Origin of the sequence: Aurantiacibacter suaedae, assembly GCF_005434915.1 — a bacterium.
GTDB classification, from domain to species: Bacteria; Pseudomonadota; Alphaproteobacteria; order Sphingomonadales; family Sphingomonadaceae; genus Alteraurantiacibacter; species Alteraurantiacibacter suaedae.
In genome coordinates this window covers 681,295-1,365,867 of sequence record NZ_SKCG01000001.1, presented here as the reverse complement: position 1 = coordinate 1,365,867, position 684,573 = coordinate 681,295, and the positions used below count along the sequence as shown (strand labels likewise).

Genomic DNA, 684,573 nt, shown 5'->3' with positions numbered 1-684,573 from the left:
GGGCCGTATGGACCCGCAGGCGCCTGAGGCAAAACACGGTAACGCGGGGTGGAGCAGTCCGGTAGCTCGTCAGGCTCATAACCTGAAGGTCGTTGGTTCAAATCCAACCCCCGCAACCAGCCTTCCCACGATAATACATACAGCCGTCGACAACCGCGGCGGGCTTTCTGCGTTCCGCGCCAGTTCGCGCCAGGCGGAAACGATCTGCCCTAGGCTCATACGAACGGACAAGCAGGAGAAACCGCATTGGACCAACGCGCATGGTTCCAAGCTAGGCTAGAAGCTGCAAGCGGTATGCACGCTTGCCGTCGCTCTGCGGAGAACTGAACCGCAAGCAGTCATCGCACAGATATCGTGGAGAGCGGAGGCGGTTTCGTGATCAGGCAATCTATGGCTTGGCCGCATTTAAAGCAGGCGAGCAAGACCGCTCCAGCCCACACTCCGCGCGCGCGGTCCTGATACACAAGGTACGGCATCGGATCGCTCACGGTTGGGAGGGGAAAGTCTGCTAAATTTGCTCCAACGCGATCCTTTAGATAAACGAAAACCGAATTGAGCGCTTTGGCGCAGCGCGCCGCTCGCGCCAGCACAGCGGTGCGCTTTGGGCATGCCGTGTCGGCGGATCACACTCGTTTTAAAAATGCGCAGCGCGTCGCCCAAGTTTGGCGAGCAAACTGAGGTTCGCCTGACAGCCTTCAGCGCAGAAGGGCTGGTGCTGAAACGGCAGAAAAGTTTTCTCTAGATTGCGCCCCAGCGGCGCATTTGCGACCGGAAAAGGGTGGCGGGCCGGCAGCGATGCCGACCCGCCTGGGAGAGACCGTTAATTGAAATTGTAGCGCACACCTATCGCGAAGGTTCGGGCCAAAAGTGTGTTGCCAAGGTTGAACTGATCGGGTCCGCCAAAATCGCCGAAGCGGTAATAGCTCTGCTGAAGTTCTTTCGTCAGATTTACCGCGTCGAAGCTCACGCCAATGCGCTCGTTGATATTGTAGTTGAGCTGGAAATCCAGGCTGCGTTCGGGCCGCCGCCAGATTCCGATCGGATTGGCGAAGAGACGGCTCTCGTTGTTGTTGAGGAAGTTTTCCCGCCAAACGTAAGACAGGCGCAGGCCAAGCGCTCCGCGATCATAGGCAGCGGTAATGTTATAAGACAGGTCTGATACGCCGAAGAAATCGCTTTCGGTTTCATCGACGATCTGGCCGGCTTCGTTAGAGATCGGGATGTTCTGGCTGCTATCGAGCACGGTAAGGCTGCCGGTCGCGCCCAGGCCATTGAGGATGCCGGGAAGATCGGGGAAGTATACAAAGCCCAGTTCTAGGCCCTTGAGTTCACCCTGCGAGGCATTTTCGGGGCGGGTTACGGCAAATCGGTCGGTATTGAGGCCGGTTCCAGGGATCGTCAGCAAGGTCGTGAGCGGAACGACCAAGCCCTTCACATCGCGTTTGAAAGCGGTCAGGAAGATCGCACTACCCGGCTGGAAGTACCACTCGAGCGACAGGTCGTAGTTGGTTGACCGGGTCGGTTCGAGTTCGGGGTTGCCGCCGGTCCCGCTCCCGCGGCCGACGTCGGTAAGGTCGCCGGTAAGCGCGAAATAGGGATTGAGATCGGCAAACGCAGGGCGGCGTAGGGTGCGGCCGTAGTTGAACTTCACCCGGAAATTGTCGGTGAGATCGGCCACGGCGGTCAACGATGGTAGGAATTCGCTAGCCTTCGCCCCGTCATCGAGGGTTGTCCCCGTCAGACGGTCGGTAAAGGTCAGATCGGTGTTGACGTTTACATAGCGCAAGCCCGCTTGCAGGAAGAGGCGGACGTCACCGACATATTGCTCGAGATCCACTTCGCCATAGGCAGAAAGCGTTCGTTCGGAGATGTCGAAGGTCTTTATCTGGCTCAATTCGTCCGAAAGCAGAATGCCAGGATCGACGCTGTCACGATAAAGTCGGCGGATTTCGTCGGCATTGGCCTGCAGGTATTCGCCACTGATGTTGATCCACGACATCGGCACGTCGGCGCGGCCATTGAAGAAATCGTCGCTGATGAAATAGGATTCGCTGGGAAGGTTGGTGAGCGGCTGACCAAGTGCCGGTGCGTCCTGTTCGCGGATCGTATCCGCTGCCCCGCGCTCGTCGTAGCGGAACCCGGCCCGGAACGCCTTCAGAAAGCTTCCGTCAAACTCGTACACACCATCGGTCTGCCAGGTGATCGCGTCACCTTGCGAGGTGCTGGCGTTGTCGTAAAGTTCGCCCACCGTCCATACAGACGGATCGTAAAGCAGAGCGTTGTCGCTGAAGTTCCAGCTCGGAACGCCATCATCTGCATTGAAATCCACCGCGATCTGCGACGCGACCCTGGTCAGGCGGCTAGCCAGGAACTGCGTTTCGAACTTGCTCCACTGATAGGACAAGTCGGTAGTGATGTTGAGGTTATCGCCGATCGCCCAGTCCGCGTTGAATGCGCCGACATAGCTGTCGGTCTTATTGTCCGTGAAATCGCCACTCTGGAATCCGAACACGTCACCGGCCACGCGGTCGGAGATGATATTGGTTCCATCATAGACATTAAAGGTCGATCCCGGATCCGATCCGAGTGCCCCCCAGAAATCGACAAAAGTGAAATGCAGGTTGTTGAATGTGGTCGAGCGAAAGCCGTTATAAAGAAACTCGACCGTATAGGTGCTCGACGAATTCGGCGCCCACTGAAGAGCCGCGTTGATTGCCGGACGCTCCCTTTCGCCATAGACGTCAGGCGCAAAGTTCGCATCGCGGGAAAGATAGTATGGCGTTTCCACTCCGTTCAGCGTGAAGGTCGCCCCAGCATCGGTGGGCAGGCCGGTTTCCAGGCCCGGCGTCCACGCCCCGGTCTCGGGGAAAATGCGTTCCAGAGGGGCGAACCCGGGCGGAGGGTTCTCGGTCGCAAAGGGCACTAGCGCGCCTGAAAACAGGCTCATGTCGCGATATTCGGTCTTCGCATAGCTTGCTGCTACGAGCACGCCGATATCGCCCGCTCCCGTTTCCCAACGGTTGCTCACCAGCAAGCTGCCGTTCGGATTGAAGGAATCAGCCGCTTCGTTGTAAACGCCGCGGGCATTGACGGAAATTGCAAAGCCATCGAAATCGAGCGGGCGGCGCGTGACGACATTGACCTGACCGGCAAGGCCGGTTTCGATCTGAGTGGCCGAACGCGTCTTGTACACGTCGATCCTGCTGACAAGGTTGGCAGGAATATCGGCCAGCGCGAAAGCGGTTCCTGAAGCGGTGAAGATCTTGCGACCGTTAAAGGTGGTCAGCGCATCGGGCAGGCCCCGAATTGACAGCGTGTTGGTTTCCCCGCCCTCGCGGTTGGTGACCTGAACGCCGGTTAGCCGCTGGAGTGCTTCGACCACGTTGTTGTCGGGCAGCTTGCCAATATCTTCTGCGACGATCGAATCGACAACCTGTGGCGATTCCCGGCGCGTTTCGATCGCTTCCGAAAGGGCGGCGCGAATCCCCGTAACGATGATCGTGCCGGAGGTATCGGACTCGGATGCCTCACTTGTTTCAGGCAGTGAATCTGGCTGCGAGCGATTTATCTGCGCTGTTGCAGGGCTCGCAAGACCGCCCAGCGCGAGCGCAAAGACAGACACGCCGGCAAGTTTACGCGCGTTACATTTCATCCCAAGTATCCTCCCACAGATTAAGCTCTATGATATTTATCAGACAAGTTATAACCGCCTGTCGGAAAAGAGGCAATAGGGCTAAAATCGGCGGCAAACAGTCATCAAAAGGCGTAAAACGGTAATTTTTGGGCCGCTGCAAATTGCGGCATGGGAAGCGAATCGTATTTGCGGATTGCTTGCAGTGATGCATTAAGTCTGATTAATGTGAGCGGTCGCGGCAGAGATCGCACCCGATGTATGAACATCGGTCAAGCTGGAAAGCGCCTTGGCCAGTTTCAGGTCTTGGCAGGAGGAGATCGTAATGGGTGGTAAACTGAAAGGCATGGCAGTCATGATCGCGGGGGCGATCAGCCTCGGCGCGTCAGGCGCGATGGCGCAACAGGCGGCGCAACAAGTGAGGGTAGAGGTGGATTTCAATTCTTCCGGCCCAGCGATTGCGCCAGAGCTGCAGGGCCATTTCGCCGAGCACCTGGGGCGGGGCATCTATGAGGGGATCTGGGTGGGCGAGGATTCGGACATTCCGAATACCGATGGCTTCCGCACCGACGTGCTGACCGCGCTGCAACGACTGGAAATTCCCGTCGTGCGATGGCCAGGTGGTTGTTTTGCTGACGAATACGATTGGCGTGACGGCATTGGCCCGCGTTCAGAGCGCCCGGCCCGCATCAATACGCATTGGGGCTGGGTGATCGAGGACAATGCATTCGGCACGCACGAATTCCTCGATTATTCGGAAGCGCTTGGTGCCAAGCCCTATGTGGCGGGGAACATGGGATCGCTACCTGCGCTCGAAATGGGGCGCTGGATGGAATACATGACCGGGGACATGCCTACCGAGATGGCTGAAATGCGGCGCGCCAATGGCCGTGATGAGCCTTGGGACGTGCCCTATTTCGGCGTCGGCAACGAAAGCTGGGGCTGTGGCGGCAACATGCGCCCGCAATATTCGGCCGACCTCCATCGCCGCTACTCCACATTTCTGAAAGCGCCGCCGGGCAAGTCCATCGTGAAGGTGGCGACCGGCGCGAATATCGATGATTACGATTTCACCGAAACGCTGATGCGTGATGCACGCCAGACCATGGACGCGATCAGCATCCATTATTACATTTTTCCGGGCAGCTGGGAAAACAAGGGGCCGGCCACCGGGTTCGGGCGTGATCAGTGGGCCAGTACTCTGACCCATGCGATGCGGATGGACGAACTGGTCACAAACCATGTCGCGATCATGGACCGGTATGATCCGGAAGGCCGGGTCGCGCTCTATGTGGATGAATGGGGCACCTGGTACGATTCCGAAGCAGGGTCGACGCCCGGCTTCCTCTACCAGCAGAACTCGCTGCGTGATGCAGAGGTTGCCGCGCTTACGCTGAACATTTTTCATCGTCACACGCGGCGGGTGAAAATGGCCAACATCGCGCAGTTGGTGAACGTGCTGCAAGCCTCGATCCTCACCGATGGGGAGCAGATGCTGCTGACGCCAACCTACCACGTGCTGGACATGTATCGGCCTTTCCGCAACGCCGAGCCGCTCGACGCAAGTGTGACCACCCCGCGCTATGTCGAGGGCGACTATGATCTTCCGCTTGTCGATGTTTCGGTTGCCCGTGCTGCGGATGGCAAGATAATCGTCTCGCTGGTCAATCTGAGCCCGGACACAGCGGCGCGCGTTGCCACCAATCTGGAGGGAAGCGCGACAGGGCACATCATAACCGGCCCTGAAATCGACACGCACAACACGTTCGATAACCCGGAAGCGATCGTGCCGGCAGCCTATTCAGCGGAGGCGGAAGCGGGACGCCTGACTTTTGACCTGCCTGCCAAATCCGTGGTGGTCGTCACCGTCGATCAATAGGCGGGATCAGGAAAAGCAAAGGCCCGGTCGCTGATGAGCGGCCGGGCCTTTTTGCATGATCGATCGATTGGCTGCGCGCGGCGAGGCGGCAGGCTTACTCGTGATACTCTTCCACGAAGCCAAAGCTTGCGCACAGAAAGGCGTCAGCCACCAGCCGAAGGGGCGCCACGTCAACTTCCGAGACCTCCGCCCTGATCAAAGCGCCGAACTTGCGATACATCGATGGATACTCACCGCGCAGTTCGCTGGCGTCTTCTGCGATTTCCGAGGTGTCGATGGAGAGAACCGCACCCCCGCCGCTCAGTTTGAGGACGCCTGCATCGGTTTCGACCTCGATATCCCAGTATTGCGGGCCTTCCTGGCGGAAATCCAGATCCATCTCCACAGTTACATCCAGCCTGTTGCGCATGGATACCGTGGCGGCAATCGGCGCGCTGAGGTTGGCGGGAATGGACAGGCTCGATTTCACCACGAACAACGGATGCGGCAGAATATGGGTGATGATCGAAAGGGCATTGATGCCCGGATCGAAAACACCGAAACCGCCGGGCTGCCAGATCCAATCCTGACCCGGGTGCCACACGCGCACGTCTTCGCGCCAGGTAATCTTTGCGCGCAATATCTTGCGATCGGCCAGCCAGCGGCGCGCCGGTTCGACCCCGGCGGCATACCGCGAATGCCAGGCCGTGAAGAGCGTTCGTTCGCGCTCCTTGGCCGTCTCGCGCAAGGCCACCACTTCTGCCAGTGTCGCCCCGGGCGGCTTTTCGAGCAGCACGTGCCAGCCTTGTTCCAGCGCGAACTGGGCGATGTCATGGCGAACCTGGGGCGGCGTGCAAACCGCCACCGCGTCGACCTTCAGATCGCTTGCGGCCAATTCTTCCGCCGATCCAAAGAAGGGTATCGATTGTTCCGCCTCGCCATGGCGGTCTACCATGGCCACCAGTTCGAAATATTTCGAGCCTTCGATGGCGGGCAGATGCTGATCGTGCGCGATCTTGCCCATTCCGATGATGGCAAGTCTTATTGGAGCAGTCACAGAACGCGCAGCTCCTGCCAGCTTGCCCGATCCTGCTTCAGTTCGTTGCGCAGAGGCAGGGCGAACGGAGACGCGCCGATTTCGAACACATCGCCTTCCTGGGTTCGGATATCGTCCGAGAAGGAAAGCGTGGCAGTACCGAAGAAGTGGACATGGATATCCCCCGGTCGCCGGAAGGCGGCATATTTGAAATGATGCGCCTCCAGATTGGCTATGGTGTGCGACATGTTGTCCTCGCCGGTAAGGAAAGGTTTTTCCCAAATGCACTTGCCCGCGCGCAAAATCCGGCTGGTTCCGCGAATATCGGTTGGCGCATCGCCGAGCAGCAGTTCGGCACCGATCGCGGCGGGGCGCAATTTGGAATGAGCTAGCCAGAGATAGTTGTGCCGCTCGGTCACATGGTCGCTAAATTCGTTAGCCAGCGCAATGCCGAGCCGGAAGGGCTGGCCGTTGTCACCGATCAGGTAAATACCGGCAAGTTCCGGTTCTTCGCTACCATCCTGCGCAAAATGAGGAGAGATCAAAGGATCGCGCGGGCCGACCAGCGACTGGCCATCGCCTTTGTAGAACCATTCTGGCTGTTGGCCGAACTGTCCCGCGGGGGGCTTGCCGCCTTCAAGACCTTCCTGAAACATCCGCATCGAATCGGTCAGTTGTTCGGCCTCGGAAAGCTGGCGGTGCATCTTGTCGCGCCCTTCTGCCGAGCCGAGATGCGTCAGCCCTGTACCGGTGAGAAGAATGCGGGCGTCATCAGGATGATCGATCGCGGCGAGCAGCTGGCCATCGGCAAAAAGCTGCTCGATGTCGGCCACTTCGTCCGAAAGGCTTGACCGGGCGAGCTCGAGCAGGGTCTGGCCCTGTGTCGCTGCCATACCCGCCAGCTCACGAGTGGTCTTGGCTCCCTCCACGAACCGGGGGGCATCGTCCTGCGCCAGGATTACCCGGCGTTCTCCAGCCTTCCCGCGATATTGCAGCAATCTTGCCTGCGTCACCATTCACCCTCATCCTTGCTCTATATCCGCCGCCCGAAACGCTCAGGCCGGTTCGCCATCCAGAAGCTTCGGCACCTTGGCATTATCCCGCAGTTCGGCTGGGAGCAGCTCGGCAGGAATATCCTGATAACAGACCGGCCGCAGGAAACGTTCGATCGCCATCGTGCCGACCGAGGTGGTCCGTCCGTCCGACGTAGCGGGATAGGGGCCACCATGAACCATCGCGTGCGAAACTTCGACGCCGGTCGGCCAGCCATTGGCGAGGATCCGCCCGCAGACCTGTTCGAGGATGGCCAGCAAGTCGCCAGCGGTTTCACGGTCGCCGTCGTCCATCTGCAAGGTGGCGGTCAACTGACCTTCAAGCCCGCGCAAGATTGCCTTGAGTTCTTCGATATCGGCGCACCGCACGATCAGCGAAGCGGCGCCGAACACTTCATGGAGCAGGCTGCTGTCCGCCAGCACCGCGCTTCCCGAAACCGCGAACAGTTCGGGCGCTTCGCAAGTTGAACCGTCACCGGCCTTGCCGGTCGCCAGCTTCTCCACTGAGGGCTTCGCCGCAAGCGCTTCCTTGCCGTGGGCATAGGCCTCGCGAATGCCGGAGGTGAGCATCGTCTGCGCGGGCTGATCGGCCATCGCCGCACAGGCGGCACTCTCGAAAGCAGACAGCCCTTCGCCCTCAACCGCCAGCACGAGGCCGGGGTTGGTGCAGAATTGCCCGGCCCCCATGGTCAGCGAGCCGACAAAGGCCTCGCCCAGTTCTTTGCCGCGCGAGGCAAGGGCCTGCTCCATGAGGATGACCGGGTTGACGCTCGACATCTCGGCAAACACGGGGATCGGCACCGTGCGCTCCTGTGCAATCTTAAGCATGGCCAGCCCACCGCTGCGCGAGCCGGTGAAACCGACCGCAGCGATGTTCGGGTTGCGCACCAGGGCCGAGCCAAGCTCGTTGCCCGGACCCTGAAGGTGGCCGAATACGCCACTGGGCATGCCGCAGGCTTGGGCGGCCTTGCGGATGGCATCGGCCACCATGGCATCGGTGCCCGGATGCGCCGGATGGCCTTTGACCACCACCGGGCAACCCGCCGCCAAGGCCGAGGCCGTGTCCCCGCCGGCGGTAGAGAAGGCGAGCGGAAAATTCGATGCTCCGAAAACAGCGACCGGCCCCAGCGGCACCATGCGCAAGCGAAGATCAGCGCGGGGGAGGGGAGTGCGATCGGGCATGGCCGGGTCGATCCGCACACCGCGCCAGCGGTCCGACCGCACGACCTGCGCGAACAGCCGAAGCTGGTTCACTGTCCGCCCGCGTTCGCCAGTAATGCGCGCCAACGGAAGGCCGCTTTCCTTGCTCGCGCGGTCCAGCAGATCGTCGCCCAGAGCCATGATCTCGTCGCCAATGGCTTCGAGAAATGCGGCCCGCTCTTCGGATGAGGTTGCACGATAGTCTGCAAAGGCTTGCTTCGCTGCCGTGCATGCCTGTTCGACATCCGCCGCCGTGCTAACGGGGAAATCGGGAGCAATTTCCTCGCCGGTCGAAGCGTCGTGCCCACGGAAGGCGTGAGAATTGACCTGCATGTGTGTCACTCCTTGGTAAATATGTCAGACAAATATAGCTAGAGAGGTCTGCGATGGAGTTCAAGGCCGCTATCTGCACGGCCTTGAACCTTCTCTACCCGCTGTATTCCCTAGGCAGGGCTGGTCAGATTCGTTTCTGCAACGTTTCCAGTGGGCTTGGAGCCATAGAACGCATACCACAGCACGTAGATCTCGCAGGCGACGATCAGCCAGAAACTGTTCTGCAGCCCGTACATATCGGCCAGGAGACCCTGAATAGCGACCAGGGCGCCCCCGGCGATTGCTGTAATAAGCAGGCCAGAACCTTCTTCCGTGAGCGGGCCGAGTCCCTTGATGCCTAGTGCGAAGATGGCGGGAAACATTATGGAATGTCCCAGGCCAACGAGGATCAGGCACCACATGGCCAGCGGCCCTTCAAGTGTGGCGGCGCCAACCATCACAACAAGCGCAAAGCCGGCAAAGCCTGCGAGCACGCGATTGGCGCGATACCGCTTCATCAGGAAACTGCCCGCGAACCGGCCCACCATCATTCCGCCCCACAGCAGCACCAGATAATTGGCTGCGGTGGCGGGTGTGATCCCAGCGATATCGGGAAGGATCGCGAAGTTGATAAAGAGGTTCGCCACCCCGATTTCGGCGATGAGATAGATGAAGATGGCCGGAATGCCAAAGATCAGGTTCTTGTGATTCCACAAGGATAGTTGCTTGCGCTGTTCGCGGTTGGCCTTCCGGGTGCTTTCCCCCAATTGCGGCAGGTTCGAACGCCAGATCACCACTGCGATCACGATCAGTACAATGGCCACGATTAGATAAGGCAGTTCGGTCGCCTGCGCATCCGCCACGCGTTGCTCAAGCGAAAGTTGGGCGCCTTCCAGCGAATTTCCCCCGACCGTCCGGCTTAAAATCAGATAACCGCCGAAATATGGGGCGAAAAACGTCCCCATCGAATTGAAGGCCTGTACCAGCGTCAGCCGCGATTCCGAACTTTCCGCAGGGCCAATCACCGCGACATAGGGGTTGGCGGCAACCTGCAGCAACGTGATGCCGCTGGCGATGACGAAAAGAGAGATCAGAGTGATGGGATAGGATATCGCCGCCGCCGCGCCGATCATGCCGAACGCGCCGAGTGACATTGCCGCAAGCCCCAGAATCAGAGCGTTCTTGTAACCGATCCGTTCGATCAGGAAGGCGGAGGGCATACCCATCACGCCATAGGCGATGAACCATACCGACTCGATCAGGGTGGTCTGGAAATAACTTAGCTCGAACACGCTGCGAAGGTGCGGCAGCAGCGTGTTGTTGATGACGGTGATGAAACCCCACATGAAAAACAGGGTTGCCAGCAGAGCAAGCGTCTTGCCGTATTTTTGCGGATGCTGCTCCCCGCCCGGATGTATCGTATCGGTGACGATTGACGGCCCTGCCATGTAACTCTCCCATATGGCCGCTTCCACCCAGCGGCTAAATTGGTCGTTGCCAATTTTCCTTATGTCTGACTATATGCCTCGCGATCGGTGGTCAACAAGCATCGAAGCACGGATTCCCGGGGGAGGCAGATATGACAAAAGGGCAGTGGATCGGTTTGATGGCGGGCGCTTCTGCACTTGTCCCGGCGGGCGGAGCTGCCGCTGCAACTGCCGAAAGATCGGTGTTTGGCGAAATGCCGGACGGCGAAGTCGTCGAAGCTGTCACTCTTTCTGGCGAAAATGGCGTTAGCGTGAGGGTAATTACGCTTGGCGCAACGATCCAATCTTTCAATGCGCCGGGCCGCGACGGGGCAATCGCTGACATCACCATCGGTTACGATACGGTCGAGGACTATCTCGAGCGGCCAAACTATTGGGGGCAGACGATTGGCCGTTATGCCAATCGCGTTGCCGGGGCACGCTTTTCGCTGGATGGAAAGACCTACCAGGTTTCGCAAAACGATGGCGAGAATTCGTTGCACGGCGGGGCGGAAGGCTTCGACAAGCGCAACTGGACGCTCGAATCGGTTGCCGATGGGGAGCGGGCGAGCGCCGTTTTCACTTTGCGCAGCCCGGACGGGGATCAAGGCTATCCCGGCAACCTTGATGTGCGAGTCGTCTATTCGCTTGATGAACACGGGGCGCTGACCATCGACTTTTCCGCCACGACCGATGCGCCCACGGTCGTCAATCTCACTAATCATGCGCTGTTCAATCTCGGTGGCAACGGCTGGCCCTATGGCACCTATGACCAGCGCCTTACCATTCCCGCCAGCCGCTATACGCCGGTCGATGGCGGGCTGATCCCGACAGGTGAGTTGCGCACTGTGGAGGGAACGGTCTTCGATTTTCGCGCGGGCCGAATGCTTCACGATGGCATACGGCAGGCACAGGACGAGCAGATAATGCTGGGGCGTGGCTGGGACCACAATTGGGTTCTCGACAAGGGGCGCACCGCGCAGCCGGAGCTTGCGGCCCGGGTCGAGCACGATGGATCGGGCCGGGTTCTCGAAGTCCTGACGACCGAGCCAGGCGTCCAGTTTTATTCCGGCAATTTCATCGATGGCACGCTAACGGGCAAGGATGGCGTTCTCTATCGGATGGGCGACGGCATCGCGTTGGAGCCGCAAATGTTTCCCGACACGCCGAACCAGCCCACGTTCGGTTCAGCACGATTGGATCCGGGCGAAACCTATCTCCACACGATGATCTATCGCGTTTCAAGCAAGAACTAAAAATCATGACCAAGCAAAAGAGTGACGGCAAACTGCGCAGCAGAGCCTGGTTCGATAATCCGCACAATCCGGACATGACTGCGCTTTATCTGGAGCGGTACATGAATTTCGGTCTGTCGCTGGAAGAGTTGCAAAGCGGCAAGCCGATCATCGGCATCGCCCAGTCGGGCAGCGATCTCAGCCCCTGCAACCGGCATCATCTGGTGCTGGCTGATCGCCTGCGTGAAGGGATTCGTGAGGCGGGCGGGATCGCGATCGAATTCCCGGTCCATCCGATTCAGGAAACCGGCAAGCGGCCAACAGCGGGGCTTGATCGCAACCTTGCTTATCTTGGGCTTGTCGAAACGATTTATGGGTATCCGATAGATGGCGTGATCCTGACGATCGGTTGCGACAAAACTACCCCGTCTCAGCTGATGGCGGCAGCGACGGTCGACATTCCCGCCATCGCCCTGTCGGTTGGGCCGATGTTGAACGGTTATTTCAAGGGTGAGCGCACGGGATCGGGAACGATCGTCTGGAAGGCTCGGGAATTGCTGGCTTCGGGCGAAATCGGCTATCAGGATTTCATCAAGTTGGTGGCGAGTTCAGCGCCTTCCACTGGCTATTGCAACACCATGGGCACTGCCACCACGATGAATTCGCTGACCGAGGCTCTGGGCATGTCGTTGCCCGGTTCGGCTGCCATTCCAGCGCCTTATCGCGATCGGCAGGAAAACGCTTATCTCACTGGCAAGCGGATCGTGGAAATGGTGGCCGAGGATCTGAAGCCTTCCGATGTGCTGACCCGCGCGGCGTTTGAAAACGCGATCCGTGTCAACACCGCCATCGGGGGGTCGACGAATGCGCCCATCCATCTCGCTGCGATAGCCCGCCATATCGGCGTGCCGCTTGAAATCGGCGAATGGGAAACGCTCGGGCACGATATCCCGCTGCTGGTGAACCTCCAGCCCGCAGGCGAATATCTTGGCGAGGACTACTATCGCGCTGGCGGAGTGCCTGCGGTGGTGGCGCAATTGCTGGAGCATGGGCGGATCGCGGGTGAAGCGCTGACGGTGAATGGCAAGACCATCGCGGAAAATTGCGCGGACGTGGCCATCGAAGATGAAAAGGTCATCCGGCCATTTACCCGGCCGCTGATGGAGCGGGCAGGGTTTGTGGTGCTTTCGGGCAACCTGTTTGATTCTGCCATCATGAAGACCAGTGTGATTTCCGCCGAATTTCGGCAGCGATACCTGTCGGACGCTGACGATCCAGAAGCCTTTGAAGGGCGCGCCGTCGTCTTTGATGGTCCGGAAGAATATCATGAGAGGATCGATGATCCTGCCTTGCAGATCACCAATGAGACGATCCTATTCATTCGGGGGGCGGGGCCAATCGGTTATCCCGGATCGGCTGAAGTCGTGAACATGCGCCCGCCAGCCTATCTGCTTGAAGAAGGCGTGCATTCGCTCCCGTGCGTGGGCGATGGGCGCCAATCGGGCACCAGCGCCAGCCCCTCGATCCTTAACGCCAGCCCCGAAGCTGCGGCCAACGGCGGGCTCGCTCTCCTGCGGACAGGTGATCGCGTTCGCATCGATTTGCGCAAGCGCCGCGCGGATATGCTGGTGCCGGAGGATGAACTGGCCGAGCGCCGCCGGCAGCTGGAATCAGAAGGAGGCTATGCCTATCCGGCAAGCCAGACACCATGGCAGGAAATTCAGCGCGCACTGGTGGGTGACATGGCATCGGGCGCGATCCTGGAGGGCTCCGAGAAATACCAGCGGATTGCCGCAAGCAAAGGCATCCCGCGCGACAGCCATTGACACGAGGCACCGACGGCCAAGCTTTTATTGGGCATCCTGCAGGGCAGCTTCGGTCTCGCGCTCGGCAATTCCGATGAGTGACATGGCTGCCTCTCGCGCAGCATCGCCGTCGCCTTCGGCTATCGCATCGAACAGCGCGCGATGCTCTTCGATCGGGTCGCGAGGCTTCTTGTCGCTGCGGAACTTGAAATAGGTCGTCCAGCGGACGGCGGCGCCGATGCTGGCTGACAAATTGACGAGCAGTTCGTTGTCCGAAGCTTCAAGAATTGCAGCGTGAAAGGCCTGGTCGGCCATCTGGCCATCGGGCGTGTGCAACGTGTGCCGCGCCATTTCTTCCAGCGCATGGCCCATGGTGGCCAAATGGCGTCCCGTCTTCTTGCGTGCAGCCAGCTCCGCGGCAGCCGGCTCGACGATCATTCGCAGTTCAAACAGGCTTTTCACAAACTTTGGCGAAGGGGCAGCATCGAACATCCATTGCAACACCACCGGATCCAGCAGGTGCCAGTGCTCGCGTTCCCTCACGCGGGTGCCGATCTTGGGTTTGCTCTCGATAAGACCGCGGGTGGCCAGAGCGCGCATCGCTTCACGCACCACGCTGCGCGATACGCCGAACTGCGCCGCCAGATCCACTTCCCCAGGAAGGATAGTGCCCGATTCGCTCCGCCCGGTAACAATCGCGGTGCCGAGATCGCGCGCGATCTTGGAGTGAGAAAACTCACTGCGCGTTTTTCGTCTGGTATCTGCCTTGGTGGCCATCAATTTCTCCGTCTGGCCTTTATCCTAGCAGTCTGGCCATGAGGGGCAATGGATTGGCACACTTGCGCTTTACGAATTACTTGATATTGTCCGACAAATAAAGACGTATGGGATGGGCTGATGCCTGTGTCCGCAACGGGAGATGGGCTTATGGGCAAGCCAGTGCATTTGCTCGCAATCGGTCTGCTTGCCTCCTCGTGCAGTGCTGATGGGGGCTCGTTCGGTGTGCAGCCTCCGCCGGCGGCAGGGGAGCAAAAAGCGCCCGCACTGGCGACGATTCACGATCCGGTCCTGATTTCAGAAAACGGGATCTTCTATCTTTATTCCACGGGAAGCCCTGACCACAGCCCTTTGCGTGCGCATCGGTCAACCGACCTTGCCAGCTGGACCGATCTTGCGGCCCCCTTCGCGCTTCCCGAATGGACGAAGCAAGCCGTGCCGGGGTCGCGAGGAGCCTGGGCACCGGACATTTCGCGTTACGACGACGGTTTCCGGCTTTATTATTCGGTGTCGACCTTCGGCTCGCAGGTCTCAGCTATCGGCCTTGCCACTTCACCCACGCTCGATCCATCGGCGAGTAATTATGGCTGGACGGACAGGGGCCCCGTCATAACCTCAGCCGTCGGTGATGATTATAACGCCATCGACCCCAACTTTGTGAACGATCGCGAAGGAGGCGCCTGGCTTGCCTTCGGCAGTTTCTGGGGCGGGCTGATGCTGGTCGAGCTTGAACCGGCCACCGGCTTGCCTCGGGATGGGGCAAAAGTCATCAATATCGCCCGTCGGCCAGATGAAGCCGAAAATGCGATCGAAGCCCCTTTCATCTTCGAGCGCGACGGCTGGTACTACCTGCTTGCGTCGTTCGACCGCTGCTGCAGGGGCGCCGATAGCACTTACAACACCGTGATAGGGCGATCGCGTGACATTCGCGGGCCTTATGTCGACCGTGGCGGACGTTCCATGCTCGATGGCGGTGGAACAGTGATCGCATCGGCCAGCGCCGGCGATCGGTTCCGGGGTCCCGGTCATGCCGGCCATTTCCGCGATGATCAGGGCCGCGATCTGCTGGTATTCCATGCTTACGACAGCGCCGCAGGAGGGCGGCCGACCTTGCGTATCGGGCAGCTGGACTGGGACGCAGGCTGGCCCGAACTCAACATGCTGGAGCTCACCCGATGACCTACCCTCATACCGACCGCCGATGGATCCTGCGTGCATCGATTCTGGCGGCGGCAACGTCTGTAACCCCCGGCGCGCTTCGTGCGGCCTCACCATGCGAAAGAGAACCCTTGATTAATCCTATCATCTTCCAGCGCGCTGATCCGCATATCCTGCGGCATGGGTCCAGTCCCTATTACTTTACAGCGTCGGTTCCCGAGTATGACCGGATCATTCTGCGGCACGCTCCCACTATTGGCGCGCTGGGCAGGGCGGAGGAAAAGACCCTCTGGCAGCGACCGGTGCAAGGGGAGATGGCAGGCCATATCTGGGCGCCCGAAATCCACCGGATCGATGGGCGTTGGCTTATCTATTTTGCGGCTGGCAACAGTGACGACGTGTTCCACATACGCACCTATGTGCTCGCCTGTGCGGGGGACGACCCGATGGCAGATGAGTGGTCCGTGCTCGGCCAGCTCGAAACCCCGTGGGACACCTTCAACCTCGATGCCACAAGCTTTCATCATCGCGGGGTCGATTACCTGTGCTGGGCACAGCGCGAACCGGGTATCGAAACCAATTCCAATCTCTACCTTGCCCCGCTTGCATCGCCGACCACCTTCGCTGCGCCGCCTGCAAGACTGACCGTTCCGACGCTCGACTGGGAAATACAGGGTTTCAAGGTCAACGAAGGCGCGGCCTTTCTGGCGCACGGCGACAAGGTATTCCTCACCTATTCAGCCAGCGCGACCGACGATCGTTATGCAATGGGTTTGTTGTCGGCCGATGCCGATGCCGATTTGATGGCGCCGGAAAGCTGGACCAAATCTGCGACGCCGGTGTTTGAAAGCGCTCCCGAACATTGCATCTTTGGCCCCGGCCATAACAGTTTTACGACCGACGAATGCGGCCGCGACGTGCTGGTCTACCACGCCAGAGACTACCAGGACATCGAGGGCGATCCGCTCTACGATCCCAACCGTCACGCGCGGGTGCAACGCTTCGGCTATGACCACGAGGGCTTCCCGGTCTTCGGCAAGCCGGTGAGAAGCGGCCCGCTCAGGCAGGATGATCTGGCCTAAGCGCACCTGCGCCGGCGCGCTTCACTCCTCGAACGGGGTGCCAGGTGCGCCGGGCGGAAGCGAAACGCCTTCGATGGTCTGAACTACAGGCTTCAAGCTGCCATCCTCGTTATAAAGCAGATGTTCGACCGCAACCGAACGCCGGTATTCGGAACCTTCGACGTCATCGATCGAGAGCGCTCCGTTGTGATAGAACAGATACCATTGGCCGTTGAACTTCTCGATCCCGGCGTGGATCGTGAAACTGTTTTTCGCCGCGCCGGTCAATTCGCCTCGATAGGTCCACGGCCCTGTCATCGCGGGGGCGGTGGCATAGGATAGATGCTCTGCGTCCTGTTCCCCCTCCGCAAACGAGGCATAGGTCAGATAGTAGAGATTCCCGCGCCGATGCAGCCACGGCCCTTCGAGGAAGTTCGTCAGGTGCAATTCCTGCACCTCGCCTTCCAGTTCGACCATGTTTGGTGCCAGCCGCGCGAGATAAAGGTTCGAATTGCCCCAGGCCATCCACGCCGTGCCATCGTCGTCTACCAGCACGGTGGGATCGATGTCGCTCCAGCCGCGCCAGGTTTCAGGATTGTCGCGAACCAGGGCCGAACCACGTGCATCGCGGCAAGGGCCAACAGGTGTATCGCAGGCCGCGACCCCGATTGCCTTGCCCGGATGGCTGTCGTCATGTTCGACCGTGGTGTAGAAATAGAAGCGACCCTCATGTTCCACCATCTGGGATGCCCATGCCTCACCCTCCGCCCAGGCGAAGTCGGTCGGCTGCATTAGCACGCCATGATTGGTCCAGGTTTTCATGTCCCTGGTCGAATAGACAACCCATTCGTCGATGCGAAAGCCCTCGTCGCCTTCGTCATGGCCAGCATAAAGATAGAGGGTGCCGTCTACAGTGAGCGGGGCAGGGTCAGCGGTAAAACGGTCGCGAATGATCGGATTGCCGTCAACTCGCTGCGGATCATCAACATGGGCCGCTTGCGAAAGCGGCTGGGCATATGCCGGCAATGCGCCTGCAAGACTTGCCGCAAGAGTGACAATAGCTGGCAATTTGATCATGGGCACCATCCTTTTGCGCGGATGGTGATAATGTCTGACAATACTGTCAAGCGGTCAGTTGCTGCATCGCGTTTTTTGCGTGGGTCAGGGCGTTCAAGGCGCGCCTTCCGGTCTATTCCCGTGCGAAAATGCACAGGTGTGAAGCACAATCTATATCAGGCATTAGTCATATAATATGCTAGATCCGATCGTGGCTTTCACATTGCGGCCGCGGATTTCCCGGCGCAAAGGAAGAGGACCAAATGGCGATACTGGGCAAATATTATCGTGTGGCTGGTGCCAGATGCTCTTCCAGAACGGCGGCATCGGGAGGTCACAACCTATGGTAAGCCAGCTCATCGCGGGGCTCTGGGGCACCACGCAATTGCAGCTGTTCAGAATTGTCGATGGGCGTCTGGCTGATACCCGCAAAGGGCCGGGTGTCGCTCAGGTCATCGGGCAGGATTTCGAAGCCTTGCTGCTCAGGCTGGTGGAAGACTGGTTGGAGCGTGACTGCGATACCGAAGTTCTGCTGGCGGGTATGGTCGGGTCCACGATCGGATGGCGCGAAACGGAATATGTCCGGTGCCCCGCACCGGCGCTGAAAGTGATGGATCGCACAGCATCTGTTTCTCTTGGCCACCGTCGCGCGCAAATTCTGAGTGGGATGGCGTGCATCAACTCTCTGGGTGAACCAGACGTTTTGCGAGGGGAAGAGGTTGAACTGATCGGGCTTGAGGCGATGCTGTCGCAAAGCGGGGCGGATCGGTCTCTCGTCTGCATTCCGGGCACGCATACCAAGTGGGTGATGTTGAAAGATAGCCTTGTCGAAAGCTTTCAGTCCAGCGTGGCAGGCGAAATTTTTGCCGCTCTGACCAAGTCAGGTGTGCTGGCCGCCGATCACGGCGATACCTTTTTTCGTGATGTGTTTGTTGCAGCGGTTGGCGATGCTGCGCGCGATGCAGCCGCGCTTGTGCATCTGCTCTTCTCGGCGAGGTCGCGAGTAACGTCTGGCAAGATGGACGCCTCTCATGCGGCAGATCGCTTGTCGGGCTTACTTATCGGAGCCGATGTCGCCGGCGTGTTGCGCAGTTTCGCGCTTTCGCCGGGAAATCTCCCCGAAGTGGCGGTGGTGGCTATGCCCGCAATCGGCAAACGCTATGTCGTTGCACTTGAAGAATTCGGTTTCAACGCTCGGCTCGTCCCCAGTCAGGATGCTGCCGTGGCCGGTTTCCTGAAGGTATCGGAATCTATTGGTAAAGGAGTGGCCGACGCATGAGTCTGACTTTGGATGAAGCGCTGGCTAAGGTACCTGTTATCGCAATTCTGCGCGGCATAGAGCCTCATGAGGCACCATCCATCGGCTCGGCGCTGGTCGATGCAGGCATTTTGGCGATGGAGGTCACGCTCAATTCGCCCGAGCCGCTCGGCTCGGTCAAGGCGCTTTGCCAAACTCTTGGCGGACGAGCCGCGATTGGCGTCGGCACAGTCCTTTCAGAGCAAGAGGTTCGCGCGTCGCGCGAGGCCGGCGCGCAATTTGTGGTCAGCCCGAACGTCAACCCTAAAGTTATTGCCGCAAGTCGTGATCTGGGAATGGTGCCTTTGCCCGGAGTTGCCACCGCGACTGAAGCTTTTGCCGCGATCGATGCTGGCGCGATCAGTTTGAAACTTTTCCCGGCTGCAACCTATGGTCCGGGCCATCTTAAGGCACTGCGTGACGTATTGCCAAAAAGCGTAAAGGTCTTTGCGGTGGGCGGTGTGGGCGAGCAGACCATTTCGCACTGGACCGAGGCTGGAGCAGCCGGGTTCGGGATCGGCGGCAGTCTGTACAGAGCAGGACTATCTGCGAACGAAGTGGGCGAACAAGCGCGCAGGCTTGTCGCGTTTTTCGATGGCGGCATGGGGGCACCACGATAACAAGCCCGATGTTAACTTACACTCTCTCGCAAAAATTGAGCGGCTGCGCTTAACGCTTTGGTTGCCTAAATGCGTTCGCATCTGCGTCATGTTGCGCGGTCTTCTCAGCGCAATTACATTAGGTATCAAATCACCGAATTCGTTGTGATTACCCGGCATTCTCTATGCTGGCAGCGCGGTGTCCCACAATCTTCGCATCTCCCCGTCCGGGTCACTTTGAAGCCGGGTTTCGGCATCGAATATCATTACCTGGCGATCTGCCTTATCGTAAGGTTCCCACGCCGGGAGTTCGGTATGGTTTGGATCGCCCGTCTTGGCAAAGGACGCGAAGGCCAGCCCAAGTTCGCGTGCGAGCTTCTGCCCTTCGCGCGTATTACCGGTAAGCGAAGTGGTCGGGTTCGCAAAGGCGGGGCTCAGATCCGCACCATGGGTCGCACCCAAGTGGGCTCCGGCTCCATAAGCTGGCCAATCCCACCGATACATGTAGACGGGCGCATCGTTAACCGCCTGCCGTTCTGCCTGTAGCAAGGCATTTCGGCGTACCCAGCTATCGGTGGCAATAATCGCCCGGAGCAGAAAGCCGTTCTTATCGGGATACTGCTCGCGATAAACCCGGACCATTGTATCGGCCAGCGCAGGGTCGGCATCTTCCGGCAGCTGTTTATGCAGCCATGATATTATCGAAGTCTCGCTTTCGCCGTCCTCGTTAATAGCGAAGCCCCAGTCCTCAAGGCAGGTTCCAATTATCATGGGAATGCCTGCGGATATTGCGGGCGCGTCGGGTGCGAAGGGATCGCGCGGCACAATATTACCATCGAGCACAGGGCCGTGACGTGCCGGAACGTTAACAAGGTCGACGAAGGGCACTGTCTGCAAGGCAGGCAGATCCCCCTTGGCTATTCCAAGCGTCGACAAGAGCTGTTCGGCATTTTCGCGCGCTGTTTCGTGGCGGCCGGTCATCAGGGTGGAGCCGGACTGGATTGCGACCTTGTGAAAAAGACCTTTTGCCGCAGGCATCGCCATCAGGTGCGAGCACTTGCCGCCGCCGCCCGATTGCCCGGTGATGGTGACGTTCGCGGGATCCCCACCAAATGCCGCGATGTTGTCGCGCACCCACTCAAGCGATTTGACGAGATCAAGCAAACCTACGTTGGGCGAGCTGGCCAACTGTTCGCCGCCGAAGGCGGACAGGTCCAGAAATCCGAGCGGGCCCAATCGATGGTTAACCGAAACCACCACCATATCGGCAAGCTTGGCAAGATGCTGCCCTTCCAGCGCTTCAAGATTGCCAGATCCGCTGGTGTATCCGCCCCCGTGAATGATGAACAGGACTGCGCGCTTGCTGCCATCGCCGTTTGCCGGGGTCCAGACGTTTACGCGAAGGCAATCCTCGCTCATGCCGCCGCGATAGTTATTCCAGCCTACATATCTGGTATAGTCGCTGGGATTGGCACTAACCTGCTGGGGTGCCACCGGCCCCCAGTCAGTGCAGTGTTTCAACCCCGCCCATGATGCCACATCGCGAGGCGGCATAAAACGGTTCCGTCCGCCGGTGTCCGCGCCATAGGGTATGCCAAGAAACCATTTGATACCGTCCACGCTCATGCCCCGGATGCGCCCATGGGTCGTTTCGACGATTTCGTTTCCGCTCTGCGCGAGAACGATCTGCGGCTTTGCCGCAAGGCCAGCGGTGAACAAGGTCGCGGTACGAAGGAAGTGCCGGCGATTGCCTCTGCTCATGGAGCTATGCATAGGTTTTCCTCTCGTTTTGGCGGCCTCATTCTTCGCGAGGTTCGCTGGTGGTGTCAGTCGGTAGTTCGCAAGACGAACACGTTCCATGACAGTGGCTTGAGCGTGGCCGTCAGATCTTCTGCCAGGTCGCAGCGTTCATGCGGAGTGGGGGCGACCTCTTCGGGTCGATCTTTCGTGTTGCTTGCCTTGAGATCGGAATGATGCAGCTCGGTCGCCTCATAGATTACCATCTGCGGGAAACCGCGCATCTGCATCGCGAACTTCATCTCCTCGGTCGGGCTGCGGTTGAGCGCGAGAATAGTCAGCTGGCCAGTTTCCGGATCGTGCACCGCCGCGCTCAGCAGCAAGGGAGCCTTCTCGAATTCGCCGGCGGAGAACGTCGGTGTATCTGTTATCAGGCGCAACACCTGCCCTCTGGCGAGGTTGGCTGCCTGCGCGAACGGATGGAAGATCGTCTGCCGCCAGGCAGGGCCACCGGTTTCGGTCATGATAGGGCCGATGACATTGGCCAACTGGGCCAGGCAGCCGGTCTTCAACCGGTCCGCGTGGTTTATCATCGTGATAAGCGCGCCGCCCACCACGAGGGCGTCTTCGAAATTGTAAACCTCTTCGAGCAGGCTGGGCGCTTGCGGCCAGTTCTCCTGCTTCATGTCTGTCCCCGATCTGGCCTTGTACCAGACGTTCCATTCGTCGAGCGAAAGCATGATCTTCTTGTTGCTACGTCGCTTGGCGGCCACGGCATCGGCGATTGCCACAACCTCGGTAATGAAACAGTCGAGGTTATCGATATGGGTGAGGAAGCGGTCGGTCTCATTTTCGTTGTTGAGAAAATATTGGTGTAGCGAAATGAAATCGACGTGATCGAACACCTCGTCGAGGACGCGGTATTCCCAATCGCCATAGGTAGCCATTTCGCGGCTCGATGACCCACAGGCGGTGAGCGTGAGACCTTCGGACGTCCAGCGCATGACCTTGGCGGCTTCCTTCGCGACACGGCCATATTCGACAGCGGTCTTTTCGCAGATTTGCCATGGACCATCCATTTCGTTGCCCAGGCACCAGAAATTGATCGCGTGGGGCTCTTCGTAGCCATGGCTGCGGCGAAGATCGGACCAGTATGTGCCGCCGGGGTGGTTGCAATATTCGACCAGGTTGCGAGCTTCATCCGGTCCTGCCGTACCCAGATTCACTGCCATCATCGGTTCGATTTCGGCCTTCCGGCACCAATCGATGAATTCATTGGTCCCGAACTGGTTGGTTTCGGTCGTGAACCAGGCAAGGTCGAGCTTTACCGGGCGATCTTCCTTCGGGCCGACCCCATCCTGCCAATTGTAGCCGGATACGAAGTTGCCGCCGGGGTAGCGCATGATCGACACACCCAGCTCGCGCGTGAGATCAAGCACGTCCTGGCGAAATCCCTGCTCGTCCGCAGTCGGATGTCCGGGTTCGTAAATTCCGCCATAAACGCATCGTCCCAGATGCTCGACAAAACTTCCAAACAGCCGGCGATCCAGATCGCCGATAACGAAATCGCGGTCGGCGACGACGCTGCCCTTCAGCATATGGTTCACTCCTTGAAAATCAGAAACTTCGCAGAATTTCGTTAGTGCGGCGCTGCATATCGCTGATCGCTTTTCCGACCGGTTTGGCACCGGACATTGCCGCAGCCGCTTCTTCGCCCACCACGTTCTCAATCGGCGCTTGCCGACGCACGAAACTGGGTAAGGGCTTGCCTATGCGGGTGATGCTGGAAATCGCCGCACGGTGAGGCAGGCTTTGCCACTCACGGCTTTCGATGATCTTCGTAAAGGCCGGAAAGTGACCTGTGCGAGACCATTGGAAATCGTTCTGAGCGAAAAAGCGAAGAAACCGCAGTGCCGCTTCCTGCTCCGCTTCGCTCCTGCTGTCGTCGCGGGGCATTACCCAGTTGTGCCCATCGACAAACGAAATTTCGGGCCCATCGAACAGCTGGGGCACGGGCCGCACGGCATAACCGTGGTAAAAGGGGGAGTCTGGTTCCTTAGAGCGGGCGTCGAGTTCGCCAACCATCCAAGTTCCCACCACCACGATTCCGGCATCGCCTTGCAGGAACGTGGCCAGCGAGCCGGTGTAATCCTGATCGGGCGTCGTATAGCCTCTGGCGTAGACGTCACGCATGAACTGGAGTGCCCGGCGACCCTCGGGGCTGTCGAAATTGGCGTTGCGCTCGTCGTTAAAAACGTTGGCGCCCTGCTGCATCATGTAGATGTAGAAACTGCGCATAGGGCCAGAAAAATCGCGCGCCGTGATCTGGGCAAGGTAGGGCTTGCCCGTGCGTTCCTCGAACTGGGCGGCCTGTGCCATGAACTCGTCTACGTTGCGCGGCAGGATCGGCTCCCCGTCACGAACCAGGCCGGCTCGGTCGAAAAGGTTCTGATTGATATGCCAGAGCGTCGCCCAGACATCCATCGGCAGGCCCATGACTTCACCTTCGACCGTTACGCCGGCGCGAGCCGCGGCGGTAAAGTCGGCTGGTACTATTCCCTCCGTCGCCAGCATTGGGCCGAGCGGCTGGAGCAGATCGCGTGACTTGTAATCGGGAATGACCGAACTGTGCATCGTCACCAGATCGGGCGCGCCGTTGGCTGCCAGCTGCGCATTGAGCTGATCATAGCCGGGCCAGAAAACCGTGTTCTCGACCACCTTGATATCCGGATTTTCCGAACGGAACTGATTTATCATCGCCGTGATAATTCCGCATTCGCCATTCGCTTGGGCAGGATCGGTAAGATTGCCGAATTCTGCCTGGCAGGCGCCGAAGAAGCGTTGAATCACCAGCTCGGTTCGATCGTCCCGATCCGCGCAGGATCCTGTCAGCAATGCCAGAGCAAACGCGAAGAGGGGTTTGGCGATCCGGATCACTTTCCAGCGGCTCCGGCAACGGCCCGCACGATATATTTCTGAAAGATCACGTAGATCAGCAGCATCGGAGCACCTGCAAAAACGGCCTGCGCCATCAGGAAGCCAAGCCCTTCGGCTTGGGCAAAGTTGACCTGGGTGGAGGCGATGCCGACAGTGAGCGTCAGCATATCGTGATTGGTCGCCGAGACGAGCGGCCACCAGTAATCGTTCCAGGCCTGGAAGAATGTGAAGATGCCTAGCGTTGCCTGAGCGGGGATCGTGAGCGGCAGGAGGATGCGCCAGAAGATGCGGAAACGCGAAGCGCCATCGAGCCGTGCCGCTTCATCGATTTCGAGAGGTATCGCGCGGAAGTATTGCGTCATGAGAAAGACCCCGAAGGGCATCGACAGTCCGGGCACGACCAACGCGGTGTAGCTGTTGTGCATGGAAATTGCGCTGAACAACTGGTGCCTGCCGATGATCACCGCCTGCTCGGGAATTGCCAGCCCGAGCAATACGATAACGAACAGTGCATCGCGGCCGGGAAATTCCAACCGTGAAAAGCCGTAGCCAGCCAGCGAGCTAAGCAGCAAAACGCCCGCGGTCATGGCCAACGACACGATCGTGGAATTGAGCAGCCAGGTAGAAACCTGCTGGCCGCCAATGATATTGGCGTAGTTTTCCAAGGTGTAGGGCGGTGAGAAAGCGGATGCCGTGTCACTCATCAATGCCGCGCTGTCTTTAAGGGAAAGAATCAGCACCCAGAGCAAGGGTACCAACATCAACCCTGCCGCCAGTGTGACCACGACAACCTGCACGTAAAAGAAGCGGCGTGAAGAAATGGCTGGCATCACCTGCTCTCCTTCCTGGAGGAAATGCGATATTGAACCATGGCAACCATCGCGATCAGGGCGAACAGGATCTGCGCCGCGGCCGAGGCGTAACCCAATTGCCATTGGCTCCAGCCGGATTCGTAGATGAACAGGACGATGGGACGGGTGGAGTTGTTGGGGCCACCACTGGTCATCAATTGAGGTTGGCCGAAAAGCTGAAACTGCAGAATGATCTCGATCACCAGCACCAGTGCAATCGTGCGGCTGATGGCGGGCAGGGTTATCGCAAACAACATTCGGCTGCGTGAGGCATTATCGAGGGCGGCGGCCTCGTACAGATCGCGCGGCACTTGTTGCAGCGCGGCAAGGAACAGCACCATTGGCAGGCCGATTCCCCACCAGATCGTCGTCATGGCGATAGAGAGCATCGCCCAATTTTGATCGCCGAGGAAGGAAATGGGTTCAGCCCCGAAAGCCTTGGCGATCACCCCTGCAAGCCCGCCGTTGGGGATCAGAACAAGTCGCCAGATCAATGTGACGACTGTCACTGAGAGTACGAACGAAGCAAAGAAGATCCCGCGCATGATGGCTGCCCAGCGCGTCTCTCGGTTAAGCGCAAGGGCGAGGAGGAGCCCTGCAATCGTGAGCGACGGAACGGTGAGAATGACAAAATAAACGGTGTTCCAAACAGTTCTGAGAAACACCGGATCGGCCAGAAGGCGGGCATAGTTTTCCAGCCCGACAAATTCCTTAATCCCGAACAGATCCCCCCGCGTAAAGGACAGGCGTATGCCCATCGCGAGCGGCACGATCAGCATAAGTATGAAAAGGCACAGATAGGGCATGACAAAAAGCATGCCCGACCACCTGGCCCACGCATCTCGCCCGTTGGTGCTGGTAATATTACACGCCATCAGTTGGAAACTTGGGTGCCGTGATGCGCGCGCCCCTCGTTTGTGAAGATGACTGCATTCGAACTGTCGATCGACAGGCCGATCATATCGTCAGGCCGCACCTGAGAATCTCCCCGGTCTTCAGTGGTGAGCATCGTGCCGTCGGAAAGTTCGGCATAGATGAGCGTGCGTTCTCCCAGTCGTTCGACCACTTTGGCTCGGCCCGCCGCGGTGCCTTCGCCTTGCGCAACAACCCTGATCGCCTCGGGCCGCAAACCCAGTGTCGTTCCGGTTTCGGCGAAACTTGCGTTCCAGGGGATGCATGTTTCCAGCGCCGTGCCGTCTGGCAGCGCAGCTGTCGTCATTGCGCCGTTCTTGGCCGCCGTGAGTTCGACTATATTGATTTTCGGCGTACCTACGAAACTGGCCACGAATTTTGTTGCTGGTCGCCGGTAGATTTCCATCGGCGTGCCGATCTGTTCAATGCGATGATCGTGAAGAACCACGATGCGATCGGCGAGCGTCATTGCCTCCACCTGATCATGGGTCACGAAAATCATTGTTGTGCCCAACTGTTGGTGAAGCTGAGCAAGTTCTATGCGCGTTCGCGCGCGCAAGGCGGCATCGAGGTTCGAAAGAGGCTCATCGAACAGGAACAGGCTCGGCTGTTTCACGATTGCACGGGCAATGGCGGCGCGCTGCCGTTGCCCGCCCGATAGCTGGCCGGGACGTCGTTCGAGAAAATCGCCGATCTCGAGGCTGGATGCCGCTGCTTCCACCCGCGCTGAAATTTCGCTGGCAGGCACCCGGCGGTTCTTCAAACCGAACGCCAGGTTCTCCTTTATCGTCATATGCGGGTATAGCGCATAGTGTTGAAAAACCATCGCAACATCGCGCTTGCCCGGCGGCAATGTGTCGACGCGTTGTTCGCCTATATGAATAGTGCCATCGTCTACCGTTTCGAGGCCTGCGATCATGCGCAGCAGGGTCGATTTGCCGCAACCGGATGGTCCGAGAAAGACGATGAACTCTCCGGCCTGAACCTCAAGAGAAACTTTATCGATGACCAGCACGTCACCGAAGCGCTTGGAAACGCAAGCCATCTCTACCCCAGCCACCAACCTCTCCTTATTTGTATGACAAATACGTCGCCCGGATCGATTCAATTGTCAATGGTTGGATCTGTCCATTTGTTTGCGCGATGAAACGGGTGCCCGAAGCGCCAAAAGCACGCATTTCGTGCGGCTCATCGTATTACGAACCGTCGGCTCGATGGACCGAAGAAAGCATCCAACGATTATCGCCACTTGGCTCTTTCCGGCGATTTTTAGTGTCGTAGCGGTAAGCGTTAAATCGAATGGCCTACTTGCCGCAAGTTCGCAAAATCGGTTGGTGCATGAAAGGGATTCGGCTGGCTTGTTCCGCAAAGGCAGTTGCTTTTGATCCAAATTGTAGGACTATATATTTAACCGCACGCGGCGTGAATGAGGTTTGGAGTCATAGGTGATGGGTGATTGGCAACTGATCGAAAGGCGCGACCGTGATCTGCTTGGCGAAGGGTTGTGCTGGAGCGGGAGGGAAAATGCTCTCTACTGGACAGATATTCTCGCCCCGGCGATCAATCGCCTAGATCTTCAAAGCCTGGGCGTAGAGCGGTGCGCCATGCCTGAGCCGGTGGGCTGGCTGGTTGAACGCAAGAATGGCGGCCTGATAGCAGGGCTGCAAAGCGGCATCGCACGCATCGCCCTCGATCCACTTGTCATCGACCCAGTTGCAGACCTTGAGCCGCACCTGCCCAACAATCGCATGAATGACGGCAAGGCAGATAGTAGCGGGTTCATTTGGTGCGGCACGATGGATTTCGATTGTGAAGGGGAAGCCGGATCGCTTTACAGGGTCGCCCCTGATTACAGCTGGAGTCGGATAGACAGCGGCTATGGAGTAACCAACGGGCCGGCTTTTTCGCCCTGCGGTAACTGGCTTTATCATACAGACACCGTGCGCAAGATTATCTATCGGTTCGCCAGAACACCCGAAGGCGCACGTGACCGGGAGATCTTTATCAGCTTTGGCCCGGATGACGGCGCTCCAGACGGAATGACCGTAGATAGCCAAGGGGGGCTGTGGGTGGCGCATTGGGGTGCCTCCCGCATAAGCCGCTTCAATCCGGACGGGCGGCTGGAAAAATCCATTTCCCTGCCAGCAAAACAGATCACCAATATCACCTTTGGCGGTGCAGACCTTGACCGTATGTTCGTTACATCGGCGGCGCAGGATTTGCCCGACAGCCGATATGATGGCGCATTGTTTGAGGTCGATTGCGGCGGCGCGAAAGGGCTGCCCACGGGTTTGTTCGCCGGCTGACTAAATGATCGGTCCGCCTTGAGCCTAGCATATCGTCCTGCCTAACGGCAGGGACCGGCGGAGCGCTACGCCCGGCGGGTTTCTCTTTTGCGGGCAGCGCGAAATCAGAAGGCGCGCGCATTCATCCAATTCGTTGCTATGCCCAACCGAATGAGAGCTTGGGCAATCTGCCTGCCTTCAACTTCCGGTTAACTAAGAGAATAGAGTCGATAGCGAGCGGCGCATCCGTGCGGATGTCCCCACACGTCCGCTATCGAAAAGGCGCCAGCTACCATTTGTCATACATATTGACGCCTGATCGAACGCAAATTATGGTTGAGTAAATCAACGATTATAGCGTGCAAGTTTTGCGCGACCGGGGGAAGAGGGGGAGTAAGATGAAGGTAACTTGGAAGGTCGGTTTTCGTACTGGTTTAATGATTTGTACGGCTATTGTGGGCGCCGCAGCGAGCGGTGCCCAAGCGCAAAGCAGCCCGGATGCTACGGTTGGTGCTGCGGCCGATCGTGAAGTGATCGTCGTAACCGGATCTCGTATTCGCGGGGTCCAGCCGGTCGGCTCCAACGTAAGCACGCTTGGGCGCCAGCAGATCGAAGACAGCGCATCGGTAACCGTTGATCGCATCCTTCAGGAATTGCCTCAGGTTTTCGATCTTGGCGTAAGCGAGAACTCCCGCGCGCAATCGGGCGGGGCAGGTAACATCGTTTACAACAATTCGGTCAATTTGCGCGGGCTGGGGCCGTCATCTACTCTGGTTCTGCTCGATGGTCACCGGGTGGCCAACAACGGCCGTGCAACCAACCCTTCGGTCATCCCTTCGCTGGGTGTAGAGCGGCTGGAGGTGATCGCTGATGGCGCATCGGCAATTTACGGATCTGACGCGGTCGCCGGCGTCATCAATATCATCCCGCGCCGATCCTTGGACGGGGTGGAGCTTTCCGCCCGCTATGGCACGTCAGATGATGGCGCTTTCGAAGAATGGCGGGCCGGCCTTGCCGTGGGGCAAACTTGGGGCACCGGGCAGGTCATGGTCGCGTATGATCATGTGTTTCGTTCCAATCTCAGCGGAGATGATCGGGATTTCTTCGCTGCGGACCAGCGCCCGTTCGGCGGGCCCGATTTCCGCTCGACACAGTGTAACCCTGGCACAATCATCGCGAACGGCACAACCTACGCGATACCAGAAGGCGGCCTGAGCTCCCCCGATCAGCTGACGGCGGGGACGGCCAATCTTTGCAACGAGCAACTCGGGCAGGATCTGTTCCCGGAACAGGAATATGACTCGGCGAATGCCACCTTCACGCAAGAGATCACCGATTGGCTGACCTTTTCCGCCGATGGTTTCTATTCAATGCGCAAATTCGTTCGGCAGCCGTCGTTCGAATCAACGAACATCACCGTGCCCAGCACGAATGCATTCTTTATCGCTCCGCCCGGTTTTACGGGGGACAGCTACGAGATCGCAACGAACTTCAGAGGTGTATTTCCCCGCAATACGCAAACCGGATCAGCAGAGACCTGGGGGATCACACCCAAGATCGAGATTCAGCTTTTCTCGGACTGGGAAGTGGCCGCGCTTTACAATTACGGCCGAACAAATGACGATTCGTATCAATATGCTGGTCTGAGCAACACCGCCTTAAACGAGGCGCTGGCCAGCAGCGATCCAGATACTGCCCTTGATCCCTACAATCTCGGCCGCACGACTGCGGCGACGATTGCCGGCATTCAAAACCAGCAATTTATCGCGCCTACCTACACGCGCTTTACCGGCTACGAAGCGCATCTCAGCGGTACGCTTATCGAGCTTCCGGGCGGCGCCGCGCAACTTGCCACCGGCTATGAAGGGCAGGAATTTTCTGTTCTGGGCGGGGGCGGCTTCGGAGAAGTCGGAACCCCTTTCACGCTGAGCGGATACGACCGGCGCGTGGATTCGCTTTACGGCGAAGTTATCATACCGATATTCGGACTAGGAAATGCAATGCCGGGGTTCGAACGGCTGACGCTAAGCGCAGCGTTGCGATACGACGAATACAGCGATGTTGGCGGGACCACCAACCCCAAGTTCGGCCTGACATGGGAACCGGTGGACGGTGTTACGCTTCGCGGAAGCTATGGCACGTCGTTTCGTGCGCCCGAACTCAGTCAGGTCAACGGCAGCAACAACTTCTACGTGCAGAATTACGTTGCGCCCGACGGCGGAGCCCCGGTAACCGGCTTCACACTGGCCGGCCCCAATACCGGACTTAATCCAGAAGAGGCGACCAGCTGGTCAGCAGGCGTTGACTGGGAGGCAGCAACCGGGCTTCGGTTCAGCGCCACATACTTTTCGGTCGACTATACGAACAAGATTGCAGGCTACCTCTCGAACCTGCAATTGCTAACCCGTGAAGATGAGTTCGCAGGAACGGGCATCATCATCCGCGGCACCGAGGCGCGTGATCTGGTGCAGGAGTTTCTCGATGCAGGCGCTGGCCTGTTCGGGGTAATCCCGGGCGGCGATCCTGATAATATCAATCTGTTTGTCGACGGCAGACCGAGCAATCTGGGAACTTCGAAAACCGAGGGCATCGATTTCCAGGCAACTTACGAGACTCGCCTGGCGAACGAGGACCAACTCTCGTTCAATCTGAGTGGTACCTATCTGACCAACTACCAAACTGCAGTGACGCCCTCGGCGCCATTGCTGGATCGCCTGAACTTCATCTTCGAACCGCTGCGCTTCAAGGCGCGGGCAACGGTCGCCTGGGCGCATGATGATTTTCGTGTTCGCGCCGTGGCTCATCATGTTGGGAGCTACGTAAACGATATCGCCACCCCGGAGCAGAAGGTGGACAGCTATACCCCCATAGACCTTGCTCTGACCTATTTTGTGAATGGAGAAGATGGTGTGCTGGGCGGCCCACTCGCGATCGGTCTGGAAGTGTTCAACGTCTTCGACATCGATCCGCCCTACGCTCAGCTTGCTCCGAACGGGAACGGAAGTGGCGGCTATGACGCGACCGCTTCCGATCCGATTGGCCGGAGATTTGCTGTCAGCCTAAGAAAGTCATTTTGAGGCTGCGGCATCGCAATCCTCCCTGGAGGCGGCGGAAACCCTTCCGCCGCCTCGTTTTTCTCAATCGATATTCTTGCGAAGAAGTTTGAAACGATCGTCTTCGCAAAAGCCGCAGTCGTCGCCACGATAGTAGGCTGCGGCTTCAGCATCGTTCTTCAAAACCCAGTCGAGCCATTTGACCACCACCTCGGAGCCGACGCCGCCGTCCACCTCGTGAAACGTGCCGCCGTGGCCCACCGGAATGTCCACCAGCGCTGCTGGCAGGCCTTCGATACGGCCAAAGTCGTCAAGCCCGTTCGGTTGCGCCCCGTCTTCCGGCCCACCCAGAACGTAAAGGGTTGGCCCGTGCAGTTCGTCCAGCAAGGACTTGTTCGCCTCCATGCCGGCAATCGGACTGACCTCGTTATTGAAAATGCCGCTGAACATAATGATCGTTGTGGTAACGCGCGCATCGCCGGCATTGATCAGCGCCTGAAGGCCTCCACAGCTCCAGCCTGACACCGCGATCTTGTCGGTCGCCACAAGGCCTGCGAGCGGGCTGTCCTCACGCGAGTTCTGTTCAAGAATCCAATCGATTGCTTCGCCAAGGGCTGAGCTTGGTGTGTCTGCGCTAAGCAATCCCGATTCCAGTTGGCGTGGAACGGGAATCTCCCTGTTGGGCCCGGGAATCACTCCGGGCGCGATTGCGATATATCCATGCGAAGCGATCTCGAGCAAATGATTGCGAGAACTCAATCCGTCTGCGCTGCATCCTCCGTTGCCGTAAACATAAACCGGGAGTGCATTTTTCTTCACCACCGAAAGGTCACGCGGCATATAGACTACGTGATTGGGCAAGCTGGGCAGCCCGACGAAGGTTGCAGGGTAAGCGCCTGAACCATCGGCCTCAGCGATCTGCGGAGGTTGCGGTTCCTGCGCCGATGCCGGTGCTGCACCGGTAACTGACAAGATTGGATAGAAGGCCAGTGTCAAGGCGCTGACTGCTTTACGGATTTTCATGTTAGGCTTCCTCTACGTGCTGGTTCCACAGCATTAATAGCACGGGAAATGATTGGTAGAGTGAACGGCAAATTGTCAGACTTTTTTGCTGGTGCCACCAGGCAAGAAGGGCGGGCCAACGCCTGAAAGACCCAACCGATACGATGGATTGCGATTGATTATGGCGAGTGACGAAGATCGGGGCTCAGAAGAGGGTAAGGCCTCGGGCGAAATAAAATTAGGTCGGTTAAACAGGAACTTGGGCTTCCGGTTACGGCGTGTGCATCAGAGACTTTCTCGCCGCTTTTCGGAGCAGACAAGGCAATTCAGCTTTCGAAGTGGCGGGATCAGCGCCCTTGCCATCATCGAGGCAAACCCCGGAATATCGCAAAGCGAAGTCGCCCGCGAAATTGACGTCGATGCCTCTATTGCCGTTGGAATCCTCAACGATATGCGGCGCAGGTCTTTAGTCACAAGGTCGCGGCTGTCGGATGATCGCCGGCGCTACGCTATCGAACTGACTGAATCCGGACGCGAATTGCTCGATGAAATTTTCATTTCCGTTACGGCAATGGAAGACGACATCCTCGGCATCCTGACGCCCTCCGATTTGCTGTTTCTCGGATACATTCTCGACAAGCTGTATGTCAGCTTGGATCCGGAGGCTGAGGTCTGACTGCCCTGGTTGGTTGGCGCAGCGATGATATTGGCTCGGCGCGCCTGGCACCTGTGGCACCATTGCTTGACAGCTGCCCCGGTTGTCGAAACAGGTTGAGCGATCAACTTACAGCCTGAGCCAGAAATCAAAACAGGCAAGGCAAGAGAGGACTTTTCAAACGGCATGACCCGCATCGATATCGAGGCCTTCATCGACAAGCAGAAAGTCGGCTCCCATCATCTCGTGGTGCTGCTGGTCTGCGGACTCGTCTGTTTTATCGATGGGTTCGACATGTTCATGATCGGCAAGATTGCGCCGGCCATTGCCGATGGCTTCGGCCAGCCGCCCGAAGCGATGGCCAATCTCTTCGTTTGGCAGCAGATTGGCCTTGCGGTTGGCGCTTTTGGCGTATCGCCGCTGGCAGACAGGTTCGGGCGGCGAAACATGCTGATGGTGTCGTGCGCGCTGTTTGGCCTCATCACCTTGGCAAGTGTCTGGGCTGAAACGCTGACACAGCTAACGATACTCCGTACGCTTGCCGGTGTGTTCATGGCCGCCGGCTTGCCCATGGCCCTGGCGATGATTTCAGAAGTGACACCCGCCTATCGCCGGGCAAGCTTTATCGCCTTGTCGCTGGTGGGCTATTCGAGCGGAAACGCCTCGAGCGGCGCGGTGGCTGCATGGCTGCTTGATATCTATGGTTGGCAGAGCGCATTCTGGATCGGCGGCATCGCTCCGATCCTGGTCATTCCGTTGCTTTATTTCTTCGTTCCGGAATCGCTCAAGTTCCGCGCGGAGCGTAATCCGCACGACAGCACTCTTGCCAAAACCATGCGCAGGATGGACCCTACGCTCGATATCCCTGAAGATGCCGTGTTCGTGCTAGGCGAGGAGAAGGACGCCAAAGCCCGCAAGGCCAAGTTGACCGATATTTTCACCGAAGGCCGCACCTTGATGACCTGCGTTATCTGGGCCGCCTGCCTGCTTTCGATGACCAGCATCGCCATGACCAGCCAATGGCTCCCCACCTTCTTCCAGGAAATGGCCGGTATCCCTATTCAGGAATTCGCCGTCTCGGCTCTGATCGGATATATCGGCAGCATCGCGGGCACATTGTTGATTGGCTATCTGATGGACAGATTCCGGGCCACGCGAATGATCCCGCTATTCTATTTCGGGCTGTTCCTGGCGTACCTTGGGATCAGCTGGGTTTCGTTCGAGGCAGGCATCTTCGTTGTTCTTCTGGTGGCGTTCAACTTTCTCCAAACGGGTGGGCAAGCCGGACTCAACACGCTTATTACCAAGGTCTATCCTCCGCGTATGCGCAGCACGGCGCTCGGCTGGGCAGGGGGCGCGGGCCGGGTCGGCGGTGTGTTGGCTCCGTTCTATGGCGGTTACGCTGTGGCGCAGGAATTTTCGCTTCAACTCACACTGGGTCTTGCGGCAGGCGTGCCACTTGCGGTCGCTTGTCTGGTGTTCGTGCTGGGCCGGGTAATAAGAAACGGAAAGGCCGTGCTTGCTCCTGATGCGAGCCGGGTCTGACAGCGTGGACGCGATCGGCAGCCGCCCTTGGTTCGGGCGCTATGTCGACGCGTTCAATGCTCGCGATTACGATGCGTTCGGTGCCTACTATCATCCCGAGGTCGACTTTCGCGGCCAAGCAGCCACGTTAGCCGGACGGGCCATGGTCATGGAATTCTACCGCCGAATTCATGAACAGGTCGTCGAGACGGTGGAAGTGCGCAGTGTGGTTGGCAGCACCGAACTGCTAGCCGCAGAATTGGTGACGACACTCGTTTCCAAAGGAGACTGGCCCGATTTCCCCCGCGGCGGCATGCGGAAGGGAGAAAGGCGGCAAAGCGTAAACTTCGCGTTTTACGACATAAAAGATGGGCTGTTCGTCCGCATTCGCACCGCGAACTTCAGCCGCTCCGTGGGATAGTTCTGGGAAGGGGGAAAGGCTGGCAAGCGGCACCGGGCCGCCTGCCAGCAATATCACCCCTTAGTAGCGGAAGCGCACGCCCACCCTGTAATACCGTCCGACAACGTCATAGAGCACATTGTTGGTCGGCCCGAAGCTAGAAGGCGCATCGACCGGCGGATCCTTGTCGAACAGGTTGTTGATCACGCCGAATAGCTGAACGTTCCGGTCGCCATCGCGCCACACGTCGTAGCTCGCATTGAGGTTAACGTAGGTCCAGGCATCGATGTGATTGTCGTTGATGGAGTTGGGAAGCAACGGATCGTATCCTTCGTCTCCAGGACCGACCAGGCTGGTGTTGTAAGCACCCGGCGCAATGTGACGGACCTGAAGCTGCGCGGTGAACGGTTCTGCGGCATAGGTCAAATAGCCGTTCAGGATATAGCGCGGCACACCCGACGGTTGCGAGACGGGCGAGCCGTTCATACCGGCGCGATCCTGCGAAATGCCTGTAGAGTCCACCGTGGTGAGATCATCGACAATCGTCGCAAGACCGCGCAGCGTAAGGTCGCCGTTGCCCAAAGGCAGCCGGTAAGATGCTTCGACATCCCAACCGCGCGTGATCAGCGTGTTGAGGTTCAGGTTGAAGTTGCGAATAGCCGTAATCATGCCCGCGCCATCGCGATCGATGAATTGGCACAGCTCGGCAGAACCGGCCGAGCAGCGGTCAACCAGCACTTGCGCACCCAAGGTCGACACTGCGCCCTCCAGTTGAATGTCGTAGTAGTCGACCGAGAGGCGCAGGTTGCCGGGGCCAAGCCGCGGTTGCAGGACTACGCCAGCGGTCCAGGTGTCTGCCTTCTCCGGCTCGAGATCGGGGTTGCCGCCGAGAAGCACCGAGGTCAGCACCTGCGCGCTCCCGTTCTCGGGGTCGTTCACCGACTGGAACGAGCTTTGCAGCGGCCCGAACAGTTCGAAGATGTTAGGCGCGCGGATGTCGCGCGAGCGCGTGGCGCGGAAGCGCAGCCAGTCGGTGGGGGCGAAGTCCGCGCCGACCTTCCAGGTGGTGACGGAACCGCTGGTGCTGTAGTCGGTGAGGCGCACGGCGCCGTTGAGTTCGATCATATCGGTGACTGGCGCGACCACTTCGACAAAGCCTTCCCAGACGTTGACGTCGCCAGAGATCGGCGCCCCGGGACCGGTGTAGAAGCCCAGCGAAGTAGAGATCGGGTCGGCGGTTCCCTGCGCTTCGTCGGCTCGATACTCGATGCCCGTCGCCACGGCGAGGGACCCGCCCGGCAATTCGAACAGGCTGCCTTGGACCGCAACCGACGCGACATGCTGCCGGAGCGTCGTATCCTGCTCCACAGTGCCGCTGACATAGTCAGCCGCCGCCGCGGACGGGCTGCCGTTGCCGAAGATGTTGAGCGGCTCGCATCCGGCTGCGGCAGGATTGCCCGCGAGCACGGCGCGGCAGATCGGATTGCCGGTTGCGGGGTCCGTCACCACATCCAGAGCGAAGATCATGTTCTGGTTGATGTTGGTATTGTAGCCGCGCTGGCTGTAGTTGGTCTGCCCGTACTGGTAATAGGCATCGAGCGTGAAACTGCCGCCAAAATCGGCTTTGACACCAGTCACGCCGCGATAGATTTCCCGGTCAACCGTGCCTTGCTGTGGCCCGAGATCGTTCCAGATGCGCGCCACCCGAACCGAGTCCAGGCTGGCCGCGTCCATCTGGGCGGCAAGGCTGTCAGGAATGAAGGGGTTGTCGCGGGTGATCACGCGGGGGCCAAGATCGCGGCGCTGGGCACCGATGGTGTTGGCGCTGACCTTGCTGAACGAGCCTTCGAGGAACCAAGTGATCGCGTCGCTCACGTCATATTCGAGATGAGCAAAGCTGTTCAGCCGCTCGCTGGGCGAGGAGATCGGGAAGTTCTGGTAGAACGCCAGCTGAGGGTCGCCCCCGCCGCTCTGGAAAATGCCCGCGCCATAGAAGATGCCGGGATCGTGCTGGAACAGCGTGCCGTCGGACCGGACTTCGGTGCCGGCGAGCGGACCGCCGATGATCTGGCCGTTGATCGTCGCCGTTGCGGTGCGGGCGTTGGGAAGGATCAGGGTGGCGGGCGCATTGGCCAGCACGCGGCCCTGCGAGGGATCGGTCGGATCGACGAGCGGATTGGAGACCGTGTTGTAGCTCAGCGAGCACCAGTCGCGCGAATAGCAATCGCCGGTGCCCTTGTTATCGACATAGTCGACCCCGGCCACCACGCGGCCCCGCCCATTGGCAAAGCTGGTGCCACCGGCCAGCGATACGGAAAGCTCGGTGTTGTCGCTCTGGTCCGAAACGCCAAGCTGGGCGCTGCCACGGATGCCTTGCAGGCTGGTGTCGAGGATCAGGTTGACCACCCCCGCGACCGCATCCGAGCCATAGGCCGCCGAAGCGCCGCCGGTTACGACTTCGGCGCGCTGCACCAGCGAAGTCGGCACCATGTTGAGGTCCACCGCGCCCGCCGGAGCGAACGAGCTGCCCTGAACCGTTGCCGGAACCACGCGGCGCCCGTCGATCAGCACCAGCGTGCGGTTCGCGCCGAGACCCCGAAGGTCGGCGGTATTGGCGCCGATGTTGTTCTGAAAGATGGCGGTGGTGGCAGGCGTGCTCTGCGGGCGGAAAGCGGGGACTTCGTTGAGCACCTGCGCAAGGTTGGTTGCGCCCTGGCGGTCGATCTGCTCAGCGCCGACGACGGTGATCGGGGTGGGCGCATCGAGCCCGTCGCGCGCGATGCGCGAACCGGTCACGACGATAGTGCTCGCAGGCGCATCCGCCTGTTCCGCGCTATCCTGTGCCTGTGCGGCACAAGGCATGGCGAGAGCCATACCGATCGCGAGCGCGCTGGCGCTGTGCTGCATCCGCCTGCTCAACGTGCGGTTTTCAAGCCGATTGGCCATGTCATTCTCTCCCTTCGAAATTTGCACAAACAGCGCGCCCGCCTGTTGGCGGCCCGCGCAAGTGGCTGGTGGTTTGCCGACCCGGCGGGGTCGGGCCAGCGTCAAAATGGCGACCTGTCAAAAAGGCACGCGTGTCGCTCCCATTCTCCTTTCGGTCACCTGAGGGCGTAGTATCTGAAGAGGGTGCGATCAGGATCGGTGCGCCGTTCCCCGCCACCAACGATCACCGTTCGTTCAAGCCAGTCGTGCGGCCCCTGAGGCACGCGGAAATAAGGCGTCAGCCGAAAATACGAGGGCTGCGGTGCGCCGGGCGCGGGGCGGACGAGAAAGCCCTTGTTCTCGATATAGATTCGCGTCCCGTCGTCGGCTTCGAGCAGATAGTGCGCCTTCAGCTCGATCACGCCGTCTATCCGCACCGTGGCGTAGTCGGCGCCGCTGTGGGGGACGACCGTTCCGCTCAGGCGTGGGCCGCTGATCGTGCCGCCGATAGCCGGAGTATAGCCTTGGCTCGATCCGCTGGGCAGCGGGCCGAAAATGGCGCGGTCAGCACCGAACAGCACTTCGACGTCGAACACATGCTCCAACTGGCAATCTGCGGGGCTCATGCCTCTTTCCTTTGCGGGATGACGGGCAGGCGCAATACGGAGTCGTACGCGCCGCCAGAGTGGAAGAAGTGAGTGCCTGCGTTGCGCGTCTCTTCGTGCATAGGGAAGGGCAGCATGACGCCTTCTTCGCGCCGGTAAATGTCCTTGCCCGCTACAATAACGCGCAGGCTTTCCCCGGCTGCAAAGCGGGTCGAGAACGGCCACAGCTCGATCTCGACCGGCACCACTTCGCCGGGCTTGAGCCGCTCTTCGCTACGGTGTGTGTGGACCGGGCGACCCGGCGAAGATTTCGCCGCGTCCAGCTCGCGGTGGCTGGCGCGCTGCCAGCCGAGCGCCACCGGGCCATATTCGTAGAAAGCATAAAAGGTGAAGCCGACTTTCTCGCCGGCGCGGTCGAGCTTCTCCAACGCGACGAACAGATCGACGTCGTCGCTGCCCTCGGCCTGTACCCACAGCCGCAGTGCGGCATGGCCGGTGATTTCCGTCTCTTTCTCGAAGAGATAGTCGAAGTGGGCGCTGCCTTCGACGGCATCCTGCCGCAGGCAACTCTCGTTTGGCGCTTCCCCTACGAGCGACCCGCTGGCCATATCGAGATGGAGTGTGCGGAAGGCGGTGCGCGCAGGCGGAAACTCCTGCTCGGCGCGCTCGACTTGCGCGCCATGCCGATCGCGCACCTCGATGCGCACCGGCGGCCATGCAGCGATGCTCGTTTCGCGTTCGCGCAGAAAATGGTCGAAGAAAGCGAGCTGACGCTTGCGGCTTTCGGGCAGATAATAGTGCGCCCACTTCTTCTGGCCGTGGATGTCGAGCCACTTCTGTTCGCTCGAGAACCGATGCCAGGCCTCGATAGTGCCGCGCAGGTGAAGGCCCTGATCGGACCAGCTTGCCACACAGTAGGCCGGCTGCGTGACGCCTTCCAGATCGAGCGCCTTCGATTCCCAGAATTCGTCGATCAGCGGATGCGCCTTGGCGTTCTCCCAAGTGTTCTCGGTACGCCCGAGCGAATAAACGATGTTGTCCGAGGCGCGCGGCAGGAAGCCCGTCTCCAGAATGCCGCCGTGATAGGCGAATTCGCGATACCAGTCGGAAAAGCCTTCCCATGGATTGAGCGCCGCAAGTGGCTCCGGCTTCAGGGGCGCGACCAGATACTGGATTGCTGCAAGGTAGGAGACGCCGGTCATCCCGACCTTACCGTTACCCCAGTCGAGTCCGCCGAGCCATTCGATGGCATCGGCGCAGTCCTCGGCCTCCTGAATGCCGTTATGGTGGAAGTCGCCTTCCGACAGCCACGCCCCGCGCGGGTCGACCACGGCGACGCCATAGCCATGCTGGCCCCACCAGACCGGGTCCGGCCCCTCGAATGGCGTGAGGGGCGAGAGCCATTCAGGGTTCACGCCCGAGCGCGGCCAGAACACCTGATTGGAATGCGAGTGTTTCCCGTAAGGCCCCCAGGCCAGCAGGATCGGCACGTCGCGCAACGCGCCTTCGGGGCGATAGAGGTCGCAGAAAATGCGTGTGCCATCGCGCAACGGGATTTCGCAGTTGCGCTCGATCAGCAGGCCTTGCTCCGTCCGCCTGTCATAGTCTGCCGGTGGCAGCGGCGGCTTGTGCTTGGCGCTGAACGGATCGACGCCGGGGCGCGTAAGCCAGGGGAAGGGCGCGCGCGCGCTCATTACAGGACCACGAAATAGTGGATGCGGTTTGCGCCCGGCACCTTCTCTGCAACGCCCACGAACACATGGCGCGACATCCATTCATGCGGCCCCGCAGGCGCATCGAAGCGGGGGGTTACGCGCATATAATAATCGTCGAAACCGACATCCTCGTTGGCCGACATCTTGGCCGCGATGTCGTCGTTCTTGGCCCAGCGATAGCCGTAGTTCTGGAGGTAGATGATCGCCCCGTCGTCGGCTTCGAGCAGGTAGCGGGCATCGAAATCGATCACCCCGTTCTCGCGGCTGAGCGGAAAGTCGCCGCCCGACATCGGCACCACGGTCCCGTTAAGGCGCGGTCCTTCGACCTTGCCAGAGGCAGCATAGATTGCCGCGCGTGTGTCGCCGCGGGCGCTGGGCTTGATCCAGTACGGTTTCGACAGTTCGATCGAAATGGTGAACGCATGTTCCAGCGTCGGAGCAAAGGGGTGCTTTTCGGTCATGGCGCCCCTAGTTCCGACTTTAAGTTGATGCGTCAACATATTTTTCGGTAACCATTCCCCGGTCTGCGCTGAGCCGAACCGCGCCAGCATGGCGCGATCAACGGTTTGTTTCTCCAAGAAGATCGGGATTGCCAAGCGCCGCTTCCCTTGGCAACCAGGTGATATGGGACTGCCAAAAGTCTGGTACCTCTTCGGGGAGGATCATCTTCCGTATCGAATCCTGCTGCTTGCCAGGATGCTCGAACGCGAGACGCAACATCATTTGATGGAGCAGTTCGGTCTCAGTCTGGCCGAGTGGCGGCTGCTGGCCATTGCTTGCGCGATGGGGCCATGCAGCGCCAGCGACATCGGCGGCGCAGGCGGCATCGACCGGGCCGAGATCAGCCGGGCCATGCGCAAGCTCGAACCCAAGGGGCTGTTGGTGCGAGAGGCCGATCCCAATCACGGGAAGCGGCTCATCATCTCCGCCACGCCGCTTGGGGTCGAGCTGCGGGGGCGCGTGGTGGCGGCGCGGCGGCAACGTTTCCGGGAGCTCATGGAGGATGTTCCTGCGGAGGAACGCGCCATTGTGGATCGTGCCATTACCGCGATTGCCCAGGCCGTGAAGGACGATCCGACCGCGTAACGGACCAGGTCTGTGCGCACCTGAGCAAGGCCATGTGTTGCTGCACTGCAACAGACACTGCATGTCACGCATGTGTCACAAAATCTTCGCCAAGCTGACATTTGGCCCTCCTAGCCGCGCTTCCGACATCCATCGGAAGGACACCACTCATGATTTCGACCCGCCTGCTTGCCGGTGCAAGCTTCGCCGCCCTTGCAGCCTTTGCTACACCTGCCATGGCCGGCGACGTTGCCGGTACCGTCTCTGACGAGACGAACACCGTTGCCCTGCAATCGGCCACGGTGAGCGTTCCGGCTCTGGGCCGCGAAGCCGTGACTGCGCGCGACGGTTCGTTCTCCATCGCCGATCTGCCCGCCGGTACTTACGAGGTCGTGGTGCGCTATGTCGGGGCACCGACCGTTACCCGCTCGATCACCGTACCGGAAAGCGGCCTTGTCACCGCGAACTTCACGCTGGGCGGCGATAATCAGATCGTCGTCGTCGGCCAGGCCGCCAACCAGGCCTCCGCGCTCAGCCGTAAGTATGCCAGCGACGGTGTCTCCGATGTGCTGACCCGCGACGCCATCGGTCAGTTTCCCGACCAGAACGTAGCTGAAAGCCTGCGCCGCCTGCCGGGCATCAACGTGCTCAACGACCAGGGCGAGGGTCGCTTCGTCTCGGTGCGCGGCCTCGACCCCGAGCTGAACGCGACCTCGCTTAACGGCGTGCGTGTGCCTGCCCCGGAAGGCGATGTGCGCTCGGTCGCGCTCGATGTGATTTCTTCGGACATCATCGAATCGATCGAAGTTAAGAAGTCGCTCACCCCCGATATGGACGCCGACACCATCGGCGCTTCGATCGAGATCAACACCACCAGCGCCTTCAACCGCCGCCGCGATCTTCTGTCCGTGAAGGTCGAGGGCAGCTACAACGATTATTCGGGTGTCGTCTCGCCCAAGGGCAGCATCGACTTCGCCACGCACGTGACCGACAACTTCGGCGTGTCGGGCGGCATCAGCTACTATCACCGCGAGTTCGAGACCGACAACATTGAGGCCGCCGACTGGAATGAGGCCGATGGCGTCGTCTTCGCCGAAGAGGTGGAATATCGCGATTACGACGTCGAGCGTGAACGCATCAGCGGCACGCTGAACCTCGACTACCGCGTATCGCCGTTCACCATGGTCTTCGCGCGCGGCAGCTTCAGCCAGTTCGACGATCAGGAGTATCGCCGCCGCACAACGCTGATCTTCGACGAAGATCCGGCATCGGGCGATGACAACAGCGCATTCTTCACCGATGCCGATGGCCGCATCGAAGTGCGCCGCGATCTCAAGGATCGGTTCGAGCGCCAGCAGATCTCCACCACACAGCTCGGCCTTGAGCATGACGATGGGGAGTGGAAGGCGAACCTTTCGGGCAGCTGGGCGCGGGCAAGCGAAAAGGAAGATTTCTCGGTCGACCCGATCCGCTTCCGCAACCGTTTCGATGGGGATGGCCTAGACATCGCCATGGATTATTCCGATCGCCGCGTGCCGCTCTTCACCGCCTCTGGCAACGTTGCGGATTTCCTCGACCCGGCAAGCTATGGCTTCAACCGGCTTGAACTGACCACTCTTTCGCGTAGCGTCGACGAGGAATACGCGCTGAAGGGCGACCTCGGCCGCACCTTCGTCACCGGTGATGGCGAGTTCACGGTGCAGGGCGGCGTAAAGTCGCGCTGGCGGGACAAAAGCTTCGACTTCAACGGCACCTATTATGGCGATTTCGATGGCGACCTGACGCTGGCCGACATGCTCGGGACCCAGACCTATCGCCTCACCGACATGGGGCCGGTGGCCGACAAATATGCCGCTGCGACTTTCTTCCGGGCCAATGAATCCTCCTTCGAGGCCGACCAGTACGAGACCGATCTGCTCTCGCTGCCCGAAGACTTTTCAGCGAAGGAAGATGTGCTCGCCGGCTATCTGATGGGGCGCTACAGCAGCGATACCTTGCGTGTGATCGGCGGTGTCCGTGCGGAGCGGACCAACGTACAGCTTCAGGGCCAGCTCGTCGCGGACGATGGCGACGATGTCACAGATGTGATCCCGCTCACCTTCGATCGCGACTATACGGATTGGCTGCCGAGCTTCACTGTGCGCTATCAGACGGAGAATGATATCGTCCTGCGTCTGGCTGGTTCGCGCAGCCTCGTCCGCCCCAAGCTCTCAAAATTGGTTCCGGTTTTCACGGTCAACGACGATCTTGAAGCCGAGTTTGGCAACCCGGACCTGGAGCCTTATCGCGCGTGGAACGCCGATGCTGCGATCGAGTTCTATCTGCCCGGCAATGGCGCCTTCACCTTCGGCATGTTCTACAAGTCGATCGACAACTTCATCGTCGATCAGACCACGCCCGAATCCGGCAGCTTCCAGGGCATCGAATATGATGAGCTGACCCGCGCCATCAACGGCGACACCGCAACGGTGTTCGGTGTCGAGGTCGGGTTCAGCCGCTCGCTCGATTTCCTGCCCGCGCCGCTCGATGGCTTCCTGGTGCAGGCGAACTACACCTTCACCGACGCCAAGGGCACAGTCTTCACCGATGGCGACGCTAGTGAACCGCGCGACATCACGTTGCCCAAGGCCTCGCGCAACACCGGCAACCTCGTGCTCGGCTACGAAAATGGCCCGCTCGAACTGCGCGCGGCTGGCACCTATCGCAGCAAGTACCTCGACGAACTGGGCGGCGATGCGAGCGAGGATCGCTATGTCGACCACCACTTCCAGCTCGACCTCTCGGCCAAGGTCGAGGTGATCGAGAACGTCCGCCTGTTCGCCGAGTGGATCAACGTCAACAACGCCAAGTTCTTCGCCTATCAGAACTTCGACAGTCGCCAGCGTCTGCTGCAGTTCGAAGAGTATGGCTCGACCGTGAAATTCGGCGCGAAGGTGAACTTCTGATGCGGCATACGATTGCCATGGCACTGGTGGCGGCAGGTCTTTCGGCCTGCGCCACCGCCCCCATCGAGGGCCTGCCTGCGGTCGCGGTGACGGCGCTTGCCGAAACCGCGCCGGTCGGCACCGCCAACGAGGACGCTGCCGACGATCCGGCGATCTGGCGCAACGCGGCGGACCCTGCCGCCAGCTTGATCGTCGCGACCGACAAGAAGGGCGGGCTCTACGTCTATGATCTGAGCGGCGCGCAGAAGAGCTTCCTGCCCGCCGACCGGCTCAACAACGTCGACCTGCTGACCCTGCCAGATGGCCGGGTGATCGTGGCGGCAAGCGACCGCAGCGACGAGGCCAATGCGCATATCTATCTTGCCGAGCTCGACACCGCGCGCGGCACGCTGGCTAAGCTGGGCCGGGTGCCGGTGGGGCCGGGCGAAGGCTATGGCATCTGCAAGGGTGATGTGGCTGCGGATGGCACCTTCGTCATCTATAGCGACCCGAAGGAAGGGACGATCTATCGCACCAGCCTGAACCTTTCAGGCGGCGACATTGCCGCCAGCACCGATGTGCTCAACAGCGTCGAAACCCAGCCCGAAGGCTGTATTTACGACGAGCGCACGGGCACGCTCTACATCGGCGAGGAAGATGTCGGTCTATGGGCGATGGACGGCCGCAATGCTGGCACGCCCAAGCACCTGATCGCACCGATCGACAATCGCTATCTGGTGGCCGACCTTGAAGGCCTGGCGATTGCTCGGGAAGGCGAGGACGGCGGTTATCTGCTGGCCTCGAGCCAGGGTGACAACACCTATGCGCTCTTCGCTTTGCCCGATGGCACTCCGGTCGGCCGCTTCCGTGTCGCCGCCGGAGAGTTCGGCGCGACCGAGGAAACCGACGGCATCGAACTGGCGCTCGGCAGCTTCGGCCCGCAGTTTCCGCAAGGCCTGTTCATCGCGCAGGATGGGGTTAACGCTCCCGAAGCGCAGAACTTCAAGCTGGTGAGCTGGCAGGCGATCAAGGAGGCACTGAACCTGCCCTGATTGTCTCACTCCGGTCGCAAAACTGGTGGAGAGCGCGCGCTTCAATGTTAAGAGGCTCGCCATGATGATTCCGCAAGATCGCCGCCGTTTTCTCGGCAGCACCGCCACGGCCTTTGCCGGCCTGTTCGCCGCTTCCTGTGTGCCTGCAGCGCGGGTAACGCCGGGGGCCGGATTGGCCGCAGGGGCTGGTGTGGTCGGACCCTTGCAGAAAGATCCGGCGGGGGTGATCGACCTGCCGCCGGGCTTTTCCTACCGTGTCGTCTCGCGTCTGGGCGATGCCATGTCGGACGGCTTCACTGTGCCCGACAATGCCGACGGCATGGGCTGTTTCGACCTCGGCAATGGCGAGATCGCGCTGGTGCGAAACCACGAGCTGAGGCCCGAGCAGGATGGGGCCGGTGTCGCGGGCCCGGCCTATGATACCGTGGCGCGCAGTCTTGTCCCGCTGCCGGGCGGCACCACCACGATTGTGCTCGATGCTGCAACGCTTGAGGTGAAGCGCGAGTATCGCAGCCTCGCGGGCACGATCCGCAATTGTGCTGGCGGAATCACTCCGTGGGGCAGCTGGCTCTCGTGCGAGGAAGATACCCGCACGCCCAACGGCCGCATCAACAAGGAACACGGCTACGTGTTCGAAGTGCCCGCCACTGCGCCGGGGCTGGTCGATCCGGTGCCTTTGAAGGCGATGGGGCGCTTCAACCACGAGGCGGCCTGCGTCGATCCGGCTACGGGCATCGTCTACCTCACCGAAGACCGCGACGACTCGCTCCTCTATCGGTTCCTGCCTGAGCGACCGGGCGAACTGGCGCGCGGCGGGACGCTCCAAGCGCTGGTAATCGACGGCATGGCCGAAACGCGCAACTGGACCGGCGTGGACATTGCAGTGGGTGTTCCTGCTGCGGCGCGCTGGATCACGCTGGACGATGTGGAGGCGCCCGAGGACGATTTGCGCCACCGCGGCGCGGCCATGGGCGCAACCCTGTTCGCGCGCGGCGAGGGCATCTGGATGGGCGAGGGCGAGATGTACTTCTGCTGCACCAGCGGCGGTGCGGCGAGGGAAGGCCAGATCTTCCGCCTCAAGCCCGCGCTGCACGGCGCCGACATGCTCGACCTGTTCTACGAGAGCACCGACATCGCCGAATACAGCTTCGGCGACAATCTTACCGTGGCGCCCAACGGTCACCTGATCGTCTGCGAGGATCAATACACCGAGGTCGTCGACAACCACCTGCGCGGGATCACCCCGCAGGGCGGGGCTTATGACTTCGGGCGGCTGACCATGCAGACCGAGCTGGCCGGCGCCTGCTTCTCGCCCGATGGCAAGACGCTGTTCGTTAACGCCTACTCGCCCGCGATGACGCTGGCGATCACCGGCCCCTGGCCCGCGTGAGCAGCCAACCGGCGATCCTGTTCGTCTGCCTCGGCAATATCTGTCGGTCGCCTCTGGCCGAAGGTGCCTTGCGCGCTGAACTGACGGCGCGCGGGCTCGGCTGGGAGGTCGATTCTGCGGGTACTGGTGACTGGCATGTTGGCAATCCGCCCGATCCCCGCGCCATCGAGGAGGCCGCGCGGCGCGGGGTGGACATTGCGTGCCTGCGCGCAAGGCAGGTCGTGCCGAAAGATTTCACCCGCTTCACGCACATCTTCGCGCTCGATGACAAAAACCTTGCTGATTTGCGCGCCCTGGCACCTGCTGATGGGACAGCGCACCTGAGCCTGCTGCTCGATATGGTACCCGGCCATGAAGGAGGTTCGGTCGCCGATCCCTACTTCGGCGACGACAGCGGCTTTGCCCGCACCTGGGACGAAGTCAGCCTCGCGGCGCGGACGCTGGTAGAAAGGCTCTAGCTCGTCAGCATCTTGAGCGAGGAGACCACCAGCATCGCTGCCAGCGCATAGCGCACATAGTCTTCCTTGACCTTGCCGCTCACCAGCGAGCCCACCACGATTCCCGGAACGGAGCCCAGCAGTAGGCTTGCCAGCATCCAGCCGTCGACATTGCCGAGGAACGAGTGGCCCATTCCCGCCACCAACGTTAGCGGCACGGCATGAACGATATCGGTGCCGACAATGGTCTTGGTGCCAAGCCGCAGCGGATAGACGGTGGCCAGCAGCACCGCCACCAGCGCGCCAGCGCCCACCGACGTTAGTGCAACCATCGCCCCGATGATTGCGGCTCCGCAGGCGATGACCAGCCGCTGGTGTGTCCGCATCGAAGTGCCCATGTGCTCGCGCAGGTTCACCAGCGCGGGCTGAATGCGCGGCTTCAGGATCATCATTATAGAGGTCAGCAACAAGGCTGCGCCGAGCAGGCGCATCAGCGGCTTGGCATCGAGGCTGCCGCCTTCGAACAGCCACAGCCATAGTAAGGTGAGAATCGCGGCTGGCACGCTGCTCATGGTGAGCCGGCGGACAACTTGCCAATCGACTGACTTGAGCTTGTGATGGGTGACGCCGCCCACGGTCTTGGTGATGGCTGCAAACCACAGGTCGGTGCCTACCGCCATCGCAGGCGGCACGCCGAGCAGCACGATCAGGATCGGCGCCATCAGCGAGCCGCCGCCCACGCCGGTCAGGCCGACGAGGAAGCTGACGAAGGCTCCGGCAGCGGTATAGGCAAGGTCGATGTGCGTGAGCACGAGGTCAGGCGCTCGCCATGGCCTTTACCTGCGCCAGAACGGGCTCGGCCCATTCCGGTCGGCAGATCAGGAGGTCGGGCATGTAAGTGTCGCGCTGGTTGTAGACCAGCGGGCTGCCGTCGATACGGCTTATATGGAGGCCGTGCGCGGCCGCCACGGCGGCAGGCGCGCAGCTATCCCATTCGAACTGGCCGCCCGAATGTAGATAGATCTCGGCTTCGCCGCGCACAACGGCCATGGCCTTGGCCCCGGCGCTGCCCATCGGCACCAGCTCTCCGCCAAGTGCGTCGGCCACGGCGACCGCTTCGGCGGCGGGGCGGGTGCGGCTGACCACCAGACGGGGAACTTCGTTGGCCGCGGGCACGGTGATCGGCGCATCCGAGCGCAGCACCATTCCGCCATCGAGACCAGGCAGGGCGACCGCGCCGATGGCCGGGGCTCCGTCAATCGCCAGTGCTACGTGGACAGCCCAGTCGGAGCGCGCCTCGCCATATTCACGCGTGCCGTCGACCGGATCGACAATCCACACACGCGACTTCGAAAGACGCTCGTCGGTGTCCTTGCTTTCCTCCGACAGCAGGCCATCGTCGGGCCGCTGCTGCCGCAGGGCATGGACGAGGAACTGGTTGGCGGTCTGGTCGCCCGCCTTGCCGAGGGACTTGCCCTCGAACATGGCGCTATCGCGCACTTCGAGCAGGATTTTGCCTGCGCAAAACGCCAGATGCGCGGCCAGTTCTGCGTCGGACATGGTCGTCATGGTCGGTAATCTGCCCCTGTTACGGCACCGGTCAGGTGCAACCGCGAGCATTGTAGCCTGCGCAACGCTCGCGCAAGGGGCGATTGTTGCGGGCGGTGCCAGTTCGGGACAGGATCATTGCCCCGTCCCGATGACGGCCTCTGCTTCGATCTCGCATTTCCATTCCGGATTATAGAGCGCGCTTATCGCCACCAGCGTGCCGGTTGGCCGGGCGTGGCCCAGCGCGCGGCTGAAGGCGGAGGTCACCGCATCCGCATCCTTGATGTCGGTCACGAACATCCGTGCGCGCACCACATCGCCCGATTGCCCGCCCAGTTCAGCGACATAGGCCAGGATCAGCTCGAAGCAGCGCTCCGCCTGCCGCCCGGCATCGGGCGAGACGCTGCCGTCTTCCTCGACCCCGACGGTGCCCGAAACGATAATTCGTTCGCCCACCCGCAGGGCGCGGGTGAACCCGGCCTCTTCCTCGAACGGCGAGAGTGGTGCGATGCGCGGGCGCCCGTCTTGCGGATCAGCCACAAGTAGCTTTCACGATCTTCCTAGCATCGTTCCAGACCACGGTTAGCCGCTCGGGCCGGAAGTCCATGGTGACGGGATCGCCTTCGTGTACGGTGCGCAAGATCGTGGCACCGGTCAGCTCCTGCAATTGCTGGCCGAGCGCCTCGGTGTACGGCTCGCCAAGGTGCGACTGGGCCGGGGCTGCATCGCACATTGCGGGTTGTTCGGGCACTGAAGTGCAGGCCGCCACAAGGGGCAGGGCAATCAGGGGGACAAGGTGTAGCTGCATAGATCGCAAAGATAACAGAGCCAGTCTGGCAGCGCCAGCCACGTGGCAAAGTGTTGCCATCGGCCGAGGGGAAGGGTAAGGGGCGAATAATGCTTAGCAAGCTATCTATATGGCTTGTCTGATCGGGCCGGAGAGAGACCATGCCGCTAACCGTCAAACCCATTCTTCCCGCCTTCGGGGCCGAGTGCTCAGGGCTGGATCTGACAGCGCCGCTGTCGCCCGATGACCTGCGGGAAATAACTGACGCGATGGACAAGTATGGCGTCACCGTCTGGCGTGACACCGGCATGAACGACGAGCAGCATGTCGCGTTCAGCCGCAACTTCGGATACCTCGAACGCGTCCCCAAGCGGGCGGAGGGGCAGCGGATGCGCTTGCCTTATCGAGAGCTGTTCGATGCCTCGAACCTCAATGTCGACGGTGAAATTACGCAGGATCCGGCAGCGATCGAATATCGCAAGGGCGACCGGCTGTGGCACACCGATACCGCCTTCCTGACCAAGCGCACGTCATACTCGCTCCTGCTGGCGCATCAGGTGCCTAAGGAGGGCGGGCAAACCTGGTTTGCCGACACACGTCAGGCCTATGAAGATTTGCCGCAAGAGACCAAGGATCTGCTCGAAGGCAAGATCGGCATCAATTCCTTGTGGTGGAGCCGCAAGCAGGCGGGGGCCGATATTGCCGAGGAGGAGATAAACGAGCGTTTCAAGGCCGAGCATCCGCTGGTCCACGTCCACCGCGGCTCGGGCCGCAAGGCGCTGTTTATCGCCGCGCATACGATGGACGTTAAGGGCATGGACAAGCAGGAGGGGCGCGCCCTTATCAGGAAGCTGATCGAGCACTGCACCCAGCCGCAATACGTCTTCAACGTTGAGTGGAGCGTGGGTGACATGGTGATTTGGGACAACCTGTGCACCATGCACCGGGGCGGCGACTTTGATGCCGCCAACGAGAAGCGCGACATGCGCCGCACCACCGTGCGCGAGGGAACCGAGCCGCATACAATGGAAACGGGCGACGATCCCTATACCGAGCTGTTTTCCAAATCGCCGAAGACGGTCGACATCAATAAGGCGCGCGATGCGGGGCGGTGAACTCCGCGATAATCAGGTCAACAGTGCCAGCCGCACGTTCCCGCGCCCGGCGCGGATGAGGCCGATTTCACGCGCGGCGGCGTAGGAAAGGTCAATCACACGGTCGCCGTGAAAAGGACCGCGATCGTTGATGCGCACCACCACGCTATCGCCATTGCTCGGATTGGTAACCCGCACACGGCTACCCATCGGCAGGGTTCGATGAGCCGCGGTGAACCGCTGCGGATTGAACACCTCGCCGTTGGCGGTGCGACGCCCGGCAAAGCCATCGCTGCTGCCGTAATAGCTTGCTTCGCCCGAGCCCATGCCGCTCGCGCTGGGCGAAGGCGGCGGAGTGATCCGGTCACCTCGAACGGAATCGGCTGACGCAAATTGCGCGACCGGCATGGTCTCCACGCTTGCTTTGCCGCGTCCCAGCGCCACGACATCGGGCTGTCCGGAATTGTAAAGTGTGGAAGCCGCGAGCAGGCTGGCAGCCCCGCTTGCCATGACAAGCGCTACCACCAAGCCACGGCGCTGCGAACGAAGCCGCACCAGCGCTCGGAGCCGTTCTCCGCGGCTGGGCAGCGACTTGGTATCGGGATGGTCAGGCGGCGCTGGGGCAAGATTTGTCATACCTAATCAAAGGATTGCCCGGGCCTCTGTTCCGAATTAACCTATATGGCAAATATCAGGGTTTCCGGTGTTCCGGTTGCGCCACGTAGAATCCCCCGAAAGCGAAAACAAACGCCCGACCCTCGCGAATGAGGGCCGGGCGTTTTGTCATTTGCCTGATGTAGTTGGTGCCGCTTAGAAGATGCGGCAGGCGGTTTCCGCCGGGGCGGCAAGCTGCTTTTCCAACTCGTCGTCGAGCTTCAGCAGCGTCAGCGAGGCGCCGGCCATCTCGATGGCGGTGCAATATTCGCCGACATAGTTGCGCGCGATGGTCAGACCGCGATCGGCACAAAGCTGGGCGGCCTTGTTATACAGCACATAGAGTTCGGCGGGCGGGGTGCCGCCAAGGCCGTTGATCATCAGCGCCACACGGTCGCCCGAGTTGAACGGCAGATCGTCGGCCACGGCATCGAACAGGATCTTGGCGATCTCGTCGGCGCTCTGCAGCTTGGCACGCTCGCGGCCGGGCTCGCCGTGGATGCCGACGCCGATTTCCATCTCGTCGTCGCCGATGTCAAAGATCACGTCGCCCTTTGCAGGCGGAATGCAGCTGGTAAGCGCCACACCCATGGTGCGGACACTGTTGTTCACCTTCTCGGCAACCGCGACCACCTCATCGAGGCTGGCCCCGGCTTCAGCAGCCGCACCGCAGGCCTTCATCACGAAGAAGTTGCCGGCCACGCCGCGACGGCCAACGGTGTAGAGGCTGTCCTGCACGGCCACGTCATCGTTGATGTGGAATTGCTTGACCTTGATACCCTCGGCCTCGGCCATTTCGCTGGCCATGTCCCAGGCCATGCGGTCGCCCTGATAGTTGTTGACCAGCACCAGCACACCGGCATCGGTGGCGACCGACTTGATCGTTTCGTAGCAGGCATCGACCGGCGGCGCGGCGAAAACCGGGCCCTGACAGGCGGCGGTCAGCATGCCTGGGCCAACGGCCATGACGTGCGCCGGTTCGTGGCCCGAGCCCGAGCCTTGCACGATGGCGACCTTGCTGGCGTCGACATTCTTGCGCTTGATCAGCTGGAATTCGGGCACGGCTTCAAGCAGGTCCCCATTGGCGGCGATCACACCGGCCATGAATTCCGGCACGAAGTTGGCCGGATCGTTGACGAATTTCTTCATTGGTCTCTCTCCCGTTTGGAAAATCAGCGGTTCAGTTCGGCGGCTTGCGGCGCGTAGTCGACGCCGTAGTGCTTGCACCAGTCGTAAAGGATCGTGGCGATGCCGACGATGCCCGGATCGGGTGTGTTGGCGCTGCGCTCGCCGACCTGCGAGGCGCGGCCACGGTGAGCCACCAGCGTGCGGGTTTCGTCGATGGCCTTGTCGGCCTCGGCGGTGACGGCGGCAAGCACGGCGCCCAGGTCGGAGCCATCCATTTCCTGCATCTTCTCGTGGATCGGGATCAGCGCATCGAGCAGTGTCTTGTCGCCGCGCTTGGCTCCGCCGCGCGCGACGATGCCCTCGAGCGCCGCGCCGACCATTTCGGTCAGCTTTTCATAGCTCACCTCGGTCTCACCCTTCGAGGCCATCCCGGCTTTCATAAAGCCCGTGCCCCAGATGGGGCCGGATGAGCCGCCGACATGCTTCGAACAGACCATCGCGATCTTGAGCATCATCGCGCCCACGGCGCTGCGGTCGATGGTGGGCAGCTCGGCCTTAATGACCTTGAACCCGGTGGCCAGCGAGGTGCCGAAATCGCCGTCGCCCGCAAGCCCGTCGAGATCGGAGAAATACTTCTCGTTGCGGATTACGGTGTCACAGGTTACGTCGATCGCGCCGGCGATCTGGTCGATGGTAAGTGTCGTCATTCAATCCTCTCCGGTGATGCGCGTCAGGCCGTGGCTGCTTCGTTCAGCGCGTTCAGGTCTGCCAAAGTGATGATTGCGGGATCGTCGCCCAGTTCGGGAACCACGCGCGCTGCCTCGGAGAAGTCTTCCTCCTTGGTGTAGGTGCTGGTGGTGATCAGCGTCGGGATGCCCGCGCCGGTCGCGGCGAGCAGGCCGTTGCGGCTGTCTTCCACCACCACGCAGTCGCTGGCGGGCAGGCCGAGCGTTTCGAGCGCGAGATTGTAGATCTCGGGATCGGGCTTCTTCTTGGCTACCACATCGCCCGCATGGACGAATTCGAAGGCGGCTTTGCGCTCCGCCCCGAACAGGTCGAGCACCGCATCGATGAACTTGGCGTTCGACGTAGTGCACACGCCCAGTCGTACACCCGCCGCGCGCGCCTCGTCGATGATCCGCAACACGCCGGGGCGGACCGGCAGCTCGGTCACGATCTCGGAGGTGACGCGGGTCTTTTCCTTGTGCAGCGCGAGAATCAGTTCCTGCTGCCCGCCGAATTTGGCGACCTGATCGTCAGGCCAGCCGAATTCGTTGAAATAGACGGTCATCCGCTCCTTGCCGCCTGCGGTCAGCAGTAGGCGCTCGTAAAGCTCGACGCTCCATTCCGCATCGATGCCGAACTCGGTAAACGCACGGTTGAAGCCGACACGGTGTGCATCGCGCTCGGTATCGACAAGAACGCCGTCGCAATCGAAAATCAGCGCCTTGATCATCAGGCGTTCTCGCGCTGCGTGGCGAGGAAGGCCGCGCCCTGGTCCTTGCCGCCGAACTTCTCGATGAAGGTGGCGAACAGCTCCTTGCAGGCCTGATACTGGGCGTCGATCACGCGCAACGGCTCGTAATCGTTGGGTTTGGCCTTGCGATACTCGTCCACACTTTCGATGAAGACATGCTTGAGGTTGGTCGAGATGTTCACCTTTGCCGCGCCGCGCGCGATGGCCTTGGCGAAGGTCTCGTCCGAAAGGCCGGTGCCGCCGTGCAGCGCCATCGGGGTGCGGGTGGCCTTGTTGATCGCCTCGATGCGGTCGAAATCGACCACCGGATCGCCCTTGTAATAGCCGTGCGCTGTGCCGACGGCGCAGGCGAATGCGGAAAGGTCCAGCGCGTCGCAGAAGGTCTTGGCGTCGGCCGGGTCGGTCAGCACGCTGTCAGCCTCGTCGACGACCATGTCGTCTTCCACGCCCATGATCTGGCCGAGCTCGGCTTCCATCCCGACGTTATACCGCTCGGCGATGTCGCGCACTTGCTTCGACATGGCGAGGTTCTCATCGAACGGGAATTCCGACGCGTCGATCATGATCGAGGTCCACCCGCTGGCAGCGCACTTTTCGATCATGTCGAGATTCTTGCAGTGATCGAGGTGCAGCACGACCGGGACCGGCGAGTTTTCCGCGCAGGTGCGCACCCAGCTGACGATTTCCTCATGGCTGTAATAGTCGATCGTCTTCGAGCTGGTCTGGCAGATGACCGGGGCGTTGAGGCCCTCGGCGGCTTTCACCATGGCCTTGGTCGAGTTGTAGTCGACAAGGTTGAACGCCGCGACGGCATAGCCGTTGTCCATCGCGTGGCGGAGCAGCGGCTTCATGTTGACTAGTGGCATCTGAGGGCTCCCTGGTTGAATTTGTCTGCGGGAGCTGCGGCCCCCTTCGAATCGGTTCCATAGCGACCCATCGCCTGCCTAACTAGCCGTGTTTGCATAGTGAAGGCAGGTGCGAGATTGAAAAAGTCTGAAACGTGCGTCCCCTGTGCCAGCCTGGCGCGCTCTCGCCAAGAGGCCTGATGCCGGTCACCGAGCTAGAGCGGCGGGGCGAGCGCGTCGCGCAGGTCGCCCAGCCAGCGATCGAAGGGCACCCATGCGCCTTGGCCCTTGCGGTTGATCGGCTGGCGCACCTGCTCGCTGCTGGCTGTGCGCACGGCGCGGTCGGTCTGGTGAAAGGCGAGGCAGCTTTCTTCGAACTCCAGCCCGCAGTAGTCGAGCATCCGCCGGATCTGGCCTTCGGGATCGTCGAGCACATCTTCGTGCTGCACGCGCAGCACCTTGCCCGGCAGCACCTCGTCCCAGTGCGCCATCAGGTCGACGTAATCGGCATAGTACCGACCGATCTCCTTAAGGCCGTAGGTGAACTCCTGCCCCTCGGCGAAGAGCTGCTTGAAGCCCGAAAAGCAGCAATCCATCGGCGCGCGGCGGGCATCGATGATCTTCGCATTGGGCAGGATCAGATGGATCAGCCCGATATGGCGAAAGTTGTTCGGCATCTTGTCGATGAAGAACGGCGCGCCCTGTCGGTGAACCTTGGTGTTCTCGATATAGTGGCGGCCGAGTTCGGCCAGCTTATCGGCGGTGAGATCGTGCAGCACCTGCGGATAGAGCGACTGACCCGCCTTTCGCCCGCGCAGGCGATGGGCGAGCGCAAGGATGTCGGGGAGCTCGAGCGTACCATCTACCTGGCTGTGACTGGCGAGGATCTGCTCCAGCAGCGTTGAACCGGCGCGTGGCAGGCCCACGATGAAGATCGGATCGGGAGCCGCATGGCCAGCGCCTGCCTGCTTTTCGAACAGCGCGGGCGTGCAGACTTCGCGCTGCTTGGCCAGTTCGGCGGTCATTGTGTCGGCATCATAGCGGGTCTGCGCGCGTTTAAGGGCATTGCCGCGTTCGTAATGCTTGAAGCTCTCTGCGTAGTCGCCCCGGTCTTCGTGCGCCTTGCCGAGGGCGAACGCGAGGTGGACCCTGTCCATGAAGGCGAGATCGGGCCGCTTGGCCTGCTCTTCCATTTGCGCAACCTCTTCATCGGTGAAGCGATAGGTCTTGAGGTTGGCCAGCGAATACCAGCCATCGCCGTGATCGGGCTTGGCCGCGCAGGCGGCGCGGTAGCTGGCGATGGCCCGCTCCGTCTCGCCTGTTGTTTTCAATGCATGGCCGAGACTGGTGAGCGTAGCGGGATCGTCCGGCACCTTGTCCAGCACTTGTGCGAACAGCGCGAAGGCACGGTCGTAGTCACCGGCCTGCATAGATTCGATGGCCAGATGCGACTGGAACAGCGGGTTGGCAGGATCGGTATCGTAGAGGCTCTCCGCCTCCTCGCGTGCGCGGTCAACCTTCTGGCGGCGGCGCAGTGCCTCTATGTAGTCGAGGCGAACCTGCGCGTTGTCCGGCGCGAACACGCGGGCGCTTTCGAGCAGGAACTCGGCATCGTCGAGAATGCCGAGCTTCATGCCGACGCGGGCCAGCAGCCGCATCCCTTCCACGTCCTTGGGATGCGTGCGAAGATAGTGGCGGCAGATTTCTTCCGCGCGCAACAGGCGCCCTTCGTGCAGATGGTGAGTAACCGCGACCAACTCGCGCGGCAGGCTTGCGATGCGCTGCGCCTGTTCGGCTGCGTGGCGCGCTTGGGAGCCTGATTGCAATTCCGCCAGTGCCCGCCAGCTCGCATCAAGCGCGGGGTTGAACCGCGTGGCGCGCTGGAAGGCGGCGACGGCCTGCGCATTTTGCCCTTGGGCGCGGGCGAGGTGCCCGACCTCCTGCCAGGCGCGGCCATATTCGGGCATCGCCGCATGAAGTCGCGCCAGCATCTCCGCCGCCTCGTCATACCGTTGCAGATAGCGCAGGGCGACAGCGGCCATGTAGAGGGCTTCGCCATTGTCGGGTTCGCTCGCCAGCAGCTGCTCGGCAAGCGCAAGGCCTTTGCCAAAATCGCCCGCCTGCAAAGCCTTCTGCGCTTGCGTCAGGTGTTCTTCGCGTTCGCTCATATACGCGCCTTAACAAAGCAAAACGGCGGAAGCGAACCTTCAAGTCCGCTCCCGCCGCTTGCGCTTCAGCCCTCAGGCCGGATCAATAGTCGTAGGAGACCCGGATGCCGACCGTCAGCGGACGGTTGACCGTCACGCGGGCGACATCGAAATTGAAGTTTCCGGCAATCTGCGCCCGCTCGTCTGACAGGTTCTCGCCGAACACTTCGAAGGCCCAGGTATCGTTGGTCACACCGGCGGCAAGATCAAAGGTCGTGTAGCTATCCAGCTGCAGACGGTTGATCTGGATGATGTCAGTGAACTTCGAGGACGAGTAGGTGACCTGCGGCTGGACGTGCATTGTCAGCTCGCTCGACACATCCCATTCGTAGCGCGCGCGCAGGTTGCCCTGGAATTCCGGAGCATAGGCAAGCGGGGAACCGAGCACAACGTCGTCGGTATCGGTCAGCACTTCGGTGATCTCGGTATCGAGGATCGACATCGCGCCTGCCAAGGTCAGCCCCGGCACGGCATAGGGCTGGAACGTGAAGTCCGCCTCAACGCCCTTGATTTCCGCGTTCGCGGCATTGTCCGAGAAGAACAGGTTGGTGATGTCGGGATCGAAGATCGTCGTCTGCAGCCGGCTGATATCGACAAAGAAGGCGCTGCCGTTCAGGCGCAGCTGCCGGTCGAACAGCTGGGTCTTCCACCCGAATTCGTAGTTCTTCACTTCGTCCGTATCGAGCACGTAGGGAACCTGATAGCCATTGTTGCCAACGACGCCGCCAGGGCGGTTCAGCAAACCGGGTCGGAAGCCTTCGGAATAGGTGGCGTAGAACAGCAGGTCTTCGGTCGGCGTAAAGGTCAGCGTGCCCTTGAAGATCACGCCGTCGGTCGCGGCCTTGTCGGGGTTCCCGTCGGGGTTGTCGGGCGCATACTTGGCCGAAATGTTCGTGCCGCCGCAGCCGGGAATGTTCACCTGGTCTTCCACGGGTACACCCACGTTAGCCCCGAAAATCGGTGAGTTGCGCTTGCAGAACGCAGAAGTCGCCGCGCCTTCGAGATCGACCTTCACATCGTAGTAGCGCAGGCCGCCGGTGACGGTCAGCAGGTCGGGCACGATGTCGAGCGAGACCTCGCCGAACAGGCCGAACTGCTCGTCGGTGCGCTTCACGTCGTTGCGGAAGCCCACGTTCTCGGGCAGCGGGCCGGGATCGCTGAAGTAGCCCGGCGCTGCATTTCCGGTGGTGCCCGTCACTTCGGTGTTGGTGAAGGGATAGATCGGCGCGAACCCGCGCGTGACGCCATCGGCGCCGCGCGACAGTTCCGAAGCATAGTAGTAGTCGTTGCGTTCCTTCAACACGAGGTTGGAATAGAACGCGCCAGCGGTTGCGCGGATGCGGGCATCCTGCGGGGTGTTTACGCGGAATTCCTGCGTGAACACGGTGGTGTCGGTGTCCGAAGTGACCGACAGGTTCGGCGCATAGCAGGTCGGATCGGCCGGGGCGGGGAGGGCGTAGTCCGGATAGGCGACGGCCGTGTCGCACATGTAATACGGAATGTACTGGCCGACGAAGAGGTAGTCGGAATAGCCGACATTCTGCTGCGTCTCGCGATCGGTGTAGGCACCGGTGTAGACGATATCGAGCATCGCCAGGCGGCCTTCGATCGTCCAGCTCGTGTTCGAGAAATTGTCTTCGATCCGGTCGTCGGAGAAGCGCTGAATGTCGAGATTGTCGAGGCCCAGCTCCGGATCGGCGAAGAACACGCCATCGGATTCGATGCTCTGGCGCGTGTGGGAGACCGTGACCGTCCAGTCGGGGGTCACTTCCCACAGCGCGCTGGCGCGGAAGCCCGCATATTGCGTGTCGTTGAAGTTGTCTTCCACCAGCGCGGCGTTATTGGCCTCCTGAAAGGTGACTTCGCTGTCGAGGTAATCGAGCGTGGCCTGGTCAGAATAGAAGCCGGCGCGCCGCTCGCTGACCGGAACGCCGTTGGCACGGACAGTGCCTTCCGGACGGAAGCGGGCGCTGCCGCGCATGGTGCGCGTGCCCTGAACGTTGTCGATATAGCCGCCCTGATCGTCGAGATAGGCGACCCCGCGAATGGCGAGCGTGTCGGTGACCGGCACGTTGAGCATCACCTCGGTCTTGTAGCTCGTTTCGCCATCCTTGGTGAAGGAGACCCCGGCGCTGGCGCTTGCGTCGAATCCGGCAAGGCTCGGCTTGTTGGTGATCAGGCGCACCACACCGGCCTGCGAACTGGCGCCGAAAAGCGTGCCCTGCGGGCCGGACAGAACTTCGATGCGGGCAAGGTCGGCGGCATAGACGTCGAGGTTGCGGCCCGGCTGCGCCAGCGGCTGCTCGTCGAGATACAGGGACACGTTGGGAGCAAGGCCCGCAACGCCTGCGGTGGTGAGGTTCGGCGTGGTCGAGGCGAGGCCGCGAATATAGATCGTCGACTGGCCCGGCCCGCTGCCGCCTGCGGTCACGGTCGGCAGCTGGTCGAGGTAGTCGTCGAAGGTGGCGATGTTGAGCTGCTGCAGCCCCTCTTCTCCGAGGGCTTGCACCGAAACCGGCACGTCTTGCAGATCTTCGGTGCGCTTGGTCGCGGTAACGAGGATGGTGTCGAGACCGCCGGTGCGCGCAGGCCGTGCTTCGGCAGCGGTGTCCTGGGCGGCCGCGGGGGCGGCCAAGGCGATGGCTAGCGCGCCGATGGACGCGCCGGTTGAGTATTTCAGCATTTGTAAAACCCCTAAGAGAATAAGTTCCTGCGACCGCGCTCAACGCTCTATCGGCGGCGCGATCCGTAAAGGCATCATCCCGCAAAAGCATGACGCGCGGAATGCCTGCCAATTAGCGGGAAGGGGGAGAGGTGGCCACCGGAGCCAGGGGAGTTTCTGGAACTGGGATATTTGCGTTGCAATATCGCAACACTCAAAGTTGTCGCAAAATAATCGGGAAATACTAATTCCCCAATGTCGGCGTATTAAGCGCATCGGGCGCCAATATTTTTAGGCTCGTAGACATTTTGGAAAAATGCCCAAGATCAACACAAGTTGATGGGATTTTCATCAGGCGATGCTCGCGCGTGGACTTGTGTTTGACTTGTTTCGCTATTGCTCTTCGGGCCAGTTCTCGCAGGCCTCTGCAGTTGTCGGCACGCCGTGGCGCTTGCGCACGATGTCGAAGGCGATGGCTTTCACGATCGCTATGCCCATAAGGGCGACCACCAGTGAGAATGGCAGAGCGCCGATAATCATCGTGGTGCGGATCGCGCCAATGCCGCCGATGATCAACATCGAGCCGACCATCACTGCCAGCGCGAAGCCCCAGAACACAATGTGACGCCGGCGTTGGCCGTCGGTTTCGCCCGCCCCGTTGATCGTGTTCACGATCAGGATGGCGCTGTCAGTGCTGGTGATGAGATAGGTCATCAGCAGGATCACCACGAGGCCGGAGACGATCTTGGCAATGGCGGGATCGAGCAGGACGTTCAGCGTCGCATAGAGCTGATCGGAAATCGGTGCGGCAAGGATGGCTCCCTGCGCCTGTCCGCTAAGCTCCAGCTCAATGGCCGTGCCGCCGACAAGAACCATCCAGACAAAGCACATCAGCGAAGGCACGATCATTACGCCCAGCACGTATTCGCGCACCGTTCGCCCGCGCGAGATGCGCGCGATGAACATGCCGACAAAGGGAGCAAAGGCGATCCACCAGGCCCAGTAGAACACGCTCCAGTCGAGCTGCCAGCGTACCAGCGCCTCGCCGATCTCAGTCCCGTCGGAAGGGAACAGCGTCAGCGCCGCGCGCGGAAGATTGAGAAGATAGTCGAAAATCGCCACGCCGAGCAGTTCGAGACCCGCCAGCCCCACGCCGACCACCGCAAACAGGGCCAGCAGCGCCAGCGAGAGGCCTAGATTGAGGTTGGACAGCCACTTAATGCCCTTGCCCACGCCAGACAGCGCGCTGAGCGTGGAGGCCCCGACCAGAAGCGCCAGCGAGACGGTAATGGCAATGGGCGTCGACCTGCCGTCTGTATCAAGCAGCCAGTCCCCCAGACCGATCCGGCTGAGCCCCGCGACGAACTGTTCGACGCCGAGCCCCATCGTGACGGCCACGCCGAGGATCGTTGCCACCACGGCCACGATATCGACGATGTGGCCAATACCGCCCTCCATCGTCTTGCCGAACAGCGGGGCCAGGGCGGAGCGGATCGTAAGCGGCAGATTGCGCCGGTAGGCCACATAGCCGATGGAGAGGCCGACAAGTCCATAGCAGCCCCATGCCGCCAGACCCCAGTGGAGGAAGGTGTAGATATAGGCAGGCCGCACCGCTTCGGGCGAAACGGCAGCGACCGTGCCGCGGATGATGTCCGGATTGTTTTGAAAGTGGGCCAGCGGTTCGCCGGTCGAATAGGTCAACATGCCGATGCCGATGCCCGCGCCGAACAGCATGGCAAACCAGCTGAAGAAACCGAACTCGGGCTTTTCGCCGGGATTACCGATCCGCAGGGAACCCACCTTCGGGATCAGCGCGAGAAGAAGGCAAGTGACCATTAGCGCGGCAACGAGATAGACGTACCAGCCAGAGAAGTTCGCGACGATGGTTGAATTGACGACGGTGAGCGTCTCGTTTGCCGAAACCGGAAAGAAGATTGCCCACATGATGATCAACGAAACGATGATCTTCGAAGGGATCGTCACCTCGCGGCTGAATCCGTCATAGAAGCCGCGGTCGTGGGTGTTGATATCCAGCTCCACCAAGGGGGGAGAAATGGGCGTTTCGTTGTTTTCCGGCATCTGTACCCGTCTTGCGGACGCGCAATAGGCGCACAGCCTCGTGCATCTAGGCAACGTCGTTTTTCAGTCTCGGTCGAGAGCGATGGTACATAGGGCGCAACTGGCCAATTGCAACTTTACAGCGGGCGCGAGGCATCCGCTGGAAAGTTTTCGCGCACAATCTCGCGGTGCGAAACAAAGCCGCGATTGATCCGGCGGGAAAAGCAGGCTAGGCCGCGCCAATCGCGCTGAAATGGCTGGGCGTGCCTGTTTTTGTTGCCCGAAAACCCATCCAGTCCAGCGCCTTGCGGGTGTAGCTCAATGGTAGAGCAGCAGCTTCCCAAGCTGACGACGAGGGTTCGATTCCCTTCACCCGCTCCAGTTCACCCGCCTTTCAGCGATATTCGCAGCAGCGCATAGCCGCCCAGCGCCGCGACCAGCGAGCCCGAAAGCACGCCCAGCTTCACCGCATCGACCTGCGCCGGATCGGCAAAGGCGAGGTTGCCGATGAACAGGCTCATCGTGAAGCCGATCGCCGCCAGCAGCGACACCGCATGGACCTGCCGCCAGCCGACATTTTCCGGCAGGCTCGCCAGGTTGAGCTTCACCGCCACGAACGAAAGCCCGAAAATCCCCACCTGCTTGCCGATCAGTAGGCCCAGCGCGATGCCCAGCGGCAGCGGCGCTAGCACGTCGGCGGGGGACAAGCCGACAAGGCTCACGCCCGCATTGGCAAAGCCGAAAATCGGGATCACGAGGAAGGCCACCCAGGGGTGCAGCGCGTGTTCCATATGGGCGAGCGGCTCCGAACCGCCGCGCGCGGTGAGCGGGATGGTCATGGCCGCAGCCACGCCCGCAAGCGTCGCATGGACGCCCGATTTGAGAACGAACACCCACAGTACCACGGTCAGGATTACATAGGGGATCGAAGACGCGATCCGCAGCCGGTTAAGCGCGATGAGGCCCACCAGCGCCAAGGCACCGCCTGCCAGCATGGAGGTGTCGATGGTGCCTGAATAGAACAGCGCGATGATGGTGATGGCGCCGATGTCGTCGATCACCGCTATCGCCAGCAAAAGCGCCTTGAGCGCAACCGGCACGCGCGGTCCGAGCAGCGACAATACGCCAAGCGCGAAGGCAATGTCGGTCGCGGCTGGGATAGCCCAGCCAGCAACATTTTCCGGCGTACCCGAATTGAGCGCGAGAAATACCAGCGCGGGCACGGCCATCCCGCCGATGGCTGCGAACAGAGGAAGCGAAGCCTTGTTCCAGCTCGATAGTTGGCCCTGCATCACCTCGCGCTTCACTTCGAGGCCGACGAGGGAGAAGAACACCGCCATCAGCCCGTCGTTGATCCAAAGGAGCAGGGGCTTGTCGATGGCGAAGCTGCCGACAGTGACGGCGACGGGCAGCTCCAGCGTGCTGAAATAGGCGCTCGCGGCCGCGCTGTTGGCTGCGATCAGCGCGAGCACCGCAGAGGCGATAAGAACGATTCCGCCGGCGCTTTCCTGTTTCAAAAAGTCGCGCAGTGCGAGGGTTGCACGTGCCAGCATTGCTCAGGTCGCCTGCACTTGCGGCTTGGCAAGGCGCTGGATCGCGCGGCTCAGAGTGTTCCTGATGCGCAGGCGGAGCAGCTTCAGGTGCAACAGGGCAAAGCCGTTGGGGCGCTCACGTTGCTGTTCCAGCGACAGGCGCTCTTCCACACGCTGCAGATACTCGGTCAATTTGTAGATGCGGGCCTTCATGTCATGTCTCCAACAAGGGAATGTCGATCGGACGGCCATGCACAGGCGGGGGCATAGAGGGGCAGGCCAGGTCCCGTGCATCGGCCGTCCGATGCGGTCCGACATCGCAAGCGCCAGGAAGTCGCTTGCCAGAGGGGCCCGGTCCGCTTTCCGACAATGGCCCTGGTTCGGATTGGTTTCAATCGAGAGCCCGTTGTGCGGCTTCTCTCGCGTGAGGTGGTTCTTGGGATTACTGGCTGCAGCGCTTTGAAAATGAAGCAATGTTCCGGGGTGGCCAAGTGGCGGTGGGTGGCGTGATAGGTAATGGCTATTACGAAACGCCAGTGTGATCTATCATCAGTAGGAACAAGGCTTGGCATCGCCGGCAACGAAAAAGGGCGCAGAAAAGTCCTGCGCCCCTGAATTGTTCTGCGCTTTCGCGCTCAACTCGCGGCCTGCGCGATGCGATCTTTCAGCCGGAGGCGCTGGCGCTTCAACTGCGCCAGTTCACCTTGGCGGGAGAGCGCCTTGGTGGTGTCGATCAGCCGATCGAGCGCGCGGTGCCGCTTGCGCAGCTTTTCGAGATGTGTGTCATCCATAGGGTCTCTCCTTGCGTTGTCCGAGCACAAGCTGGCGGTGACGGCGCAGTATTGCCAATCGAACTGGCAAGGCTACTTCAATAGAGCTAGGCTATCACGGCTATGCCAACATTGCGCCAGTTCGAATACCTTGTCGCCCTTGCCGATCATGGCCACTTCGGCCGCGCGGCGGCTGCGCTGCATGTCTCGCAGCCCACGCTCAGCCAGCAGCTCAAGCAGCTGGAGGAGCGGCTTGGCGCGGGGCTGGTCGATCGGGGATCGAACCGTGTCGCGTTGACCCCGATCGGGCGCGATGTGGTGGGCAAGGCCCGCGCCATTCTGGCCGAGGTCAACGACGTGAAGTGGATCGCCGCGCGCAGTGCGGAGCGGATGGCGGGCACCTTCCGCTTAGGGGTTACGCCCACGCTCGGCCCCTATCTGCTGCCCGAAGTGATTGCGCGCCTTCATCGCGAATACCCCGACATGAAGCTGCACATCCGTGACGGGATCCCCGATGAACAGGTGCAGCATTTGCGCAATGGCGCGCTTGACCTTTTGCTCGCGCCCTTGCCGGTGGTGGGCGACGACATCGAGATCGAGCCACTGTTCCGCGAGCCGCTGAGCGTTGTCGCCACCCCCGATCACCCGCTTGCGGCCAAGGTGGCGGTGAAGCAGGCCGAACTTGCCGGGGAGCACTTTCTCAGCCTCGATCCGCGTCATCACTACCACCGCCAGGTGCGCGACATATGCGATGCTCTGGGTGCGGTGGTGCTCAAGGATTACGAGGGCACGAGCCTCGATTCGGTGCGCCAGATGGTGGCTTCGGGCATTGCCATGGCGCTGCTGCCCGAGCTGTATCTGCGCTCCGAAGCGGGTGGTGAACGCTCGATCGTGCGGCTCGATGTGGTCGACTGGTCAGCCTATCGCTCGATCGGTCTGATCTGGCGGCGCAGTTCGCCTGCCGCCGAGATGTTCCGGGTGGTCGCAGAGGCCATTGGCGAGGCGGCGCGGGCAACCATGCAATCTGGCTCGCCGTCTGCACGGCAGCTATAGAGCGGGCGGAATGTCGGCCTTTTTTCTCGCCTTTCTCACATGCGCGCTGGTGATCGCGGCTGGCCGCGATGCGCTGTTCGTCGCGCGGCTGTCGCAGGCGCTTCACCGCGCGCCGGGGCTGCATGTGGCGATTATGCTGGCGGCGTTGGTTTTCGCGGCGCTGCCGGTGTGGCTCGCCGGATCGCTTGCGGTCCATCTCGATGGCGCGGCAGGGCGTCTGTTCGTGGCCCTGGCCTTGCTGGTGGCAGGGGCGGAACTGCTCGTGTTGCGCGCATCCCCGACGCCTGCCGAGCCGACGCACTCCACCATAGCTACGGTGCTGGTGCTGGCCGTGCGCCTGGTTTCGGGCGCGCCGGGCTTTGTGCTGCTGGCTCTGGCGGCGCGCGGAACGGCGCCCGCCGCCTTTACTGCCGCCGGCGGATTGTTCGCGGCGTTCGCGGTTCTGCCCGTCGCGGCGATTGCGGGCGAAGACTGGGAGCGCCTGCCGCTGCGCATCGTGCGAAGGGGCCTCGGCGTGGCTCTGCTGATGGCAGGCGGAGTGATTGGATGGATTGCAGTATTCTAGGTGTGTGATCGGATAATCCGATCAGCACAATCGTCCAATTGGTGGAAACGCCTTACCCCGTTCGGCGTTAGGTGCACTGAACATCACAATGAAAAAAGGGGTACAGCAATGGCTACCACTGGCGACAATTCGAAGCAGGCACTGATCGAGGGGCTGAACGGCCTGCTGGCCGATCACTTCGCGCTCTATATCAAGACCAAGAACTTCCACTGGCACGTAAAGGGACCGCGCTTCCGCGACCTTCACTTGCTGTTCGACGAACAGGCCGCCGAGATTCAGGGCCAGATCGACGCCATCGCCGAGCGCGTGCGCAAGAACGACGCGCCCACATTGACCTCGCTCTCGACCGTGATGGCGGCGACTAACGTTGCTGAAGAAAACGCCACCGATGTGGATGCCGACACCATGGTCAAGCAGCTCCGCGACGATAACGCCGCGCTCGTCGCCAGCCTGAAGTCGCTGAAGGAAGCGGCCGACAAGGCAGGCGACAACGCAACCGATGGCCTGATCGACGATTGGACCGACATGGCCGAAGAGCGCGTCTGGTTCCTCAAGTCGTTTCTCGGCTGAGCCTCGCATCAGCCTGAGCGCCTACACCGCGGCTCGCCATCAAGCGCGCTGCGGTGTAGGCTGTTTGGATGACTAGCGTTGATCTCATCGAACAGGCGGATGATGCCGCCATTGCCGCTTTCCTCGAAGGCATTTTGAAAGCCCGTTTGCGCGAGGAGCAGCGGCCCATCGCGATCTGCCTTCCCGGCGGATCGACCCCGTTTCCGATCCTGCAACGGCTGGCCGAGACCATGAGCGACTGGCGCGGGATCGAGGTCTGGCCGGGTGACGACCGGATCGTTCCCGAAGATCACGAGGCCAGCAACACCGGGAAGTTGCGCACGCTGCTCGAGCCGCTTGGTGCCAACGTCGTCGCGCTGGAAGAAGGGGCCACGCTGCCGCACTTCGCGCTGGTATGGCTGGGCATGGGCGCCGATGGCCACATTGCCTCGCTGTTTCCCAATACCGATCCGCAGGTGGACGATGCGGCCACGGTTCGCCGCCTGACGCCCGACCCGCTCCCGCCCGAAGCACCGTTCGATCGCCTGACGCTGACTATCCCGGCGCTGCTCGACACCGATCAGCTGATGTTCGTGATCCGCGGCGACGACAAGCGCGAGGTGTTCGAAGGCGCGCAGGCAGGCGCACACGATCTGCCGGTGGCGCGGCTGCTTAGTGCGGCGCGGCAGCCGGTGACATGTTTCGCCTGATTCAGCAGGCGCTGGCGCGCCTTGCCTACCGCATCGCTCACCGCTTGCGCCTGTCCTATTGGCGCTTGCGCAAGCCCACTGTGCATGGCTGCTCCGTAATCGCGCGCAACCGCGCGGGTGAGCTGCTGCTGGTTCGCCCCAGCTACGGCGGATCGCAATGGCAATTTCCTGGCGGGGGCATGGGAAAAGGCGAAGATCCGCTCGATGCCGCACGGCGCGAGTTTGCCGAGGAAACGGGTCTCGCCCTGCACGCGGCCCATGCGCTTGAGCCGCAGCGGCGCGATCTGCACGGCGCGACCAACGTGGTCCATGTCGTGCTCGGCGAAGCCGAGGGCGAGCCGCAGAGCAATGGCGGCGAGATCGTGGAGGCCGGCTGGTTCGGGCGCGCGGCGCTGCCAGATGACCGCAAGGCCAGCGTTGGCGACTGCATCCGGACTGCGCGTATCTAAAGCAGGCTCAGTTGTGCCTCGTCGCGCGCTGGCTCATCGCTGTGAGTGCGTTCCAGATTGCTTAGCGTCAGTCCCATCAGCCGGATCGGCTGCGCGAGCGGAAGTTCCGCCTCCAGCAAAGCTCCGGCCATCTGGGTGAACTCCTCACGCCCGCTCACCCAGTGCGGCAGCGAGCGTGAGCGGGTGGCGGACTGGAAATCGCGGTATTTCAACTTCAGCGTCACCGTGCGCCCGCGCGCCTGTTTCTCGGCGATCCGCTCCCACACGATGTCAACGATCCGCGCCAGTGTTTCGCGCAGTTCGCCGGGATCGGAGATGTCCTCGGCAAACGTGCGCTCACCGCCGATTGACTTGCGCACCCGGTTAGAGCGCACGGGCCGAAGATCGATCCCACGTGCGGCGCGAAAAAGGTAGTCACCGAAGCTGCCGAAATGGGTCGTGAGATATGCGCGATCCTTGGTCGCGAGGTCCGCGCCCGTCTCGATGCCCAGCCGTGCCATTTTCTCCGCGCCCTTGGGGCCGATGCCGTGAAACCGGCGCACCGGCAGCGATGCCACGAACGCCGCGCCTTCGCCGGGGCGGATCACGCACAGGCCATCGGGCTTGTTCTGATCGCTCGCCAGCTTGGCGAGAAACTTGTTGTACGACACGCCCGCCGAGGCGGTGAGCTGCGTCTCCTTGCGGATCTGCGCCCGGATCAGCTCGGCAATACGCGTGGCTGAGCCGATGCCGCGGATGTCGTCGGTGACATCGAGATAGGCCTCGTCCAGGCTCAGCGGCTCGACATGCTCGGCATAGTGATTGAAAATCATGCGGATCTGCGCGGAGACCTCGCGATAGACGTCGAACCGGCTTTTCACGAAGATCAGCTCGGGGCAGCGCCGCTTCGCCGTGACGGAGGGCATGGCGCTGCGCACCCCGAACTTGCGCGCCTCATAGCTGGCCGCAGCCACCACGCCGCGCCCGCTGGAGCCGCCGACCGCCACCGGCCGCCCGCGCAGGGCAGGGTCGTCGCGCTGTTCGACGCTGGCGAAGAAGGCATCCATATCGACATGGATGATCTTGCGCAGACCCTGAACGTCGTCGGGCGCCTCGGCATCGTCGTCCATCATGGCACAATACATATGGTGTGTTTTCGCATTTGCGGCAATGCAACCTAGCCGATAAGGGCTATGCGATGCCCAAGCGCAAAACCTCCGACATTCAGATTGGCCGCCGCGAACTGGTGGTGCTGCTCGCCCTGATGATGAGCCTTAACGCGCTCGCCATCGACGCCATGCTGCCGCTGCTCGACGAGATTGCGCGCGACCTTGCCGTGGTTGACGCAAATCGTCGGCAGCTGGTGGTCGGGGTCTATACCATCGCGATGGGGATCGGCGCGCTCTTGCCGGGCAGCTTTGGCGATCGCTTCGGTCGCCGCCCGGTTATCCTCACGTCGCTGGCCGCCTATTGCACGCTGTCGCTGATCAGCGCCTTCCTCACCGATTTCGAAGTGCTTTTGTGGATGCGCGGGATCATGGGGCTGCTGTGCGCGGGGCTGATGGTGATGCCGATGACAATCGTGCGCGACATCTATGATGGCGATGCCATGGCGCGGCTGATGTCGCTGGTCTCGGCGGTGTTCATCACCGTGCCCGTGGTCGCGCCCAGCCTCGGCTCGGCGATTGCGCTGGTCGCCGGGTGGCGCTTCATCTTCGTGGGGCTGGCCGTGATGGGCGGGATTGCGGCGTTGTGGGTGTGGTTCCGCCTGCCCGAGACGCTGACCGAGGGTAACCGCCAGCGTATCGAGGTGCCGGTGATCGTGCGCAACATGCGTCTGGCGCTGATCAACCGGCAAGCGGTCGGCTACGTGTTCGGCGCGGCGCTGCTGATGGGCGGGGTGTTTGGCTACGTGAACTCCGCGCAGCAGCTCTATCAGGATTTCTTCGGCGTGGGCGCGTGGTTCCCGGTGCTGTTCGGCGGGACGGCGGCGATGATGGCGATCTCCAGCCTCGTGAATTCGCGCATCGTGATGCGCTTCGGCGCCCGCCGGGTGAGCCATGCGGGCACATTGATGTTCATCGGGGTGAGCGCGACGCAGGTCTGGTCATCCTATGCCCATCCAGGCAATATCTACTGGTTCCTGCCGCTGATGAGCGTGAACCTGGGCCTGCTCGGGTTCCTCGGCGCGAACTTCAGCTCAATCGCGATGCAGCCGTTTTCGTCCATCGCGGGCGCGGCCTCCAGCGTGCAGACCTTCTTCCGCATGTTCGGCGCGGCCATGGTCGGTGTTCTGATCGGGCAGTCGTACGATGGCACGGCATTGCCCTTCGCCTGGTCGCTGCTCGGCACCTCGGTGCTGGCGCTGCTGCTGGTGCTGTTCAGCGAGCGGGGCGTGCTGTTCCGCCGCCTGCACTATCCCCCGCAAGAAACGGTGCCTGTCAGGTGAGCGCGCTGTACGACCTCATCGTGATCGGCGGCGGGGTCAACGGCGCGGGCGTGGCGCGCGATGCCGCGGGGCGCGGGGCGAAGGTGCTTCTGCTCGAAGCGGGCGATCTTGCCAGCGGCACTTCCAGCAAGTCGACCAAGCTGATCCACGGCGGGCTGCGCTATCTCGAATATGCCGAGTTTGCGCTGGTGCGCGAGGCGCTGGGCGAACGCGAGAGGCTGTGGGCCATCGCCCCGCACATCATATGGCCGATGCGCTTCGTGTTGCCGGTGAGTGAAGGGATGCGCCCGCGCTGGATGCTGCGCGCGGGCCTGTTTCTGTATGACCATATCGGCAAGCGCGAAGACCTTTCGGCCACGCGCACGATCCGGTTGAAGCGCGATCCGGCAGGCAAGGAACTGCTGCCGGGGCCGACGCATGGTTTCGAATATTCGGATTGCTGGGTCGACGATGCGCGGCTGGTGGTGCTCAACGCGCTGGATGCCGCGCGCAAGGGGGCCGAAATCCGCACCCGCGAGCCTGTCACCAGCGCAGGCCGCGACGGCGATGGGCAATGGCGGGTCGTCACCGCGCAGGGCACTTATCGCGCGCGGTCGGTCGTCAACGCGGGCGGGCCGGGGGCGGACGATGTGGCCGGCGCGATGGGCCGCAAACCGGCCTTCGGTCTGCGAAGGGTGCGCGGCTCGCACATCGTGGTGCGCCGCCGCTTCGATCATGACCGGGCCTATATCCTGCAACTGCCCGACACGCGCATCTGCTTCGCCATCCCCTACGAAGGCGAGTTCACACTGATCGGCACCACCGATGCCGATCATGATGGGCCGCTTGACGAGGTGGAGGCAAGCGAGGCCGAAATCGCCTATCTGATCGAGGCCTTCAACGCGAACTTCGCCGATCCGATCGCCCGCGCCGATGTGGTGCACAGCTACGCCGGGGTGCGCGCTCTGATCGACGAAGGCGAGGACCGGCCCGAGGCGGCGACACGCGGCTATCGCCTGTCGCTCTCGTCCAAGAGCGAGGGCGCGCCGGTGCTCGGCATCTACGGCGGCAAGATCACCTCCTATCGGCACGTGGCCGAGGAGGCGGTGGACATGCTCGGTACGCGGCTAGATTGTCTCGCCAAGCCCGCATGGACCGCCGATGCGCCGCTGCCGGGCGGCGATTTTCCCAAGCTGGCACAGCCGATCCTCGTGCGCGAATTGCAGGCCGACTATGCGTTTTTGAGTGAGGCCGAGGCGCTACGGATTGCTCGCGCTTATGGGCTTGATGCAGTGCTGTGGCTGGGCGGGGCGAAGACACGCGCCGATCTGGGCCGCGACTTCGGCTGCGGGCTGAGCGAGGCAGAGGTGGAATATCTGCGCCGCGAGGAATGGGCGCAGACGGCCGAGGATATTCTCTGGCGGCGCACCAAGCTGGGGCTGCGTATGAGCGCGGAGCAGCAGGCGGGGTTGGCGGAATATCTTGCGGGTTAGATCCCGCACCCGATCGTCCTGAGCGGAGCCGGGAGAATGGGGCCGCTCAGGGCGAGCGGGATCTCAATCCTCTTTCTTGCGCACATCCTCGTCGCGCAGCGGGGTGTACTTCACATCGGCTGGCTTGCCTGCCATGCGGGCGCGCACCATCAGTTCGCCGCGCGTCCAGCGGGGCATTTCACTCGGCGGCCAGGCACCAAGGCGCGCTTCCTTGAGCGCCGACAGGATATGGCCGAGCTTTTCCAGCTTGCTGGTGCGAACCCGGTGATCCCAGGCAAGCTCCGCCTGCTCCACCACCTTGCGCCCGATTGCGCCATAGATGTTCGTCGCCGCCAGTACCGCCCAGCGCTGGCGAAAGAGCAGGTGCCGCGCGCCCAACCGCGCCGCTGCCTCGTGCTGTTCGGCCAGATGCACCAGCCGCCGCGCCAGCGTGACGAGCTTGTCGCGGTACATCGGTTTCATGTGCTGGCCGGGCGGAATATCCATCTCCACCAGCCACTCTACGGGAAGGTAGCAGCGGCCCACGGCATCGTCTTCGGACAGGTCGCGCGCGATATTGCTGAGCTGGAACGCGAGGCCAAGGTCGCAGGCGCGGTCAAGCGTGTCCTCCTCGCTGTCGGGCACACCCATAACCTTGGCCATCATAACGCCCACAGCGCCTGCCACGTGATAGCAATAGCGCATCAGATCGGCTTCGGTGCGCGGGCGCCAGCCCTCGGCATCGAGCGCGAAGCCGTCGATCACGTCGTCGCACATCGCCTGCGTCAGCCCGCATTCGGAAGCCACCAGCCCCAAGGCGTCGAAGGCAAGGTCGGAGGTCGGCTGACCATCAAGCGCGCGGTGGGTGAGGATGCGGATCGCCTCGACCCGGTCGTGGCCCTGCTTCTCGTCGATGCTGAGCGGGCCGCCGTGATCCTGCCCGTCGGCGATGTCGTCGCAGCGGCGGCACCAGGCGTAGAGCAGGTGCGCGCGTTCGCGCGTGGGCTTGTCGAACAGCAGCGAGGCGCTTGCAAAACTCTTCGAGCCCAGCGCGATGGATTCAGCAGAACGCTTGACCAGCGCCGCGCGGCTGCGCCCGCCGCCGGCCGAGCGATAGGGCTGGTTGACCACGAGGCTGGCAACCAGCGGGCGAGGAGCGATGCGCTTCATAGGTCGTCCACCCGCATCTCCACCACCGTCTTGGCGGGGGTGAAAGAGGCCATCTTCGCCAGCAAGCCTTCGAGCGTCTCGGCGGAAATCAGTATCTCGCGGTGCGCGCTGCGGACGAAGCCGACCTCGGCCATATGGGCGTTGAAGGCGAGCAGCCCGTCATAGTAGCCGAAGACGTTGAGCAGCCCCACCGGCTTGGAGTGATAGCCCAGCTGCGCCCAGCTGATCGCTTCCCACAGTTCGTCCAGCGTGCCAACGCCGCCGGGGAGGGTGACGAAGCCGTCAGACAGGTCGGTGAAGGCCTGCTTGCGTTGATGCATGGTGTCGACCACCTGCAACTCGGTGAGCCCCTTATGCGCCACCTCGAGGTTCACCAGCGCTGTGGGAATAACGCCGATCACCTCGCCGCCCGCACTCAGCGCGCCGTCCGCAACAGCGCCCATCAGCCCAGCCTTGCCGCCGCCATAGACGACACCGATCCCGCGCTGTGCAAGGCTCGCGCCGACCTCGCGGGCAAGCGCCATGTAGCGCGGGTCCGCTGGGGTGGCAGAGCCGCAATAGACCGCGAGCCGCTTCATCGGGTGAGATCCTCGATCATCAGCCCCGCAGTCGCCTTGGCGCTGCCGACCACGCCGGGGATGCCTGCGCCGGGATGGGTGCCCGCGCCTACGAGGTAGAAGTTCTCGATCACGTCGTCGCGATTATGCCCGCGGAACCATGCGCTTTGCGTTAACACCGGCTCCAGGCTGAACGCGCTGCCGAGGTGGGCGTTCAGATCGCGGCTGAAATCGGTCGGCGCATAGTGGAAACTGGTCACGATCCGGTCGTGGATGTCGGGGATCAGCCGCCGTCCGACTTCGTCGAGAATGCGCTTTTCCAGCTGCGGCCCCACCACCGACCAGTCGATCGCCAGCTTGCCCTGATGCGCCACCGGGACCAGCGCATAGAAGGTGCTCTTGCCTTCGGGGGCCATGCTCGGATCGGTCACGGTGGGGTGGTGGAGATAGATCGAGAAATCCTCCGGCAACACGCCGTGGGTATAGATGTCGTCGAGCAGGCCCTTATAGCGCGGGCCGAACAGGATCATGTGGTGCGGAATGCCCGGCCAGCTTCCCTCGACCCCGAAGTGAACCACGAAAAGGCTGGGCGAAAAACTCTTCTTCGCCAAAGCTTTGCCCTGCACCTTGCCGCGATGGTTGTCGCCCAGAAGGTCACGGTAGGAGTGGACGATATCGGCGTTCGAGGCGACCGCGTCGAATTCGCCATACCAACCGCTTTTGGTGTGAACCCCCTTGGCCCGCTTGCCGAGTGTCTCGATCCGGTTGACCGGATCGCCGAGCCTCACTGTGCCGCCGATCCGCTCGAAATGGCGGACCATCCCGGCGATCAGGCGGTTGGTGCCGCCGCGCGTCCACCACACCCCGCCGTCTTTCTCAAGCTTGTGGATCAGCGCATAGATCGCGCTGGTTTTCATCGGGTTGCCGCCCACCAGCAGCGTGTGAAAGCTCAACGCCTCGCGCAGCTTCTCGCTGCGGATGAACTTGCTGACCATGGAATAGACGCTGCGCCAGGCCTGATACTTCATCAGCGCCGGCGCGGCCTTCACCATCGAGCCGAAGTCGAGAAACGGCACGGTACCGAGCTTGAGGTAGCCCTCCTCGAACACCCCGGCTGAATATTCGAGGAAGCGGTCGTAGCCCTGCACGTCAGCCGGATCGAGTTTGGTAATCTCCTTGCGCAGGCTGGCTTCGTCGTTCGAATAGTCGAAGTTGGTGCCATCGGGCCAGTTGAGCCGGTAAAACGGCATGACCGGCATCAGCTCGACATCGGCCGCCATGTCGTGCCCGGAAAGCGCCCAAAGCTCTTTCAGGCAATCGGGATCGGTCACAACCGTTGGCCCGGCATCGAAGGTGAAACCGTCCCTCTCCCAGAAATAGGCGCGCCCGCCCGGCTTGTCGCGCGATTCGATCACGGTGGTGGCGATCCCGGCACTCTGTAGCCGGATGGCGAGGGCGAGCCCGCCGAAACCGGCGCCAATCACGCAGGCGGTGCGGCCTTCGGCAGGGGTCATGAATAGTCCTCGTGTTGGGGCGCCGCCAGGGGCGGGGCAGGGCGTGTCAGGGCAGCGACAGCCCGAGATATGGGAACAGGGGGCTTGCCCGCAAGCACTCTTGCACGATCAGCGATCGTCGAGCGCCCGGCATAGAAGCGTTCGATCAACCCTTCGGACAGCCGATAAAAGCGTTCGAACACGCGGTAGCGCTCTTGCGGGTGGGCGGCGCCGAACAGCATCCGCCCGAGCAGGCGATAGAATCCCATCGCCTGCCAATGTTCGCGTGCCCGCTCTTCGATCCGTGCGGCAAGCTGTTCGCCGGGCAGATCGGCCTCGGCGGCCACGGCCAATGCGGTGCCGACGGCAAAGGGCAGGGTATAGCTGGTGAGCGGATGGACAAAGCCGCCCCGCGCGCCCGCCATACTCACGCCCGCGATGCGCTGCTCGGCCTGGAAGGCGGAGAAATCGCCTCCGGTAATAACGGGCAATACGCCGGTTTCGCTGCCGAGAATCTCGCCCTCCCAGCCTTGCATCCGTTCGTAATCATCGAGCCGGGAACTGAGCGCGGCGTGGTCAAGCGTGGGCTCGTCCTCATAATAGGTGTCCTCGATGAACAGCTCGCGCTCGCCCAGCGGCAGGACATAGACGAAGCGGTAGCCGCCAAGCTGCGCGACCGTCGCGTCCATGATCACCGGCGCAGTTAGACCGTGGGGCCGGGAAACGCGCAGGTGCCGGCCCATGAAGACCTGCCAGCCCCCCGACAGGTTGGCAGTGGGGGCAAAGCCGCGACAGTCGATGACGGCGCGCGCATCGATGCGCTGTCCGTCTTCGAGTGTCACGCCGCCAGCATCGAGCGCAGCGGCTTCGGCGCCGGCCAGTATCGCCCCTGCGGGCAGTTCGCGGGCCAGCGTGGCGGCAAAATCCTCGCTCGCCAGAGAGCAATAGCGGCTGGCGAGATGGCGGCGGTGGTCGGGAAAGCGCACATCGTAGCCGTCGTTCCACACTGTCTTCTTGAAGGGGGCGAGCAGGGCCTCACCGCCTGCGGGCAGATCGCTGGCAAACCAGCTCCAGCGATGGTTGCCGCCCGGCTGCGCGCCTGCTTCGATCAGCCGCAAGGCCAAGTCGGGACGTGCCTGCGTCACCGCGAGCGCGATCAGCCCTCCGGCCAGCCCTCCGCCGACAATGGCGATATCGAAGGTTTGCCCGGTCATCCCAACTACGATAGCCGATTGCCGTTGAGGAACCAACTCGGTCTGCCGAACATTTCACCTTAAATTCGGGGAGCCCTAATATGTCCAGTTATTCACTCAAGGCCGGTTCGCTCAAGGCCAGCCTTGCTCTTGCCGCTGCCGCTCTGCTGTCGGCCGGCGCCAGCGCGCAGGACAGCGACGACCAAATCGATTTGAGCGATACGGCCTTTTCCGGCGACTACCTCTCGGTGGGCGTGGGCGTGGTGGTGAACCCGAGCTACCTTGGCTCGGACGATTACGTTTTTACGCCGCTGCCGATTGTGCAGGGCTCGCTTGGCGGGGTGGGGATATCTCCGCGCGGCGGCGGGCTCGCGCTCGATTTCGTCCCCGATGGCGACGGCAAGGTCGGTTTCGATCTCGGGGTCGTTGGGCGGCTGCGCGCCAATCGCAACTCCCAGATCGAGGACGAAGTCGTGGCTAGCCTTGGCAAGCTCGACAAGGCGATCGAAGTCGGCCCCACGGCGGGCGTGACCATCAACAAGGTGCTTCACGGCTACGACAGCCTGAGCTTCAGCACCGATGCCGCATGGGATATCAACGGCGCTCACAAGGGCTTCGTGGTAAGCCCCTCGGTTACTTATTTCACTCCGCTCAGCCGAGGAATGGTGGCGAGCCTATCGCTGTCCACCGAATATGCCGACGCGAAGTTCCATGACTACTACTTCGCTGTCAGCCCCGAGCAGAGCCTCGCGACCGGGGGCGAACTGCCCGAGTTCCAGCCTACTGGCGGTGGTTTCACCCGCGCCGGCGCAACGCTGCTGACCGGCATCGATCTCGACGGCGACCTTACCAATGGCGGCTTCGCGCTGGTCGTGGTGGGCGGCTATTCGCGCGTGCTTGGCGATGCGGCGGATACGCCATTTACCAGCGTGCGCGGTTCGAAAGACCAGTTCTTCGGCGCTTTCGGGGTCGGCTACACCTTCTGACCTTGGCGGCTGGCGCCAGCTTCGGGCTGGCGCCAGCGCCTTATTATTCCTCGTCCTTTTCGATCATCAGATCGGGACGGGGCGAAGGCACTTCCGCGGTGCGGTCACCTGTCTTGAGAAAAGTTTCGAACCATTCCATCATGCGCAGGTTATAGTCGTATCGCGCGGCCGCCATTGCGTTGCCGTGGCCTTCGCCCGGATACCACACCAGCCGCAGCGGGGTTTCCGGCTTGCGGATCTTGATGTTGCGATAAAGATCAAGGCTCTGCGTCGGGCTGACGCGCGGATCATCCTCGCCGTGCAGGATCAGCAGCGGGGTTTCGGCCTGTCCGGCATAGGTGACCGGGCTGCGCTCGATGGTGAACTCGTAATTGTCCCAGGGCTGCGCGCGGGCGTGAACGAGGAATTCCTCGTTCGGAATATCGGTGGTGCCAAGCTTGGAAAGTAGGTTGGAAATGCCAACGAACATGACGCCAGCGGCAAATTCTTCCGAATAGCGCGTTGAACTCCACGCGGTGGCGTAGCCGCCGTAGGAGCCGCCGGTCACGCCAACCCGGTCTTCATCGGCCACAAGCTGCTCGACCAGCGCGCGCTTGGCGTCGACCAGATCGTCGAACTCCTTGCCCGCGGCATCGGCCTGATGCTGCTTGGAAAAGGCGGTGCCATAGCCAGTCGAGCCGCGATAGTTGGGCAGGAACACCGCATAGCCCTGGCCTGCCGCGACCTGTCCGGGACTGGAGTAGCTGCTCACCCAGCCGTTGCTCTCGTGCGATTCCGGGCCGCCGTGGACATCGAGGATCAGCGGCGATCCGCCCAGCGGAGGCTCGCCCACCGGCTCGATCAGAATGCCCTCGATCTCCTGCCCGTCGCGCGCTGTATAGGTAAGCGTGCGCTGGTTGCCGAAGTCGATTTCCGACAGCCACGGGTTGTGCTGTGTCCAGCGCTCCAACCCGCCGCGCGAGGCGACGAACAGCTCGCTCGGGTGCGCGGGCGAATTGGCCGTGGCGATCAGGATATTGCCGCCCTGATCGAGCCCGGTCAGGATCAGCTCGCCCGGATCGACATTGCCGAGCACCTCGCCGCTGTCCGAATAGTAACGCAGCACTGACTGCGCGCCGACATGGATCACGCTGGCGAGCCGTCCGTCGGCCATCCATTCGGCATCGACCGCTGCCTCGGGCGCGCCCTCGTTGAGGGCAGTGAATTCGCCGGTGGTGGCATCGACGAGGTACAGCGTGGTCGCCGCCGGGTCGTTCTCATCGACCGCCGCGATCATCGACAGCTGGCGCGAATCGGGCGAAATCTCGATGTCGCCGAGCTTGCCGGGAGTCTCCACCCTCACGACGCTCTGGTCGAACAGGTTGAGGATATTGGCGCGCAGGTTGGTATATTGATCATCCACCAGCGGGGTGGGGGCAGAGGTAAACACCGCGAACTCGCCATTGGGGGCGACCTCGAAGCTATAGACCTCGCCCGGAAGCTCAAGCTGGCGCGGTTCGGCATCGATTTCCTGGCCGAGGCTCGCCACGAACACCCGCGCAGTGTGCAGCTCTTCTTCGTAGACGCGAGAATTGAACCCGGCCTCGGATTCGGTTTCGCGCTCTTCGTCCTTGGCGGGGGCGGCGATCAGGTAAACCTCGCTGCCCGAAGGCGCGAAGGAATAGGACGTGACATTGGCACCGTCGATTTCGGCCAGCTTGCGATAAGGCCCACCATTCACCGGTACGCCCCACAGCGCGCGCTTTTCGTCCTCTGCGCTCCACAGGAAGGTGACCATCGCGCCATCGGGGGTGAACCCGATCCGCGAGACTTCCATCCCCTCGGGCAGCCAGGCGCGCCCCTGCATCGGCGCATTGGCGAGGAACAGCTCCTGCCGCGCGCTGCCGTTCTCCTCGCCCTTGGTGACGTCGGGGCGCGAGAGTGTGGTGTAGGCGATGTTGGTGCCATCGCGCGAAATCGCGATCCCCGCCGTGTACTCGATGCGGGCGACGTCCTGCGGCGTCATCGGGCGGGCGGCGAGGGCGGTGGGCAGGGCCACGCCCGCAGCAAGCGGGAGCGACAGCAGAAGGGCGGCACGGCGGAGAAGCATGGGGTCGTCCTCGATTTCCGGTTTCAGGTGTTAGCAACGGTCATAGCGCGAGGGGCGCTGCTGGCAATGGCCGCAGTCCTACTAGCCCCGGTCGCTTGGGCTCAGCTCGCGCAAGGGAGCTTCGGGATCGGTTTCTAGCAGCGAAGAGGCCCTGTCCCACCCGCCGCGCAGCCACAGCGCATAGGCTTTCTCGTGCCCCGGCAGCACCAGTGGCATCCGTTCAGCGCCAAGCGCGCGGACTTCGGGGCTGGCGGGGCGGGTGATAAGCGCGAAGCTTGGCACCTCGCTATCCTTCCACACTCCGGCAAAGGCGAACAGCGTCTCGCCCTCGGGCGCAAGCCAGTGGCGCAGGCGGCGGCCTTCGTAGTCGGTCCCCGCGCCCCAGACCATGAAGTTGGTCGCAGGCACGAGGCAGCGGAATTCGCGGTTGCGCAGGTTGCCGATCCAGAACGGGCTATCGGGATTGGCGACGCTGAGCACGGGCCGCGCATTGTAGCTCGCTGAAGGCGGAGGCGGGACACCCCACAGTCGCGGCACCATACGCCGCGTTTGCCGCGCCGCGCCCGGCCCGGCGATGAACTCGCGTCCCTCGGTGATGACCGGCGCGAAGGCTCCGGGCGCGACATGGCCGCCCGCCCATGGGTCATTGCCGCTGTAAGCGCCGAAATGGCGGGCGATGGTGCGAGCATCGGCATCGAGGCGGAAGAGAACAGTCATGGTGTGGCTTGCCGGGTGGGAGCTTTCCGGGCCTTACTCACTAAGGCCGCGTGGACGAACTCGAAGATTGGGCCAAGTTAAATTTGGGGAAGCGCGCGTCGGACCTGTCGCGCTTTGCGCTCAAGAAGACGCCCCCGCGCCGTCACCTTGGCTGCCGGGCTTTGCCTATCACACCATGGATCAGTGCCAAGAAGCCAAACGCGAAACATGCAAAGAAGAACCACTGGACGAGGCCAGCTTCTAGCGACCGTGGGGCCAAAAACCAAAGCGCAAATCCGTATAACCCGATGAGGCCGATATTGACTGGCCAAGATCGCCGTCGTGCCAAGTTCTGGTTACGCACTAGCCAACCACCGGTCGGTAGGTCGGACGCTATACGCGGGCGATCCGCAAATTGCTCTTCTGGAATTAGCGACCACTCGCGCTGTTCTTTGAGAACAAAGGCAATCATAACACTTGCGAGGACGAAGAGAGCAAGAATTAGGAACGTCTCGTCAAGTCTAAAGATAACTGCCGCAATCGCGAGCGCAAAAAAGGTCGCCATCATGATCGCAAAAATGCGAAGCCAAAATCTCCAATAGCGACGACGAAATACGCGGATAGTTTCTCGGCGCTCATCATCGGTCAACATTATTCCAGGAAGGTCGGGCCTCCTCCTGTAGAGAAAGCCGCGATCGGTTTTCTCAAACCGGCGAGCGATAACCCACTTCTGGATGTAATAGTTGAACAATGCATTCTCGCGGCTGAGCGACCTTGAAGGTCGCCAATTTAGCGGAATGATTAATGCCCGCAATGGGTCGAAACCAGACGCCGGAATTTATCCCCTCCGCCTAGACCCAGAGCAGGGCCATTGGTATCCGCGCCTATGGCTCAATTCACCGATCTTGCCGCCGGCCTCGCGTTCTTTGCCGGCCTGTTAGCTCTCGTTCTTGGCTTTGCCGAATTGCGGGTGCGCGGGTTCTATCTCGAATTGCTGTCCGAATGGGAGCACTCACCGGGGCTGCGCTTCCTCACCGGCGTCGTCTTCGTGCTGGGCGGCGCGGCGATTTATCTCGTCAATCCGTGGCAGGTGGGTGATCCACTGGCCATGTTCGCGACCGCGCTGGGTGGCGCAGTGGTGGCCGCCGGGCTGGCCTTCGTGGCGGTTGGCGAGCGCATGATGGCGCTGGGGCGGCGTCTGGTCGGCGTGCGGGGCCGGGGCTGGGCTTATGGTCTGGTCGTTGGCGGCGCGGTGCTGGTCGTCGCGAGCTTTGCCCGGATTATCTGACCCCCGCGAACAGGTCCCTATCTTCGTGGGCGATTAGCCTCTATAGAGGCCCTTGCCCCGGGGGAGCGCTGCCTGATCCGATCAGGCACGGCGCTTGAGAGGGCGGCACGAGCCGCCGACCCGCTGAACCTGATCCGGTTAAGACCGGCGGAGGGAGGGAAGCGGTTTTCTCGACCAAGAAAAACGCGGCCTTTTCTCCGGCAACTAGGAGAGAAGTGCATGGCCGATATCAACAGCAAGCTCGAGATCGGTGTCACCACCGGCCCCATCCGTGGCAGCCGCAAGGTCCACGTTGGGCCGCTCAAGGTGGCCATGCGCGAGATCGACCTCGAACCGAGCAGCGGCGAGCCGCCGGTGCGGGTCTACGATACCTCCGGCCCCTATACCGACCCTGACGCGACCATCGACATTCAGGCAGGCCTGCCGCCGCTGCGCCGCGAGTGGCAGCTCGCACGCGGCGATGTCGAGGAATATGCGCCGCGCGAGGTCAAGCCGGAGGACAACGGCCAGCTCGGGCCCGACCGGTCGGGCGGCGTGCCCCCGTTCCCCACCGCGCTGCGTCGCCCCTTGCGCGCCAAGCCGGGCAAGAACCTCAGCCAGATGTACTACGCCCGGCAGGGCATCATCACCCCCGAGATGGAATATGTCGCCGAGCGCGAAAACCTCGGGCGCGCGAAGCTGAAGGAATACCGCCGCGAGGGGCAGGACTGGGGTGCTTCGATCCCCGACTACGTAACGCCTGAATTCGTGCGCGACGAAGTGGCGCGCGGGCGGGCCATCATTCCCAGCAACGTCAACCACCCCGAGGCCGAGCCGATGGCCATCGGGCGCAACTTCCTCGTCAAGATCAATGCCAATATCGGCAACTCTGCCGTTGCCAGCGATGTGGCGAGCGAGGTCGACAAGATGGTCTGGTCGATCCGCTGGGGCGCGGACACCGTGATGGACCTGAGCACAGGCCGCAACATCCACGACACCCGCGAATGGATCATCCGCAACTCGCCGGTGCCGATCGGCACGGTGCCGATCTATCAGGCGCTCGAAAAGGTCGGCGGCATTGCCGAGGATCTGACCTGGGAGGTGTTCCGCGATACGCTGATCGAGCAGGCCGAACAGGGCGTCGACTACTTCACGATCCACGCCGGGGTGCGCCTGCCCTATGTGCCGCTCGCGGCCAAGCGCATGACCGGGATCGTCAGCCGGGGCGGCTCGATCATGGCCAAGTGGTGCCTCGCGCATCACAAGGAGAGCTTCCTCTACGAGCGCTTCGACGAGATCACCGAGATCATGAAGGCCTACGACATCGCCTATTCGCTGGGCGACGGCCTGCGCCCCGGCTCGATTTACGACGCCAACGACGAGGCCCAGTTCGCCGAGCTTTACACGCTGGGCGAACTGACCAAGCGCGCCTGGGAGCAGGATGTGCAGGTGATGATCGAAGGGCCGGGCCACGTGCCCATGCACAAGATCAAGGAGAACATGGACAAGCAGCTCGAAGCCTGCGGCGAGGCTCCGTTCTACACGCTCGGGCCGCTCGTCACCGACATTGCGCCGGGCTATGACCATATCACCAGCGGCATCGGCGCGGCGCAGATCGGCTGGTATGGCACGGCGATGCTCTGCTACGTCACGCCGAAGGAGCACCTTGGCCTGCCGGATCGCGACGACGTGAAGGTGGGTGTGGTGACCTACAAGCTGGCGGCCCACGCGGCGGACCTCGCCAAGGGCCACCCGGCCGCGCAGGTGCGCGACGACGCGTTGAGCAAGGCGCGCTTCGAGTTCCGCTGGCGCGATCAGTTTAACCTCTCGCTCGATCCCGATACCGCCGAGCAATATCACGACCAGACGCTTCCGGCGGAAGGGGCGAAGTCGGCGCATTTCTGCTCGATGTGCGGGCCGAAGTTCTGCTCGATGAAGATCAGCCAGGAGGTGCGCGAGTTCGCGAAACTCCAGAACCAGCCGAGCGACGGCTTCGTTGCCGCCGCAGAGGCGGAGAAGGGCATGGAAGAGATGAGCAAGGTCTACGAAGAGACCGGGCGCGAGCTTTACATGGGCGCAGGCGACCGCGAGCACGACTGACGCTCGCGGCAGCTTCCGGACCTCACGGCTTGTACATCGGATCCTGCAAGCCGCGAGGTTCGACCTGATCGAGGCCTTGCTGGATGCTCAGCGTCTGCTGGGTCATCGCTGCCATCAGTGACTGGCTTTGCAGGATGAAGGTCATGAACTCGCCGAAATGCTTGGCGATGTTCTGCGCGCCCTCATCGGCAGGCAGCGCGCCGTGGTGCCGCAGATCGACCGAGGCGGGGTTGGTGAAGGATACGTCGAAATAGCGCGCGGTGGGTACGAACCAGCCGCCCATTGCTTCGAAAGTGTCGCGCGGTGCGACGAACATCTCGAAGGTCGATCCTATTTCTGGTCCCGTCGGCGTCTGTAGCCAGAATCCCGCCACGCGCACCGGGCCATCGGGGCCGGTAGCGGCGGCGATGAAGGTGGAATAGCGCCCGCCCGCGTTGTCGATCGCCTCGCTGAACATGTCGGGTATCGAACCGGTCAGGTCCCGGCGTGCCACCACGGTCGGATCGCTAACGCCTTCGTGCGCTAGCGCTTCTTGCAGGCCCTGCTCGAAATCCACCGCCACATCTTTCACGGTGAAAATCGCTGCACCGGCAAAGGCCGGATCGTCTGGCAGGATGCGATTGACCGAATAGGCAGTCGGCGCGTCGTGCCAGCCGACCAGAATAGTGTGATCACCGTCGCGCTGGATCGGTTCGGGGATCAGACGCGGGAAATTGCGCGGCTCTGCCTGCGTGCCCTGATCCGGTCCGCGATGCGGTCCGTTCTGGGCCGATCCGCTTTCGGGCGCGCAGCCCGCCATTAGCAGCGCCAGCATCGCATAGCGGAAAGGGACGGACATCGGCGTTTCCTTTGGCAGACTCACTTGCCGCGCGGGGCTAGTCGAATTTGGCGTCAAGGCAACATGCGAAGCCGCGTGTTTTGGCTTGGGCTGCGGCTTGTCGCGCGTGAAAGGCGCTTTGCCTCTCGAAATACGACGAGCCATTGGAACGTTCGGGCGAGAAGATCATCTTGCCACAAGGAGCTGCGCGTGCTGCGCAGCCCTTTCGTCACGCCGTTCGCATGGACGTTCGGCGGACTTGCAGGAGAGTACGATGCCTAACTTCGCCAAGACCCCGCGCGGGGCCGCGCTTTTCGCCGCCAGTTTGATCGGTATGGCCGCCATGGCCCCTGCTTTCGCCAGCGATGGCGAAGTGCTGGTGAGCCAGTCGCTCGATCACAGTGCCGTGGTGGTAGACACCGCCGATCTCGATCTCACCACCGCTTATGACCGCGACACTTTGCAAATCCGCATCGACAATGCGGCGCGCGCGGTGTGCGACATCAATGGCGGCTCCAAGATCGACCGGCTGCCCGATGCGCGCGCTTGCTTCAATGGCGCGCGCGAGAGCGCAATGTCGCAGCTTGCGGCGCGCGGCGTTCCGGCCAGCGCGCTCGCCGGGGGCTGACCATGTCTGTCGCCCCGGTCGCAATTGCGCGGTCGGGGACGCAACCAAACGGGTGACCCCGCGTTACCTCATGGCCCCCTTCCTGAATCGGAGACTGCCATGACGCGCAAGACACCCGCCAACCCTGCCCAAGTTGCTTTTGATAGCTGGATGCTCGGGCTGGAGGCGGCGAACGTCATCTGGTTGCGTTCGATGCGGATGATGGGCGGCGGAGCCCTCGCAGAACGCGAGGCGAAACGGATGGTGAGCGAAAAGGTCAGCGCCGGGGCCAGCCTGCCTTTCGCGCTGTGGCCGCTGATGATCGGTGGCGCGCAGCCGGAAGCTGTGGCCAACAAGACGCTGGCCCACTATCGCAAGCCCGTTCGCGCCAACAAGCGCCGCCTGTCACGCGCGCGAAAGTAGCGCGCCTAGGCCCGCTTGCGCACGAACTCGGCGCGCAGCACCAGGCCCTTGATCCCGGGATACTTGCAGTCGATCTCCTGCGGATCGCCGGTCAGTCGGATCGACTTGATCAGTGTGCCCTGCTTGAGCGTCTGGCCTGCGCCCTTAACCTCGAGATCCTTGATCAGCGTAACCTGATCGCCATCGGCCAGCATGTTGCCCACCGCATCGCGCACTTCCACCGTGCTGGCTGCGGCCTGCTTGGCTGCGAGTTCGGAAGCCGGCATCCATTCTCCGCTTTCCTCGTCGTATACGTATTCTTCGTCCTGGCCACTCATGCGTAAATGCTCCCGTTCGCGCGGCTGCGGCCTTGGCAGGAGCGGACTTTGCTGGAAAGAGACAATCTCCGATCGTCCAGAGGAAATCTTCATGCATCGCGCCGCCGCCAAGCTCGCTCCCGTTGCCCTCTCGTTCCTGATGCTGGCTGCCTGTTCGGAGGCGGACAGCATCGTCCCGGGCAATGCCGAAGACCCGAGGCCATTCTCGGAGATCGGTGCCGACGAGGAAATGCGCTTCACCGGAACGGAGCCGTTCTGGGGCGGCTCGGTCGTGGGCGAAAGCCTCACCTACAGCACGCCCGACAATATCGACGGCACCGCGATTGCGGTCAGCCGCTTTGCCGGGCGGGGCGGGGTGACATGGTCAGGCACGCTTGACGGCGAGAGCTTCGACCTGATGGTCACGCCGGGCCGCTGCTCCGATGGCATGAGCGACAAGACCTATCCGTTTGTGGCGACCTTGCAGCTTGGCGCGCAGCAGCGCGAAGGCTGCGCCTGGCGCGCCACCCATCCGCCTGCCGATCCGGCCCAAGAGCCAGCCCGGCAGCCCGCCTAGAACAGCCCCGGCACCTCGCGCTCGGCGGTGCTGCGCGGCTGCTCTGGCGTGAGGAGGCCCCGCCTGCCCTGGCTTGTGCGCTGCGTAGAGGCGATGGCATCGTCGGTGCCCCTCGCAATCGGCGCGCACGAGCGTCCGGCAAGGAAATCGAGCGCGCGGGCGACCATGTTTTCGCGCGGGTCGCCCAGCTGATAGGACAGGTCATCGTCGGCGCGGCAGGTGTTGGGCACGGTGGTCGCGAGGCCGTTGAAATATTCGCCGTTGCCCTCGGCGTTTTCGAGCTTGAAAGTAAGCAGCCGCAGCCGGTCGTCGCATTCCTCCAGGTCGAATGCGAATTGGCCTACCGGCTTGCCAAAGGTGTTGGAGCCGACAAGCGCCAGGTTGCTCTTGAGGTAAGGTTTCAGGCCGTTGACCACCAGTTCGCTGGCAGAAGCGGTCGCCTCGGTGCCGATGAAGGCGATCCGCGTCGGCGCGACCGATTGCGGTCTGTTCGCGAACCGATAAATCTCATCCTGAGCCGACTTGGAGGGACGCAGCGCGAGCTTGTAGTAGACATCGCCCACGTGGTCGCGCGCCAGCAGATCGCCCAGCACGTCGGCCACCGAAAGTGCGCCGCCACCGTTGTAGCGCAGATCGACGATGAACTCGGTGACGCCCTGGGCGCGGAAGTCCGCGAAGGCTTCGCGCATGTCGGCAATGGCCGGTTCGATAAAGGTGCGCAGGTTGAAATAGCCAACCTTCTTGCCGTTATCGTCGATCACCTTAGCGCCATAACGGTCCGACACCGGATCGAGCGCGAAGTCGGTTTTTGTAAGCGAGACTTCGCGCGTGACACCGGACTGATCGCGCACGCGCAAAACCCGTGTCACACCCGCATCGTTCGGGCCGAGCGCGAGATAGACGGCATAGTCGGGATAGACCGCGTTGCTCGCCATGATCTGGTCGATGGTCTGGAGGTTGGACGCAGATGTGCCGATGGCCAGAATCTCGGTGCCGCGATCAAGATTGGCACCCAGCGCGGGCGTGTCCTCGAAGGTTTCCGCCACCCACACCCGCCGCGCCGAGGTATCGTACGACAGGCGAAAGCCGAACCCCGCGCTCGAACCCGAAGAGTAGTAGGCGTTCTCCTCGGCGATCGAGGTCAGATAGGTGAAGTAGCGATCCTTGTTCTGTGCCCGGGCCGGGGCGACGCGGGCGTCGATATAGTCCTCAAGGTTCGAATATGAGGCAATCGACGGATTGGCGAGCAGGTCGGGGAACACATACCATTCGTCGATTACTTCGTCGAAAGCTGCGGCCCGGCTGGTGAGCGAGCAGGGCGCGCTGCTGGTGGTTGGAGACGGGGTAGGCGCGCTTGCGCCCGGAGCGGGCGTTGCTGAACTGCCTGAGCCTGATCCACCCCCACCGCATGAAGAGAGCAGGGCAAGGCTGGCGAGCGAGGCGACGAAGGGTGAGGCGCGCATGGCGGTAACTTTGCACTCCCGAATGGGAGGGGCGAGCCTGCCCCTAAGGGAAAGTGCTAAGTCAGCGGCATCGCGATGGCAAGCGGACAAAAGCGGGGTTCGGCGGATCGGCCCGGTACCTTGCGCGTTGGTGGCCTGCAACGAGGAGAACCTGGGGGCGATCCTTGCGCTTTGGGGGCCAAGTCTTCAGATGGGCTCTCGATCCGCCGCAAGCAGGCAAGCCCTCCGAAAAGAAAGGACCGTCCATGGCAGGAAACACGCGCGCACAGTTGGCACTGGCGAAACTCGCCAAACCCGAAATTCTCGGCAAGGGCGGCTTCCGTCTTACCTCGGCCGCCTTCAAGCAGGGCGACGAGCTGGATCCGTGCTTCACCGCCGACGAGGAAGACGCAGTCGCCCCGCCGCTCGACTGGAGCGCCCCGCCAAGCGAAGCGGCCGAACTGGTGCTGATCGTGGAAGATCCCGATGCGCCGAGTGACGAGCCGTTCTGCCACTGGCTGGTCTGGGGTCTCGCCCCGCAGCAGGGCCAGCTGCTCGAAGGCGAGGTTCCGCCGCGCGTCGGCAAGAACTCTTTCGGCAATTCCGAATGGGCGCTGCCCGCTCCGCCGCAAGGGGATGAGGCGCACGAGTATATCTTCCAGCTGTTCGCCCTCGACCTTCCTGTGGCGCTGATGCCGGGCGCGGGCCGCGACGAACTGTTCGCGGCGATGGAGGGGCATGTGGTCGCCGCTACCATGCTCTCGGCCAACTATGCCCGCGCCGAGAACGATGGCGAGGAAGGCGATTGGGACGATGTCGACATCGATTCGATCGACTTCGACGGCAATTGATCCACCGCGCAAGTGGGGAACCTGTGAAAAACCGGTGGATTACGCATTGAAGCATAGCGACGGCGGGCTTTTGGCCGGGCTAAGCGAATAGTTCCGATTCGAACGGTAAAGGACGTAAGTTAGATTATGGCAGCCAAGAACAACGCGCTGAGCAAGCCCGTTACCCTGTCGCCGGCGCTGGAAGACGTGATCGGCAAAGGCCCGATGACGCGTGCGCAGGTCACTTCGAAGGTGTGGGAATACATCAAGGCCAACGACCTGCAGGATGCCAAGGACAAGCGCCAGATCAACCCCGACGCCAAGCTTGGCGCCGTGATCGGCAACGAACAGATTTCGATGTTCAAGATGACCGCTGCCGTGTCGAAGCACCTCAGCTAAGCGTCATCGCCTTCGGGCATGAACGAAAAACGGGCAGGAAGCATGGCGCTTCCTGCCCGTTTTGCTTTCCGGCCGCGGGGGGCTGGCCGGAGTGACTTGAGGCTGGCCGTCAGTTGGCGCTTGTCGGCAGTGCGGTGCGCTCGATCCACTTGGCGAAGGCTTCCATGATCGTTTGCAGGAAGGCTTTGGTTTCCTCGCTGGCCACGGCGCCGCTCTCGTCGAACAGGCCAAACAAGTTGCCGATATAGGCTTCAGGCTGGCCCATCACCGGCATATCGAAGAACACCAGCGACTGGCGCAGATGATGGTTAGCCCCGAACGCGCCGACCGCACCAGGCGATGCGGCGACGATGGCGGCGGGCTTGCTGGTGAACACCGCCTCGCCCCAGGGGCGCGAGCCAACGTCGATCGCGTTCTTCAGCGCTCCGGGCATCGAACGGTTGTATTCCGGCGTCACGAACAGCACCGCATCGGCGGCGCCCACTTGCTCGCGCATCCGCGTCCAGGCGGCCGGCGGCGTGTCGGTTTCGAGGTCTTCGTTGTACAGCGGCAGGTCGCCGATCTCGACGATGCTGGCTTCGAGGTTTGCAGGTGCTTCGGCCATCAGCGCATGGGCCAGCTTGCGGGTGTGCGAATCCTTGCGCAGGCTGCCGACGATGACGGCGACTTTGTAAGTGGTGGACATATAGGCCTCCTGGTTTCTTGCTTTCGATGTAGTTGAACGAATGCGTTTCGGAATTGCCGAAAACCTTCTAAGGCTCATGCGTTTTCGTATAGGTGGCGGCAGGGCATAAGATTGTGAACTGGGACGATTTGCAGAATTTCCTCGCCATCGCGCGGCACGGCAGCCTTTCGGCGGCGGCGCGTTCGCTTGGGGTGACCCAGCCGACGATGGGCCGCCGGCTGGCCGCGCTGGAGGCTAACCTCGGCACGCGGCTGTTGCTGCGCACGCCCGAGGGGTTTGTCCTCACCGCGCTGGGTGAGCAGATGCTGGCGCGGGCCGAGCGGATGGAGGAGGAAGCCTATGCCGCGCAGCTTCTCGCCTGCAGCAGCGACGCACGGCTCGAAGGCACGGTTCGGCTGACCACGGTCGACACGCTGGCCGGGGCCTTCATCGCGCCTGCCATGCTTGACTTGCAGCGCGAGCATCCCGGCATTGTCGTCGAACTCCTCGCCGCCACCCAATCGCTCAACCTGTCGCGGCGCGAGGCGGACATCGCCATCCGCATGACCCGCTTCGAAGGCGATCTGATCGTGGCGCGCAAGGTCGCCACGCTCGCCCTGTCGTTCTACACCGCACGCACGCAGCCCGAGCCCGAGCGGGTGATCACCGTGCTCGACGATCAGGCCCACCTGCCCGAGGCGCGCGCCATGGCCGAACATTTCGCAAGCCTTCCGGTGGGGCTCAAGTCGAACAGCCGCGAGGTGCAGCACGATGCCGCGTGCCATGGCGGCGGGGTGGCGATGCTGCCGCGCTTCCGCGCCGATCATGACGAGCGCCTGCAACGCATCCGCACCGATCTGCCCGACCTGCGCCGCGATATCTGGCTCGGCGTCCATGCCGACCTGCACAAGATGCCGCGAATGCGCTCGACCATCGACGCACTGGTCGCCCACTTCGCGTCCAAGGCGCGGCTGCTCGACCCGGAAGGCTGACCGGAACCCAGCTTCGCATATCTGAAAAATTCAGCGGGCGGGACAAATGTCTGTCCCGTGCGCTTTGCCTATGCCATGATTGCCGACGATGTGAGCAGGTTTGAGCCTGCCCGAACGGAGAGATTACATGGCCACTATCGTCGGCGGCGTCGCCACTTCGCACACTCCCACCATCGCTTTCGCCAAGGATGGCGGCAAGCAGGACGATCCCGTCTGGAAGCCGATCTTCGAAGGCTATGAGCCGGTGCAGGACTGGTTCCGCGAGAAGCAGCCCGACGTGCTGGTCTATATCTACAATGACCACATGACCTCGTTCTTCGAGCACTACAGCCACTTCGCTCTGGGTGTGGGCGAGGAATTCAAGGCGGCGGACGAAGGCGGCGGCCCGCGCGATATTCCGGCGATCGAGGGCGACCCGAAGTTCGCCGAACACGTGGCGCGGGTGATGGTCGCCAACGAATTCGACCTTTCCTATTTTCAGGGCAAGGGGCTCGACCACGGGGCCTTTTCGCCGCTGTCGGTGATGGTGGACCATGATAAGCAGCACGGCTGGGCGACGAAGATCCTGCCCGTGGTCTGCGGCGTGCTGACCGTGCCGCTGCCCTCGGCGCGGCGGTTCTACAAGTTCGGCAAGTCGCTGCGGCAGGCGATCCTGTCGTACCCCGAGGATATCAAGGTCGCCATCGCGGGAACCGGGGGTCTGTCGCATCAGGTCCACGGCGAGGCCTGCGGCTTCAACAATCCCGACTGGGACATGGAATTCATGGAACGGCTGGAGAAAGATCCGGAGGGCCTGCTCGACATGACCATTGCCGAGCTAGCGAAGCTCGGCGGCTGGGAAGGGGCCGAGGTGGTGATGTGGCTGATGATGCGCGGGGCGCTCTCGGCCGATGTCGAATGCACGCACAAGACCTATTTCCTGCCCTCGATGTGCCCGATCGCCACGATGATCCTTGAAGAGCGAGCGGTAGACGCGTCGGTCGAGCCGCCCGAAGTCACCCGCGCACGCGCCGACCGCGACTATGCCGGGGCCGAGGAGATGCAGGGCACCTATCCCTTTACCATCGCACGCAGCGTAAAGGGCTTTCGCCTCAACCGTTTCCTGCATTCGCTGACCGAACCCAAGGTGCGCAAACTTTTCCGCGAAGACGAAGAAGCGGCCTACGAGCAGGCCGGCCTGACCGAGGAAGAGCGCGATCTCGTCCGTCGCCGCGACTGGATCGGGATGATCCACTATGGCGTGATCTTCTTCATGCTCGAAAAGCTCGGCGCGGTGACCGGCATCGGCAACATCGACATTTACGCCAGCATGAAGGGCCTGACCGTCCCCGAGTTCCAGAAGACCCGCAACGCGACGATCAACTACGGCGTGGCGGGGAAAGAGGACTGAGCGCGTCTGGCGGCTTGCGGCTGGTCGCACGCCTGGCGATAGGTGGCCGATGTCCTGCGATAGCCGAACCGTTGCCATCGATGCGCTGCGTCTGCCAGATCTGCCCGCCGCGCTGGCGATTCAGGCCGAGGCCTATCCGCCGTTCCTGCGCGAAGGTGAGAGCGCCTTTGCCAGCCGGATTGCGCTGAGCGCCTCCTATTGCCTTGCCGCGCGGCGGGAGGGGCAGCTGCTGGGCTACCTCCTCGCGCATGGCTGGCGGCGGCAGTCACCGCCTGCGGTGGGGGCAATCCTTCATGATGGCGAGCCGAGCGAGGTGCTGTTCCTGCACGATTTGTCGGTCTCGGCTTCCGGGCGCGGCCTTGCGATTGGCCGCAAGCTGGCCGAGCGCGCGCTTGCGCTGGCGGCGCAGGATGGGCTGCGCAGGGCCGAGCTGATCGCGGTCGAGGGCGCGGCGAGGTATTGGAGTAAGCTTGGCTTTGTGGCGGAACCGGTTTCGCGCGCGTTGGCGGAGAAGGTCAGGGGCTATGGCGAGGCCGCTTGCTGGATGACGCGGGCGATTGGTGAGGGTGGAGAGGCGAGTGGCGGCTGACGATCCGAGAGCGGTCATTAGGCATTCAAGCGGAAGGCCCTCAAAGCTGAAATTCGAACATTCCAAACGTGATCTTTGCAAAGCTGCTAAAGCTAAGTTTGGGATGTCCGGAGTTCCAATGCCTCCGAAATATCCTCCAGCGCCTCCTCGAAGGGCGCGGAAGAGCCGTGGGCGCGTGAAAGGACGAGTGCTCCCTGAATAAGGATTACGTCGCGCTGGGCGTAGCGCAAAGCATCCATTTCTAAACAACCGGCCATGCGATAGAGTTCGGCCGTCGCGTCAGCCCATGCGCTGAATAAACGTCCTGTTTGGTCGCGCAATTCGTTCGGTACTTCTTCCATCGCGAACACCGCAAGGAGACAGCCGAGTAAACCGCCCTCGTAATGTCGATGTAACATCGCGCGAACCACTTCCCACTTTGTCGCTGGTGAGAGGGTTGGCGAAGATGTCGTTTGTCTGATCGAGTGAATAATGGCTTCAATCGATTCAAGCGACCGATGGGCCATTTCCAGCTTTCCCCGACCAAAGTGATGATAGATGCTGGAGCGCCCGAGATCGGTCCGGTCCGAAATAATACTCATCGTCGTACCGTGAAACCCGTTCTCACGAAAAGTGCGAGCAACTTTGTCGACAAGATCGAGCTGGCGTTCATCCATTGTCATGACTGGTTCCTTCTAGAGCTACGAAGAACCATCCTGTTGGCTTTGCACAGGTTCCAGAAGTTCGTTAAACTCCAGAACATTGCCGTCGGGATCGCGCACAAAGATCAGCCGGCGTCGGTCGCTGTAAATGTGTGGCCCGTCCGTAATCTTAATATCCTCTCGCGAAAGTTTGGCGATAAGAGCGTCGAGATCGTCCACGATGAAAGCGGCGTGAGTCATGCCAGGATGTTTCACCTCTTCGTCCTGAAGCACGTTTCGCGCGCCTTTGCGCGGTGTCCCGTTAAAGATCAGGTTGATGTAAATCCCCTCCTCGTTGACCATCTCATTTGCATGATGCTCAGGGAGATCGATTTCTTCCCTCCAGCCAAATGCTTCGTAGAATTTGGTGGCTCGCTGGCGGTCCGTTACGCGGATGCCAACATGTTCGTACGACGTGATGCGGAATGACATAGCTGTCCTTTCAGATCGCTGGCATGGTGAGAAAATTGGGGAGGGCTTTCACTCGGTCCAGCCATGCTCGAACGGATGTATATGGCTCCAATGATATGCCGCCTTCGTGAGCCAGTGCTACGTACGGAAAACATGCAACATCAGCGATTGTGGGTTTCGATAAAGCCAGCCATTTACAGCGCGAAAGATGCTTATCCAAAATTTCGATTAGGCGTGCCGAGGCGATACGTGCCGCTTCTACATCCAATTTGTATGCGAACTTGTCGTGAAGCCGGGCATCGTTTGGACCGCGCGCGATCTCATTTTCTGCGACCATCAACCATTGCATGACTTCCGCCTCTTCACGTGCGCCGGTTGGGTACCAGTCCTCGCGATCGAACTTACGCGCCAGATAGGCCAGCATGGCTTGTGAGTTGCGCAGGATAACGTCGCCATCAATCAATACTGGAATTTCGCCGAACGGGTTGCGCTCGATGAACTCCGCGCTTTTATGCTCACCTTCAAGGAAATTCACGGGACGAAGTGTGATGGGCTGACCGATCAACGCACAAAAAAGGCGCACCTTGTAGCAATTGCCCGATAGTTCGAGATCATAAAGCTTCATATCAGACACCCTTTCTAAGTGTGGACCGAACGATCGGTACAGCGAGTAAGGCAAGCTGTCAAATCTCGTCCCAGATTGTCTGCTTTGTTGCTGACCTGCAATCTATCTGCTGTTCCGCTACCCACCCAATTTCCGCCATCCCCAATTCCGCTCAGCCTGAGCCTGTCGGAAGCGAAGCTGGGCCGCAGGCCCAACGCCACGCGCCGCCCTTGCCTCAATCGCCCTGCCGATTTCGCGCCAGTTTCGAAACGCGCTCCCAGTCGCCTGCGATCAGGGCTTCCTTCTTCGCTCTGCTCGAGCCCTTGATTTGTCGCTCGGCGGCGCGGTGGGCGCAGTGGTCGCCTATGTGTTCTTGGCCTTTACCGTGGGCAGTCTGCCGATGCTGGTCGACTGCGAGGTCGACTTCCTCACCGCGACCTGCACCAGCCTGCGCCTTTTCGGGCGTAACCGCGCGGCGATGCTCGGTTGGGCTGTGATCGTGGCGGTGTTGCTGACGCTGGTGCTGCTGCCGTGGGTCCTCGGGCTGCTGGTGGCGCTGCCGGTGCTCGGCCACGCGACTTGGCACCTGTACCGGGGGGCGATTGTCTTTGCGGTCTGGCCGCGGGAGCGCGGCAAGGCTGGCCCTTTCCTACGCCCGGCGCGCTGTGCTTGTGGTGCCCCCATGTCCACGCATGTCCTTGCCGCTGCAACAGAACTACCCTGGCGCAGAGTGGCCCGAAAGTTTCTGCTCAGAACGGTGTCACACCTGTCACACCTTGCCCGATCAGCTTGGCAGGTGGCGCTATCGGCCTTGGCGGGTGAAGGGCCAGTCGATCACCTTGGCGGTCCACAGCGCGAGCCAGATCAGCAGCGGCTGCGCGATCATGCGCGGGACGTGGTAGGCAAGGCCCAGGCCGTCGTCAGGCCGGGCAAGGTCGATCAGCATGTGGTTGACGTTGGCGGGCCACACGCACAGCGCATAGAGCGCCAGACCCACCCCGGCCGCCTTGCGCAACCATGGCCCGAACGGCTGCGCCAGCGCGACCGCGCCCGCCACTTCGGCAAGGCCCGTCCAGTAGATCACCTGGAGCGGGTAGGGCACCCAGCCGGGCATGATCGCAAGGAAGGTGAGCGGACTGGTGACGTGGAAGTATCCCGCCGCGAGATAGAGCAGCACCAAGAGCCAACGCAGGATCGTTCTCACCATGATCGGGGTCATGCCCTGCCAGCGTCCGCGTCACAAGCTCCATTGTGCCTTGCAACATAGGTCAAGCTGGGGTGATATGCGGCGATACCACATAGGAGGTCGCATGTCCGTTTCCCGTCTGATGCTCGCCGCTTCGTTGTTAGCGCTTTCGCTGCCTGCTGCGGCGCAGACCCCGGAAGAGACGGCCATGGCCGCGCTTGAAGAAGCACCCGTGTGGGACGGGCACAACGACGTACCCGGCCAGCTGCGCGGACGGTTCGGCAATGTGATCGGCGATTTCGACTTCACGCACACGCTTGAAGGCGAGCGCTGGACGCCGGGCGAGATGCACACCGATATCGCCCGCCTGCGCGAAGGCAAGGTCGGGGTGCAATGGTGGTCGGTCTACGTTTCGGCCAGCCTTGAAGAGCCGGTGGCGGTGCAGACCACTCTGGAGCAGATCGATGTCCTTAAGCGCCTGATCGCCGAAAACCCTGATGACATGACGCTGGCGCTCACCTCCGGCGATGTCGAGAAGGCGCTGGCCGAGGGCAAGATTGCCGGGATGATCGGGATGGAAGGCGGCCACTCGATCGGCACCAGCCTCGCCGTGCTGCGCCAGATGTACGACCTCGGCGCGCGCTACATGACACTTACTCATTCGTCGAACACCAGCTGGGCTGACAGCGCCACCGACGATCCCGAGCATGACGGGCTCACCGACTGGGGCGTGCAGCTGGTGCAGGAAATGGCGCGGCTGGGCATGATGATCGATCTCAGCCACGTCAGCGAGGCGACGATGATGGACGCGCTCGATGCGACCGACGCGCCGGTGATGTTCAGCCATTCGAGCGCGCGGGCGGTCACTGGTCATGCCCGCAATGTTCCCGACACGGTGCTGCGGCGTTTGCCCGAAAATGACGGTATCGTGATGGTGGTGGCGCTGCCCGGCTATATCAGCGAGGGCCAGCGCCAGCGCAACGCCAACCGCGCCGCCGAAAAAGCGCGGCTGGAATCGCTCAATCTCGGCAATCCGGCAGCAGTCGAAGCCGGGCTGGTGGCGTGGGACGATGCCAACCCCGTGCCGGATGCCACAATTGCCGACATGGCCGACCATATCGACCACATCCGCGACCTGATCGGCGTCGACTACATCGGCATCGGCGGGGATTATGACGGGATGTTCAGCGGGCCCGTGGGGATGGAAGATGTCACCGGCTACCCCGCGCTGTTCACCGAACTGGCGCGGCGCGGCTATTCACAGGAAGATCTCGAAAAGATTTCCAGCGGCAACATGATGCGGGTGTTGAAGAAGGCCGAAGCCTATGCCGCCAGCATGGCGGACGTTCCGCCAATCGAGACGGCGACCAACTAACCTCGAGCAAGATCGCCGGAGTTGGTGTCAGCCTCGGACTCGGGCAAGACACCGTGCGTTGCTGCAGCCTCTTGTTCAAGCTCGCTTTCGCTCATGCGCTCGTAAAGGGTCCGGGCCACGCCATCCAACTTCGATGCGTCTGCCTTGCCGCGCTTGGCGGCAAGGGCTGCGCCGGCGGCTTCCTGTCGTGCTTGCGATTGTTGATCCATCAGCCTTTTGCCTCGATTTCAGAGCCCAATTTCAGCAGTTCGCTGCCATCATCCTGTTTGATCAGATAGGCTGGATTGTCCGCGTCGCCCTTCCGTGTAATCTCGCTCCCCTTCAGAGTGCGCGTGACCTCGCGTTCGAACCGTTCGGCAATCTGGCCCTCGGCGGTGCCGTTGCCCCACGACCAGGTGACGTACTGTCCGCTTCTGAAGCTGTTGGCGTTGCTCACGATTTAGGCCAGCGCCGGAATGATCCAGATCGCCGACATGGCAATCACTGCGAGAAGGAGGCTGGCGCCCAGCACCCAGCGAACGACGTTGGGTGACGACCCGCCGCGCGCCTCGTCGGTTTCGACATGAAGCTGCTGTTTATCCTGTTGCATTTTGCTGCCTTTCGATTGTGTTCTTACCAGAACTACGCACTCAGGGCCCTGCTGGTTCCACTTCAGCCTGGATCGATGCGCCCCGGCATACGAAGGAAGAAGGCGGTCGACCATCCCAACATGATGACCCCGATGATGCTCTCGAAAGCGCCCACGAGCCGCCAATCGAGCGCTACGTGAACATCCGAATAGCCGACGGTGGAGTAGGAGAGCGACGAATAGTTGATCGCCGCTTCAAGGGTTCCCGTTAGCGCCCACCGCCAGAACGATAAATTAAGGTGAAGGCCACGCCGCGCAGCGACAGTGCATCGGTGTGCTGAATGCGCTCGACCTACCGTTCGGTGCGCAGCGCGCGGCTATGGCTGAAGAGCCCCAAGCCGTGGATCACGATGGTGGCGACCACCAGCCTCGCCGAAACGACGAACTCGATCCACAGGCTTGCGGTCAGCGACCCTCCGCGTACGCGTTTCAGTCGCGCAGCAGTTCGTTGATCCCGGTTTTCGAGCGGGTCTGCGCATCGACCGTCTTCACGATCACTGCGCAGTAGAGGTTGGGGCCGGGGGTGCCATCGGGCAGCGGCTTGCCGGGCATGGTGCCGGGGACCACCACCGCATAGGGCGGCACTTCGCCGATGTGAACTTCGCCGGTCGTGCGGTCGACGATCTTGGTCGAGGCGCCGAGATAGACGCCCATCGACAGCACCGCACCTTCGCCCACGCGCACGCCTTCGGCCACTTCCGAACGCGCGCCGATGAAGGCGCCGTCACCGATGATCACCGGGCCGGCCTGCAACGGCTCAAGCACGCCGCCAATACCCGCTCCGCCCGAGATGTGCACGTTCTTGCCGATCTGCGCGCAGGAGCCGACTGTCGCCCAGGTATCGACCATCGTGCCTTCATCGACGAAAGCGCCGATGTTCACGAAGCTCGGCATTAGCACCACGTTCTTGCCGATGAAGCTGCCCCGGCGCACCACCGCGCCTGGCACCACGCGGAAACCCGCCTCGGAGAACATGTTATCGCCCCAGCCGGAGAACTTGCTAGGCACCTTGTCGAAAGCCGGCGCGCCGCCCGCGCCGTTCTCGATCACCACGTTGTCGCGCAGGCGGAACGAGAGCAGCACGGCTTTCTTCAGCCACTGGTTGACCTGCCAGCCGCCGTTCCCGTCGGGTTCTGCAACGCGGGCCGCGCCTTTATCGAGCAGCTCGAGCGCCTGGTTGACGACCTCGGCGACCTCGCGGCTGGCGGGGGTGACATTGGCGCGGTCTTCGAAAGCGGCTTCGATGGCGGACTGGAGTTCGGCGGTCATGCTGCGTGTTCCTCGTTGTCTATTTGCCAGCGCGGCTAGCCGCTCACCCTGCGCGAGACAAGTCAGCGCATCAATTCGCGCGCGAACTCGATCAGGCCGCGCTGCCGTTCGCGCTTCAAGCGTTCGGCGTGAAGGATGGCGCCCACTTCCTCGAAACAGGCTTCGACATCGCTGTTTACGAGCACGTAGTCGTAAGCGTCCCAATGGCTGATTTCGGCGCGTGCGCGGTCCATCCGGCCCCGGATCACCTCGTCGCTGTCGGTCCCGCGCGAGCGGAGGCGGTGTTCGAGTTCGGCAATGCTCGGGGGCAGCAGAAATACCGAGACCACATCGGGCCCAGCGGCCTGCGACAATTGCTGCGCGCCCTGCCAGTCGATATCGAACAGGTAATCCTGCCCGGCGGCGAGCCCTCCGGCGATTTGCGCGCGCGGTGTGCCGTAGCAGTTGCCGAACACCTCTGCCCATTCGAGGAACTCGCCGGCTTCAACCATGCGGTCGAATTCAGAACGCTGGGTAAAGAAATAGTCCTGCCCCTCGGTTTCGCCGGGGCGCATCGGGCGGGTGGTGACGGATACCGACATCGCCAGGCTCTGCTCGGCGGCGAGCAACTTGCGTGCGATCGTGGTCTTGCCTGCGCCCGAGGGCGAGGAGAGAATGAACATCAAGCCGCGGCGCGGCAGGGTCTTGGATTCGGCCATAGCCGCTCTTGGCGCAAGCCGGGCCGGGCGATCAAGCCCGGATCATTAGCAAAAGAGCGCTATTCCCCGTTGCGGCCGCGAATCACGGTATTGGCGATGATCCCCGCGCCTACCAGCAGCGCACCGGGAACCGAGCTTCGGGCGAGGTGCTTAACACCCACCAGACCAACCCGGCGCGCGGGGCTGCTTTTGAGCAGCTTGCGGTCGCTTTCCGTCTGCACGAACTTGCCCCTCTCGAGCATCTGCACAACCATATTGCGCAGGAGCGAGGCAATGATGACGATCAGGATTTCGGCAATGACCGGGTGGGCAAGGGGCTTGCCATCTTCGGCTTGGGCGGTGCGCTTGGCTTTGGATTTGCGGGTCATATACCCAGTCTAACGCAAAACGAGCGCAATCGGTCCTATTTCTTTCGGCCAAAATCCACTGTCACGACATTCGAGCCGTCTTCGCTCTTCGCGATGGGCTCGCCGTCCTCGTTTGTCAGGTCCGCTTCTTCGTCGTCGGGCGCGCCTTGCTCGAAATCGTCAATCGCGGCCTGGAACTGCAAGCCGAAGTCCACCGCAGGATCGACAAAGGCCGTGATCGCGGAGAACGGGATGACCAGCTTCGAAGGAATCTGGTTGAAGCTGAGGCCAACCGAGAACCCGTCTTCGCCCACCGACAGATCCCAGAACTTGTTCTGGAGCACGATCGTCATCTCGTCGGGGAAACGTTCGCGTAGCGCGGAAGGGATGTCGACCCCGCTCGCGGCTGTTTTGAAGGTGATGTAGAAATGATGGCCGCCGGGCAGTTCGCCGCCGGATTTCTCTACCGAGCCGAGCACGCGGCCGACCACGGCGCGCAGGGCTTCCTGCACGATTTCATCATAGGGGATCAGGCTATCGGGCGCTTCGTCGCTCATGGGAGGCTAGGTGACTATCGCTGCGCCCAAGGTCAAGTCGCAAGGCGGTCGCAATTGTGGGATATCTTGCACCTGTGGCACAGCGGCCTATAGGCGAGGCCCATGCGCACAGGCCGGACAGAGCGAACCACGAAGGAAACCTCCATTGCCGTCGAGGTCGATCTCGATGGCACGGGAGCCTATGACATTTCGACCGGGATCGGCTTTCTCGATCATATGGTCGAGCAGTTCTCGCGCCATTCGCTGATCGACGTCACGCTGAAGGTGGAGGGCGACCTCCATGTCGATCAGCACCACACCACAGAAGATAGCGCCATCGCGCTTGGCCAGGCACTGGCACAGGCGCTCGGCGACAAGGCCGGGATCGGCCGCTATGGCGAGGCGCACTCGCCGATGGACGAGACGCTGGCGCGTGTGGTGGTCGATATTTCGGGCCGTCCGTGGTGCGTGTTCAAGGCTCGCTTCACGCAGGAAAAGCTCGGCGAGTGGGATACCGAGCTGATCGAGCACTGGTTCCAGTCGGTGGCGCAGGCGGCGGGGCTGACGCTGCACTGTCAGGTGCTTTACGGCACCAACAACCACCACATCTGCGAGGCGCTCTACAAGGGTTTTGCCCGTGCGATGCGGCAGGCGGTCGAGCTGGACGCGCGCAAGAACGGCGCGATCCCGAGCACGAAAGGGCAGCTTGGTGGGTAGAAACATGACAACGGCTGCAACGCAGCCGCAAGGCCGACCGGCCGCCCGCAGCGGGGGCAGGTTGTCTGCCCATCTAGCGAGGAGTGCACGCCCGGATGGGCGGGCGGAAAACAACCATGGGTAACAGGGTCGCGCTCATTGATTACGGCGCGGGCAACCTGCACTCGGTTCACAACGCGCTGACCGCTGCCGGCAGCGAGTTCATCACCGTGACCGACGATCCCGAGTTCGTGCGCGGCGCGCAGCGGATCGTGCTGCCGGGTGTCGGCGCGTTCAAGGCCTGCCGCGACGGGCTGTTCGGCATTCCCGGCATGGTCGAGGCGCTGACCGAGCAGGTGTTGGGCAAAGGCGTGCCCTTCCTCGGCATCTGCGTGGGGATGCAACTGCTGGCCGATCGCGGGCTCGAATTCGGCGTCACGCCGGGGTTGGGCTGGATTGCGGGCGAGGTCGAGAAGATCGAGCGCACCGATCCCGCCATCCGCGTGCCGCACATGGGCTGGAACGACGTGGCGCTTACCCCGCATCACGGCGATGATGACCTGCTCGAACCGGGCGAGGCCTATTTCCTTCATTCCTATCACTTCGCGCCTGAGAACGGCCACGATGTCGCCGCCATGACCGACCACGGCGGCGGGCTGGTGGCGGCCGTGGCGCGCGATAATATCATCGGCGTGCAGTTCCACCCGGAAAAGAGCCAGCGCTATGGGCTCGACCTGCTCGCCCGCTTTCTGGAGTGGAAACCGTGATCGTTTTTCCCGCCATCGACCTCAAGGCCGGACAGGTCGTGCGCCTTGCCGAAGGCGATATGGACCGCGCCACCATCTATGGCGACAACCCTGCCGCGCAGGCGATGATCTTCGCCGAGGCGGGGGCGGAGTTCCTGCACGTGGTTGACCTCGATGGCTCCTTCGCGGGCCGGGCCGAGAACCGCGAGGCGGTCGAAGCGATTGTCGCGGCGTTTCCCGGCCATGTCCAGCTGGGCGGCGGCATTCGCGATGCGGCGGCGGTCGAGGGCTGGTTCAACCTTGGCGTTTCGCGCGTGGTGATGGGCTCGGCGGCGCTAAAAGATCCCGAATTCGTCAAGCAGATGGCGAAGGAATGGGAGAACGGCATCGTCGTCGCGGTCGATGCGCGCGATGGCATGGTCGCGACAGAGGGCTGGGCCGAAGTGTCCGACGTGCCGGTGCGCGATCTTGCCCGCCGGTTCGAGGATGCGGGCGTGGCCTCGCTGCTGTTCACCGACATTGGCCGCGATGGGCTGCTCAAGGGCTGCAATATCGAGGCCACCGTGGAGCTGGCGCGCAGCGTCGATATTCCGGTGATCGCTTCGGGCGGCGTAAAGGGGCTCGACGATATCCGGATGCTCGCGGTTCATGCCGAAGACGGGATCGAGGGCGTTATCACGGGCCGCGCGCTGTACGAGGGGCGGCTCGATCTGGCGGCGGCGATCCAGATGGCGGATCGGGCGTGAGTGCGCTGGGTCTGATCGCTACTGCTCTCGCAATCGCCTGTACGGGCGTTCTGGTGCATGACCTTTGGTATCGGAGAACGGCTTTTGCCCAGTTCGCCGCAGGCCGCAGCGCTCATCCGGGCCTGTTCAAGCTCGGTATAGCGGCCTGGTGTGCCTGTCTGCTCGGCTCTTCGCTCGTCGTGGTAGAGGAGATGGGGCGTGAGGCCTGCGAGGGCGCCGATCCTTGCGCGATAATCATTGAGGCTTCGAAACCATGACCGTCCGTATCCGCGTCATCCCCTGTCTCGACGTCGCCGATGGCCGTGTGGTCAAAGGTGTGAACTTCGTTGACCTCAAGGACGCCGGCGATCCGGTCGAACAGGCGCAGGCCTATTCGGAGGCCGGGGCCGACGAGCTGTGCTTCCTCGACATTTCCGCCAGCCACGAAGGGCGCGGCACGCTGCTCGACATCGTCAAGCGCACCGCCGAGGTCTGCTTCATGCCGCTTACCGTGGGCGGCGGCGTCCGCACGGTGGAAGATGCCCGCGCGCTGCTGCTGGCGGGGGCGGACAAGGTCGCGGTCAATTCCGCCGCCGTCTCGCGCCCTGAAGTGGTGGCCGACATTGCCGAGAAGATGGGCAGCCAATGCATCGTCGCCTCGGTCGACGCGCGCTGGAACGAGGACCACTACGAGATCTACACCCATGGTGGCCGCCGCCCCACGGGTATCGACGCCATCGAACATGCGGTGAAGCTCGCCAATCTTGGCGCGGGCGAGCTGCTCGTCACCAGCATGGATGGCGACGGCACCCAGAAAGGCTACGACCTCAAGCTGACCCGCGCCATTGCCGATGCCGTCTCGGTGCCGGTGGTCGCTTCGGGCGGGGTGGGCAACCTCCAGCATCTTGTCGAAGGCGTGACCGAGGGCGGGGCGAGCGCCGTTCTGGCCGCCTCCATCTTCCATTTCGGCACCCATTCGATTGCCGAGGCCCATGCGGCCTTGCGCGCGGCGGGGCTGCCTGCACGCGGTTAGCGATCCCGAATCGGGACACGCTGTTCATAAAGGTTGAAAATCGGTTAAAAATGGTGCTTTGGCGCGGCCATGACGCCACGCCTTATCGCCTCTGCCATGATTCTTGCGGCCATTCCGGCGGCGGCCCATGCGGCTGGCGCTGTACCGGTGGACGAAGCTTCCACCACGCTGCTGTTCGCGATTGGCGCAACGGGTGTGCTGATCGGTCGCCACGCCGCCATGCGCAATCGCCCACAGCAAGACGACTGATCGCCGCCAGAACGGATCAGTTCGCCGCACGCGCTGCTTGACGGCGCGGCCACGGCTCGCGCATGGCACCGGCCATGGAAACGCTTGCCCGCCTCGAACAGACCATCGCCTCCCGCCGCGCCGCGTCGCCCGATGAAAGCTATGTCGCCAGGCTCCACGCCAAGGGGCTGGAAAAAATCGCGCAGAAGGTGGGCGAAGAGGGGGTTGAGACCGTCATCGCCGCGCTTTCGGGGGAGCGGCAGGAACTGATCGGCGAGGCGGCGGATTTGCTCTTTCACCTGCTGGTGCTGCTGGGCGCAAAGGATGTTGCGCTGGAAGAGGTGCTGGCCGAACTCGATCGGCGCGAGGGCATGAGCGGCCTCGCCGAAAAGGCAGCGAGGAGCGAGTAATGGCAATCGACGCAACCCAGCCCTACGACGAGGACAACATCTTCGCCAAGATCCTGCGCGGAGAGATCCCGAACAAGACCGTCTATGAAGACGAACACGCGCTCGCCTTCCACGATATCGATCCGAAGGCGCCAATCCATATCCTGGTAATCCCCAAGGGTGCCTACGTCAGTTGGGACGATTTCTCCGCCCGCGCGAGCGAGGCCGAGATTGCCGGGTTTGTCCGCGCGGTGGGGCATGTAGCGCGCGAGCAGGGGCTGGTGGAGCCGGGCTATCGCGCACTTGCCAATGTCGGCGGGCATGGAGGGCAGGAGGTGCCGCATCTTCACGTCCACCTGTTCGGCGGCGCGCCGCTCGGCCCGATGCTGGCACGCTAAGCGGCCTATGGTCGAACTGCCTTTGCCAGCGAGCGGGCGCATTGTCGGCTCCTGCCACTACTATGCGCTGCGCGTGTTCTTCGAGGATACCGACCTTTCGGGCATCGTCTATCACGCCAATTATCTGAAGTACTGCGAACGCGCGCGTTCGGACCTGCTCGACCTGCTCGATGTCGACCAGCGCACGGCGCAGGAGGCGGGCGAGGGTGCCTACGCCGTGGCCGATGCCGAGATCGCCTGGAAGCGCCCCGCCAAGCTGGGCGACGGGCTTGTGGTGGAAACGCGCGCAACCAGCTTGCGCGCTGCCAGCGTCCGCATGTATCAGCGCATTGTGCGTCCGTTGGCAATTGCGCCGACCGCTCTGGAGAGTGCCGAAGTTCTGGCCGAGGTGAACCTTCGCATCGGCTTTGTTTCCCCCGATGGTCGTCCGCGCCGCCAGCCTGATGCGTGGCGCGCGAAATTTGCCCGGTTCGCCGGGGCCGAAGAATCCTAAGGAAGAGTCTGTAAATGACCACGCTTTCGCTGCTTGCCGCCACCAGCCTGTCCGCGCCGACCCGGCTCGATCCGATGCAGCTGTTCCTCGATGCCGATATCGTGGTGCAGGCGGTGATCATCGGTCTGCTGCTGGCCTCGATCTGGGTCTGGGCGATCATCATCGGTTTCTCGCTGCGGCTCGCCGGGCTGAACCGCAAGGCAACCCAGTTCGAGGAAGACTTCTGGAGCAACGACAATCTCGATGCGCTGCTTGACGCGCGGCGGCGCAAGGAAAGCCCCTCGGCGCGGGTCGCCTATGCTGGCGTGGCCGAATATCGCCGAACGCAGAAGGCGGGTCTGCGCGACCGTGAAGGCGCGCGCGAGCGGATTGCGCTGGCGATGCAGGGGCAGGTTGCCGAAGAGGCAGACAGTCTCGCCGCACGGCTCGGCTTTCTGGCAACTACGGGCGCGGTTGCACCATTTGTGGGCCTGTTCGGCACCGTTTGGGGCATCATGAACAGCTTCTTTTCGATCGGCCAGCAGCAGAATTCCTCGCTCGCCGTGGTGGCGCCCGGCATTTCGGAGGCGCTGTTCGCCACCGCCATTGGGCTGTTCGCAGCCATCCCGGCCGTGATCGCCTACAACCGCTTTAGCGGTAAGGTCGGTTTGTTCGAGGCCCGGTTGCAGCGCTTTGCCGACCGTGTGAGCAGCGAAATCGGCCGCGAGATGGAATCGATCTGATGGCGATGGGCGTCCTCAAGCACAGCCGCGGGCGAGGGCGCTCCACGCGCCGCGCGCCGATGGCGGAGATCAACGTCACGCCGTTTGTCGACGTGATGCTGGTGCTGCTTATCATCTTCATGGTCACCGCCCCGATGATGGCGAGCGGTGTACCCATCGACTTGCCCGACAGCCGCGCCGCCGCGCTCGATCAGACACCCGATCAGATCACGATCTCGATCGACCGCGAGGGCTATGTCTATATCGACGATGTGCTGATTGAGCCGGGCACGCTGCCAACGGCGCTCGAATCGATTGCTGGCGCCCCCGGCGCCGAGCGCCCGCAAGTGACCCTTCGGGCCGATCGCGGCATCGACTGGGGCCGCGCGATTGCGGTGATGGGCGAACTGAACCGGGCGGGCTTCACCGCCATCTCGCTCGTCAGCAACAGTTCATCCGAAGCTCCATAGCCCGGATCGCTTATGGCCCAGACAGGCACCCTGACCCGTGAAGAATATGTCGGCCTCGGCGCAGCCGTTGTGCTGCACGTGGCGCTGGGCGCGTTTCTGGTCCTGCATGATAGTGCGTCACCGATGCGCGCACCGCCAGAACGCATCGATGTCAGTCTTGCCACCGAGGTAAGCCTCGAATCGACCGCGCCCGACCCGAGCTCCGAGCCTGCTGCGGCCTATGCGCCGACCCTTGCCGACGTACCCGCGCCCGAACCGGCTGAGCCCGAAGTCGCGCGCCCGGTGGAACGCGCTGTGCAGCCGCCGGTCGAAGAGCCGGCACCGCGCCCCACCGCGCGCGCCACACAGACCCCGCAGCCGCGCCCGACTTCCCGGCCCACCGCCCGCCCGACCGCGCGGCCTACGGCGCAGCCGACCTCACGGCCTACGTCACGCACCACGCCCGCACCCACCCCGGCACCCAGCAGCAGGCCGACCTCGGGCGGCAGCCGTATCGGTGCCGATTTCCTGGAGGGCTCAAGCGCTTCGACAGGCACCCGCGGATCGCCCGCCGCCACTTTCGGGCAGACCGAACGCGCGGCGCTTTCCTCGGCGATCACGCGTGCATTGCGCCCCAACTGGACCGCGCCCTCGGGCGTCGATGTAGAACAGCTGGTGACCGTGGTCGGCTGGAAGCTCAACCGGGACGGAACTTTGAACGGCCAGCCGCGCTGCATCGGCCAGCGCGGCATTACCGACAGCAACCGCCCGCAGGCGCAACTGCACTGCGAGCGGGCTATCCGTGCGGTGCAGCTGGCCGATTTCTCCAGCCTGCCAGAACAGTTCTACAGCCGCTGGAACGACCTCGAATGGGAATTCGACCGGAGATTGTGATGAAAAAAGCCGCCCTGCTCACTGCTGTTGCCATGCTGTTCTCGGCCCCTGCCGTCGCACAGTCTAACGGTGACTTGCTGCCCGATCTCGATCCGGCGGGCATCGGTGCCCAGCCGGTGGAAACCACAATGGACGATGGCGGCGAAAACGGCCCGCTGCGCGGTACCGTCACCGACGACAGCGCCTGGCAGGATACCGGCATCGCCATTCCCGCCTTCGCCACCAACCGCGAACAGCCCACGCCCGCCAACTCATCCGGCACCACCGCACTGGGGCAGGAGCTGGCGCGCGTCGTGTTCAACGATCTTCGCAACAATGGTCTGTTTCGCCCGGTCGGCCCCGATGCGCTGCCGCGCCCCACTTACGATCAGATCACCGCGCCTGCCTATGCCACCTGGCAGGGCCGCAGCGCGGAAATGCTGGTGCAGGGCTATGTCCGCGCCGCGGCAGACGGGAAGCTGACCGTCGGCTGCTATCTCTATGATGTTGCCCTCCAGAGCGAGCTGGCGCGCGAGGGCTGGGTGGTGCTGCCGAACGAATGGCGCCGTGCCGCGCACAAGTGCGCTGACCTCGTCTATTCGCGCCTTTCCGGCGAAAGCCCGTTTTTCGACAGCCGTATCGCCTATATCGCCGAAACCGGCCCCAAGGATAACCGCATCAAGCGGCTGGCGATCATGGACAGCGACGGCGCGAACCACCGCTTCATCACCAATGGCCGCGCCACCGCGCTGACCCCGCGCTATTCGCCCGATTACGGCAAGATCGCCTATCTCAGCTACACCGACGGCAATCCGCGTATTTACGTCTACGACATCGAGACGCGCCAGCAGGTTCTGGTGACCGAGAGCAGCAACCCTACCTTCGCCCCGCGGTGGAGCCCGGATGGCAAGTGGATCCTCTATTCCATGGCGATTGGCGGCAACACCGACATCTATCGTGTGTCGGCCAGCGGCGGCGGTACGCCCTTGCGCCTCACCGACAGCCCGGCCATCGACGTGGGCGGCTCCTATTCACCCGACGGCAGCCAGATCGTATTCGAGAGCGATCGCTCGGGCGCGCAGCAGTGCTATGTCATGAACGCCGATGGTTCGAACCAGCGCCGAATCTCGTTCGCCTCGGGCCGCTGCGCCACCCCCGAATGGAGCCCGCGCGGCGACCAGATTGCTTTCACCCGCATCGCTGGCGACTTCAACGTCGCGGTGATGACGCCCTCGGGCGGCAACGTGCGCGTGCTCACGCACGGCTGGCAGGACGAGGCCCCGACCTGGGCGCCCAATGGCCGCATCATCCAGTTCTTCCGATCCGAGCGCGGTTCGGGCGATTCGAGCATCTGGCAGGTCGATCTGACCGGCGATAACTTGCGCCGTTTGGAAACCCCGGTGGGCGCATCCGATCCGGCCTGGGGTCCGGTCTTGCCATAACCCCACGACCAAATTAGCGTGCCGAAGTAATTACGGCATGATAGTCTTCCGGCGATTGTCGCCATTTTAGGAGCCAATAGGATGAATCGCATTGTCATCGCGCTTACCATGTCCAGCGTGCTCGCCTTGGCGGCCTGTAAAAAGGAGCCGCCCGAGGAAATCCCGCCCGCGCCGCGTGACGTTTCCACACCGGCTCCGACCCCTGCATCTACTCCGCGCGGTCCGCAGCCCGGCTCGCAAACGCACTTCTCTACCGCCATGGCCGGGGCGGACACGATCTATTTCGACACCGATCAGTACGACATCGATGCCACCGATATGGCGGCGCTGCGCCGTCAGGCCGAGTATCTGACCCAGTATCCCTCGGCCCGCGCCACCGTCGAAGGCCATGCCGACGAACGCGGTACGCGCGACTACAACCTGGCGCTGGGCGAACGCCGTGCCAATGCCGCGCGCGCCTATCTGGTCAGCCTCGGCATTGCCGAGAACCGTCTGCGCGTGGTGAGCTATGGTGAGGAACGCCCGGTCGATACCGCATCGACTCCGGCCGCCTGGGCGCGCAACCGCCGCGCGGTCACGGTGATGATCGACTAGTTTATCGAATGGAGGGGAGAGCCGGCACGAGTCGGCCGACCGCGGGCGCGATGGCACTGGTCGTCGCGCCCGTTTCCATATGCGCGGACGCATCGGGGGAGGGCGAGGGCGAAGCCCACGCGCCGAGCTGCGTGCTGAGGGCAAACAGGGCCATCGCCAGAACCGATGCCTTTGCCGAAATGCTCAGTTGCTTGCTCACGTCTTACGCCTTGGGTCGATTGTCTACGTTCGCAGATAAGACACCGCCTCCATATTGCAACGCAGCATAATGCATCATTTTGTATCGCCGGGTGACCGCGCAGATTTACGACAGCGCGGGTTTCCGCCCGCGTGCATTGTGCCTATATGGGCGGAATGAGCCGCGCACGCCGATCTAACGACTGGGGATTTCCTCGCTGGCGCGGGTATGAAAGCACGCGCGAAGCCGCCGAGGTTCGCCTGTGCGACCGCCACGGCTGCACCGAGCCGGGCAAATGCCCCGCACCCAAGAGCCCGAACAGTCCCGACCGCTGGTATTTCTGCGAGAAGCATGCGGCCGAGTACAATTCGAAATGGGACTATTTCGAGGGCCTGAGCAAGGAAGAGGCGGCGAACCGCGCGAGCGCAGAGCAGCGCGACAACGCCGGTTATGCCGAAAGTGCCCACTATGGCTGGGGCGGCAGCGGCGATGGCACGCGCAGCCAGGACGAGATGCGCGCGCTCGAAGTGCTGGGGCTGGAGACCGATGCCGATTTTGAGGCGATCAAGCGCGAATGGCGCGCGCGAGCGAAGAAGGTTCACCCGGACGTGAAACCCGGCGACAAGGAAGCCGCCGAGGAATTCCAGAAGTTGCAGCTTGCCTACGAAGTGCTGAAGTCGGCTGAAGAGCGGCGGACCTGGAAGGGCTGAGGTGAACCCGCCGCCGAATCGGGGAGGGGCCTTCGAAAAGTGGACGGTGCGGCTGTTACTGCCATTGGTCGCGCTGGCGCTTCTGGTGGCTGTCGCGGGTGTATCCGGATATGTGATCGACTGGCGGGCATGGTTCGACGGACCCGAGCGTGGCACCTGGCGCGCACAAGAAATCGGCGGGATCGATGTGCGCGCCGACCGTATGTGGATCGTGGTGCGCGAAGGCGAAGTTCGCGGCGGCCGCGATGGGTGCAACTACTGGAGCTATGAGGGTGCCCCTGATCCGCGCACTGGCGAGCGGATGATGACGAGCACGCTCGCGCTCTGCGAAGAGACGCCGGTAAGGCGAGCTTACGCTAGGCTCGCCCGTGGCAGTTCTACCATGGCCTTGCTGTCAGACGATCTGCTCGAAGTGCGCGCTTTCGGCGTAATCGGGCGGTTTGTGCGCTGGACCGAGGAAATGGAGCGCGCAGAACGCGAGGCCGACGAACGGGCGATCGAAGCGGCGCGTGCGGCCGGACCGCCAGCGGCGTCACCCGGCGTCTACACTCGTAGCGATACGATACCGCGTCCGCCGCTGCCTCCCCCACCACCGCCTCCGGCAGTGGTGCCGCCGCCGCCACCGCCCGCACCAGATAGGATGCGCTGAACGGCAATCGGAGCGGCTATTGCCGACGGCAGTCTTGCGGGCCGAGCAGCCTCACCGCCCTCTCAACCCAACTCGATCCGGTTCCGCCCCGCTTCCTTCGCGCGATAGAGCGCTGCATCGGCGCTGCGCAGCGCGCTCGACAGGTCGGGGTGGGCGAAAACGTCGGTCAGTCCGCCGGAAAACGTAACCCCGCCAATCGCCTTGCCCGAAACCTTGTCGACAAAGTGGCGCGCCGCAAACCGTTCGCGCGCCGCATCGAGCGCGACGTTTGCGCCGGCAAGGTCGAGCCCGCGGAACAGCAGCACGAATTCCTCGCCGCCGTGGCGGGCCACATGGCAACTGTCGGAAATCCGGTCCAGCGCCTGCGCCACCGCGCGAATTACCCGGTCGCCGGTGTCATGGCCGTGCGTGTCGTTGACGTTCTTGAAAAAGTCGATGTCGCACAGCGCCAGGCACATCGGTTCCATCTCGGCCTGGGCGGCGACCCATTCACTTTTATACACGTCTTCGAAAGCGCGTCGGTTGGGCAGATTGGTCAGGTGATCGATGCTCGCATCGCGGCGGGCCTTGGCCAGATTGCGGCGCAGATGGCGCGACTCTTCGTCGCTCTTCTTCATCTGCGCTTCCATTTCGCGCGTGCGATCGAGCATCGCCCGAGCCACTTGCGCGAGGCTGGTGACGACCTCCTCTTCGGAGGAGGAGTTCGCCACCATCTCGGTCTGCTGCGCCAGTTTTGCGCCATAATCGCTGGCGGCTTCGTGGGCGCTGCGCGTGCTTTCGCCAAAGCGCTCCATCGAACGGTCCAGTTCGCGGGCAAGGCGATCGAGGTTGGACGAGGTCGAGTCGGTGGTGTCGCACTCGCTCATCTGCTCGTCGAGCCACGCCTGCGTGATCGGCTCGCCCGCTTCCTCACGGTCGAGCACGATGTTGGCGAGGCGCATGTTGGTCTTGGTCATGATCGCGTGGGCGCGCAGCAGGTTATCGGGCGAGACGGCCAGATCGTGGCGCAGCAGAAACTCGCTGATCGCTTCGAGCAATTGCGACCGGTGCGCATTGCGCGGGTTGGGCATGCGATCGTGTCGACGCTCGCTCGGCCGCGTACCCAGGCCCAGAAGTCGCCACAGCCGAGCGCCGCTCGCCTGCTCTTCCCTCACACCAACGCGAGACTCATGCCCCATGCGTAATTCCCCATATCCGCTATCGAGGGAGAGGCCATACGCAACCTTGGCAAAGGGGCGGCATTCCGTGCATTAGGTATTTTCCCTTAGCGTACGATAAGGCCTAGGCTCCAGACTATTCCAACAATCAGCCCAATTCCGGCAAGGTCCAACAACAGCCCGGCGCGCACCATACGCGATAGCACGATGCGTCCGGTGGCCCAGGCAATAGCATTGGGGCCGGTTCCGGCTGGCAGCATGAAGCCCCAGCTCGATGCGAGCGCTGCCGACATGGCCAGCAGCATCGGATCGCCGCCGAGCGCGGTGGCAAGGCTTGCCACCACCGGCACGATGCCGCTCGCGGTGGCAACGTTGCTGGCAAATTCCGTCACCAGCACCACCATTGCAACAAGGCCCAGCGCAACCATCACCAGCGGAAAGCTCTCCAGCGGCAGCAGCGCTTCGCCGAGCCAGTCGGCCAATCCGGTGCGGGTCATCGCTCCGGCCAGCGCCAGCCCGCCGCCGAACATCATGATGACGCCCCACGGCGCGCGGTCGGCCTCGCGCCACAGGAGCATGGGCCGCCCGGTTCCGTCGGGCAGGACGAACAGCGTAAGCGCGGAAATCACCGCGATGGTTCCGTCGGTCAGCGATCCGGCGGGCAGCCACGGCGCGACCAGCGGGCGCAGCATCCAGGCACCGAATGTCACCGCAATGACGGGCACCAACCGTCGCTCTGCAATGGACCAGGGGCCGTGCGGGTCGATGGCGGCGCAGGCGGCGGCGGTATCGAAGGGGTGCTCTGCGATCCGCTGCACCCGGGCAATCAGCCATGCCGCGAGGGGAACGCCAAGCAAGACAATCGGTATCCCGTACAGCGCCCAGAGCGCAAAGCTGATCTCTATCCCGGCAGTCTCGCGCAGCAGCGCGACGGCAATGGCGTTGGTGGGCGAGCCGATGATCGTACCGAGACCGCCGATGCTGGCGGCAAAGGCGATTCCCATGGGCAGCGCACCGGCAAGGCCCGACTGGTCGTTGTCCCCCGAGCCGCCCCCGGCGATGACTGCCAGCGCCATCGGCATCATGATCAAGGTGGTGGAAGTGTTGGAGATGACGTTTGAAAGCGCCGCCGCCGCGATCATGAAGGCAAGCAGGATGCGCCATGCCCCGCCGCCACCGCCAACACTGGCAAGCAGGAAAAGGGCGAGCCGTTTGTGCAGGCCGGTCCGCTCTATCGCCAGCGCGAGAAAAGCGCCGCCGAGGATCAGGAACAGGATCGGAGAATAGTAGTCGCTGGCAACCGCATCGGCACTACCGGCGCCGGAAAACGGAAGGACCACGAACGGCAGCAAAGCCGTCGCGGTGAGCGGGACGGCCTCGGTCATCCACCAGGCTGCCATCCACACCACCAGCCCGCCAGTATGCCAGGCCGCAGCGCTCATTCCCTCCGGCGGCGCGATCACAAGAGTCAGCGCGAAGCCGATCAGGCCGATCCAGAAGCCAATGCGGCTCGCACTTATCGCCACGTTTCGCTCCCCCTTGGTCCGTGCCCTTTACGAAGAGTGTAGCGCAGCGCAGGATATCGGCAAGCAGCCTTGCGATGGGCTATTGCGGCCGCTTCAAATCGACGCGGCTGACCTGCCAGCGCAATTGCCTTTCGCTAGCGCCGGGCACATCATTCACACGGCGTAGCACAAGCGCCCCGTCCATCTGGACCGGGCGCCCATTTGCATCGGTGGCAGTGAGCTCTGTCTGGCTGGTATAGTAGGATGAGCCTGCCGCACCTTCTATCTGGCCTCCGGGCGCGGAAACGGTGATGTTGCTAAGGCCATCGAAAAAGGCGTTGAACGCGGCTTTGCTCCAGCCCTGTTGCGCGCTTTCGTCGAGCATACCCCAAGCTTGGTCATACTCGCGCAGTTCGATCGCGCGGATGAACGATAGCAACACGTTGCGCGCGCCAACCTCGGTTCCTTCGAGATCTTCGGCCAACGGCTTGGGGGTGAGATCGGGATAGTGTTCGTTGATGCCAGATCCGTCGGTGTAGCCCGGCGGAGGGGACGGCCCGCCTGCGCTCGGCAGCAGCGGTGAAGTGGGAGTGGGCGTGGTTGTCGGAGAATCGGGCTCGCTGCTGCGCGGCACGCGGCCTTCCTCGCCGCAAGCGCCAAGACCCAGCGTCAGCGCCGCGACAAAAGCGAGCCAGAACCGGCTGCTCGCGGGCCAAGGCGAAGGCGTGGGTGCCATACACAAAGCAACAGACGCTTGTGCCCGATTGTTCCCGGACAAGCGGCTGTGTTGCCTGAACCACATTGTTCAGCTGCGGTAATGAGACGAGGGTTTCGCCTCCCAAGTATTACTTGGGGGCGAGAACCATCAGCATCTGGCGGCCTTCGAGGCGCGGATAGGCTTCGACCTTGGCGCCTTCCGCCATGTCTTCCTGCACCCGCTTCAGCAGATCCATGCCGAGGTGCTGGTGCGCCATCTCACGGCCGCGGAAGCGAAGTGTGACCTTCACCTTATCGCCGTTGTCGATGAACTTATGCATCGCCTTCATCTTCACGTCATAGTCGTGATCGTCGATGTTGGGACGCATCTTGATTTCTTTGATGTCCTGCGTCTTCTGCGTCTTGCGCTGGGCGTTGGCCTTCTTCTGCGCTTCGTAGCGATGCTTGCCGACGTCGAGGAACTTGCACACCGGCGGATCGGCGTTCGGGGATACCTCGACGAGGTTCAGCCCGAGCCCTTGCGCCTGCTCGATCGCTTCGTTGGTGTACATCACGCCAATATTCTCGCCCTGATCGTCGATCACGCGAACCTTGTTGGCCTGGATGAAATTGTCGTATTTGGGGCCGGACTTGACCGGCGGTGCCATCATGCGGCGGGGTGGACGAGGTATGGGTTTTGCTCCTGCTATTGCGTCGGGTCGATTTATTCAGAGACTATGTAGGAGCGTTCGGGCCGAAATACCAGAGGGTAGGCCGCGTCTCTCCAAAGCGAAAACCGCGCCAGTTTGTTCCCCGCCGGTACGAGCGCGTCGATTGCGCAGGCAGGCTGGAGCGCCTTGAGAATCGCTGGGTCGGCCGCATTCATCCCGCCGGTTAGCGCGCCGAAAGCGGGCAGGATCATGCGCCCTGCGCCCTGGGCATCGCGGCTCACCACCGCGCAGGGCCTGCGGATATGACGGTGGTGGACCTTGAGCTGGAGTCGCGGATGGAAATGGCCCGAAAGCTCGGGCCGTAGCTCGCCTTTGCGCGCTTCGTGCCGCAGCACTATGCCTGCGACTTCCAGTTCTTCGGCCATGGCGCCACCATGGCGGGCCTCCATCGCCGGATCGTGATTGCCGGTGATCCAGACCCAGTCGGTAGCCCGTGTGAGCGCGGCAAGCATTCCGGCGGCGTGCTCTTCCAGCCGGGTGGAACCTGCCGAATCGTGAAAGTTATCACCTAGGCAGAACACTCGCCTTGCGCCTGTCTCGCGCACTGCCTCGGCCAGCCGGCCAAGCGTTTCGCGGCTGTCGTAGGGGGGGAGGAACTGGCCGTGCCTTGCATAGAAGCTCGCCTTTTCAAGATGCAGGTCGGCCACCAGCAGCGCCTGCTCGCGCGGCCAGAACAGCGCGCGGCCCGGCAGGAGCACGAATTCCTCGTCGCAAAACGGGAAGGCGAACGAAAGGGGAACCATTGCTCTCCCTTGCCGCAGGCGCGCGGCGATGGCAAGGCCGCTTGCATGACCTGGACCGACCAAACCCAAGCCGCCCGTACCTGGTTCGAGAGCTTGCGCGATCGCATCTGCGCCGAGTTCGAGGCAATCGAACGCGAGGCCGGGTCCGACGCCGCCTTCGACTATGTCCCGTGGGACCGCGATACCGACGATGGCTCGCACGGCGGCGGGGGCGTGCAGGGCAAGATGAAAGGGCAGGTGTTCGAGAAGGTCGGCGTCAATGTGTCGACCGTTTCGGGCAAATTCGCACCCCAGTTCGCCGCCACGGTCAACGGTGCCAGCGAGGAACATCCCGAGTTCACTGCCACCGGCATCAGCCTGGTGGCGCACATGGCTAACCCGCACGTGCCTGCCGTGCACATGAACACCCGCTTCCTTACTACGCAGGCAGCCTGGTTCGGGGGCGGGGCAGATCTCAACCCTGCCATCGAGTATCCGGAGGACACCGAAGCTTTTCACGCGCGGCTGCGCGCGGCTTGTTCGGCGCACAACCCGACCTATTACGAACGTTTCAAGAACTGGGCCGACGACTACTTCTTCATCCCCCACCGCAATGTGGCGCGAGGAGTGGGCGGCATTTTCTACGACCATCTCGAATGCGATGACATGGCCGGTTTCGAGCGCAACTTCGCCTTTACCAGAGATGTGGGCGAGGCCTTTCTCGATGTGTTCCCGAAGATCGTCCGCGAACGGATGGACACGCCCTTTACCGAGGTCGACAAGGCCACACAGAAGGAATGGCGCGGGCGCTATGTCGAGTTCAACCTCGTTTACGACCGTGGCACGCTGTTCGGCCTCAAGACCGGCGGGAATATCGACGCGATTTTGATGAGCCTTCCGCCCGAGGTCACCTGGAGCTGATTGCAACGGCGCTGAGGACAGAGGGATGACAGGACCTCCGATTTTGTTGTAGTTGCCGGTGAAACTGGCCGCCAGTCCCGGCCAGCCGCTTCGGAGAATTGCATGCGCCTGTCCCGTCCCGCTGCCTTGCTGGCCTTTGCTCTTGCTGCCTGTTCGACCGGCGATGAGCCAGCGGAAGAGCGCCTTGTCGCGCCGATCTTGACCAGCGCAGAGGCTCACGACGACTTTACCTGGGCGCGCCCCACCGAGGCGCGCGTGACGCATGTCTCGCTCGATCTGGGGCTCGATTTCGAGGCAGAGCAGGTTGGCGGCACCGCCACGCTGGATATCGAAGCGGCCGATGATGCGCGCGAAATCGTGCTTGATTCCAATGGTCTGGAAGTGTCTGCGGTCACCAATGGCGACGGCGAGCCGCTCAGCTTCGAGCTGGGCGAAAACCCTGATGGCAGCGAAAAGGGCGAGCCTTTCACGATCAGCTTCGCCGAGGACAACGGCACGGTGACCGCGCCAGAGCAGATCGTCATCACCTACAAGAGCGCGCCCGGAGCCGAGGCTCTGCAATGGCTCGATCCCGAGCAGACCGCAGGCAAGGAGCATCCGTTCCTGTTCAGCCAGGGCCAGGCGATCCTCAACCGCAGCTGGATCCCCACGCAGGACAGCCCCGGTATCCGTCAGAGCTGGGACGCCCGCATCGCCGCGCCCACCGCGCTGGGCGTGGTGATGAGCGGCATCCGTCGGGGCGACCCTGCCAACGGGCCGGACGGCACCAAGGTCTACACCTTCGAGATGGAACACTCGGTCCCGCCCTATCTCATTGCCATTGCAGCCGGCGACATCGCTTTCGCGCAGCTTGGGCCGCGTACCGGCGTCTGGGCCGAGCCATCGGTGCTCGAAGCGGCGAAGAAGGAGCTGGGCGATACCGAGGCCATGATCGACGCCGCCGAGGAGCTTTATGGCGACTATCGCTGGGGCCGCTACGACATGATCGTGCTGCCAGCGAGCTTCCCCTATGGCGGCATGGAAAACCCGGTGATGACCTTCCTCACCCCGACCTTCATCGCGGGGGACCGCTCAAACACTGGGCTCGTGGCGCACGAACTGGCGCATAGCTGGTCGGGCAACCTCGTCACCTACGCCAGCTGGCGCGATGGCTGGCTGAACGAGGGTGTAACCTCTTATATCGAAAGCCGCATCAGCGAGAAGGTGTTCGGCAAACTGCGCGCCGAGCAGGAATATGCGCTGAGCTATGCGGCACTCGCCAAGATGGTCGAGGAGATGGGTGAGGGCAACCCGGTTACCGCGATGCGCACCCCGCCTGGCACCAGCCCGTTCGATACCGCGGGCGAGGCGATCTACGACAAGGGCACCGTTTTCCTGCGTACCGTCGAGAGCACCGTCGGGCGCGAGAAGTTCGATGCCTGGCTGCGTAGCTGGTTCGACCGCCACGCCTTCCAGCCAGCAACCTCGGAGATGTTCCTTGCCGATATGCGCGAGAACCTGCTTGAGGGGGACGAGGAGCTGGAAGACAAGCTGATGCTTGACGAATGGGTCTATGGCACGGGCCTGCCGTCCAACGCGCTGAAGCCCGATCCGGAGGCCTTCGCTGCGGTGGATGCAGCGGTGGACGCCTATGCGGAAAGCCGCGATCTGACCGTGATCGAAGCCGAATGGCCCGAGTGGAGCGCCGCCGAGCAGCGCCGTTTCCTTGAGCGCCTGCCCGAGGAGTTGTCTGCAAACGAACTGGCCGCGCTCGACCAGACGCTTGGCTTGTCGCAGACGGGCAACACCGAGGTGCAGTTCCTGTGGCTCGATGCCGCGCTGCGCAACCGCTATCAGCCGGTGGTGCCGCAGGCCGAGGAGTTCCTCACCCGCGTGGGCCGCAACAAGTTCGTCTCGCCGCTGTTCGCGACATTGATGGCGCAGGACAAATGGGGGCAGGCGATTGCCAAGGCCCTCTACGCCAGGACCCGCGGAGGTTATCACTCGATGACGCGGGGCAATGTCGACAAGATCGTCGGCCGGACCGAATGACGATTCGCTGAAGGGCCAATGGACGTGGGGACTCAAATCGCCACGCCGATCCACCGGACGAGTGAGTCTCGGTGCGGTTCCCGCGGCAGCGCGTTGAGCCGTTAATTGAACGCGATGGCAGGAGCCCCGATGGGGTTCTTGACGGCGTGATACAGTGTATCATGCGGCCCAGGGTGAACGAGCCGAGGGTCGCGTAAGTCATGAAAACAAGCATGGGGTTCCTGCGGGGATCGGATCGCGTTGGTGTCTTTTCTTGGCGTAAGTGGCTTTGGCCGCTGGTTCTTTTGATGGCGGCGCTGTCAGCGCAACCGGCTCAGGCCCGGCTCCAGTGCGTGCCATATGCTCGCGATCATTCCGGGATCGAAATTCACGGCAACGCGCACCTTTGGTGGAACGCTGCCGAAGGGCGCTACGAGCGCGGGCAGCAGCCGCAGGTCGGTGCGGTGATGGCTTTCCGGTCGAGCGGCGCCATGCCGCTGGGTCACGTTGCCGTGGTGTCTCAGATCATTGATGAGCGGCACATCCTGATCGATCACGCCAACTGGTCGCGTCCCGGCGGGATCGAAACCGGGGTGCCGGTTGTCGACGTTTCGGAAGCGGGTGACTGGAGCGAAGTGCGCGTGTGGTATGACCCCATCGGAGCGCTAGGTTCGCGCCGCAATCCGGTCGCCGGCTTCATCTATGCCGATAACGCTCCGGCGCCTCGCCCCGTTTTCGAAGTGGCGGAGGCTGACGTCGCGATCAACGTGGGCGGTTGATGAAGGATACTGCCTGAAGGGCGAGAAATCGCGTGCCGCGCAAAGAAAGCGGCTGTGCAGCCACGAAATCGCCACTATCTTGGGGCGCAAATGCTCCGCCAATACGAACTTGTCGAAAGGGTCAAGGAATACGACCCCAATGCCGACGAGGCGCTTCTTAACCGCGCCTACGTCTACACCGTGCAGAGGCACGGCAGCCAGAAGCGTGCCTCGGGCGATCCCTATTTCAGTCATCCGGTCGAAGTGGCCGGGTTGATGACCGACCTGAAGCTCGACCAGCAGACGATCATCACCGCATTGCTTCACGACACGGTGGAGGACACGCTCGCCACGATCGACGATATCGAGGCGAACTTCGGTCCCGAGGTCGCCCGGCTGGTCGACGGCGTCACCAAGCTTTCGAAGATCGAGCAGCTGACCGAGGACGAGCGCGCGGCGGAAAACCTGCGCAAGTTCCTGCTCGCCATGAGCGAGGATTTGCGCGTGCTGCTGGTGAAGCTGGCCGACCGGCTGCACAACATGCGCACGCTGCACCACATCGCCAAGCCGGAGAAGCGCCGCCGGATCGCGCGCGAGACGATGGATATCTACGCTCCGCTGGCCGAGCGCGTGGGCATGTACGAATACATGCGCGAGATGCAGCTGCTCGCTTTCGAGCAGCTCGAGCCGGAGGCCTATGCCACCATCGTCTCGCGGCTGGAGCAGTTGCGCTCGTCCGATACCGGGCAGGTCGACCGGATCGCGCTCGACTTCAAGCAGGCGCTAAGCGAGGCGGGGCTCGAGGTCGAGGTGTGGGGGCGCGAGAAGCATCCCTATTCGATCTGGAAGAAGATGGCCGAGCGTCACCTGCCGTTCGAACACATCTCCGACATCATGGCCTTCCGCGTGCTGACTGACAATGTGAGCGACTGCTATCGCGCTCTGGGCGTGCTGCATCAGGCTTTCCAGATGGTGCCGGGGCGCTTCAAGGATTATATCTCCACCCCCAAGACCAACGGCTATCGCTCGCTGCACACCACGGTGTTTTACGACAAGTCGATGCGTTGCGAGGTGCAGATCCGCACTCGCGAGATGCACCGCACCAACGGCTTCGGCCTTGCTGCGCACTGGGCTTACAAACAGGGCGGACAGGTCGATGGGCAGGTCGGCTGGCTGCGCGACCTGATCGAGATCGTCGAGCAGAGCCACGATCCCGAAGAGCTGCTCGAGCACACCAAGCTGGCAATCTATCAGGACCGGATCTTCGCCTTCACCCCCAAGGGCGCGCTGCACCAGCTGCCCAAGGGCGCGACGGCGGTCGATTTCGCCTATGCCGTCCACACCGATCTGGGCGCGCAGACCGTGGGCGCGAAGATTAACGGGCGGCACATGCCGCTGCGCACCCCGCTAGGCAACGGCGACGTGGTGGAGATCATCAAGGGCAAGAGTGCGCAGCCGCAGCTGCACTGGCTGGGCTTCGTGGTAACGGGCAAGGCGCGCGCGGCGATCCGGCGCTCGGTGCGGCTGCGCGAGCGGGCCGAGATTGCCGAAGTGGGCCGCGCGCTGTTCGAAGATATTGCCAAGGAGATGCCAACCAAGATCGGCAAGAAGGCGATTGCCCAGGCTTTGGAGCGGCTCGATCTGCCGAATGAGAACGCGCTGATGGAGGCGATAGGCTCGGCCAAGCTGACCGACCGCGCGGTGATGGAGGCGCTGGTTCCGGGCAGCACGGCGGATTTGCCGGAAGAGTTGAAACCGGGCCATGCGCTGTCGATCAAGGGGCTGACACCGGGCGTCGGCTTCACGCTGGCGAATTGTTGCCACCCGGTCCCGGGCGACCGCATCGTGGGCCTGCGCCATGCGGGCGAGAGCGTGACGGTCCATGCCATCGACTGCCTCGAACTGGCCAATGGCGAGGATATCGACTGGATCGACCTTTCGTGGGGCGAACGCTCGCAGGGCGCGGTAGGGCGGTTGACTGTCACGCTTTACAATCGGCCTGGCACGCTGGCCGAGATGGCGGGCGTATTCGCAAAGGCCGGGGCCAATGTGATCAACCTCGAACTGGCTGAACGCGACGAGCTCTTTCATACCGACATCGTCGATCTGGAAGTGCAGGATCTGGCGCACCTGACGCGCATCGTGTCGGCCTTGAGGGCGACCGACGCTGTGGCTCAGGCGGAGCGTATATGAGCGCCGGCATTATCGGTATCGACCATGTGCAGATCGCCATGCCGCCGGGCGAGGAGGACCGTGCGCGCGGCTTCTACGCTGACATTCTCGGCCTGAAAGAGGTGCCCAAACCTGCCGACATGGCCAAGCGGGGCGGGTGCTGGTTCACCGGTGGCGGCGCGCAAATCCATCTCGGGGTGGAGCAGGGCTTTGCCCCGGCGAAGAAGGCGCATCCGGCCTTGCTGGTCGACGATCTGGCGGAGTTTCGCGCTCGGCTGGCGGATGCAGGTGTGGTTAGCAGCGATGGCGGCCCGCTAGCGGGCTATGTCCGGGCGGATATTCACGATCCCTTCGGCAACCGGATCGAATTGATGCAACGGCAAGCCGAATAGAGAGGCGTCAGAGCAAGTCCAGCTCGGCGGTCACTTCGCTGCCCTGCGCGATCCCCTCGGCTTTGCGGATCGCGGCCTTGAGCGGGAGGATGTAGCCGTCCTCGCTCGCGGGGAAGACCGAGGTGTTCCAAACGCTTTCCCCAATACGTGCGCGCACCTTGACCGAGCCGAACCCGCGTCCGCTGCCGAATTCGAGCCGCCGCATGGCCTCGTGCGCGGCGATGGCCTCGCCCGCCGCACCGTCGATGGTGAGGAAGTGCCAGCTGCCGGGCGAGGTGGCGCTGGTCCAGAGCCAAACCTTGCCCGTGTGGGTGACGGTTTCGTTCATGGGGCCGGCCTTATAGGCACCTGCACATTGCAGATGTCGACCCCGCCTGCGGGTACTTCGTAGAAGCTATCCTGCCGGTTGGCGCGCACTGCGATATAGCGGGCGAAGCTTCCGCTGGCTGTGTCGAGGTATTCATAGGCAGGTGGCTCGGACAACTCGCTGGCGAGCCGGACGCTGACGATGGGGGTGTCTTCGCTGCGCTCGACATAGACTCCGGCTTCGGCGGTGCCACGGGTGAGGGTGGAGAGATGTTCGATCCCTTCGATCACCCGCCCGACCACGGCGATATTGCGATCAAGCTGGCGCGGTGCATGGCCGATCACTGCGTAGAGTTCTGAGCCGGTGCCGGTATCGGGCGCAAGATCGCGCGCGACTCCGACCGAGCCGTAGCAGTGGACGGGCCAGAAGCTCTCTCCTCCTCCGGCGAAAGGCCAGCCGTTGGTAAACGCCGTGATGTTGGCGTAGCGGTCGCCGCTTATGTTTTGGTGATCTGCTGACACATCAAGCGAAGCAAGATCTTCGAGGGTGCGCCCGGTTGCATAGAAACCGGTGAGCATTGCCGCTGCCGCAACATCCTGCCATGCGACCCCGCTATGCCGCGTCGTGTCGAGGTCGAACGGGCTCGGCAATTCGTAGCTTGCTGTGGGCGCCGCCACCCCCTCGGGCAACGGCCCAGGGTCCATCCCCAGCTCGGGATCGCCGCCTCCCCATTGCGCCACCCAGTTGTCGACGACGCGATAGACGCTCTTGCCATCCCACCAGTGCGCACGGGCGAGCGTCCGGATGTTCTCGACCCACGGCTGGCTGAACGGCGGCGGTAGAAGCTGGATCACCACCCGGCGCGCCGAGCCGTCGTTGGCGGGCGCCAGCTCGATCACGAGAATATCCTCGGGCGCGATCGGCACCCATTCCTCCGGCGCGGATGCGGCGACCACGCTGTCGGGGGTGCGTGGCTCGTCCTGCGCCATGGCAGGCGAAGGGAGGACGAGCAGGCTAGCGGCCATCAGATAAAGTTTGATCATAGGGGCGAGAGTGCCACCACGGCGCGCTTTGGCAAGCTACAAAACCTGGTCTTCCAATGAGTGCATATCCGCATCGGACAGCCCGAAGTGATGCCCTATCTCGTGAATCACGACATGGGCCACAAGGTCCTCAAGCGTGACGTCGCCGCGCTCGCACCATTCGAGCAGGATGGGGAGGCGAAACAAGCGCACCCGTTCGGGCATGGTGCCGGAATGGTCGATCGACTGTTCGGTCAGCGGAATGCCCTCATAGACGCCGGTGAGTTGGTAAGCGCTTTCGATCCCAAGCTCATCGAGCAGGGCATCTTCGGCGAAGTCCTCGACAGCGAGGCTGAGGTTGCCAAGCTGCCCGGCAAAGGCTGCGGGGAGGCGGGCAAGGGTATGGCGGGCGATGGCCTCCATTTCCTGCGCACCGGGTGCCTTGTCGAAAGAGCGAGTCATGGTGTTTTGCCTATACGGCGCAAGCGCGCTTGTCATCCGCCCCGCACGCCGCTAGGGCGACGCCCTTGTCCGATCACTCCGGTTTACGTGCGGAGCGGATCGACATGCGGAGCGGTGGCCGAGTGGTCGAAGGCGCACGCCTGGAAAGTGTGTATACGGTAACCCCGTATCGAGGGTTCGAATCCCTCCCGCTCCGCCAAATGCCAGATGCCGGATTTCGGCGAACCATGGCGAACCACCGAGAGATGGCTAAATCCTAGATAAAGCATCATTTTTAGCAATTATGCTTGGAGCAAGCGTTCGCTCAAGTTCACCAAGTTCGCCAGAATGCGCTGCAGACCGCCGCCGTAATTATGGCTGAGTTTATTGCTTGCACGGGTGTTCCGGCCAGATAATGTCGCGACATGGCCTCGCGCGCGTAACAAACTCAACATCAAACAGGTGCCCAGCATCACCAAAGTTGGAGTTCATTCCGATGGCGGTGGATTGTATTTGCGCGTGCTGCTTTCCGGTCGCTCTTGGATTTTTATCGGATCTTCGACCGAGCGTGCATACAGAAGAGGCCGCGCGCTGGAAAAGCGTCGCGACCTCATGGGTGCCTAGGCGGATCGGAGATGAGTTGGGGTCAGGCCAAGAGCACCCGGCTTGGTAGCCGGCCTGTTCGAGGCCGTGCCGGAGCTTCCAGCCAAGTTATAATCGGTTTCTGGCGGCGCTTGACGACAAGAATGGTGATCTGCACGAGGGTGCTGATTGGACAGGCTGCCATGTTCATGGGATTGGCGTGCGTCGAAAATGCTGCCAGTTTTGACTACCTGACAGGCCAAGGACCAACGCAATGAACGAAGCCGGGATGCGATATCTGCTGGAAGCGTATTCTGCGGGCTCAATGAGGGCGGCGGGCGACCGGCTCAACATCGCGCCTTCATCGATAAGCCGTCAGATTGCCCAGCTTGAGGCGGACTTCGGCCTCTCTCTCGTCGAAAAGGGGCGGCGCGGTATCAGGCTTACTCACGCTGGCGAGATCGTGGTCGATCATTATCGCAACCAGCTTGCGGACCGCGAGGCTCTCAAATCACGCTTGGATGACTTGCGATCGGTGCGCACCGGGAATGTGACCATTGCAGTGGGCGAGGGATTCCTCGGGCAGTCGTTTACGTCTCTCATCAGCCACTTCGCGGAAGAAAATCCGCAAATATCGCTCGATATCCGCACCGGCGCGACACAAGAGATACTGCGCCAGATCGCCGACGATGAAGCCCATGTGGGCCTTGTGTTCCAGACGCCGCACGATCTCAAGCTTCAGGTGCGCGCGGCTATCGCCCAGCCCTTGATGGCGATCGTGCGGGCAGACCATGCGCTGGCGAAGCGCGGCAGTGTCACGCTGGAGGAGCTTTGCGACCAGCCGCTTTGCCTGCCCCCGGCTCACTTTCGCATAAGGCAGATCCTTGGCAGCGCCGAGAGCGGGCGAAATCGCAAGATCGAGCCAAGCATCTGCACCAATTCGATCGCGGTCATGTTGCAAAGCGTAAAGGCAGGCATCGCCTGCACGATCCTGCCAGAGGTCTCAGCCTGGGCCGAGCTTGAGGCTGGTGAGATGGTCAGCATACCGATAGACGACAATGGCCTCGAGGGAACGACTGTAAGCCTGGTTTTGCGATCCGGGCGTCAGTTGGAAGGCGCCCCGGTAAAGATGCTGAAACGACTGGAGGCTCAACTGCGACGTTGGAACGGCCCCGTATCGCTAAGGCCAGCCGAGCAATGATGTTGCATCAACGGCAACGACCTTGATGATAGTTTGACATTGCGGACATTCTGCCCTCGCTCCAGACGTACGTTTTAAGAAACGGTTTAGGGCAAGGAAGCAGCGTGACAGAGCATATCGAAACGTCCCCTGTGCTGCGCAGGGCGGACCTGCTTCTCTTGCTGCCGTTTGTCTGGCAGCTTGGGTTTGCGGATTGGGCCAACGGCGTCGAGTGGAGCCCTTTCGGAATTCCGTTCGTCATGGCGTGGCAGATGGCTGGCATCGTGTTTGCCACCCTCGTGCTTGCACTTCGCTATTGGCTTGAGCGCAAGCATAGGTCTGGGTCGGTGAGTGCAGGTGCAGTTTCTCCCGACGAGGGGAGCTGTCCATGATCCTCTCTCTCATCGCTCTGATCGTCGGTGGCACCGTCCTCGGCTCCATCGTCTATGGCAAGGTCAAGCAGAAGCGGGCCCAGTCCATGGAAGATTGGGCCCTGGGCGGGCGCAAGATGGGCTTGATTATCTTCTGGTTTCTCAATGCCGGAGAGATTTACACGACCTTCGCCGTGCTGGGAATTTCCGGGTACGCGTGGGCTTATGGGGCGCCTGCTTACCTCGCATTTTGTTCGGTTTCGCTGGCGGCCACCGTTGCCTACTGGCTGACGCCGTTGATCCAGGTCTATGGCAAACGCTACGGCCTGGTGACGCAGGCTGACTTCTTTGCTCATCGCTACGCTTCGCGCTGGCTCGGCATAGGGGTAGCTGCGGCGGGGATCGTGGCGCTGATTGTGTATGTGCAGATCCAGGTGACTGCGTTGACGCTGGTGGTCAGTCTTGCGGCAGGCCCGGCAGTGACCCCCACCGGGGCCGCCTTCGTGGCGGTGGCGATGATGGTAGCGTTCGTGTTCCTGGCCGGTTTGCGTTCGGCGGCCTTCGCTGCCGGGGTCAAGGACGTGCTGATGCTGGCGATGGTGATTGCCCTGGCGATGACCGTGTCGGACAAGGTCGGGACTGCTTCGCTGCTCGATCTTTTCGCCACCGTTGGCGAGCGTTTCCCGGATCTTGTCCGTTTCCCCGGCAGCCAGCCCGAACTCGGCCTTAACGTGACCTGGCTGGTTACCTCTGCGCTCAACGTGGCTCTTGGCACCTATATCTTTCCACACATGTTCCAGCTGTGCTTTTCAGCGGATGGAGAAAACACGATCCGGCGCAACGCCGTTTTGCAGCCGATCTATTCGCTGTCCTACTTCTTCATTATCGCGCTAGGTTTTGCAGCCGTTTTGGCGGGCACCACGGTGCCGGGCGGCGATGCGAATGCGATATTGCTGTCATTCGTCGACCAGAACTATCCGGCCTGGGCGCTTGGCGTGCTGGCGGGTACGGCCGCGCTGCTGGCGCTGGTTCCCGGATCGGTGCTCCTGCTTACCTGTGGTTCGATCTTCGGGCGCAATATCCTGCGTTCGCTAATGCCAAGCATCGCAGAATCGCACGAACTGATGGCTTCGCGGGTGTCGATGATCGGCTTTGCGCTGGTGGCGTTGTGGCTGACGCTGGCTGCAAGCGGCTCGCTGGTCGAGATCGGACTGTCTGCCTATGCCGCGATCGGCATGTTGGCGCCTGGCGTCTATGCCGGGTTTCTGATGCGCAAGGCCAGCGCCTTTGCCGTATTCTGCGGAATCATTGCAGGCTACGCCGTGTTGTGGATCCCTGCTGTGGGGAGAGTCAGCTCGGCGTTGTTCCCTCACTGGGAGATCGGGCTAGTCGCCCTGCTGGTCAATAGTCTGGTCATGGTAGCCGTGTCCATGGTTGCGCCCTTGCGCCTTCCCCGGGCGCAGACTGTCTAGGAACCTCTCATCCGGGCGTTGTCGCCAAGACAACGTTTTGGTCTTTCCCGCGCCGTTGTCGTTGCGGAACAGGGCTGGCACAGGAAATTCGGGGCAAGCGAAAAACAGCAAACAGAATGCCCCACGGTTTTCGCAGGATTTCAAAAGGAAACAATAATGGTGGCAAACAAGCGAGAGCGGGTTGGTTGGCAGGGATACATACCGGCCATAACCACCCCGTTCCTCGACGAGGACCGGCTCGATGAAAGCGGTCTCGGGCAGTTGCTCGAATGGCTCGCAGAGCAGGGAATGCACGGACTGGTGGTGGCTGGCACGACTGGCGAATGGACGAGTATGACGATGTCCGAGCGCGCCCAGCTGTTTACACTGGTCGGCTCACAAATGGCGCGGCGCCTACCACTGCTGGCTGGTTGCAGCAGCTTTCGTGGTCGTGACACCATCGCGTTGGCGCAGCACGCTGCGGCTGCTGGCTTTGAGGGCATTCTGCTCACTCCGCCGCCTTACCTGCGCCCCAATGCCGATGAGATCGTTGCCTTTTACGAAGAGGTCGGTGTGGCGATCGACCTGCCGATCTGCGTCTATAACTGGCCTCCGGGCACCGGCATCGACATGCCGCTCGAACTGCTGCAACGGCTGGCCCAGATTGACGCAGTGGTCGCGATCAAGCAATCGACGCCCAATTTCGAACGGTTCCTCGAAACCTTCTTCGCCTTGAAGGATCAGGTCCGCGTGTTTGGTTTCCCGATGAACGAGGCTGGCCTGACGGTACTGCGTGTCCATGGCGGCGATGGGACAATGGGCGCTGGTGGTGTGCTCGGACGCAATCAGAGCGGCTTCTACGACAAGTTGTGGGCGGGCGATATCGATGGGGCGCGGATTTGCGGCCAGCGTGATCGGGTCCTGATGAAGGATTGGTACACCCCCGAACTGGTCGGCCGCTTCGGCTCCGGTCCGGCCATCCTCAAGGCGGCGCTTGATGCGATGGGGCTGCCCGGCGGTCCGGTGCGCCGTCCGCTGCGCCCGGTGAGCGATGCGGCGCGCGCGGATATTGCGGCGACGCTACAAAGGCTTGATATGATGTGAGCATGGCAAGTCAGGTGTCCACCGCAGATGTGCTGATAGTTGGCGGCGGCCTGATCGGCTGCGCATCTGCGTGGCATCTTGCCGACCATGGGCTTGCGATCGAACTGGTCGAACGCGGGCACATCAATGCCGGTGCGTCGGGCCAGAATGCCGGTTCGCTGCATTTCCAGATCGAGCGCCGTTTTCTCGAGCAGGGCGAGCAGGCCGCGCGCGAGGGCGCGGTGATCGTGCTGCTCAGCAAGCTGGCGATCGGGGACTGGGCAACGCTTGAAGACCGGCTGGGGCGCCCGCTCGACATTGCCATGCATGGCGGGCTGATGGTGGCGGAAACCGAAGCCGAGCTGGACCTGCTGGCGTTCAAGGTCGGGCGCGAGAACGAACTCGGCCTTTCCACGGTGCTGCTGGATGCGGCAGAGCTGCGGGCACATTCACGCTGTTTGTCGCCAGCGCTTGCCGGTGCTGCATGGCTTGCCGAGGAAGGGCACGCCAATCCGCGCATACTCACCGATGCCTATGCCCAGGCTGCGAAACAGCGCGGGGCTGTGCTGCACACCGGAACGCGCGTCACCCGGCTGACGATGGAGCAAGATGGCACCTATCGGGTGCAACTTGTCGAGGCGGGCAAGGAGCGCACGGTACTCGCCCGCAAGGTGCTGCTCGCGGCCGGTCACTGGTCGACGCGCCTTGCCAACATGCTTGGGCTGAATCTTCCGCTTTATCCTGCACCTTTGACCATGAGCGTGACAGACCGGGCCGATCCGATGCTCCCCTTTTTGGTCCAGCATGTCGGGCAGCGCCTTTCGATGAAGCAGACGGACGACGGCAACTTGCTGATCGGGGGAGGCTGGCCGTCACGGCTCGAGCGCGGCGAAGACGGTTTGCCCGATCTCGATCGCCCGGCGCTGGTGGACAGTGCCAACCTGCGCGCCAATCTCGAAGTTGCGGCAAGGGTGATGCCCGCACTGCGCCAGCGCAGCCTGTTGCGCACCTGGACCGGCACGACCTGCGTTTCAGCGGACCAGTTGCCGATCGTCGGGGAAATAAGCGCGGCGCCGGGTCTGTTCGTAGCGGCAGGCGGATCGCTGTTCACGCTGGGGCCAGTGCTCGCGCGGTTGCTGGCGCAAACCATTGCAACGGGCACAATGGCCGAAGAAATCGCGCTTTTTTCGCCCGCGCGCTTTGCCAAGCTCGACGCTTTCGCGGTGCTGCCGTGAGCCGGATCGAACGAGGGGTCACGCGGCCCGAGCCGATCACCATAGTCATCGACGGCGAGACGGTGCCTGCCTTTTCCGGCGAGACCGTGGCGGTGGCGATTCTGGCTCGCGACCAACTGCGCTTTCGCGATGACCGTTCTGGGCGGGCGCGGGGCATGTTCTGCAATATGGGCACTTGCGGCGAATGCACCGTCTGGGTGGGAGCAGAGCAGGGCGCATGGGAGCGCCTGCGCGCTTGCCTGGTGCCGGTGCGCCCTGGCCTCGAGGTGTGCAGGTGCCCGCCAGAGGATGAACGATGAGGACTTACGACGTGGCGATCGTGGGCGGCGGCCCGGCTGGCCTTGCCGCCGCCGGGCAGGTGCTCGAAGCAGGCCTTTCCCTCTGCGTTATCGACGAACAGCAGCGCCCGGGGGGGCAGATCCTGCGCCAGCCGCCCGAAACCTTTGCCGTGCCTGGCTGGCTGCCTGGCGCGTCTTACCGCAATGCGCGCGCCTTGCTGGATCGGGTGGCGGCCGACGAGCGCATGGTCTGGTTCGGCGGCCAATCGGTGCTGGCGATCCAGCCGGCCGCCGACAATGACGGCTGGGACCTCGTGCTGGCGGGCACCGCCGGTCCTGGGTCCGGTCCGGTCAAGGCAAGGCGTGTTCTGGTTGCTGGAGGATGTTACGATATGCCGGTGGCCTTTGCCGGCTGGACCACTCCTGGCGTCATGTCGGCGGGGGGCTTGCAGACACTTGTGAAGGCGCAGCAATTTCTGCCGGGCGAACGCGTCGTATTGTTCGGAACCCATCCCTTGATGATCGTGCTGGCCCAGCAGGTCATCGCTGCGGGCGGCGATCTGGCTGCGGTTTGCTTTGCCCAGCCATTCTCGCGCATGGCGCAGCTTGCGCTGGGCAAAATTCCCGCTGCATTGGCGAGTCCCGGCCCGCTGGTGGCAGCGGCGCAGGGAATGGCGGCGCTGCGCAAGGCCGGGGTGGCGGTGCATTTCGGCGCTTCCGTGGAGCGATGCGATGCCGGGCCGGAAGGTCGGGGGGTGCAGGTGCATTTCGCGGGGAAGGCCGGGCCATTGCACTTTTCCGCCGATGTCGCGGCCATGTGCTATGGCTTTCTGCCACAGTCCGATCTGCTCAGGCAGTGCGGAGCCGAGGTGCGCTGGTCGATGCCTGCGGGTGGCTGGGAAGCCGTACACAACGGCCTCTATCGCTCCAGCCTCGCTGGGCTTTACGTGGCGGGCGAAACCACAGGCGTAACCGGGAGCGACGCGGCCATGAGCGAAGGGGCAATGGCTGGCCTTGCTATCACCGCTGATGCGGGCAAGCTGGATCAGCGCACGCTGGACGCAAGGATTGCACCCTATCGCCGGCGTCGCCAAAGGCTTGAAGGTTTCATCGATCTGTTGCGCACAGTGGCCGATCCGCGCGGTCGGCTACCTGAGGCAAGTGGTGATACGCTGCTGTGCAGGTGCGAAGACATTCCGGCACAGGCCGTTGATGAGGCGATCATTGAGGCGACGGCGATGGGACGGGCGTTCGGCGCAAGCGAAATCAAGCTGCGTTGCCGCGCCGGCATGGGGCTCTGCCAGGGCAGAAGCTGCGAGCACGCGCTCATACGCCGCATTGCTGCTTCCCGGAAAGTGTCTGAGGCGAGCGTGGCGGGCTTCAAAGCGCGCTTTCCTGTGAGGCCGGTCACTATTTCGCAGCTGATTGATAACGGCGAGCAGTAGAGCTTGTGTTGTCTTGAAGGCAACGACATGTGTGCTTGATTGCGATTGCTTAGCCTGTCGCGCTTCCTAGTCTGAGCTTGACTGGATGGAGTCTTCCGATGACCGACGCTGCTGCCGACAAACCTGCCTTTCTTGCCGCCGATCACGTTTCGTGGACCGTCGCAGACGCGGAAGCGGTTGCGACCTTTTACAAGGACATCTTCGGGGCCGAGGAGATGTTCCGGATGGGGCCGCTCGACGCCGCCGAATTGCCTGTTGGCAAGGATGGCCGGGACTGGATGGAAAGCCATGTGAACGTGGCTGGTGCCAAGCTCATGCTGATCATGCTCAAGATCGCCGATAACCTCAATTTCCAGCTCGTGCAGTATGACAAGCCGGAAGGTCGCGGCACTACTCCGCCGCGCAACTGCGACGTGGGCGGCCACCATCTCGGTTTGCGCGTCGACGATGTCGAAAAGACTTCCCGCTATCTCGCTGCAAACGGCTGCACGCCGATGGAAGTCATCGACATCACCGAGGGGCCGCTCGCCGGCAAAAAGAACCTCTACGTGCTCGACCCCTGGGGTCATCAGCTCGAGATCGTCGACTGACCTGACCTGTTTCTACTGCCCGGAGTTTTGTCATGACCAGCAAGCGCATCAATCCCGAAACCCTTTACCCCAGTGTCCAGTATGGCTTCTCGCATGCCACGCTCGATGAGAGTTCTGGCACGCTGCACCTTTCGGGTCAGGTGTCGTGGGGCAAGGATTACAATGTCGTCGGGGCTGGCGATGTCGGCTTGCAGGCCCGTCAGTCGCTGGCGAACTTACGGCTTGTCCTCGAGGACCAGGGGCTTGGTCCGGAAGCGGTTCTGAGGTTGCGCACATTCATCGTGAACTACAATGTGTCGATGCTGCCAGCCATCGGCGCCGAACTTGGCGCATTCTACGGCGATGTGATGCCGGCCTCTAACACCATCGTCGGTGTGCAGGCTCTTGCTATGCCCGAGTTCCTTATCGAGATCGAAGCTGTGGCGACGACCCGCTAGTCGCACAGGCCGTAATTACGGGCGCATCCGGCAGGCCAAAGTGTGGCACCGGGCAACGGGAGGGCTAACCAGTGCGGCGTAACCTCGCTTTTCTGAGCGATATGTTGCAGGCAATTTTGCCGGGAGATGTGCGAGGGCGCGGCCCGGTCGCTGCAAGCGCTGAGGCGGTTCGTTCGATGCTCGGTCGTCCGGCGTTGGAGCGTTTGTCCGCGGCCTGCGACGTGCTGATGGGGCGGATCGGGGATGCTTCCATGATCGCGGTGGCCGAGCAGGCTCTCGCGGCTTACGCAGAACTCGACGAGTCGGAAAAAATGCAGTTCTGGGAGCTGCTGCGCGACCACTTCGCATCCGACCCGGCGGATATAAGGAAGGCCTTTGCGGCTTACGATAAGGAGCCGACGGAGGAACGGCTGGTGCCTCTGTTCCAGAGTGTCGAGCCGTTGCGGCAAACCCTGTTGCGACGACTCAACACGGCGCCAGGTGCCACCCGCCTGCTGGTGGACATGCGCGCTGACCTTCTGGCTGCGCTACGGAAGGATCCTTCGCTACGCCCCCTCGATGCGGATTTCGCGCATCTGTTTGCCTCCTGGTTCAATCGCGGGTTCCTGCGGATGCAGCGAATCACCTGGGCCAGTCCGGCGGTCGTGCTGGAAAAGATCATGGCTTACGAGTCGGTTCACCCGATGCAGGGGTGGGAAGATCTTCGCCGACGGCTCGATCAGCATGATCGGCGAATTTATGCCTTCTTCCATCCGGCTACCGGTGAGGAACCCCTCATTTTCGTGGAAGTGGCGTTGATGAATGAAACGCCCAGTCAGATTGCCCCCATACTCACCGCTCCTCCAGCAAGGGGTGGGAGCGAGCCAGATACGGCTGTCTTCTATTCGATCAACAACACTCTGCGCGGCCTGAAGGGCGTTTCCTTTGGCAATTTCCTGATCAAGCAGGTGGTGAAGGAACTGGCTGCGGAATTGCCATCGCTGCGCACTTTCGTGACCTTGTCGCCGGTGCCGGGATTTGCGCGCTGGCTGGCCAGCAACCAGTCTCCGGCGGCGGTCTCGCTGCGCCAGGAACTGCAAGGCGACCTTTGGATCGATGACGCCCGGATCGCCTCAAGGATTGCCCCCGGGGTCGAGCAACTGGCAGCAGCCTACCTGACCGAGGCCAAGCACCAATCGGGTGCTCCGCTTGATCCGGTTGCCCGGTTTCACCTAGGAAATGGCGCGGCCTGCTGGCGCGTGAACTGGCCGGGAGATCTTTCAACCGGCGGCATTTCAGGAGCGCACGCGGTAATGGTCAACTATCTGTACGAGGCAGACCAGATCGAACTGCGGCATGAAGCCTATGTACGCGAGGGGGTGGTCGCGGTGGGAAAGCCGCTTTCAGCCGTACTGGCCTCCAAAAAACGACAGGAAATTCGCGTATGAAAACAATCTTCGAAAGCTTCGCCGATGTGGCTGGCCTTGTTCCGCACAAGTCGCTGTTCGAGCGTACGGGTCAGCCTGCGATCAGCTATGGTGAAGCGCTGGAATTGACCCAGCGGCTGGCCGGTGTGCTTAGTACTCAGGGGGTGATGCCGGGAGATCGCGTTGCTGCTCAGGTGGGCAAGAGCCCGGAAGCGATCTGTCTCTATCTGGCAACATTGCAAGTCGGCGGCGTCTATCTGCCGCTTAACACCGACTACACCAGCGCCGAGGTCGATTATTTCCTTGGCGATGCCGCGCCGCGCCTGTTCGTCTGCGCGCCAGACCAGCTTGCAGCGCATGCGGCGAGATACGGCGAAAGGATCGCCTGTTCCAGTCTTGGCACAAGCGGAGATGGCAGCCTCATGGAGGCCGCGTCGGGGGCTGAGCCGAAAGTCGATCACGTCGCGCGCGCGATGGATGATCCAGCCGCGATCCTGTATACATCGGGTACCACCGGCCGTTCGAAGGGGGCCGTGCTGACGCATGGCAATCTCGCTTCTAACACCGCCGCCTTGCTTGAAAGCTGGGGTTTCACGCGGGAAGATCGGCTGATCCACGCACTGCCGATCTTCCATACCCACGGCCTTTTCGTGGCGGTCAACATGACGCTGGTGGCCGGAGCGACCTTGCTTTGGCAAAGTCGATTTGCCCCCGAAACGGTGCTCGACCTGATGGGTTCGGCAACGGTTCTGATGGGCGTGCCCACTTTTTACACCCGCCTGTTGCAATGCGAGCGGCTGACGCGCGAGGCGGCAGCCGGAATGCGGCTGTTCGTTTCCGGCTCTGCCCCGCTGCTGGCCGACGATCACAAAAGCTTCGAGGCTCGAACCGGTCATGCCATTCTGGAACGGTATGGTATGACCGAAACCTGCATGATCACCACCAACCCTTATGATGGCCCGCGCAAGCCGGGAGCAGTGGGCATGCCGCTGCCGGGTATCGAGGTGCGCGTGGCGGATCGCGAAACCGGCTCCCCTCTTCCGCAAGGCGAGATCGGCGCCATCGAGGTGCGCGGCCCAAACGTGTTCCAATGCTACTGGAACATGCCCGAAAAGACCGCCGCCGAATTCCGCGCGGACGGCTTTTTCATTACCGGCGACCTCGGCCAGATCGGCGAGGATGGCTATCTGCGCATCGTCGGGCGTGACAAGGATCTGGTGATCTCTGGTGGCTACAATGTCTATCCCAAGGAAATCGAGGGCCTGATCGACGAGTTGTCCGGAATCGTGGAAAGTGCCGTGATTGGCGTGCCTCATCCCGACCTTGGCGAAGGAGTTACGGCAGTCGTCGTGCGCGAGGCGGGTGCCGAGATCGACGAAGCGGGGGTCATTGCGGCCATCGGCCCGCAGCTTGCACGCTACAAGCAGCCGAAGAAAATCCTCTTTGTCAGCGAATTGCCGCGCAATGTGATGGGCAAGGTGCAAAAGGCGGAATTGCGAAAGACCTATGCTGACTTGTTCAGCTAGGCAGTAGCCAGAGCGACTGCGCAAAAAGGCGCAGCGTCGGGCATGAGGAGGAGAGGACCTGATATGATCTACGGCACTGCGCTGCTGGCCACATGTGTGCTGGCCGGTCTGATTGTCGGCGACGTGCTTGGCGTGCTGATGGGTGTGGAGTCCAATGTCGGCGGAGTGGGCGTGGCCATGCTTCTGCTGATCGTGGCGACCGATCGTCTCCGGCGTCGGGGCAGGGGATTTTCTGCATCTGAATCGGGCATTTTGTTCTGGAGCGCGATGTATATCCCGATTGTGGTGGCGATGGCATCGACCCAGAACGTCGTGGCGGCAGTCGGTGCCGGACCGGTCGCACTGCTGGCAGGGGTCGGAGCAACCCTGCTCGGATTACTGGCGCTTCCGTTGCTCGCCCGGCTTGGCGGTCGCGACGCGCCGCTGCCGCCTGCCGACGAACCGGAGGGGCTCTAGGTCATGGAGCTTATGGAAGAGGTTCTTGTCGACAACGGGCTGTTGTTTGCCTTTGCTCTGATCGGGTTGCTGATGTGGTTCAGCAACAGGATATCGCAGCGCCTTAGCGGTGGCAGGATTCACGGTTCGGCGGTGGCCATCGCACTGGGATTGGCGCTCGCCTATTTCGGTGGACGCGTGAGCGGCGGAACGAAGGGGCTTTCGGACATCCCGCTGTTCGGCGGGCTGGCGCTCATGGGTGGCGCGATGTTGCGGGATTTCGCCATCGTATCGACAGCCTACGGAGTAGAGTTTTCGGAGATGCGACGGGCTGGCCTTGTCGGCGTTCTGTCTTTGATACTCGGCCTAGTGCTGTCTTTTGTCGCTGGCGGACTGGTGGCGCTGGCCTTCGGATATTCCGATGCAGTCAGTATCACGACGCTGGGCGCGGGAGCGGCCACCTACATCGTGGGGCCGGTCACCGGAACTGCGCTGGGCGCTTCGAGCGAGGTTATGGCTCTTTCGGTGGCGGCAGGACTTGTGAAATCCGTGTTGGTGATGATTGGTACGCCCTTCGTTGCACCATTGATCGGCCTCGATAACCCGAAGGCTGCAATGGCCTACGGTGGCTTGATGGGAACGACAAGCGGAGTGTCAGGAGGGCTGGCGGCCACTGACAAGCGTCTGGTGCCTTATGGAGCCATGACAGCCACGTTCTACACGGGTCTGGGCTGTCTTCTGGGGCCCTCGCTCTTTTTCCTCTTCGTGCGCGGCCTCTTGCCAGCATAGATTGCCTTCGCTGGCGGGCATCAGTCACCGGGGATTGTGGTGCAATCATGCCTGTCGGCTGGTCACTGCAACAGATTGCCTGACAGGGCATGGCGCTTGTGCCTGCCTCACTGACTTGGACAGGAATGGCTTCGGCTTCGGTGGCCGAGTGGCTGACCCGCGGGCTAGCAGCAGCCAGGCGTTGCTGAAACGGTGTTGAAGCGCCGCTGTTGAAGGTCCGGCCTCGTGCGGGTGACCGGGGCGTTCATTCAAATATCAGCGTTGCGCTAAAAACAACGAACTCAACCGCAGGCCCGCATTGATTGCGAAGGTTCCGGCAATAGTCTGCAACCAAGACAGTTTAATGAAGTGAAGCGCGGATTGCTCACTGAAGACGAGGATCTTCAATGGACGCAAATGTCATCATTGCCAGCGCACTGCTAGCCCTTGGCGGTCCGGTCCCCGAGATTCAGCCCGCTATGGCTGGCGATCCACTCGTCACTGCCACAGCGCAAGCGGAAGTCGACAGCTGCTCGGGTGTCATGACGAGAATGTTCGCCTGGTGGAATGTTCAGATGGCGGACGGCATTCCATTCGAGCAGGCCGGCTTTGCTCGTTTCTTCACCGATGATGCCGTTCTGCGGATTGACGGCGGCGTCGTGGCCGAAGGGTTGCCCGCACTGCTCACGCATTTTCAGCGCATCCAGAACAGTGGGGCGCAGGTAGAAATCGCATTGCCGTTCGTTGAATGCTCTGAGGCCGGGCAGCGCGAATACACAATGCATGTGATCCGCAGTCGTCGTGATGGTGTTCCCAGATGTTTGCTGGCAGCCGGCCATGCTGACCTGCGCGACGGCCTGATAACGGAGATTTCGCTGGTGCGGACCCAGATCGAGCCGGGCAGCTCGCCCGTGGCTGATTTGTGCTGGCGCAAGTAAAATCCGGTTCCGGTGCTGGAACGGACTCAAATATTTCGACTGCAAATAAATCGGCAAACAAAAAGGCCGCGTTGCTGCGGGCAATTACCAAGGGGTACGGAAATATGAAGAGCCAAGTGAAGACGGGCACGGTAATGTTCAAGCGGGCAGCACTGCTGCTGGGCGTGGGGTCGATCGGCCTCATGGCCATGCCGGCACTGGCGCAGGATGCCGAGGCGGAAAGAGAGCGCCCCAGCCTTGGGCTCGATGCCATTGTCGTGACCGCCCAGCGTCGCAATGAATCGGTCCAGGACGTGCCGATTGCGATCACCGCCATCACCGGCGAGCAACTGGCGAAGTCCAACGTGCGTGGTATCGAAGATTACTTCGCCATGACCCCGAACGTCAGCTTTGCCAGCAACGGCTCACGCGACCGCAAGGAGTTGTCCTTGCGCGGTGTCTCGAACCAGCTCGATCCCTATGCTGACGTGCGTCCTTCGGCCTATGCCTTCTACATCGACGATTTCAGCGTCATTGCGGGCACCTCGAACCCCGACGTGGTCGACCTCGAGCGGATTGAAGTGCTGCGTGGCCCGCAAGGCACCTATTTCGGCCGTAACTCTGTCGGCGGCGCGATCAACGTGTCCACGGCCAAGCCGGTCGATTACATCGAAGGTTCGGTTTCGCTCGGCTTTTCCAGCTTCGATACCAAGCGGGCTTCGGCCGTGCTCAACCTCCCGATCGCGCCGGGCGTGCTGGCGGTGCGTTTTGCCGGCCAGATCGAAAGCTCGGACGGCAACATCCACAACATCAACGAAATCGGTGGTGGCAACAACACCAACTACAAGACCGGCCGCGTCATTGCGCGCTTCACCCCGAGCGGCAACTTCACCAATGATGTGACCTTCAGCTATACAAGGGAGCGCAACGGAATGCGTGCTGGCGTGCCAACCGGCTACCTGACACGCACCTGGCGCAACGTTTATTATGGCGGTGCACCCGGCCCGGCTGACGAGGACGGAGTGGGCTTCTACCCGGACAACACCAGCGAGGTGAACTTCAACCGTCCGCAGAGCGTGGGCAGCGACTTCTGGTATGTGAGCGATCGCGCCGTGTGGGAAGGCGATGCAGTGACCGTGACCGGTGTGTTCGGCTATCTCAAGGCTGAGATCTTCAACCGCGGCGATGTTGACGGTGGCAGCTTCGACTACTTCTACGAGAACAACCTGCTGTCTCGTGATTCGCTCAGCGGCGAACTGCGCGTGCAGTCGGCTGGCGATGGCCCGTTCCAGTGGAGCTTTGGCGTCAATGCGGGCAAGGACACCGGCGATACCGATCAGGCAACCAACTTCGGCGAGGCCGGGCTGCTGGGCCGAGCCCCCGACGACGAGATCTCGGGCATCCTGAGCTCAGCGGAAAACACTTACCAAGCCGTGTTCGCCCAGGCGACCTATAATCTGACCGAGACACTGGCCTTCACCGTGGGCGGTCGCTACTCGCACGAAAAGGTGAGCCGTGTTTATCAGCGTCGCTCGAACGGCGCCATTACCGACAACATCGATCGGGAAAAGTCGTTCAACGATTTCTCGCCCCGCTTCAACATCACCTATGAACCGAACCCGGACCTGATGCTGTATGCGACAGTTTCGCGCGGCTTCAAGTCGGGCGGCGTGCAGACCTCGCAGTTGATCCAGCAGGAGTTCTACAACCCCGAAACGCTGTGGAACTACGAAGGCGGCGTCAAGTTCACCGCATTCGACGACCGCCTGCGCGTTGACCTTTCGGGCTTCTACATGGACTGGAATGACATCCAGCTCGCCAGCCGCTTCATCTATCTGGCTGACGACGGAGTGACGCTGATCTCGGTCAACGGCATCGACAACGCCACCAGCGCACGCAGCTACGGCATCGACGGCAGCCTCGACTTCAAGGTGATGCCCGAACTGACACTGTCGCTGCACGGCGGTTTCAACGATGCCAGGTTCCGCGAATACGAGAACGCGATCGTCGATGGCGTGACCGTGGATGCATCGGACCGTCCGCTTATCAACGCGCCCAAGTGGACCGCTGGAGGCAGCCTGGAATACCGCAGTGACATCAGCGACAGCTTCGAAGGCTTCATTCGTCCCGAGTGGACTTATCGCAGCGAATCCCTGTCCTCGATCCTGGCGCTGCGTTATTTCGAGTATCCTTTCATCTCGCCCGCCTACCACGCTTTCAACCTGCGTGCGGGCGTCGACAACGGGACGGTCTCGGTCACCGCCTATGTCGAGAATTTGACTGACAAGAACTACTATTCGAACGTCTACGAGAAGGCATTTTACGGTGGCGTTCAGCTCGAACCTTCGGTTCGTCGCTTCGGCATCAATGCCGCATACCGTTTCTGAGCGCGAACAGCACTTGAAGCAGAAGGAGGGGCAGGTCAGCATGGCCTGCCCCTTTTCGCATTAAAGACTTCCAGAAAAGGCTACAGCTATGATCCATTCCGCCCTCGAACGTCGGCAATTCCTTGCGCTGGGCTCGGTTCTCGCAGCGGGTGGATGTGCCGGCTGGGGCCAGTCTGCTTCGGCGCCCGGAGCGGCAGATCCGGGCGATCAGGGTGTAGTCGAGACGCGTGAGGGGCCGGTCCTTGGCACTTTGCTCAATGACTGCGTGCGCTTTCTTGGCGTGCCGTTTGCCGCAGCACCGGTGGGCGCGCTGCGCTTCCGCGCCCCGCAGCCGGCGCCGATGCGCAAAGATGTGCTGATTGCCGACAATTTTGCCCCGCCACCGATCCAGAAGCCGCTTTCCGAGCGTATCTACGGCCCGGGATCTGAGCCGTCGGAGGATTGCCTCGCGCTCAACATCTGGCGTCCGCGGACACCGGGGCCGCACCCGGTCTATGTGTGGATTCACGGCGGCGGCAACGTGGCCGGGTCGAGCCGGATGCCAGTGTTTGATGGCGCTGCGCTTGCCCGAGCGGGGATCGTGTGCGTGACGATCAGCTACCGGGTAGGCCTGCTCGGCTTCTGCGATGTCAGCTCCTTGCTGGGTGAGAGCTATCGTGGAAGTGGCAATAACGGGATGCTCGATATCCTTGCAGCACTGGGCTGGGTACGCGACAATATTGCCCGGTTTGGCGGCGATCCGGCGATGGTCACCGTCGGGGGGCAAAGCGCGGGTGCCAAGAACGTGTGCACCCTGCTCGCCATGCCCCGCGCGCGTGGGCTCTTTCGCGCTGCCATTGCCGAAAGCGGCGGGGCTGAGACGATCAACACCGCGGGCGATTCCGACGCCATGGCCGCTATTCTGACCGATGTCCTTGGGCCACATGATTCCGCAGCCATCGCCAGCCTGCCGGTCGACCGTCTGCTGGCAGCACAGGAAGAAATTTCGGCCCGCTGGCCTCGCAAGTATCCGTTCCGCCCGGTGATCGACGGGATGCATCTTGCGCAATTGCCGCTTGAAGCGATTGCGGCGGGAAGTGGCGCTGGCGTACCCCTGCTGATCGGCACCACGCGCGACGAGAACGCGTTCTTCGGCCCCTCGCGCTTTGGCCCAGGGGTGGTGGTGCAGGATGACCTGGCCAATATGGCCTTGGCCGATTTCGCGCCGGTCTATGCCCGCTACGATGCGCTGATGCCGCAGGCGAGCGCCACCGACCGGCGCTATGCCGCAATCACGGCGGAGGAATATTTCATCCCGACATGTCGCTGCGCCGATGCCCAGTCAGGTCACGCGCCAACTTATGTCTACCGGCTCGATATGCCGCGCGAAAAAGCGCCCAATGCCGGCTACTCTGTGCATGGTTCCGAACTGCCGCTGGTGTGGCAGCAAACGCGCGATCCGCGCTCGGCTTTCCTTGGCCCCGAAGGGCCGGCGGCCGATCGCCTCGCAGATGATATGTACGCACGGTGGGTCAGCTTTATTCGCGAGGGCCTGCCGGAAAACGATAATGGCCCCACCTGGCAGCGCTACGAAACCGGCAACCGCGCCACCATGCTGTTCGACGCGCAATCCTCGCTGGCAAAGGATCCGGCTGCGGCTGAAAAGCAGCTATGGGCCGATGCGAGATTTGACTTCTAGGCGGCAGGCGTAGGGGCAGGGGCGCCGAGGCGCTCCAGCCAGCCGCGCACCTGTCTGGCGAGCGGATGCTCGGGCAGGCCGGTGAAGGTGTGGGTCTCGAAGTGATCGGCCTCCTCGATGCAGGCCCATTCGTGATCGACGCCTGCATCAGCCAGCGCACTGACCAGCTTCATGCTCGAACGTTCTACCCGTGCGCGTTGGCGTTCGCGCCCGCCCCAGGCGACCAGCATGGGCACGCCCAGATTGTCCAGCAGCGCCAGCGGGGTGCCTTCGTCGACCGGCAATGGTCCGTCTGGCAGGGCATAGCCCGCGCCGGGAGTGCCGGTGATAGCCCAGCGATGCAGGCTGCCGCTGATCGAAAGAACACCGCGCAGTGACCCGGGGGGAAGGGCAGCAGCCTCGATCAGATCCGGACGCAGGGCAAAGGCCGCGGCAAGTGCAGCCCCGGCGCTGTGGCCGCCGATGAACAGCGCCGCGGGATCGATTCCGTTGCTGGCTCCGTGCGTGCCTAGCCATCGCATGGCCGCCATCATGTCTTCGAGCGGCGGCGGGCCGGAATCGCCCGGTTCGAGCAGGCGGTAGTCGATCGAAACCAGCACACCGCCTGCGGCATGGACCAGCGGGGCCATAAAGTGATTCCAGCGCCGGTTGCCATGGGTAAAACCGCCGCCATGGCAAAAAACCAGCGCCGGGCGCAGCGATCCGCTCGGCTCGGCGGGCGCGAGAATGTCGAGCCGCTGATGCGGTGCATCGCCATAGCTGGCGGTGACAACAGCTTTGCCCGCTGCCGCACAGGCATCGGCCAGGTCCAGCACCTCGCGCTCGTATTCTCCGGCGCGGGCATTGACTGCGGGGCGCAGCGTATCCTCGCTCATCGGTCGGCCTCACGCGCGAAAAGCAGCGCCACGGTGCTGATGAGCGCGGCACCCGCGACATAGTAGGCCGGTGCCATCTGGTCGCCCGTCTCAATCATCAGCCAGGTTACGAAGAAGGGGCCGAAGCCACCAACGATCAGCGTGGACAGGTTGTAGGCGATCGACAGCCCGGTGGAGCGGCGATGGATCGGGAACAGCTCGGCCAGCAGCGCCGAGATCGGCGCGGTATAGGCCGCGATCAGCACCGCCAGCCCCATCTGCGCGATAATCAGGCGGGCCTCGGTCGGCACCTCGGCCACGAAAGCGAGCGCGGGATAAATTAGCACGGCCAGGCCGATTGCCGCGGCGAGCATCACCGGCTTGCAGCCGTAACGGTCCGACAACATGCCCATTAGCGGGCACAACACGAACAAGGTGGCCGCGCCTGCGCAGCTCGCGCGAAAGGCCGCAGCCATGTCGATGCCGAAGCTGCTCTGGGCATAGGTCGGCATGAAATAGAGCAGGATGAAGGCGGTGACATTCCACAGGCATGACAGGCCAGCGCCGATCAGCACCTCGCTCGGACGGGTGCCGGTGAGCATCTTGGCGGCAGGCTCGGCCGCCTCGGCGCGCGCTTCCTTGAAGCTTTCAGGATCGGGCATGGAGCGCTTGATGTAGAGCCCGAGTGGGCCGAACAGCAAGGCCAGCACAAAGGGAACGCGCCAGCCCCAGCTGTTGAGTTCCTCGGGCGTGAGCGCGCTCGAAATGGCGGCGCCGATCAGGGCCGAGAGCAGAAAGGCGCCGACCTGGCTTGCCTGTTGCCAGCTGGCGTAGAAGGCGCGTTTGTTCGGAGGTGCGCTCTCGACCAGGAACGAGATGCTGCCCGCTGCCGCACCGCCGGAAAAGAAGCCCTGCACCAGCCTTAGCAGGACTACCAGGATCGGGGCGGCAAGGCCGATGGCAGGATAGGACGGGATCAGCCCGATCAGCCCGGTGCTGGCTGACATCATCAACACGATCAGGGCAATCGCAGCCTTGCGGCCTACCCGGTCGGCATAAAGGCCCAGCAGCACCCCGCCGAGCGGACGCATGACATAGCCTACCCCCAGCGTTGCGACTGCCAGCAGCAGCCCGGTGGCGCTACCGGCCTGGTCGAAGAAGGTATACGCGATCGAGAGCGCAAACAGCGCATAGATCGAAAGGTCGTAACCTTCGATGGCAATCGCGGAGGCGACGACCGCAAGCGACTTCTTCGACGTGGCAGGGTTGGCAGCAGCGCTCATGCGGCGATCTCCTCGATGGCAGCGATGACCCTTGCGCGTGCTGCGGGCATGTCAAAGCCGTCGGTCGCCAGCGCCTGGGGCCCTTGGGTGACGATGGCGGGCGAGGCAGCCGCGAAAATGGCGGCGCGGCTCTGGTGGCGCATCCCGGAGGGCAGTGCGAGAACGGCCGTGCTCATGCGCGTCATCACCTCGTCGTCGAACACCTGCTCCCACAATTGGCGGGCGGGGCAAAAGGCGCTGTGTGCGGTGCGAGGGCTCGCGCGCAGCGCCTTGGTCGCAGCTTCATCGACCGTAGCGACAGCCTCGTCCAGCACCACGCCATAATCGCGCTTGGCCGCCTCGCGCGATACCAGCCCGCGGGCGACGTCATCGGCCACGCGGGCCACTTCGCGTTCGAAGGGGTCGCCGTAGCCACCGCCTCCGGGGGTCATGATGGTGATGACATCGCCCGCGCGTGCCACCACCTTGTCGATCTTGCCGAGATCGCGCTCGTCGGGGGTGCCCATGTTGAGCACCACGCGCGCAGGTTCGCCCGGCAGCCCGCCTTCTGCGCCCCAGGGCTGAAACACGAAGCGTTCAAGGCCGCGACCCATGAACTCCATCCCGTCTTCCAGCAGCTTGACCGAATAGACCACGCCGTGCCCGCCGCGCCGCTTGCCGGCGCCGCCGCTGTCAGGGCGCAGGGCATAGTCGACGACCTGCAAGGGCAAGTCGGCCTCGCTGCGTTCGCTGGGGGTGTTGTGAATGTTGGCAAGGCTGCGATCGCGCCCGTCGGCACCATCGACATGGATGCTGCCGCCGCCGCCGCCGGCAATTCCCTGCACGACGGCCACGCGCTGCCCGCCGCTGGCCGGATCGACATGGGCGACCACTGCGGGGATCACGGTCCCGCCGCTGGCTGCCGCCGCCATGGCCGGATTGGCGGCCAGCAGGCACCCCTGCACCGCATCGTTGAAGCGGATTGCGCCGGCATGGCGGATGCCCACTGCGGCCGGCGCTTCGGGGTTCATCACCGTGCCTTTGGGCACGTGCACCGTGATGTTCTCAAAGATGCCATAGTTGAGCGGCAGCTCGGGATCGAAGGTGTAGAGCATGTGCATTAGCTTGGTGGTGAGGTACGGGTGTCGCACGCCTCCGGTCGGCACGTTGTAGGGTGCCAGAAGCTGCGGATCGGTGCCCGTGAGATCGAGGTGGATCGTGCCCTTGTCGATCGTCATCCTGCAGCGCAGCCGCACCGGGATCTTCGTGTGATAGTCATCGTCGAGATAGTCGTGAAATTCGTAGGTGCCGTCGGTCAGTCGTTCGAGCACGCTGGAAGCGCGCCGACGGGCATATTCGACAACGCCCGATTGCGCGGCGCGGACAGTTTCCAGCCCATGTACTGCGACCAGTTCGGCCACCCGCCGCTCGCCCACTGCCAGCGCGCTGAGCTGGGCTTGCAGGTCGCCCTCGACGATATCGGGAATGCGGCTGTTGGCGCGCAGGATGGCGGTAAAGGCCGGATTGCGTATTCCCTTTTCCGCCAGCTTGAGCGGCGGGATCTGCAAGCCTTCCTGGAAGATGTTCTGGAACGAGGGGCTGATCGAACTTGGGACACCGCCGCCGATGTCGGCGCAGTGCGCGAAGGTCCAGCCGAAGCAGACGATCTCGCCTTCGTGAAAATAGGGCTGCAACAGGTTGATGTCGGGCAGGTGGCTGCCGACGCCGGGTGCGGCATAGGGATGGTTGGTAACCAGGATGTCGCCCGGCTCGAGGCTGTCAAAGGCGGCAATGAAGGCGCTGCAATCCTGATCGACCCCGAGCGAGATGCCAGTGGCTTGGGGATAGGCGAAGAAGCGGCCGTTAAGATCGCACAGAGCAGTGCCGAAATCGTTCGTTTCGCGCACATAGCTGGAACGGGCGGTGCGGCCGAGCGCGATGCCCATTTCTTCGGTGGTAGCCTTGAACTTGTGGTACATCAGTTCAAGCGTGATCGGATCAATCTGCATCAGGCGGCTCCGGTCTGAAAGCGTTCAAGCATCATTGATCCGCACTCCAGCGACAAGGCGCGCCAGCCGGGCGGAATCATGGTTGTCGTGTCGCATTGTTCGACGATGGCCGGTCCAGCGAGTCCGTTCTCAAGGGCAGCGAGTTCTGCGCGATTGATAACGCGCGCTTCATGCCAGCTGGCGTGCACATAAATCCGGCGTGTGCGCAGGGTCGCCTCGGCCTGGTTGGCCAGCACGGCGGCAGTGCCGCCCAGATGCGGCAATTCGCCGATGGCCGATAGCACAACGCGGCTGATGCCGACGCCGCTTCCGCTTTCGGAAAAGCCGTAGAGCTTGTCGTGCGCGGCGTGGAACGCCTGTTCGATCCGTTCGGCAATATTGCCGTCGAGATCGGGCAAACGCACGGGCAGCTCGAAAGCTTGCTCAGGATAGCGGGTATCAGCAACAAGCTCGTAGCGCCAGTTGTCCACCCGTCCGGCCATGGCCTGCTGCCACTCGCTGGCCGCTTCGCGCAGTCGCGTGATCGACGCGCCGATCTGCTCTTCGGCATCTTTGCTGGTGGTGTCGATCCGGCAGCTTTCCACGAAATCGCGGCGCAGGTTGGCCATGGCCGCACCCAATGCGCAGAATACTCCGGGACTGGGGGCAACGAGAATGCGGTCAAGACCGGCTTCTTCCGCCAGCAGTACGGCGTGGGTCGGCCCGGCGCCGCCGAACGGCAGCAGCACGAATTCGCGCGGATCGCTGCCACGACGGGCGAGGGTCTTGCGCACTTCGGTGGCCATCATCGAACTGGCAACCCGCAAGGCGGCATCGGCCGTGCGCACTGCGAGGTCCGGACCCGCCTCGAAAATTCGTGCGCCCACCGCCTCGAGCGCAGCCGTGGCCTTGTCGGGATAGACCGTCAGCGTCCCGCCGGCAAAGTGTTCGGCGTTGAGATAGCCGCAGGCCAGATAGCAATCGGTCATGGTCGGGGCATCCGAACCAAGGCCGTAGCAGGCCGGGCCGGGCCGGGCGCCGGCGCTTGTCGGGCCGACCTTGAGCAGGCCGCCTTCGTCAACGCGGATGATCGAGCCGCCGCCAGCGCCGATCGCGCTGACTGCGACAATGGGCAGGATCAGCGGAATCTCCCCGAGGTGCGCCTGGGTGGTGATTTCAGCCGCCGCGCCTTCGGCCACCGAGATGTCGGCCGACGTGCCGCCCATGTCGAAGGTCACGATCTTGTCGGCTCCAGCCAGCCGCGCGGTGTGGATAGCAGCAACCACGCCCGACGCGGGGCCCGACAGGGTGCTGTCGATGGGGCGTTCATAGGCCGTTTCCAGCCCCACGCTGCCCCCGTTGCTCGTGGTGATCGAAAGCGGGCAGGCGAGACCGTGACCGGCCACCTTGTCCTTGAGCTTGTCATAATAGCTGCGCAGGATCGGCGCGATATAGGCATTCATCACGCAGACCATGCCGCGCTCGTATTCGCGCACCTCGGACCAGATCTCGCTCGATGCAACGACCGGCACCGACAGGCGTGAGGCCAACTGGTTGGCCACGTCCTGCTCGAAACCTGGATTGGCGGGGGCGTTGAGCATAACCACGGCCACCGCATCGACATCGAGCGACTTCAGGCTGGCAGCCAGCTCATCGGCCTCCTGCAATGCAAGAGGCGCCAGAATTTCACCGGCGGCGGACAGGCGGGCCGCCATGGTCAACACCCTGTCTCGCGGCACCAGCGGCTCTTCAGGCTGAGCGAAAAAGCCATAGCTGTCGGCCATGTGGACCCGCGCCAGTTCGAGCAGGTCGCGATTGCCCTCGCAAACCACCAGGGCCACGCGCGCGCCGCGACGTTGCAGGATGGCGTTGAGCGACAAGGTGGTGCCGTGGATGACAAGGTCGACCGCTTCCGGTCCAATATCAGCGCGTTGCATCAGCCCGGCCAGGCCGCGCTCGATCGCCGCCGCCGGATCGGCGGGTGCGCTCGGCTCCTTGTGGAACACGAGGCGATTGTCATCCACCAGCACGAAGTCCGTGAATGTGCCCCCGACGTCGATACCGATTCTCGCGCTCACGCGGTTACTCCTGTCATATGCGGCGCCCAGCAATGCTGCAGCCGGTGCATTCAAAGGGCACGGGGCTCGCCTTTCAATGGCGATTGGATTTTCCTTGTGTTGCTTTCAAGGCAACGAAGCAGCTTTTACGTGCTCGGTCGGCAGATTTCGCTGGCACAATATCCCGCATTTTCCACGAACGGATCGCCAGTCGGTGGAGTCAGGCAGTCGCTGGCGTTAAATCAGAACCTTGCACACGAGACCGGGCTTTCCACTATGATGCGTCAGCGGACGCTTAGGGCGTGTTACTGGGTGGTGTTTTCGGCGCGTCTGCGCCGTGGTCGAAGCTGGCAAGCGTAAGCGCGAACAGCGGGCTGTCGGGCAGGGAGAAATCGAGCGCGGTGTCGGAATGATTGCCGGCGGGCAGGGCATAGGTCTGCGGCACGATACCCTCAGCTCGCAATACCTTATCGAGTTCGTCGGCGCTGAGCGCTCTGGCGGTCTCGTTGCTGCCATAGGCGATCACAACACGGGCCACCGGGTCGCTGACGTGATCGGCGATGGCGGCTGCGGCCATGCTTGCCGGAGTGGGGGCGTAGGCCTGTGCAATGGCGGGATCGGGCCGGAAGTGTCCGCTGATGAGCACCACGCCGCGCAAGGCTTCCCGCAACCACGGATCGTTTCCCATCCACCGCCGATCAAGCCCGAGCGAGGCAGCCATGAGCGCCCCCACCGAATGTCCCGCGATCACTATCTGGGGCACCTTGTCTTCACCACAGGACAGCGAGCCCCTTACCCATGTCAGCACTTGGGCAAGGTCTTCGATCTGTGCCGGATAGCTGTGGCCGTCACGGGTGAGGCGGTAGCTGGGCACCACCACGGTGACGCCGTTGGCAATGTAGTCTCGCGCGACATAGCCATAATGTTCGCGGTCGCCTTCGACGAAATTGCCGCCGTGGACATAAATCAGCACGCGCTGGTCGATGCAGGGCGCGGCGGGCAGATAGAGGTCGAGCCGCTGCCGCGGTTCGGGGCCGTATGGCAGGCCGAGCCGGTGCGCGACGCGTTGGCGGGTGTCGGCTGTCAGGCGGTCGGCGAGGGAGTAAAACACTCGGTAGCTGTTGCCTGCGCTCGCCGAGGTAACCGAGGGATAGGCTGCTGCATCCTGCGCCTTTGCTGCCGGCACTCCGATCATGGCCGCGAGCCCTACCATAGCGGCCAGAGCCAGCGCTGGTCCGGTCCGCTGGCACCGGGTGGTGGCATGCGCGTTCACAGCCTGCGCGCCTTCAGGTTTTCTGGTGCTGGTCGAGATCACTTCGGCGTCGCGCAGCGACACCATCTCCGGTCCTTCTGCCTGAGCCCGTTGCCGGAGCGCCATTTCGTTGGCGCCAAACCGGAACGCGATCATCGACTGGGCCAGCCCGAAGCTGTCGATGCTCACAGCGGATGACGGATCGCCGATTTCGCCGGTATCGCGGCTCAATACGTCGTGGGTCGGGGAGGTCGTCGCCGCATTGTTCATGGTGGGGCTCACAAATGGGACAAGTGTTGCAATATCAACCGGGCTGACATCGTTGCTGCGCTCGATCACCTCGTTAGCCAGCACGTTGAGCGTGATCGCGGTGGCATCTTTCGCCGACGCTGTTCAGCCGTCGCTTTTGCGCGCCGCCGATGCCATGCTGGTGCCGTCCCACTTGGCGTAAGAGGGGCGTTCCATCTGAAACAGCTCGCTCGGACGGGCATACCAGCCTGCGCCGTGCATGCGTGCCACCAGATTCATAGCCGGGGCATCGACATGGAGCCGCTCGGCATCGATGAAACGATCGTCGATATGGAAACGCGTGACCTCGCCGAGGACGATGGTGGTCTTGCCTGCCTCAATTGTCTGGTAGACCTTGCATTCCATCGATACGGGCGCTGTTGCGATGCGGGGCGGGCTGATCGTCACGCTGGGCGCCGTGGCAAGTCCGGCCGCAGCGATTTCGTCGAATTCGGGCGGCGCGTCGATGCAGGTGAAATTCATGGCCGGGCTATCGGCCTCGCTGACAAGGTTCACCACGAATTCGCCGGTGGAGAGAATATTGGCCGCGCTGTCCTTGTGGGTTTCGTCGGGGCGGCGCATCATGCCGAGCACCACCAGCGGCGGTTCGGCGCTCATCATGTTGAAGAAACTGTAGGGCGCGGCATTGCCCGCGCCGTCCTCGGCTTGCGTGGTTACCCAGGCGATCGGGCGAGGGGTGATGCTGGCGCTCATCAGCTTGTAGCGATCGGGGCCAGGGGTGGTGGCGAAATCAAATTCCATGGTGCGGTTTACTCCTGCCCCGAAGCGTCGCCCGTGCGGGTGACGGCGCGCTGCCTGGCGGTGTTGACGGAGAGGTTGAAGACGTCGGGACGGGCATAGTGGCCGACCACATCGAAATCGTATTTGCCGCGGACGACGGCTGCCGGTTCGATCTGGGCATAAAGGATGGTTTCGCCGCTGTAGTCCGGTCCGGCGAGCACGGTGCCGAGCGGATCGACGATCATCGAGCCGCCGCGCATCAGGACCAAGTCCGGGTCATCGCCGAGTGCGCAATCGTAGTCGGCCGGGTAGGCACCACGCGTGATGTGCTGGCAGGCCGAAAGCACGAAACAACGCCCTTCGAGCGCGACGTGCTGCATCGTGGCCGCCCAGCCGTGGCGGTCGTCGGCAGTGGGCGCGCAATAGAGCGTGATGCCCTGATCGTACATCGCCATGCGCATCATCGGCATATAGTTTTCCCAGCAGATCACCGCCCCGATGCGGCCGAGCGGGGTATCGATGACAGGCATCGTCGAGCCGTCGCCAAAGCCCCAGATCAGGCGTTCCGCACCGGTTGGCATGAGCTTGCGGTGCTTGGCGATCAGCCCGCGATCGCCATCGAAGAACAGCGCCGTGCAATAGACCGTGCCGCCATCGCGCTCGATCACGCCAATGACCAGGAACACGCCCGTTTCGCGCGTGGCTTCCTCCAGCAGGGCGACCTCCTCGCCATCGAGGCTGATCGCAGCTTCGTGGTAGGCGCGATAGTCCTCGCGGCCTTCGGGCTTGCGCATACCCACCGGTGTGCCGAACGAGGCGCCCTTGGGGTAGCCGCCCAGAAAAGCCTCGGGGAACACCAGCAGGCTGGCCCCTGCCGCGGCCGCCTCGCGCACCAGCGCTGCCGCCTTGGTTGCCGCGGCCACGGAATCAGATGGGATCGAAGATGCCTGGATGACGGCGGCCTTGAACGATGTTTGCATAACGATCCTTTGTTGAAATCAGGCGCTTTTCTGAAGGTTTCCTAAGCTACATTAGTTGCATTTGACAGTTTCTGCAAATTGTTTTAGGCCTGTAATATATTCACAGGGAGACCTTTGATGGCCAGCACCAACTACGACCAGTATCGCGAGGACATGATCGGGCGCGCCAATGTGAGCGACACGCCCGAGCTGGTTGCCTATTACAAGCGGCTCGAGGAGTTGGGCACCGGTGCCTTGTGGACCGTGGCCAACAAGATCGAGCCGTGGGAGCCTGCCAGCACCTCGGTGCCGATGCTGTGGCGTTACAAGGATCTGCGCGATGACGTGATGCGCGCACTCGACCTTGTGACGCCGGAACAGGCCGGCCGCCGCGTGGTCTACCTCGAAAATCCGGGCCGCGTCGACGTAGTGGCGGCGGTCGGCTGGCTCTATTCGGGTTTGCAGGTGATGGGGCCGGGCGAGCTTGCCTCGAGCCATCGCCACTCCGCCTCTGCGCTGCGCTTCATCATGGAAGGCGAGGGCGCCTTCACCAATGTTGACGGGCACAAGATGACGCTGGGCGCCAACGATTTCGTGCTGACGCCCAATGGCACCTGGCATGAACACGGCGTGGACGAGGGCGGCACCCCCTGCATCTGGCAGGACGGCCTCGACATCCCGCTGATGAACGCGCTCGAAGCCAATTTCTACGAGGTCCATCCCGATCTTCAGCAAGCAGTCTCGTTCCCGGTCGATGACTCCACCGCGACCTGGGCCGGTACCGGCCTGCGCCCGGCAGGCCAAACCTGGTCCAAGCCCTATTCGCCGCTGCTGAAATACGAATGGGCACCTACCTACGAGGCCTTGTGCAACTATGCCCGTGCTACCGATGGATCGCCCTATGACGGGGTGATGATGGAATATGTCAATCCGCATACCGGCGGCCCGGTGATGCAGACGATCGGTGCCTCGATGCAGCTGCTGCGCCCCGGCGAGCGTACCAAGGCCCACCGTCAGACCGGCTCGTTCGTTTACCAGTGCGCCAAGGGCAAGGGCTACTCGATCATCAACGGCCAACGGTTCGACTGGCAGGAACGCGATATCTTCGTCGTCCCAGCCTGGATGTACCACGAACACGCCAACGCCTCCGATAGCGAGGATGCCTGCCTGTTCACCTTCAACGATTTGCCGGTCATGCGGGCGCTCGGGCTCTACCGCGAGGAAGCCCTGGCCGAGAACGACGGACATCAGCCGATCCTCCCCTGACCTGTATTTCGCCCTCCCAGCAAATCCTATCCTGAGGAAGTTTTAAACCATGCGTCTAGTCACTTTCCGCGCCACCGTCGAAGCCGAGGCCCGCCTTGGCGCGCTCGTCGATGATCTGGTGCTCGATCTCGGCCTATTCGGCGAGGCCACAGGTGTGCCCTTTCCCTCGACCATGCTCGAATTCATCGACCTTGGCCCGCAGGCGGTAGCTATTGCCAGCAAGATGATCGAGGAAGCCAAAAGCCTGTTCCCGCTCGGCACCGCAATTCCGTTTGCCAATGTCACGCTGCTCGCGCCGATCCCGCGCCCGCGCAAGAACATCTTCGGCATTGGCCTGAACTATACCGAGCACGTGGCCGAAAGCGCCAAGTCGCTCGACACTTCGGCCGAACTGCCGCGCCAGCCGGTGATCTTCTCCAAGCCTCCGACCGGCGTTATCGCGCCGGGCGAGCCGATCCGTCACAATGGCGAGATCACCCAGCAGCTTGACTGGGAAGTCGAACTGGCTGCCATCATCGGTCGCAAAGCCAAGGCCGTGGCACGCGATGAGGCTCTGTCCTATGTGTTCGGCTATACCGTGTGCATCGACATGAGCGCACGCGATTGCCGCCGCGCGGGCCAGTGGATCTATTCCAAGGGCCAGGATACCTATGCGCCGATGGGACCGTGCATCGTCACCGCCGACGAAATCCCCGACCCGCAGACGCTCGATCTCTCGCTCAGCGTCAATGGCGTCACCAAGCAGTCGAGCAACACGGCCTACATGCTGTTCAAGGTCGACGAACTGATCGAGGATATTTCCCAGGGCATCACGCTTGAGCCGGGCGACATCATCGCCACCGGCACCCCGGCCGGCGTCGGCGCAGGCATGGATCCGCAGGAATGGGTGTGGCCTGGCGATACCATCGTGGCCACCGTCGAAAAGCTGGGCACGCTCACCCACCCGGTCGTGAAGGCCTGATCAATCCATCTGACCAACATGCAAAGGGGGCCGGTCGGCCCCCTTTTCGTGACTTTCTGACAGTTCCGACCTTCAGGCTGGCGCTGCGACTTCGGCCTGTGCTGTCAGGGCATTTCGCAGGTCATCGGGCCATGGCATGGAGCGATGCTTCTCCAGATCCATGCAAACGAGCACGACGTTGACCCGCAGCCGCAGTTCCCCGTTATTGGAGAAGGCGATCGTTACCGGGCAGCTGGTCCGCCCCGGTGTGCCAGGCTGCACCGTTATCGCGAGCACTTCGCCAAGGCGGCTCGGCGCTGCGAATTCGGCTTCCAGCTTCACTGTCGGCACGCCCATCTTGCGGGTAAGGTGCATGGTGGCAAAGTCCACCCCGAGGCTTTGTGCAAACCAGTCTTCCACCGCTCCGTTGAGCATCTCGAAATAGCGAGGATAGAACACGATCCCGGCCGGATCGACATCGGCAAAGCGCACCTGTGCGGTGGTGGAAAACGGCATTGGTAATCGGCCTTCTAGGATAGGGAGGATCTGAGCTGAACCAGCAGCTCCAGCAACTGGCGCTGCTGGTCTTCGGGAAAATCTTTCATGGCTTCACGCACCCAGTGGCGATGTGCTTGCGCCAGTTCGGAGAACACTTCTTCGCCTGCTGGCGTGAGGCGGACAACGGCCGAACGGGCGTCGTCTGGCGCCTTTGCTGAGTGTACCAGCCCCTGTTCCTGCAATTGACGAACGATCGAAGTGACATTGCCATTGGAAACCAGCAACGCACGCGAAAGCTCGCCCATGCGCAAACCGTCAACATTGCGGGCCAGTGTGGCCAGGATATCGAAGCGCGGCAGCGTGGTTGCGAAATGGACCTCGAAATTGCGGCGCAGGGTTTTCTCGATCAGCTTGGCGCAGCCGAGCAGCCTGACCCAGATCTTGAGGTCTAGCGTGCTGGCGTCGGCGGCTGGGTCGGTTCTGGGCATAGCGATCGCAGTTTCGTAATCAGCATCGCTCATAGCGCGCGCGGCTTCGATGTCCATTCCCGGCCGCTTCGGGCTGAGCGGGTCCGATCAGGCCCGCGCGAGCTCGGCCTGTTTCTTCGCCGATCGCAGAGCCTGATCCTGACCGAGGGCGTAGGCCGGGGGAACAAACTGACCAGCGTGACCCGCGCTGGCCGCCGCTGCGAGGGTCCAGAAGGGGTTTGTCAGATGCGGGCGGCCAAGGGCGACAATATCCGCGCGCCCCGACGTCACGATGGAGTTGACCTGATCTGCATCGGTGATGTTGCCAACGGCAATGGTAGCGATCTCGGCCTCGTTGCGGATCTGGTCTGCAAACGGGGTCTGGAACAGACGACCATAGACGGGCTTTGCCGCCGGGTTGGTTTCGCCAGCGGAAACATCAATGATATCGACGCCCTGCAGCTTGAGCAGTCGGGCGATCTCGACGGCTTCGGCAGGGGTGACCCCCTTATCCCCCATCCAGTCATTTGCGGAAATCCGCACGGCAAGCGGCTTGGTCGCGGGCCATGCCTCGCGCACTGCCGCAACCACCTGCAGAGGCAGGCGCATACGGTTTTCAAGCGAGCCGCCATAGGCGTCACCACGTTGGTTGAGAAACGGGGAAATGAAGCTTGCCAGAAGGGTTCCGTGACCAGCTTGCAGTTCCAGCATGTCAAACCCGGCCGCATCTGCACGCCGTGCTGCTGACGTAAAGGATTCGACCATTGCCGGAATGGCATCCTTTGCCAGCGCCTGCGGTACGATACCTTTTTCCCGCCAGGCCAGCGCGCTTGCCGAGACAAGCGGCCAAGGCTCGTCCATCGGCTCGTCGTAAGTTGCGCCGGCGGTGGGGTTTTTGCAGCTGCCACGTGCGCCGGCGTGACCGATCTGTGCGCAGCTGCGCGCCTGTGTATGGTCATGGATGAAGCGGTTGATCTCGGCCCAGCCTTCGACCTGGTCATCGCTCCAGATCCCGGGACAGGCCTCGGTCATGCGGCCCTCCGGCTCGACAGCCAACATTTCGGTGAACACGAGACCGGCACCGCCCATGGCGCGCGTGCCGTAGTGGACAGAATGGAAGGTATTGGCCTTGCCGTCTTCGCTTGCGGCATAGGTCAGCATCGGGGGGATGGCGATGCGGTTGGCAAGCGTGAGGCCGCGCAGCGTGAAAGGGGTGAACATCGGTTGCACCGGCTGGTTGCGCCCCTCGTCGGCGCCCGCAAACCATCGCTCAAGCCCTTCGAGCCACTGCGCATCGCGCAGGCGCAAGTTCTCATGGCTGACCCGCTGGGAGCGGGTCATCAGCGCATAGGTGAACTGCGGCAGGTCGAAGCCGATATAGCGATCGAGCGTTTCGAACCATTCGGTAGAATTACGCGCGCTGTTCTGGATCTTGAGCACCTCGACATGCCGCTCTTCCTGATATTCGGCCAGCGCGCGGGTGAGCGCGGCGCGATCGGTAATGCCGGGGCGGTCGAGCACCTCGGCCAGCTTGATTGCATCTTCCAGCGCCAGCTTTGTGCCCGAGCCGATCGAGAAGTGCGCGGTGTGCGCAGCATCGCCGAGCAGCACGACATTGTCGAACGACCATTGGCGGCACAATACGCGGGTGAACTGGATCCAGGCCGACGAGCCGCGCAGGTGGCGCGAATTGGAGATCAGCGGATGCCCGTCGAGATGGCGGGCAAAGATCTTCTCGCACAGCGCGATCGACTGGTCCTGATCCATATGCTCGAAGCCGAGCCTGTCCCAGGTTTCAGGCGAACATTCGACGATGAAGGTCGAGTGTTTGTCATCGAAGCGATAGGCATGGGCCCAGATCCAGCCTGCCTCGGTCTTCTCGAAGATGAATGCAAAGGCGTCGAACATCTTGGTTGTACCGAGCCAGGAAAAGCGATTGCGGCGCACCTGGAGTTCAGTATCGAACCGATCCTCGTACGCGTTGCGGATCTTTGAATTGATTCCGTCTGCGGCAACGATCAGATCGAAGTCGGAATAAGCGGACACGTTGTCCTCAAATTCGGTTTCGAAGTGCATCACCACACCGAGTGCGGCGGCGCGTTGCTGGAGGATCTGCAACAGGTGCTTGCGGCCGATGCCGATGAAGCCATGCCCGGTAGAGGTCATCGTGGTATCCCCTACGGTGACGTCAATGTCGTCCCAATGGGCAAAGCTGTCGATGATGGTGTTGGCGCTGTCGGGGTCGTTGGCCCTGAGGTTCTCGAGCGTCTGGTCGGAAAACACCACGCCCCAGCCGAAGGTGTCGCCTGGGCTGTTGCGTTCGAAAACGTGAATCTCGTGGGCTGGGTCGCGCAGCTTCATCGATATCGCAAAGTAGATGCCGGCAGGGCCTCCGCCGAGACACGCAATACGCATGGGTTTGCCTCCTTATTTGCTTTAGGCCTAAAGCAAATAACTTGCGATTGCAACTTTATTTTTGCGCATGCCGCTGAGGCGGCCGTGTCAGTCGAGATTATGGATGAGGCGGTCGAGCAAGGTCAGCAGAGTGCTGAAGTCGCGGGCGCTGAAGCCCCTTATTATAGTGTCGTAAAGCGGCGCAGTAACTTTGCGCGCTTCATGCAATGTGGTCTCGCCGGCGTCGGTCATGGTTACTTGCTTGACCCGGCCGTCGGCCTCGCTCTGGCTGGTCGCCACCAGTCCTGCCTTTTCCATGCGTTCCACAATGCGCATCATGGTGGACAGGTTGATCACGGCTGACTTGGCCACCTGCCCGATTGCGAGTGGCTGGCTTTCTCCGAGGATCATCAAGACGCGCCAGGTTGGAATGTCGATACCAATCTCGCGCAGAACCGCTTCGATGGCCAGATTGTAACGGCTTGCGGCCCTGTTGAGCATGTAGAAGGGGTAGGCCTCGAGTTGGAAGTTGTCCGAACCGGGGTTCCCGTAAGGCCGCAAATCTTTGCTCAATTTCCAATTCTCCGAATTCGTCACCATCTGAAAATATTTTTGTTGCATATGCAAGTTAATCGTGTGACCTTTCCCTCACCAGACGGAAAAGGAAGAACTCCATGTCCAGCACCGATATCCTTGCCGCACTCGCACAAAATCTGACGGCCGGCCAGATCCGCGTAATCGATCTTACCCAGGAGTTGAGCGAAGACACGCCGCTACTGGTGCTGCCCGAGCCGTTTGGCCAGACAGCTGCATTCTCGCGCGAGGAAATCTCGCGTTATGACGAACGCGGTCTGGCGTGGCACTGGCACAACTTTACCGTCGGGGAGCACACCGGCACCCATTTCGATGCCCCCATCCACTGGGTGACTGGCAAAGATCTGGCTGACAATACGCTCGACAAGGTGCCGCCGCAAAAGCTGGTGGCGCAGGCCTGCGTACTCGATTTCTCGGCCGAATGTGCTGCCGATGCCGATTTCCTGCTCACTCGCGCGCATATCGAGGCCTGGGAAGCCGAGCATGGTGCTATTCCCGCTGGCTCGTGGGTGCTGTTCCGCTCCGACTGGTCGAAACTGCCGGTCGATGCCTACACCAATCGCCGCGAGGATGGTGCTCACACCCCTGGCCCCGATGCGAGCGCGGTGAGCTATCTGGTGGACGAGCGCGACGTGCTCGGCTTCGGGGTCGAGACGATCGGCACCGATGCGGGCCAGGCCCACCTGCTTGAGCCGATGTATCCGGCGCATGCCTTGCTTCACGGCGCTGGCAAATACGGCCTTCAGTGCCTTGAAAACCTCGACCTGCTGCCGCCGACGGGGGCCATCGTGATCGCCGCGCCGCTCAAGATCCGCGACGGTTCGGGTAGCCCGATGCGCGCGCTGGCGCTGGTAAGCGAGTAAACGCTGGATGGCCGAAAGATCATTCAAGTCCGAAGTCGTCAAGCTCACTGCGGGTGTGGGCGAGGTATTCACCGGCGAGGGCATCCTCGCCGTCACCAAGGCGCTGCTGCAATCGGGCGTGGCCTATGTGGGTGGCTATCAAGGCTCGCCCATCAGCCACCTGATGGACGTGTTCGCCGATGCCAGCGATTTGCTGGAAAGCCTCGACGTGCATTTTGAAGCCAGCGCTTCGGAAGCAACGGCGGCGGCGATGCTGGCGGCGTCGGTCAACTATCCGTTACGCGGCGCGGTGGCGTGGAAATCGGTAGTCGGCACCAACGTCGCTTCCGATGCGCTTTCCAATGTCTCTTCGGGCGGGGTGACCGGCGGCGCGCTGGTAATCGTGGGCGAGGACTATGGCGAAGGCTCCTCGATCATGCAGGAGCGCACCCACGCCTTTGCGATGAAGTCGCAGATGTGGCTGCTCGATCCGCGCCCGAACCTCACCTCGATCGTGAATTCGGTAGAGCAGGCCTTCCAGCTTTCCGAGGCTTCCAACACTCCCGTCATGCTGCAATTGCGCGTACGCTCGTGCCACATGACCGGCTCGTTCATCGCCAAGGACAACGTGCGTCCGGCCATGACCGTCGGCGATGCGGCAGCCGCGCCGGTGCGCGACACCGACCGCATCGTGCTGCCACCGGCCAACTTCCTGCACGAGGTCGAGAAGATCGAGAAGCGCTGGCCCGCCGGCATCGATTTCGTGCGCGAAAACAAGCTCAACGAGTGGTTTGGCACCGAGCACGGGGCCCACGGTATCGGCCTGATCGTGCAGGGCGGCCTTTACAACAACCTCAACCGCGCAATGGAACAGCTCGGCCTTGCCGATGCTTTCGGCAATGCGCAGCTGCCGATCTACTGCCTCAACGTCGCCTATCCGCTGATCCCGGACGAAGTGTCTGAGTTCTGCCGGGGCAAGAGCGCGGTGCTGGTGATCGAGGAAGGTCAGCCAGAATTCATCGAGCACGAGCTCAACACTCTGGTGCGCCGTGCCGGCCTCGATACGCGCATAGTGGGCAAGGGCGCTTTGCCGCGTTCCGGTGAATATGGCGCGAAGGTAATTCGCGACGGCATCGCGCAATTCCTGCGTGAACATGCCCCTTCGCTGGCGCGTGCCGATGAGGTGGCAGACCCCTTGCCGGCCGCAGTGGCAACGGAAATTCCCGGCCGTCCGGCGGGTTTTTGTACCGGTTGCCCCGAACGCCCGATCTTTACCGCGATGAAGCTCGTCGAGCGTGAACTGGGGCCGAGCCACGTGTCGGCCGACATCGGCTGCCACCTGTTCTCGATCCTGCCGCCGTTCAATATCGGCAATACCACCATGGGCTATGGCCTGGGCAGCGCGGGAGCTTCGGCGTTCAAGCCTGCCAAAGGTGAGAACGCACGGCGCCCAATATCGATCATGGGCGACGGCGGATTCTGGCACAATGGCCTGACCTCGGGCATCGGCAATGCGGTGTTCAACAAGGACGATGGCGTTACCATCATCGTCGACAACGGCTATTCAGCGGCTACCGGCGGGCAGGATATCCTCTCCTCGCGAGCGCGCAACAAGAACCGCAGCACCAACAACCCGATCACCAAGGCGATCAGGGGCGTCGGCGGCACCTGGATCCGCGAGACCACCCGCACCTATGATGTGCCGGCCATGCGGGACATGCTGCGCGAGGCGCTGACGACCAAGGAAAAGGGCCCCAAGGTCATCGTCGCTCAGTCGGAATGCATGCTCAACAAGCAGCGCCGCGAGAAGAAGGCGAAGGCTGCCGCGCTCAAGGCGGGGCAGCGTGTGGTGCGCGAGCGTTTCGGCGTCGATGCCGAAACCTGCACCGGCGATCACAGCTGCATCCGCCTTTCGGGCTGCCCCTCGCTGACGATCAAGCCCAACCCCGATGCCCTGCGTCAGGATCCGGTCGCCCATGTGGAAAATTCCTGCGTTGGCTGCGGCCTGTGCGGCGAGGTCAGCCATGCCGCCGTGTTGTGCCCGAGCTTCTACCGCGCGTCGATCGTGGCCAATCCGGGCTGGTTGGAGCGGACCATGGCGCGCGTTTCGGGCGCGGTGGTGAACTGGCTGCAAGCAGGCGCCGAGCGCCGCCGCGCCGCGCGTGCATTCTGATACCTGTCTGGAGTTTCGCACAATGAGTGATGCCACCGATCGCATTAGCATCGCCATCCTGGCCCTGGGCGGGCAGGGCGGCGGCGTGCTCGCTGACTGGATCCAGGAAGTGGCTCGCCATGAAGGCTGGCTTGCCCAGGGTACCTCCGTGCCCGGTGTCGCCCAGCGTACCGGCTCGACGGTCTATTATGTCGAACTGGCCAGGGACGACGGTACAGGCCGGACCCCGGTGCTCGCGCAGATGCCGATGCCCGGCGATGTCGATATCGTCATCGCGTCCGAGCTGATGGAAACCGGCCGTGCGCTGCTGCGCGGCTTTTCCACTGCTGCGCGCACCACCCTGATCGGGTCGACCCACCGCATCTACGCCATTGGCGAGAAGCAGGCCATGGGCGATGGGCGCGGCAACGGTGACAAGATCATCGAAGCCGCATTCGAGCGCTCCAGGCGCTTCATCGGTTTTGACATGGAAGCGGCCACCGATCGCAGCGGCAGCGTTATCAGCGCGATCATGTTTGGCGCGCTGGCGGGCAGCGGGGCATTGCCGTTCCCGACCGAGACCTTCCACCGCGCGATCGAGGAAAGCGGTATCGCGGTCGCCAGCAACATGCGCGGCTTCGCCGAAGGGTTCGAACAGGCTCGGGAACCGCTGGCAATGCCCGCCGAAGAGCAGGCGCTTGTGCCGGTTCCAACGACCGCGCAGGGGATCGCGCTGGCGGACCGTATCGCGACTTCTCTGCCCGATGCAGCGCACAATAACGCTCTTCACGGCGCCGCGCGCCTGATGGACTATCAGGATGGTGACTATGCGCAGCTTTATCTCGATCGTCTCGAACGGGTGGCCGCGCTCGACAAGGCGCCGTTCGAACTCACCAGCGAGACGGCGCGCCACCTCGCCTTGTGGATGAGCTACGAGGACACCGTGCGCGTGGCTGATCTCAAGACCCGTAAAGACCGCATGGGCAAGGTGCGCCAGGAAGTGAAGGCGCAGGACGACCAGTTGCTGGCCGTGACCGAATTCATGCATCCGCGTCTGCGCGAGATCTGCGAGACGCTGCCGGCTGGCATCGGAGGGCGCGTGCTGGCAAGCAAGGGTCTGTCAGCCCTGCTGGGCCGCTTCTTCACCTCGGGGCGCCACGTCACCACCACCAGCCTGCGGTGGTACGTGATGCTGCGCGTGGTTGCATCGATGCGAGCCATTCGCCGCACTTCGCTGCGCTACCTGGAAGAGAACGCGCGGATCGAGCGCTGGCTCGGACTTGTGCTCGACCACGCCGTGAATGCGCCTGACGTGGCGCTGGAACTCGTGCGCTGTCAGCGCCTCATCAAGGGTTATGGCGATACGTTCGAGCGCGGGCTGGGCAATTACGAGAAGATCGTGGGATTGCACCAGCGCGTGCCGCAGGACGCAGCCGACCTGCGCCGCTTGCGCGAACTGGCGCTTTCGGACGACACTTGCGAGGCGATCGACAAGGCTACTGAAGTTTGCCAGACCGCATGCAACTAATGGCCAAGTCTACCGAAACACTCCCCATAATGTCTGGATTCTCGCCCGACTACTGCCCGCTGGCTGATTGATATAAATCGCTCCGATTCGAACAGCTTTAGAACTATTGTTTCGACCGTTCCTAAGCTGAAGAATGGCGACAATGTCCTGCAAATCGTCACTCCGCGCCTGTAACGCAGCCATCAGAGCCAGCCGCGCAGCAGTTAATGCAAACAAACTTCAGAAAGACTTCAGATTGGTTCGATGGGCAAGAACGTTGCGCCGCAGCGCTATTCGGCGACCGGCATCTTGGGCGCGTTTCAGTCAACCTAAACGATCTTGCAGAAAAACTGTGCCAGACGAAGAGTTTGCATGGATGCTGTCTAACAGCTTTAGGCTACAAAATGGGGTATTAATTCGGGGAATCTGAGTATGGCTTGACAATTTTATATAATCAATACAGCAACATACTTCCTAAGATCGAATCCCTCCCGCTCCGCCAGATGCCGGATTTCGGCGAACCATGGCGAACCACCGAGAACTAGCTAAGCTGCAGATAAGGCGTCACTATTAGCAAAATTTTTTCGAGCAATCGTTCGCTCAAGTTCGCCAAGTTCGCCACAATGCGCTGCAGGCCGCCGCTGTAATTATGGCTGAACTTATGGCTTGTTTAGGTCTTCCGACGAGGTAGTGTCGCCGCATTGAACCGCCCCGGGATTGCTGGAGGCCCTAACTCCTGAGAGGAAGGGTCTACGATGAGCAAGACAACGAACAAGTTTGCACCGGAGGTTCGTGAGCGGGCCGTCCGCATGGTGCTGGACCACAAAGGTGACCATCCATCCCGCTGGGCGGCGATCACATTCATTGCCGCGAAGATCGGCTGTTCAGGGCTCACGTTGCTGGAGTGGGTGAAGAAGGCGGAGGTGAACAGCGGCAAGCGCGCTGGTGTTCCCACCGAGCTGGCAGACCGCCTCAAGGCGCTGGAGCGTGAGAACCGCGAGCTTCGACAGGCCAACGAGATCCTTCGCAAGGCTTCTGCGTATTTTGCCCAGGCGGAGCGAGCCGAAGGCCTTGGCGCCCGTTCAAGCGATGACCAGCTTCATTGATGAGCATCGGGGTGAGTATGGGGTCGAGCCGATCTGCCGAGTTCTGCCGATCGCCCCATCTACCTACCATGAGCGTGTGGCACAGCGGCGCGATCCGTCGCGCCTGTCGCCGCGTGCCCAGCGGGATCGGGATCTGAAGCCCGAGGTCATCCGGGTCTTTGCCGAGAACTTCGGCGTCTATGGCGTGCGCAAGGTCTGGCGGCAGATGAACCGCGAGGGCTTTGCTGTCGCCCGATGCACGATCGAGTGGCTGATGCGGGAGTTGGGCTTGCAGGGCGTAATCCGTGGCAAGCCTGTGCGAACCACGACCAGCAACAAGGCTGCGCCTTGCCCGCTCGATCACGTCAACCGGCAATTCCATGCCCAGAGCCCAACATGCTCTGGGTCTCGGACTTCACCTATGTCGCAACTTGGGCGGGCTTCGTCTATGTCGCCTTCGTTATCGACGTCTACGCCCGCTATATCGTGGGCTGGCGCGTCAGCAGAACCGCGCATGCCAGCTTCTTGCTGGATGCCCTGAAGCAGGCCATCCACGAGCGGCGTCCGGTTCATCGTGGCGGCCTTGTCCATCACAGCGATCGCGGCAGTCAATATGTCTCGATCAGATACTCCGAGCCCCTTGCCGAAGCCGGGATCGAACCATCGGTCGGCAGTGTCGGCGACAGCTATGACAACGCTTTGGCCGAGACGATCAACGGCCTTTACAAGGCCGAGGTGATCCACCGGCGAGGGCCATCGCAATCGTTCGAAGCGGTCGAATATGCCGCGCTGGAATGGGTCGACTGGTTCAACAACAGGCGACTGCTGGAGCCCATCGGCAATATCCCGCCCGCTGAAGCCGAGGAACGATACTACGCCATGCTGGACGATATCCCCGTGGCTGCGTAGCTTAAAACAAATGGCCTCCGGCAATCCCGGGACGGTTCAAAGGACTGATCCTCTATTGCTGACTTCCAAAACTGGGCCGTCCGCAAGTCATTGCCGGGCGACCAGTTTAAGGGCCGGGCGCGCGACCGAGGAAGCGGCCTCTGGATCCAGCGAGTCGATCTCGCACCGGTCACGTCCAGCGGCCTTGGCGCGGTACAAGGCGCGGTCGGCGCGGCGCAGAAGATCGCTCGTCGTCTCGCCCCCCTCCATCGTTGCCATGCCAATGCTTACTGTGATGGGATCGGTGTCCTTATAAGCGAGCTGGGCGATCGCCAAGCGTATCTTTTCGACCACAAGGAAAGCCGCCTGCGGGTCCATCGGCAGCAGCAGTACGAATTCCTCGCCGCCCAGGCGTGCCGCCCGGCTCACCGAGGGCCGGTTGCGATCCAGACAGGCGGCAACTTCGCGCAGCACCTCGTCGCCGACGGCGTGGCCGAACCGGTCGTTGAAGTGCTTGAAATGATCGACGTCGATGATCGCCACACTAAGTGGAAGCTGCATCCCGTCGCCTTGTGCCACTTTCAGCCACTGTTCGAACGCCCGGCGATTGGGCAGCCCGGTGAGCGGATCTGAAAGTGCCTCGGTCTGGGTAGCCCTTACGACCGAATGCAGGAAGCTGGCGACAATGAGCAGGCCGGCAGCAATCATCAGCAGCCCACTGCTGGTCTGCGAGATGACGGCATAGATCGTGCCCGCAAACTCCCTTTCGGTCATCCCTGTTCCCAGGGCGATGGCAAAGCCCGCCTTCGCCCAGAAGTGCAGGGCCGTAATGATAAAGACGGTTACAAGACACCGATTGAGAAGCGATGGCGTAGTGTGCCGTCTCAGCGCGGCGGCACACAGGATTGAACCGAGAGCGAACCAGCTCTGAAATGAGAGCTGGTACCATATGCCGCCACGCGCGACGTCGATCGTAGCGATACGCCAGATGCAGCCGCCGACCAGAATCGCAGCGGCGCAAGCCCACATCGGGCGGCGGCGATGATAATGCGACAAGGCCAGTGCCATCGTGACCAACGCCGTCAGGAAGCCGACGAAACCGACAGTTTGCATGGCCGCGACGTTCGCGCCCAACCAGATGCCAAGATTGGTCAGCGGCTCAAGCGCGCCGAACACATAGGCGAGTGCGAACCAGCGCGCGCGTCTGACCATCGGATAGGTATGTGCGGTGACCAAGAAGGCCCCCACAAACATCGCGGCGACCAGCAGGTTGGTTAGGATAGGCAGGATGGCCTGGGGCATACTCTCGATGATGGTCCGGTTGGGCGACGCCGCTTTTTGCGAAGCTGGTTCCGCAACTGTCTGACGCAGGATACTTACTTTTGCGTAAATTTCCGCAGCTGCTACAAGTTTGCTTTGTGCATGGCGCTCGGCCGTCTCCTGCAGAATTCGGGCAATGCCTCGTTTACATCGGCGTGAGGTGCCTAAAGCCACGTCCGGCACTACGCAGTTAAAGCTCAGTCGGGCGCTCCAGCCATTCGCGCAGCAGCGACTTTTCCGCCGCGCAAAGTTCTGCCGTGTCATCGACGTGCGCGCGCAGGGCGATCGCGTGGGGCGCCGGGCCAAGTGTGTTCGAAGCTGATGCCTCATCCACGATCGCAGCGATGGCCGCGTAGCAAACCAGTGCTTGAGCCTGGAGTTAGCCATGCGCGCCTCTCTTCGCTTCGCTTCGCTTCGCTTCGCTTCGCTTCGCTTCGCTTCGCTTCGCTTCGCTTCGCTACGTGTCCGTGTGCGATGCCTTCAGCTGCGACTATAGGCTGCGCATCTTCGCCATGATTGACCACAGCGCTACCGATGCAGGAGAAATGATCGGCGGTGAATATCTTGTTGTGACTATTGCAAATTGCTCATCGGAACATATAAAGAACAAATGAGACCGATGCCCATCATCGAAAAACTGCAGATTCTCGCGGACGCAGCTAAATACGATGCGTCCTGCGCATCCTCGGGCACGGCAAAGCGCAATAGCAAGGGAGGCAAGGGCATAGGCTCTACCGAGGGCATGGGCATCTGCCATGCCTATGCCCCCGACGGGCGCTGCATCTCACTGCTCAAGATTTTGCTGACAAACCACTGCGTGTTCGATTGTCATTACTGCGTCAATCGCAAGAGCTCGAATGTGGAGCGTGCACGCTTCACCCCGCAGGAGGTGGCCGATCTTACGCTGAGTTTCTACCGGCGCAATTATATCGAGGGGCTGTTCCTCTCCTCTGGCATCGTCAAAAGCTCTGATCACACTATGGAGCAACTGGTGGAAACCGCGCGTATCCTGCGCGAAGAACACGATTTTCGCGGCTATATTCATCTCAAGACCATCCCCGAGGCCGATCCCGAGCTGATCCATCAGGCAGGTCTGCTGGCCGACCGTGTCTCGATCAATGTCGAACTGCCTACAGATGCGGGTCTCACCCGGCTCGCGCCTGACAAGAATGCGCGGCAGATAGAAGGCGCGATGGGCGGGGTGAAAATGGCGATTGCGCAGGCTCGCGATGAGAAAAAACGGTTCAAACATGCGCCGCGCTTTGCCCCCGCAGGTCAGTCGACTCAGATGATTGTCGGCGCGGACGGGGCGAAAGATGTCGACATCGTCGGGCGTGCGAGCCGCCTCTATGACAATTTCCGCCTTCGGCGCATCTATTACTCTGCGTTTTCGCCCATTCCAGATGCCAGCGCTGTGCTGCCGTTGAAACGCCCGCCGCTCATTCGCGAGCACCGGCTCTATCAGTCGGATTGGCTGATGCGCTTTTACGGCTTCACCCCAAGCGAGGTGATGCAGGCCGCCGACGACGAAGGCAATTTGCCGCTCGATATCGATCCAAAGCTTGCCTGGGCGCTGAAGTTTCGCGAGCAGTTCCCGGTGGATGTTAATCGTTCATCGCGCGAGATGTTGCTGCGCGTGCCGGGTCTGGGAACGCGCGCGGTGGATCGCATCATCGCCAGCCGTCGCCATCGGACATTGCGCCTTAACGATGTGGCGCTGTTCACCGTTTCAATCGCAAAGGTGCGGCCATTCATCTGCGCCGCCGATTGGGCGCCCACTCTGCTCACAGACCGAGCCGATCTTCGCGCGCAGCTGACGCCGGGCGGCGAGCAGCTCGATCTGTTTGCGGCATGAGTAGCGGCGCGGAAGCTCTTTGGCGCGAGCGGCACCATCCGAGTTACGCCATACATATGCCGGCGCCTGACGATTTCGCCTTCTGGCGCGAGAGGGCGCGGGCGCTGGTGCAATGTGACATTCCGCCCGACCGTGTTTCCTGGATAGAGCCGGGCGGGACGAAAAGCCTGTTTGCGGATTCGGAATTTGCTGATGTGCCTGTGCCAGATAGTTCATCCGCTATCGTGCGGGCGAGCAAGGCCTTCCTATCGCTGGCGCGCCAAGCGGCACTGCATTCGGATCCCGACCGTTTTGCGCTGCTCTACCGCTTGCTTTGGCGTCTGCAGGACGACACCCGGCTGATGGAAGACAAGGCCGACTTTGATGTGCGTCGGCTCGACGCGCTGGGCAAGGCGGTGCGGCGCGATAGTCACAAGATGCACGCCTTCGTACGATTCCGTTTGGTCGAGGCGGGCGGACAGGAAGGCGATGAGGCGGGGCACCGCGAACATTACGTCGCCTGGTTCGAACCCGAACATCATATTCTGCGCGCCAATGCCGGTTTTTTCGTGCGCCGGTTTGCCAATATGCGCTGGTCGATCCTGACACCGCGCGGCTCGCTTCACTGGAATGGCGAGGTGCTGTGTGAAGGCCCTGCGGCGCAGAAGTCCGATGCGCCCGATGGCGATCCGACCGAGGATTTGTGGCGGCGCTATTATGCCTCCATTTTTAACCCGGCGCGGCTCAAGATCGGCGCGATGTTGAAAGAGATGCCGAAGAAATACTGGAAGAATATGCCTGAAACCGCGCTCATTCCGGAGCTGGTGGCAGGCGCACAAAAGCGCGAGAGCGAGATGGTCGCGACTGGCGCTTTGGAATTCGACCCTCAGCCCGAAACACTGGAGGCCATCGAGAAGGCCGTTAGCCAATGCCGCAAATGCCCGATCGGCGATCTCGAGAATCATGCCGTGATGGGCGAGGGGCCCCGCAATGCCGATCTAATGATCGTAGGCGAGCAACCTGGCGATCAGGAGGATCTGGCTGGGCGGCCGTTCGTCGGGCCTGCCGGGCAGCTGCTTGACGCTGCATTAAAGGTGGCGGGGATCGATAGGGCCGGAGTTTATGTCACCAACGCCGTCAAGCACTTCAAATTCGTACAGCGCGGCAAAAGGCGACTGCACCAGTCGCCTACGGCAAAAGAAATCGACACCTGCCGCTGGTGGCTCGAGGGAGAGCGAGCGCTGGTGCGCCCGAAGCTGGTACTGGCGCTGGGCGCCTCAGCGGCGCGCAGCCTCCTCGGCAAGACGGTGAGCATTAACAAGGTGCGCGGGAGGGCCATTGCGCTGGAAGATGGAAGCGAGCTGTGGGTTACGGTTCATCCATCTTACCTGCTTCGCCTCGACGGTGATGCGCGTGCGGCGCAGGAGCGGGACTTTGCCGCTGATCTCGCTTCGGTAAGGGCGCGGATGGAGATGGTGTAAGGATAACAGGCCGGAAGTAAATTGGATTATACTATTTAAGTATCTGTTATTTATATTTCAGAGAAAAGAGTTTTGATTATATTTGGCCATTAAATTTGCGGTCTTTTGAGTCACCACAATTCGGCCGTGTGTTTCTCAAGCTGGCTCGCGGCGATAGTGCCTGTGGTTTCGTCCTTGATATCCAGACACCGCAGGTGGCAGCCGACCGGATGGAAGGGCTCAAGGACTCGCCGCAAAGCGCTCCGCCGGCAAAGATTGCTGACGACGTGTTGGCGCTATCGAACGAAGCAGCCGGAGGTAGCGAGATCATCATGGAGGAGGTGATGGCCTGCCCGGTCCGTTTTGAGAGTTAGGATTTCGGCTATTTTCGGCTTGGAAGGAGCTGATGAATGGCGCGGAAGAGATACGCTTCAGGCCGCCCAGCAGAGTGACCAACAGCCGCCGGAACTTTAAGTGACCGGTGGACCGCCCTGATAGGCCAGGTCAGCAGGCCATCGCACCACGCCTCACTTTAACTGGCTGAGACAACGTTGTATTGACCTGAGGCAACGTTGTCTCTATTAGCGCGAAAAATCGCGATTCTCATCGCATGAAACCCAGGGGGAGATATATGAAGGTTACCCAAAGTCTATTGCTGTCGTCGTGTGTTGCTGCGCTGGGCGTTGCAGCTCCGGTCGCCGCCCAGGACAGCCCGCCCGCCAATACGTCGACGGCAAGTCGCGACGTAAGCAGCAACGCCATCGTCGTAACCGCCACGCGCCGTGAGGCGACCCTGCAGGAAGTGCCGGTTGCTGTGTCGGTCGTTTCGGGCGAACTTCTTGACAATTCTGGCGTCAGCGGCGTCGACCAGATATCGCAGGCGGTTCCCAGCGTGACCTTCACGCAAGGTAACAATGAAGGCAACAGCTCACTCAATATTCGTGGAATCGGTACGAACGTCTTCTCGCCAGGCGTTGAGCCGTCGGTGTCGATTGTGTTCGATGACGTCGTGATGGCGCGCGCGGGGCAGGGCTTCCAGGATTTCATAGACGTTCAGCGAATCGAGGTATTGCGCGGCCCGCAATCGACGCTGTTCGGCAAGAACGCCTCGGCCGGCGTGGTTTCGGTCACTACCAAAGACGCCACTGACTACCTCAGCGGCGAATTCGACGCGATGTATGCTGAGGGCAACGAATATCAGGTGCGCGGCTCGGTATCCGGTCCGATCACCGAAGGCGTCGCGGCGCGCGTCAGTGGTTTCTACAAACAATACGATGGCATCAGCGACAACCTCTTCAACGGCGACACCTACAACGGTTATGAATCGTGGGGCGTGCGCGGAAAGGTGCAGATCGAGGCGACCGACAACTTCTCGCTCGAATTCATCGGTGATTATCGAAATTCGGTGTCGACGCCGACCTTCGTGCTGGCGCGGGCGCTCAACCCCGCGGTCGTCGAGGTGAACAAGCCGCTGCAAATCGACCTCACCAACACCGACGTCAACGTGAACACTCCGCCGCGCAGCGATTCCGAGCAGTGGGGCGGGCAGATGAACGCCGAGTACCTGTTCAGCAACGATTTCGTTCTCAACTCCACCACCGCGGTGCGCAGCTATGACTTCCAGAACAACATCGACGTCGATTTGACCTCGTCGCTGACGCCTCCGGCTGACGGCAGCTATTTCCTGTGGGATCTGAACAAGGGTACGAACAACCTCACCCAGTACAGTCAGGAACTGCGCCTTGAATCACCGGACCTTGGCGGTTTCGACTTCCTGATTGGGGCCTTTGCCTATCACGTTGATCTCGACAGAACCTTCCAGCGCCGCTGGGTTCGGCGCGAAAATGGTACCGTGGTACCGCGCAGCGGCCAGTTCAGCAGCAACAACAAGACCACCAACCTTGCAGCCTTCGTCAGCGGCAATGTCTATCTGGGCGACCTGAACCTGTTCGGCGGCGTGCGCGTTCTGCACGAAAAGCTGGAATGGTCGGTGCTGCGCGATCCGGCAGATGTGGTGGTACCCGGTGATATCCCCCTTCCCGGGGCTGCCGGTACCGCCGCCGACTTCAACGGCTCGGTCAGCGACACGGCCGTCACTGGCAACATCGGTGCGCGCTACGATTTCGGCGCGGGCAACGTCTATGCAAGCTATGCTCGTGGCTACAAGGGCGCGGGCGTGAACACCGCCTTCGGCTCGCTCGCAGGCACCGAGCCGGTCGAACCGGAAACGGTCGATGCCTTCGAAGTCGGCGCCAAGGTTTCGACCTGGGACGATGTGTTCTCGGCCAACCTGGCGCTGTTCTACACTCAGTATCAGAACTACCAGGCGCAGGCGCAACGGCCTAACGACGTTGCCTTCGAGCTGGCCAACGCGGGCGAGATTTCGACCAAGGGCGTCGAAATCGAAACTGTGTTCCAGCCGAGCGATCTGACGACGTTCCGCCTCGGTGCGACCTACATGGATGCGAAGATCGACACGTTCCCGGGTGGGCCGTGCTATTCGGGGCAGACCGTAGCACAAGGCTGCGTGAACGGTGCGCAGGATCTGGCCGGCGCCGACCTGCCCAACGCTCCGGAATTCCGCTTGACTGGTTTCGCCCGGCAAACGGTGCCGTTTGGTGACAGCTCGCCGGTCGACGGCTTTGTGCAGGGTAACTTCAGTTACCAGTCGTCAGTCCAGTTTGCGCTGGACCAGAATCCGCTGGCGCGCCTCGACGATTACTGGCTGGTCAACGCCTCGATCGGCATCGAATCGAAGGACGACAATTATTCGATCAGTCTCTTTGTGCGAAACCTGTTCGACCAGAATTTGCCGCAGGCTGTTGGTTACTCGACTAGCGCAGGTGGACGTGTGACCGCGCAGGTGTGGCGCAACCAGGAGCGCTACTTCGGCCTGCAGGGGCGTTTCAACTTCTGACCTCATCAAGTGGGCGGTCACCTCTCCTCTCTCTGACCGCCAACATGATAAGGCGGCGGCGGCAACAGTCGCCGCCGCCTTACTTTTTTGCAGGAGTGTCGATATGATCCTAAGACGTATTGCAATCTGCGCGGGGGCGCTGGCCAGCCTGGCCACCACGCCTTCCCAAGCGCAGGACGAGCAGGCCCAGCGGCCCAACTTCCTGCTGATCGTGTTCGAGGACATGAGCCCGCACATCGGGGCCTATGGTGACCCGGTGGCACAAACGCCGGTGCTCGATGCCTTCGCAGGGGATTCGGTGCTTTACGAGGCGGCCTTCACCACCGCAGGTGTGTGCGCCCCCAGCCGGGCGGCGCTGGCGATGGGCGTGCCGCAAGAATCAATCGGCGCGCAGCAGATGCGCGTCGCCTCGGGCGTGGCGCTGGAGGATGGCTCGCGCTTGCCATACGCTGCGGTCCCCCCGCCCTATATCAAGGCCTATCCCGAACTTCTGCGTCGCGCGGGCTACTACACCAGCAACAACGGCAAGACCGATTATCAGCTTGCCATGAGCCACACCGGCGGTCCGTTCACAATCTGGGACGATAGCGATGCGCCGCACCCGTGGCGGGGCAGGGCGGCGGGACAGCCGTTCTTCGCCATGGTCAACATCATGGAGACCCACGAGAGCTGGACCTTCCCGCCCGATCTTGCGCCGGATGCCCATCCCATGGCCGCCCGCCTCGGTGCGCAGCTGCGCGAAGCGCTGACCGGTCGCCCGCAGATCCACGATCCAGCGGACGTGGTGGTGCCGCCATATCTGCCTGACACGCGTCTGGTGCGGGCCGAACTCGCGCAGATGCTCGACAACATCTACTACTATGAGCAGACTGTGGCGCGCCTGTTGGCCGAGCTTGAAGAAGACGGCTTGGCTGACAACACCATCGTGATTGTCACGACCGACCACGGCGATGGTATCCCGCGCGCCAAGCGCTCGCTTTACGATAGTGGTCTGCATGTACCGCTGATGGTGCGCTGGCCCGATGGCCACGGTGCGGGTACGCGTGACGGTCAGCTGGTGAGCTTCGTCGACATCGCACCCACGATCCTGCAACTGGCGGGAGAAGAGGTGCCGCAGTGGCTGGCCGGACGCACCTTCCTCGGTTCGGAAACGGGGCCGGAGCGCGGCTATATTTATGCGGCCATGGATCGCCATGACGAACAGCGCGACTTTGCGCGGGCGGTTCGTGATGATCGCTGGAAATACATCCGCAATTACGAACCGCAGCGCCCGTTCTTCCGGCACCTCGGCTTCCGTGACATGCAGCGTTCGATGCAGGAGCTGTGGCGTCTGCACGAAGCGGGCGAACTGCCACCGCGCATCGAGCAATACTTCACCGCACCCCGGCCGGAGGAAGAACTTTACGACACCTGGGCCGATCCTGACGAGATGGCCAACCTCGCGCAGGACCCGCGCTATGTCCGCGAACTGGAACGGATGCGCGATGCTCTTGCACGCCATCAGCAGCGGTTTGACGACCAGTCGGTGGGCGGCGAGCTGGCCATGGTCAAGCGGATGTGGCCGCAGCTGGAGCAGCCGGTGACGCAGGCTCCTGAGATTGTGCAGGGCGAAGCCGGCCTTGTCCGTCTCGCTTCGCCGACGCCGGGCGCCTCCATTGGCTACCGTGTCGATGGCGGGGCGTGGAAGGTCTATGTCGATCCAGTGGCGCTGGCCGCCGGGCAGATGTTCGAAGCCAAGGCCGTGCGCTATGGCTTTGCCGAGAGTGCCATTACCCAGGTGATCGGCCAGTAAAAAAGGGGCCTCGCGCACATCCGGCGCGAGGCCCCTTTTTTAGGTCGTAAGGAAAGAGCGTTCCGGTTTAGTGGACGCTCACCGCCTCCACTTCGCGAATGTCGGACTTGCGACCGGCCGCAAAGGCGAAAACGCACAGCATCACATAGCAGGCTGCGGGGGCGAGGAAGGCGATGGTATGTCCCGCGCTGTCGGCGAGGGCACCTGCCACCAGCGGCACGAACGCGCCGCCGATGATGGCCGTACACAGCAGGCCCGAAGTCGCCTCGGCGCTGGCGGTGGAGCGTTCCAGCGTCAGCGTGAAGATGACCGGGAACATGATCGAGTTGAACAAGCCGATCGACAGCGCGACGAAACCAGCCCCGACGCCTCCGACCAGCACAACATAAAGGCACATGGCCGCCGCGATCATGGTGAACAGGACGAGCAGGCGAGCTGCGCGAACCTTGGCAAGCAGCACCGAACCAATGGCACGGCCCACCATGGCTCCGCCCCAGTAGAACGATACAGCCTTGCCCGCCTCCTGCAGTGAGACGCCGGACACGCCATCGCTCCCCATTGCAGTGCCGAGGAAGGGCACGGCAAAGGCGGCGTCGGACTGGCCCCAGATCGAACCTGAATTGAGGAACAGCGCCAGCTGTGTGCCGATGGCGACTTCTGCCCCAACATACAGAAAGATCGCCGCACCGCCGAGCAGGGCCCAGCGAGACGAGAACGCATCGCGCACCATTTCGCCGACACTGCTCGTCTGGGCGGCGGGCGGGGCCGCGCGGCTCACGGTCTTACGGCTGAGGTAGAAGAAGGCCAGCAGCAGGGCGAGCAGGCCGAAGATCCAGAAATAGGCCCGGTCGATCCCGGCCAGCGCCGCATCGCGCGCTTCGGGCGTGATCGCGGCGCCATCGACAACCTCGACCCCTTCCAGGAACAACACTGCGCCGATGAACGGACCGATGAAGGTGCCGAAGCTGTTGAAGGTTTGCGACAGGGTGAGGCGGAAGTGGCTGCCTTCGGGCTTGCCGAGGTTTGCCGCCAGCGGGTTTGCCGTCACCTGCAACACCGTGATCCCGCTTGCCAGCATGAACAGGCCGAGCAGCACCAGCATGTAGGTCGCCAGATTGGCCGCCACCAGCATCACCAGGCAGCCCGCGATCATCATCGTCAGCGCGAGCAGGATCGCCTTGGCCGCATGGAGGCGCGAGATCAGTGCTGCGGCAGGAAACGAAATCAGACCATAGGCGATAAAGAAGGCCGAGGCCGACAGCTGCGCCTGCATGTTGCTGAGCGTGAAAATGCCTTTCACCGCCGCCACCAGCGGATCGATCAGCGAGGTGATGAAACCCCAGGCGAAGAACAAAGTCGTGACGGCGAGAAAGGCCGTACGCACGGTGCCCGATTGGGCGCGGTCGGTCATGAGGGTATCCTTATCGAATAGCGGTTGGGGCAACCGGGCTTAGAGGCCCGCACCGAAACGGTATAGGGGATTAGTGCTGTCATCCGGAGCGGCAGGATTCTGCGCCAGGACCGCATCCATTGAGCGCGGCAGTTCGAACGGCATCCGGCCGCGCGCGGTGGCCTTGCCCAGCGCGACATCGATCACTGCCGCATCGCTCGCCCCGAAGTTGGCGAGGATCACATCGGTGAAGGGCAGCACCTCGGTCAGCACCGCAGGTCGGTCGAGAAAGATTGCCAGCATCGTCGGCACATTTGCGGCCTTGGCATCGGCCAGTGCATCATAGGCGGGATCGCCGGGCTGGAAGTTCAGCCGACCTTCCTTCTGACGGCTGCCGAAGAAGTGGTTAGGGTGGAGCATGTCCGAAGGCGTATCGGCGCGCACGATGGCGAAGTCCGCCTCGGCGACATTGTCCACCACTTGCAACCCGGCAGCCTGAGCGGCTTCGGGCGCCATGCCTTTCAGCCACACCTTCGCTCCCGCCGCGAACGGCAGGGCATTGCCCTCGTTGCGCAGCAGCACCTGCGCCTCACGCTGGAGCCTGTCTGCCTTGGCGACATCGTCGGCTTGGCCAATAGCCGCCGTTGCCGCCGCCGGTTCCACGTAAGGGTTCTCAAAAAGGCCAAGCTCGAACTTCGGCAGCATGATGCGGATTACGGACTGATCCACGCGGGCCATGGTGACCTCGCCTGCGGCGATGGCCTCCATCAGCGGTTCAACATCGTCGGTGCCGCCGAACTGGTCGATCCCGGCCTTCAGGCCCTTCACATAACGCTGGCGGACGGTCAGGTCTTCGACGCCCCATGGCGTGGCAATATCCTGCGGGCGCTGTGGTTCGGCGTCGGTGGGATTGACGCAGCGCGCGTTGCAGTCGCGGGTAATCGCCCAGTCGGACAGGATGATCCCGCGATAGCCAAGATCGTCACGCAGCAGCCCTTCGAGCAGTTGCGCGCTGAAACCGGGGCTGACCAGTTCGAGGTCTTCACCGTTGACCTGCGTGTTGCGCAGGACAGGATAGGCAGGCATGACGCCAGCGGCCTGGGCCTTCAGCGCGCCGTCGAAGGCGGCGATATGCTGGTCCATGTACTGGCCCGGATCGGCAAAGCGGCCATAATAGTTGTGTCCGTCGAAGCCGTCGGGTTGAGCGCCATAGCCGACCCAGTGCTTGACCACGGTCATAACGCCATCGGCCTGCAACCCGTCTGCGCCGCCCTGGAACGCCTCGACATAGGCGCCGCCCAGCGCGCTGGTGAGCGCGGCCTGGCTGCCGAAGGTGCCGCTGCCGCGCGGCCAGCGTGGTTCGGTCAGCAGGTCGAGCTGCGGCGAGAGCGCCATGTGGATGCCTAGCGCGCGATACTCGCGGCGCGCAACCTCGCCGAATTCGTGGACATAGGCCGGATCGCGCAGAGCCGCAAAGCCGAGCAGCTCGGGCCATTGGGTCGTGCCGGTGCCTGCGTCCGATGCGCCAAGCACATAGCTGAAGTGATTGCGCGGATCGGTGCTGATCGTGAGCGGAATGCCAAGACGGCCCGCAGCGGCTACCTCTTGCGCGGCGTTGCTCTGCTCCGCCAGCAGCGCAGGAGCAATCGTCAGGCGCGTGATGAAGCTGGTGACGTGTTTGTCGTTCACCAGCTTGCCTAGCGCTTCGAGATCGTAGGTCTCTGCGCGGCCCAGCAGGCCATCGCGACCGGGCATGGTCGAGTGCATGAGCGTGCCGACCTTTTCGGTCTGGGTCATCCGGGCAGCGAGATCTGTGGCGCGTTCGAGCGGGGTGCGCCGCCAGTCCTCGTAAACAGCCAGTTCGCCATCACCATCGGCATCGCGAAATTGCAGGCCGTCGACCGTGATCGCCTGCTTCGCGCGCAAACCGAGCTGCGGCTGCGCAGCCGGCGGCGTGGGGGCCGCCATCACTGGCTCATCAGCAGGGTAGGCGCAGTTGCTGAGGGCGAATGCGGAAATCAGCGCCATCGCAGTGGCGGTTAGCTTGGCAGTTTTCATCTGAAGGTCCTAGTCCCTGGAGAAGGAAGTTGGTCAGGCCGGGGGAGTGTCGTAGGCGAGACGGAAGCCTACGTTGCTCGCCCCCATGCCGGGGTCGCGGCCCTGACGCGCGGCAGGGCGGTAACGCTTGCAGTAGTTCGGCGCGCACAGATAGCTGCCGCCTTTCATCACCCTGCTGGTGAAACCGGGATTGTACGGATCGTAAGCCTGGTTCTCGCTCGGGCCGCGCGGGTTGTCGGTGTCGGCCGGGTCGTGGCCGGGACGGAACAGGTCGCTCGTGACTTCCCAGACGTTGCCGACCATGTCGTAAAGCCCATTAGGATTGGGGGCATAACAGCCGACGGGGGAAATGCCCTTAAACCCGTCGGTCTCCTGATTGACCGTAGGGAACACGCCTTGCCAGCTATTCGCCTCTTCGGGCTGCTCGGTATAGGCAGGCTGCCCGGCGGAAGCGGCATATTCCCATTCCGCTTCGGTCGGCATCCGTCCGCCCTTCCACTTGGCGTAGGCCTGCATGTCTTCCCAGGCGAGATGGACGACCGGCTCATCGGGCTGAGCTTCGGCGCCATCGGGGCCATAGGGCCGCTTCCAGTTTGCGCCGGGGGTGTAGGTCCACCAGTCGGCATAGTTGTTCGATGGCTGTTCGGGCGGCGTGAAAACGGCAGAGCCTGGAAGCAGAAGTTCGGCTGGAATAGTCTCTTCAGGAACGTTGAACGCTGCGGGATCGACGGGCTTTTCTGCCACCGTCGCATAGTTCGTCGCGTCGACGAATTCCGCGAACTGCCGGTTCGTGACTTCGTGGGGGTCGATCCAGAACCCGTCGACCGTCGTTTCGCGGACCGGGCCTTCCTCAGCATAGAACTCGGTCTGGCCCATGGCGAAGATGCCGCCGTCGATCCGCACCGGCGTATCGTCGAGCTGCGCGCAGCTGCGGGCGACCTGCGGCGAGGCCTGGGACGTGCCACCGTCGCCCCCACATGCGGCAAGCGCGCCGCAGGAGGCAAGAATGGCGAAGGCGGTCAGGGTGCGCATGGGTATTTACCTGCTCTCTTCGAGTACGGGGCCGAGCGGCAGCGCCGGATCGTCGGGATAGATGCCGCCACGGTCAACCGCCATCGGGCCGATTTCCGCGCTCATCTCATCCGCCAGCGCCATCAGCCGCGCGTATTCCTCGGGGTATCGGTTGGCGACGTCGTAACGCTCTTGCGGATCGGCCAGCATATCGAAGAGCTTGGGCGCGGTGTAGCGACGGAAGTCGATGTGGGAGGCGCGGTAATACTCGCTCAGCAGCAGCTTAAAGCGCGGGCTACGCACGGCGGCGAGGCCGTTGTTATTGATGAAGTACAGCAGTTCGTGCGGGCTGGGTGCGCCAGTGGTCCACATCGCGGTAACGTCCCGGCCATCGATCACGCGATCCTGCGGAACCTGCGCACCGGCCAGCTTCGCGAAGCTGGGCAGCAGGTCGATCGCCATGCTCATGTCGTCGTTGTGCGTTCCTGCGGCGACGCCTGCAGGCCAGCGCAGCAGGAATGGCACGCGATAGCCGCCCTCGTTGGTGTCGCCCTTGTGCCCCTTGAACGGGCCGCTGCTGCCCTGGAACCACGGGCCGTTGTCGCTGGTGAACACAACCACGGTGTTCTCACGCAGGCCATGCGCGTCGAGAGCAGCAAGGATACGGCCGACCGAATCGTCGATGGTCTCGACCGTGTCGCCATAGTCCCCCGCAGGGCCGCTTCGCCCGGTGTTTTCGGGCGGAAAAAACAGCGGGCGGTGCGGGAAGTTGCTGGCGTAATAGAGGAAGAACGGCTGGTCGGCGTGGTCGCCGATGAAGCGCTCGGCCTCGGTCGCATAGGTATCTTCGAGCGTGGTCTGGTCGATCTCGCGCTGAACAATCTCGGTCCCACGATAGAGGCTGAACGGCTCCTGATCATTGGAGTAGGGGACGCCGAGGAAACTGTCGAAGCCCTGCTCGGTCGGCCAGAATTCGAGCCGGTGGCCAAGGTGCCATTTGCCGACCATGCCGGTTGCATAGCCGGCATCGTGCAACATCTCGGCGATGGTCACTTCCTCGCCCGGCAGGCCCCAGTCGGAATGCGGTCTCGTCACGAACTGCATCCCCGATCGCGGGGCGTACCGCCCCGTCATCAGCGCGGCCCGGCTCGGCGAACAGACGTTCGATCCGGCGTAGAACTGCGGCATGACCAGCCCGTCCTGGCCGATGGAATCGATGTTGGGCGTGTCGATGTATTCGGCACCGGACGAGGACAGGTCGCCCCAGCCCATATCGTCGACAAATATCACGACGAAGTTAGGCCGAGGAGCTGGTCGGGCTTCCTGAGCAGAGACGGCGAAGCTAGACGCAAAAAGCAACAGTGCGGCAAGAGCCCTAGATGACTTGCCGCGGATCCGAGCTTTCACAATTTGTCCGATCCTCGCCATTGTCCCATCCCTAATTTCGTGCCAGCCTTCGACCGCGATTACGACCAATGTGACAAGTTTTGCGGTATCGGCTATAGACAACGTTGTCTCTCGTCAATACACATGTGTCTTGTAACTGCGATCTGCAGCGCGACGGGGTTGAGCAATGGCAAAAGTCACAATTAAGGACATTGCAAAGCACGCGGGCGTTTCGTTTAAGACGGTATCGCGCGTTATCAATAAGAATCCAAGCGTCGGCGGAGACCTCAAAGAAAAGGTCGAAGAGTCGATGGCTGCGCTGGGTTACAAGCCCAATCGCGCGGCAAGCCTACTGCGCGGCGGCAAGTCTTATACCATCGGCCTCATTCTGGGGCCTTTGACCGGATATATCGAGCCTGGTTCGGGTCGCTCCATTCCAACGTACATCACCGATGTGATGACCGGTCTTCTCCAGTCTTGCAGCCGCGCAGGCTATCACCTGCTGATAGAGCCGATCACGAACGACCAGATCGAAGCCGGAGGCGATGCGATCGACACGCTGCTGGAGGATATGGCGCTCGATGGTCTCGTTCTTGTCCCGCCGCTGTGTGACAGGTTGTGGCTGGTGGACCATCTGGTCAACAAGCGTGTGCCATGTGTACGGATAAACCCCGGCAAGACCCACGAGCGGACGATCTCCATCGGTTTCGACAATAATGCCGCTGGCGCCGAGGTGGCCGAGTTCATCCTGCGGCACAACCATCGCAAGGTCGGCTATATCTCCGGCCCGCCCAACCACGGATCGCATCATCTGCGCTGGCAGAGCTTTTCGCACACGCTATGCGCCGATCCCGAGGTTGAACTGCATGATCTGGCCGGGGATTTTACCTTCGACAGCGGCTGGAACGCGGCAGAAAAATTCTTTGGCAAGGCAAGTTCCTGGCGACCGACCGCCATCTTTGCCGCCAATGACGAGATGGCTTCGGGGGTTATCGCCTATGCCACCAGCGTTGGCCTTTCCGTGCCCGGCGATCTGAGCGTGATTGGCTTCGGCGATCTGGCGGTCGCCTCGCAGTGCTTCCCGCGCCTCACCACCGTGCGGCAGCCGACCATCGAGATCAGCAGGGACGCTGCGACCGAACTGATCAACGCCGTTGCGCTGCGCGACATGGCCGAGGGCAAGGTGATCAATCATCCCTACCGCTTCGTCGAACGTGCATCGTTCGCGGCGATCTGAGCAAACCGCAATTATTTTTAAGAAGAGTGAAGAGGTCGTCATGAAAATCGCCCCCACAGCCAAGGCCCTTTTTGCAGGGGTGGCGCTCCTGACTGGCGCCTGCGCCCATCCCCTGGCGGCCCAGCCATCAGGGCCTGCAAATGCCGAGGTCGCAGAACATAAGCCGCGCAATATCATCTTCATTCTGATCGACGATCTGCGCTTTGACGGCATGGGCTTCCTGCAGCCGCAATTGCAGACCCCCGCCATTGACCGCTTGGCCCGCGGCGGCACCTATATGCCAAATACATTGGTGACATCCTCTCTGTGCAGCCCCAGCCGCGCCACGATCCTGACCGGGATGACTGCGCGCAACCACGGCATCGTCGATAACAACGATTCAAGCGAAGAGGGGCTGACCTTCTTCCCCGCCTATTTGCAGGAGGCCGGATACAGCACGGCTTTTATCGGCAAGTGGCACATGGGCTCGGCGACCGACGCACCGCGTGCCGGTTTTGACAAGTGGGTGAGCTTCAAGGGGCAGGGCGAGTACTATCCCAATCCCGATGCCCCTCCGGGCCGTGAAACCAATTTCAATGTCGATGGCGTCGAGGTGCCGCAGCGCGGCTATATCACCGACGAGTTGACCGACTATGCGATGAATTGGCTCGAAAGCGAACGCGACCCCGACCAGCCGTTCATGCTGTACCTTAGCCACAAGGCCGTCCATTCCGACCCGCTGCCCCCGCCACGCTATGCCGGGCAGTATGACAATGTGACCTTCGATCTGCCAGCCAGCTCGGCCAACACGCCCGAGAACTACGAGGGCAAGCCGATGTGGGTCTACAACCAGCGCAATACCTGGCATGGCCTCGATTTCTTCTACAATTCGGACATGTCGATGCAGGAATATCTGCGCTATTACTATTCGACGCTGTCCGCCGTGGACGACAGCGTGGCGCGCATCCTGGCCTATCTCGAAGCCAACGATCTTGAAGACGATACGCTCGTCGTGTTCACTGCCGATAACGGCTATCTGATCGGCGACCATGGCCTGATCGACAAGCGCAATGCTTACCAGCCTTCAGTGCAGGTGCCGATGGTTGTCTATGCACCGGGCGCGGTGCCTGCAGGCGCGGTGAATACCGGGCGCATTCGCAACCTTGATTTCGCGCCGACTTTCCTGTCGTTGGCAGGGGTGGACCTGCCACCGCAGTTTGAGGGGCAAAACGCCTGGCCGTTGATGAGCGGGGCTGTCCCGGCCGACGAATGGCAGCCCGACGATTTCATCTACGAGTATTACTGGGAATGGACCTTCCCGATGACCCCGGGCACCTTTGCCATCGTTCGCGATAACTTGAAGTACATCCAGTACTACGGCATCTACGATACCGAAGAACTCTATAACCTCGCGGACGACCCAGAGGAGATGCATAACCTCATCGATGATCCGAACTATCTGGAGGCCAAGGTCGCCATGCGTCAGGCCCTGTTCGACCAGCTGGCCGACGACGATGGACGCCATGTGATCCCTTACACCCGGCGCTATTCGCGGGGCAGCGTGCGCCGGATGGAGGGCGGTACGCGCGCCGCCGACTTCCCGAACAGCTGGTATGTCGAGCCCAACCGGATTGACCGTCTGGACGATATCTTCCCGGATAGCCCGGCCAAGCTGGAGGCGCATACCCGTGGCAAAGCCCTCGCGGAATTTCCCGTCCTGGGCACGGGAAGCAACACGGTCGAAAGTGCGAGCCAGGCGCTGGAAGAATGAAGAACGGCCGGAATTGACCGACAACACGCTGGTCGTCTTCATTGTCTAAAACGGCACCAACCGGCGCACCCGCTCGCAGCGCAACGGCGAGCGGGTGCGTGGAGGCAAGGACCAGTCCACGCTGACAGGAAAGCATGTGCCGCTGGTGATGCGCTCGCCGGGCCATATACCCGCTGGCGAGCGGCGCGCTTCGTCTTCGATCTGGAATGCAAGCTCTATGAAGATGGCCGCTATGTCGCGCTCGACGTGACCGTGAGAGAGGAAATCGAGCTGGATCGCGCAGCGCTGAGAGCGACCGACCGCGAACGCCTTAAGCATTTTCGCGCTATGCTTGCTGCGGATACCGTGCCTTTGAACCCTGTACGCTATCCCTGGTGCGCGGGGCAGGAGCCGAGCGTCGAGGGGGCGATCCTATTTTGCTGGGCTGCGCGGGATCTGCGGGCAACAGGGCGGAACGAGACCGCTGTCGTCTGACGCGGCGCTCAGGAAGGTGGACTGTCGGGGGAGAGCAGCGTTCTCGCTCCCGGCAGGAGAATGATGAGCGCCGCCAGCGATCCGCAGGCTGTCACCAAGGCCATCGATAGCGGCAATTTGAAAGGATCGGCAAACACGAAATCGGTCACCAGCGCAACGGCGACAGGCGCAAGCGCCCCGCCGATAAGGTTGAGCGTGATGCCCGCCACCGCCATGAGGCGCGCGCGCTGCGGCGTCGGCGCGAGATTGAGCAGGATGGCATAACCCACAGATACGATGATTCCGCCTAGCAGCGCCCGCGCGAAGAACAGCGCCAGGCAGATAAATGGCGATGAGACCAGAGGCAGCGCCACCGCCACCGGCGCCGAAAGCACCGCCGTTGCCATCAGAAGCACGACTTGCGGCTTTGCGGTTCGCGTCAGCCGACTGATTTGATCGACCACAAAGCCGCTTCCCAGGGTGCCCAGCAAACCCGCGGCAATCGTGATAGCGCCGGTCCACAGGCCGATCTCGTCAATGGCCCAGCCATGCTTGCGCAGCAGCATTGCCGGGAGCCATGATCCCACAGCGGTGGCGACGAAAACCAGCATGGTCATCGCCAGCATCACCCGCAAGTAGTTCGTAGGGCGCGCGAAGAGGAAAGCGAAGACCGGCTTCAGGGGCTGGTAAGGCTGCGGGCGCCTGGCACTGCGAATGTGGTCAGCCTGGCTGAGCAGCACGGCGGCAACCACAAGACCGGGCAGCCCTGCGAACAGATAGATGATCTTCCAGCCGCTTAGCGCGGGCAGCGGGCCAAGTGCGAAGCTGGCAAAGGGGTCTACCCATGCGGCCAGCGCACCCCCGATCAGCATCGAGCCGCCGACGCCGAAATAGATCCCGCTGGCATAGACCCCCATCGGCTTGGCAAGCTTGCGGCCAGGGTAGCGCTCGGCAAGAAGCGAGCCCGCTGCCGGTGTGATCCCCGACATGGCGCCTGCCGATACGATCCGCAGGAGGAGGAGCATGGCGAACGTGGAGGCGGCAGCCGCAAGGCTTGTAAGAACGCTCCAGCAGGCGACTAGGATGCCGAGCAGGCGGAACCTGTCTCCATGGTCCGCAAGATGCCCGAGCGGAAGGGCTGCGATTACATAGCTGATGGAAAACGCGGCCCCGATGAGCAGGCCGATCAGCGTGTCGCCGAGGCCGAATTCGATCCGGATGGGTTCTGCCAGCAGCGTCGCCAAGGTGCGATGGAAGAAGGCGAGCGTGTGCACCGTCGCCAGTAACGCAACAGCTCTCCAGCCCGTAGACCACATCGCCTACTATCCCTCGCCCACGAAACGCGCCAGGTCATTTCAAGGCGATGATCGCCTGCCTGCTGGCGGGGGTTTAGCGGTGATGTGGCTGCCTGTCTCGGCCCTCTTAGGGATCGACGTAGAAGGCGCAGGGCGTTCCGAGTGTGATCGAGGCTCGCTTCGGCTGGACCAGGCAAGGATATTTTCGAGGTCGTGGAGATCGAAATGTTGGGCGGGTACCAGTGGGCACGTGCGGGCGATAGATGCCTGCGGCGATGAAGAAAGGCTCGTCGCCATGGTCATGATTGGGCGTGAAGCCCGTTGGCTCATCTTACCCCATGCCAACGAGGCGCCCACTCGACCGGCTGGGCCAACTGTTGCTCAGCCTATCAGCAAGAGATTGGGCCAGGCGATCTAAAACAGGCCGTCGTCAAACAGGCCATCGTCTTCGTCTGCGGCAGAGGCCGGCGCGGCGGCCTCCACCATGTCAGGCAGCAGAAAGCGGCCGTGAACTTCACGCTCTTTCGCCATTGTGTAAAGCTTGGCGATCTGTGGCAGCAGGCCTCTCAGCATGGTCGACGCGGCCTCGCTCGGCTCGCTCTCCTGGACCTCGGGAATCATCGCCTGCAGGGCCCTGCTGATGACCTTGATCGTCTTGCTCAGGCTCAGCTTATCGACCAGTTCCATGCTCGTGCGCTCCAGCATATCGACGACACGGCTCGCATCTTCACCGGCGGCATCGATGGCCTGCTCGGTCTTCATCGCGCCTGAGCGAACGCGGGCAAGCGCGTCGGCAAGCGCTTCGTTCACATCGACAGTCCGGTCCTCTGCACCGCCGCTGACATCGCTTACGACGTCACCGAGGATCACGACTTCCTTGCTGATTTCTTCGGTAGCCCCATCGAGGCTGTTGGATTGCGCCCAGATTTCCTTGGCGATAACCGAAACAGGCTTGCCCACCTCGTCAAGGCGTCGGCACCGCAAGTCGATATTGATCGCCATCTCGCGGACATCGAGCCTCACCTTGCGAACTTCGTCCAGCCGCTGTGTCAGCTCATCGACCGTTTGCGCAATCATCTCTGAGATTGCGCTCGTCTGCCGGTCGGTGTTGCCCAGCTGGTTAGTGACCGACTCGATTTCGGCGATCGACTGTTCGAGTTGCCGCAAGAACGAGCGTCCTTCGGCGGCAGCGCTGTCGCCGCGAAGGGTCAGCAGGCGGCGCGCGTCTGGTACGATCCCTTCAAGCGATTCTACCAGAAGCGCGGCCTGAACCGCGAACTCTTCGGCTGTTTCATCCAGCTGCGTGGCAAAGAGGCGCAGAATGTGCGCGCTCGCCCATGCCGCAGCCTCCGGATCGCTATCCCATTCTGCCTGGTGCGCGTGCAGGAGCTGGATGCCTCCCACCACGTTTTCGAGCCGTTGCCGAGTAATGTCGCCGATCTGCAAGGCACCCAGAGCCGTTGCCACCTTGAGCTGGATTGCCAAAGCAAGGTTCTTGGTCGCATTGGCGACATCGGTCACCGTCTGCTGATGCGAACGCAGTCCTTCGGCGTCCTTCGCCAGTCGTTCGGGTACGAGCGGAATGACCTTCGCGCACTCCAACAACAGCATCCGGTCCATCTTTTCCACGCCGGCAACGCTTTCGCACAAGCCGGATAGCCGGCTGTTGAAGGCTTTCACATTCTCTTCGCCGCCGGTGATGCGGGTGAACATGATGCCGACTGACTCGACGAATTCCGGTGCCCCCCAAGAAGCGATCTTCACGTTCATCCCGTAAATGCGCAGCGCCCTAAGGGTGGCGAGCACCTTGGTTATTTGCGAGTGCAGACGGTTCGAGGATTGCTGAACCACGACGAGGCCTTGGCCGCGCCCCTTGCACTGTTTTGGTAAGTCCGAAACACGCTGGGCAACGCCGATCAGTGTATCGACCGCGCTGGTTCCGGTTTCATCCTCCAGTGCAGTGCCGATGCCGGCGAGGGCAGCAACGATCTTGTCGATCGTTTCCACCGATACCGCGAGCGCCGTGCCCGCCTGCACGAAGCAGGCATCGAGCCCCGAGATAAGCTCGGCGAGATCGTCGCGCAGGGGCAATGTGGCGTCGTCGCCTCGGGTTTCGGCGGTGGCAATGTCTATGACAGTCATGGTGTTACCTGCATTGGAGCATGAGTAAGGGCACTAGCGCGATGCTGCATGAAGAAGCTCGCGCGCGATTGTGCCCAGGGGCACCACCTTGTCGGCAGCGCCGCGCGCTATTGCTTCTTTGGGCATTCCGAATACGATCGATGTCGCCTCGTCCTGAGCGATCGTTCTGGCGCCGGCTTCCTTCATTTCGAGAAGCCCGCGCGCGCCATCATCGCCCATGCCGGTCATGATGATTCCCACGGCATTGGATCCGGCATTTCGCGCGGCCGAGCGGAACAGCACGTCCACCGAGGGGCGGTGCCGTGAGACCAGCGGCCCCTCACGAACCGAAACGTGGTAGCGCGCGCCTTGTCGCTCGAGCATCGTATGGCGCAGGCCCCCCGGGGCGATCAGCACGTGCCCGCGCATGACGGTGTCGCCATGAGCGGCTTCCTTTACATCGACTGCGCAGCTCTTGTTGAGCCGATTGGCAAAGGCTCGGGTGAAGCTCTCCGGCATGTGTTGCACCACCACGATTCCCGGGGAATCGGCGGGTAGTGCTTCGAGAACCTGTCGCAGCGCTTCGGTCCCACCGGTCGATGCGCCGATACAAACCACCATTTCCGTGGTGCGGCTCATCGCCCGGCCCGAGGGGGGCGGCAACACCGCATCGGCCGTGAGTTTCTTCTCGGGTTCTGCCGAGCGCGTTCTCGCCGGCCGTCCGGAAACGCGTGCCTTGGCAGCGCCTTTCACGGTCTCGCGGATCATCATCCGGGCTTCCGCGAGATGATCGGCAACGCCCATGCGCGGTTTGAGAATGATGTCCACCGCGCCGGCCTCAAGAGCCTGAAGCAAGGTTTCCGACCCTTCCTCGACCAGCGATGAGCACATCACCACGGGTAGCGGGCATTGGCTCATCAGCTTGCGCAGGAAGGTCAGGCCATCCATGCGCGGCATCTCCACATCGAGGGTGATGACATCGGGCACTTGCTCGCGGATATAGCGCGCCGCCGAAATGGGGTCGGACGCGGCGCCGATTACCTCGATCTCGGCATCCTCCTTCAGGATCGCCGCCATGGTCATGCGCACGCTAGCCGAGTCATCGATAACGAGCACGCGGATCTTGCCAGCGGTCATCGCCTAGATCCGCTTGAAGACGGTGTTGCAGACCTGCTCGACAGGCAAGGTCATTCCGGCAATCGATTCCGAGTGGCCAAGCACCAGCCAACCGCCCACGCGCAGCTTGCCGCACAATTTCGACACGACCTGCTCCTGAGTTTGTTTATCGAAATATATCAGAACATTGCGGCAGAATATGATGTCCATCGGTTCGCCGACCGGATAGTTATCATCCATCAGGTTCAGCCGCGCATACCCAACAGCTGCACGAAGGCTCGGCACGATACGGACATCGCTGCTGGTCTTTTCCAGTGGCTGCATCACATACCGTGCGCGCAGGCGCTCGGGAACGGGCTGTATTAGTTCGGCGGGATAGATGCCGCGCCGAGCAATCTCGAGAACTTGCGTGTCGAGGTCGGTCGCTAGGATGCCGTAATCCGGCCCGTGATGTTTGTCGGCAAAATCGTCGAGCAGCATGGCCAGCGTATAAGGCTCCGCCCCGGTAGAACAGGCGGCGCTCCATACGCGAATGCGCCTTGATGCCTTTGCTTTGAGTTCTGGCAGGATCGTCTGCGTCAGATAATCGAAGTGGCGTGGTTCGCGGAAGAAATCGGTCTTGTTGGTGGTGACCGCGTTGATCAGGTGGACGTTTTCGTCCCGCCCGAATTTCGCATCGAACAGGAACTCGCAATAGGTGTTCAGATCGGCAACGCCCGTCGCTCGGACCCGGCGGCGCAAGCGCCCCTCGAGCATCGTAAGCTTGTTGTGCGGCATCTTGATGCCGGTTTCCGATTGGATGAAGGTGGCCAGCCGCATAAAATTGCGAGGGCTGATGCAATCCTCCTGTTGCGGCGCCTTCAAAGCGGCGTGCGGCACGTCTTTTCTCCTGATGGTATCGGAAGCTTGGCGGCGGCTGGACAGGTCCAGCCGTTCGCCGTGCTTCAGGCCGCTTTTGACGCCGAAACTGCGAGCAGTTCGGCTTCTTCCCCGGTAAATATGCGGGCGATGTCGACGATGACGACGAAGCCGTCCTCCTCGCGCACCACACCCTCGATGTAGTCGGAACGCCAGCTGACGCCGATATCAGGAGCATCTTCGATCCGGCCCGCTTCATAGATGTTCACGCCCAGTACCCGGTCGATCACGAGACCGAGCGACAGCGTTCCATTCTGCAGGGGAATATCGAGGATGATGATCCGCGTCGCCAGGGTAGTCTCGACGCTCGGGAGGCCGAGGCGCCGGCGCAAATCCACCGTCGGCACCCCTTGACCACGGACCTCGGTAAGCCCGACAAAATAGTCCGGTCCATTGGGGAGGTTGAACGGCTCCCGATAGTCCAGAATTTCCCGTACTAGGCTGACCGGGACAGCGAAGACCTCCTTCCCGAGAGCAAAGGTCACCGCCTGGACGTTCTCGCCCGTGGTCATGCGGCCCGTCCGAAGTGGGCATCGTCCTCGTCCGGACCGCCACTCGTCAGGTCAAGCGCGAAGCCATTGGCGCGAGACTGCTGGTCGGCCACCGAGTTCGCCTTGAAAGACGGTTTGCGTATGGCAGTCTTTGCAGGCTTGCGCGGTGCCGACTTGGTTGCGGGTGCCGGCTTGGCAGCCGTCGGACCGTGTCCCTCTTCCTCGATCTTGAAATAGGCGATCGAGCTCTGGAGTTGTTCAGCCTGGCCGGCCAGTTCTTCCGAAGTGGTCGAGATCTGCTCGGAAGCACTCGCGTTCTGCTGGGTGACCTTGTCGAGCTGCTGGATCGCTTCGTTGATCTGGGCCGAGCCGATATCCTGTTCACGGCAAGCGGCGCTGATTTCCGCGACAAGCTCTGCCGTGCGACGGATGTCGGGCACAAGCTTGGTCAGCATTTCGCCCGCCTCGGTGGCTGCTGTGACCGTGTCGGTCGAAACGGCGCTGATCTCAGCGGCGGCCGACTGGCTGCGTTCTGCCAGCTTGCGCACTTCCGACGCGACGACGGCAAAGCCGCGACCATGTTCCCCGGCACGCGCCGCTTCGACGGCGGCGTTGAGCGCGAGGAGGTCGGTCTGACGGGCGATTTCCTGAACGATATCGATCTTCTCGGCGATGGTGCGCATGGCGACCACGGCCTTGTCGACAGCAACGCCGCTCTGCTCGGCAGCGGTCGAGGACTGCTGCGCGATCTTTTCCGTCTGAGCCGCATTTTCGGCGTTCTGACGGATGTTTGCGGCCATCTCTTCCATTGATGCCGAGGCTTGTTCAGCAGCCGAGGCCTGCTCGGTGGCGCCCTGCGAGAGCTGCTCCGAGCTGGCGGAGAGTTCCTGGCTGCCCGAAGCCACATTGTCGGAAGCGCGGCTGGTCTTGCCGATAACGTCTTGCAACCGTCCGACCATCATCGCCACGGCAGCCAGCAGGCTTTCACGGTCACCCTGCTTCGTTTCCACTTCGACCATCAGGTTGCCGGCGGCGATTTCACGCATGATTTCACGTGCATAGTTGGGTTCACCGCCGAGCTGCTTGAGCACGCTGCGGGTTACCAGCACGGCTGCGCCGATGCCGACGACCAGCGCCACGACAATGATGCCGATGAACAACATGCGAGCGCTCGAATAGATGGCATCGCCCTCGGCGCTGGCCTGACGGCCCCCATCCACGTTGAGTTCCACCAGCTCCATCATGGTGGCCGACAAGGAATCATACAACGGCAGCGATTGGTTCAAGGCTTTTGCGGCTGCTTCATTCTGATTCTGTCGCGACAATGCCAGCATGTTTTCATGCATACCCATGTACTGATCGAACTGACGGGATAACTCGTCATAGAGCGAGCGCTCTTCATCCGTAGAGATGAGCGCCTCATATTTTTTCCGGCTATCGGCCAACTTCGCCATAATATCGCCGATCGCCTTTTCCGCACTTCTCATGTCTTCCGGGGTAGTCGACACAACGTGGCGGAACTCCTTTACCCGAAGGTCCGATGTGGCCGTATTGATCTTGTGAACAGCATCGATACTGGGCATCCAGTTCTCGGATATCACGGTGGATTGCTCGTTGACCGAACTCATCTGGGTGATGCCTATCACCCCGAGAATGCCAGTTAACAGCAAGATGGCGGAAAATGCTGCGGCCAATTTGGCCTTCAAAGTCATTTGCATGACGTAATTCCTAAGATGAGCAATAGATTGCTATTTTTGAGAAAATGACGGTTTAATTTTTCAAAGTTATTTAAATTATACGCGGTCAGTTCAGTGTCTTATCGAGCAAAACGCTCTCGAAAATCGTCTTGAGATCCGGCACTATGGTCACACCTGTTGGCCGCCGGGCCAGGCAGCGCACATATTCGCGCTTCCACCGCATCCCGACCATCGGCGGTTCCTCGCACTCCGAGCGAGCGAAAGTCGTGACCTCGAGCACGCGATCCGCCCACAGGCCCAGCATCGTCACCTCGCCATCGAGAACGAGCTCGATCACGACGATGCGGCTGTCGACAGTTCGCTCCGTTCGCTCCATCCCGAAGGCCAGTCTGAGATCTGCAACGGGAATGATCTTGCCGCGAAAATTGACTATCCGGTCCACCAGCGGCTGCGCGCCCGGCACGATTGTATCAACGAGGACATCGAGTATTTCGAAGACACGGATCGCTTCGATCGCGAGCACCTCTCCGGAGAGCTCGAAGGTCAGCACTTCAAGTTCGTCCCGCTCGCTCCAGCTGATGCCGTGCGCTTCGTGCGCGTCGACATCGAGGACTTCAGCCGGCTGCATAGATTTTCTCCTCGCTGTCGACGCCTTGCCCCATGGCCACCAGCTGTCCGACGTCGAGGATCAGGGCGACATTGCCATCGCCAAGGATCGTCGCGCCCGAGAAGGTCGCAATGCTGCTGTGAAAGGCCGAGAGGGACTTGATGACGGTCTGGTGGTTGCCGATGATCTGATCGACGACGAGGCCGACACGCTCGTTGCCGATGGCCACGATCACGATCTTCTGATGCGTATCGGGCTTGGTCCCGGTCGCGAACATTTCGCGCAGGCGCAGGAACGGGACCAGCCGATCGCGCAGGTTGATGAGGCTGCGACCGCGCGAGCGCAGATCCTCTTCGAGCGAAAGTTCGATGCATTCCTCGACCGCCGCCAGCGGAATGACATAGCATCCGTTGCCGACCCGCACGAGCAAGCCCTGGATGATCGCAAGTGTTAGCGGGATGCGCAGGGTGATGGTCGAGCCTTCACCCTCGGTGCTGGCAACGTCGATCGATCCGCGCAGGCTTTCGATCGTGCGCTTCACCACATCCATGCCGACCCCGCGGCCAGACAGGTTCGTCACCTGCGCCGCCGTGGAAAATCCCGGGTGGAAGATGAGGCTGAGCAGTTCGTTCTCGGCCAGCACCTGGCCCGGCTGGATCAGTCCGTTGGCTTCCGCTTTCGCCCGCACGCGCTCGCGGTTGATGCCCTTGCCATCGTCGCAGATGGTGATGAGCACTTCGCCGCTTGACTGTTGGGCGGAGAGGTGAACCGTGCCGGTTTCCGGCTTGCCGGCCGCGGCGCGTTCCTCCGCCGTTTCCAGCCCGTGATCGCAGCTGTTGCGGATGATGTGGACGAGAGGATCGAACAGTCGTTCGATCACCGTCTTGTCGACTTCGGTGCTTTCCCCTTCGGTAACCAGCGCGATCTGCTTGCCGGTGTCGTTCGCGAGGTCGTGGACCAGACGGCGGAAACGGTTGAACAGCGAGGCGACGGGCACCATCCGCACGACCATCATCGTATCGCGCAGCTCGCTTGCCAGCCGTTCGATCTCTTCGGAAACCGAGCGCAGCACCAGATCGTCACCGCCATGGGCCAGCTGGGACAAGCGGCTCTGCGCGATCACGAGTTCGCCGACACGGTCCATCAGTTCGTCCAGCCGCTCGGCCGGAACGCGGATGCTCTCTCCGCCCCTTGCGGCGGTAACGGCAGCAGCCTTGGCCGGTTCGTCGGTCTTCGGGCTGTCGGCAACCGTAGTGTCAGCTATTTCCGTAGAGGCGGCGCTGTCCTCTTGCGCGGCGGCTGCATCGTCCAGCGCCGCAATTTCGAACGTCATATCGTCCATGACGAATATGAACACGTCCTCGATATCTTCGCGGCTGATGTCGCCCACCAGCGTCACGTCCCAGCCGATATGGCATTCGGTGGGAACAAGATCGCCGAGCGGCGGGACCTCGTCGGTGCGGGCAACGATATGCGCCTCGCCGAGCTCGCGCAGCTCGTCGAGCAGTGTAAGGGGATTGGTGCCATTGGCCATCGCATCGGCGGGAAGCCGGAAGAACAGGCGCCAACCGCGCGGGGCGGAGACCGGCTCTGCCACCGGTATTTCGGCGCCCGATGCATTCTCCAGCGCCAGCTGAAGGCGGGCCAGTATCGCATCGCCCTCGGCTGCGGGGGCATCTCCTTCGACCAGCGCGCGCATATGGTCCTGGGCCGAGAGGATGACGGACACCAAATCAGCGGTGGCCGGTACCTGGCCTTTGCGGACGCGGTCAAAGGCGGTTTCGCAATGATGCGTGAAGGCGGCAAGCGCATCGAAGCCGAACATGGCCCCCGAACCCTTGAGCGTATGCAGGCCGCGAAAAACCGCGTTGATCAGGTCCATATCGGCAAGGCTATGGCCAAGGTCGAGCAGGCCCTGTTCGACCTGATCGAGCAGCTCGCCAGCCTCGATACGAAAGGCTGCGGCTGGATCTTCGCCGCTCACCGTCCGAGCACCTTCTGCGCAACCTTCACCAGTTGTTCGGGTACGAAGGGTTTGACCAGCCAACCGGTCGCGCCAGCGGCCTTGGCTTGCGATTTCATTTCACCATCGGATTCGGTGGTCAGAAAGATGATCGGAACGCCCGCCTGTTCGGGTTGCTTGCGCAACTCACGGATCATGGCCAGCCCATCCATGTTGGGCATGTTCAGGTCGGTCACGATCATGTCGAACTTGGAGGCACCGGCCTTGGCCAGCCCTTCGACCCCGTCGCCGGCCTCCTGCACCGAATACCCCGCGCCGGTGAGAGCGATGCGGATAGCCATACGAATGCTGGGGGAATCATCAACGGTGAGAATGGAAGCGGTCATTTAGGGTCTTCTCCGTGGAACCAGAAATCGACATCCGCGGGGGAGAGGTCGGTGGTGAATCCCGCCCGATCGAGCACGCTCCGCAGCGTGCCGCGAGCGGGGTGAGACAAGGTAAGGGTCTTGCCCATGTCGAAAGCATGGGTGCGGGCTGCTGAAATCACCTGGAGAGCTGCGAGGTCCAGCTCTTCGCACTCGCTCAGATCGAGTTCTAGCGAGCCAGAGTCCGCAATTTCAGCCAGTATTTGGTTAGCAAAAGAGAAAACCGTACGAACGGTAAGGGTACTAGGCGCCCCGAGCGATTTGACAGCCATCTGATACACTCTTGTTGAGGTGTCATCAGAATGGCGTTCGGTGGTTATTTTAGAATGTACACTAACCTATCAAGGTATAGTTAGGCTTCTATCGGAGTTTAGTCAGCTAGGCGCTGATCTGCGCGGATTGCATAGTGTGGCAGAGAAGCCGTGGAACGACGGGCTGCCAGTATTTGGCTCTTCATAAGAAGCTCGAAAAGAGCGCTGAGGGGCCGGATTACTGCGGTTTTTGGAAGATGGCGAAGACGAAATCGCCGAGAGCCTTGTCACCGCTAGAAGAGGTAGGCCTTTCGCTGCGGTGATCCTTAAGAAGTTATGCAAGTGCACTAGCGGCTTCTACACCTGCATAACGGCATGCGCAGAAAGCTGCCTGGGCAGCCGCGAGGCCCATCGTCCTCTGGGATGTTCTCCTTACGCATCTAACGGCGATCGACAGTCAACGGCGCCAAGGCCATGGGCTGGCAAGACCGGATCGGTGCGATAGCGCCCGGCTTCTAGGCTTGTCGGGCGCGATAAAGGAAACTTAGGGGGGCGGCGGATCGCGTTTCCCTTTCCATCGTTTGGCTCGGCATCGGATAGACCTAGTGCGGGCAAAGGCGAAAAGGGGTGCAGGCATGATCTTACGCGGGCTGTTTTCAGACAAGGGTCTGGAAAGAAATCTTGGGCTCTGGCTGCCGCTGGCCCTTGTGGCTGCCTTCATCCTTGCCGGGCAGTGGCTATCCAGCGGGTTCTTCTGGGGGCTCGCCGTTGCGATCCCTCTGTTGCTGATTTCGCTATGGGATCTGGCGCAGTCTTCCCATTCGCTGCGGCGCAACTATCCGCTCTCCGCCCGTTTCCGCTGGCTGTTCGAGGATCTGCGCCCGTTCCTGCGCGCGTATATCGTCGAAGGTCCGCTGGAAGGCCGCCCGTTTGACCGTGTTGCCCGCTCGCTGGTCTATGCGCGGGCCAAGAAGCAGAAAGACGCGCATCCCTTCGGCACCGAGCTCGACGTATATTCCGAGGAATACGAGGCGCTGTGCCACTCTATTAATCCGAACGCCAACGCGCCCAAGCGCACGCGGGTGACCGTGGGTACGGACCAATGCAGCAAACCCTACGATGCCGCCCGGCTGAATATCAGCGCGATGAGCTTCGGCGCGCTGGGCAGCCATGCAATTGAGGCGCTCAATCTGGGTGCGAAGATCGGCGATTTCTATCACGATACGGGGGAAGGCGGGCTGTCGCCATACCACCTCAAGCACGGCGGCGATATCGTGTGGGAGATCGGCTCCGGCTATTTCGGCGCGCGAGACGGTGATGGCAAATTCGACCCGGAAAGTTTCCGTGACAAGGCCCAGCACGATCAGGTCAAGATGACCGAAATCAAGCTGAGCCAGGGCGCCAAGCCGGGCCATGGCGGACTGCTCCCTGCCGCCAAGGTGACCGACGAGATCGCCAAGACCCGCCAGGTCCCCGCGAACGAGGATTGTCTGTCGCCGCCGGGCCACTCGGCTTTTTCGACACCGCGCGAGATGCTGGAATTTGCCGCCAGGATGCGCGATCTCTCGGGCGGCAAGCCGGTAGGCATCAAGCTGTGTGTCGGCATGCCGCACGAAGTTTTCGCGATCTGCAAGGCCATGCTCGACAGCGGCATCACGCTGGATTTCATCGTGGTCGATGGCGGCGGGGGCGGCACCGGTGCTGCTCCGCTCGAGCTGTCCGACCATGTCGGCTTGCCGCTGCGCATCGGGCTTTATTACGTTAACAACGCGCTGGTTGGCACCGGACTGAAGGACAAGATCAGGCTCGCGGCATCGGAGAAGGTCTTTTCCGGTTCCGCCATCGCGATGAACGCGGCGCTGGGCGCGAACTGGTGCAACGCGGCGCGTGCATTCATGTTCTCGCTGGGCTGCGTGCAATCGCTGCGCTGTCACACCGGCACTTGCCCCACCGGCGTCGCCACCAGCTCGCCTGCGCGCCAACGCGGCCTTGTCATCCCGGAAAAGGCGCAGCGGGTGGCGAACTTCCAGTCCAAGACGCTCGATAGCCTGCACGATATCGTGGTTGCCTGCGGCCTCGAAACGCCCGACGATTTCACTCCGCGCCACCTGCGGCAGTGGAAGAACAATGCCGAAATGATTCCATGGTCGCAGATCGTGCACGAGGTGGAGCCGGGCAAGCTGCTGCACGAACCTGACGATACCGCCTTCGCCGAATACTGGCGGATGGCCGATCCCGACACGTTCAAGCCGCGGGCATGATGGGCCCGGCCTGGTGTGTGCGTGCTTGTCTGCCAACAGTAAGTGTTAGCGGCATGACGCCACGGGGGGATGGACCGATGCACTCGAGCAAGGAAGAAAAATTATGACGAAGACCGTTTCCGAAATCGTTGTCGATGCCTTGCAAAAGGCCGGGGCCCGGCGCGTTTACGGGATACCGGGCGATACCATCAATCACCTGACCAGCGCCGTGGCCAAGAGCGATCTGCGCTGGGTGGGTGTGCGCCACGAGGAGGCGGGGGCTTTTGCCGCAGGCGGCGAGGCTTACATGACCGGAGAGCTGACGGTCTGCGCCGGAACTTGCGGGCCGGGCTCGCTGCACTTCGTGAACGGTATCTACGAAAGCCATCGCAACGGCGCGCCGGTTGTGCTGATCGCATCCGACGTGGCGCGCACGGAAAGCGGCTTCAACTTCCCGCAAGAGGTCGATCAGAAGAAGGTTTACGAGCAGCATTCGCATTTCTGCGAATATATTTCGCATCCTTCGCAGGCGCGCCGGATCGTGACCAAGGCCGCGCAGGCCGCGCTCGCCAAGCGGGGCGTGGCGGTGGTGATCGTGAACGGCGACATGTTTACCGAGAAGGATGACGATGCGATGGACTGGAAGGTCTATCGCCCGCAGCCGCTCTCCCGACCCAACGATGCCGAGATGGCGGAGCTGGCCGCAATGGTCGATGCGGCGGGCAAGGTCACGGTCTATGCCGGAATCGGTGCCCGCGATGCGCGCGAGGAAATCATCGCCTTTTGCGACAAGGTGAAGGCCCCGATGGTCCATACGACACGGGCAAAGGAGTTTCTGGAGCCGCACAATCGATTCAATGTCGGGGTCAACGGCATTCTCGGCAATAAGGCCGGCGTGGAAGCGCTGGAGGATGCCGATCTCGTCATCTCGCTGGGCTGCGACTTTGCCTACACCCAGTACTATCCCGAGGCCAAAAAGATCGTGCACATCGATATCGACCCGACCCATCTCGGGCGGCGTTCGGCGATCAACCTCGGCCTTGTCGGCGATGCCAAGACGACGCTGGCCGCACTGCTGCCGCTGGTGGGCGAGAAGTCGGACACGGCCCATCTCGATGCGCAGCGCAAGCAGTGGCAGGAAGACCTGGAGGGATTTGGCAAAGAGGGCGAGGAGAGCGATCCCTCGCTGATCCACCCGCAATTCGTGGCCAACATGCTCGACGAGAAAGCGGACGACGATGCCATCTTCGTGTCCGACGTTGGCACGGCGATGGTGTGGATGCTGCGGCACCTGAAGGCGAATGGAAAACGCAAGTTTCTCAACAGCCTGCTGCATGGAACCATGGCAAGCGCGATGCCGCAGGCGATGGGGGCCAAGCTTGCCTATCCCGATTGGCAGGTGATCGCGATGTGCGGCGATGGCGGGCTGACCATGCTGATGGGCGAGCTGCTGACGCTGGTGCAGGAGAAAATCCCCCTCAAGCTCGTGGTCTTCCACAACGACACGCTCGGCTTTGTGGAAATGGAGCAGCGCGTCGAAGGGCTGGTCGACCACTTCACCACCCTCCACAATCCCGATTTCGCCAAGCTGGCCGAGGCTTGTGGGATCGCGGGCTGGCACGTCGACCATGCCGACGGGCTGGAAGCGTCAATGGATGCTTGGCTGCGGCACGAGGGGCCGGCCCTGCTCGATGTGCGCGTCAACCAGATGGAGCTGGTCATGCCGCCCAAGGTTGAGGTTTCGCAAGTTGCCTCGACGGCGCTGTTCGGGGTGAAAGCGGTGCTCGATGGCCGTACCAAGGAAGTGGTGAACCTGCTGCGGAACAATTTCTTGCGCTGAAGCCTTCGTCAACTAACCTGCCGCGGCATTGATAACTGGCGGTCGTTTACATTTGGAGTTATAGAAAAATGCGCAAAATCAGTATCATGCTCCTCGCTCTTCCGCTCGTTATCGCTGTCTCCGCCTGCGGCGACCCCGAAGCGCGGGAAGAGGCGCAGGTCGAAGCCGCCACGCTCGAACAGCCCGGCTTCGAAGATACGGCTGTCACCACCGACGAGGCGCTTTCGGAAGCGACGACGCTGGCCGGTCACCTCGCCGCAGGGGGAATGGGCTCTGCCGAGGCGGCTGTCGTGCTGGAAGACCTCGACCGTCTGGTGATGGCGAATATCGTGGAGTTTCCGGAGGATATCCGCACCTCGCTGACCGAAGATATCCAGTCAGCGCGAGATGCGCTCGGCAGCAATGACATGCCGGCGCTGCAGGAGGTGGGCACGCGGATGCAGGATACGCTTCTGAATGCTCAAGATCAGGAAGCCGTGCCCGCTTACGCAGGCTAGGCGTTGCGCGCTTCCTAAGACATCATGACGGGGGAGCGCCGTTGCATGGCGCGCTCTTGCGGCCTTGCTGAAAGTTCGGGAAGATCGGGTGGGGAAAGGCATTTCACAGGCGGCAAAACTGGGCGCGGGCTGTCTGCTTACGGCCTTTCTTGGCGATCCTGCCTTCGCAGCCGATGCGTTGCAGCAGAGCTTCCTGCAACCGATGGGCCTGGTGGCGCAGGAACAGTCGGCCCATCTCTTGCGGGTCGTTGCGGTCACCATGGTGGTCATCCTGCCGGTTCTGATCGGCGTGCCCCTGATCCTGTGGCGTTATCGCTATTCCCGGCCGCGCGGCGATTATACACCCGAATGGGAGTTCTCGAAGAGGCTCGAATGGGCATTGTGGGGCGTGCCTGTGATGGTGGTTGCGGTGCTCGCCGGATGGTTATGGTATTCCACCGCCAAGCTTGACCCTTATAAACCTCTGGGGCCGGACCCGCTGCGGGTGCAGGCCGTTGGCCTCGATTGGAAGTGGCTGTTCATCTATCCCGATCAAGGCATGGCCACGGTGGGGGAAATGGCGGTGCCGGTAGGGCGGCCGGTGCAGCTGACCCTGACCACCGACACCGTGATGCAGAGCCTGCTGATCGCGCCGCTCAGCGGACAGATCTATGCGATGCCCGGTATGACGACGAAGCTGAACTTCGCAGCCACCCGCCCCGGCATGGCGGAGGGCGAAAATACCCAGTTCAACGGCCGCGGGTTCGGGCGGCAGAAGTTCACTGTCCGCGCCATGCCAGCAGCCGATTTCGCACGCTGGGCCAAGGCTGGCCGCAGCACGATCACATTGGACGAGGCGGCCTATGCGAAGCTGCGCAGGCGCTCGGTCCTTGTCGATGCGCGGCGTGACCTCGGGCTGGAAGCAAGCTCCGAACCGATTGTCATGACCGTTGGCCAGCCCGACATGTTCCGCCAGATCGTGGCGAAGTACCACGAGAACGAGCGAGCGGGGGCGGCGCAGGGCTGGGGCGGCACCAACAATCCCGATAGCGACACCGGCGGAGAAGGCCGATGAGCGCATCGACCAGCCCGATTGTCGGCAAGCTCGACTGGACCGTTACCCCCTATACCGACCTGCTGCACCAGGTGAACAGCAGCACCATCGTCGGCGCTGGCGCGGCCAGCGTGCTGGTGCTTGGCGCGGTTGCAGGGGGCGCGGTGCTGACCTGGATGCGGTGGTGGGGGCCGCTTTACCGCAACTGGCTTACCTCGGCGGATGCCAAGAAGATCGGCATCATGTATATCGCGCTTGCGCTCGTGATGCTGGCGCGCGGCATCATCGAGGGCTTCGTGATGCGCGCCCATCAGGCAACCGCGCTCGGCACGCTGACCGAGCCTGAAAGCGGCCTGGTCGCGCCCGACCACTTTGCCCAGCTGTTCAGCACCCACGGCACGATCATGATCTTTTTCGTCGCCATGCCGCTGCTTATCGGCCTGATCAATTTTGTTCTGCCGCAGCAGCTTGGTGCGCGCGACATGGCCTTTCCGGTGCTCAATCAGGTGAGCCTCGGGCTGACGGCGGCAGGCGCGGGGCTGGTGATGATCTCGCTGCTGATCGGCAAGTTCGGTACCGGCGGCTGGACCATGTACCCGCCCTATACCGGCATCCAGTACAGCCCCGGCGAGGGGGTGGATTACTGGCTCTGGGCGATCCTGATATCGGGCATGGGATCGACGCTGACCGGCATGAATTTCGCCGTCACCATCTTCAAGAGCCGCGCGCCGGGCATGAATTTCATGCGTATGCCGCTGTTCTGCTGGACCAGCCTGTGCGTGGCCATCATGCTGATCTACGCCATGCCCGCGCTCACCGTGTCAAGCGCGATGCTGGCGCTTGATCGCTATGCCGGTTTCCACTTCTTCACCAACGAAGCGGGCGGCAACATGATGAACTATGCCAACATCTTCTGGATGTTCGGCCACCCCGAGGTTTACATCCTGATCCTGCCCGCCTTCGGGGTGTTTTCGGAAATCAGCTCCACCTTTTCAGGCAAGAAGCTCTATGGCTACACCTCGCTGGTGATCGCCAGCATGAGCATCGCGGTGATCAGCTTCACCGTGTGGCTGCACCACTTCTTCACCATGGGGCAAAGCGCGGGGGTGAATATCGCCTTCGGCATTGCGACGATGATTATCGGCATTCCGACCGGCGTGAAAATCTACGACTGGATGGCGACCTTGTGGCGCGGCCGCGTGCGGATCACCGCGCCGATCGTCTACCTGACGGGCTTCTTCCTGCTGTTCGTGATCGGCGGGCTTTCGGGGATCATCCTCGCCAATCCGTCGATCGACTATCAGGTCCACAACTCGACCTTCCTGGTGGCGCACTTCCATAATGTGATCATCCCCGGCGTGCTTTACGGGATGCTGGCGGGCATCCACTACTGGTTCCCCAAGGCCTTCGGCTTTCGCCTTGATGAGCGCTGGGGGCGGCGCACGGCGCTGCTGTTCGTGGGTGGTTTCGTGTTCACCTTCATGCCGCTTTATGTGCTTGGCCTGATGGGGATGCCGCGCCGCTCTCCCACTTTTCAAAATCCCGATTTCCTGCCCTGGATGTATGTCGCCTCGTTCGGCGCGGTGCTGATGCTGGGCGCGCTGGCGAGCCTCGTGTGGACGTTCTGGACAAGCTACCGCAATCGCGCGGCGCTGGCCGTGCCGGGCGGCGATCCATGGAATGGCGCAACGCTCGAATGGTCGACCCCCGCGCCGGTGCCCAAGTGGACCTTTGCCCGCATACCCGAGGTCAAGGCGCGTGACGACTGGGGCGAGACCAAGCGGGCGGGCGATCCGTGGAAGGCCCCCGAAGGCTATGACGATATCGAGATGCCCGCCGATACGCCGCATGGTTTGCTGATAGCGGGTGCCGCTTTCGCGCTGGGCTTCGCGATGGTCTGGCACATCTGGTGGCTCGCGGCGCTGGGCTTCCTCGCCATTCCCGCACTGCTGGCATGGCGCGGGATGAAGGTGATCGAACCGCGCATCATCCCCGCGGCGGAAGTGGAGGAGGCGGATCGGCGCTTCCGGGCAACCGTTGCCAGCCTCGCCCCCGCCACGCGCGCGGACGAGGAGAGCGAGCGTAATCGCGGCCGGCCGGATCTGGCGGAGTTCGCAGGATGAGCGACAACAGTCTCTATCCCGGCCTGAACCTCGGCGAGACGCATAGCGCCGCGCACGATCAGGCCGAAACCACGGTGTTCGGGTTCTGGGTATTCGTGATGAGCGATCTCATCATCTTCGGCATCCTGTTCGCCTGCTATGCCTCCTATCTCGACCCGGTCGGACTGGCCGGAGGGCCGGGGCCTGCGGACCTGTTCGACATCACCAGCGTGGCCATCCAGACCGCGTTGCTGCTGCTGGGCGGAGTAGCCTATGGCGGGGTGTCGCTGGTGGTGAAGTACGAACACGGGCACCGCAGGCTGATCGCCTGGCTGCTGGTCTGCGCGGCGCTTGGCGCGGGCTTTCTGTTTTTCGAGGTGAGAGACTTCATCGAGCAGGCGGGCAAGGGCGGGGTGCCGCAGGCAAGCGGCTGGCTCAGTTCCTACTGGACGCTGGTGGGCCTGCACGGGATCCATGTCTTTTCCGGTATCGTGTGGATCATGGCCATGGTCGCTCAAATCGCAGTGCGCGGGATCGACGATGTGGTGAAAGTGCGATTGTCCATGCTGGGCGTGTTCTGGCATTTCCTTGACCTGATCTGGGTCGCGATCTTCTCCTTCGTGTTCTTGGTGCCGCTGTCATGACCAAAAGCAACACGGGAATGGTGGACCCGCAGGAAAGTGCGGCAAAGGAACTGAAGACCTACGCTCTCGGCTTTGCGGCCAGCGTGCTGCTGACCGGGGTAGCTTTTGCCGCCGCGATCTCGGACCTTCCGGCGGTGTGGAAGGTCGGGATCATTTGCCTTGCGGCGCTGTTGCAGATCGTCGCGCATTTGCGCAATTTTCTGCACCTCAGCTTTTCCGGCGGGCAGTCGCGCGAAGATCTGTTGCTGGTGCTGTTTTCGGTCACCCTGCTGGCCATCATGGCGGGCGGTACCTGGTACATCATGGCAGACCTCGGCGGACGGATGCACGAGAAAGGTATGATGCCGCACGAGGCATCGCCCTAGCCGGAGCCTCGTGCGTTCAGGCGCTCCGGCTAGGGCGAGCAATTGGTGCGCTCAATCCTTTGCAGTGGCATTCTGTTGAGCCAAGCGCCCGTCGCGTCAAAGGCGCGATAGGTGAAATCGGGCCCGTCAACGTCGATCACCCGATAGGCCTGTGTCCGTTCTGCCGTCTTGCGCGCCCATGCGCGCGGCGCTCGGTCGTAGCCCGAGGCGATCACAAGCTAGCCAGCCATGGCTGGGGCGTGCAGGGCTGGGTTGTCGCCCCATAGTAGCCCGCTCCCCGAATTACCGTCGAGCTTAGAACTCGGACCAGTCTTCCGACGGCTCGACCATCTTGAGGGCGGCGTTGCCGTGGCTCATGGGGGCGCTTGCCACCTTGCTTGGCGATTTGGTGGCAGCCGGCTCGATACGCCGGGTCGCGAGCGTGTTGCCGGTCTCGAATTTGCTCACAACCTTGGACAGCTCGCTGGCCTCATCTGCGAGCGAACGGGCGGCTGCGGTCGATTCCTCGACCATGGCGGCATTCTGCTGAGTGACGCGGTCCATGTCACCCACCGAACCGTTGACCTGTTGCAGGCTGGTTGCCTGGGACTGGGCGCGCGCGCTGATTTCGCCGATCACGGTGTTGATCTCGCCAATTCCGGTAACGATCTTGCCAAGCAGGGTGCCGGTTTCGCCAACCAGCGACACGCCCGAGCTGACCTGTTCGCTGCTTTCGTTGATAAGAGCGGAGATGTCCTTCGCCGCATCGGCGCTGCGCTGAGCGAGCGCGCGCACTTCCGTAGCGACCACGGCGAAGCCTTTGCCCGCATCGCCGGCACGGGCGGCTTCGACGCCGGCGTTGAGCGCCAGGAGATTGGTCTGGAAGGCAATCGCATCGATGACGCCGATAATCTGGCTGATCTTTTCCGACGACTGCTCGATTGCCGACATTGCTTCGATAGCCCGTTCAACCACCGCGCCACCTTCGTTCGCTTCGCGATGCGTGCCAGCGATGGTCTGCTGCGCTTCGCTTGCCGCAACAGCGGTGCTGTTCACGCCCTGCGTCACCTGATTCATTGCCGCAGAGGTTTCTTCCAGACTGGCCGCTTGTTGTTCGTTGCGCTGCGAAAGGTCATCCGATGCGGTGTGAATTTCCTGCGCGCCGGTCAGCACAGAATTGGCGCTCTGGCTGACGGCACCGATTGCCGCGGAAAGCGAATCCACGGCACGGTTGAAGTCGCGGCGAAGCTCCTCGTAAGCGCCGGGGAACTCCTTCTGGATCTGGCAGGTCAGCTTGTTGTCGGCGAGCGACTTGAGCGCGGTGCTCAGCGATTCGACAACGATCTTCTGCGATTCCCGGCTGTTCTGGACTTCCACGGCATTGTCGCGGAAAGTGGACATCGCCTTCGTCATGCGGCCGACACAATCCTTGTATTCGATACAGCGGATCTCGCTGTCGGTATCCCCGGCGGCAAGCGCTTCCATACGAACCACCGTGTTGACGTAAGGCGTGCAGACCCTGTTAGAGGCGGCCACGATCGTGGCGAAGGTAAAGGCAAGCGAGACGGCGGCGATCGCAATTGCGGCATATCCAGGCACATATCCGGCTGCGAGCAGCAGCACCGCCACCAAGCTCGCTGCGGACAGGCCCGTCAACACTATTTGAAGCGTCTGGAACTTAGTCCGGATCGGCGCATCTTTTTCAAACCAATCGAGCATTTCTCACCCCGAATTTCCCATGCTGGCGCAAAACTGCGCCAGAATGCAATGAAGCTGTTGGGAGCTTTATAGCGGTCAATTGAAGCGTGAGCGGTGTAAGCGACCTAAGCGCAAACACTTAATTCGAGGGGGGTAGCCCCACCCCTATCCGCCCACAAACGGACGTTTTGTCAAATCAACAAAATCTGCAAGCAACTGAAAAATATAGAGAAAGCAGTATAGCCTAAGTTTGGTGTTAAGCTTGATGGTTACTGCCCGGCAACCCTGAGCGAGATCGTGCCTCACTTTCGGTGGCTCTTTCCACTCGTGAGGCGCATTTTTTTGCGGCGCTAGAGGGACAGGGTCTGTTCAGAAATTGGTTGACTGGCGGTCGTTACAGCCGCGCAGCCAGGGCAACTGCTTGTTCAAGCCCGCGGAGGTGTAAGCGCGTGGCTCTCTATTCCCCTTCAAGAACTAGATCTGGAACCTCAGCGTCGCCATCGCGATGGAGAGCGGTCGGCGCATTGGCGAGATCGTCGACATGTGCCAGGCGAGCGCCGCAGCCGCACCCAGCCGACATAGACTGCCGTCACCGAGCTGATCAGCCCGGCGATGGACATCAGCCAGATCACCATGTCGCGGGCGGGGCTAGCGCTGAGCAGCAGGTTCAGGTCCCAGCGGTGGAGCAGGTCGAACAGCCAGCGATAGACGCGCCGCCGCGTGTCTGACTGGCCGACCAGTTCTCCAGTAACGGGGTCGAGGTGAACCCAGGTTTGGGCCGGATCGGTAAAGCGGACGCGCAGCACCGGCAGCGGCACCTCGCCCTTGACCGAGTACCAATAGGCATCGGGCCGGGTGAGTGTGGTGACATCGGCGCTTCGCGCTTCAGGCACCAGCTTGGCAGCCGCTGCGAGGATGGCCGTGCGAGGGACTGCGAAGGCCTCGCCCGTGCGCGGATCGCGTGCGGGGGCCTCGCTGCCGGGCCGGTATAGGCGAACCAGCGGCTGGCCCACGGCTGAGCTGAACTGCACCCGGCGCGCGTCGGGGGCGAGGCGCTGCATCAGCGCAAGATCGGGCGCGGGCAGGGCGGGGGCGCCCAGGTAGTCGCGCCGGGCCTCCTGCGCGATGCCCTCGCTGGCGAACAGGCGGAACGGATCGACCGAAAGCCAGCCCGAGAAGATCCACAGGATCAGGAACACGCTGCCCACCAGCCCCGAAACATGGTGCCATTTCATCCAGCCGCGATAGGGCGTCATCCGTCCGCCCTTGAACCGGCGCTTGCCGGCGCGCAGCCGCATCAGGCCGATCCAGATGCCGGTAAGCCCGACCACGATACAAGGGCCGGAGACCCACATCACCACCTGTCGCCACAAAGGCTGATCCTCGCGCAGCGCGCGCGGGTAAAGCCAGTGCGGGACCGAGCCGAGCCAGTTCCAGAACCGCTCGTTCCTGTCGGTATCGAGCACCACCTCGCCGCTGGTCGAGGACACATAAAGCACCCGTCCGGCATCGCCTGCCAGTTCGGCCTTCCACAGCGGGCGATGGCTGTCGAAGCCGCCGGATACGCTCCACTGGTCGTTGTAGATGCGGCGGATTGCCTGCACCTGTGCGCCGCCGAAGTCTATCGCGATCCGCAAGGCCTCTTCGCGCCCGACCGGCCCGGGGGAGGCACCGCTATCGGCCCAGACCGAGTAGCTTTCGCCCTCCCACGGCGCGACCCGCCAGATCGGCCTCCCGTCACGCATCTCCAGCGTGACTTCGCGCAGGCCCATGCCCTGCTCGAACGGTCCATGCTCCACCTGCTCCCAGGCGATGGGCGCGAGGCCTGCCAGCTCCTCCTCCTCGTCAAGCGAGGGGAAGGGCACGTAAAGCATCACCAGCCCCGAGACGAACCACAGGACGAACAGCAGGCAGGTGGCGATCCCGATCCAGCGATGGGTCAGGTACAGCCAGCGCTTGGTCGCGTGCCAGCTCACGGCCTGCGGATCAGAACCCGGCGCGCAGGGTCACGTCGACCGAGCGCGGACGGCCAAGAATCCATTGCTCGGGGCCGTAGGTGCTCCAGGCATAGTCCTCATCGAAGGCGTTGAGCAGCCGCAGGTCGAGCGCGACATTGTCGCTGAAGGCATAGGACGCGCCGAAATCGACCACCGTGTAAGACGGGATTTTTACCGTGTTGGCATTATCGCCCCAGCGGCTGCCGACATAGCGCAGGTTCGCGCGCGCCGAGATCGCCGCGCCGTCGCTCCAGCGCAGTTCGACGTTGGCCGCTTCCTCAGGTATGTCTGACGGGGTATTCCCCTCGTTGCCGCCAAACTCGTCGAAGTTCGCATCGAGCACGGTGCCGTTGGCCGAAAAGCCGAAGCCTGCCGGTAGCGCGACATCGATGGTCGCCTCGATCCCCTGCGAGGAGCGCTGGCCGACCTGCTCGATCGGGCCATTGGTGACCTCTTGCGTGAACAGGTTTTTCTTCACCAGACGATAGCCCGCCAGTGTGAAGCTGCCCTTGCCGCCCATGAACAGGCCTTTCACGCCCGCTTCGTACTGGTAGCCATCGGCAAAGCTCAGTTCGAACTGGCTGGCTTTGTCCGAATAGGTCGTCAGCGTGCCGAGCGGATCGACCGCGGTCGCATACTGGGCGTAGAGCGACACATTCTCGACCGGTTGATAGACCGCGCCCACCCGCCAGGTGGTGGCGGTGAAGGTCTTGTGCGCATCCGCGCCGCCGTTCAGCGCGGGCGTATCGCCGGTGATCCGCCCATCGGTATAGTCCCAGTTCCAGCGCCCGACCTTGTTCTCCTCGTGCCGGATCGCGCCGATCAGCGCAATCTGGTCGGTCAGCGCCAGCCGGTCCTCGGCATAGATCGCCCAGGTGAAGGTATCGGTGTGATAGCGCGGCAGCAGGCCGACCGTATCGAGGAACCGCCCCGGGGCGAATCCGATGCGCGGCACTTCGTCCTGCTGCGGCAGGGACCCGAACTGGTGCGAGTAGTTCAGCTTGAAGTAGTTGACGTCGTAGCCGACCAGCACATCGTTGCTCATGCCGCCGCCGAACTCGCTCGACAGGGTCACGTTGCCCTGACTGCCGTACTGGTCGACATCGTGGGCGATGCCATAGTTGTCGGCGCGTGCGATCAGGCCGTTGCCTGCGTCGGCATAGCTTTCGAGGTTGCGCCACTTGCGGTTGCTGGTGATGTAGTAGGCGGTGTTGGTGACGCTCACCGCGTCACTCACCTGCCAGTCGAGTTTCAGCGCGGTGCGGTTGTCGCGATAGTGCATCTTGGCATCGCCAACATTGTAGTTCTCCTCGCGGATCGACGTATCCAGCCTGCCGTCGATCAGCGGCGTGCCGAAATATTTCATCGGGTTGGCATCGCCGAAGTCATTGCGCAGGGTGAGCGAGAAAGTGTCACTGGGCGCAAATTCGAGCGCGGTGGACAGGGCAAGGTTATCGCTCTCGCCGCGGTCGACGTAGCCATTGGACTGGCGGTAGCTGGCGTCCACACGGAAGGCGAACATGTCGCCCAGCGGGCCGCCTGTGCCCGCCGCCATGTGCCATGTTTCCTGCGAGCCGTAGCCTGCCTCGGCCTGCAGTTCGAAGCGCTCGCGATTGGGCGATTTGGGGATCACGTTGACCACGCCGCCAAGCGCCCCCTGTCCGAACAGCAGAGAGGCCGGGCCGCTCAGCACGTCGATCCGCTCGACGTTCCAGGGATCGGAGGGGAAGGTGATCGAACCGTTGTTCGGGTAAAGCCGCACGCCATCGTAAAGCTGCAACACCGAGCCTTGGCCGCTGAACCCGCGCACCGCGAAGGTGAGCCCGCCATTGCCGGGATTGCCCGCATTGGTGACGCCCGCCGCGCGCGACACAGCATCGACGATGCCCGCATCGCCGCGCGCGCGAATGTCGTCTCCGCTCACCACGTTGACCGTGGCCGGTGTTTCGAGGATCGACAGGCCAAGGCGGCTGCCCGTGGGGCTTTCCTCGCTGAGAACGGGGATGCGCGCGCCGGTGACGATGATGTCCTTCTCGGCGGCATTGCCATCCTGTGCCGCCACGGGGGCGGCGAGGGCGACGCCAAGTGTCAGCATGGAAAGGCCGCTTGTCCAGCGGGTTATGGCGCGCATTCCAGTGTTCCTCATGATCTGACTGTTCTGGGGCAAGAGGTCAGGCCGCGAGGCCGCAACTCCGACGCGATCCCTTGGCGTGGGCGAGCCGAGAGCGGCAGGTTAATTACGGTCACAACTGGGGAGCGTAACGTTACAGCGTGGTGTGACACGTGATGTCGAACAAGCTTAGATATGTTATCACATATCATAATGAGGCTATCGCTTATGACAGGCTACCCCATGTTGCAACCACTTTTGTGGTGCGCCCGGCGGCTGGAGGACGCCGCTGGCGACTACTGCCCTTGCGCGTCTTCGCGTTTGGCGATCTTGTGAGCGTCCTCGTTCAGGCCCGACTTCCAGTAGGACGAAATATAGAGGCTGTCCGGTCCAAGCCCACGCTGATCGCGCAGCAGGCTGCGCAGCGCCTTCATCCCCGAGAATTCGCAGGCCGCCCAGGCATAGACCGCGCCTTGCGGCCATTCGCGAGCCGCCAGCGCCTCTGCCAGCCCCTGCGGCTGAAGGCCCGGTTGCGGCGCCACCAGATAGTCCAGCGTGACGCCTGCTGGGCGGGGCAGGTCCAGCTTGTCGTCCTCGCTCATCACTTCGATCACCGCATGGCCGCGCGCATCGGCAGGCAGCGCGGCCAGATTGACCGTAATGGCGGGCAGGGAGGTCATGTCTCCGGCAAGCAGATAGGCATCGTGTCCTGCGGGAAGCGGCTTTGCCGGCCCGGGGCCGCCAACCTCAATGGTTTCGCCGGGCTCAACCGACAGCGCCCATTCGGTCGCCGGGCCGGCATGGCCGCTGGCCGTTTCGGCGTGAAGCGCAAAGTCGATGTCGAGCGCGTCCGCACGCTGGGCGCGGATCGTGTAGGTGCGCACGGCGATCTTGCCGTCGGGTAGCGGCAGCCGCAGCTTGACGTAGCCGCCTTGCTGCTCAGCCGGAAAGTCGGCGAGGCCTGGACCGCCTAGCGTGATGCGGCGCATGTTGGGGCTGACTTGCGCGGTGGAGAGGACGGTGAGGACACGCGGGGCGGGCCGGTTTGCTGTAGCCATAACGTCTATCTAGGTATCTTGGTCGGCCCGGTGCAAGGCTCCGCTATGCATAAACCAAACGCAAAGCGATGTTGTAACATACCGTCATCACCACTACGTCGGGGGCTACGATGCAGTTTCAATCGAAAGTTCGGCCCTCAATGTTGCAAATCCCATCCCCCTTAGCTGCCGCCTGCCGCCGTAACCGTGAAGGGGCATTCTAGATGCGCGCGATAAGTGCCCAATGGCTTGACGGGCTGGCGATCTCGCTTTCGGCAATATGTGTGGTGCATTGCCTGGCGCTGCCTGTCGCGCTGGCCTTGCTACCTGCCTTGTCGCACTGGCTGCACGTGCCCGAGACTGTTCACGTCTGGCTGCTGGCCTGCGCGCTTCCCGTGAGCGTGATGGTTCTGGGCAGGACTGCCCACCGCCAGCGTGCCGCGCGCGGGGCGCTGCTTATGGGAATGTCTGGATTGGCGTTGATGGGTGCTGCCTTGTTCGCGCCGTCCGAAACGCTGGAGACCGTTGTCACTCTGGGCGGCGCGACACTGCTGGCCTCTGCTCACGTGCGAAATTGGCGGCGGCGATCTCGCTGCGGGCACGCGCTGTAAGCGACGATCTCTCCCGCCGCCTCATATTGTGCTTGCGGCAGGCCGTTGGTCTAAGCCAAGCTCCCGGCTTCATGCCTTGGGGGAGGGGCCAGACTATAATGAGCGATGCCATCGGCGCGCGGCTACAGGCAAAGATCACGCTGCGGCTGATCGTGCCGATTGCCATCATCACCTTCGTGAACTCGATCGACCGGGTGAACATCAGCTATGCTGGCAGCGCGATGTCGGGCGATTTGGGCCTGTCGCCCGATCAGTTCGGCTGGGGCGTAAGCATGTTCTTTCTCGCTTACCTGCTGTTCCAGTACGCCCATGTGCGGCTGCTGCGGGCGTGGGGCATCAAGCGCTGGATCTTCGTCTCGATGATGCTGTGGGCGGTATCCGGGTTCTGGATGGCGCATATCACCAGCGCCATGGAGTTCTATGCTGCGCGGTTCCTGCTGGGCATGGCGGAAGCCGGATTTGCGCCGGGGATGACCTGGCTGATCTCGCAATGGGCGCCGCCGGCGATGCGGGCGCGGATGCTTGGCGGGGCGCTGGTGGCGGTGCCGCTGTCGATGGTGCTGGGCGGGCCGCTGTGCGGCTGGCTGCTGCAGATCGACAACCCGCTCCACTTGCCAGCATGGCGATACATGTTCCTGCTGCTGACCATTCCCAATGTCGTGCTGGCGGTGCTTGCAGCGCTCTTTCTGGTCGATCGCCCCGACAAGGCGCGCTGGCTCGACGGAGAGGAACGCGCCTGGCTCGCCGCCGAGTTCACGCGGCAGGAGGGGGCTGACAACGCCCCGCCGCGCACGGTGCGCCAGATCGCGAGCGACCCGTGGTTGTGGCGCTGCTCGCTCACATGGCTGCTGGTGATGACCGGGTCTTATGCGCTGGTGTTCTGGCTGCCGCAGCTGGTGCGCGCGCTTGACCTTGGCGATAGCGAGTTCCTGATCGGCTCGCTCAGCGCTCTACCGCTGCTGGCGCTGGCGATCGGGCTGGTGGTCAACGGCCGCCGTTCGGACAGGAAGGGCGAACGCCTGCTCCACACCGGCCTGCCTGCCGCCGCTGCGGGTGTTGCCATGATGCTCTCTGCCATGCTTGAGCCGGGCCTGCCTGTTCTGCTCCTGCTCTGCGTGGCGGGGCTGGGCATCGGCGCGGCGCAGGGGGTGTTCTGGGCCATTCCCGGCTTCGTGAAGCTGGGCGGGGACAAGGTGCCGGTGGGCGTCATTGCGTTGATCAGCATGTTCGGCACGACGGGCGGGATCATCGGCCCGTGGCTGACCGGGGTGCTGGTGGCGAGCGAGGGGAATTACTCACTGGCCATCGCGTTGCTTGCATCATTGCTGGTGCTCGCGCTGCCGGTGATTGCGCTGGGTCATGCCGGACGGTCGGGAGGAGATAATCATGCAAATACCAGGGCTTGAACTGGCCTTTCACGTCCGGCTCGACTTCGCCGAGGGGCCGCGCACGCGCTTTACCCCGGCCTATACACAGTTCACCCGCGGCTATGTCGGGCTGGAGGGGGGTGAGGTAAGCGGGCCGCTGCTGTCGGGCCGGGTGGTGCCCCATTCGGGCGGGGACTGGCCACGCTTCTGGGCCGATGGGCTGGTCGAGTTCGAGGCGCATTACATGCTCGAAGCGCGCGACGGCACGCCGATCTACATCCACAATCGCGGCATCGCCTATTCCTCTCCCGACGCCTTCGCGCGGATCGAGGCGGGCGAAACGGTGCCGCCGGAAGAGAACTATCTGCGGGTTACGCCGCGTTTCGAGGCCCCAGAAGGGCCGCACAATTGGCTCAACCGCACGATCTTCGTGGGCGTGGCCGAGCGGCGCGGCAATTCTACCTATTTTGACTACTACCGGGTGACCTGAAAACGATGATCACGCTCGACACTGGCGACCGGCTCGCCATCCATGAACGCCTCGCCGCCTGCGCCTGGGCGCTCGACACCGGCACAGTGGAGGACTTCGTCACCTGCTTCTGTGCCAAGGGTACGCTCGAATGGGACGCCTTTGAAGAGCTGCAGACCTGGCAGGGCCACGCGGCCTTGCGCCACTTCGCCAGTTTCCTGCGCGATCTGCCCACTTCTGCCGGACGCCAACACCATATCTCCAACACGGTCATCACGCCGGGTGAGGACTGCGCCTTGGCCAAGTCCTATGTCACCGTGGCCTTGCGGCAGGGCGACGGGCCGCATCAGCTTTATGTCATGGGCTGGTACGAGGATGAGCTAAGACGCGAAGATGGCGATTGGCGGCTGTGGCACCGGGTGATCCGCGACTGGTCGGGCCCCGTGCTGGCCAATTTCGCCGGGCAGAGCGGCGAGCGTGTCGCCCGGCCGTTGCCCGCGCCGCTTTTGCCTATGCGCTATCGGCCTTAAGCCGCGCCTGTCCTTCGAGACGGGCGCTCAGCCTGCGGCTTCGTGCCCTCCTCAGGACGAACGGAATTCCCGGTTAGAAAACCGAGGTCGTCGCGCCGCCGTCGATCACGAGGCTCTGGCCGGTGATGTAGTTGGCCTGCTGGCTGCAGAACACCGCCACCATATCGCCCACATCGTCACAATCGCCGAAGCGTTCGGCGGCGATCCGCCACTCGCGCGAGAACTGGGCGACCTCTTCCTCATAGGTGATGCCCTTAGCCGCCGCGCGCTCGTTGAACTGTTTCTCCACGAAGGCGCTATGGTGCATCCCCGGCAGCAGATTGTTGATGATCACATTGTGCTTTGCCACCACTTTGGAAACGGCAACGCAATAGTTCGCCAGCGCGGCGCGGGTGCTGCCCGAAAGCGCGCGGATCTCGCCCGGATACTTGGCCGCGACCGTGGCGATGTTCACGACCCGGCCCCAGCCGCGCTGCGCCATGCCGTCGACCGTCGCGCGCATGAAAGCCACCGGCGACAGCAGCGAGATGTCGATCGCCTCGCGCCAGTCCTGCTCACTGATCGCGCGGTAGTCGGGCGTCATCGGCGGGGGCGAGCAAGTGCCGACGAGAATGTCGGGCTCGGGGCAGGCGGCGAGGATTTGTTCGCGCCCGGCCTCGGTGCTGTGATCGGCGCAGATGGGGTGCACCTTCGCGCCCGTTTCCGCCGCGATCTGCGCGCAGGCTTTCACCAGACGATCCTCGGTGCGCGCCGAAACGAAGCACTCCACCCCCTCGCGCGCCAAAGACAATACCGCGCTGCGGCCCATGCCCGCGCTGCCGCCGTTGACGATGGCCTTGCGGCCCCTGATTCCCAGATCCAAGCTGCTCTCCCTTGTTGTTCGCCGCCCTTGCAGTGCGGTTCTGAGGTGGAAGCATAAGCGCGCAAAAGCGTCTGTCCATCCACCACGGCGCGGCGTCGCAACCGGATCAGGCGATGCCCTCACGCAGCTTGCCTAACAGTGTGATCAGCGTCTCCTTCTCGTCACCCGAGAGGATGCCTTCGAACGGCGCTTCCAGCTTCTCGCTCGCTGCGCGCGCTTGCCGGGCAAAGTCTTCGCCCGCCGCTGTCAGCCGCAGTTCGACCACCCGGCCATCGCTTGCCGACCGGGTCCGCTCGACCAGCCCTTTGCCGACCAGATCGCGCAAAAACAGGGCAACCTTCGAGGCATCAAGGCTAAGCGCGCTGGCCAGTTGCATCGGCGTGATGCCGGGGTTCAGCCCGATCAGCATCGGGATCGAGTAAGCCCCCAGCGCCACAGGCTGCTCGCCCCTTTCCATCTCGGATAAGAGGGCCTTGCGGGCCGCGCGCCAGGTCAGATGGACTTGGAAGGCAATGTGTTCGCGGGTTGATCCGAAGTCCATCGCAAGCTCCAAGGCAATATACTTTACAAAGATAATTATCTAAAATAATTACTATGCGCAACGGGTCAGCAGGGGGGCCTAGACCATGATCGCAATCGACACAGCCCGGCTCGAACAGGCGCTAACGCGGATCGAGGCCATTGTCGGCGCGCAATATGTCTGGCGCGAGGAGGAAGCGCGCCATGGCTACAAGGATGCGATGGCTCCGCGCGATCCGATGTCCTACGCGCCGCGCGGGGCGGTTGCCCCAGCCTCGGTGGAAGAGGTGCAGGCCATCGTGCGCGTGGCGGGCGAGCTGGGCGTGGCGCTGTGGCCGATCAGCCGGGGCAAGAACTTCGGCTATGGCGGCGCGGCCCCGCATATCAGCGATGTGGTGATGCTGGATCTGGTGCGGATGAACCGTATCCTCGAAGTGAACGTCGACATGGGCTACGCCGTGGTGGAGCCGGGCGTCGGCTTCGACGATCTTCACAACCATCTGGTCGAGAACAATATTCCGCTGTGGATTTCGGCCCCGGCGCATACCTGGGGCAGCGTGCTGGGCAACGCGCTCGAACGCGGGGTGGGTTATACGCCCTATGGCGAACATGCCTCCAAAGTATGCGGGCTGGAGATCGTCACCGGCACCGGCGAACTGCTGCGCACGGGGATGGGCGCGCTGGAAGGCGCGAAGACCTGGCAGCTGTTTCCCTATGGCTTCGGCCCTTCGTGGGATGCGGCCTTCATGCAGTCGAACTTCGGCGTGGCGACCAAGATGGGTCTGTGGCTGATGCCAGAGCCCGAGCATACGCTGAACCTCGCCATGGCGTTCGATCGGCCCGAAGACCTGCCGCTGGGCGTAGAGGCGCTACGGCCGTTGAAGCTCGATGGAACGGTGCAGGCGAACCCGAGCTTCGGCAATATCATCCGCAACCTTTCCGTGCGCGCGCCGCGCAGCGAGTACTATCAGGGTGAGGGGCCAATTCCCGCCGAGGTGCTCGAACAGGCCCGGATCAAGAGCGGGGTGGGGCACTGGAATTTTTCCATCCGCCTGTTCGGTGACAAGGCGGTGAACCGGATCAATGCCGAGAAGGTGAAGCGGGCCTTTGCCCACCTGCCTTACGAATTCGACGTCAGCGAATGGCATCGCGGCGAACCGCTGAAAGGCTCCGGCTCGCCCACGCCGACGCTGGCCGCGCTGGGCGTGGTCGACTGGCTCGGCGGGCCGGGCGGGCATCTCACCTTTTCGCCGGTCTCGCCGTTCACCGGGGCCGAAGCCTGGGAGCAATATACCACGATCCGCGCCATGTATGAGGAGGCGGGCTTCGATTACTACGGCGGCTTCACTGCCGGGCAGCGCTATCTCAACCACATCTCGATGATCCTGTTCAACCGCAACGACGAGGACATGATGGCGCGGGCCAACCGGCTGTTCAGCGACCTGATCGAGGTGGCCGCCGCGCGCGGCTGGGGCGAATATCGCACCCACACGCTGTATTACGACCAGATCGCCCGCAGCTATGACTACAACAACGGCGCGCTGCGGCGCTGGAACGAGACGGTGAAGGACGCGGTCGATCCGCACGGCATCATCGCGCCCGGAAAGATGGGGATCTGGCCGCGCCGCTATCGCGAGGTTCGAGCATGAGCGCGCTGACGATCCGGTCGCTTCCGGTGGTCGCGCTCGTCGGGGCGCTGTCGCTGGCCCATGCGGCGGAGCCGGAAGCGGCGCAGCCCGGGCAGGAGCTGTTTCTCGAGCGCTGCGGGGGATGTCACCTCGAAGGAGGGTTCGGAACGCGCGTGCTGGCCCGACGGGTGCCCGAGGGGCAGGCCGAGTTGCAGAAGCGCGCCGTGTTGCCCGCCGCGCTCATCACGCTGGTGGTGCGGCGGGGCCTTGGCTCGATGCCGCAAATCCGCGAGGCTGAACTCAGCGACGCCGATCTGGCCGCTATTGCCGCCTATCTGGAGCAGCGTCCATGATCCGCAGCGACCGCCGCACGCTTATCAAGGGCAGCATGGCCATGGCGGCCTTGGGCGCAATGCCCACCGCCCTGCGCGCGCGGGGGCTGAAGCCCGCGCTGTTCATCTACGACGCGCGCTTTGCCGCATCGCGAGAGCTGGCACGGGAATGGGCAGGGCAGGGCGTTGCCACCCTTGATCCGCGCGAGCACGACCTTGGCCTTGCCTGGCGCGGACCTATCCCGCAGCTGCTTGCAAACGGCGGGGCGCTTGCTGGGGCGACGCTATGGTCCGACCGCTTCATCTGCGAGAGCTTCGCGCGCGATCATGGGCGCAGGCAGTTGTTGCATGATACGCCTTTGCCCGACACAGGCGGTGCGGCTCTGCGCCATTGGGCCGTCGCATGACGCGGGGCACGACGAGCTAACCGCTGCGATAATTGCGCAGCGCGTCGAGCGCGGGAACGAGGTGGCCACGGTGCTTCGCCGGGACCGTTTCGAGCAGATCGGCTTCGAAACTCGCGATGATCTTGCGCGCTTCGGTGAGGCGGGTCTCGCCGACTTCGGTCACGACGATAGCGCTGCGACGGCCATCGAGCGGCTCGCGCCGGATCAGGCCTTGTTGTTCGAGCGGGTCGAGCAATTTGGGCATATTGGCGCGTTTGATGTCGGCAATCTGGCCGATCTCGCTCGATGTCAGGTGGTCGCCAGAGCCGGCGATAAACAGGACGGTCAGCTCGGATATTTTCAGGTCGAGCGGTGCCAGCCGGTTGGCGAATTCAGCCATCATCACGCTTGCCGCCCGGCGCAGGAGATAGCCTGGAAGTTCGGCAAGCGCGGCATCGGCCTTAGGCTCGATCACGATGAACAGTCCTCCCCCGCAGCCCACCTTGCGCGGCTGCCAAAGCTATTTTGATAGCTAATTATTACGGGCTTTATGTTGGCTCGTGAAGGAAAACACAAGCCCGGCAGGAAAGGGCGCGGCCCAATGAGCCGGGGTCCGCGCCCCGATCCCCTAGCGTTCGGCAATCCCTGCACGCTGATCGCGGGCCAGGTCTTGCGATGCGGAGCCCATGAACTGGCGGATCGCCTCCACTTCGTCGACCGACAGTTTCCCATCGAACTTGGGCATCCCGCGCGACAGGAACGCGCCATCGTGGACCACCGCGCGCCACACTTGCGCATTGGCGACCACCGGCGAGCGGCGCAGGTCGGTGATGATGTTGCTCTGCCGTCCGTTCATGCCGTGGCAAAACACGCAGTTGCGGCCATAGACCTGCGCGCCCAGCGCGACCTTGTCGGCGTCGAAGACCTCGTCCGGGTCTGTCGCCGGGCCGGCCAGCGGGGGCGGGGCGGGAAGGGTGGCGGTGCCGTTCAGCTTGAACACCACCATGCGGCCGGGCTGCTTCTCGCGTGGCGGGTTGGTCGAGCCGAGCAGCGGGCTGCCGCCGCCGCCGCCGCCGGTTGAAACCGCGACATATTGCTCGCCGTCGACCATGTAGGTGACCGGTGCGGCCATCACCGCGTTGGGCGTATCGTGACGCCACAGCACCTCGCCCGTGCGCGCGTCGAGCGCGAGCATCTCGCCGAGGATGTCTCCGCGGCCCTGGAACACGAGGTCGCTGGCCGTCACCAGCACGCCGCCGCCGCCCGAATCGAGAAGCCAGCCGTTGGCGTCCGACCGCCAGCTCTCCTGCCCGGTCAGCGGATCGAAGGCCTGCAAGTAAGCATCGGGCTCGGGCAACTCCGAGGGGTCGATCACCTCGCCCTGATGCGGCCCGCTGGTGGCGGAATAGGTGAAGTAGTTGCGGACCGTGGGGATATAGGTGAGCCCGGTGCGCGGGCTGTAGGCCATCGGCTGCCAGTTGTGCGCGCCGGCGACATGCGGCGAATTGAGGAAGGGCCTGTCGACATAGCGCGCGCCCGGCACCTCGATCGGCCGCCAGAAGGTGGTGTCGATCCCGGTCGCCCAGCGGATATCCTCGGCATAGGGGTTGGCCGAGATCGGCTGGCCGCTCTCGCGGTCGATCACGTAGAAAAAGCCGTTTTTGGGCGCGTGGAGGATCACCTTGCGCGGGCTTCCATCGATGGTGAGATCGGCCAGGATCATGTTCTGGACCGAGGTGTAGTCCCAGCTGTCGCCCGGCGTCTGCTGATAGTGCCAGCGGTATTCGCCGGTATCGGGGTCGAGCGCCAGCACAGAGGCGAGGAACAGGTTGTCGCCCTGGCCGGCCGAGCGCAGATAGTGGCTGTGCGGCGAGCCGTTGCCGGTGCCGATCAGCAGCTGGTCCAGCTCCTCGTCGTAAACGATGGAATCCCACGGCGCGCCGCCGCCGCCGGTGGTGTGCCACAGGTCGCCAAACCATGTCGGGCGGGCCATTTCCTCCAGTACCCGGTCGGACACTTCGCCATCGACCACGCCGGGCGGGGGCGGGGTGAGGTAGAAGCGCCAGGCCTTCTCGCCGGTGGCCACGTCGTAGGCGGTGACATAGCCGCGCACGCCCTTTTCGGCGCCGCCCTGGCCGATGATGACCTTGCTCTTGAATACGCGCGGCGCGCCGGTGCTGGTGTAGTCCATCGCGTGGTTGACGATGGTGTCGGTGACCCACAGCTCCTCGCCGCTGCGGGCGTCGAGCGCGACCATGCGCCCGTCGAAGGTGGTGACGAAGACGCGCCCTTCGCTCACCGCCACGCCGCGGTTGACGACGTCGCAGCAGCCCTTGGGTCCAGCCTCGCCGGGCACCTTGGGATCGTACTTCCACAGCTCTGCCCCGGTCTTGGCGTCAAGCGCATAGACCTTCGACCAGGCGGTGGAGATATAGAGTACGCCATCGACGACGATCGGTTCGCCTTCCTGCCCGCGCACGGTGTCGTATTCGAAATACCAGGCGGGCTTGAGGTCGGCGACGTTGCTGGCGTCGATCTGGGTGAGCTGCGAATAATACTGCTCGTTCGAGCTGCCGCCGTGGGCCGCCCATTCCTGCGCTGCGGGCTGTGTGCCTTGCGAATAGGCGGCACTCATCCCCGTCAACGCTATGGCCGCAGCGGCGGCCCCGAACCATCTGAGCATTCTCTTCCCCTCACACCGGCAACGCGCCGAGCGCGGCCGTTATTGCCCCTGTCGCGGGTCGCTCTCGCCCAGACCGGGGTAGAACAGCGACTTGTTGTGCATCGATTCGTTATAAACCGTGCGCTTGGTGAACTTCCATTCACCGTTCTCGCGACGAAGTTCGTCTTCGTAATGGCCCATGTAAAGCAGTTCAACCTGTCCGTGGGTCGTGCGGTTGGTCATGGCAAACCAGTAGGCAAAGCTGGTTGCACTATCGCCGTTCACCTCGATGACGTGGTTGATGATCTGGTGGCGGGTGCGCGGGCGCTCGGTGGCGTCGGCGGGCAGGGTGCCCATGATGCCGGCTCCGCCGAAACGGCTCATCGCGGCCTCGATCTCGTCGCGGCCATGCTCGATGCCGCCGACCCAGTCGAGTACGCCATCCTCGGCCCAGGTCGCGATCACCGTGTCGATATCGCCGGCATCGACTGCCACCATGTAATGGTTCGACAGGTTGACGATCTCGGCCCGATCTTCGGCATAGCTCGGCTGCGACTGGGCCATGGCCTGAACCGGAAGGGTTGCCAGCGCGAGGGCACCGGCGGCGAGCAGGATATTGGGGCGCTTCATGAATCCTCTCCTCTTATGATTTTATCTTGGTGTTCTTCGGGTCAGGTGAGCGGCAGTTCTTTCGCCGAGGCCCAGACACCGTGGACCTGACTGCTCAGCTTGAACGGCAGGATGATCCGGGCAATGTCGCCCGCGGCAAGGTTCTCGGCATCGGCGATGATCATTTCGGAGCGGTCCTCGGCAAGGTTGCTTGCGATGCCGACGACATAGCCTTGGCCCTCGCGCCCGCCTTCGCGCGGTACGAAGGTGATTTCCTGCAAGGCGTGGGTCGATCCGGCGAAATAGCGCTGTACCTCGCCGCTGGCGAGATCGAACCGGCCATAGCAGTTGACCGGCGGCCCGCGCCCTGGCGGATCGGCGCGGTCGGCGTCGAAGGGCAGGCTGGGATCGGCAAACGAGGTATAGAGATAGCGCGTCGGCAAGCTCAGCACACGCGGATCGACCTTGCCGAGATCGACGATGGAGGTGTCCCACAGGATCTCCTCGGTCCATGTGTCGTCGGGTGAGGACAGGTCGAGCGTGATCTTGCGCACGAAGGCCTGGGCCAGTTCCGGGCGGAATGGTGAGCCGTCGACATTGGGGAAGAAGGGGAAGAAATTGCCATCCCAGAACGGCGCATAGAGCACGATCTTGTCGCCCTCGTCATGCGCGTTGAAGGTGTGCATCATGCACCGAAGCGGCCCCTTGAACCAGCGCATGTCATCAGGCCCGCCATCGCGCGGGAGCACGCCGATGTAGCTTTCCTTGCTCTGGTCCCAGCCCCAGTGGACCTTGCCTTCGCGCAGCCGCTCCATCGAGGTGACGTAGCCGCCGAAAGGAAACAGCATGTGCTTCTGCGTCAGCGCCATGTCATGCATCACGCTGACATAGGGCACCTTGGTGCGCACCTCGCTTTTCACCGCGCCATCGGCGCCGATGCGATAGACCCACAAGGAATCGCTGGCGAGCCCGTCAGCTTCGTAGCCATAGGCGATCATGTCGCCCGAGATAGGATCGAGCTTGGGGTGGGCGGAGAAGGTCTGGCTGTTGTAGCCGCCATCGAAATCCCACGGGCCGATCGTTTCCAGCGTGTTAGGATCGATCAGGTGCGGGAGGCCGTCTTCCTTGGTGGCGAACAGCTTGCCGCCGTGGACCAGCGGCGCGGTGTTGGCCACGGTGCGGCGGTCGGGATTTTCGGGATCGCGCACCGAGGGATCGTCGGTGAAGGGGTTGCGGTAGTAGCCATAGAGCTGGCGCTTGGCCGCGCGCTGGGCCTTGAAGCGTTCGGTCTCCACCCAGCGGCCCCGGAACGCGGCCTTGCCTTCCTTGATGCGGAACATCGAGATGTAGCCATCGGCGTTAAGCGGGGCATCGTCGGGAAACAGCGGCGGGTAGTAGAATTCGCCGCCAACCCGGTAGAATGCGCCGTCCATATCCTCTGGGATCGTGCCAACGACGAGGCAATCGTCGACCTGTGCATCGAAGCGCAGCGGGGTGTTGAAGCCGCTCGGCGGAAGCTCGGCGGCGAGCGGATTGAGCGGCCCGCCTGAAGGCTGCGAGGCCGACGCTTCGGGGGCCTGCGCACTGGCGCTGCCGGCAAGGCCTGCGCCGACCGTGGCGCCGATGGCGGTGCCCATAAAGTCGCGTCTTTTCATTGGTCTCTCCCCCCTGTTGCGCTTCAGCGATCCGGGCCCACGGTCCAGGGCGAGCGCTGGTAGTATGGGGCCTGGTAAAAGGTGGCGACGACCGAGGCGATGCAGCCATCCTTGACCTTGAACATTTCGAGGAAGGCCCAGCTCTGCGGCTCCTGGAACACCGCGCGGACTTCGGTGCCGTCGGTCAGCAGATACTCGTTGAGCACGCCCTTGTGATCGATGAACCCGCGCGCCATTGCCACTTGGCGTTCCTCGTCGATCAGCACCACTTCGCGGCGTACGCGGTTGTTGAAGAAGTAACGCCCGCTCTCGAACCCGCCCTTGATGTCGCTGAACAGCATGCCGTTCTCGCGCCGGATCGCTTCGGGAAGGAAGCAGGTGCCGCGGATCTCGCCGTCGTTCAGCTGCAGGGTGTCGAAATAGCCGTTGGCATGGGCGGCAAGCTCGTCGCGTGATGCGCGTTCGGCCACCGGCGTCGGTGCGTTGATGACGGGATCGACGGCGTTCTGGCGAATGTCGGCAATCGGCGTGGGCGGGCTGGACAGGTTGCGGCGGGTGGAGATGACATGCTCCACCTCGTCGATCTCGCGCTCTTCGTTTATGTGCAGGCGGATCGCCAGATAGCCTTCGATCTCGTCCTGCATGATCGTGGTGTAGATGCCGACATTGCCCGTTTCCGGGTCGCTCAGGACCACCGGCGGGCCGGGCTCGGCAGTCACCGTATCCCAGGTGCCGTCGGGGAAGGGCATTTCGACGTTGTTCTCGGTGTAGCGTACATCCTCGGCGAAGGGAGCGGCATCGCGATCATGCGCGCGGTAAGCGGCGCGATATTCGCGCGCGATCTGTTCGAGGCATTGCACGTCGCACGAGGCATCGGACTGGGCCGATAGTGGCGCAGCGGATGCGGTAACGACGGCGAGGGCCGCCAGAGCCGTTGGTTTCATTGCTTTCTCTCCCATTGGCCTTCGCGAGGGGCCACTTTCCGTTCAGCGATATTGGGGGAGCGTGCGGCTGTGCAAAATCGCCGCTATTTATTCTCCCATGTAGCATTTATTGGCCCGCCTCGCGCTCTCTCTAGAGTCGTCAATGGGGCGCCATTACTTATGCATGATAAGTATATTGTTCCGCATATCCGGTCAACCGCCCGGGCGGCGGTCATCAAGAAATGTGGTCGCAATATTCTACAAGGTAGAGCATATGTCGCCAGAGCGCGTGAACGTGGCAGCGCGGGATGGAGGAAGATCATGGCGCAGGACGAGGGTGTGGCCGGGCAGGGTGAGGAGCTTGGCCTTGCGCGTCTCCAGACGACAATCGGATTTCTCCTGCTCGGCGGATGGCGCTTCGCGAACTCCTGTTTCAACCAGCATTTCAAACATATCGAGATCACCCCGGCGTCCTACGGCGTGCTCTTGCTGATCGAGGGGAACCCCGGGTGCAGCATCGGCAGCGTGGGGCGAGCGATGGGCATTGCTCCCAACTCCATTGCGCGTCTGGTCGACGGACTGGTCGCGCGAGACCTCGTTGATAAGCGCGTGAGCAAGGCTGATGCGCGGACTCGGTTGCTGGAATTGACTGGGGAAGGGCGCAAGTTCCTCGCTCTGCTCGAGCAGCAACACGCGAAATACGAAAGCGAGATCATCGATGCCTTCGGCAAGGACCGTCACGATGCGCTTTGCGTGCTGTTGCGTCCTTTCGTCGGAGCTGGCCCGGTCGAGGAACTTGATCGCTTCTGACCCGAAATTTTGCCGTGCCGCTTTGCCGGGCACTTAACTTGCCGGTGGACTAATTCGTTCGAATGAATTAATCGGTATCGCCATGCGCGAAAAGCTTCTCGATATCGCCATCGATCATTTCGGCCGGCGCGGCTTCGAAGGTGCGGCAACGCGTGCCATTGCTGCCGCTGCCGATACGGCCATGTCGCAGATCACCTATCATTTCGGCGGCAAGGAAGGGCTCTACCTTGCCTGCGCCGATCATATCGCCGCGCGCATTTCCGACTGGCATCGGCCCCGGATCGCGGAGCTTGGCGATCTCGAAGCGCTTGATGGTGATGCCGCGGTCGATGCGATCTGCCACGTAATCAGCGGGTTTGCGCATTTGATGCTCAATCCCGCCACCAAGGCATGGGCAAACTTCATTTCGCGCGAACAGCAGACCCCCACCGAGGCGTTCGAGCGCTTGTTCAACGGCGCCATGCGGCCCGTGATGGACACTGGGGTGGCGCTGATACGGCGCGCCCGGCCTGACTTCAGCGAACAGGAGGCTCGCGCCACCGGAATGCTCATCTGGGGGCAAGTGCTGGTTTTGCGCACCGCTCGCGAAACGGTTCGGCGGGTGATGGAGGTGGACGAGATCGACCCTGCCACCGCCGCGCTGCTGATCGAACGTCTGACCCAGCACACCCGCTGCCTGCTCACTCATCTGCCGGAGACAACACGATGAAACGCTTGCCTCTCGTCATCCTTGCCGCGCTTGTCGTGCTGGCTGTCGTGGCCTTTGCCACCGGCGGTTTCGGCCTCTGGCGCGCGGACGACGATGGTCTTACACTCTATGGCAACGTCGATATCCGCGAGGTCGACATGGCCTTCGAGGTCGGCGGGCGTATTGACGAGGTCGCGGTCGAGGAAGGTGAGCGGGTGGCAAAGGGCGATCTGCTTGCCGCGGTCGATCCTGCGCGCAATCGCGATCGGCTGGCGCAGGCCGAGGCCCAGATCGCGCAGGCCGAGGCGCAGCTCGCCCGCCTGCGCAACGGCAACCGCCCGCAGGATGTAGCGCAGGCCCGCGCCCGCGTCGCTGCAGCCGAGGCAGCGCTGGCCAATGCCCGCGCCGCCTACACCCGGCGGGAGCCGCTGGTGGAAACGGGCGCGGTCAGCCGCAATGTGTGGGACCAGACCCGCGCCGAACTGCGCCGCGCCGAAGCGCAAGTCGCCGAAGCAAGCCAGGCCGCCTCGCTCGCCAGCGCCGGCGCGCGCAGCGAAGACATTGCGGCGGCAGAGGCGCAGGTGAACGCCGCCCGCGCGCAGCGCGCCGCCATCAATACCGACCTCGGCGACACCCGCCTCGAAGCGCCGGTCGACGGCACCGTCGTCACCCGCGTGATTGAGCCGGGCAGCCTTGTCCAGCCGGGCACAACCGCCTTCACCATCGCCATCGACCGGCCCCTGCGGGTGCGCGCCTATGTCGCCGAACCGGATCTCTCGCGCATCCAGCCGGGTATGAAGGTGGTGGTGCGCGCCGATGGCAATCCCAAGGCCTATCAGGGCGCTATCGGCTATATCTCGCCGCGCGCCGAGTTTACGCCCAAGTCGGTCGAAACCGAAGACCTGCGTACCGATCTTGTCTATCAGCTGCGCATTGTCGTGAGCGATCCCGATGAGGGCCTGCGTCAGGGCCAGCCGGTGACTGTGAGCGTGCCGCAAGCCCGCGCCGCGGCGGAGGGCTGAGCATGGGCGACGCGGTCGCCATCGCCACAGGCGTGGTCAAGCGCTTCGAGGGGCTGGCCGCCCCCGCGCTCGACGGCGTCTCGATCACCATCCCCACCGGCGGCGTGACCGGGCTTGTCGGCCCCGATGGCGCAGGCAAGACGACGCTGATCCGTATTCTTGCCGGGCTGATGGCCGCTGACGAAGGCGACATCGAAGTGCTTGGACAGGCCCCGGGCGAGGATCTGGCCGACCTCGGCTACATGCCGCAGCGTTTCGGCCTTTATGAAGATCTGTCGGTCGAGCAGAACCTCAACCTTTATGCCGAGATGCGCGCGCTGCCCGATGACGAGCGCGAGAAGACCTTTGAGCGTTTGCTATCCTTCACTGATCTCGCGCGTTTCCGCGAACGGCTTGCGGGCCAGCTATCGGGCGGGATGAAGCAGAAGCTCGGCCTTGCCTGCGCCCTGGTGAAACGCCCGCGGCTGCTGCTGCTTGACGAGCCGGGCGTGGGGGTGGATCCGATCAGCCGCCGCGAGCTGTGGGCCATGGTGCAGGAGCTGACCGCCGATGAGGACTATGGCGGCATGGGGGTGCTGTGGTCGACTGCCTATCTCGACGAGGCCGAGAAGTGCGACCGCGTTTACCTCCTCAACGAAGGCAAGTTGCTGTTCGACGGCGATCCCTCCGAACTGACCGGCTCTGTTGCCGACCGCGTCGTGCGGCTGACCGGGTTCGAGCAGCGCCGCCGCCGCTTGCTCACCGAGATGCTCGACCGCGAGGGCGTGATCGACGGCACCATTCAGGGCCGCTCGGTGCGCCTCCTGCTTGATGAGCCTGACAGGCTGGCGGGCGAAAGCGGCTTCCAGCTCGAGCCTGCCACGCCGCGCTTCGAGGACGGCTTCATCGAGCGATTGGGCGGCGGCCCCAAGGGCACCAGCCAGCTTGCCGAAGCCTATCGCACCGTGGCCGGAGACGATGGAAAGGCGATTGTGGCCAAGGGGCTGACCAAGACTTTCGGCGATTTCACCGCCGCCAGCGATGTCAGCTTCGAAGTGCCCTATGGCACGATTTTCGGCCTGCTCGGCCCCAACGGTGCGGGCAAATCGACCACCTTCAAGATGCTGTGCGGTCTGCTCACGCCCACCGACGGAGAGGGTGCGGTGGCAGGGCACGATCTGCGCACCTCGGGTGGCAAGGCGCGCGCGGCGCTCGGCTATATGGCGCAGAAGTTCTCGCTTTATGGCGACCTTTCGGTCGCGCAGAATCTCGATTTCTTTGCCGGGGCCTATGGCCTCACTCGCAGCGGGGCGAAGGAGGCGATTGCCCGCGTGGTCGACGTGTTCGAACTCGGCGATGTGATGAAGACCAACGCCGGCACCCTGCCACTCGGTTTCAAGCAGCGCCTAGCGCTTGCCGCCGCCGTTATGCACGAGCCATCGGTGCTGTTCCTCGACGAGCCGACCAGCGGGGTCGATCCGGTAACAAGGCGCGAATTCTGGACCCATATCAACGGGCTGGTCGAAAAGGGTGTGGCGGTGCTCGTCACCACGCACTTCATGGAAGAGGCCGAATATTGCGACCAGATCACGTTGATTTACCGCTCGCAGCAGATCGCCAGCGGGACGCCCGACGATCTCAAACAGCAGGCCGCCGACATGGCGGAGCTGGACGATCCGACCATGGAAGACACCTTCATCGCCATGATCGAGGCGAGCGATGCGACCCGCGAAGCCGGTGAGGCAGCGGCATGAGCGGGCGGCGGCGCGAGTGGCATATCGATGGCCAGCGCCTGCGCGCCATGGTGGTGAAGGAAGGCGTGCAGATTGTGCGCGATCCTTCCACCATCCTGATTGCGATAGCGCTGCCGGTGCTGCTGCTGTTCCTGTTCGGCTATGCCATCAACCTCGATAACTCGCGCACCCGCATCGGCCTTGCGTTGCAGGACGATAGCGCGGCAGCCATGTCGCTCGCCTCGGCCTACCGGCACAGCCCTTATTTCGAAGTCGTTGAGGAACGTACGGCGGCTCCTTTGCGCGAAAAGTTGATCGCGGGCGATATACGCGGGATCGTAGTGATCCCGCAGGATTTCGGCAGCGGCGCAGCGCGCGGGCACAGGCCGCCGATCCAGATCATTGCCGATGGTTCGCAGCCCAACGCGGCCAATTTCACCACCGCCTATGCGCGGGGCGTGGCGCAGACCTGGGCCGCGCAGGAAGCAGGCGCGGCTGGCCTGCGCGCCCCGCCGCCGACCGACATGTCGCTGCGGTACTGGTACAACCCTTCGCTCGCCAGCCGCAATTTCCTCGTTCCCGGGGCCATCGCCATCGTGATGACGATGATCGGCACCCTGCTAACCAGCCTCGTGATCGCGCGCGAGTGGGAACGCGGCACGATGGAGGCGATGATGGCAACGCCGATGCGGATGAGCGAATTTCTCGCCAGCAAGATGGTGCCCTATTTCCTGCTCGCGCTGGCCTCGATGGCCTTGTGCACCGTGCTCGCCACCACGGTCTTCGGGGTGCCGCTGAGGGGTTCTCTGTTTGCCTTGCTCATTCTGACCATGGCCTACCTGATGCCCGCGCTGGGGCAGGGCCTGTTCATCTCGGCGGCGACGAAGAACCAGTTCGTGGCCAGCCAGGTTGCGCTGCTGAGCGGGTTTTTACCGACCTTCCTGCTTTCAGGTTTCCTGTTCGAGATCGCCTCGATGCCGAAATGGATTCAGGCGATCACCTATATTGTGCCCGCACGCTATTTCATTCCCGCGCTGCAAACGGTGTTTCTGGCCGGCGACATCTGGTCGCTGATCCTGCCCGCCATCGGATATTTGCTGGTGTTCGGGGCGATCTTCTTCCTGCTGTGCTTCCGCGCCAGCCGCCGGAGCCTCGACACATGAGCGCACTCAGAGCGATCACGATCAAGGAAATCTGGGCCCTGCTGCGCGATCCCAAGTCGCGCATCGTGCTGGTGATCCCGCCGCTGCTGCAACTGGTGATCTTCTCTTTCGCCTCCACGCTGGAGGTGAAGAACGTCGATGTCGGCGTGCTCGATCGTTCCACTGGCACGGCCAGTGTGGAGATCGTCAACCGGCTGGCGGGCAGCCGGAATATCGGCACGATCCAGCGGCTCCGCTCGCACGAAGATCTGGCCGAGGCGATCGACCGGCAGGAAGTGATCGCCGCGCTGGTGATAGAGCCCGACTTCGACCGCGCTTTTGCCAGCGGCAAACCGACGCAGGTGGGCGTCGTGCTTGACGGGCGGCGTTCGAACGCGGCGCAGATCGTGGGCGGCTACCTGCAGCAGATTGTTGCTGATGCGGGCGCGAGCGTGCGGGGAACCGAGCGCGCACCGCCGGTGGTGGTGGCGATCAACTGGTTCAACCCGAACCTCGATTATATCTGGTTCAACCTGCCGAGCCTGATCGTGGTGATCGTCTCTGTGGCGGGCCTGTCGATCACAGCGCAGACCGTGGCGCGCGAGCGTGAGCTGGGCACCTTCGATCAGCTGATGGTGAGCCCGCTGTCGGTGCGCGAGATCCTGATCGGCAAGATGGTGCCCCCGTTTCTCGTCGGCTTCCTCAACGCGACAGTTTATCTCGTGGTGGCGCAGGTGGTTTTCGGAGTGCCGTTCACCGGATCGGTGCTGCTGTTTTATCTCGGCCTCATCGCTTACCTGATGGCGCTGATCGGGGTGGGGATGTTCGTCTCGGCGCTGTCGATGACGCAGCAGCAGGCGTTTCTCGGCAGCTTCGTGGCGACAGTGCCCGTGATCCTGCTGTCGGGCTTTGCCAGCCCAATCGGCAACATGCCGCAGTGGTTGCAGATCATCACCTATGCCAACCCGGCGCGCTATTTCCTCGAGATTTCGCTCGGCCAGTTTCTGAAGGCGCAACCGGCTGCGGTGGTGCTGGGAGAGCTGTGGCCGCTTGTCCTGATTGCCGCCGTCACGCTGGCCGCTGCGGCCTGGCTGTTCCGCGCCCGGATGGAGTAACCCCATGACCCGCTTGCATCCCCTTATCGCCCTCGCTCTGCTTGGCGGCTGCACCACCGTCGGCCCGGACTATGTCGCGCCCGAGACCGCCGTTGCCGGGCAATGGAACGAGCCCGCCGATCCCGGTGCGATCGATCCGGCATGGTGGCAGCAGTTCGGCGATCCGCAGCTCACCGCCCTGATCGAGCGTGCGCTGGCAGGTTCGCCCACCGTGGCCGAAGCCGAGGCGCGGCTGGCCGAGGCACGCGCCAATCGCGATGCGGTGCTTGGCGGGCGGTTGCCGCAAGCTCAGGCAAGCGGCTCTGCCACCGAAAACCGACTCAGCGAGAACGGCCAGCTTCCGGTGAGCAACATTCCGGGGTTCGATCCTGAATTCAGTCTGTTCGACCTCGGCTTCGACGCCAGCTGGGAGATCGACTTCTGGGGCCGCCGCACCCGCGAGGCCCAAGGTGCCGGGGCGCGGGTCGAGGCTGCCGAGGCGCGCCTGGGCGATGCGCTGGTAATGTTGAGCGCCGAGATCGCGCGCAGCTATATGGACTTACGGCTGGCGCAGGCACAGGGCGCTGAGGCCGTAGCGGCGGCGCAGGCGGCTCGTGACCTCGCCGGGCTGGCGCAGCAACGCTATCGCGCGGGCGAAGACAGCCAGCTTACCGCCGAACAGGCGCAGGCCCGTGCCGCCAGCGCCAGCGAAGCCGTGGGGCGGCTGCGTGCGCAGGAGGCGGCCAGCGCCTATCGGCTGGCAACGCTGGTGGGCGTGATGCCCGAGGAAATCGTGCCCGAACTGCGCGTCGCCGCGCCGCAGCCGGAGGCACCCGAAACGATCCTCGTCGGCCTGCGATCAGACCTGTTGCGCCGCCGCCCCGACGTGCGCGCCGCCGAACGTGATCTTGCCGCTGCTACTGCCGACATCGGCGTCGCCACGGCAGACCTGTTTCCGCGCTTTTCGCTGATGGGCGGGCTGGGGATGCAGGCGCGCTCAGCCGATGATCTGGTCGACACCGATTCGCTGCGCTTCAGCATCGGCCCGAGCTTTTCCTGGCCGATCTTCTCGGGCGGCCGCATCCGCGCGCAGATCCGCGCCGCCGATGCCCGCGCCGAGGCGGCAGCGGCGCGCTACGATCAGGCGGTGATCACAGCGCTGGCCGATAGCGAGGCGGCCATCAACCGTTACCTAGAAGCGCAGCGTACCGAACAGGCGAGCGCAGCAGCGCTGGCGGCGCAGCAGCGCGCCTTTGCGCTGTCGCAAGCGCGGTTCGATAGCGGCGAGGACAACCGTCTGGTGCTCGAAAGCGCGCGGCTCGATCTGATCGCCAACGAACGCGCGCTTGCCAGCGCCAGGGCCGAAGCCGCGCAGGCCGCCGTGGCCCTGTTCAAGGCGCTGGGCGGGGCATGGCAGGCTCCGCGTTAGAACACCGCGTCGAGCACCACGAACACCAATGCCGAAAGCGCGCCAGCAGCGGGCAGGGTGATCACCCAGGCCGCGGCAATCGGCTTCATCAGCGACCAGTTGGTCTGGCGGTTGACGATCCCGATGCCGAGCACCGCGCCAATCAGGATGTGTGTGCTCGATACGGGCAGGCCGAAAGTCGAGGCCAGCATCACCACTGCTGCGGCCGCCAGCTCGGCGGTGAAGCCCGAGGCCGGGTGCATCCTGGTGAGGTTGTGGCCGACCGTCGCGATCACTTCCTTGCCGATGAACCACAGGCCCACCACCAGCGCGATGCCAAAGGCGATCATGGCCGGGGCAGGCACCGCCGCGGACGAGCCGATTTCCCCGTTGCGCAGCACATCGAGAATGGCGGCAAAGGGGCCGATGGCATTGGCGATGTCGTTCGCGCCGTGACTGAAGGCAAAGCCCGAGGCTGTGAACACCTGCAACCAGCTGAAGATCAGAAAGGTCGACCGGTCGAGCGAAGTGCCGCGCAGCGTGCGCGCGAAGATGAAGGTGGCCATCCACACCGCCGCCGCGATCATGCCCATGATCAGGTAGGTGTTGAGCGTGGAGAGCCCAAGCTCCATGTTCTTCAGCCCCTTGAACAGGAGCATGGCGGAGATGATCGTTGCGCCGCCGGCGGCCACCAGCGGCACCCACTGCTGCAAGGCCCGGTGCGCAGAAAGCGAGGCCTTGCGCTGGCGCAGCTCGTGCAGGCGGCGGTAGTAATCGGTTTCTAGGTCTTCAGCGGTGAAGCCCTCTTCGTCGAGCGCTTCGGAATCGCGCACCAGCATGTGCGTGTAAGACATCTTCTGGATGTCGCTCATCCGCTCAAACGCGGTCTTGTGCTCCTCGCGCAGCTGGCGCCGTTCCTTGTGAATCCGGCGCAGCTGTTCGAGCATCCGCTCGTTATAGCGCAGGATGTGCCGCTTGATCAGCGTGAACAGACCAAACGACACCAGCCCGCCAAGCACGGGTGAGAGCACCCACGACATGGCGATGGTGCCGATCTTGTCCCACTGCACCAGCGACAGCGCGGCATCGCCGCCGCTGAGCATGATGCCGAGCGCAATCGAGCTGCCGACGATGCCGCCTACGATGGAGTGCGTGGTGGAGACCGGCCAGCCCCTTCTGCTGGCGAACAGCAGCCACAGAGCCGCCGCCAGCAGCGCCGCCATCATGATGAATACGAAATGCATCGGGTCGACATCGACTCCGCCGAGGTCGACAATGCCGCTGCGGATCGTGTCGGTTACCTGTCCGCCCGCGATCACCGCGCCGCTGACCTCGAAGATCGCCGCCACAGCCAGCGCCTGCTTGATCGTCAGCGTCCCCGCACCCACCGAGGTGCCGAAGGAATTGGCAACATCGTTGCCGCCGATGTTGAAGGCCATGAACAGGCCGAACACAGTCGCCAGCCCGAACACGGCGACCTGCGTATGGTTGGTATAGTCGAGGCCCCAGACCATGAAAGCAGCAGAGGCCAGCACGAACAACGCCGCAAAGCCCATGTCGAATGTGGAGAAGCCCTTGCGCGGTTTATCCTCGGACAGGGGATAGATGCCACCGGCTCCGGAAGTCTGCGTGATCTGGTTCATATTCGGCCGTGGCTCTCGCTCTGCGGTTGATCGTCAAGCTCTGCCGGGCAACGCCAATATACGCACAATTCCCAAGGCGCGACCCATGGTCGGGCGCCCCTTAGCCGTGTTGACGGGGGTTTCCAGCAGTTTTTCCCCGCAGGGCAGATATGACGCGAATGCGACATCCATTTGACTATCGCCAAACCAGACTTGGCCGCACGCGAACGAGTGCGTCGGCAGCGGGTGGCGGTTCCGGCAGGCCAGCGCGCCCAAAGTGCGACTGGACGCATTTTTTCGAGAACTATTATCCCTTTTGCTCGTTAACCCCGCTACGTCCCTTTTGACCGAAGGGCCCGGACGATCGCCGGGTCTTGTTCCGGCTGGCAAGATAGAAGACTGGATGAACTGCGTCCCCCAATCCCGACCATCGCATGGCGCACGACGCAAATCCCTTGTTCTGCTGGCACCGCTGCTCGCGGCACCGTTCTGGCTGACGGGCGCGCCTGCGCTTGCGCAGGATGCCGAGGGCGATTCGCAGGATCAGCCGCTCGAACTGCCCGCGCCGCCAGCCGATGCCGATCTGCCTGAGGTGGAAACCATCATCTCGGATGAAGAATTTGCCGAAGAGGTGCCGTCGCTCGACGAGGCGGACGACGAGGCGCTCTATGAAGAGCTCGAATCGATCGACGAATTCGAACGGCGTATCGCGGCGCAAGACGGTGAAGCCGAGCCGGGCGACGAGGCTCCGCTGGGCGATCCATCGCTGGCCGATGGCGACACCACCGAAGAAATCGAAGATGCTCCCGTGCGCGATGCCGAACTGGCCGCGCCATTGCAGCCGATCGACACTCTGTTGTCCGAACCGTTCGAATATGCCGAGGCCGAGGCCCCGCCGGTGCAGAGCGAACTGCACTACCGCGTAGCGCTCTCTGGTGTGGAAGAGGCGCAGGCGGCGAGCGAGACTGACCTTGTAAATCTTTTCGATGACCTTTCCGCGCTCAAGGATGGTGACGGTGAGGCAGCCAACATCGCCCAGCTGCGCGCGCGCATGGACGAGGATGCCGAGCTGGTGCGCCGTATCCTCGCCTCCGAGGGCTGGTACAGCGCCGATGTACGCGGTCAGATTACGGGTGAAGGGGAAGGGGACGAGCAGCAGACCTTCGTTGCCACCATCGACGCGGTGCCGGGGCCGCGCTATGTCTTCAGCGACATCGTGATCGATGCGCCGGAAACGCGGCCGGAAGGGTTGATCAAGCGCGAATTGTCGCTTGATATCGGCGATCCGATCGTCGCGGCAGAAGTGCTCGCGGGGGAAGCCAAGGTTCTGGTCGGCTTGCCCGAATGGGGCTATCCCTTTGCCGAACTGGGGCAGCGCGACCTGCTGCTCGATCAGGAAAGCGGCGAGGGCGTCTACACCTTGCCCGTCGATCCCGGTCCGCTGTCGGTGTTTGGCGGGATCGAAACCAGCGGCGACCTGGTGTTCGATGAGGAGCATGTCGAACTGCTTGCCCGGTTCAAGCGCGGCGAGCTTTACGATAACCGTCTGGTTGAGGACTTGCGTCAGGCGCTGGTAGCCACCAGCCTTTTCTCCACCGTCACCGTCTCGCCGCAACGCAGCGGCGAGCCTGCGCCCGATGGCGCGGAATATGCCACCTTGCTGGTCGAACAGAATGCCGGTCCGCCGCGCACCATCGCGGGCAGCGCGGGATATGGCACCGGGCAGGGGTTCCGCGTGGAAGGCAGCTGGACTCACCGCAACCTGTTCCCACCCGAAGGCGCACTGATCGCCAGCGGTGTGCTGGGCACGCAGGAGCAGGGGGCAAGCGCCACCTTCCGCCGCTCCAACGCCGGGCGGCGTGATCGCACCTTCACGCTCACCGCTCAGGCGCGCCACACCGATTACGATGCCTACGAAGCCTATACCGGACGGCTCGGCGTACTGTGGAGCTACAGTTCGACCTCGATCTGGCAGAAGCCGTTTACCTATGCCTATGGCGGGCAGGTGCTGATCTCCAACGAGCAGGACTTCGATCTGGCAACCGAGCAGCGGGTGCGGCGCACGTTTTACGTCGGCGGGCTGACCGGGCAGTTCGGTATCGATCGCAGCGATGATCTGCTCAACCCCACCAAGGGTTTCCGCACCACTTTGCTGGTCGAGCCGGAAGGCTCGCTCGAAGGGGGCTTTTCGCCCTATGTCCGCGCGCAGCTTGACGGGTCGGCCTATTTCCCCGCCACCAGTTCGATCGTGTTGGCGGGCCGCGTCCGGTTCGGCACGATCCAGGGAGCCAGCCGCTATGACCTTGCTCCATCGCGGCGCTTCTATGCCGGCGGCGGCGGTTCGGTGCGCGGGTTCGGCTATCAGGATCTGGGGCCGACCGTGATGGAGCCCAACCCCGACTATCCCGCGCCCGAGGATATCGAGCCGGGCACCGACCCTGAAGACTTGCCCGATGAGTTCATCCCCCGCAACATCGGCGGGCGCAGCCTGTTCGAAGCCGCTGCCGAAGTGCGCTATCGCTTCGGCAACTTCGGCGTCGCCGCCTTTGTCGATGCCGGGCAGGCGTGGGAGGAAACCTCGCCGCAGTTTACCGATATTCGCTACGGCGTCGGCGTGGGCGGGCGTTACTATACCAACTTCGGCCCGCTGCGACTGGATGTCGCCATGCCGATCGACCGGCGCACGGGCGAATCGAGCTTCGCGGTCTATGTCTCGATCGGGCAGGCATTCTGATGGCGGACGAGGCGGATATCCCTGAGGTCGAGAACGAAACCGAAGTCGCCGAAAGGCGCGGTACGCCTGGGTGGCACAAGGCGGCGCGCTGGGGCGCGGTGGTGCTGGGCGTTATCGTGCTGCTGGTGGCCGCAGTGCTTATCGGGCTCGATACCAAGGCCGGACGGCAGTTCGTGGCCGAGCAGGTCGCAGGCCTCTCGTTCGAGAACGGCATGGAGATCGGCATCGGTGAGATCGATGGTTCGATCTATGGCAATATGGTGATCCGCGATCTGGAAATCCGCGATCCGCAGGGCGTGTTCCTTAGCTCGCCCGAAGTGTCGGTCGGCTGGCGGCCCTTTGCCTTCATCAACAATCATGTCGATGTGCGCGTACTGTCGAGCCCGCTGATCACGCTCGAACGCTTGCCCGAGTTTGCCGAAACGCCGCCCAGCGATGCACCGCTGCTGCCCGATCTCGATATCGACATCGGCGCGCTCAGGGTTGATCGGCTGGTGGTCGAGGCCCCGGTCAGCGGCGAACGGCGCGTAGCGCAGCTCAGCGGCGAGGCGCACATCGCCGATGGCCGCGCGCAGGTTACGCTCAATGGCGAAACGCTCGCGGTCGAAGGCGGTGCGGCGGGTGACAAGCTGGCGCTGGTGCTGGATGCGGTGCCCGAGGAAAACCGGCTCGAACTCGCGCTCGATGTCGATGCCCCGAGCGGCGGCATGATCGCAGCGCTGGTCGGGCTCGACGAGGGGCTTGCGCTCACAGCCAAGGGCGCGGGCAACTGGGATCAGTGGGACGGCCAGCTTACCGCCGACCGTACCGATGGCCCCGTGGCCCGGCTCGATGTAAGCGCGCGCGACGGCCTCGTGCGCGTGCGCGGGCCGGCCCGGCTTGCCTGGCTGTTCGATGGGGCGACCGCGCAATTGCTCTCGCCCCAGCTGAACCTCGATCTGGCTGCGCAGCTTGGCGAACGCAACGCCGATGTCGAGGCGACCGTGGCGAGCGATGCCTTCCGCCTCAACGCGCAAGGCCTGGTCAATCTCGCCGACAACAGCTTCGACGGGCTGGGTCTCGATTTCGTGCTGACCCGCCCCTCCGCCCTTGCCGAGAATCTCTCGGGCCGCGGGGTGCGGGCCGAACTTACGCTCGACGGTCCGTTTGCCACGCCGCAGGTCGCCTACAAGCTGGCGGCAGATCGGCTTGTGCTTGATGACATGGGTCTGGTCGGTCTTGCCGCGCAAGGCGAGGCGACCGTCAACTCCGAACAGATCATGATCCCGGTTCAGGCGCGCGCAATCCGCGTCACCGGGCTCGATACGGTGGCCGGCGGCACGCTCGAAGACGTGCGGCTTGCAGGCGATCTCGCCATCTCCGGGCCGCGTATTCTGTCGGACAATATGCGCCTGCGCTCGGACCGGATCGATGCCGGGCTGATCATCGTCGCCGACATGTCGACCGGACTTTACACCGGCGCCATCGACGGGCGGATCGACAACTATCGCATCGAAAGCGTGGGCCTGTTCGATATCCGCGCCGATACCGACCTCGAAACCGAGGCCGGCGGCGGCTTCGCCATGACAGGGCGCGTTAACCTGCGCTCTACTCAGCTGTTCAACGAAGGCGTGCGCAGCTTCCTTGGCGGCAACGTCACCGCCGCCAGCGACGTGCGCTATGGCGCCGATGGCGTGGTGCGCCTTTCCCGCCTGAGCCTGCGCTCGCCCGATGTACGGATCAGTGGCGGCTCTGGCAGCTGGGCTCCCGATGGACGCATCTCGCTCGATGCGAAGGGCACCACCACGGCCTATGGCGATGTCGGCGTGAAGGTGACCGGCACCATCGCCGATCCCGATGCCGAGATCACGGCGAGCAACCCGGGCCTTGGCATTGGCCTCGCAAACCTGCGCGCGGGCGTAACCGGTGCGCCGGGCGGCTATCACCTCGATGCCACGGGTGACACCGACTATGGCCCGCTGCGCGCCGATGTCACGCTCAAGATGGGCAACCAGCTGGCGATCGAGGTCAACGATTCCGACTTGGGCGGCATCGGCTTCTCCGGCGCCATCGCGCAGAGCCGTGAGGGGCCGTTCATTGGCCGGCTCAATGCCGAGGGCAGGGGGCTCACCGGCATCGTCCGCCTCGACAGCGCCCAAGGTGTGCAGGAGGCGCTGTTTAACCTGCGCGCGCGAAACTCGGTGCTTGATGGTCCGGCGCAGCTTGCCATCGGTTCGGCGAAGATCGACGGGCGCGTGGTGCTGCACGATCAGCCGCACGTGGTCGCCGCGTTCGACCTGACGCGCACCAGTTTCGGCTCGTTCGACATCAATGCCGCCAAGGGCGAGATCGACTATCGCGGCGGCAGCGGCAGCGCCAAGGTGCTGGCCGAAGGCACCAGCGGGGTGCCGTTCCGTGTGGGCATGAATGCGCAGATGACGCCCGAGCTGTGGCGCGCAGCGATCAAGGGCCGCGCTCGCGGCGTGGATTTCGCCACGGCCAGCCCCGCGCGAATCGTGCCTGCTAACGCCGAAAACGGCGGCGAATACAAGCTGCTGCCCACGCAGATCGACTTCGGCAACGGCTCGGTGCGTCTGGCGGGCAGCTATGGCGACGGGATGAAGCTGCAAACCCGGCTCGACCGGCTCGACCTGGCGCTGTTCAACGCCTTCGCCCCCGATCTGGGTGTGGCGGGCAGCGCTACCGGCTCGCTCGACTTCTCGCAAAGCTCGCCCGGTGCCTTCCCCGATGCCGATGCGCGGCTTACGGTCAACGGCTTCAGCCGCTCGACGGCGGCCACGGTCAGCCAGCCCGTCAACATCAATTTCGTCGGCAAGCTCGAACCCGATGGCGGTGAGGCACGTGCGGTCATCCGTCGCCGGGGCAGCGTGATCGGGCGCATGGTCGCTTCTCTGCGGCCGCTTCCCCCGGGCAGCGGCAGCTGGATGACGCGCCTGCTCAATGCCCCGCTCGGCGGCGGTGTGCGCTACGATGGACCGGCCGACACGCTGTTCTCGTTCGCGGGACAGACCAATCAGACGCTCACCGGCGGTATCGGCCTTGCGGTCGATTTTGCGGGCAAGGTGGATCAGCCCGAAATGTCGGGTGTGATCCGCGCCAATTCGCTGGCTTACGAGAACCAGACCTATGGCACCCGGCTCACCGACATGGCCGTGTCGGCGCGCTTCAATGGCGAGCGGGTCGAGCTGGAGAGGCTGGAGGCGAACGCGGGCGATGGCACGCTCGATGCAACGGGCTACCTGAGCCTCGCTTCGCAGTCGGGCTATCCGATGGATGTCGCGGTGAACCTGCGCAATGCGCAGCTGGCGTCGAGCGGAAACATCGCCACTTCGGCGACCGGCAACCTCAAGCTGACCAAGGCTGCCGGGCAGACGGCGCTCGTTTCAGGGCAACTGACGCTGCCCGAGACGCGCTACAAGATCGTGCGCCAGTCCGCCGCCGAGGTGCCTGCGCTGTCGGGCGTGCGCTTCACGCCGCCGCGCGGGCCGCAGCGCGTGACCGGTGACGAACCCGCCGAACGCGGGCCGAGCCTGTTCAGCCTGATCCGGCTCGATGTCGAACTCGACGCGCCGCGCCGGCTCTATGTGTCGGGTATGGGGCTCGAATCCGAATGGGGTGCCGATCTGCGGCTTACGGGCACCAGCACCGCGCCGCGCCTTTCCGGCAATGTCGAGCTGCAACGCGGGACGCTGGGCTTTGCCGGGCGATCTTTCGAGCTGCAACGCGGCAATATCGCGTTCACCGGGGGAAGCGAAATCAACCCCACGCTGGAAATCCAGGCCACCGAAACCATCGAGGGCGTGGCGGTGAACGTCAACATCGCGGGCCGGGCCTTCGATCCGCAAATCACCTTCACCTCGGTGCCCAGCCTGCCGCAGGACGAGGTGCTGGCGCGCGTGCTGTTCGGCAGCTCGATCAGCAACCTTTCGGCGCTGGAGGCGGTGCAGCTGGCGGCCTCGCTCAACTCGCTGCGCGGCAGCGGTGGCGGGCTCAACCCGCTCGGCACCTTGCGTTCGGCAACGGGAATCGACCGCTTGCGCGTGCTCGGTGCGGATGACACCACCGGGCGCGGCACAGCGCTTGCCGCCGGCCAATATCTGACCGACGATATCTATATCGAGTTCATCACCGACGCAAAGGGCTTCACCGCCACCCAGCTCGAAGTGGCGCTGACCCGAACGCTTTCGGTGCTGAGCCAAGCCGGCGGTTCGGGCGGGACCAACGTGAACCTGCAATACAGCCGTGACTACTGATGCGCGCCGTGATCATCCTGATGGTGGTGCTGCTCTCCGCCTGCGAGAACGAACCCACCTTCGAGGAACGCTATTCGGAGGCAGAGCAGACCATTTCAGAGCGGGCGCAGGCTATCGAATCCGATTTGGACGACCCGGCCAAGCCCGCTCCAAGTGCGACGGCAAGTGAGGCCCGTTAGACCTGATGTAGCCGGCAACAGGCACGGACTGTGCCCAGATGCATATTGCATTGCAACACCAAGGGGCGTCTAGTTAAAGCCATGATCCGCGCTGCCCTGAACCACCTCACCCATTACCGCTACGCTAGGCCGATCCGGCTTGGCCCACAGGTAATCCGGCTGCGCCCTGCGCCGCACACGCGCACCTCGGTTCCCAACTATGCGCTGACGATCAAGCCCGAGGGGCACTTCATCAACTGGCAGCAAGACCCGCACGGCAACTGGCAGGCGCGCGTGGTCTTTCCCGAACCGGTCAGCGAGTTCTCGATAGAGGTCGACCTGATCGCCGACATGAGCGTGATCAACCCGTTCGATTTCTTTGTCGAGGAATATGCCGAGAACTATCCCTTCGCTTACGACGACAAGCTGAAGACCGACCTCGCCGCCTATTTCGACTGCGAACCGCAAGGCCCGCTGTTCGAGGAAATGGTTGCTGCCAACAAAGATCACCAAGGCGGCACCATCGACTTCCTCGTTGCGCTCAACCAGCAGGTCGAGCAACGAGTGAACTATGTGATCCGCATGGAGGCGGGCACGCAGGAACCCGAGCAGACGCTGGAGGTGGGCAGCGGCTCGTGCCGTGACAGCGCGTGGCTGCTGGTGCAGTTGCTGCGGCGGCTTGGGTTCGCGGCGCGGTTCGTGTCGGGCTATTCGATCCAGCTTGTCGCCGATGTCGAGCCGGTCGAGGGGCCGAAGGGCGTCTCGCAGGATGTGGTCGACCTCCACGCCTGGGCCGAAGCCTATATCCCCGGCGCGGGCTGGGTGGCGATGGACGCGACCTCGGGCATGTTTGCAGGCGAGGGGCACATTCCGCTTTGCGCGACGCCGCACTATCGCTCCGCCGCGCCGATCGAGGGGCTGGCCGAGCCGACCGAGGTCGATTTCGATTTCCGGATGCGGGTCGACCGGGTGGCCGAGGCGGTGCGGATCACCAAGCCCTTTACCGACGACCGCTGGACCGCCTTGCTCAATCTGGGTGCGAAGGTGGACGAGGATCTGAACGCGCAGGACGTGCGCCTCACTCAAGGCGGCGAGCCGACTTTCGTCGCCGAAGACGGCGGCGAGGAGCCCGAATGGAACGGCGAGGCGGTCGGCCCGACCAAGGCGGGTTATGCCGACAAGCTTATCCGCAAGCTCGGCGCGGCCTTTGCGCCCGGCGCTTTGCTGCATCACGGGCAGGGCAAGTGGTATCCGGGCGAGAGCCTGCCCCGGTGGGGCTATTCTCTCTATTGGCGCAAGGACGGGGTGCCGCTGTGGAACAACCCCGCGCTGATCGCGCGCGATCCCGAGGAGGGCAGGCAAGATGCGGTCGGCCCTGAGCAGGCCGAGCAGTTCCTCAATGCGACCGCCGAGAATTTCGGCGTCGGCGAGGGCTATGTCCACCCGGTCTATGAAGACCCGGAGAAGTGGATCGAGCGCGAGGGTGACCTGCCCGTCAATGTGACCGCGCTCGACCCGAAGATCGAGGATCCGGAAGAACGCCAGCGCATCGTCCAGACCTTCAGCCGCGGGCTGACCAAGCCGATCGGGTATGTGCTCCCGATCCAGCGCTGGCAGGCCAAGCAAGAAAAGGAGCCGGGCCGCTGGAAGAGCGAACAATGGCGCTTGCGGCGCGGGGCTCTGTTCGCGGTGCCAGGCGATTCGTCGCTTGGCTATCGCCTGCCGCTGGGATCGCTGCCGCACGTTCCGGAATCGGGCTATCCCTATATCCACCCGCGCGTCGAAACCGATGCGCAGGCCCCGCTCGCCGACTTTCGCGAGCAGCGTGCCGCGCGCGGTGCCGACCAGCGCGAGGCCGAGCAACGCCACGAACGTGTCGAACAGGCCGGGGGCAACCGGCAGGAGCGGGTCGAGCAGGAGATCGTCGAAGGCGCGGTGCGCACCGCGCTGACGGTGGAGCCGCGCGGCAGCTATCTCTCGGTGTTCATCCCGCCGCTGGAGGCGATGGAGGATTTCCTCGAAATGGTCGCCGAGATCGAGGCGACCGCCGAGGAAATGGGTTTGCCGGTGCGGATCGAGGGCTACCCCCCGCCGCCCGATCCGCGCATCAGCGTGCTCAAGGTCACGCCCGATCCCGGTGTGATCGAGGTGAATGTCCACCCCACCGCCAGTTTCGATGAACTGGTCGATGTCACCACCCGGCTTTATGACGCGGCGCGCGAATGCAAGCTGACGGCCGACAAGTTCATGGTCGACGGGCGCTCGGTCGGCACCGGCGGCGGCAACCATATGGTGCTGGGCGGGGCGAGCTTTACCGACAGCGCCTTTATCCGGCGGCCCGATCTGCTCAAGAGCTTTGTGCTGTATTGGCAGCGCCACCCTTCGCTGAGCTATCTGTTTTCTGGTCTGTTCATCGGCCCCACCAGCCAGGCCCCGCGCATCGACGAGGCACGGCATGACAGCCTTTACGAGCTGGAGATCGCGCTGGCGCAGGTGCCGCCGCCGGGGGTGCCGCCCAAATTCCCCTGGGTGGTGGACCTGCTGTTCCGCAACATGCTGGTCGATGTGACGGGCAACACCCACCGCACCGAGATCTGCATCGATAAGCTCTATTCGCCCGATGGCCCGACCGGCAGGCTGGGTCTGGTCGAATTCCGCGGGTTCGAGATGCCGCCGGATGCGAAGATGAGCGTTGCCGCGCAACTGCTGCTGCGTGCGCTCACCGCGTGGTTCTGGCGCGAGCCGCAGGAGGGTGACCTCGTGCGCTGGGGCACGAGCCTGCACGACAAGTTCCTGCTCCCGCACTACTGCTGGCAGGATTTTCTCGGCGTGCTCGATGACCTCAGGCAGGCAGGTTACGACTTCGATCCCGACTGGTTCGAGGCGCAGAACCAGTTTCGCTTTCCGGTCCACGGCACGGTCCATGCGGGCGGGGTGGAGCTGGAAATCAGCCACGCGCTCGAACCGTGGAACGTGCTCGGCGAGACCGGCGCGATTGGCGGCACGGTGCGCTATGTCGACAGCTCGACCGAACGGCTGCAGGTGAAGGCGCGCGGGCTCACGCCGGGTCGCCACGTGATCGCCTGCAACGGGCGGCGCGTGCCCATGCAGCCCACCGGCACGCCGGGCGAGGCGGTGGCCGGGGTGCGCTACAAGGCCTGGGCTCCGGCGACTTGCCTGCATCCGCTGCTTGAAGCCGATGCGCCGCTGACCTTCGACGTTTACGATACGTGGAACGGGCGCTCGTTGGGCGGCTGCATTTATCATGTCGCCCATCCGGGCGGCCGCAACTACGACGATGTGCCGATCAACGACTTCGAGGCCGAGGCGCGCCGCCGCGCACGGTTTCAGGAGCATGGCCACACGCCGGGCCAGATGGATGCGCCGCGTTCGGAGAACCACGGAGAGTTTCCGCTCACGCTCGATTTGCGGCGGCCTGCCAGATAATGGCGAGCACCGGCCAATCTGTCGCGCCTTTTGCTGCCGATCCGCTGGCCGGTTACGCGGGGGGCGATCCCTCGGGCGATGTTTTTTCGTCCGCTGCTCCAGATCTGGCAGACTGCTGGAAGCAGTTTGTCGCCGGGCTCTCGCGGCAGGGCGGGGGCGGGCTGGCAGGCTTGCAGCCCTATCTCGATCGTCACGTAGGCGACCTTGGCCTCGCCTTCCGGGTGGCTGGCGACAAAGGCGAACGGCCATGGCCGCTCAACCCCTTGCCGATCTTCATCAGCGCGGGCGAATGGGCGGGGATCGAACGCGGGCTGATCCAGCGGGCCGATCTGCTCGAAACGGTGATCGCCGATATCTACGGGCCGCAGCGGCTGGTGGCCGACGGACATCTGCCCGCCGCCGTGATTTCCGGCAGCGATGACTTCGCCCGCCGCATGACAGGGGTGCAGCCACCGGGCGGGCACTACCTGCATGTGCTGGGGATCGATCTTGCACGCGGGCCGCAGGGCGAATGGCGTGTGCTGGCCGACCGGGCGCGGTTGCCGCACGGCATCGGCTATGCGCTCGAAAACCGGCTTGCGATTGCCCGCGTCACCGGCGGCTTGCTGGCCTCGCTCGGCACCCGCCGCCAGACCGCCTTCTTCGAGGCGTTGCGGCAGGGGCTGGCGGCGAGCTGCTATCGCTCCGATCCGCGCATCGCCTTGCTAACGCCGGGGCGGTTCAACCAGTTCTACCCCGAGCAGGCGCTGTTGGCGCGCCACTTGGGTGTCTCGCTGGTCGAGGGGCGCGATCTTACGGTGCGCGACGAGAAGCTGTTTGTGCGCACCATCGCCGGCCTCAAGCGGGTCGACGGGCTGTGGCGCTGGATCACCACGCGCGATATCGACCCGCTCAATTTCGATGCCCGTTCGCAGATCGGCGTGCCCGGTCTCGTCAATGCCGCTGCCGATGGACTGGCGCTGGCCAACTGGCCGGGCGTGGGTGTGGTCGAAAGCCGCGCCATGCCGGCCTTCCTGCCGCAACTTGCGCAGGTGCTGCTGGGGGAACCGCTGGCGCTGCCGAATGCCGCGACCTGGTGGCTGGGCGGCGAGCAGGAGCGGCGCCACGTGCTCGATAACTTCGACGAGCTCATGATCGCACCCGCCTTCCGCAAGCTGCTGCCCGGCCTTCCCGAAGGACAGGCGCGCGAGGGCGGCAGCCTCGCAGCCGACGATCGCGCGGCGGTGTTGAGCGCGATTGAGGCCCGGCCGCTCGATTTCTCGGCGCAGGAGGTGGTGCGCTATTCCACCGCTCCGGCGGTGATTGGAGGCCGGATCGAGCCGCGCGCCTTCACCATGCGCGCCTTCCTCGCCCGCGATGGACAGGGGAACTGGACGGTGCTGCCGGGCGGCTTTGCCCGTATCTCGCAAACCGATCACCAGCGTAGCTCGCTGATGGGGCTGGGCGACATCGCCACCGACCTGTGCGTGGTCGATCCGGCCACGCGGCACGAGGTAACGACCACCCCCGGCATGGCCGCGCCCGCGTTGCGCCGCGATCAGGGACTGCTGCCCAGTCAGGCGGCGGACAACCTGTTCTGGCTGGGCCGCTATTGCGAGCGCGCGCATCAGGTCAGCCGGATCGTGCGCAATCTGGTCGAGCAGATCGCCATTGCCGGGGGCGGGGTCGATGCCGCCTCGGCCATCACCCGGCTCGCGAACCTGCTGCGCGACCTTGGCGCGGTTCCGCCCGAGAGCCGTGGTTGGCAACCCTCGCAGCTGGCAGGCGCAGCGCTGGGCTCGACCGCCATGCCCGGCTCGGCGCACAGCGCGCTGGATGCGGTGCGCGAGCTCGCGCTGCTGCTGCGCGACCGCCTCAGCCGCGATGCCTGGCGCATCATCCAGCGGCCGATGCCCGCTGTGGCCGAAGGCGATATCGAAGCGATTTCCGGCGTTTGCGACCGCTTGATCGAACGGTTTTCGGCGCTTACCGGCCTGATGTCGGATACGCTGGTGCGCGGACCGGCGGTGCAGTTCCTCGATGTGGGGCGCAGTCTCGAGAGGTGCTCGATCATGGCGCAGGCCGCGCGCGCGCTGGCGCTCGGCGGGGCCAGCCATGAAGACCTTTCGGCGCTGGTCGATCTGGTCGACGGGCAAAACGTCTACCGCAGCCGTTACCTCGTGCTCCCATCGCGTGCGCCCGTGCTTGACATGGTGCTGCTCGATCCGGCGCAGCCGCGCTCCATGGCGCATCAGATGCTGCGCCTGATCGACCGGCTGGGCGCCCTGCCAAGCTTGCGCGATGACGGCATGATCGAAGAGCCCCTGCGCATCGCGCGCGGTATGAACGCCCGGCTCGAAGGGCTGGGCGCTGGCCGTATCGACAGGGCCATCGTTGAGGGGCTGCTACGCGACCTGTTTGCCTTGTCGGATGCCATCGGCAACCGCTACTTCCTCCAGGATCACGGCCCACAATCCAAGATCACGGCGAGCCTGCTGGGATGATCTACGAGGTCAGCCACCGCACCACGATCAGCTATGGTGTGCCGGTATCGCAGGCCCGCTTCAACATTCGGCTGCGGCCCTATGGCTGGCCCGGCCAGTCGATCATCGCGCAGAGGCTGCAATTCGGCCCGCAACCCGACGAATGGCTGGATGAGGTCGGGCCCTACTGCGTCAACCGCAGCGTGATCGCATTTACGGGCAGGCTTTCTGAATTGAGCATCGAGAGCCGCTTCACCGTGGACGTTGCCGCGCATTCGGCTGTGGGCGAGGGCTCTATGCTGAGGCAGGTGCGGCAGGAGGCGCTCGACCGGCGCGATCTTTCGGTGCTGTCGCCCGCGCCTTATCTGTTCGCCTCGCGCATTGCCGATGCCAACTCAGCCATCGGCGGGTGGGCTGGCAGCCTGCTTGCGGCGGATCAGCCCATCGTGGAGGCGGCAAGTTCGGTGATGGGGGCGATCCACCGCGACTTCGCCTATCGTCCCGGCACGACCTCCAGCGCGACGGCGCCCGCCGAAGCCTTCGAGCGGCGCGAGGGAGTGTGTCAGGATTTTGCCCATGTGATGATCGTTGCCTTGCGCAGCCAGGGCATTCCGGCGGCCTATGTCAGCGGCTATTTGCGCACGGAACCGCCGCCGGGCCAGCCGCGGCTGGTGGGTGCCGATGCGATGCACGCCTGGGTGGCTGTATGGTGCGGGGCAGAGCTGGGCTGGATGGGGTTCGATCCGACCAACAATTGCCTCGCGCAAGGCGACCATATCCTGATCGCGATGGGGCGCGACTATGCCGATGTCTCGCCGATTGACGGTACCTTCGTGGGTTCAGCTCCGCAGAACATGGCGACGGCGGTGGATGTGATCCCGCAGGATTAGCGGCAGTCCTTCGAGACGGGCGCTCAGCCTTCGGCTTCGTGCCTTCCTCAGGACGAACGGGTCTCCGGGAAGAGGGTGACGGGATCGCCCTCGGCCCAAGGGTCATGCTTCACCATAGCGCGCGCGAACAGCTCGCTTTCCTTATGTTCGGCGAGCCAGGCCTGCACGTGGGGCAAGTCCTGCGCGGCGAACCAGTCGCGGTCGGTGTGGGCGAACTGGCGCACGAAGGGGAATGTGGCGGCATCGACCATGCCCATCGCCTCTCCGCCAAGCTGCGGCTGGCGCGTGAGGCGGTCTTCATGGGCTTGCAGCAGCGCAAGGCCTGCCGCCCGGTGTTCCTCCGGATCGCTGTCATGCCGGTTGGGATATTTGTAGCGGTCGAGCGCGTGCTTGAACGGGCCGTCGTTAGCGGCAATTAGCGGGTCGTCTGCGCTCGCCAGCCAGCCTTGCGGGTCCGCGCGGCCCAGCGCCCAGACCATGATGTCGCGGCTCTCCTCGATTACCTTGCCATCCGCAGTGACCACCACCGGCACCGTCGCCTTGGGCGAGGCTTCGCGCAGCGCGTCGGGCTTGGCCGAGAGTTTGACCTCGCGCAGCACGCAGGTGGTGCCGCTGACTAGCAGCGCCAGCCTTGCGCGCATGGCATAGGGGCAGCGGCGAAAGCTGTAGAGGGTGGGCAGCGCCTCAGACGTCACGTCGCACCCCGATATGCGCATCGCCCCGTTCGGCGGCGAGCTGCTCCTGCCGGTGCCGTTCGCGCAGCCCCGCGCGCTGTTCATCGGTGCGGCTGGCGTGGCAATGCGGGCAGCTTACCCCTGCTTCGTAACGCGGAGACGCCAGCTCCTCCTCGCCCAGCGGCAGGCGGCACGAGTGGCACAGCGCATAGGTGCCCTGTTCAAGGCCGTGGCGCAGGCTCACCCGCTGGTCGAACACGAAGCATTCGCCCTGCCAAAGGCTTTCGGCCTCGGGCACATGTTCGAGATATTTGAGAATGCCGCCCTTGAGATGATAGACCTCGTCGATCCCCTCGGCCTTGAGGAAGGCGGTGGATTTCTCGCAGCGAATGCCACCGGTGCAGAACATCGCCACCCGCTTCTTTCCGCCCGATAGCAATTGCGCCTGCCGCGTGCGCCACCAGTCGGGAAACTCGGTAAACGAGGCGGTCGCGGGGTCGATCGCTCCGGCAAAGGTGCCGATGGCCACCTCGTAGTCATTGCGGGTGTCGATCACCACGGTTTCGGGATCGCTGATGAGCGCGTTCCAGTCCTCCGGCTCGACATAGTGGCCGACCTTTTCGAGCGGGTCGATATCAGGTTCGCCCATGGTGACGATCTCGCGCTTCAGCCGTACCTTCATGCGGAAGAACGGCATTTTGGGCGCGCGCGACAGCTTCACGTCGGTCTCGGCGCAGCCGGGCAGGGCGCGGATGTGGGCGAGCACTTCGGCAATGCCTTCGTCGCTGCCAGCGATGGTGCCGTTGATCCCTTCGGCTGCGAGTAGCAGCGTGCCCTTGATCCCCTGCGCCTCGCACAGCGCCAGCAGCGGCTCGCGCAGCGCCGTGTGGTCGGCAAAGCGGGTGAAGTTGTAAAGCGCGGCGACGCAGATCGGCAGGTCGGGTTCGGACATGCTGCGCCCGTTATCACGCGCGGCGAGGGCGCTCAATCGGGTGACACGTTCGATACGACGATGCGCTTTGCGACACGCTGGCGCATTGACATGGGCGCAATCGTTGTGGTTCGTAACGATTGTGAGGGAGAGAGGGGCAAGATGACTGAGGATACCAAGGGTGCGCCTCGGCAGGCAGGGCTTGGCCGGCGTGATTTTCTGGGCGCGGGCGTGCTTGGCACTGGCGCTGCGTTAACCGGGCTCGGGGCGAGCGCTGCTTCCGCGCAAGGCACGGGGAGGGCCGCCCCGCAGGTCGATTTCCCGGACGAGCGCGGCACCTTCGGCGGCGGCGGCGCGGCGGCGGGCGCGGTCAACCGCACTGAGATGGACTTGCGCGATTGCGAGGTGGAGGGGGACTGGCCGGCCGATCTCGACGGCGTGTTCTACCGCGTCGGCCCAGATCCGCAGTATCCCAAGCCCGAAGAGCACAAGTTCGACATTCCCTTCGACGGCGAAGGGCACGTCTCGATGTTCCGCATCAAGGGCGGCCATGTCGATTACCGCACCCGCTATGCGAAGAACGCGCGCTACAACGCGCAGGCCGAGGCGCGTCGGTCGCTATTCGGGATGTATCGCAACCCCACCACTGACGACCCCAGCGTCAAGGGCTTGAACCGGGGCACGGCCAACACTCAGCTGTTCCTGCATCACGGCAGGCTGCTGGTGTTCAAGGAAGACAGTCCGCCGGTCTATATGGACCCGCTGACGCTCGAAACGCTCGATCCGGAATATACTTTCGGAGGAAAGCTCGAAAGCCAGACCCACACCGCGCACCCGAAGATCGACCCGCTGACCGGCGAATATATCGGTTTCGGTTATGAGGCGACTGGGTTCCTCTCGAAAGACGTCAACGTGTTCAGCGCCGACAAGACCGGCGACATCACCTGGTCGGTGACGGTCGAGGCGCCTTATGCCGGGATGATGCACGATTTCTGCGTCACGCAGGATTATGTCGTGCTCTATCTCGTCAATATGGTGGCCGATGAAGAGCGCATCCGTGCAGGCGGGGTCCACTTCTCTTACGACAGTGCCAAGCCATGCTATTTCGGGGTGCTGCGTCGGGGCGACGATGGGCGTGACATCAGGTGGTTCACGGGGCCCAGCTATTTCTGCACCCACGTGATGGGCGGCTGGAACGAGGGCACGAAGATCACCGTCGATATGGACGGGGGTGAAGGCAACCAGTTCCCGTTCTTCCCTTCGCTGCACGAGCCGTTTGATCCGGTAAAGGCGCGAGGCTTCCTGCGCCGCTTCACCGTCGACATGGCCGAGCGCGATAACGACCGATACGACGCGGTGACGATCTTCCCCGAGGTTTCGGGAATACTCGCTCGGCAGGACGACCGCTTTCACACGCTGCCATATCGCTATGGCTTCATGCAGGTGATGGGGCCGAATGGCGGATGGGCGGTGATCGATCATGCGACGCAGACCAGCAAGGTGCTTTCGGTTCCCGGCTACCGCCTGTCGGAGATGTGCTTCGTACCGCGTTACAAGGATGCGGCTGAGGGCGACGGCTATCTGATCGGGGTGGGGTCGAGCATGGACGAGGGCGGGCGGTCCGACCTGATCCTGTTCGATCTGGCCGATACCGCGAACGGCCCTCGCGCCAGGGTGCGGATGCCTTACCAGTGTGTGGGGCAGGTCCATGGTTTCTGGGCGGACGCCAGCGACATTCCGGGCGCAGCCTGACGCGCCGCAAGGGTCCGACAATCGGAGAAAGACCAATGCCTGTGAAGACCTTGCTTGCCAGTGCCGCGCTGGTCCTGGCAGCCGCCCCCGTCCTTGCGCAAGAGCAGCCGACCTACAGCGCCAGCTATGCCAACGACCGCGCCGAGATCGAAGACCTGACGGCGCGCTATCTGTTTGCGATCGATTACCATGACTGGGACGCCTACGTTGCCACCTTCGCTGAAGATGGCGAGCTGGAGTTTGCCGTTGGCGTCACCAAAGGACGCGAGGCAATCCGCGCAACCGTGACCGATTTCGCCGCCGGTATCGGGAAGTACTACCACACCGAGGATGGGCGGCCGGCCAAGCTCCGCCATGTCGTGTTGCAAAACGCAATTCGGGTGGAAGGCGACCGCGCCTGGGGGCGCATACTTTGGGTCGAAATGGCCAACGACGGTCCGGGAGACAGCATGAAGATGGGCACCTATGGTCTGTACGAAGATGATTATCGCAAGATCGACGGGCGATGGCTGATCCAGCGTCGCAACGTGCTCAACGAGTTTATCGACAGCCGCAACTCCGGCCCGGAGAATCCGGTGGCGGAGATGGATGCGGCGGCAGATGCCTATGCGGAGAGCGTGGCCGCGCTTCCATGATTGGCGCGGTAAAGGTTTCAAATATAAAAGAAAGGCCCGACGCGAGCGCCGGGCCTTCCATTTTGCCCGCCCTTCGAGGGGCTAGGCGGGCTTAGAAGCAAAACTTAGCGATAAGCAACTTCCTGACCGTCATCGACGGCCTTGCTGACGAGCACATTCACTGCCACGCGGCGGTTCTGCGCCTTGCCCGTGGGGGTAGTGTTGTCCGCTGCCGGATCGGCTTCGGCCATGCCGGTGGGGGTCAGCATCCGGTAGGGCGCCCAGCCACAGGCCTGCTGGAGGTAGTTCACCACACCGCCGGCGCGGCGCTCGCTCAAAGTCTGGTTAAATTCCTGGCTGCCATCGGTATCGGTGTAGCCGACAACCAGCAGCAAAGCGTTGTCGATCTGCTCGGCCTGCGAGGCGGTGGCGCACAGCTCATTCTGCGCTGCCGGGGTCAGGCGCCACTTGCCGCTGTCGAAATAGACGTTGGCGGTGTGACGGATGTTGTACTGATCGATGTTGGCGACCCGGCTGCGCAGGCCTTCGATCTGCTCGTCATGTTCGGCGAGCGCCTGACCGTGCATCGCGAACTGACGCTGCGTGCCGCCGCGGATCATCTCTGCGGTCTCGTAGTCGGAGGTCTTGTACTTGATGCGGCTTGCGATCAGGCCACCGGCATAATTCACGGTTTCGATGGTGACGGGCAGCCCCGGCAACAGATCGGAGCTGGCCAGTTCGGTCCGACCGAGGCCAAGGAAGCCGCCACTACCGGTTACCTCGGTAGCTTCGCTCAAAGATACTTCCGCCTCGGTGCTGTCGTTGGCGTTGACGATGAGACGGTTGGCAGTGCGAGCTGCGAGAATGCCCTCAATCTCGGGGCCGGCTTCGAGGCCGGAAAGGTCGCTGGGGATCTGACCATAAACGTTGATTTCGGTGTCGGCCGCAGCGGTAGGCTGTTCCTGACCAGAGACCGGCAATTCCTGAGCCGATGCCGTTGCGCCAAGCGGGGCAGCAATCATGGCGCTCGCGAGAAGAATACCGGCAGTCTTTGAAGTCATCCTCATCTTTGCACTCCTTAAATTTATCCTATCCATGTTCCCACGGATACAAAAAGCCAAATAGCCACACGCCAGTCGTGACTAAACAAGTAAATTTCGTGTCGTCAGTTAAGACAAACTCGCTCTTGCTGAGCACGAGATAAACGGGCTGCCGAGAGGACTGTTCCTAGGCACCTGTCGCCTGGATGAACATTCTGAAAGATTCGCGCGATTCTCACGGTGGCATGTGATAATCCTGCGGCGAAACGTGGCGAAAATGTGATTCAGATGTGCGCTATCGATCCGTGATCGGGCGCATTCCGTAGGGAAGCTCGCTGGTGAAGGCTTCGATGCGGGTGATCTGCCCGCGTTCGAACCGCGCCAGTTCGACGACCTGATAGGTAAGCGGATAGCCGGTGCCGTCGGTGGCAGGCCGGTCCTCGTACTGGCGGTAGATGGCGAGGCCGCGCTGCTCGTCCATTGCGAGCAATTCGATGTCGCGCACGCGCTCGATGGCGGTAAGCGCGGGGCTGCCGAAAGGTGCGGGGCAGGCCCCGACATCCTGCCCGTTAACCAGCCAGCGGCATTCCTCTGCGAAAAGGTCGGGCGCAGGGGCGTCGCCCTGGAGCGCGGTGAAGAAGGTGTGCATTGCGGCGGCCATCTCAGCACGGCTGGTGCGTTCGCCTGCGGGCAGGGCGGTGAACTGCGGCGCGCGGACCGGCTCGGCATAGGGAGGGCCATATTCTTTGCGCCGTACCAGCACGTCTGCGCCGCCAATCGCATCGCCGTCGCTGAGCATGGTGATGGCGGCCCAGGCGGGCTGGCCGTGCTCTTCGATCCGCCCGATCCACACCGCCTTGCCGGTCTGTTCGTCGGCCACGATCAGCGGCGCGGGGTCAACGGCGGTTGCCGTGCGCCACACGCTTTCGCCGATGCGGATGCCGACCGAGTTCTCGGCATAGCCGACTGCCCTCTCGCTCCAGTTGAGGCCCTGCCAGCGGTTGCCCACCATGGCCGATGCGAGCGCCGAGGCATTGGCCGTGAGGCAGGCGCTTTCGCATTCCTCTGGCCGGGCGGCGTATTGGGGAAAGACCGCCTCATCGCCCCAGAACGGGTTGTGCATGAAATAGGGCACATAAGTGAAGGTCGCCTCGATCCGCTGGATTTCGCCGTTACGAATGCGGAAGGCTTCGAGCAGCGTGATCGAGTTCGGCCACTTGAGCGCGGTCTTCATCTCGCTGCCGTTGGTGAGCAGGTAGCGGTCGAACTCGTTGGCATGGTCGAAGAAACCCGCGCCCACGACCACGCCGCGCTGTTCGTCCACGAGCGGCAGGTGGCGGCGGATGCGCTTGTTGATGCGGTAGATGCCCAGCTCGAACTGTTCGCGGCAGCCCGACGCGATGGCCGCGGCGCTCTGCTGCTGGCCGGGGATCGGGGCGGTGGTAAGGATCCCGTTTTCGAGCCGCGCGCAATCTTCGCTGAACGGCGCGAACACCTGCCCGTCGTTCAATTCGACCGTGTCGAAATAGGCGTCGGCAATGGCGAGCATCCGTTCGCGCGGACGGCGTTCTTCCTCGGGTAGGATTTGGGCGAATTCGGCGAAATGCTCCATGCCCTGCCAGTCGCCATAGGGGGCGGGCAGGGCCGACTTGCGGTGGATCACGGCCTCGGCCTCGTCGATCAGGCCATCGGTGACATGGATGCGCACGGCATAGAAGCTGGCAAAGTCGTTCTCTCGGATCGAGCCGAACCAGGCGGCGTGGCCGGTGGTCTCGTCCGCAACGAGCAGGCCGTTGTCATCCACTTCACGGGTGGTGTGCCAGGAGCCCTGGCCGAGCGCGAGCGGCACATTGTTTTCGGTGTAGAGCAGGTCGCCGCTGACGGGCAGGGCGGAGGGGTCGCCGGCGGCGAGCGCGTCCATGAATTGTTGCATGGTGCCGGTGAGGCAGGCGTAGTCGCACTGGACTGTGCGCAGCGCGCTCTCCTCTCCTGGAGCCTGTGCGTGCGCGGCCACGGGCAGTGTGAGGGCGATGGCGGCTAGCAGCGTGAACTTCATGTCTTTCCTCTCCATTCCCACCCCGCTCATCCTGAGCTTGTCGAAGGATTGTCCTTGTTCGAGCATGACGCGGGAAGAGAAGGACAGCCCTTAGACAAGCTCAGGGCGGGCGGATCTAGTTCTGTTTCTTAAGGATGCCCCGCATCGGCATAGTCCTCGTTGGCCCGCGCAATCAGGAAGGCGTGGATGTCGCTTGCATCCTGTTCGCTCAGCACATCGCCGAAGCCGATCATCCCCCGGTCGGCATAGATCCCGCGCAGCACGATATCGTTGAACTTTGCGCGCGTTTCCGCAGTCATCCAGCGCAGGTCTTTCACGCCGCCGATGGCGTTCTCGCCGTGGCAGCGGTTGCAGCTTTCGCCATAGAGCGCACGGCCCCGCGCAACCTCGGCCTCGGTCGCGGTGAGCCACGGCGGGCGCGGCAGCGCGACGGCGGGGGCGGGCGGCGGCAATGTGACGCCCGAAGCGCCTAGCTTGAACACCAGCAGCTTCGCACTCGACGTGCTGAACGGGCCGAGATTGTACACCGGCGAGCCGCTCCACCCGGCGTTGATCGCGATATATTGCTCGCCGCCCGCCATATAGGTGATCGCGCCGGCGACGGGCACCTGGTCGATGGCCATCTCCCACAGCTTGCGGCCATCGTCGGCAGCATAGATCGCGAGCGTCTTGTCGATGGTGCCCTGCACCAGCAGGTTGCCCGCCGTCGCCAGCACGCCGCCCGAGCCGGGCACGCGATAGGGTACGCGCCAGGCCTCGCTCTGCGTCACCGGGTTCCACGCGAGGAGATAGCCTTTCTCCGCCGCATTGATCTGTTCCTGCAACTGGCTGCGCAGCTCGGGCATGTTGCCGCGCGCTTGCCCGGAATTGCTGCGGTGGTGCACCCAATCGGGCTTTTCCTCGGCGCGGGCATAGATCGCGCCCTGTTCCTGCGCCGGGAAATAGACGAGCCCCGTTTGCGGGTTGTAGGCCATCGGGTGCCAGCTGTGCGCGGCGAGCCAGCTCGGGCTCATGATATGCGGCGTGGTGCCGTTGTGCGCGCCGGGCATCAGCACCGGGCGGCCCGTCGCCATGTCGATCCGGCTCGCCCAGGTGTTGACCGAGACATAGCTCTCGGCGCTCAGCAGTTCGCCAGTCGCCCGGTCGAGAACGTAGAAGAACCCGTTCTTGGGCGCCTGCATGATCACCTGCCGGGTGTGTCCGCCGATGTCGAGATCGGCGGTCATCATCGGCTGGGTGCAGGTGAAGTCCCAGTCCTCCTCGGGCACCATCTGGTAGTGCCACTTGTACTCGCCCGTATCGGCGTCGACCGCCACGATCGAGCACAGGAACAGATTGTCGCCTTTGCCCTCGCTGCGGAAGTGCCACATATGGGGCGAGCCATTGCCGGTGCCGATATAGACGAGATTGAGAGCGGGATCGTAGATCATCGAGTCCCACGCCGCGCCGCCGCCGCCGATCTCCCAGAACTTGCCGAACCACGTGGGGCGAGCGATTGCCATCGCGCTGTCGGAGGCTTCGCCATCCGGCCCATCGGCGGGGTTGCCGGGGACGATATAGAACTTCCACAGTGGCTCGCCGGTGTTCACATCGTAGGCGGCGACGAAGCCGCGCGTGCCGTAGTCCGCGCCGCCGTTGCCGATCACCACCTTGCCGTCGAACACGCGCGGGGCGCCGGTGATCGAATAGGCTTCGGCGGGGTCGAAGGTCTGCGTGGTCCACAATTCCTCGCCGCTCTTGGCATCGACTGCGATCAGCCGCCCGTCTAGCGCGGCGATGATGATCTTGCCTTCCCACGCCGCGATCCCGCGCGAGGTGGGGCCGCAGCAGGCGAGCCGCGCCCATTCCGCGCCGACCTCGGGGTCGTAGGTCCACAGCTTTGCGCCGGTCGCGCCGTCATAAGCGGTGACGACGTTGTAAACGCTGGCGTTGTAAAGCACCCCATCGAGCGCGAGCGGGGTTGCCTGCACGCCGCGCATTGTTTCGAGATCGTCGAACCAGGCGAGGCCGATTTGGCTGACATTGCCCTCGTTGATCTGCCTGAGCGGGGAATAGCGCTGCTCGCCCCAGTCGCGCCCGTAGCTCATCCAGTTGCCGGCATTGGCTGGGGCATCCACGGCACGCATGGCCGCGCCGTCGACTACACCCATGGCAGGAGGCGCGGAGAGCGACTGGCACGATGCCAGCGCCAGAATTGCCGTAGCCCAGAGCGGTCCTCGCAACGCCAATGTTCGTTCTCCCCCTTGTTCGCGCATCCTTGGGTATGTCGCGAGCCGGGGTTCCGCGCGTGCAGCGCCCCGGCCCGAAGTTCTATCAGAAGTTGCGGCGCACCGTCAGCGCGAACTCCTGTGGGCGGCCCGGCTGCCCGGTGACGTAGAAGCTGGAGAACTTGTTCAGGTAATAATAGCTGTCGAACAGGTTCGTCGCTTCGAGCGAGACCGACCAGTCCTCGTCCTCGCTGCGGAAGGTCAGCCGCGCATTGGCCAGCGTATAGTCATCCACATTCACGTTCGGGTCGCAGGTGAAGTTGCCGCAATAGCCGGGCGTATAGACCACATCGAACCGCGGCGTGAGCGAACCGACCCCCGCGATGTCGAGCGTATATTGCACGCCCGCCGCCCACTTGAACTCGCCGATGCCGGGCCGCTTGGCGCCGACCACGATCGAGGTGGTGGGATAGTTGATTGAAGTGAATTCGAAATCGGTCAGGCTCATCGAGCCGTCGAACACCAGCCCCCAGACCGGCTCGATGGTGGTTTCCAGCTCGAAGCCCTGCACGCGCGCGTCGCCAATGTTGAGATACTGTCCGCACAGGCCCGGCACGCCGCCCTGATCGGCGGGAAGCTGCTCGCCATCGGCATCGAGGCAGACCTGCGGCACGCCCTGATAGCCCTCGTAGTCCATATAGAATGCGGTCGCGTTGAGGCGCACCGCGCGGTCAAGCAGGTCGGCCTTGAAACCCGCTTCATAAGATTTGATCTTCTCGGCCCCGAACGGGCGGATCTGCTGGAAGCTGTAAGGGCGCGGAGCGACGCCGCCGCCCTTGAAACCGGTTGCGAACTGCGCAAACAGCATCAGGCTCTCGCTCACCCGGTAGCTGGCGGCTAGGCGATAGTCGGTGAGCGTTTCCTCATATTTGCCGATCTGTCCGGTCAGCGGGTTCTGCGGATTGCTCAGCGGCAGATATTCGCCGTCGCCGTCCGGATTGTAGCGGGCGTAGGTATAGTCCTTCTGTTCGTGCGTAAAGCGAAGCCCGCTTTCCAGCGTGAGGCTTGGGGTGATGTCCCAGGCCACGTTGGCGAACCCGGCGTAGCTGTTGAGATCGGCCGTATCGTCGTTGATGAACGAGAAGCACGGCGTTGCCGCGGGGCAGAAGCCCGAGAATGGCGTGTGGATGCGCCCTTCATAGCGGGTGGAGGCATCGTAATAGAAACCGCCGAGCGTGAAGTGGACGGTGTCGTCCAGCAGATTGCCGCTGAGGCGCAGCTCTTGGCTGAACTGGTGGTGATAGAACCGCGTGGTATCCTGAATGAAGACGACAGGCGAATTGTCGTTGTCCGATCCGCTCAGGCTCTCGTATTCGCGGTAGCCGGTGATCGAGAGCAGCGAGAGCTTGTCGGAAAGCTCATAGGAGATCGAGCCCGAGACGCCCCAGCCATCGACCTGCGAGGCGGATTCGGCGATGAACGGCCCCAGCGGCTCGCCCGCAACATAGGCCGAAGGAGGGCCCGGCGGCGCGGCAATGGCGGAATACATCACGCCCGGATCGTAGAAGTTGGCATAGCTGGCAAAGCCATCGTTCAGCACTGCGCCCGCGCGGCGATACTGGCCATAGGGCACGAAGCGATCATCGTAGGCGACGCCCTGATAGGGGATCGACAGGCCCGAACGGTCGGTTGGATTGGCCGAGCCGGCATTGGCGCTTTCGGCGCTGGCGATCAGCACCGAGGCCTGCGTCTCCGAGGTGTCGCGAGTGTAATCGCCCGACAGGTTGATTTCGAGCGGGATACTGCTTGGCGCAAAGCGCAGTTGCCCGCGCATCGCATACATTTGCTGATTGCCTAGCGTGCCCAGCTCGCAGTCGCTGCCGGAGGCAAGGCGCGGGATTGCGCCCGAGACCACATCGGGATCGTTCGGATTGAGGCAGGCATAGTCATACCGCGTCACGTAGCCATCGCGATTGCGGGTGACGCCGCTGATGCGGGCATAGAGATCGCGCGCCACGGTGAAGTCGGCGCTGGCCTTCACGTCGCGCCGCTGGAAGCTGCCGATGCTTGCTTCGACATAGCCGCCTTCGCCGTTGGGCTTGCGCGAGTAGAGCTTGATCGCGCCGCCCGCCGAATTCATCCCCGCCAGCGTGCCCTGCGGGCCGCGCAGCACCTCGATCCGCTCAAGGTCGGACAGGTCGAAGGCCGAGGCGGTGACGGTGCCGAAGTAGATATCGTCGATATAGATACCCACGCCCGGCTCGACCGAGGGACTCTGGTCGGCCTGACCCACGCCGCGGATAAAGGCGCGCATCGAATTGCCCGAACCCGAGGGGTTTTGCTGGAGGATCAGGCTGGGCGTCTGGTCGGAGATTTGCGGCAGGCTGGTCTGGCTGCGCGCTTCGAGCATGTCGGAGGTGACGGCAGTGATCGACAGAGGAACGTCCTGTAGCACCTGCTCGCGCATCTGCGCTGTGACGACGATGGTGGTGTCGCGCCCGCGTTCGGCATCGCCTTCGGACTGGGCGAGGGCGGGGCTGCTGGACAGCATCAGCGCGCAAGCGCCTGCCGTGCCGACACGGAGCATGGATTTGGATAGGCCCGAAGTGCCTGAAGTCATGATGTCTCTCCCAAGCTGCCGCCTGTGTTCGCGGCTTTGCTGCTTATAAATCGCCACCGGCAGGCGCAGGCTTCTGGCGCTGAGGCGCGGCCCGCTTGCTTGCCAGTTGGCTTTCACAATCATAACGGGCGGTAATATTTGCGCCTTGACCTCTTTGGCCGTTACACTTGCCGTAGATGGAAGAGGGGAAGAGAGTGTGGGGCAGTCGATTGACCTTGCCGACTTTGATAGGCCTGCACGCCGCGAAGCCTGGGGCCATGCTTCCAACTCGCTGTTTCCGGGCCTGCGGGTAGAGCTTGCCGCCGACGAGGCGCTGCGCGGTTCGATTGCCAGCGTAGACCTGGGCCGCGCACACTTGTGTGCCATCGAAACCCCGCCAGCGCAGGCGCATCACGTGCCGAGGCAGCAAGATGCCGATACCTGGCAGCACGTCTCTTTGATGGTGCAACCCTGGGGGCGCACCACGCTGATAAGCGGGGGCGGCGAAATCGCCATGGCGCCGGGCGACATGTGCATGGTCGACGAACGGGCGCGGTTCCGCATCGTGACACAGGAGTTTTCGCGGCTGCTGTTCCTGCGCCTGCCGCGTGCTGCCGTGCTGGGCCGCTATCCGCACCTCAACCGGCTGTGCGGCAAGCTGTTGCCCGCCAGCGACAGCGGCACCCGCCTGCTGTCGGACAGCCTCCAACGCATCAGCGAGCTTGTCGCCGATCTGGGCGAGCTGCAGCGCGCGGCGGTGGTCAGCTCGACGATTCACATGCTCGGCGTGGCGCAGGCCTTTGCGGAGCTTCCGGAAAGCGCCGAGTGGCGCGTGCGCCGCGCTGCCGACTTCATCGAGATGAGCCTTTCGGTAACCGGGATCACGGCCAGTGACATTGCCGAGGAGCAGGGGATCAGCCGCAGGCGGCTTGATCAGCTGATGAAGCAGGCGCGCGGTCTCTCGATCTCGGGCTACCTTTGGCAGCGCCGGATGGAGCAAAGCGCGGCGGACCTCGCCGATCCGCACAAGGCCACGCTGTCAATCGCGCAGATCGCCTTTGCCAACGGCTATGAGGATGCCGCGCACTTCACGCGCGCGTTCCGTCGTTCTTACGGGGTCACCCCGGGGCGCTGGCGTGAACAGGCGATGAGTCAGGCCCTCGCGTGTTGAGTCAAGGCGAGGTTCCAGCTGGGACTATGGGCGGCCCTACCATCGGGCTTCGGCGCTGCTACTATGCTTGGAAAGAGCCCGTCGCGGGCCACCATTGGGAGATAACCATGAGCAGCTGCCTCAAGCCTGTTCTTGCGCTGAGTGTTGCCGGTGCGCTGGCGGCTTGCGTCCATACCGAGGTGCCGCTTGCGGCGGAGCCTGCTGCGCAGATCACCATTGCCGGCGACCGCGTGTTCCCCGAGAGCATCGCCTCCGATGCAGGGGGCAATATCTATGTCAGTTCCAACCCGGGCGTGATCTATCGCGCACTGGCGGGAAGCAATGTGGCCGAGCCATGGGTGCGGCCCGCTGCCGATAGCGGCCCTGTCTCGGCCTTCGGCGTTCTGGCGGACGATATGCGCGGGCTGCTGTGGGTGTGCTTTAACCCGGCGATGGGAGCCGAGGGCGGAGCACCGGCGATAAAGGCCTTCGACCTTGCGAGCGGCGCGCTGGAGGGCAGTTATCCGTTTGTCACCGGCGAAGGCCCGGCCATGTGCAACGATATCACGTTGGCCCCCGATGGCGCGGTCTTTGCAAGCGAGATGCTCGGCGGGCGGATCATGAAGCTCGCGCCCGGCGGCGAGCGGTTCGAAGTATGGGCGGTGGACCCTGAGTTCGCCACGCTCGACGGCATTTCCTTCGCGGCGGACGGCACGCTCTATGCCAACGCGATCCAGCGCGATACGCTGCTGCGCATTCACCGCAAGGCCGATGGCAGCTTCGACCGCGCCGAGCAGGTCGAGACCTCGCGCGAGGTGGTGACGCCCGATGGCCTGCGTCCGCTGCCCGACGGCCGCATGTTGCAAACGGAAGGCGAGCCGGGGCTGGTCACCGTGATTGCTTTTGCCGCCGACGGCTCGGCCACTGTCACGCCGATTGCCGAGGGGGTGGACTATGCCTCGTCGGTCACGCCGGTCGGCGGGCGGGCTTACTTTCCCGAAGGCAAGCTGCGGTTCCTGTTCGGCCCTGACACGGGCAAGGATCCAGGCAGCTTCGTGATCAGATCGGCAGCAATTCCGGAGGGGCAATGATGCGTGTCGTGTTGATGATGGCCGCCCTTGCGCTGCCAGCCTCGGCGCAGGCGCAAAGCACAGCGCAGGCACGCGAAATCGCCGCGCTCGATGCGCGTGTCACCGTTCTTGAGGGGACGCGCGAGGTGCGCAACCTCCAACGCGCTTTCGGCTACTTCATGGATCGCGGGCTGTGGCGGCAGGCCGCCCAGCTGTTTGCCGACGATGGCACCGTCGAGATCGGGCTCGACGGTGTCTATCGCGGGCCGGAACGGATCGAGCAGTATCTGCGCCTGCTGCACGGCGGGCAGCAAGGGCTGATCTACGGCCAGCTTAACGAATGGGTGACGCTGCAACCGATGATCGCAGTCGCGCCCGATGGTATGAGCGCAAGCGCGCGCTGGCGCGATCTGGGGATGCTCGGGCAATACAAGAGCCACGCCGAATGGCGCGATGGCATTTATGAGAACACCTATGTGAAGGGCGCGGATGGCAAGTGGCGGATCGCCAGCCTCACGCTCCATGTGAACTTTGTCGCGCCCTACAAGGAGGGCTGGGCGCGGCTCGAAGATGGCGAGGGCCTGATGCGCTCGCAGGTCTCGGTGGACTTCCCGCCAGATGCGTCGCCGAGTGTGGACAGCGCGGCCTTTCCGGCAGTGAATGTTCCGCCCTTTTCCATCCCCCATCCGGTGACCGGACGGGAGGTGCGACCATGATCCGCCTCTCACTCGCTGCGCTCGCTTTGGCGGTCGTAGCTGCACCGCTTCAGGCCCAGACCGTTGACCAGCGCATCGCCGACCACCGCCAGCGTGTCGAACGGTTGGAAGACCGCGATGCCATCGAGAACCTGCAGGCGGCCTATGGCTACTACTTCGACAAGGGCCTGTGGAGCGAGGTCGCGCAGCTGTTCGCGCGCGACGGCACGTTCGAATACGGGATGCGCGGCGTCTATCGCACGCCCGCGCGGATCGAGCGCGCGCTGCTGCTGTTCGGTCCGGAAGGCCTCGCGCCAGGCTATCTCAACAATCACATGCAATTGCAGGCAGTGATCACCGTGGCCGAGGATGGCCGCACCGCCGCGGGCCGGTTTCAGGGGATGGTCATGCTGGCCGAGCCGGGTCACAACGGAACGTGGGGCGTGGGCATCTACGAGAACCGCTATGTGAAGGAAGGCGGCAGGTGGAAGATCGCCAGCCTCCATTTCTACCCCACCGGCTTTACCGACTATGACCTCGGCTGGATGAAATCGCAGTTGCCGCTGGAAGGGCAATCGGCGCTGTTCCCGCCCGACGCACCGCCTAGCGAGCCCTATCGCGCTTTGCCGTCGAACTACATCCCGCCGTTCAGCTACCGCCATCCGGTGACGGGCGAGGAGATCACGCTCACGCAGCCGGCCGACGATCTGGTGGGGAGGGAATGATGCGTGTGACCCGAAACATGGGTGTTGTGCTGTCGGGCTTGGTCCTGGGCTTTCTGACCACCCCCGCCACCGCGCAGGACGACGTAGAACAGCAGCTCGACGAGCTCGACCGCCGCATTACCCGGCTCGAAGACATGAACGCCATCGAGACGCTCCAGCGCACCTACGGCTACTTCGTCGACAAGGGCCAGTGGACGCACCTCTCCAATCTCTTCGCCGAAGATGCCACGCTTGAAATCGGCGGCAAGGGCATCTTTGTCGGGCGCGAGCGGGTGCTCGAATATATGCAGACCGCCTTCGGGCCGGACGGCGCGCCGATGGGCATTCTCGTCAACCACATGCAGTTCCAGCCCGTCACCCATATCAGCGAAGACGGGCGCGAAGGCTGGCTGCGTGGGCGCGCCTTCGTGATGGCGTCGAGCGGCTGGGGCCTGCCGCTTTATGAAGATGCGTTCGAGAAGGGCGAGGACGGCTTGTGGCGGATCAACCGCCTGACCGGCCCCTTCACGATGTACACAAACTGGGACGGCTGGGGCGAGAACGCGCTCAACAATACCTGGCCCGACAAGTTCGACCCGCCGCCCGACCTGCCGCCCTCGGTGGTCTACCTGACCTATCCAGCCTACTACATCGTGCCGTTCCACTATCCGCATCCAGCCACGGGTGAGGTGTTCGAGGCGGGCGCGGGCGAGGCCGGAGCCTACCACCGTGCGCCCGGCACGCCCGAACAACGCCAGAGCCAGACCGTCGGCCGCACCGTCAACGGCAGCCAGCCGATCATGCCTCCCGGAGACTAGACCCTTGCGCATACCCGCCATCGCGGCAGCCCTGCTGCTTGCCTCCTGCACCACGGCCACAGTCCCGCCGCAAGCCGCCACTCCGCTGGCGGATGCGGGCGAATGGACCAGCGACGGGCGCGACTATTCGGCGCAGCGCTATTCTCCGCTCACGCAGATCACCGCGCAGAACGTGAGCCAGCTCGGCCTCGCTTGGTACGATGACTTAGCCACCTATCGCGGGGTCGAGGCGACGCCGCTTTATGCCGATGGCGTGCTTTACAACACGTTGCCGTGGAACATCACCATTGCCTACGATGCGCGCACGGGCGAGCGGTTGTGGACCTACGATCCGAAGGTGCCGCGCGAATATGGCCGCTATGCCTGCTGCGAGCCGGTCAGCCGGGGCCTTGCGATGCACGAGGGCAAGATCATCATCGCCACGCTCGACGGGCGGCTGATCGCGCTCGACAGGGCCAGCGGCGAGCCGGTCTGGACTTCGCGCGCTTTTCCGGAAGACACGACTTACGCCTATTCGATCACCGGCGCGCCGCGGGTGTTCGATGGCAAGGTGGTGATCGGCCAGTCGGGCGGCGACATGGGGGTGCGCGGGTTCGCCGCCGCTTTCGATGCCGATACGGGCGAGAAGCTGTGGAAGTTCTACCTCACCCCCAATCCCGAAGACCGCGCAGATGGCGAGGCGAGCGACAGCGTCAACGCAATGATGCGCGCGACCTGGGCCGATGAAGGCCTGTGGCGGCAGCTGGGCGGCGGGGCCAACCCGTGGGACAGCTTCGCCTACGATCCCAAGCTGAACCTCGTCTATGTCGGCACCGGTAACTCGGTTCCGCATTCGCGGTTCTATCGCTCGAACAACGAGGGCGACAACCTGTTCGTCTGCTCGATCGTGGCGCTCGATGCCGATAGCGGCGAATACCGCTGGCACTACCAGATGAACCCCGGTGAGGAGTGGGACTGGACCTGCACCCAGTCGATGATTCAAGCGGACCTCGAAATCGACGGGCGCCAGCGCAAGGTCTTGATTCAGGCGCCCAAGAACGGGTTTTTCTACGTACTCGACCGGGAGACAGGGGAATTCATTTCCGCCGAAGCGCACGTGTTCCAGAACTGGAACGCGGGGTTTGACGCCGATGGCCGCCCGGTCACGCGTGAAAGCGTGCGATATACCGAGACGCCGGTGCTGGTCGCGCCTGGGCCGGGCGGGGCGCACAATTGGTTTCCGATGGCCTTCTCGCCGCGTACCGGGCTTGCCTATTTCCCGGCCTATCAGTCGGCCTTTCCCTATGCGGTGATGCCGGGGTGGACGCCGGCTCCCTTGCGTTCAAACTCGGGATGGGGGGCGACGGGCGAAGAGGCCGTGCGGATACAAGGCGATCTCTTTGCCGAGGCGGCGCAATACGAAAAGGCCTGGCTCACCGCATGGGACCCGGTGAAGCAGGAGGCGGCATGGCGGGTCGAATTGCCGCGCCACGGCAACGGCGGGGTCTTCGTTACTGCGTCCGACCTCGTGTTCGAGGGCACCACCCGGCAGACCTTCGCCGCCTTCGATGCGCGCACCGGCGAGGAGCTGTGGAGCTATCCCACGCAGAGCGCGCCGGTGGCAGGCGGCATCACCTATATGCTCGATGGGGTGCAATATGTGGCGGTCAACGCCGGGTGGGGCGGAGGGGCTGCCCAGATCGAGCGCGGCGCCGGGACCGAACTGCCGCGCAGCGCGGCACGGCTGCTGGTGTTCAAGCTTGGCGGAACGGCCCAATTGCCAACGCTTCCGCCGCAAGCAAGCGCGCCGCCCGAGCCGCCGCGCCTGCGTGCCAATGAAGCGACTGTCGAGCGCGGACGCGCGCTGTTCGCGCAGACCTGCGCGCTGTGCCATGGCCAGAACGCCATCGGCGGCGTGAAAGACCTGCGCCACATGGACCGCGCCACGCACGACAAGTTTGCCGATATCGTGCTTGGCGGGATCTATCTCGACAAGGGCATGGCCAGCTTTGCCGACATTTTGAGCGACGACGATGCCGAGGCGATCCATTCCTATATCATCGCTCGCGCCAACGAGGATTGGGGGCGCTAGGCTCTCCGCGGAACGGCAACCGGCTTGCACTTTCGCGGCGGCCCCGCGATGAAGCGCGCATGACCGGGATCACGATTTCGAAAGGAGGGCAGGCCGCGCGCCTGTCACTGTCGCGCGGCAAGGCGCTTAACGCGATGACGCGGGAGATGTGCGAGGAGGCTCTCGCGGCATTGCTCGCGTGGCGTAGCGATGGTTCTGTTGCTGCGGTTATAATCGACCACGCGGGCGAACGCGGTTTTTGCGCCGGGGGCGATGTAGCCGCGGTGCGCCGCTCGGTGGTGGAGGAGGATGGCAGCGAGGGACGCGCCTTCTTCCTGGCCGAATACCGCCTTAACCACATGCTGTTCAGCTATCCCAAGCCGGTGGTGACCTTCATGGACGGCGTGACCATGGGCGGAGGGGTAGGCATATCGCTTCCCGCCAAGTTCCGCGTGGCGACCCAGAACACGCTGTTTGCCATGCCCGAAGGGGCCATCGGCCTGTTTCCCGATGCCGGGGCGGGCTACACCTTCGCGCGGCTTCCGGGCCGGCTCGGCCAGTTCCTCGCGCTGACCGGGGCGCGGCTCGATGGGGCCGAGTGCCTGTGGGCCGGGCTTGCCACCCACTATCTGGACAGCGCTGCGATCGATGAAGCCAAGGCGCGCATTGCCGCGCAGCCAGAGCGCGCCGAAGCTATCCTCAGCGAACTGTCTGCCACCCCGCCTCCTGCGCGCCTTGCTGGCAATGCCGATAACATCGCCCGGCACTTCGCGAGTGACCAGCTGGAGGACATAGTCGCCTCGCTCGCGGCTGACGATGGCAAGTGGGCGGGCAAGGAGTTGGCGGCGGTGAGCGCCAAATGCCCGACAACCAGCAAGGTCGCGCTGCGACTTCTCGCCGAGGGGGCTCGGCGCGAGGATTTCGCCGAGGAGATGGCGCGCGAATATGCGATCGTGTGCCGGATGATCGTGCGATCCGATTTTGCCGAGGGCGTGCGCGCGGTGTTGATCGACAAGGACAATGCGCCGGTGTGGAATCCGGCCCGGCCCGAGGACGTGAGCGAGGCCATGCTCGATGCCATCTTTGCACCGCTGCCTGAGAACGAACGCTGGTCTGCCTTCGCAGGCTGACGCCGCTGGCGATCACAGTAATCGGAAACGCCTGTCATGGCCCCCTTTGCCAGCGGCGAAGCAATCGCCATCTAGCGGGCAAAGGAGGATCATTCGCATGATCGAAGTTCGCAAATTCGCCGATCTCGGCAAGTCCAACCACGGCTGGCTTGACGCCAATTTCCATTTCTCATTCGCCGACTATTTCCGGCAGGATCGCCTGCACTGGGGTGCGCTCCGGGTATGGAACGACGACAAGATCGCCGCAAAGAGCGGCTTTCCGCCGCACCCGCACGAGAACATGGAGATCATCACCTATGTCCTCGAAGGCGCGATTTCTCACCGCGACAGCCTCGGCAACGAGGGGCGCACGAAGGCTGGTGACATTCAGGTGATGAGCGCAGGCACCGGCATCACCCATGCCGAATACAATATGGAAGACGAGCAGACCCACAGCTTCCAGATATGGATTCTGCCCGACCGGCAAGGCCACGCGCCGAGCTGGGGCACCCGCGAGTTCCCGCGCGGCGAGCGGGCGGGGCGGTTCGAAGTGCTGGCTAGCGGGCGTGAAGGCGATGACGATGCGTTGACGATCCACGCCAATGCCCGCGTCCTCGGCGCGACAGTGGCAGCTGGTGAAAGCGTCACCTACGAGCTCGGCGGTCGCAAGGGCTATCTGGTGCCAGCGCGCGGCAAGATCGAGATCGACGGGCAAGTGGCCGAAACCCGCGACGGGGTGGCGATTGCCGATGTCGACACGCTGACAGTCAAGGCGCTTGAAGACGCCGAAGTGGTGATGGTCGAAACGGCCTGAGACCGCGTAGCCCTCCCTCCAGCGCGGGGGAGGGCCTAGGCTCTGCCCTATTCGTGTCGCAGCGCCTCGATCGGGTCGAGCTGGCTCGCGCGGCGGGCAGGGAAATAGCCGAACATCACCCCGATCAGCGCCGAGATTACAAAGCTCAACACGTTGATGAAGGGGTCGAACACGAAGGGAAAGCCCAGCGCTGCCGACAGGCTCACCGAAAACACGAAGCCTAGCACGATTCCCACCAGCCCGCCGAAGCAGCATAGCACCACAGCCTCGGTGAGAAATTGCAGCCTCACCTCGCGGGCCAGCGCGCCGATGGCGAGACGAATGCCGATTTCGCGGGTGCGCTCGGTCACCGAGACGAGCATGATGTTCATGATCCCGACGCCTCCAACCACCAGACTGATCGCGGCAATAGCGGCCACCATCACGGTCATGGTGCCGACCGTGCTAGAGACGGTTTCGTTGATCTCGGCGGTATCCACGATGTCGAAATCGTTGGCCTGACCCTCCAGCAGCACGCGCCGCTCGCGCAGCAGGCTGACGAGCGCGTCGATCATCGCCGTGTTGTCATAGCCGCTGTCGTAAGAGACAGCCATGTAGCCGATGTTGTTGCTGCCGGCGAAGCGGCGTTGGACGTTGGTGAGCGGCATGAACACCGAGTTGTCGTCGTCCCCGCCGCCGCCGACGTTGCCGCGGCTGGCGAACACGCCGATCACCTGGCAACTGACATTGTCGAGCCGCATCCGTTCGCCCAGCGGGCTTGCCACAGCGCCGAACATCTCCTCGACCACGGTCGGGCCGACGATGCAGACGTTGGCACCGGCGCTTTCCTCCTCGTCGGTGAAGAGGCGGCCTTGGTCGATCTCGATCCCGCGCGCATCCATGAAGGCGCGGCTGACGCCTTCGACCTTCGTATCCCAGTCCTGTCCGTTGTAGATCGCGGTCACGCTCTGATCGATTTGCCCGGCAACCGATTTCACCCCGGCGATCTGCTCGCGCACGGCGTCGACATCGCGCTCGTCGAAGGGGCGGATCTGCCCGCGTTCGCCGGTGATCGGGAACACGAAGAACATATTCGAGCCGAGCGAGGATATCTGCTCCTCGATATCCGCCGTCACTCCGCGCCCCAGCGTCACCATGGTGATGACTGCCGAAACGCCGATGATGATGCCCAGCGTCGTCAGGAAGCTGCGCATCAGGTGGCGGCGAATCTCGCGGAAGGCGAGCATGAGCGAGGTGCCAAGCATCAGCCTTGCGCCCCCTGCTTCAGCGCGAGCCGCTCAGACTGTTCGCTCCGCTCGACCAGCCCGTCTTTGAAGTGGACCACGGTCTTGGCGTAGTCGGCCATTTCGGGCTCGTGGGTCACCATCAGCACGGTGATGCCCTGATCGTTCAGCTCGGCCATGAACTTCATGATCTCGACCGAGCGTTCGGAATCGAGGTTGCCGGTCGGCTCGTCGGCCAGCAGCACTTCGGGATCGGTCACAAGCGCGCGGGCGATGGCGACGCGCTGCTGTTGTCCGCCCGAAAGCTCGGCCGGGGTGTGATCGGCCCAGGGCAGCAGGCCCACCCGGTCAAGCGCTCTCAACGCCGCATCGCGCCGTTCGGTGCGGGTCGCCCCGCGATAGATCAGCGGTAGCTCGACATTTTCCGCCGCCGTGGTCCGCGCCAGAAGGTTGAAGCCCTGGAACACGAAGCCGAGATAGCGCCGCCGCAGCAGCGAGCGTTGGTCTTTGCTCAGCGACTGCACCTCGTGCCCGAGGAATTTGAACACGCCGCCGCTCGGCTGGTCGAGGCAGCCCAGAATGTTCATCGTGGTCGACTTGCCTGAGCCGGACGGCCCCATCACCGCTAGAAAGTCGCCGCGCTCGACGACAAGATCCACGCCCTTCAGCGCCTGAAACGCCGCAGCGCCCTCGCCAAAGGTCTTGGTGATGCCGCGAAGCTCGATGATCGGCGGTTCGGACATGGCCTTTTCGCCTTACTCGCCCGCAGCCTTGAGCGCGGTTACGACCTTCATCCCCTCCGTAAGCTCGTCCGACGTAACCACGGTGTAACGCCCATCGGACAGGCCGGTGGTGACAGCGACCTCGCGCAAGGAGCCGTCGGCCTCAAGCACATAGACGTTCTGCTTAGAGCCCGCACCGATGGTTGCGCGGGCTTCCTCGCGCTCCAGCCCGAAGTCGTCGCCGCCGATATCGATGCCGCCGCTTTCCTCTTGCGTGGGGGGCTTGAAACGCAGCGCGCCGTTGGGCACGGCCAGCTGGCGCGCAGTGGAGCTGGTGGCGATGTTGGCCGTGGCCGTCATGCCGGGGCGCAACAGGCCCTCGGGGTTGGCGACGGTGAGCCGCGCCTCATATTCCACCACGGCGTTGGCCTGGGCCTGCCCGGCCTGCTCGCTGGTGGAGATGTTGCCCGAGGCAAGGTCGATCCGCTCCACCTCGGCGGGGAACTGGCGGCCCGGATAGGCATCGACCGTGAAGGTCGCCTTCTGTCCGGCCTCGACCTGCCCGACATCGGCCTCGTCGACTTTCACGCGCAGCTGCATCACCGAGAGGTCTTCGGCGAGGATGAACAGGGTGGGGGTGTTGAAGCTGGCCGCCACGGTCTGCCCCGGCTCCACCTGCCGCACCAGCACCACCCCCGATACCGGCGAGCGGATCACCGCCCGGTCACGCTGGGTCTGGGCGCTGGAGAGCGAGGCCTGCGCTGACACGACATTGGCCTGCGCCGAGGTCAACCCGGCCTGGCTGCGCTGCAACGCGCCCTCGGCCTGCTCCATCTCGACCTTCGAAGGCACGCGCCCGTCCGACAGGCGATAGACCTCGCGCAGCCGCTCAAGCTGCGCCCGATCCACCGCCAGCGTGGCGCGCGATTGCTCAACTGCGGCGCGGGCCGCGGCAAGCTGCGCGCGCGCCTGCGTGATCTGGTCGTCGATCACGTCGGTATTGATATAGGCAAGCACCTGCCCCTGAGTGACCCGGTCGTTCACATCGACCAGAACCCGGTCGATCCGGCCCGAGACCTCCGAGCCGACCTCGACCTGATTGGTGGGCCGCAGGTTGCCCGTTGCCGTCACCACCAGATCGAGCGAGCGCGTGGTAACCTCCTCGGTGACATAGGGCGTTTCGTCCTTGCTTCCGCCGAACACCAGCGCTGCGACAATGCCCGCAAAGATCAGCGCCGCAATCGCCCACACGATTTTGCGCTTGTACCACTTGGGCTTGCTCTCGGTGCCGAGAAAATCGTCGATGGTCTCATCGCTCATGGGTCGGTCCTGTCGCTGGGGCTCGACGGTGAGCCGCTCAGGGGAAAGTCATAGGCATCATCGCTCCACCCGCCGCCGAGCGCCTGCGTCAGCTGGACGAAGGCGCTGGCGCGGTCGGCCTCGGCGGCGACGAGTTGGTTGCGCGCGGAAAGCAGCGCGCTTTCGGCGGTGAGCAGGGTGCGGAAGTCGATCAGCCCGGCCTCGTACTGGCTGCGCGCAAGGATCGCCGAATTGTTGGCCGCATCGAGCCCCTCTTCGTTGATCGTCACGCGCTGGTCGGCGGTGCGACGGGACACAGCGGCGCTTTCGACTTCTTCGAGCGCGGCGAGGATCGCGCCTTCCCACTGCGCCAGCGCGGCCTCGGCCCCGGCTTCGGCGCTGTCGACCTGCGCGGCGGTGCGGCCGCCGTCGAACAGGAGCTGGCTGATGCTGCCAACCAGTCCGCCGGCCACCATGTCGAACAGGTTGCCGGCGGTCACCGGACCGGTTCCGATCGAGCCGGTCAGCCGCACCAGCGGCAACAGCTGCGCGCGGGCGACGCCGATGCGGGCACCGGCGGCGTAAAGCGAAGCCTCGGCGGCGCGCAGGTCAGGGCGGCGTTCGAGCAGCGCGGCGGGGGCTGCAAGGCCCGCCAGTGTGGGCGGGGTAGGGACGGGGGTGCCGATGTCGAACTCCGCCAGCACGCGGCCCGGTGGCTCTCCGATAAGCGTCGAGATGGCATTGGCAGTGGCGGCAAGACTTGCTTCGAGCGAGGGAATGGTCGCCGCCGTCTGCGCCACCTGCGTACGGGCTTGCTCGACATCGAGGCTGGAGACGAGCCCGGCCTGATTGCGCCAGCGCGCGATCTGGAGGTTCTCGCGCTGATTGCCGAGCGTGTCGCGCGCAATCGCCAGCTGCTCGGCTAGCGCGCGGGCGTTGATCGTCTGCAAGGCGACCTGCCCGACGATCAGCCGTTGCAGATCGGCCAGGCCATAGCCCTGCGCCGCCAGATCGGCGCGCGCGGCGGCGACATTGCCCGAAACCTGCCCGAACAGATCGGCCTCCCACGCAGCATCGATGCCGAGTGAGAGCGGCACCCCGTCACGCGAAAGGTCCCCGACATCGCGTGCTGCACTGCCGCTCGCATTCAGTGTGGGGAAGTAAGCCGCGCGCGCCTGAACCAAGGCGGCGCGCGCCTGATCGAGCCGCGCGGCGCTAGCGGCAATATCGCGGTTCTGCACGATGGCCTGTTCGACCAGTTCGCTTAGCAGCGGATCACCGAGCTGGTGCCAGTAAGCGGAGGTATCGGGCGAGACGAGCGGCGCATCGGTTTCTGCCCAGCCTTCCGGCACGGCAACGCGCGGCGCCGGAGCCGCGAAAGGCTGCCCCGCGCAGGCCGAGACCAGCGCCACCAAAGACAACAGCGGCGCATGGCGCAGCGCCCGTTTCCATTCGCTCTTCACAGGTTACCCGATGCTCACGTGTGAAACTACTTTCTTGCTGGCCTAACGCGGGGTTCCTATAATTACCACCTGCCAAACGTATCAAATTGCGACAATCAAGAGAGTTGCTGTGCGGATTTGTCCGGCTATGTGGCAATAATGCTTCCCCCAATGCGGCTCCTGTTCCAAATATCCGCCTTACTTGCACTCATGTTGGCAAGTCCTGCCTTAGCGCACCCCGCGCCGTTCAGTTATGTTGACCTGCGACCGGGCGAGGATTCGCTTCACGGCGTAGTCACCGTACATACTGCCGATCTCGAACATGACCTGCGGATCGATGGGCAGACAAGTCTACTCGACCAGGGTGTGTTAGAAGAGCAATACAGTGCGGTCAAGCTCCTGATGCTGACGCGGCTGGAGTTGCGCGACGGCGCGGGAGTGCCGCTGAAGATCGAGCCGGGACATCTCGAACCTGTGCAGGGCGACGATGCGGTGCGCCTGGCGTTTCGCGTTGTCGGCAAGCCGCCTGCAGAACTGTCAATTGCCGCGCACCTGTTCGATTATGATCCGCTGCACCAGACCTTCGTCACGATTTACGAGGGTGACGCGGTCGCTCAGCAGATGATCTTCGCCAAGGGTTCCGCGCCGCAGACTTACTACGCGGGTACCGTGGGCGGGGTGGGGGCAGTGCTGGCGACTTTCATTCCGGCAGGCGCGCATCACGTGCTGATCGGGCCGGACCATGTGCTGTTCATTCTCGGCCTGATCCTGATGGGCGGATCGCTGCGTCGGCTGACGGTGATCGTCACCGCCTTCACGCTCGGCCATTCGGTGACGTTGGCGCTGGCGGCGACCGGCACCTTCGCGCCGCCTGCATGGCTGATCGAGCCGCTGATCGCGCTGTCGATCGTGGTGGTGGGGCTTGATAACCTGCTCAGGAAGTCGGGGGAGCGCGATTTGCGGGCGCTGTTTGCGGGGCTGTTCGGGCTCATCCACGGTTTCGGCTTCGCCTACGTGCTGCGCGAATTCGGACTTCCGCAGGCGCAGCTGGGCTGGGCGCTGGCGGGGTTCAATGTGGGCGTGGAACTGGGGCAACTGGCGATTGTCGTGCCGGTCGTTCTGATATTGCGCTGGGTGCGGAAGCGCTCAGAGCTTTCCGCAAATCGTATTGCAATAGGCGGCTCGCTTGCGGTGATCGCGGCGGGGGTCTATTGGTTCGTTGACAGAGTCCGGAATCTGGCGGGCTGAGGGGAGAGACGAACAATGAAGCGGATGGCGATCCTAGCAGGTGTGGTGGCGACGGGCATGGCAACCGTGCTGACCACCGGTGCGGTGACGGCGCAGAGCCTTCCCGGCATTACCGATATCGAGCAGGTTTCGGGCAACGTTTACAAGATTTTCGGTGCGGGCGGGAACACCACCGTATTCGTGCGCGAGAACGACGTGGTGCTGGTCGACACCAAACTGCCCGGAAGCGGTGAGGCGATTCTTGCCGAGGTTCGCAAGGTCACCGACAAGCCGGTCGGCATGATCATCAACACCCATTCGCACCCTGATCATACCGGCTCCAACGCCGAACTTGCGCCCAATGGGGATGTTCAGGTGGTGGCGCAGGTGAACAGCGCGGCGCGGATGCGCGCAGGCGGCGGTCCGGCCGCGCCTTTACGGGTCGATGGCGATTTCGAAGCGCGCAAGACAATCGGCGAGGGCGACGACCGGATCGAGCTCTACTACTTCGGCGCAGGGCATACCGATGGCGATGCCTTCGTGGTCTTCCCTGCGGACCGCACCATGGCAGCGGGCGACCTCTATGCCTGGCACATGAGCCCGCTGATCGACCCCGGTTCGGGCGGCTCCATGCTCGCTCTGCCGACGACTCTGGCGGGGGCGGTCTACGGCATCGACGGTGTCGACACGGTCATCCAGGGCCACGGCGGGATCTCGACATGGGACGAGTTTCACTCGTTTATGAACTTCAACCGCGGCCTCGTCGCCACGGCCGAACAGACCTTGCTGACAGGCGGCACGCCTGAGGATGCGCTCAAGAAGCTGGAAGCAACGCCCAGCTATGCGGTGTTCCTCGATCACAAGCTCAAGCCCGGCCTAGAATATGGCGGCACGCCTTGGTCGCGCGCGCTGATCAACCTGACGCTGGCGTTCCAGGAATTGCGCGGCGAGGAGCCCGAGCTGATCATGGGCATGGAAGACCCGCACCAGCACTGATAGAGCGACGGGTATGGCAATACCCGAAGATCACGAGGCACTGGCGGCGGCGGCGGTTGCAGGCACTGGTCTGTGTACCATCGTCAATATCGAGGGCAGCTTTTCGCGCCGCCTTGGCGCGCAACTGGCCGTCCATGCCGATGGCAGCGTAACCGGGAGCCTTGCCGACGGTTGCCTCGAACGCGAACTGGCCGCCGAGGTCGCGCGTGGGGGCGAGCCGCGCGTGATCCGCTATGGCGCGGGCTCGCCCAAGATAGACTTTCGCCTGCCGTGCGGCGGGGGTCTCGATATCCTGATCGACCCTGCTCCAGATCATGCCGCTTGTGCCGAGGCGCTTGCGCGGCTGGAGATGCGGCAGGAGGCGAGCCTCACTTTGCCCGTGCAGCCCCTGCTCGCCGAGCGCCGTTATATTCCCGCGCTGCGACTGGTGTTGCTGGGCGAGGGGCCCGAGTTGGAAGCGATGGCGCGACTGGGCGCGGCGGCAGGGATGGTCGTCGATAGCTATAGCCGCGAGGGCGGTTCGCTCTCGCTTGGTCAGCATCCCGAACAGATCGCGCTCGATCGCTGGAGCGCGTTGGTGCTGCTTTTCCACGATCACGAGTGGGAGGAGGCGCTGCTCGACTGGGGCCTCAGGAGCTTCGCCTTCTTTATCGGTGCGCAGGGTGGCAAGCCTGCGCGGATGGCGCGGAGCGAACGGCTGGCGGCGCTTGGCTACGCAGAGCAGCAGATCGCCCGCATCGCCAGCCCGCTTGGCCTGATCGGGCACAGCCGCGAGCCTTCGGCGCTGGCGCTTTCCGCTCTGGCAGGCGTGGCCGGTATCTACGAGCTGCGCCACCCGCACCACAGCCAGCGATGAGCGCGCCGCTGGTCGCGGTTCTGTCTGCGGGGCAGGCGCGACGCTTTGGCGGAGGCAAACTCGATGCCTTGTGTGCTGGGCAACGACTGGGGGCGCATGTTCTGGCGGCAGTGGTTGAGGCGGGTTTCGGGCCGGGGGTGATTGTCGTGCCTGTATCTGATGTGCCGCTGTTCGCGCAGGAGAGTGGTTGGCCCCTGATTGAGAACCCCGAAGCCGAGGCGGGGCTGGCCACGTCGGTCGCGCTGGCGGCGCAGACCGCGCTGGCGCAGGAGCGTGACCTCCTGATCGTGCTGGCCGACATGCCGTTGGTCGCGCCCAGCCATCTGGCCGCGCTCGTGGCGAGCGAAGGATTGGCAGCGAGTGATTACGGCACAGGTAAGCCGGGTGTGCCAGCCTTTGTACCCCAAGAGTTGTTGGCAGAGATCACCAAGCTGGAAGGCGAGGGTGGGGCGGGGCGCTGGCTCGCCAGCCGCGACGATTGCACGCTGATCGCGCCGCCGCCGAGCACGCTGGCAGATGTGGACCGGCCCGAAGACCTCGCCCGTATCGAAGCGGCGCTTAGCGCCCGTCGCTGAACACCGGCTCGCCCGCGCGGGCGACCGTGATATGCGCGATATAGCCCTCGCGCAGGCGATAGGTCACCTGCACGCGCACATAGACGTGCTCACCCTCCGCCAGCGCGCCGACGACAAAGTCGGGCGCATCGGCCAAGGCGGTGAAGCGGCTGGTGCAATCGACCACGATTGCCTCCTCGCTGGCGGTGAGTTCGTGCACGGTGAGTGTTTCGACTACACGCTCGAACATCGCCGTATAGAAATCGGCAATCGCCTGCGCACCCGCGAACCGCCCGACCGAGGGCAGCTCGAACACCACGTCATCGCAATAAAATCGGGTGTAGCGCGCTGGATCCCCCGCCGAGAAGGCCGCGGCATAGGCATGGTAGGCGGCGATCTGGCTGGGATGCGCACCGAGTGGTGGCAGCGTGGTGACCGCCCGTCCGGGAGGCCACGCCATAGTGATGAGGCGGCGCACCTTCTGCGCTTCGTCGAGTTCGTAGCGGGCGAGGAACTTCACCGTCAGGCTGTCGCCGGGGAACATTTCACCGAAAGGAAAGTCGGGCCGGTGTTTGGTCGCATGGAAATCCATGTCGATCTCGGCAAGCACGTTGCGCTCGTCTTGCACATAGTGCTGGACGCGTGGGCATTCGCGCACGCCGTCATGCGCCCTGGCAAGAAACGCACGCATCCCGGCATGGCCGACGAATTCGCCGCTGCCGGTGATCATCGCGCAGTCTTCGGCAAAGAAGCGCTCGACCAGCCCATCGTCGTCGCCGGTTAGGAACTGGGCGAGATAGGCCTCGTAGTCGAACCTCGCCGCAGTCCCGCTCATTCCGCGCTCATCAAGTCGGCGAGCTGGCTTGTGCGCTGCTTGGTCAGCTCGGTCTTGCAGGTGCTGACGATCAGCGGCTCCATCGAGCCGCCCCGGTAGAGATAGCCATCGCTGGTGCAATGCTCGTCGCGATACGTGATCCAGGCGCGCTGCGCAGCGAGCAGGGTTTCGAAGTAGCCGGGGCGGTCGTCGTACTTGCGGTCAAGCTGGGAATCGCGCTCGCGCATCGCCTCGGCGGTGCGCGACCACTGCACGTTGAGCGCCTCATCCGCTTCGGCATAGTTGCGCGCAGCGCACTGGTTCATGTCGGCTTGAGTGATCGGCTCGGCGCAAATATCGGCAGGCTCGGCCGCAGCCGTGCCTGCCGCCAGCAGAAGCAGCAGGCCGATCACAGCGCCGCGAGCGCCGTGTCGAGGTCGGCGATGATATCGTCGATATGCTCGATGCCGACCGAGATCCGCACCACGTCCGGCCCGGCCCCGGCGGCGATCAGGTCGTCACCTTCGAGCTGGCTGTGCGTAGTGCTCGCCGGGTGGATGATCAGGCTGCGGGTGTCGCCGATGTTGGCCAAGTGGCTGAACAGCTTGACCGAGGAAACCAGCTTCACGCCCGCCTCATATCCGCCCTTCACGCCGAAGGTGAACACCGCGCCGCCCTTGCCGCCGAGATAGCGCTGGGCGAGCGCGTTATAGGCACTGTCCTCCAGCCCGGCATAGGAGACCCAGTCGATCTTCTCATGCGCGGCGAGGTGCTTGGCGACAGCCAAAGCATTCTCGCAATGCCGCTCCATCCGCAGCGCTAGCGTCTCCATGCCGGTGAGCGCGAGGAAGGCGTTCATCGGCGCCATCGCTGGGCCAAGATCGCGCAGGCCGAGCACGCGGCAGGCGATGATGAAGGCAATCGGGCCGACCGGCTCCAGCGCATCGACCAGCACTGCGCCGTGATAAGAGCCATTGGGCCGGGTCAGCGTCGCGAACTTGTCGCCGTGGGCCTTCCAGTCGAACTTGCCCGAATCGACGATCAGCCCGCCGACCGAATTGCCGTGGCCGTTCAAAAACTTGGTCGCCGAGTGGACGACGATGTCCGCGCCATGTTCGATCGGGCGGCACAGCATCGGGGTCGCCATGGTGTTGTCGACCATCAGCGGCACGCCCGCCTTGTGGGCGATGTCGGCAATGGCGGCGATGTCGCAGACCACGCCGCCCGGATTGGCGAGGCTTTCGATGAACACAACGCGGGTGTTCTCATCGCAGGCAGCTTCGACATTGGCCGGATCGTCGGCATCGACGAAGCGGGTTTCCCAGCCGAACTTGCGGAAGGCTTCGCTCAACTGGTTCAGCGAGCCGCCATAGAGCTTCTTCGCCGCGACGATGTTGCAGCCCGGCTCCATCAGCGTGTGGAACGCGACCAGCTGCGCGGCATGGCCAGAGGCCACGCCCAGCGCGCCGACGCCGCCTTCGAGCCCGGCGATCTTCTTTTCCAGTGCATCGACCGTGGGGTTCATGATGCGGCTGTAAATGTTGCCGAATTCCTTGAGCGCGAACAGGTTTGCCGCATGCTCGGCATCGTTGAAGACGTAACTGGCCGTCTGATAGATCGGGGTGATCCGCGCATTGGTGGTAGGATCGGGTTCCTGGCCAGCGTGAATGGTGAGCGTTTCGAGCTTGTGGTCGGTCAAGATAGCCTCTCCTTCGGCCCGGCTGGGCGGGCGATTGTTGTTTGTCGCTGGGTTAGCGCAGGCGTCAGGCGCTGGCCAGATCGTCTTCGTGCACCATGGCCCGCATCGGCTCCGGGCCTTCCATCGGTTTCAGGCCCAGCCGTGTGAGCATCGCCATGTCCTCGTCCTCGCCCGCATTGGGCGCGGTGAGCAGCTTGTCGCCGGTGAAGATCGAATTGGCCCCGGCCAGGAAGCACAGCGCCTGCGTCGCCTCGCTCATGCTTTCGCGTCCGGCGGACAGGCGCACCATGCTCAGCGGCATGGCAATGCGCGCCGCCGCCACTGTGCGCACGAACTCGATATCGTCGATCTTGGCGAGCGGGGTATCGGCCAGCATGTCGCCCAGCACCGTGCCTTTCACGGGTACCAGCGCGTTGATTGGCACGCTTTCGGGATGGCGTTCGAGCGTCGCCAGCGTGTGCACGAAACCCACCCGGTCGGCGCGCGTTTCGCCCATGCCGACGATCCCGCCCGAGCACACGTTGATCCCCGCCTCGCGCACCGTTTCCAGCGTATCGAGCCGGTCGGCGTAGGAGCGGGTGGAGACCACGCGCTCATAATATTCCGGCCCGCTGTCGACATTGTGGTTGTAGTAATCGAGCCCGGCGGCCTTCAGCTGTGCGGCCTGTTCGGGGGTGAGCATCCCCAGCGTCATGCAGGTTTCCATCCCCATCGCACGCACGCCGGAAACGATCTCGACGATCTTGCCCATGTCGCGATCTTTCGGATTGCGCCAGGCCGCTCCCATGCAGAACCGCTGCGACCCGGCATCGCGCGCCTGCGCGGCCTTTTGCAGCACCTCGCGCACGTCCATCAGCTTGGTCGCCTTCACGCCGCTCTCCGCCGATGCGCTCTGGCTGCAATAGCCGCAGTCCTCGGGGCAGCCGCCGGTCTTGATTGAAAGCAGGGTGCACAGCTGCACCTCTTCGGGCCGATGATGCGCGCGGTGGACCTCTGCGGCGCGAAACAGCAGTTCGGTGAAGGGCAGGTCGAACAGGCTGGCGATTTCGTCGCGGGTCCAGTCGGTGCGGATCGGGGCGGTGGTCAAACGTGTCTCCATGATTGCGGGCGGACCACTGCGAGAGCGGCCCTGCATCATGAAAACCCGGTTAGCTTAGCCCGCAGGCGCTGGCCAGATCGCCGATCGAATTGATGACCAGATCGGGCGTCTTTTCCGGCGGCTGATCGTCCCACTCCTCGGCGCTGGTCGATCCGCTGGTCACTGCGATCCCGATTGCGCCACCTGCCAGGGCCATCTGCATTTCCGCCGTGGCATCGTCGCCAACCACGCCCACATGCGCTGCGTCGATCCCGAGCTTGTCCGCGACAAAAGCCATGGCGTGCTCGCTCGGCTTGCCAGTGGGTTCGGGCTCGATCCCCGTAACCCGCGCAATCGCGCCGTTGATCGCGCAGGAATAGCCGAAGCTGCGGCCTTCCTTGGTGGCGAAGAAGGGGATGTCCGACGCGGTAAGGAAGGTCGCACCGCCAAGCACGGCATCGCAGGCGCGATGGATGTGGTCCATCATGCAGTCGGGGTGCCAGCCGACATAGACCCCGTCGCACGAGAGACCCTTGCCATCATCCGGATTGAGGCACTTCACGCCGAGTTCGGTGAGCGCATCGATCACACCCTGCGTGCCGAGCACCAGCACCCGTTCGAGTTCGCGTTCCTGGATCACCTTGGCCGCCACCGAATTGGGCGTGAACAACTTTTCATCCGGCACCGGCAAGCCGGCATTGCGCAGCCGCGGGGCCTGCTTGCGGGCGGCATAAGCGCTGCCGTTGGTGAGCGCGATCCACGGCACGCCGAGCGCATCCAGCTCGCCCAGCGCTTGGGCGGCACCGGGGATCGGGTCGTAAGAGCCAAGCTGTCGGTTCGACAGGATCAGCGTACCGTCGAGATCGAACATGAAGCCCTTGGGCTTACGGGGGAGGGACATCGGGTATCCTTGCATGGGATTTACGCGCAGAGGAACCTACGCGGAGAGGCGAATTTTCAGATCGTCCTTCTCGAACGCAAAGTCGGCCAGATCGTTTCGCGCCATCACATCTCGCAGCAGTCGCATGACGGGTGCGGTGTCGGGATCGTAGTGGCGCGGGGCGGGGCCAGACTTGCGCATGGCCTCAACCTGCCCCTCGGGCATAGTGGCGCGCAACAGGAATTCCTCGTCTGAGAGCCTTTCGCCGATCCGGCTGCGCAGGGTTGTGAGGTCGGCCATGCCGGTCTCGGCCTCAAGCTGCTTCGTGCGCGGGTGGGCCATGATGCGGTCCATGACGTACGGGTCGACCGGCTGGGTGGGGCGCCCGAACTTGCCGATGGCGAAGCGGATCACCTCGTCGGGGATGATGCTCCAACGCTCCTTGCCCGTCACGTTGAGCATGGCCTGCGTTTGCAGCATCTGCGCAAATGGCGTCATCACGATCACCCAGCCGAGTTCCTCGCGCACGCGGCCCATTTCCTCGATCACTGCCGCTTCGAGATGGGCGGCGTTCTGGTCGGCAAGGTGGCGGCGCATGGTGCCGACCATGCCGCCGGGCAGATTGTGGCGGAAATAGGCGGCGTCGAACGGTTGCGGTGAGCCAGTGGCGTAGCCTTCTGCCTCGGCCAGCCGGGTGAAATAGCTTGCAACCTCTTCCACCGCCTCGTCATCGACATCGACCGTGTGGCCGAGGCTGCGCAGGTTGCGGATCATGCGGCCGATGGGCGGGTTGCTGGTGCCGTCAGCCGCGCCGCCGCTCGCGCATTGCACCGCCGCGATGCCAAGGTCGGCCGCTTCGAGGCAGGCGGGCTCGGCAAGCCCGATGGTGCAGTGGTTGTGCAGTTCGAGCGGCTTGTCGCCGATTTCCGCAAGGATCGCGGGAATCAGCGTGGCGGCGCGCTTGGAGGTGAGCAGGCCGCCGGGGTCCTTGATGTAGAGCGCGTCGATATCGCGGCTTTGCGCCATCACCCGCGCGGCCTCGGCATAGTGCGCGTCGTCGTGGATCGGGCTGATCGTATAGACCAGCGCGCCGACCACCTGATCGCCGCCCGCGCGCTTCACCATCTTGGCCACTTCGACGTTGCTCGCCGCATCGTTCATCGGGTCGGCCAGCGCAAAGCGGCGGATGCCGTTGGTGGCGAGCGTGCGGAAAGCCAGCTCCATGAATTCGGGCGTTGCGGTCTCCCACGAGATGAAACGGAAGCCGGTGGAGAGGAATTGCAGCGGCGTGGTGCGGCAGATGCGCGCCATTTCGCGGATGCGCTCCCAGGGGTCTTCCTGCTTGTAGCGCACGGCGACACCCATGTGGGTGGAAGTGGTGAAGTCGATCGCGCGGTATCCGGCGCGCTCCATCGCGGGGGCGATGGTGAGCGTTTTCGCGGTGTCGATGCCGGTTGCGCCCCACAGGCACTGGTTGCCATCGCGCAGGGAGGTTTCGACGATTTCTATGTTGGCCATCAGTCCACCTTCACCCGAAACAGCGCCTGCCCCTCGGCAACCGCACTGCCGTTCTCGGCCAGCACCGCCGTGACCATGCCTTCAACCCCGGCAGCGACCGAGTTCATCAGCTTCATCACCTCGATGATCGCGACCACCGTGTCCTTGCTCACCCGGTCGCCGACTTTCACGAAGTCGGGTTCTCCGGGGCGCGGGGCGGAGTAGAAGTTGCCGATCAGCGGGGCGGCGATTTCGACTTCGTCGTCGCTTGCCGCAGAGGCCGGAGGTGGAGGAGGCGCTTCCGCCGAAACCTCGGCGGCGGGCGCGGAAGGTTCTTCCCGCTCGTCGTCTACGTCTTCGCGCCAGCTGCCAGCGCCATCGCGGCTGATCCGCAGGCGAAAGTCGCCCTGTGTCAGGTCGAGCGTCGTAAAGTGCGAGGCATCGAGCAGCCGTGCGATTTCAACGATATCCTTGCCGGTCAGGCTCATTTCTTCGCTCCGGCGGTGAACAGGCCCATCACATGCGCCATAGGATCAGCCTCCTTGGCGACCACAGGCGCGGCCTTGGCGTCCTTCTGTGCCCAGACCGTCTCGGGCCGCGATTGCAGCAGCAGCACCGCGCCATCCTGATCGAGCGCCCACTCAATATCCTGCGGCTTGCCATAGTGCTTTTCGACTTTGCGCCCGATTGCGCGCAGCGCCTGAAGGTCATCGTCGGTGAGGCAGGGGGCGGAGCGAATTTCCGCCGCGTTTTCAATCTCCTGAATGCCGCCCCCTGGCGCGGGAACCTGTCTTGCGTGCTTGTCCGAAATATCGCGCTGGCTGATCTCGCTGGTGATCTTGCCGAGCACCCATTTGTCAGGCGTAACCTCGCCCGACACAACCGAGGAACCCAAGCCCCAGGCACCCTCGATGGTGATCACCGACTTGTCGCCGCTGGTGGGTGAGCGGGTGAACATCACCCCGGCACACTTCGCCTCAACCATCCGCTGGACCACTACCGCCATGGCCACGCCCGCCTCGGGCAGGCCCTGCTTGCGGCGGTAGGTCATGCTTTCGACCGAGTAGAGGCTGGCCCAGCATTCGCGGACCTTTCCGATCATCGAAGCGCCATCGAGCACCCACAGGAAGGTGTCCTGCAAGCCGGCGAAGCTGGCGTCATCGGCATCCTCGGTTGTGGCGGAGCTGCGCACCGCAACGGGCCTTTCGTCGGGGCACAATTGATTCAATGCGTCCTTTAGCGCCTGCTCGACTTCGCCAGTCATCGCATCGCCGATCACCCGCGCACGCAACTGCTCGGACAACCGGGTGGCAGCGTCCAGATCGTTCGGGTCGAGCGCCTCGACCAGAGGTCTGATCGGCTCCTTCGTCTCAAGCGCTGCGAGGAACTGTTCGAAGGCAGCGGTCGTCACCACGAAGCCATCGGGCACGGCAATTCCGGCGCGGACAAGTTCGCCCAGCGAGCCGCCCTTGCCGCCGACCGTGGGCCGGTCGGCGATCCCGACTTCGGAAAACAATGCGACGGGCTTCATGCCCATCACGCGTCCTCCAGAATCGAGACCGTGCCCTTGCCGCCATCGACCCGGATGCGTGCGCCGTCCTTGATCTTGACCGTCGCCAGCCCGGTGCCGACCACGGCGGGCAGATTATACTCGCGTGCCACGATTGCCATGTGGCTCATCGACCCGCCGATGTCGGACACCGCCGCGCTGATCTTCTGGAACAGCGGGCTCCAAGTGGGGTTCGTCACTTGGCACACGAGGATGTCGCCCTGCTGGATGCGCCCGATCTCGCTGACCGACTTCACCACCCGCGCTGTGCCCTCGACCACGCCCGAGCAAGCGGCAAAGCCCTTCAATTCGTTGGGGTTCTCGGTGCCATCATCGAGCCAGCTATCGAGGTTCTCGCGGGTGATGCCCCAGAGCATGTTGATCGCCGGATCGTCGATTGCCTCAGGCACATTGCCCAGCGCGGGCGGGGTGGGGTGCTTGCTCCATTCGGCAATCGCCGCCTTGCGCTCCGCAATGATCGCAGGCCAGTAGACCGGGCCGCGCGGCCCCGCGCCCACGCCCCAGGCCAGCATCAGGTCGATGATCGCGCTTTCCAGCTCGTATTGGGTGAGGTTGAACACGTCCTCCTCTTGCCCCTCGGCCCCGAAGAACCCGTGCGCCAGCAACAGCCTGCCGAACTCGCGGATTTTGTTGAAGAACAGGTTCGTGTACCAGTGCTCGCAATAGAACTTGTGCCCCTCGACATAGGGAAACACGCGATGCGCCAGCTCGATCAGCTGGTCGTAAGTCGCCCGGTCTTCATCGGTATCGAGCAATTCGCGGTAGTCGGCGACGAGCTGTTCACGCTCCTCGATCAGCTGCGCGGTGGGGCGCTCGATGTTCTCGCCCGCCTTCACCTTGGCGATATAGCCGGGCAGCGCCGCGAAGGGCAGCGAGAGGTCGTCGTTCCAGCTGCGGTGATAGTGGTAGAACCCGTCGCCGCTGGAGACATTGAACCACGGGTTGCGGCTCTCTTCGAGATCGGCGAGCCATTCCTTGCCTTTGCCCGACACCTTGTCGAGATCGGACAGCACCTGCTCGATGTTCACATCGTCGGTGAAGTGGTGATCGACCCCCAGCTCCACCGCGCGCCGCGCAAGGCGCTTCACCTCTTCGTCGGGGCGGAAAATCTCGGCCTCCATCCCGGCCACCATCCGCGAAATCGCCTGATCGGAAATCTCGGGGAAAGCCTTTTTGCAGAACCCGAAGAAGGTCATGTAGGCGCCGTAGCCAAGCAGCAGGAACTCGAAGTGGTGGTGCCACATCCGATGGTAGCCTTCGATCTGCTGCTGATAAATCTTCAGCAGATCGTGGCTGGCGGGAACGGCATCGCCCTCGGTGATCGTTTCCAGCGGTTCGTAATCGGGAAGCGAGGGGTTGGGCAGCGCTTGCGCCTCCGCGATCAGCGCCTTCATCTTTACCTTCCACTGGTCGTAAAGGCTTTCCCAGTTCTCGTAATAGTGCCCGGCGCGCTGCTGGAATTCGGCCACGCGTTCGGCGATCTCGTCCGGGTCGGTGACGACTACCCCGCCGATATAGACGCGCCCGTTGATGATGCGGTGATCGACGCCCTTGGCGGTGGGCAGGCAGTGAACCCGCGTGTTGAAGGCCCCCATCGCGACGTAGGCCGCCTCGGCCGTGATCATGTCGAAGTGGTGCATGGGTTCAGGAAAGTGCATCGAGTTGTAAAACCAGAACTTCTGGTCGTCCTCGGGCACGAACTGGGTGTAATAGGGATAGGCAGCCTGCGCGGCTTCGGTCCCTTCGATAACCTTGATGCTGCTCGGCAGCGCGAAGCTCTTGTCGGACATTGCTGGCATCCTCTCGTCTGACGCTCGCGGCCCCGTTGGCGGGGTCTCGACTGAGCGTGGACAGAGGAGCAGGCTAACCCGGATCGTTAGCCGGGCGAAGGATTCGCGCGCATGGCCAATAGGACTTTTGCGCAGCCCTATTGTCTTGCTGGCCTCAGGTGGGCGGTGGGCCGAAGCGGAAACTGGAGGCGGCGATGGCGCCCATGAAGGCATCTTCGTGGTAGGACAGCGCAGCAGTCTCTTCCTCGGCCGCGCCCAGCGCTACGTGCAAAGGCATCAGGTGATCCTCGCGCGGGTGGACAGCGCGGGCGGCAGGGGCGTGCTCCCATTCGAGCAGGCGCTTGACCCGGTTCTCGCCGCCCATGCCGATCAGGCTTTCCTGCAACCAGCCATCGAAGGCCTTCGACACATCGCGCCCCACGGGGCCAAGCGCGCGCAGGTTGTGGAACGAGAGGCCGGAGCCGATGATCACCACGCCCTCCTCGCGCAATGGGGCAAGCAGGCGGCCCGCTGCGACGTGCAAGGCCGGATCGTAGTCGGCGCGGATCGACATCTGCACGATCGGCATCTGCGCCTCGGGCCAGATCGCCTGCATCAGGCTGAAGGTGCCATGGTCGAAGCCGCGCGTGGCATCGGTGGCGCTGGCCATACCGCCAGCGGCCAGCAGTGTGGCGGCCTGTTTGGCGAGTGAGGGCAGGCCGGGGGCCGGATAGGTGATCTCGTAAGTATGCGGGGGGAAGTTGTAATAGTCGTAGATCATGCCCGGCTGCGCGCCGCTGGAGAAGGTGAACACCGGCTCCTCCCAGTGGGCAGTGACGACCAGCACGGCACGCGGGCGCTCTTTCAGCTCGTTCCGCAGCGCCTTCAGCGAAGCATCGAGCAAATCGTAGGCACTGCCCGTTTCCATCCACGGCCAGGGCCCGCCGCCATGGCTGAGATAGTAGGTGGGCAGGGCGGCGACGGTCTGGGCGCTAGGCATGTTGGGAAAATGGGCGCAGCACCACGACTTACAAGAGCCTCAACTCTGCGGGGCCAGCCCGTCGCGCCACTGGCTGGGCGTGATCCCGAAGCGCTTGCGGAACAGGCGGGTGAAGTAGCCCGGATCGAGAAAGCCCGTGCGGTAGGCCAGCTCGGAAATCGGCAGCGCGGCAAGGCGCGGGTCGGTCAGCATGGCGCTGGCATGTTCGAGCCGGGTGGCATTGAGTTCGGCAACAAAGCTGGTTCCGCGCGCGGCGAGCAGCGATTGCAGGTAGCGTTTGGAAATGCCTTCTTCCGCCGCGACTGTGTCGGGCGAGAGGTCGGCGTCAGCATAGCTCGTCTCGATCCGGCGCAGCACGCGCGTGGCGAGCTGGCTGCGGTGGCCGCCCGCCGAGGCCTCGGCTTCGTGCGCGGCGGTGGCGAGCGCGAGCAGGCTGCCGAACTGCTCGGCGATCAGCGGGCGCGGGAGCGGGGCCTCGTCGAGCCCGGTATCAAGGATCGTTTCGATCAGCGCCCCGAGCGGCGCGCCCCAGCCCGAATGGGCATCGTAGGGGCGTGCCAGCAGACCGGCGGGATCGGGCAGGTGCCGTTCGAGCCAGGCCTGCGGCATCATCAGGTCGATGCACTCGTGCGGCGTGGCCATCTCCATCTGATAATAGCGGGTGTTGTCGAGCAGCACGAACTGGCCCGGTTCGACATCGAAGCGCCGCCCGCCCATCCGCGTCTGCATCGTACCTTCGCGCGAATAGACCAGCTGGATCGAGGGCGCGGCGCGCATTGCCAGCCGGTCGGCCCCCACATGGGTCACGCGCTGGGCCGGGGCATAGAGGTGGAGCAAGCGGAGCTGGCCGATGCCGTGGCTGATCCAGCGTGCGGCGAAGGCCTTGGGGTCGAACACCTCGACCTCGATCGGGGCGATGGTGCTGGCGGCCCAGTCGCTCCACGCGCTGATCGCCTCGCGCCGGGCCAGCCCGGTCGAGCTCCAGCTTTCGTCGGGCGAGGGCGGGGCCTTGGCCATGGCGCGAGGCTAGGCCGCCTCGATGGTGTCGGCAAGCGCGCTGCAATGGGGGTTGTTCCGGTCAAACTCGGCGCTAGTCTCGCGCACAAAATGGGAGAGAGAGCCATGGGAAAGAAGTGCCGCCTGATCGCCTGCGAGGAAGCCTGGTCGATCCCCGAAGTCGCCGCCGAGCTCAAGAAGGTTGCGAACAGCCCCACGCAGAGCGCGGACAAGCTGCTGGTGAAGGGCATTTACGACGCCGAGGTCGACACCTCGGGCTACGGCAAGATGGATTTCCTCGGCGGGCTGCTTGACGTGGAAGAACAGCGCCTGCCGCAGATGGACGAGCATGGCGTCGATATGCACCTGCTAACGCTGACCGCGCCGGGCGTGCAGATGTTCGATGCCGATACCGCCACCGACCTTGCCGCCTTGGCGAACGACCGGATGGCCGAAATCTGCGCCAAATATCCCAAGCGCTTCGCCGGCTTGGGCAGCTTCGCCCCGCACAGCCCCAAGCGCGCGGCGAAAGAGATCGAGCGGGTGATGGGCGAGCTGAAGCTCAACGGGCTGGTGGTGAACGGCCACACCAACGGCGACTATTTCGACGATTACCGCTTCTGGCCCATCTTCGAGGCCGCCGAGGCGACCAATGCCACGATCTACATTCACCCGCGCGGGCCGTCCGACACGCTGAAGGGTCCGCTGATGGACTATGGCATGGATTCGGCGATGTGGGCCTATGGTGTCGAGGTCGGCACCAACATGCTGCGGATGATGGCGGGCGGGGTGTTCGACCGCTTTCCGAACCTGAAGATCTGCGTCGGCCACATGGGCGAGATGGTGCCGTTCTTCATCTGGCGGATCAACTTCATGAACTCGCGCTCGCAAAAGGTGGGCCGCGCGCCGAAGACCGAGCGCAGCATGGAGGAATATTTCAAGGACAACTTCGTGTTCACAACCAGCGGCGTGGAAGACCCGCTGGCGCTGCGCTATGCAATTGACCGGATGGGCGTGGAAAACGTGATCTGGGCGATCGACTACCCCTACCAGCCGATGAAACCGGCGGTGGACTTCATCGAGAACTTCGCCTGCTCGGACGAGGAAATGCACGCGCTGTGTCATGGCAATGCCGAGCGGGTGTTCCATATAGCCCCGGAATAATGAGGAACTGCAATGGCCAGTGCGCCGCTTGAAGGCATCAAGGTCGTCGAACTGGCGCGCATTCTGGCGGGACCGTGGGCCGGGCAGGTGCTGGCCGATCTCGGGGCTGAGGTGATCAAAGTCGAAAGCCCGGCAGGCGATGACACCCGCCGCTGGGGGCCGCCCTTTATCGATAACGCCGACGGCTCGCAGGATGCGGCCTATTTCCACGCCTGCAACCGCGGCAAGACCTCCATCGTGGCCGACTTCCGCGACGAGGGCGATCTCGCCCGCGTGAAGGAGCTGATCGCCGGGGCCGACGTGGTGATCGAGAATTTCAAGACTGGCGGTCTCGCGCAGTTCGGGCTCGACTACGCCAGCCTTGCGGAGACCAACCCGGGGCTTGTCTATTGCTCGATCACCGGGTTCGGCCATACCGGCCCCTATGCCGGGTTCGCCGGTTACGACTTCATCGTGCAGGGTATGAGCGGGATGATGGACCTTACCGGCCAGCCCGACGGCCCGCCTACCAAGATCGGCGTGGCCTATGCCGACATTCTCACCGGGCTTTACAGCGTGATCGGCATTCAGGCCGCGCTCCATATGCGGCAGCGGACCGGGCGCGGGCAGGCCGTCGATATGAGCCTGCTTGACGTGATGACCGGCACGCTGGCCAATCAGGCGATGAACTACCTCGCCAGCGGCATCGCGCCGCACCGGATGGGCAACGCGCATCCCAATATCGTGCCTTATGAAGCGTTCCCCTGCGCCGATGGCTGGCTGATCATCGCCGTGGGCAACGACAGGCAGTTCGCGCGGCTGGCGGGCGTGCTGGGGCTGGAGGTCAAGGAAGGCTGGGCGACCAATGCCGCACGCGTCGCCGACCGGTTGCGAGTGTCATCCGCAGTGGCCGCGAAGACCGCGCAGTGGGAGCGCGATGCGCTGCTCGCGCGGTTGGAGGCCGAGGGGGTACCGGTCGGGCCGATCAACGACGTGGCGCAGGCGCTGGCCCATCCGCAGGTCGAGGCGCGCGGGATGGTGCTCGACATGGCGCGCGAGGGGGCAGACCCGGTCAAGGGCCTGCGCACCCCGATCACCTTCTCCGATGCCGAACTTGCGCTCAATATCGCCTCTCCCATGCTACCGAAGAAGGATAGCTAATGCCTGCCCATCCCAATATTCTCGGCGCCGATCCGCGCCCGCTGTTCTTCCCGGTCGCGGACGGCGCTGACTGGCTCGCGCCGCCCGAACCGAGGATCGGGCAATCGGTGCGGCTGGCCGCGCGGTCCCTGTCGGTGATGCAGAAGGAAGGGCTCGCCGCATCCAGCGCCAGCGGGCAGGTCTGGCGGCTGGTATCGGATGAAGGCGACTATCTCGATGGCTTCGACGAGGCTTCGTGCCCGCTGTCGTTCCTCACCGTTGGCATGGTGGCAAGCACGATGACCGAGCTGCTGGCACTGGCCAAGGCGCGCGGGATTGCGCTGCGGAACGTGCGGCTGGTGCAGGACAACTTCTACACCATGAAGGGCAGTGCGCTCAGGGGCACGATGACCGGCGGGGCGAAGGACGTCGAGCTGCTCGCCGAGTTCGACAGCGATGCCGACAGCGAGACCCTGCGCGCGCTGGTCTGCGATGCCGCCGCCGCTTCGCCGCTGAGCGGGCTGATGCGCGGTGAGAAGGAGAGCCTGTTCACGCTCACGCTCAACGGCGAGACCCTCGCGCCGAACAAGGCGCTTCCCGTAGCCGGTGGGGCGCTGGCCGATCCGGGCGAAGTGATCGAAGGCGCCGCGCCCAGCGAAGGCAACTGGGAGGGGCAGGTCGTGAAGGGCGACAAAAGCCCGCTGACCGAGGAAGCGACCTCTTCGCAAGGTTCGTCCCTCGCCGAGGAGCAGGACCGCGTGCTGCACATTCGCGGCATCTGCACCCTGCGCGAAGACGGGGTGAAGCAGATCGAGCAGCAGCTGTTCAACCCGCACGGCTCGATCTTCACCTTCCTGTGCGACGAGGAGGGCCGCGCCCCCGATGCGCTGAGCTACATGGCCGCCGGGATCGGCTTCTGTTTCATGACGCAGCTCGGCCGCTACGCCAAGATCGCGAAGAAGGACCTGAGCGAATACCGCGTGGTGCAGGACATCCACTTCTCAAAGGGCGGCGCGAGCGGCGGCACCGGCGAGGCGGGCCGCGCCGATCCGGTGGAAACGCATGTATTCCTTACCAGCAACGAGAATGCCGACTTCGCCCGCGCCGCGCTCGACATGGGCGAGCAGACGTGCTTCCTGCACGCCTTCTGCCGCACCGACCTCAAGACGCGAGTGAAGATCGGCCGCCTTTAGGCGAGCGCCGTATCGGCGATCACCCAGATACCGATCGCGAGGAACAGCGCTGCCGCCAGCATCCGCACCAGCTTCAGCGACACCCGCTCCACCAGCGCGTTGCCCAGCCACACGGCGGGCGCATTGGCGAGCATCATGCCCAGCGTCGTGCCCGCGGTCACCAAAAGCACGTTCTGGAACTGCGCGCCCAGCGCAATGGTGGCGATCTGTGTCTTGTCGCCGATCTCGACGAGGAAGAACGCCACCAGCGTGGTGAGGAAGGCCCCGTGCCGCGAGGCCTTGGGCGCATCGTCGTCGTCGAACTTGTCTGGCACCAGCGTCCACAGCGCCATGGCGACAAAGCCCGCACCTACGGCATAGCGGAACCACTCGCCTTCAAGCAGGCTCGCCACCGACATGCCAAGCAGTGCGGCGAGCGCATGGTTGGCAAGCGTCGCGAACAGGATGCCGAGCACGATCGGCCAGGGCTGGCGGAACCGTGCTGCCAGCACGATGGCGAGCAGCATGGTTTTATCACCGATCTCGGCCAGCGCGACCACGGCGGTGGAGGTTAGGAAGGCTTCCATGAAACAGGTACTCCGGGCCGGGCTTTCAAGACAGCAACAGCACCATGCCTTCCGCCCGGCCGGACGAAAGCAGGTGCCATTGGTCTTGCCCGGACGGATTGTGGTCCGTCCCCCATGCGCCATGATCTCTCGACCAAGTGTGTTGACGCAAGGATTGACGCCCGAAGGCGCGCGGGGGCTACTCCCCAGATGACGGCTGGGCGGTTAGATCAAGCTGGACCCCGGATCAAGTCCGGGGTGACGGTGAGAGGGCTAACTCTTGGCCTCGTAAACCACATGCCCAACCGCCGTGTTCGAGGCAGGCACGCGATAAAACCGCTTCTTCTCTTCCACGCCATAGCCCAGCGCCGCGCGCATGATCAGCCACATGATCAGCTCGATGCCCTCGGTGCCCGTTTCGCGCAGGTATTCGAGGCGGGTGATGTACTTCAGCTCTTCCGGCTCGTGCGCGAGCAGGTCGATGAAGCGGCGGTCGAATTCCTCGTTGATGAGGCCGGCGCGGGTGCCGTGAAGCTGGTGGCTCATGCCGCCCGTGCCCCAGACCTGCACGTCGAGATCCTCGGGGAAGGTCTTCACCGCGTTGCGGATAGCCTCACCGATTTTCCAGCAGCGCTCGCCCGAGGGGGTGGGGAACTGCGACACGTTGACCACGAAGGGGATGACCTTGCACGGCCATTCTTTCACGTCGCCGAACACGAGGCTCAGCGGCACGGTCAGGCCATGGTCCACGTCCATCTCGTTGATCAGAGTGATGTCGAACTCGTCGATCACCAGCTGTTCGGCAATGTGCGCGGCCAGTTCGATATGGTTTTCCACCACGGGAACGGGGCGGCGGCCCCAACCTTCGTCGGCGCTCTGGAATTCGTCGGCGAAGCCCATCGCGAAGGTCGGCACGATGTCCATCATCAGTGAGGAGGCGTGATCGTTATAGACCAGGATCACCACGTCGGGCGTGTTGTCCTTGATCCACTCTTTCACGAATTCGTAGCCTTCGAAGACCGGCGCCCAGTAGGGATCCTCGGTCTTGCCCAGATCGAAAGCGGCGCCGATGGCGGGGACGTGGCTGGTGGCGATGCCGGCGGAGATGCGAGCCATTAGTTCTTGTCCCTGATCGAACGGATGCCATGCGGGCTGCGGCCGCCTTCGAGCATCATCTGGGTATATTCCTCGACGCCCATGCCCGAGGTGGTGGAGACCGCCTTCAATGCCGAAAGGCCATCGGTGGAGGCGAGCTTGACGAGGAAATACATGTTCCCGCCCAGCTCGATCAGCTTGGTCAGGTCGCGATCTAGCACGGCCTGCTTCTGCTCTTCGGTCATCTTGAACTTGTCGAGATAGGCGCGCTCGTCGGCCTTGAACTCTTCACGGTTCTCGGCCTTCATCAGGCTCATGCAGAACTTGTGGAGGTAATAGGCCTCGCGCGAGCGGAGCGCGGTGAAGACCTTGGTGCCCGGAATGTCTTCCAGGTCGGCGAGCGGGTAAAGGCGGGTGCGTGGCATGGCGCGCCTCTAGCAGAGCTTCCCATGCAGCAAAAGATAGCCCTTGCGCGAAAAACGCAAGGCCTCGACGCTAGCGGTTCTTGTAGCCGAGATACCAGTCGGCAGCCTGTTCGCGCGCCTCTTGCTCGTGCGTCTTGTAGGCGCGGTGGTCGAACTTCTTGCGCGTGGCGAGCAGTACCGTGGCGGGAAGCGGCTCGTCGAAGGCCATTCCGGCAAAACCGTTTTCCATCCACACGATGGTGCCGAAAGCTTCGTATTCGAGCCAGACAAGCACGCCGTCCTCGCCGTTCTTTATTTCCTCGGGCACCACCAGCTTGGCGCCGGACTGGGAAACGTCGCGCAAGTTCACCTTGTGCGTGCCCGTGAGCGTGATGAGTTGGCCCGGCACCGAGAGGCGCAGACGGCTATCGCGGCGGCGACCTACGTTAAGAGGTGTTTCAGCTCCCATAGCCTAGCCCGAATGACACAGCGAGGATTGCGCCCGGTTGAGAGCGCCATAAGGGTTCACCCTTATTCGGCTCTCTTCTTAACCATAGCCGCCAAGGCCGCACCGGGCGGCTGGGCCTCGGCGGCAGCGGCCTTGCAGCCTGATATCAGCCTTTGGCGTGCGGCGAGTTGGCAAGCAGATCGTCAACCACACCCGGATCGGCTAGGGTGGAGGTGTCGCCCAGGTTGCCGGTGTCGTTCTCGGCGATCTTTCTGAGGATGCGGCGCATGATCTTGCCCGAGCGTGTTTTCGGCAGCCCCGGGGCGAATTGCACCACATCGGGCGTGGCGATGGGGCCGATTTCGTTGCGCACCCATTGCACCAGTTCCTCGCGCAGATCATCGCTATCCTCGGTGCCTGCCACGGTGGTGACGAAGGCATAGATACCTTGCCCCTTAACCTCGTGCGGCATTCCCACCACGGCAGCCTCGGCCACCTGAGCGTGTTCGACCAGCGCGCTTTCGACCTCGGCAGTGCCCATCCGGTGCCCGCTTACATTGATCACATCGTCGATGCGGCCGGTAATCCAGTAGTAGCCATCCTGATCGCGGCGGGCGCCATCGCCGGTGAAATACTTGCCAGGATACTGGGTGAAGTAGGTCTGGATGAAGCGGTCGTGATCGCCATAGACGGTGCGCATCTGGCCCGGCCAGGAATCGAGGATCACCAGCGCGCCCTCGGTCGCGCCTTCCACGATATGGCCATCGGCCGGGTCGACCAGTGCGGGTTGAACCCCGAACAGCGGAAAGCTCGCCGCACCGGGCTTGAGTGCGTGGGCACCCGGCAGGGGCGCGATCATGTGGCCGCCGGTTTCGGTCTGCCACCAGGTGTCGGCAATCGGGCAGCGGCCGTCGCCGACCACGTTATAATACCAGTCCCACGCCTCGGGATTGATCGGTTCACCCACCGAGCCAAGGATTTTCAGGCTCTTGCGGCTGGTCTTTTTCACCCATTCGTCACCCTCGCGCATCAGCGCGCGCAGTGCGGTGGGGGCAGTGTAGAACTGTTCGACCTTGTATTTGTCGACCACTTGCCAGAAGCGGCTGAAATCGGGATAGCTGGGCACGCCTTCGAACATCAGCGTGGTCGCCCCGTTCGCGAGCGGGCCGTAAACCACATAGGAATGGCCGGTGACCCAGCCGATATCGGCCGCGCACCAGTAAACCTCGCCGGGGCGATAATCGAACACGTATTCGTGCGTCATGCTCGCCCACACGCCATATCCGCCCGTGGTGTGCAGCACGCCTTTGGGCTGGCCGGTGCTGCCCGAGGTATAGAGGATGAAGAGCGGATCTTCCGCGTTCATTTCCTCTGGCGGGCACTCGGAATTGTGTGGTTCGATCGTGTCATGCCAGTCGACATCGCGGCCCTCGACCATCGGCACATCGGCGCCGGTGTGGCGCAGCATGATGACGGTGCGCACTTTCGCCTTTTCGCAGGCCGCATCGACATTGGCCTTCAGCGGAACCTTCTTGCCCCCGCGCAGGCCCTCATCGGCGGTAAGCACGATCTGGCTGTCGCAATCGGTGATCCGCTGCGCCAGCGCATCGGGGCTGAAGCCTGCGAACACAATCGAATGGACCGCCCCGATCCGCGCGCAGGCGAGCATGGCGACGGCAGCTTCGGGCACCATCGGCAGGTAGATCGTTACTCGGTCGCCCTTCTTCACACCATCGGCCTTCAGCGCATTGGCGAAGCGGCACACATCCTTGTAGAGCTGATCGTAGGTGATGATGCGGTTGGGCGTATCGGGATGGTCGGGCTCCCAGATGATCGCCACATCCTGTCCGCGCTTTTCCAGATGCCGGTCAAGGCAGTTGGCCGCTAGGTTCAGCGTGCCGTCCTCGAACCACTTGATACGGAAATCGTCGCGGTCAAACGAGGTGTTCTTGATCTTCGTGGGCTGCTGCATCCAGTCGAGCCGCTGCGCTTCGCCCAGCCAGAAGCTGTCCGGATCGTCGATAGAGGCGCGATATTTCAGCGCGTAGGTCTCGGCGTCGATCTTGGCATTGGCGGCCCATTCGGGGCTGACCGGATGGTTGGCGTGCTCGTGCATTCCTGGCTCCCAGCTTTTTCTGGCCGAGAAGCTAGTATTTGCCGGGCCTCAACGCCAGAGCGCATTCAATGCGGGCAGCAAATGTTCGCGATGCCGCGGGGGAATGCGAGCAAGAAGTTCATCCTCGAACGCGTGAATAATGCCAAGCGCCGCTTCCATTCGCTCGCGGCCAGCACCGGTGAGCAGCAGGGCCTGCGATTTGCCGTCGAGCGGCTGGCGTTCGATCAGGCCTTCGTCCTCCAGCTTCTTGAGCAGCGGCACCATGTTGGCACGCTGTATATCGAGCTGGCGGCCAAGCGCGCTCGCCGTGACATCGGCGTTCTGCGCGATCAGGATCAGCACCGAGGCATCGACCTGCCGCAGCCCCAGCGTGGCCAGCCGCGCACCGAGTTCGGTGGCCGTCGCATGGGCAGCACGGCGCAGCGAATAACCGGGGAGCTGGGGCAGGGGATCGCGCATAGCTGGTGTTTAGCTATTGTTGTTGATCATAGCAATCCTGATCGCTATGGCCCATAACAATACCGCTGCTGCGAGTCGTGGTGGCGGCCCAAGAGGAGGAAGATTTTATGGCTGGTCCGTCGAAACCCGATCCACGTCCGCAGGAAGAAACCGTCAAGGTCGATATCGTCGACGGTGTCGCCTGGGTCGCCTTCAACCGCCCCGACAAGCGCAACTGCATGAGCCCGAAGCTCAACAAGCAGATGCTCAAGGTTCTTGAAGAGCTGGAATTCCGCGACGACGTGCAGGTGCTCGTCCTAACCGGCGAAGGCACCGCTTTCTCGGCGGGCATGGACCTGCTCGAATATTTCCGCGCGGCCGAGCTGGAAGGTCTGCACAAGACCCGTGAGCATCAGCGCCAGGCCTATGGCTGGTGGGAACGCCTGCGCTGGTACGAAAAGCCGACCGTGGCCATGATCAATGGCTGGTGCTTCGGCGGTGCCTACGGCCCGCTGTTCGGTTGCGACCTCGCTTTCTGCTCGGACGATGCGCAGTTCGGCCTCAGCGAAATCAACTGGGCGATCCTGCCCGGCGGCGGCGCCTCGAAGGTTGCAGCCGAGCTGATGGGCTTCCGCGATGCGATGTATCACGCGATGATGGGCGAAAACCTCACCGGCCCCGAAGCTGCTGCCAAGGGCATGGTCAACGAATCGCTGCCCGCCGACAAGCTGAAGGATCGCGTGCAGGAAGTGTGCGACGTTCTGAAGAAGAAGGACGGACAGGCTCTGCGTGCCACCAAGTGGGCAATGCGCCGCGTGCGCGAGATGACCTACGACAACGCCGAGGATTATCTGATCCGGGCGCAGGAAGCGCTCAACGATTTCGGCGGCTGGGAAACCCGCAAGGAAGCGACCAAGCAGTTCCTTGACGAGAAGACCTTCAAGCCCGGCCTCGGCGCTTTCGACAAGGACAAGCTGAAAGGCTGACTCTGTTTGTCCCCTCCCCGGCGGGGAGGGGATCGAGGGGAGGGGCTTGCAACCTTGCAGGCCTTGGTACACCCCATTCAAACCCTCCCCCGCACGGGGGAGGGCTTTTCGTGCAACGACACGCCGGAGAGACTTCCTGATGACCACCACTCGCCGTTTCACCAACGAACAGATCGACCGCCTGCTGCGCCCGAAGTCGGTCGCCGTCATCGGTGCGTCAGATCGCCATGGCGCGCTCGGCTGCACGCTGCTCAACAACCTCGTGCAGTACAAGTTCGCGGGCGACATCTACCCGGTGAACCCCAAGCGCGACGAGTTGCAGGGCCTCAAGGTCTATCACTCGGCAAGCGAGCTGCCGCATGGCGTCGATTGTGCCGTGCTGGCGATCCCGCGTCCCTTCGTGCTCGATACGGTGCGCGATCTGGCCAAGAACGGCTGCGGCGCGGTGGTGATCTATGCGGCCGGCTTCTCCGAGGCGGGTGAGGAAGGCGCGAAGGATCAGGCCGAGCTGGCGCGCATCGCGGAAGAAGCGGGCATGATCGTCGAAGGGCCGAACTGCCTCGGCTGCACGAACTATGTCGAGGGCATTCCGCTCACCTTCGTCGAAACGAACATGAAGCAGCCCGGACCGGACACGCGCTCGGTCGGCATTGCCAGCCAGTCGGGCGCGCTGGCGGCGGTGCTTGCCACCACGCTGCACCCGCGTGGCTGCTATGTCTCGACCTCGGTCAGCACCGGCAACGAAGCGGCCTCGGGCGTCGAGGACTATGTCGAATGGCTGATCGACGATCCGGCGACCAACGTGATCGCTATGTATGTCGAGAACTTCCGCCGCCCCGCCGCCTTCGTCGCCGCCGCACGCCGGGCGCGCGAGGCGGGCAAGCCCATCGTGCTGCTTCACCCGGGCAAAAGCTCCAAGGCGCAGGAAAGCGCGGCCACCCACACCGGCGCGATGGCGGGCGACTATGCGCTGATGAAGGCCAAGCTCACACGCGAAGGCGTGATCTTCGCCGATACGCTGGAAGAGCTGGCCGATATTGCCACCATCGCCGTCACTTGCCCGAGCCTGCCCGGTGCCAACATGGCGGTGCTGGGTGAAAGCGGCGCGCTGCGCGGCCTCGCCTTTGACCTCGCCGAAGATGTCGGCCTCGATCTGGTTGACCTCAACGACGAGAACAGCCCGAAGATCCGCGCGGTGCTGCCCGATTTCGTGCCGGTCTCGAACCCGACCGACATCACCGCCATCGGCCTCAGCGAGCCCGAGATCTACACCAACCTGCTGGTCGAATTGCTCGAAGACGACCGCATCGGTTCGGTGGTCGCCTCGATCATCCAGTCCGATCCGATCACCTCGGAGATCAAGTTCCCGCCGATCCAGAAGGCCATCGAAACCAGCTCGGGCAGCAAGCCGCTGGTTTTCGCGGGCGTGGACGAAGGCGCGAACGTGCCGCAGGACTATATCGACAATCTGGCCGCCGCGGGCATTCCCTACTTCCCGTCGACCGAGCGCGCCTATCGCGCCATCGCGCGGCTGGCCGATCTCGCCAAGCGCGACCTGGCCGACCGTTCTGGCGATCCAATCGCTTTGCCCGCGCTGGCTGACGAGCATGGCGTGATCCCTGAATACAAAGCCAAGAAGCTGCTCGCCGATGCGGTGAGCTTCCCGGTCAGCCAGTTCGCTCCCACAGCTGAAGAAGCGGCTGCGGCTGCCGAAGCCATCGGCTTTCCGGTGGTGATGAAGGCGCAGGCCGCTGCGCTCGGCCACAAGTCCGACGCGGGCGGGGTGATCCTCAACCTCAAGACAGCCGATGAGGTGAAGGCCGCCTTCGACACAATGTACGCCAACGTTGCGGCCTACGATGCCAGCATCAAGCTCGACGGCGTACTGGTCGAGAAGATGGGCAAGATGGGCGTCGAGATGATCGTCGGCGCCAAGTCCGACCCCGAGTGGGGACCGGTGGTGCTGGCGGGCTTCGGCGGCGTGACGGCCGAAATTCTCAAGGACGTGAAGCTGTTCACCACCGATCTGGGTGTGGAGCAGGTCAAAGAAGGGCTGCTCACGCTGAAGCAGGCCCCGCTGCTGACCGGCTGGCGCGGTAGCCCCGCGCTCGATGTGGACGCGCTGGCGGCGCTGATCGTGAAGGTCGGGCAGGTCATGACGGGCAATCCGTCGATCCGCGAGATCGATCTTAACCCGGTCATCATTCACTCGGCGGGCGAAGGCGTGGCCGCGCTCGATGCGCTGATGCTGGTCGACTGATCTATCGCAGGGTGGCGGGCCGCCTGGTTAGCGGCTCGCCACCCGTGAATAGTCGATCCGGATGCGCACCCACGAACCGACCTGATACTCGCCGTCGACGCGCGGCGGGCGCACCAGAAACTGCCATGAGGCGGCCAACACCGAACGCGCGATGTTCGAGCCTTGCGGGCTCTCGCCCACAATCTGGCAATCTTCCACCCGCCACTGAGGCGCGGTCTTGCAGGCGATCAGGCCCCAACCGGGCGGACGCGCGGTAGAGAGATACCCCGATAATTCGCTCGGATAGGGCTCGCGATACCACTGCGCGGCGTATAGCGGCGAACCATCGGGCGCGCGCCCCACAATCTCGCTGTCGGGCGAGCCGCGGGGCGCGCCGCCGGGTGGGCCCATCTTGCCGCCATCCTCCCGGATAACCGCGCGAATGCTGGAACTCGGGCGGGGGCTCGGCTCCGGTTCGGGCGCGGCGCTTGGTTGCGGCACAGGCGGGGGCACGGGAACGGTGTTTTCGCGCGGGATTACGATCGTCGGCGGGGTGAGCGGGTTAGGCGCGGGCGCTTGCTCGGTGGGCACGGTCGGCGTCGCAGGCTCATTCGTGTCAGCGCTTTCGGTCTGCTCTTCGGGTTCGCTGTTTTCGCTCTGCGGCGCGCTGGCATCGAAGGTGGAGATGATCGAACCCTGGCTGGCGGGCTGGGTGATGCCCATGCCAAGGCTCAGCAGCACGAGCAGGATCAGCAACTCGATCCCGATGGTGACGATCAGCGCAATCGCGCGGTGCGAGAGGTTTTCGGGCAGCCGTGCCCGTAGCCGCGCATTCAGCGATCCGGCACCAGGCATGGGTTGGGGCGAGGAAATGGTTCGCAATCCTATTCAGCCTCTCCGCCTCGCGGCGGCGCTAAGCCAGCTTTCCTGAACAGCCACTGTCCTTCGCACCGATGCCTCTCAGGAACAAGGCTTGCCTGCGCGCAGGTGCCATTCGCGCAAAGAAAAGGCCCGGCAGGATCGCTCCTGCCGGGCCTTCTTGTGTCTAGCCCTAGGGCCGGTTGGGCTTAGTTGCCCGAGCCGGGACCGTAGGTGATCTGGACGCGGCGGTTCTGCAGCTCGCGGACACCGTCGGCAGTCGGGACACGAAGGTTCGTCTCGCCGAAGGCTTCGGTGCTGATGCGGGCAGCGGGGATGCCGCGGCCGGTAAGGTACTGCTGGACCGAAGCGTTACGACGCTCCGACAGACCCATGTTGTACTGCGCCGAACCCGAGGTGTCGGTGTAGCCGGCAAGCATGATGCGGGCGGTGCCGCAATCGCCATAGGCCGTAACCGCCGAGTTCAGAACGCTGGCAGCCTCAGCCGTGATGTCCGACTTATCCCAGTCGAAGAACACGATGTACGGGCCAGTGTTGCAGGGCTGCGCAACCGGAGCCGGCGGAGGCGGCGGCGGGGGCGGCGGGGGCGGCGGCGGCGGGGGCGGCGGCGGGGGCGGCGGGGGCGGCGGGGTCTGCGCACCCATCAGGAAGCGCACGCCAACCACACCACTGTGCTGCTCGACATGAACGTTCAGCGGATCCATCGGGAACGCGGTCGGCTCGATGTTCGCCGCATCCTCGAAGGTGTGACGATACTTGTACTCGGCGAACAGCTCGGCGCTATCCGAGAGCTTGCTCGAGATACCGGCAATGCCCTGCCAGGCCAGCGCAACGTCCGAATCGTCGGCGATCAGGTCGCCGCCGGCGAGGTAGTCGACGTCGACAACCATCAGGCCGAGACCACCACCGATGTAGGGGCTGAAGCTGCCGCCGGCGTTGAAGTCATACAGCGCGTTCAGGAAAAGGCCGTAGGTTTCGATGTCGCTGCCCGAGTCCTCGTTGAGGTAGCCGCCGACATCGCGACCTTCGAGCGTAGCCGAGCGCGTCAGTACGGACTGGTCGAGCGTACGGATCGGCTCACCGGCGAGCGTCGCGCCGAAGTGATCGTCGACGGTGGTCGAGTTGTAGTCGCCGGCGAGTTCGAGGCGGAAACCGTTGTCGAAACGGTGGCCGATCTGCACACCAGCACCCCAACCGATGTCACCATCGGTGTTGAAGGCGATTTCGTTGCCCGCGGGAATGGCGGGGAAGTTTGGCGTAGCCGCGATGTCCGCGGTGGTCAGACCGTCGTTTTCAGTGTCGGTCGTGTTCACGCCCGCGCTCACGCCGACGTAGGTTTCTCCGGCGTGAGCAACGCCGGGGATTGCGAGCGCCATCACGGACGCTGTGATTAGCAATCTTTGCATATGAATCCTCACTTGTTCGACAGAGCCTCATGCCCTGTAACAACCCCCGAATGCCCAATTTTGCTTAGAGTTCCATAAAATTGATTTTTGTTGCGCCAGTCTTTTATATGTGCGGCATAAATGTCACACCCCATTTTCCGGCTCAGAATGCTGCGAGCCCAGTGATTGCGCGGCCCAAAATCAATGCGTGGATGTCGTGCGTGCCTTCGTAGGTATTCACCGTTTCGAGATTTAGCGCATGACGAAGAACCTGATATTCTTCGGAAATTCCGTTCCCGCCATGCATGTCGCGAGCGGTCCTCGCGATGTCGAGCGCCTTGCCGACATTGTTGCGCTTCACCATGCTGATCATCTCCGGGGCGAAGGCATCGTCTTCCATTAGCCGGCCCACACGCAAGCTCGCCTGAAGACCCAGTGTAATCTCGGTGACTATGTCAGCGAGCTTTTTCTGGAACAATTGTGTGGCAGCAAGTGGTCGGCCGAACTGTTTTCGCTCGATTCCATAGTTACGTGCCGCTGCGTAGCAGAACTCGGCTGCGCCCATCGCACCCCAGGAAATGCCGTAGCGGGCACGATTGAGACAGCCGAACGGGCCCTTCATGCCTTCGACGCCGGGCAGCATGGCGGAGGCGGGAACCCGCACTTCATCCATCGTGATCATGCCGGTGGTGCTGGCGCGAAGGGAAAGCTTGCCCTTGATCTTGGGCGCTTCCAGCCCGGCCATGCCTTTATCGAGCACGAAGCCGCGGATCTTGCCGCCGTGTTCCTCGCTCCTGGCCCAGACCACGAAAACATCGGCGAAGGGCGCGTTGGAAATCCACGTCTTGCTGCCCGAGAGGACATAGTCATCGCCGTCCTTCCTGGCGACGGTGCGCATTCCGGCGGGGTCGGAACCGGCGTCGGGCTCGGTCAGGCCGAAGCAGCCGATCAACTCGCCCGAGGCGAGGCCGGGCAAGTAGCGGGCGCGGTGTTCGTCCGAGCCATAGGCATGGATCGGGTACATCACGAGGCTCGATTGCACGCTGGCCATCGAGCGATAGCCGGAATCGACCCGCTCGATCTCGCGCGCGACGAGGCCGTAGGCGACATAGCCCGCCCCCGCGCCGCCGAACTCTTCGGGGATCGTCACGCCCAGCAGGCCTGCTGCGCCCATCTGCGGGAACAGTTCCTTGGCGTCGGCCTCGGCGGCGAAGTCCTCGATCACGCGCGGTTGCAGCACGCTTTGTGCGAAACCGTGCGCGGCTTCGCGGATCATCCGCTCCTCGTCGGTGAGTTGCTCGTCGAGATTGAACGGATCCGCCCAATCGAACTGTGCCATTGCTGCCATCAAACTAGTCTCCATTGAAACCATGTTATCGCAGATGGGCACCCTGGCCAACCCTTCCGGTAGCCTGACTTAGCCCTTGCCGAAGCGGCTTTCATAGGCAGCGGTATCGCCGCTTTCGAGCAATCGGGCCTGCTCCACCCAAGCGTCGCGGCGGATGCGACCTGAAAAGCGGCCGAGCTGCGCGTCGATGCGATCGATGTCCGCATCGTCCCAGGCAGCGATCTGCGCCACACTGGTTACACCGAGATCGGCAAGCTGCGCGACAAGCTTAGGGCCAACGCCCTTCAGCCGGGCGATGTCGCTTTCAGCGGATGCAGCTGGGCTTACCGCCGCTGGGCTTGCGGGGGCTGGACTTGAGGGGGTTGGACTTGAGGGGGTTGGACTTGAGGGGGCTGGACTTGCGGCACTTGGCGGTGCGGTCGGTGCTGGGGTCGGACCGGCTTCGGCATCGGCGATGGCAGGGGCGGCAGCCACCTTCTGCGAATTGGCAGCGCCCGACATCGGGCCGGGAGAAGCGGCGCTGGCGGCAGGCGGCGCGTCGATCAGCGCCTGGTTGCGCTGTGCGGGCGCAGGCTCTTCGCTGGTTTGGACCCGCTCCACCGTGGTGCGGCGGCTCGCCAGCACCAGCCAGCCCACGATCAGCACAAGCACGGCAAGGCCGATCGCGACGAGTATCCAATTGGCTGCGATCCATTCGCTCATGACTTCAGCTCCTCTTGTTGCTGTTCGGCCTCATGGGCCAGCTTGCGACTGAACAGGATGCGATCCTCCGGCCCGAAGCCGCGAGTCCAGATCACCCAGCCGTATATGCCGAGTATAGCGGGTATGCCGACAGCAAGTTCCAGCCATTCGGGCAACATGATAACCAACTGGCCCACCGCGACGGCGGCGCCCGCCGCCCATATCAACGCCCAGCGCCAGTTGTTGATCGGCTCGCGCAGGATGCGCGAGAGCATGACGGCCTTGATGAGCGAGGCTGCGCCAAGCGTGAACATCAGCGCGCCTGCGGCAGCGGCGGCGCGATAGTTGTTCGCGCGATCGGGATCGACGATGTTCATGCTGTCGATCGCTTCCATCGCCAGCACCGTGATCAGCGCCTGCAAGGCAATTGTGCCGATCGACACCCACAGATTGCGCACTCGCGCGACGTAAATCAGCGCCGCTTCGGAAACGACCGCTGTGGCCGCCACCACCTCGGCGGCGAGCAGAAAGCCAAGCGCGCCGTTGCCGCCCACGAAGTTCGGCCCGACCAGCCCCATGATCGCCTCGCCCGGAATGCCGAGCGACAGCGCGATGCCGGCTTGCGCAGCGGTGATCCAGAAGCCGACCTGGCACACCTGCCGGGCAATCGCGGCATAGTCTCGCTCGCGCAGTTTGCGAGTGATGACGGGGCCGAGGATCGGCTCGAAACTGGTCTTCAGCTTTTGCGGCAGGCTCGCCACCTGCTGCGCGACATAATAGATGCCGACTGCGGCCGGCGCGGCAAACAGGCCGAGAATGAAGATATCGACCCGGCGCGTGCCCCATTCGATCGCGTCGGCCAGCGCCAGCGGCAGCGCGCGCCAGGTGAAGCGCAGCATCAGCTTGGGGCGCGGATGCCAGTTGTGCGGCAGACCGTAGGTGCGCAGGAACGGAATGAGCGCCACGGCAAGGCCTGCATATATAGAGCATAGGTAAGCCATCGAGAGGCCCGAAGTCTGGATGCCCGGCACGAACCACAGCGCGCCCGCGAGGATCGAGATTGTCCAGGGCTCCACAACCGCACGGGCGCGCACCGTGGTTGCGATGTCGTATTTATAAGCTTGCGCCGCGAGCACGATCTCGGTCAGCGCATAGCCGGGGATGGCGAGCACGATCAGCCGGTCAAGCGCGGTATACTCGCCCGATGGAAACAGCGGCGCGGGCGCGAAATAGAACCCGATGGCCGCGACACCCGAGAGGATCACCGCGATCAGAATACCGTCGAACACAAGATTGGCCTGGTCTTCCTCGCTCTCGGCCAGTCGCTGGGCAAGGCCGCGCTTCTCCCCCATCGAGCAGAGCAGCGCGACCAGCTCCACCACCACCAGCGCCGAGGCGAAGCGGCCCAGCGCATCGGCGCCATAGAGCCGCCCGGCGATGAACAGGAACGGCAGACGCGCGGCCAGCCTAAGCAGGAAGCCGAAGAAATTGGTCCGCCCGCCCTTGGCGAGCGCGGCCATATCGTCGCTACGCGGTTCAGTCGCGGGGGAGGTGGTCAAGCTTGCGCTCCCTCGGCGCGCAGCGGGCGAGCGAGCAATTCGCGCACGATTTCCTGCGCCTCGGCCCCCTCAAGCAGCCTCGCGACCGCATCGACAATCGGCATGGACACGCCCTTTTGCGCCGCGAGATCGCACAGCACGGGTGCGGTGTGCGCCCCTTCGGCCACGGTGCGCCGGTCGGCCATCAGGCCCGCCGGGTCCGCGCCTTCGCCCAGCGCCATGCCGAGCGAGAAGTTGCGGCTGGAGGTGGACGAGCAGGTCAGCACCAGATCGCCAAGCCCGCACAGGCCGTTAAGCGTCTCCGGCCGAGCGCCCAAAGCCTCGCCGAAGCGCAACATCTCGGCAAAGCCGCGGGTGATGATCGCGGCGCGGGCATTCTGGCCCAGCCGCAGCCCGTCGACCACGCCGCAGGCAATGGCGAGCACGTTCTTCACCGCCCCGCCGATCTCCGCGCCGACCAGATCATCCGAATAATAAGGCCGGAACGTATTGCGCGCGACGGCGGGGGCGAGCCGTTGCCACTGCTCCTCGCCGCCGCCGCAAGCGAGGGTGACAGCGGTGGGCAGGCCAGCGGCAACCTCGTGTGCGAAGGTGGGGCCGGACAGGACCGCGATGTCACTATCGGGCGCAGCCTTGTGCGCAACTTCGTGCATCATCGCACCGCTGCCCTGTTCGATCCCCTTCGAACACAGGATCAGATCGCGCGGCATAGAGGGCATCTGCGCCATGACGCTGGCCAGATGCTGCGCGGGGGTAACCAGCAACACCGCGTCGCAGGCCGAAAGCTCGGCCATATCGCTGGTCGCGCGGATCGTCTCGGCCAGCTGCGCCGAGGGCAGATATGGCCTGTTGACGCGCTTCGTGTTGATCTCGTCGGCAAGGCCTTCTTCGCGCGCCCACAGCAGCACCTGCGTACCATTGCTGGCGAGCATCTGCGCCAGAGCCGTGCCCCACGCGCCTGCGCCGACTACGCCGATCTTGCCAGTCATGCCTTCACTCCTGCCCCGCGCGCGGGTTCGGCCTCGGGATCGAGCGGCCAGCGCGGCCGCGCCACGAAATCGAGCGGATCGCCCGCATGGCCGAGCGCGAGACGCTCCAGCCCGGCCCAGGCGATCATCGCCGCATTGTCGGTGCACAGCGCCATAGGCGGCGCAATGAAGGGCAGGCCGCGCTGCTGTGCAAGCGATTCCAGCGCTCTGCGCACCACCGCGTTCGCCGCCACCCCGCCAGCGACCACCAGCGCGGTGACCTCGGGCATCTGTGCAAGGGCGCGGGTAAGCCGGTCGCGGATGCAATCGACCGCCGCCTGCTGGAAGCTCGCGGCGATATCGGCATCGGCATAGGCACCGCTTTCGTGGGCGCGCAGAACGGCGCTTTTCAGCCCCGCGAAGGAGAAATGCGGTTCCGGCTTGCCCATCAAGGGGCGGGGCAGGGGAACCGCCTGCGGATCGCCCGCCAGCGCCAGCCGTTCGAGCGCCGGCCCACCCGGATAGCCGAGCCCGAGCACCTTGGCGCTCTTGTCGAAGGCTTCGCCCAAGGCATCGTCGATCGTCGTGGCAAGGCGGCGGTATTGACCGGGGCCGGACACTTCGAGAATCTGGCAATGCCCGCCCGACACCAGCAGCAGTGCATAGGGAAAGCGCAACGAGGCATCGGCAAGGCGCGGTGACAGCGCGTGGCCTTCGAGATGGTTGATTGCGATCAGCGGTTTCTCACTCGCCATGGCCAGTGCTTTCGCCGAGACCAGCCCCACCATCACTCCGCCGATCAGGCCGGGCCCGGCGGTAGCAGCAATAGCGTCGCAATCCGAAAGGCTTACCTTCGCCTCTTGCAGAACCCTCTCGATCAGCGGCGCGATCCGCTCGGCATGGGCGCGCGCGGCGATTTCGGGCACCACGCCGCCATAGGGCGCGTGCTCTGCCTCCTGGCTGGCGATGGCCTGCGCGAGGATCACGCGCTCGCCCGTCACCAGCGCGGCGGCGGTCTCGTCGCACGAACTCTCTATTCCGAGGACAACTTTGGCGGGCTTGGCACTCATGGGCGGGTTCCACTGGACGCATTCACGCATTAGGGCAAGTCGGGCTTATGACCGAGACATTCAACAACGCCCCCATCCTGCGTCTGGGCACGCGCAATTCCCCGCTGGCGATGGCGCAGGCACACGAGACCCGCGCCCGCCTGTGCGCTGCGCACGGGTGGGACGAAAGCATGGTCGAACTGGTTCCCGTGGTGGCGAGCGGTGACAAGGTGCTCGATCGCCCGCTGGCCGAGATCGGCGGCAAGGCGCTGTGGACCAAGGAGCTGGATCAGTGGCTGCACGAAGGGCGGATCGACGCTTCGGTCCACTCTTTGAAGGATGTCGAGACCGTGCGGCCTGCCGAACTGGTGATCGCCGCCGTGCTCCCCCGTGCCGACAAGCGTGACCGTTTGGTGGGAGCAAAATCGCTGGCGGACCTTCCGCCCGGCGCAGTGATCGGCACCAGCGCGCCGCGCCGCGCGGCGCAGGCGCTCTCCTTGCGGCCCGATTGCACGGTGGTGACTTTCCGGGGCAATGTCGCCACGCGGCTTGGAAAGCTGAAGGCTGGCGAGGCCGATGTGACCTTCCTCGCCGCCGCCGGTCTGCTGCGGCTGGGGCAGGACGAGGTTGGGACGCCGCTCGATCCAGCCGCATGGCTGCCCGCCCCGGCGCAGGGGGCGATTGCGCTCGAATGTCGCTCCGACGATGCCAAGACCTGCAAGCTGCTCGCCGCCATCGACCATGCGCCCAGCCGCGCCGAGGTGATGGCCGAGCGCGCCTTGCTGACCGGCCTTGGCGGCACCTGCCATTCGCCCATCGCCGTTCTCTGCGAGAGCCACGGCGACACCCTCACGATGCGCGCCATGCTGTTCAGCCCCGATGGTTCGGAAAAGATCGAGGACAGCGCGCAGTTCGCCGCTGATGACCTCGAAGCTCCCGAACGGCTGGCCCGCGAGCTGCTCGCCAAGGCCTCGCCCGCGATCGCAGCGGTGTTCAACGGGGCGTCGTGAGGCTGATCGTCATCCGTCCCGAGCCCGGCGCCACCAGCACGGCGGCGGCGGCTCACACGCGCGGGCTTGATATAGAGGTCTTTCCTCTGTCCGCAGCGCGGGCGAGTGAATGGTCCGCGCCCGACCCTGAGGATTTCGATGCACTGCTGATCGGCAGCGCCAATGTATTCCGACTTGGCGGTGCGTGGATGGAAGCCTTCCGCAAGCTCCCCGTCCACGCAGTCGGCCAGACCACCGCCGAAGCCGCGCGTGCGGCAGGCTTTCGGGTGGACTTTGTGGGCGAGGGCGGCTTGCAGTCGATCCTCGATGCGCAGGCGGGGCAGGAAATGCGCTATCTGCGCCTTGGCGGGGCAGAGCGTGTGGCCGTCCAGCCCGCTCCCGGCACGGTGATCGAGGCGCGCACGGTCTATGAAATCGCCCACCTCCCCATTCCGGCTGCGCTGGCCGATATGCTGCGGAAAGGCGAGGCCTTGGTCCTGCTTCATTCGGCAGGTGCTGCGCGCCACTTCGCCGACGAATGCGATAGGCTCGGCATTGCGCGCGCAGGGATAGGCCTTGTCTGCCTCGGCCCGCGCATTGCAGAGACGGCGGGTGAGGGCTGGGCCACCATCGCCAGCGCTCCACAGCCGGGAGACGCGGCATTGTTGGCCTTGGCCGCCAAATTGGTTTAACAGCTCGGCAAGACGAAATTCGGGGGCAAAGCAGCCGATTGCGAGCAAGGCTGCACAAAGGAACCTATGGACTCAGTTTCCCATCAACAGGCCGATCATACGCCAGTGCGCGGATTCGGCCTGCGAACGCTCCTTATCATTGTCGTGCTGGCTGTGCTGGCTGGCGCCGGCGCTGCCTACTATTTCGTGCGTGATGGCGCGGATAACGCCGAGGCTTCGCCGATCTTCGCCGTGCGGCGCGAAGAGGCAAGCGTGCGCCCCACGCCCAAGCCCAGCGCCAGCGCGAACGAGGAGGTCAATGTCGCCCAGGCGCGCCAGGCGGTCGAGCGGGTCGAGCGGGTGGTCGAACAGCAGGGCGGGCTTGATGCGCGGGTGGCCGCGATGGAGCAGCGGCTGACCCGGCTCGATCTGCAATCGCAGGCGGCGGCGGGCAATGCCGCACGGGCCGAGGGGCTGCTGATCGCCTTTGCCGCGCGCCGTGCGCTGGAGCGGGGCGCGCCGCTTGGCTATCTCGAAGATCAGCTGCGGTTGCGCTTCGGCGATGCCCAGCCGAACGCGGTCGACTCCGTGATCGAGGCCGGACGCAATCCGGTTACCCTCGACAGCCTGCTTGCCCGGCTCGATGCGCTGTCGGAAACGATGGCCGACAGCCCGAGTGATGAAGGGTTCGCCGACTGGCTGGGCCGCGAAATGTCCGAATTGTTCGTGATCCGCCGCGAAGGCACCCCGTCGCCGGTGGCCAAGCGCCGGCTCGAACGCGCAAGGCTGTTTCTGCAAACGGGCCGCGCCAATGCGGCGCTGGCCGAAGTGCGCAACCTGCCCAATGCCGAAAGCGCGGCCCGCTGGATCCGAGATGCCGAACGCTACGCCAAGGCGCAGCAGGCGATTGAGCTGCTCGAAACGACGGCGGTGCTCGACCGGCAGAACCTGCGCGACGGATCGGGCACCCGCGTAACCGAAACGGCGGCGAACTAGGCTTTCAGCAATTCGGGCAGGTCGCCGCTCATGCCGCGCGCCTCGTCCATGAAGAAGCGCTTGAGCGGAGGCGTGCGCTGCACTGCGGCCATGCCGATCCGGCGCGCGAGGCTAGGCAGCTTGCCCGGAATGCCGAACAGCCGGGTGAGCGAATCGCAGGCAAAGGCGACCGACAGCGCATCGAGCGCGCGCCACCTCTCGTAACGCGCCAGCATGTGCGCCTCGCCCGGCTCCAGCCCGAGCCGCATCCCTTCGACCAGCACTTCGACCAGCGCGCCCACATCGCGCAGGCCGAGGTTCAGGCCTTGCCCCGCGATGGGGTGAATGCCGTGCGCCGCATCACCCACCAGCGCCAGCCGCTCGCCCACGATTTGCGCGGTGTGCTGGAAGCCCAGCGGGTAGGACGAGCGCGGCCCATCGGCTGAAATCGCACCATAGACGCCGTGCATCTTGCCCATCACCTCGCCGAGGAACGCTTTCTCAGGCAGGGCGAGCAGGCCGGGGGCGTCTTTCTCGTTCACGCTCCAGACCATCGCGCTGCGGTGGCGGCCCTGTTCATCGTCGGGGAGCGGCAGCAGTGCGAAAGGACCGGCGGGGTAGAAGATTTCCCAGGCCACGCCCTCGTGCGGCTTTTCGTGGAACAGCCCGGCGATGATCGCGCGGTGATGATAGTTCCACTGCGCAAGGTTCAGCCCCGCTTCCTCGCGCGTGGGCGAGCGGCGGCCCTCGGCGGCGACCATTAGGCTCGCCTCAAGCACGGTGCCGTCGCCCAGCGTGGCGGAAACGCCATGCGCCCCGCGCTCGCGCTTCGTCACTTGGACCGGCGCGTGCCAGGCTATCAGGTTTTCCTCGCGCGCGGCCTGGAACAAGGCGAGGCGCAGGTCGCGGTTGCGGTACATCAGGCCGAGCGAGCCATCTTCGGGCGCTGGCTCGAAATCGATCCGCCCCGGCTTCATCCCGTCGGTGACGGCGATGTTGGTGATCGCGCAGCCCAAGGGCTCAAGCGCGCCCGCAAGGCCGATGTTGGTGAACAGGTTCCAGCTCGCGGTGGAAATGGCCGAGGCGCGGCCGTCGAAGCCCTCCGCCGTCAGCTCGGCCGGGTCGGCCCGGTCGACCACGTGGCTAGAAATGCCCTTCTTCGCCGCAGCGAGGGCCAGCGTCATGCCAACGAGGCCGCCGCCAAGAATGAGGAGATCGCGCTTGTCCGCCATAGTGTCGTGCTCCTAAAGGTGCGCGCGTGATGCGTGCAAGTCTAATGGACCTTCGGCAGTGGATGGCAAGCCCGTTGTGGCTGGTTTTGGCGCTGTTCGCCGCCTTTTTTGCGGCGCTTCCGGCGGCGGCGCAGGCGAACAACATCGCGCTTGCCGCCTATGCCGACACGGCGCCCGAAGCTGGCGGCGAGGTCGACGTTGCGCTGGTGTTCACGCCTGCGCCGGGCTGGCATGGCTACTGGTCGAACCCAGGTGATGCCGGGGTAGGCCTGCGAATCGACTGGACCCTGCCCGAGGGCTGGCAGGCGGGCGAGCCTCAATTCCCTGTGCCCGAGACGCTGGTGATCTCGGGCCTGATGAATCACGTTTACGAAAGCCCCCATGCCGTGATCGTGCCGCTGCGGGTGCCCGCCGGTGCCGATCTGACCGCGCCGCCGGTGGTAAGCGCCAAGCTCGACTGGCTCGCCTGCACCGACCGCATCTGCGTGCCCGAGCATGGCGAGATCCGGCTCGATTTTTCCGCCACAGCCGCGCTCGTGCCCGAGGCCCGGTTCGAGCAATGGCGCGCCGAGCTGCCGCCGCTGATCGACCGGCACGCCACCTACGAAGTGTTGGGCGATGAACTGCGGCTCGCGATCCCGCTGCCCGCTGCGATGGAGCTGGGCGAGCCGCATCTCTTCATCGAACAACGGCAGATCGCTGCTGGCCAGTCGGTTGCCTATGCCGCGCCGCAGGTATTCCGGCGCGCGGGTGATATGCTGGTGGCGCAGGTGCCGCTCAAGGGGAGCGCAGCGGACGAGGCGGGGGCGGAGGCGCTGGAAGGCATATTGTCGTTCGGTAGGGACGGGCGCGGTGTACGGTTTGTGGCTGAGCCGGGGGCGGTAACGGGCCTCGATGCCCCGGTGATCGCGGGGACGGAGCGCGAGGTGCCTTCGCTGGTCTTCCTGATGGGCGCGGCTTTGCTCGGCGGGTTGATCCTCAACCTGATGCCCTGCGTGTTCCCGATCCTCAGCCTCAAGGCGCTGACGCTGGCCCGCGCGGGCGGCGACGAACGCGCGGCCCGGTCCGAGGCGCTGGCCTACAGCGCCGGGGTGGTGCTCGCCTGCCTTGCGCTCGGCGGATTGATGCTGGCCCTGCGCGCGGGCGGGACGCAGGTGGGCTGGGCGTTCCAGTTGCAGGAGCCGGGTGTGGTCGTGGCGCTGCTGGTGCTCGCCGCGCTGCTGACCGCCAACTTCGCCGGTCTGTTCGAGCTGCCGGGGCTGCCGATCCGCGGCGGCGGCAAGCCTGCCTCGGCCTTCGGCACCGGACTGCTCGCGGCCTTTGTGGCCACGCCGTGCACGGGTCCGTTCATGGCGGCGGCGATGGGTGCGGCGCTGTTGTTGCCGGTGCCGCAGGCGCTGGGGCTGTTCGCCGCGTTGGGGCTGGGGCTGGCGCTGCCGTTCCTGCTGCTCGGCTTCGTGCCGGCGCTGCGGCGGATGCTGCCCAAGCCCGGCGCGTGGATGGAACGGTTCCGCAAGCTGATGGCGATCCCGATGGGGCTGACCGCCTTGGCATTGGTCTGGCTGAGCGTGCGGATCGGTGGCAAGCCGTTCGCCCTGCTCGCGCTGCTGCTGGTGGCGGGACTGCTGATGGGGCTGGCGGTGACCGGGCTGCTGCAACGCCGGGGCAAGATGGCCTGGCCCGCCTTCGGCCTGATCGCCGCGCCGTTTCTGGTCTTCGCCGCCTTCGCGCTGCCCGCCGCCTACGACCCGGCCAGCGCGGGCGCGGAAGAGAGCATTCACGATCCGGCCCCCTTCGACAAACTGGTGCTGATGGACACGGTTCAGTCGCAGGGCAAGCCGGTGTTCCTGTGGTTCACCGCCGACTGGTGCCTGACCTGCAAGGTCAACGAGCGCGTGGCGATCGAGCGCGACGAGGTGCGCAAGGCCTTCGAAGCGGGCGATGTGGTTGCGATGCGCGGCGACTGGACCCAAGCCGATCCGGAGATAACGAAGTTTCTGGAACAGCAGGGCGCGGCGGGTGTGCCGCTCTATCTGTGGTACGTGCCGAACCAGCAGCCCGAGCAATTGCCGCAGGTGCTGACGCCCGAAATGCTGATCGAGCGCGCTAACCGGCGCTGAGTTCGGCTTCGGGCGAAGGCTTCTCGACCGGAGCGTTCACCGTGGCTCCACCCGCGCGGCACCATTCGACGAACTCGCCGGGAATGCGGCTCGGCTGCATTGCGATGGCGCCCTTGCCAGGCAGGGTGGCACGCATGTCGCCCGGTCCGATGAACAGGTCAAGCGCACCGTCTTTAGCGGGCAAACTCGTTTCCCAGCGCCATTCGTTGTCCTTGAGCGTCGGCTCTGCGGGCAGGCGGCTGACATGGCCATTGCCCATCACTGCGAACAGCGCGCTTTGCCCCGGCATGGCAGGAGCATGGCGGATGATCGCCATGGTGATCGGCTCCGCATTGAGGCGGCAGTCGAGCGAGAGCAGCGGCGGTTGGCCAGGGTTGGCGAAATGAATGGCGTGGCCGTTTTCCGCGACCGTCCAGGTGGCGAACTGCGTTTCGGGCGATTCCATCACCAGCTCGCGCGGCGCGGCGGCGACGGCTTCGGCGAGGTCGATGCCTTCGTTGCTGGGCGCCCCATTGGCCTGACTGCAGGCGGCGAGTGGGAGGGCGAGGAGGAGGGCGGAGAGAGGGCGTGTCATCGGCGCGACCACATTAGCGAAAAGCCAACGTTTCGTCACCCTGAACTTGTTTCAGGGTCCATCCTTCGATTTGCACCATCAGGATGAGGGGCGCGATGGATGCTGAAACAAGTTCAGCATGACGAGGGTGGGGCGTCATTTCTTCTTCTCGATCCAAATGCCGATCTGAATGCCAGCGAAGCAGGCACCGCCAGTGATGCTGAGAGTGAGGAGGGACAGAGACATGATTTCGAAAGGTGTCACGGCAAGCTCCAGATGTTGAGGAGCCACCTATTGATACGGTTTTTAAGACCCTGTCAGCGACACTCGGTTGTAGCAGGCGTTGCTACAATCATCACTTCCCCCACTTCTTCTGCACCTTCCCATATCGCGTCTTGCGCGTCCCTGGTCGCCCTTCATTCGAACGCCCCACCATCGGCGCCTTCTTCTGATCGTCAGGCAAGCCCAGCTCGTCGGCCTCCAAGCGCCGGATTTCGTCGCGCAACCGTCCGGCTTCCTCGAACTCAAGGTTCGCCGCGGCGTCGCGCATCTTCTTTTCCAGGTCCTCGATATAGGCGCGCAGGTTGTGGCCCACGAGGTTGTTGCGACCGTCCTCGGCCTCGATATCGACCGTTACGCCGTCCTTCGCGGCGGTGTGCGCGACGATGTCCGCGATCTCGCGCTTGATCGTCTGCGGGGTGATGCCGTGCTCTTCGTTGTAGGCGCGCTGCTTTTCGCGGCGGCGGTCGGTTTCGGCCATCGCGCGCTCCATCGAGCCGGTCACGCGGTCGGCATAGAGGATCACCTTGCCATCCACGTTGCGCGCGGCGCGGCCGATGGTCTGGATCAGGCTCGTCTCCGAGCGCAAGAATCCTTCCTTGTCGGCATCGAGAATGCACACGAGGCCGCACTCAGGAATATCGAGCCCCTCGCGCAGTAGGTTGATGCCGATGAGCACATCGTAGACGCCCATGCGCAGGTCGCGGATCAGCTCGATACGTTCGAGCGTCTCCACGTCCGAGTGCATGTAACGCACGCGCACGCCCTGTTCGTGCATGAACTCCGTGAGGTCTTCGGCCATGCGCTTGGTCAGCGTGGTGACGAGCGTGCGATAGCCCTTCGCCGCCACTGCCTTTGCCTCGGCGATGCAGTCCTGCACCTGATCCTCGGTCGGGCGGATTTCCACCGGCGGATCGATTAGGCCGGTAGGGCGGATCACCTGTTCGGCAAAGACGCCGCCGGTCTCTTCCATCTCCCAATTGCCCGGAGTGGCTGACACGGCAAAAGTCTGCGGGCGCATCGCGTCCCACTCGTTGAAGCGCAGCGGGCGGTTGTCGATGCATGAGGGCAGGCGAAAACCGTATTCGGCCAGCGTCAGCTTGCGCCGGTGGTCGCCGCGCGCCATCGCGCCGATCTGCGGGATCGTCTGATGGCTTTCGTCGACGAACAGCAGCGCGTTCTCGGGCAGATATTCGAACAGCGTTGGCGGCGGCTCGCCTGGCAGGCGGCCGGTGAGGAAGCGGGAGTAGTTCTCGATCCCGGCGCAGCTTCCGGTCGCCGCGATCATTTCCAGATCGAAGTTTGTGCGCTGCTCCAGCCGCTGGGCTTCGAGCAACTTGCCCTCGGCGTTCAGTTCTTCCAGCCGGTGCGCCAGCTCGAACTTGATGGCCTCGGCGGCCTGCTTCATCGTCGGGCCCGGCGTCACGTAGTGGCTGTTGGCATAGACGCGCACCTTGTCGAGCGCGGCGCCTTTCTTGCCGGTGAGCGGGTCGAACTCGGCGATTTCCTCGATCTCGTCGCCGAAGAAGCTGATCCGCCAGGCGGTGTCCTCAAGGTGGCTCGGGTGCAGTTCGAGATTGTCGCCGCGCACGCGGAAGTTGCCGCGCGCGAAGGCGGCGTCGTTGCGCTTGTATTGCAGGGCCACCAGCTTGCGGATCAGCTCGCGCTGGTCAACGCTGTCGCCTTGCTTCAGGTCGAATATCATCGCCGAATAGGTCTCGACCGAGCCGATACCGTAAAGGCAGCTAACCGAAGCCACGATCAGCACGTCGTCACGTTCAAGCAAGCTCCGGGTGGCCGAGTGGCGCATCCGGTCGATCGCCTCGTTCACCGAGCTTTCCTTCTCGATGTAGGTGTCGCTGCGCGGCACATAGGCCTCGGGCTGGTAATAGTCGTAGTAGGAGACGAAGTACTCGACCGCGTTTTCGGGGAAGAAGCTCTTGAACTCGCCGTAGAGCTGCGCGGCAAGAATCTTGTTGGGGGCAAGGATCAACGCCGGGCGCTGCAGGGTCTCGATCACCTTGGCCATGGTGAAGGTCTTTCCAGAGCCGGTCACGCCGAGCAGCACCTGCGTCTGTTCGTCGTCCTTCGCTGCGGCCACAAGGTCGGCGATGGCAGTGGGCTGGTCGCCGGCGGGCTCGTATTCGGAGACGAGCTTGAACGGTTTGCCGCCCGCCATCTTTTCGGGCCGTGCGGGGCGGTGGGGCACGAAGGCGCCAGACGTGTCGGGCTCTTCCAGCCCCCTGCGGATTACGAGTTCTGCCATTGCGCCGATATGGGACGTGCGCCCGTGTCGCGCAACGCTATCGAACGTGCCGATTGGCAGTGCGCCAAGCCGCTGTTAGGCTCGCTGCGACCAGGGGCGGTTTCCAAGCGCCCGTTTCGTTGCCTTTTTTGGGGAAGGGACCCGCCACATGAAATCTCGCCTGATCCTGTCTGCCGCCGTCGCCGCGCTTACGCTCACCGCTTGCGGTAGCTCGAACGACGAGGACCTGCAGGAGGAGGCGCTGTCGGCCGACGACGTTTCGCCCGGTGCAGGCGATCTCAAGCTGGCCGCGGGCGAATACAGCTCGAAGGTCGAACTGGTCGAGTTCGAGCTGCCGGGTCTTCCCGCCGATGTGAAGAGAATGGCCGAGCGCGCTTTCGCCGATGGCGCCGCAGAACCTTCGCTCAGCTGCGTGACCGAGGATTCGACGCCGGAGCAGTGGATCAGCGAGATGAACGAGAGCGACTGTACCGCGACCGATTTCTCGCAGTCGGGCAACAGTTTCTCGGCCACGATGCAATGCAAGGACGAAGATGGGCTCAACGGCACAGTGAACTTCGATGGCACCGTGGAAGGCGAAAAGGTGCAGATGGAAGCGCGCTTCGAGCAGGCTATTCCTGAAATGGGCACCGCCAAGATGCATATGCGCGTGACCGGCACGCGCGTGGGCGAGTGCAGCTAGGGCGGGATACATAGCGTCTTCCGTGCGTTTGTGTTCCGGTTGAGAAAGGAATGCGTGGCGGGGACAAATGTCTGAACTGTTTCAACAGTCGCGGTTCGATCCGGTCCGTTTGCTTGCGAGCGTGACGGCGGTTTCCGATGGCGTGCAGCGTAGGGTCAGGCTTCTCTTTGCACCGCAGCCCGAGGGGGCGCACAGGCCCTCGCTCAAACTTCTTGGCGGCGAAATCGCTTATGTCGCGCGCGCTCTGGCCGGCCGCGCATTCACGCCGTGTACCCTGCCGCGGTGTAACGATCCGAAGGTGGTGATCCTGTTGCCCGGCTTCGGTGCCGATGCACGCCGCATGGGGCGGATGGCGCGCGAGCTTGAACGCGCCGGACACAAGGTCAAGCGCTGGAAACTGGGCTTGAACCTGGGGCCGAGCGAAGAGCAGTTCGCGCGTCTGTCGGAGCGGATCGTCGAAGTGCATGAGCGGTATGGCAAGCCGGTGTGTCTGGTCGGCTGGAGCCTTGGTGGGGTGTACGCCCGCGAAATGGCCAAGCTGCATCCTGATCGGGTGTCCAAGGTCATCACCATGGGTTCGCCCTTCAGCCACACGCCGTGGTCGAACAACATGTGGCGGACATATCAGGCTGTCACCGGCTACCCTGTCAACGATCCGCCGATCGCCTGCGACGTGCGGGCCAAGCCGCCGGTGGAAACCGTGGCCTTGTGGAGCGCGCGCGATGCGGTGGTATCTCCGCGCGCCGCGCGCGGAATGCCGGGTGAGCGCGACCGCGCGATTGCGATTCGCTGCACCCATCTGGGCTTTGCCGATTCGAACGAGTCCATCCTTGCCGTGGGGCGCGAACTTGCCTGAAGCATCGATTAAAAAAACTGTCGCGAGGGCACTTGGCGCGGGGCAAAGTTCCTGTCATGCTGCATCGCACAAAGGAGTTGCATGACCAGCGAACCCGGCTTTGACGAGATGCACGCACCCGACGGATCGGTGCGCCCGGCCTATGCCGGATATAACGAATGGCTCTCGCAGCAGGACGAGCGGTGGATCCACTCGAAAAGCTTCGAGGCCGAGACCTTCTTCCGCAAAACCGGCATCACCTTCAACGTCTATGGCGAGGATGACGCCGAGGAACGGCTGATCCCGTTTGACATGGTGCCGCGCATCATCACCGGTGGCGAATGGCGGCGGCTATCGCGCGGGATCGAACAGCGGGTGAGGGCGCTGAACGCCTTCATGCACGATCTTTACCACCGGCAGGAGATCATCCGCGCGGGCCGCCTGCCAGAGCGTCTGTTCCGCAACAACGATGCCTGGCTGCCGCAGATGGTGGGCTTCACCCCGCCGGGCGGGGTTTACACCCATATCGTCGGGATCGACCTGGTACGCACAGGACCTGACGAGTTTATGGTGCTCGAAGATAATGCGCGCACGCCTTCGGGCGTCTCGTACATGCTCGAAAACCGCGAGACGATGATGGCGATGTTCCCCGAGCTGTTCAGTCACGTGTCAGTGAGGCCGGTGTCGGACTATCCCTCGCGCCTCGCTGCCAGCCTTGCTGCCTGCGCGCCCGAAGGGGCGGGGCCGAAACCCTCGATCGCAGTGCTCACCCCGGGCATCTACAATTCGGCCTATTTCGAGCACGCTTTTCTTGCCGATCAGATGGGCGCCGAACTGGTCGAAGGTAGCGACCTGCGGGTGTTCAATGGCAAGGTGCAAATGCGCACCACGGCGGGCTATCAGCCGGTTGATGTGATCTATCGCCGGGTTGACGACGATTTCCTCGATCCGCTCACTTTCAACCCGGATTCGGTGCTCGGTGTGCCGGGAATCATGGACGTCTATCGTGCGGGCAACGTTACGATTGCCAATGCGCCGGGCACCGGCGTCGCCGACGACAAGGCGATCTATTCATTCATGCCAGAGATCGTCGAGTTCTACACTGGCGAGAAGCCGCTTCTGCCCAATGTCGAAACCTGGCGCTGCGCCGATCCCGATGCGCTTAGCTATGTGCTCGACAATCTGGCTGAGCTGGTGGTGAAGGAAGTCCACGGCTCGGGCGGTTATGGTATGCTGATCGGCCCGACCTCCTCTAAGAAAGAGATCGCCGCCTTCCGCCAGAAGCTGGAAGCCAAGCCGGAGAATTACATCGCCCAGCCGACGCTGTCGCTGTCGACCTGTCCGATCCTCACCCGCGAGGGGCTCGCGCCGCGTCATGTCGATCTGCGACCCTTTGTGCTGTGCTCGCCCACGGGCGTGGACATCACGCCCGGCGGGCTGACCCGTGTAGCGTTGAAGAAGGGATCGCTGGTGGTCAATTCGAGCCAGGGCGGCGGCACGAAAGATAGCTGGGTGCTGGACGACTGATGGCCAATAGAACGCATATCCTCGGCCGGACGGCCAACGCCACCTTCTGGATGTATCGCTATCTGGAGCGGGCGGAGAACACCGCTCGCTTGCTCGCGGCAGGGCAGCGCATGGCGCTCACCCGCGGGGCCCAGATGGCGAGCCAGGAATGGGCCTCCGTGCTCACGACGCTGGGGCTGAAGGATTCCTACCTCACCCAGTATGATGAATATTCCGGATCGCACGTCTGCGATTTCGTGCTGCGGTCGAAGAACAATCCGGAAAGCGTGCTCTCGATGATGGAGCGGGCGCGGCTGAATGCGCGCATGTGCCGCTCGGCGATCACGGCTGAGGTGTGGGAATCGGTCAACGAGGGTTGGATGAGCCTGCGCGAGCTGCTTTCGAAGCAAGTGCGCTCGGCCAATCTGCACGAGGTGCTGATGGCGATCCGGCGCGAAAGCGCGGTCGTGCGCGGGGCCACTCATGGCTCGATGCTGCGTAACGAGATTTACAGCTTCGCCCGCGCCGGCACCTTTCTTGAACGGGCAGATAACACCGCGCGCATTCTGGACGTGAAGTACTATCTGCTGCTGCCGTCGCTTTCTTACGTCGGCACCCCGCTCGATGCGGGCCAGTGGGATAATGTGCTGCGCTCACTCTCGGCAGAGCGGGCTTATCGCTGGCTTAACGCCGGGCGCAGCGACATTCGCTCGATTGCGGATTTCCTGATCCTCGACGACCGGTTCCCGCGCAGCCTGATATTCTGTTATCACGCGATGCGCGAAAACCTGTTTCATCTTGCCCAGTTCCACGGCCGCGAGGGCAAGGTCCACGAGACCATGCGCGAGGCTGACATGAAGCTCAGTGAAATTACCGTCGAGGCGATTTTCGAACAGGGTCTGCACGAGTTCCTGCTCGGTTTCATCGCTGATAACAACAAGCTAGCCGGCGCTATTGCGGAAGATTACCGCTTCATCGCCTGAGCCAGCGGAGCAAGCCCACCATGCGACTAAAGATCCGCCACACCACCCGTTACCGCTTCGCCCACGAGGTGGGCTATGCGATCCAGCGCCTGCGGCTGACGCCCAAGGAAACGCAGGGTCAGAAGATCATCGACTGGCAGATGGTCTATGAAAACGCCCGGGAAGAGCTGGTCTATGACGACCAGAACCACAACCACGTGACATTGATCACGGTTGAGGAAGGCGCGAGCGAGGTGGTCGTGGGGTGCAGCGGCACGGTCGAGACGCAGGACCAGGCGGGCGTTGTCGGGCGCCATGCCGGGCACCTGCCCTTGTGGTCGTTTCTATCGTACACCGACCTGACGCGGCCCGGACCGAAGATCCGTCAGATCATCGCCAAGGTGGAGCGCAGCGAGGAGGGCATGGTCGAGACGTTGCACAACCTTTCCGCCGCCATCCTCGAAACGGTGGAATATGTGACGGGCGCAACCAATTCCACCACCACTGCCGAAGCCGCCGCCGTGGCGGGCAAGGGCGTGTGTCAGGACCATGCCCATATCTTCATCGCCGCCGCGCGCGCGATCGATATTCCGGCGCGCTATGTCAGCGGCTATCTGATGATGGACGACCGCATCGAACAGGAGGCAACGCACGCCTGGGCCGAGGCTTGGGTGCCCTCGCTAGGCTGGGTCGGGTTCGACGTATCCAACGGCATCAGCCCCGATCCGCGCTATGTGCGCGTGGCCACGGGCCGCGACTATCGCGATGCCGCGCCGGTCACCGGGATCAGCTTCGACACCGTGACCGAAGACTTCCATGTCGAACTCGAGGTTGAACAGCGCAGCGCCGAACAATAGAGGCGTGGTGAAGAGGAACGCGGCCTGACCCGCAAACGGGCTTGCCGCCATAGGAAGATTGATCGATGACATATTGTGTTGGCATGGTGCTCGATAAGGGCCTCGTCCTGATGAGCGACACGCGCACCAATTCGGGCGTCGACAACATTTCGGTGTTTCGCAAGATGCACACTTGGTCGGTGCCGGGTGAGAGGGTCATTTCGATCATGTCGGCCGGCAACCTTGCGACCACGCAGGCGGTGATCTCCAAGCTGGAGGAACGCTCGAAAGCGCCGGAAGATCGTTCGAACAGCCTGCTCGAACTGCCCACCATGTTCCAGGTCGCGGTCGAGATGGGCAACATGCTGCGCGAGACAATCGGCGACACGCAGAAGAACAACGGGGCGAGCGGCGGCAGCCGGTTCACCGCCTCTTTGATCCTCGCGGGACAGATCAAGGGCATGGAGCCGCGCCTTTTCATGATCTACCCCGAGGGCAATTTCATCGAAGCCAGCGTCGACACACCTTTCTTCCAGATTGGAGAGACCAAGTACGGTCGCCCGATCCTGCTGCGCGCCTATGAACGCACGATGAGCTTCGAGGCGGCGGTGAAGCTGCTGATGGTGAGCATGGATTCGACCCTCAAGGCAAACCTGTCTGTGGGTCTTCCGCTCGACCTGATGGTGCTCGAACGCGATGTATTCGAGCCGCAGCATGAACGCCGGATCGAGGCGGGCGATCCCTATTTCGAAGAAATATCGTCAAGCTGGGGCGACGCCCTGAAAAATGCGTTTCAGTCGCTGCCCGACTACGAGATGGATACGGCAAGCAAAATCCCGTGATCTGATTCGTCTGCGACTTCGCCAAAGTGCCTAGGGATTGTTGCAGGCAAAACGCCGGTTTAGCTCCAGTTTGGGGGCATATTAACCGCGCAAATCGGCCGGATCTGAGCGAATAGCGGGCTCTATCTCACTGTTTCCGTAGCAATACGAAGTGCGCCGAGCGAAATTTACGGGCTACTTCGCAGTCATGGACAACAGGATCACACTTCACATCGTCGGCGGCACCAGCCGCACCAGGGCAGAACAGGCGCGGCTGGCATTTTCGCTGGGGCACCATGCGGAGGTCTATGCAGATCTCGATGAGATGTTTGACAGACCACCGCGAGGCGGGGTCATCGTCGCCTGCGACGATGTTCTTGAAAACGGGGCGGAAGCCCTGCTCGATAAATTGGGGGAGCAAGGCATCTGGGTCCCGCTGGTCGCCGCGAAAGAAAACCCCGGAGTGGAAGAAGTTGTTGACGCGATTCAGGCAGGGGCCCTCGATTATATGGAGCTGCCGCTAACGGTGGAAGAACTGGGCCGGATGATTGCGCATCTCGTATCGGACGCGGGCCGCCATGCGGAGGCGCGGCGCAGACTGATCGACGCGCGCCGCCGCATCGGCACCCTTTCCAAGCGCGAGCGCGAAGTGCTCGAATGGCTGTCGGAAGGGTGCTCGAACAAGGCCATTGCGCGCGAGCTAGAGATAAGCCCGCGCACGGTGGAAATTCACCGCGCCAATATGATGGACAAGCTTGGCGCTGGCCATGCCGCCGAAGCTGTGCGGATGCGGCTCGATGCCGGATTGGAAGGTGTGCCGCACGAGGCCGGGCCCGCCGGTGGGCAAAGGCTTGGCGAAGCTTCCGAAGAGCCGCCTCGTATGCCGCTGGAAAGGCGCATAGGCTAGGTTGGGGGAGGCGGGCTAGCCCGTCGCCTCAAGCGGCCTAGCGGCAGAAACTCTTGCCTTCGGCGACACCTTCGAGGTGGAAATGGTTTCGATGGGCGGAATTGTATTCAGGGCCGAGCACGGTCCCGAACCGGCGGCAGGCTGACGTCTGAACGACGCGCAAAAACTGGCGCTCGGCGGTGGACCCGCCGTTCCAGTCATCGAGCACCGACACACGCCGCCCATCGGCGAACACGAATGCCGAAATGTCGATGGCGGCGGCGGTGGCATGGGCGCTGCGGCGCGAGGTTCCGGCCACATTGCGGCAGTTGTAGCTGCCATATGTTTCGATCCGCACCAGCCTGGAGCCAAGGATCTGGCGTGCGGCCCGGTCGACGCCGTAGCGCGCCCAGCCAGCGAAGGCCTGGCTGACCGGGCAGGTTACCGCTCCGATGTTGCTGAGTGCCATTTCGCCATCGTCGCTGCTCAAGGCAATCAGCTGCACCGTGCCGAGGTTGGTGCAGCCGTTTCCGTCATAGCGGTCGGGCAGGGGTGTAAAGCGCGCACCGCTGCCTCCGAGATCGGCCATGCAGGCCCGGTCCACAGTGCGGATGGGCACGGCGGTGGCGCGCGAATCGGCGGTACGCGGCGTGCTCGCCTGCCGGCCCGAGCGTTCCGGCACCAGCGAACAGCCCGCGAGCGTCGAGGCCAGAATCAACAGGGCTGCCAATCGTCGCATGGCCGCCAATTTGACGCACCCATGCTTAAGGTAACCTTGCCAGCCGCAGATAATTGCACGCCGCGTCATCCGTAAGCGGACCTTGTGCAGGCACAGGCCAGCGATCTGCGATTGACATTGGGCAATGCGTCTTTAGGTGCGGCGCCGGGCCACGCGGTCCCAACGCCGCGCGAGCTCTCTGAAAGGAGAGAATACATGACTAAGCAACCTACGCTCAAGCCTGAGCGCCCCTTCTTTTCATCCGGTCCTACGTGCAAGCCTCCCGGCTGGTCTATCGACAAGCTCGATACCCGTTCGCTCGGTCGCTCGCACCGCGGCAAATACGCCAAGGGCCGGCTGAAATATGCCATCGACCTCACCCGTGAGCTACTCGGCGTTCCCGACGACTATCTGGTCGGCATCATGCCCGGCTCCGATACCGGCGCGCTGGAATGCGCGATGTGGACGATGCTCGGCGCGCGTCCCGCGACGATCGCGGCGTGGGAAAGCTTTGGCAACGTGTGGATTCAGGATGCGGCCAAGCAGCTCAAGCTGAAAGACCTGCAGATCCTTGATGCTGGTTACGGCGAAATTCCCGATCTGACGCAAGTTCCGCAGGACAACGACGTGGTGTTCACCTGGAACGGCACGACCTCGGGCGCGAAGATCCCGAACACCGACTGGCTCGCGGCTGACCGCAAGGGTCTTGCCATCAACGACGCGACCAGCGCCGTCTTCGCGATGGAGATGGACTGGGCCAAGCTCGATGTGACCACCTATTCGTGGCAGAAGGTGCTGGGCGGCGAAGCGCAGCACGGCATGATGATCCTGTCGCCCAAGGCGGTGGAGCGGATCAACAGCTACGATCCCGAGTGGCCGCTGCCCAAGCTGTTCCGCATCAAGAAGAAGGGCGCCATCGACAAGGCGATCTTCGAAGGTGCAACGATCAACACCCCCTCGATGCTGGCGACCGAAGACTATATCGCCGCGCTTGAGTGGGTGAAGGAAATCGGCGGCCGCGAGGCGATGTTTGCCCGCGCCGATGCCAATGCCAAGATTGTCAAGGACTGGATCGAGGCGACCCCGTGGCTGCGCAATATGGTTGCGGACCCGGCGCAGCAGACCAACACCGGCGTGTGCATGGTCTTCCAGGGCGAGTGGATCGACAGCCTGTCCGACGAAGACAAGGCCGCCGTTCCGGGCAAAATCGCCAAGAAGCTCGAAGAGCTTGAGGTCGGTTTCGACTTCAACGGCTACCGCGATGCGCCTCCGGGCCTGCGGATCTGGTGTGGCGGTTCGCTCGAAAGCGAAGACATAGCGCGCCTGCTGCCGTGGATCGAGTGGGCTTACGAAGAGCTCAAGGCCGGCAACCTCTAAGAGGTTGGCAACAAGAGGTAACGCCATGGCGCGTCCGCCCCTTCCGCCCTTCACCGCCGAAACCGCCGCGCAAAAGGCGCGGATGGCCGAGGACGCATGGAACGGGCGCGACCCTGCAAAGGTCGCGCTCGCCTATACGCCCGACAGCCGCTGGCGGAACCGCTCGGAATTCATGTGCGGCCGCGATGCGATCGTCGCCTTCCTCACTGCCAAGTGGGAACGCGAGCTCGAATATCGGCTGATCAAGGAAGTCTGGGCCTTTGAAGGCAACCGCATCGCCGCCCGTTTTGCCTATGAGTGGCACAACGCGGCGGGTGACTGGTTCCGCTCCTACGGGAACGAGAACTGGCAGTTCGATGCCGAGGGGCTGATGGCCGTGCGCCTTGCCAGCATCAACGACGTGCCGATTTCGGAAGGCGAACGCCTGTTTCATTGGCCTCAGGGCCCGCGTCCGGCGGACCATCCCGGCCTTTCCGACCTCGGTCTCTAATCCCGATTGCGGCGCTGTGTGCGCCGTGCACCCGATATTTCCTGCGACAGGAGCATTCTCATGACTAAGCCCAAAGTTCTCATTTCCGATAAGATGGATCCCAACGCCGCCAAGATCTTCGAAGAGCGCGGCTGCGACGTCGATGTCATCACCGGCAAGACCCCTGAAGAGCTGAAGGCCATCATCGGCCAGTACGACGGCCTCGCCATCCGCAGCTCGACCAAGGTCACTCCCGAAATCCTCGCCGCCGCGCCCAACCTCAAGGTGATCGGCCGCGCCGGTATCGGTGTCGACAACGTCGATATCCCGGCTGCCTCGGCTCAGGGCGTGGTGGTGATGAACACCCCGTTCGGCAACTCGATCACCACCGCCGAACACGCCATTGCGCTGATGTTCGCTGTGGCGCGCCAGATCCCCGCCGCCAACGCGCGTACCCAGAACGGCGAATGGCCGAAGAATGACTTCATGGGCGTCGAGCTGACCGGCAAGACGCTCGGCCTGATCGGCGCGGGCAACATCGGTTCGATCGTCGCCAGCCGCGCGCTGGGCCTGCGGATGAAGGTCGTCGCCTACGATCCGTTCCTGACGCCCGAGCGCGCCATCGAGATGGGCGTGGAGAAGGCTGACCTCGGCACCCTGCTCGAAAAGGCCGACTTCATCACGCTGCACACCCCGCTCACCGACGAGACCCGCAACATCCTCAGCCGCGAGCGGCTCGAGCAGTGCAAGAAGGGCGTGCGGATCGTCAACTGCGCGCGCGGCGGCCTGATCGACGAAGCGGCGCTCAAGGACCTGCTCGACAGCGGCCACATCGCCGGTGCCGCGCTCGACGTGTTCGCCAGCGAGCCTGCCAAAGAGCACCCGCTGTTCGGTACCCCGAACTTCATCTGCACCCCGCACCTCGGCGCCTCGACCACCGAAGCGCAGGTCAACGTGGCGCTGCAGGTGGCCGAGCAGATGGCCGACTATCTCGTCAACGGCGGTGTCACCAACGCGCTCAACATGCCTTCGCTCAGCGCCGAGGAAGCGCCAAAGCTGCGCCCCTACATGGCGCTGGCCGAGAAGCTGGGTTCGCTGGTCAGCCAGCTGGCTCATGGCAACCTCACCGAGATCAGCATCGAGCGTTCGGGCGCTGCTGCCGACCTCAACGGCAAGCCGATCGAGGGCGCGGTGCTGGCGGGCTTTATGCGCCGCTATTCGGACACGGTGAACATGGTCAATGCGCCTTACCTCGCCAAGGAGCGGGGCCTTCAGGTCCGCTCGGTCCGCTATGAAGGCGAGGGCGTCTACAACACGCTGCTGCGCGTGACCGTGGCGACCAGCGCGGGGCCGCGCTCGGTAGCCGGCACACTGTTCGCCGACAAGGGCGCGCGTCTGGTGGAAATCTTCGGCATCGGCATCGAGGCCGATCTCGAAGGCCACATGCTCTATGTCGTCAACGAGGATGCGCCCGGCTTCATCGGCCGCGTCGGCTCGCTGATGGGCGAGCATGGCATCAACATCGGCACCTTCCACCTCGGTCGCCGGGAAACGGGCGGCGAGGCGGTCGTGCTGCTGAGCGTAGATGCGCCGATCCCGCAGGAAGTAATCACTGCTGCGGAGAAGCTGCAGGGCGTGAAGCTGGTGAAGGCACTCAGCTTCTAAAGCCGCACGTACAACTGTCATCCCGGCCTTCCACCGGGATGACATTGTGGCTAGGGGGCCTTGCATGACCGACCGCACCACTGACCTCTTGCCCGAGGGCCTCGAAGACCGCCTGATCCAGAGCGCCGCTGCGGTCACGCGCATCGAACGGGCCGTGCTCGATACCCTCACCGCACACGGCTATGACCGGGTGCGCCCGCCGCTGATCGAGTTCGAAGGCTCGCTCGCCGCGCGGATGGACGGGGTCAGCCGCAACCACATGTTCCGCTTCGTCGATCCGAAGAGCCTGCGCACGCTGGCCCTGCGCGGCGACATAACCGTGCAGGTCGGGCGCATCGCTGCCACCTCGCTGGTCGAAGCGCCGCGTCCGCTGCGGCTCGCCTATGCCGGGCAGGTGGTGAAGATCGCCGGGACCGCGCTCGAACCGCGCCGCGAGAACCTGCAACTGGGCGCCGAGCTGATCGGCACCGATTCGGTCGCCGCCGCGAGCGAGATCGTCGAACTCGCGATTGCCGCGCTTGAAGCTGCCGGGGCCACCGGCATTTCTGTCGATTTCACCATGCCCGATCTGATCGACGTTCTCGCCGACGGTCCGCTGCCACTGGCCGATCGCGAGGCGGTGCAGCGCAAGCTGGATATGAAGGATGCAGGTGCGCTCACCGAAGCGGGCGGGGCGGATTATCTGCCGCTGCTGTTCGCCACGGGGGCCTTGCCAGAGGCGCTGGCCGAGTTGGAGGCGCTGAACAAGGACAGCGTGCTCGACAGCCGGATCGAGGCGATCTCGCAGATCGCCGCACGGGTCGATGGACGCGCTCGCCTCACGCTTGACCCGACAGAACGGCATGGCTTCGAATATCAGAGCTGGTTCGGTTTCACGCTTTATGCGCAAGGCGTGCGCGGAGAGCTGGGGCGGGGCGGCACCTATCGCATCGGCGGCAGCGGCGAAGTGGCGACCGGATTCTCGCTTTACCCGGAAGAACTGGTGGAGGCGGTGAAAGCTGGCGAAGACATCGGGGAGAAGGTGTTCTTGCCGCTCGGCCATGATCCGGTGATTGCGGCCAAGCTGCGCGCCGACGGCAAGCGGACGCTCGCCGCGCTGTCTGAAGCGGACGATGCTGGTGCTCTGGGCTGTTCGCACCGGCTCGAAGGCGTCGAGGTTAAGCGGCTTTAATCGCGGAGTATTTCCTCGATCCAGCTTTGCGCGACCACAGTGGGTGGGAATCCTGCGCGCCCGAACCAGCGGCTCAGCCGTATATGTGCGAGCGGGCTGGTGCCGGGGAACGCGTGCCGCTCCACCCGGTCACCCGAGTTTTTCAGCGCCTGTTCGAGCAGCCGTGCCTGCGCGCCGGTAAAGCCGCTGGCGGTGTGCATGATCAGGAAGGGCGGGGCGCTTGCGCCATTCGCCTCAAGCTGCGCCACCGGTGACAGCGCAGCAAGATCGGCCCCGGCAAAGGCAGGATCAAGCAAACGCTTCTGGAGCTGTGCCGATCCGGTGCTTGGCGCGCCCGGATCGTAGGCCGCGCCGTCAATCGCGATCACGCCGGCCAGGTCGCCAGGCGCTAAGCCATGGGCGCCCAGCAGCGCTGGATCGCTTGCCACCAGCGCGGCAAGGTGCGCGCCCGAGGAATGACCCATCAGTACGATCTTGCGCCGGTCGATGCCCAGTTCGTCAGCCCGCGCGAACAACAGCGTAAGCCCCGCCGCCACATCCTCGGCCATGGTCCGCACGGAGACTTCGGGCACCATGCGGAAGTTGAGTGCGGCGAAGTGCCAGCCAAGGCCATGCGCAAAGGGCACCTTGGCATCTTTCAATCGCCGGGTCTTGTCACCGAACTGCCAGGCTCCGCCATGCACGAACACCAGCAACGGCTTTGGGCTGTCTGCTGCCCTATAGACATCGAGCGCGTGCAACGGGTGATTGCCATAGGCCAGCGTTAGGCTCGGCTGGCGAAAGCGCTGGCCGGAGCGGGTTTCCGCCTTGCGGCCATAGCCCAGCAGGACATTGGCGATGGTGCGCAGGCTCGGCATGGCTGGCTCGCTGCCCGCTCGTGGAGCGTGAGGCAACCCTTTGCTACAACGTGGCTATCGTCGCATGGCTGCCCTAAGCTTACATGGCCCGCCGCTGTTGACTCGGCGGCAAGCCCGGCTAAAGACGCCCCCGCATTCGGGGAGCCGCGCTCCCTTCTGGTCCAATCCGTTCGCCGAGTCCTGTCGAAGGGCGTCCCGGATTTTCTTGGCAGGGTGGAGGACTCTATCCATGCCGAACGTAACCGTGATTGGCGCCCAGTGGGGCGACGAAGGCAAAGGCAAGATTGTCGACTGGCTGGCCACCCGCGCCGACGTGGTGGTGCGCTTCCAAGGCGGCCACAACGCCGGCCACACGCTGGTGGTGGGCGACAAGACCTACAAGCTCTCGCTGCTGCCTTCAGGCATCGTCACCGGCACGCTGAGCCTCGTTGGCAATGGCGTTGTGCTCGATCCCTGGGCGCTGAAAAGCGAGATCGAGCGGCTCGAAGGACAGGGCGTAGCGATTACGCCCGATAATTTTGGGATTGCCGACAATTGCCCGTTGATCTTGCCGGTCCACGGCGAGCTTGACGTGATGCGCGAGGCCGCTGCTGGCAAGGGCAAGATTGGCACTACCGGCCGCGGCATTGGCCCGGCCTATGAAGACAAGGTGGGCCGCCGTGCGATCCGCGTGTGCGACCTCTCGCACCTCGACGAACTCGAACCGCAGCTCGATCGCCTCTGCGCTCACCACGATGCGCTGCGCGCCGGGTTTGGTGAGCCGACGATCGACCGCGCCGAGCTGCTCGCCAAGCTGCGCGAGATTGCACCGTTCGTGCTCCAGTATGCGCAGCCGGTGTGGAAGCGGCTGAACGAGGTGAAGAAGGCTGGGGCAAAGATCCTGTTCGAGGGCGCGCAGGGCGTGCTGCTCGATGTCGATCACGGCACCTATCCCTTCGTGACCAGCTCCAACACCGTCTCTGGCACGGTCGCCAGCGGCTCGGGCATGGGGCCGGGCGCGGCGGGCTTCGTGCTCGGGATCGTCAAGGCTTACACCACGCGCGTGGGCTCCGGCCCGTTCCCGACCGAGCTGGAAGACGAGACCGGCCAGCGGCTGGGCGAGCGCGGCCACGAGTTCGGCACCGTCACTGCGCGCAAGCGTCGCTGCGGCTGGTTCGATGCCGCGCTGGTGAAGCAGACCTGCGCCATTTCTGGTGTCACCGGCATCGCGCTGACCAAGATCGACGTGCTCGACGGGTTCGACAAGATCAAGATCTGCACCGGCTACACGCTCGACGGCGAGCCAATCGACTACCTGCCCGCCAATGCGCAGGATCAGGCGCGGCTGGAGCCGGCCTACGAAGAGATCGACGGCTGGGAAGGCACCACCGTGGGGGCGCGCAGCTGGGCCGATCTTCCGGCGCAGGCGATCAAATATATCCGCCGGATCGAAGAACTGATCGAGTGCCCGGTGGCGAGCGTATCGACCAGCCCTGAGCGTGAGGACACAATCCTGGTGCGCGATCCCTTCGCCGACTGATCGTGTTAGCCTCGGGGCTTATGCTTAACGAATTCTTGACAAGGTCCTGATTTGTTCTCATTGCGTTCGCATTCACTTCAGGGGAGTGCGAAGAGATGGGTCAGGCCACCTTAATCGATTTCACCTATGAGATGGCCGCTGACAGCGCCGGGATGAAGCTGGCGCTGTCGGTGTTTTCCGATCGGGCGCAATTTCGCGATGATCTGCGCGAGGATGCGGAAATCGCAGGTTTTGCCTTGCGCGAATGCGGCCCTCTTGCAGAGCTGCTCGATGGCGATCCGCGGCCCCTGGGTGAACTGGTATTTCTCGATTGCCCCGATCTCGACGGGGCGGGCTATGCCGCGCTGAGCAGGCTTGATGAGCGCGCGGCGCAAACGGGGGCGCGGCTGATCGTGTCGACCACGCTCGATGCGCTCGAGGCGGTCTATGGCTGCTGTTCGGCGAGCGAGGTTCAAATCCTCGTCAACCCGCGCCGGGCGGATCGGGTCATAGCGCTCGGCCGAATGTTGGCCGATCTGTCGGGGCTGCGGGTGCGCGAACTGTCGGAGGAAGACCGGCGCACCTTGCTGCGGATCACGGAGCAGGTCAGCCACATTGCCGAAAGGATCGACCAGCTCACACCTGATCAGACGGCGAAGTCATCGGGCGAGAGCATTTTCAGCTTCGAGCCGGCCGCCGCCTCATCATCGTGCAATGGCGAGCGGTTGGTGCGCGCGACGCGGCCACCGCTACCCGATCCGCGATTGGTGCGCCGGATTATCCAGCAAAGGCAGATGCGAGCCCGGTTCTTCGATGGCGATCTCTTCGCCGATCCGGCCTGGGATATGCTGCTCGACCTGACTGCCGCGCGCGCCGAGCATCTGCGCGTCTCGGTCACCTCGCTGTGCATCGCTTCGGGCGTTCCGCCGACCACAGCGCTACGCTGGATTTCGCAGATGACCGAGGCCGGATTGCTCGAGCGGATCGAGGATGAGACGGACCGCCGCCGTGCCTTCATCCAGCTGACCGAGAAATCGTCGGATGCGATGGCGCGCTATTTCCACGAGTTGGGGCAGGCGGCGGCGCAGATGGTGTAAGGGGAGGAAAGGCGCTTCCAGCCTCCCGCGAGAAACTGGTGGGCGGTGACGGGCTCGAACCGCCGACCCTCTCGGTGTAAACGAGATGCTCTACCAACTGAGCTAACCGCCCTGCGCGAGCGCCGCTTAGCGCAAGGTTAGCACCGTGAAAAGAGGGTGTGTGACTATGCGGCGTTTTACCGAGCTATTCGGCTTTGGTGCTTACCGCCGCTTCCAGCACGGCCTCATGCGCTTCGGGAGTCGACCAGTCATAGGCACCGATCACCCGCCATACCTCCTTGCCCTCGGCATCGTAAAGGATCGTAAGCGGCAGTACCGCGCCCCCGCCATAGGCGAAGGCGAGCGCGTTGTCGGGGTCCATCCACGGTTCAAGTGCGACGAAATCGTGGTCCGCGAAGAAAGGCTCCACCGCTTCGGCCCCACGCAGGTCTTCGCTCACCGTAACCACGCGCACCGTGTCTCCCAACTCGTCGGCCATATCGTCGAGCAGCGGCATCTCGACCACGCAGGGCGCACACCATGTCGCCCACAGGTTGAGCAAAAACGGCTGACCGTCCATCTCGGCCAGCGCCAGCTCGGTGCCATCAGGCTGACGTACGGTCACTTCTGGCACTTCCTCGCCCGCCAGCGAGCGGTCAAGCGTTCCGGTGAGCGTACCATCCTGCGCTTCGGTGCTCGCAGCTTGCGTGTCCGGCTCCGCACCGGTATCGCACCCGGCCAGCAGCGCCGCGAGGCAAACAACCAGCAATTTCGGGGATTTTCGCAGTTTGACCAAGGATAGTTCCTCCAACGCCATGTGGGGCGGACGGTTTGCCGAAGGGCCTTCGGCAATCATGCGCGAAATCAATGCCTCGATTCCGTTTGATAAAGCCCTTTGGCGACAGGATATCGCCGCAAGCAAGGCTCATGTCACCATGCTTGGTGCACGCAATATCGTTTCCGGCGCCGATATGGAAACGATCCTCGACGGTCTCGACAAGGTCGCGGAAGAATACGAAGCGAACGGCGTTCCCGAAAACTGGGAGCTCGAAGATATCCACATGACCACCGAGAGCCGCCTTGCCGAGCTGATCGGCCCGGTGGCGGGCCGCCTGCACACCGCGCGCAGCCGCAACGATCAGGTGGCGACCGACTTTCGCCTCTGGGTGCGCGACGCCATCGACGAGACACTGGAGGGGCTCGCTGCCCTGCGTCGCGCGCTGGTCGAGCAGGCGAACAATCACGCCGATTCGATCATGCCCGGCTTCACCCACCTGCAAACCGCGCAGCCGGTAACGCTCGGCCATCACCTCATGGCTTACTACGAGATGGCAAGTCGCGATGTTTCGCGCTTCGAAGATGCGCGCGCCCGGCTTAACCGTTCGCCGCTCGGCAGCGCCGCGCTGGCGGGCACGGGCTTCCCAATTGACCGTGAGATGACCGCCAAGGCGCTCGGCTTCGATAGCCCGACCGACAACAGCCTCGATGCCGTGTCAGACCGCGACTTCGCGCTCGATTATCTCTCCGCCGCCACCCAGTGCAGCCTGCACCTGTCGCGGTTGGCCGAGGAGTTCGTGATCTGGGCGAGCCAGCCCTTCGGCTTCGTGCGCATGGCGGATAGTCTGTCGACCGGCTCCTCGATCATGCCGCAGAAGAAGAACCCCGACGCCGCCGAACTGGTGCGCGGGCACGCTGGCCGGATCATGGGCTGCTTCACCTCGTTGATGGTGACGATGAAGGGCCTGCCGCTCGCCTATTCGAAGGACATGCAGGACGACAAGCCGCCGGTGTTCGAGGCGCACGGCTTGCTGCGGCTGTCGATCGCGGCGATGGTCGGAATGATCGCGGACAGCACCTTCAAGACCGAGCGTATGCGTCAGGCCGCAGAACTCGGCTATGCCACGGCCACCGATCTTGCCGACTGGCTGGTGCGCGAGGCGGACATCCCGTTCCGCGAGGCGCACCACATCACCGGCGCGGCGGTGAAGCTCGCCGAAAGCAAGGGCTGCGCGCTCGACGAGCTGTCGCTTGACGAATTGCAGGCCATCGATGGCCGGGTGGACGAACGTGTCTACAAGGCGCTCTCGGTCGAGGCATCGGTGGCCGCGCGCTGCTCGCATGGCGGCACCGCGCCGGTGGAGGTGCGAAAACGCGTGGCCGCGGCGCGATTGGCATTGGGGATGGGCGCGTGAAGCGCGCGGCACTCCTGATCGCCGGCTCGCTTGCGCTTGCCGCCTGCGGCCAGCGTAACGAGCTTGAGCCCGCGCCCGGTCGTGCCTTGCCGCCCGCGCCCTATGGTGCGAGCGAGCCGCCCAGCTCAAGTCAGTTGCTCGCAGTCGACCCGCAGGCTGCGCCCGAGCGCAGCGTGGAACTGCGCAGCGAATCCGAAGAACGGGAGGACGATCCGTTCGACCTCCCACCCGAAGGGTAAGAAACATTGGATCATTTTCAGCTTCGTAACGGCGAGATGTTCGCCGAGGACGTGCCGCTCGCCCGCATCGCGGACGAAGTGGGCACGCCCGTCTATGTCTATTCGCGCGCCACGTTCGAGCGCCACGCCCGCGTGTTCCGCGAGGGGCTCGCCGGGCTCGAGCGCAAGCCGCACCTTGCCTTTGCTGTGAAATCCAACCCGAACCTTGCCGTGCTTAGCCTGCTTGGGCGCGAAGGCTATGGCGCCGATGTGGTTTCGGGCGGCGAGATGGCGCGCGCCGTCGCGGCGGGCATTCCAGCGGCGGACATCGTGTTCTCGGGCGTCGGCAAGACCGCGCGCGAACTGGCTGCCGGGCTCGATGAGCGGATTGGCCAGTTTAATATCGAGAGCGAGGAAGAGGGCGTCGAGCTCGCCCAGATCGCGGCGGAGAAGGGGCTCAAGGCGCCCTGCGCGCTGCGGGTGAACCCCGATATCGACGCCGGCACCCACGAGAAGATCTCGACCGGCAAGAAGGACAACAAGTTCGGCGTGCCTATTGACCGCGCGGGTGAAATCTACGCCCGCCTCGCGGCCTTGCCGGGGCTGGAGATGCGCGGCCTTGCGGTGCACATCGGCAGCCAGCTGTCCGAACTGGCCCCGCTTGAGGCGGCCTTCCTGCGGCTCGGCGAGCTGCTCGGCGAGATTCGGGGTGCGGGCGACACCGTTACCCATATGGACCTCGGCGGCGGTCTCGGCGTGCCTTACAAGAAGGGCGAGGTCTACCCGAGCCCGGCCGACTACGGTGCCATGGTGGCCCGCGTCACCAAGGACTGGGACGCGACGCTGATGTTCGAGCCGGGCCGTGTAATTGCGGGCAATGCCGGGGTTCTGCTGACTCGCGTGATCAGGGTGAAGCGCAATGCCAACCGCGATCCGTTCGTGATCGTCGATGCGGCGATGAACGATCTGGCGCGGCCCTCGCTTTACAACGCCTGGCACGATTTCGATGCCGTGCGCCCTAGCGGTGCGCGGATGGTGGCGAACATCGTCGGCCCGATTTGCGAGACCGGCGACACCTTCGCCACCGGGCGCGATATCGATGCGGTGGGTCCGGGCGATCTTGCCGTGTTCCGCACTGCCGGAGCCTATGGCGCGACAATGGCGAGTTCGTACAACTCGCGCGGCTTCGTGGCCGAGGTGATGGTCGACGGCGACGAATTCGCCGTGGTCGCCGACCGCATCCTGCCCGAGGCGATTACCGCCGCCGAGCGCGTGCCAGACTTCCTGAAGCGCTAGGACGGCTGATGCGCTCGCTCCCGCTCTTCCACCGTATTGCCGGTCAGCCGGTGATCGTGCTGGGCGAGGGCGAAGCTGCGGCGCCGAAGGCGCGATTGGTCGAACGTGCAGGGGGGCTGGTCGTCACCAATCTCCAACGCGGGATCGATGAGGGCGCGCGGCTGGCCTTCGTCGCCCATGAAGACGAGGCGCGCTGCGAGGCCGATGCCCTGCGGCTGCGCGGGGCGGGGTTGTTGGTCAACGTGGTCGACAAGCCCGACTGGTGCGATTTTACCACTCCGAGTTTGCTGGAGCGCGACCCGGTGCTGATCGCGGTCGGCACTTCGGGTGCGTCGGCCGGGCTGGCCAAACATCTGCGTTTGCGGCTTGAGGCGCTGCTGCCGCCGTCGCTGGGCAGGCTGGCGCAGGGACTGTCCGAGGCGCGCGGGGCCTTGCGTAAGGCCTTTCCCGATTCGGCGGAGCGCCGCCGTGCGCTTGATGCTGCGCTAGGCGAGGGCGGGGCGCTTGATCCGCTCGATTCGGGCAGTGCGGACCGGCTTGGCGAATGGCTAGCGGCTGGCGGCGACGCTGCTGCGCCTACAATGCATGAATTTACGGTTGCGAGCGACGATCCCGATGACCTCACGCTGCGTCAGGCGCGGCTGCTTGGGATGGCCGATGTTGTCGTGGCCGATCCGCAGGTCAGTGAAGAGGTGCTGGTGCGCGCCCGGGCCGATGCGATGCGGTTGATGCTGCCTCACGAGGGCGAGATGCCCGAAGGGCTGATCGTGATTGTGCGCCGGGCTTAGAACATTCCGCCTGCGAGCCGGTCGATTGCGGCTTGGAGGATGATCGCGGCGGCGTGGCTGTCGATCCGTGTCGCCCGCTTGGCGCGGCTGAAGTCCTGGTCGATCATCGCACGCTCGGCGCTCGTGGTGGACCAGCGCTCATCCCACAGCAGCACCGGCAGGCCGAGCCCCTGCTCGGACATCTGCGCCAGATTGCGCGCAAAGGCGCGGCTCGCCTGCACCCGCGGCCCGGCGCTGCCATCCATGTTAAGCGGGAGGCCGATCACAACGCCTTTTACCGAACGGGCAGCACACAGCTCGGCCAGAGCCGCGCGGTCGCGGCCGTATTTGCCCTTGGGTAGTGTCTTGCCCGCCGTGGCGAAGGTCCAGCGCGCATCGCACAGCGCGGTGCCAATGGTCTTGGTGCCGAGGTCCAGGCCAAGCAACACTCCGCCATCGCCCAGCGCCTCTCGAAACTCGGGAGCCTGTTCGGTTACGAGCGCGCTTGTTGCCATGCTTCTACCCGACGCGCGACGTCGGCCTTGAGGTTCGCCCAGAACAGGGGGATGTCGTAGACGTGGTAGTTGTTGCCGGGCAGCACGTATTGACCCAAGTCCACGGCCTCCCCGATCAGCAGCAGGCCGTTGGCATCACACCGCGCGCCCACGGCAGCGGGCACCAGTTCGCCGTCGGAAAGGTCGGAATTGGGCACCAGGGTGCCGAGGTTGGCGCTGGCCGCGGCTTCGCCGCCCGTTGCACCGGTCAGCGGGTTCACGCAGAGGATCGGGCTACCCGCGCGGCTTTGCCCGTCGAGCCCCGGCGTCGCTTCGTAGCGCGTGAGCAGCAGGCCTGGCTCGGCCGGTTCAGCAAAGCTGACCCAGTCGCTGATGCAGGCGGGCTGATCGGCGCTGGCGCAGGCGGGCAGGCCGAGCGCGGGCAGGTCATGCTCGACGGAAATCGGCCAGCCAACCGGGTAAACCGCGGCAATTCGATCCTGCAATGGCGTGCCGACCACGCGCTCCTGCAACAGGCGGGCGACATGGTAGCCGCCCTGGCTATGCCCCGCGAGGACGATGGGCATGTCGGGATCGACGCTTTCGAGGAAGAATTCGAAGGCTTGGCTAACGTCGAGGTAGGCTGCGTCGAGCGCCTGTTGCGCTTCGGGCGCATCGGTGAGGAACGCGCCGAAAGTGGCCTGCCGATACCGCGGAGCCCATATCTCGCCGGCCTCGTTGAAGGCGCTGGCCATGCCGCGGACCATCAGCCGCGCGCGCCACTGCGATTCTTCGTGGTCAATTGGGGCGTTCCAGCTCGAACGCTCCAGATAGCTGGTGGGGTGTACGAAAAACACCGCGAAGGCGGGGGCGCTGTTGTCCGCATCGTTCGCAGAGGCAGAGTCCGGTGCCTGCGCGCTTCCCGAGTCGCCCTCGGGCGCGGCGGCATCGGCAGGCTGCCAGCGCGCGGCATCGTCCTCAATTGCGAGGCCGGGGCGGCTGAACCACATATCGGGATCGTTATACGCGACGGCCTCAAGCGGCGCTTGCGACACGAATTCGCTGTCGGGCACGAGTGCGATCTTGGTTACGTCGTCGGCATAGATCCGCAGTGCAAACAGCACCCCGGCGACCAGAACAATCCCAACAACGATAAAATAGAGAAACTTACGCAGGGTTGTTCTCCCCTGAGGTGGCGGCTTCGTCGCGCGCGTTCTGCTCGCTGCGCCGTTCGAGCGCGACCTTGATCATGGCCAGCAACGGATCGGCCAGGAACAGGCCCAGAATACCGAACAGGATGCCCATGATGAGCTGCATCCCCAGCACCAGCGCCGGGGCCAGATCGACAGTCTTCTTGGCGATCATCGGGATCACGATATAGCCGTCGATGTTCTGCACCAGGAGATAGACCACGATGGTGTAAATCCCCATTTCGGTGCCGCCCGAAAAGCCCACCAGTACCATCAGCACGCCAGAAACCACCGCGCCGATGTTGGGAATGAAGGCGAGCAACCCTGTGAGGATAGCGAGCAGGGCGGGCATGGGGATCGCATCCCCGGTCACCACACCGTAAAGCACGAGCATGATATAGGTGAAGATGCCTTCGACCACCATGCCCACAATGCGGCCGAACATAAGGCGCCGCATGGTATAGCCCATGCGCTCGGCGGTGAGATAGAAATCCTCTCGGCGGGCGCGCGGAAGCATCCAGGCGACCCCGCGTTCGTAAAGGCGTGGCTCGATAGCGACATAAATGCCGATGATGAGAATGAGGGCAACGGTCGTCAGTCCGCCCAGCAACCCGCCCAGCGCGCGGGTGACGGTGCCAACACCGTCCATCGCCTGGCCTGCCATGCCCTTCAGGTCGTCAAGCGCGATCTCGAAGCCCTGGCCCCTGGCCCAAAGGAACAGCTCGCGCGCCTGCCGTTCGACGATTGCCGGTAATTCGGCCGCCTCGCGTGAGATTTGCGAGCCGGCATACATCGACAGCCAGATGAGAAATCCGATCCCTCCCGCCAGCACAATAGCGACGCGCCAGGGACGAGCGATGGGGAGCCAGCGCCCGAGCAGCCGCGACCCGCCATCGATCATCGAGGCGAAGACCATTGCACCGAAGATCACCAGCAGGCTCTGCGAAATGTAGATCGCCAGCACCAGAAGCCCGACGATGGTGCTCCAGACCAGCGCGCGCGCTGCTTCAAGCCGCAGTTCGGGGCTGGTGATGCTGGTCGGGCTGGCGCCCATTTCCTTATCGTCGGTGTGGGTGTCGGTGTCGGCCATAATTTATTCGTCGTCCTTTTGCGGACGCAGGCTGGTCCAGGCGCGGTCGGGCCGCAGGGCGGAGAACCAGCTCAGCGGATTGTAGCTGGCGCTGCCATCGAGTGAGAACGTGATGAATTCAGCGCGCCCGCCGACATTGGCCAGCGGCACCGGCCCGCCGAGCCCGCTTGCAAAGATCGGCGCGCGGCTGTCGGCAGAATGGTCGCGGTTGTCGCCCATCAGAAACACGTGGCCATCGGGCACGGTCACTTCGGCCATATTGTCCAAGCTCTGGGTCTCGTGGTCGATAATCAGATAGCTCGCACCGTTGGGCAGCGTCTCGCGGTAGGTGGGCGGCTCGTAGACCGTGGTGCCATCTTCCAGTTGCACACGATAGGGGGCGAAGGCGGCCATACAGTCCCTGCCATCGCACTGTCCGTCTTCGTCGGCGGGGAGGCGCACCGGCGGCTCGACCGCCTGCGGCACGGGCTTGCCATTGAGGATGATCTGGCCGTTCACCACCGCAATTCGATCGCCGGGCAAGGCGACCACACGCTTGATATAGTCTTCGGCGTGAGTCGGCGGCACGGCGATAACGATGTCGCCGTATTCGGGCGTGCCCGGCGCGACTCGCCAGGTGGAGCGCGGCAGCAGATGGAAGCTTGCCGAGACCCAGCTCCAACCATAGGGCCACTTGCTTACAACCAGCCTATCGCCCACCAGCAGGTTGGGCATCATCGAGCCAGATGGGATGTAGAACGGCTTGGCGACGAAGGTGTGAAAGGCCAGTACCGCCAGCAACATCAGCGCGAGGCCGCGAATCTCGGCCAGCCAGTTAATCTTCTCTTTCTCGCCGGTCTTGTCGGATGAGGAGGAGGTGGTGGCGTCGCTCATGCGGGAAGGGCCTCAAGTATCACGAAGGCTTGCGCCCATGGATGATCGTCGGTCAGGGTCAAGTGTATCTTTACAAGGTGTCCATCCGGGGTCAGCTGTGCCAGCCGGGCGGCCGCCCCGCCGGAAAGGGCGAGGGTAGGCGCGCCCGAGGGGGCATTCACCACCCCGATATCCTTCATGAACACGCCAGCCTTGAACCCGGTCCCGACCGCTTTCGAAAAAGCTTCCTTGGCGGCGAATCGCTTGGCGTAGGTGCCTGCCTGGGTGTGCGGGCGGCGGGCGGCCTTGGCGTTTTCAATGTCGGTGAAGACGCGGTCGGTGAAACGGGCGCCAAACCGGTCGAGCGAGTTCTGGATGCGCTCGATGTTGCAAAGGTCAGAACCGAGGCCAAAGATCATGGGCAAGCTCCCGAGCCGTCAGCCCGGACGTGATCCAGGGTAGGGCTGTTCAGTCGGTTGGGCGCGCGGCTCACCGCGCGTCGTCCATCAGTTCGCGCATCCGCAGCACGGCGCTTTCCAGACCGCAGAAGATCGCCTCGCCGATCAGGTAGTGCCCGATGTTCAGCTCGGCGAGCTGGGGAATGGCGGCCACCGGCTGCACGTTCTCGTAAGTCAGCCCGTGGCCGGCGTGCGGCTCGATGCCATTCTTCGCGGCAAGCGCAGCCATGTCAGACAAACGCTTCAATTCGCGCGCAACCTTCTCGCTGTCCCCGTCGAGATCGGCATGGGCATATTCGCCCGTATGGAACTCAACCACCGGCGCGCCAAGACGCAAGGCCGCCTCGATCTGGCGCTCGCTCGCCTCGACGAACAGCGAAACGCGGATGCCTGCGTCCATCAAGCGGCTCACGATTGGCGCGAGCTGGTTGTGCAGCCCGGCCGCATCGAGCCCGCCCTCGGTCGTGCGCTCCTCGCGCTTTTCGGGGACGATGCAGGCAGCGTGCGGCTTATGCGCCAGCGCGATGGCCAGCATCTCGTCGGTCGCTGCCATCTCGAAATTGAGCGGCAGGTCGGTCGCGTCCTGAATGCGGCGAATGTCCTCGTCGCGGATATGGCGGCGATCCTCGCGTAGGTGCGCGGTGATCCCGTCGCCGCCGACTCGGGCCACGATCTCGGCCGCGCGGACCGGATCGGGATGGTCGCCGCCGCGCGCGTTGCGGATGGTCGCGACATGATCGATGTTCACGCCAAGCCGCAGCTTGCCCGGATTGTGGACGTTCGACTCGACCATGGTCAGGCGCGGCTCCCCGGCTTGGTGACCGGTATTGCAGCCAGCTCTTCGGGCAGCTCGTCCTCGGCATAGGTCGGGAAGTTCAGCGCCACGAGCGGGAAGAATGGCACGCCAAGATCGGCCTCGCCATTCGAGCGGTCGACCAGCGCCACTTCGGCAACGACCTTGCCGCCTTCTTCACCAACCGCTGCAATCGCTTCGCGGCTGGAAAGGCCCGTGGTCACCACGTCCTCTACCATCAGCACCTTGGCGCCTTTTTCGAGCGCGAATCCGCGGCGCAGGTGGAACTTGCCCTCGGGCCGCTCGAGAAACATCGCGTCTTTCTGCAAGGCGCGGCCCATTTCGTGCCCTATGATAATGCCGCCCATCGCGGGCGAGACCACGGCATCGATGCTCGCGCGCAGGTCGCGTGGAATTTGCTGGGCCAGCGCAATGGCCAGGCGAGCGGCGCGGTCGGGGTTCATCAACACGCGGGCGCATTGCAGATAGTGGGCCGAGTGACGGCCCGACGAGAGGCGGAAGTGCCCCTCAAGCAAGGCGCCGCTGGCGCGGAACTCGGCGAGGACCTCGTCTTGTGTCATGATGGGGGACGTTTCCTGTTTCCTGTGCGAACGATTTGCAACTAGCTCGGTGTTTCCACTGGCGCTCGAAAAATTCCCTAGAAGCGCTTGAGGCATGGGGCAAGCGGGCGTATAGGCGCGCCTTACAGGCCCCATTGAGGGGCAAGAAGGCCTGTGCGCAGGGGCTTGGATTCAGGGTTCGCGCGCTACAAAAGAATGGAAAGCTTCGACGCAATGACTTTCGGCGACATCGCCCGCAAGCCGCTCACCTTCCTGACCATGCTGGTCGCGGCCGTCTCTTTCACCGCTGCTCCGCAAGCTGTCTTTGCGCAGGATCAAACCGTCACCGCGCCGATCGAGGCGCCGGTCGATGCGGCTCCGGCTGACGAATCTGCGCCTGCTGCCGAAGCGGCTGCGCCCGCTTTCGAGCACTATGGCCCGGACATGATCAAGGGTCAGCCGACCCCCGGCGGCATCGGTTTTCAGGATCAGTACACTGCCAACGGCAACTACGCCTTGTGGATGCACGATGCGATCCTGCTGCCGATCAGTGTGGTGATCAGCCTGTTCGTGCTTGGCCTGCTTCTGTGGGTGATCGCGCGATACAATCGCCGTTCGAACACCGTGCCTTCGAAGACCAGCCACAACACGCTGATCGAAATCATCTGGACCGTGATTCCGGTGCTGATCCTCGTGGTGATCGCAGTGCCGTCGATCACGCTGATCTCGCGCCAGTACAAGAGCCCGCCGGAAAACGCGATCACGATCAAGGCCAATGGCTACCAGTGGTACTGGGGCTATGAGTATATCGACAACGGCGGTTTCGAGGTGATCTCGAACATGATGCCGGAAGAAGAAGCGAAGGCCGCTGGCGAACCCAGCCACCTCGCTGTCGACAACCGCATGGTTGTGCCGGTTGGTGTGCCGATCCGTCTGCAGACCTTCGGTGCCGACGTGATCCACTCGTTCGGTATCCCGTCGCTGTGGTTCAAGATCGACGCCGTGCCGGGCCGCATTAACGAGCGCGTGCTAACCATTCAGGAGCCGGGCATCTATTACGGCCAGTGCATGGAGCTGTGCGGTGCGCGTCATGGCTATATGCCGATCGCAATCGAGGCGCGCCCGCTCGAAGAGTTCAACGCCTGGGTGCTGAGCCAGCCGGGTGGTACCACGCCGGAGCTTGAAGCTGCTGCCGCCGCCGCAGAGGCTGCTGCCGCTGAAGCCGCCGCAGGCGAGGGCGATGCCAATGCCAACGAGGCACCGGCTGCCGGCACCGAGGCGGTTGCGCCCGATGCTATCGCGCCGACCATCTGATTATAACGAAACGAATAGCAAGCTAGGGTAGCATCGAAATGGCCACCACCGCAGACACCTTCCAGGCCCATGCCGAAGAGCATCATCACGATGCCGATCACAAGCCGGGCTTTTTCGCGCGTTGGTTCATGTCGACCAACCACAAGGACATCGGCACCCTTTACCTGATCTTCTCGATCATCGCCGGTGTCATCGGTGGCGGCATTTCGGGCATCATGCGTGCCGAACTGGCTGAGCCGGGCCTGCAGGTGCTGGGGCATGTGGTGAACTTCCTTGGCGGCGATGGCGCCAGCTTCGACCAGCAGGGCCACATGTGGAACGTGCTGATCACGGCTCACGGCTTGATCATGGTGTTCTTCATGGTCATGCCTGCGATGATCGGCGGCTTCGGCAACTGGTTCGTGCCGATCATGATCGGCGCGCCCGACATGGCCTTCCCGCGCATGAATAACATTTCGTTCTGGCTGACGGTGGCGGGCTTCTGTTCGCTGCTGTTCTCGCTGTTCGTGCCCGGCGGCACGGGGCTTGGTGCCGGTACGGGCTGGACAGTCTATGCGCCGCTTTCGACGAGCGGGTCCGTAGGGCCGGCGGTCGATTTCGCGATCTTCTCGCTGCACCTTGCCGGTGCCGGGTCGATCCTCGGTGCGACCAACTTCATCACCACCATCTTCAACATGCGCGCGCCGGGCATGACCCTGCACAAGATGCCGCTGTTCGTGTGGTCGGTGCTGGTCACAGCCTTCCTGCTGTTGCTCGCACTGCCGGTTCTGGCCGCAGCGATCACCATGCTGATCACCGACCGTAATTTTGGCACTACCTTCTTCGATCCGGCCGGTGGCGGCGATCCGATCCTCTACCAGCACCTTTTCTGGTTCTTCGGTCACCCCGAAGTGTACATCATGATCCTGCCCGGCTTCGGCATGATTTCGCAGATCATCGCCACCTTCAGCCGCAAGCCTGTGTTCGGCTATCTCGGCATGGCCTACGCCATGGTCGCGATCGGCGTGGTCGGCTTCATCGTGTGGGCGCACCACATGTATACGGTCGGCCTCGACGTGAACACGAAGATGTACTTCACCGCCGCAACCATGGTCATCGCGGTGCCGACCGGCATCAAGATCTTCTCGTGGATCGCGACGATGTGGGGCGGCTCGATCCAGTTCAAGTCGCCGATGGTGTGGGCGATGGGCTTCATCTTCCTGTTCACCGTGGGCGGTGTAACCGGCGTCGTGCTCGCCAATGGCGGCATCGACGACAACCTGCACGACACCTATTACGTGGTTGCTCACTTCCACTATGTGCTGTCGCTGGGTGCGGTGACCTCGATGTTCGCCGGGTTCTACTACTGGTTCCCGAAGATGAGCGGAAAGATGCACTCGGAGTTCCTGTCGCACCTCCAGTTCTGGATCTTCTTCGTTGGCGTGAACATGATCTTCTTCCCGATGCACTTCCTCGGGTTGCAGGGCATGGCGCGCCGTTATCCGGACTTCACCGCGGCCTATGCCGAGTGGAACCACGTGGCCAGCATCGGCTATGCCATCACGCTGGTGTCGGTGGGCGTGTTCTTCGTGAACATCGTCTACGCCTTCGTGGCTGGCAAGAAGGCCCCCAGCAACTACTGGGGCGAGGGCGCCACGACGCTCGAGTGGAGCCTGACCAGCCCGCCGCCGTTCCACCAGTTCGAAACGCTGCCGGTGATCGAGGATCATCACAGCGCGGACGACCATATCTCGACGAAGCCCGCGACTGCCTGAGCCGCGCCTTCTGACTGACGAACAACAGAAGGGGCGCGCCGGGAACGGGGCGCCCTTTCGCCAAGGACCAGATGTGAACACAACCACCGCCACCTTCGCTCCCACGCTTCCGGCCGACTGGCGCGACTTCCTCGCCCTGACCAAGCCGCGGGTGATGAGCCTGGTGGTGTTCACCGGGCTGTGCGGCCTGCTTGCCGCGCCGGGCCATCTCCATCCGGTGCTTGGCTTCACCGCTATCCTGTGCATTGCCATGGGGGCAGGCGGGGCGGCCGTGCTCAACCAGTGGTGGGAAGCCGATATCGATGCGCTGATGAAGCGCACCGCAAACCGGCCACTCCCGGCAGGACGGATGCGCCGCAGCGATGCGCGCGATTTCGGCCTGTTCCTTTGCTTCACCTCGGTGATCCTGATGGGGCTGGCGATCCATCCGCTCGCGGCAGGCGTGCTGGCCTTGTCGATCGTCTATTACTCGGTCGTCTACACCATGTGGCTGAAGCCGCGCACGCCGCAGAACATCGTAATCGGGGGCGGCGCCGGAGCTTTCCCTCCGCTGATCGGGTGGATCGCGGTGACCGGCGAAATCACGCTGATGCCTGTGCTGCTCTTCGCGATCATCTTCACCTGGACCCCGCCGCACTTCTGGGCGCTCGCGCTGTTTGTAAAGACCGATTATGCCAAGGCCGGTATCCCGATGATGCCGGTGGTGGCGGGTGAACGCTCGACCCGTCAGCAGATCCTAGCCTATGCTGTTGTGCTGCTTGGGGTTGCACTTGCCCCCTGGGCTATCGGTGGAACCGGCGCAATTTATGGCATAGCGGCGTTTGCCTTGTCGGCGGCTTTTCTCGTGCTCTCGGCGCGAGTGGCTTTCCGCAGCTCGCAGCCGGGAGATGCAATGAAGCCGGAAAAGCAGCTGTTTGCCTTCTCCGTCCTTTACCTGTTCGCCTTGTTCGCCGCACTGGTGGTTGACAGGATGGTGCTGGCATGACCCCCGAAGAAGAAAAGGAATTCGTCCGTCGCCGCAAGGCGCGCAACGTGGTGATCGCGCTGGGGCTGTTCGGCTTCGTGCTGTTGTTCTACTTCATCACGATCGTTCGGATCGGAGGAAACTGATGTCGCAAACAGCCACTCTCGATACCCGCAACCGGCGCACCATGGTGTTCGCATTTCTGGCGGCGCTCGGGATGCTGGGGCTCGGGTTTGCCTCGGTGCCGCTTTACCGCCTCTTCTGTCAGGTGACGGGCTTTGCCGGAACCACCCAGCGCGCCAGCGATGCCGATGCCGATCTGGCCGAGCGTTTTGCCGCCAGCGCTGGCGGGGCGACCTACTCGATTCGCTTCGATGCCAACACCGAGCGCGATATGCCGTGGGACTTTAAGCCGCTCCAGCGCACCGACACGGTGACCATCGGGCAGCGCGACATGGCGATTTTCGTGGTGCGGAACAATTCGTCGGTGCCGATCACCGGCACCGCGACCTTTAACGTCGAGCCCGAACAGGCCGGCGCCTATTTCAACAAGATCCAGTGCTTCTGCTTCACCGAACAGACGCTCCAGCCGGGGCAGGAAGTGCGTATGCCGGTGCTCTACTATGTGGACGCCAAGGCGCTGGATGATCCGAATATGGACGAAGTGGAACAGATCACCTTGTCCTATACCTTCCATCGCGCTCTCGATCAGGACTCGGCGAGCGAGGGGGAAGGCGAGAGTTAAGGCTCTGGACCGCGGCGCAAGCGCGTTCTAAGGGCAAGTGCAAATCTGCCGATCAGGGAAGACAGACAATGGCCGGTGCCAAGAACCACGATTATCATATCCTGCCGCCTGACATCTGGCCGTTTGCCGGCGCGATGTCCGGGCTGGTGTTCACCAGCGGCATGGTCATGTTCATGCATTCCGACTATTTCACGAACTGGCACCTGGTGCTGGGCCTCGGCATTGCGGGCCTGATCGCCACGTTCTTTGGCTGGTTTTCGAAGATCGTGAACGAAGCGCAGGCGGGCGATCATACCCCCGTGGTGCAGCTGCACATGCGTTATGGCATGATCCTGTTCATCGCCTCTGAGGTGATGTTCTTCGTGGGCTGGTTCTGGTCATGGTTCGACTTTGCGCTGTTCCCCTCGACCATGGCCGAAGTGGTCGACGGCGTCTGGCCGCCGGCCGGGATCGAAGCGGTGATGAACCCGTTCGATCTGCCGCTGCTTAACACGCTGATTCTGCTGTGCTCGGGCACCACGGTTACCTGGGCGCACCACTGCCTGATCCATGGTGACCGCGATGGCCTGAAGAAGGGCCTGTGGCTGACGATCGCGCTCGGCGTGCTGTTCTCGGCCGTGCAGGTTTACGAATATGGCCATGCGCCGTTCGGCTTCGGCGGCAACACCTATAGCTCGGCCTTCTACATGGCCACCGGCTTCCATGGCTTCCACGTGCTGGTGGGTACGATCTTCCTGATTGTTTGCCTCGCCCGCACCTACAAGGGCCACTTTACCCCGCAGCAGCACTTCGGTTTCGAAGCTGCAGCATGGTACTGGCACTTCGTCGACGTAGTCTGGTTGTTCCTGTTCATCGTCGTGTACGTGTGGGGCGGCTGGGGTGCCGAGTATCACTAGGGCCTGTTCGTGACCGACGCTCACGATAGCAAGAAGGGGCAGCCCACCATCGGTGAGGCTGCCCTTTTCGGTTTGTGTCCGCGGTGCGGCGCGAAAAGCCTGTTTGCAGGCCTGACGCGCTTCGCCGACAAGTGCCCCTCCTGTGGGCTGGATTTCTCGCGCTTCAATGTGGGCGACGGGCCGGCGGCCTTCCTGACCATGATCGTGGGTGCGCTGGTGGTGATCGGGGCGCTCTGGCTTCAGCTTTCGTTCGAGCCACCTTGGTGGCTGCACGTGATCCTGTGGGTTCCGCTCACGACCGGCGGAGTGATCCTTGGGCTGCGGCTATGCAAGTCATGGCTGCTGGCGAGCGAGTTTTCGCGCCGGGCCGAAGAGCATCGTCACAAGTACAAGGGCGAGGAATGATTTTCGGCATCCGCCGCTGGCCGATCGTTCCTACACTTGTGGTGCTGCTGGCCGCAGCCATCATGGTGAAGCTGGGCTTTTGGCAGCTTGACCGGATGGAGGAAGAGCAGGCCAAACTCGCGCGCTTCGAACAGGCGGCTGAGCTTTCAGCAGCGGTTGCCTTCCCGAAGGCTGGTTCATCCGATGTCGAACAGGCAGCCTATCGTCGCAGCAGCGTCGATTGTTCTGAGGCAGCGGCCTGGCGCGCCACCGCCGGTCGCAACGCGCAGGACCAGACCGGCTATGTGCAAATTTTGGAGTGCTTGCGCTCTGGCGGTGAGGCCGTCGAGGTTCAGGCGGGCTGGTCGGAGAATCTCGCAGCGCCAGATTGGCAAGGCGGGCCGGTGAGCGGCGTTATCGCGCCAAACCGCGACGGCACAGTGGTCCTCGTTGCCGATCCGCCGTTGGCTGGGCTTGAGGCGAACGCCTTGCCCACGCCCAAAGCCGATCAGCCGAGCAAGAATTTGTCTTATGCGGTGCAGTGGTTCGCCTTCGCGCTCACCGCGCTGGTGATATATGTGCTGGCGTTGCGCCGGCGCGAGCGAGAGAAAGATAAAGTATGAAAATGTGGTGGGGGCAGCGCCTCGGAAGGACCGATCTGGTCTTCGCCGTGGTGACCATCAATGTTGCATGGGCAGCCGCGGTCTATTTCTCGCTCGGCCGAATCCCTTTGATGCTACACGTTGGCACGCGGACAGTCTTTACCCGCTGGGGGACAGAGCCGCCGGTATTGTCAGCGATTAACTTGGCTTTAGATCTGGTGTTTGCCTCGCTTGCTTGGCGCCGCCTGCAGGATGCCAACCTGCCGGGCTGGTACTTGATCGGAGCGCTCGTGGTCTTTTGGCTGATGGCGCTTGTTCCCACCCTTGGGACGGTTTCCGGCCTGGCCGGCCTGCTCGGTCTTGTGGCTCTTCTCATTCTCCCACCAACCGTCGGTCCGAATCGGTTTGGTAAGGACCCGCGCGGATGGAAATCGCCCGAACATCAGGCCGAGCAGAAGGCACGCCTGGCCAAAGGTGAATAATCCTTGCCCGGGCAGCGCTTGGCCAGAGTCATGCATCTTTCGAACGCGGTCCTTGCAGTGCCAATGTGCCAAGGCTAACCGCTCTTTCCGATGAAATACGTCTCCACCCGCGGCAATGCGCCGTCGCTCGATTTCGAGGGCGTGACCCTCGCTGGCCTCGCGTCCGATGGCGGGCTTTACGTGCCCGAAACCTGGCCGCGCTTCAGCGAGGCCCAGATCGCCGATATGGCGGGCCTCTCATATGTCGAGCTGGCCGTAAAGGTCATGCTGCCCTTCGTCACGCCCAGCCTCACCGAGGATGAGCTGCGCGATCTGTGTAGCCGCGCCTATGGCCGGTTCGCGCATCAGGCGGTGACCCCGCTGGTTCAGTTCGATCAGCAACAGTGGCTGCTCGAATTGTTCCACGGCCCGACGCTGGCTTTCAAGGATGTGGCGTTGCAATTGCTCGGTCGCCTGTTCGAGCACTTCCTCGCCAAGCGCGAGGATCACCTCACCATCGTCGGCGCGACCAGCGGGGACACCGGCTCTGCCGCTATCGACGCGGTGGCCGGGCGCGAGCGGGTCGATATCTTCATGCTTCACCCCGATGGCCGGGTGAGCGACGTCCAGCGCCTGCAGATGACCACGGTGCGTGCGCCCAACGTCCACAACATCGCTATCGACGGCAGCTTCGACGACGCGCAGGCGATGGTGAAGCGGATGTTCGTCGACAGCCACATGACCGGGCGTTTCCGCATCAGCGCGGTGAACTCGATCAACTGGGCACGGCTGATGGCGCAGGTGGTCTACTATTTCGCCGCCGCGCTTCAGCTGGGCGCGCCGCAGCGCAAGGTTGCCTTCTCGGTGCCGACGGGCAATTTCGGTGACGTGTTCGCGGGCTATGTCGCAGCGCAGATGGGCCTGCCGATCGAACGGCTGATTGTCGCCACCAATGTGAATGACATCCTTCACCGCGCGCTTTCCAGCGGCGATTATTCGGCGGGCACGGTCACCCCCACCGCCGCTCCCAGCATGGACATTCAGGTTTCGTCGAATTTCGAGCGGCTGCTGTTCGATGTCGGCGGGCGCGATGGCAAGGCTTTGGCCGAGCAGATGGCGGGCTTCGAGAGCAGCAAGGCGATGCAGCTTACCAATGCCCAGCGCCAAGGTGCTGCCGCGCTGTTCACCAGCGCGCGTGCCGATGCCGACGACATGGGGCAGGCGATGGCCTGGGCACACGAGAAGTGCGGACAGGTGATCGATCCGCACACCGCGATTGGGCTCCACGCTGCGCGCACGGCGGGTATCGACCCGGCGGTCCCCGTGGTCACGCTAGCGACAGCACACCCGGCCAAGTTCCGCGATGCGGTGGAGCGCGCGACCGGTATGCGGCCATCGTTGCCGGGCCGGATGGGCGACCTGTTCGAACGGGCCGAGCAATACGACCGCCTGCCGGGCGATTACGATGCCGTGCGCGACTTTATCGAGGCGCACGCAACGCCGAGCTCGTGATGATTCTGAGCATTCCCAATGGCTGATCTCGTCCCCCAACCGACCGTGATGGCGGGCGAGGGCTGGGCCGACTACGGCCTCGTCGACTCGGGCCACGGCCGCAAGCTCGAACGCTATGGCCATTATCGTTTCATCCGCCCCGAGCCGCAGGCCATGTGGGCCCCGCGCCTCGCCGAGTGGAACGCGCACGGCGAATTTGTCCCCGGCTCGGACGAGGACGGCGGTGGACGCTGGCAATTTGCCAAACAGGTGCCCGAAGAAGGCTGGCCGCTCGGTTGGGAAGAGGTCCGCTTCACTGCACAGTGTACGCCGTTCCGCCATCTCGGCTTCTTCCCCGACATGGCTCCGGTGTGGAGCTGGATGCGCGGAATGCTGGATGGCAAACCCGATGCCAGCGCGCTTAACCTGTTCGGCTATACCGGTGTGGGCAGCCTCGCGCTGAGCCAATGCGGGCCAGTCACGCATGTCGATGCGAGCAAAAAGTCGGTCGCCCAGGCACGGGAGAATGCGGCGCTTTCGGGGATGGACGATCGCCCTGTGCGCTGGCTGATCGACGATTGCGCCAAGTTCGTTGCCCGCGAGGTGCGCCGCGAAAACCGCTATGACGGGATCATCCTCGATCCGCCCAAGTTCGGGCGCGGACCGAAGAACGAGACCTGGCGTCTGGAAGAGGGCTTGCCCGGCCTCATCGGCGAATGCCGCCAGTTGCTCGACGCCGACAGCCGCTTTCTCTTCCTCACGGTTTATGCCGTGCGGATGAGTTCACTCGCACTGGCGGGGTTGCTGGCGGAGGCCTTTGCCGGTCTGCCAGGGCGCATCGAATATGGCGAACTGGCGGTGAGCGAGGATGGCCCCGATGGCCGCCTGCTGCCCACCGCCATTTTCGCCCGCTGGGCGAACGATTAGGCCGCCGAGAGATCTTTCATGAAATCGCGGATGCGCTTGGCGTTGTAGCCGAGGTCGCTCACGCCAACGCGGCTGACCGAACGCATATCGACGCGGGTCGATCCGTCCATCACCGGGGTCACGCGCACAACCACATCGTCGCGGAATCGCAAGTAGCCGGCATAGGCGGTTGCTTCGAGCTGCTCCTGGATCGGCTGCTTCTCCGCCACGGTCCACCCGCGCTGCTCCATCAGCACCCGCGCGGCGGCGAGCACTTCGGACGGGCTACGGTCGATCAGGATCGGCTCGATGTCGGAATAAGCCTCGGTGTGGAAGGCGCGCCATTCCTCTTGCGAGAAGGGGCCGGTGCTGACCGGCGCGACATCGAGCGCAACGAACTGCGGCATGTTGTTGAGGTCGGTGCTTACGTCATGGATCGGCGGCGCCTTGCCTGCCGGTAATACCACCTGCGTGTACATCACCAGCACCAGCCCTGCGCTCAACACCAGCGCGAGGCCCGCCTTCCAGCGTTTGCCGCCACCACCCTTGACGACGAAACCGATAATGACTGCCAGCAGCGCCACGATGGCAATCACGCCGGCCGGCCACATCATCATCATGAAAGCGCGGAAGCCGGAGACCTTGTCGATAATGTCATAACGCGCGAGCGTAAGGCCGCCGAGCGCGATGAGGATGGCAAGCAGTGCGCCGCCCAATGCAAAGGCGCCGAGCACGCGTGCGATCTTTGCGGCCATCGAAGGCGTGCTCGGGGGCGTGTCGGTTTCGTATGCGGTCGTCTCGTTCATCGCTGTGGTCCCCTCGATTGGCCGGTGCATGAGAAAGCTCATACCTGCGCGGCTGCGTCAACGATACAAACACCGGGGAGCTTGCCAAGGTTCCGCACTGGTGCCATGCGCGCGCCATGGCAGACAGCCTTACTCTCGAACTGGCCGACTTTGAACACGATGTCCACACGGGCATCTACTCGGAGGAGACCGGCCGCCCGCAGCCGCTGCGCTTCACGGTGCAGGTGCGTTTCCGGTGCCCGCCTGAGCGCTTCGTCCCCGAAACGCCGCTGAGCGCGAGCAAGAACTACATGGATCTGAAGTTCGCCTGCTCCGACGCGCTGGGTGACACGCATTACCAGTTGATCGAGGCCGTAGCCGATCACGTTTGCGAAACGCTGTTCCTGCAGGATGAGCGCGTGGAGGCGGTGACGGTCAAGATCGTGAAGCTGGCGCTTAGCGAGGCGGACGAGAAAATCGGCATCACGCTTCACCGCGACCGGCGATGACCGCAAGTCCAGACGGACCGGCGATCGTTGAAGCGCGGGATTTGCCGGAGAGCGCGCTCGATGCGGCGGCGCAATTTCATGCCAGCCTCGTTCCGGTGGTGCGCGAACAGGCGCAGCAGCACCCGCTGGTCGTAATCGACTTCGCCGCTGCCGACCATACTCACACAAGCTGGCGGCAGGCGGTGGTCGGACAGCTTGCGCGCGAACTGGCGCCGGTGCGGGTGAACGCCATGGCCAGCGCGGCCAGGGCGCAGGAGGCGAGGGCGCAGGCGCTTGAGTACCTCATCCGCGCGCCGGGCGTTACGGGGCAAGTGCTCAGCTTGGATGGCAATCGCTGAGAAAATAGCTAAGTAGGGGGCAATGTCCTGCAGCCAGCCCTTGGTCGACGCCTTCCAGCGCCGCATCTCCTACCTTCGCCTGTCGGTGACGGACCGGTGCGACCTGCGTTGCACCTATTGTATGCCCGAAGCGATGCAATTCCTGCCCAAGAAGGACGTGCTGAGCCTCGAAGAGCTGCACAAGCTTTCGCTTGGCATGATCGACCGCGGCATCACAAAGATCCGCCTCACCGGGGGTGAGCCGCTGGTGAGGCGCGATGTGATCGAGCTGATTCGCGCGCTCGGCCGCAAGATCGGAGACGGGCTTGACGAACTCACGCTGACCACCAACGGCACCCGGCTTGAAGAGTTCGCCGAGGATCTGTTCGCCGCCGGCGTCCGCCGCATCAATGTCAGCCTCGATACGATGGACAGCGCGCTGTTCGAGCAGCTGTCGCGGCGCGACCGGCTGGTCAAGGTGCTGCGCGGGATTTCGGCAGCGCAAGAGGCCGGGCTGAAGGTCAAGCTCAACACCGTGGCGCTGAAGGGCCTCAATGAGGAGGAAATTCCTTTCCTCGTCGAATGGGCTCATGCGCGCGGGGCCGATATGACTCTGATCGAGATCATGCCGCTGGGCGAGATCGAGGGCGAGCGTTCAGATCATTACCTACCATTGCCTGTCGTGCGCGACCGGCTCGAACAGCGCTGGACGCTGACTGACATTGCCGATTCGACTGGCGGCCCGGCGCGCTATGTCCGCGTCGAGGAGACCGGCGGCAGGCTCGGTTTCATCACTCCGCTGACCAACAATTTCTGCGCCTCTTGCAACCGCATCCGCATCACCGCCACCGGTCAGCTCTATGCCTGCCTCGGCGGCGCGGAAATGGTCGACCTGCGCGCGGCTTTGCGATCCGATGCGCCCGACGCGCGGCTGGCCGAAGCGCTTGACGAGGCTATGCGTATAAAGCCTGAGAAGCATCACTTCCGCATCGAGCAGGGCAGCGGCCCGGCGCAGCCGCGGCATATGTCGGTTACGGGCGGCTGATGGCGGTAAAGCTCGTTTTTCTCGGCAAGTTGGCCGACCTTGCGGGTTCGCCCGAGCGCGATGTCGCCGGTCCGCTTGACTGGGACGGGCTGCTTTCAGCGCTCGGTCCGCAGCTTGCGGCGCAGGTACAGGGCGACAAGGTCAAGCTCGCGCTGGATGGCGTGCTGGTAGCCGACAAGGCTGCGCTTGCCGCGCCTGATGGCAGCGAGATCGCGCTGCTCCCGCCCGTATCCGGGGGCTGATATGGCAATCCACGTCCATCTCGTCGATCAGCCGTTCAACCCCGGTGCCTTGCTCGGGCCGTTCACCAATGCCCATCCGGGCTACGGTGGCCTTGCGAGCTTCATCGGAGCCGTGCGCGCCGACGATGATGTGCGCGCGCTCGAACTGCTGCACTACGAGAAAATGACCCGCCCGGGTATGGCGGCACTGGCCGAAGAGGCTGCGCATCGCTTCGAATTGCTGGGCCTGTTGGTAATGCACCGCCACGGCGTGATGGAGCCGGGCGAGCCGATCGTGATGGTGGCGGCCTGCGCCATGCATCGGCGCGGCGCCATCGGTGCGGTCGATTATTGCATGGATCACCTGAAATCCGACAGCTGGTTCTGGAAGCGCGAGCAGCGCGCCGATGGCTGGCACTGGATCGAGCCGCGCGAAGAAGATCATTCGGATCTCGCCCGCTGGAGCAAATGATCGCATCGATTTGACCGCGATCAAGGATGGCCGGCAGCTATAGCGCCACATCGGTTCTCGTAATGAAAGAGCCGAGCGGATGGCGAGAGCAGGCGGATCAATGGCAGTATCGGTCACCAGTGCACCCGTTCAGTCGATCGGCCCTTGCACAGTCATGCCTGGTCGCGTGTGTGGCCGGGATTCACGAGTTCAGGACTACGTTCTCCCAGTCCTGATCATTCTCTGGGCGCTGGGCTCGGCCGCGATAGCTGCTCTGGCTTAGGGGCATTGCCATCAGCAGCTGCCATATGGGCACAGCAATCCAGAGTTGCGCGGGGCCACGAGGGCGGCCCCGCGCATTTTTCTTTGCCATGACGCGCTAGGAGGCCAGTTCGGCCGAAAGTTCGGACAGGACTGCGTCCTGGGCGGCCACCATGCCGGCGGCCTCGCTGCGTGCTTCGCCAATCGTCTCGGTCGATTCGCCCGACGTGCTGGCGGCAATGAAAAGGCGGTCTAGGTCGGCCAGGGCTACCATCGCGCGGCTGCGCTGCGTACTAAGGCCCGCCAGTGCCACTTCCGCCAGCGCCCAGGCATCACTGCCCGCGTTGGCCCTGCGTGCTGCGGCCACGCGCGAGCGAACGGCGCTTTCTCCCGCAAGAAAGGCGTTATGCGCGCTACGCACGGATTTGACCAGATCCTCGGCCTGCGACAGCGTCGGTTCGGCCGGGCTGGGAGGAGGGGCAGGGATGGTTTGCGGCGGGGTTATCACCATGTCGACCCGCTCGATCTCGCGCTGGGCGAGCGAGGGGTAGTCGCCCGGAGGCGTGGCGCAGGCCCCAAGGGCAAGCGGCGCGGCCCCGACGAAAAGCATGGCGATTCTGATTATCATGGGACCATTGCACTAGCCTGAGCCGAGACGCCTTTCCAGCCCGGCAATTTTTGCCCTTCTCTGCGCTGTCGGCATTGACTCGTTGTAGACCATCGCCTAACGGCAGCGCTCTTGCGGTGCCCAAGAGGCGCCCTTTTTTGTTGTTTGCGCGGGAATGGGTCATAATGGCTCGGCTCTGGCAAGGACGACACCAGATGAAACGGATTATAGCACCATGTTCGCAGTAGTGCGCACGGGCGGCAAGCAGTATCGCGTCGCCGAAGGAGACAAGATCGCGGTTGAGAAGCTGGCGGGTGAAGCCGGCGACAAGATCGTGCTGGACGATATTCTGCTCGCCGGCGAGGGCGAGAGCCTGGCCGACGTCGGGAAGGTCACGGTTTCGGCCGAGATCATCGCCCAGGCCAAGAGCGAGAAGGTGATCGTTTTCAAGAAGCGTCGCCGTCACAACTATCGTCGCAAGAACGGCCATCGCCAGCAGATGACTTTGCTGCGCATCGTCGGCGTGGGCGAGGGCAAGTCGGCCGCGAAGAAGAGCGCGGCCAAGGCCGATGCTCCGGCGAAAGACACCTCGGAAGCCAAGGCTGCGCCCAAGGCTCGCAAGGCTGCGCCCGCCAAGGACGCCGCGCCTGCCGCCAAGGCCGATAAGGAATAAGCCCGGCACGCCCGGCTCAGGATTACGGAGAAGACACAATGGCACATAAGAAAGCTGGCGGCTCGTCGCGCAACGGTCGCGATTCAGAAAGCAAGCGTCTTGGCGTCAAGAAGTTCGGCGGGCAGCACGTGCTCGGCGGCAACATTCTCGTGCGTCAGCGCGGAACCCGTTGCTATCCGGGCGCCAATGTCGGCATCGGCCGCGATCATACGCTGTTTGCCATGGCTGAAGGCGTCGTGCGCTTTCACGACGGCAAGCTCGGCCGCAAGTATGTATCGGTCGACGTCGCGGCAGAAGCTGCCGAATAACGGATGGTGATAGCGGGCCATCCACCGGGATGGCCCCAGCCGGGCGGCGAATAGCCCGGCACTGGAAGGAGATGGGGCCGCCCCGTCTCCTTTTTTGCGTTTCTCCTTCTACCCGCTGCCCGCTGGAGGTCTGGGCTGCGGACTGAGTGGAAGGGAAATGTACATGTTCATACGAAGCGAGCGGCTGATGCTGCGACCGATCTTCCCCGAGGACTGGCGCGAGCTTTTCGCCAGCATCGCAGATAAGCGTGTGGTGCGGATGCTCGCCAGCGCGCCCTGGCCCTATACCGTCGAGGATGCGCGCAGCTTCTGCGACCAGCCGCGTCGAGCTGACGAGATGCTGTTCGCCATCACCCTGCCGGGTGAAGACGGCGCGCCGTTGATCGGCACGATCGGGCTTGCGCCCGCCGAGCCCGAAACTGCCCATGAATTGGGATACTGGATAGCACCTAGTCATCAGCGCCGGGGTTATGGCAGCGAGGCGGTGGGCGCAGTGCTGGCCACGGCACGAGCTCTTGGTGTGTCCGAGGCCACGGCCGGTCACTTCGTTGACAATCCTGTTTCTGGCAAAGTGTTGCAAAAATGGGGGTTTCAGCGTGAATCAAAGCTCGCACAGACGGCCAGCGCTGGACGTGGCGGACAAACTGTGCCGACCCAGCGTTATCGTCTGACCATAGCCTAGCCGCTGGGCCACTCTTTTCGATTTAAGCTTACAAAATTGTCAGCATTAACTTATGATTACTTTCCACTTTGAATACATGTATCAATCGGATACGGTGCATTTCTAATAGCCCGAAGGGTCGCACTATTAGCTTGAGAGGCCACACTATTATCGTGGGTTCGCAACTAATACCCTGAGGGGTCGCACTATTAGCCTGAAGGGGCGCGCAAGCGTCTGGAGGGTCGCAAAACCGGCTAGGGTATTGTGAGGATACATGTGAGTGTAGGCCGTCGGCGCTTGAGCGCTCAGGAAAGTCGGTTAGCTGCTTTGGAAGCGGCGCGCAGTTTGCTTCTGGACGAAGGTCCACATGCTGTGACGCTGAAGGCAGTGGCCGTGCGGATCAACCGCACCCATGCAAATCTGCTGCACCATTTCGGTTCAGCAGGGGGCCTGCAGCTGGCTCTTGCCAACCATTTAGCGACCGCGATCTGCGACGACATGGCCGAGGCGACACGATTTTTGCCGTCGCGTGATATTGATGTGCACAGGTTGGTTGATCTTGTGTTCGATACGTTCGGATCGAAAGCCGCCGGTGCGCTGGCCTCTTGGATGGTTTGCACCGGGATCAGCGGCGCGCTCGATCCGATCCTGGAGGCCGTGCAGGAGCTGATCGATCGCTCTATGCCTGAGAGAGCCTCGAGCGCCGCCGAGGAAGAGCGGCGCGAGCTGACCTATTCGCTGGTGCTGATGGCGCTGGGCAAGTCGCTGATGGGCGCCGAGCTGACCGGCTCGCTGCGCGTCAAGGATGATGCGGCGCGGCGCTGTGGCGAAGATCTGCTCAGCTTTGCCCGCGAGCGTATGATAGCGTCCTAAACGCCTGACCCAAGCGGCAGCCAGGCCGGTGCCAGATCCTGCGCTATATCGTCGACCCGAAGGTGATCGACGGCATAGCCAAGATCGGAGTGTGCCACCTTCCGGCGTTTTTCTTCAGAGCGATCAAGCGGGACCACCACCAGCCGCCGGTTGACCTTCTGACGCCAGTTCATCCGGGCGGTGTTTTCCTGCCCGACGTAGCAGCCTTTGGTGAAGCTCACCCCATTAAGCTCAATGGCGTTGGTTTCGAGCCAGAGCACATCACCCAGTTCGTCGCGACCTTCAGCCACCCCGCAGGCGAGGCGATGGGCGAGCCAGTCGGCATCGCCTGTTTCCGCCCCCTCGCTCGCGGCCGGGCCAAGGCCACGCCAGCCAAGCAGCGCGAGGCGCGGGTCGGGCGCTGCCGCCGCTCCCTCAGCCGAATCGGGTGACCACCAGACGCCCACAGCTGGATCGCGCGCAATCGCGATCTTGCGGCGCAGACGATAAAGCGACAGCCGCTTTACCAGTTCGTCGGCATGGTCGGCTTCGCAATCGAGCAAGAGATCGACTCCATCGCGCCAGACGAGGAAATCGAACATGGTCTTTCCCTGCGCTGAAAGCAGCGCGGCATAGACGGGCAGATCGCCGCTCACGTCATTGGTGACGAGGCCTTGCAGAAATTTGACGACGTCCTCCCCGGTGTCTTGCGGAGAGAGACGAATTACGGCGCGGCGGGCGAGGGGCAGGGCAGTCATGCCCCTAAGGTGGGAGCCAGCGGCGCTGCGTGCAAGCGGGAGGGCTGTTCGTTCGGCGCTCGCTGTGGCAGAGCGCGCGCATGACCGACACCATCACGATCCCCCGTCCCGACGATTGGCACCTGCACTTGCGCGATGGCGCGGTGATGGAGGGCGTGCTGCCCTATACCGCGCGTCAGTTTGGCCGGGCGATCATCATGCCCAACCTCGTGCCGCCTGTGACCACAAGCGCTGCCGCCGCTGCCTACCGCGACCGGATCGTGGCGGCACTTCCCGACCGCGCGCAGTTCAAACCGCTGATGACGGCCTATCTCACCGACCATACCGACCCCGGCGATATCCGCGCCGGCTTCGAGGCTGGTGTCTTCACCGCAGCCAAGCTTTATCCTGCCGGGGCCACGACCAATTCGGCCTCGGGCGTGACCGACATCGCCAACGTGCGCAGGGTGCTCGAAACCATGGCCGAGATCGGGATGGTGTTCTGCGTCCATGGCGAAGTTACCCACGCCGAGATCGACATCTTCGACCGTGAAGCCGTGTTCATCGAACGCACGCTCGCGCCGTTGGTGCGCGATTTGCCCGAATTGAAGGTGGTGTTCGAGCACATCACTACCGAGGAAGCCGCCGACTTTGTCGCGGAATCAGGCCCTAATGTTGCCGCGACGATCACGCCGCAGCACCTCCATATCAACCGTAACGCCATGCTGGTGGGCGGGATCAGGCCCCATGCCTATTGCCTGCCCGTCGCCAAGCGCGAGCATCACCGGCTCAGCCTGCGCCGCCTCGCCACCTCGGGCAACGCGCGTGTCTTCCTCGGCACCGACAGCGCACCGCATGCGCGCGAGGCTAAGGAAAACGCCTGCGGCTGCGCGGGCATCTTCAACGCGCCCTATGCGCTCGAAAGCTATGCCACCGTGTTCGACGAGGAAAACGCGCTCGACACATTCGAGGCCTTCGCCAGCCGCAACGGCCCGGCTTTTTACGGCCTTCCGGTGAGCGAGGATACGGTCACGCTGGTGCGCGAAGACCAGCAGGTGCCGGCTGCGCTCGAACTGGCGGGCACGCACTATGTGCCGTTCCATGCAGGCGAAACGCTGGGCTGGAAACTCGCCGGTTAGACTTGGCGGGTGGCAGGGCGGCGCGACGACTGGATCAGATCCCAGATGAACAGCGCCGCCGCCGCCCAGATTGCGACGAAGCACGCAAGTTGCGCGGGGTGCAGCTCCTCGCCGAACACCAGCAGACCCAGCAGGAATACAATGGTGGGCGAAACGAATTGGAGAAAGCCCATCACCGTGTAAGGCATGGCCCGCGCGGCAGTGGCAAACAGCAACAGCGGAACGGCTGTCATCGGGCCGCCCATCACGATGCCGAAGGTCTCCAGCGTGTCGCGGCCCAGGGCCAGCCCCGGCCCTGCCTTTGCGCTCCAGACAAGAAAGCCGATCGCAAGCGGAGCCAGCACCATCGATTCGACCACCAGGCCCACTACCGGCCCTGCCGCCACCGTCTTGCGTAGCAGGCCATAGGTGCCGAAACTGAGAGCGAGGGTGAGGCTCACCCACAGCGTCGTCAGCGCGCCCGCAGCCAGCGCTGCGACCCCAAGCGCAGCAAGCGCCACAGCAGCCCACTGCCGCTTGGTCAGCCTCTCGCCGAGAAACACCAACCCCAGCAGCATCATCGTCAGCGGCAGGATGTAATAGCCAAGGCTGGCGGCATAGACATGGTCGGTCTGGATCGCCCAGACATAGAGGCACCAGTTCACCGCAATCAGCCCGGCGCTCGCCGCAAGTGTGAGCATGGTTCGCCCGTTACGTAGCACTGCGGAAAGCTCGCCCAGGTTGCTGCGAACAGCGATGATCGCAAGGCATAGCGGCAAGGTGAACAGCGTGCGCCAGGCGACATATTCGAACACCGGCACCTCATGCACCAGCATGAGGTATATCGGCATCGAACCCCAGATCGCATGGGCGCCAAGGGCGAAGGTGAGCGCGCGTCTGCTGCCGAGGGTCGCTTGGGTCATTACGCAGGGCGGTAAGCTCGCGAGATGCATCCGGCAAGCTTGGCTGGTCGTTGCCGCCGGTTCAGCTAGCCAGCGCTAGAAAGGTTGCGAATCGAGATGCAATTAGTCTCGATTGCTAATGGCGCGCCGCGTGTTCCCCTGTCTCGCGGCGCGGCAGCGGGTCTTCCAGGTCGGGACTGCGGAAGGCATCGCCGGGGCGCTCGCGGTTCAGGAATGCGCGCGGGCGCCCTGATAGGGGACTTTGATCAGACTTCGCGAAAACCGACGCCCACGCTCGCGCGCGGCTGTTCCATCTCGGTGCTGGTGACGGGGTAGGCGCAATAGTCGGCGGCGTAGAAAGCCGCTGGGCGGTGATTGCCCGAAAAGCCGATTCCGCCAAACGGCGCGGCTGAGGATGCCCCGTTTGTGGGCCGGTTCCAGTTCACGATGCCAGCGCGGATATTGGCCCAGAAGCGATTGTACTGCGCCGGATCGCCGCCCAGCAGCGATGCTGAAAGGCCGAACCGCGTGTTGTTCGCCTCCGCAATCGCCGCATCGAAATCGTCCACCCGCACCACTTGCAACAGCGGCCCGAACAGCTCGACATCGGGCCGCTCGGCCATGTCGGTCACATCGACCAGCGCAGGGGTCACGAAGGGCAGGCCCTCGCGCGGGCGGCGCATATGCGAGATGGCCTTGCCGCCGTTCGATATCAGATAGAGGAAGCTTTCGGTCAGCTGGTCGGCGGTGCGCATGTCGATCACCGGGCCCATGAACGGCTGCGGATCGTCGAACGGCGCACCGATCACGATCCGGTCGGTGAGCGCCTTCACCGCGCCGATCACGTCGTCGTACATATCGTTTTTCACGATCAGGCGGCGCGCGGCGGTGCAGCGCTGGCCGGCGGTGGTGAAAGCGCTTTGCACGATCAGCGCGGCAACGTCATCGATCTTGGGCGTATCCCACACCACGAGCGGATTGTTGCCGCCCATCTCGAGCGCGACGATCTTGCCAGGATCGGTCGCCAGCTTCCGGTTGATCGCGATGCCGACCTGCGCCGAGCCGGTGAACAGCACCCCATCGACATCGGGGTGCGCCACCAGTGCCTTGCCTTCCTCCGGCCCGCCGATCAGCAGTTGCACAAGGTCTTGCGGCACACCGGCGCGCACGAAGAACGACAGCAGCTTTTCGCCGACGGCCGGCGTCTTTTCGCTCGGCTTGAGAATCACGGCGTTGCCCGCGATCAGCGCGGGGATGATGTGGCCGTTCGGCAGGTGCGCAGGGAAATTGTAGGGGCCGAGCACGGCCATCACTCCGTGCGGCTTATGGCGCAGCGCAGCCGAGCCTTGCAGCGCGCTGTCGAGCTTGCGCTGGCCGGTGCGCTCGGCATAGGCGCGGACAGAGATTTCGACCTTCGCCATAACCGCCTCGACCTCGGTGCGCGCTTCCCACAGAGGCTTGCCGGTTTCGCGTGCGATCAGCTCGGCGAACTCCTCCTGCTCCTTGCGCACCTCGTTGGCGAAGCGGCGTATCCGCTCGATCCGCGTGGCAAGCGGCTGCGAGGCCCAGGCGGGCCAGGCGCTGCGCGCGCGGGCGACCAGTTCGTCGACATTGCCGTGCGGCGCGCGCCAAAGTTCGGCACCGGTGGCCGGTTCACAGGAGATCAGTTGCGACACGTCGGACAAGGTTGGATTTCCTTCGGACTTGGTTTCATTTGTTCCTTAAGGCCACATTCGCCAACACGCAAAGTCACTCGGCCTCAGGCGGCAAATGACCTGCTGGAGTAGGCGCATCCCCAAGTGCATCGCCGAGAGCGCGCACTCGCGCGATCTTGTCGGCAAGCGGCTGCCAGTCATCGTTCTGCGCGATGGCATCCCAGATCCCCTCGACCTCTTCGATCAGCATCGATTCGGGCTCGGCGCTGTCCCAGTAATCCGATCTGCCGGAAAGGGGCGGGCGTTCGGCCAGCGCCTCGGCCAGAGAGCCCTCGGCGTTGCGCCCGCCGCGATGGCGGTGGAAGAACGTGTCCGGCCCGATCTGCCCCTCGCGCATTGTCACTTCCGCAGCGCCCACCAAGGCGCGATCGGCCTCTTCACCGCCGCTTGCAACGCCAAGCCGCCAGCAGAAGCGATGCATCATCGCCGCCTCGTACAGCGGGCCGAAACGGTTGAGCGCTGCCAGCAGCGCGTCACTATCGGCCAGCGGGCGCAACGCGATGGCGAGTTGGGCGAGGTTCCAGCGGATCGCCTCGGGCTGGCGACCGAAGGCATAAAGCCCCTGATGGTCGAAATAGGCGGCGGTGAACTGCGGCTCCCACTTCGGCAGGAAGCGCCAGGGACCGTAATCGAAGCTCTCGCCGGTGAGATTCATATTGTCGGTGTTGAGCACGCCGTGAACGAAGCCCGCCACCATGTAGCTGGCGGCAAGGTCGGCGAGCCGCTCGGCGGCCTGGTGGGCGAGTATCACCGCCGGATTATCGCGGTCGGGGGCGTCTTGCGGGGGGAGGGGGCCGGGAAATTGCGCGAGACAATAGTCGACCAGGTTTGCCAGATGCTCATGCTCCTCAAGCACCAGCAGCCGCTGAAAGCTGCCGATGCGGATATGCGAGTGCGACAGACGCACCATCACCGCCGAGCGAGTCGGGCTGGGCTCGTCGTTGCGCCACAGCTTCTCGCCGGTTTCGACCACCGAGAAAGTCTTGCTGGTATTGACGCCCAGTGCCTCGAGCATCTCGGTGGCGAGAATCTCGCGCACCGCGCCTTTCAGCGTCAGGCGTCCGTCGCCAGAGCGGCTCCACGGGGTTTGCCCGCTGCCCTTGGTGCCGAGGTCGAGCAAGCGATCAGCGCCGTCGCGAAGTTGGGCGAACAAGAATCCGCGCCCGTCGCCGATCTCCGGGTTGTAGGTGCGGAATTGGTGGCCGTGATAGCGCAGAGCTAATGGTTGGGGGAGGTTGTCGGGCAGAGGTTCGAAGCGGCCGAAATGGGTGATCCACTGCTCGTCTGAGAGCGTGTCGAGGCCAACCGTGCCATCGTGCCGGTGATTGCGGAAGCGCAGCGTTGTTGCGGGGAAGTCTGCCGCCTCCACCGGGTCGGCGAGGAAATCGGCAACCTGCGAGATTTGCGGGTCGGGGCGATAGGGGGCTGCTGCAGGGGCTTGACGCATATGCGCATAAGTGGCCATCGCAGCGCCGTGGTGCAACCGGCCCACGCAAGACAAAGGGTGGCAGCGCGCACCATGACGACCAGCGAATATGCGGATCTCTCTTGGGAAAGCAGCGAGGGGCTGAAGCTGCATGCGCGCGACTATACCGGGAGGGCGGATCGACCCGCGATACTGTGCCTGCCCGGCCTTACCCGCAACGCCCGCGATTTCGAGCCGGTGGCCAAGATCTTCGCCGGTGACTGGCGCGTGCTCGCGGTAGACTTCCGCGGGCGGGGCGAGAGCGACTATGCCAAGGAGTCGGACAGCTACGTACCGCTCACATATGTTGCCGACGTGCTGGCGCTGGTCGACGAGCTGAAGCTTGAGAAGGTCGTCGCCATCGGCACCTCGCTGGGCGGAATTGTCACCACACTGATCGCGCTGCAACGGCCCGATCTGTTGGCTGGTGTGGTGCTCAACGATATCGGGCCGGTGATCGAGGCGGACGGGATGGCGCGCATCCGCGACTATGTGGGGCAGGGGCGCAGTTTTCCGACCTGGATGCACGCTGCCCGCTCGCTGCGTGAGGCCTCGCTCTATGTCTATCCCGACTATGCGATCGAGGACTGGCTGACGCTTGCCAAGCGGCTGATGTGCGTGGGCAACAACGGCCGGATCGCCTACGATTACGATATGAAGATCGCCGAGCCCTTCTCCGATCCTGCCGCTCTCGATGAACTGGACCTGTGGCCCGCTTTCGAGGCGTTGCGCGGAAAGCCGGGGCTGGTGCTGCGCGGCGAGCTGTCCGACCTGCTCTCGCCAGCCACATTTACCGCCATGGGCGAGCGGCTGCCCGGGTTTGATTGCGTGACCGTGCCGCGCGTAGGCCATGCTCCGACACTGGCCGAGCCCGAGGCACAGGCCGCCATCGCGCGGCTGCTTGATCGGGTGCTGGCCAAATGAGCAAGGCCCCGCGCATATTGCACCTGCATTCGACCTTCGATGCCGGCGGCAAGGAGGTGCGCTGCGTGCGCCTCATCAACCACTGGGGCAAGGCGGCCGAACACGCCATCGTATCGGGCGACCCGGAGCGGCGCGGCGCGGCCTCTCTACTGGGCAAAACGGCGAAGGTGAGCTGGCCGAAGTTCCCCTCGCTCACCGGCAAGACGACGCCGGGCCGGTTCAAGAAAATCGCCGAGGCGATGGCCGGCTACGACCTCATCTGCACCTATAACTGGGGCGCAATCGACGCGGCGATGGCGCACACGCTGTTTGCCGACATGTTCAAGCTGCCCCCGCTGGTCCACCACGAGGACGGCTTCAACGAAGACGAAGCCGGCGGTCTCAAGTGGCGGCGCAACTTCTATCGCCGCATCGCGTTAGGGCGCAGCGCCGCGCTGGTCGTGCCCTCGCATACACTTGAGGCCATTGCGCTCGACGTGTGGCAGCAGCCGCGCAGCCGCGTCCAGCGAATCGCTAACGGTATCGACACCCGCGCCTTTGCCGCGCCGCCCAAGCGCGACATTCTGCCCCGGCTGGTCAAGCACAAGGACGAATTCTGGATCGGCACGCTGGCGGGCCTGCGCAAGGTCAAGCAGCTCGACATGCTGATCCGCGCCATGACCTATGTCCCGCCAGAATGGCAGCTGGTGATTGCGGGAGACGGGCCGGAGCGAGAAAGCCTGCTGGGGCTCGCCGAAAGTCTGGGCGTGGAGGACCGTGTGCATCTGCCCGGCTTCGTCGCCGAGCCGCAGAAGCTGGTCGGCCTGTTCGATATCTTCGCCCTGTCCTCGCAGTCTGAGCAGCAGCCGATTTCGCTGATCGAGGCGATGGCGGCAGGCCTGCCTGCCGTCGCGCCGCGCGTGGGCGATATCGGCTCGATGGTTGCTTCGGACAACGGCCCGCTATTGGTCGATGTGGGCGACCAAGAGGCGCTGACCAAAGCGCTCGACAGCCTCGCCCGTGACCCTGCTGCGCGCAAGCGGATCGGGCAGGCCAACCGCGACAAGGCACGCGCCGAGTTCGACGAGCTGCGCATGGTCGAGAGGTATCGTGCGCTCTATTGGGGTCTGATGGACCGCAATGCCTTTTCCCGCGCGGACGCCGGCGAACAGTAAGTCTTAATCGGCGGTTCACTCGCAACGGGCCAGCTGGGCACAGCGCCGACACAGTTATTGCCAGTTCCCGGCCGCCCCCCTAAAGAGCGCGGCTTATCCGCTTGAAGCAGGACAGATCGAAAGACCCGTGGCCAGCACTCCGACCGATACCCCCAGTTCGCCCAGCAACCGCAAGAGCGCGAGCGACGATGTCTTCATGCGCGAGGTGGACGAGGCTGTCCGCCAGGACGAAGTAGCTGATTTCGCCAAGAAGTTCGGCCTGCCGATCGGCATCGCCGTGGCTCTGGCACTCGCGGCCTTTGGCGGCTGGCTGATCTGGTCGAGCCAGCAGGAAAGCGCGCTGGAGGAAAGCTCCGAACAGCTGATCGCTGCGCTGGACGAGCTGGAAGCCGGCAATGCGGATGTCGCGAACGAGGAACTGGCCGCGATTGCGGCTGGTGACAGCGAGGGCGCGGCCGGCATGGCGCGGCTCGTGCAGGCCGGGATCGCGCTGGGTCAGGACAAGACCGAGGAAGCCGTCGGGCTCTACGGTCAGGTTGCCAATGATGCCGCTCTGCCGCAAGAAATTCGCGACCTTGCCAAGGTTCGCATGGTCGCCGCCAACTTCGACAATATGGAGCCGCAGGCAGTGATCGATCAGCTCGGCCCGCTCGCCACGGCGGAAAGCCCGTGGTTCGGCAGCGCCGGTGAACTGGTGGCCTTTGCCTATCTCGCTCAGGACAAGCCCGATCAGGCGGGGCCGCTGCTTGTTGCCATCGCCAAGGATGAGGACGTGCCGGAAAGCCTGCGTTCGCGCACGCGGCAGCTTGCTGGCCTGCTTGGTAACGACGCCATCGACGATGTCGATGCGATGCTGGAAGAACTCGGCGCGGCAGAAGCTCCGCAGGCTGGAGGTGCCCAATGACCCGTAAAGTCGGACTGATGGTCGCCCCCGTGCTGGCACTGGCGCTGGCCGGTTGCGGGATGTTCAGCGGCAAGGAAGATCCGCGCACGCCCACTCATGGCGAGCGCACCCCGATCCTTTCGCGCATTGCCACCACGATCGAGGCTGATCCGGCCCTGGCAAGCACAGCGGTGATCGTGCCGCCCGTGAGTGTAAATAACAGCTGGCCGCAGGCCGGTGGCAATGCCGCCAAGGTGCCCGGTCACGTGGCATTGGCGGCCAATCCCACCCGCGCCTGGACCGCCAGTATCGCCGGAACCACCAAGACCCGCCGCCTTGCGGCTGCTCCGGTTGTGGCCGATGGCATGGTGTTCGTCGTCGATACTTCAGCGGTGGTCCATGCCTTCGATGCGCAGACCGGCGCGAAGCGTTGGGAGCATCCGATCGTGGTCTCGGGAGACCTCCAGGATGCAACCTTCGGTGGCGGCGCGGCTTACGACAATGGCCGGATCTACGCCACCAACGGGGTGGGCGATGTCGTCGCGCTTAACGCGGCTGACGGCACTGAAATCTGGCGCGTAAAGCCCTCCGGCCCGCTGCGCGGCGCGCCGACCGTGGCGTTCAATTCCGTGTTCGTGATGACGCAGGACAACCAGATATTCGCCCTCGCAAGTGCCGATGGTGCGGTGGAATGGCAGGATTCGGCGGCGACCGGGCAGGCAGGCGTGTTCGGTGTGGCGGCTCCGGCAGCCGGGCAGGGCACGGTCGTGGCCGGCTATTCGTCGGGCGAACTAATCGCCTATCGTTATGAGAATGGCCGCAACCTGTGGTCTGACGCTTTGGCGCGCACCTCGATCTCGACGCAGGTCGGTACGCTGACCGACGTCGATGCCGATCCCATTATCGACGGCGGCCGGGTCTATGCGCTCGGGCAGGGCGGCCGTATGGCTGCCTACGAGCTGACCACCGGCCAACGCATCTGGGAACTCACGCTGGCGGGCATTTCCACTCCCAGCGTGGTCGGCGAATGGGTCTTCACCCTCACAGACGATTCGCGCATTCTCGCGATCCAGCGCAACACCGGGCGCATTCGCTGGGTCAAGCAGCTCGACCGTTGGCGCAAGCCGAAGGACCGCGAAGGTCCGATCTTCTGGACCGGCCCTGTGCTGGCCAACAACAAGCTGTGGATCGCCAGCTCGCAGGGTGAAGTGCGCACGGTTGACGTGATGAGCGGCGAAGACACCTTGTATACCGAGCTGAAGGAAGGCGTCTCTCTGCCGCCGGTGGTGGCAAACCAGACGCTCTATATCCTTGACGACAGTGGCCGGATCACCGCTTTCCGGTGATCCCTTGCAGCGGGGGCGGCGCATTTATCGCGCCGTTAACCCTCCTGTGCTTAAGGCGGCGGCATGAGCACCGCCGCCACATCGCCCAACCATCGGCCTGCCAGTGACGTTTCGACTGGCGTTGGGCTGGTCGGCCTTGCCACTCTGGTTGCGTGTATTCTGATCGCGCGGGCATGGCCCACCATCGGGCCAATTGTGGGCATCGGCGCTGACCGTGGCCCGCTCTCCGGCCCTAGTGCGGCACTGTTGACGATGATGCTGACGGGGCTTGCCATGGCCACTTGGTCGCTCGTGGTCGAGAAGGTCCACCGCCGTCCGTCCACCGGTATCGACTGGGCCAACAAGCGCCCCCTAGAAGAGACCATCGATACTTCGATAACCAAGCTGGCGGGCCTGTGGGCCACCTGGGCGGTGATTGGTTTCGTCTACTACCTCGGCCGCTGGTACTGGGAGGGCCAGTATATCTTCGCGATGGAAGTGATCGGCGCTTTCATAATCCCCATGTTCATCCTTTCGGTGCCCTATGTAGTGATGCTCGACCGGGTGATGATCCGACCGCGCGACCATGCCTGGCACTTCGGCGCGATGCTGATCGGGCGCGAGGCCTACGACATGGCCGAGGTGAAGAAGCACTGGCGCGCCTGGGCGATCAAGGGCTTCTTCTCGGCCTTCATGATCTCGATTCTGCCTTTCGGCTTCGCCCACGTGGTCGAGGCAAATATCGGCGATGCCGTTCGCGATCCCGTCCGCTTCGGGCTGCTGATGTTCGAATTTCTGTTCGTGATCGATGTGCAGATCGGCACCGTGGGCTATCTGCTCACGATGCGGCCGCTCGATGCACATATCCGATCGGGCAATCCGTTTCTCGCAGGCTGGCTGGCGGCGCTGCTGTGCTATCCGCCGTTCGTCTATGGCTTCATGGGCGCAGGCGGAGCGATCCAGTACGAATATAACACCTCGGGTTGGGGGCACTGGTTTGAAGGCAATGACGCGCTGCTCTGGGCTTGGGCCTGCTGGCTGATCTTTCTGACGGCGGTCTATGCCTGGGCGACGGTCGCTTTCGGCATTCGCTTTTCGAACCTCACCTATCGCGGCGTGCTGACCCATGGGCCTTACCGTTTCACCCGCCACCCGGCTTATCTCTCGAAGAATGCGTTCTGGTGGTTTTCGGTGCTGCCCTTTTTGGTGACGAGCAATTCGCTAACCGATGCGGTGCGCAACACCGTGTTCCTGGGGCTGGTAAGCGCGATCTACTACTGGCGCGCGAAGACCGAGGAGGCACATCTGTTGGGTGAAGACGCCAAGTACCGCGAATACCACGCGTGGATGAGTGAACACGGCGCGATCACCGCGCCTCTGACACGTCTGTTTAAGCGGCTGAACCCACGTCGGCGGTTGGTGGAACGATCCCACCCATAAGTCCGCTCAGGATGAGCGGAGGCGGGCCGGGGCTGGCATCAGGCGTTGCCCACCACAAAGCAGGCCAACGCCAGCAACAATCCCGCAAACCGGTTCGAACGAAAGCGCGCCAGCGGATTGGCCGCATCGCTGGGATCGAGACTAAGTGCCTGCCAGCCCAGATGCGCGGCCACCGGCACCAGCGCGAGCAGGGCCAACCAATCGGGCCGCAGCAGCCAGAAGGCGAGCGCCCACAAGGCCACCGCGACAGCATAAAACCCGACCACGCCCGCCTTGACCTTGCTTCCCAAGGTCAGCGCCGAGCTGCGGATGCCAACCAGCGAATCGTCCTCACGGTCCTGCAGGGCATAGATCGTGTCATAGCCGATGCACCACAGCATCGCCCCGGCATAGAGTGCGGCCATAACCTCAAGCCCGTCGCTGCGCAGCGCCACCCAGCCGGTCGGCACGCCCCAGGTGAACACCAGCCCCAGCCACGCCTGCGGCCAGCCGGTGATCCGCTTCATGAACGGATAGGCCGCCACCAGCGCCAGCGAGCCGAGCGCCACGAGCTGCGCCTGCCAGCGCAGTTGCAACAGCACCACCAGCCCGACCGCAGCCAGAATGAGCAGCCAGATCCAGGCCGCGCCCTTGCTGACCCGGCCAGAGGCCACGGGCCGGCTGGCGGTGCGCGCCACCTGCCGATCAAGTTCGGCATCGACGATGTCGTTGTAAACACAGCCTGCCCCGCGCATCGCAATCGCGCCGAGCAGCGTCCACAACAACAGCGGCCATTGCATCGACCACGGCGCGCCCGTCAGCAGCAACCCCCAGGCGCAGGGCCAGTAGAGCAGCCACCAGCCGATCGGGCGGTCAAACCTTGCCAGCAGCGCATAGTCGCGTGCGGCGGCGGGCAAGAGCGCGACAAGGCCGCGATGCTCGCTGTCGGGGGTGAGGGTATCGCCAGTCGCGGTGTCATCGGCCATGGCGCTGGCGCTACACCCTTCCTATAGGGTGAGACAATGGCCGATCAGCATTCCCCCAAAACCCCCGCATGGCCGCCCAGAAGCGCGCCGCGCCTGTTCGTCACGCAGGAGCTGGGCGAGGGCGCGCAGGTGATTATCGATGGCCCACAAGCGCACTATCTCGGGCGTGTGATGCGCGTAAATGTGGGCGACGCGGTGATCTTGTGTGACGATGTGACAGGTGAATGGGCCACGCGTGTCGAGGCTGCGAGCAAGCGCGAGGTCACGCTGGTGGCCGATCAGATGCTCCGCCCGCGCGAACAGGTGCCCGATTTCTGGCTCTGCCCCGCGCTGCTTAAGAAAGACCGTTTCGACATCGTGCTCGAAAAGGCCAGCGAACTGGGCGCGGCGCGGGTGCAACCGGTGATCATGCGCCGCTGCGTGGCCGACAAGCTCAACCCCGAGCGCGCCCGCACGATCCTCGTCGAAGCCGCTGAGCAATGCGCGCGCACAGCCCTGCCCGAGCTGGCCGAACCCGCGAAACTCGATGCCCTGCTGTGCGACTGGCCTGCCGAGCGCACCCTGTTCTTCGCCGACGAGACGGGTGGCCCGCCTGCCGCTCAAGCTTTCGCACAACACCAAGGCCCTGCCGCCTTGCTGATCGGGCCGGAGGGCGGATTTGACGAGGCCGAACGCGCGGCAGTCCTTGCCTTGCCACAAACACAACCCATCTCGCTCGGGCCGCGCATCCTGCGCGGCGAGACCGCCGCCATCGCGGCCAGTGCCCTGTTCATGGGGCTTGCGGGGGACTGGGCATGAAGCGGCAGATCGAATTGAGCGCTGGCACAGCGCCACTTTTGCGCTAGGGGCCGGATAATGAGCACGCGTAAGGCTTCAGGAGCAGATGAACCGCGGATTGAAAGCCGCGCACAATTGATTGAACCGATGCAGGCAGGCGAAAAGCCCGCCGCGCGTTGGCGGATCGGGACCGAGCATGAAAAGCTCGTCTATCGCCGCAGCGACAAGGCCGCCCCGAGCTATCACGAACCAGGCGGCATCCGCGATATCCTTCTGGCCATGCAGGAATTCGGCTGGGAGCCGGTGATCGAGGAAGGGCCTGACGGCACGCCAGACGTGATCGCAATGTCAGGCTCCGATGGTACAATCAGCCTCGAACCGGCGGGTCAGCTCGAACTGTCGGGCGCGCCGCTCGAAAGCCTCCACCAGACCTGCGCCGAAACGGGCCGCCATCTCGACCAGTGTCGTGCGGTGGGCGAGAAGTTCGGGGTCGGCTTCCTCGGCCTCGGCATGTGGCCCGACAAGGCGCGCGACGAGCTGCCGATCATGCCCAAGCAGCGCTATGAGATCATGAAGCAGCACATGCCGCGGGTGGGCAATCTCGGTCTCGACATGATGCTGCGGACGTGCACCATTCAGGTGAACCTCGACTATTCGAGCGAGGCCGACATGGCGCAGAAGTTCCGCACGGGCCTTGCCTTGCAGCCGGTCGCCACGGCGCTGTTCGCCAATTCGCCCTTCACAGAGGGCCAGCCCAACGGCTTCCTTTCCTATCGCAGCCACATCTGGACCGACACCGATCCCCAGCGCACCGGTATGCTGCCCTTCGTGTTCGACGAGGGCTTCGGCTACGAGCGCTATGTCGATTACATGCTCGATGTGCCGATGTACTTCGTCTTCCGCAATGGCCGCTATATCGATGCGGCGGGCCAGTCGTTTCGCGATTTCCTCAAGGGCGAGCTGCCTGTGCTTCCTGGTGAATTGCCGACCGCGTCCGACTGGGAGGACCACCTCAGCACGGCTTTCCCTGAAGTGCGTCTGAAGAGCTTCCTCGAAATGCGCGGTGCCGATGGCGGGCCGTGGAACCGTATCTGCGCGCTGCCTGCGCTGTGGGTCGGCCTGCTTTACGACCAGACCGCGCTCGATGCGGCGTGGGATCTGGTCAAACACTGGACCATGGAAGAGCGCGAGGCGCTGCGCGACGCGGTCCCGGCGCAGGGGCTGGCGGCTCCGGTGCCGGGCGGAGGCACTTTGCGCGAGTTGTCGCGCGAAGTGCTCGAGATCGCTCATGCTGGCCTCGTTGCGCGCGGGCGCAGCAACTCGATGGGCGACAACGAGAGCGGCTTCCTCGATCCGCTGCGTGAGATCGTCGAGCGCGGCAAGGTGCCGGCCGAAGCGCTGCTGGAGAAGTTCGCGGGTGAATGGGGCGGCGATATCAACCGACTTTACGAGGCCAACAGCTTCTAGGCCGCCCCGCTGAGCGCTGGCTGCCTACTGGTAGCAGACGACCTCGAACTCGATCCCGTCCCAGTCGAAGAAGTAAAACCTTCGGCCAGGTTCATAGTCGGCGTGGTCGAACGGGACGAGGCCGTGGAACCGGACTACCTGCTCGGCCGCCTCCAGATCCTCTACCTCGATGCCGACATGGTTGAGCGGCCGCCCCTTTGGCTGGCCGCTATGGTTGCCGCCGTCGCTGTACAGCGCAAGATAAGCGTCTTGCGACCCCACGTGCATAGACGTTCCGCCGTTTATCGCCTCGCCTTGCCAGCGCTTATCCCAGCCGCAAAGATCCTTGAACAGGCTTGCGGACCGGTGGATATTACTTACGGTGAGATTGACATGTTCGATTCTCGCATTCGCTATTGAACGGTGAGAAATATGCGCCTCTCGGTGAGATGTACTGAAATCTGCCAATTTTGGTCCTCCGAATCAACTCTTGCCGGGGATACCACCTCAAGTTAACTTGAGGTCAATCGTGATTCGACAGAGGGTCTGCAAATAGTGGAAACAGCAGCACGAGTATCGGCGCCAGCCCATCAGCTGGGTGCCAGCGTCACCAAGAACGACGTCATTTCCATCGGCCAACTGGCCGCGCGCACGGGCGTGGCCGTCTCGGCCTTACGTTTTTACGAGGACAAGGGCCTGATCCGGTCGTTCCGTACCAACGGAAACCAGCGCCGCTTCCTGCGCTCGGACATTCGCCGCGTCAGCTTCGTGCTGATCGCGCAGAAGCTTGGCCTCTCGCTGCTAGAGATCGAAGAACAGCTCGCCAGCCTGCCGCAGGGGCGCACGCCTTCAGTGCTCGATTGGCGGCAGCTCTCGCAGCGGATGCGCGCGGCGATCGACGAGAAGATCACGCTCCTCACCCGCACCCGCGCCAAGCTTGACGACTGCATCGGCTGTGGCTGCCTCAGTCTCGACAAGTGTCAGCTCTACAACAAGGACGACCGCATGGGCAGGACCGGCACCGGCCCGCGCATGGTGCTCGATTAGGCCGCCGGATTGAGCAAGCTCGGCAAGCAGGAGTATAAGCACGCGCTCAAACACATGAGCCGCGAGCTGGTCGATCTCGCGCGCTGGGTGGCCGACACCGGCGCGCGCATCGTGGTCCTGTTCGAAGGGCGCGACAGCGCGGGCAAGGGCGGCGTGATTGCCGCCATCCGCAAACATCTCAACCCGCGCCATGTCCGCACCGTGGCGCTCGGCAAACCGACTGAGCGCGAGGCCGGGCAGTGGTATTTCCAGCGTTATGTCGAGCATCTGCCGACATCAGGCGAAATCGTCTTGTTCGATCGTTCGTGGTACAACCGCGCCGGGGTCGAGCGGGTGATGGGGTTTGCCAGCGAGGACGAGGTGGATGCCTTCCTCCAGGCCACGCCGACCTTTGAAAAACTGCTCACCGACGATGGCATCATCCTCGTCAAATATTGGCTGACGACCGATCAGACCAAGCAGGAGGAACGCTTCGCCGAGCGGCGCGACGATCCGCTTAAGGGGTGGAAGCTCTCGCCGATCGATGTCGCCAGCCGCGCACGATACGACGGCTATACCCAGGCGCGCGAGGCGATGTTACGCGCCACGCATACGCAAAACGCGCCCTGGACGCTGGTGGACTTCAACGATCAGAAGCAGGGCCGTCTGACCCTGATCCGCAATCTGATCGACCGTATCCCCGAATCGAAAGTTCCGCGCCCGGTGATCGAGCTGCCACCGCTGGATGGCAAGCCGAGCAAGGAAAGCTATGCAGTGATCGATCCTTTGCCTGACTGGATACCGCCCGAAGCCAAGTAGTTCTGCGTAGATTGCTCCCAAGCAACTTTCTCCTCTCTTTGCCTATGCAGTGGCGCGCAAAGAAGGGGGAAGTTCAAGGTGATTAAGCATTTGCAGGCCGCACTTGTGGCCAGTTCGATGATCGTGTGCTCGTCAGCCTGGGCATCTGAATGGGCTTATGAGGGCGAACACGGCGCTGCCCGCTGGGGCGATCTGGATCCGACATTTTCGATCTGCGCGACTGGTACCATGCAATCGCCGGTCGATCTTGGTGAGGCCAACACAACCGGGGCGGTGAGCGTGTCGACCAGCTATCACGCGGCACCTTTGACGATCCTCAACAATGGGCACACCGTTCAGGCAAATGTGCCGGGCGGCTCCACCATGCAGAGCGGCACCAAGACCTTCCGCCTGATGCAGATGCATTTTCACGCCCTGTCCGAACACACGCTCAACCGCCGCCATTTCCCGCTTGAGGCGCACTTCGTCCATGCGAGCGACACCGGTGAGCTTGCGGTTCTCGGCGTGCTTTTCACCTGGGGCGCATTCAATGCCGAACTGCAAAAGCTTATCGACGCGGCGCCCCAGGCGGAGAGCGGGCCGATCGAGCAGGCCGATGTGGTGTTCGACCCCGCAAAGCTGCTCCCGCACGGTGAGCCTGGAATTTCGGTCTATCGCTATATGGGCTCGCTGACGACGCCGCCCTGCACCGAAGGGGTGAACTGGCATGTAGCGGCGAAGCCGGTCGAGGCGAGCGAAGCGCAGATGGCGCAGTTGCGCGCGATCATGCACGACAATGCGCGCCCCGCTCAGCCGCTTAACGGACGCCTGTTGGTGGCTTCGCGCTAAGGCTCTGGCCAAAGGGCGCGAAGCGGGGCTAGGGCGGGGCGATGATCCCGCTTGAACACCTCGATACGGCGCAAGTGCCCGGCGGCGCGGAATTGCGCCTGATGCGCCGCGGCGCCGATTTCATGATCCAGCTCGACCGCAACGAGCTGATGAACAGCCGCATGTCAGGCTCCGAAGAAGCGCTGGCAACAGTCACCGCTGAGCGTCTCAGGGGGCGTCCCGACCAGCAATGGCTGATCGGCGGCTATGGCATGGGTTTTACGCTGCGCGCGGCGCTGAAAGTGCTGGGCAAGGACGCACGGGTGGCCGTGGCCGAGCTGGTGCCCGAGATCATCGCCTGGGCGAAGGGCCCGATGGCCGAACTGACCACCGGCTGCCTCGATGACCCCCGCGTGATGCTGCACATGGCCGACGTGGCCGAGGCCATAGCGGGCATTCGCCCGAACAGCTGCGATGCGATCTTGCTCGATGTCGACAACGGGCCGGATGGCTTGGTGCGCGACGACAACGGGCGGCTCTATTCGCGCGAAGGCTTGCAGATTGCGAAGCGGGCGCTGAAGCCGGGCGGGGTGCTTGCCATCTGGTCCGCAGCGCCCGATCCGGCTTTTACCGCGCGCCTGCGCCGGGCGCGGTTCGAGGTCGACGAGCAGGTCGTGCGGGCAAGAAGCAACGGCAAGGGGCCGCGCCACGTCATCTGGTTTGCGGTGAAGTAAGGCCGCACCGATCATCGGCCGCTGTCACTTCGCAGGCCACCGTCGCGTCATGCGCAAACCATCGCGAAAATTGAGCGATAGCAAGGCGATATTTAGCCCGCCTGCAAGAAGCTCGAGACCCTGAACAGCTACGAAGAGGCTATCGAAGCGCGCTTGTGCGGCGCTTGCCGCGAGCCACAATGCGCAGGGAACCAGCACCAGCAGACCGTTGGCGGCAATCACCTTCATGCGCCGCTGCTTGGTGGAAAGGAGCCGGCCACGCCTGTCGCGCGCGAGTCGCTCACCCGAACCGCCTATGGCGATCAGAGCGGGGATGAGAATCAAAAACCCCCACGGAATGGCGCCCTTCACAGCAGCGACCTGGGCGGAAGTGCCGAGTAGCTCGACAGTTACAGTCGCGGTCCAGAATAGGCAGATGATTGCGAGGGCGAGTAGCCCGGCAAGGGGATGGACGAGACGAAACATGCGCGTTCTCCGAATCAATATAGCTAGCTATATATTTGCATAGCCAGCTATGAAAGTATAGGAGGCGCGACATGGCGTTCTCGAAAGACACCTCTGCCGGCTATCTCGTCAACCATATGGCACGGTTGTTTGCGCGCGCCCTGTCAAAGCAGATTAATCCCGCCGGGATGACGACCGGTGCCTTTCCCGCCTTGCTTGAACTATGGGAAGGCGATGGGCTGACGCAGAAGGAATTGCGGGAACGGCTCGACATCGAACAGGCTACTGTAGCGAACACCTTGACCCGGATGGAGCGCGATGGCCTGATACGGCGTGAGCAGGACGAGCACGATGGGCGGGTTCAGCGCATCCGGCTTACCCCGCTGGCGCAGGCCAAGAGAGAGCAGGCCATTGCCGCTGCGGGAGCAGTCAATGCGGCAGCTTTGAGTGGGCTATCATCTGAAGAGGAGGCCGCTTTCCTTGCCACCATGCGCAAGGTTATCGGCCAGTTGCGCGACCAGAACGACTGAACCTACTCCGCCGCCAACCGTTCAGCTTGGCCCAAATCCACGCTGACTAGCCGCGATACGCCGCGTTCCACCATGGTGACTCCGAACAGGCGGTGCATCCGGCTCATCGTGACCGCATTGTGGGTCACGATAAGGTAGCGCGTGGCAGTTTCCTGCGTCATCGTCACCAGCAGGTCGCAGAAGCGATCGATGTTGGCATCGTCGAGCGGCGCGTCTACCTCGTCGAGCACGCAAATCGGTGCCGGATTGGTTAAGAACAACCCGAAAATAAGCGCGGTTGCGGTTAATGCCTGCTCGCCGCCCGAAAGCAGGCTCAGCGACTGCAGCCGTTTGCCCGGTGGCTGGGCGTAGATTTCGAGACCTGCCTCCAGCACATCGTCCGAATCGATCAGCGCGAGGTGCGCCTTGCCGCCCTCGAACAGGCGGGTGAACAGCCGCTGGAAGTGCTCATTCACCTCCTCGAAGGCGGCGCGCAAGCGCTCGCGGCCCTCGCGGTTGAGGTTGCCGATCGAGGCGCGCAGACGGTTGACCGCCTCTGCGAGTTCGGCCTGCTCCTCGGCGCTGGTGCCGTGCTCGGCCTCGATCCGCACCAGTTCGTCGGCGGCGACGAGGTTGACCGGACCGATCCGCTCGCGGCTGGCGGCCAGCCTCTCCAGGTCCTCGGTTTCCTGCGCGGTGTTACGCACTGCCGCAGTTTCGAAACCGAACTTACCGGCCAGCAGCGGCGGCGGGCATTGAAAGCGCTCACCCGACTGGCGCGCCATCTCCTCGCGGCGGCTTTCTTCGTTTTCGGCCCTTGCGGCAGCCCCGGCGCGCCGTTCGCGGGCGGCGGCGAGCACTTCGGTCGCCTCGCGCAGGCGGGCGTCTGCTTCGCGGGCCTGCTGGTCGGCGGCGACAACGGCTTCGTCGGCCTTGGCCAGCTCGGCCCCGAGCCGTTCGCGCACCGCTTCGCCGCTTTCGATTTCGCGCATCAGCCCGGCTGGCTTGGCAGCGACAATGGCGCGTTCTTCGGCGATCTCCTCGAACCGCGCTTCCATTCCGGCAAGCCGCTGTGCCGCATCGCCCGCGCGCACTTGCCAGCTCTTCATATCGGCGCGTTGCGACGAGACGCGCTCGCGCCCTACGGCCAGCGCTTGGTCGTGCGCGGCTAGCGCGGCCAGCGCGGCTTGTTGAGCTTCGCGCGCAGCCTCGTTCTTCGCGCGCGCGGTTTCGAGCGCGGCGCGCCCCTCTGCCGGATCGGGCAACTCACCGAGCCGCTCCTTTGCGGAACTGACTTCGGCTTCGGCCTGCGTCATCCGTTCGGCCAGATCGGCTCCCGCTTCGGCCAATTCGGCCCGTCGTAGGGCGAGCCGCTCGCGCTGCGCCTCGGCTTGATCCTGTGCACGCAGGGCTGAGCGTTCAGCCTCGACAGCCTCGCCCACCGCGCGCTCCATCGCCACCAGCTCGCGTTGCAGCGTCGTCAAGGCCTCCTGCGTTTCGGCCTGCGCGGTTTCGGCCTGTTCCGCCGCATCGCGCAGCGCCGGGAGTTGCGCGTCGAGGTCGGCAAAGCGGTTGTCTGCTTCCAGCCGCGCGGCCTCGGCAGCGCCTTCGCCGCGCGCGACAAAGCCGTCCCACCGGCGCAACGCGCCGTCGCGGGTGACCAGCCATTCGCCGGGTGAAAGCCCGCGGCCATCGTCGCTCTCGGCAAAGTGGACCAGCGCGAGGCGGGCGGCGAGCTGCTCGGGCACTTGGCCGAGGTGATGGACAATCGAGTTGGCGACCGGCGCTGGGGCAGGCGAGCCACCCCAGAACCGGCCCTCCACCCTCTCCTCCGGCGCGCCGAGCGGGGCCTTGGCATCGCGGCCGAGCACGGCGGCGAGTGCGCGTTCGTAGCCCGGTTTTGCCGAGACCCGGTCGAGCGCGGCGGGCAGCCCCTTGCGCCCCGCCTGCTGCTTCGTGCGCGCCTCGCGGTCGCGGTTGAGCGCCTGCCATTCGCGCTCGACACCGGCCAACTCGGCCCGCGCCGATGAGAGCGCCGAGGCCGCTTCATCGCGGGCCTCGGCGAGATCGTCCTTGCGCTCCTGCGCGGCGGTTAGCGCCTCGCGCCGTTGCCCCAGCGCCGCGCGCGCTTCCTCAGCGCGCGCTTTTGCTGCGTCCAGTTCTGCCTCCGGATCGCTCTCCCCGGCGAGCGCCGAGCGTTGCTGTTCGAGTCGTGCAGCCTCGCTTTGCAACCGCTCGACCCGCCCGCGCGCCTGCGCCAGTTCGGCCTCAGCCACGCGCCAATCTGCCTCTACGCCCGCATTGTCGGCAGTGGCCTTGGCCAGCGCGAGTTCGGCGGCGCGGCCGGCGCTTTCGGTCCGCTCGACATCGCGGGCGAAGGCTGGACGGCGCTCTTCATCCGTCGCCAGCGCTTTCTCGCCTTCCGCCAGCTCGGCTTCGAGCCGCTTCAATGCCTCGGCGGCGTCGCGGGTCATCCGGTCGGCGTCGAAGCGGTCCTCCTCCAGCCGCTGCTGCTGGCGGTCGAGATCCTTGAGCCGCTGTTCGGCGGCTTCGAGCTGGGTCGAGAGCGCCGCCATGCGGTGACCATGCGCACTGGCATCGTCGCGCCGGTCCGCCAGTTCATCGCGCAGTTCGACCAGCTTTTCGGCCAGCTCGCGCTGGTGTTTTTCCGCCTCGGACGTTGCCACCTGCGTTTCGCTTACGCGGGCGTCGGCGCTGCTCGCCTCCTTACGCGCCGCCTCGGCTGCCTCGGCGGCATCGCGCCAGCGGGCATAGAGCAGCCGCGCTTCGGCCACGCGGATCTGGTCGCTCAATTCGCGATAACGCTCGGCCTGCCGGGCCTGACGGCGCAGGCTGGCGATCTGGCTGTCGAGCCCGGCCATTAGGTCGGTTAGCCGTTCGAGGTTCTTTTCGGTCGCGCGAAGCTTGTTCTCGGCATCGCGCCGCCGCACGTGCAGGCCCGCAATCCCGGCCGCTTCCTCCAGCATCATGCGGCGTTCGGCGGGCTTGGCGGCGATTACCTGCGCGATCTTGCCTTGCGAGACGAGCGCGGGCGAATGGGCCCCGGTCGCGGCATCGGCGAACACCAGCGCAACGTCTTTCGCGCGCACGTCGCGCCCGTTCACGCGGTAGGCGCTGCCCGCGCCGCGCTCGATCCGGCGGGTCACTACCAGCTCTTCGCCCGCGTGGTCGCGCGCGTCGAGCACCACTTCGGCAAAATCGCGCGGAGGGCGGCTTTCGGTGCCGGCGAAGATCACGTCTTCCATCCCGCCTGAGCGCATGGACTTGGGCGAGTTCTCGCCCATTACCCAGCGGATCGCCTCAAGCAGGTTGGACTTGCCGCAGCCATTGGGGCCGACCACACCCGTCAGCCCCGGCTCTATGCGCAGTTCGGCAGGCTCGACGAAGCTCTTGAAACCGCTCAGCCTGAGCTTGCGGATTTCCATGCCCGCCGCGCCTGCGCCCCCGCGCTTACTGGTCGCGGGCGCCGGCGCGTTGCAGCGCAGGCTCCAGACTCACCCAGTTGCGGTCTTGCAGCTCCTGCCCGTTGAGGAAGAAGGTCGGGGTGGAATTGACGTTATCTTCGGTGGCGGCCGCCTGCGTGCTTTCGGCCAGCGCCTCGATCGCGGCGGAATCGGCCATGCAGGCCTGCGTCTGTTCGGTGCTGATCCCGCGCGCGGCGAAGAAATCGGTCACCCCGCTGGCCTGCGCCATGGCGACGTAGCGCTGGTCGTCAGGCAGGTTCATCGCCTGTTCGAGTGCGGCCTGATTGTTCTGGAAGCCCGCCAGCACGCCTTCAAGGTTCGCCCAGACCTGATCGGCCAGCGGCACGGCCGCTTCCTTGGGGGCGCATTCCAGCATCCGCGTGAGCAGCAGGTCGGCAATGCCGTGGATCAGCACCGAGCGGAACTCGTAGCTGACGCGGCCGCTTTCGATATATTTCTCGTGCAGCTGGGCCGAGCCGTCGACCGAGAAGGCAGCGCAGGCCGGGCAGGTCAGCGAGCCATATTCAAGCAGTTTGATCGGCGCTTCGGGATTGCCGACCAGCCATCCGCCCTTGTCGGTGCGCGCTACCGTCTGGTTCCAGCTCGCGCCGTCGGGAGCGTCGACCGCCGCGACCGGCTCACCTTCGAGCGCGCTGGCATCGGTCGCCTCTTCGCCGCAGGAGGCGAGCACCAGGGCAAGGGGAAGCGCCAGCGCGGCGCGGAGAAATAGGCTCGGTTTGGTCATCGAATTCGGTTCCCGTTTCGGATGCAAGGAAAGAGGCTAATGCCCGAAGGCGGTCTGTCAAACCGCTAGAGCGCGCAGACCGGCGCGGCAACGCGGTTTTTGCACAGGGTTGTCCACCGCGGCCGGTGGTTATTATTCGGTAACAAGCTCGGGCTTGAGCGCCGCCCATGAAAATACGCCATCAAGCAGCGTGCCGTTGACCACGAAGCTGGGTGTGCCGGGGTATGGATATTCGATTCGACTGGCCTCCGAATTGTTCACGACCGTCTCCGCGCGCGCCTCGTCGGTGAGGCAGGCGTCAAGCTCGCCCTCTGTGTAGCCGCGCGCTTCCATCAGCTCGTAAAAGCCAAGGTCGCTGGCAATCGCCTTCAGTCTATGCCCGATAGTAGCACTCTGCCAGCGTTCCTTCTGTTCTGGCGTGATCTGCTGGGCCTTGCCGAGCCATTCGCCTTGCGTGGCGAAGAAGGCCTCTTGATTGCCGAGAAAGCGGTCGCTTGGCCCGCAAGTGGCGAGCAGGGTGGCCGACAGATCGAGGACGTTGCGGATAGCCGGGCGCACTTCGACCGAGGTGCTGCCGTCGTGGATATAATCGGCCTTCAGCTCCGCATCGGCCTCCTGCTCGAACGTCTTGCAGTGCGGGCAGCTGTAGCTGAGGAAGGTGATGAGCTGCACCGGAGCATCGGGGTTGCCGATCAGATAGCCGCGCTCGGTCGGAGCGACCTGTGCGGTCCAATCCTGCGCTGCGGCGGGCGCGCTTGCCACCATGGCGCTGGCCACGATCATGGGCGCAATCAGGGAATATTTCATCACGTTGTCTCGTCCTCTTCCGATCCGAAGCTGCGTGCCAGCGATTCGAGCACGGTGCGCAATTCAGGGTCGCCAATATCGCGCAGGCTGTCGCCCAATTCCATCGGAATCGGCTTGAGCGATGGCGGACCACCCCGCGCGGCCTGAGCAGAAGGGGGCTGAACCTTACCTTGCCGCATCTTCACCCGCGCCACCGCGCGATAGCCGAAAAAGCGGTTCACCCGCTCGATAATCTCGGGGATCACGTGCTGGATCAGCGGCGCATGACCCGGTGCCACCACGAGGTTGAGCATCCCTTCCGCCTTTTCACCGGGCGGAAAACGGATGCTCTCGGGCGCGCAGACTTTGGCGTGGTGTTCGCCCACGATCTCATGCCAGCGCGTCACCACCGAGCTTTGGACGAAGCCGAAGCGGCGGAAGGCGGCGCGCCCGATCTGCGGCACGAGGTCCGACACCTGCCGCGCCGGGCCGCCACGCGGGCGGTGGTAAGCGCGCGTGGCGGGGTTCTTACCGCTTTTGCCCGTAGTTTTACCGGGTTTGGGAGGATCGTCGCGTTCCATGATTGCGCCGGTCATGCCATAGCATGGCCATGCGCGATAGGGCTGCCGACCTCCTTCTCGACTGGTATGACCGCCACGCCCGCGATCTGCCGTGGCGCGCACGCCCCGGCGCGCCTTTGCCCGATCCCTACCACGTGTGGCTGTCGGAAGTGATGCTGCAACAGACCACGGTTGCCGCCGTCATCCCTTATTTCGAGAAGTTCACCACCCGCTGGCCCGATGTGGCCGCACTGGCCGCCGCGCCCGAGGATGAGGTGATGGCGGCCTGGGCCGGGCTTGGCTACTATTCGCGGGCGCGTAATCTGGTGAAGGCGGCGCGGGAAGTTTCGCAGGCGGGCGCCTTTCCGACCACCGAGGCGGAACTGCGCAGGCTGCCGGGTCTGGGCGACTATACCGCGGCCGCTGTCGCCGCGATTGCCTTCGAGCGCCGCGCCTTGGTGGTCGATGCCAATGTCGAGCGCGTGGTGGCGCGGCTGTTTGCGATCGAGGAACCTTTGCCCGGTGCGAAGAAGGCTATTCGCGCCGCTCTGGATACCATCACCCCCGAACAGCGCGCAGGCGACTTCGCGCAAGCGATGATGGACCTTGGCAGTTCGCTATGCCGGGCGCGTGAGGCGCAGTGTATCCTGTGCCCGTGGCAGGCGATCTGCGCCGCGCGTGCGGAGGGCGATCCCACGCGATTGCCGGTGAAGGGCGCGAAAAAGGCCAAGCCCACGCGGTCTGGCACGGCCTTCTGGATCGAGCGCGAGGGCGCCGTCTGGCTCGTAACGCGTCCGGCTAAGGGGATGCTCGGCGGGATGCGCTCTTTGCCCGACGACGGCTGGTCGGCGCGCGGCGATGGCTCGGGCATGGCGCCGGTTTCAGGCGCTTGGCGTGCGGGGGGAGTGGTTCGGCACAGCTTCACCCACTTTCATCTGGAAATGGGCCTCGCGGTCCATGCGGGCACCGATCCCAAGCCTGAGGGAGACGGCGAATGGTGGCCGCTCGACCGGCTCGACGAGGCGGGCCTCCCCACGCTGTTCGCCAAGGCTGCCGCGCTGGCGCTGGCGGAACGCTAGATCACGCCGCCGCCCAGCATCAGCCGCACCACGGCGACGGCGAAGATTATCAGGCAGAAGTTGCGCCCACCGTTGGTGCTCGACAGCGCGCCGAAAGCGATACCCACCACTACGAGCGGCAAGGCCACCCAGTTGCCCCAGCCGAGCAGCGGGATTTGCGAGGGAATGACGATCAGCAGCGATGCAAGGCCGATCAGGATCGAAAGCAGATTAAACATGTGTTTTAGATAGCTAACACACTACGGTCGTTCAACCCCTTCAGCCTTGGTGCTTGCCGCCTGCGCTGGCTCGGCTTACCCATCGCACAGAACTTGCCTGAAAGAGGAGCAGAGCAATGGTCCGGTCAGCCGCACATTTCGATATTTCCCGCCGCTCGCTGCTGCGTGGAGGTGCCATGCTGGGTGCAGGCGCGCTCGCTGGCGGGGCTCCCTTTGCGCAGGCCGCCTTGGCGCAGGATGCCAGCGCGCAATGGCCGCGTGTGACCCGGCTCGTAAGCGATTTCGTCGCTCGTGGCTGGTCGCCAAACGCTGTTGTGGCGCTCGGCTGGGGGCAGGCCCCGCCGGAATATCTGGGGCAGGGCGACACCACATTTACCAGCGGTATCCGCGCCGATGCCGACAGCCTCTATCGTATCTATTCGATGACCAAGCCGATCACCGGGATGGCCGCGATGATGCTGATCGAAGAAGGCCTGCTCTCGCTTGACCAGCCGGTGGCTGACATCCTGCCCGTCTTTGCCGAGATGAGTGTACAGAAGGCCTATGACGGGCCGATCACCGAGGACAATCTCGAACCCGCAGTGCGCCCGATCACCATTCGCCATCTGCTCACGCATACGGCGGGGCTGGGCTATTCCATTGTCCAGCAGGGACCGCTTGCGCAGGCCTATGCCGATAACGGCCTGAACCCTGCGCAGGTCTCGCGGCTGGAAGTGCCAAGCGGGCTCAATTCTCCGCCTGCGCCCAGTCTCGAAGTCTTTGCCGACCGTCTCGCGACTATGCCGTTAGTTTATCAGCCGGGTACGCACTGGTCCTATTCGGTCGGGCTCGACCTCCTGGGCCGGGTGATCGAGGTTGTCAGCGGGATGAGCTTCGACGCGTTCCTGCAGGAGCGCATCTTCGACCCCTGCGACATGTCGAGCACATGGTTCCGCGTGCCGGAAAGCGAAAAGGCGCGGCTTACGGCCAACTACTTCCTGCTCGATGGCCAACCGCTGCCGGTCGATCTGCCTGACAATTCGGTCTATCTCGACCAACCGGCATTTCCCTTCGGCGGGGCCGGGCTGGTATCCTCGCCGCGCGATTATGATCGGTTCCTGATGATGCTGGCGGGCTTCGGGGAGATCGAGGGCCGCCGCGTGATGAGCGAGCCTGCCGTGCGGCTCGGCACCAGCAACCTGTTTCCTGATACACTAGCGCCCGACGGCGGTTTTTCGAGCGGCGGCCGGGCGTTTGGCTTCGGCGCCGGAGGGATGGTCGGCATGGGCGAGACGGCGGGCCTGTTCGGCTGGTTCGGCGCGGCGGGCACGGCTGGGCTCGTCCATATGAAGGCCGGGCTAAGGCAAACGTTCATGACCCAGTACATGCCTGCCGACATGGAAATGCAGAGTGCATTCCCGCTGGCCGTGGCGGCGGATGCGGCGGCCATGGCGCGATGAGCCTTGCCTTCTGCGAGCATGGCCTGAACCGCGACGACCACGCCCGCGCCAACCCGGAGCGGCTTGCCGAGCTGCGCGCGTCTCCGCTGGCGCGATTGCTTGCGATGGAGGGCTTGAGCCCGGTACTTGGCGACGACAGCGGGCTGACATGGGGCGAGTTTGGCGAAGCTGCCGAAGTAGTCTTCCTTGGGCTTGATGGCGACGCGCCGCTGTTTGCCGCTGTGCCCGAGGCAGGCGACACCCGGCCCGCCTATCAACAACGGCCCGCCTGGGAGGCGCTATCGCTGCTGCCGGCAAGGGACCTTGCCATTTACGGCGGCGCGCGCAGTCTGGTCGACTGGCACGCGCGGCACCGCTTCTGCGCCAATTGCGGAGCGCCGACGGCGCTTGCCAAGGGCGGCTGGCAACGCAATTGCAGCGCTTGCTCTGCTCAACACTTCCCGCGCACCGATCCGGTGGCGATCATGCTGGTTGAGCACGATGGCGATCTGCTGCTGGGGCGGGGGCTGAACTTCCCCGAGCGGCGCTATTCCGCGCTTGCCGGCTTTATCGAGCCGGGCGAGGGTGTGGAACAGGCCGTAGCGCGCGAGGTGCTTGAAGAGGTCGGCGTTACAGTAACCAATGTAAATTATATCGCGAGCCAGCCTTGGCCATTCCCGAGCCAGTTGATGCTGGGCTGCCACGCCATGGCACAGTCGCGCGCGCTGACTATCGACGAAACCGAGATCGCCGAAGCGCGCTGGTTTACCCGCGCCGAGGTGGACATGGCTATGGATCGCGCCGTGCCCGACGAGGACAAGCCTTTCCTTCCCCCGCCGCCAACGGCTATTGCCCGGCATCTTCTCAACTGGTGGCTGGAGCGAGGATGATGGCAGACGAGATAGAGGTTGATGTGTGGTCCGACGTTGTGTGCCCTTGGTGCGCCATCGGCACTGCGCAGTTTCTGAGCGCGGTGGACAGCCTCAAGGGCGAGCTCGATGTGACGATCCGCTTCATGCCTTTCGAGCTAAACCCGGACATGGCCCCTGAAGGCCACAACCAGATAGATCTGCTCGCCAAGGCCTACAACAAGAGCCCGGCCGATGTGTTACAAATGCGCCGCCACGTCGAACAGGCAGGGGAAGAGGCGGGCTTTCCCATGACCTGGCAGGGCGAAGGCGAAGAGCCGGTGCTCATGGTTTGGAACAGCCACGATGCGCATAAGCTGCTACGCTGGGCGCTGACCGTGTCCGAACCGGCACGGCAGGTTGCGCTGAAGCAGGCGCTGTTTCGGGCATATTTCCAGCTGCGCCAGAACATTTCTGACCGTGCGGTGCTGCTGGATCTTGCCGAAGCGCAGGAGTTCGATCGCACCGCGGCCGCTGAAGCGCTGGACGATCCTGCGCTATCAGAGGCTGTGCGGATGGAGGAACGGCGCGCGGCGCAAAATCAGATCACTTCTGTCCCCACCATGGTGGTGGCGGGCAAGTATATCCTGCAAGGCGCGGCACCGCCTGCGCAATATCGGGAGGCACTGGTAAAAATCGCCAGCATGGAGGCGATGGCCTGAGCAGCGCCGCCACAGGCGAACTATCGCTTAGCCGTCGTTCCGCTTCTGCTGAATTTCGTGGCGAGTCTTCGGACCCTTTTTCGCATCTTCGCTCGGGTTGTCCTGCCCGGTGGCTGGCTCGCGGTTATCGGGATCGGTCGCGCGGGCCAGTTCGTCACGCGTACCTACACGGCGATTGACCTCACCGCCGCTGCGGCTGCCCTGCGAAGGTGTTTCCCCTTCCTGCATGGCGTCGATCAGATCGTTGTCGGGGTGGAGCGATTGCCGCTTGGTCATAAAATTTCTCCTTTCCCTACCAATGGATGGGGGTGGGGAGATGTTCCGTAATCAGACCAGGCCCAGCTTGCTCAATTCGCTGACCAGCTTGCCGGGCAGCACATCGCCCGCGACTTCGCCTTCAACAAGATCCTTTGGCGCATCTTCATCGGCGAGATAGCGCCAGCCCTGATGCGCCCGCTTGGCCTTGGGATGGACCATATGTAGCCGGTTTTCGAGCACGATGTCCCAATGCCCGTCGGGCCGCTCCTCGAAGCCGAGAATGGCGGAGCGGGCGACCATCGCGCGGTCGTAAATCCAGTAAAGCGAGCCCCCCTTCATTTCCTCATGCCGCTTGGGCAGATAGCGGGTGCGCAGGCGCCGTTCGGGGCTGGGGCCAGCGAACCTGCTTTCCAGATCGCGCAAAGACTGGGCGCGATAGGCGATCTTGGTCATGTGCAGCGGCATAGGAGAAAGATAGGGCGCTAGCCTCAGCCCGCCAAGCCTGCCGCCACGGCCAGCCCGAGAAAGGCGAAAAAGCCCATCGAATCGGTAATCATCGTGACGAACACGCTAGAGGCCACCGCCGGGTCCTGATTGAGCCGTTCGAACATCACGGGGACCAACACACCAGCCAGCCCTGCGGTGATGATGTTCATGATCACCGCCACGCCGATCACCACGCCAAGCTGGGGTGTGAAAATCACCGCCGTCGCGATCCCGATCAGCGCCGCCACTGTGGCGCCATTGAGCAGTGCCACACGCGTCTCGCGCCACAAAATGCGCGCGGTGTTCGACTGGGTGAGCTGATTGGTGGCAATGGCGCGCACGGTGACTGCCATCGTCTGCGTGCCCGCATTGCCGCCGATCGAAGCGACGATTGGCATCAGCACTGCCAGCGCCACCAGCCGTTCAATCGCAGCGCCGAAGGCGGCGATGATAAGGCTGGCGATCAACGCTGTGCCAAGGTTCGCGATCAACCAGCGCACGCGCGCCGAATAGGCATCGCGGATGGGCTCGTTGATGTCGCCTTCGCCCGCGCCGCTCATCAGAAGCGCGTCTTCGCCCGCCTCTTCCTGAATGATGTGGACCACGTCGTCGACCGTCATCTGGCCGACCAGTCGCCCGCCTTCATCCACCACCGCGGCGGAGATAAGCGCATACTTCTGGAACCTTAGCGCGACCTCTTCCTGGTCCATATCAACCGGTATCAGCGTCTGGTCACGCTTCATCACATCGGTCAGCGGGATGTGGCGGGGGGTGCGCAAAATCCATGAGAGCTGGCAAGTGCCCAGTGGCCGCATCCGGTGATCGACCACGAACACTTCCCAGAACTCGGTCGGCAAGTCCTCGTTGTCGCGCATGTAGTCGATCAGGTCGCCAACCGTCAGATGCTCGGGCACGGCGACCAGCTCGCGCTGCATCAAACGGCCTGCGGTCTCACCCTCGTAGGCCAGCGCGCTTTCGATAGCGGCGCGGCCTTCCGGGGCCATCTCGGCAAGAATGGCTTGCTGATCGGCGTCGTTGAGGTCTTCGATCAGCTGTACCGCATCGTCGGTATCGAGCTGATCGGCGATATTGGCGACGGCGGCGGCGGTCAGCGCCTCGACCATGTCGTCGCGGACGTAGTCGTTGAGTTCGGCGACCACTTCGACCGTCATCAGGTCGGTGATGGCGCTGGCGAGCGCGCGGCGCTCTTCGGGCGCAAGCAGTTCGAGCAGGTCGGCGATGTCGGCCGGGTGCAGCGGCTCGACCAGTTCGTAGGCGGCGGATTCGTCCTCTGCCGCCAACGCATCGCGCACATCGCGCACGAACTCGGGCTTTAGACGGTTGTCCTCGTCGAACTGCTCGCCTTCTTCGCGCGCGGGCGCGGTGCCTTCAGGATCGAGAAGTTCGGAATCGGCCATCGGGGCCGGTCTATTGCAGCGCAGCGCAAAAGCAAGCGCGCCTTCGCGCTAATGCGGGGCGCTTGGGCAGACTCCGGGTGACATTGTGTGCAGCGCCCCTATATCGGCGGCCAAGTTCCACGAGGAGATATCTGCATGTCCGAAGAAACGCTCACCTTCACGCTCGATTGCGGCGATGGCAAAGGCGGCGACGTCAAGATCAAGCTGCGCAGCGACCTTGCGCCCAACCACGTTGCCCGCATCACCGAACTGGCCAAGGAAGGGTTTTACGACGGCGTGGTGTTCCACCGCGTGATCCCGAACTTCATGGCTCAGGGCGGCGATCCGACCGGCACCGGCATGTCTGGCTCGGACAAGCCAAACCTCGATCAGGAGTTCTCCGACGCTCCGCACAAGCGCGGCGTGTGCTCGATGGCGCGCACCAACGATCCGAACTCGGCCAACTCGCAGTTCTTCATCTGCAACGACGACGCCCGCTTCCTTGACCGCCAGTACACGGTCTGGGGCGAAGTGATCGAAGGTATGGAGCATGTCGATGCACTGCCCGTGGGTGAGCCGCCGCGCGAGCCCGGCGTGATCGTCAAGGCGACCGTCGCCTGATCTGACGGCCACCAGCGGCCAAACGATAAAGGGGCGCCTCGCGGGGCGCCCCTTTTGTATTTGTGCGTAGCGTCTGGATGCTTAGTCGGTTTCCGCATCGGGCGCGACGTTGCGGCTCTCGATCAGCCACGTGTCGCCCTGCTTCACGACTTCGTCGCGGCCCCAGCCTTGCGCAAGCATTTCAGGGCGCGGACCATCCGGGGAACCGCGCGACACTGTCTGCCAGTAGTAGCGAACGACAGCCTGGGTTGGGCTGACGAAGGTGATGGTCTGGTTGCTCATCACGTGATGGAGCGGGGGAACTGCCTCTCCCTTGGCGGCGCGTTCGGCCCGTTCGGCCTCCATCGCTGTGACCATCTGGTGTAGCGCCTCGCGGCCCTGGGTCTCGCCAAAGGCACCGTTCGGGGTGAACACCTCCACATAGGCATCCGCATCCCAGGTATCGATTGCGCGGACATAATCCCACATCAGCTGCTCGATGGCGCTGCGGTCCGCCAACTGCTGCGCGGCAGCTTCGGGCGTAAGCATGGCCGCTTGCGGAGGCGCGGTGGTGGGCAGGGTGGCCGGATCCCAGTGCTCGTCGGCCTTGCCATCGACGAAGCGCCAAGTGTCGAACCAGGTGGTGGTGTAGCTTTGCGAGGGATCGTCGGCATAGGGCACGATCCGGCGTGTGAGGATCGTCACGTAGTCGCCCTCGGCTTGGACCGCGACGACGCCATTCGGATCTTCCGGCGATAGTGCAGGGCAGGGATCGAGCGGCGGGCGCTTGGCAACTTCGGTAAAGTAGTAGATTACGCCTTCGAGCCCCGAGGCGGCGACCGGATTATGCTGGATATAGGCATCGGTCATCCATTCGCCCGCGCGGCTCCACTCGTTGCATTTGAGCAAGTTGCGCTGGATATGCAGGGCTGTCTGCTTGTTGCGGTTAAGCAACGGATCGTCGCTGGTGAACAGGCTTTCGGGATCGGGGTGCGGCACCACCGGATCGGATAGCGCGCGCATTTGCGCCTGCGCGGCAAACGGCGTTGCGGCAAGGCCTAGGGCTGCAGCCAGCATGGCGGTCTTCAATTTCATGGTCTCTCCCCGGTTGACGTTTCGAAGCGACATTGCCCGATTCGGTTACATTTCAAAAGGGTTTTGCGAGCCCTTAGAGGCCGGCCCCGACGAGCCAGTCGTGAAACAGCCGCACCGGACGCAGCGCCAGATCGGCTGGCCGACACAGAAAGCAGTAGGAATAAGGACTGGGGACGAGAATGTCGTAGAGCTTGGCCAGCCGTGGGTCGTTGTTTCGCGCGAGGTGGTCGTCATGCATCACCGCGATGCCCAGTCCCTGCGCTGCCGCTTCAAGAATGAGCTGGCCCGAGTCGTAATGGTCCACTGCCATCGGTTGCAGGTTTTTCATCCCGATCGCGGTCTTCCATGCTTCGAAGCTGAGATGCATGTCGGTGTGAACGAGGAAGGTCTGTTCGCTCAGAATGTTTTCGTCGGGTATAGGGCCGATTAGTTCGACCAGCTCGCGGCTGGCGATCGCGTGGATCGTGTTCTGGTCTAGCTTCACCGAGTGGAACGACGGATCGGGCTCGTTGACCAGCCCGATCACGGCATCGAGCGTATCGCCCACGCGGCTCAGCTGGTTGGGGCTGGTATCGATATCGAGGTGCAGGCGCGGGTGCAGGCGGCGCAGTTCGGGCAGGCGGGGGAACAGCCGCTGAGTGCCGAACAGCGGGGTCACGCCCAGCCGCAGCCGCATCAGCTGCACATTCTCCGATTGCGATTCCACGGCCGTGGCCAGCGCTTCCAGATGGGGCGAAACCTTGTCGTAGAACTGGCGGCCCTCCTCGGTCAGCCGCATGGCCTGGCCCTGACGGCTGAACATCTTGCGACCGGTGAAATCTTCCAGGCTGGCGATCCGGCGGGACAGCGCCGAGGGGCTCAGGCCGAGCTCGGTCGCCGCTGCACGCGCGGAACCAAGCCGCACGGTTCGGACAAACGCCTCGAGGGCGCGCAGGGGGGGAAGGCGACGCATAGGGCCTTTCTTAACCGCTCATTCTCTCCCAGGTCGACCCTATATCGCACATGCAGCATTTTGCATACTGTCGTGTGAATTTTATGGGCGAGCCTATTCGTCCGTGCTGTTCTCTGCTTCGAGCAAGGGGGCGTGCAGGAGCAGGCGGGTAACATGAGTTTCGTCGCCCTCGGTGACCTCTATGCGCCAGCCGCTCGGGTGTTCGACCACGGTGCCCGGCTGGGGAACCTGCTCAGCCAAGATGAAGGCCAGACCGCCGAGTGTATCCACAGATTCCTCGATCTCGGCGAGGCGCGGGTCGCCCACCAGCTCGGCAACATCGTCAAGCTCGGCGCGGGCATCGCAGTCCCATACGCCATCTTCCAGCTTCACCACCTGTTCGACGCGCTCGTCGTCATGCTCGTCCTCGATCTCGCCGATGATTTCCTCGACCAGATCTTCGATGGTGATGATCCCGTCGGTGCCCGAGAATTCGTCGAGTACAATGGCAAGATGAGTACGGTTCGCGCGCATGTCGGCGAGCACGTCGAGCGCGCCGCGAGACTGCGGAACATAGAGCGGTTCGCGCATCATCGTGGTCCAGTCGGCGGGCGGAGCCGCGCCGCTGGCAAGATAGGAGAACACATCCTTGATGTGCATCATGCCGATCACATCGTCGAGTTTCTCGCGATAAACCGGCATTCGCGAAACGCCATGTTCGGCGAATTGCGCCACCATCTCGTCCCAGCTCGCTTCTGCGGGCAGGGCGATGATCTCGGATCGCGGGATGGCGACGTCGTCGGCGTCGTGCTCGGAAAAGTGCAGCAGGTTCCTGAGCATGACCAGCTCGACCGCCGAGAGATCGCCCTTGCCGGACGAACGCTCACCGCGCCCGTTCTCGTCCTCGTGATCGTCGATAGCCTCTTCGATCTGAGCTCTCAGGCTGGTGTCGGTGCCATTGTCGAATAAGGAGCGCAGCGCGCCCCACAGGCCGCCGCTGCTACTACTGTCCTCGTCTCCCGCGGGAGACTGCTCGCTTTGTCCAGGTTCGGGCATAGCCCTGTCGTCATGTCCCTGTTTCATTGATGATCGGCTGCATATGGGTCTGCAATGGCCACAAGTGCAAGCGCCTTAATTTCGAGCGCTTCCATTTCCTCGGCATCGGCGTCGGAAATTTCGTGATCGTACCCGGCCAGATGCAGCAGGCCGTGGACAATCAAGTGCGCGGCGTGATGGTTGAGCGCGATGCCCTTATCCGCCGCTTCGCGCGCGCAAACACCGTAAGCAAGCGCCAGATCGCCCAGCATCTCGGGCGGGCCATCGGGGGCGAGATGGATAAGGTCGTCGCGTTCGAGCATAGGAAACGAGAGCACGTTGGTCGGCTTGTCGCGCTTGCGCCACTCGCGGTTGAGCGCGTGGACTTCCTCGTCGGTAGTGAAGATGAGGCTGGCGACCAGGCGCGGATTGGCGAGTTCGGGCGCGATTTCGCAAGCGGCCTTGGACACCCGCTCGGCGAGCACTTCCCATTGGCCTGCAGGCCAGCCTTCGATGTCGATTTCGAGGTCCATTTACGTCCGTCAATCTGCAAGTAAGCCATAACGGCCGCTCCGCCTGAGCCCGTCAAAAGCCAGCCATAGCACCGGCCCAGCCGATTTGCTTATCCCTCGACAAGCTCAGGCGTTCGGCCCCTCGTAAGCCTCGACGATCCGGCCAACAATCGGGTGCCTTACCACGTCGGCAGCGGTGAAACGGGTGACGCCCATGCCCTCGACGCCCTCCAGCCGTCCGACCGCGTCGGCAAGCCCGCTCATGCTGTCGCCGCCGGGGATATCGACCTGGCGCGGGTCGCCGCAGATCACCATGCGGCTGTTCTGGCCGAAGCGGGTGAGGAACATCTTCATCTGCTCGCGCGTGGTATTTTGCGCCTCATCGAGGATTACGAAGGCATCGGCCAATGTGCGCCCGCGCATGAAGGCGATGGGGGCGATCTCGATCTCTCCGCTGGCAATGCGCCGCTCGACCTGTTCGGGCGGCATACAGTCGAACAGCGCATCGTACAGCGGGCGCAGATAGGGATCGACCTTGTCCTTCATGTCGCCAGGCAGGAAGCCGAGCTTTTCGCCCGCTTCCACCGCCGGGCGGCTCAGGATCAGACGCTGGACCGAGCCGGTGATGAGCTGAGAAACGGCCTGCGCCACGGCGAGATAGGTCTTGCCCGTGCCTGCCGGGCCGAGCGCGAAGATGATGTCGCGGCTGGCGAGCTGGCGCATATAGTCGCCCTGCATGGCGCTGCGCGGGGTGATCGTCTTCTTGCGGGTGCGGATCATAATCGGCGGGGCCTTGGCATCGCCGGTGATGATGCCTTCGAGTGTTGGCTCGTTGCTCATCGCGATCAGTGCCTCGATCGCGCCTGCGTCCATTTCCTCGCCCTGCAACAGTTTCTCGTGCATTTTCAAAAGCACATCGCGGGCACGAGCCACTTCATCCTCGCTCCCTTCGATGACCACCCGGTCTCCGCGCGCGGCGATAAACACGCCCAGCCGGTTCTCGATATGGACGAGGTTGGCATCGAATTCTCCGAACAACATGCCGAGCGCGGCCTGTTCATCGAAAATCACCTCGATGCGGGCACGGCGCGAGGCGTCGCGGCGGTCTTCGGGGTGGGCGATCGCGGCAGCGTGTCCGGCGCTGGTGCCACGGTGAGCTTTGCGGGCCATCGAGTCCTTTCTTCGCTTGTTCTTACGAAGATAAGCAGAGTCGAAGCGCTGGCAAGCGCGCCGTCAGTTGAAGGCGGTGGAAAGTCATGGAAATGCCTTGAGCAGTGGCTCAGGCCCGCGCCGGTTGCAGCACACGCCCCGCCAACGAGTTCGGCCCCGCCTGCACCAGTTCGACCTCGACCAGATCGCCCATCGCGCAGTCACCTTCGAAAAACACCGATTGCAGCCACGGCGACTTGCCGAGCCACTGGCCCGGATGCTTGCCCTTGCGTTCGATCAGCACCTTGCAGTTCTTGCCGACCGAGGCCTCGTTAAAGGCGAGCTGGTGGTGGTTAAGCGCGGCCTGCAAGCGTTGGAGCCGCTCGTCCATCACTTGCGGAGCGACCTGGCCGTCCATGCTGGCGGCGGGGGTGCCGGGGCGGGGCGAGTACTTGAAGCTGTAGGCGGCGGCGTATTTGACCTCGTTCACCAGTGCGAGCGTCTCTTCGAACTCGGCCTCGGTTTCGCCGGGGAAGCCGACAATGAAGTCGCCCGACAGCGCAATATCGGGGCGCACTGCGCGGAACCGGTCAAGCAGCTTGAGGTAGCTTTGCGCCGTGTGACTGCGGTTCATCGCCTTCAGCACCCGGTCCGAGCCCGACTGCACCGGCAGATGCAGATAGGGCATCAGCTTCTCGACCTCGCCATGGGCGGCGATCAGGCCCTCGGTCATGTCGTTGGGGTGGCTGGTGGTGTAGCGGATGCGGTGCAGGCCGGGCAGCTCGGCGAGCGTCCGGATCAGCCCGTCGAAGCCCACCGCGCGGCCCTTGTCATCCTCGCCGCTCCACGCATTGACGTTCTGGCCAAGCAGCGTCAGCTCGCGCGCGCCGGCTTCGACCAGCTTCTCCGCCTCGCGCAACAAATCACTGTATGGCCGGGAAATCTCTGCGCCGCGGGTATAGGGAACCACGCAATAGGTACAGAACTTGTCGCAGCCTTCCTGAATCGTGAGGAAGGCGCTGGCGGCGACCTTGCGGCGGGCGGGAAGGGCTGCGAACTTGGCGTCCTCGGGCATGTCCGTGTCGGTGTTGCGCCGGCCTGCGGCGGCGTCCTTCACCATGTCGCCCAGCCGGTGATAGGCCTGCGGGCCGACCACCATGCCCACCGCAGGAGCGCGCGCCATGATCTCCTCGCCCTCGGCCTGCGCCACGCAGCCCGCAACCGCGATCATCGGCTTCTTTCCGGCTTCTTCGCCCGCCTTCACGAGGCGTCCGATATCGGAATAGACCTTCTCGGTAGCCTTTTCGCGGATGTGGCAGGTGTTCAGCACGACGAGGTCCGCGTCCTCGCCTTCGGGCGCTGGCGTGATGCCTTGCGCTTCGAGCAGTTCGCCCATGCGCTCGCCGTCATAGACGTTCATCTGACAGCCGAAGCTCTTGACCCGGTAGGTCTTTGGTGTGGTGGTCGGTTTCATGAGAAGGGGGCCGATACAGGAAAAACGCCTGAGGTGAAAGATCAGGTCGGCGGGTCGGCGGGAGTCTCTTTTGTCTTGTAGCGCACCGGCGCCACATCATGGGCAAAATCGCGCGGTGGCTTGCCGAGCGCGCGGACCAGCTCGGCCTCGATCATCGCGCGCGCTTTCGCCGCGATCAGCTTGCGGCTGCCCTTGCCATGGTCCTCCGGCGCGAAGGGTTCGAGGAAGTGCAGCTCCACCCGGAACGAGCCGGGCCTGGCAAGTATTCGCAGCGCATTGTTTACGCCCGATTCGTCGCCGATCCAGCCGATTTCCTCGCCCACCGCGCCGTAGTCTACGAACACCGGCTGCACGTAGACCCCCGGCGGCGGCGGTTCGAGCATCTTGAGCATAGAGGTCTTGAACGGCAGCAGCGACTGGCCGTCGGTGGTGGTGCCTTCGGGGAAGATCGTGACCGACCAGTTGTCCATCAGCGCCTCGCGCACGGCGTTGATCTGGTCGGCGACGTCCATCCGCGCCTCGCGCTGGACGTAGACGGTGCGGTTAAGCCCCGCGAGCCAGCCCACCACCGGAGCTTTCTGCAGCTCTGCCTTCGCGACAAAGGCGGTGCCGCTTGCGCCCGCTAACGCAAGAATGTCGATCCACGAGACGTGGTTGGCGAGAAAAACCACATCGCGCCGCAGCGCCGTTCCCCGCCGCTTGACCCGCGCCCCGCAAATGCACGCCGCGAGATAGAGAAACAGCTTGGGGAAAGGCGAGCCATAGGCGGTGATCCGCCAGAGGTAATGCAGCGGCACGCAAACCAGCAACGCCAGCAACAGCCCCAGCGCACGCAGCCCGATCCGAATCCAGCCAAACGGCGAAATATGCGGCTTCGCACCGGCGGCAATGGCGGCGCGGTCGGGCTTCATGTGCGCCGCCGCTCTTAGGCCTTGTCTTCGCGGTCGATCCGCACGCCGTATAGTTCCATGCGGTGATCGACGAGACGATAGCCCAGCTTCTCGGCAATCTGCTTTTGCAGCGCTTCCAGCTCAGGATCGACGAATTCGACGACCTTGCCCGTTTCGACGTCGATCAGGTGATCGTGGTGCGCTTCGGGCACCGGCTCATAACGCGAACGACCATCGCCGAAGTCGTGCCGGTCGAGAATGCCGGCCTCTTCGAACAGGCGCACAGTGCGATAGACCGTCGCAATCGAAATCTTGGGATCGATGGCGGAGGCGCGCGCGTGCAGCGCCTCGACATCGGGGTGGTCGGAGCTTTCCGACAGCACCTTGGCGATAACGCGGCGCTGGTCGGTAATGCGAAGGCCGCGCTCGGCGCAGAGGGCTTCGAGATCGATAGTCTGGGGCACGGGGCGACCTCTTTCAGTCAGGCAGAAATGCAAACGCCCCGGACCATAGGGGGCCGGGGCGCGGTGCTCAAGTATGTGCCGGAAATTGTCCAGCAACAGTCAAGCGTTACTCAGGTCGTGGCCTTGCGGCGGCCCCGGCGCTGGCCCGGTTTGCGGCCAAGGCCGATCTTCTTCGCCAGTTCGCGGCGGGTTTCGGCATAGTTCGGCGCGACCATCGGATAGTCGGCAGGCAGATTCCACCGCTCGCGATATTCTTCCGGGGTCATGTCATAGGCCGTTTTAAGGTGCCGCTTGAGCATCTTCATCTTCTTGCCGTCTTCCAGGCAGATCAGATAGTCGGGCTTGATCGATGCGCGGATCGAAACAGCCGGCTCTGGCTTGGCTTCTTCGACGGTTTCGCCGCCGAGCTTCGCAAGCGCGCCGTAAACGTTTTCGATGAGAACCGGAACGTCACTAACTTCCACCGAATTGTTGGCGACATGCGCCGTTACGATATCGGCAGCAAGTGTAATGAGCATTTCGCGGTTTTCGTTCTTTTCTGTATCCATAGTATCCTCGATATCCTGGGCTCTGCGACCTCACCTCGGCCTATCTATTTTACATTTCGACAAAAGCAAGTGCTAGATAGGAAAGAACAGAGAATGCGGATCGGCACGCAACGTTCCGAATTTATTTAGAAAACGTTTACTTCCGGATGTGCGAGCTATAGGCGTTTTGCGAAAGTCACCGCGTCGATCGGGCCATCCACGGCGCCGCGATAATAGCCGGGGCGACGACCGATCTGTTCAAAACCGAAGGCGCGATAAAGAAATTCGGCAGGGTTGCCATCGCGCATTTCAAGAAACAGGTGTGCCGAACCGCGTTCGCGGGCTGCGGCCATTGCCCGTTCGAGCAGACGGTGGCCGACGCCCTTGCGTCGATGCTGTGGCGCCACCGCAAGCAGCAACAGTTCTTCTTCGTCGGCTGCTTTTCGCAGCAGGGCAAATCCAACCGCTTCTGCAGGGTCATGCCAGAGGCCGGTCGCACCGGCTCCGATCACGACGCAATGTGTGTTAGCCAGCATCAACGCATCGGATACCTGCCGCCGGTTCCACGCCTCCCCATAAACAGGGTCGAAGGCCTGCTCCATAACATGCATGATGGCGTCGAGCGTATCGTCGGTCATACTTTGGCCTGAGGCAGGCGCGCATCGGGCGCCCGGCCGTAGATCGGCGCAAGCGTGGCTGTGAGCTGGGCGGGACCAAGAAGGTGGGCTGCGCGTGCATCGGGCAGCAGCTCGAGAGCATGGCGGTCATCGCCGCGTTGCTCCGCCAAAGCGCAGGCGCGATTCCCGGCAATGAATGGGTGGCGACCGGCCAAGGCTGCCGCTGGCGGAGCGAGCGAACGAATATCGTCCTCAGGCTCGCCTCCATCGGTGAAGTTCTGCACGAACCATTCGCCGTGTCCGCCGTTCATACAGACCGTGATGGGCGTGTCGGGATGATCGGCGCGCGCCATTGCTGCGACCAGCGTGAGCGTCGGATAACCGAGAACTTCCGCGCCCCAAGCTAAGCCCAGCGCCCGCGCGGCGGCGAGGCCGATCCGTATCCCGGTAAAGCTGCCCGGCCCAAGCGACACGACAATGCGCTCGGCACGGCCTTTGCCGGGCAATTCTGCAATCATCGGCACCAGCCGTTCGGCATGGCCCCGCCCGATCGCTGCGAACCGGCCATCGACCAGTTCGCCGCCATTGAACAGCGCAACCGAACAGGCCTCGGTCGCGCAATCTATCGCCAGTGTAGTCACCCGCTCTTCTTACGGATTACAGCAGCCGATTGAAGTCCTCGAATGAAGGGCGCGGCGCTCTGGGGAAGATTTTTCCACGATCCCCGTAGCCGACCGAACAGATGAAGTTGCTTTTCCATGCTGGTTTGTCGGCGAAGAAGTCGGCATCGACGGCGTCATTGTCGAACCCCGACATTGGCCCGCAGTCCAGCCCCAGTGCGCGCGCAGCCATGATAAAATAGCCGCCCTGCAAGGTGCCGTTGCGGAAGGCCGAGGTCTTGCGCGCTGCGCGCTTTTTCTCGCCCGCGAAGGCCGCCTTGGGATCGTCCATATGCGGGGCAAAGCGCGGCAAGTGCTCGTGGAAGTTTTCGTCCATGGCGATGATCGCGCAGACCGGGGCTTGCTTGATCTTTTCGACATTGCCCTCGTTGGCATGCTTGGCAAGCCGGGCCTTGGCTTCATCCGACTTGCACCAGACGATCCGGGCCGGAAGCTGGTTCATCGAGGTCGGGCCCATCTTCATCAGGTCCCAGATCGCGGCCAGTTGGCTGTCGGTAACTTCGCGTCCGTCGAACCACTGATAGGTTCGCGCATCGCGAAACAACTGGTCGAGCGCGGCATCGGACAGCGGCTCGTGCATCAGGCGGCCCTCACTTCGGTGACTTCGGGCACGTAATGCTTGAGCAAACCTTCGATCCCGTGCTTGAGCGTGGCGGTCGAGCTGGGGCAACCCGAGCAGGCACCCTGCATCTGGAGGTAGACGACTCCGCTGCGGAAGCCGCGATAGCGGATATCGCCGCCGTCACCCGCCACCGCCGGGCGCACGCGCGTCTCGATAAGCTCCTTGATCTGCGCCACCACCTCCTCGGTGCCTTCGTCGTCGCCGAGCATTTCGGCTTCGTCCTCGGCGGGCACGGTAAAGCCGCTGGCATCGCCGCCGGTGAACAGCGGGGCCTGGCTGACGAAATGATCGAGCAGCACGGCCACCACCTGCGGCTTCAGCGCCGACCAGTCGGCACCCGGCGCGGCGGTTACAGAAACGAAGTCCGAACCGAAGAACACGCCGGTCACATCGCCCGAATCGAACAGCGCAGCCGCCAGCGGGGAGGCTTCGGCATCTTCGGGGCTGGCGAAGTCGCGTGTTCCGGAAGGCATCACCGCGCGTCCGGGCAGGAACTTGAGCGTGGCGGGGTTGGGCGTGGTTTCGGTCTCGATGAACATGGGGCTGGATGTAGGAGCAGGGCAGGGCGACGACAAGGGATGGTACGGGGCTTGCCGCAGCGCGCTAGACATGCGTTCACTGTCCCTTCATCGGATTGTCGTCTAGGACTGCAGCATGAGCTTACTTTCGCGCAGTGTCCGCGCTCTCGCCCCGTTCGCCTTACTTGCTCCGCTGCTCGCTCCGGTGGCTGCGCAAGCTCAGGGCGCCGCCACCTGCACGATCCAGGCAAGCCCTGGCGAGGACGTGCCCAAATATGCTCGGCCCGACGACCCGTGGATTTTCCGCGGCACCGATATCCCCATCGATGACGAATGGCTGATGGGTGAACTGCCCAACGGCGTGCGCTATGCCGTGCGCGAGAACGGCGTGCCACCTTGCCAGGCCAGCTTTCGCGTGGCCATCGATGCCGGTTCGCTCAATGAAGAGGATAGCGAGCGGGGCTTTGCCCACCTGCTCGAACATATGACCTTCCGCCAGTCTCGCGACTTCGGTCCGGGCGAGGCGATTCCCTATTTTCAGCGTCTCGGGGCAAGCCTCGGAGCCGATACCAATGCCTCTACCGGCCCGACGCAGACGGTCTACAAGCTGGACCTGCCCAACGCCAATCGCGCCAAGCTGTCGGACAGTGTGCGGCTGTTTGCCGGCATGATCGAGGCTCCCACGCTCAGCAGCGACAACCTCGCCGCCGATCTGCCTATCGTGCTTGCAGAAATGCGCGACGGTGCAGGCGCGAACCGCCGAATCGGTGAGGTTACGCAGAGCACCTTCTTTGCCGGTCAGCGCCTTTCTCAGCGCAACCCCATCGGTACGCTCGAAACTTTGCAGGGCGCAACGCAGGAAAGCGTGCGCGCGTTTCACCAGCGCTGGTATCGCCCCGAAAATGCCGTGGTGGTGCTGGTGGCCGATGCGGATCCACAAGTGCTCGCCGCGCTGATCGAGCGTGAGTTCAGCGACTGGAAGGTTCCCGGACAGCCCGCGGCAGCGCCTGATTTCGGCGATCCAATTGCACCCGCCAATGCCCTGCCGGGAGCAGACGGCGTGCCAGTGGGTGAAGCCGCGGTGATTGTCGAGCCGGGGCAGGCCCGCGCTGTGAACTACGCGATCATGCGCCCTTGGGTGCAGGTCACAGACAATATCGAATACAACCGCGGCGTGTTGCTCAAGCAACTGGCGGCCGGCATCGTCAACCGGCGGCTGGAGAACCGCGCGCGGGCGGGCGGACACTACCTTTACGCGCAGGTCTCGCGGCAGAAGGTCGCGCGCTCGGTCGATGGCACCTACGTTTCGTTGGCCCCGCTCGACGATAACTGGGAGGCCGCGCTGGCCGACGTGCGCAGCGTGATCGCCGATGCGCTGGCGCAGCCGCCGAGCCAGGCCGAGATCGACCGTGTGGTCGCCGATTTCGATATCTCGTTCGTCAATGGCGTCGAACAAGCGCGTATTCAGGCCGGCAGCCAGCTCGCCGATACGCTGGTGGGCGCGGTGGAGATACGCGAAGCGGTCGCTTCGCCGCAGACCTTCCTCGACGTGTTCCGCTCGATGAAGGACCGCTTCACGCCCGACCGTTTGCTGGAGGCTACGCGCGACCTTTTCGAAGGTGATGTGGTGCGCGCTGTCATGCTCACCCCGCAGACGGGCGAGGCCACTGCCGAGCAGTTGCGCGAGGCGCTTGCCGCGCCGGTCGAGGCAAGCAGCGTGGCGCGCGACGATGGCTCGACCATCAACTTCGCCGACTTGCCTGCCATCGGAGAACCCGCGCCGCCGGTGCAGCGCGCCGAGCTTGGCGTATTCGACACCGAGGCGCTGGCGTTCGAAAATGGCGTGCGTGCGATGCTGTTCTCGCGCGATAACGAGCCGGGCCGGGTGACGGTGCGGGTGCGGTTCGGCGCGGGCTGGCGCGGCTTTGAGGATGGCGAGGCCGCCTATGCGCAGCTCGGCCAGGTCGCACTGATCAATTCGGGCATCGGCCCGCTCGGCCAGAACGATCTCGACAAGCTGGCCTCGGGCCGCAAGCTTGGCTTCCAGTTCCGGATCGAGGATGGCACCTTCGTGTTCGAAGGGGCGACCCGGCAGGAAGACCTTGCCGACCAGCTCTATCTGTTCGCCGCCAAGCTCGCCATGCCGAGCTGGGACGAGGCGCCGCTGGCGCGTGCAAAGGCCAGTATGCGGCTCGCATATGACAGCTACGGCGCCGATCCCTCAGGCGTAATCAACCGCGATCTCGACTGGTTGCTGCGCGACCGGGATCCGCGCTTCGCTACTGCCGATCCAGACGAAATCGCCGCAGTAACACCCGAGCAGTTCCGCGCCGTGTGGGAGCGCCTGCTCGCCCAAGGTCCGGTCGAGGTCGATGTGTTCGGCGATATCGACCGCGAGGCGACAGTCGCCGCGCTGTCGCGCACCTTTGGCGCTCTGGCCCCGCGTCCGGCGCTTCCGCCCGAGGTGGCCAACCGCACGGTCAGCTTCCCCGAAGCCAATGCCGAGCCGCTGGTACTGACGCACAATGGCGACGCCGATCAGGCTGCGGCGGTGATCGCCTGGCCTACCGGTGGTGGCTCTGCAGGCCTGCCCGAAAGCCGCAAGCTCGACCTGCTGGGCCGCATCTTCTCGATCCGCCTGCTCGACAACCTGCGTGAGCGGATGGGGGCGGCCTACTCGCCGATCGTCAACTCGACCTGGCCCAAGGATGTGGACACCGGCGGCATGATCTTTGCGCTGGTGCAGATCGAGCCTTCGCAGATCCCCGGCTTCTTCGAGGAGGCGCAGGCCATCGCTGCCGATCTGGCCGCCAACGGCCCCACCGCTGACGAACTGGAACGCGTGGTGGAGCCGGTGAAGCAATATGTCAGCCGCGCGCAGACCGGGCACACCTTCTGGCTTAACCAGCTTGAAGGCGCGACCTTCGATCCGCAGCGGTTGATGGCGCTGAACACGCTGTGGAGCGACTTTTCCGAGGCGACGCCCGAGGAAATTCGCGCGCTGGCCGAGCGCTATCTGGTCAGCCATGGCGGGTTCAAGGTCGCAGTCATGCCCGCCAGCGCGTCCCCGTCTGCGGGTCGCTGAGGGAAAGGCACGAACGAACGGGCCGCTTACAGTCATCGCATATTTGCAGCGTGAGCGGCCCGTCGTATCGCATGTAACCTTTGCCACGCGGCTCTTGCGGGCCTATGGCAGAGGCTTCCTCGCACAATTTGTTTGAATTGTTAGCGCTTGCCGGGCGCGAGGACGGCATTGGCAGGAAAGACACGTGGCACACAACTGGACCCCCGAGAGCTGGCGCGGTGACCGCTTCACAGCGAAGCATATCCCGCATTACGAGGATCAGGCGGCGCTTGCCGCTGCCGAGCAGACTCTGGCCGGATATCCCCCACTCGTCTTTGCGGGCGAGGCGCGCGCGCTGAAGGCCGAGCTGGGCAAGGCGGCAGCGGGCGAAGCGTTCCTGCTGCAAGGCGGCGATTGTGCCGAGAGCTTTGCCGAGTTCAGCCCCAACAACATCCGCGATACCTTCCGCGTGATCCTGCAGATGGCGGCGGTGCTGACCTTCGCCAGCAAGATGCCGGTGGTGAAGGTTGGCCGCATGGCCGGGCAGTTCGCCAAGCCGCGCAGCGCGCCTACCGAAACGCAGGGCGAGGTGACCGCACCGAGCTACTTCGGCGACATCATCAACGGGATCGACTTTGGCGTGGAAAGCCGCGCCAACGATCCCCAACGCATGATCCGCGCCTACAGCCAGTCCGCGGCGACGCTGAACCTGCTGCGCGCTTTCGCCGGTGGCGGTTATGCCAATCTGCGTCAGGTTCACCGGTGGACGCTTGATTTCATGGATCGCAGCCCTTGGGCCGATCAGTATCAGTCGATTGCCGACCGCATCGGCGAGGCGCTCGACTTCATGGAAGCCTGTGGGATCGACACCGAAAACGAGCCCGCGCTCAAGGCGGCCAACTTCTACACCAGCCATGAGGCGCTGCTGCTTCCTTACGAGCAGGCGCTGACCCGGCAGGATTCGCTGACCGGCGAGTGGTTCGACTGCTCGGCGCACATGCTGTGGATCGGCGACCGCACGCGCTTCATCGATTCGGCGCATGTCGAATTCCTGCGCGGCGTGAACAACCCCATCGGCGTAAAGTGTGGCCCGAGCCTCGAGCCCGATGCGTTGCTGGAAATGCTCGACATGCTGAACCCCGGCCGCGAAGCCGGGCGCATAACGCTCATCAGCCGCTTCGGCCACGAGAAGGTCGAAGCAGGGCTTGCCCCGCTGGTCCGCGCCGTGGCGCGCGAGGGCCATCCAGTGGTGTGGAGCTGCGACCCGATGCACGGCAACGTCGTGAAGTCCGACTCGGGCTACAAGACGCGTCCGTTCGAGCGCATTCTCTCCGAGGTGAAAGGCTTCTTCGCCGTCCACCGCGCCGAGGGCACCCACGCTGGCGGCATCCATGTCGAGATGACCGGGCAAGACGTGACCGAATGCACCGGCGGCGCCGTGGCCATCACCGACGAGGGTCTCGCCGATCGCTATCATACGCACTGCGACCCGCGCCTCAACGCCGCCCAGTCGCTTGAGTTGGCCTTTACACTGGCCGAAATGCTCAACCTCGAACTGACCGAGCGCCAGCGCGACGCGGCCTGACATAGAGCCGTAAACATAGACACTTAGAAGGGCTGGCGAGGAAACTCGCCGGCCCTTTTTTGTTAACTTTTGCGGAACAAAAGCGGCACTGGTGGTTTTCTCCCGGTGGAAACTTTCGGCCAGCCGGGCCGTGGGGGCCATCACAGCGACACCACGAGGAGAGGGTCTTGGCCACTGCCACCCCCCGTCCCCTTTTTGCACCCGACAGCACGCTGGCAGAGCGTTATCGCGCCACCCGCGCGCTGACCGAAGCTTTGCTTGCCCCGCTGAGTGAGGCCGATGCCACGATCCAATCGATGCCCGATGCCTCGCCCGCCAAGTGGCATGCCGCGCATGTGACGTGGTTCTGGGAGACCTTTCTCCTGCGCGACCATCTGGCCGGGTATGAGCTGTTCAACGAGCGTTGGCCGTTTCTGTTCAATTCCTATTACGAGGCAGAGGGCGCGCGCCACGCGCGCAATCGTCGCGGAATGCTCTCGCGCCCGATGCTCGCTGAGATCCTAGAGTGGCGCGCCGATGTCGATGCCACGATGGAAGGTCTGTTCGACCGGCCCGAATGCGCCGCGCTTATCGAATTAGGGCTCGCGCATGAGCAGCAGCACATCGAACTGCTGCTGACCGACATCAAGCACGCGCTGTTTTCCAATCCGCTTGGGCCGGAAGTGTGGGGCTCTGACGCGCCGCAGGCAGGGGCCGGACAGGAAGACGGCTGGCTCACGCATCCCGGCGGCATCGCCCGCATCGGCCATCAGGAGGAGGGTTTCTCCTTCGACAACGAGGGACCGGATCACCGCGTGCTGCTGGAGCCGTTCGCGCTGTCGCGGCGGCTCGTTACCAACGGCGAATGGCAGGCCTTCATCGATGATGGCGGCTACCGCACGGCCTCGCTGTGGCTGTCGGACGGCTGGGCCTGGGTCCAGCGCAAGGGCATCGCCGCGCCGCTGTATTGGCGGGGCGCCGAGCATTTTACCCATTCCGGCTGGCAAGAACGCGATCCGAATGCTCCGGTCGCGCATATCTCTTATTACGAAGCCGATGCCTTCGCGAGCTGGGCAGGCGCGCGGCTGCCGACCGAGTTCGAATGGGAGGCCATTGCGCGCGGTCAGGATGTCAGCGGCAATAACCGTCCCGGCTTCTCCGCCAGCGCAGGCAACCAACTCGATAGCGCCGCGCCTCCCTTGCCGCAGGGAACTGGCGAGCTGTTCGGCGATGTCTGGCAGTTCACCCGTTCTGGCTATTTGCCCTATCCGCGTTTCCGGCCTGCTGAGGGCGCGGTGGGCGAATACAACGGCAAGTTCATGGCCGGCCAATGGGTGCTCAAGGGCGCAAGCTGCGCCACCGTGCGCGGCCATTCGCGCGCCTCTTACCGCAATTTCTTCTATCCGCAGCAACGCTGGCAGTTCACCGGCCTGCGCCTTGCCAAGGACGACTGGGCAAAGGACCAATAATGGCTACGCAGACCGATATTCGCCTGGTGGACCGTGACGATCACGGCGTTGATCGCGCTTTTCGCGCCGACGTGCTTGAAGGGCTCGGCGCGCCGCAGAAGGCGATCCCCGCCCGGTGGTTCTACGACGACGAGGGCTCGCGCCTGTTCGAAGACATCACGCAGCTGCCCGAATACTACCCGACCCGCGCCGAAACGCAGATCCTGCGTGATCGTGCCGCCGAGTTCGCAGGGCTGATCGGGCCGGGGCGGGCCGTGGTCGAATTCGGTTCGGGTTCGTCGGTGAAGACCCCGCTCCTGCTCGATGCAATTGATCCGGGCGCCTATGTGCCCATCGATATTGCGGGTGATTTCCTGCGCGAATCCTCTGCTGCCTTAGGCGAGAAGTTCCCCGGCCTGCCAGTCCACCCGGTCGAGGCCGACTTTACCACGATGGTCAAGTTGCCGGATGAGTTGCAGACCATGTCGAAGCTCGGCTTTTTCCCCGGCTCGACCATCGGCAACATGGTTCCTCGCTCTGCAGTGGATCTGCTGCGTACCATGCGTATGACGCTCGGCGGTGACGCGCTGCTGGTGATCGGCATGGACCTCATCAAGGATGTCAACGTATTGACGGCGGCTTACGACGATGCTGCCGGCGTCACGGCGGCCTTCAACCGCAACCTCCTGAAGCGCATCAACCGCGAGCTGGACGGCGATATCCCCATCGCAGCCTTCGCTCACCGCGCGCGCTGGAACGACACCTATGCCCGCATCGAGATGCATCTGGAGGCCCGCGCCGAGATCGCTTTCACGGTCGCAGGCCGCTCGTTCACCATGCGGGTGGGCGAGACCATCCACACCGAGAACAGCCACAAGTTCGACCTGCGCAGCGCCAACACGCTGCTGCTGGCCGGGCACTGGACCCCGGTGGAACGCTGGACCGATGCCGAGGAGCGGTTCTCGCTGATCCTCGCCCGCGCCAGTGTGCGGCGCAAGGCTCCCTGATATCGCCTTTCGCGCCCGACAGTCGTAATTCAGCAAGTCCGCGCTATATCTTTAAGCTATGGACTGGTCCGCCCTCTCCGAGCAGATCGCGCTTTCGGTGCGCGAGTTGCCCCGCTCGGGGCTGTTGATGGTTGCCGTCGGCGCGATGGCGCTGGGTATTGCCGGCTCGCTGGTGGGCCGCAGCCTGCCTGCCGCTGGTCGCTTGCTGCGCACGGTGAGCACGCTGGGCCTTATGGCGGTGCTGGCGCTGGTCGTGGTTCAGCTATCGCGGCTCGATCCGCGGTTTTCGATGGCTGTGCCCGAGATCGGTCTACCTGAGCAGGTGGTGGAGGGCGGCGAGACGCGCGTGCCGCTGGCGCCCGATGGGCATTATTGGCTGCGGGCGCAGATCAATGGTCACGAAGCCTCCTTTCTCGTCGACACCGGCGCAACGCTGACCGCGATATCGGAGGACACTGCGGAGCGCGCGGGGTTGAAACCGCGCGAGGGCGCGCTGCCAATCCAGATGCAGACCGCCAACGGCTCGGTCGCGGCCGACATCACCTCGATCGGCGAATTGCGCTTCGGCAATGTGGCTGCGCGCGGGCTCGACGCGATCATCGCGCCGGGGTTGGGGGAGACCAACGTGATCGGCATGAACCTGCTATCGCGGCTTGCCTCGGTGCGGATCGAACAGGGCGAACTGGTGCTGGTGCCCAACAATCCGCAACCGCCGCTGGAATAGCTCGTTGACGATGTCCGTTTGCCAGGCCACTCTGCCTGCTTCAAGGAAAGTCCACGGGAGAGGGCTATGGCGGCGGATAGTGCCACCTCAGAAAAATTCGACGTAGCGAAATTCATCGACGAGCGGCCGGTTGGCGCGCGCGAATACTTCCTGCTCGCCATTGTCTCGGTGATCCTGTTCCTCGACGGGTTCGACATGTATTTCCTCGGCAAGATTCTGCCCGCCATTGCCGAGGGGCTAGGAGGCACGCCGGTCGATATGCAGCCGGTGGTGAACTACCAGCAGATCGGTATGGCCATCGGTGCGTTCATCATGCCGCCGCTGGCCGACCGGATCGGGCGCAAGCCAGTGCTCGCGCTGTGCCTGGTCGGGTTCGGTTCGCTGTCGCTGTGGGCGGCGTTTTCCGATGGTTTCTCGATGCTCGCGGTGCTGCGCGGCATTTCGGGCATTTTCTTTTCCGCTATGCTGCCCGTGGGCTTGGCCTTCCTTTCCGAAGCGACCCCCAAGGCGCGGCGCGCGCTGTTCATGTCGATTGCACTGGTGTGTTTCTCGGGCGGTAACCTCGGCTCGGGCGTGATGGTGGCCTGGTTCCTCGACGACCTCGGCTGGGAAGGCTTCTTCATCGCCGGTGGTCTGGTGCCTTTGCTGGCGCTGCTCCTGCTGCTGATGGTGCGCGAGAGCCTGGCTTTCCGCGTGAACCGCAATCCGGCCGATCCGCGCATCCCGGCGCAGATACAGGCGCTCGATCCGCAGACCCCGATCCCCGCTGGTGCAGTGTTCCATATGGGCGATCAGGACGAGGTCAGCCCGCTTGGCCCGTTGGCAATGTTCGGCAAGCGCTACCTGGTGCAGACAGTGCTGCTGTTTTCGCTGTGCTTCTTCTCGCTTGGCAACATCGCGCTGCTGGCCAATTGGCTGGCGACCTTCATGCAGGAGCTGGCCGGGCTGCCGATCGAAACCTTCGCCTTCTACATGATCATCGGCTATTTCGGCGGCGCCACCGGTACGCTGGTGATGGGCTGGCTGATGGACCGGGTGAACCCTTATTGGCTGATCACCGGCTACTTCCTGGTCGATGCGGTGGCGATCTTCATGATCGGGCAAATTCCCCCGCAAGTCGCCGTGGCGTTTGTCACTGCGCTGATCGTCTGGAACTTCTGTCAGGTCGGCGGGCAGACCGGCATCAACAACATGGCGACGATGGCCTACCCGCCCGAAATGCGCAGCTCTGGCATCGGCTGGGCCGGCGGCTTCGGCCGGCTTGGCGGGATCGTGTTCCCGGCGCTGGGCGGGCAGGCGCTGGCACTGGGACTGAGCCTGCCTGTCATCATGACGGCGACTGCTGTGCCAGCGCTGCTCATCGCCGTGCTGGTGTTCGCGCTCGGCATTGCCAATGGCGGCAAGATCGGCGGTCGTTCGAAGATCGCGCCAGCCGAAAGCTAGGCGAGGATCTGTACCAGTTCGATCTGGTGTCCCTGCGGCGAGGCCAGCATGGCGACGATCACCCCGCCAACGTCGGTGGGCTCCATCAGCGTCTCGGCACCCTCAGCCACCGCGTGAGCGAAGCTGGCTGCGATGTCGGGGCAGACGAAGCCGATGGGGCCGTGGCCCGGGCCGACGGTCACATCGGTCGCGGGCTTGCTCTGCACCAGCATCAGCTGCGGCGCGCTCTCATCGCCCGGAATGGCCATGATGTCTTCGGCGAATTCGGGCAGATCATAGCCGCCGACCAGCGCAAAGCCGAAGGCGCGTTCCCAGAAAGCGCGTGCCTCGGTGAGGTCGGCGACGTTGAGCTTGAAGAATGCGAGGCGTGCTGCCGGTGGGGCCATGGTCGGTTGCTCCTGTGATCGGGGCGCAGGATTGCAAAGGCCGCGCGGCTTGGCAAATACCACGGCCCAGCCTGCGACCCTGGATCAACAAAGCGCTTAACCGGTCGGCACCTGTTTCGGCGTTGCTTCCAGTTTGGCCGAGCCTGCGCGCAGGCCAGCGACCCCGATGGCAAGCGCCAGCGCAATCCAGAAGATCGCCGTGAACGGGGCGCTGTTACCGATGGCGAAGCGGGCGGCCAAGGTCAGCACAAGCGCGGCGGGTGCGCCCCAGACAAGCGCGCTCCACATGGCGGCCAATCGCGGTTCCACGATGCCACGGCGGCGACGCTTGCCGAGCCAGATGTAGGTGCCCGTCGCGCAAATCGCGGTGAGGGCCAGGCCGAAGACGATGTAGGCTAGCTTGACCACCAGTCCGCCGTAATTGCCGAAGTGGAGGTTGTAGGTCGATGCCGCAGCCTGCTGACCGAGCGAGCCATCATCCAGACCTACCGTGCCGGTGAAAACGCCTCCGGCGGTGAACTCATAATACTCTCCGAAAATAAGTCTTCGGTCGGGCACGCCGATGATCTGAACATGTTGGCCCGCAGTGCCCGGATCGTGCAGGACGATATAGCTCGGCGCGATCTTGGGATACTCCCTCTCCATGTACCGCATGGCTGCGGTAACGTCGGGAAGCGCGGCCGGGGCCGCGTCGGCTTCAGGCTCGTCGCCGAACAGAGACGCAAAGACCGCTTCGGTATCGCCATCATACTTGGCCGCAGCAATGCCATAGGCGGCAACACTGGCGAGCCCGATGATGGCTCCGGTCAGCGCGATCGCGACCGAAAATGGCAGTGTCCACACGCTAAGCCTGTTGTGCCAATCGGCCAGCCCCACGCCGCTCTTGTTGCGCGAACGCAGCCGGAAGGCGTCGCGGAAAATCTTCGGATGCGCGATTACGCCAGACACGGCCAGCGCCGCGATCATCACGCCAAGCGCGCCCACGATCGTGATGCCGATCAGAGTCGGCAGGTTGAGCGTGTAATGCAGACCGTAAAGAAACTCGGACCATGCGTTCTCTTCCGGCATGGCGATTGCGCCGTCGGCGCCGATATGCACGGCCTGGGTGTCGGTGCTGATGGTGGTGCGTGGCAGGTCTTGCGAAGGGAAATGCACATAGAGATGGGCGGTCGGGCCTTCCTCTCTCGCCATCACCGCCTGCACCGCGCGCTGCACTGCCGAAGGGCTGATCTCGCTCATCTCCGGCGCGGCGGGCTGCTCGAAGCGTTGCCATTCCTCATAAAGCACGAGAACCGTGCCGCTAAGGCAGACAAGATAGAGCAGCGCCCCGCCGATTAATCCGATGGCTGCATGTGCGGAAAGGCCGCGTTTGACGGTTGAGGGATCGAGAGCGAGGGGCATCCGGTCAACTCCCGGTTAGAAGGGCAGGCACGAGCGGCAGGCTCGCGAGGGCAAGGGCCACGATCTGGCTGCGGCGCCTTTCGAGCATCAGCACGATTGTCGAAAGCACGCCCCAGGCGAGCGGCACGGCAATCAGCGCGGTGGCATTGGCGTTGGCCTCGTTCCAGCCGAGCCCGAGCGCACCGCCGCGCAGCGCGATGCCGAACGCGATGGATGCAGCCAGACCGCCGAACACCACCAATGCGAAGGTCAACAAACGGCTCGCGAGATGCAATGGCTCGCCAGCTTCGGGCAACATGCGGACCCGCGTAGAGGAGGCCTTGGCGCGTGCCTGCGGCGAGGTTGCCGCTGCCCAGCCGAGCAGGACCGCAGCAACTGCCATTGCCACCAGCATCACCACCGAAACGCCCCAGGCGCCCGCCGCAACTGCACCGGCGAGGCTGCTTGCAAGAAGCAGCCCCCAGCCCAGCGCATTTGCCGCGATGGAGCGACCCGGCAGCGACCACGACCAGCGCAGCGCTGCCACCCCGCCAATCGCAGCGACCGCGCCGCACCAGAGCAGCCCGTCACCCATCAGAAGCGCCGCGTTAGTGTAGCATAGATGTTCCGGTCCGCGCCTTGGAAGCAATCGCCGCGAGCGAGGCAGGCCGAGTAGTATTCGTGGTCGAACAGGTTGGTGGCGTTCACTGCCAGGCTCCAGTCGCTCCACGAGAGTTCGGCCACGGCGTCAACCAGAGTATAGGCCGGGGTGACAAGCCCGCTCGGGAAAGCGGCTCCATACGAGATGTTGTCGCCAGCATGGCGGACCCCGCCGCCGAGCAGCAACACCACGTCCTCACCAAGCTCGAATGGGCGGGTAAGCCATAGCGAAGTATTGATCTTGGGGACATTGTCGAGTTGACGACCGGTGCCCTCGATCTCGGCTTCGTTGTAGCTGAAGTTCACGATAGCTGTCAGGTTACCGGGCAGGGTGGCGCTGCCGGAAACCTCAAACCCGCGCGAAAAGGATTCGCCCGCCTGAATCTGGTCTCTTGGGTCGTCGGGGGTACTGTCATCGCTGATCGGGCGGCCGGTCTCGCGGATATCGTAGGCCGTCAGCGTGAGAAGGATATTGTTCGAGGGGTGAATCTTCAGGCCCGCTTCCCACTGCTCGCCTTGCTTGGGCGTGAAGGGGCTCCCATCGCTTGTCGTACCGGCGATGGGCTCGAAGCTTTCGGTATAGCTGACGAAGGGCGAAACGCCGCTGACGACTTCGGCGATCAGGCCGGCGCGAAACGACGTTGCGCCCGCGTCGATGGTTTCGGTACCGAAGCTGCGGACGGAAACCTCGTCGCGGCGTGCGCCGAGCACCAATGATACCCGGTCAAAGAAGCGGATTTGGTCTTGCACATAGAAACCCAGCTGCTCGGTTTCGGTGTCAGTGCTGCTGCTGGAGAGGAAGCCCGGGTCACCGGCGCGCGGAATGTCGAAGCCGTAATCGGACAGCGCGTCGTAATCGATGTCGTAGATGTCGATTGTTTCGAGCGCGAGGCCGTCTTCCTTGCGCACCCGGCTCCAGGAATAGTCTACGCCTGCGAGCAGGATGTGCTCGATGTTGTCGCCGGTGTTGAAGTCGAACTGCAAGTTGTTGTCGCTCGAGGCCACTTCCAGAGTTGCGTAGCTCCCGCTGGCATAGTTGCCGATGATCCGCTGGTCGGCGTCGAGGTAGGGATTGGCCGGGTTCGAATAGCTGTTCGGATAATGGGTGAAATAGGTGAGATCGCTATCGATATAGCGCCCCCGCATGTTGAGCCGGACGCTGTCGGAGAAGTTCTGCCGGAACAGCGCTGTGCCTTGCGCAAGTCGGCCATCGTAACGGTCCCAGCCCGGTTTGCCGATGAACAGGTTCTGCGGCAGCTGGCCGTTCGGATTGGGTAGGATCGTTCCCACCAGCGGCAGGAATTGCGACGTCGAGCCGCCGTCGTCCTCCTGGTAGAGGCCGATCACGGTTAGCTCGGTGTCCATGCTCGGCGCCCAGGTGAGCGAGGGAGAAATCATCACGCGATCATCGCGAACATAGTCTGTCTGCGTTCCGCTGTCGCGTACCCGGGCCACGACACGGCCCGCCACGGTGTCGCCGATAGGTCCGGTAACGTCCGCCAGTGCTTCAACGCGGTCAAAGGAGCCATAGCGCACCGACACCTCGCCCTGAGGGGAGAATTCGGGAGTCTTGGAGACAAGGTTGATGATGCCGCCAAGCGAGCCCGAGCCAAACAGAGTGGCGGAAGGGCCTCGGATCACTTCTACCTGGCTGAAGTTATAAGGGTCGGCCCGGATGCTGGCATAGAAGCTGAAGATATCGCGCATCCCGTCACGGAACTGCAGCGCTTGAACGCCGCGGACGAGTCCGCCATCGACGCGACCGTCGGGGCCGTAAGGGTTCGCATGAACGCCAGCGACGTAGTTGAGCGTATCTGAGATCGAAACCGCTCCCTGAGCCTCGTAAAGCTCGGCGGGAATCACGGTGACCGGCTGTGGCACCTCAAGCGCAGGAACGGCGGTCTTGGTGGCGCCTTCGCTTTGCAGACGGTCACCGGTAACGATGATTCGTTCGCGCTCGGGCTGGTCTGCTGTGTGTTCCTGTGCCTGTGCGGCGGTCGAGGCGATTGCACTGCTGGCAAGCAGCAGCATGGCGAGCTTCATTGGATGGTCCCTCATAGACGGCAAGCCGCAGCCACTGCGACTCATTCGCAGCCGCAATAGTGCGACAAATTCGCATTATCAAGGATTATGGAGTTATGCGGTCGAAGGTTGGTTTCGCTTGCTTACACATGGGGCGTGTCGCAGGCTCGCAACGACAATCTGCCTAGGGCAGCTGGACCGACGCATCTGCACTTAACACCCGTTTCGAGAGGTCAAAACTGGCTGGGGCGGCAGGATACCCAGCTGAGAAACTTTCGCCTAGAAAATCGCAGAAATGCGTTACTCAGCTACGCCCCTTGGGGTGAGTTGGGACAGCTACCTGGGAGAGTCGGGCGTGGCAAGTGCGGCGTGAGCAATCGTGCCGGAGTGTATCCCCTTTGCATAGGTAGCGCTTGACTGCCCTGCTAAGAGCGGAGATGCCCTTCCCTCTGATTTGGGGGATTTTATGCTGTCGCAGGAATTGGCTGAAAGAGACCTTGTTAGCCTGTATTTGGATTTAGCACCCAACGAGGAAGTCGATTTAGAGGTTGCGGCAAAAGCGGCGATCGAATGGGCCAAAGGGCTAAAAGCGGCAGCAAGGGCGCTTGATGATACTAAGGATTATCGCGTCAGTCTGGTGGCCGCTCAACCCGGATCGAAACGCTGGCTCGCCAAGATTGAAGAATCCAAAATAAATCAAGCGGCGATCTCTGCTAAACAGAAATGGGAGAATGTTCCCCTCATTATTCGAATGGGATTGACTGCGGTATTGGTGCTGCCCGTCACTGCAAAAGAGACCTACGAGGCTTACTTCGAGAGCGATGGGTTTTCGCAAACCGAGATTGCTCAGTTAGAAGAGGTGGTAGGCAAGTCATCTGGTGACGCGGAAACCCGGAAACATAAAAAGGAGATGTTTCGCCAAGCCCAACGTGATCGGTCAATAGTAGGTCTAGGCAGTGGCGTTCCTGATAGAGAGAACTGGCGACCAAACCTGATCATCCCACGCAACCGGTTTGCGGAAGGTGATGGGCTCTTCGAGTTGCAAGAAGAGGAGCCGGAGGAGAAGCCGGTCTATCAAACCTTGGATGTGATCCTCGTCTCTCCTAATCTCGATAATCCCCGGCTGACGTGGGTTTTTCGTCAAGAGGGTATTCCTGGGACGATCAAAGCGGCAATGGCTGACGAGGGCTTCTTAGAAGCCCTTGAGAAGAGCCAGGTAAGAGAAGAGTTTCATTCACCTATCCATATGAAAATCAAGCTAAAGATCGAGCAATTTTTGAAGGATGGCGAGTGGCTGGTGAAGCGTGGCGGCACCTCTGTTATCGAAGTGATCTCACCGGCTGTCGGTTAACCGGCTCGGTAATAGATGACCGATGCCACGACTAGAGCCAGAGCAGCAACGCAGCCAATCAGAAAGGTCTGAACTGGCCAAAGGTGCCAGAATGCCATGTAGGATATGATAGCGCTGACGGTCACTGCCAACGCAGATATCCACCTCCTACGGCTCTCAATTTTTGATCCGTTTGCCATCATAAAATCCTGCTGATAGAATCGCACGATGATCGACCTGAGACAAGCCCTAGCAACTGGGAAATTAGACCAGTTCATCGCAGAACGCGATGGTGAGATTGGCGATCTGAATGCCTTCAATCGGACCGTGAAGGCAATGGCTGGAAAGTTGAAAGAAGCTCCGGAAGCATCGTCTCCGGACGGTTCCGACGATTGAAGCGGTACTCGAATTCCTTGACGTAGCGGTTCAGGTGATTCGCGCTCACACTGGTGTGAGTACCATTGATCGAGCACTTGAGGTGCCGCCAGAAGTTCTCGATCCCATTGACCGTAACCGTCTCGGCTAGGCGGTAATCGTAATACGCATATTCTTCCGTTCCGTGGTTCACGCGAGCGTGGCGATAACCGGCATCGGCCAGTTTGGCATAGCTGCGCAGTTCGTCGGTGTGGACATTGCCGCCAATCCGGACATTCGCCTTCACGAACGGCTCCAGCGTCTCACGGCGCTGGTTCGGTACAAAACCTCTGCGCAACAATGTCGCCACCGCGCTCCAGAGCGCCGACCACGACCGTCTTGGCGGCACTGCCACGGTTGTGCTTGCCCTTCTTGACGCCGCCCATGAGAGTTTCGTCAATCTCCACGTTGGTGCCTTCACCACCGATAGGGTGGTTGCCATCAACGTCCGCCATGTGCTCGCGGATCAGCGCAGCCATGCGCCATGCAGTCTTGTAGGTCACGCCTAGCTGGCGCTGCAATTCCTTGGCGCTGACACCGTGGCGCGTGGTGGTGAATAGGTGGATGGCATAGAACCAGAGTTGCAGCGGTGTGCGCGTCTTTTCGAACGGGGTGCCCACCGTCGGGTGCAGGTGATGGCCGCACCACTGGCACGAATATGCCCGCTCCGCCTTGATCCGGAACCACTTGGAAGGCCGCTCGCACTTCGGGCAGGTAAAGCCTTCGCCAAAACGAACGTCAAACAGGTGCTGCAAGCAAACTTCGTCGTTGGGGAACTTGGCGAAGAACTGTGCGGTGGTGAGCAGCTTTGTCATGAGTCATTATATACCACCACTTCGTACGTATGGCAAGGGGATGCACCCCCCAATTATCAGCTATCGCCGTTTTACACTCGATTTCGGAGAGGCGGCAATCCGCCTACTTTCAGCCGTGTGGGTTCGAGAAGAGTAGCGGGCTGAAATGCGCGACAAAATCAGTCATGGATGGTCGAGGCTTAATCTCAATAGCGCTCGTTCGTTGAGTTGGTTTAGGGGCAACGCTGAGGAATAGCCGTTCGAAAGGGGCGAACTGAGGCAGAACGGGCTTTTACAATCTAGCACTGGGCTTGCTGACCGGATTGAAGCAGGAAAAGACAGCCAAGTGCCTGTGCCGTGCATCGCCGTTTGCCGGGCGGTGTTATTGGTTGCTGATATCTGATTGGCGACAATCATTGTTGGCCCGTTGAGATACTCGGAGCTCGAGCATTCTTGTCGGCGAGGGCTCGAGACTTCGATGAAGGCACCATGTCCCCGAAATAGGACGGAGGGGTAGGAGACATAGGGCACCGCGTCATTGAGAAGGATGCCGTTCTCTCAATAGGTATCCTCGAAAATGGTGCCGGTCCCCAGCTTCGTCAGCACGTTCTTTTACACCGGTTCTAAATTAGCAGCCGCGGTTGCCGCCAACCACCATACAGGCGTCGCAAGACCGCCCAATATGTCCGGATGCCACCTTCCTTCGTGGCTTCCCGGAAGGCTTGTGCGCGTGGCCCAGTCCGCTGAGGCGGGGACAGGCTACTGAATGCCGAGGATAAGAAAAACGAGAAAGACAAATCCGATGCCAATCAGGGCCGTAGATAGCCAGCGCCAGCGGGCCATCCCGTGCCACATGCCCGATAAACTGCGCCGCAGTCTGACGCGATCGCCGCGCTCGCGCGCGATGCGCAACGAATAGATTGCCGCTCCCGACAGCGAGAGCCCCGTCATGGCGAGCCCGAACAGGAACCACGGCACCTTGGTCCAGTAGCCACCGAAATACCCGAAATGGAGCGGGTCGGCCATTTCGCCGATACGCTGGTGCAGGTTCAAATCACGCCCGTCGGTCTTGAGCAGTACCTTGGCGGAGCGCGCATCGACATAGACCGCGTTCGAGCGCGGGCGGACCAGCACCGCCTCATATTCGCCATTGAGCTCGAGCACGCCGTCTTCGCCGGGCAGTTGGACATTCTCCACCTTCAGGCCCGGATAGGCAGCCATCGCCGCATCGATCGCTGCCGCGAGACTTCCCTCGCCGATCTGCACCGCATTGAGGGGGGCTTCGCGTTCCACCCTCGGATGCGGTGGGGCATCGCCTCCCAGGCTCTCGATGAAATACCAGATCCCGGTGAGTGCGATCAGGGCCACGAACCATAACGACCACACGCCCGCCAGCCGATGAAAGTCCCCCCACCACGTCCGCGCGTCGCGCCGGCGCAACGGCTTGGTAAAGCCGCGCCACCATTTCTTGTAGACCACTAGGGAGGTGACGAGGCTGATCAGCAGCAGGAAAGCGAGCGAGGAGACGATCGGCACGCCGAGCCAGGTCGGAAGATTGAGGTGGCGGTGCATGTTCCTGAGCACGCGCTGCGCGCCGACCCAGGGCCCTGTGCCCTGAATCTCACCCGTGGTAGGGTGCGCGTGAAGGAAGAACAGATCGCCTGCCTCGTTCTCGACCGTTACCTTCACCGCGAAAGCCGATGCGGTCGGCGCGCTGATATAGTTCGCCTTCGCCACGCCGGGATATCCGCGCGCATTCTCCGCAATCGCCGCCCAGGCGACGGGCCCCTCGACGCTAGACGGAGCGACACGCAGGCTCGGCTGTAAAAGCCAGTCGATCTCCGCGCTCATCACGGCGAGCGTGCCGGTGAACAGGATGAAGGTCATGAACAGGCTGAGCTTCAGCCCGACCCACTGATGCACAGTCCACCAGGTCCGTGCGGCTTTAGGCGCGGGTTTCGCGCGGACCGATGCTCCGCTTTCGATGCCCCGCGCCATGTCCATCAGAAGGCATATCCGATCTCAAGAAAGGCAGATCGCGGCGCACCGGGGAAGTGCCCGGTACGATCGATGAAGCCCGAAGCGGCATAGGTCTTGTCGAAGAGGTTATCGACCCGCACCAGCGCGCGAAACGGGCCGGTCTCGTAGATCAACGACGCGTCGAACACCATGTAGGGCTTGACCGGCTGCCCACTGATGCTCACCCGCTTGGAGACGTAATCGCCGCCCAGAGCCGTAGCGAGGCCCAGCTCGGGAAACTGATAGCGCGTCCAGAAGCCGAGCTGGTGCTCGGGCGCGTTGGCGAAGCGATCGCCCACATTGTTTGAGAAGCCGCCACCGCCATTGTCGCCGGTGATGCGCGTATCGTTGTAAGCATAAGCAAGGGTCAGAACCCAGTCGGGAGTGACGTCGGCGGCGATGTCAAACTCGATACCTTTGCTGGTGATCTCGCCGAGCGCGACCAGATCGTCGACTCCGTCATTTCCGACATCGCCGCGGGGATCGGATTGGAGAATGTTGGTGCGGCGGATCTGGTAGGCAGAAAGCGAGGATTGGATGCGGCCGTTCATCAGTGCGGTCTTTATACCGCCCTCGAAAATGTCACCCTTCGTCGGCGCGAAGGGGCCACCCGCGAGCGGATTTTGCGAGCTTGCACTCTGCGGCTCGAAGCTGGTCGCATACTGGCCGAATGCGGAAATCTCGTCGGTGATACGATAGACCAACCCGCCGCGATATGTAGTCTCGCCTTCGACAAGCCCGTCAGCATCGCTATCGTCTCGACGGATGCCGCCCGTCAGGATCAGACGCCCGATTGTCAATTCGTCCAGCAAGTAGAAGCCGGTCTGCTTGGTATCGGAAATAGTAACCCTGAACGGTCCCTGGTTGTAGGTTGCGGGATCTGACAGACCGTATTGGGGATCGAATAGGCTCAGCGGATTGGGCAGACCGGGAGTGTCGGTGGTCGTCCCGCGAAGCGAGCGGCCTTGAAAAAAAGTGTCCGCCAAAAAATGGTCGAAGCCGAACAGCACTCGGTTACGGACCGTCGCCGAGAGGTCAGCCTCCCAGACGGCATTGGCGCCGAAGGACCAGGTCTCCTGGGTGCGGATCTGGTCGCGAAATTCGCGGATCGTGGCGTCGATCACGCCATCACCATCGGAATCGAAAAGCCCGCGCGGCTCATGGTAATTCTGCACCTCGGTCGCGGTGTTGTAACGGGCGGTCGCGTCGAGCGTCAGCCCGGCCACGGGCTCCGCCTCCAGCCGCATCTGCACCACGTCGGATTTAAGGTTGAGGAAGTCGGAAGGCTCGTTGTGGTTCCAGCGGCGGTCGGTCAGGAATTCGCCATCGTCGTCCACCGGCACGCCGCGCAGGCGATTGGCGTCGAGTTCCTGGTCGTAGCGCGTCGCCTGGATGTCCACGCGCACCGGGCCGGGATCGAAGGAAACGCCACCATCGGCAATCGTCGTGCGCGAGGCGGCGTTGAAGCGGAAGGTTCCTCGGTCCTCGTAGAACAGTCCGCCGCGGGCCGCGAAGCCATTGCCTAGCGGCACGTTGATCTCGGCCGATCCACCCCAGCGGTCCTCGGTTCCGGCGATCGCCTTGACCTTGCCTTCCAGCACATCGTCCTGCGCCTTCTTGGTGATGTAGTTGAACAGCCCGCCGGGCGCGCCGGGGCCGTACAGCATGCCGTTAGGCCCCTTGAGGAACTCGACCCGCTCCACGTTGAACAGCTGCGGCACAGAAAACCCGGCATAGGGATCGCCGCGCAGCCCGTCGTAGAAAATCTCCTCCTGCCGGAATCCGCGTGCGGTGACCCCGGCATAGCTGAAGAAGCTCACGCCCGAGATGTTGCGATACAAGTCCTGCGCATCGCGCGCGCCCTGGTCCTCGATCAACTGCTCGGCGATGGTGGTGATCACGAGACTCGACTCGAGCGGCGGGGTCTCCAGCTTGCCAGAGCTCGTTTCTCCCGCGCGATAGAGCTTTTGCGCGCGGCCGCTGACAATGATCATGTTCTCCTGATCGAGGTCTTCGCCTTGCTCCGTCGCTGGAGAAGTATCGATCGGCGACGCGGTGTCCTGCGCATGAGCTGGCGCGAGCGTAAGGGTAGTGCTGGCGACGCCGAGCAAAAGATAAGCCTTCATGATTTCCTTCCTGCGATTCGTTCGCAGGCCGCCTAAAAGCGCGATTAGCTTCCGTCAATGCGAATGAGTTGCAATACTACATTGGATGAGGAGGGATCTGACTATAAATGGGCGCGGGCTCGCCAACGCGCGAGCAGCGCGCAGTAGGTGTGACGAAAATCTGACTTCGCGAGTAAGGCGCTCAAGTCTGACTGGTCTAAGCCGGAACGCCCGCGCAACGACTGCCTTCACAGAAATGAGCGGGGAGCCTTTATCGCGAGGGACTGCGGCGGCACGGAGCGCTTTTCGCTCTCGCCATCGACAGCAAGCTTCTCGGTCTCGATCTGTTGAAATCAAGATTGGCGACGTGCTCGACGATTGTGATATTCGCACTCGGGCGATCGTCGTCCAGCAGAAGATCAATCGGCCCGTGCAAAGGGCTTGTACCTCATTTTTTGGACAAGGCTTTTCTGACGTGGGAGCGCATGCTACCCGCTCGGCGATGCCCCGGCTCTTCGCCCGCTCCCTCATGCTGCAGCTGATCACGCTGTGCACTGCACTCGGTGTCCTGTTCGTGCCGGTGGCGGAAGCGGCCGAGTGCGCTGGAGAGCCGCCGGTCGCATCGCAGCTCGAGCAGCATGGCGACCCGGGCGATGACGACAGGGGCCCGGAGAAGCACGGCACCTGCGCGCATGGCCATTGCCATCATGCATCGCATGCAGTTCGCAGTCTTGCCGGATCGGTCGCCTTGGACCCGTCTGCGTCCGTGCTCCGAGCGGCGGACCAGCCCAGGTTCGATTCCGGTCCGACAGAACTGACCACACCCCCTCCTCGAGCCTGACGTTCGCCGCGCGTTGGACCTGTGTTCCGACGCCGATCTGAACGTCAGCAGAGGAATGTCCATTCATGTCCGCCATATCGTGGCGAGCGGCTCCCATCTGGGGGCTGATGCTCGCCCTGTCCACGGGACCTGCCAGTGCGCAGGCCCCGCATGTCGTCACGCTCGATGACGCGCTTGAACTCAGCGGGGTCGCCGCCGAGGTCGATACCCCCGTCACCAACCCCCGCCTCGTGGGCCCGCGCGCGGAAACCGACGCGGCGGCGGCTCTTGTCGATCAGGCTCGCCTCAGGCCCAATCCCGAAGTGTCCTTCGAAGCGGAGAACGTCGCCGGAAGCGGGGCATTCTCAGGCCTCCAGTCCATCGAATATACACTCTCGGTCGGCCAGCGTCTTGAGCTTGGCGGAAAGCGGTCTGCTCGCGTCAGTGCGGCCGAGGCCCAGGCCGAACTGGCTTCTGTCAGGGCGACCCTCACCACGGTTGAACTGGGCCAGTTGGTGCGCGAGCGATACCTGAAGGCTTCTGCGGCAGCCGCTCGGGTCGAACTCGCCGAGGATGTGGTTTCTCGTAACGAGGAGCTGGCCCGCATTGCCGGTGTTCTGGTCGAGGTAGGCCGCGAGCCGCCGTTGCGCGCGCTGCGTGCGCAAGCGGCCCTCGCCGAGGCGCGCGCGCATCTGGTGGAGGCGGAAGCCCAAAGCCTGTCGGCGCGCACCGCGCTTGCCTCGCTCTGGTCGGGTGACGAAGCGCCCCCCGTTCGGGCGGAATTTCCGGACATCGTCCCGCCCGCTTCGCTGATGTCGCAGGCCACGGAGAGCCTGACCTATCGCGTTGCGCGCGCCCAGACCACAGCGGCGGCGGCAGAGATCGAGCGGCAGCGGAGCTTGCGCATTCCCGATCCGACCGTCTCGGCAGGCGTGAGGCGCTTCGGGGAAAGCGGCGACAACGCCTTTCTCGTCGGTGTCTCGATCCCGCTTCCCTTCCGCGACCAAAACCAGGGCAACATCGCCGCTGCCGCAGCGCAATTGCGCGCAGCGAACGCGCGCGAAATCGTCGCGCTGGCGGATCACGAGCAGGCCGTCACGTCGGCCCGGGCGCGCTATCTCGGGGCGCAGGCGCGCGTCGAAGTGCTGTCGCAATCCTCGCTCCCGCAGGCAGAGGAGGCGCTGCGCCTTGTTCGCATCGGATATCGCAACGGACGTTTTCCCCTGATCGAAGTGCTCGCCGCCGCCGAGGCGCGCGACACGATCCGCGAGGCGCTCATCGCCGCCCATGAACAGCGGGGTCTGGCCGCCGCCGAACTCATCGGGCTGGCCGCACAATGAAGGACAAATTTATGACCCGCAGAAAGCTGGCGATTCTCGTCGGTATCGCGATCGCCATCGGCGCTTTGGCGCTGATATTCTGGCCGAGCGCCAAGACTGAAGACCATGCGCGTGAGGACGAGCACGGCCATGAAGACGGCGAGGCGCCCGAGGGGGCGATTGCGCTGAGCGACGAGCAAATCCGCGAAGCCGGCATAGAGCTTGCGACAGTGCGGACCGGGGCTACCGCTGAACTCGTGTTCCCGGCGACGGTCGAGGCCAGCCCCACCGCCTCCGCCCGGATCGACGCCCGCGCCTCGGGTATCGTGCGCTCGGTGGGCAAGACGCTCGGCGATCATGTGGTGCACGGCGAGACCGTCGCTCGCATCGAGAGCGCGGATGCCGCCGCTCTCGCCTCGCAAGCGAGCGCGGCGCGCGCGCGGGTAACCGAGCTCTCCGCCGCCTATGATCGCGAACGGCGATTGTTCGAAGAAAATGTCACGGCGCGCCAGGATTTGGAAGCCGCGCAGGCCAATCTGAGCGTCGCGCGCTCGGAATTGCAGCGGGCGCAGGCGGCCGTCGCAGCAGCCGGTGTGAGCGGCGATGGCCGTTCGCTCGCGGTCACCTCTCCTCTGACGGGAAGGATCACCGCGGCACCGATTGTGCTTGGGGCCTTTGTGGATGCTGGCAACGAACTCTTTCGCGTGGTTGATCCCAGCGGGCTTCAGATCGAGGTGGCGCTGCCTTACGCCGACGCCTCCCGCATCCAGCCCGGCGACGAGGCCATGCTGATCGTCGGCGATGGACGGGAAATTGGCGCACGCGTGCGTTCGGTCACGCCCTCGCTCGATCCGCAAAGCCGCAGTGCCACGGCGGTCCTGTCGCTTGCGCGCGGTGTTCCGGGGCTCCAGCCGGGGGCCTTTCTTCAGGCGCGCATAAGGCCTTCGGGCGAGATCCACCGCGACCGTATCGTGGTCCCGGAGGACGCTATCCAGGTCGTCGAAGGGCGCGACGTTGTTTTCGTCCGTACACAAACCGGCTTTCAAGCGCGCGAGGTCGAGGTCGGAGCCCGCTCCTCAGCGCAAGTGACAGTCCTCTCCGGTCTCCAGGAGGGATGGCGCATCGCCGCCGCAAACGCGTTCCTGCTCAAGGCGGAACTCGGGAAGGAAGGCGCGACCCATGGGCACTGAGACCCAATCCGAAACGGCCAGCCATCGCCACGGTCTGATCGGGGCGATCCTCGACATGGCCGTGCGGCTCCGCTGGGCGGTGATCGTACTCACCGCTTTCGCCGCGATCTACGGCTCCATGAACCTCCTGCGCCTGCCGATCGATGCAGTGCCGGACATCACCAACACGCAGGTGCAGATCAACACCAGTGCCCCCGCGCTCTCGCCCTCGCAGGTCGAAACGCAGGTGACCTTTCCCATCGAGACAGGACTGGCCGGGATCGACGGGTTGGAGATGACCCGCTCGATCTCGCGCAATGGCTTCAGCCAGGTAACCGCGATCTTCGAAGAGGGGACCGACATCTACTTCGCGCGCCAACAGGTGAACGAACGGCTCGCCCCCATCGGTGCCGCGCTGCCGGAAGGGGCGGAACCGACGATGGGGCCGATCTCGACGGGTCTTGGCGAAGTCTTGATGTACACCATCGAATACGAGCATCCGGCAGGTCGCGGTGCTACGACCGGTGGCCGGACGGGCTGGCAGTCGGACGGCAGCTTCATCACCGAGCGCGGCGAACGCCTCGACACGGAGGTCGCCAAGGCCACCTACTTGCGCACGGTGCAGGACTGGGTCGTCGCTCCGCTGATGCGCTCCATCGACGGGGTTGCCGGCGTGGACTCGATTGGTGGCTATGAAAAACAGTTCCTCGTCCAGCCCGATCCCGCCCGTCTTACCGGCTACGGCCTCTCGTTCAATTCGATGATCGAAGCGCTGGAGGCGGCGAATGTGGCCGAGGGCGCCAACTTCGTCGATCGCGCCGGGGAGGCGCTGCTCGTCCGCGTCGATGCGCGGCTCGGCGGCACGCAGGACATTGAGCAGGCGGTGGTCGCGACCCGCGAGGGCGTCCCGATCCGGATCAGGGATGTCGCGTCGGTTCGCATCGGCGGCGACCTCAGAACCGGTGCCGCCTCGCTCAATGGCGAGGAGGCTGTCGTGGGCACCGTCCTCATGCGAAGCGGCGAGAACAGCCGCACCGTGGCAGCCGCCTCGGCCGAGCGGCTGGACGAGGTGCGCGCCTCGCTTCCTGCCGGTGTGGTTGCCGAGATCGTCTACAACCGCTCCTCCCTCGTCGATGCGACCATCGCCACGGTGGAGGCAAACCTTGTCGAAGGCGCGCTGCTGGTCATCGCCGTCCTGTTCCTGATGCTCGGTAATATCCGGGCAGCGATTATCGCCGCACTGGTCATTCCGATCTCAATGCTGATGGCCGCCGTGGGAATGAACAAGCTCGGTGTCTCGGGCAATCTGATGAGTCTTGGCGCGCTGGACTTCGGCCTCATCGTCGATGGCGCGGTCATCATCGTCGAGAACAGCGTCGCACGGCTGGCCGCACGGCAGCACGGCGAGGGCAGGCTGCTCAGCCTCGGCGAACGCCTGACAGAGACGCGGGCAGCAGCGCAGGAGATGATCAAGCCGACCGTTTACGGACAGGCGATCATCCTGCTCGTCTATGCGCCGCTGCTCACCTTCACCGGTGTCGAGGGCAAGACGTTCTCTCCGATGGCGATCACGGTGATGCTGGCGCTTGCCTCGGCCTTCGTGCTGTCGCTGACCTTCGTCCCCGCGATGATTGCGGTGCTCCTCAATCGCAAGCTGACCGAGAGGGAGGCCAAGCCTGTCCGGGTCGTGAAGGAACGCTATGGCCCGGCAGTGCGCCGCGCCATCGCGCGCCCTTGGCCGGTGATAGGAGCGGGCGCCGGGCTCTTCGCCGCAGCGGCCATCGTGTTCACCTTCCTCGGCAGCGAGTTTACGCCGCAACTTGATGAACGTGACATCGCCGTTCAGTCGCTGCGGATACCCTCGACCTCGCTCGAACGATCGGTCGCGATGCAGAGACAGGTCGAGAATAGACTGGAGAGCTTCCCGCAAGTCGAGCTGGTCTTCTCGCGCACCGGCACGGCCGAGGTCGCGAGCGATCCCATGCCGCCGAACGCCTCCGACGCCTACGTTATCCTGAAGCCGCGCGAGGAGTGGCCCGATCCCGACCTGTCGAAGGACGAACTTGTCGCACAAATGGAGGAATCGCTGAGCGGTCTGGTCGGTAATCTCTATGAGTTCAGCCAACCCATCGAGTTACGCTTCAACGAGCTGATTGCAGGGGTTCGAGGTGATGTCGCGGTGAAGCTTTATGGCGACGACCTCAACGCGCTGACCCGCTCGGCCGGAGACGTGGCCGAGGTGCTGCGCGGGGTCGAGGGTGCGGCGGACGTCAAGGTGCAGCAGGTTACCGGCTTCCCCACGCTCGACATCGCCTTCGACCGCCCGATGATAGCCCGCTACGGCCTGACCGTGGAGGACGTCGCCCAATCCGTGGCGATTGCGCTGGGTGGTCGCCCGGCGGGGCTGGTTTTCGAGGGCGACCGCCGTTTCGATGTCGTCGTGCGGCTTGAGCACTCCGCCCGCAACGATTTCGATCAGCTCGGCGCGCTACCCATCGTTCTCGATGGCGGAGTCACGGTTCCGCTCCGGACGCTGGCGGATTTCCAGGTGGTCGATGGTCTTGCCGAGGTTCGGCGCGAACAGGGGCGGCGGCTGGTGATCGTGTCGGCGAATGTGCGCGAACGCGATCTCGGCTCGTTCGTGGAGGAGGCGCGCGCAGGCGTCTCCGCAAGCGTCGAACTCCCCCCTGCCACGTTCATCGAATGGGGCGGGCAATACCAGAACCTTCAGGCCGCGCAGGAAAGGCTCGCCCTTGTCGTGCCGGTCTGCTTCGCGCTGGTGTTGCTGCTCCTGTTCATGGCGCTCGGCGGCTGGGTTCCGGCACTCGCGGTGTTCAGTGCGATCCCGATGGCGCTGACAGGCGGTGTTTTCGCCCTCGCGCTGAGAGGAATGCCGTTCTCGGTGTCCGCCGCCGTGGGTTTCATCGCCCTATCGGGTGTCGCGGTATTGAACGGGCTCGTGATGATGACCGCGATACGCCAGCGGCTGGCCAGAGGTATGGCTCTAGACCACGCGATCGCCGACGGGGCATTGGCGAGGCTGCGGCCGGTGCTGATGACAGCACTGGTGGCCTCGCTCGGCTTCGTGCCGATGGCGCTCGCAACCGGCACTGGCGCAGAAGTCCAGCGCCCGTTGGCAACTGTCGTAATCGGCGGATTGATCACCGCAACCGCGCTCACGCTCTTCGTCCTGCCCGCCATCGCGCGGCTCGTCCTTCGCCAATCGGGGGACGAAGCCAGGTGATGCGAGGCGTGGTATGATGGCCTGCGCACCTGCACGATCAGGGTGGTCCACCGGTTAGGCTAGAGTTCTGGCGGCTGGTATCCGAGCGATGAGTACGGCCGAATGGTGTTCTAGTGGATGCGCCAGCGCTCGATCAGGAGGCCCGCTTCCGTCAGCGTATAGAAGATTTCCCCGTTGGGTAGCTTGTCCCGGAGCTTGCCGGTGAAGCTTTCATGGTAACCATTCCCCATGGCGATCCCGGCTCGATGTAGAGCCTCTGCACGCCGATCCGACCTAGCCAGTCGCGTACGGCATTGGCGGTGAGCATGCGCAACGCCTTCGCGTCATGGGTGCGATCCATGACAATTTCATAGCTCCACACATGGCCAGGATATTACGGGCGCAGACGCACGCATGATCCATCGTTAAACCACAGACGATCGCGCTCGGATTGTCTTTGTGGAACCTTGAGCTCTTAGCGACGCCAGATCCGCTTGGTATTGACCACCCAACCTTCGCCGCAGCCGCTGGTTCTCCTTCTCCACATCCTTCAAGCGTCTCGCCTGGCTGACTTTCAGCCCCCCATATTCCTTGCGCCAGCGATAATAGCCCTGCTCCGAGATCCCTAGCGACCGGCTGATCGTACCAACGTTCTCTCCTTGCGACAGCCGAACTTCGGCCTCTCGCAGCAGTCCGATAATCCGTTCTGGCGTGGATCTCTTCCGCGCCATTCATCAGCTTCTTTCAAGCCGTAAACAGCCGAAATCCAAACTTTCAAACGAACCACTCTCTGCGGAGCAGGCCAACCTGCGTCAGAAACCGGGTGGAGCCTGATCCCAGAAATCTACCTGCATTTTCATAGCGTCCACGGGCGTGACGAAATGCGGCTGCTGCGGCTGGATCAGGCCCGGCTGGGCGGGGGTGAGGATCACTTCGCTGGCCGGATCGAGATAGGTAAGCTTCAGCTCCCCCTCTAGCACCCGGATCACTCCCCATACGCCCGCCTTTGTATCGTGGCGGGCGCGCAGGGCAGCGGGCAGGCTATCCTGATCGAATACAGGGGTGGAGCGATAGGGGCCTGGTTCTGACATGGTCAAGCCGCTAGCCGGATATCGTCGGCATGTTCGGGATAGGGGGCAACGCTCAAGGGTGCAGCCTCGCCTGCCAGTTCATCGGCGAAGCCGTGGTTGACGTCGCGATGATGCGCCTCGTCGGCGCGGACAACCAGCACCACGTCGCGCAAGGTGGCCGTATCGGGCAACTTCCAGTAGCGACGGGCGATCATGGGTGCGGGGACATTCGGGCTGCGGCCCTCGTCGATCTCCTTGAGGTAGAGAGTGTAGCTGATCACCGCCTCCTCCTCGAAATAGCCTACCACACGGTGCGCGGTGCGGGCGCTTACGAGATAAAGTCCGAAGAAGGCGAGATAGAACACCCATTGCACCAACAGGATTACCAGCCGCTCGAACAGCGACGGCTGGGCGACCTCGATGAAGGTCATCAGGTGCATCCGCTCGTTCTCTGCCTCTTCCATCAGGGTGCGGATCCAGCCGTTGTCACCCTGCATTCGGCGCAGGCACCTGAGATGGGTAAGTGTGGCCCCGACCATTCCCGGCACGGCGGCGACGGTTTCGAGCACGATGGCGCGGTGCCCGTAACGCTTGGCAAAGAAGGTATCAGCGCAGAAGCGCAAGACCTTGGTAAAACCGAGCGCGATCCGGTCACGCAGATCGCGCGGAGCGTGGTGGACTGTGAGGTCGACCAGTGGAATGTCGGTCATGGCAGCATACTCCTTGTCAGGCATGGTCCGTCGCGGCTGCTGTCGCGCGGGTGGGGCGGGGAGAAGGTTTTGGGGTTGGCTGGCCATCCAGCCGGAAGAACATCGCGAGCTTCAGGCTTTCGGCGATACGCGCGGCCTTGGCTTGCAAGGCCGCGGCAGCATCGGGAGCCATCAGTTCGTCGGTGGTCTCGGCCCAGAGCGCGAGCCAGCGCGCGAACAGGGCGGGCGTTATGCGACCCCGATGTTTCACATGCGCGGGCACCGGCTGGCCTTTGTAGCGTCCGCTGGTGAGCATGACCGACGACCAGAAAGCGCTGAGCTTCTCCAGGTGCTCGGGCCAGTCGTGGATGGCGTCGTTGAAGATCGGGCCGAGTTCCGCGTCGGCACGGACGCGGGCGTAGAACGTGTCGACCAGACGAGCGAGGCCGGGTTCGTCGATATTGAGAGCTGGCATGGCTGCGACTCCAAATCATGTATCGTGGATGCATCTATACTCGCGGAGAAAAACATGCAATAAGGATGCATGATTATTCTTGCGGAGCTGCGATGCGCCTGACGCGCTACACCGACTATGCCATGCGGGTGTTGCTATACCTGGGGCGGCAGCCGGGCGAGCTGGCCTCGATCGCGGCCATTGCGCGCGCCTATGCCATCTCGCAAAACCACCTGATGAAGGTGGTCAACGATCTGGTGAACGCAGGCTATCTGGAAAGCGTGCGCGGACGCAACGGTGGGATTCGTCTCGCCCGACCGCCGCAGGAGATCAACGTCGGCGAGCTGGTTCGCCACACCGAGGACGATTTCGATCTGGTCGGCTGCGGGGCCTGCGTGATTGCTCGAGCCTGCGGCCTCACCAGCGTGCTCGACGAGGCGCTGCTTGCATTCCTCAAGGTGCTGGATGGCTACTCACTGGCCGATGTCCTGGCGCGCAAGGGCGATTTTTCGCATCTCCTGGTGCCGGTGGACGCTCCGCAACAGGTCCGGCGTTAAGGCTTTACACGCAGTTCGCTCGCGACAAACTAATTGGTTTTTCCTGAGTGACTGCATCCGAGCCTTGAGTTGCGCTTGGGACCGTCCCAAGCCTGACCGCCTCGCCGATCAGTAGCAACGCAGGACCATCGCCCAGCGCGGTGCGGGCAGCGATGGGGAGCAGGTCCAGGCGGGTCCGGAACAGCCGTTCGGTTGGCAGGCTGGCGTTTTCTACCATCGCCACGGGGGTGTCTCCAGCGAGCCCCGCTCCCAGCAGCCCGCTCGACACCGCCGCCGCCGCCTGCTTGCCCATATAAACGGCGATGCTCGCCTGAGGATCGGCCAGTGCCTTCCAATCGAGGTCTGGCGGAGCGCCTTTGCGCAGGTGGGCGGTGACGAAGGTGACCCGTCGTGCCAGTCCACGCAGCGTGAGCGAGGCGCCCAGGCTTGCTACCGCAGCGCTGGCCGCAGTTACTCCAGGGCAGATGTGCACCGGCACACCCACAGCGCGGCAGGCCGCCAGTTCTTCCTGTGAGCGGCCAAAAATGGAAGGATCGCCGCCCTTGAGCCGCACAACCCGCTCGCCCGCGAGCGCTGCTTCGACCAGCAGGGCATCAATGGTGCGCTGATCCTTGCTGTGCCGTCCCGCGCGCTTGCCCACGCTTACCAACCGTGTTGCCGGCGGAACCATGTCCAGTACGCCGGGGCCAACCAGCGCATCGTAGAAAACCACACTGGCGCTGCAGATTAGCTTTTCCGCCTTGCGGGTGAGCAGGTCAGGATCACCGGGGCCTGCGCCTACCAGCCACACTTCGCCTTGAGCAATCATTCGGCTGCCTCCTTCATTGGATCTAGCGTTTCTTCGAGAAGACGAGCGATCTGTGGGCGGCACGAGCCGCAATTGGTCCCCGCGCAGGTGGCCGCGCCCACCGCGGCCACGCTGCTCGCCCCCGCGCAGATCGCAGCGCGCACGGCGTTTTCGCCGACATCGTGGCACACGCAAAGAAGCGGCCCGACATCGGGCTGCGCACCAGCCGGGCGGCCTGCCAGCAATTCGGGCAGCGACGCCTCGCTGGCGGTAAACTGGCGCACCAACCACTCTCGCGCTGGCAAAACGCCTCGGCGCGTGACGTAAGCCAGAGCCAGCAGCTTTCCTGTCGCATCGCTCACCGCCAATCGCTGCATTCCGCGCGCGGGATCGGCCACTTCACTGATCGTTCCGGTGGGCAGCAATGCGGCGAGGTCAGCTTCGCCTATCCCTTCGATCTCGGTCAGCCACCCGCCGGCAACGCGCGAACGTACCCAGTAAGCGGCCTCCGGCTGAACGGGCCGGCGTGAAAGCACGAAGGCGCGCCATTCGCTTGCGACGGGCGCGAGGGCGACAGCCACGTTCTTGAAAGCAGGCTGGCCGGAGTGTGGATCGGTGTCGGCTACAACCAGCGCGCCGCTTCGCCCCGATGCAGCCATCGCATCGGTCCAGTGCATCGGCACAAACACTTGGCCTTCAGCCTGGCCATCGCTGATAGAGACGCGGTACGTCGCCGTGCCTGCCGCGGTCGTCACCTGCCCCAGGCCGCCATCGACCAGCCTGGCCTTTGCAGCATCGCCGGGGGAGACTTCGAGCAGCGGCTCGCGCCGGTGCGCCGACAGGCGAGGGGAGAGTCCGGTGCGGGTCATCGTGTGCCATTGGTCGCGATAACGCCCGGTGTTGAGGCTCAGACCATTTCTCGCCAGCTCGGGCGGGCTGACCGGCATCAGCCGCGCCTTGCCCGAGGGCGTGGGGAAGTGCTCGCGCAAAGGGTGCGCGCGGCCCCAGCGGAACGGCTCCAGCGCATTGTATTGCGCGTCGGTGATATCCGCCTTGTCTGTCAGATCGAGTACCTTGCCGCGTGCGGCGGCCAGCGAGGTCATCGCCGCATATTCGCGGAACACCGCAGCGGGGCTGGTATAGGCAAAGGCGGACCCGTGCCCCAGCCTTGCGGCCACATCGGCCATGATGCGCCAGTCGGCGCGTGCTTCGCCGGGTGCGGGGAAAATCGGGCGCTGACGGCTTACCGTGCGCTCCGAGTTGGTGACGGTGCCGTCCTTCTCCCCCCAGGCCAGTGCGGGCAGGCGCACGTTGGCGAAGCGCGCGGTGTCGGTATCGGCGATGACATCGGAAACCACCACATTGGGGCAGCGCGCCAACGCCTCGCGCACGAAGGCGGCATCGGGCATCGAGACGGCAGGATTGGTGGCCATTACCCAGAGGAACTTGATCCGCCCCTCGTGCACCGCGCGGAACATATCGACCGCTTTCAGACCGGGCCCCTCGCACAAGTTGGGAGCTTGCCAGAAAGCGGAAACCGCAGAGCGTTCGTCGTCCGCAAAGCCGAGGTGACAGGCGAGCATATTGGCTAGCCCGCCCACTTCGCGCCCGCCCATCGCATTGGGTTGCCCGGTCATCGAGAACGGTCCGGCTCCGGGCAGGCCGATGCGGCCGGTGGCCAGATGCAGGTTGATGATCGCGTTGCCCTTGTCGGTCCCGCTGGCCGACTGGTTGACCCCCATGCTGAACAGCGTGACCATGCGCTGGCTGGCAGCCACGAGATCGGCGAGCCTGCTAAATATGGCCGGCTCGATCCCGTGCGCAGCGGCATCGAGGCCTGCAAGATAGCCTTCGGGCACCTCACAATGACCGGCCAGATAGGCTTCATCGATCACCCCGCGTGCGGCCATTTCGGCTAGCAGAGCTGCGAACAAGGCAACATCGCCATCCGGTTTGATCGGAACGTGCAGATCGGCCCGCTCGGCAGTTTCCGTGCGGCGCGGGTCTATCACCACCAGCTTGCAGCCATTGCGCTCGCGCGCGGCTTCGATGCGCTGCCAGACCACCGGATGACACCAGGCGGTGTTGCTGCCGACCAGCACGATCAGCTCGGCCTCGTCGAGATCTTCATAAGTGCAGGGCACGAGGTCTTCGCCGAAGGCCCGGTTGTGCGCGGCGACAGCGCTGGCCATGCACAGGCGGCTGTTGGTGTCGATATTGCCGCTGCCGATAAAGCCCTTCATCAGCTTGTTGGCGACGTAATAGTCTTCGGTGAGCAGCTGGCCCGAAACGTAAAAAGCCACACTGTCCGGCCCGTGTTCTGCCACGCAATCGGCCATCCGCGCGGCGACATCGTCCAGGGCCCTGTCCCAAGTCACGCGAGTTTCGCCGATCATCGGATGAAGCAGGCGGCCTTCAAGCCCCGTCGTCTCGCCAAGGTGAGTGCCCTTGGAGCACAGCTTGCCGCCGTTGGCGGGGTGGCTCGGATCGCCGGCAATGGCGACCTCACGCCCTTCGGCAGGCCGGGCCACAACCCCGCAACCGACCCCGCAATAGGGGCACGTGGTGCGCACCTGCTTCAAGCCGCAACCCCATTTTGCGCAACTGGGCCGATCACCGCTTCGCGCAGCAGGAACATGCGCCCTGCATCCACCTTCATCGGGATGGTGGGGGTGCAACCCTTGTCATCGCCCTGCGCCTCGCCGGTGCGCAGCGAAATGCGCCAATTGTGCAAGGGGCAAGACACGGTGTCGCCGTGTACGATCCCTTCGCTCAGCGGTCCGGCCTTGTGCGGACACTTGTTGACGAGCGCATAGAACTCGCCGCGCATGGTGTGGAACACTGCGATCTCGTCACCCCCCGCAACCGGCAGGGTGCGCGCGCTGCCGGGCTGGATCTGGGTGGTTGGGCCGATATCGAGCCACTTGCCGGTAAGCATCAGACGGTCTCCAGGTACAGGGGGCGCACTTGCGCAAGGTGCGCGTGCAGGTCGCGCCGTTCTCCAGCCACGCGGGCGGCCCAGGGATCATCCTGCGAGAACTTCTGCGAATAGCTGAAGCGGCGCGCCAGCTTGCCGACCGCCTCGGGATCGTCGAGCAATTGCGCGCGGACCCAGTCCACGCCCTTACGCTCTACCCACGGGGCCGTGCGTTCGAGATAATGCGCGTCCTCGCGGTAAAGCTGGATGAAGGCGGCGCACATTTCCATCGCCTCCTCTTCGGTGGCGACCTTGGTCAGCAGGTCGGTGGCGCGCACGTGAATGCCGCCATTGCCGCCAATGTGCAGCTCGTAACCCGAATCCACGCAGACCACGCCGAAGTCCTTGATCGTGGCCTCGGCACAGTTGCGCGGGCAGCCCGAGACGGCGATCTTGAACTTGTGCGGCATCCAGCTGCCCCAGGTCATCCGCTCGATCTTCACACCGAGCCCGGTGGAATCCTGCGTGCCGAAGCGGCACCATTCCGAGCCGACGCAGGTCTTCACGGTGCGCAGCGACTTGCCATAGGCATGGCCCGAAACCATCCCGGCGGCATTGAGATCGGCCCAGACAGCGGGCAGGTCCTCCTTCTTGATGCCGAAGATATCGAGCCGCTGGCCGCCCGTAACCTTGACCATCGGCGCGTCGTATTTCTCCACCACGTCGGCAATCGCCCGCAGCTCGCGCGGGTTGGTGAGGCCGCCCCACATCCGGGGGACGACAGAATAGGTGCCATCTTTCTGGATATTGGCGTGGAGCCGCTCGTTGACGAAGCGGCTCTTCTGGTCGTCCTCGTATTCGCCCGGCCAGGCGCACAGCAGATAGAAGTTGAGGGCAGGGCGGCAGCTGGAGCAGCCTTCGGGCGTGGTCCAGTGCAACTCCTGCATCACCTGCGGCATGGCGCGCAGGCCTTTCTCCACGATGTTGCGGCGCACGTCGTCGTGGGTGAAGCTGGTGCACTTGCACATAGGCTTGGGACCGCTTTCCACCTCGGCGCCCAGCGTGACGGCCAGCAGCCGTTCGACCAGCCCGGTGCACGATCCGCAACTGGCCGAAGCCTTGCAGGTGCTGCGCACGGCATCGAGGCTGTGCGCCCCGGCATTGATGCAGCCGACGACCTGGCCCTTGGATACGCCGTTGCAGCCGCAGATCTCTGCGTCGTCCGGAAGGGCGGCAACGGCGGCATTAGGGTCCGCAAGGGCGCCCCCGCCCTGGGCAAAGGCCTGCCCGAAGATCAGCGCCTCGCGGATGGGGGAGACATCCTCGCCCTTCTTCAGCAGATCGAAATACCACGAGCCATCGGCGGTATCGCCATAAAGCACCGCGCCAACCACCTTGTTATCGCGCAGCACTACCCGCTTATAGACCCCGCGCGCCGCATCGCGCAGCACGATGTCCTCGGCCCCTTCGCCGCCGGAGAAGTCGCCGGCGGAAAACAGGTCGATGCCCGAGACCTTGAGCTTGGTCGACGTGACCGAGCCTTCATAGCCTTGCGGCGCATCGGTGAGATAGGCAGCGAGGCTCCGGCACATATCCCACAAGGGCGCGACAAGGCCGTAGCACGCGCCGCGATGCTGCACGCATTCGCCCACCGCCAGCACGGCGGGATCGCTGGTCACCATGTGATCGTCGACCATAATCCCGCGCTCAACCGCCAGCCCGGCGGCCTTGGCCAGCGCGGTGGCGGGGCGGATGCCCACGGCCATCACCACGATATCGGCCTTGATCCGGGTGCCATCCTCCAGCTCCACGCCCGCCACGCAGCCATCGGCTTCGAGGATCGCCTTGGTATTGGCGCCGGTGAGAATGGTCTGTCCGCGCCGCTCCAGCTCCTGCCGCAGCAGCCAGCCCGCCGCCTCATCCAGCTGACGCTCCATCAGGGTCGGCATCAGGTGGACCACGCTTACACTCATTCCGCGCAAGGATAGGCCATGCGCCGCCTCCAGCCCCAGCAGGCCGCCGCCGATCACCACCGCGTGGCCGCCGCTTTCTGCCGCAGCGAGCATCTTGTCGACATCGTCGAGATCGCGGAAAGTCACGACGCCGGGCAGGTCGTGGCCGGGCACAGGAATGATGAAGGGATCCGAGCCGGTCGCCAGCAGGAGCCTGTCGTAAGGCTCCACCCGCCCGGACGCCGAAGTGACGGTGCGCGCGGCGGTGTCGATTGCGGTGACCGGATCGCCGCTAACCAGCGTGATGGCATTATCGGCATACCACTCGGGGCCGTTGATCACGATCTCGTCGAAGGTCTTTTCGCCCGCCAGCACCGGGGAGAGCATGATCCGGTTGTAGTTCACCCGTGGCTCTGAGCCGAAGATGGTGATGGCATAACGCTCGGGATCGCGGGCGAGCACTTCCTCCACCGCGCGGCACCCGGCCATTCCGTTGCCGATCACGACAAGCCGCTCTTTCAAAGCGCTCGCCGCTGCGAAGCCTGTATCCGCATTCACTGTCTTACCGCTCCTTCCCGCCTGCTGGCGGATCGAATGCGCACGCGAAAAAGCCGCCTGATCGTGCCCTGCGAAGGGAACAATCGGCGGCTTCGTTGCCACGCTGATGAAAATGCGGGGATCGCTTTGCACTGGCCCAACGCTGGACCTGCGATTCCCGTCTTGAACTGGAAGAATACCCCAGCTTTACCGTGCCGGGCAAGCGATTATTGCAACGCAACATCGCGTGCCCGGCCAACTTGTGCGATCAGAAGCCCCATTCGGCCTGCAACCACACCTTCTGCACATCGTTGCCGAACTGGTCGGCGTTGTAATCGGCGAACTTGGCGAGCAAGTTCACCGGCCCGAGACGGAAACCGAGGGAGGCGTCCCACTCGCTGCCATAGTCGAGACTTTCAAAGGCGCTGTCGAACTGGTGATAGGCCACCTGCGCGCTCACTGCGCCGAGAGCAGGCAGGGTAACGCTTTTCTTCAGCGACACCTGATAGTCGACCACGCCATTGGCAGGCGTAGTCAGGAACAGGTCGGCCCAGCCTTGAAAGGCGTGGGCAGTGGCAAGCGGCGTCTGGAATGCCGCGCGCCCGCCATCGCTGCCCAGCTCTTCATAGCTTGCCAGCAGGGTGAAGCCGGCCACGGTGCCGCTCGCCTCGGCAAGGATATAGTCGGCCTTATAGTCGACCGGGTTGATGCCGGTGTCGGTCTGGCTGGCGTAGGATCCGGTGAGCTTTGCCGAAATGCCGGGGCCGAACGTGTGGCTGTAACTGGCAATAAGGCCATAAGTCTCGCTCGCCATCGCTGCGCGGCTGTCATAGTCGATGACATAGGCGAAGGCCGTGGCATCGAGGCTGGTGGTGTCGATGCCGGCGTTAAGCAGAATCAGATCGCCGTCGAAAAACGCGTTCGGGCTATCGACCCCGAAGATCGTGCGCTGCGAGATGGCATAGGTGGCATCAGCGGAAAAGACGCCGCTCTTGAACTGGCCGCGCACGGCATCGAAGGTCTGCTCGTTCTGCCGCCAGCCGACGCTGCCGACGAAGCGCTGATTGCCCAGATTGATCCGCTGACGGCCCACGGTGATCCCGTTTCCGTCCTTCAGGTAGGAGACTTGCAGGCGGTTCAGTTCGAGGTTCTCGGGATCGGCCACGACTGGGTAGGGCTCAACCCCGTTGAAGGCGAGCGTATCGTTGTAGCGGCCTGACAGCGCCGCGGTGCCCTCTCCCTCGACCAGCGCCTTGAAGTTGCCGAGGGCAAGCTCTGCCCCCAGCCGTGCGCGCAAGGTCAGCGCTTCGGCATCATCGGGGAAGTTGGCCTGATCGACCACCTCGTAACGCAGCCGGGTGGCGAGCTGGAGATCGAGCGAGGCATCCTCTCCGAGCGGGATGGGGTCGCCCACCTTGGCGAAGGCGGGGGCAGCAATCAGTGTAAGGCTGGTCGCGGCAAACAGCTTGGCAATCAGAGGACGGGTAACAAACATGGGGGTTCTCCTCCCGAAATTCAGGATCAGGCGAACCCCGTTGCCCGCCACCTGCCGGATCGTGCCGGCGCACCTTCTCGCTTTCAGCCCGCGGCGCGAGGCCCCCTTGCCAAGCGCCGCTTCTCTCCCCTTGTTTACCCGGTTGCTCAGGCCGCCTTGGCGCCCGGTCCGTGATCGTATTCGGCGAGGAAGTGCAGCACCTCCTGCCGGTAATGGTAGAACTTCGGATCATCGAGCAGCGCCTTGCGATCGCGCGGGCGCGGCAGATCGACCTTGAGGATTTTGCCGATGGTGGCGTTCGGCCCGTTGGTCATCATCACGACCCGGTCGGCCATCAGGATCGCCTCGTCGACATCGTGGGTGACCATGATCGCGGTCACCTCGGTGCGGTTCCAGGTATCCACCAGCACGTCCTGCAAGTCCCAGCGGGTCAGGCTGTCGAGCATGCCGAATGGCTCGTCGAGCAGCAGCAGCCGCGGGCTCAGGGCAAAGGCGCGCGCGATACCGACCCGCTGGCGCATCCCGTTGGACATTTCGGCTGCCATCTTCTCCTTGGCATCGCCAAGGCCGACCCGGTCGAGATAGTAGTCGACGATATCGCGGCGCTCGCCCTTGTCGGCATGGGGATAGACCCGCTCAACCCCGAGCGCGACGTTCTGCCGCGCGGTGAGCCAGGGCATCAGGCTGGGCGCCTGGAACACCACCGCCTTGTCCGGCCCGGCGGCGCTAATCTCGCGGTTGTCGAGCACAATGCCGCCGCCGCTGATTTCGTTGAGGCCGGCGGCCATGGTCAGCACCGTGCTCTTGCCGCAGCCCGAATGCCCGATGAGCGAGATGAATTCGCCCCGGTTCATGATCAGGTTGAAGTTGTCGACCACCTTGAGCGGCCCCTTGGGCGTGGGGTAGATCTTGTCGAGCTTGTAGAACTCCAGATAGCGCTGATTGACCGCGCTTTGCGCCGCATCGCGATAGGCCCGCGGCGGCTCTTCGGAATCCGGCTTGACCAGATCGAGCGGGATCACGTTGGGTAGGGCGATCGCACTTTCGCCCACCGTGCCGCTCTCGGCATTAAGCTGGCCGAGATAGGACACGATCTCACGCCGCAGCGCCTGGAACGCCGGATCGTCATTCACGGCTTCGCGGTCACGCGGACGCGGCACGTCGACGGTCCAGATCCGGCCGATGCGGGCAGCGGGCGCCGGGGTCAGCACGGCCACCCGGTCCGCCAGCAGCAGTGCCTCGTCGGCATCGTTGGTGACGAGCACGATGGTGCGCCCCTCTTCCTTTCGGATACGCTCGATCTCGTCCTGCAACTTGGCGCGGGTCAGGGCATCGAGCGCCGACAGCGGTTCGTCGAGCAGGAGGATTTCGGGTTCCATCGCGAGGGCACGGGCTACCGCCACGCGCTGACGCATTCCGCCCGAAAGCTGCGCGGGCTTGCGGTCCATGGCATGACCGAGGCCGACCAGTTCGACCTTCTGCTTCACCAGCGCGGCGCGCTCGGCGGCGCTGCGGTCCTTGTGCACCGCGTCCACCGCAAGGGCCACGTTCTGCGCCACGGTCAGCCAGGGAAACAGGCTGTACGACTGAAACACGACGCCCCGATCCTTGCCGGTGCCGCTGATCTGCGTGCCGTGTTGCAGGATCTGTCCGCTATCGGGCTCGATCAGCCCGGCGATGGTGTTGATGAGCGTGGTTTTGCCCGCGCCGGAGAAGCCGAGGATGGCGACGAATTCGCCCTCCGCCACTTCGAGATCGATGCCGCCGAGCACGTGGGTCACGCTGCCGGTCTTGCCGGCATAGGACTTGGTGACGCCGCTGAGCGAGAGAATTGCGTTGCTCATCATCACACCCCCCTGTTGCGCGAGACGAGGGCTTCGAGCCCCATCATCAGCCGGTCGAGGCCGAAGCCGATGAAGCCGATCACCACCACCGCAAACATGATCCGCGCCAGCGACTGGCTGGAGCCGTTCTGGAATTCGTCCCACACGAACTTGCCAAGGCCAGGGTTCTGGCTGAGCATTTCCGCCGCGATCAGCACCATCCAGCCCACGCCGAGCGAAAGCCGCATCCCGGTGAAGATATAGGGCAGGCTGGAAGGCAGCACGAGCTTGGTGAGCTTGGCAAACCAGCCCAGCTTGAGCACGCGGCCCACGTTGAGCAGATCCTTGTCGATGCTGGCGGTGCCGACTGCGGTGTTGATCAGGGTCGGCCACAGCGAGCATAGCATCACCACCAGCGCCGAGATAATGAAGCTTTTGGCCAGCATCGGGTCGGCACTGGTCACCAGCGCGCTGATCACCATGGTCACAATCGGCAGCCAGGCCAGCGGGCTGACCGGCTTCATGATCTGCACCAGCGGATTGATCGCCGCGTTCACCACGGGTGAAAGACCGCAAACCAGCCCGATAGGCACGGCCGCCAGCGTCGCCAGCAAGAACCCGAGCGCCACGGTCTTGAGGCTGGTGATGATCTGGTCAAGAAAGGTGGGCGGGCCGGAATAGGTAAAGTCCGTCACTCCGGCGGTATTGCCTGCCGCCACGGCCGCAGCATTGCGGACTTCCTGATCGGCGTAAAATTGCGTTTCCAGTTCGTTCGCCGCCTGCCACTCGTCGAACAGCGCCACGCCTTGTTCGGCCACGGCGATGGGGCCGGGCAGGGCGCCGAGCGAGGTCTGCACTGTTGGTGCGAGCACCGCCCAAAGGGCGAGAAAGATCGCAATACCCGCCAATGGTGCGAGCAGGTTGCGGCTCCATTCCCCAACCTTGGCGATCAGCGGATTGGTGCGCGGCTCGCGCGGGTCCGAAGCAGGGCGGGCGGGCGCAGCCACGCTGGCTGCCGGCGCAGTGCTGGCTTCCGGCTGGTCTGCGGCAGTGGGGGCAAAGGCAGTGGCCATTTCGGGAGTATCCTTTTTGATCTGCTGGCTTGGCGCGGTGCTCACGTGCCGCTCACGCCCGAGGCGGTGACTTGCTGGCCTTCCTTCAGGCCTATCGAGAAGCTGGCGATGTAGGCGTTGGGCTTGCGCCCGTCATAGGTCAGGCCGTCGATGAACTCGCTGGTCGGCTCGCGGAAGCCATCGGTTTGCGGCACCGCCTCTGCCGGGATCGCCTGCGCTGCCACGAGCTTGTTGGCGGCGGCAAGGTAAAGGTCGGGGCGATAGACCTTCTTGGCCGTGTCGACATACCAGCTATCGGGGTGATCTTCGGCAATCTGGCCCCAGCGGCGCATCTGGGTGAGATACCAGATGGCGTCCGAATAGTAGGGATAGCCGGCGAAGTCGTTGAAGAAGATGTTGAAGCCGGGCGCGGGCCGGGTGTCGCCGGGTTCGAAGGTGAACTGGCCGGTCATGCTGGCGGCCAGCACTGCGGGATCGGCGCCCACATAGTTGGAGCGGCTGAGGATCTCGACTGCCTCTTGGCGGTTCGCTCCGTTATCGGCATCGAGCCACTGCTGTGCCTTGATGATCGCGCGGATCAGGGCGGCCGTGGTCGCCGGGTAATTGGCTGCGAAATCCTCGCGCAGGCCGAGCACCTTTTCCGGGTTGTTGTGCCAGATCTGGTCGTCGGTCACGACCGGCACCCCGATGCCGCGCGCCACGGCCTGCTGGTTCCAGGGCTCGCCCACGCAATAGCCATCGATGGTGCCCGCTTCCATCGTGGCGGGCATCTGCGGCGGCGGCGTGACCGACAGATTGACGTCCGCCCCGACGGTGCCGCCCACGTCGCCCGGCGTGTAGAAACCGGGATTGATGCCGCCTGCCGCCAGCCAGTAGCGCAGCTCGTAATTATGGGTGGAGACCGGGAACACCATGCCCATGTTGAAGGGCTTGCCCTGCGCCTGGAAGCTTTCCACCACCGGCCTCAGCGTGGCAGCGGAAATCGGATGCCTGGGCTTGCCGCCCTCCATCGGCAGATCAGCCTTGATCATGTCCCACACCCGGTTCGAAAGGGTGATGGCGTTGCCGTTGAGATCGAGGCTGAGCGGCGCGATCAAATTGGCCTTGGTGCCATAGCCGAGCGTGGCAGCCAGCGGCTGGCCCGCGAGCATGTGCGCGGCATCGAGCTGCCCGCCAATCACCCCATCGAGCAGCACTTTCCAGTTAGCCTGCGGTTCCAATGCGACATTGAGCCCTTCCTCGACAAAGTACCCCTTCTCCAGCGCGATGGCGAGCGGGGCCATATCGGTCAGCTTGATGAAGCCGAGTTTGAGGTTGGGCTTTTCCGGAGGGCCATCGGCATTGGCGGGCGCAGCGACCGGGCCGTCATCGCTGCTGCCGCACCCGGCCAGCATCATCGCGGCAGCAAAGCCTGCCAGTGTGCCCATGGCGGTGCGACGGTTCAGTTGGCTCTTGATGATGTCGGTCATGCACTTCGTCTCCAGCCGGATGTGCAACGCAAAAAAGCCGCCACGATTTGACCCCACAGCAGGACCAGATCGGGCGGCGACGTTGCCACGCAATGTTTCGAGCGATCGAAGCCTTGGTGCGCGCCCAGCCTTGGGCAGCGGCGCTTCGTTCGCCCTCAGGGATAAGCGATTCGGGCCTCGCTCGTAAAGCGCATTTTGCAGTGCAGCGAAAAAATATGCTCAGTCTAGCGTGGCAAGATAGCCCGGAATATCCACCGGATCGAAGGTGCGGCCATCGAAAAAGCGGTTTTCCGACAAGGTGATGGAGCCTTGTTGCGCTCCCACCTGCATGAGCTGGCTTACGCTGCCTTCGACCTTGGAATTGGCGCCGGGCAAATCATCGCCGGTGCTCTTGAGTGCAGTGCGGTACACGTCGGGGCGGAAGACGCCTGCGGCTTGGCGCGAGGCTTCTTCGGCATAGTCGAGCTGGTCCCAGCGCACCATTTGCGAGTACAGCCACGCCGCCTGGCTCACCCACGGGAAGTTGGCCGCTTCGCTGTGCTGGAACATGAAATCCGGGAAGGAAACCGGTTGCCCGCCGTGCGCGAGCACGGGCCGGTCGGATATCGCGCGCAGGATAAGCCGCTCGTCACCGCCGACATAGTGCGGCCTGGCAAGGATTGCTGCGTTGCTCTCCCAGTTGGCGGGATCGACGAAGTGGCGCCCGGCGCGGCGCATGGCACGGATCAGGGCTTCGGTTTCCTCGCGCCGCTCGTCCAGCCGGTCGGCCCGCATGGCGAGCACCTTTTCCACTCCGCGCCGCCAGACCTGCGCCGTCGCCAGCACGATGGTGCCCACGTCGCGCTCCACACACAGGCTGTTCCACGGCTCGCCCACACAGGCGCCGTCGATCTCGCCGCCAGCCATGGCATCGGCCACAAACGGCGGCGCCACGGTGACGATCTCGACCTCCTCATCCGGCCGGATGCCGCAAGCCGCCAGCCAATAGCGCAGCTTGTAATTGTGGCTGGAATAGCGATGAACCACGCCGAGCCGCAGCCGCTTGCCCGCCGCCAAAGCAGCCTGCACCTCGACTTGCATCGCTTTGCCCACAGCCTGCGGATCGCCGAAGGTGCCGGGCTCGCAAACGCGTGCGGCCAGATCCTTGCGCAATGTAATGCCATTGCCGTTGAGCCCCAGCACGAAGGGAGCGGCCATCGCGCGCGCCGGGCGGCCGACCCCCAGCGTGGTGGCAATCGCCAGCGGTGCCAGCATATGCGCGGCATCCGAATGGCCATAGAGCAGCCGGTCAAGCACGGTAGCCCAGCTGACATCACGCAGGAATGTGAGGTTGAGCCCCTCGTCCTCGGCAAAGCCGTGTTCTTGCGCCAGAATCGGCAGGCAGGCATCGACCAGCGGCAGGAAACCGATGACGAGATCGCGCGTAGGCATGGTTCAGCTTCCTCCCAAGAGGTCGTGCGCGGTGACGACGGCTTCGGCAATATCGATGATGCGGCGGCTCGAACTCATCGCCTTGCGGCGCAGCTCGGCATAGGCTTCGGGCTCGGTAATCCGCTTGGAATCCATCAGGATGCGCTTGGCCCGGTCGATTGTCTCCCGCTCGGCCAGCTTGCCCTTGGCCTCGGCGAGATCGGCCTGAAGCCGGGCAAAGGCGTTGAAGCGCTTGACCGCCAGATCGAGCAAGGGCCGGATACGCCCGGCGGCAAGACCGTCCACCACGTAGGCGGAAACGCCTGCATCGATTGAAGCGGCGATGGCATCGTCGTCGCTCTCGTCCACGAACATGGCGATGGGCCGGGCGAGAGCCCGGCTGACAGCGAAATATTCCTCCAGCACGTCACGCGAGGGGTTGCCGAGATCGATGAGCACGATGTCTGGCGCGATCTGTTCGATCTTGGCGAGGAGGCCCTCGCGCCCGGTGATCACGTGAATATCACCTTCGATGCCCGCCAAGCCTTCCTCGATAATCGAGGCGCGGGCGCGGTTTTCATCGATGATGGCGATGTTCATGCAGCGCATATTGCACCGCACCATGAATTGCTCAAGCGTGCAGAATAAACTCAGGCTGTGCAGGTGGGCGGGAGCACGCGCTGGCGTTGTGCTGCGTTCGCAGATCGAGGCGGAAGCTTGTCTAACTTCAAGCTGCCGCTTGCCGTGCTCTGTAAACCGTTTCATGGTTCGAAAATCGAACCCACGGCGGTACCCACGAGAGGGTGCCACGGCGTTTCGATTCGCAGGGGAAGGCATTAATCTTCAAACGCTTGCGACCATAGAAAGATTGGCTGGGGCGGCAGGATTCGAACCTGCGAATGGCGGCACCAAAAGCCGCTGCCTTACCACTTGGCGACGCCCCAGCAGCGTTCGCGAGAGCGGTGCCATATAGCGGCCTCGCTCTCGCGCGCAAGTCACAGGTCAGACATCTGCGCGTTTGCGCACCGGTTCGAACAGGCTGCGATCTTCCACCTTGTCGAAATCCGCCGCCGAATGCCGCTCGGGCATCGCCTGCGTATTGACCAGACGCCCGCGAATCACACCGGGGCGCGCGTCGATTGCCTTTACCCAGCGGCCCACGTTTTCAAACTCGTGCAACTGGAGGAACTTGTCCGCCCCGTTATAGGCGCCGTGGTAGAGGTTGCCGAGCCAGGTGTAGGCGGCGATATCGGCAATCGAATATTCGCTGCCGGCAAGGTATTCGGTCTCGCCGAGCTGATTGTCGGCCACCGAGAAGAGCCGCTTGGTCTCCATCGCATAGCGGTCGATCGGATACTTGTAGCGCTCGGGCGCGTAGACATAGAAGTGCCCGAACCCCCCGCCGATGAACGGCGCGCTGCCCATCTGCCACATCAGCCAGTTGAACACCTCGGTTCTCCCGCGGCCCGTTGAGGGCAGCAGGAAGTCGTACTTTTCGGCCAGATGCACGAGGATCGAACCGCTTTCGAACACACGCACCGGCTCCACGCCCGTGCGATCGAGCAGCGCGGGTATCTTGGAGTTGGGGTTGATGTCGACAAAGCCGGAGCCGAACTGGTCACCCTCGAAAATCTTGATCATCCAGGCGTCGTATTCCGCCTCGGGATGACCCGCTTCGATCAGTTCCTCGAACATGATCGTCGCCTTCACCCCGTTGGGCGTTCCGAGCGAATAGAGCTGGAACGGATGCTCGCCGACCGGCAGCGCCTTTTCCTCCCGCGCACCGGCGGTGGGGCGGTTTATGCCGGAAAACTTGCCGCCGTTCTCGGCGTCGGTGGTCCACACTTCGGGCGGGGTATAGGTATCGGACATCGGTTGGTCTCCCACTGGATAAGGTGTTGTCCGAGTAGATGGTTGGCCGCTCGGCCTGCTGCAAGCAAAAGCATTTCCTGGCCTTGGTGCGGGCCGGGCTTTCATGTCCGGGAACCGGCGAGCCAGCACAAGGGTTTGAGCCTTTATCATGGCCACCAAGCCCCCGCGCCTCATACACGTTGAAGATACGATGCCCGGCATCACACGCCGCCGTGCTGGCAGGGGCTGGGCGTATTACGATCCGCTCGGCGCGCTGATCGCTGACAGGGCTGAGCGCGTGCGGCTCAACACCATTGCTTTGCCGCCGGCCTACAGTGCGGCATGGTTCTGCCCTATGCCCAACGGCCATATTCTTGCCACCGGGATGGATGCGCGTGGACGCAAGCAATATCGCTATCATCCCGAGTTTCGCACGTGGCGCGAGGCGGAGAAGTTCGATGCCTGCCACGCGTTCGGCCTCGCGCTGCCCAAGCTGCGCAAGCGGGTCGAAGAGGATTTGACGCAGCGTGGCTTTACCCGCGAGCGTGCGATTGCCAGCGTTGTGCGGCTGCTTGACCTCGGCGCGCTGCGCATCGGCAATGCGGCCTACGCCCGCACGAACAAGAGTTATGGCGCGACGACGCTTGAGCGTCGCCATGCCGAGGTGCGCGGACAAACGATCAAGCTCGCTTTTCGCGGCAAGTCGGGCAAGGACCGTGAGGTGGCGCTGAGCGACCGCGCGCTGGCCGCCTTCGTGCGGCGCTTGCATGATCTGCCCGGCCAGCGGCTGTTCCAGTGGCGCGATCCCGATGGCACCTGCCATGAGGTGACCTCGGCCTGCGTGAACGACTATCTGCGTGAGACGATGGGCGAGGGGTTCACCGCCAAGCACTTCCGTACCTTCCATGCGAGTGTGAAAGGCCTGGCGCTGCTCGCCCATGCCAAGGAAGTGCTGCCGATCAAGGCTGTGATTGGGGAGGTGGCCGAGCATCTCGGCAATACCCCTGCCGTCACCCGCAAGAGTTATATCCATCCGGCCGTGATTAACCTGGTCGAACGGCAGGAAGAATGGCGCGAAACGCTGGAGATGCCGCGGACCACGCGCTGGCTTACCCGCGAGGAGCGAGCGTTAATAGCTCTGCTTGAGAACGGCCCGGCGGCGGAGGAATTGCTCGCGCGGGCGGCCTGACGCCCGGCTGACCCTTGCCGCGCGGGGCCACATGCGGCATTGCAATCGTAACGGGAGTTACGATGACCAGAGAGACAGATATTATCGTTGTTGGCGGCGGCTCGGCGGGCCTGCCGCTGGCTGTGCGGCTGGCCGAGGCGGGCAAGCGCGTCACCCTGATCGAGGCGGGCAGCGGCAAGTTCGATCTGCGCTCGAAGGTGCCCGCGCTGATGAGCGGGATCGTCCACACGCCGAACTTCGACTGGATGTACAAGGCTGAGCCCGACCCGAGCGTAGGTGGCCGCCCCGATGTCTGGCCGGCGGGCAAGCGGCTCGGCGGCGGCAGCGCGATCAACGGGATGATGTTCATCCGCGGCGCCGCCTGGGATTACGACCATTGGGCCGAACTGGGCGCCAAGGGCTGGGACTATGAGAGTGTTCTGCCGTTCTTCAAGCGGCTTGAAGATAACGAGCGCGGAAAGGACCCATGGCGCGGCACTGGGGGGCCGATTGCGGTCTCCGAAGTGCGCTCGCGCTACACGGTTACCGATAGCTGGATCGCGGCGGTGGAAGAGGCGGGCTATCCGCGTTCGAGCGACCTCAACGGCGAGCAGAGCGAGGGCGTCGACTATATCCAGCTCTCGCAGCGGGGCGGCCTACGCTCGCCGACCACGGGCTATCTGAAGAACCGGCCCAAGACGCTCGATATCCGCACCGAGGCGCAGGTGCTGCGGGTGAACTTCACGGGCAAACGCGCCACCGGCGTGACGATCCGCTGCATGGGCGCAGAGCAGGTGCTGGAGGCGCGCGAGGGCGTTGTGCTTTCGGCAGGCGCGCTCAACACGCCGCGCCTGCTGATGCTGTCGGGTGTGGGGCCGGGTGCGCATCTGAAAGAGCACGGCATTGATGTGATCGCCGACCGAGCAGGGGTGGGGCAGAACCTGCAGGAACACCCGGCAGTCCACCTTGTGAACGAGGTTGCGGCCCATACGCTTAACAACGATGCGCGCGGAGTTGGCGGCGCGAAGTCGGTGCTCGGATTTCTTGCCAAGCGCAGCGGTGCGCTCACCACCGGGATCGGCCACGCGCAAGCCTTTGTGAAGACGCGCGAGGAGCTGCCCGCGCCGAATATCCAGCTCGCCTTCTCGGCCTTTGCTTTCGACATAACGCCCGATGGCAACCTAGCCCTGCGCGAGGGCAGCGCGGTCACCACGCTGGTGGGCCTGATGCGCCCGGCCTCGCGTGGCGCGATCACGCTTGCCGCCAACGACGCCGAGGCGCCGCCGGTGATTACGCACCAGCTGCTCGGCAATGATGACGACCGTGCGCAGCTGGTCGAGGGGCTGGAAGTCGCGCGCAAGGTGATGGATCAGGCCGCCATGGCCGGGCTCGTCACCAGCGAGGTGAGGCCGGGGCCGGACTTTGCCGATGCGGCAGGCCTGTCGCGCTATCTCGGGCTGGCGACGATCCCGATGTATCACCCGGTTGGCACCGCGAAGATGGGCGCGGTGGACGATCCGCAAGCGGTGGTCGGGCCGGATTGCGCCGTGATCGGGGTGGAAGGGCTGTTCGTGGCTGATGCGTCGATCATGCCGACAATCCCGCAGGGCAACACCAATGCCACCTCGATCATGATCGGTGAACGCGCCAGCGACCTGATCCTGCGCGCGCTCGCCTAGGTCACCGCACGGCCCCGCGGGCGACGCGAAAAAGTCACCAAGTGCAATAAAGCTGTCATCATAGTCGGCTTGAGCAACGACCATGTGATGCGGGCGAATCGTCCCGCGCCAAATGGATCTGTTTTATGCGCTTTGGTCTCTGCCTCGTTGCTGCCGTTCTCGTCGCCGCGCCCGGTGCCGCCTTTGCGGGCGAGCTGTCAGGCAGCGTGATCGACGCGCGCGGGCTGCCGGTGGCGGGCGTGGCGGTGTCGCTGGGTGATAGCGATCGCACCACGCAGACCGATGCCGAAGGCCGCTATGCCTTCGCCGATGTCACGGCGGGTGAGGCCAGCATCGCCGTACACAAGGCCAATGGCGACGTGCAGCGCGCCTATGCCGATGTCGCGGCCGATGGTGTGACCCGGCGCGACGTGTTCCTCGTTTCGGCTGGTGCGCTGTCGGCCATGCTTGCTCCGTCCCAGCCGGAGGTCGATGTCGACCTTGGCGAGACGCTGCGCCTGGCCGATCAGATGGTCGATGCGGTGCGCGGCGAGCGGGCTGCCTGGCGCTGGAACGACCGCGAGGCCTGAGCCTTGCCGCGCGCCGCGAGCGCGATGGACACGCGCTGCCAAGCGTCCTAGGCAGGCAACAAGTTTCAATTGTTGCCACATGGATGCCTGCCTTATGCGCCGTCTTGCCAAGTCCTTCCTGCCGCTGACCCTTGCTCTTGCTGCCTGTTCTTCGGGCGGCGAGCCGGTCGACACCGGTGGGTACTCGATGCTGGCGAGCCGCGATTCGATCGCCACGGTCGAGATGGACGTCGATACCTCCTACCTGACCGAGGAGGAGCGGCAAGTCGTCAACAAGCTCATCGAAGCGAGCGCGTTGATGAGCGAAATCTACCTGCGCCAGCGTGGGGCCGACCTGCCTGCTCTACGCGCCGATATCGAAGCTTCAGGCGACGCAGACACGCTTGAGATGTTCGACCGCAACTTCGGCCCGTGGGATTCGGTGGCGGACAACAAACCCTTCTATGGCGATGCCGAGTGGCCCGAAGGCGCGGGCTTCTATCCCGCAGATCTCACCCGCGAGGAGTTCGACGCCTATCTGGAAGCGCACCCCGACCAGAAGGACGAACTGCTCAGCCCTTACACAGTGGTGAAGCGCGAGGGTGATGGCTTTATCGCCGTGCCCTATTCTGTCGAATATGCCGAATGGCTGAAGCCCGCCGCTCAGCTTTTGCGCGAAGCAGCCGAGATCACCACCAATCCCAGCTTGAAGAAGTTCCTCAGCCTTCGCGCCGATAGCTTTGAATCGGATGACTATTTCGAAAGCGAAATGGCCTGGATGGACCTTGAGGGAACCCCTATCGAAGTCGCCATCGGGCCTTACGAGGTCTACACCGACCGGCTCTACGGCACCAAGACCGCGTTCGAGAGCTTCGTGACGCTGCGGAACCCTGAAGAGAGCGCCGCGCTGCGCCGCTATGTCGGTTACCTGCGCGATATGGAGGGCAACTTGCCCGTTGCCGATGAGTACAAGAACTTCACCCGCGGGTTCGAAAGCCCGATCTCGGTGGCCGATCAGGTGCAGGGTGGGGGCGATAATGTGCCCGGCGTGCAGACCATCGCCTTCAACCTGCCCAACGACGAGCGGGTGCGCGAGGCCAAGGGCGCGAAGAAGGTGATCCTCGCCAATGTGCTGGGTGCCAAGTTCGACCGCATCCTCGATCCCATCGCTGACGTGGTGCTGTCAGGTGATCAGGCCGCGCTGGTCAGCCGCAAGTACATGACGCTATTCACGCTGTTCCACGAACTGAGCCACTCGCTCGGGCCGGGCACCATCACGGTCGATGGCCGCGAGACCACCGTCAATGCCGAGCTGAAAGAGCAGTATTCGGCGCTGGAGGAAAGCAAGGCTGACGTCATGGGCATGTACAACCTGCTTTACATGATGCAGCGCGGCGAGCTGCCCGAGGCGGAAAAGGAAGAGCTGCTGGCGACCTACTTCGCCGGGATATTCCGCTCGGTGCGGTTCGGCATCGAGGAAGCCCACGGCAAGGGCTCGGCGGTGCAATATGGCTACCTGCTCGAAAAGGGCGCCTTCGCCTGGGACGAGGACGCCGGCCACTACACCATCGACATGGCCAAGCTCGAAACCGGCCTGCGCGACCTGCTGGCCGAAGAGCTGATGCTGCAGGCCCAGGGTGATTACGAGGGCACCAAGGCCTTCTTCGCCAAATATGCCCACCTCGACGAACACGCCGAGCGCGTGATCGCCGGGATGGACGAAATCCCGGTCGATATCCGCCCGATCTACCCACGCTCGATTTGAGCGGGACGACGTAGCAGCGACTCGCAAAGCCCTTTCCCCAAGGGGAGGGGAGCAAGGTGGGTCAGACGCGCGAGAGCTGTTCTTGACGGCGTGCGATCAGCGGGTCGTTGAGGAAGGTGCCGGTCGGGAACAGCGCGAAGACGAAAGTGCGCAGCCATTCGGCAATGGTGAACCCCTTGCCCGGCAGACACACCGCCATGGCCGCAAGATAGGCGAGCCAGGCCACCCCATGCGCCATGCCGAAAGGCCGGATCAGCGCATCGTAGCCAAGCCCATACTTCAGCGGCATGGCGACGAGGAACAGCAGGATCGTGGTGATCCCTTCGATGAAGGCGACGGCACGGAAAGCTTGCAGCATCTTCATCGCGCTTAATCCAGCTTCATGACCCAGCCGTGCGGATCGGCGGCCTTGCCGCGCTGGATATCGACCAGCCGCTGCTTGAGCCTGCCGGTAAGCTGACCGGGGCCGCCGGTGCCGATGGTGAAGTTGTGCTCGCGCCCGGCCACGGTGCCGACGGGGGTGACGACAGCGGCAGTGCCGCAGGCGAAAGTCTCGAGCAGATGGCCCGAGGCCGCATCGGCCTGCCACTGATCGATCGAATAACGCTCCTCACGCACGGCAAGGCCCTCTTCGCGGGCGAGCGTGATGAGGCTGTCGCGGGTGATGCCAGGAAGGATTGTGCCCGAGAGCGGCGGGGTGATCATCGAGCCGTCATCGAACACGAAGAACAGGTTCATGCCGCCCAGTTCCTCGATCCACTTGTGCTCGGCGGCGTCGAGAAACACGGTCTGATCGTGGTGCAGCGCGAAGGCTTCCTTCGTGGGCACGAGGCTGGCCGCATAGTTGCCGCCGCACTTGGCCGCGCCCGTTCCGCCCGGAGCCGCGCGGGTATAGTCCGACACCCAGACGCTGACCGCAGGAGCGCCCGACTTGAAGTAGTTGCCCGCAGGCGAGCAGATCACGAGGAACTTGTAGTTCTTGGCCGGACGTACGCCGAGGAAGTGCTCGGTCGCGAACATGAAGGGCCGGATATAAAGCGAACCGCCATCGACCGGGGGAAACCAGTCCTTGTCTGCCTCCACCGCGAGGCGCACGGCCTCGACAAAGGTCTCCTCGGGCAGTTCGGGCATGGCTAGCCGGTGTGCCGAGGCGTTGAAGCGGCGGGCGTTCTCTTCCGGCCGAAACAGCGCCATGGTGCCATCATCGAGGCGATAGGCTTTGAGGCCTTCGAAGATTTCCTGAGCATAGTGCAGCACGCTTGACGCCGGGTGCAGCGGGATCGCCTCCAGCGGGCCGACCTTGGCATTGTGCCAGCCGTGCACCTCGTCCCAGTCGATCGAGACCATGTGATCGGTGAATACGGTCCCAAACCCCGGCTCGGCGATGCGCGCTTCGCGCTGTTCGGTGGGGGTCGGGGCCGGGTGGGTCAGGGTCTCGAAGGCAATCGGGCTTTCGGCGAGGGTCGCCATGCTATGTGGTCCTTGCTGTGGAATGGGCGCTAATGACAGAAAATTACGTCAATGCAAGATAGGAAGAAACTTTCCATCGAATTGGCCGGTGTCAGCGCATGGTCTAGCCTGTTGGAGCGAGGATTTGAAGGGGCGCTTCTGCACAGCGAATTCTGAGCACAAATGAGAAGGGCTGCTTCCGCCGAAACGGAAACAGCCCTTCGCATGGTCAGCGGCCGGAAGTGCCGCCCACAAAGCCTCTACGCGGGTGTTTAAACCCGATAGTGCCCTGTGCGGAAACTAGCCGACCTCCCTGCTGAACCATGAGACATCGGATCACCTCCTTTCGCGCTATTAAGCCAACACCCAAAACCGTTTCACCGGGGGCGAAGACCGCGATAACCGCTGGCCTTGTGTCCTTTGTGAATCGTGCTGCATCGCAAGACAAGCCTTGAATTTAACTTTTTCACAGTCAGAATAGATCGCCTGCGCCGACGCGGAATATTTGATGGTTTTGTGACGGTGGTTGGCCTGTTTTAAGCGGGGCCAAAGCCAGCTTGCGTCCGAATGGATCCGCCCGCGAATAGGCAGCGCTGCGCCGGCCCGAAGGGCCGCAAGGGCGACCGCCCGCCCGCAGGCGCCCCGCAGCCCGCAAGGGCGGAGGGAACAGCGCCGAGGACGCAGCCCCGGATGGGGCTGCGCAAACAAAACATCCTACCTTCTGCACTCTTCCACCACCCGAGTAACCTCGGGCCAAGCGGGCAGGTAGTAGGCGAGGCCGCCGCTCACCTGCGCGGCGAAGCGACCCTTCGAAAAGGCCATCGCATCGAGCAAGGGATCGCGCGCGGCGACCAGATAGCGGACATAGCTCGGGCCGCTCGGCAGGCTGGCCGGTTCAAGCGTGCGGTCCATGCTCTCGGTGCGGAGCAGCATTGCGCCGCCGCTCGCGCGGGGCACGTGCAGCAGCACCTGCCGGGTCGCCTTCACGCACTCCAGCCCGAAAAGAGGATTGGCGGGATCACTGCCGAACTGCGCCAGCGCACCAGTGGGAATCAGCCGAAACGACCAGTCCCCCGGCGTCTGCGGCGCGTCCATCCAGTTGTCGTACGCCGGGGTGACCGCCTGCGTCGGCGCAGCCGTAGGTTGCGGCTGAGGCGCGGGTGCCGGAGCGGGCGTTTGGGCCGGGGCTGCCACCGGCGCTGGCGGACTTGCAACGCAGCCGCCAAGGCTCAGGCCGAGGGCTGCCAGCGCAGCCAGCCCGGCTCCGCCCAGCGCAAGGCGGCGGGCGGTGTTGCCAGAAAGGGAGCGGGTCGGTCTCTCGGTCATGCAGCGCTTCTCCGGACGCGGGATTATTATCGTGCGCGGGCAGCTTGGCTCTTGGCAAGCGCGCGCGCTGCCTCCTATCGCTGCCCGCATGGCCGAGCGCAAGACATCTCGCATCAGGATCGATCAACTGCTGGTGGAACGGGGGCTGGCGGAAAGCCGCACCCGCGCTGCCGCGCTGGTCATGGCGGGCCTCGTGTACCGCGTGGACGACAAGGGCGGTGACAGCCGGATCGACAAGCCGGGCCAGCAGCTGCCTGTCGACACCGCGATCAGCGTAAAGGGCAAGGATCATCCTTGGGTCGGGCGCGGTGGGATCAAGCTCGATCACGCGATCACACACTTAGGGCTCGACCCGGCAGGCGCGGTGGCGATGGACATCGGCTCGTCCACGGGCGGGTTCACGCAGGTGCTGCTGCATCACGGCGCGGAACACGTGTTCGCGGTGGATGTCGGCACCAACCAGCTCGACTGGAAGCTGCGGCAGGACGCGCGCATTACCCTGCTCGAACAGACCAATGCGCGCGAACTGACCGCTGTGCAGATCGATCGGCCGTGCAACTGGGTGGTCTGCGATGCGAGCTTCATCGGCCTTGCCAAGGTTCTGGAAGTGCCGTTGGCGCTGGCGGCGCCGCAGTGCCGGCTGGTCGCACTCATCAAGCCGCAGTTCGAGGTCGCGCGCGGTGAAGTCGGCAAGGGCGGGATCGTGCGCGACCCGGCGCTGCACGATCGGGTTTGTCGCGAGGTGTGCGACTGGCTCGAAGGCAACGGATGGACCATCGAGGGGCTCGCCCCGAGCCCGATCACCGGCACCGAGGGCAATGTAGAATTTCTCGTCAACGCGTACCGGGATGACACGAAAGGCTCCGAATCCGACTAAACTGGCGCAATCGGCGGGTTGCGGGCGGCAGATACACGCGGCACAACCCCGTGCGGACCACCTGTCCGAATCGCAAACGGGGGAACGATGAATCGTCTTGCCAGCCCGGCACAGTTGCGCGCCAGCCTCATCCGCTGGTCCTTGTTTCTCGTTCCGGCAGTTTTGCTGCTCGGATTCATGTCGGGCCAATTGGCGGGGAGCGGGGATGGCAACCCCTGGTTCAGCCAGCTCAGCAAGCCCGGCATTTATCCTCCACCGGCCGCTTTCGGCATCGTCTGGTCGATCCTTTATGCCATGATAGGGCTGGCGGCGGCGGGGGTCTGTTCGGCCTTCGGCTCGCGCTATCGCAACGGCGCGATCATCGCCTTCGTGGTACAGCTTTGCCTCAACCTGCTGTGGTCACCGATGTTCTTCCTGTGGCACAACATTTCCGGCGCGCTGGTTGTGATCGTGCTGCTTGATGTGGCCGTGGTGGTGACGATCTACCTGTTCCTCAAGGTGCGGCGCTGGGCGGGACTGCTGCTCTTGCCTTATCTGGCGTGGATCCTGTTTGCCACGGTGCTGAACCTGCAATTCCTGCAACTGAACCCCAATGCGAGCGAGCTTGACGAGGGCAGTGCGGTGCAGCGCATCGAAATGTAGCGCGGCTGCATCTTGCGCAAAGCGCGCGCAGCGATCATTTAGACACTATGCAGAGCCAGAACCCGATCATCGCCGATTTCGTCAAACTCGCCAATTCCGCTGCGGGCACGCTCGCCGGGATGAGCCGCGAGGCGCGTGACAATGCGCGCGAGAAGATGAAGGAATCGCTCGGCGGGCTCGATTTCGTCAGCCGCGAGGAGTTCGACGCGGTGAAGGACATGGCCGCCAAGGCGCGTGAAGAGAACGAGGCGCTGGCGGCGCGGATCGCGGCGCTGGAGGCGAAGCTTCCCTGATCTCGCTGGGCGGCTATCCTTTCGACCTAAAACCGAGTTGATATGCGGTTGATCCCGGTCATGAGCTGCTTGCTTCGGCGCCAAAATGGTGGCCAGCAATAGCGGTGTGAGAAGGGAACGGAGGGTTCGCTGAGAAGTTACTCAGGCGAAAGGTTTTTCGCCTATGTTCACTCAGCTCGATCCTGCCCTGCCGGTTTTCGTCGAAGGGAAAGGCAAGGGCCTGGCCCACGCAGTCATCGACTATGGGCCTGAACATAATCTCATCTGGGTTACGGCCATCGATGCAAGCGGCGAAATCTGGTGCGCGTCCAATCCCAAGGTGCGGATGCAAGCGAACTGGACGATGGGCCGTGCGCGCTCCGCTGCCGAGAGCGCGATGATCGTGAAATCGCGCGATGCTTGCAACTGTAGCAAGGGCGAAACGCCGATGCGGCTCTGATAGCCTTGCGGATAAGCTCGGCAAGGCTAGGGCACACGAATGAAACTGCGCGCCTCCGCTATTCTCGTTTCCGCCCGTGCCCACGGTGAGACCGCCGTAATCGCGCGGTTGCTCACCGAGGATCACGGCCTCGTCGCGGCCTATGTCGCTGGTGGTCGTGGGCGGCAGTTGCGGCCCGTGGTGCTGCCGGGAAACCTCGTCGCGGCCGAAATCTCCGCGCGCTCTGAAAGTCAGCTGCCCTTCGCGCGGCTCGAACTGCTCTCCAGCCGGGGGCCGTGGCTGGCCGAGCCGTTGCCCGCCGCCGCCATCGCTTGGGTCACGGCGCTTACCGCCAGCGCCTTGCCCGAGCGGCATCCGTACCCCGCGCTCCATGCCGCGCTGGAGGCCTTGCTCGATGCTATCTGCCATGCGCCCTCGGCACGGGGCTGGGCCTCGGCGCTGGTCGGCTACGAAGCCTTGGTGCTGCGCGAGCTGGGCTATGGCGGGCGGGTCGAGCGGCCAGAGGGCGATATGGGTGCGGTGCTAGCGGCAATGGACGCGCTGGGCGAACCGATCGACCACTACCTGCTTGCGGGCACGCGCGGCGATGTTATGGCCGCGCGCTCACGCCTCAGAGACTTGCTGGAAAGAATACAATGATGATCGCTTGCTTGCCCGGTGACGGCATTGGCCCCGAAATCATGGCCCAGGCGCTGCGCGTTCTGGCCGCGCTCGACCTCGGCGTCGAGACCGCCATCGCCGACGTTGGCGGCGCGGCCTACAAGGCCCACGGCCACCCGCTGCCCCCTGAAACGCTTGACCTTGCCCGCACCAGCGACGCGGTGTTGTTCGGCGCGGTGGGCGATCCGGCCTGCGACAATCTCGAACGGCACCTTCGGCCCGAGCAGGCGATTCTCGGCCTGCGCTCGGCGCTCGGCCTGTTCGCCAACCTGCGCCCGGCCACCATGTTCAAGGGCCTTGAACACATGAGCGCGCTCAAGCCCGAGGTGGCATCGGCCATCGACCTGCTGATCGTGCGCGAGCTCAACGGCGACGTCTATTTCGGTGAGAAGGCCCAGCGCGTGCTCGAAGACGGGCAGCGTCAGGGCTACGACTTCATGTCCTATGCCGAGGACGAAGTGCGCCGCATCGCCCATGTCGCCTTCCGCGCCGCGCAAGGCCGGAACGGCAAGCTGTGCAGCGTCGACAAGGCCAATGTGCTCGAAACCAGCCAGCTGTGGCGCGACGTGGTGATCGAGGTCGCCGCTGAATATCCCGATGTCGAACTCAGCCACATGTATGTCGACAACGCGGCGATGCAGCTGGTGCGCAACCCCGGCCAGTTCGACGTGGTGGTGACCGGCAACCTGTTCGGCGACATCCTGTCCGATCAGGCCAGCATGTGCGTGGGCTCGATAGGCCTACTCGCCAGCGCCGCGCTGGGCGAGCGGCAGACCGCAAACGGCACCTTCGGTCTTTACGAGCCGATCCACGGCAGCGCGCCCGATATTGCCGGGCAGGGCAAGGCCAACCCGATGGCGATGATCCTGTCGCTCGCCATGCTGCTGCGCCATTCGCTGGGGCTGGAAGAGCAGGCCGCGCGGGTGGAAAAGGCCGTGTCGCAGGCGCTGGCGGACGGGATCACCGGGGCCGATCTGGGCGGCTCTGCCAGCACCAGTGAGGTGGGCGACGCGGTACTCGCGCGGCTCTAAAGTAATATTACTGAGGAACCGGAGCGATGCTTCGCCCGTTCCTGAGTCATAATCGCCGCAAATAGTTGCGGCTCCAAACTCAGGAGCGGACCATGGAATTTATCTTCGGCGTAGTCGTGCTGTTGCTCGACATCTGGGCCATTGTTAACATTATCTCGAGCCCGACCTCAACCCTCAGCAAGGTGCTCTGGACGATCGGCATTATTGTGCTGCCTATCATCGGTTTCCTTGCCTGGTTCCTGTTCGGACCGAAGTCGGGTTCGCGCTCGCTCGCTTAAACTCGATAATCTGACGAATAAAAAAGGCCGGCATCGCTTAACGCGGTGCCGGCCTTTTTTTGCCTCAACGCCAGCCCTCGAACCATGCCCAGAGCAGGAAAGACTGGCTATCTTCAAGCGGCGCGCCGCTAAGCACCGGATACCAGAAGGCAAAGATCGCCAGCGCGCCCAAGGTAATCGCCGCCGGGATCAGCCGCTCGCCGCGCTGCCACAGTCGCTGAACGGCCAAGGCGAGGGCAGCGGAAAGGAAGATCGAAGGCAGGAAATAGTGGAAGTAGAACTGCACCGGCTTGGGCGCCACGACCCATAGCGCCATGCTGATAAGATAGAGCAGCGCCACGCCAAGGCAGTCGCGCCGCGCCTCTTTCACGCCCACCCACAGACACCACACCAGCGCGGGAAGACCGGCGATCATGGTGACGGGATTGCCGATCAGCATCACCCCGCGCTGCGCTCCGTCGATCACCTCGTAAAGATACCAGATCACCCGGCTGTTCAAGATCCACTGCCACCACACGCTTTGATAGGGGTGCGGCTTAAGCACCTGCTGTTGCAGATCGAGCATATGGCGGTGAAGCGCCACGATCCCCTCACGCGTCGGGCCGGGATCGGCGAAGGCTGCATAGGGCTGGAAGGCGAGCCAGTAGACCGCGAGCGGCCACACACCGAGCCACAGCGCCGCCTCCCACAAGGCCATCCCGCGGATCGGCGCATAGCGCGTGGCCGTCAGCGCTTGCCAGCGGGCGGATTGCACGCGAAGGGCCAGGAAGGTCAGGCCCGGCAGTACGGCCAGTGGTACGGCGTTCCATTTGCAGGCCATCGCGGCGCCCAGGGCTGCGCCGCCGATCGCCAGCCGCCAGCGTGCGGTCTCGTTCTGGCGGAAGGCACCGACGACCATCCACGTCGCCAGCATCAAGAAAGAGGCCATGAACACGTCGAGCATGGCAATGCGCGACTGCACGAACAGCACGAAGTTGGTGGCCACGAACAGCCCGGTCAGCACGCTGGCCGTGCCCGCGCGTCCGGTCAGCCACATCGCGCGCATCGAGGAGAATAGCGCCAGCGTGCCGAACAGAGCTGCCAGCGCCCGCCAGCCGAACGGACTATCGCCGAACAGCCAGATCGACAGCGCGATCAGCTCCTTGCCCAGCGGCGGGTGTTCCAGGTTGGCCACATGCGACAGGTCGAGGAAGCGCCGCGCCGCGGGGAGATAGTGAACCTCGTCGAAGTAGGGCGTCGAGGGGATCTTGATGCGGATCAGCACCAACACCAGAAACACGAGGGCGATCAGGCCGTGCCACAGGATCGGATCGCTGGAGCGGTAGGGTGGGGCAAGCAGCCGTCTCATTGTTTTGGCGAATAAGATGGCGCAGCGCCAAGGGCAATTGGCAAATCCGTCGCATGTCCGTAAACGGCGGCGCATCATGAAGAAGACCACCGGACTAGATCGCAGCCAGACCAGTTCCTGGCGACCCGCAACCCGCGCCGTGCGTTCGGGCACCTGGCGCTCCGACCATGGCGAGACGAGCGAGGCGCTCTATCTCAACAGCGGCTATTCTTATGACAGCGCGCAGGAAGTGGCAGACCGTTTTGCGGGCGAAGCCGAAGGTATGGTCTATTCGCGCTTCCAGAACCCCACGATCGCGATGCTCGAAGAGCGGATTGCGGCGATGGAAGGGGCAGAGGCGTGCAAGGTGCAGGCTTCCGGCATGGCGGCGATGACCACCGCCCTGCTGTGCCAGCTTTCGGCCGGCGACCATGTAGTGGCGGCGAAGGCAGCTTTCGGCTCGTGCCGGTGGATTCTCCCCAATGTGCTCGGTCGCTTCGGCATCACCCATACGGTGGTCGACGGGCGCGACAATGCCGCCTGGGAGGCCGCCATCCAGCCCAACACCAAGGTGTTCTTTTTCGAAACTCCGGCCAATCCCACGCTGGACGTGGTTGACCTGGAATTCGTTTGCGGGCTGGCGAAGGCGCACGGGATCACGACGCTGGTCGACAATGCCTTTGCCACCAGCGCCTTGCAGCGTCCGCTCGAATTCGGGGCGGACCTGGTCGCCTATTCGGCCACCAAGCTGATGGACGGGCAGGGCCGCGTGCTGGTGGGCGCGGTCTGCGGATCGAACGAATTCATCCACGAGGTGCTTTCGCCGTTCCAGCGCAACACCGGCCCGGTCTGCGCGCCGTTCAACGCCTGGGTGGTGCTGAAAGGTCTGGAGACGCTCTCGCTGCGCGCCTTCAAGCAGAGCGAAAATGCGCTCGAAGTGGCAAAGTTCGTCGAGCAGCGCGGGGTGAAAGTGCTTTATCCCGGCTTGCCCAGCTTTGCCCAGCACGAACTGGCGGCGCGCCAGATGGATGCCTTCGGGCCGATCTTCAGCTTCGTGATGCCTGGCGGGCGCGAGCAAGCTTTCGCCGTGCTCGATGCGATGGAGCTGGTCGATATCTCCAACAATATCGGCGATTCCAAGTCGCTCGCTTGCCATCCGGCCAGCTCCACGCACCATTCGATGGGGCCGGAGGGGCGAGCCGACATGGGCGTCGACGAGGGAATGATCCGCATCAATATCGGGCTTGAAGACCCGCTCGACCTGATCGAGGATCTGGGCCGGGCGCTCGACACTGCGGGGATCTGATTGAGCGCATAGACAAATGTATGGTGCTGCGATGGCCAATCTCGCATATGCAGCAGATCATTATCTGCCAGAGCCGTCCTGCAAGTGCCCACGCATCCTGATTTTTATTCCAACCTGGTAGAGTCGTGCAGCGATGCGATCGTTGCCAAAGATGTCGACGGCACGATCGTTGGCTGGAATGCCGCGGCCGAGCGTCTGTTCGGCTATACGGCGGCGGAAATGGTCGGGCGCACCAACCATTGTCTTCTGCCTGAGGACCGTCAGAACGAGGAAGAGGATGTCCTCGCCCGTGTGCGCGAAGGCGAGGTCGTCGGCCAGTTCCTGACTAAGCGGCTGCACAAGGACGGCACGCTGCTGGACATTTCGGTTACGGTTTCGCCGGTGCGCGATGCCACTGGCGAGATTGTGGGGGCGAGCAAGATCGCGCGCAATGCCGGGCCCTACCTCGAAAACCAACGCCGCATTCGCGAGGCCGATCTGCAATTTCGCATGATGGCCGACAACATCAGCCAGCTTGCCTGGATGGCGCACCCGGATGGCAACATCTTCTGGTACAACAAGCGCTGGTACGACTACACGGGCACCGACTTCGAGACGATGCAGGGCTTCGGCTGGCAAACCATCCATCATCCCGATCATGCCGAGCGCGTGATCGCGCGCTACAACCAGAGCTTTGCGGCGAAGGAACGCTGGGAAGACACTTTTCCGCTGCGTGGCAAGGACGGGCAATATCGCTGGTATCTCTCCCGCGCGCTGCCGGTGCGCGGCGAAGATGGCGAGGTGCAATACTGGTTCGGCACCAATACCGATATCACTGAAGAGCGCGAGCAGGCCGAGCAGATCCGCGTGCTGCTGATGGAGGTGAACCACCGTTCCAAGAACATGCTGGCCATCGTCCAGGCACTGGCCCGGCGCACCGCTCCCGACGATGCCGGCTTCGTCGCCCGGTTCGAGGAACGGGTGCGCTCGCTTGCGGTCAATCAGGATATTCTGGTGCGGCGAGAATGGCGCGATGTGCCTGTGCTCGAACTGGTGCAACAGCAATTGCGCTTTGTCGAAACGGCGCTCGGCGGTCTCATGATCGACGGGCCGGCTGTCGCGCTCAGGCCGCGCGCTGCCGAGGTGATCGGCATGGCCCTGCACGAGCTGGCGACCAATTCGCTAAAGCATGGCGCGCTGTCGCGTGACGGCGGCAAGGTCACGATCGGATGGAACGTACGCAAGGCGGACAGCGAAGGCGCGGGGGGGTTCACCATGTTCTGGTACGAGGAGGGCGGCCCTCCTGTGGCCGCTCCACAACGCACCGGCTTCGGCACCAGCCTGATCAGCGACATCCCCAAACGCTCTCTTTCGGCCGAGGTTACGCTGGAATATGCGCGTGGCGGCGTGAGATGGGAGCTTTCATGCGGGCCGGAGGTGATCGTCGGTCAGAGCTGAAGCGCGCGACTTGCGCAGGCACTGATCGCGTAGGCCTTGCTCCTGACGGCAAAGCCGTTAGGCTGCGCGCACGATGACCGATACCGTGCTTCACTCGCTGTTCCAGCATGTCGCCACCACCCACGGCGTGACCGTTCGCGTGGCTGTCAGCTTCATGCCCGAGCAATCGCGGGTGGAAGCCGGCCGCTGGTTCTGGGTCTATCACATCCGGATCGAGAACGAGCGCGAGGAAACGATCCAGCTGCGCACCCGCCACTGGCGCATTTCCGATGCCGACGGGATGGTCAACGTGGTCGATGGCGAAGGTGTGGTTGGCGAAACGCCCGTACTCGCTCCGGGGCAGACGCACGACTATGTTTCGGGCTGCGAACTGAGCACGCGCCACGGCGCGATGGAGGGACACTATGCCTTCACCCATGCCGATGGCTCACTGTTCGAGGTGGCCATTCCGCATTTCGTGCTCGAAGCTCCGGCCGAAAGCGCGCACTAGAGGGCTTGCCCGGCCCTGCGACGAGGCATAGACCGCGCGCCCAGAACCATGAAACGCACGCACCTGCCCTTGAACGCCCTGCGCGTATTCGATGCCGCCGCGCGGCACCTCAGCTTCACCCGCGCTGCCGACGAGCTGGCCGTGACGCCCGCCGCTGTCGGCCAGCAGATCCGTGCGCTTGAAGACGTGCTCGGCGTGGTGCTGTTCCGCCGCACCAGCAAAGGCCTGGAATTGACCGAGGAGGCGCAGGCCGGCCTCGAGCCTTTGCGCGAAGGCTTCCTCCGGTTCGAAGAAAGCGTTGAGGCGATGCAGGCAGGGCAGGGTTCGTCGACCTATGCCATCGCCGCCCCGCGCGAGTTCTTCGCTCAGTGGCTGGCACCGCGGCTGGCTTCGTTCCGCGCTGCCAACCCCGAGGTGCGATTCGCACTGGCGGGCGATGAACATGCCGATTTCACCGAGGCCAACCTCGATCTGGCAATCCGGCTCGTCGAAGGGCCGGGCGAGCTTGAGGGTATCCAGCTCGCTCCCGGTGAGCGGGTAGCCGTGGCTGCGCCGGGCGGGCAGGAAGGCTGGATCAGCTGGCCCGGCTTCGAACCGGAAGACGAGGCGCGCGTGGTGCTTCAGGCAGGCAACGCCGGTCAGGCACTGTCGGCAGCGCGGGCGGGAATGGGCACTGCGTGGATGCCGCTGGCGCTGGCTGCCGAGGCGCTGGCGGGCGGCGTGCTGCAAGCGCAGGGTGAGCCGCAGACTTGTCGCCGCGCGTTCTGGCTGGTCGCCCCGCGTCCGCAATGGCGGCAGAAGAAAGTGCGCGCGCTGGTCGCCCATCTCACCGGTTAACATCCGCAGAAATCCGCAGGCTTTCGTTTGCCAGCGCAAGGCCGGGTGCCTAAGCCGGCCCAATGCCGTGCCGGATGATGGAGATAATACGATGCGTTCAGGTTTTGTGATGGCGGCGCTGCTCGCCAGCGCGGGAATGGCCATTCCGGCGACCGCGCAAGACGTTCGCAATCTCGATCAGGAACAAAGCGATGCCCGCGTTTTTAGCGGAGCCTTCGACGGTAAACCGGTGCTGTTCGAAGTGTCGCTGGCAGCCGGAGAGGCGATGCGCGTGGATGTGATCGCAACCAGCGAGATGGACCCGGTGCTGCGCATCTATAACGCGGCCACGGGCGACCTGATCGTCGAGAACGACGATGGCGGCGACAGCCTCAATTCGCGCGCCGTGGTCACCGCCACCGAAGACATGGACCTGCGCATCGAAGTGAGCGCTTTCTCCGCTGAAGCGGCCGCAGAAGAAGTGGCTGAGGCGGCGATGGGCGACGAGGTCGTCGAGGCGGGCGATGGGGGCTTCGTGGCCCCGCAAACCTTCGATCTCAAGCTCACCGCGCTCGATTACGATGCGCAGGGTGTGCGCGCGGTCAGCTGGAATGCCGAGGAGAAGGGGCAGATCTTCGGCGGAGAGGAACACCTGTTCACCTTCGCTGGGGAGGAAGGCTTGCTGCTGGAAGTGGCGATGGTGGCCGATACCGATATCGGCAACGAACTCGATCCCTATCTCGCCTTGCGCGATGCCAGCGGCCAGACCGTTGCCGAGAACGACGATGGCGGCAGCGATCTCAATGCCTTGCTGCGCTATGTTATGATGAGCGATGAGGCCTACACCATCGTCGCCAGTGGACTTGGCGACAGTGTGGGCGGCTATACCCTGCGCGTCGGCCCGCGGCGCGAGCCGGTGGTTCAGGCACCGTTGCAGGTGCTCAGCATCGACGATACCGCGACCGGGCGCGTAGGCGCGGGCTACGAGAACGGCGATCTCGACCCCGCTTCGATCATGTACCAGCTCTCGGACAGCGCGCTGGCTGCGATCCGTAATGGCGGTTCGGGTGAAATCACGGTGCGGATGACGAAGGCGGTGAGCGACGATCCCGATTTCGCCAATGGGCTCGATCCGTACCTCGAACTGGGCTTCGACACACCGCTCGGCTTTGCCGTGGTGCAGACCGACGATGACGGCGCTGGCGACCTCAACGCCATGATCCCGGTTGATCTGTCGACCTTGGCCGAGAACACTGAATTGCTCGACGTCTTGCGCATCAGGGTCAGCGGATTTGGCGAATCGTCGGGTGACTATGTTCTCACCGTCACCGAGGGGCTCGATCCGATTGACGCCGAGTACGAGGACTATCTCGAAAGCTCGCGTGCACCAGCCAGTGCGCCCTCGCTGGCGTTGTCGGTCGACAAGTAAGGCTCCGAGTTCGCGCGCGGCAGGAGCGGAGCGTGTTTCGGCTCCGCGCTGCCCGCGCGCCGATTACCGAGGCACTGCGGTGCCATTGCGAGCCGGGAGCACCAGCTCCGTGGACTTTTGCGATGCACGGCAAGTCCGGGGTGACTTGCGCAAGCTGTGATATTCTCCCGCAGCCGACGGCGCAGCCCAGGTGCGCTTTCCTCTCGGTCCCAGCGGCTTGCGGTCTGCCCCGCGACGAGCATCGACCGGCCGAAAGCCTAACAGATAAACATATTGCAGCTTTTACGGCGGTGCCGCAGGTTGCGCAGCGCCGGTTTGGAAAAGTGGGCAGGGCGCGGCTGTGTGCTGTCCTTAGCCTGTAAAGCGCGTGCTTGCTGGCTGGCCAGAAAGATTCGCCCGACACGGTCTTTTCTTTGCAAATTGTAAAACTTTGCAAAGAATGGTATTAGGTACAGGTAGTTGATATATGCAAGTAGCTGACAAGGATGCAGATAAGCATAAGTCGGTCGCCAAATCTCCAAGCGGCCGGGGGGAGGGTGCAACAATGCCGGACGACGATACTGAGCACGAAGACTGGGCATTCGCGCGGGGAGTTGGTGAGTCCTCGGGCGATCTGGAAACGCTGACAGATGAGGCGCTCCGCCGAGTGCGCAGGCTCAGCCCGCAGGCGCGCCAGCTTCTCGATCTGCTTCTCGAAGGGTATGGCAAGGCCGATATCGCCGCCGAAACAGGCCTGACGCCGGATCAGGTCGAAGAAGCCCAGGCGGGTTTGTTAGACGAACTCGGCGCTCACACGACTACCGACGCGATCCGGATTGGGATCTGTGCGGACTACCGCCAGTCAAAGGATAGGTTTGTATCGCCTGATTGAGTTCGTGCTCTATCAACAGGCATTCCATAATAGCGGCGAGCAGCGCCTGAGCCGCCGTGGTGGCAACGGCCTTGCCAATCGCACCGCCCGAGAAAAGGCGGACGCTGACCTTCGCGCCCTTCCTGCCGCGATGAATTTCCAGTTCCGGGCTCGCGCCAAGCAGCAAGGTGGCCGCGCAGTCGAGCTGGCTGGCGTCGAGCAGGGCTTCCAGGCAGGCTTCGTTGTCCCGATCGAGGGCTTTGATCCGGATCGCTTCGGGCGCCAGTAGGCACAGGTGGTAGGTAAGCCGCAGAAAGCGCGCGAGCGCGTCCTTGTCCAGCTCGTCATCCTCCAGCGAAGCGGCGAGCATCTCGACCCTGCGGATCCAGATCTCCGGCAGCAAAGGTTCCAGACCCTCCACATCGCAGCTGTCCATCCGCCGCTCCCTTGATTTTCATCCATCGCCCAAAAGTCGCCAAGGACGTACCTTTCGCGATCTGTTTTCGGGTGCGCCTTTACACCGCAAATTGATTCTGTTCTGTCGCGAAAACAACGCGTTCACTATAACAGCTCATGACGCGCGCGCTTGGCTAAGGCGAACAACCGGACGTTGCAAGAGTTTTCGTAAAGGTAGCATGGTACCGTTTCCCGGTGATATCGTTATAAATCGCCACGCGCGGGCCTTGGTCCGGTGCCGGGGTCGTGATCGAAGGGCTGGGCGAAGCGGCTGCGGTCATCGTTTTCGGCGGTGACCGCCTCCTCCTCGCCCGCCGCGATACGCGCCTGCTGCGCGCGACTCGCGCTGATGTAGTCGCGCGGCATGTAGTTGCCCTCGTGGCAGGCATATTCGAAGAACTGATAGTCCTCATCGCGGCTCCACGAAACGCGTGTGGTCCAGGGCTGGGTATAGACCTCGGGGTCGGAATAGGTGAGCTCGTGAACGATCTCGTCCGGCCCGACCATGGTCAGCCGCTCCACCGTCATCGCCTGATCGCTCATCGGCACGGTGTTGAAGGCGGGCACGGTGGTGGTTCCGGTGAACTGCGTCGCCATGTTGAGCGGGCTGGCCGAGCGTTCATAGGAATCGCGCGTGGCGCTGTCGCCTGAGACGATGTTGGTGGTCTCGATCACCAGCGTCTTGCCTTCCCACCAGCCGCGCGAGTTGCCCATCCACGCCTCGACCGGCTCGCTCCAGCGGGCCGCCTGCGCCGCTTGCTTGCTGTCATAGATCTTCGCCACCCGCGTGCCGAGCATCTCCAACACGATGGTCATCACGCCGGGGCTCTGGAAGATGCGGATGCCGTTGTTGTAGCGGAACGGGTACATCGAGGCCGGAAACCCGCGCGAAACGCAGCGGTCCCAGCTATCGAAATCGCTCACCCAGTCGTAACCCTGACCCGGCACCCAGCCCGAGCGGCCTTCCTTGAACAGCTCCATCGCCTGCGGGGTGAGGGCGGGAAGCTGACCATCGGCAGGCGAAACGAGCATCGCCGTGCGCTTGCCGAAGCTGGTCGACTGGAACCACGCCTCCAGCCCCTCTGTGCCGGCCGTACCGATGCCGGTCTCGGTCGCCTCCGAGAAGCTGCCGTCGTTCCCGCGCGCAGCGGCGAGGCGGCGTTCGAACTCCTCGTCCGTAACCCATTGGCGATCGCCATAGGCGGCGGGGCGCTGGAACAGGATGTGCCCGGTGTTGATATTCTCGATCGGCCAGATGCCGGTGAAATCGTAATCCCCCCAAGCGGTTTTCGCAGGTTCGTACGTCGTGGGAACGGCCGGCAGCTCGGTGAGATCGGCAGGCCGCTCCTGCGCCATGGCGGGAACGGTAAGCGCGGCGGCGGACACGGCGCACAAGACGGAGGCAAAGCGGCTGATCATCGGTTGTCTCTCCCCAGACAGATACGGGCAAATTGATTTTGTCCATTTCTAGGGGAGTTTGTCCGGCGCGGCAATATTTGTTTGGCCTCAGGCGCCGGCGCTCGCATGCGCTTGCATGCGCTCGCTTGGCTGTCCTCGCTCCCGGGCAGGCAAGCTGCCCTCCGCTGCGCTTTTCTTAGTCAGCTTCCCGGCCAGCCTCAGCCTCTTTCGCGCGCAGCGCATCGACCTCGGCGCTGATCAGGTCGACCAGCGCGCCGCGGTTGCGCTCGGCCTGCTGCATGAGGTCGGTCAGCACCTCGGCGCGGATGCGTTCGTAGACCGCGTTGCCGGGGCGCAGGTGCTGCGAGTATTTCTCCGGACGCCGGTTCTTCAGGAAGAACATCACGAGGTTCTCGTTGTGCTTCGCGCCGTGCACGACGATGTCGCCATTGGCGAGCACATGTTCGTAGGGCACGCCATTGATCGCGCGCTCCATGGCTGCAGCCTCGATCCGGTCGACCCCGCGATCGACCGCGGCTTCCCACGCGGCGGCAAAGCCCTCGGCACCGGGCTGCTGGCGCAGCTTGTATAGCGCCTCGAGCGAGACCCCGATATGCATGGCCGCGCGCGCGACGATCCCGGTGGCGGCGAGCATGGCGATGAAGTCGCGCTGCTTGTCGGGCGTGATCGAGTTTTTGCGCGGCCTAGCGTGGAGATAGGGCGCAAAGTCGAGCAGCGGATCGTCCGCGGCGGGGAGCGGGCCGGGAGCGGTCATATAGCTGGTGCCCTGACGCGCGGAGGCGCGCTGGTGGCCGTTGGGCGCGGGGGTGTCAGGGGTGAGCGGCTGCGGGCGCGCGGGCTTTATGGGTGAGTCGGACATCTGCCAGTGTGGAGCAGATTTGGAGGTGTGTAGGAAAGGGGGATTGGATCGGTAGCTGCCGGTTGGTTCTTGGGTGTCCAAGATGGGAAAGCTGATCAGACGCTAACGCTCTACTTGTGGACAGTTAGATTTTCGGAGCAAGTGTTACGCCAGAACATTAAGGCTCTGATAGAATTCGGAAAAAACAGTTTCTGCTGATCCTGGGTAGCCACTGACTACTTTCTATCATACCAACGGGAGATTAATTGGGCATTCCATCTGAGAGGTATAGCTTTGCGAAAGAAGGCATTTTTGGCGGTTGCAATGATGATTGCAACTCTTGCGCTTATTTTTTTCGGCTTCGCATGGGGCTTCGCGTCGGGTAAAAAGAACGTGTTTCCGGCTGCAATAATTTCAAAATTCGAAGAGCAAGATTTTTCAAAAAGTGCTGAAAAATCGGAGCTTCCGGAAAACTTTAGCGAAATTAGTGCGCAATGCAGGCAAGCAAGCTTTCCTATTTCAGATCAGTTTGGGAACAATCACGATCCGGTATACCTTCCAGGTGTGAAAGGAAGTGAATACAATAACTACCTCATTATATCTGGAGTGGATGGTGTAAGGCAGCTTTATGGAGCTAATTCCCTTTCTAATAATCCCAATAATTGGAAGCTAGTGAATGAAAATTTGAAGATATCTGAAGATTATGAATTAGATGACGGAATAATGGTTAATGGGATTTATTACATATTTGAAAATGGAAATATTTATGAGGTAGATGTTCCTTTGGAAAATTCCTCTGGAAAATGGAATGTTGTAGGGCACTTTCCAAAAGAACTTGATGATATCGGAGTTTACTACGACGGATCGATTTTGCATATTTTTGGAGAATATGGAGAATATTCGGGCGGTTATGATGGGGCGAGGCTCGCCTATGCAACTTCCGACCTTACCTTCAAAAATTGGAATATTGTTAGCACAAACATCCTTGACCCGAATACAAAACCCGAAAGCAATTGGGGGGTTGGCGACCCTTCATTAATCGTTCTGGGCGGGAGGGTGATTATGATCACCGACATAGAGGGGCCAGGAGATCCATATCGAATTGCATTGTGGGAGTCTGATGGCTTTGGTCGCAACTTCAATTTTGCAGGAATTCTTGCTGCGCCAGCTCCCGGCAACGCTGGGTATAATAATTATCGAGTACAGGATGGTGATTTTGCAGTTTCAGCCGATGGACAGATATACATGTTTGCCAATTGGATGGACACTGACGGGAACCCCGGGCACAAGCTTCCCCTGTTTTCGGAAGGCTGGACCCGTGTTGTAGGGGGGTATCATTGCGCGATTGACGTGCGAGTGGCCGCCGGGCCCTAAGCGGCATAACCGGCCTGCTTAGGCATTAGATGTGGGGTTATGGACTCGCCTCTTCTCACACAGCCGAAATGGCCACCTTTCTTGGGTCCACGACCTCAAAGCTAGATATTATCAACCTAGGTCGTAAACAAACAAACTGACTTGCGTTATTCAAAGTGGATTGATTCGAGGTCTTGAAGAAGCCTTGGATGACACGACGCAAAGTCGAGCAGCGGATCGTCCGCGGCGGGGAGCGGGCCGGGAGCGGTCATATAGCTGGTAGCCTGACGCGCGGTGGCGCGCTGATGGCCGTTGGGCGCAGGGGTGTCAGGATTGAGCGGCTGCGGGCGCGTGGGCTTTTCTGATGAGTCGGGCATCTGCGAGTGTGGAGCAGATTTGGAGGTGTGTAGGAAAGGGGCTTTGGCCGGCTAGCGGGCCGATGGTGGTCGGTCTGCTTTTGGTACAACGCCATCTGGCGCCGACGCCAATTTAAGGCGGTCGGTCATCGTCCACATACTGTCGATACCGCGCACTCTGGTTGCGCCATCGCTCCCACATGCCGCCCATGCGATAATTACGGCAAGTTTTCCAAGGGAATAGTGTGTTGCAGGTGGAGAAAAAATGTCATATTAATGAAATATAAAGTTCATTTATGTGCAACAAAGCGAGGCGGGAATGCAGGTTGAGCTTGAGGTGAGCCCGAAGGCTGTGGCCCGATATCTGTTCGCCAGCTTAGGCGCTTTGGTAGTTCTTGGCACGGCCGCAGATCTCTGGCTCGCGACTTATCCGGGGCCGGTCACCCAAGAGGTGCTGCATAGATTTTCGCTGGTCCGCGATTTGAGCATCCCAAGTTGGGCATCCTCAATAGTGATGCTAACTTGCGCGATAGCTCTAAGTCTGACTGCGTGGAGTGAAAGTCGAACCGGAGCACCATTCGCCAGAGGATGGTGGATCATTTCGTTTGCTTTCTTCGCCCTTTCTCTAGACGAAATCGTAATGGTGCACGAATTAAGCGGCATTATCCTTCAAAGAGCAGCTCCAGGTGTCGAAGAGCTTGGTGGCATATTTCATTACAGTTGGGTTTTGGTTGCTATTCCAGTTGTTGCCTTTTTTGCCGCCATCATGTTCCGATGGTTTTTGGTACTGGGGCGCCGGACTCAAATGCAATTCTTACTGTCTGGGGCTATTTTCCTTTCAGGCGCAATTGGGCTTGAAATGGCGGGTGCCGCGCTTGATGCCGCTACATCTGAAAACGGGATGACGTACTTCATGCTGACGTCTATCGAGGAGTCTTTAGAGCTGCTTGGCATATCCCTTTTTCTCTTGGCTATCCTCGAAAGATTCAGCGAAAAGGGCATCTCCTTACAAATGAGCGTTGCGAGTGCTCCCCCGCGGCAAGCTAGGCATGACAAGCAATTGCCGCGCAGGCCATTAGGATCTCCGGCTCTAGATGACGGCCGCGTATAGGCTCTCAACTCGAAGGCAGAATACCCGCTTCCAAGGTGCTTTGCTGCCATAGACGCCAATTTGAACCATTGGCAGCTTAGGGAGCCAGCGTCGGGCGTCGGGGCGAAAATCGCGACTACTCGTCTAATGACTGAGTTTGCGGCGCATAGCTGCAATTCCAACATTGCTAGCCAAATGGCAGCTTTCGCGGTCGCAGGTCGACCATCGGAGTGACAAGGATTGGAGCGCGGCGTTTTCATGGGCCCATATCCCTTGACCCGCACCCCACACCCCGCTAATGGCCCGCACTTCGCAGGTCCGTCCGCAAGGTCGGCTTTGCAATCATAGAGCTGAACATTGTCGGCCCAGTCCCTAGGCTAACGCAAAGGGGCAGTCGGCAAAGTAACCCGGTTATCTGGCTGTGCCAGCATTCCGGGTGGAGCGTTTCAGGCTCGCGCGATACATGCTCGCTTGTCCATTGCGGCAGGCAGCTTCGCACGATCCCGATACATTCCATCCGGAACGCTGTTTCAACCCGGTGACCAATTAGGGTCCGGGTCTTTTTCCATGCCTGCTCAGAATTGGGCGGGCAAGGGCAGGGGCCGGGGTCCGCAACCCGCACGAAGGATATCAATGCCTACGATCAACCAGCTGGTCCGCAAGGGCCGCCATCCCATCGTCAAGAAGTCGAAGTCGGCGGCGATGGATTCGAACCCGCAGAAGCGCGGCGTTTGCACCCGCGTTTACACCACCACTCCGAAGAAGCCGAACTCGGCTCTGCGCAAGGTGGCCAAGATCCGTCTCACCAACAAGCGTGAGATCATCGCCTACATTCCGGGCGAAGGCCACAACCTGCAGGAGCACTCGGTGGTGCTGATCCGCGGCGGCCGTGTGCGCGACCTTCCCGGTGTGCGCTACCACGTGCTGCGCGGCGTGCTCGACACGCAGGGCGTGAAGGACCGCAAGCAGAGCCGTTCGAAGTACGGCGCCAAGCGGCCCAAGTAACAGGTTCAGTCGCGGCGGCGGGCCGCTCCCCCTCCCGGCTACCCTACGCGGGTATGCTCTGGGTGGCCGGGAGGGGGAGTGGGCCGGCGCCGCAGGACGCTCACGGATGTGAGCGGCCACTCCGAAGGAGTTAGAAAATATGTCACGTCGTCGTCGTCCCGAGAAGCGGGAAATCCTGCCTGATCCCAAGTTCGGAGATCAGGTTCTGTCGAAGTTCATGAACAACCTCATGCTCGACGGTAAGAAGGCCGTTGCCGAAGGTATCGTCTACACCGCGCTCGACACCGTCGAGGCCCGCGCCAAGAGCGATCCGGTGCAGGTGTTCCACGATGCGCTCGAGAACGTGAAGCCGCAGGTCGAGGTGCGTTCGCGCCGTGTCGGTGGTGCCACCTATCAGGTACCGGTCGAGGTTCGCCCCGAGCGTGCCCAGGCCCTCGCGATCCGCTGGCTCATCACCGCCGCACGCGGTCGTGCGGAAACCACCATGTCGGCCCGCCTCTCGGGTGAGCTGATGGATGCCGCCAACAACCGCGGCAACGCCGTGAAGAAGCGCGAAGACACGCACCGTATGGCTGATGCCAACCGTGCCTTCTCGCACTATCGCTGGTAAGATGCTGATCCGGCTCGCCGCCACTTGTTTGTGGATGGCGGGCCGTCAGGTCTTCAAGCTGACACATTAATAGCCATATGGGGCGCGCTTCGGACGTCTGAAGTCCCCCAACGCTCAAGGAATTCATTATGGCCCGCGAATATCCGCTGGAACGCTATCGCAACATCGGGATCATGGCGCACATCGACGCCGGGAAGACCACGACGACCGAGCGGATCCTGTACTACACCGGCAAGTCCTACAAGATCGGCGAAGTCCACGACGGCGCCGCCACCATGGACTGGATGGAGCAGGAGCAGGAACGCGGGATCACGATCACCTCGGCTGCCACCACCACCTTCTGGGCCGCCGAAGACGGCAAGGGCCCGAAGCACCGCATCAACATCATCGACACTCCCGGGCACGTCGACTTCACCATTGAGGTCGAGCGTTCGCTGCGCGTACTCGACGGCGCGGTCGCCGTGTTCGACGGCGTTGCCGGTGTCGAGCCGCAGTCCGAAACCGTCTGGCGTCAGGCCGATAAGTACCGCGTGCCGCGGATGTGCTTCATCAATAAATTGGACCGCACCGGCGCGGACTTTTATTACTGCGTAAACTCGATCGTCGAGCGTCTGGGCGCCACCCCGCTGGTGCTCTATCTCCCGATCGGTGCCGAGAGCGACCTCAAGGGTGTTGTCGACCTCGTGAACAACCGCGGTATCGTCTGGGAAGACGACGGACTTGGTGCGACGTTCAACTATGTCGACATCCCGGCTGACCTTGCCGACAAGGCCGCCGAATATCGCGAGAAGCTGATCGAGACTGCTGTCGAGCAGGACGACGACGTGATGGAAGCGTACCTCGAAGGCAACGAGCCCGACGCGGCCACTCTCAAGAAGCTGATCCGCGAGGGCACCATGGAGCAGGCCTTCGTGCCCGTGCTGTGTGGCTCGGCGTTCAAGAACAAGGGCGTTCAGCCGCTGCTCGACGCTGTGGTCGACTACATGCCTTCGCCGCTCGACGTGCCCGCGATCAAGGGCGTTCTGCTCGATGGCGAGACGGAGGAAACGCGCCCGTCGTCCGACGATGCGCCGTTCTCCGCGCTGGCCTTCAAGATCATGAACGATCCTTTCGTCGGTTCGCTCACCTTCACCCGCATCTATTCGGGCCAGCTCTCCAAGGGCTCGGTGCTGAACTCGGTGAAGGACAAGAAGGAAAAGATCGGCCGTATGCTGCTGATGCACTCGAACAACCGCGAGGACATTGAAGAAGCATTCGCCGGCGACATCGTCGCTATCGCGGGTCTCAAGGAGACCACCACGGGCGACACGCTGTGCGATGCGTCCAAGCCGATCATCCTTGAGCGGATGGAGTTCCCCGAGCCCGTGATCGAGCTGTCGGTGGAGCCGAAGACCAAGGCCGATCAGGAAAAGATGGGCGTCGCGCTCAACCGCCTGGCTGCCGAGGATCCTTCGTTCCGCGTCAGCACCGACCACGAATCGGGCCAGACGATCATCAAGGGCATGGGCGAGCTTCACCTCGACATTCTCGTCGATCGCATGAAGCGCGAGTTCAAGGTCGAAGCCAACGTCGGCGCGCCGCAGGTGGCCTACCGCGAATCGCTCGCGCGCAAGGTCGATGTGGACTACACCCACAAGAAGCAGTCGGGTGGTTCGGGCCAGTTCGGCCGCGCCAAGGTGACGGTCGAGCCGGGCGAACGCGGCCAGGGCGTGATCTTCAACGACGAGGTCAAGGGCGGTAACATTCCGAAGGAATATATCCCCGCGCTTGAAAAGGGTATGCGCGAGCAGGCTGAAAGTGGTCATCTGATCGGCTTCCCTCTCATCGACTTCACCATCACACTGACCGATGGCGCCTACCATGACGTCGACTCGAGCGCGATCGCGTTCGAAATCTGCGGCCGTGGCGCCATGCGTGAAGTGGCCGAAAAAGCCGGCATCAAGCTGCTTGAGCCGATCATGAAGGTGGAAGTGGTCACGCCCGAGGAATATCTCGGTGACGTGATCGGCGACATGAACTCGCGTCGCGGGCAGATCCAGGGCACCGACAGCCGCGGCAACGCACAGTCGGTCGAGGCTCACGTGCCGCTGGCGAACATGTTCGGCTACGTCAACGAACTGCGCTCGTTCACTCAGGGCCGTGCCCAGTACTCGATGCAGTTCTCGCACTATGACGAGGTTCCGGCGAACGTCGCGGCCGAGGTCAAGGAGAAGCTTGCCTAAGGCAGGATCAACGTCTAGTGGCGGGCGCCTGATTCAGCAGGTGCCCGCCTGATCTTGAAGAAAATCAGATTCGAACAAGAAGGTTATTGGAAAAATGGCGAAGGAAAAATTCGAGCGGAACAAGCCGCACTGCAACATCGGCACCATCGGTCACGTCGATCACGGCAAGACCACGCTGACTGCTGCAATCACCAAGTGTCAGGGTTCGGCCGTCGATTTCGCAAACATCGACAAGGCTCCTGAAGAGCGCGAGCGCGGCATCACCATCTCGACCGCCCACGTGGAATACGAGACCGATGCGCGTCACTACGCGCACGTCGACTGCCCGGGTCACGCTGACTATGTGAAGAACATGATCACCGGTGCCGCCCAGATGGACGGCGCGATCCTGGTCGTGAACGCTGCCGACGGCCCGATGCCGCAGACCCGTGAGCACATCCTGCTCGCCCGTCAGGTCGGTGTGCCGGCTCTGGTTGTTTACCTGAACAAGGTCGACCAGGTCGACGACGAGGAAATCCTCGAGCTGGTCGAGCTGGAAGTGCGCGAGCTGCTTTCGAGCTACGACTTCGACGGCGACAACATTCCGATCGTCAAGGGTTCGGCTCTGGCCGCTCTCGAAGGTCGCGATCCGGAGATCGGCGAGAACTCGATCAAGGAACTGATGGATGCCGTGGATAGCTACATCCCGCAGCCCGAGCGTCCGGTCGACAAGAACTTCCTGATGCCGATCGAAGACGTGTTCTCGATCTCGGGTCGTGGCACCGTGGTCACCGGCCGTGTGGAGTCGGGTGTTGTGAACGTTGGCGACGAAGTCGAAATCGTCGGCATCAAGGACACCACCAAGACCACCGTGACCGGCGTGGAAATGTTCCGCAAGCTGCTCGATCGCGGCGAAGCTGGCGACAACATCGGCGCCCTGATCCGCGGCGTTGCGCGTGAAGCTGTCGAGCGTGGCCAGGTTCTGGCCAAGCCCGGTTCGGTCACCCCGCACACCGACTTCGAAGCCGAGGTCTATGTGCTGTCGAAGGACGAAGGCGGCCGTCACACTCCGTTCTTCGCCAACTACCGTCCGCAGTTCTACTTCCGCACCACCGACGTGACCGGTGAAGTGGTTCTGCCGGAAGGCACCGAGATGGTCATGCCCGGCGACAACGTGTCGATCGGCGTGAAGCTGATCGCCCCGATCGCCATGGACGAAGGTCTGCGCTTCGCTATCCGCGAAGGTGGCCGCACCGTCGGTTCGGGCGTGGTCTCGAAGATCACCAAGTAAGCCTGACGCGCCCATCTGGGTGCCAGGTTCAAAAGCGGCCCGGTTCACTATGGTGAGCCGGGCCTCTTTTTATGTGAGCGGAATTTCCCCCGTCCTGTCGCAAAAGTGAAAGGGAAGGGGGCGATTGCCCGATTTTCGGGTTGTCAGTGCGGGCCAAGCCCCGTATAGGCGCGACCACAGAGAGAGATTCGTCTCTCTCGCAACGAATTCATGCAAGAGGCCGCCCTGTCCGGTGAGACCGGACCGCGGGGCGGGCTTTTGTTTTTTGTGGGAAGTGTCGCGGTTGCGAGATCGGACGCTTCTTTGGCTCTTTCGCATCGGTAGTTGGAATTATGGACGCTCAGAACATCCGCATTCGTCTCAAGGCCTTTGATCACCGTGTGCTTGATCAGGCAACTGGCGAAATCGCAGATACCGCACGCCGCACCGGCGCGCTGATCCGGGGTCCGATTCCTCTCCCGACGCGTATCGAGAAGTTCACCGTAAACCGCGGCCCGCACATCGACAAGAAGTCGCGAGAGCAGTTCGAGGTGCGTACCTACAAGCGGCTGCTCGACATCGTGCAGCCGAACGCCCAGACGGTCGATGCGCTGATGAAGCTCGACCTGGCTGCTGGCGTGAACGTCGAGATCAAGCTCGCTTAAGCGGGAAACGCCCCGGCATCAGGCCGGGTGCTCCGGTTCCGATAGGGACCGTGAAGACAGAGCCCGGTGAAACGCCATCGGGACACAAGGGATACCACCGGAGGGTTGCTCCTCCGGGTTTGCGTCCCCCGTCTTAGTCCTCCCTGTTGCGGGGAGGGCGCTTCAGCCCGGACGGGGCTCGCTTCTTACAACAGGGCTGGGCACGCACCTGGGGATGGTCCCCATGTGCCTCTGTAAGGAGTTAGGATCATGCGCACTGGCGTGATCGCGAAGAAAGTCGGGATGACCCGCCTCTTCCAGGAGGACGGTCGGCACGTGCCGGTCACCGTTCTGTCGTTGGAAGAGTGTCAGGTTACTGCCCACCGCACAGCCGATCGCGACGGCTATTTCTCTGTTCAGGTCGGCGCAGGCCAGGCCAAGCAGAAGAACGTCAACAAGCCGCAACGCGAAGCGTTTGCCAAGGCTGAAGTTGGCTTGAAGCAAAAGGTTGCAGAATTCCGCGTCGAGAATGAGGAAGGCCTCCTTCCCGTCGGCGCTTTCATCACCGCCGATCACTTCATTGCTGGTCAGCTGGTTGACGTCACCGGTCACACCGTCGGTAAGGGCTTTGCCGGTGCCATGAAGCGCTGGGGCTTCGGTGGTCTGCGTGCTACCCACGGTGTCTCGATTTCGCACCGTTCGCACGGTTCGACTGGTAACCGCCAGGATCCGGGCAAGGTTTTCAAGGGCAAGAAGATGGCCGGCCACATGGGCGACCGTCAGCGCACCCAGCAGAACCTCGAAGTGGTTCGTACCGACGCCGAGCGTGGCCTGATCTTCGTCAAGGGCTCGGTCCCTGGGTCGAAGAATGGCTGGCTGATGGTCAAGGACGCGGTCAAGGTTGCGCTGCCTGAAGGTGCGCCGTTCCCCGGTGCGATGCGCCGCAACGCCGCAGAGACTGCTTCGGAAGATGCCAAGCCTGGCATGGTCGAGGCTGCTGCAGAGCATGAAGTGAACCCCGAGGTCTCCGTTGAGCAGCAGCAGAAGCTGGCTCAGCAGCAGGACGCGGGCGTTGGCACCGAAGCTGGCACCCCGCCGGCCGACGCCAACTCCAAGAACGAGGAAGGCTAACGCCATGAAGGTGAAGGTCCAGAAAATTGACGGCGCAGCAGCCGGCGACGTGGAGCTGAACGAGGCCGTTTTCGGCGTCGCGCCGCGTGCCGACATCCTGCACCGGGTTGTCACCTGGCAGCTTGAGAATCGCCGCGGTACTGCCCGCCCGACGCGTGAGCGTTCGGACGTGGCCCGCACCGGCAAGAAATGGGGCAAGCAAAAAGGTTCGGGTGGCGCTCGCCACGGCGACCGTGCGGCTCCGATCTTCATTGGCGGTGGTAAGGCTCACGGTGCGCGCAAGCGCGAGTTCGAGCAGTCGCTCAACAAGAAGATCCGTGCGCTCGGCCTGAAGATGGCGCTTTCGAGCAAGGCATCTGGCGGCCTCGTGGTAGTTGACAGCCTCGAGCTCAAGGATGCCAAAACCAAGGCGCTTGCCGGAATCTTCGGTAAGAATGGCTGGAACGGCAAGGTTCTCGTGATCGATGGCGAAGCCATCAACGAAGACTTCCGCAAGGCTGCCGGCAACCTGCCGGGCGTGGACGTGCTCCCGGCTGCGGGTGCCAATGTCTACGACATTCTCAACCACGACACGCTGGTCCTGACCAAGGACGCTGTCGCCAAGCTGGAGGCGCGTTTCAATGGCTAAGCAGCAGATCGACGCGCGTCACTACGACGTTATCCTGTCGCCGCACATCACCGAGAAGGCCACGCTTCTCTCGGAGAACAATGCGGTTGTCTTCAAGGTCGCCGGCACCGCCACGAAGCCCCAGATCAAGGAGGCCATCGAGGCTCTGTTTGATCGCAAGGTGAAGTCGGTCAACACGATCGTGAGCAAGGGCAAGACGAAGCGGTGGAAGGGCAAGCCCTACACCCGCACCGACTTCAAGAAGGCGATCGTGACTCTCGTTGAGGGTCAGGACCCGATCGACATCACCGAAGGTGTGAGCTGATCCCATGGCACTGAAAAACTATAACCCGACTAGCCCGGCCCGCCGCGCGCTTGTCCTTGTCGACAAGACCGGCCTGCACAAGGGCAAGCCCGTCAAGGCGCTGACCGAAGGTAAGCGCAAGACCGGTGGCCGTAATAACAAGGGCCATGTGACCAGCCGCGGCATCGCCGGTGGTCACAAGCAGAAGTATCGTTTCATCGACTTCAAGCGTCGCAAATGGGGCGTTGAAGGCACCGTGGAGCGGATCGAATACGATCCTAACCGCACCGCTTTCATCGCGCTCATCAAGTACGCCGATGACGAGCTGGCCTATATCATCGCGCCTAACCGCGTGGCCGTTGGCGACAAGATCATCGCCGATGAGAAGACCGACACGAAGCCGGGCAACGCCATGTTGCTGGGCCAGATGCCGGTCGGCACGATCTGCCACAACGTCGAAATGAAGCCCGGCAAGGGCGGTCAGATCGCCCGTTCGGCAGGCACCTATGTGCAGCTCGTCGGTCGCGACCGCGGCATGGTCATCGTTCGCCTGAACTCGGGCGAGCAGCGCTACCTGCGTGCCGATTGCATGGGCACGGTCGGTTCGGTGTCGAACCCCGACAACCAGAACCAGAACCTCGGCAAGGCCGGGCGTGTCCGTCACATGGGCCGTCGTCCGCTGACCCGTGGTGTCGCCAAGAACCCGGTCGATCACCCGCACGGTGGTGGTGAAGGCCGGACCTCGGGCGGTCGTCACCCGGTTACTCCGTGGGGCAAGCCGACCAAGGGCGCGCGTACCCGCAACAACAAGCAGACGGACAAGATGATCATCCGTTCGCGTCACGCCAAGAAGAAGAGGTAAGCGAAGATGGCACGTTCCGTCTGGAAGGGTCCGTTCGTCGACCTTCACCTGCTGAAAAAGGCGCAGGAAGCTCAGGAAGCCAGCAGCACCAAGCCGATCAAGACCTGGTCGCGCCGCTCGACTGTGCTCCCCGATTTCGTCGGCCTGACGTTCAACGTCTACAATGGCCACAAGTTCATCCCGGTGTCCGTTTCGGAAGAAATGGTCGGCCACAAGCTCGGCGAGTTCGCTCCTACGCGCACTTTCCCGGGGCACGCTGCCGACAAGAAGGGTAAGCGCTGATGAGCAAGCAGAAAGCCCCCCGTCGCGTTGCCGACAATGAGGCTCTGGCGGTCGGCACCACGATCCGTGGTTCGGCCCAGAAGCTGAACCTCGTCGCGGCGCTGATCCGTGGCCGCAAGGTTGAGGAGGCGATGAACATCCTCTCCTTCTCCAAGCGTGCTATGGCCCGCGACGCGCAGAAGGTGCTGGCCTCGGCCATCGCCAATGCCGAGAACAACCACGATCTCGACGTCGACTCGCTGGTCGTCGCCGAGGCGAGCGTTGGCAAGTCGGTCACCATGAAGCGCTTTGCGACCCGTGGCCGCGGCAAGTCGACCCGGATCCTCAAGCCGTTCAGCCGGCTGCGGATCGTCGTGCGCGAACAAGAGGAGGCCTGATCATGGGTCATAAGAGCAATCCGATCGGCCTTCGTCTGCAGATCAACCGTACCTGGGACAGCCGCTGGTACGCCGAGGGTGGCGACTATGCGCGTCTGCTCAAGGAAGACATCGAGATCCGCAAGTACATCATGGGCAAGCTGCCGCAGGCGGCGATTTCCAAGGTGGTGATCGAGCGTCCGGCGAAACTGTGCCGCGTATCGATCTTTGCTGCGCGTCCTGGTGTCATCATCGGCAAGAAGGGCGCGGACATCGAGAAGCTCCGCGGTGAACTGGCCAAGATGACCGCCAGCGAAGTGAAGCTGAACATCGTCGAGATCCGCAAGCCGGAAGTCGATGCCAAGCTCGTCGCTCAGGGCATCGCCGATCAGCTGATCCGCCGTGTCGCTTTCCGCCGCGCGATGAAGCGTGCGATGCAATCGGCCATGCGTCTGGGTGCCGAGGGCATCAAGATCATGTGCTCGGGCCGTCTCGGCGGCGCCGAAATCGCCCGCGTCGAACAGTATCGCGAAGGCCGCGTTCCGCTGCACACCCTGCGTGCCAACATCGACTATGCCGAAGCCGAGGCGCTGACCGCCTATGGTATCATCGGCATCAAGGTGTGGGTCTTCAAGGGCGAGATCATGGGCCATGATCCGACCTCGACCGACCGCCTGATGATGGAATCGCAGACGTCCGGCGTCCGCCCGGCTCGCTGAGGTAGAAGATCATGCTGCAACCGAAAAAAACCAAGTTCCGCAAGGCCTTCAAGGGCCGCATCCATGGTCTCGCCAAGGGTGGTTCGGCGCTGAACTTCGGCTCCTACGGCCTCAAGGCGATGGAACCGGAACGTATCACCGCGCGTCAGATCGAAGCTGCGCGTCGTGCGATCACCCGCCACATTCGCCGTCAGGGCCGTCTGTGGATCCGCGTGTTCCCCGATGTGCCGGTGTCGAAGAAGCCTGCCGAAGTCCGTCAGGGTAAGGGCAAGGGTTCGGTCGAATACTGGGCCGCGCGCGTCAAGCCGGGCCGTATTCTGTTCGAACTCGACGGCGTTCCCGGCCCGCTGGCTGCCGAAGCCTTCGAACGTGCCGCTATGAAGCTGCCGATCAAGACCAAGGTCGTTGCCCGTCTCGGCGACACCTCGCACCTGGGAGGCGAATAATGGCCAAGATTGAAGATCTTCGCACCAAGACCGACGATCAGCTGGGTGACCAGCTGACCGCGCTCAAGCGCGAACAGCTCAACCTGCGGTTCCAGGCCGCGACCAACCAGCTCGAGCGTTCGGCTCGGGTCAAGGAAGTTCGCCGCGAAATCGCTCAGATCAAGACCTTGCAGACCGAGCGCGCCAAGAGCGCGACGGCGCAGGGCTGAGGAGACAGACTATGCCCAAGCGTATTCTGATCGGGACCGTCAGCTCCGACAAGACCGACAAGACCGTGACCGTGCTGGTCGAACGCCGCGTGAAGCACCCGCTTTACGGCAAGATCATCAAGCGGTCGAAGAAGTACCACGCCCACGACGAAGCCAACGAGTACAAGGTTGGCGACAAGGTCCGCATCGAGGAGACGAAGCCGATCTCCAAGACCAAGACCTGGGCGGTGAAAGATCGGATCGTTGCATCAAAGGGTGTTGCGATCGAGGCCGATCTCGATGTAGAGGCCGCCGGCAACTAAGCCGACAAGCCGATTTAGTTTCCCTTCCTCGCAAGCCTGCGGGGAAGGGTTAGGCGTTTAGGAACTGCCGGGCCCCAGTCGTATTGGGTGTCTCGGCAAGCCAATGAGAAGGAACCGGATCAATGATCCAGATGCAGTCCAATCTCGACGTCGCGGACAACTCCGGCGCCAAGCGCGTCCAGTGCATTAAGGTGCTGGGTGGCTCGAAGCGTCGTACCGCGAGCGTCGGTGACGTGATCGTCGTTTCCGTCAAGGAAGCGCAGCCGCGTGCCCGCGTCAAGAAGGGCGACGTTCACCGTGCGGTGATCGTGCGCACCAAGAAGGATGTCCGCCGTGTCGACGGCACCGTCATCCGCTTCGACAGCAATGCTGCGGTGCTCGTCAACAAGAACGAGGAGCCGATCGGCACCCGTATCTTTGGCCCGGTGGTGCGCGAACTGCGCGGCAAGGGCTTCATGAAGATCATCTCGCTCGCTCCGGAGGTGCTGTGATGGCTGCTGCAAAGATCAAGAAGGGCGACAAGGTCGTCGTGCTTGCGGGCAAGGACAAGGGTGAGACCGGTACGGTCGCCAAGGTCATTCCCGGTGAAGGCAAGGTCGTGGTCGAGGGCGTCAACGTGATGACCCGCCACCGCAAGCCGAACCAGGCCAATCCGCAGGGCGGCATCGACCGCGTTGCCGCGCCGATGGCGATTTCGAATGTCGCCGTTGCCGATCCCAAGGACGGCAAGCCCACCCGTGTCCGCTTCGGAACGAAGGATGGCAAGAAGGTGCGCGTCGCCGTCAAGTCCGGGGAGACGATCGATGGGTGATTATACGCCGCGTCTGAAGACCAAGTACAACGAGGAAATCGCCAAGGCGATGACCGAGAAGTTCGGTTACAAGAACCACATGGAAGTCCCCAAGCTGGAAAAGATCACGCTCAACATGGGCGTGGGCGAAGCCAGCCAGGACAAGAAGAAGGTTCAGGTTGCCGCCGAGGAAATGGAACTGATCGCCGGCCAGAAGCCCGTGATCACCAAGGCCAAGAAGTCGATCGCCCAGTTCAAGCTGCGCGACGGCATGCCGATCGGCTGCAAGGTCAACCTGCGCCGTGACCGGATGTACGAATTCCTCGATCGTCTGGTGACGATCGCGATGCCGCGCATCCGAGATTTCCGTGGCCTCAACCCCAAGTCGTTCGATGGCAATGGCAACTATGCCATGGGCATCAAGGAGCAGATCATCTTCCCCGAGATCAGCTACGACCAGATCGACAAGGTGCGCGGCATGGACATCATCGTCACCACCACCGCCAAGACCGACGAGGAAGCGCGCGAGCTGCTGCGCCTGTTCGGTTTCCCGTTCCCGGCCGAGCAGTCGGCTGACGAAGAAAAGGCGGCGGCGTAAGCCGTCGCCCCGCAAGCTGAGAAAAGAGAGAGCTTAAGTCCAATGGCGAAACTGAGTTCCATCAACAAGAACGAGAAGCGCAAGCAGCTCGTTCAGAAGTATGCCGCAAAGTATGCTAAGCTGAAGGCGATTGCCGACGATGAGTCGCTCGACGAGACCGAGCGCCTGATGGCCCGCCTCAAGATGGCCGAACTGCCGCGCAACGCGAACCCGACCCGGGTGCGCAACCGCTGCAACACCACCGGCCGCCCGCGCGGTTACTACCGCAAGTTCGGCCTGTGCCGTATCGAGCTTCGCGATCTTGCCAACAAGGGCATGATCCCCGGCGTCACCAAGTCGAGCTGGTAAGGACCTAGAGAGATGGCATTGACCGATCCCCTGGGTGATATGCTCACCCGTATCCGCAACGGCCAGCGCGCGAAGAAGGACTCCGTCCTGTCGCCGGCGTCGAAGCTGCGTGCCAACGTGCTCGAGGTGCTTCAGCGCGAGGGCTATATCCGTGGCTACAGCGAAGACAGCAGCGGCGTGCACAAGGCGCTGCGCATCGAGCTGAAGTATTTCGAGGGCGAACCTGCGATCAAGCACGTTGCCCGTGTCTCCAAGCCGGGCCGCCGCGTCTACTCGGGTTCGAAGGAACTCCCGAGCATCCGCAACGGCCTTGGCATCACCATCGTCTCGACGCCTCGCGGTGTGCTTTCGGATGCCGAAGCCCGCACGCAGAACGTCGGCGGCGAAGTGCTGGCGGAGGTGTTCTGATGAGCCGCATCGGCAAAAGGTCGGTGGCGATCCCGAGCGGGGTGACGGCCACTATCGAAAATGGTTCGCTGATCGTGAAGGGCCCCAAGGGCACCCTCTCGATGAGCACTTCGGACCTCATCACCTACACGATCGAGGACGGCGAGATTTCGGTCAAGCCGGCCAACAACAGCAAGCCTGCGCGTTCCCACTGGGGCATGCAGCGCACGCTGGTGTCGAACCTGGTGGAAGGCGTCACCGACGGCTTCTCAAAGGTTCTCGAAATCGCTGGCGTCGGTTACCGCGCGAACATGCAGGGCAAGACCCTGAAGCTGCAGCTCGGTTTCTCGCATGACGTCGATCTCGATGTGCCGGAAGGCATTGAGGTGAAGACCCCCGATCAGACCACGGTCGAGATCTCGGGTATCGACAAGCAGAAGGTCGGCCAGTTCGCTGCCGAAATTCGCGAGTGGCGCAAGCCTGAGCCCTACAAGGGCAAGGGTGTGAAGTATCGCGGTGAGTATATCTTCCGCAAGGAAGGGAAGAAGAAGTAAGATGGCAAAGCTATCCCTTTTCGAACGTCGTCGTCGCCGTGTCCGCACGGCCCTGCGCGCCCGCGCCGGCGGCAAGCCGCGTTTGTCCGTGCACCGCACCGGCAAGCACATCTACGCCCAGATCATCGACGATGCCGATGGTCGTACCGTTGCCGCTGCCTCCACACTCGGTGGCAAGGCTTCGGGTGCCAATGTCTCCGCCGCCGAACAGGTCGGCAAGGACATTGCCGCTGCGGCCAAGAAGGCTGGCGTGACCACTGTCGTGTTCGATCGCGGCGGGTTCCTGTTCCATGGCCGCGTCAAGGCGCTGGCCGATGCCGCTCGTGAAGGCGGGCTGGAGTTCTGATGATGGCTGATGAAAACAACAACGCGGAAACGCCCGTGGTAGACAACGCCGGCTCGACCCCGACGCCGACCACCGCGCCGAGCGAAGCTGGTGAGAACCAGTCGGCAGCCGGTGCTACTGACGGCCAGGCGCGCGAAGCGTCGGGCGGTCGTGGCCGTGGCGGTCGCGGCGGTGATCGTGGTGGTCGCGGTGGCCGCGACGGCGGCCGTGATGGCCGTGGCCGTGGTCGCGGTCGTGATGACCGTCGCGGCGGTGACGATGATGGCGAAGAGCTGATCGAGAAGCTCGTCCACATCAACCGCGTCGCCAAGGTGGTGAAGGGCGGTAAGCGCTTCGGTTTCGCCGCGCTGGTCGTGGTTGGTGACGGCAAGGGCCGCGTGGGCTTCGGCCACGGCAAGGCTCGCGAAGTGCCGGAAGCCATCAACAAGGCGACTGCCGCTGCCAAGAAGAAGATGATCCGCGTGCCGCTGAAGGAAGGCCGCACGCTGCACCACGACGGCAAGGGCCACTTCGGCGCTGGCAAGGTCAACGTGCGTTCGGCGCCTCCGGGCACCGGCATCATCGCGGGCGGTCCGATGCGCGCCGTGTTCGAAAGCCTTGGTGTGGCCGACGTGGTCACCAAGTCGATCGGCACCTCGAACCCCTACAACATGATCCGCGCCACCTTCGACGCGCTCACCAACCAGTCTTCTCCGAAGTCGGTTGCGATGCGTCGTGGCAAGAAGGTCGCCGACCTTCTTGGTCGGGGCGGTCAGGTCAGTGAAGCTGAGGCAGAAGCCGAAGCTGCTGCTATCGCGGAGTAAGTCTGATGGCGACTATCAAGATCAAGCAGATCGGTTCGCCGATCCGTCGTCCGGAAAGCCAGCGCAAGATCCTGATCGGCCTCGGGCTGAACAAGATGCACAAGGTGGTGGAACGCGAGGACACCCCGGAAGTGCGCGGTGCGATCCGCAAGCTGCCGCACATGGTGCAGATCGTCGAAGACTGACGATCGCAAGGCTATAATTGACAAATGGTGGCCCGGGCGCGTACCGGGCCACCTTTCTTTTGGCGCGAACAAAGCGAAAGCGAGTGCAAGACTATGAAACTCTCAGACATCCGTGACAACGACGGTGCCCGCAAGGGCCGTATCCGCGTGGGCCGTGGCATCGGCTCGGGCAAGGGCAAGACCTCGGGCCGTGGCCAGAAGGGCCAGAAGAGCCGCTCGGGCGTGGCCGTGAAGGGCTTCGAAGGCGGCCAGATGCCGCTCCACATGCGGATCCCGAAGCGCGGCTTCAACAATCCGTTCGGCACGGACTATGCCGAGGCCAACCTGGGCCAGATCCAGGCGCTGGTCGACGCCGGCAAGCTCGACGCCAAGGCGACCATCGATCACGCAGCGTTGAAGGCCGCTGGCATTGCCCGTGGCGGCAAGGACGGCGTGCGTCTGCTCGGCAAGGGCGAAATCACCGCCAAGCTGACCTTCAAGGTTGCCGGTGCCTCGAAGGGCGCGGTTGCCGCGGTCGAGAAGGCTGGCGGCTCGGTCGAGGTGATCGACCGTGGTGCTCCCGAGCACGAAAAGAAGGCTGCTCGCGCCGAAGCCAACAAGGCTGCGCGCGCGAAATAACCGCTTTAAGGGGCGCGCGGGTTCGACAAAGAGCCGGCGCGCCCCTATCTACCCTGCCGGGCTTGCCAGGGGGTGGGCCGGATAGTCAGGAAGTCAAAAGACAGAACCGATGGCATCACGCGCCGACAACATCGCCTCATCTCTGAGCTTTGCCAACTTCGGCAAGGCGACAGAACTCAAGCAGCGCATCTGGTTCACTATCGGTGCGCTGATCGTGTTCCGCTTCATGAGCTTCGTGCCGCTACCGGGTGTGAACCCGCAGATCCTCGAAACGCTCTATGACCAGACGCGCGGCGGTATCCTCGATCTGTTCAACACATTCTCGGGCGGTTCGCTTGAGCGCATGAGTCTCATCGCGCTCGGCGTCATGCCCTACATCACGGCCTCGATCGTGGTGCAGCTGGCCGCTTCGCTTCATCCGTCGCTGATGGCGTTGAAGAAGGAAGGCGAAGCCGGCCGCAAGAAGCTCAATCAGTATACCCGCTATGGCACGGTGTTTCTGTGTGCGGTGCAGGGCTGGTTCCTTGCTTCTGGCCTTGAAGCTTACGGCGCGCAGTCGGGCCTGCAGGCGGTGGTCGATCCGGGCATGACCTTCCGTATCGTTGCCGTCATCAACCTCGTCGGCGGCACCATGTTCCTGCTGTGGCTGGGTGAGCAGATCACTTCGCGCGGCATCGGCAACGGCGTTTCGCTGATCATCATGGCGGGCATCGTCGCCCAGTTTCCTACCTTCACCTCGAACCTACTCGAAGGCGGCCGCACCGGCGCAATCAGCCCGGTCGTTATCGGCGGCTTCCTGGTCATGGTCGTGGCGTTGATCCTGGTGATCTGCTTCTTCGAGCGCGCCCAGCGCCGGTTGCTGATCCAGTACCCTAAGCGCGCGACCGAGCGGGGCGGGATGCAGGCCGACCGCTCTCACTTGCCGCTGAAGCTCAACACCGCAGGCGTCATCCCGCCGATCTTCGCCAGTTCGCTGTTGCTGCTGCCGCTGACGATCACGCAGTTCGCGGGCAATTCGATCGATCCGGGCAGCCAGTTCGGTGGCTTCGTGCAGAGCCTGAACCAGTATCTCGCCCATGGGCAGCCGCTGTATATGCTGCTCTACGCGGTCGGCATCATCTTCTTCTGCTTTTTCTACACTGCGGTGGTGTTCAACCCCGAGGATACGGCGGAGAACCTTAAGAAGAATGGCGGGTTCATACCCGGCATCCGTCCGGGCAAGCGCACCGCCGATTATCTCGACTATGTGCTGACGCGCATCACCGTTGTGGGCGCGATCTATCTGACGGTGGTTTGCGTGGTCCCCGAGTGGGGCATCGCGCAGACGGGCATTCCGTTGTTCCTTGGCGGTACGTCGCTGCTCATCGTGGTCAACGTGACCGTGGATACGATCAGCCAGATTCAATCGCACCTGCTTGCGCATCAGTACGGCGACCTTATCAAGAAGGCCAAGTTGAAGGGCCGCCTGCGCTGAGTCTTTTGACTCAGGCGTGGGGTTGCTCCGGTTAGTGAGGGGGCTTTCGTGAACATTATTCTTTTGGGGCCTCCGGGCGCGGGTAAGGGCACTCAGGCGGCGCGTCTGGTGGCCAAACATGGCATGCGCCAGCTTTCCACGGGCGACATGCTCCGGGCAGCCGTGAAGGCGCAGACGCCTGTTGGGCTCGAAGCCAAGGCTGTGATGGACCGCGGCGAGCTGGTGTCCGACGCTATCGTCTCGGCGCTGATCGACGAAGAGCTTGCCTCAATGGGGGCAGATACCGGCGCGATCTTCGACGGCTATCCGCGTACCGGCGCGCAGGCCGAAGCGCTCGATGCGCTGCTCGCCAAGCACAGCCGGAAGCTCGACCATGTGATCGAGCTTGAGGTCAACGAAGACGCTCTGGTCGAGCGCATCACCGGCCGGTTCACCTGCGCCAATTGCGGCGAGGGCTATCACGACACGTTCAAGCAGCCGAAGGCCGAGGGTGTTTGCGACAAGTGCGGCAGCACCGAGTTCAAGCGTCGCCCAGACGATAACGAAGAAACCGTGCGCACGCGCATGACCGAGTATCGCGCCAAGACCGCGCCGATCCTGCCGATCTATGACGCGCGCGGCATTGTCACGCGTATCGACGGCATGGCCGACATCGACGAGGTCAGCGAGTCGATCGAGCGGGTTCTCGCCAGCTGAAGCAGGTGCGGGCCGCGTGTTTTGACGCGGGCCCGCGCTTGGGGTATATATCCGACCAACAGAGCGCTTCGCGTCTTGCGGGTCCGGAACATTCCGGCGACCCTTCATCTGCTGTTGACGTACTCCGCGAATCACCCTATCTGCGCGGTCCATTCGTCTCATTCGAAATGATCGGTTGCGGGGCGGGCTCCTTTCAAGGTTGTCCATTTCCCAGTCATTTGATTTTCGGGCAGGCGATAATTGCAGCTATGAGATAGGGGCGCCGCGGCCTTGGCAACGGAGTTACCCCTGTGGAGCATGGAGAAGTAAGTGGCTCGTATTGCAGGGGTAAACATCCCCACCAACAAGCGTGTTATCATCGCGCTTACCTACATTCACGGTATTGGTCCGACGACCGCCAAAGCGATTGCGGAAAAGCTGGGCATCGATGCCTCGCGCCGCGTTCAGGATCTGACGGACGCCGAGGTCCTGCAGATTCGCGAAACGATCGACGGCGAATATACGGTTGAAGGTGACCTTCGTCGCGACACCGCTATGAACATCAAGCGCCTGATGGACCTCAAGTGCTATCGCGGCCTGCGTCATCGCAACGGCCTGCCGGTGCGCGGCCAGCGCACTCACACCAATGCCCGCACCCGCAAGGGCAAGGCCAAGCCGATCGCTGGCAAGAAGAAGTAAGCTAGGCTTTTAGCCCAAGCTTTTCCCTTCTGTCCCAATACGAGGAATCAGAACAATGGCACGCGAACCAGGCCGTATCCGGCGCCGCGACAAGAAGAACATTTCGAGTGGTGTTGCCCACGTCAACGCCAGCTTTAACAACACCATGATCACCATCACCGATGCGCAAGGCAATGCGATCAGCTGGTCCAGCGCCGGCATGATGGGCTTCAAGGGCAGCCGCAAGTCGACTCCCTATGCCGCTCAGGTTGCTGCCGACGATGCCGGTAAGAAAGCTGCCGAGCATGGCGTGCGCACCCTCGAGGTGGAGATCAAGGGTCCGGGCTCGGGCCGTGAGAGCGCGCTGCGTGCCCTCCAGGCCGTGGGCTTCACGATTACCTCGATCCGCGACGTAACCCCGATCCCGCACAACGGGGTCCGGCCGTCCAAGCGTCGTCGCGTCTGATCGAACTTGTGCCCCGTGGCAGGGCCTCCTGCCACACCACACTTTTTCGCATCGGCCGCGGCGCTCTCCGGCGTTCGCGGCCTTTGCCGCCAATACGAACCTTTAGGGGAAGTCCATGTCCGTCAACATGAAGAACTGGCAGGAGCTGAAGAAGCCCAACACCCTCGAGATCAAGGAAGGCGGCGACAAGAAGCGCAAGGCCACCTTCGTCGCAGAGCCGCTTGAGCGCGGCTATGGTCTCACGCTGGGCAACGCCCTGCGCCGCGTTCTTCTTGCCAGCCTTCAGGGTGCCGCCATCACCTCGATCAAGATCGAGAACGTGCTGCACGAATTCTCGAGCCTGGCTGGTGTGCGCGAGGATGTCACCGACATCGTCCTTAACGTGAAGCAGATCGCGCTGAAGATGGAAGGCGAAGGCCCCAAGCGGCTTCAGCTTTCGGTCACCGGCCCGGCCGAAGTCACCGCCGGCGACATCGCCGTCACCGGTGACATCGAAGTGCTGAACAAGGATCTGGTGATCTGCCACCTCGACGAAGGCGCGACGCTCAACATGGAGCTGACCGCTGACACGGGTAAGGGCTACGTCCCCGCCGTGCAGAACCGCCCGATCGATGCTCCGATCGGTCTGATCCCGGTCGACTCGCTCTATTCGCCGATCAAGCAGGTCAGCTACAAGGTCGAGAACGCCCGCGTCGGCCAGGAACTGGACTACGACAAGCTCTCGCTGACCGTCGAGACCGATGGCACCGTGACCCCGGAAGATGCCGTGGCCTATGCCGCGCGCATCCTGCAGGATCAGCTCACGCTGTTCGTCCACTTCGAGGATGGCATTCCGCAGCCGCAGTCGGCGATGATCGGCGTTGCTGCCGAGCCGCAGGAAAGCGACACCAACCAGCTCAACCGTTACCTGCTCAAGAAGGTCGATGAGCTGGAGCTTTCGGTGCGTTCGGCCAACTGCCTCAAGAACGACAACATCATCTACATCGGCGATCTGGTCCAGAAGACCGAAGCCGAGATGCTGCGCACGCCGAACTTCGGTCGCAAGTCGCTCAACGAGATCAAGGAAGTGCTCTCCAGCATGGGTCTGCGCCTCGGCATGGACATTCCTGGCTGGCCGCCCGAGAACATCGAGGAAATGGCCAAGAAGCTCGAGCAAGAGCTGCTGGGCTAACCAGTTACGGCCTCCGGTGCGATCCGGGGGCCGATTATGGGGCAAGGTGGCACCCCTGAAGAGCCACCGGGATTGGGGTACCTCACACGGCCCCCCTACGAACTGAAGGAAGACAATTATGCGTCACGGTATTTCCGGCCGTAAGCTTAGCCGCAAGTCGCAGCACCGCACCGCGATGTTCCGCAACATGGCGGCGGCTCTGGTCAAGCATGAGCAGATCCTCACCACCCAGGCGAAGGCCAAGGAACTTCGCCCCTACGTCGAGAAGCTGATCACCCTCGCCAAGAAGGGTGGCCTGTCGAACCGTCGTCTGGCCCACGCTCGCATGATGGACGACGCGCAGGAAAAGAAGCTGTTCGACGTTCTGGCCGAGCGTTATGCCAACCGTGAAGGTGGTTATACCCGCATCATCAAGGCCGGCTACCGCGCCAGCGACGCCGCTCCGATCGCTTACATCGAGCTGGTCGACCGCGACGTCGAAGCCAAGGGCCAGGATTCGGGCCCGGTGCTGACCGAGGATGAGTACGAGGACGCGTAAGCGCTCGTCGTCTCAGCGACATATACATGAAGGGGCCGGGCAGAGATGCGCCGGCCCCTTTCTTTTGGCTCTCTGTACCGGTGTTCATGTTATGCGTTGAAAAGCTGAACGGCAGCTAACGCGCAAGTTCAGTCCCGTCTCACTGTGGCTCGCTTAGACCTTGGGTATCGGAGGCCATCGGGCCTCAACCACCCGAGGAGAAGCCAGATGACCGCCATTTCCAAAGCTCTCGCCAAAGGCGCTGTTGCCACCGTGGCGGCAGGCGCGATGGCGATGGCTGCTGCCAGCCCTGCCGCCGCGCAGGAACGCTATCGCCACAACGACCGTGATCGCGGTGGCCTCTCGACCGGTGAGATCATTGCCGGTGTCGCCGTGCTCGGGGGCCTTGCCGCCGTGCTTGCCTCCTCGCGCAACAACCGTGATCGCGACTATCGTTACAATGGGCGGTACAATGATCGCCGGGGCTGGAATGACTATCAGCGCACCGCCGACAGGGCGATTGACCAGTGCGTCCGCGCGACCGAGCGCCAGGCGCGCCGGTGGAGCGGCAGCCGTGCCGAAGTTACCGATATTCGCGACATCGACCGGAACCGGCGCGGATTTGAGGTGAAGGGCAGGATTGCGGTGCGTGACGATTATCGTGGGCGTGGCTGGGACCGGGCGGGTTATCGCGGTCGCAACGATCGCTGGGACGAGGGCCGTTTTACTTGCCGTGTGAGAAACGGCCGGGTGGTCGATGTGGACTTCCGCGGCATTCGCGGCCTGTAATCAGTTGTCCATGGGCGGGGCAGGGCGGTTCAGGCTGGCGACAGTCTGAGCCGCCTAGTCTCCCAGAGATAGCCTCCTGGAGGAGTTGCCCGCATGATCCGTCTGTCTGCCGCCGTGACCTCGCTTGCCGCGCTGGCCATGGCCGCCTCGCCAGCAAGTGCTCTGGACCTGCCAGCATCGCCTGGGCTTGGCCAACATGCGGACCCGGTGATGCATATGAAGGCGCAAGGCTGGGGCTATGATCGCTACGATAGGTATGACCGCTACGACCGTTATGATCGCTATGATCGCTACCGGCGCCACCGTGATCGCGGCATAGGCACGGGCGACGTGATCGCCGGTGTGCTGGTGATCGGCGCGATTGCCGCTATCGCCAGCTCCGCCTCCAAACGTTCGCGTGAGCGCTACGACGAACGCTATCCACGCCGCACGTCTGCCCCTTCAGACTATCGCCGCGACAGCCGCAATTCCGACAGCGGTATCGATCGTGCGGTCGATATGTGTGTCGATCAGGCCGAACGCGGCTCAGCGCGGGTCGAGAGCGTCGATGACGCCTCGCGTAGGGCCGATGGCTGGCGGGTGTCGGGCCGGATGTCGGATGGTCAGGATTGGAACTGCTGGATCGACAACGATGGTCGCCTGCGGTCACTCGATTTCGGCGCTGGTTATGCCGACCTTGGCAATGGGGCCGGTTACCAATCCGCTGCCGCCATTGGGCAGTTGAGCAACGAGGCCTACACCCGCGCGCGCGCCGCTACGCGCTATGGCGGCTACGAGGCCAGCGGCGACGACACAGATGCCGATAGCGGCGCAATCGACGGTGATCTCGCCAGTGTCCCGGCGCCTGCCTATCCTGGCGGTCCGCTGCCGGGAGAAGAGCGCTACTGAGGGGGATCAGCCTCGGGCTTGCTGGCTCGGGTGTAGGCTGGCAGTTGCAGGCTCCACATAAGGGCGGCGGCGCGCATTGTGAAGCCGACCACCGAGCCGACTAGCAGCGCCAGCGTCTCGTCAATACCGCACAGCATCATAATCGCCGCCGTCACGGCTGCCAGTGCCGATGGGGTGACATAGAGGTCCGGCCGCATCAGGATCGAGGGCACGCCTGCCACCACGTCGCGCAGCATCCCGCCCGCGCAGCCCGTAATCACGCCGAGGATCATCGCGGGCACCGGTTCGACCCCGTAGGCGAGCGCCTTGCCTGCGCCCAGCGTCGAGAAGGCGGCCAGGCCGGCGGCGTCGGCCCATTCGAGTAAGCGGCCTTCCCACAGTTTGGCCGGGGTGATCCACACGGCCGCCGCGCTGATCAGTATAATCGGCGCGACCAGCGGATCGACCAGCCAGAACACCGGCGCATCGAGCATTACGTCTCGGATCGTCCCGCCGCCGACTCCGGTGAGCAGGGCGAAGAAGCAGGCGGTGACGAAGGTCTGGTTAAGCTGCGCGGCCAGCAAGGCCCCCGACAGCGCAAACACGGCGATGCCGCCGAGCGAGAGCAGGGGCAGCAGAGGATCGATCATGCCCGCCCCCCAAAGCGGGGCTTGGCCTTGCGCCGGCGGAACATCAGGACGCAGCCCAGCAGCGCCCCGATCACGGCGAGCGCGGCAAACACCGTCAGCACCGGGTGCGAAGTATCCTCGCGCGCTTCGAGATCCATAATGTGCAGGCCCCACATGAAGTCATAAAGGCGCCACCAGCCCGTGCGCACGGCCACGATCTCGCCGGTACTGGAGCGCATGTAGATGTTTGTGCCATCGGAGAAATGGGCCTGCCAGGCGTCGAACGGCGCGCGCAGGTCCATCGGCGAGACATCGGCGGGGACGTAGGTCACGCTTTCGAGCTTACCGTCGCCCGCATAGGCCGCCTCGGCTACGCGCTGCGCTTCGCTTTCGATCAGCGGTGGCAGCACCTCGCCAGTGCGCGCCGAATAGCGGTAGCGACCGCCATCGGCCTCGGTAACGAGCCACGCGGGGCCGTCGACCTGCTGGACCAGCGAAATGGCGCTCGCCTCGTTCAGGCTGTCGGCGGGGAACACCAGCCCGCGCGGGTCGATCAGCGGAGCCTCGGTGCGCAGGTGCTCGCCGCGCACTTCCTCTATCGGATACAGTGTCATCACCAAGCCGCTGATGCACCACATCAAAATCGGCACGCCCACCAGCCAGCCAAGCCAGATGTGCCAGCGAGCGAATTTCAGCATGAGATTGCGTCGAGCCATGGCGGCGCGCCCTACACGAAAGTGCTAGGAGGTGGCGAACAGTTTTGAACGGTCCGCAAAGACCTTCATCTCGATGGCATTGCCAGAAGGATCGGTAAAGAACATCGTCGCCTGCTCACCGGGCTGTCCCTTGAAGCGGATATAGGGCGCGATCTTGAAATCCGTGCCCGCTGCGGTGAGGCGGTCGGCCAGTTCCTGCCATTGCTCCATGCCCAGCACGAGGCCGAAATGCGGCACTGGCACGCCATGCCCGTCGACCGGGTTTTCATGCGCATCGGAACGCTTACCTGTCAGGTGGGCGACAATCTGGTGGCCGTAGAAGTCGAAATCGACCCACTGCTCGCTGCTGCGGCCTTCGGGGCAGCCCATCACGTCGCCCCAGAATGCGCGGGCTGCGGCAAGGTCGTGGACCGGAAAGGCAAGGTGAAAGGGGGAGAGTTCGGCCAAATCAGAAGCCCATCGGATGATCGTCGAGGAACTTGTACTCTTCCGCAGTGGTCGCGCGGCCCAGCGCCTCGTTGCGCGCGGGATAGCGGCCGAACCGGGCGATCACCTCGGCATGACGACGGGCAAATTCCTCACCCTCGGCAAGGCCTGCCTCGTGCATCAGCGTGATGGAGCGTTCGACATCGGCAAGATCTTCGGAGTGCATGAACGGCATATAGAGAAACATCTTCTCCGCGCCCGTCATCCCGTGATCGAAATTCCTGTCGAGAGCCTCTCGCGCAAGCGCCAGCGCCGCCTCATCCTGGGCATAGGCGCCGGGATCGTCACGAAACATGTTTCGGCTGAACTGGTCGAGCACGATGATCGCCGCGAGTATGGTTCGCGGATCGTCGTGCCAAGCGGTTGGCACCTCCTTGGCCAGTTCACTGTGGAGCGGGCCGAAGCGCTGCTCGATCTTCACATCGATTGCGTCATCCTGCGCGAAGCGCTTGTCGGCCGGAACCTCGCCAAGCCAGAAGCCAAGCACCTCGGAGGCTGCATCTGTTGGATCGGAGAGGGAAACGGTCATCGGCGTACTCCTTGCGGCCATGCGAGCGCCACAGCGTAGCCGATTACCGGGGCCGCACCATAACCGATAAGCGGCGTGGGGTAATTGTTCACCACCGCCATGACGGCGAAACCGAACAGCGATCCGGCCAAGGCAAACCGTTCGGCGCGCGTGCCGGGGCCGGTCAGTAACATCAGCGCGAACGACGCCAGCAGGCAGACCAGCAGCAACAGCGCGCAGGGGCCGCTGTCACCCGCCGCCTGCACGAGCACCCGCTCGACAAAGGCGACGGCGGGCAGTTCGCCGTGGAGGCCCGCATAGATGGTGGCGAAAAAGCCGAGCACGGCGATGACGCCCACGCGCCAGTCCTTAATGACATGGTGTAGCGCGACCGCAGCAATGGTGATGGCAAAGGACGCTCCCGCATCCGGTTGCAGCAGTGCGGCGAACAGCGCAGACGCGAGCATCCAGTGCCCGTAGTGTAGATCCTGGGCCGCCAATCTCGCGAGCAGGGGCAGAACGAGCAGCCCGCTGTTGAGCGCCACCGGGCCAAACGGGAGCCAGCGGGCGATGCCGTTCATGGTGGGCCCGGTGGCGAGTGGCAGGAGCAGTAGCGCCACGCAGATAGCGGCTGCGATCCGCTGCGTTGTGGTGGTGGCCAGCCTTTGCGAGGCGCTCACCAGCAGAACCAGCGCGGCCACCAGCGACGCGACGGTAATCGCGAGATACGCACCGGGCGCGCCAAAGCTCGCCATATAGGTGAGCCCGGCCAGCACCGGGAGCGCAAGCGCCAGCAGCGCGGGCAGTCGGGCGGTGACGTGCTCGCGGGCGCTGATCACGAGATCACATGTGGATCGGCTTGCCGCGCACCGCCATGGCCGCTTCCTTGATCGCCTCGGAATGCGTCGGGTGGGCGTGGCAGGTGTAGGCGATGTCTTCGCTGAGCGCACCGAATTCCATCGCCTGCGTTGCCTGCGAGATCATCGTGCCCGCCACCGATGCGATGCACCAGACGCCCAGCACCTCGTCGGTTTCGGCATCGGCGATCACCTTTACGAAGCCATCGGGCTCGTGGTTGGTCTTGGCGCGGCTGTTGCCGAGCATCGGGAACTTGCCGACCTTGATCGCGCCGCGCTCCTTGGCCGCTTCCTCGGTAAGGCCCACGCCTGCAAACTCAGGCATGGTGTAGACGACGCCGGGGATCAGGTCGTGATTGACGATGCCGATCTGGCCCGCAATCCATTCGGCCACGGCAATGCCCTCGTCCTCGGCCTTGTGCGCGAGCATCGGGCCGGGAACCACATCACCGATGGCGCGAACGCCTTTCACCTTGGTGCGGAACTGGCCGTCGACCTCGATCTGGCCGCGCTCGTTGGTTTCTAGGCCGATGGCCTCGAGGTTCAGGCCCTCGGTGTTCGGACGCCGCCCGATCGAGACGAGCACGCAATCGGCCTCGATCACTTCGGCCTCGCCGCCAGCGGCGGGCTCGACGCTAACCTTGGCGTTCTTGCCCTTGACCTCGACCCCGGTGACCTTGGTCGACAGCTTGAGCGTCATGCCCTGCTTCTTGAAGATCTTGGCCGCTTCTTTGCGCACGTCTCCGTCCATGCCGGGCAGCAGCTGGTCAAGGAATTCGACCACGGTGACTTCGGCCCCGAGCCGCCGCCAGACCGAGCCCAGCTCCAGCCCGATCACGCCGCCGCCGATGACGACCATCTTCTTGGGGACAGCAGGCAGGTCGAGCGCGCCGGTGCTATCGACCACCACGCCCTTGTCGTTGTCGATCTCGACACCGGGCAGGGGGGTGACAGAGGAGCCGGTCGCGATCACGATGTCCTTGGCAGAGTGGCTCTCGCCATCGACCTCGACGGTGTGTTCGTCCGTAAACTTGGCGTGGCCATTCAGCCAGGTCACCTTGTTCTTCTTGAACAGCATCTCGATCCCGCCGGTGAGTTGCTTGACCGCATCGCGGCGCTGGCCGTGCATGGAATCGAGATTGAGCTTCGGGGTCACCTCGACGCCCATCTTGGCCATGGTGCCATTGGCGGCGGCGTCGAAATACTCGCTGGCGTGAAGCAGGGCCTTGGAGGGAATGCAGCCGACGTTAAGGCAGGTGCCGCCCAGGGTGGCGCGGCTTTCGACGCAGGCGACCTTGAGGCCCAGCTGCGCGGCACGGATCGCCGCCACATAGCCGCCGGGGCCGGCACCGATCACGATTACGTCGAAGTCATAGTCTGCCATGTTTACTCCGCTCATCCAGAGCTTTTCGAAGGATTGCTCTTACTTCGGTCTTGCCGCTCCCGTTACAAGGCCAGGGCTTAGATAGCCCAGCCCAAACGGGAGCGAGGTAGTCTTACAAGTCGATCAGCAGCCGGGTCGGATCCTCGATCGCTTCCTTGATCGTTTTCAGCGCGGTGACAGCCTCACGACCGTCAATGATGCGGTGATCGTAGCTGAGCGCGATGTACATCATCGGGCGGATCACGATCTCGCCATTACGCACGACCGGACGATCCTCGATCCGGTGCAGGCCGAGCACGGCCGACTGCGGCGGGTTGATGATCGGGGTGCTCATCAGGCCGCCGAACACGCCGCCGTTGGAGATGGTGAAGGTGCCGCCCTTCATCTCGTCCATGGTCAGCGTGCCGTCCTTGGCCTTGCCGCCATATTCGGCAATCGCCTTCTCGATGCCCGCAAAGCTCAGCTGGTCGACATTGCGCACCACCGGCACCACGAGGCCGTTGGGGGCCGACACCGCCACTGAAATATCGACATAGTCGAAATAGACGATCTCGTCGCCATCGATCTGCGCGTTGACCGAGGGGAAGGTCTTCAGCGCCAGTACCGAAGCCTTCGAGAAGAAGCTCATGAAGCCGAGCTTCACGCCATGCTTCTTCGCGAAAACATCCTTGTACTTCTCGCGCGCCTCGATCACCGCCGTCATGTCGACGTCGTTGAAGGTGGTGAGCAGCGCGGCGGTGTCCTGCGCGCTCTTCAGGCGCTTGGCGATGGTCTGGCGCAGGCGCGTCATCTTCACGCGCTCTTCCTTGCGCTCGCCGCCGGTAGCGGGAGCGGCAGACGGCACATTCGCGGTGTCGGCAGGCGCAGCGCCACCAGACTTGGCCTTGGCCGCGGCCAGCACATCTTCCTTGGTCAGGCGGCCATCCTTGCCGGTGCCTTTGATCGTGGTCGGATCGAGCCCAGCTTCGAGCACCGCGCGGCGCACAGCAGGCGACATGGTCGGCGAGCCATCGGGCAGCGCTTCCATTTCTTTCTCGCTGGCCTTTTCGGCCGGGGCTTCCTCAGACTTTGCTGCCGGAGCAGGCGAGGTCGAGGGCGAAGGGGCCGCACCGCTGCCGCCTTCGGAAACGGTCGCGATCACCGCGTCCACTTCTACCGTATCGCCCACGGCGACGATGTGCTCGCCCATCACGCCCGCAACGGGCGAGGGCACCTCGATGGCGACCTTGTCGGTTTCGAGGCTGGCAATAGGCTCGTCCTGCGCCACGGCATCGCCGGGCTGCTTGAGCCATTCGCCAACGGTTGCTTCGGTGACGCTTTCGCCCAGCACGGGCACTTTGACTTCGATGGTCATGGTCTTTGGTCTCTCAGCCTAGTTGGTGCCGCGCTTTTCGGCGCACTCTGTCGCGGTCTTGCCGCGGGTGGATAGTCCCAGGGCGACCGACACCAGCGCTTCCTGCTGCGCCTGATGGCGCTTGGCATAGCCGGTGGCGGGCGACGCAGCCACTTCGCGCCCGGCATAGCTTGGGCGCATCCCCTTGTGCCCGGCGGCGGTCAGTGCCTCTTCGATCTTGCTCTCGACGAAGAACCAAGAGCCGTTGTTCTTCGGCTCTTCCTGACACCACACCACCTCTTCGAGGTTGGTCATGCGCTGCATGCGCGTCGCGAGCGGTTCGCCGGGGAAGGGGTAGAGCTGCTCGATGCGCACGATCGACACGTCGTCGACGCCCTCTTCGTCGCGCTTGGCCATGAGGTCGTAGGCGACCTTGCCCGAGCAGAGCACCAGGCGGCGCACCTTCTTGTCGTCGACTTGCTTCTTGTCGGAGAGAATCCGCATGAAGTGAGCCTCGCCGGTGAACTTGTCCTCGTCGCTCTTGGCCATCGGATGGCGCAGCAGCGACTTCGGCGTCATGATCACGAGCGGCTTGCGGAACGGACGCAGCATCTGCCGGCGCAGCACGTGGAAGTAGTTCGCCGGGCTGGTGATGTTGCAGACCTGGATATTGTCGTTCGCGCACAGCTGCAGGAAGCGTTCGAGACGCGCCGAGCTATGCTCCGGACCTTGCCCCTCGAACCCGTGCGGCAGCAGCAGCACGAGGCCATTGGCGCGCAGCCACTTGGCTTCGGCAGCGGCAATATACTGGTCGATGATGATCTGCGCGCCGTTGGCGAAGTCGCCGAACTGCGCTTCCCACAGCACCAGCGTCTTGGGGTCGGCCATCGCAAAGCCATATTCGAACCCGAGCACGCCATATTCGCTGAGCGTGGAATCGTAGACCTCGAACTTGCCGTGCGGCAGGTTCGACAAGGGCACATATTTCGCCTCGGTCTTCTGGTCGATCCAGATTGCATGGCGCTGGCTGAAGGTGCCGCGGCCCGAATCCTGCCCCGACAGACGCACACCAAAGCCCTCGGTAACGAGGCTGCCGAAGGCGAGCGCCTCGGCTGTCGCCCAGTCGAACCCGCTGCCGGTCTCGAACATCTCGCGCTTGGCATCGAGCACGCGTTGCAGCGTCTTGTGGATCGTCACATCCTCGGGGACGGTGGTCAGCGTGCGGCCAAGATGGTCGAACAGCTTCTTGTCGATCGCGGTGTCGATGTTGCGGCGCGCGTGCTCTGGGTCGGCAGGCTTGTGTAGCCCGCTCCAACGGCCGGCGAACCAGTCCGCCTCGTTGGGCTTGTAGCTCTGCCCGGCCTCGAATTCCTCGTCGAGACGCTTAGTGAATTCTTCGCGCATAGCCGGCGCGGTGCCTGCTTCGATCACGCCTTCGGCCTTCAATCGCTCGGAGTAGATTTCCGACACGCGCGGATGCTGCTTGATCGCCGAATACATCAGCGGCTGGGTGAACATCGGCTCGTCACCCTCGTTGTGGCCGAAGCGGCGATAGCACCACATGTCGATCACGATGTCGCGCTTGAAGGTCTGGCGATATTCGACCGCCAGCTTGCAGGCAAAGGTCACGGCCTCGGGATCGTCGCCGTTTACATGCAGGATCGGGGCCTGCACGCCCTTGGCGACGTCGCTCGGATAGGGCGAGTTGCGGGCGAACTTGGGGCTGGTGGTGAAGCCGATCTGGTTGTTGATCACGAAGTGGATGCAGCCGCCGGTATCATAGCCGCGCACGCCGGAAAGGCCGAAGCACTCCCACACCACGCCTTGGCCCGCGAAGGCCGCATCGCCGTGAATCAGCACGGGCAGCACCTTCTGATGCACGCCGAGATCGTCGTGAATCGCCTGCTGCGCCCGCGTCTTGCCGAGCACGACCGGGTCGACCGTTTCGAGGTGCGAAGGATTGGGCACGAGGCTCATGTGGACCTTGATCCCGTCGAACTCGCGGTCGGTGCTGGTGCCGAGGTGATACTTCACGTCGCCCGAGCCGCCGACATCGTCGGGATTGGCGCTGCCGCCCGAGAACTCGTGGAAGATGACCTTGTAAGGCTTGGCCATCACGTTCGCCAGCACGTTTAGGCGGCCGCGGTGCGCCATCCCGTAAATGATCTCGCGCACGCCGGTGCTGCCGCCATACTTGATGACCGCTTCCAGCGCCGGGATCATCGCCTCGCCGCCATCGAGCCCGAAGCGCTTGGTGCCGACATACTTCTTGCCGAGATACTTTTCGTATTCCTCGCCGCGGATCACCGCTTGGAGGATCGCCGTCTTGCCTTCGGGCGTGAACTGGATCGTCTCCTCGGGGCTTTCAAAGCGTTTTTGCAGGAAGCGCCGCTCCTCGGTGTCGGCGATGTGCATGTATTCGAGGCCGACATTGCCGCAATAGGTCTTGCGCAGCGCCTTGTAGAGGTCGCCTACCTTGACCCATTCGAACCCGAACGCGCCGCCGACATAGACTTCCTGATCCTCACGCCCGGCAAAGCCGTGGGCGGCGAGCGACAGCTCTTCTTCTTTGTCGCGGTGGGTGAGGCCCAGCGGATCGAGCGTGGCTGCCATGTGCCCGCGCACGCGATAGTGCCGGATCAGCATCATCGCCTGGATCGAATCGTTGGCCGCAGTCTCGATGCTCTTGGCATCGACCGGTTTGCCCGCGTCCTTGGCCGCCTTCTCGACCGACAGCTTCATCGCCGTCGGGTCGAGGCCCGCGGTCAGGTCGCTGCCGTCGTCGGCAAGCGGCCAGCGCGGGTTGGCCCAGCTCGGCCCTGCCTGGGCCCCGCCCTGGTCGGGCATTTCGGGAAGCAAATTCAACGGCTCATCACCCATGGCAGGGACCTTCACACAACTCTTCGTCAACCATAACCCTTACGGGTGGAACTCAGGCGAGTTCCTTGAGCAGGGCATCCAAAGTAATACCGAGTTCGCTGGGCGAGGGGCTGACACGAATGCCGGCCGCTTCCATCGCGGCGATCTTGTCTTCCGCGCCGCCCTGGCCGCCCGAGACGATTGCGCCCGCGTGGCCCATGCGGCGGCCCGGAGGGGCGGTGCGCCCGGCGATGAAGCCGACCATCGGCTTGGAGCGGCCCTTAGCGGCTTCCTGCTTGATGAACTCGGCCGCTTCTTCCTCGGCGCTGCCGCCGATTTCGCCGATCATGATGATCGACTTGGTCTCGTCGTCCGACAGGAACAGGTCGAGCACGTCGATGAAGTTGGTGCCGTTGACCGGGTCGCCGCCGATGCCGACAGCCGTGGTCTGGCCGAGGCCGACCGCGGTGGTCTGGTGCACGGCTTCGTAGGTCAGCGTGCCCGAACGGCTGACGACGCCGACGGAGCCCTTCGAGAAGATCGAGCCTGGCATGATGCCGATCTTGCACTCGCCGGGGGTAAGCACGCCGGGGCAGTTCGGCCCGATCAGGCGCGACTTCGAGCCCTGCAGCGCGCGCTTCACGCGCACCATGTCGAGCACGGGAACACCCTCGGTGATGGCGACGATCAGCTCGATTTCGGCCTCGATGGCTTCAAGGATCGAGTCGGCGGCGAATGGCGGCGGGACGTAGATGACCGAAGCGGTCGCGCCGGTTTCGGCCTTGGCTTCCTTTACGGTGTCAAAATTCGGGAGGCCGAGGTGCGTGGTGCCGCCTTTGCCGGGGGTCACGCCTGCAACCATCTGCGTTCCGTAGTCCAGCGCTTGCTGGGTGTGGAAGGTGCCGGTGTTGCCGGTCATCCCCTGGGTGATGACCTTGGTGTCTTTGTTTACGAGGATGGACATTCGTCGTTCCTTTTTCTTCGGGCGGCTGTGCAGCGAGGGCTGGAATTCCGCCCGAGAGAGAGCTTGCGAACCCCGGCGGGGCCGGGGCTCACGGAGGGAAGTGTCAGGCGAGGCTCGGCTCGAGCCCCTTACAGGCCACCAGCAGCTCTTCGACCGCGTCGACCGAGACCTTGAGGTTGGCTTTTTCTTCGTCCGACAGTTCGATCTCGACCACGTCCTCGATGCCATTGGCACCGATCACGGCCGGAACGCCGACGTAAAGCCCGTCAACGCCATACTTGCCTTCGACGTAAGCCGCGCAGGGCAGGATACGCTTCTGGTCGCCAAGGTAGGCTTCGGCCATCGCGATCGCACTGGTGGCGGGCGCATAGTAGGCCGAGCCGGTCTTCAGCAGGCCAACGATCTCGCCGCCGCCCGAGCGGGTGCGGGCCACGATCTCGTCAAGCCGCGATGCATCGACGCCCTTGATCTTCGCGAGGTCGTGCACCGGAATGCCGGAGATGGTGGAATAAGAAAGCACCGGCACCATGGTGTCACCGTGGCCGCCGAGCACAAAGGCGTTCACGTCCTTCACCGAGACGCCGAATTCCCAGGCAAGGAAGGTCGCGAAGCGTGCCGAGTCGAGCACGCCAGCCATGCCGACCACCTTGTTGGCGGGCAGGCCGGAGAATTCGCGCAGCGCCCAGACCATCGCGTCGAGCGGGTTGGTGATGCAGATCACGAAAGCGTCCGGGGCGTGGGTCTTGATGCCTTCGCCCACGGCCTTCATCACCGAAAGGTTGATGCCGAGCAGGTCGTCACGGCTCATGCCGGGCTTGCGCGGCACACCAGCGGTGACGATGATCACGTCGGCCCCGGCAATATCGGCATAGTCGTTGGTGCCGGTGATCGAGGCGTCGAAGCCTTCGACCGGGCCGCACTGGCTGAGATCGAGCGCCTTGCCCTGCGGCATCCCTTCGGCGATGTCGAACAGGACGATGTCGCCCATTTCTTTCTTCGCTGCGAGGTGAGCGAGGGTGCCGCCGATCATGCCGGCGCCGATAAGGGCGATCTTCTTGCGTCCTGCGTTCTGGGCCATCGGGTGTCTTCGTCCTTTGCCTTTCGAGGGGCGCACTCCGAAATATCATGACATTGCCCTGCGCCCGGCCGGGGCAATGCCTTTCGTGGGTGGTGCGTTAGGCCTGCCCAAAGCCCATTGCAACAGCGAAAGCGGCCCTCAATTGGCTTATCTTTGCAAACACTTCGCAGTATCAAGAACTCAGCGCGCGAGGCTGGCCGAAGCCTAGAGCGCGATGTCGAAATGGTTCAGGTTTTCGGCCTCGCGCGCAAGCAGTTCTTGTGCCCCCTGCGCGGTGACGGCGCGGCTATAGTAGAAGCCCTGGCCCAGCGTGCAACCCGCGCGGCGCAGGCTTTGCGCCTGCTCAAGCGTCTCGATGCCCTCGGCTACGATTTCCATCCCGAGCTTGCGGCCCATGCCGGCCACCGCGCGAATGATCGCATCGCTGTGCGCGCCCACCTCAGGGCCGCACACGAAGCTGCGGTCGATCTTGATCTTGTCGAAGTGATAGCGGTGCAGGTAGCTGAGCGACGAGTAGCCGGTGCCGAAGTCATCCAGCGCAAAGTGGACCTGCGTGCGCGCAAGATCGTCCATGAACCGCCGCGCATGGACGTTCTCTTCCAGAAAAACGCTTTCGGTCACCTCAAGCACCAGCCGGCTGGGTGCGAGGCCCGCCTGACGCAGCGCGTGCAGGATGCCCAGCGCCGCGCCGGGCGCGCGCATCTGGGTCGGCGAGAGGTTGACCGCCAGCTTGACGTGTTCGGGCCAGGTCGCAGCGGCACGCGCCGCCTGCGCTGTCACCCAGTTGCCAAGCGTAATGATCTGACCGGTTTCTTCGGCCAGCGGAATAAATACCTCGGGCGAGATCTGCCCCTTCTCGGGATGCGTCCAGCGCACCAGCGCTTCGAAACAGCGAATGCTTCCAGTGTCTAGATCGATCAGCGGCTGGAAGTGGACTGCCATCTCCCCGCGCATGATAGCGGCTCGCAGGTCGCGCTCCATCTCCTTTCGTTCTGCGCGGCGGCGGCTCATGTCGGGGACGTAGAAACAGCTCAGTCTCTTTTCCTCCTTGGCCTGCATCAGCGCGATATTGGCGGCCTGCATCAGGTGCGAAACCGTGGCGGAATCCTCGCCAAGGATGGCGACACCGATAGCCGTGCCAGCTTCCACCACCGCAAAGTCGAGCCTCACCGGGCGGTTGAGGCGGTCGCTGACACGGTTGACCAGTTGCTCGGCATTGGCGCGCGAGGCCACCGGCACGGCAAGCAGGAACTCGTCGCTGCCGAACCGCGCCAGCACCGCGTCGTCGGGAGTGCAGGCGCGCATTCGCCGGGCCATTTCGCACAGCAGCTTGTCGCCCGCGGCATAGCCCTGGCCTTCGTTCACGTCGCGCAAGCGATGCAGGTCGAACCACAACAAGGCGATACGCTGATCGGGGCCGTACTTCACCCGCAAGTCTTCGAGCGCATGGTGGAAGCCGTCGCGGTTGAGGAGGTTGGTCAAGCCATCGTGCAGCGCGAGGAAATGATATTGCTCGCTGACGTCCTTCCGCTCCTGCGAAATGCGCACGATGTTGCACAGGTTGCTGTAAATGCTCTGCGTCAGCGTATCCATGGTGATGGCGAGGCCGGGCAAGGTCAGCGCCAGGACGAGCATCCCTGGCGTGCCGAGATAGAGTGCCGCCAGAATTATGGGAATTCCGACCAGGCCCATGTGGAGGCGGGCATAGAAAGGCCGGTTAGCGCAGCGCACCGGCATCCCCGTGGCATAGGTCAGCGAATAGGCGAGGGCGAGCATCGCCAGATGGTTGTCTATCTGGAGAGCCAGCGCGAAGGCTCCGAACAGGCCGATGTTCGTCGACATAATCGCTTCCGTCCCCAACACCACCGGCGCCAGGCGCTTGCGCACGATGGAGCGGCTGGTAGCCGCATAAAGCAGCGCCAAGCCAAGCCGGATAGTGACGAGGACGGTCATCGCAACCGCCAGGGCAAACAGCAACCGCGAGCCGCTCAGCAGCGCGCCGGTCCAGACGATGGCAAGGTTGGCCCCGCTGGCGAGAACCAGGCCCAGGTGCGGCGCGAAATCGCTGTCATAATTGCGCCGACCAAGGGGCGGCAACATGTCGCTTTCGGGCGCTATGGTTTCGACGCTCTTTGCCAAGGTATTCTCCGACCTTCGGAGGTTTTAGCGCCACATCTCGTTTAGAAACCTTAAGATATCCATGCGTAGTGTTGACGGGTCAATCACATGGGCGTGCTTGTTTGCGGCCGGAAGCGAGCAAGATCGTGCGCCAGCCTCCGATCGAGATTGGCGCAGACATCGCGCCAGGTGGCGAAGCCTTCCATATCGCCGCAGATCGCAGCGCTTTCGGCTGACGCATGGGCCACCTTGGCTGCGCCCAGACCGTGCTGTGCGAACAGGTCCAGCGCGCGGCGGAAGGAGGCATCGCCTGCGCTGCTGCTGGCGCGGTTATCGTTCGCCGCTTCGCTTTGCAGACGCAGAACATGCGAGGTCGAAAGACGCCTGCGCGAGAGACTGGGGACGGCGAGACGGATCGACATGGCTGGTAGCGCTTTCGGCTGGAGTTACGTCACCGCTGTCTTGCAGCAGCCTCTCGGCTAGGACGACAACCTTAATACCGGGTATCCAGAAATGGTTTCCGCGTTCTTAACTTATAGCTAGCGAAGCGTTGGCGGCCGCGCGATCAATCGGGCTTGGGCTCTTCGCGCCAGCTGCCGCTGCGCGCATACTCGGCGCGGATTGCGCCACCGCCGGGCAACCGGGAACCCTGCGCTGCAGCCGGAATGGCACCGGGTGCGCGGCGATCCTCGGCCATTGCGGTTGGTTGTGCAGGCTTCGCGGCAAGATCGTGACCGGGCTGGAAAGCGCTGCTATCGGGCAGGGGGTTTTCCATGACGAGCGGGCTGGCCGGATCGGGGGCGGCCCCGCTGTCAGCCTGCGCCATCAGCGCAGCGGTGCGGCCCGGCGCTGGTTCGCCGCCCAGATAGCGCCCGGTAAAGGCTCGGCTGGTCCCCGCCGCGCCGCGCCAGCGATAGAACTGGTGCGCGCCGATCACCGCCACCTCCGTGAGGCTGTCGGCCCAATAGGGGTGTACCGCAAGGGTGTGATAGTGCGTGGCGAGCCCCACCGGAGCGTAAACCGCGCCTGCGAGCGCTTGCCGCGCGATCCGGCTGGCGCGGCCCCACATGAAGGCCGAAGGCTGGCGCCCCAGCGAACCGTCGCAGGTGAAGGTGAACTGACATCCGGTGCTGCGCTGCGACCCCTGGAACACGACTCCGCACACGGTTGAGGGATAAGACGGATGCGCCAGCCGGTTCAGCACCACCTGCGCCACGGCGCGCTGGCCGGCGTCGGATTCGCTGGCCGCTTCGTAATAGATGGCCTGCGTCATGCATTGCTGGGCGCGGGCCTGATCGGTTAATGAGCCCGCTACGCGCAGAGAGCGCGCTGCGGGGCCGGCGATGAAGGCACTTGCGGTGCCTTGCCCAAGCGGCGCAGCAGCCTGGGGCGCAGCTGAGAGGCCCGGCTTTGCCTCGCCTGTCTGCGGTGCGTCTTCAAGGTAATAGAAGGCCGATCCGGGAAAGCTTTCGCCGGGTGTCTCGAAGCCCATAGGCGCGATGGTAGCCGCCGCTGCATTCGCCGATGGCATGGTCAGCCCCTGCAAGCCGCCGGGCAGAGCCAGCGCCGGCACGGCTACCGCAGCCGCCAGCACGCCAGCCTTGCGTATAGAACGCCTGCCCCTGCCGCTTTGCGCCAGCGAGCGCGCCGCGCGCACGCGCGTGATCCGGTCGCGGAAATCGGGCAGCGACTCGTCGGGAAGGATGCAATTGGCGCGCATTGTGCCCCCTTAACGGCAAATGTTTGCCAGGACATTGACACAAGTTCGGCCGTCTACAATCGGGACACGGCGACCGCAATTGATGAAATTTCGGCATTTTGTCGATTGCCGCCGGGGCAAGCCGTTGCTAGCTCCTAGCCGCGACAGCCAGAAGTTTGGGCACTGAAGGCTGCCGGTCGCGATGATTGTCCGAAGGTGACGCCAGGCGCATATGCTGTTTTCAGGCTCACCAGGGGGGCGCGACGGCTGAGGGGGCCGCGCGTGGGAACGGCATGTTTGCGCAAGGCGGCTATAAGAACTCGTGAGCATAATCAGAGCATTTTCTGGCGCATGGTTGGTTCTGTCGATTGCCGCCTGCAGCGCGCAGCCTGCCGACAGAAGCGCGGAAGGTCGCCCTACCATCGTCAGCCTCAATCCGTGTAGCGACGCCATTCTTGCCGAGCTCGCCCCGCCCGAGCAGCTGCTGGCCATTTCGCACTACAGCAATGATCCCGCCGCGACTTCAATGCCTGCGGAGCAGGTCGCCCGCTATCGTTCGACGTCCAGCCGCGCCGAGGAGATCATCGCGCTCGCGCCTGACCTCGTGGTGACGGACCGCTTCCTGCCTGCGCCCACCCGGCGCGCTCTCGAACAAAGCGGTATCGTGTTGTTCGACCTCGACATCGTGAGCACGGTCGACGACAGCTTGGCGCAGGTGCGCGCCTTGGCCGACCTCGCCGAACGCCGGGAAGAAGGGGATGCGCTGGTTGGCAGGATGACCGAGGCGTGGAATGAAAACACGCCCGGTCGCAACGCGCCGATCAGCGTGCTGTTGTGGCAGGAAGACGGGATCGTGCTCGGACCCGATAGCCTGGCCGCCGCGCTGCTCGAACATTCTGGATTTACGCTGGCACCGGATGCGCAGGGGCTTGGCTATGGTCAATATCTGCCGCTCGAACAGGTTTTGGCCGATCCGCCGCAGCTCCTCCTAACCTCAGGCACAACGCGGGCCTTGCAGCATCCCGCGCTCGATATTCTGAACGGCACGGTGCGCGCGCAGCTCGATCCCGGCCTGCTGTATTGCGCCGGGCCGACGATCCCGCGTGCGCTGGCGCGGCTTCGCCAGATCAGGGAAGGGTTCTCGCCATGAGGCTGGTGCCGGGGCTCCTTTTCGCCATCGCGGTTGCGCTGGTGGCATCGCTTTTCGCTGGGCGGGTCTGGGTGGATCCGGCAGCCATGCCCAATGCCTATATCATCCTTGCCGAACTGCGTTTGCCGCGCAGCGTGCTGGCGCTGGTGATCGGTGGCGGGCTTGGCGCGGCGGGTGCCGGAATGCAGGGATACCTGCGTAACCCGCTGGCCGATCCCGGCCTGTTCGGCATCGCTCCCGGCGCGGCGTTTGGCGGCGTGCTCGCCTTGTCGACCGGCGGGGGCAATCTTGGCGCGCTGACCGTGCCGGTCGGAGCCTTGCTGGGAGCCGCAGGGGCCATGGGCCTGCTCTCGCTGCTGGCGGGCAGAACGGCAGGCGTGACGCTGTTCACGCTCGCCGGATTGATGATTTCCAGCCTCGCCGGTGCCTTGACGTCGCTGGTGATTACGCTGGCCACCAATGCCTTTGCCCTGGCAGGGATGATGAACTGGCTGATCGGCGCGCTGACCGATCGCAGTTGGCAGGATGTGGCCATAGCCACCCCGCTGACTTTGGTGGGTGTGGGCCTGCTTTATGGCGCGGGCCGTGCGCTCGATGCTCTCACGCTGGGGGAAGAAGCGGCCCGCTCGCTTGGCATCGATCCGCAAGCGCTGCGCTGGCTGATGATCATGGGCGTGGCGTTGACCGTGGGGAGCGGGGTGGCGGTTGCCGGGGTGATCGGCTTCGTCGGCCTGATGGTGCCGCATCTGGTGCGACCCTTCACCGATCGCGCGCCCTCGTCGCTGATCCTGCCAAGCGCGTTGGCAGGCGCGTTGCTGGTTTTGGTGGCGGACATTGTCTGCCGGATGCTGCCGCTGGTCAACGAGCTGAAACTCGGGATCGCGCTCAATTTGCTGGGCGCCCCGTTTTTCCTGCACCTGCTGCTCAAGATGCGGCGCGGGAATTCGCCATGGAGCTGAGCACGCGCGTCGTCACCGTCATGCGCGGAGATCATGCGGCCTTGTCGCAGGTGTCCCTCGCGCTGAAGCCGGGAGAGCTGGTGGCGATCTGCGGGCCCAACGGTGCTGGCAAGTCCACGCTGCTTTCGGCGCTGTCGGGGCTGGAAATGCCCGAACTCGGCGCGGTCTTCCTGGGCAAGGACTTGCTGCAGATGATCGCGCCGCGCGAACGCGCGATGCAGATCGGCTACCTGCCGCAGACGGGCGAGATCGCCTGGGACATGGCCGTGGCGCGGCTGGTTTCGCTGGGCCGCCTGCCACAAGGTGACAGCGAAAGGGCTAACGGGCTGGCCGCCATCGAAAATGCGCTGGCCACCTGCGACCTCACCGCCTTCACCGAACGCTCTGTCTCAAGCCTCTCGGGCGGAGAGCGTGCGCGCGTTCTGCTGGCGCGGGTTCTGGCGGGCGAGCCGCGCTGGCTCCTCGCCGATGAGCCGCTGGCCGCGCTCGATCTGGCGCATCAGCTGCGGCTTCTGCGGGTGCTGCGCGGCGTAGCGGACGAGGGGCGCGGCGTGGTGCTGGTGCTGCACGATCTTGCGCTGGCGATGAACCACACCGACAGGGTTATCGTACTCCATGACGGGCATGTGGCCGCCGATGGCAAGCCCGAGCACGCTCTTTCCAGCAAGGTGCTGGCGGATGTCTGGGGTGTCGACGCGCGCTGGATCGGCGAACCGGACCAGCGCGCGCTGACGATCAGGCGTTAATCGGTCAGACCGAGCGATTCGAGCAGCGGGCCGACTTCCGGATCGTGCCCGGTGAAGTCGCGGTACATCTGCTCGTAGCTGTTCGAGTGCCCCTGGCCGAGGAAGGTGGCGCGGATATGGTCGCCATTGGCGCGCGTCATCCCGCCGTTATCCTCGACCCAGGCATAGCCATCCTTGGCCAGCATGTTGGTCCAGGTGTAGGCATAGTAGCCTGCCTGATAGCCGTGGCCGAAGATGTGCCGGAAGTAGGGCGTGTAGTAGCGCGGCGGCACCAGATCGGTGCGCAGGCCCAGGCTTTCCAGCGCCTCACGCTCGAAGCCGACCACGTCGCTGGGCGCTTCGCCCGGTGCGAGCGAGTGCCACTTCATGTCGAGCAGCTGCGCGGTGAGCAGCTCGCCGAAGTCATAGCCCTGGTTGAACTTGCTGGCCCGGTCGATCGCCTCGACCATCTCCATCGGAATCGTCTCGCCGGTCTGCCAGTGCTTGGCATAGTTCTGCAACACCTCGGGCACGGCGGCGAAAGGCTCGTGGAACTGGCTCGGGAACTCGACCCAGTCGCGTGCGGTATTGGTGCCCGAAAGCGACGGATACTGCTGATCGGCGAACATCCCGTGCAGCGCGTGGCCGAACTCGTGGAAGGTGGTGGTCACGTCGTCCCAGGTCATCAGCGCGGGCTGGCCGGCTGCGGGCGGGGCCACGTTAAGCGTGTTGGCGATCACCGGCTTCAGGCCAAGCAGGTGGCTCTGTTCGACGAAGTTGTTCATCCATGCGCCGCCGCCCTTGCTGTCGCGCTGGAACGGATCGAAGTAGAACAGCGCCAGTTCGCTGCCATCGGCATCGAACACGGTGTAGACGCTCACGCCTTCACGATAGACGGGGATGTCGGTGCGCTTCTCGAAGGTCAGCCCGTAAAGTTTGTTGGCCATGAAGAACACGCCGTCTTCGAGCACGCGGTCAACCACGAAGTACTGCTTGATGGCCTCGTTATCGAGCGCGTAGCGCTCCTGCCGGATCTTTTCGGCATAGTAGGGCCAGTCCCACGGCTGCACGGTGAAATCGCCGCCTTCGCGTTCGATCATCGCGTTGATTGCGGCAGCCTCGCGCTCCTGCGTGGCGCGCAGGGCGGGGACCATCTCTTCCATGAAGCCGATGGCGCGCTCGGGCGTCTTGGCCATGCGATCGTACATCTGCCAGGTGGCATAGTCGGGCGTGCCGAAGATGCGCGCGACCCGCGTGCGCAGTTCCACCACTTCGCGGATCATGTCGACCGTTTCGTTGTCGCCGGCATAGTTGCGGGTAGAGTTGGCGCGATACAGCCGCTCGCGCGTGGTGCGGTTGTTCAGCTGCGAGAGTAGCGGGTGCGAGGTGGTGTTGGTCATCGCCAGCACATATTTGCCGGGCATTCCGGCTTCCTCGGCAGCGGCTGCGGCGGCAGCGATCTGGCCTTCGGACAGGCCTGAAAGCTCCTCCACCGTATCCACCGTCAGCGCGGCATCGGCCTGGCCTTCGGTAATCCGCTGAGGGATCTGCGCGCCCAGTTCCGAAAGGCGTCCGTTGATCTGCTTCAGCTCGGCCTTGGCCGCATCGGAAAGCAGCGCGCCATTATGCACGAAATCGGCATAGGTCGTCTCCAGCAGCATGGCGTCTTCGCGGATCATGCTCATGGCGGCGCGGTTGTCGTAGATCGCCTTCACGCGGGCGAACAGCTTGGGGTTGAGATAGATCGCATCGCTGAGCGCGGCACGCTGCGGGGCCAGCGCCTCGTCGGCAGCGGCGAGCGTATCGTTGATGTCGGCCGAGACCTTCTGGTCGAAGGCGGCGGTGGCGCGGGAATAGACCTGCCCGGTGCGCTCCATCGCGACGATGGTGTTCGAGAAGGTCGGCGGCTCGGGGTTGTTGGCGATCTGCTCGATCTCGGCGATCTGGATCGCAATCGCTTCCTCGATGGCCGGCTGATAGTCGGCGTCGCTCAGCGCGGTGAAATCGGGCGCGTGGAAGGGCAGCGTGCTCAGCTCGGCAAAGGCGCTGGTGGCTTCAGGAACCCCGGGAGCGGGGGGCGAGGAGGCAACATCCATGGGGGCGCTATCCGGAGTGGTGGCACAGGCGGCGGTCATAATGGCCAGCATGGAACTGGCGAGCAAACGGGTTTTCATGGAGTGCGAACCTCGGATCTGGTGAATTCATTTCGTATGAAACTGGAGTCATAGCAGGGCGGGGCTGGGGGGCAAGGGGAGGGGCGCGGGGGAATGTGCGACTGTATCAGAACCCGAAGCCGGCATCTTTCACCGATTGATCGAACTACTTTCAATTGCGCGCATTTGGGCAGCTGGCGCACTTCGATTCGGCTGATATCCGCCATCAAGTGGCTCCCTGAGCGACAGGGGAATGGAACATTGAAAGGCTATCCCGCTTTAGATCTTGCCGACATATTTTTCTAAAGGAGCTGTCATGAGCAAGCGCGCCCTGGTCGTAGTCGACCTCCAGAACGAATATCTTCCCTCCGGCAAGGTGCCGCTTGAAGGCATTCACGATGCCATCGCCAACGCTACCGAAGTCCTCGCGCATTTTCGCAAGAGCGGGGAGACGCTGGTACATATTCGCCACGAACTGACGGCTGACGCACCGATGTTCGTGCCAGGCAGTGACGGCGTGAATATCGTCCCCGAAATGAAGCCCGAAGGTAACGAACCGGTCGTTACCAAGAATTACCCGAACGCCTTTCGCGACACTGATCTTAAGAAAATCCTCGAAGAGAATAGCGTCAAAGAGATCGTGTTCATCGGTGCGATGAGCCATATGTGTATCGCCGCTTCTGTCCGCGCCGCGGTCGATTTCGGCTACAGCGCCGTCACCGTGCACGATGCCTGCGCCACTATGGACCTTGAGTTCAACAACACGAAAGTTCCAGTCGCGCAGGTGCACGCGGCGAACATGGCGGCGCTGGAGTTCGCCTATGGTGAAGTCGTCTCAACCGATAAACTACTCGCGAGCTGATTTTTCTCCCTTTCGATTGTCGCCAGATAATGACCAGCGGTCGTCCATGGATGAGGCGACCGCTGGTAGCCGGTTCCTGTTCGAGACCGAACGGTCCGCAAACCGCCCACCTGCACACACTGCGGTTTTTGCAAACCTTCGGACCGGCACACCAAGCCTGCTAGCCTCGTGTTGACGCATGGGAACAGTTAGGGAACACTGGCCTTATCTGTCACGTGCCCTTTCAGGCGCTGGACTTACCCGCAACCAGTCCCCAAGTGAGCCCCCATGTCACTCACCCACATTTCCGTCCGCGGCGCCCGCGAGCATAATCTCAAGGGCGTCGATATCGAGCTGCCGCGCGACAAGCTCATCGTCATCACCGGCCTTTCCGGCAGCGGAAAGTCGAGCCTCGCCTTCGACACCATCTATGCCGAGGGGCAGCGGCGCTATGTCGAATCCTTAAGCGCCTATGCGCGCCAGTTCCTCGAAATGATGCAGAAGCCCGATGTCGAGCATATCGACGGGCTCTCGCCCGCGATCTCGATCGAGCAGAAGACGACGAGCCGCAACCCGCGCTCGACCGTGGCGACCGTCACCGAGATTTACGACTATATGCGTCTGCTGTGGGCGCGGGTTGGGGTGCCCTATTCGCCCGCCACCGGCCTGCCGATCGAGGCGCAGACGGTCTCCAACATGGTCGACCGGGTGATGGCCCTGCCTGAGGGCACGCGCGCCTATCTGCTCGCGCCGGTGGTGCGCGGCCGCAAGGGCGAATACCGCAAGGAGCTGGCCGAGTGGCAGAAGGCGGGCTTCACCCGCGTGCGCATCGATGGCGAGATGTACGCGATCGAGGAAGCGCCTGCGCTCGACAAGAAGTACAAGCACGACATCGAGGTGGTGGTCGACCGGATCGCGGTGAAGGAAGGGCTTGAAACGCGGCTGGCGGACTCGTTCGAAACCGCGCTGAAGCTGGCCGAGGGGCTGGCCTATGTCGATCTGGCCGATGGCGTGGTGCCGGGCCGCGAAGGCGAGGAGCAGGGCAAGAATCTCAAGGGTGCAGGCCTGCCCACCAACCGCATCGTGTTTAGCGAGAAGTTCGCCTGTCCGGTGTCGGGCTTCACCATCGAGGAGATCGAGCCCCGCCTGTTCTCGTTCAACGCGCCGCAGGGCGCCTGTCCCACCTGCGACGGCATCGGCGAGAAGCAGCTGTTCGACCCGCAGCTGGTGGTCCCCAATGAGGAGCTGAGCCTCAAGAAGGGCGCCATCGTGCCCTGGGCGAAGAGCAACCCGCCGTCGCCCTATTACATGCAGGTGCTGACCAGCCTCGCCAAGGCTTACGACTTCGATATCGAGACGCCGTGGAACCAGCTCGATGCGGACCAGCGCGACATCATTCTGCATGGCACCAAGGGCATGCCGGTCGAGCTGACCTTCAAGGATGGCCGCAAGAGCTACACGGTGCAGAAACCGTTCGAGGGCGTGATGGGCAACCTCCAGCGCCGGATGCAGCAGACCGACAGCGCCTGGATGCAGGAGGAGCTTTCCAAGTTCCAGACCGCGCAGCCGTGCGAGACCTGCGGCGGCGCGCGCCTCAACGAGAAGGCGCGCGCGGTGAAGATTGATGCGACCGACATCTCACAACCCACGCGGTACTCAGTTTCCGATGCGTTGCAATGGTTTACCGCACTTCCCGACAAGCTCAGCGACACCCAGAACCAGATCGCCAAGGCCATCCTCAAGGAGATCGTCGAGCGGCTCGGCTTCCTCGACAATGTCGGGCTCGACTACCTCAACCTCGACCGCACCAGCGGCACGCTCTCGGGCGGTGAGAGCCAGCGCATCCGGCTGGCCTCGCAAATCGGCTCAGGGCTTTCAGGCGTGCTCTACGTACTCGACGAGCCCTCCATCGGCCTCCACCAGCGCGACAACGACCGGCTGCTCGAAACATTGAAGCGCCTGCGCGATCTCGGCAACACGGTGATCGTGGTCGAGCACGACGAGGACGCCATCCGCGCCGCCGACTATCTGGTCGACCTCGGCCCCGGCGCGGGCGTCCACGGCGGCGAGATCGTGGCCGAGGGCACCTTGAAGCAGGTGCTCAAGAACAAGAACTCGCTCACCGCCGCCTACCTCAACGGCACGCGGGCAATCGAGGTGCCGACCAAGCGCCGCAAGGGCAACGGCAAGAAGCTCACCGTCCACGGCGCGAAGGCGAACAACCTCAAGGACGTCACCGCCGCTATCCCGCTCGGCACCTTCACCTGTATCACCGGCGTTTCGGGCAGCGGCAAGTCGAGCTTCACCATCGACACGCTCTATGCCGCCGCCGCCCGCACGCTCAACGGCGCGCGGGTGATCGCGGGGCCGCATGACAAGGTGACCGGCCTCCAGCACTGCGACAAGGTGATCGAGATCGACCAGTCGCCCATCGGCCGCACCCCGCGCTCGAACCCGGCCACCTACACCGGCGCCTTCACCCAGATCCGCGACTGGTTCGCAGGCCTGCCCGAGGCGCAGGCGCGCGGCTACAAGCCGGGGCGGTTCAGCTTCAACGTGAAGGGCGGCCGCTGCGAGGCCTGCACCGGCGACGGCCTGATCAAGATCGAGATGCACTTCCTGCCCGACGTCTACGTCACCTGCGAGGAATGCGGCGGCAAGCGCTACAACCGCGAGACGCTGGAGGTGAAGTTCAAGGGCCACTCGATCGCCGACGTGCTCGACATGACGATCGAGGACGCGGTCGAGTTCTTCAAGGCGGTGCCCCCGATCCGCGACAAGATGGCGATGCTGGCCGAGGTTGGGCTGGGCTACATCAAGGTGGGCCAGCAGGCGACCACTCTATCCGGCGGCGAGGCGCAGCGGGTGAAGCTGGCGAAAGAGCTGTCGCGCCGCTCCACCGGGCAGACGCTCTATATCCTCGACGAGCCGACCACCGGCCTGCATTTCGAGGACGTGAGGAAACTGCTCGAGGTGCTGCACCGGCTGGTCGATCAGGGGAACTCTGTGGTGGTGATCGAGCACAACCTCGATGTGATCAAGACCGCCGACTGGTTGGTGGACCTTGGGCCGGATGGCGGTGTGCGCGGGGGTGAGATTGTGGCTGAGGGCGTTCCCGAGGACGTCGCTCGCAACGAGCGCAGCTACACCGGCCAGTATTTGAAACCTATGCTTGGGGCGTGACCGGGAACGAGCCTGCCCCGGACCTGATCCGGGGCCTGAGGATGTGGCTGCTACGGCTGCGAGCTATACGGGGCAGTATTTGAAGCCGATGCTGGGGTAGGTGGTAACGCTCTTGTCAGGCTTGGGCGATAGGCTGCAAAATGAATAGTGGTTCAGAGCCATATATTTGTTAGAGATATTTCATTTTAACAATTTTGGCCTATGCGATTGTCATGCTGAGACGACTTGAAGCGGTGCAGTTCGTTGGGGACGTTGGGAGCGGGAGAACTCGACCCATTATCGTTGCGGGTGAAGATGACGATGAGAACGTTATTGAGGTTGTCGTCAAGTTCTCTTCCTCCTGTGAAATGGGGACGAGTTCTTTAGCGGTTGAGGTGATTGCTGCTTGCTTGGCGGGAACACTTGGTCTTCCCATTCCTGAGCCTTTCATCGTGGTGATTCCAGATGACTGGCGAGGTTGTTTACCTGATGATGTCAGAGGCCGTTTCTCAGAATTCGACAATCTTGCTTTTGGTTCGAAGTTGCTTTGGCCGCAATGGCCTGCATGGGCTGTGACGAACCATCTCACTCCTAGCATGGTCCAGACCGCTGCAGAGGTGTTGGCTTTTGACGGGTTTATCGAAAATATGGATCGCCGAGATGGCAACCCCAATTGCCTAGTTAGCGGAGAGCAAATTCGAATCTTTGATCACGAATTGGCATTCCCGCGAGGTCTGCTAGGACCGAAGCCTTGGGCAGTGGGTGGCCTGCAGCCATTCACAGAGCCTGGGCATCACATCTTTCGTCGAGAATTGCTTGCCAAGGGCATCGACTTTGCTGCAATTCGCGAGAAATGGGCAAATCTGCTTGATGACGACATTGATGCCTATGGGGCTGCGGTGCCCGGAGCTTGGCGAGATGATGGATTTCTGGCCGATATTCTGACCAAAATTAGGCAAGTCAGAGACAACATCGGCGGATGTATGACGGAATTGGATCGGATTTTAAGGTGAGTCGGCGACCATACAGCTACAGCGTACTTCGCTACGTCCATGACGTGGTTACGGGTGAATTCGTAAACGTCGGCCTTGTTTTTTTCGCGCCAGCTGCTCGGGGCGAGAAGCCAGTTGTGCTTTTCGAGTTCAAGGAGCGCATTCAGCGTCTGCGCCCTCTGTTTCCCGATATAGATAGAAAGTCTTTTGTCACCGCAATCGCTGCCGTGCGCCGTAACGCTGTAAAGGTTGCCAGAAACGCAGAGAAAGAGGGTTTTTTCTCGAGCACTGATGCTCGATCACTCGCTACTCAGATGTTGCCACATGACGGAAGTTCCTTGCAGTGGTCAAAGGCGGGAACTGGAATTGCAAAGGACACCGCGCGGGAGTTCCATCGCATAGCGAATAGGATGCTGTCAGCTTATGATAAGCGAAATGAGAATCGTCGTTCAGACGAGGATGTGTGGCGGCCCGTTCGTCAAGCTCTTCACGATAGAGATGTTGAAATTGATCTAGAGCCCAAGACAATAGCGGGTTCGGTAGATACGATCGAATTTCAGCACACATGGGTAAATGGGCAGATACACGCCTACGAACCACTTTCTTTTGATCTAGCGGATGCGGGAAATATTAGGGATAAAGCACGGCGTTGGAGAGGTAATCTTGACGCGGCAGCGGATGGGGTTGCCTGTAGATTTAAGGCATACTTTATTGCAGGGAAGCCATCTGATTCAAATCTTATTGATGCGTATCATTCGGCTTTGGAAATTTTGCGCCAAGCAGAAACTTCCCCTGAAGTCTATGAGGAATCGGAAATCGATTTGCTTGTCTCGGAAATTGAGCAAGCGGTGGGACTTCATCGATCACAGCAGCGAGCCCGATAGTTAGCTAGCTGCACATACCCTTTCCTACACACCCCAAAATATGCCTCACTGCGCGCCCGCTTTGCCCAAGGCGGTCCACGAAATGCGCAGACCACGAGGTGTCCCTATGTCGCAATACCGCTTGCCCGTTGCCCCCACCGACCATCCCGATGTTGTTGGCCATGTCCAGCGCTGGCTCGCCCAGGTCGAGGCGGGGCGGATCGGGGGGAAGGGTGGGGCTGTAGCCGGGGGCGTCGCAAACCCCTCCCCCGACCGCTGTGGCTGCGCCACGCCTTCGGCTCCCCCTCAAGGGGAGGGGAGCTTTGGGGAGCGCGCCCGATGACCTCCATCGTCCAGCTCTCGCCGCTCCAGCTTGCGCAGCTTGACCCGCATGTCATCGCCGATCCCGACAATCCCCGCATCGCGCGCACCGCGAGCGGCCAGCAGGTCGCGCTCACGCCGCCGCGCATGGCCGACTTCCTCGAAAGCCTCATGACCATGGGCTCGGTCGCCATCGCCTGCCAGCGCGCCGGGGTCGCGCGGCAGACCGCCTATCGCGCGCGGCGTCGCTCTCCCGGGTTTGCGCGGGCCTGGGACGCGGCGCTGCTCGCCGCGCGCACCGTCGCCGAGAGCGAGCTGGCCGAGCGGGCCATCAACGGGGTCGAGGAGGCGGTGTTCTATCACGGCGAGGAGGTCGCGCGGCGGCGGCGGTTCGACAGCCGTCTGCTGCTCGCGCATCTGGCAAGGCTGGACCGGGCGGCCGAGCGGCTCGACCTTGCCGCCACGCTCCCGCAGCTCGACGACCAGATTGATGCGCTGAGGTCTGCCGGGGATGGGGCCGGGGAGGGAGATGTGGACGCGGTGCTTCCGGGCGCCGTTGCGGCGGAGGACTTGCGGCGCGTGCAGGACGAGCGCGAGCTGGTGCGCGATCCGGCGGGCTATGCGGAGCGGGAGGCTGCGCGGGAAAAGCGGCAACCTCAGCGGGCGAAAGAATCTCCTCAAGACACTGTCACACCTGTCACACCTTGCCCCGTAACGCCTTGCGATGACTGCGGGGGCTTCTGCCTCGATGCCGAGACCGAGCCGGGGGTCAGGCTGACGCAGGCGGACTGTCAGTGGCTGGGCAACCGGCTTGAGCGGATGGAGGAGGCGCGGCCCGAGGATGCGGTGCCGCCGTTCCGGCTCTGCCCCGAGGGCGATCGCACCGGCGCGCTCGAGATGGCGCAGCTCCATGCCTTCGAGGCGGGCGTACCGCGCTGGTGGGCGCTGGCCCCCGAAGAGGCGCAGGTGGCGCTGGAGAACGCCTAGCTGTCGAGAACGGCGAGTTCGACCGTGCCGTGACCCTGGGCGATGAGGCCGATCTCCTCGGCGGCGGCGCGCGAGAGGTCGATCAGGCGGTCATGGGCATAGGGCCCGCGGTCGTTGATGCGCACGATGACGCTGCGGCCGGTACGCGGGTAGGTGACGCGCACGCGGGTGCCGAAGGGCAGCGTCTTGTGCGCGGCGGTGAGCGCGGTCATGTCGAAGGCCTCGCCGCTGGCGGTCGGGCGACCGTTGAAGCGGCGACCGTAGTAGGAGGCATTGCCGCTGCCGAGCGGGGTGGCTTCGGGCTCGGCGGGAACGGCCACGGGCGTGTCCTGCTGGTCGAGCGGGGCGGCGGGTTCGGCGTAGGGGGCGAGGGCCTCGACGAAGCGGGCTTCCTCGCTGGGGGTGAAGACGGGACCAGCCGCGGCGCGCGGGGCAACCAGCGCAGCCGTTTCGAGCTGGGTTTCGGCGTGACCGGCACCGACCATGCCGAGCGTGGCAGCAATGGTCGCAGTGGCACCGATGAGAGCCAGCGTCCGGCGCGATGTGCGCTTGGGATCTTGAGCGTTCATGGGGCGCGCCTTTACGGGGGTATGGCGCAGGTGCCCACCCCGGGTTCCTCGAGTGGTCGCTTGCAAAAGGCAGCTCGTCGCGGATTGAGGCGCAAATGCGGCGAGGCGAGCTGGTTTGGACATGAAATCGCGGCGCTTATTGCCTCGCAACCGGCCAAAAAGAGGCTAATGCCGCCATCAGGCCGATTCGCACGAGGAAAAGCGCGCAGGATCAGCGAGATAGCACGAGAACAGGGGCTGACATCGCTGCCACCCCCCATTCAGAGCCGAAGCCTAGCGGTGGTCGCGCTGGGCCAGCAGACGCAGGCGCAGCGCGTTGAGCTTGATGAACCCCGCCGCATCCTTCTGGTCGTAGGCACCGGCGTCGTCCTCGAAGGTGACGTGCGCCTCCGAGTAAAGCGAGTTCGGCGACTTGCGGCCCACCACCATCGCATTGCCCTTGTAGAGCTTCAGGCGAACGGTGCCGCTCACCTTCTGCTGGCTGAGGTCGATCGCGGCTTGCAGCATCTCGCGCTCGGGGCTGAACCAGAAGCCGTTGTAGATCAGTTCGGCATACTTGGGCATCAGCTCATCCTTCAGGTGAGCTGCGCCGCGATCCAGCGTGATCTGCTCGATCCCGCGATGGGCGCGGGCGTAGATCTCGCCGCCCGGTGTCTCGTACATGCCGCGGCTCTTCATGCCGACAAAGCGGTTCTCGACCAAGTCGAGCCGGCCGATGCCGTGCTTGCGGCCAAGGTCGTTGAGCGCCGCAAGGAGCGTCGCCGGGCTCATCGGTTCGCCATTCAAAGCAACGCCGTCGCCCTGTTCGAAGTCGATGGTGATGTACTCAGGGCTATCGGGCGCGACCTCGGGGTGGTCGGTGCGCGAGTAGACGTAGTCGGGAGTCTCTTCCCACGGGTCTTCCAGCACTTTGCCTTCCGACGAGGTGTGCAGCAGGTTCGCATCGGTCGAGAAAGGGCTTTCGCCGCGCTTGTCTTTCGGGACGGCGATCTGGTGCTGTTCGGCCCAGGCGATCAGCGCGGTGCGGCTGGTGAGATCCCACTCGCGCCAGGGGGCGATGACCTTGATATCGGGGTCAAGCGCATATGCCGAAAGCTCGAAGCGGACCTGATCGTTGCCCTTGCCGGTCGCGCCGTGGGCCACGGCGTCGGCGCCGGTGGCATGGGCGATCTCGACCAGACGCTTCGAAATCAGCGGACGCGCGATCGAGGTGCCGAGCAGGTAGTCGCCTTCATAACGGGCGTTGGCGCGCATCATCGGGAACACGAAGTCGCGCACGAACTCCTCGCGCAGGTCTTCGATGAAGATGTGCTCGTCGGGAATGCCCATCGCCCGGGCTTTCTCGCGTGCCGGTTCGATCTCCTCACCCTGGCCGAGGTCGGCGGTGAAGGTGACGACCTCCAGACCGCGCTCCACCTCGAGCCACTTGGCGATCACCGAGGTATCGAGACCACCCGAATAGGCAAGGACGACGCGCTTGATCTCGGACATTATGGCACACTCCAAAGGCTGAATTTCGCGCGCGCCTATCAGCAAGCGGCAAGCGCCGCAATGTCAGGCTTGGCCGATCGTTCGCGCAAGGCGCGGAAGCTGGACCCCGAGCGCCACCGCGCGCAGCAGATAGCTGGCGCTGAAAGCGATCCACAGGCCAAGCTGACCTTCGCTGCGCAGTGCCAGATCGAGAGCGATGTAGGAAAGCGTTGCGAACACCGCAGCATTGCGCAACGCGCGGCCCTGTGTCGCGCCGATGAACGCCCCGTCGAGCATCCAGCTCGGCATTCCGATCAGCGGGATCAAGGCGGCAAAGGGAAGGAAGCTGCGGGCGGCCTCGCGCACTTGCGGCTCGGTGGTGAGGAAGTCGATCACAGCGCCGCCAGCAAGCAGGAACAGCGCCGAAAGCAGCGCGCCTGCCAGCAAAGAGAATTCGCCCGCCAGCCGGATCGCGCGGGTGAAGTCCGCCCGCGAGCGCTTGCCCACCGCATTGCCCACCCGCGCCTCCGCGGTGAAGGCGAAGGCGTCGAGCACGAAAGCGGCCACATTGACGAACTGCAACAGCACGTGGTTTGCCGCCAGCGCCGCTGCGCCAAGCCGCGCGCCGGCGTTGGCGAACCAGACGAACAGCAGCAACAGCGACACGGTGCGGATCATGATGTCGCGGTTGACCGCAAACAGCTGCTTCAGCCGCGCCGGGTCAAGCACCTGTGCGCGAGTGGCGCGGCGAACGAAGGCGAACACGCTGCCCGCGCCGTCGCGTCCCACCAGTGCAAGCCCTGTGATCAGCGCCACCAGCTCGGCCAGCGCCGTACCTGCGCCCACACCGAAGGCGCCCCAGTCGAAGCCGAGGACGAACCACAGATCGAACCCTGCGTTGGCCGCGTTCATCACCAGTTGCAGCGCCAGCGCATCGCGCGTGCGGCCAAGGCCGAACAGCCAGCCGGTCAGCGCATAGACCGTGAGCGCGGCTGGCGCGCCCAAGAAGCGACCGTGCATATAGGCGGCGGCCTCTGCGCTCACTCTCTCGCCGCCGGCCATCAGCGCCAGCGCGCCGTGGCCGAGTGGCACTTGCAGCGCGACAATCGCGACGCCGAGCGCCAGCCCGATCGCGATCCCGCGCAGCAGCAGCGCCTCGACCTCGTCGCGCTCGCCCGCGCCATGCGCCTGCGAGGTAAGGCCAGTCATCCCCATGCGCAGGAAGCCGAAGGACCAGAACACGAGCCCGATCAGCGTCGCGCCCAGCGCCACGCCCGCGAGCGCGGCTGCATCGCCGCTGCGGCCGATCACGGCGGTATCCACAATGCCCACGAGCGGGATGGAGGCCTGACCGAGCATGATCGGCCAGGCCTGCGCGAAGATCGCGCGGCGGGTGAGGGGCAGGGCGGTGCTCATTTCGCCGCCTCTAGCCGGTGCCTGATAGAAAGGGAATCTCCCCTCCCCGTGGGGAGGGGCAGGGGGTGGGGGTACGACGCTCGATCTGGCGCCGAGCCCCCCTCCCAACCCTCCCCCGCGGGGGAGGGCTTTGGCGGCTTACTCAGCCGCCTGCTTAAGCGCCGGATCGAGATGCCACGCGGGCGGCTCTTCCGAGTTGCGCAGGCGGGTTGCCTCTTCCTCCATGTAGTCGCGGATCATCGGTACGGCATTGCGATCCTTCACATATTGCAGCTGCCAGTTGACCAGCGTGCCATGACGGAAGCTCTGCTCTGCGCCCGCGAGATAGAACAGCCACATCTTGTAGAACTGCTCGTCATACATCTCGGTGATCTCCTCGCGGTGGAGGACGGTGCGGTTGTACCATTCCTCCAGCGTGTGCGAGTAGTGGAAGCGCATCGCCTCCACGTCCATCACCTGCCAGCCGGCTTTCTCGCTCTCGGTCACGAGTTCGGAAAGCGCAGGGATATAGCCGCCGGGGAAGATGTACTTGCGGGTCCAGGCGTCGGTGAAGCCGGGAGGGCCCGCGCGCCCGCAGCAGTGCGAGAACATCACGCCGTCGTCGGCCAGCAGCCGGTGCGTATGTTCCATGAACTCGGGGTAGTGCGGGGTGCCGACATGTTCGAGCAGGCCGACCGAGGAAATGCGGTCGAACGTGCCCTCGACATCGCGGTAGTCCATCAGCTTGAACTTGACCTTGTCCTCGACACCCGCGGCCTTCGCGCGTTCCTTGCAGAAGGCGATCTGGTCAGGCGCCAGCGCCACGCCGAGCACCTCGCAGCCATAATGCTTGTTGAGATACAGCGCGAGACCGCCCCAGCCACATCCGATATCGAGCACGCGCATCGGGCGTTCCATCTCGCGCGCCTTCTGCATATACATCTTGCCCGCGATCAGCGCCTTCTTGTCGAGCTGCGCCTTTTCGAGGCTGACATCGGTGCGGCGGTGATAGCCCATCGTGTACTGCCGGTCCTCGTCGAGGAACAGCTCATAGAGGCGGCGGGTGAGATTGTAGGTGTGCTCGGCGTTCTTGCGCGCCTTGCTCTTGAGGTTGATCGAATCGACCTTGGCCGCGGTCTTCTGGATCAGGCGCTTCATCGGCCCTTGCGGCTGAAGCGCGCGGTCGCCGTGGACCTTTGCCTGGCCCGTCACATAAAGGATCATGTCGCGGATATCGTAAGGCTCTTCCACGTGGAGCCAGCCCCACATGAACGCTTCGCCCGCGCCGACCTGCGGATAGCGCGCGATATGGCCGGAGGCCTTCTTATCCGTCAGGCGGATGCGGATCGGCTGGTCATAGGTGCCACCCTGGCCATCGGGCACGGGGCCGCCGGGGCCATACTCGTAAACCTTGCCGTCGTAGTCGGTGATCACGAGCTTGCCTGCCCGGATCAGTTTCGTAAGCATTTTGTCGAGCAGCCACATGGGCGCGCGTCCCTTTCTTTCAGTCCCGTTAGAGGGCTGTGTGCGGGGCGATTGGCGGTGTGTCAATCACACGGTGGCAATGCGCGGGGGGTGAGTAGGCCCGGTGTCGCTAGATACCGGCATACCATTGGTAGTCCGCGCGGTCCTCCCAATAGCCGCCCTTGCCGCCCGCAATCGGGGCAAGGCTGTCGACCACTTCGATGCCGGTGAGATATTTGGCGTGCTTGTAACCCAGCTGCCGCTCGATCCGCATCCGCAAGGGCGCGCCGTTGAGCACGGGCAGCGGTTCGCCGTTCAACTCGTGGGCGATGATGGTCTGCGGATGGTAGGCATCGTCGAGGTCGACACTCTCGTAATATTCGGAGCCACCCAGCGTATCGGCGCAGCGAAACACCACGAAGCGCGCGCCCTCCCGCAAGCCTCCAGCATCGAGCACCTGCGAAAGCTGCGGCCCGGTCCACTGGCCGATGGCACTCCAGCCCTCGACGCAGTCGTGCCGGGTGATCTGGGTGCGCTGGGGCATGGCGCGGATGTCCGCGAGCGAGAGGCTGAGTTCGTTGTCGACCAGCCCGCTGACGCTGAGCCGCCAGTTGGCAAAACCCTCGGCCTCGGCCTGGCGATAGGCATCGGTGTCGACATCGCGGCTGCCATTGCCACGGAAGAACGGCGACACTTCGCTCGGCTTGTATTCGGGGGCCATGGTGATGCGGCCGAAGCCAAGCGCCCGGTGCAGCCCGCGGTGCCAGCTCTGCGCGCCGTCGACGAGATTGCGGAATACCGAGGTCTCGCTCACCTCGTTGCACGCCGAGACAAAGGCGGCCAGTGCGCCCACGAGAACGTTGCGCCGCTTCATTTCCGCTGCCCTCCGGTAATCATGTCGCGCAATTGCCCGATCGGGCCGGACAGCACCACCAGCAGCACATGCACGATGAGGAAAGCCAGCAAGGCGAACGCGCAGATGAAGTGGATCGAGCGCGCGCTTTGCCGACCACCGAAAATATCGCTCAGCCATGGCCAGGCCGCCTCCATGCCCGGACTCATCGCCATGCCGGTGAACACCATCAGTGGCAGCAGCACGAAGACCACGCCCGAATAGGAGATTTTCTGGAGGATATTGTACTTGCCCTCGACCGGCTCGAAATTGAGCCTCAGGTGCTCTTTGATGTCGAGCCAGATGTGGGCGGGAGACCATTCGCGCGCGCGGGCGAAGAGGTCGCGCCGGAAGTGCCCGTTGAGTAGCGCGATCAGCATGAAGGCGAGCAGCGAAAAGCCGAACACCAGCGCGAAGACGATGTGATAGTCGCGCGCTAGGGCGAGGCTGTAGCGGGTGGGGATCGTCGCCCAGCCGGGGAACATCGGCGCCACGAACCAGGCTTGCGAACTGTCGAAGCCCCAGTCGCCCCAATAGAGGCGGCGGTGGGCGTTCGAGATGGTCAGTCCGCTCATGAACAAGATGATCACGCTGATCGCATTGATCCAGTGCCACAGGCGGGTCGAAAGCGCGTGGCGTTTGGCCAGTTTGATTTTGCCCAGTTTGGTCATGCCGATTGGCTCTCCTCGCGGGCAAGGTAGATCACGTCGCGGTTTTGACAAAGCAGGTGTTGTCCCGAATCGACGAAAAGCTGCTGTCCGCTGGCGAGATGACCCTCGGCCATGAACAGCGCGGCCTCCGCCACTTCTCCCGCCTCGGTGCGCCGCTTGAGCAGGTTAAGCCGGTGCGAGTGTTCGGCCTCGTCGCCGGTCTGGTCGTGGCTGGCGAGAATCGCACCCGGCGCAAGGCGATAGACCCGGTCACCTGGCGCGGCAGAGCGTGCCAACATCCGCGCCGCCGCATCGACCGCCGCCTTGCTCATGGTGTAGCTGAAAAAGTCGGGGTTGATGTTGGCGAGCTTCTGGTCGGTCACTTGGATCACGCGCCGCCCGCTGCTTGACCGGGCATGGACGAAAAAGGCGCTTGCCAACTGCACCTGCGCGCGCGCGTTCACCGCCATGGCGCGGGCGAAGACATCCGGATCGAGCGCGTCATGGCTGTCATATTCGAACAGGCTCGCGCAGTTCACCAGCGCGCGCCAGTCGCCAAGCTCACGCGCCAGCGAGTGCATCAGAGCTGTGCGCGCGCCTTCATCCAGTAGGTCGCATTGCACGGTACGCGCGCTTGGCAGGCTGGCAGCGAGGGCTTCGGCCTCCGCGCGCGAGCGGCGATAGTGAATTGCGACATGCCACCCCGCCGCGCCAAAGCGCCGCGCAATAGCTGCACCGATGCGGCGCGCCCCGCCCGTTACCAGCACACTGCGCATCATCGGGCGATCGAGCCAAAGCGGTAAAGGTTGCGGTGCAGCATCGCGTGCAGATTTGCACGCCCGCGCCCTGCTTGCAAAGGCCGCCTTTGCAAAAGAGTCTTGCACCATCGCGAAACAGCGGCTTTCTATTTAGGATAAAGTCAATTTGCCGCGGCCATAGCAAGGCCGCGGCGCGGGGGAGGAATGCAATGATCCGGATCGTAACTGCGGCGAGCGCGCTGGCGCTGGCCTTTGGCGCATGTCAGGCACTGGCGCAGGATGCGCCCCCCGCGGCATCGCAGCCGACGCCCGCGCCGGCCCCGTTCATGGGCGCAGCGCTGGGCGAGGGGCCGTGGGATTTCAACAGCGCCGAAGGGCCAATCCATGTCGAGGTGCTGACGCGCGGTCTGGTCAATCCGTGGGGCATGGCCTTCCTGCCCGATGGCTCCATGCTGGTGACCGAGCGACCCGGGCGGCTGCGTATCGTTGCGGGTGATGGAACGCTCGATCCAGAGCCGATTGAGGGGCTGCCGGAGATATATGCCTTGGGCATCGCCGGGCTCAATGATGTCGTGCTCGATCCCGACTTCGAGAACAATCACCTGATCTACCTTGCCTATTCCAAACCGAATCCCTCGGGTGCGGACGAACAGGCGCTGGCCGTGGCGCGGGCCTCGTGGGAAGGCGGGCACGAGCTGCACGATGTCGAGGACATCTTCCTCGCCGCGCCATGGTATGGCCCGAAGACCCAGCCCGAGCGGTGCTGCGGACAGGGGCCCGCCTTCGGAAGTTTCGGTGGGCGCCTGCTGTTCGACGGGGAAGGCCACCTGTTCGTGACCAGTGGCGACCGCAACTATGGCGAGATGGTTGCATCTGAAGATAACCACTTCGGCAAGATCTTGCGCATCAACACCGATGGCTCCGCGCCCGCCGACAACCCCTGGGTCGGGCGCGAGGGCGCGCGGCTCGAGGTGTGGTCAACCGGCCATCGCAACCCCCTCGGCCTCACCATCAATCCCTTCACCGGCGACCTGTGGGAGACCGAGTTCGGCCCGCGCGGTGGTGACGAGCTGAACCGGATCATGCGCGGCGGCGATTACGGCTGGATCAGTGTGACGCAGGGCTTCCACTATAACGGCGAACCGGCAGAAGCGATCAGCAAGGTACCGGGCAAGATCGATCCGGTACTCGCTTGGGGACCGCCGAGCCTCAACCCCGGCAATATCGCTTTCTATAAAGGCGATGCTTTCCCGGGCTGGCAGGGCGACCTGCTGCTGGCCACCTTCACCGAAGGCTTGCAGCGGTACGACACCGATGCGCAGGGGATGCCGCTCAATCAGCCTGAGACCTTGCTGAAAGAGCTTGGCCAACGCTGGCGTGACGTGCGCGTGGGGCCAGACGGGGCGGTCTATTTGCTGACCGACATGGCCGAGGGAGCGGTTATCAAGGTCACGCCTGCCGAAGGCTGAGCGGGCGGCGCCAGCCGGGCAAAGTCAACCGAGGTCAGGTCTCCGGCACATTCGCCTTAAGCTCGGCCTTCCACAGGTCGGCCACGGCATCGCTCGGCGCGCGCCAGTCGCCGCGCGGGCTGAGCGCGCCGCCGGCGCTCACCTTCGGGCCGTTGGGAATGGCGCTGCGCTTGAACTGGCTGAAGCCGAAGAAGCGGGCGAGGAACTTGTCGAGCCACCCGGTGATCCTGGCTAGGTCGTATTCGTTCTTCTTGCCTTCGGGGAAGGCGTGCGGCCACAGGCCCGCGTTGCGATCGCGCCAGGCGTGCCAGGCGAGAAATGCGACATGGCTAGGTTTCTGTCCGTAACGCACCACGTGGTGAAGGAAGAAGTCGTTGAGTTCATACGGGCCGATCACGGACTCGGTGCTCTGGATTTTCTCGTCCTCGCCTGCCGGAACCAGCTCGGGGCTGATCTCGGTGGAAAGGATCGCTTCGAGCACCTCGTCGGTCTGCGGGTCGAACTGGTCGGTTCGGGTGGCCCAGCGAATGAGGTACTGGATCAGTGTCTTTGGCACGCCCGCGTTTACTGCATAGTGGCTCATCTGGTCGCCCACGCCGTAGGTACACCAGCCCAGCGCCAGCTCGCTAAGATCGCCGGTGCCGATCACGAAGCCGCCATGATGCCCTGCAAGGCGGAACAGATAGTCGGTGCGCAGGCCCGCTTGCACGTTTTCGAAGGTCACATCGTAAACCGGCTCGCCGTTCGCATAGGGGTGGCCCATATCCTTCAGCATCAGCTCGGCGGCGGGACGGATGTCGATCTCTTCGGCGGTGATGCCGAGCGCGCGCATGAGTTTCCACGCGTTATCCTTCGTGCCATCAGAGGTGCCGAAGCCGGGCATGGTGTAGCCGCGAATGGTGGTGCGCGGCAGGCCGAGCCGGTCGCAGGCCTTGGCCGCCACCACCAGCGCGTGCGTCGAATCGAGCCCGCCGGAAATGCCCATCACCATACTTTTGGCATGGGTCGACTGGAACCGGCGCATCAGCGCGTCGACCTGAATGTTGAAGGCCTCGTAACAGTCCTCGTCGAGCCGGTGCTGGCGATCGGGCACGAAGGGGAAGCGGCGGATCGGCCGGATCAGGCCAATATCGCCCGGCGCGGGGGCATGGTCGAAGGCGACGGTGCGAAAGCTGTCTTCGGGGCGTCCTTCGGCTTCGGCGCAGTCGTTGAAGGTGCCCATGCGCATCCGGTCGTCGAGAATGCGGCGGGTGTCGATATCGGTAATGCACAGCTCAGGCTGAAGATCGAAGCGCACGCTTTCCACCAGTAGGTCGCCCAGCTCGTAGATCATGCCCTGGCCGTCCCAGGCGAGGTCGGTGGTGCTTTCGCCGTGCCCGCTGGCCGAATAGGCATAGGCGCAGACCGAGCGCGCGGAGCTGGCACGGCACAACAGATGCCGCTCTTCAGACTTGCCGATGACGATGTTCGAAGCCGAAAGGTTGAGCACGATGGTCGCCCCGGCGAGCGCGGCGAGGGTGCCGGGCTGGGTGGGGGCCCAGAAATCCTCGCAGATCTCGATCCCGAAGGTGAAACCGGGCAGGTCTTGCGCGGCAAACAGCAGGTCGACCCCGAACGGTACTTCGGCGCCGTCGATCGCGATCCACAGGTCGCGGCAGTCGCGCCCGTGGGCGAACCAGCGCTTCTCATAAAACTCGCGGTAATTGGGCAGATAGCTCTTGGGTACCGCGCCGAGCACCTCGCCATGGGCGATCACCACCGCGCAGTTGTAAATCCGGCCATTGCGGCGCAGCGGCGCGCCAATCACCAGCACCGGGGTCAGCTCCGCGCTGGCCTTGCGGATCGTTTCGATCTCGTGCTCGACCGCTTCGAGCAACGCTTCCTGCATCACCAGGTCGTCTAGCGCATAGGACGAGAGGCTGAGCTCGGGATAGAGCAGCAGATCGACATGCGCATCGTGCGCCCGCTTGGCCTCGTCGAGAATGCCCTCGCGGTTGAACGTGACATCGGCGGTGCGCACGCAGGGGGTACTGGTGGCGACACGCACAAAGCCGTGGGTGTGCATGTCGTAGAAAGGGTGCGTGTCGCTCATCGGGGTCTTCTCGGATCGGGGGAGGGCGGGTTCGAGGAAATCGGAAGGCTCACAGATGCCTAGTTCGGCGAGACGCTTTTGCGTGGCTGCGCGCGGGATCTTGCCCTGCGCCTCCCAGCCATAGACGGTGCGGCTGGCCCATGGCTCGCCATAGCGCGTGCCGAATTCGCCCGCGCTGAGCGGCGGATCGTGCGCCTCGCGAAAGGCGCGGATTTTCTGGCCGGCGCGGTGCATGCGGATTTAGGTATCCGGAAAGGATACTCAGTGCAACAGAAAGGGCGCCGCACCTTGCGATGCGACGCCCTCCTTGGGGACTTCGATAAACCGTTTAGCGGCAGCGCGCCTCGCCGCGGTCGATCTCGCGGCCTAGCAGGCCGCCCAGCACACCGCCGACCAGTGTGCCGACCGTGCGGTCGCCACGCGTATCGATGGTGCGACCGAGCAGTGCGCCACCGGCAGCGCCGACGATCAGGCCGGTCGTGCCGTTGCCACGCTCGCAGTAATAGCGGCCGTCGCGGCCCTGCCACACGCGGTCATCGCGGCTCACGCGGCGCGGTTCGCGATAGCGGCCACGGTCGTCGTAGTAACGGCGATCATCGCGATAGCGGCGGTCATCGCGGCGATCGTAGCGGACGTCATAGCGGTCGTGGTTACGGTCATAGCTGTGGGCAGGTGCCCAACGCGGCGGATCGGCCGCGGCCGGTGCGGCGGGAATAGTCAGGGCCGCAGCAGCCGTAGCCATGGCGGCGAGGGGGGTAAGCAAGGTCTTTTTCATGGCTCGATCCTTTCGTCGGTCCAGCGTTGTGCTGGCTCGACGATCAATCTCGTTCAGTGTTCCCCAACCGGAGATGAACGGATCGTTGGGATGCGCATTCAGGGCCGAAATGTTTTCAGCTTGAGACAGAATGCGTCACAGCCAGTGTCAGGCCGCCTCGCGATCATTCCCGACATTGAGCCGTGCGCGCACAGTCGCCTTGCCGAGGTCGAGCCCGTAGAGCTTGGCCGCATTGCCGCCGACGATTTTCGCCACCTGCGACGGATCCATATGGCCCATGGTGCGCTCGATGGTCGGCACCGAATTGGGCCAGATGCTGTCGGGGTGCGGATAGTCGCTCGCCCACAACAGGTTGTCCGGGCCCCAGAAATCGGTCAGCGCCATGGTCGTGGGGCTTTGCTGGAAGGTGCCATAGATCTGCCGCTTGAAGATTTCGGACGGCTTCATCTTGTGCGGAATGCCGCCCTTGTCGTCCCAGTAATCTGCACATTCCCATAGACGGTGGTGGCGATAGTCGAGCTCTTCCACCACCCAAGGCACCCAGCCGGCACCGCATTCGGCGATCACCAGTTTCACACCCGGATGCCGCTCCAGCAGACCCCATGCGAACAGGTCGACGAAGGGATCGAGAAACTGCTCGATGAACATCTTGGCGTGCAGAAAAGTCGCGCCGGGCGAGCCTTTGTACTTGTCGAAAGCGTCCCCCGCCTTGGGGAACACGGTGACGTGGAACGACAGCACGATCCCGCTTTCTTCAAGCAGGCGGAACACCGGCTCCCACCGCTTGTCTTCGAGGCGCGGCTCGCACACGGCGATCTGCAGATTGGCCTGACGGCAGCCGCCCCTTTTCGCCAGTCGCTCCAGCTCGGCATGGGCCATTTCGGGCTGCGGCGGCAGCATCGCGACCCCGATCAGGCGGTCAGGCGCTTCGGCGCAATAGTCCTCGTAAAGCCAGTCGTTGTAGGCGGCATAGGCTTCGGCGGTGAACTCCGGGTCTTCCGACTTGATTGAAGTAACCGGGCCATAGACGACATGCGCCCAGACATGATCGCGGTCCATATCGGCAAGGCGCAGCTTGGGGTGGCCAGCGCGCAGTTCGGTAAGGTCTTCCACGCCGCCGCGATCATAGGCTGTCAGCAGCGGCTTTGGCCCTTTCATTTCGACTTTCTTGCCCGACCAGAAGCCCCAACGGTTCCCGTCAGCGATCCAGCTGGCGGGGCCATCGTCGGGAATGTTCACTCGCGGCGCGCGCTCGCCCCACTTCGCCGACATCCGGTCGGCCAGCACATTGGCGGGCAGCATATTGAGGTCGAGATGGTCGTCGCAGCTGACGAGGGCGGTTTCAAGCATGGGGCTGCCTCTCTCCTGGCAATAGTTAGATTACCAACAATCTTACAGGATCAGTGCTAGGCGTCCAGCCGCGCCATGATCTTGCCGCGCAATTTGTCGGCCAGCGGGGGGAGCTGTGCGATTTCGCGCAGGAGGTCGGGATCGGTCGGCTCGCTGGTTCCCCACAACGCTTCGAACAGCCGCGCCATGGTCCAGCCGGGCAGGCCTTCCTGCTCAAGCTCCAGAGTATCGCCCGCCTGCGCGGTGCCTTCCTCGATGACACGATAGAACCAGCCACAGCGCCCGCTGGCGAGGATGGCTTTGACCATGCCACTGGTGCCGAAGCGGTGCTCGATCTTCCAGCAGGGCTGGCGCGGCTGGCACGCCTCGATCAACGCGCTGCCGAGCCGATAGCGGCTGCCCAGCAGCACATCGCCTTCGCAGATTCCGCGGACAGCGAGATTGGAACCAAAGGCCCCCGGATTATCGAGCCGCTCATGGTCGCCGATCTCGTCGCGCCAAAAGGCGTGGTGATCGCGCGGATAAAGGTGGACGGCCATATCCGGCCCGCCATGATGAACCGGATCGGCCTGTTCGTCACCCGCCAGACCAACTCTCGTGATCGCCACCGGGCCATCTATCACCAGCTTGGCAATGGCGCTGAGGCTATTTCCGCGAAAGCTCTGCTTGCGACCGGCGCACAGTGCCTCGACCGACCAGCTCATGCCTCGCTGGCTGCCTCGCTCGCCGCTTCGCGGTCGCGTTCAGCGCGGCTCTTCTTCTGCGCGGCGGTCTTGAGCTGGCCGCAGGCAGCGTCGATATCGCGCCCGCGCGGGGTACGCACGGGGGCCGAAATGCCGCCTTCGAACACGATGTTCGAGAACGACCGAATGCGCTCTGGCGTCGAACAATCGTAGGCCGCGCCGGGCCACGGGTTGAACGGGATCAGGTTTACCTTGGCCGGCAGCCTGTAAGCCTTCAGCAGTCGCACCAGTTCGCGCGCGTCTTCGTCGCTGTCGTTCTTGTCCTTCAGCATCACATACTCAAAGGTGATGCGGCGCGCGTTCGAGGCACCGGGATAGTCGGCACAGGCTTGCAGCAGCTCCTCAAGGCCATATTTCTTGTTGATCGGCACGATCTCGTCGCGCACGTCCTTGGTGACCGCGTGCAGCGAAACCGCGAGGTTGACCCCGATCTCCTCGCCGCAGCGCGCCATCATCGGCACCACGCCGCTGGTCGAGAGCGTGATCCGCCGCTTGGAGAGGGCAAGGCCATCGCCGTCCATCACCAGCGTAAGCGCCTGCTTCACATGGTCGAAATTGTAGAGCGGCTCGCCCATGCCCATCATCACGATGTTGGTGAGCAGCCGTCCATCGGCGGTATATTCGGCCGCGGTCTCTTCCTCTTCTAGGCCTGCCATGGTGGCGAGACGCGTATCGTTCGCGCCCTTCGGCCATTCGCCCAGCGCATCGCGCGCAAGCATCACCTGCCCCACAATCTCGCCCGGCGTCAGGTTGCGCACCAGCCGCATCGTGCCGGTGTGGCAGAAGCGGCAGTTGAGCGTGCATCCCACCTGCGAGGAAACGCACAGCGTGCCCCGGTCGGCGTCGGGGATGAACACCATCTCGAATTCGTGGCCATCGTCGGTTTGCAGCAGCCATTTGCGGGTACCGTCGGAACTTACCTGTGCCTCGACCACGTTGGGGCGGCCGATTACGAACCGCTCGGCCAGCCAAGGGCGCATGGTCTTGGCGATGTCGGTCATCGCCTCGAACTCGGTCACGCCGCGATGATAGAGCCAGTGGAACACCTGCTTGGCGCGCAACTTGGCCTGCTTGGCATCGAGCCCCGCCTCGGCAAACAGCTCGGCGATGCGCTTTTTCGGCAGGCCGATAAGGTCGACGCGGCCATCGGGGCGCGGCGTGATGTCGCGCGCCACGGGAACGGGATCGATTGCACCGGCAATCGGCATGAGATCGGTGTTTGACATGAGGCCTCGCCATATAGTCGCGCGGGGCCGGTATGGGAAGAAGCATGGTCCTTCGCGGCGTATTCACACGCTCCCATGGCCAGCCGTGCCGGATTGGCGACAAGCGGCGGATCCCGCCAGAATGCGCGCCAAACCGGAAGAAACCTGCGTCCGGAAGAGGTCTTAGCGCGCGGTAATAGCAATTCAGGCGAGAGGTTCCGGCTGTTTGTCGCACACAAATCTCGGCTTGGCGCACGTAGGTGTGGCTTTTTTGCAACGAAATTTTCGTTGTGTGAGGTTAATGGAACGGAGAAGCCTCAATACCCATTTCAGCAATCCATGCACATGCTTCATGTGTGATGATTACCAAATGGAGTAAGATAATGAATACCCAACGCGCACTTCTTATCGCTGGCCTTTCGAGCGTTGCGCTCGCGACGCCCGCCATGGCGCAGGACAATTCGACCTTCACCGGTCCGCGCATTGAAGGGATCGTCGGTTACGACAGCACCCGTCCGGGTTCGAGCACCGATATCGACAATGTCGACGACATCGATCAGTCGATTGACGACGTCGCCTATGGCGTCGGCATCGGTTACGACTTCGCCATGGGCGGTGCCGTGCTCGGCGTCGAGGGTGAGTACATCGAATCCGAGGCGAAGACCGACTACGACACGACCAACTTCGATAATTTTGGCGTCTCCAACATTGAGGCCGGACGTGACCTCTATGTCGGTGTGCGCGCCGGTGTGCTCGCTACGCCGAGCACGCTTGTCTACGCCAAGGGTGGTTACACCAATGCCCGCATGAACGTGCTGGCAAGCGACAACACCACCGATATCGACACTGACGTTAATCTCGACGGCTGGCGCGTGGGTGGCGGCGTCGAGCAGGCTTTCGGCGAGAACTTCTTCGGCAAGCTCGAGTATCGCTACTCGAACTACGAAAAGGGCGAATTCGAAGCCCCGAGCGGCCTCGAGAGCGACCGTTTCGACGTCGACCTCGACCGTCACCAGGTGATGCTGGGTGTAGGCTACCGCTTCTAATCGCTTGCGATAGACTAGTCTGAATTGGGGCCGGGGGAGCGATCCTCCGGCCTTTTTTCTGTCACCGACCCGTGCAGCCCAGACCGGCGGCGTCGATCGCGCTGGAGACCCCGGTGAGATCGTAAGAATTGGTGAAGCGGCGCCCATCCGCGCCGCGTGTTGTCAGAACCATCGTGGCGGCTGAGCGCATGGCGGAGACAATGGCGGCATCGTCCTCGGGGTTTTCCGCCCAAGCGTTGTTGGCACTGCCTGTGAGGGTGAAGCTGTCGCGCCCGACGCGCAATGTCACGCGCGCGTCCTCGCCTATCTCGCGGCTCGTGCGGAAGTGGATCTGGCTGCGAACCCGCTTGCTCGGCCAGTTGGAGACGGCGGCGAAGGCGGCAAAGTCGCTCTCGCCGCTGGTGCGCGTGGGCACAGCTACCGCATAGCAGCGTGGTTCCTGATCGTCGCGAAATGCACCCCACTGGCCATATATCCCGAGGCTATCGCGCGCTGCGAGAGGAGTGGCGAGGGCAAGCAAGACAAGGGAGCACAGGCGCAGCATGGCGCCTCTTTATCCCGAGCCCTGCCACAAGTTCAAACCGCATCGGAACCGAGCCTGTCGATACCAGCGGTTCTGTTCATCAAGCGAGAGCGTGCAATGAGGGGCGGATATCGCAAATCTGTCCGCGAGTTGTTTCAGTACGCTCATCCTTGTGCCGAAGAGGAAAAGGCCGAGGACTGACCGCTTAGTGGCGGCCTGATGTTGCGGTGCAGCATCAGGCCGCCCATATATCGGCGATGACCAAGCCACTTGAAAGCAGTTCGTCCCCTCCGCAGGTCCTCGTTTTGCAGGGCGGCGGCGCTCTTGGCGCCTATCAGGCGGGTGTGTTCGAGAGCCTGCATGCCGAGGGACACCATCCCGATTGGGTTGCCGGCATTTCCATCGGTGCGATCAATTCTGCGATCATCGCCGGGAACAAGCCGGATGAGGTGGTCGGCAAGCTGCGCGCATTCTGGGATCTGGTCAGCTCCGAACTCACGGCAATCGCGCCTGCCGACGCTGGCCCGGCGCGGCGCTGGTTCAACGAGGTCTCCGCCGCGCTCGTGGCTGCTGTCGGGGCACCGGGCTTCTTCCGTCCGCGCCTGCCCGGCTTTGTCGAGCCCACGGCGCTGCTGGAGGACAGCAGCATCTATGACACCTCGCCCCTCCGGCGCACCCTCACCGAACTGGTCGACTTCGACATGCTCAACGACGGGCCGACCCGGATCAGCGTCGGCGCGGTCAACGTGCTCTCGGGCAACCTTACCTGGTTCGACAATCGCCAGTGCCGCATCGGGCCGGAGCACATCATGGCCTCAGGCGCGCTGCCGCCGGGTTTTCCTCCTGTCGAGGTCGATGGGCAACCCTATTGGGATGGCGGGCTCGTTTCCAACACGCCGCTGCAATTCGTGATCGATGAGGAGGAGGGGGCCGACATGACGATCTATCAAGTCGACCTGTTCCACACCCGCGGCGCGATCCCTACGGACCTGTCCGACGTGAGCCAGCGCGAAAAGGACATCCGCTATTCCAGCCGCACGCGGCTCAACACCGACCTCTTGCAGCAGATCAAGCAGCTGCGTCTGGCCGCCAACCGGCTGGCGAAGAAGCTGCCCGACGAGTGGGCGCAAGACCCGGATCTGTGCGAGCTGATCAGCCATCCTGAACCGGGTGCTGTCTCGATCATGCACCTCATCAACCGGCGCGAACTCTACGAGACGTTTTCGAAGGATTACGAATTCTCGCGCGCCACGGTGAACGAGCACTGGCGCACCGGGGCCGAAGATGCGCGCCTCTCGCTTGCCCACCCCTGCTGGACCGGGCGCGACCGCAAGCGGCAGGGCATGATCACCTACGATCTGCGCAATCCCGACGGGCCACGTGAGCGCGATGCCATGGGCACCGAAATCGCCAATGCCCGCAAGGGAATGCCGACGCCTTAGCTCTCGACGAGATCGAGGTAGGCGACCACGTCATTGTCGGTGGCGAGGAACAGTCCAGCCTGCACGTGCTCGGGTTGCTGCGACGCCATCGCCATGGCCTCGGCGAAAGTACCGTACATCAGCGTTTCAGCAGCGCCGCCTTCTGCCTCGTGATCAAGGTGGTAAAGCCGCACCGTCGCTTCGGAATAGGTCGAGCGCATCAGTCGTCCTTCTCCAGCTTTGCCCCGTCGAGCAGCCGCTCGGCACGGTCGCTTTCTTGCTGGCGGAGCGCCTTTTCGGACTTGGTCTGGCCGAATTTCGCGCGGTTGGCCTCGGCCTCGCGCGTCTTGTCTGCGCGCTGCTTTGCCTTGCGGACGCTGCGCAGGTTGATCACCTCGGCCATCAGTCGCGTCCCTCGGGGTAGGAGATTGCGATCACCTCCCACTCTTTCTCGCCGCCGGGCAGGCGCACGGTCTTGAGGTCGCCCACCGTAGCGCCGCGCAGCGCGCGGGCGATCGGGGTGGACCAGCCGACCAGCCCGCTGCCTGCGTCTTGCTCCTTGTCGCCAACGATGGTCAGCGTGCGTTCTTCGTCATCTTCGTCGGCAATCGTGACCTTGGCACCGAAGAACACGCGGCTTTTGTCGGGCTGCTGGGCCGGGTCGATCACGCGGGCATGTTTCATCACCTTGGCGAGATACGCCAGCTCGCGGTCGATCTCGCGCATCCGTTTGCGGCCATAGAGATAGTCGCCGTTCTCGCTGCGGTCGCCGTTGCCCGCCGCCCAGCTGACGATTTCGACGATCTCGGGCCGCTCGCTGCCGAGCAGGTGATCGTAGCGCGCTTTGAGCGCGGAAAGGCCTGCCGGCGTGATGGGGCTGGTCTTGTCGGGCGTCACGGCAAGCGCCTCCTTTTCTGAAGATAGTGGGATTTTTCAGCCATTATATATGCTTAGAAAATTGGGTCGAGTTTCTTAAGTTTTGTCAAGCAAACCGAGAAGATGGATTCTGTTTCGCCTCGCAAGTGTTCCGGTTGCAAGAACGGTGCGGCCTTTCCTCACGTTCTGCGGACTGCGTTTCAACCGATTTACGATCTGAGAGACGGCTCGGTCTTCGCCTACGAAGCCCTGGTGCGTGGAGAACATGGGCAGGGTGCGGCCGAGGTACTGGGCTGGGTCGATGATGAAAACCTCTATGCGTTCGATCAGGCCTGCCGGGTTGAAGCGATCAGGCAGGCGGTGGCAGCCGGACTGCTTGATACCAAAGCCCGGCTGTCGATTAATTTTATGCCCAACGCGGTCTATTCGCCGATGGCATGTATCCAGCTTACTTTGAAGACCGCGCGAGAGGTGGGCCTTGCAGAAGACCGGTTGATCTTCGAACTCACCGAGAACGAGCGCGTCGATACCGCGCACGTGCGCGAGATTGTTGCGGCCTACCGCTCGCTTGGTTTCGCCACCGCTATCGACGATTTTGGTGCAGGCTATGCCGGCCTCAACCTGCTGGCCAACTTGCAGACCGATCTGGTGAAGATCGACATGGAACTCGTGCGCGGGATCGATAGCAGCGAGCCGCGCCGGCAGATCGTTTACGCCATCGTGCGCCTTTGCGCCGAGATGGGGCGTCAGATCATTGCCGAGGGGATCGAGACTCCGGGCGAGCTGGAAGCACTTCAGGCGATGGGTGTCCACCTTGTGCAGGGGTACTATCTGGCGCGGCCGGCGCTGGGGAGCCTCGCCCCAGCGCTGTCGATGCAACCGGCAAGGCTCGCGGTCTAGCGCAGGAAATCGCTGACCGCGCGCGGGCGCATATAGCTCGCCTGGTCGGGATAAAGCTGCTCGTAAACCACTGCATTTTCAAGCACACGCTGGACGTAGTTCTTGGTTTCGTAGAACTCGATCTTCTCGATCCATTCGAGCCAATCGACCGCGCCGGTGCGCGGATCGCCGTTGCTGCGCAGCCACTTATTCACGTTGCCCGGCCCGGCGTTGTAGGCGGCAATCGCCAGCGGATAGCTGCCATCGTAATAGCGGATCAGCCGCTCGATATGGTTCGAACCAAGCTGGATCGAATACTGCGGGTCGGAGATCAGCCGGTCGGCGGAGAAGGGCACCCCGGCAAAGCGGGCTTCCTCTTGCGCCGTGGCAGGCATGAACTGCATCAGGCCGCGGGCCCCTGCATGGCTGATCGCGTTCTCTGCGAACTGGCTTTCCTGCCGGGCGAGCGCGTGGACCATCGTCCAGTTGACGCCCCCCGGGGTCTGCACGCGCGGATAGCCGATGCGTGTGAAGCCCGAATAGCCATCGGCCTGCGCGGCCTCGCCAAGGATCACGGCCAGATCGCGACGACCGATGTCGCGGGCAAGATCGGCAACCAGAACATGATCTTCGAGCGTCTCGGCCTGATCGGCGATCGCGCGATAGAAGCGGATGCCGGTCGCCCATGGCGCATCGCGCGCCACTTCCGCCACCGCCTGGGTCAACGGCTGGGCGTTGAAGCGTGCGCGTGCCTCGGGTGAGGGCGCGGCATCTGGCGTTCCGGCAAGCGAAGGGATCGGGCGGCCCATCCGTTCGAGCGCGAGTTGACCATAGAAGCGGTCGGGGTAAGCCGCCGCCATATCGTAGTAGCGCGTCGCCTCGGCGCTGTTGCCCGCGCGGCGCATGGCTTCTCCCGCCCAGAAGAAGCCCTTGGAGCGTGTCTGCGGCGTGCGCGCGGCGGCGCCATAATTGTAGAACAGCGGAGCGGCGGAGGTGCCGTCGCCCATGCGCCATAGCGCGTTGGTGCCGCCAGCCCACATCAGCGAGGTAAAGTCGTCGCGCAAACGATATTCGCCTTGCGAGATATCTGTGCCCGGCGCGAAGGCTTCCAGCGCGCGGGTGGCAATCCGCACCGTGTCGCTCGACGAAGCGGCACGGCCGAGCGCGAGAAGCTCGGTGATCCAGGCCGTCTGGTCGAGTGGAAGGTGCGAGAGCGCAGGGCCGTTCGCAACCATGGCGATAGCCTCGCCGGTCCGGCCTTCCTGCCGCAGTTCACGGCTGCGGTTGAAAAGATAGCCCGGATCGCTGAACGCGCCGGGCGCGTCGGTATAGCCGTCGCCGCCTTGCAGAATCGCGAGGCGGGCGGCGAACACGCGCCGCTTCGACGGGGCCACGCGGTCAAGCTGGCGTTGGGCGGCATCCATCTCGCGCTGCCACAGCAGGGCGTTCATGCGCGTATCCTGATCGTCCTGCGTGAAGTACTGGCCGTTCATCGCCACCAGTGCCGCTTCGGCAGTCGGGCTCATCTCGCCGCCGCGCCATGCTTCGCGCGCGAGCATCTGCGATCGGGCAGGATCGCTTCCCATCAAGGCCAGCGCATAGTGCGCCTTGGCGAAGTTGGTAACCGGCGGATAGGCCGCAAAATATTCGAGCAGCGCCGCTTCGGTCACAAACTCGCCGCGCAGTCGCTTCTCGGCGCGCTCGCGCAGCGTTTCCTCGTCCGGGAAGCCGGGGTTGGCGAGCAGGAACGAGGAATATTCGGCAAAGGGCAAATTGGCCTGGCGGTCGGCATAAAGCGCTTCCCAGCGGCTGATCTGCGCAGCGATTCGCCCCGGTTGCGAGGCGATCAGTGACGCGCGCGCGTTATCCCAGTCGGCAGCCCCTTGCGGCTGCCCCTGCGCCATTGCCATTGCGGGCCACGAAATCGCCAGCGGGGCGATCAACGAATAGATGGAATGTCGAACCATGCTGGACATTGTACCGGCCCTCTCCTTATCAGGCCCTGAATGAGCCGCTCCGGACCTTGGTTCCGGATACCGGTCTCGATGATAACGAATTTGTGCAAGTGCGAGGAGCCAACCCATAATGTTTTCCGGATCAATTCCAGCCCTTGCCACGCCATTTGTCGACAACCGCGTCGATGAAGAGGCCTATCGCCGCTTTATCGAGTGGCAGATCGAGAACGGCTCTTCGGCGCTGGTTCCCTGCGGCACCACCGGCGAAAGCGCCACGCTCGACAACGATGAGCATCACCGCGTGATCTCGATCTGTGCGGAAGTGGCCAACAAGCGCGTGCCCGTGATTGCCGGAGCGGGCTCGAACGACACGCAGACCGCGCTGTGGCACATTAAGGAAGCCCAGCTGGCCGGGGCCGACGCGCTCCTGCTGGTCGCCCCTTATTACAACCGGCCCGGCCAGAAGGGTCTGCTCGCGCATTTCTCCTATCTGGCCGAGCGCGCCGATCTGCCGATCGTGCTTTATAACGTGCCGGGCCGCACCGTGACCGATATCCTGCCCGAGACGGTGATCGAACTGCACCGTCGTTTCCCCGGCAAAATCGTGGCGCTGAAGGATGCCAGCGGCGACCTCACCCGTGTGGTAACGCAGCGCATGGGCGCAGGGCCGGACTTCTGCCAGCTTTCGGGCGACGATCCGCTGATGCTCGCAGGCTATGCGCTTGGGCAGGTGGGCTGCATCTCGGTGACGGCCAATGTCGCGCCGAAGCTGTGCGCCGATTTCCACGCGGCGGCAGCGGAAGGCGACTATGCCACTGCGCGCGAGCTGAACGAGCGGCTCTATCCGCTGCACCGGGCGATGTTCGCCGATGCTTCGCCGTCGCCGGTGAAATATGCGTTGAGCAAGCTGTTCGACTGGTTCGCGCCCGAAACCCGCCTGCCGATCGCGCCGATCTCGGACGAGGCCAGGGCGGCGGTCGATGCGGCGCTGGATGGGGCGGGGATTGCCTGATCCGCAGGCCCTAGTCCGCCGGATTGTGCTCCTCCACAAAGGCCACGGCTTCTTGTAGCATTTGCTGCCTTGTGGCGGCGAGCGAGAGCCAGTGGTCTTCGCCCTCCAGTTCGACCAGCTTATAAGGCTTGCCTTGGTCCTTCAAGGCGTCGGCCATCTTGGCACTCTGCTCGAAATTAACGACCGTATCGTCGCGTCCGTGGATCAGCAGGATGGGCGCATCGGCTTGGGCTGCGAATTTGCGTGGTGAAATGTCGTTCCACCCGCTCGAATCGCCGAGTTCCTCGCGCAGAGAGCGCGAGAAAAGGCGGTTGCGGCCCGATTCGCGGCTTTCGGTGCGGTACATAAGGCCAATATCGCCGATGCCCGCCACCGAGACGGCACAGCGATAAAGACCTTGCTGCAAGGTCACGCCGGCAAGCGCGGCATAGCCGCCATAGCTGGCGCCGACGATGCAGGCGCGTGCCGGATCGACCGTGCCCCGCTGCGCCAAGGCGGCAAAGGCGTCGGAAATGTCGCTCTGCATTTTGCGGCCCCATTCGCCGTATCCTGCGCGCTCGAAATCCTCTCCGCGGCCGGTGGAGCCGCGGAAGTTGGGCTGGATTACCGCATAGCCGCGTGAGGCAAAGGCCTGCGCCCACCAATCGAAGCCTTCCTCGTCATGCGCGTGGGGGCCCCCGTGGGGCAGCACAACTACGGGCAGGTTCGTCGCTTCGCGCCCAGGCGGCAGGGTCACCACGGCATCCATATCGAGACCGTCTTGCGCGGTGTATTCCAATGTCGAAACCGGGCCGACCTGGTGAGGCGCGATGGAAGGACGGTCATAACCCAAGGGCGAAGCGCTGCGGTTTGCGACATCGACGAGGAACCAGGTGCCGCTGTCTGCGGTGCCTTGCGTGTGCACGATCACGTCCAGAAAATCGGGCGTCCACTCCATGATGGTGGGGTTTTTATCGGGGAAGGCGCGCCGCACCATCTGCGCGCGACGTTGCAGTTCGGCATCGAACATTACCGGTTCTGCCCCTTCCTCATCGGCGAGGTAGCCCACCAACTGGCCGTTATCGCGGTTCCAGTAGAGGCGGTCTATCGCGACATCCGGGAGGAAGGGCTGCGGCTCTCCGCCTGCCAGCGGCACTTCAAACCACTGCTTGTAACCAGTCTCCTGATCCTGCTCGGAATAGATAAGGCTCCCGCCATCAGCGCCGAGGCCGATAAGACCGGCATCGCCTTCGCGGTCCTGTCCTTCGGCCAGCTTTTGACCCGCACTGTTTGTGATGGTCCAGTTCCCGCTGAACGTGGAAAGGTCGAATTCGGCAGCGATCTGTCCTGTGCCATCGACCAGCCAGTTACGCCTTAGTCCCTCCGGTGGGGCATGGGCCACCCGCTCCTGCTCTCCGGTGGCGAAGTTGTAACTATAGAGATAGGGGCGACCGTGATTGAATTGGTAGCCGCCGTTACCGCGGCGCTCGTATTCGATTGCGCCAAAATATCCCACCCAGCCATCGGCGCTCTCACGCACGCCATAGTTGCCGAAGACCGCATTCATCATTCTGGAGGTATTCCCGAACACCACAGAAGCGGCAGCCTCATTCTCGATTGGAAAGAAGAGTTCCTGCGATATTTCGTACTTGTCCGCAGTGAAGCCCATTACGTTCACCGTCTGGCTGCGCGTGATGAGCAGCGCTTCATCGCCGACAAATCTGAAGCCGCGAAACTTCATTTCGTCGATCCCGATGCTGCGGACGTGCTTCAGCTCTGAATCCAGAATTGCAACCTGCCGCCGTCCGTGAAGCGTGGCCAGAATTGCAATATGATCGCCCGAATGGGACAAGGCCATGTCCTCGACATCGGGCAAATTGCCGTAGGCTTCGACTGGCGGCATCTCCTGAGCCAGGGCTGATTGGGCGTAAAAAGCTGCCAACGAAAGCGCGGCGAAAAGCCGAGCCCGCCGAACGACTGCCATGCTCATTGCGAAAGACCCCCCAACGTTCGCGTTCGCCCAAAAGTTGCGCTATTCCTTTGTGCAATACAAGTACGATCATTCTCTGAGAAAGGTCTCTCAAACCTTTTCTGGCACCGCGCGAACACTTTGCAAAAGCGCCTCGCCCACCCTACATGCCACCACCTTATGGCGCGCCCCAAACCCACAGCATTCGACAAGCTCAAGATCGTCGCGGAAAACCGCAAGGCGAAGTTCAACTATCATATTGAGGATGTCTATGAGGCAGGCCTCGTGCTGACGGGCACCGAGGTGAAGTCGCTGCGCCAGGGCGAGGGCAATATCGCCGAAAGCTACGCCGAAGTGAAAGATGGCGAGGTCTGGCTGATCAATTCGAACATTCCCGAGTTCAGCCACGGCAACCGCTTCAATCACACGCCCAAGCGGCCGCGCAAACTGCTGCTGTCGGGCCGCGAGATCGAGAAGATGTTCGGCGCGGTCGAGCGCAAGGGCATGACGCTTGTGCCACTCAGCGTCTACTTCAACTCGCGCGGCCGGGCCAAGGTCGAGCTGGCGCTGGCCAAGGGCAAGCAGACGCATGACAAACGCGCGGCGATCAAGGACCGCGACTGGCAGCGCGACAAGGCGCGCCTGATGCGGGAGAAGGGGTGATGCGTGTGAACTTTCCACGAGGCGGGGCAGCTTCGTAAGATTCGCGATATGCTGTTAAGCGCTGGTTTTTCTCTTCCCGTCTAATGATCACTTTCGCAGGCACAACAAAGGTGTAAGAGCGCCCCCACAATGACTCATGACAAGCGCGACAAACGGGCAAAAAGCGGCTGGCGTTCGCTGCTGCCTGCCATGCCGCAGCGTGAGGAAATGGCGCGCAACCGCTGGCTGGCACCGATTGCCCATCGGTTCCTTCATTCCGAATTGTGGAGCTTCACGCGTCGGTCGGTGCCGCGCGGTGTCGCTCTGGGCCTGTTTGCTGCCTTCATCGTGCCGATCGGGCAGATTTTTCTCGCTGCCTTCCTGGCGCTTCCCGCCCGGGCCAACTTGCCGGTGGCTGCGCTGATTACTTTCGTCACCAATCCTTTCACCGTGCCGTTCTGGCTGGTGGTTGCCAACAAGGTCGGGCGTTTCGTGCTAAAGGTCGATGCGGCGACGTTCAATGCCGCCAACCCCAGCCTCTCGGCCGGCGGCTTCTGGGACAAGTTCGGCTGGTTTCTCGAAACCGCGGGCGTGACCGCCTTCGGGTTCGTGGTGTTGTCGATCGTGAGCGCGGCGCTTGGCTATCTGATCGGCGGCCTGGTCTGGCGCCTTGTGGTGGCGCGCAAGTGGAACCGGCGACCGGCGCGGACAAAGCTGCTACATCCTGCCGAGTGAAGCACGCCCTGAAGATACCCCATGAGACCAGCCGCACGCGGCCAGTGATAGAGCTGGCCGCGCTTGTGCTCGCGCTCGTCGCCAGCGGAGCGCTGATCTATTGGCTGAGCGGAATGCCGCTGGTGGCGTTGGGCTTTGCCTGCGGGCTCGCTGCTATGATGATGGCCGCCGCCATGGCTGTGCGCGGGCAAAGGCCGGCTGCAGATGTGCAGGAGGCGCTGCCTGACTGGTCTGTCACGCTGGCAGCTATCGAGAGCACGGGTCATGCGGCGCAGGGCAAGGCGAGGGCCGCCATTGCCATTACCGATCGGGCCAACCGGCTCGTCTGCGCTAATCCGGCGTTCGAAGAGGCGTTCGGCAGCCTTCATGCCCCACCACGCATGGCCCTGGATGCGGGCGGCAGCGATAGGCTGTCGACGATGGTGCGCGAGGCCTGGCGCGAAGGCGAAGCGGCGACGTGCGAGGTGGCTGGCGACGGGCATCACTGGCGAGTGCACACACGCCGGGCCGGGCGGGCCGACGAGTACATGATCTGGTCGTTCACACCGATCGAAGAGGTCGACATGCTCGCCGATATGGCCATGTGGCTGCGCGGGCCGTTCGGCGCGATGTTCGGCGATGCCGGTTTGTGCCTGGCACTGGTGGGGCCGGAAGGAACGATCCTTGCGGCCAACAGCGAACTGGCGGCGCGGGCCTGCGGTGACGGCTCGGCAACGCTCGCCGGGCAGGAGTTCGCCGAGCTGTTGCGCAGCGACGACCGCGACCGCATCCACTTTACTCGCGAGGGGCGCAAGGGTTCGCCGCAGACCTTGTGGCAAGTTCCGCTCGCGCCGCCCGAGGCCGAACCTGCGTCGCTGATGCTGCTGGTCGATGCCGGGATGGGGCTGGGCGGAACGGCGGGCGATGCCAAGGGGCAGGCCGGACAGTTGGAAGCGCTGCTCGAACAGCTGCCGCTGGGGCTCGCAATGACCGACCGCGACGGGCGGTTCCTGTTCGCCAACCCCGCCTTCCGCCGCGCCGCCGGTCTGGAAGCGCACAGCTTGCCGCCTTACCCTTCCGACCTAGTGATTGCCCGCGACAAGACCGCGATGAGCGATGCCGTGCGCCGCTATGCACAAGGCCCCGCGTCAAGCGGCGACATCGCCGTGCGTCTCTCGGTAGAGCCTGACGAACCGGCAAGCCTTGGCCTTGCGGGTGTACGCGGAATGGGCGAGGCGGCGGTGCTGCTCAGCCTTGCCGACACCACCGAGGAAACGCGCCTGCGCCGCCAGGTCGCCCAGGCGACCAAGATGCAGGCGGTGGGTCAGCTCGCAGGCGGTGTCGCGCACGATTTCAACAACGTGCTGACCGCGATCATCGGCTATTGCGACCTCATGCTGCTGCGTCACACACCTGGCGACAGCGACTATGACGATATCCAGCAGATCAAGGCCAACTCGAACCGTGCCGCGAGCCTGACCCGCCAGCTGCTCGCCTTCTCGCGCCAACAGACCTTGCAGTCCGAAGTGCTTCAGTTGCCCGACGTGATGAGCGAGGTGACGCAGATGCTCAAACGGCTGCTTGGCGCGAAGATCACGCTCGACGTGCGGCACGACCGCAACCTTGGCGCGGTGCGTGCCGATCCGCGCCAACTCGAACAGGTCATCATAAACCTCGCGGTTAACGCGCGTGACGCGATCCAGACAAGCGGCGGGGGCGAGGGCGCAAGCGGCATTCTCACCTTCACCACGAGGCGGGTAGAGGCGCGCGATATCCGGCGCATGGGATCGGATATCATCCCGGCGGGTGAATATACCGCGCTGATCTGCGAAGATACCGGCGGCGGGATCGCGCCTGCGATTATCGGCAAGATCTTCGAACCGTTCTTCACCACCAAGGATCTGGGCAAGGGCACCGGGCTTGGCCTGTCGACGGTCTATGGCATCGTCAAGCAGTCGGGCGGGTTCATCTTCGCCAGCAACGTGCAGGGTATCACTGGCAGGCCTGCCGGTGCTCGCTTCACGATATACCTGCCCGTTCACGAGGCGAGCGAGGAAGAGCTGAAGAAGACCGAAGCGGTCGAGGAAGCGCGCAACTGGGCAGGCGGCGGGCGCATCCTGCTGGTCGAGGACGAAGACATGGTGCGCGCCGTGGCCGAACGCGCGCTGACGCGGCAGGGTTACGAGGTGATCACCGCCAGCGACGGCGACGAAGGCTTCGAACTTGTGCGCGGCGGGGAGCAGTTCGACCTCGTCGTTTCCGACGTGGTGATGCCGGTGATGGATGGCCCGGCCATGGCGCTCGCGATTCGCGAAGTGGCGCCCGATCTGCCGATCCTGTTCATGTCGGGCTATGCCGAAGCTCAACTGCGCGACCAGATCGACATCGTCGCCATGCATTTCATCCCCAAGCCCTTCAGCGTGCAGCAGATTGCCGACAAGGTCGCCGAGGTGCTGACCGCCAGTTCGCGCCGCGACTGAGTTTCGTCTGCGCAGACCGTTCAGCGCGCGCTCAGGCCGTGCTACCCCAATGCAAGCTTTACGAGAGGGAAGATTCGCCAGATGCTCAGCCACGCCCGCACCACGTTTGTCGCCTGCCTGCTCGCCGCGACTGCCGCCAGCGCCTCGGCCCAGAGCGACCCCACCGAGCCAAGCGCGCAGGGCGATCTTGCGGTGACGATCTATAACAACGGCCAGAGCCTGGTGCAGGACGTGCGCCAGCTCGATATCGCGCGCGGCCGCTCGACCGTGACCTTCCCCGATGTCTCGGCGATGATCCGGCCCGAGACACTGAGCTTCAACGCCGCCGACACCACGATCATCGAGCAGAACTTCGACTTCGACCTGCTCACCCCGCAAAAACTGATGGAAAAGGCCGTTGGTCAGGAGGTCACATTGATCCGCACCAATCCCGCTACCGGTGCGGAAACCCGCCAGCGTGCGGAGGTGCTCTCGACCGTGGGCGGGGTGGTGATCCGCGTGAACGGGCAGGTCGAGGTGCTGCGCGACGATGGCCTGCCGGTGCGCGTGATCTTCGACGATCTGCCGCCGAACCTGCGCGCGCGGCCCACGCTGTCGGTGAACCTCGAAAGTTCGCGCGGCGGCACGCGGCCTGCGTCGATACGCTATCTCACCCCCGGCCTCGGCTGGTCGAGCGACTATGTCGCACTGTTCGACGAGGCTAAGGGCACCGTCGATATGCAGGGTTGGGTGACGCTCACCAACACCACTGGAACCACTTTCACCAATGCCGACACATTGCTGGTGGTGGGCGACGTAGGCGGCGGGCGCAATATGCGCCGCTCTGACATGGTGCGCCCCGGCACCCAAAGCGCCGAGCGCGAGCGGCTGGGCGACTTCTACCTCTATCCGATCGAGGGCCGCACCACGATTGCCAACAACCAGACCAAGCAGGTCAGCTTCCTCGACGTGCAGGGTGTTCCGGCTGCCCGCGTCTATTCGGCGGGTGCCGGCTGGCTCGCCACTTGGGACGACTGGCAGAGCGTGTCTAGCGCAATCAGCTTCAATTCCTCGCGCGAAGGCGGGCTGGGGGATGCGCTGCCGGCGGGCACCGTGCGGTTCTACCAGCGCGATGCGAGCGGAAACCCGCAGTTCATCGGCGAAAATTCCATCGGCCACACCCCGATGGGCAGCGTGCTGTCGCTGCGCACCGGCGATGCCTTCGACGTGTTCAGCAAGGTCGAAGTCGAGCGCCGGGACAAGATCACCGCCGCCGACTATGAGCGCTCGGCGCGTTACCGCGTGATCGAGAACGGCGAGGTGACCCGCGAAGTCGAGGTCGACCGCGCGGTCGACTACTATCGCACCACGATGCGCTACAGCTTCACCAATGCCAAGAGCGAGCCAGTCACGGTCGAATTCCGCCAGTCGGGGCTCGATCGCGGTTACTGGGCTAACGACTATCGCGTGGTGTCGGAAGACGTCGAAGGCGAACAGCTCAACGCCGACACTCGCCTCTACCGCGTGACCGTGCCCGCCAATGGCGAGCGCGTGATCCGGGTGACTTACGAGACGAAGTACTAAGGGCGCGGGTGATGGCGGAGCCGACCAAATCCTCCCCGGTACGGGGAGGGGGCGCGCGCGGAGCGCGGTGCAGGGGGACAGGCGACCAGCGTCGCTCTTGCCCCTCCACCATGCTGGGCATGGTCCCCCTCCCCCGGTGGGTGAGGAGCGGTATGACGGCGGCACTTGTCCTGTGCCTTGCCTCCCCGGCAAACGCGCAAGACCGCCCCACCGTCGACGCCTCCGCCCCCACAGAACAAGCCGTCACCATCTACCGCGACCCGAACCGCGCCGCCGGCGACCGGCTCGACCGCGACAACCCGCAAGGCTTCGCGATGATCTCGGAAGTCCGCACGGTCACGCTCCCGCCCGGCGAATCGCGCATCCGCTTCACCGGCGTGGCCGAAGGCATGGTGGCGGTCTCGGCCATCGTCACGGGCCTGCCCGGCGGCAAGATCGAGAAGAACCGCAATGCCGATCTGCTCAGTCCAGCGGCGCTGGTCGACGGGACGCTCGGCAACCGCGTGCGCATCACTCGCACCAACCCCGGCACTGGCGAGCAGGCGAGCGAAAGCGCGATTGTTCGCACCCGCGCCGATGGCGGTCTGGTGCTCCAGACCAGCGAGGGCTTCGAGCCGGTGCGCTGTTCGGGCCTGCCGGAAAGCCTTGCCTTCGATCGCATACCTGCCGGGCTTTCGTCCGAGCCGGTGTTCTCCATCGACACCCGCGATGCCAGCGGCGGCACCTATACGGTGACGCTGTCCTATCTCGCCTGGGGCTTCGACTGGGAGGCGAACTATGTTGCCACGCTGGCCGAAGCGGGCGCGCGCGACAAGGCGCGGCTGCGGTTGGTAAGCTGGCTAACACTGCTCAACGACAACGGCCAGAGCTTCGAGAACGCCGACCTGATGGCCGTGGCGGGCACGATCAATGTCGAGAGCGACTTCGAGGGTCTGGCCGAACCCCCGCGGGCCCGGCCCTTGCGGCTGACCTGTTATCCGATTGGGAGCACCGCTGAGGGTTCGCCCGAGCGAAGAGTCCGTTACGCGCCGCCGTCGTCGCCAGCGGTCCTTCCCTCGCCCGTGATGGCGCGCATGGTTAGCGCCGAGGCAGTCGCCGACGAGGTAATCACCGTCACCGGCTCGAGGCTTGCGACCGAGGAAGACCTTGGCGACCTCAAGCTTTACCGGGTGCCCGAGCAGGTCACCGTTGCGGCCAAAAGCCTCAAGCAGATCGCCTTCCTCGACCGGCCTGAGGTCGAAGGCCGCATTGTCTATCGCGCGGACCAATGCGTGCCTTGGACCCCGTTTCCCAGCCGCGACAATGCTGCCGACTTCACTCCCGCCACGCTGATGCTGATCACGAAGAACGACGAGGAACACGGCCTCGGCGCGGCGCTGCCGCTCGGCAATATGGCACTGTTCGAGCCGTCGCCTGCGGGTGACTTGTTGGTGAACGAACTGAACCTGCGCGACTATGCCGTGGGGCAGGATGTCGAACTGGATATCGGCCAAAGTCCGCAGGTCTTCACTCAGTGCGCGCGGCTTGGCGCGGCAGAGCCCGATTCGTATGGCGAGCGCTGGATGCCGATGCGCGCGCGGGTCACCAATGCCAATCCGCACAGTGTGACCATGCGAATCATGCTCGGGCAGGAGCCAGGGTGGAACTACCGATTTGCGCGCGAGCGTCTCCAGACGAAGAACGGCGTGCGCTATGTCGAGGTGAAGATCCCCGCCAATTCGACCACTGACTTCGACTGGCAGATGCGCTCGACCCTGCGCTGATCCTGCGTTTTGCGGGGCTGAGCAGGAAAAATGTAGGAAATTTTCTGTTCCACTCTTGTTCTCATAGAACAAAGTGCGTACACAGGTCTCGTGGACGAAGGGCATGAGGCCCTAGCGACAGAGCGGAGACCGTGTCATGGCTACCCAATTGAAGCTGGTTGAAGAGGATCGCAAAACCGTGGACCGTCAAAAGGCGCTGGACGCCGCTCTCGCACAGATAGATCGCGCCTTTGGCAAAGGCTCCGCCATGAAGCTGGGCCAGAAGGAAGCCATGCAGGTGGAGGCGATTTCCACCGGCTCGCTTGGCCTCGATATTGCGCTCGGCGTGGGCGGCCTGCCCAAGGGCCGCGTGATCGAGGTTTATGGCCCGGAAAGCTCCGGCAAAACGACGCTTGCGCTGCACGTGATCGCCGAAGCGCAAAAGGCGGGCGGCACGGCGGCCTTCGTCGATGCCGAACATGCGCTCGATCCGGTTTATGCGAAGAAGTTGGGCGTCGATATCGACGAGCTGATCGTCTCGCAGCCCGACACAGGCGAGCAAGCGCTGGAGATCACCGATACGCTGGTGCGCTCGAATGCGATTGACGTGCTGGTGGTCGATTCGGTGGCGGCGCTGGTGCCGCGCGCCGAGATCGAGGGCGAGATGGGCGACAGCCACGTCGGCCTGCAGGCGCGCCTCATGTCGCAGTCGCTGCGCAAGCTGACCGGCTCGATCAACCGTTCGAAGTGCATGGTGATCTTCATCAACCAGCTGCGCATGAAGATCGGCGTGATGTACGGTAACCCCGAGACAACGACCGGCGGTAACGCCTTGAAGTTCTACGCTTCTGTCCGTCTCGACATCCGCCGCACCGGGGCAATCAAAGACCGTGACGAAGTTACTGGCAACGCGACACGCGTGAAAGTGGTGAAGAACAAGGTCGCCCCGCCGTTCAAACAGGTCGAGTTCGACATCATGTATGGCGAGGGCATTTCGAAGATTGGCGAAATCCTCGACCTTGGCGTGAAGGCCGGCGTGGTCGAGAAAGCGGGCTCGTGGTTCAGCTACGACAGCATCCGCATCGGCCAGGGCCGCGAGAACGCCAAGACGTATCTTAAGGAAAATCCCGAAATTTGCGACCAGATCGAAGCTGCGATCCGCAGCCAGACCGATGCGGTCGCCGAGGAGATGATGACGGGGCCGGACGCGGATTCCGACGACTGATCCTCAAGAAGGGCCGGGCAGCGATAAGAGCCGCCCCCCTTGCGAACCGGAGCCGGCGCCTTGGCACTTATTCAGTGTTCGAGCGCCGGCTTCCTCGCATTTGCTGTTCCGCACTTGAGCAATCTTCCTGTTTCGGTGCATGATCCGATCTGGCTTCGCAGTGAGGGTGAGAATGTCGGGGACAAAGCAGGGGCAGGGCATATTGGACAAGATTGCATGGCAGGGCAGCCAAGGCGCTAACTGGGCGGAAAACTGGCGCCGGACCGACCGTAGCTTCGGCATTCTTACCGAAAATTTGCTTTCCCGATTGCGCGCGCTGGAATTCCGCGAGGTTCTCGATGTCGGCTGCGGCGCGGGTGAATTGTCGCTGGCCATCGCGCGCAACCGTCCAGGCGTTCAGGTGCGCGGGCTCGACATTTCGCCGCAGCTTGTCGAAGCGGCGCAGGCCCGCGGCGATCGGTTCACCAACGTAACCTTCGTTTGCGAAGACGCTTCGACCTGGAAGCCTGACGATTCCTTCGCGCTCGATCAGCTTGTTTCGCGGCATGGGGTCATGTTTTTCGACGATCCTGTCGCGGCCTTTTCCAACCTCGCCTCGGTATCCGCGCCTGCGGCCGGGCTGATGTTCTCGTGCTTTCGTGAACCCTCGCTCAATCCGTTCATGTCCGAAGTGGCCCGGCTTCTGCCAGAGCCACCGCAATCGCCAGACCCTCGCGCGCCCGGGCCGTTCGCCTTTGCCGATGCATCTTATGTCGAGCAGATTCTGTCTGCCGCCGGGTGGGCCGACACAACCTTTTCGCCCGTTGATTTTCCGATGATTGTTGGCGCCGGTGAAGACCCGGTGGCCGATGCGCGCGAGTATTTCTGTACCATCGGGCCGGCCGCCAGGGCTCTCGGCCAGCTTGACGAAGAGGAACGCGAAGCCTTCCTGATCAAGCTCGATGCGCTGTGCGGACGCCACTGCCGCGAGGGGATCGTTTCACTGCCCGCAGCGGCTTGGGTGGTCACGGCCCAACGCGGCTAGTGCGCCCCGCTTAGGCAAGTGGAAGCGCTGGGCGCATAACAGCCTGTCCATTCTGTGCGTAACACGCTTGTCGAGCAGGCGAACAGGCCCTAATTCGACGCCATGCAATCGACCAACGACATTCGCCGCGCGTTTCTCGACTACTTCGCGGCCAACGATCACACGGTTGTGCCTTCGGCACCGCTGGTTCCCTATAACGATCCCTCGTTGATGTTCGTCAACGCGGGGATGGTGCCGTTCAAAAACGTCTTCACCGGGCTGGAGACACCGCCTGCACCGCGCGCGACCAGCAGTCAGAAGTGCGTGCGCGCCGGGGGCAAGCACAACGATCTCGATAATGTCGGCTACACCGCGCGCCACCTCACGCTGTTCGAGATGCTCGGCAATTTCAGCTTCGGCGACTACTTCAAGGAACGCGCGATCGAACTGGCCTGGGGCATGGTCACGCGCGAGCTGGGTCTGGATCCCGAGCGGTTGCTGGTGACCGTCTATCACACCGACGATCAGGCGGCCGAGCTGTGGCGCAAGATTGCGGGGCTGCCTGACGAGCGGATCATTCGCATCGCCACGAAGGACAATTTCTGGGCCATGGGCTCTGATGGCCCCTGCGGCCCCAGTTCGGAAATCTTCTGGGACCATGGGCCGCAGGTCGCTGGCGGGCCGCCGGGATCGCCCGATGAAGATGGCGACCGCTTTGTGGAGATCTGGAATCTCGTGTTCATGCAGCACATTCAGGAAGCCGACGCGATCGTCGGCGACCTGCCGCGGCCTTCGATCGACACCGGCATGGGCCTCGAACGCATTTCGACCGTGCTTCAGGGCGTGCATAACGTATTCGAGACCGACACCTTCCGCGCGCTGATCGAGGCCAGCGAAGACTTGGTGAAGGCAAAGGCTGAGGGCGAGCAAATCGCCAGCCACCGCGTGATTGCGGATCACCTGCGCTCGACCAGTTTTCTGATCGCTGATGGCGTGCTGCCTTCTAATGAGGGACGCGGCTATGTCCTGCGCCGCATCATGCGCCGCGCCATGCGTCATGCCCACCTGCTCGGTGCCGACCGTCCGCTGATGCACCGGCTCGTACCCGCGCTCGTCACGGAAATGGGGCAGGCTTACCCCGAGCTGTCGCGCGCGCAGGCGCTGATCACCGAGGTGCTCGAACGCGAGGAAACGCGCTTCCGGCAGACGTTGGAAAAGGGCCTGCGCCTGCTTGACGACGAAGTTGCCACGCTTGGCAAAGGCGCGGACCTGCCCGGCGAGGCGGCCTTCAAGCTCTACGACACTTACGGGTTCCCTTATGATTTGACCGAGGACGCGCTGCGTTCGCGCGGCATTGGCGTTGATCGCGAAGGCTTCGATGCGGCGATGGCGCAGCAGAAGGCGGCTGCGCGTGCGGCGTGGAAGGGCTCTGGCGCAGCGGCTGATAGCGAGGTCTGGTTCGACGTGGTCGAGCGCGAAGGCGCGACCGAGTTTACCGGCTATACCGCCGATAAAGGCGAAGGCCGCGTGGTCGCCCTGGTGGTCGATGGCAAGGAGTTCGCAAGCGCCGATGCGGGGCAGGAGGTGATCCTGCTCACCAACCAGACGCCGTTCTATGGCGAGAGCGGCGGGCAGTCGGGCGATGCCGGGGTCGTGACTGGTGACAATGGTCTCAAGATCGCCATCACCGACACCTCCAAGCCGCTCGGGCGACTGCACGCGATGCACGGCACAATCGAGGCCGGGCAAATCAACGTGGGGGACACGGTTCACCTCGCGGTCGATGTCGAGCGGCGCGATGCGATAAGGGCGAACCACTCGGCCACGCACCTTGTTCATACGGCGTTGCGCAATCAGCTTGGTGAGCACGTGACGCAGAAAGGCTCGCTGGTGGCGGCGGAGCGGCTGCGCTTCGACTTCTCGCATCCCAAACCTCTCACCCCCGAGGACATCTCCGCAATCGAGGCCGAGGTCAATGCGCAGATTCGTGCCAACAACGAGGTCACGACCCGATTGATGAGCCCCGACGAGGCCATCGAAGCCGGGGCCATGGCGCTATTCGGCGAGAAGTACGGCGACGAAGTGCGTGTGCTCTCGATGGGCCAAGACAATTTTGGCGGATCGGGCCGGACTTATTCGGTCGAACTGTGCGGCGGAACCCATGTTCGCGCGACGGGCGATATTGCGCTGTTCCGCATCGTTTCGGAAAGCGCCGTTTCCTCAGGCGTGCGACGGATCGAGGCGCTGACCGGCGAGGCGGCGCGCCAGTGGGTAGTCGGCCGCGAGGAGGCTTTGAAGGCGGTAGCGACTACACTTCGCACGTCGCCTGACGAGGTCGAAGAGCGGGTTGCCGCCCTAGTGGATGAGCGCAAGCGGCTCGAACGTGAGCTGGCAGACGCGAAGAAACAATTGGCGCTTGGCGGGGGCGGTGCTGCCGGTGCCGCGCGAGCTGCCGACGAAAACATCGGCGGCGTCGCCTTTTCAGGGCAAGTGCTGCAGGGGTTGAATCCTAAAGAGCTGCGCGGTCTGCTCGACGAAGCCAAGGGCCGGATGGGTTCGGGCGTTGCTGCGATCTGCGCGGTCAACGATGGCAAGGCAGCTTTTGCCGCCGCCGTTACCGATGATCTCACCGATCGCTTTAGCGCCGTCGATTTGGTGCGGGCTGGCGTTGAAGCAATTGGTGGCAAGGGCGGCGGCGGTCGCCCAGATATGGCGCAGGGGGGTGGGCCGGACGGCGGCAAGGCGGATGATGCCATTGCCGCCGTGCGCGCACTTTTGTCTAAAAGCTCAGCCTGATCGGTGTTGGGCGGAGCGGCGACGATCACCCTCGCTGCCACGCGGCACGTCCTTCATGTCGCGCTCGTTCTGACCGCCTGATGGGCTTCCATCTGCCACGTTCTGCGGCTTGAATTTCTCATCGTTGCGGGTCGGCTTGGTGGGATCTTTTTTGTCGCTCATGCGAACCTCCTTTCTGCATCAACGCATGGAAGGAGGTGAGGTATCCCGCGCGATCAACCGTTCGTCGTGCTCGTGCGCAGCTTCGGCTTTTCGGCCAAGTCGGCACCTTGCTGGATTTTCTCGCGCATCTCGTCCCGCTTTTCGTGGATAGAGGCAATCACCGGCCCCATCGGAACGCCGAGGTCGACCAGCGCCGCTTCGGACAACTGGAGCGAACTTTCCAGCGTTTCCGGCACTGCAGTGGTGGCACCACTGCGGTAGAGCTCGGCAGCGTGAACGCTGTCTCTCGCGCGCGCGATGATCGGCAGATCCGGGTGTTGTTCGCGCAGCTTGCGTACCAGTTGCTGCGCCAGCACATGTTCGTCCATGGTCAGAATCACCGCGGGGGCGGTGTCGATGCCGAGCTTGTCGAGCACATCGGCGCGCATGGCATTGCCGTAGACCGCGACATAGCCATCGCGGCGCGCATCCTGAACGAGGTCGGGGTTGGAATCGATGGCGATATAGGCCTTCTCGTGCCTGGCCAGCATCTGCGCCACCAGCCGTCCAACGCGACCTAGGCCGACGATCACCACATGCGGCGCGCGCGGGTTTTCATCGACTTCCTCCAGCGTTGGGGCCGGATCCATTCTCCCGGCAAGGTTCTTGCCGAGCAGCGCGAGCAGCGGGGTGACGGTGAGGCCGATCGCGGTCACGGTCTGCCAGAACTGGCCCACCTCGCGGCTCACCAGCGCAGCGCTGGTGGCGGCGGTCAGCACGATCAGTGTGGTTTCCGATGGGCTCGCCATTAGAATGCCGGTTTCGACCGAGGTGCTCGGCCGCGCGCCCATGAAGCGCAGCAACACCCCTGTCACCACGGCTTTCAGCAGCAGAATGCCGATTACGGCCAGCGCGATGGTGCCGAGGTTGTCCCACACCATCTTGAAGTCGATCCCCATGCCGACCGTGAGCAGGAATACGCCGAGCGCGAGGCCCTTGAACGGCTCCATGATCCCCTCAACCTCGTTGTGATACTCGGTCTCGGCGATCAGCAGGCCGGCAATCAGCGCACCAACGATGGGCGACAGGCCCACCGCAGTGGTGGCAAGGCTCGCCCCGATTACGACCAGCAGCGAGGCGGCGAGGAAGATCTCCGGGCTCTTCGTACGCGCGGCCTGGGCGAACAGGCGCGGCAACACCATGCGCCCGCCTACCATCATGATGAGCACGACAACCAGGCCCTGCCAGATCGTCGATAGCAGGCCCGCCATCCCGTCGGCCTCGGCATAGGGTGCCAGTGCGCCGAGCAGGAAGATAACCGGCACGATCATGATGTCTTCGAACAACAGCATCGACAGCGCGGCGCGGCCCACCGGCGAGGTGGTGCCCGAGATCGGCAGCACCAGCGCGGTCGAGGAAAAGGCGAGGGCGAGGCCCAGTGCCAGCGCGCCTGTCCAGTATTGCCCGGTGTAGTAAAGGATTGCGGTGATGAGCGCGCCGATCACCAGGATTTCAAGCGCGCCGAGCCCGAACACCAGCTTGCGCAACTGCCAAAGGCGTTTGAAGCTCAGTTCGAGCCCGATCGTGAACAGCAGCAGGATGATCCCGAATTCGGCAAAGGGCTCAAGGCCTTCCGGCTCCGATATGGTGATATGGTAGAGCCATGGATAAGCCTCCACCATACGCCCGAGGCCATAAGGGCCAACCAGCAGGCCGACGAGGATGAAGCCGATGATCGGTGTGATCCGGAAGCGCGCGAAAAGCGGGATCACGATCCCCGCAGCCCCCAGGATCACCAGCGCGTCGGACATCATTGGCGAAAGGTGGGCAGAACCATGCATGGTGCCGGTTATCGACAAAAGTACGTGACAGGACAACGACAATATTGCTGCATTGCGCAGGTGCGCGCAGCTTCCTGACGAATTTTGTTCTGAAGGGTGACAAAGTCGCCTGCATCCTTATGCAAGGGGCCATGCAGACGCCGACCCTCATTTCGCTCGCCCTGTATTTTGTTCTCATGCTCGGCATCGGCCTTTATGCCTGGCGCAAGTCGACAGAAGATTCCGAAGGCTATCTTCTGGGTGGCCGCAACCTGCCGCCAGCCGTTGCCGCGCTGTCGGCCGGGGCATCGGATATGTCCGGCTGGCTGCTACTGGGCCTGCCCGGCGCGCTCTATGTATCGGGTCTGGTCGAGGCATGGATCGGGATCGGCCTGTTTATCGGCGCGCTTGCCAACTGGCTGATCGTGGCCCCGCGTCTTCGCGAGCAGACCGTGTCTTACGGCAATTCGCTGACTATTCCGCAGTTCCTCGCCAATCGCTTTCCCGACAAGGCGACCGCGCTGCGCGTGGTTTCTGCGGTGATCGTGGTGCTGTTCTTCTCGGTTTATAGCGCGGCCGGGCTGGTCGGCGGCGGCAAGCTGTTCGCGGCAAGCTTTCTTGACGAGCCAATTCTCGGCATGAGCCCCTATATGGCTGGCGTCGTGCTTACCGCGGGCGTGGTGCTCGCCTATACGATGGTGGGCGGATTTCTCGCCGTGAGCCTGACCGACTTCGTGCAGGGCTGCATCATGGTGGTGGCGCTGGTGGTGATGCCGCTGGTCGTGCTGCTGGATGACGGGGCTGGAACGGTTGCCACAACCCTGCGCGACGTCGATCCCAATTTCCTCAGCTGGTTCGGTGGGCTTTCGGCCATCGGTTTCATTTCCGCGATTGCATGGGGGCTGGGCTATTTCGGCCAGCCACATATCATTGTGCGGTTCATGGCCGTGCGAGATGGCGGGATCAAAGCCGCGCGCAACATTGGCATGAGCTGGATGTTCGTGGCCCTTATCGGCGCACTGGGCGTGGGGATAGTTGGCCGCGCCCATGTCGAGCTGAATCCCGGCATCGAGCTGGCCGACCCGGAGACGATCTTCGTGCTGCTGGCGAACACGCTGTTCCACCCCTTCGTCACCGGCTTCCTGCTCGCCGCGCTGCTCGCCGCGATCATGAGCACGATCAGTTCGCAGCTGCTGGTCAGCTCCAGCTCGCTGACCGAAGACTTTTACCGGTTGTTCCTGCGCAAACAGGCGAGTGAGCGCGAGATGGTGAATGTCGGCCGCGTCTGCGTGCTGCTGGTCTCGGTTGCGGCGATTGCCATTGCTTCCGATCCCGACAGCGAGGTGCTTGGCCTCGTTTCGAACGCCTGGGCCGGGTTTGGCGCTGCCTTCGGCCCGCTGATCATCCTCTCGCTGATCTGGCGTGGGATGACGGGCGCAGGCGCTCTGGCCGGTCTGGTGACGGGAACGCTTGTGGTGATCGCATGGATCTTCTCGGGCGCTGCCGAAGCGACCGGCGTTTACGAGATCATCCCCGGCTTTGCTGCGGCATGGCTCGCCATCTGGCTGGTGAGCAAGGCCACCGCCAGAGACGCGACAACGGCCGCAGCCTGATAGAGCCGATTAGCCGCCGCCGGGGCCGTGGCCGCGGCGCGGCGCCGGGCCCTGAACATCGCCCGCACCCGCAGAGCCACCATCCTCGTTCCACTCGATGCGGTAGAGGTCGTGCCGCCGGTCGGCCAGGTTACGAACCGTGCCTTCGGCGCGTGCCCATGAGAGATCCGCAAGGTTCACGTCGCTGATGGTCAGCGTCTCGACGTTTTCGCTGGCCTCCGCGGCGATGCCGTCGCGTGCGAAGGGGAAGTCGCAGGGGGTAAGGATGCAGCTTTGGGCATACTGGATGTCCATATTGCCGACATTGGGCAGATTGCCGACATTGCCCGCCATCACCACGAAACACTGGTTCTCGATTGCGCGCGCGGCGGCGCAATAGCGCACCCGCATGTAGCCCTGGCGGCTGTCGGTGCAGAACGGCACGAAGATGATGCGCGCGCCTTGGTCAACAAGGCGGCGCGAAAGTTCGGGGAACTCGCTGTCGTAGCAGATCTGGATACCGATCGGGCCGCAGTCGGTCTGGATCACGTCGATCGAATCGCCGCCCTTGATGTTCCACCAATAAGCTTCGTTGGGGGTAGGGTGGATCTTCTCGCGCTCGTGGATCGAGCCGTCACGAAGGCACACGATGGCGATGTTGTGGATGTCGCCATCGTCCATGCGTGTGGGATGCGAGCCGCCGATGATGTTGATGTTGAACCTCAGCGCCATCTCCGACAGCGCCTCGCGGATGCGCGGAGTGTAGCGCGAGAGCAGCTCAATGCTTTCGAGCGGTGACAGTTCTTCTTCCTCCGCGCTCAGCAGCATCAGCGTGAAAAGCTCGGGAAGAAGGATGAAGTCTGCCTCGTAATCGCTTGCAACATCGACGAAATACCGGACCTGACGAATAAACTCATCGAAGTCCTTCACCGCGCGCGCCTGCAATTGGCAGACGGCGATACGGACGTTCTCGATCCCACGCGGGACGGATAGCTGCGCGCTTGCCTCCTGATCGACAAACGGGTTGCGCCACACCATCTGCACCGCGTTGCCGCGGCTGCGCGTGTCTTCCGGCAGGTAGCCGGGCAGCACGCCCAGCGGTTCGAACCCGTTGGCAAGCTGGAAGCGCAGCACCGGATCGTGGATTTTGCCGGCGACGACTTTTTCGAGATAGTCCTCGGCGCTTTCCACCCGGCGCCAGCTCTTGCGCAGGTTGGGCATCCGTCCGGCGAAAACGATGCCTTTGAGTTCGAGTTGTTCGGCGAGGAACCGGCGCTCTTCATAAAGCCGCCGCCCGATCCGCGTGCCGCGCACCTTGGGGTCCACGCACATTTCGTAGCCATAAAGCCAGTCGCCGGTGGCCTCGTGACGGCTGCCGTAGCCGTTGCCGGTGATCTCGTCCCACGTGTGCGGACGCAGCGCTTTTTCGCCGCTGATACGCATGGTGGCGCAATAGCCGACCAGCTTGTCGTCAAGCACGGCGACGAAGCAGCCCTCGGGGTAATTGTTGATCTGCCCGCGGATTTCGCCCTGTGTGTAGGGCACGAAGTCCTCGTAAACGCGCTTGGCGAGCGCGGCGATGCGGCGGACGTCGGCGGGCACGGCGGCGCGGACTTCGAGGCGGGCTTTGGTCATGCGGTCTCCTGTGACATGAAAAGGGGCGCGCGATCGCCGTCGCGCGCCCCGTTATCATAACTTCGCGGTCGGCAGGCCGTTCCGCGTGGCAAGGTTGGGATCAGCCCAGGCCCTGTGCCTTCATTTCGACTTCGAGCGCATCGACGATGGCTTCGAAGAACTGTTCGGTGGTCATCCAGCTCTGATTCGGGCCGATCAGGAGCGCGAGGTCCTTCGTCATCTTGCCCTTTTCCACGCACTCGATGCAGACGCGCTCGAGCGTTTCGGCGAAGGCGACCACTTCGGGAGTGTCGTCGAACTTGCCACGATACATCAGGCCGCGGGTCCATGCGAAGATCGAGGCGATCGGGTTGGTGCTGGTCGCCTTGCCCTGCTGGTGCTGGCGATAGTGGCGGGTCACGGTGCCGTGCGCGGCTTCGGCTTCCACCGTCTTGCCATCGGGCGCCATCAGCACGCTGGTCATAAGGCCGAGCGAGCCGAAGCCCTGCGCCACCACATCCGACTGCACGTCGCCGTCGTAGTTCTTGCAGGCCCAGATGAACTTGCCGTTCCACTTGAGCGCGGCAGCCACCATGTCATCGATCAGCCGGTGTTCGTACCAGATCTTGGCTTCCTCGAACTTCTCCTTGAAGCCCTCGGTGTCGAACACTTCCTGGAACAGGTCCTTGAAGCGGCCATCGTACTTTTTCATGATGGTGTTCTTGGTCGACAGATACACGGGCCAGCCACGATCAAGGCCGTAGTTGAAGCTGGCGCGCGCGAAGTCGCGGATGGACTCGTCGTGGTTGTACATCGAGACCGCCACGCCGGGCTGGTCGAAGGTGTGAACGAGGAGGTCGATTTCCTTGCCGTCCTCGCCCTCGAACACCATGCGCAGCTTGCCCGCGCCGGGGATCAGGGTGTCGGTGGCGCGATACTGATCGCCGAAGGCATGACGGCCGACGACGATCGGGTCGGTCCAGCCGGGCACCAGGCGCGGCACGTTGTCGATCACGATCGGCTCGCGGAAAATGGTGCCGCCAAGGATGTTGCGGATCGTGCCGTTGGGCGAACGCCACATCTGCTTGAGGTCGAACTCCTCGACGCGGGCCTCGTCCGGGGTAATGGTGGCGCACTTAACGCCCACGCCATATTCCTTGATCGCATTTGCGGCGTCGACGGTAATCTGATCGTCGGTCTCGTCACGCTTTTCGACCGAGAGGTCGTAATACTTCAGGTCAACGTCGAGATAGGGGAGGATCAGCCGTTCGCGGATCCATTGCCAGATGATCTTCGTCATCTCGTCGCCGTCGATCTCCACGATCGGGTTGATTACCTTGATTTTGGCCATGAACTGTCCCTGCCTCTAGCGAATGTTTGCGGAAAAGTGATTTGGCGAGCCTCTTAAGGGCGCGCGGGCGCGAGCGCAAGCGGAGCCGGGATCAGTCTCTTGAGCTTGCGAATTACTCGCAGAAGGCTGCGCGCGCTGCCCGATATTCCGCGATAAGCTGCTCGCAGATTGCGGAGGCAGGACGCACCGCGCGGGTGGCGCCGACACCGTGACCGGAGGACCAGATCGTCTTCCACGCGCGGGCCTCGTCGTTGAGCGTCATCTCGCCGTGGCCGTCGGGCAGGGTGGCATCGGCCAGGCTTGGAGCGAGAAAGTTGGCACCGACGCCAGTTACCTTGTCGGTATAGGTGATGTCCTTGGCGCCGGAGGCGATCATCATCCGCTTTTGCGCGTCGCCCGCCATGCTTTCGGCGGCGGCGATAAAGTGCGAGCCGAGATAGCCGAACTGCGCCCCCATCATCTGCGCGGCGGCCACGTGCCGTCCGTGGCTCATGGCGCCCGAGAGAATCAGCGGCCCGTCGAAGACCTCGCGGATCTCGCTCAGCAGCGAGAAAGGGCTCAGCGTGCCCGCGTGTCCGCCAGCTCCGGCGGCGACGCCGATAATTCCGTCGACGCCAGCCTCGGCGGCCTTCTCGGCGTGGCGGCGCTGAACTACGTCGTGAAACACAAGTCCGCCGTAGGAATGGACCGCCGCCACCAGATCGGGCACTGCTCCGAGTGAGGTGATGACCAGCGGCACCTTGTGCTTCACACAGATCTCAAGGTCAGCCTCGACGCGCGGGTTCGACTTGTGGACGATCAGGTTGACGCCAAAGGGCGCAGCATCCGGCCCGCACCGTTCTTCGATGTCGTAGAGCCATTCGTCGAACCCGGCGCTGGAGCGCTGGTTCAACGCGGGAAAGGTGCCCGCAAGGCCCGCCTTGCAGCATTCCACCACCAGATCAGGCCCCGAGACAAGAAACATCGGCGCAACGATGGCGGGTATCGCCAGTCGCTGCGCAAACGCCTCTACCTTCGCGTTCAAAACGCGTCCTCGGGCAGCTCCATCATGCTCGCCTTGCCGCTCTTGATCGCCATGAACTGCGCCGTGGCGACGGGCAGCAGACGGTCGAAGAAGAACTGCGCGGTGGTGAGCTTGGCCTTGTAGAAGGCCTCTTCCGAACTGCCCTCGGCCAGCTTGGCATGGGCGACCTTGGCTGCCTTCGCGAAGCAGTAGCCCATGGCGACGAAGCCGAGTAGGCGCAGGTAGTCGCTCGCCGCCGCAGCCGCTTCCTCGGGATCTTTCAGTCCCTTCTGCGCGATGTGCCCGGTCGAAAGCTGAAGCGCGCCGAAGCTTTGCTGCAGCGAGCCGACCAGCTTGCCGATATCGGCATCGGCGGCATGGTCCTCGCAGAACTGTGAGACCGGGTGGAAGAAGCTGCGCAGATTGCGGCCCATCCGGTGCGGCAGCTTGCGGCCCACGAGGTCAAGCGCCTGAATGCCGTTGGTGCCCTCGTAAATCTGGGCGATCCGCGCATCGCGTGCGAACTGCTCGACGCCCGATTCCTGAATGTAACCATGCCCGCCATAGACCTGTACCGCCAGTTGCGCACTTTCGTGGCCAAGATCGGTGAACAGGGCTTTGACAACCGGCGTCATCAGCGCAACGAAATCGGTCGCCCGTTCGCGCGCCTCGGGTTCACGCGCCGAATGCGAGGCATCGAGCGCGCGGCTGACCCATGCGGACAGGGCGCGGCAGCCCTCGTTATAGGCGCGCATCGTCATTAGCATACGACGCACGTCGGGGTGGACGATGATCGGATCGGCCGGACCATCCGGGTTCTTTACACCCGACAGCGAACGGCCCTGCAAGCGGTCCTTCGCGTAGTAGACAGCGGACTGGTAGGCGATTTCGCCCACGCCAAGGCCCTGAATGCCCACGGCCACGCGCTCGGTGTTCATCATCGTGAACATCGCTTCGAGCCCCTTGTTTGGCTCGCCGACCATCCATCCCTTCGAGCCATCGAAGCTCATCTGGCAGGTGGCCGAAGCCTTCAGGCCCATCTTGTGCTCGATCGCGGTCGGCCCGGCCTTGTTGTGATCGCCCGGTTCGCCATCGGCGTTGGGCAGGTACTTTGGCACGAGGAACATCGAGATGCCTTTCACGCCGGCAGGGGCGTCTGGCAGGCGGGCCAGCACGAGATGCACGATGTTGGAGGTGAGGTCATGGTCTCCGGCGGAGATGAAGATCTTGTTGCCGGTGACGAGGAAGCTGCCGTCGTCCTGCGGTTCGGCCTTGGTGCGCAACATGCCCAGATCGGTGCCGCAGTGCGATTCGGTGAGACACATGGTGCCCGACCATTCGCCATTGGCCATTTTGGGCAGGTAGAATTGCTTCAACTCGTCGCTGCCGTGCGCTTCCAGCGCGACCATCGCGCCGTTGGTGAGGCCGGGGTAGAGCCCGAAGGAGAGGTTTGCCGAACAGGTCATCTCCTCGACCATCTTGCCCAGCGCGTGGGGCGCATTCTGGCCGCCCCACTCTTCGGCAACGCCAAGCCCGGCCCAGCCGCCTTCGCAGAACTGCCTATAGGCATCCTGAAAGCCCTTCGGCGTAGAGACGGTGCCGTTTTCGAGTTTGCAGCCTTCCTGATCGCCCGACCAGTTGATCGGCAGCAGCACTTCCTTGCACAGCTTGCCAGCTTCTTCGAGAATGGCAGTGGTCACATCGGAATCGAAATCCTCGAACCCTTCGACATCGCCAAAGCCATCGTCGTTGTGCAGCTCTTCGAGCACGAAGCGCATGTCGCGAATGGGGGCCTCATAGACTTGCATCGCGTCTCTCCCTTAGTTCCTGAGCGGCTTGCCGGTTTCGAGCATGTGCTCGACCCGTGCCTGCGAATTCGGATTGCGGACCAGCCGCATGAAGCCTTCGAATTCCAGCTTCAGCAGCTGATCTTCGGTGACGACTTCGGTCGGATCGGTGTCGCCGCCGGTGAGCACGTAGGCCAGCTCTTCGGCGACAACCTCGTCATGCGGGGTGGCGATGCCGCGTTTGCGGAAACCGTTAACCGCCAGCTTGAGCGCCGCGCGGCCTGATGCTCCGGGCAGGCGGAACTCGGGCTTTTCGGGCGGCTGGTAGCCGTCGGCCATGCTTAGCGCGCGTTGCTTGGCATCGAACAGCAGCCGGTCGCGGTTCATGGTGATCTGGTCGCTGGGCCGCACAAAGCCCAGCTCCTTGGCCTCGGCGGCGCTCTTGGCAACCGTGGCGGTGGAGACGATTTCGAACACCTTGCTAACGGCCGCCATTGGCCCCTTGGGATGGCGCGGATTGTCGATCCAGCGTTCGAGCATCTCGCCGCAGCCGCCCCAGCCGGGGATGATGCCGACACCTGTTTCGACGAGGCCGATATAGGTCTCGGCATGAGGCTGGATCGCGTCCGAGTTGAGGCAGACCTCGCAGCCGCCGCCAAGCGCAAGCCCAGTGGGCGCAGCGACAACAGGGAAGGGCGCATACTTTAGCGCCTTCAGCGCGGCCTGCCCGCCCTTGACCAGTTTTTCGACCTCGCTCCACGCCGCGATGTTCATCGCGAAGATTGCCAGGCCAAGGTTCGCACCCGCCGAGAAAGCCGGACCTTCGTTGTAAACCACCAGCGCCTTGAAGTCCTTCGCGACCACGGGAACGGCCTGCTGGATCAGCTTCATGACATCGCCTTCGAGCGTGTTCATCTTGCCGGTGAACTCGAGACAGGCGACTCCATCGCCTACGTCCCACAGTGCGGCGGAGCCATTCTTAATGATCGGCTCGGCAGAGAGCTTGATGTCCTCCAGCAGCAGCACGCCCTCGGGACGCACCACATCGTGATACTCGCCATCGGTGCCGAAATACTGGCGCTTGCCGTTCTCGACCCGGTAGAACGTACCGTCGCCCACCTGTTCGAGCAGCGGCGGCACTGGCAGGCCGTCGGCCTTCAGCCGCTCGACCAGCTTGGCCGCGCCGATCTTGTCGATCATCTCGAACGGGCCGGACTTCCAGTTGTAGCCCAACTTCATCGCGTCATCGACGCCGACGATGGCCTTCGTCGCCTCAGGCACGATGGAGGCGGAATAGGAGAGGGTGGGGCCGAGAATGGCCCAGGCATAGTCGCCGACCTTGCCCGGGATGGAGATCAGCTTGGCGAGATTGCCCTTGGCCGCCGAACCGCGCACCACGCTCGATCCGCGCGCGGCGGAGTATTCGCCTGACTTGAGGTCGATCGCTTCCTTGACCTTGCCACCGTCCTCGCGGTTGATGCGGTAGAACCCGCCCTTGCCCTTGCGGCCGGTGTAGCCTTCGCCAATCAGCTTTTCGATCAGCGCCTCGCTGCGGGCGATCTTCTGGTAGGGATCGTCGGCGGGCAGGGTGCTGGTGAGGCTCTTCTGGAGATAGGGCATGAGGTCGAGCCCGATCAGGTCGATCAGGCCGAAAATGCCGGTCTTGGGAACGCCCATCGGTTTGCCACCAATGGCGTCGGCGTCTTCGATGGAAATTTCCATATCGAAGGCAGCGTTTACCGCGGCTTGAATCCAGAAGGTGCCGATGCGGTTGGCGATAAAGCCGGGCGAATCCTCGCAATCGACCGGCGTCTTGCCGAGTTTGCGGTCAGCGAAATCGCTCACCTTGGCGACGGTGGCAGGATCGCTCTGCGGGCCCGCCACGATCTCGATCAGCCGCATGTAGCGCGGCGGATTGAAGAAGTGGGTGATGAGGAAATCGCGCTTGAATTCATCCGAGCGCCCATCGGTCAGCTGGGCGAGCGGGATGGTCGAGGTGTTCGAACTCACCGCCGTGCCCGGCGTGCGGACCTTTTCCAGCTTCGCATACAATTCCTGCTTGATGTCGAGCCGTTCGATAATCGCTTCGATCACCCAGTCGCATGTCGCAACCTTGTCCAGATGGTCCTCGATATTGCCCGTCTCGACCAGCTTTGCCGCGCGCTTGCCCATGAAGGGGGCGGGGTCGGTCTTGAGCATCTTGGCAACCGCGCCTTCGGCGATGGCATTGCGGTTGTCACCATCCTTCGGAACGATGTCGAGCAGTAGCACCGGCACGCCCGCATTGGCGACTTGAGCGGCGATACCGGCGCCCATGGTGCCAGCACCGATCACGCAGACTTTCTTGATCTGCCCAGAAACGTTTGCGTCGCTCATTATTCGGCCTCCAGAATGGTGGCGATGCCCTGGCCGCCGCCGATGCATTGGGTGGCGAGCGCATATTTCTTGCCTTCCCGCTTCAGCAGCTGGGCGACCTTGCCGGTGATCCGCGCGCCGGTGGCGCCAAGCGGGTGCCCGATGGCAATCGCGCCGCCGTCGAGATTGATCTTCTCGGTGGGGATGCCGAGGTCGCCGATGCAGGCGAGCGACTGGCTGGAGAACGCCTCGTTCAGCTCCACGATGTCGATATCGTCGATGGTGAGGCCGGCGCGCTTGAGCGCTTTCTTGGTCGCTTCGACCGGGCCGATGCCCATGATCTCGGGTGCGCAGCCGGAAATGGCCATGCTCTTGATCTTGGCCAGCACCGGCAGGCCGTTGGCCTTGGCATAGTCTTCCGAGCAGACCAGCAGCGCGGCTGCGCCATCGGTCAGCGGCGAGGAGGTGCCTGCGGTCACACTGCCGTTCTCGTCAAAAGCGAGCTTCAGCCCGGCAAGGTCTTCCGCAGTGGTGCCGGGGCGGGGCGTGCCATCGACTTCGACCAGCCCATCGGCGGTCTCGATCGGTACGATTTCGTCCTTCAGTTTGCCCGCTTCTACGGCAGCACCCGCTTTCTTCTGGCTGGCGACAGCGAACTCTTCCTGCGCTGCGCGCGAGAGGTCATACTTCTTGGCCACGTTTTCGGCGGTGTCACCCATGCCGAGATAGGCGGCGCTGCGCTGGGCCAGTTCGGGGTTGGGCATCGGGTTGAACCCGGTCATCGGCACCCGGCTCATCGACTCGACGCCCGCGCAGATGAACACCTCTCCCGCGCCAAGCGCAATCTGGCCGGCAGCATAGTGGACCGCGCTCATTGAGGAGCCGCAGAAGCGGTTCATCGTGATCCCGCCGATCGACTGCGGCAGATCCGCCAGCAGCACCACGAGTCGGGCAAGGTTGAAGCCCTGCTCGCCTTCCGGGAAGGCACAGCCAAGCACCAGATCCTCGATATCCTCGGCCTTCACACCGGTACGCTCGATCAGGCCTTTGACGGTATTGGCGGCCAGATCGTCTGGGCGTACCTTCGCCAGTGCGCCGCGATAGGCGGGGTGGAAGGGCGAACGGACATATCCGGCGATAACAGCCTGGCTCATGGGAACGGTGCCTTTCTCTCTTCTCTCCAGCGCGATTGACCTTTTGCGCCGTTTTGTTACGATAAAGTTCAGAGACTGACGTATACGTCAAGCAGAACAAAATCAAGATGCGGTTTCGGCAATCTAACGCATCATAACGGGAAAGGGTGCCTGATGAACCAGGCTGAATCGGAAATCCTGCCGCTCGATACGAGCCGCATTCTCGACGCCTCCGGCGCCTTGCGCAAACGGGTTCTGACCGAAGCGCTCGATCATTCGGTGACGACCTATCCCGGCCGCATCGCGATAGATTTTCTCGGCCGCGAGTGGACCTATGCCGAACTGGGCGAGATGGTGGATCGGCTGGCGGGCGGGCTGGCCGATGCGGGGCTGGGCAAGGGTGATCGGCTCGGCATGTGCCTGCCCAACACGCCCTATTCGGTGATCGTCTATTACGCCGTCCTGCGGCTCGGCGCCATCGTGGTGAACCTTAATCCGCTCTATTCCGAACACGAACTTGAATTCCTGATTGCCGACTCGGGCGCGAAGATCATTGCCGTGCCCGATCTCGAAGCCTTGCACGGCAAGGTCGCCGCTGCTTACGGCAAGAGCGCTCTGGAACGCATTCTGCTGTGCCCGATGGCCGATGTGCTCCCGTTCTGGAAAGGGCTTGGCCTGCGCACACTGAAGCGCGGCGAGCTGGCGAAGAAGCGCGCCGGGATCGACTATCTCGACTATCGCCGCCTTGCCGCCCATGCGCCGCTTACCAAGCCAGCCGAGATCACGCCCGACGACGTAGCCGTGCTGCAATACACCGGCGGCACCACCGGCAGGCCCAAAGGCGCGATGCTTACCCATGCAGGCCTTGCGGCCAACTCGGCGCAGATGATCCTGCACGTTGGCAACGAGCGTGCGGTTCCGGAGCGCACGCTTGGCGTGCTGCCGCTGTTCCACGTGTTCGGGCTAACCTGCGTGCTCAATTTCGGGATCGACACTGCCAGCGAGCTGGTACTTCTCCCGCGCTTCGTGATGGACGAGGTGCTGGCGACAGTGAAACGCAAGCCGCCCACGCAGATTTTCGCGGTGCCCACAATCTACAACGCAATCGGCTCGCTGCCCGATAACAAGGTGCCCGATCTGTCGATGGTGCGCACCTCGATTTCGGGCGGAGCGCCGTTGCCGCTGGAAGTGCGCACCCAGTACGAACGGCGCACTGGCTCGCCGATCTCCGAAGGTTACGGCCTGACCGAAGCGTCCCCGATCATCACCTGCAACCCGTTGCTCGGACGCACGCCGGTTAAGGAGAATTCGGCCGGGCCCGCCTTTCCGCATACGATCATCGAGATCCGCAATCCGGACACGGGCGAATGCTGTGTGGCACCGGGCGAGCGCGGCGAGGTTTGCGCCCGCGGGATGCAACTTATGCGCGGCTACTGGAACCGCCCCGACGCCACCGAAACTGTCTTCATCGACGGCGCGCTGCGCACAGGCGATATCGGCTATCTCGACGAGGACGGCTATCTGTTCTTGGTCGACCGCATCAAGGACATCATCCTGTGCTCGGGCTATAACGTCTATCCGCGCATTATCGAGGATGCGGCCTATGAGCATCCGGCGGTGAAGGAAGCCGTTGCGATTGGCATTCCCGACGACTACCGCGGTGAGGCCCCGAAGCTGTTTATCGCCTTGCACGATGACATGGATCTTCCCGAATCCGAGCTTCACTCCTTCCTCAAGGACCGACTTAGCCCGATCGAAATGCCCGACGCTTACGAATTCCGCCCCGAACTGCCCAAGACTTTGGTCGGCAAGCTGGAGAAGAAGGAGCTGGTGGCTGAAGAGCGCGCCAAGGCCGCCGCGCGCAAGGCGGAGCAGGCGACGTGAGCGATTCGGGGCTTTCGGACGCGACCGCGCAGGACGAGGGTCTCAAGTCCATCGCCGAGGCGTCCGAGGAGCTTGGGGTGACCCAGCGCACCTTGCGTTTTTACGAGGACAAGGGGCTGATCCAGCCGCGCCGGGTGGGGGCGATGCGCGTCTATTCACGGCGCGAGATGGGGCGGATGCAACTGATCCTGCGCGGCAAGCGGCTGGGCTTCTCGATTCGCGAAATCGGCGAGTTTCTCTCGCTCTACGATACCGACCACGGCAAACAGAGCCAGATGCGTCATCTCGTGCAGCAGGTCGCGGATCGTCTCGAAGAGCTACGCCATCAGCGCGATGCGATCGACAAGACGATTGCCGAACTCGAAGTGATCGAGCATCAGGCGCGCGAACGCCTGTCTGATTAAATCGTCAACTTTTGCAGAGAATTGGTGCGAATGGTGGGCGTGGCAAGGATGAAATGGAGCCTGATTTCTATTAATTTTACGTAGGGTTCCGTTCTCAATCAGACCAATTTCCCATGCCTCTATCTCGCTGCTTTCCCATGATGCCGTGCGCGCATCGATCCTGCGTGGGCGGGGGAAGGTGCCCTCTTCCATCAATCGATAGATGGCCGAGCAGGTGAGGCCAGTTTCACACTCAATCTCTGTACGGCGCATCAGGCGACTTGGGGATGGAATCGTCATGGCCAATACTCTCTTTCAGAGAGTTCGCCTCGATCAAAATCCTGCTTCCAAGCGAAGGGCCCGACCGCAAAAGCGAGCATCAAGACCTCTTGCCTAACGTTTTTTCGGAATCGCTGGCGGCGACGGAGTTGTTCGAAGGTGAGGGGATAATGGCGCACAATTATCGGATGTCGCTTTCTGCCATAGCCTCAGTATTGCACTAGTGAGGCAAGGGTAGCCACATGGGGCGTTTGTGGTATGACTCATCACAAATGGTGAAGGTGGTCGTGTAGCCGAGCCTTCTCGTCTAAACGGCGCTGAATGGGCCGCTTGCTGTACGTCAGCTTTCGATTGGCAAACTGTAGAAAGCCGACTTTCTGCAGACGACTCGGTTGCGGACATTGCTGGCCAAGCTAAAGTGAAGGGGTGAAGCTTCGTATTTCCTCTCGGACAAAATGGTTTGTTCTTGGCGCATTGGCACTGTCACTGTCCGTCGCGTTGACGTGGCAAAATATCATTTTTGGAATAGCATTTGCCTTGGCGGACAAGAGGCCCGGCCTTCTTACCGATGCTCGGTGGGGAAATCCTTCCTTGGCTTTCGAGCAAAGATTTAAGGAGGGCACGCCGGAAGCCGAGCTTCTGAAATGGCTCGATGACAACGCTTTCGAAGATATTCGTGAGGGCAGAGCGAGTAGAACAATTGATGGATTGCCATGCCAAGAGCAGGTCGAGGTTCAATGGTCCGCATTTAATGGCATAATCAGCGAAAGTAGCGCAGTCGTTTCGGAAGCTGGTTGTTTGTAGGCCGATGTCCACTTCCCACGCTAACCTCGGCCATCGAAGCGCCCATTCTTGGGTGCTGAAAACAGCCTTCAGCGAGCCAGCGAATGAATGGCGTAAAGTGGGACACTAGCGGATGGTCCGTCCTTTGCGAAAATTCCGCGGATGGCGGACATTCGGCCAACCATCAAAATGCTGGATGAAAGCAGCCACCTGAAGCGATAAGAGAAACCTGCTACTTCTGATGCGATTGTTCGGGCTGGAAAGACCCCAAATGTGGACACCGACTGCGAACTCTGAAACATCCACGCTAATGCATTTCCCAATCTGGAGCATACCCCATGGCCGAGACCGGCAAGCAGCTATTCACGACGCTAGAAAGCGACGGAACCCTCACTGTCGCGATTGAGGAGACGACCTTTCCCGAGCCGACCGGCAACCAAGTTCTGGTGAAAATCGAGGCGGCGCCGATCAATCCGTCGGATCTCGCGATCCTTACCGGCGCGGCGGACTTCGAAAACGCGGAATACTCGCCCGGCAAGGTGGTCGCGAAAATGCCGGAGTCTTTCAACATCGGACAAAAGGCACGCCATGGCCAGCGCCTGCCGGCGGGCAATGAAGGCGCCGGCGCCGTCATCGCAACGGGCGAAGGCGACATGGCCAAGGCGCTGATGGGACAGCGCGTCGCCTGCGTGCCGGGAAGCGCCTATTCCCAATATGCTATCGCCGACGCTTCGATGTGCCTGCCTCTGGGCGACCATAGCGCCGAAGAAGGTGCCAGCAGCTTCGTCAACCCTATGACCGCGCTCAGCTTTGCGGAAAATGCCAGGATGGATGGCCAGAAGGCGATCCTGCATACCGTGGGTGCCTCCAACCTAGGCCAGATGCTCGTCAAGATATGTCAGGAAGATGGCCTCGGGCTCGTCAATATCGTCCGCAAGCAAGAGCAAGTCGACCTCATCAAGGGGCTGGGCGCGGCTCATGTTGTGAACTCCTCAGACGACGACTTCATGGAAAACCTGAAGACCGCGATCGCCGAAACGGATGCGTTCTATGGTTTCGACCCGATCGGCGGCGGATCGATGGTCGACAATTGCTTCAAGGCGATGGAGCAGGTCGCACAGTCGAAGATGACCGAGTTTTCGCGCTACGGTTCTAATCAGCCCAAACGCATGTTCATCTACGGCCGCCTGGACATGGGCACGACCACATTGACGCCGAGTTACGGGTTCGGCTGGACCCTATCTGGCTGGTTGCTGACACCGTTCCTGCAGAACGCGAGCAAGGAAGCCGTAACGAGAATGCGCAAGCGCGTGCTGGAGAATCTCACCACCACGTTTGCCAGCAGCTACAAGGCCAAAGTCGACCTGGAAGGGATGCTGACAAAAGACGCGATCCTTGATTATCGCCGGATGAAAACGGGTGAGAAATACCTCGTCACACCCTGGCAATGACCGGTGTGCTGCAACGGAGCCTGAAGGGCAGGCTGTGGCAGAAGACTGGCGGATTGCGCGTGTCGAGAGTCGAAAATTTGATGTCCGCCAAACCAGTCTGCAATGGCAGGCCGGCAAAAGGCGCATCAACGCAAGGCCGCGGCGCTCATTGAGCGGCAATTTACGGCACGTACCGTCGGCGTTGGCTGGTCATCATCCTCATCGTCGCGCAGACCTAGCGCGCTTCCGATCGAACGACCGATTGCCTTAAGCACGCCGCCGCCGCCTTCGTCGGTTGCGGGGGCGCTTCCGTCGATTGAAATAGCCGGGTTCGATAGCGTTCCCCCCACGCGGATCGGATCGGCCAGCTCCAGCGCCGCACCGTCGTTGGAAACGCCCTTGACCCGCAAATCGATCCGTTCGCCATCCAGCCTGATCGAGCCGGAACCTTGCCCCCTAGATACCTGCGTTGCGATCATTAGCGGAGACGGCCGCATGATACCCTTGGCGACATCGAATTGCAGGATCGCGCATTGCAGTGGCACCATCGCATCGCCATCTCGCAGCTGCTGGCCGATCGCGCCGCCAAGGTCCTGACCGAGAATGAAAGCTGCTGTCCGCCTGACCGATCCCGAGCTGGCAACGAACGCGATCTTGCCGGAACTGCTGGCAAATGCTTGGCGAACGGTTGTTCCCCTGCCATCGATCCTGATGACGCCGCGCAGGTTTCCGGAAATGGTCTGGGGCTGTCCGATCAACGCTTGCAACGAGGTGCCCTCGACGCGCAAGTCCGTTGTCAATCGTGGTGTGCCATTTCGCGAATCGACCTCGATCCACCCGCTCATTCGGCCCGTCTCCAGCCCCACTTCCAACTCGTCGATCCGGGCCACCCGATGATCGAGAGAGAGCCGCCCCCTCAAGGTACGGAATTGCGATCCGCCGTCGATGAGTAGCCGATCCACGACAAACCGAATTTCGCCGTCGGTCGGCCCCATGTTGCTGAGATCAATCTTGGTATTGGGAATGACCCGTTCGCCGATGCGGGCTTCCAGCGCTCGCGCTTCTGCAAGGCCAGCATCGTCTGCGAGATCATCGAAATCGAGCGCGGTTGAATGAATATCTGCATCGATCTTCGTGCGGCCTTCACGCTTGAGCACGGAACCGTTTGCCTTGAGCCGAGATCGACCGATGGTGCCTTCGAGACTATCTATGAACCAGTCGCGTCCACGCCGTCTTACGGCCCCCGTTACAGAGATGTCCTGTGTCCCGAACAGGCCTGCTTCGATCAGATAGTCGAGCTTCTTAAGGTCCGGCGCGCGCGCCACAATTTTTGCGTCTGCTTCTCGCGCATTGAGGACGCCGGCCATGGTGCCTTTGATATCCAATTCGAAGTCGGTGGAGCGCATCTGCGCGGCAAACGGCCATTGCGACGGAGCGGCGTTGTTACCAAGTCGTCCACCGCGAAACGTCAACTGGGCTGGCTGACCATCGAACTCGCCGGTAGCGTCCGCCGCCAGCCCTTGATCGCTGCTGGCGGTGACCTGGCCCGAGATATTGAGCTTACGCTTGGCATCGCGGAGGGAAAATCGGCCGTCTTCGATAACCAGGCTGTCGAGCTGCCAGGATTTACTATCCGCTCCATCGCTTGCTGCATCTCGCTCTTGCCAGTTGCTGGTGCCGTCTTCAGCGCGCACCAGATTTAGTTCAAGACCGGTAACGTGGAGCGACTTGGGGGCAGCATCTCCGGTAAGGAGCGAGAAAATCGACACCTGGGCTGTCGCTTCATCGATAACCAGCATCCTACCCTCGCCAGCCCAATCAGGCTGACGGATCTGCAGATCGTTGATCGATATCTCCGGGGTGAACGAGAAAAGACTGGTTCGGGACAGGCTACCGATAGCCACGGGTGCACCAAAAGTTTCGGACAGCTTGCCCTCGGCGGTCTGCCTCAACAGCGAAACCGGAAACGCCCCCATGGCCAGGATAGACAGCACAATAAGCGCCCCTGCGGCGCCAAGCGCTATCAGAACCCTGCGCTGCGTTGCGGGGGACAAGGCCGCTCCAATCCTGTCGGCAAGCCTCATCGGTTTGTCCAAACTTTGCTAGCAGCCTTGGCGAGATGCCACGGCTATGATGCAATCAACGCCCAAAGTCATTTCGCGATCCCTGCAAAAGGAAGGGGAGGCGCTTGGGGTGAAACGTTCGCCGGGGGCTCGCACGCAGCGGGTCTTCCGAGACTGGCACAGCTGGCCGGGCTGTCCGGTCTCGCATCCCTCCTGATTCTGACCGCAACCGGGATCATGCTGGAACTGCCCGAGGAAAGTAATGCGGCCTTGGGGGCCATTAGCCTTCCGGTGGATGATGCGCCGCCTCTTCCAGAGCTTGCTTCGGCAACTGCGGCCTCCCAGTCATCCCTCCATCAGCAGCGATCGTCATCGCAATGGAGCGGCTTCTCAGCGGGCGAGTGGAATGGATCGAAACACCGCTTCGACGCGGCGGTGTCTATTGGCTTCGTATGCAAGTACCGGACGATCTTAGCTTCGCGTTTCCCCACAGGGTGGGGGCGAGACCATCGCGAAGCATGCGCAGGACAGCCCCGCGCTTCCGCCTGGCCTCCTTCAGCGTGACCTTCGGATAGGGGCCGAGCGTCAGCTGCTTCTCTTTGCCGCCGAATCGGTACTTGAGACGCCAGCTTTTGAAGCCGGTCGGAGTGATGTATAGGTGCAGGCCGTGACCGTCGAACAGCTTCACCGGGCGCGGACCCGGTGCAGCATTTCGACAGTCTCGATCGGTTAACATCCGATGCCCCCAGCAGCTTGGGCGTGTGCCCCCAGAATACCCCCAGATGCCCCGCGCTTCCCTGCGAACGGGTGGGAATTTGTGCTAGGCCGAATGCCCAAAAAACCGCGCTTTCGCAACGGTTATGGGGTCTTCCAGCAATGTCGGGGAAGGTCGAATGGTGGGCGTAGCAAGGATTGAACTTGCGACCCCTACGATGTCAACATAGTGCTCTACCACTGAGCTATACGCCCACACCATTCGGGTTTGCTGCCTAAGACAGGCGCGCCCTCTAGCGCCACCTGGGGGTGCTGGCAAGCCCTCAGTTTAGGGCCAGCGCCTGATCTTCGAACATTCGCTCCACTTCGAGCACCAGATCGCGCAGATGGAACGGCTTCGAGAGCATTTTGGCATTCGATGTCTCGCGGCTTACCCGCAGGGCGACGGCGGCGAAGCCGGTTATGAACATCACCTTTGTGCCAGGGCTGATCTCGTTGCAGCGCTGAGCCAGTTCGATACCGTCCAGTTCAGGCATGACGATGTCCGACAGCAGCAGATCGAAAACCTCGGTCTCGAGCAGGGGAATCGCATCCATGCCATTGCTCACCGCCGCAACCGAATATCCGGCCTGTTCCAGCGCTCGCGAAAGGTAGGTGCGCATCGCTTCGTCGTCTTCGGCCAGCAGGATCCGGATCATGTTTTCATTCCTGTTCATGAGTGAGATTGAGCCCTAGCCCGGGGCGGTTACAAATTCTTCCATCGAATCCGGCCTGACCAAGTTTGATACAGCATCGGCAAATGAACCTAACGCAACTCTTCATCGAGGCACGATTTTGACAAGGCGGGCAATCCGGGCCAGCAGTGAGCGATGACGCTCCCGCCGCCCCGAAAGAGCGATTCGCAGGCTTCCTCTACCTTGGCGACAGCATCGCACGCTTCTGGCGGCGGCTCGCTGCCGGGAATGCGCGGCCAGCCCGCCTTCGTGCTTCATCGCCGCAATCCGACGCCGATCCCGGTGCTGATCGCCGTGCCACACGCGGGGCGAATATACCCGTCCGACCTGCTTGCACGAATGCGCAATCCTGCCATGGCCTCGGTGCGGCTGGAGGATCGGCTGATCGATCTCGTGGCCGAACAGGTCGCGCTGGAGACGGGGGCCGATCTGCTGGTCGCCCGCGCGCCGCGCGCGATGATCGACCTTAACCGTGCCACCGAGGACATCGACTGGGACATGGTCACAGGCGGTCCGCCGACTTCGGAGCGGACCTTGCTTCCGCGGTTTGCTGCCGGGCGCCGGGCACGCAGCGGGCTGGGGCTGGTGCCGCGACGCTTGCCCGGCATGGGCGAACTTTGGCGCCAGCGCCTGAGCCCGGCCGAACTGGCCGCGCGAATCGACCAGGTCCACCAGCCCTATCACCGCGAACTTGAAGCGAGCATGGCACGCCTGCGCGACCGCTGGGGCGCGGCACTGCTAATCGACCTGCATTCGATGCCGCCACTGGGCCCGAAAGTGGGCGCGGGCAGGGCGGCGGACTTTGTTATCGGTGACCGTTTCGGTGCATCGTGCGACGGCACGCTGGTGCAGAGCGCTCTGGCGCATCTTTGCGCGAGCCGCTGGCTGGCAGGTCACAACCGCCCCTATGCGGGGGGCTATGTGCTCGACCGGCACGGCGCCCCCTTGCGCGGGCTGCATGCGATGCAGGTCGAGGTTTGCCGACAGGCTTATCTTGAAGAGACCATGCACGAGCCGGGGCCGGGCCTGGACGCGGTTGTGGCAGCGCTGGTCGGGCTGGTTCGGATGCTGGCCGAGGAGGTCAGCCTGCGCAGCGGCGAGGGGCACGCGTTGGCGGCCGAATAGGCAAGAAAAAACCACCTCGTGCGCAATGCACGAGGTGGCCAAGGTTCAGGGAGGAGGTGTGCCTAAGCACACCATCCGACTTAGCCATGAGGGGAGCTGAGCCGGACAAAAACTACTATAAGAAAGGCCCGCGCCTTTTCAAGCGCGGGCCTTCCATGAAATTGTCGCAAAATGCATCAATTGCCGATGCAATGAGATCAGTTGACTGTGGTTGTCTCGGCAGCTTTCAAAGCTTCAGAAGCCTGCGGGCCTTTGCCCTGCTCGACCTGCTTGCCGAAAACCGTGCGCATCAGATCGAGCGAGAACAGGTGCGCATGGATCAGCGGCAACATGCCGTTCTCGTTCCACTTGCGCAGCTGATCGCCACGAAGATCGCGCAGCTTTTCCTGGTTCACCATCTTGAAACCGCGATAGATGAACGGCTGATCGGGGTTGTCGTTGCGCTGGATGGACACTTCGCCGTCCATCAGCAGGTCCGCCTTCACCAGCTCGTCGACGAAGCTCTGGGTCTTCATCCCGGCTTCCTCGAACTTCTCGCAGAACTGGAGCAGGTTCTTGGTGTGCTCGGTCGGGTTCTTCTCACCGTCGAACAGCGGCTGGCCTTCCTCGAACTCGCCGATCAGCGAGCTGGTCGGATCGAAACACAGCGACAGATTGTCCGACGAGGGATCGATCTTGGCGAGCAGGAACGGATAGCGGCGGACATAGGCGGGCACGTAGGGCGTGCCGATCGGCGCACCTTCGCCGTCGAAGAAAACGTTCACGCCTTCGTTCAGGCCCATCAGCGCCAGCGGAACCGGCTTGTCGCCCGAAGAGAACACGATCGGATAGTCGCGCTGCGCGGCGGGAAATTCCTCGGCCGTCAGCGGGATCGCGTGCTGGTTGACGACCCAGTCGGCCCGGTCGACCGAGCGGGCATTCCAGCCGCCATGCTGGTTGCTGTTGAGCGGGATGAGATCCTTGTAAAGAATCGGCAGGCTGGCTTTCGGCTCAGAGGCCATAAAAATCTTCTCCAAACAATCGGGCGTAGGTCTTACGGGTTTGCGTGATCTGGAGCCCAGCCACGCATATCCTAATGATGACTAATATATATGAGACGCGTTCTTTAGAAGTTCCGTATCACCGGTGCAAGCTAGGGAACAAGCTTACCGGGATTAAGCAGTCTGTGCGGGTCAAGTGCCTGTTTTACCTGCTGTAACAGGGCGACGTGGACGGGATCCCCCATGCGGGCGAAGGTATCGCGCTTGAGCTGGCCGATCCCATGTTCGGCGCTGATCGAGCCGCCCCATTCGGTCACCAGGGCATATACCTGCTCGCTGATGGCCTTGGCGTCGCCCTGATACCACTGGTTCGGCTCGACACCTTCAGGCGCGATGACATGAAAGTGTACGTTGCCATCGCCAAGGTGGCCAAAGGCAACCGCCTCCGTGCCCGGCCAGTCGCGTTCGAGCAGGGGCACAGCCATATCGACGAAGTCGGGCATCTTTTGCACCGGCACCGAAATATCGTGCTGCACCGCCGGGCCCTTGTCGCGCTCCGCGGCGGCAATGGAATCGCGCAGCAGCCAGAACTGTTCGGCCTGGGTTTCGTTCGCTGCGATGACGGCATCTTCCAGCAGGTCGTCTTCCAGGGCGCTGGCCAGCATCCCTTCGGCCAGTTCGCCCAGCTGGTCACGCGTGTCGGCACTGGCCACCAGTTCGATCAGGGTATGCCAGCCGTGCGGTTCCCCCAGCGGTGCGCGCGAACCGGGCATGTGGTGCAGCACGTCTTCCAGCGTTCCCTGCGCCATCACCTCGAATCCTTCGAGTGCCTCGCCTGCCTGCTTCTGGCAATGCAGCAGCAACTGCCGCGCGGCGGGAAGGGTGGGGACACCAGCCCAGAGCACACGCCGCTCGGCAATCGCGGGTGCGAGTTTCAGCGTCGCAGCCGTGACGATCCCCAGCGTGCCTTCCGAGCCGATCAGCATCTGCTTGAGGTCGAACCCGCGGTTATCCTTCATAAGCGGGGTGAGCGCGGAGAAGACGCTGCCATCGGCCAGCACCGCCTCCAGCCCCAGCACCTGCGCGCGCATCATGCCATGGCGCAGCACCTGCGTGCCCCCGGCGTTGGTGGAGATCAGCCCGCCGATGGTGGCCGAGCCCTTGCCGCCAAGCGTAAGCGGAAAGCGGAGACCCTCGGCCTCGACCGTATCGTGCAGCGTCTGCAACACCAACCCGGCCTCGCAGGTGATCTGCATGGAAGCCGCATCGAACGCGCGCACCGCATTCATCCGCCGCAGCGACAGCACCAGCGCATGGCCGCTTTCATCGGGTGTCGCGCCGCCGCACATGCCCGAATTGCCGCCTTGCGGTACGATCGGCACGCCGAATTCGCCGCACAGCTTGACCAGCTCTGCCACCTCTTCGGTCGAAGCGGGAGATGCGAGCCCGAGTGCTCGCCCGGTAAAGCGGCCACGCCAGTCGGTCAGCCAGGGCTCGACCAGCTCCGGGTCTTGCGAGAATCCACGCGGGCCGAGCAGTTCGGCGGCTTGCGTGGCGAAGGTCTGCATATCGCTCATAGCTGCGCTGATGCCAGCGCCGCGCCCACTTTGCAAAGGCTTGAGTCAGAGGTTAAGCCACTATTCAAGCGGGTGGTCTAGATGAGAAGGCCGTCATGCCAATTGCTTGCTGATGGTTGCGAACTGCCTTTGCCACGAATGAAACCTGCTGCTCCTCTCCTTGCCGGCCTCGCGCTGCTCTCCGCCCTGGCGGTGGCAGACCGTGCGGCCCATGCGGAAGAGCAGCGCGGTGGGCCGGTGGTGGGCTCTTTGCCCGGCGGCTTCGAAAATGTGGTCGATGATCGCCTGCGCGTGCTTGAACGCGCGGCTGAGCCGGAGAAGGCGCAGCAAGTACGAATCGAACGGCGGGTGGTAATCCGCATTTCCCCCAGCCGCGCCACCAGCGCTCGTCTGATGGCCGAGCTGCCGCGGCGCTCCATGAGGACGCGCTTTCAGGAGGCCGACCATGCCGACTGTCTGCCGCTGGACCAGTTGATGAGCGTTCAGCCGATGGGAGATAACCGGCTGCTGCTGATTACGCAGGACCGCCATTTGCTGTCTGCCGCGCTCGACCGTTCGTGCAGCGCTCAGGCCTTCTACGCGGGCTTTTATGTGGAGCGGAGCGAAGACGGGCGGCTGTGCGTGAACCGTGACGAGCTCCAGTCGCGCGCTGGGGATACCTGCCGCATCTCCAACCTCAGCCGTCTGGTCGCAGTGCGCGACTAGCTGCGGTTTCGGGCACACAATCAGCAAAACCTTGACTTTTGCGTCCGCGCAGGCAAAGGGCGCGCTTGTGTTCGTGGATGGGTTCTCTCCTGTGTCACGATAGCCTTTTCGGCACCGCGCAGTGCCTCCATCTCGATCCGGACAGATATACAGCCTATGAAATTTGCCGATCTCGGCTTGTCAGACGAATTGCTCAAGGCCGTCCACGATGCCGGCTATGAGGAGCCGACCGCGATTCAGGCCGAGGCGATCCCGACCGTGCTGATGATGCGCGATCTTATCGGCATTGCCCAGACTGGCACCGGCAAGACTGCAAGCTTCGTCCTGCCGATGATCGATGTGCTCGCAAACGGCCGGCGCCGCGCGCTGATGCCGCGCTCACTGATCTTGGAACCGACCCGCGAGCTGGCCGCCCAGGTGGCGGAAAACTTCGAGAAGTATGGCGCCAATCACGATCTGAAGATGGCGTTGCTGATCGGGGGCGTGCAGATGGGCGATCAGGTCAAGGCGCTGAACGACGGCGTCGATGTGCTGATCGCGACGCCGGGCCGTCTGATGGACCTGTTCGAACGCGGCAAGATCCTGCTTAACGGCTGCGATCTGCTGGTGATCGACGAGGCGGACCGGATGCTCGACATGGGCTTCATCCCCGACATCGAATTCATCTGCGAGAAGCTGCCCGAGCCGCGCCAGACGCTGCTGTTTTCGGCCACCATGCCGGGGCCGATCGCCAATCTGGCGAAGAAGTTCCTCTCCAATCCCAAGCGGATCGAGGTGAGCCGCGCAGCCTCGACCAACCAGAACATCACCGCCTTCAAAATTCCGGTGAAGACCCGCGAAAAGCGCGAGACGCTGCGCTGGCTGCTGCGCAACGATCTGGTTGAGACCGCGATCATCTTCGCCAACCGCAAGACCACCGTGCGCGAGGTCAACAAGAGCCTCCAGCGCCACGGCTTTGCCAGCGGCGAAATCCACGGCGACATGGACCAGTCGAGCCGCATTGCCGAGCTGAACCGCTTCAAGTCGGGCGAGATCAACATTCTCGTCGCGTCGGACGTCGCCGCGCGCGGGCTTGATGTTAAGGGCGTGAGCCACGTCTTCAATTTCGATACGCCCTGGCATCCGGACGACTATGTTCACCGGATCGGCCGCACGGGCCGTGCGGGTAACAAGGGCCGGGCCTTCACCTTCGTTTCCGACGAAGATGCCGAAGCCATGGCCAATGTAGAGAAGCTGACCGGCAATCCCGTCGCCGTGTTCGGCAAGAAGGACGTGCGCGTAGAGCTGCCGAAAGCTCAGCCCAAGGCCGAGCCGGAACAGCGCGAGGCCGAAGGTGGGGACGACGAGGCGCCGCGCAAACCGCGCCGCGAGCGATCCGAACGCAAGCCCAGCGAGGAGCGCAAGCGCAGCGAGGAGCGCAAGCAGCGCCAGGATCGTGGCGGCAAGCGCTATGACCGACAGGACGATGAGCCAGTCCCCGCCGGTGAGTGGAACGGCCCGCAACCGAGTTTCCTCAACGTCAGCGCCATCTAGGCGACGCTAGCGTTGCTGCCGGTAAACTTAGTTTGTCGGTAGCCCCGCTAGTTTTTAGATATAAGTTTTCCAGACGTTCCGGGAACGCGGGTGAGTGGACGGTCTTGCCCGACATCTGGCACGCGGGGTGAGCAGCCCGCACACACCTGTTCAAGCGAGGTCTTTATGGGCCAAGTCCTGATCTCCAAGGCTAATGGCAATGATCGTGAAAGCGGGCAGGCCAGTTCTCTTGAGTTCGATGGTAGCGATCCGGCAGGTGCCATCGGCCTGGCCATTCGCACCTTCGGCCCCGGAGAATTCTGCCTGTCGGCCGATAACGGTCGCAATTGGCGCGTTCATGTCGCGGCTGACCATTCGTGGTGGCTCGAGCCCTTCGGCCACCTCTGATCTGCCGGCAATCCGCGTTCACCCCTCACGGCCGGACAGATAAAGGTAGGCCGGATCGAATTCGGCCAGCCGTTGCAGGCCTTCCCAATCAAGAATTTCCACAACCTGGCCCGTGCCGGCAATAACGCCGACCTGGCGCAGCTTCTTGAGCATCCGGTTCACGTGCATCTGGGTATACCCCAGACACTCGCCGATCTGCGTCTGGCTTAGCGGGAAGCGGAACTTGCCGCCCTCCGTCAGTCCCACCAGCTGCGAGCGGCTGTATATCTCGCACATCAAGTGCGCGATCCGGGCCATGCCGTTGCGGGTGCCGATGTTGAGTAGCCACTCACGATGCATCGAGGCATCGACCATGGTGGCAAACCACAGGATGCGGGCAAAGCGCGGGTGATCCTCGATCAGCTGCGTCAGCGCGCGGTGCGGCAGGCGGGCCACTTTGCACGGCGTGAGCGCGGCAATCGAGTGATCGAGCACTTCGAGCGGATAGCTGTGCAGGTCGACGAAATCGCCGGGGATCTGAACTTCCATGATCTGGCGTTCGCCCGCAGCCGTTTCCTTGAACCGGGCGGCGAAGCCATCGAGAATAAGGGAGCAGAAGCCAATCTTCTGGCCCTCGCGCGCGATATAGTCACCCGCGTTCAGCTCCACCACTTCCTGAAACTGGCTGGCGATGAGATCGCCTTCGTGCTCGCTCAGCGTGAAGCGCTGGCGAATGGTGGCCAGGAACCTGCTGATGTCGGGCGCTGCCCCACCGGCAGGCGCTGGCACCTGATTATCGAGAAAAGTCCTCATGGTCCGTACCCCCACGGCCTCGTGTTGCTTGGCCGCTGTACGGCTCCAGATTTATAATCGGTTATGCGCTAATTTGTGCCCGGAGAAAAGGTCTCGCCTAGTTCGCAGCGGTAACGAAGCTGTCGATCACCTTCTTGGTGCCGCTCTTTTCGAAAGCGATTTCAAGCTTGTTCCCTTCCTGGGCCATCACTTCACCATAGCCGAACTTTTCGTGAAATACGCGCGCGCCAATCGCAATATCGGTGCGGGGCTTGGCGGCAAAGCTGGCGGCTGAGCGGGTGCTTTCCTTTACGCGCGCCGGCTTTGTCTCATAGCCGGTGGCGAGCGCACGCTGCCAGCCGGGGCCGCGCGAACCGCTACGCTCGGGCCGGTCCCGCGCGACATGGGCGAAAGGGTCTTCCTGCTCGCTCCAGTTGGCCTGCCACAGGCTTTTGCCGCCACTCAGCGTGGTTTCGGCCTCGACATGATCCTCGGGCAGTTCCTCGATGAAGCGGCTGGGGATCGAGCTGGTCCACTGGCCATAGATGCGGCGGTTCGCGGCGTGGAGGATCGTGCAGCGCCGGCGCGCGCGGGTGATTGCGACATAGGCGAGGCGGCGCTCCTCTTCGAGACTGGCAAGGCCGCCCTCGTCAAGCGAGCGCTGCGAAGGGAACACGCCTTCCTCCCAACCGGGCAGGAACACGTTGTCGAATTCCAGCCCCTTGGCCGCGTGCATGGTCATGATCGTGACCTTTTCCTCGTCGGAGGCAGCTTCGTTGTCCATCACCAGGCTGACGTGTTCGAGGAAGTCGCCGAGCGTTTCGTAGTCCTCCATCGCGCGCGCCAGTTCTACGAGGTTGTCGGCGCGGCCTGCGCTTTCGGCGGAGCGGTCGGCCTTGAGCATCGCGTCATAGCCCGATTCCTCGAGCACGAGCCGCATCAGTTCGGCGGGGCTGAGGCTGTCGCTCGCTTCGCGCCAGCGCAGGAAGTCGCTCATCAGCGCGCCGATGGTGTTGCGGGCGCGGGCGGGCAGCTCGTCGCTGTCGGCCAGCTCCAATGCAGCGGCGGCCAGCGGCAGGCCCTGCGCGCGGGCATGGCGGTACATGTTTTCGAGCGCCTTCGCGCCGAGGCCGCGCTTGGGCTGGTTGTAGATGCGCTCAAAGGCGAGGTCATCGGCGGGCTGGGCGATGACGCGCAGATAGGCGAGTGAGTCGCGAATTTCGGCGCGCTCATAGAAGCGGAAGCCGCCGATGATGCGGTAGTTCAGGCCGATCTGAATGAAGCGGTCTTCGAACTCGCGGGTCTGGTACTGCGCACGCACCAGAATCGCGACCTGTTCAAGCGGTGCGCCTTCGCGTTCGAGCCGTTCGATCTCCTCGCCCACCCGGCGCGCTTCCTCTGGCGCATCCCACACGCCGACCACGCGCAGCTTCTGACCTGAGGGAAGCTCGGTCCACAAGGTCTTCCCAAGCCTTTGCGAGTTGCCCGCGATCAGCCCAGAGGCGGCGGCGAGAATCTGCGGGGTGGAGCGATAGTTCTGCTCCAGACGAACCACTTTGGCACCGGGAAAGTCTTTTTCGAACCGCAAGATGTTGGCGACTTCCGCCCCGCGCCAGGAGTAGATCGACTGGTCGTCGTCGCCCACCACGCAGATGTTCTTGCGCTCCTGCGCCAGTAGCCGCAGCCACAGGTACTGTACCGCGTTGGTGTCCTGATACTCGTCCACCATCACATATTTGAATCGGCGCTGGTATTGTTGGAGCACCTCGCGGTCGGTCTTCAGGATGGTGAGCATGTGCAGCAGCAGGTCGCCGAAATCGCAGGCGTTGAGTGCCTTCAGCCGCTCCTGATAGGCGGCATACATCTGCTGGCCCTTGCCATTGGCATAGGCCTCGTTGTCGACGGCGGTGAGATCGCCCGGCAGCAGGCCGCGGTTTTTCCAGCTGTCGATCAGCCCGGCAAGCTGACGCGGCGGCCAGCGCTTTTCGTCAAGATTGGCCTCGCGGATCATGGTCTTTAGCAGGCGCAGCTGATCGTCGGTGTCGATGATCGTATAGTTGCTTTGCAGCCCGACCAGCTCGGCATGGCGGCGCAGCATCTTGGCGCAGATCGAGTGGAAGGTGCCAAGCCACGGCATCCCTTCGACCGCATCGCCGATCAGATCGCCGACCCGATGGCGCATCTCGCGCGCGGCCTTGTTGGTGAAGGTAACGCAGAGGATTTCGCTCGGCCAGGCCAGCCGCTCGCGGATCAAATGCGCGAGGCGGTGGGTGAGCGCGGCGGTCTTGCCGGTGCCCGCACCCGCCAGCATCAGCACCGGCCCCTCGGTCGTCAGCACGGCCTCGCGCTGCGGTTCGTTGAGGCGGGCGAGCCATTCGGGCGTTTCGGTGGGGGCGGGCAAGGTCATGGTCAGGCGAACGTTTAGGGAACGTCGCCCTCTTGTGCAACCGGCTGGCGCACCAGGACCAGCCGAGCCGCGCCCACCTTGCGTTCGCTTTCCACTTCGAGCGCCTTGAGCTTGACCTCTTCCTTGGCCGCCACTTCGAGCGCGACCCATGTGGCTGGGCCAATCCAGCCGAGCCGCCGCAGCCGGTCCAGCGCCACCGCGCCTGCACCGCTGTGATAGGGCGGGTCGAGCAGGATCAGGTCAAGCGGCTCCTTCACCGGGCCGAGCGAGAACACGCTTGCCGCCCGCACGTCGCATTGCGGTGCTGCGCGCAGGGCGGCGATGTTCTGGCGCAGCGCGCGGATCGCCTGCGCGTCTTCCTCGACAAACTGGCAATGGGCCGCCCCCCGGCTCAGCGCCTCCAGCCCCAACGCGCCCGATCCTGCGAACAGGTCGGCCACGCGCAGGCCCTCGAAGGTGCCCAGACGGCTGGCGAGCATCGCGAACAGCGTTTCGCGGGTGCGGTCGGAGGTCGGCCTTGTGGCCTCACCCTTGGGCGTAACCAGCGGGCGGCGGCGCCATTCTCCGGCGATAATCCTCATGCGCGGCCCTGCTGCTTGAGCGACGAGCGGAACCGTTCGACATGCTCGCGCGGCACTTCCTGCGCTGCCCCGCGCGGCAGGTCGCCAATGTGGAACGGGCCATAGGCGGTGCGGATCAGGCGGCTCACTTCCAGCCCCAGATATTCGAGCACCCGGCGCACTTCGCGGTTCTTGCCCTCGGTAAGCGTGAGGATGATCCACTGATTGCGCCCCGTGCGCCGCTCAAGATCGGCCTCGATCGAGCCGAACCGCATCCCGTCGATCTCGACGCCTTCGCTGAGCGCCTCAAGCTGCTCCTGCGACACCTCGCCAAAAGCGCGTGCGCGATAAGTGCGCGGCACGCCGGTCGCAGGCAGTTCGAGCTGGCGCTTGAACTCACCGTCGTTGGTGAGCAGCAGCAGGCCTTCGGTGTTGAAGTCGAGCCGGCCCACCGGCATCAGCCGCGGCGCACCCTTGGGCAGGGCATTGCGCAGCGCATTGTAGATCGTGGGCCTGCCGGCGGGGTCACGCTCGGCTGTGATCAGGCCCTGGGGCTTGTGAAACGCGAACAGCCGCGTACGCTCGGGCTTGGCGACGGGTTGGTCGTCGACAGTCACCCCGCGCAGGTTCTCGATGATGGTGGCGGGCGTGGTGACGAGGTCGCCGTTGCGCTTCACGCGGCCTGCCTCGATCATCCGCTCGGCCTCGCGCCGGCTGGCGACGCCCGCGCGCGCGAGAAGCTTGGCGATGCGTTCGCCTGCGGGGCGGTCGCCCGATTTTTCGTTGTCGCTCATCGTGCGCGCCTTAGCCGCGTGCGGGCAACAGGGGAAGGGCAGGCGGCGCAATCCCCATCCCACGCGCATTCGCCAATTGCCGAGCGCGCCTGAACCGTGCGATCAGGCGCCGTACATGGTGCGCTGGCCTAAGGTGCAGCACGAAGGAGACGAACCGAGATGGACGAGGCCGAAGCAGCCAAGCGTAAACCCGGTTGGGGAACGCTTCTGCGATCATTGCGCAATCCCAAAAGCGGCTACATGGCGCTGTTCGGCTTTGCGAGCGGGCTGCCTTTCGCCCTGTTCCTTGGGACACTTTACGCCTGGTTAAGCGAAGCTGAGGTCGAGCTTGAGACGATGGGCGTTTTTTCGCTCATCGGCCTTGCCTACGCGTTCCAGTTTCTCTGGTCGCCGCTGATCGACAAGGTATCAATTCCTGGATTCGCGCGGCTGGGCCGGCGCAAGCAGTGGATCGTGCCTTCGCAGATATTGCTTGGCGTGATCCTGATCGCGCTAAGCCTTTCTAGCCCGACGAACGAGGCAATTGGCTGGTTCAGTCTGCTCGCCGGGATCGGAGCACTCGCCAGCGCTACGCAGGATATTGCGATCAACGCCTGGCGCATCGATGTGGCCGACGAGGAAGCCACCATCGACATTCTCTCCACTGTTTACCAGATGGGCTACCGGTTGGCCGCGCTGGTGGGCGGGGCGCTCGGCCTCATTATCGCTGCGCGGATCGGTTGGCCGCAGACCTATTTAATGATGGGCGCTATCCTTCTCGCCATCGGAATCGCAGGCTTGTTCGCTCCAGACAGCAAGGCGGGCGAAAACACCGATGGCACAATGACCGATGAGTTGCTCATCAGTTTGCGCCAGCGGGGCGAGATCGTCCCCTCAGTGCGCAAAAAGGCGTTGGCAGTGGTTGGGTTGTTGTGGGCTGGAGCTATCGGCACGGTGCTCACATTCATGGTGATGTCCCTTGCCTACCCGCCCGAAGAGCGCCCAAATCCAACCGACTTTACGCTTTACTACGGGCCTTGGATCATTGTTGCCACGGTGGTGATCCCGGCCTTGATCGCAGGGTGGCTCGCGGGCCAGAAGCGGCGTGGGCGCAATGTGCTTATGGAGGATTTTCCAGTCAGCGCCCGGCCAAGTGCTCTCGATCATCTTTATCGCGCGTTGGTGATGCCTTTGGTCGAGTTTGTCGGCCGCATGGGCTGGTCGTTAGTGCTGATCCTGTCGCTGGTGCTGACCTATCGCATTTGCGACGCGATCTGGGGCACCTTTGCCTATCCGTTCTATCTAGGCGAATTGGAGTACACGAACGATGAGGTTGCTTTTGCTTCCAAGTTCTTCGGAGTCGGTGCGATCATCGCTGGACTGGCTTTTGGCGGATACCTGTTAACCGCAATTGGTCGTATGGCGACATTGACGCTCGGTGCTCTGATCGCGGCTTTGACGAACTTGCTTTACGCTGACATGGCGGCGGGCGGTGCCAATATGCAAGCGGCAAGTGACGCTATCGGCTTCAGCGCATTGATCTCATTCATGGCCCCTTTCGGCTCCGACGCTCTTCCGCGCCTTACCTTCACGATCATGTGGGAAAACCTTGCGATCGGAATTGCGGGTGCGGCCTATGTTGCTTGGCTTAGTTCGATTGTTTCGAAAAAGTACTCCGCCGTACAATATGCGCTACTTTCGTCGCTCACGCTGCTGATCGGCACGCTCGGGCGCGGCGCGCTCGGCGAGATGATCGAGAACCGGGGCTTTTTCGACGTGTTCGTGCTGACGACCCTGATTGGGCTGGTCGCGGTGATCCTGTGCTTGCTGGAGTGGGTTCGCGTGTACCGCAAGGGGGCCCGGGCGGCCGGGATTGAGGCTTCTTAATCCGGCAGGTCGCCGTTCTCGGCCAGCACCTTGCCCGCGAGGTAAAGCGAGCCGAAGATCAGCACCGTCCCCTCCTTCGTGGCGGGCAGGGCATTCAGCGCGCCCATGAAGCTCTCTGCGGTGCTCACCTTCGCCACACCCGCCTCGCGCGCCAGCTCTGCGAGCGTATCGAGCGGAGCATGGTCGCTGCCGGGGATCGGCACGGCGGTTAGGCTCGCCAGATGCGGCGCAACGATCTGGATGAAGCGCCGCGCGTCCTTCACCGCCATCATCGCCACCACCGCATCGACCGGCTGCTCGACCTTGTGCGAGAGGAATGTCGCCAGCGCCTCGGCGGCATCGGGATTATGGCCGCCGTCGAGCAGGAACAGGCGCTGCGGATGCGTGTCGGTGACAGGGCCGGAACCGAGCTTCTGCAAGCGCGCGGGCCAATAGGCGCTGCGAATGCCCTCGGCCAGGGCTTCCTCGCTCACCGTGACGGCACTCTGATGGCGAATCATCGCCACCGCGAGCGCGGCGTTGTCGGCCTGATGCGCGCCGGGCATGGTGGGGAGGGGCAGGGCGAGTTCGCCCAGATAGTCGCGATAGGCGATGCCGCTATCGGAGATGTCGGCAAACCAGTCGCGCCCGCGCATGGCGTGGGGAGCGCCAGCAGTTTCCGCGCTGAGGCTCACCTGCGCGGCGACATCGGGCGCATAGCTCTGCGTCACCAGTGGCACGCCTTCGCGCGCAATGCCTGCCTTCTCGAACGCGATCCGCACCATCGGGTTGGCCTTGGGGTCCGGCGCGCCCGGCTCGTCGTTGAGCAAAAACGCCTCGTGGTCGACGCCCAGTGTGTTCACCGCGCAGACCGCAGGCTTTTCCATCACGTTGGTCGCATCGAGCCTGCCGCCGAGGCCGACCTCGATCACGCAGGCATCAGCCGGAATGCGGTGGAAGGCGAGGAAGGTCGCGACAGTCGTCACCTCGAAGAAGCTTGGGCCGAGGTCTTCGGAGATGTCGAGCACTTCGGCAAGCAGTTCGCCCAGAAGCCGGTCCTCGATCAGCCTGCCCGCGATGCGGATACGCTCGTTGTAGCGCACGAGATGCGGCTTGGTGGCGTTGTGGACGGTGAGCCCCTGCGCCTCCAGAATCGCACGCAGATAGGCGCAGGTCGAGCCTTTGCCGTTGGTGCCCGCGACATGGAACACCGGCGGCAGATCAAGCTGCGGGTTGCCCAGACGCGCGAGCAGTTCTTTCACGACGTCGAGCCCGATGCGGCCCTGCGGCAGGCTTAGAGCGGCGAGTCGATCGAGCTGCGCCTGAACGAAGGCGTCCGAACTGGCGGCGAAGTCTTTCATGTCTAAGTCCTCCCCGGCACGGGGAGGGGGACCGCGCACCGCGCGGTGGAGGGGCAGGAGCGGCGCGGACGAACTTCTTGCGACGTTCCCAACCGCTGCTGCCCCTCCACCATCCTTCGGATGGTCCCCCTCCCCCAATGGGGGAGGGCCGGGCGAAACATCACGCCGCTTTCCTCGGCGCGAGATAGTCGAGCAGCGTGGCCAGCGTTTGCTTAAGGTCGTGGCGGTTCACCACCATATCGACCATGCCGTGCTTGTGCAGGTATTCCGCCCGCTGGAAGCCCTCGGGCAGTTGCTCGCGGATCGTTTCCTGGATCACCCGCTGCCCGGCAAAGCCGATCAGCGCATCGGGCTCGGCAATGTGGACGTCGCCCAGCATCGCATAGCTGGCGGTGACGCCGCCGGTCGTCGGATCGGTCAGCACCACGATAAAGGGCAGCCCGGCCTCTTTCAGGCGGTGTGTCATCACGGTGGTGCGCGGCATCTGCATCAGCGAGAGAATGCCCTCCTGCATCCGCGCCCCGCCAGCGGCCGTGATGGCGATATAGGCGCATTTGGCCTTCAGCGCGGCCTCGGCGGCGTTGCAGAAGGCGTCGCCCACAGCCATGCCCATCGAACCCGCCATAAACGAGAAATCCTGCACGCCGACCACGGCCTTGTGGCCATCGATCGTGCCGGTGGCGGCGGTGAAGGCATCGGGATGCGCGCTCTTGGCGCGGGCCTGTTTGATCCGGTCGGAATATTTCTTGGCGTCGCGGAACTTGAGCGGGTCTTCTGTCACCACCGGATCGGGCAGCAGCGTGAAGCCTTCGTCAAGCACTTGCGCCAACCGCGTGTCGGCGCCGATGCGCCCGTGATGCCCGCATTTCGGGCAGACCGAGAGGTTGGCCTCATAATCCTTGGCAAACACCATTTCCTGACAATGCGGACACTTGATCCACAGGTTGTCGGGCGTGTCGCGCTTGCTCACGAAGGGAAGGCGATTGCGAACTTTGGTCAGCCAGCTCATGCAGTTGCCTTTCGCGCGGAATGGACGGCGTTGGCAAGCCCCTCGACCAGCGACTTGAGGTGTTGGGGAGCTTCAGACCCATGCTTTTCCACCAGATCGATGAATGCCGAGCCCACTACGACACCATCGGCGACCTTGGCGATTTCGGCAGCCTGTTCAGGCGTGCGCACGCCGAACCCGACCGCGACCGGCACCTCGGTGTGGTTTTTGATGCGCCGCACGTTCTCTTCGATCGAGGCCATGGCGGCCTGCTGCTTGCCGGTGATCCCGGCGACCGAAACATAGTAAAGGAACCCGCTGGAGCCTTCGAGCACGGCGGGAAGGCGCCTGTCATCAGTTGTGGGCGTGGCGAGGCGAATAAGGCTGATACCCTTGTCGCGCAGAGCCGGGCCGAGGTCCTGATCTTCTTCAGGCGCAAGATCGACGCTGATCACGCCATCCACACCGGCCTTGGCGGCGGCCTCGGCAAACCACTCCGGCCCGCGGCGGACCATCGGGTTGGCATAGCCCATCAGCACCAGCGGAACCTCCGGGTGGCGCGCGCGGAACTCGGTGGCGAGCTTCAGCACGTCGGCGGTGGTGGTGCCCTTGTTCAGCGCACGGATGTTCGCGGCCTGGATCGCGGGGCCATCGGCCATCGGATCGGTGAACGGCATTCCCAGCTCGATCACATCAGCCCCGCCTTCGACGAGCGCATCGAGATTGGCGGCAGTGTCGCCATCGCCCGCCGTGATGAAGCAGACGAGCGCGGGGCCCTTGGCGAAGGTGGTTTTGAAGCGGGTGCTCAAATCTCGACTCCCAGCGCTTCGGCGACGGTGAAGATGTCCTTGTCGCCGCGTCCGCACAGGTTCGCGCAAATGATGGCGTCCTTGGGCATGGTCGGTGCGACCTTCACGATGGCGGCGATGGCATGGCTGGGTTCCAGCGCGGGGATGATGCCCTCGGTGCGGCAGAGCAGCTGGAATGCATCCAAGGCCTCCTTATCGGTGGCGTGGGTATAGTCGACGCGGCCCGATTCCTTGAGCCAGGCGTGCTCGGGCCCGATGCCCGGATAGTCCAGCCCTGCCGAAATCGAGTGGCCCTCGGTGATCTGGCCGTCTTCGTCCTGCAACAGGTAGGTCTTGTTGCCGTGAAGGATGCCGGGGAAGCCGCCAGCGAGCGATGCGGCATGTTCGTCACCATCAAGCCCGTGGCCCGCCGCTTCCACGCCGAGCATCCTCACATCGGGATCGTCGAGGAAGGGATGGAACAGACCGATCGCATTCGAGCCGCCGCCGATTGCGGCCACCAGCAGATCGGGCAGGCGACCGGTTCGTTCAATCAATTGTGCGCGCGCTTCGCGCCCGATAACGCTCTGAAAATCGCGCACCAGCTCCGGATAGGGGTGCGGGCCAGCGGCCGTGCCGATGATGTAGAACGTGTCATGCACATTGGCGACCCAGTCGCGCAGCGCCTCGTTCATCGCATCCTTCAGCGTGCCGCGCCCAGAGGTGACCGGCACCACCTGCGCGCCGAGCAGCTTCATGCGGAACACGTTGGGCTGCTGGCGCGAAACGTCGGTCGCGCCCATGAAGATCGTGCAGGGCAGGCCGAACCGCGCGCAGACCGTGGCCGTGGCAACACCGTGCTGGCCAGCGCCGGTTTCCGCGATGATCCGCGTCTTGCCCATGCGCATGGCGAGCAGGATCTGCCCGATGCAGTTGTTGATCTTGTGCGCGCCCGTGTGGTTCAGCTCGTCGCGCTTGAACCAGACCTGTGCGCCGCCAAGCTCCTCGGTGAGGCGAGGCGCGAAGTAGAGCGGGCTCGGGCGGCCCACATAGTGCTCCAGCAGGTCTTCGAACTCGGCCTTGAATTCGGGATCGGCCTTGGCCTTGCGATACTCGCGTTCAAGGTCGAGAACTAGCGGCATCAGCGTTTCGGCCACGTAACGTCCGCCGAACTGGCCGAAGTGCCCGCGCTCGTCGGGCTGGTTCATGTAGCTGTTGGGGGTATGTTCGCTCATGCCAGCGCGTTGGCAGAGCCTCCCGCGCTTGGCAAGATATCCTCAGCCCGGCAGTGCTGCCATTGCCACGCGGGCCGCCTCGCAAAAGGCAGCGATTTTGTCCGGATCCTTCACCCCGGGCGCGCTTTCCACGCCCGAAGAAGCATCGACCAGAGGCGCGCGGGTCTGCGCGATTGCATCGCCCACATTGCTGGCATTGAGCCCGCCCGCGAGGCCCCACTCGAGCTCGTGGCGGTAGTTCGCCAGCAGCCGCCAGTCGAACGCCAGCCCGTTGCCGCCCGGCAAGACGCCGCCGGCGGCATCGTACAAAAGACGGTGGGCAAAGGGCTTGTAGCGCTGCGCCTGCTCAAGGCTCGCCTCGTGCTTCACGCTTACCGCTTTCCAGATTTCGAGGTCGGAATGCTCGCGCATAAGCTGAAGCCAATCGGGCGTTTCCTGCCCGTGCAGTTGCAGCACGTCGGGTCGCACCGCCTGGAGAACGTCGGAGGTTTGCGCCGGCTCCATGTTCACCGTCAACAATACGGCTTTCACGTGCGCGGGCACCCGCTCGCGCAAATCGGCGGCGTGGGCGATGGAGAGATGGCGCGGGCTCGGCTTGAAATGCACGAAGCCGACATGCGTAGCCCCCGCCGCCACGGCGGCGTCGAGCGTCTCGGGCGTCGAGAGACCGCAGATCTTGATCAGAGGAGGTGCCATGTCCGGCCCTGCTTAGGCGCGTTACAGCGTCGCTTCAATCTCGCGCGCAGCGGCAAGCGGGTCGGCAGCCTTGGAAATCGGGCGTCCGATCACCAGCACGCTCGCCCCGTCGTCGCGCGCCTTGCGCGGGGTGACGGTGCGCTTCTGATCGCCGCCAGCGCTGCCCGCCGGGCGCAGGCCGGGGACCACGAAGAACCCATGCTTCCACTGCTTGTGGACCGAGCCGACCTCCTGCCCGGAGCAAACGATGCCATCCAGCCCGGCCGATTCGGCCAGCTCGGCCAGGCGCATGACATGATCGTGAGGGGTGCCCGAAACGCCGGTGCGGGCAAGGTCGTTCTCGTCGAGACTGGTGAGCATCGTTACCGCCACCACCTTGCAGTTCTCGCCCGCAGCGGCCTTGGCATCTTCCATCATCGCCCGCCCGCCCGAAGCGTGGACGGTGATAATGGCAGGCTCAAGCACGTGGATCGACTGCATCGCGCCCGCCACGGTGTTGGGAATGTCATGCAGCTTGAGGTCGAGGAAGATCGGCAGCCCGCTCGCGTGAGCCACTTCCATCACCCCGTGGTGGCCGTGGGCGTAGAAGAACTCCAGCCCCAGCTTCACGCCGCCGATATGGCTGCGGACCTTGCTGAGGAGGTCTTTCGCCGCGTCAAGCTGCGGCACATCGAGGGCGAGATAGATGGGGTTGCTCACGGGTTTTCCGGCTTGGAGGAAGAAGGGGCAGGGATGGGCGACATCGGATCGGCCCCGATTGGAGGTGCGGCTGGCACGTGGGCTTCTTCCGGGGCGACCGGTGTCGCGTCGACCGCATGGGCTGCGGCAGGTTCGGCCTGTACCGGCGTTGCCTGTGCCACCCGCGTGGCGTTTTCAAGGCTCTGAATGCGGCGGCGCGCCTGCCACTTGGACGCGCGCAGATAGAGCCACATCGGCACGAAGCCGATCAGGAACGAGATGATGACGATGGCCGGCACCTTGGTATCGACCAGAATGCCAGGCCAGATGCGAACGGTCACATCGGTCCAGTTGGCGACCGAGAAGGCCACGAGGCCCGCGAGCAGCAAGGCCCAGGCGAATGTGCGCAAAATCTGCATCGTACCTCCTCAATCCGCCCGCAAGGCTAGCCAAACCGGCGCCCCTTGGGAAGAGCGCCGATCAGCCGCCGAATACGCGGTCGAAAATCGTGTCGACATGCTTGAAGTGATAGGCAAGGTCGAACTTCTCTTCGAGCTGCTCGTCGGTAAGCGCTGCGCTCACTTCGGGATCGGCCTTCAGCAGGTCAAGCAGCGACATCTGCCCATCCGATTCCCACACCTTCATCGCGTTGCGCTGCACGAGGCGATAGCTCTCGTCGCGGCTGAGGCCAGCCTGCGTCAGCGCCAGAAGCACACGCTGGGAGTGGACGAGGCCGCCCATCCGGTCGAGGTTCTTCTGCATCCGTTCGGGGTATACGAGCAGCTTGTCGATCACCCCGGTGAGGCGGGCGAGCGCGAAGTCGAGCGTGATGGTGGCATCGGGGCCGATGAAGCGTTCCACCGACGAGTGCGAGATATCGCGCTCGTGCCACAGGGCGACGTTCTCCATCGCGGGCAGGGCATAGGAGCGGATCATGCGCGCTTGGCCCGTGAGGTTCTCGGTCAGCACCGGGTTGCGCTTGTGCGGCATGGCCGAGGAACCCTTCTGACCGGGCGAGAAATATTCCTCGGCCTCAAGCACCTCGGTGCGCTGAAGGTGGCGCACTTCCACCGCGATGCGCTCGATCGAGCTGGCGATCACGGCGAGCGTGGAGAAGTACATCGCGTGGCGGTCGCGCGGGATCACCTGCGTCGAGACCGGCTCGATTTCCAACCCCATCTGCTCGGCGACATAGACCTCGACGCTCGGATCGACATTGGCGAAGGTGCCGACCGCGCCCGAAATGGCGCAGGTGGCGATCTCCGCGCGGGCCGCGATCAGGCGGGCCTTGGCGCGCGAAAACTCGGCATAGGCTTCGGCAAGCTTGAGGCCGAAGGTCACCGGCTCGGCGTGGATGCCGTGGCTGCGGCCGATGGTGGGGGTATACTTGTGCTCCTGCGCGCGGCGCTCGATAGCGGCGAGCAGGTCGTCGAGATCGGCCAGCAGGATGTCGCTGGCGCGCGCGAGCTGGACGTTCAGCGTGGAGTCGAGCACGTCGGAGCTGGTCATGCCCTGATGCATGAACCGCGCTTCAGGGCCGACCTGTTCTGCCACCCAGTCGAGGAAGGCGATCACGTCGTGCTTGAGGACTGCTTCCTTGGCGTCGATCGCTGCAACGTCGATCTTGGGGTTCGTCGCCCACCAGTCCCACAGCGCCTTGCCGGCGCTTTCGGGCACCACGCCAAGCTCGCCCATCTTGACCGCGGCGTGGGCCTCGATCTCGAACCAGATGCGATAGCGCATCTCGGGCTCCCAGATCGCGGTCATGGCGGGGCGGGCGTAGCGGGGGACCATTGGTGTGCTCCAGTATGGCGGGGATTTCTGTCGGCGCGGCTAGGGCGTGGGGCGCGCAATGACAAGAGGCCTGCGATACTGATTGTCTAGAGCAGCCCCTTCGCGCGCAGCGAGACATAGCCCTCGCGGCCCACGATCACGTGGTCGTGAACCGTGATATTTACCAGACGCCCGGCTTCGGCAATGCGGCGGGTGATGTCGATATCGGCTTTGCTCGGCTCGGGATTACCCGAGGGGTGGTTGTGGACGAGGATCACCGCCGCCGCGCCGCGCGTGATCGCAGTGCCGACCACCTCGCGCGGGTGAATCGAGGCTTCGTTGATCGTGCCATCATGCACGTGCTGGTCGAGGATCAGCCGGTTGCGGGTGTCGAGATAGAGCACCCGCACCCGCTCCACAGTAAGATGCGCCATGTCGATGGCGAGATAGTCGATCAGTGCCTGCCAGCTTCCCAGCACCGGCTTTTGCGAGACTTCGGAGCGCGCCATCCGCCGAGCTGCGACGCTGGCAATGCGGATCATGGCAGCGCTCGCCTCGCTCACGCCTTTGACTTCGCACAGAGCCGCCGGATCGGCATTCATCACGCCGGCGAGGGAGCCGAACTTGTCGAGCAATGCCTTGGCCTGCGGCTTGGTGTCGCCGCGCGCGAGAGCGCCAAACAGCAGGTATTCCAGCACTTCGTAGTCGGCCAGAGCCTCCGGCCCGCCGCCCAGCAACCGCGCGCGCAGGCGGGCGCGATGGCCCGAACCGCTGTGGGCGGTGGGCTGGCTTGCGCTGTCGGGCCTGTCGCTGCCGGGCAAAGGCTTCCCCCTGATTTGCCTTGAGCCTTCCCATTGCCTTTGCGCGCATCCTCGCGCAAGTGTGCGCGCGATGGCGCAGGATGCCGATATCTCCGATGCTCCGGCGCGACCGGTCCGCAAGTGGTTCACCTTCGGTAATGCGATCCGCGCGGTCGTGCTGCTGGGCGTGGGCGGCGTTGCCTGGGCGTGGATAACGCGTGAGGACATCGCCTACGACATCATCGCCGATGAACTGAACAACCGGGGCATCGAGGCGCAATATAAGGTCGAGAAAATATCGGCCTACCGCCAGGTGCTGACCGATATCGTCATCGGCGACCCCGACCGGCCCGACGTAACCATCGAGCGGGTCGAAATCATCACCCAGCCACGGCTCGGGCTTCCGGGCCTGCAGGAAGTGCGGCTCACACGGCCGCGTGTGTTCGGGCGAATCGCCGATGGGCGGCTCAGCCTCGGGTCACTGGACAAGCTGCTCTACACCGGTAGCGACGAACCTTTCGCACTGCCCGATCTGGCGCTGAGCATCGACGACGGCCGCGCACTGATCGACAGCGACTATGGCCGGATCGGCGCAAAGATGCGCGGCGCCGGTAACCTTGCCGATGGCTTCGCCGGTGAGCTGGCCCTTATCGCGCCGAATCTGGCAATGGCCGATTGTTCTGCGCAAGGGGCAAGCCTGTTCGGCGCGGTCAGCGTCGATGAAGGACAGCCGCACTTCGCTGGCCCGTTGCGATTCGATTCGCTCGCTTGCGGCGAGAGCGTGAAGCTGGCCCAAGGCGGGGTGGAACTCGATGTTCTGGCCGACAGCGACCTTGCCACCGTTTCAGGCCGCGCCAGTATCGCCAGCGGCGCGGGAAGGGCGCCGGGCGGCAGCGTTGCCGCGCTCGATGGCACCAGCTCGTTTTCCTGGCGCGAGGGCCTGCTCACCGCCGACTATCGTCTCGCCGCGCGCGACCTTGCCACCAGCGAGGGGCGCTTCGCCAATTTCGAAGCCGATGGCCTCGTGCGCGCCCGCGACAACTTCGCGCGGCTTGAGGGCGAAGGCACGATCGAGGGCACCGGCCTGCAACCGGGCGCTCGCCCCGGCAGGCTGCTCGCCGAAGCACAGCGTAGCGCGGAGGGCACGCTGCTCGCCCCGCTGATCGGGCGGCTGAACAGTGCGCTTGCCCCGGAGCTTCGTGGTGCACGCCTGCTCGCCGACTTCTCCTTCCGCCAGAATGCCGAGCGGCTTTCGCTGGTAGTGCCGCAGGCGGAACTGCGCGGGCGCTCGGGCGATATCGTACTCGGCCTGTCGCGGGCGCAGTTTGCGCTGGAAGGCGAGGGCCTGCCGCGCTTCGATGGAAACTTCCTTACCGGGGGTGCGGGGCTGCCGCGAATCAGCGGGCGGATGGAGCAGACACCGGGCGAGCCGCTCTCGCTGCGCATGTCGATGGCCGAATACAATGCTGGCGATGCCAGCCTTGCCATCCCGGCTTTGCGCATGACGCAGGCGCGCAACGGCACCATCAGCTTTGCCGGGCGCGCCTTTGCCTCTGGCGCGGTGCCCGGAGGTTCGGTGCGCGGAGCCGAGGTGCCGCTTGACGGAGCTTATAGTTCGGGCGGGAACATTGCCCTGTGGCGCGGTTGCCAGACCTTCAAGGTCGAGGCGCTGGAGATGGGCGATCTCGCCTTCGGGCGCGAGCGGATCGAGCTGTGCCCGCAAGGCCAGCAACCGCTGCTGCGCTATGATTCGCAAGGGCTGCGGTTCGCCGCGCGCACCGCGCCGCTCGACTTCCGCGCGCGCATGGGCGGCACGCCGCTGCATCTTGCCACTGGAGCGCTGTCGGTAAGCTGGCCGGGCACGCTCAGCACCGATGCAGCGCTGCTCGAACTGGGCGAGGGCGATGACGTCGTGCGGCTTGCCCTGGGCCAGCTCGATGCCCGGCTGGAGCGCGATTATATAGGCGGCACCTTCGCCGAGGCCGCGCCCTATCTGCCCGCTGTTCCGCTCGATATTTCTGAGGGTTCGGGAAGCTGGCAATATGTCGATGGCGTGCTGGCGCTGTCCGACGTCGCATTCCGGCTGGAAGACCGCGCCGCGCCCGACCGGTTCGAGCCGCTGGAAGCGCAATCGGCCGAGCTGTCGCTCGAAGGCGGCGTGATTCGCGCGCGCGCGCTCTTGCGCGAACCCGATAAAAACGTGGCGGTGACGCGCGTGACGCTTGCGCACAATTTGTCGACCGGTGCCGGCCATGCCGATCTGGCGGTCGACGGCATAACCTTCGACAGCAAGTTCCAGCCACAGGATCTCTCGCGCCTCGCGCTGGGTGTGGTCGCCAATGTCGAGGGCAAGGTCACAGGCACCGGGCGAATCGACTGGGGTGCCGATGGTGTCACCAGCACAGGCCGCTTCGCCTCCGACAGTCTTGACCTCGCCGCCGCCTTCGGCCCGGTCGAACATGCGCGCGGCGAGATCGTCTTCACAAATCTGCTCGGGCTGACCACGGCGCCGAATCAGACGATCAAGATCGGCACGATCAACCCCGGTATCGAGATCTACGATGGCGAGATGACGTTCCAGCTCGTGAACGGCGAGCGGATCGAAATCGGCGGCGGGGAATGGCCGCTGCTCGGCGGAACGCTCACTCTGCGCCCGCTGACGATGAATATCGGCCAGTCGGAACGCCGGACCTATACGGTCGTGATCGAGGGGCTGGAGGCCAACCGCTTTATCGAGCGGATGGAGCTGAACAATCTCGCTGCCACCGGCACTTTCGACGGGGTTATCCCGATCGTGTTCGATGAAGAAGGCAATGGCTTTCTCGAAGGGGGCGCACTCACCTCGCGGCCACCCGGCGGCCATCTCGCCTATGTCGGACAGCTCACCTACGAAGACCTCTCGTTCGTGGCCAACCTGGCGTTCCAGACCTTGCGTGACCTCGACTTCGACGAGGCCGAAATCCTTCTCGACGGACCTCTTGCGGGCGAGCTTGTCACCCGCGTACGGTTCGAGGGCATCAGGCAAGGTGATAGTGCGGAAAAGAACATCATCTCGCGCACAATCGCCCGCCTGCCGCTAGAATTGCGGCTCAATATCCGGGCACCGTTCTATCAGCTCATTTCCAGCACCCGCTCGCTTTACGATCCTTCGTCTCTGCGCGATCCACGCGGGCTGGGACTGATCGGCGAGAGCGGCGAGGTGCTGCGCGAGGAAATCGACCAGGATGCCGTCGACGAACGCGATGCTGAGGCCGAACGCGCCGCAGAGGAAGAACTTAACCGACAGCGCGGCGATGAACCCGCCATTCAGCCATCCGAAAGCGAGGATGCCCTATGACAAATGTCAAATTGACCACGCCTGCGCATCGCGCCCATAAGTTGCCTGGAACGGGGAGCAATATGGGCACGAAAACAGGCCGGGCGATAGTGATGGGGGTGACGCTGCTTGGGCCTGCCTTGCTGGGAGGCTGCATCAAGCTCGAAGCCCCGTCCGAGCCGATCGTGATCGAGCTCAATATCAATATCACCCAGGAAGTGATTTACCGCCTGGCGGAAGACGCCGGCAACACGTTAGACGAAAATTCGGACATCTTCTGATGCCGGCTTGAGGGAAATGACCATGACAAAGAGCGCAAAGAACCGAATCTGGCTTGCCAGCGGAGCCGCGGCCCTGATCGGCGTCGGCCTGGTGGCGGCTCCCGCACTGGCCCAGCGCGATCCCGCCTATGCCGCCGCGCGTTCCTCCGGCCAGGTGGGCGAAAAGATGGATGGATATCTCGGCGTGGTGGGCTCGGGCAATGCCCAGCTGCGTGCGATGGTGGACGACATCAACATCCGCCGCCGCGCGGTCTATGCCGAACAGGCGCAGGCGAAGGGTGCCACGCTGGAGGAATATGCCTTCACCGCTGGCTGCCTTGCCATATCGCGGACCGAGCCGGGCGAAATGTATGTCGCCCATTCGACCGGCCAGTGGACCGCGCGCACAGCCTCCGCGCCCGATCGTGATCCGCGCTGCCCGTGACCGCCGCAAGCAGGCGCAAACATCCACGCTGCACTGCCGCACCTGCGGTTGACTCGCCAGTAACCCCCGCCTAAGGGGCACACGCCTTTGGCGGGCAGTATTGCAAGCAAGTGCCTAACCCATGTAGGGAAATGGCATGAGCGACAAGAAATCCGCCCGGGAATCCATCGGTGAAGATGCGCGGATCGACGCGCTCGAGAAGCGGCTCGCAGCCGCGCGCGAGCGGGAAGATCAGCGCAACAAGCCGGTCGTGCAAGGAGCAGGCGATGGCGAGAATCTCGGCAATCGCGTGCTCTCTTATTTGCTCGGGGGGATTCTCGGTGGTGCGCTGGTGGGCTGGACGATTGACCAGCTGGCCGGAACTGCGCCATGGGGCCTGTTGGTGATGCTGTTCCTCGGAATAGTCGTCGGCTTCAGAAGCATTATCCGGATAACGAGCAAGCGCCCCTGAAGCTTTTGTATTTGGGGCGTTTGTTGCACTAGCTAGAGGCGAGAAGAGAGACGTGGCCGCAGACACCGCCAAAGTCGATCCGATGCACCAGTTCGCTATCGAGCCGCTGTTTGGCTCTGACTGGACTTTTGCAGGACACAATATCGCCTTCACGAATTCCGCCTTGTGGATGCTGATCGCTGGCATCTGCCTGTGGATCTTCATGATCGGCGGGATGAAGCGCGAAGTGGTGCCCGGTCGCTGGCAGATGGCGGTCGAGACGATGACCGGCTTCATCGACGATCTGCTTGAAGCGAACATGGGCAAGGAAGGGCGCAAGTATGTGCCCTATGTCTTCACCCTGTTCATGTTTATCCTGTTTGCGAACCTGCTGGGCCTGATCCCGCTGCCGCTCGCTATGGCAGGCGTCCATGCTTTCACCTTCACCAGCCACTTTACCGTCACCGGCGTACTCGCGATCATGACCTTCGCGATCGTGCTGACGGTCGGCTTCTGGAAGCACGGGTTGCATTTCTTCAGCCTGTTCGTTCCGCACGGCACGCCCCCGCTGATGATTCCGCTGATCTTCGTTATCGAGCTGATCAGCTTCCTGTTCCGCCCCTTCAGCCTCGGCCTGCGTCTCTTCGTGGCCATGATGAGCGGGCACGTGCTGCTCGAAGTGCTCTCCAGCTTCGTGATCGACGCTGCCAATGCCGGCCCCGGCTACGGTGTGCTGATCGGCGGCCCCAGCTTCATCCTGATGATTGCCATCTGCGCGCTCGAACTGCTCGTCGCCGGCATCCAGGCTTACGTTTTCGCACTGCTTACGTCGCTGTACATCAACGACGCCGAGCATCTGCACTAACTCCGCAAGTTTCACGTTTATCAAGTTCTAAAGGAAGGGTTTTATCATGGATGCAGAAGCTGCAAAGCTGTTGGGTGCCGGTCTCGCGGCGATTGGTGCCGGTATGGCTGCACTGGGTGTGGGCAACGTCTTCGCCTCGTTCCTCGAAAGCGCGCTGCGCAACCCCGGCGCGGCTGACGGCCAGCAGGGCCGCCTGTTCATCGGCTTCGCGGCCGCAGAGCTTCTCGGCCTGCTGTCGTTCGTCGTCGCGATGATCCTGATCTTCGTCGCCTGATTTGGCTGGGCCGGGCGCGCCACTGGCGCCTCCGGCCTGACCGATCAAGCGTAGCTCACCAGACCATAGCCGGAATCCGTCCATGCCTCAGATAGCCCAGATGTCCGAGACCTTCGCCAGCCAGTTGTTCTGGCTGTTGCTGGTGTTCGGCATCCTGTTCTTCGTGATCGGCAAGGGCATGGTGCCCAAGGTGATGGACACGGTGGGCCTGCGCGACAAGCAGATCGCCGACGACCTCGGTGCGGCTCAGGCTGCGCGTGATGCCGCCGATGCTGAGGAAGAGGCCTGGCGGACCCGCGAAAATGCCAACCGCGCTTCGGCGCAGGCGCTTGTGGGTGAGGCCAAGGCCAAGGCTCAGGCCACCACCGAGGCGCGATTGGCCGAGGTTCAAGCCGGGCTGGATGCGCGCATGGCCGATGCCGAGGCTCGGATTGCTGCTGCGCGTGATGCGGCGGCTGGCGAAATCGAAAGTGTGGCTGCCGATGCGGCCAAGGATATCGTCTCGCGCCTTGCTGGCGTGAACGTCGATCAGACTGCCGCCCTGGGTGCGGTGAAGAAGGCAATGGCCCATGGCTAATCCCGCAGCTCCTCAGGTCTTCGAGACCGAAAGCCCCGAAGTTTTCGAGGCCGAGGCTCACGGCGAGCATGTCGAGCATGTCGATCCGATGGCCCTCGGCCTGGCGCCGGGTGGCTGGGTTGGCCTTGCCATGCTGGTGTTCCTGATCCTGCTCGTGTGGAAGGGCGTGCACAAGGTGATCGGCGGCGGGCTCGATGCCAAGATCGCCGCTATCAAAGCTAACCTCGATGAGGCCAAGCAGTTGCGGTCAGAGGCCGAGGCGCTGCGCGCCGAATATTCGGCCAAGATCGCCGGTGCCGAAAAGGACGCCGAAGCCATGCTCGAAGGCGCGCGGCATGAAGCCGAAGCGATTGTCGCCAAGGCCGAGGCCGATACGGCGGCCACCATCGCTCGCCGCGAACAGATGGCAACCGACAAGATCGCCGCCGCCGAGCGTCAGGCTATCGAAGAGCTGAAGGCGCGCGCCGCCGATGCCTCGACCAAGGCTGCCGCCAACCTCATCGCCGAGGGCCACGACGCCGCTGCAGACAGGGCGCTGGCCGACAAGGCCATCGCTGCGCTCTGATCGAGGCTGGCTCCGGCTGACGAAGAAGACCCTCGCTTCGGCGGGGGTTTTTCTTTTGGGCTTTCCTTCAATAGGGGCGGGCGGCTAGCACGGTTGCAAATTCACTTATTCGGGAGAGAACGAGATGAAGATTGCGGTACTAGGAGCAAGCGGCAAGGGCGGCTCGGAAATTGCCAAGGAAGCGGCCTCACGCGGGCACGAGGTGCATGGCCTCTCACGCCACCCGGAGAACATTCCGGCGGCCGACGGGATCACGGCCAAGGAGTGCGATGCAGAGGATGCCGAGGCGCTGGCCGAAGCGATCAAGGGCGTCGATGCGGTGATCAGCGCGCTGCACTTCAACGTCACCGCCGAGCACCTGCTCGGCGCGGTCAAGGAGGCGGGCGTTCCGCGCCTGCTGGTGATGGGCGGCGCGGCGAGCCTCAACAATGCTGACGGCGTCCGGCTTTACGATTCGCCCGACTTTCCCGAGGACATCAAGCCGTTCGTGATCGGCGGCATTCACTTCCTTGACGCGCTCCGCGAGGAGCAGGAGTTAGACTGGACCTTCTTCTCGCCCGCCATGCAGATATTCGTCGGCGAACGGCAGGGGCCCGAGAGTTTCCGTCTCGGCACCGACCAGCTGGTTGTCGACGCCAACGGCGAGAGCAAGATCAGCTATGCCGACTATGCCATTGCCATGGTCGACGAGCTCGAAGCACACGAGCACAGCCGGTCGCGGTTTACAATTGGCTACTGAGCCCGGCTTACCTGGGTGATGAAGGCTGCCTTGGCTTGCTGGTAGTCCTCTCGCCGTGCGACCCCACCGGCGAGGATTGCCAGCTTAAGCGCGGCATAATCTGCGCTCAGCGTAGGGTCGGCGCGCAAGCGGTCGCGAAAGGCGAGGTGCCTGGCAATCTCGGTCGCGCCCAAGGCGAAGACGTGAAGATGATGCGACCTATTGCCCGCCGCGTCGCGCTTTTCGAAGAAGCGGCGTCCGGGAATGCCATTTTCGCCGCGCGCGACGTAGCCGAGGTCAGCCAATGCCGGAGCGCAGGCATCGATAGCGGCGGGATCCTGAGCCTCACCAAGCATGTCGATCACCGGGCTCGCTATCAGGCCCGGCACCGAAGTGCTGCCGATGTGATGAAGGGCGCAGAGCGCATCGGCCATGGCCTCCGTTAGGCATTTGGCCTCAGCCGTATAAGCGAAGGGCCAATGCGGATCGTAAGGCGTGAGTTCGACTACCTCGCTCAGAACGAGTCCTTCGCTGCCCTGATCGCGGCGAAGGTCTCGTCGGGGCTCTCACCACCCCAGCGAGCCTGCATGTCCGGATCGTCGGCGCGCAGGAACGGATTGGTCTCCAGTTCGCGGGCGAGCGGGAAGGGTACCGTCGGCTTGCCCGCCGCGCGCTTGGCCTCGATCTCGCGGGCATAGTTCATCAGCGCATCGTTGCCGGGGTCGGCATGGAGCGCGAAGGCGGCATTGGCCTGAGTGTATTCGTGCGCGCAGCAGATGGTGGTGTCGGCGGGCAGCGCGCGCAAACGTTCAAGGCTGGCCCAGAACTGCTCGGGGGTGCCTTCGAACATCCGCCCGCAGCCCAGCGCGAACAGCGAATCGCCGACGAAGGCGAGGCCCGCCTCGGCCAGGTAGTAGGCGATATGACCCTTTGTATGGCCACCCACGTCGATTACCCGCGCTGTGTTGTCGCCAAGCGTAGCGCTGTCTCCACCCGCCAGCACCACATCAAGGGGGAACTTGGCCGCGACTTCCTGTGGGCCGTAGATCGTACACCCGGTTGCGGCCTTGATCGCTTCGTTGCCGCCCGAGTGGTCGGCATGCCAGTGGGTGTTCCAGATCTGGGTGATGTGCCAGCCCTTCGCCTCGGCTTCGCGCAGGTAGGTGTCAGCATCGGGCGTGTCGATGCAGGTGGTCTCACCGCTGGCGCTGTCGTGCAGAAGATAGCCATAGTTGTCGGACAGGCAGGGGAACTGGTGGAGGTCGAGTGTCATTTGCCGTCGGTTCCTCTTGGGAAAGTGGAGATGCCGTTTGGTAAGGCGACCCATGAGTGGCGTTGCTGTTCCCGTACCGCGCGCACTGACACGGCGGAACTCCGCATTGGCAGTGGGCTGGCATCGCTCCAGTCAAGAAGCCCCGCCCGATGTAGGAAAGGCCCGCCTGCCGTGGGGCAAGCGGGCCTTCCTGAATGATCGAGGACGCCCGACCGCAAGGCCGGGAGCAACCCCAATTAGTCCTGCTTCTTCAGCGCGGCGCCGAGGATGTCGCCCAGCGAGGCGCCCGAGTCGGCCGAACCGAACTGTGCCACAGCTTCCTTCTCTTCGGCGATCTGCAGCGCCTTGATCGAGAAGTTGGGCTTCTTCGAACGGTCGAAACCGGTGACCATGGCGTCGACCTTCTGGCCGGCCTGGAAACGGTCGGGACGCTGCTCGTCGCGGTCGCGGCCGAGGTCCGAGCGCTTGATGAAGCCGGTCGCGCCGTCTTCGCCAACCTGCACTTCGAGGCCGCCATCGCGAACTTCGAGCACGGTCACGGTCACGGTCTCGCCGCGACGCAGGCTCGAGCTGTCGCCCACGCCATCGGCCGAAGGTGCGCCCTTCTCGAGCTGCTTCATGCCGAGGCTGATGCGCTCCTTGTCGACGTCGACATCGAGCACTACGGCCTGGACCTCTTCACCCTTGCGGTGCAGCGCCAGTGCGTCTTCGCCGGAGATGCCCCAAGCGATGTCCGACATGTGGACCATGCCGTCGACGTCGCCGGGCAGGCCGATGAACAGGCCGAACTCGGTAGCGTTCTTGACTTCGCCGGTGACGGTCGAGCCAACCGGGTGGGCCTCGGCGAACTCTTCCCACGGGTTGCGCTGGGCCTGCTTGAGGCCGAGCGAGATGCGACGCTTCTCGCTGTCGACTTCGAGCACCATGACGTCGACTTCCTGCGAGGTCGAGACGATCTTGCCGGGGTGGACGTTCTTCTTGGTCCAGCTCATTTCCGAAACGTGGACCAGGCCTTCGATGCCCGGCTCCAGCTCCACGAAGGCGCCGTATTCGGTGATGTTGGTGACCTGGCCGGTGATCTTGGCACCGATCGGGTACTTGGCGCCAACGCCTTCCCACGGATCGCTCTCGAGCTGCTTCATGCCGAGGCTGATGCGCTGCGTATCGGCGTTGATGCGGATGATCTGGACGGTCACGGTCTGGCCGATCTCGATCACCTCGCTCGGGTGGTTGACGCGCTTGTAGCTCATGTCGGTGACGTGGAGCAGGCCGTCGATGCCGCCCAGATCGACGAAGGCGCCGTAGTCGGTGATGTTCTTGACCACACCGTCGACGACCTGGCCCTCGGCCAGCTTGTCGATCAGCTCGCTGCGCTGTTCGGCGCGGGTCTCTTCCAGGACGGCGCGACGCGACACGACGATGTTGCCGCGGCGACGGTCCATCTTGAGGATCTGGAACGGCTGCTGCATGTCCATCAGCGGGGTGACATCGCGCACGGGGCGGATGTCGACCTGCGAGCCGGGCAGGAAGGCCACGGCGCCGTCGAGATCGACGGTGAAGCCGCCCTTCACGCGGCCGAAGATGCGGCCATCGACGCGCTTGCCTTCGCCGAACTCGCTTTCCAGCTTGTCCCAGGCGGCTTCGCGGCGGGCGCGGTCGCGGCTGAGCATGGCTTCGCCGTCGGCGTTCTCGACGCGGTCAACGAAGACTTCGACTTCGCTGCCGATGGTCAGGCCGTGGTCGTCTTCGCCACGTTCGAATTCCTTGAGGGCGACGCGGCCTTCGCTCTTGAGGCCGACATCGATGAGGGCCATGCCGTTTTCGATGTTGGTGACGGTGCCCTTGACGACGCGGCCTTCGAAGCCGCCCTCGGCGCCGCCGAGCTGTTCGTCGAGCATTGCCGCGAAATCGTCGCGGGTAGGATTGGCGCTGGATGCCATAGTGGAATCTATCCTGTTCACATTTGCTACCGGCCACCGGTTTTACCGGGGTCTTTACCCGTCTCCCGCACCATTGCGGGGCAAACGGGGCAAGAGGGCCGTTTCCGCACACGGCCGGATGCCATGGACGGGTTCTTCGAAGCCAAAGCCTTTCGGAACGAGCGCGCGCCTAGGCGAAACGGGCGCAAAAGGCAAGTGAATTGGGGCTGGCGGGGCCAAGGTGTTACAGGTGTGACAGTGTCTTGGGCGGAAAAACCTTGGCCCGGTTACGCCCCGGTTCCGGGTGGGTATCGGGAAGGTGAAGCGGTGTTCGGCCATTGCGGGCGCTTCCTGCCAGTGGCCCGGCCTTGTAGGAAAGCCTTCATGACAACCCATGCTCCCCTGGTCGAAGCTCTCTCACGCTATCGGCAATATCACTGCGACCGGCGCAATGTGGCGACCCATGTGCTGGGCATTCCCATGATTGTGCTGGCGGTGGAGATATTGCTGTCGCGCCCGGTCTGGGAGCTACCCGGCTTCACCCTGACCCCGGCGGTGATCGCCACTGCGGCGGCAGCGCTCTACTATCTCAAGCTTGATAAACTGCTCGGCGGGGCGCTGGCGTTGGTGCTGGTCGGCATGGCGCGATTGGGGCTGGAGATCGCGCAGATGGAAACATCTGTGTGGCTGGGTAGCGGGATAGGGCTGTTCGTGGTGGGCTGGGCGTTGCAGTTTCTCGGCCACCATTTCGAGGGGCGCAAACCGGCCTTCGTCGACGACCTGCGCTCGCTGCTCACGGGGCCGCTGTTCGTCACGGCAGAGGCAGCGTTTGCGTTGGGCCTGTGCGGGGAGCTGAAGGCTGAGATCGAGCGGGAGGGGTAGGGGGTTGCGAGTAAGTTTCTGACCGTGTGTGTCTGGTTTCAAGAAAGGCCGGCGAGGGCGTCTTTGGCAGGGATTAGGGTGGGAAGTGTCGGTTTTTTGGGTTAATCCGGGCGCATCGAGGAGGGGGCAAATGCAGAAAGTTACAAGGCTCGGGTTGGCGCTGGCAGGGCTTGCCGCAGCGGTCCCCGCAAATGCTCAATCGGATTTGGAGAAAGGTCTCGCTGCCGCACTGCGCGGATGTGAAGAGTGGGTGCTGAATCCTGCGAGCTGGGCAGAAGGACTTGAGCCCTTCCTATCGGCAGTGGGTCTTGGCGATCAGATGGGGTTGGTGGAGAGAGTGGATGAAGCCGCTCTTCCGCCTAGAGAACTGAGAGCCGGAAACCATTATTGGCGCATCAACTCGACTGTAAATGCCGGATATATTTTGGTCGTCTCCGATCAGATTCCGATGTGCCATATCACCGGAGGCGGCGGCAGCGATCTACAGCCTGTAGTCGAGACTCTGCTTGACAGCGCAGACTTCCAGAGCCGCTGGGAAGAGATAGAAGAAAACTCTCGCGGCGAAATGGCTTCGACGCTTTACCGCAGCCGTGAGGATCCCGCCTTTTCTATGGTGGTCAGCCGGGCCAACGGGCCGGGACAGCGCCTTGATCGCGTCCAAGTTTTGGCATCTGCGATGTTCAGCATGGGCGGTTAATCACCTGCTCTCACGCAACGTCAACAATATCATCGTTTTCTGCCAGGCTGCTTTTCGACAGCTAAATGCTAGGCAGCCAGACCGCTCAAGAGCTCCGCAAGTAAGTGGTTGGATGGCTGCAATTAGGGCGGTCAGTGAGCGTTGAAACGGAGTACCCAACGAACGACGCTTATCGTGAACAACGGGGCGGGCAGAAGACGGCTTCTTTGCAACCTAAACCGCGCCAGCGCCTCCTGCATGAGAAGGGCCGATCGTCTATCTTATTCACTCAACCAGTCGGCCGTAAGCTTCCCCCGGTGCCCCTCCGGTGCCAGTGCAGCGCGTAGGGCCTCCAGCATCGGCGGCAGCGCCTGTGTGAAGGCATAGGGCGGGTTGACGATGAACAAGCCCGCGCCGTTGTAAATGCCGGGCTGTTCTTCGTCGTAAAGCCAATGCTCGACCGAAAGAAATTTCGGGATGCCGAGCTTGGCGAGCTGCTCCTTCCACCGCGTGTGCGTGGCGCGCTCTTTGAGCGGATACCAGATCACCGTCACGCCGTGCGCCCACTTGCGGTGAGCGGCGCCGAGGGTGGTGGTGATACGGGCGCGCTCGTCGGTCTGCTCATAGGGCGGGTCGACCACCACCACGCCGCGCGGGGTGCGGGGCGGCACCAGCGCCAGCCATAACTCGTAGGCGTCGCGCTGATGCACTGCGGCGGGCGTGCTGCGCATCACACTGCGCAGGGCTTGGGCGTCCTCGGGGTGTTTCTCGTTGAGCACGAGAAAGTCCTGCTGGCGCAGCAGCTGCGCCATAACCTGCGGCGAACCGGGGTAGAGGCGCGGCTCGTCCCCGTGGCTGGCCGCCTCATTCACCGACTTAACGGCGGCGCGATAGTCGTCGAGCAACGGGTTCGTATCGGCAAAGGCCCGCAGTACGCCCTGCGCCGCTTCGCCGGTGCGTTGGGCCTGATCGCCGAGAAGGTCGTAAAGCCCGCATCCGGCGTGGGTGTCGATCAGGGTCAGCGCGCTTTGCTTGATCTGCAAGGCCTGGATGAGTGCGATCAGCAAGCTGTGCTTGACGACATCGGCGCTGTTGCCGGCATGGAAAGAGTGGCGATAATTCATGGCGCTTCACTATCTTGTTGGTCTGCGCTTGCACCGGCGCCATGCCCTCGTGGCTCAAGCGCGGGGCGTCTGCCCGGTGGCCTCGTTGACGGCGGCGATGGCGGCGGCAATCGAGGCCTCCTTGTCGAGCGTGCTGGTGTCGATCACCACGGCCCCTTCCGCCGCGCGCAACGGCGCATCCTCGCGTTGCCGATCGCGCATGTCGCGCCGGGCGATCTGCGCCTCGATCTCGTCGAGCGAGATTTCGATCTCGCGGCCCGTCATTTCGAGCCAGCGGCGCTTGGCCCGCGCGGTCACGCTGGCGGTGATGAACAGCTTTACCTCGGCCTCGGGCGCAATCACCGTGCCGATATCGCGTCCGTCGAGCACCGCTCCGCCCGGCTGCGTGGCGAAGGCGCGCTGGCGTTCGAACAGCGCCGCGCGCACCGCAGGGTGAACAGAGACGCGGCTGGCGAGCCCGCCGACTTCCTCGCTGCGCAGCTCGGGCTCATCGAGCAGATCGTCAGCGAAAGCGGTGGCGGCGAGCGCGTCCTCGGGGTTTTCGGCATCGCCGCCGTTCAGCGACACCTGATAGCCGACCGCGCGATAGAGCAGACCGGTATCGAGATGCGGTAGCCCGAAGTGCGCGGCGAGCGCCTTGGACACGGTGCCCTTGCCCGAGGCGGTGGGCCCATCGACTGCGATAATCATGCGCCTCTCTCCTTGCGAACGGCCTTGGTCAGGCCCCAGATGGCGATGGCGGCCCAGAAGCCTTCGAGCACGAGGCTGGGCCAGTTGGTGTGCCTGACCAGCGACACCGTCAGCAGCGCCGCCCCGGCCAAATTGGTGCCGTGGACGAGGAACGGGTTGGGCGCATTGCTCGCCGTCAAATAGAAATAGGCCGCGATGATGCAGGCGGTGCCGACAAAGCCGACATAGGCATAGGCGTCGAGCGCGTTCACGCCGCAGCCTCTTCCAGCAGCGCCATGAAGGTCGGGAAGCTGGTGGCGATTGGTGAGGTGTCGTCAAGCATCACGCCATTGCGCGCGGCGAGGCCGGCCACGGCCATGCTCATCGCGATGCGGTGGTCGAGATGCGTGGTTACCCGTGCGCCTTCCTGGGTGCCGGAGAGCGGGGCGCCGCCCGTGCCGTGGATGGTGAGGCCGTCTTCCGCCTCTTCCACCTGCGCGCCGGCCAGCGTCAGCGCCGTGGCCATAGCCGAGAGACGGTCACTCTCTTTCACGCGCAGCTCATCAAGGCCGCTGGTGCGGGTGGTGCCCTTGGCCAGCGCTGCGGCAACAAACAGCACGGGGAACTCGTCGATCATGCTCGGGGCGACTTCGGGGTCGACATCGATCCCGGTGAGCGCCGAGTGGCGCACGCGCAAATCCGCCACCGGCTCGCCGCCGACATCGCGCCGGTTCAGCTCCTCGATGGAGCCGCCCATCTGCCGCAGCACGCCCAGCAGCGCGGCGCGGGTCGGGTTGAGGCCGACGTTCTCGATAATGAGGTCGCTGCCCTCGGTCAGCAGCGCGGCGACCACGAAGAAGGCGGCGGACGAGGGATCGCCCGGCACTTCGATGGTCTGCGGCTGAAGCGTCGCCTCGCCGCGAATTTCGATCACGCGCTCTCCATCCACTTCCTCGACAGTGAGTTCGGCGCCGAAGCCGCGCAGCATGCGTTCGGAGTGGTCGCGCGTCATCACCGGCTCGATCACGCGGGTGATCCCGGCGGTGTTGAGCCCGGCCAGCAGCACCGCGCTCTTCACCTGCGCACTGGCGACGGGCAGACGGTATTCGATCGGAACGGCGGGGCAGGCGCCCTGAAGCCGCAAGGGGAGGGTGCCTCCCGGAGAGGCGTCGAACTGCGCGCCCATCTGTGAAAGCGGCTCTATCACGCGGCCCATGGGTCGCTTCGACAAGCTGGCATCGCCGGTGAAGACGGCAGAGATGGCGTGGCTGGCGATCACGCCCATCAGCAGGCGGGTGGAGGTGCCTGAGTTGCCCATCTCGATTGCCACCTCGGGTTGCAGCAGCGAGCCGACGCCGACGCCGTGAATGGACCACGTCCCGCTCTCTTCGCGCACGATGTCTGCGCCCATCGATCGCATGGCGGCGGCGGTGGCGAGCACGTCCTCGCCTTCGAGCAGCCCGGTCACGCGGGTTTCGCCCACCGCCAGCGCGCCGAGCATCAGCGAACGGTGGCTGATAGACTTGTCGCCCGGAACGCGGATTGCACCGGTGAGCGGGCCGGATATGGTGAAACGGTGCGGGCTGGGAGCGGCTGAGCTTGAAATGGTGGTGATCCTGCACAACTTACGGCGAATTGCGCGCCGCTTTGACAGTGGCATGGCCCTATGGCAAGGCGCTGCGCCAATGATTCCCGAGCTGGTTTCGTCAGCCCGGAACATGTCACCCGATTACCCCGACCCGGCACTATATTGCATCCGGGCGAGACAAGGACACTTTGATGGTCAAGCCAGAATGGGGCTCCAAGCGCACCTGCCCCAAGTGCGGTGAACGCTTCTACGATCTGGGCAAGGAAGACCCGGTCACCTGCATCGAATGCGGCAACGAATGGACGCCCGAGCCGGTGCTCAAGTCCAAGCAGCCGATTCCGTTCGAGGAAGAGAAGAAGACCGAAGGCAAGGAAGCCGACTCGGATCTTAGCGGCGACGATGACGATCTCGAGGATATCGACGAAGACGATGATTCGCCCGATAACGACGTCGACCTCGGCGGCGACGATGATCTCGGCGTCGCCACCGGCGACGACGACAAGGAAGATGATACCTAAAGCTATGCGCAGCCCCATCCGGGGCTGCGTCCTCCCGGCTGTTCCCTCCGCGACGCTGCGGGGCCGGTCCGGGCGGCCAGTCGGCCTTGCCTTCGCTTCGCTCGGAGCGTTGAGTTCGGCGGCTCCAATATGCTCGTCACCCCGGACTTGATCCGGGGTCGGGCGTCTACCCCGGGGAGCGAAGCAAACTTTTCCTGCGGGGAGAAGCGAAACGCAAAAAACCCTCTTGCGCAATCGGCAGCACCCTTCTAGAGGGCTGCCTCCCGGACGCACTCAGTGACCGGGGCATTGAATGGAACGGGGCCTTAGCTCAGCTGGGAGAGCGCAACACTGGCAGTGTTGAGGTCAGCGGTTCGATCCCGCTAGGCTCCACCATTCCCGGATATGTCGATATCCGGCCATTATCGGGCTGCAAACGGCAGCTTTCTGCGCTTCCGGTGCTCACGGGCAGAAGCCCGCTCCGCTCCGGTTCTCGAAAGCCACCATTTTCGCCTCGATCCTGACCGGATCTCAACATACCCGATTGTATTGGGTTCATAGGGGTTCGCCCCACGCTGGCCGACGAGGTTTCGTCCGCCGGCGTTTTTCGCGTTTGGCCCCCGTCATCTGTTTTGGGGGCTGGCGCACAGTTTGGAGTTGTGGCGCGCATGTTCGATACGCTGTCCGATCGGTTGAACGGTGTCTTTGACCGCCTGCGCGGACGCGGGGCGCTGTCCGAACAGGATGTGCGCGACGCCATGCGTGAGGTTCGCGTCGCCCTGCTCGAAGCCGACGTGGCGCTGCCGGTCGCGCGCGACTTTATCGCCAAGGTCACCGAACGTGCGGTGGGCCAGGAAGTCCTCAAGTCGGTCACGCCGGGTCAGCAGGTCATCAAGATCGTCAACGACGAGCTGGTGGCGATGCTCGGCGGCGGCGATACAGAGCGCGGCGAGGCCGTCCCGCTGAACCTCGATGTCCGCCCGCCTGCCGTGGTGATGATGGTCGGCTTGCAGGGCTCGGGTAAGACCACCAGCACGGCCAAGATCGCCCGCCTGATAAAGGCCAAGATGGGCAAGAAGGCCCTGATGGCCTCGCTCGACGTCAACCGTCCGGCGGCGCAGGAGCAGCTCAAGGTCCTGGGCGAGCAGGTCGAGGTGGCAACGCTGCCGATCGTCGCCGGCCAGCAGCCGGTGGATATCGCGCGCCGCGCGCTCGAATCGGCCAAGTTGCAGAACGTCGACGTGCTGCTGCTCGATACTGCAGGCCGCCTGCATGTCGATGAAGCGCTGATGGCCGAGATGAAGGCCGTCGCCAGCGTGGCGACGCCTGCCGAAGTGCTGCTGGTGGTCGATTCGCTCACCGGTCAGGACGCGGTGAACGTTGCACAGTCGTTCTCGAACGAGGTGCCGCTTACCGGCGTGGTGCTTACCCGTATGGACGGCGACGCGCGCGGCGGCGCGGCTTTGTCGATGCGCGCCGTCACCGGCAAGCCAATCAAGTTCGCGGGTACCGGCGAGAAGCTCGATGCGATCGAGCTGTTCCACCCCTCGCGCATGGCCGACCGTATTCTCGGCATGGGCGACGTGGTCAGCCTGGTCGAAAAGGCAGCCGAGAACATCAAAGCCGAAGAGGCTGAGGAACTCGCCAACCGCATGATGAAGGGCAAGTTCGACCTGAACGACCTTCGTATGCAGTTGAAGCAGATGCAGAATATGGGCGGCCTCGGGATGCTTGCGGGCATGATGCCGGGCATGAAGAAGGCCAAGGCGGCGATGCAGTCCTCGGGCGTCGACGACAAGGTGCTGGTCCACATGGATGCGATCATCGGCTCGATGACGCCGAAGGAGCGTTCGCGCCCCGAACTGCTGAACGCCAAGCGCAAGAAGCGCGTTGCGGCGGGATCGGGAACCTCGGTGCAGGAGGTCAACAAGATCCTCAAGATGCACCAGGAAATGGGCCGCGCGATGAAGCAGATCAAGAAGATGGGCGGGCTGAAGGGCCTGGCCGCGATGTTCGGCGGCGGTGGCGGCGGGCTGGGCGGAATGCTCGGCGGTGGCGGTGCCGGTGGCGGCGCAGGCGGCTTGCCCGGTGGCAGCAGCGGCGGCCTTCCACCCGACATTGCGAATTTGATGAACAAGAAGTGATTTCAGAGATTTAATTCAGAAAGGTTATCTACAATGGCAATTGCAATCCGGCTCGCTCGTGGTGGCGCCAAGAAGCGTCCGTACTATCGCATCGTGGTGGCCGACAGCCGCCGTGCCCGTGACGGCAAGTTCCTCGAGCAGGTCGGCACCTACAACCCGCTGCTCGCCAAGGACGACGAAGGCCGCGTGAAGCTGATCGAGGATCGCATCCGCTACTGGCTCGGCGTTGGCGCCCAGCCGACCGACCGCGTGCACCGCTTCCTCGACAAGGCGGGCATCCTTGAGCGCGAAGCCAAGAACAACCCGAAGAAGGGCGAGCCGGGCGAAAACGCCAAGGAACGCGCTGAAGAGAAGGCCGCCAAGATCGCTGCCGCCGAGGAAGCAGCCAAGGCTGCCGAGGAAGAGGCGAAGGCCGCTGCTGCCGCTCCGGCTGAAGAAGCGCCCGCTGAAGAGGCGCCCGCTGAGGAAGCTCCGGCTGCTGAAGAGGCTGCTGCCGAAGAAAAGTCGGAAGGCTGATTATGTCCACCCGCTCGCCCTGAGTCCTTTGAATGGCTCGGGGCGAGCGGAGTGGTTTCTCGAATTATGAGCCAGGCACAGACCATCACCCTTGCCGCCATTGCCGGCGCGCATGGCGTTAAGGGCGAGGTCCGCCTGAAACTGTTCGGCGAGGGGCTGCCTTCGCTCAAGCAGCACAAGTCCTTCAACGAAGGCACCCTCACGCTCGCCAAGCTGCGCGACGATGGGAAGGGCGGGGCAATCGCCCGCTTTGCCGAAGTCAGCAGCCGCAGCGATGCGGAAAAACTGCGCGGCACCGTCTTGGCCGTGGCGCGCGATGCCCTCCCGCCGCTGGCCGAGGGTGAATACTATCACGCCGACCTGATCGGCCTGCCTGCCGTTTCCGACACGGGTGAGCCTCTGGGCCGCGTGGTCGCGGTCGAGAACTTTGGCGCCAGCGACATTATCGAGATCGAACGCCCCGCCGAAGAGGGCAAGAAACCGCAGCGCTTCATGGTGCCCATGCGGCCTGAGGCTGTGCCCCAGTGGAACGCTGAACGGCTCGTGGTTAGCGCCGACTTCGCTGACCTTTGACGCTTCCCGCGATTGCGCGGCCCACCAGTCGGGGCTAGCGCAGCGGCATGATTGTCGAGCTTTCCATTTTCGTTGCCACCCTCACGGTTCCTGCCGTCATCGGCTTTGGTCTGGGCACCATACGGCCCGGCAACAAGCGCGTGACCAACGGCCTGATCGCCGCCGCACCTGTAGCGGTGGGCTCCTTCGCCTTCGCGGGGTGGATCGCGCTGACGCAGGACATGAGCTGTAAGGTCGAGCCGTGCCAGAACACGGCACCCCTGTGGGCGATCGTGATGTTCGTGCTTGGAGTGGTGACCTTCATCACCGGACTCGGCGTGGGCATGATTGCCGATGCTTTCGCGCGCAACCGGGCTGAGAAGGCCGCCGAATGACCTTCGCCGCGACCGTCCTTACGCTGTACCCCGACATGTTCCCCGGTCCGCTCGGCCTGTCGCTGGCCGGGCGCGCGCTGGAGCGCGGCGACTGGACCTGCCAGACCGTGCAGATCCGCGATTTTGCGCAAGACAAGCACCGCACTGTCGATGACACGCCCGCAGGCGGTGGGGCGGGGATGGTGCTGAAGGCCGATGTTATGGCGCGGGCGCTCGATTCCGTCGCCGATGCGCGCCCCATCCTCGCCATGACCCCGCGCGGAAAGCCGATCACGCAGGAGCGTATCCGCGCCATCGCGCAAGGGCCAGGCGTCACCCTGATCTGCGGCCGGTTCGAGGGCTTTGACGAGCGCCTGTTCGAAGCGCGCCCCGCCATTGAGGAGGTGAGCCTTGCCGACATCGTGCTCTCGGGCGGAGAAACCGCCGCGATTGCCATACTCGATGCTTGCATTCGCCTGCTTCCCGGCGTAATGGGCGCGCCTTCTAGCGGAGATGACGAGAGCTTCGAAAGCGGCCTTCTCGAATACCCGCAATATACCCGACCTTATGAATGGGAAGGGCGCACGATCCCTGAAGTGCTGCGATCGGGGGATCATGCGAGGATCGAGGCATGGCGAAAGCACATGGCCGAAGATACCACACGGCTACGCAGGCCGGACCTTTGGGAACGCCATGGGGGCGATCCGGGTCTGTCTGCCTCTGGTGCGCGGCGTGAAAATAAGGATTGAGACCATGGGTCTTATTCAGGAACTGGAAGCGGAAAACATTGCCGCTCTCACCGAGGGGAAGGAAATCCCCGAATTCCGCGCTGGTGACACCGTGCGTGTCGGCGTGAAGGTTATCGAAGGTACGCGCAGCCGCGTGCAGAACTTCGAGGGCGTCGTAATCGCCCGTTCGAATCGTTCGATCAACAGCAATTTCACCGTCCGCAAGCTCAGCTTCGGCGAAGGTGTGGAGCGTGTGTTCCCGCTCTACAGCCCCAACATCGATTCGATTACCGTGGTCCGTCGCGGTGTCGTGCGGCGGGCCAAACTCTACTATCTGCGCGGCCGTACCGGCAAGCGCGCCCGCATCGCCGAGCGTCGGGAGAATGTCGGCCAGTAAGGCCGTCCTTCCGAAAATCACCCAAGTTCGACGAAGGGGCGCCCTGGCAGGATCGGTCAGGGCGCCCCTTTTCGTTTTGCGTCTTCAAGGTTTGTAATGTTGTCGAGTTCCTCACCGTCTGCGGTCTCAGCCGCGTCCGGCCAGCACCGTGCGTTTGGCGGGATTGAGCAGCTGGTCGAAGGGGCGAGCTTCGTTTTCTTGCTGATATTCGCGCTGGTCAACTGGATCGCGATCCACCGGCGTGCTGGCAACCGCGCCATGGCCATGGTGGGGCTGATCGGTGCGCTGCCAGGTACGGTGATGCTGGTCGCCTATCTCACGGGGCTGGTCTAGCCCCACGCAACGAATTTTACAGGCCGCATCCGGGAAGGATCGGCCGACAATGAAGGGAATGTAAGAATGGGTTATCGTGTGGTTGTGGTCGGAGCGACGGGCAATGTCGGGCGCGAGATGCTCGCCATTCTTGCAGAGCGCGAATTTCCGATTGACGAGATTGCCGCAGTTGCCTCTTCGCGCAGCCAGGGGACCGAGATCGAGCTGGGCGACACCGGCAAGATGCTCAAGTGCAAGAACCTCGAACATTTCGACTTTACCGGCTGGGACATCGCTCTGTTCGCGGCGGGCAGCGGCCCGACCAAGGAATATGCCCCCAAGGCCGCCGCAGCCGGCTGCGTGGTGATCGACAACTCGTCGCTGTTCCGCATGGACCCCGACGTGCCGCTGATCGTGCCCGAGGTGAACCCCGAGGCGATCGAGGGCTACAAGAACAAGAACATCATCGCCAACCCCAACTGCTCGACCGCGCAGCTGGTGGTGGCGCTGAAGCCGCTGCACGATGCCGCCAAGATCAAGCGCGTGGTGGTGAGCACCTATCAGTCGGTTTCCGGCGCAGGCAAGGAAGGCATGGACGAGCTGTTCGAACAGAGCCGTGCGATCTTCGTCAACGATCCGGTCGAGCCGCGCAAGTTCACCAAGCAGATCGCCTTCAACGTCATCCCGCACATCGACGTGTTCATGGATGACGGCTCGACCAAGGAAGAGTGGAAGATGGTGGTCGAGACCAAGAAAATCCTCGATCCGAAGGTGAAGATGGCGGCCACCTGCGTGCGCGTGCCGGTGTTCGTCGGCCACTCGGAAGCGATCAACATCGAGTTCGAGAACGAGATCAGCGCCAAGCAGGCGCAGAAAATCCTGCGCGAGGCGCCGGGCGTGATGCTCGTCGACAAGCGCGAGGACGGCGGATACGTCACCCCGGTCGAATGCGCGGGCGACTATGCGACCTTCGTCAGCCGCGTGCGCGAAGACCCGACCGTCGACAACGGCCTGCAGATCTGGTGCGTGTCGGACAACCTGCGCAAGGGCGCCGCGCTGAACGCGGTGCAGATCGCCGAGCTGCTTGGCCGCACGCAGCTCAAGAAGGGCTGACGAGGCCCACAACCCGCCGCGGCGCTGGCTTTCGAGCTCCGGCGCGGCGGGTGACTTGGTCGGGCAATCCTTCTGTGTAACAGGCACCGGCAACAATATGTCGCGAAGGAGAACCGGATGAGCACCGAGCATAAGGGCGCCTATGTCGAATATGCGCCGCTTAACGAACCGAAGCCGTTTGGCGAGAACGTGTGGATCGTCGACGGGCCGGAAATCCACATGGATCTGGGCCCGTTCAAGGTACCCTTTCCCACTCGCATGACCGTGGTCCGGCTCGCCGATGGCGGGCTGTGGCTGCACTCTCCCATCGCGCCCAATAAGGCGCTGTTCGCCGCCATCGAGCAGCTGGGCGAGGTGCGTTGGCTGGTCGCGCCCAACTCGATCCACTACTGGTTCATGGCCGACTGGATCGAACGTTTCCCCGAGGCCCAAAGCCTCGCCGTCCCCGATCTCGACGTGAAGGCCAAGCGCCCGTTCCGCATCGACACCAAGCTCGAAGACGGCACGCGCTTCCCTTGGTCCGATGAGATCGACTGGCTGTTGGTCCCCGGCACCAGCTTCAGCGAGGCGGTGTTTTTCGTGAAGTCGGCACGGCTCCTGGTGCTGGTCGACCTGATCGAGAACTTCGAACCCAAGCGTGTAAAAAACCCGCTGCAACGCTGGGCGATCCAGCTGTTCCGCGCCAACGGCAGCCTGCCTTACGATGCGCGCCTGACCTTCCGCCCGAAGATGCGCGAAGTGCGCGAGCAGGTGGCGAAGATGCTCGCATGGCCGATCGAGCGCGTTACCATGACGCACGGCAAGCCGATCACCGAGGACGTTCCCGCCGCACTCAAGCGGGCCTTTCGCTGGGCGACCTAGCCACCGTAGCGCGGTGATTTGCGCATAAAGAGCACCAGCGGCACGGCGGCCAGGCACAGCCAGCTCATCAGGCGGAAGTCGTTGAGATAGGCGATCATCATCGCCTGCCGCGTCACCTCGGCGTCGACAATGGCCAGCCCGGCCTGGCCGTATTGCTGGTATCTTTCGAGGCTGGAAATATCGAGCGCCGATGTCACTTCCGGCGTGATGTGCGCGGCGAGTTCGGCATGATTGCGCTGCGTCTCGTTCGCCGCGAGCGTCATCACCACCGAAATGCCCACCGACGAGCCGACCGAGCGCGAGAGGTTGAGCAGGCTTGAGCCGTCGGTGCGCAGTTCGGGCGGCAGGGTGGCAAAGGCCGTGGTGTTCAGCGGAATGAACACGAAGCCGATCCCCAGACCCTGGATGAAGCCGGTGATCATGAAATCCCAGCGCGCGATGTCGAGTGTCCACCCGCCCATCTCGTGCAGCGACCAGAAGGTGATGATGAACCCGAAGGCGACCTGCCAGCGCGCATCGACGCCCTTCTTCAGCAGCAGCCCCGATAGCTGCATCGTGATGAGGACGCCCACGCCGCGCGGCATCAGCACCAGGCCGGTATCGATCACGTCATAGCCGAACAGCCCTTGCAGCATCGGCGGCAGAATCGCGATGGTGGCAAACATGGCCACGCCGACGATGAACAGGAATATGGCCGCGATCACGAAGTTGGCATTGGCGAACAGTCGGCGGTCGAACAGTGGACCCGGCGCTGTCGAGAGGTGGATCACGCCGATCCATGCACCGGTCAGCATCAGACCGATATAGATGAAGGTCTCGGCCGAATCGAACCAGTCCACCGTATTTCCGCGGTCTAACAGGAGCTGAAGCGAGGCCAGCGCCAGCGCCACCATGGCAAAGCCGAACAGGTCGAACCGGCGGTGGCGGATTTCGCGGCTCGGCAGCTCGGCCAAGAGGATGATGATGCAGATGATGCCGAACGGCACATTGACGAAGAACACCCAGCGCCAGTTGGCGATCTCGGTCAGCCACCCGCCGAGCACCGGGCCGATAATCGGCCCCACGATCACCCCCATGCCCCATAAAGCGATGATCTGCGGTTGCTTGCTGGGCCGCGTGGTGTCGAGCAGCGCGCTCTGGCTCAGCGGCGCGATAAAGGCGCCGCCGCAGCCTTGGAGAGCGCGGAACAGCACCATCTGTTCAAGGTTCTGCGCGATCCCGCACAGCATCGAGGCAAGCACGAAGATCACCACCGAGATCAGGAACAGCCGCCGCGAGCCGATCCGGTCGGCCAGCCAGCCGGTGATCGGCAAGGCCACGGCACTGGCAATGATATAGCTGGTGAGCACCCAGCTGATGGTATCGGGCGTTGCGCTGAGCGAGGCGCGCATGTGCGGGATCGCCACATTGGCAATGGTCACGTCGAGCACCTGCAACAGCGAGGCGATCATCACCCCGACGATCAACAACAGGTGGTTGCGGACCGGCAGCTGGGCAACGTCGGCAGGCGCGGTGGTGGGAGCGGGGGAGCCCGCCAGACCCTTACCACTGCCGCGCCCGGCGACGCTTGCCATCCTACTCAGCCTCTTGGGCCGAGCTCGCTTCAGTGAACACCGTCACCTCGGTCGAGAGTCCCGCGATCAGCGGGCGCGGGCTCTTGTCGTCGACCGCGATCCGCACCGGTATGCGCTGCGTCACCTTGACCCAGTTTCCGCTGGCGTTCTGCGCCGGCAGCACCGAAAACTCGCTGCCGGTGCCCGCACCGATCAAGGCAACGTGGCCCTTCAGCACCACGCCAGGGAAGGCATCGAAGCGCATTTCGGCCCGCTGGCCCACGTCCATATCGTCAAGATCGGTTTCCTTGAAATTGGCCTCGACGTAGGTGGTCTGTTCCTCGACCAGAGTGAGCACGGGCAGGTTGGGCAGCACCTGCTGGCCAACCTGAAGCCGGTCTGCCTCGGCCACGCGGCCCGCAGCGGGGGCATGGACTTCTGTGCGGCGCAGGTCGAGCTGGGCGCTGGCGCGCTGGGCTTCACCGGCTGCGATCTGCGGGTTCACGCCCGGGACGGCGCTTCCGTTGGAAAGCCGGGCGCGGGCCTCGCGCTGGCGGGCCTCAGCTTGCCGCAGCGCTTCGCGTGCCTGCGTGACCGCGTGCTGGGCGGCGTCGTAGTCGGCCTTGGTGGTGAAGCCACGCTCCCACAATTGGCGCTGACGCTCGAAGAGACTCTCGGCAAAAGCGATGTCTTCGCGCGCGGCGGCAATATCGACGCCGGTAAGGTCGGTGTCGTTTTGCAGCGTCGTGAGATTGGCCTGCGCGCCTGCGATTGCGGCATTGGCTTGCTGGATTTGCAATTCGTAAGGCTCGGGGTCGATCTGGAACAGCAGCTGCCCGGCCTCCACCTGGTCGCCTTCCGCCACCATCACCTTAACGATGCGCCCGCCGACCTCGGCGCTGACGGCGACCATATCCTGCTTTACATAGGCGTTGTCGGTGCTGATCTTGCCCTGCAAGCTCTGCCAGTAGATGAAACCGGCCACGATCAGGGCAATCGGCAGCGATACCATCAGTGCAAGGCGGCCAAGTAGGCGCTTGGGTGGCTGCTGATCGGAGCGGGCTGGGTCGGCGTTGGGGCTGTCTGTTCCAGGCTCGCGGCCCGGCGCGGGATCAGGGAAGTCTGACATTACGGCAACAAATCCTGCACTTGGTTCGCCCCATCTAGGTCGGTGCGTTGCACTTAGCAACCTGGACCAGAGCGGCCTTGCGCAATCGCAAACAGCCTGCCACCGCTGGGCTTATGAGCGATCTCCAAACCGAAACGATCAGCAGCTTCGACGGCACCCCGCTGGCCATTCACCGCCTGGGCGAGGGCAGACCGGTGCTGCTGTTGCACGGGCTGTTTTCTTCCGCACAGATGAACTGGATCCGTTTCGGTCATGCGGCTCTGCTGGCCGAGGCCGGGTTCGAATGTCTGATGCCCGACCTGCGCGCGCACGGTGAAAGTGCGGCGCCGCACGATCCTGCATCCTATCCGCAAGGCGTGCTGACGCAGGATTTGGCGGCGGTGGTCGCTGAACTGGGCCTGGTCGACTATGACCTTGTCGGCTTTTCGCTCGGCGCGCGTACTGCGGCGAGCGGCGTTATTGCTGGGCTCAGGCCGCGGCGGCTTGCGCTGTGCGGAATGGGGTTGGAGGGGCTTTCAGGCTGGGAACGGCGCAGCGCTTTCTTCATCGACGCAATCGACCGGTTCGACGAAGTGAAGCGCGAGGATGGGGCGTTCATGGCGGTTGCGTTCATGAAGCAGATGAAGGTCGACCGGGTGGCGGCGCGGCTGTTGCTGCAGGCGGTGGACGATATTGCGGTCTCCGACCTTGCGGAGGTCACGATACCCACTGCCGTCATCTGCGGTGACAAGGATGGCGATAATGGATCGAGCGAGAAGCTTGCAGAGGCGCTGACCGATGCGCGCCACGTGACCATTCCGGGCACACATATGAGCAGCGTGACCGAAGCTGAATTGGGTGTCGCAATTCGGGAATTTCTGACGAAAAGCTAGGCACTTGGCGGGTATGGCGCAAATTTGCACCGGTTCGTCGCCGGGGGCAGGAACCCGCTCGCCTCGACCGTGGTTTCTCTCTCAATAGAACAAGCAGGAGAGATGCGATGGAATACGAGTTGATCGATCGTCCTCAACGAGAGCCCGCCGAGCGTGCCGAAAAACGCCAGCGCGGCATCTTCATCCCCGATGAGGATCGCGAAGCCAACAGGCAGGAGCCTGTCTCGGGCCAAATGGAGGGATAGCGTCCACTCACCCCAATGGCCGCAAAAAAGGGGGCGTTGCCAATATCGGCAACGCCCCCTTTTTGTCCACTAGCGGAGCGCTCAGCCTTCGGCTTCGCCCTCTTCAGCGGTTTCTTCTTCGCCAGCATCGGCGCTCGGCAGTTCGCCGAGTTCGCGATCCGGGTCGAGCGCTTCGGTGAAGCCTTCCGACTCGCCGCGTTCGTCTTCGTTCATCTGCGCGATGACATCGACGCCCTGGCTCTGCAGTTCGGCTTCGTCTTCCGAACGCGCGACGTTCGCCTTCACGATGACCGAAACCTCGGGGTGCAGCGTGATGGTCACGTCGAACATGCCGATGGTCTTGATGGGCGCGCCCATGATGACCTGACGCTTGTCGACCGCGTGGCCCTTGGCATTGAGCGCGGCAGCCACGTCGCGAACGTTGACCGAGCCATAAAGCTGGCCCGAGTTCGAGGCCGAGCGGATCAGCACGATCTCTTCGCCGTTGACCTTCTCGCCCTGCTTTTCAGCGTCGGTGCGCTTCTCGGCGTTTTCGGCTTCGAGACGCTCACGGTTGGCTTCGAACACCTTCTTGTTCGCTTCATTGGCGCGCAGCGCCTTCTTCTGCGGAAGGAGGAAGTTGCGGGCATAGCCGTCACGCACGGTGACGATGTCACCGATCTGGCCGAGCTTTTCGACGCGTTCGAGGAGAATGATATCCATGATCTGTTCTCCCTTACTTCACGATGTAGGGCAGCAGGCCCAGGTGACGGGCGCGCTTGATCGCTTTGGCCAGCTCACGCTGCTTCTTGGCGGAAACGGCGGTGATGCGCGAAGGCACGATCTTGCCACGCTCGGACATGAAGCCCTGCAGTAGGCGCACGTCCTTGTAGTCGATCTGCGGAGCGTCCTTGGCCGCGAACGGGCAGGACTTGCGGCGGCGGTAAAACGGGCGTGCCATCAGTCACGATCCTCCCGGCTTTCGCGGCGCTTACGCTCGCGATCGTTCTTGCGCATCATGACCGAAGGGCCGTCCTCGTGGTTCTCAACCGCGATGGTGAGCCAGCGAATGACGTCTTCGTTGATGTTGTTCTGGCGCTCCAGCTCAGCCACGAGGTCACCCGGACCATCGATGTTAAGCATGACGAAGTGCGCCTTGCGGTTACGGTCGATCTTGTAGGCGAGGCTCTTGAGGCCCCAGGTCTCGGTCTTCACGACCTTGCCGCCCATCTTTTCCACGGTTTCCGTGGCGCTGGCAGCAAGCGCATCGACCTGAGACTGGCTCAAATCCTGACGCGCAAGAAACACGTGCTCGTAAAGAGCCATGCTTGCTTCCTTTCATGTTTCCGCCGATCGCTGGCATCCCGCGCGGATCGCAGGGCCCCTCCGGCTTTCTTCAAATCCCACCCACGCAGGAGTGGTTTCCACGGGGTCCGTCGACCCCGCGGAAGCGGCGCTCATAGCGGAAAGGGTGATGAATGCAAGCGTTGCAAATCGGCGCGCTTGCGGCATGACAGCAAGCTTTGGGTGGACACCGCCTCAAGGGCAAGGGGAGACAAAGATAATGACATTTGCTGGAAAGCGCTTCGCAAAGGCGGCCGCCGCCGCCGTGTTGGCCGCGACGGCGGCGGTTCCGGTCGTTGCGCAGGACGTGCCAGAGCCGGGGTTGGACTTGCTTTATCGCTCGGTCGTGAAGCTTGGCCCCACCATCGAGGTGGGCGAGACCGCGCGCGGCACGCGGCGGATCATTCCGATTATCGGCGGCAGCTTCGAAGGCCCGGAGATCAAGGGCGAGATACTGCCAATGGGCTGGGACTGGCAGCTTGACCGCGCCGATGGCTGCACCGAACTGGTTGCCGACTATTTCCTGCGCACGGACGATGACGTGGTAATCAACGTCGTCAATTCTGGCGTTGTGTGCCGGCCGGCAGACGGCGGTTTGCCGCTGCCGGTGCGCACGAGCCCGGTGTTCGAGTCGCCGCTGGGGAAGTATCAATGGCTTGGCGAGGGAGGCTATATCGCAACGCTCGGGTTCGATCCCACCGCGACGGAACCTGCGGTGGTGATAACGGTCTATCGCGCTAACTGAGGTGCTAGCGGGGGAACCGTTCGTCTCGCCCAGCCATTGGCTGACGGACGGGTAGGCCCGGAATATAGGAGTATCCTGATGCCCGGTGGCCTTGTCGCCCTGCTTGACGACGTATCTATCATTGCCCGCACCGCCGCTGCCAGCGTGGACGACATCGCAGCTGCCGCGGGACGCGCCGGATCGAAGACGGCCGGCGTGGTGATCGACGATGCGGCGGTGGCGCCAAGCTATGTTACCGGCCTCTCCCCGGCGCGCGAGTTGCCGATCATCTGGAGCATCACCAAGGGCAGCTTAATAAACAAGTTGCTGATTCTCCTGCCGGGCGCGGTGCTGCTGAGCGAGTTCCTGCCCGAGGCCATCGTTTTCATCCTGATGCTGGGCGGCGCGTACCTCTCCTATGAGGGGGCCGAAAAGGTGCTCGAGTATCTTGGCGGTGAGAAACATGGCGAAACCATCGATGGCGAGATCAAGGATCCTGCCGCATTCGAGAAGCAGCGTATTAATGGTGCCGTGCGGACCGATCTGATCCTTTCGGCCGAAATTATGGCGATCACGCTTAACGAAGTGGCTTCGGAAGATCTGATCACGCGCGCTGGGGTGCTGGCACTGGTGGGTGTTGCGGTAACGCTGGGGGTCTATGGCGTTGTCGCCCTGATCGTGAAGATGGACGATGCCGGCCTCCATCTGGCGAAAGAGGCGCATACGTCTGCCGGGCGCAAGTTTGGTTGCTTGCTGGTTCAAGCCATGCCGCACCTGCTCGTGGCACTATCGGTGATAGGAACGATAGCGATGCTGTGGGTCGGAGGCGGAATTATCCTGCACGGGTTGGCCGACATCGGCATTGCCGGGCCGGAGCACTGGATCGAAGGCATTGAACATGGCGTTTCGGCCATCGCTGGCGGAGCGCTCGGCTGGTTGAGCTTTGCGGGCCTGTCGGCGATTCTGGCGCTGGTGCTTGGATCTATCTTCGTTGTCTTGCTGCACAAGGTGCTGCGGCTGGGGCACTAAGCCTCGATCCGTGCGAGCAGATCGCGTGCGAACAGAGTTAGCGTATCGTCGCGCGCACCCATGATGACGATGCGGTCGCCGGGGCGCGCCAGCTCGCACAGGCGCGTAGCGCAATCTTCGCGGGCGGGGATGTGTTCCGCGCTGGCACCGGCTTCCTGCATCAGCGTGACAATCCGCTCGCTGCCTTCGGAGCGGTCTACCGTGCCGCCGAAATAGACCGGGTCGCACAGGATCGTGTGGTCTTCGGGGGCGAGTTCGTCGGCGAAGGTCTGCGCGAGTTCGTCGCCCATCTGGCGCAAGGGGCCGTAGCCGTGCGGTTGGAAGAACGCGAGCACCCGGCCTGCCTGACTTTTCAGAGTTTTAAGCGTGGCACGGCACTTCTCGGGGTTGTGGCCGAAGTCGTCGATCACGGTGATCCCGCTGGCCGTGGTGCCGACGATGTCGAACCGGCGGGCGAGCCCGGCGAAGTCGGCCAGCGCGGCGACGGCCTCGGTCACCGGTATGCCCGCAGCATTGGCAGCGGCAATCGCGGCGAGTGAGTTCGACAAGTTGTGCTTGCCCGGCATTGCGAGCGTGAGCGCGTGTTCGCTGCCGTCACGCCGGTCGATCACTGTAGCGTTCTGGCCCGTGGGGCTTTCGGAAATAGAACCCTCGACGATCCCCAATGCGGCGCAGCTGTTGTCGATGCCGAAGGTGATCGGGTCGTTGCCGTGCGTGACCAGCCGGAAGGCCTCGAGATCGTCGGCATTGACCACCGCGCGGCCTGACGTGGCGAGAAAATCGCCAAACAATGCACGCAGTTCGTCCATGCTCTTGTGATCGAGGCTCACGTTGAGCAGAACAGCGACGCTCGGGCGATAGAGCGCGATCGAGCCGTCGCTTTCGTCGACTTCGGAGACGAACACCTTGCCATCGCCCACCACGGCGCTGGCGAAGGGTTCTTCGTCGCTCACGAAGTTCTTCATCACCGCGCCGTTCATGATCGTCGGCGCGCGGCCAGTGGCGTGGAGAATCCATCCGAGCATCGCTGTGGTGGTCGATTTGCCCGAGGTGCCGCCCACCGCCAGCGAACATTCGGCTTCGTTGAACAGCGAGGACAGCAGCTCGGCCCGGGTCATCCGGGTTGCGCCAACCGCCTTGGCGCGGGCCGCATCGGGCACCGTGTCCTCCACCGCGGCCGAGGCGACGAAGACCTGCTCGCCCGAGGTCAGCCCGCTGCCGTCCTGCGGGAACAGCGCAAAACCCCGGCTTTCGAGCCAAGCGAATTTCTCGGGGGTGCGGCCCTGTTCGCGGCTGCGGTCCGACCCGGCGACCTCGGCCCCGAGGCCCTTCACGATGGCGGCGAGCGGCAACATGCCGGAGCCGCCGATGCCGCAGAAGAAGAACGGGCGCGAGAGAAGCGATTGGGTCATGGCCGCAAGCGGTATGCGCGAATGGTCCCCATTTCAATTGCCGCCTTGGGGTGACGGCCATGACCTGCCGTATTACCACGCTAGGATGACGCGCATAGCTCTGGTCTGCCCCGGAAAACCCATACTGTCCGACCGTGCGGCTGCGGTTGTGGCGCTGGCCAAGGACGAGTTTCCCGCTCTCTCGCTGCGCTTTCACCCGCAGTGTTTTACCGAGTACGGCCACTTCGCGGGCGACGATGCGCAGCGGCTCGCAGCCTTCCTCGAAGTGGCGAACGATCCGGAGGTCGATGCGGTATGGTTCGCGATGGGCGGCTATGGCTCGAACCGGATCACGCCCGAGGCGCTGGCGGGGCTGGGCGAGGCTTCGCGTGAAAAGACTTACCTTGGCTATTCGGACTGCGGCACCTTGATGGGCGCGCTTTATCGGCACGGGATCGGCCATCAGGTCCACGGCCCGCTGGCGGGCGACATCCGCCGAGAGGACGGTGCAGAAGCGGTGCGGCGGGTGCTGCGCTATTTCTCCGGCGCGGACGAGGGGCTCGAAGGCGGGCTCGACGAGAGGTCTGCCGTGGCCTTTAATCTGATGACGCTGGCCATGCTGGTCGGCACCGAGTTCATGCCAGACCTCACCGGCCATGTGGTGCTGATCGAGGAAGTGGCCGAGCATATGTATGCGGTCGATCGATTGTTCTTCCACGTCGCGCAGCATCTCACGGGCGTTGCCGGGATCAGGCTCGGTCGCGTGTCCGCCGTGCCTGAGAACGACCGCCCGTTCGGCTATGATGAGGAACAGATCGCCCGCTACTGGTGCGAGAAGACCGGCATCGCCTACCTCGGGCGCGCCGACATCGGGCACGATGCTGCCAACAAACTGGTGCCCTTCGGACTTGCCGCGCGTGCCTGCCAAGCATAAGCGCGCACCCCCAGCAAAGGAGCTATCCCATGATCGCATTCGTTTTTCCAGGCCAGGGCAGCCAGAAGGTCGGCATGGGTGTCGACCTCGCTGCCGCCAGTTCTATTGCGCGCGAGACCTTCGAGGAGGTCGACGAGGCGCTGTCGCAGAAACTGTCGGCGCTGATGGCCGAAGGGCCTGAAGACGAACTGACCATGACAGCCAACGCCCAGCCCGCGATCATGGCCAATGGACTGGCCATTGCGCGCGTACTCGAAGCGGGCGGGGTGAGCCTGTCGGCCAAGGGCGAGGCCGTCGCGGGTCACTCGCTGGGTGAATATTCGGCTTTGGCGGCGGTGGGCGCGTTCAGCCTTGCCGATACCGCCCGACTGCTGCGCATTCGCGGCGATGCGATGCAGGCGGCCGTGCCGGTCGGCGTGGGCGGGATGTGCGCGCTGCTCGGGGCGGACATCGAGAAGGCGACCGCGCTCGCCGAGGCCGCCGCGCAGGGTGACGTGTGCGAAGTGGCAAACGACAACGATCCGGGGCAGGTCGTTCTCTCGGGCCACCTCACGGCGATCGACCGGGCGGTCGAGCTGGCGAAGGAATATGGCTGCAAACGCGCCATCAAACTGCCGGTTTCGGCACCGTTCCACTGTTCGTTGATGGGCCCGGCGGCGGAAAAAATGGCCGAAGCTTTGGCCGCGACCCCGCCGCAGGCGTTCCGCTTGCCCCTTTACGCGAATGTGACCGCTGCCCCCGTGACCGATGCGAGCGCGGAGCTGGACCTTCTGGTGCAGCAAATTACTGGCCGCGTGCGCTGGCGTGAGAGCGTCGGGGCGATGGCCGATGCCGGGATCGAGCATTTCGTCGAGCTGGGCGGCAAGGTGCTTGGTCCGATGATCAAGAAGATCGCCCCCGATGCGCGCGTCACCAGCGTGGTGGGGATGGACGACATCGAGGCTCTGGCGAAGGATATTTGATTCATTCGCGCAGCGGATGGAGAGATCCTGCGCGAACCAAAGACAAGGAAAATACGATGTTCTCACTCGAAGGTAAAACCGCCCTCATCACCGGTGCCAGTGGCGGCATCGGCTCGGCCATTGCCCGTTCGCTTGCCAAGCAAGGTGCTCGCCTGGCACTCTCGGGATCTAACCCTGAAAAGCTGCGCGCCTTTCGCGAGGAGTTGAACGCGGATTTCGGGCATGACCATGTCGAGATCACCTGCAACCTCTCCGACACCACGCAGGTCGAGGAACTCGTACCCGCCGCGATCGACACGCTCGGCAAGCTCGACATCCTCGTCAACAACGCCGGGATCACCCGCGACAATCTCGCCATGCGGATGAAGGACGAGGAGTGGGACGATGTGATCGCCGTCAACCTCAGCTCCACCTTCCGCCTGATGCGCGCCGCGACGCGGCCGATGATGAAGGCCCGCCACGGCCGTATCATCAACATTACCAGCGTGGTGGGCGCGACGGGCAATCCGGGCCAGATGAACTACTGCGCCTCCAAGGCAGGCGTTGCCGGGATGAGCCGCAGTCTCGCCGCCGAACTTGCCAGCCGGAACATAACCGTCAACTGCGTCGCGCCCGGCTTCATCCGCTCGGCCATGACCGATGCACTCGACGACAAGCAGAAAGATGCGATCAATGGTCGCATCCCGATGGCGCGGATGGGTGAGGGCAGCGATATCGGTGGCGCTGTGGCCTATCTTGCCAGCGACGAGGCTGGCTATGTCACCGGGCAGGTGCTGCACGTTAACGGCGGAATGGCCATGCTAGGGTGAGCGATCGGGAGGTTTCCCGCAGTTTTCCCCAAGGAATCGCCCCTTCTCGGGCGATTCCCGCAGCGAATCCTTGCCGCACAAGCGCCCCTTGCTAAGGATAGGCTTGTACAATTGCCCGTGGGACGGGCTGCTCGAACGCAGAGGTTTGAAACGCGATGAAAGCCAAGATCGAACGGGCGACACTGCTGCGCTGCCTGTCGCACGTGCAATCGGTGGTGGAACGGCGCAACACGATTCCGATCCTCTCCAATGTGCTGATCGAGGCCGATGTGGATGGCATGGTCAAGGTCATGGCGACCGACCTCGATCTGCAGGTGGTCGAATCGATGCGCGCCAATGCGGTGGAAACGCCCGGCGCGATTACCGTTTCAGCGCACCTTCTGTTCGATATCGCCCGCAAGCTTCCCGATGGCAGCGAGGTCAGCCTCGAAACGGCGGACAACCGCATGGTGGTGAAGGCCGGGCGCAGCCGCTTCCAGCTGCCGACCCTGCCGCGTGATGATTTCCCCGTGATCGTCGAAGGCGACCTGCCGACCAGCTTCAAGCTGCCCGCCAAGCTGCTGGCCGAAGTGATCGACCGCACCCGCTTCGCGATCAGTACTGAGGAAACGCGTTACTACCTCAACGGCATTTTCCTGCATGTCTCCGATGAAGACGGCGGCGTGCTGAAGGCCGCGGCAACCGATGGCCACCGGCTCGCCCGTTTCACGATGGAGCGGCCTGACGGGGCAGAGGGCATGCCCGACGTGATCGTGCCGCGCAAAGCCGTGGCCGAGCTGCGCAAGCTGCTCGAAGAGGCGATGGAAGGCGCGGTCGAGATCGATCTCTCGCCGAGCAAGATCCGCTTCACGCTCGGCGGCGAGGGCGGCGTGGTGCTGACCTCGAAGCTGATCGACGGCACCTTTCCCGATTACAATCGCGTGATCCCGACCGGCAACGACAAGCTGCTGAAGGTCGATCCCAAGGTGTTCTTCGCCGGTGTCGACCGTGTGGCGACCATCGCCACCGAGAAGACCCGCGCGGTGAAGATGGGGCTGGAGGCCGACAAGGTCGTGCTCACCGTAACCAGCCCGGACAACGGCAACGCCGCCGAAGAGGTCAGCGCCGAATACAGCTCGGACCCGCTCGAGATTGGCTTCAACGCGGCTTATCTGAAGGACGTGTTGGGCCAGATCGACAGCGACATGGTGGAACTGCACTTCGCCGATGCGGGTGCCCCCACGCTGATCCGCAAGGACGAGAACAGCCCGGCGCTTTACGTGCTCATGCCGATGCGGGTCTGATCGGCGCGCGGGAGCCTCAGGGCTCCCGGTCGTCGCCCAGCGCCTGCATCATTGCTGCCAGATCGACGAACTTCTCTCGGGGCGCGCCTTCGCGGGCGGCTTGTTCTTCTGCCTGCTCGATCTTCTTCCAGTCGCGGAAGGTGACGAGGTCTAGCCCTTTGCTATTGGCCAGCGCATCGAAACCGGCGCGGCCCTCTTTGCCACCCGGCCCCAGCGTGCCGTTGGCAAGATCTTCGGCGATTTTCTCGACAATACCATAGCCGTCGGGCCGATTGGTGCCGATGGTGCCCGTGGGGCCGCGGCGGGCCCAGCCCACGCAGTAAATGCCGGGCAGCATCCGGCCCTCGTCATTGGCGAAGCGGCCTGCCCGCTCGTCGAAGGGAAGGCCGGGAATCGGGCTGGAGCGATAGCCAATGCAGGTCACCACGAGGTCGGCCGGCAGGCGCTCGAACTCGCCCGTGCCGACCGCACGCCCATGTTCGATACCGGTGCGCTCGATTTCTACGGCTTCGACCTTGTCCGTGCCAAGCAGGGCATGTGGCTGGGCGAAGAAGGCGAACTCGATGCTGATGGGTTCGCGCTCTCGCGCTGACGCTCCTGCTGCGGCGAACTGGCGCAGGATCGCCACCGACTTCCTTAGCCCCGGTTCGAGTATGGCATCTTCGTCTGCCGAGGGCAGATCAGCGGGATTGATCACCGGCATTGCGCGCGCCAGCTCTCCCAGCTCGCCCAGTTCCTTCGGCGTCATCATGATCTGGTGGGGGCCGCGCCGACCGAGCAGGACGATTCGCTCGATCCCCGCGCTGGCAAGCTGGTCAAGCGCATGGCCGACGATATCGCTGTCGGCGAACTCCGCGCGCGTTTTCGACAGGATACGCGCCACGTCGAGCGCGACATTGCCCATCCCGATCACCACCGCGGTGGGGCCGGAGAGATCAGGCGCGAGCTTCGAGAATTCGGGATGGCCGTTGTACCAGCCGACGAACCGCGCGCTGCCGAACACGTTGGCAAGGTCCATGCCGGGGATGCCCAGCTCGCGGTCGTGCGGCGCTCCGGTGGCGAAGACCAGCGCATCGTAGAGCTCGGCCAATTCGGCGACGCTGATGTCGTTGCCGATGGAAACATTGCCCACGAAGCGAACATTCTCGCTCAACGCGACTTTTTCGTATCGCCTTGAGACGCCTTTGATTGACTGGTGATCGGGGGCCACGCCGCTACGTATTAGGCCATAGGGGACGGGCAGGCGGTCGAAAACATCGACGCGGATATCCTCGCCGAAGGCTTTTTGCGCCGCCTCCGCTGTGTAGTAGCCGGAAGGGCCGGAGCCGATAATCGCCAGATGTCGCATGTGCTTCGCTTCCTCCCGGCCTGTCATTGGGAGCACACTAACCCATATGCTCGTCGCGGCCAATCTGGTGTGGCGAATGCCGTTTGCCTGGCGGTGATGAACCTAGCTAATTCCGCGTAGCCGGTGGAGAATTAACGCTTTCTCAAAGGCAGTTGGGTGAAAGCAGGCGGCATGATTCCTGCGCGCACGAAGGATGGCTCCGAGGTTGAGTCGAGCCGGACTGATTCCGGTGCGCACAGCGCTGTTCCCGAAGTTGTGCGACCTGCTGCTTTCGCTTCGACCAGAACTGGTGCCGCCCGTGCTGGTGGCAATAAGAGCGCCATGGCAGAAGCACCGCCAGTTGCCACGCCTGCGGAACAAGCGACGGATCGCCGCTCGGGAAACCGCCGTATGGCCCGCAAGGCGAGGGCCTTTACTCCGCCCATCCCTGTTCATGCTAGGCACGGCTGGCTGCCGCGGCGGTGGCCGGCGCTGTCCGTTGCTATGCTGGTTGGCGTTTGTGGCGGCCAGGTCGTCTCGAGCGATTTGCCCGACTGGCACGTGGTCTTGCTGTTGATCTCGGCGATGCTTGGCGTGTTGCCACGCCGGGCGGCGCGACAGATTGCCAGTCAAGTGCGCGGTTATGCCAAGCTGGCGGTGTGCGTTGTGTTCGTTGCTTTGCCCCCTTTCCTGTTTGCGCTAGGCATGGCGCATTGGACGATGAATGGCGGCCTGCCGGAAGATGCCATGCTGGTAGCCGTGGTAGGCACGAGCCTGGTCGCTGCAGCTTATCTGCGCCGCAGGCCCGCGCTGATGTTCGCGGTCCACCTGGCGACCTGGCTCGCGATAACGATCAGTTTCAGCAGCATTGCCGGGTGGGGCGCGCTTTGCCTCGCGTTGATCGTCTCCACGCTGGTCAGCAAGGAGCAATGGGAAGAGCAGCTGCGCGACCAGCAGGAGGTCGAGGCGAACGAGCGCGCGCAAACCCGGGCCCGCGACATCCTGGCGGACTACGAAGAGACCGGCCAGGGCTGGTTCTGGGAAATCGACCGCCGTGCGCAACTCACCTATGTCTCGCCCCCGGTCGCCGAGGTGTTGGGGCTCGATCCGGGGGCCCTGATCGGCCAGCCGCTGATCCGCCTGTTCGATATGGACCAGTCGGGCGACGAGAGCGAGCGGAGCCTGCAGTTCCACCTCTCGGCCCGATCCGCGTTCAGCGAACTCGACATGCGCGCGGCAACCGATGAGGAAGTGCGCTGGTGGTCGGTCTCGGGCCGGCCGATTTACGATCAGTTCGACAATTACGTGGGGTTCCGCGGCTCGGGAACCGATCTTACCGAACGCCGGCGCAGCCAGGAACACGCCAGCCGCCTCGCGCACTACGATTCGCTCACCGGGCTCGCCAACCGTTTTCAGATGTCGCAGAGCCTGGAGAAAATTCTCGGCTCGCCGCAGCTTCATCATCGCGACTGCGCGGTGATGCTGCTCGATCTCGACCGCTTCAAGCATGTCAACGATACCCTGGGCCATCCAGCCGGCGATGCTCTGCTGATGCAGGTTGCACAGAGGCTTGAGCGCGCGGTGGGCGCGCACGGGCAGGTCGGTCGCCTGGGCGGTGACGAGTTCGAAGTCATCATTCCGCATTCGATGGCGCGCGATCACCTTGGCGCTCTGGCCGCGGAAATCATCTACTCGCTGTCGCAGCCCTATTCTATCGATGGTCAGCGTGTGGTGATCGGCGCGTCGGTCGGCGTGGCCATTTCCCCGGCGGACGGCACCACCAGCGAGGCGCTGATCCGCAATGCCGATCTCGCGCTCTACGCGGCCAAGGATGGCGGTCGCGGGCGCTATCACTTCTATGCCGACGATCTCCACGCCGAAGCGGAAGAACGATCGCAACTGGAAGAAGATTTACGCGATGCGATCAGCAATGGCGAACTGCAGCTCTACTACCAACCGGTGGTCAACCTCGCTTCGGAAACCATCGCCGGGTTCGAGGCGCTGCTGCGCTGGAACCACAAGACGAAGGGGTGGATCAGTCCCGCCAAATTCGTCCCCATCGCCGAGGATACGGGGCTGATCACCCAGGTCGGCGAATGGGCCCTGCGCCAGGCCTGTGCGGATGTCGCGAGCTGGCCGGAATACGTGCGCGTGGCAGTCAACGTCTCCCCACTGCAGTTCTCCAACCCGCAGCTTCCTGCCATGGTGACCAACGCCATCGCTTCGGCCGGTATCAGCCCCGAGCAGCTGGAGCTGGAGATCACCGAAAGCGTGTTCCTGTCCGACGACGAGGGCACCGATTCGATGTTCGCCGCGCTCAAGCGGATCGGCGTTCGCCTTGCGCTGGACGACTTTGGAACCGGCTATTCCTCGCTCGGCTATCTGAAGAAGGCGCCGTTCGACAAGATCAAGATCGACCAGAGCTTTGTTCGCGGAGCAACCGAGCAGGGCAGCCGCAATGGCGTAATCATCGCCTCGATTGCCAGTCTTGCCCACGCGCTGGGCATGGACACCACCGCCGAGGGTGTGGAGACAATGGACGAACTGGATCTGGTGCGCCTGCACGGGTGCAGCCATGTCCAAGGCTTTATCTATGCCAAGCCGCTGAGCCCGCAGGAGGCGACCGAAAGGCTTGCCAGCGGATTGCAGGCAATCGCCCGCGGTCCTCGTTCCGCGCGTGCCCCGCGCCAGAAGATGTTGCGCAAGGTCGTGCTCGATCATCAGGGGCAGTTTTACAACGGTACGGTGCGCAATATCTCTGCCACGGGCGCAATGATCGAGGGGCTATGGAACGTGCCGGTCGGCACAGTCTTCGCGCTGCACCTGTCGCGGGACCATACGATCCGCTGCACAACGCGCTGGTGCGAGGAGGATCGTATGGGTGTCGAGTTCGAGTATCCGCTCAAACGCGACAGTGCGGGCCGCCTTCAAGCCGCGCAGGGCGCGCCGCCTGTGCCTGTCGACAGTGGGGACGCGCGCGGGTCGGACTGACCGGTGGGGCGTTCGCAAAGATAGTCTGCTGACAGTTTCGCGCGGCGCGGGTATGGGCGGGCGATGACTGAGCTTTCGAAGATCCGCAACTTCTCCATTATCGCCCATATCGACCACGGCAAAAGCACGCTGGCCGACCGGCTGATCCAGTATTGCGGCGGCCTTACCGACCGCGAGATGTCCGAGCAAGTCCTTGATAACATGGACATCGAGCGCGAACGCGGCATCACCATCAAGGCGCAGACCGTCCGCCTCGACTACACGGCGAAAGACGGCGAGACCTATGAGCTGAACCTCATGGACACCCCCGGCCACGTCGACTTCGCCTACGAGGTCTCTCGCAGCCTCGCCGCCTGCGAGGGCGCGCTGCTGGTGGTCGATGCGGCGCAAGGCGTGGAAGCGCAGACGCTCGCCAACGTCTACCAGTCCATCGAGCACGACCACGAGATCGTGCCCGTCATCAACAAGATCGACCTGCCCGCCGCCGAACCGGAAAAGGTTCGCACCGAGATCGAGGATATCATCGGCATCGATGCGAGCGAGGCGGTGCTGGCCAGCGCCAAGTCGGGCATCGGCATCGAGGACATTCTCGAACAGATCGTCGCCAAAATTCCTGCCCCAACGGGCGACCGCGATGCGCCGCTGAAAGCGATGCTGGTCGATTCCTGGTACGACCCATACCTCGGCGTGGTCATTCTGGTGCGCGTGATGGACGGGGTCCTGAAGAAGGGCCTGCAGGTCAAGTTCATGCAAGGCGGGACTGAGCATCTGGTCGACCGCGTCGGCTGCTTCACCCCCAAGCGCACCGACCTGCCCGAGATCGGTCCGGGCGAGATCGGCTTCATCACCGCGCAGATCAAGGAGGTCGAACAGGCCCGCGTGGGTGACACCATCACCACGGTAAAGGGCGGGGCGAGTGCGCCGCTCAAGGGCTACAAGGAAGTGCAGCCGGTGGTGTTCTGCGGGCTGTTCCCGGTCGACGCCGCCGACTTCGAGAAGCTGCGCGAATCGATCGGCAAGCTGCGCCTCAACGACGCCAGCTTCTCCTACGAGATGGAAAGCTCGGCCGCGCTGGGCTTCGGCTTCCGCGCGGGCTTCCTTGGCCTGCTGCACCTCGAGATCATTCAGGAGCGCCTGAGCCGCGAATACGACCTCGACCTGATCACCACCGCGCCCAGCGTGGTCTACCGCGTCCACCTCGCGCACACGAAGAACGAGGATGCGGCGATTGTCGACATCCACAACCCCGCCGACTGGCCCGACGTGAACCGGATCGAGGTGGTGGAGGAGCCGTGGATCAAGGCGGTGATCTACGCCCCCGACGAATACCTCGGCGCGATCCTGAAGCTGTGCCAGGACCGGCGCGGCATCCAGACCGAACTCACCTATGTCGGCGGCCGCGCGCAGGTGACCTACGAGCTGCCGCTAAACGAGGTGGTGTTCGATTTCTACGACCGCCTGAAGTCGATCAGCCGCGGCTATGCCAGCTTCGACTACGAGCAGATCGGCCTGCGCGAGGGCGATCTGGTGAAGATGAACATCATGGTCAATGCCGAGCCGGTCGATGCGCTATCGCTTATCGTGCACCGCTCGGTGGCCGAAGAGCGCGGCCGCGGCATGTGCGAGCGGCTGAAAGACCTGATCCCGCGCCACCTGTTCAAAATCCCGATTCAGGCGGCGATTGGCGGAAAGATCATCGCCCGCGAGACGATTGCCGCGCTGCGCAAGGATGTGACCGCCAAATGCTATGGCGGCGATATCTCGCGCAAGAAGAAGCTGCTGGAGAAGCAGAAGAAGGGCAAGGCGCGGATGCGCGAATATGGGAATGTGAGCATTCCGCAGGAAGCGTTTATTGCGGCGCTGCGGATGGGGGAGGAGTAGGATTCGCGCCCTCAACCTGAGCTTGTCAAAGGTTGCAGGGGCGTCTTCAGAGCCGCTTTGCTTTGTTCATTCGCAATTTTTGTCGCGTTGAATAGTATACCCAGTCGGGGCGCATAGCAAATTGTGACGAGCGTCTCACATGGTCAAACAATGAAGTTTGGCCATGTGAAATCCGATTTTTACCAATTAACCCTTTTCAAGCTCACACCGTTCCGCTGATACTCCCCCTATCGATTCGTCAAAGTGGGGGTGTAATGATGTTGTCGAGAATTGTGCTTTTTTTGGCTTTGGTTGTTGCACCGGCTGCGGTGCAAGCTCAGAATCAGCCCGTAGTCGGGATCGTGGAACTTGATGATCTGACCAATACTGGGCAGGCCGAAACATTCTCGACGATGATTGAGACTTCCTTGATTTCCAGCGGCAAGTTCCGGGTCATAGAACGCACCAGATTGGCCCGACTGCTTGAAGAACAGGGCTTGGCTAACGGGGGCATTGTGACCACGAACACGCCCGGTCGTACCGGTGGCTTCGAAGGTGTGGATTACCTGATTTATGGCACAATCACAGGCATCTCGGCAGTCAATCGGCAGGATATCGGGGCGACGGTGCTCGGAGGGCTCCTCGGCGGCGCGCGCAGAAACTCGCAGGATTGTCACAACACAAAAGTTCGTATGGAAGCGGACATTCGCATCACCGATACCAACACTGGCGAAGTGCGCTATGCGACCCGTATCAGTGAGGAGCAACAGTCGGCGGCAGTATGCGGCGGAGGCGCACAGATCGACAGCAATGCGCTGATGCGAGCGGCGGCCGATAGGATCGCCACCGGCCTGACGACCGCGATTTTTCCGATTCAGATTGCCGCAGTTCAGGGCGGAGGCTCGGTTATTCTGAATTTCGGGGAAGGGGCGGTCCAGCGGGGCGACTATCTGATGGTCTATGGCGAAAGCATGGAGATCCCCGATCCCTCGGGCACCGGCACGATCAAGATCGACGGGGAGCAGATAGGGGCCATCCAGGTGACTGACGTTCAGTCCGCTTTCTCGCGCGCCCAGATGGTGACCGAATTCGCGGTTGCGCCGGCAGTCGGAACGATCGCACGTCCAGTAACAGATGACGTAGTGAAGGATCTTGAGCGGGCCCAACGGCGCCGACGTTAACCGGTAAAGAGGGGGCTATCATGTTGGCACGCAGTTTGGCATTTGCTCTTTGCGTCCTGTCCGGTGCGGCTGTAGCTGGTCCGGCGCTGGCACAATCAGATGTGCGCATCGCGGTTGGCACTGTCACTTCAACACAGACATGCCAGTACTTTCGCGAATATGAAGGATCTTCGGCTTCGGTTTTTGCGTCGGAGTACCGGCGGTACTGGGGATATGCCGCGCGCAATAGGGAGAGCGCCACAGTTTCGAGCTGGCGCAGCTGGGTATGGCGCGATTGCCAGACCAATTTCGAAAACCTGCGCCATTCGCTTTCGGCCGCTTTGGCTTCAACCGGGCGTCTCGCGGTTGGCGGCGGCGGTTATCGCCTCGATGTGACCATTTCCAATGTCAGCGAGACTCCGCCTGAACAAAGCCGACCCGTGCGCGGAGATACTGCCTATCACACCAGTTGGGGCACAGCTTCCGTCAATCTTAGCTATACGGTTCACGACCGAACGGGCACGGCGGTCGATGGTGGCAACATTCGCAAGCAAATCGAAATGGGGCGTACGCTTAACACCGAAAACATCCGCTTGCGCACGATGGAACCGGGTGAGGCCGTTTACGACCTGTTGCAGCAGGAAGCCGCCGATTCCGTCGCGAGGGCGGTCGTGTTTGACATTGATCCAATCACGGTGACGGCTGTCGATGGTCCCCGGATCGAGGTGAATTATGGCGGCCCGTTGCTGTCGCTTGGAGACATCTTGCTGGTGGAGAAGAGCGAGGGCATCGGCGCCATCCGTTATCGCGTGACCTCGGCTGGAGCGAACCGATCGGTCGCCGAAGTGGATGGCGATAACGACATCTACGCGATCAATCCCGGCAATCTTGCGTCCTTCGTCGAGGCAGACAGCGACGCATCAAATGGTCGGCGCTATGAGCGGGTCCGGTTGCCTTAGGCGGCAGCCAAACCGCTGTTCTGGCATTAGCTGGTGGGCCAGTGACCGGGCGTCTTGTTCTCTATGCCGACCAGCACACTACGCCTATTCCTTGCTCAAATAACCGCCCGGCGCATTGGCACAGGGCAAGCGCTTCACGGCGCGCAGCCGCCTCCGCCTGCCGAAAGCTGATCGCTCGCGCGTTTCGTCGGGCTACTGGCTGGTCGGATATTCATCGAAGATGAGCACGCCTCCATGACCAGCTGACCCCAGCGGCTGGGGCCTCACCACCCATCATCCTTCAACCGCCGCACCCTCGGCCCTTCGTCCTTCTCAACCTTCTGCGCTTTTCCCACACCCGCGCGTTCCGCCTGCGCGCGGATATCGGCCAGCATCGCCTCGAACTCGGCCTCGTCGCGCGCTTCCTCTTCCTCCGGGGTCAGGCGGGGGCCGCGTTCCGCTTCGAGCCGCGCTGCCGCGTCCTCGCGCTCGCGCTGGGCGTCGATCTTCGCGTTGATGCTGGCGATCGTCTCGCATTCGCGCTGGAGTTGCAGGGCGCCCTGTTCGCGCTCCCACTCCTTGCGCCACTCCTTCTTCAGCCGCGCCAGCATCGCCTTGTCGAGCGCGTTGAGGCCCCGCGCTCGGCCCTCGGCAAAGCGTTCGGGCGCGCGGTTGCGCAGCATGAACATCAGCAGCCGGTCGTTATAGACCCGCCGCGTGCCGACCAGCTTGCCATAGGAATAGACCGGCACCTCGATGCGGTTCAGCGCGCGGTCCATGGCGACGTCCTCGATCCGCTCGATCCCGAGGTCTAGCGCGGCGGCCCAAGCCTTGCGGAACTGCTCCGCGCCCGGCTGGCGGCGCAGGTAGTAGGCGCTTTCGGGCGTCATTCCCGCCGCATTGGCCGCCGCGCGCACCGAGCCGTAGTCTGCAAGCCGCTCGATGAAGGTGCGCTGGCGTTCGGGTGTCCAGCCGTCATGCCGCTGGCACTTGCGCGGCACGGGGGTGAAGGCGGGCAGCTTGGTGGCGGGCTTGCGGGTGGTCATGCGAAGGGGCTCCGGTCAGCAAGGGGCGGGCTGCATGGACGCTTCATGCGCGTGTAGGAAAGGTGTTTGTGGCTTGCGCCGGGGCGGGGGCGGCAATAGGGGGCGGCCTTTGGCGTACCGGGTGGTCGAACGAGGTTTGCAGCAGTGACGGCAGTACAACAGGCGAATACGCACGAGCGGCTGGGCCGTCCGGTCCTGTCGGTCATTTCGCCGAGCTACAACGAGCGCGACAACATGCGCGCCTTCACCGATGGGCTGGCAAGCGCGCTCAAGGGCATCGAGTGGGAGCTGATCGTCGTCGACGATGACAGCCCCGACGGTACCTATGAGGAGGTGTTGAAGATCGGCGCGGTCAATCCGCGGGTGCGCTGTATCCGGCGTGTCGGGAGGAAAGGGCTGTCGTCGGCGGTGGTGGAGGGCATTCTGGCCAGCTCCGCGCCGGTGGTGGCGGTGATCGACGCCGACATGCAGCACGACGAGACGGTGCTCCCGCAGATGCTGGCGAAGATCGACGACGGGGCCGATCTGGTGGTCGGCACGCGCTATGCGGGCGGCGGCTCGACCGGCACCTGGGGCGAGGGCAGGGTGCGGATGAGCGAACTGGCGACCAAGATGAGCCAGCTGCTGATCGGCAATGCCACCTCAGACCCGATGAGCGGCTTCTTCATGGCGCGGCGCGAGTTGGTGAACAATCACGTCTACGACCTGTCGCAGCAGGGGTATAAAATCCTGCTCGACCTGATCGCCTCGGCTCCGCCCGCGACGGGGATCGAGGAAGTGCCGTATACCTTCCGCGAACGCATCGAGGGCGAGAGCAAGCTCACCATGATGGTGCTGGCCGAGTTCCTGTTCCTGCTGATCGAGAAGCTGACCAAGGGCCTGATCCCGCCGCGCTTCGTGCTGTTTGCCATCGTCGGTGTGCTGGGGCTGGCGGTGCACTTGTCGGTGCTCAACTTGATGGGCACCTTTCAGCCCAACTTTCTGGTAGCGCAGACCACGGCGACTTTCGTGGCGATGGTGTTCAACTTCGCGCTCAACAACCAGTTTACGTTCCGCGACAAGCGGTTGACCGGCCTGCGGATGATCCGAGGGCTGGTGGTGTTCATTGCCGTGTGCTCGGTCGGCGCGATTGCGAACCTTTCCGTGGCGAACTTCGCGCAGCAGGAGTTCGGCAACTGGAACCTGGCGGGCGTGCTCGGCGCGCTGATGGGTTCGGTGTTCAACTTCGGGGTTTCGTCGACGCTGGTGTGGAACCGGCGCAAGAAGAAGCCGCGCGTTTCGGCCTAGTCTATCCGTTCGAACGGCACTTCGGCGCCGTTCTGGTAAAGCGTTACGCCGGTGATCGTCTCGCCTTCTCCGGTGAACACCAGCCGCGCGTCGACCACTTTCAGGAAGAACGCGCGCGGCCCCTCTGCAAAGATCGGGAAGGCCGGCTGCGAGGTCAGCTGCGCGAACAGCTGGTCGCCTTCGCGAGTGATTATGAGCCGGGCGTTGTTCGCCATGCGATAGGTGCCGACCAGCGGGGCGAGCTGTTCGCGGCTGAGCGACATTTCCTCCCGCTCTGGCGCGGGTTCGGGCGCTGGCGGAATGTCTGCCTCCGGCACGACTGGCGTGCCGAGCAACGCGTGGAAAGCAAGGTCGGGGGCCGACGGTTCGGCGGCGGCGTTGGTCAGGCTTACTACCGCCCGGCGCGCTGCCGGCTGCACGGCCAAATGCGAACGAAAGCCGCCGGTGCCACCGCTGTGGTTGAGTACCTCGCCACCCGGCGCGGGCAAGATAAACCAGCCGAGCGCAGTCTGATAATCGGTGGTGATCTGATCGGTCCGCTCGGATAGCGTTAGCGCCATAGCCTCGCCGATGGGTGAAGCCGGGTCCATCGCCGCTTCGGCAAAGGTAAGCATGTCGCTGGCAGTCGAGCGCAGACCTCCGGCTCCAACCAGCACCGACATGTTCCACGGTTTGGCAGCGCGCAGATATTCGTCGTGCGGCACGGCAAAGTGCGCCTGCATGTCGGCATTCAGCGCAATGGCCGTATCGTCCATGCCGAGCGGATCGAGAATGCGTTCGCGAACGAGGTTCACATAGTCGGTGCCGGCCGCGCGGGCGAGGGCATAGCCGAGTAGACCGACCCCCAAGTTCGAATATTCGTAATGCGCGCCCACCTCGCGCGGAAGTTCGAAATTGGCGAGGAAGTCGAGCAGCATCGCTTCCGTATAGTCGGCATAGGGATCGGCGGGATCGCCATAAGGCATGTTGTCAGGCAGACGCGGCAGGCCCGAAGTTTGCAGCGAGAGGTGGCGCAGCGTGATCTCGGTGCCGCTGGCCCCGCGCGGCATACGCGCGCCTGCGGGCAGGTATGTTTCGACCGGATCATCAAGCGCGACCTCGCCCTTCAAGGTCATGTCGGCGAGCAACAGCGCGGTGAATACCTTGGTGATCGAGCCGATTTCGAACACCGTATCGCCGTCGAACTCGGGGCTACCCTCCGGCCCGGCCGTTACGATCCGGCGCGCGCCGTTTTCGCTGATCCCAAGCACGAACCCTGCTCCTGGGCGTGCGGCGATGCGGCGGGCCAGCAGCGGGGTGAGCACGTCAGTGGCGGGTATCTGCCATTCGGCTGGCAGGGCGCTGCGCTGTGGCCGCTGCTCGGGATCAAGCTGGCGCAAGGTAAGCGGCCAGCTCTGCGCGCCTTGCGTGAAGGTGCCCAGCCACCCGTCCGCCTCGGACGACCACGTCGCTGCGTAGCTTGCCCCCGCTACCGGAAGCGTGAAGGCAAGGGCGGTGTCGCTGGCTTCGATCGCGGCGAGAGGGGCGCCAAAACTGTCCTGGTCGGGGCTATCGAGCGTGCCTGCCAGCGAGCCATCGGCCTGGCGCGTGATCTCGACCACGATGCGCAGCGACAGGCTGGAGGAAATCGTGAGCACGCCGCTCCACAAGCCTTCGGCGCGTTTGCCGGTTTGCGCCGAGGCCGAAGGCGCGAAAGTGAGCAACGCGGCAGCGCACAGAGAAGCGAACCAGCGCAGGGCAGGGATGGTCATGGCAGACATTCCTCCTGTATCGATGAAGTTACGATAACACGCGTCGTGGCTTGCGTCAGGAAAAGCTGGCAGATGAAGTGTGGAGTCGAAGGCAGTGACGTTTTTTAGGTCACAGCACATTTCATCCCTTTTCGAACGTCACCATCGGGAATCGAGCTGACTACAGGGACAAGGAGAATGCCGTGTAACCGGTCTCTTGGAATGTGACCGTGTTTCCAAGCTTTTGTCATTGTTGCACTGGTGATGCGCCGAAGCACACATTCCTTACAATAATGTTGCAGTTTCGCATCACCAAGGCGACAAAGTGATTTCAACTGTACTCATACGGTTGCACACGAAATCATGTTCCTTCAGCAGTCCGATCACTGCCGCTTGAGCGGTGGCCGGTTTGGCTGGGAAGCCAACAACAAAAGGGACTGTCATGACAACTAACCAACTGCGGCAGCGCCGCCTTCGTTCTGGAGCGGCCCTGCTCGCCTTGACGATCGGCCTTTCGAACGCACCTGCCTTCGCTCAAGATGGCGGAATTTCAACAGCGGATTCCGATGGCATGATTGTCGTGACCGGCTCGCGCATTGCGCGTCCCGACATTGAAAGCTCTAGCCCGGTTTCCTTCGTTGGGGCCGAGGAATTCGAGTATCAGCAGACCGCCAACGTTGAAGAGGTTCTTAACGATCTTCCGCAGGTTATTCCGGCCACAACGGGCGTTTCGAACAACCCCGGTGGCGCCTCGGCGGTCTACGGTTCGGACGCTATCGCCGGTGTGGTGAACTTCATCACCAAGACCGACTTCGAAGGCATCGAGCTCAACGGCAACTACGAAGTTTCTGAGCACGGCGATGGGCAGCGCTACAACATCAACGGCACGATCGGCTCGAACTTCTCCGACGGTCGCGGCAACATCGTGATGCACGTCGATTACTACAAGCGCGATGCCGTGTTCGCGGGAGACCGTGACGCGACCCGTGACAGCTTCAGCGACAACGGTTCGGAATTGTTCCCCGGCGGCTCGTCGTTGATCCCGTCGTTCCGTCTCGTCGTCCCCGGCCTCGCCCAGGTGCTTGGCCTCGGCACTGGCGCCAACGATGCCGTGCGTTTCGACGAGAACGGCAACGCTATCGAATACAACCCTTCGACCGACCTCTATAACTTCGGTCCGGTGAACTATCTCCAGGTTCCGCAGGAGCGCTACCTCGGCTACGTCAAGGCGCAGTACGAGATCAGCGAAGCCATCGTTCCCTATGCGGAAGCTGCGTTCATCAACAACCGCGTCTCGACCGAACTGGCCGCGACCCCGATTGGCAACTCGACCCCCTACCGCGACGGTTCGCTCGGCGACAACCTTCAACTCCACGTCTATTCTCCCTTCCTCGGGGCAGAGACGGCGGCAGCTCTTCAGGCGCTCGACACCGATGGCGACGGCTATGTCTCTTCGGGCACCTACGGTCGACGTTTCCTTGAAACCGGTTCGCGTTCGCAACTCGACGACCGCAACGCTTTCCGCGTCCTCGCCGGTGTCAAGGGCGATCTCGGCGGCAACTGGGCCTACGATGCATACTACCAGTTCTCGCGGACCCGTAACTCGCAGATTCAGGGCGGCAACGTTCAGCTGAGTGCGCTGCTGGCAGGTGTGAAGACGGGGTTCATCTATGAAGCCGAAGTGAACGGTCAAATAGTAGAGCTTTCCAGCGGGACGCCAGTCGCTGGCGGAACCTTTGGTTGCGCCGACGCGACTGCTCGCGCCAGCGGCTGTGTGCCGGTGAACCTGTTCGGTGCCAATCAGATCGATGCTGCAGCAGCTGATTATATCAGCATCTCGGCGAGCAACCTGACCGAGGCAAGCACCAAGGTTTACTCGGGTGTCATCACCAACAACGACCTCTATGACTTGGGTGCTGGCCCGATCGGGCTTGCTCTCGGCATCGAGCGTCGTGAAGAGGCTGCCACGTTCCAGCCTGATACCTTCCTTGCATCGGGTGATGTCGGCGGATTCAACGCAGGACAGGCGACAGAGGGCGGTTATGAGGTCACCGAGTTCTTCGGTGAGGTTAATTTGCCTCTTCTTTCAGATATGTCTTTCGCCGAATTGATCGAATTGAATGGCGCGGTGCGTTATTCGGATTATTCGAATGCGGTTGGCGGCGTCTGGACCTGGGCGGTAGGCGGCATCTGGGACGTAGCGGGCGGCTTCTCGCTGCGCGGCAACTACCAGCAGGCTATCCGTGGTCCGAACGTAGAAGAACTCTTCGGCGGTCAGACTGTTGACTTCGCCGGTGCTACCGATCCCTGCCAGTCCGCGGAAGCTGGAAGCGGCGCGCTGCGCGAGCGCTGCATCGCCAATGGCGTTCCGGCGGCAGTTGTCGGCACCGACGATTACAGCTCGGGCAGCACCTCGTTCCCGGCGCTTGTCGGCGGCAATCCGAACCTGAAGGAGGAATCGGCAAAGACCTGGACTGTCGGTGCGGTTTACCTTCCCGAGTTCGTCAATGGTCTGTCGCTCACGCTGGACTACTACAACATCACCGTGGACGACTACATCGGCACGGTTGGCAACCAGAACATCGTGAACGCTTGTTTGCGTCAGGGCATCAGCCAGTACTGCGACCTGATCACCCGTTCGTCGACCGGTGAATTGCAGAGTTTTGTTGACCTTAACTTCAACGCAGCTTCGCTCCACACAGAAGGTCTGGACGTCGGTGCGCGCTACAGCTTGCCGCTGGGTGATGGTATCCTCGGCAACGGTTCGTCGTCGCTGTCGTTTGACTTCAAGGGCACCTATCTGTTCGCGCTCGACTACGATGCGGTTGCCGGCCTTGGCCTGCCCGTCAACGAATGTGCCGGTCGTTTCGGCCGCGTCTGCTCCGACACGGTAGCCTCTGGCCCGACCCCGCACTGGCGTAACACGCTGCGCACGACCTATCGTGACGGCGACGCTTACCTGTCGGTCCTGTGGCGCCACATTGGTGCGTCAAACGATGACGATGACGCCACCACTTATGCTGTGGAACACCTAGACTCGGCCGATTATTTCGACCTGACCGCAGGGTACGACATCAACGAGAACTTCTCGCTTGCTGCCGGTGTGAAGAACGTCTTCAACAAGGGCTTCCAGCCGCTCGCCAGCTTGCAGCAGGGCGGTAACGGCCAGCAGTCTAACACCTATCCGGCGACATACGATGTCCTCGGTCGGTACTTCTCGCTTTCGGCGAAGGTCAACTTCTAAGCGACCTTCGCTCGCCAGAGGCGAGAGATAAAAGAGTAAAGAAGGGCGGCGGGGCAACCTGCCGCCCTTTTTCTTTGGCGTCATCGTAAGGGGGAAAGCGCTCAGGACTTCACTTGGCGTTCATCACGCTCTTGGCTATAGCGCCATGCCATGATCACTCGCTCTGTATCGCGCCCCGTGCTGCGCAAGGCCCTGCTGGCCGCCCTGCTGTCCTCGGCCACGCTGCTTTCGGCCTGCGCCTCCACCGGCGGCGCCGAGGGCGACACCGCCTATGTCGCGCGCGATGTCGAATCGCTTTATCGTGCGGCGAAGAGCCGGCTCGACCGGGGCGACCTCAAGCTCGCCGCCGGGCTGTTCGACGAGGTGGAGCGCCAGCATCCCTATTCGCCCTGGGCTCGCCGCGCGCAGCTGATGAGCGCCTTTGCCTACTATGCCGACCGTGATTACACCAAGGCCATCGCCTCGGCGCAGCGGTTCCTATCGATCCATCCCGGCAACCGCGAAGCGCCCTATGCCTACTACCTGATCGCGATGAGCTATTACGAGCAGATCAGCGATGTGGAGCGCGATCAGGCGATCACCCGCCAGGCGCTCGCCGCGCTGACCGAGATTACGCGCCGCTATCCGCGCAGCGAATATGCCGCCGATGCGCGCCTCAAGATCGACCTTGTCAACGATCACCTCGCGGGCAAGGAAATGGAGATCGGCCGGTTTTACGAGCGTTCGGGCCAATGGCTCGCGGCGCAACTGCGGTTCCGCAACGTGACCGAAAACTATCAGACCACCAGCCACACGCCCGAGGCGCTGTTCCGTCTCACCGAAAGCGCGCTGGCGCTCGGCATTCCCGAAGAGGCGAAGCGCTACGCCGCCGTGCTCGGCGCCAACTATCCCGGCAACGAGTGGTACGAGCGTGCCTATGATCTTATGCAGGAATATGAACCTGCACTCGTCGGCGGCTAGGATTGCGGCGGGCCGCGCGCCCCGATAAGGCTGAGCGCTCATGCTGACCTCGCTCGCCATTCGCAACATTGTCCTGATCGAGGCGCTGGACCTGTCGTTCGGCGCAGGGCTTGGCGTGCTCACGGGCGAAACCGGGGCGGGCAAATCGATCTTGCTCGATGCGCTCGGCCTCATTCTCGGCAACCGCGCCGAAACCGCGCTGGTGCGTGCGGGCGAGAACGAGGCGAGCGTGACCGCGAGCTTTGAATTTGCCGCTTTGCCGCCGACCGTTGCCGAGGCTTTAGCCGATGCCGAAATCGACGTCGAGCCGGGCGAACCGCTGATGATCCGCCGCAAGGTGCGCGCTGATGGCGGATCGAAAGCCTTTGTGAACGACCAGCCCGCCTCGGTGGCTTTGCTGCGAGCGCTGGCCCCGGCGCTGGTCGAACTGCACGGCCAGCATGACGACCGCGGTCTGGTGAACCCGCGCGGCCACCGGATGCTGCTTGATCGCTATGCGGCAAGCGACAGCGCGGGCGTGGCCGAGGCATGGGATAGCTGGCGCGCTGCGGAAGATGCGCTGGCTGAGGCGCGGGCAAGCCATGCCGCGCTGGTGGCCGAGCAGGATCTGCTGCTCGCGCACCTTGCCGAGCTGACCGAGATCGCGCCCGAGGGCGACGAGGAGGCCGAGCTTGCCGGTGCCCGCGCCGATATGCAGAAGGGCGAGAAGCTCGCGGGCGATCTCGAAACACTGCGGCTGTTGTGGGACGGCTCGGATTCGGCGCTCGCCCAGATGCGCAGCGCCGCGCGGCGGCTTGACCGGATCGCCGAAGAACACCCGTTGCTGGCCGAGGCGCTCGCCGCGCTGGACCGCGCCGTGATCGAAGCGGGCGAGGCGGAGGAGAAGTTGCAGGGCGCGGCCGATGCGCTCGCCTTCGATCCGAACGAGCTGGACCGGATAGAGCGCCGCCTGTTCGAACTGCGCGCGCTCGCCCGCAAGCACGATTGTCAGGTCGACGACCTGCCCGCGAAGATGCAGGCGCTGCGCGAACAGTTGGACGGGATCGAACTTGCCGGTAGCCGCGAGGCCGAACTGGTCAAGGCAGCGGAGCAGGCAGGTGAGGTCTATCGGGCCCGCGCCGAGGCTCTCCACGCCACCCGCGTTTCTGCCGCGATGCGGCTTGACGAAGCGGTTGCGGGCGAACTCGCGCCGCTCAAGCTCGATGCCGCGCGTTTCCGCACCGCAGTCACCGAGCTGGAAGAGGAACGCTGGGGGCCGCACGGGCTCGATAGCGTCGAATTCCTGATCGCCACCAACCCCGGTGCCGACTTCGCGCCGCTCGCCAAGATCGCCAGCGGCGGCGAGTTGTCGCGCTTTATCCTCGCGCTGAAGGTCGCGTTGGCCGAGCAGGGCGGGGCGGCAACGGTGATCTTCGACGAGATCGACCGCGGCGTGGGCGGGGCGGTTGCCTCGGCCATCGGCGAGCGCCTGTCACGCCTCGCGGGCGCGGACGGGCAGTTGCTCGCCGTCACACACTCACCGCAGGTCGCAGCGCGCGGGCGCACGCACTACATGATCGCCAAGTCGAGCGAGGGCACGGTCACGCGGACCTCGGTCATGCTGCTTGACGCTGAGGGGCGGCAGGAAGAAATTGCACGGATGCTGTCGGGCGCGGAAATCACCGCCGAGGCTCGCGCCCAGGCAGACCGGTTGCTGGAGGGAGTATGATGATGCGCGGACTTTTCATGATGGCAGGCTTTGTCGCCTTGTCTGGCTGCGTCGCCGTTCCCGGCGGAGACGAAGCGATGCCTGCTCCGCTGCCGAAGCTCTCGCAGCAGCAGGACACGCCGCAACTGGCGCTGCTCGATTACGCGCTGGCCGACCATTTCGCGACGCTGCCCAAACCGACGACCTGCGTCGCAGCAAACGACGGGCGCACGCCGGAGGCGCTCGCTAGCGAGGGCGAGACCGCCCTGATGGAGCGCCACCCGCGCCTCGCGCCGTTCACGCGCTGCGTGCTGAGCGACGGCATGTGGATCGACGCCGAAGCCGAGGAAGGCGCTGCGAACGATGCCCTGGTGGTGGAGCTGGCGAACTTCACCTGCACCGACGAGTTTTCCTGCACCGGCTGGGTCCGCAAGGTGCGCGGAAGCGAGGGCATGACTACTAGCCGCTTCGGCATGGAGTGGGGCGCGAATGGCTGGGTGATCGCGCCCGCGCCGGTGCGGATTGCGCAGTGAGTGAAGGGGGCGAGATGAAAGCCCGCTGCTCCTCGAACCGGGGCGAGGCGTGAGCACTTCCGAAGCCGAGGCCGCCAACGAGTTGATGCGGCTGGCCAAGCAGATCGCCAAGCACAACCGGCTCTACCACGCCGAAGACGCGCCCGAGATCTCGGATGCTGAATACGACGCGCTTGTCCGTCGCAATTCCGAGCTGGAGGAGGCCTTCCCGCACCTGATCCGCGCCGACAGCCCGAGCCGGCAGGTCGGGCACGAAGTGGCCTCGTCGCCGCTTTCGAAGGTCACGCACGAAGTGCGGATGATGAGCCTCGACAACGCCTTCTCCGACGAGGAGGTGGAGGACTTCGTGGCCCGCGTGCGCCGCTTCCTGTCTCTGGCCGAGGACGAACCGGTCGCCTTCACCGCCGAGGACAAGATCGACGGCCTATCGTGCTCGCTACGCTACGAGCAAGGCAAGCTGGTGATGGCCGCCACCCGGGGAGACGGGCAGGTCGGCGAGAACGTCACCGCTAACGTTGCGCACATCGAAGACATACCGCAGCAATTGCCGGAAGGCGTGCCCGAGCTGTTCGAGGTTCGCGGTGAAGTCTATATGGAAAAACAGGCGTTTACCGCACTCAACGAAGCACAGGAAGAGGCTGGCGGCAAGCTTTTCGCCAACCCGCGCAATGCCGCTGCGGGATCGCTGCGACAAAAGGACGCGAGCGTCACCAAGGCACGGCCCTTGCGGTTTTGGGCGCACGGCTGGGGCGCGGCGAGCGACGTTCCTGGGGACACGCAAAGCGACGTGGTGGCAAAGCTGAAGGACTGGGGTTTCCCTGTCTCGCCCGATTTCCGTCGCTGCGCCGATGTTGGCGGAATGCTGCAAGCCTACCGCAGCATTGGCGAGGGGCGGGCAGGGCTGCCGTATGAGATCGACGGCGTTGTCTACAAGGTCGACCGGCTCGACTGGCAGAAGCGGCTGGGCTTCGTCGCCAAGGCACCGCGTTGGGCGCTCGCGCACAAGTTTCCTGCCGAGCGCGCCGAAACCACTGTGGAGAGCATCGACATCCAGGTCGGCCGCACCGGCAAGCTGACCCCGGTCGGCAGGCTCGCCCCGGTGCTGGTGGGCGGTGTCACCGTCACCAACGTGACGCTGCACAACCGCGACGAGATTGCGCGGCTCGGCCTGCGTGAAGGCGACCGGGTAGTGATTCAGCGCGCGGGCGATGTGATCCCGCAGGTGGTCGACAACCTCACCCGCGAGGAGGACCGCCCGGCCTATGTCTTCCCCGACCATTGCCCCGAGTGCGGCAGCGAGGCTGTCGCGGAGGAGGGCGAGGTCGATGTCCGCTGCACCGGCGGACTGATTTGCCCCGCACAGCGCACCGAGCGGCTGAAACACTTCGTCAGCCGCGGCGCGCTCGATATCGAGGGTTTGGGCGAGAAGACCATCGACCAGTTCTTCGCGCTCGGCTGGCTGGAGAGCCCCGCCGACATCTTCCGCCTGCGCAAGCGCCGCGAGGAAATCCTCGCGCTTGAAGGCTGGCAGGAAAAGTCGGTCGACAACCTGCTGGCGAGCATCGAGGCCAAGCGCGAGCCCGATGCAGCGCGGATGCTGTTCGGGCTGGGCATTCGTCATGTCGGTGCGGTGACCGCGCGCGATCTGATGAAGGGGTTGGGCGACATCCATCGTCTGCCCGAAAAGGCGCTGGAAATTCACGCCTATCGGCAGGAGCATCCACAGGCCGAAGGTGAGAGCGAGGGAAAGTTCACCGCGCGGATGGTGGAGCAGATCAAGGCGATCCTCGAAGTGCGCACCGATGGCATCGGCATGGCAGTCGGCTTCGCGCTGGCCGATTTCTTCCACGAAGAGCACAACCGCAAAGTGTGGGACGACCTGCTGAGCGAGGTTAGCCCTCCGCTTTACAAGGTGGCGACCGTGGACAGCGAAGTCGCCGGCAAAACAGTGGTGTTCACCGGCAAGCTCGAAACGATGAGCCGCGACGAAGCCAAGGCGCAGGCAGAGCGGCTCGGCGCCAAGGCTGCGGGCACCGTCAGCGCCAAGACCGATCTTGTCGTGGCTGGGCCGGGCGCGGGTTCCAAGCTCAAGAAGGCGGCCGACCTTGGGATCGAGGTGATCGACGAAGCTGGCTGGGCGGAGATCGTCGCGGCGGCGGGCTAATCCGGCCTGTCACCGCTTTCGCCCTGATCGGCTTTGCCCCGTTCCTTGCGCTGGCGAACTTCTTCCACGCTCTCGGCTTTCAGGGGATCGAAGATCGTCATGAAGGCAAGGCCGAGCCCCATCATTACCCCGCCCGCAGCGCCCTTGCGCGCGGACTTGCGGCTTCTCCGCAGCAAGGCTGGGAGCACTGCGAGGGCTGCGCATAACACCACACCGGCAACAAGCCATTCCATTGCGATCTCCCCGCGCCATCCTGCCAAACCTTATAACATGTAACCATCGCGAAGGGGGAAATGCATCATTGGAACCTTTCAGCCGTTTTGCGCACTGTTCCATTATGGCCGACCCAAAAACCGCACAGCTCTATCGCATGGTGATGGAGAAACACGTTTGCCCTTATGGGGTGAAGTCGAAGTGGCTGCTCGAGCGCAAGGGCTATACTGTCGAGGACCACTGGCTCACCACGCGCGAGCAGACAGACGCGTTCAAGGCCGAGCATGAAGTGAAGACCACGCCGCAAACCTTCATCGATGGCAAGCGGATAGGCGGTTACGATACGTTGCGGGTCCACTTTGGCGACTGGAAGCCCGAAAGCGAGCGCGCCGAGACCTCCTACCGTCCGGTGCTGGCGGTGTTCGGAGTGGCGCTGGCGCTGGCGGTGTCGCTCGGTTTGTGGGCTTTCGGCACGGTTCTCACGCCGCGAGTGGCGGAGTGGTTCATTGCCTTTTCTATGGCGATGCTGGCGATGCTCAAGCTGCAGGATGTCGAGCAGTTTTCGACCATGTTCACCGGCTACGATCTGCTTGGGCGGCGTTTCGTGCCCTATGCCTATGCCTACCCGTGGTTGGAGGCGCTGGCGGCGGTGCTGATGGCGGGGCACTGGCTGCCATGGCTATCGATCCCGGTCGCGCTGTTCATCGGCACCGTGGGCGCGGCGAGCGTGTTCTACGCGGTTTACGTGCAAAAGCGGGAGATCAAGTGCGCCTGTGTGGGCGGGGGTTCGAACGTGCCGCTGGGTTTCGTGTCTCTCAGCGAAAACCTTGCGATGATCGCCATGGCGCTGTGGATGATTGCTCGCATAGCTACTTGATGAGGTGCTCGCGCGAGCCTAAGCGGCGGCGCGAATGGCTCGCTCGCATCTTTTTGCCCATCGGAACTGGTGTCTCTTGCTGCTGGCAGCGGCGATGCTGATGCGCGCCGTTGTTCCCGCTGGCATGATGACCGCGGCAGACAGCGACGGTTCGATCACAATCGAGATATGTAACTCCGACGCGCAGTGGCATCTTCCGATCAAAGCCAAGCATCCGGGGCAGCAGAGCAGCGACAAGTCCTCGGGCCATTGCCTGTTTGCCGGTCATTCCGGGGGCGATTCTGCCCCGCCGCTTCCGGTGCTCGCAGTGCCCTTCGCTGGGGTGACGAACCTGTTCGCCGGCTTCGCCACGCTTGCCGCTGCCTACCACTATGCGCGGCAACTGCCGCCAGCGCGCGCGCCGCCTGTCGTCTCCTGAGCCAACGGCCGGATCAGTCCGGCCATGTTCAGACCAGACAGGATTTTTACAATGCAATTCACTATGTTTGCGGGCGCTTGTGCGCTCGTCTCTTCGCTTGCCGTTTCCGCCGTGCTGTCCGCGCCTGCCCATGCGCAGGCAGACATCGATGCCGACACCATTGAGGTTCATCAGCAATTGCTCACGCCCTCTGCGGGCATGATGAACGATCACATGCACGAAGGCGGCGAGGCGATGATCGGCCTGCGGCTCGAGCGTCAGCGCTATTCGGGCACCAACCGTTCGGGCACCGACGAGATCAGCGATGCCGATGTGCTGGCAGCGGGCTATTCCGTACGCGCGCAGTCCATGGAGATGGACATGGTGATGCTCGATCTGATGTTCGCGCCCACCTCCGATCTCACGCTGATGGTGATGCCGCATTACATGTGGCACCGGATGGAGATGGTCGGGATCGATCCAGCGAACACCGGCATGGACATGGATATGCCCATGGACATGCCGATGGATCACAGCAGTCACGGCGGGCACGGTGGGATGCCTTATGGCATGGTTCACGCCCACGGCACCGAAGGCTTTGGCGATACGCTGGTATCGGCCTCATACCGGCTGGCGCGCAGCCATGCATTCAACGCCCATGCCACCTTGGGACTGTGGGTGCCGACCGGGGCGGTCGACAGAACGAATGCCGACGGCACTTTCGTCCACTACGGTATGCAGTCGGGCAGCGGCACCTGGGATATCGAGCCTGCTGTTACCGTGAGCGGCCAGGCCGGGGCAATCGGCTGGGGCGGGCAGGCGAGCTATCGCTGGCGCACCGACGACAGCAATGCCAGCGGCTTTGCTTTTGGCGACAAGGCGCGGGTGACCGGATGGCTGAGCTATCTGCTGGCCGCCGATGTCGGCACCACCGCGCGGCTGGAGTGGGAGCACGAGGGGGCGGTGCTCGGCCATTACAACGCGGCGCACAATCATTCCGCGCCGTCGGATATTCAGGCGAACTATGGCGGCGACGTGATCAGCGCGGCGTTTGGCGTCAACTGGCGCTTGCCGCTGGCCAACCGGCGCGGTCCGCAGCTTGGGGCGGAAATGGCCGTGCCGATCCATCAGCGCCTGAACGGCATCCAGTTGCCGCGCGACTGGCGCCTGTCGCTGTCGCTTGCGCAGACCTTCTGATCCAACCGGCGAGGCGGGGCGCATGAGCGCTCCGCCTCGTTTCATATCGCTACATCGGCGCTGGCCCCGGGGACCGGGATCCACTTGGTCACCCCTCCGGCAAAGGGCGTCCATGCCCCCATCTCGATCCCGGCGGCAGCAAGAGTATCGCCCACCCAGCTGTTGCAGGTGTGGAACAGCGTATAGGTGCCAAGCGCCGGGTAGTAGGTATCGCTCGTATAGCTCGCGCGCAGTTCTTCCCGCTGTTCGCCGCTTGCGAGTGGCGGCAGGCTCGCCTCGATCCTCGTGACCAGCTTGCGATAGTTCGCGGCGCTGATTGTCATCGGACGATAGCTCGCGCTTGGCATGGGGCGGACATAGGGGCTCACCCGCATGAGGGGCTCTCCGCCCTCGAAAGCGATCCGCGCCGCGGTCGCGAGCTTAAGGTCGCTCCACTCGGCGACGTTCAGAAACACCTCGCGTTCGCCCCAGCCTATGCCGAGGTGGGTTGGCAGGCGTCCGTCATGAGGCCGGGGCCTCGCGGCGCTGGGAAAAGTCTCGCGCCAGTCCTTCACCGCGTTCACCACCGGCACCACCACGCCCGTATGGGTGCCGTTGGTCTCGACCATGATCGTTATCTCGCGAGGCTGGTCGCCATCGCCTGAACCACGCGGGATCGTGCTGCCGAGCCAGCCCGCAACCGGGTAAGCCCCGAGCACCAGCAGAACGATGACAAGAGCGCGCCCGATGGCGCGCGCTAGCCGACGTAGCGCGCCCTGAGCCACAGAATGCTCCAGTCGCCGCGTTGAATGCGCTTGTGCAGCCGCAGCCCGTGGCGACGATAGGCGCGGCGCACCGTGCTTTCCTGCGTTGCCAGCAGCCCTGCCAGCAGCACCGAGCCGCGCGGTGCGAGGGCGGCGGCAAAGTCGGGCGCAAGTTCCACCAGCGGCGCGGCAAGAATATTGGCGATGAGCAGATCGTAGGGCGCGCGCGCGTGCAGCAGGTCGTGGTCCATGCCCTCGGCGGTCATAGCTGCTACCTTGCCCGGCTCAGTCCCAAGCGGGATGGAGTTGCGCAGCGCGTTGTCGATCACCGCCTCGGTGCACAGCGGGTCGATATCGCTGACTGTATAGCGCGCCTTGGGCCACAGATCACGCGCGGCGAAGGCGAGCAGGCCGGTGCCGGTGCCGATATCGGCCACGCTGCGCGGATGCACGCCATCACCGTGCATCGTATCGAGCATTTCGAGGCACCCCGCCGTGGTCGCATGTTGCCCGGTGCCGAAGGCTTGCGCTGCCGGGATGCAGAAGCTGGTCATGCCCGCTTCCTCGCTCGCGGAATGCTCTGGCGTGTGAACATAGAACCGGCCGGCGCGAATCGGTTGCGCGCCCTTCTGGCTCTCGCTCACCCAGTCGGCATCGGGCAGCTCTTCGGAGTTGATGTCCGGCACCTCATCCTCGAACAGCGCTGCGACGGCCTCTCGCTCGGCAGCACCGGGCTTTTCCTCGCAATAGGCATCGAGTTGCCACACGTCGGGCTCGTCCGGGTCGACTTCGAAGGCGGCGAGGACGAGCGCCTCGTCCCAGCCTTCGGCGCGGTCCAGCGCTTGTTCGACAGCTTCGCGCGACGTGACGGCAGACAGTTTCCAGCTCATGACTGCGCGGCGTGTTCCTCTGCGAGCCGCGCGTCAAGCCGCTCGGTGATGCTGGCCGCATATTGTGCGCAGTTCATGCCCGAGGTGATGCCTTCCGCCATCAGTTTGCCGCCCTGCCGATATGGTCAAAATGCTCGTGGATGGTGAAAATCTGCTTCATTTCCGCCGGATCGAACCCCAGCGCGGCCACATTGGCCAGCACCTTTGTAGGACAGCGGCAAAGGTGCTGGTCGCGCCAACCAGCGTCGAACCCCCACCCGCAGCCCCTCCCCGAGGGGAGGGGAGCAAGGAGGATCAGGGTACCGTCTCAGACTCTAGCGGACGTAGCTCGCGCCATTGGCGTCGATCACCGCACCCGTCATGCTGGCGGGGGCATCGAGCGCGCAGAACACGGCAATCGCCGCGATTTCCTCCGGTTCAGCGACGCGGCCGAGCGGAATATCGGCCAGGAGGGCAGGGCCGCCCCGGCTTTTCAGAAAGTCGCCCTCCTGCGCGGTGTCGGTGAAGCCGGGGGCAACGGCAAAGCTCAGGATGCCCTCGCTCGCATAGGCGCGGGCGATGGTCTTGTGCATGGCCAGCATCCCGCCCTTGGCAGCGGCATAGTGCCAGTGCGCGGGCGAATCGCCCCGGTGCCCGGCGCGGCTGGCGACATGGACGATCCGGCCCGCGCGGCCCGTCTCCTGCCAGTGACGCACCGCGAACCGACTCAGCTGCGCGGCGGCGGTGAGGTTGATGCGCAGGGTATCCTCCCATGCATCCATCCATTCGATATCGCTGCCCTCGATCGGGCTGGCCGAGAATAGCCCGGCATTGTTCACCAGCACGTCGATTTCGCCGCCGTGCGTTTCCAGAGCCTCCTGCCACAGCATTTGCGGCGCAAGCGGATCGCGAAAGTCGGCGGCGATGGCGTTCGAATCGGTGCTCTGCGTGGCGTGGCCTGCCACCTTGGCGCCGCGCGCTGCCAGTGCCTCAAGGGTTGCGCGGCCTATGCCGCGGCTGCTTCCGGTAACGAGAATATTGGTCATATGCCCAGCCTAGACCGGCCGGCGCTCGCGCGATAGCCTCACACTTGTTGGCCAGCGCGCTTGTGTCCTCGGCACGAGACGCTAGATGGGGGGCATCGCAACGCACCATACGGGACAGAACATGGCCAACCGCCCGCTCTCGCCGCACCTGCAAATCTGGAAATGGGGCCCGCATATGCTGGTCTCGATCCTCCACCGCGTCTCCGGCGACGGCATGGCCATTGTCGGCCTTGGCGTGCTGCTGTGGTGGCTCGGCGCGCTCGCCAGCGGGCCGGAAGCTTATGAGACCTTCCATTCGGTGATGACCACGCCAATCGGCTATCTCGTTCTGATCGGGCTGACCTGGGCCTTCTTCACGCACCTGTGCTCTGGCCTGCGACACTTCGTGCTCGACACCGGTGCCGGTTACGAGCTGGACGCGAACAAGATGTGGTCGATCGCTTCGGTGGTCGGCGGCGTGGTGCTGACAGTGGCCTTCTGGGCCGCGATCTTCCTGCTTTGAGGGGCATTCTCAATGGGTAACGGAACTTCCATCGGCCGCGTGCGGGGCCTCGGCTCTGCCCACACCGGCGCGCATCACTGGCTGTTGCAGCGCTTCACCGCGGTCGGCAACCTCGTCACGCTGATCTTCCTGATCGTTTCGCTGCTAACGCTCCCCAACCTAAGCTACGCCACCGTTTCGGGCTGGATCGGTCAGCCGATCCCGGCGGTGATGATGGCGCTGCTGGTGCTCACCACCTTCTGGCACGCCCGCATCGGGCTGCAGGTTCTGGTCGAGGATTATGTCAACGACAGCGGTAGCCGCTTTGGCGTCATGCTCGCGCTGAACCTCGCCTGGATCGGCGGCACCGTGTTCGGCCTGTTCTGTATCGCGCGTCTCGCGCTTGTTCCCGTTGCCACTGGAGGAGCCGCGTAATGGCCCGCAGCGAAACTTTCGAAATCGGCGGCAAGGCCTATCCGATCATCGACCATCAGTATGACGTCGTGGTTGTCGGCGCGGGCGGCTCTGGCCTGCGCGCCACGATGGGCGCCGCCGAGGCGGGCCTGAAGACCGCGAACATCTCCAAGGTGTTCCCGACCCGCTCGCACACCGTGGCAGCGCAGGGCGGCATTGCCGCCTCGCTCGGGAACAACACGCCCGACCACTGGCAGTGGCACATGTACGACACCGTCAAGGGTTCGGACTGGCTGGGCGATCAGGACGCGATCGAATATCTCGCGCGCGAAGCTCCGCAGGCGGTGTATGAGCTTGAGCACGCCGGTGTGCCCTTCAGCCGCAACGACGACGGCACGATCTACCAGCGCCCGTTCGGCGGCCACATGCAGAACATGGGCGAAGGCCCGCCGGTGCAGCGCACCTGCGCCGCGGCCGACCGTACCGGCCACGCGATGCTGCACGCGCTTTATCAGCAGAGCCTGAAATACGCGGCGGATTTCTTCATCGAATACTTCGCGATCGACCTGATCATGAAGGACGGGGCCTGCGTCGGCGTGATCGCGATGTGCCTCGATGACGGCTCGATCCACCGCTTCCGCGCGCATGGCGTGGTGCTGGCGACCGGCGGCTATGGCCGCTGCTACTTCACCGCCACTTCGGCCCACACCTGCACCGGCGACGGCGGCGGCATGGTACTGCGCGCGGGCCTGCCGCTGCAGGACATGGAGTTCGTGCAGTTCCACCCGACCGGCATCTATGGCGCGGGCGTGCTCATCACCGAGGGCGCACGCGGCGAGGGCGGCTATCTCACCAACTCCGAGGGCGAGCGCTTCATGGAGCGTTATGCTCCTTCGGCGAAGGATTTGGCGAGCCGCGACGTGGTGAGCCGCTCGATGGCGCTGGAAATGCGCGAAGGGCGCGGTGTGGGGCCGAACGGCGACCACATCTATCTCCACCTCGACCATATCCCGGCGGAAACGCTGGCGCAGCGCCTGCCCGGCATCACCGAGAGCGGCAAGATATTCGCCGGTGTCGACCTGACCCGCCAGCCGCTGCCGGTGACCCCAACCGTGCATTACAACATGGGCGGCATTCCCTGTAACTACCACGGCGAGGTCGTGACCATCGGCGCCGATGGCAACCCCGACAGCATCGTGCCCGGCCTGTTTGCGGTGGGCGAGGCGGCCTGTGTGTCGGTCCACGGTGCGAACCGTCTGGGTTCGAACTCGCTGATCGACCTCGTGGTGTTCGGCCGCGCGACCGGCTTCCGTCTCAAGGAGACGATCAAGCCCGGCACACCGCACGAGGAAATCTCGGGCGAGGGCACCGAATTCGCGCTGACCCGCCTCGACCACTTCCGCAACGCCAATGGCGGTTCCTCCACCGCCGAGGTGCGCAAGGACATGCAGCAGACGATGCAGAAGCACGCTGCGGTGTTCCGCGATTCTGCGCTGATGGCCGAGGGTGTGAAGCATCTGGCCGAGACCAATAAGCGGATGCAGGACATCAAGGTGTCGGACCGCTCGCTGATCTGGAACTCGGACCTGATCGAGACGCTTGAGCTCGACAACCTGATGGCGCAGGCCGTGGTGACGATGAACTCGGCGGAAAACCGCAAGGAAAGCCGCGGCGCCCACGCGCACGAGGACTTCCCCAACCGGAACGATGCCGAGTGGATGAAGCACACCGCCGCCTGGTTCGAAGGCTGGGGCGGCAATGGCGGCCAGGTGCGGATCGATTATCGCCCGGTGCATGAATATACGCTCACCGACGATATCAAGTATATCGAGCCGAAGGCGCGCGTTTACTGATGCCGACTTTTCGATGAATCTCGTGGGGCAGGTGACCGTCTGGCATGACGGCACCTGCCCGCTGTGCCAGCGCGAGATCGCGCTTATGCGTCGGTTCGATACGAACGGCGCGATCACCTTTATCGATGCCTCTGCGCCCGATGCCGCGCAAACCTGTCCGCTCGAACCGGCGCTGATGCTGGAGCGGTTTCATGCCGAGGAAGAAGGGCGTCTGCTATCGGGCGCGGCAGCTTTCGCTGCGATGTGGCGCGCGGTCCCGATGCTGCGTCCCTTCGGCCTTGCTGCAAGACACCCGCTTATCCTGCGCGGACTGGAGGCGCTCTATATCCGCTTCTTGCGGGTGCGTCCCAGGCTCCAGCGTATGCTCCGATAAGTCTAGATCACCCCGGCGATCAGGCCGCGCTCAAGCGCTTGGGCACTGTCGACATACCAGTTGTCGGGCGCTTTCTCGCGCACTTCGCCTTCCTTGATATCCGATCCTTCGATCAGTGCGCGAAAGCCTTCTTCCTCGATCTCGATTGAATGCTCGATCTCGTTGAGCGCGGCCTTCAACTGCGCGATGCAACTTTTGAGTGGTCCGGAAAGATTGATCGTTTTCGCCAGTTGCCGTTCGTGGATCAGCAACCGCGCACCTTCGGTGAGGTAGCGATGGCTGACCGGAAACCCGGCCATGAAGGTCGCCCCGGCCGAATAGACCGCCGCCTTGCCCAGAAAGAACAGCTCGCGCCCGGCTTCGCGAAGCAGCCGCACGTCATCGGCCATGCAGCGTGCCACCTCGGGATTGCCGCCCAGCGTGGTGATCGCGATGACCAGAGGCCCTTCGCCCGGCGCGGCGGAAAGCTGGTTGCGGAACTCGGCATACATTGCCTCGTCAACCGTTCCTACCAGCCGCAATTGCGGGCTGCACAGGATGGTCTGGGTGTGTTCGCTCTTATTGTCTGTCATGCCTCGATAACCGAGGGCCGATCGCTCCGTTCCGCGAAAACGCAGTGCCGAGCGCCTCGCAGGCGTCGCAAGTCGCGTGGGCGAAGGCGGGCGGGCGAAGAGGGCGAGAAATCGGCCTCCTTATTGATTGTTCGCAATACAGAACACAGTTTACGGGGACTGTGCGCCTGCTTTAGATCGCGCAGATAGCGGCTTAAAAAGCGGCCGTTCTTTGGGAGATCGAACATGGCCGTGAAGCGTATCGTTACCAACATCGCAACGGACAAGATGGATAAGGCCAAGGCATTCTACGGCGAGGTGCTTGGCTTGGAACTGGCGATGGACCACGGCTGGATAATCACCCTCGTGGGATCGGGACAAGCCAGTCCACAAATCAGCTTCGCAAGCGAGGGAGGGTCAGGAACTCCCGTGCCCGACCTTTCGATCGAGGTCGACGATCTGTATGCAACGCTCGAACGGATGAAGGACGCGGGCTACGAGCCCACCTATGGCCCCGTGCAGGAGCCTTGGGGGGTGGAGCGCTTCTATGTCACAGACCCTTTCGGACGGCTGCTCAACATCTTGTCCCACTCATGACGGCAGGCGGTCTGCGATTAGTGTTCATTGTGCTTCGGCGCGCTCGAAGAGCCCTTCGTACCGGATGACCAGCCCCATATCATCGACCGTTATGTCCGCTTCGAAACCATCAGCAATGCCCAGATCGAGATAATGGAAATGTCTCGAACCCAAATGCCGGTAACTCTGCCTTGAACGACTGACCGTCATAGCCGCAGCATCGATGAAGCTCGTTTCCAGGGTAAGATGGTCCTGATTGGCGGCCAACATATGCCGAATAGGAAATGTATTGCAGAACGGAGTTATCGATAAATCCGGCTCTCGCGTTGCATCGAGGTCGGGCCTCGCAAGCCCATCGACTTTCCACCCGTTGCCATATCGTTCGAGAACTAGCTGAACGCTTCTGCTCACGCCTTCCTTGCGCACGATACAGGACTGTACGGACCAATCTGGCGTCAACTCCCACCGATGATCCATACGGAAACCACCGTCTTCAACGCAGATCGTTGTCGCATCCGCTACAATCCGGTTCTCGGCGCTGGTCAGCGTGAGCCTTTCCAGTCCCACTATATCAAGGCGGCGCCAAAAAAGGGTTTGCGATGACGGTTTCATGGTTCGCTTAATAGACTCTCGGCAAGACTTTATGGCCAAAAAGAGTGGTGAATTAACTCTGCCGAACGACTGGTATCGCGGCATATCGCGAGGCGATAACGGTGCTGCCCCAGATCATGCGCGAGGCGGGCCATATCACCTTTGTCGCGCCTTATGTGGACGGGCTGGTGGGGCTTGGCGCTGCGGGCGGCAACGCCCATGCGCCGGGCGAGTGGATCGACCTTTCGAGCGTCCCCCGGCAGGCCAAGCGCGCGGCGATCCTGATGTCGCGGCTATCGGGCGAACGGCGATAGGGGGCGGAGCGCGATCTGGTGTGGCAGCTATTCAGAGCGTCTCTCAACGATCGGGGATTGCTTGCGCGCACCTCGCACCAGCGAGCGCAAAACCTGCCCTTTCGATTGCGCTGGACCATATGGCTGACCCAACAGCTCATCTGCCGACAAACGGGCAATCATTTCCTCGGCAGCAATAAACCCGTTGGCCCACTTGGCGTCCATGTGAACGAAGTCTTCCATGGATCGTACTTCGAGCGCTGTGATAATCCGCGACTGGACGCGACTTGCTGTCCACTGCTGGACCTCCTGCCTGTGCTCGGCAAAGGCGCTCGCAACCTCGTCTATTTTCGCCGTGGTTGCATCAATCTTGAGGCGGCCGAGCAAGCGCCTTGCGGCCAATCGGTCGATTTCCCAGTATCGCGTATCCGTCATGCTCCACTACCCCCAAGGCGATGCCAGACTGCACCAGAGATGCCCTGAATCCGGTGGCGCAGGCGTCACGAGGATTCAGGGGCCTTGAAGGTAGACGAATTGTATTCCCGCCGGAAAAGGAATTTCTGGCGGAGAGAAGGCCGCCAGCCTCATGCCCGCCACCTAAGCGTGCGGACCGCGCATTAATCAGCCGGAATTTGGCGCGACGTGCATAGGATCGAGACGACCGGCCCATCCTTTGCGAACAGCGGGCGCAAATTGACCGACCATCTCCGGCTGGCCCCTTTCGCGGTGGGGCAAATTGCTTCGAAGCTCGCTTCGATACCTTCTGCCGCTTCGCGAAACTTGGCTTGAACAAGAGCTTGTGATGTCTCGGGCCACAGTTCCCACCACAGCTTGCCGATCACCTTGTGCGGTTCCTCAATCTGCATAGCGGACAGCCCGTTGCAATTCATGAAATCGAGATGGCCATCGATGCTGAGCAGTTTGATACAATCCTCCGACTGCGCAAGCATGGCCGCCGCAAGATCGGCCGCGCTCAACCCAACCGAGCCAACCACCGCGATGGCTTGGCGATCGGCTGAGATATCCGAAATTTGGTGCATGTCTAATCCTGACCAAAAAATGGCCGGTCGCACAAAACAGAGCACCCCAACAGCACCGCAATACCTGTGATCGCATGAGGCAATCGTTCAGCCAGAGTACGTAGTTTGACGAGCGAAGGGTTTTAGCGGGTTACAACGGATGTCAGCACGTCTCTTTCGGACCCGCGATGGCGCGATTCTTCCTGTGCTAGTCGGCCTCAGCCTCGGCCCGGTGGGCGGAGGTCACCGCCACCGGCTCCGCCAGCATTTGGCCTTTCATCCAGCCTTCGCCTTCGTCCGGGTCGCGCGGGGAGTTGAAGATCGCTTCGACCACATCCATCCCCTCGGTCACATAGCCGAACACCGCATAGCCATGCTGCCCTACTGGGTCGTCGGCGTTGGGCTTGGCGTCGAGGCCGGTCTGGTCGCCCAGCATGATCGAGAAATCGCCGTTTGCCGTGCCCGGCTCGTTCATCGCCATCGACAGCGCGCCGCGCGTGTGGGTGAGGCCCGTTAGCGAGGTCGGCTCGTGTGCGATGCCGGGCAGGATGCGCTCCGGGTCCCACTGGGTGCCGCCCTGGATAAGGCCGTTCGGCTGCTCGCCCCAGTTGGTCGGCATCGAGCGATAGAACACGGTGCCGTCGAAACGCCCCTCGTCGACATAGCGCAGGAAATTGGCGGCGGTGATTGGTGCGCGCTCGGTCTCCAAAGCCACGGTTATCGGGCCAAGCGCCGTCTCCAGCACCACATCGACTGTCTCGTATTCGGGCGCGGCATCCTCAAGCGGCGGCAGCTCGGAATATTCCGGGGCCTGCGCGAAGGCGGGCGTGGCAAGCGACAGGGCGGCGAGCAGGGCGAATCGTTTGAACATGCTTAACGATGTGCCAGCATTTGGCGGTGCTTGGCAAAAAAGTCTGCCCGATTGCGCAAGATCAAGGGCTTGGCCTTGGCGATGGGTCATGGGCCGCGCATTGGGATGATGCGAGAGGACCAGGATGAGCACGAAACCGCTGTTGGCCGAGTTCCGGTTCGATCCCTATGCGCCTGCCAACGACGCCGATCCCTTCCCTGCTTACGAACGCTTGCGTGAGGACTTTCCGCTGTTCTGGTGCGAGGAGGCGGGCATGTGGGTGCTCTCGCGTTACCACGATATCCTCGCCGCCTTGCAGGACTGGCGCACCTATTCTTCGGCGCAGGGCAACCTCGTCGACGAACTGCCCGGACGCGCCGGGGCCACGCTCGGCTCGACCGATCCGCCCCGGCATGACCGGCTGCGTGCGCTGATCCAGAAAGCGATGCTCAAGAGCGCGCTCGAACACACGATCGAGCCGCTGCGGCTGGCTGCGCGTGCCCACCTTGAGTGGCTGCGGGGGCAACGCCGGTTCGATTTCGTGGCCGACTTTTCCTCGCCGCTCACCATCGACCTGATTTTCGCGCTGTTCGACCTGCCGCCCAATGGCCGGCAGACCGTGCGCGACAAGGCGGTGCTGATGACGCAGACCGACCCCGAGCTGCGCACAAAGAACGCCGATCAGCTCGCCGCCTACCGATGGATGAGTTTCTACGCGCAGGGGCTGGTGGAAGAGCGCAAGCGCCATCCGGGCGACGATCTGCTCTCCAACTTCATCACCGCCGAGATCGACGGCGAAAGCCTGCGCGAGGAAGAGGTACGGCTCACCGTCACTACGCTGATCATGGCTGGGATCGAGAGCCTCTCGGGCTTCCTCACGATGTTCGGCTACAACCTCGCGACGATGCCCGATGTGCGCCGCGCGCTGGTGGCCGATCCGGCGCTGATCCCCGATGCGATCGAGGAGAGCCTGCGCTTCAACACCTCGGCCCAGCGCTTCCGCCGCTGCGTGCAGGTCGAGACCGAGCTGCATGGCAAGGTGATGAAGCCGGGCGACTTCGTGATGCTATGCTACGGCTCGGCCAACCGCGATCCGCGCAAGTTCGACGATGCCGACAGTTACCGGCTGGAGCGCCGTCCGAAGGGGCACCTCGGCTTTGCCGGCGGGGTGCACTCGTGCCTTGGCGCAAACCTCGCGCGGCTCGCGTGCAAGGTGGCGGCGGAGGAGTTGCTCGCCGCTATGTCCGAGTTCGCGGTGGCGCCGGGGCCGATCAGCTGGCTGCCGAGTTCGAATTTTCGGAGTCCGCAGGCGCTGATGATCGATATCGGGTAGGACGTTCGTGCGCGTGCCGGCCTTTAGTGCAGGAGCGGGAGTTGGAGGCGAGAGTTAGAGAGAGCGGAATTGCAGCGTTCGGATGACGAAGGGAGGAGCCGTCTCAATTGAATGTTTTTCGGTTACAAGCATAGTAAATCTTGCTCTCACATCCTAGTGGATGCTGTAGCGCTATACTATAGCATCAAGCGACGCTCGCGCTTCTCCAACGGTTGTCAAATCTTCCGCTAGTTCACGACCGAGATAGCTTACGTAGGCAGCAGGTTGTCCTGGCACGCGAGGCTTCACCATGGCTAACGGTCGCAAACCAAATCTGTCGGCGATGGAGAGTTGAAGATCGCCGCCGATTGTGGGGCTCTCGTCGTTCGCTATACGGTCTTGAATCACAAAACGCGGTGCGCGGGAGATAGGGTGGCCCGGCCTAGACCCACAATTAAACGCGTTGCTGATTTCATTTCGAAGCGTCGCGCCGTCGTCCCCTAAGTATAAGAAGTGGTGGGGCTGTAGATTCTGGTGCGCTTTTAATGTGACCTCGTAGACATCCTCAACGAGCTCGGGACGGATTTGGTAAATCTCCAGCTGGTGCGTCCTGTGGCAATAGCCGAAGATAGCAACTTCAAAGAGCGACTGCTGCGCCCCTATTGGACGGTAGTCCCCGAACGTCACTTTCAGGTATGCAAAAATCTGGCCAGCGATGTCTTCGATTGATGGGATGTAGGAGGTTGCAGATAGAAGGTTAGAGAGTAACGGCACAAGTCCAAGATAAGTGTTTTGCCCCATGAGCGTGCTACCCGCGAAGCAGTAACCAAGTGTGTGAACGAAATAGGTTTCGCTGAAAAATCCGTTCGGTCCCGGCCTTCTACAGATGACGGGAAGCGAGAAGATTTTCACTGCGTCTTCTATGAGCAGATGGCCGTTCACCCCGGACACTCTGCTATCGGCAGCCGCCCATAGCGATGGGTTCCCTTCGACCTCATCGTTGCGCCAAATGGCTATAGCGGTCATAGCCTCACCTCTTCCCTCAGTTAAACTAATAGCAAAGCGCTAAAGAGCGCAACTGGAGATGCCAAATCTGCGGTCGAACAGTTGAAAATAGGCCGCATCATCAGCTCTCGCTTCCTAGCCTAACGCCTGCGCAGATGATCGCGCGTGAGCTGCTCGACCCGGCTCACCCCCATCAGCTGCATGTCGCGCCGGATCTCGGCCTCGAGCAGGTCGAGCGCGCGGGCCACGCCTGCTTGTCCCGCTGCGGCCAGCGCATAAAGATAGAGCCTCCCGCCGCTTGCCGCCTTGGCTCCGGTGGCGAGCGCCTTCAGCACATGACTGCCGCGCATCACGCCGCCGTCGCAGATCACCTCGACCCGGTCGCCCACCGCATCGACGATCTCGGCCAGCTGGTCGAACGGAGCGCGACTGCCGTCGAGCTGCCGGCCGCCGTGGTTCGAGACCATGATCGCATCGACCCCCATGTCCGCCGCGCGCCGCGCGTCGCCCACCGACATGATCCCCTTGAGGCAGAACGTGCCGCCCCAGTCATTGCGCAATTGCTCAGCCGCCTGCCAGTTGAGCGCCGGGTCGAGCATCGAGTTGAAGTAGTCCTGGATCGACACCGCCTTTCCGCTGCCCGCCTCCACGTGGGTCGAGAGGTTGGGCAGGTCGAATTTCTCGCGAAACAGAAAGTTCAGCGCCCAGGCCGGGTGCATCGCATAGGAAAGCACATTGGCAGGGGTGAAGCGCGGTGGGGTCGAAAAGCCAGTGCGTTTGCACCGCTCGCGGTTGCCCGAGACGATCGTGTCCACCGTCAGCGCGATAGCGTCGAACTTCGCGGCCTTCGCCCGCTCCACCAGCGCAGCGTTAAGGCCGCGGTCCTTGTGGTAATAATACTGGAGCATCTTGGGCCCGGCATAGTTCGCGCCGATCTCCTCGATGCTGACGGTCGAGAGCGACGAGATGCCGAACCACAGCCCGTGCCGCTCGGCCTCCTTCGCCACGGCGCGTTCACCCTGCCAGTGAAAGATGCGCTGCAAGGCGGTGGGCGAGAGCACCAGCGGCAGCGACGACTTGCGCCCCATGATGGTGCAGGAGGGATCGACCTTGTCCGCGCCCACCAGCACATCGGGCACGAGGTCGACTGCGCCAAAGGCCTCGGTGTTGCGGCGGCGGGTCGCCTCGTCATCAGCCGCACCGTCAATATAGTGGAACACGGGGAAGGGCAGGCGGCGTCTGGCCAGCTCGCGGAAGTCGGCGATCTTCTGGCAATCGGCCAGCTTCCGGACCGGCGGGCTGTAAGGCGTGAGCGTCATCCTGCCGGGTTTAGCAGGCGCTCCGCCGCGATCCAGCACCTGTTAAAGACGCGTTCAGTTTACAACCGTAATCGTATCGGCTACACGTGTAATCACAAATGCTGCTTGAGGGAGTCGGCAAATGGGTGGGACAAAGGCGAAAGGGCTGCTGGGCGGTGAACGCATCAGCGAGGCCGAATATGCGGTGATGGAAGCGCTTTGGGCGCGCGCGCCGCAGTCGGCAGCTGAGGTTGGCGAAGCGGTCGGCGGCCAGCGCGACTGGAGCCTCGCCACGGTCAAGACGCTGCTCTCCCGGCTCGTTACCAAGGGCGCGCTTGCGACCGAGGCCGATGGCCGCCGCTTCCTTTATACGCCGCTGATTGAACGCTCCGACTATGTCGGCGGCGAGTCGCGGCGGCTGGTTGACCGCCTGTTTGGCGGCCGCGCGGCGCCGCTGTTCGCGCATCTTGCCGAGGCAGAGGCGCTCAGCGCGGAAGATATCGCCGAGATCGAGAGCCTGCTGCAGGAGTTGAAGCAGTGAGCGCGGCTGTCGCCGGATGGCTGATCGACACCTTTTTCTGGACCGGTGTGCTGATCGCGATGGTGCTGGTGCTGCGCCGGCCGGTCGCGAAAAGGTTTGGACCGCAGGTTGCCTATGGGCTGTGGGTCCTGCCGCTGGTGCGATTCGTGATGCCGCCCCTGATCCTGCCCGCGAGCATGGCACCGGTCGAGCCGGTTGTCACTTCGGGCGAAGCGGTGTTCATTACCGCAACGCCGGTGGCCGAGGCTGCCGCGCCGTCGCTCGCCTGGGTCGAGCCTGTTCTGCTGACGCTTTGGCTGGGCGGAGCGGCGGTGTTTCTTGTGATGCGCGTGATTGGCTATCGGCGGATGCGCGCGCACCTGCTGGCGCAAGCGCGCCCGGTAGGCGAGGCGGGCAAGGTTCGTCTGGTCGAGACGCCAGGGGCCAGCGCGCCGGTAGCGTTCGGGCTGTTTGACAAGGTGGTGGCGCTGCCGCCCGATTTCATGGCCCATTATGATCGCGCCGCGCGCGATCTGGCGATTGCGCACGAGCTTGCGCATCATCGCGGGCACGATCTTCTCGCCAACTTTGCGGCTCAGCCCGTGTTGGCGCTCCATTGGTTCAATCCGCTCGCGTGGTGGGGCTGGCGAGCCTTGCGGTCGGACCAGGAGGCAGCATGTGATGCGCGCGTAATGGCGGGCGCTTCGCGAGGGCAGCGGGCGGCCTATGCCGAAGTCATCGCCGGGTTCGCCCGGGGGAACGACTTTGTGCTGGCCGCACCGATGGCCTGTCCGGTGCTGGGGGAGAAGTCGATCGTCCACAGATTGCGGAGCCTCACCATGACCGAAAGTTCGAAAGCCCGGCGTCTTGCCGGGGTTGCCATCATTGCCCTGGGCGCTTTCGCGCTGCCGCTGACTGCTTCAGTCAGCTATGCCAGCCCGCCCGAACCGCCTGCCGCGCCCATGCCGCCAGAGGCGCCGCTTGTACCCGCGCCGCCGGAGGTGCCGCTGACGCCCCCGCCTCCAGCGGCTCCTGTCCCGCCAATGCCGCCTGAAGCGCTTTTCCTGCCCGCCGAGTTCGAAGGTGTGGAAGGCATCGAGGCTGAGGTCGCTGCTGCCATCGCGGAAGCGCGTGCGGATCGGGTCGAGGCTCTGGCCGAGCAGGCCGAAGCACGCGCCGAAGCGATGGAGGCTCGGGCAGAGGCCATGGCGGCTCGCGCCGAAGCGCAGGCTGACGCGGCAGAGGCTCGTGCCGAGGCCCAGGCCGCTGCGGCCGAGGCCCGAGCCGAAGCGCGCGCCGCTGCGGCAGAGGCGCGTGCGGAAGCGCGATCCGCGGCGAGGCTCGCAATGGTTTCCGCGACCGTGGTGGAAGATGGCTGCGAGGGTGACGATCTGGTCAGTGAGAGCAGGCGGGCCGATGGCCGGACCGTCTGGCGCATCTGTCACGACGCGGTTGCCCGCCAAGCCAGCCAAGGCTTGCAGCAGGCGCGGACGGCCTTGGCGAGCCAGCCTAATCTGCCGGCGAAGGTGCGCGCGGAAGCGCTACGCAATATCGACCGCGAGATCGAGCGTATCGGCAACCCACACCGTCTTGCAGCGGTGACAAGCAACGCTGCTGTCTTCGCGGTGGCGAGCGCGCAATCCGGGGCGCCACCTGTTGCCTTCATCAGTAGGCCGGGTGCTGTCACCGCCACGCTGCGGTTCGTGTCGGGCGAGGGCGCGCCGCAGGTGTTGAGCTTCACAATACCGGTTAGCTTCGGCCCCATCGCGCAGACGGCCACCGGGATGAATAAGACCGTCTAAGGCGCGCGCTTAGCGCACCTGGACGATTTCGTCGCAGCGCCGGTCGTCGCCTGTGCTCAGGCCTAGCCGCAGGGCCTCCATGCGCTGCTGGCTGGTGCCGTGGGTGAAGTTGTCCTCGCTCACACGGCCGCCGGTCAGGGCGTCGTCGCCGATGGCCGAGGCGGCGGTCATGCCTTCCTCGAAATCCCCCGGTTCGATGGCGTTGCGGTTGAGGCCCGCCCACACGCCTGCATAGCAATCCGCCTGCAGCTCCATCAGCACCTGATAGCGGTTGGCGTTTTGCGAGTCGCTTTGCTGCGCGCTGCGGATCTGGTCGGAAATGCCGGTGATGGTCTGGATGTGGTGGCCGTATTCGTGCGCGATCACATAGTAGCGGGCAAAGTCGCCGCCCGCGCCGAGCTGGCGGTCAAGCGTGTCGTAAAAGCTGGTGTCGATATAGATCGTCTGATCGCCAGGGCAGTAGAACGGGCCCATCGCAGCCGAGCCCGCGCCACAAGCGGTGCGCGTGCCGCCCTGATATAGCGCGAGCGTGGGCTTTGCGAAGCGGTCACCGAGCCCTTCCTCGGCAAAGCGGGTTTGCCAGGTCTGATCAAGCGAGGCGAGCGCGTTGCAGGCCTCCATGGCATACTGGCTGTCGTCGCAGATGTCGCTCACGCTTTCGTTCGGGTTGGCGGGGGCCGACTGCTGCTGGCCCGAACCCTGCATCTGCTCCACCGTGCCGAGCATCTGCGCCGGGTCCATCCCGAACACGAATACCCCGATCAGCACGACGACAATGCCGCCGCAGCCAAGCTTGCCACCGGGCATTCCGCCGCCCCCGCCGCCGCCGCGACGAACATTGATTTTGCTCGGGTCGAAAGGATTGAGTTTCACGGACAAGCCCCCATTTATGATGCGACGCACAATAGCAAGGTGCGCCATCTGCCCCGCGTGCCTCAGGCGGTGAGCCCGATGCACGCAGTCTTGATAGACAATCTTCTGGAGGTTTCCATGTTCCTTTCCGGTAAGCGCGCTCTCGTTACTGGCTCCACCTCAGGCATCGGCCTTGCTGTTACCCGGGCGCTCCACGCGGAAGGGGCGGACGTTGTGCTCTCGGGCTTTGGCGACGAGGACGAGATCGCGAAATTGCAAAAGGAACTCTCCGCCTCTTACAGCGGCGCTGATCTTTCGACCACCGAGGGCGTGGCGCAGCTGATGGAAGAGGCGGGCGACGTTGACATTCTTGTCAATAACGCCGGAATGCAGTTCGTCTCGCCGGTGGAGGATTTTCCGCCCGAGAAGTGGAACAAGATCATTTCGCTCAATCTCTCCAGCGCTTTCCTCACCTCGCACCACGCGGTGCCCTATATGAAGAAGGCGGGCTGGGGCCGGATCATCAATACCGCCAGCGCCCACTCGAAGGTGGCGAGCCCGTACAAGGCGGCCTATGTCGCGGCGAAGCACGGGCTTGCGGGCCTCACCAAGGTGCTGGCGCTGGAACTGGCCGAGCACAACGTCACCGCCAACTGCATTTCGCCCGGCTATGTCTGGACGCCGCTGGTCGAAAACCAGATCCCCGACACGATGAAGGCGCGGAACATGAGCCGTGAGGACGTGATCAACGAGGTGCTACTCGACAGCCAGCCGACCAAGAAATTCGTCCAGCCCGAGGAGATCGGCGCCATGGCGGTTTTCTTGTGCCGCGACGAGGCGCAGAACATCAACGGCGCGAACTGGTCGGTCGATGGCGGGTGGACCGCCTGATCTTCTCCTTTGTTTTGACCTGGGCGCCGGGAACGGGCACGGGTGGAGTCCTGTGGGGTTGCCGCTCATTGGCTTAATGGCATCGCAGGCGAAGGAAACGAATTGGCACTCCTGATCTTTTACGTCGCGCTTGCGCTGTGCGTCTCGTTTCTGTGTTCGCTGCTCGAGTCTTCGCTGCTTACGATCACCCCCTCGCAGGTGCAGTCAGCCAGCAGCCGGGGCGCGCGCTGGGCGTCGCAGATGAAAACGCTCAAGGGCGATATCGATCGCCCGCTGGCCGCTATTCTCACGCTCAACACCATCGCGCACACGATGGGCGCGGCGGGTGCGGGCGCGCAATATGCCAAGCTTTATGGCGATGGCAGCGAGGCGATCTTTGCTGGCGTGCTGACCCTGGCGATCCTGATCGTGACCGAAATCATCCCGAAGACGATTGGCGCGCGCTATGCGCAGCAGCTGGCGCCCTTTTCCGCGTGGATTCTGCCGGCGATGATCACCGCGCTTGGCCCGCTGGTCTGGGCCTCGCGGCAGATCACCCGGCTCATTTCCTTCGGCCGCACGCCCGAATTGCCGCGCCACCGTGAGGAGTTGATCGCGCTGACCTCGCTCGGGCAGGCCTCGGGGCAGATCGACATGGCCGAGATGCGCTTCGTGCAGAACATGCTGCAACTGCACCAGCTGCGCAATTCCGATGTGATGACGCCGCGCACCGTGGTCTTCAGCCTGCCGCGCAGCGCTGCGATTGCCGATCTGGGCCAGACGCTGCGCGCCTCCGCATTTTCGCGCATCCCCGTGTTCGACGAGGAGCGCGACAGCATCGTCGGCTTCGTTATCAAGCAGGATATCCTTTCGCGTCTCGCCGACGACGATGACAGCACCGAACAAGTGAGCGATTTCCTGCGGACGATCCCGCTTGTGCTCGACGGCTCGCCGGTCGACCGGCTGTTTCATCGCATGATTGCCGATCACCAGCACATCGTGGCTGTGGTGGACGAGTATGGCTCGTTCCTGGGGCTGATCTCGCTCGAAGACATTCTGGAGACGATTTTCGGCTTCGAAATCGTCGACGAGACGGACGAGGTTCACGACATGCAAAAGCTGGCGCGCCAGCTGTCGTTGCGGCATTCGGCGCGGGCAGGGCGATCGGGCTGATCGCTGGGGCGGCCGCTTTGCACACTGTTTATGGCCCCGCCCCCTAGCAGCAGTCGTAAACCGCGTTTACATGGGCCGCCACGAATCGAAACGCACAACATCTGGTGGCACCCATGCAAATCGAAACCGGCCTTACATTTGACGACGTCCTGCTCCGGCCGGCCGAGAGCGACATCCTGCCCTCGCAGGTCAGCACCAAGACCAGGCTGACCCGCGACATCGCGCTCAACATTCCGATCCTTTCGGCAGCGATGGATACCGTCACCGAGGCCGAGATGGCGATCGTAATGGCGCAGATGGGCGGCATCGGCGTGCTCCACCGCAACCTCACCATCGAGGAACAGTGCGATGCCGTGCGCCGCGTGAAACGGTTCGAGAGCGGCATGGTGGTGAACCCGATCACGATCCTGCCCGATGCCACCCTGGGTGAAGCGCAGACGCTGATGAGCCAGAACCGCATCAGCGGCATTCCGGTGGTCGATGCGGGTGGCAAGCTGGTAGGCATTCTCACGAACCGCGACGTGCGCTTCGCCGCCAATCCGAACCAGCCCGTGCGCGAGCTGATGACCAGCGAGAACCTCGCCACTGTCTCCGAAGGGGTGAACCAGGAAGAAGCGCGGCGACTGCTCCACGCGCGCCGGATCGAGAAGCTGCTGGTGGTCGACGAGTCCTATCACTGTGTCGGCCTGATCACGGTGAAAGACATCGAGAAGGCCGTGCTCAACCCCGATGCCACCAAGGATGCGGGCGGACGCCTGCGCGTGGCCGCGGCGACCACCGTGGGCGACAAGGGTTTCGAGCGGACCGAGGCGCTGGTCGATGCCGGATGCGATGTGATCATCATCGACACGGCGCACGGCCACAACAAGGAAGTGTCCCGCTCGGTCGACCGGGTGAAGAAGCTCTCCAACGCGGTGCAGGTGGTGGCGGGCAATGTCGCTACGGCCGAGGCGACCAAGGCACTGATCGACGCGGGTGCCGATGCGGTAAAGGTCGGGATCGGGCCTGGCTCGATCTGCACCACGCGCATCGTGGCGGGCGTCGGCGTGCCGCAGTTGACCGCCGTGATGGACGCGGCGAGCGCCGCGGGCGACGTGCCGATCATCGCTGATGGCGGCCTGCGCACCTCGGGTGATGCGGCCAAGGCGCTGGCCGCCGGTGCCTCGACCGTGATGGTCGGCTCGCTGCTGGCGGGCACCGAGGAAGCTCCGGGTGAGACGTTCCTCTATCAAGGTCGCGCCTACAAGGCATATCGCGGCATGGGCTCGGTTAGCGCGATGGCGCGCGGCTCGGCTGATCGCTACTTCCAGCAGGATATCAAGGACCAGATGAAGCTGGTGCCTGAGGGCATCGAAGGCCAAGTGCCCTACAAGGGGCAGGCCCGCGATGTGGTTCACCAGCTGGTCGGCGGGATCAAGGCGGCGATGGGCTACACCGGCTCGGCCACGATTACCGACCTGCGCGAACGCGGCAAGTTCATCCGCATAACCAATGCGGGCCTGTCGGAAAGCCACGTTCACGATGTGTCGATCACGCGCGAGGCGCCGAACTATCCGACCCGCTGAGGTGTCGCTGGATCAGCGCATCCTCAACGCGTTCGGCCTCGATGACGCGGGCTGGGCGCGTCATGCGAACCCGTGGAGCGGCTGGAGCCGCGCGGCAGTACGTCGCGGTTCCTCCCTTGCCTGTGAGGCTGCGCGATGATTGAATTCGTCCCTTATCTGCTGGTCCTGATCGGCTGGCAGTCGGCTGATGTCGCTGGCTCGATGACCGCTGCCCAGTCGCTGCACCCCAGCGAAATGGCATGTGAGAGCGCAGGCGCGCAGGCGCTGGCCGAGAGCGACGGCACCTATCGGCGCTATTTCTGCCTGCTGGCGCCCACACAGCAGGACATCGAAGACTTGTGGCAGGAGCAAAAGCCATGACCCCCGCCGCCCGCGTCCAGTCCGCTATCGAAATTCTCGACCTCGTGATTGCCGCTGCGAACAACGCCGGCGCTCCCGCCGACCGCATTTTGGCCGACTGGTTCAAGACCCACCGCTTCGCCGGATCGAAGGACAAGCGCGCGATCCGCGAGCTGGTTTACGATGTGATCCGCTTTTGCGGCCCGGTACCCGCCACCGGTCGCGCGGCCATGCTGGCGCTTGCCACCGAAAGTGAGGAACACGACTGGCTGCTCGATCTGTTCGACGGCTCGAATTATGGCCCGGCTGAGCCTGCCGAAGGGGAGAAGGTAGCCGAAACCGGCTTTGCGCCGCAATGGCTGGAGGAACGACTCGCAGCGTCGGGCCTTGAGGCGGAGGACGCGATGGCGCTGCTCGACCGCGCGCCGCTTGATCTGCGGATTAACACGCTCAAGGCCGATCCCGAGGCGTTCGATCTGCCCGAAGAGGCCGAGGCGCTTGGTTTTGCCAATGCGCTGCGGCTCACCACCGGCACGCGGGTCGAGCAGTGGGACGCCTATACGCAAGGGCTGATCGAGGTGCAGGACGCTGGCAGCCAGCTGGCCTGTGCTGCGGTCGGCGCGCAGCCGGGCGAATTGGTCATCGATCTGTGCGCCGGCGCTGGCGGCAAGACGCTCGCACTGGCGGCGCAAATGGCGAACGAGGGCACCCTTGTGGCAGCCGATACCGACCGCCGCCGCTTGTCGCAGCTCGCCCCGCGTGCCGAGCGGGCCGGGGCGAGCAACGTGACCGAAGTGCTGCTCAATCCGGGCCGTGAAGCGGACGCGCTCGCCGCCTATGTCGGCAAGGCCGACCGGGTGCTGGTCGATGCGCCGTGTTCTGGCACCGGCACCTGGCGGCGCAATCCCGAGGCGCGCTGGCGGCTGACCCCGCGTGAGCTGGAACGGCTCACGCAACTGCAAGCGCGGCTTATGGGCGTTGCGGCAGAGCTGCTGCGCCCCGGCGGCCAGCTCACCTATGTCACCTGCTCGCTGCTCGACGAAGAAGGGGCAGGGCAGGTCGAGGCCTTCCTCGCCGCCAATCCCGGCTGGCAGGCCAAGACCCCTCAGCTGCCGCTTGGCCGCCCGCGCGGAACCGGCTGGCGGCTCGATCCGTTGCGCGATGAGACCGATGGTTTTTTCATCGCCTGTATATCTAAGCCGTGATAGCTCTGGCCAGATGACTGCGAAGACCGTCCGACGAAATGATAACCGGTCCGCACTGATGGAGAAGATCATGCGCCTTGCCCCTGCTGCCGCTGCCCTTTCGCTGCTGTTTGCCGTAACCGCGAGCATGAGCGCAGCTGGCGAGCGCGCAGACGATCCGCGCGCCAGCGCGCTGGTGGCGGAGGGGCGGCAACTGCTGAACGGCGGCGATACGCAGGCCGCAATCGACGCTTTCGAGGCAGCGCTGGTGGTCGATCCGGCCATGACCTCGGTGTTTCTAGAGCTGGCCGAAGCAGCCCGCGCCGATGGGTTGCAGGGCAAGGCGATCCATTACTACCGCGAGGTGCGCGAGCGTGATCCCGACAACTTCGCCGCGATTTCCGGCGAGGGGGAGGCTCTGGTCGAAAAAGGCGCCATGACGGCCGCGCGCGAGGCGCTGACCGAACTGGAAGAACGCTGCGGCGAGACCTGCGTCGAAACCCGCCAGCTTGCCGCCGCAATCGACGCGCGCCCTGCGGTGATGACGGCCGAAGCTACCCCGGCTGATAACGGCGTTACCCAGAACTAGGCGTTCGTGTAATCCGAGAATGCCGCTACCACGGCTTCGTAAATCGGCTTCTTGAACGGGATGATCAGCGCGGGCAGTTGCTCTGCCTCGATCCACCGCCAGTCTGAAAACTCGGGATGCTCGTGGGCTTCGAGGTCGATATCGGCCTCGCTCCCGGTCAGCCGCACGCAATACCAGCGCTGGCGCTGGCCAACATAGCGGCCCTTCCACAGCTTGCCCTTCAGCTCGTCAGGCAGGTCGTAGAACAGCTCCTCCTCCATCCGCGCGACGATTGCGACCTTGTCGGCGGTAAGCCCGGTTTCCTCGTGCAGTTCGCGCAGCATGGCTTGATCGAGATCTTCGCCCTCGTCGACGCCGCCTTGCGGCATCTGCCACCAGTCGCCTTCCTTGGTGTCGATCCGCTTGCCGACGAACACGCGGCCTTCGGTGTTGATCAGCATGGTGCCGACACAGGGGCGATATTGGGCGGGGTCTGGTTTGCTCATCGGGGTGACTTAGTAGTATGGGCGCGGCAATTCCAGCATTTGCGCTGGCACAGAAAATCTTGATTGTCTCGCGGGCGCGGCGAACCTAGGTCGCAGGTCGACGAGATCCAGATACGAAGGCCTTTTGCTTTATGGCGACCCAAGACGCCGATCCGATCACCCACAATGCCAGCCCCGATGCGGTTGTCGTGCGCTTTGCCGGCGACTCCGGCGACGGGATGCAGCTTACTGGCGGGCAGTTTACGCTGTCGACTGCGCTGGCGGGCAACGATCTTGCGACGTTCCCCGATTTTCCGGCGGAAATTCGCGCGCCGCAGGGCACGCTGTTCGGCGTCTCCGCGTTCCAGATCAACTTCGGCAGCCGCGAAATCAGCACCGCTGGTGACGCGCCCGATGTGCTGGTGGCGATGAACCCAGCCGCGCTGAAGGTGAACCTCTCGTCGCTCAAACCCGGCGGCCTGATCATCGCCGACTCCGGCGAGTTCACCAAGCGCAACCTTGAAAAGGCCAAGTACGAGAGCAATCCGCTCGGAGATGGCAGCCTCGCGCAGTGGGACCTGCTCGCCTTCGACATTTCCGCGCTCACCATCGAGGCGGTCAAGGACTTCGGGCTCGGCAACAAGGATGCGCTTCGCTCGAAGAACATGTGGACGCTGGGCCTTGCGCTGTGGATGTTCGACCGTGATCGCCAGCCGCTGATTGACTGGCTCAACGCCAAGTTCAAGACCAAGCCAGATATCGCCGCCGCCAACGTTGCCGCGCTGAACGCAGGCCACGCTTATGGCGAGACGGCGGAGCTCTCCGGCCCGCTCAAGCAGCTGCACATTGCCCCGGTCAAAAGCGATCCGGGCCTCTATCGCACCATCACGGGTGCAGAAGCCGTGTCGCTTGGCCTTGTGGCCGGTGCGCAGCTGGCCGGGCTGCCGATGTTTTTCGGTGGCTACCCGATTACGCCAGCAAGTTCGATCCTGCATCATCTGGCGCGGCTGAAGGAGTTCGGCGTCACCACGTTCCAGGCGGAAGACGAGATCGCCGCGATCTGTGCTTCGATCGGCGCGAGCTATGCGGGCCAGCTTGGTGTGACCAGCTCGTCCGGCCCCGGCATTGCGCTAAAGGGCGAGGCGATGGGCCTTGCCGTGATGACCGAAATGCCGCTGGTGATCGTCAACTCGCAGCGCGGCGGCCCCTCCACTGGTCTGCCGACCAAGACCGAGCAGAGCGATCTTTATCAGGCCGTCTATGGCCGTAACGGCGATGCGCCGATCCCGGTCGTGGCGGCAAGCAGCCCCGGTGATGTGTTCGAATGCGCGATCGAGGCCTGCCGGATCGCGGTCGAATATATGACCCCGGTGATGCTGCTGACCGACGGCTATATCGCCAATGCGGCCGAGCCGTGGAAGGTGCCCGATGTCGACAGCTTCGAACCTTTCACCGCCAAGTTCCTGACCGAGAACAACAATCCCGACGGCAAGGTGCTGCCTTACAAGCGCGATGCCAAGGGCGCGCGGCCGTGGATCAAGCCGGGCACGCCGGGCCTGATGCACCGCATTGGCGGCATCGAGAAGAACGAAGGCACCGGCAACATCGACTATTCGCCCGAAAACCACCAGGCGATGACCGATGCCCGCAAGGCCAAGATAGACGGCATCACGGTGCCCGATCAGGGTGTCACGCTGGGTGACGAGGGCGGCAAGCTCGCCGTGGTGGGCTGGGGCAGCACGTTCGGCCCCATCCGCCGCGCGGTCGATAATTGCCGCAAGAAGGGGCTGGATGTCAGCCACATCCACTTCCGCCACATCTGGCCGCTGCCCGCCAACTCGGGCGAGCTTCTGCGCAAGTACGATAAGGTGCTGGTGCCCGAGATGAACACCGGCCAGTTCAAGACCGTGCTGCGCGATCAGTTGCTGGTCGATGCACAGCCCTACACCAAGACGAGCGGCCAGCCGTTCAAGATCGCCGAGCTTGAAGCCGCGATCGAACTGGCTCTGGCGGAGTAAGCCCGATGACTGAAGTTGCGAAGATCGAAACCACCCTCAAGGACTGGGAAACCGACCAGGAGGTCCGCTGGTGCCCCGGTTGCGGCGACTATGCGATCCTGAAGGCCGTGCAGCGCACGCTGCCGCAGCTCGGCTCCGATCCGAAGAACACCGTCTTCATCAGCGGGATCGGCTGCTCCAGCCGCTTCCCCTATTATATGGAAACCTACGGCTTCCACACGATCCACGGCCGCGCGCCTGCATTCGCCACTGGCGTGAAGCTGGCCAACCCCGATCTCGACGTGTGGCTGGTGACCGGTGACGGCGATGGCCTCTCGATCGGCGGCAACCACATGATGCATGTGCTGCGCCGCAACGTGAACATGCAAATCATGCTGTTCAACAACGAGATTTACGGTCTTACCAAGGGCCAGTATTCGCCTACGAGCCGCGAGCACACCCGCACGCCGACCTCGCCGCTGGGCTCGGTCGACCACCCGGCCAACCCTTGCGCCTTTGCGCTCGGCTCAGGTGCGCGGTTCATCGGGCGCGGGTTCGACGTCTCGAAGAACCTGCCCGACGTGCTCAAGGCCGCCCACGCGCACAAGGGCGCGGCCTTTATCGAGATTTTCCAGAACTGTATCGTCTACAACAAGGACGTGTTCGACGACTTCGCCGCCCCCAAGGGGGCCGAGGATCGCCAGCTCTGGCTCGAACATGGCCAGCCGATGCTGTTCGGCAATGCCAAGAAGGGCGAAGTGAAGGGACTGAAGCTGGTGCCCGAGACCTTCTCGTTCGAAGTGGTCGAAGTAGTCGATGGCGACTGGGAAGCCGCGGGCGTTTGCGTCCACGATGCGAAGAACCGGATGCTCGCGCACATGCTGATCGAGCTGGAGTTCGGACCGTTCCCGATGCCGCTTGGCGTTATCTACGACGATCCCGCCGAAACTTACGAAAGCGCCGTGGTCGCGGAGCGGGCGAAAGCGGTCGAGGGTAAGGACAACAATCTCGCCAAGCTGCTTGCCAAGGGCCAGACCTGGACCGTCAGCGGCACCGCGCAAGACCCGATTTAATTCAATTCGAAGTGCGATGGGGCGGGGCATCGGCCTCGCCCTCTCCTTTGCTTGGTTCCTCGATCCGATGCTGCTTCTGCAGCACATCGGCGACCATCCCCACCAGTAACGCCCAGGCCGCGCCCAGTGTCCACCCAGCGAGCACATCGGTCGGGTAATGCACGCCCAGCACCACGCGAGTGCAGCCGATCGCCAGCACCAGTACGACTGCCACCGCCACGGTAAACACGCGGCTGGTACGGTCGGTGAAACTGCGTGCGATCATCACCGCCAGCGTCAGGTAGACGATGGCCGAATTGAGAGAATGGCCGCTGGGAAAACTCAGCGAGGTCACTTCCACCAGATGCGGCACCACCTCTGGCCGTGAGCGGGCAAACAGGCCTTTCAGCAGCGAGCCCATGACCGCGCCGCCCGCTGTTGCGAGCGTCGTGAAGATCGCTTGCCGCCAGCGCCCGCGCAGCAGAAGGAACGCGATGGCCAGCGCGCTCACCAGCGCCAGCACCGTAACCCCGCCCAGAGCAGTTATGTCGGTGGCCACCGATTGCAGCCAGCCAGGCCCGATCAGCTGCGCCGCATTGCCCGGTTCTCGCAGAGTTTCGAGAATGGCGATATCGAAAGCGTGGGTCTCGCCTTCCTGCATCTCGCCCGCCAGCGCCACGAACCCAGCGACCAGCGCCGCGCCGACAAGGAACAGCGCAAGAAAGCGCTGCTCGCGAAACAGCCAGCGGTGCGGGTTGAGCAACATATTCACGGTGAAATTCCCATTCCGAAGCCAACGCACGAGCGCGGATCGGGTGCCGGTGCGGCGCCCGAAGCGCGTAACGATCCCGATATCCCCGCCTTCCATGGCGAGAAGTCGCTTACAGGCTGGAGCGAGGTTGTGGAGGCGGTACACGGTGAAGGCGGCAAGATCGCCCCGCAGCTGTGGCACACCGGCCTTGTTCCCGCGCAAAAGCCCGAGCACCCGCGCCCCGGTGCCCCGGAAGGGCCTTCGGCCATCAACGGCAATGGCGAATCCTTCGGCAAGGCGATGAGCGAAGAAGATGTGGCCGACACGGTCGCCAAATTCGCCAGCGCCGCTGCCGATGCGGTGAAGCTTGGTTTCGACACCATCGAGGTGCACGGCGCGCACGGCTATCTGATCGACCAATTCTTCTGGAGCGAGACGAACCGCCGCGACGACAGGTGGGGAGGGCCGACCTTGCCCGAACGCAGCCGCTTCGCCGCCGAGATCGTCAAGCAGGTTCGCGCTGCAATGCCCGCCGACATGGCGCTGATCCTGCGTGTGAGCCAGTGGAAGCAGCACAACTATACCGTGAAACTCGCCGAGACGCCGGATGAAATGGAAGCCTGGCTCGGCCCGCTGGTTGCCGCCGGGGTTGACGTGATCCACGCCTCGCAGCGCCGCTTCTGGGAGCCCGAGTTCCCCGAGATCGATGGCGAGAAGGGGCTGAACTTAGCAGGCTGGGCCAAGAAGGTGACCGGCGCGGCTACGATCAGCGTCGGCTCGGTAGCGCTCGACGGCGAGTTTTTTGCGCGCTTCTCGGGCGAGAGCAGCAAGGTTGCAGGTATGGGCGAGCTGGAACGGCGCATGGATGCGGGCGAGTTCGACCTGATCGCCGTGGGCCGCGCGTTGATCGCCAACCCGGAGTTCGCCAACAAGGTGCGCGAGGGGCGGCAAGGCGATCTGCAGGGCTTTGATGCGCAGATGCTCGGCGAATTGGTTTGAACCTGCTAGCTACGGGCGAATGGACAATCTTACCCATTCGCTCGCCGGAGCGCTGATCGGACAGGCCGGTCTCAAAAAGAAGACCGGCCTCGCCATGCCCGCGCTGATTATCGGCGCGAACCTGCCCGATGTGGACGTCACCTGCTTTGCCTGGACCACCGGGCTCGAGCATCTGGCGTTTCGTCGCGGCATTACTCACGGCCCGCCCGCGTTGCTGCTGCTGCCCGTGGCGCTGGCGGGCATCCTATGGGGTTTCGACCGCTGGCAGGCGAAGCGAGGAAAGCGGCCCGAGGCGCGTTTGCCGGTGCGTTTCGGCTGGCTGTTCGCCTTGGCTTTTATCGCCTGCCTTACCCATCCTGCGCTCGACTGGATGAACACCTACGGCATTCGCCTGCTGGAGCCGTTTTCGCACCGCTGGTTCTATGGCGACGTGCTGTTCATTATCGATGTGTGGTTGTGGCTCGGCATGGGGCTGGGGCTGTGGCTGTCGCTGCGGCGCGAGAAGCGTGGGCAGGATTGGCGCAAGGTCGGGCGCGTGACGATCGCGGGAGTGCTGGCCTATATCGGGGTAAATGCCGGTGTGACTTATGCTGCCGAAACTGCACAGTACGATGCACCCGATCTACCTGGGCAGATTGCTATCGGTAGTCCGCCGCCGTTGGCCGTCTGGCGTCGCGGGATGATTGTGGGGCTTCCGAACGACTGGTGGGTGCGCGATCCCGAAACCGACGTGCTTGAGCCGATTACCAACCAGCGTTGCGCCTGGCCCGACACCGATATGCTTCGCCAGAGCAACACGCAGCTTGACGCATTCCTGCTCTGGTCGCGCGCACCCTTTGCCGCTCGGGCGGTAGACGGCTCGGTGGTGCTGCACGACGCGCGCTATTACGGGGGCAGGGTGACGAGCAGCTTCACGCTCGCTTTGCCCGATGTGCGATGTGAGAAACTCGCCGGGTGACGAAGATGCGCCACTGTATCCCTCCGCCGACCGATGCAAATCTGAACGATTCCTGACCTGATGCATTGGTAAAGTAAGGGGTCGCCGATGGGCGGCTTGCCAAACCACAGGAGGAACCCTTGAAAAACATTACATTTGCCACCGTTTCGGCTTTCGCTCTCGCGCTTACGGCCTGTGCCGACGATGATCCGGTTGAAGCCCCCGCTGCCGATGCCGACCTTACCACCAATGCCGATACGATGATGGACGATGCAATGCCGCTCGGCGGCGATCTGAGCGAGGATCAGCAGGCGAACTACGACAGCATGGACCGGCAGGCTGTCAGCGATGAATACGATGCCAATCGTGGCGCGATGGTTGGCTCTTCGTCGGAAAGCGAAGCGACTATGAGCGAGGCCGACAATAGCGGGGCGATGGATACCTCGATGAGCGATGAGTCTACGCCCAGCATGACACTGCCATCGCGCTCGCAAATGGACTTTGCGTTCCTCGACCGCAACGGCGATGGTATGCTTTCGGTTGCCGAATATGCGATCTGGGCCGTTCGTGCGAACCCGGCCACTCCGGTGGAGAACGACGAAGCGAAGCCCTATATCACGCCTGATCAGATTAATGAGGCAGGGCAGACGTTCTTCTATTTCGATGAGGACGGCAGCACATATCTGTCCCCCAGTGAGTTCACTTCAGCACGCAACAGTGCGATGACGCCGACCGCCTGATCGCCCTCATCCGATGCAAAACGTGCGGGCGGCGCGGGAGACCGGGCCGCCCTTGCATTGTCGCAAACATGATGCATCGCCCTGATGCCTGTTGCGAAACTCGTGGCGCGCTGGCGAGTTGAGCCAGAGCAAAAGCAGTCAGGGAGATAAGTCATCGCAAGCCCACAGATCGTCTGGCTCCGGCGCGACCTGCGCCTCACCGACCAGCGCGCATTCGCCGCCGCTGCCGAGGCTGGCCCGGTCATCGCAGTCTTTGTACTCGACGACGAAGTGGCGAAGAAGCATGCTTACGGCGGCGCTTCGCGCTGGTATCTCCACCAGTCGCTCGAAGCGCTCGAAAGCGACCTCGCGCGCCACCATTCCAGGCTGATCCTGCGGCGCGGGGACGCGGTGGAGGAACTTTGCAAGCTGGCTGAGGAAACCGGGGCTGAAACCGTCCACGCGCTCCGCCATTACGAGCCGTGGTGGCGCAATGCGCAAGGCGCACTCACCGATCGGCTCGATCTCCAACTTTACGACGGCAATTACCTGCTTCCTCCAGGCGCGGTGACGACCGGATCGGGCGATCCCTACAAGATCTACACTCCGTTCATGAAGGCGAGTCTCACCGCCATAGACAGCTTCGATATTCTCCCCGAACCTTCGCTCTCAGCGCCCGAAACATGGCCAGCGAGTGACAACCTTACAGACTGGAACCTCCTTCCGACAGAGCCCGACTGGGCGGGCGGTCTACGCGAGGAATGGCAGGCGGGAACGAGCGCCGCGATGGAGCGCTTCGCAAGCTTCCTCGATGTGGTGAGCCACTACGAGGAGGACCGCAATCTGCCTTCGATCGACGGCTCCTCGAAGATGAGCCCGCACCTCCATTTCGGCGAGGTTTCCCCAGCCATGCTGTGGGATGCGATGAGCCGCTACACCTCCGAAGGGGCGCGGATTTATCGTTCCGAACTGCTCTGGCGCGATTATGCGCAGACCGTGATCTGTCAGTTCCCCGACTACCCGGTGAACAGCTACCGCGATGGCTACGATGACGGCATCTGGCGCAACCCCAATCGCGGCCATGTTATCGCCGAAGAGCTGGAGGCCTGGCAGCAAGGCCGCACCGGCTACCCGATTGTCGATGCCGGGATGCGCCAGCTCTGGCATACCGGCTGGATGCACAACCGCGTGCGCATGATCGCGGCGAGCTTTCTCATCAAACATCTGCTGATCGACTGGCGCGAGGGCGAGCGCTGGTTCTGGGATACGCTTGTCGATGCCGACTATGCCAGCAACGGCGTGAACTGGCAGTGGGTGAGCGGCACGGGGGTCGATTCGAACATGTTCGTGCGGATCATGGCTCCGCTCAGCCAGTCCGAAAAATTCGATGCGGCCGGCTACATTCGCGAATGGGTGCCCGAATTGGCCGAGCTGTCCGACAGCGAAATCCACGATCCGGCGGACGACAAGCGCGGCGACTATCCGGCGAAGATCATCGGCCACAAGGAAGCGCGCGAGAGGGCGCTGTCTGCCTATTCGGCTAACAAGCGCTGACGCTCGACCTCCATATAGCTTTCCACTTCGCGCTGAATATCGGCGAAGGGCAAGGATAGCGTGTCGCCGCTACCCGGTTCGGTCGTGAACATTGCCGTGCGATCGTTGACATGCGGGAACGCGACATCGGGCACGGGCAGCCCGAGAAATGCGCAAAGCGGTTCCCAACCGTCTTTCGCTTCGAATTCCAGCAGCCGCTCGGGCGCGATAGTCTCGCGCACCCGCGCGCCATAGGCTTCGAAGTGCGCGGTCATCGCCGCCCGGTCGAAGCGGTAGCCAAATGGATTCTGGGCGATGAGGGCAGGGCCGAGCGGCGAACCGAGCAGGGTGCGGAGGTGCTCGGGTTTGCCTACCGTTTGCCGCACCGATTCGAACCATCTGTCAGGATCGCGGCGCGTCAGGATCACCTTTGCTTCGGGAAACCGCCGGGCAAGCGGCCGCCACATCATGCAGCCTGGCGCATCGACCGTGGCGGAAAAGCTCTCCCAGAGCGGATCGAGCAATGCCGGCCGTGCCCGGGCGAATGTCCATCGCCATCGTGTCTGAGGATCAACGATGAACTCGGTCATATGATAACACCGCCCGATGCCAAGCATTTCGAGCGCAAACTTCAGAGATAATGTGCCGGTACGCGGCAATGCCGCCCCGATAACCTGCAATGTCATGTGATCGGTTCTGCCCGGCGCAGTCGCGAGCTGCAAGGCTCGAACGTTCGCTGCAATCTTGCCCGCCGCTGCGGCAGGTTCCATAAGGGTCCCATGGGCGCGAGTGGGGCACGAGGAACGGCATTGCTGGGCGCGGGGGCGCAGTTCGGTGCGCGCCCCGGCGTCATTCCCCGGCTTTTCGCCCCCGGCTTCGCGCGGATTATCGACCGTATCGATCAGCGCCTTGCCAGCGGGACAATTCACGCCGTTCTGCCCGATGGGTCGCGGCGCACGCTCGGCGGCCGTGCGCCCGGCTTCGAATGCGAGGTTCACCTGAAAGACTGGCGCGCGTTGGTGCGGCTGGCTACAGGAGGGTCGGTCGGCTGGTATCAGGCGTGGGAGGCGGGCGAGTGGGACAGCCCCGATCCGGTCCCGCTGTTTGCGCTGTTCATGGCCAATGCCGCCAGCCTCGGTGACACCGCCCGCGCCAAGGGCCCATGGAGATTGGCCGCCCGGATGCTCCATGCGCTGAAGCGCAATACCCGCGCGCAGGCGGAAAAGAACATCCACGCGCACTACGATCTCGGCAACGACTTTTACGGCGCCTGGCTCGATCCGAGCATGACCTATTCCTCGGCCTACCGCATGGCTGATGACGGGCTGGAGGCTGCGCAGCGCC

General features: G+C 63.3%; 652 protein-coding genes, 7 tRNA genes, 5 pseudogenes, 2 riboswitches and 1 other annotated feature (1 of these 667 only partly in view). Of the genes and pseudogenes, 356 read left to right on the top strand and 308 right to left on the bottom strand.

Going from position 1 to position 684,573, the window contains the following annotated elements:
- Positions 1–42: 42 nt before the first annotated feature.
- Positions 43–119 (top strand) — tRNA-Met (locus E0473_RS06455).
- Positions 120–820: 701 nt separating this feature from the next.
- Here E0473_RS06455 and E0473_RS06450 read toward each other — a convergent pair.
- Positions 821–3,622 (bottom strand): TonB-dependent receptor, encoded by a 2,802-nt coding sequence (locus E0473_RS06450; RefSeq protein WP_241657353.1) that lies wholly within the window; start codon positions 3,620–3,622, stop codon positions 821–823.
- Positions 3,623–3,956: 334 nt separating this feature from the next.
- Here E0473_RS06450 and E0473_RS06445 point away from each other — a divergent pair, with 334 nt between their 5' ends.
- Positions 3,957–5,510 carry an alpha-N-arabinofuranosidase gene (locus E0473_RS06445; protein ID WP_137679972.1) on the top strand — a complete coding sequence of 518 codons (1,554 nt, stop codon included), beginning with the start codon at positions 3,957–3,959 and terminating at the stop codon, positions 5,508–5,510.
- A 94-nt stretch (positions 5,511–5,604) separates the two neighbouring features.
- Here the strand turns inward: E0473_RS06445 and E0473_RS06440 are convergent, their stop codons facing one another.
- The 4 genes from E0473_RS06440 to E0473_RS06425 all read right to left on the bottom strand — a co-directional run bounded on the left by E0473_RS06440 (position 5,605) and on the right by E0473_RS06425 (position 10,537).
- A complete protein-coding gene (locus E0473_RS06440; RefSeq protein WP_137679971.1) occupies positions 5,605–6,546 on the bottom strand; it encodes a Gfo/Idh/MocA family protein in 942 nt (313 codons plus the stop codon).
- A complete protein-coding gene (gene araD1 / locus E0473_RS06435) occupies positions 6,543–7,541 on the bottom strand; it encodes an AraD1 family protein (protein WP_137679970.1) in 999 nt (332 codons plus the stop codon). Before araD1 ends, E0473_RS06440 begins: the two co-directional genes overlap by 4 nt.
- Before the next feature lie 39 nt (positions 7,542–7,580).
- Entirely contained in the window at positions 7,581–9,110 is a 1,530-nt protein-coding gene (locus tag E0473_RS06430; RefSeq protein ID WP_137679969.1) for an aldehyde dehydrogenase (NADP(+)), read from the bottom strand.
- A gap of 110 nt (positions 9,111–9,220) precedes the next feature.
- Positions 9,221–10,537 (bottom strand): sugar MFS transporter, encoded by a 1,317-nt coding sequence (locus E0473_RS06425; protein ID WP_137679968.1) that lies wholly within the window; start codon positions 10,535–10,537, stop codon positions 9,221–9,223.
- Between the two features lie 131 nt (positions 10,538–10,668).
- Between E0473_RS06425 and E0473_RS06420 the strand changes: the two genes are divergently transcribed.
- Together E0473_RS06420 and E0473_RS06415 are read left to right on the top strand one after the other, a co-directional pair.
- A complete protein-coding gene (locus E0473_RS06420) occupies positions 10,669–11,811 on the top strand; it encodes an aldose epimerase family protein (RefSeq protein WP_137679967.1) in 1,143 nt (380 codons plus the stop codon).
- A gap of 5 nt (positions 11,812–11,816) precedes the next feature.
- Positions 11,817–13,616, top strand: coding sequence for an IlvD/Edd family dehydratase (locus tag E0473_RS06415; protein ID WP_137679966.1), 1,800 nt, complete (start codon positions 11,817–11,819; stop codon positions 13,614–13,616).
- Positions 13,617–13,640: 24 nt separating this feature from the next.
- On the opposite strand, the gene E0473_RS06410 is transcribed toward E0473_RS06415, so the two are convergent.
- Positions 13,641–14,372 carry a FadR/GntR family transcriptional regulator gene (locus tag E0473_RS06410; RefSeq protein ID WP_137679965.1) on the bottom strand — a complete coding sequence of 244 codons (732 nt, stop codon included), beginning with the start codon at positions 14,370–14,372 and terminating at the stop codon, positions 13,641–13,643.
- A 150-nt stretch (positions 14,373–14,522) separates the two neighbouring features.
- Here E0473_RS06410 and E0473_RS06405 point away from each other — a divergent pair, with 150 nt between their 5' ends.
- Both E0473_RS06405 and E0473_RS06400 read left to right on the top strand, forming a co-directional pair.
- A complete protein-coding gene (locus E0473_RS06405; RefSeq protein WP_137679964.1) occupies positions 14,523–15,551 on the top strand; it encodes an arabinan endo-1,5-alpha-L-arabinosidase in 1,029 nt (342 codons plus the stop codon).
- A complete protein-coding gene (locus E0473_RS06400) occupies positions 15,548–16,612 on the top strand; it encodes a glycoside hydrolase family 43 protein (RefSeq protein ID WP_137679963.1) in 1,065 nt (354 codons plus the stop codon). The genes E0473_RS06405 and E0473_RS06400 overlap by 4 nt, the downstream gene beginning before the upstream one ends.
- 21 nt (positions 16,613–16,633) lie before the next feature.
- Here the strand turns inward: E0473_RS06400 and E0473_RS06395 are convergent, their stop codons facing one another.
- Entirely contained in the window at positions 16,634–17,668 is a 1,035-nt protein-coding gene (locus tag E0473_RS06395) for a family 43 glycosylhydrolase (protein WP_137679962.1), read from the bottom strand.
- A gap of 322 nt (positions 17,669–17,990) precedes the next feature.
- Between E0473_RS06395 and E0473_RS06390 the strand changes: the two genes are divergently transcribed.
- Both E0473_RS06390 and E0473_RS06385 read left to right on the top strand, forming a co-directional pair.
- Positions 17,991–18,926: a 2-dehydro-3-deoxygalactonokinase gene (locus E0473_RS06390; protein WP_161981537.1), complete on the top strand. Its 936-nt coding sequence runs from the start codon at positions 17,991–17,993 to the stop codon at positions 18,924–18,926.
- On the top strand, positions 18,923–19,564 hold the full coding sequence (locus E0473_RS06385; protein ID WP_137679960.1) for a 2-dehydro-3-deoxy-6-phosphogalactonate aldolase: 642 nt from the start codon (positions 18,923–18,925) through the stop codon (positions 19,562–19,564). Before E0473_RS06390 ends, E0473_RS06385 begins: the two co-directional genes overlap by 4 nt.
- 162 nt (positions 19,565–19,726) lie before the next feature.
- On the opposite strand, the gene E0473_RS06380 is transcribed toward E0473_RS06385, so the two are convergent.
- The 6 genes from E0473_RS06380 to E0473_RS06355 all read right to left on the bottom strand — a co-directional run bounded on the left by E0473_RS06380 (position 19,727) and on the right by E0473_RS06355 (position 27,040).
- Complete coding sequence (locus tag E0473_RS06380) at positions 19,727–21,403, bottom strand: carboxylesterase/lipase family protein (protein ID WP_137679959.1); 1,677 nt, start codon at positions 21,401–21,403, stop codon at positions 19,727–19,729.
- Positions 21,370–22,878, bottom strand: coding sequence for an arabinosylfuranosidase ArfA (gene arfA / locus E0473_RS06375; protein WP_137679958.1), 1,509 nt, complete (start codon positions 22,876–22,878; stop codon positions 21,370–21,372). Before arfA ends, E0473_RS06380 begins: the two co-directional genes overlap by 34 nt.
- Positions 22,879–22,897: 19 nt before the next feature.
- Complete coding sequence (locus E0473_RS06370; protein WP_137679957.1) at positions 22,898–24,217, bottom strand: extracellular solute-binding protein; 1,320 nt, start codon at positions 24,215–24,217, stop codon at positions 22,898–22,900.
- Positions 24,214–25,047 carry a carbohydrate ABC transporter permease gene (locus tag E0473_RS06365; RefSeq protein ID WP_137679956.1) on the bottom strand — a complete coding sequence of 278 codons (834 nt, stop codon included), beginning with the start codon at positions 25,045–25,047 and terminating at the stop codon, positions 24,214–24,216. Before E0473_RS06365 ends, E0473_RS06370 begins: the two co-directional genes overlap by 4 nt.
- Complete coding sequence (locus tag E0473_RS06360; RefSeq protein ID WP_241657351.1) at positions 25,047–25,847, bottom strand: carbohydrate ABC transporter permease; 801 nt, start codon at positions 25,845–25,847, stop codon at positions 25,047–25,049. Before E0473_RS06360 ends, E0473_RS06365 begins: the two co-directional genes overlap by 1 nt.
- Before the next feature lie 95 nt (positions 25,848–25,942).
- Complete coding sequence (locus E0473_RS06355; RefSeq protein WP_241657350.1) at positions 25,943–27,040, bottom strand: ABC transporter ATP-binding protein; 1,098 nt, start codon at positions 27,038–27,040, stop codon at positions 25,943–25,945.
- Positions 27,041–27,428: 388 nt separating this feature from the next.
- On the opposite strand from E0473_RS06355, the gene E0473_RS06350 reads away from it, so the two are divergent.
- Both E0473_RS06350 and E0473_RS06345 read left to right on the top strand, forming a co-directional pair.
- Entirely contained in the window at positions 27,429–28,286 is an 858-nt protein-coding gene (locus E0473_RS06350) for an SMP-30/gluconolactonase/LRE family protein (protein WP_137679953.1), read from the top strand.
- Between the two features lie 377 nt (positions 28,287–28,663).
- Positions 28,664–31,342 (top strand): TonB-dependent receptor domain-containing protein, encoded by a 2,679-nt coding sequence (locus E0473_RS06345; RefSeq protein WP_137679952.1) that lies wholly within the window; start codon positions 28,664–28,666, stop codon positions 31,340–31,342.
- 60 nt (positions 31,343–31,402) lie between these two features.
- On the opposite strand, the gene E0473_RS06340 is transcribed toward E0473_RS06345, so the two are convergent.
- A complete protein-coding gene (locus E0473_RS06340; protein ID WP_137679951.1) occupies positions 31,403–32,341 on the bottom strand; it encodes an alpha/beta hydrolase in 939 nt (312 codons plus the stop codon).
- Between the two features lie 160 nt (positions 32,342–32,501).
- On the opposite strand from E0473_RS06340, the gene E0473_RS06335 reads away from it, so the two are divergent.
- The 3 genes from E0473_RS06335 (at position 32,502) to E0473_RS06325 (ending at position 34,920) form a co-directional block, all read left to right on the top strand.
- Complete coding sequence (locus tag E0473_RS06335) at positions 32,502–32,996, top strand: MarR family winged helix-turn-helix transcriptional regulator (protein WP_137679950.1); 495 nt, start codon at positions 32,502–32,504, stop codon at positions 32,994–32,996.
- Between the two features lie 165 nt (positions 32,997–33,161).
- A complete protein-coding gene (locus E0473_RS06330) occupies positions 33,162–34,520 on the top strand; it encodes an MFS transporter (protein ID WP_137679949.1) in 1,359 nt (452 codons plus the stop codon).
- A gap of 4 nt (positions 34,521–34,524) precedes the next feature.
- Positions 34,525–34,920 carry a nuclear transport factor 2 family protein gene (locus E0473_RS06325; RefSeq protein ID WP_161981536.1) on the top strand — a complete coding sequence of 132 codons (396 nt, stop codon included), beginning with the start codon at positions 34,525–34,527 and terminating at the stop codon, positions 34,918–34,920.
- 60 nt (positions 34,921–34,980) lie between these two features.
- Here the strand turns inward: E0473_RS06325 and E0473_RS06320 are convergent, their stop codons facing one another.
- From E0473_RS06320 to E0473_RS06305, 4 genes are all read right to left on the bottom strand, one after another.
- Complete coding sequence (locus E0473_RS06320) at positions 34,981–37,845, bottom strand: TonB-dependent receptor plug domain-containing protein (RefSeq protein ID WP_137679947.1); 2,865 nt, start codon at positions 37,843–37,845, stop codon at positions 34,981–34,983.
- A 155-nt stretch (positions 37,846–38,000) separates the two neighbouring features.
- Entirely contained in the window at positions 38,001–38,450 is a 450-nt protein-coding gene (locus E0473_RS06315; RefSeq protein WP_137679946.1) for a DUF3237 domain-containing protein, read from the bottom strand.
- Positions 38,447–40,123 carry a CocE/NonD family hydrolase gene (locus E0473_RS06310; RefSeq protein ID WP_161981535.1) on the bottom strand — a complete coding sequence of 559 codons (1,677 nt, stop codon included), beginning with the start codon at positions 40,121–40,123 and terminating at the stop codon, positions 38,447–38,449. Before E0473_RS06310 ends, E0473_RS06315 begins: the two co-directional genes overlap by 4 nt.
- Positions 40,123–40,605 (bottom strand): DUF3237 domain-containing protein, encoded by a 483-nt coding sequence (locus tag E0473_RS06305; RefSeq protein WP_161981534.1) that lies wholly within the window; start codon positions 40,603–40,605, stop codon positions 40,123–40,125. The genes E0473_RS06310 and E0473_RS06305 overlap by 1 nt, the downstream gene beginning before the upstream one ends.
- Positions 40,606–40,768: 163 nt before the next feature.
- Here E0473_RS06305 and E0473_RS06300 point away from each other — a divergent pair, with 163 nt between their 5' ends.
- The 5 genes from E0473_RS06300 (at position 40,769) to E0473_RS06280 (ending at position 47,033) form a co-directional block, all read left to right on the top strand.
- Positions 40,769–41,230, top strand: coding sequence for a MarR family winged helix-turn-helix transcriptional regulator (locus tag E0473_RS06300; protein WP_161981533.1), 462 nt, complete (start codon positions 40,769–40,771; stop codon positions 41,228–41,230).
- A gap of 149 nt (positions 41,231–41,379) precedes the next feature.
- Positions 41,380–44,154 (top strand): TonB-dependent receptor, encoded by a 2,775-nt coding sequence (locus E0473_RS06295; RefSeq protein ID WP_137679942.1) that lies wholly within the window; start codon positions 41,380–41,382, stop codon positions 44,152–44,154.
- Positions 44,154–45,185, top strand: coding sequence for a phytase (locus E0473_RS06290; RefSeq protein ID WP_137679941.1), 1,032 nt, complete (start codon positions 44,154–44,156; stop codon positions 45,183–45,185). The genes E0473_RS06295 and E0473_RS06290 overlap by 1 nt, the downstream gene beginning before the upstream one ends.
- Positions 45,186–45,246: 61 nt before the next feature.
- A complete protein-coding gene (locus E0473_RS06285; protein ID WP_338325090.1) occupies positions 45,247–46,575 on the top strand; it encodes an alkaline phosphatase PhoX in 1,329 nt (442 codons plus the stop codon).
- A complete protein-coding gene (locus E0473_RS06280) occupies positions 46,563–47,033 on the top strand; it encodes a low molecular weight protein-tyrosine-phosphatase (protein ID WP_137679940.1) in 471 nt (156 codons plus the stop codon). Before E0473_RS06285 ends, E0473_RS06280 begins: the two co-directional genes overlap by 13 nt.
- Here E0473_RS06280 and E0473_RS06275 read toward each other — a convergent pair.
- The 4 genes from E0473_RS06275 to E0473_RS06260 form a co-directional block, all read right to left on the bottom strand.
- Positions 47,030–47,824 carry a sulfite exporter TauE/SafE family protein gene (locus E0473_RS06275; protein WP_137679939.1) on the bottom strand — a complete coding sequence of 265 codons (795 nt, stop codon included), beginning with the start codon at positions 47,822–47,824 and terminating at the stop codon, positions 47,030–47,032. The genes E0473_RS06280 and E0473_RS06275 overlap by 4 nt on opposite strands.
- Positions 47,825–47,828: 4 nt before the next feature.
- Entirely contained in the window at positions 47,829–48,572 is a 744-nt protein-coding gene (locus tag E0473_RS06270; protein ID WP_137680083.1) for a 3'(2'),5'-bisphosphate nucleotidase CysQ, read from the bottom strand.
- Positions 48,573–48,695: 123 nt separating this feature from the next.
- Positions 48,696–49,100: a Rid family hydrolase gene (locus E0473_RS06265; RefSeq protein ID WP_241657349.1), complete on the bottom strand. Its 405-nt coding sequence runs from the start codon at positions 49,098–49,100 to the stop codon at positions 48,696–48,698.
- Entirely contained in the window at positions 49,093–49,311 is a 219-nt protein-coding gene (locus E0473_RS06260) for an I78 family peptidase inhibitor (protein ID WP_161981532.1), read from the bottom strand. Before E0473_RS06260 ends, E0473_RS06265 begins: the two co-directional genes overlap by 8 nt.
- A 197-nt stretch (positions 49,312–49,508) precedes the next feature.
- Here E0473_RS06260 and E0473_RS06255 point away from each other — a divergent pair, with 197 nt between their 5' ends.
- Entirely contained in the window at positions 49,509–50,462 is a 954-nt protein-coding gene (locus tag E0473_RS06255; RefSeq protein WP_137679937.1) for a TauD/TfdA dioxygenase family protein, read from the top strand.
- Between the two features lie 12 nt (positions 50,463–50,474).
- Here the strand turns inward: E0473_RS06255 and E0473_RS06250 are convergent, their stop codons facing one another.
- From E0473_RS06250 to E0473_RS06215, 8 genes are all read right to left on the bottom strand, one after another.
- On the bottom strand, positions 50,475–51,077 hold the full coding sequence (locus tag E0473_RS06250; protein ID WP_241657348.1) for a septal ring lytic transglycosylase RlpA family protein: 603 nt from the start codon (positions 51,075–51,077) through the stop codon (positions 50,475–50,477).
- A 174-nt stretch (positions 51,078–51,251) separates the two neighbouring features.
- Positions 51,252–52,244, bottom strand: coding sequence for a dihydroxyacetone kinase subunit DhaK (gene dhaK, locus E0473_RS06245; protein ID WP_137679936.1), 993 nt, complete (start codon positions 52,242–52,244; stop codon positions 51,252–51,254).
- A 23-nt stretch (positions 52,245–52,267) separates the two neighbouring features.
- Positions 52,268–52,930, bottom strand: coding sequence for a dihydroxyacetone kinase subunit DhaL (dhaL, locus tag E0473_RS06240; RefSeq protein WP_137679935.1), 663 nt, complete (start codon positions 52,928–52,930; stop codon positions 52,268–52,270).
- A 23-nt stretch (positions 52,931–52,953) separates the two neighbouring features.
- Positions 52,954–53,679: an HAD-IA family hydrolase gene (locus E0473_RS06235; protein WP_206663418.1), complete on the bottom strand. Its 726-nt coding sequence runs from the start codon at positions 53,677–53,679 to the stop codon at positions 52,954–52,956.
- Positions 53,679–54,566, bottom strand: a complete 888-nt coding sequence (locus tag E0473_RS06230; RefSeq protein ID WP_137679934.1) for a class II fructose-bisphosphate aldolase — start codon at positions 54,564–54,566, stop codon at positions 53,679–53,681. Before E0473_RS06230 ends, E0473_RS06235 begins: the two co-directional genes overlap by 1 nt.
- 194 nt (positions 54,567–54,760) lie before the next feature.
- Positions 54,761–56,713, bottom strand: a complete 1,953-nt coding sequence (locus tag E0473_RS06225; RefSeq protein WP_137679933.1) for a tetratricopeptide repeat-containing sulfotransferase family protein — start codon at positions 56,711–56,713, stop codon at positions 54,761–54,763.
- Between the two features lie 82 nt (positions 56,714–56,795).
- Complete coding sequence (locus E0473_RS06220; RefSeq protein ID WP_137679932.1) at positions 56,796–59,435, bottom strand: TonB-dependent receptor; 2,640 nt, start codon at positions 59,433–59,435, stop codon at positions 56,796–56,798.
- Between the two features lie 372 nt (positions 59,436–59,807).
- Positions 59,808–61,493 carry a BCCT family transporter gene (locus tag E0473_RS06215; protein ID WP_137679931.1) on the bottom strand — a complete coding sequence of 562 codons (1,686 nt, stop codon included), beginning with the start codon at positions 61,491–61,493 and terminating at the stop codon, positions 59,808–59,810.
- A gap of 286 nt (positions 61,494–61,779) precedes the next feature.
- Here E0473_RS06215 and E0473_RS06210 point away from each other — a divergent pair.
- Positions 61,780–61,853, top strand: a tRNA-Gly gene (locus E0473_RS06210).
- Between the two features lie 2 nt (positions 61,854–61,855).
- On the opposite strand, the gene nhaA is transcribed toward E0473_RS06210, so the two are convergent.
- From nhaA to E0473_RS06195, 3 genes are all read right to left on the bottom strand, one after another.
- Positions 61,856–63,025, bottom strand: coding sequence for a Na+/H+ antiporter NhaA (gene nhaA / locus E0473_RS06205; RefSeq protein ID WP_137679930.1), 1,170 nt, complete (start codon positions 63,023–63,025; stop codon positions 61,856–61,858).
- A 3-nt stretch (positions 63,026–63,028) separates the two neighbouring features.
- Complete coding sequence (locus tag E0473_RS06200; RefSeq protein WP_137679929.1) at positions 63,029–63,217, bottom strand: hypothetical protein; 189 nt, start codon at positions 63,215–63,217, stop codon at positions 63,029–63,031.
- Between the two features lie 422 nt (positions 63,218–63,639).
- Entirely contained in the window at positions 63,640–63,795 is a 156-nt protein-coding gene (locus E0473_RS06195; RefSeq protein ID WP_137679928.1) for an HP1242/YdcH family protein, read from the bottom strand.
- A gap of 102 nt (positions 63,796–63,897) precedes the next feature.
- Here E0473_RS06195 and E0473_RS06190 point away from each other — a divergent pair, with 102 nt between their 5' ends.
- The 5 genes from E0473_RS06190 to E0473_RS06170 all read left to right on the top strand — a co-directional run bounded on the left by E0473_RS06190 (position 63,898) and on the right by E0473_RS06170 (position 67,100).
- On the top strand, positions 63,898–64,827 hold the full coding sequence (locus tag E0473_RS06190; protein ID WP_137679927.1) for a hydrogen peroxide-inducible genes activator: 930 nt from the start codon (positions 63,898–63,900) through the stop codon (positions 64,825–64,827).
- 10 nt (positions 64,828–64,837) lie between these two features.
- Complete coding sequence (locus E0473_RS06185) at positions 64,838–65,392, top strand: hypothetical protein (protein WP_137679926.1); 555 nt, start codon at positions 64,838–64,840, stop codon at positions 65,390–65,392.
- 108 nt (positions 65,393–65,500) lie between these two features.
- A complete protein-coding gene (locus tag E0473_RS06180; protein WP_137679925.1) occupies positions 65,501–65,962 on the top strand; it encodes a Dps family protein in 462 nt (153 codons plus the stop codon).
- A gap of 68 nt (positions 65,963–66,030) precedes the next feature.
- Complete coding sequence (locus tag E0473_RS06175) at positions 66,031–66,651, top strand: 6-phosphogluconolactonase (RefSeq protein ID WP_137679924.1); 621 nt, start codon at positions 66,031–66,033, stop codon at positions 66,649–66,651.
- A complete protein-coding gene (locus E0473_RS06170; protein ID WP_137679923.1) occupies positions 66,639–67,100 on the top strand; it encodes an NUDIX hydrolase in 462 nt (153 codons plus the stop codon). The genes E0473_RS06175 and E0473_RS06170 overlap by 13 nt, the downstream gene beginning before the upstream one ends.
- On the opposite strand, the gene dinB is transcribed toward E0473_RS06170, so the two are convergent.
- Positions 67,097–68,212, bottom strand: coding sequence for a DNA polymerase IV (gene dinB, locus E0473_RS06165; protein ID WP_137679922.1), 1,116 nt, complete (start codon positions 68,210–68,212; stop codon positions 67,097–67,099). The two genes, E0473_RS06170 and dinB, sit on opposite strands and share 4 nt — an antisense overlap.
- A gap of 65 nt (positions 68,213–68,277) precedes the next feature.
- On the opposite strand from dinB, the gene E0473_RS06160 reads away from it, so the two are divergent.
- Together E0473_RS06160 and E0473_RS06155 are read left to right on the top strand one after the other, a co-directional pair.
- Positions 68,278–69,528 carry a multidrug effflux MFS transporter gene (locus tag E0473_RS06160; RefSeq protein ID WP_137679921.1) on the top strand — a complete coding sequence of 417 codons (1,251 nt, stop codon included), beginning with the start codon at positions 68,278–68,280 and terminating at the stop codon, positions 69,526–69,528.
- A complete protein-coding gene (locus tag E0473_RS06155) occupies positions 69,525–71,000 on the top strand; it encodes a glycerol-3-phosphate dehydrogenase (RefSeq protein WP_137679920.1) in 1,476 nt (491 codons plus the stop codon). The genes E0473_RS06160 and E0473_RS06155 overlap by 4 nt, the downstream gene beginning before the upstream one ends.
- Positions 71,001–71,063: 63 nt before the next feature.
- On the opposite strand, the gene E0473_RS06150 is transcribed toward E0473_RS06155, so the two are convergent.
- Genes E0473_RS06150 through crtY form a run of 4 tightly spaced genes read right to left on the bottom strand, consistent with a single transcriptional unit; the run spans position 71,064 to position 75,413 of the window.
- On the bottom strand, positions 71,064–72,149 hold the full coding sequence (locus E0473_RS06150; RefSeq protein ID WP_137679919.1) for a phytoene/squalene synthase family protein: 1,086 nt from the start codon (positions 72,147–72,149) through the stop codon (positions 71,064–71,066).
- Positions 72,146–72,727, bottom strand: a complete 582-nt coding sequence (locus tag E0473_RS06145; protein ID WP_137679918.1) for an LOG family protein — start codon at positions 72,725–72,727, stop codon at positions 72,146–72,148. Before E0473_RS06145 ends, E0473_RS06150 begins: the two co-directional genes overlap by 4 nt.
- On the bottom strand, positions 72,724–74,220 hold the full coding sequence (locus E0473_RS06140; RefSeq protein WP_137679917.1) for a phytoene desaturase: 1,497 nt from the start codon (positions 74,218–74,220) through the stop codon (positions 72,724–72,726). The genes E0473_RS06145 and E0473_RS06140 overlap by 4 nt, the downstream gene beginning before the upstream one ends.
- Positions 74,217–75,413: a lycopene beta-cyclase CrtY gene (crtY, locus tag E0473_RS06135; RefSeq protein ID WP_137679916.1), complete on the bottom strand. Its 1,197-nt coding sequence runs from the start codon at positions 75,411–75,413 to the stop codon at positions 74,217–74,219. The genes E0473_RS06140 and crtY overlap by 4 nt, the downstream gene beginning before the upstream one ends.
- Before the next feature lie 80 nt (positions 75,414–75,493).
- Here crtY and E0473_RS06130 point away from each other — a divergent pair, with 80 nt between their 5' ends.
- A complete protein-coding gene (locus E0473_RS06130; RefSeq protein WP_137679915.1) occupies positions 75,494–76,378 on the top strand; it encodes a MipA/OmpV family protein in 885 nt (294 codons plus the stop codon).
- A gap of 43 nt (positions 76,379–76,421) precedes the next feature.
- Here E0473_RS06130 and E0473_RS06125 read toward each other — a convergent pair whose 3' ends face one another.
- The 3 genes from E0473_RS06125 to E0473_RS06115 all read right to left on the bottom strand — a co-directional run bounded on the left by E0473_RS06125 (position 76,422) and on the right by E0473_RS06115 (position 79,914).
- A complete protein-coding gene (locus E0473_RS06125; RefSeq protein ID WP_137679914.1) occupies positions 76,422–78,467 on the bottom strand; it encodes an alpha/beta hydrolase family protein in 2,046 nt (681 codons plus the stop codon).
- Positions 78,468–78,548: 81 nt separating this feature from the next.
- Positions 78,549–79,184 (bottom strand): SOS response-associated peptidase family protein, encoded by a 636-nt coding sequence (locus E0473_RS06120; protein WP_137679913.1) that lies wholly within the window; start codon positions 79,182–79,184, stop codon positions 78,549–78,551.
- 142 nt (positions 79,185–79,326) lie between these two features.
- Positions 79,327–79,914 (bottom strand): hypothetical protein, encoded by a 588-nt coding sequence (locus E0473_RS06115; protein WP_137679912.1) that lies wholly within the window; start codon positions 79,912–79,914, stop codon positions 79,327–79,329.
- Between the two features lie 135 nt (positions 79,915–80,049).
- On the opposite strand from E0473_RS06115, the gene E0473_RS06110 reads away from it, so the two are divergent.
- Both E0473_RS06110 and thiC read left to right on the top strand, forming a co-directional pair.
- Positions 80,050–80,451: a hypothetical protein gene (locus E0473_RS06110; protein ID WP_137679911.1), complete on the top strand. Its 402-nt coding sequence runs from the start codon at positions 80,050–80,052 to the stop codon at positions 80,449–80,451.
- Between the two features lie 49 nt (positions 80,452–80,500).
- Positions 80,501–80,624: riboswitch (TPP riboswitch) on the top strand.
- A gap of 46 nt (positions 80,625–80,670) precedes the next feature.
- Complete coding sequence (thiC, locus tag E0473_RS06105; RefSeq protein ID WP_137679910.1) at positions 80,671–82,530, top strand: phosphomethylpyrimidine synthase ThiC; 1,860 nt, start codon at positions 80,671–80,673, stop codon at positions 82,528–82,530.
- A 22-nt stretch (positions 82,531–82,552) separates the two neighbouring features.
- Here thiC and E0473_RS06100 read toward each other — a convergent pair whose 3' ends face one another.
- A complete protein-coding gene (locus tag E0473_RS06100; protein ID WP_137679909.1) occupies positions 82,553–83,368 on the bottom strand; it encodes a hypothetical protein in 816 nt (271 codons plus the stop codon).
- 253 nt (positions 83,369–83,621) lie between these two features.
- On the opposite strand from E0473_RS06100, the gene E0473_RS06095 reads away from it, so the two are divergent.
- Together E0473_RS06095 and E0473_RS06090 are read left to right on the top strand one after the other, a co-directional pair.
- Positions 83,622–83,975 (top strand): UrcA family protein, encoded by a 354-nt coding sequence (locus tag E0473_RS06095; protein ID WP_137679908.1) that lies wholly within the window; start codon positions 83,622–83,624, stop codon positions 83,973–83,975.
- A gap of 99 nt (positions 83,976–84,074) precedes the next feature.
- Positions 84,075–84,377 carry a hypothetical protein gene (locus E0473_RS06090; RefSeq protein ID WP_137679907.1) on the top strand — a complete coding sequence of 101 codons (303 nt, stop codon included), beginning with the start codon at positions 84,075–84,077 and terminating at the stop codon, positions 84,375–84,377.
- A gap of 5 nt (positions 84,378–84,382) precedes the next feature.
- Here E0473_RS06090 and E0473_RS06085 read toward each other — a convergent pair whose 3' ends face one another.
- Entirely contained in the window at positions 84,383–84,694 is a 312-nt protein-coding gene (locus E0473_RS06085) for an alkylphosphonate utilization protein (RefSeq protein WP_137679906.1), read from the bottom strand.
- 91 nt (positions 84,695–84,785) lie between these two features.
- Here E0473_RS06085 and E0473_RS06080 point away from each other — a divergent pair, with 91 nt between their 5' ends.
- The gene (locus E0473_RS06080; protein ID WP_162848940.1) at positions 84,786–85,250 is read left to right on the top strand and encodes a COG3650 family protein; all 465 of its coding nucleotides are present in this window, start codon (positions 84,786–84,788) and stop codon (positions 85,248–85,250) included.
- Here E0473_RS06080 and E0473_RS06075 read toward each other — a convergent pair.
- On the bottom strand, positions 85,247–86,713 hold the full coding sequence (locus tag E0473_RS06075; protein ID WP_137679905.1) for a S41 family peptidase: 1,467 nt from the start codon (positions 86,711–86,713) through the stop codon (positions 85,247–85,249). The two genes, E0473_RS06080 and E0473_RS06075, sit on opposite strands and share 4 nt — an antisense overlap.
- 245 nt (positions 86,714–86,958) lie before the next feature.
- Between E0473_RS06075 and E0473_RS06070 the strand changes: the two genes are divergently transcribed.
- A complete protein-coding gene (locus E0473_RS06070) occupies positions 86,959–87,543 on the top strand; it encodes a YbhB/YbcL family Raf kinase inhibitor-like protein (protein ID WP_137679904.1) in 585 nt (194 codons plus the stop codon).
- A 126-nt stretch (positions 87,544–87,669) separates the two neighbouring features.
- Entirely contained in the window at positions 87,670–87,921 is a 252-nt protein-coding gene (locus tag E0473_RS06065) for an SWIB/MDM2 domain-containing protein (protein WP_137679903.1), read from the top strand.
- Positions 87,922–88,030: 109 nt separating this feature from the next.
- On the opposite strand, the gene E0473_RS06060 is transcribed toward E0473_RS06065, so the two are convergent.
- Positions 88,031–88,606 carry an NADPH-dependent FMN reductase gene (locus E0473_RS06060; RefSeq protein WP_137679902.1) on the bottom strand — a complete coding sequence of 192 codons (576 nt, stop codon included), beginning with the start codon at positions 88,604–88,606 and terminating at the stop codon, positions 88,031–88,033.
- Positions 88,607–88,698: 92 nt separating this feature from the next.
- Between E0473_RS06060 and E0473_RS06055 the strand changes: the two genes are divergently transcribed.
- The 3 genes from E0473_RS06055 to E0473_RS06045 all read left to right on the top strand — a co-directional run bounded on the left by E0473_RS06055 (position 88,699) and on the right by E0473_RS06045 (position 91,556).
- Positions 88,699–89,577, top strand: a complete 879-nt coding sequence (locus E0473_RS06055) for a LysR family transcriptional regulator (RefSeq protein ID WP_137679901.1) — start codon at positions 88,699–88,701, stop codon at positions 89,575–89,577.
- A gap of 127 nt (positions 89,578–89,704) precedes the next feature.
- A complete protein-coding gene (locus E0473_RS06050) occupies positions 89,705–90,967 on the top strand; it encodes a gallate dioxygenase (protein WP_137679900.1) in 1,263 nt (420 codons plus the stop codon).
- 49 nt (positions 90,968–91,016) lie between these two features.
- The gene (locus tag E0473_RS06045) at positions 91,017–91,556 is read left to right on the top strand and encodes a GNAT family N-acetyltransferase (RefSeq protein WP_137679899.1); all 540 of its coding nucleotides are present in this window, start codon (positions 91,017–91,019) and stop codon (positions 91,554–91,556) included.
- A 92-nt stretch (positions 91,557–91,648) separates the two neighbouring features.
- Here E0473_RS06045 and E0473_RS06040 read toward each other — a convergent pair whose 3' ends face one another.
- From E0473_RS06040 to E0473_RS06020, 5 genes are all read right to left on the bottom strand, one after another.
- Positions 91,649–92,218 (bottom strand): TetR/AcrR family transcriptional regulator, encoded by a 570-nt coding sequence (locus tag E0473_RS06040; protein WP_137679898.1) that lies wholly within the window; start codon positions 92,216–92,218, stop codon positions 91,649–91,651.
- Positions 92,219–92,236: 18 nt separating this feature from the next.
- Entirely contained in the window at positions 92,237–92,668 is a 432-nt protein-coding gene (locus E0473_RS06035; protein WP_137679897.1) for a VOC family protein, read from the bottom strand.
- A 10-nt stretch (positions 92,669–92,678) separates the two neighbouring features.
- Positions 92,679–93,272, bottom strand: coding sequence for a glutathione S-transferase family protein (locus E0473_RS06030; protein WP_137679896.1), 594 nt, complete (start codon positions 93,270–93,272; stop codon positions 92,679–92,681).
- Between the two features lie 214 nt (positions 93,273–93,486).
- Positions 93,487–93,825 carry a hypothetical protein gene (locus E0473_RS15585; protein ID WP_241657347.1) on the bottom strand — a complete coding sequence of 113 codons (339 nt, stop codon included), beginning with the start codon at positions 93,823–93,825 and terminating at the stop codon, positions 93,487–93,489.
- A 228-nt stretch (positions 93,826–94,053) separates the two neighbouring features.
- Complete coding sequence (locus E0473_RS06020) at positions 94,054–94,458, bottom strand: DoxX family protein (protein ID WP_137679895.1); 405 nt, start codon at positions 94,456–94,458, stop codon at positions 94,054–94,056.
- Positions 94,459–94,561: 103 nt separating this feature from the next.
- On the opposite strand from E0473_RS06020, the gene E0473_RS06015 reads away from it, so the two are divergent.
- On the top strand, positions 94,562–95,812 hold the full coding sequence (locus tag E0473_RS06015; RefSeq protein ID WP_137679894.1) for a dipeptidase: 1,251 nt from the start codon (positions 94,562–94,564) through the stop codon (positions 95,810–95,812).
- Here E0473_RS06015 and E0473_RS06010 read toward each other — a convergent pair.
- The 4 genes and pseudogenes from E0473_RS06010 to E0473_RS15815 all read right to left on the bottom strand — a co-directional run.
- Positions 95,809–96,021 (bottom strand): DUF3008 family protein, encoded by a 213-nt coding sequence (locus E0473_RS06010; protein WP_137679893.1) that lies wholly within the window; start codon positions 96,019–96,021, stop codon positions 95,809–95,811. The genes E0473_RS06015 and E0473_RS06010 overlap by 4 nt on opposite strands.
- Positions 96,021–96,248, bottom strand: coding sequence for a hypervirulence associated TUDOR domain-containing protein (locus E0473_RS06005; RefSeq protein ID WP_137679892.1), 228 nt, complete (start codon positions 96,246–96,248; stop codon positions 96,021–96,023). Before E0473_RS06005 ends, E0473_RS06010 begins: the two co-directional genes overlap by 1 nt.
- A 3-nt stretch (positions 96,249–96,251) precedes the next feature.
- Positions 96,252–96,401 (bottom strand): hypothetical protein, encoded by a 150-nt coding sequence (locus E0473_RS15495; RefSeq protein ID WP_162848939.1) that lies wholly within the window; start codon positions 96,399–96,401, stop codon positions 96,252–96,254.
- A 62-nt stretch (positions 96,402–96,463) separates the two neighbouring features.
- A pseudogene (locus E0473_RS15815) lies at positions 96,464–96,631 on the bottom strand (ion channel); the annotation flags it as partial.
- A 90-nt stretch (positions 96,632–96,721) separates the two neighbouring features.
- Between E0473_RS15815 and E0473_RS15370 the strand changes: the two are divergent.
- Entirely contained in the window at positions 96,722–96,892 is a 171-nt protein-coding gene (locus E0473_RS15370) for a hypothetical protein (RefSeq protein WP_161981531.1), read from the top strand.
- On the opposite strand, the gene dapD is transcribed toward E0473_RS15370, so the two are convergent.
- The 4 genes from dapD to E0473_RS05980 form a co-directional block, all read right to left on the bottom strand.
- A complete protein-coding gene (gene dapD / locus E0473_RS05995) occupies positions 96,870–97,709 on the bottom strand; it encodes a 2,3,4,5-tetrahydropyridine-2,6-dicarboxylate N-succinyltransferase (protein ID WP_137679891.1) in 840 nt (279 codons plus the stop codon). The genes E0473_RS15370 and dapD overlap by 23 nt on opposite strands.
- Positions 97,710–97,771: 62 nt before the next feature.
- Positions 97,772–98,407, bottom strand: a complete 636-nt coding sequence (gene gmk / locus E0473_RS05990) for a guanylate kinase (RefSeq protein WP_137679890.1) — start codon at positions 98,405–98,407, stop codon at positions 97,772–97,774.
- A 59-nt stretch (positions 98,408–98,466) separates the two neighbouring features.
- Entirely contained in the window at positions 98,467–98,775 is a 309-nt protein-coding gene (locus E0473_RS05985; RefSeq protein WP_137679889.1) for a hypothetical protein, read from the bottom strand.
- Positions 98,776–98,810: 35 nt separating this feature from the next.
- A complete protein-coding gene (locus E0473_RS05980) occupies positions 98,811–99,311 on the bottom strand; it encodes an SspB family protein (RefSeq protein WP_137679888.1) in 501 nt (166 codons plus the stop codon).
- Between the two features lie 102 nt (positions 99,312–99,413).
- On the opposite strand from E0473_RS05980, the gene hisB reads away from it, so the two are divergent.
- From hisB to pal, 13 genes are all read left to right on the top strand, one after another.
- Entirely contained in the window at positions 99,414–100,007 is a 594-nt protein-coding gene (gene hisB / locus E0473_RS05975) for an imidazoleglycerol-phosphate dehydratase HisB (RefSeq protein ID WP_137679887.1), read from the top strand.
- A 116-nt stretch (positions 100,008–100,123) separates the two neighbouring features.
- Positions 100,124–100,753, top strand: a complete 630-nt coding sequence (gene hisH / locus E0473_RS05970) for an imidazole glycerol phosphate synthase subunit HisH (protein WP_137679886.1) — start codon at positions 100,124–100,126, stop codon at positions 100,751–100,753.
- The gene (gene hisA / locus E0473_RS05965) at positions 100,750–101,478 is read left to right on the top strand and encodes a 1-(5-phosphoribosyl)-5-[(5-phosphoribosylamino)methylideneamino]imidazole-4-carboxamide isomerase (protein WP_137679885.1); all 729 of its coding nucleotides are present in this window, start codon (positions 100,750–100,752) and stop codon (positions 101,476–101,478) included. Before hisH ends, hisA begins: the two co-directional genes overlap by 4 nt.
- A 253-nt stretch (positions 101,479–101,731) precedes the next feature.
- The gene (gene hisF, locus E0473_RS05960) at positions 101,732–102,490 is read left to right on the top strand and encodes an imidazole glycerol phosphate synthase subunit HisF (protein WP_137679884.1); all 759 of its coding nucleotides are present in this window, start codon (positions 101,732–101,734) and stop codon (positions 102,488–102,490) included.
- A 69-nt stretch (positions 102,491–102,559) separates the two neighbouring features.
- Positions 102,560–102,739 (top strand): hypothetical protein, encoded by a 180-nt coding sequence (locus E0473_RS05955; RefSeq protein ID WP_137679883.1) that lies wholly within the window; start codon positions 102,560–102,562, stop codon positions 102,737–102,739.
- Positions 102,740–102,813: 74 nt separating this feature from the next.
- A complete protein-coding gene (locus tag E0473_RS05950; protein WP_137679882.1) occupies positions 102,814–103,128 on the top strand; it encodes a phosphoribosyl-ATP diphosphatase in 315 nt (104 codons plus the stop codon).
- Entirely contained in the window at positions 103,128–103,505 is a 378-nt protein-coding gene (locus E0473_RS05945) for a histidine triad nucleotide-binding protein (RefSeq protein WP_137679881.1), read from the top strand. Before E0473_RS05950 ends, E0473_RS05945 begins: the two co-directional genes overlap by 1 nt.
- Before the next feature lie 7 nt (positions 103,506–103,512).
- Entirely contained in the window at positions 103,513–103,998 is a 486-nt protein-coding gene (locus E0473_RS05940) for an acyl-CoA thioesterase (protein ID WP_137679880.1), read from the top strand.
- Positions 103,999–104,012: 14 nt separating this feature from the next.
- Entirely contained in the window at positions 104,013–104,720 is a 708-nt protein-coding gene (tolQ, locus tag E0473_RS05935) for a protein TolQ (protein WP_137679879.1), read from the top strand.
- Complete coding sequence (locus E0473_RS05930; protein ID WP_137679878.1) at positions 104,720–105,169, top strand: ExbD/TolR family protein; 450 nt, start codon at positions 104,720–104,722, stop codon at positions 105,167–105,169. Before tolQ ends, E0473_RS05930 begins: the two co-directional genes overlap by 1 nt.
- Positions 105,170–105,181: 12 nt before the next feature.
- Positions 105,182–106,042 carry an energy transducer TonB gene (locus tag E0473_RS05925; protein ID WP_137679877.1) on the top strand — a complete coding sequence of 287 codons (861 nt, stop codon included), beginning with the start codon at positions 105,182–105,184 and terminating at the stop codon, positions 106,040–106,042.
- Positions 106,042–107,463 carry a Tol-Pal system beta propeller repeat protein TolB gene (gene tolB, locus E0473_RS05920; protein WP_137679876.1) on the top strand — a complete coding sequence of 474 codons (1,422 nt, stop codon included), beginning with the start codon at positions 106,042–106,044 and terminating at the stop codon, positions 107,461–107,463. The genes E0473_RS05925 and tolB overlap by 1 nt, the downstream gene beginning before the upstream one ends.
- Positions 107,464–107,544: 81 nt before the next feature.
- Positions 107,545–108,057, top strand: coding sequence for a peptidoglycan-associated lipoprotein Pal (gene pal / locus E0473_RS05915; protein ID WP_137679875.1), 513 nt, complete (start codon positions 107,545–107,547; stop codon positions 108,055–108,057).
- 1 nt (position 108,058) lies between these two features.
- On the opposite strand, the gene E0473_RS05910 is transcribed toward pal, so the two are convergent.
- Positions 108,059–108,256: a hypothetical protein gene (locus E0473_RS05910; protein ID WP_137679874.1), complete on the bottom strand. Its 198-nt coding sequence runs from the start codon at positions 108,254–108,256 to the stop codon at positions 108,059–108,061.
- A 155-nt stretch (positions 108,257–108,411) separates the two neighbouring features.
- On the opposite strand from E0473_RS05910, the gene E0473_RS05905 reads away from it, so the two are divergent.
- Together E0473_RS05905 and E0473_RS05900 are read left to right on the top strand one after the other, a co-directional pair.
- A complete protein-coding gene (locus E0473_RS05905) occupies positions 108,412–108,945 on the top strand; it encodes a J domain-containing protein (protein WP_137679873.1) in 534 nt (177 codons plus the stop codon).
- Between the two features lie 46 nt (positions 108,946–108,991).
- On the top strand, positions 108,992–109,594 hold the full coding sequence (locus E0473_RS05900; RefSeq protein ID WP_161981530.1) for a hypothetical protein: 603 nt from the start codon (positions 108,992–108,994) through the stop codon (positions 109,592–109,594).
- Positions 109,595–109,656: 62 nt separating this feature from the next.
- Here E0473_RS05900 and E0473_RS05895 read toward each other — a convergent pair whose 3' ends face one another.
- The 5 genes from E0473_RS05895 to pdeM form a co-directional block, all read right to left on the bottom strand.
- Positions 109,657–110,664 (bottom strand): GGDEF domain-containing protein, encoded by a 1,008-nt coding sequence (locus E0473_RS05895; protein ID WP_161981529.1) that lies wholly within the window; start codon positions 110,662–110,664, stop codon positions 109,657–109,659.
- A gap of 194 nt (positions 110,665–110,858) precedes the next feature.
- A complete protein-coding gene (locus E0473_RS05890; RefSeq protein WP_137680077.1) occupies positions 110,859–112,271 on the bottom strand; it encodes an SLC13 family permease in 1,413 nt (470 codons plus the stop codon).
- 85 nt (positions 112,272–112,356) lie between these two features.
- Entirely contained in the window at positions 112,357–112,992 is a 636-nt protein-coding gene (locus tag E0473_RS05885; RefSeq protein WP_137679870.1) for a hypothetical protein, read from the bottom strand.
- A gap of 109 nt (positions 112,993–113,101) precedes the next feature.
- Entirely contained in the window at positions 113,102–113,623 is a 522-nt protein-coding gene (gene infC / locus E0473_RS05880) for a translation initiation factor IF-3 (protein WP_137679869.1), read from the bottom strand.
- A gap of 53 nt (positions 113,624–113,676) precedes the next feature.
- Positions 113,677–114,426 (bottom strand): ligase-associated DNA damage response endonuclease PdeM, encoded by a 750-nt coding sequence (pdeM, locus tag E0473_RS05875; protein WP_137679868.1) that lies wholly within the window; start codon positions 114,424–114,426, stop codon positions 113,677–113,679.
- 45 nt (positions 114,427–114,471) lie between these two features.
- Between pdeM and hemF the strand changes: the two genes are divergently transcribed.
- The 5 genes from hemF to E0473_RS05850 all read left to right on the top strand — a co-directional run bounded on the left by hemF (position 114,472) and on the right by E0473_RS05850 (position 120,658).
- Positions 114,472–115,326, top strand: coding sequence for an oxygen-dependent coproporphyrinogen oxidase (gene hemF / locus E0473_RS05870; protein WP_137679867.1), 855 nt, complete (start codon positions 114,472–114,474; stop codon positions 115,324–115,326).
- Positions 115,327–115,428: 102 nt separating this feature from the next.
- On the top strand, positions 115,429–117,357 hold the full coding sequence (locus E0473_RS05865; protein ID WP_137679866.1) for a M1 family metallopeptidase: 1,929 nt from the start codon (positions 115,429–115,431) through the stop codon (positions 117,355–117,357).
- A gap of 287 nt (positions 117,358–117,644) precedes the next feature.
- Positions 117,645–118,115 carry a CHAP domain-containing protein gene (locus tag E0473_RS05860; protein ID WP_170308116.1) on the top strand — a complete coding sequence of 157 codons (471 nt, stop codon included), beginning with the start codon at positions 117,645–117,647 and terminating at the stop codon, positions 118,113–118,115.
- A gap of 90 nt (positions 118,116–118,205) precedes the next feature.
- Positions 118,206–120,287 (top strand): RelA/SpoT family protein, encoded by a 2,082-nt coding sequence (locus E0473_RS05855; protein WP_137679865.1) that lies wholly within the window; start codon positions 118,206–118,208, stop codon positions 120,285–120,287.
- On the top strand, positions 120,284–120,658 hold the full coding sequence (locus E0473_RS05850; protein WP_137679864.1) for a VOC family protein: 375 nt from the start codon (positions 120,284–120,286) through the stop codon (positions 120,656–120,658). Before E0473_RS05855 ends, E0473_RS05850 begins: the two co-directional genes overlap by 4 nt.
- Positions 120,659–120,665: 7 nt before the next feature.
- On the opposite strand, the gene E0473_RS05845 is transcribed toward E0473_RS05850, so the two are convergent.
- Genes E0473_RS05845 through E0473_RS05835 form a run of 3 tightly spaced genes read right to left on the bottom strand, consistent with a single transcriptional unit; the run spans position 120,666 to position 122,449 of the window.
- Positions 120,666–120,986 carry a DUF1905 domain-containing protein gene (locus E0473_RS05845; RefSeq protein WP_137679863.1) on the bottom strand — a complete coding sequence of 107 codons (321 nt, stop codon included), beginning with the start codon at positions 120,984–120,986 and terminating at the stop codon, positions 120,666–120,668.
- Entirely contained in the window at positions 120,983–122,008 is a 1,026-nt protein-coding gene (locus E0473_RS05840; protein WP_137679862.1) for a peptidylprolyl isomerase, read from the bottom strand. The genes E0473_RS05845 and E0473_RS05840 overlap by 4 nt, the downstream gene beginning before the upstream one ends.
- Positions 122,009–122,044: 36 nt before the next feature.
- Complete coding sequence (locus E0473_RS05835; RefSeq protein WP_137679861.1) at positions 122,045–122,449, bottom strand: metallopeptidase family protein; 405 nt, start codon at positions 122,447–122,449, stop codon at positions 122,045–122,047.
- A 108-nt stretch (positions 122,450–122,557) separates the two neighbouring features.
- On the opposite strand from E0473_RS05835, the gene E0473_RS05830 reads away from it, so the two are divergent.
- The 17 genes from E0473_RS05830 (at position 122,558) to E0473_RS05750 (ending at position 140,197) form a co-directional block, all read left to right on the top strand.
- Positions 122,558–122,648, top strand: a tRNA-Ser gene (locus E0473_RS05830).
- A gap of 636 nt (positions 122,649–123,284) precedes the next feature.
- The gene (locus E0473_RS05825; RefSeq protein WP_241657346.1) at positions 123,285–124,211 is read left to right on the top strand and encodes a LysR family transcriptional regulator; all 927 of its coding nucleotides are present in this window, start codon (positions 123,285–123,287) and stop codon (positions 124,209–124,211) included.
- 104 nt (positions 124,212–124,315) lie between these two features.
- The gene (locus tag E0473_RS05820; protein ID WP_161981528.1) at positions 124,316–124,582 is read left to right on the top strand and encodes a DUF3311 domain-containing protein; all 267 of its coding nucleotides are present in this window, start codon (positions 124,316–124,318) and stop codon (positions 124,580–124,582) included.
- A complete protein-coding gene (locus tag E0473_RS05815; protein WP_137679859.1) occupies positions 124,579–126,033 on the top strand; it encodes a sodium:solute symporter family protein in 1,455 nt (484 codons plus the stop codon). Before E0473_RS05820 ends, E0473_RS05815 begins: the two co-directional genes overlap by 4 nt.
- Positions 126,034–126,189: 156 nt before the next feature.
- Positions 126,190–127,116 (top strand): dihydrodipicolinate synthase family protein, encoded by a 927-nt coding sequence (locus tag E0473_RS05810; RefSeq protein WP_137679858.1) that lies wholly within the window; start codon positions 126,190–126,192, stop codon positions 127,114–127,116.
- 2 nt (positions 127,117–127,118) lie between these two features.
- Positions 127,119–128,330, top strand: coding sequence for an NAD(P)/FAD-dependent oxidoreductase (locus E0473_RS05805; RefSeq protein WP_137679857.1), 1,212 nt, complete (start codon positions 127,119–127,121; stop codon positions 128,328–128,330).
- Positions 128,327–128,629 (top strand): (2Fe-2S)-binding protein, encoded by a 303-nt coding sequence (locus E0473_RS05800; RefSeq protein ID WP_137679856.1) that lies wholly within the window; start codon positions 128,327–128,329, stop codon positions 128,627–128,629. Before E0473_RS05805 ends, E0473_RS05800 begins: the two co-directional genes overlap by 4 nt.
- The gene (locus E0473_RS05795; RefSeq protein WP_137679855.1) at positions 128,626–130,053 is read left to right on the top strand and encodes an FAD-dependent oxidoreductase; all 1,428 of its coding nucleotides are present in this window, start codon (positions 128,626–128,628) and stop codon (positions 130,051–130,053) included. Before E0473_RS05800 ends, E0473_RS05795 begins: the two co-directional genes overlap by 4 nt.
- 98 nt (positions 130,054–130,151) lie before the next feature.
- The gene (locus E0473_RS05790) at positions 130,152–130,643 is read left to right on the top strand and encodes a VOC family protein (RefSeq protein WP_137679854.1); all 492 of its coding nucleotides are present in this window, start codon (positions 130,152–130,154) and stop codon (positions 130,641–130,643) included.
- Positions 130,644–130,675: 32 nt separating this feature from the next.
- Positions 130,676–131,080, top strand: a complete 405-nt coding sequence (locus E0473_RS05785; RefSeq protein ID WP_137679853.1) for a RidA family protein — start codon at positions 130,676–130,678, stop codon at positions 131,078–131,080.
- Positions 131,081–131,151: 71 nt separating this feature from the next.
- Positions 131,152–132,507 (top strand): malonyl-CoA decarboxylase domain-containing protein, encoded by a 1,356-nt coding sequence (locus tag E0473_RS05780; RefSeq protein WP_137679852.1) that lies wholly within the window; start codon positions 131,152–131,154, stop codon positions 132,505–132,507.
- Positions 132,504–134,012, top strand: coding sequence for a malonate--CoA ligase (locus E0473_RS05775; RefSeq protein ID WP_137679851.1), 1,509 nt, complete (start codon positions 132,504–132,506; stop codon positions 134,010–134,012). The genes E0473_RS05780 and E0473_RS05775 overlap by 4 nt, the downstream gene beginning before the upstream one ends.
- Before the next feature lie 63 nt (positions 134,013–134,075).
- Complete coding sequence (madL, locus tag E0473_RS05770; protein WP_137679850.1) at positions 134,076–134,468, top strand: malonate transporter subunit MadL; 393 nt, start codon at positions 134,076–134,078, stop codon at positions 134,466–134,468.
- Positions 134,469–134,471: 3 nt separating this feature from the next.
- Positions 134,472–135,236: a malonate transporter subunit MadM gene (madM, locus tag E0473_RS05765; RefSeq protein ID WP_137679849.1), complete on the top strand. Its 765-nt coding sequence runs from the start codon at positions 134,472–134,474 to the stop codon at positions 135,234–135,236.
- 386 nt (positions 135,237–135,622) lie between these two features.
- Entirely contained in the window at positions 135,623–136,153 is a 531-nt protein-coding gene (locus tag E0473_RS05760; protein WP_137679848.1) for a nuclear transport factor 2-like protein, read from the top strand.
- 104 nt (positions 136,154–136,257) lie between these two features.
- Positions 136,258–138,519, top strand: coding sequence for a TonB-dependent receptor (locus E0473_RS05755; protein WP_137679847.1), 2,262 nt, complete (start codon positions 136,258–136,260; stop codon positions 138,517–138,519).
- 88 nt (positions 138,520–138,607) lie between these two features.
- The gene (locus tag E0473_RS05750; RefSeq protein WP_137679846.1) at positions 138,608–140,197 is read left to right on the top strand and encodes a carboxylesterase/lipase family protein; all 1,590 of its coding nucleotides are present in this window, start codon (positions 138,608–138,610) and stop codon (positions 140,195–140,197) included.
- Here E0473_RS05750 and E0473_RS05745 read toward each other — a convergent pair.
- The 7 genes from E0473_RS05745 to E0473_RS05715 all read right to left on the bottom strand — a co-directional run bounded on the left by E0473_RS05745 (position 140,194) and on the right by E0473_RS05715 (position 149,619).
- On the bottom strand, positions 140,194–141,072 hold the full coding sequence (locus E0473_RS05745; protein WP_137679845.1) for an alpha/beta hydrolase: 879 nt from the start codon (positions 141,070–141,072) through the stop codon (positions 140,194–140,196). The two genes, E0473_RS05750 and E0473_RS05745, sit on opposite strands and share 4 nt — an antisense overlap.
- Positions 141,069–142,334 carry an MFS transporter gene (locus tag E0473_RS05740; protein WP_137679844.1) on the bottom strand — a complete coding sequence of 422 codons (1,266 nt, stop codon included), beginning with the start codon at positions 142,332–142,334 and terminating at the stop codon, positions 141,069–141,071. The genes E0473_RS05745 and E0473_RS05740 overlap by 4 nt, the downstream gene beginning before the upstream one ends.
- Positions 142,331–144,322: a hydantoinase B/oxoprolinase family protein gene (locus tag E0473_RS05735; RefSeq protein WP_137679843.1), complete on the bottom strand. Its 1,992-nt coding sequence runs from the start codon at positions 144,320–144,322 to the stop codon at positions 142,331–142,333. Before E0473_RS05735 ends, E0473_RS05740 begins: the two co-directional genes overlap by 4 nt.
- Positions 144,322–146,379: a hydantoinase/oxoprolinase family protein gene (locus E0473_RS05730; protein WP_137679842.1), complete on the bottom strand. Its 2,058-nt coding sequence runs from the start codon at positions 146,377–146,379 to the stop codon at positions 144,322–144,324. The genes E0473_RS05735 and E0473_RS05730 overlap by 1 nt, the downstream gene beginning before the upstream one ends.
- Positions 146,380–146,653: 274 nt before the next feature.
- The gene (locus tag E0473_RS05725; RefSeq protein ID WP_137679841.1) at positions 146,654–147,892 is read right to left on the bottom strand and encodes an alpha/beta hydrolase; all 1,239 of its coding nucleotides are present in this window, start codon (positions 147,890–147,892) and stop codon (positions 146,654–146,656) included.
- 111 nt (positions 147,893–148,003) lie between these two features.
- The gene (locus E0473_RS05720) at positions 148,004–148,660 is read right to left on the bottom strand and encodes a flavin reductase family protein (RefSeq protein ID WP_137679840.1); all 657 of its coding nucleotides are present in this window, start codon (positions 148,658–148,660) and stop codon (positions 148,004–148,006) included.
- Between the two features lie 8 nt (positions 148,661–148,668).
- Positions 148,669–149,619, bottom strand: a complete 951-nt coding sequence (locus E0473_RS05715; RefSeq protein ID WP_137679839.1) for a carbon-nitrogen hydrolase family protein — start codon at positions 149,617–149,619, stop codon at positions 148,669–148,671.
- 117 nt (positions 149,620–149,736) lie between these two features.
- Between E0473_RS05715 and E0473_RS05710 the strand changes: the two genes are divergently transcribed.
- Together E0473_RS05710 and E0473_RS05705 are read left to right on the top strand one after the other, a co-directional pair.
- A complete protein-coding gene (locus E0473_RS05710) occupies positions 149,737–150,864 on the top strand; it encodes a cupin domain-containing protein (RefSeq protein WP_137679838.1) in 1,128 nt (375 codons plus the stop codon).
- A 49-nt stretch (positions 150,865–150,913) separates the two neighbouring features.
- Positions 150,914–151,825, top strand: a complete 912-nt coding sequence (locus tag E0473_RS05705; RefSeq protein ID WP_137679837.1) for a fumarylacetoacetate hydrolase family protein — start codon at positions 150,914–150,916, stop codon at positions 151,823–151,825.
- A 72-nt stretch (positions 151,826–151,897) separates the two neighbouring features.
- Here the strand turns inward: E0473_RS05705 and E0473_RS05700 are convergent, their stop codons facing one another.
- The 4 genes from E0473_RS05700 to E0473_RS05685 form a co-directional block, all read right to left on the bottom strand.
- Entirely contained in the window at positions 151,898–152,320 is a 423-nt protein-coding gene (locus E0473_RS05700; protein ID WP_137679836.1) for an acyl-CoA thioesterase, read from the bottom strand.
- 14 nt (positions 152,321–152,334) lie between these two features.
- The gene (locus E0473_RS05695; RefSeq protein WP_241657345.1) at positions 152,335–152,847 is read right to left on the bottom strand and encodes a MarR family winged helix-turn-helix transcriptional regulator; all 513 of its coding nucleotides are present in this window, start codon (positions 152,845–152,847) and stop codon (positions 152,335–152,337) included.
- 30 nt (positions 152,848–152,877) lie between these two features.
- Positions 152,878–155,184 carry a bifunctional salicylyl-CoA 5-hydroxylase/oxidoreductase gene (locus tag E0473_RS05690; RefSeq protein WP_137679835.1) on the bottom strand — a complete coding sequence of 769 codons (2,307 nt, stop codon included), beginning with the start codon at positions 155,182–155,184 and terminating at the stop codon, positions 152,878–152,880.
- Between the two features lie 87 nt (positions 155,185–155,271).
- Positions 155,272–155,784 carry a MarR family winged helix-turn-helix transcriptional regulator gene (locus E0473_RS05685; RefSeq protein WP_241657344.1) on the bottom strand — a complete coding sequence of 171 codons (513 nt, stop codon included), beginning with the start codon at positions 155,782–155,784 and terminating at the stop codon, positions 155,272–155,274.
- 53 nt (positions 155,785–155,837) lie between these two features.
- Between E0473_RS05685 and E0473_RS05680 the strand changes: the two genes are divergently transcribed.
- The 4 genes and pseudogenes from E0473_RS05680 (at position 155,838) to E0473_RS05660 (ending at position 162,252) form a co-directional block, all read left to right on the top strand.
- Complete coding sequence (locus E0473_RS05680; RefSeq protein ID WP_137679834.1) at positions 155,838–156,620, top strand: cyclase family protein; 783 nt, start codon at positions 155,838–155,840, stop codon at positions 156,618–156,620.
- Positions 156,621–156,627: 7 nt separating this feature from the next.
- The gene (locus E0473_RS05675) at positions 156,628–158,772 is read left to right on the top strand and encodes an indolepyruvate ferredoxin oxidoreductase subunit alpha (protein WP_137679833.1); all 2,145 of its coding nucleotides are present in this window, start codon (positions 156,628–156,630) and stop codon (positions 158,770–158,772) included.
- 22 nt (positions 158,773–158,794) lie between these two features.
- Positions 158,795–160,279: an indolepyruvate oxidoreductase subunit beta family protein gene (locus tag E0473_RS05670; RefSeq protein ID WP_137679832.1), complete on the top strand. Its 1,485-nt coding sequence runs from the start codon at positions 158,795–158,797 to the stop codon at positions 160,277–160,279.
- Between the two features lie 734 nt (positions 160,280–161,013).
- A pseudogene (locus E0473_RS05660) lies at positions 161,014–162,252 on the top strand (IS3 family transposase).
- Positions 161,295–161,422: a sequence feature (AL1L pseudoknot), on the top strand. Its footprint overlaps the pseudogene before it by 128 nt.
- Positions 162,253–162,339: 87 nt before the next feature.
- Here E0473_RS05660 and E0473_RS05655 read toward each other — a convergent pair.
- Together E0473_RS05655 and E0473_RS05650 are read right to left on the bottom strand one after the other, a co-directional pair.
- A complete protein-coding gene (locus E0473_RS05655; protein ID WP_161981527.1) occupies positions 162,340–163,734 on the bottom strand; it encodes a GGDEF domain-containing protein in 1,395 nt (464 codons plus the stop codon).
- A gap of 7 nt (positions 163,735–163,741) precedes the next feature.
- Positions 163,742–163,885 carry a hypothetical protein gene (locus E0473_RS05650; RefSeq protein WP_194146754.1) on the bottom strand — a complete coding sequence of 48 codons (144 nt, stop codon included), beginning with the start codon at positions 163,883–163,885 and terminating at the stop codon, positions 163,742–163,744.
- Positions 163,886–164,161: 276 nt separating this feature from the next.
- On the opposite strand from E0473_RS05650, the gene E0473_RS05645 reads away from it, so the two are divergent.
- The 5 genes from E0473_RS05645 (at position 164,162) to E0473_RS05625 (ending at position 171,554) form a co-directional block, all read left to right on the top strand.
- Positions 164,162–165,406 carry a putative DNA modification/repair radical SAM protein gene (locus E0473_RS05645; RefSeq protein ID WP_137679830.1) on the top strand — a complete coding sequence of 415 codons (1,245 nt, stop codon included), beginning with the start codon at positions 164,162–164,164 and terminating at the stop codon, positions 165,404–165,406.
- Between the two features lie 56 nt (positions 165,407–165,462).
- Positions 165,463–166,866: a UdgX family uracil-DNA binding protein gene (locus E0473_RS05640; protein ID WP_241657343.1), complete on the top strand. Its 1,404-nt coding sequence runs from the start codon at positions 165,463–165,465 to the stop codon at positions 166,864–166,866.
- Positions 166,867–166,994: 128 nt separating this feature from the next.
- Entirely contained in the window at positions 166,995–167,219 is a 225-nt protein-coding gene (locus E0473_RS05635) for a hypothetical protein (protein WP_137679828.1), read from the top strand.
- 257 nt (positions 167,220–167,476) lie between these two features.
- Positions 167,477–169,762 carry a TonB-dependent receptor gene (locus E0473_RS05630; protein WP_161981526.1) on the top strand — a complete coding sequence of 762 codons (2,286 nt, stop codon included), beginning with the start codon at positions 167,477–167,479 and terminating at the stop codon, positions 169,760–169,762.
- A gap of 103 nt (positions 169,763–169,865) precedes the next feature.
- The gene (locus E0473_RS05625; RefSeq protein ID WP_137679826.1) at positions 169,866–171,554 is read left to right on the top strand and encodes a sulfatase-like hydrolase/transferase; all 1,689 of its coding nucleotides are present in this window, start codon (positions 169,866–169,868) and stop codon (positions 171,552–171,554) included.
- A gap of 67 nt (positions 171,555–171,621) precedes the next feature.
- Here the strand turns inward: E0473_RS05625 and E0473_RS05620 are convergent, their stop codons facing one another.
- From E0473_RS05620 to E0473_RS05605, 4 genes are read right to left on the bottom strand one after another with little or no spacing between them, the layout of a single operon-like run.
- Positions 171,622–172,965: an MFS transporter gene (locus E0473_RS05620; RefSeq protein ID WP_137679825.1), complete on the bottom strand. Its 1,344-nt coding sequence runs from the start codon at positions 172,963–172,965 to the stop codon at positions 171,622–171,624.
- A gap of 39 nt (positions 172,966–173,004) precedes the next feature.
- Complete coding sequence (locus tag E0473_RS05615) at positions 173,005–175,002, bottom strand: glycoside hydrolase family 3 protein (RefSeq protein ID WP_241657342.1); 1,998 nt, start codon at positions 175,000–175,002, stop codon at positions 173,005–173,007.
- Positions 175,003–175,035: 33 nt separating this feature from the next.
- The gene (locus tag E0473_RS05610; RefSeq protein WP_137679824.1) at positions 175,036–176,034 is read right to left on the bottom strand and encodes a formylglycine-generating enzyme family protein; all 999 of its coding nucleotides are present in this window, start codon (positions 176,032–176,034) and stop codon (positions 175,036–175,038) included.
- 6 nt (positions 176,035–176,040) lie between these two features.
- Positions 176,041–177,303, bottom strand: coding sequence for a sulfatase family protein (locus E0473_RS05605; RefSeq protein ID WP_161981525.1), 1,263 nt, complete (start codon positions 177,301–177,303; stop codon positions 176,041–176,043).
- A gap of 283 nt (positions 177,304–177,586) precedes the next feature.
- Here E0473_RS05605 and E0473_RS05600 point away from each other — a divergent pair, with 283 nt between their 5' ends.
- Together E0473_RS05600 and E0473_RS05595 are read left to right on the top strand one after the other, a co-directional pair.
- Positions 177,587–178,636, top strand: a complete 1,050-nt coding sequence (locus E0473_RS05600; protein WP_137679822.1) for a LacI family DNA-binding transcriptional regulator — start codon at positions 177,587–177,589, stop codon at positions 178,634–178,636.
- A 40-nt stretch (positions 178,637–178,676) separates the two neighbouring features.
- Positions 178,677–180,386 (top strand): sulfatase family protein, encoded by a 1,710-nt coding sequence (locus tag E0473_RS05595; RefSeq protein ID WP_137679821.1) that lies wholly within the window; start codon positions 178,677–178,679, stop codon positions 180,384–180,386.
- Positions 180,387–180,431: 45 nt separating this feature from the next.
- Here E0473_RS05595 and E0473_RS05590 read toward each other — a convergent pair whose 3' ends face one another.
- From E0473_RS05590 to E0473_RS05540, 11 genes are all read right to left on the bottom strand, one after another.
- Complete coding sequence (locus E0473_RS05590; RefSeq protein ID WP_137679820.1) at positions 180,432–180,704, bottom strand: hypothetical protein; 273 nt, start codon at positions 180,702–180,704, stop codon at positions 180,432–180,434.
- A gap of 164 nt (positions 180,705–180,868) precedes the next feature.
- Positions 180,869–182,113 (bottom strand): MFS transporter, encoded by a 1,245-nt coding sequence (locus E0473_RS05585; RefSeq protein WP_161981524.1) that lies wholly within the window; start codon positions 182,111–182,113, stop codon positions 180,869–180,871.
- 435 nt (positions 182,114–182,548) lie between these two features.
- Positions 182,549–184,276: a hypothetical protein gene (locus tag E0473_RS05580; protein WP_137679818.1), complete on the bottom strand. Its 1,728-nt coding sequence runs from the start codon at positions 184,274–184,276 to the stop codon at positions 182,549–182,551.
- A 33-nt stretch (positions 184,277–184,309) separates the two neighbouring features.
- A complete protein-coding gene (locus tag E0473_RS05575) occupies positions 184,310–185,392 on the bottom strand; it encodes a protein-glutamate methylesterase/protein-glutamine glutaminase (protein ID WP_137679817.1) in 1,083 nt (360 codons plus the stop codon).
- Between the two features lie 3 nt (positions 185,393–185,395).
- Positions 185,396–186,190 (bottom strand): CheR family methyltransferase, encoded by a 795-nt coding sequence (locus E0473_RS05570; protein ID WP_137679816.1) that lies wholly within the window; start codon positions 186,188–186,190, stop codon positions 185,396–185,398.
- 125 nt (positions 186,191–186,315) lie between these two features.
- Entirely contained in the window at positions 186,316–186,801 is a 486-nt protein-coding gene (locus E0473_RS05565) for a chemotaxis protein CheW (RefSeq protein WP_137679815.1), read from the bottom strand.
- Positions 186,798–188,498: a methyl-accepting chemotaxis protein gene (locus E0473_RS05560; protein ID WP_137679814.1), complete on the bottom strand. Its 1,701-nt coding sequence runs from the start codon at positions 188,496–188,498 to the stop codon at positions 186,798–186,800. The genes E0473_RS05565 and E0473_RS05560 overlap by 4 nt, the downstream gene beginning before the upstream one ends.
- A gap of 85 nt (positions 188,499–188,583) precedes the next feature.
- A complete protein-coding gene (locus tag E0473_RS05555; RefSeq protein ID WP_137679813.1) occupies positions 188,584–189,105 on the bottom strand; it encodes a chemotaxis protein CheW in 522 nt (173 codons plus the stop codon).
- The gene (locus E0473_RS05550) at positions 189,092–191,068 is read right to left on the bottom strand and encodes a chemotaxis protein CheA (RefSeq protein ID WP_137679812.1); all 1,977 of its coding nucleotides are present in this window, start codon (positions 191,066–191,068) and stop codon (positions 189,092–189,094) included. Before E0473_RS05550 ends, E0473_RS05555 begins: the two co-directional genes overlap by 14 nt.
- Positions 191,065–191,433 carry a response regulator gene (locus tag E0473_RS05545; protein ID WP_137679811.1) on the bottom strand — a complete coding sequence of 123 codons (369 nt, stop codon included), beginning with the start codon at positions 191,431–191,433 and terminating at the stop codon, positions 191,065–191,067. Before E0473_RS05545 ends, E0473_RS05550 begins: the two co-directional genes overlap by 4 nt.
- A complete protein-coding gene (locus tag E0473_RS05540; protein WP_137679810.1) occupies positions 191,430–191,744 on the bottom strand; it encodes an STAS domain-containing protein in 315 nt (104 codons plus the stop codon). The genes E0473_RS05545 and E0473_RS05540 overlap by 4 nt, the downstream gene beginning before the upstream one ends.
- Positions 191,745–192,358: 614 nt before the next feature.
- Here E0473_RS05540 and E0473_RS05535 point away from each other — a divergent pair.
- The 7 genes from E0473_RS05535 (at position 192,359) to E0473_RS05505 (ending at position 200,444) form a co-directional block, all read left to right on the top strand.
- The gene (locus tag E0473_RS05535; protein ID WP_137679809.1) at positions 192,359–193,984 is read left to right on the top strand and encodes an FMN-binding glutamate synthase family protein; all 1,626 of its coding nucleotides are present in this window, start codon (positions 192,359–192,361) and stop codon (positions 193,982–193,984) included.
- 103 nt (positions 193,985–194,087) lie between these two features.
- Positions 194,088–195,803 (top strand): thiamine pyrophosphate-dependent enzyme, encoded by a 1,716-nt coding sequence (locus E0473_RS05530; protein WP_137679808.1) that lies wholly within the window; start codon positions 194,088–194,090, stop codon positions 195,801–195,803.
- A gap of 68 nt (positions 195,804–195,871) precedes the next feature.
- Positions 195,872–196,300: a hypothetical protein gene (locus tag E0473_RS05525; RefSeq protein WP_137679807.1), complete on the top strand. Its 429-nt coding sequence runs from the start codon at positions 195,872–195,874 to the stop codon at positions 196,298–196,300.
- Between the two features lie 64 nt (positions 196,301–196,364).
- Positions 196,365–197,354, top strand: a complete 990-nt coding sequence (locus E0473_RS05520; RefSeq protein WP_161981523.1) for a cytochrome ubiquinol oxidase subunit II family protein — start codon at positions 196,365–196,367, stop codon at positions 197,352–197,354.
- The gene (locus E0473_RS05515; protein ID WP_137679805.1) at positions 197,351–199,456 is read left to right on the top strand and encodes a cbb3-type cytochrome c oxidase subunit I; all 2,106 of its coding nucleotides are present in this window, start codon (positions 197,351–197,353) and stop codon (positions 199,454–199,456) included. The genes E0473_RS05520 and E0473_RS05515 overlap by 4 nt, the downstream gene beginning before the upstream one ends.
- Positions 199,453–200,079 (top strand): cytochrome c oxidase subunit 3, encoded by a 627-nt coding sequence (locus E0473_RS05510; RefSeq protein WP_137679804.1) that lies wholly within the window; start codon positions 199,453–199,455, stop codon positions 200,077–200,079. The genes E0473_RS05515 and E0473_RS05510 overlap by 4 nt, the downstream gene beginning before the upstream one ends.
- Complete coding sequence (locus E0473_RS05505) at positions 200,076–200,444, top strand: cytochrome o ubiquinol oxidase subunit IV (protein ID WP_137679803.1); 369 nt, start codon at positions 200,076–200,078, stop codon at positions 200,442–200,444. Before E0473_RS05510 ends, E0473_RS05505 begins: the two co-directional genes overlap by 4 nt.
- A 294-nt stretch (positions 200,445–200,738) precedes the next feature.
- Here E0473_RS05505 and E0473_RS05500 read toward each other — a convergent pair whose 3' ends face one another.
- A complete protein-coding gene (locus E0473_RS05500) occupies positions 200,739–202,142 on the bottom strand; it encodes a methyl-accepting chemotaxis protein (RefSeq protein ID WP_137679802.1) in 1,404 nt (467 codons plus the stop codon).
- A gap of 428 nt (positions 202,143–202,570) precedes the next feature.
- On the opposite strand from E0473_RS05500, the pseudogene E0473_RS15810 reads away from it, so the two are divergent.
- Positions 202,571–202,689 (top strand): annotated as a pseudogene (locus tag E0473_RS15810) (alpha/beta hydrolase); the annotation flags it as partial.
- Positions 202,690–203,269: 580 nt separating this feature from the next.
- Here E0473_RS15810 and E0473_RS15805 read toward each other — a convergent pair.
- The 3 genes and pseudogenes from E0473_RS15805 to E0473_RS05485 form a co-directional block, all read right to left on the bottom strand.
- A pseudogene (locus E0473_RS15805) lies at positions 203,270–204,097 on the bottom strand (PepSY domain-containing protein); the annotation flags it as partial.
- Positions 204,098–204,107: 10 nt separating this feature from the next.
- Positions 204,108–206,249: a TonB-dependent receptor gene (locus E0473_RS05490; RefSeq protein WP_161981522.1), complete on the bottom strand. Its 2,142-nt coding sequence runs from the start codon at positions 206,247–206,249 to the stop codon at positions 204,108–204,110.
- A gap of 275 nt (positions 206,250–206,524) precedes the next feature.
- Positions 206,525–207,286, bottom strand: coding sequence for a siderophore-interacting protein (locus tag E0473_RS05485; protein WP_137679799.1), 762 nt, complete (start codon positions 207,284–207,286; stop codon positions 206,525–206,527).
- 203 nt (positions 207,287–207,489) lie between these two features.
- Here E0473_RS05485 and E0473_RS05480 point away from each other — a divergent pair, with 203 nt between their 5' ends.
- From E0473_RS05480 to E0473_RS05465, 4 genes are all read left to right on the top strand, one after another.
- Positions 207,490–207,876, top strand: a complete 387-nt coding sequence (locus E0473_RS05480) for a MerC domain-containing protein (protein WP_137679798.1) — start codon at positions 207,490–207,492, stop codon at positions 207,874–207,876.
- Positions 207,877–207,974: 98 nt separating this feature from the next.
- Positions 207,975–209,282 carry an MFS transporter gene (locus E0473_RS05475; RefSeq protein ID WP_161981521.1) on the top strand — a complete coding sequence of 436 codons (1,308 nt, stop codon included), beginning with the start codon at positions 207,975–207,977 and terminating at the stop codon, positions 209,280–209,282.
- Positions 209,263–209,733: a DUF3237 family protein gene (locus E0473_RS05470; RefSeq protein ID WP_161981520.1), complete on the top strand. Its 471-nt coding sequence runs from the start codon at positions 209,263–209,265 to the stop codon at positions 209,731–209,733. Before E0473_RS05475 ends, E0473_RS05470 begins: the two co-directional genes overlap by 20 nt.
- 5 nt (positions 209,734–209,738) lie before the next feature.
- The gene (locus E0473_RS05465) at positions 209,739–210,242 is read left to right on the top strand and encodes a nuclear transport factor 2 family protein (protein ID WP_137679795.1); all 504 of its coding nucleotides are present in this window, start codon (positions 209,739–209,741) and stop codon (positions 210,240–210,242) included.
- 73 nt (positions 210,243–210,315) lie between these two features.
- Here E0473_RS05465 and E0473_RS05460 read toward each other — a convergent pair whose 3' ends face one another.
- Both E0473_RS05460 and E0473_RS05455 read right to left on the bottom strand, forming a co-directional pair.
- The gene (locus E0473_RS05460) at positions 210,316–211,104 is read right to left on the bottom strand and encodes an SDR family oxidoreductase (protein WP_137679794.1); all 789 of its coding nucleotides are present in this window, start codon (positions 211,102–211,104) and stop codon (positions 210,316–210,318) included.
- Between the two features lie 106 nt (positions 211,105–211,210).
- Complete coding sequence (locus tag E0473_RS05455; protein WP_137679793.1) at positions 211,211–211,645, bottom strand: MarR family winged helix-turn-helix transcriptional regulator; 435 nt, start codon at positions 211,643–211,645, stop codon at positions 211,211–211,213.
- A gap of 85 nt (positions 211,646–211,730) precedes the next feature.
- Here E0473_RS05455 and E0473_RS05450 point away from each other — a divergent pair, with 85 nt between their 5' ends.
- From E0473_RS05450 to E0473_RS05440, 3 genes are read left to right on the top strand one after another with little or no spacing between them, the layout of a single operon-like run.
- Complete coding sequence (locus tag E0473_RS05450) at positions 211,731–213,272, top strand: FAD-binding oxidoreductase (RefSeq protein WP_137679792.1); 1,542 nt, start codon at positions 211,731–211,733, stop codon at positions 213,270–213,272.
- Entirely contained in the window at positions 213,269–213,604 is a 336-nt protein-coding gene (locus E0473_RS05445) for a c-type cytochrome (RefSeq protein ID WP_137679791.1), read from the top strand. The genes E0473_RS05450 and E0473_RS05445 overlap by 4 nt, the downstream gene beginning before the upstream one ends.
- Entirely contained in the window at positions 213,601–213,990 is a 390-nt protein-coding gene (locus E0473_RS05440) for a hypothetical protein (protein ID WP_137679790.1), read from the top strand. Before E0473_RS05445 ends, E0473_RS05440 begins: the two co-directional genes overlap by 4 nt.
- Positions 213,991–214,006: 16 nt before the next feature.
- Here E0473_RS05440 and E0473_RS05435 read toward each other — a convergent pair whose 3' ends face one another.
- The 5 genes from E0473_RS05435 to E0473_RS05415 form a co-directional block, all read right to left on the bottom strand.
- Entirely contained in the window at positions 214,007–214,444 is a 438-nt protein-coding gene (locus E0473_RS05435; protein WP_137679789.1) for a MarR family winged helix-turn-helix transcriptional regulator, read from the bottom strand.
- A 153-nt stretch (positions 214,445–214,597) separates the two neighbouring features.
- Complete coding sequence (locus E0473_RS05430; RefSeq protein ID WP_137679788.1) at positions 214,598–216,652, bottom strand: PQQ-dependent dehydrogenase, methanol/ethanol family; 2,055 nt, start codon at positions 216,650–216,652, stop codon at positions 214,598–214,600.
- A gap of 39 nt (positions 216,653–216,691) precedes the next feature.
- Positions 216,692–217,261 (bottom strand): nuclear transport factor 2 family protein, encoded by a 570-nt coding sequence (locus tag E0473_RS05425; RefSeq protein WP_137679787.1) that lies wholly within the window; start codon positions 217,259–217,261, stop codon positions 216,692–216,694.
- Between the two features lie 41 nt (positions 217,262–217,302).
- Positions 217,303–218,895, bottom strand: a complete 1,593-nt coding sequence (locus tag E0473_RS05420; RefSeq protein ID WP_241657340.1) for a carotenoid oxygenase family protein — start codon at positions 218,893–218,895, stop codon at positions 217,303–217,305.
- 23 nt (positions 218,896–218,918) lie between these two features.
- Entirely contained in the window at positions 218,919–219,839 is a 921-nt protein-coding gene (locus tag E0473_RS05415; protein WP_241657339.1) for a DUF8021 domain-containing protein, read from the bottom strand.
- A 300-nt stretch (positions 219,840–220,139) separates the two neighbouring features.
- Here E0473_RS05415 and E0473_RS05410 point away from each other — a divergent pair, with 300 nt between their 5' ends.
- The 7 genes from E0473_RS05410 to E0473_RS05380 all read left to right on the top strand — a co-directional run bounded on the left by E0473_RS05410 (position 220,140) and on the right by E0473_RS05380 (position 227,715).
- Complete coding sequence (locus E0473_RS05410) at positions 220,140–220,628, top strand: MarR family winged helix-turn-helix transcriptional regulator (protein WP_161981519.1); 489 nt, start codon at positions 220,140–220,142, stop codon at positions 220,626–220,628.
- An 82-nt stretch (positions 220,629–220,710) separates the two neighbouring features.
- Positions 220,711–221,337, top strand: coding sequence for a CerR family C-terminal domain-containing protein (locus E0473_RS05405; protein WP_137679785.1), 627 nt, complete (start codon positions 220,711–220,713; stop codon positions 221,335–221,337).
- On the top strand, positions 221,334–222,338 hold the full coding sequence (locus E0473_RS05400; protein WP_137679784.1) for an HlyD family secretion protein: 1,005 nt from the start codon (positions 221,334–221,336) through the stop codon (positions 222,336–222,338). Before E0473_RS05405 ends, E0473_RS05400 begins: the two co-directional genes overlap by 4 nt.
- Before the next feature lie 2 nt (positions 222,339–222,340).
- Complete coding sequence (locus E0473_RS05395) at positions 222,341–224,071, top strand: ATP-binding cassette domain-containing protein (protein ID WP_137679783.1); 1,731 nt, start codon at positions 222,341–222,343, stop codon at positions 224,069–224,071.
- A complete protein-coding gene (locus E0473_RS05390) occupies positions 224,068–225,213 on the top strand; it encodes an ABC transporter permease (protein ID WP_137679782.1) in 1,146 nt (381 codons plus the stop codon). The genes E0473_RS05395 and E0473_RS05390 overlap by 4 nt, the downstream gene beginning before the upstream one ends.
- Positions 225,210–226,307 (top strand): ABC transporter permease, encoded by a 1,098-nt coding sequence (locus E0473_RS05385; RefSeq protein WP_137679781.1) that lies wholly within the window; start codon positions 225,210–225,212, stop codon positions 226,305–226,307. The genes E0473_RS05390 and E0473_RS05385 overlap by 4 nt, the downstream gene beginning before the upstream one ends.
- A gap of 4 nt (positions 226,308–226,311) precedes the next feature.
- On the top strand, positions 226,312–227,715 hold the full coding sequence (locus E0473_RS05380) for an efflux transporter outer membrane subunit (protein WP_137679780.1): 1,404 nt from the start codon (positions 226,312–226,314) through the stop codon (positions 227,713–227,715).
- Here E0473_RS05380 and E0473_RS05375 read toward each other — a convergent pair.
- Positions 227,712–229,337 (bottom strand): inorganic phosphate transporter, encoded by a 1,626-nt coding sequence (locus E0473_RS05375; protein WP_137679779.1) that lies wholly within the window; start codon positions 229,335–229,337, stop codon positions 227,712–227,714. The two genes, E0473_RS05380 and E0473_RS05375, sit on opposite strands and share 4 nt — an antisense overlap.
- A gap of 382 nt (positions 229,338–229,719) precedes the next feature.
- On the opposite strand from E0473_RS05375, the gene E0473_RS05370 reads away from it, so the two are divergent.
- From E0473_RS05370 to E0473_RS05345, 6 genes are all read left to right on the top strand, one after another.
- Positions 229,720–232,050, top strand: coding sequence for an autotransporter assembly complex protein TamA (locus tag E0473_RS05370; RefSeq protein WP_137679778.1), 2,331 nt, complete (start codon positions 229,720–229,722; stop codon positions 232,048–232,050).
- Positions 232,050–236,303, top strand: coding sequence for a translocation/assembly module TamB domain-containing protein (locus E0473_RS05365; RefSeq protein ID WP_137679777.1), 4,254 nt, complete (start codon positions 232,050–232,052; stop codon positions 236,301–236,303). Before E0473_RS05370 ends, E0473_RS05365 begins: the two co-directional genes overlap by 1 nt.
- Complete coding sequence (locus E0473_RS05360) at positions 236,303–236,482, top strand: hypothetical protein (protein ID WP_137679776.1); 180 nt, start codon at positions 236,303–236,305, stop codon at positions 236,480–236,482. Before E0473_RS05365 ends, E0473_RS05360 begins: the two co-directional genes overlap by 1 nt.
- A gap of 81 nt (positions 236,483–236,563) precedes the next feature.
- Entirely contained in the window at positions 236,564–239,908 is a 3,345-nt protein-coding gene (locus E0473_RS05355; RefSeq protein WP_137679775.1) for a transglutaminase family protein, read from the top strand.
- Complete coding sequence (locus E0473_RS05350; protein WP_137679774.1) at positions 239,908–242,391, top strand: circularly permuted type 2 ATP-grasp protein; 2,484 nt, start codon at positions 239,908–239,910, stop codon at positions 242,389–242,391. The genes E0473_RS05355 and E0473_RS05350 overlap by 1 nt, the downstream gene beginning before the upstream one ends.
- Positions 242,388–243,260 (top strand): transglutaminase family protein, encoded by an 873-nt coding sequence (locus E0473_RS05345; protein WP_137679773.1) that lies wholly within the window; start codon positions 242,388–242,390, stop codon positions 243,258–243,260. Before E0473_RS05350 ends, E0473_RS05345 begins: the two co-directional genes overlap by 4 nt.
- A gap of 47 nt (positions 243,261–243,307) precedes the next feature.
- Here E0473_RS05345 and E0473_RS05340 read toward each other — a convergent pair whose 3' ends face one another.
- Together E0473_RS05340 and trhO are read right to left on the bottom strand one after the other, a co-directional pair.
- Entirely contained in the window at positions 243,308–243,976 is a 669-nt protein-coding gene (locus E0473_RS05340) for a glutathione S-transferase (RefSeq protein WP_137679772.1), read from the bottom strand.
- Positions 243,945–244,886 (bottom strand): oxygen-dependent tRNA uridine(34) hydroxylase TrhO, encoded by a 942-nt coding sequence (trhO, locus tag E0473_RS05335; protein WP_137679771.1) that lies wholly within the window; start codon positions 244,884–244,886, stop codon positions 243,945–243,947. Before trhO ends, E0473_RS05340 begins: the two co-directional genes overlap by 32 nt.
- 141 nt (positions 244,887–245,027) lie before the next feature.
- On the opposite strand from trhO, the gene E0473_RS05330 reads away from it, so the two are divergent.
- Positions 245,028–246,617 (top strand): carotenoid oxygenase family protein, encoded by a 1,590-nt coding sequence (locus E0473_RS05330; RefSeq protein ID WP_161981518.1) that lies wholly within the window; start codon positions 245,028–245,030, stop codon positions 246,615–246,617.
- A 35-nt stretch (positions 246,618–246,652) separates the two neighbouring features.
- Positions 246,653–247,252, top strand: a complete 600-nt coding sequence (locus E0473_RS05325; protein WP_137679769.1) for a nuclear transport factor 2 family protein — start codon at positions 246,653–246,655, stop codon at positions 247,250–247,252.
- Positions 247,253–247,356: 104 nt separating this feature from the next.
- Here E0473_RS05325 and E0473_RS05320 read toward each other — a convergent pair whose 3' ends face one another.
- From E0473_RS05320 to E0473_RS05305, 4 genes are all read right to left on the bottom strand, one after another.
- Positions 247,357–248,298 carry an OmpA family protein gene (locus E0473_RS05320; RefSeq protein ID WP_137679768.1) on the bottom strand — a complete coding sequence of 314 codons (942 nt, stop codon included), beginning with the start codon at positions 248,296–248,298 and terminating at the stop codon, positions 247,357–247,359.
- A 268-nt stretch (positions 248,299–248,566) separates the two neighbouring features.
- Positions 248,567–250,393, bottom strand: a complete 1,827-nt coding sequence (locus E0473_RS05315; protein WP_161981517.1) for a DUF8021 domain-containing protein — start codon at positions 250,391–250,393, stop codon at positions 248,567–248,569.
- A 62-nt stretch (positions 250,394–250,455) separates the two neighbouring features.
- Positions 250,456–252,477 carry a PQQ-dependent dehydrogenase, methanol/ethanol family gene (locus E0473_RS05310; RefSeq protein WP_137679766.1) on the bottom strand — a complete coding sequence of 674 codons (2,022 nt, stop codon included), beginning with the start codon at positions 252,475–252,477 and terminating at the stop codon, positions 250,456–250,458.
- Positions 252,478–252,640: 163 nt separating this feature from the next.
- Entirely contained in the window at positions 252,641–255,154 is a 2,514-nt protein-coding gene (locus E0473_RS05305; protein ID WP_161981516.1) for a TonB-dependent receptor, read from the bottom strand.
- Positions 255,155–255,350: 196 nt separating this feature from the next.
- Here E0473_RS05305 and E0473_RS05300 point away from each other — a divergent pair, with 196 nt between their 5' ends.
- The 8 genes from E0473_RS05300 (at position 255,351) to E0473_RS05265 (ending at position 263,543) form a co-directional block, all read left to right on the top strand.
- Positions 255,351–256,304, top strand: a complete 954-nt coding sequence (locus E0473_RS05300) for a helix-turn-helix domain-containing protein (RefSeq protein WP_161981515.1) — start codon at positions 255,351–255,353, stop codon at positions 256,302–256,304.
- Positions 256,305–256,411: 107 nt separating this feature from the next.
- A complete protein-coding gene (locus E0473_RS05295; protein WP_137679763.1) occupies positions 256,412–257,374 on the top strand; it encodes an SMP-30/gluconolactonase/LRE family protein in 963 nt (320 codons plus the stop codon).
- Entirely contained in the window at positions 257,371–258,069 is a 699-nt protein-coding gene (locus tag E0473_RS05290; protein ID WP_137679762.1) for a nuclear transport factor 2 family protein, read from the top strand. The genes E0473_RS05295 and E0473_RS05290 overlap by 4 nt, the downstream gene beginning before the upstream one ends.
- Positions 258,066–258,773 (top strand): nuclear transport factor 2 family protein, encoded by a 708-nt coding sequence (locus tag E0473_RS05285; RefSeq protein ID WP_137679761.1) that lies wholly within the window; start codon positions 258,066–258,068, stop codon positions 258,771–258,773. The genes E0473_RS05290 and E0473_RS05285 overlap by 4 nt, the downstream gene beginning before the upstream one ends.
- Before the next feature lie 5 nt (positions 258,774–258,778).
- A complete protein-coding gene (locus E0473_RS05280; protein ID WP_161981514.1) occupies positions 258,779–259,570 on the top strand; it encodes a nuclear transport factor 2 family protein in 792 nt (263 codons plus the stop codon).
- Between the two features lie 4 nt (positions 259,571–259,574).
- A complete protein-coding gene (locus E0473_RS05275) occupies positions 259,575–261,641 on the top strand; it encodes a PQQ-dependent dehydrogenase, methanol/ethanol family (RefSeq protein WP_241657338.1) in 2,067 nt (688 codons plus the stop codon).
- Positions 261,642–261,700: 59 nt separating this feature from the next.
- On the top strand, positions 261,701–262,750 hold the full coding sequence (locus tag E0473_RS05270) for an enoyl-CoA hydratase/isomerase family protein (RefSeq protein ID WP_137679758.1): 1,050 nt from the start codon (positions 261,701–261,703) through the stop codon (positions 262,748–262,750).
- A gap of 97 nt (positions 262,751–262,847) precedes the next feature.
- Entirely contained in the window at positions 262,848–263,543 is a 696-nt protein-coding gene (locus E0473_RS05265; RefSeq protein WP_137679757.1) for a pirin family protein, read from the top strand.
- Between the two features lie 47 nt (positions 263,544–263,590).
- Here the strand turns inward: E0473_RS05265 and E0473_RS05260 are convergent, their stop codons facing one another.
- The 4 genes from E0473_RS05260 to E0473_RS05245 are packed head-to-tail and all read right to left on the bottom strand — an operon-like array spanning position 263,591 to position 268,250.
- Positions 263,591–264,787, bottom strand: a complete 1,197-nt coding sequence (locus E0473_RS05260) for an ABC transporter permease (RefSeq protein ID WP_137679756.1) — start codon at positions 264,785–264,787, stop codon at positions 263,591–263,593.
- On the bottom strand, positions 264,787–265,509 hold the full coding sequence (locus tag E0473_RS05255; protein ID WP_137679755.1) for an ABC transporter ATP-binding protein: 723 nt from the start codon (positions 265,507–265,509) through the stop codon (positions 264,787–264,789). Before E0473_RS05255 ends, E0473_RS05260 begins: the two co-directional genes overlap by 1 nt.
- A gap of 12 nt (positions 265,510–265,521) precedes the next feature.
- The gene (locus E0473_RS05250) at positions 265,522–266,808 is read right to left on the bottom strand and encodes an efflux RND transporter periplasmic adaptor subunit (protein ID WP_137679754.1); all 1,287 of its coding nucleotides are present in this window, start codon (positions 266,806–266,808) and stop codon (positions 265,522–265,524) included.
- Entirely contained in the window at positions 266,805–268,250 is a 1,446-nt protein-coding gene (locus E0473_RS05245) for an efflux transporter outer membrane subunit (protein WP_241657337.1), read from the bottom strand. Before E0473_RS05245 ends, E0473_RS05250 begins: the two co-directional genes overlap by 4 nt.
- A 189-nt stretch (positions 268,251–268,439) precedes the next feature.
- Between E0473_RS05245 and E0473_RS05240 the strand changes: the two genes are divergently transcribed.
- From E0473_RS05240 to E0473_RS05225, 4 genes are read left to right on the top strand one after another with little or no spacing between them, the layout of a single operon-like run.
- Positions 268,440–269,477 carry a HupE/UreJ family protein gene (locus tag E0473_RS05240; protein WP_206663417.1) on the top strand — a complete coding sequence of 346 codons (1,038 nt, stop codon included), beginning with the start codon at positions 268,440–268,442 and terminating at the stop codon, positions 269,475–269,477.
- A 15-nt stretch (positions 269,478–269,492) separates the two neighbouring features.
- Complete coding sequence (locus tag E0473_RS05235; RefSeq protein ID WP_137679752.1) at positions 269,493–270,452, top strand: MBL fold metallo-hydrolase; 960 nt, start codon at positions 269,493–269,495, stop codon at positions 270,450–270,452.
- Between the two features lie 13 nt (positions 270,453–270,465).
- Positions 270,466–271,308: an XdhC family protein gene (locus E0473_RS05230; RefSeq protein WP_137679751.1), complete on the top strand. Its 843-nt coding sequence runs from the start codon at positions 270,466–270,468 to the stop codon at positions 271,306–271,308.
- Entirely contained in the window at positions 271,305–271,883 is a 579-nt protein-coding gene (locus E0473_RS05225) for a nucleotidyltransferase family protein (RefSeq protein ID WP_137679750.1), read from the top strand. The genes E0473_RS05230 and E0473_RS05225 overlap by 4 nt, the downstream gene beginning before the upstream one ends.
- On the opposite strand, the gene E0473_RS05220 is transcribed toward E0473_RS05225, so the two are convergent.
- The 11 genes from E0473_RS05220 to E0473_RS05170 all read right to left on the bottom strand — a co-directional run bounded on the left by E0473_RS05220 (position 271,867) and on the right by E0473_RS05170 (position 283,186).
- Positions 271,867–272,697, bottom strand: a complete 831-nt coding sequence (locus E0473_RS05220; RefSeq protein WP_137679749.1) for a nuclear transport factor 2 family protein — start codon at positions 272,695–272,697, stop codon at positions 271,867–271,869. The two genes, E0473_RS05225 and E0473_RS05220, sit on opposite strands and share 17 nt — an antisense overlap.
- Positions 272,694–273,089 carry a lysozyme inhibitor LprI family protein gene (locus E0473_RS05215; protein ID WP_241657336.1) on the bottom strand — a complete coding sequence of 132 codons (396 nt, stop codon included), beginning with the start codon at positions 273,087–273,089 and terminating at the stop codon, positions 272,694–272,696. Before E0473_RS05215 ends, E0473_RS05220 begins: the two co-directional genes overlap by 4 nt.
- Entirely contained in the window at positions 273,086–274,375 is a 1,290-nt protein-coding gene (locus E0473_RS05210; RefSeq protein WP_137679748.1) for an O-acetylhomoserine aminocarboxypropyltransferase, read from the bottom strand. Before E0473_RS05210 ends, E0473_RS05215 begins: the two co-directional genes overlap by 4 nt.
- Positions 274,376–274,439: 64 nt before the next feature.
- Positions 274,440–275,474, bottom strand: coding sequence for a biotin synthase BioB (gene bioB / locus E0473_RS05205; RefSeq protein WP_241657335.1), 1,035 nt, complete (start codon positions 275,472–275,474; stop codon positions 274,440–274,442).
- Positions 275,475–275,523: 49 nt separating this feature from the next.
- Positions 275,524–276,354 carry an HAD-IIA family hydrolase gene (locus E0473_RS05200; RefSeq protein WP_161981512.1) on the bottom strand — a complete coding sequence of 277 codons (831 nt, stop codon included), beginning with the start codon at positions 276,352–276,354 and terminating at the stop codon, positions 275,524–275,526.
- A gap of 36 nt (positions 276,355–276,390) precedes the next feature.
- Positions 276,391–277,851: a biotin carboxyl carrier protein gene (locus E0473_RS05195; RefSeq protein WP_137679745.1), complete on the bottom strand. Its 1,461-nt coding sequence runs from the start codon at positions 277,849–277,851 to the stop codon at positions 276,391–276,393.
- Entirely contained in the window at positions 277,851–278,318 is a 468-nt protein-coding gene (locus E0473_RS05190) for an acetyl-CoA carboxylase biotin carboxyl carrier protein (RefSeq protein ID WP_137679744.1), read from the bottom strand. Before E0473_RS05190 ends, E0473_RS05195 begins: the two co-directional genes overlap by 1 nt.
- A complete protein-coding gene (locus E0473_RS05185) occupies positions 278,315–279,361 on the bottom strand; it encodes a PEP/pyruvate-binding domain-containing protein (protein WP_137679743.1) in 1,047 nt (348 codons plus the stop codon). Before E0473_RS05185 ends, E0473_RS05190 begins: the two co-directional genes overlap by 4 nt.
- A 5-nt stretch (positions 279,362–279,366) precedes the next feature.
- Positions 279,367–281,190: a PEP-utilizing enzyme gene (locus E0473_RS05180; protein ID WP_137679742.1), complete on the bottom strand. Its 1,824-nt coding sequence runs from the start codon at positions 281,188–281,190 to the stop codon at positions 279,367–279,369.
- Between the two features lie 154 nt (positions 281,191–281,344).
- Positions 281,345–282,169, bottom strand: a complete 825-nt coding sequence (locus E0473_RS05175; protein WP_137679741.1) for a DODA-type extradiol aromatic ring-opening family dioxygenase — start codon at positions 282,167–282,169, stop codon at positions 281,345–281,347.
- 39 nt (positions 282,170–282,208) lie between these two features.
- On the bottom strand, positions 282,209–283,186 hold the full coding sequence (locus E0473_RS05170) for an AraC-like ligand-binding domain-containing protein (RefSeq protein ID WP_137679740.1): 978 nt from the start codon (positions 283,184–283,186) through the stop codon (positions 282,209–282,211).
- Between the two features lie 105 nt (positions 283,187–283,291).
- On the opposite strand from E0473_RS05170, the gene E0473_RS05165 reads away from it, so the two are divergent.
- The 3 genes from E0473_RS05165 to E0473_RS05155 are packed head-to-tail and all read left to right on the top strand — an operon-like array spanning position 283,292 to position 286,641.
- A complete protein-coding gene (locus E0473_RS05165) occupies positions 283,292–284,329 on the top strand; it encodes an amidohydrolase family protein (RefSeq protein WP_137679739.1) in 1,038 nt (345 codons plus the stop codon).
- A 12-nt stretch (positions 284,330–284,341) separates the two neighbouring features.
- Positions 284,342–285,469: a CaiB/BaiF CoA transferase family protein gene (locus E0473_RS05160; protein WP_137679738.1), complete on the top strand. Its 1,128-nt coding sequence runs from the start codon at positions 284,342–284,344 to the stop codon at positions 285,467–285,469.
- Positions 285,469–286,641, top strand: a complete 1,173-nt coding sequence (locus E0473_RS05155) for an OsmC family protein (RefSeq protein ID WP_137679737.1) — start codon at positions 285,469–285,471, stop codon at positions 286,639–286,641. The genes E0473_RS05160 and E0473_RS05155 overlap by 1 nt, the downstream gene beginning before the upstream one ends.
- Here the strand turns inward: E0473_RS05155 and E0473_RS05150 are convergent.
- The 6 genes from E0473_RS05150 to E0473_RS05125 form a co-directional block, all read right to left on the bottom strand.
- Positions 286,638–287,207 (bottom strand): TMEM165/GDT1 family protein, encoded by a 570-nt coding sequence (locus E0473_RS05150; protein ID WP_137679736.1) that lies wholly within the window; start codon positions 287,205–287,207, stop codon positions 286,638–286,640. The genes E0473_RS05155 and E0473_RS05150 overlap by 4 nt on opposite strands.
- A gap of 14 nt (positions 287,208–287,221) precedes the next feature.
- A riboswitch (yybP-ykoY riboswitch) is annotated at positions 287,222–287,407 on the bottom strand.
- A gap of 52 nt (positions 287,408–287,459) precedes the next feature.
- Positions 287,460–288,302 (bottom strand): class III extradiol dioxygenase subunit beta, encoded by an 843-nt coding sequence (locus tag E0473_RS05145; protein ID WP_137679735.1) that lies wholly within the window; start codon positions 288,300–288,302, stop codon positions 287,460–287,462.
- Positions 288,302–288,706, bottom strand: coding sequence for a protocatechuate 4,5-dioxygenase subunit alpha (gene ligA / locus E0473_RS05140; protein ID WP_137679734.1), 405 nt, complete (start codon positions 288,704–288,706; stop codon positions 288,302–288,304). The genes E0473_RS05145 and ligA (E0473_RS05140) overlap by 1 nt, the downstream gene beginning before the upstream one ends.
- Positions 288,707–288,776: 70 nt before the next feature.
- On the bottom strand, positions 288,777–289,154 hold the full coding sequence (locus E0473_RS05135) for a PilZ domain-containing protein (RefSeq protein ID WP_137679733.1): 378 nt from the start codon (positions 289,152–289,154) through the stop codon (positions 288,777–288,779).
- Positions 289,155–289,299: 145 nt separating this feature from the next.
- Positions 289,300–291,249 (bottom strand): acetate--CoA ligase, encoded by a 1,950-nt coding sequence (gene acs / locus E0473_RS05130; protein WP_137679732.1) that lies wholly within the window; start codon positions 291,247–291,249, stop codon positions 289,300–289,302.
- Between the two features lie 48 nt (positions 291,250–291,297).
- Positions 291,298–291,708, bottom strand: a complete 411-nt coding sequence (locus tag E0473_RS05125; RefSeq protein ID WP_137679731.1) for a MarR family winged helix-turn-helix transcriptional regulator — start codon at positions 291,706–291,708, stop codon at positions 291,298–291,300.
- Between the two features lie 107 nt (positions 291,709–291,815).
- Between E0473_RS05125 and E0473_RS05120 the strand changes: the two genes are divergently transcribed.
- Positions 291,816–292,673, top strand: coding sequence for a p-hydroxycinnamoyl CoA hydratase/lyase (locus E0473_RS05120; RefSeq protein WP_137679730.1), 858 nt, complete (start codon positions 291,816–291,818; stop codon positions 292,671–292,673).
- Between the two features lie 139 nt (positions 292,674–292,812).
- Positions 292,813–294,933: an acetate--CoA ligase family protein gene (locus tag E0473_RS05115; RefSeq protein ID WP_137679729.1), complete on the top strand. Its 2,121-nt coding sequence runs from the start codon at positions 292,813–292,815 to the stop codon at positions 294,931–294,933.
- Between the two features lie 27 nt (positions 294,934–294,960).
- On the opposite strand, the gene E0473_RS05110 is transcribed toward E0473_RS05115, so the two are convergent.
- The 7 genes from E0473_RS05110 to tsaD form a co-directional block, all read right to left on the bottom strand.
- Positions 294,961–295,767 carry a hypothetical protein gene (locus E0473_RS05110; RefSeq protein WP_137679728.1) on the bottom strand — a complete coding sequence of 269 codons (807 nt, stop codon included), beginning with the start codon at positions 295,765–295,767 and terminating at the stop codon, positions 294,961–294,963.
- 212 nt (positions 295,768–295,979) lie between these two features.
- Positions 295,980–297,170 carry an OmpA family protein gene (locus tag E0473_RS05105; RefSeq protein WP_277751508.1) on the bottom strand — a complete coding sequence of 397 codons (1,191 nt, stop codon included), beginning with the start codon at positions 297,168–297,170 and terminating at the stop codon, positions 295,980–295,982.
- Between the two features lie 169 nt (positions 297,171–297,339).
- Positions 297,340–298,515: an acyl-CoA dehydrogenase gene (locus E0473_RS05100; protein ID WP_137679726.1), complete on the bottom strand. Its 1,176-nt coding sequence runs from the start codon at positions 298,513–298,515 to the stop codon at positions 297,340–297,342.
- Between the two features lie 78 nt (positions 298,516–298,593).
- Positions 298,594–299,226 (bottom strand): hypothetical protein, encoded by a 633-nt coding sequence (locus E0473_RS15460; RefSeq protein WP_162536214.1) that lies wholly within the window; start codon positions 299,224–299,226, stop codon positions 298,594–298,596.
- Positions 299,223–300,725: a lipopolysaccharide biosynthesis protein gene (locus E0473_RS05095; protein WP_137680066.1), complete on the bottom strand. Its 1,503-nt coding sequence runs from the start codon at positions 300,723–300,725 to the stop codon at positions 299,223–299,225. The genes E0473_RS15460 and E0473_RS05095 overlap by 4 nt, the downstream gene beginning before the upstream one ends.
- Positions 300,726–300,760: 35 nt before the next feature.
- Complete coding sequence (locus E0473_RS05090; RefSeq protein WP_137679725.1) at positions 300,761–301,753, bottom strand: NAD(P)H-dependent glycerol-3-phosphate dehydrogenase; 993 nt, start codon at positions 301,751–301,753, stop codon at positions 300,761–300,763.
- Complete coding sequence (gene tsaD, locus E0473_RS05085) at positions 301,750–302,802, bottom strand: tRNA (adenosine(37)-N6)-threonylcarbamoyltransferase complex transferase subunit TsaD (protein WP_137679724.1); 1,053 nt, start codon at positions 302,800–302,802, stop codon at positions 301,750–301,752. Before tsaD ends, E0473_RS05090 begins: the two co-directional genes overlap by 4 nt.
- Positions 302,803–302,849: 47 nt before the next feature.
- Between tsaD and hemC the strand changes: the two genes are divergently transcribed.
- The 3 genes from hemC to E0473_RS05070 all read left to right on the top strand — a co-directional run bounded on the left by hemC (position 302,850) and on the right by E0473_RS05070 (position 305,437).
- Positions 302,850–303,791, top strand: coding sequence for a hydroxymethylbilane synthase (gene hemC, locus E0473_RS05080; protein ID WP_137679723.1), 942 nt, complete (start codon positions 302,850–302,852; stop codon positions 303,789–303,791).
- On the top strand, positions 303,788–304,462 hold the full coding sequence (locus tag E0473_RS05075; RefSeq protein ID WP_137679722.1) for a uroporphyrinogen-III synthase: 675 nt from the start codon (positions 303,788–303,790) through the stop codon (positions 304,460–304,462). Before hemC ends, E0473_RS05075 begins: the two co-directional genes overlap by 4 nt.
- Before the next feature lie 66 nt (positions 304,463–304,528).
- Positions 304,529–305,437, top strand: a complete 909-nt coding sequence (locus E0473_RS05070; protein WP_137679721.1) for a hypothetical protein — start codon at positions 304,529–304,531, stop codon at positions 305,435–305,437.
- Here E0473_RS05070 and E0473_RS05065 read toward each other — a convergent pair.
- Positions 305,434–306,648 (bottom strand): FAD-dependent monooxygenase, encoded by a 1,215-nt coding sequence (locus E0473_RS05065; RefSeq protein ID WP_137679720.1) that lies wholly within the window; start codon positions 306,646–306,648, stop codon positions 305,434–305,436. The genes E0473_RS05070 and E0473_RS05065 overlap by 4 nt on opposite strands.
- A 29-nt stretch (positions 306,649–306,677) precedes the next feature.
- Between E0473_RS05065 and E0473_RS05060 the strand changes: the two genes are divergently transcribed.
- On the top strand, positions 306,678–308,768 hold the full coding sequence (locus E0473_RS05060; RefSeq protein ID WP_137679719.1) for a protein-disulfide reductase DsbD family protein: 2,091 nt from the start codon (positions 306,678–306,680) through the stop codon (positions 308,766–308,768).
- Here the strand turns inward: E0473_RS05060 and E0473_RS05055 are convergent.
- Positions 308,755–309,342, bottom strand: coding sequence for a hypothetical protein (locus E0473_RS05055; RefSeq protein ID WP_137679718.1), 588 nt, complete (start codon positions 309,340–309,342; stop codon positions 308,755–308,757). The genes E0473_RS05060 and E0473_RS05055 overlap by 14 nt on opposite strands.
- Before the next feature lie 334 nt (positions 309,343–309,676).
- On the bottom strand, positions 309,677–311,866 hold the full coding sequence (gene uvrB / locus E0473_RS05050) for an excinuclease ABC subunit UvrB (RefSeq protein WP_137679717.1): 2,190 nt from the start codon (positions 311,864–311,866) through the stop codon (positions 309,677–309,679).
- Positions 311,867–312,014: 148 nt separating this feature from the next.
- On the opposite strand from uvrB, the gene E0473_RS05045 reads away from it, so the two are divergent.
- The 7 genes from E0473_RS05045 (at position 312,015) to E0473_RS05015 (ending at position 318,415) form a co-directional block, all read left to right on the top strand.
- A complete protein-coding gene (locus E0473_RS05045) occupies positions 312,015–312,548 on the top strand; it encodes a DUF3617 domain-containing protein (RefSeq protein WP_137679716.1) in 534 nt (177 codons plus the stop codon).
- A 67-nt stretch (positions 312,549–312,615) separates the two neighbouring features.
- Positions 312,616–313,404, top strand: a complete 789-nt coding sequence (locus E0473_RS05040; protein ID WP_137679715.1) for an alpha/beta hydrolase family protein — start codon at positions 312,616–312,618, stop codon at positions 313,402–313,404.
- Positions 313,405–313,485: 81 nt separating this feature from the next.
- Positions 313,486–314,910, top strand: a complete 1,425-nt coding sequence (locus tag E0473_RS05035) for a circularly permuted type 2 ATP-grasp protein (RefSeq protein ID WP_137679714.1) — start codon at positions 313,486–313,488, stop codon at positions 314,908–314,910.
- Positions 314,911–314,927: 17 nt separating this feature from the next.
- On the top strand, positions 314,928–315,872 hold the full coding sequence (locus E0473_RS05030) for an alpha-E domain-containing protein (RefSeq protein ID WP_137680065.1): 945 nt from the start codon (positions 314,928–314,930) through the stop codon (positions 315,870–315,872).
- 20 nt (positions 315,873–315,892) lie between these two features.
- Positions 315,893–316,708, top strand: a complete 816-nt coding sequence (locus E0473_RS05025; RefSeq protein WP_137679713.1) for a transglutaminase family protein — start codon at positions 315,893–315,895, stop codon at positions 316,706–316,708.
- Between the two features lie 65 nt (positions 316,709–316,773).
- A complete protein-coding gene (locus tag E0473_RS05020) occupies positions 316,774–317,529 on the top strand; it encodes a proteasome-type protease (protein ID WP_137679712.1) in 756 nt (251 codons plus the stop codon).
- A gap of 187 nt (positions 317,530–317,716) precedes the next feature.
- Complete coding sequence (locus E0473_RS05015) at positions 317,717–318,415, top strand: response regulator transcription factor (protein WP_137679711.1); 699 nt, start codon at positions 317,717–317,719, stop codon at positions 318,413–318,415.
- A gap of 37 nt (positions 318,416–318,452) precedes the next feature.
- Here E0473_RS05015 and E0473_RS05010 read toward each other — a convergent pair whose 3' ends face one another.
- The gene (locus tag E0473_RS05010; protein ID WP_338325089.1) at positions 318,453–319,112 is read right to left on the bottom strand and encodes an extensin family protein; all 660 of its coding nucleotides are present in this window, start codon (positions 319,110–319,112) and stop codon (positions 318,453–318,455) included.
- Between the two features lie 216 nt (positions 319,113–319,328).
- Here E0473_RS05010 and E0473_RS05005 point away from each other — a divergent pair, with 216 nt between their 5' ends.
- The 4 genes from E0473_RS05005 to E0473_RS04990 all read left to right on the top strand — a co-directional run bounded on the left by E0473_RS05005 (position 319,329) and on the right by E0473_RS04990 (position 323,794).
- On the top strand, positions 319,329–320,489 hold the full coding sequence (locus E0473_RS05005; RefSeq protein WP_137679709.1) for a phosphoserine transaminase: 1,161 nt from the start codon (positions 319,329–319,331) through the stop codon (positions 320,487–320,489).
- Between the two features lie 25 nt (positions 320,490–320,514).
- Positions 320,515–320,979: a nuclear transport factor 2 family protein gene (locus tag E0473_RS05000; RefSeq protein WP_137679708.1), complete on the top strand. Its 465-nt coding sequence runs from the start codon at positions 320,515–320,517 to the stop codon at positions 320,977–320,979.
- Between the two features lie 60 nt (positions 320,980–321,039).
- Positions 321,040–322,623 carry a phosphoglycerate dehydrogenase gene (serA, locus tag E0473_RS04995; protein WP_137679707.1) on the top strand — a complete coding sequence of 528 codons (1,584 nt, stop codon included), beginning with the start codon at positions 321,040–321,042 and terminating at the stop codon, positions 322,621–322,623.
- A 64-nt stretch (positions 322,624–322,687) separates the two neighbouring features.
- The gene (locus tag E0473_RS04990) at positions 322,688–323,794 is read left to right on the top strand and encodes an ATP phosphoribosyltransferase regulatory subunit (RefSeq protein ID WP_137679706.1); all 1,107 of its coding nucleotides are present in this window, start codon (positions 322,688–322,690) and stop codon (positions 323,792–323,794) included.
- Here the strand turns inward: E0473_RS04990 and E0473_RS04985 are convergent.
- On the bottom strand, positions 323,791–324,651 hold the full coding sequence (locus E0473_RS04985; RefSeq protein ID WP_137679705.1) for an alpha/beta hydrolase: 861 nt from the start codon (positions 324,649–324,651) through the stop codon (positions 323,791–323,793). The two genes, E0473_RS04990 and E0473_RS04985, sit on opposite strands and share 4 nt — an antisense overlap.
- A 229-nt stretch (positions 324,652–324,880) precedes the next feature.
- On the opposite strand from E0473_RS04985, the gene E0473_RS04980 reads away from it, so the two are divergent.
- Entirely contained in the window at positions 324,881–326,170 is a 1,290-nt protein-coding gene (locus tag E0473_RS04980; RefSeq protein ID WP_137679704.1) for an adenylosuccinate synthase, read from the top strand.
- Between the two features lie 95 nt (positions 326,171–326,265).
- Positions 326,266–327,246, top strand: a complete 981-nt coding sequence (locus E0473_RS04975; RefSeq protein WP_137679703.1) for a winged helix DNA-binding protein — start codon at positions 326,266–326,268, stop codon at positions 327,244–327,246.
- Positions 327,247–327,282: 36 nt separating this feature from the next.
- On the opposite strand, the gene E0473_RS04970 is transcribed toward E0473_RS04975, so the two are convergent.
- Together E0473_RS04970 and E0473_RS04965 are read right to left on the bottom strand one after the other, a co-directional pair.
- A tRNA-Val gene (locus E0473_RS04970) sits at positions 327,283–327,358 on the bottom strand.
- 72 nt (positions 327,359–327,430) lie between these two features.
- A complete protein-coding gene (locus E0473_RS04965; protein ID WP_137679702.1) occupies positions 327,431–328,042 on the bottom strand; it encodes a TlpA family protein disulfide reductase in 612 nt (203 codons plus the stop codon).
- Here E0473_RS04965 and argH point away from each other — a divergent pair.
- The 4 genes from argH to E0473_RS04945 are packed head-to-tail and all read left to right on the top strand — an operon-like array spanning position 328,041 to position 331,719.
- Positions 328,041–329,417 (top strand): argininosuccinate lyase, encoded by a 1,377-nt coding sequence (gene argH, locus E0473_RS04960; RefSeq protein ID WP_137680064.1) that lies wholly within the window; start codon positions 328,041–328,043, stop codon positions 329,415–329,417. The genes E0473_RS04965 and argH overlap by 2 nt on opposite strands.
- Entirely contained in the window at positions 329,414–329,656 is a 243-nt protein-coding gene (locus tag E0473_RS04955) for a hypothetical protein (RefSeq protein ID WP_170308115.1), read from the top strand. The genes argH and E0473_RS04955 overlap by 4 nt, the downstream gene beginning before the upstream one ends.
- 6 nt (positions 329,657–329,662) lie before the next feature.
- On the top strand, positions 329,663–330,931 hold the full coding sequence (lysA, locus tag E0473_RS04950; RefSeq protein ID WP_137679700.1) for a diaminopimelate decarboxylase: 1,269 nt from the start codon (positions 329,663–329,665) through the stop codon (positions 330,929–330,931).
- Between the two features lie 8 nt (positions 330,932–330,939).
- Complete coding sequence (locus E0473_RS04945) at positions 330,940–331,719, top strand: precorrin-2 dehydrogenase/sirohydrochlorin ferrochelatase family protein (RefSeq protein ID WP_137679699.1); 780 nt, start codon at positions 330,940–330,942, stop codon at positions 331,717–331,719.
- Here the strand turns inward: E0473_RS04945 and ruvX are convergent.
- The 7 genes from ruvX to pyrE form a co-directional block, all read right to left on the bottom strand.
- Positions 331,716–332,213: a Holliday junction resolvase RuvX gene (ruvX, locus tag E0473_RS04940; protein ID WP_137679698.1), complete on the bottom strand. Its 498-nt coding sequence runs from the start codon at positions 332,211–332,213 to the stop codon at positions 331,716–331,718. The two genes, E0473_RS04945 and ruvX, sit on opposite strands and share 4 nt — an antisense overlap.
- A complete protein-coding gene (locus E0473_RS04935) occupies positions 332,192–333,316 on the bottom strand; it encodes a DUF3089 domain-containing protein (protein WP_241657334.1) in 1,125 nt (374 codons plus the stop codon). Before E0473_RS04935 ends, ruvX begins: the two co-directional genes overlap by 22 nt.
- 43 nt (positions 333,317–333,359) lie before the next feature.
- Complete coding sequence (locus E0473_RS04930) at positions 333,360–334,472, bottom strand: AI-2E family transporter (protein ID WP_137679696.1); 1,113 nt, start codon at positions 334,470–334,472, stop codon at positions 333,360–333,362.
- Positions 334,473–334,475: 3 nt separating this feature from the next.
- Positions 334,476–335,345 carry a signal peptidase I gene (gene lepB, locus E0473_RS04925; RefSeq protein WP_137679695.1) on the bottom strand — a complete coding sequence of 290 codons (870 nt, stop codon included), beginning with the start codon at positions 335,343–335,345 and terminating at the stop codon, positions 334,476–334,478.
- Positions 335,342–335,743, bottom strand: coding sequence for a holo-ACP synthase (gene acpS / locus E0473_RS04920; protein WP_137679694.1), 402 nt, complete (start codon positions 335,741–335,743; stop codon positions 335,342–335,344). Before acpS ends, lepB begins: the two co-directional genes overlap by 4 nt.
- 70 nt (positions 335,744–335,813) lie before the next feature.
- Entirely contained in the window at positions 335,814–336,575 is a 762-nt protein-coding gene (locus E0473_RS04915) for a pyridoxine 5'-phosphate synthase (protein WP_137679693.1), read from the bottom strand.
- A 2-nt stretch (positions 336,576–336,577) separates the two neighbouring features.
- Positions 336,578–337,156, bottom strand: a complete 579-nt coding sequence (pyrE, locus tag E0473_RS04910; protein WP_137679692.1) for an orotate phosphoribosyltransferase — start codon at positions 337,154–337,156, stop codon at positions 336,578–336,580.
- 195 nt (positions 337,157–337,351) lie between these two features.
- On the opposite strand from pyrE, the gene coxB reads away from it, so the two are divergent.
- From coxB to E0473_RS04860, 11 genes are all read left to right on the top strand, one after another.
- Positions 337,352–338,449 carry a cytochrome c oxidase subunit II gene (gene coxB, locus E0473_RS04905; RefSeq protein WP_241657333.1) on the top strand — a complete coding sequence of 366 codons (1,098 nt, stop codon included), beginning with the start codon at positions 337,352–337,354 and terminating at the stop codon, positions 338,447–338,449.
- 38 nt (positions 338,450–338,487) lie between these two features.
- Positions 338,488–340,203 (top strand): cytochrome c oxidase subunit I, encoded by a 1,716-nt coding sequence (gene ctaD / locus E0473_RS04900; protein WP_137679690.1) that lies wholly within the window; start codon positions 338,488–338,490, stop codon positions 340,201–340,203.
- Between the two features lie 73 nt (positions 340,204–340,276).
- Positions 340,277–341,188, top strand: a complete 912-nt coding sequence (locus E0473_RS04895; RefSeq protein ID WP_137679689.1) for a heme o synthase — start codon at positions 340,277–340,279, stop codon at positions 341,186–341,188.
- Positions 341,185–341,313, top strand: coding sequence for a hypothetical protein (locus E0473_RS15720; RefSeq protein ID WP_277751507.1), 129 nt, complete (start codon positions 341,185–341,187; stop codon positions 341,311–341,313). Before E0473_RS04895 ends, E0473_RS15720 begins: the two co-directional genes overlap by 4 nt.
- The gene (locus E0473_RS04890) at positions 341,313–341,912 is read left to right on the top strand and encodes a cytochrome c oxidase assembly protein (RefSeq protein ID WP_137679688.1); all 600 of its coding nucleotides are present in this window, start codon (positions 341,313–341,315) and stop codon (positions 341,910–341,912) included. Before E0473_RS15720 ends, E0473_RS04890 begins: the two co-directional genes overlap by 1 nt.
- 68 nt (positions 341,913–341,980) lie before the next feature.
- On the top strand, positions 341,981–342,808 hold the full coding sequence (locus tag E0473_RS04885) for a cytochrome c oxidase subunit 3 (protein ID WP_137679687.1): 828 nt from the start codon (positions 341,981–341,983) through the stop codon (positions 342,806–342,808).
- A 9-nt stretch (positions 342,809–342,817) separates the two neighbouring features.
- Positions 342,818–343,213 (top strand): DUF983 domain-containing protein, encoded by a 396-nt coding sequence (locus E0473_RS04880; protein WP_137679686.1) that lies wholly within the window; start codon positions 342,818–342,820, stop codon positions 343,211–343,213.
- On the top strand, positions 343,210–343,815 hold the full coding sequence (locus tag E0473_RS04875; RefSeq protein ID WP_241657332.1) for an SURF1 family protein: 606 nt from the start codon (positions 343,210–343,212) through the stop codon (positions 343,813–343,815). Before E0473_RS04880 ends, E0473_RS04875 begins: the two co-directional genes overlap by 4 nt.
- Complete coding sequence (locus E0473_RS04870) at positions 343,812–344,276, top strand: DUF805 domain-containing protein (protein ID WP_137679685.1); 465 nt, start codon at positions 343,812–343,814, stop codon at positions 344,274–344,276. Before E0473_RS04875 ends, E0473_RS04870 begins: the two co-directional genes overlap by 4 nt.
- 90 nt (positions 344,277–344,366) lie before the next feature.
- Entirely contained in the window at positions 344,367–345,767 is a 1,401-nt protein-coding gene (gene thrC / locus E0473_RS04865; protein WP_137679684.1) for a threonine synthase, read from the top strand.
- Positions 345,768–345,785: 18 nt separating this feature from the next.
- Positions 345,786–346,673 carry a class I SAM-dependent methyltransferase gene (locus E0473_RS04860; RefSeq protein ID WP_137679683.1) on the top strand — a complete coding sequence of 296 codons (888 nt, stop codon included), beginning with the start codon at positions 345,786–345,788 and terminating at the stop codon, positions 346,671–346,673.
- Here E0473_RS04860 and E0473_RS04855 read toward each other — a convergent pair.
- The gene (locus tag E0473_RS04855; protein WP_161981510.1) at positions 346,670–347,458 is read right to left on the bottom strand and encodes a DUF1499 domain-containing protein; all 789 of its coding nucleotides are present in this window, start codon (positions 347,456–347,458) and stop codon (positions 346,670–346,672) included. The genes E0473_RS04860 and E0473_RS04855 overlap by 4 nt on opposite strands.
- Positions 347,459–347,574: 116 nt before the next feature.
- Between E0473_RS04855 and E0473_RS04850 the strand changes: the two genes are divergently transcribed.
- From E0473_RS04850 to E0473_RS04830, 5 genes are read left to right on the top strand one after another with little or no spacing between them, the layout of a single operon-like run.
- Positions 347,575–347,946 (top strand): dihydroneopterin aldolase, encoded by a 372-nt coding sequence (locus tag E0473_RS04850; protein ID WP_137679681.1) that lies wholly within the window; start codon positions 347,575–347,577, stop codon positions 347,944–347,946.
- Positions 347,943–348,284 (top strand): Rossmann fold domain-containing protein, encoded by a 342-nt coding sequence (locus tag E0473_RS04845; protein WP_137679680.1) that lies wholly within the window; start codon positions 347,943–347,945, stop codon positions 348,282–348,284. Before E0473_RS04850 ends, E0473_RS04845 begins: the two co-directional genes overlap by 4 nt.
- A 22-nt stretch (positions 348,285–348,306) precedes the next feature.
- Positions 348,307–349,308 carry a GTP 3',8-cyclase MoaA gene (gene moaA, locus E0473_RS04840; protein WP_137679679.1) on the top strand — a complete coding sequence of 334 codons (1,002 nt, stop codon included), beginning with the start codon at positions 348,307–348,309 and terminating at the stop codon, positions 349,306–349,308.
- On the top strand, positions 349,308–349,550 hold the full coding sequence (locus E0473_RS04835; RefSeq protein ID WP_137679678.1) for a MoaD/ThiS family protein: 243 nt from the start codon (positions 349,308–349,310) through the stop codon (positions 349,548–349,550). The genes moaA and E0473_RS04835 overlap by 1 nt, the downstream gene beginning before the upstream one ends.
- A gap of 1 nt (position 349,551) precedes the next feature.
- Positions 349,552–350,001 (top strand): molybdenum cofactor biosynthesis protein MoaE, encoded by a 450-nt coding sequence (locus E0473_RS04830; RefSeq protein WP_137679677.1) that lies wholly within the window; start codon positions 349,552–349,554, stop codon positions 349,999–350,001.
- 358 nt (positions 350,002–350,359) lie between these two features.
- Here the strand turns inward: E0473_RS04830 and E0473_RS04825 are convergent, their stop codons facing one another.
- Positions 350,360–350,869, bottom strand: coding sequence for a hypothetical protein (locus E0473_RS04825; protein ID WP_137679676.1), 510 nt, complete (start codon positions 350,867–350,869; stop codon positions 350,360–350,362).
- Positions 350,870–351,083: 214 nt separating this feature from the next.
- On the opposite strand from E0473_RS04825, the gene rplU reads away from it, so the two are divergent.
- From rplU to E0473_RS04805, 4 genes are all read left to right on the top strand, one after another.
- A complete protein-coding gene (gene rplU / locus E0473_RS04820; protein WP_137679675.1) occupies positions 351,084–351,521 on the top strand; it encodes a 50S ribosomal protein L21 in 438 nt (145 codons plus the stop codon).
- Positions 351,522–351,559: 38 nt separating this feature from the next.
- A complete protein-coding gene (gene rpmA / locus E0473_RS04815; protein WP_137679674.1) occupies positions 351,560–351,829 on the top strand; it encodes a 50S ribosomal protein L27 in 270 nt (89 codons plus the stop codon).
- Between the two features lie 187 nt (positions 351,830–352,016).
- Positions 352,017–352,511, top strand: a complete 495-nt coding sequence (locus E0473_RS04810; protein ID WP_161981509.1) for a GNAT family N-acetyltransferase — start codon at positions 352,017–352,019, stop codon at positions 352,509–352,511.
- 276 nt (positions 352,512–352,787) lie between these two features.
- Positions 352,788–353,363: a TetR/AcrR family transcriptional regulator gene (locus E0473_RS04805; protein WP_241657331.1), complete on the top strand. Its 576-nt coding sequence runs from the start codon at positions 352,788–352,790 to the stop codon at positions 353,361–353,363.
- On the opposite strand, the gene ygfZ is transcribed toward E0473_RS04805, so the two are convergent.
- Positions 353,360–354,100 (bottom strand): CAF17-like 4Fe-4S cluster assembly/insertion protein YgfZ, encoded by a 741-nt coding sequence (ygfZ, locus tag E0473_RS04800; protein ID WP_137679671.1) that lies wholly within the window; start codon positions 354,098–354,100, stop codon positions 353,360–353,362. The genes E0473_RS04805 and ygfZ overlap by 4 nt on opposite strands.
- 80 nt (positions 354,101–354,180) lie before the next feature.
- On the opposite strand from ygfZ, the gene pyrC reads away from it, so the two are divergent.
- A complete protein-coding gene (pyrC, locus tag E0473_RS04795) occupies positions 354,181–355,218 on the top strand; it encodes a dihydroorotase (protein WP_137679670.1) in 1,038 nt (345 codons plus the stop codon).
- Here pyrC and rarD read toward each other — a convergent pair.
- From rarD to E0473_RS04780, 3 genes are all read right to left on the bottom strand, one after another.
- Positions 355,215–356,120 carry an EamA family transporter RarD gene (rarD, locus tag E0473_RS04790; RefSeq protein WP_137679669.1) on the bottom strand — a complete coding sequence of 302 codons (906 nt, stop codon included), beginning with the start codon at positions 356,118–356,120 and terminating at the stop codon, positions 355,215–355,217. The two genes, pyrC and rarD, sit on opposite strands and share 4 nt — an antisense overlap.
- A 245-nt stretch (positions 356,121–356,365) precedes the next feature.
- A complete protein-coding gene (astD, locus tag E0473_RS04785) occupies positions 356,366–357,775 on the bottom strand; it encodes a succinylglutamate-semialdehyde dehydrogenase (protein WP_421721780.1) in 1,410 nt (469 codons plus the stop codon).
- Positions 357,776–357,848: 73 nt separating this feature from the next.
- The gene (locus E0473_RS04780; protein ID WP_137679668.1) at positions 357,849–359,261 is read right to left on the bottom strand and encodes a protein adenylyltransferase SelO family protein; all 1,413 of its coding nucleotides are present in this window, start codon (positions 359,259–359,261) and stop codon (positions 357,849–357,851) included.
- Positions 359,262–359,318: 57 nt separating this feature from the next.
- Here E0473_RS04780 and E0473_RS04775 point away from each other — a divergent pair, with 57 nt between their 5' ends.
- The 5 genes from E0473_RS04775 (at position 359,319) to E0473_RS04755 (ending at position 365,005) form a co-directional block, all read left to right on the top strand.
- Positions 359,319–360,203: an alpha/beta fold hydrolase gene (locus E0473_RS04775; RefSeq protein WP_338325088.1), complete on the top strand. Its 885-nt coding sequence runs from the start codon at positions 359,319–359,321 to the stop codon at positions 360,201–360,203.
- Positions 360,200–361,357: a glycosyltransferase family 4 protein gene (locus E0473_RS04770; protein ID WP_137679667.1), complete on the top strand. Its 1,158-nt coding sequence runs from the start codon at positions 360,200–360,202 to the stop codon at positions 361,355–361,357. The genes E0473_RS04775 and E0473_RS04770 overlap by 4 nt, the downstream gene beginning before the upstream one ends.
- Before the next feature lie 127 nt (positions 361,358–361,484).
- Entirely contained in the window at positions 361,485–362,261 is a 777-nt protein-coding gene (locus tag E0473_RS04765) for a tetratricopeptide repeat protein (protein WP_137679666.1), read from the top strand.
- Positions 362,258–363,586: an outer membrane protein assembly factor BamB family protein gene (locus tag E0473_RS04760; RefSeq protein WP_137679665.1), complete on the top strand. Its 1,329-nt coding sequence runs from the start codon at positions 362,258–362,260 to the stop codon at positions 363,584–363,586. Before E0473_RS04765 ends, E0473_RS04760 begins: the two co-directional genes overlap by 4 nt.
- A 63-nt stretch (positions 363,587–363,649) precedes the next feature.
- A complete protein-coding gene (locus tag E0473_RS04755) occupies positions 363,650–365,005 on the top strand; it encodes a methyltransferase family protein (protein ID WP_137679664.1) in 1,356 nt (451 codons plus the stop codon).
- Between the two features lie 38 nt (positions 365,006–365,043).
- Here E0473_RS04755 and ubiA read toward each other — a convergent pair whose 3' ends face one another.
- The gene (gene ubiA / locus E0473_RS04750; RefSeq protein ID WP_137679663.1) at positions 365,044–365,970 is read right to left on the bottom strand and encodes a 4-hydroxybenzoate octaprenyltransferase; all 927 of its coding nucleotides are present in this window, start codon (positions 365,968–365,970) and stop codon (positions 365,044–365,046) included.
- Between the two features lie 36 nt (positions 365,971–366,006).
- Here ubiA and E0473_RS04745 point away from each other — a divergent pair, with 36 nt between their 5' ends.
- Complete coding sequence (locus E0473_RS04745) at positions 366,007–366,768, top strand: 16S rRNA (uracil(1498)-N(3))-methyltransferase (RefSeq protein ID WP_137679662.1); 762 nt, start codon at positions 366,007–366,009, stop codon at positions 366,766–366,768.
- 57 nt (positions 366,769–366,825) lie between these two features.
- Positions 366,826–368,214 (top strand): glutamate--cysteine ligase, encoded by a 1,389-nt coding sequence (locus E0473_RS04740; protein WP_137679661.1) that lies wholly within the window; start codon positions 366,826–366,828, stop codon positions 368,212–368,214.
- A gap of 24 nt (positions 368,215–368,238) precedes the next feature.
- Here the strand turns inward: E0473_RS04740 and E0473_RS04735 are convergent, their stop codons facing one another.
- Positions 368,239–368,661, bottom strand: a complete 423-nt coding sequence (locus E0473_RS04735) for a VOC family protein (protein ID WP_338325087.1) — start codon at positions 368,659–368,661, stop codon at positions 368,239–368,241.
- A gap of 87 nt (positions 368,662–368,748) precedes the next feature.
- On the opposite strand from E0473_RS04735, the gene soxR reads away from it, so the two are divergent.
- The 4 genes from soxR to E0473_RS04715 all read left to right on the top strand — a co-directional run bounded on the left by soxR (position 368,749) and on the right by E0473_RS04715 (position 371,579).
- Complete coding sequence (soxR, locus tag E0473_RS04730) at positions 368,749–369,240, top strand: redox-sensitive transcriptional activator SoxR (RefSeq protein WP_241657329.1); 492 nt, start codon at positions 368,749–368,751, stop codon at positions 369,238–369,240.
- 9 nt (positions 369,241–369,249) lie between these two features.
- Positions 369,250–370,038, top strand: coding sequence for a polyphosphate kinase 2 (gene ppk2, locus E0473_RS04725; RefSeq protein WP_137679660.1), 789 nt, complete (start codon positions 369,250–369,252; stop codon positions 370,036–370,038).
- Positions 370,039–370,116: 78 nt separating this feature from the next.
- Entirely contained in the window at positions 370,117–370,866 is a 750-nt protein-coding gene (locus E0473_RS04720; RefSeq protein WP_137679659.1) for a carbonic anhydrase, read from the top strand.
- Positions 370,867–370,907: 41 nt separating this feature from the next.
- Positions 370,908–371,579, top strand: coding sequence for a spermidine synthase (locus tag E0473_RS04715; protein WP_137679658.1), 672 nt, complete (start codon positions 370,908–370,910; stop codon positions 371,577–371,579).
- A 24-nt stretch (positions 371,580–371,603) separates the two neighbouring features.
- Here the strand turns inward: E0473_RS04715 and E0473_RS04710 are convergent, their stop codons facing one another.
- Positions 371,604–372,044, bottom strand: a complete 441-nt coding sequence (locus tag E0473_RS04710; protein ID WP_137679657.1) for a hypothetical protein — start codon at positions 372,042–372,044, stop codon at positions 371,604–371,606.
- A 71-nt stretch (positions 372,045–372,115) separates the two neighbouring features.
- Here E0473_RS04710 and E0473_RS04705 point away from each other — a divergent pair, with 71 nt between their 5' ends.
- Positions 372,116–372,553, top strand: a complete 438-nt coding sequence (locus E0473_RS04705; RefSeq protein WP_137679656.1) for a MarR family winged helix-turn-helix transcriptional regulator — start codon at positions 372,116–372,118, stop codon at positions 372,551–372,553.
- Positions 372,554–372,555: 2 nt separating this feature from the next.
- On the opposite strand, the gene E0473_RS04700 is transcribed toward E0473_RS04705, so the two are convergent.
- The 4 genes from E0473_RS04700 to E0473_RS04685 all read right to left on the bottom strand — a co-directional run bounded on the left by E0473_RS04700 (position 372,556) and on the right by E0473_RS04685 (position 378,144).
- Positions 372,556–375,978: a chromosome segregation SMC family protein gene (locus tag E0473_RS04700; protein ID WP_137679655.1), complete on the bottom strand. Its 3,423-nt coding sequence runs from the start codon at positions 375,976–375,978 to the stop codon at positions 372,556–372,558.
- A 25-nt stretch (positions 375,979–376,003) separates the two neighbouring features.
- Positions 376,004–376,762, bottom strand: coding sequence for a thioredoxin domain-containing protein (locus E0473_RS04695; RefSeq protein WP_137679654.1), 759 nt, complete (start codon positions 376,760–376,762; stop codon positions 376,004–376,006).
- Positions 376,763–376,894: 132 nt separating this feature from the next.
- Positions 376,895–377,569 carry a thioredoxin domain-containing protein gene (locus E0473_RS04690; protein ID WP_137679653.1) on the bottom strand — a complete coding sequence of 225 codons (675 nt, stop codon included), beginning with the start codon at positions 377,567–377,569 and terminating at the stop codon, positions 376,895–376,897.
- On the bottom strand, positions 377,569–378,144 hold the full coding sequence (locus E0473_RS04685) for a DUF721 domain-containing protein (RefSeq protein ID WP_421721774.1): 576 nt from the start codon (positions 378,142–378,144) through the stop codon (positions 377,569–377,571). The genes E0473_RS04690 and E0473_RS04685 overlap by 1 nt, the downstream gene beginning before the upstream one ends.
- 14 nt (positions 378,145–378,158) lie before the next feature.
- Here E0473_RS04685 and E0473_RS04680 point away from each other — a divergent pair, with 14 nt between their 5' ends.
- On the top strand, positions 378,159–379,187 hold the full coding sequence (locus E0473_RS04680; protein ID WP_137679652.1) for an A/G-specific adenine glycosylase: 1,029 nt from the start codon (positions 378,159–378,161) through the stop codon (positions 379,185–379,187).
- Here the strand turns inward: E0473_RS04680 and E0473_RS04675 are convergent.
- Positions 379,184–379,405 (bottom strand): hypothetical protein, encoded by a 222-nt coding sequence (locus E0473_RS04675; protein WP_137679651.1) that lies wholly within the window; start codon positions 379,403–379,405, stop codon positions 379,184–379,186. The genes E0473_RS04680 and E0473_RS04675 overlap by 4 nt on opposite strands.
- Positions 379,406–379,521: 116 nt before the next feature.
- Here E0473_RS04675 and E0473_RS04670 point away from each other — a divergent pair, with 116 nt between their 5' ends.
- Genes E0473_RS04670 through E0473_RS04660 form a run of 3 tightly spaced genes read left to right on the top strand, consistent with a single transcriptional unit; the run spans position 379,522 to position 382,393 of the window.
- Positions 379,522–380,844 carry a serine hydrolase domain-containing protein gene (locus E0473_RS04670; protein ID WP_137679650.1) on the top strand — a complete coding sequence of 441 codons (1,323 nt, stop codon included), beginning with the start codon at positions 379,522–379,524 and terminating at the stop codon, positions 380,842–380,844.
- Complete coding sequence (gene nudC, locus E0473_RS04665; RefSeq protein WP_137679649.1) at positions 380,841–381,713, top strand: NAD(+) diphosphatase; 873 nt, start codon at positions 380,841–380,843, stop codon at positions 381,711–381,713. Before E0473_RS04670 ends, nudC begins: the two co-directional genes overlap by 4 nt.
- Positions 381,710–382,393: a DsbA family oxidoreductase gene (locus E0473_RS04660; RefSeq protein WP_137679648.1), complete on the top strand. Its 684-nt coding sequence runs from the start codon at positions 381,710–381,712 to the stop codon at positions 382,391–382,393. The genes nudC and E0473_RS04660 overlap by 4 nt, the downstream gene beginning before the upstream one ends.
- Before the next feature lie 27 nt (positions 382,394–382,420).
- On the opposite strand, the gene E0473_RS04655 is transcribed toward E0473_RS04660, so the two are convergent.
- From E0473_RS04655 to mgtE, 3 genes are read right to left on the bottom strand one after another with little or no spacing between them, the layout of a single operon-like run.
- Positions 382,421–382,669, bottom strand: coding sequence for a hypothetical protein (locus E0473_RS04655; protein ID WP_137679647.1), 249 nt, complete (start codon positions 382,667–382,669; stop codon positions 382,421–382,423).
- A gap of 51 nt (positions 382,670–382,720) precedes the next feature.
- Complete coding sequence (locus E0473_RS04650; RefSeq protein WP_137679646.1) at positions 382,721–383,116, bottom strand: DUF1489 family protein; 396 nt, start codon at positions 383,114–383,116, stop codon at positions 382,721–382,723.
- Positions 383,117–383,139: 23 nt separating this feature from the next.
- The gene (mgtE, locus tag E0473_RS04645; protein ID WP_137679645.1) at positions 383,140–384,555 is read right to left on the bottom strand and encodes a magnesium transporter; all 1,416 of its coding nucleotides are present in this window, start codon (positions 384,553–384,555) and stop codon (positions 383,140–383,142) included.
- Positions 384,556–384,690: 135 nt separating this feature from the next.
- Here mgtE and E0473_RS04640 point away from each other — a divergent pair, with 135 nt between their 5' ends.
- Positions 384,691–385,155, top strand: a complete 465-nt coding sequence (locus E0473_RS04640; protein ID WP_137679644.1) for a peptidylprolyl isomerase — start codon at positions 384,691–384,693, stop codon at positions 385,153–385,155.
- An 81-nt stretch (positions 385,156–385,236) separates the two neighbouring features.
- Here E0473_RS04640 and E0473_RS04635 read toward each other — a convergent pair whose 3' ends face one another.
- The 13 genes from E0473_RS04635 to E0473_RS04575 all read right to left on the bottom strand — a co-directional run bounded on the left by E0473_RS04635 (position 385,237) and on the right by E0473_RS04575 (position 395,669).
- Complete coding sequence (locus E0473_RS04635) at positions 385,237–386,229, bottom strand: nuclear transport factor 2 family protein (protein WP_137679643.1); 993 nt, start codon at positions 386,227–386,229, stop codon at positions 385,237–385,239.
- Between the two features lie 73 nt (positions 386,230–386,302).
- Positions 386,303–387,181 (bottom strand): LysR family transcriptional regulator, encoded by an 879-nt coding sequence (locus E0473_RS04630; RefSeq protein ID WP_137679642.1) that lies wholly within the window; start codon positions 387,179–387,181, stop codon positions 386,303–386,305.
- A gap of 93 nt (positions 387,182–387,274) precedes the next feature.
- The gene (locus E0473_RS04625; RefSeq protein WP_137680057.1) at positions 387,275–388,216 is read right to left on the bottom strand and encodes a CBS domain-containing protein; all 942 of its coding nucleotides are present in this window, start codon (positions 388,214–388,216) and stop codon (positions 387,275–387,277) included.
- Between the two features lie 23 nt (positions 388,217–388,239).
- The gene (ybeY, locus tag E0473_RS04620) at positions 388,240–388,728 is read right to left on the bottom strand and encodes an rRNA maturation RNase YbeY (protein WP_137679641.1); all 489 of its coding nucleotides are present in this window, start codon (positions 388,726–388,728) and stop codon (positions 388,240–388,242) included.
- A gap of 105 nt (positions 388,729–388,833) precedes the next feature.
- The gene (locus E0473_RS04615) at positions 388,834–389,877 is read right to left on the bottom strand and encodes a PhoH family protein (protein ID WP_137679640.1); all 1,044 of its coding nucleotides are present in this window, start codon (positions 389,875–389,877) and stop codon (positions 388,834–388,836) included.
- A 109-nt stretch (positions 389,878–389,986) separates the two neighbouring features.
- The gene (gene miaB / locus E0473_RS04610; RefSeq protein ID WP_137679639.1) at positions 389,987–391,330 is read right to left on the bottom strand and encodes a tRNA (N6-isopentenyl adenosine(37)-C2)-methylthiotransferase MiaB; all 1,344 of its coding nucleotides are present in this window, start codon (positions 391,328–391,330) and stop codon (positions 389,987–389,989) included.
- Positions 391,331–391,371: 41 nt separating this feature from the next.
- Positions 391,372–392,241 (bottom strand): lysophospholipid acyltransferase family protein, encoded by an 870-nt coding sequence (locus tag E0473_RS04605; protein ID WP_137679638.1) that lies wholly within the window; start codon positions 392,239–392,241, stop codon positions 391,372–391,374.
- A gap of 14 nt (positions 392,242–392,255) precedes the next feature.
- Positions 392,256–392,684, bottom strand: a complete 429-nt coding sequence (locus E0473_RS04600; RefSeq protein ID WP_137679637.1) for a Fur family transcriptional regulator — start codon at positions 392,682–392,684, stop codon at positions 392,256–392,258.
- A gap of 110 nt (positions 392,685–392,794) precedes the next feature.
- Positions 392,795–393,232: a Ros/MucR family transcriptional regulator gene (locus tag E0473_RS04595; protein ID WP_137679636.1), complete on the bottom strand. Its 438-nt coding sequence runs from the start codon at positions 393,230–393,232 to the stop codon at positions 392,795–392,797.
- A gap of 155 nt (positions 393,233–393,387) precedes the next feature.
- Complete coding sequence (locus E0473_RS04590) at positions 393,388–393,849, bottom strand: GNAT family N-acetyltransferase (protein ID WP_137679635.1); 462 nt, start codon at positions 393,847–393,849, stop codon at positions 393,388–393,390.
- Complete coding sequence (gene tsaB / locus E0473_RS04585; RefSeq protein ID WP_137679634.1) at positions 393,846–394,469, bottom strand: tRNA (adenosine(37)-N6)-threonylcarbamoyltransferase complex dimerization subunit type 1 TsaB; 624 nt, start codon at positions 394,467–394,469, stop codon at positions 393,846–393,848. Before tsaB ends, E0473_RS04590 begins: the two co-directional genes overlap by 4 nt.
- A gap of 16 nt (positions 394,470–394,485) precedes the next feature.
- Entirely contained in the window at positions 394,486–395,088 is a 603-nt protein-coding gene (locus E0473_RS04580; RefSeq protein WP_137679633.1) for a malonic semialdehyde reductase, read from the bottom strand.
- Entirely contained in the window at positions 395,088–395,669 is a 582-nt protein-coding gene (locus E0473_RS04575; protein WP_137679632.1) for a NifU family protein, read from the bottom strand. The genes E0473_RS04580 and E0473_RS04575 overlap by 1 nt, the downstream gene beginning before the upstream one ends.
- Before the next feature lie 115 nt (positions 395,670–395,784).
- Here E0473_RS04575 and E0473_RS04570 point away from each other — a divergent pair, with 115 nt between their 5' ends.
- From E0473_RS04570 to E0473_RS04545, 6 genes are all read left to right on the top strand, one after another.
- Positions 395,785–398,733 (top strand): M16 family metallopeptidase, encoded by a 2,949-nt coding sequence (locus tag E0473_RS04570; protein WP_137679631.1) that lies wholly within the window; start codon positions 395,785–395,787, stop codon positions 398,731–398,733.
- Positions 398,734–398,917: 184 nt separating this feature from the next.
- Entirely contained in the window at positions 398,918–400,297 is a 1,380-nt protein-coding gene (locus E0473_RS04565) for a class II 3-deoxy-7-phosphoheptulonate synthase (protein ID WP_137679630.1), read from the top strand.
- 167 nt (positions 400,298–400,464) lie between these two features.
- Positions 400,465–401,745 (top strand): ergothioneine biosynthesis protein EgtB, encoded by a 1,281-nt coding sequence (egtB, locus tag E0473_RS04560; protein ID WP_137679629.1) that lies wholly within the window; start codon positions 400,465–400,467, stop codon positions 401,743–401,745.
- Positions 401,745–402,731 (top strand): L-histidine N(alpha)-methyltransferase, encoded by a 987-nt coding sequence (egtD, locus tag E0473_RS04555; protein WP_137679628.1) that lies wholly within the window; start codon positions 401,745–401,747, stop codon positions 402,729–402,731. The genes egtB and egtD overlap by 1 nt, the downstream gene beginning before the upstream one ends.
- A 58-nt stretch (positions 402,732–402,789) precedes the next feature.
- A complete protein-coding gene (locus tag E0473_RS04550) occupies positions 402,790–403,455 on the top strand; it encodes a retropepsin-like aspartic protease family protein (protein WP_137679627.1) in 666 nt (221 codons plus the stop codon).
- A 66-nt stretch (positions 403,456–403,521) separates the two neighbouring features.
- Entirely contained in the window at positions 403,522–404,898 is a 1,377-nt protein-coding gene (locus E0473_RS04545; RefSeq protein WP_137679626.1) for an MFS transporter, read from the top strand.
- Here the strand turns inward: E0473_RS04545 and E0473_RS04540 are convergent.
- From E0473_RS04540 to E0473_RS04525, 4 genes are all read right to left on the bottom strand, one after another.
- Positions 404,895–405,284 carry a VOC family protein gene (locus E0473_RS04540; RefSeq protein WP_137679625.1) on the bottom strand — a complete coding sequence of 130 codons (390 nt, stop codon included), beginning with the start codon at positions 405,282–405,284 and terminating at the stop codon, positions 404,895–404,897. The genes E0473_RS04545 and E0473_RS04540 overlap by 4 nt on opposite strands.
- A 96-nt stretch (positions 405,285–405,380) precedes the next feature.
- Positions 405,381–406,685, bottom strand: a complete 1,305-nt coding sequence (locus tag E0473_RS04535; RefSeq protein ID WP_137679624.1) for a PepSY-associated TM helix domain-containing protein — start codon at positions 406,683–406,685, stop codon at positions 405,381–405,383.
- A gap of 4 nt (positions 406,686–406,689) precedes the next feature.
- Positions 406,690–407,259 (bottom strand): hypothetical protein, encoded by a 570-nt coding sequence (locus tag E0473_RS04530; protein WP_137679623.1) that lies wholly within the window; start codon positions 407,257–407,259, stop codon positions 406,690–406,692.
- Positions 407,259–409,367: a TonB-dependent siderophore receptor gene (locus E0473_RS04525; RefSeq protein WP_137679622.1), complete on the bottom strand. Its 2,109-nt coding sequence runs from the start codon at positions 409,365–409,367 to the stop codon at positions 407,259–407,261. Before E0473_RS04525 ends, E0473_RS04530 begins: the two co-directional genes overlap by 1 nt.
- A gap of 445 nt (positions 409,368–409,812) precedes the next feature.
- On the opposite strand from E0473_RS04525, the gene E0473_RS04520 reads away from it, so the two are divergent.
- Complete coding sequence (locus E0473_RS04520) at positions 409,813–410,697, top strand: hypothetical protein (RefSeq protein ID WP_137679621.1); 885 nt, start codon at positions 409,813–409,815, stop codon at positions 410,695–410,697.
- 295 nt (positions 410,698–410,992) lie between these two features.
- Here E0473_RS04520 and E0473_RS15715 read toward each other — a convergent pair whose 3' ends face one another.
- The 4 genes from E0473_RS15715 to E0473_RS04505 form a co-directional block, all read right to left on the bottom strand.
- The gene (locus E0473_RS15715) at positions 410,993–411,337 is read right to left on the bottom strand and encodes an IS1595 family transposase (RefSeq protein WP_277751505.1); all 345 of its coding nucleotides are present in this window, start codon (positions 411,335–411,337) and stop codon (positions 410,993–410,995) included.
- Between the two features lie 16 nt (positions 411,338–411,353).
- Complete coding sequence (locus E0473_RS15710; RefSeq protein WP_277751504.1) at positions 411,354–411,905, bottom strand: IS1595 family transposase; 552 nt, start codon at positions 411,903–411,905, stop codon at positions 411,354–411,356.
- Positions 411,906–412,643: 738 nt separating this feature from the next.
- Positions 412,644–413,882 (bottom strand): PepSY-associated TM helix domain-containing protein, encoded by a 1,239-nt coding sequence (locus E0473_RS04510; RefSeq protein WP_206663416.1) that lies wholly within the window; start codon positions 413,880–413,882, stop codon positions 412,644–412,646.
- Between the two features lie 5 nt (positions 413,883–413,887).
- The gene (locus E0473_RS04505; RefSeq protein ID WP_137679619.1) at positions 413,888–416,029 is read right to left on the bottom strand and encodes a TonB-dependent siderophore receptor; all 2,142 of its coding nucleotides are present in this window, start codon (positions 416,027–416,029) and stop codon (positions 413,888–413,890) included.
- An 885-nt stretch (positions 416,030–416,914) separates the two neighbouring features.
- Between E0473_RS04505 and E0473_RS04495 the strand changes: the two genes are divergently transcribed.
- The 3 genes from E0473_RS04495 to E0473_RS04485 are packed head-to-tail and all read left to right on the top strand — an operon-like array spanning position 416,915 to position 422,560.
- Positions 416,915–418,168: a TolC family protein gene (locus E0473_RS04495; protein WP_137679618.1), complete on the top strand. Its 1,254-nt coding sequence runs from the start codon at positions 416,915–416,917 to the stop codon at positions 418,166–418,168.
- 11 nt (positions 418,169–418,179) lie between these two features.
- On the top strand, positions 418,180–419,337 hold the full coding sequence (locus tag E0473_RS04490) for an efflux RND transporter periplasmic adaptor subunit (RefSeq protein ID WP_137679617.1): 1,158 nt from the start codon (positions 418,180–418,182) through the stop codon (positions 419,335–419,337).
- A gap of 34 nt (positions 419,338–419,371) precedes the next feature.
- Positions 419,372–422,560 carry an efflux RND transporter permease subunit gene (locus E0473_RS04485; RefSeq protein WP_137680056.1) on the top strand — a complete coding sequence of 1,063 codons (3,189 nt, stop codon included), beginning with the start codon at positions 419,372–419,374 and terminating at the stop codon, positions 422,558–422,560.
- 110 nt (positions 422,561–422,670) lie between these two features.
- Here the strand turns inward: E0473_RS04485 and E0473_RS15800 are convergent, their stop codons facing one another.
- The 5 genes from E0473_RS15800 to E0473_RS04460 all read right to left on the bottom strand — a co-directional run bounded on the left by E0473_RS15800 (position 422,671) and on the right by E0473_RS04460 (position 424,773).
- The gene (locus E0473_RS15800) at positions 422,671–422,796 is read right to left on the bottom strand and encodes an integrase core domain-containing protein (protein WP_421721779.1); all 126 of its coding nucleotides are present in this window, start codon (positions 422,794–422,796) and stop codon (positions 422,671–422,673) included.
- A gap of 168 nt (positions 422,797–422,964) precedes the next feature.
- Positions 422,965–423,270, bottom strand: a complete 306-nt coding sequence (locus E0473_RS15795) for a transposase (RefSeq protein ID WP_137679615.1) — start codon at positions 423,268–423,270, stop codon at positions 422,965–422,967.
- A gap of 81 nt (positions 423,271–423,351) precedes the next feature.
- The gene (locus E0473_RS04470; protein ID WP_137679614.1) at positions 423,352–423,630 is read right to left on the bottom strand and encodes a TehB family protein; all 279 of its coding nucleotides are present in this window, start codon (positions 423,628–423,630) and stop codon (positions 423,352–423,354) included.
- A 2-nt stretch (positions 423,631–423,632) separates the two neighbouring features.
- Entirely contained in the window at positions 423,633–424,319 is a 687-nt protein-coding gene (locus E0473_RS04465) for an alternative oxidase (RefSeq protein WP_137679613.1), read from the bottom strand.
- 16 nt (positions 424,320–424,335) lie between these two features.
- Positions 424,336–424,773, bottom strand: a complete 438-nt coding sequence (locus E0473_RS04460; protein ID WP_137679612.1) for a group III truncated hemoglobin — start codon at positions 424,771–424,773, stop codon at positions 424,336–424,338.
- A gap of 92 nt (positions 424,774–424,865) precedes the next feature.
- On the opposite strand from E0473_RS04460, the gene E0473_RS04455 reads away from it, so the two are divergent.
- Positions 424,866–425,309: an RrF2 family transcriptional regulator gene (locus E0473_RS04455; protein WP_137679611.1), complete on the top strand. Its 444-nt coding sequence runs from the start codon at positions 424,866–424,868 to the stop codon at positions 425,307–425,309.
- 4 nt (positions 425,310–425,313) lie between these two features.
- On the opposite strand, the gene cobA is transcribed toward E0473_RS04455, so the two are convergent.
- From cobA to yghU, 12 genes are all read right to left on the bottom strand, one after another.
- A complete protein-coding gene (gene cobA, locus E0473_RS04450; protein ID WP_137679610.1) occupies positions 425,314–426,117 on the bottom strand; it encodes a uroporphyrinogen-III C-methyltransferase in 804 nt (267 codons plus the stop codon).
- Positions 426,114–428,678, bottom strand: coding sequence for a nitrate reductase (locus E0473_RS04445; RefSeq protein WP_137679609.1), 2,565 nt, complete (start codon positions 428,676–428,678; stop codon positions 426,114–426,116). The genes cobA and E0473_RS04445 overlap by 4 nt, the downstream gene beginning before the upstream one ends.
- A complete protein-coding gene (gene nirD, locus E0473_RS04440; RefSeq protein ID WP_137679608.1) occupies positions 428,675–429,034 on the bottom strand; it encodes a nitrite reductase small subunit NirD in 360 nt (119 codons plus the stop codon). The genes E0473_RS04445 and nirD overlap by 4 nt, the downstream gene beginning before the upstream one ends.
- Positions 429,034–431,523, bottom strand: coding sequence for a nitrite reductase large subunit NirB (gene nirB / locus E0473_RS04435; RefSeq protein WP_241657327.1), 2,490 nt, complete (start codon positions 431,521–431,523; stop codon positions 429,034–429,036). The genes nirD and nirB overlap by 1 nt, the downstream gene beginning before the upstream one ends.
- 247 nt (positions 431,524–431,770) lie before the next feature.
- Positions 431,771–432,997: an alginate export family protein gene (locus tag E0473_RS04430; RefSeq protein WP_137679607.1), complete on the bottom strand. Its 1,227-nt coding sequence runs from the start codon at positions 432,995–432,997 to the stop codon at positions 431,771–431,773.
- Positions 432,998–433,143: 146 nt separating this feature from the next.
- Positions 433,144–434,844 (bottom strand): ABC transporter ATP-binding protein, encoded by a 1,701-nt coding sequence (locus tag E0473_RS04425; protein WP_241657326.1) that lies wholly within the window; start codon positions 434,842–434,844, stop codon positions 433,144–433,146.
- Positions 434,844–435,893, bottom strand: a complete 1,050-nt coding sequence (locus E0473_RS04420; RefSeq protein WP_137679606.1) for an ABC transporter permease — start codon at positions 435,891–435,893, stop codon at positions 434,844–434,846. The genes E0473_RS04425 and E0473_RS04420 overlap by 1 nt, the downstream gene beginning before the upstream one ends.
- Positions 435,894–435,934: 41 nt before the next feature.
- Positions 435,935–437,362, bottom strand: coding sequence for a CmpA/NrtA family ABC transporter substrate-binding protein (locus tag E0473_RS04415; protein ID WP_170308114.1), 1,428 nt, complete (start codon positions 437,360–437,362; stop codon positions 435,935–435,937).
- Positions 437,363–437,581: 219 nt separating this feature from the next.
- Positions 437,582–438,793: an ABC transporter substrate-binding protein gene (locus E0473_RS04410; protein ID WP_137679605.1), complete on the bottom strand. Its 1,212-nt coding sequence runs from the start codon at positions 438,791–438,793 to the stop codon at positions 437,582–437,584.
- A 3-nt stretch (positions 438,794–438,796) separates the two neighbouring features.
- Positions 438,797–439,372 carry an ANTAR domain-containing response regulator gene (locus E0473_RS04405; RefSeq protein WP_137679604.1) on the bottom strand — a complete coding sequence of 192 codons (576 nt, stop codon included), beginning with the start codon at positions 439,370–439,372 and terminating at the stop codon, positions 438,797–438,799.
- Between the two features lie 269 nt (positions 439,373–439,641).
- A tRNA-Gln gene (locus E0473_RS04400) sits at positions 439,642–439,716 on the bottom strand.
- A gap of 58 nt (positions 439,717–439,774) precedes the next feature.
- On the bottom strand, positions 439,775–440,644 hold the full coding sequence (gene yghU / locus E0473_RS04395; RefSeq protein WP_137679603.1) for a glutathione-dependent disulfide-bond oxidoreductase: 870 nt from the start codon (positions 440,642–440,644) through the stop codon (positions 439,775–439,777).
- A 148-nt stretch (positions 440,645–440,792) separates the two neighbouring features.
- On the opposite strand from yghU, the gene E0473_RS04390 reads away from it, so the two are divergent.
- The 4 genes from E0473_RS04390 (at position 440,793) to E0473_RS04375 (ending at position 445,783) form a co-directional block, all read left to right on the top strand.
- Positions 440,793–441,812, top strand: coding sequence for a DNA topoisomerase IB (locus E0473_RS04390; RefSeq protein ID WP_137679602.1), 1,020 nt, complete (start codon positions 440,793–440,795; stop codon positions 441,810–441,812).
- Positions 441,813–441,874: 62 nt separating this feature from the next.
- Complete coding sequence (locus tag E0473_RS04385; RefSeq protein ID WP_137679601.1) at positions 441,875–443,470, top strand: GMC family oxidoreductase; 1,596 nt, start codon at positions 441,875–441,877, stop codon at positions 443,468–443,470.
- Between the two features lie 125 nt (positions 443,471–443,595).
- Positions 443,596–444,039, top strand: coding sequence for a carboxypeptidase-like regulatory domain-containing protein (locus tag E0473_RS04380; RefSeq protein WP_137679600.1), 444 nt, complete (start codon positions 443,596–443,598; stop codon positions 444,037–444,039).
- A gap of 94 nt (positions 444,040–444,133) precedes the next feature.
- The gene (locus tag E0473_RS04375) at positions 444,134–445,783 is read left to right on the top strand and encodes a dipeptidyl-peptidase 3 family protein (protein WP_241657325.1); all 1,650 of its coding nucleotides are present in this window, start codon (positions 444,134–444,136) and stop codon (positions 445,781–445,783) included.
- A 61-nt stretch (positions 445,784–445,844) separates the two neighbouring features.
- On the opposite strand, the gene E0473_RS04370 is transcribed toward E0473_RS04375, so the two are convergent.
- The 3 genes from E0473_RS04370 to E0473_RS04360 all read right to left on the bottom strand — a co-directional run bounded on the left by E0473_RS04370 (position 445,845) and on the right by E0473_RS04360 (position 448,558).
- Positions 445,845–446,147 carry a DUF3817 domain-containing protein gene (locus E0473_RS04370; RefSeq protein WP_137679598.1) on the bottom strand — a complete coding sequence of 101 codons (303 nt, stop codon included), beginning with the start codon at positions 446,145–446,147 and terminating at the stop codon, positions 445,845–445,847.
- Between the two features lie 5 nt (positions 446,148–446,152).
- Positions 446,153–447,253 carry a branched-chain amino acid aminotransferase gene (locus E0473_RS04365; RefSeq protein WP_137679597.1) on the bottom strand — a complete coding sequence of 367 codons (1,101 nt, stop codon included), beginning with the start codon at positions 447,251–447,253 and terminating at the stop codon, positions 446,153–446,155.
- 693 nt (positions 447,254–447,946) lie between these two features.
- Positions 447,947–448,558, bottom strand: coding sequence for a hypothetical protein (locus tag E0473_RS04360; RefSeq protein ID WP_137679596.1), 612 nt, complete (start codon positions 448,556–448,558; stop codon positions 447,947–447,949).
- A gap of 88 nt (positions 448,559–448,646) precedes the next feature.
- Between E0473_RS04360 and E0473_RS04355 the strand changes: the two genes are divergently transcribed.
- The 7 genes from E0473_RS04355 to E0473_RS04325 all read left to right on the top strand — a co-directional run bounded on the left by E0473_RS04355 (position 448,647) and on the right by E0473_RS04325 (position 452,778).
- A complete protein-coding gene (locus E0473_RS04355; RefSeq protein ID WP_170308113.1) occupies positions 448,647–449,435 on the top strand; it encodes a TlyA family RNA methyltransferase in 789 nt (262 codons plus the stop codon).
- 87 nt (positions 449,436–449,522) lie between these two features.
- Positions 449,523–450,077, top strand: coding sequence for a TspO/MBR family protein (locus tag E0473_RS04350; protein WP_137679594.1), 555 nt, complete (start codon positions 449,523–449,525; stop codon positions 450,075–450,077).
- Positions 450,078–450,124: 47 nt separating this feature from the next.
- Complete coding sequence (locus E0473_RS04345; protein ID WP_137679593.1) at positions 450,125–450,370, top strand: accessory factor UbiK family protein; 246 nt, start codon at positions 450,125–450,127, stop codon at positions 450,368–450,370.
- Positions 450,371–450,533: 163 nt separating this feature from the next.
- Positions 450,534–450,809, top strand: a complete 276-nt coding sequence (locus E0473_RS04340; RefSeq protein WP_241657324.1) for a hypothetical protein — start codon at positions 450,534–450,536, stop codon at positions 450,807–450,809.
- A gap of 39 nt (positions 450,810–450,848) precedes the next feature.
- Positions 450,849–451,448 carry a DNA repair protein RecO gene (gene recO / locus E0473_RS04335; RefSeq protein WP_137679592.1) on the top strand — a complete coding sequence of 200 codons (600 nt, stop codon included), beginning with the start codon at positions 450,849–450,851 and terminating at the stop codon, positions 451,446–451,448.
- Positions 451,445–452,500, top strand: coding sequence for a 3-isopropylmalate dehydrogenase (leuB, locus tag E0473_RS04330; protein ID WP_137679591.1), 1,056 nt, complete (start codon positions 451,445–451,447; stop codon positions 452,498–452,500). The genes recO and leuB overlap by 4 nt, the downstream gene beginning before the upstream one ends.
- A 92-nt stretch (positions 452,501–452,592) precedes the next feature.
- A complete protein-coding gene (locus E0473_RS04325) occupies positions 452,593–452,778 on the top strand; it encodes a PLD nuclease N-terminal domain-containing protein (RefSeq protein WP_137679590.1) in 186 nt (61 codons plus the stop codon).
- A 64-nt stretch (positions 452,779–452,842) separates the two neighbouring features.
- Here E0473_RS04325 and E0473_RS04320 read toward each other — a convergent pair whose 3' ends face one another.
- Positions 452,843–454,126 (bottom strand): phospholipid carrier-dependent glycosyltransferase, encoded by a 1,284-nt coding sequence (locus tag E0473_RS04320; protein WP_137679589.1) that lies wholly within the window; start codon positions 454,124–454,126, stop codon positions 452,843–452,845.
- Between the two features lie 76 nt (positions 454,127–454,202).
- Here E0473_RS04320 and E0473_RS04315 point away from each other — a divergent pair, with 76 nt between their 5' ends.
- The 6 genes from E0473_RS04315 to E0473_RS04290 all read left to right on the top strand — a co-directional run bounded on the left by E0473_RS04315 (position 454,203) and on the right by E0473_RS04290 (position 460,454).
- Positions 454,203–455,411 (top strand): trans-sulfuration enzyme family protein, encoded by a 1,209-nt coding sequence (locus E0473_RS04315; protein ID WP_137679588.1) that lies wholly within the window; start codon positions 454,203–454,205, stop codon positions 455,409–455,411.
- 84 nt (positions 455,412–455,495) lie between these two features.
- Positions 455,496–456,848, top strand: a complete 1,353-nt coding sequence (locus E0473_RS04310) for a PAS domain S-box protein (protein WP_137679587.1) — start codon at positions 455,496–455,498, stop codon at positions 456,846–456,848.
- A 73-nt stretch (positions 456,849–456,921) separates the two neighbouring features.
- Entirely contained in the window at positions 456,922–457,338 is a 417-nt protein-coding gene (gene apaG, locus E0473_RS04305) for a Co2+/Mg2+ efflux protein ApaG (protein ID WP_137679586.1), read from the top strand.
- 48 nt (positions 457,339–457,386) lie between these two features.
- Positions 457,387–458,175, top strand: coding sequence for a LysR family transcriptional regulator (locus E0473_RS04300; protein ID WP_137679585.1), 789 nt, complete (start codon positions 457,387–457,389; stop codon positions 458,173–458,175).
- Positions 458,176–458,266: 91 nt separating this feature from the next.
- Positions 458,267–459,583 (top strand): hypothetical protein, encoded by a 1,317-nt coding sequence (locus E0473_RS04295; RefSeq protein WP_137679584.1) that lies wholly within the window; start codon positions 458,267–458,269, stop codon positions 459,581–459,583.
- A gap of 466 nt (positions 459,584–460,049) precedes the next feature.
- Positions 460,050–460,454: a helix-turn-helix domain-containing protein gene (locus E0473_RS04290; RefSeq protein WP_137679583.1), complete on the top strand. Its 405-nt coding sequence runs from the start codon at positions 460,050–460,052 to the stop codon at positions 460,452–460,454.
- On the opposite strand, the gene E0473_RS04285 is transcribed toward E0473_RS04290, so the two are convergent.
- The 3 genes from E0473_RS04285 to E0473_RS04275 form a co-directional block, all read right to left on the bottom strand.
- Complete coding sequence (locus tag E0473_RS04285; RefSeq protein WP_137679582.1) at positions 460,381–460,854, bottom strand: hypothetical protein; 474 nt, start codon at positions 460,852–460,854, stop codon at positions 460,381–460,383. The genes E0473_RS04290 and E0473_RS04285 overlap by 74 nt on opposite strands.
- 239 nt (positions 460,855–461,093) lie before the next feature.
- A complete protein-coding gene (locus E0473_RS04280; RefSeq protein ID WP_137679581.1) occupies positions 461,094–462,308 on the bottom strand; it encodes a hypothetical protein in 1,215 nt (404 codons plus the stop codon).
- A 175-nt stretch (positions 462,309–462,483) separates the two neighbouring features.
- Positions 462,484–463,167: a hypothetical protein gene (locus E0473_RS04275; RefSeq protein WP_137679580.1), complete on the bottom strand. Its 684-nt coding sequence runs from the start codon at positions 463,165–463,167 to the stop codon at positions 462,484–462,486.
- Positions 463,168–463,470: 303 nt separating this feature from the next.
- Between E0473_RS04275 and E0473_RS04270 the strand changes: the two genes are divergently transcribed.
- From E0473_RS04270 to E0473_RS15455, 35 genes are all read left to right on the top strand, one after another.
- Complete coding sequence (locus E0473_RS04270) at positions 463,471–464,520, top strand: glycoside hydrolase family protein (protein WP_137679579.1); 1,050 nt, start codon at positions 463,471–463,473, stop codon at positions 464,518–464,520.
- A 654-nt stretch (positions 464,521–465,174) separates the two neighbouring features.
- Positions 465,175–465,966, top strand: coding sequence for a hypothetical protein (locus E0473_RS04265; RefSeq protein WP_137679578.1), 792 nt, complete (start codon positions 465,175–465,177; stop codon positions 465,964–465,966).
- A 612-nt stretch (positions 465,967–466,578) separates the two neighbouring features.
- The gene (gene rpsL / locus E0473_RS04260; protein ID WP_119591130.1) at positions 466,579–466,950 is read left to right on the top strand and encodes a 30S ribosomal protein S12; all 372 of its coding nucleotides are present in this window, start codon (positions 466,579–466,581) and stop codon (positions 466,948–466,950) included.
- Between the two features lie 139 nt (positions 466,951–467,089).
- On the top strand, positions 467,090–467,560 hold the full coding sequence (gene rpsG, locus E0473_RS04255; protein ID WP_137679577.1) for a 30S ribosomal protein S7: 471 nt from the start codon (positions 467,090–467,092) through the stop codon (positions 467,558–467,560).
- Positions 467,561–467,688: 128 nt separating this feature from the next.
- Positions 467,689–469,782: an elongation factor G gene (gene fusA / locus E0473_RS04250; protein WP_137679576.1), complete on the top strand. Its 2,094-nt coding sequence runs from the start codon at positions 467,689–467,691 to the stop codon at positions 469,780–469,782.
- A 94-nt stretch (positions 469,783–469,876) separates the two neighbouring features.
- Positions 469,877–471,052, top strand: a complete 1,176-nt coding sequence (gene tuf, locus E0473_RS04245) for an elongation factor Tu (RefSeq protein WP_137679575.1) — start codon at positions 469,877–469,879, stop codon at positions 471,050–471,052.
- 332 nt (positions 471,053–471,384) lie between these two features.
- Complete coding sequence (gene rpsJ / locus E0473_RS04240) at positions 471,385–471,696, top strand: 30S ribosomal protein S10 (protein ID WP_010234663.1); 312 nt, start codon at positions 471,385–471,387, stop codon at positions 471,694–471,696.
- A gap of 249 nt (positions 471,697–471,945) precedes the next feature.
- Positions 471,946–472,806 (top strand): 50S ribosomal protein L3, encoded by an 861-nt coding sequence (rplC, locus tag E0473_RS04235; protein ID WP_137679574.1) that lies wholly within the window; start codon positions 471,946–471,948, stop codon positions 472,804–472,806.
- Positions 472,807–472,810: 4 nt separating this feature from the next.
- On the top strand, positions 472,811–473,434 hold the full coding sequence (rplD, locus tag E0473_RS04230; protein ID WP_137679573.1) for a 50S ribosomal protein L4: 624 nt from the start codon (positions 472,811–472,813) through the stop codon (positions 473,432–473,434).
- Entirely contained in the window at positions 473,427–473,738 is a 312-nt protein-coding gene (locus E0473_RS04225) for a 50S ribosomal protein L23 (RefSeq protein ID WP_137679572.1), read from the top strand. The genes rplD and E0473_RS04225 overlap by 8 nt, the downstream gene beginning before the upstream one ends.
- A 4-nt stretch (positions 473,739–473,742) precedes the next feature.
- Positions 473,743–474,579, top strand: coding sequence for a 50S ribosomal protein L2 (gene rplB, locus E0473_RS04220; protein ID WP_137679571.1), 837 nt, complete (start codon positions 473,743–473,745; stop codon positions 474,577–474,579).
- 6 nt (positions 474,580–474,585) lie between these two features.
- Entirely contained in the window at positions 474,586–474,861 is a 276-nt protein-coding gene (rpsS, locus tag E0473_RS04215) for a 30S ribosomal protein S19 (protein ID WP_137679570.1), read from the top strand.
- Positions 474,861–475,238 (top strand): 50S ribosomal protein L22, encoded by a 378-nt coding sequence (gene rplV / locus E0473_RS04210; RefSeq protein WP_137679569.1) that lies wholly within the window; start codon positions 474,861–474,863, stop codon positions 475,236–475,238. Before rpsS ends, rplV begins: the two co-directional genes overlap by 1 nt.
- Positions 475,239–475,240: 2 nt before the next feature.
- Positions 475,241–475,936 carry a 30S ribosomal protein S3 gene (gene rpsC / locus E0473_RS04205; protein ID WP_137679568.1) on the top strand — a complete coding sequence of 232 codons (696 nt, stop codon included), beginning with the start codon at positions 475,241–475,243 and terminating at the stop codon, positions 475,934–475,936.
- A gap of 11 nt (positions 475,937–475,947) precedes the next feature.
- Entirely contained in the window at positions 475,948–476,382 is a 435-nt protein-coding gene (rplP, locus tag E0473_RS04200) for a 50S ribosomal protein L16 (RefSeq protein ID WP_137679567.1), read from the top strand.
- Entirely contained in the window at positions 476,382–476,591 is a 210-nt protein-coding gene (gene rpmC, locus E0473_RS04195) for a 50S ribosomal protein L29 (protein WP_137679566.1), read from the top strand. The genes rplP and rpmC overlap by 1 nt, the downstream gene beginning before the upstream one ends.
- Positions 476,592–476,602: 11 nt before the next feature.
- Complete coding sequence (rpsQ, locus tag E0473_RS04190; RefSeq protein WP_137679565.1) at positions 476,603–476,893, top strand: 30S ribosomal protein S17; 291 nt, start codon at positions 476,603–476,605, stop codon at positions 476,891–476,893.
- Positions 476,894–477,015: 122 nt separating this feature from the next.
- A complete protein-coding gene (gene rplN, locus E0473_RS04185; protein ID WP_119591144.1) occupies positions 477,016–477,384 on the top strand; it encodes a 50S ribosomal protein L14 in 369 nt (122 codons plus the stop codon).
- Positions 477,384–477,704, top strand: coding sequence for a 50S ribosomal protein L24 (rplX, locus tag E0473_RS04180; protein WP_137679564.1), 321 nt, complete (start codon positions 477,384–477,386; stop codon positions 477,702–477,704). The genes rplN and rplX overlap by 1 nt, the downstream gene beginning before the upstream one ends.
- Positions 477,697–478,281 (top strand): 50S ribosomal protein L5, encoded by a 585-nt coding sequence (rplE, locus tag E0473_RS04175; protein ID WP_137679563.1) that lies wholly within the window; start codon positions 477,697–477,699, stop codon positions 478,279–478,281. The genes rplX and rplE overlap by 8 nt, the downstream gene beginning before the upstream one ends.
- 42 nt (positions 478,282–478,323) lie before the next feature.
- On the top strand, positions 478,324–478,629 hold the full coding sequence (gene rpsN, locus E0473_RS04170; RefSeq protein WP_137679562.1) for a 30S ribosomal protein S14: 306 nt from the start codon (positions 478,324–478,326) through the stop codon (positions 478,627–478,629).
- A 12-nt stretch (positions 478,630–478,641) separates the two neighbouring features.
- Entirely contained in the window at positions 478,642–479,037 is a 396-nt protein-coding gene (gene rpsH, locus E0473_RS04165; protein ID WP_137679561.1) for a 30S ribosomal protein S8, read from the top strand.
- A complete protein-coding gene (gene rplF, locus E0473_RS04160) occupies positions 479,037–479,570 on the top strand; it encodes a 50S ribosomal protein L6 (RefSeq protein WP_137679560.1) in 534 nt (177 codons plus the stop codon). Before rpsH ends, rplF begins: the two co-directional genes overlap by 1 nt.
- 1 nt (position 479,571) lies before the next feature.
- The gene (gene rplR / locus E0473_RS04155) at positions 479,572–479,916 is read left to right on the top strand and encodes a 50S ribosomal protein L18 (protein WP_137679559.1); all 345 of its coding nucleotides are present in this window, start codon (positions 479,572–479,574) and stop codon (positions 479,914–479,916) included.
- Positions 479,917–479,918: 2 nt separating this feature from the next.
- Positions 479,919–480,719 carry a 30S ribosomal protein S5 gene (rpsE, locus tag E0473_RS04150; RefSeq protein WP_137680052.1) on the top strand — a complete coding sequence of 267 codons (801 nt, stop codon included), beginning with the start codon at positions 479,919–479,921 and terminating at the stop codon, positions 480,717–480,719.
- 5 nt (positions 480,720–480,724) lie between these two features.
- Positions 480,725–480,904: a 50S ribosomal protein L30 gene (gene rpmD / locus E0473_RS04145; protein ID WP_119591152.1), complete on the top strand. Its 180-nt coding sequence runs from the start codon at positions 480,725–480,727 to the stop codon at positions 480,902–480,904.
- Between the two features lie 93 nt (positions 480,905–480,997).
- Positions 480,998–481,522 (top strand): 50S ribosomal protein L15, encoded by a 525-nt coding sequence (gene rplO / locus E0473_RS04140; RefSeq protein WP_137679558.1) that lies wholly within the window; start codon positions 480,998–481,000, stop codon positions 481,520–481,522.
- A gap of 109 nt (positions 481,523–481,631) precedes the next feature.
- Positions 481,632–482,996, top strand: coding sequence for a preprotein translocase subunit SecY (secY, locus tag E0473_RS04135; RefSeq protein ID WP_137679557.1), 1,365 nt, complete (start codon positions 481,632–481,634; stop codon positions 482,994–482,996).
- Between the two features lie 48 nt (positions 482,997–483,044).
- A complete protein-coding gene (locus E0473_RS04130) occupies positions 483,045–483,692 on the top strand; it encodes an adenylate kinase (RefSeq protein WP_137679556.1) in 648 nt (215 codons plus the stop codon).
- A 309-nt stretch (positions 483,693–484,001) separates the two neighbouring features.
- Positions 484,002–484,370 carry a 30S ribosomal protein S13 gene (rpsM, locus tag E0473_RS04125; RefSeq protein ID WP_137679555.1) on the top strand — a complete coding sequence of 123 codons (369 nt, stop codon included), beginning with the start codon at positions 484,002–484,004 and terminating at the stop codon, positions 484,368–484,370.
- A gap of 55 nt (positions 484,371–484,425) precedes the next feature.
- Positions 484,426–484,815: a 30S ribosomal protein S11 gene (gene rpsK, locus E0473_RS04120; protein ID WP_047003266.1), complete on the top strand. Its 390-nt coding sequence runs from the start codon at positions 484,426–484,428 to the stop codon at positions 484,813–484,815.
- Positions 484,816–484,930: 115 nt separating this feature from the next.
- The gene (locus E0473_RS04115; RefSeq protein WP_137679554.1) at positions 484,931–485,986 is read left to right on the top strand and encodes a DNA-directed RNA polymerase subunit alpha; all 1,056 of its coding nucleotides are present in this window, start codon (positions 484,931–484,933) and stop codon (positions 485,984–485,986) included.
- A gap of 118 nt (positions 485,987–486,104) precedes the next feature.
- Positions 486,105–486,524 (top strand): 50S ribosomal protein L17, encoded by a 420-nt coding sequence (gene rplQ / locus E0473_RS04110; protein WP_137679553.1) that lies wholly within the window; start codon positions 486,105–486,107, stop codon positions 486,522–486,524.
- Between the two features lie 207 nt (positions 486,525–486,731).
- Positions 486,732–487,292, top strand: coding sequence for a hypothetical protein (locus E0473_RS04105; protein WP_137679552.1), 561 nt, complete (start codon positions 486,732–486,734; stop codon positions 487,290–487,292).
- A gap of 93 nt (positions 487,293–487,385) precedes the next feature.
- Positions 487,386–488,180, top strand: a complete 795-nt coding sequence (locus E0473_RS15455) for a hypothetical protein (RefSeq protein WP_137679551.1) — start codon at positions 487,386–487,388, stop codon at positions 488,178–488,180.
- Here the strand turns inward: E0473_RS15455 and E0473_RS04095 are convergent.
- The 13 genes from E0473_RS04095 to E0473_RS04035 all read right to left on the bottom strand — a co-directional run bounded on the left by E0473_RS04095 (position 488,174) and on the right by E0473_RS04035 (position 502,811).
- Positions 488,174–488,809, bottom strand: a complete 636-nt coding sequence (locus E0473_RS04095; RefSeq protein WP_137679550.1) for a trimeric intracellular cation channel family protein — start codon at positions 488,807–488,809, stop codon at positions 488,174–488,176. The genes E0473_RS15455 and E0473_RS04095 overlap by 7 nt on opposite strands.
- Entirely contained in the window at positions 488,806–489,486 is a 681-nt protein-coding gene (locus E0473_RS04090) for a PepSY domain-containing protein (RefSeq protein ID WP_137679549.1), read from the bottom strand. Before E0473_RS04090 ends, E0473_RS04095 begins: the two co-directional genes overlap by 4 nt.
- A gap of 42 nt (positions 489,487–489,528) precedes the next feature.
- Positions 489,529–489,951: a VOC family protein gene (locus E0473_RS04085; RefSeq protein ID WP_206663415.1), complete on the bottom strand. Its 423-nt coding sequence runs from the start codon at positions 489,949–489,951 to the stop codon at positions 489,529–489,531.
- 1 nt (position 489,952) lies between these two features.
- Positions 489,953–490,519 carry a DUF924 family protein gene (locus tag E0473_RS04080; RefSeq protein ID WP_137679547.1) on the bottom strand — a complete coding sequence of 189 codons (567 nt, stop codon included), beginning with the start codon at positions 490,517–490,519 and terminating at the stop codon, positions 489,953–489,955.
- Positions 490,516–491,337, bottom strand: a complete 822-nt coding sequence (locus E0473_RS04075) for a hypothetical protein (RefSeq protein ID WP_137679546.1) — start codon at positions 491,335–491,337, stop codon at positions 490,516–490,518. Before E0473_RS04075 ends, E0473_RS04080 begins: the two co-directional genes overlap by 4 nt.
- A 4-nt stretch (positions 491,338–491,341) precedes the next feature.
- Positions 491,342–492,739 (bottom strand): dihydrolipoyl dehydrogenase, encoded by a 1,398-nt coding sequence (gene lpdA, locus E0473_RS04070; protein ID WP_137679545.1) that lies wholly within the window; start codon positions 492,737–492,739, stop codon positions 491,342–491,344.
- A 112-nt stretch (positions 492,740–492,851) separates the two neighbouring features.
- The gene (gene odhB / locus E0473_RS04065) at positions 492,852–494,093 is read right to left on the bottom strand and encodes a 2-oxoglutarate dehydrogenase complex dihydrolipoyllysine-residue succinyltransferase (protein WP_137679544.1); all 1,242 of its coding nucleotides are present in this window, start codon (positions 494,091–494,093) and stop codon (positions 492,852–492,854) included.
- 18 nt (positions 494,094–494,111) lie between these two features.
- Positions 494,112–496,952, bottom strand: a complete 2,841-nt coding sequence (locus E0473_RS04060; protein WP_137679543.1) for a 2-oxoglutarate dehydrogenase E1 component — start codon at positions 496,950–496,952, stop codon at positions 494,112–494,114.
- 52 nt (positions 496,953–497,004) lie between these two features.
- Positions 497,005–497,895: a succinate--CoA ligase subunit alpha gene (gene sucD / locus E0473_RS04055; protein ID WP_137679542.1), complete on the bottom strand. Its 891-nt coding sequence runs from the start codon at positions 497,893–497,895 to the stop codon at positions 497,005–497,007.
- 103 nt (positions 497,896–497,998) lie between these two features.
- Entirely contained in the window at positions 497,999–498,973 is a 975-nt protein-coding gene (gene mdh / locus E0473_RS04050) for a malate dehydrogenase (protein ID WP_137679541.1), read from the bottom strand.
- A 204-nt stretch (positions 498,974–499,177) separates the two neighbouring features.
- Complete coding sequence (locus tag E0473_RS04045; RefSeq protein ID WP_137679540.1) at positions 499,178–501,073, bottom strand: putative bifunctional diguanylate cyclase/phosphodiesterase; 1,896 nt, start codon at positions 501,071–501,073, stop codon at positions 499,178–499,180.
- Between the two features lie 122 nt (positions 501,074–501,195).
- Entirely contained in the window at positions 501,196–501,513 is a 318-nt protein-coding gene (locus E0473_RS04040; RefSeq protein ID WP_241657323.1) for a hypothetical protein, read from the bottom strand.
- A 143-nt stretch (positions 501,514–501,656) separates the two neighbouring features.
- Positions 501,657–502,811: a cell wall hydrolase gene (locus E0473_RS04035; protein ID WP_241657322.1), complete on the bottom strand. Its 1,155-nt coding sequence runs from the start codon at positions 502,809–502,811 to the stop codon at positions 501,657–501,659.
- Positions 502,812–503,112: 301 nt separating this feature from the next.
- Here E0473_RS04035 and E0473_RS04030 point away from each other — a divergent pair, with 301 nt between their 5' ends.
- From E0473_RS04030 to E0473_RS04020, 3 genes are read left to right on the top strand one after another with little or no spacing between them, the layout of a single operon-like run.
- Positions 503,113–503,940: an ABC transporter substrate-binding protein gene (locus tag E0473_RS04030; RefSeq protein ID WP_241657321.1), complete on the top strand. Its 828-nt coding sequence runs from the start codon at positions 503,113–503,115 to the stop codon at positions 503,938–503,940.
- Positions 503,937–504,899 (top strand): FecCD family ABC transporter permease, encoded by a 963-nt coding sequence (locus E0473_RS04025; RefSeq protein ID WP_137679539.1) that lies wholly within the window; start codon positions 503,937–503,939, stop codon positions 504,897–504,899. The genes E0473_RS04030 and E0473_RS04025 overlap by 4 nt, the downstream gene beginning before the upstream one ends.
- Positions 504,890–505,645, top strand: a complete 756-nt coding sequence (locus E0473_RS04020; RefSeq protein ID WP_137679538.1) for an ABC transporter ATP-binding protein — start codon at positions 504,890–504,892, stop codon at positions 505,643–505,645. Before E0473_RS04025 ends, E0473_RS04020 begins: the two co-directional genes overlap by 10 nt.
- Here E0473_RS04020 and E0473_RS04015 read toward each other — a convergent pair.
- A complete protein-coding gene (locus E0473_RS04015) occupies positions 505,642–507,798 on the bottom strand; it encodes a M3 family metallopeptidase (RefSeq protein WP_137679537.1) in 2,157 nt (718 codons plus the stop codon). The two genes, E0473_RS04020 and E0473_RS04015, sit on opposite strands and share 4 nt — an antisense overlap.
- 295 nt (positions 507,799–508,093) lie before the next feature.
- Here E0473_RS04015 and E0473_RS04010 point away from each other — a divergent pair, with 295 nt between their 5' ends.
- From E0473_RS04010 to E0473_RS03990, 5 genes are all read left to right on the top strand, one after another.
- Positions 508,094–508,639 (top strand): cysteine hydrolase family protein, encoded by a 546-nt coding sequence (locus E0473_RS04010; protein WP_137679536.1) that lies wholly within the window; start codon positions 508,094–508,096, stop codon positions 508,637–508,639.
- A 267-nt stretch (positions 508,640–508,906) separates the two neighbouring features.
- Complete coding sequence (uvrA, locus tag E0473_RS04005) at positions 508,907–511,801, top strand: excinuclease ABC subunit UvrA (RefSeq protein WP_137679535.1); 2,895 nt, start codon at positions 508,907–508,909, stop codon at positions 511,799–511,801.
- A gap of 212 nt (positions 511,802–512,013) precedes the next feature.
- Positions 512,014–512,793, top strand: coding sequence for a HipA family kinase (locus E0473_RS04000; RefSeq protein WP_137679534.1), 780 nt, complete (start codon positions 512,014–512,016; stop codon positions 512,791–512,793).
- Positions 512,760–513,656: a DUF3037 domain-containing protein gene (locus E0473_RS03995; protein WP_137679533.1), complete on the top strand. Its 897-nt coding sequence runs from the start codon at positions 512,760–512,762 to the stop codon at positions 513,654–513,656. Before E0473_RS04000 ends, E0473_RS03995 begins: the two co-directional genes overlap by 34 nt.
- A 318-nt stretch (positions 513,657–513,974) precedes the next feature.
- Positions 513,975–514,943, top strand: coding sequence for a hypothetical protein (locus E0473_RS03990; RefSeq protein ID WP_137679532.1), 969 nt, complete (start codon positions 513,975–513,977; stop codon positions 514,941–514,943).
- Here E0473_RS03990 and E0473_RS03985 read toward each other — a convergent pair.
- From E0473_RS03985 to E0473_RS03955, 7 genes are all read right to left on the bottom strand, one after another.
- A complete protein-coding gene (locus E0473_RS03985) occupies positions 514,940–515,512 on the bottom strand; it encodes a septal ring lytic transglycosylase RlpA family protein (protein WP_241657320.1) in 573 nt (190 codons plus the stop codon). The genes E0473_RS03990 and E0473_RS03985 overlap by 4 nt on opposite strands.
- Positions 515,513–515,785: 273 nt before the next feature.
- Positions 515,786–517,003: an argininosuccinate synthase gene (locus E0473_RS03980; protein ID WP_137679531.1), complete on the bottom strand. Its 1,218-nt coding sequence runs from the start codon at positions 517,001–517,003 to the stop codon at positions 515,786–515,788.
- Positions 517,004–517,066: 63 nt separating this feature from the next.
- Positions 517,067–518,398: an MATE family efflux transporter gene (locus E0473_RS03975; RefSeq protein WP_241657319.1), complete on the bottom strand. Its 1,332-nt coding sequence runs from the start codon at positions 518,396–518,398 to the stop codon at positions 517,067–517,069.
- Positions 518,399–518,536: 138 nt separating this feature from the next.
- Complete coding sequence (locus E0473_RS03970) at positions 518,537–519,862, bottom strand: SAM-dependent methyltransferase (protein WP_137679530.1); 1,326 nt, start codon at positions 519,860–519,862, stop codon at positions 518,537–518,539.
- Positions 519,863–519,971: 109 nt separating this feature from the next.
- The gene (locus E0473_RS03965; protein ID WP_137679529.1) at positions 519,972–520,715 is read right to left on the bottom strand and encodes a molybdopterin-dependent oxidoreductase; all 744 of its coding nucleotides are present in this window, start codon (positions 520,713–520,715) and stop codon (positions 519,972–519,974) included.
- Positions 520,712–521,404, bottom strand: coding sequence for a cytochrome b/b6 domain-containing protein (locus E0473_RS03960; RefSeq protein ID WP_137679528.1), 693 nt, complete (start codon positions 521,402–521,404; stop codon positions 520,712–520,714). Before E0473_RS03960 ends, E0473_RS03965 begins: the two co-directional genes overlap by 4 nt.
- On the bottom strand, positions 521,401–522,162 hold the full coding sequence (locus E0473_RS03955) for an SDR family oxidoreductase (RefSeq protein ID WP_137679527.1): 762 nt from the start codon (positions 522,160–522,162) through the stop codon (positions 521,401–521,403). The genes E0473_RS03960 and E0473_RS03955 overlap by 4 nt, the downstream gene beginning before the upstream one ends.
- A 188-nt stretch (positions 522,163–522,350) precedes the next feature.
- On the opposite strand from E0473_RS03955, the gene E0473_RS03950 reads away from it, so the two are divergent.
- The gene (locus E0473_RS03950; RefSeq protein WP_137679526.1) at positions 522,351–523,610 is read left to right on the top strand and encodes a PQQ-dependent sugar dehydrogenase; all 1,260 of its coding nucleotides are present in this window, start codon (positions 522,351–522,353) and stop codon (positions 523,608–523,610) included.
- Positions 523,611–523,644: 34 nt separating this feature from the next.
- Here E0473_RS03950 and E0473_RS03945 read toward each other — a convergent pair whose 3' ends face one another.
- The 5 genes from E0473_RS03945 to rlmN form a co-directional block, all read right to left on the bottom strand.
- The gene (locus tag E0473_RS03945; RefSeq protein ID WP_137680046.1) at positions 523,645–525,702 is read right to left on the bottom strand and encodes an NAD(+) synthase; all 2,058 of its coding nucleotides are present in this window, start codon (positions 525,700–525,702) and stop codon (positions 523,645–523,647) included.
- Positions 525,703–526,030: 328 nt separating this feature from the next.
- On the bottom strand, positions 526,031–526,477 hold the full coding sequence (locus E0473_RS03940) for a glycine zipper 2TM domain-containing protein (protein WP_137679525.1): 447 nt from the start codon (positions 526,475–526,477) through the stop codon (positions 526,031–526,033).
- Between the two features lie 147 nt (positions 526,478–526,624).
- Positions 526,625–527,827 carry an amidohydrolase family protein gene (locus E0473_RS03935; protein WP_137679524.1) on the bottom strand — a complete coding sequence of 401 codons (1,203 nt, stop codon included), beginning with the start codon at positions 527,825–527,827 and terminating at the stop codon, positions 526,625–526,627.
- Positions 527,828–527,883: 56 nt separating this feature from the next.
- Positions 527,884–528,531 (bottom strand): MOSC domain-containing protein, encoded by a 648-nt coding sequence (locus E0473_RS03930; protein ID WP_137679523.1) that lies wholly within the window; start codon positions 528,529–528,531, stop codon positions 527,884–527,886.
- Complete coding sequence (gene rlmN, locus E0473_RS03925) at positions 528,528–529,796, bottom strand: dual-specificity RNA methyltransferase RlmN (protein WP_137679522.1); 1,269 nt, start codon at positions 529,794–529,796, stop codon at positions 528,528–528,530. Before rlmN ends, E0473_RS03930 begins: the two co-directional genes overlap by 4 nt.
- 362 nt (positions 529,797–530,158) lie before the next feature.
- Here rlmN and E0473_RS03920 point away from each other — a divergent pair, with 362 nt between their 5' ends.
- A complete protein-coding gene (locus E0473_RS03920) occupies positions 530,159–530,821 on the top strand; it encodes an outer membrane protein (protein ID WP_137679521.1) in 663 nt (220 codons plus the stop codon).
- A 61-nt stretch (positions 530,822–530,882) separates the two neighbouring features.
- On the opposite strand, the gene E0473_RS03915 is transcribed toward E0473_RS03920, so the two are convergent.
- The gene (locus E0473_RS03915) at positions 530,883–531,365 is read right to left on the bottom strand and encodes an invasion associated locus B family protein (RefSeq protein ID WP_137679520.1); all 483 of its coding nucleotides are present in this window, start codon (positions 531,363–531,365) and stop codon (positions 530,883–530,885) included.
- 236 nt (positions 531,366–531,601) lie between these two features.
- Here E0473_RS03915 and E0473_RS03910 point away from each other — a divergent pair, with 236 nt between their 5' ends.
- Positions 531,602–532,786, top strand: a complete 1,185-nt coding sequence (locus tag E0473_RS03910; protein WP_137679519.1) for a DUF3734 domain-containing protein — start codon at positions 531,602–531,604, stop codon at positions 532,784–532,786.
- Here the strand turns inward: E0473_RS03910 and E0473_RS03905 are convergent.
- From E0473_RS03905 to E0473_RS03895, 3 genes are read right to left on the bottom strand one after another with little or no spacing between them, the layout of a single operon-like run.
- A complete protein-coding gene (locus E0473_RS03905; protein WP_137679518.1) occupies positions 532,783–532,986 on the bottom strand; it encodes a hypothetical protein in 204 nt (67 codons plus the stop codon). The two genes, E0473_RS03910 and E0473_RS03905, sit on opposite strands and share 4 nt — an antisense overlap.
- Positions 532,986–533,168 carry a DUF4169 family protein gene (locus E0473_RS03900; protein WP_137679517.1) on the bottom strand — a complete coding sequence of 61 codons (183 nt, stop codon included), beginning with the start codon at positions 533,166–533,168 and terminating at the stop codon, positions 532,986–532,988. Before E0473_RS03900 ends, E0473_RS03905 begins: the two co-directional genes overlap by 1 nt.
- A complete protein-coding gene (locus tag E0473_RS03895; protein WP_137679516.1) occupies positions 533,168–533,662 on the bottom strand; it encodes a GreA/GreB family elongation factor in 495 nt (164 codons plus the stop codon). Before E0473_RS03895 ends, E0473_RS03900 begins: the two co-directional genes overlap by 1 nt.
- A gap of 102 nt (positions 533,663–533,764) precedes the next feature.
- Between E0473_RS03895 and E0473_RS03890 the strand changes: the two genes are divergently transcribed.
- Positions 533,765–534,541, top strand: a complete 777-nt coding sequence (locus tag E0473_RS03890; protein ID WP_137679515.1) for an EAL domain-containing protein — start codon at positions 533,765–533,767, stop codon at positions 534,539–534,541.
- On the opposite strand, the gene E0473_RS03885 is transcribed toward E0473_RS03890, so the two are convergent.
- Positions 534,538–536,496: a lytic transglycosylase domain-containing protein gene (locus E0473_RS03885; RefSeq protein WP_137679514.1), complete on the bottom strand. Its 1,959-nt coding sequence runs from the start codon at positions 536,494–536,496 to the stop codon at positions 534,538–534,540. The genes E0473_RS03890 and E0473_RS03885 overlap by 4 nt on opposite strands.
- Before the next feature lie 109 nt (positions 536,497–536,605).
- Here E0473_RS03885 and dapA point away from each other — a divergent pair, with 109 nt between their 5' ends.
- Positions 536,606–537,487, top strand: coding sequence for a 4-hydroxy-tetrahydrodipicolinate synthase (dapA, locus tag E0473_RS03880; protein WP_137679513.1), 882 nt, complete (start codon positions 536,606–536,608; stop codon positions 537,485–537,487).
- 10 nt (positions 537,488–537,497) lie between these two features.
- Here the strand turns inward: dapA and E0473_RS03875 are convergent, their stop codons facing one another.
- Entirely contained in the window at positions 537,498–539,369 is a 1,872-nt protein-coding gene (locus tag E0473_RS03875; RefSeq protein ID WP_241657318.1) for an alpha/beta hydrolase family protein, read from the bottom strand.
- 246 nt (positions 539,370–539,615) lie between these two features.
- Between E0473_RS03875 and smpB the strand changes: the two genes are divergently transcribed.
- The 8 genes from smpB (at position 539,616) to alaS (ending at position 551,600) form a co-directional block, all read left to right on the top strand.
- The gene (gene smpB / locus E0473_RS03870; protein WP_137679511.1) at positions 539,616–540,098 is read left to right on the top strand and encodes an SsrA-binding protein SmpB; all 483 of its coding nucleotides are present in this window, start codon (positions 539,616–539,618) and stop codon (positions 540,096–540,098) included.
- Positions 540,099–540,287: 189 nt separating this feature from the next.
- Positions 540,288–540,812: a DUF2062 domain-containing protein gene (locus E0473_RS03865; RefSeq protein WP_137680045.1), complete on the top strand. Its 525-nt coding sequence runs from the start codon at positions 540,288–540,290 to the stop codon at positions 540,810–540,812.
- Between the two features lie 113 nt (positions 540,813–540,925).
- Complete coding sequence (locus E0473_RS03860; RefSeq protein ID WP_137680044.1) at positions 540,926–543,271, top strand: hybrid sensor histidine kinase/response regulator; 2,346 nt, start codon at positions 540,926–540,928, stop codon at positions 543,269–543,271.
- Positions 543,272–543,352: 81 nt separating this feature from the next.
- Positions 543,353–544,834 (top strand): DUF4139 domain-containing protein, encoded by a 1,482-nt coding sequence (locus tag E0473_RS03855; RefSeq protein ID WP_137679510.1) that lies wholly within the window; start codon positions 543,353–543,355, stop codon positions 544,832–544,834.
- A 152-nt stretch (positions 544,835–544,986) separates the two neighbouring features.
- On the top strand, positions 544,987–546,597 hold the full coding sequence (locus E0473_RS03850; RefSeq protein WP_137679509.1) for a DUF4139 domain-containing protein: 1,611 nt from the start codon (positions 544,987–544,989) through the stop codon (positions 546,595–546,597).
- Positions 546,598–546,733: 136 nt separating this feature from the next.
- Positions 546,734–547,801, top strand: a complete 1,068-nt coding sequence (recA, locus tag E0473_RS03845) for a recombinase RecA (protein ID WP_137679508.1) — start codon at positions 546,734–546,736, stop codon at positions 547,799–547,801.
- Positions 547,802–548,003: 202 nt separating this feature from the next.
- Complete coding sequence (locus E0473_RS03840; RefSeq protein WP_241657316.1) at positions 548,004–548,825, top strand: class I SAM-dependent methyltransferase; 822 nt, start codon at positions 548,004–548,006, stop codon at positions 548,823–548,825.
- 102 nt (positions 548,826–548,927) lie between these two features.
- On the top strand, positions 548,928–551,600 hold the full coding sequence (gene alaS, locus E0473_RS03835; protein ID WP_137679506.1) for an alanine--tRNA ligase: 2,673 nt from the start codon (positions 548,928–548,930) through the stop codon (positions 551,598–551,600).
- Here the strand turns inward: alaS and E0473_RS15490 are convergent.
- Complete coding sequence (locus E0473_RS15490) at positions 551,592–551,762, bottom strand: hypothetical protein (protein WP_162848937.1); 171 nt, start codon at positions 551,760–551,762, stop codon at positions 551,592–551,594. The two genes, alaS and E0473_RS15490, sit on opposite strands and share 9 nt — an antisense overlap.
- Before the next feature lie 53 nt (positions 551,763–551,815).
- Positions 551,816–553,582, bottom strand: a complete 1,767-nt coding sequence (locus E0473_RS03830) for a cation:proton antiporter domain-containing protein (RefSeq protein WP_137679505.1) — start codon at positions 553,580–553,582, stop codon at positions 551,816–551,818.
- 131 nt (positions 553,583–553,713) lie between these two features.
- On the opposite strand from E0473_RS03830, the gene putP reads away from it, so the two are divergent.
- On the top strand, positions 553,714–555,174 hold the full coding sequence (putP, locus tag E0473_RS03825) for a sodium/proline symporter PutP (protein WP_137679504.1): 1,461 nt from the start codon (positions 553,714–553,716) through the stop codon (positions 555,172–555,174).
- Between the two features lie 9 nt (positions 555,175–555,183).
- On the opposite strand, the gene E0473_RS03820 is transcribed toward putP, so the two are convergent.
- The 6 genes from E0473_RS03820 to E0473_RS03795 form a co-directional block, all read right to left on the bottom strand.
- Positions 555,184–556,788, bottom strand: coding sequence for a bifunctional GNAT family N-acetyltransferase/carbon-nitrogen hydrolase family protein (locus E0473_RS03820; RefSeq protein WP_137679503.1), 1,605 nt, complete (start codon positions 556,786–556,788; stop codon positions 555,184–555,186).
- A 100-nt stretch (positions 556,789–556,888) separates the two neighbouring features.
- Positions 556,889–558,118, bottom strand: coding sequence for an NADP-dependent isocitrate dehydrogenase (locus E0473_RS03815; protein ID WP_137679502.1), 1,230 nt, complete (start codon positions 558,116–558,118; stop codon positions 556,889–556,891).
- A gap of 112 nt (positions 558,119–558,230) precedes the next feature.
- On the bottom strand, positions 558,231–559,082 hold the full coding sequence (locus E0473_RS03810; RefSeq protein WP_137680043.1) for an NAD(P)H-dependent flavin oxidoreductase: 852 nt from the start codon (positions 559,080–559,082) through the stop codon (positions 558,231–558,233).
- 56 nt (positions 559,083–559,138) lie between these two features.
- Positions 559,139–560,929, bottom strand: a complete 1,791-nt coding sequence (locus tag E0473_RS03805; RefSeq protein WP_137679501.1) for an acyl-CoA dehydrogenase C-terminal domain-containing protein — start codon at positions 560,927–560,929, stop codon at positions 559,139–559,141.
- 12 nt (positions 560,930–560,941) lie between these two features.
- Positions 560,942–563,284: a 3-hydroxyacyl-CoA dehydrogenase/enoyl-CoA hydratase family protein gene (locus E0473_RS03800; RefSeq protein WP_137679500.1), complete on the bottom strand. Its 2,343-nt coding sequence runs from the start codon at positions 563,282–563,284 to the stop codon at positions 560,942–560,944.
- On the bottom strand, positions 563,284–564,417 hold the full coding sequence (locus tag E0473_RS03795; RefSeq protein WP_137679499.1) for a thiolase family protein: 1,134 nt from the start codon (positions 564,415–564,417) through the stop codon (positions 563,284–563,286). The genes E0473_RS03800 and E0473_RS03795 overlap by 1 nt, the downstream gene beginning before the upstream one ends.
- A 153-nt stretch (positions 564,418–564,570) precedes the next feature.
- Between E0473_RS03795 and E0473_RS03790 the strand changes: the two genes are divergently transcribed.
- A complete protein-coding gene (locus tag E0473_RS03790) occupies positions 564,571–566,280 on the top strand; it encodes a long-chain-fatty-acid--CoA ligase (protein ID WP_137679498.1) in 1,710 nt (569 codons plus the stop codon).
- A complete protein-coding gene (locus tag E0473_RS03785; protein WP_137679497.1) occupies positions 566,277–566,684 on the top strand; it encodes a MerR family transcriptional regulator in 408 nt (135 codons plus the stop codon). The genes E0473_RS03790 and E0473_RS03785 overlap by 4 nt, the downstream gene beginning before the upstream one ends.
- Here the strand turns inward: E0473_RS03785 and E0473_RS03780 are convergent.
- Positions 566,598–566,936: an AlpA family phage regulatory protein gene (locus tag E0473_RS03780; protein WP_241657369.1), complete on the bottom strand. Its 339-nt coding sequence runs from the start codon at positions 566,934–566,936 to the stop codon at positions 566,598–566,600. The genes E0473_RS03785 and E0473_RS03780 overlap by 87 nt on opposite strands.
- Before the next feature lie 432 nt (positions 566,937–567,368).
- Here E0473_RS03780 and E0473_RS03775 point away from each other — a divergent pair, with 432 nt between their 5' ends.
- Both E0473_RS03775 and E0473_RS03770 read left to right on the top strand, forming a co-directional pair.
- Complete coding sequence (locus tag E0473_RS03775; RefSeq protein ID WP_137679495.1) at positions 567,369–567,746, top strand: hypothetical protein; 378 nt, start codon at positions 567,369–567,371, stop codon at positions 567,744–567,746.
- A 317-nt stretch (positions 567,747–568,063) separates the two neighbouring features.
- Entirely contained in the window at positions 568,064–569,176 is a 1,113-nt protein-coding gene (locus tag E0473_RS03770; protein WP_137679494.1) for a zinc-binding dehydrogenase, read from the top strand.
- 125 nt (positions 569,177–569,301) lie between these two features.
- Here E0473_RS03770 and E0473_RS03765 read toward each other — a convergent pair whose 3' ends face one another.
- From E0473_RS03765 to cpdR, 4 genes are all read right to left on the bottom strand, one after another.
- Positions 569,302–571,239 carry an AsmA family protein gene (locus E0473_RS03765; RefSeq protein WP_137679493.1) on the bottom strand — a complete coding sequence of 646 codons (1,938 nt, stop codon included), beginning with the start codon at positions 571,237–571,239 and terminating at the stop codon, positions 569,302–569,304.
- A gap of 418 nt (positions 571,240–571,657) precedes the next feature.
- Positions 571,658–571,954 (bottom strand): Arm DNA-binding domain-containing protein, encoded by a 297-nt coding sequence (locus E0473_RS03760; RefSeq protein ID WP_137679492.1) that lies wholly within the window; start codon positions 571,952–571,954, stop codon positions 571,658–571,660.
- A gap of 158 nt (positions 571,955–572,112) precedes the next feature.
- Positions 572,113–572,187: transfer RNA gene (locus E0473_RS03755), tRNA-Val, on the bottom strand.
- A 68-nt stretch (positions 572,188–572,255) separates the two neighbouring features.
- A complete protein-coding gene (gene cpdR, locus E0473_RS03750; protein ID WP_137679491.1) occupies positions 572,256–572,630 on the bottom strand; it encodes a cell cycle two-component system response regulator CpdR in 375 nt (124 codons plus the stop codon).
- A gap of 219 nt (positions 572,631–572,849) precedes the next feature.
- Between cpdR and E0473_RS03745 the strand changes: the two genes are divergently transcribed.
- A complete protein-coding gene (locus E0473_RS03745; RefSeq protein WP_241657314.1) occupies positions 572,850–573,791 on the top strand; it encodes an N-formylglutamate amidohydrolase in 942 nt (313 codons plus the stop codon).
- A gap of 197 nt (positions 573,792–573,988) precedes the next feature.
- Here E0473_RS03745 and E0473_RS03740 read toward each other — a convergent pair whose 3' ends face one another.
- Entirely contained in the window at positions 573,989–574,792 is an 804-nt protein-coding gene (locus E0473_RS03740; RefSeq protein WP_137679490.1) for a SapC family protein, read from the bottom strand.
- Positions 574,793–574,923: 131 nt separating this feature from the next.
- Complete coding sequence (locus E0473_RS03735; RefSeq protein WP_137679489.1) at positions 574,924–576,348, bottom strand: FAD-binding oxidoreductase; 1,425 nt, start codon at positions 576,346–576,348, stop codon at positions 574,924–574,926.
- 138 nt (positions 576,349–576,486) lie between these two features.
- Here E0473_RS03735 and E0473_RS03730 point away from each other — a divergent pair, with 138 nt between their 5' ends.
- The 3 genes from E0473_RS03730 (at position 576,487) to E0473_RS03720 (ending at position 578,973) form a co-directional block, all read left to right on the top strand.
- The gene (locus tag E0473_RS03730) at positions 576,487–577,053 is read left to right on the top strand and encodes a hypothetical protein (RefSeq protein ID WP_137679488.1); all 567 of its coding nucleotides are present in this window, start codon (positions 576,487–576,489) and stop codon (positions 577,051–577,053) included.
- Positions 577,054–577,209: 156 nt separating this feature from the next.
- Positions 577,210–578,586 carry a DEAD/DEAH box helicase gene (locus E0473_RS03725; RefSeq protein ID WP_137679487.1) on the top strand — a complete coding sequence of 459 codons (1,377 nt, stop codon included), beginning with the start codon at positions 577,210–577,212 and terminating at the stop codon, positions 578,584–578,586.
- 165 nt (positions 578,587–578,751) lie between these two features.
- A complete protein-coding gene (locus E0473_RS03720; RefSeq protein ID WP_137679486.1) occupies positions 578,752–578,973 on the top strand; it encodes a hypothetical protein in 222 nt (73 codons plus the stop codon).
- Positions 578,974–578,991: 18 nt separating this feature from the next.
- Here E0473_RS03720 and E0473_RS03715 read toward each other — a convergent pair whose 3' ends face one another.
- The 4 genes from E0473_RS03715 to E0473_RS03700 all read right to left on the bottom strand — a co-directional run bounded on the left by E0473_RS03715 (position 578,992) and on the right by E0473_RS03700 (position 583,505).
- Complete coding sequence (locus E0473_RS03715) at positions 578,992–579,765, bottom strand: Crp/Fnr family transcriptional regulator (protein ID WP_137679485.1); 774 nt, start codon at positions 579,763–579,765, stop codon at positions 578,992–578,994.
- 97 nt (positions 579,766–579,862) lie between these two features.
- A complete protein-coding gene (locus E0473_RS03710; protein WP_137679484.1) occupies positions 579,863–582,151 on the bottom strand; it encodes an ATP-dependent helicase in 2,289 nt (762 codons plus the stop codon).
- 14 nt (positions 582,152–582,165) lie between these two features.
- A complete protein-coding gene (rsmD, locus tag E0473_RS03705; protein WP_137679483.1) occupies positions 582,166–582,732 on the bottom strand; it encodes a 16S rRNA (guanine(966)-N(2))-methyltransferase RsmD in 567 nt (188 codons plus the stop codon).
- Positions 582,729–583,505 (bottom strand): pseudouridine synthase, encoded by a 777-nt coding sequence (locus E0473_RS03700; RefSeq protein WP_137679482.1) that lies wholly within the window; start codon positions 583,503–583,505, stop codon positions 582,729–582,731. Before E0473_RS03700 ends, rsmD begins: the two co-directional genes overlap by 4 nt.
- Before the next feature lie 159 nt (positions 583,506–583,664).
- Here E0473_RS03700 and E0473_RS03695 point away from each other — a divergent pair, with 159 nt between their 5' ends.
- Positions 583,665–585,371: an AmpG family muropeptide MFS transporter gene (locus tag E0473_RS03695; protein WP_137679481.1), complete on the top strand. Its 1,707-nt coding sequence runs from the start codon at positions 583,665–583,667 to the stop codon at positions 585,369–585,371.
- On the opposite strand, the gene E0473_RS03690 is transcribed toward E0473_RS03695, so the two are convergent.
- The 9 genes from E0473_RS03690 to radC all read right to left on the bottom strand — a co-directional run bounded on the left by E0473_RS03690 (position 585,368) and on the right by radC (position 593,690).
- Positions 585,368–586,711, bottom strand: a complete 1,344-nt coding sequence (locus E0473_RS03690) for a bifunctional folylpolyglutamate synthase/dihydrofolate synthase (protein ID WP_137679480.1) — start codon at positions 586,709–586,711, stop codon at positions 585,368–585,370. The two genes, E0473_RS03695 and E0473_RS03690, sit on opposite strands and share 4 nt — an antisense overlap.
- A gap of 160 nt (positions 586,712–586,871) precedes the next feature.
- Positions 586,872–587,720: an acetyl-CoA carboxylase, carboxyltransferase subunit beta gene (gene accD, locus E0473_RS03685; RefSeq protein ID WP_137679479.1), complete on the bottom strand. Its 849-nt coding sequence runs from the start codon at positions 587,718–587,720 to the stop codon at positions 586,872–586,874.
- Positions 587,717–588,508: a tryptophan synthase subunit alpha gene (gene trpA, locus E0473_RS03680; RefSeq protein WP_137679478.1), complete on the bottom strand. Its 792-nt coding sequence runs from the start codon at positions 588,506–588,508 to the stop codon at positions 587,717–587,719. Before trpA ends, accD begins: the two co-directional genes overlap by 4 nt.
- Entirely contained in the window at positions 588,505–589,722 is a 1,218-nt protein-coding gene (gene trpB, locus E0473_RS03675) for a tryptophan synthase subunit beta (RefSeq protein ID WP_137679477.1), read from the bottom strand. The genes trpA and trpB overlap by 4 nt, the downstream gene beginning before the upstream one ends.
- 42 nt (positions 589,723–589,764) lie before the next feature.
- Positions 589,765–590,418: a phosphoribosylanthranilate isomerase gene (locus tag E0473_RS03670; RefSeq protein WP_137679476.1), complete on the bottom strand. Its 654-nt coding sequence runs from the start codon at positions 590,416–590,418 to the stop codon at positions 589,765–589,767.
- 21 nt (positions 590,419–590,439) lie between these two features.
- Positions 590,440–591,117 (bottom strand): orotidine-5'-phosphate decarboxylase, encoded by a 678-nt coding sequence (gene pyrF, locus E0473_RS03665; RefSeq protein WP_137679475.1) that lies wholly within the window; start codon positions 591,115–591,117, stop codon positions 590,440–590,442.
- Complete coding sequence (locus tag E0473_RS03660; protein WP_137679474.1) at positions 591,114–591,515, bottom strand: lipopolysaccharide assembly protein LapA domain-containing protein; 402 nt, start codon at positions 591,513–591,515, stop codon at positions 591,114–591,116. Before E0473_RS03660 ends, pyrF begins: the two co-directional genes overlap by 4 nt.
- Before the next feature lie 61 nt (positions 591,516–591,576).
- Positions 591,577–592,890, bottom strand: coding sequence for an adenylosuccinate lyase (gene purB / locus E0473_RS03655; RefSeq protein ID WP_137679473.1), 1,314 nt, complete (start codon positions 592,888–592,890; stop codon positions 591,577–591,579).
- An 86-nt stretch (positions 592,891–592,976) separates the two neighbouring features.
- The gene (gene radC, locus E0473_RS03650; protein ID WP_241657313.1) at positions 592,977–593,690 is read right to left on the bottom strand and encodes a RadC family protein; all 714 of its coding nucleotides are present in this window, start codon (positions 593,688–593,690) and stop codon (positions 592,977–592,979) included.
- 70 nt (positions 593,691–593,760) lie between these two features.
- Here radC and E0473_RS03645 point away from each other — a divergent pair, with 70 nt between their 5' ends.
- From E0473_RS03645 to E0473_RS03605, 9 genes are all read left to right on the top strand, one after another.
- On the top strand, positions 593,761–597,006 hold the full coding sequence (locus E0473_RS03645) for an intermembrane phospholipid transport protein YdbH family protein (protein ID WP_137679471.1): 3,246 nt from the start codon (positions 593,761–593,763) through the stop codon (positions 597,004–597,006).
- Positions 597,003–597,266, top strand: a complete 264-nt coding sequence (locus tag E0473_RS15760) for a YnbE family lipoprotein (RefSeq protein ID WP_338325085.1) — start codon at positions 597,003–597,005, stop codon at positions 597,264–597,266. Before E0473_RS03645 ends, E0473_RS15760 begins: the two co-directional genes overlap by 4 nt.
- 22 nt (positions 597,267–597,288) lie before the next feature.
- A complete protein-coding gene (locus E0473_RS03635) occupies positions 597,289–597,690 on the top strand; it encodes a YdbL family probable chaperone protein (RefSeq protein WP_421721766.1) in 402 nt (133 codons plus the stop codon).
- A gap of 136 nt (positions 597,691–597,826) precedes the next feature.
- On the top strand, positions 597,827–598,141 hold the full coding sequence (locus tag E0473_RS03630; protein WP_137679469.1) for an AtpZ/AtpI family protein: 315 nt from the start codon (positions 597,827–597,829) through the stop codon (positions 598,139–598,141).
- A gap of 52 nt (positions 598,142–598,193) precedes the next feature.
- Positions 598,194–598,985: a F0F1 ATP synthase subunit A gene (locus E0473_RS03625; protein ID WP_277751503.1), complete on the top strand. Its 792-nt coding sequence runs from the start codon at positions 598,194–598,196 to the stop codon at positions 598,983–598,985.
- Between the two features lie 46 nt (positions 598,986–599,031).
- Positions 599,032–599,259, top strand: coding sequence for a F0F1 ATP synthase subunit C (locus E0473_RS03620; protein WP_119592349.1), 228 nt, complete (start codon positions 599,032–599,034; stop codon positions 599,257–599,259).
- A gap of 82 nt (positions 599,260–599,341) precedes the next feature.
- Entirely contained in the window at positions 599,342–599,836 is a 495-nt protein-coding gene (locus E0473_RS03615; protein WP_137679468.1) for a F0F1 ATP synthase subunit B family protein, read from the top strand.
- Entirely contained in the window at positions 599,829–600,401 is a 573-nt protein-coding gene (locus E0473_RS03610) for a F0F1 ATP synthase subunit B family protein (protein WP_137679467.1), read from the top strand. The genes E0473_RS03615 and E0473_RS03610 overlap by 8 nt, the downstream gene beginning before the upstream one ends.
- Positions 600,402–600,525: 124 nt before the next feature.
- A complete protein-coding gene (locus E0473_RS03605) occupies positions 600,526–601,140 on the top strand; it encodes an NAD(P)-dependent oxidoreductase (protein ID WP_137679466.1) in 615 nt (204 codons plus the stop codon).
- On the opposite strand, the gene E0473_RS03600 is transcribed toward E0473_RS03605, so the two are convergent.
- The 3 genes from E0473_RS03600 to rpsA form a co-directional block, all read right to left on the bottom strand.
- Positions 601,134–601,637 (bottom strand): GrpB family protein, encoded by a 504-nt coding sequence (locus E0473_RS03600; RefSeq protein WP_137679465.1) that lies wholly within the window; start codon positions 601,635–601,637, stop codon positions 601,134–601,136. The two genes, E0473_RS03605 and E0473_RS03600, sit on opposite strands and share 7 nt — an antisense overlap.
- The gene (gene gloB / locus E0473_RS03595; protein ID WP_137679464.1) at positions 601,634–602,392 is read right to left on the bottom strand and encodes a hydroxyacylglutathione hydrolase; all 759 of its coding nucleotides are present in this window, start codon (positions 602,390–602,392) and stop codon (positions 601,634–601,636) included. Before gloB ends, E0473_RS03600 begins: the two co-directional genes overlap by 4 nt.
- Before the next feature lie 236 nt (positions 602,393–602,628).
- Positions 602,629–604,332 carry a 30S ribosomal protein S1 gene (rpsA, locus tag E0473_RS03590; protein WP_137679463.1) on the bottom strand — a complete coding sequence of 568 codons (1,704 nt, stop codon included), beginning with the start codon at positions 604,330–604,332 and terminating at the stop codon, positions 602,629–602,631.
- A 363-nt stretch (positions 604,333–604,695) separates the two neighbouring features.
- Between rpsA and E0473_RS03585 the strand changes: the two genes are divergently transcribed.
- Positions 604,696–605,193 carry an Mpo1 family 2-hydroxy fatty acid dioxygenase gene (locus tag E0473_RS03585; protein ID WP_137679462.1) on the top strand — a complete coding sequence of 166 codons (498 nt, stop codon included), beginning with the start codon at positions 604,696–604,698 and terminating at the stop codon, positions 605,191–605,193.
- Positions 605,194–605,323: 130 nt separating this feature from the next.
- Positions 605,324–605,890 carry a hypothetical protein gene (locus E0473_RS03580; protein WP_137679461.1) on the top strand — a complete coding sequence of 189 codons (567 nt, stop codon included), beginning with the start codon at positions 605,324–605,326 and terminating at the stop codon, positions 605,888–605,890.
- A 260-nt stretch (positions 605,891–606,150) separates the two neighbouring features.
- On the opposite strand, the gene E0473_RS03575 is transcribed toward E0473_RS03580, so the two are convergent.
- From E0473_RS03575 to aroA, 4 genes are read right to left on the bottom strand one after another with little or no spacing between them, the layout of a single operon-like run.
- Entirely contained in the window at positions 606,151–606,993 is an 843-nt protein-coding gene (locus E0473_RS03575) for a 23S rRNA (adenine(2030)-N(6))-methyltransferase RlmJ (RefSeq protein WP_137679460.1), read from the bottom strand.
- Positions 606,994–607,047: 54 nt separating this feature from the next.
- On the bottom strand, positions 607,048–607,683 hold the full coding sequence (locus tag E0473_RS03570; protein WP_137679459.1) for a (d)CMP kinase: 636 nt from the start codon (positions 607,681–607,683) through the stop codon (positions 607,048–607,050).
- Positions 607,680–607,934: a CBU_0592 family membrane protein gene (locus E0473_RS03565; RefSeq protein ID WP_137679458.1), complete on the bottom strand. Its 255-nt coding sequence runs from the start codon at positions 607,932–607,934 to the stop codon at positions 607,680–607,682. Before E0473_RS03565 ends, E0473_RS03570 begins: the two co-directional genes overlap by 4 nt.
- Positions 607,931–609,322: a 3-phosphoshikimate 1-carboxyvinyltransferase gene (gene aroA / locus E0473_RS03560; protein WP_137679457.1), complete on the bottom strand. Its 1,392-nt coding sequence runs from the start codon at positions 609,320–609,322 to the stop codon at positions 607,931–607,933. Before aroA ends, E0473_RS03565 begins: the two co-directional genes overlap by 4 nt.
- Positions 609,323–609,441: 119 nt before the next feature.
- On the opposite strand from aroA, the gene E0473_RS03555 reads away from it, so the two are divergent.
- The 11 genes from E0473_RS03555 (at position 609,442) to E0473_RS03510 (ending at position 616,744) form a co-directional block, all read left to right on the top strand.
- Positions 609,442–609,768 carry a TIGR02300 family protein gene (locus tag E0473_RS03555; protein WP_137679456.1) on the top strand — a complete coding sequence of 109 codons (327 nt, stop codon included), beginning with the start codon at positions 609,442–609,444 and terminating at the stop codon, positions 609,766–609,768.
- A gap of 299 nt (positions 609,769–610,067) precedes the next feature.
- Positions 610,068–610,143, top strand: a tRNA-Ala gene (locus E0473_RS03550).
- Between the two features lie 272 nt (positions 610,144–610,415).
- Positions 610,416–611,891 carry a signal recognition particle protein gene (gene ffh, locus E0473_RS03545; protein ID WP_137679455.1) on the top strand — a complete coding sequence of 492 codons (1,476 nt, stop codon included), beginning with the start codon at positions 610,416–610,418 and terminating at the stop codon, positions 611,889–611,891.
- A 33-nt stretch (positions 611,892–611,924) separates the two neighbouring features.
- The gene (gene rpsP, locus E0473_RS03540) at positions 611,925–612,407 is read left to right on the top strand and encodes a 30S ribosomal protein S16 (protein ID WP_137679454.1); all 483 of its coding nucleotides are present in this window, start codon (positions 611,925–611,927) and stop codon (positions 612,405–612,407) included.
- A 66-nt stretch (positions 612,408–612,473) separates the two neighbouring features.
- Positions 612,474–612,980: a ribosome maturation factor RimM gene (gene rimM, locus E0473_RS03535; RefSeq protein ID WP_137679453.1), complete on the top strand. Its 507-nt coding sequence runs from the start codon at positions 612,474–612,476 to the stop codon at positions 612,978–612,980.
- Between the two features lie 47 nt (positions 612,981–613,027).
- Positions 613,028–613,354 carry a hypothetical protein gene (locus E0473_RS03530; RefSeq protein ID WP_137679452.1) on the top strand — a complete coding sequence of 109 codons (327 nt, stop codon included), beginning with the start codon at positions 613,028–613,030 and terminating at the stop codon, positions 613,352–613,354.
- The gene (gene trmD / locus E0473_RS03525) at positions 613,351–614,082 is read left to right on the top strand and encodes a tRNA (guanosine(37)-N1)-methyltransferase TrmD (protein WP_137679451.1); all 732 of its coding nucleotides are present in this window, start codon (positions 613,351–613,353) and stop codon (positions 614,080–614,082) included. Before E0473_RS03530 ends, trmD begins: the two co-directional genes overlap by 4 nt.
- Positions 614,083–614,086: 4 nt before the next feature.
- Entirely contained in the window at positions 614,087–614,458 is a 372-nt protein-coding gene (gene rplS, locus E0473_RS03520; RefSeq protein ID WP_137679450.1) for a 50S ribosomal protein L19, read from the top strand.
- A 198-nt stretch (positions 614,459–614,656) separates the two neighbouring features.
- Entirely contained in the window at positions 614,657–614,791 is a 135-nt protein-coding gene (locus E0473_RS15705) for a hypothetical protein (protein WP_277751502.1), read from the top strand.
- A 66-nt stretch (positions 614,792–614,857) separates the two neighbouring features.
- On the top strand, positions 614,858–615,883 hold the full coding sequence (locus tag E0473_RS03515; protein ID WP_137679449.1) for an aspartate-semialdehyde dehydrogenase: 1,026 nt from the start codon (positions 614,858–614,860) through the stop codon (positions 615,881–615,883).
- A 117-nt stretch (positions 615,884–616,000) separates the two neighbouring features.
- Entirely contained in the window at positions 616,001–616,744 is a 744-nt protein-coding gene (locus tag E0473_RS03510) for a DUF4336 domain-containing protein (RefSeq protein ID WP_137679448.1), read from the top strand.
- Here E0473_RS03510 and E0473_RS03505 read toward each other — a convergent pair.
- Together E0473_RS03505 and E0473_RS03500 are read right to left on the bottom strand one after the other, a co-directional pair.
- On the bottom strand, positions 616,741–618,318 hold the full coding sequence (locus E0473_RS03505; RefSeq protein WP_137679447.1) for an MDR family MFS transporter: 1,578 nt from the start codon (positions 618,316–618,318) through the stop codon (positions 616,741–616,743). The two genes, E0473_RS03510 and E0473_RS03505, sit on opposite strands and share 4 nt — an antisense overlap.
- A 1-nt stretch (position 618,319) precedes the next feature.
- Positions 618,320–619,426: an HlyD family secretion protein gene (locus E0473_RS03500; RefSeq protein WP_162848936.1), complete on the bottom strand. Its 1,107-nt coding sequence runs from the start codon at positions 619,424–619,426 to the stop codon at positions 618,320–618,322.
- Between the two features lie 113 nt (positions 619,427–619,539).
- Between E0473_RS03500 and E0473_RS03495 the strand changes: the two genes are divergently transcribed.
- Complete coding sequence (locus E0473_RS03495) at positions 619,540–620,298, top strand: alpha/beta fold hydrolase (RefSeq protein WP_137679446.1); 759 nt, start codon at positions 619,540–619,542, stop codon at positions 620,296–620,298.
- 107 nt (positions 620,299–620,405) lie between these two features.
- A complete protein-coding gene (locus E0473_RS15360) occupies positions 620,406–620,543 on the top strand; it encodes a hypothetical protein (protein WP_161981502.1) in 138 nt (45 codons plus the stop codon).
- An 81-nt stretch (positions 620,544–620,624) separates the two neighbouring features.
- Here the strand turns inward: E0473_RS15360 and rplI are convergent, their stop codons facing one another.
- The 3 genes from rplI to rpsF are packed head-to-tail and all read right to left on the bottom strand — an operon-like array spanning position 620,625 to position 621,848.
- The gene (rplI, locus tag E0473_RS03490; RefSeq protein ID WP_137679445.1) at positions 620,625–621,245 is read right to left on the bottom strand and encodes a 50S ribosomal protein L9; all 621 of its coding nucleotides are present in this window, start codon (positions 621,243–621,245) and stop codon (positions 620,625–620,627) included.
- A gap of 13 nt (positions 621,246–621,258) precedes the next feature.
- The gene (gene rpsR / locus E0473_RS03485; RefSeq protein ID WP_119592324.1) at positions 621,259–621,483 is read right to left on the bottom strand and encodes a 30S ribosomal protein S18; all 225 of its coding nucleotides are present in this window, start codon (positions 621,481–621,483) and stop codon (positions 621,259–621,261) included.
- Complete coding sequence (rpsF, locus tag E0473_RS03480; protein ID WP_137679444.1) at positions 621,483–621,848, bottom strand: 30S ribosomal protein S6; 366 nt, start codon at positions 621,846–621,848, stop codon at positions 621,483–621,485. The genes rpsR and rpsF overlap by 1 nt, the downstream gene beginning before the upstream one ends.
- Before the next feature lie 238 nt (positions 621,849–622,086).
- Between rpsF and E0473_RS03475 the strand changes: the two genes are divergently transcribed.
- Together E0473_RS03475 and E0473_RS03470 are read left to right on the top strand one after the other, a co-directional pair.
- Positions 622,087–622,611, top strand: a complete 525-nt coding sequence (locus E0473_RS03475) for a DUF3237 domain-containing protein (protein WP_137679443.1) — start codon at positions 622,087–622,089, stop codon at positions 622,609–622,611.
- A gap of 78 nt (positions 622,612–622,689) precedes the next feature.
- Positions 622,690–623,619 carry a DUF808 domain-containing protein gene (locus tag E0473_RS03470; protein WP_137679442.1) on the top strand — a complete coding sequence of 310 codons (930 nt, stop codon included), beginning with the start codon at positions 622,690–622,692 and terminating at the stop codon, positions 623,617–623,619.
- On the opposite strand, the gene E0473_RS03465 is transcribed toward E0473_RS03470, so the two are convergent.
- On the bottom strand, positions 623,616–625,031 hold the full coding sequence (locus E0473_RS03465) for a glutamate ligase domain-containing protein (RefSeq protein WP_137679441.1): 1,416 nt from the start codon (positions 625,029–625,031) through the stop codon (positions 623,616–623,618). The genes E0473_RS03470 and E0473_RS03465 overlap by 4 nt on opposite strands.
- A gap of 85 nt (positions 625,032–625,116) precedes the next feature.
- On the opposite strand from E0473_RS03465, the gene E0473_RS03460 reads away from it, so the two are divergent.
- From E0473_RS03460 to dnaN, 4 genes are all read left to right on the top strand, one after another.
- On the top strand, positions 625,117–625,944 hold the full coding sequence (locus tag E0473_RS03460; RefSeq protein WP_137679440.1) for an LD-carboxypeptidase: 828 nt from the start codon (positions 625,117–625,119) through the stop codon (positions 625,942–625,944).
- A gap of 29 nt (positions 625,945–625,973) precedes the next feature.
- Complete coding sequence (gene fabD, locus E0473_RS03455) at positions 625,974–626,906, top strand: ACP S-malonyltransferase (RefSeq protein ID WP_137679439.1); 933 nt, start codon at positions 625,974–625,976, stop codon at positions 626,904–626,906.
- 56 nt (positions 626,907–626,962) lie between these two features.
- Positions 626,963–627,715 (top strand): 3-oxoacyl-[acyl-carrier-protein] reductase, encoded by a 753-nt coding sequence (gene fabG / locus E0473_RS03450; protein WP_137679438.1) that lies wholly within the window; start codon positions 626,963–626,965, stop codon positions 627,713–627,715.
- A gap of 155 nt (positions 627,716–627,870) precedes the next feature.
- Complete coding sequence (dnaN, locus tag E0473_RS03445; RefSeq protein ID WP_137679437.1) at positions 627,871–628,998, top strand: DNA polymerase III subunit beta; 1,128 nt, start codon at positions 627,871–627,873, stop codon at positions 628,996–628,998.
- 16 nt (positions 628,999–629,014) lie between these two features.
- Here dnaN and E0473_RS03440 read toward each other — a convergent pair whose 3' ends face one another.
- Positions 629,015–630,346: an FAD-dependent oxidoreductase gene (locus E0473_RS03440; RefSeq protein ID WP_137679436.1), complete on the bottom strand. Its 1,332-nt coding sequence runs from the start codon at positions 630,344–630,346 to the stop codon at positions 629,015–629,017.
- 483 nt (positions 630,347–630,829) lie between these two features.
- On the opposite strand from E0473_RS03440, the gene E0473_RS03435 reads away from it, so the two are divergent.
- The 4 genes from E0473_RS03435 (at position 630,830) to E0473_RS03420 (ending at position 637,295) form a co-directional block, all read left to right on the top strand.
- Complete coding sequence (locus E0473_RS03435) at positions 630,830–633,316, top strand: EAL domain-containing protein (protein WP_241657312.1); 2,487 nt, start codon at positions 630,830–630,832, stop codon at positions 633,314–633,316.
- Positions 633,317–633,379: 63 nt separating this feature from the next.
- Positions 633,380–635,197, top strand: coding sequence for a translation elongation factor 4 (lepA, locus tag E0473_RS03430; protein ID WP_137679434.1), 1,818 nt, complete (start codon positions 633,380–633,382; stop codon positions 635,195–635,197).
- A gap of 254 nt (positions 635,198–635,451) precedes the next feature.
- Positions 635,452–636,357: a CsgG/HfaB family protein gene (locus E0473_RS03425; RefSeq protein WP_137679433.1), complete on the top strand. Its 906-nt coding sequence runs from the start codon at positions 635,452–635,454 to the stop codon at positions 636,355–636,357.
- A 20-nt stretch (positions 636,358–636,377) separates the two neighbouring features.
- Entirely contained in the window at positions 636,378–637,295 is a 918-nt protein-coding gene (locus E0473_RS03420) for a hypothetical protein (protein ID WP_137679432.1), read from the top strand.
- 263 nt (positions 637,296–637,558) lie between these two features.
- Here the strand turns inward: E0473_RS03420 and E0473_RS03415 are convergent, their stop codons facing one another.
- Positions 637,559–638,320, bottom strand: coding sequence for a hypothetical protein (locus E0473_RS03415; protein WP_137679431.1), 762 nt, complete (start codon positions 638,318–638,320; stop codon positions 637,559–637,561).
- A 144-nt stretch (positions 638,321–638,464) separates the two neighbouring features.
- On the opposite strand from E0473_RS03415, the gene E0473_RS03410 reads away from it, so the two are divergent.
- Positions 638,465–639,607: a glycosyltransferase gene (locus E0473_RS03410; RefSeq protein WP_206663414.1), complete on the top strand. Its 1,143-nt coding sequence runs from the start codon at positions 638,465–638,467 to the stop codon at positions 639,605–639,607.
- On the opposite strand, the gene E0473_RS03405 is transcribed toward E0473_RS03410, so the two are convergent.
- Entirely contained in the window at positions 639,604–641,358 is a 1,755-nt protein-coding gene (locus tag E0473_RS03405; protein ID WP_161981500.1) for a serine hydrolase, read from the bottom strand. The genes E0473_RS03410 and E0473_RS03405 overlap by 4 nt on opposite strands.
- 379 nt (positions 641,359–641,737) lie before the next feature.
- Here E0473_RS03405 and E0473_RS03400 point away from each other — a divergent pair, with 379 nt between their 5' ends.
- The 5 genes from E0473_RS03400 to ligA (E0473_RS03380) all read left to right on the top strand — a co-directional run bounded on the left by E0473_RS03400 (position 641,738) and on the right by ligA (E0473_RS03380) (position 649,925).
- Positions 641,738–644,581, top strand: coding sequence for a TonB-dependent receptor domain-containing protein (locus E0473_RS03400; RefSeq protein ID WP_241657311.1), 2,844 nt, complete (start codon positions 641,738–641,740; stop codon positions 644,579–644,581).
- 150 nt (positions 644,582–644,731) lie between these two features.
- Complete coding sequence (locus tag E0473_RS03395) at positions 644,732–645,541, top strand: outer membrane protein assembly factor BamD (protein WP_137679429.1); 810 nt, start codon at positions 644,732–644,734, stop codon at positions 645,539–645,541.
- Positions 645,542–645,581: 40 nt separating this feature from the next.
- On the top strand, positions 645,582–647,249 hold the full coding sequence (gene recN, locus E0473_RS03390) for a DNA repair protein RecN (protein WP_137679428.1): 1,668 nt from the start codon (positions 645,582–645,584) through the stop codon (positions 647,247–647,249).
- Entirely contained in the window at positions 647,246–647,761 is a 516-nt protein-coding gene (locus E0473_RS03385) for a Slp family lipoprotein (protein WP_161981499.1), read from the top strand. The genes recN and E0473_RS03385 overlap by 4 nt, the downstream gene beginning before the upstream one ends.
- An 85-nt stretch (positions 647,762–647,846) precedes the next feature.
- On the top strand, positions 647,847–649,925 hold the full coding sequence (gene ligA, locus E0473_RS03380; protein ID WP_241657367.1) for an NAD-dependent DNA ligase LigA: 2,079 nt from the start codon (positions 647,847–647,849) through the stop codon (positions 649,923–649,925).
- On the opposite strand, the gene E0473_RS03375 is transcribed toward ligA (E0473_RS03380), so the two are convergent.
- Complete coding sequence (locus tag E0473_RS03375) at positions 649,922–650,158, bottom strand: hypothetical protein (RefSeq protein ID WP_137679425.1); 237 nt, start codon at positions 650,156–650,158, stop codon at positions 649,922–649,924. The genes ligA (E0473_RS03380) and E0473_RS03375 overlap by 4 nt on opposite strands.
- 104 nt (positions 650,159–650,262) lie before the next feature.
- Between E0473_RS03375 and E0473_RS03370 the strand changes: the two genes are divergently transcribed.
- Genes E0473_RS03370 through E0473_RS03360 form a run of 3 tightly spaced genes read left to right on the top strand, consistent with a single transcriptional unit; the run spans position 650,263 to position 652,609 of the window.
- Positions 650,263–651,015, top strand: coding sequence for a glutaredoxin family protein (locus tag E0473_RS03370; protein ID WP_137679424.1), 753 nt, complete (start codon positions 650,263–650,265; stop codon positions 651,013–651,015).
- A gap of 34 nt (positions 651,016–651,049) precedes the next feature.
- Positions 651,050–651,433, top strand: a complete 384-nt coding sequence (locus E0473_RS03365) for a DUF2946 family protein (protein WP_137679423.1) — start codon at positions 651,050–651,052, stop codon at positions 651,431–651,433.
- 51 nt (positions 651,434–651,484) lie between these two features.
- On the top strand, positions 651,485–652,609 hold the full coding sequence (locus E0473_RS03360) for a transporter family protein (protein WP_137679422.1): 1,125 nt from the start codon (positions 651,485–651,487) through the stop codon (positions 652,607–652,609).
- Positions 652,610–652,650: 41 nt separating this feature from the next.
- Here E0473_RS03360 and E0473_RS03355 read toward each other — a convergent pair whose 3' ends face one another.
- The 3 genes from E0473_RS03355 to E0473_RS03345 all read right to left on the bottom strand — a co-directional run bounded on the left by E0473_RS03355 (position 652,651) and on the right by E0473_RS03345 (position 655,267).
- Entirely contained in the window at positions 652,651–653,373 is a 723-nt protein-coding gene (locus E0473_RS03355; RefSeq protein ID WP_241657310.1) for a DUF2459 domain-containing protein, read from the bottom strand.
- A complete protein-coding gene (locus E0473_RS03350; RefSeq protein WP_137679420.1) occupies positions 653,346–654,242 on the bottom strand; it encodes a 50S ribosomal protein L11 methyltransferase in 897 nt (298 codons plus the stop codon). The genes E0473_RS03355 and E0473_RS03350 overlap by 28 nt, the downstream gene beginning before the upstream one ends.
- A gap of 314 nt (positions 654,243–654,556) precedes the next feature.
- Positions 654,557–655,267: an SDR family NAD(P)-dependent oxidoreductase gene (locus E0473_RS03345; protein WP_137679419.1), complete on the bottom strand. Its 711-nt coding sequence runs from the start codon at positions 655,265–655,267 to the stop codon at positions 654,557–654,559.
- 85 nt (positions 655,268–655,352) lie between these two features.
- On the opposite strand from E0473_RS03345, the gene sdhC reads away from it, so the two are divergent.
- The 4 genes from sdhC to E0473_RS03325 are packed head-to-tail and all read left to right on the top strand — an operon-like array spanning position 655,353 to position 658,388.
- On the top strand, positions 655,353–655,769 hold the full coding sequence (gene sdhC, locus E0473_RS03340) for a succinate dehydrogenase, cytochrome b556 subunit (protein WP_421721764.1): 417 nt from the start codon (positions 655,353–655,355) through the stop codon (positions 655,767–655,769).
- A 12-nt stretch (positions 655,770–655,781) separates the two neighbouring features.
- Positions 655,782–656,183: a succinate dehydrogenase, hydrophobic membrane anchor protein gene (gene sdhD / locus E0473_RS03335; RefSeq protein WP_137679418.1), complete on the top strand. Its 402-nt coding sequence runs from the start codon at positions 655,782–655,784 to the stop codon at positions 656,181–656,183.
- Positions 656,183–658,015, top strand: coding sequence for a succinate dehydrogenase flavoprotein subunit (gene sdhA / locus E0473_RS03330; RefSeq protein WP_170308112.1), 1,833 nt, complete (start codon positions 656,183–656,185; stop codon positions 658,013–658,015). Before sdhD ends, sdhA begins: the two co-directional genes overlap by 1 nt.
- Positions 658,016–658,028: 13 nt before the next feature.
- Complete coding sequence (locus tag E0473_RS03325; RefSeq protein ID WP_137679417.1) at positions 658,029–658,388, top strand: thiol-disulfide oxidoreductase DCC family protein; 360 nt, start codon at positions 658,029–658,031, stop codon at positions 658,386–658,388.
- A 2-nt stretch (positions 658,389–658,390) separates the two neighbouring features.
- Here E0473_RS03325 and E0473_RS03320 read toward each other — a convergent pair whose 3' ends face one another.
- Complete coding sequence (locus E0473_RS03320; RefSeq protein ID WP_137679416.1) at positions 658,391–658,960, bottom strand: ATP-dependent Clp protease proteolytic subunit; 570 nt, start codon at positions 658,958–658,960, stop codon at positions 658,391–658,393.
- A 225-nt stretch (positions 658,961–659,185) separates the two neighbouring features.
- On the opposite strand from E0473_RS03320, the gene E0473_RS03315 reads away from it, so the two are divergent.
- A complete protein-coding gene (locus E0473_RS03315) occupies positions 659,186–659,536 on the top strand; it encodes a VOC family protein (RefSeq protein ID WP_137679415.1) in 351 nt (116 codons plus the stop codon).
- Positions 659,537–659,560: 24 nt separating this feature from the next.
- Here the strand turns inward: E0473_RS03315 and E0473_RS03310 are convergent, their stop codons facing one another.
- Positions 659,561–660,127 (bottom strand): putative glycolipid-binding domain-containing protein, encoded by a 567-nt coding sequence (locus E0473_RS03310; protein WP_137679414.1) that lies wholly within the window; start codon positions 660,125–660,127, stop codon positions 659,561–659,563.
- 119 nt (positions 660,128–660,246) lie between these two features.
- Here E0473_RS03310 and E0473_RS03305 point away from each other — a divergent pair.
- Positions 660,247–660,420 (top strand): annotated as a pseudogene (locus tag E0473_RS03305) (M20/M25/M40 family metallo-hydrolase); the annotation flags it as partial.
- 27 nt (positions 660,421–660,447) lie between these two features.
- Here the strand turns inward: E0473_RS03305 and E0473_RS03300 are convergent.
- The 3 genes from E0473_RS03300 to E0473_RS03290 form a co-directional block, all read right to left on the bottom strand.
- Entirely contained in the window at positions 660,448–660,834 is a 387-nt protein-coding gene (locus E0473_RS03300; protein WP_137679412.1) for a hypothetical protein, read from the bottom strand.
- A 182-nt stretch (positions 660,835–661,016) separates the two neighbouring features.
- Positions 661,017–661,376 carry a PAS domain-containing protein gene (locus E0473_RS03295; RefSeq protein ID WP_241657309.1) on the bottom strand — a complete coding sequence of 120 codons (360 nt, stop codon included), beginning with the start codon at positions 661,374–661,376 and terminating at the stop codon, positions 661,017–661,019.
- Positions 661,377–661,626: 250 nt separating this feature from the next.
- Positions 661,627–662,289 carry a peptidylprolyl isomerase gene (locus E0473_RS03290; RefSeq protein WP_137679411.1) on the bottom strand — a complete coding sequence of 221 codons (663 nt, stop codon included), beginning with the start codon at positions 662,287–662,289 and terminating at the stop codon, positions 661,627–661,629.
- Between the two features lie 124 nt (positions 662,290–662,413).
- Between E0473_RS03290 and E0473_RS03285 the strand changes: the two genes are divergently transcribed.
- Positions 662,414–663,601, top strand: coding sequence for a cytochrome P450 (locus E0473_RS03285; protein ID WP_137679410.1), 1,188 nt, complete (start codon positions 662,414–662,416; stop codon positions 663,599–663,601).
- A 171-nt stretch (positions 663,602–663,772) separates the two neighbouring features.
- Here E0473_RS03285 and E0473_RS03280 read toward each other — a convergent pair whose 3' ends face one another.
- Entirely contained in the window at positions 663,773–664,606 is an 834-nt protein-coding gene (locus tag E0473_RS03280; RefSeq protein ID WP_137679409.1) for a hypothetical protein, read from the bottom strand.
- A 119-nt stretch (positions 664,607–664,725) separates the two neighbouring features.
- Complete coding sequence (locus E0473_RS03275; RefSeq protein WP_137679408.1) at positions 664,726–665,904, bottom strand: alpha-hydroxy acid oxidase; 1,179 nt, start codon at positions 665,902–665,904, stop codon at positions 664,726–664,728.
- 121 nt (positions 665,905–666,025) lie between these two features.
- Here E0473_RS03275 and E0473_RS03270 point away from each other — a divergent pair, with 121 nt between their 5' ends.
- Entirely contained in the window at positions 666,026–666,424 is a 399-nt protein-coding gene (locus E0473_RS03270) for a BlaI/MecI/CopY family transcriptional regulator (RefSeq protein ID WP_137679407.1), read from the top strand.
- Positions 666,421–668,205 (top strand): M56 family metallopeptidase, encoded by a 1,785-nt coding sequence (locus E0473_RS03265; protein WP_137679406.1) that lies wholly within the window; start codon positions 666,421–666,423, stop codon positions 668,203–668,205. Before E0473_RS03270 ends, E0473_RS03265 begins: the two co-directional genes overlap by 4 nt.
- A 9-nt stretch (positions 668,206–668,214) precedes the next feature.
- On the opposite strand, the gene ypfJ is transcribed toward E0473_RS03265, so the two are convergent.
- Positions 668,215–669,078 (bottom strand): KPN_02809 family neutral zinc metallopeptidase, encoded by an 864-nt coding sequence (gene ypfJ / locus E0473_RS03260; RefSeq protein WP_137679405.1) that lies wholly within the window; start codon positions 669,076–669,078, stop codon positions 668,215–668,217.
- Positions 669,079–669,195: 117 nt separating this feature from the next.
- Here ypfJ and E0473_RS03255 point away from each other — a divergent pair, with 117 nt between their 5' ends.
- From E0473_RS03255 to E0473_RS03230, 7 genes are all read left to right on the top strand, one after another.
- The gene (locus E0473_RS03255) at positions 669,196–669,948 is read left to right on the top strand and encodes a 3-hydroxybutyrate dehydrogenase (RefSeq protein ID WP_137679404.1); all 753 of its coding nucleotides are present in this window, start codon (positions 669,196–669,198) and stop codon (positions 669,946–669,948) included.
- A 102-nt stretch (positions 669,949–670,050) separates the two neighbouring features.
- Positions 670,051–671,100, top strand: coding sequence for a CNNM domain-containing protein (locus tag E0473_RS03250; RefSeq protein WP_137679403.1), 1,050 nt, complete (start codon positions 670,051–670,053; stop codon positions 671,098–671,100).
- A gap of 113 nt (positions 671,101–671,213) precedes the next feature.
- On the top strand, positions 671,214–672,665 hold the full coding sequence (guaB, locus tag E0473_RS03245) for an IMP dehydrogenase (protein ID WP_137679402.1): 1,452 nt from the start codon (positions 671,214–671,216) through the stop codon (positions 672,663–672,665).
- On the top strand, positions 672,592–672,804 hold the full coding sequence (locus E0473_RS15790) for a DUF6653 family protein (RefSeq protein WP_421721763.1): 213 nt from the start codon (positions 672,592–672,594) through the stop codon (positions 672,802–672,804). The genes guaB and E0473_RS15790 overlap by 74 nt, the downstream gene beginning before the upstream one ends.
- Positions 672,801–673,025 carry a hypothetical protein gene (locus tag E0473_RS03240; protein ID WP_137679401.1) on the top strand — a complete coding sequence of 75 codons (225 nt, stop codon included), beginning with the start codon at positions 672,801–672,803 and terminating at the stop codon, positions 673,023–673,025. Before E0473_RS15790 ends, E0473_RS03240 begins: the two co-directional genes overlap by 4 nt.
- Positions 673,022–674,209, top strand: coding sequence for an RsmB/NOP family class I SAM-dependent RNA methyltransferase (locus E0473_RS03235; protein ID WP_137679400.1), 1,188 nt, complete (start codon positions 673,022–673,024; stop codon positions 674,207–674,209). Before E0473_RS03240 ends, E0473_RS03235 begins: the two co-directional genes overlap by 4 nt.
- 13 nt (positions 674,210–674,222) lie before the next feature.
- A complete protein-coding gene (locus E0473_RS03230; protein ID WP_137679399.1) occupies positions 674,223–674,777 on the top strand; it encodes a tetratricopeptide repeat protein in 555 nt (184 codons plus the stop codon).
- On the opposite strand, the gene E0473_RS03225 is transcribed toward E0473_RS03230, so the two are convergent.
- Positions 674,774–675,262, bottom strand: a complete 489-nt coding sequence (locus tag E0473_RS03225) for an RNA pyrophosphohydrolase (RefSeq protein ID WP_137679398.1) — start codon at positions 675,260–675,262, stop codon at positions 674,774–674,776. The genes E0473_RS03230 and E0473_RS03225 overlap by 4 nt on opposite strands.
- 131 nt (positions 675,263–675,393) lie before the next feature.
- Here E0473_RS03225 and E0473_RS03220 point away from each other — a divergent pair, with 131 nt between their 5' ends.
- The gene (locus E0473_RS03220; RefSeq protein WP_137679397.1) at positions 675,394–677,259 is read left to right on the top strand and encodes a 2-oxoacid:acceptor oxidoreductase subunit alpha; all 1,866 of its coding nucleotides are present in this window, start codon (positions 675,394–675,396) and stop codon (positions 677,257–677,259) included.
- 5 nt (positions 677,260–677,264) lie between these two features.
- Positions 677,265–678,311: a 2-oxoacid:ferredoxin oxidoreductase subunit beta gene (locus E0473_RS03215; protein WP_137679396.1), complete on the top strand. Its 1,047-nt coding sequence runs from the start codon at positions 677,265–677,267 to the stop codon at positions 678,309–678,311.
- 1 nt (position 678,312) lies between these two features.
- Here E0473_RS03215 and E0473_RS03210 read toward each other — a convergent pair whose 3' ends face one another.
- Complete coding sequence (locus E0473_RS03210) at positions 678,313–679,056, bottom strand: phosphatase PAP2 family protein (RefSeq protein WP_241657366.1); 744 nt, start codon at positions 679,054–679,056, stop codon at positions 678,313–678,315.
- Here E0473_RS03210 and E0473_RS03205 point away from each other — a divergent pair.
- The 4 genes from E0473_RS03205 to E0473_RS03190 all read left to right on the top strand — a co-directional run bounded on the left by E0473_RS03205 (position 679,039) and on the right by E0473_RS03190 (position 683,250).
- On the top strand, positions 679,039–680,040 hold the full coding sequence (locus E0473_RS03205) for an oxidoreductase (RefSeq protein ID WP_241657308.1): 1,002 nt from the start codon (positions 679,039–679,041) through the stop codon (positions 680,038–680,040). The genes E0473_RS03210 and E0473_RS03205 overlap by 18 nt on opposite strands.
- Before the next feature lie 19 nt (positions 680,041–680,059).
- Positions 680,060–680,998 (top strand): metal-dependent hydrolase, encoded by a 939-nt coding sequence (locus E0473_RS03200; RefSeq protein ID WP_137679393.1) that lies wholly within the window; start codon positions 680,060–680,062, stop codon positions 680,996–680,998.
- A 119-nt stretch (positions 680,999–681,117) separates the two neighbouring features.
- A complete protein-coding gene (locus E0473_RS03195; protein WP_137679392.1) occupies positions 681,118–681,717 on the top strand; it encodes an EF-hand domain-containing protein in 600 nt (199 codons plus the stop codon).
- 153 nt (positions 681,718–681,870) lie between these two features.
- Positions 681,871–683,250: a cryptochrome/photolyase family protein gene (locus E0473_RS03190; RefSeq protein ID WP_137679391.1), complete on the top strand. Its 1,380-nt coding sequence runs from the start codon at positions 681,871–681,873 to the stop codon at positions 683,248–683,250.
- Here E0473_RS03190 and E0473_RS03185 read toward each other — a convergent pair.
- The gene (locus E0473_RS03185) at positions 683,229–683,915 is read right to left on the bottom strand and encodes a sulfotransferase family protein (protein ID WP_137679390.1); all 687 of its coding nucleotides are present in this window, start codon (positions 683,913–683,915) and stop codon (positions 683,229–683,231) included. The genes E0473_RS03190 and E0473_RS03185 overlap by 22 nt on opposite strands.
- A 93-nt stretch (positions 683,916–684,008) precedes the next feature.
- Between E0473_RS03185 and E0473_RS03180 the strand changes: the two genes are divergently transcribed.
- Positions 684,009–684,573: the beginning of an SAM-dependent methyltransferase gene (locus E0473_RS03180; protein ID WP_137679389.1), read on the top strand. Its footprint extends 668 nt past the window's final position; only the first 565 of its 1,233 coding nucleotides appear in the window; it begins with the start codon at positions 684,009–684,011; its stop codon lies beyond the right edge, outside the window.

Bases quoted from the DNA above. Each gene is read 5' to 3' on its own strand.
- E0473_RS06445 (WP_137679972.1), top strand. From the start codon at position 3,957: ATGGGTGGTAAACTGAAAGGCATGGCAGTCATGATCGCGGGGGCGATC.
- araD1 (WP_137679970.1), bottom strand. From the start codon at position 7,541: ATGGTGACGCAGGCAAGATTGCTGCAATATCGCGGGAAGGCTGGAGAA.
- E0473_RS06430 (WP_137679969.1), bottom strand. From the start codon at position 9,110: ATGCAGGTCAATTCTCACGCCTTCCGTGGGCACGACGCTTCGACCGGC.
- E0473_RS06425 (WP_137679968.1), bottom strand. From the start codon at position 10,537: ATGGCAGGGCCGTCAATCGTCACCGATACGATACATCCGGGCGGGGAG.
- E0473_RS06420 (WP_137679967.1), top strand. From the start codon at position 10,669: ATGACAAAAGGGCAGTGGATCGGTTTGATGGCGGGCGCTTCTGCACTT.
- E0473_RS06415 (WP_137679966.1), top strand. From the start codon at position 11,817: ATGACCAAGCAAAAGAGTGACGGCAAACTGCGCAGCAGAGCCTGGTTC.
- E0473_RS06410 (WP_137679965.1), bottom strand. From the start codon at position 14,372: ATGGCCACCAAGGCAGATACCAGACGAAAAACGCGCAGTGAGTTTTCT.
- E0473_RS06405 (WP_137679964.1), top strand. From the start codon at position 14,523: ATGGGCAAGCCAGTGCATTTGCTCGCAATCGGTCTGCTTGCCTCCTCG.
- E0473_RS06400 (WP_137679963.1), top strand. From the start codon at position 15,548: ATGACCTACCCTCATACCGACCGCCGATGGATCCTGCGTGCATCGATT.
- E0473_RS06395 (WP_137679962.1), bottom strand. From the start codon at position 17,668: ATGATCAAATTGCCAGCTATTGTCACTCTTGCGGCAAGTCTTGCAGGC.
- E0473_RS06390 (WP_161981537.1), top strand. From the start codon at position 17,991: ATGGTAAGCCAGCTCATCGCGGGGCTCTGGGGCACCACGCAATTGCAG.
- E0473_RS06385 (WP_137679960.1), top strand. From the start codon at position 18,923: ATGAGTCTGACTTTGGATGAAGCGCTGGCTAAGGTACCTGTTATCGCA.
- E0473_RS06380 (WP_137679959.1), bottom strand. From the start codon at position 21,403: ATGGAACGTGTTCGTCTTGCGAACTACCGACTGACACCACCAGCGAAC.
- arfA (WP_137679958.1), bottom strand. From the start codon at position 22,878: ATGCTGAAGGGCAGCGTCGTCGCCGACCGCGATTTCGTTATCGGCGAT.
- E0473_RS06365 (WP_137679956.1), bottom strand. From the start codon at position 25,047: ATGCCAGCCATTTCTTCACGCCGCTTCTTTTACGTGCAGGTTGTCGTG.
- E0473_RS06360 (WP_241657351.1), bottom strand. From the start codon at position 25,847: ATGCTGATCGTGCCGCTCGCGATGGGCATACGCCTGTCCTTTACGCGG.
- E0473_RS06350 (WP_137679953.1), top strand. From the start codon at position 27,429: ATGGGTGATTGGCAACTGATCGAAAGGCGCGACCGTGATCTGCTTGGC.
- E0473_RS06345 (WP_137679952.1), top strand. From the start codon at position 28,664: ATGAAGGTAACTTGGAAGGTCGGTTTTCGTACTGGTTTAATGATTTGT.
- E0473_RS06340 (WP_137679951.1), bottom strand. From the start codon at position 32,341: ATGAAAATCCGTAAAGCAGTCAGCGCCTTGACACTGGCCTTCTATCCA.
- E0473_RS06335 (WP_137679950.1), top strand. From the start codon at position 32,502: ATGGCGAGTGACGAAGATCGGGGCTCAGAAGAGGGTAAGGCCTCGGGC.
- E0473_RS06330 (WP_137679949.1), top strand. From the start codon at position 33,162: ATGACCCGCATCGATATCGAGGCCTTCATCGACAAGCAGAAAGTCGGC.
- E0473_RS06320 (WP_137679947.1), bottom strand. From the start codon at position 37,845: ATGGCCAATCGGCTTGAAAACCGCACGTTGAGCAGGCGGATGCAGCAC.
- E0473_RS06315 (WP_137679946.1), bottom strand. From the start codon at position 38,450: ATGAGCCCCGCAGATTGCCAGTTGGAGCATGTGTTCGACGTCGAAGTG.
- E0473_RS06310 (WP_161981535.1), bottom strand. From the start codon at position 40,123: ATGAGCGCGCGCGCGCCCTTCCCCTGGCTTACGCGCCCCGGCGTCGAT.
- E0473_RS06305 (WP_161981534.1), bottom strand. From the start codon at position 40,605: ATGACCGAAAAGCACCCCTTTGCTCCGACGCTGGAACATGCGTTCACC.
- E0473_RS06300 (WP_161981533.1), top strand. From the start codon at position 40,769: ATGGGACTGCCAAAAGTCTGGTACCTCTTCGGGGAGGATCATCTTCCG.
- E0473_RS06295 (WP_137679942.1), top strand. From the start codon at position 41,380: ATGATTTCGACCCGCCTGCTTGCCGGTGCAAGCTTCGCCGCCCTTGCA.
- E0473_RS06290 (WP_137679941.1), top strand. From the start codon at position 44,154: ATGCGGCATACGATTGCCATGGCACTGGTGGCGGCAGGTCTTTCGGCC.
- E0473_RS06285 (WP_338325090.1), top strand. From the start codon at position 45,247: ATGATGATTCCGCAAGATCGCCGCCGTTTTCTCGGCAGCACCGCCACG.
- E0473_RS06270 (WP_137680083.1), bottom strand. From the start codon at position 48,572: ATGTCCGACGCAGAACTGGCCGCGCATCTGGCGTTTTGCGCAGGCAAA.
- E0473_RS06255 (WP_137679937.1), top strand. From the start codon at position 49,509: ATGCCGCTAACCGTCAAACCCATTCTTCCCGCCTTCGGGGCCGAGTGC.
- E0473_RS06250 (WP_241657348.1), bottom strand. From the start codon at position 51,077: ATGACAAATCTTGCCCCAGCGCCGCCTGACCATCCCGATACCAAGTCG.
- dhaK (WP_137679936.1), bottom strand. From the start codon at position 52,244: ATGAAGAAATTCGTCAACGATCCGGCCAACTTCGTGCCGGAATTCATG.
- dhaL (WP_137679935.1), bottom strand. From the start codon at position 52,930: ATGACGACACTTACCATCGACCAGATCGCCGGCGCGATCGACGTAACC.
- E0473_RS06235 (WP_206663418.1), bottom strand. From the start codon at position 53,679: ATGATCAAGGCGCTGATTTTCGATTGCGACGGCGTTCTTGTCGATACC.
- E0473_RS06230 (WP_137679934.1), bottom strand. From the start codon at position 54,566: ATGCCACTAGTCAACATGAAGCCGCTGCTCCGCCACGCGATGGACAAC.
- E0473_RS06225 (WP_137679933.1), bottom strand. From the start codon at position 56,713: ATGAGCGAACGCGAAGAACACCTGACGCAAGCGCAGAAGGCTTTGCAG.
- E0473_RS06220 (WP_137679932.1), bottom strand. From the start codon at position 59,435: ATGCTGAAATACTCAACCGGCGCGTCCATCGGCGCGCTAGCCATCGCC.
- E0473_RS06215 (WP_137679931.1), bottom strand. From the start codon at position 61,493: ATGCCGGAAAACAACGAAACGCCCATTTCTCCCCCCTTGGTGGAGCTG.
- nhaA (WP_137679930.1), bottom strand. From the start codon at position 63,025: ATGCTGGCACGTGCAACCCTCGCACTGCGCGACTTTTTGAAACAGGAA.
- E0473_RS06200 (WP_137679929.1), bottom strand. From the start codon at position 63,217: ATGAAGGCCCGCATCTACAAATTGACCGAGTATCTGCAGCGTGTGGAA.
- E0473_RS06195 (WP_137679928.1), bottom strand. From the start codon at position 63,795: ATGGATGACACACATCTCGAAAAGCTGCGCAAGCGGCACCGCGCGCTC.
- E0473_RS06190 (WP_137679927.1), top strand. From the start codon at position 63,898: ATGCCAACATTGCGCCAGTTCGAATACCTTGTCGCCCTTGCCGATCAT.
- E0473_RS06185 (WP_137679926.1), top strand. From the start codon at position 64,838: ATGTCGGCCTTTTTTCTCGCCTTTCTCACATGCGCGCTGGTGATCGCG.
- E0473_RS06180 (WP_137679925.1), top strand. From the start codon at position 65,501: ATGGCTACCACTGGCGACAATTCGAAGCAGGCACTGATCGAGGGGCTG.
- E0473_RS06175 (WP_137679924.1), top strand. From the start codon at position 66,031: ATGACTAGCGTTGATCTCATCGAACAGGCGGATGATGCCGCCATTGCC.
- E0473_RS06170 (WP_137679923.1), top strand. From the start codon at position 66,639: ATGTTTCGCCTGATTCAGCAGGCGCTGGCGCGCCTTGCCTACCGCATC.
- dinB (WP_137679922.1), bottom strand. From the start codon at position 68,212: ATGATGGACGACGATGCCGAGGCGCCCGACGACGTTCAGGGTCTGCGC.
- E0473_RS06160 (WP_137679921.1), top strand. From the start codon at position 68,278: ATGCCCAAGCGCAAAACCTCCGACATTCAGATTGGCCGCCGCGAACTG.
- E0473_RS06150 (WP_137679919.1), bottom strand. From the start codon at position 72,149: ATGAAGCGCATCGCTCCTCGCCCGCTGGTTGCCAGCCTCGTGGTCAAC.
- E0473_RS06145 (WP_137679918.1), bottom strand. From the start codon at position 72,727: ATGAAGCGGCTCGCGGTCTATTGCGGCTCTGCCACCCCAGCGGACCCG.
- E0473_RS06140 (WP_137679917.1), bottom strand. From the start codon at position 74,220: ATGACCCCTGCCGAAGGCCGCACCGCCTGCGTGATTGGCGCCGGTTTC.
- crtY (WP_137679916.1), bottom strand. From the start codon at position 75,413: ATGACCGGGCAAACCTTCGATATCGCCATTGTCGGCGGAGGGCTGGCC.
- E0473_RS06130 (WP_137679915.1), top strand. From the start codon at position 75,494: ATGTCCAGTTATTCACTCAAGGCCGGTTCGCTCAAGGCCAGCCTTGCT.
- E0473_RS06125 (WP_137679914.1), bottom strand. From the start codon at position 78,467: ATGCTTCTCCGCCGTGCCGCCCTTCTGCTGTCGCTCCCGCTTGCTGCG.
- E0473_RS06120 (WP_137679913.1), bottom strand. From the start codon at position 79,184: ATGACTGTTCTCTTCCGCCTCGATGCCGATGCTCGCACCATCGCCCGC.
- E0473_RS06110 (WP_137679911.1), top strand. From the start codon at position 80,050: ATGGCTCAATTCACCGATCTTGCCGCCGGCCTCGCGTTCTTTGCCGGC.
- thiC (WP_137679910.1), top strand. From the start codon at position 80,671: ATGGCCGATATCAACAGCAAGCTCGAGATCGGTGTCACCACCGGCCCC.
- E0473_RS06100 (WP_137679909.1), bottom strand. From the start codon at position 83,368: ATGTCCGTCCCTTTCCGCTATGCGATGCTGGCGCTGCTAATGGCGGGC.
- E0473_RS06095 (WP_137679908.1), top strand. From the start codon at position 83,622: ATGCCTAACTTCGCCAAGACCCCGCGCGGGGCCGCGCTTTTCGCCGCC.
- E0473_RS06090 (WP_137679907.1), top strand. From the start codon at position 84,075: ATGACGCGCAAGACACCCGCCAACCCTGCCCAAGTTGCTTTTGATAGC.
- E0473_RS06085 (WP_137679906.1), bottom strand. From the start codon at position 84,694: ATGAGTGGCCAGGACGAAGAATACGTATACGACGAGGAAAGCGGAGAA.
- E0473_RS06080 (WP_162848940.1), top strand. From the start codon at position 84,786: ATGCATCGCGCCGCCGCCAAGCTCGCTCCCGTTGCCCTCTCGTTCCTG.
- E0473_RS06075 (WP_137679905.1), bottom strand. From the start codon at position 86,713: ATGCGCGCCTCACCCTTCGTCGCCTCGCTCGCCAGCCTTGCCCTGCTC.
- E0473_RS06070 (WP_137679904.1), top strand. From the start codon at position 86,959: ATGGCAGGAAACACGCGCGCACAGTTGGCACTGGCGAAACTCGCCAAA.
- E0473_RS06065 (WP_137679903.1), top strand. From the start codon at position 87,670: ATGGCAGCCAAGAACAACGCGCTGAGCAAGCCCGTTACCCTGTCGCCG.
- E0473_RS06060 (WP_137679902.1), bottom strand. From the start codon at position 88,606: ATGTCCACCACTTACAAAGTCGCCGTCATCGTCGGCAGCCTGCGCAAG.
- E0473_RS06050 (WP_137679900.1), top strand. From the start codon at position 89,705: ATGGCCACTATCGTCGGCGGCGTCGCCACTTCGCACACTCCCACCATC.
- E0473_RS06045 (WP_137679899.1), top strand. From the start codon at position 91,017: ATGTCCTGCGATAGCCGAACCGTTGCCATCGATGCGCTGCGTCTGCCA.
- E0473_RS06040 (WP_137679898.1), bottom strand. From the start codon at position 92,218: ATGACAATGGATGAACGCCAGCTCGATCTTGTCGACAAAGTTGCTCGC.
- E0473_RS06035 (WP_137679897.1), bottom strand. From the start codon at position 92,668: ATGTCATTCCGCATCACGTCGTACGAACATGTTGGCATCCGCGTAACG.
- E0473_RS06030 (WP_137679896.1), bottom strand. From the start codon at position 93,272: ATGAAGCTTTATGATCTCGAACTATCGGGCAATTGCTACAAGGTGCGC.
- E0473_RS06020 (WP_137679895.1), bottom strand. From the start codon at position 94,458: ATGGTGAGAACGATCCTGCGTTGGCTCTTGGTGCTGCTCTATCTCGCG.
- E0473_RS06015 (WP_137679894.1), top strand. From the start codon at position 94,562: ATGTCCGTTTCCCGTCTGATGCTCGCCGCTTCGTTGTTAGCGCTTTCG.
- E0473_RS06010 (WP_137679893.1), bottom strand. From the start codon at position 96,021: ATGGATCAACAATCGCAAGCACGACAGGAAGCCGCCGGCGCAGCCCTT.
- E0473_RS15495 (WP_162848939.1), bottom strand. From the start codon at position 96,401: ATGCAACAGGATAAACAGCAGCTTCATGTCGAAACCGACGAGGCGCGC.
- E0473_RS15370 (WP_161981531.1), top strand. From the start codon at position 96,722: ATGCGCTCGACCTACCGTTCGGTGCGCAGCGCGCGGCTATGGCTGAAG.
- dapD (WP_137679891.1), bottom strand. From the start codon at position 97,709: ATGACCGCCGAACTCCAGTCCGCCATCGAAGCCGCTTTCGAAGACCGC.
- gmk (WP_137679890.1), bottom strand. From the start codon at position 98,407: ATGGCCGAATCCAAGACCCTGCCGCGCCGCGGCTTGATGTTCATTCTC.
- E0473_RS05985 (WP_137679889.1), bottom strand. From the start codon at position 98,775: ATGACCCGCAAATCCAAAGCCAAGCGCACCGCCCAAGCCGAAGATGGC.
- E0473_RS05980 (WP_137679888.1), bottom strand. From the start codon at position 99,311: ATGAGCGACGAAGCGCCCGATAGCCTGATCCCCTATGATGAAATCGTG.
- hisB (WP_137679887.1), top strand. From the start codon at position 99,414: ATGCGCACAGGCCGGACAGAGCGAACCACGAAGGAAACCTCCATTGCC.
- hisH (WP_137679886.1), top strand. From the start codon at position 100,124: ATGGGTAACAGGGTCGCGCTCATTGATTACGGCGCGGGCAACCTGCAC.
- hisF (WP_137679884.1), top strand. From the start codon at position 101,732: ATGACCGTCCGTATCCGCGTCATCCCCTGTCTCGACGTCGCCGATGGC.
- E0473_RS05955 (WP_137679883.1), top strand. From the start codon at position 102,560: ATGACGCCACGCCTTATCGCCTCTGCCATGATTCTTGCGGCCATTCCG.
- E0473_RS05950 (WP_137679882.1), top strand. From the start codon at position 102,814: ATGGAAACGCTTGCCCGCCTCGAACAGACCATCGCCTCCCGCCGCGCC.
- E0473_RS05945 (WP_137679881.1), top strand. From the start codon at position 103,128: ATGGCAATCGACGCAACCCAGCCCTACGACGAGGACAACATCTTCGCC.
- E0473_RS05940 (WP_137679880.1), top strand. From the start codon at position 103,513: ATGGTCGAACTGCCTTTGCCAGCGAGCGGGCGCATTGTCGGCTCCTGC.
- tolQ (WP_137679879.1), top strand. From the start codon at position 104,013: ATGACCACGCTTTCGCTGCTTGCCGCCACCAGCCTGTCCGCGCCGACC.
- E0473_RS05930 (WP_137679878.1), top strand. From the start codon at position 104,720: ATGGCGATGGGCGTCCTCAAGCACAGCCGCGGGCGAGGGCGCTCCACG.
- E0473_RS05925 (WP_137679877.1), top strand. From the start codon at position 105,182: ATGGCCCAGACAGGCACCCTGACCCGTGAAGAATATGTCGGCCTCGGC.
- tolB (WP_137679876.1), top strand. From the start codon at position 106,042: ATGAAAAAAGCCGCCCTGCTCACTGCTGTTGCCATGCTGTTCTCGGCC.
- pal (WP_137679875.1), top strand. From the start codon at position 107,545: ATGAATCGCATTGTCATCGCGCTTACCATGTCCAGCGTGCTCGCCTTG.
- E0473_RS05905 (WP_137679873.1), top strand. From the start codon at position 108,412: ATGAGCCGCGCACGCCGATCTAACGACTGGGGATTTCCTCGCTGGCGC.
- E0473_RS05895 (WP_161981529.1), bottom strand. From the start codon at position 110,664: ATGCCCAACCCGCGCAATGCGCACCGGTCGCAATTGCTCGAAGCGATC.
- E0473_RS05885 (WP_137679870.1), bottom strand. From the start codon at position 112,992: ATGGCACCCACGCCTTCGCCTTGGCCCGCGAGCAGCCGGTTCTGGCTC.
- infC (WP_137679869.1), bottom strand. From the start codon at position 113,623: ATGATGGCACCGCCGGTCAAGTCCGGCCCCAAATACGACAATTTCATC.
- pdeM (WP_137679868.1), bottom strand. From the start codon at position 114,426: ATGGTTCCCCTTTCGTTCGCCTTCCCGTTTTGCGACGAGGAATTCGTG.
- hemF (WP_137679867.1), top strand. From the start codon at position 114,472: ATGACCTGGACCGACCAAACCCAAGCCGCCCGTACCTGGTTCGAGAGC.
- E0473_RS05865 (WP_137679866.1), top strand. From the start codon at position 115,429: ATGCGCCTGTCCCGTCCCGCTGCCTTGCTGGCCTTTGCTCTTGCTGCC.
- E0473_RS05860 (WP_170308116.1), top strand. From the start codon at position 117,645: ATGGCGGCGCTGTCAGCGCAACCGGCTCAGGCCCGGCTCCAGTGCGTG.
- E0473_RS05855 (WP_137679865.1), top strand. From the start codon at position 118,206: ATGCTCCGCCAATACGAACTTGTCGAAAGGGTCAAGGAATACGACCCC.
- E0473_RS05850 (WP_137679864.1), top strand. From the start codon at position 120,284: ATGAGCGCCGGCATTATCGGTATCGACCATGTGCAGATCGCCATGCCG.
- E0473_RS05845 (WP_137679863.1), bottom strand. From the start codon at position 120,986: ATGAACGAAACCGTCACCCACACGGGCAAGGTTTGGCTCTGGACCAGC.
- E0473_RS05840 (WP_137679862.1), bottom strand. From the start codon at position 122,008: ATGATCAAACTTTATCTGATGGCCGCTAGCCTGCTCGTCCTCCCTTCG.
- E0473_RS05835 (WP_137679861.1), bottom strand. From the start codon at position 122,449: ATGACTCGCTCTTTCGACAAGGCACCCGGTGCGCAGGAAATGGAGGCC.
- E0473_RS05825 (WP_241657346.1), top strand. From the start codon at position 123,285: ATGAACGAAGCCGGGATGCGATATCTGCTGGAAGCGTATTCTGCGGGC.
- E0473_RS05815 (WP_137679859.1), top strand. From the start codon at position 124,579: ATGATCCTCTCTCTCATCGCTCTGATCGTCGGTGGCACCGTCCTCGGC.
- E0473_RS05810 (WP_137679858.1), top strand. From the start codon at position 126,190: ATGGTGGCAAACAAGCGAGAGCGGGTTGGTTGGCAGGGATACATACCG.
- E0473_RS05805 (WP_137679857.1), top strand. From the start codon at position 127,119: ATGGCAAGTCAGGTGTCCACCGCAGATGTGCTGATAGTTGGCGGCGGC.
- E0473_RS05795 (WP_137679855.1), top strand. From the start codon at position 128,626: ATGAGGACTTACGACGTGGCGATCGTGGGCGGCGGCCCGGCTGGCCTT.
- E0473_RS05790 (WP_137679854.1), top strand. From the start codon at position 130,152: ATGACCGACGCTGCTGCCGACAAACCTGCCTTTCTTGCCGCCGATCAC.
- E0473_RS05785 (WP_137679853.1), top strand. From the start codon at position 130,676: ATGACCAGCAAGCGCATCAATCCCGAAACCCTTTACCCCAGTGTCCAG.
- E0473_RS05775 (WP_137679851.1), top strand. From the start codon at position 132,504: ATGAAAACAATCTTCGAAAGCTTCGCCGATGTGGCTGGCCTTGTTCCG.
- madL (WP_137679850.1), top strand. From the start codon at position 134,076: ATGATCTACGGCACTGCGCTGCTGGCCACATGTGTGCTGGCCGGTCTG.
- madM (WP_137679849.1), top strand. From the start codon at position 134,472: ATGGAGCTTATGGAAGAGGTTCTTGTCGACAACGGGCTGTTGTTTGCC.
- E0473_RS05760 (WP_137679848.1), top strand. From the start codon at position 135,623: ATGGACGCAAATGTCATCATTGCCAGCGCACTGCTAGCCCTTGGCGGT.
- E0473_RS05755 (WP_137679847.1), top strand. From the start codon at position 136,258: ATGAAGAGCCAAGTGAAGACGGGCACGGTAATGTTCAAGCGGGCAGCA.
- E0473_RS05750 (WP_137679846.1), top strand. From the start codon at position 138,608: ATGATCCATTCCGCCCTCGAACGTCGGCAATTCCTTGCGCTGGGCTCG.
- E0473_RS05745 (WP_137679845.1), bottom strand. From the start codon at position 141,072: ATGAGCGAGGATACGCTGCGCCCCGCAGTCAATGCCCGCGCCGGAGAA.
- E0473_RS05740 (WP_137679844.1), bottom strand. From the start codon at position 142,334: ATGAGCGCTGCTGCCAACCCTGCCACGTCGAAGAAGTCGCTTGCGGTC.
- E0473_RS05735 (WP_137679843.1), bottom strand. From the start codon at position 144,322: ATGCAGATTGATCCGATCACGCTTGAACTGATGTACCACAAGTTCAAG.
- E0473_RS05720 (WP_137679840.1), bottom strand. From the start codon at position 148,660: ATGGAATTTGATTTCGCCACCACCCCTGGCCCCGATCGCTACAAGCTG.
- E0473_RS05715 (WP_137679839.1), bottom strand. From the start codon at position 149,619: ATGCAAACATCGTTCAAGGCCGCCGTCATCCAGGCATCTTCGATCCCA.
- E0473_RS05710 (WP_137679838.1), top strand. From the start codon at position 149,737: ATGGCCAGCACCAACTACGACCAGTATCGCGAGGACATGATCGGGCGC.
- E0473_RS05705 (WP_137679837.1), top strand. From the start codon at position 150,914: ATGCGTCTAGTCACTTTCCGCGCCACCGTCGAAGCCGAGGCCCGCCTT.
- E0473_RS05700 (WP_137679836.1), bottom strand. From the start codon at position 152,320: ATGCCGTTTTCCACCACCGCACAGGTGCGCTTTGCCGATGTCGATCCG.
- E0473_RS05695 (WP_241657345.1), bottom strand. From the start codon at position 152,847: ATGGACATCGAAGCCGCGCGCGCTATGAGCGATGCTGATTACGAAACT.
- E0473_RS05690 (WP_137679835.1), bottom strand. From the start codon at position 155,184: ATGCGTATTGCGTGTCTCGGCGGAGGCCCTGCCGGCATCTACTTTGCG.
- E0473_RS05685 (WP_241657344.1), bottom strand. From the start codon at position 155,784: ATGCAACAAAAATATTTTCAGATGGTGACGAATTCGGAGAATTGGAAA.
- E0473_RS05680 (WP_137679834.1), top strand. From the start codon at position 155,838: ATGTCCAGCACCGATATCCTTGCCGCACTCGCACAAAATCTGACGGCC.
- E0473_RS05675 (WP_137679833.1), top strand. From the start codon at position 156,628: ATGGCCGAAAGATCATTCAAGTCCGAAGTCGTCAAGCTCACTGCGGGT.
- E0473_RS05670 (WP_137679832.1), top strand. From the start codon at position 158,795: ATGAGTGATGCCACCGATCGCATTAGCATCGCCATCCTGGCCCTGGGC.
- E0473_RS05645 (WP_137679830.1), top strand. From the start codon at position 164,162: ATGAGACCGATGCCCATCATCGAAAAACTGCAGATTCTCGCGGACGCA.
- E0473_RS05640 (WP_241657343.1), top strand. From the start codon at position 165,463: ATGCCGGCGCCTGACGATTTCGCCTTCTGGCGCGAGAGGGCGCGGGCG.
- E0473_RS05630 (WP_161981526.1), top strand. From the start codon at position 167,477: ATGAAGGTTACCCAAAGTCTATTGCTGTCGTCGTGTGTTGCTGCGCTG.
- E0473_RS05625 (WP_137679826.1), top strand. From the start codon at position 169,866: ATGATCCTAAGACGTATTGCAATCTGCGCGGGGGCGCTGGCCAGCCTG.
- E0473_RS05620 (WP_137679825.1), bottom strand. From the start codon at position 172,965: ATGACCGACCGCGCCCAATCGGGCACCGTGCGTACGGCCTTTCTCGCC.
- E0473_RS05615 (WP_241657342.1), bottom strand. From the start codon at position 175,002: ATGAAAACTGCCAAGCTAACCGCCACTGCGATGGCGCTGATTTCCGCA.
- E0473_RS05610 (WP_137679824.1), bottom strand. From the start codon at position 176,034: ATGCGCACCCTGACCGCCTTCGCCATTCTTGCCTCCTGCGGCGCGCTT.
- E0473_RS05600 (WP_137679822.1), top strand. From the start codon at position 177,587: ATGGCAAAAGTCACAATTAAGGACATTGCAAAGCACGCGGGCGTTTCG.
- E0473_RS05595 (WP_137679821.1), top strand. From the start codon at position 178,677: ATGAAAATCGCCCCCACAGCCAAGGCCCTTTTTGCAGGGGTGGCGCTC.
- E0473_RS05590 (WP_137679820.1), bottom strand. From the start codon at position 180,704: ATGCTTAAGGCGTTCGCGGTCGGTCGCTCTCAGCGCTGCGCGATCCAG.
- E0473_RS05580 (WP_137679818.1), bottom strand. From the start codon at position 184,276: ATGACTGTCATAGACATTGCCACCGCCGAAACCCGAGGCGACGACGCC.
- E0473_RS05575 (WP_137679817.1), bottom strand. From the start codon at position 185,392: ATGACCGCTGGCAAGATCCGCGTGCTCGTTATCGATGACTCGGCTAGC.
- E0473_RS05570 (WP_137679816.1), bottom strand. From the start codon at position 186,190: ATGCGGCTGGCCACCTTCATCCAATCGGAAACCGGCATCAAGATGCCG.
- E0473_RS05565 (WP_137679815.1), bottom strand. From the start codon at position 186,801: ATGACCACGGGCGAGAACGTCCAGGCGGTGACCTTTGCTCTCGGGAAG.
- E0473_RS05560 (WP_137679814.1), bottom strand. From the start codon at position 188,498: ATGCAAATGACTTTGAAGGCCAAATTGGCCGCAGCATTTTCCGCCATC.
- E0473_RS05555 (WP_137679813.1), bottom strand. From the start codon at position 189,105: ATGCAGCCGGCTGAAGTCCTCGATGTCGACGCGCACGAAGCGCACGGC.
- E0473_RS05545 (WP_137679811.1), bottom strand. From the start codon at position 191,433: ATGACCGCTTCCATTCTCACCGTTGATGATTCCCCCAGCATTCGTATG.
- E0473_RS05540 (WP_137679810.1), bottom strand. From the start codon at position 191,744: ATGGCTGTCAAATCGCTCGGGGCGCCTAGTACCCTTACCGTTCGTACG.
- E0473_RS05535 (WP_137679809.1), top strand. From the start codon at position 192,359: ATGATCTTACGCGGGCTGTTTTCAGACAAGGGTCTGGAAAGAAATCTT.
- E0473_RS05530 (WP_137679808.1), top strand. From the start codon at position 194,088: ATGACGAAGACCGTTTCCGAAATCGTTGTCGATGCCTTGCAAAAGGCC.
- E0473_RS05525 (WP_137679807.1), top strand. From the start codon at position 195,872: ATGCGCAAAATCAGTATCATGCTCCTCGCTCTTCCGCTCGTTATCGCT.
- E0473_RS05515 (WP_137679805.1), top strand. From the start codon at position 197,351: ATGAGCGCATCGACCAGCCCGATTGTCGGCAAGCTCGACTGGACCGTT.
- E0473_RS05510 (WP_137679804.1), top strand. From the start codon at position 199,453: ATGAGCGACAACAGTCTCTATCCCGGCCTGAACCTCGGCGAGACGCAT.
- E0473_RS05505 (WP_137679803.1), top strand. From the start codon at position 200,076: ATGACCAAAAGCAACACGGGAATGGTGGACCCGCAGGAAAGTGCGGCA.
- E0473_RS05500 (WP_137679802.1), bottom strand. From the start codon at position 202,142: ATGCTCGATTGGTTTGAAAAAGATGCGCCGATCCGGACTAAGTTCCAG.
- E0473_RS05490 (WP_161981522.1), bottom strand. From the start codon at position 206,249: ATGCGCGCCATAACCCGCTGGACAAGCGGCCTTTCCATGCTGACACTT.
- E0473_RS05485 (WP_137679799.1), bottom strand. From the start codon at position 207,286: ATGGCTACAGCAAACCGGCCCGCCCCGCGTGTCCTCACCGTCCTCTCC.
- E0473_RS05480 (WP_137679798.1), top strand. From the start codon at position 207,490: ATGCGCGCGATAAGTGCCCAATGGCTTGACGGGCTGGCGATCTCGCTT.
- E0473_RS05475 (WP_161981521.1), top strand. From the start codon at position 207,975: ATGAGCGATGCCATCGGCGCGCGGCTACAGGCAAAGATCACGCTGCGG.
- E0473_RS05470 (WP_161981520.1), top strand. From the start codon at position 209,263: ATGCAAATACCAGGGCTTGAACTGGCCTTTCACGTCCGGCTCGACTTC.
- E0473_RS05465 (WP_137679795.1), top strand. From the start codon at position 209,739: ATGATCACGCTCGACACTGGCGACCGGCTCGCCATCCATGAACGCCTC.
- E0473_RS05455 (WP_137679793.1), bottom strand. From the start codon at position 211,645: ATGGACTTCGGATCAACCCGCGAACACATTGCCTTCCAAGTCCATCTG.
- E0473_RS05450 (WP_137679792.1), top strand. From the start codon at position 211,731: ATGATCGCAATCGACACAGCCCGGCTCGAACAGGCGCTAACGCGGATC.
- E0473_RS05445 (WP_137679791.1), top strand. From the start codon at position 213,269: ATGAGCGCGCTGACGATCCGGTCGCTTCCGGTGGTCGCGCTCGTCGGG.
- E0473_RS05440 (WP_137679790.1), top strand. From the start codon at position 213,601: ATGATCCGCAGCGACCGCCGCACGCTTATCAAGGGCAGCATGGCCATG.
- E0473_RS05430 (WP_137679788.1), bottom strand. From the start codon at position 216,652: ATGCTCAGATGGTTCGGGGCCGCCGCTGCGGCCATAGCGTTGACGGGG.
- E0473_RS05425 (WP_137679787.1), bottom strand. From the start codon at position 217,261: ATGAAGCGCCCCAATATCCTGCTCGCCGCCGGTGCCCTCGCGCTGGCA.
- E0473_RS05420 (WP_241657340.1), bottom strand. From the start codon at position 218,895: ATGAAAAGACGCGACTTTATGGGCACCGCCATCGGCGCCACGGTCGGC.
- E0473_RS05415 (WP_241657339.1), bottom strand. From the start codon at position 219,839: ATGAAACCAACGGCTCTGGCGGCCCTCGCCGTCGTTACCGCATCCGCT.
- E0473_RS05410 (WP_161981519.1), top strand. From the start codon at position 220,140: ATGGCGCAGGACGAGGGTGTGGCCGGGCAGGGTGAGGAGCTTGGCCTT.
- E0473_RS05405 (WP_137679785.1), top strand. From the start codon at position 220,711: ATGCGCGAAAAGCTTCTCGATATCGCCATCGATCATTTCGGCCGGCGC.
- E0473_RS05400 (WP_137679784.1), top strand. From the start codon at position 221,334: ATGAAACGCTTGCCTCTCGTCATCCTTGCCGCGCTTGTCGTGCTGGCT.
- E0473_RS05395 (WP_137679783.1), top strand. From the start codon at position 222,341: ATGGGCGACGCGGTCGCCATCGCCACAGGCGTGGTCAAGCGCTTCGAG.
- E0473_RS05390 (WP_137679782.1), top strand. From the start codon at position 224,068: ATGAGCGGGCGGCGGCGCGAGTGGCATATCGATGGCCAGCGCCTGCGC.
- E0473_RS05385 (WP_137679781.1), top strand. From the start codon at position 225,210: ATGAGCGCACTCAGAGCGATCACGATCAAGGAAATCTGGGCCCTGCTG.
- E0473_RS05380 (WP_137679780.1), top strand. From the start codon at position 226,312: ATGACCCGCTTGCATCCCCTTATCGCCCTCGCTCTGCTTGGCGGCTGC.
- E0473_RS05375 (WP_137679779.1), bottom strand. From the start codon at position 229,337: ATGAACCAGATCACGCAGACTTCCGGAGCCGGTGGCATCTATCCCCTG.
- E0473_RS05370 (WP_137679778.1), top strand. From the start codon at position 229,720: ATGAACTGCGTCCCCCAATCCCGACCATCGCATGGCGCACGACGCAAA.
- E0473_RS05365 (WP_137679777.1), top strand. From the start codon at position 232,050: ATGGCGGACGAGGCGGATATCCCTGAGGTCGAGAACGAAACCGAAGTC.
- E0473_RS05360 (WP_137679776.1), top strand. From the start codon at position 236,303: ATGCGCGCCGTGATCATCCTGATGGTGGTGCTGCTCTCCGCCTGCGAG.
- E0473_RS05355 (WP_137679775.1), top strand. From the start codon at position 236,564: ATGATCCGCGCTGCCCTGAACCACCTCACCCATTACCGCTACGCTAGG.
- E0473_RS05350 (WP_137679774.1), top strand. From the start codon at position 239,908: ATGGCGAGCACCGGCCAATCTGTCGCGCCTTTTGCTGCCGATCCGCTG.
- E0473_RS05345 (WP_137679773.1), top strand. From the start codon at position 242,388: ATGATCTACGAGGTCAGCCACCGCACCACGATCAGCTATGGTGTGCCG.
- E0473_RS05340 (WP_137679772.1), bottom strand. From the start codon at position 243,976: ATGCGCATATCGGGGTGCGACGTGACGTCTGAGGCGCTGCCCACCCTC.
- trhO (WP_137679771.1), bottom strand. From the start codon at position 244,886: ATGTCCGAACCCGACCTGCCGATCTGCGTCGCCGCGCTTTACAACTTC.
- E0473_RS05330 (WP_161981518.1), top strand. From the start codon at position 245,028: ATGACTGAGGATACCAAGGGTGCGCCTCGGCAGGCAGGGCTTGGCCGG.
- E0473_RS05325 (WP_137679769.1), top strand. From the start codon at position 246,653: ATGCCTGTGAAGACCTTGCTTGCCAGTGCCGCGCTGGTCCTGGCAGCC.
- E0473_RS05320 (WP_137679768.1), bottom strand. From the start codon at position 248,298: ATGAGGATGACTTCAAAGACTGCCGGTATTCTTCTCGCGAGCGCCATG.
- E0473_RS05315 (WP_161981517.1), bottom strand. From the start codon at position 250,393: ATGCTCGAACAAGGACAATCCTTCGACAAGCTCAGGATGAGCGGGGTG.
- E0473_RS05310 (WP_137679766.1), bottom strand. From the start codon at position 252,477: ATGGGTGTAGTCGACGGCGCGGCCATGCGTGCCGTGGATGCCCCAGCC.
- E0473_RS05305 (WP_161981516.1), bottom strand. From the start codon at position 255,154: ATGACTTCAGGCACTTCGGGCCTATCCAAATCCATGCTCCGTGTCGGC.
- E0473_RS05295 (WP_137679763.1), top strand. From the start codon at position 256,412: ATGAGCAGCTGCCTCAAGCCTGTTCTTGCGCTGAGTGTTGCCGGTGCG.
- E0473_RS05290 (WP_137679762.1), top strand. From the start codon at position 257,371: ATGATGCGTGTCGTGTTGATGATGGCCGCCCTTGCGCTGCCAGCCTCG.
- E0473_RS05285 (WP_137679761.1), top strand. From the start codon at position 258,066: ATGATCCGCCTCTCACTCGCTGCGCTCGCTTTGGCGGTCGTAGCTGCA.
- E0473_RS05270 (WP_137679758.1), top strand. From the start codon at position 261,701: ATGACCGGGATCACGATTTCGAAAGGAGGGCAGGCCGCGCGCCTGTCA.
- E0473_RS05265 (WP_137679757.1), top strand. From the start codon at position 262,848: ATGATCGAAGTTCGCAAATTCGCCGATCTCGGCAAGTCCAACCACGGC.
- E0473_RS05260 (WP_137679756.1), bottom strand. From the start codon at position 264,787: ATGCTTGGCACCTCGCTCATGCTCGCCTTCCGCGAGATTCGCCGCCAC.
- E0473_RS05255 (WP_137679755.1), bottom strand. From the start codon at position 265,509: ATGTCCGAACCGCCGATCATCGAGCTTCGCGGCATCACCAAGACCTTT.
- E0473_RS05250 (WP_137679754.1), bottom strand. From the start codon at position 266,808: ATGAGCGATGAGACCATCGACGATTTTCTCGGCACCGAGAGCAAGCCC.
- E0473_RS05240 (WP_206663417.1), top strand. From the start codon at position 268,440: ATGTTGGCAAGTCCTGCCTTAGCGCACCCCGCGCCGTTCAGTTATGTT.
- E0473_RS05235 (WP_137679752.1), top strand. From the start codon at position 269,493: ATGAAGCGGATGGCGATCCTAGCAGGTGTGGTGGCGACGGGCATGGCA.
- E0473_RS05230 (WP_137679751.1), top strand. From the start codon at position 270,466: ATGGCAATACCCGAAGATCACGAGGCACTGGCGGCGGCGGCGGTTGCA.
- E0473_RS05225 (WP_137679750.1), top strand. From the start codon at position 271,305: ATGAGCGCGCCGCTGGTCGCGGTTCTGTCTGCGGGGCAGGCGCGACGC.
- E0473_RS05220 (WP_137679749.1), bottom strand. From the start codon at position 272,697: ATGAGCGGGACTGCGGCGAGGTTCGACTACGAGGCCTATCTCGCCCAG.
- bioB (WP_241657335.1), bottom strand. From the start codon at position 275,474: ATGGAGACACGTTTGACCACCGCCCCGATCCGCACCGACTGGACCCGC.
- E0473_RS05200 (WP_161981512.1), bottom strand. From the start codon at position 276,354: ATGTCCCTCCCCCGTAAGCCCAAGGGCTTCATGTTCGATCTCGACGGT.
- E0473_RS05195 (WP_137679745.1), bottom strand. From the start codon at position 277,851: ATGGCCAACATAGAAATCGTCGAAACCTCCCTGCGCGATGGCAACCAG.
- E0473_RS05190 (WP_137679744.1), bottom strand. From the start codon at position 278,318: ATGAGCCTGACCGGCAAGGATATCGTTGAAATCGCACGGCTGCTCGAT.
- E0473_RS05185 (WP_137679743.1), bottom strand. From the start codon at position 279,361: ATGAAGCCCGTCGCATTGTTTTCCGAAGTCGGGATCGCCGACCGGCCC.
- E0473_RS05180 (WP_137679742.1), bottom strand. From the start codon at position 281,190: ATGTCCGACAAGAGCTTCGCGCTGCCGAGCAGCATCAAGGTTATCGAA.
- E0473_RS05175 (WP_137679741.1), bottom strand. From the start codon at position 282,169: ATGCCTAGCGCCCAGACCGTCGCCGCCCTGCCCACCTACTATCTCAGC.
- E0473_RS05170 (WP_137679740.1), bottom strand. From the start codon at position 283,186: ATGGCCAAGGCCCCGCCCTCGCCCGACGAAAGCTGGAGCTCGACCGGG.
- E0473_RS05165 (WP_137679739.1), top strand. From the start codon at position 283,292: ATGGGAAAGAAGTGCCGCCTGATCGCCTGCGAGGAAGCCTGGTCGATC.
- E0473_RS05160 (WP_137679738.1), top strand. From the start codon at position 284,342: ATGGCCAGTGCGCCGCTTGAAGGCATCAAGGTCGTCGAACTGGCGCGC.
- E0473_RS05155 (WP_137679737.1), top strand. From the start codon at position 285,469: ATGCCTGCCCATCCCAATATTCTCGGCGCCGATCCGCGCCCGCTGTTC.
- E0473_RS05150 (WP_137679736.1), bottom strand. From the start codon at position 287,207: ATGGAAGCCTTCCTAACCTCCACCGCCGTGGTCGCGCTGGCCGAGATC.
- E0473_RS05145 (WP_137679735.1), bottom strand. From the start codon at position 288,302: ATGGCTCGCATCTCCGCCGGCATCGCCACCAGCCACGTCCCCGCCATC.
- ligA (WP_137679734.1), bottom strand. From the start codon at position 288,706: ATGCCACGCACCCGCCTTTACCCGCTCGCCGACCTGGAAGACATTCCG.
- E0473_RS05135 (WP_137679733.1), bottom strand. From the start codon at position 289,154: ATGGGAGCTGAAACACCTCTTAACGTAGGTCGCCGCCGCGATAGCCGT.
- acs (WP_137679732.1), bottom strand. From the start codon at position 291,249: ATGCACGAGCACGCCAACCATCCGGTCAGCCCCGAATGGGCCGCCAAT.
- E0473_RS05125 (WP_137679731.1), bottom strand. From the start codon at position 291,708: ATGCGCGATCCCCTGCCCCAGCTCCCCGGTTATTCGCTGCGCCGTGCT.
- E0473_RS05120 (WP_137679730.1), top strand. From the start codon at position 291,816: ATGGCTGGTCCGTCGAAACCCGATCCACGTCCGCAGGAAGAAACCGTC.
- E0473_RS05115 (WP_137679729.1), top strand. From the start codon at position 292,813: ATGACCACCACTCGCCGTTTCACCAACGAACAGATCGACCGCCTGCTG.
- E0473_RS05110 (WP_137679728.1), bottom strand. From the start codon at position 295,767: ATGCCTGGTGCCGGATCGCTGAATGCGCGGCTACGGGCACGGCTGCCC.
- E0473_RS05100 (WP_137679726.1), bottom strand. From the start codon at position 298,515: ATGGCACAGTTCGATTGGGCGGATCCGTTCAATCTCGACGAGCAACTC.
- E0473_RS15460 (WP_162536214.1), bottom strand. From the start codon at position 299,226: ATGAGCGAATGGATCGCAGCCAATTGGATACTCGTCGCGATCGGCCTT.
- E0473_RS05095 (WP_137680066.1), bottom strand. From the start codon at position 300,725: ATGGCCGCGCTCGCCAAGGGCGGGCGGACCAATTTCTTCGGCTTCCTG.
- E0473_RS05090 (WP_137679725.1), bottom strand. From the start codon at position 301,753: ATGACTGGCAAGATCGGCGTAGTCGGCGCAGGCGCGTGGGGCACGGCT.
- tsaD (WP_137679724.1), bottom strand. From the start codon at position 302,802: ATGAGTGCCAAGCCCGCCAAAGTTGTCCTCGGAATAGAGAGTTCGTGC.
- hemC (WP_137679723.1), top strand. From the start codon at position 302,850: ATGACCGAGACATTCAACAACGCCCCCATCCTGCGTCTGGGCACGCGC.
- E0473_RS05070 (WP_137679721.1), top strand. From the start codon at position 304,529: ATGGACTCAGTTTCCCATCAACAGGCCGATCATACGCCAGTGCGCGGA.
- E0473_RS05065 (WP_137679720.1), bottom strand. From the start codon at position 306,648: ATGGCGGACAAGCGCGATCTCCTCATTCTTGGCGGCGGCCTCGTTGGC.
- E0473_RS05060 (WP_137679719.1), top strand. From the start codon at position 306,678: ATGCGTGCAAGTCTAATGGACCTTCGGCAGTGGATGGCAAGCCCGTTG.
- E0473_RS05055 (WP_137679718.1), bottom strand. From the start codon at position 309,342: ATGACACGCCCTCTCTCCGCCCTCCTCCTCGCCCTCCCACTCGCCGCC.
- uvrB (WP_137679717.1), bottom strand. From the start codon at position 311,866: ATGGCAGAACTCGTAATCCGCAGGGGGCTGGAAGAGCCCGACACGTCT.
- E0473_RS05045 (WP_137679716.1), top strand. From the start codon at position 312,015: ATGAAATCTCGCCTGATCCTGTCTGCCGCCGTCGCCGCGCTTACGCTC.
- E0473_RS05040 (WP_137679715.1), top strand. From the start codon at position 312,616: ATGTCTGAACTGTTTCAACAGTCGCGGTTCGATCCGGTCCGTTTGCTT.
- E0473_RS05035 (WP_137679714.1), top strand. From the start codon at position 313,486: ATGACCAGCGAACCCGGCTTTGACGAGATGCACGCACCCGACGGATCG.
- E0473_RS05025 (WP_137679713.1), top strand. From the start codon at position 315,893: ATGCGACTAAAGATCCGCCACACCACCCGTTACCGCTTCGCCCACGAG.
- E0473_RS05020 (WP_137679712.1), top strand. From the start codon at position 316,774: ATGACATATTGTGTTGGCATGGTGCTCGATAAGGGCCTCGTCCTGATG.
- E0473_RS05015 (WP_137679711.1), top strand. From the start codon at position 317,717: ATGGACAACAGGATCACACTTCACATCGTCGGCGGCACCAGCCGCACC.
- E0473_RS05005 (WP_137679709.1), top strand. From the start codon at position 319,329: ATGACTAAGCAACCTACGCTCAAGCCTGAGCGCCCCTTCTTTTCATCC.
- E0473_RS05000 (WP_137679708.1), top strand. From the start codon at position 320,515: ATGGCGCGTCCGCCCCTTCCGCCCTTCACCGCCGAAACCGCCGCGCAA.
- serA (WP_137679707.1), top strand. From the start codon at position 321,040: ATGACTAAGCCCAAAGTTCTCATTTCCGATAAGATGGATCCCAACGCC.
- E0473_RS04990 (WP_137679706.1), top strand. From the start codon at position 322,688: ATGACCGACCGCACCACTGACCTCTTGCCCGAGGGCCTCGAAGACCGC.
- E0473_RS04985 (WP_137679705.1), bottom strand. From the start codon at position 324,651: ATGCCGAGCCTGCGCACCATCGCCAATGTCCTGCTGGGCTATGGCCGC.
- E0473_RS04980 (WP_137679704.1), top strand. From the start codon at position 324,881: ATGCCGAACGTAACCGTGATTGGCGCCCAGTGGGGCGACGAAGGCAAA.
- E0473_RS04975 (WP_137679703.1), top strand. From the start codon at position 326,266: ATGGGTCAGGCCACCTTAATCGATTTCACCTATGAGATGGCCGCTGAC.
- argH (WP_137680064.1), top strand. From the start codon at position 328,041: ATGTGGGGCGGACGGTTTGCCGAAGGGCCTTCGGCAATCATGCGCGAA.
- E0473_RS04965 (WP_137679702.1), bottom strand. From the start codon at position 328,042: ATGGCGTTGGAGGAACTATCCTTGGTCAAACTGCGAAAATCCCCGAAA.
- E0473_RS04945 (WP_137679699.1), top strand. From the start codon at position 330,940: ATGCGCTCGCTCCCGCTCTTCCACCGTATTGCCGGTCAGCCGGTGATC.
- ruvX (WP_137679698.1), bottom strand. From the start codon at position 332,213: ATGGCAACAAGCGCGCTCGTAACCGAACAGGCTCCCGAGTTTCGAGAG.
- E0473_RS04930 (WP_137679696.1), bottom strand. From the start codon at position 334,472: ATGGCCGACACCGACACCCACACCGACGATAAGGAAATGGGCGCCAGC.
- lepB (WP_137679695.1), bottom strand. From the start codon at position 335,345: ATGAGCGACGCCACCACCTCCTCCTCATCCGACAAGACCGGCGAGAAA.
- acpS (WP_137679694.1), bottom strand. From the start codon at position 335,743: ATGATCTTTGGCCTCGGTTCTGACCTTTGCAACATCGAGCGCATCCAG.
- E0473_RS04915 (WP_137679693.1), bottom strand. From the start codon at position 336,575: ATGGTCGAGTCGAACGTCCACAATCCGGGCAAGCTGCGGCTTGGCGTG.
- pyrE (WP_137679692.1), bottom strand. From the start codon at position 337,156: ATGACACAAGACGAGGTCCTCGCCGAGTTCCGCGCCAGCGGCGCCTTG.
- coxB (WP_241657333.1), top strand. From the start codon at position 337,352: ATGGAAAGCTTCGACGCAATGACTTTCGGCGACATCGCCCGCAAGCCG.
- ctaD (WP_137679690.1), top strand. From the start codon at position 338,488: ATGGCCACCACCGCAGACACCTTCCAGGCCCATGCCGAAGAGCATCAT.
- E0473_RS15720 (WP_277751507.1), top strand. From the start codon at position 341,185: ATGACCCCCGAAGAAGAAAAGGAATTCGTCCGTCGCCGCAAGGCGCGC.
- E0473_RS04890 (WP_137679688.1), top strand. From the start codon at position 341,313: ATGTCGCAAACAGCCACTCTCGATACCCGCAACCGGCGCACCATGGTG.
- E0473_RS04885 (WP_137679687.1), top strand. From the start codon at position 341,981: ATGGCCGGTGCCAAGAACCACGATTATCATATCCTGCCGCCTGACATC.
- E0473_RS04875 (WP_241657332.1), top strand. From the start codon at position 343,210: ATGATTTTCGGCATCCGCCGCTGGCCGATCGTTCCTACACTTGTGGTG.
- E0473_RS04870 (WP_137679685.1), top strand. From the start codon at position 343,812: ATGAAAATGTGGTGGGGGCAGCGCCTCGGAAGGACCGATCTGGTCTTC.
- thrC (WP_137679684.1), top strand. From the start codon at position 344,367: ATGAAATACGTCTCCACCCGCGGCAATGCGCCGTCGCTCGATTTCGAG.
- E0473_RS04860 (WP_137679683.1), top strand. From the start codon at position 345,786: ATGGCTGATCTCGTCCCCCAACCGACCGTGATGGCGGGCGAGGGCTGG.
- E0473_RS04855 (WP_161981510.1), bottom strand. From the start codon at position 347,458: ATGAACGAGACGACCGCATACGAAACCGACACGCCCCCGAGCACGCCT.
- E0473_RS04850 (WP_137679681.1), top strand. From the start codon at position 347,575: ATGGCAGACAGCCTTACTCTCGAACTGGCCGACTTTGAACACGATGTC.
- E0473_RS04845 (WP_137679680.1), top strand. From the start codon at position 347,943: ATGACCGCAAGTCCAGACGGACCGGCGATCGTTGAAGCGCGGGATTTG.
- moaA (WP_137679679.1), top strand. From the start codon at position 348,307: ATGTCCTGCAGCCAGCCCTTGGTCGACGCCTTCCAGCGCCGCATCTCC.
- E0473_RS04835 (WP_137679678.1), top strand. From the start codon at position 349,308: ATGGCGGTAAAGCTCGTTTTTCTCGGCAAGTTGGCCGACCTTGCGGGT.
- E0473_RS04830 (WP_137679677.1), top strand. From the start codon at position 349,552: ATGGCAATCCACGTCCATCTCGTCGATCAGCCGTTCAACCCCGGTGCC.
- E0473_RS04825 (WP_137679676.1), bottom strand. From the start codon at position 350,869: ATGATAATCAGAATCGCCATGCTTTTCGTCGGGGCCGCGCCGCTTGCC.
- rplU (WP_137679675.1), top strand. From the start codon at position 351,084: ATGTTCGCAGTAGTGCGCACGGGCGGCAAGCAGTATCGCGTCGCCGAA.
- rpmA (WP_137679674.1), top strand. From the start codon at position 351,560: ATGGCACATAAGAAAGCTGGCGGCTCGTCGCGCAACGGTCGCGATTCA.
- E0473_RS04810 (WP_161981509.1), top strand. From the start codon at position 352,017: ATGCTGCGACCGATCTTCCCCGAGGACTGGCGCGAGCTTTTCGCCAGC.
- ygfZ (WP_137679671.1), bottom strand. From the start codon at position 354,100: ATGACTGCCCTGCCCCTCGCCCGCCGCGCCGTAATTCGTCTCTCTCCG.
- pyrC (WP_137679670.1), top strand. From the start codon at position 354,181: ATGACCGACACCATCACGATCCCCCGTCCCGACGATTGGCACCTGCAC.
- rarD (WP_137679669.1), bottom strand. From the start codon at position 356,120: ATGACCCAAGCGACCCTCGGCAGCAGACGCGCGCTCACCTTCGCCCTT.
- E0473_RS04780 (WP_137679668.1), bottom strand. From the start codon at position 359,261: ATGCGTCAAGCCCCTGCAGCAGCCCCCTATCGCCCCGACCCGCAAATC.
- E0473_RS04770 (WP_137679667.1), top strand. From the start codon at position 360,200: ATGAGCAAGGCCCCGCGCATATTGCACCTGCATTCGACCTTCGATGCC.
- E0473_RS04760 (WP_137679665.1), top strand. From the start codon at position 362,258: ATGACCCGTAAAGTCGGACTGATGGTCGCCCCCGTGCTGGCACTGGCG.
- E0473_RS04755 (WP_137679664.1), top strand. From the start codon at position 363,650: ATGAGCACCGCCGCCACATCGCCCAACCATCGGCCTGCCAGTGACGTT.
- ubiA (WP_137679663.1), bottom strand. From the start codon at position 365,970: ATGGCCGATGACACCGCGACTGGCGATACCCTCACCCCCGACAGCGAG.
- E0473_RS04745 (WP_137679662.1), top strand. From the start codon at position 366,007: ATGGCCGATCAGCATTCCCCCAAAACCCCCGCATGGCCGCCCAGAAGC.
- E0473_RS04740 (WP_137679661.1), top strand. From the start codon at position 366,826: ATGAGCACGCGTAAGGCTTCAGGAGCAGATGAACCGCGGATTGAAAGC.
- E0473_RS04715 (WP_137679658.1), top strand. From the start codon at position 370,908: ATGATCCCGCTTGAACACCTCGATACGGCGCAAGTGCCCGGCGGCGCG.
- E0473_RS04710 (WP_137679657.1), bottom strand. From the start codon at position 372,044: ATGTTTCGTCTCGTCCATCCCCTTGCCGGGCTACTCGCCCTCGCAATC.
- E0473_RS04705 (WP_137679656.1), top strand. From the start codon at position 372,116: ATGGCGTTCTCGAAAGACACCTCTGCCGGCTATCTCGTCAACCATATG.
- E0473_RS04700 (WP_137679655.1), bottom strand. From the start codon at position 375,978: ATGGAAATCCGCAAGCTCAGGCTGAGCGGTTTCAAGAGCTTCGTCGAG.
- E0473_RS04695 (WP_137679654.1), bottom strand. From the start codon at position 376,762: ATGACCAAACCGAGCCTATTTCTCCGCGCCGCGCTGGCGCTTCCCCTT.
- E0473_RS04690 (WP_137679653.1), bottom strand. From the start codon at position 377,569: ATGAAATATTCCCTGATTGCGCCCATGATCGTGGCCAGCGCCATGGTG.
- E0473_RS04685 (WP_421721774.1), bottom strand. From the start codon at position 378,144: ATGACCGGCGCAATCATGGAACGCGACGATCCTCCCAAACCCGGTAAA.
- E0473_RS04680 (WP_137679652.1), top strand. From the start codon at position 378,159: ATGCGCGATAGGGCTGCCGACCTCCTTCTCGACTGGTATGACCGCCAC.
- E0473_RS04675 (WP_137679651.1), bottom strand. From the start codon at position 379,405: ATGTTTAATCTGCTTTCGATCCTGATCGGCCTTGCATCGCTGCTGATC.
- E0473_RS04670 (WP_137679650.1), top strand. From the start codon at position 379,522: ATGGTCCGGTCAGCCGCACATTTCGATATTTCCCGCCGCTCGCTGCTG.
- nudC (WP_137679649.1), top strand. From the start codon at position 380,841: ATGAGCCTTGCCTTCTGCGAGCATGGCCTGAACCGCGACGACCACGCC.
- E0473_RS04660 (WP_137679648.1), top strand. From the start codon at position 381,710: ATGATGGCAGACGAGATAGAGGTTGATGTGTGGTCCGACGTTGTGTGC.
- E0473_RS04655 (WP_137679647.1), bottom strand. From the start codon at position 382,669: ATGACCAAGCGGCAATCGCTCCACCCCGACAACGATCTGATCGACGCC.
- E0473_RS04650 (WP_137679646.1), bottom strand. From the start codon at position 383,116: ATGCCGCTGCACATGACCAAGATCGCCTATCGCGCCCAGTCTTTGCGC.
- mgtE (WP_137679645.1), bottom strand. From the start codon at position 384,555: ATGGCCGATTCCGAACTTCTCGATCCTGAAGGCACCGCGCCCGCGCGC.
- E0473_RS04640 (WP_137679644.1), top strand. From the start codon at position 384,691: ATGTCCGAAGAAACGCTCACCTTCACGCTCGATTGCGGCGATGGCAAA.
- E0473_RS04635 (WP_137679643.1), bottom strand. From the start codon at position 386,229: ATGAAATTGAAGACCGCCATGCTGGCTGCAGCCCTAGGCCTTGCCGCA.
- E0473_RS04630 (WP_137679642.1), bottom strand. From the start codon at position 387,181: ATGCGTCGCCTTCCCCCCCTGCGCGCCCTCGAGGCGTTTGTCCGAACC.
- E0473_RS04625 (WP_137680057.1), bottom strand. From the start codon at position 388,216: ATGCCCGAACCTGGACAAAGCGAGCAGTCTCCCGCGGGAGACGAGGAC.
- ybeY (WP_137679641.1), bottom strand. From the start codon at position 388,728: ATGGACCTCGAAATCGACATCGAAGGCTGGCCTGCAGGCCAATGGGAA.
- E0473_RS04615 (WP_137679640.1), bottom strand. From the start codon at position 389,877: ATGGCCCGCAAAGCTCACCGTGGCACCAGCGCCGGACACGCTGCCGCG.
- miaB (WP_137679639.1), bottom strand. From the start codon at position 391,330: ATGAAACCGACCACCACACCAAAGACCTACCGGGTCAAGAGCTTCGGC.
- E0473_RS04605 (WP_137679638.1), bottom strand. From the start codon at position 392,241: ATGAAGCCCGACCGCGCCGCCATTGCCGCCGGTGCGAAGCCGCATATT.
- E0473_RS04595 (WP_137679636.1), bottom strand. From the start codon at position 393,232: ATGGATACAGAAAAGAACGAAAACCGCGAAATGCTCATTACACTTGCT.
- E0473_RS04590 (WP_137679635.1), bottom strand. From the start codon at position 393,849: ATGACCGACGATACGCTCGACGCCATCATGCATGTTATGGAGCAGGCC.
- E0473_RS04580 (WP_137679633.1), bottom strand. From the start codon at position 395,088: ATGCACGAGCCGCTGTCCGATGCCGCGCTCGACCAGTTGTTTCGCGAT.
- E0473_RS04575 (WP_137679632.1), bottom strand. From the start codon at position 395,669: ATGTTCATCGAGACCGAAACCACGCCCAACCCCGCCACGCTCAAGTTC.
- E0473_RS04570 (WP_137679631.1), top strand. From the start codon at position 395,785: ATGAGCTTACTTTCGCGCAGTGTCCGCGCTCTCGCCCCGTTCGCCTTA.
- egtD (WP_137679628.1), top strand. From the start codon at position 401,745: ATGGCTACGCAGACCGATATTCGCCTGGTGGACCGTGACGATCACGGC.
- E0473_RS04550 (WP_137679627.1), top strand. From the start codon at position 402,790: ATGGACTGGTCCGCCCTCTCCGAGCAGATCGCGCTTTCGGTGCGCGAG.
- E0473_RS04545 (WP_137679626.1), top strand. From the start codon at position 403,522: ATGGCGGCGGATAGTGCCACCTCAGAAAAATTCGACGTAGCGAAATTC.
- E0473_RS04540 (WP_137679625.1), bottom strand. From the start codon at position 405,284: ATGGCCCCACCGGCAGCACGCCTCGCATTCTTCAAGCTCAACGTCGCC.
- E0473_RS04535 (WP_137679624.1), bottom strand. From the start codon at position 406,685: ATGCCCCTCGCTCTCGATCCCTCAACCGTCAAACGCGGCCTTTCCGCA.
- E0473_RS04530 (WP_137679623.1), bottom strand. From the start codon at position 407,259: ATGGGTGACGGGCTGCTCTGGTGCGGCGCGGTCGCTGCGATTGGCGGG.
- E0473_RS04525 (WP_137679622.1), bottom strand. From the start codon at position 409,367: ATGAAGCTCGCCATGCTGCTGCTTGCCAGCAGTGCAATCGCCTCGACC.
- E0473_RS04520 (WP_137679621.1), top strand. From the start codon at position 409,813: ATGCTGTCGCAGGAATTGGCTGAAAGAGACCTTGTTAGCCTGTATTTG.
- E0473_RS15710 (WP_277751504.1), bottom strand. From the start codon at position 411,905: ATGACAAAGCTGCTCACCACCGCACAGTTCTTCGCCAAGTTCCCCAAC.
- E0473_RS04510 (WP_206663416.1), bottom strand. From the start codon at position 413,882: ATGGCGCGGGGCATCGAAAGCGGAGCATCGGTCCGCGCGAAACCCGCG.
- E0473_RS04505 (WP_137679619.1), bottom strand. From the start codon at position 416,029: ATGAAGGCTTATCTTTTGCTCGGCGTCGCCAGCACTACCCTTACGCTC.
- E0473_RS04495 (WP_137679618.1), top strand. From the start codon at position 416,915: ATGTCCGCCATATCGTGGCGAGCGGCTCCCATCTGGGGGCTGATGCTC.
- E0473_RS04490 (WP_137679617.1), top strand. From the start codon at position 418,180: ATGACCCGCAGAAAGCTGGCGATTCTCGTCGGTATCGCGATCGCCATC.
- E0473_RS15795 (WP_137679615.1), bottom strand. From the start codon at position 423,270: ATGGCGCGGAAGAGATCCACGCCAGAACGGATTATCGGACTGCTGCGA.
- E0473_RS04470 (WP_137679614.1), bottom strand. From the start codon at position 423,630: ATGTCAGAACCAGGCCCCTATCGCTCCACCCCTGTATTCGATCAGGAT.
- E0473_RS04465 (WP_137679613.1), bottom strand. From the start codon at position 424,319: ATGACCGACATTCCACTGGTCGACCTCACAGTCCACCACGCTCCGCGC.
- E0473_RS04460 (WP_137679612.1), bottom strand. From the start codon at position 424,773: ATGCCAGCTCTCAATATCGACGAACCCGGCCTCGCTCGTCTGGTCGAC.
- E0473_RS04455 (WP_137679611.1), top strand. From the start codon at position 424,866: ATGCGCCTGACGCGCTACACCGACTATGCCATGCGGGTGTTGCTATAC.
- cobA (WP_137679610.1), bottom strand. From the start codon at position 426,117: ATGATTGCTCAAGGCGAAGTGTGGCTGGTAGGCGCAGGCCCCGGTGAT.
- nirD (WP_137679608.1), bottom strand. From the start codon at position 429,034: ATGCTTACCGGCAAGTGGCTCGATATCGGCCCAACCACCCAGATCCAG.
- E0473_RS04430 (WP_137679607.1), bottom strand. From the start codon at position 432,997: ATGTTTGTTACCCGTCCTCTGATTGCCAAGCTGTTTGCCGCGACCAGC.
- E0473_RS04425 (WP_241657326.1), bottom strand. From the start codon at position 434,844: ATGATGAGCAACGCAATTCTCTCGCTCAGCGGCGTCACCAAGTCCTAT.
- E0473_RS04420 (WP_137679606.1), bottom strand. From the start codon at position 435,893: ATGGCCACTGCCTTTGCCCCCACTGCCGCAGACCAGCCGGAAGCCAGC.
- E0473_RS04415 (WP_170308114.1), bottom strand. From the start codon at position 437,362: ATGACCGACATCATCAAGAGCCAACTGAACCGTCGCACCGCCATGGGC.
- E0473_RS04410 (WP_137679605.1), bottom strand. From the start codon at position 438,793: ATGCCTACGCGCGATCTCGTCATCGGTTTCCTGCCGCTGGTCGATGCC.
- E0473_RS04405 (WP_137679604.1), bottom strand. From the start codon at position 439,372: ATGAACATCGCCATCATCGATGAAAACCGCGCCCGCGCCTCGATTATC.
- yghU (WP_137679603.1), bottom strand. From the start codon at position 440,644: ATGTCCGATACCTATACCCCGCCCGAAGTGTGGACCACCGACGCCGAG.
- E0473_RS04390 (WP_137679602.1), top strand. From the start codon at position 440,793: ATGGCCACCAAGCCCCCGCGCCTCATACACGTTGAAGATACGATGCCC.
- E0473_RS04385 (WP_137679601.1), top strand. From the start codon at position 441,875: ATGACCAGAGAGACAGATATTATCGTTGTTGGCGGCGGCTCGGCGGGC.
- E0473_RS04380 (WP_137679600.1), top strand. From the start codon at position 443,596: ATGCGCTTTGGTCTCTGCCTCGTTGCTGCCGTTCTCGTCGCCGCGCCC.
- E0473_RS04375 (WP_241657325.1), top strand. From the start codon at position 444,134: ATGCGCCGTCTTGCCAAGTCCTTCCTGCCGCTGACCCTTGCTCTTGCT.
- E0473_RS04370 (WP_137679598.1), bottom strand. From the start codon at position 446,147: ATGAAGATGCTGCAAGCTTTCCGTGCCGTCGCCTTCATCGAAGGGATC.
- E0473_RS04365 (WP_137679597.1), bottom strand. From the start codon at position 447,253: ATGGCGACCCTCGCCGAAAGCCCGATTGCCTTCGAGACCCTGACCCAC.
- E0473_RS04360 (WP_137679596.1), bottom strand. From the start codon at position 448,558: ATGACCGAGAGACCGACCCGCTCCCTTTCTGGCAACACCGCCCGCCGC.
- E0473_RS04355 (WP_170308113.1), top strand. From the start codon at position 448,647: ATGGCCGAGCGCAAGACATCTCGCATCAGGATCGATCAACTGCTGGTG.
- E0473_RS04350 (WP_137679594.1), top strand. From the start codon at position 449,523: ATGAATCGTCTTGCCAGCCCGGCACAGTTGCGCGCCAGCCTCATCCGC.
- E0473_RS04345 (WP_137679593.1), top strand. From the start codon at position 450,125: ATGCAGAGCCAGAACCCGATCATCGCCGATTTCGTCAAACTCGCCAAT.
- E0473_RS04340 (WP_241657324.1), top strand. From the start codon at position 450,534: ATGTTCACTCAGCTCGATCCTGCCCTGCCGGTTTTCGTCGAAGGGAAA.
- recO (WP_137679592.1), top strand. From the start codon at position 450,849: ATGAAACTGCGCGCCTCCGCTATTCTCGTTTCCGCCCGTGCCCACGGT.
- leuB (WP_137679591.1), top strand. From the start codon at position 451,445: ATGATGATCGCTTGCTTGCCCGGTGACGGCATTGGCCCCGAAATCATG.
- E0473_RS04325 (WP_137679590.1), top strand. From the start codon at position 452,593: ATGGAATTTATCTTCGGCGTAGTCGTGCTGTTGCTCGACATCTGGGCC.
- E0473_RS04320 (WP_137679589.1), bottom strand. From the start codon at position 454,126: ATGAGACGGCTGCTTGCCCCACCCTACCGCTCCAGCGATCCGATCCTG.
- E0473_RS04315 (WP_137679588.1), top strand. From the start codon at position 454,203: ATGAAGAAGACCACCGGACTAGATCGCAGCCAGACCAGTTCCTGGCGA.
- apaG (WP_137679586.1), top strand. From the start codon at position 456,922: ATGACCGATACCGTGCTTCACTCGCTGTTCCAGCATGTCGCCACCACC.
- E0473_RS04300 (WP_137679585.1), top strand. From the start codon at position 457,387: ATGAAACGCACGCACCTGCCCTTGAACGCCCTGCGCGTATTCGATGCC.
- E0473_RS04295 (WP_137679584.1), top strand. From the start codon at position 458,267: ATGCGTTCAGGTTTTGTGATGGCGGCGCTGCTCGCCAGCGCGGGAATG.
- E0473_RS04290 (WP_137679583.1), top strand. From the start codon at position 460,050: ATGCAAGTAGCTGACAAGGATGCAGATAAGCATAAGTCGGTCGCCAAA.
- E0473_RS04280 (WP_137679581.1), bottom strand. From the start codon at position 462,308: ATGATCAGCCGCTTTGCCTCCGTCTTGTGCGCCGTGTCCGCCGCCGCG.
- E0473_RS04275 (WP_137679580.1), bottom strand. From the start codon at position 463,167: ATGTCCGACTCACCCATAAAGCCCGCGCGCCCGCAGCCGCTCACCCCT.
- E0473_RS04270 (WP_137679579.1), top strand. From the start codon at position 463,471: ATGATGATTGCAACTCTTGCGCTTATTTTTTTCGGCTTCGCATGGGGC.
- E0473_RS04265 (WP_137679578.1), top strand. From the start codon at position 465,175: ATGCAGGTTGAGCTTGAGGTGAGCCCGAAGGCTGTGGCCCGATATCTG.
- rpsL (WP_119591130.1), top strand. From the start codon at position 466,579: ATGCCTACGATCAACCAGCTGGTCCGCAAGGGCCGCCATCCCATCGTC.
- rpsG (WP_137679577.1), top strand. From the start codon at position 467,090: ATGTCACGTCGTCGTCGTCCCGAGAAGCGGGAAATCCTGCCTGATCCC.
- fusA (WP_137679576.1), top strand. From the start codon at position 467,689: ATGGCCCGCGAATATCCGCTGGAACGCTATCGCAACATCGGGATCATG.
- tuf (WP_137679575.1), top strand. From the start codon at position 469,877: ATGGCGAAGGAAAAATTCGAGCGGAACAAGCCGCACTGCAACATCGGC.
- rpsJ (WP_010234663.1), top strand. From the start codon at position 471,385: ATGGACGCTCAGAACATCCGCATTCGTCTCAAGGCCTTTGATCACCGT.
- rplC (WP_137679574.1), top strand. From the start codon at position 471,946: ATGCGCACTGGCGTGATCGCGAAGAAAGTCGGGATGACCCGCCTCTTC.
- rplD (WP_137679573.1), top strand. From the start codon at position 472,811: ATGAAGGTGAAGGTCCAGAAAATTGACGGCGCAGCAGCCGGCGACGTG.
- E0473_RS04225 (WP_137679572.1), top strand. From the start codon at position 473,427: ATGGCTAAGCAGCAGATCGACGCGCGTCACTACGACGTTATCCTGTCG.
- rplB (WP_137679571.1), top strand. From the start codon at position 473,743: ATGGCACTGAAAAACTATAACCCGACTAGCCCGGCCCGCCGCGCGCTT.
- rpsS (WP_137679570.1), top strand. From the start codon at position 474,586: ATGGCACGTTCCGTCTGGAAGGGTCCGTTCGTCGACCTTCACCTGCTG.
- rplV (WP_137679569.1), top strand. From the start codon at position 474,861: ATGAGCAAGCAGAAAGCCCCCCGTCGCGTTGCCGACAATGAGGCTCTG.
- rpsC (WP_137679568.1), top strand. From the start codon at position 475,241: ATGGGTCATAAGAGCAATCCGATCGGCCTTCGTCTGCAGATCAACCGT.
- rplP (WP_137679567.1), top strand. From the start codon at position 475,948: ATGCTGCAACCGAAAAAAACCAAGTTCCGCAAGGCCTTCAAGGGCCGC.
- rpmC (WP_137679566.1), top strand. From the start codon at position 476,382: ATGGCCAAGATTGAAGATCTTCGCACCAAGACCGACGATCAGCTGGGT.
- rpsQ (WP_137679565.1), top strand. From the start codon at position 476,603: ATGCCCAAGCGTATTCTGATCGGGACCGTCAGCTCCGACAAGACCGAC.
- rplN (WP_119591144.1), top strand. From the start codon at position 477,016: ATGATCCAGATGCAGTCCAATCTCGACGTCGCGGACAACTCCGGCGCC.
- rplX (WP_137679564.1), top strand. From the start codon at position 477,384: ATGGCTGCTGCAAAGATCAAGAAGGGCGACAAGGTCGTCGTGCTTGCG.
- rplE (WP_137679563.1), top strand. From the start codon at position 477,697: ATGGGTGATTATACGCCGCGTCTGAAGACCAAGTACAACGAGGAAATC.
- rpsN (WP_137679562.1), top strand. From the start codon at position 478,324: ATGGCGAAACTGAGTTCCATCAACAAGAACGAGAAGCGCAAGCAGCTC.
- rpsH (WP_137679561.1), top strand. From the start codon at position 478,642: ATGGCATTGACCGATCCCCTGGGTGATATGCTCACCCGTATCCGCAAC.
- rplF (WP_137679560.1), top strand. From the start codon at position 479,037: ATGAGCCGCATCGGCAAAAGGTCGGTGGCGATCCCGAGCGGGGTGACG.
- rplR (WP_137679559.1), top strand. From the start codon at position 479,572: ATGGCAAAGCTATCCCTTTTCGAACGTCGTCGTCGCCGTGTCCGCACG.
- rpsE (WP_137680052.1), top strand. From the start codon at position 479,919: ATGGCTGATGAAAACAACAACGCGGAAACGCCCGTGGTAGACAACGCC.
- rpmD (WP_119591152.1), top strand. From the start codon at position 480,725: ATGGCGACTATCAAGATCAAGCAGATCGGTTCGCCGATCCGTCGTCCG.
- rplO (WP_137679558.1), top strand. From the start codon at position 480,998: ATGAAACTCTCAGACATCCGTGACAACGACGGTGCCCGCAAGGGCCGT.
- secY (WP_137679557.1), top strand. From the start codon at position 481,632: ATGGCATCACGCGCCGACAACATCGCCTCATCTCTGAGCTTTGCCAAC.
- rpsK (WP_047003266.1), top strand. From the start codon at position 484,426: ATGGCACGCGAACCAGGCCGTATCCGGCGCCGCGACAAGAAGAACATT.
- E0473_RS04115 (WP_137679554.1), top strand. From the start codon at position 484,931: ATGTCCGTCAACATGAAGAACTGGCAGGAGCTGAAGAAGCCCAACACC.
- rplQ (WP_137679553.1), top strand. From the start codon at position 486,105: ATGCGTCACGGTATTTCCGGCCGTAAGCTTAGCCGCAAGTCGCAGCAC.
- E0473_RS04105 (WP_137679552.1), top strand. From the start codon at position 486,732: ATGACCGCCATTTCCAAAGCTCTCGCCAAAGGCGCTGTTGCCACCGTG.
- E0473_RS15455 (WP_137679551.1), top strand. From the start codon at position 487,386: ATGATCCGTCTGTCTGCCGCCGTGACCTCGCTTGCCGCGCTGGCCATG.
- E0473_RS04095 (WP_137679550.1), bottom strand. From the start codon at position 488,809: ATGATCGATCCTCTGCTGCCCCTGCTCTCGCTCGGCGGCATCGCCGTG.
- E0473_RS04090 (WP_137679549.1), bottom strand. From the start codon at position 489,486: ATGCTGAAATTCGCTCGCTGGCACATCTGGCTTGGCTGGCTGGTGGGC.
- E0473_RS04080 (WP_137679547.1), bottom strand. From the start codon at position 490,519: ATGACCGTTTCCCTCTCCGATCCAACAGATGCAGCCTCCGAGGTGCTT.
- lpdA (WP_137679545.1), bottom strand. From the start codon at position 492,739: ATGGCAGACTATGACTTCGACGTAATCGTGATCGGTGCCGGCCCCGGC.
- odhB (WP_137679544.1), bottom strand. From the start codon at position 494,093: ATGACCATCGAAGTCAAAGTGCCCGTGCTGGGCGAAAGCGTCACCGAA.
- E0473_RS04060 (WP_137679543.1), bottom strand. From the start codon at position 496,952: ATGGGTGATGAGCCGTTGAATTTGCTTCCCGAAATGCCCGACCAGGGC.
- sucD (WP_137679542.1), bottom strand. From the start codon at position 497,895: ATGTCCATCCTCGTAAACAAAGACACCAAGGTCATCACCCAGGGGATG.
- mdh (WP_137679541.1), bottom strand. From the start codon at position 498,973: ATGGCCCAGAACGCAGGACGCAAGAAGATCGCCCTTATCGGCGCCGGC.
- E0473_RS04045 (WP_137679540.1), bottom strand. From the start codon at position 501,073: ATGTTGCCGCCCCTTGGTCGGCGCAATTATGACAGCGATTTCGCGCCG.
- E0473_RS04040 (WP_241657323.1), bottom strand. From the start codon at position 501,513: ATGTCGATCCGTCTCGCCGTCCCCAGTCTCTCGCGCAGGCGTCTTTCG.
- E0473_RS04035 (WP_241657322.1), bottom strand. From the start codon at position 502,811: ATGCGCGCCAATTGCATCCTTCCCGACGAGTCGCTGCCCGATTTCCGC.
- E0473_RS04025 (WP_137679539.1), top strand. From the start codon at position 503,937: ATGAGGCTGGTGCCGGGGCTCCTTTTCGCCATCGCGGTTGCGCTGGTG.
- E0473_RS04020 (WP_137679538.1), top strand. From the start codon at position 504,890: ATGGAGCTGAGCACGCGCGTCGTCACCGTCATGCGCGGAGATCATGCG.
- E0473_RS04015 (WP_137679537.1), bottom strand. From the start codon at position 507,798: ATGAAAACCCGTTTGCTCGCCAGTTCCATGCTGGCCATTATGACCGCC.
- E0473_RS04010 (WP_137679536.1), top strand. From the start codon at position 508,094: ATGAGCAAGCGCGCCCTGGTCGTAGTCGACCTCCAGAACGAATATCTT.
- uvrA (WP_137679535.1), top strand. From the start codon at position 508,907: ATGTCACTCACCCACATTTCCGTCCGCGGCGCCCGCGAGCATAATCTC.
- E0473_RS04000 (WP_137679534.1), top strand. From the start codon at position 512,014: ATGCTGAGACGACTTGAAGCGGTGCAGTTCGTTGGGGACGTTGGGAGC.
- E0473_RS03995 (WP_137679533.1), top strand. From the start codon at position 512,760: ATGTATGACGGAATTGGATCGGATTTTAAGGTGAGTCGGCGACCATAC.
- E0473_RS03990 (WP_137679532.1), top strand. From the start codon at position 513,975: ATGACCTCCATCGTCCAGCTCTCGCCGCTCCAGCTTGCGCAGCTTGAC.
- E0473_RS03985 (WP_241657320.1), bottom strand. From the start codon at position 515,512: ATGAACGCTCAAGATCCCAAGCGCACATCGCGCCGGACGCTGGCTCTC.
- E0473_RS03980 (WP_137679531.1), bottom strand. From the start codon at position 517,003: ATGTCCGAGATCAAGCGCGTCGTCCTTGCCTATTCGGGTGGTCTCGAT.
- E0473_RS03975 (WP_241657319.1), bottom strand. From the start codon at position 518,398: ATGAGCACCGCCCTGCCCCTCACCCGCCGCGCGATCTTCGCGCAGGCC.
- E0473_RS03970 (WP_137679530.1), bottom strand. From the start codon at position 519,862: ATGTGGCTGCTCGACAAAATGCTTACGAAACTGATCCGGGCAGGCAAG.
- E0473_RS03965 (WP_137679529.1), bottom strand. From the start codon at position 520,715: ATGAAGCGGCGCAACGTTCTCGTGGGCGCACTGGCCGCCTTTGTCTCG.
- E0473_RS03960 (WP_137679528.1), bottom strand. From the start codon at position 521,404: ATGACCAAACTGGGCAAAATCAAACTGGCCAAACGCCACGCGCTTTCG.
- E0473_RS03955 (WP_137679527.1), bottom strand. From the start codon at position 522,162: ATGATGCGCAGTGTGCTGGTAACGGGCGGGGCGCGCCGCATCGGTGCA.
- E0473_RS03950 (WP_137679526.1), top strand. From the start codon at position 522,351: ATGATCCGGATCGTAACTGCGGCGAGCGCGCTGGCGCTGGCCTTTGGC.
- E0473_RS03945 (WP_137680046.1), bottom strand. From the start codon at position 525,702: ATGAGCGACACGCACCCTTTCTACGACATGCACACCCACGGCTTTGTG.
- E0473_RS03940 (WP_137679525.1), bottom strand. From the start codon at position 526,477: ATGAAAAAGACCTTGCTTACCCCCCTCGCCGCCATGGCTACGGCTGCT.
- E0473_RS03935 (WP_137679524.1), bottom strand. From the start codon at position 527,827: ATGCTTGAAACCGCCCTCGTCAGCTGCGACGACCATCTCGACCTCAAT.
- E0473_RS03930 (WP_137679523.1), bottom strand. From the start codon at position 528,531: ATGAGCTGGTCGGTCGAGGCACTGTGCGCCGGTCGCAAGCAGAGCTTT.
- rlmN (WP_137679522.1), bottom strand. From the start codon at position 529,796: ATGTCAAACACCGATCTCATGCCGATTGCCGGTGCAATCGATCCCGTT.
- E0473_RS03920 (WP_137679521.1), top strand. From the start codon at position 530,159: ATGAATACCCAACGCGCACTTCTTATCGCTGGCCTTTCGAGCGTTGCG.
- E0473_RS03915 (WP_137679520.1), bottom strand. From the start codon at position 531,365: ATGCTGCGCCTGTGCTCCCTTGTCTTGCTTGCCCTCGCCACTCCTCTC.
- E0473_RS03910 (WP_137679519.1), top strand. From the start codon at position 531,602: ATGACCAAGCCACTTGAAAGCAGTTCGTCCCCTCCGCAGGTCCTCGTT.
- E0473_RS03905 (WP_137679518.1), bottom strand. From the start codon at position 532,986: ATGCGCTCGACCTATTCCGAAGCGACGGTGCGGCTTTACCACCTTGAT.
- E0473_RS03900 (WP_137679517.1), bottom strand. From the start codon at position 533,168: ATGGCCGAGGTGATCAACCTGCGCAGCGTCCGCAAGGCAAAGCAGCGC.
- E0473_RS03890 (WP_137679515.1), top strand. From the start codon at position 533,765: ATGGATTCTGTTTCGCCTCGCAAGTGTTCCGGTTGCAAGAACGGTGCG.
- E0473_RS03885 (WP_137679514.1), bottom strand. From the start codon at position 536,496: ATGTCCAGCATGGTTCGACATTCCATCTATTCGTTGATCGCCCCGCTG.
- dapA (WP_137679513.1), top strand. From the start codon at position 536,606: ATGTTTTCCGGATCAATTCCAGCCCTTGCCACGCCATTTGTCGACAAC.
- E0473_RS03875 (WP_241657318.1), bottom strand. From the start codon at position 539,369: ATGCCGCCAGTCGAAGCCTACGGCAATTTGCCCGATGTCGAGGACATG.
- smpB (WP_137679511.1), top strand. From the start codon at position 539,616: ATGGCGCGCCCCAAACCCACAGCATTCGACAAGCTCAAGATCGTCGCG.
- E0473_RS03865 (WP_137680045.1), top strand. From the start codon at position 540,288: ATGCCGCAGCGTGAGGAAATGGCGCGCAACCGCTGGCTGGCACCGATT.
- E0473_RS03860 (WP_137680044.1), top strand. From the start codon at position 540,926: ATGCCGCTGGTGGCGTTGGGCTTTGCCTGCGGGCTCGCTGCTATGATG.
- E0473_RS03855 (WP_137679510.1), top strand. From the start codon at position 543,353: ATGCTCAGCCACGCCCGCACCACGTTTGTCGCCTGCCTGCTCGCCGCG.
- E0473_RS03850 (WP_137679509.1), top strand. From the start codon at position 544,987: ATGACGGCGGCACTTGTCCTGTGCCTTGCCTCCCCGGCAAACGCGCAA.
- recA (WP_137679508.1), top strand. From the start codon at position 546,734: ATGGCTACCCAATTGAAGCTGGTTGAAGAGGATCGCAAAACCGTGGAC.
- alaS (WP_137679506.1), top strand. From the start codon at position 548,928: ATGCAATCGACCAACGACATTCGCCGCGCGTTTCTCGACTACTTCGCG.
- E0473_RS15490 (WP_162848937.1), bottom strand. From the start codon at position 551,762: ATGAGCGACAAAAAAGATCCCACCAAGCCGACCCGCAACGATGAGAAA.
- E0473_RS03830 (WP_137679505.1), bottom strand. From the start codon at position 553,582: ATGCATGGTTCTGCCCACCTTTCGCCAATGATGTCCGACGCGCTGGTG.
- putP (WP_137679504.1), top strand. From the start codon at position 553,714: ATGCAGACGCCGACCCTCATTTCGCTCGCCCTGTATTTTGTTCTCATG.
- E0473_RS03820 (WP_137679503.1), bottom strand. From the start codon at position 556,788: ATGACCAAAGCCCGCCTCGAAGTCCGCGCCGCCGTGCCCGCCGACGTC.
- E0473_RS03815 (WP_137679502.1), bottom strand. From the start codon at position 558,118: ATGGCCAAAATCAAGGTAATCAACCCGATCGTGGAGATCGACGGCGAC.
- E0473_RS03810 (WP_137680043.1), bottom strand. From the start codon at position 559,082: ATGTTTCTTGTCTCGGGGCCTGATCTGGTGGTGGAATGCTGCAAGGCG.
- E0473_RS03805 (WP_137679501.1), bottom strand. From the start codon at position 560,929: ATGCAAGTCTATGAGGCCCCCATTCGCGACATGCGCTTCGTGCTCGAA.
- E0473_RS03800 (WP_137679500.1), bottom strand. From the start codon at position 563,284: ATGAGCGACGCAAACGTTTCTGGGCAGATCAAGAAAGTCTGCGTGATC.
- E0473_RS03795 (WP_137679499.1), bottom strand. From the start codon at position 564,417: ATGAGCCAGGCTGTTATCGCCGGATATGTCCGTTCGCCCTTCCACCCC.
- E0473_RS03790 (WP_137679498.1), top strand. From the start codon at position 564,571: ATGAACCAGGCTGAATCGGAAATCCTGCCGCTCGATACGAGCCGCATT.
- E0473_RS03780 (WP_241657369.1), bottom strand. From the start codon at position 566,936: ATGCGCCGTACAGAGATTGAGTGTGAAACTGGCCTCACCTGCTCGGCC.
- E0473_RS03770 (WP_137679494.1), top strand. From the start codon at position 568,064: ATGGCCGAGACCGGCAAGCAGCTATTCACGACGCTAGAAAGCGACGGA.
- E0473_RS03765 (WP_137679493.1), bottom strand. From the start codon at position 571,239: ATGAGGCTTGCCGACAGGATTGGAGCGGCCTTGTCCCCCGCAACGCAG.
- E0473_RS03760 (WP_137679492.1), bottom strand. From the start codon at position 571,954: ATGTTAACCGATCGAGACTGTCGAAATGCTGCACCGGGTCCGCGCCCG.
- cpdR (WP_137679491.1), bottom strand. From the start codon at position 572,630: ATGATCCGGATCCTGCTGGCCGAAGACGACGAAGCGATGCGCACCTAC.
- E0473_RS03740 (WP_137679490.1), bottom strand. From the start codon at position 574,792: ATGGCCTCTGAGCCGAAAGCCAGCCTGCCGATTCTTTACAAGGATCTC.
- E0473_RS03735 (WP_137679489.1), bottom strand. From the start codon at position 576,348: ATGAGCGATATGCAGACCTTCGCCACGCAAGCCGCCGAACTGCTCGGC.
- E0473_RS03730 (WP_137679488.1), top strand. From the start codon at position 576,487: ATGAAACCTGCTGCTCCTCTCCTTGCCGGCCTCGCGCTGCTCTCCGCC.
- E0473_RS03725 (WP_137679487.1), top strand. From the start codon at position 577,210: ATGAAATTTGCCGATCTCGGCTTGTCAGACGAATTGCTCAAGGCCGTC.
- E0473_RS03720 (WP_137679486.1), top strand. From the start codon at position 578,752: ATGGGCCAAGTCCTGATCTCCAAGGCTAATGGCAATGATCGTGAAAGC.
- E0473_RS03715 (WP_137679485.1), bottom strand. From the start codon at position 579,765: ATGAGGACTTTTCTCGATAATCAGGTGCCAGCGCCTGCCGGTGGGGCA.
- E0473_RS03710 (WP_137679484.1), bottom strand. From the start codon at position 582,151: ATGACCTTGCCCGCCCCCACCGAAACGCCCGAATGGCTCGCCCGCCTC.
- rsmD (WP_137679483.1), bottom strand. From the start codon at position 582,732: ATGAGGATTATCGCCGGAGAATGGCGCCGCCGCCCGCTGGTTACGCCC.
- E0473_RS03700 (WP_137679482.1), bottom strand. From the start codon at position 583,505: ATGAGCGACAACGAAAAATCGGGCGACCGCCCCGCAGGCGAACGCATC.
- E0473_RS03695 (WP_137679481.1), top strand. From the start codon at position 583,665: ATGGACGAGGCCGAAGCAGCCAAGCGTAAACCCGGTTGGGGAACGCTT.
- E0473_RS03690 (WP_137679480.1), bottom strand. From the start codon at position 586,711: ATGAAAGACTTCGCCGCCAGTTCGGACGCCTTCGTTCAGGCGCAGCTC.
- accD (WP_137679479.1), bottom strand. From the start codon at position 587,720: ATGAGCTGGCTGACCAAAGTTCGCAATCGCCTTCCCTTCGTGAGCAAG.
- trpB (WP_137679477.1), bottom strand. From the start codon at position 589,722: ATGAGCGAACATACCCCCAACAGCTACATGAACCAGCCCGACGAGCGC.
- E0473_RS03670 (WP_137679476.1), bottom strand. From the start codon at position 590,418: ATGGCACCTCCTCTGATCAAGATCTGCGGTCTCTCGACGCCCGAGACG.
- E0473_RS03660 (WP_137679474.1), bottom strand. From the start codon at position 591,515: ATGCAGATTTTGCGCACATTCGCCTGGGCCTTGCTGCTCGCGGGCCTC.
- purB (WP_137679473.1), bottom strand. From the start codon at position 592,890: ATGGTCCCCCGCTACGCCCGCCCCGCCATGACCGCGATCTGGGAGCCC.
- E0473_RS03645 (WP_137679471.1), top strand. From the start codon at position 593,761: ATGGCGCAGGATGCCGATATCTCCGATGCTCCGGCGCGACCGGTCCGC.
- E0473_RS15760 (WP_338325085.1), top strand. From the start codon at position 597,003: ATGACAAATGTCAAATTGACCACGCCTGCGCATCGCGCCCATAAGTTG.
- E0473_RS03635 (WP_421721766.1), top strand. From the start codon at position 597,289: ATGACAAAGAGCGCAAAGAACCGAATCTGGCTTGCCAGCGGAGCCGCG.
- E0473_RS03630 (WP_137679469.1), top strand. From the start codon at position 597,827: ATGAGCGACAAGAAATCCGCCCGGGAATCCATCGGTGAAGATGCGCGG.
- E0473_RS03620 (WP_119592349.1), top strand. From the start codon at position 599,032: ATGGATGCAGAAGCTGCAAAGCTGTTGGGTGCCGGTCTCGCGGCGATT.
- E0473_RS03615 (WP_137679468.1), top strand. From the start codon at position 599,342: ATGCCTCAGATAGCCCAGATGTCCGAGACCTTCGCCAGCCAGTTGTTC.
- E0473_RS03610 (WP_137679467.1), top strand. From the start codon at position 599,829: ATGGCTAATCCCGCAGCTCCTCAGGTCTTCGAGACCGAAAGCCCCGAA.
- E0473_RS03605 (WP_137679466.1), top strand. From the start codon at position 600,526: ATGAAGATTGCGGTACTAGGAGCAAGCGGCAAGGGCGGCTCGGAAATT.
- gloB (WP_137679464.1), bottom strand. From the start codon at position 602,392: ATGACACTCGACCTCCACCAGTTCCCCTGCCTGTCCGACAACTATGGC.
- rpsA (WP_137679463.1), bottom strand. From the start codon at position 604,332: ATGGCATCCAGCGCCAATCCTACCCGCGACGATTTCGCGGCAATGCTC.
- E0473_RS03585 (WP_137679462.1), top strand. From the start codon at position 604,696: ATGACAACCCATGCTCCCCTGGTCGAAGCTCTCTCACGCTATCGGCAA.
- E0473_RS03580 (WP_137679461.1), top strand. From the start codon at position 605,324: ATGCAGAAAGTTACAAGGCTCGGGTTGGCGCTGGCAGGGCTTGCCGCA.
- E0473_RS03575 (WP_137679460.1), bottom strand. From the start codon at position 606,993: ATGAATTATCGCCACTCTTTCCATGCCGGCAACAGCGCCGATGTCGTC.
- E0473_RS03570 (WP_137679459.1), bottom strand. From the start codon at position 607,683: ATGATTATCGCAGTCGATGGGCCCACCGCCTCGGGCAAGGGCACCGTG.
- aroA (WP_137679457.1), bottom strand. From the start codon at position 609,322: ATGCCACTGTCAAAGCGGCGCGCAATTCGCCGTAAGTTGTGCAGGATC.
- E0473_RS03555 (WP_137679456.1), top strand. From the start codon at position 609,442: ATGGTCAAGCCAGAATGGGGCTCCAAGCGCACCTGCCCCAAGTGCGGT.
- ffh (WP_137679455.1), top strand. From the start codon at position 610,416: ATGTTCGATACGCTGTCCGATCGGTTGAACGGTGTCTTTGACCGCCTG.
- rpsP (WP_137679454.1), top strand. From the start codon at position 611,925: ATGGCAATTGCAATCCGGCTCGCTCGTGGTGGCGCCAAGAAGCGTCCG.
- rimM (WP_137679453.1), top strand. From the start codon at position 612,474: ATGAGCCAGGCACAGACCATCACCCTTGCCGCCATTGCCGGCGCGCAT.
- E0473_RS03530 (WP_137679452.1), top strand. From the start codon at position 613,028: ATGATTGTCGAGCTTTCCATTTTCGTTGCCACCCTCACGGTTCCTGCC.
- trmD (WP_137679451.1), top strand. From the start codon at position 613,351: ATGACCTTCGCCGCGACCGTCCTTACGCTGTACCCCGACATGTTCCCC.
- rplS (WP_137679450.1), top strand. From the start codon at position 614,087: ATGGGTCTTATTCAGGAACTGGAAGCGGAAAACATTGCCGCTCTCACC.
- E0473_RS03515 (WP_137679449.1), top strand. From the start codon at position 614,858: ATGGGTTATCGTGTGGTTGTGGTCGGAGCGACGGGCAATGTCGGGCGC.
- E0473_RS03510 (WP_137679448.1), top strand. From the start codon at position 616,001: ATGAGCACCGAGCATAAGGGCGCCTATGTCGAATATGCGCCGCTTAAC.
- E0473_RS03505 (WP_137679447.1), bottom strand. From the start codon at position 618,318: ATGGCAAGCGTCGCCGGGCGCGGCAGTGGTAAGGGTCTGGCGGGCTCC.
- E0473_RS03500 (WP_162848936.1), bottom strand. From the start codon at position 619,426: ATGTCAGACTTCCCTGATCCCGCGCCGGGCCGCGAGCCTGGAACAGAC.
- E0473_RS03495 (WP_137679446.1), top strand. From the start codon at position 619,540: ATGAGCGATCTCCAAACCGAAACGATCAGCAGCTTCGACGGCACCCCG.
- E0473_RS15360 (WP_161981502.1), top strand. From the start codon at position 620,406: ATGGAATACGAGTTGATCGATCGTCCTCAACGAGAGCCCGCCGAGCGT.
- rplI (WP_137679445.1), bottom strand. From the start codon at position 621,245: ATGGATATCATTCTCCTCGAACGCGTCGAAAAGCTCGGCCAGATCGGT.
- rpsR (WP_119592324.1), bottom strand. From the start codon at position 621,483: ATGGCACGCCCGTTTTACCGCCGCCGCAAGTCCTGCCCGTTCGCGGCC.
- rpsF (WP_137679444.1), bottom strand. From the start codon at position 621,848: ATGGCTCTTTACGAGCACGTGTTTCTTGCGCGTCAGGATTTGAGCCAG.
- E0473_RS03475 (WP_137679443.1), top strand. From the start codon at position 622,087: ATGACATTTGCTGGAAAGCGCTTCGCAAAGGCGGCCGCCGCCGCCGTG.
- E0473_RS03470 (WP_137679442.1), top strand. From the start codon at position 622,690: ATGCCCGGTGGCCTTGTCGCCCTGCTTGACGACGTATCTATCATTGCC.
- E0473_RS03465 (WP_137679441.1), bottom strand. From the start codon at position 625,031: ATGACCCAATCGCTTCTCTCGCGCCCGTTCTTCTTCTGCGGCATCGGC.
- E0473_RS03460 (WP_137679440.1), top strand. From the start codon at position 625,117: ATGACGCGCATAGCTCTGGTCTGCCCCGGAAAACCCATACTGTCCGAC.
- fabD (WP_137679439.1), top strand. From the start codon at position 625,974: ATGATCGCATTCGTTTTTCCAGGCCAGGGCAGCCAGAAGGTCGGCATG.
- fabG (WP_137679438.1), top strand. From the start codon at position 626,963: ATGTTCTCACTCGAAGGTAAAACCGCCCTCATCACCGGTGCCAGTGGC.
- dnaN (WP_137679437.1), top strand. From the start codon at position 627,871: ATGAAAGCCAAGATCGAACGGGCGACACTGCTGCGCTGCCTGTCGCAC.
- E0473_RS03440 (WP_137679436.1), bottom strand. From the start codon at position 630,346: ATGCGACATCTGGCGATTATCGGCTCCGGCCCTTCCGGCTACTACACA.
- E0473_RS03435 (WP_241657312.1), top strand. From the start codon at position 630,830: ATGCTGGTTGGCGTTTGTGGCGGCCAGGTCGTCTCGAGCGATTTGCCC.
- lepA (WP_137679434.1), top strand. From the start codon at position 633,380: ATGACTGAGCTTTCGAAGATCCGCAACTTCTCCATTATCGCCCATATC.
- E0473_RS03425 (WP_137679433.1), top strand. From the start codon at position 635,452: ATGATGTTGTCGAGAATTGTGCTTTTTTTGGCTTTGGTTGTTGCACCG.
- E0473_RS03420 (WP_137679432.1), top strand. From the start codon at position 636,378: ATGTTGGCACGCAGTTTGGCATTTGCTCTTTGCGTCCTGTCCGGTGCG.
- E0473_RS03415 (WP_137679431.1), bottom strand. From the start codon at position 638,320: ATGACCACCCGCAAGCCCGCCACCAAGCTGCCCGCCTTCACCCCCGTG.
- E0473_RS03405 (WP_161981500.1), bottom strand. From the start codon at position 641,358: ATGACCATCCCTGCCCTGCGCTGGTTCGCTTCTCTGTGCGCTGCCGCG.
- E0473_RS03395 (WP_137679429.1), top strand. From the start codon at position 644,732: ATGATCACTCGCTCTGTATCGCGCCCCGTGCTGCGCAAGGCCCTGCTG.
- recN (WP_137679428.1), top strand. From the start codon at position 645,582: ATGCTGACCTCGCTCGCCATTCGCAACATTGTCCTGATCGAGGCGCTG.
- E0473_RS03385 (WP_161981499.1), top strand. From the start codon at position 647,246: ATGATGATGCGCGGACTTTTCATGATGGCAGGCTTTGTCGCCTTGTCT.
- ligA (WP_241657367.1), top strand. From the start codon at position 647,847: ATGCGGCTGGCCAAGCAGATCGCCAAGCACAACCGGCTCTACCACGCC.
- E0473_RS03375 (WP_137679425.1), bottom strand. From the start codon at position 650,158: ATGGAATGGCTTGTTGCCGGTGTGGTGTTATGCGCAGCCCTCGCAGTG.
- E0473_RS03370 (WP_137679424.1), top strand. From the start codon at position 650,263: ATGGCCGACCCAAAAACCGCACAGCTCTATCGCATGGTGATGGAGAAA.
- E0473_RS03365 (WP_137679423.1), top strand. From the start codon at position 651,050: ATGGCTCGCTCGCATCTTTTTGCCCATCGGAACTGGTGTCTCTTGCTG.
- E0473_RS03360 (WP_137679422.1), top strand. From the start codon at position 651,485: ATGCAATTCACTATGTTTGCGGGCGCTTGTGCGCTCGTCTCTTCGCTT.
- E0473_RS03350 (WP_137679420.1), bottom strand. From the start codon at position 654,242: ATGAGCTGGAAACTGTCTGCCGTCACGTCGCGCGAAGCTGTCGAACAA.
- E0473_RS03345 (WP_137679419.1), bottom strand. From the start codon at position 655,267: ATGACCAATATTCTCGTTACCGGAAGCAGCCGCGGCATAGGCCGCGCA.
- sdhC (WP_421721764.1), top strand. From the start codon at position 655,353: ATGGGGGGCATCGCAACGCACCATACGGGACAGAACATGGCCAACCGC.
- sdhD (WP_137679418.1), top strand. From the start codon at position 655,782: ATGGGTAACGGAACTTCCATCGGCCGCGTGCGGGGCCTCGGCTCTGCC.
- sdhA (WP_170308112.1), top strand. From the start codon at position 656,183: ATGGCCCGCAGCGAAACTTTCGAAATCGGCGGCAAGGCCTATCCGATC.
- E0473_RS03325 (WP_137679417.1), top strand. From the start codon at position 658,029: ATGAATCTCGTGGGGCAGGTGACCGTCTGGCATGACGGCACCTGCCCG.
- E0473_RS03320 (WP_137679416.1), bottom strand. From the start codon at position 658,960: ATGACAGACAATAAGAGCGAACACACCCAGACCATCCTGTGCAGCCCG.
- E0473_RS03315 (WP_137679415.1), top strand. From the start codon at position 659,186: ATGGCCGTGAAGCGTATCGTTACCAACATCGCAACGGACAAGATGGAT.
- E0473_RS03310 (WP_137679414.1), bottom strand. From the start codon at position 660,127: ATGAAACCGTCATCGCAAACCCTTTTTTGGCGCCGCCTTGATATAGTG.
- E0473_RS03300 (WP_137679412.1), bottom strand. From the start codon at position 660,834: ATGACGGATACGCGATACTGGGAAATCGACCGATTGGCCGCAAGGCGC.
- E0473_RS03290 (WP_137679411.1), bottom strand. From the start codon at position 662,289: ATGTTCAAACGATTCGCCCTGCTCGCCGCCCTGTCGCTTGCCACGCCC.
- E0473_RS03285 (WP_137679410.1), top strand. From the start codon at position 662,414: ATGAGCACGAAACCGCTGTTGGCCGAGTTCCGGTTCGATCCCTATGCG.
- E0473_RS03280 (WP_137679409.1), bottom strand. From the start codon at position 664,606: ATGACCGCTATAGCCATTTGGCGCAACGATGAGGTCGAAGGGAACCCA.
- E0473_RS03275 (WP_137679408.1), bottom strand. From the start codon at position 665,904: ATGACGCTCACGCCTTACAGCCCGCCGGTCCGGAAGCTGGCCGATTGC.
- E0473_RS03270 (WP_137679407.1), top strand. From the start codon at position 666,026: ATGGGTGGGACAAAGGCGAAAGGGCTGCTGGGCGGTGAACGCATCAGC.
- E0473_RS03255 (WP_137679404.1), top strand. From the start codon at position 669,196: ATGTTCCTTTCCGGTAAGCGCGCTCTCGTTACTGGCTCCACCTCAGGC.
- guaB (WP_137679402.1), top strand. From the start codon at position 671,214: ATGCAAATCGAAACCGGCCTTACATTTGACGACGTCCTGCTCCGGCCG.
- E0473_RS15790 (WP_421721763.1), top strand. From the start codon at position 672,592: ATGCGGGCCTGTCGGAAAGCCACGTTCACGATGTGTCGATCACGCGCG.
- E0473_RS03240 (WP_137679401.1), top strand. From the start codon at position 672,801: ATGATTGAATTCGTCCCTTATCTGCTGGTCCTGATCGGCTGGCAGTCG.
- E0473_RS03235 (WP_137679400.1), top strand. From the start codon at position 673,022: ATGACCCCCGCCGCCCGCGTCCAGTCCGCTATCGAAATTCTCGACCTC.
- E0473_RS03230 (WP_137679399.1), top strand. From the start codon at position 674,223: ATGACTGCGAAGACCGTCCGACGAAATGATAACCGGTCCGCACTGATG.
- E0473_RS03225 (WP_137679398.1), bottom strand. From the start codon at position 675,262: ATGAGCAAACCAGACCCCGCCCAATATCGCCCCTGTGTCGGCACCATG.
- E0473_RS03220 (WP_137679397.1), top strand. From the start codon at position 675,394: ATGGCGACCCAAGACGCCGATCCGATCACCCACAATGCCAGCCCCGAT.
- E0473_RS03215 (WP_137679396.1), top strand. From the start codon at position 677,265: ATGACTGAAGTTGCGAAGATCGAAACCACCCTCAAGGACTGGGAAACC.
- E0473_RS03210 (WP_241657366.1), bottom strand. From the start codon at position 679,056: ATGTTGCTCAACCCGCACCGCTGGCTGTTTCGCGAGCAGCGCTTTCTT.
- E0473_RS03200 (WP_137679393.1), top strand. From the start codon at position 680,060: ATGGACAATCTTACCCATTCGCTCGCCGGAGCGCTGATCGGACAGGCC.
- E0473_RS03185 (WP_137679390.1), bottom strand. From the start codon at position 683,915: ATGACATTGCAGGTTATCGGGGCGGCATTGCCGCGTACCGGCACATTA.